General features: G+C 63.2%; 860 protein-coding genes, 20 tRNA genes, 1 other RNA gene and 3 pseudogenes (2 of these 884 only partly in view). 459 read left to right on the top strand and 425 right to left on the bottom strand.

Features of this window, described 5'->3' with window-relative positions:
• The 5 genes from M1D44_RS09300 to M1D44_RS09280 all read left to right on the top strand — a co-directional run.
• Nucleotides 1-1,011, top strand: partial view of a FecR family protein gene (locus tag M1D44_RS09300; RefSeq protein WP_316853360.1) — the 3' portion only. Its footprint begins 669 nt before the window's first position; only the last 1,011 of its 1,680 coding nucleotides appear in the window; the start codon falls outside the window, past its left edge; the stop codon is at nt 1,009-1,011.
• Nucleotides 1,004-3,337 (top strand): CHASE2 domain-containing protein, encoded by a 2,334-nt coding sequence (locus M1D44_RS09295; protein WP_316853361.1) that lies wholly within the window; start codon nt 1,004-1,006, stop codon nt 3,335-3,337. Before M1D44_RS09300 ends, M1D44_RS09295 begins: the two co-directional genes overlap by 8 nt.
• 176 nt (nt 3,338-3,513) lie before the next feature.
• On the top strand, nt 3,514-3,714 hold the full coding sequence (locus M1D44_RS09290; protein ID WP_024976087.1) for a hypothetical protein: 201 nt from the start codon (nt 3,514-3,516) through the stop codon (nt 3,712-3,714).
• A gap of 34 nt (nt 3,715-3,748) precedes the next feature.
• The gene (locus tag M1D44_RS09285) at nt 3,749-4,456 is read left to right on the top strand and encodes a response regulator transcription factor (RefSeq protein ID WP_024976086.1); all 708 of its coding nucleotides are present in this window, start codon (nt 3,749-3,751) and stop codon (nt 4,454-4,456) included.
• Nucleotides 4,457-4,482: 26 nt separating this feature from the next.
• On the top strand, nt 4,483-4,734 hold the full coding sequence (locus tag M1D44_RS09280) for a GlsB/YeaQ/YmgE family stress response membrane protein (RefSeq protein WP_024976085.1): 252 nt from the start codon (nt 4,483-4,485) through the stop codon (nt 4,732-4,734).
• A 305-nt stretch (nt 4,735-5,039) separates the two neighbouring features.
• Here the strand turns inward: M1D44_RS09280 and M1D44_RS09275 are convergent, their stop codons facing one another.
• The gene (locus M1D44_RS09275) at nt 5,040-5,795 is read right to left on the bottom strand and encodes a FadR/GntR family transcriptional regulator (protein WP_316853362.1); all 756 of its coding nucleotides are present in this window, start codon (nt 5,793-5,795) and stop codon (nt 5,040-5,042) included.
• Nucleotides 5,796-5,882: 87 nt separating this feature from the next.
• Between M1D44_RS09275 and gudD the strand changes: the two genes are divergently transcribed.
• From gudD to M1D44_RS09250, 5 genes are all read left to right on the top strand, one after another.
• Nucleotides 5,883-7,253 carry a glucarate dehydratase gene (gudD, locus tag M1D44_RS09270; protein ID WP_316853363.1) on the top strand — a complete coding sequence of 457 codons (1,371 nt, stop codon included), beginning with the start codon at nt 5,883-5,885 and terminating at the stop codon, nt 7,251-7,253.
• A gap of 86 nt (nt 7,254-7,339) precedes the next feature.
• A complete protein-coding gene (locus M1D44_RS09265) occupies nt 7,340-8,632 on the top strand; it encodes an MFS transporter (RefSeq protein WP_112185248.1) in 1,293 nt (430 codons plus the stop codon).
• Between the two features lie 10 nt (nt 8,633-8,642).
• A complete protein-coding gene (locus tag M1D44_RS09260) occupies nt 8,643-11,054 on the top strand; it encodes a glycoside hydrolase family 31 protein (RefSeq protein WP_316853364.1) in 2,412 nt (803 codons plus the stop codon).
• Nucleotides 11,055-11,148: 94 nt separating this feature from the next.
• Nucleotides 11,149-12,357 carry a porin gene (locus tag M1D44_RS09255; protein WP_024976080.1) on the top strand — a complete coding sequence of 403 codons (1,209 nt, stop codon included), beginning with the start codon at nt 11,149-11,151 and terminating at the stop codon, nt 12,355-12,357.
• Nucleotides 12,357-13,298 carry an aldose 1-epimerase gene (locus M1D44_RS09250; protein ID WP_316853365.1) on the top strand — a complete coding sequence of 314 codons (942 nt, stop codon included), beginning with the start codon at nt 12,357-12,359 and terminating at the stop codon, nt 13,296-13,298. The genes M1D44_RS09255 and M1D44_RS09250 overlap by 1 nt, the downstream gene beginning before the upstream one ends.
• 14 nt (nt 13,299-13,312) lie before the next feature.
• On the opposite strand, the gene M1D44_RS09245 is transcribed toward M1D44_RS09250, so the two are convergent.
• Nucleotides 13,313-14,227: a LysR family transcriptional regulator gene (locus tag M1D44_RS09245; RefSeq protein ID WP_316853366.1), complete on the bottom strand. Its 915-nt coding sequence runs from the start codon at nt 14,225-14,227 to the stop codon at nt 13,313-13,315.
• Nucleotides 14,228-14,354: 127 nt separating this feature from the next.
• Between M1D44_RS09245 and leuC (M1D44_RS09240) the strand changes: the two genes are divergently transcribed.
• The 3 genes from leuC (M1D44_RS09240) to M1D44_RS09230 all read left to right on the top strand — a co-directional run bounded on the left by leuC (M1D44_RS09240) (nt 14,355) and on the right by M1D44_RS09230 (nt 17,875).
• The gene (gene leuC / locus M1D44_RS09240) at nt 14,355-15,797 is read left to right on the top strand and encodes a 3-isopropylmalate dehydratase large subunit (protein WP_316853367.1); all 1,443 of its coding nucleotides are present in this window, start codon (nt 14,355-14,357) and stop codon (nt 15,795-15,797) included.
• The gene (gene leuD, locus M1D44_RS09235) at nt 15,790-16,452 is read left to right on the top strand and encodes a 3-isopropylmalate dehydratase small subunit (protein ID WP_316853368.1); all 663 of its coding nucleotides are present in this window, start codon (nt 15,790-15,792) and stop codon (nt 16,450-16,452) included. The genes leuC (M1D44_RS09240) and leuD (M1D44_RS09235) overlap by 8 nt, the downstream gene beginning before the upstream one ends.
• Nucleotides 16,453-16,552: 100 nt before the next feature.
• Entirely contained in the window at nt 16,553-17,875 is a 1,323-nt protein-coding gene (locus M1D44_RS09230) for a 2-hydroxycarboxylate transporter family protein (protein ID WP_316853369.1), read from the top strand.
• A 140-nt stretch (nt 17,876-18,015) separates the two neighbouring features.
• Here the strand turns inward: M1D44_RS09230 and M1D44_RS09225 are convergent.
• Together M1D44_RS09225 and M1D44_RS09220 are read right to left on the bottom strand one after the other, a co-directional pair.
• Nucleotides 18,016-18,091, bottom strand: a tRNA-Lys gene (locus tag M1D44_RS09225).
• A gap of 39 nt (nt 18,092-18,130) precedes the next feature.
• Nucleotides 18,131-19,057: a LysR family transcriptional regulator gene (locus M1D44_RS09220; RefSeq protein WP_316853386.1), complete on the bottom strand. Its 927-nt coding sequence runs from the start codon at nt 19,055-19,057 to the stop codon at nt 18,131-18,133.
• A gap of 92 nt (nt 19,058-19,149) precedes the next feature.
• Between M1D44_RS09220 and M1D44_RS09215 the strand changes: the two genes are divergently transcribed.
• The gene (locus M1D44_RS09215) at nt 19,150-20,253 is read left to right on the top strand and encodes a YeiH family protein (RefSeq protein ID WP_112185243.1); all 1,104 of its coding nucleotides are present in this window, start codon (nt 19,150-19,152) and stop codon (nt 20,251-20,253) included.
• A 148-nt stretch (nt 20,254-20,401) separates the two neighbouring features.
• Nucleotides 20,402-21,135 (top strand): annotated as a pseudogene (locus tag M1D44_RS09210) (DUF899 domain-containing protein).
• A 43-nt stretch (nt 21,136-21,178) separates the two neighbouring features.
• Here the strand turns inward: M1D44_RS09210 and M1D44_RS09205 are convergent.
• From M1D44_RS09205 to M1D44_RS09185, 5 genes are all read right to left on the bottom strand, one after another.
• A tRNA-Leu gene (locus M1D44_RS09205) sits at nt 21,179-21,269 on the bottom strand.
• A gap of 80 nt (nt 21,270-21,349) precedes the next feature.
• Nucleotides 21,350-21,425: transfer RNA gene (locus tag M1D44_RS09200), tRNA-Asn, on the bottom strand.
• Between the two features lie 109 nt (nt 21,426-21,534).
• Entirely contained in the window at nt 21,535-21,864 is a 330-nt protein-coding gene (fdxA, locus tag M1D44_RS09195) for a ferredoxin FdxA (protein ID WP_004626101.1), read from the bottom strand.
• Nucleotides 21,865-22,042: 178 nt separating this feature from the next.
• The gene (gene recJ / locus M1D44_RS09190; protein ID WP_316853806.1) at nt 22,043-23,737 is read right to left on the bottom strand and encodes a single-stranded-DNA-specific exonuclease RecJ; all 1,695 of its coding nucleotides are present in this window, start codon (nt 23,735-23,737) and stop codon (nt 22,043-22,045) included.
• 12 nt (nt 23,738-23,749) lie between these two features.
• The gene (locus M1D44_RS09185; RefSeq protein WP_316853805.1) at nt 23,750-24,829 is read right to left on the bottom strand and encodes a hypothetical protein; all 1,080 of its coding nucleotides are present in this window, start codon (nt 24,827-24,829) and stop codon (nt 23,750-23,752) included.
• A 71-nt stretch (nt 24,830-24,900) separates the two neighbouring features.
• Here M1D44_RS09185 and M1D44_RS09180 point away from each other — a divergent pair, with 71 nt between their 5' ends.
• The 14 genes from M1D44_RS09180 (at nt 24,901) to ftsB (ending at nt 40,386) form a co-directional block, all read left to right on the top strand.
• A complete protein-coding gene (locus tag M1D44_RS09180; protein WP_024976057.1) occupies nt 24,901-26,151 on the top strand; it encodes a lipoprotein-releasing ABC transporter permease subunit in 1,251 nt (416 codons plus the stop codon).
• Nucleotides 26,144-26,872, top strand: a complete 729-nt coding sequence (gene lolD, locus M1D44_RS09175) for a lipoprotein-releasing ABC transporter ATP-binding protein LolD (protein ID WP_024976056.1) — start codon at nt 26,144-26,146, stop codon at nt 26,870-26,872. The genes M1D44_RS09180 and lolD overlap by 8 nt, the downstream gene beginning before the upstream one ends.
• Before the next feature lie 84 nt (nt 26,873-26,956).
• Nucleotides 26,957-27,769 (top strand): TatD family hydrolase, encoded by an 813-nt coding sequence (locus M1D44_RS09170; protein WP_024976055.1) that lies wholly within the window; start codon nt 26,957-26,959, stop codon nt 27,767-27,769.
• 9 nt (nt 27,770-27,778) lie between these two features.
• Nucleotides 27,779-30,301, top strand: coding sequence for a DNA internalization-related competence protein ComEC/Rec2 (locus tag M1D44_RS09165; protein WP_316853804.1), 2,523 nt, complete (start codon nt 27,779-27,781; stop codon nt 30,299-30,301).
• A gap of 103 nt (nt 30,302-30,404) precedes the next feature.
• Nucleotides 30,405-31,889, top strand: a complete 1,485-nt coding sequence (locus M1D44_RS09160; protein WP_024976053.1) for a circularly permuted type 2 ATP-grasp protein — start codon at nt 30,405-30,407, stop codon at nt 31,887-31,889.
• A gap of 65 nt (nt 31,890-31,954) precedes the next feature.
• Entirely contained in the window at nt 31,955-32,905 is a 951-nt protein-coding gene (locus tag M1D44_RS09155; protein WP_024976052.1) for an alpha-E domain-containing protein, read from the top strand.
• Between the two features lie 57 nt (nt 32,906-32,962).
• Entirely contained in the window at nt 32,963-33,808 is an 846-nt protein-coding gene (locus tag M1D44_RS09150; protein ID WP_112185230.1) for a transglutaminase family protein, read from the top strand.
• Nucleotides 33,809-33,891: 83 nt separating this feature from the next.
• Nucleotides 33,892-34,794, top strand: coding sequence for a peptidase (locus M1D44_RS09145; protein WP_024976050.1), 903 nt, complete (start codon nt 33,892-33,894; stop codon nt 34,792-34,794).
• A gap of 15 nt (nt 34,795-34,809) precedes the next feature.
• On the top strand, nt 34,810-35,631 hold the full coding sequence (locus M1D44_RS09140) for an alpha/beta fold hydrolase (RefSeq protein WP_316853803.1): 822 nt from the start codon (nt 34,810-34,812) through the stop codon (nt 35,629-35,631).
• 91 nt (nt 35,632-35,722) lie between these two features.
• The gene (locus tag M1D44_RS09135) at nt 35,723-37,387 is read left to right on the top strand and encodes a CTP synthase (protein ID WP_024976048.1); all 1,665 of its coding nucleotides are present in this window, start codon (nt 35,723-35,725) and stop codon (nt 37,385-37,387) included.
• 21 nt (nt 37,388-37,408) lie between these two features.
• Nucleotides 37,409-38,263, top strand: coding sequence for a 3-deoxy-8-phosphooctulonate synthase (kdsA, locus tag M1D44_RS09130; RefSeq protein ID WP_024976047.1), 855 nt, complete (start codon nt 37,409-37,411; stop codon nt 38,261-38,263).
• 74 nt (nt 38,264-38,337) lie between these two features.
• Nucleotides 38,338-38,628 carry a DUF1330 domain-containing protein gene (locus M1D44_RS09125; protein ID WP_024976046.1) on the top strand — a complete coding sequence of 97 codons (291 nt, stop codon included), beginning with the start codon at nt 38,338-38,340 and terminating at the stop codon, nt 38,626-38,628.
• 47 nt (nt 38,629-38,675) lie between these two features.
• Entirely contained in the window at nt 38,676-39,959 is a 1,284-nt protein-coding gene (gene eno / locus M1D44_RS09120) for a phosphopyruvate hydratase (RefSeq protein WP_024976045.1), read from the top strand.
• A 91-nt stretch (nt 39,960-40,050) separates the two neighbouring features.
• Entirely contained in the window at nt 40,051-40,386 is a 336-nt protein-coding gene (gene ftsB, locus M1D44_RS09115) for a cell division protein FtsB (protein WP_024976044.1), read from the top strand.
• Nucleotides 40,387-40,443: 57 nt separating this feature from the next.
• On the opposite strand, the gene M1D44_RS09110 is transcribed toward ftsB, so the two are convergent.
• The 3 genes from M1D44_RS09110 to M1D44_RS09100 form a co-directional block, all read right to left on the bottom strand.
• On the bottom strand, nt 40,444-40,857 hold the full coding sequence (locus tag M1D44_RS09110) for a hypothetical protein (RefSeq protein WP_112185991.1): 414 nt from the start codon (nt 40,855-40,857) through the stop codon (nt 40,444-40,446).
• 105 nt (nt 40,858-40,962) lie between these two features.
• Nucleotides 40,963-41,976, bottom strand: coding sequence for an Hsp33 family molecular chaperone HslO (gene hslO / locus M1D44_RS09105; RefSeq protein ID WP_316853802.1), 1,014 nt, complete (start codon nt 41,974-41,976; stop codon nt 40,963-40,965).
• Nucleotides 41,973-42,500, bottom strand: a complete 528-nt coding sequence (locus M1D44_RS09100; protein WP_004626140.1) for a gamma carbonic anhydrase family protein — start codon at nt 42,498-42,500, stop codon at nt 41,973-41,975. The genes hslO and M1D44_RS09100 overlap by 4 nt, the downstream gene beginning before the upstream one ends.
• 115 nt (nt 42,501-42,615) lie before the next feature.
• Between M1D44_RS09100 and M1D44_RS09095 the strand changes: the two genes are divergently transcribed.
• Together M1D44_RS09095 and M1D44_RS09090 are read left to right on the top strand one after the other, a co-directional pair.
• Nucleotides 42,616-43,458 (top strand): ferritin-like domain-containing protein, encoded by an 843-nt coding sequence (locus M1D44_RS09095; RefSeq protein WP_316853801.1) that lies wholly within the window; start codon nt 42,616-42,618, stop codon nt 43,456-43,458.
• A 79-nt stretch (nt 43,459-43,537) separates the two neighbouring features.
• Complete coding sequence (locus M1D44_RS09090; RefSeq protein ID WP_316853800.1) at nt 43,538-44,455, top strand: alpha/beta fold hydrolase; 918 nt, start codon at nt 43,538-43,540, stop codon at nt 44,453-44,455.
• Between the two features lie 9 nt (nt 44,456-44,464).
• Here M1D44_RS09090 and M1D44_RS09085 read toward each other — a convergent pair whose 3' ends face one another.
• The 3 genes from M1D44_RS09085 to M1D44_RS09075 are packed head-to-tail and all read right to left on the bottom strand — an operon-like array spanning nt 44,465 to nt 46,482.
• Nucleotides 44,465-44,854, bottom strand: coding sequence for a thiol-disulfide oxidoreductase DCC family protein (locus tag M1D44_RS09085; RefSeq protein ID WP_024976039.1), 390 nt, complete (start codon nt 44,852-44,854; stop codon nt 44,465-44,467).
• Nucleotides 44,851-45,396 (bottom strand): DUF4166 domain-containing protein, encoded by a 546-nt coding sequence (locus M1D44_RS09080; RefSeq protein WP_024976038.1) that lies wholly within the window; start codon nt 45,394-45,396, stop codon nt 44,851-44,853. Before M1D44_RS09080 ends, M1D44_RS09085 begins: the two co-directional genes overlap by 4 nt.
• A 9-nt stretch (nt 45,397-45,405) precedes the next feature.
• The gene (locus M1D44_RS09075) at nt 45,406-46,482 is read right to left on the bottom strand and encodes an NAD(P)/FAD-dependent oxidoreductase (RefSeq protein WP_316853799.1); all 1,077 of its coding nucleotides are present in this window, start codon (nt 46,480-46,482) and stop codon (nt 45,406-45,408) included.
• Between the two features lie 151 nt (nt 46,483-46,633).
• Between M1D44_RS09075 and M1D44_RS09070 the strand changes: the two genes are divergently transcribed.
• The 8 genes from M1D44_RS09070 to M1D44_RS09035 all read left to right on the top strand — a co-directional run bounded on the left by M1D44_RS09070 (nt 46,634) and on the right by M1D44_RS09035 (nt 53,755).
• Nucleotides 46,634-47,494: a 3',5'-nucleoside bisphosphate phosphatase gene (locus tag M1D44_RS09070; RefSeq protein WP_024976036.1), complete on the top strand. Its 861-nt coding sequence runs from the start codon at nt 46,634-46,636 to the stop codon at nt 47,492-47,494.
• Between the two features lie 13 nt (nt 47,495-47,507).
• On the top strand, nt 47,508-48,131 hold the full coding sequence (locus tag M1D44_RS09065; protein ID WP_045204327.1) for an L-threonylcarbamoyladenylate synthase: 624 nt from the start codon (nt 47,508-47,510) through the stop codon (nt 48,129-48,131).
• 66 nt (nt 48,132-48,197) lie between these two features.
• A complete protein-coding gene (locus M1D44_RS09060) occupies nt 48,198-48,863 on the top strand; it encodes a site-2 protease family protein (protein WP_316853798.1) in 666 nt (221 codons plus the stop codon).
• A 21-nt stretch (nt 48,864-48,884) separates the two neighbouring features.
• Complete coding sequence (locus M1D44_RS09055; RefSeq protein WP_024976033.1) at nt 48,885-50,087, top strand: tryptophan--tRNA ligase; 1,203 nt, start codon at nt 48,885-48,887, stop codon at nt 50,085-50,087.
• Nucleotides 50,088-50,097: 10 nt separating this feature from the next.
• Nucleotides 50,098-50,664, top strand: coding sequence for a class I SAM-dependent methyltransferase (locus tag M1D44_RS09050; protein WP_316853797.1), 567 nt, complete (start codon nt 50,098-50,100; stop codon nt 50,662-50,664).
• 118 nt (nt 50,665-50,782) lie between these two features.
• Nucleotides 50,783-51,667 carry a 4-hydroxy-tetrahydrodipicolinate synthase gene (gene dapA / locus M1D44_RS09045; protein WP_316853796.1) on the top strand — a complete coding sequence of 295 codons (885 nt, stop codon included), beginning with the start codon at nt 50,783-50,785 and terminating at the stop codon, nt 51,665-51,667.
• Between the two features lie 71 nt (nt 51,668-51,738).
• Nucleotides 51,739-52,935: an outer membrane protein assembly factor BamC gene (gene bamC, locus M1D44_RS09040; RefSeq protein ID WP_112185215.1), complete on the top strand. Its 1,197-nt coding sequence runs from the start codon at nt 51,739-51,741 to the stop codon at nt 52,933-52,935.
• A gap of 34 nt (nt 52,936-52,969) precedes the next feature.
• Nucleotides 52,970-53,755 (top strand): MBL fold metallo-hydrolase, encoded by a 786-nt coding sequence (locus M1D44_RS09035; protein WP_316853814.1) that lies wholly within the window; start codon nt 52,970-52,972, stop codon nt 53,753-53,755.
• A gap of 155 nt (nt 53,756-53,910) precedes the next feature.
• Here M1D44_RS09035 and M1D44_RS09030 read toward each other — a convergent pair whose 3' ends face one another.
• Both M1D44_RS09030 and M1D44_RS09025 read right to left on the bottom strand, forming a co-directional pair.
• Nucleotides 53,911-54,156, bottom strand: coding sequence for a hypothetical protein (locus M1D44_RS09030; protein ID WP_080693654.1), 246 nt, complete (start codon nt 54,154-54,156; stop codon nt 53,911-53,913).
• A gap of 238 nt (nt 54,157-54,394) precedes the next feature.
• Nucleotides 54,395-55,624: a ribosomal protein uL16 3-hydroxylase gene (locus M1D44_RS09025; protein WP_024976027.1), complete on the bottom strand. Its 1,230-nt coding sequence runs from the start codon at nt 55,622-55,624 to the stop codon at nt 54,395-54,397.
• Between the two features lie 11 nt (nt 55,625-55,635).
• Between M1D44_RS09025 and M1D44_RS09020 the strand changes: the two genes are divergently transcribed.
• Entirely contained in the window at nt 55,636-56,163 is a 528-nt protein-coding gene (locus M1D44_RS09020) for an FKBP-type peptidyl-prolyl cis-trans isomerase (RefSeq protein WP_024976026.1), read from the top strand.
• Nucleotides 56,164-56,211: 48 nt separating this feature from the next.
• Here the strand turns inward: M1D44_RS09020 and M1D44_RS09015 are convergent, their stop codons facing one another.
• From M1D44_RS09015 to M1D44_RS08985, 7 genes are all read right to left on the bottom strand, one after another.
• Nucleotides 56,212-57,288, bottom strand: coding sequence for a hypothetical protein (locus tag M1D44_RS09015; protein ID WP_024976025.1), 1,077 nt, complete (start codon nt 57,286-57,288; stop codon nt 56,212-56,214).
• A gap of 5 nt (nt 57,289-57,293) precedes the next feature.
• Nucleotides 57,294-59,948, bottom strand: a complete 2,655-nt coding sequence (mutS, locus tag M1D44_RS09010; protein WP_316853795.1) for a DNA mismatch repair protein MutS — start codon at nt 59,946-59,948, stop codon at nt 57,294-57,296.
• 365 nt (nt 59,949-60,313) lie between these two features.
• On the bottom strand, nt 60,314-61,471 hold the full coding sequence (locus M1D44_RS09005; RefSeq protein ID WP_316853794.1) for an EpsG family protein: 1,158 nt from the start codon (nt 61,469-61,471) through the stop codon (nt 60,314-60,316).
• Nucleotides 61,471-62,682, bottom strand: coding sequence for a glycosyltransferase family 4 protein (locus M1D44_RS09000; protein WP_316853793.1), 1,212 nt, complete (start codon nt 62,680-62,682; stop codon nt 61,471-61,473). The genes M1D44_RS09005 and M1D44_RS09000 overlap by 1 nt, the downstream gene beginning before the upstream one ends.
• Before the next feature lie 90 nt (nt 62,683-62,772).
• Nucleotides 62,773-64,044: an O-antigen translocase gene (locus M1D44_RS08995; protein WP_316853792.1), complete on the bottom strand. Its 1,272-nt coding sequence runs from the start codon at nt 64,042-64,044 to the stop codon at nt 62,773-62,775.
• 107 nt (nt 64,045-64,151) lie between these two features.
• Nucleotides 64,152-65,024, bottom strand: a complete 873-nt coding sequence (locus M1D44_RS08990; protein WP_316853791.1) for a GumC domain-containing protein — start codon at nt 65,022-65,024, stop codon at nt 64,152-64,154.
• Nucleotides 65,025-65,219: 195 nt separating this feature from the next.
• Nucleotides 65,220-66,113 carry a LysR family transcriptional regulator gene (locus tag M1D44_RS08985; protein WP_316853790.1) on the bottom strand — a complete coding sequence of 298 codons (894 nt, stop codon included), beginning with the start codon at nt 66,111-66,113 and terminating at the stop codon, nt 65,220-65,222.
• Between the two features lie 239 nt (nt 66,114-66,352).
• Between M1D44_RS08985 and M1D44_RS08980 the strand changes: the two genes are divergently transcribed.
• Together M1D44_RS08980 and M1D44_RS08975 are read left to right on the top strand one after the other, a co-directional pair.
• Nucleotides 66,353-68,209 carry a methyl-accepting chemotaxis protein gene (locus tag M1D44_RS08980; RefSeq protein ID WP_316853789.1) on the top strand — a complete coding sequence of 619 codons (1,857 nt, stop codon included), beginning with the start codon at nt 66,353-66,355 and terminating at the stop codon, nt 68,207-68,209.
• A 74-nt stretch (nt 68,210-68,283) separates the two neighbouring features.
• Nucleotides 68,284-70,101 carry a methyl-accepting chemotaxis protein gene (locus tag M1D44_RS08975; protein ID WP_316853788.1) on the top strand — a complete coding sequence of 606 codons (1,818 nt, stop codon included), beginning with the start codon at nt 68,284-68,286 and terminating at the stop codon, nt 70,099-70,101.
• Between the two features lie 12 nt (nt 70,102-70,113).
• Here the strand turns inward: M1D44_RS08975 and M1D44_RS08970 are convergent, their stop codons facing one another.
• On the bottom strand, nt 70,114-70,818 hold the full coding sequence (locus M1D44_RS08970) for an MOSC domain-containing protein (protein ID WP_316853787.1): 705 nt from the start codon (nt 70,816-70,818) through the stop codon (nt 70,114-70,116).
• Nucleotides 70,815-71,519, bottom strand: coding sequence for a glutamine amidotransferase (locus M1D44_RS08965; protein WP_316853786.1), 705 nt, complete (start codon nt 71,517-71,519; stop codon nt 70,815-70,817). The genes M1D44_RS08970 and M1D44_RS08965 overlap by 4 nt, the downstream gene beginning before the upstream one ends.
• A gap of 349 nt (nt 71,520-71,868) precedes the next feature.
• Here M1D44_RS08965 and M1D44_RS08960 point away from each other — a divergent pair, with 349 nt between their 5' ends.
• Nucleotides 71,869-72,237 (top strand): hypothetical protein, encoded by a 369-nt coding sequence (locus M1D44_RS08960; RefSeq protein WP_428984669.1) that lies wholly within the window; start codon nt 71,869-71,871, stop codon nt 72,235-72,237.
• Nucleotides 72,234-72,692 (top strand): DUF2846 domain-containing protein, encoded by a 459-nt coding sequence (locus tag M1D44_RS08955; protein WP_024976013.1) that lies wholly within the window; start codon nt 72,234-72,236, stop codon nt 72,690-72,692. The genes M1D44_RS08960 and M1D44_RS08955 overlap by 4 nt, the downstream gene beginning before the upstream one ends.
• 66 nt (nt 72,693-72,758) lie before the next feature.
• On the opposite strand, the gene M1D44_RS08950 is transcribed toward M1D44_RS08955, so the two are convergent.
• On the bottom strand, nt 72,759-73,571 hold the full coding sequence (locus M1D44_RS08950) for an inositol monophosphatase family protein (protein WP_009238457.1): 813 nt from the start codon (nt 73,569-73,571) through the stop codon (nt 72,759-72,761).
• Between the two features lie 134 nt (nt 73,572-73,705).
• On the opposite strand from M1D44_RS08950, the gene M1D44_RS08945 reads away from it, so the two are divergent.
• The gene (locus M1D44_RS08945) at nt 73,706-74,590 is read left to right on the top strand and encodes an RNA methyltransferase (protein WP_428984231.1); all 885 of its coding nucleotides are present in this window, start codon (nt 73,706-73,708) and stop codon (nt 74,588-74,590) included.
• A 147-nt stretch (nt 74,591-74,737) separates the two neighbouring features.
• Nucleotides 74,738-75,484, top strand: coding sequence for a serine O-acetyltransferase (gene cysE, locus M1D44_RS08940; protein ID WP_024976011.1), 747 nt, complete (start codon nt 74,738-74,740; stop codon nt 75,482-75,484).
• Nucleotides 75,485-75,506: 22 nt separating this feature from the next.
• On the opposite strand, the gene M1D44_RS08935 is transcribed toward cysE, so the two are convergent.
• From M1D44_RS08935 to M1D44_RS08920, 4 genes are read right to left on the bottom strand one after another with little or no spacing between them, the layout of a single operon-like run.
• On the bottom strand, nt 75,507-76,325 hold the full coding sequence (locus M1D44_RS08935) for a UDP-2,3-diacylglucosamine diphosphatase (RefSeq protein ID WP_316853784.1): 819 nt from the start codon (nt 76,323-76,325) through the stop codon (nt 75,507-75,509).
• Nucleotides 76,322-76,828: a peptidylprolyl isomerase gene (locus M1D44_RS08930; RefSeq protein WP_024976009.1), complete on the bottom strand. Its 507-nt coding sequence runs from the start codon at nt 76,826-76,828 to the stop codon at nt 76,322-76,324. Before M1D44_RS08930 ends, M1D44_RS08935 begins: the two co-directional genes overlap by 4 nt.
• A gap of 29 nt (nt 76,829-76,857) precedes the next feature.
• Entirely contained in the window at nt 76,858-77,439 is a 582-nt protein-coding gene (locus M1D44_RS08925; protein ID WP_024976008.1) for a peptidylprolyl isomerase, read from the bottom strand.
• Nucleotides 77,440-77,494: 55 nt separating this feature from the next.
• Nucleotides 77,495-78,145 (bottom strand): tetratricopeptide repeat protein, encoded by a 651-nt coding sequence (locus tag M1D44_RS08920; protein ID WP_024976007.1) that lies wholly within the window; start codon nt 78,143-78,145, stop codon nt 77,495-77,497.
• 254 nt (nt 78,146-78,399) lie between these two features.
• On the opposite strand from M1D44_RS08920, the gene cysS reads away from it, so the two are divergent.
• The 6 genes from cysS to M1D44_RS08890 all read left to right on the top strand — a co-directional run bounded on the left by cysS (nt 78,400) and on the right by M1D44_RS08890 (nt 84,693).
• A complete protein-coding gene (gene cysS / locus M1D44_RS08915; RefSeq protein WP_316853783.1) occupies nt 78,400-79,791 on the top strand; it encodes a cysteine--tRNA ligase in 1,392 nt (463 codons plus the stop codon).
• A complete protein-coding gene (locus M1D44_RS08910) occupies nt 79,776-80,660 on the top strand; it encodes a DNA-3-methyladenine glycosylase family protein (RefSeq protein WP_316853782.1) in 885 nt (294 codons plus the stop codon). Before cysS ends, M1D44_RS08910 begins: the two co-directional genes overlap by 16 nt.
• 86 nt (nt 80,661-80,746) lie before the next feature.
• On the top strand, nt 80,747-81,715 hold the full coding sequence (locus M1D44_RS08905) for an acetyl-CoA carboxylase carboxyltransferase subunit alpha (RefSeq protein ID WP_112185186.1): 969 nt from the start codon (nt 80,747-80,749) through the stop codon (nt 81,713-81,715).
• Entirely contained in the window at nt 81,684-83,102 is a 1,419-nt protein-coding gene (tilS, locus tag M1D44_RS08900; RefSeq protein ID WP_316853781.1) for a tRNA lysidine(34) synthetase TilS, read from the top strand. Before M1D44_RS08905 ends, tilS begins: the two co-directional genes overlap by 32 nt.
• A 96-nt stretch (nt 83,103-83,198) precedes the next feature.
• The gene (locus M1D44_RS08895; protein WP_024976002.1) at nt 83,199-84,449 is read left to right on the top strand and encodes an aspartate kinase; all 1,251 of its coding nucleotides are present in this window, start codon (nt 83,199-83,201) and stop codon (nt 84,447-84,449) included.
• 150 nt (nt 84,450-84,599) lie between these two features.
• Nucleotides 84,600-84,693, top strand: a tRNA-Ser gene (locus M1D44_RS08890).
• A 184-nt stretch (nt 84,694-84,877) separates the two neighbouring features.
• Here M1D44_RS08890 and fabI read toward each other — a convergent pair.
• Nucleotides 84,878-85,672 (bottom strand): enoyl-ACP reductase FabI, encoded by a 795-nt coding sequence (gene fabI / locus M1D44_RS08885; RefSeq protein WP_024976001.1) that lies wholly within the window; start codon nt 85,670-85,672, stop codon nt 84,878-84,880.
• 309 nt (nt 85,673-85,981) lie between these two features.
• Between fabI and M1D44_RS08880 the strand changes: the two genes are divergently transcribed.
• From M1D44_RS08880 to M1D44_RS08860, 5 genes are all read left to right on the top strand, one after another.
• On the top strand, nt 85,982-87,868 hold the full coding sequence (locus M1D44_RS08880) for an extracellular solute-binding protein (protein WP_316853780.1): 1,887 nt from the start codon (nt 85,982-85,984) through the stop codon (nt 87,866-87,868).
• Nucleotides 87,869-87,884: 16 nt separating this feature from the next.
• Entirely contained in the window at nt 87,885-88,937 is a 1,053-nt protein-coding gene (locus M1D44_RS08875; protein WP_024975999.1) for a microcin C ABC transporter permease YejB, read from the top strand.
• 14 nt (nt 88,938-88,951) lie between these two features.
• A complete protein-coding gene (locus M1D44_RS08870) occupies nt 88,952-90,076 on the top strand; it encodes an ABC transporter permease (RefSeq protein WP_024975998.1) in 1,125 nt (374 codons plus the stop codon).
• A complete protein-coding gene (locus M1D44_RS08865; RefSeq protein WP_316853779.1) occupies nt 90,073-91,728 on the top strand; it encodes an ABC transporter ATP-binding protein in 1,656 nt (551 codons plus the stop codon). Before M1D44_RS08870 ends, M1D44_RS08865 begins: the two co-directional genes overlap by 4 nt.
• 241 nt (nt 91,729-91,969) lie before the next feature.
• Nucleotides 91,970-92,617, top strand: coding sequence for a C40 family peptidase (locus tag M1D44_RS08860; protein ID WP_024975996.1), 648 nt, complete (start codon nt 91,970-91,972; stop codon nt 92,615-92,617).
• A gap of 65 nt (nt 92,618-92,682) precedes the next feature.
• Here M1D44_RS08860 and M1D44_RS08855 read toward each other — a convergent pair whose 3' ends face one another.
• Complete coding sequence (locus tag M1D44_RS08855; RefSeq protein ID WP_316853778.1) at nt 92,683-93,639, bottom strand: patatin-like phospholipase family protein; 957 nt, start codon at nt 93,637-93,639, stop codon at nt 92,683-92,685.
• A 204-nt stretch (nt 93,640-93,843) separates the two neighbouring features.
• Between M1D44_RS08855 and gltX the strand changes: the two genes are divergently transcribed.
• The 4 genes from gltX to M1D44_RS08835 all read left to right on the top strand — a co-directional run bounded on the left by gltX (nt 93,844) and on the right by M1D44_RS08835 (nt 95,779).
• Nucleotides 93,844-95,241: a glutamate--tRNA ligase gene (gltX, locus tag M1D44_RS08850; RefSeq protein WP_024975994.1), complete on the top strand. Its 1,398-nt coding sequence runs from the start codon at nt 93,844-93,846 to the stop codon at nt 95,239-95,241.
• Nucleotides 95,242-95,367: 126 nt separating this feature from the next.
• A tRNA-Ala gene (locus tag M1D44_RS08845) sits at nt 95,368-95,443 on the top strand.
• A 119-nt stretch (nt 95,444-95,562) separates the two neighbouring features.
• A tRNA-Glu gene (locus M1D44_RS08840) sits at nt 95,563-95,638 on the top strand.
• 64 nt (nt 95,639-95,702) lie between these two features.
• Nucleotides 95,703-95,779 (top strand) — tRNA-Asp (locus tag M1D44_RS08835).
• Between the two features lie 103 nt (nt 95,780-95,882).
• On the opposite strand, the gene M1D44_RS08830 is transcribed toward M1D44_RS08835, so the two are convergent.
• The 6 genes from M1D44_RS08830 to M1D44_RS08805 form a co-directional block, all read right to left on the bottom strand.
• Entirely contained in the window at nt 95,883-97,229 is a 1,347-nt protein-coding gene (locus tag M1D44_RS08830; RefSeq protein ID WP_316853777.1) for an MATE family efflux transporter, read from the bottom strand.
• An 18-nt stretch (nt 97,230-97,247) separates the two neighbouring features.
• Nucleotides 97,248-99,038: an ArnT family glycosyltransferase gene (locus M1D44_RS08825; RefSeq protein WP_316853776.1), complete on the bottom strand. Its 1,791-nt coding sequence runs from the start codon at nt 99,036-99,038 to the stop codon at nt 97,248-97,250.
• A gap of 169 nt (nt 99,039-99,207) precedes the next feature.
• The gene (locus M1D44_RS08820; RefSeq protein WP_004626237.1) at nt 99,208-99,468 is read right to left on the bottom strand and encodes a type B 50S ribosomal protein L31; all 261 of its coding nucleotides are present in this window, start codon (nt 99,466-99,468) and stop codon (nt 99,208-99,210) included.
• A 203-nt stretch (nt 99,469-99,671) separates the two neighbouring features.
• Nucleotides 99,672-100,229 carry a hypothetical protein gene (locus tag M1D44_RS08815; protein ID WP_024975991.1) on the bottom strand — a complete coding sequence of 186 codons (558 nt, stop codon included), beginning with the start codon at nt 100,227-100,229 and terminating at the stop codon, nt 99,672-99,674.
• Entirely contained in the window at nt 100,226-101,092 is an 867-nt protein-coding gene (locus M1D44_RS08810) for a M90 family metallopeptidase (protein WP_112185168.1), read from the bottom strand. Before M1D44_RS08810 ends, M1D44_RS08815 begins: the two co-directional genes overlap by 4 nt.
• Before the next feature lie 63 nt (nt 101,093-101,155).
• Nucleotides 101,156-101,824: a LuxR C-terminal-related transcriptional regulator gene (locus M1D44_RS08805; RefSeq protein ID WP_009238433.1), complete on the bottom strand. Its 669-nt coding sequence runs from the start codon at nt 101,822-101,824 to the stop codon at nt 101,156-101,158.
• A 376-nt stretch (nt 101,825-102,200) separates the two neighbouring features.
• Between M1D44_RS08805 and M1D44_RS08800 the strand changes: the two genes are divergently transcribed.
• Nucleotides 102,201-102,779 carry a hypothetical protein gene (locus M1D44_RS08800; RefSeq protein WP_235193163.1) on the top strand — a complete coding sequence of 193 codons (579 nt, stop codon included), beginning with the start codon at nt 102,201-102,203 and terminating at the stop codon, nt 102,777-102,779.
• A 201-nt stretch (nt 102,780-102,980) separates the two neighbouring features.
• Here M1D44_RS08800 and M1D44_RS08795 read toward each other — a convergent pair whose 3' ends face one another.
• From M1D44_RS08795 to trxA, 3 genes are all read right to left on the bottom strand, one after another.
• On the bottom strand, nt 102,981-104,354 hold the full coding sequence (locus M1D44_RS08795) for a sigma-54 dependent transcriptional regulator (RefSeq protein WP_112185164.1): 1,374 nt from the start codon (nt 104,352-104,354) through the stop codon (nt 102,981-102,983).
• A gap of 267 nt (nt 104,355-104,621) precedes the next feature.
• On the bottom strand, nt 104,622-105,884 hold the full coding sequence (gene rho / locus M1D44_RS08790; protein ID WP_004626250.1) for a transcription termination factor Rho: 1,263 nt from the start codon (nt 105,882-105,884) through the stop codon (nt 104,622-104,624).
• A 189-nt stretch (nt 105,885-106,073) separates the two neighbouring features.
• Nucleotides 106,074-106,400, bottom strand: coding sequence for a thioredoxin TrxA (trxA, locus tag M1D44_RS08785; protein WP_004626253.1), 327 nt, complete (start codon nt 106,398-106,400; stop codon nt 106,074-106,076).
• A 216-nt stretch (nt 106,401-106,616) separates the two neighbouring features.
• Here trxA and M1D44_RS08780 point away from each other — a divergent pair, with 216 nt between their 5' ends.
• The gene (locus M1D44_RS08780; RefSeq protein ID WP_316853774.1) at nt 106,617-109,460 is read left to right on the top strand and encodes a PD-(D/E)XK nuclease family protein; all 2,844 of its coding nucleotides are present in this window, start codon (nt 106,617-106,619) and stop codon (nt 109,458-109,460) included.
• A complete protein-coding gene (locus M1D44_RS08775; protein WP_316853773.1) occupies nt 109,457-112,978 on the top strand; it encodes a UvrD-helicase domain-containing protein in 3,522 nt (1,173 codons plus the stop codon). Before M1D44_RS08780 ends, M1D44_RS08775 begins: the two co-directional genes overlap by 4 nt.
• A gap of 55 nt (nt 112,979-113,033) precedes the next feature.
• On the opposite strand, the gene ffs is transcribed toward M1D44_RS08775, so the two are convergent.
• Nucleotides 113,034-113,132: signal recognition particle sRNA small type (gene ffs / locus M1D44_RS08770), an RNA gene on the bottom strand.
• A 126-nt stretch (nt 113,133-113,258) separates the two neighbouring features.
• Between ffs and M1D44_RS08765 the strand changes: the two genes are divergently transcribed.
• From M1D44_RS08765 to recR, 4 genes are all read left to right on the top strand, one after another.
• Nucleotides 113,259-115,460, top strand: coding sequence for a DNA polymerase III subunit gamma/tau (locus M1D44_RS08765; protein WP_316853772.1), 2,202 nt, complete (start codon nt 113,259-113,261; stop codon nt 115,458-115,460).
• An 85-nt stretch (nt 115,461-115,545) separates the two neighbouring features.
• Nucleotides 115,546-115,893, top strand: a complete 348-nt coding sequence (locus tag M1D44_RS08760; RefSeq protein WP_024975986.1) for a YbaB/EbfC family nucleoid-associated protein — start codon at nt 115,546-115,548, stop codon at nt 115,891-115,893.
• 23 nt (nt 115,894-115,916) lie between these two features.
• Complete coding sequence (locus M1D44_RS08755) at nt 115,917-116,216, top strand: antibiotic biosynthesis monooxygenase family protein (protein WP_024975985.1); 300 nt, start codon at nt 115,917-115,919, stop codon at nt 116,214-116,216.
• On the top strand, nt 116,216-116,836 hold the full coding sequence (gene recR, locus M1D44_RS08750; RefSeq protein ID WP_024975984.1) for a recombination mediator RecR: 621 nt from the start codon (nt 116,216-116,218) through the stop codon (nt 116,834-116,836). The genes M1D44_RS08755 and recR overlap by 1 nt, the downstream gene beginning before the upstream one ends.
• Before the next feature lie 17 nt (nt 116,837-116,853).
• Here recR and M1D44_RS08745 read toward each other — a convergent pair whose 3' ends face one another.
• Nucleotides 116,854-118,143: a carbohydrate porin gene (locus M1D44_RS08745; RefSeq protein ID WP_428984668.1), complete on the bottom strand. Its 1,290-nt coding sequence runs from the start codon at nt 118,141-118,143 to the stop codon at nt 116,854-116,856.
• 233 nt (nt 118,144-118,376) lie between these two features.
• Between M1D44_RS08745 and M1D44_RS08740 the strand changes: the two genes are divergently transcribed.
• The 7 genes from M1D44_RS08740 to M1D44_RS08710 all read left to right on the top strand — a co-directional run bounded on the left by M1D44_RS08740 (nt 118,377) and on the right by M1D44_RS08710 (nt 125,279).
• Complete coding sequence (locus M1D44_RS08740) at nt 118,377-119,291, top strand: LysR substrate-binding domain-containing protein (RefSeq protein ID WP_024975982.1); 915 nt, start codon at nt 118,377-118,379, stop codon at nt 119,289-119,291.
• A 22-nt stretch (nt 119,292-119,313) separates the two neighbouring features.
• Entirely contained in the window at nt 119,314-120,522 is a 1,209-nt protein-coding gene (locus tag M1D44_RS08735; protein ID WP_024975981.1) for a CaiB/BaiF CoA transferase family protein, read from the top strand.
• Between the two features lie 89 nt (nt 120,523-120,611).
• Nucleotides 120,612-121,661, top strand: a complete 1,050-nt coding sequence (locus M1D44_RS08730; RefSeq protein ID WP_024975980.1) for an ABC transporter substrate-binding protein — start codon at nt 120,612-120,614, stop codon at nt 121,659-121,661.
• Nucleotides 121,662-121,725: 64 nt separating this feature from the next.
• A complete protein-coding gene (locus tag M1D44_RS08725; protein ID WP_316853770.1) occupies nt 121,726-122,538 on the top strand; it encodes an ABC transporter ATP-binding protein in 813 nt (270 codons plus the stop codon).
• 23 nt (nt 122,539-122,561) lie between these two features.
• Nucleotides 122,562-123,353: an ABC transporter permease gene (locus tag M1D44_RS08720; RefSeq protein ID WP_024975978.1), complete on the top strand. Its 792-nt coding sequence runs from the start codon at nt 122,562-122,564 to the stop codon at nt 123,351-123,353.
• A 91-nt stretch (nt 123,354-123,444) separates the two neighbouring features.
• Nucleotides 123,445-124,074, top strand: coding sequence for a TetR/AcrR family transcriptional regulator (locus tag M1D44_RS08715; RefSeq protein ID WP_024975977.1), 630 nt, complete (start codon nt 123,445-123,447; stop codon nt 124,072-124,074).
• Nucleotides 124,075-124,172: 98 nt separating this feature from the next.
• Entirely contained in the window at nt 124,173-125,279 is a 1,107-nt protein-coding gene (locus M1D44_RS08710; RefSeq protein ID WP_024975976.1) for an alkene reductase, read from the top strand.
• Nucleotides 125,280-125,353: 74 nt separating this feature from the next.
• On the opposite strand, the gene M1D44_RS08705 is transcribed toward M1D44_RS08710, so the two are convergent.
• Nucleotides 125,354-126,328 (bottom strand): NADPH:quinone oxidoreductase family protein, encoded by a 975-nt coding sequence (locus M1D44_RS08705; protein ID WP_009238416.1) that lies wholly within the window; start codon nt 126,326-126,328, stop codon nt 125,354-125,356.
• Between the two features lie 210 nt (nt 126,329-126,538).
• Here M1D44_RS08705 and surE point away from each other — a divergent pair, with 210 nt between their 5' ends.
• Genes surE through rpoS form a run of 4 tightly spaced genes read left to right on the top strand, consistent with a single transcriptional unit; the run spans nt 126,539 to nt 130,228 of the window.
• On the top strand, nt 126,539-127,294 hold the full coding sequence (gene surE / locus M1D44_RS08700; protein WP_024975975.1) for a 5'/3'-nucleotidase SurE: 756 nt from the start codon (nt 126,539-126,541) through the stop codon (nt 127,292-127,294).
• A gap of 15 nt (nt 127,295-127,309) precedes the next feature.
• Entirely contained in the window at nt 127,310-128,254 is a 945-nt protein-coding gene (locus M1D44_RS08695; RefSeq protein WP_024975974.1) for a protein-L-isoaspartate(D-aspartate) O-methyltransferase, read from the top strand.
• A 1-nt stretch (nt 128,255) separates the two neighbouring features.
• Complete coding sequence (locus tag M1D44_RS08690) at nt 128,256-129,083, top strand: peptidoglycan DD-metalloendopeptidase family protein (protein ID WP_024975973.1); 828 nt, start codon at nt 128,256-128,258, stop codon at nt 129,081-129,083.
• Nucleotides 129,084-129,091: 8 nt separating this feature from the next.
• Nucleotides 129,092-130,228 (top strand): RNA polymerase sigma factor RpoS, encoded by a 1,137-nt coding sequence (gene rpoS / locus M1D44_RS08685; RefSeq protein WP_024975972.1) that lies wholly within the window; start codon nt 129,092-129,094, stop codon nt 130,226-130,228.
• A 35-nt stretch (nt 130,229-130,263) separates the two neighbouring features.
• On the opposite strand, the gene M1D44_RS08680 is transcribed toward rpoS, so the two are convergent.
• Entirely contained in the window at nt 130,264-131,127 is an 864-nt protein-coding gene (locus tag M1D44_RS08680; protein ID WP_316853769.1) for an endonuclease/exonuclease/phosphatase family protein, read from the bottom strand.
• A gap of 160 nt (nt 131,128-131,287) precedes the next feature.
• Between M1D44_RS08680 and rlmD the strand changes: the two genes are divergently transcribed.
• The gene (gene rlmD, locus M1D44_RS08675; RefSeq protein ID WP_316853813.1) at nt 131,288-132,640 is read left to right on the top strand and encodes a 23S rRNA (uracil(1939)-C(5))-methyltransferase RlmD; all 1,353 of its coding nucleotides are present in this window, start codon (nt 131,288-131,290) and stop codon (nt 132,638-132,640) included.
• Nucleotides 132,641-132,743: 103 nt separating this feature from the next.
• On the opposite strand, the gene M1D44_RS08670 is transcribed toward rlmD, so the two are convergent.
• A complete protein-coding gene (locus tag M1D44_RS08670) occupies nt 132,744-133,445 on the bottom strand; it encodes a Bax inhibitor-1/YccA family protein (RefSeq protein ID WP_024975969.1) in 702 nt (233 codons plus the stop codon).
• Nucleotides 133,446-133,814: 369 nt separating this feature from the next.
• Between M1D44_RS08670 and ndk the strand changes: the two genes are divergently transcribed.
• The 17 genes from ndk (at nt 133,815) to M1D44_RS08585 (ending at nt 151,377) form a co-directional block, all read left to right on the top strand.
• Complete coding sequence (gene ndk / locus M1D44_RS08665) at nt 133,815-134,240, top strand: nucleoside-diphosphate kinase (RefSeq protein ID WP_004626298.1); 426 nt, start codon at nt 133,815-133,817, stop codon at nt 134,238-134,240.
• Between the two features lie 43 nt (nt 134,241-134,283).
• Nucleotides 134,284-135,435 (top strand): dual-specificity RNA methyltransferase RlmN, encoded by a 1,152-nt coding sequence (gene rlmN / locus M1D44_RS08660; protein ID WP_112185139.1) that lies wholly within the window; start codon nt 134,284-134,286, stop codon nt 135,433-135,435.
• Complete coding sequence (pilW, locus tag M1D44_RS08655; protein ID WP_112185137.1) at nt 135,432-136,229, top strand: type IV pilus biogenesis/stability protein PilW; 798 nt, start codon at nt 135,432-135,434, stop codon at nt 136,227-136,229. The genes rlmN and pilW overlap by 4 nt, the downstream gene beginning before the upstream one ends.
• Entirely contained in the window at nt 136,222-137,304 is a 1,083-nt protein-coding gene (locus tag M1D44_RS08650; RefSeq protein WP_316853768.1) for a RodZ family helix-turn-helix domain-containing protein, read from the top strand. Before pilW ends, M1D44_RS08650 begins: the two co-directional genes overlap by 8 nt.
• A gap of 50 nt (nt 137,305-137,354) precedes the next feature.
• Nucleotides 137,355-138,641 carry a flavodoxin-dependent (E)-4-hydroxy-3-methylbut-2-enyl-diphosphate synthase gene (gene ispG / locus M1D44_RS08645; RefSeq protein ID WP_112185133.1) on the top strand — a complete coding sequence of 429 codons (1,287 nt, stop codon included), beginning with the start codon at nt 137,355-137,357 and terminating at the stop codon, nt 138,639-138,641.
• A gap of 95 nt (nt 138,642-138,736) precedes the next feature.
• On the top strand, nt 138,737-140,059 hold the full coding sequence (gene hisS, locus M1D44_RS08640) for a histidine--tRNA ligase (RefSeq protein WP_024975964.1): 1,323 nt from the start codon (nt 138,737-138,739) through the stop codon (nt 140,057-140,059).
• Between the two features lie 64 nt (nt 140,060-140,123).
• Nucleotides 140,124-140,759, top strand: a complete 636-nt coding sequence (locus M1D44_RS08635) for a YfgM family protein (RefSeq protein WP_316853767.1) — start codon at nt 140,124-140,126, stop codon at nt 140,757-140,759.
• Nucleotides 140,760-140,807: 48 nt separating this feature from the next.
• Complete coding sequence (bamB, locus tag M1D44_RS08630; protein ID WP_024975962.1) at nt 140,808-141,986, top strand: outer membrane protein assembly factor BamB; 1,179 nt, start codon at nt 140,808-140,810, stop codon at nt 141,984-141,986.
• Nucleotides 141,987-142,181: 195 nt separating this feature from the next.
• Complete coding sequence (der, locus tag M1D44_RS08625) at nt 142,182-143,525, top strand: ribosome biogenesis GTPase Der (RefSeq protein WP_024975961.1); 1,344 nt, start codon at nt 142,182-142,184, stop codon at nt 143,523-143,525.
• A gap of 300 nt (nt 143,526-143,825) precedes the next feature.
• Nucleotides 143,826-144,065: an RNA chaperone Hfq gene (gene hfq / locus M1D44_RS08620; protein ID WP_004626316.1), complete on the top strand. Its 240-nt coding sequence runs from the start codon at nt 143,826-143,828 to the stop codon at nt 144,063-144,065.
• A 73-nt stretch (nt 144,066-144,138) separates the two neighbouring features.
• Nucleotides 144,139-145,392, top strand: coding sequence for a GTPase HflX (gene hflX, locus M1D44_RS08615; RefSeq protein WP_316853766.1), 1,254 nt, complete (start codon nt 144,139-144,141; stop codon nt 145,390-145,392).
• 55 nt (nt 145,393-145,447) lie between these two features.
• Nucleotides 145,448-146,824, top strand: coding sequence for an FtsH protease activity modulator HflK (gene hflK, locus M1D44_RS08610; protein ID WP_316853765.1), 1,377 nt, complete (start codon nt 145,448-145,450; stop codon nt 146,822-146,824).
• Between the two features lie 12 nt (nt 146,825-146,836).
• Entirely contained in the window at nt 146,837-147,751 is a 915-nt protein-coding gene (hflC, locus tag M1D44_RS08605; protein ID WP_024975958.1) for a protease modulator HflC, read from the top strand.
• A 76-nt stretch (nt 147,752-147,827) separates the two neighbouring features.
• On the top strand, nt 147,828-148,028 hold the full coding sequence (locus tag M1D44_RS08600; protein ID WP_024975957.1) for a DUF2065 domain-containing protein: 201 nt from the start codon (nt 147,828-147,830) through the stop codon (nt 148,026-148,028).
• A gap of 59 nt (nt 148,029-148,087) precedes the next feature.
• Nucleotides 148,088-149,251 (top strand): ATP phosphoribosyltransferase regulatory subunit, encoded by a 1,164-nt coding sequence (locus tag M1D44_RS08595; RefSeq protein WP_024975956.1) that lies wholly within the window; start codon nt 148,088-148,090, stop codon nt 149,249-149,251.
• Between the two features lie 95 nt (nt 149,252-149,346).
• Entirely contained in the window at nt 149,347-150,687 is a 1,341-nt protein-coding gene (locus M1D44_RS08590; protein WP_024975955.1) for an adenylosuccinate synthase, read from the top strand.
• 117 nt (nt 150,688-150,804) lie between these two features.
• Nucleotides 150,805-151,377: a phosphoribosyltransferase gene (locus M1D44_RS08585; RefSeq protein ID WP_024975954.1), complete on the top strand. Its 573-nt coding sequence runs from the start codon at nt 150,805-150,807 to the stop codon at nt 151,375-151,377.
• Between the two features lie 375 nt (nt 151,378-151,752).
• Here M1D44_RS08585 and M1D44_RS08580 read toward each other — a convergent pair.
• Nucleotides 151,753-151,837, bottom strand: a tRNA-Leu gene (locus tag M1D44_RS08580).
• Nucleotides 151,838-151,907: 70 nt separating this feature from the next.
• On the opposite strand from M1D44_RS08580, the gene rnr reads away from it, so the two are divergent.
• From rnr to M1D44_RS08565, 3 genes are read left to right on the top strand one after another with little or no spacing between them, the layout of a single operon-like run.
• Nucleotides 151,908-154,502, top strand: coding sequence for a ribonuclease R (rnr, locus tag M1D44_RS08575; protein WP_316853764.1), 2,595 nt, complete (start codon nt 151,908-151,910; stop codon nt 154,500-154,502).
• A 39-nt stretch (nt 154,503-154,541) separates the two neighbouring features.
• Nucleotides 154,542-155,294 (top strand): 23S rRNA (guanosine(2251)-2'-O)-methyltransferase RlmB, encoded by a 753-nt coding sequence (gene rlmB / locus M1D44_RS08570; protein WP_012761781.1) that lies wholly within the window; start codon nt 154,542-154,544, stop codon nt 155,292-155,294.
• A complete protein-coding gene (locus M1D44_RS08565; protein WP_024975952.1) occupies nt 155,294-156,043 on the top strand; it encodes an SIR2 family NAD-dependent protein deacylase in 750 nt (249 codons plus the stop codon). The genes rlmB and M1D44_RS08565 overlap by 1 nt, the downstream gene beginning before the upstream one ends.
• Nucleotides 156,044-156,058: 15 nt before the next feature.
• Here M1D44_RS08565 and tal read toward each other — a convergent pair whose 3' ends face one another.
• Nucleotides 156,059-157,018, bottom strand: a complete 960-nt coding sequence (tal, locus tag M1D44_RS08560) for a transaldolase (protein ID WP_024975951.1) — start codon at nt 157,016-157,018, stop codon at nt 156,059-156,061.
• Nucleotides 157,019-157,167: 149 nt separating this feature from the next.
• Between tal and rpiA the strand changes: the two genes are divergently transcribed.
• Nucleotides 157,168-157,854, top strand: a complete 687-nt coding sequence (gene rpiA / locus M1D44_RS08555) for a ribose-5-phosphate isomerase RpiA (protein WP_024975950.1) — start codon at nt 157,168-157,170, stop codon at nt 157,852-157,854.
• 138 nt (nt 157,855-157,992) lie between these two features.
• Here rpiA and M1D44_RS08550 read toward each other — a convergent pair whose 3' ends face one another.
• The gene (locus tag M1D44_RS08550) at nt 157,993-158,268 is read right to left on the bottom strand and encodes an oxidative damage protection protein (protein ID WP_004626344.1); all 276 of its coding nucleotides are present in this window, start codon (nt 158,266-158,268) and stop codon (nt 157,993-157,995) included.
• Between the two features lie 107 nt (nt 158,269-158,375).
• Complete coding sequence (argA, locus tag M1D44_RS08545; protein WP_024975949.1) at nt 158,376-159,773, bottom strand: amino-acid N-acetyltransferase; 1,398 nt, start codon at nt 159,771-159,773, stop codon at nt 158,376-158,378.
• Between the two features lie 71 nt (nt 159,774-159,844).
• Between argA and hrpA the strand changes: the two genes are divergently transcribed.
• From hrpA to M1D44_RS08515, 6 genes are all read left to right on the top strand, one after another.
• Complete coding sequence (gene hrpA / locus M1D44_RS08540; RefSeq protein WP_316853763.1) at nt 159,845-163,837, top strand: ATP-dependent RNA helicase HrpA; 3,993 nt, start codon at nt 159,845-159,847, stop codon at nt 163,835-163,837.
• A 115-nt stretch (nt 163,838-163,952) separates the two neighbouring features.
• A complete protein-coding gene (locus tag M1D44_RS08535) occupies nt 163,953-164,948 on the top strand; it encodes a YVTN family beta-propeller repeat protein (protein WP_024975947.1) in 996 nt (331 codons plus the stop codon).
• A gap of 11 nt (nt 164,949-164,959) precedes the next feature.
• The gene (locus tag M1D44_RS08530; RefSeq protein WP_024975946.1) at nt 164,960-165,790 is read left to right on the top strand and encodes a polysaccharide deacetylase family protein; all 831 of its coding nucleotides are present in this window, start codon (nt 164,960-164,962) and stop codon (nt 165,788-165,790) included.
• Nucleotide 165,791: 1 nt separating this feature from the next.
• Nucleotides 165,792-166,766, top strand: coding sequence for a sterol desaturase family protein (locus M1D44_RS08525; RefSeq protein WP_316853762.1), 975 nt, complete (start codon nt 165,792-165,794; stop codon nt 166,764-166,766).
• A 77-nt stretch (nt 166,767-166,843) separates the two neighbouring features.
• On the top strand, nt 166,844-167,701 hold the full coding sequence (locus M1D44_RS08520) for an EI24 domain-containing protein (protein WP_112185119.1): 858 nt from the start codon (nt 166,844-166,846) through the stop codon (nt 167,699-167,701).
• A gap of 21 nt (nt 167,702-167,722) precedes the next feature.
• Nucleotides 167,723-168,541 carry a competence/damage-inducible protein A gene (locus tag M1D44_RS08515; RefSeq protein WP_316853761.1) on the top strand — a complete coding sequence of 273 codons (819 nt, stop codon included), beginning with the start codon at nt 167,723-167,725 and terminating at the stop codon, nt 168,539-168,541.
• 16 nt (nt 168,542-168,557) lie between these two features.
• Here M1D44_RS08515 and M1D44_RS08510 read toward each other — a convergent pair whose 3' ends face one another.
• Entirely contained in the window at nt 168,558-169,034 is a 477-nt protein-coding gene (locus M1D44_RS08510; RefSeq protein ID WP_316853760.1) for a rhodanese-like domain-containing protein, read from the bottom strand.
• Between the two features lie 470 nt (nt 169,035-169,504).
• On the opposite strand from M1D44_RS08510, the gene M1D44_RS08505 reads away from it, so the two are divergent.
• From M1D44_RS08505 to ntrC, 4 genes are all read left to right on the top strand, one after another.
• Nucleotides 169,505-170,920, top strand: a complete 1,416-nt coding sequence (locus M1D44_RS08505) for a 3-hydroxylaminophenol mutase (RefSeq protein WP_024975941.1) — start codon at nt 169,505-169,507, stop codon at nt 170,918-170,920.
• A 158-nt stretch (nt 170,921-171,078) separates the two neighbouring features.
• Nucleotides 171,079-171,603, top strand: coding sequence for a hypothetical protein (locus M1D44_RS08500; RefSeq protein ID WP_024975940.1), 525 nt, complete (start codon nt 171,079-171,081; stop codon nt 171,601-171,603).
• 7 nt (nt 171,604-171,610) lie between these two features.
• On the top strand, nt 171,611-172,813 hold the full coding sequence (gene glnL, locus M1D44_RS08495; protein ID WP_024975939.1) for a nitrogen regulation protein NR(II): 1,203 nt from the start codon (nt 171,611-171,613) through the stop codon (nt 172,811-172,813).
• 70 nt (nt 172,814-172,883) lie between these two features.
• Nucleotides 172,884-174,392: a nitrogen regulation protein NR(I) gene (gene ntrC, locus M1D44_RS08490; protein WP_024975938.1), complete on the top strand. Its 1,509-nt coding sequence runs from the start codon at nt 172,884-172,886 to the stop codon at nt 174,390-174,392.
• Between the two features lie 115 nt (nt 174,393-174,507).
• On the opposite strand, the gene M1D44_RS08485 is transcribed toward ntrC, so the two are convergent.
• Together M1D44_RS08485 and M1D44_RS08480 are read right to left on the bottom strand one after the other, a co-directional pair.
• Nucleotides 174,508-174,837 carry a hypothetical protein gene (locus M1D44_RS08485; RefSeq protein WP_024975937.1) on the bottom strand — a complete coding sequence of 110 codons (330 nt, stop codon included), beginning with the start codon at nt 174,835-174,837 and terminating at the stop codon, nt 174,508-174,510.
• 169 nt (nt 174,838-175,006) lie between these two features.
• Complete coding sequence (locus M1D44_RS08480; RefSeq protein ID WP_316853759.1) at nt 175,007-175,900, bottom strand: HAD-IIB family hydrolase; 894 nt, start codon at nt 175,898-175,900, stop codon at nt 175,007-175,009.
• A gap of 197 nt (nt 175,901-176,097) precedes the next feature.
• Between M1D44_RS08480 and ugpB the strand changes: the two genes are divergently transcribed.
• The 9 genes from ugpB (at nt 176,098) to zapE (ending at nt 188,469) form a co-directional block, all read left to right on the top strand.
• Nucleotides 176,098-177,420: a sn-glycerol-3-phosphate ABC transporter substrate-binding protein UgpB gene (gene ugpB / locus M1D44_RS08475; RefSeq protein WP_024975935.1), complete on the top strand. Its 1,323-nt coding sequence runs from the start codon at nt 176,098-176,100 to the stop codon at nt 177,418-177,420.
• Nucleotides 177,421-177,496: 76 nt separating this feature from the next.
• Nucleotides 177,497-178,378 carry a sn-glycerol-3-phosphate ABC transporter permease UgpA gene (gene ugpA / locus M1D44_RS08470; protein WP_024975934.1) on the top strand — a complete coding sequence of 294 codons (882 nt, stop codon included), beginning with the start codon at nt 177,497-177,499 and terminating at the stop codon, nt 178,376-178,378.
• A gap of 18 nt (nt 178,379-178,396) precedes the next feature.
• Nucleotides 178,397-179,245: a sn-glycerol-3-phosphate ABC transporter permease UgpE gene (gene ugpE, locus M1D44_RS08465; RefSeq protein WP_024975933.1), complete on the top strand. Its 849-nt coding sequence runs from the start codon at nt 178,397-178,399 to the stop codon at nt 179,243-179,245.
• A 10-nt stretch (nt 179,246-179,255) separates the two neighbouring features.
• On the top strand, nt 179,256-180,353 hold the full coding sequence (locus M1D44_RS08460) for a sn-glycerol-3-phosphate import ATP-binding protein UgpC (RefSeq protein ID WP_024975932.1): 1,098 nt from the start codon (nt 179,256-179,258) through the stop codon (nt 180,351-180,353).
• On the top strand, nt 180,350-181,102 hold the full coding sequence (gene ugpQ / locus M1D44_RS08455; protein ID WP_024975931.1) for a glycerophosphodiester phosphodiesterase: 753 nt from the start codon (nt 180,350-180,352) through the stop codon (nt 181,100-181,102). The genes M1D44_RS08460 and ugpQ overlap by 4 nt, the downstream gene beginning before the upstream one ends.
• A gap of 291 nt (nt 181,103-181,393) precedes the next feature.
• Complete coding sequence (locus tag M1D44_RS08450) at nt 181,394-184,258, top strand: 2-oxoglutarate dehydrogenase E1 component (protein ID WP_024975930.1); 2,865 nt, start codon at nt 181,394-181,396, stop codon at nt 184,256-184,258.
• 134 nt (nt 184,259-184,392) lie between these two features.
• On the top strand, nt 184,393-185,646 hold the full coding sequence (odhB, locus tag M1D44_RS08445) for a 2-oxoglutarate dehydrogenase complex dihydrolipoyllysine-residue succinyltransferase (RefSeq protein WP_024975929.1): 1,254 nt from the start codon (nt 184,393-184,395) through the stop codon (nt 185,644-185,646).
• Nucleotides 185,647-185,833: 187 nt separating this feature from the next.
• Nucleotides 185,834-187,270, top strand: a complete 1,437-nt coding sequence (gene lpdA / locus M1D44_RS08440; protein ID WP_024975928.1) for a dihydrolipoyl dehydrogenase — start codon at nt 185,834-185,836, stop codon at nt 187,268-187,270.
• 101 nt (nt 187,271-187,371) lie between these two features.
• A complete protein-coding gene (gene zapE, locus M1D44_RS08435) occupies nt 187,372-188,469 on the top strand; it encodes a cell division protein ZapE (RefSeq protein ID WP_112185988.1) in 1,098 nt (365 codons plus the stop codon).
• A gap of 20 nt (nt 188,470-188,489) precedes the next feature.
• On the opposite strand, the gene M1D44_RS08430 is transcribed toward zapE, so the two are convergent.
• Nucleotides 188,490-189,332 carry a 2-phosphosulfolactate phosphatase gene (locus tag M1D44_RS08430; RefSeq protein WP_024975926.1) on the bottom strand — a complete coding sequence of 281 codons (843 nt, stop codon included), beginning with the start codon at nt 189,330-189,332 and terminating at the stop codon, nt 188,490-188,492.
• Nucleotides 189,333-189,509: 177 nt separating this feature from the next.
• On the opposite strand from M1D44_RS08430, the gene M1D44_RS08425 reads away from it, so the two are divergent.
• The 9 genes from M1D44_RS08425 (at nt 189,510) to M1D44_RS08385 (ending at nt 197,576) form a co-directional block, all read left to right on the top strand.
• Complete coding sequence (locus tag M1D44_RS08425; protein WP_439004469.1) at nt 189,510-192,053, top strand: heavy metal translocating P-type ATPase; 2,544 nt, start codon at nt 189,510-189,512, stop codon at nt 192,051-192,053.
• A gap of 9 nt (nt 192,054-192,062) precedes the next feature.
• Nucleotides 192,063-192,242 (top strand): cbb3-type cytochrome oxidase assembly protein CcoS, encoded by a 180-nt coding sequence (ccoS, locus tag M1D44_RS08420; RefSeq protein WP_024975924.1) that lies wholly within the window; start codon nt 192,063-192,065, stop codon nt 192,240-192,242.
• A gap of 95 nt (nt 192,243-192,337) precedes the next feature.
• Nucleotides 192,338-193,795 (top strand): cytochrome-c oxidase, cbb3-type subunit I, encoded by a 1,458-nt coding sequence (gene ccoN, locus M1D44_RS08415; protein ID WP_024975923.1) that lies wholly within the window; start codon nt 192,338-192,340, stop codon nt 193,793-193,795.
• A gap of 10 nt (nt 193,796-193,805) precedes the next feature.
• Nucleotides 193,806-194,489 carry a cytochrome-c oxidase, cbb3-type subunit II gene (ccoO, locus tag M1D44_RS08410; protein ID WP_012435344.1) on the top strand — a complete coding sequence of 228 codons (684 nt, stop codon included), beginning with the start codon at nt 193,806-193,808 and terminating at the stop codon, nt 194,487-194,489.
• 3 nt (nt 194,490-194,492) lie between these two features.
• On the top strand, nt 194,493-194,675 hold the full coding sequence (locus tag M1D44_RS08405) for a cbb3-type cytochrome oxidase subunit 3 (protein WP_009238364.1): 183 nt from the start codon (nt 194,493-194,495) through the stop codon (nt 194,673-194,675).
• Nucleotides 194,676-194,687: 12 nt separating this feature from the next.
• On the top strand, nt 194,688-195,611 hold the full coding sequence (ccoP, locus tag M1D44_RS08400; RefSeq protein ID WP_024975922.1) for a cytochrome-c oxidase, cbb3-type subunit III: 924 nt from the start codon (nt 194,688-194,690) through the stop codon (nt 195,609-195,611).
• Nucleotides 195,608-197,071, top strand: coding sequence for a cytochrome c oxidase accessory protein CcoG (ccoG, locus tag M1D44_RS08395; RefSeq protein WP_024975921.1), 1,464 nt, complete (start codon nt 195,608-195,610; stop codon nt 197,069-197,071). Before ccoP ends, ccoG begins: the two co-directional genes overlap by 4 nt.
• Nucleotides 197,072-197,097: 26 nt before the next feature.
• Nucleotides 197,098-197,325, top strand: a complete 228-nt coding sequence (locus M1D44_RS08390) for a FixH family protein (protein WP_316853757.1) — start codon at nt 197,098-197,100, stop codon at nt 197,323-197,325.
• On the top strand, nt 197,322-197,576 hold the full coding sequence (locus tag M1D44_RS08385) for a hypothetical protein (protein ID WP_004626404.1): 255 nt from the start codon (nt 197,322-197,324) through the stop codon (nt 197,574-197,576). Before M1D44_RS08390 ends, M1D44_RS08385 begins: the two co-directional genes overlap by 4 nt.
• A 21-nt stretch (nt 197,577-197,597) precedes the next feature.
• Here the strand turns inward: M1D44_RS08385 and fnr are convergent, their stop codons facing one another.
• Nucleotides 197,598-198,326 (bottom strand): fumarate/nitrate reduction transcriptional regulator Fnr, encoded by a 729-nt coding sequence (gene fnr, locus M1D44_RS08380; protein WP_080693650.1) that lies wholly within the window; start codon nt 198,324-198,326, stop codon nt 197,598-197,600.
• 181 nt (nt 198,327-198,507) lie between these two features.
• On the opposite strand from fnr, the gene M1D44_RS08375 reads away from it, so the two are divergent.
• The 8 genes from M1D44_RS08375 to truB all read left to right on the top strand — a co-directional run bounded on the left by M1D44_RS08375 (nt 198,508) and on the right by truB (nt 209,042).
• A complete protein-coding gene (locus tag M1D44_RS08375; RefSeq protein ID WP_316853756.1) occupies nt 198,508-199,251 on the top strand; it encodes a sulfite exporter TauE/SafE family protein in 744 nt (247 codons plus the stop codon).
• Nucleotides 199,252-199,737: 486 nt separating this feature from the next.
• Nucleotides 199,738-200,583, top strand: a complete 846-nt coding sequence (gene scpB, locus M1D44_RS08370; protein ID WP_024975918.1) for an SMC-Scp complex subunit ScpB — start codon at nt 199,738-199,740, stop codon at nt 200,581-200,583.
• 92 nt (nt 200,584-200,675) lie between these two features.
• On the top strand, nt 200,676-202,460 hold the full coding sequence (locus M1D44_RS08365; RefSeq protein ID WP_024975917.1) for a pseudouridine synthase: 1,785 nt from the start codon (nt 200,676-200,678) through the stop codon (nt 202,458-202,460).
• A 206-nt stretch (nt 202,461-202,666) separates the two neighbouring features.
• Nucleotides 202,667-203,155: a ribosome maturation factor RimP gene (gene rimP, locus M1D44_RS08360; protein ID WP_024975916.1), complete on the top strand. Its 489-nt coding sequence runs from the start codon at nt 202,667-202,669 to the stop codon at nt 203,153-203,155.
• Nucleotides 203,152-204,627 (top strand): transcription termination factor NusA, encoded by a 1,476-nt coding sequence (gene nusA, locus M1D44_RS08355; RefSeq protein ID WP_024975915.1) that lies wholly within the window; start codon nt 203,152-203,154, stop codon nt 204,625-204,627. The genes rimP and nusA overlap by 4 nt, the downstream gene beginning before the upstream one ends.
• A 62-nt stretch (nt 204,628-204,689) precedes the next feature.
• Entirely contained in the window at nt 204,690-207,584 is a 2,895-nt protein-coding gene (gene infB, locus M1D44_RS08350) for a translation initiation factor IF-2 (protein WP_316853755.1), read from the top strand.
• A gap of 128 nt (nt 207,585-207,712) precedes the next feature.
• The gene (gene rbfA / locus M1D44_RS08345) at nt 207,713-208,084 is read left to right on the top strand and encodes a 30S ribosome-binding factor RbfA (protein ID WP_004626422.1); all 372 of its coding nucleotides are present in this window, start codon (nt 207,713-207,715) and stop codon (nt 208,082-208,084) included.
• A 1-nt stretch (nt 208,085) separates the two neighbouring features.
• Nucleotides 208,086-209,042 (top strand): tRNA pseudouridine(55) synthase TruB, encoded by a 957-nt coding sequence (gene truB / locus M1D44_RS08340; protein ID WP_316853754.1) that lies wholly within the window; start codon nt 208,086-208,088, stop codon nt 209,040-209,042.
• A 67-nt stretch (nt 209,043-209,109) separates the two neighbouring features.
• On the opposite strand, the gene M1D44_RS08335 is transcribed toward truB, so the two are convergent.
• The 4 genes from M1D44_RS08335 to M1D44_RS08320 form a co-directional block, all read right to left on the bottom strand.
• Nucleotides 209,110-210,666 (bottom strand): DHA2 family efflux MFS transporter permease subunit, encoded by a 1,557-nt coding sequence (locus M1D44_RS08335; RefSeq protein ID WP_024975912.1) that lies wholly within the window; start codon nt 210,664-210,666, stop codon nt 209,110-209,112.
• A gap of 3 nt (nt 210,667-210,669) precedes the next feature.
• Complete coding sequence (locus tag M1D44_RS08330) at nt 210,670-211,944, bottom strand: HlyD family secretion protein (protein ID WP_024975911.1); 1,275 nt, start codon at nt 211,942-211,944, stop codon at nt 210,670-210,672.
• A 61-nt stretch (nt 211,945-212,005) separates the two neighbouring features.
• Nucleotides 212,006-213,535: an AdeC/AdeK/OprM family multidrug efflux complex outer membrane factor gene (locus M1D44_RS08325; protein ID WP_316853753.1), complete on the bottom strand. Its 1,530-nt coding sequence runs from the start codon at nt 213,533-213,535 to the stop codon at nt 212,006-212,008.
• A gap of 75 nt (nt 213,536-213,610) precedes the next feature.
• Nucleotides 213,611-214,129 carry a MarR family winged helix-turn-helix transcriptional regulator gene (locus M1D44_RS08320; RefSeq protein ID WP_175537105.1) on the bottom strand — a complete coding sequence of 173 codons (519 nt, stop codon included), beginning with the start codon at nt 214,127-214,129 and terminating at the stop codon, nt 213,611-213,613.
• Nucleotides 214,130-214,379: 250 nt separating this feature from the next.
• Between M1D44_RS08320 and typA the strand changes: the two genes are divergently transcribed.
• A complete protein-coding gene (gene typA, locus M1D44_RS08315) occupies nt 214,380-216,200 on the top strand; it encodes a translational GTPase TypA (RefSeq protein WP_024975908.1) in 1,821 nt (606 codons plus the stop codon).
• 74 nt (nt 216,201-216,274) lie between these two features.
• On the opposite strand, the gene metC is transcribed toward typA, so the two are convergent.
• The 7 genes from metC to M1D44_RS08280 form a co-directional block, all read right to left on the bottom strand.
• Nucleotides 216,275-217,474 carry a cystathionine beta-lyase gene (gene metC / locus M1D44_RS08310; RefSeq protein ID WP_316853751.1) on the bottom strand — a complete coding sequence of 400 codons (1,200 nt, stop codon included), beginning with the start codon at nt 217,472-217,474 and terminating at the stop codon, nt 216,275-216,277.
• Nucleotides 217,475-217,500: 26 nt separating this feature from the next.
• A complete protein-coding gene (locus M1D44_RS08305; protein WP_112185095.1) occupies nt 217,501-219,090 on the bottom strand; it encodes a rhodanese-like domain-containing protein in 1,590 nt (529 codons plus the stop codon).
• A gap of 92 nt (nt 219,091-219,182) precedes the next feature.
• The gene (locus M1D44_RS08300) at nt 219,183-219,776 is read right to left on the bottom strand and encodes a cysteine dioxygenase family protein (RefSeq protein ID WP_024975905.1); all 594 of its coding nucleotides are present in this window, start codon (nt 219,774-219,776) and stop codon (nt 219,183-219,185) included.
• Nucleotides 219,777-219,845: 69 nt separating this feature from the next.
• Nucleotides 219,846-220,601 (bottom strand): amino acid ABC transporter ATP-binding protein, encoded by a 756-nt coding sequence (locus tag M1D44_RS08295; protein WP_316853750.1) that lies wholly within the window; start codon nt 220,599-220,601, stop codon nt 219,846-219,848.
• A 29-nt stretch (nt 220,602-220,630) separates the two neighbouring features.
• Entirely contained in the window at nt 220,631-221,323 is a 693-nt protein-coding gene (locus tag M1D44_RS08290; protein ID WP_112185093.1) for an amino acid ABC transporter permease, read from the bottom strand.
• A 3-nt stretch (nt 221,324-221,326) separates the two neighbouring features.
• Nucleotides 221,327-222,019, bottom strand: coding sequence for an amino acid ABC transporter permease (locus M1D44_RS08285; protein WP_092971401.1), 693 nt, complete (start codon nt 222,017-222,019; stop codon nt 221,327-221,329).
• Nucleotides 222,020-222,035: 16 nt separating this feature from the next.
• The gene (locus M1D44_RS08280; protein WP_024975901.1) at nt 222,036-222,872 is read right to left on the bottom strand and encodes a transporter substrate-binding domain-containing protein; all 837 of its coding nucleotides are present in this window, start codon (nt 222,870-222,872) and stop codon (nt 222,036-222,038) included.
• Between the two features lie 187 nt (nt 222,873-223,059).
• Between M1D44_RS08280 and M1D44_RS08275 the strand changes: the two genes are divergently transcribed.
• Nucleotides 223,060-223,929, top strand: a complete 870-nt coding sequence (locus tag M1D44_RS08275; protein ID WP_316853749.1) for a LysR substrate-binding domain-containing protein — start codon at nt 223,060-223,062, stop codon at nt 223,927-223,929.
• Here the strand turns inward: M1D44_RS08275 and M1D44_RS08270 are convergent.
• A complete protein-coding gene (locus tag M1D44_RS08270; RefSeq protein WP_112185089.1) occupies nt 223,922-224,827 on the bottom strand; it encodes a sterol desaturase family protein in 906 nt (301 codons plus the stop codon). The genes M1D44_RS08275 and M1D44_RS08270 overlap by 8 nt on opposite strands.
• A gap of 146 nt (nt 224,828-224,973) precedes the next feature.
• Between M1D44_RS08270 and M1D44_RS08265 the strand changes: the two genes are divergently transcribed.
• From M1D44_RS08265 to M1D44_RS08255, 3 genes are all read left to right on the top strand, one after another.
• Nucleotides 224,974-226,083: an enoyl-CoA hydratase/isomerase family protein gene (locus M1D44_RS08265; protein ID WP_112185087.1), complete on the top strand. Its 1,110-nt coding sequence runs from the start codon at nt 224,974-224,976 to the stop codon at nt 226,081-226,083.
• 44 nt (nt 226,084-226,127) lie between these two features.
• Nucleotides 226,128-227,162, top strand: coding sequence for a tRNA dihydrouridine(20/20a) synthase DusA (gene dusA / locus M1D44_RS08260; RefSeq protein ID WP_316853748.1), 1,035 nt, complete (start codon nt 226,128-226,130; stop codon nt 227,160-227,162).
• 88 nt (nt 227,163-227,250) lie between these two features.
• Nucleotides 227,251-227,326 (top strand) — tRNA-His (locus M1D44_RS08255).
• Nucleotides 227,327-227,381: 55 nt separating this feature from the next.
• Here M1D44_RS08255 and M1D44_RS08250 read toward each other — a convergent pair.
• On the bottom strand, nt 227,382-227,774 hold the full coding sequence (locus tag M1D44_RS08250; protein ID WP_112185083.1) for a nuclear transport factor 2 family protein: 393 nt from the start codon (nt 227,772-227,774) through the stop codon (nt 227,382-227,384).
• Between the two features lie 132 nt (nt 227,775-227,906).
• On the opposite strand from M1D44_RS08250, the gene M1D44_RS08245 reads away from it, so the two are divergent.
• Complete coding sequence (locus tag M1D44_RS08245) at nt 227,907-229,637, top strand: dipeptidase (protein WP_316853747.1); 1,731 nt, start codon at nt 227,907-227,909, stop codon at nt 229,635-229,637.
• Nucleotides 229,638-229,653: 16 nt separating this feature from the next.
• Complete coding sequence (locus tag M1D44_RS08240; RefSeq protein WP_112185080.1) at nt 229,654-229,965, top strand: cupin domain-containing protein; 312 nt, start codon at nt 229,654-229,656, stop codon at nt 229,963-229,965.
• A gap of 341 nt (nt 229,966-230,306) precedes the next feature.
• On the opposite strand, the gene M1D44_RS08235 is transcribed toward M1D44_RS08240, so the two are convergent.
• Nucleotides 230,307-230,492: a hypothetical protein gene (locus M1D44_RS08235; protein WP_024975893.1), complete on the bottom strand. Its 186-nt coding sequence runs from the start codon at nt 230,490-230,492 to the stop codon at nt 230,307-230,309.
• Nucleotides 230,493-230,611: 119 nt separating this feature from the next.
• Nucleotides 230,612-231,262 carry a transcriptional repressor LexA gene (gene lexA, locus M1D44_RS08230; RefSeq protein ID WP_112185078.1) on the bottom strand — a complete coding sequence of 217 codons (651 nt, stop codon included), beginning with the start codon at nt 231,260-231,262 and terminating at the stop codon, nt 230,612-230,614.
• Nucleotides 231,263-231,516: 254 nt separating this feature from the next.
• Between lexA and M1D44_RS08225 the strand changes: the two genes are divergently transcribed.
• The 9 genes from M1D44_RS08225 to M1D44_RS08185 all read left to right on the top strand — a co-directional run bounded on the left by M1D44_RS08225 (nt 231,517) and on the right by M1D44_RS08185 (nt 238,354).
• A complete protein-coding gene (locus tag M1D44_RS08225) occupies nt 231,517-232,293 on the top strand; it encodes a ferredoxin--NADP reductase (RefSeq protein ID WP_112185076.1) in 777 nt (258 codons plus the stop codon).
• A gap of 136 nt (nt 232,294-232,429) precedes the next feature.
• Entirely contained in the window at nt 232,430-233,422 is a 993-nt protein-coding gene (locus M1D44_RS08220) for an asparaginase (protein ID WP_316853746.1), read from the top strand.
• Between the two features lie 93 nt (nt 233,423-233,515).
• Complete coding sequence (gene rpsF / locus M1D44_RS08215; protein ID WP_024975889.1) at nt 233,516-233,884, top strand: 30S ribosomal protein S6; 369 nt, start codon at nt 233,516-233,518, stop codon at nt 233,882-233,884.
• A gap of 41 nt (nt 233,885-233,925) precedes the next feature.
• Entirely contained in the window at nt 233,926-234,252 is a 327-nt protein-coding gene (gene priB, locus M1D44_RS08210; RefSeq protein WP_024975888.1) for a primosomal replication protein N, read from the top strand.
• Between the two features lie 12 nt (nt 234,253-234,264).
• Complete coding sequence (rpsR, locus tag M1D44_RS08205; protein ID WP_037022304.1) at nt 234,265-234,543, top strand: 30S ribosomal protein S18; 279 nt, start codon at nt 234,265-234,267, stop codon at nt 234,541-234,543.
• A gap of 24 nt (nt 234,544-234,567) precedes the next feature.
• Entirely contained in the window at nt 234,568-235,020 is a 453-nt protein-coding gene (gene rplI, locus M1D44_RS08200; protein WP_024975887.1) for a 50S ribosomal protein L9, read from the top strand.
• Nucleotides 235,021-235,163: 143 nt separating this feature from the next.
• Nucleotides 235,164-236,552 (top strand): replicative DNA helicase, encoded by a 1,389-nt coding sequence (locus M1D44_RS08195; protein WP_012435397.1) that lies wholly within the window; start codon nt 235,164-235,166, stop codon nt 236,550-236,552.
• Between the two features lie 149 nt (nt 236,553-236,701).
• Nucleotides 236,702-237,328, top strand: coding sequence for a DUF47 domain-containing protein (locus M1D44_RS08190; RefSeq protein ID WP_024975886.1), 627 nt, complete (start codon nt 236,702-236,704; stop codon nt 237,326-237,328).
• 15 nt (nt 237,329-237,343) lie between these two features.
• Nucleotides 237,344-238,354 (top strand): inorganic phosphate transporter, encoded by a 1,011-nt coding sequence (locus M1D44_RS08185; RefSeq protein WP_024975885.1) that lies wholly within the window; start codon nt 237,344-237,346, stop codon nt 238,352-238,354.
• A 78-nt stretch (nt 238,355-238,432) separates the two neighbouring features.
• Here the strand turns inward: M1D44_RS08185 and M1D44_RS08180 are convergent, their stop codons facing one another.
• The 12 genes from M1D44_RS08180 to M1D44_RS08125 form a co-directional block, all read right to left on the bottom strand.
• Complete coding sequence (locus M1D44_RS08180; RefSeq protein WP_316853745.1) at nt 238,433-239,182, bottom strand: C40 family peptidase; 750 nt, start codon at nt 239,180-239,182, stop codon at nt 238,433-238,435.
• A 141-nt stretch (nt 239,183-239,323) separates the two neighbouring features.
• Nucleotides 239,324-239,749, bottom strand: a complete 426-nt coding sequence (locus tag M1D44_RS08175) for a hypothetical protein (protein WP_112185981.1) — start codon at nt 239,747-239,749, stop codon at nt 239,324-239,326.
• Between the two features lie 118 nt (nt 239,750-239,867).
• Nucleotides 239,868-241,595, bottom strand: coding sequence for a PhoH family protein (locus M1D44_RS08170; RefSeq protein ID WP_024975882.1), 1,728 nt, complete (start codon nt 241,593-241,595; stop codon nt 239,868-239,870).
• A 467-nt stretch (nt 241,596-242,062) separates the two neighbouring features.
• Entirely contained in the window at nt 242,063-242,527 is a 465-nt protein-coding gene (locus M1D44_RS08165; protein ID WP_024975881.1) for a peroxiredoxin, read from the bottom strand.
• 96 nt (nt 242,528-242,623) lie between these two features.
• Nucleotides 242,624-243,517: a 4-deoxy-4-formamido-L-arabinose-phosphoundecaprenol deformylase gene (locus M1D44_RS08160; RefSeq protein ID WP_112185072.1), complete on the bottom strand. Its 894-nt coding sequence runs from the start codon at nt 243,515-243,517 to the stop codon at nt 242,624-242,626.
• A gap of 23 nt (nt 243,518-243,540) precedes the next feature.
• Complete coding sequence (locus M1D44_RS08155) at nt 243,541-244,599, bottom strand: bifunctional UDP-4-keto-pentose/UDP-xylose synthase (RefSeq protein WP_112185071.1); 1,059 nt, start codon at nt 244,597-244,599, stop codon at nt 243,541-243,543.
• 16 nt (nt 244,600-244,615) lie between these two features.
• Nucleotides 244,616-245,557 carry a formyltransferase gene (locus tag M1D44_RS08150; RefSeq protein WP_024975878.1) on the bottom strand — a complete coding sequence of 314 codons (942 nt, stop codon included), beginning with the start codon at nt 245,555-245,557 and terminating at the stop codon, nt 244,616-244,618.
• Nucleotides 245,554-246,549 (bottom strand): glycosyltransferase, encoded by a 996-nt coding sequence (locus M1D44_RS08145; protein WP_024975877.1) that lies wholly within the window; start codon nt 246,547-246,549, stop codon nt 245,554-245,556. The genes M1D44_RS08150 and M1D44_RS08145 overlap by 4 nt, the downstream gene beginning before the upstream one ends.
• A gap of 7 nt (nt 246,550-246,556) precedes the next feature.
• Complete coding sequence (locus M1D44_RS08140) at nt 246,557-247,717, bottom strand: DegT/DnrJ/EryC1/StrS family aminotransferase (protein WP_112185067.1); 1,161 nt, start codon at nt 247,715-247,717, stop codon at nt 246,557-246,559.
• Between the two features lie 40 nt (nt 247,718-247,757).
• Complete coding sequence (locus M1D44_RS08135) at nt 247,758-248,129, bottom strand: SMR family transporter (protein WP_012761830.1); 372 nt, start codon at nt 248,127-248,129, stop codon at nt 247,758-247,760.
• Between the two features lie 126 nt (nt 248,130-248,255).
• Nucleotides 248,256-249,926, bottom strand: a complete 1,671-nt coding sequence (locus M1D44_RS08130) for a glycosyltransferase family 39 protein (protein WP_316853812.1) — start codon at nt 249,924-249,926, stop codon at nt 248,256-248,258.
• Nucleotides 249,927-249,930: 4 nt separating this feature from the next.
• Entirely contained in the window at nt 249,931-250,311 is a 381-nt protein-coding gene (locus M1D44_RS08125) for an Mth938-like domain-containing protein (protein WP_024975874.1), read from the bottom strand.
• Nucleotides 250,312-250,607: 296 nt separating this feature from the next.
• Here M1D44_RS08125 and M1D44_RS08120 point away from each other — a divergent pair, with 296 nt between their 5' ends.
• The 31 genes from M1D44_RS08120 to aceA all read left to right on the top strand — a co-directional run bounded on the left by M1D44_RS08120 (nt 250,608) and on the right by aceA (nt 284,339).
• A complete protein-coding gene (locus M1D44_RS08120) occupies nt 250,608-251,849 on the top strand; it encodes a pyridoxal phosphate-dependent aminotransferase (protein WP_316853744.1) in 1,242 nt (413 codons plus the stop codon).
• A 100-nt stretch (nt 251,850-251,949) separates the two neighbouring features.
• Nucleotides 251,950-253,269, top strand: a complete 1,320-nt coding sequence (locus tag M1D44_RS08115) for a homoserine dehydrogenase (protein WP_024975872.1) — start codon at nt 251,950-251,952, stop codon at nt 253,267-253,269.
• Between the two features lie 15 nt (nt 253,270-253,284).
• Nucleotides 253,285-254,730: a threonine synthase gene (gene thrC / locus M1D44_RS08110; protein ID WP_024975871.1), complete on the top strand. Its 1,446-nt coding sequence runs from the start codon at nt 253,285-253,287 to the stop codon at nt 254,728-254,730.
• Between the two features lie 4 nt (nt 254,731-254,734).
• Nucleotides 254,735-255,352 (top strand): uracil-DNA glycosylase family protein, encoded by a 618-nt coding sequence (locus M1D44_RS08105; protein WP_316853743.1) that lies wholly within the window; start codon nt 254,735-254,737, stop codon nt 255,350-255,352.
• Between the two features lie 81 nt (nt 255,353-255,433).
• Nucleotides 255,434-256,693 (top strand): molybdopterin molybdotransferase MoeA, encoded by a 1,260-nt coding sequence (locus tag M1D44_RS08100; RefSeq protein ID WP_316853742.1) that lies wholly within the window; start codon nt 255,434-255,436, stop codon nt 256,691-256,693.
• 12 nt (nt 256,694-256,705) lie between these two features.
• The gene (moaD, locus tag M1D44_RS08095; protein ID WP_024975868.1) at nt 256,706-256,963 is read left to right on the top strand and encodes a molybdopterin converting factor subunit 1; all 258 of its coding nucleotides are present in this window, start codon (nt 256,706-256,708) and stop codon (nt 256,961-256,963) included.
• A 16-nt stretch (nt 256,964-256,979) separates the two neighbouring features.
• Entirely contained in the window at nt 256,980-257,501 is a 522-nt protein-coding gene (locus tag M1D44_RS08090) for a molybdenum cofactor biosynthesis protein MoaE (protein ID WP_024975867.1), read from the top strand.
• 15 nt (nt 257,502-257,516) lie between these two features.
• The gene (crcB, locus tag M1D44_RS08085; RefSeq protein ID WP_024975866.1) at nt 257,517-257,897 is read left to right on the top strand and encodes a fluoride efflux transporter CrcB; all 381 of its coding nucleotides are present in this window, start codon (nt 257,517-257,519) and stop codon (nt 257,895-257,897) included.
• Between the two features lie 146 nt (nt 257,898-258,043).
• On the top strand, nt 258,044-260,221 hold the full coding sequence (locus M1D44_RS08080) for a 3-hydroxybutyrate oligomer hydrolase family protein (RefSeq protein WP_316853741.1): 2,178 nt from the start codon (nt 258,044-258,046) through the stop codon (nt 260,219-260,221).
• A 170-nt stretch (nt 260,222-260,391) separates the two neighbouring features.
• Nucleotides 260,392-262,980, top strand: a complete 2,589-nt coding sequence (gene clpB / locus M1D44_RS08075; protein ID WP_316853740.1) for an ATP-dependent chaperone ClpB — start codon at nt 260,392-260,394, stop codon at nt 262,978-262,980.
• A gap of 1,274 nt (nt 262,981-264,254) precedes the next feature.
• The gene (locus tag M1D44_RS08070) at nt 264,255-265,274 is read left to right on the top strand and encodes a sulfate ABC transporter substrate-binding protein (protein WP_316853739.1); all 1,020 of its coding nucleotides are present in this window, start codon (nt 264,255-264,257) and stop codon (nt 265,272-265,274) included.
• A gap of 37 nt (nt 265,275-265,311) precedes the next feature.
• Nucleotides 265,312-265,944, top strand: coding sequence for an NADPH-dependent FMN reductase (gene ssuE / locus M1D44_RS08065; RefSeq protein ID WP_316853738.1), 633 nt, complete (start codon nt 265,312-265,314; stop codon nt 265,942-265,944).
• A gap of 116 nt (nt 265,945-266,060) precedes the next feature.
• The gene (locus M1D44_RS08060) at nt 266,061-267,053 is read left to right on the top strand and encodes a sulfonate ABC transporter substrate-binding protein (RefSeq protein WP_024975861.1); all 993 of its coding nucleotides are present in this window, start codon (nt 266,061-266,063) and stop codon (nt 267,051-267,053) included.
• 5 nt (nt 267,054-267,058) lie between these two features.
• Nucleotides 267,059-268,090: a sulfonate ABC transporter substrate-binding protein gene (locus M1D44_RS08055; RefSeq protein WP_316853737.1), complete on the top strand. Its 1,032-nt coding sequence runs from the start codon at nt 267,059-267,061 to the stop codon at nt 268,088-268,090.
• A gap of 27 nt (nt 268,091-268,117) precedes the next feature.
• A complete protein-coding gene (gene ssuD, locus M1D44_RS08050) occupies nt 268,118-269,281 on the top strand; it encodes an FMNH2-dependent alkanesulfonate monooxygenase (protein ID WP_316853736.1) in 1,164 nt (387 codons plus the stop codon).
• A gap of 15 nt (nt 269,282-269,296) precedes the next feature.
• Nucleotides 269,297-270,103, top strand: a complete 807-nt coding sequence (gene ssuC, locus M1D44_RS08045) for an aliphatic sulfonate ABC transporter permease SsuC (protein WP_316853735.1) — start codon at nt 269,297-269,299, stop codon at nt 270,101-270,103.
• A gap of 19 nt (nt 270,104-270,122) precedes the next feature.
• The gene (locus M1D44_RS08040) at nt 270,123-270,962 is read left to right on the top strand and encodes an ATP-binding cassette domain-containing protein (RefSeq protein ID WP_024975857.1); all 840 of its coding nucleotides are present in this window, start codon (nt 270,123-270,125) and stop codon (nt 270,960-270,962) included.
• 70 nt (nt 270,963-271,032) lie between these two features.
• A complete protein-coding gene (locus tag M1D44_RS08035; RefSeq protein ID WP_024975856.1) occupies nt 271,033-271,248 on the top strand; it encodes a TOBE domain-containing protein in 216 nt (71 codons plus the stop codon).
• A gap of 41 nt (nt 271,249-271,289) precedes the next feature.
• Nucleotides 271,290-272,168 (top strand): EAL domain-containing protein, encoded by an 879-nt coding sequence (locus M1D44_RS08030; protein WP_316853734.1) that lies wholly within the window; start codon nt 271,290-271,292, stop codon nt 272,166-272,168.
• Nucleotides 272,169-272,178: 10 nt separating this feature from the next.
• Complete coding sequence (locus M1D44_RS08025; protein ID WP_316853733.1) at nt 272,179-272,853, top strand: RBBP9/YdeN family alpha/beta hydrolase; 675 nt, start codon at nt 272,179-272,181, stop codon at nt 272,851-272,853.
• Between the two features lie 118 nt (nt 272,854-272,971).
• Nucleotides 272,972-273,886, top strand: coding sequence for a sulfate ABC transporter permease subunit CysT (gene cysT / locus M1D44_RS08020; RefSeq protein WP_024975853.1), 915 nt, complete (start codon nt 272,972-272,974; stop codon nt 273,884-273,886).
• Between the two features lies 1 nt (nt 273,887).
• Nucleotides 273,888-274,868, top strand: a complete 981-nt coding sequence (gene cysW, locus M1D44_RS08015; RefSeq protein WP_316853732.1) for a sulfate ABC transporter permease subunit CysW — start codon at nt 273,888-273,890, stop codon at nt 274,866-274,868.
• Nucleotides 274,865-275,974: a sulfate/molybdate ABC transporter ATP-binding protein gene (locus tag M1D44_RS08010; RefSeq protein WP_024975851.1), complete on the top strand. Its 1,110-nt coding sequence runs from the start codon at nt 274,865-274,867 to the stop codon at nt 275,972-275,974. The genes cysW and M1D44_RS08010 overlap by 4 nt, the downstream gene beginning before the upstream one ends.
• 41 nt (nt 275,975-276,015) lie before the next feature.
• Nucleotides 276,016-276,975 carry a CysB family HTH-type transcriptional regulator gene (locus M1D44_RS08005; RefSeq protein WP_024975850.1) on the top strand — a complete coding sequence of 320 codons (960 nt, stop codon included), beginning with the start codon at nt 276,016-276,018 and terminating at the stop codon, nt 276,973-276,975.
• Nucleotides 276,976-277,110: 135 nt separating this feature from the next.
• Nucleotides 277,111-278,385: a sensor histidine kinase gene (locus M1D44_RS08000; RefSeq protein WP_316853731.1), complete on the top strand. Its 1,275-nt coding sequence runs from the start codon at nt 277,111-277,113 to the stop codon at nt 278,383-278,385.
• Between the two features lie 3 nt (nt 278,386-278,388).
• Complete coding sequence (locus M1D44_RS07995) at nt 278,389-279,225, top strand: LytR/AlgR family response regulator transcription factor (RefSeq protein ID WP_112185041.1); 837 nt, start codon at nt 278,389-278,391, stop codon at nt 279,223-279,225.
• 68 nt (nt 279,226-279,293) lie between these two features.
• Nucleotides 279,294-281,030, top strand: coding sequence for a thiamine pyrophosphate-binding protein (locus tag M1D44_RS07990; protein WP_316853730.1), 1,737 nt, complete (start codon nt 279,294-279,296; stop codon nt 281,028-281,030).
• 54 nt (nt 281,031-281,084) lie between these two features.
• Nucleotides 281,085-281,582, top strand: a complete 498-nt coding sequence (rraA, locus tag M1D44_RS07985; protein ID WP_024975846.1) for a ribonuclease E activity regulator RraA — start codon at nt 281,085-281,087, stop codon at nt 281,580-281,582.
• Nucleotides 281,579-281,998, top strand: coding sequence for a gamma-glutamylcyclotransferase family protein (locus M1D44_RS07980; protein ID WP_024975845.1), 420 nt, complete (start codon nt 281,579-281,581; stop codon nt 281,996-281,998). The genes rraA and M1D44_RS07980 overlap by 4 nt, the downstream gene beginning before the upstream one ends.
• A gap of 380 nt (nt 281,999-282,378) precedes the next feature.
• Nucleotides 282,379-282,642, top strand: a complete 264-nt coding sequence (locus tag M1D44_RS07975) for a hypothetical protein (RefSeq protein ID WP_024975844.1) — start codon at nt 282,379-282,381, stop codon at nt 282,640-282,642.
• Nucleotides 282,643-283,034: 392 nt separating this feature from the next.
• The gene (gene aceA / locus M1D44_RS07970) at nt 283,035-284,339 is read left to right on the top strand and encodes an isocitrate lyase (RefSeq protein WP_024975843.1); all 1,305 of its coding nucleotides are present in this window, start codon (nt 283,035-283,037) and stop codon (nt 284,337-284,339) included.
• Nucleotides 284,340-284,483: 144 nt separating this feature from the next.
• On the opposite strand, the gene M1D44_RS07965 is transcribed toward aceA, so the two are convergent.
• The 5 genes from M1D44_RS07965 to M1D44_RS07945 all read right to left on the bottom strand — a co-directional run bounded on the left by M1D44_RS07965 (nt 284,484) and on the right by M1D44_RS07945 (nt 289,125).
• Nucleotides 284,484-285,224 (bottom strand): GntR family transcriptional regulator, encoded by a 741-nt coding sequence (locus tag M1D44_RS07965; RefSeq protein WP_316853729.1) that lies wholly within the window; start codon nt 285,222-285,224, stop codon nt 284,484-284,486.
• A gap of 28 nt (nt 285,225-285,252) precedes the next feature.
• Nucleotides 285,253-285,987: an aspartate/glutamate racemase family protein gene (locus M1D44_RS07960; RefSeq protein ID WP_024975841.1), complete on the bottom strand. Its 735-nt coding sequence runs from the start codon at nt 285,985-285,987 to the stop codon at nt 285,253-285,255.
• A 25-nt stretch (nt 285,988-286,012) separates the two neighbouring features.
• Nucleotides 286,013-287,503 carry an NCS1 family nucleobase:cation symporter-1 gene (locus tag M1D44_RS07955; protein ID WP_112185029.1) on the bottom strand — a complete coding sequence of 497 codons (1,491 nt, stop codon included), beginning with the start codon at nt 287,501-287,503 and terminating at the stop codon, nt 286,013-286,015.
• Nucleotides 287,504-287,677: 174 nt separating this feature from the next.
• A complete protein-coding gene (locus M1D44_RS07950) occupies nt 287,678-288,112 on the bottom strand; it encodes a universal stress protein (RefSeq protein WP_024975839.1) in 435 nt (144 codons plus the stop codon).
• A gap of 83 nt (nt 288,113-288,195) precedes the next feature.
• Nucleotides 288,196-289,125 carry a LysR family transcriptional regulator gene (locus M1D44_RS07945; protein ID WP_024975838.1) on the bottom strand — a complete coding sequence of 310 codons (930 nt, stop codon included), beginning with the start codon at nt 289,123-289,125 and terminating at the stop codon, nt 288,196-288,198.
• Between the two features lie 218 nt (nt 289,126-289,343).
• Here M1D44_RS07945 and M1D44_RS07940 point away from each other — a divergent pair, with 218 nt between their 5' ends.
• The 4 genes from M1D44_RS07940 (at nt 289,344) to M1D44_RS07925 (ending at nt 293,965) form a co-directional block, all read left to right on the top strand.
• Nucleotides 289,344-290,042: a haloacid dehalogenase type II gene (locus M1D44_RS07940; RefSeq protein ID WP_012761859.1), complete on the top strand. Its 699-nt coding sequence runs from the start codon at nt 289,344-289,346 to the stop codon at nt 290,040-290,042.
• Between the two features lie 85 nt (nt 290,043-290,127).
• On the top strand, nt 290,128-291,708 hold the full coding sequence (gene aceB / locus M1D44_RS07935) for a malate synthase A (protein ID WP_045204146.1): 1,581 nt from the start codon (nt 290,128-290,130) through the stop codon (nt 291,706-291,708).
• A gap of 240 nt (nt 291,709-291,948) precedes the next feature.
• A complete protein-coding gene (locus tag M1D44_RS07930) occupies nt 291,949-292,419 on the top strand; it encodes an SRPBCC family protein (protein WP_024975835.1) in 471 nt (156 codons plus the stop codon).
• 88 nt (nt 292,420-292,507) lie between these two features.
• Nucleotides 292,508-293,965: a DHA2 family efflux MFS transporter permease subunit gene (locus M1D44_RS07925; RefSeq protein WP_024975834.1), complete on the top strand. Its 1,458-nt coding sequence runs from the start codon at nt 292,508-292,510 to the stop codon at nt 293,963-293,965.
• Nucleotides 293,966-294,009: 44 nt separating this feature from the next.
• On the opposite strand, the gene M1D44_RS07920 is transcribed toward M1D44_RS07925, so the two are convergent.
• Nucleotides 294,010-294,279 (bottom strand): acyl-CoA-binding protein, encoded by a 270-nt coding sequence (locus M1D44_RS07920; protein WP_004626591.1) that lies wholly within the window; start codon nt 294,277-294,279, stop codon nt 294,010-294,012.
• Nucleotides 294,280-294,452: 173 nt separating this feature from the next.
• Between M1D44_RS07920 and tsaB the strand changes: the two genes are divergently transcribed.
• The 3 genes from tsaB to M1D44_RS07905 are packed head-to-tail and all read left to right on the top strand — an operon-like array spanning nt 294,453 to nt 296,517.
• On the top strand, nt 294,453-295,193 hold the full coding sequence (tsaB, locus tag M1D44_RS07915; RefSeq protein WP_316853728.1) for a tRNA (adenosine(37)-N6)-threonylcarbamoyltransferase complex dimerization subunit type 1 TsaB: 741 nt from the start codon (nt 294,453-294,455) through the stop codon (nt 295,191-295,193).
• Complete coding sequence (gene rimI / locus M1D44_RS07910; protein WP_316853727.1) at nt 295,190-295,717, top strand: ribosomal protein S18-alanine N-acetyltransferase; 528 nt, start codon at nt 295,190-295,192, stop codon at nt 295,715-295,717. The genes tsaB and rimI overlap by 4 nt, the downstream gene beginning before the upstream one ends.
• Nucleotides 295,714-296,517 carry a uracil-DNA glycosylase gene (locus tag M1D44_RS07905; protein ID WP_316853726.1) on the top strand — a complete coding sequence of 268 codons (804 nt, stop codon included), beginning with the start codon at nt 295,714-295,716 and terminating at the stop codon, nt 296,515-296,517. Before rimI ends, M1D44_RS07905 begins: the two co-directional genes overlap by 4 nt.
• A gap of 27 nt (nt 296,518-296,544) precedes the next feature.
• Here the strand turns inward: M1D44_RS07905 and lplT are convergent, their stop codons facing one another.
• Complete coding sequence (gene lplT / locus M1D44_RS07900; protein ID WP_024975830.1) at nt 296,545-297,861, bottom strand: lysophospholipid transporter LplT; 1,317 nt, start codon at nt 297,859-297,861, stop codon at nt 296,545-296,547.
• A gap of 647 nt (nt 297,862-298,508) precedes the next feature.
• Between lplT and alr the strand changes: the two genes are divergently transcribed.
• The 4 genes from alr (at nt 298,509) to M1D44_RS07880 (ending at nt 302,197) form a co-directional block, all read left to right on the top strand.
• Nucleotides 298,509-299,633, top strand: coding sequence for an alanine racemase (gene alr, locus M1D44_RS07895; protein WP_316853725.1), 1,125 nt, complete (start codon nt 298,509-298,511; stop codon nt 299,631-299,633).
• Nucleotides 299,634-299,701: 68 nt separating this feature from the next.
• A complete protein-coding gene (radA, locus tag M1D44_RS07890) occupies nt 299,702-301,072 on the top strand; it encodes a DNA repair protein RadA (protein ID WP_024975828.1) in 1,371 nt (456 codons plus the stop codon).
• Between the two features lie 110 nt (nt 301,073-301,182).
• Nucleotides 301,183-301,662 carry a disulfide bond formation protein B gene (locus tag M1D44_RS07885; protein ID WP_024975827.1) on the top strand — a complete coding sequence of 160 codons (480 nt, stop codon included), beginning with the start codon at nt 301,183-301,185 and terminating at the stop codon, nt 301,660-301,662.
• A gap of 16 nt (nt 301,663-301,678) precedes the next feature.
• The gene (locus M1D44_RS07880; RefSeq protein WP_316853724.1) at nt 301,679-302,197 is read left to right on the top strand and encodes a 2-thiouracil desulfurase family protein; all 519 of its coding nucleotides are present in this window, start codon (nt 301,679-301,681) and stop codon (nt 302,195-302,197) included.
• Here M1D44_RS07880 and M1D44_RS07875 read toward each other — a convergent pair.
• The gene (locus M1D44_RS07875) at nt 302,180-303,286 is read right to left on the bottom strand and encodes a CaiB/BaiF CoA transferase family protein (protein WP_316853723.1); all 1,107 of its coding nucleotides are present in this window, start codon (nt 303,284-303,286) and stop codon (nt 302,180-302,182) included. The genes M1D44_RS07880 and M1D44_RS07875 overlap by 18 nt on opposite strands.
• 31 nt (nt 303,287-303,317) lie before the next feature.
• On the bottom strand, nt 303,318-305,255 hold the full coding sequence (locus tag M1D44_RS07870) for an ATP-binding cassette domain-containing protein (RefSeq protein WP_024975824.1): 1,938 nt from the start codon (nt 305,253-305,255) through the stop codon (nt 303,318-303,320).
• A 240-nt stretch (nt 305,256-305,495) separates the two neighbouring features.
• Here M1D44_RS07870 and M1D44_RS07865 point away from each other — a divergent pair, with 240 nt between their 5' ends.
• The 9 genes from M1D44_RS07865 to M1D44_RS07825 all read left to right on the top strand — a co-directional run bounded on the left by M1D44_RS07865 (nt 305,496) and on the right by M1D44_RS07825 (nt 315,306).
• On the top strand, nt 305,496-306,485 hold the full coding sequence (locus tag M1D44_RS07865) for a MurR/RpiR family transcriptional regulator (protein ID WP_024975823.1): 990 nt from the start codon (nt 305,496-305,498) through the stop codon (nt 306,483-306,485).
• Between the two features lie 17 nt (nt 306,486-306,502).
• Entirely contained in the window at nt 306,503-307,465 is a 963-nt protein-coding gene (locus tag M1D44_RS07860; protein WP_024975822.1) for an isoaspartyl peptidase/L-asparaginase family protein, read from the top strand.
• Nucleotides 307,466-307,546: 81 nt separating this feature from the next.
• Nucleotides 307,547-309,394, top strand: coding sequence for a dipeptide ABC transporter ATP-binding protein (locus M1D44_RS07855; protein WP_428984670.1), 1,848 nt, complete (start codon nt 307,547-307,549; stop codon nt 309,392-309,394).
• A gap of 50 nt (nt 309,395-309,444) precedes the next feature.
• Nucleotides 309,445-311,010, top strand: a complete 1,566-nt coding sequence (gene gsiB / locus M1D44_RS07850; RefSeq protein ID WP_316853721.1) for a glutathione ABC transporter substrate-binding protein GsiB — start codon at nt 309,445-309,447, stop codon at nt 311,008-311,010.
• A 70-nt stretch (nt 311,011-311,080) separates the two neighbouring features.
• Nucleotides 311,081-312,004: a glutathione ABC transporter permease GsiC gene (gene gsiC, locus M1D44_RS07845; protein WP_024975819.1), complete on the top strand. Its 924-nt coding sequence runs from the start codon at nt 311,081-311,083 to the stop codon at nt 312,002-312,004.
• A gap of 10 nt (nt 312,005-312,014) precedes the next feature.
• A complete protein-coding gene (gene gsiD, locus M1D44_RS07840; protein WP_112185011.1) occupies nt 312,015-312,914 on the top strand; it encodes a glutathione ABC transporter permease GsiD in 900 nt (299 codons plus the stop codon).
• Nucleotides 312,915-312,923: 9 nt separating this feature from the next.
• Nucleotides 312,924-313,949, top strand: coding sequence for a DmpA family aminopeptidase (locus M1D44_RS07835; protein WP_112185009.1), 1,026 nt, complete (start codon nt 312,924-312,926; stop codon nt 313,947-313,949).
• Nucleotides 313,950-313,958: 9 nt separating this feature from the next.
• Nucleotides 313,959-314,774 carry a M55 family metallopeptidase gene (locus M1D44_RS07830; protein ID WP_024975816.1) on the top strand — a complete coding sequence of 272 codons (816 nt, stop codon included), beginning with the start codon at nt 313,959-313,961 and terminating at the stop codon, nt 314,772-314,774.
• 172 nt (nt 314,775-314,946) lie between these two features.
• A complete protein-coding gene (locus M1D44_RS07825) occupies nt 314,947-315,306 on the top strand; it encodes a chitin-binding domain-containing protein (RefSeq protein WP_024975815.1) in 360 nt (119 codons plus the stop codon).
• Between the two features lie 66 nt (nt 315,307-315,372).
• Here M1D44_RS07825 and M1D44_RS07820 read toward each other — a convergent pair whose 3' ends face one another.
• The 9 genes from M1D44_RS07820 to dapC form a co-directional block, all read right to left on the bottom strand.
• Nucleotides 315,373-316,164, bottom strand: coding sequence for a DUF2182 domain-containing protein (locus M1D44_RS07820; RefSeq protein ID WP_316853720.1), 792 nt, complete (start codon nt 316,162-316,164; stop codon nt 315,373-315,375).
• Nucleotides 316,161-316,805 carry a DUF1326 domain-containing protein gene (locus M1D44_RS07815; RefSeq protein WP_112185005.1) on the bottom strand — a complete coding sequence of 215 codons (645 nt, stop codon included), beginning with the start codon at nt 316,803-316,805 and terminating at the stop codon, nt 316,161-316,163. The genes M1D44_RS07820 and M1D44_RS07815 overlap by 4 nt, the downstream gene beginning before the upstream one ends.
• 329 nt (nt 316,806-317,134) lie before the next feature.
• Nucleotides 317,135-318,037, bottom strand: coding sequence for a 50S ribosomal protein L3 N(5)-glutamine methyltransferase (gene prmB, locus M1D44_RS07810; RefSeq protein ID WP_024975812.1), 903 nt, complete (start codon nt 318,035-318,037; stop codon nt 317,135-317,137).
• A 19-nt stretch (nt 318,038-318,056) separates the two neighbouring features.
• Nucleotides 318,057-318,575, bottom strand: a complete 519-nt coding sequence (locus M1D44_RS07805) for a class IV adenylate cyclase (RefSeq protein ID WP_316853719.1) — start codon at nt 318,573-318,575, stop codon at nt 318,057-318,059.
• Between the two features lie 10 nt (nt 318,576-318,585).
• On the bottom strand, nt 318,586-319,737 hold the full coding sequence (gene dapE / locus M1D44_RS07800; protein WP_316853811.1) for a succinyl-diaminopimelate desuccinylase: 1,152 nt from the start codon (nt 319,735-319,737) through the stop codon (nt 318,586-318,588).
• Between the two features lie 37 nt (nt 319,738-319,774).
• Nucleotides 319,775-320,119, bottom strand: coding sequence for an arsenate reductase (locus M1D44_RS07795; RefSeq protein WP_024975809.1), 345 nt, complete (start codon nt 320,117-320,119; stop codon nt 319,775-319,777).
• A gap of 14 nt (nt 320,120-320,133) precedes the next feature.
• Nucleotides 320,134-320,547 carry a hypothetical protein gene (locus M1D44_RS07790; RefSeq protein ID WP_112184997.1) on the bottom strand — a complete coding sequence of 138 codons (414 nt, stop codon included), beginning with the start codon at nt 320,545-320,547 and terminating at the stop codon, nt 320,134-320,136.
• Between the two features lie 60 nt (nt 320,548-320,607).
• Complete coding sequence (dapD, locus tag M1D44_RS07785; RefSeq protein WP_024975807.1) at nt 320,608-321,435, bottom strand: 2,3,4,5-tetrahydropyridine-2,6-dicarboxylate N-succinyltransferase; 828 nt, start codon at nt 321,433-321,435, stop codon at nt 320,608-320,610.
• Between the two features lie 42 nt (nt 321,436-321,477).
• Nucleotides 321,478-322,677, bottom strand: coding sequence for a succinyldiaminopimelate transaminase (gene dapC / locus M1D44_RS07780; RefSeq protein WP_112185975.1), 1,200 nt, complete (start codon nt 322,675-322,677; stop codon nt 321,478-321,480).
• Between the two features lie 152 nt (nt 322,678-322,829).
• Between dapC and M1D44_RS07775 the strand changes: the two genes are divergently transcribed.
• The 7 genes from M1D44_RS07775 (at nt 322,830) to M1D44_RS07745 (ending at nt 333,996) form a co-directional block, all read left to right on the top strand.
• Nucleotides 322,830-323,759, top strand: a complete 930-nt coding sequence (locus tag M1D44_RS07775; RefSeq protein ID WP_316853718.1) for a DMT family transporter — start codon at nt 322,830-322,832, stop codon at nt 323,757-323,759.
• A 37-nt stretch (nt 323,760-323,796) separates the two neighbouring features.
• Entirely contained in the window at nt 323,797-324,843 is a 1,047-nt protein-coding gene (locus tag M1D44_RS07770) for an alpha/beta fold hydrolase (RefSeq protein WP_024975804.1), read from the top strand.
• A gap of 250 nt (nt 324,844-325,093) precedes the next feature.
• The gene (gene smc / locus M1D44_RS07765; RefSeq protein ID WP_316853717.1) at nt 325,094-328,609 is read left to right on the top strand and encodes a chromosome segregation protein SMC; all 3,516 of its coding nucleotides are present in this window, start codon (nt 325,094-325,096) and stop codon (nt 328,607-328,609) included.
• Nucleotides 328,610-329,824: a cell division protein ZipA C-terminal FtsZ-binding domain-containing protein gene (locus tag M1D44_RS07760; RefSeq protein WP_316853716.1), complete on the top strand. Its 1,215-nt coding sequence runs from the start codon at nt 328,610-328,612 to the stop codon at nt 329,822-329,824.
• 10 nt (nt 329,825-329,834) lie between these two features.
• The gene (gene ligA, locus M1D44_RS07755; RefSeq protein WP_316853715.1) at nt 329,835-332,276 is read left to right on the top strand and encodes an NAD-dependent DNA ligase LigA; all 2,442 of its coding nucleotides are present in this window, start codon (nt 329,835-329,837) and stop codon (nt 332,274-332,276) included.
• Complete coding sequence (gene def, locus M1D44_RS07750; protein ID WP_316853714.1) at nt 332,273-332,806, top strand: peptide deformylase; 534 nt, start codon at nt 332,273-332,275, stop codon at nt 332,804-332,806. The genes ligA and def overlap by 4 nt, the downstream gene beginning before the upstream one ends.
• Before the next feature lie 68 nt (nt 332,807-332,874).
• Nucleotides 332,875-333,996, top strand: coding sequence for a hypothetical protein (locus M1D44_RS07745; RefSeq protein ID WP_316853713.1), 1,122 nt, complete (start codon nt 332,875-332,877; stop codon nt 333,994-333,996).
• A 74-nt stretch (nt 333,997-334,070) separates the two neighbouring features.
• On the opposite strand, the gene M1D44_RS07740 is transcribed toward M1D44_RS07745, so the two are convergent.
• From M1D44_RS07740 to map, 3 genes are all read right to left on the bottom strand, one after another.
• Nucleotides 334,071-336,104: a pseudouridine synthase gene (locus M1D44_RS07740; protein ID WP_316853712.1), complete on the bottom strand. Its 2,034-nt coding sequence runs from the start codon at nt 336,102-336,104 to the stop codon at nt 334,071-334,073.
• Nucleotides 336,088-338,676, bottom strand: a complete 2,589-nt coding sequence (locus M1D44_RS07735; RefSeq protein ID WP_316853711.1) for a [protein-PII] uridylyltransferase — start codon at nt 338,674-338,676, stop codon at nt 336,088-336,090. The genes M1D44_RS07740 and M1D44_RS07735 overlap by 17 nt, the downstream gene beginning before the upstream one ends.
• Before the next feature lie 118 nt (nt 338,677-338,794).
• Nucleotides 338,795-339,619 carry a type I methionyl aminopeptidase gene (map, locus tag M1D44_RS07730; RefSeq protein ID WP_024975796.1) on the bottom strand — a complete coding sequence of 275 codons (825 nt, stop codon included), beginning with the start codon at nt 339,617-339,619 and terminating at the stop codon, nt 338,795-338,797.
• Between the two features lie 304 nt (nt 339,620-339,923).
• Here map and rpsB point away from each other — a divergent pair, with 304 nt between their 5' ends.
• The 19 genes from rpsB (at nt 339,924) to M1D44_RS07635 (ending at nt 359,682) form a co-directional block, all read left to right on the top strand.
• Entirely contained in the window at nt 339,924-340,667 is a 744-nt protein-coding gene (gene rpsB / locus M1D44_RS07725) for a 30S ribosomal protein S2 (RefSeq protein ID WP_004626667.1), read from the top strand.
• 250 nt (nt 340,668-340,917) lie between these two features.
• Complete coding sequence (gene tsf / locus M1D44_RS07720) at nt 340,918-341,796, top strand: translation elongation factor Ts (protein ID WP_024975795.1); 879 nt, start codon at nt 340,918-340,920, stop codon at nt 341,794-341,796.
• A gap of 293 nt (nt 341,797-342,089) precedes the next feature.
• The gene (gene pyrH, locus M1D44_RS07715) at nt 342,090-342,800 is read left to right on the top strand and encodes a UMP kinase (protein WP_009238238.1); all 711 of its coding nucleotides are present in this window, start codon (nt 342,090-342,092) and stop codon (nt 342,798-342,800) included.
• A 176-nt stretch (nt 342,801-342,976) separates the two neighbouring features.
• On the top strand, nt 342,977-343,537 hold the full coding sequence (gene frr / locus M1D44_RS07710; protein WP_027677472.1) for a ribosome recycling factor: 561 nt from the start codon (nt 342,977-342,979) through the stop codon (nt 343,535-343,537).
• Nucleotides 343,538-343,589: 52 nt separating this feature from the next.
• Nucleotides 343,590-344,366: a polyprenyl diphosphate synthase gene (gene uppS, locus M1D44_RS07705; protein WP_316853710.1), complete on the top strand. Its 777-nt coding sequence runs from the start codon at nt 343,590-343,592 to the stop codon at nt 344,364-344,366.
• 3 nt (nt 344,367-344,369) lie between these two features.
• Complete coding sequence (locus M1D44_RS07700; RefSeq protein ID WP_316853709.1) at nt 344,370-345,188, top strand: phosphatidate cytidylyltransferase; 819 nt, start codon at nt 344,370-344,372, stop codon at nt 345,186-345,188.
• Nucleotides 345,189-345,199: 11 nt separating this feature from the next.
• Nucleotides 345,200-346,390: a 1-deoxy-D-xylulose-5-phosphate reductoisomerase gene (ispC, locus tag M1D44_RS07695; RefSeq protein ID WP_316853708.1), complete on the top strand. Its 1,191-nt coding sequence runs from the start codon at nt 345,200-345,202 to the stop codon at nt 346,388-346,390.
• Nucleotides 346,391-346,476: 86 nt separating this feature from the next.
• A complete protein-coding gene (gene rseP / locus M1D44_RS07690) occupies nt 346,477-347,865 on the top strand; it encodes an RIP metalloprotease RseP (protein ID WP_316853707.1) in 1,389 nt (462 codons plus the stop codon).
• Nucleotides 347,866-347,980: 115 nt separating this feature from the next.
• Nucleotides 347,981-350,278 (top strand): outer membrane protein assembly factor BamA, encoded by a 2,298-nt coding sequence (gene bamA / locus M1D44_RS07685; protein ID WP_024975789.1) that lies wholly within the window; start codon nt 347,981-347,983, stop codon nt 350,276-350,278.
• On the top strand, nt 350,278-350,829 hold the full coding sequence (locus M1D44_RS07680; RefSeq protein ID WP_024975788.1) for an OmpH/Skp family outer membrane protein: 552 nt from the start codon (nt 350,278-350,280) through the stop codon (nt 350,827-350,829). Before bamA ends, M1D44_RS07680 begins: the two co-directional genes overlap by 1 nt.
• Before the next feature lie 10 nt (nt 350,830-350,839).
• Entirely contained in the window at nt 350,840-351,913 is a 1,074-nt protein-coding gene (lpxD, locus tag M1D44_RS07675; protein ID WP_024975787.1) for a UDP-3-O-(3-hydroxymyristoyl)glucosamine N-acyltransferase, read from the top strand.
• Complete coding sequence (fabZ, locus tag M1D44_RS07670) at nt 351,910-352,413, top strand: 3-hydroxyacyl-ACP dehydratase FabZ (protein ID WP_024975786.1); 504 nt, start codon at nt 351,910-351,912, stop codon at nt 352,411-352,413. The genes lpxD and fabZ overlap by 4 nt, the downstream gene beginning before the upstream one ends.
• Entirely contained in the window at nt 352,410-353,225 is an 816-nt protein-coding gene (gene lpxA, locus M1D44_RS07665; RefSeq protein WP_012761904.1) for an acyl-ACP--UDP-N-acetylglucosamine O-acyltransferase, read from the top strand. Before fabZ ends, lpxA begins: the two co-directional genes overlap by 4 nt.
• Nucleotides 353,226-353,266: 41 nt before the next feature.
• On the top strand, nt 353,267-354,400 hold the full coding sequence (gene lpxB, locus M1D44_RS07660) for a lipid-A-disaccharide synthase (RefSeq protein ID WP_235193161.1): 1,134 nt from the start codon (nt 353,267-353,269) through the stop codon (nt 354,398-354,400).
• A gap of 4 nt (nt 354,401-354,404) precedes the next feature.
• Nucleotides 354,405-355,103: a ribonuclease HII gene (rnhB, locus tag M1D44_RS07655; protein WP_024975783.1), complete on the top strand. Its 699-nt coding sequence runs from the start codon at nt 354,405-354,407 to the stop codon at nt 355,101-355,103.
• Between the two features lie 22 nt (nt 355,104-355,125).
• A complete protein-coding gene (locus tag M1D44_RS07650) occupies nt 355,126-355,908 on the top strand; it encodes a TrmH family RNA methyltransferase (RefSeq protein WP_316853706.1) in 783 nt (260 codons plus the stop codon).
• 143 nt (nt 355,909-356,051) lie between these two features.
• Complete coding sequence (locus M1D44_RS07645) at nt 356,052-356,927, top strand: M24 family metallopeptidase (protein ID WP_439004468.1); 876 nt, start codon at nt 356,052-356,054, stop codon at nt 356,925-356,927.
• A 17-nt stretch (nt 356,928-356,944) separates the two neighbouring features.
• On the top strand, nt 356,945-358,753 hold the full coding sequence (locus tag M1D44_RS07640) for an SDR family oxidoreductase (protein ID WP_316853705.1): 1,809 nt from the start codon (nt 356,945-356,947) through the stop codon (nt 358,751-358,753).
• Nucleotides 358,754-358,785: 32 nt separating this feature from the next.
• Nucleotides 358,786-359,682, top strand: a complete 897-nt coding sequence (locus M1D44_RS07635) for a metal-dependent hydrolase (protein WP_024975779.1) — start codon at nt 358,786-358,788, stop codon at nt 359,680-359,682.
• Between the two features lie 69 nt (nt 359,683-359,751).
• Here the strand turns inward: M1D44_RS07635 and ppsR are convergent, their stop codons facing one another.
• Nucleotides 359,752-360,603: a posphoenolpyruvate synthetase regulatory kinase/phosphorylase PpsR gene (gene ppsR, locus M1D44_RS07630; RefSeq protein WP_024975778.1), complete on the bottom strand. Its 852-nt coding sequence runs from the start codon at nt 360,601-360,603 to the stop codon at nt 359,752-359,754.
• 230 nt (nt 360,604-360,833) lie between these two features.
• Here ppsR and ppsA point away from each other — a divergent pair, with 230 nt between their 5' ends.
• From ppsA to M1D44_RS07615, 3 genes are all read left to right on the top strand, one after another.
• Nucleotides 360,834-363,221, top strand: a complete 2,388-nt coding sequence (ppsA, locus tag M1D44_RS07625) for a phosphoenolpyruvate synthase (protein ID WP_112184970.1) — start codon at nt 360,834-360,836, stop codon at nt 363,219-363,221.
• 165 nt (nt 363,222-363,386) lie between these two features.
• Nucleotides 363,387-363,812, top strand: a complete 426-nt coding sequence (locus M1D44_RS07620) for an NfeD family protein (protein WP_024975776.1) — start codon at nt 363,387-363,389, stop codon at nt 363,810-363,812.
• A gap of 49 nt (nt 363,813-363,861) precedes the next feature.
• Nucleotides 363,862-364,788 (top strand): SPFH domain-containing protein, encoded by a 927-nt coding sequence (locus tag M1D44_RS07615; RefSeq protein ID WP_004626708.1) that lies wholly within the window; start codon nt 363,862-363,864, stop codon nt 364,786-364,788.
• Between the two features lie 23 nt (nt 364,789-364,811).
• On the opposite strand, the gene smpB is transcribed toward M1D44_RS07615, so the two are convergent.
• Nucleotides 364,812-365,258: an SsrA-binding protein SmpB gene (gene smpB, locus M1D44_RS07610; protein WP_004626709.1), complete on the bottom strand. Its 447-nt coding sequence runs from the start codon at nt 365,256-365,258 to the stop codon at nt 364,812-364,814.
• Between the two features lie 125 nt (nt 365,259-365,383).
• On the opposite strand from smpB, the gene M1D44_RS07605 reads away from it, so the two are divergent.
• The gene (locus M1D44_RS07605; protein WP_024975775.1) at nt 365,384-365,821 is read left to right on the top strand and encodes a type II toxin-antitoxin system RatA family toxin; all 438 of its coding nucleotides are present in this window, start codon (nt 365,384-365,386) and stop codon (nt 365,819-365,821) included.
• Nucleotides 365,808-366,173: an RnfH family protein gene (locus tag M1D44_RS07600; protein WP_112184966.1), complete on the top strand. Its 366-nt coding sequence runs from the start codon at nt 365,808-365,810 to the stop codon at nt 366,171-366,173. Before M1D44_RS07605 ends, M1D44_RS07600 begins: the two co-directional genes overlap by 14 nt.
• Before the next feature lie 7 nt (nt 366,174-366,180).
• Here M1D44_RS07600 and M1D44_RS07595 read toward each other — a convergent pair whose 3' ends face one another.
• Both M1D44_RS07595 and M1D44_RS07590 read right to left on the bottom strand, forming a co-directional pair.
• Complete coding sequence (locus M1D44_RS07595) at nt 366,181-366,720, bottom strand: DUF4124 domain-containing protein (RefSeq protein ID WP_112184964.1); 540 nt, start codon at nt 366,718-366,720, stop codon at nt 366,181-366,183.
• A 154-nt stretch (nt 366,721-366,874) separates the two neighbouring features.
• Nucleotides 366,875-367,819 (bottom strand): DMT family transporter, encoded by a 945-nt coding sequence (locus M1D44_RS07590; protein WP_024975772.1) that lies wholly within the window; start codon nt 367,817-367,819, stop codon nt 366,875-366,877.
• 154 nt (nt 367,820-367,973) lie between these two features.
• Here M1D44_RS07590 and guaB point away from each other — a divergent pair, with 154 nt between their 5' ends.
• The 3 genes from guaB (at nt 367,974) to guaA (ending at nt 371,733) form a co-directional block, all read left to right on the top strand.
• A complete protein-coding gene (gene guaB / locus M1D44_RS07585; protein WP_024975771.1) occupies nt 367,974-369,437 on the top strand; it encodes an IMP dehydrogenase in 1,464 nt (487 codons plus the stop codon).
• Nucleotides 369,438-369,560: 123 nt separating this feature from the next.
• Nucleotides 369,561-370,139, top strand: coding sequence for a hypothetical protein (locus M1D44_RS07580; RefSeq protein WP_316853810.1), 579 nt, complete (start codon nt 369,561-369,563; stop codon nt 370,137-370,139).
• Nucleotides 370,114-371,733, top strand: coding sequence for a glutamine-hydrolyzing GMP synthase (gene guaA, locus M1D44_RS07575; RefSeq protein ID WP_024975769.1), 1,620 nt, complete (start codon nt 370,114-370,116; stop codon nt 371,731-371,733). The genes M1D44_RS07580 and guaA overlap by 26 nt, the downstream gene beginning before the upstream one ends.
• Before the next feature lie 275 nt (nt 371,734-372,008).
• On the opposite strand, the gene M1D44_RS07570 is transcribed toward guaA, so the two are convergent.
• The 4 genes from M1D44_RS07570 to M1D44_RS07555 form a co-directional block, all read right to left on the bottom strand.
• Nucleotides 372,009-373,256: a citrate/2-methylcitrate synthase gene (locus tag M1D44_RS07570; protein WP_316853704.1), complete on the bottom strand. Its 1,248-nt coding sequence runs from the start codon at nt 373,254-373,256 to the stop codon at nt 372,009-372,011.
• Nucleotides 373,257-373,316: 60 nt separating this feature from the next.
• On the bottom strand, nt 373,317-373,709 hold the full coding sequence (locus M1D44_RS07565; RefSeq protein ID WP_024975767.1) for a VOC family protein: 393 nt from the start codon (nt 373,707-373,709) through the stop codon (nt 373,317-373,319).
• Between the two features lie 58 nt (nt 373,710-373,767).
• A complete protein-coding gene (locus tag M1D44_RS07560; RefSeq protein WP_316853809.1) occupies nt 373,768-375,054 on the bottom strand; it encodes an MFS transporter in 1,287 nt (428 codons plus the stop codon).
• 96 nt (nt 375,055-375,150) lie between these two features.
• Nucleotides 375,151-375,909 carry an SDR family oxidoreductase gene (locus M1D44_RS07555; RefSeq protein ID WP_024975765.1) on the bottom strand — a complete coding sequence of 253 codons (759 nt, stop codon included), beginning with the start codon at nt 375,907-375,909 and terminating at the stop codon, nt 375,151-375,153.
• Between the two features lie 33 nt (nt 375,910-375,942).
• On the opposite strand from M1D44_RS07555, the gene M1D44_RS07550 reads away from it, so the two are divergent.
• Complete coding sequence (locus M1D44_RS07550) at nt 375,943-376,149, top strand: hypothetical protein (protein WP_316853703.1); 207 nt, start codon at nt 375,943-375,945, stop codon at nt 376,147-376,149.
• 76 nt (nt 376,150-376,225) lie between these two features.
• Complete coding sequence (locus M1D44_RS07545; RefSeq protein WP_316853702.1) at nt 376,226-377,188, top strand: 2-hydroxyacid dehydrogenase; 963 nt, start codon at nt 376,226-376,228, stop codon at nt 377,186-377,188.
• Nucleotides 377,189-377,220: 32 nt separating this feature from the next.
• On the opposite strand, the gene M1D44_RS07540 is transcribed toward M1D44_RS07545, so the two are convergent.
• Nucleotides 377,221-377,433: a hypothetical protein gene (locus M1D44_RS07540; protein WP_024975763.1), complete on the bottom strand. Its 213-nt coding sequence runs from the start codon at nt 377,431-377,433 to the stop codon at nt 377,221-377,223.
• A 267-nt stretch (nt 377,434-377,700) separates the two neighbouring features.
• On the opposite strand from M1D44_RS07540, the gene M1D44_RS07535 reads away from it, so the two are divergent.
• Nucleotides 377,701-377,904 (top strand): cold-shock protein, encoded by a 204-nt coding sequence (locus tag M1D44_RS07535; RefSeq protein WP_004626726.1) that lies wholly within the window; start codon nt 377,701-377,703, stop codon nt 377,902-377,904.
• A 65-nt stretch (nt 377,905-377,969) separates the two neighbouring features.
• Here M1D44_RS07535 and M1D44_RS07530 read toward each other — a convergent pair whose 3' ends face one another.
• The 5 genes from M1D44_RS07530 to M1D44_RS07510 form a co-directional block, all read right to left on the bottom strand.
• On the bottom strand, nt 377,970-379,238 hold the full coding sequence (locus M1D44_RS07530) for an MFS transporter (protein ID WP_316853701.1): 1,269 nt from the start codon (nt 379,236-379,238) through the stop codon (nt 377,970-377,972).
• On the bottom strand, nt 379,235-379,576 hold the full coding sequence (locus tag M1D44_RS07525) for a hypothetical protein (RefSeq protein WP_316853700.1): 342 nt from the start codon (nt 379,574-379,576) through the stop codon (nt 379,235-379,237). Before M1D44_RS07525 ends, M1D44_RS07530 begins: the two co-directional genes overlap by 4 nt.
• 34 nt (nt 379,577-379,610) lie before the next feature.
• Nucleotides 379,611-380,063, bottom strand: coding sequence for a MarR family winged helix-turn-helix transcriptional regulator (locus M1D44_RS07520; protein ID WP_112184951.1), 453 nt, complete (start codon nt 380,061-380,063; stop codon nt 379,611-379,613).
• A gap of 123 nt (nt 380,064-380,186) precedes the next feature.
• Entirely contained in the window at nt 380,187-380,831 is a 645-nt protein-coding gene (locus M1D44_RS07515; RefSeq protein ID WP_316853699.1) for a Vgb family protein, read from the bottom strand.
• Nucleotides 380,832-380,867: 36 nt separating this feature from the next.
• Nucleotides 380,868-382,088: a helix-turn-helix domain-containing protein gene (locus M1D44_RS07510; protein WP_316853698.1), complete on the bottom strand. Its 1,221-nt coding sequence runs from the start codon at nt 382,086-382,088 to the stop codon at nt 380,868-380,870.
• Between the two features lie 86 nt (nt 382,089-382,174).
• Between M1D44_RS07510 and M1D44_RS07505 the strand changes: the two genes are divergently transcribed.
• Both M1D44_RS07505 and M1D44_RS07500 read left to right on the top strand, forming a co-directional pair.
• Complete coding sequence (locus M1D44_RS07505) at nt 382,175-382,945, top strand: DUF899 domain-containing protein (protein WP_024975757.1); 771 nt, start codon at nt 382,175-382,177, stop codon at nt 382,943-382,945.
• The gene (locus M1D44_RS07500; RefSeq protein ID WP_316853697.1) at nt 382,920-383,693 is read left to right on the top strand and encodes a DUF2182 domain-containing protein; all 774 of its coding nucleotides are present in this window, start codon (nt 382,920-382,922) and stop codon (nt 383,691-383,693) included. The genes M1D44_RS07505 and M1D44_RS07500 overlap by 26 nt, the downstream gene beginning before the upstream one ends.
• Nucleotides 383,694-383,738: 45 nt before the next feature.
• Here the strand turns inward: M1D44_RS07500 and M1D44_RS07495 are convergent, their stop codons facing one another.
• The 4 genes from M1D44_RS07495 to M1D44_RS07480 form a co-directional block, all read right to left on the bottom strand.
• Nucleotides 383,739-385,250 (bottom strand): UxaA family hydrolase, encoded by a 1,512-nt coding sequence (locus M1D44_RS07495; RefSeq protein ID WP_439004467.1) that lies wholly within the window; start codon nt 385,248-385,250, stop codon nt 383,739-383,741.
• Between the two features lie 14 nt (nt 385,251-385,264).
• Entirely contained in the window at nt 385,265-386,392 is a 1,128-nt protein-coding gene (locus M1D44_RS07490; RefSeq protein WP_024975754.1) for a mannitol dehydrogenase family protein, read from the bottom strand.
• Between the two features lie 4 nt (nt 386,393-386,396).
• Nucleotides 386,397-387,404, bottom strand: a complete 1,008-nt coding sequence (locus M1D44_RS07485) for a zinc-binding alcohol dehydrogenase family protein (RefSeq protein WP_316853695.1) — start codon at nt 387,402-387,404, stop codon at nt 386,397-386,399.
• A 407-nt stretch (nt 387,405-387,811) separates the two neighbouring features.
• Nucleotides 387,812-388,519 (bottom strand): FadR/GntR family transcriptional regulator, encoded by a 708-nt coding sequence (locus M1D44_RS07480; protein ID WP_024975752.1) that lies wholly within the window; start codon nt 388,517-388,519, stop codon nt 387,812-387,814.
• 297 nt (nt 388,520-388,816) lie between these two features.
• Here M1D44_RS07480 and M1D44_RS07475 point away from each other — a divergent pair, with 297 nt between their 5' ends.
• The 11 genes from M1D44_RS07475 to M1D44_RS07425 all read left to right on the top strand — a co-directional run bounded on the left by M1D44_RS07475 (nt 388,817) and on the right by M1D44_RS07425 (nt 400,235).
• On the top strand, nt 388,817-390,313 hold the full coding sequence (locus M1D44_RS07475) for a sugar ABC transporter ATP-binding protein (protein ID WP_316853808.1): 1,497 nt from the start codon (nt 388,817-388,819) through the stop codon (nt 390,311-390,313).
• Entirely contained in the window at nt 390,306-391,337 is a 1,032-nt protein-coding gene (locus M1D44_RS07470) for an ABC transporter permease (protein WP_024975750.1), read from the top strand. Before M1D44_RS07475 ends, M1D44_RS07470 begins: the two co-directional genes overlap by 8 nt.
• Before the next feature lie 35 nt (nt 391,338-391,372).
• The gene (locus M1D44_RS07465; protein WP_092970486.1) at nt 391,373-392,320 is read left to right on the top strand and encodes an ABC transporter substrate-binding protein; all 948 of its coding nucleotides are present in this window, start codon (nt 391,373-391,375) and stop codon (nt 392,318-392,320) included.
• Between the two features lie 140 nt (nt 392,321-392,460).
• Nucleotides 392,461-393,210: an SDR family oxidoreductase gene (locus tag M1D44_RS07460; RefSeq protein ID WP_024975748.1), complete on the top strand. Its 750-nt coding sequence runs from the start codon at nt 392,461-392,463 to the stop codon at nt 393,208-393,210.
• 36 nt (nt 393,211-393,246) lie between these two features.
• Complete coding sequence (locus M1D44_RS07455; protein ID WP_316853694.1) at nt 393,247-394,107, top strand: fumarylacetoacetate hydrolase family protein; 861 nt, start codon at nt 393,247-393,249, stop codon at nt 394,105-394,107.
• A 35-nt stretch (nt 394,108-394,142) separates the two neighbouring features.
• Nucleotides 394,143-395,420 carry an L-fuconate dehydratase gene (locus M1D44_RS07450; protein ID WP_024975746.1) on the top strand — a complete coding sequence of 426 codons (1,278 nt, stop codon included), beginning with the start codon at nt 394,143-394,145 and terminating at the stop codon, nt 395,418-395,420.
• Between the two features lie 19 nt (nt 395,421-395,439).
• Nucleotides 395,440-396,321, top strand: a complete 882-nt coding sequence (locus tag M1D44_RS07445; RefSeq protein WP_316853807.1) for an L-fucono-1,5-lactonase — start codon at nt 395,440-395,442, stop codon at nt 396,319-396,321.
• A 3-nt stretch (nt 396,322-396,324) separates the two neighbouring features.
• Nucleotides 396,325-397,101, top strand: coding sequence for an SDR family oxidoreductase (locus M1D44_RS07440; protein ID WP_024975744.1), 777 nt, complete (start codon nt 396,325-396,327; stop codon nt 397,099-397,101).
• Between the two features lie 7 nt (nt 397,102-397,108).
• Nucleotides 397,109-397,453 (top strand): L-rhamnose mutarotase, encoded by a 345-nt coding sequence (locus M1D44_RS07435; RefSeq protein WP_112184937.1) that lies wholly within the window; start codon nt 397,109-397,111, stop codon nt 397,451-397,453.
• Nucleotides 397,454-397,501: 48 nt separating this feature from the next.
• A complete protein-coding gene (locus M1D44_RS07430; protein ID WP_024975742.1) occupies nt 397,502-398,557 on the top strand; it encodes a porin in 1,056 nt (351 codons plus the stop codon).
• Between the two features lie 289 nt (nt 398,558-398,846).
• Entirely contained in the window at nt 398,847-400,235 is a 1,389-nt protein-coding gene (locus M1D44_RS07425; protein WP_024975741.1) for an L-cystine transporter, read from the top strand.
• A 64-nt stretch (nt 400,236-400,299) separates the two neighbouring features.
• Here the strand turns inward: M1D44_RS07425 and pcaQ are convergent, their stop codons facing one another.
• Entirely contained in the window at nt 400,300-401,244 is a 945-nt protein-coding gene (gene pcaQ / locus M1D44_RS07420; RefSeq protein WP_024975740.1) for a pca operon transcription factor PcaQ, read from the bottom strand.
• Nucleotides 401,245-401,347: 103 nt separating this feature from the next.
• Between pcaQ and pcaH the strand changes: the two genes are divergently transcribed.
• The 3 genes from pcaH (at nt 401,348) to thpR (ending at nt 403,522) form a co-directional block, all read left to right on the top strand.
• Nucleotides 401,348-402,097, top strand: coding sequence for a protocatechuate 3,4-dioxygenase subunit beta (gene pcaH, locus M1D44_RS07415; protein WP_004626742.1), 750 nt, complete (start codon nt 401,348-401,350; stop codon nt 402,095-402,097).
• Nucleotides 402,097-402,792 carry a protocatechuate 3,4-dioxygenase subunit alpha gene (gene pcaG / locus M1D44_RS07410; protein ID WP_316853956.1) on the top strand — a complete coding sequence of 232 codons (696 nt, stop codon included), beginning with the start codon at nt 402,097-402,099 and terminating at the stop codon, nt 402,790-402,792. The genes pcaH and pcaG overlap by 1 nt, the downstream gene beginning before the upstream one ends.
• 145 nt (nt 402,793-402,937) lie before the next feature.
• The gene (gene thpR / locus M1D44_RS07405) at nt 402,938-403,522 is read left to right on the top strand and encodes an RNA 2',3'-cyclic phosphodiesterase (RefSeq protein ID WP_316853955.1); all 585 of its coding nucleotides are present in this window, start codon (nt 402,938-402,940) and stop codon (nt 403,520-403,522) included.
• A 12-nt stretch (nt 403,523-403,534) separates the two neighbouring features.
• On the opposite strand, the gene M1D44_RS07400 is transcribed toward thpR, so the two are convergent.
• Nucleotides 403,535-404,230, bottom strand: a complete 696-nt coding sequence (locus tag M1D44_RS07400; protein WP_316853954.1) for a DsbA family protein — start codon at nt 404,228-404,230, stop codon at nt 403,535-403,537.
• Between the two features lie 25 nt (nt 404,231-404,255).
• Nucleotides 404,256-405,137, bottom strand: a complete 882-nt coding sequence (locus M1D44_RS07395) for an MBL fold metallo-hydrolase (protein ID WP_316853953.1) — start codon at nt 405,135-405,137, stop codon at nt 404,256-404,258.
• Between the two features lie 109 nt (nt 405,138-405,246).
• Between M1D44_RS07395 and M1D44_RS07390 the strand changes: the two genes are divergently transcribed.
• The gene (locus M1D44_RS07390; RefSeq protein ID WP_316853952.1) at nt 405,247-406,149 is read left to right on the top strand and encodes a LysR family transcriptional regulator; all 903 of its coding nucleotides are present in this window, start codon (nt 405,247-405,249) and stop codon (nt 406,147-406,149) included.
• Here M1D44_RS07390 and M1D44_RS07385 read toward each other — a convergent pair.
• From M1D44_RS07385 to M1D44_RS07370, 4 genes and pseudogenes are all read right to left on the bottom strand, one after another.
• Nucleotides 406,142-407,356: an MFS transporter gene (locus M1D44_RS07385; RefSeq protein WP_316853951.1), complete on the bottom strand. Its 1,215-nt coding sequence runs from the start codon at nt 407,354-407,356 to the stop codon at nt 406,142-406,144. The two genes, M1D44_RS07390 and M1D44_RS07385, sit on opposite strands and share 8 nt — an antisense overlap.
• A gap of 29 nt (nt 407,357-407,385) precedes the next feature.
• Complete coding sequence (locus M1D44_RS07380) at nt 407,386-408,213, bottom strand: isocitrate lyase/PEP mutase family protein (RefSeq protein WP_024975732.1); 828 nt, start codon at nt 408,211-408,213, stop codon at nt 407,386-407,388.
• Between the two features lie 3 nt (nt 408,214-408,216).
• Nucleotides 408,217-408,498: pseudogene (locus M1D44_RS07375) on the bottom strand (DsbA family protein); the annotation flags it as partial.
• 7 nt (nt 408,499-408,505) lie between these two features.
• Complete coding sequence (locus M1D44_RS07370) at nt 408,506-409,450, bottom strand: LysR substrate-binding domain-containing protein (protein WP_316853950.1); 945 nt, start codon at nt 409,448-409,450, stop codon at nt 408,506-408,508.
• A 149-nt stretch (nt 409,451-409,599) separates the two neighbouring features.
• Here M1D44_RS07370 and M1D44_RS07365 point away from each other — a divergent pair, with 149 nt between their 5' ends.
• The 9 genes from M1D44_RS07365 to M1D44_RS07325 all read left to right on the top strand — a co-directional run bounded on the left by M1D44_RS07365 (nt 409,600) and on the right by M1D44_RS07325 (nt 418,211).
• Nucleotides 409,600-410,817: an MFS transporter gene (locus M1D44_RS07365; protein ID WP_316853949.1), complete on the top strand. Its 1,218-nt coding sequence runs from the start codon at nt 409,600-409,602 to the stop codon at nt 410,815-410,817.
• The gene (locus tag M1D44_RS07360) at nt 410,814-410,942 is read left to right on the top strand and encodes a hypothetical protein (RefSeq protein WP_268747331.1); all 129 of its coding nucleotides are present in this window, start codon (nt 410,814-410,816) and stop codon (nt 410,940-410,942) included. The genes M1D44_RS07365 and M1D44_RS07360 overlap by 4 nt, the downstream gene beginning before the upstream one ends.
• 121 nt (nt 410,943-411,063) lie before the next feature.
• The gene (gene queE, locus M1D44_RS07355; protein ID WP_024975728.1) at nt 411,064-411,702 is read left to right on the top strand and encodes a 7-carboxy-7-deazaguanine synthase; all 639 of its coding nucleotides are present in this window, start codon (nt 411,064-411,066) and stop codon (nt 411,700-411,702) included.
• A gap of 78 nt (nt 411,703-411,780) precedes the next feature.
• The gene (gene queD / locus M1D44_RS07350; RefSeq protein ID WP_024975727.1) at nt 411,781-412,257 is read left to right on the top strand and encodes a 6-carboxytetrahydropterin synthase QueD; all 477 of its coding nucleotides are present in this window, start codon (nt 411,781-411,783) and stop codon (nt 412,255-412,257) included.
• A gap of 17 nt (nt 412,258-412,274) precedes the next feature.
• Nucleotides 412,275-412,823, top strand: a complete 549-nt coding sequence (tadA, locus tag M1D44_RS07345) for a tRNA adenosine(34) deaminase TadA (protein WP_024975726.1) — start codon at nt 412,275-412,277, stop codon at nt 412,821-412,823.
• A complete protein-coding gene (gene ldcA, locus M1D44_RS07340; RefSeq protein WP_316853948.1) occupies nt 412,820-413,746 on the top strand; it encodes a muramoyltetrapeptide carboxypeptidase in 927 nt (308 codons plus the stop codon). The genes tadA and ldcA overlap by 4 nt, the downstream gene beginning before the upstream one ends.
• A 110-nt stretch (nt 413,747-413,856) precedes the next feature.
• A complete protein-coding gene (locus M1D44_RS07335; protein WP_024975724.1) occupies nt 413,857-415,479 on the top strand; it encodes an ABC-F family ATPase in 1,623 nt (540 codons plus the stop codon).
• A 241-nt stretch (nt 415,480-415,720) separates the two neighbouring features.
• Nucleotides 415,721-416,344 (top strand): carboxymuconolactone decarboxylase family protein, encoded by a 624-nt coding sequence (locus M1D44_RS07330; RefSeq protein WP_024975723.1) that lies wholly within the window; start codon nt 415,721-415,723, stop codon nt 416,342-416,344.
• Between the two features lie 319 nt (nt 416,345-416,663).
• A complete protein-coding gene (locus M1D44_RS07325; protein WP_024975722.1) occupies nt 416,664-418,211 on the top strand; it encodes an acetyl-CoA hydrolase/transferase family protein in 1,548 nt (515 codons plus the stop codon).
• A 17-nt stretch (nt 418,212-418,228) separates the two neighbouring features.
• Here M1D44_RS07325 and M1D44_RS07320 read toward each other — a convergent pair whose 3' ends face one another.
• The gene (locus tag M1D44_RS07320; protein ID WP_316853947.1) at nt 418,229-419,122 is read right to left on the bottom strand and encodes a LysR family transcriptional regulator; all 894 of its coding nucleotides are present in this window, start codon (nt 419,120-419,122) and stop codon (nt 418,229-418,231) included.
• Nucleotides 419,123-419,291: 169 nt separating this feature from the next.
• The gene (locus M1D44_RS07315; RefSeq protein ID WP_024975720.1) at nt 419,292-419,828 is read right to left on the bottom strand and encodes a hypothetical protein; all 537 of its coding nucleotides are present in this window, start codon (nt 419,826-419,828) and stop codon (nt 419,292-419,294) included.
• 151 nt (nt 419,829-419,979) lie between these two features.
• Between M1D44_RS07315 and M1D44_RS07310 the strand changes: the two genes are divergently transcribed.
• Nucleotides 419,980-421,416, top strand: a complete 1,437-nt coding sequence (locus M1D44_RS07310) for an aldehyde dehydrogenase family protein (RefSeq protein WP_024975719.1) — start codon at nt 419,980-419,982, stop codon at nt 421,414-421,416.
• Nucleotides 421,417-421,485: 69 nt separating this feature from the next.
• Here M1D44_RS07310 and M1D44_RS07305 read toward each other — a convergent pair whose 3' ends face one another.
• A complete protein-coding gene (locus M1D44_RS07305; RefSeq protein WP_024975718.1) occupies nt 421,486-421,746 on the bottom strand; it encodes a DUF1289 domain-containing protein in 261 nt (86 codons plus the stop codon).
• Nucleotides 421,747-421,751: 5 nt separating this feature from the next.
• On the bottom strand, nt 421,752-423,653 hold the full coding sequence (locus tag M1D44_RS07300) for a glycoside hydrolase family 15 protein (RefSeq protein WP_316853946.1): 1,902 nt from the start codon (nt 423,651-423,653) through the stop codon (nt 421,752-421,754).
• Between the two features lie 37 nt (nt 423,654-423,690).
• Here M1D44_RS07300 and M1D44_RS07295 point away from each other — a divergent pair, with 37 nt between their 5' ends.
• The 4 genes from M1D44_RS07295 to M1D44_RS07280 all read left to right on the top strand — a co-directional run bounded on the left by M1D44_RS07295 (nt 423,691) and on the right by M1D44_RS07280 (nt 428,550).
• Nucleotides 423,691-424,917 carry a DUF2252 family protein gene (locus M1D44_RS07295; protein WP_316853945.1) on the top strand — a complete coding sequence of 409 codons (1,227 nt, stop codon included), beginning with the start codon at nt 423,691-423,693 and terminating at the stop codon, nt 424,915-424,917.
• Between the two features lie 65 nt (nt 424,918-424,982).
• On the top strand, nt 424,983-426,113 hold the full coding sequence (locus tag M1D44_RS07290) for a 3-deoxy-7-phosphoheptulonate synthase (protein WP_024975716.1): 1,131 nt from the start codon (nt 424,983-424,985) through the stop codon (nt 426,111-426,113).
• A 333-nt stretch (nt 426,114-426,446) separates the two neighbouring features.
• The gene (locus M1D44_RS07285) at nt 426,447-427,988 is read left to right on the top strand and encodes a methyl-accepting chemotaxis protein (RefSeq protein ID WP_024975715.1); all 1,542 of its coding nucleotides are present in this window, start codon (nt 426,447-426,449) and stop codon (nt 427,986-427,988) included.
• 94 nt (nt 427,989-428,082) lie between these two features.
• The gene (locus M1D44_RS07280) at nt 428,083-428,550 is read left to right on the top strand and encodes a hypothetical protein (protein ID WP_024975714.1); all 468 of its coding nucleotides are present in this window, start codon (nt 428,083-428,085) and stop codon (nt 428,548-428,550) included.
• 17 nt (nt 428,551-428,567) lie between these two features.
• Here M1D44_RS07280 and M1D44_RS07275 read toward each other — a convergent pair whose 3' ends face one another.
• From M1D44_RS07275 to M1D44_RS07220, 12 genes are all read right to left on the bottom strand, one after another.
• Entirely contained in the window at nt 428,568-429,290 is a 723-nt protein-coding gene (locus M1D44_RS07275) for an MgtC/SapB family protein (RefSeq protein ID WP_316853944.1), read from the bottom strand.
• 99 nt (nt 429,291-429,389) lie between these two features.
• A complete protein-coding gene (locus tag M1D44_RS07270) occupies nt 429,390-430,493 on the bottom strand; it encodes an SDR family oxidoreductase (protein ID WP_439004570.1) in 1,104 nt (367 codons plus the stop codon).
• Between the two features lie 273 nt (nt 430,494-430,766).
• Complete coding sequence (locus M1D44_RS07265; RefSeq protein ID WP_316853943.1) at nt 430,767-431,798, bottom strand: XdhC family protein; 1,032 nt, start codon at nt 431,796-431,798, stop codon at nt 430,767-430,769.
• 55 nt (nt 431,799-431,853) lie between these two features.
• On the bottom strand, nt 431,854-432,531 hold the full coding sequence (locus M1D44_RS07260; protein WP_316853942.1) for a CoxG family protein: 678 nt from the start codon (nt 432,529-432,531) through the stop codon (nt 431,854-431,856).
• Nucleotides 432,522-433,754, bottom strand: coding sequence for a vWA domain-containing protein (locus M1D44_RS07255; RefSeq protein ID WP_316853941.1), 1,233 nt, complete (start codon nt 433,752-433,754; stop codon nt 432,522-432,524). Before M1D44_RS07255 ends, M1D44_RS07260 begins: the two co-directional genes overlap by 10 nt.
• 3 nt (nt 433,755-433,757) lie before the next feature.
• Nucleotides 433,758-434,654 (bottom strand): AAA family ATPase, encoded by an 897-nt coding sequence (locus tag M1D44_RS07250; protein WP_316853940.1) that lies wholly within the window; start codon nt 434,652-434,654, stop codon nt 433,758-433,760.
• 20 nt (nt 434,655-434,674) lie between these two features.
• A complete protein-coding gene (locus M1D44_RS07245) occupies nt 434,675-435,481 on the bottom strand; it encodes an FAD binding domain-containing protein (RefSeq protein WP_024975708.1) in 807 nt (268 codons plus the stop codon).
• Between the two features lie 15 nt (nt 435,482-435,496).
• A complete protein-coding gene (locus tag M1D44_RS07240; protein ID WP_316853939.1) occupies nt 435,497-437,875 on the bottom strand; it encodes a xanthine dehydrogenase family protein molybdopterin-binding subunit in 2,379 nt (792 codons plus the stop codon).
• Nucleotides 437,876-437,894: 19 nt separating this feature from the next.
• Nucleotides 437,895-438,422: a (2Fe-2S)-binding protein gene (locus M1D44_RS07235; RefSeq protein ID WP_316853938.1), complete on the bottom strand. Its 528-nt coding sequence runs from the start codon at nt 438,420-438,422 to the stop codon at nt 437,895-437,897.
• 370 nt (nt 438,423-438,792) lie between these two features.
• Nucleotides 438,793-438,969 carry a hypothetical protein gene (locus tag M1D44_RS07230; RefSeq protein WP_009238172.1) on the bottom strand — a complete coding sequence of 59 codons (177 nt, stop codon included), beginning with the start codon at nt 438,967-438,969 and terminating at the stop codon, nt 438,793-438,795.
• 182 nt (nt 438,970-439,151) lie between these two features.
• Nucleotides 439,152-439,631 carry a CreA family protein gene (locus M1D44_RS07225; protein ID WP_024975705.1) on the bottom strand — a complete coding sequence of 160 codons (480 nt, stop codon included), beginning with the start codon at nt 439,629-439,631 and terminating at the stop codon, nt 439,152-439,154.
• Nucleotides 439,632-439,664: 33 nt separating this feature from the next.
• On the bottom strand, nt 439,665-440,630 hold the full coding sequence (locus tag M1D44_RS07220) for a LysR family transcriptional regulator (protein ID WP_024975704.1): 966 nt from the start codon (nt 440,628-440,630) through the stop codon (nt 439,665-439,667).
• A 64-nt stretch (nt 440,631-440,694) separates the two neighbouring features.
• Here M1D44_RS07220 and M1D44_RS07215 point away from each other — a divergent pair, with 64 nt between their 5' ends.
• Nucleotides 440,695-442,248, top strand: coding sequence for an MFS transporter (locus M1D44_RS07215; protein WP_024975703.1), 1,554 nt, complete (start codon nt 440,695-440,697; stop codon nt 442,246-442,248).
• A 3-nt stretch (nt 442,249-442,251) separates the two neighbouring features.
• Here the strand turns inward: M1D44_RS07215 and M1D44_RS07210 are convergent, their stop codons facing one another.
• Both M1D44_RS07210 and M1D44_RS07205 read right to left on the bottom strand, forming a co-directional pair.
• On the bottom strand, nt 442,252-445,284 hold the full coding sequence (locus M1D44_RS07210; RefSeq protein WP_316853937.1) for a transglycosylase domain-containing protein: 3,033 nt from the start codon (nt 445,282-445,284) through the stop codon (nt 442,252-442,254).
• Nucleotides 445,285-445,387: 103 nt separating this feature from the next.
• Nucleotides 445,388-446,299, bottom strand: coding sequence for a LysR family transcriptional regulator (locus tag M1D44_RS07205; protein ID WP_024975701.1), 912 nt, complete (start codon nt 446,297-446,299; stop codon nt 445,388-445,390).
• Between the two features lie 111 nt (nt 446,300-446,410).
• Here M1D44_RS07205 and M1D44_RS07200 point away from each other — a divergent pair, with 111 nt between their 5' ends.
• From M1D44_RS07200 to M1D44_RS07170, 7 genes are read left to right on the top strand one after another with little or no spacing between them, the layout of a single operon-like run.
• A complete protein-coding gene (locus tag M1D44_RS07200) occupies nt 446,411-447,520 on the top strand; it encodes a muconate/chloromuconate family cycloisomerase (RefSeq protein WP_112184876.1) in 1,110 nt (369 codons plus the stop codon).
• Between the two features lie 38 nt (nt 447,521-447,558).
• The gene (gene catC / locus M1D44_RS07195) at nt 447,559-447,849 is read left to right on the top strand and encodes a muconolactone Delta-isomerase (protein WP_024975699.1); all 291 of its coding nucleotides are present in this window, start codon (nt 447,559-447,561) and stop codon (nt 447,847-447,849) included.
• 37 nt (nt 447,850-447,886) lie between these two features.
• Complete coding sequence (gene catA / locus M1D44_RS07190) at nt 447,887-448,822, top strand: catechol 1,2-dioxygenase (RefSeq protein ID WP_024975698.1); 936 nt, start codon at nt 447,887-447,889, stop codon at nt 448,820-448,822.
• 28 nt (nt 448,823-448,850) lie between these two features.
• A complete protein-coding gene (locus M1D44_RS07185) occupies nt 448,851-450,209 on the top strand; it encodes a Rieske 2Fe-2S domain-containing protein (RefSeq protein WP_316853936.1) in 1,359 nt (452 codons plus the stop codon).
• Nucleotides 450,206-450,694, top strand: coding sequence for a benzoate 1,2-dioxygenase small subunit (gene benB, locus M1D44_RS07180; RefSeq protein WP_316853935.1), 489 nt, complete (start codon nt 450,206-450,208; stop codon nt 450,692-450,694). Before M1D44_RS07185 ends, benB begins: the two co-directional genes overlap by 4 nt.
• Before the next feature lie 36 nt (nt 450,695-450,730).
• Nucleotides 450,731-451,759, top strand: a complete 1,029-nt coding sequence (benC, locus tag M1D44_RS07175; RefSeq protein WP_024975695.1) for a benzoate 1,2-dioxygenase electron transfer component BenC — start codon at nt 450,731-450,733, stop codon at nt 451,757-451,759.
• Nucleotides 451,756-452,538 (top strand): 1,6-dihydroxycyclohexa-2,4-diene-1-carboxylate dehydrogenase, encoded by a 783-nt coding sequence (locus M1D44_RS07170; protein ID WP_316853934.1) that lies wholly within the window; start codon nt 451,756-451,758, stop codon nt 452,536-452,538. Before benC ends, M1D44_RS07170 begins: the two co-directional genes overlap by 4 nt.
• 90 nt (nt 452,539-452,628) lie before the next feature.
• Here M1D44_RS07170 and M1D44_RS07165 read toward each other — a convergent pair whose 3' ends face one another.
• A complete protein-coding gene (locus M1D44_RS07165) occupies nt 452,629-452,796 on the bottom strand; it encodes a hypothetical protein (protein ID WP_200869025.1) in 168 nt (55 codons plus the stop codon).
• A 394-nt stretch (nt 452,797-453,190) separates the two neighbouring features.
• Here M1D44_RS07165 and bioA point away from each other — a divergent pair, with 394 nt between their 5' ends.
• The 5 genes from bioA to M1D44_RS07140 all read left to right on the top strand — a co-directional run bounded on the left by bioA (nt 453,191) and on the right by M1D44_RS07140 (nt 457,786).
• The gene (gene bioA / locus M1D44_RS07160; RefSeq protein ID WP_316853933.1) at nt 453,191-454,597 is read left to right on the top strand and encodes an adenosylmethionine--8-amino-7-oxononanoate transaminase; all 1,407 of its coding nucleotides are present in this window, start codon (nt 453,191-453,193) and stop codon (nt 454,595-454,597) included.
• Nucleotides 454,584-455,831: an 8-amino-7-oxononanoate synthase gene (bioF, locus tag M1D44_RS07155; protein WP_316853932.1), complete on the top strand. Its 1,248-nt coding sequence runs from the start codon at nt 454,584-454,586 to the stop codon at nt 455,829-455,831. The genes bioA and bioF overlap by 14 nt, the downstream gene beginning before the upstream one ends.
• 1 nt (nt 455,832) lies before the next feature.
• Entirely contained in the window at nt 455,833-456,522 is a 690-nt protein-coding gene (gene bioD, locus M1D44_RS07150) for a dethiobiotin synthase (protein WP_024975691.1), read from the top strand.
• 55 nt (nt 456,523-456,577) lie between these two features.
• Nucleotides 456,578-457,096 (top strand): hypothetical protein, encoded by a 519-nt coding sequence (locus tag M1D44_RS07145; RefSeq protein WP_316853931.1) that lies wholly within the window; start codon nt 456,578-456,580, stop codon nt 457,094-457,096.
• Between the two features lie 165 nt (nt 457,097-457,261).
• Complete coding sequence (locus M1D44_RS07140) at nt 457,262-457,786, top strand: hypothetical protein (RefSeq protein ID WP_439004569.1); 525 nt, start codon at nt 457,262-457,264, stop codon at nt 457,784-457,786.
• Here the strand turns inward: M1D44_RS07140 and M1D44_RS07135 are convergent.
• Genes M1D44_RS07135 through M1D44_RS07125 form a run of 3 tightly spaced genes read right to left on the bottom strand, consistent with a single transcriptional unit; the run spans nt 457,755 to nt 459,192 of the window.
• Nucleotides 457,755-458,627 (bottom strand): DUF817 domain-containing protein, encoded by an 873-nt coding sequence (locus tag M1D44_RS07135; RefSeq protein ID WP_439004568.1) that lies wholly within the window; start codon nt 458,625-458,627, stop codon nt 457,755-457,757. The genes M1D44_RS07140 and M1D44_RS07135 overlap by 32 nt on opposite strands.
• Nucleotides 458,628-458,837: a DUF1653 domain-containing protein gene (locus tag M1D44_RS07130; protein ID WP_092970385.1), complete on the bottom strand. Its 210-nt coding sequence runs from the start codon at nt 458,835-458,837 to the stop codon at nt 458,628-458,630. It abuts the gene before it with no gap.
• Between the two features lie 7 nt (nt 458,838-458,844).
• Nucleotides 458,845-459,192 carry a hypothetical protein gene (locus M1D44_RS07125; RefSeq protein ID WP_316853930.1) on the bottom strand — a complete coding sequence of 116 codons (348 nt, stop codon included), beginning with the start codon at nt 459,190-459,192 and terminating at the stop codon, nt 458,845-458,847.
• A gap of 355 nt (nt 459,193-459,547) precedes the next feature.
• On the opposite strand from M1D44_RS07125, the gene M1D44_RS07120 reads away from it, so the two are divergent.
• Both M1D44_RS07120 and M1D44_RS07115 read left to right on the top strand, forming a co-directional pair.
• Nucleotides 459,548-460,534, top strand: a complete 987-nt coding sequence (locus M1D44_RS07120) for a hypothetical protein (RefSeq protein ID WP_316853929.1) — start codon at nt 459,548-459,550, stop codon at nt 460,532-460,534.
• 185 nt (nt 460,535-460,719) lie between these two features.
• Complete coding sequence (locus M1D44_RS07115; protein ID WP_024975684.1) at nt 460,720-461,058, top strand: zinc ribbon domain-containing protein YjdM; 339 nt, start codon at nt 460,720-460,722, stop codon at nt 461,056-461,058.
• 141 nt (nt 461,059-461,199) lie between these two features.
• Here M1D44_RS07115 and M1D44_RS07110 read toward each other — a convergent pair whose 3' ends face one another.
• Nucleotides 461,200-462,411 carry an MFS transporter gene (locus M1D44_RS07110; protein WP_316853928.1) on the bottom strand — a complete coding sequence of 404 codons (1,212 nt, stop codon included), beginning with the start codon at nt 462,409-462,411 and terminating at the stop codon, nt 461,200-461,202.
• 74 nt (nt 462,412-462,485) lie between these two features.
• Between M1D44_RS07110 and M1D44_RS07105 the strand changes: the two genes are divergently transcribed.
• Nucleotides 462,486-463,505 (top strand): AraC family transcriptional regulator, encoded by a 1,020-nt coding sequence (locus M1D44_RS07105; protein WP_051541445.1) that lies wholly within the window; start codon nt 462,486-462,488, stop codon nt 463,503-463,505.
• A 3-nt stretch (nt 463,506-463,508) separates the two neighbouring features.
• Here M1D44_RS07105 and M1D44_RS07100 read toward each other — a convergent pair whose 3' ends face one another.
• Nucleotides 463,509-464,426, bottom strand: coding sequence for a LysR family transcriptional regulator (locus M1D44_RS07100; protein WP_204360042.1), 918 nt, complete (start codon nt 464,424-464,426; stop codon nt 463,509-463,511).
• A gap of 231 nt (nt 464,427-464,657) precedes the next feature.
• On the opposite strand from M1D44_RS07100, the gene M1D44_RS07095 reads away from it, so the two are divergent.
• The 3 genes from M1D44_RS07095 to M1D44_RS07085 are packed head-to-tail and all read left to right on the top strand — an operon-like array spanning nt 464,658 to nt 468,701.
• Nucleotides 464,658-465,959, top strand: coding sequence for an MFS transporter (locus M1D44_RS07095; RefSeq protein ID WP_316853927.1), 1,302 nt, complete (start codon nt 464,658-464,660; stop codon nt 465,957-465,959).
• Nucleotides 465,960-465,993: 34 nt separating this feature from the next.
• Nucleotides 465,994-467,205 (top strand): M20 aminoacylase family protein, encoded by a 1,212-nt coding sequence (locus M1D44_RS07090; RefSeq protein ID WP_316853926.1) that lies wholly within the window; start codon nt 465,994-465,996, stop codon nt 467,203-467,205.
• A 20-nt stretch (nt 467,206-467,225) separates the two neighbouring features.
• The gene (locus M1D44_RS07085) at nt 467,226-468,701 is read left to right on the top strand and encodes an amidase (RefSeq protein WP_316853925.1); all 1,476 of its coding nucleotides are present in this window, start codon (nt 467,226-467,228) and stop codon (nt 468,699-468,701) included.
• On the opposite strand, the gene M1D44_RS07080 is transcribed toward M1D44_RS07085, so the two are convergent.
• Entirely contained in the window at nt 468,690-469,619 is a 930-nt protein-coding gene (locus tag M1D44_RS07080) for a LysR substrate-binding domain-containing protein (protein WP_316853924.1), read from the bottom strand. The two genes, M1D44_RS07085 and M1D44_RS07080, sit on opposite strands and share 12 nt — an antisense overlap.
• 148 nt (nt 469,620-469,767) lie before the next feature.
• Here M1D44_RS07080 and M1D44_RS07075 point away from each other — a divergent pair, with 148 nt between their 5' ends.
• Nucleotides 469,768-470,463 (top strand): FMN-dependent NADH-azoreductase, encoded by a 696-nt coding sequence (locus M1D44_RS07075; protein WP_316853923.1) that lies wholly within the window; start codon nt 469,768-469,770, stop codon nt 470,461-470,463.
• Here the strand turns inward: M1D44_RS07075 and M1D44_RS07070 are convergent.
• The 6 genes from M1D44_RS07070 to M1D44_RS07045 are packed head-to-tail and all read right to left on the bottom strand — an operon-like array spanning nt 470,460 to nt 476,118.
• The gene (locus M1D44_RS07070) at nt 470,460-471,308 is read right to left on the bottom strand and encodes a phosphodiesterase (RefSeq protein WP_316853959.1); all 849 of its coding nucleotides are present in this window, start codon (nt 471,306-471,308) and stop codon (nt 470,460-470,462) included. The genes M1D44_RS07075 and M1D44_RS07070 overlap by 4 nt on opposite strands.
• Nucleotides 471,309-471,313: 5 nt before the next feature.
• Nucleotides 471,314-472,375, bottom strand: coding sequence for an ABC transporter ATP-binding protein (locus M1D44_RS07065; RefSeq protein ID WP_316853922.1), 1,062 nt, complete (start codon nt 472,373-472,375; stop codon nt 471,314-471,316).
• Entirely contained in the window at nt 472,372-473,169 is a 798-nt protein-coding gene (locus M1D44_RS07060) for an ABC transporter permease (protein WP_024975673.1), read from the bottom strand. The genes M1D44_RS07065 and M1D44_RS07060 overlap by 4 nt, the downstream gene beginning before the upstream one ends.
• Complete coding sequence (locus M1D44_RS07055) at nt 473,166-474,017, bottom strand: ABC transporter permease (protein ID WP_112184844.1); 852 nt, start codon at nt 474,015-474,017, stop codon at nt 473,166-473,168. The genes M1D44_RS07060 and M1D44_RS07055 overlap by 4 nt, the downstream gene beginning before the upstream one ends.
• 2 nt (nt 474,018-474,019) lie before the next feature.
• Complete coding sequence (locus M1D44_RS07050; protein WP_316853921.1) at nt 474,020-475,051, bottom strand: ABC transporter substrate-binding protein; 1,032 nt, start codon at nt 475,049-475,051, stop codon at nt 474,020-474,022.
• Nucleotides 475,048-476,118: a LacI family DNA-binding transcriptional regulator gene (locus M1D44_RS07045; RefSeq protein WP_112184842.1), complete on the bottom strand. Its 1,071-nt coding sequence runs from the start codon at nt 476,116-476,118 to the stop codon at nt 475,048-475,050. The genes M1D44_RS07050 and M1D44_RS07045 overlap by 4 nt, the downstream gene beginning before the upstream one ends.
• A gap of 241 nt (nt 476,119-476,359) precedes the next feature.
• Here M1D44_RS07045 and egtB point away from each other — a divergent pair, with 241 nt between their 5' ends.
• Entirely contained in the window at nt 476,360-477,655 is a 1,296-nt protein-coding gene (gene egtB / locus M1D44_RS07040) for an ergothioneine biosynthesis protein EgtB (RefSeq protein WP_316853920.1), read from the top strand.
• Between the two features lie 52 nt (nt 477,656-477,707).
• Here egtB and M1D44_RS07035 read toward each other — a convergent pair whose 3' ends face one another.
• The 6 genes from M1D44_RS07035 to mltG form a co-directional block, all read right to left on the bottom strand.
• Complete coding sequence (locus M1D44_RS07035; RefSeq protein WP_316853919.1) at nt 477,708-478,562, bottom strand: ankyrin repeat domain-containing protein; 855 nt, start codon at nt 478,560-478,562, stop codon at nt 477,708-477,710.
• Complete coding sequence (locus M1D44_RS07030; protein ID WP_316853918.1) at nt 478,546-479,349, bottom strand: TatD family hydrolase; 804 nt, start codon at nt 479,347-479,349, stop codon at nt 478,546-478,548. Before M1D44_RS07030 ends, M1D44_RS07035 begins: the two co-directional genes overlap by 17 nt.
• Before the next feature lie 51 nt (nt 479,350-479,400).
• Nucleotides 479,401-479,820, bottom strand: a complete 420-nt coding sequence (locus tag M1D44_RS07025) for a PilZ domain-containing protein (RefSeq protein ID WP_316853917.1) — start codon at nt 479,818-479,820, stop codon at nt 479,401-479,403.
• 42 nt (nt 479,821-479,862) lie between these two features.
• A complete protein-coding gene (locus M1D44_RS07020; RefSeq protein WP_316853916.1) occupies nt 479,863-480,873 on the bottom strand; it encodes a DNA polymerase III subunit delta' in 1,011 nt (336 codons plus the stop codon).
• Between the two features lie 81 nt (nt 480,874-480,954).
• Entirely contained in the window at nt 480,955-481,572 is a 618-nt protein-coding gene (gene tmk, locus M1D44_RS07015) for a dTMP kinase (protein ID WP_112184831.1), read from the bottom strand.
• A complete protein-coding gene (gene mltG, locus M1D44_RS07010) occupies nt 481,569-482,567 on the bottom strand; it encodes an endolytic transglycosylase MltG (protein WP_316853915.1) in 999 nt (332 codons plus the stop codon). The genes tmk and mltG overlap by 4 nt, the downstream gene beginning before the upstream one ends.
• Nucleotides 482,568-482,700: 133 nt before the next feature.
• Here mltG and ygfZ point away from each other — a divergent pair, with 133 nt between their 5' ends.
• The 3 genes from ygfZ to M1D44_RS06995 all read left to right on the top strand — a co-directional run bounded on the left by ygfZ (nt 482,701) and on the right by M1D44_RS06995 (nt 484,990).
• Nucleotides 482,701-483,741 (top strand): CAF17-like 4Fe-4S cluster assembly/insertion protein YgfZ, encoded by a 1,041-nt coding sequence (gene ygfZ, locus M1D44_RS07005; protein ID WP_316853914.1) that lies wholly within the window; start codon nt 482,701-482,703, stop codon nt 483,739-483,741.
• A gap of 14 nt (nt 483,742-483,755) precedes the next feature.
• Entirely contained in the window at nt 483,756-484,046 is a 291-nt protein-coding gene (locus tag M1D44_RS07000) for a DUF4936 family protein (RefSeq protein ID WP_024975661.1), read from the top strand.
• A gap of 128 nt (nt 484,047-484,174) precedes the next feature.
• Nucleotides 484,175-484,990: an NRDE family protein gene (locus M1D44_RS06995; RefSeq protein ID WP_316853913.1), complete on the top strand. Its 816-nt coding sequence runs from the start codon at nt 484,175-484,177 to the stop codon at nt 484,988-484,990.
• 12 nt (nt 484,991-485,002) lie between these two features.
• On the opposite strand, the gene M1D44_RS06990 is transcribed toward M1D44_RS06995, so the two are convergent.
• A complete protein-coding gene (locus M1D44_RS06990; RefSeq protein WP_024975659.1) occupies nt 485,003-485,905 on the bottom strand; it encodes a sterol desaturase family protein in 903 nt (300 codons plus the stop codon).
• Between the two features lie 100 nt (nt 485,906-486,005).
• Here M1D44_RS06990 and M1D44_RS06985 point away from each other — a divergent pair, with 100 nt between their 5' ends.
• Nucleotides 486,006-486,911 carry a LysR family transcriptional regulator gene (locus M1D44_RS06985; RefSeq protein WP_316853912.1) on the top strand — a complete coding sequence of 302 codons (906 nt, stop codon included), beginning with the start codon at nt 486,006-486,008 and terminating at the stop codon, nt 486,909-486,911.
• Here M1D44_RS06985 and M1D44_RS06980 read toward each other — a convergent pair.
• From M1D44_RS06980 to M1D44_RS06970, 3 genes are read right to left on the bottom strand one after another with little or no spacing between them, the layout of a single operon-like run.
• Complete coding sequence (locus M1D44_RS06980) at nt 486,901-487,353, bottom strand: GNAT family N-acetyltransferase (RefSeq protein WP_316853911.1); 453 nt, start codon at nt 487,351-487,353, stop codon at nt 486,901-486,903. The genes M1D44_RS06985 and M1D44_RS06980 overlap by 11 nt on opposite strands.
• Nucleotides 487,354-487,362: 9 nt before the next feature.
• Nucleotides 487,363-487,800: an acyl-CoA thioesterase gene (locus tag M1D44_RS06975; RefSeq protein ID WP_024975656.1), complete on the bottom strand. Its 438-nt coding sequence runs from the start codon at nt 487,798-487,800 to the stop codon at nt 487,363-487,365.
• Nucleotides 487,801-487,822: 22 nt separating this feature from the next.
• A complete protein-coding gene (locus tag M1D44_RS06970) occupies nt 487,823-488,803 on the bottom strand; it encodes an alpha/beta hydrolase (RefSeq protein ID WP_316853910.1) in 981 nt (326 codons plus the stop codon).
• A gap of 109 nt (nt 488,804-488,912) precedes the next feature.
• On the opposite strand from M1D44_RS06970, the gene M1D44_RS06965 reads away from it, so the two are divergent.
• Nucleotides 488,913-490,061: an iron-containing alcohol dehydrogenase gene (locus M1D44_RS06965; protein WP_316853909.1), complete on the top strand. Its 1,149-nt coding sequence runs from the start codon at nt 488,913-488,915 to the stop codon at nt 490,059-490,061.
• A 13-nt stretch (nt 490,062-490,074) separates the two neighbouring features.
• Here the strand turns inward: M1D44_RS06965 and M1D44_RS06960 are convergent, their stop codons facing one another.
• The 12 genes from M1D44_RS06960 to M1D44_RS06905 form a co-directional block, all read right to left on the bottom strand.
• A complete protein-coding gene (locus tag M1D44_RS06960; RefSeq protein WP_112184818.1) occupies nt 490,075-491,001 on the bottom strand; it encodes an alpha/beta fold hydrolase in 927 nt (308 codons plus the stop codon).
• A 29-nt stretch (nt 491,002-491,030) separates the two neighbouring features.
• The gene (locus M1D44_RS06955) at nt 491,031-491,933 is read right to left on the bottom strand and encodes an SDR family oxidoreductase (protein WP_024975652.1); all 903 of its coding nucleotides are present in this window, start codon (nt 491,931-491,933) and stop codon (nt 491,031-491,033) included.
• 56 nt (nt 491,934-491,989) lie between these two features.
• Nucleotides 491,990-492,946, bottom strand: a complete 957-nt coding sequence (locus tag M1D44_RS06950; protein ID WP_316853908.1) for a glutathione S-transferase family protein — start codon at nt 492,944-492,946, stop codon at nt 491,990-491,992.
• A gap of 27 nt (nt 492,947-492,973) precedes the next feature.
• Nucleotides 492,974-493,822, bottom strand: coding sequence for a class II aldolase/adducin family protein (locus M1D44_RS06945; RefSeq protein ID WP_024975650.1), 849 nt, complete (start codon nt 493,820-493,822; stop codon nt 492,974-492,976).
• A 97-nt stretch (nt 493,823-493,919) separates the two neighbouring features.
• The gene (locus tag M1D44_RS06940; protein WP_024975649.1) at nt 493,920-494,930 is read right to left on the bottom strand and encodes an NADP-dependent oxidoreductase; all 1,011 of its coding nucleotides are present in this window, start codon (nt 494,928-494,930) and stop codon (nt 493,920-493,922) included.
• 45 nt (nt 494,931-494,975) lie between these two features.
• On the bottom strand, nt 494,976-496,379 hold the full coding sequence (locus tag M1D44_RS06935; protein ID WP_316853907.1) for a serine hydrolase domain-containing protein: 1,404 nt from the start codon (nt 496,377-496,379) through the stop codon (nt 494,976-494,978).
• Nucleotides 496,380-496,460: 81 nt separating this feature from the next.
• Entirely contained in the window at nt 496,461-496,895 is a 435-nt protein-coding gene (locus tag M1D44_RS06930) for a PaaI family thioesterase (RefSeq protein WP_012762007.1), read from the bottom strand.
• Between the two features lie 32 nt (nt 496,896-496,927).
• Nucleotides 496,928-497,710, bottom strand: a complete 783-nt coding sequence (locus M1D44_RS06925) for an SDR family oxidoreductase (RefSeq protein WP_024975647.1) — start codon at nt 497,708-497,710, stop codon at nt 496,928-496,930.
• Between the two features lie 25 nt (nt 497,711-497,735).
• Nucleotides 497,736-499,604: an acyl-CoA dehydrogenase gene (locus tag M1D44_RS06920; protein WP_316853906.1), complete on the bottom strand. Its 1,869-nt coding sequence runs from the start codon at nt 499,602-499,604 to the stop codon at nt 497,736-497,738.
• A gap of 320 nt (nt 499,605-499,924) precedes the next feature.
• Entirely contained in the window at nt 499,925-501,103 is a 1,179-nt protein-coding gene (locus M1D44_RS06915) for an acetyl-CoA C-acyltransferase (RefSeq protein ID WP_024975645.1), read from the bottom strand.
• Nucleotides 501,104-501,169: 66 nt separating this feature from the next.
• The gene (gene pncA, locus M1D44_RS06910; protein ID WP_316853905.1) at nt 501,170-501,808 is read right to left on the bottom strand and encodes a bifunctional nicotinamidase/pyrazinamidase; all 639 of its coding nucleotides are present in this window, start codon (nt 501,806-501,808) and stop codon (nt 501,170-501,172) included.
• Nucleotides 501,809-501,852: 44 nt separating this feature from the next.
• Entirely contained in the window at nt 501,853-503,934 is a 2,082-nt protein-coding gene (locus M1D44_RS06905; RefSeq protein ID WP_024975643.1) for a 3-hydroxyacyl-CoA dehydrogenase NAD-binding domain-containing protein, read from the bottom strand.
• A gap of 359 nt (nt 503,935-504,293) precedes the next feature.
• On the opposite strand from M1D44_RS06905, the gene M1D44_RS06900 reads away from it, so the two are divergent.
• Complete coding sequence (locus M1D44_RS06900) at nt 504,294-505,829, top strand: amino acid permease (RefSeq protein ID WP_316853904.1); 1,536 nt, start codon at nt 504,294-504,296, stop codon at nt 505,827-505,829.
• Nucleotides 505,830-505,906: 77 nt separating this feature from the next.
• Nucleotides 505,907-507,433: an amino acid permease gene (locus tag M1D44_RS06895; RefSeq protein ID WP_024975641.1), complete on the top strand. Its 1,527-nt coding sequence runs from the start codon at nt 505,907-505,909 to the stop codon at nt 507,431-507,433.
• 69 nt (nt 507,434-507,502) lie between these two features.
• Here the strand turns inward: M1D44_RS06895 and M1D44_RS06890 are convergent, their stop codons facing one another.
• The 6 genes from M1D44_RS06890 to M1D44_RS06865 form a co-directional block, all read right to left on the bottom strand.
• Entirely contained in the window at nt 507,503-508,222 is a 720-nt protein-coding gene (locus M1D44_RS06890; protein WP_024975640.1) for an ABC transporter ATP-binding protein, read from the bottom strand.
• On the bottom strand, nt 508,222-509,010 hold the full coding sequence (locus M1D44_RS06885) for an ABC transporter ATP-binding protein (protein WP_024975639.1): 789 nt from the start codon (nt 509,008-509,010) through the stop codon (nt 508,222-508,224). The genes M1D44_RS06890 and M1D44_RS06885 overlap by 1 nt, the downstream gene beginning before the upstream one ends.
• Complete coding sequence (locus M1D44_RS06880; protein ID WP_024975638.1) at nt 509,007-510,341, bottom strand: branched-chain amino acid ABC transporter permease; 1,335 nt, start codon at nt 510,339-510,341, stop codon at nt 509,007-509,009. Before M1D44_RS06880 ends, M1D44_RS06885 begins: the two co-directional genes overlap by 4 nt.
• Nucleotides 510,342-511,289 carry a branched-chain amino acid ABC transporter permease gene (locus tag M1D44_RS06875; protein ID WP_024975637.1) on the bottom strand — a complete coding sequence of 316 codons (948 nt, stop codon included), beginning with the start codon at nt 511,287-511,289 and terminating at the stop codon, nt 510,342-510,344. It lies immediately after the preceding gene.
• 126 nt (nt 511,290-511,415) lie between these two features.
• Nucleotides 511,416-512,672 carry a branched-chain amino acid ABC transporter substrate-binding protein gene (locus M1D44_RS06870; RefSeq protein WP_112184804.1) on the bottom strand — a complete coding sequence of 419 codons (1,257 nt, stop codon included), beginning with the start codon at nt 512,670-512,672 and terminating at the stop codon, nt 511,416-511,418.
• Nucleotides 512,673-512,890: 218 nt separating this feature from the next.
• Entirely contained in the window at nt 512,891-514,519 is a 1,629-nt protein-coding gene (locus tag M1D44_RS06865) for a 3-(methylthio)propionyl-CoA ligase (protein WP_316853903.1), read from the bottom strand.
• Nucleotides 514,520-514,863: 344 nt separating this feature from the next.
• On the opposite strand from M1D44_RS06865, the gene M1D44_RS06860 reads away from it, so the two are divergent.
• The 9 genes from M1D44_RS06860 (at nt 514,864) to M1D44_RS06820 (ending at nt 523,066) form a co-directional block, all read left to right on the top strand.
• Nucleotides 514,864-516,453 (top strand): protein adenylyltransferase SelO, encoded by a 1,590-nt coding sequence (locus tag M1D44_RS06860; RefSeq protein ID WP_316853902.1) that lies wholly within the window; start codon nt 514,864-514,866, stop codon nt 516,451-516,453.
• Nucleotides 516,454-516,611: 158 nt separating this feature from the next.
• On the top strand, nt 516,612-516,998 hold the full coding sequence (gene msrB, locus M1D44_RS06855; protein WP_112184800.1) for a peptide-methionine (R)-S-oxide reductase MsrB: 387 nt from the start codon (nt 516,612-516,614) through the stop codon (nt 516,996-516,998).
• Between the two features lie 34 nt (nt 516,999-517,032).
• Entirely contained in the window at nt 517,033-517,605 is a 573-nt protein-coding gene (locus M1D44_RS06850) for a septation protein A (protein WP_024975632.1), read from the top strand.
• Entirely contained in the window at nt 517,605-517,877 is a 273-nt protein-coding gene (locus M1D44_RS06845) for a BolA family protein (protein WP_024975631.1), read from the top strand. Before M1D44_RS06850 ends, M1D44_RS06845 begins: the two co-directional genes overlap by 1 nt.
• Before the next feature lie 42 nt (nt 517,878-517,919).
• Nucleotides 517,920-518,717 carry a peptidylprolyl isomerase gene (locus M1D44_RS06840; RefSeq protein WP_024975630.1) on the top strand — a complete coding sequence of 266 codons (798 nt, stop codon included), beginning with the start codon at nt 517,920-517,922 and terminating at the stop codon, nt 518,715-518,717.
• A gap of 289 nt (nt 518,718-519,006) precedes the next feature.
• Complete coding sequence (locus M1D44_RS06835; RefSeq protein ID WP_024975629.1) at nt 519,007-519,987, top strand: ABC transporter substrate-binding protein; 981 nt, start codon at nt 519,007-519,009, stop codon at nt 519,985-519,987.
• A gap of 174 nt (nt 519,988-520,161) precedes the next feature.
• Complete coding sequence (locus M1D44_RS06830) at nt 520,162-521,070, top strand: ABC transporter permease (protein WP_024975628.1); 909 nt, start codon at nt 520,162-520,164, stop codon at nt 521,068-521,070.
• A 1-nt stretch (nt 521,071) separates the two neighbouring features.
• Nucleotides 521,072-521,866: an ABC transporter ATP-binding protein gene (locus tag M1D44_RS06825; protein ID WP_024975627.1), complete on the top strand. Its 795-nt coding sequence runs from the start codon at nt 521,072-521,074 to the stop codon at nt 521,864-521,866.
• A gap of 99 nt (nt 521,867-521,965) precedes the next feature.
• The gene (locus M1D44_RS06820) at nt 521,966-523,066 is read left to right on the top strand and encodes a J domain-containing protein (protein WP_316853901.1); all 1,101 of its coding nucleotides are present in this window, start codon (nt 521,966-521,968) and stop codon (nt 523,064-523,066) included.
• Between the two features lie 84 nt (nt 523,067-523,150).
• On the opposite strand, the gene M1D44_RS06815 is transcribed toward M1D44_RS06820, so the two are convergent.
• Nucleotides 523,151-524,224, bottom strand: coding sequence for a porin (locus M1D44_RS06815; RefSeq protein WP_316853900.1), 1,074 nt, complete (start codon nt 524,222-524,224; stop codon nt 523,151-523,153).
• Nucleotides 524,225-524,430: 206 nt separating this feature from the next.
• Between M1D44_RS06815 and M1D44_RS06810 the strand changes: the two genes are divergently transcribed.
• The 6 genes from M1D44_RS06810 (at nt 524,431) to M1D44_RS06785 (ending at nt 531,412) form a co-directional block, all read left to right on the top strand.
• Entirely contained in the window at nt 524,431-525,123 is a 693-nt protein-coding gene (locus M1D44_RS06810; protein WP_024975617.1) for a response regulator, read from the top strand.
• Nucleotides 525,120-526,538, top strand: coding sequence for a sensor histidine kinase (locus tag M1D44_RS06805; protein ID WP_316853899.1), 1,419 nt, complete (start codon nt 525,120-525,122; stop codon nt 526,536-526,538). The genes M1D44_RS06810 and M1D44_RS06805 overlap by 4 nt, the downstream gene beginning before the upstream one ends.
• Before the next feature lie 440 nt (nt 526,539-526,978).
• Entirely contained in the window at nt 526,979-528,067 is a 1,089-nt protein-coding gene (locus tag M1D44_RS06800) for an ABC transporter ATP-binding protein (RefSeq protein ID WP_024975615.1), read from the top strand.
• A gap of 80 nt (nt 528,068-528,147) precedes the next feature.
• The gene (locus M1D44_RS06795) at nt 528,148-529,188 is read left to right on the top strand and encodes an ABC transporter substrate-binding protein (protein WP_024975614.1); all 1,041 of its coding nucleotides are present in this window, start codon (nt 528,148-528,150) and stop codon (nt 529,186-529,188) included.
• Nucleotides 529,189-529,291: 103 nt separating this feature from the next.
• Nucleotides 529,292-530,560: an ABC transporter permease gene (locus M1D44_RS06790; protein ID WP_024975613.1), complete on the top strand. Its 1,269-nt coding sequence runs from the start codon at nt 529,292-529,294 to the stop codon at nt 530,558-530,560.
• A gap of 15 nt (nt 530,561-530,575) precedes the next feature.
• A complete protein-coding gene (locus M1D44_RS06785) occupies nt 530,576-531,412 on the top strand; it encodes an ABC transporter permease (RefSeq protein WP_024975612.1) in 837 nt (278 codons plus the stop codon).
• Nucleotides 531,413-532,025: 613 nt separating this feature from the next.
• Here the strand turns inward: M1D44_RS06785 and M1D44_RS06780 are convergent.
• Entirely contained in the window at nt 532,026-532,790 is a 765-nt protein-coding gene (locus M1D44_RS06780; protein ID WP_316853898.1) for an SDR family NAD(P)-dependent oxidoreductase, read from the bottom strand.
• A 127-nt stretch (nt 532,791-532,917) separates the two neighbouring features.
• Between M1D44_RS06780 and M1D44_RS06775 the strand changes: the two genes are divergently transcribed.
• Nucleotides 532,918-533,844 carry a LysR family transcriptional regulator gene (locus M1D44_RS06775; protein WP_024975610.1) on the top strand — a complete coding sequence of 309 codons (927 nt, stop codon included), beginning with the start codon at nt 532,918-532,920 and terminating at the stop codon, nt 533,842-533,844.
• Between the two features lie 36 nt (nt 533,845-533,880).
• On the opposite strand, the gene M1D44_RS06770 is transcribed toward M1D44_RS06775, so the two are convergent.
• From M1D44_RS06770 to M1D44_RS06755, 4 genes are all read right to left on the bottom strand, one after another.
• The gene (locus M1D44_RS06770) at nt 533,881-534,774 is read right to left on the bottom strand and encodes a transporter substrate-binding domain-containing protein (protein WP_316853897.1); all 894 of its coding nucleotides are present in this window, start codon (nt 534,772-534,774) and stop codon (nt 533,881-533,883) included.
• A 210-nt stretch (nt 534,775-534,984) separates the two neighbouring features.
• The gene (locus tag M1D44_RS06765) at nt 534,985-539,082 is read right to left on the bottom strand and encodes an autotransporter domain-containing protein (RefSeq protein WP_316853896.1); all 4,098 of its coding nucleotides are present in this window, start codon (nt 539,080-539,082) and stop codon (nt 534,985-534,987) included.
• Nucleotides 539,083-539,371: 289 nt separating this feature from the next.
• Nucleotides 539,372-543,478, bottom strand: a complete 4,107-nt coding sequence (gene purL, locus M1D44_RS06760; RefSeq protein WP_316853895.1) for a phosphoribosylformylglycinamidine synthase — start codon at nt 543,476-543,478, stop codon at nt 539,372-539,374.
• Between the two features lie 147 nt (nt 543,479-543,625).
• On the bottom strand, nt 543,626-544,195 hold the full coding sequence (locus M1D44_RS06755; protein ID WP_024975606.1) for a winged helix DNA-binding protein: 570 nt from the start codon (nt 544,193-544,195) through the stop codon (nt 543,626-543,628).
• A gap of 85 nt (nt 544,196-544,280) precedes the next feature.
• Between M1D44_RS06755 and M1D44_RS06750 the strand changes: the two genes are divergently transcribed.
• Complete coding sequence (locus M1D44_RS06750) at nt 544,281-545,876, top strand: NAD(P)H-hydrate dehydratase (RefSeq protein ID WP_316853894.1); 1,596 nt, start codon at nt 544,281-544,283, stop codon at nt 545,874-545,876.
• Nucleotides 545,877-545,947: 71 nt separating this feature from the next.
• On the top strand, nt 545,948-547,567 hold the full coding sequence (pgi, locus tag M1D44_RS06745) for a glucose-6-phosphate isomerase (RefSeq protein WP_024975604.1): 1,620 nt from the start codon (nt 545,948-545,950) through the stop codon (nt 547,565-547,567).
• Nucleotides 547,568-547,576: 9 nt separating this feature from the next.
• On the opposite strand, the gene M1D44_RS06740 is transcribed toward pgi, so the two are convergent.
• Complete coding sequence (locus M1D44_RS06740; RefSeq protein ID WP_316853893.1) at nt 547,577-548,287, bottom strand: ABC transporter ATP-binding protein; 711 nt, start codon at nt 548,285-548,287, stop codon at nt 547,577-547,579.
• A 73-nt stretch (nt 548,288-548,360) separates the two neighbouring features.
• Between M1D44_RS06740 and M1D44_RS06735 the strand changes: the two genes are divergently transcribed.
• Nucleotides 548,361-548,969, top strand: a complete 609-nt coding sequence (locus M1D44_RS06735; RefSeq protein WP_316853892.1) for an arylesterase — start codon at nt 548,361-548,363, stop codon at nt 548,967-548,969.
• An 84-nt stretch (nt 548,970-549,053) separates the two neighbouring features.
• Nucleotides 549,054-549,746 (top strand): signal peptidase I, encoded by a 693-nt coding sequence (gene lepB, locus M1D44_RS06730; RefSeq protein ID WP_024975601.1) that lies wholly within the window; start codon nt 549,054-549,056, stop codon nt 549,744-549,746.
• Nucleotides 549,747-549,826: 80 nt separating this feature from the next.
• Here lepB and M1D44_RS06725 read toward each other — a convergent pair whose 3' ends face one another.
• From M1D44_RS06725 to M1D44_RS06665, 13 genes are all read right to left on the bottom strand, one after another.
• Nucleotides 549,827-551,767, bottom strand: coding sequence for a SurA N-terminal domain-containing protein (locus M1D44_RS06725; protein WP_112184750.1), 1,941 nt, complete (start codon nt 551,765-551,767; stop codon nt 549,827-549,829).
• Nucleotides 551,768-551,925: 158 nt separating this feature from the next.
• Nucleotides 551,926-552,002: transfer RNA gene (locus M1D44_RS06720), tRNA-Asp, on the bottom strand.
• Between the two features lie 44 nt (nt 552,003-552,046).
• Nucleotides 552,047-552,122 (bottom strand) — tRNA-Val (locus tag M1D44_RS06715).
• Between the two features lie 67 nt (nt 552,123-552,189).
• The gene (locus M1D44_RS06710) at nt 552,190-552,516 is read right to left on the bottom strand and encodes an HU family DNA-binding protein (protein ID WP_160169388.1); all 327 of its coding nucleotides are present in this window, start codon (nt 552,514-552,516) and stop codon (nt 552,190-552,192) included.
• Between the two features lie 103 nt (nt 552,517-552,619).
• Complete coding sequence (lon, locus tag M1D44_RS06705) at nt 552,620-555,034, bottom strand: endopeptidase La (protein WP_316853891.1); 2,415 nt, start codon at nt 555,032-555,034, stop codon at nt 552,620-552,622.
• Nucleotides 555,035-555,203: 169 nt separating this feature from the next.
• Nucleotides 555,204-556,478, bottom strand: a complete 1,275-nt coding sequence (gene clpX / locus M1D44_RS06700) for an ATP-dependent Clp protease ATP-binding subunit ClpX (RefSeq protein WP_009238059.1) — start codon at nt 556,476-556,478, stop codon at nt 555,204-555,206.
• Between the two features lie 197 nt (nt 556,479-556,675).
• On the bottom strand, nt 556,676-557,323 hold the full coding sequence (clpP, locus tag M1D44_RS06695) for an ATP-dependent Clp endopeptidase proteolytic subunit ClpP (protein WP_024975598.1): 648 nt from the start codon (nt 557,321-557,323) through the stop codon (nt 556,676-556,678).
• A 41-nt stretch (nt 557,324-557,364) separates the two neighbouring features.
• The gene (gene tig / locus M1D44_RS06690) at nt 557,365-558,708 is read right to left on the bottom strand and encodes a trigger factor (protein ID WP_112184787.1); all 1,344 of its coding nucleotides are present in this window, start codon (nt 558,706-558,708) and stop codon (nt 557,365-557,367) included.
• A 244-nt stretch (nt 558,709-558,952) separates the two neighbouring features.
• Nucleotides 558,953-560,971 carry a bifunctional tRNA (5-methylaminomethyl-2-thiouridine)(34)-methyltransferase MnmC2/FAD-dependent 5-carboxymethylaminomethyl-2-thiouridine(34) oxidoreductase MnmC1 gene (gene mnmC / locus M1D44_RS06685; RefSeq protein WP_316853890.1) on the bottom strand — a complete coding sequence of 673 codons (2,019 nt, stop codon included), beginning with the start codon at nt 560,969-560,971 and terminating at the stop codon, nt 558,953-558,955.
• Between the two features lie 294 nt (nt 560,972-561,265).
• Nucleotides 561,266-561,460, bottom strand: a complete 195-nt coding sequence (locus tag M1D44_RS06680) for a hypothetical protein (RefSeq protein WP_024975595.1) — start codon at nt 561,458-561,460, stop codon at nt 561,266-561,268.
• 101 nt (nt 561,461-561,561) lie between these two features.
• Nucleotides 561,562-562,968, bottom strand: a complete 1,407-nt coding sequence (locus tag M1D44_RS06675; protein WP_024975594.1) for an MFS transporter — start codon at nt 562,966-562,968, stop codon at nt 561,562-561,564.
• Nucleotides 562,969-563,048: 80 nt separating this feature from the next.
• The gene (locus M1D44_RS06670) at nt 563,049-564,236 is read right to left on the bottom strand and encodes a CaiB/BaiF CoA transferase family protein (protein WP_316853888.1); all 1,188 of its coding nucleotides are present in this window, start codon (nt 564,234-564,236) and stop codon (nt 563,049-563,051) included.
• The gene (locus M1D44_RS06665) at nt 564,233-565,996 is read right to left on the bottom strand and encodes an acyl-CoA dehydrogenase family protein (RefSeq protein ID WP_316853887.1); all 1,764 of its coding nucleotides are present in this window, start codon (nt 565,994-565,996) and stop codon (nt 564,233-564,235) included. The genes M1D44_RS06670 and M1D44_RS06665 overlap by 4 nt, the downstream gene beginning before the upstream one ends.
• 117 nt (nt 565,997-566,113) lie before the next feature.
• Between M1D44_RS06665 and M1D44_RS06660 the strand changes: the two genes are divergently transcribed.
• Nucleotides 566,114-567,010, top strand: a complete 897-nt coding sequence (locus M1D44_RS06660) for a LysR family transcriptional regulator (RefSeq protein ID WP_024975591.1) — start codon at nt 566,114-566,116, stop codon at nt 567,008-567,010.
• A gap of 9 nt (nt 567,011-567,019) precedes the next feature.
• On the opposite strand, the gene M1D44_RS06655 is transcribed toward M1D44_RS06660, so the two are convergent.
• The 5 genes from M1D44_RS06655 to cyoA form a co-directional block, all read right to left on the bottom strand.
• Nucleotides 567,020-567,445, bottom strand: a complete 426-nt coding sequence (locus M1D44_RS06655) for a GNAT family N-acetyltransferase (RefSeq protein ID WP_316853886.1) — start codon at nt 567,443-567,445, stop codon at nt 567,020-567,022.
• Between the two features lie 7 nt (nt 567,446-567,452).
• Complete coding sequence (cyoD, locus tag M1D44_RS06650; protein WP_024975589.1) at nt 567,453-567,881, bottom strand: cytochrome o ubiquinol oxidase subunit IV; 429 nt, start codon at nt 567,879-567,881, stop codon at nt 567,453-567,455.
• A complete protein-coding gene (gene cyoC, locus M1D44_RS06645; protein ID WP_024975588.1) occupies nt 567,878-568,543 on the bottom strand; it encodes a cytochrome o ubiquinol oxidase subunit III in 666 nt (221 codons plus the stop codon). Before cyoC ends, cyoD begins: the two co-directional genes overlap by 4 nt.
• Entirely contained in the window at nt 568,536-570,539 is a 2,004-nt protein-coding gene (gene cyoB / locus M1D44_RS06640; protein WP_316853885.1) for a cytochrome o ubiquinol oxidase subunit I, read from the bottom strand. The genes cyoC and cyoB overlap by 8 nt, the downstream gene beginning before the upstream one ends.
• 115 nt (nt 570,540-570,654) lie before the next feature.
• The gene (gene cyoA / locus M1D44_RS06635) at nt 570,655-571,707 is read right to left on the bottom strand and encodes a ubiquinol oxidase subunit II (protein ID WP_316853884.1); all 1,053 of its coding nucleotides are present in this window, start codon (nt 571,705-571,707) and stop codon (nt 570,655-570,657) included.
• Between the two features lie 163 nt (nt 571,708-571,870).
• On the opposite strand from cyoA, the gene M1D44_RS06630 reads away from it, so the two are divergent.
• Together M1D44_RS06630 and M1D44_RS06625 are read left to right on the top strand one after the other, a co-directional pair.
• Entirely contained in the window at nt 571,871-573,190 is a 1,320-nt protein-coding gene (locus M1D44_RS06630) for an MFS transporter (protein ID WP_024975585.1), read from the top strand.
• A gap of 173 nt (nt 573,191-573,363) precedes the next feature.
• Complete coding sequence (locus M1D44_RS06625; protein WP_316853883.1) at nt 573,364-573,552, top strand: CsbD family protein; 189 nt, start codon at nt 573,364-573,366, stop codon at nt 573,550-573,552.
• Nucleotides 573,553-573,759: 207 nt separating this feature from the next.
• Here M1D44_RS06625 and M1D44_RS06620 read toward each other — a convergent pair.
• From M1D44_RS06620 to M1D44_RS06610, 3 genes are all read right to left on the bottom strand, one after another.
• A tRNA-Leu gene (locus tag M1D44_RS06620) sits at nt 573,760-573,846 on the bottom strand.
• 150 nt (nt 573,847-573,996) lie between these two features.
• Nucleotides 573,997-577,116 (bottom strand): efflux RND transporter permease subunit, encoded by a 3,120-nt coding sequence (locus tag M1D44_RS06615; RefSeq protein WP_316853882.1) that lies wholly within the window; start codon nt 577,114-577,116, stop codon nt 573,997-573,999.
• A 42-nt stretch (nt 577,117-577,158) separates the two neighbouring features.
• Entirely contained in the window at nt 577,159-578,367 is a 1,209-nt protein-coding gene (locus tag M1D44_RS06610) for an efflux RND transporter periplasmic adaptor subunit (RefSeq protein WP_316853881.1), read from the bottom strand.
• A 186-nt stretch (nt 578,368-578,553) separates the two neighbouring features.
• Here M1D44_RS06610 and hpnD point away from each other — a divergent pair, with 186 nt between their 5' ends.
• Nucleotides 578,554-579,387 (top strand): presqualene diphosphate synthase HpnD, encoded by an 834-nt coding sequence (gene hpnD, locus M1D44_RS06605; RefSeq protein ID WP_024975581.1) that lies wholly within the window; start codon nt 578,554-578,556, stop codon nt 579,385-579,387.
• A 6-nt stretch (nt 579,388-579,393) separates the two neighbouring features.
• Here the strand turns inward: hpnD and M1D44_RS06600 are convergent, their stop codons facing one another.
• The 4 genes from M1D44_RS06600 to M1D44_RS06585 all read right to left on the bottom strand — a co-directional run bounded on the left by M1D44_RS06600 (nt 579,394) and on the right by M1D44_RS06585 (nt 585,080).
• Nucleotides 579,394-581,529, bottom strand: a complete 2,136-nt coding sequence (locus M1D44_RS06600) for a glycoside hydrolase family 28 protein (protein ID WP_316853958.1) — start codon at nt 581,527-581,529, stop codon at nt 579,394-579,396.
• Nucleotides 581,530-581,757: 228 nt separating this feature from the next.
• A complete protein-coding gene (locus tag M1D44_RS06595; protein WP_316675064.1) occupies nt 581,758-582,942 on the bottom strand; it encodes a DUF1501 domain-containing protein in 1,185 nt (394 codons plus the stop codon).
• 25 nt (nt 582,943-582,967) lie between these two features.
• Nucleotides 582,968-584,593 carry a DUF1800 domain-containing protein gene (locus M1D44_RS06590; RefSeq protein ID WP_316853880.1) on the bottom strand — a complete coding sequence of 542 codons (1,626 nt, stop codon included), beginning with the start codon at nt 584,591-584,593 and terminating at the stop codon, nt 582,968-582,970.
• A 70-nt stretch (nt 584,594-584,663) separates the two neighbouring features.
• Nucleotides 584,664-585,080 carry a hypothetical protein gene (locus M1D44_RS06585; RefSeq protein ID WP_316853879.1) on the bottom strand — a complete coding sequence of 139 codons (417 nt, stop codon included), beginning with the start codon at nt 585,078-585,080 and terminating at the stop codon, nt 584,664-584,666.
• A 220-nt stretch (nt 585,081-585,300) separates the two neighbouring features.
• Here M1D44_RS06585 and ompR point away from each other — a divergent pair, with 220 nt between their 5' ends.
• From ompR to M1D44_RS06565, 4 genes are all read left to right on the top strand, one after another.
• Complete coding sequence (gene ompR, locus M1D44_RS06580; RefSeq protein WP_004627064.1) at nt 585,301-586,023, top strand: osmolarity response regulator transcription factor OmpR; 723 nt, start codon at nt 585,301-585,303, stop codon at nt 586,021-586,023.
• A 33-nt stretch (nt 586,024-586,056) separates the two neighbouring features.
• Nucleotides 586,057-587,418 carry an ATP-binding protein gene (locus M1D44_RS06575; RefSeq protein ID WP_316853878.1) on the top strand — a complete coding sequence of 454 codons (1,362 nt, stop codon included), beginning with the start codon at nt 586,057-586,059 and terminating at the stop codon, nt 587,416-587,418.
• A gap of 283 nt (nt 587,419-587,701) precedes the next feature.
• Nucleotides 587,702-588,250 carry a peroxiredoxin gene (locus M1D44_RS06570; protein ID WP_092970190.1) on the top strand — a complete coding sequence of 183 codons (549 nt, stop codon included), beginning with the start codon at nt 587,702-587,704 and terminating at the stop codon, nt 588,248-588,250.
• An 80-nt stretch (nt 588,251-588,330) separates the two neighbouring features.
• On the top strand, nt 588,331-588,852 hold the full coding sequence (locus tag M1D44_RS06565) for a carboxymuconolactone decarboxylase family protein (RefSeq protein ID WP_024975574.1): 522 nt from the start codon (nt 588,331-588,333) through the stop codon (nt 588,850-588,852).
• 81 nt (nt 588,853-588,933) lie between these two features.
• Here M1D44_RS06565 and ispF read toward each other — a convergent pair whose 3' ends face one another.
• Nucleotides 588,934-589,440, bottom strand: coding sequence for a 2-C-methyl-D-erythritol 2,4-cyclodiphosphate synthase (ispF, locus tag M1D44_RS06560; RefSeq protein ID WP_024975573.1), 507 nt, complete (start codon nt 589,438-589,440; stop codon nt 588,934-588,936).
• The gene (gene ispD, locus M1D44_RS06555; RefSeq protein ID WP_316853877.1) at nt 589,437-590,195 is read right to left on the bottom strand and encodes a 2-C-methyl-D-erythritol 4-phosphate cytidylyltransferase; all 759 of its coding nucleotides are present in this window, start codon (nt 590,193-590,195) and stop codon (nt 589,437-589,439) included. The genes ispF and ispD overlap by 4 nt, the downstream gene beginning before the upstream one ends.
• A 173-nt stretch (nt 590,196-590,368) precedes the next feature.
• On the opposite strand from ispD, the gene mfd reads away from it, so the two are divergent.
• The 3 genes from mfd to serB all read left to right on the top strand — a co-directional run bounded on the left by mfd (nt 590,369) and on the right by serB (nt 596,002).
• A complete protein-coding gene (gene mfd / locus M1D44_RS06550; protein WP_316853876.1) occupies nt 590,369-593,800 on the top strand; it encodes a transcription-repair coupling factor in 3,432 nt (1,143 codons plus the stop codon).
• Between the two features lie 37 nt (nt 593,801-593,837).
• Nucleotides 593,838-595,031 carry an acetylornithine deacetylase gene (argE, locus tag M1D44_RS06545; protein ID WP_024975570.1) on the top strand — a complete coding sequence of 398 codons (1,194 nt, stop codon included), beginning with the start codon at nt 593,838-593,840 and terminating at the stop codon, nt 595,029-595,031.
• A gap of 113 nt (nt 595,032-595,144) precedes the next feature.
• Nucleotides 595,145-596,002, top strand: coding sequence for a phosphoserine phosphatase SerB (gene serB / locus M1D44_RS06540; RefSeq protein WP_024975569.1), 858 nt, complete (start codon nt 595,145-595,147; stop codon nt 596,000-596,002).
• Nucleotides 596,003-596,035: 33 nt separating this feature from the next.
• Here serB and M1D44_RS06535 read toward each other — a convergent pair whose 3' ends face one another.
• The 9 genes from M1D44_RS06535 to phaC form a co-directional block, all read right to left on the bottom strand.
• Nucleotides 596,036-597,250, bottom strand: coding sequence for a cystathionine beta-lyase (locus M1D44_RS06535; RefSeq protein ID WP_316853875.1), 1,215 nt, complete (start codon nt 597,248-597,250; stop codon nt 596,036-596,038).
• A 41-nt stretch (nt 597,251-597,291) separates the two neighbouring features.
• Nucleotides 597,292-598,035 (bottom strand): hypothetical protein, encoded by a 744-nt coding sequence (locus tag M1D44_RS06530; protein ID WP_316853874.1) that lies wholly within the window; start codon nt 598,033-598,035, stop codon nt 597,292-597,294.
• Nucleotides 598,010-599,194: a beta-ketothiolase BktB gene (gene bktB, locus M1D44_RS06525; RefSeq protein WP_024975566.1), complete on the bottom strand. Its 1,185-nt coding sequence runs from the start codon at nt 599,192-599,194 to the stop codon at nt 598,010-598,012. Before bktB ends, M1D44_RS06530 begins: the two co-directional genes overlap by 26 nt.
• Nucleotides 599,195-599,281: 87 nt before the next feature.
• Complete coding sequence (gene rimO / locus M1D44_RS06520; RefSeq protein WP_316853873.1) at nt 599,282-600,643, bottom strand: 30S ribosomal protein S12 methylthiotransferase RimO; 1,362 nt, start codon at nt 600,641-600,643, stop codon at nt 599,282-599,284.
• Between the two features lie 66 nt (nt 600,644-600,709).
• Complete coding sequence (locus tag M1D44_RS06515; protein ID WP_024975564.1) at nt 600,710-601,690, bottom strand: tRNA dihydrouridine synthase; 981 nt, start codon at nt 601,688-601,690, stop codon at nt 600,710-600,712.
• A 198-nt stretch (nt 601,691-601,888) separates the two neighbouring features.
• Nucleotides 601,889-602,443 (bottom strand): polyhydroxyalkanoate synthesis repressor PhaR, encoded by a 555-nt coding sequence (phaR, locus tag M1D44_RS06510; RefSeq protein WP_024975563.1) that lies wholly within the window; start codon nt 602,441-602,443, stop codon nt 601,889-601,891.
• 395 nt (nt 602,444-602,838) lie between these two features.
• Nucleotides 602,839-603,579, bottom strand: a complete 741-nt coding sequence (locus tag M1D44_RS06505) for a 3-ketoacyl-ACP reductase (RefSeq protein ID WP_024975562.1) — start codon at nt 603,577-603,579, stop codon at nt 602,839-602,841.
• Nucleotides 603,580-603,702: 123 nt separating this feature from the next.
• On the bottom strand, nt 603,703-604,884 hold the full coding sequence (locus M1D44_RS06500) for an acetyl-CoA C-acetyltransferase (RefSeq protein ID WP_316853872.1): 1,182 nt from the start codon (nt 604,882-604,884) through the stop codon (nt 603,703-603,705).
• Nucleotides 604,885-604,973: 89 nt separating this feature from the next.
• Nucleotides 604,974-606,767, bottom strand: coding sequence for a class I poly(R)-hydroxyalkanoic acid synthase (gene phaC, locus M1D44_RS06495; protein WP_024975560.1), 1,794 nt, complete (start codon nt 606,765-606,767; stop codon nt 604,974-604,976).
• A 270-nt stretch (nt 606,768-607,037) separates the two neighbouring features.
• Here phaC and M1D44_RS06490 point away from each other — a divergent pair, with 270 nt between their 5' ends.
• Nucleotides 607,038-607,274 (top strand): hypothetical protein, encoded by a 237-nt coding sequence (locus M1D44_RS06490; protein ID WP_024975559.1) that lies wholly within the window; start codon nt 607,038-607,040, stop codon nt 607,272-607,274.
• Nucleotides 607,275-607,278: 4 nt separating this feature from the next.
• Here the strand turns inward: M1D44_RS06490 and pgeF are convergent, their stop codons facing one another.
• Together pgeF and M1D44_RS06480 are read right to left on the bottom strand one after the other, a co-directional pair.
• On the bottom strand, nt 607,279-608,088 hold the full coding sequence (gene pgeF / locus M1D44_RS06485; RefSeq protein ID WP_316853871.1) for a peptidoglycan editing factor PgeF: 810 nt from the start codon (nt 608,086-608,088) through the stop codon (nt 607,279-607,281).
• Nucleotides 608,072-609,184: an RluA family pseudouridine synthase gene (locus M1D44_RS06480; RefSeq protein ID WP_024975557.1), complete on the bottom strand. Its 1,113-nt coding sequence runs from the start codon at nt 609,182-609,184 to the stop codon at nt 608,072-608,074. Before M1D44_RS06480 ends, pgeF begins: the two co-directional genes overlap by 17 nt.
• A gap of 15 nt (nt 609,185-609,199) precedes the next feature.
• Here M1D44_RS06480 and M1D44_RS06475 point away from each other — a divergent pair, with 15 nt between their 5' ends.
• On the top strand, nt 609,200-610,069 hold the full coding sequence (locus M1D44_RS06475) for an outer membrane protein assembly factor BamD (RefSeq protein ID WP_024975556.1): 870 nt from the start codon (nt 609,200-609,202) through the stop codon (nt 610,067-610,069).
• 66 nt (nt 610,070-610,135) lie between these two features.
• On the opposite strand, the gene M1D44_RS06470 is transcribed toward M1D44_RS06475, so the two are convergent.
• From M1D44_RS06470 to M1D44_RS06460, 3 genes are all read right to left on the bottom strand, one after another.
• The gene (locus M1D44_RS06470; protein ID WP_316853870.1) at nt 610,136-612,277 is read right to left on the bottom strand and encodes an ATP-dependent DNA helicase; all 2,142 of its coding nucleotides are present in this window, start codon (nt 612,275-612,277) and stop codon (nt 610,136-610,138) included.
• A gap of 84 nt (nt 612,278-612,361) precedes the next feature.
• Nucleotides 612,362-612,565 (bottom strand): DUF465 domain-containing protein, encoded by a 204-nt coding sequence (locus tag M1D44_RS06465; protein WP_024975554.1) that lies wholly within the window; start codon nt 612,563-612,565, stop codon nt 612,362-612,364.
• A 35-nt stretch (nt 612,566-612,600) separates the two neighbouring features.
• Nucleotides 612,601-613,365, bottom strand: a complete 765-nt coding sequence (locus M1D44_RS06460; protein ID WP_037031559.1) for a hypothetical protein — start codon at nt 613,363-613,365, stop codon at nt 612,601-612,603.
• Nucleotides 613,366-613,475: 110 nt separating this feature from the next.
• On the opposite strand from M1D44_RS06460, the gene M1D44_RS06455 reads away from it, so the two are divergent.
• The gene (locus M1D44_RS06455; protein ID WP_316853869.1) at nt 613,476-615,809 is read left to right on the top strand and encodes a Tex family protein; all 2,334 of its coding nucleotides are present in this window, start codon (nt 613,476-613,478) and stop codon (nt 615,807-615,809) included.
• A gap of 187 nt (nt 615,810-615,996) precedes the next feature.
• The gene (locus tag M1D44_RS06450) at nt 615,997-616,455 is read left to right on the top strand and encodes a DUF4148 domain-containing protein (protein ID WP_024975551.1); all 459 of its coding nucleotides are present in this window, start codon (nt 615,997-615,999) and stop codon (nt 616,453-616,455) included.
• Between the two features lie 82 nt (nt 616,456-616,537).
• Here the strand turns inward: M1D44_RS06450 and M1D44_RS06445 are convergent, their stop codons facing one another.
• Nucleotides 616,538-618,439, bottom strand: a complete 1,902-nt coding sequence (locus tag M1D44_RS06445) for a potassium transporter Kup (protein ID WP_024975550.1) — start codon at nt 618,437-618,439, stop codon at nt 616,538-616,540.
• A gap of 390 nt (nt 618,440-618,829) precedes the next feature.
• Between M1D44_RS06445 and M1D44_RS06440 the strand changes: the two genes are divergently transcribed.
• Nucleotides 618,830-619,069, top strand: a complete 240-nt coding sequence (locus M1D44_RS06440; RefSeq protein WP_024975549.1) for a hypothetical protein — start codon at nt 618,830-618,832, stop codon at nt 619,067-619,069.
• A gap of 12 nt (nt 619,070-619,081) precedes the next feature.
• On the opposite strand, the gene M1D44_RS06435 is transcribed toward M1D44_RS06440, so the two are convergent.
• Entirely contained in the window at nt 619,082-620,116 is a 1,035-nt protein-coding gene (locus M1D44_RS06435; RefSeq protein WP_316853868.1) for a quinone-dependent dihydroorotate dehydrogenase, read from the bottom strand.
• Nucleotides 620,117-620,344: 228 nt separating this feature from the next.
• Between M1D44_RS06435 and M1D44_RS06430 the strand changes: the two genes are divergently transcribed.
• The 5 genes from M1D44_RS06430 to M1D44_RS06410 all read left to right on the top strand — a co-directional run bounded on the left by M1D44_RS06430 (nt 620,345) and on the right by M1D44_RS06410 (nt 622,830).
• Nucleotides 620,345-620,421 (top strand) — tRNA-Met (locus M1D44_RS06430).
• 28 nt (nt 620,422-620,449) lie between these two features.
• A tRNA-Met gene (locus tag M1D44_RS06425) sits at nt 620,450-620,526 on the top strand.
• A 192-nt stretch (nt 620,527-620,718) separates the two neighbouring features.
• Nucleotides 620,719-621,306 carry an NUDIX hydrolase gene (locus M1D44_RS06420; protein WP_316853867.1) on the top strand — a complete coding sequence of 196 codons (588 nt, stop codon included), beginning with the start codon at nt 620,719-620,721 and terminating at the stop codon, nt 621,304-621,306.
• Between the two features lie 26 nt (nt 621,307-621,332).
• Nucleotides 621,333-622,079, top strand: coding sequence for a leucyl/phenylalanyl-tRNA--protein transferase (aat, locus tag M1D44_RS06415; protein WP_316853866.1), 747 nt, complete (start codon nt 621,333-621,335; stop codon nt 622,077-622,079).
• On the top strand, nt 622,066-622,830 hold the full coding sequence (locus tag M1D44_RS06410; RefSeq protein WP_024975545.1) for an arginyltransferase: 765 nt from the start codon (nt 622,066-622,068) through the stop codon (nt 622,828-622,830). The genes aat and M1D44_RS06410 overlap by 14 nt, the downstream gene beginning before the upstream one ends.
• 3 nt (nt 622,831-622,833) lie before the next feature.
• Here M1D44_RS06410 and M1D44_RS06405 read toward each other — a convergent pair whose 3' ends face one another.
• From M1D44_RS06405 to M1D44_RS06385, 5 genes are all read right to left on the bottom strand, one after another.
• Entirely contained in the window at nt 622,834-623,001 is a 168-nt protein-coding gene (locus M1D44_RS06405; RefSeq protein WP_200869023.1) for a hypothetical protein, read from the bottom strand.
• 14 nt (nt 623,002-623,015) lie between these two features.
• Complete coding sequence (locus M1D44_RS06400; RefSeq protein ID WP_024975544.1) at nt 623,016-623,330, bottom strand: TM2 domain-containing protein; 315 nt, start codon at nt 623,328-623,330, stop codon at nt 623,016-623,018.
• Nucleotides 623,331-623,399: 69 nt separating this feature from the next.
• A complete protein-coding gene (locus M1D44_RS06395; protein WP_316853865.1) occupies nt 623,400-623,681 on the bottom strand; it encodes a hypothetical protein in 282 nt (93 codons plus the stop codon).
• Nucleotides 623,678-625,087, bottom strand: a complete 1,410-nt coding sequence (locus M1D44_RS06390; protein WP_024975542.1) for a LutB/LldF family L-lactate oxidation iron-sulfur protein — start codon at nt 625,085-625,087, stop codon at nt 623,678-623,680. Before M1D44_RS06390 ends, M1D44_RS06395 begins: the two co-directional genes overlap by 4 nt.
• Before the next feature lie 36 nt (nt 625,088-625,123).
• The gene (locus M1D44_RS06385) at nt 625,124-625,849 is read right to left on the bottom strand and encodes a (Fe-S)-binding protein (protein WP_112184704.1); all 726 of its coding nucleotides are present in this window, start codon (nt 625,847-625,849) and stop codon (nt 625,124-625,126) included.
• A gap of 240 nt (nt 625,850-626,089) precedes the next feature.
• On the opposite strand from M1D44_RS06385, the gene M1D44_RS06380 reads away from it, so the two are divergent.
• Nucleotides 626,090-626,887, top strand: a complete 798-nt coding sequence (locus tag M1D44_RS06380; protein WP_316853864.1) for an IclR family transcriptional regulator — start codon at nt 626,090-626,092, stop codon at nt 626,885-626,887.
• 67 nt (nt 626,888-626,954) lie between these two features.
• On the opposite strand, the gene pbpG is transcribed toward M1D44_RS06380, so the two are convergent.
• From pbpG to M1D44_RS06355, 5 genes are all read right to left on the bottom strand, one after another.
• Nucleotides 626,955-628,151 carry a D-alanyl-D-alanine endopeptidase gene (gene pbpG, locus M1D44_RS06375; RefSeq protein WP_316853863.1) on the bottom strand — a complete coding sequence of 399 codons (1,197 nt, stop codon included), beginning with the start codon at nt 628,149-628,151 and terminating at the stop codon, nt 626,955-626,957.
• Between the two features lie 438 nt (nt 628,152-628,589).
• Complete coding sequence (locus tag M1D44_RS06370) at nt 628,590-629,297, bottom strand: nitroreductase (protein WP_112184700.1); 708 nt, start codon at nt 629,295-629,297, stop codon at nt 628,590-628,592.
• Between the two features lie 16 nt (nt 629,298-629,313).
• Complete coding sequence (locus M1D44_RS06365; RefSeq protein ID WP_439004567.1) at nt 629,314-629,757, bottom strand: acyl-CoA thioesterase; 444 nt, start codon at nt 629,755-629,757, stop codon at nt 629,314-629,316.
• 58 nt (nt 629,758-629,815) lie between these two features.
• Nucleotides 629,816-630,733, bottom strand: a complete 918-nt coding sequence (locus M1D44_RS06360) for a DMT family transporter (RefSeq protein ID WP_316853861.1) — start codon at nt 630,731-630,733, stop codon at nt 629,816-629,818.
• On the bottom strand, nt 630,730-631,737 hold the full coding sequence (locus tag M1D44_RS06355) for a histone deacetylase family protein (protein WP_316853860.1): 1,008 nt from the start codon (nt 631,735-631,737) through the stop codon (nt 630,730-630,732). Before M1D44_RS06355 ends, M1D44_RS06360 begins: the two co-directional genes overlap by 4 nt.
• A 356-nt stretch (nt 631,738-632,093) precedes the next feature.
• On the opposite strand from M1D44_RS06355, the gene M1D44_RS06350 reads away from it, so the two are divergent.
• Entirely contained in the window at nt 632,094-632,675 is a 582-nt protein-coding gene (locus tag M1D44_RS06350; RefSeq protein WP_024975535.1) for a phasin family protein, read from the top strand.
• A gap of 340 nt (nt 632,676-633,015) precedes the next feature.
• Nucleotides 633,016-633,576, top strand: a complete 561-nt coding sequence (locus M1D44_RS06345; RefSeq protein ID WP_112184693.1) for a hypothetical protein — start codon at nt 633,016-633,018, stop codon at nt 633,574-633,576.
• A 108-nt stretch (nt 633,577-633,684) separates the two neighbouring features.
• On the opposite strand, the gene lpdA (M1D44_RS06340) is transcribed toward M1D44_RS06345, so the two are convergent.
• The 4 genes from lpdA (M1D44_RS06340) to aceE all read right to left on the bottom strand — a co-directional run bounded on the left by lpdA (M1D44_RS06340) (nt 633,685) and on the right by aceE (nt 640,719).
• The gene (gene lpdA / locus M1D44_RS06340) at nt 633,685-635,466 is read right to left on the bottom strand and encodes a dihydrolipoyl dehydrogenase (protein WP_024975533.1); all 1,782 of its coding nucleotides are present in this window, start codon (nt 635,464-635,466) and stop codon (nt 633,685-633,687) included.
• A gap of 58 nt (nt 635,467-635,524) precedes the next feature.
• Nucleotides 635,525-636,097 carry an Ntn hydrolase family protein gene (locus tag M1D44_RS06335; protein ID WP_024975532.1) on the bottom strand — a complete coding sequence of 191 codons (573 nt, stop codon included), beginning with the start codon at nt 636,095-636,097 and terminating at the stop codon, nt 635,525-635,527.
• A 105-nt stretch (nt 636,098-636,202) separates the two neighbouring features.
• The gene (gene aceF, locus M1D44_RS06330; RefSeq protein ID WP_024975531.1) at nt 636,203-637,876 is read right to left on the bottom strand and encodes a dihydrolipoyllysine-residue acetyltransferase; all 1,674 of its coding nucleotides are present in this window, start codon (nt 637,874-637,876) and stop codon (nt 636,203-636,205) included.
• Between the two features lie 152 nt (nt 637,877-638,028).
• Nucleotides 638,029-640,719, bottom strand: coding sequence for a pyruvate dehydrogenase (acetyl-transferring), homodimeric type (gene aceE, locus M1D44_RS06325; RefSeq protein ID WP_112184689.1), 2,691 nt, complete (start codon nt 640,717-640,719; stop codon nt 638,029-638,031).
• A 363-nt stretch (nt 640,720-641,082) separates the two neighbouring features.
• Here aceE and M1D44_RS06320 point away from each other — a divergent pair, with 363 nt between their 5' ends.
• The 6 genes from M1D44_RS06320 to hpaR all read left to right on the top strand — a co-directional run bounded on the left by M1D44_RS06320 (nt 641,083) and on the right by hpaR (nt 648,904).
• A complete protein-coding gene (locus tag M1D44_RS06320) occupies nt 641,083-643,611 on the top strand; it encodes a PAS domain S-box protein (RefSeq protein ID WP_152543665.1) in 2,529 nt (842 codons plus the stop codon).
• A 39-nt stretch (nt 643,612-643,650) separates the two neighbouring features.
• Nucleotides 643,651-644,286, top strand: a complete 636-nt coding sequence (locus M1D44_RS06315; protein ID WP_024975528.1) for a response regulator transcription factor — start codon at nt 643,651-643,653, stop codon at nt 644,284-644,286.
• A 103-nt stretch (nt 644,287-644,389) separates the two neighbouring features.
• Entirely contained in the window at nt 644,390-645,259 is an 870-nt protein-coding gene (folD, locus tag M1D44_RS06310) for a bifunctional methylenetetrahydrofolate dehydrogenase/methenyltetrahydrofolate cyclohydrolase FolD (protein WP_009240794.1), read from the top strand.
• 94 nt (nt 645,260-645,353) lie between these two features.
• Nucleotides 645,354-647,468 (top strand): M3 family metallopeptidase, encoded by a 2,115-nt coding sequence (locus M1D44_RS06305; RefSeq protein WP_024975527.1) that lies wholly within the window; start codon nt 645,354-645,356, stop codon nt 647,466-647,468.
• Nucleotides 647,469-647,617: 149 nt separating this feature from the next.
• Nucleotides 647,618-648,427, top strand: coding sequence for an exodeoxyribonuclease III (gene xth / locus M1D44_RS06300; RefSeq protein ID WP_024975526.1), 810 nt, complete (start codon nt 647,618-647,620; stop codon nt 648,425-648,427).
• 12 nt (nt 648,428-648,439) lie between these two features.
• Nucleotides 648,440-648,904, top strand: a complete 465-nt coding sequence (gene hpaR, locus M1D44_RS06295) for a homoprotocatechuate degradation operon regulator HpaR (RefSeq protein WP_147214547.1) — start codon at nt 648,440-648,442, stop codon at nt 648,902-648,904.
• Nucleotides 648,905-648,910: 6 nt separating this feature from the next.
• Here the strand turns inward: hpaR and hpaI are convergent, their stop codons facing one another.
• The 11 genes from hpaI to M1D44_RS06240 form a co-directional block, all read right to left on the bottom strand.
• Complete coding sequence (gene hpaI, locus M1D44_RS06290) at nt 648,911-649,717, bottom strand: 4-hydroxy-2-oxoheptanedioate aldolase (RefSeq protein ID WP_316853859.1); 807 nt, start codon at nt 649,715-649,717, stop codon at nt 648,911-648,913.
• Nucleotides 649,718-649,746: 29 nt separating this feature from the next.
• A complete protein-coding gene (hpaH, locus tag M1D44_RS06285; RefSeq protein ID WP_316853858.1) occupies nt 649,747-650,550 on the bottom strand; it encodes a 2-oxo-hept-4-ene-1,7-dioate hydratase in 804 nt (267 codons plus the stop codon).
• Nucleotides 650,551-650,553: 3 nt separating this feature from the next.
• Nucleotides 650,554-650,943 (bottom strand): 5-carboxymethyl-2-hydroxymuconate Delta-isomerase, encoded by a 390-nt coding sequence (locus M1D44_RS06280; RefSeq protein ID WP_316853857.1) that lies wholly within the window; start codon nt 650,941-650,943, stop codon nt 650,554-650,556.
• A gap of 10 nt (nt 650,944-650,953) precedes the next feature.
• Complete coding sequence (gene hpaD, locus M1D44_RS06275) at nt 650,954-651,823, bottom strand: 3,4-dihydroxyphenylacetate 2,3-dioxygenase (RefSeq protein ID WP_316853856.1); 870 nt, start codon at nt 651,821-651,823, stop codon at nt 650,954-650,956.
• A 42-nt stretch (nt 651,824-651,865) separates the two neighbouring features.
• Nucleotides 651,866-653,347 carry a 5-carboxymethyl-2-hydroxymuconate semialdehyde dehydrogenase gene (hpaE, locus tag M1D44_RS06270; protein ID WP_316853855.1) on the bottom strand — a complete coding sequence of 494 codons (1,482 nt, stop codon included), beginning with the start codon at nt 653,345-653,347 and terminating at the stop codon, nt 651,866-651,868.
• On the bottom strand, nt 653,344-654,114 hold the full coding sequence (locus M1D44_RS06265; protein ID WP_316853854.1) for a fumarylacetoacetate hydrolase family protein: 771 nt from the start codon (nt 654,112-654,114) through the stop codon (nt 653,344-653,346). Before M1D44_RS06265 ends, hpaE begins: the two co-directional genes overlap by 4 nt.
• Nucleotides 654,111-654,812, bottom strand: a complete 702-nt coding sequence (locus M1D44_RS06260) for a fumarylacetoacetate hydrolase family protein (protein WP_200869029.1) — start codon at nt 654,810-654,812, stop codon at nt 654,111-654,113. The genes M1D44_RS06265 and M1D44_RS06260 overlap by 4 nt, the downstream gene beginning before the upstream one ends.
• 236 nt (nt 654,813-655,048) lie before the next feature.
• A complete protein-coding gene (locus M1D44_RS06255) occupies nt 655,049-655,339 on the bottom strand; it encodes a DUF1488 family protein (RefSeq protein ID WP_024975517.1) in 291 nt (96 codons plus the stop codon).
• 530 nt (nt 655,340-655,869) lie between these two features.
• Nucleotides 655,870-657,300: an amino acid permease gene (locus M1D44_RS06250; RefSeq protein WP_316853853.1), complete on the bottom strand. Its 1,431-nt coding sequence runs from the start codon at nt 657,298-657,300 to the stop codon at nt 655,870-655,872.
• A 191-nt stretch (nt 657,301-657,491) separates the two neighbouring features.
• On the bottom strand, nt 657,492-658,565 hold the full coding sequence (gene dinB, locus M1D44_RS06245; RefSeq protein ID WP_316853852.1) for a DNA polymerase IV: 1,074 nt from the start codon (nt 658,563-658,565) through the stop codon (nt 657,492-657,494).
• 171 nt (nt 658,566-658,736) lie between these two features.
• Nucleotides 658,737-659,108, bottom strand: a complete 372-nt coding sequence (locus M1D44_RS06240) for a hypothetical protein (protein ID WP_024975513.1) — start codon at nt 659,106-659,108, stop codon at nt 658,737-658,739.
• Nucleotides 659,109-659,422: 314 nt separating this feature from the next.
• Between M1D44_RS06240 and M1D44_RS06235 the strand changes: the two genes are divergently transcribed.
• Entirely contained in the window at nt 659,423-660,361 is a 939-nt protein-coding gene (locus tag M1D44_RS06235; protein ID WP_024975512.1) for an aldose epimerase family protein, read from the top strand.
• Between the two features lie 9 nt (nt 660,362-660,370).
• Here M1D44_RS06235 and M1D44_RS06230 read toward each other — a convergent pair whose 3' ends face one another.
• A complete protein-coding gene (locus M1D44_RS06230; protein ID WP_024975511.1) occupies nt 660,371-660,706 on the bottom strand; it encodes a carboxymuconolactone decarboxylase family protein in 336 nt (111 codons plus the stop codon).
• Nucleotides 660,707-660,820: 114 nt separating this feature from the next.
• On the opposite strand from M1D44_RS06230, the gene M1D44_RS06225 reads away from it, so the two are divergent.
• Complete coding sequence (locus M1D44_RS06225) at nt 660,821-661,735, top strand: AraC family transcriptional regulator (protein ID WP_316853851.1); 915 nt, start codon at nt 660,821-660,823, stop codon at nt 661,733-661,735.
• A gap of 25 nt (nt 661,736-661,760) precedes the next feature.
• Here M1D44_RS06225 and M1D44_RS06220 read toward each other — a convergent pair whose 3' ends face one another.
• Entirely contained in the window at nt 661,761-662,216 is a 456-nt protein-coding gene (locus tag M1D44_RS06220) for a MerR family transcriptional regulator (protein WP_316853850.1), read from the bottom strand.
• Nucleotides 662,209-662,634 carry a nuclear transport factor 2 family protein gene (locus M1D44_RS06215; protein ID WP_316853849.1) on the bottom strand — a complete coding sequence of 142 codons (426 nt, stop codon included), beginning with the start codon at nt 662,632-662,634 and terminating at the stop codon, nt 662,209-662,211. Before M1D44_RS06215 ends, M1D44_RS06220 begins: the two co-directional genes overlap by 8 nt.
• Before the next feature lie 164 nt (nt 662,635-662,798).
• Between M1D44_RS06215 and M1D44_RS06210 the strand changes: the two genes are divergently transcribed.
• A tRNA-Pro gene (locus M1D44_RS06210) sits at nt 662,799-662,875 on the top strand.
• 79 nt (nt 662,876-662,954) lie between these two features.
• Here M1D44_RS06210 and M1D44_RS06205 read toward each other — a convergent pair.
• The 15 genes from M1D44_RS06205 to M1D44_RS06135 form a co-directional block, all read right to left on the bottom strand.
• Complete coding sequence (locus M1D44_RS06205; protein WP_024975507.1) at nt 662,955-663,386, bottom strand: MerR family transcriptional regulator; 432 nt, start codon at nt 663,384-663,386, stop codon at nt 662,955-662,957.
• Between the two features lie 71 nt (nt 663,387-663,457).
• Nucleotides 663,458-663,874, bottom strand: coding sequence for an integration host factor subunit alpha (locus tag M1D44_RS06200; protein WP_024975506.1), 417 nt, complete (start codon nt 663,872-663,874; stop codon nt 663,458-663,460).
• 78 nt (nt 663,875-663,952) lie between these two features.
• Nucleotides 663,953-666,382 carry a phenylalanine--tRNA ligase subunit beta gene (pheT, locus tag M1D44_RS06195; protein WP_316853848.1) on the bottom strand — a complete coding sequence of 810 codons (2,430 nt, stop codon included), beginning with the start codon at nt 666,380-666,382 and terminating at the stop codon, nt 663,953-663,955.
• Nucleotides 666,383-666,445: 63 nt separating this feature from the next.
• A complete protein-coding gene (pheS, locus tag M1D44_RS06190) occupies nt 666,446-667,474 on the bottom strand; it encodes a phenylalanine--tRNA ligase subunit alpha (RefSeq protein WP_024975504.1) in 1,029 nt (342 codons plus the stop codon).
• A 147-nt stretch (nt 667,475-667,621) separates the two neighbouring features.
• The gene (rplT, locus tag M1D44_RS06185) at nt 667,622-667,978 is read right to left on the bottom strand and encodes a 50S ribosomal protein L20 (RefSeq protein WP_004636001.1); all 357 of its coding nucleotides are present in this window, start codon (nt 667,976-667,978) and stop codon (nt 667,622-667,624) included.
• Between the two features lie 28 nt (nt 667,979-668,006).
• Nucleotides 668,007-668,204, bottom strand: coding sequence for a 50S ribosomal protein L35 (gene rpmI / locus M1D44_RS06180; RefSeq protein ID WP_004636003.1), 198 nt, complete (start codon nt 668,202-668,204; stop codon nt 668,007-668,009).
• Nucleotides 668,205-668,371: 167 nt separating this feature from the next.
• Complete coding sequence (gene infC, locus M1D44_RS06175) at nt 668,372-668,893, bottom strand: translation initiation factor IF-3 (RefSeq protein WP_419177589.1); 522 nt, start codon at nt 668,891-668,893, stop codon at nt 668,372-668,374.
• Between the two features lie 42 nt (nt 668,894-668,935).
• The gene (thrS, locus tag M1D44_RS06170) at nt 668,936-670,843 is read right to left on the bottom strand and encodes a threonine--tRNA ligase (protein WP_316853847.1); all 1,908 of its coding nucleotides are present in this window, start codon (nt 670,841-670,843) and stop codon (nt 668,936-668,938) included.
• A 380-nt stretch (nt 670,844-671,223) separates the two neighbouring features.
• Nucleotides 671,224-671,300 (bottom strand) — tRNA-Val (locus tag M1D44_RS06165).
• Between the two features lie 22 nt (nt 671,301-671,322).
• Complete coding sequence (locus tag M1D44_RS06160; RefSeq protein WP_024975501.1) at nt 671,323-673,548, bottom strand: RelA/SpoT family protein; 2,226 nt, start codon at nt 673,546-673,548, stop codon at nt 671,323-671,325.
• A 39-nt stretch (nt 673,549-673,587) separates the two neighbouring features.
• Nucleotides 673,588-673,956: a RidA family protein gene (locus M1D44_RS06155; RefSeq protein ID WP_012435924.1), complete on the bottom strand. Its 369-nt coding sequence runs from the start codon at nt 673,954-673,956 to the stop codon at nt 673,588-673,590.
• 30 nt (nt 673,957-673,986) lie between these two features.
• Complete coding sequence (locus M1D44_RS06150) at nt 673,987-674,856, bottom strand: alpha/beta fold hydrolase (protein ID WP_024975500.1); 870 nt, start codon at nt 674,854-674,856, stop codon at nt 673,987-673,989.
• A 144-nt stretch (nt 674,857-675,000) separates the two neighbouring features.
• A complete protein-coding gene (locus M1D44_RS06145) occupies nt 675,001-675,780 on the bottom strand; it encodes a 3-hydroxybutyrate dehydrogenase (RefSeq protein ID WP_065856452.1) in 780 nt (259 codons plus the stop codon).
• A gap of 13 nt (nt 675,781-675,793) precedes the next feature.
• Complete coding sequence (locus M1D44_RS06140) at nt 675,794-676,429, bottom strand: 3-oxoacid CoA-transferase subunit B (protein ID WP_024975498.1); 636 nt, start codon at nt 676,427-676,429, stop codon at nt 675,794-675,796.
• A gap of 10 nt (nt 676,430-676,439) precedes the next feature.
• Complete coding sequence (locus M1D44_RS06135) at nt 676,440-677,141, bottom strand: CoA transferase subunit A (protein WP_024975497.1); 702 nt, start codon at nt 677,139-677,141, stop codon at nt 676,440-676,442.
• A 153-nt stretch (nt 677,142-677,294) separates the two neighbouring features.
• Here M1D44_RS06135 and M1D44_RS06130 point away from each other — a divergent pair, with 153 nt between their 5' ends.
• Nucleotides 677,295-677,840, top strand: coding sequence for a LuxR C-terminal-related transcriptional regulator (locus tag M1D44_RS06130; protein WP_316853846.1), 546 nt, complete (start codon nt 677,295-677,297; stop codon nt 677,838-677,840).
• Nucleotides 677,841-677,851: 11 nt separating this feature from the next.
• Here M1D44_RS06130 and M1D44_RS06125 read toward each other — a convergent pair whose 3' ends face one another.
• Nucleotides 677,852-678,637 carry an SDR family oxidoreductase gene (locus M1D44_RS06125; RefSeq protein ID WP_004636023.1) on the bottom strand — a complete coding sequence of 262 codons (786 nt, stop codon included), beginning with the start codon at nt 678,635-678,637 and terminating at the stop codon, nt 677,852-677,854.
• Between the two features lie 210 nt (nt 678,638-678,847).
• Between M1D44_RS06125 and M1D44_RS06120 the strand changes: the two genes are divergently transcribed.
• A complete protein-coding gene (locus tag M1D44_RS06120) occupies nt 678,848-680,533 on the top strand; it encodes an electron transfer flavoprotein-ubiquinone oxidoreductase (RefSeq protein WP_024975496.1) in 1,686 nt (561 codons plus the stop codon).
• Nucleotides 680,534-680,601: 68 nt separating this feature from the next.
• On the opposite strand, the gene aroC is transcribed toward M1D44_RS06120, so the two are convergent.
• The 4 genes from aroC to M1D44_RS06100 all read right to left on the bottom strand — a co-directional run bounded on the left by aroC (nt 680,602) and on the right by M1D44_RS06100 (nt 684,740).
• Nucleotides 680,602-681,702: a chorismate synthase gene (gene aroC / locus M1D44_RS06115; RefSeq protein ID WP_024975495.1), complete on the bottom strand. Its 1,101-nt coding sequence runs from the start codon at nt 681,700-681,702 to the stop codon at nt 680,602-680,604.
• A gap of 85 nt (nt 681,703-681,787) precedes the next feature.
• Nucleotides 681,788-682,201, bottom strand: coding sequence for an FKBP-type peptidyl-prolyl cis-trans isomerase (locus tag M1D44_RS06110; protein ID WP_024975494.1), 414 nt, complete (start codon nt 682,199-682,201; stop codon nt 681,788-681,790).
• A gap of 93 nt (nt 682,202-682,294) precedes the next feature.
• On the bottom strand, nt 682,295-684,202 hold the full coding sequence (locus tag M1D44_RS06105; RefSeq protein WP_316853845.1) for an MFS transporter: 1,908 nt from the start codon (nt 684,200-684,202) through the stop codon (nt 682,295-682,297).
• Between the two features lie 82 nt (nt 684,203-684,284).
• Nucleotides 684,285-684,740 carry a CBS domain-containing protein gene (locus M1D44_RS06100; protein WP_004634176.1) on the bottom strand — a complete coding sequence of 152 codons (456 nt, stop codon included), beginning with the start codon at nt 684,738-684,740 and terminating at the stop codon, nt 684,285-684,287.
• A gap of 240 nt (nt 684,741-684,980) precedes the next feature.
• Here M1D44_RS06100 and M1D44_RS06095 point away from each other — a divergent pair, with 240 nt between their 5' ends.
• Genes M1D44_RS06095 through M1D44_RS06085 form a run of 3 tightly spaced genes read left to right on the top strand, consistent with a single transcriptional unit; the run spans nt 684,981 to nt 687,484 of the window.
• Nucleotides 684,981-686,315, top strand: coding sequence for an O-acetylhomoserine aminocarboxypropyltransferase (locus M1D44_RS06095; protein WP_316853844.1), 1,335 nt, complete (start codon nt 684,981-684,983; stop codon nt 686,313-686,315).
• Nucleotides 686,315-687,139: an alpha/beta fold hydrolase gene (locus tag M1D44_RS06090; protein ID WP_316853843.1), complete on the top strand. Its 825-nt coding sequence runs from the start codon at nt 686,315-686,317 to the stop codon at nt 687,137-687,139. The genes M1D44_RS06095 and M1D44_RS06090 overlap by 1 nt, the downstream gene beginning before the upstream one ends.
• Nucleotides 687,140-687,166: 27 nt before the next feature.
• On the top strand, nt 687,167-687,484 hold the full coding sequence (locus M1D44_RS06085) for an Mpo1-like protein (protein ID WP_024975490.1): 318 nt from the start codon (nt 687,167-687,169) through the stop codon (nt 687,482-687,484).
• A 4-nt stretch (nt 687,485-687,488) separates the two neighbouring features.
• Here the strand turns inward: M1D44_RS06085 and M1D44_RS06080 are convergent, their stop codons facing one another.
• Nucleotides 687,489-688,820, bottom strand: a complete 1,332-nt coding sequence (locus M1D44_RS06080; protein ID WP_024975489.1) for a YihY family inner membrane protein — start codon at nt 688,818-688,820, stop codon at nt 687,489-687,491.
• Between the two features lie 68 nt (nt 688,821-688,888).
• Between M1D44_RS06080 and wrbA the strand changes: the two genes are divergently transcribed.
• From wrbA to M1D44_RS06065, 3 genes are read left to right on the top strand one after another with little or no spacing between them, the layout of a single operon-like run.
• A complete protein-coding gene (gene wrbA / locus M1D44_RS06075) occupies nt 688,889-689,482 on the top strand; it encodes an NAD(P)H:quinone oxidoreductase (RefSeq protein ID WP_024975488.1) in 594 nt (197 codons plus the stop codon).
• Nucleotides 689,479-689,871, top strand: coding sequence for a DUF2069 domain-containing protein (locus tag M1D44_RS06070; protein WP_316853842.1), 393 nt, complete (start codon nt 689,479-689,481; stop codon nt 689,869-689,871). The genes wrbA and M1D44_RS06070 overlap by 4 nt, the downstream gene beginning before the upstream one ends.
• Before the next feature lie 6 nt (nt 689,872-689,877).
• The gene (locus M1D44_RS06065; RefSeq protein ID WP_316853841.1) at nt 689,878-691,290 is read left to right on the top strand and encodes an FAD-binding oxidoreductase; all 1,413 of its coding nucleotides are present in this window, start codon (nt 689,878-689,880) and stop codon (nt 691,288-691,290) included.
• Between the two features lie 17 nt (nt 691,291-691,307).
• On the opposite strand, the gene M1D44_RS06060 is transcribed toward M1D44_RS06065, so the two are convergent.
• A complete protein-coding gene (locus tag M1D44_RS06060) occupies nt 691,308-691,511 on the bottom strand; it encodes a hypothetical protein (protein ID WP_024975485.1) in 204 nt (67 codons plus the stop codon).
• Nucleotides 691,512-692,177: 666 nt separating this feature from the next.
• Here M1D44_RS06060 and M1D44_RS06055 point away from each other — a divergent pair.
• Nucleotides 692,178-692,254: transfer RNA gene (locus M1D44_RS06055), tRNA-Arg, on the top strand.
• Between the two features lie 422 nt (nt 692,255-692,676).
• Nucleotides 692,677-693,870, top strand: a complete 1,194-nt coding sequence (locus tag M1D44_RS06050) for a GGDEF domain-containing protein (protein WP_316683716.1) — start codon at nt 692,677-692,679, stop codon at nt 693,868-693,870.
• Between the two features lie 96 nt (nt 693,871-693,966).
• Here M1D44_RS06050 and M1D44_RS06045 read toward each other — a convergent pair whose 3' ends face one another.
• Nucleotides 693,967-694,437, bottom strand: a complete 471-nt coding sequence (locus M1D44_RS06045) for an Lrp/AsnC family transcriptional regulator (RefSeq protein WP_024975461.1) — start codon at nt 694,435-694,437, stop codon at nt 693,967-693,969.
• A 145-nt stretch (nt 694,438-694,582) separates the two neighbouring features.
• Between M1D44_RS06045 and M1D44_RS06040 the strand changes: the two genes are divergently transcribed.
• Complete coding sequence (locus M1D44_RS06040) at nt 694,583-696,082, top strand: aminotransferase class V-fold PLP-dependent enzyme (protein ID WP_316853840.1); 1,500 nt, start codon at nt 694,583-694,585, stop codon at nt 696,080-696,082.
• Here the strand turns inward: M1D44_RS06040 and M1D44_RS06035 are convergent.
• The gene (locus tag M1D44_RS06035; protein WP_316853839.1) at nt 696,079-696,600 is read right to left on the bottom strand and encodes an Lrp/AsnC family transcriptional regulator; all 522 of its coding nucleotides are present in this window, start codon (nt 696,598-696,600) and stop codon (nt 696,079-696,081) included. The two genes, M1D44_RS06040 and M1D44_RS06035, sit on opposite strands and share 4 nt — an antisense overlap.
• Before the next feature lie 145 nt (nt 696,601-696,745).
• On the opposite strand from M1D44_RS06035, the gene M1D44_RS06030 reads away from it, so the two are divergent.
• From M1D44_RS06030 to M1D44_RS06020, 3 genes are all read left to right on the top strand, one after another.
• Nucleotides 696,746-697,762 carry a 1-aminocyclopropane-1-carboxylate deaminase gene (locus M1D44_RS06030; RefSeq protein WP_316853838.1) on the top strand — a complete coding sequence of 339 codons (1,017 nt, stop codon included), beginning with the start codon at nt 696,746-696,748 and terminating at the stop codon, nt 697,760-697,762.
• A gap of 90 nt (nt 697,763-697,852) precedes the next feature.
• Nucleotides 697,853-700,552 (top strand): alpha-ketoglutarate dehydrogenase, encoded by a 2,700-nt coding sequence (mdeB, locus tag M1D44_RS06025; RefSeq protein WP_316853837.1) that lies wholly within the window; start codon nt 697,853-697,855, stop codon nt 700,550-700,552.
• 174 nt (nt 700,553-700,726) lie between these two features.
• Complete coding sequence (locus M1D44_RS06020) at nt 700,727-701,146, top strand: hypothetical protein (RefSeq protein WP_112184492.1); 420 nt, start codon at nt 700,727-700,729, stop codon at nt 701,144-701,146.
• 4 nt (nt 701,147-701,150) lie between these two features.
• On the opposite strand, the gene M1D44_RS06015 is transcribed toward M1D44_RS06020, so the two are convergent.
• Complete coding sequence (locus M1D44_RS06015) at nt 701,151-701,984, bottom strand: aldo/keto reductase (protein WP_024975455.1); 834 nt, start codon at nt 701,982-701,984, stop codon at nt 701,151-701,153.
• Nucleotides 701,985-702,076: 92 nt separating this feature from the next.
• Nucleotides 702,077-703,312: an NADH:flavin oxidoreductase/NADH oxidase family protein gene (locus tag M1D44_RS06010; RefSeq protein ID WP_316853836.1), complete on the bottom strand. Its 1,236-nt coding sequence runs from the start codon at nt 703,310-703,312 to the stop codon at nt 702,077-702,079.
• A gap of 92 nt (nt 703,313-703,404) precedes the next feature.
• Between M1D44_RS06010 and M1D44_RS06005 the strand changes: the two genes are divergently transcribed.
• On the top strand, nt 703,405-703,863 hold the full coding sequence (locus M1D44_RS06005) for a MerR family transcriptional regulator (protein WP_316853835.1): 459 nt from the start codon (nt 703,405-703,407) through the stop codon (nt 703,861-703,863).
• Nucleotides 703,864-703,968: 105 nt separating this feature from the next.
• Here M1D44_RS06005 and M1D44_RS06000 read toward each other — a convergent pair whose 3' ends face one another.
• Nucleotides 703,969-704,610, bottom strand: a complete 642-nt coding sequence (locus M1D44_RS06000) for a LysE/ArgO family amino acid transporter (RefSeq protein ID WP_316853834.1) — start codon at nt 704,608-704,610, stop codon at nt 703,969-703,971.
• Between the two features lie 74 nt (nt 704,611-704,684).
• Here M1D44_RS06000 and M1D44_RS05995 point away from each other — a divergent pair, with 74 nt between their 5' ends.
• Nucleotides 704,685-705,581: a LysR family transcriptional regulator ArgP gene (locus M1D44_RS05995; RefSeq protein WP_316853833.1), complete on the top strand. Its 897-nt coding sequence runs from the start codon at nt 704,685-704,687 to the stop codon at nt 705,579-705,581.
• Nucleotides 705,582-705,585: 4 nt separating this feature from the next.
• Here M1D44_RS05995 and M1D44_RS05990 read toward each other — a convergent pair whose 3' ends face one another.
• A complete protein-coding gene (locus tag M1D44_RS05990; RefSeq protein WP_316853832.1) occupies nt 705,586-706,446 on the bottom strand; it encodes an MBL fold metallo-hydrolase in 861 nt (286 codons plus the stop codon).
• Between the two features lie 100 nt (nt 706,447-706,546).
• Here M1D44_RS05990 and M1D44_RS05985 point away from each other — a divergent pair, with 100 nt between their 5' ends.
• The 5 genes from M1D44_RS05985 (at nt 706,547) to M1D44_RS05965 (ending at nt 709,423) form a co-directional block, all read left to right on the top strand.
• Nucleotides 706,547-706,912: an ArsR/SmtB family transcription factor gene (locus tag M1D44_RS05985; RefSeq protein ID WP_037031548.1), complete on the top strand. Its 366-nt coding sequence runs from the start codon at nt 706,547-706,549 to the stop codon at nt 706,910-706,912.
• 2 nt (nt 706,913-706,914) lie between these two features.
• Nucleotides 706,915-707,736 carry a sulfite exporter TauE/SafE family protein gene (locus tag M1D44_RS05980; RefSeq protein WP_112184482.1) on the top strand — a complete coding sequence of 274 codons (822 nt, stop codon included), beginning with the start codon at nt 706,915-706,917 and terminating at the stop codon, nt 707,734-707,736.
• 35 nt (nt 707,737-707,771) lie between these two features.
• Nucleotides 707,772-707,848: transfer RNA gene (locus M1D44_RS05975), tRNA-Pro, on the top strand.
• Between the two features lie 139 nt (nt 707,849-707,987).
• A complete protein-coding gene (gene sixA / locus M1D44_RS05970; protein ID WP_024975447.1) occupies nt 707,988-708,461 on the top strand; it encodes a phosphohistidine phosphatase SixA in 474 nt (157 codons plus the stop codon).
• A 128-nt stretch (nt 708,462-708,589) separates the two neighbouring features.
• Nucleotides 708,590-709,423 (top strand): GNAT family N-acetyltransferase, encoded by an 834-nt coding sequence (locus M1D44_RS05965; protein ID WP_004634231.1) that lies wholly within the window; start codon nt 708,590-708,592, stop codon nt 709,421-709,423.
• A gap of 80 nt (nt 709,424-709,503) precedes the next feature.
• Here the strand turns inward: M1D44_RS05965 and ppx are convergent, their stop codons facing one another.
• A complete protein-coding gene (ppx, locus tag M1D44_RS05960; RefSeq protein WP_316853831.1) occupies nt 709,504-711,027 on the bottom strand; it encodes an exopolyphosphatase in 1,524 nt (507 codons plus the stop codon).
• 169 nt (nt 711,028-711,196) lie between these two features.
• On the opposite strand from ppx, the gene ppk1 reads away from it, so the two are divergent.
• Entirely contained in the window at nt 711,197-713,368 is a 2,172-nt protein-coding gene (ppk1, locus tag M1D44_RS05955) for a polyphosphate kinase 1 (protein WP_024975445.1), read from the top strand.
• Between the two features lie 82 nt (nt 713,369-713,450).
• On the opposite strand, the gene phoR is transcribed toward ppk1, so the two are convergent.
• The 11 genes from phoR to M1D44_RS05900 form a co-directional block, all read right to left on the bottom strand.
• Nucleotides 713,451-714,779, bottom strand: a complete 1,329-nt coding sequence (gene phoR, locus M1D44_RS05950; protein WP_024975444.1) for a phosphate regulon sensor histidine kinase PhoR — start codon at nt 714,777-714,779, stop codon at nt 713,451-713,453.
• Nucleotides 714,780-714,863: 84 nt separating this feature from the next.
• Nucleotides 714,864-715,577 carry a phosphate regulon transcriptional regulator PhoB gene (gene phoB, locus M1D44_RS05945; RefSeq protein WP_024975443.1) on the bottom strand — a complete coding sequence of 238 codons (714 nt, stop codon included), beginning with the start codon at nt 715,575-715,577 and terminating at the stop codon, nt 714,864-714,866.
• A gap of 23 nt (nt 715,578-715,600) precedes the next feature.
• Complete coding sequence (gene phoU / locus M1D44_RS05940; protein WP_024975442.1) at nt 715,601-716,314, bottom strand: phosphate signaling complex protein PhoU; 714 nt, start codon at nt 716,312-716,314, stop codon at nt 715,601-715,603.
• A 40-nt stretch (nt 716,315-716,354) separates the two neighbouring features.
• Nucleotides 716,355-717,146, bottom strand: coding sequence for a phosphate ABC transporter ATP-binding protein PstB (gene pstB, locus M1D44_RS05935; RefSeq protein WP_051541441.1), 792 nt, complete (start codon nt 717,144-717,146; stop codon nt 716,355-716,357).
• The gene (gene pstA / locus M1D44_RS05930) at nt 717,143-718,027 is read right to left on the bottom strand and encodes a phosphate ABC transporter permease PstA (protein WP_024975440.1); all 885 of its coding nucleotides are present in this window, start codon (nt 718,025-718,027) and stop codon (nt 717,143-717,145) included. The genes pstB and pstA overlap by 4 nt, the downstream gene beginning before the upstream one ends.
• Before the next feature lie 38 nt (nt 718,028-718,065).
• Entirely contained in the window at nt 718,066-719,040 is a 975-nt protein-coding gene (gene pstC / locus M1D44_RS05925) for a phosphate ABC transporter permease PstC (RefSeq protein WP_024975439.1), read from the bottom strand.
• A 116-nt stretch (nt 719,041-719,156) separates the two neighbouring features.
• The gene (gene pstS, locus M1D44_RS05920) at nt 719,157-720,191 is read right to left on the bottom strand and encodes a phosphate ABC transporter substrate-binding protein PstS (protein ID WP_024975438.1); all 1,035 of its coding nucleotides are present in this window, start codon (nt 720,189-720,191) and stop codon (nt 719,157-719,159) included.
• 191 nt (nt 720,192-720,382) lie between these two features.
• Complete coding sequence (glmM, locus tag M1D44_RS05915) at nt 720,383-721,726, bottom strand: phosphoglucosamine mutase (RefSeq protein WP_024975437.1); 1,344 nt, start codon at nt 721,724-721,726, stop codon at nt 720,383-720,385.
• A gap of 103 nt (nt 721,727-721,829) precedes the next feature.
• Nucleotides 721,830-722,693 (bottom strand): dihydropteroate synthase, encoded by an 864-nt coding sequence (gene folP / locus M1D44_RS05910; protein WP_316853957.1) that lies wholly within the window; start codon nt 722,691-722,693, stop codon nt 721,830-721,832.
• A gap of 147 nt (nt 722,694-722,840) precedes the next feature.
• On the bottom strand, nt 722,841-724,727 hold the full coding sequence (gene ftsH / locus M1D44_RS05905) for an ATP-dependent zinc metalloprotease FtsH (RefSeq protein ID WP_024975435.1): 1,887 nt from the start codon (nt 724,725-724,727) through the stop codon (nt 722,841-722,843).
• A gap of 129 nt (nt 724,728-724,856) precedes the next feature.
• Complete coding sequence (locus M1D44_RS05900; RefSeq protein WP_024975434.1) at nt 724,857-725,522, bottom strand: RlmE family RNA methyltransferase; 666 nt, start codon at nt 725,520-725,522, stop codon at nt 724,857-724,859.
• 108 nt (nt 725,523-725,630) lie between these two features.
• On the opposite strand from M1D44_RS05900, the gene M1D44_RS05895 reads away from it, so the two are divergent.
• Entirely contained in the window at nt 725,631-726,131 is a 501-nt protein-coding gene (locus tag M1D44_RS05895; RefSeq protein WP_024975433.1) for a YhbY family RNA-binding protein, read from the top strand.
• A gap of 57 nt (nt 726,132-726,188) precedes the next feature.
• Here M1D44_RS05895 and M1D44_RS05890 read toward each other — a convergent pair whose 3' ends face one another.
• The 8 genes from M1D44_RS05890 to gloB form a co-directional block, all read right to left on the bottom strand.
• Entirely contained in the window at nt 726,189-726,656 is a 468-nt protein-coding gene (locus M1D44_RS05890) for a DUF4149 domain-containing protein (RefSeq protein ID WP_112184474.1), read from the bottom strand.
• Between the two features lie 19 nt (nt 726,657-726,675).
• The gene (gene greA / locus M1D44_RS05885) at nt 726,676-727,152 is read right to left on the bottom strand and encodes a transcription elongation factor GreA (RefSeq protein ID WP_024975432.1); all 477 of its coding nucleotides are present in this window, start codon (nt 727,150-727,152) and stop codon (nt 726,676-726,678) included.
• A 199-nt stretch (nt 727,153-727,351) separates the two neighbouring features.
• On the bottom strand, nt 727,352-730,597 hold the full coding sequence (gene carB, locus M1D44_RS05880) for a carbamoyl-phosphate synthase large subunit (protein ID WP_024975431.1): 3,246 nt from the start codon (nt 730,595-730,597) through the stop codon (nt 727,352-727,354).
• Between the two features lie 16 nt (nt 730,598-730,613).
• Entirely contained in the window at nt 730,614-731,288 is a 675-nt protein-coding gene (leuE, locus tag M1D44_RS05875) for a leucine efflux protein LeuE (protein WP_024975430.1), read from the bottom strand.
• A gap of 21 nt (nt 731,289-731,309) precedes the next feature.
• Nucleotides 731,310-732,446 carry a glutamine-hydrolyzing carbamoyl-phosphate synthase small subunit gene (gene carA, locus M1D44_RS05870; RefSeq protein WP_024975429.1) on the bottom strand — a complete coding sequence of 379 codons (1,137 nt, stop codon included), beginning with the start codon at nt 732,444-732,446 and terminating at the stop codon, nt 731,310-731,312.
• A 346-nt stretch (nt 732,447-732,792) separates the two neighbouring features.
• Nucleotides 732,793-734,694 carry a propionate--CoA ligase gene (prpE, locus tag M1D44_RS05865; RefSeq protein ID WP_316853830.1) on the bottom strand — a complete coding sequence of 634 codons (1,902 nt, stop codon included), beginning with the start codon at nt 734,692-734,694 and terminating at the stop codon, nt 732,793-732,795.
• 145 nt (nt 734,695-734,839) lie between these two features.
• Nucleotides 734,840-736,390 carry a transglycosylase SLT domain-containing protein gene (locus tag M1D44_RS05860; protein ID WP_024975427.1) on the bottom strand — a complete coding sequence of 517 codons (1,551 nt, stop codon included), beginning with the start codon at nt 736,388-736,390 and terminating at the stop codon, nt 734,840-734,842.
• A 138-nt stretch (nt 736,391-736,528) separates the two neighbouring features.
• Nucleotides 736,529-737,368 (bottom strand): hydroxyacylglutathione hydrolase, encoded by an 840-nt coding sequence (gene gloB / locus M1D44_RS05855; RefSeq protein WP_024975426.1) that lies wholly within the window; start codon nt 737,366-737,368, stop codon nt 736,529-736,531.
• On the opposite strand from gloB, the gene M1D44_RS05850 reads away from it, so the two are divergent.
• Both M1D44_RS05850 and rnhA read left to right on the top strand, forming a co-directional pair.
• A complete protein-coding gene (locus M1D44_RS05850) occupies nt 737,367-738,272 on the top strand; it encodes a class I SAM-dependent methyltransferase (protein ID WP_200869022.1) in 906 nt (301 codons plus the stop codon). The genes gloB and M1D44_RS05850 overlap by 2 nt on opposite strands.
• Before the next feature lie 40 nt (nt 738,273-738,312).
• Entirely contained in the window at nt 738,313-738,759 is a 447-nt protein-coding gene (gene rnhA / locus M1D44_RS05845; protein ID WP_024975424.1) for a ribonuclease HI, read from the top strand.
• A 17-nt stretch (nt 738,760-738,776) separates the two neighbouring features.
• On the opposite strand, the gene M1D44_RS05840 is transcribed toward rnhA, so the two are convergent.
• From M1D44_RS05840 to M1D44_RS05825, 4 genes are all read right to left on the bottom strand, one after another.
• Nucleotides 738,777-739,286, bottom strand: a complete 510-nt coding sequence (locus tag M1D44_RS05840) for a hypothetical protein (protein WP_316853829.1) — start codon at nt 739,284-739,286, stop codon at nt 738,777-738,779.
• Between the two features lie 34 nt (nt 739,287-739,320).
• Nucleotides 739,321-739,773: a lysozyme gene (locus M1D44_RS05835; RefSeq protein ID WP_012762196.1), complete on the bottom strand. Its 453-nt coding sequence runs from the start codon at nt 739,771-739,773 to the stop codon at nt 739,321-739,323.
• Complete coding sequence (locus M1D44_RS05830; RefSeq protein WP_439004566.1) at nt 739,763-740,539, bottom strand: DUF2589 domain-containing protein; 777 nt, start codon at nt 740,537-740,539, stop codon at nt 739,763-739,765. The genes M1D44_RS05835 and M1D44_RS05830 overlap by 11 nt, the downstream gene beginning before the upstream one ends.
• 109 nt (nt 740,540-740,648) lie before the next feature.
• Nucleotides 740,649-741,317, bottom strand: coding sequence for a DUF2589 domain-containing protein (locus M1D44_RS05825; protein ID WP_232040347.1), 669 nt, complete (start codon nt 741,315-741,317; stop codon nt 740,649-740,651).
• 248 nt (nt 741,318-741,565) lie between these two features.
• On the opposite strand from M1D44_RS05825, the gene M1D44_RS05820 reads away from it, so the two are divergent.
• Nucleotides 741,566-742,225, top strand: a complete 660-nt coding sequence (locus tag M1D44_RS05820) for a response regulator transcription factor (protein ID WP_024975420.1) — start codon at nt 741,566-741,568, stop codon at nt 742,223-742,225.
• A gap of 177 nt (nt 742,226-742,402) precedes the next feature.
• Nucleotides 742,403-742,681 carry a DUF1488 family protein gene (locus M1D44_RS05815; RefSeq protein ID WP_024975419.1) on the top strand — a complete coding sequence of 93 codons (279 nt, stop codon included), beginning with the start codon at nt 742,403-742,405 and terminating at the stop codon, nt 742,679-742,681.
• 90 nt (nt 742,682-742,771) lie between these two features.
• On the opposite strand, the gene M1D44_RS05810 is transcribed toward M1D44_RS05815, so the two are convergent.
• The 7 genes from M1D44_RS05810 to M1D44_RS05780 form a co-directional block, all read right to left on the bottom strand.
• Nucleotides 742,772-744,280, bottom strand: coding sequence for a SpoVR family protein (locus tag M1D44_RS05810; protein WP_024975418.1), 1,509 nt, complete (start codon nt 744,278-744,280; stop codon nt 742,772-742,774).
• Between the two features lie 117 nt (nt 744,281-744,397).
• Nucleotides 744,398-745,660 carry a YeaH/YhbH family protein gene (locus M1D44_RS05805; protein WP_024975417.1) on the bottom strand — a complete coding sequence of 421 codons (1,263 nt, stop codon included), beginning with the start codon at nt 745,658-745,660 and terminating at the stop codon, nt 744,398-744,400.
• Between the two features lie 54 nt (nt 745,661-745,714).
• Nucleotides 745,715-747,637 carry a PrkA family serine protein kinase gene (locus M1D44_RS05800; RefSeq protein ID WP_024975416.1) on the bottom strand — a complete coding sequence of 641 codons (1,923 nt, stop codon included), beginning with the start codon at nt 747,635-747,637 and terminating at the stop codon, nt 745,715-745,717.
• A gap of 664 nt (nt 747,638-748,301) precedes the next feature.
• Nucleotides 748,302-748,376: transfer RNA gene (locus M1D44_RS05795), tRNA-Val, on the bottom strand.
• Nucleotides 748,377-748,447: 71 nt separating this feature from the next.
• Nucleotides 748,448-749,176: a DNA polymerase III subunit epsilon gene (dnaQ, locus tag M1D44_RS05790; protein WP_316853827.1), complete on the bottom strand. Its 729-nt coding sequence runs from the start codon at nt 749,174-749,176 to the stop codon at nt 748,448-748,450.
• Nucleotides 749,177-749,201: 25 nt separating this feature from the next.
• Nucleotides 749,202-750,068, bottom strand: a complete 867-nt coding sequence (gene purU / locus M1D44_RS05785) for a formyltetrahydrofolate deformylase (RefSeq protein ID WP_316683704.1) — start codon at nt 750,066-750,068, stop codon at nt 749,202-749,204.
• Between the two features lie 8 nt (nt 750,069-750,076).
• The gene (locus M1D44_RS05780) at nt 750,077-750,931 is read right to left on the bottom strand and encodes an NUDIX hydrolase (RefSeq protein WP_316853826.1); all 855 of its coding nucleotides are present in this window, start codon (nt 750,929-750,931) and stop codon (nt 750,077-750,079) included.
• 104 nt (nt 750,932-751,035) lie between these two features.
• On the opposite strand from M1D44_RS05780, the gene M1D44_RS05775 reads away from it, so the two are divergent.
• Nucleotides 751,036-751,428, top strand: coding sequence for a hypothetical protein (locus M1D44_RS05775; protein ID WP_024975412.1), 393 nt, complete (start codon nt 751,036-751,038; stop codon nt 751,426-751,428).
• A gap of 12 nt (nt 751,429-751,440) precedes the next feature.
• Here M1D44_RS05775 and M1D44_RS05770 read toward each other — a convergent pair whose 3' ends face one another.
• A complete protein-coding gene (locus M1D44_RS05770; protein ID WP_112184460.1) occupies nt 751,441-752,001 on the bottom strand; it encodes a hypothetical protein in 561 nt (186 codons plus the stop codon).
• A 260-nt stretch (nt 752,002-752,261) separates the two neighbouring features.
• Here M1D44_RS05770 and lpxO point away from each other — a divergent pair, with 260 nt between their 5' ends.
• The 12 genes from lpxO to M1D44_RS05710 all read left to right on the top strand — a co-directional run bounded on the left by lpxO (nt 752,262) and on the right by M1D44_RS05710 (nt 766,097).
• Nucleotides 752,262-753,164: a lipid A hydroxylase LpxO gene (gene lpxO, locus M1D44_RS05765; protein ID WP_316853825.1), complete on the top strand. Its 903-nt coding sequence runs from the start codon at nt 752,262-752,264 to the stop codon at nt 753,162-753,164.
• A 314-nt stretch (nt 753,165-753,478) separates the two neighbouring features.
• Nucleotides 753,479-754,096, top strand: a complete 618-nt coding sequence (locus M1D44_RS05760; RefSeq protein WP_024975409.1) for a BPSL1445 family SYLF domain-containing lipoprotein — start codon at nt 753,479-753,481, stop codon at nt 754,094-754,096.
• Nucleotides 754,097-754,310: 214 nt separating this feature from the next.
• On the top strand, nt 754,311-755,462 hold the full coding sequence (locus tag M1D44_RS05755) for an ABC transporter substrate-binding protein (protein ID WP_316853824.1): 1,152 nt from the start codon (nt 754,311-754,313) through the stop codon (nt 755,460-755,462).
• A 162-nt stretch (nt 755,463-755,624) separates the two neighbouring features.
• Nucleotides 755,625-756,599 carry a LysR substrate-binding domain-containing protein gene (locus M1D44_RS05750; RefSeq protein ID WP_316853823.1) on the top strand — a complete coding sequence of 325 codons (975 nt, stop codon included), beginning with the start codon at nt 755,625-755,627 and terminating at the stop codon, nt 756,597-756,599.
• Nucleotides 756,596-758,095 (top strand): NAD(P)/FAD-dependent oxidoreductase, encoded by a 1,500-nt coding sequence (locus tag M1D44_RS05745; protein WP_316853822.1) that lies wholly within the window; start codon nt 756,596-756,598, stop codon nt 758,093-758,095. The genes M1D44_RS05750 and M1D44_RS05745 overlap by 4 nt, the downstream gene beginning before the upstream one ends.
• The gene (locus tag M1D44_RS05740; RefSeq protein WP_024975405.1) at nt 758,092-759,075 is read left to right on the top strand and encodes an ABC transporter permease; all 984 of its coding nucleotides are present in this window, start codon (nt 758,092-758,094) and stop codon (nt 759,073-759,075) included. Before M1D44_RS05745 ends, M1D44_RS05740 begins: the two co-directional genes overlap by 4 nt.
• On the top strand, nt 759,072-760,001 hold the full coding sequence (locus M1D44_RS05735; protein ID WP_024975404.1) for an ABC transporter permease: 930 nt from the start codon (nt 759,072-759,074) through the stop codon (nt 759,999-760,001). Before M1D44_RS05740 ends, M1D44_RS05735 begins: the two co-directional genes overlap by 4 nt.
• Nucleotides 759,998-761,002, top strand: a complete 1,005-nt coding sequence (locus M1D44_RS05730) for an ABC transporter ATP-binding protein (protein ID WP_316853820.1) — start codon at nt 759,998-760,000, stop codon at nt 761,000-761,002. Before M1D44_RS05735 ends, M1D44_RS05730 begins: the two co-directional genes overlap by 4 nt.
• Nucleotides 760,999-762,000: an ABC transporter ATP-binding protein gene (locus M1D44_RS05725; RefSeq protein ID WP_316853819.1), complete on the top strand. Its 1,002-nt coding sequence runs from the start codon at nt 760,999-761,001 to the stop codon at nt 761,998-762,000. Before M1D44_RS05730 ends, M1D44_RS05725 begins: the two co-directional genes overlap by 4 nt.
• A gap of 49 nt (nt 762,001-762,049) precedes the next feature.
• Nucleotides 762,050-763,618: an ABC transporter substrate-binding protein gene (locus M1D44_RS05720; RefSeq protein WP_024975401.1), complete on the top strand. Its 1,569-nt coding sequence runs from the start codon at nt 762,050-762,052 to the stop codon at nt 763,616-763,618.
• Nucleotides 763,619-763,623: 5 nt separating this feature from the next.
• Entirely contained in the window at nt 763,624-765,510 is a 1,887-nt protein-coding gene (locus M1D44_RS05715) for an acyl-CoA thioester hydrolase/BAAT C-terminal domain-containing protein (protein ID WP_316853818.1), read from the top strand.
• Complete coding sequence (locus M1D44_RS05710) at nt 765,507-766,097, top strand: peroxidase-related enzyme (RefSeq protein ID WP_024975399.1); 591 nt, start codon at nt 765,507-765,509, stop codon at nt 766,095-766,097. Before M1D44_RS05715 ends, M1D44_RS05710 begins: the two co-directional genes overlap by 4 nt.
• A 67-nt stretch (nt 766,098-766,164) precedes the next feature.
• Here M1D44_RS05710 and M1D44_RS05705 read toward each other — a convergent pair whose 3' ends face one another.
• Complete coding sequence (locus M1D44_RS05705) at nt 766,165-766,410, bottom strand: hypothetical protein (RefSeq protein WP_316853817.1); 246 nt, start codon at nt 766,408-766,410, stop codon at nt 766,165-766,167.
• Nucleotides 766,411-766,470: 60 nt separating this feature from the next.
• A complete protein-coding gene (locus tag M1D44_RS05700) occupies nt 766,471-767,847 on the bottom strand; it encodes an FAD-binding oxidoreductase (RefSeq protein WP_316853816.1) in 1,377 nt (458 codons plus the stop codon).
• A 250-nt stretch (nt 767,848-768,097) separates the two neighbouring features.
• Between M1D44_RS05700 and M1D44_RS05695 the strand changes: the two genes are divergently transcribed.
• Complete coding sequence (locus M1D44_RS05695; RefSeq protein ID WP_024975397.1) at nt 768,098-768,355, top strand: DUF4242 domain-containing protein; 258 nt, start codon at nt 768,098-768,100, stop codon at nt 768,353-768,355.
• A gap of 75 nt (nt 768,356-768,430) precedes the next feature.
• Nucleotides 768,431-771,433 carry an ATP-binding protein gene (locus M1D44_RS05690; protein ID WP_316683710.1) on the top strand — a complete coding sequence of 1,001 codons (3,003 nt, stop codon included), beginning with the start codon at nt 768,431-768,433 and terminating at the stop codon, nt 771,431-771,433.
• A gap of 24 nt (nt 771,434-771,457) precedes the next feature.
• Here the strand turns inward: M1D44_RS05690 and M1D44_RS05685 are convergent, their stop codons facing one another.
• The 8 genes from M1D44_RS05685 to M1D44_RS05650 form a co-directional block, all read right to left on the bottom strand.
• Nucleotides 771,458-773,755, bottom strand: a complete 2,298-nt coding sequence (locus M1D44_RS05685; RefSeq protein ID WP_316853815.1) for a xanthine dehydrogenase family protein molybdopterin-binding subunit — start codon at nt 773,753-773,755, stop codon at nt 771,458-771,460.
• Nucleotides 773,752-774,219, bottom strand: coding sequence for a (2Fe-2S)-binding protein (locus M1D44_RS05680; RefSeq protein ID WP_024975394.1), 468 nt, complete (start codon nt 774,217-774,219; stop codon nt 773,752-773,754). Before M1D44_RS05680 ends, M1D44_RS05685 begins: the two co-directional genes overlap by 4 nt.
• A gap of 825 nt (nt 774,220-775,044) precedes the next feature.
• Nucleotides 775,045-775,623, bottom strand: coding sequence for a lipase family protein (locus tag M1D44_RS05675; protein ID WP_316854390.1), 579 nt, complete (start codon nt 775,621-775,623; stop codon nt 775,045-775,047).
• Nucleotides 775,620-776,063, bottom strand: coding sequence for a hypothetical protein (locus tag M1D44_RS05670; protein ID WP_316854389.1), 444 nt, complete (start codon nt 776,061-776,063; stop codon nt 775,620-775,622). The genes M1D44_RS05675 and M1D44_RS05670 overlap by 4 nt, the downstream gene beginning before the upstream one ends.
• A gap of 42 nt (nt 776,064-776,105) precedes the next feature.
• Nucleotides 776,106-776,342: a hypothetical protein gene (locus tag M1D44_RS05665; protein ID WP_316854388.1), complete on the bottom strand. Its 237-nt coding sequence runs from the start codon at nt 776,340-776,342 to the stop codon at nt 776,106-776,108.
• On the bottom strand, nt 776,339-776,908 hold the full coding sequence (locus M1D44_RS05660) for a hypothetical protein (RefSeq protein WP_316854387.1): 570 nt from the start codon (nt 776,906-776,908) through the stop codon (nt 776,339-776,341). Before M1D44_RS05660 ends, M1D44_RS05665 begins: the two co-directional genes overlap by 4 nt.
• A 66-nt stretch (nt 776,909-776,974) precedes the next feature.
• The gene (locus tag M1D44_RS05655) at nt 776,975-777,412 is read right to left on the bottom strand and encodes a lysozyme (RefSeq protein ID WP_316854386.1); all 438 of its coding nucleotides are present in this window, start codon (nt 777,410-777,412) and stop codon (nt 776,975-776,977) included.
• The gene (locus M1D44_RS05650) at nt 777,405-777,827 is read right to left on the bottom strand and encodes a hypothetical protein (RefSeq protein WP_439004565.1); all 423 of its coding nucleotides are present in this window, start codon (nt 777,825-777,827) and stop codon (nt 777,405-777,407) included. Before M1D44_RS05650 ends, M1D44_RS05655 begins: the two co-directional genes overlap by 8 nt.
• A gap of 184 nt (nt 777,828-778,011) precedes the next feature.
• Between M1D44_RS05650 and M1D44_RS05645 the strand changes: the two genes are divergently transcribed.
• On the top strand, nt 778,012-778,296 hold the full coding sequence (locus M1D44_RS05645) for an XRE family transcriptional regulator (protein WP_439004564.1): 285 nt from the start codon (nt 778,012-778,014) through the stop codon (nt 778,294-778,296).
• A 143-nt stretch (nt 778,297-778,439) separates the two neighbouring features.
• Entirely contained in the window at nt 778,440-778,961 is a 522-nt protein-coding gene (locus M1D44_RS05640; protein ID WP_439007799.1) for a hypothetical protein, read from the top strand.
• A 7-nt stretch (nt 778,962-778,968) separates the two neighbouring features.
• Here M1D44_RS05640 and M1D44_RS05635 read toward each other — a convergent pair whose 3' ends face one another.
• The 39 genes and pseudogenes from M1D44_RS05635 to M1D44_RS05445 all read right to left on the bottom strand — a co-directional run bounded on the left by M1D44_RS05635 (nt 778,969) and on the right by M1D44_RS05445 (nt 806,953).
• Nucleotides 778,969-779,181, bottom strand: coding sequence for a hypothetical protein (locus M1D44_RS05635; RefSeq protein ID WP_431068213.1), 213 nt, complete (start codon nt 779,179-779,181; stop codon nt 778,969-778,971).
• 8 nt (nt 779,182-779,189) lie between these two features.
• Nucleotides 779,190-780,521, bottom strand: a complete 1,332-nt coding sequence (locus M1D44_RS05630; protein WP_439004562.1) for a hypothetical protein — start codon at nt 780,519-780,521, stop codon at nt 779,190-779,192.
• 8 nt (nt 780,522-780,529) lie between these two features.
• Nucleotides 780,530-781,126 (bottom strand): YmfQ family protein, encoded by a 597-nt coding sequence (locus tag M1D44_RS05625; RefSeq protein ID WP_439004561.1) that lies wholly within the window; start codon nt 781,124-781,126, stop codon nt 780,530-780,532.
• A gap of 8 nt (nt 781,127-781,134) precedes the next feature.
• Nucleotides 781,135-782,256, bottom strand: a complete 1,122-nt coding sequence (locus tag M1D44_RS05620; protein ID WP_439004560.1) for a baseplate J/gp47 family protein — start codon at nt 782,254-782,256, stop codon at nt 781,135-781,137.
• A complete protein-coding gene (locus tag M1D44_RS05615) occupies nt 782,256-782,702 on the bottom strand; it encodes a phage GP46 family protein (protein WP_439004559.1) in 447 nt (148 codons plus the stop codon). The genes M1D44_RS05620 and M1D44_RS05615 overlap by 1 nt, the downstream gene beginning before the upstream one ends.
• The gene (locus tag M1D44_RS05610) at nt 782,699-783,298 is read right to left on the bottom strand and encodes a phage baseplate assembly protein V (protein ID WP_439004558.1); all 600 of its coding nucleotides are present in this window, start codon (nt 783,296-783,298) and stop codon (nt 782,699-782,701) included. Before M1D44_RS05610 ends, M1D44_RS05615 begins: the two co-directional genes overlap by 4 nt.
• Nucleotides 783,295-784,386, bottom strand: coding sequence for a phage baseplate assembly protein (locus M1D44_RS05605; RefSeq protein WP_439004557.1), 1,092 nt, complete (start codon nt 784,384-784,386; stop codon nt 783,295-783,297). The genes M1D44_RS05610 and M1D44_RS05605 overlap by 4 nt, the downstream gene beginning before the upstream one ends.
• A 3-nt stretch (nt 784,387-784,389) precedes the next feature.
• On the bottom strand, nt 784,390-785,847 hold the full coding sequence (locus M1D44_RS05600; RefSeq protein ID WP_439004556.1) for a DNA circularization protein: 1,458 nt from the start codon (nt 785,845-785,847) through the stop codon (nt 784,390-784,392).
• Nucleotides 785,844-787,646, bottom strand: coding sequence for a phage tail tip lysozyme (locus M1D44_RS05595; protein ID WP_439004555.1), 1,803 nt, complete (start codon nt 787,644-787,646; stop codon nt 785,844-785,846). The genes M1D44_RS05600 and M1D44_RS05595 overlap by 4 nt, the downstream gene beginning before the upstream one ends.
• A gap of 119 nt (nt 787,647-787,765) precedes the next feature.
• Nucleotides 787,766-788,053 carry a phage tail assembly protein gene (locus tag M1D44_RS05590; protein ID WP_439004554.1) on the bottom strand — a complete coding sequence of 96 codons (288 nt, stop codon included), beginning with the start codon at nt 788,051-788,053 and terminating at the stop codon, nt 787,766-787,768.
• Between the two features lies 1 nt (nt 788,054).
• Entirely contained in the window at nt 788,055-788,423 is a 369-nt protein-coding gene (locus M1D44_RS05585) for a phage tail tube protein (RefSeq protein ID WP_413410764.1), read from the bottom strand.
• A gap of 44 nt (nt 788,424-788,467) precedes the next feature.
• Complete coding sequence (locus tag M1D44_RS05580) at nt 788,468-789,949, bottom strand: phage tail sheath subtilisin-like domain-containing protein (RefSeq protein WP_439004553.1); 1,482 nt, start codon at nt 789,947-789,949, stop codon at nt 788,468-788,470.
• Nucleotides 789,946-790,128, bottom strand: coding sequence for a DUF2635 domain-containing protein (locus M1D44_RS05575; RefSeq protein WP_439004552.1), 183 nt, complete (start codon nt 790,126-790,128; stop codon nt 789,946-789,948). The genes M1D44_RS05580 and M1D44_RS05575 overlap by 4 nt, the downstream gene beginning before the upstream one ends.
• Before the next feature lie 11 nt (nt 790,129-790,139).
• Entirely contained in the window at nt 790,140-790,784 is a 645-nt protein-coding gene (locus tag M1D44_RS05570; protein ID WP_439004551.1) for an ABC transporter permease, read from the bottom strand.
• Complete coding sequence (locus M1D44_RS05565; protein ID WP_439004550.1) at nt 790,781-791,110, bottom strand: head-tail joining protein; 330 nt, start codon at nt 791,108-791,110, stop codon at nt 790,781-790,783. Before M1D44_RS05565 ends, M1D44_RS05570 begins: the two co-directional genes overlap by 4 nt.
• A gap of 3 nt (nt 791,111-791,113) precedes the next feature.
• Nucleotides 791,114-791,392: a hypothetical protein gene (locus M1D44_RS05560; protein ID WP_439004549.1), complete on the bottom strand. Its 279-nt coding sequence runs from the start codon at nt 791,390-791,392 to the stop codon at nt 791,114-791,116.
• A complete protein-coding gene (locus M1D44_RS05555) occupies nt 791,392-792,450 on the bottom strand; it encodes a major capsid protein (protein WP_439004548.1) in 1,059 nt (352 codons plus the stop codon). Before M1D44_RS05555 ends, M1D44_RS05560 begins: the two co-directional genes overlap by 1 nt.
• Nucleotides 792,451-792,527: 77 nt before the next feature.
• On the bottom strand, nt 792,528-793,214 hold the full coding sequence (locus tag M1D44_RS05550; protein ID WP_439004547.1) for a hypothetical protein: 687 nt from the start codon (nt 793,212-793,214) through the stop codon (nt 792,528-792,530).
• 31 nt (nt 793,215-793,245) lie between these two features.
• Entirely contained in the window at nt 793,246-793,866 is a 621-nt protein-coding gene (locus M1D44_RS05545; protein ID WP_439004546.1) for a hypothetical protein, read from the bottom strand.
• Nucleotides 793,867-793,888: 22 nt separating this feature from the next.
• On the bottom strand, nt 793,889-794,770 hold the full coding sequence (locus M1D44_RS05540; RefSeq protein ID WP_439004545.1) for a S49 family peptidase: 882 nt from the start codon (nt 794,768-794,770) through the stop codon (nt 793,889-793,891).
• Complete coding sequence (locus tag M1D44_RS05535) at nt 794,767-796,401, bottom strand: phage portal protein (protein WP_439004544.1); 1,635 nt, start codon at nt 796,399-796,401, stop codon at nt 794,767-794,769. The genes M1D44_RS05540 and M1D44_RS05535 overlap by 4 nt, the downstream gene beginning before the upstream one ends.
• Entirely contained in the window at nt 796,401-796,667 is a 267-nt protein-coding gene (gene gpW / locus M1D44_RS05530; protein ID WP_439004543.1) for a gpW family head-tail joining protein, read from the bottom strand. The genes M1D44_RS05535 and gpW overlap by 1 nt, the downstream gene beginning before the upstream one ends.
• Before the next feature lie 13 nt (nt 796,668-796,680).
• The gene (locus M1D44_RS05525; protein WP_439004573.1) at nt 796,681-798,669 is read right to left on the bottom strand and encodes a phage terminase large subunit family protein; all 1,989 of its coding nucleotides are present in this window, start codon (nt 798,667-798,669) and stop codon (nt 796,681-796,683) included.
• Complete coding sequence (locus tag M1D44_RS05520; RefSeq protein WP_439004542.1) at nt 798,647-799,225, bottom strand: hypothetical protein; 579 nt, start codon at nt 799,223-799,225, stop codon at nt 798,647-798,649. The genes M1D44_RS05525 and M1D44_RS05520 overlap by 23 nt, the downstream gene beginning before the upstream one ends.
• 112 nt (nt 799,226-799,337) lie before the next feature.
• Complete coding sequence (locus M1D44_RS05515) at nt 799,338-799,961, bottom strand: hypothetical protein (RefSeq protein ID WP_439004541.1); 624 nt, start codon at nt 799,959-799,961, stop codon at nt 799,338-799,340.
• Between the two features lie 328 nt (nt 799,962-800,289).
• Nucleotides 800,290-800,718: a hypothetical protein gene (locus M1D44_RS05510; protein WP_439004540.1), complete on the bottom strand. Its 429-nt coding sequence runs from the start codon at nt 800,716-800,718 to the stop codon at nt 800,290-800,292.
• Nucleotides 800,719-800,917: 199 nt separating this feature from the next.
• Nucleotides 800,918-801,193 carry a hypothetical protein gene (locus M1D44_RS05505; protein ID WP_439004539.1) on the bottom strand — a complete coding sequence of 92 codons (276 nt, stop codon included), beginning with the start codon at nt 801,191-801,193 and terminating at the stop codon, nt 800,918-800,920.
• Between the two features lie 53 nt (nt 801,194-801,246).
• The gene (locus M1D44_RS05500; RefSeq protein WP_439004538.1) at nt 801,247-801,684 is read right to left on the bottom strand and encodes a DUF1064 domain-containing protein; all 438 of its coding nucleotides are present in this window, start codon (nt 801,682-801,684) and stop codon (nt 801,247-801,249) included.
• Nucleotides 801,642-801,731: pseudogene (locus M1D44_RS05495) on the bottom strand (hypothetical protein); the annotation flags it as partial. The gene M1D44_RS05500 and the pseudogene M1D44_RS05495, both read right to left, overlap by 43 nt.
• 12 nt (nt 801,732-801,743) lie before the next feature.
• Complete coding sequence (locus tag M1D44_RS05490) at nt 801,744-802,103, bottom strand: hypothetical protein (RefSeq protein WP_439004537.1); 360 nt, start codon at nt 802,101-802,103, stop codon at nt 801,744-801,746.
• On the bottom strand, nt 802,100-803,092 hold the full coding sequence (locus M1D44_RS05485; RefSeq protein ID WP_439004536.1) for a helix-turn-helix domain-containing protein: 993 nt from the start codon (nt 803,090-803,092) through the stop codon (nt 802,100-802,102). The genes M1D44_RS05490 and M1D44_RS05485 overlap by 4 nt, the downstream gene beginning before the upstream one ends.
• Nucleotides 803,089-803,457, bottom strand: a complete 369-nt coding sequence (locus M1D44_RS05480) for a nuclease domain-containing protein (RefSeq protein ID WP_439004535.1) — start codon at nt 803,455-803,457, stop codon at nt 803,089-803,091. The genes M1D44_RS05485 and M1D44_RS05480 overlap by 4 nt, the downstream gene beginning before the upstream one ends.
• Nucleotides 803,454-803,918: a DNA N-6-adenine-methyltransferase gene (locus M1D44_RS05475; RefSeq protein WP_439004572.1), complete on the bottom strand. Its 465-nt coding sequence runs from the start codon at nt 803,916-803,918 to the stop codon at nt 803,454-803,456. Before M1D44_RS05475 ends, M1D44_RS05480 begins: the two co-directional genes overlap by 4 nt.
• Before the next feature lie 32 nt (nt 803,919-803,950).
• Nucleotides 803,951-804,976, bottom strand: coding sequence for a DNA cytosine methyltransferase (locus M1D44_RS05470; protein WP_439004534.1), 1,026 nt, complete (start codon nt 804,974-804,976; stop codon nt 803,951-803,953).
• Between the two features lie 4 nt (nt 804,977-804,980).
• The gene (locus tag M1D44_RS05465) at nt 804,981-805,826 is read right to left on the bottom strand and encodes a ParB/RepB/Spo0J family partition protein (RefSeq protein ID WP_439004533.1); all 846 of its coding nucleotides are present in this window, start codon (nt 805,824-805,826) and stop codon (nt 804,981-804,983) included.
• A 55-nt stretch (nt 805,827-805,881) separates the two neighbouring features.
• Complete coding sequence (locus tag M1D44_RS05460) at nt 805,882-806,172, bottom strand: hypothetical protein (RefSeq protein ID WP_439004532.1); 291 nt, start codon at nt 806,170-806,172, stop codon at nt 805,882-805,884.
• 14 nt (nt 806,173-806,186) lie between these two features.
• Nucleotides 806,187-806,363: a ribosome modulation factor gene (locus M1D44_RS05455; RefSeq protein ID WP_439004531.1), complete on the bottom strand. Its 177-nt coding sequence runs from the start codon at nt 806,361-806,363 to the stop codon at nt 806,187-806,189.
• Between the two features lie 15 nt (nt 806,364-806,378).
• Nucleotides 806,379-806,567 carry a hypothetical protein gene (locus tag M1D44_RS05450; protein WP_439004530.1) on the bottom strand — a complete coding sequence of 63 codons (189 nt, stop codon included), beginning with the start codon at nt 806,565-806,567 and terminating at the stop codon, nt 806,379-806,381.
• A complete protein-coding gene (locus M1D44_RS05445) occupies nt 806,564-806,953 on the bottom strand; it encodes an XRE family transcriptional regulator (protein WP_439004529.1) in 390 nt (129 codons plus the stop codon). The genes M1D44_RS05450 and M1D44_RS05445 overlap by 4 nt, the downstream gene beginning before the upstream one ends.
• Before the next feature lie 290 nt (nt 806,954-807,243).
• Between M1D44_RS05445 and M1D44_RS05440 the strand changes: the two genes are divergently transcribed.
• The 20 genes from M1D44_RS05440 to M1D44_RS05345 all read left to right on the top strand — a co-directional run bounded on the left by M1D44_RS05440 (nt 807,244) and on the right by M1D44_RS05345 (nt 818,795).
• Nucleotides 807,244-808,047, top strand: a complete 804-nt coding sequence (locus tag M1D44_RS05440) for a LexA family protein (RefSeq protein WP_439004528.1) — start codon at nt 807,244-807,246, stop codon at nt 808,045-808,047.
• A 136-nt stretch (nt 808,048-808,183) separates the two neighbouring features.
• The gene (locus M1D44_RS05435) at nt 808,184-808,441 is read left to right on the top strand and encodes a hypothetical protein (RefSeq protein WP_439004527.1); all 258 of its coding nucleotides are present in this window, start codon (nt 808,184-808,186) and stop codon (nt 808,439-808,441) included.
• Between the two features lie 3 nt (nt 808,442-808,444).
• Nucleotides 808,445-808,600, top strand: a complete 156-nt coding sequence (locus tag M1D44_RS05430) for a hypothetical protein (RefSeq protein ID WP_439004526.1) — start codon at nt 808,445-808,447, stop codon at nt 808,598-808,600.
• A 19-nt stretch (nt 808,601-808,619) separates the two neighbouring features.
• Nucleotides 808,620-808,976, top strand: a complete 357-nt coding sequence (locus M1D44_RS05425; protein ID WP_439004525.1) for a hypothetical protein — start codon at nt 808,620-808,622, stop codon at nt 808,974-808,976.
• Nucleotides 808,977-809,019: 43 nt separating this feature from the next.
• Nucleotides 809,020-809,400 (top strand): beta-sandwich lipoprotein, encoded by a 381-nt coding sequence (locus tag M1D44_RS05420; protein WP_439004524.1) that lies wholly within the window; start codon nt 809,020-809,022, stop codon nt 809,398-809,400.
• 14 nt (nt 809,401-809,414) lie between these two features.
• The gene (locus M1D44_RS05415) at nt 809,415-809,630 is read left to right on the top strand and encodes a hypothetical protein (RefSeq protein ID WP_439004523.1); all 216 of its coding nucleotides are present in this window, start codon (nt 809,415-809,417) and stop codon (nt 809,628-809,630) included.
• A gap of 2 nt (nt 809,631-809,632) precedes the next feature.
• Nucleotides 809,633-809,788, top strand: coding sequence for a hypothetical protein (locus tag M1D44_RS05410; RefSeq protein WP_413410803.1), 156 nt, complete (start codon nt 809,633-809,635; stop codon nt 809,786-809,788).
• A gap of 217 nt (nt 809,789-810,005) precedes the next feature.
• Complete coding sequence (locus M1D44_RS05405; RefSeq protein ID WP_439004522.1) at nt 810,006-810,281, top strand: hypothetical protein; 276 nt, start codon at nt 810,006-810,008, stop codon at nt 810,279-810,281.
• A gap of 1 nt (nt 810,282) precedes the next feature.
• Entirely contained in the window at nt 810,283-810,753 is a 471-nt protein-coding gene (locus tag M1D44_RS05400) for a hypothetical protein (protein ID WP_439004521.1), read from the top strand.
• A 35-nt stretch (nt 810,754-810,788) separates the two neighbouring features.
• Nucleotides 810,789-811,157: an Lcl C-terminal domain-containing protein gene (locus tag M1D44_RS05395; protein ID WP_439004520.1), complete on the top strand. Its 369-nt coding sequence runs from the start codon at nt 810,789-810,791 to the stop codon at nt 811,155-811,157.
• A 30-nt stretch (nt 811,158-811,187) separates the two neighbouring features.
• On the top strand, nt 811,188-811,643 hold the full coding sequence (locus tag M1D44_RS05390; RefSeq protein WP_439004519.1) for an Lcl C-terminal domain-containing protein: 456 nt from the start codon (nt 811,188-811,190) through the stop codon (nt 811,641-811,643).
• A 19-nt stretch (nt 811,644-811,662) separates the two neighbouring features.
• The gene (locus tag M1D44_RS05385; RefSeq protein ID WP_274923317.1) at nt 811,663-812,037 is read left to right on the top strand and encodes a four helix bundle protein; all 375 of its coding nucleotides are present in this window, start codon (nt 811,663-811,665) and stop codon (nt 812,035-812,037) included.
• Entirely contained in the window at nt 812,012-813,397 is a 1,386-nt protein-coding gene (locus M1D44_RS05380; RefSeq protein ID WP_461241613.1) for a reverse transcriptase domain-containing protein, read from the top strand. The genes M1D44_RS05385 and M1D44_RS05380 overlap by 26 nt, the downstream gene beginning before the upstream one ends.
• A complete protein-coding gene (locus M1D44_RS05375) occupies nt 813,391-814,053 on the top strand; it encodes a hypothetical protein (protein ID WP_439004518.1) in 663 nt (220 codons plus the stop codon). Before M1D44_RS05380 ends, M1D44_RS05375 begins: the two co-directional genes overlap by 7 nt.
• A 40-nt stretch (nt 814,054-814,093) precedes the next feature.
• On the top strand, nt 814,094-815,212 hold the full coding sequence (locus M1D44_RS05370; RefSeq protein WP_439004517.1) for a hypothetical protein: 1,119 nt from the start codon (nt 814,094-814,096) through the stop codon (nt 815,210-815,212).
• Nucleotides 815,205-815,570: a hypothetical protein gene (locus M1D44_RS05365; protein WP_439004516.1), complete on the top strand. Its 366-nt coding sequence runs from the start codon at nt 815,205-815,207 to the stop codon at nt 815,568-815,570. The genes M1D44_RS05370 and M1D44_RS05365 overlap by 8 nt, the downstream gene beginning before the upstream one ends.
• The gene (locus tag M1D44_RS05360) at nt 815,560-816,414 is read left to right on the top strand and encodes a DNA cytosine methyltransferase (RefSeq protein ID WP_439004515.1); all 855 of its coding nucleotides are present in this window, start codon (nt 815,560-815,562) and stop codon (nt 816,412-816,414) included. Before M1D44_RS05365 ends, M1D44_RS05360 begins: the two co-directional genes overlap by 11 nt.
• Before the next feature lie 315 nt (nt 816,415-816,729).
• Nucleotides 816,730-817,059, top strand: a complete 330-nt coding sequence (locus tag M1D44_RS05355) for a Lar family restriction alleviation protein (protein ID WP_316854282.1) — start codon at nt 816,730-816,732, stop codon at nt 817,057-817,059.
• Entirely contained in the window at nt 817,056-817,397 is a 342-nt protein-coding gene (locus tag M1D44_RS05350) for a hypothetical protein (protein WP_439004514.1), read from the top strand. The genes M1D44_RS05355 and M1D44_RS05350 overlap by 4 nt, the downstream gene beginning before the upstream one ends.
• A gap of 198 nt (nt 817,398-817,595) precedes the next feature.
• A complete protein-coding gene (locus tag M1D44_RS05345; RefSeq protein WP_316854284.1) occupies nt 817,596-818,795 on the top strand; it encodes a site-specific integrase in 1,200 nt (399 codons plus the stop codon).
• Between the two features lie 43 nt (nt 818,796-818,838).
• On the opposite strand, the gene M1D44_RS05340 is transcribed toward M1D44_RS05345, so the two are convergent.
• Nucleotides 818,839-818,929, bottom strand: a tRNA-Ser gene (locus M1D44_RS05340).
• A gap of 130 nt (nt 818,930-819,059) precedes the next feature.
• Complete coding sequence (locus M1D44_RS05335) at nt 819,060-819,341, bottom strand: DUF7696 family protein (protein WP_316854285.1); 282 nt, start codon at nt 819,339-819,341, stop codon at nt 819,060-819,062.
• 526 nt (nt 819,342-819,867) lie between these two features.
• On the opposite strand from M1D44_RS05335, the gene M1D44_RS05330 reads away from it, so the two are divergent.
• The 4 genes from M1D44_RS05330 to M1D44_RS05315 all read left to right on the top strand — a co-directional run bounded on the left by M1D44_RS05330 (nt 819,868) and on the right by M1D44_RS05315 (nt 826,094).
• Nucleotides 819,868-821,871, top strand: a complete 2,004-nt coding sequence (locus M1D44_RS05330; RefSeq protein ID WP_316854286.1) for a CocE/NonD family hydrolase — start codon at nt 819,868-819,870, stop codon at nt 821,869-821,871.
• Nucleotides 821,872-822,393: 522 nt separating this feature from the next.
• Complete coding sequence (locus M1D44_RS05325) at nt 822,394-823,956, top strand: methyl-accepting chemotaxis protein (RefSeq protein ID WP_316854302.1); 1,563 nt, start codon at nt 822,394-822,396, stop codon at nt 823,954-823,956.
• A 316-nt stretch (nt 823,957-824,272) separates the two neighbouring features.
• The gene (locus M1D44_RS05320; protein WP_024975390.1) at nt 824,273-825,286 is read left to right on the top strand and encodes a hypothetical protein; all 1,014 of its coding nucleotides are present in this window, start codon (nt 824,273-824,275) and stop codon (nt 825,284-825,286) included.
• 4 nt (nt 825,287-825,290) lie between these two features.
• Nucleotides 825,291-826,094 carry a bestrophin-like domain gene (locus M1D44_RS05315; protein WP_316854287.1) on the top strand — a complete coding sequence of 268 codons (804 nt, stop codon included), beginning with the start codon at nt 825,291-825,293 and terminating at the stop codon, nt 826,092-826,094.
• 111 nt (nt 826,095-826,205) lie between these two features.
• On the opposite strand, the gene M1D44_RS05310 is transcribed toward M1D44_RS05315, so the two are convergent.
• Together M1D44_RS05310 and acs are read right to left on the bottom strand one after the other, a co-directional pair.
• Nucleotides 826,206-828,269 (bottom strand): sodium:solute symporter family protein, encoded by a 2,064-nt coding sequence (locus tag M1D44_RS05310; protein WP_112184425.1) that lies wholly within the window; start codon nt 828,267-828,269, stop codon nt 826,206-826,208.
• Nucleotides 828,270-828,291: 22 nt separating this feature from the next.
• Nucleotides 828,292-830,274 carry an acetate--CoA ligase gene (gene acs, locus M1D44_RS05305; protein ID WP_316854288.1) on the bottom strand — a complete coding sequence of 661 codons (1,983 nt, stop codon included), beginning with the start codon at nt 830,272-830,274 and terminating at the stop codon, nt 828,292-828,294.
• Between the two features lie 203 nt (nt 830,275-830,477).
• Here acs and M1D44_RS05300 point away from each other — a divergent pair, with 203 nt between their 5' ends.
• The 4 genes from M1D44_RS05300 to murI all read left to right on the top strand — a co-directional run bounded on the left by M1D44_RS05300 (nt 830,478) and on the right by murI (nt 834,625).
• On the top strand, nt 830,478-831,437 hold the full coding sequence (locus tag M1D44_RS05300) for a DMT family transporter (RefSeq protein ID WP_112184423.1): 960 nt from the start codon (nt 830,478-830,480) through the stop codon (nt 831,435-831,437).
• A gap of 87 nt (nt 831,438-831,524) precedes the next feature.
• Nucleotides 831,525-832,064, top strand: a complete 540-nt coding sequence (locus M1D44_RS05295; RefSeq protein ID WP_024975385.1) for a TIGR00645 family protein — start codon at nt 831,525-831,527, stop codon at nt 832,062-832,064.
• 174 nt (nt 832,065-832,238) lie between these two features.
• The gene (locus tag M1D44_RS05290) at nt 832,239-833,762 is read left to right on the top strand and encodes a fumarate hydratase (protein WP_004634356.1); all 1,524 of its coding nucleotides are present in this window, start codon (nt 832,239-832,241) and stop codon (nt 833,760-833,762) included.
• A gap of 14 nt (nt 833,763-833,776) precedes the next feature.
• The gene (gene murI / locus M1D44_RS05285; RefSeq protein WP_024975384.1) at nt 833,777-834,625 is read left to right on the top strand and encodes a glutamate racemase; all 849 of its coding nucleotides are present in this window, start codon (nt 833,777-833,779) and stop codon (nt 834,623-834,625) included.
• A gap of 60 nt (nt 834,626-834,685) precedes the next feature.
• Here the strand turns inward: murI and M1D44_RS05280 are convergent, their stop codons facing one another.
• Complete coding sequence (locus M1D44_RS05280; protein WP_461241612.1) at nt 834,686-835,969, bottom strand: dicarboxylate/amino acid:cation symporter; 1,284 nt, start codon at nt 835,967-835,969, stop codon at nt 834,686-834,688.
• Nucleotides 835,970-836,339: 370 nt separating this feature from the next.
• Between M1D44_RS05280 and M1D44_RS05275 the strand changes: the two genes are divergently transcribed.
• The 5 genes from M1D44_RS05275 to M1D44_RS05255 all read left to right on the top strand — a co-directional run bounded on the left by M1D44_RS05275 (nt 836,340) and on the right by M1D44_RS05255 (nt 840,412).
• Nucleotides 836,340-836,681, top strand: a complete 342-nt coding sequence (locus M1D44_RS05275) for a DHCW motif cupin fold protein (protein ID WP_316854290.1) — start codon at nt 836,340-836,342, stop codon at nt 836,679-836,681.
• A 136-nt stretch (nt 836,682-836,817) separates the two neighbouring features.
• Complete coding sequence (locus M1D44_RS05270) at nt 836,818-838,881, top strand: ribonucleoside triphosphate reductase (protein ID WP_112184421.1); 2,064 nt, start codon at nt 836,818-836,820, stop codon at nt 838,879-838,881.
• Complete coding sequence (nrdD, locus tag M1D44_RS05265; protein WP_024975380.1) at nt 838,878-839,054, top strand: anaerobic ribonucleoside-triphosphate reductase; 177 nt, start codon at nt 838,878-838,880, stop codon at nt 839,052-839,054. Before M1D44_RS05270 ends, nrdD begins: the two co-directional genes overlap by 4 nt.
• On the top strand, nt 839,017-839,730 hold the full coding sequence (locus M1D44_RS05260; RefSeq protein ID WP_024975379.1) for an anaerobic ribonucleoside-triphosphate reductase activating protein: 714 nt from the start codon (nt 839,017-839,019) through the stop codon (nt 839,728-839,730). The genes nrdD and M1D44_RS05260 overlap by 38 nt, the downstream gene beginning before the upstream one ends.
• A gap of 4 nt (nt 839,731-839,734) precedes the next feature.
• Entirely contained in the window at nt 839,735-840,412 is a 678-nt protein-coding gene (locus M1D44_RS05255; RefSeq protein ID WP_024975378.1) for a Crp/Fnr family transcriptional regulator, read from the top strand.
• Between the two features lie 20 nt (nt 840,413-840,432).
• Here M1D44_RS05255 and M1D44_RS05250 read toward each other — a convergent pair whose 3' ends face one another.
• The 6 genes from M1D44_RS05250 to M1D44_RS05225 form a co-directional block, all read right to left on the bottom strand.
• On the bottom strand, nt 840,433-840,822 hold the full coding sequence (locus tag M1D44_RS05250) for a putative zinc-binding protein (protein ID WP_112184419.1): 390 nt from the start codon (nt 840,820-840,822) through the stop codon (nt 840,433-840,435).
• Between the two features lie 11 nt (nt 840,823-840,833).
• The gene (gene ubiT, locus M1D44_RS05245) at nt 840,834-841,259 is read right to left on the bottom strand and encodes a ubiquinone anaerobic biosynthesis accessory factor UbiT (protein ID WP_024975376.1); all 426 of its coding nucleotides are present in this window, start codon (nt 841,257-841,259) and stop codon (nt 840,834-840,836) included.
• Nucleotides 841,256-842,140, bottom strand: coding sequence for a U32 family peptidase (locus M1D44_RS05240; protein ID WP_316854291.1), 885 nt, complete (start codon nt 842,138-842,140; stop codon nt 841,256-841,258). Before M1D44_RS05240 ends, ubiT begins: the two co-directional genes overlap by 4 nt.
• Nucleotides 842,141-842,150: 10 nt before the next feature.
• Nucleotides 842,151-843,167 (bottom strand): ubiquinone anaerobic biosynthesis protein UbiU, encoded by a 1,017-nt coding sequence (gene ubiU, locus M1D44_RS05235; RefSeq protein ID WP_112184416.1) that lies wholly within the window; start codon nt 843,165-843,167, stop codon nt 842,151-842,153.
• A gap of 45 nt (nt 843,168-843,212) precedes the next feature.
• Nucleotides 843,213-844,493 (bottom strand): hypothetical protein, encoded by a 1,281-nt coding sequence (locus M1D44_RS05230; protein WP_112184415.1) that lies wholly within the window; start codon nt 844,491-844,493, stop codon nt 843,213-843,215.
• A 75-nt stretch (nt 844,494-844,568) separates the two neighbouring features.
• Nucleotides 844,569-846,890, bottom strand: a complete 2,322-nt coding sequence (locus M1D44_RS05225; RefSeq protein WP_024975372.1) for an AAA family ATPase — start codon at nt 846,888-846,890, stop codon at nt 844,569-844,571.
• A gap of 139 nt (nt 846,891-847,029) precedes the next feature.
• On the opposite strand from M1D44_RS05225, the gene M1D44_RS05220 reads away from it, so the two are divergent.
• The 5 genes from M1D44_RS05220 to hemP all read left to right on the top strand — a co-directional run bounded on the left by M1D44_RS05220 (nt 847,030) and on the right by hemP (nt 849,776).
• A complete protein-coding gene (locus M1D44_RS05220) occupies nt 847,030-847,407 on the top strand; it encodes a hypothetical protein (protein WP_316854293.1) in 378 nt (125 codons plus the stop codon).
• A complete protein-coding gene (locus tag M1D44_RS05215) occupies nt 847,407-848,063 on the top strand; it encodes an energy transducer TonB (RefSeq protein ID WP_316854294.1) in 657 nt (218 codons plus the stop codon). The genes M1D44_RS05220 and M1D44_RS05215 overlap by 1 nt, the downstream gene beginning before the upstream one ends.
• Nucleotides 848,064-848,112: 49 nt before the next feature.
• Complete coding sequence (locus M1D44_RS05210) at nt 848,113-848,841, top strand: MotA/TolQ/ExbB proton channel family protein (protein WP_024975370.1); 729 nt, start codon at nt 848,113-848,115, stop codon at nt 848,839-848,841.
• Nucleotides 848,842-848,850: 9 nt separating this feature from the next.
• On the top strand, nt 848,851-849,261 hold the full coding sequence (locus M1D44_RS05205; protein ID WP_024975369.1) for an ExbD/TolR family protein: 411 nt from the start codon (nt 848,851-848,853) through the stop codon (nt 849,259-849,261).
• Nucleotides 849,262-849,494: 233 nt separating this feature from the next.
• Nucleotides 849,495-849,776: a hemin uptake protein HemP gene (gene hemP / locus M1D44_RS05200; RefSeq protein WP_024975368.1), complete on the top strand. Its 282-nt coding sequence runs from the start codon at nt 849,495-849,497 to the stop codon at nt 849,774-849,776.
• Between the two features lie 205 nt (nt 849,777-849,981).
• On the opposite strand, the gene M1D44_RS05195 is transcribed toward hemP, so the two are convergent.
• From M1D44_RS05195 to M1D44_RS05175, 5 genes are all read right to left on the bottom strand, one after another.
• Complete coding sequence (locus M1D44_RS05195) at nt 849,982-850,395, bottom strand: GlcG/HbpS family heme-binding protein (RefSeq protein ID WP_024972523.1); 414 nt, start codon at nt 850,393-850,395, stop codon at nt 849,982-849,984.
• Between the two features lie 310 nt (nt 850,396-850,705).
• Complete coding sequence (locus tag M1D44_RS05190; RefSeq protein WP_024975367.1) at nt 850,706-850,993, bottom strand: hypothetical protein; 288 nt, start codon at nt 850,991-850,993, stop codon at nt 850,706-850,708.
• 247 nt (nt 850,994-851,240) lie between these two features.
• Nucleotides 851,241-851,576, bottom strand: a complete 336-nt coding sequence (locus M1D44_RS05185; protein WP_037031542.1) for a hypothetical protein — start codon at nt 851,574-851,576, stop codon at nt 851,241-851,243.
• A gap of 145 nt (nt 851,577-851,721) precedes the next feature.
• Nucleotides 851,722-851,961, bottom strand: coding sequence for a hypothetical protein (locus M1D44_RS05180; protein WP_024975365.1), 240 nt, complete (start codon nt 851,959-851,961; stop codon nt 851,722-851,724).
• A gap of 260 nt (nt 851,962-852,221) precedes the next feature.
• Nucleotides 852,222-852,731 carry a phasin family protein gene (locus tag M1D44_RS05175; RefSeq protein WP_024975364.1) on the bottom strand — a complete coding sequence of 170 codons (510 nt, stop codon included), beginning with the start codon at nt 852,729-852,731 and terminating at the stop codon, nt 852,222-852,224.
• Nucleotides 852,732-852,921: 190 nt separating this feature from the next.
• Between M1D44_RS05175 and M1D44_RS05170 the strand changes: the two genes are divergently transcribed.
• From M1D44_RS05170 to M1D44_RS05155, 4 genes are all read left to right on the top strand, one after another.
• Complete coding sequence (locus M1D44_RS05170) at nt 852,922-853,332, top strand: PRC-barrel domain-containing protein (protein WP_024975363.1); 411 nt, start codon at nt 852,922-852,924, stop codon at nt 853,330-853,332.
• A 139-nt stretch (nt 853,333-853,471) separates the two neighbouring features.
• Complete coding sequence (locus M1D44_RS05165; RefSeq protein WP_004634401.1) at nt 853,472-853,672, top strand: glycine zipper 2TM domain-containing protein; 201 nt, start codon at nt 853,472-853,474, stop codon at nt 853,670-853,672.
• 160 nt (nt 853,673-853,832) lie between these two features.
• Nucleotides 853,833-854,795, top strand: coding sequence for a nodulation factor ABC transporter ATP-binding protein NodI (gene nodI, locus M1D44_RS05160; RefSeq protein WP_024975362.1), 963 nt, complete (start codon nt 853,833-853,835; stop codon nt 854,793-854,795).
• 11 nt (nt 854,796-854,806) lie between these two features.
• Nucleotides 854,807-855,628: an ABC transporter permease gene (locus M1D44_RS05155; protein ID WP_024975361.1), complete on the top strand. Its 822-nt coding sequence runs from the start codon at nt 854,807-854,809 to the stop codon at nt 855,626-855,628.
• Between the two features lie 69 nt (nt 855,629-855,697).
• Here M1D44_RS05155 and purF read toward each other — a convergent pair whose 3' ends face one another.
• The 23 genes from purF to M1D44_RS05040 all read right to left on the bottom strand — a co-directional run bounded on the left by purF (nt 855,698) and on the right by M1D44_RS05040 (nt 879,960).
• A complete protein-coding gene (gene purF, locus M1D44_RS05150; RefSeq protein WP_024975360.1) occupies nt 855,698-857,233 on the bottom strand; it encodes an amidophosphoribosyltransferase in 1,536 nt (511 codons plus the stop codon).
• A gap of 98 nt (nt 857,234-857,331) precedes the next feature.
• A complete protein-coding gene (locus M1D44_RS05145; RefSeq protein WP_112184405.1) occupies nt 857,332-857,829 on the bottom strand; it encodes a CvpA family protein in 498 nt (165 codons plus the stop codon).
• Nucleotides 857,830-857,919: 90 nt separating this feature from the next.
• Nucleotides 857,920-858,780: an SPOR domain-containing protein gene (locus M1D44_RS05140; protein ID WP_316854295.1), complete on the bottom strand. Its 861-nt coding sequence runs from the start codon at nt 858,778-858,780 to the stop codon at nt 857,920-857,922.
• 13 nt (nt 858,781-858,793) lie between these two features.
• The gene (folC, locus tag M1D44_RS05135; RefSeq protein ID WP_316854296.1) at nt 858,794-860,092 is read right to left on the bottom strand and encodes a bifunctional tetrahydrofolate synthase/dihydrofolate synthase; all 1,299 of its coding nucleotides are present in this window, start codon (nt 860,090-860,092) and stop codon (nt 858,794-858,796) included.
• Between the two features lie 92 nt (nt 860,093-860,184).
• Nucleotides 860,185-861,057 (bottom strand): acetyl-CoA carboxylase, carboxyltransferase subunit beta, encoded by an 873-nt coding sequence (accD, locus tag M1D44_RS05130; RefSeq protein ID WP_024975356.1) that lies wholly within the window; start codon nt 861,055-861,057, stop codon nt 860,185-860,187.
• A gap of 30 nt (nt 861,058-861,087) precedes the next feature.
• Entirely contained in the window at nt 861,088-861,885 is a 798-nt protein-coding gene (gene trpA, locus M1D44_RS05125) for a tryptophan synthase subunit alpha (RefSeq protein ID WP_024975355.1), read from the bottom strand.
• 15 nt (nt 861,886-861,900) lie between these two features.
• Nucleotides 861,901-862,722 (bottom strand): DNA-methyltransferase, encoded by an 822-nt coding sequence (locus M1D44_RS05120; protein WP_024975354.1) that lies wholly within the window; start codon nt 862,720-862,722, stop codon nt 861,901-861,903.
• 16 nt (nt 862,723-862,738) lie between these two features.
• Complete coding sequence (gene trpB / locus M1D44_RS05115; RefSeq protein ID WP_024975353.1) at nt 862,739-863,932, bottom strand: tryptophan synthase subunit beta; 1,194 nt, start codon at nt 863,930-863,932, stop codon at nt 862,739-862,741.
• A gap of 95 nt (nt 863,933-864,027) precedes the next feature.
• The gene (locus tag M1D44_RS05110; protein ID WP_316854297.1) at nt 864,028-864,747 is read right to left on the bottom strand and encodes a phosphoribosylanthranilate isomerase; all 720 of its coding nucleotides are present in this window, start codon (nt 864,745-864,747) and stop codon (nt 864,028-864,030) included.
• Entirely contained in the window at nt 864,744-865,568 is an 825-nt protein-coding gene (gene truA / locus M1D44_RS05105; protein ID WP_024975351.1) for a tRNA pseudouridine(38-40) synthase TruA, read from the bottom strand. Before truA ends, M1D44_RS05110 begins: the two co-directional genes overlap by 4 nt.
• An 83-nt stretch (nt 865,569-865,651) precedes the next feature.
• Nucleotides 865,652-868,567: a FimV/HubP family polar landmark-like protein TapV gene (gene tapV / locus M1D44_RS05100; RefSeq protein WP_316854299.1), complete on the bottom strand. Its 2,916-nt coding sequence runs from the start codon at nt 868,565-868,567 to the stop codon at nt 865,652-865,654.
• Nucleotides 868,568-868,954: 387 nt separating this feature from the next.
• Entirely contained in the window at nt 868,955-870,058 is a 1,104-nt protein-coding gene (asd, locus tag M1D44_RS05095) for an aspartate-semialdehyde dehydrogenase (protein ID WP_316684948.1), read from the bottom strand.
• 82 nt (nt 870,059-870,140) lie between these two features.
• The gene (locus M1D44_RS05090) at nt 870,141-870,317 is read right to left on the bottom strand and encodes a hypothetical protein (RefSeq protein ID WP_155954077.1); all 177 of its coding nucleotides are present in this window, start codon (nt 870,315-870,317) and stop codon (nt 870,141-870,143) included.
• Nucleotides 870,318-870,398: 81 nt separating this feature from the next.
• The gene (gene leuB / locus M1D44_RS05085; RefSeq protein ID WP_316854300.1) at nt 870,399-871,469 is read right to left on the bottom strand and encodes a 3-isopropylmalate dehydrogenase; all 1,071 of its coding nucleotides are present in this window, start codon (nt 871,467-871,469) and stop codon (nt 870,399-870,401) included.
• Between the two features lie 29 nt (nt 871,470-871,498).
• Nucleotides 871,499-872,149: a 3-isopropylmalate dehydratase small subunit gene (gene leuD / locus M1D44_RS05080; protein ID WP_439004859.1), complete on the bottom strand. Its 651-nt coding sequence runs from the start codon at nt 872,147-872,149 to the stop codon at nt 871,499-871,501.
• Nucleotides 872,150-872,172: 23 nt separating this feature from the next.
• Nucleotides 872,173-873,582 (bottom strand): 3-isopropylmalate dehydratase large subunit, encoded by a 1,410-nt coding sequence (leuC, locus tag M1D44_RS05075; RefSeq protein WP_024975346.1) that lies wholly within the window; start codon nt 873,580-873,582, stop codon nt 872,173-872,175.
• 216 nt (nt 873,583-873,798) lie between these two features.
• Nucleotides 873,799-875,100, bottom strand: coding sequence for a citrate synthase (gltA, locus tag M1D44_RS05070; RefSeq protein WP_024975345.1), 1,302 nt, complete (start codon nt 875,098-875,100; stop codon nt 873,799-873,801).
• Nucleotides 875,101-875,225: 125 nt separating this feature from the next.
• Nucleotides 875,226-875,513 (bottom strand): FAD assembly factor SdhE, encoded by a 288-nt coding sequence (locus M1D44_RS05065; protein WP_009241006.1) that lies wholly within the window; start codon nt 875,511-875,513, stop codon nt 875,226-875,228.
• Nucleotides 875,514-875,584: 71 nt separating this feature from the next.
• Entirely contained in the window at nt 875,585-876,286 is a 702-nt protein-coding gene (locus M1D44_RS05060) for a succinate dehydrogenase iron-sulfur subunit (protein ID WP_009241007.1), read from the bottom strand.
• A gap of 22 nt (nt 876,287-876,308) precedes the next feature.
• Nucleotides 876,309-878,087: a succinate dehydrogenase flavoprotein subunit gene (gene sdhA, locus M1D44_RS05055; RefSeq protein WP_024979655.1), complete on the bottom strand. Its 1,779-nt coding sequence runs from the start codon at nt 878,085-878,087 to the stop codon at nt 876,309-876,311.
• Between the two features lie 3 nt (nt 878,088-878,090).
• Nucleotides 878,091-878,456 (bottom strand): succinate dehydrogenase, hydrophobic membrane anchor protein, encoded by a 366-nt coding sequence (gene sdhD / locus M1D44_RS05050; RefSeq protein ID WP_004637532.1) that lies wholly within the window; start codon nt 878,454-878,456, stop codon nt 878,091-878,093.
• An 11-nt stretch (nt 878,457-878,467) separates the two neighbouring features.
• A complete protein-coding gene (gene sdhC, locus M1D44_RS05045) occupies nt 878,468-878,878 on the bottom strand; it encodes a succinate dehydrogenase, cytochrome b556 subunit (protein WP_316854193.1) in 411 nt (136 codons plus the stop codon).
• Between the two features lie 272 nt (nt 878,879-879,150).
• Nucleotides 879,151-879,960 (bottom strand): GntR family transcriptional regulator, encoded by an 810-nt coding sequence (locus M1D44_RS05040; RefSeq protein WP_024975344.1) that lies wholly within the window; start codon nt 879,958-879,960, stop codon nt 879,151-879,153.
• Nucleotides 879,961-880,312: 352 nt separating this feature from the next.
• Here M1D44_RS05040 and M1D44_RS05035 point away from each other — a divergent pair, with 352 nt between their 5' ends.
• The 10 genes from M1D44_RS05035 to M1D44_RS04990 all read left to right on the top strand — a co-directional run bounded on the left by M1D44_RS05035 (nt 880,313) and on the right by M1D44_RS04990 (nt 891,889).
• Nucleotides 880,313-881,299 carry a malate dehydrogenase gene (locus tag M1D44_RS05035; RefSeq protein ID WP_024975343.1) on the top strand — a complete coding sequence of 329 codons (987 nt, stop codon included), beginning with the start codon at nt 880,313-880,315 and terminating at the stop codon, nt 881,297-881,299.
• A gap of 116 nt (nt 881,300-881,415) precedes the next feature.
• Nucleotides 881,416-882,396, top strand: coding sequence for an HpcH/HpaI aldolase/citrate lyase family protein (locus M1D44_RS05030; protein ID WP_024975342.1), 981 nt, complete (start codon nt 881,416-881,418; stop codon nt 882,394-882,396).
• A 23-nt stretch (nt 882,397-882,419) separates the two neighbouring features.
• Nucleotides 882,420-883,316 carry a methylisocitrate lyase gene (gene prpB / locus M1D44_RS05025; RefSeq protein ID WP_024975341.1) on the top strand — a complete coding sequence of 299 codons (897 nt, stop codon included), beginning with the start codon at nt 882,420-882,422 and terminating at the stop codon, nt 883,314-883,316.
• A 257-nt stretch (nt 883,317-883,573) separates the two neighbouring features.
• On the top strand, nt 883,574-884,116 hold the full coding sequence (locus M1D44_RS05020; protein WP_316854192.1) for a hypothetical protein: 543 nt from the start codon (nt 883,574-883,576) through the stop codon (nt 884,114-884,116).
• Nucleotides 884,117-884,151: 35 nt separating this feature from the next.
• Nucleotides 884,152-884,559, top strand: a complete 408-nt coding sequence (locus tag M1D44_RS05015; protein WP_112184385.1) for a 2-methylcitrate dehydratase — start codon at nt 884,152-884,154, stop codon at nt 884,557-884,559.
• Between the two features lie 76 nt (nt 884,560-884,635).
• Nucleotides 884,636-887,341 carry an aconitate hydratase AcnA gene (acnA, locus tag M1D44_RS05010; RefSeq protein ID WP_112184384.1) on the top strand — a complete coding sequence of 902 codons (2,706 nt, stop codon included), beginning with the start codon at nt 884,636-884,638 and terminating at the stop codon, nt 887,339-887,341.
• 216 nt (nt 887,342-887,557) lie between these two features.
• On the top strand, nt 887,558-887,830 hold the full coding sequence (locus M1D44_RS05005; RefSeq protein ID WP_080693642.1) for a hypothetical protein: 273 nt from the start codon (nt 887,558-887,560) through the stop codon (nt 887,828-887,830).
• A 97-nt stretch (nt 887,831-887,927) separates the two neighbouring features.
• Nucleotides 887,928-889,139 carry a DUF2863 family protein gene (locus M1D44_RS05000; RefSeq protein ID WP_024975336.1) on the top strand — a complete coding sequence of 404 codons (1,212 nt, stop codon included), beginning with the start codon at nt 887,928-887,930 and terminating at the stop codon, nt 889,137-889,139.
• 162 nt (nt 889,140-889,301) lie between these two features.
• Complete coding sequence (locus M1D44_RS04995) at nt 889,302-890,900, top strand: ABC transporter substrate-binding protein (protein WP_112184383.1); 1,599 nt, start codon at nt 889,302-889,304, stop codon at nt 890,898-890,900.
• 158 nt (nt 890,901-891,058) lie between these two features.
• Complete coding sequence (locus M1D44_RS04990; RefSeq protein WP_316684606.1) at nt 891,059-891,889, top strand: BspC domain-containing protein; 831 nt, start codon at nt 891,059-891,061, stop codon at nt 891,887-891,889.
• 40 nt (nt 891,890-891,929) lie between these two features.
• On the opposite strand, the gene M1D44_RS04985 is transcribed toward M1D44_RS04990, so the two are convergent.
• Nucleotides 891,930-893,075, bottom strand: a complete 1,146-nt coding sequence (locus tag M1D44_RS04985) for a M14 family metallopeptidase (protein ID WP_024975333.1) — start codon at nt 893,073-893,075, stop codon at nt 891,930-891,932.
• 14 nt (nt 893,076-893,089) lie between these two features.
• Nucleotides 893,090-893,863 carry a peroxide stress protein YaaA gene (gene yaaA / locus M1D44_RS04980; protein ID WP_024975332.1) on the bottom strand — a complete coding sequence of 258 codons (774 nt, stop codon included), beginning with the start codon at nt 893,861-893,863 and terminating at the stop codon, nt 893,090-893,092.
• 37 nt (nt 893,864-893,900) lie between these two features.
• Between yaaA and M1D44_RS04975 the strand changes: the two genes are divergently transcribed.
• Nucleotides 893,901-894,425: a putative toxin-antitoxin system toxin component, PIN family gene (locus M1D44_RS04975; protein ID WP_316684609.1), complete on the top strand. Its 525-nt coding sequence runs from the start codon at nt 893,901-893,903 to the stop codon at nt 894,423-894,425.
• A gap of 12 nt (nt 894,426-894,437) precedes the next feature.
• Nucleotides 894,438-895,610 carry a pyridoxal phosphate-dependent aminotransferase gene (locus tag M1D44_RS04970; RefSeq protein ID WP_316854191.1) on the top strand — a complete coding sequence of 391 codons (1,173 nt, stop codon included), beginning with the start codon at nt 894,438-894,440 and terminating at the stop codon, nt 895,608-895,610.
• Between the two features lie 20 nt (nt 895,611-895,630).
• On the opposite strand, the gene M1D44_RS04965 is transcribed toward M1D44_RS04970, so the two are convergent.
• The gene (locus M1D44_RS04965) at nt 895,631-896,284 is read right to left on the bottom strand and encodes a glutathione S-transferase (protein WP_024975329.1); all 654 of its coding nucleotides are present in this window, start codon (nt 896,282-896,284) and stop codon (nt 895,631-895,633) included.
• Nucleotides 896,285-896,330: 46 nt separating this feature from the next.
• On the opposite strand from M1D44_RS04965, the gene M1D44_RS04960 reads away from it, so the two are divergent.
• The 4 genes from M1D44_RS04960 to M1D44_RS04945 are packed head-to-tail and all read left to right on the top strand — an operon-like array spanning nt 896,331 to nt 900,591.
• On the top strand, nt 896,331-897,902 hold the full coding sequence (locus M1D44_RS04960; RefSeq protein WP_316854190.1) for a 3-hydroxyacyl-CoA dehydrogenase: 1,572 nt from the start codon (nt 896,331-896,333) through the stop codon (nt 897,900-897,902).
• A gap of 33 nt (nt 897,903-897,935) precedes the next feature.
• Nucleotides 897,936-898,715, top strand: a complete 780-nt coding sequence (locus M1D44_RS04955) for an oxepin-CoA hydrolase, alternative type (RefSeq protein WP_024975327.1) — start codon at nt 897,936-897,938, stop codon at nt 898,713-898,715.
• 12 nt (nt 898,716-898,727) lie between these two features.
• Nucleotides 898,728-899,465: a histidine phosphatase family protein gene (locus M1D44_RS04950; RefSeq protein ID WP_024975326.1), complete on the top strand. Its 738-nt coding sequence runs from the start codon at nt 898,728-898,730 to the stop codon at nt 899,463-899,465.
• A 37-nt stretch (nt 899,466-899,502) separates the two neighbouring features.
• The gene (locus M1D44_RS04945; RefSeq protein WP_112184368.1) at nt 899,503-900,591 is read left to right on the top strand and encodes a phosphotransferase; all 1,089 of its coding nucleotides are present in this window, start codon (nt 899,503-899,505) and stop codon (nt 900,589-900,591) included.
• 25 nt (nt 900,592-900,616) lie between these two features.
• Here the strand turns inward: M1D44_RS04945 and M1D44_RS04940 are convergent, their stop codons facing one another.
• Nucleotides 900,617-901,021 carry a VOC family protein gene (locus M1D44_RS04940; protein WP_024975324.1) on the bottom strand — a complete coding sequence of 135 codons (405 nt, stop codon included), beginning with the start codon at nt 901,019-901,021 and terminating at the stop codon, nt 900,617-900,619.
• Complete coding sequence (locus M1D44_RS04935; protein ID WP_316854189.1) at nt 901,018-901,731, bottom strand: SDR family oxidoreductase; 714 nt, start codon at nt 901,729-901,731, stop codon at nt 901,018-901,020. Before M1D44_RS04935 ends, M1D44_RS04940 begins: the two co-directional genes overlap by 4 nt.
• Nucleotides 901,732-901,851: 120 nt before the next feature.
• On the opposite strand from M1D44_RS04935, the gene M1D44_RS04930 reads away from it, so the two are divergent.
• Nucleotides 901,852-902,838 (top strand): LysR family transcriptional regulator, encoded by a 987-nt coding sequence (locus M1D44_RS04930; RefSeq protein WP_024975322.1) that lies wholly within the window; start codon nt 901,852-901,854, stop codon nt 902,836-902,838.
• A gap of 52 nt (nt 902,839-902,890) precedes the next feature.
• On the opposite strand, the gene M1D44_RS04925 is transcribed toward M1D44_RS04930, so the two are convergent.
• On the bottom strand, nt 902,891-903,835 hold the full coding sequence (locus tag M1D44_RS04925; protein WP_024975321.1) for a LysR family transcriptional regulator: 945 nt from the start codon (nt 903,833-903,835) through the stop codon (nt 902,891-902,893).
• A gap of 93 nt (nt 903,836-903,928) precedes the next feature.
• Here M1D44_RS04925 and M1D44_RS04920 point away from each other — a divergent pair, with 93 nt between their 5' ends.
• From M1D44_RS04920 to M1D44_RS04910, 3 genes are all read left to right on the top strand, one after another.
• The gene (locus M1D44_RS04920; protein WP_024975320.1) at nt 903,929-904,366 is read left to right on the top strand and encodes a PaaI family thioesterase; all 438 of its coding nucleotides are present in this window, start codon (nt 903,929-903,931) and stop codon (nt 904,364-904,366) included.
• Between the two features lie 76 nt (nt 904,367-904,442).
• Nucleotides 904,443-905,702: an acyl-CoA dehydrogenase family protein gene (locus tag M1D44_RS04915; protein WP_316684613.1), complete on the top strand. Its 1,260-nt coding sequence runs from the start codon at nt 904,443-904,445 to the stop codon at nt 905,700-905,702.
• A gap of 168 nt (nt 905,703-905,870) precedes the next feature.
• Nucleotides 905,871-906,563, top strand: a complete 693-nt coding sequence (locus tag M1D44_RS04910; RefSeq protein WP_024975318.1) for a glutathione S-transferase N-terminal domain-containing protein — start codon at nt 905,871-905,873, stop codon at nt 906,561-906,563.
• A 357-nt stretch (nt 906,564-906,920) separates the two neighbouring features.
• Here M1D44_RS04910 and M1D44_RS04905 read toward each other — a convergent pair whose 3' ends face one another.
• The 5 genes from M1D44_RS04905 to ureC form a co-directional block, all read right to left on the bottom strand.
• A complete protein-coding gene (locus tag M1D44_RS04905; protein WP_037031508.1) occupies nt 906,921-907,223 on the bottom strand; it encodes a hypothetical protein in 303 nt (100 codons plus the stop codon).
• Between the two features lie 78 nt (nt 907,224-907,301).
• Nucleotides 907,302-907,928, bottom strand: a complete 627-nt coding sequence (gene ureG, locus M1D44_RS04900) for an urease accessory protein UreG (protein ID WP_009241038.1) — start codon at nt 907,926-907,928, stop codon at nt 907,302-907,304.
• Between the two features lie 11 nt (nt 907,929-907,939).
• Nucleotides 907,940-908,629 (bottom strand): urease accessory protein UreF, encoded by a 690-nt coding sequence (locus M1D44_RS04895; RefSeq protein WP_316854195.1) that lies wholly within the window; start codon nt 908,627-908,629, stop codon nt 907,940-907,942.
• Nucleotides 908,622-909,284, bottom strand: a complete 663-nt coding sequence (gene ureE, locus M1D44_RS04890; protein ID WP_316854188.1) for an urease accessory protein UreE — start codon at nt 909,282-909,284, stop codon at nt 908,622-908,624. The genes M1D44_RS04895 and ureE overlap by 8 nt, the downstream gene beginning before the upstream one ends.
• 1,123 nt (nt 909,285-910,407) lie before the next feature.
• Nucleotides 910,408-910,867 carry the 3' end of an urease subunit alpha gene (gene ureC / locus M1D44_RS04885; RefSeq protein ID WP_024975315.1) on the bottom strand. It continues 1,259 nt past the right edge of the window, so only the last 460 of its 1,719 coding nucleotides appear in the window; its start codon lies off the right edge, out of view; its stop codon occupies nt 910,408-910,410.

The following is a 910,867-nucleotide window of genomic DNA, read 5'->3' as shown; positions in this document are numbered from 1 at the left end:
GTGCTCGAAGGCGAGGTGGCCACGACCGCCGGTCGCCAGAAGCAGGCGATCAAGGCCGGCTTTGGCGTGCAGGCATCGGCTGGGCATCTCAAGCGGGCAGCGCTGCCCGCGGCGCCCAAGCTGAACGCCATTCCCGAACTTGTGCAGACACCATGCTTGCGCGCGACGTGGCAGCCGGTCAAGGGCGCGGTCGGCTATCGCGCTGCCGTGGCGCGCGATGCCGCGCTGACCGAACTCAGCGCCTATCAATCGAGCAAGACGCCCGCGGTAACGCTCTGCGGCGACGAGGACGGCGACTACACGCTCGTCGTGCAAAGCATCGATGCGCTCGGGCTGACAAGCGAGTCGGCCACGCGGCCGTTCACCGTGCGCCTGCACCCGGAAGCGCCATATACGATCCAGCCCGCTGGCGGCCGGACCTACCGCAGCGGCGACGTGGCGTTCGCATGGGCTGCCGTGTCCGATGCCGGCAGCTACGACATGGAAGTCGCGGACACTGAGACCTTCGCCTCGCCAGCCATTCAGCAGCATGCCAACGATGTGCGTCTGACCAAGCCATTGACGGCAGGCACATGGTGGTGGCGTGTGCGCTCCGTGGCCGCGGACGGCAAAACTGGCCCGTGGAGCGACGCGCTGCGTTTTCGCGTGCTCGACATTCCGCCGGATGCCGTGCCGACAGCCGCAGTGGAAGCGGGCAACGATGGCAAGCTGCACGCCCACTGGTCTGCGCTGTCGCCCGAGCTGGCGGCATCTGGCGCGCGCACGCGTGTGCAACTGGCCGGCGACACAAGCTTCGCCAAGCCTATCGCCGACGTTGTGAGCGAAGGCAACGAGGCCACCATTCCGCGGCCGCCGTCCGGCGTGTATTACATCCGCACCGGCGTAGACCTGGGCGATGCAGCATCGGTGGTCTACGCCAAGCCGCAGCGCATTGACGTCGGCACCTTCGTCGGCGATTCCGCGCGCAGCCCGGTGCAGAGCGGCGGCAGCAATCTCCTTCTCAATGACTGAACTCGTACCCGTCAAATCGGACGTGCGCAGCCTTGGGCGGCGCGCGCTGGTGGAGTGGGGTGTGCTGGTGGTGCTGGCTGCGCTGCTGACGTTGGGTGCGGTGCGCTGGAGCGTGGTTGCCCGGCTTGACGCCGCCCTGTACGACACCGCCGTCACGCTGCACGGGCATGCCCCGCGCGACGATATCGTCATCGTTGCCATTGATGACCAAAGTCTCGATGCGGTGGGACGCTGGCCCTGGCCGCGCGCCCGCCTGGCCGATCTGATTGCGCGCGTCGGGCAGGCGCAGCCACGCGCCATCGGTGTCGATATTCTGTTGATCGAACCCGATCTTGCGCAGCCCGAAGGGGATCGGGCTTTGACCGCCGCCATCGAGCAGGCTGGACACGTCATCCTGCCTGCGCTGCCTGAACGGACGGAGCACGGGCGCGTGTATCACTATCCGTTTCTCGGTATCAACGCGTCCGTCGCGCATATCAATGCCGCCCCCGATGCGGACAGCGTGGTGCGCGGCATATACCTGGCCGAGGGCCCGCGTGCGCATGTGCTGGACCATCTTGCCGTGCAGCTCGCGCGGCAGGCGCTGCGACCGCCGGCCTCCATACCGGCGCTGCCTGATGTGGAGACCGATGCTGGCGGCTGGACGCGGCGGGCGCATATTCGCCTGAATTTTGCCGGGCCGGCCGGTACATACCGGCATGTGCCGGCGCTGGACGTGCTCAACGGCCACGTGCCGCCCGAGGCGCTTGCCGGCAAGCTGGTGCTGATCGGGGCGACGGCATCGGGCGTGTCCGATATCTTTGCGACGCCGCCTTCGCGCACGATGAGCGGCGTCGAAGTGCTGGCCAATGCCACGCAGACGGTACTCGACGGCAGTGCCATTCTGCCGGTGGCGCCAGGCGTGTTCTGGGCGATGACGCTGCTTCCCCTGCTGATGACCGCGTTTGCGGTGCGTTGGCTCACGCCGCGGATGGCGCTTGCCGTGGCGATGACGGGTGCCGCCGTGTTGTTGTTGAGCGCGATTGGCGTGCTCGTGTTCGGCAATCGCTGGTTGCCGCCGTTTGCCGCGTTGGTTGGCCCACTGGTGTTGTATCCGCTGTGGAGTTGGCGTCAGCAGGAAGCCGCGTTGCGCTTTCTGCGCGACGAGATGCAGCGCCTGGCGCGCGAGCCCGGCCTGTTGGGCGATACCGCGCCGCTGACTCGCACCGGCCGCACCCTGGGTGCGCACATGGATGCCGTCGCCGCGCTCACGGACAAGCTGCGCGCGCTGCGCCGTTTCCTGGCCGATGCGCTGGAGAGCCTGCCCGATGCCACGGTTGTCTGCACGCGCGACGGCACGATCCGCCTGGCGAATGGCCGCAGCGCAGACCTCGCCGGCCAGTTGCAGACGCCCGGTCAAAACCGCGCGGCTGCGTTGCGCGACCTGCCGACGCTGCTGGCGCGTGCGTTTCCCGACCCCGCCGCTGGCGAGCACTACTGGGCGCGCTGGCTGGCCGACTCCACCGGGCTCGAACCTGTCGAGCTACAAACGCACGACGGCCGCTCGATGTTGATGCACGCTGCCGCGTTGCGCGACGAAGCGGGTCGCCCCGTCGACATCATCGTCAGTTTTGCCGACATCACGCCGGTGCGACAGGCCGAGCGCCACCGCGAGGAAGCGCTGCGTTTCATCTCACACGACATGCGTTCGCCTCAGAGTGCCATCCTCGCCCTGATTGAACTGCAGCGCGACACATCCCGCGCGTTGGATCGCGAGGCGCTGCTCTCGCGCATCGGGCAATTGTCGTCGCGCACGCTCGAACTGGCCGATGCTTTCATCGACCTGGCGCGTGCCGAATCGCAAACACTGAAGCTGGTGGATGTGGATCTGCTGGGCCTTGTTCTCGATGCCGCCGATGAGGTCTGGCCGCTCGCGAATCGTCACCAGGTGGAAGTGCGCGTGGTAGCCGACATCGAAGCGACCGTGCGAGGCGAGCCGCGCTTGCTGGTGCGCGCGCTGGTGAATCTGCTTAACAACGCCATCAAGTTCAGCGCGGCCGGTTCTGTGGTGACGGTGTCGGTGGAGCAGGACGAGGCGATGTTCTCGGTGGCCGTGGCCGATCAGGGTGCCGGCATTGCCCTTGCCGATCAGCCTCGGTTGTTCCAGCCGTTCCATCGATTGCATGAGGGCGCGGCCAATGCGCCATCCGGTAGTGGGCTGGGCCTCGTGTTCGTGAAGACGGTGGTTGACCGGCACGGCGGCCGCATTGCCGTGCAGAGCGCGCCGGGGCTGGGTTCCACCTTCACGTTGTGGCTGCCGCGCGGCACACATCGCCACGACGCCTGAGGCCATCGCGGTCTCGTGTGGCCTTTGCCACATTTCCTTTTCAATCATTTGCATTTTGGCACTGCGGCGGCCCTACAGTTCATTGGCCGACCCGCACAGCATGCGCCGGTGACACGCCGGTCGAGAGACGACGGCACCTTGGAAAACCGAGCACAGACACGCCCGAGGCGCCACGAATGTTGAGCCAGACTGCAACCGATGTTTTGAGCGAATGCGATTACGAACGCGTTCGCGCCCAACTGCATCAAGCCCTGCGCGGCGACGGGAACCCGCCGCAGGTCGAACGCTTCTGGCTGGCTGGTCGGCATGTATCCATGTGGCGCGGCGGTGGTCGCGACGACGGCAATGCACAGCACCATCGTCGCACCACCGCTTGACCGCGCCGCACGCAGTCAACCTCGAAACCGAGCCATGAAAATCGGTCTGATCGACACGCACCTCGCCCGCCAGCAGGCGATCCACTCCGCTCTGCAGCCCACGCGCTTCGAATGTGTGCCGCTGTTTCTCTCCCGCCAAGTTTTTGAAGCCATTGATGTGCACGGCATCAACCTGTTGATGGTCGGCGCCCATGCGCACGACATGCCCGGGCTGTCGCTGGTGCGTACCGTGCGCGAGCGCGTCGGCCCTGGTATGGCGATCGTCTACCTTGCCGACGGCCAGGCCGATACCGAAACCGCAGAGGCGCTCAACCACGGTGCAGACCTGTGCTTCCAAGGTGATATCCGTCCGCCTGAGTTGCTGGCGCGGCTCGATGCGTTGATCCGCCGCTTTGCCGTGAGCCGGGCTGTGAGGGCGTCGGAGATTCGCCTGGGGCCGTACACGCTCGATCGACAGAACCGTTCCATCCGCCTGCATGATGCTTCGGTGTCAGTGCATGCGCGTGAATTTGAGTTGGCGCTGTTGCTGTTCGCGAATGCGGGGCGTGTTCTCTCGCGCGCCGACATCGAACTCGCGCTCTGGGGCCGCGAGCTGAGCCCGTATTCACGCACGCTCGATACGCATGTCTCGCGCCTGCGCAAGAAGTTGCGGCTTGGCACGGAGAACGGCCTGCGCCTGCGCGCCATCTACGGGCAGGGCTTCTGCCTGGAGCGCGTGATGGATGTGGCTGCAACGCACTGACAGCCTCAACCCACGGAGCCACTGCCATGCAACTGCTCTGCATCACCATCCTCATCGGCTTTCTGGTCGGGCTTGTGGCCCGGTGGATCACGCCAGGGCGGGGTGTGAGCGGCTTCCTCCTCACGATCATGGTTGGCATTGCCGGCGCGCTGGCGGCCGCCTTTCTCGGGCAGTTGATGCGCTGGTATGAGCCTGGCCAGTCGGCGGGATTTGTCGGTTCGGTGGCCGGCGCCGTCATCCTGCTGGCCGGCTATCATCTGATGGCTCGCGATCGCTGAGTGCAGCGCTCCAAAACATAAAAGCCCCGCGAGTCGGGGCTTTTTTATTGCTCGAGCAGGCGGATCGAGTGACGGCTGCCAAAAAGAAACGCCCTGATACTCGGGACAGCAGCATCAGGGCCAAGAAGGCCGCGGCTCTCTCTTCCGCGACCGGAGCGCACCCACGAGGGGTCGGTGCAAGCTCAGGTTACGTGGCTGAGAGCGAGGGAATGCAAATCTTTATCAACGGCGCCAATACGTTGGGGCGGGAGATGGTTGGTGCTGGGTAATAAGACGTCGTACAACTGTACGGTCTTCGGGCCAACTCAGCCCGCCGTTGCCGCTGCTTGCGTGCCGGCCGCTTCATGCGCGCGGCGCAGGCGTTCGCGGCTGTTTGACAGGTGCATGCGCATGGCAGCGCGCGCGGCTTCAGGGTCTTTGCGGGCAATGGCTTCAAAGACGCTGTGGTGCTCGCGGTTGACGGTGGCGCGCAGTTCCGGAGCGTTCAGGTAACCCACCTGCTCCAGTCCCATCCGCGTGCGAGGGATGAGCGTTTTGCCGAGCTGGGCGAGGGCGCCAACAAAGTGTTCATTGCCCGTGGCGCGCGCGATGCTCAGATGAAATTGCAGGTCGGAGGTGGCGCTGTCGTTGCCGTCTGCCTGGTCCTGCTCGATGGCTTCGAGCGCCATGCGCAGGGCGTCGATCTCGGCGGGAGAGATGCGCTGGGCGGCCAGGCCCGCGCACTCCGTCTCAATGGCGACGCGCAGTTCCAGCATGCTCAGGATGTCGTGCATTGTGGATGCGTCGCCCAGCGGGATGCTGTTGTCTGTGCGCGGTGGCAGCACGAAGCTGCCGATGCCGTGACGTGTTTCGATCAGCCCCTTGGCCTGCAGGCGCGAAATGGCTTCGCGTATCACGGTGCGGCTTACGCCCAGTGCTTCCATCAAAGCGGATTCCGTCGGCAGCTTGTCGCCAACTCGCAGGGATTCGCTCGCGATACGCCCCTTGATGTGGTCCACCACGACGTCCGCCAAGCTTTGGGTGCGGCGCACAAGCGTTGCGGGCGGATTGGGGGTGGGCATGCAATCTCCGGAAAGGGGCGGGTTTACCAGGGGTAGTTCAGCAGAAATGTGTCAATTATAGTCCCGTTCCATGTTGTACGACGACTGATGACATACGTGATGACCATGAATCACCAAGCTTACGAAACCCCGCTGCACACGCCGCGCGTCACGCGCCTCCAGGTCATTCCCGTGGCCGGCCGAGACAGCATGTTGCTGAACCTGAGCGGCGCACACGGCCCGTTCTTTACCCGCAATATCGTCATCCTGGAAGACTCCGAGGGTCATCTCGGTGTCGGCGAGGTGCCGGGTGGCGAGACCATCCGCAAGACCATCGAGGACGCGACGCCGCTGGTTGTCGGACAACCGATCGGCGCATACAACAACGTGCTCAACAGTGTGCGCCGTCAATTTGCCGATCGCGACGTCAGCGGCCGCGGGTTGCAGACCTTCGATCTGCGCACCACCGTTCATGCGGTGACGGCGCTGGAAAGCGCGCTGCTCGACTTGCTCGGCCAACACCTGGGCGTGCCCGTGGCGGCGCTGCTGGGGCAGGGGCAACAGCGCGCCAAGGTGCCGGTGCTCGGTTACCTGTTCTTCGTGGGCGATCGCAAACGTACCGACCTGGACTACGCAGACGGCAGCGACGCCACTGACGACTGGACTCGCGTGCGCCACGAAGAGGCGCTCACGCCGGAAGCGGTGGTGCGCCTGGCCAAGGCGGCCCATGCGCGTTACGGCTTCAAGGATTTCAAGCTCAAGGGTGGCGTGCTGAGCGGCGATGACGAAATGGTCGTCACGACGGCACTGGCCGAAGCGTTTCCTGAGGCGCGTGTCACGCTGGACCCGAACGGCGCGTGGTCGCTGGCAGAGGCTATTCGCCTGTGCCGCGACAAGCACGACGTGCTCGCCTACGCCGAAGACCCGTGCGGCGCGGAAGGCGGTTACTCGGGCCGCGAGGTGATGGCCGAGTTCCGCCGTGCCACCGGCTTGCCGACGGCCACCAACATGATCGCCACCGACTGGCGCCAGATGGGGCATGCCATTCAGTTGCACTCGGTCGACATTCCGCTGGCCGATCCGCATTTCTGGACGATGCAGGGTTCGGTGCGCGTGGCGCAGATGTGCGACGACTGGGGCCTGACCTGGGGCTCGCACTCCAACAACCACTTCGACATTTCGCTGGCGATGTTCACGCACGTGGCCGCAGCCGCGCCGGGCAACATCACCGCCATCGATACGCACTGGATCTGGCAGGACGGCCAGCGCCTGACCCGCGAGCCGTTCCAGATCGTGGGCGGCGAGATTGCCGTACCGGCGGCGCCGGGCCTGGGGGTCACGCTCGACATGGACCAACTGGAGAAGGCCCACGCGCTTTACAAGCAGCACGGCCTGGGCGCACGCGACGATGCGATCGCCATGCGCCAGCTGATTCCCAACTGGCAGTTCGACAACAAGCGCCCCTGCATGGTGCACTGACCGCTACGGCGAACCCGAGGCGGCGCAAGCGGTATTACGCCGCCTCGTAGATCAATAACCAATAAGAAGACATCGGAGACAACACCGTGAAGACCATCAAGGGCTTGCGCTGGTGGATCATCGTGCTGGTGTGCCTGGGCACGATCGTCAACTATCTGGCGCGTAACTCGCTGGGCGTGCTTGCGCCAACGCTCAAAGATGAACTGGGGATGAGCACCCAGCAGTATTCCTACGTGGTGGCTGCGTTCCAGGTTGGCTACACGGTCATGCAGCCGGTCTGCGGCTTTATCGTTGACCTGGTTGGCTTGCGTATCGGCTTTGCGTTGTTTGGTGTGTTGTGGTCGTTTGCTGGCGTGCTGCATGCTGGCGCAAGCGGGTGGCTGTCACTGGCGGGTTTTCGCGCCCTGATGGGGCTGACCGAAGCCGCTGCCATTCCGTCGGGCATGAAGGCCGTGGCGGAATGGTTTCCGGACAAGGAAAAATCCGTTGCCGTCGGCTGGTTCAATTCGGGTACGTCGCTCGGTGCGATGTTGGCGCCGCCGCTGGTGATCTTCCTGCACCTGCGTTACGGCTGGCAGTCGGCATTTGTCGTGACTGGCGCCCTCGGCTTCTTGTGGGCCGCGTTGTGGTTCGCGTTCTATCGTTCGCCGAAGGACCATGCTGCACTGTCCGATGCTGAACGCGAAAAGATCATCAGCGGGCAGCTCCGTCCCGTGAGTGCCGAGCGCGGCAAGCGCCCCGTCAAGGATGTTGTGACGTCGCGCCGCTTCTGGGCGATTGCGCTGGCGCGCTTCTTTGCCGAGCCGGCCTGGCAAACCTTCAGCTTCTGGATTCCGCTCTATTTCGTCAACGAGCGCCACCTCGATCTGAAGGAGATCGCCATGTTCGCGTGGCTGCCGTTCCTGGCGGCGGACCTGGGCGGCCTGGCGGGCGGTTATCTGTCGCCGTTCCTGATCAAGCGTTTCCGCATTCCGCTGGTGTGGTCGCGTGTGTGCGGGGTCGTGCTGGGTGCGTTCATGATGATTGGCCCGGCGTGCGTCGGGCTCGTGGCGTCTCCCTATACGGCGATTGCGCTGTTCTGCGTGGGCGGCTTCGCGCACCAGATGATCTCTGGCCTGGTCAACACGCTGTCTGCGGACGTGTTCGACCCGGAAGAGGTGGGCACCGCGAGCGGCTTTGCCGGCATGGCAGCGTGGATCGGCGGTCTGGGCTTTTCGCTGCTGGTGGGCGCGCTGGCCGACAAGGTGGGCTATGGCCCGCTGTTCGGCATGCTGGGCGCATTCGATCTGATCGGCGCGGTGCTGCTGATCGTGTTGATTCGCGGGCAATCGCAGGAAGAGCGCGCCGCGCGTCAGATGAGTCTTTCTGCTTCACACTGAGTTGAAACCGATGTCCATGTTGCATCCCCCCCGATTCGAACTCCAGGCGCATGAAGGCAACCGGCTGCGCCTGGCCAGCAGCACCGGCGCTGCGATTGAACTCTTCGTGCTGGAAGAAGACATCATTCGCGTGCTGGTGCTGCCGCAGGGCGATTTGCGTGGCCCGGCTACGTGGTCGATTGCACCCGGCGGTGATGACACGCCGCTCGAAGGGCGCGACCGCCGAGACCTCGCCGGCTTCTCGCTTCCGGCATTCCAATTGCTGAGCGATGCCGACACGCTGCGCGTGGAAACCAGCAAGATCCGCCTGAGCGTTGCGCTCGCCGGCGGGTTTTGCACATGGCAGATCCGCAGGGCCGGCGAATGGCAAACGGTGCTGAATGATCGCCCCACGCAGGCCTACAACTTTGGCTACTGGGACGAGCAGGTCTACCACTACGTGCGCCGCGAACCCGGCGAGATGTACTTTGGCTTGGGCGAGCGCGCCGGTGACATGAACCGTGCGCACCAGCGCTACGAGATGCGCAACATCGATGCGATGGGCTACAGCGCGCGCACGACCGATCCGCTGTACAAGCACATCCCGTTCTACGTGACGTGGCAACCGGAAAACAGCACCGGCTTCGGGTTGTTCTACGACACGTTGTCCGACTGCAGCTTCGACATGGGCCGCGAGCTGGACAACTATCACGGCCTCTATCGCTACTTTGTGGCGCCGCATGGCGATCTCGATTACTACTTCATCGCCTCGCCCGACACGCCGCTCGATGCCACGCGCAGCTTTACGTGGATGACCGGTCGCCCCGCGTGGATGCCGAAGTGGGGCCTTGGGTACTCCGGCTCGACCATGACGTACACCGATGCGCCCGATGCGCAGGAACAAATGGCCGAGTTCATCAAGGGATGTCGAGAGCACGACATCCTGTGCGACTCGTTCCACCTTTCGTCGGGCTATACGTCGATCGGCCCGAAGCGCTACGTCTTCAACTGGAACACCGATAAGTTTCCGGATGCACGCGGCTTCGTCCAGAGCTATCTGGACGCCGGCATCCGCCTGTGTCCGAACATCAAGCCGTGCCTGCTGCGCGACCACCCGAAGTTTGAAGAAGCCAAAGAGGCCGGCCTGCTGATTTGCGATGCAAAGGGTGAGCCGGCGTGGGTGCAATTCTGGGATGAGGTCGGCGCGTATCTCGACTTCACCAACCCGAAAACGCTCGATTGGTGGAAGGCCAACGTCAAGAGCGCGCTGCTCGAGTACGGCATGGCGTCGACCTGGAACGACAACAACGAGTTCGAAGTCTGGACGCCCGACGCTTTCGCCCACGGGTTCGGCAAGAAGGCGCCCATCCGCGAAGCCAAGGTGCTGCACACGATGCTGATGATGCGCGCCTCGCGCGAGGCGCAACTTGAGTTTGCGCCGCAGCGTCGGCCGTTTCTTGTGTCGCGCTCGGGTGGTGTCGGTATGCAGCGCTATGTGCAGACGTGGTCCGGCGACAACTACACCTCGTGGGAAACGCTGCGCTACAACCTGAAGATGGGTTTGGGGCTTGCGCTGTCGGGTGTCTCGAACATTGGTCACGACATCGGCGGGTTTGCGGGCCCCGCGCCGTCGCCGGAGCTGCTGGTGCGCTGGGTGGCGTTTGGCGTGTTCATGCCGCGCTTTTCCATCCACTCTTGGAACGACGACAAGACCGTCAACGAGCCCTGGATGTATCCGCAGGTCACCTCGCAAATTGCCTCGCTGATCAAGCTGCGCTATCGGCTGATTCCGTATCTGTACGAACTGCTGTGGCAATCCACGCAGGCCTATGAGCCTGTGCTGCGGCCTACGTTTGCCGAGTTCCCGAACGACCGCCGCTGCTACGCCGAGTGCGATGACATGATGCTCGGCGCGTCGCTGCTGGTGGCGCCGACCGTGGAGGAAGGGCAGACCGAGCGCACTGTCTATCTGCCGGCCGGCGCGCGCTGGGTGTCGTACTGGAGCGGCGCGGCGTTCGAGGGCGGACAGACCATCACGCTGCCTTCGCCGTGGGACCAACCCGTCATGCTGATTCGCGAAGGCGGCGTGATCGCGCTGAACGTGGCGGAGCAGCATTTCGATCAGCGCGCCGATCAACGCGGCTTCCTTGTCGTCCCCATGCAAGGTGTTGGCGAGGCGGTTGGAGGCTGCATTGAAGACGACGGCGAAACCGAAGCGTGGCGCAATGGCGAGCAGGGCCGCTGGAGTGTGCGTGCGGTGTCTGACGCCGAGGCCATCACGCTGCACGTCTCGCGCGAAGGCAAGATGCCGACGCACGCCGACACGGTCGAGATTCACCTGCCCGCGGGTGATGGACGGCAAGTGCAGACGCCGCGTGCCCGCGTGCTGGCAACCGATGTTGCGGGCGGCTGGCGCCGCCTGAAGTTGCAATTGCTGGCCTAGTGCCGCATCCTCGCTGCGCATCACGTGCGGGGTCCGGAGAGACCCCGGGATGCACGGTGTTCCCTTGGTGCAGGAGATTTCCGAGATAACAACGATGAAAACCACACGAGCCAAACGATCCCGTTCCCTCACGCCGGTCTATGCGTCGGTTGCGCTGCTTTGCGCGGGCGCTTCGATGCATGCCGCAGCGCAAACGTCGGTCACGCTGTATGGCGTGGTCGACAATGCCTTTGCCTATTCGAGCAACCAGGGCGGCCACTCCAACGCCTACATCAATTCGGGCGCCTTGCTGGCCAGCAAGTTCGGCCTGTATGGCACGGAAGACCTGGGCGGCGGCAACACCGCGCTTTTTCGGCTGGAGAGCGGCTTCAATGCCGACACGGGCCAGCAAGCGCAGGCCGGCTTCATCTTCAACCGTCAGGCCTACGTTGGCCTGAGCAACACGAACTACGGCCAGGTCACGCTGGGCCGTGCGTACACACCGTACTTCCAATACGTCGCATCGCTGGGCCCGACCAACGTGCTGACGGGGGCCACTGGCGCACACCCCGGCGACGTGGATGCGTTGGACACCACGCTACGCTTCAACAACTCCATCACCTACACCACGCCGGTGTGGGGCGGTCTGCAAGCGGGTGTGCAATACGGCTTTGGTGAACAAGCGGGCAGCGTTTCGAACGGCAGCAGCGTGAGTACCGCGCTGCGCTACGACTACCAGGCTTTCTCGTGGGGCGTGGGCTACACGCGCCTGAAAAACGTATCAAGCGGCACGACGGCAGGCAACTTCAGCAATGTTGGGACGTTCGCCAACAACTCGCCGGTCAACTCCGGCTACGCCACGGCAGATTCCGCCCAGCTCATCGCTACGGCCGCGCGGTATACGTTCGGCAAGCTGATGGTGGGTCTGAACTACTCGAACGTTCAGTACAAGCCGGGTGCGCTGTCGCTGTTCACGCAGTCGGCCACGTTCAATACGGTGGGCGCGATTGCCACCTACGATCTGACGCCCGCATTGCGGCTCGCTTTTGGCTACAGCTACACGGCTGAGAAGGCACGCAACGGCATCAGCTCGCCGGCCAAGTACAACCAGTTCTCGATGGAGCAGTTGTATTCGCTGTCCAAGCGCACCGCGTTCTATGCGATTCAGGCGTATCAGCGCGCCAACGGCCAGACGCTGCGCGCTTCTGGGGCGAGCACGTCAATCGTGGATGCGGTGGCGTCGGTGGGCGACTCGCAGAACGGTACGCCGTCGAACGGGCGCAGCCAGTTTGTGGGCATGGTCGGCATTCGGCATTCGTTCTGATGGACAGCAACACCAAAACTTGGCTCGCACCGGGGCCGGTGCATACGCTGCAGGCCGGCGCGTTGACGATGGATGTCGCGCCGGCGGCAGGGGGCCGCATCGCCTCGCTGGCTTCGGCCGGCGAGGGCGGCCATCGTGTCGACTGGCTGGCGCCGATGTCGACCGATTGCCTGCGTGACGGCTTCGAGGGGCTGGCATGGCCCAAGGCCGGATGCTATCCGCTGCTGCCGTTCTCCAACCGCATCCGCGATGGGCGCTTCCACTGGGACGGGCGCGAGATTCGTCTCGCACCGCACCCGGGCCAGGCGCATGCCATGCATGGATTGGCGCATGCACGTGCCTGGACGGTGAAGCAGGTTACCGCCTCGTCGATCGAGCTTGGTTTGCGCTATGTGCCCGAGGCAGACAACTGGCCGTGGCCTTTCACCGCCACGCAAACGCTGTTGCTGAGCGAGTCCGGCCTGGATGCCGTCATGACGCTGCGCAATGACGGCGACAGCAGCATGCCGGCAGGTGGCGGCTTTCATCCGTACTTCGCGCGCACGTCTGATACACGTGTGCAGTTCGATGCTGCGACGATGTGGCCGACCGATGTGGGTGAAGTTGCCGTCCGCCGCGAGCCGATCACGGAGCAGGAAGATTTCCGCCACGCCCGCGCATTGCCGGACGCAGCGCTCAGCGTCTACTACAGCGAATGGCGGCAGCGTGCCGTGGTGTCGTGTGCAGGCGGCGTGCTCACGCTCGCCGCCGACGACCCGCTCGATCACTTCATCCTGCACGCACCCCACGCGCAACCGTATTTCTGTCTGGAGCCTGTTTCGCACGTGGCCGACGCGATCAACCTGGCGGCCCAGGGATGGGAAGGCACGGGCCTGCGCGCTTTGGTGCCCGGCGAGACGCTGCAGATGCGCATGCAACTGCGCATCGAAACCACGGCCTGAAATGCGACGCTGCGTTAGTGGCGCTCGCTAGCCCACGACGCTTCTTTGCCGAACCACTCCGTGAGGAAGTCGATGAATGCGCTCACCTTGGCCGACAGGTTGGCGCGTTCCGGATACACCGCGAAGATGTCTGCCACGGGCAGCGTCCAGTCCGTCAGCACCGGCACCAGCCGGCCGGCGCGCACGTGCTCGTGGATATCCCATTCCGAGCGCATCAGGATGCCGTAACCGGCCAGTGCCCAGAGCACGCCCGTTTCGCCGTCGTTCGTGCTGAGCACGCCACGCACCTTGATGGTCTCCTGTCGACTGCCACGCGTGAGGTACCACGTGCCGTAAGCGGCGTCGCTCTCGCGCAGCACGATGCACTGATGCGATTGCAGATCGCGCGGCACCTGCGGCAGGCCTGCGCGCTCCAGGTAGCTGGGCGAGGCGCACAGCATCCGTTTGTTGCTCACGATCTTGCGCGCCACCATGCGCGAATCCGGCACCGTGCCGAACCAGATGCCGATGTCGAAGGCTTTGTCGGTCAGGTTGACGGAGCGGTCGGTCAGCTCAAGCTGCACCTCCACGTCCGGATAACGCCGCGCGAATTCCACAATGGCGGGCGCCACATGCCGCCGCCCGAAGCCGAACGTGGCGTTGATGCGCAGCAAGCCCTTGGGCGTGCCCCGGCTACTGGAGACGGTCTGCTCCAGCTCTTGCAGCTCTTCGAGCAGGCGTGCGCCGGTGGCCAAATAGATTTCACCTTCGTGCGTGACGCTCAGGCGCCGCGTGGTGCGGTTCAGCAGCCGCACGCCGAGCCGCTTTTCCAACTGCGCCAAGCGCGCGGTAATGGCGGGTGGCGTCACACCAAGCTCGCGCGCCAGCGCCGCGAGCGAGCCCTGCTTGACGAGCTGGGTGAAAAATTCCAGATCCGATACGCGATCCATTATTCAGATGAAATGAAGAATAGATAAAGATATGCGCCAATTATAAAAGCATTGTGCATGTCTACACTTCCTCTCGCCAGTGGTCCGGTTTCGATTGATACAGCCGGCCACGCGAATCGGAGGAAGCATGGCGAAGACGCTGTATCAGAAGCTGGTCGAATCGCACACCGTTGCCCAGCTCGACGCGCAGAACGTACTGCTCTACGCAGACCTGCACATCATGAACGAGTACACCAGCCCGCAGGCCTTTGCCGGCTTGGCGGAAGCGGGCCGCACGGTGGCTGCGCCCGGCCAGCAGATGGCGGTGGTGGACCACATCATCCCCACGCACCCCGTGCGCGTGCGGGTGATCCAGGACCCCGCGGCGGCGCTGCAGGCGTCCAACCTGGCAAAGAACTGCCGCGAGCACGGCATCGTGCTGTTCGACACCAACGATGCGTTGCAGGGTATCGAGCATGTGATTGCGCCCGAGCTGGGCATGATCCGACCGGGCATGGTAGTGCTTTGCGGTGATAGCCACACGACCACCTATGGCGCGTTCGGCGCGCTCGGTTTCGGCATCGGCACGTCGGAGGTGGAGCACGTGCTCGCCACGCAGACGCTGGTCTACCGGCTGGCGCAGGACATGCGCATCCGCGTGGAGGGCGAACTGCCCGTCGGCACCACGGCAAAAGATCTGGTTCTGCACATCATCAGCCGCATCGGCGCGCAGGGCGCACGCGGCTATGTGGTCGAGTTCACGGGGAATGCGATTGCCGCGCTCTCCATGGAAGCGCGCATGACCCTGTGCAACATGGCCGTTGAGGCCGGTGCGCGCGGCGCACTGATCGCCCCAGATGCCAAGGCCACGCGCTACGTGCTTGAACATGCGCGCGATGTGGCGCACACACATGCGAGCGTGGCACTGGCGGATTGGCGGCAGTTGTTCAGCGATGCAGAGGCGAATTTCGACGTCGAGCATGTCTTTGATGCGAGCGAGGTTGCGCCGTACGTGACTTGGGGCACCAGCCCCGACCAGGCGATTCCCATCACCGGCAGGATTCCGCAAACCGAGGCGGCCAGGGATGCAGCCGCGCGTGCGGCGTCGGCCCGGGCATTGCGCTACGCGGGCCTGCAGGCAGGTACTGTCATCGAAGGCTTGCCGGTGCAACGCGTGTTCATCGGCTCGTGCACGAATGCGCGCATTGAAGACCTGCGCGCCGTGGCGGGCATCGTCAAGGGATGCAAGGTGGCACCCGGCGTGCGCGCCATGGTGGTGCCCGGCTCGGGCGCCGTGCGTGCCCAGGCCGAGCAGGAAGGCATTGCCGACATCCTGATCGCCAGCGGCTTCGAATGGCGTCAGCCGGGTTGCTCGATGTGCCTGGCCATGAACGACGACGTTCTCGCACCCGGCGAGCGCTGTGCCTCCACGACCAATCGCAACTTTGAAGGGCGCCAGGGGCGGGGCGGTATCACGCATCTGATGAGTCCGGCCATGGCGGCGGCCGCTGCCATCACAGGCTGCATCACGGACGTCCGTCAACTGCGCCTGCAACCACAATCGGAGCACTCGGAGGCTGCCCATGCCTGATACCAAACACATCGACGGCATGGCAGCACCGCTGCCCACGCCCAACCTCGACACCGATCAGATCATGCCCAAGCAGTTCCTGCGCGGCATCGACAAATCGGGGCTCGACAAGGGCCTGCTCTACGACCTGCGCTACGACGCCAATCACCAACTGCATAGCGATTTCGTGCTTAACCAGCCGGCGTATCAGGGCACGTCCATTCTCGTGGGCGGCAGCAACTTCGGGTGCGGTTCCAGCCGCGAGCACGCGGTGTGGGGGCTGCAGCAATTCGGCATCCGCGCCGTCATCGCGCCGAGCTTTGGCGAGATCTTCTACAGCAACGCCATGAACAATCGCCTGCTGCTGGTGATGCTCGACGAGGCTGATGTGGAGCGCATCCTGGCAGACGTGTCGGACGCATCCACAAGCCACATCGCCATCGACGTGGAATCGATGACCGTCCGTAGCCACAGCGTGGAGGCATCGTTCTCGCTGTCCGAGCGCCACCGTCACATGTTTCTGCACGGGCTCGACATGATCGGCGCGACGCTGGCGCGTTGGAGCGACATCAGCGCCTTCCAGCAGACGCACTGGAAAGCGCGCCCGTGGCTGCGCGACGTCGCGGCCACGACCCGCGCGCGTCTGGCGGCAATAGCGCCGGGCAGCCCCCTCTGAATTTTTCCCAACACGTTTTCGAAACCCCATACAACGGCGCGGGCGCTCAGCCAGCTCGCTTGAAGACGAGGCGCGCCGCACGGCTGATCAGGAGACCATCATGGAAGCATCCGTCCGGGCGCAGGAAGGCACACGCGTGGGCCTTTGGCGCGCGCTTACCGGCTACAGCATCGGGCCGCTACCTCTTCCCGTGTACGCCACAACTGCCGTCATCACGCTGCTTGCAGCGCTCAACAAGAAGCTGCCCAACGACATGATCGGCGGCTTTGCCGTGCTGATGCTGCTCGGTTTCCTGCTGGGCGAAATCGGCGCTCGGCTGCCGGTGTTCAAGCACATTGGTGGCGCGGCCATCCTGTGCCTGTTCGTGCCGTCGGCGTTGGTCGGCTACAAGGTGATCGACCCCGAGATGCTGAAGGCGCTCACCACCACCATGAAGACGGCCAACCTGCAGTACCTGTACATCGCCTGCCTGGTGGCGGGCAGCATTCTAGGGATGAGCCATCGGGTGCTGGTGCAGGGGTTCATGCGGATGTTCATTCCGCTGCTGATCGGCACGTTGGCGGCCATCGTGGCGGGTGTGACCGTGGGGCTGTTTTTCGGCTATGAGCCCAAGCACACGTTCTTCTTCATCGTCATCCCGATTGTCGGCGGCGGTATTGGCGAAGGCATCCTGCCGTTGTCGATCGGATATTCTGAGATTCTCGGCCGGCCGCAGGCAGAGCTGATCGCCATGCTGGTGCCGGCGGCGCTGCTGGGCAATGTTGTCGCTATCCTCGCGAGCGGCATGCTCAAGTCACTGGGCGAGAAGCGGCCGCACCTGACCGGCGATGGCGATCTCGTTCGATCGTGCAGTGACACCGATCTGCTGCGCAATGATCGCGCCGAGGCGCCGCTCAATTTGGGCCTCATGGGTGCCGGCCTGCTGATCAGCTGCGCGTTCTTTATCTTCGGCGCGCTGCTCTCGCGCTTCACCGGGATTCCCGGCCCGATCCTCATGATCATCAGTGCGGCGCTACTGAAGGTGTCGAAGCTGTTGCCGCAGAACATGGAACTCGGCGCCTACCAGATGTACAAGTTCGTTTCGACCAACCTGACGTTCGCGATTCTCGTCGGCCTTGGCGTGCTGTTCGTGTCGTGGAAGGAGCTGATGGCGGCGTTCACACCGGGCTATTTCGCCATCTGCGCGGCTACGGTGTTGGCGCTGGTGGCGTCAGGCTTCTTCGTCGGCAAATGGCTGGGGATGTATCCGGTCGAGTCGGGCATCGTGACCGCGTGCCATAGCGGGTTGGGCGGTACGGGTGATGTGGCGATTCTCTCGGCGTCGACTCGCATGGGGCTGATGCCGTTCGCGCAGATCTCGACGCGTATCGGCGGGGCCGCGATGGTGGTGACCGCGACGATCCTGCTCAAGCTGCTGCATTGAGCGGGAGAGGGGCTTTGCAGAGCGATCGGCCGGCGCCACGAGCGTCGGCCGTTTTGTTTTGTGCGTACTGAAGCGAAAGCGCGTCGCAAATCGCGCAAATGAAAAAGGCCCGACAGTTGCCTGTCGGGCCTTCCATATTCTGGTGGGGCGTGAGTGACTCGAACACTCGACCTACGGATTAAGAGTCCGCTGCTCTACCAACTGAGCTAACGCCCCGCGAAGAAACGAGACTATATCAACCTTTTTTGGATCACGCTAGTCCTTTGCGCGAATTTTTTTCGAATCGGTTGTGTGACCGCGTAGCACGTCGATGAATTGCGTGAGTCCGTGCGTCGGGTGCTTGTCGCGATGGCGCACGATCAGCAGCGGTCGGGCGATGCGCGGCAGGCCGCCGGCGACCTCGACAAGGCGGCCATCGCGCAACGCATCGGCCACCACGTGGCGCGACAGGCAACTGATGCCGTAGCCTGCCGCCACCGTGCGCTGAATGGCTTCGGAGTGGCCGAGTTCAAGCGCCACATGCAGCGGCCCGACCACCGAAGCAATGCGGCTATCTATCAGTTCGCGCGTGCCGGAGCCGGGTTCGCGCATCAGCCAGCCCGCTTCGCGCAGCGCTGCGTGGGAGACGGGCCCTGTTCCTTGCGTGAGTGGGTGCCCGGGCGCGGCCACGATCACCATCTCATCATCGATCCATGTTTCGATTTCCAGCGCCTCGCCGCGACAGGTGCCTTCAATCAGGCCGATGTCGACCTCGAAACGCTGCACGGCATCGACCACGTCTTGCGTGTTGCCGATCAGCACGTCGAGCTGGCTGTCGGGTGCGATCTCGTGCCGGAAGCCCGCGAGCAGGGCGGGCAGCACGTAGTTGCCGATCGTGCTGCTGGCCGCGAGCTTCAGGCGCACGTTTGGCTGGGCGGTTGCGTGTTCCAGCGCATCGGCGTGATCAAGCAGCGCCTGCGCTTGCGGCAGAAGCTGCCGGCCCAGCGCATTCAGATGCAGACGGCGCGCATGCCGGTCAAACAGCGGATGTCCGAGCGTGGATTCCAGTTCCGCCAGCGCCGCGCTTACGGCCGATTGCGACAGGCCAAGGGTTTCACCGGCAGCGGTGGTCGTCTCACTTTGGGCGATGGCGGCGAAGACGGCCCACTGTCGCAGTGTGACCCGAGGCGCTTTGTTATCCATAAAAGTGGTTGAAATTACGAAAATTACCTGTTTTACATGTTATCACGATCCGCATATCGTTATGCGCATAGCGAATAAGCAAGGCGAACGTGATGACGATTGCACAGAAACAGTTGGCCCCCCAGGGCGTGGCAGCGGGATTGGATGGGCGAACGCTCGCCAGCGTGGCGGTGTTGTTCGGGTGTGCGGGGATTGCGGTGGCGCTCGGGGCAATGCCGTGGGCTGGGCACCTGGGCTTGAGTGCGCTGACGCTCGCCATCCTGCTCGGCATGGCTGTCGGTCATGTGCCTGGGCACCAGCGTTGGCTGACGCCAGGGGCAATCCAGTTTGCGCGCCATACACTGCTGCGCGCTGGCGTGATTCTCTACGGCGCCCGACTGACGCTGGCGCAGATCCAAGATCTCGGTACTTCGGGCGTGGTGATTCCGCTGGTCGTATTGGCAGCGACGATGCTGGCCGGTACGTGGATCGGCACACGTTGGTTTCGCCTCACGCGCTCACAAGCCGTGCTGGTGGCGGCCGGCAGTGCGGTATGTGGGGCAGCGGCTGTGCTGGCCGTTGCGCCAGCCGTGAAGGCCTCACCACGCGAAACGGCCGTGGCGATCGCCAGCGTGGTGCTGTTCGGCACGATTGGCATCTTTCTGTATCCGTGGCTGTACGCGCTTGTTACGCATGCCGGTGTGGCCATCACGCCGGAGCACTTTGGCGTCTACATCGGTTCGACGATGCACGAGGTTGCGCAGGTGATTGCCGCGGCGCGTCCGCTGGGCGACGACGCCACCAACGCGGCGGTCGTCAGCAAGATGGTGCGTGTGCTGGCGCTGGCCCCGTTGCTCGTGGTGCTGGCTTGCACAACGCCCAGTGAAGCTCGGGGTACCGCTTCGACGTCTCCTGAGAATGCGCTTCGCAAAGCCGCCGGCCACGCCTGGAAAGCGATGCCCTGGTTTGCGGTGGGGTTGCTGATCGTGACGCTGCTCAATTCCGCCGGTGCGATCCCCGCCGCATGGCACGCCCCCATCGACGCCATCGACACCGCCATGCTGGCCTGCGCGATGTTTGCCATCGGCACGCAAACGCATGTGCCGATGCTGCTGAAATCCGGTGTGCGTCCGCTGCTGTGCGCCGCTGTGCTGTGGGTGGGGCTGGTGGGCGGCGGCGCGCTCATCAACGTGGGCGTGCGCTGGCTGGTGGGCTGATCCGGCACCTGAAGTGGCATGTGTAGAGGCGGCTGATTCTCTTCCATGGCGCGCAAGTCGCATCCGGTTGGCGACTTGCGCGCCGCGGCTTTTCATTCGCGTGAGGCCGCCTAGTATGAAGTCCTGAGTCTTAGACAGAGGGGCAGCCATGCAAACGCATCCGGTAGTTTCAAGAGACGAATGGCTCATCAGACGCCGTGCGCTACTGGCCCGCGAGAAGGATGTCATCCACCTGCGCGACGCCGTCAACGCCGAACGCCAGGCACTGCCTTGGGTCAAGGTCGATACGGAATACGTATTTGAATCATCGGAAGGCAAGAAGACGCTGGCCGAACTGTTCGACGGCCGCAGCCAGTTGGTGGTCTACCACTTCATGTTCGGCCCCGACTGGGATGCAGGCTGCCCAGGGTGCTCCTTCTTCTCCGATCATGTTGGCGGAATGCTCACGCATCTGAACCACCATGACGTGACGCTCGTCGCCGTGTCTCGCGCGCCGATGGACAAAATCGCGGCTTACAAAAAGCGCATGGGCTGGCGATTCCCGTGGGTATCGTCGTTCGACACGACGTTCAACATGACTATCGCGTGAGCTTCTCGCAAGACGAACTCGCAAGCGGCTCGGTCGACTACAACTACACCGCAACGCCCCGTGAAGAAGCCCATGACGAACTGCCCGGATTGAGCGCGTTTTACAGGGGCGAGACGGGCGCTGTCTTCCACACGTACTCGACGTATGCGCGCGGCTTGGAAGACATGGTCGGTACGCTGCTGCTGCTCGATCGCGCGCCGCTCGGCCGCAACGAGGCGGGTCCTTTGTCGTGGGTGCGCCGTCACGATGAATACGAAGATGCACCGAAGGCGCACGCGTGCTGCGCGTCGTAAGGCGCAGGAGCGGAAAGGAGTGGGGGGGAAGAGAAGAAAGGATTGGTGCCCGAGGCCGGGATCGAACCGGCACGCGCCGATTAGGGCGCAGCGGATTTTAAGTCCGCGGTGTCTACCAATTTCACCACTCGGGCTTGGGGCGGGTGCAAAACAATACACGAGACCGCCGCCACAAATGAAAACGCCCCGCACGAAGCGAGGCGTTTTGTTATTTTGGCTCCCCGACCTGGGCTCGAACCAGGGACCTACGGATTAACAGTCCGGCGCTCTACCGACTGAGCTATCGGGGAATCGCTGCAACAGCGAAGAAATGAATTCTAGCTAGTTTTCGATCTGCCCGTCAACACCTTTTTTTGCGATGCACTACAAAAATGTGTCCGACAAGTTCACTCAACTAGTTCAGCCGCGGTCGAGGTACTGCTCCTTGTCCTTCACGTCCTTCCAGTCGTCGGCGTCGGGCAAGGGTTGCTTGGTCTTGGTGATGGACGGCCAGCCGGCTTGTGCAAGCTCGACATTGATGGCGATCCACTTCTGCTGATCAGCGGGCACGTCTTCTTCGGCATAGATGGCGTTGACCGGGCATTCGGCCACGCAGACGGCGCAGTCGATGCACTCGTCCGGATCAATCGTCAGGAAGTTCGGGCCTTCGCGGAAGCAGTCGACGGGGCAGACGTCCACGCAGTCGGTGTACTTGCAGCGGACACAGCTTTCGGTAACGACGTGAGTCATTTCGCTTGGAAGTTGATGCTAGGAATTCGTGGGGCGCGCGGTCATGGATGCTTGTGCGTTCCCATGCCGGCAGTCTCGCATTGTAACGCACCGGCCGTGCCCGACTGCTGCGTCATCTGTGTGCCGTCAGACAGTTTTGGCATGTGTTTATGCGTTCGCGCAAGGTTTGACCAATCTGCTATTGCGCATGCTCGATCACCATCTGCACGCGCGTAATGCCGTTGAAGGTGTTGTTGTCGAGCCGGTAGGCCACATACGCCGAGGCGCCCAGCGGCTCCGCGTGGTTGAACCAGATGGCGTCGAAATGCTGCTTGCCGCGGCCAAGCTTGAGTTTCAGGTGCTTCTCCTTCAGCACGGCCTGCGACAGCACATCGAATTCGCCGCAGAAGCTTGGCGCCGGAAAGCCCTGACCCCAGACCTGGGTTTCGAGCAGCTCGACGAACTGCGGCGTGAAGCATTCGGGGTCCGCCTCGCCATCGGTTTCGAGCACGCGTGAGAGCAGCGCCTCGGTCAGCCATTCGCGGCCGACGGCCTCGAAGGTCGAGACGAATGCATCGAAACCGTCTTCACGCAGCGTGAGCCCAGCCGCCATGGCATGGCCGCCGAACTTCACGATCAGGCCCGGGCTGCGCTTGTGCACGGCGTCCAGCGCATCGCGCAGGTGGAAGCCGGGAATCGAACGGCCCGAGCCCTTGATGACCCCATCGTCGCCGGGCGCGAAGGTGAAGACGGGGCGGTGGAATTTGTCCTTGATGCGAGAGGCGACGATGCCGATCACGCCCTGGTGCCACGTCTCGTTGTAGACCGCGATGGTGTGGCGGCCCGCGCCGTCCAGGGCATTCATGCTGTCGAGGATGGCGAGCGCTTCCTGCTGCATGCCGGCTTCGATCTCGCGGCGCTCGCGGTTCATGCCGTCGAGTTCCGCGGCGATGGCCATGGCGCGGTCGTAGTCATCGGTGAGCAGGCATTCGATGCCCAGTGACATGTCGGCTAAGCGCCCGGCGGCGTTCAGACGGGGACCGAGGCCGAAGCCGAGATCGAACGTCGACGCGCGACGCGCCTCGCGGCCGGCCACGCGGAACAGCGCGGCGATACCTGGGCACATCCGCCCGGCGCGCATGCGCTTAAGGCCTTGCGCGACCAGCAGCCGGTTGTTGGCGTCGAGCTTGACCACGTCGGCCACGGTGCCGAGTGCTACCAGATCGAGCAGCGTATCAAGGCGCGGCTGATCTTGCGGCGTGAACACGCCCCGCTTGCGCAACTCCGCCCGCAGCGCCAGCAGCACGTAGAACATCACGCCCACGCCCGCCAGATTCTTGCTCGGGAAGCCGCAGCCCGGCTGGTTCGGGTTGACGATCACGCGCGCCTCGGGCAACTGCGCCCCGGGCATGTGGTGGTCTGTCACGACAACATCGATGCCCAGCGCATTGGCCGCAGCCACGCCCGCCACATCGGCGATGCCGTTGTCGACGGTGACCAGCACGTCCGGCTTCTCGCGCGCGGCCAGTGCCACGATTTCGGGCGACAGGCCGTAGCCATACTCAAAGCGGTTCGGGACGATGTAGCTGGCCTGCGCGCCGAGCATGCGCAAGCCGCGCACGCCGACGGCGCAGGCGGTGGCGCCGTCGCAGTCGTAGTCGGCAATGATCAGAAGGCGCTTGCGGGCGGCGATGGCATCGGCGAGGTAGCGCGCTGCGTCGTCAATGCCCTTGAGTTGCGCGGGCGGCAGGAGGTCGGTCAGCTCGGTCGACAGTTCGTCGGGCCGGGCGACGCCCCGGGCGGCGAGGATGCGTGCGAGCACAGGGTGAATGCCGTGGCCGGCCAGCGTGGTGGCGGCGTCGGCCGAATGCGAACGGACAGCGATGCGGGTCATGCAGGATTAGCCTCAAGCGGCCATGGAAAGCGGGGAGAGCGCATCACGCAAGGTGCGTGGACGACTGAAGCGGCGCAGCCAGCCGAACGGGCCATTGGCGAGTTCGCGGCGGGTGACGCGGTAGTGGGCGTAGTGCGAGTCGCCGGTCAGCACGAGCGAGACGGCATTGATGCGGCCGTCAGCCAGCGCATCGGCGGCGGGGGCAAACCAGTCGCGGTCGTACGCGCGCAGGGTTTCGATCCAGTCGTACCAGTCGGCGGAGAGATACGGCTTGCCGGCGTTGTCCAGCAGCGCGGCGGCGCTCGTGTCGTCGAACGGCACGGCGGCCAGCGTTTCCGCGCACAGTTCAGTGGCGTTGCCGGCGTGACACAGGCCGGCGAAGAACGGATCGGCCCCGATCATGCGCTCGGCAATGGGGCGGGCGTCGACCAGCGCGCCCTGGCCGAATAGCCAGACCGAATTGACCGGCAGCAGGCCACGCGCCTCGCGCGCTTGGTTCACGGGGTGGTCGTACCACGTCATCTGGATCTCGTTCTGGAACTTGCGCCAGGCGCGCTCCTGCTCGCCCTTGTGCATCCAGATGTCGATGTTGTGGCCGGTGGCGCGTTGCGGCGCGGCGGCAATGAGGTCGCCAAAGGGTGAATCGGCGACGTACCAGCGGGCGGCGTGCGTGGCATCGAGCGTGATGCCCATTTCGGCGACCAAGGGGGTGATGGCGGTGCGCAGGGCGTCGGCGTCGGCGGCTTCCAGGCGGAGCTGGGCCGGGTCGAGCATCACCAGATGGTCCCGGGCGGCGTGGATGTGGACCGGCTGCAGGCAGGCCCAGGTGCGCGTGTCGGCGCTGCCGCCGTCCGCCAGTCGCATGTACGGCGCCGACGGCAGCGGAGAAATGGGTAGCCCGGCATGCGCAGCCAGCCAGCGCTCGTGCGGCAGCGTGGGCAGGTAGGCGTCGTCGTGGCGCTCGCGTTCCGCCTCGCGCGCACGCGCGAGCAACCTTTCCAGGCCTGGCAAGGTCAATTGACGGTAAGCGTCGTCCGCCACCTCGGCAGCGGGCGCGCAAAACGGGACAATCAGGGTGAGTTCAGGAATCATGGCTCCGAGATTGTAAACTTCCGGCTCGTCGGCCAGTGAGCCGGACAAATCACACCCACGGGGAATCCCCTTTGAAACTTCCATACGAATGGCAGATCGGCTGGCGGTATACGCGCGCAAGCAAGCGCGCCAGCCGCAATAGCTTCATCTCTTTCATCTCGCTCATCTCCATGCTCGGCATTGCGCTGGGGGTGGCGGCGCTGATCATCGTGCTCTCCGTCATGAACGGCTTCCAGAAGGAAGTGCGGGACCGCATGCTGTCGGTGCTGGCACATATCGAGGTCATGGCGCCGAACAGTCTGCCGGACTGGCAGCGTACCGCCAATGAGGCGATGCAGAACAAGGAAGTCATCGGGGCGGCACCATACGTGGGCGCGCAGGCCATGATCACGCGCGACGAGGCGGTGCGCGGCGTGCTGCTGCGCGGGGTGTCGCCGGCGGACGAGCCGAAGGTTTCGGACATTGCGAAGGACTTCAAGGCGGGCACGATCGACGACCTGAAACCTGGCGAATTCGGCATCGCCCTGGGCAGCCAACTGGCCAACGGCCTGGGCGTGCACCAGGGGGACAAGGTCACGCTGGTGGCGCCGCAGGGCACCATCACCCCGGCGGGCGTGTTGCCGCGCCTGAAGCAGTTCACGGTGACGGGCATCTTCGAATCGGGCCACTACGAGTTCGACAGCTCGCTGGCGCTGGTCAATATGGAAGACGCCGAGCGCCTGTTCCGCCTGGACGGCCCGACCGGCGTGCGCCTGAAGCTGGTGGACATGGACCGTGCCCCGCAGGTGGCCGAAGCCCTGTCGCGCACGCTGACCGGCGAGCTGTACATCCGCGACTGGTCTCGCCAGAACCGCAACTGGTTTGCCGCCGTGAAGACCGAGAAGAAGATGATGTTCATCATCCTCACGCTGATCATCGCCGTGGCGGCATTCAACCTGGTGTCCACGCTGGTGATGACGGTGACGGACAAACAGGCCGACATTGCCATCCTGCGCACGATGGGCGCGCAGCCGGGCTCGATCATGAAGATCTTTATCGTGCAAGGCGTGGCGATCGGGTTTATCGGCACATTGCTGGGCGTGGGCTTCGGCACGCTCATCGCGTACAACATCGACGTGATCGTGCCTTTCATCGAGCGTCTCTTCCACGTGCAATTCCTGCCGCGTGACATCTACTTCATCAGCGAACTGCCCTCGGACCCCCGCGTGAACGACATTGCGACCATTGGCATCATTTCCTTCATCCTTGCGTCGGTGGCGACGCTGTATCCGAGCTGGCACGCCTCGCGCGTGAATCCGGCGGAGGCGCTGCGCTATGAGTGAGGCCGTCATGACTTCCATGGAAGCGCCGGCCGCAGCGCCGCAGGGTGTGGTGGTGCAGGCCGAAGGACTATCCAAGTCGTTCCACCAGGGCGGCTTGAATGTCGACGTGCTCAAGGGCGTGGACATCCGCATCGGCGTGGGCGAGAAGGTCGCCATCGTCGGCGCGTCGGGCTCCGGCAAGAGCACGTTGCTGCATGTGCTGGGCGGGCTGGATGAGCCGACGTCGGGCCGCGTCTCGTTGCTCGGCAAGCCTTTCACCGCAATGAAGGAGCGCGAGCGCAACACCCTGCGTAATCGGGCGCTGGGCTTTGTCTATCAGTTCCACCATCTGTTGCCGGAATTCACCGCGCTGGACAACGTCGCGATGCCGCTGCGCATTCGTGGCGTGGAAGAAGCGCAAGCGCGCCACACCGCACAGGCGATGCTCGAGCGCGTGGGCCTGGGCCCGCGCACGGCGCACCGCCCGGGCGAGCTGTCCGGCGGCGAGCGCCAACGCGTGGCGATTGCGCGTGCGCTGGTCGGGTCCCCGGCTTGCGTGCTGGCTGATGAGCCCACCGGCAACCTCGACGACCACACCGCCGGTGAAGTGTTTGATCTGATGCTGGAACTCACGCGCACGCTGGGCACCAGCTTTGTCATCGTCACGCACGATATCGAACTGGCGGGCCGCTGCGACCGCATTTTCCGCCTGCGGGAAGGCCATTTGCACCAAGAGCGCTGAGCCGGGCGGCACAATCGGAAAAGGCGGATTCCAGAACACCGCGCTTTCCGGTACGTTGCCGCCTTTTCTAGCGCAGAACTGACCATGTGGATCGACACCCATTGCCACCTCGACGCCAGCGACTTTGATACCGACCGTGATGCAGTCGTTGCGCAGGCGCATGCGGCGGGCGTCAACCACATCGTCGTGCCGGCGGTCGCGCGCTGGAATTTCGATACGGTGCGGGCGCTGGCGCATCGGCATGCCGGTTGCAGTTATGCGCTGGGCATCCATCCGATCTACGCCGCGCAGGCCACCGACGACGACCTGCTCGAATTGCGCCGCCAGGTCGCCGCGTCAATGGATGACCCGCGCTTTGTGGCCGTCGGCGAGATCGGCCTCGACTTCTTCATTCCCGACTACGACGTTGAGCGGCAGAACGCCGTCTTCCGTGCGCAACTGGGCATCGCTCGCGAATTCGACCTGCCTGTGCTGATGCACGTGCGCAAGTCGCAGGACCAGGTGCATAGCGCCGCCGCCAAGGCGGGCGTACGCGGAATTGCGCATGCGTTCAACGGCAGCCCGGAACAGGCGCATCGCTTTGTCGATTCCGGTTTCAAGCTGGGATTCGGCGGCGTCTTTACCTTCTCGCGCGCCAATCGCGTGCGTCGGCTGGCGCAGGAATTGCCGATCGAGTCGATCGTGCTGGAAACCGACGCGCCCGACCTCGCGCCCGCTTGGTTGGCCGACGACCAGTTCGGCGAGCAGGGTCGTGTGCGCAATGTTCCGACAGAAGTCGCGCGCATCGCCGACGCGATGGCGCAATTACGTGGCATCTCCGTTGAGGCGTTGGCCGAGCAGGCGTGCCGCAACAGCATCGAAGCCATTCCTCGCCTGGCAGCGCTGTTGCCAGTCTGACGGCCGCGCGTGCGTCTGTGGCTGATCGGCTTTGTTGCCGGCTGCATGGCATTGCAGATGCAGGCGACGCTCGCGCCGGTGTGGCAGCCGCTGGGCGTGGTGTTGCTCTGCCTGTTGCTGGCAGTTGTCATGCGACGTCGGCCAATGCTGTTTCCCGTCTTGCTGGTCGCCAGCGCCATCGCGGCGGGTTTTGGCTGGAGCGATTGGCGCGCGCAGCAGCGCATGGCCGTGGCCCTCAGCCCTGCGTGGGAAGGCAAGGACATCATTGCAACCGGGGTGGTTGCCGAGCTGCCGCAGAATGGCGACGACGCCACGCGTTTTCTCTTCCACATCGAATCCAGTAATGCGGGTGATGCCGTGCCGCCACGCGTGCGCCTGTCCTGGTATGGCACGCGAACCTGGGGCAACGTAAGCGAGGAGGGCGCAAAGCCCGACCAACGTGCCGGCATCCCCGATCTGAAACCCGGCCAACGCTGGCAGCTGACGCTACGCGTAAAGCGCCCGCATAGCCTGACCAACCCCGGTGGCTTCGATGGCGAATACGCAATGCTGGCCGACAACATCCGCGCCATCGGCTACGTCCGTACGGGAAAGCGCGCGCAGAACGTCGCGCTGGATGAGGCCGGCACCGGTTTCGGCGTTGAGGTAGAGCGCTGGCGTGCCAGCGTGCGGCGCCACATCCTCGCGACGTTGCCCGATGCACGCTACGCGGCCGTCATGGTGGCGCTCGTGGTGGGCGACCAAAGCGGCATCGCCCGCGATGACTGGGACCTGTTCCGCCGCACAGGCATCAGTCACCTCGTCAGCATTTCAGGCCTGCACATCACGATGATCGCCGGGCTGTTTGCCGCATTGTGGATGGCGTTGTGGCGGCGGTCGTTCGGGCTGGCGCGCTGGCTGCGCCCGCCATTGCCGCTATGCATGCCTACCCCGCGCGCAGGTGCCATCGCGGCCATGTTGGGGGCGTTCGGCTACTGCCTGCTTGCCGGGATGGGCGTGCCTGCGCAGCGCACGCTGCTGATGCTGTCCACCGTAGCCATCGCCAGGTTGACCGATCGGAATGTGCCGGCCAGCCTGTCGCTGTGCTGGGCGGCCGCCGTGGTGGCGGTGGTCGACCCGTGGGCGGTCATGTCGGCCGGGTTCTGGCTGTCATTCGGCGCGGTGGCGATCATCTTCATCGCCGCGCAGATGGCGCTCGATGGCCGGCGCAATGGCAAAGCAGAGGGCTGGATGAAGCGCACCTGGCATGCATTGGTGGCCGGTACGCGGATTCAGCTTGCGGTTACGTTCGGCCTTTTACCGTTGACCTTGCTGTTGTTCCAGCAGACGTCGGTGGTTTCCGCGGTGGCCAATGGGCTGGCGATTCCCGCGGTGAGTTTCGTGACGACACCGCTGGCGCTGATCGGCGCGGCGCTCCCTGATCCGCTTGCGCGGCCGGTGCTGATGTTGGCCGAGGCGAGCTTCCGCTGGCTGGCCATTTGGCTTGAATGGCTGGCACAGCCGCGCTGGTCTGTCTGGGTGGCGCCGGTCGCGCCCGTGTGGGCGTTGCTGCTGTCGATGATGGGCGTGGCGCTATTGCTGTTGCCCGGCGGCATCCGTGCATGGGCATGGCGCGCCCAGGGCGCCTTGCTCCTGTTGCCGCTCGTGCTGGCGCGGGTGCCAGCTCCACCGCCCGGCGAATTCCGGCTCATCGCGTTCGATATCGGCCAAGGTGCCGCAGCATTGATCGAAACCGCCAACCATCGCCTCCTGTTCGACACCGGCCCGCGTTACGGCGATCACGCGGATGCTGCTGCCCGCGTCATCACTCCTTACCTGCGCAGCCACGGCGTCGAATCGCTCGACACGCTTGTCGTCAGCCACGAAGACAGCGACCACGCCGGTGGCACCGAAACGGTGATCGACGCGGTGCCAGTGCGCACCATGTTGGCGTCTTTGCCCCAACGGCACGCCTTGCGCAGCGTGGCCGATGAAAACGGCATCCGCTTTACCGATTGTTTGGCTGGGCAAGCATGGACGTGGGATGGCGTTGTCTTTGAGGTGCTGCACCCGCTGCGCCAGCCTGCTGAAAGCGAGCGCGTGTCCAGCAACGCCCGCAGTTGTGTGGTGCGCATCGCCAATGGCCGCCACGCTGCGTTGCTGACCGGCGATATCGAAGCCGCCCAGGAAAGCGCCCTCATCGCCGCCGAAACGCCTGGGCGACTGATGGCAGACATCTTGCTTGTGCCGCATCACGGCAGCAAGACAAGCTCCAGCGGCGCGTTCTTGGACGCAGTTTCTCCGCAGGTGGCAGTTTTCCAGGTCGGCTACCGCAACCGGTACGGACATCCGCATCCGCACGTCTGGCAGCGCTACGTGTCGCGCGACATCGACGGTTTGCGCATGGACAGGACCGGTGCCGTCGTCATCGAGACCGACGGCGATGTGCTGGACGTCCAGACTGCGCGTACCATGCGGCCGCGGTACTGGTCTTCCGCGCAGGAAGTGGAACCCCTGGCAACGGCCACCGGCGCCTTCGACGCCCAGCCGTAAACTTGGAGGCATAACGGGTTGGCCCCATTGTGGGGGGCAAAACCGCTGTGCTATAAAAACCACGTGCCGCGTACATCGCGCGGCGCCGTCAGGGGAGAAAAGCATGGCAGTCCGGTTCTACGATGAAATGCTCAACTGGCATGACGGGGACCGCAACCCTCACGCCGCCGAACCGGCCCCGGCAGCCCTCGTCCAGCAAGGCGAGGTGCGCGGCCACTACGGACGTTTCGCCGAATGGCTGGGCGCGCAGTCCGCCACGACGCTGCAGAACAAGCGCGCCGAGGCAGACCTGATCTTCCGCCGCGTCGGCATCACCTTTGCCGTGTACGGCGACAAGGACGAATCGAACAGCGGCACCGAGCGCACGATTCCGTTCGACATCATTCCGCGCATCTTCCCGGCCAGTGAGTGGGCCAAGCTCGAACGCGGCCTGCGGCAACGCGTTGATGCGCTCAACCGCTTTCTGCACGACATCTATCACGAGCAGAACATCCTGCGTGCCGGCGTTATCCCGCCCGATCAGATCTACAACAACGCCCAATACCGCCCCGACATGCTCGGCGTGGACGTGCCGCGCGACATCTACGCGCACGTGGCCGGCATTGACATCGTGCGTGCCGGCGAGGGCGAGTTCTACGTGCTGGAAGACAACCTGCGCGTGCCTTCCGGTGTGTCGTACATGCTGGAAAACCGCAAGATGATGATGCGGCTGTTTCCGGAATTGTTTGCGCGCAATCGTGTGGCGCCCGTCGCGCATTACCCCGACATGCTGCTCGACATGCTGCGCAGCGTGTCGCCGCAGAACATTGCCGATCCGACGGTGGTGGTGCTCACGCCCGGCATGTACAACTCGGCGTATTTCGAGCATGCGTTTCTTGCGCAGCAGATGGGCGTTGAGCTGGTGGAGGGGCACGATCTTTTCGTGCAGGACGATCACCTCTATATGCGCACGACGCAGGGTCCGCAGCGCATCGACGTCATCTATCGCCGGGTGGACGACGATTTCCTCGATCCGCTGGTGTTCCGGCCGGATTCTTCCCTGGGTGCAGCAGGGCTGCTGTCGGTCTATCGCGCGGGCAACGTCACGATCTGTAATGCCATCGGCACCGGCGTGGCGGATGACAAGTCGATCTATCCATATGTGCCGGACATGATCCGCTTCTACCTTGGCGAAGAGCCGATCCTCAATAACGTGCCGACGTACATGTGCCGCCGGCCGGACGACCTGCAATACGTGCTCGACCACATGGGCGAACTGGTGGTCAAGGAAACGCACGGTGCAGGCGGCTACGGCATGCTGGTCGGTCCGGCCGCCACGCAGGAAGAGATTGCCGCCTTCCGTGAGGTGGTGAAGGCTCGCCCGGAACAATACATTGCGCAGCCCACGCTGGCGTTGTCGACTTGTCCAACGTATGTGGAAGCAGGCATCGCGCCGCGCCATATCGATTTGCGGCCGTTCGTGCTGTCCGGCAAGGATGTGCGCATGGTGCCGGGCGGCCTCACGCGCGTGGCGTTGCGGGCGGGCTCGCTGGTGGTCAACTCGTCGCAGGGAGGCGGGACGAAGGATACGTGGGTGCTGGAGCGCTGAACGCTCGCGCATTGTCGCAACTGGCAGTCGATCAATTGCATATCGAATACGTAGAAGGGAACGCCATGCTCAGCCGCACCGCAGACCACCTTTTCTGGATGGCGCGCTACACCGAACGCGCCGAGAACACCGCCCGCATGCTCGACGTGAACTACCAGACCTCGCTGCTGCCGCAATCCGCGGAAGTGGCCGAGCAGGGCTGGTGGGCAATGCTCGACATCTGCGAACTGACGCAGGTCTTTGACGAACGCTATGGCCTGCTCTCGCGCGACGATGTGATCGATTTCATGGTGCGTGACATGACCAACCCGTCGTCGATCATGAGTTGCCTGCGCGGCGCGCGTGAGAACGCCCGGGCGGTACGCGGCTCCATCACGACCGAGGTTTGGGAGACCATCAACACCACGTGGCTGGACGTTCAGCGCCTGATTGCCGAAGGCATGCTGCGGGACGATCCGTCGCAATTCTTTGAATGGGTGAAGTTCCGCTCGCATCTGTCGCGCGGCGTGCAGGTCGGCACCATGCTGACGGACGACGCGTTCCATTTCATGCGCCTGGGCACGTTCCTGGAACGCGCAGACAACACTGCACGGCTGCTGGATGTGAAGTTCCAGTCCACGCCCACCCGCGATGAAACCGCGGCGGAGCAGGGCGACTTCTACCATTGGGCCGCCACGCTGCGCTCGGTGTCGGGCTTCGAGGTCTACCGCAAGATCTATCGCAACGTCATTACGCCGACGCGCGTGGCGGAGTTGCTGATTCTGCGCAGCGACATGCCGCGTTCGCTGCTGGCCAGCATGGACGAGGTGGTTGAGATTCTTGCGACTGTGCGCAACAGTCAATCGGCAGAGACCGAACGTCGCGCTGGTAAACTGCACGCCGACCTGCGGTACGCCCGCATCGAAGATATTTTTGCGGTCGGCCTGCATGCCTGGCTGACCAACTTCCTGGAGCGGATCGGCGACTTGGGCAACGGCATCAGCCAGGATTTCCTGGTGCCGCTCGAGGTGGCGTGACGTGCAGGACAATGTGCATACATCGGGGCGCCATTTTCGGGTGGTGCCCGTGTCATCGTGAAATACCAAATTCGACACACGACGGTCTACCGTTATGCCGAGCCGCTGCGCCACAGCGTGCATGAGCTGCGGCTGACGCCTCGCAGCGGCGAGCTGCAGCAGGTGGACAGCTGGCAGATCCACGCGCCTGGCAACCTCACGCGTGCCACGGACGGTTTCGGCAATGTCGTCCATCACTTCACCCTCGGCAACCGCACGGATGACGTCGTCATCGACGCGCGTGGCATTGTCGAGGTGTTTCCTGCGGGCGCGCCCGGCAGCCATCGGTTTGTCGATGCGCCCGGGCAAGGGCGCTATCGCGTGTCGCCGCTGTATTTTCTGAGTGCTACGTCGCTGACTTCCGCGCCGCCCGAGATGATCAACTTTGCGCGCGAGCACGCGCTGGTGCACGGAGACGCGGAATCTGCGGTACGCCTTGCGCAAGCCATCGCCACGCGCGTGAGCTACAAGCCGAACACCACCCACGTTGGCACCACCGCTGCGGAGGCGTTTGGCCTGGGCACGGGCGTATGCCAGGACCAGGCGCAGGTGATGGTCGCGTGCTGCCGGGCGCTGGGTGTCCCGGCGCGCTATGTCAGCGGCTATTTCCATGCCGTGGGCGAAGAGGATCTTGCCAGTCACGCCTGGGCCGACGTTTGCCTCGACGCCGAATCGCACACGTGGTGCAGCATCGATGTCACCCACCAGTGCTTTACCGATGCCCGCCACATCCGGCTGGCAGTCGGGCGCGATTACCAGTCCGCGGCTCCGGTTCGCGGTGTGCGGCAGGGCGGGGGTGCCGAGACGCTGGATGTCAGCATTTCCATCGAGCCATTGCCCGCCGACGCTACCCGAGTGAATTGAGCATCTCTTCCAAGCGCGCAGATGGGTTCCGATCGGCGCGCTAGAATGCCTTCAACCCACCGTTTCCGTTTGTTGCTTCGCCCATGACTTATTGCGTCGCCATGCGCCTGGACGCAGGCCTTGTGTTCCTGTCCGACTCCCGCACGAATGCGGGCGTGGACGCCATTTCCACGTTCCGCAAAATGACCGTCTTCGAGCGCGAAGGCGATCGTGTCATGGTGCTGCTGACGGCCGGCAATCTGGCGATCAGTCAGGCGGTGCGCCAAGTGCTGACCGAAGCGCGCGGCAAGCCGCGCTCGCTGTGGACGGCGCGGGACATGTTCGAGGCCGCCACGATTGTTGGCGAGGCCGTGCGCGACGTCTACGACCGCGACGCGGCAGCGCTGGCCAAGGCCAAAATCGACTTCAACGTCAGCATCGTCTTCGGCGGGCAGATCGGCGCAGAGCGGCCGCGCCTGTTCAACGTCTACGCGGCAGGCAACTTCATTGAAGCCACGCCCGAGAATTGCTATTTCCAGATCGGCGAAGCCAAGTACGGCAAGCCGATCATCGACCGAGTGGTCAGCCCGGGGCTGCCGCTGGACGAAGCTGCAAAATGCGCGCTGATTTCGATGGATTCAACGCTGAAATCGAATATTTCCGTGGGCTTGCCGCTGGATCTACTTGTCTATGAGACCGACTCCCTGCGTGTGACGCGCTTTGTCGCCATCGACGAAGAGAACCCATATTTCACGATGATTCGCGGCACATGGGGCAAGCGCCTGCGCCAGGTGTTTGCCGAAATCGACGATCCGGATTGGGAAACCGGCACTTCGCCTTCGTACCCGTTGCGCCGCGAGGGTCATCCCTCCGCGGAGGTCGGGCCCGTGCGCATCGCGCCGCCCGCCGCTGACGCGCCCGCAGTGCCGGAGCGCGCGCCCGGTCCTGCGTTGGAGCAGGTATCCACGATCCAGCGCGTGGCCGGCGGATCGCAGAAGTCGCACTGAGGCACAGGATCTGCGATGCGTGATGTGATGCTTTTTTCGCATGCCAACGGCTTTCCCGTGGGAACGTATCGCAAGATGCTAGGCGTGCTGGGTGACGAATTCGACATCCGCGCCGTGGAGCGTTTTGGGCATGATCCGCGTTTTCCTGTCACCCGTTCCTGGCCTGGTCTGGTGAAGGAGCTGCTCGCCGAAATCGACGCGCAGGCCGAGCCGGTCTGGCTGGTGGGTCATTCGCTGGGCGGCTTCTTGAGTTTGATGGCGGCGCTGCGCCGGCCCGAGCGCGTGCGTGGCGTCGTGATGCTCGATTCGCCGATCATCGCGGGATGGCGCGCCAAGCTGCTGCGCGTGGCGCAATGGCTGGACATTGACGAGAGCCAATCGCCTGCCGCGGCGACGAAAAACCGGCGCCATCTGTGGCCCGATCTCGACTCCGTCTGGAGCCACTTCAAGGCCAAGCGCAAGTTCGATCGTTGGGACGAAGACGTGCTGCGCGACTATGTCGAGCATGGCACCGAGCCTACCGGGCGTGACCACGAGCGCACACTGCGCTTCTCGCGCGAAATCGAATACCAAATCTATCGGACATTGCCGACCAACATGGGGCGTAAAGTCGCTGGCGGCACGGCGTTCCCCGTCAGCTTTGTGGCTGGCACGCGTTCACGCGAGATTCGCCAAGTCGGACTGGGCGCGACCCGGCGCATCGTCGGCGGGAGGCTGCGCTGGATCGAGGGCAGTCATCTTTATCCGATGGAAAAGCCGCTCGAAACGGCCCGGTTGATCCGCGAGTTGATCAACGAAATGCGCGCCAACGCAGGCGCCATGCGGCACGCCGCATAGGCGAGGCTGCCTTGGGGCAAATTCCACCGTTCTGTCACGGATCGGAGAGGGGACCTTTGCTATAATCCGGCTTTCCCCGGCAAGCTAGGTCATGACCAAGTTCGTATTCGTTACCGGTGGCGTAGTGTCCTCACTCGGCAAGGGCATCGCCGCCGCCTCGCTCGCGGCCATTCTCGAGTCGCGCGGCCTCAAAGTCACCCTCCTCAAACTCGATCCTTACATCAACGTCGACCCGGGCACGATGAGCCCGTTCCAGCACGGCGAAGTGTTTGTGACCGAGGACGGCGCAGAAACCGACCTCGATCTTGGCCACTACGAGCGTTTTGTCTCGGCCAAGATGCGCAAGGCGAACAACTTCACCACCGGCCAGATTTACGAATCCGTGATCCGCAAGGAGCGTCGCGGCGAGTATCTCGGCAAGACGGTGCAAGTGATTCCGCATATCACCAACGAAATCCAGGCGTTCATCGAGCGCGGTGCTGCTGCATCGCATGGCGGTAAGGCCGATGTGGCGATCGTGGAAATCGGCGGTACGGTGGGCGATATCGAATCGCTGCCGTTCCTGGAAGCCGCACGTCAGATGAGCCTGCGCCTGGGTCGCAACCAGGTGGCGTTCGCACACCTGACGCTGGTGCCGTTCATTGCCAGCGCCGGCGAGCTGAAGACCAAGCCGACCCAGCACTCGGTGCAGAAGCTGCGCGAAATCGGCGTGCAGCCGACCGCGCTGCTGTGCCGCGCCGACCGCCCGATTCCCGACGATGAGCGCGCGAAGATTTCGCTTTTCGCCAACATGCCGCAGGACGCGGTCATCTCAGTGTGGGATGTCGACACCATCTACAAGATCCCGCAAATGCTCAACGAGCAGGGGCTGGATCGCATCATCTGCGAAGAGCTGCGCATCGAAGCGCCGCCGGCAGACCTGTCGGTGTGGGCGCATATGGTGCACACGCTGGAAAACCCGCAGCACGAGATCACCATCGGCATGGTCGGCAAATATGTTGACCTGACCGAGTCGTACAAGTCGCTGATCGAGGCGCTGCGCCACGCCGGCCTGCATACCTCGACGCGCGTCAATATCGAGTACATCGATTCCGAAGAACTGGAATCGGGCCATACGCAGGTGCTGGACACGCTGGACGCGATTCTGGTGCCGGGCGGCTTCGGCAAGCGCGGTACGGAAGGCAAGATCCGCGCAATTCAGTACGCACGTGAAAAGGGCGTGCCGTACCTGGGCATCTGCCTGGGGATGCAGTTGGCAGTGATCGAATTCGCCCGCCATCTGGCCGGCATGAAAGACGCCAACAGCACGGAATTCAACGACGAGACCGAACACCCGGTGGTCGCGCTCATTACCGAATGGCTGGATCGCGATGGCCGCGTGGAAAAGCGCTCGGCCGACTCCGACCTGGGCGGCACCATGCGCTTGGGCTCGCAGCGCGTGCCGGTGCAATCTGGCACCAAGGCAGCGGCAATCTATGGCGCGGAAGTCAACGAGCGCCATCGTCACCGCTACGAGGTGAACAATCACTACGTGCCTCAGCTGGAAAAGGCCGGGATGATCATCTCCGCGCGCACGCCGTCGGAAAACCTGCCGGAAATGATGGAGCTGCCGGCGTCGATGCACCCGTGGTTCGTCGGCGTGCAGTTCCACCCGGAATTCACCTCGACGCCGCGTGATGGCCACCCGCTGTTCAAGGCCTACGTGGAAGCCGCGCTGGCGCATCACCAGCAGAACACGCAACGCGCTGTCGCCTAAGCGCCGGCACACGGGAACATCATGAAACTCTGCGATTTCGAAGTCGGCCTCGACAAACCGTTCTTCCTGATTGCCGGCACCTGCGTGATCGAATCCGAGCAGATGGCGATCGACACCGCCGGTACGCTCAAGGAGATTACCGGCGAGCTGGGCATTCCGTTCATCTACAAGTCGTCGTTCGACAAGGCGAATCGCTCGTCGGACGCCTCGTTCCGCGGTCTGGGCATGGAAGAGGGGCTGCGCATTCTGGCGGAAGTGCGTCGCCAGGTGGGCGTGCCTGTGCTGACCGACATCCACGAGATCGATGAGATCAAGCCCGTGGCCGAAGTCGTGGACGTGCTCCAGACGCCGGCGTTCCTGTGTCGCCAGACCGATTTCATCCGTGCCTGCGCGCAGAGCGGTAAGCCCGTCAATATCAAGAAGGGCCAGTTCCTCGCGCCGCACGACATGAAGAATGTCATCGACAAGGCGCGTCATGCTGCCCGCGATGCCGGCCTGCCGGAAGACAACTTCATGGCCTGCGAGCGCGGTGCCTCGTTTGGTTACAACAACCTCGTGTCAGACATGCGCTCGCTCGCGATCATGCGAGAGACGGGGGCGCCGGTGGTGTTCGACGCCACGCATTCGGTGCAATTGCCGGGCGGCCAGGGCACCAGCTCGGGCGGCCAGCGCGAGTTCGTGCCGGTGCTGGCACGTGCGGCCATCGCCGCGGGCGTGTCGGGCGTTTTCATGGAAACGCACCCCGATCCCGCATGCGCGAAATCAGACGGTCCGAATGCCGTACCGCTGCGTCGCATGAAAGACTTGCTGTCGGTTCTGAAAGAACTGGATGTGCTCACCAAGCGCAGCGGTTTCCTGGAAAATCAGTTCGACTGATTGACTGATCCCAACCCGACCGGCGGCAGCGTATGCTGCCGTCGTCGTTTGTTGCAGCTTCTGGAGAGAGACACATGGCCGCTGGCTACATCCTCGCGTACGTGGACGTGACAGACCCCGTGCAATACGAACAATACAAAGTGCTGTCGACCAAGGCCATGCAGGCTCATGGCGCGGAGCCGCTGGTGCGCGGCGGCAAGACCGAGCAGCTGGAAGGCGAGTGGAACCCGACGCGTATCGTCGTGCTGAAGTTTGCAAGCTACGATGCTGCGAAGGCGTTTTATGACAGCGAGGAATACTTGGCTGCGCGCGATGCGCGCGCCAAGGCCGCCAAGATGAACATGATTGTGGTCGAAGGCATCTAAGCCCATCGACTGCTTGCGTTAGCTTTAAGACACCAAGAGGGATTTTCATGAGTGCCATCGTAGATATCATCGGTCGCGAAGTGCTGGACTCGCGCGGCAATCCGACTGTCGAATGCGACGTGCTGCTGGAATCGGGCGTGATGGGCCGTGCCGCGGTGCCGTCGGGCGCATCCACCGGCTCGCGCGAAGCCATCGAACTGCGTGACGGCGACAAGTCGCGCTACCTGGGCAAGGGCGTGCTCAAGGCCGTCGAGCACATCAACACCGAAATCTCCGAGGCCATCATGGGCCTGGACGCGTCGGAACAGGCTTTCCTGGATCGCACCCTGATCGATCTGGACGGTACCGAGAACAAGAGCCGCCTGGGCGCAAACGCCATGCTGGCCGTGTCGATGGCTGTTGCCAAGGCTGCTGCCGAAGAAGCCGGTCTGCCGCTGTATCGCTACTTCGGCGGTTCGGGCGCGATGCAGATGCCGGTGCCGATGATGAACATCGTCAATGGCGGTGCACACGCCAACAACAGCCTGGACATCCAGGAATTCATGGTGATGCCGGTCGGCCAGTCGAGCTTCCGTGAAGCCCTGCGCTGCGGCGCAGAGATCTTCCACGCACTGAAGAAGATCCTGGCTGACAAGGGTATGAGCACGGCCGTTGGCGACGAAGGCGGCTTCGCACCGAACTTCGCCAGCAACGAAGAGTGCCTGAACACCATCCTGTCGGCCATCGAGCAAGCTGGCTACAAGGCCGGTGAAGACGTGCTGCTGGCGCTGGACTGCGCTGCTTCCGAGTTCTACAAGGACGGCAAATATCACCTCGAAGGCGAAGGCCTGCAGCTGTCGTCGGAAGATTTCGCCAACTACCTGGCAAATCTGGCTGACAAGTTCCCGATCGTGTCGATCGAAGACGGCATGCACGAGAGCGATTGGGCCGGTTGGAAGGTCCTGACCGAAAAGCTTGGCAAGAAGGTGCAGCTGGTGGGCGACGATTTGTTCGTTACCAACACCAAGATCCTGAAGGAAGGCATCGAGAAGGGCATCGCCAACTCGATCCTCATCAAGATCAACCAGATCGGCACGCTGACCGAGACGTTTGCCGCCATCGAGATGGCCAAGCGCGCCGGATACACCGCCGTGATCTCGCACCGCTCGGGCGAAACCGAAGACAGCACGATCGCCGATATTGCCGTTGGCACGAACGCTGGCCAGATCAAAACCGGCTCGCTGTCGCGCTCGGATCGCATGGCCAAGTACAACCAGTTGCTGCGTATCGAAGAAGACCTCGGTGATATCGCCAGCTACCCGGGCAAGTCGGCGTTCTATAACCTGCGATAATCCCTCGCAGTTTCGCTCCGCATGACTGTGCGACCGCCGCTTTGGCGGTCGCATGGTATTTGGGGCCCGAGTACCGCCAACGCTTGTCTCTATGCGCCTGATTACGCTGTTCCTGCTGCTGTTGCTGCTTGCTATCCAGTACCCGCTTTGGCTGGGCAAGGGCGGCTGGCTGCGCGTGTGGGACATGCAGAAGCAGGTGACGGCGCAGAATCAGCGCAACGCTGAACTGAAGCAGCGCAACACCAAGCTCGAAGGCGAAGTGAAGGATTTGAAGGAAGGCACGGGCGCCATTGAAGAGCGCGCGCGCTATGAGCTGGGGATGGTGAAGGACGATGAAGGCTTCGTGCAGTTCGTCGCGCCGGCCCCGAAAACCAGCGAAACTCCGCCCCCGCCGCCCCCTCCGGCGGGCCAGCAGGCGCATCACTGAGCCAGCTATGCGAACGCATCCTGCAGATGCGCTCGTCTTCAAGACAATTTCCGGGATTTACCAGTAGTACGGATAGCCCCACACGGGTGCCCCGTAGCTGACGCCCCAGCCGCCACGGTGCCGCCATCCGCTGCCGTAGTACACCGAATAGCCTCCGTAGTACGGATACGGCGCGTAGTACGGCGTGGCCGCATAGGCGCGCGCTTCGGCATCGCGTCTGATGGCTTGATCCGATTCGCGCAGCGCCTTGGCATTCAGCGCATCCAGCTTCTTGCGGTCTTCCGCCGACAACGGCGCGGATGCCGCAGCCTGCGTATCGTCCGACAGCCGGGCGGTGTAGGGGGTACCGCCCGGGCCGCGCGGCACGGCAACGCAGGCCGACGCCAGCAGCGCCGCGCCAATCGGCAACGCCAGCGCACCAGCGCGAGAGAGACTCAACGATCGCAAGGACGAGGAAGTGGGCTCAGACATGATGCGCTCCGCAGCAAGCGGCAGATGAAGAAACTGGCGACTTAGAGCGTGGGCGGCACCGATAAGTGCCGCGCGCCACGCGCACTTCATACTATGTCGCCGTGTTCAGTGGCGCTGGTCGGACGCGCCCTGGATGCCTTGCGCGACGGTCTCCTGTGCGAAGAGCTGTGCACAGTCCACGGCGTCGAAGCTGTAGTGCTGGCCGCAGAATTCGCAGTCGATTTCCACCTGGCCGCGCTCTTCCAGAATGCTGTCGACCTCGGGTTGGCCCAGCGTACGCAGCATCGACCCCACTCGCAGGCGGGAGCACGAGCAGCGGAACCGCGGGGTTTGCGGCTCGAACATGCGGATGCCGGCCGCTTCCATTTCTTCCCAGTACAGGCGCTTGATGAGCGTGTCGATCGGCTGTTCGAGCAGTTCGTCGCGGCGCAGCGTCTTGCCTAGCTGGCAAACGCGCTCCCACGTGTCGAGATCTTGCTCCTGCACGTCGTGGTGCAGCGGCTGGCCCGTCTCGCCAACTTGCGCAGGCACGTGGGTCGTGCGGCCTTCCATGGTGCCGCCATACGAAGGCAAGCGTTGCAGCAACATGCCCGACGCGACCTTGCCGTCGGCGGCCAGCCACAGGCGCGTGTCGAGCTGCTCAGAGCTTTGCATGTAGTGCTCAAGCACTTCGGTGATGCTGGCAAGCGGCCCGTTCTCATCCGACAGGGGCACGATGCCTTGATACGGCTGCTGGCCCGGCAACTTGTCTTGCGGATCGAGCGTGATGGCGAAGCGTCCGTTGCCGTGCACGTTGACCATGGCAGCCAGCGTGGCGTCGTCGGCAATCTCGACGCCTTCGGCAATCTTGGCGGTGGCGCGCATCGACAGGTCGGAGTTGCACTCCACGACCAGCATGTGCACCGGGCCGTCACCGTGCAGTTGCATGACGAGCGCGCCGTTGAACTTGAGGTTGGCTGACAGCAGCGCGGCGGCGGCCATCATCTCACCCAGCAGCGTGCTGACCGGGGCAGGGTAGCGGCGGTGGCTCAGCACCTCTTGCCATGTCTCTTCCAGGCGCACCAGTTCACCGCGCACAGGCGCGGCGTCGAATACAAATTTCTTCAGCTCGTCAGTCATCCATCGATCCGTTTCAGTTGCTGCTTGTACATCGCCTGACGCACCGCATACGTTTCGGTGTTCAGGTGCATCTTGGCGATGTCGTCTTCCGTCAGTTTGCGCACAGCCTTGGCGGGCGCACCCAGAATGAGCGTGCCATCTTCGAAGACCTTGCCTTCGGTGACAATCGCGCCCGCGCCCACCAGGCAGTTCTTGCCGATCACCGCGCGATTGAGAACCACCGCCTGGATGCCGATCAGCGAGCCTTCGCCGATCGTGCAACCGTGCAGCATGGCCTGGTGGCCGATCGTCACTCGGTCGCCGATGTTCAGCGGGCAGCCCGGATCGGTGTGCAGCACCGAGCCTTCCTGCACGTTGCTGGCCTCGCCCACGGTAATCGGCTCGTTGTCGCCACGGATGACGGCGCCAGGCCACACGCTCGCACGTGCTTTCAGCTCCACGCGGCCGATGACGGTCGCTTCCGGGGCCACATAGGCGTTTGCGTCAATGGTCGGGGCAACATCGCCGAGTTGGTAGAGGGCCATGCGATCGGTCTCCAGAATCTGCGTAAATGGGGGGAATGGGCGGGTCTTCAAGCTTGCCGAGCGAGGCAGGCCGATGCGTCGAATTAAAATGGCGGAAAGTCCAAATTGTACGCTGATGACCGCTTCGCAGCCTTGCCCCAAAACGCTCCCCAACACGCTGCGCCACGCCGCCTTGGCAGCGCTGTGTCTCACTGATCCGGCCAGCAAGGTGGACGCCACGCTGCGTCTGGGCGAGCGCGCCAAGTGTGCCGACGACGCGAGCTGGGGCATTAACGAAGCCATGGCGACACCGGAAAGTGGTGTCCCCGGCCGCCCAGGCGCGCCGGTGCTCGTGCCGCCTTCCGAGGTTCCCCGCCGTCGTGCGATCGATACGCCACGTGGTCGGGGCGCGTTGTTGCACGCACTCGCGCACATCGAATTCAATGCCATCAATCTTGCGCTCGACGCCGTGTGGCGTTTTGCGGGGATGCCCGTGGCGTTCTACCAGGACTGGGCGCGTGTGGCCGCTGAAGAGGCCACGCACTTTTCGTTGCTTGCGGCCCACTTGGCAACGCTCGATTGCCGCTACGGCGATCACCCCGCCCACGACGGCTTGTGGCAGATGACGGAGAAAACTGCTGCCGATCCCCTCGCGCGCATGGCGCTGGTGCCGCGCACGCTTGAGGCGCGCGGGCTCGACGCCTCGCCGCCGATTCGTGCCAAGCTGGCCCAGGCTGGAGACATGGCGGCCGCTGGCATCCTCGACATCATCCTGCGCGACGAGATCGGCCACGTTGCGGTCGGCAATCGCTGGTACCGCTGGCTGTGCGAGCGCGCCGGCCTGGACCCCGTGCCAACGTATCGCAAGCTGGCCGAGCAATACGGTGCGCCGCGATTGCGCGGTCCATTCAACCTCGAGGCGCGCCGCCAGGCCGGTTTCGACGACGACGAAATTGCCGCCCTGGAAGCCTCGTTCTAAGCGCAACGGCGTTCCCCATCCGCCGCTATAATCTTCTGAAAAAGAACGATCGTTCGATTTCTATTGGGTGACGGAAACCATGGTCTCCACCACACAGCCTGCCGTGCGCCAGGCCTCCCGCTCGACATATCTGCCCGTGCGCGGCCTGCGCTATCACATCCGCGAATGGGGCGAACCCGGTGCGCCCATCCTCTTCCTGTTTCACGGGTGGATGGATGTGTCGGCGTCGTTCCAGTTTCTGGTCGATGCGCTGCGCGAGCGCTGGCATATCGTGGCGCCGGATTGGCGCGGGTACGGCCAGACCGCCCGACCCACCCAGGGCCCCGGCGTCGAGAGCTATTGGTTTGCCGATTACGTGGCCGACCTCGAAGCCATCATCGATCACTATCAGCCGGAAGGGCAGGTGACGCTGGTCGGACACAGCCTGGGCGCCAACGTGGTTTGCCTGTACGCGGGTATCCGGCCCGAGCGCGTGCGGCGCGTGGTGGATCTGGAGGGCTTCGGCATGTCGGCGTCGAAGGCATCACAGGCGCCGCGGCGCTATGCACGTTGGCTCGACGAGCTGAAGGACAAGCCGCGCCTGAACACCTACGCCACCGTTGAAGACGTCGCCGCGCGCCTGCAGAAGACCAATCCGCGTCTGCCGTCCGACAAGGCCGCATTCCTCGCGCAACACTGGTCGGGCCAGAACGCCGAGGGCCGCTGGGAAATTCTCGGCGACCCGGCGCACAAGATTATCAATCCGCAGCTTTATCGGCTGGATGAGGTGATGGAAATCTGGCGCTGTGTTACCGCGCCCGTGCTGCACGTCGAGGCAGTCGATTCACCCACGCTGAAGGCCATCGCGGGCGACGTGCCGCTGGCCGAGTTCAAGACACGCTTTGCGGCGTTTCCTGATTTCCGTGAGGTGCTGATTGCAGACGCGGGGCACATGCTGCACCACGATCAGCCGGAGCAGGTGGCCGCGCTGATCGAAGAGTTCTGCTTGCAGCGCTGAGCGACAGAGTCAATCGAGAAATCGCCGCGCCGCGCCGGGTGGCGGCAGGATGCAAGTGTCTGACCGCCCAAACCATCGATAGCGATTGCGCGCAACGCGGCGATACAGCGTGTCGCGCAGTGCTGCCGGGATCAACCAGCCGATCCATGCCAACCGCCAGGGCCAGCCGAGCGCATGCAGGATGCGCAGGACGGCGGCGCTTTCACGCCACGCACGGCCGTCTCGCACGAACAGCACGGTATCCACGCCATCCGGACTCACGCCGGCCTGCGCGAGCAACTGCCGTCCGGTCTCGCCCTGCATGGATGCGAAGCGCAGCACGCCTTGCCGATCGTGTCGCAGCAGAAATTGGATGGAGCCGCTGCACAGCAGGCAGTGCGCATCGTAGACAACGATCATTCGTGCTCCATCGTCGTCAGGTCGAGATAACCTCGATATGCCGCAACCACACCCAACAATGGCACGCTGGCGCGTACGTTGAAGTGGAAGCGATCACCCTCGCCGGATTCCTCTGCCAACACGGCCGGCCGCAGCCACGCCGGGCAAGGGATGCCGAGGAAGCGCAAGCCCGCCAGGCGCATCCGCAATACGCCGTGCTCCGCTTCCAGCGCAAAGAACAGACGCACCGCACCGAGCCGTTCCGTGATGCGCCCCTGATGCAGCGACAACGTTGAGCGCATCGTGTGGCGCGGGAAATGGCGCGTCCAGGTTTCTTCCGTGGCTGCGGCGTTGAGCGTGATTCGGATCGGGCCGCGTGTCGATGTGCGCGGCGTGCGGATGCACCAGGCAAGCCCGCGTGCGAGGCGCGAGGCGGGCGGCTCTGTTTCGACTTCACCGTGCAGCGTCACTGCGCCGGTCATTCGGTGGAACGTCTGCACCGCCGGCGCCAGTTGCGCGTATCGCCCGCCAAGCACGGTTTCGTAGAGCGACGGTGCGCGCATGCGGACGACCTACTCGGCAGCCACATGCAGCTTTGTCTGCAACCCCGCGTCGTTGCTCGAATGCGTATGCACGAGCGTCTTGTCCGGATTCGCGTAGCGGTACGCGCGGCGCAGCGCCATCGCCACCTCGTGGAAACCCGACAGAATCAGCTTCTGCTTGTTCGGATACAGCGCGATGTCGCCCGCCGCGAACACGCCCGGGCGCGACGTCTCGTACGCCGTCGTTTCCACCGTGATGCGGCCCGCGCGCATCTCTACGCCCCAGTTGACAATCGGGCCTGGCTCGGAGACCAAGCCATACAGCGCGATCAGTTCATCGCAGGGCAGAACGGTTTCGCCATCGCGCCCGCGGATGGCCGCGCCGGTGAGTGTGCCGTCGGGCGTGCTGTCCAGACGCGAGAGCATGCCCAGCGCGAAATCCATTTCGCCGGCGGTGACGGCGGCGCGCATTTCAGCGACGCTCGCATCGGCTGCGCGAAAGCCCTCTCGCCGATGGACCAGCGTTACACGTGCGGCCACTTTTCGCAGCGCGAGCGCCCAGTCGAGCGCGGAATCCCCGCCGCCAGCGATAACCACGCGCTTGCCCGCAAAGCGCGCAGTGTCGCGCACGGCATAGTGCAGATGGCGCCCTTCCAGCGCGGCCGCTTCAGGCAAAGCCACACGTTGTGGGGTGAACGCGCCGTTGCCTGCCGTGATGAGTACGGCGGCGCAGTCGAACACGTCGCCGGCGCTGGTGGTGACGCGAAAGCGCTGGCCGTGCTCGCTTTCCAGCGTTTCCACGGTTTCCGCGCGGCGACCGCAGAGAATGGGGTAGTTGAACGGCGCGCACTGGGCCATCAACCGGTCGACGAGTTCCTGCGCCGTGCACGAGACGAGCGCCGGGATGTCGTAGATCGGTTTTTCCGGGTACAGCTCCGTGCATTGGCCGCCCGGGCGGTCCAATGCATCCACCAGCACACACGACATGCCGAGCACGCCTGCCTGGAAGGCTGCAAATAGCCCCACTGGCCCCGCACCCACGACGAGCACGTCGATGCGTTGCTGCAAGGGCTGAGGTAGATCGGCGGGGAATTTGGCGGAAGTCATGGCAAAGCGTCGAGAACGAAACAATGCGGCCACTATAGCCTGCAGCAAGCGCCTCGCCGCGAACACCGCCACGGGCAGTCGGGTCTTCCGAATGCCGATCTTTAGTGGGGTGAGGTCCCCCGGTTGCGCGACGCGGCAGTAAAATGGCGAAATGCCAAACATCTCCGCCGCCTCCGCCCGAAATGCCGATCTGCACTGCCATTCCACGGTGTCGGACGGCATGCTTGCGCCGCAGGAAGTGGCTGCCCGCGCTGCCGCGCACGGTGTGACGCTCTGGGCGTTGACCGACCACGACGAAGTGGGTGGGCAGGCCGCTGCTCGCGAAGCGGCAACGGCCTTGGGCATGGATTACCTCTCGGGCGTAGAGATTTCCGTGACTTGGGCGGGGCGCACGCTGCACATCGTCGGTCTTGGCATCGATCCGGATAACCCCGATCTGGTGCAGGGGCTCGAACGGACACGCTCCGGCCGCTGCGCGCGCGCCGAAGACATCAGCGCCGCGCTGGCCAAGCTCGGCATCGAAGGCGCTTATGAAGGTGCGTTGCGCTACGCCGGCAATCCCGACATGGTCTCACGTACCCATTTCGCGCGCTTCCTGGTCGAGCACGGTCACTGCCGCGACATCCACGAGGTATTTGACCGCTATCTGGGCGACGGCAAGCCGGGTTACGTGCCGCATCGCTGGGCACGCCTGGCCGATGCGATCAACTGGATCAAGGGCGCGGGTGGCGTCGCGGTGATGGCGCATCCAGGGCGCTACACGCTGTCGCTGGTCGAGCACGGCGCGCTGTTTGACGAATTCAAGGCGCTGGGCGGGGAGGGCGTCGAGGTCGTCACCGGCAGCCATACGCCCGACCAATATGCGCTGTACGCCGACGTGGCCCGCCGTTACGGCCTGCTGGCGTCGCGCGGTTCAGACTTCCATGGTCCAGGTGAGGGCCGCGTCGAACTCGGCACGCTGCCGCCGCTACCCGACAACCTGACGCCGGTGTGGAGCCGGTGGATGTCCTGAGCGCGCGGCTGCCATGTCCCAGTTCTTCCAGATTCACCCGACCACCCCGCAAGGGCGCTTGATTCGCCAGGCCGTGGAGATCATCCGCGGCGGCGGCCTGGTCGCGCTGCCCACCGATTCCTGCTACGCGCTCGCCTGCCATCTGGACGACAAATCGGCCGTCGAGCGCCTGCGCCGCGTGCGCGGCATCGACGAGAAGCACCACCTCACGCTGATGTGCCGCGACCTTTCCGAGCTGGCCACGTTTGCACGCGTCGACAACAAGCAGTACCGCGTGCTGAAGGCGGCGACGCCGGGGCCGTTCGTCTTCCTGCTCGAGGCGACCAAGGAAGTGCCGCGCCGGCTTTCGCACCCGTCGCGCAAGACGATCGGCCTGCGCGTACCGGAACACGCGATTCCCCTGGCACTGATGGCGGAGTTGGGTGAGCCGCTGCTCTCGGCCACGCTGCAACTGCCCGGCGACGACGAACCGCTCAACGAGGCCGAGACCATTCGGGACCGGCTTGAAAAGCAGCTCGAACTCGTCATCGACGGCGGTCCAGCCCCGGCTGAACCGACCACCGTCATCGACCTGACCAGCGGCGAGCCCGAACTTGTGCGCCAAGGCCGGGGCGATCCGGCTCGCGTGGGCCTGTAGGCCAGCCGTTGGCGCGCACTTCGGTGGCGCCTTGCCGCGGCGCGCGCTTGCTACAATAGCTCGCCTATGGACCCCACACTGATCCAGAACATCGCGGTTTACGCGATTCCCGTCCTGTTTGCCATCACGCTGCATGAGGCGGCGCATGGCTATGTCGCCAAGCATTTCGGCGACGATACAGCCTATGTCATGGGCCGCGTCAGCATCAATCCGCTGCGGCACATCGATCCCATCGGCACAATCGCAATGCCGCTGCTGCTGTATTTCGCAACCAAAGGCGCTTTCGTGTTTGGCTATGCCAAGCCGGTGCCGGTGCGCTTCGACCGTCTACGCGATCCGCGCTGGCACGGCATGTGGGTGGCGCTGGCGGGGCCCACCACCAACTTTGTTCAGGCGATCTTCTGGGGCGTGTTGGCGGTTGTGTTCGCGCTGGGCGGTGTGAATGAGCCGTTCCTGATCGGCATGGCGCGCGCTGGCATTCTGGTCAATATGGTGATGGCGGCGTTCAACATGTTTCCGCTGCCGCCGCTTGATGGCGGGCGCGTGCTGGCAGCACTCCTGCCGCCTCGGATGGCGCTCGGTCTGTCGCGCATCGAACCGTTCGGCTTCTTCATCGTGATGGCGTTGATCATTTCCAACGTCATCACCAATGTCTGGATGCGCCCGATCATGGCGCTGCTGTTTCAACTGCTGCAGTGGATTCTGAGCCCGTTGCAGATGCTGTTTTCCTGAGTCTTCAACTCCATTTCCCACATGTTTCCTGACCGCGTTCTCTCCGGCATGCGTCCGACCGGTGCTCTGCACCTGGGGCATTACCACGGCGTCTTGAAAAACTGGGTCCGGCTGCAAGCCGAGTACCCGTGCTTCTTCTTCGTCGCCGACTGGCATGCGCTGACCACGCACTACGAGTCACCCGAGGTGATCGCGCAATCCGTGTGGGAAATGTTGATCGACTGGCTCGCTGCCGGCGTCGATCCGACGCAGTCCACGCTGTTCATCCAGAGCCGTGTGCCCGAGCACGCCGAGCTGTTCCTGCTGCTTTCGATGGGCACACCGCTGGGTTGGCTCGAACGCGTGCCGACGTACAAGGACCAGATCGAGAAGCTCAAGGAGAAGGATCTCTCCACCTACGGCTTCCTCGGCTACCCGCTGCTGCAGGCCGCTGACATCTTGATCTACCGCGCCGGCTTCGTTCCGGTGGGCGAAGACCAGGTGCCGCACGTCGAGATGACGCGCGAAGTTGCCCGCCGCTTCAACTACCTCTATGGCCGCGAACTGGGCTTCGAAGAGAAAGCGCTGGAAGCGGCTAAGAAACTCGGCGGCAAGCGCGCCAAGCTGTATCTGGAACTGCGCACCGCGTACCAGGAGCGTGGCGAAGATGAGGCTCTGGAGCAGGCTCGCGCACTGCTTGCCGAATCCCAGAGCCTCTCGATGGGCGACCGCGAACGCCTGTTCGGCTACCTGGAAGGTGCCCGCAAGATCATCTTGCCCGAGCCGCAGGTGCTGCTGACCGAGGCATCGCGCATGCCGGGTCTCGACGGCCAAAAGATGTCCAAGTCGTACGGCAACACGATCCGCATGCGCGAGGACAAGGAAACCGTCGAGAAAAAGGTCCGTACCATGCCGACCGACCCGGCCCGCGTGCGCCGCACCGATCCGGGCGACCCGGACAAGTGCCCGGTCTGGCAACTGCACCAGGTCTACTCCGACGCCGACACGAAAGAGTGGGTGCAGAAGGGCTGCCGCAGCGCCGGCATCGGCTGCCTGGAATGCAAGCAGCCCGTGATCGAGGGCATTCTGCGCGAACAGCAGCCGATGCTCGAACGCGCCCAGAAATACATGGACGATCCGTCATTGCTGCGCGCCATCATCGCCGATGGCTGCGACAACGCCCGTAAGGTCACGCAAGAGACCATGCGCGAGGTGCGCGAGGCGATGGGTCTGACATATAGCTGATGGGCCGTTGATGTCTGCTGCCGCATTGGATCCGCACACGCTTGCTGCGCCGTCACCGTGGGTGGCGCGTTGGGCGGCTGAACTGCCGGCCGGCGCCTCCGTGCTGGATGTGGCTTGCGGCAGCGGCCGCCACGCACGTTGGCTCGCTGCACGTGGCCTGCAAGTGACGGGCATCGACCGTGACGCGGCAACGCTTTCGGGTCTCGCTGGCATCGCCCAAACCATCGTCGCCGACATCGAAGGCAACCCGTGGCCGTTGCCCGCCGGGGCCACTTTCGATGCCGTCGTCGTTACGAATTACTTACACCGACCGCTCTGGCCGCGTTTGCTGGCGTCCGTCGCGCCGGGCGGCCGCCTGATCTACGAAACCTTCGCCGTCGGAAACGAAACCGTCGGGAAGCCGTCCAATCCGGCATTCCTGCTGGCGCCGGGCGAATTGCTCGATGCGGTGCGCGGCCAACTGCGGGTAATCGGCTACGAAGATGGTTTTCTCGCGTCGCCCCGAGATGCTTACGTGCAGCGGGTTTGCGCGGTTCGTGAGCTTGCGGGGACGGTTGCGTCGCGCTATGCACTTTGAAGTTGCTGAGGACGGCGGCTTACCCGTCTCTTGGCGGGTCCCAGATGTGGCGAATCCGTTCTGACGATCCGGTACAATCCGACTGTTTACGTTCACGCTTTTGTCTGCTTTCGAAACCATGATCCAGATTTCCGGCAGTCTCGTCGCCATCGTCACGCCCATGCACGAGGACGGCAGCCTTGATTTCCCGTCCCTGCGCAAGCTCATCGACTGGCACATCGCCGAAGGTACCGACGGCATCGTGATCGTCGGCACCAGCGGTGAATCGCCGACCGTGTCGGTGGAAGAGCACCGTGAGCTGATCCGCGTGGCGGTCGAGCAGGCCAACAAGCGCATCCCCATCATTGCGGGCACCGGCGGCAACTCCACCACCGAGGCGGTCGAGCTGACGGCCTATGCCAAGCAAGTGGGCGCCGATGCCTCCCTGCAGGTCGTGCCGTACTACAACAAGCCGACGCAGGAAGGGATGTACCTGCACTTCCGCAAGGTAGCCGAGTCGGTGGATCTGCCCGTCATTCTGTACAACGTGCCGGGCCGCACGGTGGCCGATATGACGGTCGAAACCATGCTGCGTTTGGCCGAAGTGCCGGGCGTCATCGGCGTGAAGGAAGCCACCGGCAACATCGACCGCGCGGCGCACCTCATCAAGGGCGCACCGGCCTCGTTCAAGATTTATAGCGGGGATGACCCGACGGCCATCGCGCTGATGCTGCTGGGCGGCCACGGCAACATTTCCGTGACAGCCAACGTGGCGCCGCACGCCATGCACGAACTGTGCGCGGCTGCCATGCGCGGCGATGTGGAAACGGCTCGCCGCATTCACATGCAATTGCTGTCGGTGCACAAGAACCTGTTCGTCGAGTCGAACCCGATTCCCGTCAAGTGGGCTCTCCAAGCCATGGGCAAGATGGAGGGCGGCATCCGCCTGCCGTTGACGCCGCTGGCACCCCAGTATCACGAGGTTGTACGCGCATCCCTGAAGGATGCTGGGCTACTCTCCTGATTGTTTCAAGGCCCCTTCCAGGCGCTTCTGGGCCCTTAAGCCATCGTTCTCATCTGAAGGATCGCAAGTCAATGAAACTGCACCAAACCCGTCGCGGGGCTGTGGCGACGTCCGCTCAACTGTTGCTGGCCGCGCTGTCGGTTGCCCTGATTTCCGGTTGCGATACCGTCAATGAGGTGATGCAGCCGGACCGCATCGATTACAAATCGCAGGCAAAGAAGGGCCCGACGCTTGAAGTCCCGCCCGACCTGACCGGCATCCAGGCTGACCGCCGCTATGCCGCGCCTGATACGGGCACGACCACGCTCTCGGCCTACACGTCGACGGCGCCCAAGGTCACGACGCCTGGTTCGGGCACCGACAACGTGCTGCCCGCCGTGTCCGACATGCGCATCGAGCGTGATGGCAATCAGCGCTGGCTGGTCGTGAAGACCACGCCAGATGCTCTGTGGCCGCAATTGCGCACCTTCTGGCAAGAACTGGGCTTCCTGCTGGTGATCGACTCGCCCGAGACCGGCATCATGGAAACCGACTGGGCCGAGAACCGCGCGAAGATTCCGCAGGACATCATCCGCCGCACCGTCGGCAAGGTGTTCGATGGCCTGTACTCGACGTCGGAGCGCGACAAGTTCCGCACCCGCATCGAGAAGGGACCGAATGGCATGGTCGAGGTCTACATCTCACACCGCGGCGCGCAGGAACAACTGGTCGGGTCGTCCAAGGACCAGACTGTGTGGACACCGCGTCCGGCCGATCCGGAACTCGAGGCCGAATTCCTCTCGCGCCTGATGCAGCGTCTGGGCGCCAGCAAGGAAGCCGCGCAGCAGAAGCTTGCGCAAACGCAGGCTGCGCATCCGGTGCAAGACGGCACGAAGGCTGAACCGGCCCCGCGTACCGGCCCGTCGCTGCTGACGCAATCGAATGGCCAGCCGGTCCTGCAGGTGCCGGAGCCCTTCGATCGCGCCTGGCGTATCGTGGGCCTGGCACTGGACCGCGTGAACTTCACCGTGGATGATCGCGACCGCTCGCAAGGCGTGTACTTCGTCCGCTACGCTGATACGCGTGCCGAAGCCAACGCACCGGGCTTCTTCTCGCGCCTGTTCTCGGGCACGAAGATCGAGGACCTCAAGCGCGCCAAGCGTTACCGCGTGGTTGTGAAGGACGCAGGTACGTCGTCGACGGTGCTGGTGCAGAACGATGATGGCTCCGCGCAGACCGGCGATATCGGCAAGCGCATCCTGTCGCTGCTCGACGAGCAACTGCGGTAATCGGCGTCATGCAGTACGGCTGCCTGGGTGGGCGATGACACTGAGATTCGCCAGCCTTGGCAGCGGCAGTGAAGGGAATGCGCTGCTCGTCGAATCCGCGAGCGGAGCGACGTGCACGCGCATCCTTCTGGATTGCGGATTTGGTATCCGCGAGACCGTTCGGCGGCTCGAACGCTTGGGCTGTGCGCCGGAATCCCTCAGCGCCATCCTCGTTACGCACGAGCATAGCGATCACGTTGGCAGCGCTTATGCGTTTGCCGCCAAGTTCAATATCCCCGTCTGGACCAGCCACGGCACGTATCGCGCCACGGAAAACCTGCGCGGCGCCGACCGTGCGGCCGTGCGTTTCTGCCGCGCCGACGATATGTTCTGTGTTGGCGATTTGCAGATATTGCCGTACACCGTGCCGCACGACGCGCGGGAGCCCCTGCAGTTTGTTTTCAATGACGGTGCACGGCGCCTGGGTGTGCTGACCGATGCCGGCATGTCGACGGAATACCTCTGCACGCATCTGACGGGCATGCACGCCCTCGTGCTCGAATGCAATCACGACCGGGAGATGCTGGCCAATTCAGCCTATCCCTGGTCATTGAAGCGTCGTATCGGCGGGGATTTTGGCCACTTGGCCAATGACATTGCCGCTGCGATCCTCACCCGCGTGCGCCACGACGCCTTGCATACGGTCGTGGCCGCGCATTTGTCCAAGCAGAACAACACGCCGTTATTGGCTGCTGAGGCGATCGCCGTGCCGCTGGGGGCTAGTGCCGAAGACGTGCCGATCGCGGATCAGGAAGAGGGGCTGATCTGGCGCACCGTTTGAGTGCGCTAGGACAAATCGAGCAGCTTGTAAGATTCAGAAACAACTTTGAATGGCGGATGGGCCGCATAGTTGTTGCCCGAATGCTCCAGCGCCAGATTTCGCCCATGAAAAAAGCCGACCCAGAGGTCGGCTTTTTCGTCTCGCGAGAAACGCGATTATTGCTTGGCAGCCGGAGCCGAAGCGTCAGCAGCCGGAGCCGATGCAGCAGCGTCCGAAGCAGCCGGAGCAGCAGCGGCGTCCGAAGCAGCCGGAGCAGCGGCCGGAGCAGCAGCTTCCGAAGCAGCAGCGGCCGGAGCCGAAGCTTCCGGAGCAGCGGCCGGAGCAGCAGCTTCTTCCTTCTTACCGCAAGCAGCCAGAGCCACAGCAGCCATCAGCGAGGCGATCAGGAGAGACTTTTTCATTTTTTCGATCCTTAAACTGAATATGGAAAGCGGACAACAGAAAGGCGATGAATAATTACCGGTAATTATCGCTCAGGTACTACACCTTCTTCTATGCTGGCAGCCAAGTCGCACGAGGGCTGCTCGGCCTGCAAGCTAGCGTCGGATTATAGCGACCTTTACCTACCCTGTGTAGCGGAGTCGGGGCTGACGCACGTGCGATTCAGACGCTTTTGTAACGATCTGTTTCAACGCGGAATCATCGCTTCGCGGGTCCAGCCAGCCTCAGCCAGCCTTCTTCATACCATGCATGCAGCGTATCCATCAGATCCGGCAAACCGGCCGCCGCATCGACGGTAGCAGCACTCGCACGACGTGCGTCCGCCAACGCGGAGAGCCACGCAAGCAACGTTCCCGAAGGCTCGAACGTATCGCCGTTGATCCAGAAGCGGTGCGCGTCATACAGCGCCTGCGTGCGTGCGTCGAGCACGATGCCTTCCTTGCGCGCGCGGGCTGTGAAGCGAGCGAGCGGCAAACGGGGCTGCGTGACGAAGTCGACGTGATCCTTGGGCTCGGAAAGGTACGCGCCGAGGAATTCACCGACGAGTTCGGGCGTCCAGCGCAGCGCGTTGAGCTTCTGGGCAAGAGCCTTGACCATGGCAGCCGGTAATTCACCGGGGCGGGCGGTGGGTTTTTGTTCGGGGTCGGCGTAACGGCCTTCGAAGTTGGGGTCGTCTTCCAGGGTTTGCGACAGGAAGCCCAAGAAGTGGCCGGCCAGTTCACGGTACGACGGTGAGCGAAAACCGATCGAGTACGTCATGCAGTCGCCCTCTGCCACGCCATCGTGTGCGTAGTGGGGGGGCAGATACAGCATGTCGCCGGGCTCGAGCACAAATTCCTCTTCAGGCTGGAAGTTGGCCAGGATTTTGAGCGGCAGATCGGGGATGAGCGTGAGATCGTCCTGGGCGGAAATGCGCCAGTGGCGTTTGCCGTGGGCTTGCAGCAGGAACACGTCGTACGAATCGAAGTGGGGGCCGACGCCGCCGCCGTCGGTGGCGAAGCTGATCATCACGTCATCAAGCCGCGCGTCGGGAATGAATCGGAAACGCTGCATGAGGGCTTCGACCGCGGGCTCGACGAGGTTTGCGCCTTGCACAAGCACCGACCAGTTGCGTGTCTTGCGCGAGGGCAGCGGGCGTTCGTCGAAGGGGCCGTGATTGAACGTCCAGCGCCCGCGCGATTGCGCGATCAGGCGGGACTCGACGTCGGGGCGCTCCGCCAAGGCAAGTACACGCTCCGGCGATAGTGGAAAGTGCAGCGCACGCATCTCTTCGGGCGAGAGTGCCTGCCGAATCAGCAGAGGTTTTTTCTGCCAGTGCGTGCGCATGAAATCGCGTGGCGACAACCCGCCCAGGAGTTGCGCCGGACGCTCTGCCGGAAGAGCGGGTTGGACGCCGCCATCGGCAGCGTATAATGGGACTTCGTTCATGGAGTGCGCAATTGAAAATCGCGAAGAATACGGTGGTGTCGGTCGCTTACAAACTGTCCGACGCGCAGGGCAACGTCATCGAGGAATCCGATGAGCCGATGGTGTATTTGCACGGCGGCTATGATGGCACGTTCCCCAAGATCGAGGAAGCGCTGGACGGCCAGGAGCAAGGCTTTGAGACCAAACTGCAGCTCGAACCGGACGACGCCTTCGGTGACTACGATCAAGAGCTGATCAAGATCGAGCCGCGTGATCGCTTTCCGGAACCGCTCGAAGTTGGCATGCAGTTCGAGGGCGTGCCGGAAGATGGCGACGAGGAAGACGCCATTGTCTACACCGTCACCGACGTGGCGGAAGACAAGGTCGTGCTAGATGGCAATCACCCGCTGGCCGGCATGGCGCTGCGCTTTGACCTGAAGGTGACTGAAGTGCGTGAAGCCACCGCTGAAGAAATCGAGCACGGCCACGTGCACGGTGAAAACGGTCTTGAAGTGGTGGATGAGGACGAAGACGACGACAAGCCGCACACGCTGCACTGATCGGCAAGTCCATCGAGATGCGAGAACGGGAGCTTCGGCTCCCGTTTTTTATTGCACCGGCGCCGGCGTGATTTCCGGTGCCGGGGCGGGGGTGTTGTCAAGGCGGCGGCTGCGGATATGGAACAGTGGCGTGCGGCCTGGCGTGACGGACACTTCCAGCCAGCGATCGAGCACCGGCGAACCGTAGGTGCGTGCGCGCATGACGTGCGAGTCCGGGCGGCCGTCTTCGTCCCTGAGCGGGCGGTCGAGCATGAAGGTCTGGCTCGCGCCGTGGATGAGTAGGACGGCGCCGTCGTACTCGCGTGTGAGCGTTCGCAACTGGCGCTTGAGTGCCAGGTAGCCGTCATGCGAGCGGCGCCGCAGCAAGCCGTCGAATAGGTTGGGCGCGCGGCGCCGCTCCCAGCCGTCTTCGAAGAGCGGATCGGCCTGCATCATGATGACCACACCGGCCATCTTGCGCTGGCGTGCGACGGCAAAGGCGCGGGCAAGCCATTGGCGATTGGCTTCTAGGCGATCTTCGTATTCGCCGTTGCGCCCGCCCGCGATCTTGTAATTGTTGTTGTCGCCGGGCACGTTGAGGGTGACGAATAGCACGTCGTTCATCGTCCAGCGCGTGTTTTCGCGGTAGCTGCGGAACTTGGCCTGATCGGACTGGCGCATGACGGTCATGGTGCGCTGGCCGAGCGTGTTGTCGTCGGGGTAGAACAGCTCGCGCAGGCGCAACAGGCGTTCCACGGGGTCGAAGCTGCCGGCTGCGGGGCGCTGGCAGTCGCTCCAGTCGTGGTCGCCCGGGATGTAGACGACGGGCGCGATCAGGCTGTCGAGCAGGTCATGGCGGGCTTCGAGCAGCGTGTCGGAGCATGATTCATCGCGGCCCTTGAGGTTGCCCAGGTGGACGACAAAGGCAGGGTGTTCGGCGTCGATGGCGTCCAGCAGCGCGCGCGCAGGGGCAACATCTTCGGCGCGCTCGGGCACGTTGCCGATCACCGTAAAGGTGAAAGCTGTCGGCGCGTCAGTTGCAGGCTTTGCGCCTTTGGGCGCCGCCGGTACAGCCACCGGCAGCAGCATCGCCAAGGTCATGGCAATGCATTGAAGCGTGCGGGAAACTGCGCCGGGCCGGATCATCGGAATCAGGCGGACGGGCTCGTCAGCGCCTTGAGGCGATACAACGCATCGAGCGCTTCACGCGGCGTCATGTCGTCGGGATCGATCCCGGCTAGCGCATCTGTCAGCGCGTTGGCGTTGGCCGTCGCTTCGGCGTTGGCATCGTCTTCGTCGTCGATGGGCGCATCGGCGGCGAGTGCGAACAGGTCGAGCTGGGGCGTGGCGCCGGTGTCTGCGGAATGCTGCTCCAGCCATGCGAGCCGTTTGCGTGCGGCGCGAATGACCGGCTGCGGCACGCCCGCCAACTGCGCGACCTGCAGGCCGTAACTCTGGCTTGCCGGACCGTCCTGCACGGCATGCAGGAAAACAATGCCGTCGCCATGTTCGACTGCGGACAGGTGTACGTTGGCAGCCTGCGCAAATTCTTGCGGCAGTTGCGTCAGCTCGAAATAGTGCGTGGCGAACAGTGTGTGGCTGCGATTGTGCGACAGCAAGTGGCGCGCAATCGCCCAGGCAAGCGCCAAGCCATCAAACGTGCTTGTGCCTCGCCCGATTTCGTCCATCAGCACCAGGCTATTTGGTGTGGCGCGGTGCAGGATGGCAGCGGCTTCGGTCATTTCGACCATGAAGGTCGAACGACCGCCCGCCAGATCGTCGGCCGCCCCGATGCGCGTGAAGATGCGGTCGATCGGTCCGATGGCCGCGGCTTCCGCCGGCACAAATGCGCCCACGTAGGCGAGCAGCACGACCAGCGCGGTCTGCCGCATGAAGGTCGATTTACCCCCCATGTTCGGGCCCGTGATCAGCAGCAGCTTGCGCGCCTCCTGCAGCACGCAGTCGTTGGCGACGAACTGTTCGACTTGTTGTTCGACCACGGGATGGCGTGCGCGCGTCAGTTCAATGCCGGGTGCATCCGTCAGCATGGGGCGGGACCACGACAGCGCATGCGCACGCTCTGCGAGCGTTGCGAGTACATCGGCCTGCGCCAGTGCGGCGGCAATGCGCTTGAACTCGGCCAGATGCGGAAGCAGCTTCTGCAGCAGTTCTTCGTAGAGGAGCTTTTCGCGCGACAGCGCGCGGTCCTGCGCTGACAAGGCCTTGTCTTCGAACGCCTTCAGCTCGGGCGTGATGTAGCGCTCGGCGTTCTTCAGCGTCTGCCGGCGGCGGTAATCGTCGGGCACCTTGGCAGCTTGGCCATTGGTGACTTCGATGTAGAAGCCGTGCACGCGGTTGTATTCGACGCGAAGGTTGGCGATGCCGGTGCGCTCGCGCTCGCGGGCTTCCAGATCGACGAGGAACTGGCCGCAGTTTTCAGAGATGTCGCGCAGCTCATCGAGGTCGGCGTCGTAGCCGCGGGCGATGACGCCGCCGTCGCGCACCATCGCCGCCGGCTCTGCCATCACGGCGCTCTGGAGCAAGGCGTGGGCGTCTTCGGGCAGGGTGAGCGCGGCGTACAGCTCGGCAAGCAGCGGGGCAGCATCGCTTTGCGGTAGCTCTTCGCGAATCTCAGGCAGGCGCGCGAGCGTGTCGCGCAACGAAGACAGATCCCGCGGGCGCGCCGACAGCAGCGCCAGTCGCCCGGTAATGCGCTCCACATCCGACAGCGTGCGCAGCGTCGCACGCAACGTTTGCCAATCGCTGCCGAGCAGCACTTCGATCGCCTGCTGCCGTGCTTGCGGCACCGCGCGATCCCGCAGCGGATGATGGAGCCAGTGGCGCAGCAGGCGACTGCCCATGCTCGTCGCGCAGGTGTCCAGCAGCGAGAACAGCGTCGGCGATTCCTGCCCACGCAGCGTTTCGGTCAGCTCCAGATTGCGGCGCGTGGCGGTATCCAGGCCGATGAATTCGCTCTCATGCTCGACGGTCAGGCCTATCACGTGACGCAGCGATTGGCCCTGCGTGGCTGCTGCGTAATTCAGCAGTGCGCCTGCAGCAGCGAGCGCGGCCGTCAACGTTTCCGCACCGAAAGCAACGAGGCTTGCTACGCCGAGTTGTTCGCGCAGGCGGCGGGTGCCGGCTTCCACGTCGAAGTGCCAATCGGGCAGGCGCGTGCGGGCAACATCCACCTGGATGGTGTTGAGCGTCGCATCGTCGGCCAGCACTTCGGCGGGGCGGATGCGTTCGAGTTCGCGGTCGAGTTGGTCGGGGCTGCACTCCATCACGCGCAGTTCGCCGCCGACAAGGTTAAGCCAGGCCAGACCGATCAGCGGTGCGGTGCCACGCTTGCCCGGCAGGTGCGCGATGGCCAGCAGGTGGTTGTTGACCTTGTCGGAGAGCAGCGCGGCGTCCGTCAACGTGCCGGGTGTGACGACACGTACGACCTTGCGCTCGACCGGTCCCTTGGTCGTGGCAGGGTCCCCGATCTGTTCGCAGATGGCAACGGATTCGCCCAGCTTAACCAGCTTGGCGAGGTATTGTTCGGCAGCGTGGAACGGGATACCGGCCATTCGGATCGGGTGCCCGTTGGAACTGCCGCGTGCGGTGAGCGTGATATCGAGCAGGCGCGAGGCTTTTTCGGCATCTTCGAAGAAGAGCTCGTAGAAGTCGCCCATGCGATAGAAGACAAGCGTGTTCGGATGCCCCGATTTCAGCCGTAAATACTGCTGCATCATCGGGGTGTGCTTGTCGAAGGGGCCGTATTTCGGGTCGATCTCCAGAGCAGGAGCGGAGTGTTCAGCCATGCGGTGCAATGAGTACTAAAGCGCGGCGTGCGACCCGCTCAGATCGGATTGGGTCGCGCGCGGAAGGTGTTGAATCGCGCAATTGTTGCACAGGTGGACAGCGGTTTCCTGGCGGAATGTCCGTCCGTTAAGCGTCGGAACGCCGGGCTGCGCCAGTTTGGGAGGGGCGGGCAGTTTTGGATGAGAGACGATCGGCCTCAACACCCAGACCGCGACCGCCGATCCGTTTCGCCTCACTTTGCCTACGTAGTGAGCCATCGCCCCTTTCTCGGCACCGGATGCCTTGCCGTATGTGTTCGAACCGCTGGAAGCGGACTTCCTGCGGGCGGACGTAGTGAGTTTATTCCGTCATTCGTGAGGGCAGGTTATTGCTCTTGAGCGCTATCAACCGTCTCATAATATTGGATTGCACGATCCATCCCCGTGCCAGGATATCCTGTTGCCATATATTCAAGATAGGAGTAGTAGGGGATATAAGGCGCAATTAAAGGGTTTGTTAACTGATAAGTCAGAAGCGCCACCCCGAATGCACATGATGCAGCGAGCGAAACTGCTCGCGTGGCCAGATTTTTTCTGTCAATGGTCTGGGAAAGCAGGATCGCTTGAGGAAGCACTGCTAGGTACTGTACGCGATTCCAAAATAGAGGCACATCGAAAAAAAGGCTCTCGAGCGCAATCTGCAGTACGATCGCTCCAAACAGTAATTCCTGGAATCGATTTTTCTTCCGAATCGTCGAGTTCGTCCAGAGAAAGACCGACATACTGATCAGCAAGTATGCCGCAGACGCTGGCGTTCGAGAGGACAGTCCTGATGGTAGATAGAACGCGATTTTTTCCGAAATGAAGGGAATGCTACTTCTGGAGATTGTTTCAATAAGAAGGGAGGCAAGTCCTATCCCGGAAATGTATATCGTAAGTAAAATTCCGCAAAAAATCCGAGGCGAGCGAAGAATTTTTCTTGTTAAGCCTCTCAGAAAAACCAACAAGTACATGGCCGCGGAGTAATGAAATCCAATTCCTAAAAGGCAGAAAACCAACGCCCGCAGACGATTCTCCTTCGCATCCTCAAGGATTGCCAGTAAGAAGAATGAAATCGCGATAGATTGTCTTGTGACGCCCATCTGCACTGCCAAGTATATCGTGCAAAAATAGAGGAAAAGGCAAAGCGCTTTATTAGTGTTTGCCTCTTCTAGTAGCTTTGATATCGCCCAGGTATTGAATGTCGCGACTGCCAAGAAGATAAATTGAAAATCTCCTAATGTAATGGCAATTAGGTAATTGGCGAGTCTGTACAGCGGCTCCATTGGGACTATTCCCGTCGATGGGCCAAATGAATTCTCGAAAAACTGATTGAAGTAATTTTTGTATACTAACCAATCATAGCCTGTATCATAGCGAAGTGCGGCTATTGACCAGAAAATTATGAGTAGTAATGTGTTTAATGCTGGCGTTCGCCGTGAAGTGACGCCCGAGAAAACGCTTGCGGCCCCAAAGAGGATGGCAATAAAAAAATAAAATTCCATCAGGAACTTGAGTTGGTAATTTGATTGGAGATTATGGGGGATGTCATGTATTTATTAAAATATTGCCGTCCGTTTAATCCCATCTCTTGTCTCATCTTTGGGTTTTCGCAGAGGGCTGTCAGGTTCGCTATAAGCTGTTCGATGTCAGTGGTGACGCACGAATATCCCGCTTTTATTTCATTTTCTAAAATTTCGCTATAATCGGTGTTGGCCTCGACGGCTCCTAAGATCGGCTTGCCGGCGCGGAGGTAATCAATCGTTTTAGAGGCGAATGTAGGTACGGTCACTGTTCCGGAGTTGAATACCAATCCGATGTCGCAAATAGTCAGGAATTGGAGATATTGTTCCCGAGGTAATTGGCCAAGATATCGAACATTTGGATGTTTTCCATTTTCCAAGTTCTCCGTTAAATAATGCTCGAGCGGTCCTTTTCCTGCTACTACGAAAAAAACATTGGGTAGCTTCGTTCGCACAGCATCGGCAAGGCGCAGAAGAAGCTCGATGCCGCGACCAGGGATAAGCTGCCCACCAAAGATGCAAATCAGGCTATTCTGGGCAAGCCCGTACTGCGTACGGATAATGGCGGAATCTCCCTGAGGGGGAACGGCTTGTGGGCCCCATAAGCGCAAAACCTCAATATTACCTCGGTAACTTGTAAATTCCTTCCGAAAGAAGGAGATATTTGCCTGTGACATGACTCCGATCGTATCGAAATCGCGAATTGCGCTGGATTCCAGATATTTCGCTATCCAGTAGACAGGGCCCTTTGGAATCAATCCAAGTTCAGCGTGGTATCGTGGGAAAAAGTCCCACAAGATCATGTACTTTTTCTTGATCTTAAATTTTTTCAGCAAATGTTTTTGTAGCCAAAAGCATGCAGATGCTGGGGAGAAGCCAACAAACAAATCATAGTGTTTCTCCAGGAGGCCAGCATCCACCATTGAAATGGCGTTGCGAGAGGCGAGAAACCATTTGTAGGCTTTCTGAATTGCGTGGGGCCAAGCGGCAGCGCGCTGCAGGTCAACAGGAATATTCAGAATGGTGGCGCTACCGTATAGCGTCTTGACTTCCGCGCGCGTAGTCCCGGACCACTCGAGACATATTACCGTAACTCGATGACCTGCTTGGGTGAGCGCAGCTACCAAATCATTTGAGAGAGATCCGTCGGACTCACTCATCGCAAATTTAGTGCAAAGAACAAGGATATTCATTTCATTTCCTTTTGTCACATAAACACCCGTTTTTTTATCGTGCATTTTTGCAAGCCATGATAACGTTGTTCCATTTTAGGTGTCTAGATCCTATGAGGCTTGTCGGACTTGCTTCATTTCTCTATGCAGCCATTGGTAGGCAAAAAGCATGCTGGTGAGATTAATTGCTGAAGCGATTCCGTATGCATAAACTGGAGTATTTCCTAGTAACGTTGAAATTAGCAATTTGCTAAAGACGTAAAGTCCGGCTCCTTGTATCAATTCTGATGCTATGGCGATGCGCCGATATCCGCGTGCCAGAAAAACGTAAGTAAGAGTAGAGGAGAAAATTCGCATGAGATCCCCAATGGCCTGGGGAAGAAAGAGATCAGCCATTGGAGAAAACGATGGGCTAAAAAGAATTTGGATGATGGTATGTCGGAGGAAGTATGCGAGCAGCAGGCCGACTATGGCTAAGGGCGCGAGCGTTGTAAGAGCTCGCCTTAAGACGTTATGTATTTCCGTTATGCTATTGGCAGATGAAAATTGAGGTAGTACAAAGCTTGCGAGAACGACTCCCACAAATTGCATGTACACGTCTGAAATTTTGAGCATGCCTTGCCAATAACCAACCTCCTGCCACCCCACGTGGGCACCCAATAAATTCCGTACAAGAAACTGCGCGCAGGGAATCGTCGCTGCCGAAATTAGCATCACGATGCTGTACGAAGCTAGCTCTTTGAGCTCGGCCTTGTCGGTGTTCCAGTGAAGTCGGCGCCAGTCGGCTGGTAACCGCCTGGATGAAAACCATAATGCAGCGATACCGTTGGCTGCCGGAAGAAGAACGATTCCATATGCGGCGCCGGTAAATCCGAACTTCATCAACAGTGCAAGGAATAAGCCTGTTCCCAAAATTGTTCCGAGCACATTGATCATGACGATGCCCGGAACGTCTTGGCGGCTGCTGAATGCGGCTTGTGATAGATTGTAGAAGCCGGCACTCCAATAACAGAGTGCTAGCATCCAGAATACCTTTTTGAAGGCAGTATCACTAAAGACGTATTGCGATATTTCTGTGTCACCAGCCAGAAGAATTGCTGTCACCAGAAGTGATGTGCTTAGATATATCACCGTCGCGGCGCCTAGGCGTTGATGCAGCACACTTCTGTTTTCCAGCCGTTCGGATAAACGTCTGGTCAGACCTACAGAAATGCCTCCGCCTGCGAACATGCTGCTGATCGCAACGACTGTCATCAGTTGGCCCAAAACACCGAAGCGCTCTGGGCCGAGTTGCCACGCCATTGTCTTCATCACTAACAGGCCAGCCGCGATTTTTACGGCAGTTGAGATGGCAAAGCTCGCGCTTGATTTAATGAAGGACACTGATCGACCTCAGGTCTGTTTGCTGCACAGAAAATCAATGTGGATGAAGAGGGTGGTGGGGTGAGGAGGCTTGGGCACAGAATGCCTAGTTCTTTTTTCTCATGTCCCTACTGCGACTGGGTCCTCAGAAATTTCGGGGTCTCCCGACTTAAGGCCCAAAGAACCGCTAAGAACAGGCCGAGCAGGGCGCCCCCTCCGATAAATAGCGAAGCCTTTGGGAAGACGGGTTCCCGCGAGACGACGGTTTGCTGAAGAGGTTTGGAGGGAAACGTCCGCAGTGGACTTAGTTGCTCTTGCAGATCAAATTTCAGCTTTACAAGTTCTTCCGTACGGCTATCCGCCAATGCAAGGGAGGTCAACAAGAGCGAGTCATTTCTTGCTGTGGAGGAGGCGGATGACGTCGTAGTGGTCGCGAGATGAGAACGGAGCGCAGTTGTTACTTGATTGCGCAGCGACAATTCTTTGATGACTTCTGACAATTGCTCTTTGAAGGCGGTCTCGGCTGTTGCCACGGTTCGCGAATGGCCGCTAGCCAGTAGCCGCATGGTCATCGTGACCGAGTCGCTTGCGATTTTGGGGGAGTGCCCTTGAGCCGAAATCTGTACAACAGAGGTGCCCGGGAGGGCTTTGGCTGTCAAAGTGTTGCGCAGAAGCGCAGCTTCGGATGCGGCTGCATTCGAGTCGCCGAACATTTGTTGGAAGACGTCATCCGCGAATGCGGTGGTCTTGACTCGCTCTACAACTTGAGGGACAGGTTCGATTGAAACGGGGGCATTCTTGCTGCTGAAGTTGATCTGTCCGACCTGGAACAGCGCCGTTGCTTCCCAACGTTTGGGTAGAGTGAGGAAAAGTGATGCACCTATGACCCCCCCAATCACGCCCGCTAAGAAGATGCGCATGGAGTGATTGCGCAGGAAAGTGATCAACTCTTGCAGACTCTTGTCAGACTGCGAAGAGAGGGGTTCGTTACTGATCGTCATACTGGTTTGAGTTGTGGGTTCCAAGTTTAGGCGCGCAGTATATTTCAATGGTTTTGCCCATTGTGTCCTGTGGGGGCGGCTGAGCGCTCACGCGAATCTAGATGAGGGAAGTAACGCCCTCCGGCAATGTGTGCTGCAAACGCAACATTGCACTGCGGTCAAGCGCTAAATTGTGGCATACCAACGTACGCAACCTCATAAGGTCTCGATCAAACGGGCTTCCAGAAAGTCGAGAAAGCACGCAATCCGCGAAGCCAACTGCGTGTTGCGGTAGTACACCGCGTGAATTGGCTGCAGCACCTCCACCGTGGCGTCCGGAAGCACTTGCACGAGATCGCCGGTGCGCCGGTCTTCAGCGGTCATGAAATCGGCCAGGCAGACGATGCCCGTGCCTTGCAGTGCGAGCTGGCGCAAGGTTTCGCCGCTTGAGGCCTTGAGCGTGGGTTCGACACGCAGTCGGTCGCCGTGCGTGCCGCGCAGGGGCCACAGGTTCAGCGATTCCGGCTGCACGAAACCGAGCAGGGCGTGTTTCTGCAGGTCGTCCACGTTGCGGGGCCGGCCGTGCGCTTTCAGATAAGCGGGGCTCGCCAGCACGCGCAGTCGCCGCGTGCCGAGCAGGCGCGCGCGCAGGGTGGAATCGCGCAGCGTGCCGATGCGGATCGCCACGTCGGTGTCTTCTTCCAGCAGATCGATGATCAGGTCATTGGTGTTCAGCTCCAGGTCAATCTGCGGATACTGCGCGCGGAAGTCCGGCACCAGCGGCGCCACCACATGCAGCATGAACGGCATGGCAGCGTTGATGCGCAGGCGTCCGGCGGGCTGTTGGCGGCGCAGGGCGATCTGCTCCTCCGCTTCGTCGACGGCGGCGAGGATGCTGCGTGCCTGCGCCAGAAATGTCGCGCCTTCGTCCGTGAGCGCCAGCCGCCGCGTGGTGCGCGAGAGCAGGGTGGTGTCCAGCTTCTCTTCCAGGCGGCGCAGCGCGCGGCTCACGCCCGACACGGTCTGCCCGAGCTGCTCGGCGGCCGCCGTGACGGAGCCCGTATCGACCACGGTACGAAAGGCGAGCAGTTCTTCGAGCGTGGTTTTCATTGTCGATTGTCAATTCCAAATCAAGAGAATTCTGCCTAATGTGGCGCCATTTGCAAAGATCGCTGCCGGCGGCGGCCAGCTCTGCTGGGGCGCAAATGCAGCGCCGTCGCTGCTCGCGTGGGTGCGCCCCCTCAAGATTGGCGGTCTGCCTGCCGATAGACCATCCGGACCCCTAAAACCATAGTGGGAACGCGTTTGCGCAAATGGCGCTTGGCGGTTCCACATCCGGAGACTCTGGAATGAGCAAGCTCAGCTTTCGCCAAAAGCTTTGGCTGCCGCTGGTCATCAGCCTCGTCGCGCTGACCTTGATCTCGGTATTCAACGCGTATCAGGCGCGCGAGATCCGCGTGGAGGAGCGCAAGAACAACCTCGTCAGCGTGACGACCATGGCCATGAACCTGGTCAAGCAGTACGACGATCTGACCAAGAACGGCACGTTGAGCAAAGACGCCGCGCAGAAGGAGGCGCTCGACCGCTTCAAGGCGCTGCGCTACGACAAGGACGGTTACTTCACCATCACCAGCTCCAACAACGTGGTGGTGATGCACCCGATCAAGCCTGAGTTCATCGGCAAGGACCAATCCGGCTTCAAGGATGCGCAGGGCAATGCCGTCTACGTGGGCTTGACTAACGCTGCCAAAAACCCGAAGGGTGGATTTACCAGCTATGTGTGGCCGAAAGTCGGTGGCACGGAGCCGGTGCCCAAGACGGCTTTCGCGATGCGCTACGAGCCCTGGGACTGGGTCTTCTCGACCGGCGTCTACATGGATGACATCAACGCCGCGTTTATGACTTCGCTGTACCAGACTGGCGGCCTGCTGGTGCTGGTGGGTGGTTTGCTGTTGCTGCTGGGCGGCGTCGCGAACCGCAGCCTGCAGCGCACGCTTGGCGGCGACCCTGCCTATGCAGCCGATGTAGCCAACCGCATCGCCGGTGGCGACCTGACGGTCGAGATCGCCACCCGTGCCGATGACAACCACAGCCTGCTCTACGCGATGAGCCGCATGCGCGGCGCGCTGGTGCAGACCATCGGCCGCATCAAGGGCGCCTCGGAAACCATCGGCACCGCCACGCGCGAGATCGCCAGCGGCAACCTCGATCTGTCGTCGCGCACCGAACAGCAGGCCAGCTCGCTGGAAGAAACGGCTTCGGCCATGGAGCAGTTGATGTCGACCGTGCAGCAGAACGCCGACAACGCCCAGCAGGCCAACCAACTGGCCGCGTCCGCTTCGGATGTGGCCGTGCGCGGCGGCGATGTGGTGACGCGCGTGGTGGAAACCATGGGCTCGATCAACGCATCGTCGCGCAAGATCGTCGACATCATCGGCGTGATCGATGGCATCGCTTTCCAGACCAACATCCTCGCGCTGAATGCCGCGGTGGAAGCCGCCCGCGCCGGCGAGCAGGGCCGCGGCTTTGCCGTGGTGGCCGGTGAAGTGCGCAGCCTTGCGCAGCGCAGTGCCGCTGCCGCCAAGGAGATCAAGGCGCTCATCGACGATTCCGTCGTCAACGTGGATGCGGGCAGCGCGCTGGTGGAAGAGGCCGGCACGACCATGCGCGAGATTGTTGCGAGCGTGAAGCGCGTGACTGACATCGTTGGCGAGATTTCGTCCGCGAGCCAGGAACAGCGCTCGGGTATTGAAGAAGTGAGCCACGCCGTCACGCAGCTTGACGACGCCACGCAGCAGAACGCCGCGCTGGTCGAGGAAGCCGCCGCGGCCGCGCAATCGCTCGAAGAGCAGGCGGTGAGCCTGACGCAGGTGGTGGCGCAATTCCGCCTCGATGCGCACGCGCTGCGCGCTCCGACCATGGTGGCCAAGGTTGAGCCGGTTGTTGCGCTGGTCAAGCCGGTCGCAATTGCAGCGCCGGTAGCACCCAAGAGCGAAGCACCGCGCCGCGATGCCGCCAAGCCGAGCACCGATGCCGCCAAGCCCAGGCTGACCTCGCGCAAGCCGCCTGTGCTGCGCAAGGCGGCGGCCAAGCCGGTCGCCCGAGCCGAGAAGAGTGCGCCCGCACCGGCAGTCATACCGGCAAGCCTGACCAAAGCGAAGCCGCTGGTGGCCGCCGGAGACAATTCGGACTGGGAAACGTTCTGATCCGCGATTGACTTTCACCTCGTTGATTTGACGCACGCAGTCGCGTGCTTGCCTGCCCGGATTCCGGAGACAAGATGGACCGCATTTTGAAGAACACCAGCGTACGCGCTGGCCTGCTGGCGATTCTGATCACCTTTGCACTGATGATCGTGGTCGGGGCGGCGGTGGGTGTGCTGGCCTTGCGCACCACCAACGCTGCCACCGAGCGCGTGCATGAGATTTCCGACCGCAGCATGCTGTTGAATGACGCGTACAAGGACATGCAGCGTGCGCGCACCGGCATGTCGCGCCTGTACAGCGTGCTGCGCGAGAACATGGATGAGGCGGCCAAGACGGCAGCGCTTGCCAGCTCCGAGAAAGGCCTGAAGAAGTCCATCGCACAGGTGGAATCATTCAAGAATGCGCCGCCTATCGAAGGTGTTGACGATTCGCTGCACCAGGCGATCGTCCAGGCCGCACAGACGCACATCGAAGCCGTGCAGCGCGCTCTCGCGGCCTTGCGCGCCGGTGATGCCGCAGCCTATGCCCCGATCAACTACAAGGACGTGACCGATACCGGTGCGGCGTGGTCGGTGCAGATCGAGAATTTCCAGCAGCTCGTCAAGAAGCTGGCCAAGGACGAGGCCGACAATGGCCGCGCGCGCTATGAAACGATCCTCAAGTTTGTGGCGCTCGGTATTGCCATGGCGCTCGCATTGATCGTGGCAGTGTTCTACGGGCTCAAGGCTTTCGTGATCACGCCGCTCAACGAAGCCGTGACCGTGCTGAGCCGTGTGGCAGAAGGCGATCTGGCCGTCCATGTCAAAACGGGTGGTCGCAATGAACTCGGCCGGCTGCTGGCCGCCGTGGGCCGCATGCGCGAGAGCTTGGTGAACACCGTGCGCCAGGTGCGCAACAGCTCGGATTCGGTCAACACCGGCGCGCACGAAATCGCCAGCGGCAACCTCGATCTGTCCACGCGTACCGAGCAGCAGTCGGCCTCGCTGGAGAAGACTGCCGCGAGCATGGAGCAGATGACCTCCACCGTGACCAACAACTCCGAGAACGCCCGTCAGGCCAGCGCGCTGGCGTCAAACGCAGCAGACCTGGCTTCGCGCGGCGGCGACGTGGTGCGCGGCGTGGTGGCCACCATGGATGACATCAGCGCGGGCTCACGCAAGATGGCCGACATCATCGGCGTGATTGATGGCATTGCGTTCCAGACCAACATCCTGGCGCTCAACGCTGCCGTGGAGGCCGCTCGCGCCGGCGAGCAGGGTCGCGGCTTTGCCGTGGTGGCTGGCGAAGTGCGCGCGCTGGCTCAGCGCAGTGCTGCCGCGGCCAAGGAAATCAAGACGCTGATCGACGATTCGGTATCGCGCGTGCAAGCGGGCCACACGCAGGTTGCGCAGGCCGGCGAGACCATCACCGAGACGGTGGAAGCCGTACGCCGCGTCGCCAATATCGTTGAAGACATCGCTTCCGCATCGGCCGAGCAGACGCAGGGCATCCTGCAGATCGGCCAAGCCGTGACGGAAATGGAGCAGGTGACGCAGCAGAACGCTGCGCTGGTCGAACAGGCGGCCGCCGCCGCGCAGTCGCTGGAAGAGCAGGCGCAGAACCTCACGCAGGTGGTGTCGCAGTTCCGGCTGGATGGGGCAGAGACCGCCGTGATGGCCGAGCGGAAACCTGAGAAGGCTGCCAAGCCTGCGGCCAAGGGCGTGACAAAGCCGGTCGGCGCGGCCAAGCCCGTGCGCGCGGCTCTGCGCAAGCGTGAACCGAAGATCGCTGCTCAGCCGGCGACGTCTGCGCCGGTCGCACCCGCCGCCGCCGTTTCTGCTCCCGCTGCCGCCCGCAAGCAACCTCTGGCCGTGGCCGGTGGCGGCTCCGACGCCGACTGGGAAACGTTCTGATCGGTTGAGAATTCAGGCATCGAGCGCTGGGCCATCGATGCGTTTGGCCCAGCTTTCCACCTCGCCGCGTGCGAGGCGGCCCTCCACCAGCTTGCGCCATGACGGCGTGAGCGGCAGCGTCAGCATGTCGGCCAGCGCCGCACGATCGAGCATGTTGCGGTAAAGCACGTCGAGCACACGCGCCAGCGGCCATTGTGGCCATGGGCGCTCGAGCCATTCCAGCGCATCGCCCGCGCGCAGTGTGCCGCCTTCCAACACCCGGTAGTACCAACCTGTGCGCCCTGTGTTTTGCACGCGGCGCGCCATGTCACGCGCGTTGAAGCGGTCGTTGAGCTTCCAGCACGGCTGACGCAGTTGCGACACTTCCAGCACCACGCTGCCTGCACGCAGGCGGTCACCCACGCAGATGTCGGTTTCGATGATGCCCGTCGTGCTCAGGTTCTCGCCGAAAGCGCCGGGCTGTGCGAGCACGGGCTGCGCGCCAATGTCCGCTTGCCAGGCCGCGTAGTGGTCGAACGGGTAGTGGTGGATTGCCTTGTCGGGGCCGCCGTGCACACCCAGATCGCCTTGCTCATCAACGACAATGCCGTTGATGTCCACCTTCACTACGTCGCTCACGGGGCGCTTATCGATGGCGCTGCGCGAGCCAGGGCGCGTGTAGTCGACTGCGCGCCCGGTGAGGAGGGCGTCGATGCGGATGGGGCCGGGCAGCGTCATGCAGCCTCCGCGCGATCCAGCCAGGCGTTGAAGACCTCGCGTGCGCGTTGCGACAGGCGCCCCGCAAGCGCAGGCACCTGCGCACGCAGCGCGCGTGGGTCGATGCCTGCCGCACCGAGCTCCGCCGCATGCCCGATCAACCACGCTTCCAGCTCCTCCAGATTTGCCTCCAGATGGAATTGCAAGCCCAGGGCGTGGGTGCCAATGGCGAAGGCTTGCTCTGCGCAGACTGCCGTGAATGCCAGCCGTTGCGCGCCCGGCGGCAAGTCGTACCGGTCGCCGTGCCAGTGCAGCACCGGTGTGCCATTGGCCAGCGGCGCAAGCGGTGAGTCTGCGCCTTCGGCCGTGAGCGTGATGGGCGCAAAGCCGATCTCCTTCACGCCCATCGGCTTGACCGCCGCACCGAGCGCCCGTGCCATCAACTGCGCCCCCAGGCAGATACCAAGCAACGGCTTGCGTGCGGCCAGTCGCTGCGCGATGGCGGCGGCTTCATCGCCCACGAACGGATACGTTGCATCGTCATACGCGCCGATGGGCCCGCCCAGCACGATCAGCAAATCGACCGCGGCCATGTCGTCGGCCGGCACGGGTTGTACGCCCACGTCCACGGTGCGCACGGTGTAGCCGCGCGCTTCCAGCAGCGGCTGCAGGATGCCGAGATGCTCGAACGGAACGTGGCGCAGGGCGAGGGCGGTTTTCATAGCAGGCGATGGCGGTTGAAGGCGAAGCACATTGTGAATGACGGGCGCGGCTCGCAAAACCCGTGTGGCTGGCGAGGGTTTGTCTCTGGGCTTTGGGAGCTGCGGGTGTGACCGCGGTGGCGCCCTGCGCCCAGCGTGAAAGGGTCGACGGCATCGGCTCTAACATACCGACTAAGTGTTGCTTATATCGGTTGTTAGTAACGTGCATTGCAACCCCCACGAAAAACCTCATTCGAGGGGATGCCAGTCTCGCGTCATCTTATTAAGATCGCTTCCCACAGAGTGCCGCCTCGGTACCGATAAGAAAATTCTGGAGGGAGTTGTGCGAAAGCCAATGCTGCATTGGGCTATGGCATGCATTGCCGTGGCTTGCCTGGGCGCCTGCGCGCCGATGGTATCTACCGCGCCAGCCGCGCTGGCCAACGACAACGGGACTGGGCCGTCGCGGATTCAACTGAAATCGGCAACAGAGATCCGCCTGGAGACTGGTTATACACGCACGCTTGCGGCCGGCTCAAACTGGCAGCGGGTCGGTACGCTGCCGCAAGGTGCCGTCTACCGCCCAGTCGGTACGATCTTCACGATTGAAGGCCGACAAGTCCATGAGGCCTATCTCGTCATTGCCGGTCAACGTCTGGTCGGGTTCTACCTGCCCGGTGAGCAGGCGTTCTCCCCGCTTTCCACGGCTGTATCCATCACAACAGGAGAATCACAATGAAGGGAGTTTTGCGCGCATTGGCTTCGGCCATCGGTATCACGGTTCTGATGGCAGGTTGTGCCTCAGGCGTGAAGTATTCCGAGATGGCTTCGTCGATTCCGACGATCAAGCAGGATCAGGGACGCGTGTACTTCTTCCGCTCGTCGTCGCTGATGGGCGCGGCACTGCAGCCGGACATCAAGCTGAACAACGAAGTGGTCGGTCAATCCAAACCGGGCGGCTTCTTCTTCGTTGACCGACCGGCTGGGAAGTATGTCGTGTCAACGGCCACCGAGACCGAGAAGACGCTGAGCTTCGCGCTGGACGCCGGTGAGACAAAGTACGTGCGCACGTCGCCGTCGCTGGGTCTGATTGTCGGTCGCGTGGTGCCGGAGCTTGAAACACCGGAAAAGGCACAGGCCGAACTTCCGTCGTTGAGCTTTGCGCCCAATCAGCCGCCGGTCGCCAAGAAGTAAGCCGGAAGGTAAAAAAAAGCCCGCTTCGCGCGGGCTTTTTTATTGGCAGCTACCGGTTAGCAGCGATCAAGCCTCAGCCTTCGACCGCGAGAACGGCGAGGTGAACTTGATCATCTGCACGAAGGCCTTCGGGTTGCCGGCCAGGATTTCGCCCTGGTCGAGGTAGCCCGATTCGCCGGTGTAGTTGCCCACTAGACCGCCCGATTCCGTCACGAGCAGCGAGCCGGCTGCCATGTCCCACTTGCTCAGGCCCTGCTCGAAGAAACCATCGAGGCGGCCGCAGGCGACGTAGGCGAGGTCAAGCGCGGCGGCGCCTGGGCGACGCAGGCCGGCGCAGTTTTCCGTCATGGTCGCAAACAGGCGGGTGTAGTCGTACAGGCCTTCCAGATCGCGGTAGGGGAAACCGGTGCCGATCAGGCAGTCGGCCAGCTTGTCGCGACGCGTGACGCGGATGCGGCGGTTGTTCAGGAACGCGCCGGCGCCCTTGGAGGCGGTGAAGAGTTCGTCGCGCGTCGGGTCGTACACCACGGCCTGGGTGACGACGCCACGCTGCATCAGCGCGATCGAGACGCCATATTGCGGGAAGCCGTGGATGAAGTTGGTGGTGCCGTCCAGCGGGTCGATCACCCAGACGTTTTCGCTGGCGGTTTCGCCGTCGGCCCAGGATTGGCCGGACTCTTCCGCTAGAATCGCGTGATCGGGGTAGGCAGTCTTGATGACTTCGATGATCGCCGCTTCAGCTGCGCGGTCGACTTCGGTGACGAAATCGTTGTGTTGTTTGCGCTCGGTGCGCAGGCTATCGACGTCGAAGGACGCGCGGTTGATGACGGTGCCGGCCTTGCGAGCAGCCCGGACGGCGATATTGAGCATCGGATGCATGTGGGATCTCCGCGCCTGGCGCGCCGATTTTTCGGAAGCGGCCGCAGGCGAAACAACACAACGAATTGTAGAAGAACGAGCGGCGGGCCAATCTCGCGATCCTGCCCGCCGTCAAAAGAGTGGCCGTATTGTATATGAACCCCGCCCCAGGCGCCCCGCGAATTGCGCCAATGAGCACGTCGAACACAACTCCTACCGACCCGGAAACGCTGCGCCAGCGCGCCGCGCGGTGCCGTTTCGTGCTGGTCGAGACCAGCCATCCCGGCAATGTCGGCTCCACGGCACGTGCGCTCAAGACGATGGGGTTCGGCGAGCCCGGCAGCTTCTTGCTCGTGCGCCCGCGCGAGCCCGACGCCCAACGCCACGCCGATGCCGTTGCCATGGCAAGCGGCGCCGACGATGTGCTGGCCGCCGCCCGCGTGGTCGACGACGTTGGCGAGGCGCTGGCCGGTGCCTCGCTCACCATTGCGCTCACCGCCCGCCCGCGCGAATTCGGGCCGCGTCGCATCGGCCCGCGTGCCGCTGCAGAAGAAGCGGCCGCATTGCTGGCCGCCCCGGACACCACCGTCGCTTTCGTCTTCGGCAACGAGCGATTTGGTTTGCCCAACGAGGTGGTGGAGCGTTGCCACGTGGTCACGCACATCCCTGCCAACCCGGCGTATGCCTCGTTGAACCTGTCGCAGGCGGTGCAGTTGATTGCGTACGAAGTCCGTATGGCGCTGCTGGCCGGCACCGGCACGGGGGACACCCGCATGGAAGGCGTCGGCTTTGTCGGTGAGCCGGCCACCGCCGAGCAGATCGACGGAATGTTCGAACATCTGGAGCAGGGTCTTGTTGAGATTGGCTTTCTCGACCCCGCCCAGCCGAAAAAGCTGATGCCGCGCCTGCGACGTCTGTTTGCCCGCACGCAGTTGGAGGCTGAAGAAGTCAACATCCTGCGCGGGATCGCCAAGCGCATGCTCGGCCGCCACGCCGAAGCAGCCACGCCGCCCACCGGCGCAGCCGACGACTGTCGCTGATCACCTTGAACGCCGCCCGTTGTTGATCAAAACGGGCGGCATCCCCTGCATGTCTGGTTAAAACCCTTGCCGCAGCGCGGTAAGGCAATGCCTTACACTGCCCTCAGCGCATTGCGCACATAGATATAACGATCCACACACCTCAAGATGTTCACACGCATTCGCGAAGATATCGGCGCCATCATGGAGCGAGATCCGGCCGCACGCAGCCGCTGGGAAGTGCTGACCTGCTACCCAGGTCTGCACGCCATCATCGTCCATCGGATCGCGCATGCGTGTTGGCACGGCGGCTTCCGACTGCTGGGGCGGTGGTTCTCTCACCTCGGCCGCTTCCTCACAGGCATCGAGATCCACCCCGGCGCGACAATTGGCCGGCGCGTGTTCATCGACCACGGCATGGGCGTCGTCATTGGCGAGACGGCCGAAATTGGTGACGACTGCACGATCTACCAGGGCGTCACGCTGGGCGGCACGTCGCTCTACAAGGGCGCCAAGCGGCATCCGACGCTCGGCAAGGGCGTGGTGGTGAGCGCGGGTGCCAAGGTGCTCGGCGGCTTTGTCATCGGGGATGGGGCGCGTGTTGGGTCCAACGCGGTCGTGCTCAAGCCGGTGCCGCCGGGCGCAACGGCGGTTGGCATTCCAGCGCGCATCATCGAACGCGATGTCGCTACCGAGGCCCGGTCTGCGCTCAAGCAGGAGTTTTCTGCTTACGGCATCACGCCGGATGCGGACGATCCGGTATCGCTGGCGCTCAAACGGCTGATCGACCACAGCGAGCTTCAGCAGGAGCGCATCGAGTCGATTCTTTCTGCACTCGATCGGCTGGGCGCACACCTGGAAAACTCGCCGAACGATCCGTTCGATGCCAGCGAACTGAAGCGGATGCTCAAGTAAGCAAAGGGCCGGTGGCGACAGCTTATGTCGTCACTTGCTCGACCGTCAGCGCGCCGTCTTGCAGTTTGAGGAAACTGCCGCGCGGTTGCGCTTGATCGAAATCCCAGTCGGAAAGTACCCAGCGGCTGCCGCTCGGCTCGTGATGCAATTGCGGTCGGTGCGTGTGGCCGTGGATCAGCGTGGATGTGTTTGATGCCTTGAGCAGCGCGTCCACCGTTTCGGGTGCGACGTCGCCCATCATCGCGGCGGCGCGGGGCTCGCCGGCGACATTGGCGGATATGGCGCGGCCGGCTTCGCTCTCTGCGCGCATCTTCTGCGCGATCTTCAGCCGCCAGCGCAGCGGCATCGACAGAAATATCCGCTGCACCCAGCGCTTGCGCGTCCAGTGGCGAAAGCGCATGTAGGCCGTGTCGCGCGTGCAGAGGGCGTCGCCGTGGGCAAGCACGATGCGCTGGCCATCATCCGCTTCCAGCACGGTGGGATCAGGTAGCAGCGTAGCGTGCGCGGCGTTCAAGAAGCGCTTGCCGAGCAGGAAGTCGCGATTGCCATGCATGAACAGCACGCGCGTGCCGGCCGCTGAAAGCTCTGCGAGCAGGCCGGCGATGTGCTGGTGGAACGGATCAGCCAATTCTTCATCGCCGACCCAGTATTCGAAGAAGTCACCCAGGATGACGAGCGTGCGTGCCTCGCGGGCGCGTGTGCGCAGGAAGCGCTCGAACGCGGCGGCGGTGGCCGGCATGCTGGCCGTCAGGTGCAGATCCGAAATAAAAAACACCGGCCCGGAAACCCGGACCGGTGTCTTCAGCGCGGAGGCCTGTGAGGCGTGCGCTGCGTCGATCATTCGATCACTTCGGCGCTTTCGATGATGACGTCTTCCATCGGCACGTCCTGGTGGAAGCCGCGGTTGCCCGTGCGCACCGAGCGGATCTTGTCGACCACGTCCATGCCTTCGGTCACCTTGCCGAACACGGCGTAGCCCCAGCCTTGCGGCGTCGGGGAGGTGTGGTTCAGGAAGTCGTTGTCGACCGTGTTGATGAAGAACTGGGCGGTGGCCGAGTGCGGATCATTGGTGCGTGCCATGGCAATGGCGCCGCGCTCGTTCTTCAGGCCGTTGTTGGCTTCGTTGTCGATCGGCGCCTTGGTGGGCTTCTGGTTCATCTTTTCGCCCGGCTCAAAGCCGCCGCCCTGGATCATGAAGCCCTTGATGACGCGGTGAAACACCGTGCCGTTGTAGTGGCCATCCTTCACATAGGCGACGAAGTTGGCAACCGACTTGGGTGCTTTCTCAGCGTCCAGCGCCAGGGTGATGTCGCCGTGGTTGGTGTGCAGCTTGACTTGGGTCATAGTGAATTCCTTGGGTGGGGCAAAAAGCGTTACTTGGAGACGACGGTGGCCGATTCAATCACGATCGGCTTCACAGGCACATTCTGGTGCGGGAACTTGGTGGTGGTTTCCACCGCCTTGATCTTGTCGATGGTGTCGGTGCCATCGACCACCTTGCCGAAGACGGTATAGCCGTAACCGTCCTGACCAGGGTAGTTGAGCATGTTGTTGTCCACCACGTTCACGTAGAACTGCGCGGTGGCGGAGTTCGGGTCCATGGTGCGCGCCATGGCGATCGTGTACTTGTCGTTCTTCAGACCGTTCTTCGATTCGATTTCGACCGGCGGGCGAGTGTCCTTCTGTTTCATGTCGGCCGTGAAGCCGCCGCCCTGGATCATGAAGCCATCCATCACGCGGTGGAAGATCGTGCCCTTGTAAAAGCCGTCTTTCACGTATTGCAGGAAGTTGGCGACCGTCTTGGGTGCCTTGTCCGGATACACCTCAACGGTGAAGTTACCCATCGACGTCTTGAACTGGACGCGTGGCGCGGACGCGGTGGCTGCCGTGGCTGCGGTGGCGGTTACGGCCAGTGCACACACGAGCCCGGCAAAGAGGGAGCGAATACGGAGCATGGTCAGAAAGAGAGAACTGGGGGGTGGGAAAAGCAGGATCGGCCGCGTCTTCTTCTTATTGACGCTTCGCCGGCTTGGCACTCACGCCGCTGGCTGCAGGCAGCGTGGTCGTGGCGGGTTTGGACGCAGGGTGCACACCCGGCAGATCGGGCAGGGCATCCAGACGCGCGCGCGCGGCGGCATTCTTGGGGTTCAGCTTGATCGCGTTCTGATACGACTGCGCGGCCAGGCGGACGTAGACGTCACCAAGGTTGGATTGCGCCAGCGCATTTTCCGGCGCCACGCGGTTCGCCATGATCAGGCTGTCGCGGGCGCGGAGCAGTTCGCCGCGCTCGGCATACAACGCAGCCAAGTTGATGTACGGCTCGGGCAGCTCCGGAAAATCCTGCGTCATCTGGCTGAAAGCCACGATGGCATCGTCGGCGCGGCCCAGGCCGGCAAGTGCCACGCCGCGCTGGAAGCGTGCCTGCGCGTTGCGCGGCTGGGAGGCGACGTCCTTGTCCAGCTCGGCCAGTGCCTCGGTGTATTGCTTCTTGGCCAACGCGTCGTCGATGCGCTTCTGGCGCGCGACCTGCGGCGCTTGCTGCGTGCTGGGCATCAAATCGGCCGGCAAGGCGAAGCCGGCGGTCTGGGCGAAGGCCGGTGCCGCCGACATGGCAAGCAGGCAAGCCAGGGTTGCAGCGGTCTGACGCAGCGGTCTGTTCATGAGAATCGGTTCCGTTATACTCCGCCGCATTCTAACAAACCGTCTTTGTGCGCAGCAGCGGCCTTGCGCGCCGGGGGAGGTTCTTGACGGGGAGCATGCCAGACGCACAGGCAGGCCGCCTCGTCAGCGCAGTTCCGGTAAGATATGCCGCTAGTTTTGCAGGCGCCGCGCCGGCGCCGATTGCCTCCAATTTGGTCCGCCCCGCAACGTTGTACCTCGCATGCGCGGCGCGCTGAGTCTCCCGACACCGCTTCATGGAATCACTCAAGATCTACAACACGCTCGCGCGTGAGAAACAGACGTTCGTCCCCATCGAGCCCGGCCGCGTGCGCATGTACGTATGCGGGATGACGGTGTACGACTACTGTCACGTCGGGCATGCGCGGGTCATGGTGGTGTTCGACATGGTGCAGCGTTGGCTGCGCGCGGCAGGTTACGAGGTGACCTACGTGCGCAACATCACCGACATCGACGACAAGATCATCAAGCGTGCGGTCGAGAACGGCGAGACGATGAGTGCGCTCACCGGCCGCTTCATCGCCGCCATGCACGAAGACGCCGATGCGCTGGGCGTGCAGCGCCCCGACCACGAGCCCCGCGCCACTGAATACGTGCCGCAGATGCTGAGCATGATCGGCAGGCTGCAGACGAATGGCCTCGCCTATCAGGCTACCGACGGCGACGTGAACTACGCGGTGCGCAAGTTCCCCGGTTACGGCAAGCTCTCGGGCAAGTCGCTCGAAGACCTGCGTGCCGGCGAGCGTGTGGCAGCCAACGATGCCAAGCAGGATCCGCTCGACTTCGTGCTGTGGAAATCCGCCAAGGCTGACGAGCCTGCTGAGTCGCGCTGGGCCTCGCCGTGGGGGGAGGGCCGCCCAGGCTGGCATATCGAGTGCTCGGCGATGAGCTGCGAACTGCTGGGCGAACATTTCGACCTGCACGGCGGCGGCGCCGATCTGCAGTTCCCGCACCATGAAAACGAGATCGCCCAGTCCGAAGGCGCGACCGGCAAGACGTTCGTCAACACGTGGATGCACAACGGCTTCGTGCGTGTGAATGACGAGAAGATGTCGAAGTCGCTCGGCAACTTCTTCACCATCCGTGACGTGCTGAAGGTGTACGACGCGGAGGTCATGCGTTTCTTCATCCTGCGCTCGCACTATCGGAGCGACTTGAACTACAGCGACGCGCATCTTGACGACGCGCGCCATGCGCTTACGCGCCTGTACACCGCACTCAAGGACGTGCCTGCGTCGGCTGGCGCCCAGCCCGACTGGAGCGAATCGCACGGCAAGCGCTTCCTCGAAGCGATGAACGACGATTTCAACACGCCGGTCGCCGTGTCGGTGCTGTTTGAACTGGCGAGCGAGGTGAACAAGACACGCTCGCCCGAGCTGGCCAATCAACTGGCTGCGCTGGCCGGTGTGCTGGGCCTGCTGGGCCGCGATCCGCACGCGTTCCTGCAGGGCGGCGTGTCGGCCGATGGCTTGGACGCTGCAGAAGTGGACGCACGTATTGAAGAGCGCCGCGCGGCCAAGGCCGCCCGCGATTTCGCCCGCGCTGATGCCATCCGTGCCGAGTTGCTTGCCGCCGGCATCGTTCTGGAAGACAAACCGGGCGGCCTGACCGAATGGAGACGCGCATGAACGCGCTGGCCAAGAAAGCCAACGTAGTGCGCAGCACAGCCGCCAAGAAAGCGCCGGCGGTGAAGGTGCCGGCTGCCAAAAAAGCGGTCGCCAGGAAAGTCGACGGTGTGGCGAGCAAGACGGTCGCCGGCAGGAGTGCGCCGATCAAGGCTGCCAAGGCGCCGACCAAACGCGCGCCTGCGAGCAAGGTACCGCTGCCTGAAACGCTCGCCACCAACGAGGCGCTGCCTGTGCCGGCGGAAGTGGTGCTTTCGGGCCCGCCCGAATACTGGCAAGAAGCTTGCGCAGACCTGATGAAGCGTGACCGTATCCTGCGCAAGATCATCCCGACGTATGGTCCGGCGCACTTGGCTTCCCGCGGCGACCCATTCGTCACGCTGGCGCGGTCGATTGTCGGGCAGCAGATTTCGGTCAAGGCAGCGCAGTCGGTGTGGGAACGGGTCGTGGCTGTGTGCCCGAAGCTCGTGCCTGCGCAGTTTTTGCGCGCCGGCCAGGAGAAGCTGGCGGGTTGCGGCCTGTCCAAGCGCAAGGCGGAATACATCCTTGACTTGGCCGATCACTTTCGTAACGGCACCGTGCACGTCGCCAAATGGGCCGAGATGGAAGATGAGGATGTGATTGCTGAGTTGACGCAAATCCGGGGCATCGGTCGATGGACGGCCGAGATGTTCCTGATGTTCAACCTGATGCGTCCGAATGTGCTGCCGCTGGACGACATCGGACTCATCAACGCGATTTCACAGAATTATTTCAGTGGCGAACCCGTCACTCGCAGCGAAGCGCGGGAAGTTGCCGCCAACTGGGAACCTTGGCGCACCGTGGCGACTTGGTATATGTGGCGCAGCCTCGATACGGCAACCACCTATTGAGCTGTTCATTTCGATGAAACGGAGCGCGTCGCCGGGCGGTCAAAATCCGGTAGAATGCGCGCCTTCAAGAGCCTTTCAGAAGATCCATGAAAACAACCTTCCTGGAGTTCGAGCAGCCGATCGCAGAACTTGAGGCGAAGATCGAAGAACTTCGCTTCGTGCAAGACGATTCCGCTGTCGACATTTCTGAAGAAATTTCCCGCCTGGCTTCGAAAAGCCAGCAGCTCACCAAAGATCTGTACGCCAACCTGACGCCATGGCAGGTCGCGCAGATCGCCCGACACCCGCAGCGTCCATACACGCTCGATTACGTCCGCGAGATCTTCACCGACTTCCACGAACTGCACGGTGATCGCACTTTCGCCGATGATTTGTCGATCGTGGGCGGTCTGGCGCGCTTCAATGGTCAACCTTGCATGGTGATCGGTCACCAGAAGGGCCGCGACACGAAGGAGCGCGCGCTGCGCAACTTCGGCATGTCCAAGCCCGAGGGTTACCGTAAGGCCAAGCGCCTGATGGAGCTGGCGGACAAGTTCGGCCTGCCGATCTTCACGTTCGTCGATACGCCGGGCGCATTCCCAGGCATTGATGCGGAAGAGCGCGGTCAATCCGAAGCCATCGGTCACAACCTGTTTGTGATGGCCGGCCTGAAGGTGCCCCTGATCGCCACCATCATCGGTGAAGGCGGTTCGGGCGGCGCACTGGCCATCGCCATGGGCGATTCCGTGATCATGCTGCAGTTCGCGACGTACGCTGTGATCTCGCCGGAAGGCTGCGCATCGATCCTGTGGAAGACCGCAGAGAAGGCACCGGAAGCCGCTGAGGCACTGGGTCTGACCGCGCATCGTCTGAAGGCTCTGGGCCTGATCGACAAGATCGTCAACGAGCCGCTGGGCGGCGCACACCGTGATCCGAAGAACATGGCGACGATGCTCAAGCGCGCGCTGGCCGAATCGCTGCGCCAGTTCCAGGGCATGAAGACATCGGAACTCCAGACGCGCCGTCACGAGCGCCTGATGGCTTATGGCAAGTTCAAGGAAACCGAAGTTCGCTGATTCGTCGGCTGAGCTCGTCAACAAGGTCGCACAACGCGTTGCCGCGTGTGCGGCCTTTGTTGCTTCTGGCGGGGCCGAAGCGCCAATCGTGGCGATTGCCCTGTCGGGCGGGCGCGATTCCGCCGCGCTGCTGCACGCAAGTGCTGCGTGGCGTGATTCGGGCGCACGCGTGCAGCTCGTTGCCCTGCATATCCATCACGGTTTGCAGGCCGATGCCGATGTCTGGGAATGCGCCTGCCAACGCATGGCAGAAGCAGCTGGCGTCGCGTTTCATGCGCGTCGCGTCCATGTGGCGGTCGATGCGGGGCAGGGCGTTGAGCAAGCGGCGCGCGAAGCCCGATACGCCGCGCTCGAAGCGCTTTGCGCGGAAACAGGCGCCTCCATTCTGCTGACGGCGCATCATCAGGATGACCAAGCCGAAACGGTGCTGCTGCAATTGATGCGCGGCGCTGGCCTCGACGGCCTCGCAGCCATGCCGATGGCTCGGGCGGGCACTGTCACATTGCTGCGTCCGTGGATCGATGCGCCGCGCAGCGAGATCGAGCTGTACGCACATACGCACGCGCTCAGCTGGGTCGAGGATCCGTCCAACACCGACGCGCGCTACGCACGGAATGCGTTGCGTCCGCTGCTTGTGGGCATGGCGGATCATTTCCCGGCGTATCGCGAAGCGCTGTCGCGCAGCGCGACGCATCTGGCGGATGCGGCCGCGCTGATCGACGAGATTGCACAGGCCGATTTGATGCAGATCGCTTCCGCGGATGGCCTGGATGTGGTGGCGTTGATTGCGCTGTCCGAGCCGCGCCAGCGTGTGGTGCTGCGAGCGTGGTTGGCGGAAGCGGGCATGCGTGCGCTGTCGAGTCGGCGCCTCGAGGATCTGCGTACGCAACTGATTGATGCGCGAGACGACGGTGCGCTGCGCATTCAATTGCCGACGGGGGAAGTCAGGCGCTACCGCGGCGTTGCATGGCTCGACGCTGGCGCCAACGATGCATCGGAGCCGGTCGCGGTACCCATTGGGGCGACGGCGTTCGAGCCGGAGCATCGAACTGAGCAACGCGTGAATGTGGCCGCATGGGGTGGGGCGCTGCTGTTTGCCCCCGTGGCAAGCGATGGCATTGCGGTGCAAACCTTGCAGGCGCCGCTGTCGCTGGAGTCCCGCCGCGGTGGAGAACGTATCGTACTGCGCCCTGGGGGGCCGTCCCGCGCGCTCAAACAGGCGTATCAGGAGGCCGGCATTCCTGCCTGGGGACGCCAGCGTTTGCCGCTCCTGTATGCGGGCGAAGTGCTCGTATTTGCGGCGGGGTTGGGGATGAACCGGGCGGCCACGCATGGCGGCGCTGGCTGGGAAATCACGTGGTCAGCGACGGGGGAGAGTGCCTCCTGACACACATCGTCACTGGCGGATTGCTTGCCGATCGATGCAAATTGCTGTATTTTCAAAGGCTTTTGCACCGCTCCGCCTCCTCCAGATCTTTCCAAGATGGCTCTCATCGTTCACAAATACGGTGGCACCTCGATGGGTTCGGTTGAACGCATCAAGAATGTCGCCAAGCGCGTTGCCAAGTGGCACCGTGCAGGTCACCAGATCGTGGTCGTTCCGTCGGCCATGTCTGGCGAAACCAATCGCCTGCTGGGCATGGCCAAAGAGATTTCGGCCCAGCCCGACCCGCGTGAACTCGACATGATTGCCTCGACCGGCGAGCAGGTGAGCGTGGGTCTGTTGGCCATCGCGCTGCACGCCGAAGGCATCGATGCCCGCAGCTACACGGGCTGGCAAGTGCCGGTGAAGACCGATTCGGCCTACACCAAGGCACGCATCCAGTCGATCGACGATGAGCGCGTGCGCGCTGATCTTGACGCCGGTCGCGTGGTCGTCATTACCGGCTTCCAGGGTATCGACGGCGAAGGCCACATCACCACGCTGGGCCGTGGTGGTTCGGATACCTCGGCCGTGGCGGTTGCCGCTGCGCTCGAGGCCGACGAATGCCTGATCTACACCGACGTCGACGGCGTGTACACGACCGACCCGCGCGTGGTGGACGACGCCCGTCGCCTGGACAAGATCACCTTCGAAGAGATGCTGGAAATGGCCAGCCTTGGGTCCAAGGTGCTGCAGATTCGCTCGGTGGAGTTTGCCGGCAAGTACCGCGTGAAGACCCGTGTGCTGTCGTCGCTGACCGACCCGCTGATGCCGCTCGACGTCGAGATGAACTCGGGCACGCTGATTACTTTTGAGGAAGATTCGAACATGGAAGCCGCCGCCATTTCCGGCATCGCCTTTGCCCGCGACGAAGCCAAGATCACCGTGATCGGTGTGCCGGACAAGCCTGGCATCGCTTATCAGATCCTGGGCCCGGTCGCCGATGCCAATATCGACGTCGACATGATCATCCAGAACCAGTCGGTGGAAGGTAAGACGGACTTTACCTTTACCGTGCCGCGTGGCGAATACCAGCGCGCCCTGGCGATCCTGAACGACAGCGTGAAGGCGCATATTGGTGCGGCCAGCGTGTCGGGCGACCCGAAGGTATCGAAGGTTTCGGTGGTGGGTGTGGGCATGCGCTCGCACGTGGGTATCGCCAGCAAGATGTTCCGCACGCTGTCGGAAGAGGGCATCAACATCCAGATGATCTCCACCTCGGAAATCAAGATCTCGGTGCTGATCGACGAGAAGTACATGGAGCTGGCCGTGCGCGCGCTCCACAAGGCGTTCGAGCTGGATCAGGCGTAATCGGCTGAGCTGGCACCGGATGGCCGGGGTGGCGACCCCAAGGGGCCACAGATTCTCACCGCGTGTCATGCAGTTGTCGTTGACCGGGTGGGGTGAAGTGGCTAGAATACGCGCTTCGTTGCACGGGCTCCTTCGTGCGACGCAAGTTTGGGAGACGTGGCCGAGAGGTCGAAGGCACTCCCCTGCTAAGGGAGCATCCGGGCCAAAACCTGGATCGAGGGTTCGAATCCCTCCGTCTCCGCCAGTTTGGCGCTTCTCGCGGGAAGTGCACACAACAGGCGGATGCGAGTTGAGCTGACGTGACGGCTCGCATTGCACTGCACGTCAAAAAGCCCGCATGGTTTGCGCCATGCGGGCTTTTTCTTTGTCTGCTCCGCACGCGTGCGCCTTCCTAAGATGGCGCGCGCATGCGTTAGTGCATTAACGCATCAGCCTTGGCCGACGACGTCCGGCACACCGGCGGTCACGTTGAAGCCACAGTCCACGTACGTGATCTCGCCAGTCATACCGCTGGCCAGATCCGACAGCAGGAACGCCGCCACGTTGCCAACCTCCTCGATGGTGACGTTACGGCGCAGTGGTGCCACGTCTTCCATGTATTTGAGCAGCTTGCCGAAATCCTTGATGCCGGATGCAGCAAGCGTCTTGATCGGACCCGCCGAGATGCCGTTGGCGCGGATGCCTTTCGGACCCAGAGCGCTGGCCAGGTAACGCACGCTCGCTTCGAGCGACGCCTTGGCCAGGCCCATCGTGTTGTAGTTTGGGACCACGCGCTCAGCACCCAGGTAGGTCAGGGCGAGGAGCGAAGCATTGGGCGAGAGCATCGGCAGCGCGGCCTTCGCCAGCGCGGGGAAGCTATACGCCGAGATGTCGTGCGCGATGCGGAATGATTCGCGCGACAGGCCGTCCATGAAGTTGCCGGCAATCGCTTCGCGCGGCGCAAAGCCGATCGAGTGCACGAGGCCGTCGAAGTGGTCCCAGTGCTGGCCGAGATCTTCGAAGACCTTGGCGATCTGCTCATCGCTGCCGACGTCGCAATCAAACACCAGCTTGCTGTCGAACTCGGTGGCGAATTCAGTAATGCGGTCTTTAAAGCGTTCGCCGACGTAGGTGAAGGCCAGTTCCGCGCCTTCGCGCTTGCACGCACTGGCGATGCCGTAGGCGATCGAGCGGTTGGACAGAAGGCCGGTAATCAGAATGCGCTTGCCAGCGAGGAATCCCATGGTTTCTCCGTACAAATGTGGGGCAACGTCGCGCCCGTATGTTGCCGTGGTCACTCGTCACTGCGGTGACGCAGCGGCGGTATCCGGGGCGCGAGGCAATTAGGTGGGCGCGATCATACCGGAAAGCGAGGGGCGGCTCCGCATTTGCGCAGTGCCGCACAACCCCTGCCAGCCTTGTCAATGCGGGACGATCCCCGGGCCGGAATTGGTGGGATTGCGGTGTGAGGGCGTTAGAATCGTCCAAAACAGTTTTTCAGACAGCGATCAATCGGATCAACGCATGCAAGGATATTGGGGGCAAGGGGCGCAATGAGCGTGCGCGTTGCGACACACAAGCGAGCCATAGCGCTGGTCAGCCTGCTGGCGGCGATCTGCGCGACGCCCGCCTGGGCGGCCCATGGCTACGCCGAATATGGCGACCTCAAATATCTGGCCGGTTTCTCCAACTTCGGCTATCTGAACCCGAAGGCGCCCATCGGCGGCATGCTGCTGCTCGGCAACCCCGACCGGCGCACGAGTTTCGACAAGTTCAATCCGTTCACGATCAAGGGCACGTCGGCGCCGGGGCTGAATCAGCTTGTCTTCGAAAGCCTGCTCATTACGAGCTGGGACGAAACCGCCAGCGGCTATGGGCTGCTTGCGGACGATGTGACGGTCGCCCCCGACGAGCTTTCGGTTACGTTCCACATCAACTCCCGCGCGCGATTCTCCAACGGCGATCGCGTACGCGCGTCGGACGTTAAGTACTCCTACGACATGCTGATGGGCAAGGGCGCGAGCCCCGCCTACCGCAGCATGACAGCGGATGTGGCCAAGGTGACGGTGGTGGACGCGAGCACCATCCGCTACGAGTTCAAGCGCAAGAACAAGGAGCTGCCGCTCATCGTCGGTGGGCTGCCGGTGTTCTCGCCAAAGTGGGGCAAGGGCAGCGGCAAGCCCGATGACCCGGACGGCGGAAAGGATGTCGCGTTCGACAAACTGACCTTCCAGGACCCGGTTGCCAGCGGCCCGTATGTGATCGAGCGTTTCGATCCATCGCGCGGCATTACCTTTCGGCGCAATCCCGACTATTGGGGCCGTGACCTGAACGTGCGTCGTGGTTCGTTCAATTTCGAGCGCATCCAGTACAAGCTCTACAAGGATGAAACCGCCCGCCTGGAAGCCTTCAAGGCCGGCGAGTACGACGCCATGGTTGAGTACCGCGCCAAGAACTGGGCCAAGAGTTACGTCGGCGTGAAGTTCCGCAGCGGCGAGCTGATCAAGAGCGAATTCCCGCATCGCAACGGCGCGGGCATGCAGGGCTTTGTGATGAACCTGCGGCGGCCGCTGTTCCAGGATCTTCGGGTGCGCAAGGCGCTGGCGCTGGCGCTTGATTTCGAATGGCTCAATCGCCAACTCTTCTATGGCGCCTACCGCCGGCTCGACAGCTACTTCGCCAATAGCGAACTGGCCGCGTCGGATTCGCTCACGGGCATGCCCGGCAAGGGCGAGCTGGCGTTGCTGGAGCCGCTGCGCAGCAAGCTCGATCCGGAGGTGTTTGGCGTGCTGTCCGCGCCGCCTTCGACTGACCCTCCCAGCTCACTGCGTGACAACCTGCGGCAGGCGCGTCGCCTATTGGCCCAGGCCGGTTGGACGTACGCTGACGGCGCGCTGCGCAACAGCAAGGGCGAACCGTTCGTCTTCGAGATGCTCGACGACGGCGGCGCCATGAGCCGCGTCATGGCGGCGTATGCGCGCAACCTTGAGAAGCTCGGCATCCAGGTCAACCAGCGCATGACCGATTTCGCGCTTTACCAGAAGCGGTTGGAAGAGTTCGATTTCGACATGATCTCGCTGCGCTTTCCCGATTCGCAAAGCCCCGGCAATGAGCTGAAGGACCGCTTCGGCTCGGCTGCGGCTGACGAGGCTGGCTCGGACAACGTGATCGGCCTGAAATCGCCCGCCGTCGACGCACTGATCGACGATGTGCTGCGCGCTGAGAGCCGCGACGAGTTGGTCATCGCTTCGCGCGCGCTCGACCGCGTATTGATGCAAGGCTGCTATGTGATTCCGCACTGGTATTCGGCTTCGCACCGCGTGGCCTACAACAAGAACCTGATGTACCCGGATCGTCTGCCGTATTACTACTCGGCCGAGGCCTGGGTGCTGACGGCCTGGTGGCGGACACCGGAATCCGCCCAATCGGCTGCCAAATGACCGCATCGGTGACACCATGTTCGCGTACCTGATCAAACGGTTGCTGCTTCTGATCCCGACGCTGATCGGCGTGATCACGCTCACGTTTGTCGTGATCCAGTTCGTGCCCGGTGGCCCGGTCGAACAGATGATGATGGAGATGAAAGGGCGCGGCGCCGGCGGCGAGGCCAGTGGTGGCGGCGCGTTTGACTATCGAGGCCGCCGCGGCGTCGATCCCGAGAAGATCAAGGAAATCCGCGCGCTGTATGGTTTCGACAAGAGCCCGGTCGAGCGCTACTTCCTGATGCTCGGCCGTTTTGCGCGCTTCGACCTGGGAGAGAGCTATTTTCAGCACCGCAGTGTGTGGGACCTGATCAAGTCGAAATTGCCGGTATCGATTTCGATTGGGTTATGGACGTTCTTTCTCACGTATCTGATAGCGGTACCGCTCGGCATTGCGAAAGCCGTGCGGGCGGGCAGCCGGTTTGATCTGGTAACAAGCATCATCGTGTTGGTCGGTTACGCCATCCCGGGGTTCGTGCTCGGGGTGCTGCTGCTTGTGCTGTTTGGCGGCGGCACGTTCTTCCAGTGGTTCCCGATTCGGGGCATCACATCCGACAACTGGGATCAGCTCAGCCTGCTCGGCAAGATCACGGATTACCTTTGGCACATCACGCTGCCCGTCATGGCGTCGGTGGTGGGAAGCTTTGCCGTCATCACCATGCTGACGAAGAACGCGTTCCTGGAGGAAATCCGCAAGCAGTATGTGCTGACGGCGCGTAGCAAGGGGCTGTCGGAGCGGCGCGTGCTGTGGAAGCACATCTTCCGCAACGCGCTGCTGCCTTTGGTGACAGGCTTCCCGTCGGCTTTCATTGGAGCATTCTTCACGGGGTCGCTGCTGATCGAGCAACTGTTCTCGCTCGATGGAATGGGCCTGCTGTCGTATGAGGCGGTGATGCGGCGCGATTATCCAGTCGTGCTCGGCACGCTGTACCTGTTCACGCTGATTGGGCTGGCTGCACGGTTGATTTCCGACGTGTGCTATGTGCTGGTCGATCCGCGTATCCATTTCGGCTCGGTTGGGCGATAGGCGGGCCGGCAACCATGACCCAGTATTCGCGCACTTCCACGCATCCATCCAATACGGCAGCGCCGCATCCGGTGCGACACTCGCCGTCGCCCCTCAAGCGTGCGTGGCGCCGCTTCAAGCAGCATCGGCTTGGCTATTGGAGCCTGCTCATCTTCGTGGTGCTGTTCGTGCTCAGTCTGGGCGCTGAATGCATCTCCAATGACCGGCCGCTGGTGGTCAAGTATCACGGCAACTGGTATTTCCCGATCGTGAAGGCATACCCCGAGACGACCTTCGGCGGGGATTTTCCAACACCGACGGATTACCTCGATCCGTTCATCCGAGACAAGTTCAAGGAGCCGGGAAGCTTTGCGATTTACCCGCCCAATCCGTATTCGTACGAGACGCTGAACTACTTTTCGAAGGAGCCCAACCCGGCGCCGCCCTCGGCCGAGAATTGGCTCGGCACCGATGACCGTGGCCGCGATGTGTTCGCGCGGCTGCTGTACGGCTTCCGCGTCTCGGTGCTGTTCGGGCTGGCGCTCACGGTGCTGGGCGTGCTGGTCGGCACGCTGACTGGCGCGCTGATGGGCTTCTTCGGCGGGCGCTTCGACATGGTGTCGCAGCGGCTGATCGAAATCTGGAGTTCGATGCCTGAGCTGTACTTGCTGATCATCTTCGCGTCGATCTTTACCCCCAGCCTCGGGCTGCTCATCATCCTGCTGTCGCTGTTCGGGTGGATGAGCCTGTCGGATTACGTTCGCGCCGAGTTTTACCGCAACCGCTCGCTCGACTATGTGAAGGCCGCGCGAGCGATGGGCCTGTCCAGTTGGCAGATCATGTGGCGCCACATCATGCCCAACAGCCTGACGCCTGTGATCACCTTCCTGCCGTTTCGCATGAGCGCGGCCATTCTTGCGCTCACCAGCCTGGATTTCCTTGGCCTGGGCGTACCGCCATCCACACCGAGCCTTGGTGAACTTCTCGCACAAGGCAAGGCCAACCTGGATGCCTGGTGGATCTCGCTGTCGACTTTCGTGGTGCTCGTGCTGACCCTCGTGCTGCTGACCTTCATGGGCGACGCGCTGCGCGATGCCTTCGACACGCGCCTGTCGTTCGCCCAGCTGCGCACGCGCCAGAAACCCGCGGGGGTGAAATGACCCGCGTCGATCTGCGTTCCTCCGCGCCGAAGTACGACGGCCCGCTGCTGCGGCTGGATGACTTATGCGTGCATTTCGAATCCGAGCACGGCGAGGTTACGGAAGCCGTCAAGCATGTCTCGTTCGACTTGCACGCTGGCGAGCGCTTCGCGTTGGTGGGCGAATCGGGCTCGGGTAAGTCAGTGACCGCGCTATCGATCATGCGATTGTTGGCTGACGCGCAATACAGCGGCCGCATCCTGCTCGAAGGCCGTGACCTGCTTGCCGCGAGCGAGCGGGAGATGCGCGGCCTGCGTGGGGCCGATGTCGCCATGGTGTTCCAGGAACCGATGACGGCGCTCAATCCGCTGTACACGATCGGCAACCAGATCGTCGAAACGCTGGAGCTGCACGAAGGCCTGGACAAGCGCGCCGCCAAGGCACGCGCGATTGCGCTGCTGGAACGCACCGGCATTGCCGAGGCGCCGCGCCGGTTTGACGCCTTCCCGCACCAGCTATCGGGTGGCCAACGCCAGCGCGCAATGATCGCCATGGCGCTGGCGTGCTCGCCGAAACTTCTGCTGGCCGATGAGCCAACCACCGCGCTGGACGTGACGGTGCGCATGCAGATCCTGCAATTGCTGCGCGAGCTGCAGGCCGAGTTCGGCATGGCCATCATGCTGATCACGCACGACCTGAACATGGTGCGCGTCTTTGCCGAGCGCGTTGGCGTGATGGAGCGGGGCGTCCTGGTCGAGACCGGTAACACGGCCGACGTATTTGCCGCGCCCCAACATCCGTACACCGTGCGCCTGCTTGAGAGCCGCCCGCAGCGTGACGTGCTGCCGCTGGTGCCGCTTGCGCCCGTGCTGCTCGAAGCCGACAAGCTGACGGTCACCTACGAACGCCATCGCCCGGGGTTTGCCGGCTGGTTTCGAACCGATCCGTTTACCGCGGTCGATTCCGTGTCGCTGCAACTGCGTGAAGGCGAGACGCTCGGCATCGTGGGCGAATCGGGCTCTGGCAAGACCACGCTCGCGCAGACGCTGCTGGGTCTGCAAGCGGCAAAGAGCGGCGACCTGCGTTTCCTTGGCAACTCGCTGCTGCGCATTTCGCGCGACGAGCGTCGCGCTGTGCGGGCGCGCATGCAGGTGGTGTTTCAAGACCCCTACGGTTCGCTGTCGCCGCGCATGACGATCGAGGAGATCGTCGGCGAAGGGCTGGCGCTGCACCAACCCCATGTCAACGTCACAGAGCGCCGTCACCGCGTGATCGAAGCCCTGCGCGAGGTCGGCTTGGACCGCACGGCGCTGGGCCGCTATCCGCATGAATTCTCGGGCGGGCAGCGCCAGCGCGTCGCCATTGCCCGCGTGCTGATCCTCAAGCCGCAGTTGCTGGTGCTCGATGAGCCGACTTCCGCACTTGATGTGTCGATCCAGCAGCAGGTGCTTTCGCTGCTGTCCGCCCTTCAGAAAAAGTACAACCTGTCGTATCTATTCATCAGCCACGACCTTGCTGTCATCCGCGCGATGTCACATCGCGTGGTGGTGATGAAGGATGGAAAAGTGGTGGAAGAGGGCGACACTGAAGCGGTGTTGGCGTCCCCCTCACACCCCTATACCTGCAAGCTGATGGCGGCTGCCTCACTCATCCCTGCGCGGGATAACCCCTAAAACCCAATGCTTTTGCCCCGAATCAGTGCAGTTCTGATGCGCTGTTTTTGTAAGAATGCGCATCTAAAGTCATGTCTAAGTGCCTGATTTGCCTGTGGATTCCGGAGAATTTGTAACGACCTTTGACAAGTCAAAGTGTCACTTTTATCATCCTGCGAGATTGTTTTAACAAGATTCGGACTGTTCTCATTTGCGGTGCCATATCTTGGCCGCATCATTACGAGTTTCCGAGGGAGAACCAATGCAGCATTTCGTACTTCATTCCATGGCGCGTCTGGCGGTAGGGGTTGTGATCGGCTGCGGCGTGATCGTGTCGAATGCAGTGCATGCTGATACGGTCTTCAAGGACACGGAAGTCCGCGCCGACGTCAAGCCCGAAGCCAAATCGGGCCTCATCTCGAACGTGATGAGCAAGACCGGCGACGTGGTCATGAACGCACTGGGCATGATCGGCCTGCGCTACCGTTTCGGCGGCAACACGCCGGAATCGGGCCTCGACTGCAGCGGCTTCGTCCGCTACGTCTTCAACGACACCTTCGGTTTCCTGCTGCCGCGCCGCGCTGTGGAAATGAGCCGTGTCGGCACCAGCGTAGAAACAGCTGAACTGCGTCCCGGCGACTTGGTGTTCTTCAACACCATGCGCCACACCTTTTCGCACGTCGGTATCTATATCGGCGATAACAAGTTTGTACATGCGCCGTCCACGGGCAGCAAGATCCGCGTGGATGACATGACCGCCTCGTACTGGGTGACGCGCTATAACGGCGCTCGCCGCATCGAAGGCAACTCAGGCGCCGCAATCAAGGACGGCGCCGACAACTTTGTCGAGCAACTCAAGCGCGTCGATCCGAACGCTGCCGGCAAGCCGCTGGCAATGTACGGCGGTTGATTCGCGCTGCTGCCCCATTAGAAAAAGACCGCCTTGGCGGTCTTTTTTGTTGCCTGTGAGGGGTATCAGTGCGGCGGCAGCGGGGTGCCGACGATGGTTTGTGTCAGATGCAGCTTCTCCCGCAGCAGTGGCATGGCAGCCTGGGCAGCCTGTTCGCCCGCGAGAATCGCCTCGTTGCGCGCGGTGAAGTCGCTGCCCTTAACGAACGGCAGCGACGGTGTGATCACCACATCCGCCTGGGCCAGCTCGGTTTTGTTGATGCTCTGGCCCATGATGGCCGTCGTCTGCAGCAGCATGCTCGCCTGCCCCGATACCGCCTGGTTGGACGGGTCTGCCGAGATATTCACCGCAATCACGAACGTAGCGCCCATCTGCTTGACGTACGTAACCGGCACGGGCGCCACCAGGCCGCCGTCCACGTATTGACGGCCGCTGATCGTTACCGGCTGGAACACGCCTGGGATGCTGCACGACGCACGCACAGCCTGCCCGGTATTGCCGCGCCGGAACAGGATCGGCTTGCCGCTCGCCAGGTCCGTCGCGATGATGCCCAGTGGAATGTGCATCTGTTCGATGGGCTTCTGCTTGACCAGCCGGTTGATGTACTTCTCCAGCGCCTCGCCCTTGAGCCAGCCGCCGAAGCGCGTGCCGAAGGGCAGCGCCCAGTCGGCGATCATGGCCTCGTCCATCTTGAGCGCCATGCGGTTCATTTCCAGCCCTGACATGCCCGACGCGTAGATCGCCGCCACCACGCTACCCGCGCTCGTGCCGGTGATGAAGTCGATCTGAATGCCTTGGGCTTCCAGCATCTTGATGACGCCGATGTGCGCAAAACCACGCGCGGCACCGCCGCCCAGTGCCAACCCGATCCGCACGGGTTGTGTGGCCGGCTGGGCCGTGGGCGGCAGCACGGCCGAGGCCGGGGTGACTGGCGTTTCAGTTTTGCTGGACGAGAAACCCGTCAGGGTGCAGGCGGAGAGGACGGAGGCGCCGGCGGCGCCCAGGAAGAGGCGGCGTTGCATGAGGAGGTTGGGCGGTTTGGTATGCCGCGCAGTGATGTTCAGTCGTAACCGAGCGCACTGCGGCTGGCCGCCATTGTGCCAAAGTTCAGCGACAGGTCGGCCGGATATGCGTGGCGCGGTTGCTATAATTTCGGTTTTGATAGAGGCCGCTCAGGATCCGCGCTCAGGGTCCGACCACGCGGCCTTATTCGTTCAGCCATTCCTATGACACAGCGCGTACGCACTCGTTTCGCCCCCAGCCCCACTGGCTTCATCCACCTCGGCAACATCCGCTCGGCACTCTATCCGTGGGCCTTCGCACGCAAGATGAAGGGAGACTTCATCCTCCGCATCGAAGACACCGATGTGGAGCGTTCCAGCCAGGAAGCCGTCGACGTGATCCTGGAGGCGATGGACTGGCTGGACATGGACATCGATGAAGGCCCGTTCTACCAGATGCAGCGCATGGACCGTTACCGCGCCGTGGTCGCGCAGATGGTGCAGCAGGAACTGGCTTACCCGTGCTACATGAGCACCGAAGAGCTCGACGCCCTGCGCGAAGCGCAACGCGAGCGCGGCGAGAAGCCCCGTTACGACGGTACCTGGCGCCCCGCGCCGGGGAAGGTTTTGCCGACGCCGCCAGCGGGCGTGCAACCTGTGATCCGCTTCAAGAACCCCATCGGGGGCAGTGTCGTGTGGGACGACGCAGTGAAGGGCCGCATCGAGATCTCCAACGACGAACTCGATGACCTCGTGATCGCCCGCCCTGATGGCACGCCCACGTACAACTTCTGTGTGGTCGTGGATGACATGGACATGCAGATCACCCATGTGATTCGCGGCGACGACCACGTCAACAACACGCCCCGCCAGATCAACATCCTGCGCGCGCTAGGCGGTACGCCGCCGGTTTACGCTCACTTGCCGACCGTGCTCAACGAGCAGGGCGAGAAGATGAGCAAGCGCCACGGTGCCATGGCTGTTACGGGCTATCGTGATGCGGGCTATCTGCCAGAAGCCATCGTCAACTACCTTGCCCGCCTGGGCTGGGCGCACGGCGACGCGGAGATCTTCTCGCGCGAGCAGTTCATCGAATGGTTCGATCTCGAGCACCTGGGCAAGTCGCCCGCGCAATACAACCCTGAGAAGCTCGCCTGGCTGAACAACCACTACATCAAGCAGGCCGACAACGCGCGTCTGTCTGGTCTGGTGAAGCCGTTCATCGAAGAGCTGGGTGGCAAGGTGGATGGCGGCCCCGTGCTGGCCGACGTGATTGCGCTGGTGAAGGATCGCGCCAACACGCTTCGTGAAGTCGCCCAAACGGCGCTGCTGTTCTATCGCACGGATCTGGCTGTCGATCCGGCACTGGCTGCGCAGCACCTCACCGACGATGTGCGTCCGGGCATTGCCGCACTGGCTGAGAAGCTCGGCGCGCTGCCCGAGTGGACGCGCGAGGCCATTGGCGCCGCCTTCAAGGAAGTGCTCGCGGCACAGGGTTGGAAGATGCCGAAGCTGGCGATGCCGGTGCGCCTGCTGGTAGCAGGACAACTGCAAACGCCTTCGATTGATGCGGTGCTGGAATTGTTCGGCCGCGACGTTGTTCTGCGTCGTCTAACGGCGTGATGTGTGCGGCGCAAAAAATTTTGCGGAAGGGTATTGCCAAGCGCTAAATACATCCCCTATACTCTTGTTTTCGCTGCAACACGAAGCGAAATGCAGTGAGAAGCAAGCAGTAAAAGGCAGTACCTCGGGGCTATAGCTCAGCTGGGAGAGCGCTTGCATGGCATGCAAGAGGTCAGCGGTTCGATCCCGCTTAGCTCCACCAAAATGCCGGAAGATTCGATTCAAAAAAATAATTTGAAAAGAGGCTTCCAAAACGCAAAAAAGTTCGTTATAGTAGCGGACTTCGCAGCGTAAGACAGAAAGCGTTGCAAAACAGTTTCTGTCCCCTTCGTCTAGAGGCCTAGGACATCACCCTTTCACGGTGAGTACAGGGGTTCGAATCCCCTAGGGGACGCCAAAACAAGAGCTTAACCAGAAGCTCATTAGCAAAATCAGTCTCTAGCTGATTTTGCAACCGACACGGAGCGGTAGTTCAGTCGGTTAGAATACCGGCCTGTCACGCCGGGGGTCGCGGGTTCGAGTCCCGTCCGCTCCGCCAAATCAAAACCCGCTGCTTGCAGCGGGTTTTTTCTTTTGCGCTTTTCATTCAATGCAAGCCAATCAAGATTGATGCTGCTTAAAGTGAGTGTGAATGGCTCGCTTTAATCGGCAACGCGGCTTACGCGATTGAAATAGCTGACCAGCAACGCGCCAGCCACCATCAAACTGAGTCCATTGGCGGCCCAGAAGCCGGCTGCCCCACGCAGTGACGCGGCAACGTCCCCCAGCAGCCCAAATCCGAGCACATAGCCGCCGCCAAGGCCAACACCCCACAGCGATAGCGCATAGATGACGGTTGGGATGAGCGCGATCTTGTATGCGCGCAGGATGAACGCTGTCATGACTTGCAGCGCATCGAACATCTGATAGAAGGCGATGAAAGGCAGCAGCGGCACCGCAATCGCCAGGACAGCGGCATCGTGCGTGTAGAGGCTGACCAACTCGCGCCGCAAGAACAACACAGCCGCGCCGACGATGACCGCACACATCACCGCCAACTTGATGCCGTTCAGCGAGATGCGCCGAGCTGCTACGCGATCGCGGGCCCCGATTGATTGCGCTGCCAGCGTGGATGTCGCGATCGATAGCGACAGCGGCACCATGTACGCAACCGCTCCAAGGTTGGCGGCAATCTGATGCCCGGCCAGCGCCACCGTGCCAAGGCGCGCGATGAAGATCGCCATCAACGTGAACGACGTGATTTCGATCAGGTAGGTGAAGCCCATCGGTACACCCAGACGTACCAGTGCCCACAGCCGCGCACGGTTAGGGGGCGAGTAGTGCGTGAAAATCGCGAAGGGCTTATAAGCCGGATTGCGCATCAGGATGGCGGCCGCTGCGACGAACCACAGCCAGCTGATGATCATCGAGGCGAGTGCGCAGCCCGGGCCGCCCATCGCAGGGACGCCCATGCCTCCATAGAGAAACAAGGCGTTGAGAGGAAACTTGATGGCGAGGCCGGCGAGCTGCAGCATCGTCACCATCACCGGGCGCGACAGCGCGTTGTTCAACGCAGAGTAGATCCGGAAGCCGAGCGCCGCAGGCAATGCGAGCGCTTCATACCGCAAATAGGCGGTGGCTTTCTCGGTGAGTTCCGGCGTGGCGTTTGCCAGTTGCAGCAGCGGGGCTGGGAACCACAGGATCAGCATGCCGATTGCCGCGAGCACCAGTCCGAGCCAAACTGCCTGGCGCACTTCTTCGCCGATCTCGCCGTACCTTTGCGCTCCGTAGAGTTGTCCGGCGATAGGCGAGAGCGCTTGCAGCACGCCCATCAAGCTGATGTACACCGTCACGTAGATCGACCCGCCGAGCCCGATGGCCGCGAGGTCTGCCGCAGAGGCGCGGCCGGCCATCGCTGTATCGAGTACGCCGAAGGCGATGACAGCCAACTGGCCGATCAGTACCGGCCAAGCCAGTTCGGTAATGCGGCGGACGTCGGCGACAAACATGTGGGTGCTACGGAAACGTTATTGGCGTAGCTTGCGCCGGCGTGTGGTTGCCGGTGTCGGCGGCGGATGTGTGGCGGCAGCAGCCTCGGTCAGGCGGTACATGCGGAAGTGCTCGTCGCGGTCGGCGGGACGGCGGCCTTCCCAGATCAGGCGCCACTCGTAGTTGGAGACGCTCGTCGGTGCGCCGTAGTCGTACGGGTCGTGGCGCAGCAGGATGTCGCAGTTGTCTTCGGCGCTACCAAAACGGATGTGGCCGAAGTACGCAAACGAGGCAAGTTGCGCATCGCCCATGCGGATCGGCTGCACGCACGTGTAGGTACGCGGCAGTGCAAGGGCGGCCGACTGCGCGACGTCGCGATATGTCTTGGCGTAGTTGATGGTGGGCAGCCACAGCGTCATCATCAGCACCCACATCAGTGTCGTGCCGGCGGCCGAGATCACCACTGCACGCCAGATGGCCTTGGGCGCCCGCGATGTGCGCCAGACGACGATGAGCACCCACGCCGCGGTCACGAGCAGCGCGCTGATCAGCGCTGTCCAACTGAACTCGGGTCGATAGCCCGGCACGATGCGATACACGTTGCGCGCGAGCTGAGGCGGAAAGCCCGTCATCTTGGCGATCCACAGCAGCCATAGCGTCCCGCCCAGGATGGTGAAGGCCAGCAGCGCAAACCAGTCGATTGCGCTGATGGCGCCTCGTTTGAGCGTCGGCAGCGCGAACGTCGCCATCACGGCCATCGGTGGAATCAGCAGCAGGAAGCCGTCGTCGCCCGGGTGGGGCTGCATGAGCAGCAGCACTAGCTGCGGCAGCAGGACGGCCAACGGCAACGTGATATGCGGAGCGGTGCGCATGCCGCCCCAGCTCTTCCACGCCCATGCAGCCAGCGGCCAGACTGGCCATGCGAATAGTGGCAGGTTGCGAGCGACAAAGCCGAGCGAATGAGCCGTCGGGCCAGCGTATTGGTGGCGATCGAAGCGCGCCCATTCGCGGACGTACGTCACCGCGTCAGTCGGATTATTTGCCAGCAAGTACGCCATCGCCGGCCATGAGCATCCCAGCGCGAGCGACACGGGCAGCGCAACTGTCAGAAGCGGGCGTAGCGGCAGCACACGCGTGGCATGCGCGGCGATCAACACGGCCACCATGATTGTCAGTGGCAGGATTGGGCCGCCGGCCAGCGACAGGCAGCCGATGCCGATGCCATAGATGAGGCTGCCGTGTATCGGCTTGTCGAGCGCCCGGATCAAGCCATACACCGCGACCGCCACGAAGCACAGCGCCCCGACCAGCGGTGTCGTTTCGTGACCGCGCTGTGCCAGGCCCACACAGGCGAGGAAGATCAGCAGCGCGCCATCGGCCAGCGTACGGCCGTAGTCGCGCGTGTTGGGCTGGCCACCGAAGACGAATTCAAACGGTTGAACTTCCGCGCGGCGACCCAGCAGATAGGCGCCATACCAGATGCATGCGCTGGTGACGAAGAAGAAGAGGGCGGTGGCCAGGCGCGACGCATCCGCCGGCCCGAGCCATTGTCCGAAGAGGCGAATGAACGCGCCGCCGATCCAGAACACCAGCGGCCCCGATTGCACGATGGGGCGCCCGACGATGTTCGGCATTAGCCAGTCCTGCGCGTTGCCGGTGGCCAGCGTCCACATCGCGCCGAAGCCGGCGGCGTCTTCGTTCTTCCACGGGTCGCGCGAGAACAGCCCTGACAGGCCGTAGATCACGCAGATGGCGAGCAGCAGCCAACGCGGTAACTCGCGGGTGGCGGCAGCAGTCAGGCGGATGCGCGAGACGCGGGTGGTGTTCATCGAGTGTCAGACCGGGCGAGCCCGGTCGGGGTTGCACAGCGACGTGCGGATCGTAAAGAGGGGCCGAGCCAACGGCCTACCATGTGCCGAGAAACAAAAAAGGCAGCCGGAGCTGCCTTTTTCTGACCAATGAGACGGGCCATCTGGTGAGCCGTCTCCGGCGCCGGTATTACTTGGCAGCCTTGCCGATCTTGCTGCCGAACTTGTTGCGGAACTTTTCCACGCGGCCTGCCGTGTCCAGAACCTTTTGCTGGCCCGTGTAGAACGGGTGCGATTCGGACGAGACTTCGATCTTTGCCAGCGGATATTCCTTGCCGTCCAGCGTGATCATTTCCTTGGTCTGGATGGTCGAGCGGGTGATGAACTTGAAGTCGCTGGACATGTCCTGGAACACGACTTCGCGGTAATTCGGGTGAATGCCTTCTTTCATGATGGGCCCTGGGGTAGAGGTAGCCAATTCGCGGCGCGCTTCAGGTGCTCACATGGTAGGAGCCACCGTGCGACCAGCCCTCGAATCACTTGCCGGGTGGAGAAACGAGGATTATGCCAGAGAAACAAAGGCTTGGGCAACGCGCTTGCCGCAAAATCCGTCGTGCCGGCGCATCGAAAAGTGACTCGGGAAGCCTATTTCGATCAAGGTTTGGCCAAGCGTTCGATCGTGAGCACGCCGTGGCCGTCCAGATCCATGATCTTGGTGTCGCCGACGCGCAACGAGGTGTCGAGATTGCGTGCCCAGGTGTCGACGCGTGCAGGGGCATCGGTGTCGGGCGACGGCTGGAACCGATGCAGCGTTACACCGATGGACAGCGTCTGGAACTCGCCCGACACGACCATCGGCCGCAGGGTGACGTCCACGCCGGTCTTGGCCCAGCGGTGGCGCATGAATTGGCAGGTGGTGGTGTCGCAGCCTAGCGGGATCGTGTCATCGGGCAGGCCGGCGGCGAAGCGCGCCTCCCATTCTTTGCGAGGCATTGAGCCACCCACGTCGTATGTATGGGTACGTTCGAGTAGTGCGACGTGCTGGCCCGTGGCGGATGTATCGGCCGAAAGCGTGACGCGTTTGGTCTCGGATTGCCCATCGAATTGCGCGGTGACGCTGAGGATCACAGGCACGGTCGGTTGCGCCAATGCGGTGCCGGCAGCGAGGCAACAACCGAGCAGCGTTGTGCGAAGCGCTTGGTGAATCGTCATGGCAGGAATCCCTCCTGGCGTTGCTCAGCGTCCAGCATGCGCCGTGCCGCATCTTGCAGGTAGAAGGCTTGCAGGAGCGAGTACAACGAAGGAAGCGTCTCAAGCAAGGCCACCGGTTCAACGAAGAACACTTCCGACGCTACCGCAAAGAACTCGGCCGGATGCTGTGCGCCATAAGGGTCGAGCAATGAAAGGATCGGGTCGTCGCCCCACCGGCGCTCCGGAATCTGCTCGCAACGATTGGCGAAGGCGTCGTACTCGGCATAGAGGTCATCGGCCCATTGCTCGCGGTCAACATTGGCATGCAGGCGCGATGAAAACGCCGGGATGCCGTCCGACTCGCCGTTGAGCATATCGAGCTTGTGTGCAAACTCGTGTACGACCACGTTGTACGGCTGCACGCCTGGCTCAGCTAGTGCGCCCCCGAGTTCGATGTCCTGCCACGAGAGGATGACGGGGCCGTGCTCCCATGCCTCCCCAGCAGCTTCTTCACGCACGTTGTGCACGACGCCGTCTTCATCCATGACTTCTTTGCGGATGACGAACTCGCCGGGGTAGATGACCACGCCGTGCCATCCGCCGTACCACGACATGCCCAGCTCCAGGATCGGCACACTGGCTTGCACGGCGACGCTGATCACCATGTCGTCGGTGAGCGGCAAATCGTGCGCGGTGGTGAATTCCTTTTCGGCGATGAAGAGCGTGGCCGTTTCACGCAGACGTGCAAGGTCCGCGTCGGACCAGTCGAGCAGGAAGGGCAGGCCATCGAGCGCACGTGACCACAGCGCGTCGGAGATGGCGTAACGGGTCAGGCGCCGCGTGCGTGCGCGGCCGGAGAACCACCGGAGGACGGACGAAAGCATGCGTCCAGTATATCGGCCGTCGCTTGCAGCTTTGCGACGCGCGCTTGCGCCCTTGTCGGAGGATCAGGCGACTGAGAGGAGTCGTGCACCGCGCTGATTGGCGACATACACGGCCTCGGTGCGGCTACGGACTTTAAGGCGCCGATACAGCGTGCTGATATGCGCCTTGGCTGTTGCCTCGGAGATGTTCAGCATGCGGCTGATGGTCTTGACCGGATGCCCGCGTGAGAGCAGCACCAGAATCTCGTACTGCCGCGGCGTGATGCCGAGCAGCTTCGGATCGGTCTGCGGATCGCCCGCGAGCGCCGGGTTGGGCGCGCCGTCCAGGCGCGATTCCGGCAGCAGCGCGCTGGCCGGAATGTATTGACCACCCACCAGAACCAGCTCCAGCGAAGCTGCGATGACTTCGCCCGGCGAGTGCTTGAGTGTGTAGCCTGACAAGCCCATCTGCATGAGCGTGCGGATGATGTCGGGCGATTCGGATTCGGCCAGCACGACCACGTGGCGTGCGTGAGGCCGGTGCATGATCTCGCCGATGGCCGACAACTCGTCCAGATGTGGCAGCGGCAGGCCGATCACAAGAAGACCGGCGTCGGCATTGGTTTCGATGGCGTCGAACATCCCTTCGTCCGGTTCGACGACTGTGACGCCAGTGACGCCTTTGAGCGTCCGTAGCAGGTGCGCAATGCCTGTACGCACCAACGGATGGGCTTCGATCAAAACAGTGTTCATCGTTGTTCTCGACCTGTTACCGATCTTGCGAACATCCTTGTCGCCCAGGCGAGATGCAGGCCGGAGCAGACCCCCGTTCCGAATCATTTTAGTGGCGGAAGTCAAAAATGACAGGCGCCACGGCCATGCCTCGGGACCCTCATTGCTGCGTTCTGGGTACTGTAGCCCAGCGTTTGCCAGGGCGAGCAATTCGACCACCGGAGAACCCGCGTCCACTAACAGCGGTTTTTATGGCGACAGCTGTTTCAGTCGCGACACAAAAATCGCATGCCATGCCGGGTTGGGCGGTTCTCCGTATGGAAAATATCCCGTTAAAACAAGGCGTTAGCCGTCATGGCATGGATGTCGCTCTATACCCGTCGGGGAGGAGCGAGCCATGCCGACAATCGCGCAGCGCTGTGCTCGACGTTTGCCGTTCGGGTGGACGGTCGAGAAGACCGGAGTGGTCGCGAATCGCACGGCCATGATCGTCATGATGCCGGTGCTCGCGGTAGACGGGGATCTCGTCGTGCGGCGTGCAATCACGCTGCTGATCGCCCTTCGAAGCGTTCTCGCCGATACGTTGCCGGCGCGACTCGCATTCGGTCTCATTCCCACCCGCGCATTCGATCCATCCACCTGTTCTGTCGTGTCCGCACTCACGGACGGCGAACTGAGTACGTCGCATGCGTGGCTTAACAATCCAACGGCGACGTGGCTTGCGCAATCCCCCCGGAAGTGGGGTGCTGCCGGGTATGTGCCAGCTACCGCGCCAGATTGCCTGCGCCGCAACAGTCTCTTGGCAAAGGTTGTCGCTGGTTGCGCGGCCCTAGGTGCACCAAAATGTGGCGCTTTCGCAACGTACGCCGAACAGCCCGACATGGCGGCTGTTCAACGGTTTCGTGCTCCGTCCCCCGGCGGGCACTCTTTTCTCAATAGCCATCCTCGAGCGGGATCCCGATGCAAGTCAATCTGACAGCGTTTGCAGCGCTGGCGCCTACGGTTCCTTCAGGCGCCAGCCGCAGAATTCAGTGCACTGAACCAAGTATTGATGGGTCGGATGAGCAGTGCTGGAAGTGGGCCCTGTCCAGCCGCCCCCTGCTTTCCCAAGAACACGTCCGGGGGACGTAGCACGCTTGCTACGCCCCCTGGAGGAATCAAACCGATGAGACCGAGCCTAGGCCGTATGCAGCGGATGCTCTGCCCGAATGCCGTGCTTCTGCATCAGCCGATACAGCGTGACGCGAGACACTGCCAATTCGCGCGCCGTCATGCCCATATGGAAGCCGTTGCGCGCGATGGCCGTGCGGATGGCATCCGACTCGGCGCCTTCGCGCGCTTCTTCCAGCGTCTGGCCCGACACGGATGCATAGCCTTCGAGGTGCAGGTCAGCGGCGGAGATCTTGCGGTTGTCGGTCATCACCAGCGCGCGGCGCACGCGGTTGATGAGTTCGCGCACGTTGCCCGGCCATGGGTAATGCATCATCGCGTGCAACGCGCAGGGCGTGAACCCGCGGATGCGGTGCGACGCTTCGCTGGCGTGCTGGGCGAGGATATGTTCTGCCAGCAACACGATGTCGCTGCCGCGCTCGCGCAGCGGTGGCACCGACAAGGTCAGCACGCACAGTCGATGAAACAGGTCGGTGCGGAATCCGCCGTGATGTTGGGCCGCTTCCAGATCCACGTGCGTTGCCGAGATGATGCGGAGGTCCAGCGGAATCGCCTGATGTCCGCCGAGCCGCGTGATCGTGCCTTGCTGCAGGAAACGTAGCAGGCTGACCTGGCTCTCGAGCGGCAGGTCGCCGATTTCATCGAGGAACAGCGTGCCGCCATTGGCATGCTCGACCCAGCCGATATGACGTTGATGCGCGCCGGTAAATGCGCCTTTTTCGTAGCCGAACAATTCGGACTGGATCAGGTGCGGCGGAATCGCCCCGCAGTTGATGGCAATGAACGGCCCGCTTGCGCGCGAAGAAGCTTCGTGAATGGCCTGCGCAGTCAGCTCTTTACCGGTGCCAGACTCGCCCGCGATAAAGGCTGGCGCACTGTTCTGCGCGACCTTGCGGATGGCGCGGAACAGGTTATGCATGACCGGGCACTCACCCAGCATGCGCGCATGATTTGCCTTGGGCGCCGGCGTGGCTTCCTGGGCGAGCGAGGCCATGCCCCAGGCGTGACGCAGCGAATACGCAGCCTCGTCCGTACGCAGCGGCATCTGGACGTAGTCCACGCAGTAATCGCGCACCAGCTGGCGTACGCGCTCGTGGTTCAGCATGGCTGGCGGCAGCGCTGCCACCCAACCCACGTGCGAGACCTGCATGCAGCGTTCGAGCAAATCCAGCTCCGCAGCCGAGAACGCGCTGCTGAAATCGACCAACCCCGCCACGGGAACGCCGTCGCGAATGGCGCAACCCAGTTCACGCATCGACGTTACGCGCCGCACGTGCCACTCCGCACCCAGAATCGTCTCGTCAATCTCCCCCATCCCCGCGCGCGACGCCACCACGACGGTTCGGCACGCAGCAGTACATTCCAGCGACTCTTCGCGCATGGTTTCCCCCGTTCCATTCTTGGTGTGGTTCGTTCTTTGCCGAGGCGGCTCGGCCAGGGCAGGCTTGCAGTATGGTTGCCGGGTTTCTGTTTTGCGATGAAGTTTAAGGACGATGGAAGCAAACGCTTGCGCGCGAGCCCTGTAATGCAAATGAACTAGCGAATTTCACAACTTTGGCGAGAAAATCCGCTGGAAAAACAGGCAGTTGACTCAGCAATAAAAAAGCGCACCACAATGGGTGCGCTTTTCGCTATGCAGGCAGGAGACTTAGCCGCCGCGTCGCATCATGTCGAAGAACTCGGCGTTGTTCTTCGTCGTCTTGAGTTTGTCGAGCAGGAATTCCATTGCCTCGACTTCATCCATGTCATGGATGAACTTACGCAGGATCCACACCTTCTGCAGGATGTCCGGTTTGATCAGCAGTTCTTCGCGGCGCGTGCCTGACTTGTTCAGGTTGATGGCAGGGTAGACGCGCTTCTCAGCCAGGCGGCGTTCCAGGTGCACTTCCATGTTGCCGGTGCCCTTGAATTCTTCGTAGATCACGTCATCCATGCGGCTGCCGGTTTCGATCAGCGCCGTGCCGATGATGGTGAGCGAACCACCTTCTTCCAGGTTACGTGCAGCACCGAAGAAACGCTTCGGACGCTGCAACGCGTTGGCGTCGACACCGCCGGTCAGCACCTTGCCAGAGGTTGGCACCACGGTGTTGTAGGCGCGTGCCAGGCGCGTGATCGAATCCAGCACGATCACCACGTCCTTCTTCAGTTCGACCAGGCGCTTGGCCTTTTCGATGACCATTTCGGCCACCTGCACGTGACGCACGGCAGGCTCGTCGAACGTCGAGGCGACCACTTCGCCGCGCACGGTGCGCTGCATTTCGGTCACTTCTTCCGGGCGCTCGTCGATCAGCAGCACGAACAGCTCGGCTTCCGGATGGTTGGTCGCGATGGCGTGCGCAATGTGCTGCAGCATCACGGTCTTGCCCGACTTCGGGCTTGCCACCAGCAGCGCGCGCTGGCCGCGACCAATCGGGGCAATCATGTCGATGATGCGGCCGGTGATGTTCTCTTCGGCCTTGATGTCGCGTTCGAGCGTGAGCGGCTTGTTCGGATGCAGCGGCGTCAGGTTCTCGAACATGATGCGGTTCTTGACCGCCTCGGGAGGCTGCGTGTTGACCTTGTCGACCTTCACCAGCGCGAAGTAGCGCTCGCCATCCTTGGGCGTGCGGACTTCACCTTCGATGGTGTCGCCGGTGTGCAGATTGAATCGGCGGATCTGTGACGGGCTGATATAGATGTCGTCGGTGCTGGCCAGATACGAGGTTTCCGGCGAGCGCAGAAAACCGAAGCCGTCGGGCAGCACTTCAAGTGTGCCGTCACCGAAAATCGTTTCCCCCTGTTTCGCCTTCTTTTTCAGGATCGCAAACATCAATTCCTGTTTGCGCATGCGTTGGGCGTTATCGATCTCCAACTGCCCCGCCATTTCCAGCAATTGGGACACGTGCAAGGATTTCAGTTCTGTCAGATGCATAGACGAAAGATGAGGGAAGGGCCCGAACGGGCGGCGAAACGAGAAACGGGGGGAGGGGGAAAGGTCGAGCGAACGCTCGGAGAAACAGATTGGCTGCAATCTTAGCACAACGCTGGCGAGCTTCCAGGCGGAAGTGCGCCAGCGTGGGTGAGGGGCAACGCGAAGGGTCGCCCTCAGCCGAAAAAGAGCTTACAGATGGCTGTCCAGGAACGCGGTCAGTTGCGACTTGGACAGTGCGCCCACCTTTTGCGCGGCCACAGCGCCGTTCTTGAACAGAATCAGCGTCGGGATGCCGCGAATGCCGAACTTGGCCGGCACGCCCTGGTTCTCATCGACGTTGATCTTGGCGATCTGCACCTTCTCGCCGTAGTCCTTGGAAACTTCGTCCAGGATCGGGGCAATCATTTTGCAGGGACCGCACCATTCGGCCCAGAAATCGACCAGCACGGGTTTGTCGGACTTGAGCACGTCTGCCTCGAAGGACGCGTCGCTCACATACTTGATCTGTTCGCTCATGGCGGGAACCTCTGTTATTTCGTAAAAGCTGGCGACGTGCGCCGAACCCATACATTACACGATTACACGAACCGGCGTGTATTAGGACCACTGTCGGCGCGGATGCTGCTGATATAGTACCCACGCTCTCATTTTCAACCGATTCAACCGTTGATTCTGCCTATCACGCCGATAGCCGCAGGTCTTCGATTCCCGGTATATCGCTTATCCCCACGCATGCAGACGCTTGCCTTCGCGCCTGGCCCAGCATTCCTTTCCCGTGCCGCCGACGCTGCATGGCGCTTTCTGGATGCGCACGCCCAATCCTCGGGTACCGCCACCGTTGTTGTGCCGACAGCCGCGCAGATTCCGGGGGTGCGCAGTGCCCTGCATGCCAGTGCGCAAGCGGCCGGCACGCCGCGTTTGCTTCCGCGCATTCTGACGCTGGGGCATTGGCTGCTCGATTTGCAGCCCGAAGCGGGTGTACCCGCCACGCGCACGCCGCTGTCGCGGCTGCTTGCCGTGCAGCAGGCCCTCAAGACGCAGGCATGGCTGCGTGAAGCCCTCGGCGCGCAGGACGATGCCGCTCTATGGGGCGTGGCGCAGGTGCTCGTGACGGTGTCGGATGAGTTGTCGCAGCGTTGGCTGACGCTGGATGCAGCACACAGTGGCGCAGATGGGCGACCCGACGAGTTGGAGTCGGCATTGGCGGAGGCGTTGGAGCGTATCTACGCACAATTGTCCGAACGTTTTCTCGGTACCGAATCGCGCATCGTGCTGACGTTCTGGCGGTTGCTTTCGGGCGCGGCGGACCCGATTCCAATGCGGTTGCGCGCCATGCGGCGCCTGCTGGACGAACTGCACGGGCCGATCGTATGGATGAGCCCGACCAATCCCGAGACAGTCGATCTGGATTTTCTGCAGCGCGCCGCCGAGCGCGTGCCGGTGCTCAACATCGGCTACGACTGGAATGCGCCTGAAACTGGCGCCCCTTCGGCGCCTTCCACGCACGCGGATTTCCGCGATCTGCTGCTGCACGCCTGGCCCGAATGCGGTACGCCCGCCCAGGCAGCGGATGATGCTGCCGATGCGCAGATTCCCGCACCAACCCTGCGCATTGCCGGCGCTGCGCGCTTTGAGGACGAAGCCGCCTTCGCTGCGCATACGCTGGTCGATTGGTTGAACGACGGACGCCGCTCGTTGGCGTTGGTGGCGCAGGATCGCATCGTCGCGCGGCGTGTTCGCGCGTTGCTGGCGCGGGTGAACGTGCCGGTGCGCGACGAGACTGGCTGGAAGCTCTCCACGACGCGCGCCGCTGCGGCACTTATGCGCTGGGTCGACGTGGTGCAGGGCGACGGCGATACCGCAGCGCTGCTCGATCTCATCAAAAGCCCGTTCTGTTTGCGCGATGCCGACGCCGGCACTGCCACGCCCGCATGGGTTGCCGAACTGGAGCGCCGAGTGCGCCGGCACAACGTTTCTGGTGGCTGGGGACGGTTGCGCCGGCTAGTGGCCGATCGCCCCGCCAACGAAGCCGAGGGCGAAGTCAAGGTTAGCCGCCTGGCCGATCGCCTGGGCGTGCTGGCTGATGAGGCGGCGCTGTGGCGCCGTGCCGGCAGCGCCACGCTCGACGCATGGGTAACGCTGCTGGCAGGCACGCTCGATCGTCTGCATATGCGCACCGGTTTGCAGAACGACGATGCAGGCCGCCAGTTGCTGGATTGGATTGACCGCCTGCGGACCTCCATCCATGGCAGCACCGATGCGGGCGCGCGTTTTTCGCTCACGGAGTGGCGCGCGTTGCTCTCGATGCTGCTTGAGTCCGCCGTCTTCAGCGAGCCTTCACCGCCTGCCGATCGGCGTGTTGTCATCCTGCCGCTGAATGGCGCGCGCATGCGGCGGTTTGATGGCGTTGTGGTGGTGGGTTGCGATGATGCGCAGTTGCCGTCGGCGCAGCCGGAGTGGCTGTTCTTCTCCAACGACGTGCGACGTGAACTCGGTTTGCCCGACCGGGCACAGCGCTTTGCGCAGCAGGCGCGCGACCTGGCCGAAGTGCTGCTCAATCAGCCCGAGGTGGTGTTGACCTGGCAACGTCACGGCGGACGCGGCGAGCCGCATCGCCTTTCCGGCTGGCTCGAACGCTTGCAGCGCCGCTTGGCGGTGAGCGGCGTGCGTATCGATACGTCAGTCACGTTGCCCAGCCTGCAGACCACGAGCCAGCCAACCGACATGCCCGCGCCCGCTGCGCCGACGCTGGTGCCGTCTACGTTGAGTGCAGCCGCTTACAACAGCCTGCGCCGCTGTCCGTACCAGTTCTTCGTCGGTCGCATGCTGCGGTTGGGCGAGCTGGAAGAGGTTTCCGACGAGCTGGAGAAACGCGACATTGGCGAGATCTTGCACGCGATCCTGCATCGCTTTCACCGGCAGTTGCTGGAAGCGCCAATGCACGATCCGGCCGATCGTCAGGGGCTGCTGCAGAGCATTACCGACGAACTGTTCGGTCCGCTGTTGGCCGAGGACGGCAACGCGTTGCGCTTCTATCGGCGCTGGCTCGGTGTGATGCCGTCGTACCTGGCGTGGCAGGCCGCGCGTGAGGCAGATGGCTGGCGCTTTGAGGCGGGTGAAGTCGAAGTCGATACGTCCATCACGTTGCCGGACGAGCGTCCGCTGCGCTTGCGCGGCCGTATTGACCGCATTGATGTGCATGACGAACACGGCGTGGCAGTGCTCGATTACAAAACGCAATCGCAAATGGTGCTGGTGCGTCGTGCCAAGACGCCGTTTGAGGATTGCCAACTCCCGTTTTACGGCGTGCTCGATGCGCGCGCAGATTCGGGCGGCTGGGTTTCGCTCGACGGCGAGGCGCGCGGCGACAAGCGCGACGTTGCGTTGCCCGACTTCACGCAAGTCGTTGACTGGTTGATCGAACAGATGCAAAAGGACATGACCGCTCTCGCAGCCGGTGCGCCGCTGCCGGCCTTCGGTGATGAATCGGCGTGCCGCTACTGCGCGGCGCGTGGCCTGTGCCGCAAGGGGTATTGGACCGAAGGTACGCCCCGCGAGCCGGAGGGCGCGGCATGAGCGATCACGCTTACGAACGCGACGGCGCAGCCGTCTCGCCCGAGGCCTTTTCGCGCGCCGCATGCGATCCGCAGCGCTCGGTCGTGGTGGAAGCGTGCGCGGGCAGCGGCAAGACCTGGTTGCTGGTCACTCGCATGTTGCGCTTGCTGCTTGCGGGCGCCGCGCCGTCGGACATTCTCGCCATCACGTTTACGCGCAAGGCCGCCGAAGAGATGCGTCAGCGTTTGCTCGACATCCTCGCGCAACTGGCCGGTGCCGACGATGAGGGCGTCGTGCGCGAGCTGATCGCGCGCACGGTGGATGAGCGCGATGCGCCGGCGCTGATTGAAACCGCGCGTGGGCTGTATGCGCGCGTGCTGGAATCGCCATCGCGCATGGCGATCGATACGTTCCACGGCTGGTTTGGGTCGTTGCTGCGCGGGGCGCCGCTGTCGTCTGGCGTGCAGCAGGGCGCGTCGTTGCGTGAAGATGCCGGGCGGCTGCGGCGTGAAGCTTGGGCGCCTTTCTGGCGCGGCTTGCTGGCCGAAGATCATGCTGATTTGCGCGCCGCGTATGAAACGCTTGCCGATCTGGTCGGCGATTTCCAGGCCGGTCGCCTGCTCGATGCAATGTTCCACCAGCGCAGCGACTGGTGGGCGTACAAGACGCAGGCCGGCGGGCGTCCGCTGGATGCATTGGACGCACTGCTTGGCGATGATGCGACGGTCGATCCGTTGATCGAAGCGCTGCAGGATGCGGTGTTTTTGGCCGACATGCTGCGCGTGTCCGGCTGGTTTGGGCAGGGTGGTGCGGCCGAGGGCAAGCGCGCCGTGGCCATCGAGTCGGCGGTGACTGCTGCGCGCGGAACGAATGTGTCGGACGAGGCCGCGCGCGCGCAAGCATTTGATGCGCTCTTCGCCGCCTTCCATACGCAGGCCGGCAAGGCACGCGCCTGCAAGCCGACCAAGGCGCTCATCAAAGCCATCGGCGACGAGCACGCACAAACGCTGGTGACCTTGCACACCACGCTATGCGAAGCGCTGACGACAATTCAGGCGCGCCGGCAGGAAGCCCTCGTGCGCGCCGTCAACGCAGCATTGTTTGCGTTGGGCGACGCACTGATCGATCGCTATCAGGCGTACAAGCGCCAGGCGCGCGCGATGGATTTCACCGATCTCGAATGGGAAGCGGCGCGCCTGATGCAGCAAGACGACACAGCTGCTTACCTGCAGGTGCGGCTCGACGCGCGCTACAAGCATCTGCTGCTCGACGAGTTTCAAGATACGAACCCCATGCAGTGGCGCATCCTGCAAGGTTGGCTGGCAGGCTACGCGGGCACTGGCACGCAGCCGAGCGTGTTTCTGGTGGGCGATCCTAAACAATCGATCTACCGTTTCCGGCGCGCCGATGCACGGCTGTTCGACGCTGCGCGTGAAATGCTGGTCGCCGAATTCAACGCGACCGTGCTGCGTACCAATCGCACGCGTCGTAATGCACCGGCCGTGCTGGAGTGGGTCAATGCCGTGTTCCTGCAAGCGCGGGCGCGCGGCGACTATCCCATCTACGCCGAGCAAAGTACCGCCGTGGACGCACCCATTGGGCAGGCGCTGCTGTTGCCGCTGGTGCCGGTGTCCGAAGCCGAGCAGGCTGACGAAGCCGCACCCCGGGATACGCTCACCGAACCGCGCGAAGAGACCGGCGATTCGCAGCGATATGCTGAGGGCCGCCAAGTGGCCGCTTGCCTGCGCGCATTGCACGCCAATGAGCGCATTCGAGAAGGTGGCGTCGAGCGCCCCGTGCGGTGGAGCGATTTCCAGCTGCTCGTCCGCCGCAAACGCTATCTCGCCGATTACGAACGTGCGCTGCGCGACGCCGGCGTGCCGTATCTGAGCCCGCGCCGTGGCGGCCTGCTCGCTACGCTCGAAGCGCTTGATCTGTGCGCGCTGCTTGATTTTCTGATGACGCCGCAGGCCGATTTATCGCTCGCGCATGTGCTGCGCAGCCCCATCTTCGCCGCCACGGACGACCACCTCATCGCACTGGCGCAGTTTGGCGAAAGCACGGTCACATTGACTTGGTGGGAGCGCTTGACCGCGCTGGCCGGCCAGGCTGATGCGGCGGACACCTTGCGCCACGCGCATCGCATGCTCTCGCGCTGGCTGGCGGTGGCGCCCACGCTGCCCGTGCACGACTTGCTCGATCACATCGTCTACACCGGCGAACTCAAGCGCCGTTATGCCGAGCGCGCACCGGCCACAAACCGCGACCAGGTGCTCGCCAACCTGGATGCGTTTTTGAAGCTCGCGCTCGATCTGGACGGCGGCCGCTATCCGAGTCTGCCGAAGTTCATGGCCGAACTGCGCGCCATCCGCCAGGGCGATGAGGATGAAAGCCCTGACGAAGGCACGCAGGGCGACACGGACGCGCCGGATGCTATCGACGCCGAAGTCGCCAGCGAAGGTCTTGATGCCGTACAGATCCTGACCGTGCATGCCTCGAAGGGGCTGGAAGCGCCGTTCGTCGTGCTGCTCGACAGCCACCACAGCGACGCGCGTGTCGATACGGCCGGCATCCTGATCGACTGGCCGCCCGGCGCGCAAGCGCCTGCGCATTTTTCCGCGTTCGGCAAGACGTCCGAGCGCGGCCTTGCGCGCGAGCCTCTTTTCAAGCAAGAAAACGACCTTGCCGAGCGCGAGAACTGGAACCTGCTCTACGTGGCGATGACGCGTGCACGGCAAGCGCTGATCGTGTCCGGCGTCGCAAACAAGCGTGATGCCACGGCGGCCCAATCTGTCGATGAAGGAGATGCGCCTGAGGTGGACGGCACGGCGAGCTGGTACACGCTGCTCGCCGCGGCAGGCGTAGCGTCACCCGCTCCGGTTGTTGACGGCGCAGCCGATTTGGCTGTCAGCGCTGCGGGGCAGGAGGCGGTCTCGTATCACGATTTCCGCGCACCGCTGACTGTGACGGTGCGTGTTGGTGCTGCCGGCGCTGCCGCTGAGGGCGCCGCCGATATCGTTTTTGACCAAGGCGCCGTCGCACAGGGCGAATTGCTGCATGCGGTGCTTGAGCGCCTGACACGCCGGGGCTTGCCCGAACAGGCGCCCGACGCCGAGACGATCGCGCGCTGGTTCAGTGCCACCGGCGTCACGCAAGCCGACGCCTCACGCGCCGCCGAAGCCGTGCGCCGGATGCTCTCAGCCGAGACGCTGGCGCATGTCTTCGACCCCGCGCGCTTCGAAGCCGCGCATAACGAGATCGAACTTTTTGGCCCAGACGGTGCGCTGTTGCGCATCGATCGCCTGATCGAACGTGGCAACGACGTCCTGGTGGTCGATTACAAGCTGCGCTTGCTGCCGGTCGAACGCGCTGCCTATGCAGATCAGTTGCGCGGCTACGTGGCTGCCGTCACGCCGATGTATCCAGGGCGCACCGTGCGCGCAGGCGTGGCTACCGCACAGGGCGAATGGATCGATCTAGAATCGTTGCCGAAGCCGGTCCAGGCATCACATGACGACAGCCAAGGCGCGTTGTTCTGACGCGAGCGGCACAGACAAAAAACGGGGAGGGGTGATGCGGAGGGGAAAAGAGAAGGGGGACGAGCCTGACCCTCGGCACTGGCGGAAAACGGCTGTGGCTGCTTCGTTCCCGACCTGACCAGGTTGACCGCGCCACCATGCGAGGAGGCCCGTCCGACCGCCATTGTAACCGACTCCCACGTCCCCACCTGAATATCCTTGCAATTCGCTCGGCGCGCATGGCGGTTGACCCCACCGAAACCGCGTCGGAAATCCACCTCGCTTTGCTACAATCCGCCGCATGAGTTATCAAGTGCTCGCCCGCAAGTGGCGCCCTCGCGATTTCACCACGCTGGTCGGTCAGGAACACGTGGTGAAAGCGCTCACGCATGCGCTCGAACAGCAGCGCCTGCACCACGCATACCTGTTCACGGGTACGCGCGGTGTCGGCAAGACGACGCTGTCGCGCATCCTTGCCAAATCGCTCAATTGCGTCGGCGCGGATGGGCAGGGCGGCATCACCGCGCAGCCGTGCGGCGTGTGCCGCGCCTGTACCGAGATCGATGCCGGGCGCTTTGTCGATTACATCGAGATGGATGCCGCCTCCAACCGCGGCGTCGACGAGATGGCGCAGTTGCTGGACCGCGCGGTCTACGCACCAACCAGCGGCCGCTTCAAGGTCTACATGATCGACGAAGTGCACATGCTGACCAACCACGCCTTCAACGCGATGCTGAAGACGCTGGAAGAACCACCCGAGCACGTCAAGTTCATTCTTGCGACGACCGATCCCCAGAAGATTCCGGTGACGGTGCTGTCGCGTTGCCTGCAGTTCAACCTCAAGCAGATGCCGCCGGGGCACATCGTGTCTCACCTGGACCGCATTCTTGGCGAAGAGGGCATCGCTCACGAGCCGAATGCGCTGCGTCTGTTGGCGGCCGCCGCGCAGGGTTCGATGCGCGATGCACTGTCGCTTACCGATCAGGCCATCGCGTACAGCGCTGGCGAGGTGAGTGAGGCTGCCGTGCGCGGCATGCTTGGCGCGATTGATCAAAGCTACCTCGTGCGTCTGCTCGATGCGCTGGCCGACGAGAACGGCGCGGCGCTCGTCGAGATTGCCGACGAGATGGCCGGGCGCAGTCTGAGCTTCTCGGGCGCGCTGCAGGATCTTGCATCCCTGCTGCAGAAGATTGCGCTGGCGCAGGTCGTGCCCGCCGCTGTGCAGGACGACTGGCCCGAGGCCGACGATGTACGTCGCCTTGCGGAGCGGTTCGACGCGCAGGCGGTGCAACTGTTCTACCAGTTTGCCAACCTGGGCCGGAACGAACTGGCGCTGGCGCCGGATGAGTACGCCGGCTTCACGATGACGCTGCTGCGCATGCTGGCGTTCCAGCCCGGACAGTCGGCTGGGGACGCGCCGCCGCCTTCGGGCGGTGGCGGCGGGAAGCGGGCGATGCCGCTGGCGGTAACGCCGGCCGGATCGACGCGTCCAGCGGTCACGGCGACTACGCCTGTGGCGGCACCGGTTGCTGAGGTTGCGCCGGTGGCGATGCGTCCGGAGCCGGTGGTCGAGGCGCCGCGTGCGACTTACCAGGCGACTCCGCCGGCGCCAGCGCCCGTTGCGGCGGTTGCAGATACGCCGGCTGCGGCCCCAGCGCGTCGCTCGCCGGCAATGGAAGCGTTGGCCGCTGCGCGTCAGGCGTCAAGCCGTGGCCGTGGTGGTGCTTCCGCGCCTGCTGCTGCACCGGTAGCCGCGCCTGCGCCTGTGGCTCGTCCTGCTGCTCCTGCTGCTCCCGTTGTGGGCCCGCGTCCGAATCCGGCCGCGGCAGCGGCCTCTCCGCCGCAGCGCCGTGAGCAGCCGGTTGCAGTTGCCACGCCCGCCGATGATGGCCCGCCGCCCTGGGATGAAATGCCGGGCGAATTTGCTTCGCCGTCGCTTGAAGAGATGGACGCGGCCTTTGCCGGTTGGGATTCCGCTTCGAGCGGGCGCCCCGGCGCGTCTGAACCGGCAACACGTCCTGCACAGATCGAGGCGCCGGCAGTTGCACCCGTGCCGGCCAAGACGGTCGCCCCGGAGCCGCTAGCCGCTGTTACGCCGCCGGATCTGAGCGCCAGCGGTCTTACCACGTTCGACGGCAATTGGCCGGCGCTGGCAGCGAGCCTGCCGATCCGCGGTCTGGCCCAACAGCTGGCTTACCAGAGCGAGTTGGCAGCCGTGGAAGGCGTCACGGTGCGCCTTCGCGTGCCGCTGCCCCCCCTCACCGATGCCAACGTCGTCGAGCGTCTGGAGGCGGCACTGACGGAACACTTCGGCACGCCCGTTCGCGTGGCGTGCGATATCGGACCCGCACGCGCCACCGCGGCGGCTGTCGATGCCGAGCAGCGCGCCGAGCGCCAACGCAATGCCGAAGATGCCATCGCCGCCAACCCGTTTGTGCAGGCGCTGGTCCGGGACTTTGCCGCGCAGGTCGTCCCCGGTTCGATCCAACCGCACGCGCACTGAATCGCATTCCAAGACTAAACATTGAACACCGGCGCGCACCGCTGAGCGGCGCGTCTTGCATGACCCATTTCAAGGAGCAACGACCATGATGAAAGGCCAGATCGCCGGGCTGATGAAGCAGGCCCAGCAGATGCAGGAAAACATGAAGAAAGCGCAGGAGCAACTCGCTCTGATCGAGGTGGAAGGCGTGTCCGGCGCTGGCCTCGTGAAGGTGGTGATGACCTGCAAGAACGACGTGAAGCGCGTGTCGATCGACCCGAGCCTGCTGGCCGAAGGCGAAGACAAGGATCTGCTGGAGGACCTGATCGCCGCTGCGTTCAACGACGCCGTGCGCAAGGCCGAGGCCACCGCGCAAGAAAAGATGGGTTCCCTCACTTCCGGCCTGGGCGGCATGGCCAGCATGCTGCCGCCTGGCTTCAAGCTGCCGTTCTAAACGACGCTCATCAGGATCGCGCCATGGTGCTGGAATCCGCGCTGCTGCACGTCAGGCTCGGCCAGGAAACTGCCTTCGAGGCGGCCTTTGATGAGGCTCGCCACATCATCGGTGCGATGCGGGGCTTCGTTTCGCTGTCGCTGTCGCGCTGCATGGAGAAGACCAGCGATTATCTGCTGCTGGTGCAGTGGCAGACGCTGGAAGACCACACCATCGGCTTTCGGCAGTCGCCCGAGTACCAGCGGTGGAGAGCGCTGCTGCATCATTTCTATGACCCGATGCCGGAAGTGCTGCATCACACGACGGTTCTGGAGCATGCGTGATGCGTAACGCTCCAGGCACGCCGTCGGCGCTGCAGATGCTGGTTGAAGCCTTGCGTGTGCTGCCGGGTGTCGGCCCCAAGTCGGCCCAACGGATGGCGTATCACCTGATGCAGCATGACCGCGAGGGCGCTGCGCAACTGGCGCAGGCGCTGTCCGAGGCGACGGAATCGATCCAGCATTGCAGCCGGTGCAATACCTTCACCGAGCAGGAAATCTGCGAAACCTGCCTGGATGCGCGTCGCGATGCGTCGGTGCTGTGCGTGGTGGAAACGCCAGCCGATCAGATGATGATCGAGCAGACGCTGACCTATCGCGGCCAGTATTTTGTGCTGATGGGGCGGCTCTCGCCGCTGGACAACATCGGCCCGAAAGAGATTCACCTCGAACGCTTACTGGCCCGCGCCACTGACCCTGCGCTGGGTGGGCCCTGCGCTGAGGTCATCCTTGCTACCAACTTCACCAGCGAAGGCGAGGCGACTGCCCACTACATCGGCGAGATGTTGAAGGCGCGCGGCATCAAGGCGACGCGTCTGGCGCGTGGTGTGCCGGTGGGCGGCGAGCTGGAATATGTGGACGCGGGCACCATTGCTCGCGCGGTGCTGGATCGGCGCCAGCTCTGAGCTGGCACAAACGAACCTCAGAATTCGGTATGCAGGCGCGTACCGAAGAACACCGCAGGGCCGCGATCGGCGTTGTAGCCGGGGTTGCGGATCCATTGCGCGTCGGCGCTGATCCACAAGTGCTTGGTCGCCTGGAAGCTATAGAACGCCTCGACGATCTGCTCGGGCGCATAGTTCAGCTTGCCGTCTCCCAGGAATACGCCCAGGCCGCCTTGCTGCAGGTAGCGGCGGTGATCCGGCGACAGCATGTTGATGGCGGCCGCGAGCCCGACCGTGTCATCCGAGCGGCCCCACTTGCTGCCCTTTATCAGCGTGCCAAACGACACTGAGCGGTCGATTTCCGTAAAGGCGTAGGTTTCTGTCTTGCCATCCGCCCACGATGCGCGTGCGAAGACGCCAATGTCATCGTTGATCTGCTGTTCGCCGCCAATGCCGATCCCCACCTTGGTGTTGTCGCGTCGCGCGAGGCTGATGTCCGGTGCGCTGCCCGTCGACTGGCCAAGGGCGAGGGCATCGTCGTAGCGCGCCATGTCGGTCCTGTTGCGGAAGAGCATGACGCGCAGCTTGCCGGGCTGGCCGGCGAGTGTGTGACTGCGCTCCACTTCAAACACGTCGCCGTAGTGGCGGCCGATACGCGTGTCCAGCGGCAGGCCGTTGGATTCTTCCGGCTGGATGAAGCGGCCAATGCGGTAGGCCCAATCGCCGTCGTAATACTCGAGGGCAGCGCCCCAGGTGTAGCCGCGCGCATCGGCGGCGTAGTCGAACGCGCCGTGCGTGAGGAACGACCAGTTCAGGAACTGCGTGCGCGGGTCATGCGAGTAGGTCACGCCGTCGAATACGTCCAGCACCGAGAAGTTGCCTGCCGTGAACACCAGGCGACGCTTGTCGACCTGGCCGGCAAACTGGTTCATCTCGGCTTCCCGGTCTTCGGTGCCACCGCCTAGCCCGACCGTCTGGCGGAAGAAGGCGCGTGCGCGGTAGAGCGTCGGGTTTGGGCCGGCGGTCTTGGCCAGCTCGCCATTGGTGAATCCGGCCAGGCCATGCAGACCCGAGAAAGGCTGGCCGAGCGCCATTTCCGGATTGATGTGCACTTCAGCGCCTTGCCACAGGCGCATGCCCAGATCGAGCGTCGTCGTGACCGAATAGCTTGTGGTCGATTTGGCTGACAGGCTGTTCGGCCCGCTGTACGGCGAGTGGAACGACAGGTCGTGCTGCCACACGTAGGTCGCCTGGCCATGCACGGCAAAGCGGTCGGGATCGTTGATCGCCCAACTGGCGGTGTCGCCTGTGCTGCTTTGGGTTGCCAAGGCATGGCCGGCGCTCAAGGAGAGGGCGCACAGGGCGGTCAAGCGGGCAAGACGGAACGGAAGCAACATGGCAGCAAGCAGAGAGAACGCCGTTAGAATCCCTTTCTCGGATCCGGGAACGGCAAAAGTCCGCCATGTTAAACGTGGGCGGGTGACGGCCGGATGAAACACGCACGGAACGTGCCACGATGTCACATCCGATGTTGTGTATTTCCCACCTTCAGCTTTCCACGATGAATCTCGCCCGCTTCGATCTTGTCACCCTCGGCTTGTTCGTGGCGGTGGCCCGGCTTGGCAGCATCTCGGCCGGGGCACGCCAATCACACCTGGCTGTAGCTGCGGCAAGCAAGCGGATTTCCGATCTGGAAGCAGCCGTGGGCGCGCCGTTGCTCTATCGGCATGCCGCCGGCGTGGAGCTGACCGAGGCCGGCCAGGCGTGCTTCCGCCATGCTGTGGGCATCCTGCAGGACGTCGAGCGTATGGCCGGTGCGCTATCGGACTTTGCCGCCGGCACGCGCGGGCTGGTGCGCGTGTGGGCCAACACCTCATCGATTACGCAATTCCTGGCCGACGACCTGGCCGCCTTCATGCTGGCCAATCCGGCCATCCGCATCGCGCTGGAAGAGCAGGACAGCGGCGATATCGTTGCCGCGCTGCGTGAAAATCGGGCAGACCTTGGCATCTTCGCGGCCGGTACGCCGTGCGATGGGCTGCAATCGTTCGACTATCGCGAGGACGATCTCGCCTTGGTTACGCCGCGCGGGCATCCATTGGCCGGGCGCAAGCAGGTCCACTTCGCCGACGCCGTGGATTTCGATTTCGTCAGCCTGCCGCCGGGCACCTCGCTGGCTGCGCAACTGGTCGACGAAAGCCTGCGCTTGGGCAAGCCGCTGCGGCTGCGCATCCAGGTGCGCAGCTTCGAAGCCGTCTGCCGCATGGTGGCTTCCGGCCTGGGCGTGGGCGTGTTGCCGCGCATCGCGGCACAAGGGCACGTATCGAGCCTGCCGGGTGCGGGTCTAGCACTGGTGTCGCTGCAAGACGAATGGGCGCATCGCCGCCTGTTGGTCGGCGTGCGCGATCCCGACGCGCTGACCAGCTCCGCGCGCCTGTTGATGACGTATCTGCTTGGCAACCCCGCTGCACTCTGAATTCAACGCTTTCTACACAACCATGCCGACACAGGTTTTGCAGGACATCCGCGTGCTCGAACTCGGGCAACTGATTGCCGGGCCGTTTGCAGCCAAGACGCTCGCCGACTTTGGCGCGCAGGTCGTCAAGATCGAGCCGCCCGGGCAGGGCGATCCGCTGCGCAAATGGCGGATGCTGCATGAGGGCACGTCAGTCTGGTGGGAAGCGCAGTCGCGCAACAAGCAGTCCGTCTGTGTGGACCTGCGTGTGCCGGAAGGGCAGGAAGTCGTGCGCAAGCTGGCCGCCGAAGCCGATGTCCTGATCGAGAATTTCCGCCCCGGCACGATGGAAAAGTGGGGGCTGTCGTATGAGGCACTGTCCGCCATTAATCCGAAACTGATCATGCTGCGCGTGTCGGGCTATGGCCAGACGGGCCCCAAACGCGATGAACCCGGCTTTGCCGCCATTGCTGAAGCCATGGCCGGCCTGCGCTATTTGACCGGTGAGCCGGGGCGGCCGCCTGCCCGCGCCGGGCTGTCACTTGGCGACACGATCGCCGGCTTGCACGGCGCGCTAGGCGTGTTGCTGGCCTTGTACGAACGCGATGCGCGCGGAGGCAAGGGGCAGGTGATCGACGTGGCGCTGTATGAATCCGTGTTCAACCTGACGGAGAGCCTGCTGCCGGAGTACTCCGTGTTCGGCGCAATTCGCCAGCCCGCGGGTGGGGCGCTGCCGGGCATCGCGCCGTCGAACGCCTACCGCTGCGCCGGTGGCGAATACGTTCTGATTGCCGCCAACGGTGACAACATCTTCCGCCGCCTGATGCAACACATGGGCCGGCAAGATCTGGCCGACGATCCCGATTTGGCCCGCAACGACGGCCGCGCCGCCCGGGCGGACGAAATCGATGCCGCCATCAACGCCTGGACGGGCACGCTGCCCATCGCCGATGTGCTGGCCGCGCTGCATGCGGCCGAGGTGCCCAGCGGCCCCATCTACACCGTCGCCGACATTGCCGCCGACCCGCACTACCGCGCGCGCGGCGTGATCGAAACGGTGCGCGCGCAGTCGGGCATCGATGTAGAGATGCCGGGCGTGGTACCCAAGCTTTCCGCCACGCCGGGCGCCGTGCAGGCAAGCGCGCCGCGCCTGGGTCAGCACACGCGCGACGTACTGCGCGGCCACGGCCTGACCGACGCGCAGATCGACGCGCTGGTTTCGCAAGGCATCATTGCCGAAGCCAAAAGCTAAACAGCTAGGACGATCCCGCATGTTGTGTTGCAAATCGTTGCGGTAAGATCGCCGCCGAGGCAGTGAACGCCACAAAACAGGAGACAGGCATGGGGACACGAGTCATTGGGCGCTGGGCAAAATGGATGGGCGCAGCACTGTGCGCGACGAGCCTGGTGGCTGCCAGCCCCGCCGTTCTGGCACAGGGCAAGCCTGAAAAGAGCAAGATCACCATCGCGGTGGGCGGCAAGGCGCTGTTCTACTACCTGCCGCTGACGATTGCCGAGCGCCTGGGCTACTTCAAGGACGAAGGTCTGGACGTTGAAATCGTCGACTTTGCCGGTGGCGCGAAAGCCCTGCAGGCCGTGGTTGGTGGCAGCGCCGACGTGGTGAGCGGCGCGTATGAGCACACGCTGGTATTGCAGGCCAAGGGCCAGATGTACCAGGAGTTCGTGCTGCAAGGGCGGGCGCCCCAGATCGTGCTGGCGGTCAACAACAAGACGATGCCCAACTACAAGTCGATTGCCGACTTGAAAGGCAAGAAGATCGGCGTGACAGCTCCGGGTTCGTCGACCAACATCATGGTCAACTACGTGCTGGCGCGCGCCGGCATCAAGCCGAACGAAGTGTCGATCATTGGCGTGGGTCCGAGCAGTGGGGCGATTGCCGCCGTGCGTGCGGGCCAAATCGACGCCCTGGCCAACCTGGACCCAGTGATGTCGATGCTCACGCAGAAGAATGAAGTGCGCGTGGTCTCGGATACCCGCACGCTGGCCGATACCAAGGCGGTATTCGGCGGCAACATGCCGGCCGGCTGCCTGTATGCATCTACCGCGTTCATCCAGAAGAATCCGAACACGACACAGGCGATGACCAACGCCATGGTGCGCGCGCTCAAGTGGCTGCAGAAGGCGGGCCCCTCGGACATCGTCAAGACGGTGCCGGAAGCCTATCTGCTGGGTGACCGCGCGTTGTATCTGGCGGCGTGGGACAAGGTGCGCGAGGCCATCTCGCCGGATGGCACGATGCCCGTCGACGGCCCCGCCACAGCACTGCGCACGCTGTCGGAGTTTGATGCGGAAGTGAAGGGCAAGCAGATCAAGCTCGACCAGACCTTCACCAACGCCTTCGTGCAGAAGGCAAACGCCAAGTACAAGTAATTTCGACAGGCTTTCAGCAACGCGCCCGGTTTCGCCCGGGCGCATTGCTTTTGGACCGCAGACCATGCCCCATCCCGCGCTTTCGTTCGATCAGATCACCTGTACGTTCATCTCACCCGACACGCCGGGCCAGCGCTACACCGCCGTGCAAAACACCTCGCTGGAGGTGCAGGCCGGCGAGTTCGTCTCAGTGGTGGGCCCGACCGGCTGCGGCAAATCTACGTTGCTGAATCTGGCTGCGGGCCTGTTGCAGCCGTCTTCCGGGCAGGTGCGGGTGTTCGGCGAGCCGCTGCTCGGCATCAACCGTCGCGCCGGTTACATGTTCCAGGCAGAGGCGCTGATGCCGTGGCGCAGCGCGCTCGACAATGTGATAGCAGGGCTGCAGTTTCGGGGCATGCCCGACAAGGAAGCGCGTGACCTTGCCATGTCGTGGCTCGCGCGCGTGGGTTTGTCAGGGTTTGAAGACCGCTATCCGCATCAGCTTTCCGGCGGCATGCGCAAGCGCGTGAGCCTGGCGCAAACGCTGGTGCTCGATCCCGACATCATCCTCATGGACGAGCCGTTCTCGGCGCTCGATATTCAGACGCGCCAGCTGATGGAGAACGAGGTGCTCGATCTTTGGGCCGCCAAGCGCAAGGCCGTGCTGTTCATCACGCACGATCTGGACGAAGCCATTGCCATGAGCGACCGCGTGGTCGTGCTGGCCGCCGGCCCCGGCACGCACCCGATCGGCGAATTCACGATCGACCTGCCGCGCCCGCGCGATGTGGCCGAGATTCGCGACCAGGCAGGCTTTGTCGACCTGCATTCGCGCATCTGGGATGTGCTGCGCGAAGAAGTGCTCAAGGGCTATGCGCAGCACCGCCGCGTGGCTTGACCTGAATCTGATCGATTGCATCCATGGCTAACCGTCCGCTTTCTCTATTCGCGCTGCGCACCTGGCAGCTTGGCCTGCTGGTCGTCACGTTAGGCGTGTGGCACTTCGCCACGCGCTCGCAGGAAGTTGCTTTCTTCTTCGGGGAACCGCTCATCGTTGCCCAGCGCGTCTGGGCCTGGTTCGTCACCGAAGGCGATATCTATCAGCACCTTGGCGTGACGCTGGCCGAGACGGTGCTGGCATTTGCCATCGGCACGGCCACTGGCCTGGGGGCGGGGCTGTGGCTGGCGCTGAGCCCGGCCGCATCGGCGGTGCTTGATCCGTACATCAAGGCTGCCAATTCGATGCCGCGCGTGATCCTGGCGCCGATCTTTGGCGTGTGGTTCGGACTGGGTATCTGGTCGAAGGTGGCGCTGGCGGTGACGCTGGTGTTTTTCATCGTCTTCTTCAACGTCTATCAGGGCGTGAAGGAAGTGAGCCCGGTCGTGCTGGCCAATGCGCGCATGCTGGGCGCATCGCAGCGGCAACTGCTGCGCTTTGTCTACCTGCCGAGCGCGACGAGCTGGGTGTTCTCGTCGCTGCATACGTCGGTGGGTCTGGCCTTCGTGGGGGCGGTGGTGGGGGAGTATCTCGGCTCGGCCCGCGGTGTCGGTTACTTGATCCTCCAGGCCGAAGGCACTTTCGACATCAATACCGTGTTTGCGGGCATCGTCGTGTTGACGGTCTTTGCGCTGGTGCTCGACTGGCTCGTCGGCTTGATGGAAAAACGCCTGATGCGCTGGCAACCGAAGAGCGGCGAGACAGAGAAGCTCTGAGCGAGCGCGCCAACGACGCGAACGTCACATCGACCCTGCTCATAGCAGGGTCATGCAACTAGACGGTCGGTCTACTACAATGCGATCCATCATGAGCAAGCACCCCGAACCCGTCACCGCTGAAGGCGCCGAAGCCCGGCACGACACCCGCGACCGCATTCTGGACGCCGGTGCCGAGTTGATCCTCGGGCGCGGGTTCTCGGCCGTCGGCTTGGCGGAAATCCTCGGCCGCGCTCAGGTACCCAAAGGCTCGTTTTATTACTATTTCGGGTCGAAGGAAGACTTTGGCGTCGCCATGCTGGAGCGCTATTTCCAGGACTACGACGCGGGCGTTGTCAGCCTGTTCAACGACACGCGCATTACCGCCCGCGAGCGGCTGCTGCGCTATTTCATGGCCTGGATCGATCTGCATGAGCGCAGCGCGTGCGAGGTCACCTGCCTAGCGGTCAAGCTGTCGGGGGAGGTGTCGGACCTCTCCGAGCCGATGCGCAAGGTGCTTTCGACCGGCATGACGCGCATGGTCGAGCGTATCGCTACGGCAATCGAGGCAGGCGTCACCGACGGCTCCTTGGCACCTGTAGAGAATGCACACCATCTGGCCGAAGGGCTGTACGCCATGTGGATGGGCGGCGCGCTGTTGGCCAAGTCGCATCGCACTGTCGCCGCGTTCAAGAGCTGTGTGGCGCAAACGGAAATCCTGCTGGCCAAGCCCAAACACTGATTGCAACCCAAACCATTGCCGGCGAGGCATGTTCCTCGCTTTTTCTTTGATTCCGGTTCTAGATGACCGGTCGAATAGTGCCTCTTCCAGGAGCTGATATGACCCAACAACTGCTGTCCCCGGTCCAGACCGGACGTACGACCCTCGCCAATCGTGTCGTGATGGCGCCGCTCACGCGCTCGCGCGCTGGCCAGCCGGGCGACGTGCCGACCGAACTGAACGTGACTTACTACGCGCAGCGTGCAACCGCGGGCCTGATCGTTACGGAGGCGACGCAAATTTCCCGCCAGGGCCAGGGCTACGCCTGGACGCCGGGCATGTACACCGACGCACAGGAAGCTGGCTGGAAGGCGGTGGTGGATGCTGTGCACGCCAAGGGCGGCCGCATCTCGCAACAGCTCTGGCACGTGGGTCGTATTTCCAATACGTTGCTGCAGGAAAACGGCCAGGCACCTGTCGCGCCGTCGGCCCTCGTCGCCAAGGGGGCGCAGAGCTTTGTCGTGCAGCCCGACGGCACGCCCGCCAATGTGCCGACCAGCGAACCGCGCGCTCTCGCCACGGAAGAAATCCCTAGCGTGATCGCACAATATCGTCAAGCCGTGCTGCGTGCACGTCGCGCTGGTTTCGATTTTGTTGAAATCCATGCTGCCAACGGGTACCTGCTGCACCAATTCCTGTCGACCAACAGCAACCAGCGCACCGACCAGTACGGCGGCTCCCTGGAAAATCGCGCCCGACTGATTCTCGAAGTGGTCGATACCGCCATCGCCGAGATTGGTGCAGACCGCGTCGGCATCCGCCTGTCGCCGCACTTCGTCGCGCATGACATTGCCGACGCACAAGCCGAAGAAAGCGCGTTGTACCTCGCCCGCGAGCTGACCAAGCGTGGCATCGCCTATTTGCATATCGCCGAGCCCGATTGGGCCGGCGGTCCCGAGCTGACCAACGATTTCCGCCGCCAACTCCGCGACGCCTTCAAGGGCACGCTCATCGTGTGCGGCCAATACACGGCGGAGGAGGGCGAGCAGATGATTGCCTCCGGTCTGGCTGATGCCGTTGCGTTCGGTCGTCCGTTCATCGCGAACCCCGATCTGGTGGAGCGCTTCCGTGCCGGCGCATCCCTCAACCAGCCGGATCGCGCAACGTTCTACGGCGGCCAGGAAAAGGGCTACACCGACTATCCGACGCTGGAAGAAGCAGCCTGATAATCCGTTGCACCAAAGAGAAAGCCGCGCAGGCGATCAACCTGCGCGGCTTTTTTGTCTCCAGCGTGTGTTTTTTAAGGCTGGATCACCACCTTGCCCGTCACCTTGCGCGCCGCCATGTCCAGCAGCGCTTGTGTCGTCTGCTCCAGCGGATAGCGCGCCGAGATATGCGGGCGAATCTTGCCTTCCTGCATCCAGCCGAGCATCTGCATCATGTTCGCCAGATTCGCCTTCGGCTCGCGACGCGCGAATTCGCCCCAGAACACGCCGACCAGCGACGCGCCTTTCAGCAGCGCCAGGTTCAGTGGCATCTTCGGGATCTCGCCGTTGGCAAATCCGACCACGAGGTAGCGGCCACGCCAGGCAATCGAACGGAACGCCGGTTCCGCATAGATTCCGCCGACCGGGTCATAGATCACGTCAGGGCCTTTGCCGTCGGTCAGTTCCTTGATGCGCTCGCGCAGGTCTTCGGTCGAATAGTTGATGAGCGCATCGGCGCCGTGGTCCTTGCAGACCGCCAGCTTCTCGTCGCTCGATGCGGCCGCGATCACGCGTGCGCCAATCGCCTTGCCGATCTCGATGGCCGCCAGCCCGACGCCGCCGGCCGCGCCGAGCACCAGCATTGTCTCGCCGGCCTTCAGTTGCCCGCGATCGACCACCGCGTGGTGCGACGTGCCATACGTGAGCGTGAATGCTGCTGCGGTGTCGAACGCCATGCCCGGCGGCATCGGCATCACCACCTTGGCCGACGCCTTGACCTGTGAAGCAAAGGCGCCCTGGCCGAGGAAGGCGATCACATGGTCGCCGGCTTTGAGGTGCGACACGCCTTCGCCTACGGCATTAACAACGCCCGCCACTTCCGAGCCGGGTGTAAACGGCAACTCCGGCTTGAACTGGTATTTGTTCTGGATGATCAGCACGTCAGGGAAATTCACTCCCGCAGCCTTCACGTCGATAACCACTTCACCAGCACCGGGCGAGAGGTCCGGCAGCGTTTCGATCACCAGCGATTCGGGCGGGCCCCAGGTCTTGCAGACGACGGCTTTCATCAGTGTCTCCTCAACAGTTTTGCGTTGGATTGTTCGCCATCTCGCATGCATTGCACGCGATCTCGGCTGGCAGTGTAACCGAATAAAAGCACGATCGTTCGATTTAACCAGATGCGATGGATCGTGCGGCTTGTCGATGCATTTTTTGTAAGCCTGTAGAACGTGTGCGCGAGCACGATTCGCGAACGTTGCTCGGTTACAATCCGCGCCATGCATATTCTCATTGCCAACGACGACGGATACCTCGCGCCCGGGCTCGCGGCGCTGCATCGTGCGCTGAGCCCCCTGGGCCGCGTGACGGTGGTCGCACCGGAGCAGAACCACAGCGGCGCGTCGAACTCGCTCACGCTGCAGCGACCGCTTTCGGTGTTCGAAGCGACCGACGGTGCCCAGAAGGGCTTTCGCTTCGTCAACGGCACGCCGACAGACTGCGTGCACATCGCGCTGACCGGCATGATTGAAGAGAAGCCCGATCTGGTCGTCTCCGGTATCAACCAGGGTCAGAACATGGGCGAGGACGTGCTCTATTCCGGCACCGTCGCCGCTGCCATCGAGGGCTATCTGTTTGGTATTCCGTCGATTGCGTTCTCGCAGGCCGACAAGGGCTGGACGCACCTCGACGCTGCCGAGCGTGTTGCCCGCGAGGTGGTCGAGCGCTATCTGTCCGATCCGCTGGACGGCCCGGTCCTGCTCAACGTCAATATCCCGAATCTGCCGTACGCCGAGCTGGCTGGTTGGCGCGCGACGCGTCTGGGCAAGCGGCACCAATCGCAGCCGGTGATCCGCCAAGCCAATCCGCGCGGCGAGCCGATCTTCTGGGTCGGTGCCGCCGGCGATGCGAAAGACGCCAGCGAGGGCACCGATTTCCATGCCGTCGCGCATGGCTTCGTTTCGCTGACACCGCTGCAGCTCGATCTGACCGATACGGCCCAACTGCGCACCGTGCGCCGCTGGCAGACGCCATGATCGTCACGGTGGCTCATGTCTGAGCGCCCGCGAGACCGGCGCTTTCCGTTGACGCTTGACGCAGTGGTCGAGCGCAAGCCCGTGGAGCGCCAGCGTGAAACGCGTATCTCGTCAGGAGTGAGCGCGGTGTCACGCCCCACGCCGGTGCGTGCGGTATCCGTTGAGCGCGCGTCGCCTGCATCCGCTCCTGCACCTGCGCCACAGCGTGTGGCGGGTGTCGACGCTGTTGTCGGCGCTGTCGCCGCGAGCGCTGTACAGGCACGCACGGCGGCAGCGCACGCGGCTGCCGGCGGCATGGCATCGGACCGTGCGCGTCAGGCGTTAGTTGGCCGTGTGCAGGCGGGAGGCGTGAGTGATAAGCGCGTGCTCGCTGCAATCGGCACGGTACCGCGCCATCTGTTTGTCGATGCCGGCCTTGCCTCGCAGGCATATGAAGATTCCGCTTTGCCAATCGGACATCAGCAAACGATCTCCAAGCCGTCAGTGGTCGGACGGATGATCGAGTTGTTGTTGAGTGGACGGTCCGGCCGCACTGGCATGCCGCTCGCTCGCGTGCTGGAGATTGGCACCGGCTGCGGCTACCAGGCAGCCGTTCTGGCACAGCTGGCCGACGAGGTGTACTCGATCGAGCGCGTCCGCCCGCTGCATGAAAAAGCCAAAGCGAACTTGCGGCCACTCCGCGTGCCAAACATCCGTCTGCACTATGGAGACGGCATGCTGGGGCTGCCGAAGGCCGCGCCGTTCGACGCCATCATCCTGGCTGCGGCGGGTCTGGAGGTGCCGCAGGCGCTGCTCGACCAGCTGACCGTCGGCGGACGGCTGATCGCCCCGGTGGCTACCGATCGCAACAGCGGCCCCGCGCAGCAGCTCGTTCTCATCGAGCGCCGCAGCCGCTTCCAGTTTCACAGTACCGCGCTTGAAGGCGTTTTCTTTGTCCCGTTAAAATCAGGAACTGTTTAGCATGTTCATTTCCCGGAGCTCCATGAACCGTCCAAGCCCCGCACGCGCAGGCCGGCTCGCCGTGGCGATGGTGTCGGCCGCATTACTGGCGGCTTGCGCATCCTCCGGCAACCAAGCCCCTGTTCTCGATCGCACCTCGCGTGCCGGCAGCGCTGGCACCGTGTCGCAAGAGCCGCCGCCCCCCGGCTACTATCGGGTCAAGCGTGGCGATACCTTGTACAGCATCGCCTTGCGTAACGGCCAAGCGCCGCGCGACCTGGTGGCCTGGAACAACATCGCCAACCCGAATCAGATCGAAGTCGATCAGCTGCTACGTGTCGTTCCGCCGAATGCGGATGTCAGCAACACCGGGGCCGTGGTCACGCCGGTTCGCCCGGCCAACACGACCACGCCGCCGGCCGATTCCACACCGGTTACGCCGGCGTCCGCAGCGTCGTCCGGCGCTCCTGCCGGGGCAACTGACAGCGCAATCTCGCTGGCCTGGCCGGCACGCGGCTCGCTCATCAACCGTTTCGATGACAAGAGCAACAAGGGTATCGACATTGGTGGCAAACGCGGTGACGCGGTGGTCGCTGCCGATGATGGAAAAGTGATCCACGTTGGACCCTTGCGTGGGTACGGGAATCTTGTCATCATCAAACACAACGACACGTTCCTGACCGCCTACGGCAACAACGATAAGGTTCTGGTCACCGAGCAATCCACGGTCAAGAAAGGGCAGAAGATCGCCGAAATGGGCAGTACCGATGCGGATCGCGTGAAGCTTCATTTTGAAGTGCGCCGCAATGGTAAGCCGGTCGATCCGATGCGCTACTTGCCGCCTCAATAGAGGAATGCATGCCGCGCCAGAAAGCCGCCACGCCCGTCACCCCCGCCGATGACAACATCGACGCTGCTGTAGAGGGCCAGCGCACCCCGAATGGGCGCGCTGGGCGGCGTGCGCGCGGCGAGGCACAGCCCCCCGCTGAAGAGATCGAAGTCGTCGACGCGCTCGTCGACGACCTGCCTGCTTCCGATTCCGCCGAGCTCAACGACACGTCGGACAGTGCAGACGAGCCCGATGAAGAAGAGGAGGAGGCTGAAGAGGCAGAGGAAGCCGCACCCGAGGAAGATTTCCGCAAAGTGCTGCAGGCCGAACTGGCCGCCGACACCGTTCAGCACTATCTGAATCGCATCAGCATCAAGCCGCTTCTGACGCCGGCCGAGGAACTGCATTTCTCGACGCTGGCCAAGGCGGGCGAGTTTGCAGCGCGCCAAGTCATGATCGAGCGCAATCTCCGCTTGGTCGTGAGCATTGCCAAGGGCTATCTGAATCGCGGTGTGCCGCTGCTCGACCTGATCGAAGAGGGCAACCTGGGTCTGATGCACGCGATCGAAAAATTCGATCCGGAACGCGGGTTCCGCTTCTCCACGTATGCCACGTGGTGGATCCGCCAGAGCATTGAGCGCGCGATCATGAATCAGGCGCGCACGGTTCGTTTGCCGGTGCACGTGATTCGCGAGCTCAACCAGGTGCTGCGCGCCAAGCGTCATCTGGAAAAGAGCGGCGTGGATGGCCGCGACGCAAGCCTCGAAGATATCGCTCACCTGCTCGGCAAGACGACGGAGGAGGTGCAGGACGTGCTCTCGCTCAACGAGCACACGACTTCGCTGGATACGCCGTTCGATCTTGATCCCGGCACGAGTCTGCTCGATTTCCTGTCGGACGAGCATGGCGCCTCGCCCGATCAGGAGGTGGCACATCGCGAGCTGTCGCTGTTGATGAAGTCGTGGCTCGCACGCTTGTCTGACAAGCATCGCTATGTGGTTGAGCGCCGCTTTGGCCTTAACTACATCGAGCCCGCCACGCTGGAAGAACTTGCCGCGGAGATGGGTTTGACGCGTGAACGCGTGCGTCAGATCCAACAGGAGGCGCTGGTCAAGCTCAAGCGTCATTTCGCCTCGCAGGGCGTGCGCAAGGACGCGGTGCTGTAAAGCACTGCTGTCTCTTTGTCTCTCCTTCCTCTTTTTCAGTCGTTCCGAAGCTCCAGCAGTATCGGTTGATGATCCGACGCCTGGGTCGCGCTATTGACTTCCAGGCGTAGCACGCGCGGCTTCAGTGGCTCGCTGATCAGCATGAAATCGCACGCGTAGGCCGGTTCGGTCCAGCCAGCGCGGTCGTGCACACCGAAAGTCGGTGGCTGCGGCGTCGTGCCGTGCGCAACCTCCCACGCATCATGCAAAGCGGGTTCGCGAGTGAATGGCACGGTGGCCGAGCGCTTGGGCATGGAATCTGGCTTGCAGTTGAAATCACCGCAGACGATGGTTGCCGTGGTCTGCGCTAGCGGGCGGAAAGGGCCGGCTTCGGGCTCCGTGCCACGCACGGATGGTTGATTCGTACGCGCGCAACCTTCCGTGTGGATCGCTCGCAGCGCATCGATTTGCGCCGCACGCTGCGGCTCCGAGTAGTACTCCAGATGCGTCGTGACGACGCGCAACGCGCCAAACGGTGCCTGCACGACCGCCTCAATGGCCATGCGCGGCATGTACGGTGTGGCATCGGGCGGACAGGGCAATGCGTGGCGCCGGATGTAATGCACGGGCAGGCGCGTGGCAATGGCGTTGCCGAAGCGCTGCGCATGCGCGCGGTTGTGGCGCTCCAGCGCGAATCCAGTGATGACGGTGTACTCGCTGCCAAGCGCGTCGGCGAGCTCGCTCCATTGGTCGATGCCCGGTCGGCCCGGCAGATCGCTGAAGCCGGAGGTGACTTCCTGCAGGCACAGCACGTCGAATTCGGCCATCTCCCGCGCTTGCTTAAGTTGGCGCGCGAGACTGACGTGCCCGTCGGCGCCACGGCCCCACTGGATATTCCACGTCAGGATGACGGTGCCCATGCTGGTCCTCCGGTGTCTTACAATGCCGCCCTTGTCCTCATTTTGTCCAGGCTCGCTCGTGTCTCAAGCTGCACCCAACGTCACGCTTTCCTCTTCCGCTCCAGCAACGGTCGCGCCGGACACGCCGCCGGCCAAAACCCGTGGGCGCCGTAAGCCCGAAATGTCCGTGGCGGGCCCATTGGACATCGTCTCGCTCGATGGCGAAGCGCGGGGCGTCGGGCGTTTGATGAACGAGGATGGCACGCCAGGGAAGGTTGTCTTCGTGGAAGGCGCATTGCCGGGCGAGCGGGTGATGTACCGCAGTCACCGCGTCAAGTCGTCGTACGAGCAGGCGAGTGTCGTGAACATTCTGCGCCAGTCCGCTTCGCGCGTGACGCCGCGGTGCAAGTTTTTCGGGGTGTGCGGTGGCTGCTCGATGCAGCATCTGGATTCGCGCGCGCAGGTTGCGATCAAGCAGCGTGTGCTGGAAGACGATCTGTGGCATTTGGCCAAGCTGCGCCCGGACGTGGTGTTCCGACCCATTGCCGGCCCGGATTGGGGCTACCGCTATCGCGCGCGTTTGACTGTGCGCCATGTCGCGGCCAAAGGTGGCGTGCTGGTGGGTTTTCACGAGCGCAAAAGCAGCTATGTGGCCGACATGACGTCGTGCGAGGTGTTGCCGCCGCACGTGTCCGCGCTGCTGGTGCCGTTGCGCGAGTTGGTGGGGCGCCTGTCGATCGTGCAGCGTATGCCGCAGATCGAGCTGGCAGTCGGCCAGGATGTGACCGCGCTGGTGTTGCGTAACCTGGAGCCAATCACCGCTGAAGATGAGGTGGAACTGCGCGCTTTCGCCGATCATCACAACGTTCAGTTCTGGCTGCAGCCCAAGGGGCCGGATACGGTGTATCCGTTCCATCCGCTCGATCGTACGCTGACGTACACGCTGCCCGAGTTCGGCATCACCATGCCGTTCAAGCCGACGGATTTCACGCAGGTCAATCACCAGATCAACCGGGCGCTGATGTCGCGGGCGCTGAAGCTGCTTGACGCGCAACCGGGCGATCGGCTGCTCGACCTGTTCTGCGGTATCGGCAATTTCACGCTGCCAATGGCTACGCGTGCCCGCGAGGTGATGGGGATCGAAGGCAGCGAGGCGCTGACGACGCGTGCGCTTGTCAACGCCCAGCACAACGGCCTGGATGCGAAGACGACATTCGCTTGCCGCAATCTGTTCGAAGTGACGGCTGACGATATTGCCGCGCTGGGCAAGTTTGATCGTTGGCTGATCGATCCGCCGCGCGAAGGCGCGCTGGCCGTGTCCAAGGCGCTGGCCGAGTTGTCTCAGCGCGGCGGTGATGCGGCCCATTTGCTGCCGAAGCGCATTGTTTACGTGTCATGTAATCCGGCGACGCTGGCGCGCGACGCGGGTCTGCTTGTGCATGAAGCGGGCTACAGGCTGGCCGGCGCGGGCGTAGTGAACATGTTCCCGCACACATCACATGTGGAATCGATGGCGGTATTCGAGCGCGTCTGATCGCTCGTCACGTAGTCTTGCGTGCAAAAGAAAACCGGCGCAGCAAGCGCCGGTTTTTTAGTTGCTCCGCGCTATTGCTAGCGCGTTGCGGGCCAAATTTGGCTCAGTTGCGATTCCCGCCGAAGATGCCCAGGATCGCCAGCAGGTTCGTGAAGATGTTGTAGACGTCCAGATAGATCGCCAGGGTGGCGGTCACGTAGTTGGTCTCGCCGCCGTTCACGATACGCTGCACGTCGAACAGGATGTAGGCAGAGAAGATCGCGATGGCCAGCACCGAGATCGTCAGCATCATCGCCGGCAGTTGCAGCCAGATATTGGCCACCGAGCCAACGATCAGCACCAGCACGCCCATGAACAGCCACTTGCCCAGGCCCGAGAAATCTCGCTTGCTGACCGTGGCCACCGTTGCCATCACGCCGAAGATGATCGCTGTTCCGCCGAACGCCGTCATGATGAGCGACGCGCCGTTCGAGAAGCCCAGAATCATGCCGATCAGCCGCGACAGCATCAGCCCCATGAAGAACGTGAAACCGAGCAGCAGCGCCACGCCCAAGCCGCTGTTCTTGAACCGCTCAATGGCGTAGAAGAAGCCAAAGGCCACTGCCATGAAGATGACGAAACCCATCAGCGGGTTGCGCCCCATCAGATTGAAGCCGGTAGCGACGCCGATCCAGGCACCGAGGATGGTGGGGATCATGGAAAGCGCGAGCAGCCAATAGGTATTGCGCAGCACGCGGTTGCGGACGGCCAACGCGCCGGCGGTGCCGGAAGCGCCAAAACCGTACGTGTTGAGTTGGTTGTCCATGCGAACTCCTTGGGGTGAATGACATTGCAGACAATGCGACGACACAGCGAATGTGGCATCCAAAGCAGGCTTTTGCAAGCCGCGCCGTCCTTACTTGGAGAGTCAGCATGCCACGCGGTTCCGGTCGCTGGCCGGCAATCGCGGCGGAAAGTGCTCTTTGCAGGTGACTTTCCGTACCCCCAATAAGGGGATCCTAAGGCGCGTACATCGGGCTGGCAGCGTGCTCAGTGCGAAGTGATCGTTGCGCCTCCCGTCTCTCCCGGCATGCGCGGCGTCGGGTTGCACCGCTTGACATCCAATCTGGCTCCCTCCCGTGTTAGAATCTAACGTTTATCTTTCACGTAACACCTTCATTTTTTGGAGTTTTTGATGGCGCTCGAACGCACTTTGTCGATTATCAAACCGGATGCCGTGGCCAAGAATGTCATCGGCCAGATCTACGCCCGCTTCGAAGGTGCAGGCCTGAAGATCGTCGCAGCCAAGATGATCCACCTGTCGCGCGCAGAAGCCGAGCAGTTCTACGCCGTGCACAAGGAGCGCCCGTTCTTCAAGGATCTGGTGGACTTCATGATCTCGGGCCCGGTGATGGTGCAAGCACTGGAAGGCGAAAACGCAATCGCCAAGAACCGTGACCTGATGGGTGCAACCGATCCGAAGAAGGCTGAGAAGGGCACGATCCGCGCCGACTTCGCTGACAGCATCGACGCCAACGCCGTGCACGGTTCGGACGCTGCTGAAACGGCTGCCGTGGAAGTCGCTTTCTTCTTCCCGGGCTTGAACATTTACAGCCGCTAAGCGTCAACACTAGACTGGAATTGGTGGTTTCGGGTTGCAAGTCATGAGCGATGTGGTGAATCTCCTCGATTTCGACGCACAGGGTCTTCTCGCGTACTGCGAGAGTCTGGGTGAGAAATCGTTTCGCGCCAAGCAGTTGCAGCGCTGGATTCACCAGTCGGGCGCGTCCGATTTTGGCGAGATGACCGATCTCGCCAAGTCGCTGCGCGAAAAGCTCGCGACCCGCGCCAACGTCCAGGCACCGGCGGTCATTACCGATCACCTTTCGTCGGACGGCACGCGCAAATGGCTGGTCGACGTGGGGCAGGGCAATGCCGTCGAGACGGTCTACATCCCCGAAGAGACGCGTGGCACGTTGTGCGTATCGTCTCAGGCGGGGTGTGCCGTCAACTGCCGGTTCTGTTCGACCGGCAAGCAGGGCTTCTCGCGCAATCTCAGTACCGGCGAGATCATCGGTCAGCTGTGGATGGCCGAGTTCGCCATGCGCAAGCAACTCGGTCGCGGCCCCAAGGACGACCGCGTCATCACCAATGTGGTGATGATGGGCATGGGCGAGCCGCTGCTGAACTACGACGCCGTGGTGCCGGCGCTGGCTTTGATGCTGGACGACAACGCGTATGGCCTTTCGCGCCGGCGCGTAACCGTATCCACCTCCGGCGTGGTTCCGATGATGGACCGTCTTGCGCGCGATGTGCCCGTGGCGCTTGCAGTGTCGCTGCATGCGTCCAACGATGCGTTGCGCGACATGCTCGTGCCGCTCAACAAGAAGTACCCGCTGGCCGAACTGATGGCTGCCTGCCGCCGCTATCTTGAGTTCGCGCCGCGCGATTTCATCACCTTTGAATACTGCATGCTCGATGGCGTCAACGACACCGTCGAGCATGCCCGTGAACTGTTGCGCGTCGTGGCTGACGTGCCGTGCAAGTTCAACCTGATCCCGTTCAACCCGTTCCCGGAATCAGGGTTGAAGCGCTCGAACAATGAGCAGATCCGCCGCTTCTCACAAGTGCTGCTGGATGCTGGCATTGTCACCACCATCCGCAAGACGCGTGGCGACGACATCGATGCGGCCTGCGGCCAGCTCGCTGGCGAGGTCAAAGATCGCACACGCCTGGCCGAGCGCGGCAAGTTCGGCAAGATCGTCGAGATCCCCGTGGTCGGGGCCGACTCAACTCACCGCATGGGTACCGCATGAAGCGTTGGTCGACTGCTGTCAGTCTGGTCTTCACGCTGGCAGCCGCCGGGTGCGCGTTGTCGCCGCCGGTCCAGACACAGACACGAGAAGTTGCAACAGTACCCGATCAAAAGGCCGACGCCGGTCGCCGGGCCGCGATCCGATTGCAACTCGCGACGCAATACCTGGAAGCCGGCCAGAATGCGACAGCGCTTGAGGAAATCAAGAACGCCATCGCGATCGATCCGAACGTCCCGAATGCGTATCACATCCGCGCGCTGGCCTATATGAATCTCGGTCAACGCGAACAAGCTGACGAGAGTTTCCGCAGCGCTCTGGCCGCGACACCGCAAGACGGTGACCTGCTGAACAACTACGGCTGGTTCCTGTGCTCGCAAGGCGGCAAGCCAGATCAAGGCATGACGATGCTGCGCCAGGCTATCGAGGCGCCGGCCGCCGCCAGCCCGGCCAAGCCGTGGACGAACCTGGGTGTTTGCCAGATGCGCCAAGGCGATCTGGATGGCGCGGAGAAGAGCCTGACGCGCGCCACCTACATCGACGCAAACAATCTGCTGACCAACCTCACGTTGGCGCAGCTTTATTACAAACGCCGCGAATATGCGCGTGCCATGCCGTTTATCGAACGTGTGAATGGTCGTGGCAATGCGACGGCGGAAAGCCTGTGGCTGGGCGCTCGCATCGCGCGCCGCCTGGGTGACGCTTCGCAGCAGAACGCGTGGAGCGCGCAATTGCAGCGCCGTTTCCCCAATGCGCCCGAAGAGGCGGCATTCGAACGAGGAGCCTGGGATGACTGACCGCGACGTGGCAAGCGCTGCCGACCTCTCTCACGGCACGGCGCCTGCCTCGAATCCGCCTGCCGCCGCGTCGCCTGAGCGCGACGACGCGTTGCGTCAGATTGCCGAACGTCTGCGTGCCGGCCGTGAGCATCAGCGTCTGACGGTCGACGATCTGGCCACGCGCTTGAAAGTGGCGCCGGGCAAGTTGTTGGCGGTGGAATCGGCAGATGTCGGAGCATTGCCCGACATGACATTTACCAAGGGGCTCATCCGTGCCTATGCGCGCGCTTTGCAGGTCGATGTCGATGATCAGCTTGCGCGTTTGAACGCGCGTGCGCCGGTCACCAACATTGGCTTGCGTCCCGAGGGTGGGCTCGGTGAATCGTTCTCCGACAAACCGAGTTTTGCTAAGCGGCGGAGCGGCAGTGGCCGCTGGCTGATCGGCGTGCTGGTTGCAGTGATTGTGGCGGCCGGCGCGCTGGTCGGTATGGACCGTCTCAAGCAGTGGTTTGCCACGCAAACCGCGGCTACGCAAAACACCGACTCCACCGCGAAGGAAGCACCGGCGGTGGAGCAAGCCGCGCCCGCGCAAGTGGCTCCAGCGGCTGAGCAGGCCCCGGCAGAAACGCCGGCAGCTTCGATGCCGACACCGTTGACGCCCGTTACGCCGGCCGCTCCGGCCTCCGGTGTGGTGACTGCGCCGTTGGCGCCGCCGCCCACGCTGCCACGTTCGGACAATGGCGCCGCGCCGGCGCCCGCTGTAGCCGTTGCGGGTGCCAAGCCGGCTGTGATCAACGTCGACGCTCCGGTCTCCGCTCTGCCGACGGAAGCCGCCAAGCCGGCTGAATCGGGCGGCGGTACGGTCTCGGTACGCTTCTCCGGTTCGTCTTGGTACGAGATCAAGGACAAGACTGGGAAGACGCTTGCCAGTGGCATTTCCAAGGAAGGTGACGCACGCGATCTGACCGGTACGCCGCCATTCAAGGTCGTCTTCGGCAATGCGGAAGCCGTTGAATCGCTGGCTGTGGGCGGTGCCACCGTCGATCTTCAGAAGTACGCCCGCAATCGCGTGGCACGGGCTACGTTGCCCTGAACCGTTTTGTAAATGGCGCGGCACCTGTGGGCGGCGCTCCTTGTCTGATCATGGAAATCACCACGCCTCTCGATTGCGCTCCAGCCTTGGTGGGCCCGTTGCCGCGCCGGAACTCGCGCGCTGCGGAAATCCGCTGGGGCGATCGCGTCGTGCATGTCGGCGGCGACGCGCCGGTCTGTGTGCAATCGATGACGAATACCGACACGTCGGACGCCATCGGTACCGCAATCCAGGTAAAGGAACTGGCGCGTGCCGGCTCTGAGTTGGTGCGTATCACAGTGGATACGCCGGCCGCCGCCGCGGCGGTGCCGGCCATCCGCGAGCAGCTCGACCGCATGGGTGTGGATGTGCCGCTGGTGGGGGATTTTCACTACAACGGCCACAAGCTGCTGCAGGACTATCCGGAGTGCGCGCAGGCGCTGTCCAAGTACCGCATCAACCCGGGCAATGTCGGGCAGGGTGCCAAGCGCGACACGCAGTTCGCGCAGATGATCGAGATCGCCTGCCGCTACGACAAGCCGGTGCGTATCGGTGTGAATTGGGGCAGCCTCGATCAGGATTTGCTCGCCCGCATCATGGACGAGAACGCGCAACGCGCATCTCCGTGGGATGCCCGTGCCGTGATGGTTGAGGCGTTGATTACCTCGGCGATCCAGTCCGCGCAGAAGGCTGAAGAACTGGGCTTGCCAGGCAGCCAGATCATCCTGTCATGCAAGGTCTCGGCAGTGCAGGATCTGATTGCTGTGTACCGCGAGCTGGCGCGTCGCTGCAATTACGCGCTGCACCTGGGTCTGACCGAGGCCGGCATGGGTAGCAAGGGCATCGTCGCTTCCACGGCGGCGTTGTCGGTGCTGCTGCAGGAAGGCATCGGCGACACGATCCGCATTTCGCTCACGCCGGAGCCGGGTGCGCCACGCGAGAAGGAAGTCATCGTCGCGCAAGAAATTCTGCAGACCATGGGCCTGCGTAATTTCACCCCCATGGTGATCGCGTGCCCGGGTTGCGGGCGCACGACCAGTACGGTGTTCCAGGAGCTGGCGGCGCGCATCCAGTCATACCTGCGTGAGCAGATGCCGATGTGGAAGATGCAGTACCCCGGCGTCGAAGAGATGAACGTGGCCGTGATGGGCTGCATCGTCAACGGTCCCGGGGAGAGCAAGCACGCCAACATCGGCATTTCGCTGCCAGGCACGGGCGAATCTCCGGCGGCGCCGGTGTTCGTGGACGGCGTGAAGGTGAAAACGCTGCGCGGCGAACGCATCACAGAAGAATTCCAGACGATCGTCGACGAGTACGTGCGCACGCATTACGGCGCACAGGCTGCGGCGACGGTCTAAAGCAGCATCAGGCTTCGGAGCCCGAAGCCGAAGCACGAAACGACTGGCCGGCCCGCATCGAGATAGATGCGAGAGCCGGTTTTCAACGTGACATCATGAGCGATACACAAAAACAACGCGTGCAGAAGATCGCCGGCGTCAAAGGCATGAACGACCTGCTGCCCAGTGACGCCCCCCTGTGGGAGCACTTTGATAACGCGGTGCGCAGCATGCTGCGCGCCTATGGCTACCAGCAGATTCGCACGCCGATCGTCGAGCAGACGCAATTGTTTGTGCGTGGCATCGGCGAGGTGACGGATATCGTCGAGAAGGAGATGTACACCTTCACCGATGCGTTGAACGGCGAGCAACTGACCATGCGCCCCGAAGGTACCGCTGCCGCCGTGCGCGCCGTGATCGAGCACAACCTGCTGTACGACGGTCCGAAGCGCCTGTGGTACACCGGCCCGATGTTCCGCCACGAGCGTCCGCAGCGCGGTCGCTATCGCCAGTTCCATCAGGTTGGCGTGGAAGCGCTTGGCTTTGCGGGCCCGGACATCGACGCAGAAGTCATCCTGATGTGCCAGCGTCTGTGGGACGACCTCGGCCTCGTCGGCCTGAAGCTGGAGCTGAACTCGCTTGGCCAGGCAGAGGAGCGCGCCGCGCACCGTGCCGACCTGATCAAGTACCTGGAAGGTTTCCAGGACATTCTGGATGAGGACGGTAAGCGCCGCCTGTACACCAACCCGCTTCGCGTACTCGACACGAAGAACCCGGCGCTGCAGGAAATGGCCGCCGGCGCGCCGAAGCTGATCGACTACCTGGGCGACGAGTCGCGCGCGCACTTTGAAGGCGTGCAGAAGCTGCTCAAGGCGAACAACATTCCGTTCACCATCAATCCGCGCCTGGTGCGGGGGTTGGATTACTACAACCTCACCGTCTTCGAGTGGACGACGGACAAGCTGGGCGCGCAGGGAACGGTGGCCGGCGGCGGCCGCTATGACCCGCTGATCGAGCAGATCGGCGGGAAGCCTGCCCCCGCATGCGGCTGGGCGATGGGGGTAGAACGCATCATCGAACTGTTGCGTGAGGAAAAGCTTGAGCCCGAAGCGCAAGGCTGTGACGTCTACATCGTCCACCAGGGCGATGAGGCGCAGGTGCAGGCGCTGATCGCGGCAGAGCGACTGCGCGATGCCGGCCTCGACGTCATCCTTCACGCCTCGCCGGAAGGCCGCAACGGTAGCTTCAAGTCGCAGTTCAAGCGCGCTGACGCAAGTGGCGCATCCTATGCGGTTATCATTGGCGACGATGAAGTCACCCAAGGTGTTGCGCAGATCAAGCCGCTGCGTGGCGATCCGACCGCGGATGCCCAGCAGACCGTGCCGTCGGACCAACTGGTCGACCGCCTGATCGATGCCATGGTGGCCAACAACGACTAACCGCGGCAGTGCGTTCGGCAGCGAACCACCGCGACCCACATCCAATATTCAAGCTCTGCAAAGCATGGCCTACGATCTCGAAGAACAGGAACAAATAGAGAGTCTCAAGCACTGGTGGCGTGATAACGGCAATGTGATCACGTGGATCGCCATCGTGGTGCTGCTCGCTGTGGCGGGCTGGTTTGGCTGGAAAAACTGGCAGCGCAAGCAGGCCGGCGAAGCGTCCGTGCTGTACGAACAGGTGCAGAAGGCCGTAGATGGCAAGGACGCTGAGAAGATCAAGCGCGCCGCGACTGACATGGAAGCCAAGTTTGGCGGCACGGCCTACGCGCAGATGAGCGCGCTGGCCGCAGCCAAGGCGCTGTACGAATCCAACGATGCGGCGGGCGCCAAGGCGCAACTGCAATGGACGGTTGATCATGCGCGCGACGATGAATACAAGGCGCTCGCCAAGCTGCGCCTGGCTGGCCTTCTGCTCGACGAGAAAGCCTACGATCAGGGCATCGCGCTAGTCTCCGGCGACGTTGCGCCGGCGTTCGCCGGGCTGTACGCCGATCGTCGCGGTGATTTGCTGGCCGCGCAGAACAAGAACGACGACGCCCGTGCTGCCTACAAGTTGGCGCTGGAAAAGTTTGGTCCGGCCGACGCTTCCGCGCGCCAGATCGTGCAGTTCAAGCTGGATGCCCTGGGCGGCGCCTGATTGGGGCACCCGGTGCAATTCAACGCATAACAAAAGGATCCCGATTTCATGATTCACGCACTTGAGCAGGGTGGTGTCGCGCGCGGTGTTGCACAGGCGGCACGCGTGGCAGTGCTGGCACTGGCAGCGACGGCTGTCCTCGGTGGTTGCTCGCTGTTCAGCAGCAAGAACAAGCATGAACCAGCCAAGCTGACGGAAGTTCAGCAAGTGCTGGCCGTGCGCCAGGTGTGGAGCGTGAGCGTCGGCAAGAGCGGCCGCTACGTGATGCAGCCGGCGGTGGCAGGCAACAATGTTTATGTGTCGGCCGCTGGCGGTACTGTGACCGCCCTGGATGGCGCCACCGGTCGCACGGTCTGGCAAGGCAAGGCGGACGTCGACCTGACCTCCGGCCCTGGCAGCGATGGCACGCTGACGGCGGTGGCAGGTGAGAAGGGCGCGGTCATCGCGTTCGACGAAAAGGGCGCGCAGAAGTGGAAGATCGCCGTCAACGGTGAAGTCCTGACGGCGCCGCTGGTGGGCCAGGGATTGGTGATCGTTCGCACGACCGATGGCCGCGTCTTGGGTCTGGACCCCAGCAACGGTGAACGCAAGTGGATTTATCAGCGTTCTCCGTCGGCACTGAACCTGCGTAGCAGTCTGCCGATGATTTTCGCCGGCGATAACATCGTCCTCGGTTTTGCCGGTGGCAAGCTCGGTGCGCTGTCGGCCAGCAATGGCGCGTTGCGCTGGGAAGCTGCCGTGTCGTATCCGCGTGGTGTATCGGAAATCGAGCGCCTGAACGATGTGACCGGTGCACCGTCGATCAACGGTTCGCAAGTCTGTGCGGCCAGCTTCCAGGGGCGCGTGGCTTGTTTTGATCTGAGCACCGGCGCTCCGCGCTGGGGTCGTGATTTCTCGTCGCCGACCGGTGTGACTCAGGATGATGACGGGCTGTTCGCGGCGGACGAGAAGTCGGTGGTCTACGGTTTTAACGCACAAAACGGTGCCGATCTCTGGAAGAACGACGCACTGCTGTGGCGCGACCTCGGTACGCCGCTGGCGTTTGGCCGTGCGGTCATCGTGGGCGATTCCGAAGGTTGGCTGCACTTCCTGTCGCGTGACGACGGCAAGTTCGTCGCCCGCGTGAAAACCGACAGCAGTGCCATTGGCGCAGCACCCGTGGTGGTTGGCCAGACGTTGGTCGTCCAAACCCGCGGTGGCGGTGTCTACGGCTATCTGCCGAAATAACATTGGCCGCCGCGGCCCGGATGGGCTGTGGCGGCACACGCATCACATCGGGGCGGCATCGCCGCCTTGGACTTGCGCCCGCGTACTCCGCGGGCGTCTTGCATCTGTGTCATCAGGCATTCAGCCGTGCAGATGCCAACCGCAGTTGCAACAATCAGAATTTGCCGTGGCGCCATTCGCGTGCGGCACACAAGCATGAAACCAGTCATTGCCCTCGTAGGGCGGCCGAATGTCGGCAAATCGACCCTCTTCAACCGTCTGACGCGCTCGCGTGACGCGTTGGTCGCGGATATCCCTGGCCTGACGCGCGATCGTCACTACGGCGAAGGCCGTGTGGGCGACCGTCCGTTCATCGCCATCGATACCGGCGGCTTCGAACCCGTCGCCAAGGACGGCATCGTTGCGGAGATGGCAAAGCAGACGCGCCAGGCCGTGGTTGAAGCCGATGTCGTGATCTTCATCGTCGATGGTCGTCTGGGGCTGGCGCCGCAGGATCGCGTGATTGCCGATTACTTGCGCAAAACCGGGCGCCGCATCCTTTTGGCCGTCAACAAGGCTGAAGGCATGCGCTACACCGCCGTCGCCAGCGATTTTTACGAACTTGGTCTGGGCGATCCGGCTGCTATCTCGGCGGCGCACGGTGATGGTGTCAATGACTTGGTGGCCGAAGCGCTCGACCTGGCGTTTGCCGAGCGCCCCGAGCTTGCCGAGGCAGCCGACGCGCACAACCACGGCACTCGTATTGCCATCGTTGGCCGTCCGAACGTCGGTAAGTCGACTCTGGTGAACGCCCTCATCGGCGAAGAGCGCGTGATCGCGTTCGATATGCCGGGCACTACGCGCGATGCCATCTACGTGGATTTCGAGCGTAACGGCAAGCCTTACACGCTCATCGATACGGCCGGCTTGCGCAAGCGTGGCAAGGTGTTCGAGGCAATCGAGAAATTCTCGGTGGTGAAGACGCTGCAGTCGATTGCCGACGCTAACGTGGTTGTGCTGATCCTCGACGCGCAGCAGGACATTTCCGACCAGGACGCGCATATCGCTGGTTTCATCGTCGAGTCCGGGCGCGCGCTGGTGATTGGCGTGAACAAGTGGGATGGTCTGACCGGCCATGCTCGCGATCGAATCAAGCACGATATGGAGCGCAAGCTGCAGTTCCTGTCGTTTGCCAACGTGCATTACATCTCGGCCAAGGAGCGCACGGGCATTGGCGCGCTGATGAAGTCCGTGGACGCCGCTTACGCAGCCGCCATGGTCAAGCTGCCGACGCCCAAGCTCACGCGCGTGCTGATGGAGGCGGTGGAGTATCAGCAACCGCGTCGCGCAGGCGTCTCGCGGCCGAAGCTGCGCTACGCGCACCAGGGCGGTTCCAACCCGCCGATCGTGGTGATTCACGGCAACGCGCTGTCGAATATCCCCGAGACCTATCGCCGCTTCCTGGAGGGGCGTTTCCGCGAGGCCTTCCAACTGAAAGGCACGCCGCTTCGGATCGAATTTCGTACGAACAAAAACCCGTACGCTCAATCGAACGATTGAGCATCGCACGGGCGGTGCTCGACGGCGGGGGCGTGTGACGCGGGGGCATTCGAACGGGGGATCACCAAAATGGCCGAGCCATTTCATATGGCGGGGTCATCGGTTTTCCGTTTGCTTTCCCTGATTTCTAAGGCTAAATTCTCGAGACATGGCGCTTGGTGTCTGCAAACCCAGGCGCCATCGGCGTCATTTGGACGCGTCTGGCCGACTCTTTTGACGAACTTTTTTTGCGTCGCCTGCTTGAACCCGGGCTTCCTAGCCCCATAACCCATCACTAAACCTATAAATCTGGAGTGTGCCATGAGCAACAAAGGGCAATTGCTACAAGACCCGTTTCTGAATGCGCTGCGTAAGGAGCATGTGCCGGTGTCGATCTACCTCGTCAACGGTATCAAGCTGCAAGGCAACATCGAGTCGTTCGACCAATACGTCGTGCTCCTGCGTAATACCGTGACGCAGATGGTGTACAAGCATGCGATCTCCACCGTGGTGCCGGCCCGTGCCGTGAATTTCCGCGTGGACGAAGCGCCTGACGCCTGATTCTGCCTCGCTCCCGCCGCCGTCCGCGCGGCGGGACGCACCAACCCCGTTTCTCCCTTCTCTATTTCCCCGTTTGGCATCTCATCCCACCTCCAGCTCGGAGCCGACGCGCGCTATCTTGGTCGCTGTCGATTTCGGCAAACACGATTTCCAGGAAAGTCTGAGTGAACTGGCGCTGCTAGCCTCCACAGCGGGCTCTGAACCTGTGCGCGCGGTTACGGGCAAGCGTTCCCGGCCTGATGCAGCGCTGTTCATCGGCGCAGGCAAGGCAGAAGAGGTGAGGATTGCCGCAGACGAGGAAGACGCGGAAATCGTCATCTTTAACCACGCGCTGAGTCCTGCTCAGCAGCGTAACCTTGAGCGCTTTTTCGGGCGCCACGTGGTGGACCGGACCGGCCTCATCCTCGATATTTTTAGCCAGCGCGCGCAAAGCCACGTCGGTAAGGTGCAGGTGGAACTTGCGCGTGTGCGATATCAGGCGGCCCGCCTGGTGCGGGCGTGGAGCCACTTGGAGCGCCAGAAAGGCGGGGTCGGCCTGCGCGGCGGCCCGGGCGAGCGTCAGCTCGAACTGGACCGGCGGATGCTGGATGAACGCGCCAAACGGCTGTCGTCCGAGTTGGACAAGCTGCAGCGTCAGCATGACACGCAGCGCCGTTCGCGCAGCCGCAACGACGCGTTTTCTGTCTCCCTGGTCGGCTATACCAACGCCGGCAAATCGACGCTGTTCAATGCGCTGACCAAGGCACGTGCGTACGCGGCCAACCAATTGTTCGCCACGCTGGATACGACGTCCCGCCGGCTGTACCTGGAAGGGCTGGGCAATGTGGTGCTGTCGGATACGGTCGGCTTCATCCGCGATTTGCCTACGCAACTGGTGGCTGCTTTCCGCGCCACGCTGGAAGAGACCGTCCACGCCGACGTGCTGCTGCATGTGGTGGACGCCGCCAGCACCGTCAAGCACGAGCAGATGGAGCAGGTCGATCGCGTGCTGGATGAAATCAACGCCAGTGGCATCCCGCAGATTTTGGTGATGAACAAGATCGACGCGGCGGAGGAGTTGCGTGCGGCTGGCCCGCGCATCGAGCGCGACGAAACCGGCGCCGTGCGGCGTGTGTTCGTTTCTGCCATCGAAGGCAGCGGGCTTGATCTATTGCGCGAGGCGCTGGTCGAGACTGCGATCCGCTTGCGGGAGAACCCTGCGTCGCATGGTGACGATTTCGATCCGCGCTTCGATACCCGTCGTGATTCGCTGCCCGCGCACCGTGACGAACTGTCGCAAAGCTTGCCGAGCAGCGGTTCTTCCGCCAAAGGTGACGAAGAGGGCTGATAGAATGCCCCGTTACTCCTTCGCAGTCAGCCAATCAGGACAAGCCCGACCGCTCATGCCCGAGATTTCGACCCAGTCTTCTTCCATGGCCTCGCCGCGTAACGTGCGAGGTTTGTGGCACCGCTTGCGTGTGCTGCTTTCGCTGAACGATCCGCGCTGGGGTCGCGGCGATGACAACAACGCCGAGCGCGAAGACAAAGACGAACCGAAGCGTCAAAGCAAGCCGCCTCAGGAAGGCCCCCCGGACCTCGACGAGTTGTGGCGCGACTTCAATCGCCGGCTGAATAACCTGTTCGGTCGCAAGGACAGCGGTAACGGTGATGACGGCCCCACGCCGCTGCGTCCGGGTAACGGCCGAGGTGGTTCGGGCCTGGGCGTCGGCGTGCTGCTGGCGGTGCTCGTTGGTCTGTGGCTGGCCAGCGGTTTCTTCATCGTGCAGGAAGGCCAGACGGGCGTGATCTTGCAGTTCGGCCGTTTCAAGTATCTGGCAACGCCGGGTATCAATTGGCGCCTGCCGTATCCGATCGAATCGCACGAGATCGTGAACCTGTCGGGTGTGCGTACGCTTGAAATCGGTCGTACGACGCAGATCAAGGACACGAACCTGAAAGACTCGTCGATGCTCACGCAGGACGAGAACATCGTCGACGTGCGGTTCTCGGTCCAGTACAACATTGCCAACCCGGTTGACTACCTGTTCTACAACCGTACGGACCGCGGCGGCGATGAAGAACTGGTGACGCAGGCGGCTGAGACGTCGGTGCGCGAGATCGTCGGCCGTAACAAGATGGACGCGGTGCTGTACGAAGGTCGCGATGCCGTTGGCCGCAACTTGGCCGAATCGATTCAACGCATCTTGTCGGCGTACAAGACTGGCATCCGAATCCTTAGCGTCAACGTGCAGAGCGTGCAGCCGCCCGAGCAGGTGCAGGCTGCGTTCGACGATGTGACCAAGGCGGGCCAAGACCGCGAGCGTGCTATCTCCGAAGGTCAGGCGTATGCCAACGACGTGGTGCCGCGCGCCAAGGGTACGGCCGCACGTCTGGGTGAAGAGGCGCAAGGCTACAAGGCACGGGTCATCGCACGTGCGGAAGGTGACGCGGCTCGCTTTGCCTCAGTGCAGCGCGAATACGCGAAGGCGCCGCAGGTCACGCGCGACCGTATCTATCTGGAAACTATGCAGGACATTTACGCCAACTCGACCAAGGTGCTGGTCGACCAGAGCAACGGCAGCCTGTTGTATCTGCCGCTGGACAAGCTGATCGCGCAGACGCAGGGCGATACATCGCGTCCCGCTGTCGCGCCGGGTGCGTCGCCTCAGGACAGTGGTTCTGCGCAGGGCGTGCCGACTCCCTCCAACCCGTCACCGGCCAATGACGCAGACTCGCGCTCGCGCGAAGCACTGCGCAACCGTGACCGCGATTCGCGCTAACAGGAGGGCACTATGAATCGTCTGATTTCGGCCTTCGTGGCGCTGGTCATTGCCCTGGCGGTGTTCTCGTCGGTGGTGTTCGTGGTGGACCAGCGGCAGTACGCCGTGGTGTTCGCCTTTGGTGAGATCAAGCAGGTCATCAAGGAGCCGGGGCTGCACTTCAAGCTTCCGCCGCCGCTGCAGAACGTGGTGTTCATGGATAAGCGCCTGCAGACCATCGATGTGGCCGGCGCCGATCGTTTCATCACGGCAGAGAAGAAGAACCTGCTGGTCGACTGGTTTGTGAAGTGGCGCGTCTCCGATCCGCGTCTGTTCTACGTGAGCTTCAAGGGCGATAACCGCCTCGCACAGGACAGCATGACGCAGAAGATCAACTCCATCGCTCGCGATGAGTTTGCGCGCCGCACTGTGTCTGACGTGGTATCGACGGATCGTGAAGCCGTGATGCAGAGCATCCTCAAGGGTGTGCAGGAGTACGGCAAGTCGGTTGGTGTAGACATCATCGACGTGCGCCTGAAGCGGGTGGACCTGCTGGCCAGCGTGACCGAATCGGTCTACCGCCGCATGGAAGCCGAGCGCAAGCGGGTGGCCAACGAGCTGCGTTCGACGGGTGCTGCAGAGGGCGAGAAAATCCGTGCCGATGCCGATCGTCAGCGCGAAGTCGTCCTGGCCGATGCCTACCGCGATGCGCAGAAGATCAAGGGTGAGGGCGACGCCCGCGCCGCTGACGTTTACGCCGATGCGTTTGGCCGTGATCCGCAGTTCGCCGCATTCTGGCGCTCCATGGAGGCGTATCGCGCGTCGTTCCGCGATCGGAAGGACGTGATGGTGCTGCAGCCGAACAGCGATTTCTTCAAATACATGCGTAGCCCGAACGGCGGCAGCTCGGCGGCAGCACCGGCTGCCCAGACGGGGCGCCATCGCTAGTACAATGCGTCGCTGATCATTTGAGGCGGACAGACCCCGGCTTGCCGGGGTTTTGTTCGTTCTCCAAGCGCATCCCATGGAAGAGTCACTCCCCACCGTTTTGCTGGCAGCGTGCGCGCTGGTGCTCGTATTCGAGGGCATCCTGCCGTTCGTGGCGCCGCGGGCTTGGCGACGCGCCTTCCAGACGCTGACCGAACTGCCGGACGAAAAGCTTCGCGCGATCGGCTTAGTGTCGATGGCGATCGGACTGATCCTCCTGCGGTTGCTGCATCGCTAGCGCACTGCCTGCGTTTTTTACGAATTTCTGCCGTACCAAGACTCCCGAGCGAGACCGCCATGCCGACCAATTGGCTGCTGCCTGAATCCATTGCTGATGTGCTGCCTTCAGAGGCGCGCAAGATTGAAGAGTTGCGCCGCCGCATGCTCGACCTGTTCCGTACTTACGGCTACGAACTGGTCATGCCCCCCATGCTGGAATACATCGAGTCGCTGCTCTCGGGCACCGGTCACGATCTGGACCTGAAGACGTTCAAGCTGGTCGATCAACTTTCAGGCCGCACCATCGGCCTGCGCGCCGACATCACGCCGCAAGTCGCCCGCATCGACGCCCATTTGCTGAACCGCGCTGGCGTGACGCGCCTGTGCTATGCGGGGTCGGTATTGCATACCCGCCCGAGTGGGTTTCACGTCACGCGCGAGCCGCTGCAGATCGGCGCTGAGATCTATGGCCATGCCGGTCTGGAAGCCGATCTGGAAATTCAGGAGCTGATGCTCGCCGCGCTGTCGGCCGCGGGGCTGGCCGATGTACGCCTGGACCTTTGCCACGTTGGGGTGGTGGCGGCGTTGCTGGAGCAATCGCCGGTTGCCGTCGGCCTTCAGGATGACCTCTTCACGGCGCTCGCAGCCAAAGATGTGCCTGCTCTGCGCGCCATCACGGCCGATCTGCCGCCGGCGCAGCGCGACGCCATCAACCTGCTGCCAGCACTGTACGGCGGTGTCGATGTGCTGGGTCGTGCGCGCAAGCAGTTGCCCGCGCTGCCCGCCATCGGCCGTGCGCTGGACGATTTGGCTACGCTGGCCGAGCGCGCAGGCGGTGCGACCGTCAACATCGACTTGGCCGACCTGCGCGGCTACCACTACCACAGTGGTGTGATGTTCACTGCCTATGTGGCCGGTGTGCCAAATGCCGTGGCGCGTGGCGGTCGGTATGACAAGGTCGGAGAGGCTTTCGGCCGTGCTCGCCCGGCGACCGGCTTTTCGCTGGATCTGCGCGAGGTCGCTGGCATTTCGCCGGTGGAGGCGCGCGCCGCTGCCATCCACGCGCCCTGGTCGGGCGATGCCAAGCTTCGTGAGGCGATCGCTGCGCTGCGCGCGGCGGGCGAGATTGTCATCCAGTCGCTGCCGGGCCACCCGGAAGATCTGGAGGAGTTCGCTTATGATCGGCAACTCGTCGAAGAGGGCGGTCGCTGGATCGTCAAGCCCCGCAACGCTTCGGTCTGAAGTTGTTGCATAACGTTGTGTAAATACCCGGTAATTCCAGGGAAGGCCCTGGCAACAAGGGTAGAATACGTTTTTAACCCATCTGCAAATTCAACATGTCCGCACCAGCAGTGAGCCAAGGACGCAATGTCGTCGTCATCGGCACCCAGTGGGGTGACGAAGGTAAAGGGAAAATCGTCGATTGGCTGACCGATCATGCGCAAGGCGTGGTTCGTTTCCAGGGCGGACATAACGCAGGCCATACCCTCATCATCGGCGGCAAGAAGACGATCTTGCGTCTGATTCCGTCGGGCATCATGCGCGACGGCGTCGCGTGCTACATCGGCAACGGTGTCGTGCTTTCGCCTGAAGCGCTGTTCAAGGAAATCGACGAGCTGGAATCGGCCGGCGTGCAGGTGCAGAACCGCCTGCGCATTTCAGAAGCCACCAATCTGATCCTGCCGTATCACGTGGCCATCGACAAGGCGCGCGAAGCCAAGCGCGGCGCCGCCAAGATCGGTACCACCGGCCGCGGAATCGGCCCGGCATACGAAGACAAGGTAGCCCGCCGCGCGCTGCGTGTGCAGGACCTGTTCGATCCGGCTTACTTTGCCGAGCGTCTGCGCGAAAACCTGGACTTCCACAACTTTGTTCTGACGCAGTACCTGAATCACCCGGCGCTGGACTTCCAGCAGACCCTGGACGAGATGCTGTCGTATGCAGGCCGCATTGCCCCGATGGTGACGGATGTGTCGGCCGAACTGTTTGCCGCAAACGCAGCCGGCAAGAACCTGATGTTCGAAGGTGCGCAAGGCACGCTGCTCGATATCGATCACGGCACCTATCCGTTCGTCACGTCGAGCAACTGCGTGGCGGGCAATGCCGCCGCAGGTGCAGGCGTCGGCCCGGGCCAACTGCATTACATCCTTGGCATCACCAAGGCGTATTGCACACGCGTGGGTTCAGGCCCGTTCCCGAGCGAGCTGTATGACGCGGACAACCCGGCGCGCCAAGATCCGATCGGTGTGCGTCTGGCCAATGTCGGCAAGGAATTCGGCTCGGTTACGGGCCGGCCGCGCCGCACGGGCTGGCTGGATGCCGCCGCTCTGCGTCGTGCGATCCAGATCAACGGTGTGTCGGGCCTCTGCATGACCAAGCTCGATGTGCTGGATGGTCTGGAAACCCTCAAGCTGTGTGTCGGCTACATGCTCGATGGCAAGGAAATCGACATCCTGCCGCGTGGCTCCGATGCCGTGGCGCGTTGCCAGCCGATCTACGAAGAATTCCCGGGCTGGAACACCTCGACCTTCGGTCTGAAGGAGTGGGATGCGCTGCCCGAGACCGCTCAGGCTTACCTGAAGCGCGTCGAAGAGGTGGCCGGCGTCCCGATCGCCATGATCTCGACTGGTCCTGACCGCGACGAGACCATCCTCCTGCGTCATCCCTACAAGGACTGACGCGATAGCTCTCAGATTCGCCCGGTGATTCGCCGGGCGAATTTGCATGGAGCGCCGTTTTTCATAGAACACGATAGCGGCAACTCACGCCGCATTCACGATACGAAGAGGTACACCATGAACCAGCCGATCAACGACGACTCGCATCTGTGGGTGTCGTGGGATGACTACCACGGCCTGATCGAGCGCCTGGCGCTCGTCGTGCACGAGTCGGGCTGGAAGTTTGACAAGATTCTGTGCCTGGCGCGCGGTGGCTTGCGGGTTGGCGATCAGCTTTCACGCATCTACGACCTGCCGTTGGCCATCCTGGCGACCAGCAGCTATCGCGAAGCCGCAGGCACGCAGCAGGGCGATCTCGACATCGCGCAATACATCACGATGACCCGTGGCGAGTTGTCGGGCCGCGTGCTGCTGGTGGATGATCTGGTGGATTCGGGCATCACGCTGGAGCGCGTTGGGCGTCACCTGAAGGAGCGCTATCCGGCCGTGACCGACGTGCGTACTGCTGTGCTGTGGCACAAGGCGTGCTCGAAGATCAAGCCTGATTATGCCGTGCAGTTTCTTGCGACCAATCCGTGGATCCATCAGCCGTTCGAGGAGTACGACACGCTGCGCCCGCATAACTTGGCGGCCTGGATCAAGCGCGGCAAGTCACGTTCGGCCGGCAACGGCGAGGCGCCATCAGTTTGAGGCGTTGGTCGCGATTGCGTCGAGACGCTAACGGAGTGGCGTGTGCGGCTTGCGTCGTGCGTGCCACTTCGGTAACCTGCTGTCACGGGCCGCAATATTGCCCCGAAACCCGCGTACGGATTGGCTTTGCAGGAGTGGCCCAATGCGAGGTGCGCGGTTGATCGAAGCGAGGTGTGTCTTTGTGGATGCACTGGGCTTCGAGCCCACCCAGCGTTTGGGGCAGGTGAGTCCGGTGATCCCGGCTCGGCCCTGGCGCGATAGCCAAGACACAATGCACGTCGCACTTCGCGGAATGTCGCATCAGCAACTGAACAACAGCAATCCGGCCGCGGAAAAGAAAAACGGCGCAACTTGCGTTGCGCCGTTCCTAAACTCTGGTGCCCAGGAGAGGACTCGAACCTCCACGGAGTTACCCGCTAGTACCTGAAACTAGTGCGTCTACCAATTCCGCCACCTGGGCAGGTGTGCGTGTACCGAAGCTGCAATTATTACGGGATCCAGCGATCCTGTCAACACTCTAGAAGAAAAAATTGAATCAACCGACTTATCCGATCCCAAGCCGCGAGGAAATCCTCGGTGTGCTGCGCACGTCGGGGTCTCCGTTGTCTGCTACCGATATTGCCAAGACGCTGTCTGTCACGCGCAAGGAGCATGACGGCTTTATCAAGCGTCTGACCGCCATGGAGCGGGATGGTCAGATCGAACTCAACCGCAAGGGGCGCTACGAACTGGCGCACCAGCCCAATTTCATCGAAGGCCGCGTGATCGGTCATCGCGACGGCTTCGGCTTCTTCGTGCGCGATGACGGCGAGCCCGATATCTTCCTGCCCGAGCGTGAGATGCAGAAGGCCATGCACGGTGATCGCGCCCTGGTGCGCGCCGTGGGCTACGACCGCCGCGGGCGCTCGGAAGGGCAGATCGTCGAGATCCTGCAGCGGGCCAACAAGCGCGTCATCGGCAGGTTGCTGTCGGAAAGTGGCACGCTGGTTGTGGCGCCTGAAGACAAGCGTCTCGGCCGCGACATCCTGATTGCGCCGAAGGGGCAGGGCAAGGCCAAGGTTGGCCAGGTGGTAAGCGTTGAGATCCTGGAATATCCGGACCGCTACGTACAACCGATTGGCCGCGTGGTCGAAGTGCTGGGTGAGATTGACGACCCTGGTATGGAGATCGAAATTGCCGTGCGCAAGTACGGCGTGCCGCACGAGTTTTCCGAGCCGACGCAGCGCGAGGCGGAAGCGCTGCCCGACTTGGTCCGCGATGTCGATCTGGCAGGTCGCATCGACTTGCGCGATGTGTCGCTCGTCACCATCGACGGCGAAGACGCGCGCGACTTCGATGACGCTGTCTACGCGGAGCCCGTCAAGATCGGCCGCAGCAAGGGCTGGCGTCTGATCGTGGCGATTGCCGACGTGTCGCATTACGTGCGGCCTGGGCACCCGTTGGATGCGGACGCCATTGATCGCGCGACTTCGGTCTATTTCCCGCGCCGCGTGATCCCGATGCTGCCGGAGAAGCTCTCCAACGGCTTGTGCTCACTGAACCCGGAAGTGGACCGTCTGTGCATGGTCTGCGACGCGGTGATCACGGCCAAGGGCGAGGTCAAGGCTTATCAGTTCTATCCGGCGGTGATGCACTCGAAGGCGCGCCTGACCTACAACGAGGTCTGGGCGATTCTGTCGAACGTGAAAGGCCCGGAAGCTGCCAAACGGGCGCCGCTGGTGCCGCACCTGCAAGACCTGTACGAGCTGTATCAGACGCTGCTCAAGGCCCGCCGCGAGCGCGGCGCGATCGACTTCGATACCACCGAGACATACATCGTCTGCAACGCGCAGGGCAAGATCGAGCAGATCCTGCCGCGCACCCGCAATGATGCGCACAGGCTGATCGAGGAGTGCATGCTGACGGCCAACGTCTGCGCGGCCGAGATGCTGGAGAAGTACAAACATCCGGCGCTGTATCGCGTCCACGCTGGCCCGACGGAAGAAAAGCTGCAGGCGCTGCGGGCCTTCCTGAAAACCAGCGGCTTGACCCTGGGTGGCGGCGACAAACCGCAGGCAGCCGATTACGCCGAACTGATGGAAAAGGTGGCCGCACGCCCCGACGCTCCGATGCTGCAGACCATGCTGCTGCGCTCGATGCAGCAGGCGGTCTACAGCCCGGACAACATCGGCCACTTTGGCCTGGCGTATCCGGCGTATGCGCACTTCACGAGCCCGATCCGCCGCTACCCGGATTTGCTGGTGCATCGCTCGATCAAAGCGATCCTGCACCGCACGCGTTACGTGCCTGGGCTTGCACCGGGCGTGCAGTTGAATAGCGCGCTGTCGCCCAAGGCGCGTCGTTTGCAAGCCGAAGCCGAGAAAGGCGTGCCGGCAGCGGTGGTCAACAAGGCCAAGGCGGAAGCGATCTGGAATGAACTGGGCGTGCACTGTTCGGCCAATGAGCGTCGCGCCGACGAAGCCTCGCGCGACGTCGAAGCCTGGCTCAAGTGCTACTTCATGCGCGACAAGCTCGGCAACGAGTTCTCGGGCACCGTCAGCGCGGTCACCTCGTTCGGCATCTTCGTGCAGCTCGACGAGCTGTACGTGGAAGGCCTCGTACACGTGACCGAGCTGGGCAGCGATTACTTCCAATACGACGAAGCCCGCAACGAACTGCGCGGAGAGCGTACGGGCATCCGTTATCGGCTGACTGATCGCGTGCGCGTGCAGTTATTGCGCGTGGATCTGGATGCCCGGAAGATGGATTTCCGCCTGATCCAGGAGCCCTCAACCAAGGCGCTGCGCCCGGCCAAGGTGACTGGCGTGCCGGAAGCCGCGACCGCGCGTCAGCCTGCCGGCGCAACGTCGGCGCCATCGGTCGGCCGCAAGAAGCCGCGCCAGTTGGCCGCATTGCTGGGCGGTACGGCCAAGCCGGAGGAATCGTTCGACGAGACGCTCGATCGCGTCATCGAAGAGCAGCCGGTGTTCGAGCCGGGTGGCCGTGCACTGCCCCCGGGCCATGCCCATGCCAAGCCGGCGCGTAAGAAGCAGCCGGCGCGTGGCACGAAGCCCAAGGGTGGTGCCAAGACTGCTGCGCCGCGCAAGGTGGCAGGCAAGGCCTCGCATAAGACCAAGGGGCGTTAAAGCGGCCGGGGAGCAAGGGCAGACGGGTACAATCGCGCCATGTCTAAATCCAAGCTCCTCATCGGCTTTCATGCCGTCACCGCCCGACTGCGCCACGGCGCCAAGTCGATCGACGAAATCTACTTCGAGGCCAACCGCCGCGACCGCCGCATGCAGGATTTCCTGAAAGCGGCGGAAGCAGCGGGCGTTCGCCTCATTCCTGCTGACGCCGACCGCTTGCGCGGGATTGCCGGCACCGATCGTCACCAGGGCGTGGTTGCCAAGGCAGAGTCGCTGTCGCTGGCGCTCAATCTTGATGAACTGCTCGACGGTATCGAAGGCACGCCGCTGCTGCTGGTGCTTGACGGTGTGACCGATCCGCATAACCTGGGCGCCTGCCTGCGCGTGGCCGATGCCGCTGGCGCGCACGCCGTGATTGCGCCGAAGGACCGCAGCGTTGGAATCAACACGACGGTCGCCAAGGTGGCCAGCGGCGCGGCGGAAACCGTCCCCTACATCACCGTGACCAACCTGGCGCGCACGCTGCGCGAGTTGCAGGAACGGGGCGTGTGGGTTATCGGCACGGCTGATGAAGCCGAACAGGATCTCTACCAAGCCGACTTCAAAGGCCCCATTGCCATCGTGATGGGCGCCGAAGGTGAGGGCATGCGTCGCCTCACGCGCGAAACGTGCGACGCGCTGGTCAGCATTCCAATGGCGGGCAGCGTGGAAAGCCTGAACGTGTCGGTGGCCAGCGGCGTGTGCCTGTTTGAAGCTGTGCGCCAGCGGGCAGCGGCACCTGCCAAGAAGTAATGCGTGTCGAACCCACGGCCGCATCCGATGCGGCTGCATTGGCCCAGGCCCACGCCTGGGTCGAGGCCGCCCAGCACGTTATGGTGCTGACGGGGGCTGGCGTCTCGGCCGAATCCGGCGTGCCCACGTTTCGTGATGCGCTGACCGGCCTGTGGTCGCGCTTCAACCCCGAAGACATGGCCACCGAGGCCGCGTACCGCAAGCACCCGCGCATGGTGTGGGACTGGTATCAGGAGCGCCGCGAGCGCGTGCTGCAGGCGCAGCCGAATCCCGCCCATCTTGCGATTGCCGCGCTGGCCAAGCGCAAGACGGTGACGCTCGTCACACAGAACGTCGATGGCTTGCATCAGCGCGCCGGCAGCGAAGGCGTGGTCGAGCTGCATGGCAACCTGTTCGCCAACAAATGGCTGGGTGGCTGCGGCAAATGCGATGTCGCCACGGCCGTGCCAGGCAGGCCGCCACGTTGTGCGACGTGTGGCGCGATGCTGCGCCCAGGCGTGGTGTGGTTTGGCGAGCAACTCCCGCTCGTGGCGAACTACCGCGCTGAAGAGGCCGCCAACACGTGTGACGTATGCCTGGTGGTGGGCACGTCCGGCATGGTGTATCCGGCGGCCGGACTGCCGGGGTTGGCAAAGGACCACGGCGCCAAGGTGATCGTCGTGAATCCGGAGCCGAGCGCGCTGGATGCAACGGCCGATCTGGTGATCCACCAGCCGGCGGGCGTGTGCTTGCCCGCCATGCTGGGATAAGGCGCGGCGTTCTTCTTACGCTGCCACGCGCAGCGGCTCAATCAACGCTTCCAACTTGACTGCGTCCGCCGCAAACAGGCGGATGCCTTCGGCCAGCTTTTCGGTGGCCATGGCATCGGCGTTCATGTGCCAGCGGAACGATTTCTCGTCGGCCGGCAGGCGCACGATGTTGGCGGCGTTGGCATTGTCCGCAGAGAGCTTGCGTTCGACCGGCGCGTCGGACTGCTGCAACTGGGCGAGCAGATCCGGGCTGATGGTCAGGAGGTCGCAGCCAGCGAGTTCAACGATCTGCGAGATGTTGCGGAAGCTCGCGCCCATCACTTCGGTCGGGTAGTCGAACTTCTTGTAGTAGTTGTAGATGCGCAGGACGGACTGCACGCCCGGGTCGTTCGCCCCGCCTTGCGCGACAGGGTCCCAGTTGGCGCCGGCATCTTTCTTGTACCAGTCATAGATGCGGCCGACAAAGGGCGAGATGAGCTGCACGCCCGCTTCCGCACAAGCCACCGCCTGGGCCAGCGAAAACAGCAGCGTCATGTTGCAGCGGATGCCTTCGGCGCGGAGCTGATCCGCCGCGCGGATGCCTTCCCACGTCGACGCGATCTTGATCAGCACGCGCTCGCGCGCCACGCCCCGTGCTTCGTACAACGCAATCAGATGCTTGGCCTTGGCGACCGTCGCCTCGGTGTCGAACGACAGGCGCGCATCGACTTCGGTCGACACACGGCCCGGGATGATCGACAGGATCTCGCAGCCGAATGCCACGAGCACGGCATCGATGATGTCTTCCACACTGTCGCTGCGGGCGTCGCGCACGGCTTGTTCCAGCAGCGGGCGATATTCAGCCTTCTGCACGGCTTTGAGGATCAGCGACGGATTGGTCGTTGCATCGTGCGGCGCGTAGGCGCGCATGGCCTGGAAATCGCCTGTGTCGGCGACGACGGTGGTGAACTGCTTGAGTTGATCGAGCTGAGTCATGAAGCGAGTCCGAAGTACGTTCCAACGTTGCGCTGGAGGTGGAAAGGTGAATCGATTGTACTCCGCGGGTTTGGCTCCGCCAGCCGGCCGAGAGCCACCGCATTGATCCGGTACACTACCGGGTTTTCCGATCCGACCGAGTTTTTGCGATGACGCAGGATGAACTGAAGGCGCTGGTGGCGCAGGCCGCAGCAGATTACGTATTGGCCAACGTGCCTGAGGGCGCTGTTCTGGGTGTTGGCACCGGCTCGACGGCCAACCTGTTCATCGACGCGATGGCGCCGCACAAGGCGCGCTTTGCTGGCGCGGTGTCCAGCTCGGAGGCGTCAACGCGTCGGCTGCAGGGCCACGGCTTCACGGTGCTCGATTTGAACGAAGTCGATGCCATTCCCGTCTACGTGGACGGCGCTGACGAAATCGACGCCTCGGGCGCCATGATCAAGGGCGGCGGCGGTGCGCTCACGCGCGAAAAGATCGTTGCTTCGGTTGCCAGCGTGTTCGTCTGCATTGCTGACGGCAGCAAGCTCGTTGAGACGATGGGTGCATTCCCGTTGCCGGTGGAAGTGGTGCCCATGGCACGTGCCGCCGTGGCCCGCCAGCTCGCTGCGCTGGGCGGCCAGCCGCGTCTGCGCATGACCAAGGAAGGCCAGATCTACAAGACCGATAACGGCAACGTGATCATCGATGTGGTGGGCCTGCGTATTGCCGATCCGAAGGGCCTCGAATCGATCGTCAACGATATTCCGGGCGTGGTGACGGTCGGCCTGTTTGCAAAGCGCGGTGCCAACGTGCTGCTGCTGGGTACCGAAGCGGGTGTGCAGCGCCGCGATTTTTGATCGCTGTTCGCTTATTGGAAAGCTGCTCATGCAAATGGGCAGCTTTTTTTGTGCTTGCTGCAGTACTTTGAATTGGGGTTGCCCAAACAAAAAAGCCGTTCAGTTTGCGCTGAACGGCTTTGTTTTTGTCGCGGCAGATCAGGCCGAGGGCGGCGGCACGTAGCCGGCAGCCTCGTCTGCGCCGTCGCCAAAGAAGTACTTCTCGGTCTGCTTGAGCAGGTACTGGCGTGCGCGCGAATCGGCCATGTTCAAGCGGTTTTCGTTGATGAGCATGGTCTGGTGCTTGAGCCAGCCGGCCCAGGCTTCCTTCGAGACGCTTTGCCAGAGTTTCTTGCCCAGTTCGCCGGGCAGGGGCGGGAAGTCGAGACCTTCGGCTTCCTTGTTGAGCTTGACGCAGTGGACCATGCGGGCCATGGGGATTCCTCTTGTGTGGCGGGAGCGCCGCTCAAGCGCGACGCAGGTGCCGCTATTGTAAAGGCGGCGCGCCGCCGGGCTAGGATTCCACGACGCGCGCCAAGGGTTTAGAGCTTCTTCATCAGCACCATCGATCGCCGCTGCCAGTTGTAGAGCTTGCGGCGGTCTTCCGGCAGGTCGTCCACGCTGGCACGCACGAAACCGCGCTTGAGGAACCAGTGTTCCGTCCGCGTGGTGAGCACAAACAGGCGCTTGAGGCCCAGCGCACGGGCGCGCACTTCGGTGTGCTTGAGCAGGCGCTCGCCGTCGCCGGTACCTTGGCTGTCTGGAGAGACGATCAGGCAGGCCATTTCGGCCATGCCGTCCTTCGGGTACGGATACAGCGCCACGCAGCCGAAGATGATGCCGTCGTGCTCGATGACGGAGAAGTTGGCGATGTCGCGTTCCAGCAGACGGCGTTCGCGCGGCACCAGCGTGCCGTCGGCTTCCAGCGGCTCGATGAGCGAGACGATGCCGCCCACGTCGTCCAGCGTGGCCTCGCGCAGGTATTCCAGATCGGTGTGCGACACCATGGTGCCCACGCCATCGTGCAGGAACAGCTCCAGCAGGATGCTGCCGTCCAGCGCGAACGGGATTACGTGCGCCCGGCGCACGCCGCCGCGCATCGCCTTGACGATGTGCTGCAGGTAATAGGCGGTGTCGTGTGACAGGCTGCCGTCGCGCAGGCGTTCGATGGCAGTTTCCATCGACAGATCCTGCTGCAGCTTGCCCACGCGGTCCATGATGCCGGGCAGCTCCGTGATGAAGATGAGCTTGTCGGCTTTAAGCGCCGTGGCGGTGTTGGCTGCCACATCTTCCATCGACAGGTTGAACGCCTGGCCCGTCGGCGAAAAGCCCAGCGGCGAGAGCAGCACGATCTTGCGGTTGGACAGGGAGTGCTGGATCGACTCCGCATCGATCTTGCGCACCAGCCCCGTGTGCTGGAAGTCCACGCCGTTGACGATGCCCACCGGCCGCGCCGTCACGAAGTTGCCGGACACCACCGACATGCGCGCGCCGGCCATCGGTGTGTTGGGCAGGCCCTGGCTGAAGGCCGCTTCGATGTCCAGACGCAGTTCGCCGGAGGCTTCCTTGGCGGATTCCAGCGCGGCGGCGTCCGTCACGCGTACGCCATCCACGAACTGGGTTTTCACGTTGCGCAGGGCAAGCTGTTCCTCCACCTGCGGGCGCGAGCCGTGCACCAGCACGATGCGCATCCCCATCGCATGCAACAGCGCGACGTCGTTGACGAGTGCGCCCAGCATGCCGGCCTGGACCAGCTCGCCGCCAAAACCGATCACGAAGGTCTTGTCGCGGAAGGAGTGAATGTAAGGCGCCACCTCGCGCAGCCAGTCCACGAACTGCTGCTGTTCGGGCGTGGGCGGAATCGGGGCGACATCAACAGGGGCGGGCGTGTGCGCCGCCAGCGAAACGCCGGAGGCGGGGGCGGAGGAGCGAGCGGTCACGGACGGAGGAGGAAAAGCGGCACGGGGCGCGGGCCGGCGTAGGAAAGATGCGCGGATTATAATCCCGCCCGATGTCAGATTCCCACGCTCAGCCGCCCCGGCCACGCCCGGCGGCGCCTTCCCCGAAATCGCCGAAAGACACGCCGCCGCCCGAGCGCAAGCCCGAAGGCAATGGTCGTCCGCAGCGCCGCCCAAAGCCCACGCCGGAAGAACTCGCCGCGGCGCTGGAGGCGCGCCGCGCGCGGGCCAACCGCGTCCCGCCGATCACGTTTCCCGAAGCGCTGCCCGTGTCGGCTCGGCGCGACGAGATCGCCCAGGCCATCGCCGCCAACCAGGTGGTGATCGTCTCGGGCGAGACCGGCTCGGGCAAGACCACGCAGTTGCCGAAGATCTGCCTGTCGATCGGGCGAGGCATTGGCGCGGGCGGCACCGGGCTGATCGGCCATACGCAGCCACGCCGGATTGCAGCAACGTCTACGGCCAAGCGCATCGCGCAGGAAATCGGCACGCCGGTGGGCGAGCACGTGGGCTTTCAGGTGCGCTTCAACGACACGCTGTCGGCTGGTGCGTCGGTCAAGCTGATGACCGACGGCATTTTGCTGGCTGAGACGCAGAACGATCCGCTGCTGCGCGCCTACGACACGATCATCATCGACGAGGCGCACGAACGCAGCCTCAACATCGATTTCCTGATCGGCTATCTCAAACAGCTTCTGCCGCGCCGGCCCGACCTGAAGGTGATCATTACCTCGGCGACCATCGATGCGCAGCGGTTTGCCGAGCACTTCGCGGGCCCCAAGGGACCAGCGCCCGTTATCGAGGTCAGCGGCCGGTTGTATCCGGTCGAGGTGCGCTACCGCCCGATTCAGCGCGACGACAAGGACAAGGAGCGCGATCTCTACGAAGCGCTCGTCGATGCGGTGGATGAGCTTGCCCGCGAAGGCTCGGGCGACGTGCTGATCTTCCTGCCGGGCGAGCGCGAGATTCGCGAGGCGGCCGAGGCGCTGCGCAAGCACCATCCAGCGCATACCGAGATCCTGCCGCTGTTTGCGCGGCTGTCGGTGCAGGAGCAGGAGCGTGTGTTCCGGCCGTCCAACGCGCGGCGCCTCGTGCTGGCGACGAACGTGGCCGAGACCTCGCTGACGGTGCCGGGTATTCGCTACGTGGTCGATACGGGGCTGGCGCGCGTCAAGCGCTATTCGTATCGCAACAAGGTCGAGCAACTGCAGATCGAACCGGTGTCGCAAGCCGCGGCCAACCAGCGTGCCGGTCGATGCGGCCGGGTGGCCGATGGCGTTTGCATCCGCTTGTATGAAGAAGCGGATTTCATTGCGCGGCCGCGTTTTACCGATCCGGAAATCCTGCGTTCGTCGCTGGCCGCCGTCATTTTGCGTATGAAGGCGCTGCGGCTGACGGACGTCGAACAGTTTCCCTTCATCGAGCCGCCGCTGGGCCGTGCGATTGCCGACGGCTACCAACTCCTGCAAGAACTCGGTGCCGTCGACGATGAAAACGCGCTGACCCCGCTGGGCAAGCAGGTCGCCCGGCTGCCGCTGGACCCGCGTGTGGCGCGGATGATTCTGGCTGGCCGCGACTATCAGTGCCTGCGCGAGATGCTGATCATCGCGAGCGCCTTGTCCGTGCAAGACCCACGGGAGCGCCCGCAAGAACTGCAGCAGCAGGCGGATCAAGCGCATCGCCAGTTCGCCGATGAGAAATCGGAGTTCCTGGGCTGGGTGAAGCTGTGGAAGTGGTTTGAAGAGGCCGTCGCGCACAAGAAGTCGAACAAGCAGCTGCAAGACCAGTGCCGCACGCATTTCCTGTCGCATGTGCGGCTGCGTGAGTGGCGCGACGTGCATTCGCAACTGCACACCACGGTGGCGGAGCAGGGCTGGAAGCTCAATGACTCCGATCCGACCTATGAGCAGTTGCACCTGGCGTTGCTGACGGGCTTGCTCGGCAACATCGGTGTGCGCATCGAGGAGGCGGATGGGAAAGGCCGCGAATACCTCGGCGCACGCGGCATCAAGTTCTTCCTGTGGCCGGGTTCAGTCATTGCGCGCAAGGCTGGCAAGTGGGTCGTGGCAGGCGAGTTGGTCGAGACCAGCCGCCTGTTTGGGCGCACGCTGGCGCGCATCGAGCCGGAATGGGTGGAGAAGGTGGGCGCGCACCTGTTGAAGGTGTCGTGGAGCGATCCGCACTGGGAAAAGAAGGCCGGCCAGGTAATGGCCTTCGAGCGCGGCACGCTGTACGGCCTGCCGATCTATCAGCAGCGCCGCGTGCACTTCGGACCAATGCAGCCGAAGGAAGCGCGCGAGATGTTCATCCGCCGCGCACTAGTCGATGGCGAATTCGAAACGCGCCTGCCGTTCTTCACGCACAACCAGCGCCTGGTGCGCGAGATCGAAAACCTCGAGCACAAGTCACGTCGGCAAGACGTGCTGGTGGACGACGAGCTGATCTACGCCTTCTACGACAGTCAGATTCCGGCGGACATCTACAACACTGTCTCGTTCGAGCGCTGGTACGCCGAAGCCGCCAACGCAAGCGGCAAGAGTGGCCAGAAGCTGCTGTACCTGAATCGCGATGACCTGATGCGGCACGAAGCGGCTGGCATCACGACCGACCTATTCCCGAAGGTGCTGCCGATTGCCGGCATCGACATGGGGTTGACGTACCACTTCGAGCCCGGCAGCCCGCGTGACGGCGTAACGCTCACGGTGCCGCTGTACGCGCTCAACCAGGTGCCCGCGCAACGCACCGAATGGCTGGTGCCGGGCATGCTCAAGGAGAAGGTGCATCTGCTCCTGAAAAGCCTGCCGCAAAAGCTGCGCCGCCATTGCGTGCCGCTGCCGGATTACGCCGCCGGATTCGTCTTGCGCGTGCGGTTGGGGGATGGCGAGCTGCTCGACCGCTTGATCGCCGACGTGCGCGAGCAGACCGGCATTGCGCTCAAGCGCGCCGACTTCAAGCTCGAAACGCTGCCCGCGCATCACTTCATGAATTTCAAAGTGATCGACGAGCACGGCCGCCAGCTCGACATGGGCCGCAATCTGGCCCAGTTGCGCGCGGAACTGGGCGGACGCGCGCAGCAGACATTCCAGTCGATCGCCGCGCAGGACGCTGCCGTGGCTGGAGCCCAGAACGAGGGCGCCAAGCCCGGCAAGGCAGGCAAGTCTGAAGCTCCGGCAAACGCCGCGCTGTACTCGGGCCTGACCACCTGGAATTTCGGCGAGCTGCCGGAGCTGCTGGAAGTTCGCAAAGGCAGCCAGACGCTGTTCGGCTATCCCGCACTCGTCGATGCGGGTGACCACTGCGATGTGGAAGTCTTTGACGATCCGGCCGAAGCCACGCGCATCCATCGCCTAGGCTTGCGGCGGTTGTTCGCAATCCAACTGCGCGAGCCGTTGAAGTATCTGGAAAAGAACATCCCGGGCCTGTCGCAGATGGCAATCCAGTTCATGAACCTGGGCACGCAGGACGATCTGCGCGACCAGATCCTGGATGCCACGCTGGAGCGCGCCTGCCTGCAAGACCCGCTGCCGACCGATGACGCCAGCTTCGGTGCCCGCAAGGACGAAAGCCGCGCGCGCCTGACGTTGCTGGCGCAGGAGATCGCGCGGCTGGTGGGCGCCATCCTGGCCGAATATGCGCAACTGCCGCGCAAGCTGCAGATTGCCAAGCCGTTTGCCGCCGCCACCGCCGATATCGACGCGCAGCTCAAGACGCTGATGCACAAGCGCTTTATCGAGGCGACGCCGTACGCGCAGTTGACGCACTTTCCGCGTTACCTGAAGGGCATCGCGCTGCGCATCGACAAGCTCAAGGCTGACCCGACGCGTGACACCCAGCGCATGCAGGAGATGGCGCCGCTCGTCCAGCAATACCAACGCGCGGAAAAGGCCCTGCGCGTGCAAGGGCAGGGCGGCAATGATCCACACATGGAGGAATTCCGCTGGATGCTGGAGGAGTTGCGCATCGCCCTGTTTGCGCAGGAGTTGCGCACGCCGGTGCCGATGTCGGTCAAGCGGCTTCAGAAGGTGTGGGAATCAATGCAGCGATAGCTGCAATGCGTTGGTGGGAGCGCGGAAAGTTCCCGTTTTCTTTTTTTGATTTGTGTCAGCGACGGCGTAAATGCGAGCGTTAAAATGGTTGGCTAAGTTGCTGAATCTTCTCGATATGTCTGCCTTGCGCGCCTCGTTTGCCTCCCGTTGGTTTTCCACGCTTGTTCTGTCGGCCGCTGCTTTGATGGCAGCGCATGCGGCGCGTGCCGAAGTCGTCACCGTGCTCAACTCGGGCGACGCAAGCGTCTCTTTGATCGACAAGGACACCCGCAAGGTGCTGGAGACGTTCCCCATCGGCAAGGAGCCGCACCACCTGATTGCCACGCCGGACGAAAAATCGTTGATCGTCGCCAACGCGGTCGGCAACGAACTGGTGTTCCTCGATCCCGTGACCGGCAAGATTCAGCAGCGTGTGCCGCGCATCGACGATCCTTATCAGATCGGCTTCTCGCCGGACCAGAAGTGGTTCCTGACCACCGGCAACCGGCTGGACCGCATTGATATTTACCGCTGGGACGGTCACGCGCTGACCATCGCCAAGCAAGTGCCTGCGGCCAAGACGCCCAGCCACATTGCTTTTACCGCTGACAGCAAGATCGCGTTCATCACCCTGCAGGATTCCAACGAGGTGATGGCCATCGACCTGCCCACGCAGACCGTGATGTGGCGCATGACCATTGGCTCCGCACCGGCCGGGGTGTGGGTCACGACCGATCAGAAATACCTGCTGGTTGGCATGACCGGCGCCGATTACGTCGAAGTGATCGACTGGCACAACCGCACCAGCGTCAAGCGCATCCCGACCGGCAAGGGCGCGCACAACTTCCGCGCGCTGGGCGACAAGCGCCACTTGTTCCTGTCGAACCGCGTGTCGGGCACGATCAGCATCATCGATCAGCAAACGCTGACCAAGGTGGGCGACATCACTGGCCTGCCGCCTGGCCCCGACGACATGGAATTGACCGCTGACGGCAAGCAGCTTTGGGTGACCTGCCGCTGGGCCAAACGCGTGGCGATCGTCGACGTGGCAAGCCGCAAGGTCGTGGAAGAGATCAAGGTCGGGCGCTCGCCGCACGGCATTTACTTCCGCACGCGTGCTCCACTGATTTGAGCATCACTACCATGAAATCCGGCCTGTCGATGTTACGTACGGCCGCTGCCACGGCGGCGCTGGGGCTGTGCGCGTTGGCCACGGCTGCGCCCGGTGGTGTGAATGCCGGTGCGTGCAAGGGCACCGTCTACCTGACGTTCGACACCGGTAGCATGAGCCAGGCGCAGTTGATTGCCGACACGCTGCGCCGCCATCGCATCCACGCTACGTTCTTCCTCGCCAACGAGAAGACCATCCACGGCGACAGCACGCTGGATGACGGCTGGGCTCCATATTGGAAATCACTCGCTGCCGACGGCCACGCCTTCGGTACGCACACCTTCGATCACGTCTACTACAAGGGCGAGGCGGGTGCGGGCAAGGTCCGCTTCCGCCCGCAGTTTGGCGAGCAGGGCGGCCGCAACGTCGTGTGGAGCGAGCCTGAATTCTGTGCGGAACTGAAACACAGCGCCGAGCGCTTCAAAGCCATGACTGGTCAGCCGATGGACCCGCTGTGGCGCGCGCCGGGTGGTCACCTTTCGGCGACGACCGAGGCCTGGGCCAAGCAATGCGGGTTTGCCCACGTCGCGTGGGCGCCTGCCGGTTTCCTGGGCGATGAGTTGCCGTCCGAGCGCTATCCGAACGACGCGTTGCTACAGAAGGCCCTGTCCAACTTGCGCGATGGCGACATCACCATGGCGCATCTGGGCATCTGGTCGCGCAAGGATCCGTGGGCACCAGCGGATCTGGAGCCGCTGATCACCGGCCTGGAGCACAAGGGTTTCTGCTTCGCCACGCTGCGCGATCATCCGCAGTACCAAGCCTGGTTTGCCGCTCACCCGGCACACGCGGCGGCCCGCTGACATGTTCGACTGGATCGCCGACACCTTCACGCAAGCGCAGGACGTACTGTTTCAGCACGTCGTGATGCCGATCACTTACGCGGTCGGCCTGGGTGGTTACGTCGAAGATGCCTACCCCGGCACTGAATGGCTGCTGATGGGGCTGGTGCAGATTGCAGTGCTGCTGTTGATCTTCCGCCCGCTGGAGCGCTGGCGCCCGGTGGAACCGGTACAAGACCGCAAGGCTGTGCATGCCGACATTTTCTACACGCTGTTCCACCGCCTGGGATTCTTTCCGCTGCTGCTGTTCTTCACGCTGCAGCCGCTGATCGACCACCTCGACGGCAAGCTGCGGTTCTGGGGCTGGGCGCATCTGAATGTGGAAGACTGGTGGCCGGGCGTCACGTCAGTTTCCGTTGTCAGCTTTTTGATTTATCTGGTGTTGTTCGACTTGCTCGACTACTGGTATCACCGTTTTTCACACAAGTTCCACTGGTGGTGGAACCTGCATTCGCTGCATCACAGCCAGCAGCAGATGACGCTCTGGTCCGATGACCGCAACCACATCCTCGACGATGTGCTGCGCGGCGCGGTGTTTGCCGTCGCAGCGCTGGTCATTGGGGTGGAACCCTCGCAGTATGTGCTGCTGGTCGCCATTTCGCAGTTGCTGCAAAGCTTGCAGCACGCCAACGTGCGGCTGCATTTCGGCTGGCTCGGCGACCGGCTGCTGATCTCGCCGCGCTTTCATCGGCTGCATCACGCCATTGGGCTGGGGCACGAGGTGCCGGGCAAGCCTGGCGTGCTGGGCGGCTGCAATTTTGGCGTGCTGTTCCCCTGGTGGGACATGCTGTTCGGCACCGCCATCTTCTCGCCGGAGTACCACGTCACCGGCATCCGCGATCAACTTCCCGCACCGCAAGGGCGCTCGCGCGACTACGGGCGCGGCGTGCTGCGTCAGCAGTGGCTCGGCCTCAAGCGCCTGTTCGGCCGGGCATAAAGCTCTCGCGCGGCGGCGCCTGCGTCATTTCTGCACGCTGTGCTAGGCTGTTCGCTCCCTGATTTCCCGATTTCTGCATGAACGACCTGATTCGCTCATTTGGCCGCGCGCTGCTCTCGCAACTGCATCCGCGCATGCTGTTCCTGACGGTGCTGCCTTTCGTCGTGGCCGTGGTGGTCTGGGGCGGAGTGCTGTATTTCGGCTGGGATGCCATGAACGGCATGGCCCGCAACGCCGTGGAAGGCTGGGCCTTCATGGGCTGGATCAAGAGCGGCCTCAACGCCATCGGCATGGCCGGGTTGTGGTCGGCCATTGCGCCGTTGCTGGTGATCACCTTGCTGGTGCCGGTGATTGTCGTGTCGATTCTCGTGCTGGTGAGCGTGGCGTCGGTGCCGGTGGTCATGCGTTTTCTTGATCGCAGCTATCCGCAGCTTGAGCGTCGCAAGGGCGGCACGGTGCTGGGCAGTCTGATGCATGCGCTGCTATGCACGCTGGTGGTCATTCTGGTGGCGATCGTCACGCTGCCGTTGTGGCTGATCCCCCCGTTTTTTGCACTGATTCCCCCATTGCTGTGGGGTTGGCTCACGTACCGTTTGATGACGTACGACGCGCTGGCTGACCACGCAACGGCCGAAGAGCGCCGCGCGATCATGCAGCGCTACCGGCTGCCGCTCCTGGGCATTGGCGTGGCGGTGGGCATGCTGGGCTCGGCGCCAACGCTGCTGTGGGTGTCGTCGGTGGTGACAATTGTGCTGTTCCCGATTATCGCCATCGCCGTCATCTGGCTGTACGTACTGATCTTCATTTTCTCGGCACTGTGGTTCGGCCATTTCTGCTTGCGCGCGCTTACACGCCTTCGCGCTGAAGCGCCGCCTGCGCGCATGGTCGAGGCCAGCGAGATCGAAGTCACTACCATTGAATTGCCTCGCGAATAATCAGAAACCATCGGAACTGACATGGCTTTCGGCATGATCATCATTGGCGACGAGATTCTCTCCGGTCGCCGCGAAGACAAACACCTGCGCAAGCTGATCGAAGTGCTCGGCGAGCGCGGCCTGGCGTTGGAGTGGGCGGAATACGTCGGCGACCAACCCGCGCGCATCACCAGCGTCCTCAAGCGTACCTTCGCCACCGACGACGTGGTGTTCTGCACTGGCGGTATCGGCGCGACGCCCGATGACCACACACGCCAATGCGCAGCTGCTGCGCTGGGCGTGCCGCTGGAGCTGCATCCGGAAGCGCGCGAGCAGATCACGTTGCGCATTTCCGAGTCGGCCAACGGTGACCCGGTCAAGGCGGATGTCTCCACGCCCGAAAACCAGCACCGCTTCAAGATGGGCGAGTTTCCGCAGGGCGCACGCATCATCCCGAACAGCTACAACCGCATCCCCGGTTTCTCGGTGGCGCATCACCATTTCATGCCGGGTTTTCCGGTGATGGCGTGGCCGATGATGGAGTGGGTGCTCGACACTTATTACGCCGATCAATTTCACCGCGCGCCGCGCGAAGAGCGCTCGTTCCTGGTGTTCGGCTTGCCGGAGTCGCGGCTCACACCGCTGATGGAGCGCGTCGAAGCCGAGTTCGATGGCGTGAAGGTCTTCAGCCTGCCCAGCGTGGGCGATGCCGCGCGCGGCGAGCGCTATGCCCGCTCGCACATCGACCTGGGCGTAAAGGGCTCACCGGAGGCTGTGACGCGCGCCTATGCGGTGCTGCGAGAGGGCGCGCTGGCGCTTGGCGGCGAGATCTTCGAGGCGGACGCCCCCGCGACGTCCTGACGTTCAGCAGCGTGCCTCAGGCGCCGTGCCAGGGCAGGCCCCGGAAGCACCAGCCTTCCACGGTCTTGCGATGGCCCTCGGTGTCTTTGGCGCCCTCAAAACCTTCGAGCACATCCATCGCTGCCGCATAGCCCGCCTGCGCGGCCGCCGCCGCTGCATGCTTGGAGCGCGCGGCGCTACGGCATAGGAACAACACCGGCACGTCCTTCGGCACGGCGGCTTCCAGCGCGCTCAGGAAGTTGGCGTTGCGCACGCCGCCTGGATACTGATTCCACTCCACATGCACGAACTGACTTGGGGAGATGTCCGGCGTGCCCACCCAATCGAGTTCGGCACGCGTGCGCACGTCCACGAGTCGCGCTTGCGGGTCGGCGGCCAACAATGCGGCAGCCTCTTGCGGCGACAGTGCGCCGAAGTAAGGCAGCTGATCTGCCTCGCGGCGGGCGGCGGCGGCCTCGAGCAGGGACTCGCGGGTGAGCGTGGTGGCAGTCATGGCGGTTGAGCGTGTGAAATGGGAAACAATCATTTTAGCGCTGCCGTCACATGGGTCGGGCGGAAATCCCCGAAACGGTGCGCGCAGTGTCTATATGCACTGAAACTGTGCTGATGAGGTTTTTGTGCACCTTTCGTGTGCGTTGACTATGCTGCCTGAACAGCCTCGGGCATCTCTACGGGGGATTCGGCGGGGCGCGGTTCGGCCGGACCGCCGGGCGCGCGCACCGTGTCAGACATGGGTTGGCGCGGCACTGCACTGTTTGCGGGAGTGCTTGCCCATTGTCGGCCCGGAATTGGCATAGTTTCTGCTAAGATTCCCGCGGTCTTTTTCGGGGGCGTCCGTTTGTCGGACGACCTTGCTGGAAAGAAGATGTTTCGGAGTGAAAGCGGAGTTGCAGCCGATGCGCAGCGATCCGTCACACAACCGGCTCACAATACTTTGCGTTATTGCGCTACCAGGAGAATGGCATGTCCCAAAGCATTGCAGACGTGATGAAGCTCGTGAAGGAAAACGACGTGAAGTTCGTCGATTTCCGCTTCACAGATACCAAGGGTAAGGAGCAGCACGTCTCGGTCCCCGTTTCGCACTTCGACGAAGACAAGTTCGAAAGCGGTCACGCATTCGACGGCTCGTCGATCGCCGGCTGGAAGGGCATCGAAGCGTCGGACATGCTGCTGGTGCCGGATGCAAACACCGCACACGTCGACCCTTTCTACGAAGAGCCGACCCTGGTTCTGACCTGCGACGTGGTCGAGCCGTCGGACGGCAAGGGCTACGATCGCGACCCGCGCTCGATCGCCAAGCGCGCTGAAGCCTACCTGAAGAGCACCGGCCTGGGCGACACCGCCTACTTCGGTCCGGAACCCGAGTTCTTCATCTTCGACGGCGTGACCTGGAACATCGACATGCAGGGTTGCTTCGTGAAGATCCAGTCCGAAGAAGCTCCGTGGTCGTCGGGCAAGGACTTCGAACACGGCAACTCGGGCCACCGTCCGGGCAAGAAGGGCGGTTACTTCCCGGTTGCCCCGATCGACACGTTCCAAGACATGCGCTCGGAAATGTGCCTGATCCTGGAATCGCTGGGCATTCCGGTTGAAGTGCACCACCACGAAGTGGCAGGCCAAGGCCAGAACGAAATCGGCACGAGGTTCAGCACGCTGGTGCAGCGCGCCGACTGGACCCAACTGCAAAAGTACGTGATCCAGAACGTCGCACACACCTACGGCAAGACCGCCACGTTCATGCCGAAGCCGGTCGTGGGCGACAACGGTTCGGGCATGCACGTGCACCAATCCGTGTGGAAGGACGGCCAGAACCTGTTCGCAGGCAACGGCTATGCTGGCCTGTCGGAATTCGCGCTGTACTACATCGGCGGCATCATCAAGCACGCTCGTGCGCTGAACGCCCTCACCAACCCGGGCACGAACTCGTACAAGCGTCTGGTGCCGGGCTTTGAAGCTCCGGTCAAGCTGGCTTACTCGGCTCGCAACCGTTCGGCTTCGATCCGTATTCCGTACGTTGCGAACCCGAAGGGCCGTCGTATCGAAACGCGCTTCCCGGATCCGCTGATGAACCCGTACCTGGGCTTCTCGGCTCTGTTGATGGCCGGTCTGGATGGCGTGCAGAACAAGATCCACCCGGGCGAAGCCGCCGACAAGAACCTGTACGACCTGCCGCCGGAAGAAGATGCAAAGATCCCGACCGTGTGCTCGAGCCTGGATCAGGCTCTCGAGTACCTGGACAAGGATCGCGAATTCCTGACCCGCGGTGGTGTGTTCTCCAACGCCATGCTGGACGCCTACATCGAACTGAAGATGGAAGAAGTCACGCGCTTCCGCATGACGACGCACCCGCTCGAGTTCGAGATGTACTACTCGCTGTAATCTGCGAGCGCCCCGAGCGATATGTCGGGGCGAAGAGACGGTTGTGAGAGGGGGGGCGGCGCAGGTCGCCCTTCCTTTTTATGAAGCGGAGTTTTGTGGCTAGAATGAGCGTCCGCCGGACTCCGGCGCCCGATCGACGTATCCGCCAGGTTCCATTCATGTTCCGTCCTTCCCCACGCATCGCATCCGGACTGCTTGCCGCCGCCGCGGCGGTGTTTGCCACGCTGTCCGTGCAGGCACCCGCGTACGCTGATGATGTCTATCTGTGCACCGGCCCGAACGGCGTGCCGGAGTACCGCAACAGCGGCAATGTGAAAGGCTGCAAGAAGTTGACGCTGCCAGATGTGGTGACCGTCCCCGGCACGCGCAGCCCGCGCAGTGCAGGAGCGGCACCCGCACCGGCGCAAAACAATGCAGGTGGTGGTTTCCCCCGCGTGGACAACGCCACGCAGAAGGCACGTGACGGCGAGCGCCGCCAGGTGCTGGAGGCCGAGCTGGCAGACGAGGAGCGCAAGCTCCAGGCGTTGAAGGCCGAATACAACAACGGTCAGCCCGAGCGCCAGGGCAACGAACGTAACTATCAGAAGTATCTGGACCGCACCGCGCAGTTGAAGGGCGACATCGAGCGCAGCCAGGCCAATGTCGATTCCATCCGCCGGGAGTTGGGCAATCTCAAGGACTAGATAAACCATGCGTCGACTGATCCGCAAAGCGGCACGCCGCGATGAACAGGAACAGACGACGCCATCCGCGCCGTCAGCCTCCGCCGTCGGGCTGGAGGTCTCTGTAGGCGAGCCCATCGACGGGCCGCCGCCGATTCCGTTTTCCCATGGTGCACCGCCATCGTTCCCCGGGCTCGACGCGGTGCCCAATCCCATTCTGTTCGTCCGCCATCCGGCGCTGACGATCTTCTACGCCAATCCTGCCGCTGAAGCCGCACTGGCCGTGTCCCGCCGCCAGTTGGTCGAGATGTCGCTGTACGAGCTGTTTGCCGATCCGTCGGAGCTGGCCGAGATGATCGCCACCGTGGCAGCTCGCCAGTTCGACGCCAAGCGGCGCGACGTGTCGCTCGACCGGGTGGGCCATGAGCCGCTGCATGCGCATGCCGTCGTGGGCGCGCTCGACTTTGCGCCGGGCTCGGTGCTGCTTGAGCTTCTGCCCAATGAGCAGAAGATCCGCAGCGAGCGTGAAGAGCGTCTGCTCGACCTGACCTCCGCCAACAAAGAACTGATCCGCAACCTTGCGCACGAGATCAAGAACCCGTTGGGCGGCATTCGCGGCGCCGCGCAGTTGCTGGAGTTTGAGCTGCCGGAGCGCTCGCTGCGCGAGTACACGCAGGTGATCATCAAGGAATCCGACCGGTTGCAGACGCTGGTCGACCGCCTGCTGGAACCGCACCGGCATCCACATATCGTGGGCGATGTGAACATCCACGAGGTGCTGGAGCGCGTGCGTTCGGTGGTGCTGGCGGAGTTTCCGCAGGGTTTGCGGATCGTGCGCGACTACGACGCGAGCCTGCCGGAGTTTCGAGGCGACAAGGAGCAGCTCATCCAGGCCGTGCTCAACATCGTCCACAACGCTGCGCATGCGCTGGGCCCTCGCATTGCGCAGGGCGATGGCGAGATCATTCTGCGCACACGCGTCGCACGCAAAGTTACGATTGCAAAACGTCTTTACAAGCTGGCATTGGACTTGCATGTAGTGGACAACGGTCCTGGTATCCCGGACGACATCCGCGAGCGAATCTTCTTCCCGCTGGTGTCCGGAAGGGAGGGGGGAAGTGGGCTGGGCCTGACACTCGCGCAGACGTTCGTGCAGCAGCACGATGGTCTGATCGAATGCGAGAGCAGGCCGGGTCAAACGGATTTCCGCATTCTCGTGCCGCTGCACTGAAGCGTCGCAGCTTCAACAACGCAGCGCGAGACGGCCCAGGCGAGACGAAGTCAAGCAGACGAACCAACACATGAAGCCAATCTGGATAGTCGACGACGATCAATCCATCCGCTGGGTCCTTGAGAAGGCGCTGGCGCGTGAGAGCCTGCTCTCGCGCAGCTTTACCAACGTGCGCGACGCGCTCAATGCGCTCGACGAAGAAACGCCGCAAGTCCTGATCTCAGACGTCCGCATGCCGGGCGGCTCGGGGCTGGATCTGCTGCAGGCCATCAAGGCCAAGCACCCGGGGCTGCCGGTCATCATCATGACCGCGTATTCGGACCTGGACAGCGCTGTGGCGGCGTTCCAGGGCGGCGCGTTTGAATACCTGGCCAAGCCGTTCGACGTGGATCGCGCGGTCGAGCTGATCCGCCGAGCGCTGGAAGAGAGCCTGCGCGAGGAGGAAATCGACGACCGCCTGAGCGACGCGCCTGAGATTCTCGGGCAGGCGCCGGCCATGCAGGACGTGTTCCGCGCGATTGGGCGGTTGTCGCAGTCCAACGTGACGGTGCTGATCACCGGCGAATCCGGCACGGGTAAAGAGCTGGTGGCCCGGGCGCTGCATAAGCACAGCCCGCGTGCGAGCGGTCCCTTTATCGCGCTGAATACGGCGGCGATTCCGAAAGATCTGCTGGAATCCGAACTATTCGGTCACGAGCGTGGCGCCTTCACGGGCGCGCAGACCATGCGCCGCGGGCGCTTCGAGCAAGCCGAGGGCGGCACGCTGTTCCTCGATGAAATCGGCGACATGCCGTTCGATCTGCAGACGCGGTTGCTGCGCGTGCTGTCGGACGGACACTTCTATCGCGTGGGCGGTCACAACCCGCTCAAGGCCAACGTGCGCGTCATTGCGGCCACGCACCAGAATCTTGAAACGCGCGTCAAGGACGGCTTGTTCCGCGAGGACTTGTTTCACCGCCTGAACGTGATCCGTCTGCGCTTGCCGGCGCTGCGCGAACGCCCGGAAGACATCACGCTGCTGGCGCGCCATTTCCTGCAGAAGAGCGCCAAGGAGCTGGGCGTGGAGCCCAAGCGCATGTCGGACGATGCGCTGGCGCATATCGCCACGCTGCCGTTCCCGGGCAACGTGCGGCAACTGGAAAACCTCTGCAACTGGCTGACCGTGATGGCGCCGGCGCAGACCATTGAAAGCAAGGATCTGCCCGCCGATCTGGTGCGGGGCAACGCGCAGATGCTGCCTGCCATGGGCGATGCCCAGGCGCGCCCGGCCTTCATCGGCGAGCCCTCGCATGGTGGCGAACCGTACGGTGTTACGCCGTCGGTCGATGCGTTGCTTTCGACGACTTCAGTGGGCGCATCCATCGCCGCAGGCTGGGAGCGTGCGCTCGCCGGCGAGGCCAAGGCCATGCTCGAAGCGGGCCAACCTGACGTGATGGACGCGCTTACGCGTCGCTTCGAGAAGGCAATTCTGGAGGCTGCGCTTGGTGTCACGCGCGGGCGCCGTGTCGAGGCGGCAACGCGCCTGGGTATCGGCCGAAACACCATCACGCGCAAATTGCAGGAGCTTGGCTTCGACTGACGTGGTGTCAGCAAGGCCAGTCCACCGAATATCGTCGAGCTTGGCGATTGGGATTGGGCGGATTTCCGGTAAGGGAGTCCGCCCTTTTTTTGTGTGCCGCGAATGCGTATCGCGCTTAGTGCAGCTTGTGCTTCAGCTGCGACAGTTCTTCATGTGCGCGCATCACGGCAGATTCCACGGAGTGGTCCACCTTGCCGGTGGCGTTTTGGCAGGCCATCTTCGCGCGGTCGGAGCAGGCTTCGAGCTTGTCGATGGCCTCGACGAAGGTCTGTTGGTCTTCTGCACCTTCCAGGCGCGAGTGGCACTGGCGGGCTTGGTCGTCCAGTTGCTGGATCGATTGCTTCAGCGAGTCAGGCACGTCCTTGTGCGAGGCGCAGGTCCGGGCCAGTTCGGCGATGGTGCTTTCCGCATGTTCAAAACGCTGGCGCAGTTTCTCTGTTTGCATGGAGGGCTCCTGTCGGTTGCGTAAAAAAGGGCGTTGGCACTGCGTGCACCGTTATGAGGCCGTCACATGGTGCAAAGCGGTGCAACGCCCAATTTCGGCGCAAGCGGCGTGCCGGGTGCGGCAAGCGACGCCGCACCTGCGCGTTGTGTTGCGGTGCAAGGATGCCGAGTCAGTCGCGCGGCGCGGGCAGGGCCAGGGAACGCGCTTCCAGGATGCGCTCGGCGATTTCGGCAAAGCCGCCGCCGCCCTCGGCCTCCGTGAGGTAAGTGGGCGGCACGGGCAGCGTATCGATCACGTCCAGCACATTGGCCACACCTACCGAGAGCGGGAAGAACTCGAACATTGCAGCATCGTTGGCGGAGTCACCCACGAACACCCAGCGTTCACGTTCTGCATGCAAGTCGATACCGAATGCACGGCGCGCGAGCGACACGCTGGCGCTCAGCTTGTCGTGCTTGCCGAACCAGCCGTTGACGTGAATCGAACTGACCGTGGCATGCATGCCGTGCGTGCGCATGATGTCGACGATGTGTTGCACGGCGTGTTGCGGTAGCGGCGGGACTTGCTCAGCATGATCGACAGCGAGATCCGCTGCATGCCAGGCCTGATCCGTTGCCAGCGCTGAACCCGGCACGGCACGCCGGATCTCTGCAGCGACTTCACGGATGCGCTCCAGATTGCGCGCGCGCGTTTGCGCGTCGTCTACAAAGTCGGTGGCCAGATGCCCACGCGAATCGACGCGCATGGCAAACGCACCGTTCTCGCCGATCACGGCATCTACGGGCCACAGCCGCGCGATGACTTCGCACCAGGCAATCGAGCGGCCAGTGACCGGCACGACCTTGATGCCGGCACGGTGCAAGCGCTCGAGCGCCGAGTACGTCTGCGCGGGAAGCTTCCCCCTCGTGGTGAGGGTGCCATCCACGTCGGTGAAGACGCCGGTGATATTGCGCAGTGCATCATCCGAGAGCTGATGCAGTGCTAGCGGAACACGCCGCTCGGCGATGACGGGCGTGGTTTCAGGTGAGTCCGGAGCGGCAGGAGTGGTGGGTGGGGCGAGCATGCTGCGGGTGCAAAAGAGAGTGTCTTGAACCCATTTTAACGGCCGTCGCAAGCCAAACCTTGGAGGGATTTCCCGATTTCTTTGTGACAGAAAGCCAAGTAACATCCCGCTGTCATAAAAATGACCGACCGTGCATATACAGTCGGCGCGCCGTGGGCGGAGCGAGGGAGCCCGCCGGGTCGAAACCAGGAGAAATCATGTCGATCAAGAAGATTGCGGGGGCCGCAGCAGTACTGGCCGCGTGTACGTTTGCGCAAGGCGCGTACGCGGTGACGGAAATCCAATGGTGGCATTCGATGGAAGGCGCCTTGAACGACAAGGTGAACGAGATCGCCACCAAGTTCAACGCGAGCCAGTCCGACTACAAGATCGTGCCGGTCTACAAGGGCCAGTACGACGAATCGCTGGCTGCGGGCATCGCGGCGTTTCGCGCCGGCAATGCGCCGGCCATCCTGCAGGTGTTCGAAGTGGGTACCGCGACGATGATGAACGCCAAGGGCGCCATCGTGCCGGTCGCCAAGATCATGAAGGACGCTGGCGAGAAGTTCGATCCGAAGGCCTACGTGCCTGCTGTGGCTGGCTACTACACGTCGAATAAGGGCGAGATGCTGTCGTTCCCGTTCAACAGCTCGACGACGATCATGTATTACAACAAGGACGCCTTCAAGAAGGCCGGCCTTGACCCGAACAAGCCGCCCGCAACGTGGCAGGAAGTGGCCATCGATGCGGCCAAGCTCAAAGCCGCCGGCGTGCCCTGCGGCTACACGACCGACTGGCAATCGTGGGTGCATCTGGAGAGCTTCTCGGCCTGGCACAACGTCTCGTTCGCTACCGAGAACAACGGTTTTGGTGGCGCAAAGGCTCGCTTGAACTTCAACGGCCCGGTGCAGATCAAGCACATCCAGAACCTGCTCGACATGGAGAAGAAGGGCTACTTCACCTATGCCGGCCGCAAGGACGAGCCGAAGGCGAAGTTCATCGCGGGTGAGTGCGCCATGCACACGGGTTCGTCGGCGGCATTGGCGAACATCCGCAAGGGCGTCGGCACCAAGTTCGCCTTCAGCCCGGCGCCTCTGCCGTACGAAGCCGGTGTGCCCGGCGCGCCGCAGAACACCATCATCGGCGGGGCTTCGCTGTGGGTGATGGGCGGTCACAAGGCTGACGAATACAAGGGCGTGGCCAAGTTCTTCACCTTCCTGTCGCGTCCGGATATCCAGTCCGACTGGCACCAGTCGACCGGCTACCTGCCTGTCACGATGGAAGCGTATGAGTTGACCAAGAAGTCCGGTTACTACGACAAGAACCCGGGCGCCGACGTGGCCGTCAAGCAGATGATCGTCAAGACGACCGACAAGTCGCGCGGCATTCGTCTGGGCAACTTCCCGCAGATTCGCCAGGTGATCGACGAAGAGCTGGAAGCCGTCTGGGCCGGCAAGAAGACGCCGAAGGAAGCGCTGGACACGGCTGTGTCACGCGGCAACGAGCTGCTCGCCCGTTTCGAGAAGACCGTCAAGGAATAAGCGCCGATTCGGTGCTCGTCTAAACCGCCGGCCTCGTGCGCTCGCACAGGCCGGCGGTGCGTTTTTGGAATGTCGCATGGAAAAACGCGTCGTTTTTCGGTCGCGCTGGCTGCCGTATGTGCTGGTTGCCCCGCAGATCGTCATCACCCTGGTGTTCTTCTTCTGGCCCGCGGGGCAGGCGCTATATCAGTCGCTGCTGCGCCAGGATGCCTTCGGCATCAACCTCGAATTCGTGGGGCTGGAGAACTTTCGTGATCTCTTCAACGATCCGACCTATCTCGGTTCGTTCCAGACCACGGCGGTATTCGCTATTGGCGTCGCGCTGGTGGGTCTGGGCACCTCGCTGGCGCTGGCGTACTTTGCTGATCGCGCGCTGCGTGGCGCCACGTTCTACAAGACCCTGCTGATCTGGCCGTACGCCATTGCGCCGGCCGTGGCGGGCGTGCTGTGGAGCTTCCTTTTCAACCCCTCGCTGGGCATCGTGTCGTTCGTGATCCGCAAAATGGGCGTGGACTGGAACTTCGTGCTCAACGGCGGGCAGGCGCTGACGCTGGTGGTCATCATCGCGGCGTGGAAGCAGATCAGCTACAACTTCCTCTTCTTCCTGGCGGGGCTGCAGAGCATCCCGAAGTCGCTGATCGAAGCGGCCGCCATTGACGGTGCCGGGCCTTGGAAGCGCTTTTGGTCGATCGTTTTTCCGCTGCTGTCGCCGACCACGTTCTTCCTGATGGTGGTGAACGTCGTGTACGCATTCTTCGACACCTTCGCCATCATCGATTCTGTCACGCAGGGCGGGCCGTTCAAGGCGACGGAGACGCTGGTGTTCAAGGTCTATCAAGACGGCGTGCGCGGTCTCGATATCGGTGGATCGGCGGCCCAGTCGGTGATCCTCATGGCCTTGGTGATCGTGCTGACGATCGTCCAGTTCCGTTACGTTGAACGCAAAGTCCAATACTGAAAGGAGGGCATACGCGCCATGATTGAACGCCGTCCATTCCTGGACTTCCTCACCCACGTCGTGCTGATCCTCGGTGTGATCATCGTCGCGTTTCCGGTGTACGTCGTCTTCGTCGCGTCGTCGTTGACGGCCGAAGACGTGCTGCAGGCACCGATGACGCTGATCCCTGGTCCGCACCTCATCGAAAACTACCGCACGGTGCTCACGTCGGGCATGGGCAACTCGGCCACGCCGGTCGGCACCATGCTCATGAACAGCCTCATCATGGCGCTGGGCATCTCGCTGGGGAAGATCGCGATCTCCATCATCTCGGCGTTTGCGATCGTCTATTTCCGTTTTCCGATGCGCAAGACATTCTTCTGGCTCATCTTCGTCACGCTGATGCTGCCGGTGGAGGTGCGGATTCTGCCCACGTACAAGGTGGTGTCGGATCTCGGCATGCTGAACAGCTACTTCGGCCTGACGATTCCGATCATCGCGTCGGCCACGGCTACCTTCCTGTTCCGGCAGTTCTTCCTGACCATTCCCGATGAGCTGGCGGAAGCCGCGCGCATCGATGGCGCTGGCCCGCTCAAGTTCTTCTGGGACGTGGTCCTGCCGCTCTCGCGCACCAGCATCGCCGCGCTGTTCGTGATCCAGTTCATTTACGGCTGGAACCAGTACCTCTGGCCGCTCCTGATCACGACCGAAAAGAGCATGACGCCCATCGTGCTGGGCGTGACGCAAATGATCTCCCGCTCCGGCGACTCCGCCACCGATTGGAACCTGCTGATGGCCACCGTGATGCTGGCCATGTTGCCGCCCGCGGCAATCGTGATCGGCATGCAGCGGTGGTTCGTGAAGGGCCTCGTCGAAACCGAAAAGTAAAAGAAGCAAGATGGCAAAACTTTCGCTACGCAACGTCCAGAAGCATTACGCCAACCTCCAGGTCGTGCACGGCATCGACATGGAAATCGGCGACGGGGAGTTCATCGTCATCGTCGGGCCCTCGGGCTGCGGCAAGTCCACGCTGCTGCGCATGGTGGCGGGGCTGGAGCCGATCACCGGCGGCGAAGTGTGGATTGGCGACCGCGTCGTCAACGAACTGGAGCCGGCCGAGCGCGATATCGCGATGGTGTTCCAGAACTACGCGCTGTATCCGCACATGAGCGTGTTCGACAACATGGCCTACGGCCTGAAGATCCGAGGCTTGCCCAAGAGCGATATTCAAGCGCGTGTGGAACAGGCTGCGGGCATTCTCGAACTCGGCAAACTGCTCGATCGCAAGCCGCGCCAGCTCTCGGGCGGCCAACGCCAGCGTGTGGCCATGGGCCGAGCGATCGTGCGTGAGCCGGCTGTGTTCCTGTTTGACGAACCGCTCTCCAACCTGGATGCCAAGCTGCGCGTGCAGATGCGCCTGGAGCTGAAGGATCTGCATCGCCGTCTGCGCACGACCAGTCTGTACGTCACGCACGATCAGGTCGAAGCGATGACGTTGGCCGATCGCATGATGGTGCTCAACGGCGGCCGGGTCGAACAGATCGGTACACCGCTTGAGGTGTACTCGCGTCCGGCCAGCACGTTCGTGGCGGGCTTCATCGGCTCGCCGCCGATGAACCTCGTGCCAGTGTCGCGCAATGCCGGTGGCGACACGCAGATCCGGGTGGATGGTGCGAAGGAGGGCGATGTTGCGGCCACGCTCGGCCATCTGCCGATGGGGCTGCACCTGCCCGAACACGCGCTGATGGGATTGCGCCCCGAACACATCGAGTCGTGCTCGGCTGATCAGGCCATCGCCTTCATCGACGTGCGCGTGGTCGAGGCCCTCGGTGCGGATGCGTTCGCGTACGGCACGCTGGCTGGTCATCCAGTCGTGGTCCGCCTAGAGCCGCATGCCAGCGTAAAGGCCGGTGACAAGCTGCCGATCACCGCGTCCGCCGAGCACTTGCACTGGTTCGACCCGCAAACCACCCGCCGCATCGAGGCTCTGGCATGACTGGCGCACACGCCTTGCCGGCATGGCCGTATCCGCGTGCCATCGCACACCGCGGCGCGGGCAAGCTGGCGCCGGAGAACACGCTGGCAGCCTTCCGCCATGGCGCATCGTTCGGCTATCGCATGTTCGAATTCGACGTGAAGCTTTCCGGCGACGGCGCATCGGTCCTGTTGCACGACGCCACGCTGGATCGCACCACGAACGGCGCGGGCCGCCTCGATGCGCTCACGGTGGGTCAGATCGCGCAACTAGACGCCGGCAGTTGGCACAGCGCTGCCTACGCGGGTGAGCCGGTGCCGACGCTGGCAGCCATCGCGCGCTACCTTCGCGCCAACAACTTCCTCGCCAATATCGAGATCAAGCCGGTGCCAGGCGCGGAGTGGCGCACGGGCGCGGCTGTGGCGCTCGACGCCCGCACGCTGTGGGCCGGCGCCGACGTGCCGCCGCTGCTGTCGTCGTTCTCCGAAGAAGCCTTGGCCGCCGCACGCGAAGCTGCGCCGGAATTGCCGCGCGCATTGCTGCTCGACAAGCTCCCCGCCGATTGGCTCGATCGCCTGCGCGCATTGGATTGTGTGGCACTCGACGCCAACCATCGCGAACTCACGCCCGAAATCATTGACGAGGCACACGCCGCAGGCTTTCGCGTCTGCTGCTATACGGTCAACGACCTGGATCGCGCGCATCTGCTCTGGGGCGCGGGACTGGACGGCTTGATCACCGATTGGGTGGACCGTATTTCGCCCGCCTGAATGTGATCAAGGCATGGCTTTGGCGTGACATGACAACGGTCCTTTGTCACGTCAAAGAATCGGAATCTTGCTTATAAACATGCTATGCTTCCGCTCCGTGAAGACTTAGGTCCTTCCCGCACAACTTGTCTGTAAAAGCTGTCTCGGTACCTCTTTTCTGCCTTGCGCGATCCGGTCCGACCAGGTGATTTCAGGCGATTTAGTTTGCGATCCGCTAACCGGTCAAGCCGTGTCGCGGAAGGTTGATGAACCCGCTGAACTCCGGCAGACCCGGAGAAAAGTGAGCGCCCCATGACAGAGCTGTATAAGCAGTACCTGGACACTTCGTACCTGTCCGGCGGTAACGCCGCCTACGTTGAAGATCAGTACGAAGCGTACCTTCAAGATCCCACGTCCGTTAGCGAGGCACTGCGCGCGTACTTCGATGCGCTGCAGAACGTCCCCGCCGTCGACGGTTCCAACGCCCGGGATATCCCCCACGCCCCCATCGTCACTTCGTTCGCTGAGCGCGCCAAGTCCGGCCCGATCAAGACGATTGTCGCGTCTGCCGATTCCGATATGGGTCGCAAGCGCGTGTCGGCTACGCAGCTGATCGCCGCGTACCGCAATGTGGGCCTGCGTTGGGCCGATCTTGATCCGCTCAAGCGTCAGGAGCGCCCGCCGGTGCCGGATCTGGACCCGGCTTTCTACGGTTTCACCGAAGCCGACCAGGACATCATCTTCAATGCCAGCAACACGTATTTCGGCAAGGAATCGATGAGCCTGCGCGAGCTGGTCAACAACCTGCGCGAAACGTACTGCGGCTCGATCGGCGCTGAGTTCATGTACATCAGCGACCAGGCCCAAAAGCGCTGGTGGCAAGAGCGTCTGGAAACCATCCGCTCCAAGCCGACGTTCTCGGCTGAAAAGAAGAAGCACATCCTGGAACGCCTGACAGCCGCTGAAGGCCTCGAGCGCTTCCTGCATACCAAGTACGTCGGTCAGAAGCGTTTCTCGCTGGAAGGCGGCGAGAGCTTCATCGCGGCCATGGACGAACTGATCCAGCATTCCGGCGCCAAGGGCGTGCAGGAAATCGTGATCGGCATGGCCCACCGCGGCCGTCTGAACGTGCTGGTCAACACGCTGGGCAAGATGCCCGCCGACCTGTTCGCCGAATTCGAAGGCAAGCACGTGGACGACCTGCCGGCCGGCGACGTGAAGTACCACAAGGGCTTCTCGAGCGACGTGACCACCCCGGGCGGCCCCGTCCACCTGTCGCTGGCGTTCAACCCGTCGCACCTGGAAATCGTCAACCCGGTCGTGGAAGGCTCGGTCAAGGCGCGTCAGGAGCGCCGCGGCGACAAGCACGGCGCGCAAGTGCTGGCTGTGCAAGTCCACGGTGACGCAGCCTTCGCCGGCCAGGGCGTCGTGATGGAAACGCTGAACCTCGCGCAAACGCGCGGTTACGGCACGGGCGGCACGATCCACATCGTCATCAACAACCAGATCGGTTTCACGACGTCGGACCCGCGCGACTCGCGCTCGACGCTGTACTGTACCGACGTGGTCAAGATGATCGAAGCGCCGGTCCTGCACGTGAACGGCGACGATCCGGAAGCCGTCGTGCTGGCCATGCAACTGGCCGTGGACTACCGTACCGAGTTCCAAAAGGACATCGCGGTCGACATCATCTGCTTCCGTAAGCTCGGCCACAACGAGCAAGACACGCCGGCGATGACGCAGCCGCTGATGTACAAGAAGATCGGCACGCACCCCGGCACGCGCAAGCTCTACGCAGACAGGCTTGTCACGCAGAACACGCTGAAGACTGAAGAGCCGGACACCCTGGTGCAGGAATTCCGTGCTGCCATGGACGCGGGCAAGCACACGGTCGACCCGGTGCTGTCGAACTTCAAGAACAAGTTCGCTGTGGACTGGATGCCGTTCCTGAACCGCAAGTGGACGGATGCCGCCGATACCGCTGTGCCGATGGCCGAACTCAAGCGTCTGGCCGAGCGCATCACCGCCATCCCGGATCACTTCAAGCTGCACCCGCTGGTTGAGAACGTTGTCAACAACCGCGCCAAGATGGGCAAGGGCGAGCTGTCGCTGGACTGGGGCATGGGCGAGCACCTTGCTTTCGCATCGCTGGTGGCGTCTGGCTACCCGGTGCGTATCACCGGTCAGGATGCTGGTCGCGGTACGTTCACGCACCGTCACGCAGTCCTGCACGATCAGAACCGCGAGCGTTGGGACGCCGGCAGCTACATCCCGCTGCAGAATGTGTCGGAGAGCCAAGCTCCCTTTACGGTGATCGACTCCGTGCTGTCGGAAGAGGCCGTGATGGGCTTCGAGTACGGCTATTCGTCGGCTGAGCCGAACACCCTGGTGATCTGGGAAGCCCAGTTCGGTGACTTCGCTAACGGTGCACAGGTGGTGATCGACCAGTTCATCTCGTCGGGCGAAGTGAAGTGGGGTCGTGCCTCGGGTCTGACGCTGATGCTGCCGCACGGCTACGAAGGTCAAGGTCCGGAGCATAGCTCGGCACGCATGGAGCGTTACCTGCAGCTCTGCGCAGACCACAACATGCAAGTGGTGCAGCCGACCACGCCGGCGCAGATCTTCCACCTGCTGCGTCGCCAGATGATCCGGATGTTCCGCAAGCCGCTGATCATCCTGACGCCGAAGTCGCTGCTGCGCAGCAAGGACGCTGTGTCGCCGCTGTCGGATCTGGCCAAGGGCCATTTCGAGACGGTGATCGCCGATACGGCCGAAGATCTGAACGCCGCCAAGGTCAAGCGCATCGTGGCCTGCTCGGGCAAGGTCTACTACGACCTGGTCAACGCTCGTAAGGAACGTGGCCTGACCGACACAGCCATCATCCGTGTGGAGCAGCTCTATCCGTTCCCGCACAAGGCGTTCGCAGCCGAGCTGAAGAAGTATCCGAACCTTGCTGAAGTCGTGTGGTGCCAGGACGAGCCGCAGAACCAGGGCGCTTGGTTCTTCGTGCAGCACTACATCCTGGAGAACATGACCGAAGGTCAGAAGCTGGGCTACGCAGGCCGCCCGGCATCGGCATCGCCGGCCGTGGGCTACTACGCGAAGCACAACGAGCAGCAGAAGGCGCTGATCGATGCCGCGTTTGGCAAGCTCAAGGGCTTCGTGCTGAACAAGTAAGCGACATCTGCACCAGGGCGGCAGCTTCGGCTGTCGCCTTGACGCATCTTCGCTCCCGAATTCCACCGTATATCGAATTGGCGCGGCTCCCGAACAAGAGGAGCACGTGCACATGAATCCAAGGAAGCACCGAAATGGCTATCGTTGAAGTCAAGGTCCCGCAGTTTTCCGAGTCCGTTGAAGAAGGCACGCTGATCTCCTGGAAGAAGAAGCCGGGCGAAGCCGTGGCCCAGGACGAAATCCTGATCGAAGTCGAGACCGACAAGGTCGTGCTGGAAGTGCCGGCCCCGTCGGCTGGCGTGCTGGCTGAAGTGCTGGTGGCGGACGGCGCAACCGTGACGTCGGAGCAGCTGCTGGCCAAGATCGACACCGAAGGCAAGGCAGGCGCCGCCGCTCCGGCTGCTGCTGCACCGGCTCCTGCAGCCGCTGCGCCGGCACCGGCTGCTGCCGCTCCGGCTGCAGCTGCAGCGGGTGGCGTGGCCATGCCGTCGGCTGCCAAGCTGATGGCTGAGAACAATCTGTCGGCTGGCCAAGTGGCCGGCACGGGCCGCGATGGCCGCATCACCAAGGGCGACGTGCTGGGTGCTGTGGCTGGTGGCGCCAAGCCGGCTGCCGCTGCTGCACCGCAAGCCGCACGTCCGGCGCTGCAGCAAGTCGCTGCACCGGTGGACTTCGCCGCCCTGGGCGACCGTCCGGAAGAGCGCGTGCCGATGAGCCGCCTGCGCGCCCGTATCGCCGAGCGCCTGGTGCAGTCGCAATCGACCAACGCGATCCTCACCACCTTCAACGAAGTCAACATGAAGCCGGTGATGGACTTGCGCGCCAAGTTCAAGGACCAGTTCGAAAAGACCCACGGCGTGAAGCTGGGCTTCATGTCGTTCTTCGTGAAGGCAGCTGTCCACGCGCTGAAGAAGTACCCCGTGATCAACGCGTCGGTTGACGGCAACGACATCGTCTACCACGGCTATTTCGACATCGGTATCGCTGTCGGCTCGCCGCGTGGCCTGGTGGTGCCCATCCTGCGCAATGCCGACCAGATGAGCCTGGCCGATATCGAGAAGAAGATTGCCGAGTTCGGCCAGAAGGCCAAGGACGGCAAGCTGACGCTGGACGACCTGACCGGCGGTACGTTCTCGATCTCGAACGGCGGCACGTTCGGCTCGATGCTGTCGACCCCGATCATTAACCCGCCGCAATCGGCCATCCTGGGCGTGCACGCCACCAAGGATCGCGCTGTGGTGGAGAACGGCCAAGTCGTGGTTCGCCCGATGAACTACCTGGCCATGTCCTACGACCACCGAATCATCGACGGCCGCGAAGCTGTGCTGGGCCTGGTGGCGATGAAGGAAGCGCTGGAAGACCCGGCCCGCCTGCTGCTGGACCTGTAAACCTGCCCACGTTCCTACTGCGCGGCCCGATCTTGGCCCTGTGATACTCGCCGTACCCACGTACGGCTGCCGATTTTGGCAAATTCGTCGGACCAACCTCGGCCCGCTCGCTACGGACCGTGAACAGGTTTAAACCGCTTGTTGACGTTCCCGCTTGTGCGGGAGCGACGGACTAAAGGATTTCTCCATGAGCAAAGAATTTGACGTGCTGGTGATCGGCGCCGGCCCTGGCGGTTACATCGCCGCCATCCGCGCTGGCCAGCTGGGCCTGAACGTGGCCTGCTGCGAAGACAACGCCTACGACGACCCGAAGGGCGAGCCGCGCCTGGGCGGCACCTGCCTGAATGTCGGCTGCATTCCCTCGAAGGCGCTGCTGGCGTCGTCGGAAGAGTTCGAGAACGTGAATCACCACCTGGCCGACCACGGCATCACGGTGGATGGCGTCAAGGTCGACGTGGCCAAGATGCTCAAGCGCAAGGACGACATCGTCGGCAAGATGACGAAGGGCATCGAGTTCCTGTTCCGCAAGAACAAGGTGACGTTGCTCAAGGGCCACGGCAAGTTCGTCGGCAAGACGGAGGCGGGCTATCAGGTCGAGATCGCAGGCAAGGCCGGCACGGAAGTCGTGACGGCCAAGCACGTGATCATCGCTACGGGCTCGAAGGCTCGCCATCTGCCGGGCGTGAAGGTCGACAACGTGACCATCGCCGACAACGAAGGCGCACTGAAGTTTGGCGAAGTGCCGAAGAAGCTGGGCGTGATCGGTGCTGGCGTGATCGGCCTCGAGCTCGGTTCGGTGTGGCGCCGTCTGGGTGCCGAAGTGACGATTCTCGAAGCGCTGCCGAGCTTCCTCGGTGCGGCTGACGAATCCGTTGCCAAGGAAGCCAACAAGCTGCTGACCAAGCAGGGCCTGAAGATCAACGTCGGCGTGAAGGTCGGCGAGATCGAATCGTCGGGCAAGGGCGTGAAGGTGAACTACACCGACGCTGCGGGCGCCGCGCAAGTGCTGGAGTGCGACAAGCTGATCGTGTCGATCGGCCGCGTGCCGAACACCGACAACCTGGGCCTGGAAGCGATCGGCCTGGCGGCGGATCAGCGTGGCTTTATCGAGGTGGACGAACACTGCGCGACCAAGCTGCCGAACCTGTGGGCGATCGGCGACGTGGTGCGTGGCCCGATGCTGGCGCACAAGGCAGAAGACGAAGGCGTGGCCGTGGCCGAGCGCATCGTTGGCCAGAAGCCGCACATCGACTACAACTGCATTCCGTGGGTCATCTACACCTACCCGGAAATTGCATGGGTGGGCAAGACCGAACAGCAGCTCAAGGCCGAAGGCCGCGAGACCAAGGCCGGCCAGTTCCCGTTCATTGCTAACGGCCGCGCACTGGGCATGGGCGCATCCGATGGTTTCGTGAAGGTCATCGCCGATGCGAAGACCGATGAAATCCTGGGCGTGCACATCGTGGCAGCCAACGCTTCGGACCTGGTTGCCGAAGCCGTGGTGGCGATGGAGTTCAAGGCTGCAGCTGAAGACATCGGCCGTATCTGCCATCCGCACCCGTCGATGTCGGAAGTGATGCGCGAAGCTGCGCTGGCGGTCGACAAGCGTCAGCTCAATATGTAAATCGCAAGCCACAAGGCAAGTAGGATGCCCGGTGAATCCACAAGATTGCCGGGCATCGGTCCATCTGGGCCCGCAAACGGTGCCCCATGCAGATCAAGCAGATGAACGTCCAGGAAACCTACCTACAGGAATTGAAGGCGCGCGGCTATCGGCCCGACGAAGCGCAACAGCGCGCCGTCGATCGCCTGCAGCGGTGCTACGACGAATGGCTTGCCTACAAGGCCCGTCGTTCGACTGCGCTGCGCAAGATGCTCGTGCGCCCGGATTTGCCCCGTGGCGTCTACATGTGGGGCGGGGTGGGGCGCGGCAAGTCGTTCCTGATGGATGCGTTCTATAGCTGCGTGCCGTTGGTGCGTAAGACGCGCCTGCACTTTCACGAGTTCATGCGCGAAGTGCATCGTCAACTGGAAGAGCTGCGCGGCCGCGCTGATCCGCTGGACGAGCTGGCCCGTCGCATCGCCAAGCGCTACCGCTTGATCTGTTTTGATGAATTCCACGTCAGCGACGTTGCCGACGCGATGATCCTGCACCGCTTGCTCGATCAGTTGTTTGCCAACGGCGTGCAGTTTGTGATGACGTCCAACTATCGGCCCGACTTGCTGTATCCGGACGGCCTGCACCGCGACCGCGTGCTGCCGGCCATTGCGCTGCTGCAGGAGAAGCTCGACGTCCTCAACGTCGACGCGGGCGTTGATTACCGCAAGCGAGCGATGGAGCAGGTGCAGGCGTATTACACGCCGTTGGGTGCCAAGGCCAACTCGGCGTTGCGCGATGCGTTTGCGGCAGTGGCGGAAGCGCCGGACGAATCGCCGGTGCTGCGCATCGAGCACCGTGAGATTCGCGCGGCGCGCAAGGCCGGCGGCGTGGTCTGGTTCGATTTCGCCACGCTGTGCGGTGGCCCGCGCTCACAGAACGATTACCTGGAAATCGCCTCGCGCTTTCACACCGTTATCCTGGCCGATGTGCCGAAGATGACGCCGCGCATGGCGTCCGAGGCACGCCGCTTCACGTGGCTGATCGACGTGTTCTACGACCACAAGGTCAAGCTGCTGATGTCGGCGGAGGTGCCGGCGGACGAGCTGTACACCGAAGGCCAGATGGCCAATGAATTCCAGCGCACCGTGTCGCGTATCGTCGAGATGCAGTCGCGCGAATACCTCGAGGCGCCTCGACGTGAGGTCGACACATCACTGACCTGACTTCTCCCGGTGGCAACCGCCTAGTGTGACGTCGGCGGCGGGTTGCGGTGCGACGGCGGTGCCTGCGAGGGCCGCAGGTTTGCGCCAAAGAAGTCCTGTGGCAGACGCTCGGTCTTGCGGTTGACGTTCCGGAACGCGCCTTCCACCAACATGGGGGCGACGTTGCTCACATCGGTTTGCGAAGCCATGGTCACGTCTTCGGTAAAGCCGCGTTCGCACAGCTCCCGGCCCGACACGGAATCGAGCAACCACGCTTTCATCATGCCTGTCTGCGACGCCTCGCGATAGATCGCGCGGGCGGCGAGCGCTTCGGGCGACAGCGCTTGCGGCAGGAACCCCGCCACCGTTTCCGAAAGGTGATGCACGATCGCACCGGCGGCCAGCCAGTCTTCAAGGGCCGGGCGCAGGCTGCCATCGGCCCAGCGCTCTCCTGACGCTACCACGGCCACGCGGCGGCCCAGCCGCGATGCGGCTTCTGCCACGGCGCGCGCGTTGCGCAGACAACCTGCAAACGTCGGCGTCGATCCGGTGGCGAGCGCGAGCGTTGCACCATTAGGCGAGGGCAGGACCAGGTTGCTGCCGATTGGTAATTCACGCAGCGACGCTGGCGAGAGCGTATACCCCGCCTGGCTGCGGTTGTAGCCCGCCAGCATGGCGCCGGCGCGGCGTGCGAAGGTTTCAGCGCTGGCGTCACGCCATGGGTACGGATAGATGCGTGCCCCGCGCGCCACGGCTACATCCACACAAGTACAGAAGGACAGCACGTCCACCACGATGACGGCGTCGCAATGCGGCGCCAGCGCGGATGCTCCGTGCTCACCCCATTCACAGTGGATGTTGTACAGGCTGAATTCGGTTGCCATGTCGCGCCCTCCTGTTTGCCTGGTGCAGCTATCCAATATAGGCGGCCTATTTTTTTTATGGGAGGGTAGGGGCGGTTGAAGTGCGCTGAGAATCGCATCTCGGGTTGATTCTTATTGCGCCGTGCTTGATGCGCATCAAGGGCGCGCCGGGGGATGCTGGCTAGCATCGTCCCCATAATGACGACGATATTCGCCCCCAACTATCCAACCGCGCCGGTTGACGGCATAGGCTCGCCTATCGGCCCGAGCGGGGCAGGCGCGTCGCACATCACTTGCTATCACTGCGCGTCGCCACTGGAGGGCGACACCGCCGTCCACGCTGAGATCGGCGGCAAGTCCCGGGAATTTTGCTGTGCCGGCTGCCAGGCTGTCGCGCAAACGCTGCACGCCTCCGGCATGGGTCACGTCTATGATGGCCCAATCGCCTTCGCCAAGCCCATCGAAGGTGACCGTCGCACCGAAGCGGAAGCCGTTTGGGCAACCTACGATCTGCCCGTCATGCGTGAGCGCTTCGTACGCACACGCGCTGACGGCGCGGAAGAATTTTCTCTTGCCATCAGCGGCATGCGTTGCGCCGCGTGTGTATGGCTGATCGAGCGCGCGCTCTCGCGAGTGCCAGGCGTGCGCGAAGCCACTGTCAATTACGCCACGGAACGCGCGCGCATCGCCGGAGACGCTGGGGCGATGCGGCTGTCTGCGGTGTTTGCCGCGATTGCCGACGTCGGTTACGAAGCGTGGCCAGACCAGCCATCCGCTCGCCGCACTGCCGAAGCGCGTGAACGCCGCAGCCTGCTGATCCGCTTGGGACTGGCGATGCTCGGGATGATGCAAGTGATGATGTACGCGTGGCCGGTGTATCTGCACGGCAGCGATATCCCCGCGAGCCAGACGCGCCTGATGCAGTGGGCCAGCCTGATGCTGACCGTGCCGGTGGTGTTGATTTCTGCGCGGCCCATTTTCATCAATGCGTGGCGGCAAGTACGGCATGCGCACGTCGGCATGGATGTGCCCGTGGCGCTGGGGGTCGGCGCGGCGTTCATTGCCAGTGTGCTGGCGACCTTGCGCGGTCATGGCGAGACGTACTTCGATTCCGTGACGATGTTCGTCGCTTTCCTGCTGGCGGCGCGCTATCTCGAACTGCGTGCGCGGCAGAGTGCGGCTTCCGGTGCCGAAGCGTTGGTGCATCAGTTGCCGGCTACTTGCCGGCGCTTCAACGCCGAAAGCGGCGTGCTCGAGACCATCCCCGTTGCAGCCTTGCAGCAAGGTGATTGCGTGGAAGTGCGCGCCGGTGAAGTTCTGCCCGCCGACGGCACCATTGAACGCGGCACCACTGAGATCGACGAATCGCTTCTCTCCGGTGAAAGCGTGCCGCGCCCGCGTGACGTGGGCGCGACCGTGCTGGCGGGCAGCTACAACGTGGTCAGCGCCATTCGCGTGCGTGTCAACCGCGTGGGTGCCCAGACGCGCCTTGCCGCCATCGTTGACTTGCTTGAACGCGCCTTGACGGACAAGCCCCGCATGGCTGAACTCGCCGATCGTGTGGCCGGGCGCTTTGTGGCAATGCTGCTCGGCTGGGCGCTGCTGACGGCGATCGCGTGGTGGTGGATCGATCCGACACGCATGTTTGCCGTCACCGTGGCGGTGCTGGTGGTGAGTTGCCCCTGCGCGTTGTCGCTGGCTACGCCGTCTGCGCTGGCCGCGGCGAGTGGTGCCCTGGCACGGCGCGGTGTGCTGGTCACGCGCGGCCACGCCATCGAGAGCTTGGCAGCCGTGACGGACGTGCTGCTCGACAAGACCGGTACGCTCACCGAGGGGCGTCTGCGCTTGCTGAGCATCGAGACCTTCGCCGATGTGGATGCCGAGCACTGCCTCGCACTGGCATGCGCGATGGAGCAATCCGAGAATCATCCGATTGCCCAGTCGTTGCGCGCCGCCACCTCCGCTGAAATGTCGTTGCCAACGTTGGGGCGCGTGACCAACGTGCCAGGGCAGGGCGTGTATGCCGTGGCTGATAACCAATTGGTGCGTCTTGGCACGCAGTCGTTCGCGGTCGCGCACTACGCAGATCAGCCGGTTGCTTCCATTCGTTACGGCACGGAAGCGCCGATGGAGGAGGTGCCGCCAGCGGCCGCATGCACGTCGGTGTGGCTCGGCCGTGATGGCCAACCGCTCGCGCGCTTCACGCTGGCCGATACGCCACGCGCCGATGCGCCTGCATGCCTGAGTGCGTTGCGCGCACAAGGATTGCGCTTGCATCTCGTTTCCGGCGATGCGCCTGAGACCGTGCACTGGTGGGCCAACCGCCTTGGCATCGACCGCGCCGTGGGCGGCGCCAGCCCCGAAGACAAACGTGCCTACGTGCGCAAGCTGCAGGCAGACGGCGCCCGCGTGTTGGCCGTCGGCGACGGCATCAACGATGCGCCGTTGCTCGCGCAGGCGCAGGTCTCCATTGCCATTGGGTCGGGTGCGCCGCTGGCCCAGGCCGGCGCGGATGCCATCCTCACCGAGCCTCGCCTGTTTGCCATTAGCGAGGCCGTGTCGATTGGCCGTCGCACGTTGCGCGTGGTGCGCCAGAACCTCGGCTGGGCTTTCGCCTACAACGCGATCAGCATTCCGCTCGCCACGCTGGGGTGGTTGTCGCCGCTGGTGGCGGGCATCGGCATGTCGGTGTCGTCGTTGCTGGTGGCGCTCAATGCGTGGCGTTTGTCGCGCGCCGCTTAAGGAGCCGAAATGGAAACGCTATTCCTGCTGATTCCGCTGTCGCTGATGTTGGTGGTGGCGATTGTCGGGGTGCTGTGGTGGGCCGTCGGCTCGGGCCAGTACGACGATCTCAAGGCGCCTGCTGAATCGATTCTGCTGGACCCTGATACCCCGGCGCGTGACGCAATGTCGCGGGACGGAACTACTTGACCACGTTGGCTGGGGTGCCTTGACGCACATCAAGACTCGAATGTCGCCCCATTCTTAACATGACCCTATCAAACCAACACTCTCGGGGAGCAAGCATGCAATCGTCCAGCGCGTTGCAGCCCACCCAGACCTTCAATTACCGCGTTGTTCGCCAGTTCTCGATCATGACGATCGTCTGGGGCATCGTCGGTATGGCGGTCGGTGCGCTGATCGCGGCCCAGTTGATCTGGCCGCAACTGAATTTCGGGGTGCCTTGGCTGACCTATGGTCGGCTGCGTCCTCTGCACACGAATGCCGTCATCTTTGCGTTTGGCGGCAGCGCTCTGTTTGCGACGTCTTACTACATCGTGCAGCGTACCTGCCAGGTGCGCCTGCTTTCCGACAAGCTCGCCGCCTTCACGTTCTGGGGCTGGCAGGCAGTGATCGTGGCAGCCGCCATCACCCTGCCGCTGGGCTACACAAGCTCGAAGGAATACGCCGAACTCGAATGGCCGATCGACATCCTGATCACCGTGGTGTGGGTGGCCTACGCGATCGTGTTCTTTGGCACAATCGTCAAGCGCAAGACCCGGCACATCTACGTGGCCAACTGGTTCTTCGGCGCCTACATCATCACGATTGCGCTGCTGCACATCGTCAACAACGCTGAGTTGCCGGTGTCGATGTGGAAGTCGTACTCGGCTTATGCCGGCGTGCAGGATGCGATGGTGCAATGGTGGTACGGCCACAACGCAGTGGGCTTCTTCCTGACCACCAGCTTCCTGGGCATGATGTATTACTTCGTGCCCAAGCAGGCCGAGCGTCCGATCTATTCGTATCGCCTCTCGATCGTCCACTTCTGGGCGCTGAATTTCACCTACATGTGGGCGGGTCCGCACCACCTCCAGTACACGTCGCTGCCCGACTGGGCGCAGTCGCTGGGCATGGTGTTCTCGCTCATTCTGCTGGCCCCATCGTGGGGCGGCATGATCAACGGGATCATGACCCTCTCGGGTGCCTGGCACAAACTGCGCACCGATCCGATCCTGAAGTTCCTCGTGGTGGCACTGTCGTTCTACGGCATGGCGACGTTCGAGGGCTCGATGATGTCCATCAAGACCGTGAATGCGCTGTCGCACTACACCGACTGGACGATCGGCCACGTGCACTCCGGCGCCCTGGGCTGGGTGGCAATGATCACTATCGGCTCGATGTACTACATGATCCCGCGCCTCTTCGGCCAGCAGAAGATGTACAGCACGCGCCTGATCGAGGTCCACTTCTGGGTGGCGACCATCGGCGTGGTGCTCTACATCGCTGCCATGTGGGTAGCCGGCGTGATGCAGGGCCTGATGTGGCGCGCCACCGAGGCTGACGGCACGCTGACCTACAGCTTTGTCGAAGCGGTGAAGGCAACGTACCCGTTCTACCTGATTCGTTTGGCTGGCGGCCTGTGCTTCCTGGGCGGCATGCTGCTGATGGCATTCAACGTGTTCAAGACCATCCAGGGCAGCAAGGCAATCGATGCACCGATTCCTCAATCGGCCCAGACCCCGATGGTCGCGGCTCAGTGAGGAGGGGAACATGAGCAATCAATCCAACAAGTTTTTCTCGCACGAGACGCTGGAAAAGAACATCGGCTTGCTGATCGTGATGACGCTCGTCGTCGTCAGCATTGCCGGCCTGGTGCAGATCTTGCCGCTGTTCTTCCAGCATTCGACCACTGAACCGGTCAAGGGCATCGCCCCGTATTCGCCGCTGCGGCTGGCGGGGCGCGATATCTACATCCGCGAAGGCTGCGTTGGCTGCCACTCTCAGCAAGTGCGTACGCTTCGCGCTGAGACCGAACGCTACGGCCACTATTCGCTGGCTGGCGAGTCGGTGTTCGATCACCCGTTCCTGTGGGGTTCCAAGCGCACGGGCCCGGATCTGGCGCGCGTTGGGCAGCGCTATTCGGACGACTGGCATCGCATCCACCTGCGTGATCCGCGTGAAGTGGTGCCTGAGTCGAACATGCCGTCATATGCGTGGCTCTCGAAGACGCCGCTGGACAACAGTGACATCGAAAAGAAGATGCATGTCCTGCGTCAGCTGGGTGTTCCGTACACGGATGCCCAGATTGCCGGGGCACGCGAGCAACTCGCAGGCAAAACGGAAGAAGACGCCGTGGTCGCCTATCTGCAAGGCCTTGGCGTGGAGCTGCGTAACGTCCGGGACGTGGCTGTCGCTCCGGCTGCTGCGCCTGCCACCGTTGCAGCCAAGGAGTAAGCCATGGCCATGCTGAGTGCAATTGCGACTGCCGTCTTCCTCGTGTTGTTCGTCTGCATTACCTGGTGGGCATTCTCCGCGCATCGCCGCGCTGCGAATGCGGAATCGGCCATGCTGCCGTTCCTGCTGCCCGATGAGGCCGAGGTCGCCGGTGCGCGCGCAGACGCGTCGCGCCCGCATCAATAAGGACACAGAATCATGAGCGACTTCATTTCGGAGTTCTGGGGGTATTACATCGCAGCGATCGCCTTGGTTGGCATCGTGTGGTGTGTCTGGTTGCTGTTTTCGCAGAGGCGCATTCAGATTGCGCCCGGTCATAGCGCGGGCGAGGACACCGGCCATGTATGGGACGGCGACCTGCGCGAACTGAACAACCCGCTGCCACGCTGGTGGATGTGGATGTTCCTGCTGTCGTGCATCTTTGCGTTGGGGTACCTGATCCTCTACCCGGGGTTGGGTTCATACGGCGGCGCCCTCGGTTTCTCGACACGGGGCGAATTGGCCGCGCAGCGCGCTGCAGCCGATGCACAGGTCCGTCCGGTCTATGAGCGTTATGCCAGCATGGACATCAAGCAGATCGCCGCCGACCCGCAGGCCCATGAGATCGGCCAGCGCCTGTTCCTGAACAACTGCGCGCAGTGCCACGGCTCCGACGCCGGCGGCTCGAAGGGCTTCCCGAACCTGACCGACAGCGACTGGCTGTACGGCGGCGAGCCCGAGACGATCCTGACCACCATCACCAAGGGGCGTCACGGTGTCATGCCATCGCTGGCTGCTGTGGTGGATGGCAACCAGGCTGTCAACGTGGCCAACTACGTGCGCTCGCTGTCGGGCTTGTCTTACGACCCGATCAAGGCAGCGCGTGGTGAACCGACGTTCAAGTCGGTCTGCGCGGCCTGCCACACGGCAAGCGGCAAGGGCAATCAGACACTTGGCGCACCTAACCTGACCGACCGCGTCTGGCTGTACGGCAGTTCGGAAGCAACCATCGTCGAGACCATTCTCAAGGGTCGTGACAACACGATGCCGGCGCACGAGAACCTGCTCTCGCCGGAGAAGATCCGCATGCTGGCGGCCTATGTATGGGGTCTGTCGAATAGCAATACGAGTCACGCGCAATGAGCGACAAAGAACCAGCCTGGCGCCCGATGACGCCCGCCACTGCGGCGGCGGGCGCCGAAGACGCACCCACCGAGCAGATGCTCTATGAGGTCCGGCGCAAGATTTATCCACGCGCCGTGACCGGCGCCTTTGCGCGTTGGCGCGTCTGGCTGGTGCTGGCCACGCAAGCCATCTTTTATGGCTTGCCGTGGTTCCAGTGGAACGGTCGCCAAGCAGTGCTATTCGACTTGGGCGCACGCAAGTTCTACCTCTTTGGCCTCGTGTTGTGGCCGCAGGATGTCATCTATCTGACGTTGCTGCTGGTGCTGTCGGCGCTGGCGCTGTTTCTATTTACGGCGGTGGCGGGGCGGCTCTTTTGCGGCTATGCCTGTCCGCAGACGGTCTACACCGAGATTTTCATGTGGATCGAGCGGCACATCGAAGGAGATCGCTTCGCGCGCATCCGCCTCGACGGTGAGCGTTGGAGCCTGCGAAAATTCCGCCTGAAGGCCGCAAAACATTCGGCTTGGATCCTCATCGCGCTGTGGACGGGCTTCACCTTCGTGGGCTTCTTCACGCCAATCCGCGATCTGGGCATGGAGACCTGGACGCTGTCGCTCGGTCCTTGGCAGACATTCTGGATGCTGTTCTACGCATTTGCGACGTGGGGCAACGCCGGTTTCATGCGCGAGCAAGTCTGTCGGTACATGTGTCCCTACGCTCGTTTCCAGAGCGTGATGGTCGATCCCGATACCTATGTTGTGACTTACGACACCCAGCGCGGCGAGCCGCGCGGCAGCCGTTCGCGCAACGCCGATTTCGAAGCTCAGGGTCTGGGTGCTTGCGTCGACTGCAGCATCTGCGTGCAGGTGTGCCCGACCGGCATCGACATCCGTCAAGGGCTGCAATACGAATGCATCGGTTGCGGTGCTTGCATTGACGCCTGTGACCAGGTCATGGACAAGATGCGCTACCCGCGCGGTCTGATTCGCTACACGTCAGAACGCGCGATGCTTGATCGGCTCAGCCCGAAGGAAGCCCGGCGACATCTGCTGCGTCCGCGTGTGCTGATCTATACCGGGATCATGCTGGTGCTCTTCACCGGGTTCATCGTGGCGTTGGCCATGCGGCAGCCACTCAAGGTTGACGTCATTCGTGATCGTGGTGCACTGGCGCGTGAAGTGGATGGCGGCAAGATCGAGAACGTTTATCGCCTGCAACTGATGAACGCCTCCGAGCACCCCATGCGCGTGACCATCACCGCAGAGGGCATGCCGGAACTGGACGTGGAAGGCGGTCGCGGCGAGTCGACCACATTGGAACTGCCGCCGGCGGCTAACCGACTGCTGCCAGTGCGCGTACGCCGGCCGGCCGACGATGCCGCCCCCGGCTCGCACAAAATCCGTTTCGTCATCCATGCAGACAGCGGTAGCGACAGCCTCGTACTGCGCGAACCGTCGAGCTTCATCGTGCCGCGCTGATGCGGCATCCCCAACAGGAGGCAACGATGCACGCAACGCAATCTTCCGCACAGGCCCGTCCTTGGTGGCGCGAGCCCTGGCCGTGGCTGCTGATGGCAGGGCCGTTCGTCGCCATGGTCGGCTGCGGCGTCACAATCTGGCTGGCGGTGTCGCATCCCGACGCTGTTATTCATGACAACGTCGTGCGGCGCGGTTTGGTCGTTGAAAAGACGGTCCTCACGCCGGCGCATGCCATTCACACGGAGGCCCGATGAAGCGTCGATTGCTGATGTGGATTCTGTGGCCGGCATTTCTGTCGGCCGCGCTGGCTGAGCTGGTGGTCTTCGCGGTGGTCGACCCCGCAGACCTGCGTTTTTTCGGCGAGCAGATCACGGTGTCGGCCCAAGCGGTCTACACCGTGTCGTTCTTTGTGTTCTGGTTGTTGTGCGGATTGTCGAGCGCGCTGACGCTCTATGTGTCACCGGGCATTGGCAAGCTGGAAGCGCATGAACACCCGCTCGTCTGAGCGGGCGCCATGGAGGGCAGCTTAGGCCGCCTGACCGCTCATGACCTGGCGCAGGCCGGCCAGGTCGATCAGCTTGACGTGGCGTTGGCGGATCTGGATGAGACCCGCTTCGGCAAAGCGCGAGAACAGGCGGCTGACCGTTTCGAGCTTCAGGCCAAGATAGCTGCCGAGTTCTTCGCGGCTCATCCGCAGGACAAACTCGGTCGACGAATATCCACGCTGGGCCGAACGCTTCGAGAGGTTTAGTAGGAACGCTGCGAGACGCTCCTCCGCACGCATGGAGCCCAGCGTGAGCAGCATCAGATGATCCTGCGAAATCTCCTTGCTCATGATGCGCAGGAACTGATGCTGCAGCGAAGGCAGCCGGCGCGAAAGGTGCTGCAACTCGTCGTAGCGCACCACGCAGACTTCGGTATCTTCGAGCGCGGTGGCGTCCGACACGTGGCGCATGTCGCCAATGCCATCGAGCCCGACGATTTCACCCGGCAGGTGGAACCCCGTGATCTGGTGTCGACCGTCTTCAAGCGTCAGATGGGTTTTGAGCGTGCCGAAACGAATGCCATAAACCGCTTCCAGCGGCTCGCCCAAGGAATAGAGCGATTGCCCCTTCTTAATGCGGATGCGCTCGCTGACCAAATCGTCCATCTTGCGCACGTCGTCCGAGTTCATTCCCACCGGCAGGCAGATTTGCCCTAGTACGCAGGTGGAGCAACGCGAGGCTTGATCGGTAAGTGCGATTCGAGTGAGCACGGGTGGGGGCGACTGAATTTCGGGAAAGTGAAATGAGTAATTCTTGTGATGCTGCTGCAGCTTATTATAACGGCGACCTTCTTGTCCTCGGACATTTCCGATGCGGCAAAACGCGTCGATTACGCTTAGTTCGCAACAGTAAAACGAAAACCTTGGTCCATATCAAGAGAGCGTCAGAAAGATGAGTGCCGCAGCGCTTCTGAGCGTTTTCCTGATTGCATTGCTCGGTGGTGTGCATTGTCTGGCGATGTGCAGCGGTATCGCACTCGCGGCCGAACGTGGAGCTGTGGCGGTGCGGATCGTGTCCCGTCGCCGGCTATGGTTTGAGCAGGTCGTCATGCATGCCGGCCGGCTGACCACCTATGCGTTGCTGGGCGCAATCATGGGTGCGATGGGCGCGACTGTCTGGCGCCAGCAATGGCTGCCGATTCAACGCGGCTTGTTTGCCTTCGCTAGCGCATTGCTGGTCGCCTACGGGGTTTTGCTGCTTGTTCGTTCCGCTGGGGATGCGTGGCGCAGTGTGTGGCTTGAGCGCTTGCTTGGCCGCGTGGCAGGTGGCCTGTCTCGAGGGGCCGCCACGCTGGGAAGTAGGCTGCAACGTCAGTCGCCGTTACTACGCCGCTATCTCACTGGCATGGCCTGGGGGCTGGTGCCGTGTGGCATGGTCTACGGCGCATTGGCTGTGGCGTTGTTGGCGGGCAACGCCGCCTCCGGGGCCGTGGTCATGCTCGCTTTTGGTGCCGGTACGCTGCCCAACCTGCTGATGATGTCTGGTCTGGCTGGGTGGCTGCGCGGGCTGTCGCGCCAGCGATGGGCGCGGGGCGCGGCCGGCATCGCCATCGCCGGGTTTGGGGTCTGGGGGCTGGTTCACGCAATCTGGTTGCCAGAGATGCTTAACGCACACGGATTCTGTCTAGTGCTGTAGGTGTTTAAGGCGCGCGGAAATTGCCATCCGGCCTGGGATGGGTGGCTAGGGCATCTTCCCGGTTGCGGCGTTGCTGGAAATTGCCCTACAATCGACAACAATTCGATTCGCCACCCGCGCAAATCAACAATCCCAAGCGCGGCGCCAAGCGATGCCATCCAGCGGTAGAGTCACCCTGGACAGTCGATTCGGGCAGGCTGCCGTTCTTCTTGGTAGTCGTCCGGTGCAGTATCCGTTCCCATGGCGGCGGAAGAAATTGCCCTTGTGGTGCCTGACCGGCACCGGATCAACTCGCTCCTCCGGCCCTACTTTACGGGCACAACCACTGCGTTTTGGTGCAGAGTCCAATTGAATTAATTGGCCTTCGCGTGCCGGGCCCGGGCGGGCAACAGCATTCAGAAATGCCGCGTGCTTCGCGGCGGGACGACAAACCTCAAGCGTGACGGCGACTGGCCGCGCGCGAGCAATGACGAGCCGCTCAACCCGATGAATACCCAAGAGGCGAAGATCGTCCTCGAAACCGCGCTGATCTGCGCGCAGGACCCGTTGCGAGTCAATGACTTGCGCAAGCTGTTCGACGAAGATGTTTCCGCAGACACCATCCGTGTGCTGCTCGAAGAGCTGCGCCAGGACTGGTTGAATCGCGGTGTCGAACTGGTCGCGCTGGCCTCGGGCTGGCGCCTGCAGAGCCGCCCGGAAATGCGCGTGTATCTCGATCGCCTGCATCCGGAAAAGCCGCCAAAGTATTCGCGCGCCGTGATGGAAACGCTGGCGATCATCGCTTATCGCCAGCCGGTCACCCGCGGTGATATCGAAGACATTCGCGGTGTGACGGTCAACACGCAGGTCATCAAGCAGATTGAAGACCGCGGCTGGATCGAGGTCATCGGTCATCGCGACGTGCCAGGCCGCCCTGCGCTGTATGCGACGACCAAGCAGTTTCTCGACGACCTTGGCTTGCGTTCGCTGGACGAACTGCCGCCGCTTGAAGATGCCCGCGCCCAGGCGCAGGCGAGCCTGCTGGAGCAGGGCGCCATCGAATTCGAGGGCGGTGCAATTGCGGTGGAAGAGCTGACGGCGATGGTCAACGACGCGCCGGAAGGTGCTGAGAGCGTAGCGGCTTCGGTGGAGGACTCTGCCGGATCGCCCGTTGCCGAGGCTTCCGTCGAGGCAATTGCTGAAACGCCAGCGCAGCCCGTTGAGGTTGCGGCGGGTGGCGAGCCAGCGCTGGAAACCGAGTCGCAAACAGTGAATGCGATCGAGGTTGCAACTGAAGACGAGTACAAAACACCGATCGAGCCGCCTGCGGCTCCCGCCAATGAACATTCGTGACGCCATGCCCGCCGCACAGTCGGTGCATGGTCTGAACCCCTAGATTTTTTGAAGACGTTGTGAGCACCCAGTCAGACTCCATGGATACACGTATGCCGGCCGACGCCGACGCTCAGCCGCCGCGACAAGACGGCGGTGATGGGACTGAGGCCGCGCCTCGTCGCAAGGGATTGCGCCGAGGCTTGCGCAACCTTGTGGCTTCGCGCCGCCAGCAGCAGGACGGCCGCCCTGAGGGGGAAGCTGCTGAGGCGGGTAGTGCGGACGCCGGCCAGCCTGCGCAACCGCGCAAGAGCCGCGCGCCACGGGCACGCAAGCCGAAAGAAGCGGCTGGTGAGCCGGCGACCGTTGCCGCAGAAGGTGCTGCTCCGGCAGAACAGGCGCCAGCAGAAAGCCAGGGGGAGCGACGTGGTCCGCGCGGCCGTTTCGGCAAGAACCGTCGCCGTCAAGGCGAAGGCCAACCGGCGGAACGCGCCGAGCGCAGCGAACGTACGGAAGGCGCTGGCGGCAAGAATGCCGGCGGTCGTGGCAAGCAGCCGAACCACAATGGCAAACCGCAGGGCAAGGCTGGCGGCCAGACCCAGAATCGAGGGGGCAAGGGGCTGAAGAGCGGCAAGGGCTCCGAAGACGTCTTCCAATACGTGATTTCCGGCGCGTACGATTCGGAGGTTGACGCTGGAGGTGCATCGCAGCCCCCCAAGGTGCGCGAACTGACCTCCGACGACGACGCTCCCAAGCTGCACAAAATCTTGGCTGATGCCGGGCTTGGCTCGCGCCGCGACATGGAAGACCTGATCCTGCAAGGTCGCGTCTCCGTGAACGGCCTGCCGGCCCACATCGGCCAACGCATTCTCGCGACCGATCAGGTGCGCGTGAATGGCAAGCTGATCCAACGCAAGCTGCCGAACAAGCCGCCGCGCGTGCTGCTGTATCACAAGCCGGCCGGTGAAATCGTGAGCCAGTCCGATCCGGAAGGCCGGCCGACCGTGTTCGACGCGTTGCCACGCATGAAGACGGGCAAGTGGGTTGCAGTCGGCCGCCTCGACTTCAATACCGAGGGCCTGCTGATTTTCACGACCTCCGGCGATATCGCCAACCGGTTCATGCACCCGCGCTATGGCGTTGAGCGTGAATACGCGGTGCGTACGCTGGGTGAGCTGGCCGAAACTGACCGTCAGAAGCTCTTGCACGGCATCCCGCTTCAGGACGGCGAAGCCAACTTCCTGCGCTGCGTCGATGGCGGCGGCGAAGGTGTCAACCACTGGTACCACGTCGCCCTGACCGAGGGGCGTAACCGCGAAGTGCGGCGCATGTTCGAGGCGGTCAACCTGACCGTGTCGCGCCTGATCCGTACGCGCTATGGCAGCTTCGTATTGCCACGCGGGCTTAAGCGCGGGCGCTGGCAGGAAGTGTCGGCCGACGATGTGCGTACGCTGATGGGTACGCTGGGCATGAAGGTGCCGACGGCCAGTTCTGGCGGTGGGCAAGACCGCCAGGGCAATCGTCGCCGTGGGCCCGCGCCGGTGTTGATGGGGCCGATGTCGTCCGGTTTTGCGGGGGAAGCCAACTTCCAGTCGCGCGGTATGGGCGTTGAGAACGGTAATCGCGCGCAACCCGCGCAGCGCCGTCCGTCGAGCCCGCGTCAGCCCGATCCGATGCAAACGTCCATGGGCTACATCAATGTGGGTGGTCCCACCACGCTGACAGCGCGCACCCGTATGGGTGAGCGCCCGAATGGCCGCGGCGGCGCGGCCGGCGGCGGTGGTATGCGTGATGGCAATCGCGCGCCCGGCAGCAAGCGCCCCGGAAAGAGTGGTGGTGGTGTCCCGAGTGGCAATAAGGCGCCGCGCGGTGGTAGCAAACGCGGCGGTAAGCGTTAAAAATGCGGGCGTTGTGTGCGGCGTTCGTCGCAACGCCCCATTTTGTGGCGGCTTCTAGGCAATTTTTGCGTTTTGCCTCGAAACGTATTACAATGAGAGTCTAATCAAAAGTCATCCTGCAGAAGATGGGCGAATGATATGGGCGTTGCGCCCATTTTTTTTTGCTTCCGCAGGTTGGTCATACCGGGAAATTCTTCAGGAAAAACGTGCATTTGACTGATCTGATTGAGAAAACCCTCACCGCCATGGGTTACGAGCTGGTGGAAGTGGAGCGCGCGCCCGCCGGGCTGCTGCGCGTGTATATCGATCAGGCAGAGAACGGCATCGTCATTGAAGATTGCGAAAAAGTGAGCCATCAGCTCACGCGCGTGTTCGAAGTTGAAAACGTCAACTACGAACGGTTGGAAGTGTCGTCGCCCGGGCTGGACCGCCCGCTGCGCACGCTGGCCGACTTCACGCGCTTCGCCGGCCTTGAGGTCAAGGTGACGTTGCGCCTGCCGGTGGGCGGGCAAAAGAATTTCACGGGAATCATTCAGGCTCCGACGGGCGAGCCAGGCCAGGAACGAATCGGCCTTGAGTTTGAGGGCAAGGAAGGCCCCGCGCTGCTGGAATTCACGCTGTCGGAACTCGACCGCGCCCGGCTGGTGCCTGTGCTGGACTTCAAAGGAAATCGAAACAAAGGGAACAAGCAATGAGCCGCGAAGTTCTGTTGCTCGTCGATGCGCTTGCGCGCGAAAAAAACGTCGACAAGGATGTGGTGTTCGGGGCGTTGGAGGCCGCATTGGCTTCCGCGACCAAGAAGCGCTTTGAAGAAGACGTGGATGTGCGCGTGGCGATCGACCGTGAGTCGGGCGAACACGAAACCTTCCGTCGCTGGCTCGTCGTTCCCGACGATGCAGGCCTGCAGGAACCGGACAAGCAGATTTTGCTGTTCGAAGCCAAGGAGCAAAATCCTGACCTCGATGTCGACGACTTCGTCGAAGAGCAGATCGAGTCGGTCGAGTTCGGCCGCATTGGCGCGCAGGCGGCCAAGCAGGTGATCCTGCAACGCATTCGCGATGCCGAGCGGGAGCAGATCCTGAACGATTACCTGGATCGTGGCGAGAAGGTCATGACCGGCACGATCAAGCGCGCCGACAAGAAGGGCCTGATCGTTGAAACCGGCCGCGTCGAGGCGCTGCTGGCCCGCGACCAGATGATCCCGAAGGAAAATTTGCGCACGGGCGACCGCGTCCGCGCGTACATCTTGAATGTCGACCGCACCGCACGCGGCCCGCAGATCGAGCTTTCGCGCACCTGCCCAGAGTTCCTGATCAAGCTCTTCGAAAACGAAGTGCCGGAAATGGAACAGGGCCTGTTGGAGATCAAGGCCGCCGCGCGCGATCCTGGCGTGCGTGCGAAAATCGCGGTCGTTGCGCACGACAAGCGTATTGACCCGATTGGCACCTGCGTTGGCGTGCGCGGCACCCGCGTGACGGCTGTGCGTAACGAAGTTGGCGGCGAGGCTGTGGACATCGTGCTGTGGTCGGAAGACCCGGCGCAGTTTGTGATCGGTGCGCTGGCGCCGGCGCAAGTGCAGTCCATCGTCGTGGACGAGGAAAAGCACAGCATGGACGTGGTGGTCGACGAGGAAAACCTCGCCGTGGCCATCGGCCGTAGCGGCCAGAATGTTCGCTTGGCGTCGGAGTTGACCGGCTGGCAGATCAACATCATGACGCCGGCAGAGTCTGCGCAGAAGCAGGCAGAAGAAAGCTCAGTCGTTCGCCAGTTGTTCATGGCGAAGCTGGACGTGGACGAAGAGGTTGCAGACATCCTGATCGAAGAGGGCTTCAGCTCGCTCGAGGAAGTGGCTTACGTGCCGCTGCAGGAAATGATGGAAATCGAAGCGTTCGACGAAGACACCGTCAACGAGCTGCGCAACCGCGCTCGGGACGTGCTGTTGACGATGGAGCTGGCGAAGGAAGAAAAGGTCGAGAAGGTATCGCAAGACCTGCGCGACCTCGAGGGGCTGACCCCGGAGCTGATCGGCAAGCTGGCCGAGGGGAACATCCAGACGCGTGACGACTTGGCCGAGCTGGCCGTGGACGAATTGGTCGAGATGACCGGCGTCGACGAAGAACAAGCCAAGGCGCTGATCATGAAGGCGCGTGAACACTGGTTTTCGTGAGTCGCATAAGCGTTGATCGTTTATCGCAATTCTCACTGAAACCAAGCATCGAAAGGGTTTGAATGGCAAGCACAACAGTTGCCCAACTCGCTGGCGAATTGAACCGTAGCGCATCAGCGCTCCTGGAACAATTGCAAGCCGCGGGCGTGCAAAAGGCGACGCCGGAAGACGTCATCACCGAATCGGACAAGACCCGACTGCTCGACTATCTCAAGCGAGCACACGGCAGCGCCGAGGATGGCGCGCGCAAGAAGATCACGATCACCAAACGCGAAACCAGCGAAATCCGCCAAGCGGATGCCACCGGCAAGACGCGTACCGTGCAAGTGGAAGTTAAGAAGAAGCGCGTGCTGGTCAAGCGTGATGAGCCGAACGCGGCACAGGCTGAATCGGAGGCCGCAGAAGCTGCACCGGTGGTCGATGCCGAGGAAGTTGCGCGTCGCGAGGAAGAACAGCGCCGCCAGGCCGAATTGCTAGCCCGGCAGGAAGCCGAGCTGAAGGCGCGCCAGGAAGCGATGGAGCGCGAGGAGGCTGAGCGTCGCGCCCGCCAGGAAGCAGCGGAAGCCGAGCAGAAACGCCAGGCTGAACTTGCTGCCAAGAAGGCGGAAGAAGAAGCCGTTGCAGCCCGCGCTGCCGCTGAAGCGTCGGACGAAGCCCCGCGCCGCAAGGCCGAGGAAGACGCCGCACGTCTGGCAACCGAGCGCGAAGCCGCGCAGAAGGCTGCTGACGAAGCGCGCGTTGCTGCCGACAAGATCAAGGCCGAGGAAGACGCCGCTCGCAAGCGTCGCGAAGCTGCTGAAGCCGAAGCCCGCGCCATCCGCGAGATGATGAGCGCCCCGGCTCGTGTGCTGAAGACGCCCGCCGAGCGTAAGGCTGAAGAGGTCAAAAAGGCCGAGCAGTTGGGCACGCTGCACAAGCCGGTCAAGCCGGCTGGCGAAGCACGCCCGGCTGCGGCTACCAAGAAGCCGGCTGCTCCGGCACCTGCCGCTGCTGCACCGAGTTCGCCTACGGGTGACAAGAAGGGCGGTCGTGGCAAGTCGGGTTGGCAAGACGACAACCGTGGTGGCAAGCGTGGTGGCCTGAAGACGCGCGGCGACACCGGCGGCGGTGCCGACGGTTGGCGCTCCGGCTCCAAGGGCGGCCGTAACCGCCATGGCGACGACAACCGCAATGCCTTCCAGGCACCGACCGAGCCGGTCGTGCGTGAGGTGCATGTGCCGGAAACCATCTCTGTGGCCGATCTGGCGCACAAGATGTCAGTCAAGGCCGCCGAAGTCATCAAGCAGATGATGAAGCTTGGCCAGATGGTCACGATCAACCAAGTGCTGGACCAGGAGACCGCGATGATCGTGGTCGAAGAAATGGGCCACCAGGCGGTCGCGGCCAAGCTGGATGATCCGGAAGCGCTGCTGATTGGCGGCGTGGAAGAACCGACGAATGCCGAGGCAGAAACCCGTCCGCCGGTCGTGACCGTCATGGGTCACGTTGACCACGGCAAGACCTCGCTGCTGGACTACATCCGTCGTGCCAAGGTTGCGGCAGGCGAAGCCGGCGGCATCACGCAGCACATCGGCGCATATCACGTCGAAACCGATCGCGGCGTCATCACCTTCCTGGACACTCCGGGTCACGAGGCCTTCACGGCTATGCGTGCACGTGGTGCCAAGGCAACCGACATCGTGATTCTGGTGGTGGCTGCCGACGACGGCGTCATGCCGCAGACGAAGGAAGCCATCGCCCATGCGAAGGCGGCCAAGGTGCCCATCGTGGTGGCGATCACCAAGGTCGACAAGCCCGAAGCCAACCCCGACCGCGTCAAGCAGGAGCTGGTGGCTGAGAGCGTGATTCCGGAAGAGTACGGTGGCGATGTGCCGTTCGTGCCGGTGTCCGCCAAGACTGGCGAAGGTATCGACAGCCTGCTCGAAAACGTGCTGCTGCAGGCCGAAGTGCTGGAACTGAAGGCGCCGGTCAATGCGCCGGCCAAGGGCCTGGTGGTGGAAGCGCAGTTGGACAAGGGCAAGGGTCCGATCGCTACGGTGCTCGTGCAGAGCGGTACGCTCAAGCGCGGCGACGTGGTGCTCGCGGGCACGGCCTATGGTCGCGTGCGCGCCATGCTGGACGAAAACGGCAAGCCGGCCAAGGAAGCTGGCCCGTCGATCCCGGTGGAAATCCAGGGTCTGTCGGAAGTGCCGGGCGCCGGCGAAGAAGTGCTGGTGCTGCCGGACGAGCGCAAGGCACGCGAAATCGCGCTGTTCCGCCAAGGCAAGTTCCGTGACGTGAAGCTGGCGCGCCAACAGGCTGCCAAGCTGGAAAACATGCTGGAACAGATGAGCGAAGGCGATGTGAAGTCGCTGCCGCTGATCATCAAGGCAGACGTTCAGGGTTCGCAGGAAGCATTGGTGCACTCGCTGCAGAAACTGTCGACCGACGAAGTGCGCGTACAAGTTGTGCACGCCGCCGTGGGTGGCATCACCGAGTCGGACGTCAACCTGGCAACCGCGTCGAAGGCCGTCATCATCGGCTTCAATACGCGGGCCGATGCGGGCGCACGTAAGCTGGCCGAGCATCAGGGCATCGACATCCGCTACTACAACATCATCTATGACGCTGTGGATGAGGTGAAGGCGGCGATGTCGGGCATGCTCTCGCCGGAAAAGCGCGAAGAGACGACGGGCCTTGTCGAGGTACGCCAAGTCTTCCACGTGCCGAAGGTTGGCGCCGTCGCCGGCTGTATGGTGCTGGACGGTTTCGTCAAGCGCAATTCGCTGGTGCGGGTGCTGCGTGCGAACGTGGTTATCTTCTCGGGCGAACTCGATTCACTCAAGCGCTTCAAGGACGATGTGAAGGAAGTGAAGCAAGGCTTCGAGTGCGGCCTGTCGATCAAGAACTTCAACGACGTTCAAGAAGGCGATCAACTCGAGGTCTACGAGATCACCGAGGTGGCGCGTACGCTGTAATACGTTAGCCGGACGCTTCGGTGTCCGGCTCGACTTTGCGACGGTGGCCCGGGCGCGTCCCGCGCCACCGTTTTGTCTTTTTGGGCCGCGCCGGCGTGTGCTGGTGGCGCCCATGTGAGGAACACACTATGCCGAAGAAATCGGGATCGGCCGCTGGCCGCAACGTGCGCATCGCCGATCAGATCCAGCGTGATCTGGCCGAATTGATCCAGCGCGAAATCAAGAACCCGGCGATGGGCCTGGTGACGCTGCAATCCGTGACGCTCACGCCTGACTACGCGCACGCCAAAATCTACTTTACGGTGCTAGGTGCTGAGCCGGAAGTTGCCGGCGCCATTCTGAACGAGAAGGCGGGCTACCTGCATTCACTGTTGTTCAAGCGCCTGCACATCCACACGGTGCCGACACTGCATTTCCACTTTGATGGTTCGGTCGAGCGCGGTATCGAGATGTCGCGTCTGATCGATGAGGCCAACGCCACGCGTGCCAAAGACGATTGAAATGGCCGAGCAACATGTGCCCGCGCCACAAAAGCCACCGCGCCGCGATGTGCATGGCGTGCTGCTGCTGGACAAGCCGATCGGCTGGTCGAGCAACGATGCGCTGATTCGCGCTAAGCGCCTGCTGTGGGCAAAGAAGGCGGGGCATACCGGCACGCTCGATCCGCTGGCTACGGGCTTGCTGCCGCTGTGCTTTGGTGAGGCGACCAAGTTTTCGCAGGATTTGCTCGATGCAGACAAGACGTACGAAACCGTCGTGCGTCTTGGTATCAAGACGAGTACCGCAGACGCGGAAGGCGAGGTGTTGAACGAGCGCCCGGTATCGGTCACGCCCGAGCAACTGCAGGCAGCCATCGCGCGCTTTGTCGGCGAGATCGACCAGGTGCCGCCGATGCACTCTGCGCTGAAGAAGGACGGCAAGCCCTTGTACGAGTACGCGCGTGCGGGTCAGACCGTGGAACGCGCTGCGCGGCGGGTAACGATTCACGCGATCGATGTGCTGGCGACGGATCTAGAGTCGACGGAGCCGACGATCACGTTGCGCGTGTCATGCAGCAAGGGAACGTACATCCGCACGTTGGGTGAAGACATTGGCGAGGCGCTGGGCTGCGGCGGGCATCTGGTTGCGCTGCGTCGCACGCAGGTCGGCAACCTGACACTGAACGGCGCCGTGACGCTCGAATCGCTGGATGCAGCCCCTGAAGATGCCCGCGCCGCATTGCTGGCGCCAGTCGATGCGCTGTTGCAGACGCTGCCGCGTGTGGAGTTGGATGCGGAAGAGAGCCGCCGCTTCCTGCATGGTCAGCGCTTGCCGTTGCGATTGGCGTTGCCGAACGCAGATCAGGTACGCGTGTACGGCGTGCGTGAGACGATAGAGGCGGGCGCCGCGGCGTCGCTGCTCGGAGTGGCTGCTTGGCAAGATGGTGTGCTGCGACCGGGGCGGCTCGTGCATCTTTAAGCCGATCGACCGGCAAACAAAAAAGCCACGCAGCTACGCGTGGCTTTTTTGTTTGCTCGATGTTGGATCAGTGCGCGCCAGCTGCCGCTTCAGCACCGGCCGCCGACTTCGCCGGCTTGGTCAGCCAGATGAAGACGATCAGCACGATAAACAGCACCGCAGAAATCCAGAAGATATCGTTGGCGCCCAGCATTGCGGCTTGCTGCGAGATCACGCGTTCGATCACGCCATTGGCCTGCAGGTTGGGCATGCCCAGTTGCGTGTACTGGTTGATCGACGACGCATAGGCCGGGTTGTAAGGATTCACGTGCTCGACAAGCTGCGCGTGGTGGAGGGCAGAGCGGTTGTCCCACACCGTGGTCGAGATCGATGCACCGATGCCGCCGAACATGATCCGCACGAAGTTCGACAGACCCGAGGCCGCCGGAATCCGCTCGGGCCGCAGGCCCGACAGGATGATCGATGTGAGCGGGATGAAGAACATCGCCATGGCAGCGCCCTGGATCAGCGTGGGAATCATCAGCGTCCACGTGTCCACTTGCACGGTAAAGCGCGAGCGCATCCAGAACACCAGCGCGAAGGTAACGAACGCCGTGGTCGCCACCCAGCGTGCATCCATCTTCGGCAGGTTCTTGCCGATCACGGGCGACAGGATGATGGCGAAGATACCCACCGGCGCCATGATCAGGCCCGCATCCGTGGCGGTGTAGCCCACGATGGTCTGCAGCCATAGCGGCAGGATCACCAGGTTGCCGAAGAACAGTCCGTACGCCACCGAGATGGCAACGACCCCCGCGCTGAAGTTGCGGCCCTTGAACAGCGTCAGGTCCACCACGGGGTGATCTTCGGTCAGCTCCCACACCAGGAAGAACGCGAAGCCCACGATGGCAACGACCGTCAGCACCACAACCTCGGTCGAATTGAACCAGTCGAGTTCTTTGCCGCGATCGAGCATCAACTGAAGCGAGCCCACCCACAGGATCAATAGCGCCAGGCCGATCTTGTCGATCGGCAGCAAGCGTGTCGGCGATTCACGGTCCCTGTAGATGACCCACGTTGCGTACGCAGCCAGGATGCCCACCGGGATGTTGATGTAGAAGATCCACGGCCAGCTCATATTGTCTGAGATCCAGCCGCCGAAGATCGGCCCCATGATCGGCGCGACCAGCGTGGTCATGCCCCATAGCGCCAATGCCATCGAGCTTTTGGCGGGCGGATATGTCGACAGCAGCAGCGATTGCGACAGTGGAATCATCGGGCCTGCCACAGCGCCCTGGATGATCCGGGCGGCGATCAGCATGCCCATATTGGGCGCCAGTCCGCACGCCCACGACGACAGTACGAACAGCAGAATGGACGTGACGAACAGGCGCACCTGCCCGAAACGCTGCGTCAGCCACCCCGTGAGCGGCACCGAGATGGCGTTGGCAACCGCAAACGAGGTGATGACCCACGTGCCCTGGTTCGGGGCCACGCCCAGGTCGCCCGAAATTGCCGGGATCGACACGTTGGCGATGGACGAATCCAGCACGTTCATGAAGGTGGCCAGCGACAGCGCGACCGTACCGATCGCCAGTTTGGCGCCAGTCAGTGGCTGCAGCGGCTTGGGCGCGGCGGTTGCCATGCGTCAGACCTTGGGTGCGGGTTGCGAAGCGCGCGGACTCGTTGCAGCCGGCACGTTGGTGGCGGCCGGTGCATTAGCGCCGCCGCGGCCGGCGTTGGCGGTGATGATGCTGGCAATGACCTGGTCGGCGTCTTTTCCGGCCTGGTCGTACACCGTCGTTTGCAGCGGCGAAGCCGTCGGCGCGGTGGCCAGGCTTTGACCACCTTCGTCATGGATGTCGACCTTGGCTTCCATCGACAGGCCCACGCGCAGCGGATGGTCCTTCAGTTCCTTCGGGTCGAGCGACACGCGCACCGGCAGGCGTTGCACCACCTTGATCCAGTTGCCAGTAGCGTTCTGTGCCGGCAGCAGCGAGAACGCCGAGCCCGTACCCGCCGAGAAACCCACCACCTTGCCGTGGTACGTCACGCTGCTGCCATACACGTCGGCCACCAGTTCAACCGGCTGACCCACGCGCATGTGGCGCACCTGGACTTCCTTGAAATTGGCGTCCACCCAGAGCTGGTCCAGAGGCACGATGGCCATCAGCGGCGTGCCCGGCGCGACGCGCTGGCCGACCTGCACCGAACGCTTGGCCACGTAGCCCGTGACCGATGCCGGCAGGCTGGTACGCGCATAGGCGAGGTAAGCCTCGCGGACCTTGGCGGCAGCCTGCAACACGTTCGGGTGACGGTCCAGCGTGGTCTGTTCGGTCAGCACGCGGTTGCCCTGCAGTTGTTCCTTGGCGGCTTCCAGTGCGGATTGGGCAGCCTGCACAGCGGTTTGTGCGTGCGAGATTTCTTCTTGCGACACGGCGCCCGTACCGGCGATCTGCTTGCGGCGGGCCAAGTCGTCCTTCGCCTTGGCGAGATCGCTCTCGCGCATGGCCAGCGTGGCGGTGAATGCGCTGGTGTTCGAGTACAGCGTACGCACCTGGCGCACCGTCTGCGCGAGCGCGGCTTCAGCCTGCTCCAGCGCGACGCGCGCATCGGCACGATCCAGCTCAATCACGGGCTGGCCGGAGGTGACGAGTTGCGTGTCATCGGCGCGAATGGCGACCACGGTGCCTGCCACCTGCGGCGTCACCTGGACCACGTTGCCTTGCACGTAGGCATCGTCGGTCGACTCGAACCAGCGGCCGTACAGGCCCCAGTAGACGCCGTAGCCGACGCCGGCAACCACCAGTGCGGCGGCCAGCGTGGTCAGCATGCGCTTGCGGTTTCCATTGGTATTGCCGTTGCCGGTGGGCGTTGCCGCGGGGGCTGCGGACGGAGCGGCTTGGGGCTTGTTGTCACTCATGATGTTGGCTCGAAAGAATGCGTTGGAACGGTCGGTTCAGTTCAATTCAATTCAGTACAGGTCAGCCATGCGATGCGGTAGCCTCGGGCTTGATGCCGGGGAGGTCTTCTGCCGTATAGCCGCCGCCGAGGGCCTTGATGAGGGCCATCTGCGCATCGAGTCGGCGTGCCTGCAGATCGGTCGCGAGCTTGCGTTGCTGCAACACGGTCGTCTCCGCGTTCAGCACGACCAGTTGTGTACCAAGGCCGGCGCTGTAGCGGGTGCGGGCGAGGCTGTAGGCGCGCTCAGCTTCGCTCAAGGCGGTGCGCTGGATGGCGATCTGCGAGTCGATGCTGTGCAGCGTGGTGATCTGGTCCGCGGTGTCGTGCAGGGCTTCGGTTAGCGTCTGGTTGTAGCTCGCGACAGCGGCGTCATAGTTGGCGTACTTGCCGCGCAGGTTGGCGCGCAGCTTGCCGCCCTGGAAGATCGGGAGCTTGAGCGCCGGACCGATGCCGAGCTGACGCGATGCGCCAAGCAGCAGGTTTTCCGGCGCAATCGAAGCCAGCCCCAGGAATGCGGTCAGGCTGATATCCGGCAGGAACTCCGCCTTGGCGACGTCGATATCCTTCGACGCGGCTTCCACGCGCCAGCGTGCGGCCACGAGATCCGGGCGACGACCGATCAGGTCGATGGTCAGGTTGTTAGGCAGCTTGGGCGTGGCTTGCGCGAGCAGCGTCGGGCGCGTGATCGTGAGGCCGCGGTCCGGGCCCTTGCCCAGCAGCGCGGCCAGTTGGTTGCGTGCCAGCGTGATCTGCTCGTCGACCTGTTCAAATTCCGTCTGCGCGGCGGCCACGTTGGCGCGAGCCTGCGTGGTTTCAACTTGCGTATCGAGCCCCGCACGCAAGCGTTGGCCTGCGAGGTTGGTCAAATCCTTGCGCTGCATGATTGCACGTTCGGCCACGTCGCGCTGCGCGTAGAGCGCGGCCAGCTTTGCGTAGGTGCGTGCCACCGTGGTCGACAGCACCAGTCGCGAAGCCTGGCTTTCCGCTTCCATCGATTTGTCGTCGGACAGCGCAGCTTCCAGCGCGGAGCGATTCTTGCCCCAGAAATCCAGGTCGTAGCTCACGCCAAGCTGGATCTTCGATTCCGTGAACCACCGGCCAGCGAGCGGCGTGCCTTCAAACATGTCGTATTCCGACAGGCGCTGGCGTGTCATGTCGGCATCGAGCCCGACGCTCGGATACAGATTGCCGCGCACCACATCGGCCATCGCACGCGAAGCGCGCACGCGAGCAAAGGCGACTTGCAGGTTCGGGTTGTCCTTGATGGCCTCGTCCACCAGTGCGCGCAGTTGCGGATCGTTGAACTGATCGACCCAGTTCTGCGACGGCCACTGGCCGCCCTGCGAGGGCAACGATTGCGCGCTCGCCAACTGGCCCGGCGTTGTCAGCGTCTGCGTGCTGCGCGAATTGCCGAGGTTTGCGCAACCGGCCAGCACAGCCAGCGTCACGGCGGAAAGCGCCACGCCCAGGCGCGCCGGCCATTGCGCGCGCGGACTGCCGGCGCGGCTTAGGGGCGAAAATGCCTGAGGGGCGGAGTTCGAGGCGTTCATGTTGTTTGATGGGTCAAGCGATCAAGAGGGGCGGAAAGCGTTCGGTGCTGCGGGTGCAATTCAGGCAGAGCAGCGTCAGTGACCGGCGGGGCGTACGCGATGCCCCTCCGTTGCGGCACCGTTGTCGAGAATGCGCTTGAGGAGCTCGCGCAGCGTATCGACGTCGCCCGGCGTGAAGCCGGCAAAGAAGCGATTCAGCACGTGCGTATAGATGGCTGGCATGCGGTCGGCCAAGTCACGGCCGGCTTGGGTCACCTCCAGATGCACGACGCGGCGGTCGGACTCGCTGCGCACGCGCTCGATCAGGCCACGCTTTTCCATGCGGCTGAGCATGCGCGTGAGCGAACCGATGTCGGTGTTCAATTCGCGGCCGAGGTCGGTGGCGGTTTGGCATCGGCCGTTGGCGAGAAGCACCAGGCAACTGGCCTGGGAATGCGTCACATCCATCGCGGCAACTTCCTGCTCGATGGCCATGGACAGCGCCGTCTTGGCGCGCCCCACGAGGTAGCCCACGCTTTCGCACATGCGGTAGTCCTCCACCCGGAAGAGGGTTCCGGCAGCAACTTCGGTGGCGGGTCTTGTCTGTTCGGACATCTTATGTATGCACAATCATTGTCCGGACAAATATACGAATTGGCGCAGCAAACAGCAAGGTACTGAATGTGTGATTCCAGTTTAGGAAATAATGAGTGATTCAGTAATCACTCAGACCTCGCTCCCTTATCGATTCTTCACTGAGTGTCATGTCTTGCGCATCGCAGCATGCTAGAATGTCAGGTTATTCCGCGAGCTGAATTTGGGTGCTGTCCCGGGCTCGTGTCACGTCTTTTCGAGTTCACATCCCATGCGCGCGCTTCGCAACATCGCCATCATTGCCCACGTTGACCACGGCAAAACCACACTGGTCGACCAGCTCCTTCGCCAATCCGGCACGTTTCGCGAGAACGAGCAGATCGCCGAGCGCGTGATGGATTCGAACGACATCGAAAAAGAACGCGGCATTACCATCCTCGCGAAGAACTGCGCGGTCGAATACAACGGTACCCACATCAACATCGTCGATACCCCGGGCCACGCGGACTTCGGCGGCGAGGTCGAGCGCGTGCTGTCGATGGTCGACGGCGTGCTGCTGCTGGTGGATGCCGTGGAAGGCCCGATGCCGCAAACGCGCTTTGTGACGCGCAAGGCGCTGGCCCTGGGCCTGAAGCCGATCGTCGTGATCAACAAGGTGGACCGCCCGGGTGCGCGTCCGGAGTGGGTGATCAACCAGACCTTCGACCTGTTCGACAAGCTGGGCGCCAACGACGACCAGCTCGACTTCCCGGTGGTGTACGCCTCGGGCTTGAACGGTTACGCCGGCCTGACCGACGACGTGCGCGAAGGCGACATGAAGCCGCTGTTCGAGACCATTCTCGACAAGGTGCCGCAGCGTAACGACGACCCGAACGGTCCGTTCCAACTGCAGATCATCTCGCTGGACTACTCAAGCTACGTCGGCAAGATCGGCGTGGGCCGCATTACGCGTGGCCGCGTGCGTCCGCTGCAGGACGTGGTGGTCAAGTTCGGTCCGGAAGGCAACCCGATCAAGGGCCGTATCAACCAAGTGCTGAAGTTCCGCGGTCTGGAGCGTGAGCTGGTGCAGGAAGCCGAAGCCGGCGACATTGTGCTGATCAACGGTATTGAAGAACTGGGCATCGGTTGCACCGTGTGTGCGCCGGACGCCCAGGAAGCGCTGCCGATGCTGAAGGTGGACGAGCCGACGCTGACGATGAACTTCTGCGTCAACACCTCGCCGCTGGCTGGCCGCGAAGGCAAGTTCGTGACGAGCCGCCAACTGCGCGATCGTCTGGACCGCGAGCTGAAGTCCAACGTGGCCCTGCGCGTGAAGGACACCGGCGACGACACGATCTTCGAAGTGTCGGGCCGTGGTGAACTGCACTTGACGATTCTGGTGGAAAACATGCGCCGTGAAGGCTACGAGCTGGCCGTGTCGCGCCCGCGCGTGGTGTTCAAGGAAATCGACGGCGTGAAATGCGAGCCGTTTGAGCGCCTGACCGTGGACGTGGAAGACGGCCACCAGGGCGGTGTCATGGAAGAGCTGGGCCGCCGCAAGGGCGAACTGCTCGACATGGCGTCGGACGGCAAGGGCCGTACGCGTCTGGAATACCGCATTCCGGCCCGCGGTCTGATTGGCTTCCAGGGTGAATTCCTGACGCTGACCCGCGGCACCGGCCTCATCAGCCACATCTTCGACGATTATTCGCCGGTCAAGGAAGGCGACCTGGGCGAGCGCCACAACGGCGTGCTGATCTCGCAGGACGACGGCGCTGCCGTGGCCTACGCGCTGTGGAAGCTGCAGGATCGCGGCCGTATGTTCGTGTCGCCTGGTGATGCTCTTTACGAGGGCATGATCATCGGCATCCACAGCCGCGATAACGACCTGGTCGTCAACCCGATCAAGGGCAAGCAGCTGACCAACGTGCGTGCGTCGGGTACCGATGAAGCTGTGCGCCTGGTGCCGCCGATTCAGATGTCGCTCGAATACGCGGTCGAGTTCATCGCCGACGACGAGCTGGTGGAAGTCACGCCGAAGAGCATCCGCCTGCGCAAGCGTCACCTGAAGGAACACGAGCGCAAGCGCGCATCGCGTGAAGAAGCGGTCTGATCGCCAGTCGATCTGCCAAGAAGACGCCCCGAGATTTCGGGGCGTTTTTTTTTCGTCCGGCCATGCCGGTGGCGTTACGTCTGGATGCGCGCGAAGGCTTGTGCCAGATCGCCGATCAGGTCTTGCGGGTCTTCCAGTCCGATATGCAGGCGCACGATCGGGCCCGCTCTGGACCAATCCGTGCAGGTGCGCGTGCCCGCCACATTGCTGACCGTCGCAAGACTCTCGAAGCCGCCCCATGAAGCACCGATGCCAAACAGCGTGAGTGCATCGACGAAGCGCCCAGCGGTTTGCGCATCTGCTTGGGCGAATTCGAACGAGACGAGTCCGTTGGTGCCGCTGCAGTCGCGTTGCCACAATGCGTGGCCGGGGTCTTCGGGAAGCGCGGGACAAAAGACACGTGCCACTTCCGGGCGCGCCACAAGCCAATGCGCAATCTCCAGCGCGTTACGTTCATGCATGGCGAGGCGCGCGGCCAGCGTGCGCGTGCCGCGCAGCACGAGATAGGCATCGTCGGGGCTGACAGCCACGCCTTGGGCGTCGCACATCGTGGCGAGCGTTTGCCAGCACGCCTGTGTGGTGGTCACCGTGCCCATCATCACGTCGGAGTGGCCGCTCAGGTACTTGGTTGCCGCCATGACCGATACGTCGGCGCCCAGTGTGAGTGGGCGGTATTGCAGGCCCGAACCCCACGTGTTGTCGGCGATGACCAGCGCCCCATGGCGATGCGCAATCTCAGCCAGCGCGGGCAGATCGCACATCTCATAGACGAGCGAGCCCGGGCATTCCACGTAGACGAGCTTGGTCGTCGTTTTGAGCTGCTGTGCGACATCGTTGCCGTCGGCGCAGAAATACGTCACCTCCACGCCCCAGGGGCGCAGGAACCTATCGACGAAATGACGCAGCGGCTGGTAGACGCAATCGGCAATCAATACGTGATCCCCTGGGCGGGCGAAGGCCAGGAAAACCATCGAGATGGCGGCCAGGCCAGTCGGGAAGAGCCGCGTGCGATAGCCGCCTTCGAGTTGCGCGACAACGTCTTCCAGCGCAAAGCCCGTCGGGTTGCCGCGCGCGCCGTAGGTGAACATGCGTTCGGTGCCGCGACGGCGGCGCGCGTCGTTCATCTCGTCCATCGAATCGAACAGCACGGTGGAGGCGCGCACGACGGGCGGGTTGACGGCTCGGCCGCCTTCAAAGGCGGGTGATGTGCCGCCCTTGATGAGGCGAGTCGCGACTCGGGTTGCCAATCGTGGCTCGGTTTTCTGCGATGACATGGTGCGTGGGTCTCGAAGGTTGAGCGTCATGACTGCGCGGCACCGGCGCCCACGCGGAAGGCGCCAAGCTCCTGCGCGTCGAGCTGGGCGAGCAGGCCGGTTTCCCAGGCCAGGTATTGCCTTGCCGCAGCCTTGTTGCCGTCATGCCGATCATGCACGAAGAAGAGATAGTCGATGCAATCGGCGTCGGGCGGGACGTTCTCGGAACCTTCGGTGACGTAGCCAGCGGCAGTCCACGCGGCGACGCTTCCGGCGAGGAGTTTGAGACGCGACGCGGTCTGGGGTGCGTTTGCGATCCAATCTGCTGCGGCGAGTTGTGCGATGCGCGGGTCGTCAGCGATCAGCACGGTATCGCGGTCAGCGGCCAGGGCCGGCAAGCGCGGACGAATAGCCCATGTGGCGCCAGGCACGTGGGCGCGGCGGAAGGCCATGCTGGAGCGCAAGTCGATCACTTGTGCGGTACTGGCCGCAAGCAGGGTGGAGAGCGCTTGCGCACTGATTTCCGGTAACGGTTGCGGCAACGCGGTGGGGGCCACCTGCAGGCTTGCGTTGCTGTTCAATCCCTCGCGCAGCACATAGGCATCGTGGCCGAGTTGCCGCAGCCAGCTCGCAACGATTGGCGCACGCACGCCGTCGGCATCGAAGAGCACGAGGCGGGCATGGCGTACGCCGACGTACTGATCGGTTGCCTGAATCAACTGTCCGCCCGGCGCATGCTGCGCTCCCGGCAGGCTGCCGCTGGCGAATTCCTCGGGCGTGCGGACATCGCACAGGAAGACGCTGTGCTCACCGTGTGCAGCCCAACGTGCGACTGTTGCTGCATCCACCTCGGGCACTGCAAAGCGAGCGGCGAGTTGCTGACTGGCCTCGCGCATGTCCTTGACAGTAGCGGGCGTAACGACGTCGGGGTAACGGCGCGTGCTGCCGTGCTCCAGCGGAAGGTCTTCCAGGCACCAGCCTTGCGTTCCGTTCTCCAGCGCCATCACCGGGTTGGGGATGCCCAGGTTGATCAGCGTCTGCGCGCCGATGATGCTGCGTGTGCGCCCCGCGCAGTTGACGACGATCGGCGTGGTCGCGTCCGGGACAAGCTCGCGGATGCGCAGCCCCAGCTCGCCGTTCGGGCAGCAGATCGACGACGGGATCGTCATCTTCAGATATTCGCTGACGGGTCGGCCGTCGACGATGACGACGTCGTCGCCGCGTTCGCGCATGGCCGCAAGCTCGCGTGCGGTGACGCGTGGCGTGTGGTACGCCATCTCGACGAGTTCACCGAAGGTTTTGGACGGCACGTTGACGCCGGCAAACAGCGTGAAGCCTGCGTGGGTCCAGCCCTGCGCGCCGCCTTGCAGCACGTGCACATTGGTGTAGCCGATGGCGGTCAGTCGTTCAGCCGCGCGCTCGGCAACGCCATCGTTGTCGTCATAAACGACCATGCGCACCGCGCGGCGAGGCGCGAGCCGCGGGACATCGATCTCAAGACGGCTGTACGGCAGCGGGATGGCGTAGAAGAGGTGGGCTTCGCCGTACTGGCCGTGCTCGCGCACGTCGAACAGCGCGATCTCGGCGCCGTCATGCAGCCACGCTTTCAGGGTCTGGGCGGTAACGAACGATGTCATATCGATGCGAAACGAATCAAAAGGGTGAGCGACGCCCCTCCGCGCACGCAGCGCGGATTGCAGGCAACGCGATTCGGGTTGAAGCTGGCCGGTTAGCGGCGGGTCTTCACGCCAATGCCCATGGTCTGGTAGCGACCAGTGGCAAGGTCGAACGTGATGCGCTCGGTCAGCGTTTCGAGCGCGCGTCCGTACATGTGCAGATGGCGGATGGGAGCCTCGCCCTTGATCTCAACGGCGTGGATGTCTTCGGCTGCCAGCGCGATGCCGGTACCGGGTTCGACGACGACGGTGTCGGTCATTTCCAGCGTGCCGACGCCGGGCGTGGTGCGGTCATCGGTGCGGCGGTAGACATAGTTGTATTCCGTGCCATCCACGGCGGCGATGCAGGCCCACGTGGTGTGGTTGTGCGGCGTGATCTTCTTGCCCGGGCGCATGACGTTCAGGTACAGCGCGTAGGTCTGGTCGGCATCTTCGTGAATCAGGTAGCGGGCTTGCAGCTCGCCGTCGCTGGGAGGCGGGAAGTCGGTTTCCTGCCAGAACTCCGTGCGCGCGGCGAGACCTTTGACCTGTTCGAGTACGTCCGCCAGTGCGGGACGCGTTTCACCTTCGGGTGCGAGTGCGGCCTTCATGGCGGCAATCGCGTCATTGACTGCCGCTTGGCGTTGCAGAGGAAGAGATGTGGACATGGATGGGATTCTCCTGAGGTATTGGGGCGCCTTGCGTTGTATTACGTGGCGTTGTTGTCGTTGTCGGTATCAGGCGACGAGTTCAGCAATGCGCGGGGCAGGCCGCAGGACGTCTTGCAGAAAGCGCTGAGCGCGGGCGTGTTTCGGGCGGCTGAAGAACTGGTTGGGCGGCGAGTCCTCCAGCAACTCGCCCTGGTCCATGAACCAGACACGGCTCGACACATCGCGCGCGAAGCCCATCTCGTGGGTGACGATCATCATGGTGAGACCGTCGTCTGCCAGCTCGCGCATCACGTGCAGAACCTCTTGCACCATCTCGGGATCGAGAGCGCTGGTCGGCTCGTCAAACAGCATGAGCGGCGGCTTCATCGCCAGCGCCCGCGCAATGGCCACGCGCTGCTGCTGGCCGCCCGAGAGGTTCTCGGGCATCGCGTCGATCTTGTGGGCAAGGCCGACCTTGGCAAGCAGCGCTTCGGCCTGCGCCGTCGCTTCGTCGCGCGATAGACCGAGCACCTTGGTCGGCCCGAGGATCAGGTTCTGCCGCACCGACAGGTTCTGGAACAGGTTGAAGTTCTGGAACACGAAGCCGATGCGCGCACGCAATTGGTTGACGCGCACATCGCGCGCATGGACATCGCGTCCTTCAAAGCGGATGCATCCGCCGTGGATGCCCTCCAGCCGCGTGACCGTGCGGATCAGCGTGGATTTGCCCGAGCCCGAGGGCCCGCACACCACAACGACTTCACCGCGTTCGATGGTGGCGTTGATGCCTTTGAGCGCGTGGTAGTCGTCGTAATACTTGTCGACGTTTTCAAATGCCAGCATGGGAAGTGGTCTCCGGCAAGGGTTTGTTCCTAGGCAAGCCCAGCGCGATGGCGGGCAATGCGGCGCTCCAGCTGCCCCGCGAAGCGGGAGATGGCGAAGCACAGAACGAAGTAGAAGGCAGCCAGCACGAGGAAGGTCTCCAGCGGCTTGGTCAGCGTGATGGTGTTGACCTGCGCCGCCGAGTACGTCAGCTCCGGCACGCCAATCACATAGGCGAGCGACGTTGCCTTGATGATCGACACGAACTGGTTGACGATCGACGGCAGCATGTTGGTCAGCGCTTGCGGCAGTTGCACGTAGTGCATGCTCTGCAGCCAGGACAGGCCGTTCGAGCGCGCTGCTTCCATCTGCCCGCGCGGCAGGCCCTCGAGCCCCGCGCGCACAATCTGCGAGAGGAATGCGCTCTCGTAGACGATGATCGCGCAGACCGCCGTGGTGAACGCCGACACTTCCTTGCCCACCAGCAGCGGCACCGCAAAGTAAGCCCAGAAGATGATCATCAGCAGCGGAATGCCGCGCACCAGGCGAGACCAAACACCGGCAATACGACGCAGCCAGCGCCAGGGGCTCACGTGCGCCAGACCGATCAGCACTGCAATCGGGAACGACATCACCAAGCCCAGCACCGAAAGCACCAGCGTCACCGCTACGCCGCCCAGCGGCCCGTTCGGCCACGACCCGACCAGGAACAACGCCAGATAGTCATGCAGGATTTCAAGCATGCGTCAGACCCCCAGTGGCGTCGTACGACGCTTGGCAACGCGATCCGACAGCGACATCAACGCGAGCGTGCCGAGCAGATACAGCAGCGTGGCGATGAGGAACACATCAAACGTGCGGAAGGTGAGGTTGTCGATCTGCCGCGTGCGGTAGAGCAATTCGTGCACGCCGATGGCCATCGCGAGCGAGCTGTTCTTGAACAGCAATAGCGCCTGGTTGAGCAGCGCGGGCAGCGCCACGCGAATCCCCTGCGGAAGGATCACGTAACGCAGCGCCTGCAGATGCGTCAGCCCGATCGACCAGGCCGCCTCCTGCTGCGTATGCGGGATCGCACGCAGGCCCGAGCGCAGGTCTTCGGAGATGAACGCGCCTGAGTTCAGCGCCAGGGCGATCGCCGCGAAGAAGAACTCGGTGTTGCCGGCGTTGATCCATACTTTGAGCGATTCCGGCAGCAACTGCGGGATGCCGAAATACCACACCAGGATCTGCACCAGCATTGGCACGTTGCGGTGGTATTCGACAACCACGATGACGAACGCCTTGAACACGCGTACCGGCAGCGCGCGCAGCGTGGCCAGTGAAACGCCAACGGCGATGGCCAGCAGGCCCGAGACGACAAACAGACGCAATGTGGTCAGGATGCCGTCCCGCAACAGGCGCAGATAGCCGTCTTCGAGCAGGAACGAGAGATCGAACATGTCGGCCGCCTTGGGCTTACTGCGGCTTGATCGGTTCGACCTTGTAGTCGCGCGAGAACTTGTAGACCGACTTGGCGCCGAGCCACTTGTCGAAGCTCGTCTGCAGTCCGCTGGACTGGTCGTAATCCGCCAGCACCTTGTTGACCGCCGCCATGAGCGCGGGCTCGTTCTTGTTCATCACCACGCCCCAGCGCTCTTCATAAACGGGTGCGCTCAGCAGGCGATATTGCTGGCCGCCTTTCTGCGCTGCCTCGTTGGCAAAGCGGGCCAGCACGAGTTGCCCCGCTACCAGCCCATCGACCTTGCCCTGTTGCAAGGCCAGATACGCTGACGAAATATCGTGGAATGTCAGCAGGCGCGAATCCGGCAGGCGCGTGACCGACACGGCTGCCGAGCTGGACCCTTCGGATGCGGCGATTTTCTTGTTGGCAAGCTGATCGAGCGTCTGGATGGGCGAATCAGCCCGCACCAGCACGCGGATCGGCGCAACGAAATATTGGTTGCTGAAATCCACTTGCGCGGCGCGCGCCGGCATCCATGCCACAGCAGCGGCCAGCACGTCCACGCGATGTGTCTTCAGTTCAGGAATGCGTGCGTCGGTCGACAGCGCGCGGTGCTCCAGCTTGACGCCCAGACCCTTGGCCAACGCGCTGCAGACATCCACGTCAAAGCCGACGATCTGCCGTGTGGCGGCGTCGGGAAAGGCGTAAGGCTCGCTGGCGTTCTGCGTGCCGCAGACCAGGGTGCCGCGCGATTTGATATCCGTCAGCGCGTCGGCGTGCGCCGCACCTGCCACGCCTAGCGTGCCCAAGGTCAGCGTCGCGGCGGCTTGCGCCCATTTCCATACCCACATGGTGTTCCTCCTTTGTATGAAACCGATTCAGTGTCGGACCGCGATTTCCCCACGGCTCGGGTGTCTGCCTGAACGTATTGTTCGTTCAGTGTTATTTGTGTTTCCGGCAGGTTATCGGCCAGAATTGCGCAGAACAATTTAATTCTTGGCTGGAATTGATTAGGGCTTCTGAAGTATCGGGATCGAGATGCGAAATCTGGACATCGATTTGCTGCGCACGTTCGTGGCGATTGCACAGCATGAAACGTTTGCCGCGGCGGCGGCACGGGTGGGGCGCACGCAGTCTGCGGTGACGCAGCAAATGCAGCGGCTGGAGGAGGAAATGGGTTGCGCGCTGTTCGAAAAACGCGGCCGCCACAAGATGATGACGCCCGATGGCGTGCGGCTCGTCGCCTATGCGCACAAGATCCTGGCGCTGAACGACCAGGCCGTGCAGGTGATCCAGACGGGCGGCCCAATCGAGAAAATCCGCATCGGCTCACCGCATGACGTGGCCGATTCGATTTTGCCGAATTTGCTGCGGCGGTTGTCCAAGCTGTCGCCGGAATTGCAGATGGAGATCAACGTTGGTCGCAGCCCGTTCCTGATGGACGCGTTGCGCGACAAGACGCTCGATCTGGCGATTTCTACGCGCTATGACGATGCGTTTCCCGGCATCAAGCTGCGCACGTCGCCGATGGTGTGGATCTGCGCGGAAGATTTCATCTTCAATCCCGCCGCACCGGTGCCGCTGGTCATGGCCGACGAGCTGAGCCTGTTCCGTCAGCTGTCGATTGAATGCCTGGACGCGCACCACATCCCGTGGCGCACGAGTTATCTGTCGCCCACGCTCACGGGCATCAAGGCTGCGATCAGCGCGGGGCTGGGCGTGACGGCGCGCACGACCGAATTGCTCGACGCCAACATGCGTGTGCTGACCGAAGCAGACGGCTTGCCGCGACTGCCGGAGGTGACCTTCTACCTTTACGTGCAGCCAACGTGCACCAGCGCCGTCCTGCGGGATCTGTTCGATTCCACCGATCGCGTCGCCACGCGCTTCGGGCCGCCATTCATGTGAGCGGCATCGCCTCGGCCGCGACTGCAGCACGCGGGCTGCGCCACTCGGGTGGTTTCCACAGGTAGCGAATGTCCCGATCGCGGAACACGTCAGCCCACATGTCGCGCCATTCGTGGAAGGTGAGGGCGATCGGGTTGTGTGTGTGGACTTGCCGCGTGATGCCAAAGATGGGCGCGTCTTCCTCCGGCACGAAGCTGCCGAACATGCGGTCCCAGATAGTCAGCACGCCGGCGTAGTTTCGGTCGATGTACTGCGGGTTCTTGGCGTGGTGCACGCGATGCACCGACGGCGTATTCACGTATTGCCCGAGCCACCGCCAGAAGCCGGCGTAGCGCGAATCCAGCGCACCCAGCCGCGTATGCACGAAGAACTGGAATGCCAGGTTCAGGCCCACGGCAAGGATCACCCAGTCCGGCGTAAAGCCGATCCAGGCAAGCGGAATCCAGAACAGCCACATGCCGGAAATCGGATAGGTCAGGCTCTGGCGGAACGCCGTCGAAAAATTCATGCCTTCCGACGAGTGGTGCGTCACATGCGAGGCCCACATCCAGCGCACGCGATGGCTCGCGCGGTGGAAGAAGTAGTACAGAAAATCCTGCAGCAACAGGAGCAACACGAAGGACCACCACGTCTCGGGCACCGCGCGCAGGCCGTGGCTGTACGTCCACGAGTAGACCGTCTTGATCATCAGCCACAGAAAGAACGCATCCGACGCCTGGTGCATGAGTGCGAGGCAGGCGTTTGAAACGGTGTCCTTGAAGCTGTAGACGGATGGATCGCGCTTGCGCCAGTACCACGCCTCTGCGCCGATGGTCAGTAGGAAGACTGGCGCAAAGGCCAGCAGGATCAGGCCTGGGTCAAAACCGGATGCGCCCGGGGTAGCGTTCGCAGGGGTCATTGGATTGTTGTGATGTGTGTCGTCTCCAACCGGCAGGTATACGCCCAACACCCGCGCTGCGAAAGGGGGCAGGCTAGAGCCCTTCCTCGCTTCAATACGCTGTCGTGTACAGTGCGAGCCGTTATTCCCACAACAACATCCGAGACATGCAATCCACTGTTTCCATCGCGCCTCAGGCTGAAGTCCAACCCAACGTGATCGCCGAAGTACGCGGCGGCATCGGCTGGCTGACGCTGAACCGGCCGCAGGCGCTCAACGCGCTGTCGCTGGAGATGATCCGCGCGATGTCGCATGCGCTGCTGGCCTGGCAGCACGATCCGGAGGTCCACGCCGTCATCCTGCGTGGCGAGGGCGGCAAGGCCCTGTGTGCAGGCGGCGACATCCGTTTCTTCCACCGCGCCGCCACGGCGGGCGACCCGCAACTCATCACCTTTTTCACCGAGGAATACCGCCTCAATCACCTGATCTTCAGCTATGCCAAGCCCTACATCGCGCTGATGGACGGCGTGGTGATGGGCGGTGGCATGGGCATCTCGCAAGGCGCATCGCTGCGCGTGGTGACCGAGCGCACGAAGATGGCCATGCCCGAAACCAACATCGGCCTGTTCCCGGACGTGGGCGGTGGCTGGTTCCTGGCGCGCGTGCCCGGCCATGTGGGCGAATACCTGGGAGTGACAGGGCAGATGATCGAAGCGGCGGACGCGTTGTCGGTTGGCCTTGCCGATTGCCACGTCACCACCGAGGCGCTGGCGGCCATCGTCCAACGCCTGCGCGACGGAGACTGGAGCAGCGCCGAGCAGATCGCTGCCTGCTTTACCGAAGCCGCATCGACGCCGGATGATGCCAAGGCCATCATCGCGCCTCACCGCGAGGCCATCGACGCCTGCTTCAGCCAGAGCAGCGTGCAAGGCATCTTTGCCGATCTGGCTGGCAGCACGGAGGCCGAATGGGCCGCACAGACCGCTGAGCACATGGCCAAACGCTCGCCGTTGATGATGGCGGTGACGCTTGAGCTGATCCGCCGCGGCCGCCACACCACGTTGGCCGATGAACTGCGCCGCGAGCTGGACATGATGACGCATGTGTTTGCTGAAGGCGACGGTATCGAAGGCATTCGCGCACTCGCGGTCGACAAGGACCATGCGCCCAAGTGGAAGCACGCGAACATCGACGCTGTCCGTGACGATGAAGTGGCTGCGTTCTTTATCTCGCCGTGGCGCCATGAGCAGCATCCGCTGCTGGGGCTGTGGGACTAGAACCGGTAAACTGCGCGCCTGGAATTTGAATCGTTGATCTTGCTGTGACCGCTGAACGCCCCACGCCCAACCCTCGCCGCTTGTCGGTGGCGCCCATGATGGATTGGACGGACCGACATTGCCGGTTCTTCCATCGCCAGATCTCGCGCCACACCTGGCTCTACACGGAAATGGTGACCACCGGCGCGCTGCTGCACGGCGACGTCCCGCGCCACCTCGATTTCGACGAGGTCGAGCATCCCGTGGCACTGCAGCTCGGCGGCAGCGAACCCGATGATCTGGCCCAGGCCGCGCGTCTCGGCCAGCAATGGGGCTACAAGGAAATCAACCTCAACTGCGGCTGCCCGTCTGAGCGCGTGCAGCGAGGTGCGTTCGGCGCGTGCCTGATGGCCGAACCGAAGCTCGTCACCCAGGGCGTCAAGGCGATGCGCGACGCGGTGTCGATTCCGGTCACGGTCAAGCACCGCATCGGCATCGACGCCATCGAGACCTATGATTTCGTGCGCGATTTCGTTGGCACCATCGCCGAGGCGGGTTGCGAAACCTTCATCGTCCACGCGCGCAACGCCATCCTGAAAGGCCTGAGCCCCAAGGAAAATCGCGAGATTCCGCCGCTGCGGTATGAAGTCGTCTACCAGCTCAAGCGCGATTTTCCGCATCTGGAAATCCTCCTCAACGGCGGGGTGCAGACGCTGGAGCAGATCGACACGCACCTTGCACACATTGATGGCGTCATGATCGGCCGCGAGGCATATCACCATCCGCATCTGATGGCGGTGTTCGATGCGCGGTACTACGGCGCAGGCACCGAGGCCCCCGCGCGCGCAGAGGTGGAAGACGCAATGATCGGCTACGTCGGCCGCTGGGTAGAGCGCGGCGGCTACGCCGGTGCTGCGGTGCGCCATATGCTGGGACTGTATCGTGGCGTGGCGGGTGCGCGCGGCTGGCGGCGCGTGCTGTCGGATTCCAAGGCGCTGGGTCGCGTCAAGACGCTGGCCGACGCCCACAGGCTGTTTGATGAGGCCCGGACCCATTTGCGGCGCGGCGAAGAATCAGTTGACGAGGCGGTCGCAGCATAAATTGCATGACCCCCTAGGCACGCCGAAAGAATGTTTGTATAATTTCGGTTTTCGCCGAGCAGTTGCCAGTTTTGCTGTTCGTACGATGGTGGCTGTAGCTCAGTTGGTAGAGTCCCAGATTGTGATTCTGGTTGTCGTGGGTTCGAATCCCATCAGTCACCCCAAAGTTTCAGTAAAAAAGCCCGCAAAAGCGGGCTTTTTTACGTCTGCGCGCAGTGTCTACGCCTCCGCCACGACCGTCCCCTGGTGATACACCACCTTCCAGCCATCAGCCGTCCGCCGCCACAACGTTGCCCGGCGTGTTGTCCGGTTCGATTGCACCAGCGTGTACGTTAGCAGGTAGTTGTCGGGCGCAATTTCCTGGCAGCGGAAATCCCGCGTTTGCCAGAAATCCTCGCCGATATGGCCGTGCCGGGCATCGAGAACGCCGAGCACATAGCTGCGGCTATAGCGCTGACCCGAGGCACCTGTTTCCCAGAAGTCTTCCGTGGTCATGCGCTCGAAGTCTTCGCGGCGCGTGCCCAGTTCGGGGCGATGGAAGATGGGTTCGCGCCGGCGTAGTTCTTCCAGCACGCTCAGCAGACCCGGGGCGGTATCCAGAGACGGTTCCATGCGGCAAGCCTCCTGGGAAAGTTCCAAGCATACCGCGCAGCGGGCGTGGCTTAGCGCTTTTCGCGTTGCACAATGCGTGGCTTGCGCTTCGCCCCTATGATGGCGCCTTTCCCTTTTCCGGAAACCACTTCGATGCAACGCACTGCCCGTATTGGCCTGTCTTCGCTGACGATCGCACTGTCGCTGGCTTGCGGCACCGGCGCCTTTGCCGCCACGCTTCAGAAACCGCAACTCGACGCGCTGCTCGCCGCCGAACAATCCAAGGCATCGGCTGACCTGAGCAGTTTTCTAGCGGCAGCCGCCAAGGCTGATCCGCAAGTTGCAGGTAGCGTCGCCGCGTACCAGAAGAAGGCCGCGCTCACTGGCGATGACCTCATCAACATCGGGCGTCTGCTGGGTCTGTACAACCGCCTGCACAACCAGCAGGCGGTGATCGCCTCGATCGAGAAGATGGTCGCGCTGCCGACGGTGCGTGACGACAAAATTCCGCAGTACGAAAACCCCGCCATCGTTGCGTTCGGCAAGCTGGTCGAGGGCATGGCGCGCGACTTCGGCCTGAAATATCGCAACGTCGACAACCGCGTATTTGAAGTCACGCTGCCCGGCACCGGCTCGGATGAATTCGGCATCCTGACGCACGCCGATGTCGTACCCGCAAAGCCCGAAGAATGGGTGCTCGGCGACGGCACCAAGCTCGATCCGTTCAAGGTCACGCGCGTTGGCAATCTGCTGTACGGCCGCGGCACGATTGACGACAAGGGCTCGATTGCCGCCGCCATGTACGCCATGAAAACGGTCAAGGACAGCGGCATGCCGCTCGCGCGCACGATTCGTCTGATGATCGAAACCACCGAAGAAACCGGTGGCGATGGCATGAAGTACTACCGCGAGCACACGCAATTGCCCGCGTACAACATCGTGCTCGACAGCAAATACCCGGCGGTGGTCGCCGAGAAAGGCACTGGCGCGCTGAAGGTGTTTTTCCCTGCGCAGGCCGGCGATGCAGCGCATACGGCCATCGTTTCGATGACGGGTGCGGCGTCGGCCAGCTCCGTCCCGCAGACGGCCACCGCTACGCTTAAAGGCGGGGATCTGGGCGTGGCGGCCGCCGCGCTCGACGCCAAGCGCGACGCGTTCGTGAACAGCTTGGCCGCACAGGGCAAGTTTGCGATCGACATCACGCGCACCGCGGACAGCATCGTCGTGAAGGTGACCGGCACGTCGGCGCACGGCTCGCGCCCGGAGGAAGGCGTTAACCCGCTGCCGCGTCTGGCGCTGTTCCTGCGAGCAGCCGATCTCGGTCTGGCGGACAACGCTTACGCTCACGCTGTGCGCTACCTCACCGACCTTTACGGCACCGACTACCTCGGCAACACCATGGGCCTCGCCTACAAGGACGACTTCATGGGTCCGCTCACCATCTCGCCTACGGTGATCGGCGACAAGAATGGCCGCGTGGAGGTGACCGCCAACGTGCGCATGCCGCGCGGCAAAACGCCCGACGCGCTGCGCGGTGAGATCGCCGGCAAGATCAACGCATGGGCCAACGCCAACCATGTCGCCCTTGAGATCAACCACGAGCAAGGCAACTGGATGGCGCGCGATCCGAAGGGGGCATGGCTGTCGACGCTGCTCAACATCTACGGAGACACCACGGGCCTCGACGCCAAGCCCGTGCCGACCGCCGGCAGTACAACCGCCAAGCTGATGCCGAACGCCATCAACTTCGGCCCCGCCATGCCCGGCAAGAAATACACCGCGCACAACGCCAACGAGTACAAGGAAGTGCCGGACCTCGACCTCGATATGCAGATGTTCACCGAGATGCTGGTACGTATCGGCAATCTGCAGTCGATGCAGTAACCGCCGGAGGATCGCCATGAACATCATCCGCGCCAAGTCGTTCACTGCCGAGCGTGCCTGGGGCGCGCTCGATATTGCCAACATGAGCGGCATTACGACGCGCTTGCATTGGACCGACGAGCCTTATCGCTGGCATGTGAACGATGGCGAAGAGGTGTTTGTGGTGCTCGACGGCACGGTCGACATGCATTACCGCGAAGCCGGCGAAGAGAAGGTCGCGACGCTGGAGCCCGGCGACATCTTCTTCGCCGGTGTCGGCTGCGAGCATGTGGCGCACCCACGCGGTGAGGCAAGAATTCTCGTCGTCGAGAAAGCCGGGAGCGTTTAGCGGCTCGCCAGCCGATTGCGAAAAAAAAGCCCGCAATGTGCGGGCTTCGAATTCAGCGATCTCATTGCCCCTGAGGGCACTGGCAATACTACTGTCACGTACGCCAAACAACATCCGGGTAAACGTCCGTTTTGCTGACGGAACATCGCCGAATGTGCCGCTGCAGCAACTTGCGAACAGAAAAAAACAGCCCGCTCAGATGGCGGGCCGAAAATCAGTTGAAGAAAGCCCTGTCCTCAGGGCAGGGCAAGTGTATGAAATCAGTTGCGGCGGCAGCATTGGGGTATGCCCTGATCGGCCGCTGGAGCGCGTTTCATCGCCCCTCATCGTCCTTCTTTTCCTCAGCAGTTTTCGGCGCCAGCGGTACGTGAAGCGACCGGAATCGCATCCAGCATGCGGCAGATGGCGGCCATGCTGCCGACCATCGTACGGCGCTGCTCCCCCTGATAGATGCGCACGCCCTGGGTTTGGCGGAAGGGCACCGGCTGTACCGGACGGCGGCGGGAAGACATCGATCCGAGTCGCATGGCAGACCTCGTGAGTTCGGGTGGAAAAGCGAGAGGCAAGACTCCGCCCTGGCGAGCCGATGGCTCACCTCCAGGTTGGATCAAACAGCGAAGGTTTGGCGCTGAGATGCGCCGGAGACTTACGGGGCAGCAGGCCGGATCAGACCGACGGCCAGGCCCTCCAGGTGAAACTCATCACGATCCAGATCGACGTGGATCGGTTCGAAATCCGGGTTCTCGGCAATCAACTCGACATGCCGGCCCTTGCGCTGGAAGCGCTTGACCGTGACATCGTCGCCAAGTCGAGCAACAACGATCTTGCCGTTGGTGGCTTCGGCGGCGCGCTGCACGGCCAGCAGATCGCCATCCAGAATGCCGGCGTCGCGCATGCTCATGCCTCGCACCTTCAGCAGAAAATCGGGCTGCGCAGAAAACAGCGACGGATCCACCTGATACTGGCGATCAATGTGTTCTGCAGCCAGGATGGGGCTACCGGCGGCTACGCGGCCAACCAGTGGCAGCGTCAATTGCATCAACCCCATCGAGGGCAGCGAGAACTGATGCTGCGCCGTGTTGCCTGCTGCCCGCAGCCGAATGCCGCGCGAGGCGCCGGGCGTCAGCTCGATCACGCCCTTGCGTGCCAGCGCGCGCAGGTGTTCCTCGGCCGCATTCGGCGATGAGAAGCCGAACTCTGCGGCAATCTCGGCGCGCGTTGGCGGAAAGCCCGTGCGCTGGATCGTCTGGCTGATCAGGTCGTAAATCTGCTGTTGGCGAGAGGTGAGGGCGGCCATTGGCGTACTGTATATTTGAACAGGTGCTGTGATTTTATACAGTGACGCAGGAAGCGCAAGTGATTTTGTTGTGATGTGTTGCGTGAGCGCCCGGCCCTTATGACCGGCGTCAAAACCTATGCGACTGGTTAGAAGCTTATGCGCAATCCATGCAGGCGCGGCCGTGGGGAATCGCATAAAATCAAGGCCTTGACCGATTTTTTGCACCGCCACATAGCCCGATTGAGCCTCGTTGGGCTGGCCCGAACGTCACCATGTCCGCCTTCAATCAAGAGACCGTTCTGAGCGTCCATCATTGGAACGACTCGCTATTCAGCTTCAAGACCACGCGTGATCAGGCGCTGCGCTTCCATAACGGCCACTTCGTCATGATCGGGCTGGAGGTCGAGGGCAAGCCGCTGATGCGCGCCTACAGCATTGCCAGCCCGAACTACGAAGAGCACCTCGAGTTCTTTAGCATCAAGGTGCAGAACGGTCCGCTGACGTCGCGGCTGCAGCATCTGAAGGTGGGCGACAAGCTGCTGGTGAGCAAGAAGCCGGTCGGCACGCTTGTGCTGGATGACCTGCTGCCCGGCAAGAACCTGTATCTGTTCGGGACCGGCACCGGCCTCGCGCCTTTCATGAGCATCATCCAAGACCCGGACACCTACGAGCGCTTCGAGAAGGTCGTGCTGCTGCACGGTGTGCGCCAAGTGAGCGAGCTGGCCTATGCCGACTTCATCACCCGCGAATTGCCGAATAACGAGTTCTTCGGCGATCAGGTGCGCGAGAAGCTGATCTACTACCCGACCGTCACGCGCGAGCCGTTCCGCAACATGGGGCGTCTGACTGACCTCGTCGATAGCGGCAAGCTGTCTGCCGACATCGGCCTGCCTCCGATGGATCCGGCAGTGGATCGCGCCATGATCTGCGGCAGCCCGGCCATGCTGGAAGACACTTGCAAGCTGCTCGATGCCCGGGGTTTCAAGATCTCGCCGCGCATGGGCGAAGCCGGTGACTACGTGATCGAGCGCGCTTTCGTCGAGAAATAATCGACGTTGCTTCCGCAGCAAACGCCGGCCTGTGAGCCGGCGTTTTGTTTTCGGGGCGCCCAGGGCAATCCCGCGTCGGCAAAGGCGGGGCGGGCGGATACAATGCGCGCCTTGCCCACAACGCATGTCTGCAACGATGTCCTTGCCTACCATCGCCATCCTCGCTACCGGCGGCACGATCGCCGGCTCCGCTGACGACGCTGGCTCCGCCGCGCGCTACCGCGCAGGCGCCGTCCCCATCGATCAACTGCTCGCGGCCAGCAAACTTGGTTTAGAGCGCCTCGCCAACGTGCGCGCCGAGCAGGTCGCCCAGATCGACAGCAAGGATCTGACGTTCGAGGTATGGGAAAAACTGGTTGCGCGCATCCGTCACTGGATCGACGTCGAGCGTGTGGACGGCGTGGTCATCACGCACGGTACCGACACGCTGGAGGAAACCGCGATGCTGCTGCACCTGACGCAGCAGACCGATACCCCGATCGTCCTGACGGCGGCGATGCGGCCGTCGACGTCGCTGTCGGCGGATGGTCCGCTGAATTTGCTGAACGCGGTACGGCTCGCGGCCAATCCGTCTGCGCGCGGGCGTGGCGTGTTGGTGGCGCTCAACCAGCGCGTGCATGCCGCTCGCGATGTGCAGAAGAGTCACACTTACGCGGTGGAGGCTTTTGTCTCGCCGGATACGGGGGCGCTGGGTTTCGTGCTCGACACGCAGGTGCAGTTTCAGCGTGCCGGGCAGCGTGTAGCCGCGGCAGACGTGTTGCCGATGCCGCCAGCGGGGCAGTGGCCATGGGTTGAGGTTGTGGCGAGCTATGCGCAACCCGATGCACGTGTGGTCGATGCCCTGGTTGCCGCTGGCGTAAAGGGGCTGGTGATTGCCGCAACTGGCGCAGGCTCGATTCACGCCAATCTTGAGGCCGCGCTGAACCGGGCGAGTCAGCAGGGCGTTTTCGTGCTGCGTTCCACGCGTACCGGGGCTGGCTTGGTGCCCGCGCAACCTGGTGGAGAGCGCTGGGCCTCGAGCGGCTCGCTTAACCCATATAAGGCGCGTGTGCTGTTGACGTTGCTTCTGGCCTCAGGGCGCGCCCAGGCAGAAGTTGCCTCCCTGCAGCAAGTCATTGATCGATATTGAAAAAATCTCCAAGGCCTGCGTATAATGGCAGGCTAACCAACCTTGCTGCACCGGAGTGTGACGCCCGGGCGGCTTAATCCACAAGGAGCGTCAATGCGTCATTACGAAATCGTATTCATCGTCCATCCGGACCAGAGCGAGCAAGTGCCCGCGATGATCGAGCGCTACAAGAGCACGGTCACCACGCAAGGCGGCCAAGTGCACCGCGTCGAGGACTGGGGCCGTCGTCAACTGGCCTACATGATCCAGAAGCTCGCGAAGGCTCACTACGTGTGCCTGAACATCGAGTGCGGCAAGGACACCCTGGCTGAGCTTGAACACGCGTTCAAGTTCAACGACGCCGTGCTGCGTCACCTCATCGTTCAGACCAAGAAGGCTGAAACGGCACCGTCGCCGATGATGAAGGAAGTCGCACGCGAAGAGGCCAAGAAGGCCGCCGCTCAGACCGAACAGGCCGCCTGATGCCGCGCGGTGCTGCGCAAGCCTGATCGCGCATCACCAGCATGAACGAAACCCACGGGGACAACGCCATCAACCGCCTGCAGCTCGTCGCCACTCTGGTCGAGCGCGAGGTGATGCGATACACCCCAGCCGGCGTACCGATCGTCAATTGTCTTCTGGCATACAGCGGGCAGGCGGTCGAAGCGCAGACAGTGCGGCAGATCGAGTTTTCGATGGAAGCACTGGCAGCCGGCAAGATGGCTTCCGTTCTGGATCGCATCGCTCCGGGCACCGTCCTGGATTGCGTAGGATTCTTGGCTCGCAAGCACCGCAGCAGTAAGGCACTGGTCTTTCACATCTCCGGATGTAACGTATTCGTAAAGGATTGAATCATGGCATTCATGAACAAGAAGCAGCGCGACGCGAAGAACAAGAAGCGCTTCCAGCAGCAAAACCCGTTGTTCAAGCGCAAGAAGTTCTGCCGCTTCACCGTGGCCGGCGTTGAGCAGATCGACTACAAGGATCTGGATACGCTCAAGGACTTCATCGGCGAGAACGGCAAGATCACCCCGGCCCGCCTGACCGGCACGCGCGCGATCTATCAGCGCCAGCTGGACACGGCCATCAAGCGCGCACGTTTCCTGGCGCTGATGCCGTACACCGATCAGCACAAGCACTAATCAGCGGGATAAGGAGAACTCACAATGCAAATTATTCTGCTCGAGAAGGTCGTCAACCTGGGTAACCTGGGCGACGTGGTGCGTGTGAAGGACGGTTACGCTCGTAACTTCCTGATCCCGAACAAGCAAGCCCGCCGCGCTACGGATTCCGCCATCAAGGAATTCGAAGCCCGCCGCGCTGAGCTGGAAAAGCTGGCCGCTGAAAAGCTGGCCGCTGCGCAAGCCGAAGGCGAGAAGCTGAACGGCCTGACGCTGCAACTGTCGCAAAAGGCTGGTGTGGATGGCCGTCTGTTCGGCTCCGTCACCAACCACGACATCGCCGACGCACTGGTTGCGCAAGGCTTCAAGGTTGAGAAGGCGCAAGTGCGTCTGCCGAACGGCCCGCTGAAGACTGTGGGCGATCACGCGGTCGTCGTGTCGCTGCACACCGACGTGGCAGTTGACGTGAACGTGTCGGTGCAAGGCGAGTCGGTCTAAGCACGCACGCAGCACCTCGCGGCGCCCGGGTCACCGATCGACGCGAGTCAAGAAGGCAGGGACGAAAGTCTCTGCCTTTTTTTGTTGTCCTTTGTGTCAGGGGTTCCAGATTGAAGACCGAGCAGCGCCGCTATAATCCCGCCATGAACGCGCCCTCCGATCCCCAGCTCGATTCCCTCAAGGTGCCCCCGCATTCCATCGAGGCCGAACAGTCGGTGCTCGGCGGGTTGCTGCTGGATAACGCCGCTTGGGATCGCATTGCCGATTTCATCAACGAGCACGATTTCTATCGCTACGACCACCGGCTGATCTTCCACAATATCGGCAAGCTGATCTCGCAGGCTAAGCCGGCCGACGTGATCACGGTGTACGAGCAGTTGCAGGCCGCCGGCAAGGCGGAAGAGGTGGGGGGGCTGGCCTACCTGAACGCGCTGGCGCAGAACACGCCGAGCGCAGCCAACATCCGTCGCTATGCGGAAATCGTTCGTGATCGAGGCGTGCTGCGCCAACTCGTGACGATCGCCGACGAGATTTCCGCCGGTGCCTTCAACCCGCAGGGGCGCGACGTGCGCCAGCTGCTGGACGAGGCGGAATCCAAGGTGTTCGCGATTGCCGAAGAAGGTTCACGCGGGCAGAAGGGCTTTCTGGAAATCCAGCCGCTGCTGACGCAGGTGGTCGAGCGTATCGACGAGCTGTACCACCGCGATAACCAGAGCGACATTACCGGCGTGCCGACGGGCTTCGTTGACCTCGACCGCATGACCAGCGGTATGCAGGGCGGCGATCTGATCATCGTGGCCGGTCGCCCGTCGATGGGTAAGACGGCGTTCTCGCTGAACATCGGCGAACACGTTGCGGTGGAGCAGGGGCTGCCGGTAGCCGTGTTCTCGATGGAAATGGCCGGCACGCAGCTCGCCATGCGTATGTTGGGTTCGGTCGGGCGATTGGATCAGCACCGGCTGCGTACCGGCCGCTTGCTCGACGAGGATTGGCCGCGCCTGACGCATGCCATCCAGAAGATGAACGACGCGCAGCTCTTCATTGACGAGACGCCCGCATTGAACCCGATGGAATTGCGTGCGCGCTCGCGCCGGCTTGCACGGCAGTGCGGGCAGCTCGGCCTGATCGTGATCGATTACCTGCAGCTGATGTCGGGCTCGGGCAGCGGTGAGAACCGCGCGACCGAAATTTCGGAAATCTCCCGATCGCTCAAGGGCCTGGCCAAGGAACTCAACTGCCCGGTGATCGCGCTGTCGCAGTTGAACCGAAGCCTGGAACAGCGTCCGAACAAGCGTCCTGTGATGTCAGACTTGCGTGAATCCGGCGCTATCGAACAGGATGCCGATGTGATCCTGTTCATCTATCGTGATCAGGTCTACAACCCCGATTCTCCGGACAAGGGTACGGCCGAAATCATCATTGGTAAGCAACGTAACGGCCCGATTGGTACCGTTCGTCTTACGTTCCTGGGTGAATACACGAAGTTCGACAACTTCACCGGGGGCAATGCATTCTTTGACAACGACACGTAACGTGTAATTCGTGTCGGCCCGCCACAACGTGCCACGCATGTCGCGAGGCTGGTTCCGGTAAAATATTGCGTTTTAATGACAGCGCCGGCGGTGATCCCGTCCGGCGTTGTTTTTACGACTCCTGCTTTTTTCCGTTCCCAAGGATCATCATGTTCGGTCGCTTCATGCCCACCGAAGGCAAGTTTTTTGAGTACTTCAACCAGCACGCCGAGTGCGCCGTCAAGGCGGCCCATGCACTCAAGGAACTGGTCAATGACTTGCCCAATGCCGAAATGCATGCACGCAATGTGCAGAACTTTGAAAAGAAAGCCGATCGCATCACGCATGACACGATCGAGCTGCTGCACAAGACCTTCATCACCCCGCTCGACCGCGACGAGATCCACAAGCTGATCACGACGATGGACGACATTCTCGACCTGATGGAAGACGTGTCGCTCACCATCTCGTTGTACGACGTGACCAATGTCACGGACGAATCGCGTCAGCTCGCGATGATTTGCGTGGCTTGCTGCGAAGAAGTCCGCAAGGCCGTGGCGCTGCTCAACGACATGAACAACGGCCGCCAGATCCTCTCCATCGCTCAGGAGATCGACCGTCTAGAGTCGGAAGCCGATCGCGTGATGCGCGCCGCCATGGCCAAGCTGTTCCGCACCGAAAGCGACATCAAGCTGCTGATCAAGCTGAAGGCGATTTACGAGCAACTGGAGAGTGTCACCGACCGTTGCGAGGATGTTGCCAACATCATCGAAGGCATCGTGCTCGAAAACGCCTGACGAGACGACGCCCTCATGCATACGCTTCAGATCAGTCTCTGGGTGGTCGTTCTGCTGGTGGCGCTGGCCATCGTGTTCGACTTCATGAATGGCTTCCACGACGCGGCCAACTCCATTGCGACGGTGGTGTCGACCGGCGTGCTCAAGCCGCAGCAGGCGGTGGCGATGGCTGCAGCCTGCAACGTGATCGCCATTTTCATCTTCCACCTCAAGGTGGCAACTACGGTGGGGCGCGACACGATTGATCCGTCCATCGTTGATCATTACGTCATCTTTGGGGCGTTGGTCGGCGCCATCGCGTGGAACATCATCACGTGGTACTACGGCATTCCGTCCAGCTCGTCGCACGCGCTGATCGGCGGTTTGGTGGGCGCGGCTGTGGCCAAGTCGGGTACGGGCTCGCTGGTGGCCAGTGGATTGCTCAAGACGGTGGCGTTCATCCTGATTTCGCCGTTGCTGGGTTTTATTCTCGGCTCGCTGCTGATGGTGGCAGTGTCTTGGCTGTTCTTCCGAACGCCGCCATCCAAGGTGGACCGATGGTTCCGGCGCTTGCAACTGTTCTCGGCGTCGCTGTATAGCCTGGGCCACGGCGGCAACGATGCACAGAAGACGATCGGCATCATTTGGATGCTGCTGATTGCGGGCGGCTACGCATCGGCCACTGCAACTGAACCGCCGATCTGGGTCATCGTCTGCTGCTATGTGGCGATCGGTTTGGGTACGCTGCTGGGCGGCTGGCGGATCGTGCGCACGATGGGCCAGAAGATCACCAAGCTCAAGCCGGTCGGCGGTTTCTGTGCTGAAACCGGTGGGGCCATGACGCTGTTCTTGGCATCGGCGTTGGGTGTGCCAGTGTCGACGACGCATACCATCACCGGTGCCATCGTCGGTGTGGGGGCGGCGCAGAAGGCCTCTGCAGTGCGTTGGGGTGTGGCGGGCAACATCGTCTGGGCGTGGGTTTTGACGATTCCCGCATCAGCGTTCATGGCAGCCATTGCCTGGTGGATCGGCCGACACGTGCTGTAAGGCGATCGCAGATCGTCTCCGGAAAAACGAAACGCCCACCAAATCGGTGGGCGTTTTGCATTGGGGGCGAGCGATGCGTTATTGCGTGGCGAAGCGCGCAATAGGGTCATCGTCGGCTGGCGGGATCGAAGCTGGCGGTACGCGCGTCGACATCAGGTTATCGGCCTGAACATCGCGTGCGCGGGCGAGGGTACCCAGCGGATCATCATCGATCCGACGGGCAGGGCTGGCAGGCGCCGGAGTCATCGGTGCGACGGTCGGTGCTGGTGCATCGGGCAGATTGCTCACGGCCACGACACGGCGCGCGCCCATGTAGCGGCTTGCCCAGTAAGACTTGGTCATGTCTTCCAGGCGTACCGTGCCGCCCGTGGCCGGTGCATGGACAAACCGGTTCTGGCCCACATAGATGCCCACGTGTGAATTCGGCTGGCCGGTCGTGTTGAAGAAGACGAGGTCGCCCGATGCAACGTCGCGACGATCCAGCGAGGAGCCTCGGCGGCCCATTTCGGCGGCGGTGCGGGGCAGGTTCACGGAAGCAGCGCGCTGCACGACGTAGCGCACAAGCCCGCTGCAATCAAATCCGCTGTCGGGCGTATTGCCGCCGTAGCGGTAGGGCGTGCCGACCAGCGCCATCGCCTCGATGGAGATTTCCTCCAGACCGGCGCTCGGATCGTGGATCGGGGCGCCGCGTGTGCGCAGGCCCGCGTCGCGCGAGGCGGTGGAGCGGGTAGGTGTTGACGAGCAGGCAGACAGCAGGCACACCAGCGCCAGCAGGGCGGCGCCCGCCAGTCGCGTGTTTCCGTGGGGAAAGCTGTGCTGCGTGAGCATGCGCCATCAGGAGAGTCCGGATAGCGAGCATGCTATGCGCGCCGCGTCAGAAAGCCAAACTGCGTGTTGGCGAGGCGCAACGCCAAGCGGGGCGCGGGTCTGCGGATTTTGCCCCGATGGCGTCGCGTTTTGCAGGCAGTTTTACCAGCGCAGTTGGACGCTGCGCCTGCTGCCGGTCTGCACCGTTGCGCGCTTGGTGGCGCCCTGGTACGTGGCGATGACGTTATAGCTGGCCGGCGGGGCCTTGATCAGGCAGCGCGGGCCATCGGCGCGAAAGCTTGCGACCTCCTTGCCGTGTCGCGTGAGTTGTACGTCGACGTCGGCCAGATACTCGCCGCGCGCGCCTTGCGTGAACAGCAGTGACAGGTTGTAGTTGTGCGCTTCGCTGTTCAGCGCCTGTTGCTCGTCCTGTGCAACGCCGCCGCAGATGTAGCTGATCTGGCCGGCGGTCTTTGGCGTGAGGTTGTCGGCGAGTGCAATGGAGGCGCCGGCGGACAGCATCATCGCCAGCGCGGCCGACGTCAGGGTCAAACGCGAACGTGTCTGCAGGTTTTGCTGCATGGGCATCATTGGCCTCCATCGGGAAAAAGAGAGGTGCCCGACAAGCAGCAAAAAAAAGGCCACGCAATTGCGTGGCCTGATGGCACAACGGTTGGCGGCAGACAAATATGTCCCCGCGTGATTTTTACAGCACGTCCGAGGCGTGATCTGCAAGCCGCGAGCGCTCGCCGCGCGCGAGCGTGATGTGTCCGCTGTGGCTCCATCCCTTGAAGCGATCCACCACATAAGTCAGACCCGACGAACCTTCCGTCAGATATGGCGTGTCGATCTGCGCGATGTTCCCCAGGCAGACGATCTTGGTACCCGGACCCGCACGCGTGACCAGCGTCTTCATCTGCTTGGGTGTCAGGTTTTGCGCCTCGTCGATGATCAGGAACTTGTTGACGAAGGTGCGGCCGCGCATGAAGTTCATGCTCTTGACCTTGATGCGTGAGCGGATCAGCTCCTGCGTGGCCGCGCGGCCCCATTCACCGGCATTGTCATCGGATTTTTGCAGCACTTCGAGGTTGTCGTCGAAAGCGCCCATCCACGGCTGCATCTTTTCTTCTTCCGTGCCGGGCAGGAAGCCGATGTCTTCACCCACGGGCACCGTGGCGCGCGTGATGATGATCTCGTTGTAGAGCTTCTGATCCAGCACTTGCTCAAGGCCCGCCGCAAGTGCCAGCAGCGTCTTGCCCGTGCCGGCCTGACCGAGCAGCGAAACGAAGTCGACTTCCGGGTGCATTAGCAGGTTCAACGCGAAGTTCTGCTCGCGGTTGCGCGCTGTCACGCCCCAGACGTTGTTCTTCTGGTGCGTGTAGTCCTTGAGCGTCTGCAGCACAGCGGTTTTGCCGTTCAGCTCCTTGACCTGCGCATACAACGGCAGGCTGCCGTCATTCGGCTCCAGGAAGACAAACTGGTTGACCAGGAACGACGGCACCAGCGGTCCGGACAAGCGGTAGAACGTCGTGCCCGTCTTGGGGTCCTGCCAGCTCTCGATGTTCTTGCCGTGCTTCTGCCAGAAGTCCGTCGGCAGCGCCATGATGCCGCTGTAGAGCAGGTCGGTGTCTTCCAGTACGCGATCGTTGAAGTAGTCCTCCGCCGGCAGGCCGAGGGCGCGTGCCTTGATCCGCATGTTGATGTCTTTGGACACCAGCACGACCGATCGGTCCGGACGTTGCTGCTGCAATGCGGCCACCACACCAAGGATCTGGTTGTCCGCTTTGCCCTGCGGCAGGCCATCGGGCAGCTTGATGTCGTTCAGACGCGTCTGGAAGAACAGGCGCCCCTGCGCATCGCGGTTGCCGAGCTTGGCGAGCGGCAGGCCGTCGTCCATGACGCCATCGGTGCCAGCCACGAGCTGGTCGAGCGTGCGGCTGACCGTACGGGCATTGCGCGCGACTTCGCTCATGCCCTTCTTGTGATTGTCCAGCTCTTCCAACGTCATCATCGGCAGATAGACGTCGTGTTCTTCAAAACGGAAGAGCGATGTCGGATCGTGCATCAGGACGTTGGTGTCGAGCACGAACAGCTTGGCGGGGCCTTCATCGCGGCGGTCGCGGCGACGGGCAGCGGTTTCGGTCGATTTGCCGGTCGCGCTCACCTTATCGACAGCCTTGGCGAGGATGCCGGCGTGTTCGCGTGAAGCCTCTTTTGCCATGGGGGACGCTTCGCCCGAGCGGGCGCGGGCCGTGCTGGCTGCAGTGCGTTTAGGTTGCGCACGACCGGTTTCTGACAACGCCTCGCGCTCGAGCGCTGGCACCGGTTTTCGAGGTTCCTGACCCGCCTTCGGCTTTCCGGCTTTGCCGAAAGGCTTGAATTCAGCCGGGTCAAGCAATTGGGCTGGCTGGGTGGGCATGGTCGGCAGCGGCATGCTTCGATTACCTCTCTGGGTGGAACAACGACGAAACACCGTCCGCGCACATGGCGAGGCGGTGCTGGCGGAAAACGCGGTAAAACGGATGGGCGCGCCGCAGCGTTTGATGCGCGAACGACGGCCACAAAAAAGCCGCCATGACCTGCGGGAGGTTGGGCGGCCTAGGTGAACGCCACGACAAGCTGCACGATTCGGACGTTCTGCCCAGCCTGCTTGCCGGGAAAAACGCAGAAGCGGTATCAGACCAACTTGGCCGCCGGTACCGTCGTGGGCTATCGGAATGGCATCCGGATTTTGTACTCATCGGTTCCGACTGTATCGGAAGCTTTTGTGATTTGCAATCTGTCCCATGTGACGTGTGGTGCGTCGCAAACTGGTCACGACGGACGATGCGAAATCGACGGAAAAGCAAGCGCCAGGATGCTTCGCACGGCGTTTTCCCGACGGGTTGGTTCTACGTGCAGTTACAGCGCACGCGCCGCCGCGAGAACCTCATCCACATGGTTGGGCACTTTCACGCCGCGCCATTCCTTGCGCAGCACGCCCTTGCTGTCGATCAGGAATGTGCTGCGCTCAATGCCGCGTACGTCCTTGCCGTACATCTTCTTCATCTTGATCGTGTCAAAGATGTTGCAGACGGCTTCGTCGGCGTCGGAGATCAGCTCGAACGGCATCTCCAGTTTCGCCTTGAAGTTTTCGTGCGATTTCAGGCTGTCGCGCGAGATGCCGAACACCACGGCGCCGGCGGCTTCAAAGGCGTCGTATTGATCGCGGAAGTTCATTGCCTCGGTAGTGCAGCCGGGCGTGTTGTCCTTCGGATAGAAATACAGCACGACGATCTTGCCGCGCTGCGATGCAGGCGAGAACGTGATGCCGCTGGTTGCCGGTGCGGAGAAATCGGGAAGAGGCTGGTCGATCGTGACGGGCATGGTGTGTTCCGGAAAACCGCGAGGAGAGAGACGGGAAGCTCGTAGACGGGCAAATCTGAGATACCGCGCCCGTCGCCAAACCGGAGATCGGAAAGATCAGGCCGGCTGAACGATCAGGCTGCCGCTGCGGCCGGCAACTTCGCCCCATGTGACGGGCTGCACGGGCAAGGTACTGCGATCGAGCGTCGCGTAGTAATCGCCCATCGACCCTAGTCGATGGCCTTGCGCGCGCCAGCCTCGCAGCAACTCGCGGAAGATCGGGGCGAGTTTCTGCCCTTCAAGTTCTGCATGCAAGGTAAATACCTGGTCGCGGTCGGACTCGGTCATCTTCAGGATGTGCCGGGCAACGTTGTCGAGGGTGATGTCTTCCACGCCAATCAGCTCGTCCAGTGTGGGTAGCGTGGTCGGCAATTGCACGTGGTTCAGCGCTTTGCCATCAACGCTCGGGATGTACGGATGCGTGCCTCGGCCATCGGAGGCGTAGGCCATGCCCCAGTTGTCAATCTGGCGGAACGCGTGGTCGTTCATCTGCCAGCCGGCGGCGCCGTGCGTCACGGGTGGCTTGCCGAATACCTGGACGAAGCGCGCGTGGGCGGCAGTCATTTGGCGGGCGGTCCAGCCGGCATCGCGCTGGCGGACATTGTCTTGCCAGAGCACGTGGTCCCAGGTGTGGATGCCGGTTTCGAAGCCTGCCTCGGCGATGGCGCGCATTTCGGCTGCGGCTTTGCGGCCGATGTCGGGGCCGGGCAGCAGCACGCCGTACATCAGCGTACGAAAGCCGTAGTGCTCGACGACTGAGGTGCGGGAAACCTTTTTGAGGAAGCCGGGGCGAAAGGCCCGGCGCAGCGCCCAGCCGGTGTGATCCGGGCCGAGGCTGAAGAGGAAGGTCGCGCCCGCCTCGTGCTCGCGCAGCATGCGCGCGAGGTTGGGCACACCTTCGCGGGTGCCGCGCAGGGTGTCGACGTCGATCTTGAGGACGATGAGAGCCATGAACCTGCGCGGGGGTGTTGCTTTTACTTGTTACCGTTGCCGTCTTCGACCAGGCTGCGGGCTTCAGCCACGTGCGTGCGATACGCTTCGAAGATATTCGCCAGCGCGTCCTTCATCACGGTGGTCGGCTTCCAGCCGAGGTCTTCCATGGTGTTGGCGATCTTCGGCACGCGGTTCTGCACGTCCTGATAGCCGGTGCCGTAGTAGGCGCCAGACGTCGTTTCCACCAGTTGGACCTGCTTGGCAGTGTCCTTGTACTCGTCGATCTTGGCGGCTTGTTCCAACATCATGTTGGCCAGCTCGCGCACCGAGTAGTTGTTCGACGGGTTGCCGATGTTGTAGATCTTGCCCGAGGCCACGCCGTCCTTGTTGGCAATAATGCGCACCAGCGCGTCGATGCCGTCATCGATATACGTGAAGGCGCGCTTCTGGCTGCCGCCGTCGACGAGCTTGATGTTCTCGCCGCGCACGATGTGGCCGAGGAACTGCGTCACAACGCGCGACGAACCTTCCTTCGGGGTGTAGATCGAGTCGAGGCCCGGGCCGATCCAGTTGAACGGACGGAACAGCGTGAAGTTCAGCCCTTCCATGCCGTAACCCCAGATCACGCGGTCCATCAACTGCTTCGAGCATGCGTAGATCCAGCGCGGCTTGTTGATCGGCCCGTAGATCAGCGGCGAAGCTTCCGGATCGAATTCCGAATCGCCGCACATGCCATAGACCTCGGAGGTCGACGGGAAGACCAGGTGCTTGCCGTACTTGGCAGCCGAGCGAACGATCGGCAGGTTGGCTTCAAAGTCCAGCTCGAACACGCGCAGCGGGTCTTTGACGTAGGTCGACGGCGTGGCGATGGCCACCAGCGGCAGGATCACGTCGCACTTCTTCACGTGATACTCGACCCATTCCTTGTTGATGGTGATGTCACCCTCAAAGAAGTGCATGCGCGGGTGGTTGACCAGGTCGCCCAGACGCTCGGTCTGCATGTCCATGCCATAGACCTCCCAATCGGTGGTCTCCAGGATGCGCTTGGACAGGTGGTGGCCGATGAAGCCGTTGACGCCGAGGATCAGTACTTTTTTCATGAAGGCAAACTCAAGATCAGGAGAGGGCGAGCTGGCTGGCGAGCTGCTGCGCGGTCACGACAGACGTTCCGCTGGCAGCTTGGGGCTCGACACGCCAGAGCTCGTGGATGGCGATGGCTCCCCCATCGCCGCACACGCCGAACATCGCATTATCCACGACGTGCAAGCCCGGCGGCAAATTCGTAAAGGTTTGATGCGCCAAGCGGGCTCGCGCGACAACGTAGCGTTCGCTGCCGGCGTCCGTAAAGGCGCCGGGGTAGGGCGGCGCCACGGCACGGATCAGGTTATAGACCTGCTGGGCCGGCTTGGACCAGTCGATGCGGCCGTCTTCGGGCTTGCGGCCACCGAAATAGCTGCCGTTGGCCAGCACGTTCGGGTGCTGCGGAATGTGCCCGGCAATCATCGCGGGAAGCGCGCGCCATAGGGTTTGCTCGGCCGCCACGGTGGCCTTTTCGAACACTTCGTGCGAGGTGTCGTCCGGCAGGATCGGCACGATGGTCTGGTCGACGATGTAACCGGCATCCGGCTTTTCGACCATTTCGTGCAGGGTGGCGCCGGTTTCGGTCTCGCCGTGCAGCACCGCCCAGTTGATGGGCACGCGGCCGCGGTACTTGGGCAACAGTGAACCGTGCATGTTGAACGCGCCGAATTTGGCGAGGCTCAACAGGTGCATCGGGATCATGTGCCGGTAATAGAACGAAAAGATGAAGTCCGGCGCAATGGTTGCGATCCGGGCGTGCAGGTCTTCACCGTTTGCATTATCCGGCGTGATGTACGGGATACCGAGTTCCTGTGCGGTGGCACGCACGCTGCCGAACCAGATGTTCTCGGCGACGTTGTCCTCGTGCGTGACAACGAGTTCGACCTGAATGCCACGCGCAGCCAGCACGCGCAGGCAGCGTACGCCGACGTTGTGATACGCGAAAACGACCGCGCGCCGCTTGAGCCCGGAACTCATGCAACACCCCGCTGCGAGCCAGTCTTCAGATCGGCAGCACCGGCTTCATGCAGGTGCGGCGTCTCTTCCAGCACACCCTGCACCAGATAGCGCGGGCGTTCGCGCACCTGTTGATAGATGCGGCCGATGTATTCGCCCAGCAGGCCAATGCCAAACAGCAGCACGCCCATCAAGAAGAACGTGATGGCGAACAGCGTGAATACGCCCTGGACTTCCGCGCCCAGGATGAAGCGCCGCACCACCAGTAGGATGAACAGCACGGCAGAGGCAAACGACAACAGCATGCCGATCGCCGAGAACCATTGCAGCGGCACGACGGAAAAGCCCGTCACCAGGTCGAAATTCAGGCGCACGAGCTTGTACAGCGAGTACTTCGACTCGCCGGCAAAGCGTTCTTCGTGGTCGACTTCGATTTCGGTCGGGTTCTTGCTGAAGGTGTAGGCCAGCGCCGGGATGAAGGTGTTGACTTCGCGGCAGCGGTTGATCGTGTCGACGATGGTCCGGTTGTATGCGCGCAGCATGCAGCCCTGGTCGGTCATCTTGATGTGCGTGATGCGCTCGCGCAGCGAGTTCATCGCACGCGATGCGGTGCGGCGGAACCAGCTGTCCTGGCGCACGCGACGGATGGTGCCGACGTAGTCGTAGCCTTCGTCGAGCTTTTCCACCAGGCGGCCGATTTCTTCCGGCGGATTCTGCAGGTCGGCATCGAGCGTGACGACGCGTTCGCCGCGCGCATGTTCAAAGCCGGCCAGGATGGCCATGTGCTGGCCATAGTTGCCGTTGAATAGCACCACGCGCGTGCTGTCCGGGCGCGCGCGGAACTGCTCAGCCAGCATGGCGGCGGAGCGGTCGCGGCTGCCGTCGTTGACGAACACGACTTCATACAAAATGCCGAGCGCGTCGAGCGCGGGATACAGACGCGCAAACAGCGCGGCGAGCCCGTCTTCTTCGTTGTAAACAGGAATGACGACCGAGAGAGCGGGTGTCTTCATTATTGGATTATTGGTACTGGGCGCAAAGTTGGCGGACCGCGCTGACCACGCGATCCACATCGGAATCTTCCATGCCGGCAAACATCGGCAGCGTAACGATGGCACGGCCAATGCGCTCGGCCACCGGGAACATGCCCGGCTTCCAGCCGAGTTCGCGGTAGAGCTTGAACAGGTGGATGGGCGGATAGTGCACGCCCGCGCCGATGCCCAGCGCCTTCAAGCCAGCCATGAAGCCAGCGCGATCGACCTTCAGACGATCCAGCGGCAGCACGATCTGGAACATGTGCCAGTTGGTGTGCGTGAAGTTCTCTACCGGCAGCTCGACGCCGAACGACTCGATGTCGGCGGCGCGCATGCCGGCAAAATAGCGGCGTGCCAGTGCGGCGCGGCGTGCAGTGACGACTTCCAACTGAGCGAACTGACCCAGGCCGATCGCGGCATTCACGTCGGTCAAATTGAACTTGCCGCCCACCAGGTCGACTTCCATGCCGTCGAAGCCGGTGCGCACGACGCCTTGCAGGCGATATTTCTCGGCCAGCACGGCTTCTTCGGGCGTGTTCAGCACCAGCGCGCCGCCTTCGATGGTCGTGATGTTCTTGTTGGCCTGGAAGCTGAAGCTGACCAGGTCGCCGATCTGGCCGATGCGCTTGTCGCCCCAGCGCGAACCGATGGCCTGCGCGGCGTCTTCCACCACGCGCAGCTTGTGGCGGCGAGCGATGTCGTAGAGGCGATCCATGTCGACGGGCAGGCCCGACAGATAGACCGGAATAATGGCCTTGGTGCGCGGCGTGATGGCGGCCTCGACCTTGTCCAGATCGATGTTGCGCGTCACCGGGTCGATGTCGACGAAGACTGGCTTGGCGCCGACCGTCAGCACCACGTTGGACGTGGCGACCCACGAGATCGGCGTGGTAATCACCTCATCGCCAGGGCCGATGCCCGCGATGCGCAGCGCGACTTCCATCGTAGCCGTGCCGTTGGCGAATGTGCGGACGATGCGGCCGCCAAAGTATTCCGACAGCGCGGCTTCGAATGCCGCGACCTTGGGCCCCGAGGTAATCCAGCCCGAGCGCAGCACGTCGGTCACGGCGGCGATGGTCGCTTCGTCAATGGTCGGGCGCACGAAGGGCAGGAAGGGAAGCTCGGCAGTGGCGGTGGTTTGCGTCATGACTTGAATGAGGTTGGGTGCCGGGTGTGGGCGGATCGGCTCACGAGCGAGCCAGCACAAGTACGCCGACGAGAATGATCGCGATGCCGATCAGGCGCTGCACCGTCAGCACTTCGCCAAACAGATACCACGCCAGGAAGGCGTTGACCACGTAGCCCAGCGAGAGCATCGGATACGCGATGGTCACATCCACGCGCGACAGGCCGAGAATCCACACCACCACCGAGATGACGTAGCACGACAAGCCGCCAATGATGGGCCACTGCGTTGCAAGCTTGATGCCGATCGGCAGGATGTTGTCGGCCGAAAACGCAAAGCGGCCGATGTTATTGACGCCCGCCTTGAGCAGCAGCTGAGCGCAGGCATTGAGCATGACGCCCGTCAGGATCAGCCCGAAAGTGACCAGATTCATGTGTTCTTTTGATGTTTTACAGACTGCGGCGGTTTCCCCGTGCGGATGTTCTTAATCCAGCCGCCGGGCCGCATGTTACGACAATTCCGCTTGCGCGCCCCTTTCGACAATCCGTGGTGGTGAAACCTAGTTGCGCCGGACGATCACACGGCGGGCATCGCGGGCAATCACCACCATCGGTACGCCCTGTGCTGCCAGCCGGTCATAGGTGCCCGGTCCCATCATGGCGACGGCCTGACCGCCGGCTTTCCAGCGCGCCACGAACGCTTCGGTGGTCGGCACCCACTTGGCCGGCTCCTGTTGGACGCCAAAGGCCAGTTCATCAGGCTCCTGCACCATGATGGTGGGCCGGCCGAGGTAAAACGGCATTGTATGGTCCAGACGCTCGACCGCATAGAACGGCACGTCGGGCTTGAGCCACGGCTTGACGGCCGGCACGAGATCGATACCCGACATGGAGCGCCCGAATGCTTCATGGCCGAGCATGGCCGCTGTAAATGTCAGGAACCATGCGCACGCAAATGCGGCCACGCTCTCGAAGCGCCGGTCCGCCAAGCGAAGTGCCAGCCACGTGAACCCGGCTCCCGCCACGAACGCCACAGCCAGGAACATCGCAAATCGGGAAAACACGGCGTTCGGGTACATGTCCGACGACATGGTCGCCACGTAACCGCTGGCCGCCAGACCAGCCAGCGCCAGCACCAGGAAGCCCTTGAGTTGCCAGCGCCACGCGCGCTCGCTGGTGTGGTCGAGCATCAGGGCCGCCAGAATCGCCAGCGCTGGGATGATTGGAAAGATATAGCCCGGCAGCTTCGAGTCGGAAATGCTGAAAAACGCGAAGATCAGAACAGCCCACAGGCCGAGCATGAGCGTGGGGCGGAAACCGTTACTAGCGGTTTCACCGCGTGCGAGGGTCAGGCGTGCAGCGCCGGGCAATTGAGCAAGCCACGGGAGGAACCCGGCCACCAGCAATGGCACGAAGTACCAAAGCGGCGCGTTTCGGTTATGCACGGTCGACGTGAAACGCTGGAAATGCTCGTGCACGAAGAAGAACCACGCGAATTCCGGGTTGCGCATCGAGATCAGCACGAACCACGGCGCGCCGACGGCAAAGAAGATGATCAGCCCGCTGACCAGATGCAATCGTTTCCACAAGGCCCAGTCGCGCGCGACTAAGGTGTACACCACCAGCACAAAGCCCGGCAGGACCACGCCGATGAGGCCCTTGCTCAGCACCGCGAGCGCCATTGATGCCCAGCAGGCCCACATCCAGCCGCGTTGTTGAGCGCGCGTGGCATCCGGATGCTGCGCGAGCAGTAGCGCACCCAGCGCCATCGTCATGCAGCCGGCCACGCCCATGTCGAGCGAATTGAAGTGCGAGCCCACGTTCCAGAGAGGGGCGCTCACCAGCACCAGCCCGCTGATGACGGCTGTCCGCTTGCCCCACCAGCGCGCGGCCGCCAGCATCGTGAAAACAATGCCGACGATGCCGGAGAGCGCCGTGAAGAGCCTCGCTTGCCAGTCGCCGATGCCAAACAACGTGTAGGCGAGTGCGGTCCCCCACATTTGCAGCGGCGGCTTCTCGAAATACTTCAGGGCGTTGTAACGGATGGTCACCCAGTCGCCGGAGGAGCACATCTCGCGCGCGATCTCGGCGTAGCGGCCTTCGTCGGTGGGGATCAGGTGCCGGTAGCCCAGCGTGCCGAGCCAGACGGCCAGGAACGCAGCAGCCAGCAGCCACAGCGACGCATTGCGCCAGGGAAGGGTGGGCGCTTGAGCAGTGCGGTCGATCGGCATGCGTTCAGGCACGCTCGATCAGCAGGGCGGCGGCCACTTTGCGGCCTTCCAGCATCAGGATGTTGTACGTGCGGCCGGCGGCCTGCAGGTCCATGGCGTCTACGCCGATGCGCTTTTCTGTGAGCGGCACCGTCAGCCGCGGGTGCGGGAAGCGCAGCTTGTTGCCGGAGCCGAAGATCACCACTTCGGCCCCCAGTTCGAGCACGCGGGCGAAATGCTCGGGCGTCAGATCCTCAAAGCGCGACACATCCCACTGCACCACGGCGCCCTCGGGCATCACCAGCACCGAGTGCTCGTAGCGCACCTTGTTGATTTCGATATAGCCGTCGCCATAGCCGGTAACGGTATTGAGAATGGTCGACGAATCGGATGAATGGAGCTTCAAGGTGGGAATCCCATCGGGCGCGATGACTGCGGCGCATACGGCGGCACGCAGGCAAAGGCGCTAGGTTTCAGACTTCGGACAGGTTTCGCTGCGTTGCAAAAATGCCCGCCTAAGTCTGTCATAATGGGCTAAATTATATCTTTTTCTCTCCTTCGCCCGCCGCGCCACAAGCGATGTCCGGCAAGGAATAGCGTAGCGGCGCCTGCCGCTGTGTGGCGTTACCGTCGCCGCTTTGCTGCGCCACAGAATGCCCCGTAGTTCCAGCCCGTTCAACGTCGCCACTCGCCGCCTTGCCCGTGAAAACGATCCAGAAATCCGCCAAGCTCAACAACGTCTGCTATGACATTCGCGGCCCCGTGCTCGAGAAGGCCAAGCAGATGGAAGAAGAGGGCCACAAGATCATCAAGCTGAATATCGGCAACCTGGCCGTGTTCGGTTTCGATGCCCCTGAAGAGATCCAGCAGGACATGATCCGCAACCTGCCGAATTCGGCGGCGTATTCGGATTCCAAGGGCATCTTCGCGGCGCGCAAGGCAGTGATGCACTACACGCAAGAGCAGGGCATCAAGAACGTCACGCTGGAAGACATCTATCTGGGCAATGGCGCCTCGGAGCTGATCTCGCTGGCCACCAACGCGCTGCTCGATGCCGGTGACGAGCTGCTGCTGCCGGCGCCCGACTACCCGTTGTGGACCGCCGTGACCAGCCTCTCGGGCGGCACGCCGGTGCACTACACCTGCGACGAAGCCAACGGCTGGATGCCGGACCTGGACGACATCCGCGCCAAGATCACGCCGAACACCAAGGGCATCGTCGTCATCAACCCGAACAATCCGACCGGCGCGCTGTATTCGGACGAGCTGCTGCTGGGCATCGTCGCCATCGCGCGCGAACACGGCCTGGTGATCTTCGCCGATGAGGTGTACGACAAGGTTCTGTTCGACGACAACAAGCACACCGCGATCGGCTCGCTGTCGGAAGACGTGCTGACCGTGACGTTCAACAGCCTGTCGAAGAGCTACCGCTCGTGCGGGTACCGCGCGGGCTGGATGGTCGTGTCCGGTGACAAGCGCCCGGCCAAGGACTACATCGAAGGCCTGAACATGCTGTCGTCGATGCGCCTGTGCGCCAACGTGCCGGGCCAATGGGCCATCCAGACCGCGCTGGGCGGCTACCAGAGCATCAAAGACCTGGTGGCACCGGGCGGTCGCATGCGCCGTCAGCGTGATCTTGCGCACGAGCTGATCACCGCCATCCCTGGCGTGACCTGCGTCAAGCCCAAGGCTGCGCTGTATATGTTCCCGCGCCTGGACCCGGCGGTGTATCCCATCGAAGACGATCAGACTTTCATCCGCCAGCTGCTGGAAGAAGAACGCGTGCTTCTGGTGCAGGGCACCGGCTTCAACTGGCACTCGCCGGACCACTTCCGCATCGTCTTCCTGCCACACGAAGACGATCTTCGTGAAGCGATCGGCCGAATTTCGCGCTTCCTGGAGCGGTACCGTCAGCGTCACGGTACTGGCATCCGGGCCGCATAAACTCGGTCTTCCGCCAGATCAGTAACTGCGGGGCAGACCGAAGTGTCTGCCCTGTGTGTTTTTTGCTTCTCCGCTTTTTCGTTTCTTTACGACACGTCTCATGAATCCCATCAAGATCGGCCTGCTCGGGCTCGGTACCGTCGGTGGCGGTACCCTCAAGGTTCTGCAACGGAACCAGGAAGAAATCCGCCGTCGCGCGGGTCGCGGCATCGAAGTCGCCATGATTGCCGTGCGCAATCTCGACCGCGCCCGCGCCATCGTGCAGGAAGCCGGGGCGACCGTGCCCGTGGTGAACGATCCGTTTGCGATTGTGGATTCGCCCGAGATCGATATCGTCGTGGAACTGATCGGCGGCTATGACCTGACGCGTGAGCTGGTGCTGCGCGCCATCGCCAACGGCAAGCATGTTGTCACTGCCAACAAGGCGCTGCTGGCCCTGCATGGCAACGAGATTTTCAAGGCTGCCCAGGACAAGGGCGTGATGGTGGCGTTCGAGGCCGCCGTCGCCGGCGGCATCCCCATCATCAAGGCTCTGCGCGAAGGCCTGACAGCCAACCGCATCGAGTGGATCGCCGGCATCATCAACGGCACCACGAACTTCATCCTGACCGAGATGCGCGACAAGGGTCTGGACTTTGATACGGTGCTCAAGGAAGCCCAGCGCCTGGGCTACGCCGAAGCCGATCCGACCTTCGACATCGAAGGCTTTGACGCCGCGCACAAGCTCACACTCATGAGCGCCATCGCCTTTGGCGTGCCGATCCAGTTTGAACGCGCGTATGTGGAAGGCATCACCAAGCTGGAAGCCGTTGACATTCGCTACGCCGAAGAACTCGGCTATCGCATCAAGCTGCTTGGCATTACGCGTCGTACCGAGGCCGGCATCGAACTGCGGGTGCATCCGACGCTCGTGCCGACCAAGCGCCTGATCGCCAATGTCGAAGGCGCGATGAATGCCGTGGTCGTCAACGGCGATGCCGTGGGCCCGACGCTGTACTACGGCAAGGGCGCAGGCGCCGAGCCGACCGCTTCGGCCGTCGTCGCCGATCTGGTGGATGTGACGCGCCTGCACACGGCCGACCCGGAACACCGCGTGCCGCATCTGGCGTTCCAGCCGGACGCGCTGTCCGACACGCCGGTGCTGCCGATCGACGAAGTGCGCTCAAGCTATTACCTGCGCATGCGCGTGGCCGATGAAACCGGCGTCCTGGCCGACATCACGCGCATCCTGGCCGAAGGCGGCATCTCGATCGACGCCATGCTGCAGAAGGAATCGCGCGAAGGCGAGCCGCAGACCGACATCATCATGCTGTCGCACGTGACGGTGGAAAAGCGCGTGAACGCCGCCATCGCCGCCATCGAAGCGCTGCCGACCGTGCTGTCGAAGGTCACGCGCATCCGCATGGAAGAACTGAACTAAGCGCAGGACATGAGCATGCAATACCGATCGACCCGCGGCCACGCAGAGCCGCAGAGCTTCTCCCGCATCCTGCTGGGCGGCCTGGCGCCGGACGGCGGCCTGTACCTGCCTGAGCAGTACCCGCAGGTCAGCGTTGATGAGCTGACCCGCTGGCGCGACCTGCCGTACGCCGACCTCGCGTTCGAAATTCTGCGCAAGTTCGCCACCGACATTCCCGAAGACGATCTGCGAGCACTGACGCGCCGCACCTATACGCCCGAGGTGTACGGCAACGCGCGCGCCGGCGACAACACTGCCGACATCACGCCCCTGCACAAGCTGGGCGAGGAAGGCGGCACGTCGCTCTCGCTGCTGTGCCTGTCCAACGGCCCGACGCTGGCCTTCAAGGACATGGCGATGCAGCTGCTGGGCAACCTGTTCGAGTACGCACTTGACCGTGAACATGCCGAGTTGAACATCCTGGGCGCCACCTCGGGCGACACGGGCAGCGCCGCCGAATACGCCATGCGCGGCAAGCGCGGCGTGCGCGTGTTCATGCTGAGCCCGCACCGCAAGATGAGCGCGTTCCAGACCGCGCAGATGTTCAGCCTGCAAGACAAGAACATCTTCAACATCGCCATCGAAGGCGTGTTCGACGACGCGCAGGACATCGTCAAGGCAGTGTCGAACGATCTCGAATACAAGGCCCGCCAGAAGATCGGTACGGTCAATTCGATCAACTGGGCGCGTGTCGTCGCCCAGGTCGTCTACTACTTCAAGGGCTACCTGCTGGCGGCCCCGAAGATTGGCGACAAGGTTTCGTTCTGCGTGCCATCGGGCAACTTCGGCAACGTCTGCGCCGGCCACATCGCGCGCATGATGGGTTTGCCGATCGACAAGCTGGTCGTTGCCACCAACGAGAACGACGTGCTCGACGAATTCTTCCGCACCGGCACGTACCGCGTGCGTTCGGCCGCGCAGACGTATCACACGTCCAGCCCCAGCATGGACATCAGCAAGGCGTCAAACTTCGAGCGCTTCGTGTTCGACCTGCTGGATCGTGATCCTGCACGCCTGGCCCAGCTCTTCCGCGACGTGGACGAAAAGGGTGGTTTCTCGATGACGGGCAAGCCGGAGTTCGATCGCATCGCCGAGTTCGGCTTTGTCTCGGGCCGCAGCTCGCACGCAGACCGCGTCGATACGATTCGCGACGTGTTTGCCACCTACGGCACGATGATCGACACCCACACCGCCGACGGCGTGAAAGTGGCGCGCGAAAACCTGACGCCGGGCGTGCCGATGGTGGTGCTGGAAACGGCGCTGCCGGCCAAGTTCGGCGACACCATTCGCGAAGCGCTTGACCGCGAGCCGGAGCGTCCGGCTGGCTACGCTGATATCGAATCGCTGCCGCAGCGCTTCGAAGTCATGCCGGCCGACGCTGACCGTATCAAGGGCTACATCGCCCAGCACACCGGTCTCTAAAACGATGGAAGCAGTGCCGGATGACGTAGCCGGGGCAGCGTTCGAGCGCTGCCTGCACGACATCCGCGCCTGCCGCGAGTGCAAGGGCGCATTGGCGCACGAGCCTCGCCCGGTAGTCGTGGCGGACCGCCGCGCCCGCGTCCTCATCATCGGGCAGGCGCCCGGCCGCATCGTCCACGAAACCGGCATCCCCTGGAACGACCGCTCGGGCGACCGCCTGCGCCAGTGGTTGCAGATCTCATACGACGATTTCTACGCTGACAGGCGCATCGCCGTGGTGCCGATGGGCTTCTGCTTTCCCGGCACTGGCGCGAATGGCGATTTGCCGCCGCGCCCCGAATGCGCGCCCAAATGGCACCGGCCGCTGTTGACCGCGATGCCCGATGTGAGGCTCGCGCTGCTGGTGGGCACCTATGCCCAGCGCAATTACCTCGACGTGCCGCGCGACTGGTCGCTGACGGACGTGGTGCGTAATGGGCCCGTGCAGGACGCCGACGGCCGAGTGCTGTTTCCGCTGCCGCATCCGAGCCCGCGCAATCTGGCCTGGTTCAAACACAACCCGTGGTTTGACGCGCACATCGTGCCGGCACTGCGGGCCGCGCTGGCCCGCGCATTCGCTTGATACGCCTGCGCTGATGCATGGCATCGGCCTGGAACCGATACAATCGAAATCTCCTTTCCGATTTCGTTTTCCCATTCCCGCATGTCCGCCAACGATGCTCCCGCCGTCAAACCGTCCTTGCTGACGCTCGATGCGGCGCTGTCGCAACTGCTTGCCGCAGTGCGCGCCTTGCACGAGACCGAAACCGTGTCGACGTTGCACGCCAACGGGCGCGTCCTCGCGCTGGCCGTGCGCAGCAGCTTGAACGTGCCGCCCGCCGACAACACGCAGATGGACGGTTACGCCGTGCGCGCCGCCGACATCACCGGGTCGGGCGTGCGCCTGAAGGTGGCCCAGCGCATTCCGGCTGGCTATGTCGGTCAGCCGCTCAATGCGGGCGAGGCGGCGCGTATCTTTACCGGCGCGCTGATCCCGCCGGGCGCGGATGCGGTGGTCATGCAGGAACAATGCAAGGCTGACCCGGACACGGGCACCGTCACCATCGACCACGTGCCTGAATCCGGCGAGTGGATCCGCCGCGCCGGCGAGGATATTGCCGACGGTGCCGAGATCCTGGCGCGCGGCACGCGTCTCGGTCCGCAGCAACTCGGCTTGGCAGCTTCGGTCGGTTGCGCCAATCTGCACGTGGTGCGCCGTCCGCGCGTGGCCGTGTTCTTTACCGGCGACGAGCTTGCCATGCCCGGCGAGCCGCTCAAGCCCGGTGCGATCTACAACTCCAACCGCTTCACGCTGCGCGCGCTGTTGGAAAACCTCGGCTGCGACATCACCGATTTCGGCATCGTGCCCGACACGCTGCAAGCCACGCGCGACACACTCCGCGAAGCGGCCGAGGAGCACGACCTCATCATCACCTCCGGCGGCGTGTCGGTGGGCGAGGAAGACCACATCAAGCCCGCAGTGGAAGCCGAAGGGCGCCTGAACCTATGGCAGATCGCCATCAAGCCGGGCAAGCCGCTGGCTTTTGGCGAGGTGCGCCGGCCCGAAGGCATGGTGGGTGGCCCCACCGCGTTTTTCATCGGCCTGCCGGGCAACCCGGTGTCGAGCTTCGTCACCTTCCTGCTGTTCGTGCGGCCGTTCATCCTGCGTCTGCAGGGCGTGTCCGACGTGGCCCCGAAGCGCATCCCGATGCGGGCCGACTTTGCGCTGCCCAAGGGCGATCGCCGCAACGAATTTCTGCGTGCGCGTATCAACGCCAACGGCGGGCTGGACCTGTTTCCCAATCAAAGCTCGGGCGTGCTGACCTCCACCGTATGGGGCGATGGCCTGATCGACAACCCGCCCAACCAGCCGATCGCGCAGGGCGATGTGGTCAGCTTCCTGCCGTTTGCGGGTCTGGTGTAAGGAGCGATGGCCATGCAGATTGAGCTTCGTTTCTTTGCCAGCGTGCGTGAGCAACTCGGAACCTCACAGGAGCAGGTGGTCGTGCCGGAGGCCGTGCGCACCGTGGGCGATGTGCGCCGCTGGCTGGCGCAGCGCGGTCCGGTCTGGGGCGAAACTCTGGCCGAAGGTCGTGCGCTGCGCATGGCCGTGAACCACCAGATCGTGCCGGCCGATACCGCTGTGCATGACGGCTGCGAAGTCGCATTCTTCCCGCCAGTGACCGGCGGCTGAACGGAGCAGAGCAACCATGTCCGTCCGTGTGCAGGAAGCCGACTTTGACCTCGGCGCCGAGATTGCAGCGCTGCGTGCCGGCCGCCCGAACATTGGTGCAGTGGCCAGCTTCATTGGCACCGTGCGCGATATCAACGATGGCACCGGCGTGTCGGAGATGGAGCTGGAGCACTATCCAGGCATGACCGAAAAGGCGCTCGCCGACATCGTCAGCGCGGCTATGCAACGCTGGGAGCTGATTGACGCGCTCGTCATCCACCGCGTTGGCAAGCTCAAGCCGCAAGACCAGATCGTGCTGGTGGCGGTGGCCTCCAAGCACCGCGGCGACTCCTTTGCCGCGTGCGAATTCATCATGGATTACCTCAAGAGCGAGGCGCCGTTCTGGAAGAAGGAGCAGACGCCCGAGGGCGCGCGCTGGGTCGATGCACGCGTCACGGACGACAAGGCGCTCGCCCGCTGGGGCATTGCGACCACCAACGCCGGGGCAAACACGGCCAATCAGCCTGGCGCATCGGCGCAACCCAACGACTACGAATAACAAGGACGCGACCGCATGAGCGGAATGGGCATTCTGGCAGTTGGGGTGGGCGCTGCGCTGGGAGCCTGGTTGCGCTGGGCGTTCGCCATCTTGTGGAACGCCATCAATCCGGCCTTGCCGTACGGCACGCTGGCAGCCAATCTGGTGGGAGGCTATCTGATCGGCGTTGCGGTGGGTTTTTTCGATACGCACGCGGGGCTGCCGCCGGAATGGCGTTTGCTCGTCATCACCGGTTTTCTGGGCGGTCTCACGACGTTCTCGACGTTTTCCAGCGAGGTTGTCGCCAACATCCTGGCCGGCGACCACCTGATGGGCGCGCTGCATATCGTGGCGCATCTCGGGGGCTCGCTGTTCCTGACCATGCTGGGTCTCTGGACGGTACGCACGTTCAGTTGATCGCAAGGCCGATCACGCAAATTGAATTGCGAATGAGAAGTTTGGTTCACATACTGGTAGTGCCTGCGGTGGCGTAGGGACGTGCAGTATCGGAGGCCGCCGCAGGTTGCTTTGTGTTGTTCCATCCATAACGAGAAGGAGACGCAATGAAACCAACCCGAACGGCGCGCCTGCGACGGCACGTCTTCGCAAGCAACCTCATCGCGGCCGGTGCCGTGCTGCTGGCCGGCTGCGGTGTGCTGAGCGCTTGCGGCGGCAGCAATGATGGCAACAACGTACCGGGCAATACCAAGCCGGCCTTTGCCGGCAAGGTGACCATCAACCGGTACGACGGCGTGTCCGACGATCTGTTGACCGCCGGCCTGGGCGCAAGCGGCCTGGCTTCGGCCACCGCGCCGACCATCGCCAACCCGGCAGCGCCCACGGCAGCTGAGCTGCGTCGCCTGGCGATCTATGCCAACTACCGTGCGCTGGTCGACACGGCAGCCAAGGGCGGCTACGGCACGCTTTATGGCCCGAACGTCGATGCCAGCGGCAACGTCACACAGGGCTCCGGCATGATCGCCGGGACGGAATACGTGACGTACTCCGACGACGGCACAGGCCAGCAGAACGTGGTGCTGCTCGTGCAGATTCCGGACAGCTTCGACGCCAACAACCCCTGCATCATCACCGCCACCTCGTCGGGCTCGCGCGGCATCTACGGCGCGATTTCCACCGGCGAGTGGGGCCTCAAGCGCAAGTGCGCCGTTGCCTATACCGACAAGGGCACAGGCGCCGGTCCGCACGATCTGGCTACCGACACCGTCGCCCTGCAGGACGGCACGCGCACCACGCGCACCGCAGCCGGGTCCAACGCGCACTTTGCCGCGCCGCTCACCAGCAGCCAGTTGTCCGCTTTCAATGCTGCCACGCCGAACCGGCTGGCGTTCAAGCACGCGCATTCGCAGCGCAACCCCGAGAAGGATTGGGGTCTGTTCACGCTGCAGGCCGTGCAGTTCGCGTTCTGGGCGATCAACGACAAGATCGCGGGAGCCAGTGGTGCGCTCATTGGCAGCGCGTTGCCGGTGCGTCCGGACAACACCATCGTCATCGCGTCGAGCATTTCGAACGGCGGCGGCGCGGCCATTGCGGCTGCCGAGCAGGACACCGGCGGGTGGATCGACGGGGTGGCCGTCGGCGAGCCTGGCCTGAACCTGCCGCCCAATACCGGTGTGCAGGTGGTGCGCGGTGGCACGACGCTGCCGACCACCGGCAAGCCGCTGTTCGACTACGTGAGCTACGCCAATGTATTCCGGCTCTGCGCGGCGTCGTCTGCGAGCGTTGCCACCGCACCGGCGCAGGCGTTCTTTACGAGCCTCACGACGTTCCCGGCTGGCGCGCAGGCTAATCGCTGCGCAGCGCTCAAGGCGGCCGGGCTGCTGACGTCCACCACGGCAACTGCCCAGGCTGACGAAGCCCTGCAGAAGATGCGCGCCTATGGTTGGGAGCCCGAGTCGGACCTCGTGCATGCGTCGATGTCGTTCTACGAGATCGACCCATCGGTGGCGACCACGTTTGGCAACGCACTCTCGCGCGCCAGCGTGACCGACAACCTGTGCGGGCTGAGCTTCGCGGCAACTGACGCGTCGTTCCATCCGACGGCGGTGAACGCCACGGCGCTCGCGCAGATGGCGGCGCTCGGCAACGGCATTCCGCCCACCTCCGGCGTGCAGCTCGTCAACAACAACGCGCAGGGCGGCCCGACGCGCAGCAACCAGTCGGTGGACTCGACCGGCACGCAGGCCGCCAACCTCGATGGCGCGCTGTGCCTGCGCAACCTGCTGACAGGCGCCGATGCCGCCTCCCAATCGCTGCAGACCGGCATCAGCCAGACGCTGCGCACGGGCAATCTGCAGGGCAAGCCCGCGCTGATCGTGCAGGGCCGCAATGATGCGCTACTGCCGGTCAACCATGGCTCTCGGCCGTATCTGGGGCTGAACGCCAAGGTGGAGGGCGGCTCGAGCAAGCTGTCGTACATCGAGGTGATGAACGCGCAGCATTTCGACGGCTTTATCGACCTTGTGCCCGGCTATGACGCGCTGTTCGTGCCGCTGGTGCTGTATGAGCAGCGCGCGCTGGACGCCATGTACGCGAACCTGAAGAACGGCACGCCGTTGCCGCCGTCGCAGGTGGTGCGTACGACCCCGCGCGGTGGCACGCCCGGTGCCGCACCGGCCATCAATGCGGCAAACGTGCCGAACTTCACCAGCACGCCAGCGGCGGGCGACCGTATCTCGGTGAGCGTGTCGGGCGGTGTGGCGACGGTATCGGTGCCCAACTGATGCGCTAGCCGGGACGGTTTTGACGCACTTGGGACGGCGGCGTGGCCAGCAGGCGCGCCGCCGTTTGTTCTGGCGCAAATCTGCATCAAAACTCGCGTTTCCCTGCTTGAAAAGCCACCGAAGCTCCCTATCTTTCGGAGCAGTGAAACATTTTCCGCAAGGGGTTTTTAATGCGTTTGGACAAACTGACGACCCGCTTCCAGGAAGCGCTGGCCGACGCGCAGAGCCTGGCGCTGGGCAACGACAATCCGTACATCGAACCCGTCCACCTGTTACTGGCCATGCTGCGCCAGCCGGATGGCGCGACCAAGAACCTGCTCGCCCGCGCGGGCGTCAACACGGGCGCCCTCGACACGGCGCTGGACCGTGCCATCAAGCACCTGCCGCAGGTGCAGGGCGGTGAGCAGGTGCAGGTCGGTCGTGATCTGGGCAACCTGCTGCAGCAAACCGAGAAGGAAGGCATCAAGCGCGGCGACCAGTTCATCGCCAGCGAGCTATTCCTGCTGGCAGCTGCTGACGACAAGGGCGAGGCGGGGCGCATTGCGCGCGAACACGGCCTGTCGCGCAAGCCGCTCGAAGCCGCCATCGACGCCGTGCGCGGCGGCCAGACCGTCGGCAGCGCCGAAGCCGAAAGCCAGCGTGAAGCGCTCAAGAAGTACACCATCGACCTGACTGAGATGGCCCGGATCGGCAAGCTCGACCCCGTCATCGGCCGCGATGATGAAATCCGTCGTGCCATCCAGATCCTGCAGCGCCGCACCAAGAACAACCCGGTGCTGATCGGCGAGCCGGGCGTGGGCAAGACGGCCATCGTCGAAGGCCTGGCGCAGCGCATCATCAACGGCGAGGTGCCTGAAAGCCTGAAGAACAAGCGCGTGCTAGTGCTCGATATGGCGGGTTTGCTTGCCGGTGCCAAGTACCGTGGCGAGTTCGAGGAACGCCTGAAGGCCGTGCTCAACGACATCGCGAAGGAAGAGGGCCAGACCATCCTCTTCATCGACGAAATCCACACCATGGTGGGCGCGGGCAAGGCCGAGGGCGCGATGGACGCCGGCAACATGCTCAAGCCGGCGCTTGCTCGCGGCGAGCTGCATTGCATCGGCGCGACCACGCTGGACGAATACCGCAAGTACATCGAGAAGGATGCCGCGCTGGAGCGACGCTTCCAGAAGGTGCTCGTGGGCGAGCCGAGCGTGGAGGCGACCATCGCCATCCTGCGCGGCCTGCAGGAAAAATACGAACTGCACCACGGCGTGGAGATCACCGACCCGGCGATCGTGGCCGCGGCGGAACTCAGCCACCGCTATATCACCGACCGCTTCCTGCCGGACAAGGCCATCGACCTGATCGACGAAGCAGCGGCGCGCATCAAGATGGAAATCGACTCGAAGCCCGAGGCGATGGACAAGCTCGACCGCCGCCTGATCCAGCTCAAGATCGAGCGTGAGGCCGTCAAGAAGGAAACCGACGAAGCCTCGCAGAAGCGCCTGGAGCTGATCGAGCAGGAAATCGAACGCCTGCAGAAGGAATACGCAGATCTGGACGAGATCTGGAAGGCGGAGAAGGGCGCCGCGCAGGGTGCGGCGACGCTCAAGGAAGAGATCGAAAAGATCAAGCTTGAGATCGCCAAGCTGCAGCGAGAAGGCAAGCTCGACAAGGTGGCCGAGTTGCAATACGGCAAGCTGCCCGAACTGGAAGGCAAGCTCAAGGCCGCCACTGCCGCCGAGTCTGCCGGCCAGAAGCAGCCGAACAAGCTACTGCGCACGCAGGTGGGTGCCGAAGAGATTGCCGAAGTCGTCAGCCGCGCTACGGGCATTCCCGTGGCGAAGATGATGACCGGCGAGCGCGAGAAACTGCTCAAGATGGAAGACCGCCTGCACGAGCGTGTGGTCGGCCAGGACGAGGCCGTGCGTCTGGTGTCGGACGCCATCCGCCGCTCGCGCGCCGGCATCGCAGACGAGAACAAGCCCTACGGCTCGTTCCTGTTCCTGGGCCCGACGGGCGTCGGCAAGACCGAGCTGTGCAAGGCGCTGGCCGGCTTCCTGTTCGATTCGGAAGAGCACCTCATCCGCATCGACATGAGCGAGTTCATGGAGAAGCATTCCGTGAGCCGGCTGATCGGCGCGCCCCCGGGCTATGTCGGCTATGAGGAAGGCGGCTACCTGACCGAAGCCGTGCGCCGCAAGCCGTACAGCGTGGTGCTGCTCGATGAAGTGGAGAAGGCGCACCCGGACGTGTTCAACGTGCTGTTGCAGGTGCTGGATGACGGTCGCCTGACCGACGGCCAGGGTCGCACGGTGGACTTCAAGAACACGGTGATCGTGATGACGTCGAACCTCGGCTCGCAGCTCATCCAGCAGATGGTGACCGAACCGGCGGATGTGATCAAGGGTGCGGTGTGGCAGGAAGTGAAAACGCATTTCCGGCCCGAGTTCCTGAACCGGATCGACGAGGTGGTGGTGTTCCACGCGCTGGACCAACGCAACATCGAATCGATCGCGCGCATCCAGCTCAAGCGCCTCTCGGCACGTCTGGCGCAGATGGACTTGGCGCTGGAGATCAGCGACGAGGCGGTGGCCAAGCTGGCATCGGCGGGTTACGACCCGGTGTTTGGGGCACGGCCGTTGAAGCGGGCCATCCAGCAGCAGCTTGAGAATCCGGTGGCACGGATGATTCTGGAGGGCAAGTTTGCCCCGAAGGATGTGGTGCCGGTGGATTATCGGGATGGGCAGTTCTCGTTTGATCGGGTTGTGCACTGAGGCTACGTTAGCGCTTCGAAAAGCCGCTCTGGGTTCGCCAGAGCGGTTTTTTTTTGTGCTTTGTTTGTGGTGCATCCCTTGTTTCACCCCCTGCCGGGGGCGACTCACTTTCTTTGTCTTGCCAAAGAAAGTAAGCAAAGAAAGGCGCGCCCGAGATGGCGACTTCCCCTTGAATTTATGTCGCAGAGAGGGGAAGGGAAAAACTCGCTGCGCTCAGACAGTTTCCCTTCCTTTTTCCTCTCTGCAACAGAAATTCAAGGCGCCATCTAGGGCAAGGTACGGCCACACCATCGAAGCACAACCGCAGTAGTGGGATGTGCGGCAAGACGCGAGGCAAAGCAGTAAGAACAGGTTGAGATAGCGAGCGAAGCGAAGCAGCACACCGCACGAAACGAAACTCCGACAGGACACGCAAACCACCGGTTTGGTCGGTGACGTTCCTGCCCTTGATGGCGCCTTCAATTTTCGTAAGCGGGCGGAAAAAAGGCGGGGAACTGTTTGAGCGCAGCGAGTTTTCCCCGCCTCCGCCCGGTTACGAAAATTGAAGGAGTCTTTCGCCATCTCGGGCGCGCCTTTCTTTGCTTACTTTCTTTGGCAAGACAAAGAAAGTGAGTCAGCCCCGGCAGGGGATGAAACAAGGGATGCACCACCAACAAAAAAAAGACCGCCCCCAGGCAAGCAAGCCCCGCACGCCACCACAAAACCCGACCCCAAGGGCTCCAGGTAGCCCCCGACGCCGCGACTCCAAAACCCTCAAGCCCCACCCCAAAACCCTCAACCTCCACCCTCCAAGGTTCAACCTCCACCCTCCAAGGCTCGAACTTCACCCTCCAAGACTCGAACGCCACCCCAAAACCCTCGCTCTCGCCCCTCCGACATTCAAATCGCCCGACAAAATCAGCCAGCCTCGACCCTCCAACACTCAAGCGTCACCCAAAAACCCTCAAGCTCCACGCTCCAACACCCAAGCTCCACCCAAAAACACTCGACCCAACGTCTCTCCAAGGCCCGGCCTCTACCCAAAACCCCCGGAGTCCCGCTGTCCGAGGCCTAAGCTCGGCTCTTTAACACCCAAAGCCGAGGGTTTGACCCTCAAGCGCCACGCTCGCCCCCCCGCCTGAAGCCCTTTGCCCCGCATCCGCGCAGCCCCAATCCCCGCCTTTATGCAAAAACCGATGAACATTCCCTGAAACCATTCGTTCCCCGCACAAGACACGCTCGGTAGTCTTGCTCCTATTCCAAATCCATCAGAGATCAGAAACGGAGCCTGCAAGATGATTCGCAAGTTTGTTTTCAACACGCTGGTACGTGCTACGGCGGCTGCCATCGTGGCGGGGGGAACCGTGGGTGCGCATGCGGCAACGACGCTGCTGAATGTGTCGTACGACCCGACGCGCGAGCTGTACAAGGAAATCAACGCCGAATTCGCCAAGAAGTGGAAGGCTGAAACGGGTGAGGACATCACCCTGCGCGCTTCGCATGGCGGTTCGGGCAAGCAGGCGCGGTCCGTGATCGACGGGCTGGATGCCGATGTGGTGACGCTGGCGCTGGGCTACGACATCGACGCGATCGCCGAGAAAGGCCTAACGGCTAAGGACTGGCAGAAGCGCCTGCCGCACAACGCCTCGCCGTACACCTCGACCATCGTCTTCCTGGTGCGCAAGGGCAACCCGAAGGGCATCAAGGATTGGAGCGACCTGGTCAAGCCGGGCATTGCCGTCATCACGCCCAACCCGAAGACCTCCGGTGGCGCACGCTGGAACTACCTTGCCGCCTGGGCCTATGCGCTCAAGCAGCCGGGCGGTTCGGATGCGACGGCCAAGGACTTCGTGCAGAAGCTCTACAAGAACGTGCCGGTGCTCGATTCGGGCGCGCGCGGTGCGACCACCACCTTTACCGAGCGTGGTATCGGCGATGTGCTGATCGCGTGGGAAGACGAGGCGCTGCTGGCCTCGCGCGTGGAGGGCAAGGACAAGTTCGACGTGGTGGTGCCGTCCATCTCCATCCTGGCCGAACCGCCGGTGGCGGTGGTGGACAAGGTGGCCGACAAGAAGGGCACGCGTAAGGCTGCGGAGGCGTATCTCAAGTTCCTGTACTCGCCGCAAGGGCAGGAGATTGGCGCAAAGAACTTCTATCGCCCGACCGACCCGGCAGTGGCCAGGAAGCACGAGAGCGAATTCCCGAAGGTGAAGCTGGTGACGATCGACGACACGTTCGGCGGCTGGCAGAAGGCGCAGAAGACGCACTTTGCCGACGGCGGGCAGTTTGACCAGCTCTATCAACCGGGCAAGTAAGACCCAAGCGACGCAACAACATCGAGTGATCCGCATCATGCAAATCCTGACCATTTCCGGAAGCCCTTCAGCGCAATCGCGGTCTGCGCGCTTGCTGGGCCACGTGCGCGCGCAACTCGAACGCGCCGGCGAGCGGGCGGATCACCTGGATCTGCGCAGCCTCCCAGCTGACGCCTTGCTCGGCGCGCAGGTCTCCGACCCAGCCATCGCCGACGCAGTGGCGCGGGTGGAAGCGGCCGAGGTGGTGATCCTGGCCACGCCGGTCTACAAGGCGGCCTACAGCGGCTTGCTGAAGACGTTTCTCGATCTGCTGCCGCAGAGCGGACTGCGCGACAAAGTTGTGCTGCCAATCGCCACCGGCGGCAGCCTGGCTCATACGCTGGCGATCGACTACGCGCTGCGCCCGGTGCTGACGGCATTGGCTGCGCGCTCGATCCTGCCGGGCATCTTTGCGGTCGACTCGCAGATCGTCGTGGCCGATGACGGCGTCACGGTCGACCCATCCCTCCAACAGCGCCTGGACGACGGCGTGGAGCGCGTGCATCAGGCGCTTGCGCTGGCACGGCATCCGACCGTGGCGCAGGTGATTGTCTCCAGCCGCAGCGCCGCACGTGCCGCCGCACTGATCCACGCCCAGGCCGACACTGGGCGAATGCGATGTCTGGCGTGATGCGCTGAACGCGCCGCCCTTACACACGCAGCCAACTTTTTCCCGTTGTTGTCACGCCGCGCAGCCTCTGCGCGCGGATCGTGCCGCCCATACACACCGCATCCACCAATTTCGCCATGAACACCCACTCGCCCCTGCGCAGGACTTTGACCATCGCCGCCACGCTGCTTGCCACGCTCGGCGCCCCTGCCGCATTCGCCAACAGCGATGCACCGCCCCCGACCGCCGCCAAACAACTGCGCATCGGCTATCAGAAATACGGCACGCTGACCGTGCTCAAGGCACGCGGCACGTTGGAAAAGCGCCTTGCCGCACAAGGCATCGAAGTGAAGTGGACGGAGTTTCCCGCCGGCCCGCAGTTGCTGGAAGGCCTGAATGTGGGTGCCATCGATTTCGGCACCACGGGTGAAGCGCCGACGATCTTCGCGCTGGCTGCCGGGGCCCATCTCGTCTACGTCGGCAACCAGCCGCCCGCGCCGGCCGGCGAGGCGATCATCGTGCCGAAGAATTCGCCGCTCAAGAGCGTGGCCGATCTCAAAGGCAAGCGCGTCGCCTTCAACAAGGGCTCGAACGTGCATTACCTGCTGGTGAAGCTGCTGGAAAAGGCCAATGTGCCTTACAGCGATATCCAGCCCGTGTACCTGACACCCGCCGATGCGCGTGCCGCCTTCGAGCGCGGCGCCATCGACGCGTGGGTGATCTGGGACCCGTTCTTTGCCGCGGCCGAACAGCAACTGGGCGCGCGCGTGCTGGCCGATGGCACGGGCGTGGTCAACAACTCGCAGTATTTCCTGGCATCGAAAGGCTATGCGGGTGCCCGGCCCGATGTGCTGAACATCGTGCTCGATGAACTGAAGAAGACCGACACCTGGGCGGCTGCAAACGCGGCGGACGTGGCGACCATCCTGGGCCCGCAACTGGGGCTGGAGCCGGCCGTGGTGGCGCGTTCGGTGTCGCGCATTGCGTACGGCATCCAGCCCGTGGGCGCCGAGGCGTTGGCTGACCAGCAGCGCATTGCCGATACGTTCCACGCGCTCAAGCTGATTCCGCGCCCCGTCAAGGTGGCTGATTCTGCGTGGCGGCCCACCACGCAGCAAGCCGCGCGCTGATTGCCATGAGCATCGATACCCAACGCCGCCGTCTGTTGAGCGCTTCCGTGGCGGGCGCATCGCTGGCCACCTTCGGCCCGGTCGCGCACGCCGCCAATGCCGCCGCTGCCGCAACTGCGCAGGCGGGCCTACCCAAGGTGACGCCGCCCGCGCAACTGCGCATCGGTTTCCAGAAGAGCGCGGTCAACCTCGTCATCGTGAAAGAGAACCGGGCGCTGGAGCAGCGCTTTCCGGGCACCAAGATCAACTGGCTGGAGTTTCCCGCCGGGCCGCAGCAGCTTGAAGCGCTGTCCGCGGGCAGCCTCGATCTCGCCATCACGGGCGATACGCCGCCGGTGTTCGCGCAGGCGGCGGGCAAGGACCTGCGCTACGTGGGCGTGGAGCCGCCCAAGCCGGATAGCTCGGCCATCCTCGTGCAGCAGGATTCGACGCTCAAGACGCTGGCCGATCTGAAGGGCAAGCGCGTGGCCCTGCAGAAGGGTTCGAGCGCGCATTTCCTGATCGTGCAGGGCTTGCAGAAGGGCGGGCTGAGCTTTACCGACATCCAGCCCGTGTATCTCACGCCGGCCGATGCGCGTGCCGCCTTCGAACGCGGCAGCGTCGACGCCTGGGGCATCTGGGATCCGTACTACGCCGCCACGGAACTCGCCATCAAGCCGCGCGTGCTGGCCACCGGGCGCACGCTGTCGTCGAACAACTCGTTCTACTTCGCGCCGACGGCTTTTACCGAGAAGCACGGCGACACCATCGCGGCGATCTTCGCGGAGCTGTCGCGTGCCGACCGGCTCGTTCAGGAGAACCGCAAGGAAGCTGCGCAGCGCATTGCCGATTTTTCCGGCCTGTCGCTGGCGACGGTGCACCTGTTCCTGTCACGACGGCCGCCTTCACCCGTGAGGCCCGTCACGCCCGAAGCGGTGGCCGAGCAGCAGCGTGTGGCCGATGCCTTTCATGGGCTGGGGCTGATTCCACGCCCGGTCAAGCCGATCGAGCTGGTCTGGCATCCGACGCTCGCACAACTGGCGATTGCCCAACGCTGAATACGATTCACGATTCGAGGAGTTGTCATGCAAGTTTTCTGGTTCATCCCGACGCACGGCGACAGCCGCTATCTCGGCACCGCCGAGGGCGCCCGCCAGGTCGATCACACCTATCTGCAGCAGGTGGCCGTGGCCGCCGATACGCTCGGCTACGAGGGCGTGCTGATTCCCACCGGCCGTTCGTGCGAAGACCCGTGGATCGTGGCCGCCAGCCTGATCCCGGTGACGAAGCGTCTGCGTTTTCTGGTCGCGGTACGCCCGGGGCTGATGGCGCCGACGCTGGCTGCGCGCATGGCTGCCACGTACGACCGTCTGTCGAATGGCCGCTTGCTGGTCAACCTTGTCACGGGTGGTGACCCTGCAGAATTGGCCGGCGATGGCCTGTTCCTGGACCACGCGCAGCGTTATGAAGCGTCGGAAGAGTTCATCCGCATCTGGCGCGAAACACTGGCGGCAAGCCATGAAGGCGCTGCGGTGGATTACACCGGCAAGCACCTCAGCGTGAAGGGCGCAAAGGTGCTGTATCCGCCAGTGCAGCGGCCGCATCCGCCGGTGTATTTCGGCGGGTCGTCGGAAGCGGCGCATGAGCTGGCAGCGGAACAGGTCGACACGTATCTCACCTGGGGCGAACCGCCTGCCGCCGTGGCGGAGAAGCTGGCCGACGTGCGGGCGCGTGCTGCCAAGCATGGCCGCACCGTGCGCTTCGGTATCCGTCTGCACGTGATCGTGCGCGAGACGGAAGACGAGGCCTGGGCTGCCGCCGACAAGCTCATCAGCAAGCTCGACGACGACACCGTTGCGCGTGCGCAAGAGGCCTTCCGCAAGATGGATTCGGCCGGCCAGCAACGCATGGCTGCGCTGCATGCCGGCGGCGTCAAACGCACGCGCGCCGATCTGGAGATCAGCCCGAACCTGTGGGCGGGTGTGGGGCTGGTACGCGGCGGTGCCGGCACGGCGCTCGTGGGCGATCCGCAAACCGTGGCGGCACGCATGCAGGAATACGCCGAGCTGGGCATCGATACGTTCGTGCTGTCCGGTTATCCGCATCTGGAAGAGGCCTACCGCTTTGCCGAACTGGTGTTCCCGCTGCTGCCGCGCTCGGTGCGCGACAAGCTGCCCGGCAACGTGCTCAACGGGCCGTTTGGCGAGGTGATCGCCACCGGCATCGTGCCCCGCGTGTCGGCAAGCTGAGCCGGGGACACGGTAATGGCATCCGCATCGAAATCGAAGGCAAACACCTTCCTGCGTACCGCCCGGCAACGACTGGCGCCGTGGATCGTGCCGCTTGTGCTGTTGGTGCTGTGGCAGGCCTCCGCGCAGTGGGGCTGGCTGTCGAACCGCATCCTGCCGGCGCCGCTGGACGTGGCGAAATCCGCTGTTGCGTTGGCGTGTTCAGGCGAGCTGTGGACGCACGTGGCGGTCAGCACATGGCGCGCGCTGTTGGGTTTTGCCATCGGCGGTTCGTTGGGGCTGGCGCTGGGGCTGCTGACCGGCACCTTCCGCACGGCCGAGACGCTGCTCGACACCACGCTGCAGATGGTGCGCAACATCCCTGTGCTGGCGCTGATTCCGCTCGTGATCCTGTGGTTCGGCATCGATGAGTCGGCCAAATTGTTCCTCGTGTCGCTGGGCGTGTTCTTCCCGATCTACCTGAACACGTATCACGGCATTCGCTCGGTCGATCCGGCCCTGGTGGAAATGGCACGCAGCTACGGCCTGTCGCGTGCGCAGTTGTATCGCGAGGTGATCCTGCCCGGTGCGTTGCCGCAGATCCTGGTGGGCGTGCGTTTCTCGCTCGGCCTGATGTGGGTGACGCTGATCGTGGCGGAGACGGTTTCTGCGCAGGCGGGCATCGGCTACATGACGATGAATGCGCGCGAGTTCCTGCAGACCGACGTCGTGTTGCTCGGCATCCTGCTGTATGCGTTGCTTGGCAAGCTGGCGGATTGGTTGTCGCGCGGGCTGGAACGTTACTGGCTGCGCTGGCACCCCGGTTATCAAGCAGCGGCCTGAGGCTGAATTGGAGAGACGCATGCAAAGCAACGCCACTGAACACGCCGCGCTGGCCGGCACCGCCTTGCACATCGAACACGTCGTCAAGCGTTACGGCGATCGTGAAGTGCTGCACGGCATCGATCTGGACATCACGCCGGGCGAGTTTGTCGTTATCGTCGGGCGCAGCGGCTGCGGCAAGAGCACGCTGCTGCGGCTGATTGCCGGGCTGGAAGGCATTGACGATGGCCATCTGCGCCGCGACGGCGCAGCCGAAGACGGCCTGCACGACGATGCCCGTGTGATGTTCCAGGACGCACGCCTGCTGCCCTGGAAGAAGGTGCTCGACAACGTTGCACTCGGGCTGCCGAAAGCGCAGCGCGCTCAAGCCGCTGAAGTGCTCGCACAAGTGGGGCTGGCCGAGCGGGCAGGGGAATGGCCGGCACGCCTGTCGGGCGGGCAGCGCCAGCGTGTGGCGTTGGCGCGCGCGCTCGTGCATCGACCGCGCCTGCTGCTGCTGGACGAACCGCTGGGTGCGCTGGACGCGCTCACCCGCATCGACATGCAGAACCTCATCGAAGGCCTGTGGCAACGCCTTGGCTTTACCGCCGTGCTCGTCACGCACGATGTGGCCGAAGCGGTAGCGCTGGCCGACCGCGTGGTGCTGATCGAAGACGGCCGCATTGCGCTGGATGAACGCATTGATCTGCCGCGTCCGCGCCATCGTGGTTCGCCCGCGTTTGCGCGGCTGGAAGAAGCCATCCTCAACCGCGTGATGCAGCGCAAGATCGATCCGAACGAAGTGACCGATGTGCGTTCGCACACGGCGTGGGCATCACCCTTTGACGTGTCCGCCACTGCTGTGCGCTGGGCCGTGTAAGCCGGCGAAACCCGTTCTCCTGAAAACATTCATTGGCACGTAGTGCCGTTGTCATCTAAGAAGGAACATCATGAGCATCCAAGCGATTAACGTACGCAACCAGTTTCGCGGGCAGATCAAAGAGATCATCCGGGGCGACGTGCTCTCGGAGATCGACGTGGAGACCCCGGCCGGCATCGTCACCTCGGTCATCACCACGCGCTCGGTCGACAACCTCGGCCTCAAGATCGGTAGCGAAGTGGTTGCGCTGGTGAAGGCGACTGAAGTGTCGATCGCCAAGTTGTGACGGGGGAGGAGGAGGCGACTTTTTTTCAGGAGCCCATCCCGATGAGTCTGATGCACACCACCGCAGTCGCACAATTTCTCGGCACGCTGCCGAGCGCCCCGACGCCGGACCGCCAGTTGTGGCGCGACGCCGCCGGCCGGGTGCAGGGCCAGTTCTTCCATTGCGCGCTTACCAGCCTGTTTGAACCGGTCTGGCAGCTTGCCGCCGATGGCGCGCTCGCACCCGCCGGCCACGAAGCGCTGATGCGCACCTGGACACGCGACGGCGATCTCGGCCTGAACCCGTGGAAGGTGTTTTCGCTGGCGTCGGATGACGGCACGCTGGTCGAACTGGATCGCCTGTGCCGGCTCGTGCATACGCTCAACTACTTCTCCCGCACCGACGCGCAGCGGCTTGTTGTGAACGTGCACGGCCGGTTGCTCGCGGCGGTGGCTGCGGACCACGGCAAGGCGTTCCATCGCGCGGTGACGGCGCTCGGGCTGCATCCCGATCAGTTCGTCATCCAGGTGCCGTCCACGGCCAATGACGACTTGGGGCTGCTGCTGTTCGTGGTGGATAACTACCGGCGCAACGGCTTTGCCGTGGCGGTGCAGGCATCGGACCCGGCAGAAGCGGGCGCGCTGCTCGTGCATGCCAAGCCGGCGTACCTGAAGCTGGATGCCCGGCGTGAATGGCACGCGCGGCATGTGCTGTCGCTGGCCGATTCCGCACGTGAGCTGGGCGTGACGCTGGCATTGCGCCGTTGCGAACGCCCGAGTGATCTGGAGTTGGCGCGGGCGGCCGGTATCGCCTATGTGCAGGGCAGCATCCTGCCCGCAGCCGAGCCCGAGCCGGACGCTGTACCCACGCCACTGGTGATACCGATGGCGCAGGCGCCGCTGGTGCAGCAGCAGTGCGCCGGCATTTCTCTCACGCAATGAGCACGACCCCATGGCACGTAGCGCAGCCGTAATCGCATCGGATGCACCCGACTGGCAGTGGCCGGCAGACGCCGTCATCCTGACCGTTCCTGGTTTGCATGGCAGCGGCCCCGGCCACTGGCAGTCGCGTTGGGAGCAGCGGTTTCCAAACTGGCGCCGCGTGGAGCAGACCGACTGGTCAACGCCCGACCTGCCGCGCTGGTCTGCCCGGGTGGGCGAAGCAGTGCACGCGGCGCTGGCCGAGCGCCCGCCAACGCGCACGCGGCGCCCCGTGATCTTGGTGGCGCATAGCTTCGGCTGCCTGGCGGCGCTGCACTGGACGGTTCAGACAAAGGAAGCGGTGGCTGCGGTGCTGCTGGTCGCGCCGGCTGATCCGGACAAATTCGGTGTGCGCGATCTGCTTCCGGACCACGCTTTGCCGTTTCCCGTCACGCTCATTGCCAGCCGCAACGACCCGTGGATGCCGCAAGGCGGTGCCATCGACTGGGGCGCACGCTGGGGTGCCGAGTTCATTGACGCTGGCGAGGCTGGTCATATCAACGCTGACTCCAACCTCGGCGACTGGGACGCTGGCTTGACGGTGCTCGATCGCCTGATCGGCCGTGCAAGTGCACAAGACACCACCCGCGACGGCGCCGACTGGCAAGCCCAGTGGGATGTCTTACCGAGCACTCCTTATATCTAAAACGATGATGCACATGCGCAAATATTCGTTTTCGTCATAAGAACAGTTCGCCACAATCGGTTCATCTGCATATCGGCCGCAGTGTTTTTGCCCTGCGGCCCTTTTTATCGGTGCGCTGATGAGCCTGTCTTCTGCGTTTTCTTTGTCCCGGCGGCGTAAGCCTGCCAATGTGCTGCCCGGTTTCGGGCTGGCGCTGGGCTTTTCGCTGCTGTACCTCGCGCTGATCGTCCTGATTCCGCTGTCGGCGACCGTCCTCAAGACGTTCACCATGACGTGGGATGCGTTCTGGACGACCGTTACCGCGCCGCGCGTGGTGGCGTCGTACAAGCTGACCTTTGGCGCATCGCTGATCGCGGCAGTGATCAACCTCGTGTTCGGGCTGATCGTGGCGTGGGTGCTGGTGCGCTATCGCTTTCCGGGCAAGCGGCTGATCGATGCGCTGGTGGATCTGCCGTTTGCGCTGCCGACTGCGGTGGCCGGTATCGCGCTCACCGCGTTGTACGCGCCGAACGGCTGGATCGGCTCGCGACTGGAGCCGCTGGGGCTGAAGGTCGCGTTCACGCCGCTGGGCATCGTGGTGGCGCTCACGTTCATTGGGCTGCCGTTTGTCGTGCGCACGGTACAGCCGGTGCTCGAAGATCTGGAGGCCGAGTTGGAAGAGGCGGCAGCCAGCCTTGGCGCCACGCGCTGGCAGACCTTCATTCGCGTCGTCCTGCCGACCTTGCTGCCTGCTTTGCTGACGGGTTTTGCGCTGGCCTTTGCGCGTGCCACGGGCGAGTACGGCTCGGTCATCTTCATCGCCGGCAACATGCCAATGGTCTCCGAGATCACGCCGCTGATGATCTATTCCAAGCTGGAGCAGTTCGATTACGCGGGCGCCACGGCCATTGCCGTCGTCATGCTCGGTCTCTCGTTCACGCTGCTGCTGGTGATCAACCTGCTGCAGGCCTGGACGCGCCGACGCGGCAATCGCAACGACGCCATCGAGCGCGCACCCGAACCCTTGACCGCCAATGCGGCAGCAGGAGCCTGACATGGCCGGTACTGTTTCCCGTCATCTTGGTCACGCGCAGGCTGTTGGCCGTCGTGGCGCCACCGCAGAATCGGCCTGGGTGCGGGCCACGCTGATCCTCGTATCGTTCGTGTTCCTGGCGCTGTTCCTGTTCGTGCCGCTGGCGAGCGTGTTTGTCGAAGCGTTCAAGAAGGGCATCGTCGTGTATCTCGAAGCGCTGGTCGAGCCGGATGCGCTCTCGGCCATCGGCCTCACGCTCACGATTGCGGCGATTGCCGTGCCGCTGAACGTGGTGTTTGGCGTGGCGGCGGCGTGGGCGATTGCCAAGTTCGAGTTTCGCGGCAAGAACCTGCTGCTGACGCTGATCGACTTGCCGTTCTCGGTGTCGCCCGTCATTGCCGGGCTGATCTACGTGCTGCTGTTTGGCGCGCAGGGCTGGTTCGGGCCATATCTGTCCGACCACGATTTCAAGGTCATCTTTGCTGTGCCGGGCATTGTGCTGGCCACCGTGTTTGTCACGTTCCCGTTTGTGGCGCGCGAGCTGATTCCGCTCATGCAGGCGCAGGGCAGCGAAGAGGAAGAGGCCGCCATCGTGCTCGGCGCTTCGGGCTGGCAGACGTTCTGGCGCGTGACGCTGCCGAACATCAAGTGGGGCCTGCTGTACGGTGTGATCCTGTGCAACGCGCGGGCGATGGGCGAGTTTGGTGCGGTGTCGGTGGTGTCGGGCCACATTCGCGGGCTGACCAACACGATGCCGCTGCACGTGGAGATTCTCTACAACGAATACAACTTTGCGGCCGCGTTTGCCGTGGCTTCGCTGCTGACATTGCTGGCGCTTGTAACGCTGGCACTGAAGACGCTGGTCGAATGGCGCAGCCGCCGCGAGCTGGCCGATGCAGATGCCGGCGTGGGTGAAGGCCCGGGCGCACGCGTTGCACCGTCCTCATCGATTTCGAATTCGCACGTCTCCGTGCAATCTCCGCTGGAGGTGAACGCAGCATGAGCATCCAGGTTCAACACATCACCAAGCGCTTCGGCAATTTTGTTGCCCTCAACGATGTCTCGCTCGATTTCAAGCAGGGCGAACTGACCGCGCTGCTGGGCCCCTCGGGCTGCGGCAAGACCACGCTGCTGCGCATCATCGCGGGGCTGGAGCATGCGGATTCGGGCAGCATCCATCTGAATGGTGAAGACGCATCGGACCAGCATGTGCGCGAGCGCCAGGTGGGCTTCGTGTTTCAGCACTACGCGCTGTTCAAGCACATGACGGTGTTCGAAAACGTGGCGTTCGGCTTGCGCGTGAAACCGCGTGCGCAGCGGCCAAGCGAAGCACAGATCCGCGCGAAGGTGAAAGAGCTGCTGGAGCTTGTGCAGCTTGACTGGCTGGCTGATCGCTACCCGCCGCAACTGTCGGGCGGACAACGCCAGCGCATTGCCCTGGCGCGCGCGTTGGCGGTGGAGCCGCGCGTATTGCTGCTCGACGAGCCGTTCGGCGCGCTCGATGCCAAGGTGCGCAAGGAGCTGCGCCGCTGGCTGCGCCGCCTGCACGACGATCTGCACGTCACCAGCTTGTTCGTCACGCACGATCAGGAAGAAGCGCTGGAAGTGGCCGACAACGTGGTGCTGATGAACCGCGGCGAGGTAGAGCAGGTCGGCAGCCCCGATGCGGTCTACAACACGCCGGCCACGCCGTTCGTCTACGGGTTCCTCGGCAACGTCAATCTCTTCCATGGTCGCCTGGAAGAAGGCGAGGGCGGAAGCGTGCTGCACGTGGGTGATTCGGCCATTGCCGTGCCGTCGGGTGGTGTCGATTCTTCGCGTGCCGATCAGGCGGTGGCCTTCGTGCGCCCGCATGAAATCGATCTGGAGCGCTACGCGCCGGGTGCCGAGGGCATTCCCGTCATGCTGCGCCGCGCGCTCACGCTTGGCGCCATTGCCCAGCTTGAGCTGGAACGCGAAGACACCGACGACATCATCGAAGTCTCCCTGCCCATCGAACGCTTCCGGGCCGAGGGCTTCCGTGAAGGCGAAACACTGGTGGTGCGCCCGCGCGCCATTCGCGTGTTCGCGCAAGGTGCACGGCCGGCCGCCGCGCAGCCGACCGCATAACGCGCCGCTCCGACGACAACCAATACGAGAGGACACGAGCCATGAACTTCCAGCAACTGCGTTCCATCCGCGAGGCGGTGCGCCGCCAGTTCAACCTGACCGAAGTTGCCAACGCGCTGTACACATCGCAGCCCGGCGTGTCGCGGCAGATCCGCGAGCTGGAGGATGAGCTGGGCGTGGAGATTTTCGAGCGCTACGGCAAGCGGCTGACGGGCCTGACCGAGCCGGGCCGCGAGATCGTGCGCATTGTCGAACGCCTGCTGCTCGAAGCCGAAAACCTGCGCCAAGCCGGCGAGGAATTCTCCGGCCGACAATCCGGCCGCCTTACCGTGGCGACCACGCATACGCAGGCCCGCTATGCACTGCCGAAGGTGGTGCAGTCGTTCCGCAAGGAGTATCCGCACGTTACGCTGGCGCTGCAGGAGGCATCGCCCTCGCACATCGTCGAACTGCTGCTGACGGGGCAAGCCGATATCGGCATCGCTACCGAGGCGGTGGCCAACGAGCCGGGCCTGACGTCATTCGAGGCGTACCGCTGGCGTCACGTGCTGGTGGTCAGCCCCGACCATCCGCTGACGAAGAACCCGCTCCCTACGCTCGAAGACGTGGCGCAATACCCTCTCATCACTTACGACGCGGGTTTTACGGGCCGCCGCAACATCGACGCTGCATTTGCCGGCGCCGGACTGCACCCCGAGATTGTGCTGACCGCCATGGACGCGGACGTGATCAAAACCTATGTGGCGCTGGACGTGGGCGTGGGCATCATCGCCTCGATGGCCTACGACGGACGCAAGGATGACAACCTCGTCTGCATTGGCGCAGATCACCTGTTCGAGCCGAATACCACGCGCGTGGCGGTGCGCCGTGGCGCGTATCTGCGTGGCTATGCGCATGACTTCATCGGGATGTTTGCGCCGCACCTCTCCCGTGACACGGTGGCGGAGGCGGTGGCTTCCACGGTGTTGTCGCAGTCCGCACGGGAGGCGCTGGCGGCTTAACGGTTGCGTGGGCGGCGCCGGTGGCGCGCCGTTCATCCGCTCAATGCCGCCATTCGTCGCATGCCTGTGGCGCCCGCCCGGGCGCCATTCCTATACTGCGGACATCCTCGGCACCACGCCGGCCCACCCGCGCTGATGCGGGAAACCCCACGCTTCAACGCCGGAGAACCGTCCGGTAAGATCGCCCGCATGTTCGCCAATGTGTCCTTCCCTTCGCTTGCCGATTGCGTTCACCTTGCCCGGCGCTGGGTGATCCGCTACGCCGTCATCATCGTCATCAATACGCTGATCGCGGCCGTGCTTGCGTTCGGCATCCGGCCAGAAGAGACCTTCTGGAAAGACTTCGTTTTCAGCCAGGCGATCGGGCTGTCGATGTTCTCGCTGATCGGCATACCGCGCCATGTGCTCTGGGGCGACGGCCCGCCCAACAAGAAGGTGTTTCCGTGGATCATCGTGGGCGCGGTGCTGATCGGCGTGCCCCTGGGGCAGTGGATTGCGCGGACGATCCTGTGCCTGCACAACCCGAACCCGGAACCCTGGCGCGCCGACAGCCTGCGCATGAGTTTCATCATCGCCATGCTGGCTGCGCTTGGCGCAACGTATTACTACTGGTCGCGCGGCAAGCTGGCCGCATTGCAGCGCCAGGCTGCGCTCGATGCGCTGGAGCGGGAAGAAGCCGAAAAGCAGATCGTGCGCGCGCAACTGATGGCGCTGCAGGCGCAGATCGAGCCGCACTTCCTGTTCAACTCGCTCGCCCACGTGGATGTGCTGATCGCACGGGACCCGGCCGCCGCGCGGCGTTTGCTGCAGCATTTGATCGGTTTTCTGCGCAGCTCGCTCTCGCACGCACGCGCCGAGCAGTGCACGCTGGCGCAAGAGTTTGCGCTGCTGCGCGCGTATCTCGACATCCAGGCGTTGCGCTTTGGCAGTCGCCTGCGTTTCTCCTTGGCGCTGGACGATGCCATCGCCAACATCGTCATCCCGCCGATGCTGATTCAGCCGCTGGTGGAAAACGCCGTGGTGCACGGCATCGAGCCGGCGCGCGAGGGCGGGGAGATCGCCCTGTCTGCTCGCCTGGCTGCCGGCAGCGAGGGCGAGCGGCTCGTGCTGGAAGTGCGCGACACGGGTGTCGGTTTCGGCAACGACGGCGCCACGGGCTCCGGGCTGGGGCTCACGCACGTGCGTGAACGCTTGTCGCGTCTGTTTGATGGCGACGCACGCCTGACGATTACGGAGACCGTGCCGCACGGCGTGACGATCATCGTCGAATTGCCGCTGGCGCACGAAGCGACGCCTGCACCGTCTCAAGCCGACGCGCCGGAATGGCGCTGCCGCTTTTCTCGCTCAACCTCCCGCTCAACCGCCAACGCCACCGGCGCGCTCTCATCGCGCGCATCCGTCGGAACCTGATCGATGCCTGCTTCCCCACGCGTGCTCATTGCCGACGACGAACCGGCACTGGCTGAAAACCTCGTCGCCGAACTGGCGGCGCTATGGCCCGAGGCCGCGTTGCTGCCGGCCGTGCACGACGGCCAATCCGTGCTCGACGTGATTGACGATGCGGCTGACGGGCAGGACCCCGATGTGGTCTTTCTCGATATCCGCATGCCGGGTTTGTCGGGCATTGATGTGGCGCGCGAGCTATCGCAGCGGGAAGTTCGTCCGCTGGTGGCGTTCGTTACCGCATATGACCAGTTCGCGCTCGACGCCTTCGAGCAAGCCGCGGTCGACTATGTGCTCAAGCCCGTGCAGACCGAGCGCTTGGCCGAGACCGTCAAGCGGCTGAAGGACCGCCTCGGCACGCGCCTGAGCGCCAACGCCAACGCGCCTGCCGTGACCGATCCCGCGCAGACGCTGGCGGAACTTGTCGAGCGCCTTGCCGGCCTGCAGGGCGCCGCGCAAACGCGAGCCACGCCGCAGGGCGGCTATCTGCGCTTCATCAAGGCGCTGGTCGGGCAGGAAGTGCGCTTCATCCCCGTGGATGACGTGATCTATCTGGAAGCGACCGACAAATACGTCAACGTGGTGGCAGGCAGCGGCGAATCGCTCATTCGCACCAGCCTGCGTGACCTCCTGACCCAGCTCGACCCGGAGCACTTCTGGCAGGTGCACCGCGGTACGGTGGTCAACGTGGCGCATGTATCGAGCGCCGTGCATCTGTCGCTGGGCCGCCTGGGGCTGAAGATACGCGGGCGCACCGAGACGCTGCCGGTTGCGCGGCAATACGCGCATTTGTTCCGGCAGATGTAGCCGCCGCAGCGGCGTGTTCCGCTATGATCCCTTGTGTCGTCAACGGATCGAGAGCGAGACTACCCGCCATGGAGACACCAGTCGCACGCCACGCCAGCAACGTTGCCGAGCCACGCCACGGCGGCCAGATTCTTGTTGATGCACTGCTGGCCCATGGCGTCGACATGGCCTTTGGCGTGCCCGGCGAGAGCTATCTCTCGGTGCTCGAAGGCTTCTACCAGCGCCGCGACCGCGCGCGCTTCATCGTTTGCCGGCAAGAGGGCGGCGCCGCCAACATGGCGGATGCCTACGGCAAGCTCACTGGGCGGCCTGGCATCGTCTTCTGCACACGCGGGCCGGGCGCCACCAACGCCAGCCTTGGCGTACACACCGCGTTTCAGGACTCCACGCCGCTGATCCTGTTCATCGGGCAGGTCGGCCGTGACTTCGCCGACCGCGAAGCGTTTCAGGAAATCGACTACCGCCGCATGTTCGGCCAGATGGCCAAGTGGGTCGCGCAGATCGATAGCGTCGAGCGCATCCCCGAATACATCGCACGCGCGTTCCAGACCGCCACCGCAGGCCGCCCCGGCCCGGTGGTGCTGGCGCTGCCGGAAGACATGCTGACCGAGGTTGCCGCCGTGGCCGATGTGCCGCCCGAGGTGGCAACGAAAGCGCGCGCGATGGCGTGGCCCAGCCCGCACGACCTGGCCCGCCTGAAGACGCTGTTGCAGAACGCCGAGCGCCCGATGCTGCTGCTGGGCGGTTCCGGCTGGACGCCGCAAGCCGCCGCCCGCATGCAGGCCTTTGCCGAGCGGTGGAATCTGCCCGCAGGCTGCGTGTTCCGCCGGCAAGACCTGTTCGACAACCGCCACCCGAATTACGCCGGCGATGTCGGCATCGCCATCAACCCGAAGCTTGCCGCGCGCGTCAAAGATGCCGACTTGGTGCTCGCCATCGGCACACGGCTGGGCGAGATGACGACCTCGGGCTACACGCTCTTCGATGTGCCCCGCCCAAAGCAGACGCTCGTCCACGTGCATGCCGGAGCGGAAGAGTTGGGACGCGTCTACCAGGCGGATCTGATGATTCACGCGTCGATGCCCGCGATTGCCGAAGCGCTGGATGGTGTAACGCCCGACTCGCCCGACACCCCGCCGCGTTGGTCTGCCTGGACAGAAGCGGCCAACGCCGATTACCTCGCCAACATCGTGCCGCCGCCGTTTGGAGGCAAGGGCATCGACATGGCCCGCGCGATGCGATGGCTGCGCGAGCGTCTGCCGCAAAACAGCATCCTGACCAACGGCGCGGGCAACTACGCCACGTGGCTGCATCGGTTCTATCAATACGGCGCGCTGGCGGCAGGCTCGCGCACGCAATTGGCGCCGACCAGCGGGGCGATGGGCTATGGCGCGCCCGCCGCGGTGGCGGCCAAAATCGTCTGCCCCGACACGCCCGTCATCTGCATGGCTGGCGACGGTTGCTTCCTGATGAACGGCCAGGAACTGGCCACCGCCATGCAGTACAACGCGCCGGTCATCTTTATCGTGGTCAACAACGGCATGTACGGCACCATCCGCATGCACCAGGAACGCGAGTACCCCGAGCACGTGAGCGGCACGGAGCTGCGCAACCCCGACTTCGCCGCATTGGCCAGAGCCTACGGCGCCGAAGGGCACACGGTGCGCTCGCTCGAAGGCTTCCAGTCGGCTGTGGAGTCGGCGCTTGTTGCAAGCGTTGCCTCCGTCATCGAGGTGCAGACCGATCCGAACATCATCAGCCCACGCGCGACGATCGATTCGTTGCGTGCACAGTCGCGCAGTTGAATCCGCTTTCGCTTTTCGTTTTTTGTTTTTGCCAACGCCAAACCATCCATTGCCATGACGATGATTCCCGTGACTGATTTGTGCGACATGCACGAAGACAAGCTGGTGTACGGCAGCCTGCGTGTGCTCACGCCGGTATTTCGCAGCTTTGGCAAGCGCGCTGCGTTTGCCGGCCCGGCTTCCACGCTCAAGGTCTTTGAAGACAACGGCCTGGTACGCGCCGCGCTGGAAGAGCAGGGTGCAGGCCGCGTGCTGGTGATCGACGGCGGCGGCTCGCTGCGCTGCGCGCTGGTGGGCGGCAACCTAGGCAAGTTGGCGGAAGAGAACGGTTGGGAAGGGATTTTGCTCAACGGCTGCGTGCGGGATACACGCGAGCTGGCCGAATGCAACGTCGGCATCCACGCATTGGCGGTGCATCCGCGCAAGAGCATCAAGAAGAACGCCGGGCAGCGCGAAGTGGGTGTGCAGATGCCGGGTGCTTACATCCAGTCCGGCGAATGGATCTATGCCGATGAAGACGGTGTGCTGGTTTCGCTGGACATGCTCGAATGACCCGCGCCAATGCCATCCATGTGTTCGTCTACGGCACGCTGCGCGCCGGTGAGGCGAATGATTTGCGGGTTGCCGCAGCCAAACGCGGCATTCCCGAACCGGAGTTGCTCGGTACCGCCACGTTGCACGGTCGCCTGTACGACTTTGGTGCGTACCCCGGCCTCGTGCTGGACCCGACCGGCACCGCCGTGCGTGGCGATGTGTACCAAATCGACGCGGCGCTTGTTCCCGTGCTGGACGAGATCGAAGAGGTCTACCCCGGCGGCGATGCGCTGTTCCTGCGCGAGAGCCACGCCGTCATGCTGGGCAGCGAACCGGTCGACTGCATTGTCTATCCGGTCAGCCCGCAGCACATTGCCGGGCGGCCCGTCATCACAGGTGGAGATTGGGTGGCGCATCGCTTGTCTCGAGGCTGATTCCGATTTGGAGGGGGAGGGGCGCACGATATAATTCGCGCGCTGTTCTCTGAACAGCCGGGTGTAGCAGCCCGCCACAAGCTTTTTTCCCACGGCCCGGACGGCCGCCTCAGCGCGGCATTTTTTCGTCTGGAGCCTGCGCACGCCTATTGTTTTTATGGCGGGCCGGGTAGGGAGACCGCAAGGTCTGCCGGCCCCGTGGGAGTCGGTCTGCTACCCCTACTGTCGGGCCCGCCACCCCTCGCGTAGCAGCGAATTGGTTGGGCCTCCTTTTGATCCCACGGAGGCTCCATGTTGATGGTCTCAAGCGGGCATCGCCCCGCGTCTTACCCTTCGCCACCGCCCTGCATCTCCTGGCATCCGTCTTATGGAGGTGCACGTTGAGCGCGCTACGCCACTACCAATCGGGCGCACTCGCAGCCAAGGACTTTCTCTGTCGTACGCACATCGACGCACGTGCCGGCCGGCCGTTTGTCGCCATGCGGCTGCGCTCGAAGATCGACGGCATCACGCACGCGCTGCCGCGCGAGTTTCGAGCCGGTTTCATCGATGCGATCTATCTGTTCATAGCCGCAGCCCTCCAGGGCAAGGCCCCGGATCTCCTGCAGTGGGATGTCTTGGCGGAAGTAGAACGCACGTCTTGAGTTTCCACCCCATCACCATCCTGAACGCCGCATTTGCGGCGTTTTTTGTGGCCCTGCGATGTGACGACAGATATCCACGATTTTTCACAATGCGGAAAGGGGTTTTGGTCCGCAAAAATTCTGCATCGCACAGCACCATCACCTTCTTTCATGATAGAAAAAATCTTTCCGCATCATGAAACGGAGGCGCTAAGTATTTGAAAAATATGATGTAAAAACTTCAATTCCTGCGCATGTTCTCCTTGTTGCGCTGCACCGGCCATTTCTACACTCTTATATAAGACATATGACATGAGCCACCCAGCAGCGCCCCAAGAAGGCGCCAGCGGCTCAAGGTGCAGAGTGAGTTACCCGGTTTTTATTTGATGGATGCGATCAAACAGGAGAGTGCGATGTCACGCGAACTCGAAGTGCAAAAGCTGCAGAAGGAATGGGATACCAACCCGCGTTGGAAGGGCATCAAGCGTGGTTACACCGCTGAAGATGTCGTGCGCCTGCGCGGTTCGCTGCAGATCGAACACACGCTGGCCAAGCGTGGTGCCGAAAAGCTGTGGGACTTGATCAATAACGAGCCCTTCGTCAACGCGCTCGGCGCACTGACGGGCAACCAGGCCATGCAACAGGTCAAGGCCGGCCTGAAGGCGATCTATCTGTCGGGCTGGCAGGTCGCGGGCGATGCCAACAGCAACGGCGAGATGTATCCGGACCAATCGCTGTACTCGGTGGATTCGGTGCCCAAGGTGGTGAAGAAGATCAACAACACGTTCCAGCGCGCTGACCAGATTCAATGGTCCGAAGGCAAGGACGACATCGACTTCTTCGCCCCCATCGTGGCAGATGCTGAAGCCGGTTTTGGCGGCGTGCTGAACGCATTCGAACTGATGAAGGCCATGATCGAGGCCGGTGCCGCAGGCGTGCACTTTGAAGACCAGCTGGCCGCCGTGAAGAAGTGCGGCCACATGGGCGGCAAGGTTCTGGTGCCGACCCGTGAAGCCGTGAGCAAGCTCGTGGCCGCGCGTCTGGCTGCCGACGTGATGGGCGTGCCAACCGTGCTGATCGCCCGCACCGACGCAGAAGCCGCCGACCTGCTGACCACCGATGTGGACGAGAACGACAAGCCCTTCTGCACCGGCGAGCGCACCGTCGAAGGCTTCTACCGCACCAAGCCGGGTCTGCAGCAGGCCATCTCGCGCGGCCTGGCCTACGCAGAGGTGGCCGACCTCGTGTGGTGCGAAACCGGCAAGCCGGATCTGGAATACGCCAAGAAGTTTGCCGAAGCCATCCACGCCAAGTTCCCGGGCAAGATGCTGGCCTACAACTGCTCGCCGTCGTTCAACTGGAAGAAGAACCTGGACGACGTCACCATCGCCCGATTCCAGAAGGAACTTGGCGCAATGGGCTACAAGTTCCAGTTCATCACGCTGGCCGGCTTCCATGCCCTGAACTACTCGATGTTCAACCTGGCCTACGGCTATGCCCGCAACCAGATGAGCGCATTCGTCGAGCTGCAGGAAGCCGAATTCAAGGCAGCGGAAAAGGGGTTCACCGCTGTGAAGCACCAGCGCGAAGTCGGCACGGGCTACTTCGATGCCGTGACGCAGACCATCGAACGCGAGGCGTCGACCACGGCGCTGAAGGGCTCGACGGAAGACGAACAATTCTTCGAAGAAACGGCGCAAGCCAAGAAGGTTGCCTGAGGTTGCCGACGCATCCGGCATCCAGGTACCTGCGCCGGCCGTGCTGACCACACGCCGGCCTCTCGAACCGCGCCTCTGCAACGGCGCGGTTTTTTTTTCGTCTGGGCGATTGCGGCTTGGCGCGGCGTGTTGCGGGGTGGCTGATCAGGCGCGCTTGAAGATCGATTCGAGATCCAGCGCCGATGTGGGCGTCGCGTGCAGGTCGAGCGAGTGCTCGATGTGCTCCAGATGCTCGCGCATCAGGTCGTGCGCACGCGCGGCATCGCCAGTGGCAATCGCTTCGGTCAGGGTGTCGTGCTCGTGCTCGGGGCAGGCGGGCAGGCCCGGGCGGTCATAGAGCGTGATGATCAGGCACGTGCGCGAGACGGCTTCGCGCGTGAGCCGTTCCAGCACGTGGTTGCCGGCCATCTCGGCAATCAGGACGTGATATTCGCCCGACAGACGGATGGTGGCCGCTCGGTCGCCGCGTTCGCGTGCCGCGTGTTCTGCTGCGATGTGTTCGCGCAGGCGTTTGGCCTTGGCGGGCGTGCATGCGCTTGCCAGCATGCCGGCCAGTTCGGGTTCGATGATGCGGCGGGTCTGGAAAACGTCGCGTGCCTCTTTCACGGAAGGCTGCGCGACGAAAGCGCCCTTGTTGGGCACGAGGGTCACCAGATGTTCATGCGCCAACCGAGCCAGCACCTGGCGGATGCGCGGCCGGCCCGCGCCGGTGGCTTCACACAGCCGCTCTTCGACCAGCTTGGTGCCGGCCGGCAGTCGGTGCTCCATGATGGCCGTCAGCAGGCCCTGGTAGATCGGTTCGGCAGCCGGTTGGCCGTCGGCAGGTTCCCGTGCGGGTGCGGGCATGGCAGGTGGCAGTGCAGAAGAAGAAGCGGAGTGGTGCATGGTAGCAAATGCGCCACTCCGCTTTGCACTACGCCAGTGCAAACGGAGCAAGCATTCCGGTATAGGGCTTCGGAAGCGGCCGGGCCCAATCGCCGCGCTTGCTGGTGGAAAGCCGCATGCCGACCAGCGCCTCGACCAGTTTCACCGCCGCAACCACGCCGTCGATGACAGGCACGCGCAGCTCGGTGCTCAGGTCTTCGCACAGGTCTGCCATACCGGCACACCCGAGCACGATGCAGTCGCTGCGGTCTTGTGCGAGCGCGCTGCGGCACGCTTCCAGGATGATTTGGCGGGCGTTGGAGCCGGGTTTCTCTAGGTCAAGCACGGGCAGGTCGCTTGCGTGGACGTTGCGGCACGCATGCCGCATGCCGTAGCGCTCGGCCAGGTGCCAAGCCATGCCGACGGTGCGTTCCAGCGTCGTCACCACGCTGAAGCTGTTGCCGATCAGGCTCGCCATGTGCATGGCGGCTTCAGCGATGCCGATCACGGGGCCGTGCGCCAGCTCGCGTGCAGCGTAGAGCCCCGGGTCGCCAAAGCAGGCGATGACGTAAGCGTCGGCGCCATCGCATTCGCCGTGGCGGATTTCCTCCAGGATGCCGGGCACCGAGAGGGCCTCGTCGTAGTGGCTCTCGATGGAAGCCGGGCCCATCTTCGGGCTCACTGCCGTGATGCGCGTGCCCGACGCGGCCGCCGCTTGTGCGCAGCGGCCGATGAGCGCGGTCATGCTCGCCGTGGTGTTGGGATTGATGATGCGGATGTCCATGTTCTTGATGCGTCGATGACTCGGATTAGCGGGTGAGGGTGCCTTGCTTGCGGCTGAGCGCGGTGTAGAGCGCCAGCGCGATGCCCACGCCGATGAACCAGCTGTAGTTGGCCAGCGCGTGCAGCCGTTCGAAGACCACGCATGCCATCGGGATCAGCGCGGAGGGGATCAGCGTCCAGACCGCAGCCGGGTTGTAGCCGTTGCGGTACCAGTAGCGGCCGGTGGGGCGCAGCGTGTAGAGATCGTCCACATGCACCTGCTGGCGGTGCACGAAGTAGTAATCGGCGATCAGGATGCCGAACAGCGGACCGATGAAAGCGCCCAGCACGTCGATCGTGTAGTGAATCACCTCGGGGTTGTTGTAGAGGTTCCAGGGTGTGATGAAGATCGACGCCACCGCCGCAATCATGCCGCCCGTGCGCCAGCTGATGTGCTGCGGCGCCACGTTGGAAAAGTCGAATGCCGGCGACACGAAGTTGGCCACGATGTTGATGCCAATGGTCGCGATCATGAACGTGAGCGCGCCCAGCACGACGGCTGTGATGTTGTCGATGCGCGCAACGACGGCGACCGGGTCGGAAATCATCTCGCCAAACACCGGCAGCGTGGCCGACGTGGTGATGACAGTCAGCAGCGCGAAGCCGAGGAAGTTGACCGGCAGCCCCCAGAAGTTGCCACGTTTGACCGAGGTGAAATCCTTGCCGTAGCGGGAGAAGTCACCGAAGTTCAGCATCGGGCCCGAGAAGTACGAGACCACCAGCGCGATCCCGCCCAGCACCACCGGCACGGCATCCCAGCCTTCGTACTTGAGGAAGGAAAGCGTCAGGTTGATGTTGTTCCAGCCCGCCTTGTGCACGAGCCATGCGGCCAGCGCAATCATCACCACGTACACCGCCGGGCCCGCCCAGTCGATGAACTTGCGGATCGATTCCATGCCGTGCCAGAACACGAACGCTTGCAGCACCCACAGCAGCATGAAGGCCGACCAACCGAGCGTCGACAGGCCGACAAAGCCGTGCTGCGTGGCGTCTGCATACGGCGCGAGTTGCGGCATGAACTTCAATGCCAGCACGAGGAACGCGCTGGATGCCAGATAGGTCTGGATGCCGTACCACGCCACCGCAATCAATCCGCGGATGATGGCTGGAATATTCGCGCCCAGCACCCCGAACGACGCGCGGCAGATCACCGGATACGGCGTGCCGGTCGCCTGGCTGGGTTTGGCGACGAGGTTGCAGAACACCTGCACGATCACGATGCCCACCAGCAGCGCAAACAGCACCTGCAGGCTCGACAGGCCCAGCGAGAACAGGCTCGCTGCCGTCAGGTATCCGCCCACGCTATGCACGTCGGACATCCAGAACGCGAAGATGTTGTACGTTCCCCAGGTCTGCTTGCGCAACGGGGCGAGATCTTCGTTGGTAAGCCGCGGGTCGTAGTGCGGCTTGAGGACGACGTTGGGATGCGCGTGTGGCGAATCAACCGCCTGCGCCGCCGAAGCGGTAGTGCTGGTCATGCTGTCTCCTTTGATTTTTTGCCGGTTTCAAGACCGTGCAGTCTTTGTGCGCAAAAATGTACACAAGATGTTTTTGTTTTGTGTACAAAGTTGTATGCGCCAGCAAGACAAGAGTCAAGGAGAAAAAAAGCCGCCTGAAAAGGCGGCTGGATATCGTGCGGGCAGAAGGGGATTTCAGCGATAGACGATCACCGGAATCTCCGTATGCGTGAGCACCTTCTGCGTTTCGCTGCCGAGTAGCAGCCCGGCCAACCCGCGCCGGCCGTGGGATGCCATGAAGATGACGTCGCAGCCATGGCGCTCGGCCGCGTCGATGATGCCCATGTAGGGCACGGCAAAGCAGCTCATGTCGGTGTCACAGCTGATGCCGGCGCTGACGGCGGCGTCTTCCACGTCCTTGAGCACCACGCGGGCCTGCGCTTCGACGCGCTCCTTGAACGCCTGCGGGGTCTCGACGACGATCTCGGAGAACGGCGTGTAGGGGTATTCCTCAAGGCAGGTGTAGGCCGTCAAGCGCGCGCCCAGCGTCTTGGCAAAGTCGAGCGCCCCTGCCACCGCCTTGCGCGACAGCTCGGAACCATCGGTCGGGATGAGGATGTGCTTGAACATGCGGCCTCCTGAGGCGGGATGCGGAAGACGTTCTTGTTTTGATTGTAGGCCGCGCGCGGTGTTTCACCCACCCGGGGTGATTGCTAATCGATCCCGATAACGGCGTCCGCCCGGCGCCAGTAGGCCGGGTTGCCATACGTGTTCTTGAGGAAATCGATAAACAGACGCACCCGCAGCGGCAGGTGCTTGCGCTGCGGAAACACCGCGTGGATGCCGATCGGTGGTGCTTCGAAGGCATCGAGCACTGTCACCAGCTTGCCCGTGGCAATGTCATGTCCGACCTCCCACCACGAGCGCCACGCCAAGCCATAGCCTTGCAAGCACCACTCGCGCAGCACGGCGCCATCCGTGCATTCCATCGTGCCGGACACCTTCACGGTGACGGCCTTGCCGCCTTGCTGGAAGACCCAGCCGCGCTGCACGTTGGCGCTGGCGCCGAAGGCCAGGCAGTTGTGCGTCGAAAGCTGCTCCACCTGGGTTGGAACGCCCCGGCGCTCCAGGTACGAGGGCGCAGCCACCACCACGCGGCGGTTTTCCCACAGGCGGATCGACACGAGGCTCGAATCGGGCAGGTCGCCCAGGCGGATCGCGCAATCGAAGCCTTCGTTGACGAGGTCGACAACCCGGTCGCCCAGGTCCAGCGTCATCGAGACATCCGGGTGGGCCTCGATAAAGTCCGGCACCATCGGCGCGACGTGGCGGCGGCCAAAACCGGCGGGGGCGGTCACGCGCAGGTGCCCGCTGGCCTTCACGCCACCGGCCGAAACGCTGGCCTCTGCGTTGTGCAGGTCATTGAGAACGCGCTGGCAATCCTCCAGGAACGCCGAACCCTCGAACGTGAGGGTGATGCGCCGCGTGGTGCGCACCAGGAGCTTGACGCCCAGGCGTTCTTCCAGCGCGTCGATGCGGCGCCCGATGATGGCAGGCGCCACGCCCTCAGCGGCGGCGGCGGAGGATAGGCTGCCGCGTGTTGCGACGGCGACAAAGGTTTCGAGCTGCTTGAAATGATCCATGCCTGATATATACCGTGGCAACCGGGGTCTGCGGGATTGTGACGAATATAAAGGTTATCACTCGTCATTCCATCAGTAAAAGTCAAAGATCAAGTGACCATTGCCGTCTTTGTGCGGTGCGTCAGCTTTTCTACAATGGCCCTCGTTGCGAAGGTCGGCAAGGCGTTCTGCGTAATGGAACGCGCAAGTGCGAGACCTTCGGGTCCGTGGAGCTTCTGATGAGTTCGATTCGCGCGGTGGTTTTCGATGCCTATGGCACGTTGTTCGACGTGTATTCCGTGGCCGCGCGCGCCGAGCAACTGTTTGCCGGCAAGGGCGAAGCGCTCTCGGTGCTCTGGCGCGACAAGCAGATCGATTACACGCGCATCCGCTCGCTGGCCGGCCCCTCGGGCGAGCACTACAAGCCGTTCTGGGATATCACCGTCGATGCGCTGCGCTATGCGGCGGCGCGCCTGGGCGTAGAGCTTTCCGCCCACGACGAAGCCACGCTGATGCGCGAATATGCGTGCCTGTCGGCGTTTCCGGAGAACGTGCCCGCGCTGCGCCGCCTGCGCGAGATGGGGCTCCCGCTCGGCATCCTCTCCAACGGCAACCCGCAGATGCTCGACATTGCCGTGAAGAGTGCCGGGATGTCCGGGCTGTTCGATCACGTGCTGTCGGTCGATGCGGTCAAGCTCTACAAGACCGCACCCCAAGCCTATGCGCTGGCACCACAAGCGTTTGGTGTGCCTGCGGAACAGATTCTGTTTGTGTCGTCCAATGGCTGGGATGCCTGCGGCGCGACCTGGTACGGCTTCACAACGTTCTGGATCAACCGCCTGGGGCATCCGCCCGAGGCACTCGACGTGGCGCCCACCGCGGCCGGCCACGACATGCGCGATCTGCTGCAGTTCGTGCAGGCAACACAAGCGACATAAGGCATTGCATTCAATCGGCCCAGCCATAGGGCCAAAGTCAGACCAAAACGCGTTCAACCCTCACATCAATTCTCTGGAGAACACCATGGCGCTCACGCTGCCCCAAGGCATGGAGATCAAGGCTGAGATTCTGCCGGCCTACGAAGACATTCTGACCCCCGAAGCACTGGCGCTGGTTGCCAAGCTGCACCGTGCCTTCCAGCCGCGTCGCAAAGAGCTGCTGGCGGCCCGTGTCGAGCGCGCCAAGCGCCTTGACGCTGGCGAGCGCCCGGATTTCCTGGCTGAAACGAAGGCCGTGCGTGAAGGCGACTGGAAGGTTGCTCCGATTCCGCCGGCACTGCATTGCCGCCGTGTGGAAATCACCGGCCCGGTCGATGCCAAGATGGTCATCAACGCGTTCAACTCGGGCGCGGACAGCTATATGACCGATTTCGAAGATTCGAACTCGCCGAGCTGGCACAACCAGATCCAGGGTCAGGTCAACCTGAAGGCCGCCATCCGCCGCACGCTCACGCTGGAGCAGAACGGCAAAACCTACAAGCTCAACGACAAGATCGCCACGCTGCAAGTGCGCCCGCGCGGCTGGCACCTGGACGAGAAGCACGTGCTGATCGACGGTGAACGCGTTTCCGGCGGCATCTTCGACTTTGCGCTATTCCTGTTCCATAACGCCAAGGAGCAAATCGCTCGTGGCGCCGGCCCGTTCTTCTACCTGCCGAAGATGGAAAGCCACCTGGAAGCGCGCCTGTGGAACGACATCTTCGTGATGGCGCAGAACGAGATCGGCCTGCCGCAAGGCACGATCAAGGCCACCGTGCTGATCGAAACCATCCTCGCCGCGTTCGAGATGGAAGAAATCCTGTACGAACTGCGTGAGCACAGCGCAGGCCTGAACGCCGGCCGCTGGGACTACATCTTCTCGTGCATCAAGAAGTTCAAGGTCGACAAGAACTTCTGCCTGGCTGACCGCGCCAAGGTGACGATGACCTCGCCGTTCATGCGCGCCTACGCGCTGCTGCTGCTCAAGACCTGCCACAAGCGTGGTGCGCCCGCCATCGGCGGCATGAGCGCGCTCATCCCGATCAAGAACGATCCGGAGAAGAACGCCATCGCCATGGCTGGCATCATCGGCGACAAGAAGCGCGACGCGACCGACGGCTACGACGGCGGCTGGGTGGCTCACCCGGGCCTGGTCGAGCCGGCCATGAAGGAATTCGTGGCAGTGCTGGGCGACAAGCTCAACCAGTTCGAGAAGCAACGCCCGGACGTGGAAGTGAAGGCGGCTGACCTGCTGGACTTCCAGCCGGAAACGCCGATCACCGAAGCCGGCCTGCGCATGAACATCAACGTCGGCATCCACTACCTGGGTGCTTGGCTGGCCGGCAACGGTTGCGTGCCGATCCACAACCTGATGGAAGATGCCGCCACGGCCGAGATCTCGCGCTCGCAGGTGTGGCAGTGGATCCGCTCGCCCAAGGGCAAGCTGGAAGACGGCACCAAGGTCACGGCTGAGCTGGTGCGCAAGCTGATCCCGGAGGAATTGGCCAAGGTGAAGGAGACGGGCGCGGTGGGCCACTTTGATCGCGCTGCAGAAATCTTCGAACAGATGTCGACGTCGGAAGACTTTGCGGAATTCCTGACGCTGCCGCTGTACGAAGAAATCTAAAACCTGCCCACGATCCTACTGCGCGCCCCGATCTTGGCCCTGTGATGCTCGCCGTACCCGTGTACGGCTGCGCTTCTCGAGCCAACCTCGGACCGCTCGCTACGGATCGTGAACAGGTTTAAGCGACGCTGAAGGCGCGCAGAGGAAAACGCCGGCTGGGGCAACCCGCCGGCGTTTTTTCATTTGGCGCAAGGCTGGCGAAGCCGCGCGATAATGTCACGAAAACTTGCGGAGGCCGCTTTGCGCTTTGAACACCTGGTGGAAGTCAACGATCCACTGAACCCCCTCATCGACACGCTGACCCTGAACCAGATCTGGCAAGGCCTGGTGCTGCGCGTGCGGGAGCAAACCGAATTTGTCGAAAGCCTGGACGAATGCATCATCACCGCTGAGGGTGACGGCTGGGTCGAGCGCGAACTGGTCTTCGGCAAGGCGCGCATCCAGGATCGCGTGACGCTCGAGCCGCACAAGCGCGTGACCTACACCACCGCAGCCACCGGCGAACACGCCGGCGGGTCGCTGACCATGACGATCGAGAGCAACGAGGTCAACGCCGCGTTCATCCGCTTCGTCTACGACACCACGTTGCCCAACGCCGACGAAACCGGCGACACGCGCTACGCCGAGATCGTCAAATCCGCCTATCGCGAATCCGACATCGACACCGTGCGCCGCATCCGCGAGATCGCTGCCACCGGCCGCCTCGGCTGACGTGTCCCGCCCGGCCGGCGCTGGAGGAGGCGCCGGCCGGGTTGCTTTGCTTGCCTTTGGTCGTCTCACACATCACTACAACGAGACCATGACGACATTCACGCCCACCCTGGAGGCCCTGCGCGCGCGTTACGGCGAGCGCTTCAAGTGGCTTGTGCTGTTCACGCTGATGGTCGGGGCGGTGTCGTCCGTCATCTCTGCCACCATCGTCAACGTGGCGATTCCCGATCTGAGCCGACACTTCGTGCTCGGGCAGGAACGCGCGCAGTGGGTGTCGGCCAGCTTCATGGTGGCGATGACCTTATCGATGCTGCTGACGCCCTGGCTGCTGCTGCGTTTCGGGCTGCGGCGCACGTTCATCGGCGCGTTGCTGCTGCTGGGCGTGGGCGGGCTGGCTGGCGGCCTGTCGCCCAATTACGAAGTGATGATCGCCATGCGGGTCGTGGAGGGCATTGCAGCCGGCATCATGCAGCCGCTGCCCAACATCCTGATCCTGCGCGTGTTTCCCGAACGGGAGCAGGGCAAGGCTTTCGGCCTGTTCGGTTTTGGCGTCGTGCTGGCGCCGGCCGTGGGCCCGAGCGTTGGTGGCTTCCTGGTGGAGCTGTTCGGCTGGCGCTCGATCTTCTTCGTGGTGATGCCGTTCACGCTGATTGGGTGGGCGATGGCGCGGCGCTTCATGGCCGTCAACTCGTCGATGGCGGGCGAGCCCAAACCGCTTGATTGGCGCGGCCTGCTGCTCATCGGCGGCGCGACGGTCACGCTGCTCAACGGGCTGGTCGCGCTGCACAGCGACGCGACGCACGGCATCGTGCTGATGCTCGTATCAGCCGTGTGTGTCGCGGGCTTCGTATTCTGGCAGCAGCGGGTGGAGTCGCCCTTGCTGAACCTGCGCCTCTTCAGCTACCGACAGTTTGCGATGGGGGCGGTGGTGGCCTTCATTTACGGGGCAGGGCTGTACGGTTCGACGTATCTGGTGCCCGTGTATATGCAGGTGGCGCTGGCCTATGCGCCGTCGCGCGCGGGGCTCGTGCTCTTGCCCGCAGGGCTGGTGCTGGCCGTGACGATCATGCTGGCGGGGCGGCTGACCAATCGCATCGAGCCGTTCCGGCTGGTCTCGTTCGGTCTGGCAGCGCTGGCGCTTTCATTCTTCCTGATGGCAACGAACACGCGTGCCACCAGCTACCTGCTGTTGATTGCCATTGCCATCGTCGGGCGGATCGGGCTCGGTTTTGTGCTGCCGTCGCTGAGTCTGGGCGCCATGCGCGGCGTCGATTTCACCTTGATCCCGCAGGGCTCCAGCGCCGTCAATTTCCTGCGTCAACTGGGTGGGGCGATCGGTGTGTCGGCCACAGGCATTTTTCTGCAATGGCGGCTCGCCACACGCGGTATCGAAACCGTGCATGGCGCCGCGGTCGACCCCGAGGCGCGCATCCTGGCCTTCGACGAGACGTTCATCTTTCTCGGCACGCTGTGTGCACTGGCCGTGCTGGCAGCGTGGCGCATGCGCCGCCGAGAGCTGCCGTCCGCCATTCCTGCAGCGCAATAAAAAACCGGGCGCAAGGCCCGGTTCTTCATGTGGCGATTCGACGATCAGGTCGTTGCGCCGCTTTTCAGCTCTTCGACGAGGTCGATGTACTTTTGCTTGGCTTCGTCTTGCGACGTGCCCTTCAGGCCTTCCCACGCTTCAAATTTGTAGCGGCCGACGATGTCGGTAAAGCCAGGCTTGTCGCCATGCGCGTCACCTTCGGCGCCTTGCTTGTACAGCGCGTAGAGGCGCAGCAGCGTCATGTTGGCGGGGCGTTCGGAGAGGCCCTTGACATCGATTTGGGCTTGGTCGAAACGGGCTTGCAGGTCGCTCATGATGATTCCCGGCTGAAAACAATGGTCTGGCGATGATAGCGCCGGGGTTGTATGGCCGGGCCGTTTGAATTCGAGGATGGCTTCGGTTTTCCGGTCGATTTTTAGCGCGTTTTCCCCATGGGCGGCCACGGGTTTGCGCCTTCGGGCACCACACCAGCCGGTACAATGCCGCCATGCCCTGGATTCTTGCTTTCGACACCTCCACCGAGTTCTGCTCCGTCGCCCTTGGTGACGGCACGCGCACGCTGTTCCGTCATGAACACACCGGCCCGCGCTCCAGTAGCCGCGTGCTGCCGGCGGCTTCCGAATTGTTGGCCGAGGCGGGTATCGCCCTGGCCGATTGCGCGGCGATTGCCTTTGGCGCCGGCCCTGGCTCGTTCACAGGACTGCGCACGGCGTGCGGCGTGGCGCAGGGTTTGGCGTTCGGTGCGGACTTGCCCGTCGTGCCAGTCAATTCCCTCGTCGCCTGCGCGGAACAGACGCGCGCAACATTGCCGGCCGGCACAGCCGTGACCATCGCCCTCGATGCGCGCATGGACGAGTGCTACTGGGCCAGCTTCGTGCCCGCTGATGCGGCGCAGGATGCCTCCGGCTGGCACGCGCTTTCCGCTATTCAGGTGAGTGGGCCGCAGAGCGTTGCCGCGCCAACGCAGCCGTACTGGCTGGCGGGCAATGCCGCAGCGGTGTTCGGCGATCAGTTGAGCATTGCGGCAGGTGCCGCTGCTGTGTTGCCGGAAGTCGCGCCGCACGCTCGCGAGATCATCGCCGTGGGTCTGCGCCTCCTGGCTGCCGGCCATACGGTGCGCCCCGAAGACGCGGCGCCGCTCTATGTGCGTGACAAGGTCGCGCTCACCATTGAAGAGCGGCAGGCTGTGCAGAAGGCCAAGGCTGCCGCCGCAGGTGCACAGCCATGAGCCTGATCGAGAACGCGCTGGCCGGCGTCATCGCGCAAGCGCCGTTGCCTGCGGGCTGGCGAGCGGAGCGCATGACCGCCCTCGATCTGGCGGGCGTCGCAGCGATCGAGCAGGCGGCGTTCACGTTTCCCTGGTCCCGCGGTAACTTTGAGGATTCGCTCAAGTCCGGCCACATCGGCATTGTTCTGCGTGACGGCGGCAACGAGGTCGCGGGCTACCTGATCCTCATGCCGGTGGTCGATGAGATGCACCTGCTCAATGTGGCCGTTGCACCGGCGTGGCAGCGGCAAGGGCTGGGCCGTTGGCTGCTGCGCCTGGCCACGGCACTCACGTTGGTGCATGGCTTCGGCAGCCTGCTGCTGGAAGTGCGCCCATCCAATACCGGCGCGATTGCGCTGTATCACCGTGTCGGGTTTGCGGAGATCGGCCGGCGCAAGCGCTATTACCCGGCCGAAAACAACACGCGCGAAGATGCGCTCGTCATGCGCATGGTGTGTGAGGCAAGCGGGGTGGAGGCTGCATGAATCGTCGATCCCGAATGCTGGAAGCGCTGGGCGTTTCGACCGAATGGACATTGCGCGGTGCTGAGCAGGCTGCGTTGGAGGCCGTCGAGGCGGCCGAGGTCGCCGTCAACGAGCCGGTCGCCGTGGAGGTTGAGGCCGCCTCGTTTGTGGCTGCGGAGCCCGCGGCTGCGCGAGTCGAACCACCGGTAATGGAGGCGCCGTCGGACTCGGCCGCCTCGCGCGCCCAGCGCATTGCCGCGTTCGATTGGGCGCAGCTCGAAGCCGCCGTTTCGAACTGCACGTCGTGCAAGCTGTGCGAGCGCCGCACGAACACCGTTTTCGGCGTTGGCGACCGTCAGGCCGAATGGATGCTGATCGGTGAGGCACCGGGCGAGCAGGAAGACAAGCAGGGCGAGCCGTTCGTCGGCCAGGCCGGCAAGCTGCTCGACAGCATGCTGCGATCGATCGGCCTGTCGCGCGAGAAGGGCGTATTCATCGCCAACGTGCTCAAGTGCCGCCCGCCTGGCAATCGCGATCCGGAGCCGGATGAAGCGGCGATGTGCGATCCGTATCTCAAGCGTCAGATTGCCCTGGTCAAGCCGCGCATCATCGTCGTGCTGGGCCGCATTGCCGCACAAAACCTGCTGCAGACACAGACGCCTGTCGGCAAGTTGCGCGGCAAAGTGCATGAAGTGGAAGGCGTACCCGTGGTGGTGACCTATCACCCGGCCTACCTGCTGCGTACGCTGACAGACAAGGCGCGTGCATGGGAAGACCTGTGTCTGGCGCGCAAGATCTACGCGGAGCGCGGCGGCCAGTAAGCCCCGGCCGGCGGGGCGGGCACTGCGTCAGTGGTGCTTGTCTTCGCCGATGAGCGCGGCGGTGTGGAACAGCTTTTCGTTGAGGCGATGCCGGCGCATCACCAGCGCCATCGTCACACAGACGAAGATGCCGAACGACACGATCACCACGCCCACCGAAACGTTCAGCTTGATGAGCAGCGCGTACAGGCACAGCATCAGCAGCACAGACACATTCTCGTTGAAGTTCTGCACCGCAATCGAGTGCCCGGCTGAGAGCAACACGTGCCCGCGATGCTGCAGCAGCGCGTTCATCGGCACCACGAAAAAGCCCGACATGGCGCCCACGAGCATCAGGAACAGGTAGGCGATCATCATGTACAGCGGCAGCTTCATCCCGCCGATGTGGAACGTGATTTCCGGGATCGTGTGCTTGGTGTAGAACGCCATCAGCATGACCACCGCGCCCATTGCCACGCCCACCGGAAGCACGTCGAGCGAGCGGCGCAGCGGGATTTTGACGGCTGCAGCCATGGCGCCGGCAGCCACCCCCACGGCCACGACGGCCTGCAGAATGGCTCCCTGCGAGAGGTTCAGTTCCAGCGATTGCTCAGCCCACTTCAGCACGATGAATTGCAGCGTGGCGCCGGCACCCCAGAACAGTGTCGTCACCGCCAGTGAGATCTGGCCCAGCTTGTCGTGCCACAGAGCGTTGAAGCAGTCGGCAAACTCCGAAATGAGACGTACCGGATTCTTTTCCTGCTGCGGATAGCGCGCGCCGGTATCGGGAATGCGCGTGTTGAACAGCGCCGCGATCAGGTAGATCACCATGATCACCAGCATGGCCGCTTCGGCCGGGGTGTCGATGCGCTCAAGCCCAGGAATGTCGAACGACAGCAGCCATGCCGAGACATGGTTGGAGATCAACGCCCCACCCAGCACGGTGCCCAGGATGATCGAGCCCACGGTCAGGCCTTCGATCCACCCGTTGGCAGCGACGAGTTTTTCAGGGGGAAGGAGTTCGGTAAGGATGCCGTACTTGGCCGGCGAATACGCCGCCGCACCGAAGCCGACCACACCGTAGGCGAGCAACGGGTGCAGGCCGGTAAGCATCACGCCACAACCAATCAGCTTGATGGCATTGGTGATAAGCATCACCTTGCCCTTGGGCCGAGAATCGGCAAACGCGCCCACGAAGGCTGCAAGTAGAACGTAAGAGAGCACGAAGAACAATTTGAGCAGCGGGGTCATCCACTGCGGCGCATGCATCTCTGTCAGAAGGGCGATGGCGGCAATAAGCAGCGCATTGTCGGCGAGCGACGAAAAAAACTGCGCCGCCATGATGGTGTAAAAGCCCTTCTTCATACCTTCGAATTCGTCCCCGTAGACCGCGGTGCCATGTTCGTCTTCACGTCTTGCCGGCAGCGTGCCGGCACTCGGAAGCGCCCCCCCGGAGGTGCCGGCCAGGCGATGCGTCGGCTGACTGCCCGCGCAGCGCACAGGTGCGCGGTGGCGGCCTTGATGCCAGCGCCCGCGCGGGCTCCCCGGATTGTGGTTCCCTTGGGCGAGGCCCGTCCGGTGCTGCAACAGATGCATCGCCGGGCAACCGCGGGAATCTTCACTGACAGGCGTTCGGGCCATGCGTTCCGCCCGCAGCTTGTTTTGGTCTCGCCTGTTTGCATGGCCAAACCGTATGTGACGCCATCGCGCAAAAAGAAGTGGCTGGTGCCCAACTTTCTCCATGCTGGCAGCGCATCACGACGGTTTTCCCATGCCTAAATTGAACGGCTTTATATCATGAAACTTGTGCGCTTCCGGTGACGGCGGCGCACTTTCTTTTTTGGCAGGCTCATGACAGGCGCGAACCAGTTGGCGTCCTGTGGTCAAATAGAACGCTCACCGCGTGAGGCCGGGCGCACGGCCCGCTCACAGCCAATTTGCCTGTTGCATTGCAGCACCGACGCCGCGCCACGAGCGCGCTATCGCATTCACGTTTTTGCAGGTTTGCCGTCATGCCAAGACCCATCCAGGCCGTCATCCACGGCCCAGCACTTGCCAATAATCTCCAGGTTGCCCGCCGCCATGCGCCCAATTCGCGCGTGTGGGCTGTCGTCAAAGCCAATGCATACGGTCACGGCATCGAACGCGTGTATGAAGGCCTGCGCCACACCGATGGTTTCGGTCTGCTCGACCTGGACGAGGCCGTCCGCCTGCGCCAACTCGGCTGGCAGGGGCCGGTTCTCTTGCTCGAAGGTTTTTTCAAGCCGGAAGATCTGGCCGTCGTCGAGCAGTACCGCCTGACCACCACCGTTCACTGCGAAGAGCAACTGCGCATGCTGGAATTGGCGCGCCTGAAAGGCCCCATCAGCGTGCAGCTCAAGATCAATACGGGGATGAGCCGCCTCGGCTTCGCGCCTGCCGCTTACCGCGCCGCATGGGAACGCGCCCGAGCCATTTCGGGCGTCGGCACGATTGTCCACATGACGCATTTTTCCGATGCCGATGGCCCGCGCGGCATTGAGCATCAGCTCACCGCGTTTGAGCACGCCACGCAAGGTTTGCCGGGCGAGGCGTCGCTTTCCAACTCCGCGGCCACGCTGTGGCATCCGAAAGCGCATCGCGACTGGGTGCGCCCGGGCGTGATCATGTACGGCGCGTCGCCGACGGGCGTGGCGGCGGACATTGACGGCACCGGCCTGATGCCAGCCATGTCGCTCAAGAGCGAGCTGATCGCCATTCAGGATTTGCAGCCGGGCGCGACGATTGGTTACGGCTCGCGCTTTACCGTGGAGCACCCAATGCGCATCGGCATCGTCGCGTGCGGTTATGCCGACGGCTACCCGCGCCATGCGCCGGGCTGGGACGGCAACCATACGCCGGTGCTGGTCAATGGTGTGCGCACGCACATCGTGGGCCGCGTGTCGATGGACATGATTACCGTTGACCTGGCCGGCGTGCCCGAGGCGCGTGTCGGCACGTCCGTCACGCTGTGGGGCGAAGGCTTGCCGATCGACGATGTTGCGCAGGCCTCCGGCACGGTCGGTTATGAGCTGATGTGCGCACTGGCGCCGCGTGTGCCGGTATCGGTCGAACCGGTCAGCACGGCAGACGCCAGCGACCTGGGCAAGGCCGCTTGAGCGCGGCATCGTCAATACAAAGATCAAGCGGCGGCCGCCCATGCGCGGTGCCGTAAGCAGGGGGTTGTTTGGCCAAGAGCAAGACGGTCTATACGTGCACCGAGTGCGGGGGCACGGCGCCGAAATGGGCGGGGCAGTGCCCGAATTGCCAGCAGTGGAACACGCTGGTGGAAACAGTTGCGCAGCCGACGTCTGGCGCCGGCGCGCGCTTCCAGTCGCTGGCATCGAGCGCGACGGTGCGCAAGCTGTCGGACATCGACGCGGTGGACGTGCCGCGCTTCTCCAGCGGCATCGACGAATTTGACCGCGTACTGGGCGGTGGCCTGGTCAGCGGCGGTGTGGTGCTGATCGGCGGTGATCCGGGCATCGGCAAATCGACGCTGTTGCTGCAGGCGCTGTCCAACCTCTCGGCCGATCGGCGAGTGCTGTATGTGAGCGGCGAAGAATCCGGATCACAGATCGCGCTGCGCGCGCGCCGCCTGGGCATCGAGAGCCCGAACCTGGCGTTGCTGGCCGAGATCCAGCTTGAGCGCATCCAGGCGACCATCGAGGTGGAAAAGCCCGAGGTGGTCGTCATCGATTCGATTCAGACGCTGTATTCGGAGGCGCTGACTTCGGCGCCGGGCTCGGTGGCCCAGGTGCGCGAATGCGCGGCGCAACTGACGCGCATTGCCAAGCGGCTGGATGTGACGACCATTCTGGTCGGCCATGTGACCAAGGAAGGCGCGCTGGCGGGCCCGCGTGTGCTCGAACACATCGTCGATACGGTGCTGTATTTCGAGGGCGATACGCATTCCGCCTACCGCCTGGTGCGCGCGTTCAAGAACCGCTTTGGCGCCGTCAACGAACTGGGCGTGTTTGCGATGACGGAGCGCGGCCTGCGTGGCGTGGCCAATCCGTCGGCGCTGTTTCTATCGCAGCACGAGCAGGTGGTGCCGGGTTCGTGCGTGCTGGTGACGCAGGAAGGCACGCGGCCGCTGCTGGTGGAAATCCAGGCGCTGGTGGATACGGCCAACGTGCCGAATCCGCGCCGTCTGGCGGTGGGCCTGGAGCAGAACCGGCTGGCGATGTTGCTGGCGGTGCTGCACCGCCACGCCGGCATTGCGTGCTTTGACCAAGACGTGTTCCTGAACGCAGTGGGCGGGGTGAAGATTACCGAGCCGGCGGCGGATCTGGCGGTGCTGCTGGCGATCCATTCGTCGATGCGCAACAAGGCGCTGCCGCGTGGGCTGGTGGTGTTTGGCGAGATCGGCCTTGCAGGAGAAATCCGCCCGACACCGCGCGGCCAGGAGCGCCTGAAGGAAGCCGCCAAGCTGGGTTTTTCGATTGCCGTGATTCCGAAATCCAACGCCCCGAAGCAGGCAATCGACGGGCTGGAGGTGATCGCCGTCGAACGCATTGAGCAGGCCATCGACCGCGTGCGGGCGCTGGAAGCTTGATCGTTCAAAATTTCGCAACGGTATCGCGGGTGCCATTTGAAAATGCGCGTGCCGTTGCGGTGCGATAATCCGCCAACTTTTCTCTACGACTCCTCTGAATTGACGCCGCCATGCAAGCCAACTCACGCGCCTTTTTCCTGCTGATTGCCGTGATCTCCTTCGGGGTGGTCGGCTATGCGCTGTACCTGCAGCACGTCGAGGGGCTGCAGCCGTGCCCGCTGTGCATCTTGCAGCGGTTCGCTTTCCTTGGCATTGGTGTGTTCTCGCTGCTGGCGGCGCTTTCGTCGGCCACGCGGCTGCTGTGGCATGGCCTGGGGATGCTGTCGGGGCTGGCAGGCCTGTGCGTGGCGGGGTATCACGTATCGCTGCTGCTGAACCCGAAGGCAACGTGCGGTATCGACCCGATCGAGAACTGGGTCAACGCGCTGCCTACTGCCAAATGGTTGCCGCAGGTGTTCGAAGCCGATGGCCTGTGCGTCGGGCCGATGCCGCCGGTGCTGGGCCTGTCGGTGCCGGTGTGGTCGCTGATCTGGCTGGTGATTCTTTCGTTGACGCTGGTGGTGGGAATGATCCGCCGCGAGCGCCGCTAAGCCGGAGCCGCGGATCATGCAACGCGTACTGGTGAGTGCCTGCCTGCTGGGCCAGCCGGTGCGCTATGACGGCGGCACGGTCGTCACTGAAGGCGGCATCCTGGCGCGCTGGCAGATGGAAGGACGCATCGTGCCGATGTGCCCCGAGATGGCCGGCGGTTTGCCGGTGCCGCGACTGCCGGCGGAGATTCACGGCGAAGGCGGTGGTGCGGCGGTGCTGCGCGGCGCGGCCCGTGTCGTCGAACACCACGGCCACGATGTCACCGAGGCCTTTGTGCGGGGTGCGCAACGCGCCCTGGAGGCGGCGCAGGCGGCCGGCGTGCAAGTCGCCGTCCTTACCGAGCGCAGCCCGTCCTGCGGTTCTGCATTTCTCTACGACGGGACGTTTTCCAGCCAACTGCAGCAAGGCGAGGGCGTGACTGCGGCGCTGCTGCGCCAGCACGGCATCCGCGTATTCAGCCAGCATCAACTGGAAGAAGCCGCGCGCCTGCTCGATACGCTGGATCGCGCGGATTCGTCAGTCGGCAAACCGTAGCGGCAGGGCGAGCTGCACGGGCTCGCTGTTCTCCTTCACGACGCTGTTGCGCTCGGTAAAGAGCGGATGCTGCAACGCTTCCTCCATGCGCAGCACGGGCGTGACACAGCAATCAACATCGGCAAAACGTTCGGTCCATTCGGCTTGCGTGGCGGTCAGGAAAAGCGCAGCCAGTTCGCCGCGGATGGCGCGTGCCTCATCGCTGCCAACGCGCTGGCCGAGCGCCCAGTGGCTGTCTTTCCATGCGGGCTTGCCGATGACGTCGCACATCACCTGCCAGAACTTCAATTCGAGTGCGCCAACGGCCATGAAGCGGTCGTCTGCCGTGCGATACACGCCGTAGCACGGCACGCCGCCGTTGAGCAGATCGGTGCCCGCTGGGCTGGCCTTGCCGCGTGTCCCGACAGCAAAGAACGCCATCAGGTTGTGCGCGAACACCGAGTCCGTCATGGAGACGTCAACGTAGCGGCCGTGGCCGGTGGCGCGCGCATCGACCAGCGCGGCAAGGATGCCGACCACCGCCGTGAGCGCGCCGCCCAGCAGGTCGCCGATCTGCACGTTCGGGACGATGGGCGTGCCGTCCGCGCTGGCGAGCTGATCGAGCATGCCCGCGTAGCCGACGTAGTTGATGTCGTGGCCGGCGGCTTGCGCGAGCGGTCCGTCCTGGCCGTAGCCGCTGATCGAACACATGACGAGCGCGGGGTTGGCCGCACGCAGCGTGTCCCAGCCAACGCCGAGACGCGCCATGACGCCGGGGCGGAAGCTTTCGATCAGCACATCGGCGTGGCGCACGAGTTCGATGAGGGCTTCGCGGTCTTCGGCGCGCTTGAGGTCGAGCCGCATTTCGGTCTTGCCGCGATTGAGCGAGCGGAAGAACAGGCTCGGGCGCTCGGCCGCGCGATCGGCGGAGGAGCGCATCATGTCGCGGGCGTAGTCGCCGGGGCCGGGGTCTTCGATCTTGATGACTTCTGCGCCGAGGTCAGCCAGGTGGCGCGTGGCGGCCGGGCCGGGCAGCAGGCGCGTGAGGTCGAGCACGCGCACGCCGGCCAGTGGCTGGTGCGTGGCGGTGTCCGGCGAGGGGGATGTCATCAACAGGTCTCCTTGGCCGGGCACGCCAGCCTCAATTGATTTGTTCGAGTTGTTCGTGCAGTTCGAGCCAGCGCTCTTCCAGCTCGTCGAGTTCGGCGTTCAGTTCTGCCTGGCGGCGCAGGCTTTCCATCATGCGTGTCTTGTTGGCTTCTTCATACGCGGCGCCGTCGGCGAGGAAGGCTTCGATGTCGGCCTTTTCCTTTTGCAGTGGCGCCATGCGTTTCTCGATGGCGTCGACGTTCTTCTGCAGCGGCTTGCGTAGGGCGGCCAAGCGTTGGCGCTGTTCGGCCTCTTCGCGTTTCTGGTCACGCCGATTGACGGCCGGTGCGCCATCCGCGTCGGCCGGAGCCGCAGACGCGCTGGCGGCCGCACGCTTGGCCGCGGCTTGCTTGAGCAGCCAATCGCGGTAATCGTCCAGATCGCCGTCGAACGGGGCGACGGTGCCTTGGCCGACGAGCAAAAATTGATCGGTCGTGGCGCGCAGCAGGTGGCGGTCGTGCGAGACGAGGATCAGCGTGCCGTCAAACTGGGCCAGCGCCATCGTCAGCGCTTCGCGCGTGTCGAGATCCAGGTGGTTGGTCGGCTCATCGAGCAGCAGCAGGTTGGGGCGCTGCCAGACAATCAGGGCAAGCGCCAGGCGCGCCTTCTCGCCGCCCGAGAACGGCTCGATGGGCGAGGTTGCCATGTCGCCGCGAAAGTTGAAGCTGCCGAGAAAGTCGCGCAGCTCCTGCTCACGGACGTCAGGCGCCAGACGCGCCAAGTGCAGCAGCGGCGAGGCGTGGTCGTCCAGCGTTTCCAACTGGTGCTGAGCGAAGTAGCCGATCTGCAGGCCCTTGCCGCGCCGGATCGTGCCGGACAGCGGTGCCAGCGTTTCCGCCAGTGTTTTCACCAGCGTCGACTTGCCCTGGCCGTTGGCACCCAGCAGGCCGATGCGCTGGCCGGTCTGGATCGAAAACGTCAGGTGTTTGAGGATGGTGATGGGCTCGTCGACGCTTGGGCCGGGATAGCCGCAATCGACGCCTTCGAACGTGAGCATGGGGTTGGGCGCCGCATCGGGCTCGCGGAATTCGAACGAGAAACCCGCTGCCGCATGCACGGGCGCGAGGCGCTCCATGCGCTCCAGCGCCTTGACGCGGCTCTGCGCCTGCTTGGCCTTGCTGGCCTTGGCCTTGAAGCGCGTGATGAACGATTCGAGATGCGCGATCTGCTTCTGCTGCCGTGCGTACGACGCTTCTTGCAGCGCCATCTGCTGCAGGCGCTGTGTTTCGAATTGCGTGTAGTTGCCGCCGTAGCGTTTGAGTTTCTGGTGCTCGATATGCAGCGTGACGGTGCAGACGCCGTCGAGGAATTCGCGGTCGTGCGAAATCATGACGAGCGTGCCCGGGTAGCGCGACAGCCAGTCTTCCAGCCAGACCACGGCGTCCAAATCCAGGTGGTTGGTCGGCTCGTCGAGCAGCAGCAGATCGGACGGGCACATCAGTGCCTGCGCAAGGTTCAGGCGCATGCGCCAGCCGCCCGAGAAGCTCGCTACGGGTTGCGTGGTCTGCGCCATCGTGAAACCGAGGCCGAGCAGCAGCGCCTGCGCGCGTGCCGGGGCGGTGTAGCCGTCGGCATCGGCGAAGGCGGTGTGGGCTTCGGCCTGTGCGTGGCCATCGTGCGCAGCTTCGGCCGCTGCGAGGCGGCGTTCGATGTCGCGCAGGCGGGTGTCGCCGTCGAGTGTGTAGTCGAGCGCGCTGCGGTCGACTGCTGGCGTTTCCTGCGCAACGTGGGCGACCTGCCAGGTTGGCGGGATGGCGACTTCGCCGCCGTCGGCGTGCAGCTCGCCGCGCAGCATGGAAAACAGCGTGGATTTGCCGCTGCCGTTTACGCCGACAAGGCCGACCCGTTCACCGGGGTTGAGTGTGGCGGTGGCGTGGTCGAACAGCACCTTGGTGCCACGCTGGAGGACGAGGTCGTCGAATCGGATCACGAAAAACTGCGCTTGAAGGCAAATCGGAGAAGGGTGCGATTGTAGCGTGCTGCGTCGCACGATCCTGGCGCACCGCGGGCGTTTGGACGGGTGCATTGCACCGTGACGAGGCCGCGCCCGCCCCCGATTCGTGCGTGGGCTTTCGACCTAGGGAAAACCATAGGCCTCTATGAAAGTTTTTTTCTTTACACGGCCGATTCATGAAAATACATTTACACAAAATTTTCACGGCCCAGGAAGATGGCGAAATCCACCAGCAAGCGTACGGATGTGTCGAAAGGCGCATTTGCCGCCGATGCGACGGTCTCCGAGCGCATTGGAGCGGCCCTTGCCACGCTCACGCCCGCGCACCAGCGCATGGCGGAATACGTGCTGGCGAATCCGTTCCGCGCTGCCACCATGCGCATCGACGAGTTTGCCGCCGCGGTGGACATGTCGATTGCCACGGCCAACCGCTTTGCGCTGGCGCTGGGCTTTGACGGCTATCCGCAGTTCCGTGCCGGGCTGCTGCGCGGCTTCGAAGCGACGCTCGCGCCGGTAGAAAAACTGCGCCACGAGCTGGCGCGCCCCGCCACCAGTGCCGAGATCTTTGCCGCCTCGCTCAACGAGGACATCGCCAACCTTGACGCCACGCGCCGCATGCTCGACCCCGCAGCGTGCGAACGCGCGGTAGACGCCATCCTGGGCGCACAGCGCATCTACGTGATGGGCTTTGGCGCCAGCGGCTATCTGGCCGGGCTGCTGCGCCATGGGCTCGATCTGTACTGCGACACGGTGATCTCCGTTTCGCAGCCGGGCGGCGCATCCGATGCGGCGCGCCACCTGCGCAAGATCGGACCGAAGGATCTGCTGATCGCCATCGCATTCCCGCGCTATGCGGCAGACACCATCACGCTGGCCAAGCAGGCGGGCAAGCAAGGCTGTCAACTGCTGGCCCTGACCGACAGCCCTACATCGCCGCTTGCGCCGCTGGCCGACATTGCGTTGTACGCACGGCCGGAGCGGCAGTTCTCTGCCACGTCTGACACCGCTGCCGTGGCGCTTTTCGAAGCGCTGTGCGGTGCGGTGGCGCATCGCTCGGCGCATTCGCTGGAGTCTGCCGAGCGCCTGACTGAATTCGTACTGCCGTGGCTGCACACCAGCCAGGTACCGCGCGCCAATGACGCAACGAGCGCGTCCGGCACGCCGTCAACCACCCGACGCGGCCGCAAACGCACCGCTGAAAACTGATTTACATCGAGCCACGCATGACTACGCCCATCCTCGCCATTCACGGCGGCGCCGGCACCATCACCCGCACGGCCATGAGTGCCGACAAGGAAGCCGCTTACCAGCAGGCGCTTAACGACATCCTGGCCGCAGGGCAGCGCATCCTCGTGGATGGCGGCAGCGCCCTGGATGCTGTGACCGAAGCCGTGCGCCTGCTCGAAGAGTGCCCGCTGTTCAACGCCGGCAAGGGCGCGGTGCTGACCAGCGCCGGCACGTACGAACTCGATGCGTCGATCATGGATGGCGCCACGCTGGCTGCCGGCGCAGTCACCTGCGTCAAGCGTCTGCGCAACCCGATCCTCGCAGCCCGCGCCGTCATGGAGCGCAGCGAACACGTGCTGTTCACCTCCGAAGGCGCCGAGGCGTTCGCGCAAGCGCAGGGCCTCGAGTTTGTCGAGCCGGACTATTACTACACCGAAGCGCGCTATGCCCAATGGCAGCGCGCCCGCCAGCAAGATGGCATGGCGCTGCTCGATCACGATGCCGCGTCGCTCGTGGCCAAGGAAGCAGCACCCATCGATCCGGACAACAAGTTCGGCACCGTGGGCGCCGTGGCATGCGACGCGCAAGGGCGCCTGGCGGCTGCCACCTCCACGGGCGGCGTCACCAACAAGAAGGTCGGCCGGGTGGGCGATACGCCCATCGTCGGCGCCGGTTGCTTTGCGAACCACGTTGCGGCGGTGTCGTGCACCGGCACGGGCGAGATGTTCATCCGTGCCGTGGCTGCCTACGACGTTGCCGCGCAGATGGAATACGCCGGCAAGTCGCTGGCTGACGCGAGCGACGACGTGGTCATGCGCAAGCTGATGGCCATCAACGGCCGCGGCGGCCTGATCGCCGTGGACGCGCAAGGCAACGTCGCGTTGCCGTTCAACACAGAAGGGATGTACCGCGGGTTCGCACGCGGCGCGCAGGCGCCCGTTGTGTCGATCTATCGGTAAGAGGCCGAAGCCGCCAGGCAGGACAGCAGGAGAGTTTTCGTGACAGCAACCAAACAGCCAAGTGCCAACAGCGTCATTGCGATGCCCGATCAGCGCATCGTGCAGGTGCAAGACCTGAGCGTGCGCTTTGCCACGTCTGAGCGCGTGGTCGACGCAGTGCGCAACCTGTCGTTCCACGTAGACCGGGGCGAGACGCTGGCCGTGGTGGGCGAATCGGGCTCGGGCAAGTCGGTGACGTCGCTGGCGCTGATGCGGCTGGTGGAGCACGGTGGCGGCAAGATCGTCGGCGGGCAGATGCACTTGCGCCGCCGCAACGGCGAAGTGCTGGACTTGGCCAACGCCAGCCCCGCCGCCATGCGCGGTGTGCGTGGCGCCGATATCGCGATGATCTTCCAGGAGCCGATGACCTCGCTCAACCCGGTGTTTACCGTGGGCGAGCAGATCGCCGAATCGATTCGTCTACATCAGGGCAAATCAGCCAGCGCGGCCAAAGCTGAGGCGCTGCGCATGCTGGAGCTGGTGCGCATTCCTGAAGCGCGCAATGTGCTGGGGCGCTATCCGCACCAACTGTCGGGCGGCATGCGCCAGCGCGTGATGATTGCGATGGCGCTGTCATGCAAACCGTCGCTGCTGATTGCCGACGAGCCGACCACCGCGCTGGACGTGACCATCCAGGCGGAAATTCTGCAACTGATTCGCGCGCTGCAGCAGGAGCTGCAGATGGCGGTCGTGTTCATCACGCATGACATGGGCGTGGTGGCCGAAGTGGCCGACCGCGTGCTCGTCATGTACAAGGGCGACCGCGTGGAAGAGGGCCCATCTGCCACCGTGTTCGCACAACCGGCGCATCCGTACACGCGTGCGCTGCTGTCGGCCGTGCCGCGTCTGGGCTCGATGCAAGGCACTGATGGCCCGGCGCGTTTTCCGCTGTTGCGCGTGGACGGCACGTCCGCTGCGGTGGATACGACGCCGCAATCGGCAGCGTCGCATGATGTGCAGCCGATTTTGCGTGTACGTGATCTCGTCACGCGCTTTGACGTGCCCACGGGCGTCTTCGGCCGCGTCACGCGCCGGGTGCATGCGGTGGAGCAGGTCAGTTTCGATCTCTACCCTGGTGAGACGCTGGCGCTGGTCGGCGAATCGGGCTGCGGCAAGTCGACGACGGGACGGTCGCTCTTGCGTCTGGTGGAGTGCCAGAGCGGCAGCATCGAATTTGCCGGCCAGAACATCGGCGAGTTGAAGGGGCCCGCGCTCCAGACGCTGCGTCGAAACATCCAGTTCATCTTCCAGGACCCATTCGCCTCGCTGGACCCGCGCGTGCCGGTCGGCTACTCCATCATGGAGCCGCTGCTGGTGCACAAGGTGGCCTCCGGCAAAGAGGCACAGCAACGCGTGGAGTGGCTGCTCGACAAGGTGGGCCTGCAGGCCGCGCATGCATCGCGCTATCCGCACGAGTTCTCGGGCGGGCAGCGCCAGCGCATCTGCATTGCGCGCGCCCTCGCGCTGAACCCCAAGGTGGTGATTGCCGATGAGTCGGTCTCGGCGCTGGATGTGTCGATCCAGGCGCAGATCGTCAACCTGATGCTCGACCTGCAGAAGGAGTTTGGCGTCGCGTTCCTGTTCATCTCGCACGACATGGCGGTGGTGGAACGCATCAGCCACCGCGTGGCGGTGATGTACCTCGGCCAGATCGTTGAGATCGGCCCGCGCCGCGCCATCTTCGAAAACCCGCAGCATCCCTACACGAAGAAGCTGATGTCGGCCGTGCCGATTGCAGACCCGGCGCGCCGCCATCTGAAGCGAGAACTCTCCACGCACGAAATTCCCAGCCCGATCCGTGCCATTGGCGACATGCCGGTGGTGCAGCCGTTGGTGCAAGTGGCGCCAGACCACTTTGTTGCCCGCCATTCGATTGGCGGCGCGTATTGAAAGCAATGAAGAACGCAGTGAAGCCAAACACTTCTTTGAGGAGGAAGGACATGTTCAATCGATTCTCGCATCGGCTTACTTCGGCCCCGCGCGCAGCCATGGTTGCCAGCGGCCTGGCGCTGGCGGCATTCACCATGCCGGCCTTTGCCGCCAAGGACGCCGTGATGGCGGTCTACTCGACCTTCACCACGATGGACCCGTACGACGCTAACGACACGCTGTCGTTCAGCGCCGCCAAGTCGTTCTATCAAGGCCTGTTCGGCTTCGACAAGGACATGAAGCTGGTCAACGTGCTGTGCGACAGCTACGAAGTCAGCAAGGACGGGCTGGTCTACACGTTCAAGCTGCACAAGGGCGTGAAGTTCCACGACGGCACCACGTTTGATGCCAACGCCGTCAAGGCAAACCTGGACCGCGTGACGGACCCGGCCAACAAGCTCAAGCGTTTCGTGCTGTTCAACCGCGTGGCCAAAACCGAAGTGGTTGACCCGTACACCGCACGCGTGACGCTCAAAGAGCCGTTCTCGCCGTTCATCAACGTGCTGGCCCACCCGTCGGCGGCCATGATTTCGCCCACGGCGCTCAAGAAGTACGGCAAGGACATCGCTTTCCATCCGGTTGGCACGGGCCCGTTTGAATTTGTCGAGTGGAAGCAGACCGATTACCTGAAGGGCAAGAAGTTCGACGGCTACTGGAAGCACGGCCTGCCGAAGGTCGACACCATCACCTGGAAGCCGGTGGTCGACAACAACACGCGCGCCACCATCATGCAGACGGGCGAGGCCGACTTTGCGTTCACGATTCCGTTCGAGCAGGCTGCGGTGCTCAAGAGCAGCCCCAAGGTTGATCTGATTGCCGCGCCGTCGATCATCCAGCGCTATGTCAGCTTCAACACCAAGGTGAAGCCGTTCGACAATCCCAAGGTGCGTCAGGCCATCAACTACGCGATCAATAAGGATGCGCTGACCAAGGTGGCGTTTGCGGGTTACGCCGTGCCGGCCGAAGGTGTGGTGCCATCGGGCGTCGATTACTCCGTCAAGCTGGGCCCGTGGCCGTACAACCCGGCGAAGGCGAAAGAGCTGCTGAAGGAAGCTGGCTATCCGAACGGCTTCGAGACGCAACTGTGGTCGGCCTATAACCACACGACCGCGCAGAAGATCATCCAGTTCGTGCAGCAGCAACTGGCCCAGGTTGGCATCAAGACGTCGGTGCTGGCGCTGGAAGCCGGCCAGCGCGTCGAGCGTGTGGAAAGCGTGCCCAAGCCGGAAGACGCCGGCGTGCGCATGTACTACGCAGGCTGGTCGTCGTCGACGGGTGAGTCGGACTGGGCGCTGCGTCCGTTGCTTGCATCAGAAGCCATGCCGCCCAAGTCGTTCAACACCGCGTACTACAAGAACGAGCAGGTGGATGCCGACATCGCCGGCGCACTGCGCACGACCGATCGCGCTGAGAAGTCGAAGCTCTACACCGATGCACAGAAGCGCATCTGGGAAGACGCACCGTGGGCCTTCCTGGTGACGGAAAAGATCGTCTACGCGCGCTCTAAGCGTCTGTCGGGTGCCTACGTGGCACCGGACGGTTCGTTCAGCTTCGACGACATCGACATCAAGCAATAAGTCTCATTGCCGTACCGGCCCGCGCACCCGTTGCGCGGGCCATTGAATTGCCGCCTGCGGTGGATTTGCCATGCTGAACTACTTCATTAAACGTGTGCTGGGCGTGATCCCGACACTGCTGATCGTGGCAGTGCTGGTGTTCCTGTTCGTGCACCTGTTGCCGGGCGACCCGGCGCGACTGGCTGCCGGCCCCGAAGCGGACCCGGCCACCGTCGAGCTGGTCCGTGCTGACCTCGGGCTCGATAAGCCGATGCACGAGCAGTTCGTGCGCTTCTTCGCCAACGCGCTGCGCGGCGAGTTCGGCAACTCCATCCGCACCAAGCGGCCGGTGAGCGAAGAGATTGGCGAGCGCTTCTGGCCCACGCTCAACCTGACGATTGCCAGCATGGTGTGGGCGGTGATCTTCGGCATGGTGATTGGCATCACGTCTGCCGTATGGCGCAACAAGTGGCCGGACCGCCTGGGCATGACGCTCGCCGTGTCCGGCATCTCGTTCCCTGCGTTCGCGCTGGGCATGCTGCTCATGGAAGTGTTCTCGGTGCAGCTTGGCTGGTTGCCGGCCATCGGTGCGGACACCTGGCGGCACTACATCCTGCCTTCGCTCACGCTGGGCGCTGCGGTGGCCGCCGTGATGGCGCGCTTCACGCGTGCATCGTTTGTGGAAGTGCTGCAGGAAGATTTCGTGCGCACCGCCCGTGCCAAGGGCGTGCGCGAGACGGTGGTGGTCATCAAGCATTGCCTGCGCAACGCGATGATCCCGGTGGTGACGATGATGGGCCTGCAGTTCGGCTTTCTGCTGGGCGGCTCGATCGTTGTGGAAAAGGTGTTCAACTGGCCGGGCCTCGGTCGTCTGCTGGTGGATGCGGTCGAGATGCGCGACTACCCCATCATCCAGGCCGAGGTGCTGCTGTTCTCGCTGGAGTTCATCCTGATCAACCTGGTTGTGGACATGCTGTACACCGTGATCAACCCGACCATCCGCTACAAGAAGTAAGGAGACCGCCATGACACAAGCCGCAAGCCCGGCGGTCGCGCCGCAAACCGTTGCCGAACCCGTCCGCACCCCCTGGACAGAGTTCTGGCGCAAGTTCCGCAAGCAGCATCTGGCGATGGGCGCCGGTGTGTTCGTGATCGCGCTGGCGGTGATCGCCATCCTCGCGCCGCACATCGTGCCGTTCGACCCGGAAAACTATTTCGACTACGACGCGCTCAACGCGGGCCCGTCGGCGCAGCATTGGTTTGGCGTCGACTCGCTGGGCCGCGATATCTTCAGCCGCATCCTGATGGGCACGCGCATCTCGCTGGAAGCGGGCTTTGTGTCGGTCATCATCGGCGCCATCGTGGGCACCATGCTCGGCCTGCTGGCCGGCTACTACGAAGGCTGGTGGGACCGCATCGTCATGCGCATCTCCGACGTGCTGTTCGCCTTCCCGGGCATTCTGCTGGCCATCGGCATCGTGGCCATCCTGGGCAACGGCATGATCAACGTGATCTTTGCCGTGGCGGTGTTCAGCATTCCGGCATTTGCGCGGCTGGTTCGCGGCAACACGCTCATGCTCAAGCACCTGACGTATGTGGAGGCCGCGCGCAGCATTGGCGCGTCCGACTGGACGATCATCATGCGGCATATCCTGCCGGGCACGATCTCGTCCGTCGTCGTGTATTTCTCGATGCGGATCGGCACCTCGATCATCACCGCGGCCAGCCTCTCGTTCCTGGGCCTGGGCGCACAACCGCCCACGCCGGAATGGGGCGCGATGCTGAACGAGGCGCGCGCCGACATGGTGACGGCGCCGCACGTGGCCATCTTCCCGAGCCTGGCGATCTTCCTGACCGTGCTGGCGTTCAACCTGTTGGGCGACGGCCTGCGCGACGCGCTAGACCCGAAGATCGACCGTCGCTGAGTTGTTCGCATGTCTCTAAGCCTTCCGCATATCGGCGCGCTGCAAGCCGGCACACGCAACAGCATCACCGACGTGGCCGGGGTGACCGTCGGCCACGCCACCATTGCCGGCGGTGACATCCAGACCGGCGTGTCTGTGGTGCGCCCCCATGCGGGTGACCCGTTCCGCGACAAGGTGCCTGCGGCCAGCGTGGTGCTCAACGGCTTCGGCAAGAGCATCGGCCTGGTGCAGGTGGATGAGCTGGGCGTGCTGGAAACGCCGATCGCGCTGACCAACACGTTTGCCGTGGGCGCCGTGGCGCAGGCGCAGATCCGCCAGGCCATCGCGGCCAACCCGCAGATCGGTCGCGCATGGTCGACCGTCAATCCGCTCGTTTTCGAATGCAACGACGGCTACCTGAACGACCTGCAGGCGTTTGCTGTGCAGGACGTTCACTACGACGCGGCCTGCGCTGCGGCAGCCGAGATGTTCGAGCAGGGTGCGGTCGGTGCAGGGCGGGGGATGTCTTCGTTTGGCGTGAAGGGTGGTATCGGCACGGCTTCGCGTGTGCTGACGCTCGCCGACGGCGCGCAACGCACGGTCGGCGCGCTGGTGCTGTCCAACTTTGGTGTGACTGAGAATCTGACGCTTGCTGGGCGCCACGTCGGTGCGGCGCTAGCGAAAGCGCTGGCCGCCGGCACCCCGGAGCCGGAGAAAGGCTCGATCATCATGCTGCTCGCCACCGACGCGCCGCTGGATGCACGCCAGTTGCGCCGTCTTGCCTTGCGCGCAGGCGCCGGTCTGGCACGCACTGGCTCCGTTTTCGGTCATGGCAGCGGCGACATCGCGCTGGCATTCTCCACCGCCTACACCGTGCCGCACGAAGGCAGCCGCGCCATGCCGGCGGTCGCCATGATGCACGAATCGCATCTCGACCCGCTGTTCCAGGCCGCCGCCGACAGCGTCGAACAAGCCATCGTGCACGCCCTGTTCCACGCGACGGCCGTCACCGGCCGCGACGGCAACACGCGCCGCGCACTGACCGAATTGCTCTGACCTGACCCCATGCGAATCCTGATCTCCGCCGATATCGAAGGCGTAGCCAACGTGTTCCACCCCGAGCAAACGCGTGCCGGTAACGCTGAATACGAACGCGCCCGCCGCTGGATGACCGCAGAAGCCGACGCGGCCGTCCGTGGCGCCTTCGATGGCGGCGCCACCGACGTACTGGTCAACGATTCGCACGGTGGTTTCCGCAACCTCATCCCCGATTCCATCGACCGCCGCGCACGCTTCGTACTCGGCAAGCCGCGTTACCTGAGCATGATGGCCGGCGTGGACGGCTGCGACGCCGTCTGCATGATCGGCTACCACGCCCGTGCTGGCAGCCGTGGCGTGCTGGCGCACACCATCAACAGCTTTGCGTTTGCGCGCGTCTGGTTCAACGAGCAGGAGTTGGGTGAGGCTGGACTCTACGGTGCCCTGGCTGGCGAGCGCGGCGTGCCGGTTGCCGTTGCCAGCGGCGACGATGTGTTCATCAGGGAAACGAAGCCGCTGCTGCCGCACACCACGTTTGTCGAGACCAAGCAGGCCGAGGGGCAGAACGCCGGGACATCGCTCTCGCCAGAGCAGTCGTGCGAAGCCATCTATGCGGCGGTGAAGGCAACGGTACAGCGCGGGCACTTCAGCATGCCGCTGCGCATCCGGGGCCCGATCGTGTGCCGCCTGCAAACGCAAACGCCGGCACTGGCTGACCTGTTCTGCCAGTGGCCCGCCTTGGAACGCGTAGACGGCACGATGCTGCGCTTCGCCGCCGACTCCGTCGAACATGCCGTGCGCATGCTCAACAGCCTGTCCGCCATGTCCGCGATGCTGCGCTGAGAAAGGCGCGGCGCAAGTCATGGCGCCATCCCACGCGCGCCTTTCTTTGCCTACCTTTCTTTGGCAAGACAAAGAAAGGAGGTCGGTCCCGGCAGGGGACGAAATAGGGATGGACCAAAAAACGCCTACCCAAGCGTAAACTTCAGGATATCCAACCCCGAAGGAGCCCCCCATGACCCGCGCACTCACACTCGGCATGCTGCTCTGTGCGCTTGCGCTAACAGCCTGCGAACGCCGCCCGTCGCCATCGACCCCACCGACGCCGCAGACTTCCAAAGCCGAAAAGGCGGCCGCCGCGCTGGCCAAGGCCGCCGCAGAGTTCAAATGCCCCGGGCCATCCGCGCGCTTCATGTTGGACGACGGCACCAACCGTGGCCCCAAGCAACCGGTCCGCACCAATTGCACCACTGCCTACGCCACCTGCGACGCACAGTCGCAGGCGGTCTTCGACCATTGCCCGAGCGGCCAGGTATTCGACAAACGTTTTAGTATCTGCGTGGTGAAGGATGCGTGTGACGAGGTGACGTCCTGATGGCCTGACGGTCTGACGGCTGTCATACGCGCGGTATTCGGGCCGCTGCATGCCAGCAGCACGGGATCAAACCAGCAGCGTTGCACCTGCCCAGGCAATCAGCACAACGCCCAGCACGCGGCCGACCTGTGCGCCGCGTGGCAGGATCTTCTCCACAAAAACGACCAGGGACAGAGCGGCAATCCAGACGAGATTCATGATGCCGCCCACAAACAGCAACGCCATCAGCACCCAGCAGCAGCCTACGCAGTAGGCGCCGTGGTGCATGCCTAGCAAGAAGCTGCCTGCAGCGCCAGGGCGCCAATGCGCGGTCAGGAAGCCTACCGGCGAGCGGCACTGCGCCAGGCACGTGCGCTTGAGCGCAGAGAACTGATACGCCCCCGCCGCTGCTAGCACTATTGCGGAGAGCACCGCGCTCTTTGACCACAGCATCATTTGTGAAATGAGGCCCGTCGGCTGCAGCGCCATCTGCAACGATGCCGCACCCACGGAAAAGGCGAGCCACGCAGTCTGGTAACCCGCCAGAAGACACACCGAGAGGATTGCCGACCTGGATTCGGCCGTGCCGTGGTGCCGTAGAACACGCCGATACAGCAGGATGAGCGGCGCCGCGCTGGGCGTCATCATCGCGGTCATCATCACCCACCACATCAAGGCCACGGTCGACAGCGATGTATCCATGCCGCCGATGGCGCCCGGCAATCGATGCGGAAACAGCGTGAGTGCCGTCATGTCGAGTGCAGACATCCCCATGCCTGCACCCGTCCACAGATACCACCACGACAACGCGACGACGGCGACGATGCCGAGCGCCGTGATGATGCGCTCGCGTTGGAGGACGCTTTCGAGGCCGCTCATGCAGCGGTGCGATGCCGAATCGGTCCCTTGTTGTTCAGGTGCAGTCGCGCGAATTGCCCGTAGGAATGTTCGAGATCCAGCGCGATGTTGCCCTGTGAGTGGCTTGTGGCGGAGCCCACCTCGGCCAGTTCGTATTCGAAGCCGTGCGGCAGATCGATGCGGGCACGGTGTTCGGCGCCCGTTACCGGATTGCGGATCGGTTCGCCAACGGTATCGAATACACCATCGACATGAATCCGGCCACGTCGGGCATCGACATCGACGTCGTAGTCGATCTGCGTGAAGATCGGATCGAATACCTGCTCAAACGTCGACGCGAATACCGAAAACATCGTCGCGAACGGTTCGGTATCTTGCCCTGCCATGATTTTCAGGATGGCTTCGCGTTGCGCTGGGGTGGCGCGCTCGTCGACGATCGGCTGACATCTGCCTTTGCCTTCGTGGATGGGGCCGGGCCAATGCAACAAGACCGCGATCTTCACGCCGTCGAGTTGCACATCGCCGTGGTAGCCGCGGTCGATCGAGATCGCGCCCATCGCTTCGCAGATACCTTTGGTTGGCAGCGCGTTGAACTGGCACGGGCAACCGTATGAGCAATTGCAGTTGATGAGCTCAGTCCCTTGGATTTCCCACGGAGTCATGGTGGTTCTCCCGGAGCTTCCAGGCGCGTGCGCGCCTGACGCGCGTCGTCGTCGGACGACGGATTGCGTGGCTTGAATCTCGGGCGGCTGGCTTATGGCGTGCGCACGTTCCACGCATAATCAGACCCTAGTGCACGGCGAGGGGAAGTCAAGACAGGGATTGGGGCACATAGGCGATTGGCCCCGGCTGCATCTTGTGGCGCCAGGCTTGGTGCATCCGCGATGCAGAAGCGCGAAGCCGTGGCAGCTGTTCGGGCAGCGGATGCTGCCTTGCCAGCGATACGGAACGCGCCGGCTGCAATGGCAGGAGGCGCGCCTGGCGCAGCGTCTTAAAGCGCCTCGCGCGTGACCAGGAATACCTGGTCTTCGCCGGCGCTTGTGGGCAGCCAGACCAAATCAAGATCGGGGAACGCCGCTTCAACGTTTTCACGCTCGTTGCCGATTTCCACCACCAGCACGCCGTGCGGCTTCAGATGGCGTGGTGCGTCGGCCAGAATGCGACGCACGATGTCCATACCGTCGGTACCGCCTGCCAGGGCCATGCGCGGCTCGGCGCGGTATTCCGGCGGTAGTGCCTGCATCGACGTCTCGTTCACGTACGGCGGGTTCGTCAGAATCACGTCGTAATGCACGCCCGGCGGCAGCGGCGCATACAGATCGCCTTCATGCAGGCGGATGCGCTCTTCCAGGTGGTAATCCGCGACGTTGCGATTGGCCACCACCAGTGCGTCCGGCGACAGGTCCACCGCGTCGATGGTTGCATTGGGCCACTGCAGCGCAGCCAGGATCGACAGGCAGCCTGAACCGGTGCACAACTCCAGCACATCGGTCGGGCCGTCCTCCTGATCAATCCACGGCTCCAGCCCGTCTTCGAGCAATTCGCCGATGAAGCTGCGCGGCACGATCACGCGTTCATCCACGTAGAAGCGCATGCCGTGCATGAACGCTTCGTGCGTGATGTAGGCGGCGGGCACGCGGTCGACGGCGCGGCGCTCGATCACCTTCAGCACGGCAGCGACTTCTTCGGGCAGCAGGCGCGCGTCCATGAACGGCTCCAGCGTGTCGATCGGCAGATGCAGCGTGTGCAGGATCAGGTATGCGGCTTCGTCGTAGGCGTTTTCGCTGCCATGGCCGAAAACAAGGCCGGCGGCGGTGAAGCGCGACACGGCAAAGCGCAGCAGGTCGCGAACCGTCGTGAACGGGTGGGAGGCGGGCAGGGTAGGCGTGGTCATGGGTGGCGTGAAATGTGGCTCAGCGTGGGGTGGCAGCGAGCAGGTCGACGTAGGCTACGTCGAGCAGGTCGGATTCGGCAATGCCGAGGGAGTGCATCAGTTGATGGGCGATCCTCACACCGTCGTCTTCGGATTGCGTATCGTGCAGCACGACCTCAAGCTCGACGAAATCGCCGAGGTCTTGCACCGCATCCACATGAATGCGCGTCTGACCGGCGAGATACAGCTGGCGCACCTTGATGACGCGGCCGGCGGTGCCGATGGCGGCGGCCAGCGTGTCGCGCAGGGCGTCGGGCGCAGTGGTCGGAACGATGTGGTAGTTCGACACGCGCGGGCCGGCGCTGTCAGCGCGGAAGTAGTGGATCAGCTCGCCGCGCTCGGGCGAGAACTGCCGCAGCTTCAGGCGCCCATTCGCACAGGCGAAGAACGTGTCGTCCTGGTCGATGCGTTCGGGGCCCGAATCCGCAATGGCAGCCGCGCGCTCAATGAGGGCTGCCAGATCGCGCACACGCGCCTTGATCTCAACGTTGTGCGCCATATGGGCAACCTCAGGCGATCAAGGTTTCCAAGACGCGGCGATACACGTTTTTGAGCGGCTCGATGAAAGCCACCTCCACGTGCTCGTCGATCTTGTGGATGCTCGCATTCGGCGGCCCGAACTCGATCACCTGTGGGCAGATCTTGGCGATGAAGCGGCCGTCCGACGTGCCGCCCGTGGTCGACAGCTCGGTGGTCACGCCGCACTCGGCCTGGATGGCGGAGGAGAGGGCTTCGGACAGGTCGCCGCGCTCGGTCAGGAAGGGCTCGCCGCCCAGCGTCCAGTCGAGCGTGTAGTCAAGGCCGTGCGCGTCGAGGATGCTGTGCACGCGCGCCTTCAGCCCGTCCGGCGTGCTCGCGGTCGAGAAGCGGAAGTTGAAGTCGATCGTAACGTGGCCGGGAATGATGTTCGTCGCGCCCGTGCCGCCGTGGATGTTCGACATCTGCCACGTGGTCGGCGGGAAGTATGCATTGCCGTCGTCCCACTTGGCGGCAGCGAGTTCGGCCAGCGCCGGGGCAGCCAGGTGGATCGGGTTCTTGGCCAGGTGCGGATAGGCAATGTGGCCTTGCACGCCATTGACCGTGAGCTTGCCTGACAGCGAACCGCGTCGCCCGTTCTTCACCATATCGCCGAGCGTCGACACCGACGTCGGTTCACCGACCACGCAGTAATCGAGGCGCTCGCCGCGCGCGCGCAGCAGGTCGCACACCTTGACGGTGCCATCGTGCGCCGGGCCTTCTTCGTCGCTGGTGATCAGGAAGCCGATCGAGCCGGCGTGGTCGGGATGCTTGGCAACGAATTCTTCCGATGCCACCACGAAGCCTGCAATCGACGTCTTCATGTCTGCCGCGCCGCGCGCGTAGAGCTTGCCGTCGCGGTGCGTGGGTTCGAACGGATCGGAGTGCCATTGCTCAACCGGGCCGGTGGGCACCACATCGGTGTGGCCCGCAAAGACGAGCAGTTTGCCATCCGTGCCAGCCCGGCCGCGCTTGACGGCCCACAGGTTGGTCACGCGAAAGTGGTCCGGGCCGCTGACCACGGTTTCGCATTCGAAGCCGGCAGCGGTCAGGCGTTCGACCAGCACATCCTGGCAGCCCTTGTCTTCGGGCGTGACGGAGCGGCGGCGGATCAGGTCTTCGGTGAGGGCAAGCGTGGGCAGCATGTTCGACATGACGACGGTCACGGTGATGTTGTTGTGGTTAGAACAGGGCGGCGTACTGATCCGCCGAGAAGCCGACGTTGACGGTCTTGCCGTGCACCAGCACCGGACGCTTGATCAGCGATGGGTTGGCCTGCATCAGCGCGATGGCGCCAGCCTCGTCTTCGGCACGCGTCTTGTCGGCATCCGACAGGGCGCGCCACGTGGTGCCCTTGCGATTGAGCAGCGTGGTGAGCGGCACATGCTTGAGCCAGCCGGCCAGCATGTCGGCGCTCACGCCCTGCTTCTTGAAATCGTGAAAGGTGTAGGCAACGCCGTTCGATTCGAGCCACGTGCGGGCTTTCTTCACGGTGTCGCAATTGGGGATGCCATGCAGGGTCGTCATGGTGGGATTCGCAATCAGTGTCGAGAGGCTTGCAGGGCAAAGGAGAGGGCTGCAACGGCCAGTGCAAAACCGACAGACGCCAGCCACGTCATGCGCTTGAGGCGGCGCTCCAGCCGCGCGGCCTCGTCGCGCAGGGCGTCGATGGTGATGGCGTGCTGTTCGGCCAGCAGCTTGACGGATTCGGCCTGCTGCAGGATCGCCGCTTCCAGCTCGGCAATCCGTGTATTCGGGTCGGGCACGGCGCCCTCTGCGCGGGCAGCGTCGGCGCCGGTCTTCTTGCGGTTCTTGAACTTGTCGATGGTCTTGTTCGCCTGCTCCAGGATGGTTGGCAGCAGCGACAGGACAGTACCGATGGTGTTTGGATCAAGACCCATGATGCGTTGGCGCAGCTTGCCGAAGCGGGTGCCGATGGCATTGCGTTCGGACATGGTTGCGCTTCAAGTGGTTGGCATGCCTGCAAGCCTAGCAGGCATGCCTTGCGCTGGCGCTCAGTCGCCGCGCAGCAGCTCGTTCAGGCCAACCTTGGCACGCGTCTTCGCGTCCACCTTCTTGACGATCACGGCGCAGTACAGGCTGTGCGTGCCATCCTTCGACGGCAGGTTGCCCGCCACCACCACCGAGCCCGCGGGAATGCGGCCGTAGCTGACTTCACCGGTTTCGCGGTCGTAGATCTTGGTCGACTGGCCCAGATACACGCCCATCGAGATCACCGAGTTTTCTTCGACGATCACGCCTTCCACCACTTCCGAGCGCGCGCCGATGAAGCAGTTGTCTTCGATGATGACCGGGTTGGCCTGCAGCGGCTCCAGCACGCCGCCAATGCCCACGCCGCCCGACAGGTGAACGTTCTTGCCGATCTGTGCGCACGAACCGACGGTGGCCCACGTGTCGACCATCGTGCCTTCGTCAACATAAGCGCCGATGTTCACGTACGACGGCATCAGCACGGCATTCTTGGCGATGAACGAGCCACGGCGCGCCACAGCCGGCGGCACCACGCGGAAGCCGCCAGCGGCAAAGTCTTCAGCCGTGTAGTTGGCGAACTTGCTCGGCACCTTGTCGTAGAACTGCGTAAAGCCACCAGCAGCCATCGGGGCGTTGTCTTCCAGGCGGAACGACAGCAGCACGGCCTTCTTGATCCACTGATTGACGATCCACTCGCCGTCCTTCTTCTCGGCCACGCGCAGCGCGCCACGATCGAGCTGGCCGATCACGTTGGCGACGGCTTCACGGACATCGGCCGGAGCGGCCTTGGGCGACAGGTTGGCGCGGTCTTCCCACGCTTGATCGATCAGGGATTGCAGTTGTTGCGTCATGGCTGTGTTCGCTCTAGGAGAAATTCGAAAAAGGGTAAGGGGTCAGCGCTGCTGGCAGAACTCGACGATCCGGCGCGCGCCTTCCAGGCATTCGTCCACGCCGGCCACCAGCGCGATGCGCACGTAGTCCTGGCCCGGATTCGTACCGTGCGCCTCGCGGGCGAGGTAGCTGCCCGGCAACACGGCGACGTTCTTGGCCGCCAGCAGTTGGCGTGCGAATTCGGTGTCCGACAGACCTGTGCGTTTGACGTTGGCCCACAGGTAAAAGGCCGCATCTGGCAGCGCCACGTCCAGCACCTCGGCCAGCATCGGCGTGACCTGCTGGAACTTCTTGACGTACTGCGCGCGGTTGTCGCGCACGTGGGCCTCGTCGTTCCACGCAGCGATGCTAGCGGATTGCACCGACGGGCTCATCGCGCTGCCGTGATACGTGCGATACAGCAGGTAGGCCTTGAGCAGCTTGGCGTCGCCGGCCACGAAACCGGAGCGCATGCCCGGCACGTTGGAGCGCTTGGACAGGCTGGAGAACATCACCAGGCGGTCAAAGCCGCGGCCCAGCTGATGCGCGGCCTGCAGCGCGCCCAGCGGCGGGTTGGCCTCGTCGAAATAGATTTCGGAATAGCACTCGTCCGAGGCGATGACGAAGCCGTATTCGTCGGATAGCGCGAAGAGTTGTTTCCAGTCTTCCAGCGTGAGCACGGCGCCGGTCGGGTTGCCCGGGCTGCAGACGAACACGAGCTGCACGTTGCGCCATTCTTCCGGCGTGATCGCCGCGAAATCGGGCGCGTAGTTGCGCGCCGGGTCGCTGTTCGCGAACAGGGGCGTGGCGCCGGCCAGCAGCGCCGAGCCTTCGTAGATCTGGTAGAACGGGTTCGGGCACAGCACGCGCGCGCCCGGCTTGCTGCCGTCAATCACGGTCTGCGCAAACGAGAACAGCGCCTCGCGCGAGCCGTTGACCGGGATGACCTCGGTGGCCGGATCGACCTTGGGCAAGCCGTAGCGGCGTTCCAGCCATGCGGCGATGCACTGTCGCAGTGCATCGGAGCCGAGCGTCGTGGGATAATTCGCCAGCCCGCCGAGCGCTGCCGTCAGCGCGTCTTTCACCAGGGCCGGCGTCGGATGCTTGGGCTCGCCGATGCCGAAGCTGATCGGCGTATGGACGGCGCTGGGCGTCACGTCCTTGACGAGCGCTTTCAGTTTCTCGAACGGATACGGCTGCAGGGCGGACAGGCGCGGATTCACGGTGTGGGGCGGCGGTGTTGGGCTGGTCAGCGGGCAAGCTTGGCGCTTGCCGGGAAGCCCGAAATTATACGGCCAACGTGTGCTTGCCGCGTGGCCAGTCACCTCGGACATTGCAGGAAGCGGCGGATTCCCGCCGTTTTTTTATTGGTCACATGACAACGATTGCTTCTTCGGCGCCCTCAGCGGATAGCGCCAGCCACCACGAACCGCAATGGGCGGCGGCACTCTTCATCCTCCTGGGCGCGTCGGTCTGGGGCATTTCCTGGTATCCGTACCGCCTGCTGGCCGGCTGGGGGCTTGGCAGCATGCTGGCTTCTTCGATGACGGGCGCGGCTGCGGCCGTGCTGGCTGCGGTGGTGCTGCGTCGTCACTTTGGAACGTTCCAGTGGTCGTGGCTGATTCCGGCGCTCGGGATAGCGGCGGGTATCACCAACGCGGGCTTCGTCTGGGGCACGGTGCACGGCACGGTGATGCGGGTGCTGCTTTTGTTCTATCTGACGCCCGTGTGGACGGCGCTGCTGGCGCGTCTGTGGCTGCACGAGCGGCTGGGCTGGCGCGGCGGTGTGCTGCTCACGCTGGCGCTGGCGGGCGCGATGATGATGCTGTGGTCGGGCGAGGCCGGCACGCCGTGGCCAGGTTCTGCTGCGGAATGGGCAGGGCTGATTGCAGGGCTCGCTTTCGCGTGCAACAACGTGCTGTCGCGCTTGGCGGGGCAACGTCACCCGACCATGCGTCCGGAAATGCGCACCGTGGTCGTCTTCACGGGCTGCGCGCTGGTGGGCTTTCCGGCTGCGCTGCTGCTCGATGGCGTGCACGCGGTGCCGGCTGCTTTTTTGCAGGGCAATACGTGGCTGCTGCTGGTGGGCATGGCCTGCGTGCTGGTGGGCGGCAATGCGATGGTGCAGCGCGGCCTGCAACGCTTGCCGGCCAATCGCGCGGCGCTGCTGATGCTGTTCGAAATCGTGGTGGCGGCCGTGTCGTCGGCGCTGCTGACGGCGGAACGCCTATCCCCCCAGGAAATGGCGGGCGGAGCGTGCATCATCCTGGCGGGCGCATTGTCGGGGCTGTCGCGGAGCAAGTAGGCTGCCGGTGTTTCGCAAATCAACCGAGGAGTTGCGGATGTTGCTTCGCTCGATTTCCACGGCGCTGACGGTTGCGCTGTTAATGGCCGCGACGGCCGTGCATGCTGCTTCCGCAGAGGCTGGCCCCGTGTATGGCCCCCGGCTGGAAGGCTTCGATTACCCGGCCCCGGTCAAACTCTTCAAGTTCGAGTCGCAGGGTAACGCGCTGGAGATGGCGTACCTGGACGTCGCGCCCAAGCAGCCGAACGGTCAGGTGGCCGTGCTGCTGCACGGCAAGAACTTCTGCGCCGCCACCTGGGAAGGCACGATCGCCGCGCTGACGGGTGCCGGTTACCGCGTGATCGCACCGGATCAGATCGGTTTCTGCAAATCGAGCAAGCCGCGTTCGTATCAGTACACGTTCCAGCAACTGGCCAGCAATACGCATGCGTTGCTGGCCTCGCTTGGGATCGAGCAGGCCATCATGATTGGCCATTCGACAGGCGGCATGCTGGCGACGCGCTACGCGCTGATGTATCCGAACGCGGTGTCCCGGCTCGTGATGATCAACCCGATCGGCTTGGAAGACTGGAAGGCCAAAGGCGTGCCGTCCATGACCGTCGACCAGTGGTTCGCGCGTGAGAAGCAGACCACCGCCGAGCGCATCCGCGCCTATGAGCAGTCGACGTACTACGCCGGGCAATGGCGCGCGCAATATGAACCGTGGGTGCAGATGTTGGCCGGGATGTACCGCGGCCCGGGGCGCGATCTGGTGGCGTGGAATTCCGCGCTGCTGTACGACATGATCTACACACAGCCTGTCGTCTATGAGTTCGGCCAGTTGCGCCCGTGGACGCTGCTGCTAATCGGCCAGAAAGACACCACCGCCATCGGCAAGGACGCAGCCCCGCCGGAGGCGCGTGCGCAGCTTGGTCATTACCCGGAGCTTGGGCGGGCGGCGGCGAAGGCCATTCCGCGCGCCACGCTGGTGGAATTCCCCGATGCGGGCCATGCGCCACAAATCCAGGATCCTGATGCGCTGCACAATGCGCTGCTCGAATGGCTCACCACGCCGGAACGTTCGCGCACGCGCCGCCCGGACTGACGCTATTTGTCACGAAGGCGAAACTGCTTACAAATTTGCAGCAATTTGCTCTCTTGCGCGGCAAATTTCGTCCATTTTTGTAGCGATTTGATTGGCGGGAGCACCGGGTGCGAATGGTATGATGGCGCCATCCGCGCCCCTGGGGCGCGCCTTGTCACTTCGCGCTCCACGGCGCAGATGTGATGACAGAGGCGCGTTCCTTGGGCGCCCGCTTTATCCCCTTTTCTGATCCCTTCGAGACGAACACAACGTGCGCCTCTCTTCGATCAAGCTCGCAGGCTTCAAGTCTTTCGTCGATCCAACCAATTTTCATGTTCCGGGCCAGCTTGTCGGCATCGTTGGCCCGAACGGTTGCGGTAAATCCAATATCATCGACGCCGTGCGCTGGGTGCTCGGTGAGTCACGCGCTGCGGAACTCCGTGGCGAATCGATGCAGGACGTCATCTTCAACGGTTCGACCCAGCGCAAGCCGGCTGGCCGCGCCAGCGTCGAACTCGTCTTCGACAACGCGGAAGGCCGCGCCGCCGGCCAGTGGAGCCAATACGCCGAGGTGGCGGTCAAGCGCGTTCTGAGCCGCGATGGCACCTCGTCGTACTTCATCAACAACCAGGCGGTGCGCCGCCGCGACATCCAGGACATCTTCCTCGGCACGGGTCTTGGGCCGCGCGCCTACGCCATCATCGGGCAGGGGATGATCTCGCGCATCATCGAGGCCAAGCCCGATGACATGCGCATCTTCTTGGAAGAAGCTGCGGGCGTGTCGAAGTACAAGGAACGCCGCCGCGAAACCGAAAACCGCCTCTCCGATACCCGCGAAAACCTCACGCGCGTGGAAGACATCCTGCGCGAACTCGGCTCCAACCTCGAAAAGCTCGAAGGTCAGGCCGAAGTCGCGCAGCGCTTCCAGACACTGCAGGCCGACGGCGAAGAGAAGCAGCACCTGCTGTGGCTGCTGCGCAAGCGTGAAGCGCAGGGCGAGCAGGAACGCCATCAGCGCGCCATCGAACAGGCGCAGATCGACCTTGAAGCGCAGACCGCACAGTTGCGCCATATCGAGGCCGAACTCGAAACGATGCGCGTTGCGCATTACGCGTCGTCGGACGCGATGCACGCCGCGCAGGGTGCGCTGTACGAAGCCAACTCCGAGGTCAGTCGCCTGGAAGCCGAGATCCGCTACGTGGTGGAGTCGCGCAACCGCATCCAGCAGCAGATCGCCACGCTGACCGCGCAGCAAGAGCAGTGGCATACACAGGGCGAGCAGGCGCAGGAAGACCTTGCCGCGGCCGAGGAAGAGTTGGCCATGGCCGAGGAGCGCGCCGCGCAGGCCGCCGAGGACGTTGCACGCAAAGCCGACGAACTCCCTGGCATGGAAGCGCAATGGCGCGATGCGCAGACCGCGCTGAACGATCAGCGCGCTGCGATCCTGCAATCGGAACAGGCGCTCAAACTCGAAGCCGCGCACCAGCGCAATGCCGACCAGGCCTTGCTGCAGCTTGACCAGCGCCGCGAACGTCTGACGCAGGAGTCATCCGGCCTCGACAAGCCGGACGACGTGCAGCTCGAAACGCTGCGTGCCGAACTGGCTGAACAGGAAGAGGTGCTGGCCGAAGCGCAAGCCGCGCTGGAGGACGCCGAGACGCAGGTGCCGCAGCTCGACGAGGCACGCCGTGCTGCGCAAGACCGCGTGCAATCGGAAGCCGCCACCATTGCCAGCCTGGAAGCCCGCCTTGCGGCACTCAAGCAGTTGCAGGAGAGCGTGCAGACCGACGGCAAGGTTCAGCCATGGCTGGCCAAACATGAACTGAGCGAGCTGCCGCGCTTCTGGAAGAAGCTGCAGATCGAGCAGGGTTGGGAGCCGGCACTTGAAGCCGTGCTGCGCGAGAAGCTGGGCGCGCTCGAAGTCTCCAATCTGGACTGGATCAAGGCGTTTGCAGCTGACGCGCCGCCGGCCAAGCTGGCTTTCTATGCGCCGCCGCCGGCAGCGCTTCCGGTGGAGGCACCGGCGGGGTTGCGTCCGCTGATGTCGCTGGTGCAGGTGACGGAGCCGGGCATTCGCGCCGTGCTGCAAGACTGGCTGGCCGACGTCTATATCGCCGACGACATGCAGGCTGCGCTCGCTGCGCGCCAGACGCTGCCGGAAGGCGGCACGTTTGTCATCAAGGCAGGGCACTTGATTGGCCGGTCATCCGTGCAGCTGTACGCGCCCGATTCCGAACAGGCCGGCATGCTGGCTCGCGCCCAGGAAATCGAGAACCTGCACAAGCAGGTGCGTGCGCAGATGCTGCTGGCCGACGAAGCCAAGAGCGCTGCCGTGCGCGCCGAAGCGGCCTACAGCCAAGCGAGCCAAAACCTCACGCAGGTGCGCGCCCGCGCCGAGCAGGCCACACGCCGCGTGCACGTGCTGCAGATGGACGTGCTCAAGCTGTCGCAGGCGATGGAGCGATACAACGCGCGTAGTGGCCAGATCGACAGTGAGTTGGATGAGATCCGCGCGCAGATCGAAGAGCAGCGTGCCATCCGCGCGGAATCCGAGGCGACGTTCGAGCAGCACGATGCGGCGCTCGCCGACATGCAGGCGCGCTTTGAAGACAGCCAGCAGGCGTTCGAGGCACTCGAGGTTCGCCTGAGCGATGCGCGCAACGCGTTGCGTGACCAGGAGCGCGGCGCACAGGAGGCGCACTTTGCCGAGCGCAATCTGCAGAACCGCATTGCAGAACTGAAGCGAAACATCCAGGTGGCGAGCGATCAGGCGCAGCAGATCGTGCTGACGCTGGAGAACGCGCGCGCCGAGTTGGAAACCATCAACGAGCAGACTGCGCACACCGGTTTGCAGGAAGCGCTGGAGCGCCGTGCCGAGAAGGAAGAAAAGCTCGGGCTGGCACGCATGGAACTGGATGCGCTGACGGCGCAGCTACGCACGCATGACGAGCAACGCCTGACTGCCGAGCGCGCCCAGCAACCGCTGCGCGATCGCATTACCGAACTGCAATTGAAGGAACAGGCTGCGCGCCTGAACCAAGAGCAGTTCACCGAGCAGCTCACCGCTGCCAACGTGGACGAAGCCGTGCTGGCTGAACGCCTGACAGGCGACCTGAAGCCTTCGTACCTGCAAGGTGAAGTCACGCGCATCAACAACGCGATCAACGCGCTCGGCCCGGTCAACATGGCCGCGCTCGACGAGCTGGCTGCGGCGCGCGAGCGCAAGGGCTTCCTTGATGCCCAATCGGCCGATTTGACCGACGCCATCACCACGCTCGAAGACGCCATCCGCAAGATTGATCAGGAAACGCGTGCGTTGCTGCAAGGTACGTTCGACCAGGTCAACTATCACTTTGGTGAACTGTTCCCGACACTGTTCGGCGGCGGCCAGGCCAAGCTGATGATGACCGGCGAAGAGATTCTCGACGCGGGCGTGCAGGTGATGGCGCAGCCGCCGGGCAAGAAGAACTCGACGATTCACCTGTTGTCGGGCGGCGAGAAAGCGCTGACCGCGATTGCGCTGGTGTTTGCGATGTTCCAGTTGAACCCGGCCCCGTTCTGCTTGCTCGACGAGGTGGACGCGCCGCTGGACGACGCCAACACCGAGCGCTACGCCAACATGGTCAAGCGCATGTCCGACAAGACCCAATTCGTTTTTATTTCTCACAACAAGATTGCGATGGAAATGGCGCAACAGCTCATCGGTGTGACCATGCAGGAACAAGGTGTGTCCCGGATCGTGGCAGTGGATATGGATGCCGCACTGACCATGGCGGAGGCAGCATAAATGCAGGACAACAACCTGGTGATGGCCCTGCTGGGCGCCGGCGTGGTGTTTGTGCTGGTGATCGTTGTGTACAACCAGTGGCAGATCCGCAAGGCGCGGCGTCCCGAGGCGTACAACCCGCCCGCCGACGAGACCCCGCGCGGCGACGGTTGGACCGAGCGCGCCGAGCCCGCCCTGGGTGGCGAGCGTGAGGAACCCAACCGCGTTGAACCGCGTCTTGAGCCCGGTTTCTCGGCGAAGACGCACATTCCCGCCACGGGCAGTGCCGACACCGAAGCAGGCGTGATCGGCGCTGAGCTCACGCCTTCGGGCGACGATGCCGTGCTCGAAGCCGCCGAGACGGAAGAGGTTGCCGAACCTGCCCCGGGTTCGCTGGAGCCGGCCAATGGCGTGATCGATCCGCTGATCGATTGCATCGTGCCGCTGCATCCGGATCGTGAAGTGTCGGGCGACCGGCTGCTGCCGGCGCTGGCCAAGCTGCGTCGCGCAGGCACCAAGCAGATCCACGTGGAAGGTTTGAACCCCGCCGCCAATGCATGGGAAACCATCCGCGCCGGTCAGCGCTACCTCGACGTGCAAGTGGCCGTGCAACTGGCCAACCGCACCGGCCCGCTGAATGCGCTGGAGTTCTCGGAATTCATCAACGCGATCGATCCGCTGTCGGAAGCGGCCGATGCCGTGCCGGAACTGCCGGACATGAACGAGACGATCTCCAATGCGCGCGAACTCGATGCGTTTGCCGCCGAGTGCGATGTGCAACTGGGCGTGAGCGTGATCTCCGACGGTGCGCCCTGGTCGGCTGCATACGTGCAGACGGTGGCCACGCAAGACGGCCTTGTGCTCTCGCGCGACGGCACGCGTTTCACGCGCTTCCATGCGGGCGCTGACGGTGTGCAGCGCGCACTGTTCACGCTGCAGTTTGGCGACACCAATTTCCTGCGCGATGACCTGACCGTCAAGGCCGGCCGCCAGATCACGCTGCTGCTCGATGTGCCGGTGGCGGAAGAGCCGAGCAAGCCGTTCAAGCTGGTGTGCGAATACGCGTACACGCTGTCGCAGCGCATGGGTGCGCAAGTGGTGGATGACAACCTGCGTCCGCTGACGGAGCAATCGTTCGTCGCCATCCAGAAGCATCTGCGCGTGCTGTATGACAAGCTGGAATCGCGCGGCATCCCGGCCGGTTCCAGCACCGCGGTGCGCTTGTTCAGCCACTGACGGACGCACGATGAGCAAGACTGCAGAACCCGCGTCCGGTGCCACGTCCGAGGCGCGGGCAGCTTGGCTGCGCGCTGAGCTGAACCGCTACGCCCATGAGTATTACGTGCTCGACCAGCCCAGCGTGCCCGACGCTGAATATGACCGGCTCTATCGCGAGCTGGAAGCGCTGGAAGCTGAACATCCCGAGCTGAAGACGCCGGACTCGCCCACGCGGCGGGTCGGCGGGGCGGTTTTGCCCGAATTTGCGGCGGTCAGGCATGTCATTCCCATGCTGTCGATCCGCACTGAGACCGACACCACCCCCAACGGCGCCCGCGCGTTCGACACCAGCGTACGCCGCGAACTGGGCCTCGATGACACCGATCCGCCCGTCGAATATGCCGCTGAGCTGAAGTTCGATGGCCTGGCGATCAACCTGCGCTACGAGCGCGGTTATCTCGTGCAGGCGGCTACGCGCGGTGACGGCACCACAGGCGAAGACGTCACGCAGAACATCCGCACGATCCGGCAGATTCCGCTGGGCGTGCATCCGCTTGATGGCGTTGTGCCCGACGTGCTCGAAGTGCGCGGCGAGGTCTACATGCGCCGCGACGATTTTGAAAAGCTCAACGCCCGTCAGCGTGAGCGCGGCGACAAGACCTTCGTCAACCCGCGCAATACCGCGGCCGGTGCCGTCCGCCAGCTTGATCCGAAGATGGCTGCGGAGCGCCCTCTGTCGTTCTTCGCCTATGGCCTGGGCGAGGTGGTCGGCTGGAAAGGCATGCCCGACACCCATTCCGGCATGCTCGATGCGCTGCAGGCATTTGGTTTTCCGGTCAGCTCGGAGCGCGCGGCTGTGAAGGGAGGAGACGGGCTGGTCGAGTTCCATGAGGCCATTGGCGCCAAGCGCGACAGCCTGCCGTTCGATATCGACGGCGTGGTCTACAAAGTCAATTCGCTCGCGTTGCAGCGCGAACTCGGTTTTCGCACGCGCGAGCCGCGCTGGGCAGTTGCGCACAAATATCCGGCGCAGGAAGCGCTGACCACCGTCGAGTCCATCGGCGTGCAGGTCGGCCGCACGGGCGCCATCACACCGGTGGCGCGGCTGGTGCCGGTGTTTGTTGGCGGCGTGACGGTCACCAACGCGACGCTGCACAACGAAGACGAAGTACGCCGCAAGGATGTGCGCATTGGCGACACTGTGATCGTGCGCCGCGCGGGTGACGTGATCCCCGAGGTGGTGGGCGTAGTGCTCGATCGCCGCCCGATGGATGACGTGCCGGGCAGCGACCTGTTCAATCCGCAGCAGCGTCCGAAGTACCCGCCGTTCGAACTGCCGAAGACGTGCCCGGTGTGCGGCTCGCACGTCGTGCGCGAAGAGGGCGAGGCGGTGGCCCGCTGCTCCGGCGGGCTGTTCTGCTCGGCACAGCGAAAAGAGGCGATCCGCCACTTTGCCGGCCGCCGCATGATGGATATCGAAGGCCTGGGCGAGCGTTACATCGACAACCTGGTCGAGCTGGACTACGTACACGGCATCGCCGACCTGTACAAGCTCAAGCTCGAAGATTTCCTGGAGATGAAGCGCCGCGCCGATGAGCGCGATGGCGCGACACCGGAAACCGTCGCCGCTGGCAAGATCGCCACTAAGTGGGCTGAGAATCTGCTGGAGGGTATCCAGGCCAGCAAGACGCCGCCGCTGGCGCGCTTCCTGTTTGCGCTGGGCATTCGCCACGTGGGCGAATCCACCGCCAAGACGCTCGCGGACTGGCTCGGCAGTCTGGCCATCATCCGGCGGGCGCCGGCACCGTTGCTGCTGGCGCTGCCCGACGTGGGTGCCACGGTGGCTGAAGCCATTGCCGATTTCTTTGCCGAACCGAAGAATCAGCAGGCGCTGGATGCGCTGCTGGAAGCCGGCGTCGCCCCGCAAGGCGAGCATGCGCCCAACGCGAAGCTGCGCGAGAAACTGGAGCCGGTTGAGCTGTACGCCACGCTTGGGGTGCCCAAGCTGACAGCCGCGCGTGCCAAGCAATTGGCTGTGGCGGCGCCGACGCTAGTCCAGTTGGCCGGCGTGGAGCCTGATCAGTTGGCCGGGCTGCCGGCGGATGTGTCCGCGTCGCTGCTCGAATGGCTGGGCTCGCACGACCATCGCGCGCAACTGGAGCAGCTCGACGCGCTGCGCGACGAGCTGCTTGCCGCCATGCCGGCTGAAGCCACCGAAGAAGGCGTGCTGGCCGGCAAGACGGTCGTGTTGACCGGCACATTGCCCAACCTCACGCGTGACGAAGCCAAGGCCATGCTGGAAGCGGCGGGCGCCAAGGTATCGGGTTCGGTGTCGAAGAAGACCGACTATGTTGTCGCCGGAGAAGAAGCCGGCAGCAAGCTCGCTAAAGCCGAAGAATTGAACGTGAAGGTTCTGGACGAAGCGGGTATGCTCGCGCTGTTAAAAAAACCGGCGGGAGACCAGGCATGATCCGAAACATCCTCAAGATGGGCGACAGCCGTCTGCTGCGCGTGGCCAAGCCCGTCGAGCGTTTCCACACGCCCGAACTGACGGCCCTGATCGAAGACATGTTCGACACCATGGATGCGGCGCGGGGTGCCGGTCTGGCGGCGCCGCAGATCGGCGTGGATCTCCAAGTTGTCATCTTCGGGTTCGATCGCAACGATCGTTATCCGGATGCGCCGGCCGTGCCCAAGACGGTATTGATCAACCCCACCATTGAGCCGCTTTCGGACGAGATGGAAGACGGCTGGGAGGGCTGCCTCTCGGTGCCGGGCATGCGTGGCGTCGTGCCGCGCCATACGCGCCTGCGCTATACCGGCTTCGACCAGCACGGTCACGCCATCGACCGCATTGCCGAGGGCTTCCACGCCCGTGTCGTGCAGCACGAATGCGATCACCTGCAGGGCGTGCTGTATCCGATGCGCGTGAAGGATTTCACCCGCTTCGGCTTTACCGAAGTGCTGTTCCCGGAATTGCCCGCCAATCACGACGACTGATCCAGACTGCGGGAGCGTCGCACCTGCGGGGGCGGGTGGACGCATGTTTCATCCACCACGGAGACGATATGAAGCGCGATGGTTTGAGGGGCTGGCGCCGGCTGGCGTTTGGGGTCGCCATGACGGCGATGCTGGGGTTGGCTGCGTGCGCGGGGCCGCAGGCACCCGAAACCACGGCGGCCGCACCGGCTGCCCAGAAGCCTCAGGGTCCGGTCTGGCAACGCGTGCATCTGGGCGCGGATGCCGTGGCCTACGATTTCCCCGTTTACGCCAACCATCCGCTCGATGGCGATCTGAGCGGCATCCGCGAAGTCGTATTCATGCAGCACGGCCTGCAGCGCAACGGCAACGATTACTACACCGCGGGCGCCGATCTGCTCCAGGCCAGCGGCCGCAACCCCGACGAAGTCCTTTTGATTGCCCCGAACTTTCCCGGTACGCCCGATGAGGGCAAGGGTTTCGACGGCATGCCGGTGTGGTCGGTGGATGGCTGGATCGGCGGCTTCAACGCCACCAATGCGCCGTACACGGACCTGAGTTCGCTCAAGGTACTCGATGACCTGATCGGCTACGTGACGGACCCGGCACGTGCGCCCAACGTCAAGCGCGTAACGGTGGCAGGCCATTCGGGCGGCGGCCAGATCGTGCAACGCTACGCTGTGCTCAATAACGTGGACGAAGCCATCCGCAAGCGTGGCATTGATCTGCGCTACGTGGTCGCCAATCCGTCGTCATATCTGTACTTCACGCCGGAGCGTCCGCGCGGCAAGGGCTTTGCACGCTACAGCACCAGCGTTTGTCCGGACTATGACCACTACAAGTACGGCATGGTCGACATGGTCCCGTATGCCGCTGGCAAGACCGGCCGGCAGTTGTTCAACCGATATGCGCAGCGCCACGTGACCTACTTGGCCGGCACGAGCGACAACGATCCGAACCACCGCGTGCTCGACAAGCTCTGCGGTGCCGAGGCCGAAGGCCCGACGCGCCTGGATCGCGCACGCAACTACTGGCGCTACGAGCACCACATGGCGGGGCGCAGGCGCGTCAACCACCAGGCGCACGAAGTGGTTGGCGTTGGCCACGACCAAGCGAAGATGTTCGGCTCGCGCTGCGGCGCGCAAGCGGTGTTTGGCATGCCCGCATCGGCCAACACCACCGGGGCCGCCTGCCAGGCTCCGCGTCTGTAACCTGGACGGCAGGCATAAAAAAACCGGTCAGCGCGCAATGCGTTGACCGGTTTTTCTTTGGGGCAGAGGCAGCCTCAGAACTTCTCGAACGGCCCCAGGAAGCGCCACTGGCCGACCGGCAGGTCGCCCAGCACGATGCTGCCCATGCGGATGCGCTTGAGGCCTACCACCTCCAGTCCCACCTGTTCGCACATGCGGCGGATCTGGCGTTTCTTGCCTTCGCGCAGCACGAAGCGCAACTGCTCTTCGTTCTGCCAGCTCACCTTCGCGGGCTTGAGTTCTTCGCCGTCGAGCGACAGGCCAAAGCGCAGCTTCTCCATCAGCTCTTCCGGGAAGACCTTGGAGATATCGCGCTCAACCAGGCCGTTCGGCGAATCCCACACCACGCGCACCAGGTATTCCTTCTCGACCGTCGAATCCTCGCCGATCAGGTGGCGCGCCACGCGTCCGTCCTGCGTCAACACCAGCAAGCCGGTGGAGTCGATATCCAGTCGGCCGGCCGGCGCCAACGCCCGGCGTTGCCAAGGCGCGAAGCGCTTGCGCGTGGGATCGCCTTCCCATTGGTTTTCCGGCACGAATAGCGAAACGGCAGGCTGATAGCCGTCTTCTGCCTGGCCCGAAACGTAGCCGACCGGCTTGTGCATCAGCACGGTCACGCGCTCGCCTTGCTCGGAGCGCGCCGACTGATGGATTTCGATGATCGCATCCGGCTTGACGCGCGAACCCAGCTCGGTGACGGGCTCGCCATCCACCAGCACCCAGCCGCGCGGAATCCATTCATCGGCCTCGCGGCGCGAACACAGACCCAGTTCGGACATGCGCTTGGACAGGCGGACCAAACCACTCGATTCGGTTTGCGGTGCCTGACGGGGTGCGCGCTCTTCAGCATGGCGCGGAGCCCGTTCCTCGCGTTCACGCTCTGGCCGTTGCGGACGTGTCGGACGATCTTCGAAGCGGCGCGGCGGCTGGTCGTTGTCAAAGCGTCGCGGCGGGCGTTCGTCATCGAAACGACGCGGAGGACGGTCATCGCCATAGCGGCGCGGCGGGCGTTGCTCATCGTCGGATCGGCGTGGCGGCCGTTGGTCGTCACCGTGACGGTGCGGCGGGCGCGCCTCGTCAAAGCGTCGCGGAGGACGTTGGTCGCCATCACGACGGGGCGCGCGTTGATCATCGCCATAGCGTCGCGGGCGTTCGTCATCGAAACGACGGGGCGGCCGTTGATCGTCGCTGAACTTGCGCGGCGGGCGTTGCTCATCGTCGAATCGGCGCGGCGGGCGCTGGTCGTCACCGTAACGGCGCGGCGGGCGCGCCTCGTCAAAGCGTCGCGGAGGACGTTGGTCGCCATCACGACGGGGCGGCCGTTGATCGTCGCTGAACTTGCGCGGCGGGCGTTGCTCATCGTCGAATCGGCGCGGCGGGCGCTGGTCGTCACCGTAGCGTCGCGGCGGGCGCTCATCGTCAAAGCGTCGCGGCGGGCGTTGATCGCCCTCACGACGCGGCGCGCGTTGATCGTCGCCTTGGCGGCGCGGGCGCTCGTCATCGAAACGACGGGGCGGGCGCTGATCGTCAAAGCGTCGCGGTGGGCGGTCATTGTCGAATCGGCGTGGAGGGCGCTCGTCGTCGAACCGGCGAGGCGGCCGATCTTCGAAGCGTCGCGGCGGGCGCTCGTCGTCAGCGCGACGGGGCGGCGGCCGCTGGTCGTCGTTGAATCGACGCGGAGGACGCTCGTCATCAAAACGACGCGGTGGGCGATCGCCTTGTACGCGTCGCGGCTTGGCGTCGCGCGTCTGGCCGTCGTCGTCGCGGCGCGGAGGACGTGCGGGGCGGGGCGGCTTGCCGGCACCTTCTTCCGGCTTGGGGCGGCGCTGTGACGGGCGCAGCGGCTGGCGCTCGCGGTTCAGATCAGACGAGCGCAGCGGCTTGCCTGTGGAACGTACGGCATTGCCTTCGTCGTCTCGGCGCACGCCGAGCGTGGCCCGCTTGCCCGGGCGGGTGGCGCGCTGAGTCGGGTCGCTGGCGCCGCGCTTGTCGTCGTCGCCGGGGAAATCATCGGAATCGGTAGTCATGAATCTAGACCGGTAAGGCTGGCGCTCAGATGGCGAGCGCATCAAGCAGCTCGCTTTCAAGCTCGAGCTGCAGTTTGTTGTCCTGGGTCAGGCGGGTGCCGTCGACCAGGAAGATGTCTTCCACGCGCTCGCCGAGCGTGTTGATACGCGCGGTGTGCACCGACACGCGACGGTGAGCGAGCACGCGGGCAATCGCGTAGAGCAGACCGGTGCGGTCTGTCGCAGAAATGGAGAGCAGGTAATACTGGCCGCGCTCGTCCGCCCGCAGGTCGACACGAGGCTTGATCGGGAAGCTGCGCGACTGGCGCGAGATACGCCCACGCGGCGGCTCGGGCAGGGCGGTTTCGCGCGAGATCTGTTCAGCCAGTTCGTGTTCGACCAGCGTGATGATGTCGCGGTAATGCCCGGGCTCTACCAAGCCGCTGCTGGGGTCGGCCACCTGGAAGGTGTCGAGCGCGTAGCCGTGTTTGGTGGTGTGGATCTTGGCGTCAAGAATCGTCAGGCTCTTGCGCTCGAAGTAGCCGCAGATGCGTGCGAAAAGATCGGGCCGATCCGGTGAGTACACCGCCACCTGCAGGCCGACGCCCGCCGGTGAAATGCGCGCACGCACGATGGGGATCGTGGTGTCGACGCGGTTGTAGAAGTGCCGCGTGAACCAGGCGATGTCGCGTGCGTCGTGGCGCAGGAACACACCCACGTCGAGCTGTTTCCACAGTGCCTCGTGCGCGGTGTCGTCCAGCGCGGCCAGGCGCAGCAGGGCGCGCGCTTCTTCCTTGCGACCTTCGAGCACGGCGTGCGGGTCCGTGGTGGCACCGCCGAGCACGCGCAGCGTCATGCGATACAGGTCTTCCAGCAGCTTGCCCTTCCAGGCATTCCACACTTTCGGGCTGGTGCCGCGGATGTCGGCAACGGTCAGCAGATACAGCGCGGTCAACCGACGCTCGGTGCCGACCAAGTCGGCGAAATGGCGGATGACTTCCGGATCGCCCAGGTCCTGCTTCTGCGCGACCTGGCTCATGGTCAGGTGGTGTTCGACGAGCCAGACGACCAGGTCGGCGTCTTCCTTGGCAATGCCGTGTTCCTTGCAGAAGCGCCGCGCGTCGGACATGCCGAGCACCGAGTGGTCGCCGCCGCGTCCTTTCGCAATGTCATGGAACAGTGCGGCCACGGTCAGCACCCACGGCTTGTCGAAGTTCGCCATCAACTGGCTGCAGAACGGAAACTCGTGCGTGTGCTCCACGATGGCGAAGCGGCGGATGTTGCGCACCACCATCAGGATGTGCTGGTCGACCGTGTAGACGTGAAACAGGTCATGCTGCATCTGTCCCACGATACGGCGGAAGTTGACCAGGTAGCGGCCGAGCACGCTCGTCTGGTTCATCAGGCGCAGTGCGTGTGTGATGCCCTGCGGCTGCTGCAGGATCGACAGGAACAGCGCGCGATTGGCCGGGTCTTTGCGCCATTTGGCGTCCATCAGCGTCCGTGCGTTGTAGAGGGCGCGCAAGGTGCTGGCCGCCAGTCCCTTGATGCCACGCGTTTGCTCGTACAACAGGAACGTTTCAAGAATGGCCGTCGGCTCGCGCTGGTAGAGATCGGCGTCGGCAATTTCAAGCATGCCTTGCCGTTCGACAAAGCGATCGTTGATCTTGCGCGTGATACCCAGCTCGCTCGGGAACAGCTTTGCCTCGATGTTTTGCAGCACCACGGTATTGAGCTGCGTGACCGCCTTGGCCACCCAGTAATAGCGGCGCATGAGCTGTTCGCTTGCGCGCTTGGCGGTGGTCGGGCGGTAACCGAACGATTCGGCCAATTGCGTCTGCAAGTCGAACACCAACACGTCCTGGCGACGCCCGGCCAGCAGGTGCAGGCGCGCCCGCACGGTTTTGAGCAGGCGCTCATTGCTCACCAGCTCCTGGGCTTCACGGCGCGTGAGCAAGCCGTTGGCAAGCAGCTCGTTCCAGCTCGAACCGAAGCCGGCCGCGCGCGTCATCCACAGAATGACCTGCAGGTCGCGCAGGCCGCCGGGACTTTCCTTGCAGTTTGGTTCAAGCGAATAGGGCGTGTCCTGGTACTTGGCATGCCGCTGGCGCATTTCCAGCAGTTTCGACTGGAAGAAATCTGCCGCGTCGAGGTGGCCTTGATAGTGCGTCTCAAACGTGCGGTACAAGCCCTCGTCGCCGGTCAGCAGACGCGCTTCCAGCAACGACGTACGCACCGTGACGTCCTGTGCGGCTTCATTGATGCATTCGTCGACCGTGCGCACCGACGAGCCGATATCCAGCCCCATGTCCCAACAGCGGCCGATGAAGGCCTCCAGCCGGGCCTCCAATGCCTTGTCTGCGGTGCCCGGCAGCAACAGGAGGATGTCCACATCGGAATGCGGAAACAGCTCGCCGCGCCCGTAGCCGCCTACCGCAATGAGCGCGCAGGTTGCGGGCATCTGCTCTTCCTGCCAGAGCCGCACCAGCGCACGGTCCACCGCGCGCGCCAGCTTGGTCACGAGCTGTTGAACGTTGGCGTGCTGGTCGAACTGCGCGAACAGGTGTGCGCGCTCAGCTTTCAGGGCGTCGCGCGGGTGGGCTTCTTCGGCAGGGGCAGCAGCAGCGGAGGGCATGAGTGGAGCGTGAATGAAACAGCGACCGGAACGAGCCGGTCGCTGCAAGAGTTGAGCCGGTGCGGGGCGAGATCAGCGTGACGGTGCTGCCGCTGACGGTGCGGCTCGCCCGCGAGGATCAGGCCGTGGCCGGCGCGCCTTCGTGTACGAATTCCGGTGCCGGCGGCGTCAATGCCGACACGGTCAGCACTTCGTGGCCGGTTTCCGTCACCAGAAGCGTATGTTCCCACTGCGCAGACAGGCTGCGATCGCGCGTCTTGACAGTCCACTGGTCGGGCATCGTGCGGATGTCGCGCTTGCCCGCGTTGATCATCGGTTCAATCGTGAAGATCATGCCTGCCTTCAGTTCCATCCCGGTGCCGGGGCGGCCGTAGTGCAGGATCTGCGGATCTTCGTGGAATTTCTTGCCGATGCCGTGGCCGCAATATTCGCGAACCACGCTATAGCCGGCGGCTTCAGCATGTTGCTGGATCACGTGGCCGATGTCGCCCAGGCGTGCGCCGGGACGCACGGCCGCGATACCCTTCCACATGCATTCGAATGTGACCTGCGTCAGGCGCTTGGCCAGGATCGACCCTTCGCCCACGACGAAGGTGCGGCTGGTGTCCCCGTAATAGCCTTCCTTGGTGATGACGGTGATGTCGAGGTTGACGATGTCACCGCTCTTGAGCACCTTGTCGCCGGGAATGCCGTGGCAGATCACGTCGTTGACGGACGTGCAGATCGATGCCGGGAAAGGCGGATAGCCAGGGGGCGCATAGTTCAGCGGTGCCGGCACAGTGCCTTGCACGTCACGCATGTAGGCGTGGCACAGCTGGTCCAGCTTGCCCGTGGTCACGCCGGGCGTTACGAACGGGGTGATGTAATCCAGAACTTCGGACGCAAGCCGACAGGCCACGCGCATTTGCGCAATGTCTTCGGCGGTGTGAATGGTAACGGCCATGCTGTGACTCTTTCTGCACGCAGGCGCGCGAGGCGCCGCGTCGTGGCTAAAGTGTGAATTATCGCACCAAAGCGCCCCGGCCGGGGTTTTCGGGCGCCGGGCGCCAGTCCCGGCCCGTTTGCTGCGAATGCTCGGAAGGTCTTGAGTCGATTGGGTTTTTGCCGCTATAATCGCTGGCTAAGCAGTCGCTGGTCGTGTGGCCGGTGACGCTTGAAATCGCGAGCCGCTTCACCGCGGGTGTCCGTCGTAACGCATGCAACGGATGTCTGAGGCGGCTTCAGACCTAACCCGATTGGAGAATTTCATGTCCGTGACCATGCGCGAAATGCTGGAAGCCGGTGTCCACTTTGGCCACCAGACCCGCTTCTGGAACCCCAAGATGGCCCCCTTCATCTTCGGCCATCGCAACAAGATTCACATCATCAACCTGGAAAAGACGCTGCCGATGTACCAGGACGCACTGAAGTACGTGCGCCAACTGGCAGCCAACCGGGGCACCATTCTGTTCGTCGGCACGAAGCGTCAATCGCGCGAGATCCTGGCTGAAGAAGCGGCTCGCGCAGGTATGCCGTTCGTCGACAGCCGCTGGCTCGGCGGCATGCTGACCAACTTCAAGACGGTCAAGACCTCGATCAAGCGCCTGAAGGACATGGAAGTCGCCAAGGAAGCCGGCGCGACCGAAACCATGAGCAAGAAGGAAGCGCTGATGTTCGAGCGCGAAATGGACAAGCTGGTGAAGTCCATTGGCGGCATCAAGGACATGGGCGGTATTCCGGACGCCATCTTCGTGGTGGACGTTGGCTACCACAAGATTGCCGTGACCGAAGCAGCCAAGCTGGGTATTCCGGTGATCGGCGTGGTTGACACGAACCACTCGCCGGAAGGCATCGACTATGTCATCCCGGGTAACGACGACTCGAGCAAGGCTGTTGCACTGTACGTGCGCGGCGTGGCCGACGCGATCCTGGAAGGCCGCGCCAACGCGGTCCAGGAAGTGGTTGAAGCCGCTCGCGGTGGCGACGACTTCGTCGAAGTCCAAGAAGGCTAAAGACAAGAAGGCGTGCGCCCGCAGCTTGATTGCGCGGGACGCGTGCCAGGCCGCACCTGATGAGACGCATCAGGGCCGATGGCCAGACAGGGGCGCGTAACAAACGCCCCTTTTTTTTGAAATTTGTCATGCGGATGCCCCACGCGCGTCGTATTTCGTGGGGCGGCCGGATGGAAACCGGACGACAGGCCGGCGCGAGGCGAGAAATCCGCTTGCGACCGGACGACGATCTGAAACAAGGAGTATGAGAATGGCGGCAATTACCGCAAGCATGGTTGCAGAGCTGCGCGCGAAGACCGACGCGCCGATGATGGAATGCAAGAAGGCCCTGACCGAAGCCGAAGGCAACCTGGAAAAGGCCGAAGAGATCCTGCGTGTGAAGCTGGGCAACAAGGCCGGCAAGGCTTCCAGCCGCGTCACCGCTGAGGGCGTGGTCGCAGCGTTCGTCGAGGGCACCACGGGCGCCCTGGTCGAAGTGAATTGCGAAACCGACTTCGTTTCGAAGAATGACGATTTCCTGGCCTTCACGAACGATGTTGCCAAGCTGATCGCTCAGAAGAACCCGGCTGACGTGGCGGCCCTGTCGGCCCTGTCGATCGGTGACGAAACGGTTGAAGCCGTGCGTACCCGCCTGATCGGCAAGATCGGCGAGAACATGACGATCCGCCGCTTCCAGCGTTTCGAAGGCACCCAGCTGACTTCGTATCTGCACGGCACCCGCATTGGCGTCATGGTGGCATTCGAGGGCAACGAAGTGGCGGCTAAGGACGCAGCAATGCAGGCTGCCGCCATGAAGCCGGTGTCGCTGTCGGCTGACGACGTGCCGGCCGAGCTGGTCGCCAAGGAGCGCAGCGTTGCTGAGCAGAAGGCTGCGGAATCGGGCAAGCCGGCTGAAATCGTTGCCAAGATGGTGGAAGGCAGCGTGCAGAAGTACCTGAAGGAAGTCTCGCTGCTGAACCAGCCGTTCGTGAAGAACGACAAGCAGACCGTTGAGCAGATGCTCAAGGCTGCCAACACGACTGTGAAGGCGTTCACGCTGTACGTGGTGGGCGAGGGCATCGAGAAGAAGCAAGACGACTTCGCTGCTGAAGTGGCTGCCCAGGTGGCCGCTGCCAAGCAACAGGCGTAATGCTGCGACGGCCGTTTCCGATGGTGCGGCGATTCGCCCTCCGGCGCAGGCCGGGAGGTGTCGTTTCCACCCTTGGCGCAGCCGTATAATGCCGAACAAACAGGGCACCGAAAGGTGCCCTGTTTGCAGGTGCAGCCTGCTTGCGCGGGTATCGTTGGGAGGATTTCCTGACGGCTTCCGCGCAAGAAGGTTGCGGGATGTGCGAAGTCCCCGCTTTGCTCATCGTTGTCATATCCGCAGCGTCATTTCCCCCTTTCCTGTTTCCCGTACCAGGAATCGTCACGAGGATCTCCATGCCTGCCTATAAGCGCGTTCTACTCAAACTTTCCGGCGAAGCCCTGATGGGCGACGATGCCTTTGGCATCAACCGCAGCACCATCGAAGGGATGGTCAACGACATCGCCGAAATCGTGAAGCTGGGCGTGCAGGTGGCAGTGGTGATCGGCGGTGGCAATATCTTCCGCGGTGTTGCGGGCGGAGCCGCCGGCATGGATCGCGCCACGGCCGACTACATGGGCATGCTGGCCACCATGATGAATGCGCTGGCCCTGCAAGACGCCATGCGTCATGCCAACCTCGAGGGTCGCGTGCAATCGGCGCTGCGCCTGGACCAGGTGGTCGAGCCGTACATCCGTCCCCGCGCGATCCGCCAATTGGAGGAGGGGAAAATCGTGATTTTCGCCGCCGGCACCGGCAACCCGTTCTTCACGACCGACACCGCCGCCGCGCTGCGCGGCTCGGAAATCGGTGCCGAGATCGTCCTCAAGGCCACCAAGGTGGATGGTGTCTACACCGCTGATCCAAAGAAGGACCCGAGCGCCACCCGCTATACCACCATCACGTTCGACGAAGCCATCTCGCGCAACCTGCAGGTGATGGATGCGACTGCCTTTGCGCTGTGCCGCGACCAGAAGTTGCCGATCAAGGTGTTCTCGATCCAAAAGCCGGGCGCCCTCAAGCGCGTGATCCTGGGTGAAGACGAAGGCACGCTGGTGCACGTCTAAAACCAGCGGCAAGCCTGGTTGCAGGCGCCTTTTTTAGCGTTCGCTGACCCTGCGTAAATGGCGTTGGCGAGCGGCTTCCATGTAAAATCGCCTATTGTCTTTTTGGTCTTGCCGGTGCCCTGTGTCGTTTTCCAGGGCGCAAGTTTGGCAGACCGCCGTTATCGTTCGGAGGAAGTATGAGCGTCGCCGATGTCAAAAAGAATGCCGAGCAGAAGATGCAGAAGTCGATCGAGGCTCTCAAGGCGGATCTGGCCAAGATCCGTACTGGCCGTGCCCACACCGGTCTGCTCGATCACGTGCAAGTCGATTACTACGGCTCGATGGTGCCGATCAGCCAGGTTGCCAACGTGACTCTGGTGGATGCACGCACGATTGGCGTGCAACCGTGGGAAAAGAAGATGGTGCAAGCCGTCGAGAAGGCCATCCGTGAAGCGGACCTCGGTCTGAACCCCGCCACCATGGGCGACATCATTCGCGTGCCGACGCCCGCGCTGACTGAAGAGCGTCGCAAGGAGCTGACCAAGGTCGTGAAGGGCGAGGGCGAAGATGCCAAGGTCGCCGTGCGCAACCTGCGTCGCGATGCCAACGAACAGCTCAAGAAGCTGGTGAAGGACAAGGCCATCTCGGAAGACGACGAGCGTCGCGGCGGAGACGACGTTCAGAAGCTGACCGACAAGTTCGTCGCCGAGATCGACAAGCTGGTCGCCGAGAAAGACAAGGAAATCATGACGGTGTAAGGCCGTCTCCCGCCGCCGGTGCATTGGGCGCATGCGGTGGGAAGCCCGATTCATGCATATCAGTTCGACACTGGCGGTGCCCGACACCGCCGATACGCCGCGCCACGTCGCCGTCATCATGGACGGTAACGGCCGCTGGGCCACCGAACGGCATCTGCCGCGTGTGGCCGGGCATAGCCGCGGCCTCGACGCCGTACGAGCAACCGTTGAAGCGGCGGCACGCCGTGGCGTCGGTTACCTGACGCTGTTTGCCTTCAGCTCCGAAAACTGGCGCCGCCCGGCTGAGGAAGTCACTTTCCTCATGAAGTTGTTCATGACGGCGTTGCGCCGCGAAGTCAGCAAGCTGCACGACAATGGCATCCGCTTGCGCGTGGTGGGCGATCTGTCTGCGTTCAGTCCGCGCATCCAGCTTTTGATTCGCGAAGCTGAGGCCAAGACGGCTGCCAACCCCGGTCTGACTGTCACGATCCTTGCCAACTACGGCGGGCGCTGGGACATCCTGCAAGCCATGCGCGCCTTGTTGGAGGCGCAGCCTGGCATTGCACCTGACGCCATCACGGAAGAGATGCTTGCGCCGTACATGGCCCTGTCTTACGCGCCGGAGCCGGATCTGTTCATCCGCACCGGTGGCGAGCAGCGCATCAGCAACTTTCTGCTGTGGCAGCTTGCCTATTCCGAGCTGTACTTCACCGATCGCTACTGGCCCGACTTCGATGCCGCAGAACTCGATCGCGCCTTTGCGTGGTATCGCAACCGCGAGCGCCGCTTCGGCCGCACCAGCGCGCAGCTCGATCCCGATGTTCCCCCCGCGCTATCCGCCGGAGCCTGACACATGCTGCTGACTCGCGTCATTACCGCTGTCTGCCTGCTGATTGTCATCCTGCCCATTCTGTTCTTCGCGCCGCCCGCCGGCCTGGCCGGGCTCGTGACGGTGTTTGCAGCCCTCGCCGCGTGGGAGTGGGGGCGTCTCGTGCGCCTGCCCGGCTGGTGGGGGCCGATTCTCTATGCGGTCGTTGTCGTCATGCTGACGATCGCTTGGCACGACATTCCCGTTCGCGGTGATGTGCGGCCGCTATTCCATGGCGCGGTAATCGCGTGGGTGATCGCCTGGGCGCTGCTGGCGGGTGGTGTGCGCGAGTTGCATGGCACGCGCAGGGTCGTGTTCACCCTGCTGGGCTTGGTGATGCTGCCGGCGTTCGTGCATGGCGCCATTGAATTACGCACGCACGGCATCGCATTTCTGCTTTCGGTGGCGTTGCTCGTGTGGGCGGCCGATGTGGGCGCCTATTTTGTCGGCAAGGCCATTGGTCGCCGCAAGCTTGCTCCGACCATCAGCCCGGGCAAATCGTGGGAAGGTGCAATCGGCGGTGCCGTGCTGGTTGCGGTGATCGCCACCGTGGCCGGTATCACGCATTGGTTTGCACCGACGTGGTTCTCGCACGAGTTTGATCAGCGCGGCGCCGTCGCCGCCCTTGCGCTAACCATCTTGTTGGTGGCGGCAAGCGTCGGCGGTGATTTGTTTGAATCCCTGCTCAAGCGTCAGGTCGGCATGAAAGACAGCAGCCGCCTGTTGCCCGGCCACGGTGGTGTGCTCGATCGCATCGACGCGCTGCTGCCGGTGTTTCCGCTGGCTGCGCTGCTGATTTCCTGAGGCGTCTGAACATGATGCGTTTGACCGTTCTTGGCGCCACCGGCTCCATTGGCGACAGCACGCTTGACGTGGTGCGCCGCCATCCCGACAAGTACAGCGTTTTTGCGCTGACCGCCAACGCGCAGGCCGACAAGCTCGCGGTGCTCTGCCGTGAGTTTCGCCCGAAGATGGCGGTGCTGGGTTCGGCCGCGGCGGCGGGTGCATTGCGAGAACAACTCGGCGCCGATGCTGCCGGCATCGAAATCCGCGCCGGCACCGAGGCGTTGGAAGAGGCTGCCGCGCACACCGACTGCGATGCGGTGATGGCCGCCATCGTTGGCGCCGCAGGCTTGCGTCCGACGCTTGCCGCCGTGCGTGCCGGCAAGCGCGTGCTGCTGGCCAACAAGGAGGCGCTGGTAATGTCCGGCGCGCTCTTCATGGACGTTGTGCGTCAACATGGCGCCACCGTGCTCCCCATCGACAGCGAGCACAACGCCATCTTTCAATGCTTGCCTCAGCAAGTTCCGCAGTTCGGGCGGGGCGTGTCGCGCATCGTGCTGACGGCATCGGGTGGCCCGTTCCGCACGCGCGCTGTGGAGTCCCTTGCGGATGTCACGCCAGATCAGGCTTGCGCGCACCCGAACTGGGTGATGGGACGCAAGATCTCCGTCGACTCCGCCACCATGATGAACAAGGGGCTGGAGGTGATCGAGGCGCACTGGCTGTTCGGCGTTCCGGTCGAGCATCTCGAAGTCCTGATCCACCCTCAGAGTGTCATCCATTCGATGGTCGGCTACGACGATGGCTCGGTGCTGGCGCAGCTAGGCAATCCGGACATGCGCACGCCGATTGCCTACGGCTTGGCATATCCCGAACGCATCGAAGCCGGTGTTCCATTGCTCGATCTTGTCACAACGGGCGCGCTGACGTTCGAGGCGCCGGACCTGCGCCGCTTCCCGTGCCTGGCGCTGGCCTTTGACGCACTGCGCGCTGGTGGTACGGCTCCTGCTGCACTGAACGCGGCCAACGAGGTGGCTGTCGAAGCATTTTTACAGCGCCGCATCCGGTTCACCGAGATTGCTGCCGTGGTGGGCGACACGCTCGCCCGTACCTCCATCGTGCCCGCCGACTCGCTCGACACCGTTTTTGAGGCCGACGCCCAAGCGCGTCAGCAAGCTGAGCGCTATATCGCGACCGTATGCGCGCAACTGCCGGCCGCCTGAAAGCGCGCTGTCAGAGCAAGCGGGTAACATAGCGGCTTCGCGCGGGGCCAGCCCGCGCATGCCCTTCAGTGCATCCGGAGAAGGTTTTGCAGACCGTTTTAGCGTTTGTCTTTGCGATCGCGGTACTGATCGTCATTCACGAACTGGGCCATTACAGCGTCGCACGCCTGTGCGGCGTAAAGGTGCTCCGGTTTTCCGTTGGCTTCGGCAAGGTGCTGTTCCGTCGTGTGGGCCGCGGCCCTGACCGCACCGAATGGACGATCTGCGCCATTCCGCTGGGCGGCTACGTCAAGATGCTGGGCGAGGGATCGCGAGACCCCGAGAAAGACCCGCCCATCCTCCCCGAAGACCTCCCGCGCACCTTCGATCACCAGCCGGTCTACAAGCGGTTCGCCATCGTGGCCGCTGGCCCGATCGCGAATTTCCTGCTCGCAATTGCGCTCTATGCAGTGCTGGCATGGGTCGGCGCAATCGAGCCGTTGCCTATCCTCGGCGCTCCGCCACCGGGCAGCATTGCCGCCCAGGCCGACCTGCATGCCAGGGACCGCGTGATCGCCATCGGTACGGACGATGAAACACCTGCGCCCGTGCGCAGCTGGAGCGATGTCCGCATGCGCTTGTACTCGGCCGGCATCGCAGGGCGCGACGCGCTTGTACAAGTGCGCGGCGCCGATGGTGTCGAGCGCACCGTCCGCCTGCATGGTTTGCCAAGCGCAGCCCGTACGCCGCAGGCCGACGTGATTGACCAGATTGGTTTGCGCCTGCTGGGCGGTCCCGTCACCATCGTCGACGTACTTCCCGCCAGTGCCGCGGCACGCGCTGGGTTGCGAGCCGGCGATCAGATCGTCCGCTTCGCGGGCCAGCCCGCCGATCAGGCGATGGACCTCATCCGCCAGATCCGCGCCATGCCCGAGCAGAACGCGTCGATCGACATCCTGCGCAACGACCAGCCCATGACGCTGCCGGTTCGCCCAGACGCAGACGTCGATCCCAAGAACCCCACGGGCCCGAAGATCGGCAAGCTCGGCGCGCAGCTCAACCAGAAGGTGGAAACGGCGATGATCCGAGACGAGCCGCTTGCCGCCTTGGGCCACGCCGTGGGCGAGGTCTGGCGGACTTCGGTGCTGTCGCTCCAGGTCCTGGGCAAGATGATCATCGGTCAGGCGTCGCTGCAGAACCTGAGCGGACCGATCACTGTGGCGGACTTTGCAGGCAAGGCGGCAAGCCTTGGCTGGCAGACGTTTGTGAGCTTTCTCGCGTTGATCAGCGTCAGCCTCGGCGTGCTGAACTTATTGCCCGTTCCGGTATTGGATGGGGGGCATTTGCTGTATTATTGCGTGGAATTTTTGACTGGCCGACCCGTGCCGGAATCCTGGCAAGCAGTCCTTCAGAAGATCGGCGTCGCCTGCATCCTGCTTCTCACTTCGCTCGCCCTGTACAACGATTTGAGTCGGTTGTTTCTGACTCGTGGCTAGACCGTATTCAAACTGGGTCGGTTAGCCGCATCGTTGCCACCGGCGTGAGCGGGCAACTCAGGGTTTTGAAAACACTCAGAAGTGGATTCCGATTGAATCCAACTAGGGGATTAGATTGATCAGACAACATCGCTTCCCGCTCAGCGTGCTGGCGGCTTCCGTGCTGACCGTTACTGCCGGTCAGGCTCATGCAGTGGAGCCGTTCGTCGTCAAGGACATTCGCGTGGAGGGTGTGCAGCGCGTCGAGCCGGGCACCGTGTTCGGCTATCTGCCTGTGAAGGTGGGTGAGACCTTCACCGACGAGAAGGGCGCCGAATCGATTCGCGCGCTCTACAACACCGGCTTCTTCAAGGACGTTCAGATCCGCTCCGAAGGCAATGTGCTGGTGGTGCGCGTGGAAGAGCGTCCGGCGATCTCGCAGCTCGAGTTCATCGGCTTCAAGGAGTTCGACAAGGAAGCGCTGCGTCGTACGCTGCGCGGCGTGGGCGTGGCCGAGGCCCGTTACTACGACAAGTCCCTCATCGACCGCGCCGAGCAGGAAATCAAGCGCCAGTATGTTTCGCGCGGCTACTACGCTGCCGAGGTGACGACCACCGTTACGCCGGTCGATGCCAACCGTGTGTCGATCACGTTCACGGTGGACGAAGGTCCGACCGCCAAGATTCGCCAGATCAATATCGTCGGCAACAAGGCCTTCAAGGAAGGCGACCTGCGCGACGAGATGCAACTGTCCACGCCGAACTGGCTGTCGTGGTACACCAAGAACGATCTGTACTCCAAGCAGAAGCTCACGGCTGACCTGGAAGCGTTGCGCTCGTTCTATCTGGATCGCGGCTACCTGGAATTCGCCATCGAGTCGACCCAGGTGTCGATCACGCCTGACAAGAAGGACATTTACCTGACGCTGAACATCCACGAGGGTGAGCAGTACAAGGTATCGGACATCAAGCTGACCGGCGAGCTGCTGGGCAAGCAGGCCGAGATGGAGAAACTCATCAAGCTCAAGCAGGGCGATGTCTTCTCTTCGGCCAAGCTGTCGTCGACGACCAAGTCGATTACCGATCTGCTCGGCACGTACGGCTACGCTTTCGCCACCATCAACCCGCAGCCGCAAATCAACCAGAAGGACCGCACGGTTGCGCTCACGCTGGTGGTCGATCCGGGCCGCCGCGTGTACGTGCGTCGCGTGAACGTTGTCGGCAACAGCAAGACCCGCGACGAAGTCGTGCGCCGCGAAATGCGCCAGATGGAAGCCTCCTGGTTCGATGGCGAGAAGCTGCAGCTTTCGCAGAACCGTGTGAACCGTACGGGTTACTTCACCGATGCGAACATCACGACGGAAGACGTGCCGGGTACCACCGACCAGGTCGATGTGAACGTCAACGTGACCGAAAAGCCGACTGGCCAGATCAACCTGGGCGTGGGCTTCTCTTCGACCGACAAGCTGGTGCTGTCGGCGGGTATCCGTCAGGACAACGTGTTCGGGTCCGGCACGAGCCTCGGCCTGGATGTGAACACGTCCAAGTCGAACCGCACCATTGCCGTGACGCAGTTCGATCCGTACTTCACGGTGGATGGCATCAGCCGCTCGACTGAGCTGTACTACCGCACGTACCGCCCGCTGTACTACACGGGTGACCAGGACTACCGCGTTGTGCAACAAGGTGGCAACGTCAAGTTTGGCGTGCCGTTCTCGGAAACCGATACCGTCTTCTTCGGCATCGGCTACGAGCGCACGACCATCGACGTGACGACCAACACGCCGCTGGCCTACCAGAACTACGTCGCGAAGAACGGCCGTATCACCAATAACTTCCCGATCACCATCGGCTGGTCGAAGGATCAGCGTGACAGCGCTCTGGTGCCGACGCGTGGTCGCTATCAGCAGGCCAACCTGGAGTTCGGTATTCCGGGCGGCGATCTCCAGTACTTCCGCGCGTACTATCAGCACCAGTATTTCTATCCGCTGTCGAAGTCGTTCACGATGGCGTTCAACAACGAGATCGGGTACGGCCACGGTTACGGCGGCAAGGACTTCCCGGTCTTCAAGAACTACTACGCCGGCGGTATCGGCTCGGTGCGCGGTTACGAAACCAGCACGCTGGGCCCGCGCGACGCCAACGGCGTGGCCATCGGTGGCGCCAGCAAGTTCGTCGGCAACGTGGAATTCATTTTCCCGCTGCCGGGTTCGGGCGTGGACCGCACCGTTCGCCTGTTCACCTTCTTTGACTACGGTAACGTGTTCGCCGAAGGTCAGCCGTACAAGCTGGGCGACATGCGCTACTCGACTGGTTTCGGTTTGTCGTGGCTGTCGCCGATCGGCCCGCTCAAGATCAGCATGGGCTTCCCGATCAAACGCAAGACCGAAGATCAAACGCAACGCTTCCAGTTCCAGATCGGGACTGCATTCTAATGACTGCATTCATCATGAAATCCACGCGCATCACCTTGTCCCGCATGGGCGTGTCCGCTGCTTTCGCCGCACTTGCCGCAGCCAGCTTTGCGCTGCCGGCCACGGCGCAGGAAGCGCGCATCGCTGCTGTCAATTCCGAGCGCATCCTGCGCGACTCGCAGCCTGCCAAGGCCGCACAGGCCAAGCTGGAAACCGAGTTCGCCAAGCGCGACCGCGAGCTGCAGGACATGGCTGCCAAGCTCAAGGGCATGTCCGACAAGCTGGACAAGGAGTCGGCTGTGCTGGCCGATTCTGATCGCACCCGCCGTCAGCGTGAATTGTCGGACCTGGATCGCGACTTCCAGCGCAAGCAGCGCGAATTCCGTGAGGACCTGAACCAGCGCCGCAATGAAGAGCTGGCCCAGGTGCTCGAGCGCGCCAACCGCGTGATCCGCTCGATTGCCGAGCAGCGCAAGTACGACCTGATCGTGCAGGAAGCCGTGTACGTGAACCCGCGCATCGACATCACGGACGAAGTGCTCAAGGCGCTGAATTCGCAATCGGCCAAATGAGGTTGTTCGCATGTCGTTTTCGCTTGGTGAACTTGCTGCGTCGCTCGGCGCGACCGTCCAGGGTGACGCAGGCCTGATCGTCAAGTCGATCGCGCCGCTGGATCAAGCGGGCGCCGATCAGCTCGCTTTTCTTTCCAATCCGCTGTACCTCAATCAGGCTGTGAGTTCCGGTGCGGCGGCGATCATCGTGTCGCCCCGCGATCTGGAAACGCTCGAAAGCCAAGGCCACGCTGCTGGCCGGAACTGGCTCATCGCTGCCAACCCGTATGCTGCGTTTGCTCGTGTCGCCCAGCGCTTTGTTGCGCTGGCGGCGCGCCCCGTTGTGCCTGGCATTCACCGGACTGCCAGCGTGGAAGAGGGCGCCACGGTGCCAGCGTCATGCTCCATTGGTCCGAACGTGACCATCGAAGCTGGCGCGGTGCTCGGCGAGCGTGTGCGCATCGCGGGCAACAGTTTCGTTGGCGCCGGTGCCCGCATTGGCGATGACACGTTGCTCTACGCAAACGTGTCGATCTATCACGGCTGCGTGGTTGGTGCCCGCTGCATTGTGCATAGCGGCGTCGTGATCGGCGCGGATGGCTTTGGCTTTGCACCCGACTTCGGTCCGCAGGGCGGCGAATGGGTGAAGATTCCGCAGACTGGTAGGGCCGTGATTGGCGACGACGTAGAGATCGGCGCGAACACCGCCATCGACCGCGGCGCGATGGCCGATACGGTGGTCGAACAGGGTTGCAAGATCGACAACCAGGTGCAGATCGCGCACAACGTGCATGTGGGCGCCTATACCGTTATCGCCGGCTGCGCTGCCATTTCTGGCAGCACGAAGATCGGGCGCTACTGCATCATCGGTGGCGCGGCCAATTTTGCTGGCCATCTGACGATTGCCGACCGTGTGACCGTTTCAGGCGGCACCTCCATTACCAAATCCATTACCAAGCCCGGTGGCCATTTCACCAGCGTTTTCCCATTCATGCCGCATGGCGACTGGGAACGTAACGCGGCCATCGTCCGAGGCCTGACGCGCATGCGCGAACGGTTGCAACAACTCGAACAGCGGGTCAAAGACCTGCAGCAACAATCATGACCGAAGCAACGAATGCGACGAGCGCGACCCCCAGCCCCGTCAGCGATTTCAATATCAAAAAGATTCTCGACCTGCTGCCGCATCGCTACCCGATGCTGCTGGTGGACCGCGTGATTTCGCTGGAGCCGCGCAAGTCGATTACGGCCATCAAGAACGTGACGTTCAACGAGCCGTTCTTTAACGGGCATTTCCCGGGCCATCCGGTGATGCCGGGCGTGCTGATGCTCGAAGCGCTGGCGCAAACTGCAGCGCTGCTGACCTTCGGCGAGGCGGATCACGAGCGCAAGGAAAACCAGCTCTACCTGTTCGTGAGCATCGATGGTGCACGCTTTAAGCGGCAGGTGATCCCGGGCGACCAGCTGGTGATGACGGCCGAGCTGCTGCGCTCGAAGAGCGGTATGTGGAAGTTCAAGGTGTACGGCAAGGTTGACGGCGAAGTCGCCGTGGAAGCCGAAATCATGTGCGCCGTGCGCGAAGACAAGTCCAAGGGCGAGGCATGACGCAAGCACAGAAGATCCACCCGACCGCGCAGATTGATCCGAAGGCCGAACTCGATTCGAGCGTCGAGATCGGCGCGTTCACGGTCGTGGGCCCGAACGTGCGGATGGGCGCAGGCACGCGCGTCGGCCACCATACGGTCGTTGAAGGCTACACGACTCTGGGCCGCGACAACAGCATCGGCCACTTTGCTTCCGTGGGCGGCCGCCCGCAGGACATGAAGTATCGCGATGAGCCGACGCAGCTGATCGTCGGCGATCGCAATACCATCCGCGAATTCACCACGATCCATACCGGCACTGCACAGGACGCCGGCATCACGTCCATCGGCGACGACAACTGGATCATGGCCTACGTGCATATCGCGCACGATTGCCGCGTGGGCAACCACACGGTGTTCTCGAGCAACGCGCAGATCGCGGGTCACGTGGAAGTCGGTGACTGGGCGATTCTCGGCGGCATGTCCGGCGTGCACCAGTTCGTGCGTATCGGCGCGCATGCCATGCTCGGTGGCGCATCGGCGCTCGTGCAGGATGTGCCGCCGTTCGTGATTGCCGCAAGCGACAAGGGCGGCAACAAGGCCGCACCGCACGGCATCAACGTGGAAGGCCTGCGCCGCCGTGGCTTTACGGCCGAGCAGATCACCGGTCTGCGCCAAGCGTACAAGCTGCTCTACAAGAGCGATCTGAGCTTTGATCAGGCCAAGGCGGAAATCGCCGCCCAGATCGCTCAAACGGACGACGCCCCCACGCGTGAGGTGTTGACCGCGTTTGCTGATTTCATTGCCGCCACCAAGCGCGGCATCGTGCGTTGAGCGAGCAGCCTCAGAACACCACGCCGGTGCGCCGCATCGGCATGGTGGCAGGCGAGGCTTCCGGCGATTTGCTGGCCTCGCTGCTGCTCAAGGGGTTGCGCGCACAACTGCCTGCCGACATCGCCTACAACGGCATCGGCGGTGCCCGCATGACGGAGCAGGGTTTCCAGTCGAACTGGCCGATGCACAAGCTGTCGGTCAACGGCTACGTGGAAGTGCTCGGCCAGCTGCGTGAGATTCTTACGATCCGCAAGGAACTCAAGCAGGATCTGCTGGAGAAGCCGCCGCTGGCTTTCATCGGCGTCGATGCGCCGGACTTCAATTTCAACGTCGAGATCGCCATGCGGCAGGCGGGTGTGCCGGTGGTGCATTTCGTGAGCCCGTCGATCTGGGCGTGGCGTGCCGGCCGTATCAAGACGATTGCTCGCGCGGTCGACCATATCCTCTGCCTGTTCCCCTTCGAGCCCGAGATTTACGCCAAGGCCGGCATTCCGGCCACGTACGTCGGGCATCCGCTCGCGGATGAGATTCCGCTGGTGCCGGACATAGAAGGCGCGCGCACGCGCCTCGGCCTGCCGTTGGGCCGCAAGGTCGTTGCGGTGCTGCCGGGCAGCCGCAATTCCGAAGTGAAGCATCTCGGGCCGACGCTGTTCGCGGCAATGTCACGCATGCAGGCGGTCGAGCCGGATCTGGCTTTTGTGCTGCCGGCGGCCAATGCGACGCTGCGCGAGCGCATCGATGCGATGCGCGCGGAGCACCCAGGCTTGCATCTGTGGGTCGTCGATGGCCAGTCGCACGCCGCCATGGAAGCGGCTGACGTCATCCTGCTTGCCAGCGGCACGGCCACGCTGGAAGCGGCGTTGTACAAGAAGCCGATGGTCATCACTTACAAGGTGCCCTGGCTGACGGCGCAGATCATGAAGCGCAAGGGCTATCTGCCGTACGTGGGGCTGCCGAACATCCTGTCCGGCCGCTTTGTCGTACCGGAATTGCTGCAGGATGACGCAACGCCCGAGGCACTTGCGCGCGAAACGTTGCTGCAACTGAGCGATCATGGCAACGCCACGTTCCTGCGTGAGCACTTCACGCAGATGCACCTCACGCTCAAGCAGAACATGGCGGAGATCGGCGCGAAAGTCGTGGTCGATCTGCTGCGCAGTCGCGGTAAGCTTTGAGCCCATGGCGTCCCGCAAACCCAATCCCGACCAGCTTGGCCTGCTGCTCTCGCAAGAGCCGGCGGCCAAGCGCGCGCGTCGCATCCTCTGCGGCGTGGATGAGGCTGGACGCGGGCCTTTGGCCGGACCGGTGACGGCTGCGGCGGTCGTTCTCAATCCGCGCAAGCCAATTAAAGGCTTGGCCGACTCCAAAATCCTGACCGCCAAGAAGCGCGAGGCGCTGTACGACGAGATCGTCGAAAAGGCGCTCGCCTGGCATGTGGCGGAAGCCACCGTCGAAGAAATCGACCGCATCAACATCCTGCACGCGACCATGCTGGCCATGCAGCGTGCGGTGCACGGCGTGGCCGCATTGGGCACGCTGCCCGATCTCGTGCAGGTGGACGGCAATCGGTGCCCACAGGTGGCATTTGCGGTGGAGGCCATCGTCAAGGGCGATGCGCTGGTGCCGGCTATTTCGGCGGCATCCATCCTGGCGAAGGTGACACGCGACCGCCAATTGGCCGCGCTGCATATCGAGTTTCCGCTCTACGGCTTTGACGTCCATGCCGGCTATGGCACGCCGCAGCATCTGGCGGCGATCGACCTGCATGGCGTGACGCCCCATCATCGCCGCTCGTTCGCGCCCGTGCGTCGTGCGCTGGAGGGGATGAGCGCCATCAGCATCGAAACCACCGCTGCAGGCAGCGCCTGGGACGACTGACCTTTTTCTGCTGGGCCCATTCGTGAAGCACATCACTTCCCGCGATAACGCGGTGTTCAAGCATCTCAAGGCGCTTTCGGGCTCGACGCAGCATCGTCGGCGCGCTGGGCAGTCCGTGCTCGACGGCGTGCATCTGGTCACGGCGTATCTGGATGCAGGCCACGTGCCGGAGCAATGCCTGGTTTCGGAGCGCCATATCCGGCACCCGGAAGTGGTCGCGGTGCTCGATCGCGTTGATCCGGACTCCGTCATCCTGCTGGCGGACAACCTGTTTGGCCAACTCACCACGGTCGTCAACGGCATCGATCTGATCGCCCTGGTGGAGACGCCGGAAGGCAAGTTGCCGCAAACCATTGAGGCGGACTGTGTGATCCTGGATGGCATTCAGGATGCCGGCAACGTCGGTTCCATCCTGCGCTGTGCGGCTGCTGCCGGCGTGCGTGATGTGTTCATGACACCGGGCTGCGCGTTCGCGTGGTCGGCCAAGACATTGCGGGCCGCCATGGGCGCGCATTTCCACCTGAACATCGTTGAACACTGCACGTTCGAGAGCGTGCATTCGCGCCTTCAGGTGCCGCTGTTGGCGACGTCGTCGCACGCCAAGCAGGCTGTGTTCGATGTGTCGCTCAAGGCGCCCGTCGGTTGGGTGTTCGGAAACGAGGGTGCGGGCGTGTCGGACGAATGGCTTTCTGCCGTGACAACGCCTGTGACGATTCCGCAGCCGGGCGGCATGGAATCGCTCAATGTGGCTGCCGCAGCAGCGATCTGTCTGTTTGAAGCCGTGCGACAACGCCGCGCGGGCTAAACCTCTCTTTTTTCTGTCGATTACCGGTCACACGGCGTTTTCAAACGCCAGAAAAGTCCCGCATTGACTTTGACATTGAGTAATGGAACATTGGGTGCGGTGACAATGAGCGCCCCCCGATACCCATACTCAAGGAGACTGGCATGCCGAACCCCACCCTGGCGCGCGTCCATGTCGACGAACTGGCCCAGTTTCGCGAAATCCAGCAACTCGCCTACGCGTGCGTCGAGGCCGTCGGCGGTATGCTGCGCCCCGGCATGACGGAGAAGGACGCGGCCAAGCTGCTCACTGAGTGGCTCGGCGATCGCGGCGTGCACGACTGGCTGCACAAGCCGTTCGCCTGGTTTGGCGATCGCACGGCGTTCCAGGGCTTTTCGGGCCTGACGCACATGGCCGGCTTCAACCTCGCGTTCTTTCCATCGTCGCGGCGGCTGGAGGAAAACATGCCGGTCATCCTGGACGTGGCGCCCGTGCGCAATGGCGTGATCGCCGATGTGGGCTATGCCATGTGCCTTGGCGAGAGCGCCATCCTCGAACAACTGCAGGACGATCTGATGGCGCATCGCGAACTGATCGTGCGCCTGATTCGCGAGCGTCGGTCAATGGCCGACGTAGCGCGTGCAGTGGATCAGCTCTGCATGAAGCAGGGCGTGGAGCCTCGCCACAAGGCCTATCCATTCAAAGTGCTGGCGCATCGCGTGGCCAAGCTGGACAGCCCATCCAAACCGCGTTTTGTTGCGCGCTTCGGGTTGAATGCCACGCGCAATCTGATCCTCGACCAGGTGCGCAGCGGCAAGCAGGAAGGGTGGTCGCCGCTGTGGTCGATCGACCGTCGATCCGAACATGCGCCGGTGCCGGGCTTGTGGGCCGTTGAGCCGCACCTGGGTTTCCATGGCGTCGGTGCCAAGTTCGAAGAGCTGCTCGTCATCACCGAAGACGATGCTTACTGGCTCGACGACGATCTGCCGCATGTGCGCCGCTGGCTGCAACGCCAGCTTGCGCAGCAGCGCGCCGCCTGATGCGCGGGGAGGCTCACATGAAAACGCTTCTTGAAGAGGCCCCGCTGGCGTTGTTCGAGCCGGCTGCAGCTTTTCCGACCAAGGAACACGCCGAGCGCACCGTGCAATCCGGCAGCGTCTCGCTCGCCGTCAAGACCTGGGGCGACCCGGCGCATCCGACCGTCGTACTCGTGCACGGCTACCCTGACAACAGCGAGGTCTGGCACGAGATGGCGCCGCTGCTCGCTCGCGACTACTACATCATTGCCTACGACGTGCGTGGTGCCGGCAAGTCAAGTTCGCCCAAAGGGATGCGCAACTACACCTTCGCGCGATTGACCGACGACTTTATCGCCGTGATCGATACGCTGAGCCCAGGCAAGCCGGTGCACCTGATCGCGCACGACTGGGGTTCGATCCAGTCGTGGGAGTTCGTGACGGAGGAGCGCCTGCGCGGACGCATTGCGTCATACACATCGTGCTCAGGGCCTTGCCTGGACCACGTGGGTTACTGGATGCGCGCGCGGCTGCTGCGGCCGACGCCGTCGTCGCTGGGCAAGATGCTGGGGCAGCTCGTGCGCTCGTGGTACGTGCTGCTGTTCCATTTTCCCATCGTGCCAGAGCTGAGTTGGCGCCTGTGGCTCGGGCGCGCGTGGCCGCGTGTGCTGCGTCGCGTTGAGAAGACCGCCATCGTGCCGCGTGCCACGCAGACCGCCGATGGCGTGCGCGGTGTCTCGCTGTATCGCGCCAATTTCGTCCGCAGCTTGTTCACACCGCGCAAGCGTGTCGCGCATGCGCCGGTGCAGGTCATCGTGCCGACGCTGGACAAGTACGTCAGCCCCGCGTTGTCCGAAGACCTCTCGCGCTGGGTGCCGCAGTATTGGCGCCGCGAAGTGGTAGCGCGGCACTGGCTGCCGGTCACGCATGCCGCACGCATGGCGGACATGGCACGCGAGCTGATCGAGCATGTCGAGGGCAAGCCGGAATCCGAAGCGCTGCAACGCACGCGTCAGCATGGCGAGCGCAAACCGTTCTCCGGCAAGCTGGCGGTCATCACGGGAGCTGGCAGCGGCATCGGTCGTTGCGCGGCGTTGGAATTCGCGGAGCAGGGTGCGGCGATCGTCGCTGTCGACATCCGTGCCGAAGATGCAGAGCGCACGGCCAAGCTCATCCGTCTCACCGGCGGCAAGGCGTGGTCGCGCACCGTCGATGTCGGCAATGCCGAGCAGATGGAAGCGCTGGTCGACTGGGTCGGCAAGGACCTGGGCGGCGCCGACATCGTCGTCAACAACGCCGGCATCGGCATGGCGGGCGGCATTGTCGACACCTCCGAGCGCGATTGGCAGCGCATCCTGCACGTGAACGTGTGGGGTGTGATCCATGGCGCCCGGCTGTTCGCAAAGCAGATGGTGGCGCGCGGGCAGGGCGGGCACATCCTGAACACTGCATCAGCGGCGGCCTTCGCGCCATCGCGTGATCTTGCCGCCTATGCGACGACGAAGGCCGCGGTGCTGATGCTGTCCGAATGCATGCGCGGCGAGCTGGCCGGGCAGGGTATCGGCGTGTCGGCCATCTGCCCCGGTTTTGCCGAGACGGGAATCATGGCCTCCACCGTCTACACCGGCACGACCGAAGCACAACAGGCCCAACTGCGTGCCCGCGCGACCAAGCTCTACCAGTTGCGCGGCCTTAAGCCCGAGACCGTCGCGAAAGCCATGTTCAGGGCCGTTCGGCGCAACAAGCCCGTTGTCACGATCGGTATCGAGGCGCATTCGTCGCGCTTCATCTCGCGCTATGCACAGTGGCTCAGCCGGCTGATCGCGCGCGTGAGCATGGCGGGGCATTGAGCCCGCGCAGACAAGAACATCAGGAGACCACCATGACCGCGCCCAATTACTTCATCAAGGCCCGCCACGTCCGTTTCGACTGGAAGGACACGCCCATCCAATGGATTCCTGGCGACCCGTCCAGCACGCACATCATCAACATCCTGAACCTGCTGTTCCCCGCCGGCGAGCTGTGGTTTTGCCGCGTCTACAACAAGGCGCTGCCGCTGATTACCGACACAAAGCTGCGCTCCGACGCCGAGGGATTTCTGCGCCAGGAGGCCGTCCACTCGCGCTCGCACGGCGGCGTGCTTGCGCATTACTACAAAGACCACGGCATCGACACCCAGCCCTTCACCAAGCGCCTCGATTGGCTTTTTTCCAAGGTGCTCGGCGAACAGCCGCTGGGCCTGAAGATCGGCCACACGCGCTTCTGGCTGCGGCAGCAGCTCGGCATCATCGCCGCGCTGGAGCACTTTTTCGGCTATCTGGGCAACTGGGTGCTCAACGCAAAGGGGCTGGATGCCGCCCATGCCGATCCCGTCATGCTCGACCTGCTGCGCTGGCACGGCGCAGAGGAGGTCGAGCACCGCACCGTCGCGTTCGACATCTTTCGGCACATGGGCGGCTCGTATCTCGAACGCTGCTTCCACATGCTGACCACGATCCTGTTGCTGCTGTACTTCCTGGTGACGGGTTTCCGCTTCATGTACAAGCGCGATCCGGGCGCGGGCAAGTTTCCTGGCTTTATCCGCGGCTGGTGGCACGGCTCGCGGCGCAACTGCCTGCCATCGTTCTGGAAAATGCTGGGGGCTGCGTTGCGCTATTTCCGCCCCAGCTATACGCCGCATCACGAAGGATCGACCGAGCAGGCGCTGGCCTACCTGGAAACATCGCCAGCAGCGCAAGCCGCGGCGCATGGCGGCAACTGGGTGCGCGATCGCGCCTGACTGGGCCGCAGAAAAGCAAAACGGCCGGTGCAATGCCGGCCGTTGTGTTTGAGGTCTGAGAGCGCTCGCTCAGTAGTTGTTGTGATCCATCTTGATGTCCTGCAGGATCGTCGTGGCAATTTCCTCGATCGACTTGTGCGTTGACGACAGCCACTTGACGCCCTCGCGCCGCATCATCGATTCGGCTTCGTTGACCTCATAGCGGCAATTTTCCAGCGCGGCATATTTGCTGCCTGGGCGACGTTCATTGCGGATTTCCGACAAGCGCTGAGGATCGATCGACAGCCCGAAAATCTTGTTCTTGTAGTTGTACAGCACCGTGGGCAGCTTGCCGCGCTCGAAATCGTCCGGAATGAGCGGGTAATTGGCAGATTTCACGCCGTATTGCATTGCCAGGTACAGGCTGGTCGGCGTTTTGCCGCTGCGCGATACCCCCACCAGGATCACATCCGCCTCGGCCAAGTTCTTGTGTGACTGGCCGTCATCGTGCGCAAGTGAAAAGTTGATCGCTTCGATGCGGTTCTTGTACGCCTCGGTGTCGGCGTTCTGGTGAAACCGGCCGATGGCGTGGGTCGACTTGAGGTTCAGTTCCCTCTCGAGCGGCTCGATGAAGGTCTGGAACATGTCCAGGATGGTGGCCTTGGCCCGATGGACGATCTCGTTTGCCTCGGCATCCACCAATGTGGTGAAGACGATCGGCCTCACCCCTTCGGCGTGAAAGGCTTCGTTGATCTTTGCGACCGCAACGTGCGCCTTGTCGATCGTGTCGACAAACGGAATCCGCACCTGTCGGAATTTCATCTCAAACTGCGCCAGGATCGAGTGGCTAAACGTTTCTGCGGTGATCCCGGTGCCATCCGACACGATGAAAACGGTGCGGAACGGTGTGCGGTTGGGAGATGCGGGGGCGAGGTCGGTCATCGAAAACGAGGGGTTTTTCCAGCACGCCGGCAGGAAATCGTGCTGCGGCACGGTAGAATAGCGGCGATCGTTTAGCTAAGCAATTCGGGCCGATCGCCTGTCAGGCAATGCCACAGCGGCAGTGCTGGCAGGGCATCCGGATGGTTTAGCCAAGCGATTCGCGCGGCCAGACGACAAGAAGAAAGCCCCGTGCGCATCCGACCGGTTTTTCACTTAGTTTAGGGGCTTGTATGACTAACCTGTCGCAAGACGGCGCCTATGTGCTGCCGTTCGAGCAATTGCGGATGACCGATGTCGAGGTCGTCGGCGGTAAAAACGCTTCGCTGGGCGAGATGATTTCCCAGCTGGATGGCGCCGGCGTGCGCGTTCCAGGCGGTTTTGCCACCACGGCACTGGCGTTCCGCGATTTCCTTGCACACAACAACCTGACCGAGCGCATCTCGCAGCGCCTGGCCAGCCTGGATGTCGACGACGTCAAGGCGCTGGCTGCCGCCGGCAAGGAGATCCGCGAGTGGGTCGCCACCGCACCGTTCCAGCCGCGTCTGGAGCAGGAGATTCGCGAGTCGTACGCTCGCGTGTCGGCCCGCGAAGGCGCCGAGGCATCGTTCGCGGTGCGCTCGTCGGCCACCGCCGAAGACCTGCCGGACGCTTCGTTCGCCGGCCAGCAAGAGAGCTACCTCAACGTTCTCGGCATCGATGACGTGCTCGACAAGATCAAGCACGTGTTTGCTTCGCTGTACAACGACCGTGCGATTTCCTACCGCGTGCACAAGGGCTTCGCCCATGACGTGGTGGCCCTGTCGGCCGGCATCCAGCGCATGGTGCGCTCGGACTGCGGCGCCTCGGGCGTGATGTTCACGATCGACACCGAATCGGGCTTCCAGGAGGTCGTCTTCATCACCTCCAGCTACGGCCTGGGCGAAACGGTGGTGCAGGGTGCGGTGAACCCGGACGAGTTCTACGTCTTCAAGCCGACGCTGGCCGCCGGCAAGTACCCGATCATCCGCCGCTCGATCGGCTCCAAGCTGATCAAGATGGAATTCACCGCGCCGGGCGAAGAAGGCCGCGTGAAGACCGTCGACGTACCGGGCGAACTCCGCAACCGTTACTCCATCAGCGATGCGGATGTGACGGAGCTGGCCAAGTACGCCGTCATCATCGAGAAGCATTACGGTCGCCCGATGGATATCGAGTGGGGCCGCGACGGCAAGGACGGCAAGATCTACATCCTGCAGGCTCGCCCGGAGACGGTGAAGAGCCAGTCGCACGGCAAGGTCGAGCAGCGCTTCCGCCTGAAGGGCTCGGCACCGGTGCTGACCACCGGCCGCGCTATCGGCCAGAAGATCGGCACGGGCCCGGTGCGCGTGATCAACGATCCGGCTGAAATGGAGCGCGTGCAGCCCGGCGACGTGCTGGTTGCCGACATGACCGACCCGAACTGGGAACCGGTGATGAAGCGCGCCTCGGCCATCGTCACCAACCGTGGCGGCCGTACCTGCCACGCGGCCATCATCGCGCGTGAGCTGGGCGTGCCGGCGGTGGTCGGCTGCGGCGATGCGACCGACCTGCTGAAGGACGGCACGCTGGTGACAGTCTCGTGCGCCGAAGGCGACGAAGGCAAGATCTATGACGGCCTGCTGGAAACCGAAATCACGGAAGTCCAGCGTGGCGAAATGCCGCCGATCAGCACCAAGATCATGATGAACGTCGGCAACCCGCAACTGGCGTTCGATTTCTGCCAGATCCCGAACGGCGGTGTGGGCCTGGCTCGCCTCGAATTCATCATCAACAACAACATCGGCGTTCACCCGAAGGCGATCCTCGACTACCCGCAGGTCGACAGCGACCTGAAGAAGGCCGTGGAAAGCGTGGCTCGCGGCCATGCAAGCCCGCGTGCGTTCTACGTTGACAAGCTGGCCGAGGGCATTGCCACGATCGCAGCGGCGTTCTATCCGAAGCCGGTGATCGTGCGTCTGTCGGACTTCAAGTCCAACGAGTACAAGAAGCTGATCGGTGGTTCGCGCTACGAGCCGGACGAAGAAAACCCGATGCTGGGCTTCCGTGGCGCCTCGCGCTACATCGCCGAAGACTTTGCCGAAGCCTTCGAGATGGAGTGCCGTGCCATGAAGCGCGTGCGCGACGAGATGGGCCTGACCAACGTCGAAGTGATGGTGCCGTTCGTGCGTACGCTCGGTCAGGCTGAGAAGGTTGTCGAGCTGCTGGCCAAGTACGGCCTGAAGCGCGGCGAGAACGGCCTGCGCCTGATCATGATGTGCGAAGTGCCGTCCAACGCGATTCTGGCCGAGCAGTTCCTGCAGCATTTCGACGGTTTCTCGATCGGCTCGAACGACCTGACGCAGCTCACGCTGGGTCTGGATCGCGACTCTGGCATGGAGCTGCTGGCCAAGGACTTCGACGAGCGTGATCCGGCGGTCAAGTTCATGCTGCAGCGTGCCATTTCTACGGCGCTGTCGATGGGCAAGTACGTCGGTATCTGCGGTCAGGGCCCGTCCGACCATCCGGATTTTGCCGAGTGGCTGGCCAAGGAAGGTATCTCGTCGATCTCGCTGAACCCGGATTCGGTGATCGACACGTGGCAGAAGCTGGGTTCGGCTTGATTCCGGCCTAGAGCGTCGTAAGACAAGGCGCGTATCCTGACGGGTGCGCGCCAACAAGAACGCGAAGTGCCCGAGAGCGTCCAACGCTGACGGGGGCCGAGCGACATGCCCCCGCAGACGTGCAGCATCGCGGGGGTTTTTTTATGGGATTCCGGGAGAGGGAGTATGTCGGCTCAGACCGTCTGGTTTTCTCTGGCCGTGCTGCTCGTCATCGGCGAGCTGATGACGGGGACCTTCTATCTGCTGATGGTGGCAATCGGCCTGGTCGCTGGCGGTCTTGCCGCGCTGATCGGCCTTACGTTTCCTGCGCAGGCCATCGTGGCCGCCATCGTGGCGGTGTTCGGCATCGTCGGGTTGCGGCGCACGCGCTACGGGCGGACCACGCGTGAGAATGCCGCGCGCAATCGCAACGTCAATCTGGACATCGGCGAGACGTTGCGCGTCGATGCTTGGTCACCCGAGCGCCGCGCGCGCGTGCAATATCGCGGCGCCGCATGGGATGTCGAACTTGCACCGCACGCATCGGCCGCGGCTGGCGAATTCCGGATCGTCGAAGTGCGTGGCAACGTGCTTGTCGTCGCGCCCAGGTAGCCACCAACAACAACCAAAAACAACCAACAAGCCCAACCACGGAGGTTCTATGTTCGAGCTGGGGACTCTCGCGATCATCGTCCTGTTTGCCGCCATCGTGCTGATCGCACAAGGCATCAAGATCGTGCCGCAACAGCACGCCTGGATTCTGGAGCGACTGGGCAAGTATCACGCGACGCTCTCGCCGGGGCTCAACATCGTGCTGCCCTTTGTTGACCGCGTGGCCTACAAGCACGTGCTCAAGGAAATCCCGCTCGACGTACCGAGCCAGATCTGTATCACCAAGGACAACACGCAGCTGCAAGTGGACGGCATCCTGTATTTCCAGGTGACCGACCCGATGCGGGCTTCGTATGGATCGAGCAATTTCGTGATCGCCATCACGCAGCTGGCGCAGACGACGCTGCGCTCGGTCGTCGGCAAGCTGGAACTGGACAAGACGTTTGAGGAGCGCGACTTCATTAACCACAGCGTGGTCAATGCGCTGGATGAGGCCGCATCGAATTGGGGCGTGAAGGTGCTGCGCTACGAGATCAAGGATCTGACGCCGCCGAAGGAGATCCTGCACGCCATGCAGGCGCAGATCACGGCCGAGCGTGAAAAGCGTGCGCTGATCGCCGCATCCGAAGGCAAGCGCCAGGAGCAGATCAATCTGGCATCCGGTGCGCGCGAGGCTGCCATCCAAAAATCAGAAGGGGAAAGGCAGGCCGCAATCAACAAGGCGCAGGGCGAGGCAGCGGCGATTTTGGCGGTGGCAGAAGCCAACGCCCAGGCGATCCAGAAGATCGGTCAGGCCATTCGTACCGAGGGCGGTGTCGATGCCGTCAACCTGAAGGTGGCGGAAGAGTATGTGAGCGCATTCGGTAACCTGGCCAAGCAGGGCAACACGCTCATCGTGCCGGGCAACATGGGTGACCTGAGCACGATGATTGCGTCAGCGTTGACGATTGTGAAGCAGCAGCGGCCGAGCGCGTAAGGCTCGGCGGAGCGGGAGAGGGCTCAAGCCTTCTCGCGCATGAGGCGGGCTTTTTCGCGCTGCCAGTCGCGGTCTTTCTCGGTTTCGCGCTTGTCGAACTGCTTCTTGCCTTTGGCAAGGCCGATCTCGCACTTCACGCGGCCGCGCGTGTAGTGCAGGTTGAGCGGCACGAGCGTGTAGCCGCGCTGTTCCACTTTGCCGATGAGCTTCTTGATCTCTTCGGCGTGCAGCAGCAGCTTGCGGGTGCGCACGGGGTCTGGATTGACATGCGTGGAGGCCGATTGCAGCGGGCTGATATGGGCCCCGATCAGGAACAGCTCGGCGTTGCGAATGACGACGTAGCCTTCCTTGATCTGCGCACGGTTGGCCCGGATGGCTTTCACCTCCCAGCCCTCAAGAGCCATGCCTGCTTCGTAGCGCTCTTCGATGAAGTAATCGAAAAAGGCCTTTTTGTTGTCGGCGATGGTCATATTTTGGAATATGCGGTGCGCGCCTTGGGGTGACGATCCCTGCATGCGCTGCGATAAAATGGCGAGTTTAACAAATCCGCCGCAATCCCAGCCGGGACGCGGCACGCAAAGCTTTCGGATGACGCATGGCAGACGTTGAAAAAAACGTGTTAATTGGCTACTCGGCCGAACAGATGTTCGACCTGGTCACCGACGTCAAGGACTATCCGAACTTCCTGCCATGGTGCGGGGGCGTTGAAATCTACGAGCAGACGGAAACGTCACTCGACGCGCGCGTGGACATCGCCTTCAAGGGCATTCACCAGTTCTTTCGCACGCGTAACGTGCAAACGCGGCCCACTCGCATTGATATGACGTTCGCTGACGGGCCTTTCAAGTCATTTACCGGTTTCTGGATCTTCACGCCGCTGCGCGCGGACGCCTGCAAGATCAACTTCCACCTGCATTACGAGTTTTCCAACGTGATTCTGGAAAAACTGATCGGCCCGGTGTTCAGCATGATTGCCAACACCTTCGTCGATTCGTTCGTCAAACGCGCTGAGACGGTGTATGGCGAATCCTGATTCCAGCACCGTGATCGACGTGATGGTCTGCCTGGCGACGGTTACGCCGCCGCGGCTTGTCACCGTGCAAGTACCGGAGCGGGCGACGGTGGCCGACGCGGTGCGTGCCTCTGGCGTGCTGAATGGCCTGGAATTGACCATCGATACCTGCCGCCTGGGCATTTACGGCAAGCGCAAGACGCCCGATGCACCGTTGCACGCGCGAGACCGGGTGGAAATTCTGGGTCCGCTGATCGCCGATCCAAAAACTGCACGCCGGCGGCGCGTGCTGAAGGTGCGGGCCACCGGCACGCGCGAAGGGCTGAAGTGGCTGCGCAACGAGGCGCCGCCCAAAGACGACGTCCTCGAATAACGACAAATCAGTTGCAGTTGGCGCTCAGGGCAGCCTGGTTGCGCTGGACGGCTGCGGCGCGCTGGTTGTCATCCATATAGGCGATCGAGCCGTCGGCCTGCACCGAGCCGACGCGGCGGCCGTCTTGCATATACGTGGTTTCGTTGCGCAGGCGTGCGCATTCGGCTTGCTTGCGCTGGGCAGCGTCTGCCTGCCTGGCTTCGTCCTGTTCCTTTTTGGCGCGGTCGGCCAGGCGCTTGCGCAGTTCTTCGTCGGGGTTCGATGCGGCCACGCCCGAGGCTGGCTGGCTGGGTCTGGCTGCCGCGTTAGGGTCCGCCGCTTTGACGCCCGAGGCCGGCGCGGACAGCGCTTCATAGGCCGTGGCCGTGCGGCTGTTCGGATTGCGGATGATGCGGTTGGATGGCACCGACGGCGGCGGTGCGGCATCGCTGTAGACCATGTGGCCCTTGTCATCGCGCCATTGCCAGGCCCATTGCGCCTGGGCAACCGGACAAGCGAGGGCGATCAGGGCAGCGGTGGCAGGCAACAGGACGTGCAGTCGTTTCATGGAGTTCTCGTTCGTGGACTGCCGACGGCGCGCTGGCCGACCCGACGACGGCCCCTGGACGCGCACGGGAGCCCGGTGGCGTGATCGCCACTCGCCAATTTAGGCCGACGGCCTGGCTTGGCCTGTCGACTCGCCCCCCGGCAAGGCGCCCAGTTTATGCAGACTTGTTGTTGGCGTGCAAGCGCACCGACCAGCCGACACCCGCAATCAGCAAGGCGATTGCGGCCATCTCAAGCGGACGCGGCCAGCGGTCGTCGTACACGAAGCCATATGCCAGCGCGAACAGGGTCTCGAACGCGATCATCTGGCCCGACAGTGTGAGCGGCAGTCGTCGGGAGGCGATGTTCCATAAGTTGTTGCCGATCAGCGACGCGCCGAGTGCCACGGCAGCATTGACCACCCAGAACGTGCCCCAGGCACGTCCGCCGGCATTCATCCAGCTTGTACCGACCGCGAGCAGGGCCGCCAAGGTCAAAGCGGCCGACAGAATGCCGCTGGAAATGCCGTACAACGCAGACCATTCGTTGCTGGAGAAATGCGGATTGCGCTGCAGGTAGCGGGCATTGTCCACGGCGTACCAGGTCCAGCTGCAAAGCGCGCCCACCGCACAAGCGATGCCGGCAATGCGTTGCCAGGCAGGCCGGGCGTTGGCGGCCATCGTCGTCGCTTCATGGCCGAACAGGTCGACGTTGATGCAGACGATGCCGGCAGCGACAACCAATAGCGGCCAGATCAGGCGGGAGAGCGGCACGGCCCCATGATCGCGCCGGCCAAGCATGGTCACGGTAATGGGCAGGATGCCGACGATGAGCGAGGTGGGTGCAACGCCAGCCAGTTGCACGCCAAAGGCCACGAAAACGAAGTAAACAAGGTTGCCGCTGCAGGACTGCCTGAACAGCGCCAGGCAATCGGCGCGGGTAATCTTGCGGGCAATGCGGGGAAGGATCGGGGCAGCGGTGATGGCTGCGATGACGCCGTAGGCGAGGTAGCGGCCGAGGGTCAGTTCCCACGGTGAAAACGCGGGCAGCGCGCGGGGTGCAATAAAGACCATGCCCCACATCGCCCCTGCCAGCAGGGCGCACAGTACGCCAATTCCCATCCGAACACTCGCGAGGCTAACTCTGCGCGGCCGCTGGCGGCGCAGGGCGCAATAGGCACGGGCGCGAAGAAAAATTTATCGAGCATAGCACGGGTCTCTACAACCGTGGGGCGAATTCCCGTATAATCCGATTTTGCGCCTAGAGGAAATTGCTATGCGTCTTGTCCAGAAAGCACTCACGTTCGATGATGTGCTGCTCGTCCCGGCCTATTCGGCCGTCCTGCCCCGCGATACGTCCCTTCGCACCAAGCTTACCCGTTCGATCGAACTCGCCATTCCGCTTGTCTCCGCCGCCATGGATACGGTTACGGAAGCGCGGCTCGCCATCGCCATGGCGCAGCAAGGTGGTATCGGTATCGTCCACAAGAACCTGAAGCCGGAAGAACAGGCGCGCGAAGTCGCCAAGGTCAAGCGCTTTGAATCGGGCGTGCTGCGCGACCCGATCACCATCGGTCCGGACATGAAGGTCCGCGACGTGATGGCGCTGTCGGCACAGCACGGTATTTCGGGTTTCCCGGTGCTGGAAGGCAAGAAGGTGGTGGGCATCATCACCAACCGCGATCTGCGTTTCGAAGAGGAACTGGACGCCCCGGTGCGCGCCAAGATGACGCCGAGCGAGAAGCTCGTCACCGTCAAGGAAGGCGCCACGCTGGAAGAGGCCAAGCGCCTGTTGAACAAGCACCGCCTGGAGCGCGTGCTGGTGGTGGGCGAAGCCTTTGAGCTGCGCGGCCTGATCACCGTCAAGGATATCCAGAAGGCCACCGAATACCCGCTGGCCTCGAAGGACGAACGCGGTTCGCTGCGCGTGGGCGCGGCGGTGGGCGTGGGTCCGGATAACGATCTGCGTATCGATTTTCTGGTGAAGGCCGGCGTGGACGTGATCGTGGTCGATACCGCGCACGGCCACAGCCAGGGCGTGCTGAACCGCGTGCGCTGGATCAAGGACAACTACCCGCAAGTGCAGGTGATTGGCGGCAACATCGCCACGGGCGACGCCGCCAAGGCGCTGGTCGACCACGGTGCGGATGGCGTCAAGGTCGGCATTGGCCCGGGCTCGATCTGCACGACGCGGATCGTTGCTGGCGTGGGCGTGCCGCAAATCTTTGCCGTGTCGAATGTGGCCGAGGCACTGAAGGGCACCGGCGTTCCACTGATCGCTGACGGCGGTATCCGCTACTCGGGCGATGTTGCCAAGGCCCTGGCTGCCGGCGCGCACACCGTGATGATGGGTGGCATGTTCGCCGGTACGGACGAATCGCCGGGCGAGGTGTTCCTGTTCCAGGGCCGCTCGTACAAGAGCTACCGTGGCATGGGCTCGGTGGGCGCGATGAAGGACGGCGCTGCCGACCGCTACTTCCAGGAAGACAACACCGCCAACGTCGACAAGCTCGTGCCCGAAGGTATCGAGGGGCGCGTGCCGTACAAGGGCTCCGCGCTGCCGATCGTGCATCAACTCACGGGCGGCGTTCGCTCGTCGATGGGCTACTGCGGTTGCGCCTCGATTGCCGAATGGCACGAGAAAGCCCAGTTTGTCGAGATCACCGCCGCTGGCATGAACGAATCGCACGTGCACGACGTGCAGATCACGAAGGAAGCGCCGAACTATCACCGCGACTGATCGCTTGTCGATCATCGCAAACAAGATAGAAGGCAAGCAGTACTGCCGCCGGGGCGCGCGGGCGCTCCGGCCGATTCAACCGGTGGCCGAAGCACGGGCGGCCGCCCGCAACTGGAGACGATGATGAAAGCGCTTTTGCGACTCGTTCTGTTTCTGGATGCGGCTGTCGCGCTGTGCGTCGGTCTCGTCCTGCTCGCTTCACCCTTGACGTCCATCTTCGGCGCGCTGCAATTACCGCAGCCTGAGCCGGCGATGTACGGTCAGCTGCTCGGCGTCACGCTGATTGGTGTGGCCTGGCTGCTGTGGCACGCCACCGTCAACGGGCAACTGACCACCGCCGTTGCGCAGGTGGTCGGTCATGTGAACCTGGCTGTCGCCGTGCTGGTGATTGCCTGGCTGCTGTTCTTCCACCTGCCGGTGGATGGCGCTGGCCGCATCTGGCTGCCGACGTTTGCCGCGGTGCTGGCGGCGTTTTCCGCCGTGCAGATTCCCGCCTCGCGCCGCGTACGCACCAATGAGCGCGTGCGCGCCCAGAAAGCCCGCGAAGACGCCGCGGCCGCGCGCGAACGCGAACGCGCAGAAAAGGCGCAGCGCAAAGAACCTGGCTACATGCCGCCTCCGGGCTACGGCCCCGGCACTGAAGTCGACACGATTGCCGATTCCACTCCTTCACAACATGCACGACAAAGTCCTCATCCTTGATTTCGGCTCGCAGGTCACGCAACTGATTGCGCGGCGCGTGCGTGAAGCACACGTCTACTGCGAGATCCACCCGAACGACGTGTCCGACGCCTTCGTGCGCGAGTTCGCGCCCAAGGCGATCATCCTGTCCGGCAGCCACGCCAGCACGTACGAAGACCATCAGCTGCGCGCGCCGCAGGCCGTGTGGGATCTGGGCGTGCCGGTGCTCGGCATCTGCTACGGCATGCAGACCATGGCCGTGCAGCTGGGCGGCAAGGTGGAGTGGAGTGACCACCGCGAATTCGGTTACGCCGAAGTGCGTGCGCATGGTCACACCCGTCTGCTCAAGGACATCCAGGACTTCGCCACGCCGGAAGGTCACGGCATGCTCAAGGTATGGATGAGCCACGGCGACAAGGTTACGGAACTGCCGCCCGGCTTCAAGCTGCTGGCCTCGACGCCGAGCTGCCCGGTCGCCGGCATGGCCGATGAGGCACGTGGCTATTACGCCGTGCAGTTCCACCCAGAAGTTACGCATACCGTGCAAGGCCGCGCGATGCTCGAGCGCTTTGTTCTGGAAATTGCCGGTGCCAAGCCCGACTGGGTCATGCGCGACCACATCGACGAAGCCGTCAAGGCCATCCGCGAGCAGGTGGGCGATGAGGAGGTGATCCTCGGCCTGTCGGGCGGTGTTGATTCGTCGGTGGCAGCGGCGCTGATCCACCGTGCGATTGGCGACCAACTCACCTGCGTGTTTGTCGACCACGGCCTGCTGCGCCTGGACGAAGGCAAGATGGTGATGGACATGTTCGCTGGCCGTCTGCATGCCAAGGTCGTGCACGTGGATGCCTCCGAGCAGTTCCTCGGCCACCTTGCCGGCGTGACGGACCCGGAAGCCAAGCGCAAGATCATCGGCCGCGAGTTTGTGGAAGTGTTCCAGGCCGAAGCGAAGAAGCTCAGCAACGCCAAGTGGCTGGCGCAGGGCACGATCTACCCGGACGTGGTGGAATCAGGCGGCACCAAGACCAAGAAGGCAACGACGATCAAGAGCCACCACAACGTGGGTGGCCTGCCGGAAACGCTGGGGCTGAAGCTGCTCGAGCCGCTGCGCGATCTGTTCAAGGACGAAGTGCGCGAGCTGGGCGTGGCGCTGGGCCTGCCGCACGAGATGGTGTATCGCCATCCGTTCCCGGGGCCGGGTCTGGGCGTGCGCATTCTGGGCGAGGTCAAGCGTGAATACGCAGAGCTGCTGCGCCGTGCCGATGCCATCTTCATCGAAGAGCTGCGCGGCACCAAGGCCACGGCGCAGGACGTGGCCGCCGGCGTGTGCGGTGAAGGCGATGTCGGCAAGAGCTGGTACGACCTGACGAGCCAGGCGTTTGCGGTGTTCCTCCCGATCAAGTCCGTCGGCGTGATGGGCGATGGTCGCACGTACGACTACGTGACGGCGCTGCGTGCTGTGCAGACCACCGACTTCATGACCGCCCACTGGGCACATCTGCCGTACACGCTGTTGGGCCGCGTGTCGAACCGCATCATCAATGAGGTGCGTGGTTTGAGCCGGGTCGTGTATGACGTGTCGGGCAAGCCGCCTGCGACGATTGAGTGGGAGTGATCTAGCATCGTCTCACCCCGTTTCATGCAGCGACAAAAATCGCAAGAAACTCAAGTGTGACAAGGGATGAGGCATCTCATGATGCCTCAACCGCTTTCACCCAATCTCACGCGATGTGCGAATTTGCGCTTGGCAACCTTAAGCCCCGCATGGCTTTGTACAAGGTTTCCGACAGATGTGGTTGTGTCCATCGTTCGCGTTCGACGCCCTACTTCAAATGGGGCCGCAAGGCGACGTGAGGGCACCACGTGGCGACCGAGCGGAGCCCGGTAGCCTTACTCCACTATCTTGAACACCCGATTCTTCTCGATCACACCGGCTTTCGGCAATTTGCCTTCGTCCTCAGTGTCGGGGCGCAGATGCCGCTCGTCTAGCGCCGGCCCCGTGTAGCGGCTGCGCGGCCGAATCACCTTGCCCACGCGCAGTTGCTCGATGCAGTGCGCGAGCAGCCCGACGCTGCGCGCGATCGAGAACAAGCCGAACGCCGCATCGCGCGGCAACTGAAGCTGCACCGACAGCATCGCGAACGCGACATCGATGGTTGGCCGCTGGCCGGTGAGCTCCGTAACCTTGTCGACGAAATGCGCCAGTTCCGCCGTCGGATGGAGCCGCGCGAGCAACGCGGCCGCGCGCGGATCGCCATCGGGGTAAAGATGATGGCCGAAGCCGGGAATCGGGATCGCTGACTTCAGGTAGTGATCGACCACGTGCTCGGCGCCCAATCTCTGCACGTCGTCGAATACCGCACGCACGCGCCCTGACGCGTCGCCGTGCAGCGGGCCCGACAACGTTGCGAGCCCCGTCAGCAGGCAGCCCGCGAGCGATGCGCCGGTCGACGCGGTGATGCGCGCGGCGAATGCCGAACTCGTGATCTCGTGATCCGCAACCAGCACCATCGCCCGGCGCAGCAGATCCGCGCCATCGCTGTCGAGGCCCCAGCCGGCTGCGAGCCGCTGATGGGTCCGGAGTGGACTTGCGCCGACATCGCCATGCGCGCCGAACGCGCGCGACACGATCGCGACGAGTTGCCCCGCTTCGATGTGCAGCGCGCTGTCGAGCCGGCCGAGCGTCGAATGGCCGTGCGCGGCCAGCATCGCGAGTACCGAGAACGCGCATTGCCGATCGCGCTCGCCGGATGGCAGCGCGATCGCGGGCGCGTCGAACGACACGGGCGTGGTGGCCTGCCAGAGCAGAGCAGCCGTTTCCTCGAGCGTGGCGGTATCCGCAAGCTGAATGCTGTCGCGGCCCCGATACCAGGCGCGGCCCTTGGAGAACGTGGTGATGCCGCTGTAGATGCACGGCTCGGCGCCAAAGATCGTGCTGGCTGCCAGCGCCGCACGCTTGCGGCCGACCTGTTTCTTGCGGCACAGCGTGACCACGTCCTCCGCGCGATACAGACTCTTGCGTGGATCGTTGGGGTCCTGCATCACGGCGATACTGCCGCGGCTCGCATACGCGTAGACGGTCTGCGCCCGCACGCCGAGCCGCCGCGCCGCTTCCGTCAGGGTGATCCAGTTCTGCATGGGGAGTCGTGATGACGATGCGGCCTGTGTCTGGCCGCTTGCGCCGACTATAGACCGGGTTCAGTTGAATGTCATTTCTGCTGCGCGCCGCTCAAGCACCTCGACGAGGATGTCGCCTGGCGCGCGTACGAAACAGCCGCGCACACCGGCGCGGATCCGCGTGATGGGCTGGACGATCTCTGCGTCGTGCGCGACCAGATGCGCGTAGGCGGCATCCAAGTCATCGACCAGCACGCCAAAGTGGTCGATCCCTTGCACGCGGCGCCCCTCCGTCACGGTCGCCGAACGCGCGTCCGGCTGGGCGGTGATGAATAGGTTGACGGCGCCGATCCGCAGATCGACGCGGCCGGGGCGTCGCACGATTTCGGCGTTCAGGCAGCGCGCGAACCATGCGGCGGTGGCCTCCGCATCGGCCGAGCAGAGTTGCAGGTGGTCCCATTTGAATTCGATCATGGTCGTGGTCTGCGGGTGAAGGAGTCGGCGGGTTGGCAGACAAAGGGCATCTACGGGCTCAGAGCTCGATACGCGACAGTTTGCCGAGCAGCACCGAGTACGACAGCGTGCCGACGAGGCAGATCCCGCCCATCAAGTTCAGCGCCCAGAAAAAGCTGCCGGTGTGCTGCGTCACGTAGCCGATCATCAGCGGCGTGGTGACGGCTGCGATGTTGGCCGCGAGGCTCGTGATGCTGCTGGTGAGTCCAACATAGCGTTTAGGCGCAATCTCGGACACGGCCGCCCACGACATCGAGCCGATCCCCTGGGCGAAGAATGCGATGGTGAGGATCGCGATCACCAGCGCGTTCGAATGCACGAAGTTGACGAGCACGATCGACGCGCCGAGGAAGGTGCCGATCACGAGCGGCGCCTTGCGCGAAGACGACATCGACACGCCGCGCCGGATGCAGAGATCGGACAAATAGCCGGCGATCAGGATGCCCAACGTCGCGCCGATGAACGGCATCGCCTGGAAGAAACCGACCTTGATCATCGACATGTGCCGTTCCTCGACCAGATAGGTCATGAACCAGGTCGTGAAGAACACCAGCAGCGTGTTGTTGCAGAACTTGCCCAGACAGATCGCGAGGATCTGCCGGTAGCTGAGCAGGCGCAGCGCCATGCGCCAGTCGAAGCGATCGCGCGCGGTCACCACGGGGCGCCCTTCAGTGATGTACTGCAGCTCGGCTGCATTGACGCTGCGATGCCGTGACGGATCACGATAGAACCGATACCAGACGACACTGAACAGGATGCCGAACGCGCCCGTCGAGAAGAATACGGCCCGCCAGCCGAACGCCGACGAGATCCACAGCAGCAGCCCGGTGAAGAGCGGCGTGCCGATGTACTGGCCCATCACGTACACGCTCGTTGCGAAGCCGCGTTCCTGGACCGGGAACCACATCGTCACCGCACGCGCGTTCGACGGAAACGCGGGTGCCTCGAGCGCTCCCATCGCCAGCCGCGAGCCGAGCAGCATGTGGTAGCCGTGTGCGAGCCCTTGCGTCAGCGTCGCCAGCGACCAGCCGACGAGCGACAGCGCATACGCAACGCGCGAGCCGAGCATGTCGGTTAGCACGCCTGCGGGCAGCAGCGCAATCGAGTAGGCGAGTCCGAACACGGCGAACAGCTCGCCCATCTGCACGCGGGTGAGCGCGAGATCCTTCGATAGCGCGGGCGCGACGATGCCGAGCGCCGAGCGATCGACGTAGTTGAGGACGGTCGCCACCAGCAGCATCGACAGCACGCCGTAGCGCACCCGCGATCTTCTTACGCTGCCCGCGTGCGCGTTGACCTCGCGCATGACCGAAACCTGCTCTTCTGCAGTTTCCAATGTTGTCTCCTGTTGTCTGATGGATGGGCCGGCGTATGGTTGTTGTGTGTGCCGGCGCGCGTGGGGTCAGCCGCGTCCGACGAAGGGCATCGCGCTCGCCATGATCGTCATGTTCAGAATGTTGGCTTCGAGCGGCAGGCTCGCCATCTGCACGATGGCATTCGCGACGTGCGCGACGTCGACGCGCGGCTCGGGCGCGATGCGGCCGTCGGCCTGCGCCACGCCGCTCGTCATGCGTTCGGTCAGCGACGTGGCAGCGTTGCCGATGTCGATCTGGCCGCACGCGATGTTGAATGGCCGGCCGTCGAGCGCGAGCGAGCGCGTGATGCCGAGAACGGCGTGCTTCGTGGCGGTGTACGCGATAGTGTTCGGACGCGGCGTGTGCGCCGAGATCGAGCCGTTGTTGATGATGCGGCCGCCTTGCGGCGTCTGCCGCTTCATCTGGCGCCACGCGGCGCGCGCGCACAGGAACACACCCGTCAGGTTGGTCGCGACCACGTCGTTCCAGAATTGCAGCGAGTAGTCGTCGAGCGGCACGGCTCCTGCGTTGCGGCCCGCGTTGTTGAACAGCACATCAAGGCGCCCGAACTCGTGCGCGATCTGCGCGAAGCTGGCGTCGACTGACGCTTCGTCGGAAACATCGGTCGGAATGGCCGCCGCCGCGCCGCCGGCCCGCTCGATGATCTCTTTCGTTTCGAGCAGCGGATCGATGCGCCTGCCGAGCAGTGCGACGCTGAACCCGGCTCGCGCCAGCGCGACGGCCGCCGCCTGGCCGATGCCGGTGCCGGCGCCCGTCACCGCCGCGATTCTTTTTTCTGCCTGCATCTTCACGACCTCGTCTTCAGTGGTGCGTTGAACATGCAAAAAGCATTGCGCGGTGGCGATTCCCCAGCAATCTTGATTCTTTCAATCAATATCAACAGCCCCGTCGCGACGGGGCGGCGTCAGGGTTTTCCTGAGTTCGACGAGACGTCGCTCCCGGACCAGCGCGGCCGGATGGGCGGCGCGCGACACGGCCGAAGCGACGCCGAAAGCCCGCGGCGGCGCACCGCGCACATACATTGATCGAAACAATCAATATTGACCCGCGCCGACCGTGCTTCGTAGGCTGTGCTCCGTTTTCCGACCCAAGGACGAGACCATGCCTGACAACAATCGCCCCCGCCTCCTGGTAGCGCGACGGGTTCCCGCGGCGGTGGCCGCACGTGCCGAAGCCGAATTCCACGCGTATGTGACCGACGCCGACATGGACGCGCCGTCCGTCGTCGAATTCTGCAACCGCCACGAGACGCCGGCGGTGCTGATCGGCAAGAAATCGGGGCTGCAGGCCGAGCACATCGCAGCATTGCCGCCGAGCGTGAAGATCATCGCGAACGCGAGCGCCGGTTACGACCACATGGACGTGGCCGCCGCGCGCGCACGCGGGATCGTCGTCAGCAACGCGCCCGACGCGCTGACGGACTGCACTGCCGATTTCACGATGTTGTTGATTCTCGCCGCGTGCCGGCGTGCGTCGGAGTACGAGCGTATCGTGCGCGCGGGATGGGGAAAGTCGTTCGGCATGACGGACATGCTTGGCATGCGCGTGAACGGAAAGACGCTCGGGATCGTCGGTTTCGGCCGGATCGGGCGGGCGGTCGCACAGCGTGCGCGCGGCTTCGGAATGCAGATCGTCTATACCGACCGGCGGCCCGCGCCGCCCGAGATCGAGGCCGGCGCGCGTTATTGCGCGGATCTCGACACGCTACTGCCACAGTGCGACATCCTCACGCTGCACGTGCCTGGCGGCGGCACGCCATTGATGACGCACCGCGAGTTCGGCTTGTTGCGCGACGGCGCGGTATTCGTCAACGCAGCGCGCGGGAGTCTCGTCAACGAGGATGCGCTGTACGATGCGTTGGCGTCGCATCGGTTATTCGGCGCGGGGCTTGACGTCTATCAGAACGAGCCCAACATCGATCCGCGCTTTGCAGCACTCGACAATGTGTTTCTGTCGCCGCATATGGCGAGCGCGACGATCGAGACGCGCGACCAGATGGGGTTCACCGCACTCGACAATATCGCTGCGGTGCTTGATGGGAGGGCGGCGCCGAACGCGCTGTGAACCGCCATGAGAAAAGCGGCCGAGCAGGGCGCCTACGCCTCTAGCGACCAGCCCTGGTTGTCCACGTTCTTTTCATCGCGATAGACCCACCGCGCGCCGCATGTGGGACACGAGAACGTGCTGACGGTGATTGGGCGCGCGGAGGGCGACTTGATGCGCTGCGTGTCGGTGATTCTCAGCAAAGCATGGCCTGGCGCGCCGCGTTTATGGAGTTCGATTGCAGCGCAAGCCGAGCAGAGTGTCATGCTGATGGTTCTCTCAAGGGCGCACGCCCACTGTGGCGTGCAGGCTCAGCGGTGGGGTGCGGGGGTGGGTCAAAGGTGCAGCTTATCTAATTATTTGTTGACGCGGGGCTGAAATGTCTGTAGAAACCATCCTCGCAGGATCTTCAAGCAGTTACTCCGATGTTCTGGGTTGTCACGCCAAGCGGTGCTTCCTTTGCTCCATGTTTCTTCCTTGATTGTCGTGCCTGGTGAGCACAGGCTCATGCAGAACTTTTTAGGATATCCAACATGGAAACCGGCACAGTAAAGTGGTTCAACGACTCCAAGGGCTTCGGCTTCATCACCCCGGACGCAGGCGGCAACGATCTCTTCGCTCACTTCTCTGAAGTTCAGGGCAACGGGTTCAAGTCCCTCCAAGAGGGCCAGAAGGTTCGCTACGTTGCAGGCGTGGGCCAAAAGGGCCCGGCTGCTACGAAGATCGAGGCGATCTGATCGGTCGCATCTGCCAAGAAAAACCCCGCACTGCGGGGTTTTTTTTCGCGGCAACATCAAGGTATTCAAGACCCACTTTGCTCCAGCGTCGGTGGCTCTTGCCGCGGCAGATGAATCTGCTGCCGCATCACATAGACGGCCACCGCTGCCGAAAGCAGGCCCGAGAGCGCACCCACACCAAGTGACCAGCGCGGGCCGAGATGGTCTGCCACCCAGCCCACAATCGGTGCGCCAATCGGGGTGCCGCCCAACGCGATGGCCACGCGCAACGCCATTACCCGCCCACGCATGGCAGGCTCGGTCGAGAGTTGCATCAGGCTGTTGCTCGTGTTGGTGAATGTCAGCGCCGCCATGCCGGTGATGACCAGCGCCGCCGCAAACAGCCAATAGCCCGGTGCGATGGCCGCCAACGTGCACCCCAGCCCGAATATCGCAGCGCCTATCAGCAGTGACTTGAACTCCGGCTGCTTACGCCCCGCGGCGAATAACGCGCCGGACATCGTGCCGACCGCCATCATCGACGACAACACGCCGTAGCCACGCGCATCCGAGTGGAAGACGCTCGCTGCCATTGTCGAGATGAAGATTGGGAAGTTCAGCCCGAATGTGCCGATCAGGAACAGCATGACCAGCATGGCCTTGAGGTCGGGGCGAGCCCACACGTAACGGATGGCCTCGGCAAAGCCGCCTTGAGAGCGCCGTGCACGCGCATTCGGGCGCAGTTCGGATTTGCGCAGGAAAAAGAGCGAAGTCAGCACCGCGATGAACGAAAGCCCATTGGCCAGGAATGCCCAGCCTGTACCGATGGTGGCGATGGCCATGCCCGCCGCCGCTGGCCCGACCATGCGCCCAGCGTTGAACGACGTCGAGTTGAGCGCAACTGCATTGGGCAGATCGCCATCGCCCACCAGTTCCGCTACGAACGTCTGGCGCACCGGAGCATCGAACGCCGACGCACAGCCGGACAGAAACGCCAGCAGGTAGACGTGCCAGAGCTGAACGATGCCCGTCACGGTCAGCAGCCCGAGAATCAACGCCAGCACGCCCGATGTCGCTTGGGTGGCCATCAGCAGCTTGCGCTGGTTGTAGCGATCCGCGGCAACGCCCGTCCACGGCAATAGCAGGAGCTGCGGGCCAAACTGCAGCGCCATGACCGTGCCGACTGCTGAAGCGTTATGGTTCGTGAGCTGCGTCAGCACCAGCCAGTCCTGCGCGGTGCGCTGCATCCACGTGCCCACGTTGGACACCAGCGACCCCACGGCCCACAACCGGTAGTTGAAAACGCGCAGTGAGCGGAAGACGCCTGTTGCTGGCGTACTTGCCGATGTGTTCATTGGTGTTGCGGCAGACCGCTGTCGAGATTGCCACCATTGAACCTGCCAAAGCGCCGGGCCATCGGCACGCCGAGTGCCAGGATGCCCAACCCGATCGCAACGGCATCGGTTGTGTTTCGCAGGTGGAAATCACCAACCCGCAGGACGAGGGCGTAACCGACGGCCAGATTGAACGCGCCCCACAGCACATTCACCGTGGACGACGAGAGACCTTCGCCGGGCGGCGTTGCGAATGGGCTCTGAAATGGTTTGCCCGCGATGCCGAAGACGAAATGCGGCACGGCGTTGGTGAGGAACGCGCCGCCGAAAAACCAAGAGATGAGATGGGACCATGCCATGTCGACGCTCCGGATCAAGAACAGTAAGAGGGGCTCAAAACTCTGCGAGCCGTTGCAGCAACGTCACGGCCTTTGCCAGTTCAGCTTGCTCAGCGGCGGACAGTTGCGCCTGCAGTGCGCGGAACAGCCAATCGTCTTTCGCGGCGCGGCTTTCCTTGAGTGCTTTCCTAAAGCCCGGCGTCAATTCGATGAGCGTTTGCCGGCCATCTGTCGAATCGGGCTTGCCGACAACCGCGCCCATCGCTTCCAGTGCTGCAACGGTGACCCGCATGGACTGCGGTTTTACGCTGCCCGCCCGCGCAAGCGCAGACACGGTGGCCGGGCCATCACGGTCCAGGCGCAGCAGAACCGACTTTTGCGCGTGGGTGAGATCGTTCGGGTGGACTTGTTCGCGCAGGCGCCGGGACAGCTTGCCGAGCGCAATGCGCAGATCGCCGGCCAGCGCGGCGGGCGGCGCGGGCTCGGTGGAGGAGGGTGATTTAGCCATGCCGCGAGCATAGCATCAATACAGTTTAACTGTGCAGTTAAGCTGTAATGTTATGCGCATGCCACGCAAGCAAAAAGGCCCGCATCTGAGCGGGCCTCGTTCCTTCCGTGTGCGGTATCGCGCCTATGCCGCCTGCTTGCGGGGCCGCCGTACCGCACGAATCTTTCCGGTGGTGCCGCCGCCGCAGAAGAACTGATCGGCGCCATCCGACTCGAGTCCTGACACAGTGATGCCGGCTGGCATGTCAAGCTGCTCCAGCACTTCGCCGGTTTGCGGATCAATATGCCGCAGCTCGCTCGTATCGCCTTCCCATGTGGCGTGCCAGAGTTCACCGTCGACCCATGTGACGCCGGTCACGAAGCGGTTGGATTCGATGGTGCGCAGCACCTTGCCGGTGTCCGGATCGATCTGGCGGATCTTGCGCTCGCGGTAGTGACCGACCCACAGCGTGCCTTCGGCCCAGGCGAGGCCTGAGTCTCCACCTGCTCCCGGCGCGGGAATCGTGGCCAACACGTTGCCGGTTTGCGGGTCGATCTTCTGGATGCGGTCTTCGGCGATCTGGAACAGGTGCCGTCCGTCGAACGCGGTACCGGCATGGGCCGGCACGTCGATGGAGCGCTGCGTCTTGCCGCTGTCGGGGTCGAGTTCCTTCAACTGACCGCCGGCAGCGAACCAGATGCGCTCGCCGTTGTAGGTGACGCCGCCCACGTTTTCGACACCGGGGAAGGGGCCGTATTCGCGCACGACTTCGGCGGTGGATCGTTTCATGTTGGGCTCGCTGGATTCGGTTGTGGAGTTTTCATCCTAGTCACTTGGCAGCGGTGCGGGGAGTAACAAGGTGGTCGCGAATCCGGGTACCGGCGGCGTCACCCATCGTCGCGCGCGTCCACGTCCGAAGAACTGCACCTTGCCTGCGGCTGCCAGGGCGTCGAGCGCGCGCTGTACGGTGCGCTGGCTGGCACCAAGCGCCAACGCCAATGCGGAGCTGGACCACGATTCCCCATCGGCCAGACAGGCCAGCACGGCGGCATATGGCTCGTCGACGGGTTGCGCGAGGACGACCACGCTCTGTGCCGCGTGCGGTTGCAGTGCGAATCCGGGCCGGGTCGCCTTGACCGTGCCTAACGCAGCAAGCGCGGTGCGCAAACGTCCGATCTCTACGCGCAGGCGCACGCGGTGCGATTCGTCGGGATGTCGGGTGCGGAATGCCCGGGCGATGAGGGCGTCTCTGGGCACGTCTTCCGGCCACGCCTCTGCCAATGCACGTGCCAGCGTGAACAGCACGGGCCGCGTGGCGAGCGGGACGAACGCATCGGTTTGCCGCACGGCGAGCCGGCATGCGTCCACCACGAGCGCGTCTGAAGCAAAGAGGGCTTCGACCTCTTCAAGGCGCAGGACACGTTCTTCGCCGCGTGAGATGAGGCGCGCGGCCGGTGCGCTCAGGGCAAGGGCGGCGCGTTCCACTTCAGCGGTGAGCGTCGGGATACCGGCCTGACGCGCGGCGAGATCAGCGTCGGCCAAGGCGGCACGCGCGGCAGTCGTCTGCAGGCGCCGGATGGCAATCCCCGCGACGACGAGCGCGTGAGCCGCCCGCAATACCGGCGGAAGACGCGCCGGATTGAGCGCGGCCAGCGCGGCCTCTGCATCGTCCAGGCGGCCGATTAGCAGAAGACGGCGGATGCTGAGATACCGCGCATGCGCAGCGTTGACGTGATCGCCATGGGCCTCCAGCGTGGCGCGTGCCGCGTCGAGGGTTTTGGCGGGCCAGCCAAGATCGCGCGAGGCGAGGGCGACTTCGGCTTCCGCGACGACGCAGCGTGCGCGTGCCAGCGCCTCCCGAGAGCCGAATGCGCGCGCCGCGCGACGCAGCAACAGCTTGGCGCGCGCCAGGTCACCGAGCTGCGCCATTGCGATGCCGCGCAAGGCCAGTGCGGCCGCGTCGTCACGCAGGGCGACGCGGTTCAGTGCTCCGAATGGGTCACCGGCAGCGAGTGCGCGGGCTGCAGCCGTGATCAATGAATCCATTCGAATCCCGCCACACTTGTCACTCCCGCCGTTTGAGGTCGGCGCCTAATCTAGCACACGACCACTCACCCAAAACGGAGGTAAGCATGAGTGCAACACACCCCACAGCAACCCGCGCAAGCTGGCTGGCAGAGCGCATTGAACTGCTCAAGGCCGAGAAGGAACTCACCCGCCGCAGCGATGAGCTCGCACGCCGCCGACAGGCACTGCCATGGGTGCGCATCGACAAAACCTATCGCTTTGAAACCGAGAACGGCAGCGCCTCGCTGGCCGATCTGTTCGGCGGTCGCTCGCAACTGCTCGTCTATCACTTCATGTTCGGGCCGGACTATAAGGCGGGCTGCCCATCGTGCTCGATGATTGCCGACGGCTTTGACGGTTTCGTCACGCATCTGGCGAATCACGACGTGACGCTGCTGGCAGTGTCGCGCGGGCCGCTGGCCAAGCTGATCGAGTATCGCGAGCGGATGGGCTGGACCTTTCCGTGGGTGTCGTCGGTTGGCAGCGATTTCAACTACGACTTCAACGTCTCGATCTCGGAAGAGCAGCAGCGCGCCGGCAACTCCGACTACAACTACGTGCGCGGCAGCCACGTGATGGATGCATCCGACTTGCCCGAACCTGTGCAGCAGTTCGCCAGCATGTGCGGCACCGACGCGCCCACCTACGTGCGCGACCGGCCTGGCATGAGCGCGTTCGTGCTGGAAGACGGCGTCGTGTACCACACGTATTCGACCTACGCGCGTGGCCTCGATGGCTTGTGGGGTGCATACCAGTGGCTCGATCGCGCGCCGCTGGGCCGCAATGAAACCGGTGTCTGGTGGCGTCGCCATGACGAGTACGCTCAGCAGCGTTGAACTGCCACGCGAGCAAGCAGTGTCCGAGCGCGGCTTCCTGGCCGTCTCGGCATTGCTGTTCATCGGCAGCGCGGCAGCGACGGTGGCATGGTGCACCGCCATGCCCGGCATGGCCGAGATGCCAATGGCCTGGATGCCGATGTGCGGTCAGACGTGGTGGAGCTTTGCCGCGTCCTTCATTTGCATGTGGACGGTGATGATGGTGGCGATGATGCTGCCGTCATTGCTGCCGATGCTGCGGCGGTATCGCGTTGCGCTTCACTTGGCGGGCAAGCCGAATGTTGATGCGCACACCGCGTTGGCAGGCACGGCGTACTTTGCCGTGTGGGGGCTGATCGGCGCGATGGTCTTTGCGCTGGAGGCGGCGGTGGCTGAGCTTGAAATGACATCGCCCGTGCTAGCGCGCGCGTTGCCGGCTGCCGCCGGTGCAGTCGTTCTTGCGGCCGGCGCACTGCAGTTCAGTGCGTGGAAGGCGCGGCAGCTTGCAGGGTGCCGAGTGGTGCCCGCGCCGGGCAGTACAGCGTGGCGATATGGCTTACGGCTCGGCATGCGCTGCGCCAGCTCTTGCGCGGGCTTGACGGCAATCCTGCTTGTGATCGGCGTCATGGATCTGCGAGCAATGGCGGCGGTGTCAGCGGCGATTACGCTGGAGCGCCTGGCACCCGACGGAGACCGCGTAGCCCGCTGCATTGGTGCTGTGGCCATCGTGGCGGGGTTGCTCCAAGTGGCCTCCGCCGCGTTGCCATGATCGGCCGTATCGCTTATCCCCGGTCAGGTGTGCTCGGCACTTGCCTTACATCACCGCGCCAAGCTGCCACGGTACGAACTCGTTGTCGCCCAGGCCGTTGAGTTCGCTCTTGGTGTGGTTGCCCGAGGCGGTGGCCAGCATCAGCCGGAACAGCGCCTGGCCGGCTTGTGCAATGCTGAGGCGGCCATCGACGATGCCGCCGCAGTCGTAGTCCATGTCCAGTTCCATGTGCCGGAAGAGCGTGCTGTTGGTGGCCAGCTTCAAGGAGGGCACCGGCTTGCAGCCATAGGTGGAGCCTCGGCCCGTTGTGAAGCAGATCAGGTTGGCGCCGCCGGCGACTTGGCCGGTGGCCGAGACAGGGTCGTAGCCGGGCGTGTCCATGAAGACGAGGCCGTGCGCCTGCACCGGCTGGGCGTATTCATACACGGCCATCAGTCCGCTGCTGCCGCCCTTGGCAACCGCGCCGAGCGATTTTTCCAGGATGGTCGTGACGCCACCGGCCTTGTTGCCGGGCGAAGGGTTGTTGTTCATGTCGGCGCCCAGCGTGCTGGTGTAATGCTCCCACCAGGTCAGCCGTTGCATCAACGCGTCGGCCACGGCAGGCGTCGCAGCGCGCGCAGTCAACAGGTGTTCTGCGCCATAGATCTCGGGCGTTTCGGATAGCACTGCGGTGCCCCCGTGTCGCACCAGCAAATCCACCGCCGCGCCCAGCGCAGGGTTGGCGCTGATGCCCGAGTAGCCGTCCGATCCGCCGCATTGCAGGCCCACCGTCAGGTGGCTTGCCGAGACGGTGCTGCGTTGTGCCTGATTCGCGATCGGCAGCATGTCGCGCAGCATGGTCAAGCCGGCAGCAATCGCCTCACGCGTGCCGCCTTCTTCCTGAATCGTCAGCGATGCGAACAGCCCCGGTGTGCGGGCGCCCAGCATCTGCACAAGCGGTGCCACCTGATTGACTTCGCAACCAAGGCCAACGATCAGCACGCCGGCAAAGTTTGGGTGGTCGGCATAGCCGCGCAGCGTGCGCTGCAGCAGTTCCAGCCCTTCGCCGTTGCCGGCCATCCCGCAGCCGCTGCCGTGCGTGATGGCGACAATGCCATCCACGTTGGGAAACGCGACCACCTCTGCCTGCGCCGCCTGCACGATATGCCGGCACACCGTGGCCGAGCAGTTCACGCTGGAGATGACGCCGATGAAATTGCGCGTGCCGACGCGGCCATCTGCCCGCACATACCCTTCGAACGTGGCGGGCGTGTCGACCGGCACGGTGGCGCGACACGCGTGGCCCACAGTGTGCTCGGCGGCTGAGTTGGCCATGCCGACGTTGTGTACGTGAACGTGTTCCCCCATGCGGATGGGCGCCGTGGCCACGCCGATGACTTGCCCATACTTGTGCACCGGTTGCCCCGCTGCGATGTCGCGCAACGCGACCTTGTGGCCAGCGGGAATGGCATCGCGGGTGGTCAACCCCGCGTCGAGTGCCGCGCCGGGCGCCAGCGCAACACGCGCGACGGCCACGTCGTCGTCGGGGGCAAGAAGGATGAGGGATGCGTCGGACATGGTGCTTTGCAGGTTCAATTCGGATTGGCCAGCGCGGCGTTCAGGCGCGGCTGGGCGAGGTGCAAGCCCAACTGCCGCGTCAGCGCGACGATGGGCGCGAGGCGCCGCAGCTTCTTCTGCGCATGGTTCTGCGCGATATCGGCGAGGCGGTGGGCAAGATAGGGGTTCAACAGCCGTTCGCGCAGCAAGACGAGATAGGCCTCGGCGGCTTCGCGCTTGTGCAGGGCGGCGAATACAGGAACGATCTCGTCGCGCCACAGCGCTTCCAGCTCCGGCCGCAGGCGTGGGTCTTCCATGGCCTGCGCGACAGTCAGATCGGCGGGATGCGCATCTTCGCGCCAACGCTCGGCCAGAAAGGTGTGGCCCGCGTTGAGCAGAAAGAGCTTGAGCCGCTCGTGGTGATCCAGTTCATCCGTCAGCACGATGGCCGGATGCGTGCATGGCAGCACCAGCCCGGGGCGGCGCTCGATGGCCCACAGCGCGTACGGTTCCGCCACGGCGCCCACGGGGTGCAATGCCTCGGAGACGATGCGGTCTACGAGCGAGTTGGCCCACACGCAATGCGTGCGCAGCCAATCGATGAACGCGGCGGGCAGCGCCCATTGCTGTGCCAGCGCGCAGACCGTTGCGCAGAGCGTGTCGCCGTTGCGCTCGATCAGTTCGCACGGAAACAGCGAGAGCGGTGCCTGCGGCTGTCGCAGCCAGCGGCCGAGCAGCAGCGCCACCAGTTTGGCAGGGAAGCTGCGTGGCACGCGCGATGGCTGCTGCATCAAGCTGGCATCATCGCGCGGGTCGAGCTGGTAGCCCTGGTCGGCCGTGTTCGACACCACGACCTGCACGTGTGTTGCCATGGCCTCGCGCAGCTGTTCCCAGTCGGACTCGGCCCGAAGGGCGCGCTGCACGGCGCGGCAGGTGACGGTCTGGTCGATGGGTGTACCGTCTCGTAAGCCGCGAATGCGCACCGGATAACCCTCACCGCCTGCAAGCGCCGCCACACGCGCTGCGCTGGCCGGGTTGGATGTGGTCTGCACGACGGTTATCCCGCCCAGTGCTTGTCCTGCATCGAGCGCTTCCGACACGAACAAGTCGACGTGCGCCTGCAGGAAGCGGCTGGTGCCGAACTGGAGGATCGGCTCGGTCATGCGCTCAGCACTCCACGATGGCTTTCACCACGCCGGCGGCGGGGTCGAGCAGCATCTTGAAGTGTTCGGGCACGTCCGCCAGCGCCATGCGGTGCGTGTTCAGCGCGGCCGGAATCTTGCCCGCACGCATGGCGTCGAGCACGGTTTCAAAATCTTCGGTGGTGGCGTTGCGGCTGGCGAGCAGCGTGGTCTCGCGCTTGTGGAATTCCGGATCGGAGAACGAGATGTTCGCCGCCACCACCGAGATCAGCACATACGTGCCGGCATGCGCAACAAAGCGCAAGCCGCGCTCCATGGCTTTTGGATTGCCCGTGGCATCGAAGACGACGTCATAAAACTCATTGGCCGTGAGCGCACTGAGTTGCGCTTCGTCGGTATCGCCCAGCGCAACGCTGGCGTCCATACCAAGTCGCTCCATCGCAAAGGCGAGGCGATCCGCACGGGAGTCCAGCGCCGTGACCGTCGCGCCGCGCAGCTTGGCGAAGATCATGGCCGCCATGCCGATCGGGCCGGCGCCTACCACCAGCACGCGCTGCTCAGCGCACACCTGCGCACGACGCACCGCGTGCGCCCCAATGGCCAGAAATTCCACCATCGCGGCCTGATCCAAACTCACGCCGTCCGCCTTGTGCACGAAGGCTTGCGGCACGCTCAGGTATTCAGTGAACGCCCCGTCGCGATGCACACCCAACACCTGGATGTTGACGCAGCAGTTTGTCCGGCCCTGGCGGCACGCCACGCAGTGCCCGCACGACAGGTAGGGCATCACGTACACCACGTCGCCCTTGGCAAGCGCGCTGCCGAGGGGTGCCTGTTCGACGATGCCCGACAGTTCATGCCCCATCACGCGCGGGTAATTGAGGTAAGGCTGGTTGCCCGTAAAGATGTGCAGGTCGGTACCGCACACCCCCACGCGTTTGACGCGCAGCAGTACCTCACCTTCGGCGGGGCTGGGGACCGGCCGGTCCTGTGCAACCAGGGCGCCTGGTGTTTCGCACACGACGGTCAGCATGATGTGGCTCCGGCCGAAGTGGCGTCGTCAGTCTCCGCTTGACGGAGCCGTTGAAGAAGTTGCGTATGGGCGCGTGGCGATGGCAAACAGTGGGTCACCTTCCGGTCTCCTTGAGTGGATGAGGTGAGGTTTGATTGCGCGCGTGCACTGCACCAAGTTGAAGGAATCAATTCCCACATCTTGGGCAACTGGTCATGCCAAACAGGCCTCACCTATTGGTCAGACCAATTTAACATCTTGCGGGAAAATCCTTGATGGGGGAAACCCTGATGCTGAAAATCCCTTGTTTTCAAGGGGGAAAGGCGAGGTGGCCTGAAATTTGGTCAGACCGCATTGGGCGGGAGCGATGGAGGCGGGGAGGGAAGGATTGCGCGGCTGCGGGCGGGCCGCGCATCGGGTGAGGGCGGCTACTGTGCGCTGTCTTGCTGAATGGCGCCCGCGATCCAGCGTTCTTCCGACGCCTTTAAGTGCGCGCGCATGGCGGTTTGCGCCGCGATGGGATCGCCCGCCTGCAACGCCTTCAGAATCTCTTCGTGTTCGTGCACCGCCGCATGCCAGCTTGATTCGCCCTCTGCATGGTCGCGGATGGCCATGGCCAGCGGGTCATGGCGACTATCGAACAGCTCGGCCACGAATCGGCTGAGGACCGAATTGCCGGCGGTCTCGGCAATCAGCATGTGGAACTGGCGGTCGGCATCGGTGGGCGACTTCCCCCCCGATGCAAGTTTCTTCATGCGGTCGATGGTGCGCTGGAGCTTGTCGAGCGTGGCCGCCGTCAGGCGCCCCGTGGCGAGCGTGATCACGTCGCCTTCAAGAACGGCCCGGGCTTGCATCAGTTCGGAGGGGCTTTCGCCCAGCGACGGAATGGCCGCATTCTCGCTCGCCGCGCTTGCGTCTTGCACATACACGCCGGAACCCATGCGGATCTCAACCTGGCCGCCAATCTCCAGGGCGATCAATGCCTCGCGCAGCGACGGGCGCGATACGCCCAGCGTCTGCGCCAGTTCGCGCTCGGGAGGCAAGCGTGTGCCCGGTCCGAGCTTTTCCTGTTGGATCAGCGCGAGAATCTGCGCGGCTACAGATTGGTAAAGCCGCTTTGGCTCTGTCTGCTTCATTGTGGTGTGTTTTTTGGCGCGGGCGTTGCCGCGCATGGATGTGCTTCGAGTCTAGCATGGGCACCGCCAGCCGTTGTCTAGACTGGTGTCAGCAACACTTCAGGGTTTGCACTAGTGGTCAGGCAGGTACGTTATAAGTGATATTGGTTTGACCAAAAAATGCTTGGCTTGCTCGAATCGCTCCAAACTGGACTTACCAGTGCGTCGAGCGGAAGATCAGAGCCTCGCAACACAACGGAGACCACGATGAGCAGTGCTGATGCCGTGCCCACGCACGTAAGCAGCTCCAGATCGTCGATGTTGCAAGAGATTCTTTGCTTGCAGCGCATCGGCAAACGCTTTCCCGGCGTCGTTGCGCTGGATGGTGTGGATCTGGATCTGCGCGTGGGCGAAGTCCATGCCGTCTGCGGCGAGAACGGTGCCGGCAAATCCACCCTGATGAAGATCATCAGCGGCCAGTACACCGCAGACGATGGCGTCATCTCGTACCGGGGTGAAGCGGTGCGGTTTGCGTCGACATCCGAGGCGCAGGCGGCCGGCATTGCGATCATCCATCAGGAGCTGAATCTCGTGCCGCATCTGTCGGTGGCAGAGAACATCTTCCTGGCGCGCGAGCCCAAGCGCGGCCCGTTCATTGATTACCGCAAGCTCAACACCAACGCACGGAGCTATCTGCAGCGGATCGGTCTGGCCGTCGAGCCGACCACGCTGGTCAGCGCGCTGTCGATCGCGCAGCAACAGATGGTGGAGATTGCCAAGGCGCTCTCGCTCAACGCGCGTGTGCTGATCATGGACGAGCCCACGTCTTCGCTCACGGAATCCGAAACCGTTCAGCTGTTCCGTATCATCAAGGAGTTGCGCGCCGATGGCGTGGCGATTCTCTACATCTCGCACCGACTGGATGAGATGGCCGAGATCGTCGATCGCGTGACGGTGCTCCGTGACGGCCGCCATATCGCCACGAGCGATTTCGCTTCCACCAGTGTCAACGAGATCGTCGCGCGGATGGTCGGCCGCTCACTCGACGATGTCTTTCCCGCGCGCAAATCGGTGCCGACCGACGAGGTGTTGTTGCGTGTGAACGCACTGAGCCGCGCAGGCGTCTTCGGCCCGGTGTCGTTCGAGCTGCGCAAGGGCGAGATTCTCGGTTTTGCCGGCTTGATGGGCGCGGGGCGCACGGAGGTGGCGCGTGCCATTTTCGGAGCGGAACGGCTCGATTCCGGATCGATCACGCTGGGCGACACGCCGGTCACGATCCGCTCCCCGCGCGAGGCCATCCGGCAGGGCATTGCCTACCTGTCAGAAGACAGAAAGAAGGACGGTCTGGCGTTGTCGATGCCGGTGGCCGTGAATATCACCCTGGCCAATGTCCGGGCGATTTCATCGCATGGCTTCCTGCGCTTTTCCGAAGAGACCGCCGTGGCGCAGCGCTACGTGCGCGAGCTGAACATCCGCACGCCGTCCGTCGGGCAGACGGTGCGCAATCTCTCAGGCGGCAATCAACAGAAGATCGTGATCGGCAAATGGCTGTATCGCGGTTCGCGCATCCTGTTTTTCGATGAGCCGACGCGGGGCATCGACGTCGGCGCCAAGTACGCGATTTATGGGCTGATGGACGAACTCGCCGCCGACGGTGTCGGTGTCGTGCTGATCAGCTCGGAGCTGCCGGAACTGCTGGGCATGACAGATCGAATTGCCGTCTTTCATGAAGGCCGCATTACCGCAGTCCTGGAAACACGGAAGACAAACCAGGAAGAAATTCTGCATTACGCATCAGGAAGAACACATGCTTGAAATGACATCAGATCAGCCGCAGGCCGTGAAAAAGCAGAGCAAGCAACACCATCGGGACCTGATCCAAAAGTTTGCAGCGCTCGGTAGCCTGGTGGCGCTTGTGATTGCGTTTTCCGCAACCAGCGCGGCCTTCTTTTCGGTCGGCAACTTCATGACCGTCGCACTGCAGGTCACGTCGATTGCCTACCTGGGCGTCGCCGCCACGTGCGTGATCATCACCGGTGGCATTGACTTGTCGGTGGGCTCGGTGCTGGCGCTCTCTGGCGTGGTGGCGGCCTTGCTCGTCAAGATGGGCGTACCTGTTCCGATTGCCATGCTGGCCGGCGTGCTGGTTGGCGGCGTGTGCGGATGGGTCAACGGCATCTGTATCACCAGGATGGGCCTGCCGCCCTTTATTGCCACGCTGGGCATGATGCTGGTGGCGCGCGGCGTGGCCCTGCAGATCACGGGCGCCCGTCCTGTCTCAGGCCTGGGAGATGCTTTCGGCGAACTCGGCAACGGCGCACTGTTCCGCATATCGCACATCGGGGCAGACGGCTTTCCGGACACGGTCTTCCCCGGCATTCCTTACCCGGTGGTGATCATGCTTGCGCTGTTCATCGCTGTCTCCGTGCTGCTCTCACGCACTTCACTGGGTCGCCACATCTATGCAGTCGGCTCGAACGCCGAAGCAGCTCGCTTGTCGGGTGTAAATGTGCAAGGCGTGAAGCTGTTCACGTATGTGCTATCGGGCTTGCTGGCAGGGATGGCCGGGTGCGTGCTGATGTCTCGCCTCGTGACCGCACAACCGAACGAGGGCGTGATGTACGAACTTGATGCGATTGCCAGCGCCGTCATCGGCGGGACGTCGCTGATGGGCGGTGTCGGAACGGTCTCGGGCACGGCCATTGGCGCGTTCGTGATCGGCGTGTTGCGCAACGGGCTCAACATGAACGGCGTATCGAGTTTTATCCAGCAGATCATCATCGGCGTGGTCATCCTTGGCACCGTCTGGATCGATCAGCTCAGAAACCGCAAGTTGTGAGTCGAGAAGTTCAAACCAAAACCAAGGAGTGAGACATGAAGAAGTTTTCCGTACTGGCGGTGGTTGCAGCAACGTGTGCACTGTTCTCTGCCTATGCGCAGGCGGCAGGCGGTGAAATTGCCGTGATCGTGAAATCGGCAAATTCCAACTACTGGCAGAACGTTCAGAAGGGCGCGACGGCCGCCATGGGCAACGCGAAGGGCTACACGATGACCTTCCAGGGGCCGGCAGCAGAATCGGCCATTGCCGACGAAGTGAATATGGTCGAGAACGCGGTCAACCGGCATGTCGCGGGCATTGTCCTCGCGCCATCAGACCCGGATGCGCTGGTGCCGGCGATGAAGAAGGCATGGGAAGCGCACATTCCGGTGGTGCTGATCGACTCGATGGTGTCCGATTCAGGCAAGCAGTATTACCAGTCGTTCCTGTCGACCGATAACGCGAAGGCGGGTGAGTTGTGCGCGAAGGCGATGATCGAGGCCGTCGGCCAGACCGGCAAGATCGCGATCATGTCTTATGTGCCGGGCGCGGGGTCCGAAATCGGCCGCGTGGGCGGCTTCAAGAAATACATCGAGGCGCATTCGAAGCTGCAGATCGTTGGGCCGTTCTACTCGCAATCGCAAATGGCAACGGCGCTGAACCAGACGACGGACGTGCTGGCCGCCAATCCCGATCTGAAGGGCATCTTTGGTGCGAACGAACCAACGGCGGTCGGGATGGGGCGCGCGCTGCAGCAGTCGGGCAAGAGCGGCAAGGTGGCGGCCATCGGCTTTGATGGCAACCAGGACCTGCAGGGCTTCGTGCGCGACGGCACGATCCGCGCAATCGCCGTCCAAAGCTCGTACCAGATGGGCTACAAGGGCATCGAAACGGTCGTCAGCGTGATCGAGAAGAAGCCCGTGCAGAAGCAGGTCGACACGGGCGTGATGATGGTCAACAAGCAGAACCTCGATTCGCCTGAGGCCAAGAACGTCCTGTACTGACGATTCATCGCAACAAGGGGCATGGCGGAGCGTCGTTCGCCGCCATGCCGGCTGAATCCCTTTCCTGAACGGCGCAGTGTTTTAACTCCATTGCCGGAATGGGCCACCGCCAACGTGGCCCGCGCCGGAACGCAGACGCAATGAGACTCCAAGGAAAACGCATCCTCGTGACGGCGGCTGGGCAGGGTATTGGCCGGGCCAGCGCGATGATGTTTGCAAGAGAGGGCGCGCAGGTGCTCGCCACCGATATCAATGCAGAGGCGTTGGCCACGCTGGCGGAAACCGCTGGCGTCCGCACCTTGCGCCTGGACGTGACGGACGCCAATGCCGTTGCCATCCTGGCACGCGAAGAAGCTGCTTTCGATGCGCTGTTCAACTGCGCGGGCTTCGTGCACCCCGGCAGCATACTCGAATGTTCGGAGGACGACTGGGCGTTCTCGTGGCAGCTCAACGTGACATCGATGTACCGCCTGACGCGTGCGCTGTTGCCGAAGATGCTGGACAACGGCGGCGCGTCGATCATCAACATGGCCTCTGCCGCATCAAGCGTGAAGGGCGTGCCGAACCGCTTCGTGTATGGCACGACCAAGGCCGCTGTCATCGGGATGACCAAGGCGATTGCCGCCGACTTTGTGGCGCGCGGCATTCGCTGCAACGCCATCTGCCCGGGCACGGTGGAGTCTCCCTCGCTCGAGCAGCGCATTGCCACGCAAGCGCAGGAACAGAACGTGCCGATCGACACCGTCCGCGCAGCCTTCGTTGCGCGCCAGCCGATGGGCCGCGTCGGCACGACAGACGAGATCGCCGCGCTGGCGACCTACCTGGCTTCGGATGAGTCCCGCTTCACGACCGGCACTTGCTGCGTGATCGACGGCGGCTGGTCCAACTGATTGGTTTGTTTGATTGCAGTCCACAAAGACAACACGATGAAACTCCTCCGCTACGGCCCCAAGGGCCAGGAAAAGCCCGGCCTGCTCGATGCACAAGGGCAAGTGCGCGACCTGTCCGCCGTGATTGACGACATCGGCGGCGCCGCGCTGCTGCCCGAGAGCCTGGCTCACCTGCGCACGCTGGACATCAGCCGCCTGCCCACCGTCGATGGCACGCCGCAAGCGGGCCTGCGCCTGGGCGCCTGCGTGGGCAACGTGGGCAAGTTCATCTGCATCGGGCTGAACTACTCCGACCATGCTGCTGAAACCGGCGCCGAAGTGCCGGCCGAGCCGGTCGTCTTCGGCAAATGGACCAGCGCCATCTGCGGCCCGGACGATGACGTTGAAATACCGCGTGGCTCGGTGAAGACCGATTGGGAAGTCGAGCTTGGCGTGGTGATCGGCAAGGGCGGCCGGTACATCAGCGAGGCGGATGCGCTCGCGCACGTGGCGGGCTACTGCGTCATCAACGATGTGTCGGAGCGCGAATACCAGCTCGAGCGCGGCGGCACGTGGGACAAGGGCAAGGGCTGCGACACCTTCGGCCCCATCGGCCCGTGGCTGGTCACCGCAGACGAGGTGCCCAACCCGCAAGCGCTGCATCTGTGGCTGGAGGTGGACGGGCATCGCTACCAGAACGGATCGACGTCGACCATGGTGTTTGGCGTGGCGCATCTGGTGAGCTACCTGAGCCGCTTCATGAGCCTGCAACCGGGCGATGTGATTTCCACCGGCACCCCGCCGGGCGTGGGGCTAGGGCAGAAGCCGCCGGTCTATCTGCGCGCCGGCCAGACCATGCGCCTGGGCATCCAGGGCTTGGGCGAGCAGTGCCAGCGCACGGTGAACGCGCAAGGCTGAAGGGCACGCATTCCGCAATCCCGAACACGATACTCATGACCATCATCCGATCCCTGCGCGTGCTGGACGTACGCTTTCCGACTTCCCAGCATCTCGATGGCTCCGACGCGATGAATCCGGACCCGGATTACTCCGCGGCCTACGTGATCCTGGAGACTGACCAGCCGGGCCTGGAAGGCCACGGCCTGACCTTCACCATCGGGCGCGGCAACGAGGTGTGCTGCGCTGCCATCGAGGCGATGCGTCATCTGGTGGAAGGGCTGGATCTCGACTGGATTCGTGAAGACATGGGCCGCTTCTGGCGCCACGTCACGTCCGACAGCCAGTTGCGCTGGATCGGCCCGGACAAGGGCGCCATCCATCTGGCGACGGGCGCGGTCGTCAATGCAGCGTGGGATCTGTGGGCCAAGGCCGAAGGCAAGCCGCTGTGGCGCCTGGTGGCCGATCTCACACCGGAAGCGTTCGTGCGCTGCATCGACTTCCGCTATATCACCGACGGCATCACGCCCGAAGAAGCGCTCGACCTGCTGCGCAAGCAGGCGCCCGGCAAGGCCGACCGCATTCGCACGCTGGAGCAGGAAGGCTACCCGTGCTACACCACGTCCGCCGGCTGGCTTGGCTATGACGACGACAAGCTGCGCCGCCTCTGCCGCGAGGCCGTCGACAGCGGTTTCCGCCATATCAAGCTCAAGGTCGGACGCGATCTGAAGGACGACATTCGCCGCGTCTCGATCGCGCGCGAAGTGCTCGGGCCGGACCGCGAGCTGATGATCGATGCCAACCAGGTCTGGGAGGTCAAGGAGGCCATCGACTGGGTGCGCGAACTCGGTTTCGCCAAGCCGTGGTTCATTGAGGAGCCGACCAGCCCGGACGATGTGGAAGGCCATCGCAAGGTTCGCGAAGCCGTTGCCCCCGTCAAGGTGGCGACCGGCGAGATGTGCCAGAACCGCATTCTCTTCAAGCAGTTCATCATGCGCGGCGCTATCGATGTCGTGCAGATCGACGCGTGCCGGCTGGGCGGTGTGAACGAGATCCTGGCTGTGTTGCTGCTGGCCGCCAAGTACGGCTTGCCGGTGTGCCCGCATGCCGGCGGCGTGGGCCTGTGCGAGTACGTGCAGCACCTGTCGATGATCGACTACATCTGCGTGTCGGGCACGCGTGAAGGCCGCGTGGTCGAGTACGTCGACCACCTGCACGAGCACTTTGTCGACCCCTGCGTGGTACGCAACGCCGCCTATCTGCCGCCGCAGGCACCGGGTTTCTCCATCACGATGAAACCGGCATCGCTCGAGCAGTACCGCTTCCGAGGCTGATGCGATGACGGTACCTGCGCTGCCCGTGCCACGAATAGACGCGCACCAGCATTTCTGGCGCTATCAACCCGAGGCGTATTCCTGGATCGGCCCCGGCATGGAAGCCCTGGCCGAAGACCGCCTGCCTGCCAACTTGCTGCCCGAACTGCGCGCGCAACGCCTGGATGCTGCGATTGCCGTGCAGGCGCGCGGGGTGCGTGAGGAGACGGATTTTCTGCTGGGCCTCGCCGCTGCGCACGACTGGATTGTCGGCGTGGTCGGCTGGGAAGACTTGCATGCCGCCGATCTTGAGGCTCGCCTCGAAGCCAGGAGCGGTGAGCACAAACTGGTCGGCTTCCGGCACACCGTGCAGGACGAACCGGACGTTGCCGCATTTCTATTGGACCCGGCGTTCGAACAAGGCGTCGCGTTGCTGCAGCTCTGGGGCTACACGTACGACGTGCTGGTGTTTGGCCACCAACTGGAGCCCGCCGTGGATTTTTGCGGCCGGCACGATCGTCACTTGCTGGTGCTGGATCACCTGGGCAAGCCGCCGCTTGAAGCGTTCGAGCGTGATGCGCAGGCGCTGGCAAGGTGGCGGGCTGCGCTTGCGCCACTTAAGGACATGCCGCACGTCGCCTGCAAGCTTTCCGGCCTGCTGACTGAAGCCGACTGGCGAAAAGGCGTGACCGTGCGCGACGTTCAGCACGCGCGCCAATGCCTTGACGTGGCACTCGACGTGTTCGGTCCCAACCGCGTGATGTTTGGGTCGGATTGGCCTGTGTGCCAATTGGCGGCGTCATACGGCACGGTGTACGACGTGCTGCATGTCTGGGCCGAAGAGCGACTGAGCGCCACTGAACGCGCCGACCTCTGGGGTGGCACCGCCGCCCGCTGCTACAACCTGCAACTCAAGGCTTGAACCATGGATTTGCATCTGCAAGACAAAGTCGTAATCGTCACGGGCGGCGCAGCCGGCATTGGCGCGGCCATTTCGCTGCAATTGGCGGCCGAAGGGGCCATCCCCGTCATCTGTGGCAAGAGCCCAATGGCGCCGGCGTTTGAAGCCGAGCTGATGCGCCGGCAGCCGAAGGCGCGCTTCTTCCAGTTCGACCTGGAAGATGAGGTCGATTGCCGCGGCATGGTGGACGAAACCGTGCGCGAGTTCGGACATATCGATGGCCTTGTCAACAACGCCGGCATCAACGACAGCGTTGGGCTGGACGCGGGCCGGGACGCCTTCGTGCGCTCGCTTGAGAAGAACCTGATCCATTACTACGTCATGGCACATCTGTGCCTGCCGCACCTGAAAGCGAGCCGAGGGGCCATCGTCAATATCTCGTCGAAAACGGCGTTGACGGGGCAAGGCAATACGAGCGGGTACACCGCCGCGAAGGGTGCACAGCTGTCGCTCACTCGGGAATGGGCGGCATCGCTGGCGCCGGATGGCGTGCGCGTCAACGCGGTCATTCCGGCGGAGGTACTGACGCCGCTGTATGAACGCTGGATTGCCACGTTCGACAACCCCGATGCCAAGCTCGCGGCAATTACGTCGAAGATCCCGCTCGGTCATCGCATGACCACCGCCGACGAGATTGCCAGCACCACGGTCTTCCTGCTCTCTGCGCAGGCCTCCCACACGACGGGGCAGTGGGTATTTGTCGATGGTGGCTACACGCACCTCGACCGTGCCCTGACGTGAGGTTGCCATGCGCTACTGCCTCGCTCTGGATCTGAAAGACGACGCGGCGCTCATCGCCACGTACGAAGCCCACCATCAACGCATCTGGCCGGAAGTCGCCCGCCACCTGCGCGTGCACGGCGTGATCGGCATGGAAATCTATCGCCTGGGCACCCGCATGGTGATGTTGATGGATACCGACGACGCCATCTACGACGCCGAGCGCATGGCGCTTGCCACCGACACGGACCCGAAGATCCGCGAATGGGAAGCCCTGATGTGGCAGTTTCAGGCGCCCACCCCCTGGACGCCCGCGGGGCAGAAGTGGATACCGATGAGCCGCATTTTCGATTTGCAACAGCAACCGCAGTAGCAGCAATTCCGGCCGTGGCCGGCATGACACCAGAGAGAGGAGATGACAATGAAGAAACGGGTAACTTGGCCGCTGTGCGCGGCAATCGTGTGCGCGGCCGCTGGCGCCGCGCATGCACAAACCAACGTCACGCTGTACGGCCGCGTCGCCAGCGGCATCGACTATCAGAACAACGTCGCCCCCACCGCGACCTCCCCGGGCGGCAGCCTCTGGCGCGCCGCCGACAACCAGTGGGGGACCAGCATGTTCGGGTTCATGGGCAAGGAGGATCTGGGCGGTGGCCTGCAGGCGGTCTTCCGGCTGGAGTCCGGCTTTGGCGCGGCGCAAGGCAAAACCAACGGTGACGCGCTGTTTAATCGCCGTTCGTACGTCGGCCTGTCCAGCCCGACCTGGGGCACGTTGACGGCCGGCAAGAACCTCTTCATCAGCAACGACGTCTGGTTCCTGGACCCGACCGGCCAGCAGTTCATCGGCTCGGCCACGCTGGTGCGCGGGCGTAACTGGCCGGGCGCCAACAACGTCGTCGAATACCAAAGCCCGACCTGGGGCGGCTTCCAGATCGGCCTGCAGACCGGCCTGGGTGAACAACCCGGCTCGTTCACGAACAGCCGTCGCGATGGCGTGTCCGCCGTCTACACCGCCGGCCCGCTGGAAGTGCGCGCGATCTACGACGTGATCCGCGACGGCAACGGCAAGTTCAGCGACATCTTCAACTTCTCGAAGGAAGCGACGATCGGCGGTACGTACACCATCGGCAAGGCGAAGCTGTTTGCCGCGTATGAAAACCTGTCTGCACCGGATGCGGCAGCGGGCGCCCCGACCAAGGCCAATCATTACTGGCTGGGCATCAACTATGAAGTCACGCCAGCGCTGACGCTGATCGGCGCGGCCTATCGCGTCAACGTGAACCACGGCGGCGGTAACGCCAACCTGTTCATGGCGGGTGCCAACTACAACCTGTCCAAGCGCACGATGCTGTACGCGAGCGTCGGCACGGTGCAGAACAGCGCTACCGCCAACTTCTCGGTGGAAGCAACCAACAACAACCCGGCGCCGGGTAAGAACCAACTGGGTGCCTACACCGGTATCGTTCACTCGTTCTGACTGAGCGTGACCTCCTGATCGCTCGGCTCCTTGTCAGCCCGCACTTGTGCGGGTTTTTTTTCGTTCTCGGAAAGCCACTCGCGCGCGCGGGGACTGGGCGTTGCGAGCATTCGCGCACGGGCATTCCTCGTCACCGCACACGGCAGTGCGTCAGCCGTAAAGCCAAGCCTGTGCTGGATCTACGGCGGATTGGCCTGCATTTTTGATGCGATCCGTGCTCGGGCAACCTTTGTGCAACTGGCGTAAGATTCCGGCTCGATTTCGATCGCAACGTGCGACTCAAAGGAACATGAACCTTCCGCTCTTACTGAATATCGCGACTTTTGTCGTCATCCTGCTTGCTCTGGGGCGCGTGAACGCGAGCTGGAGTCTGGCCAAACGTGTGCTGCTTGGCATGGTGCTGGGCATCGTTTTCGGCCTGGTGCTGCATCTCATCTATGGTGACGACAGCGCGACGCTCAAGCAGTCGATCTCCTGGTTCAGCATCGTTGGCGGCGGCTATATCCAGCTGCTGCAGATGATCGTCATGCCGCTCGTGCTGGTCTCTGTGCTGAACTCGGTTGCCAAGCTCAACAGCACGGCGTCGCTGGGCAAGATCAGCGTGCTGACGATCGGCACGCTGCTGCTCACGACGTTGATCTCCGCGCTGGTCGGGGTGTTCGTCACCAACCTGTTTGGGCTGACTGCGCAGGGGCTGGTGCAAGGCGCGCAGGAAACGGCCCGGCTGACTGCCATCCAAGACAGCTATGTCGGCAGGGTGGCGGACCTGTCGGTGCCACAACTGGTGCAGTCCTTTATCCCGAAGAACCCGTTTGCCGAGCTGACCGGCGCCAAGCCGACGTCCATCATCGGCGTGGTGATCTTCGCGGCGTTCCTGGGTGTGGCGGCGTTGAACCTGCTTAAGGACGATGCAGTCAAGGGCGAGCGCGTGCTGACCGCCATCGATACCGCGCAGGCCTGGGTGATGAAGCTCGTGCGGCTTGTCATTCGCCTGACGCCTTACGGCGTGCTTGCGCTGATGACCAACGTGGTGGCCGTGTCCAACGTGCAGGACATCATCAAGCTCGGCGGCTTCGTGGTGGCGTCTTACCTGGGCCTGGCGATCATGTTTGGCGTACATGCCGTGCTGCTCACGCTCAACGGCATCAATCCGCTTCGCTTCTTCCGCAAGGTCTGGCCGGCGCTGTCTTTCGCGTTCACGAGCCGGTCCAGTGCCGCGACCATTCCGCTTAGCATCGAGGCGCAGACCCGACGCATCGGCGTGCCGGAGTCGATTGCCAGCTTCGCCGCCTCGTTTGGCACCACCATTGGCCAGAACGGTTGCGCGGGCCTGTATCCCGCCATGCTGGCAGTCATGGTGGCGCCCACCGTCGGCATCAACCCGTTTGATCCGGTGTGGATTGCCACGCTGGTGGCGATCGTCACGCTCAGCTCGGTTGGCGTGGCAGGCGTGGGTGGCGGCGCCACTTTCGCGGCATTGATCGTGCTACCGGCCATGGGCTTGCCGGTGACGCTCGTGGCGCTGCTGATTTCCATCGAACCCCTGATCGACATGGGCCGTACCGCGCTCAACGTCAATGGCTCGATGACTGCTGGAACGATCACCAGCCAGTTGCTCGGGCAGACCGATCGCAGTGTCTTCGATGCTGCGGATGACGTGGAGATGGCGCACCGCTGATCTGCGCCTCGAACGCAAAAATGCCGGCCATGAGGTCGGCATTTTTTTTTGAAGGCGGAGCGGCTCAGTGGGGCGCTTGCGCCAGTTCGGTCAGCAGTTCCATGAATGCGCCGGCCAATTCGCTTGGTGTGGCGTCGCTTCTGCGCAGCAGGCCGACGGGCTCCTTGGTGCTGGACGTGGTGATGTTCAGACGGGCAAGTTGCCCGTGCGCCAGGTCGTCGGCGGCGGAGCGCTCGGGCGTGATCCACACCGCGTCGGATCGACACGCCAGCAACCGTGCAACGGACACCGAAAGCGTTTCCGTCACACCCGCGGGCAAGCGCAGCCCGTGCGTCTGGAACAGCGCCTCGGTGTGATGGCGCGGCACTGTTCCCGGCGTGGCGATCACCAGCGGGTAGTCCAGCACCGCCTGCAACGAAGCCGATGCCCCGGGCTGCATCAACAGCGGATGCCCGGGCCGCACGACCAGCGCCAGCGGCTCGGCATACAGCAGTTCGAACGACAGCCCCTGCATGCGATCCGGCTCGGCCATGCGCCCGACGATGAAGTCGAGTTCGCCGGCCTTGAGCGCGGTCAGCAGCTCGACATTGGTGCCGGTACGCAAGCGCACACCGGCATGCGGGCGCTGCGCGTGCAGATGCGCAATCGCCTGGGGCAGCAGGCTGCTCGCGACCGTCGGCAGGGCGCCCACATGCACGACCGGCGCGGAAGCATCCGTCGACCCCATCAGTGCGGCAGTGGCCGATTCAAGCGCCTGCGTCACGCCCACCGCATGCCGGAGGAATTGCTCGCCGGCAGCGGTGAGCCGTGCACCTTGTCGGCCGCGCTCCACGAGTTGCACACCGGCCAGCGCCTCCAGTTCACCCAGTGTTTTCGAGACCGCTGGCTGGCTCAGGTGCAGCCGCTCGGCAGCGCGCCGCAGGTTGCGTTCCTGCGCGATGGCGACAAAGCAGCTCAGATGGCGAAACCGGATGCGGGACGGCAGGTCCGCCGAAAAGACTCTTTCCATAACGTGGGGTTATCGATTTTCCGATAAGAAGTCAATTTACTTCACTTTTTGGCGGCGATACAGTCTTCCCACGATTTCATAAGTTTCATAAGGAGACGCCCCCATGACCCTGCCGCTTTCCGGCACCGGCGAATTCGCCCAGCGCGACACCGCGCAGCATCCGCCCGCACTGACGCCCGGCTACAAGACCAGCGTGCTGCGCTCGCCGCGCAACGCGCTCATCTCCACGCTCAACACGCTGTCGGAAACGACCGCACCGGTGTTCCATGCCGACGACCTGGGCGCGCTCGACAACGATCTCATCCTCAACTACGCCAAGGAAGGCCTGCCGATCGGCGAACGCATCATCGTCCACGGCTACGTGCGCGACGAGTTCGGCCGCCCCGTGCCGAACGCGTTGGTGGAAGTGTGGCAGGCCAACGCCGGCGGCCGCTACCGCCACAAGAAGGACCAGTACATCGCGCCGATCGACCCGAACTTCGGCGGCTGCGGCCGCATGCTGACGGATGCCAACGGCTACTACGTCTATCGCACCATCAAGCCCGGCCCGTATCCGTGGCGCAACCGCATCAACGATTGGCGCCCGTCGCACATCCATTACTCGCTCTCCGGCGACGGTTGGGCGCAGCGCCTGATCACGCAGATGTACTTCGAGGGCGACCCGATGATTGCGCAATGCCCCATCATCAAGACCATCCCCAGTGAAGAGCAGGTGCGAGGCCTGATTGCGCTGCATGACACGGCAAACCACGTGCCGCTCGACAGCCGCTGCTACCGCTTCGACATCACGCTGCGCGGCCGCCGTGCCACGCATTTCGAGAACGCCGTGCCCGCCCTGCAAGGAGCCAAGTGATGACCACGACCACACTGCGTGAATCGCTCGAACGGGACCAGGCAGCGGCCATGACGACAACGCCGCCATTCGCGCATTTCAACGAAACCGCGTCGCAGACGGGCGGCCCGTATGTGCACATCGGCCTTGCACCACGCCAGGCCGGTTTCGACATCTACGACAAGGAATTCGGCAGCGTACTCACCACGCCGGCCACGCGCGGCGAACGCATCGCGCTGGAAGGCCGCGTCTACGATGGCTCCGGCTCGCTCGTGCGTGATGTGCTGATCGAGATCTGGCAAGCCAACGCCGACGGCAAATACGCGCATCCCGCAGACCGGCAGGACAAGGCTGTCGACCCGGCATTCCGTGGCTGGGGCCGAGCCGGCGCGGATTTCGATACGGGCGTCTATCGTTTCGACACCATCAAGCCGGGCGCGGTGGCCGGCCGCAGCGGGTCGACGCAGGCACCGCACATCTGCATGATCCTGTTTGCACGCGGCATCAACCTCGGCCTGCATACCCGCGTGTACTTCAGCGATGAGGCTGCAGCCAACGGTACGGACCCGGTACTGAACGGCATCGAGTGGGAAGTGCGCCGCAAGACGCTGATTGCCCAGCGCAGCGAGCGTAACGGCGAGGTGGTCTACACCTTCGACGTGCGCCTGCAAGACACGCCCGATGGCGGCGCCGAGACCGTGTTCTTCGATATCTGATCGCTGCACCACATCTGCAAAAACAACGCCCGGCAGGTTGTCACCGCCGGGCGTTGTTTTTGATGCGGTCAGCAGGACTTTCAGCGAGACGTCATGCGGGCGTTGATAATGGATAGATCGCCAACCGGCGTTTGACGACCCTGCCGTGACCCAACTGACCCTTCCCGGATTCGAAGCCACCCCGCAGTTGCCTGCGCATCGCCTGTTTCTGGCGGTCAAACCTGACGTCGAAACTGCAGGGCGCATTGCGCGCCTGATCGAACAATTGCGGCCCGTGGTGGGTTTCAAAGGCAAGGCGCTGCGTACGGAGCGTCTGCATGTCACGCTGCATCATCTGGGCGATTTCGTTCATCTGCCGCCTGACGATATCGTGGCGCGCGTGCGCGCAGCGGCGGACAGCCTGGCCTTGCCGGCATTCGATGCCACGTTCAACCAGGTGGTGAGCTTTCATGGCCGGCGCGATCACCGGCCATTTGTTCTCTTGGGCGATGAACGTGTGGCCGGTTTGATGGCGTTTCAGGCGGCGCTGGGCGAAACGCTCCAGCATGCCGCCGTGCCGGTGCCGCGCGGGACGTTCAAGCCGCACATCACGCTGCTGTATGACCGCGGCGGCTTTGCGCCGAAGGCGGTCGAGCCCATTACCTGGACGGTGCGCGAGTTCGTTCTCATCCATAGCTGGCTGGGCAAGACGCGTTACGACGAACTTGCCCGCTGGCAGCTCAAGGGCTGAGCTGCCACACCGTCAAGCGCAACCGTCCGGGCCGCAGACAGGGCCATCGGCTTCGCTCACCGGGGCCGGCGCGCCGATGTGCTGGGTCAATGCTTGTGCCCAGTGCGCCGGGTTGCCAAGCCACGGGCCGATATCGATGATGCCGAGCTGGCCTTCCGCATCTTCCAGCGCAAACGTCGGAAAACCCTGACCGCCTACACGATCGAGCCACTGCCGGCTTTGCGCGATGTGCTTCAGCGTCGGGCCGCCGGCTTGCTGCGCGTATCCCGCATCGAATGCTTCGGGCGATAGGCCGATCTCTGCGGCCAGCTCGCGCAGTACGGGCACGTCGGCAATGCGTCGGCCTTCTTCGTAATGCGCGCGCTGGATGCGGTGGATCATGTCCAGCCCGCGGCCGCCAAGCGCTTGCGCCGCGAGCACGGCGGTAATGGGCGGCTCCGAATCCATCACGGCCGTCGTGTCGCGCAACAGGCCTTCAAAGTAGGGCTGGCCAAAGGGTTGGCCGGTCAATTCTGCGATGCGGTGGTCGTGCGGCATCACGTAGTCGCGCCACTGCGGCGTGACTGCGCGGCGATTCGGGCCGGCGAGCATCCCACCGCCGTGGAATGCGATCGTCAGGCCGGGCACGGTCCGTGCAGCTTCCATCAGCGGCGCGGCACCGTAGCACCAGCCGCACAACGGGTCGTAGATGTAATGCAACGTCGTCATGTCGTTTTCCAGGTGACGGGCCAGCTTACTGCGGCCACTTCATTTCGCCCTTGATGACTTTGGCGCTCAAGTCCAGCGATGCATCGCCGGCCAGCTTCGGGTACGCAGCCTTCATCGCCTTGACCAGCGCTGCCGAATTGTCGGCCTTCGCGGCCTGTACCTCGAAGGTCTTCAGGTAATCCGCCGTAAAGCGCACTGCCTCCAGCCCCTTGGGCATTGCCCCGGTGAAGTGGCCGGGCACCACCGTCGTCGGGTGAAGCGCCTCGATGCTGTCGAGCGTCTGCAGCCAGCCCAGGCGCGATTCGCGCGTCTGCGTGTCGGCCACCCATACGTGATCGCCGTTGAAGACCACCACGCCGCCGGCCACGGTCTCGATGGAGGGAATCCACAGATACGTGCGTGCCGGGTTCGGGCCGTTCAGGCCTTTGATCTCGATGGCGCGGCCTTCCAGCGTCAGGTGGTTGGCGTGCAGCACTTCGGGCAGCACGAGCGCCTTGGGCGCATTGTCTTTCAGGATCGGCCCCCAGTAGGCCAGCTTGCCGTCCATCGATGCCTTGATGGCGGCCACCGTTTGCGGCGTGGCCACGATCTTCGCCTTCGGGAATGCCGCGCGGATGACATCCAGCCCGAAGTAATAATCCGGATCGCTATGGCTGATGTAGACGGTGGTAAGCGTCTTGCCGCTGGCCTTGAGTTTCTGCACGAGCGCTTGCGCGTCGCTGCGCTGGAATTGCGCGTCGATCAGGATGGCCTCGTGTGCGCCGGCGATGATTTCCGACGACACGGGGAAGATGCCCTTGTCGCCAGGGTTGTAGACATCAAGGTGCAGTGGCGCCGGTGCGCCGGCGTGGGCAATCAGGCCGGCTGTGGCAAGGGCGGCGGCAAGCAGGGTGCGGAGCAGGGGCATCGAGTTTCTCCAGTTGGATGTGGTGAGTGCGATGCCGTTACTGTAGGTTGCTTGATTCGGTCAAAAAACCACCTAAGATGCGCATATTTGTTTCGCCAATCGATCAAATATGGATCGCATTACGTCCGCCGAAGTGTTTGTGGCGATCGTCGAGCGCGGCAGTCTGAGCGGCGCCGCCGAAGGGCTCGACATGTCTCGCGCGATGGTCACGCGTTATCTGGCGCAGATGGAGGCCTGGTCCGGCGCGCGGCTGCTGCACCGGACCACGCGCCGCATCGGCCTGACGCCGGCCGGTGAAGCCACGCTCGCGCGCTGCCGCCAGATGCTGGAAATCGCTTCACAGATGGCCGTGGCGGATGGCCCCGAAGCCGATTCGCCGCGCGGGCTCCTGCGCATTGCCTGTGCGCAATCCCTGGCGCAGCAGATCTTGAGTGCAGCGGTGACAGGTTACCTGCGGCGCTATCCGCAAACGGCGGTCGATCTGGTGGTCGACAATCGCACCATCAACCTTGTGGAAGAGCGCATCGACCTGGCCGTGCGCATTACCAATGACCTTGACCCGAACCTGATTGCGCGCCCGCTGGGCGTGTGCGAATCGGTCGTGGTAGCGGCACCGTCGTACCTGGCCGCGCATGGCACACCGCGGCGCGTGGAGGACTTGGCCGTTCACAACTGCCTGACGTATTCGTACTTCGGCAAAAGCCTGTGGAAGTTCACGGATGCGAAGACGGGTGCCCCGTCGGATGTGCCGGTGGGCGGCAATCTGAGTGCGAATGAGTCGATGGTGTTACTGACAGCGGCACGAGAGGGCGCGGGCATTGCGTTACAGCCGGTGTTTGCGGCCGCACCGCTGATCGCCAGCGGGCAACTCGTGCGCTTGTTTCCTGAGCACGCGCCGCAGGCGCTGGGCATTCATGGCGTGTACAGCTCGCGCAGGCAGATGCCAGCGGCGCTGCGGGCGATGCTGGATTTTCTGGTGGACTGGTTCAAGGTGCAGCCGAACGTCACGTGATCGGCCCGGAAGACTTCCCTCGTATCGCCAGCAGCCCCAACGCCAGCACGCAGAACAACGCCCCCGCGTGGAACGTTGCGGCTGCGCCCAGCTTGTCCCACAGCAGCCCGGCCAGAACGCTGGCGCCCAACATGGCCAGTCCGCTTACCAGGTTGAACATGCCGTATGCGGTGCCGCGCAAATCGGCCGGTGCAGTATCGGCGACCATGGTTGCCAGCAAGCCCTGCGTGATGCCCATGTGCACGCCCCACAACGCCACGCCCACGACGACCACGCTCCAATGGGCGGACAGACCAAGCACCACATCGGCGGCAATCAAGACCACCAGCCCGAGCGCCAGGAGCTTTGTATGGCTCATGCGGTCTGAGAGCTTGCCGAACGGATACGCCGCCAGCGCATAGACCACGTTCATCGCCACCATGACCAGCGGCACCAGTGCGACCGGAATGCCGCCCTGCTGGGCACGCAGGACCAGGAAGGCCTCTGAAAAGCGTGCCAGGGTGAAGACCGCGCCGATCATCACCACCCACCAGTACGCGCTGTTCAGCCGCTGGAGGTTGGCACGGCGGATCGGATTGGTGCGGCGGGCGCCGTTGTGGGTCTCTGGCTCGCGCAGGCCAAACATCAGCAGCGCTACGGATAACAGCCCAGGCACCACGGCCACCCAGAACACGGCGCGGAAATCATCGGCCCACAGCAGCATCAGCCCGACGGCCAGAAGCGGCCCCAGAAACGCGCCCACGGTATCGAGCGCCTGCCGCAGCCCGAAGGCCGCGCCGCGCAGCGCAGGCGGAGCAATGTCGGCGACCAGCGCATCGCGCGGCGCACCGCGGATACCCTTGCCGACACGGTCCAGCAGGCGTGCTGTCAATACAATGCCCGCCGTGGGCGCCATGGCGAACAACGGCTTGGACAGTGCGCCGAGCGCATAGCCGAAGACCGCCAAGCCCTTGCGCTTGCCGAGGTAGTCGCTCAGCGTGCCGGAGAATATCTTGACGATGAGCGCGGTCGATTCGCCCAAGCCCTCGATCAGTCCGACCGACAAGGCACTTGCCCCCAGCACCGACACCATGAACAGCGGCAGCAGGCTGTGGATCATCTCGGAGGCGATGTCCATCAGCAGGCTAACGCAGCCGAGCACCCAGATGCCGGCGGGAATCTGGCGCAGGCCGCCGGGCGGTTTGGCGTCGGTTGGGGAGGGCACCATGGTTGATTGCTTTTGTTTAGCGGCGAGCGTCAGGCGAACTGCGCAAAGAGGCCGTTGAGCTTGGCCCCGCTGGCGGCATCGTGCGCAAAGTTGAACGTGCCGGCGGTGCGCAGTTCTTCCGCCGCGCGCTGGAACGCACCCATGGCCACCCGTGCCAGCGTGGCGCCCACGCTGATGCGCTTGACGCCCAATTCGGCCAGTTCGGCCACGCTCAGGTTGCCGTCGGCAAAGCCCATCAGCACATTGAGTGGGCGATCGATCTCGCGCAGCACCGTGGCGATCTCGTCGCGCGTTTTCAGGCCCGGAGCGTAGAGCACGTCGGCGCCGGCGTCCTGGAAGGCTTGCAGGCGGCGGATCGTGTCGGCAAGGTCGTTGCGGCCGTGCAGGAAGTTTTCGGCGCGCGCAGTGAGCGTGAACGGAAACGGCAGCGAGCGCGCAGCCTCCACCGCAGCGCGCACGCGTTCCACCGATGCCTCTAGCGAATAGATCGGCGCATCTGCGCGGCCCGTGGCGTCCTCAATCGAGCCGCCGACGATGCCGGTGGCGCCTGCCAGGCGGATCGTCTCTGCTACCGTTTCCGGCTCATCGGCAAAACCGTTTTCCAGATCGGCAGCCATGGGCACATCCGTGGCGGCAGCCAGGTCGGCCACATGCGCGAGGATGGTGTCGCGGCCGACGCCATAGTCCGGCTGCCCGCGCGAGAACGCGAAGCCCGCGCTGGTGCTGGTCAATGCTTCGAAGCCGAGCGACGCCAGCAGCCGGGCCGAGCCCCGGTCCCACGGGTTGGGGATCACGAAGGTGCCGCTGCGCTCGTGCAGCGCGCGGAAGGCGTGAGCTTTTTCGATCTGGGTTGCCATGGTCTATCCGGTGTGAAGTGGATGGGGGCTGGACTGCAACGCTGCGGCACAGGCGAGCGCATCGTCCAGGCGGTCATTGCGCCAGAACATCGCGTCGCCAACAAAGAACGTGGGAGCGCCAAAGATGCCACGAATCTGCGCGGTGTGCGGTTGTTCGCGCAGGCAGGGCTTGCAGGCGTCGGACCACGCCTGCGTCAGGATGGCGTCGGCAGGCAAGCCGAGCGCCGTCAGTTCTTTGGCCGCGGCCTCGGGCGTGTAAATGTCGCGGTCCTGGGCGAAGTTGCGCGGCGTGTCACGCAAGTTCGGATGCGCCAGACGCATGTGTAGCCTGGGTGGCTGCCTCCGAGCAAATCCAGGCGGCCACATCGCGCACATCGCGGCGCGGGTTCGGCTCGGACTGGATCAGCCAGTACGCATGCGTGTTGCGCACCCCAGGCGCGATAGTCGGTATGGTGACCAGACGGCCGTCGGCCAGCAGCGGGGCGATCAGTTCCAGGCGCCCGAGGGCGATGCCCTGACCGGCCACCGTCGCATGGATGATCTGGTCGTGCTGGTTGAAGCGCAGCACGGTGCGCGGTTTGGCGTGACTCCAGCCGGCGGCGGCCAGCCAGTCGGTCCACTGGAGCCACGGGCGGCGCAGGTCTCGGTCGTCAAAATCGAGCAGCGTCAGGCCGGCAAGCGCCTCGGCGGAATCCAGCGAGCGCAGCCCTAGAGACGGATGCGCGACCGGCGCAACGGTCTCCCCAAACAGCCGGATTGCGCCGGGCGGTGCATCGCCCGGTGGGCAATACCGGATGGCAAGCTCGATGCCTTCGTTCTTCAGGTCGACGAGGCGGTTGTTGGTGGCCACGCGCACGTCGATGTCGGGGTACTGCTGTTGGAAGCGCGCCAAGCGCGGCAGCAGCCACAAGCCTGTGACGCCGATGCTGGCCGTGATCGTGACCGGCCGGCGTTCGGCCGCCACGCGGAGGGCGCCAATGGCGTCCTGCAACTGCTGCACGGCGCTGTCGGCGCTGCGGAACAGGCGTTCACCCTCGGGCGTGAACGCGATCGAACGGTGCCCGCGCACCAGCAGCTTCACGCCCAACGCCTCTTCCAGCGCCGACACCTGCCGGCTCACGGCGGATTGCGTCAGGCACAGGTCATCGGCCGCGAGCGTGATGCTCATGCGCCGGCCTACCGCCACGAAACCGCGCAGCAAGTCCAGGGAGGCCAACCTAACCAGGGGAGTCCACATGCGTTTTCCTCATGCAAGGCGTTCTCAAAGGTCAGTTGAGAAGCAGGATATGGCGAAGTTTAATAAGCCATCAGGCGACATTCCAGCCAAATGCACATTGAGCACGCTTGCAAAGCGGGAATGTCAGTCACATCGGAGAAAAAGCGCTCATGACATCGAAATCTCTCACCCAATCGCCCTGGTTGCCGGTACTGGCCGGCGGGGCGGTGATCGGCCTTGCGCTGGGCATTCGCCACGTGCAAGGCCTCTTCCTCGTGCCGGTCACCATGGATCACGGCTGGACACGCGAAACCTTCGGCCTGGCGATCGCGTTGCAGAACCTCATCTGGGGCGCGGCGCAGCCATTTGCTGGCATGCTGGCTGACCGCTACGGGGCAGCCAAAGTGGTCGTTGCGGGCATCGTGGCGTATGCGCTCGGTTTGCTGCTGATGGCACATGCCGGCACGCCGCTGGGTTTCACGCTGTCGGCGGGCGGGTTGATCGGGTTGGGGCTGTCAGGCACGTCGTTCGGCGTCGTGTATGGCGCAATCAGCCGATTGACGCCCCCCGAGCGGCGCAGTTGGGCGCTGGGCGTGACCGGTGCGGTGGGCGGTGTCGGCCAGTTCGTGATGGTGCCGACGGCGCAGGGCTTGCTGAGCACGGTCGGCTGGGTGACGGCGCTGGTGGTCATGGCTGTGGTCATGGCGATGTTCGTGCCGCTGGCCACGCCGTTGCGCGAAAAAACATCGACTGCCGCCGCACAGGAAGCGCACCAAAGCATGGGTTCGGCCATTCGCGAGGCCTTTTCCCACCGCGGTTTCTGGCTGCTGAATCTCGGTTTCCTGACATGCGGCTTCCAGCTTGCCTTTATCGGTGCGCACATGCCGGCGTACCTGCTCGACAAAGGGCTCACCGGCCGACACGGCATGGTCGCACTGGCGCTGATTGCCGCCGCCAACATCATCGGCACGTATTACTGCGGCGCGTTGGGCGGGCTGTTCCGGCGCAAGTATCTGCTGTCGTTGCTGTACCTGATTCGCACGGCGGCGATTGCGCTGTTCATCCTGCTGCCGCTGTCGCCGGCAACCCTGTATGCGTTTGCCATCGTGATGGGCCTGCTATGGCTGGGCACGGTGCCGCTGACAAACGGGCTGCTGTCGCAGGTGTTCGGGGTGCGCTACATCGGCACGCTGTTCGGTTTCGTGTTCCTTGGCCACCAGATCGGCGCGTTCCTGGGCGTATGGTTGGGCGGCGTGGTGTACGACCACCTGCATTCCTACGACGCGATCTGGTTTGGTGCGATGGCGCTCGGCGTGGTGGCCGCGCTGCTGCACTGGCCGATCGACGATCGCCAACTCGCGCGCATGCCGGTGGCGCAACCGGCATGAACGCGCAGCTCAAACGATGGACGGCGTGGGCACTGGCGGCGGCCGGCGCCGCCTTCATTTTTGCCGCATGGCTCACGCCAGAGGGCGCATTTTCCTTTGTGACGCTGACGTCCTTCTGCGGGTAGGGCGGCGTAACAGCCCGATTTGTGAAACAATATCGGGTTAATCACTAGTGGGCACTGGTACGGTTTGCGCGGGAATAGCGTCGATTTTGCGGCGTTCTCCTGTGAATGCCACCGTTCAGACATGACTTACGCCGTTAAGGAAATTTTCTACACGCTGCAAGGCGAAGGTGCCAACACCGGCCGTGCAGCTGTCTTCTGCCGCTTTGCCGGCTGCAATCTCTGGAGTGGGCGCGAAGCCGATCGCGCCACTGCCGTCTGCCAATTCTGTGACACCGACTTCGTCGGCACGGACGGCACACAAGGCGGCAAATACACCACTGCCGATGCACTTGCCGATACCGTTGCCGCTGAATGGCCGGCCAACGCCGCGGGCGGCAAGCCGCTCGTCATCTGCACCGGCGGCGAGCCGCTGCTGCAACTCGACAAGCCTCTGATCGACGCGCTGCACGCACGCGGCTTCGAAATCGCCATCGAGACCAACGGCACCATCGCCGTGCCGGAAGGCATCGACTGGGTGTGCGTGAGCCCCAAGATGGGCTCGGAGCTCGTCGTCACGCGTGGCGACGAGCTGAAAGTGGTGATCCCCCAGGACGGGCAGGACCTCGACGCATACGAACGGCTGGATTTCCAGCATTTCTTCCTGCAGGCCATGGACGGCCCGCTTGCCCGGCAGAATACGGCGCTCGCCGTTGAGCTGTGCCAGCGCCGGCCGCGCTGGCGCCTGTCGCTGCAAACCCATAAGATGCTGGGCATCCGCTAAGGCGGGCCGCAGCACTTTGTCCCCGGTTTTCTGCCGGTTCCAGCCGTTTCGCGGCGCCTGCTGCCGCCACCTTGCTCCATGACCAAGACCGTTTCCATCACGCGCCGGCTCGAATTCGACGCCGGCCACCGCATCCCAGGCCATGTCGGCCAGTGCCGTAACCTGCACGGGCATCGCTACCAGCTCGAACTCACGCTCACCGGCGAAGTCCTGCACAACGACAAGGCTGCCGACGACGGCATGATCCTCGACTTCGGCGACGTCAAACAGCTCGCCAACAAGCATCTCGTCGACCTGTGGGACCACGCTTTCCTCGTCTATCGCGGCGATACCAAGCTGGTCGAATTCCTGAACGATATGGAAGGCGGTCACAAGACCGTCGTGCTGAATGACGTGCCCACCGTCGAGAACCTCGCGCAGGTCGCGTTCGACATCCTCGAGCCCGTGTTCCGCAACACGTTCGGGCACCATCTGCGCCTGTCCAAGCTCGTGCTGTACGAAACCCCGAATTGCTGGGCCGACGTGAAACTCGCGCGCCCGCACGAGCAGGATTGACGATCTTCCCCGCACGCATGACGACGTCCCACGTTCTCGCGCCGCCTGCCGACATGTCCGCCCACGAGCGTGACGGCTACTGGATGCAGCAGGCCCTCGTGCAGGCCAAGTTCGCGTGGGGGCAGGGCGAAGTACCGGTGGGTGCTGTGGTCGTGCGCGGCAATGAGATCGTTGGGGTCGGTTACAACGCCCCGATCGGCACGCATGACCCCTCTGCGCATGCCGAGATGCGCGCCCTGCGCCAAGCCGCTGAACATCTCGGCAACTACCGCCTGCCCGACTGCGAAGTCTTCGTGACGCTGGAGCCCTGCGTGATGTGCGCCGGCGCCATGCTGCATGCTCGCGTGGCGCGCGTCGTGTATGGCGCGCCGGACCCCAAGACGGGCGCCGCCGGCAGCATCCTCGACCTGTTTGCAGAAACGCGGCTGAACCACCAGACCGCCATCACCGGCAGCGTGCTCGCGCAGGAATGCGGCGATATGCTGCGCGCCTTCTTCGCCGAGCGCCGAGCCAGTCAACGTGCGGCGCGCCTGGCTCCCACCGAACCTGACGAATCCGCCACATGACCACTGTCCGCCTGATTGCGCCTTCCGGTTATCCGAACGATGCGGCCGTCGCCGAGCGCGGTGTGGCGGCGCTGGAAGCGCAGGGCTGCACGGTCGTCAACCGTGAGTGCCTGAGCCGGCAGCATCAGCGTTTTGCCGGTGGTGAACTCGCACGGTTGGCTGACCTGAACCAGATCGGCGCGGGCAGCGGTCAGGAAATCGCCATGGCGATCCGCGGCGGTTACGGACTCACGCGCCTGCTGGACCATATCGACTTCATCGACATCGGTCGTCGCGCGCAGGCCACTGACGCCATCATCGTTGGCCACAGCGATTTCACCGTGTTCTCATTGGCGTACCTGGCGGCCACGGGCGGCGTGACGTTTGCCGGCCCGCACCTGTGTTCGGACTTCGGACTGGAGCAGGTCGACCCGTTCATGGTCGAGCACTTCTGGGGCATTTTGCGCAGCCCCACCTATGCGTTGCGCGTGGATGTGCCGCAACCCAGTGGCTGCGCGCGGCCCGGGCGCATTGCCGGTACGCTCTGGGGCGGCAATTTGGCCATGCTGTGCAGCCTGATCGGCACGCCGTATCTGCCAGAGATTCGCGACGGCATATTGTTTGTTGAGGACATCAATGAGCATCCGTACCGCGTGGAACGCATGCTGCTGCAATTGCAGCAGGCCGGCGTGCTCGATGCCCAGCAGGCGCTGGTACTGGGCGATTTTTCTGGCTATCGCACCACGCCGTACGACGCCGGCTACGATTTCGACGCCATGCGCGATTACTTGGCCGAACGCCTGTCGATTCCGGTCATCACAGGCTTGCCATTCGGCCATTGCCCGACGAAGGCGACGCTGCCGATTGGCGCACAGGCCGAGCTGGATGTCGACGCCACGGGCTTTACGCTGCACTTGTCGGGGTATCCGACACTGAAGGCATAGCCCCCGGCCATCCCGGTCACGTCCGGGTGGTAAAATATCCGGTTCTCCAAATGGCGAACGGCCAAGTGCTTGCCGCGCCAGATCATCGCTTTCCAAATCAAGGTTTCCACGTGCTTTCCACCGCCAACATCACCATGCAGTTCGGGCCCAAGCCCTTGTTCGAGAACATCTCGGTCAAGTTTGGCGAGGGCAATCGCTATGGCCTGATCGGCGCCAACGGCTGCGGCAAGTCGACCTTCATGAAGATCCTGGGCGGCGATCTGGAGCCAAGCGCGGGCAACGTGATCCTGGAACCGGGCGTGCGCCTGGGCAAGCTGCGCCAGGACCAGTTCGCCTATGAAGACATGCGCGTGCTGGACGTGGTGATGATGGGCCACACCGAAATGTGGGCCGCCGCGCAGGAGCGCGATGCCATCTACGCGAACCCGGAAGCGACCGACGACGACTACATGAAGGCCGCCGACCTGGAGGCCAAGTACGCCGAATACGACGGCTACACCGCCGAATCGCGTGCGGGTGAACTGCTGATGGGCGTGGGCATTCCGACCGACCAGCACAACGGCACGATGAGCAACGTCGCGCCCGGCTGGAAGCTGCGCGTGCTGCTGGCGCAGGCGCTGTTCTCGAACCCGGACGTGCTGCTGCTGGACGAGCCGACCAACAACCTCGACATCAACACGATCCGCTGGCTGGAATCGGTGCTCAACGAGCGCAATTCCACCATGATCATCATTTCCCACGATCGCCACTTCCTGAACTCGGTCTGCACGCACATGGCCGACATGGACTACGGCACGCTCAAGGTCTACCCGGGCAATTACGACGACTACATGGAAGCCTCCATGCAGGCGCGTGAACGCCTGCAGGCTGCCAACGCGCGGGCCAAGGAACGCATCTCCGACCTGCAGGACTTCGTGCGCCGCTTCTCGGCCAACAAGTCCAAGGCCCGCCAGGCCACGTCGCGCCTGAAGATGATCGACAAGATCAAGGTGGAAGACATCAAACCGTCGTCGCGCCAGAACCCCTTCGTCCGTTTCGAGATGGAGAAGAAGCTGCACAACCTGGCGGTGGAAACCGACAACGCACGCAAGACGTACGACCGCAAGATTTTCGATGGCCTGACCATGGCCGTGCGCGCGGGCGAGCGGATTGCCATCATCGGTGAGAACGGCGCGGGCAAGACCACGTTGCTGCGCTGCCTGCTGAACGGCGCTGTGAAGACCGGCGTACAGCGCGGCATCGAGGTCGACGGCGGCGCCGTCAAGTGGGCCGAGAACGCCAATGTCGGCTACATGCCGCAGGACACCTACGAAGAATTCCCCGAAGACCGCGACCTGATGGACTGGATGAGCCAGTGGACGCAGGCCGGCGACGACGACCAATCGCTGCGTGGCACGATGGGCCGCTTGCTGTTCTCGGCCGACGACATCAAGAAGAGCGTGAAGGTGCTTTCCGGTGGCGAGAAGGGCCGCATGATCTGGGGCAAGCTGATGCTGGGCCGTCACAACGTTCTGGCACTGGACGAGCCGACCAACCACATGGACATGGAGTCCATTGAGTCGCTGCAGATCGCGCTGGACAAGTACGAAGGCACGCTGATCTTCGTGTCGCATGACCGCGAGCTGATTAGCGCCCTGGCCACGCGCGTGATCGAAGTGCGCCCGAACGGCACGCTCACCGACTACCTCGGCACCTACGACGAATACCTGCAGAGCCAGGGCGTCGAAGTCTGAGCGCCGATCTTCAGCCGTAACCAAGGGGCCGCCGATGTGCGGCCTCTTTTTTTGCGGCGGGCTTTGCAAGGCGAACGCGCGTTGTCCGATCCTGATCTGGCCTGCACGTGCCGCTCACCAAGGCTGCGTTGACAGTACCTCCTCCCGATTCCAGAATGCCTTGGCCGAACGCCACACCTGCATCCCTGCCGCTGCGTTCAGCGCCAGCAAAGAACAATCAAAACATATGAGGAGACTCACGTTGAAAAACGTACTGAGGTTACTGTCGACAGCCGCACTTGTGCTGATGACGTCTGCCCACGCAGCAGAGCGCCTGCCAACCATTCCGCCGGACAAATACGACGCCGAACAGGCCAAGGCAGCGCAAGACTTTCAGGCTGCGCGCAAGGTGCCTGTATTCGGGCCTTTCGAGCCACTGATGCATAGCCCGGAGGTGATGAGCCAGACCCGGGCAATGGGCGACTATCTGCGATATCACTCCGCCATTGGCAACACGTTGAGCGAAATGGTTATCCTCGTCACTGCGCGGGAGTGGAGCCAGGATTACGAGTGGTACGTGCACCATCCGATCGCCCTGAAGGCCGGCATCAAACCGAGTATTGCCGATGCGATCGCCGATGGCCGCCGCCCCACTGGCATGAGTGAGGACGAGGAGATCGTCTATGACTTCACGACCGAACTGATCCGCAACAAGCGCGTGGCCGACGGGACCTATGCCCGGGCGGAAAAGCGGTTCGGCAACAAGGGCATCGTAGACATGACCGGTATCTGCGGTTACTACACGCTGCTCGCCATGGAAATGAACGTGGCGCAGTATCCGGTGCCGAAAAATGCCGCCAAGCTCGCGCGTTTCCCGGAGCCCTGACCGACGTGCCGCCGAGCGAGGACTACGCACAGCTTTGATGCCGCGTATGGTGAGCATCGATTCTTTGCTGTAACTACGGGCCGCCCATGTGCGGCCCTTTGCTTTTGGTGTTCACCGCAAGCGGCAGACGCGCCACCAAAGTCGGCCATTTATGAAAAAACCGACTGGATTCCATGATTTTTTATCGCCATCGGAATTCATTGCCGTCGCTACACTGGGCTGCATATCACAGTGAACAGGCCGAGACCTGCGGACGAGGCGTCACACATCACACCAAGAAGCGCCAAACGCAGGCCCGGCGAAGTACCCAGGAGACGAAATGACCTCTGATATCGGCGGCCGCATTCGGTTGCAATCCCTGTTGGACAAAGTGGTGTCTGCGGACGAAGCCGCAGCCGTGATCCGCGATGGCATGACGGTCGGCATGAGCGGTTTCACCCGTGCCGGCGACTGCAAAGCCGTGCCGTTTGCCCTGGCCCGGCGTGCTGCGCACGAGCCGCTGCGTATTACCTTGATGACCGGTGCCTCGCTGGGCAACGACATCGACAAGGTGCTGGCCGAAGCCGATGTGATTGCCCGCCGCCTGCCGTTCCAGGCCGATGCCACGCTACGGCGCAAGATCAACGCAGGCGAGGTCATGTTCATTGACCAGCACCTGTCGGAAACCGTCGAGCAGTTGCGTTCACGACAGATTGCACCGCTGGATGTGGCGGTTGTCGAAGCCACAGCCATCACCGAGAACGGCGGCATCGTGCCGACCACGTCGGTGGGCAATTCCGCAAGTTTTGCGGTGCTGGCGAAACAGGTGATCGTCGAGATCAACCTGAACATGCCCGCCAATCTGGAAGGACTGCACGACATCTTCTTCCCGGTGCAGCGGCCCCATCGTCAGCCGATTCCGCTCATTGCACCGGAGCAACGCATCGGCCTGCCGTATATCCCGATCGATCCGCGCAAGATCGCGGCCATCGTCATCACGGGGCAGGATGACAGCCCGTCCAACGTGTTGCCGCCCGATGCCGAGACCAACGCCATCGCCGGGCACCTGAACGCATTCCTGGCGCGCGAGGTGCGCACGGGCCGTCTCTCGCCCACGCTGCAGCCGCTGCAGGCGGGTATCGGAACCATCTCCAACGCCGTCCTGCATGGCTTCATCGACTCGCCGTTCCATGACCTCAAGATGTATTCGGAGGTCTTGCAGGACAGCTCCATCGAGCTGCTCGACTCGGGCAAGCTGGCGTTTGCCTCGGCTTCGTCGATCACGCTGTCGCGCCCGGTCTACAAGCGGTTCCTGACGGAACTTGAGCGCTACAAGACGCGCGTGGTTCTGCGGCCGCAGGAGATCAGCAACCACCCGGAAGTGATCCGCCGGCTGGGTCTGATCACCATCAATACCGCGCTGGAATGCGATATCTACGGTAACGTCAATTCGACGCACGTGGGCGGCACGCACATGATGAACGGCATCGGAGGCTCGGGCGACTTTGCGCGCAACGCGCATCTGTCGGTTTTCGTGACCAAGTCGTTGGCCAAGGACGGCGATATTTCGAGCATCGTTCCGATGGTCTCGCATGTGGATCACACCGAGCACGACGTCGACATCATCGTCACCGAACATGGGTTGGCCGATCTGCGAGGGCTGGCGCCGCGCGAGCGTGCTGTCCAGATCATCGGCAACTGTGCTGATCCTCGCTACCGCGAGCTGCTGCGCGACTACGTTGTGCGCGCGCAGCGGCGCGGCGGGCATACCCCGCATCTGCTGGAAGAGGCGCTGGCCTGGCATGTGCGCTTTCGCGATCAGGGTTCGATGGCCCCGGCAGGTTCTACGGATGAGAACCTGCTTCCGGAACCCGTTCTCAGCGCTTGAGGCGTGGGCGCCGCTACTCAGGCGCCCAGCACTTCCTCGCACGTCGCGAGCCACGCACGGGCGGCGTGGGAAAGATAGCGGCCCGGCGACCACAGGTGCGCAAGCGCCCAATCCATGTCGGGAGCGGTCAGGCGTGCCACGGCCAGCTTGTCGCGGTTCGCAAGATTGGCCACCAGCGGCTGTGGCAAGAAAGTCGTGCCCAGTCCCGCAGCCGCCATCGAGGCGAGGAATTCCCAGTGCCCGCTCTGCGCAGCAATGTGCGGCTCGATGCGGGCTTCAAGAAAGGCCTGCCGCAGCTTGCGCGTGAGCGAGAAATCTTCAGCCAGCAACAGCAGCGGTTCGTCTCGCAGTGCCGGGAGGCTGACGGTCTTGCCCTTGGCCCATTTCGCTTTGCGCGGTCCCACCACCCAGATCGGATACTTTGCAAACTGCCGCGTAGCGAGTTCGAGGCCGCTGTCGCCGGGCAGAACCGTGGCGCCGACCTCCAGTTCTCCGTTGGCTACCTGCTGTTCCACCGTCTTGCCGCCGTACTCGGCCAGGTTCAGCGCCAGATTGGGATAACGCTGCCGAAATGCGCTTACGACGGGCGAGAAGAACAGGTTCACCATCGGAGGGATGCCGACCGTGAGTTCGCCCCGTCCAAGCGAAGACAGGTCAGCCACTTCAAGCGTCAGCCTGTGCACCACACCGAGCGTTTCCTGGCCGCGCGCGTACACGACACGGCCCACGTCGGTGAGCCGCACCTGCCTGCCTTCACGGATCAGCAGCGGCTGCCCAACCTCGTTTTCCAACTGACGCACCATCTTGCTGATGGTGGACTGTGTCACCGAGAGCGAACTCGCCGCCTGCGTGAAGCTCTGCAGCCGCGCGGTTTCGACGAAGTAACGAAGGGCTCGGATATCGATGGGCATGGGCGGTCCTCTGCCATGAAGCACGCGAATGGGATTCGCCATGGTAATGAAGTTTTCCCATTCCGCGACGCGGTGATCTCAAAATCTGATGGACGCTCGCATTCAACGGCGCTCGACAAAAAAGGCGGCTCACGCGACCGCCTTTCATGCAAGCCAGGATGCGTTGCTGTCAGCCTGTTGCCTCGTCGATCAGCAGATCGAGCTGGGCGATCACGTTGCTGGTCTCGGGCTCGCCGCGCGTTTTGCTGAGCGCGGTCTTGAGCGTGTCGCGCAGGGCGACGAGTTCGGCGATGTTGCCCGCTTTCTCCACTTTCATCTCAAGCAGATAGCCGCGCAGGCCGAGATACCGGCTGATGGTTTCGGTATAGAAGCGGTAAAGGCGTTGATAGCCTTCGGCGGCCGGCTCTTTTGAAGTGGCTGCAGATGCGGGGGACGCCGCCTCTGCAGTTGCCGCAGATGCGGTGGCCGGTGCCGCCTTCACGGTCGTGGCTCCGGGCGCGTGCGTACGGATATACCCGGCGTTCTCGAGCTCGTCGAACACGGCTTGCGTCATGCCCAGAGGTTGCAGCTGGACGAGGATGTCGTCGCAGGTTTTTTCGCCGTTGATCATCAGAAGGACCGCGCGGTGACGCTGGTCAAGGTGATTCGCACGTGTGCGGATCTCGTCCTGACCTTTTTCGGTCTTCTGGTAGATGGTGGTGGTCATGCTGTCTCCCTCGGCCGGCGCGTCTGCAGCGCGCGCTCTGCTGGCTCTACAATAGACCGATCATAACCGCCCGGGGGTGACGTGGGCCTCAGTCGCAACCCGGATAGCACAACGCGCAAATCGCGCATCCACCAGAGCGAGACGACCAACGATGCAGCAACGCGACAAGCTTTTCATCAATGGCAAGTGGGTGGCGCCGCAGGGCAAGGGCGTCATTGAAGTGATTCATTCGGCCACTGAAGCCGTGATGGGAACCATTCCCGAAGGCAGCGCGGCCGATGCGGAAGCCGCCGTGGCAGCGGCGCGCGCCGCATTTGATGACTGGGCTGCCACGCCCGTGGCCAAGCGCGCTGAATACATCCAGAAGATTGCCGACGGCCTGCAGGCCCGCAGCGAAGAGCTGGCGCAGTTGATTGCCGGCGAAGTCGGCATGCCTATCAAGCTGGCGCGCGCCATCCAGGTGGGCGGCCCAGTCTATAACTGGGGCAATTTCGCCAAGCTGCTCAGCACGTTTGAATTTGAAGAGCACGTTGGCAATTCGCTGGTGGTGCGCGAGCCGGTGGGTGTGGTGGGCGCCATCACGCCGTGGAACTACCCACTCAATCAGATCACGCTGAAGGTCGCACCCGCGCTGGCGGCCGGTTGCACGGTGGTGCTCAAGCCGTCGGAAGTGGCGCCGCTCAACGCCTTCGTGCTGGCGGAAGTCATTGAAGAAGCCGGTCTGCCGCCGGGCGTGTTCAACCTTGTCACGGGTTATGGCCCGGTGGTGGGCGAGGTGCTCGCAAGTGATCCGGATGTCGACATGGTGTCGTTCACGGGCTCGACGCGTGCAGGTAAGCGCGTGGCCGAACTGGCATCGCAGTCGGTCAAGCGCGTGGCGCTGGAGCTGGGCGGCAAGTCGGCCTCGGTGATCCTGGATGATGCGGACCTGGCATCGGCGGTCAAGGGCACGTTGTCGGCGTGTTTCCTGAACTCTGGGCAAACGTGCTCGGCGCACACACGCATGCTGGTGCCGCGCGCGAAGTATGACGAGGTAAAGGCGCTGGCCGCGCAGTTTGCCGCCGCGTACGTGCCGGGCGATCCGGCGCACGAAAACACGCGCCTCGGGCCGCTCATTTCTGCCGTGCAGCGCGACCGCGTGCTGGGCTACATCCGCAAGGGCTTGGAAGAGGGCGCAGAACTCATTACCGGCGGAGCGGAGACGCCGGAAGGCCTGTCCACCGGTTTCTTTGTCAAGCCGACGGTGCTCGGCAACGTCAAGACGACTGACACCGTGGCGCGCGAAGAAATCTTCGGCCCCGTGCTGACCGTGATCTGCTACGACGACGAGGAAGAGGCCGTCCGCATTGCCAACGACAGCATCTACGGCCTGGGCGGCGGCGTGTGGTCGGGCGACGAGGCGCGGGCGATTCGTGTGGCGCGGCGCATCCGCACGGGGCAGGTCAATATCAACGGCGGGCCGTTCAACATGCAGGCGCCGTTTGGCGGCTACAAGCAGTCCGGCCACGGGCGCGAGAACGGCAAGTACGGCCTGGAGGAGTTCCTGGAGTACAAGGCGATGCAGCTCAATCCTGCGAAGACGGCCTGATCGGCTGGGCGTGCCGCACCAATGGAAAACCCGGCTTCGGCCGGGTTTTTTGCGTTTGATGCGTTGCGCCTACTTGCGGCTGCCATCTGGGTTGTAGCCCTGGGCGGTGCCTTCGGCAAGGATGCGCGTCCAGACCGTGTTGCGTTCTTCGTCCGTCATGAACACCCAGTTGCTGACCTCAAGCTGCGTGCGCCCGCAGCCTTGGCAGACCTCGTCGAAGAGCGTTGAGCAGATGCCGATGCAGGGACTGTCTGGGCGGCCCAGCAGGGTGCTGTCGGAAGCACTGGTTGCGTCGTCTGGCATAGGGCTGAATGCGGTCGATTCGGTCATGGCTGCTATTTTACCGGCTTCGGCCGCTCGTCAGCCGCGCGTCGAGCTGGCTCGCCCGTGCGCTGGCTGACGTGATCGGCCGCGGCAGATAGCGCCAGTGCTGAATTCACGAGCGCGATATGCGAAAACGCTTGCGGGAAGTTGCCAACCAGCCGTTTCACGCGCGGGTCGTATTCTTCGGCCAGCAGGCCGACGTCGTTGCGCAGTGCCAGCAGCTTGGTGAAGAGCGCGCGAGCTTCGTCCTGGCGGCCTTGCAGGACGAGGTTGTCGACATACCAAAAGCTGCAGGCGAGAAATACGCCTTCGCCCTGGGGCAGGCCATCGGTCACGGCTTCGGTGCGGTAGCGGCGCACGAGGCCATCTACGAGCAGGTCTTCTTCGATGGCCTTGACCGTGCCCTGGATGCGCGGGTCAGACGCCGGCAGAAAGCCGACGAGCGGCAGCATCAGAAGCGCGGCATCCAGCTCATCGCCACCGTAGCTCTGCACGAAGCAGCCGCGCGTGGCGTTGTAGCCGTGGGCACAGACTTCCGCGTGGATGCGATCGCGCACGGCGCGCCAGCGCTCCACAGGGCCATCCACGTTGAATTGCTCGATGGTTTTGACGGCGCGGTCGAATGCGACCCATGCCATGACCTTGGAATGCGTGAAATGGCGCGAGGGGCCACGGACCTCCCAGATGCCTTCGTCGGGCGTCTGCCAGATGTTTTCCAGATGCGTCATCAGCGCGACCTGCAAGCGCCACGAGGCTTCGTCGCCATCCAGGCCGCCTTTGCGGGCGATGAAGAGGGCGTCCATCAGTTCGCCGTAGACGTCGAGCTGGAGTTGCATCGCGGCCGCGTTGCCCACGCGCACGGGTTGCGCGCCTTCGTAGCCGGGGAGCCAGGGAACCGTCCACTCGCCCAGGCGCCGTTCGCCGGCAATGCCATACATGATCTGCACCTGTGCCGGGCTGCCGGCGATTGCGCGTTCGAGCCATTGTCGCCAGGAGCGTGCCTCGTTGTAGTAGCCCGCGTTCATGAGCGCGAGCAGCGTAAGGGTGGCGTCACGCAGCCAGCAGTAGCGGTAGTCCCAGTTGCGCACGCCGCCGAGCTGTTCAGGCAGCGACGTTGTGGGGGCGGCCACGACGCCGCCGGTGCGGTGATACGTCAGTGCCTTGAGCGTAATGAGCGAGCGTTCGACGGCTTCTGTCCATTGGCCTGCACCGTGGCAGCGGCCAGACCACGCACGCCAGCGCGCCTCGATGTCGACCTGGGCTTCAAGCGCATCAATCGATGCCGGTAATGGCAGATGCGAGGGCGAATGCGTGAGCACAAATGGCACCGCTTCACCTTCGCGCACGGTGAAATCCGCCACGGTGGAGAGGTTCTCGCCACGGATCGGGGCAGGGGTGCGCAGCGTCGTCATGTTGGGCCCGGCCACGGCCCGGAGCACGCAATCGGACATGTCGCACGGGCCGTCAGCCGGCGCCCCCGTGACTTCGGACACGCGGCTGACCCACGGTATCGACGTGCCGTAGTCGAACCGCAGCGTGAGGTCCATGCGCACGTCGACGGTGCCGGAGAGCCCCCGCACGATACGGATGAGGTCCGAGGTGTCGTCCCGGGCGCCGGCGGGGCCCGGCAGGCGGGCGGTCATCAGGTCGGTCACGCTGGCTGAACCGGTGTCGGTCTCGAATACGGTTTCCAGCACGAGCGTGCCAGGCAGGTAGCGCCGGCGCGTGGCACGAGCCTCGCCTTGTGGCGCGATGCGCCATCGGCCGTGGTCCGGCGTGCCGAGCAGCGCGGCAAAACAAGCGCCTGAATCGAACCGCGGCCAGCACAGCCAATCGATGGACCCGTCGCGCGAAACCAGTGCCGCGGTTTCGCAATCGCCAATCAACGCGTAATCTTCGATTCTCGAGGGCATTGCACTCCACTCCAAGCACTTCAACGAGGCCGTGACCATGCATGACAGCACCCGCATCCTGCTTGAATACAACGCCGGGCGTGATCCGGAAAGACTCACCCGCAAGCTGGATGCCATCGCCGCCGACCCGTTTTCATTCTTTCGCGGCACCAACAACCTGTATGCCGCGTCGCTGGCCGATGCTGCGCTGCTGCACGACGCGCCCCGCACGCTCGTCTGCGGTGACCTGCACCTTGAAAACTTCGGCAGCTTCAAGGGCGACAACGGCCTCGTCTACTTCGACATGAACGACTTTGACGAAGCGCTGGCGGCACCGTTCACGGTCGATCTGGTGCGGGTGCTGTCCAGCCTGCAGGTGGCGTCCTTCAGCTGGAAACTGGCCGATGAAGACGCTCACAACCTGTGCCGGCGCTTTCTCGACACCTATGCGGCCGCGCTGGTTGACGGTAAGCCGCGCTGGGTCGAGCGGGCGACCGCCACGGGCATCGTGCGCGATCTGCTGCGTGCCTTGCGCAAGCGCAACCGTGCGGCCTACCTGGCGCAGCGCACCGTGCGCAGCGGCAACCGCATCTCGCTGCGCATTGACGGGCGCCGCACATTGCGTGCCAGCAAGGACGAGGCCCGCCGCGCACGGCGCATCCTCCAGGCGTATGGCCAGCAGGGCAACGGTCAGCGTTTCATCGCCATCGACGTCGCCCGGCGGATTGCCGGTACAGGCAGTCTGGGGCTTGAGCGCTATTCCATGCTCGCCCGCCCGGAAAACGACCCCACCACGCTGCGCCTGATCGACATCAAGCTCTCCATCCCAAGTGTCTGGGACGATGTGCTGGGCAGCGCCTGCAGCGTAGCCCCTTGGCGTAGCGAGGCCGGGCGCGTTGTCGATATCCAGCGCATTTCGCAGGCCATTTCGCCAGCACTGCTGCGCGGCGTCGTCTACGGCGCCAAGGGTGAGAAACCGAAGTCGTACGTCGTCAAAAGCCTGCAACCGACCGCCGATCGCGTCGCGCTAGGCTCGGGCAAGAACGTGGTCGCCAACCTGGACGATGCACTGCAGACCATGGCTCGCGTGGCAGCGTGGTGCCATCTGCGCGGCTGCGGCCGGCATGGAACGGATCTCGTGGAAAAGGTGCAGGACTACGCGTCCGGCACGGCCTGGCGCAAATCGGCGCTGAAGCTGGCGGCGCATGGCAAAGACGTGTCGCTCAAGCAATGGGCTGAGTTTGCTGAGGACTATCGTCAAGCGCGCGGTGGCAAGGCCGCTTAAGTGCGCGATGGCGCGCCATTGACGTCAGGCGCGCGATTCATATTTGAAGTCCCTCGGAGATCACAATGAAGAACCTCGACAATCCATCGCATGATCGCGAGGTGGGCGTCGCCGACGCGACGCAAGACACGACGCGCATCGACGACACCCGCATCGGCGCGGTGCGTCCGCTTATTTCCCCGGCGCTGCTGCTGGATGAGCTGCCGGTGCCGGCCGATACGCAGACGCTCGTCGAAGACACCCGACGGGCTATCGGCAACATCCTGCACGGCCGCGACGACCGGCTGCTGCTCATCGTCGGGCCGTGCTCGATCCACGATCACGACCAGGCGCTCGATTACGCGCGCCGCCTCAAGGCTGCGGCTGATGCACTGAAGGACGACCTGCTGATCGTGATGCGCGTCTACTTTGAGAAGCCGCGCACGACGGTCGGTTGGAAGGGGTACATCAACGACCCGCGCCTGGACGGCAGCTTCCGTATCAATGAAGGGCTGCGCGCTGCGCGGCAACTGCTGCTCGACGTCAACGCGCTCGGTCTGCCTGCCGCGACGGAATTTCTTGATCTGCTGAGCCCGCAATACATCGCGGACCTCATCGCGTGGGGCGCGATCGGCGCGCGCACGACGGAAAGCCAGAGCCATCGACAGCTCGCGTCGGGCCTGAGTTGCCCGATCGGTTTCAAGAACGGCACCGACGGCGGCGTGCAGGTTGCGTCGGACGCAATCATTGCGGCGCGCGCCAGCCATGCGTTCATGGGCATGACCAAGATGGGCATGGCCGCGATCTTCGAGACGCGCGGCAATGACGACGCGCACGTGATCCTGCGCGGCGGCAAGAGCGGGCCGAACTACGACAGCGCGCACATCGAGGCGACCTGCGCGGCGCTGCGCGCGGCAAAGTTGCGTGAACAGGTGATGGTCGACTGCTCGCACGCGAATTCAAACAAATCGCATGAACGGCAGATCGAGGTTGCGCAGGATCTCGCGCGGCAGTTGTCGCAGGGGGAGCACCGGATCGTCGGCGTGATGGTCGAAAGCCACCTCGAAGCGGGCCGCCAAGATCTGAAGCCGGGTGTGCCGCTCAAGTACGGCGTGTCGATCACCGACGCGTGCCTGAGCTGGACGCAAACTGAGCCAGTGCTCGACATACTCGCTGAGGCTGTGCGGCATCGGCGCGCGTATTCGTACGACGGGTGATGTGATGGCGGCAAGTTCAGGGTTGTCGCCTTGTACCTATTGCTGATGTAGCTCTGCGCCTCACTCGCCGTTTCCATGATGGCCAGCCGCCGCACATTCGCATGCGGTTCGGCCCAGTACTGTGTTTCGGCACCGAACCGGGTGATCGGCACGTCCTCCAACGGGCACTCGGCAATCACGAAACTGCCCAAGACGAGGCGGGCTGCAGCGATGTATTCGCCTCTCCGCCCTTAAGTTGATCGATTCCGCGGCCGATAGTGCTGAGGTAGCCGGCCGCCCGGCGCGATGGTCGCGCCCGCGTGAAGAGCCGCGCACACCACTCTCGCCGCGCCCATGTCCGCTCGCCTGACCATCCGCACCCGCCTGGTGCTTTCGGTTTCCATTCTGTTTCTGCTTGCCTTGCTGATTGGCGTGGCTGGCCTGCTCGGCCTGCGCGGCGCCAACCATGCGCACGAGGAAACCTTCACCAATCAGTTTCCGTCTGCGCTCGCGCTTGGCGAGTCTGATCTGAGCCTCACGCGCGCCCGCACGGCCCTCGACAAGGCCATGCTGTATCCGAACGACAAGGGCGCGATGAAGTTGCTCGATCGTACCGAAGAGCTGATCGCACGCTCGGATGAAGCGTGGAAAAAATACCTGACGCTGCCCCGCAGTGAAGAAGAGGATCGCCTGGCCAAGGAGGTCGCCACCACGCGTGAAGCCGCGGCGGGCAGCCTGCGCGACATCATCAAGGCGCTGCGCGCGGGCGACCGTGCGACGGCCGACGGCATCATGGAAAAGCGCGTGTCCAACGCTTTCCGCGATTCCAACGACAAAAGCCTCGCATTGAGCAAGAAGCAGCTCGGCTTCTCCAAGGCCAACTACGACGAATCCCAGGAGGCCTACGCGCGTTTTCGCGTGATCGTGACGGCGGCCATTCTCGTCGCCCTCGTGGTCGCGCTTTGGTGCGCATGGTCGTTGCTGCGTGCGATTGTGGAGCCGCTAAACGCTGCGCTGGCCCAGTTCGACCGCATTGCCGCCGGTGATCTCACGCAGCCCGTGCGCATCGACCGTCACGACGAAATGGGCCGTTTGCTCGAAGGCCTGGCTCGCATGCAGACCGCGCTGACCGATACCGTGCGCCGCGTACGCACGGGCTCCGAATCCATCGGCGCCGCCACCAAGCAGATTGCCGCGGGCAATGCAGACCTGTCGCAACGCACGGAAGAGCAGGCCAGCTCGCTGGAAGAAACTGCTTCGAGCATGGAAGAGATGACCTCCATCGTGCGCCAGAACGCCGACAACGCGCGCCAGGCCAGCCAACTGGCCGACAGCGCATCGGAAGTCGCGAGCCAGGGCGGAGCCGTGGTGACCGATGTGGTGGCGACCATGCGCGAGATCAGCGCGTCGTCGCGCACGGTGTCGGAAATCATCGGCGTGATTGACGGCATTGCGTTCCAGACCAACATCCTTGCACTCAACGCTGCCGTGGAAGCCGCTCGCGCCGGCGAACAAGGCCGTGGCTTTGCCGTGGTGGCCGGTGAGGTGCGCAACCTCGCGCAGCGCAGTGCCGCAGCCGCCAAGGAAATCAAGGAAATGATCGAGGCGTCGCTGTCCAAGGTCGAGACCGGCAGCGCACTGGCCGAGCGCGCGGGCAGCACGATGGAAGACATCGTGTCGTCCATCCGCCGCGTGACCGACATCATGGGCGAAATCGCCGCCGCCTCGAACGAGCAAAGCTCCGGCATCGAACAGGTCAACAAGGCCGTCACGTTGATGGACGAAGCCACGCAGCAGAACGCTGCGCTGGTCGAGCAGGCTGCAGCAGCGGCTGAATCGCTGGAGGAGCAGGCCCAGGCCTTGAACGCCGCCATCGCTGCGTTCCGCCTCGCCTGATGTTGGCCCCGTCGATGCACGGGGCACGCTAAAGACTTGCCTTGAGCGCCGTTTCGGTTGATATAACCGACTGGTCCATTCAAGGAGTCGCCTCATGCCGTTCATCATTGCCGCGCTCGCGCTGGTTGGTCTGCTGATTTATGGCGCAGTCCGGCTGTATGCGGGGGTTGCCGCAACTTACGGCGCGTTGGCGGGCAGCGCGGCGGTGCTGCTTGCCGTGGCGCTGCTGGCCGGCGCAGTCATCACCTTCATCCGGCGTTACCGTGCCGTTCATGGCGTGAACGTGAAAGGGCAGCGGATCGTGTCGCTCAGCGCAAGCTGGGGGCAGGTCGCGGTCGATGCCGAACAGAAACGCGGGACGCTGCAGTTGCACGGGCAAAGCGCGCGCTTTCTCTTCGCCGATATTGCCGGCGCCGATGCGGTTGAACGCGAAGGTGCCTGGACGCTGGCGCTGCGCCTGAAGCATCAGGCGCAGGCAGATTGGTCGATCCCGATGCGCAACCGCCACGAAGCGAGGCGCTGGGCGAAGATCTTTGCGCTAGCGGCGAGCCAGGAGCTTTGACCCGCGCGTTGACCCGCTTATTCCGTCGTGCTCGGGTTCCAGAAGGCCTGAGCAATGTGCGGCTGCGATTGCAGCGCGTTGACGATGCGATCCAGCTCGGCGGCATTCACCGCAGTCGACATCAGCATGGCTTCAATTTCTACGTGGTCGTCGCCAAAGGGTTCGACTGACAGATCGCTGATCGGGTAGCTGGCTTCTTCAAGCAGACGTTCCAGATCGGCAAGCGCTTCTTTCTGGCGCTCGCTCGTGGAGATGACGCACATCGTGTACGTGACTTCGCTGGCCTGATTGTCCAGCGGCGTGCGGTTGATGCGGTCCACCACGGGCCGCAGCAGGATGTTGGAGGCCAGCACGAACAGCGTAATCAGAATGGCTTGGCCAACAAGATCGGAGCCTGCCGCCGCACCCACAGCCGCCGAGCCCCACAGCGTGGCGGCGGTGTTCAGGCCGCGCACGTTCAGCCCTTCCTTCATGATCGTGCCGGCACCCAGAAAGCCGACGCCCGAAACCACATAAGCGATCACGCGGGTGGTGTCCGATGCGGTGCCGATCTGCGCGGCCATGTCGACGAATGCCGATGCCGCCACCGCCACCAGCGCGTTGGTGCGCAGCCCTGCAGTCCGCTGTCTGACCTGCCGCTCGAAGCCGATCAGCGACCCAAGCGCAAAGGCCGAGGCAAGGCTGATGAACGAATCCACCAGCGTGGCGACATTGAGATGGGCGATGGCTTGCAGCGTCATCGGCGGCTCCTTGTTGTGTAGACCGGAGTCTTGGTGAAGGGCGCCGATGGTTATAGCACGGCGCCATGACACGCCGTGCGAGCCCGGGAAGCCGGACGGCTACTTATAGTCCCACTGCATCTGCTCGGGGATCGGCACGGCGTCCGACGTTTCGAGGCAGCGGTCGAGGTAAGCGAGCAGGGAGCGCGGCTGAAAGCCGGTCTCCTGCACCAGCCGCGTGTTGTCGAACACGTAGCTCATGCTGGCGAACTTGGCATACAGGTGGATGCAGCGCGCGACCAGTCGCACGTTGCCGTCGCCCGTCAGGCTCAGGAATTTACGCGCCAAAGCTTTCTCGGCGATTTTTTCCTGATACACGTAGCCGGCCAGCGCCTGGGCATCTTCTTCCGGCGTATTGCAACGCTTGAAGCGCGGGTACAGCGTTTCGATGCGCTCGGAGTTCGCGTCGCCGGCACTGATGTGATACAGGTCGTGCGCAAGCGTGGGCTTGGTCGACAACTGCACGATGGCCTCGGCGCAGTCGTCCACGGGCAGGATGTCGACGCGGTCGGACAAGCGACAGCTGAATGTCTCCAGCAGCGCCACCATGCGCAGCATCCAGAAAATACTGCCCGAGGGCTCACACCCCAGCGTGCTATGACCCACCACGATGGACGGCCGCACCACCACCAATGGCAGTTCGGGCACGTCTTCGCGAAGCTTCAGCTCGGCCATGCCCTTGGAATACGTGTAAGGCACCGCGTGCTGCTCCAGCGGGGGGACATCCCAGCTTTCGCTGACATGGCGATCCGCCAACTGGCCGCACGACATGGCCGTGCCGATCTGCAGGAATCGCTTCAGGCGTTTGCCCTGCGCCGCCAGTCGGCCCAGCGCCAGCACGCCTTCCACGTTGGTTTCCCACAGCGACGGATGGTTCGAGAACGTTGCCAGCGCCGCGCAGTTGATGATGATTTCCGGATCGCCCAGCTTGGCGGCACCCGCGTCTCGCAGGTCGAACGGCACGATCTGCGATTCCGTAATGCCGTCCAGCGTGCCCTGTGCAAACTCGAAGCGGCGCAGGTTGCTACGCAGCCGCGCCAACCCTTCTGCGGGCGTGTCACCGCGCACGGCAAAGCGTGTGTCGGCCAGCAAACCTTTGGCTGCCAGATTGGCGGCAATGGCGCCGCCTACGAACCCGGTCGCACCGGTTAGCAAAATACTCATGCGAGAAAACTTGAATCCCTTGGGTGGCAAAACGGGCGACCAACCCGCTTGCAAACAACACTGCCGCTGCCGCACCGGCGAGGCGCGTATCGGCAGCACGCTCGAGGCAGGGAGGGGCAAGTCGTGCCAGATGAAGCCGCGCACACGAAACGGGGTTCGCGGGCCGCAAGATTCGCGTGACGCGATGCGGCCGAAACCTGCGCACAATCAGCGATTTATAAGAATGTAACCTTTCAGGTGCCTTTCAGCACCCCATTCCATCAGAGGGTTGACTCAAGTTTGCGGCACTGCGCAGCTCGACGTGGCATTGGCAGCAATCTCGCGCGCGGCCTTGGCGCCCTCGACTTGCAGGATGGTCGGCAGCGACACGCCGTTCTTGGCAGCCGTGACTTCGGCCAGGATCGAGATGGCGATTTCCGGCGGCGTACGGCTGCCGATGTAGATTCCGACCGGGCCATGCAGGCGCGCCAACTCGGCATCGCTCAGATCGAATTCCTTCAGCCGCTCCCGGCGGTTGGCGTTGTTGCGGCGGCTGCCGAGCGCACCGACGTAGAACGCGGGCGTCTTGAGCGCCTCCATAAGTGCGAGGTCATCGAGCTTGGGGTCGTGCGTGAGGGCGATGACGGCGCAGCGCTCGTCGAGCTTCATGGCCATCACCGTATCGTCGGGCATGGTGCGGACCATGGCCACGCCAGGGATTGACCACTCTTCGCTGTATTCCTCGCGCGGGTCGCAGACGGTGACCTGGTAGTCCAGACCCACGGCGATCTGGCACAGGTAGCGCGAGAGCTGTCCCGCGCCGATGACGAGCATCCGGTAGCGCGGCCCGTGAATCGTCACGAGGCGCACTTCGTCAAACTGCAGGCCATCGGTGACGGTAGCGTGCTGCAGCGTCGAGGCGCCGGTCGCCATGTCCAGCGTGCGCGCGACGAGCTGACCCGCTTCCACGGCACGCAGCAACGCTTCGATCCCGCTGGAGGCGTTCAGGGGCTCCAGCACGAGTTGCAGCGTGCCGCCGCAGGGCAGGCCAAAGCGGTGCGCTTCTTCAGCGCTGATGCCGTATTTGACGGCTTCGGGCTTGGTGTAATGCAGCCCTTCACGGCGCACGCGGTCGATGAGGTCGTCTTCAATGCAGCCGCCTGAAACCGAGCCGATGACCACGCCGTCATCGCGCAGCGCGAGCATTGCGCCTTCGGGCCGTGGCGACGAGCCCCACGTTTTGACCACCGTGACGAGCAGCACACGCCGCCCCTGTTCCAGCCAGCGCACGCTGGTTTTCAAGACTTCAAGATCGACGCTGTCCATGATGCGTTGGCTGCGCTTTCGCGCGCTTGATGGTTTTGTTGCGGGGATGCACCGATTATGCCCCGTGGTGCAAAAACAGGTAGGCGGCCGCCACGGCCACCAGCGCCACGATAATCCACGGCCAAGGGTTACGCGGCTGCAGCGCGGGGCTGACGTTGGGTGCGGCGCCCGGCGGTGCACCGTGGGCCTGGAGTTGGCCGGCCGCGAGGTCGGGAATTGCCTGCGTGGCCGGCATGCCGTCGACGGGCGGCGCGGCATGTCCGTCGGCGACAGCCGTATCTGCGGGGCCGAACTCTGCCGCAAAACGCTGGAAGAACTCGTCGGCCAGCTTGCGTGCGGCACCGTCGATGAGCCGCGAGCCGATTTGCGCAAGCTTGCCGCCCACCTGCGCGGTTGCCATGTAAGAAAGCCGCGTGACCGTGGGGCCTTCGGGTGTGAGTTGCACCTGCGCGCTGCCTTTGCCGAAGCCGGCTGCGCCGCCCTGGCCATCGAAATGCAGCGTGTAGCTGCGCGGCGGCGCCACGTCGGCCAGTTCCATGCGCCCCTTGAAGCGCGCCTTGACGGGCCCGACGGTGGCGGTCATGGCGACATCGTAGGCGGGGTTGGCGCTTCCCTCGGCGGCGGTGATGCTCTCGCAGCCGGGAATGCAACGTTGCAGCACGGCTGGGTCGTTCAGCGCGTCCCAGGCGGTCTGGAGGGGAACGGGCAGGAGATGGGTCTGGGTCAGTTCCATGGCGCGGTCGATGGGGCTGAGGTTGGGGGGCGGGGGGTGCGCGTGCGGCGAGCATGCGCCAATTCGTGCTCCAGCGCAGCCAGGCTGTCGAAATGGTGCGCTGGCACCATCACATCGACATGCGGCAGGATGGCCCGCACACCACGTGCCCGCGGCTCAAATCCGGCAAAGCGCAGCAGCGGGTTGAGCCAGACGATGCGATGGGCAAAGCGCGCCAGGCGCGCCATCTCGGTGTCGAGCAGGTCGATGTGCTCGTGGTCGAGTCCATCCGTCACGAGCAGGACAGTGGCACGGCCGGGCAGCGTGCGGCGCGCCCATTGGCGATTGAATTCCGCCAGCGCTGTGCCGATGCGCGTGCCGCCCGACCAGTCCGGCACAAGCTGCGCGATGGCTTGCACGGCGACATCCGGATCGCGCTCGCGCAACTGCCGCGAGACATTCGTCAGCCGCGTGCCGAACAGGAAAGCCTGGATGCGCTCGCGGGACTGCACCAGCGCATGGCAGTAATACAGCACGGCCCGGGAATAACGACTCATCGAGCCCGAGATATCGAGCAGCAGCACCAGCGGCGGTGTGCGATCGACGGGTTGGCGGTATTTCCACCCGGTCCATTCGCCGCCGGCGCGCACGGCCTGGCGGGCGGTCGCACGCAGGTCTGGATGGCGCCCGCGCGAAGCAGCTTTGAGCCGGCGCGTGCGCTCCTGCGCCAGATGGACGCGCCGGCGGCGGATCATGTGTTGCAGCGTGCGCCATTCCGCAGCGTTGAGCGTGTCGAAATCACGCGTGCGCAAGGCTTCGTTTGCAGAGAACGCCAGCGGCGCCACGATGTCATGGCGTTCGCCATCGGGCTTCGGTCCCGGCGGAAGGTTGGTCGACGGTTGCGCGCGCAGGGCATCGGCCAGGCGGTTGCTGCGCGCTGCGGGAATGCCGCCACGCACCTTGGGCAGCAGCAGGGCGCGCAGCTTGCCTTCCCAATCCGGATCGCGCCAGAACACGTTGAAGGCCGCATCGAACAGCGTGCGTTCGTCGGGGTGCGAAACGAGCAGGGCAGAGAGCGCGGCCTTTACGTCGTCGCGGCGGCCGATGTCGATATGGCTCAGGGCTTCGATGGCATCCACGGCGCGCGAGGGCGCCAGCGGCATGCCGGCGTTGCGCAGCAGCCGCACGAAATGCGTCACGTTGCGCGCCAGCATCGGGAACTGCGTTGGCAATGTCGCGTGCATGCCTTACTCCGGCAGCGCGGGCGCGGCCAGCAGTTGCTCGATGGTTTGCGTATCGACGTGCGCCAGGTCGTCCTGGTACTTGAGCAGCACGCCCAGCGTGTCCTGCACGGACTGCGGATCAAGCTCGGTCACGTTCAGCGCCGCCAAGGCGCGGCACCAGTCGATGGCTTCGGCAATGCCCGGCGCCTTGAACAGGTCGATACCGCGCAGGCGGTGCACGAAATCGACCGCACGCTGCTGCAGGCGGGCAGCGGTTTCGGGCGCGCGCTGCGCCACGATCTGCAGCTCTCGTGCCTTATCCGGATAGCCAATCCATTGATACAGGCAGCGCCGCTTGAGCGCGTCATGCACCTCGCGCGTGCGGTTGGACGTCATGATGACCAGCGGAATCACCTGCGCGCGTACCGTGCCGAACTCCGGAATCGACACCTGGAAGTCGGACAGCAGCTCCAGCAGAAAAGCCTCGAAGGGTTCATCTGCGCGGTCGATCTCGTCGATCAGGAGAACGCGCGGTGTGTCGGGATGGGCGGTGTCGGGCAGCAGCGCCTGCAGCAACGGCCGCTTGAGGAGGAATTCATCGCGGTAGAGCGTGTCGGCGCGTGGCTTCTCACCGGCGGCCTCGGCCAGGCGCAGCGCCATGATCTGGCGCGGGTAATCCCATTCATAGAGCGCGCTGGCGGTGTCGAGCCCTTCGTAACACTGCAGCCGCAGCAGCGACGTGCCGAGCAGCCCGGCCGCCGCCTTCGCCAGCTCGGTCTTGCCGACGCCGGGTTCGCCTTCCAGAAACAGCGGCCGCTGCATGCGCAATGCAAGAAACAAGGCCGTGGCCAGCTCACGGCTGGCGAAATAACCCTGGCCTTGCAGTTGCGCGATGCAGTTGTCGATGGAATCGACCGGCATGCCGTTCCTTGGCGATGTGCTCAGTGATGGTGCGCCAATGCCTGCTCAACCGCGCGCGCTGTCAATACCGGAATGAGGTGCGCCCGATATTCCGGCGAGGCATGCAGATCGCCCACCAGATCGTCGGCGGGCACCACCACCTTGCGCGCGGCTTCTGCTGTAAAGCTGGCCGCCAGCGCCTGCTCAAGCGGCGTGCAACGGAACACGCACGGCGCCGCACCCGTGACCGCCACACGCACGTTGCTGCCCTTGCGGCTGACGAACACGCCCACCAGCGCAAAGCGCGACGCCGGGTTGCGGAATTTCACGTAGGCCGCCTGGTCCGGCACCGGAAACTGCACCTCGGTGATGAGTTCGTCCGCAGCCAGCGCGGTCTCATACATGCCGAGGAAGAAATCGTCCGCCGCGATGTTGCGCCGCTCGGTGACCACGGTCGCGTTCAGGCCCAGCACCGCGGCCGGGTAGCACGCCGCCGGGTCGTTGTTGGCAAGCGACCCGCCGAGCGTGCCCATCGCGCGCACCTGGCGGTCTCCGATGCCGCCGGCCAGTTCCCCCAGCGCGGGCAGCATGCGGGCGATGTCCGCGTTGTCCGCCACATCGGCATGGCGTGTGGCTGCACCCACCGTAATCACACCGGGTTGTGTGCGAATGCCGGACATGCCCGGAATGCGCGTGACATCCACCAGCGTAGACGGCTGCGCCAGCCGCAGCTTCATCGCTGCCAGCAGGCTCTGCCCGCCGCCCAGGTATTTGGCGTCGGTGTGCGTCTTCAGCGCGGTGACGGCGGTCTGGGCGTCGGTGGCTTTCTGGTACTCGAAGTCGTACATGGTTCGCTCCTCTGCCTAGGCCTTGGCCGCTTGAATGGTTTGCCAGACACGATGCGGCGTTGCTGGCATCTGGATGTCCTTCACGCCCAGCGGCGCAAGCGCGTCGACGATGGCGTTGATCAGGGCCGGCGGCGATCCGATCGCGCCCGCCTCACCGCAGCCTTTGACGCCCAGCGGGTTGTGCGTGCACGGCGTGCCCTTTGCGGTCTCCACCGTAAAGCTGGGCAGGTCGTTGGCACGCGGCATGGCGTAGTCCATGTACGAGCCGGTCAGCAACTGGCCATTTTCGTCGTACACGCACGCTTCGAGCAGCGCCTGCCCGATGCCCTGGCCAAGCCCGCCGTGCACCTGGCCCTCGACGATCATCGGGTTGATGATGTTGCCGAAATCGTCCACCGCGACGAAGCGGTCGATGTGGACTTCGCCGGTATCCGGGTCGACTTCCACTTCGCAGATGTACGCGCCCGCCGGGTAGGTGAAGTTGGTCGGGTCGTAGAAGGCGTTTTCGTCCAGCCCCGGTTCGAGCTTGTCGAGCGGGTAGTTGTGCGGCACGTACGCCGTGAGCGCGACTTCGCCAAAGGTCTTGGTGCGATCGGTGCCGGCCACGCGGAAGACGCCATCCTTGAATTCGATGTCCTCCGCCGACGCCTCCAGCAGATGCGCGGCGATCTTCTTGGCTTTGGCTTCGATCTTGTCGAGTGCCTTCATGATGGCCGAGCCGCCCACGGCAATCGAACGCGAGCCGTACGTGCCCATGCCGAACGGGATGCGCCCGGTGTCGCCGTGCACGATCTCGATGTTGTCGATGGGCACGCCCAGGCGATCGGCCACCACTTGCGCGAACGTCGTCTCGTGGCCCTGGCCGTGGCTGTGCGAGCCGGTGAAGACCGTGACGGAGCCCGTCGGGTGCACGCGAATTTCGCCGGCTTCAAACAGGCCCGCCCGCGCGCCCAACGCCCCCGCAATGTTCGACGGCGCCAGGCCGCACGCCTCGATGTAGCAGGAGTAGCCCATGCCGCGCAGGCGACCTTTGGCGCGCGATGCATCGCGTCGGGCCGCAAAGCCTTTCACATCGGCGAGTTCGATGGCGCGGTCCAGGCACGGTTCGTAGTCGCCCGTGTCATAGGTCAGGCCAACCGGTGTGGCATAGGGGAAGGTGCGGATGAAGTTGCGGCGGCGCAGTTCAGCCGGGTCGACTTGCAGCTCGCGCGCGGCAGTTTCAACGAGGCGCTCGACCACATACGTCGCCTCGGGCCGGCCGGCACCACGATATGCATCGACGGGCGCGGTATTTGTGAATACCGCTTTCACCTCGGCATAGATGGCCGGCGTCTTGTACTGGCCCGCAAGCAACGTCGCATACAGGATGGTCGGCACGCTGCTGGCAAACGTCGACAGATACGCGCCCATGTTGGCCGTCGTATGCACGCGCATGGCGAGGAAATTACCCTGCGCATCGAGCGCCAGTTCCGCATGTGTAACGTGGTCGCGGCCATGCGCGTCGGTCAGGAAGGATTCTGACCGTTCGGCCGTCCACTTGATCGGCCGGCCCACCTTCTTCGATGCCCAAGTAAGCGCAACGTCTTCCGGGTACAGGAAGATCTTCGAGCCGAACCCGCCGCCCACATCCGGCGCAATCACGCGCACCTTGGCTTCGGTCAGACCCAGCACGAACGCCGACATCAGCAGGCGCTCCACGTGCGGGTTCTGGTTGGCGACGTAAAGCGTGTAGCTGTCGTCCTGGCGCGAATAGCTGGCATTGACGGCGCGCGGTTCGATCGCATTCGGAATCAGCCGGTTGTTGACGATGTCGAGCTGTGTCACGTGCGCGGCCTTGGCGAAGGCTGCGTCAGTCGAGGCCTTGTCGCCGTGGCCCCAGGTGTAGCAGGTGTTGTTGGGTACGTCGTCGTGGACGGCGGTGCCGGCGGTATCTGCGGTGGCGGTGTCGACCACGGCAGGCAGTTCGTCGTATTCCACGTCGATCATCTCGACGGCGTCCTTGGCGATCTTCACCGATTCAGCCACCACCAGCGCGACCTGATCACCCACGTGGCGCACTTTGCCTTGCGCGAGCACAGGGTGGGGCGGCTCCTTCATCGGCGAGCCGTCAATGCTGTGGATGAGCCAGCCGCACGGCAGGCCGTTCACCTTGTCGGCGGCCAGGTCCTCGCCTGTGAGCACGGCAAGCACGCCCGGATGGTTGCGTGCGGCATCCGCATTGATGTGCTTGATGCGCGCATGCGCATACGGCGAGCGCAGGAATACCGCGTACGACTGGTGGGCCTGGACGACATCGTCCGTGTACTGTCCGGCGCCCGTCAGGAAGCGGAAATCTTCCTTGCGTTTGACGGACGCACCGATCAGGTGGTTGTTGGGTTCTGCGGGAGCGTTCATGGTGGTCTCCTCGCTCGGGTCAGGCGGCGTGGGCGCGCGCTGCGGCCAGGCTTTGCAGGGAGGCATCGTCGCCCTCAGCTTCAGCCATGGCTTCGGCACCGTGCATCACCGCACGCACGATGTTGTGATACCCCGTGCAGCGGCAAAGATTGCCGTCGAGCTGCTCGCGCACCGTGTGTTCATCGGGATGCGGGTGTTGCGCGACCAGCGCCGTGGCCGCCATCACCATGCCGGGTGTACAGAAGCCGCATTGCAGGCCGTGGCATTGGCGAAAGGCTTCTTGCATCGGGTGCAGTGTGCCGTCCTTCGACAGCCCTTCGATGGTGGTCACCTCGGCGCCATCAGCCTGCACGGCCAGGATGTTGCAGGACTTCACTGCGCGCCCATTCACATGCACGGTGCAGGCGCCGCATTGCGCGGTATCGCAGCCGACGTGCGTGCCGGTCAGGCGCAAGTTTTCGCGCAGCAATTGGACTAGCAGGGTATGAGGTTCGACACTGACGGTGACAGGCGCACCGTTGACCGACAGCTTGAGGCTGATCGCCATGGGAGTCTCCTTGGGGGATGGGCGCCGGGTGCCATGCTGTGCGCCTTCCTTGCTACGAAGACGTGCGCGTGGTCTCGATATCGGTGGTCGCGGCTCTACTCAGTAAAGCACAGGCGAACCAGAAGACAACCGCAGCGCGGTGAACCGGTCGGAGGAGAAAGGCCGATGCTGCGGCACGCAGACAAACCAAACAAATGCCGCAGAAATGACAAAGGGCCGGAATCCGGCCCTCGATTGGCACCAGGCGGTCATGACCTGGCGGGTGTGGCGGCGGGTGTGATGACACACGGCCGGCGCACGGTGCTACTGCAACTGCGATTGCTGCATACAGCTAGCTTGGGCACACGCCCATCAACAATAGCGTGGCGGGTTAGGCCTTGGCGGTGCGGTGCGTGCCGAACAGGTTCGCGATTGCCGAGAAGAACTGGGCGAACGAGAACGATTGGCCGCTCGGACGGCGATAGTAGTAGATACCTTCGGACATTTCGCGCTCGATCAGTTCGCGTTCGAGTTGATCGGTCAGCTTCAGGTCGTTCGTGTTTTGCATGATTGGCCTCTTAGGGAAATCCCGGTTAGGGAATACCCTGATCATACACCAGATGATGCAATGCACCATACGTAGGCTTACGTATGCACCCCTTTTGCGCCGTCTACCGTTGCTCGGCCACCACGCTTGCGTTGCCCCGCACCAATGTGGTGCTGGCATCGCTTTTCTATACGTCTTGCGCCTCACTTCACCGGAATGGGTTGGCTGGCCGGGATCGGAACCGCCGTCACACTGTTCTTCGGGCTGCCCGAAATGACCTTGTCTGAATACGTCAGATAGACCAGCACATTGCGCTTGCGATCGACCGTGCGGACCACGTGCAGCGTCTTGAAGACGAGCGACAGGCGCTGCGTGAACATGTCGTCCTGCTGCGGCAGCGGCTTGACGAAGCTGATGTCACCGACCTGGCGGCAGGCCACGGCGGCTTCGCTCACGTCTTCGGCCACGCCCAGCGAGCCCTTGATGCCGCCGGTGCGCGCCCGCGAGACATAGCAGGTCACGCCCTGCACAAGCGGGTCGTCAAAGGCTTCGATGACGATCTTGTCGGAGCCCGTGATGCGGAAATTGGTGCTGACGCTGCCGATGTCTTCGGCGCGAGAGCAGCCAACGGTGCTCAGAGCGAGCGCGGCAATCAAAACGGGGAGTTTGGTAAACGGGCGCATGGCTTTGCGTAGATAAAAAGGAAAGATTGAAAGTCAGAGCAGCGACTCAGGCGGCCAGGACGCGGCAGCTTCGTCCACAAAGGTGGGCCGCATGTCGGTGTGCTGGCGGGAATGCTCTATGCGGCGGTGCAGGGCGTCCATAAAGACTTTGACCTTGGCGGGCATCAGGCGGCGGCCCGGGAAGACGGCATACACGCGCATCGGCGGGGATTGAAAGTCTGTCAGCACCTCCTGCAGCGCGCCGGAAGCGATCAGGTCGGTAGCGAACACAGAGGTGATGCGGGCGACACCCAGACCCGCAATGGCGGCCTGCATGCGCAGTTCGCTGTTGGAGGTGCGCATGCGGAAGTCCAGGGGCAGATTGATCGTCTCGCCGCCGGGCGTGCGGAACTGCCATTCGGCTTCGTTCGAGGTGCCGAGACAGGGCCAATCGGCGAGTTGGTCTGGGTGGGTGAGCGGCCCGAGGCGTTCCAGCAGTTGCGGGGCGACGACCACGGCGCGCCGCAAATCAAAGACGCGCTGAGCGACGAGGCCGGAATCAGGCAACGGGCCACGCGGCACCGTCAGCATGATGTCGTAGCCCTGGGCGAGCGGGTCGATCTGGCGCGGCGCGACATCCACCTCGATGCGCAAGCCGGTGTGCTCGCGCATGACTTCCAGCACCACCTCGGCGAGCTGCTTGGCGGCAAACTCATACGGCATGGCAATGCGCAAGGTGCCCGCGGGTGACTGGAACGTCGCTGCAGCGTCTTCCGACACTTCGCGCAGCCGCTGGAACAATGGGCCCGCGTCGCGCAGCAGGGCTTCACCGGCATCGGTCAGGCGCAGGCGGCGTGTGCTGCGCTCGAAAAGGCGCACGCCCATCTTGCCTTCGAGCCGTGACACCGCCGTGCTGACAGACGACTTGGGCAACCCCAGCCGATCGGCCGCGCGCGTGAAGCTGCCGAGCGTGGCCACGGTGCAGAAAGTGTCCCAGTCGTTCCAGTCCGTCGTTCGCATAGTTGAACAATGAATTTGTTGGCAGGCGATTTCCGCCGGTTTCGAGGCAAATTACCATCCCTGCATGAACACGCCAAGCACAGACCACATGGTTTCTCCGCCGTCCGCACCGCGCAAACCCGCCGCCGCATCGACCGTCGGCGGCCGGATGGAATTGCGCATGGTGGGCATGGTGATTGGCTTGGCGACGGGTGTGGACTACATGTCCAACCTGATGTTCTCGATTGCCGGGCCGCATATCGAAGGCGGGGTGCTTGCATCACAAGATGTGTATCTCTGGGCCGTGACGGCGTATGCGGCGGCGGCCAGCCTGGCGATTCTGGTGATGGGGCGGCTGGCCGATCACATGACATACCGGAAGCACACGCTGTTGTCGCTTCTGGTGTTCATCGTCGGCACGCTGATGTGCGCGGCGGCCGAGGGCGGCACGATGCTGATCGTCGGGCGGGCGGTGCAGGGGTTTGGCGGCGGGCCGATGTTGTCCACTTCGCGCATCTTTGTGCAGCACAGCCCCGTGCACGAACGCCGCACGATGATGAAGGGCATGATCTACGGCATCTTCGGACTGAGTTGCGTGTCACCGATGCTTTCGGCGGCGCTCACGGAGCAATTCGGCTGGCGCGCCATCTTCGTCGCGCAGTTGCTGGTGGCCGTTGTAGTGTGCGGGCTGGTGGCGGCGTTCTATCCGCATCCGAAGATGCACGAGCGCAAGGGCGATTTCGCCTCGCTCGACTGGCCCTCGGCCATCGCGTTCGGGCTCGCGGCGCTGATTGCGCTGCACGGTTTCCAGCAGGCGCGTTTCATTCATCCGGATGGGTCGCCCGCGCAGGTGGTGCCGATCATTGCGGTGGTGGCGCTCATCATCTGGATCGGTATTCGCCAGACTGGCCATCCGTTGCCGTGGGTCGATTTACGGGCGACGCTGCAGCGGCGCTTCCTGATGGGCATGGTCTTCTACGCCATCTATTACATGTTTGCGAGCGCCTGGGGGTTTCTCTCGTCGAGCCTGCTGCAGAACGGTTTGGGCTTCCGTTACGAGACCACCGCGCAATTGATGAGCCTGGGCGGCCTGGTGACGGTGGTGCTGGGCATCCTGAACTTTCAGTTGACGAACGTGCTGCCGACCAAGCGCGTGCTGATCTCCATCGGTTTTGTGCTGATGGCGACTGCTCTGCTGTGGATGTCGCGTGTAGCCATGCCGGGGGCTTCGGTGGCGGCGGTGGTGCCGGGGTTCATGATAGAAGGCATGGTGGGGATGTTTGTGGTGATCCAGGTGGCGGGGCTGTCTTACGTGGATTTGCCCGCCAAGGATTTTGGCCATGCCTACCAGTTCAAGGGAATCATGCGGGCTTGGGCGCAGGCGTTTGGGACGATGGGGGCCACGTTGTTGCTGCAGCGCGGACAGGCGCAGCATCGCACTGACCTGGTGGGGCACGTAAGCGCGCTGACGCCGGCCTGGCAGTGGCCTCATCCGTTGCAGGGTTCTGAGTTGATTCGCATCTCGGCGGAGATTGATCGGCAGGCGACGTTGTTGGCTGTGGGGGATTTGTTTGCCTGGGGCGCGGCAGTGGCGTTGGTTTGCGCGGGGGCGATCTGGTTGCAGCGGTCTTTGCGTTGATGGTCAATCCAGCTTTTGTTCCGGTGCCGTGGCCTGCGGCATCTTGCAGTTGAAGGCTGGCGCCTCGTCTTGCAGGTTCAGGTGGTTCATCAGCGTGGGCGCCAGGACTTTTAGCACTTGCACCGTCAGTGCGCTGGTGAATTTGTACTTGGCCGCGTCTGCGCCGGCTACGTAGGCCACGACGGTGCCGAAGTAACGGTCTCCCAAATAGAAGACGAAGGCGCCGGAGCGGCTGACGACCCGCTCCGAGATAAGGCCACCGCCGCGGCTGAAGGTTTTGAAGCGGTTGTCGCCGGTGCCGGTTTTACCGCCGATGGCGATGGGTTTGCCATCCTTCTGGACGAACGTTCCTGAGATCCGCTTGGCGGTGCCACCTTCGACGACGCCGGCCAGCGCGGATTTGACCAGAGGTGGAATCTCGGGCGGCAGCACGCGTTCTCCAGCGCTGGGGTCGCGGCAAAGCATGACTTCATAAGGCGTGTCGGCGGCGAAGCGCAGGCGGTCGATACGCACGCTGGGCAGGCGGATGCCGTCGTTTTCGATGATGCCCATCAGCTCCGCCAGCGATGCCGGCCGGTCTGCCGATGCGCCGATGGCCGTGCCGTATGACGGCACCAGCGATTCAAACGGATACCCCAGCCGCTTCCACATGGCATGAATCTGCTGGAACGCTTCAATCTCCAGCATCTGTTTGATGCGCTTGTCTTGCGCGGCTTTGCGGTGCGATTGCAGCAGCCATTTGTAGACGGACACGCGTTCATCGGCGCTCGCCTCGTTCACCTGCGCGAGCGTGGCTTGAGGATGGGTCCGCAGGTACGCCACCAGCCAGAGTTCCAGCGGATGCAGTCGTGCGATGTAGCCGCGGTCGGCCAGGTCGAAACGTTGGACGGAATACTTCTCATACAGATTGGTGAGTTCGGCCTCATCCAGCTTTGCGCCTGGCAGGTAGCTGCGGATGAACGCTGCGAGCTTGCCCGGACCGGCTTCCGGGTCGATGCTGCGGTAGATCGTGGCTAGTCGCACCGGTGTGGCGCGGGTGCTTTGCACGAGGATGGCTTCGCGCTCCTGGTCGGTCTTGCCCTTGTACTTTGTGTAGAACCGGCCCATGAACAGCTTGCCTTCGCGGTCGGCAAAGCGTTGCAAGTAGACCTGCCGCTGCGGGGAGTCCGGGTTGGTCAACGCCTCGGCGCCGGCGTTGGGCAACTGATGCTGAAAGTAGCGCGAGATGTCGCGCATGATCCGAACGAACACCAGATTGACGGAATGCTTGAGCCCCTCGCGCACCGTGAAGTTCTGGGTGCCTTCCCATTTCTCGAAGTTCTCGAAGCTCTGCATGCCGCCGCCGGTGGCAAACCATTCGCCGGCGTTGCCGGAATATTTGCGCTCCATCGATGCATCGAGCATCGCCTTGAGCGACCGGTCTTGCGTATGGGCGAGGTAGTCCACCGCCCAGCGCTCGATCGGATTCTGCACGGGGATGTTGATCTTGCGCAGCGCCGCCGCAGGCTGGTCGGCATAGCGCTTATACAGCTCGGCCACGATCTGGAGATACGTCACCAGCGTGCGCAGCTTGGCCGTTGAGCCCAGATCCAGCTTGACGCCTTCGTTGATGTCGAACGGCTTGTCGAACGTGTCGGCCTGCACCAGCACCCGGTTGCCGCCGGGCGCGCGTTCGTAGAGCGTGAAGCTGTAAGTCACGCCGCGCGGGTCGCCGCGCTCCAGCATCATGTCGCCGACGAGGCCGGCGGCCTTGGCGTGCGCCGGGTCGCGCAGCTTGCGCAGCTCAGTTGAGATATCGCGCTGCAACGGCGCATCGAGCGTGCTGCTGGCGGTCAGGTCGAGCCGGTCAAGCGCGTACATGCGCGAGATGCCCAGCATGCCCGCCAGGTTGACGCGTACGGCGTTTGTCCCCTTGTGCTCGATGGGCGGAGGCGGCACGCGCGTGTTCAGGGCCTGCTGCTTGAGCGATTGCGCAATGGCCGCATCGCGCAGCGCTGGCGGAATCACGCCGGATACGGCCAGCACCCGCAGGTACGCGTTGGTCAATGTCTCCAGTTCATCGAGATTCTCAAGATAGTACGACGGGCGCCGCTGCGATACGAGCAAGCTCAGCGCCTCCTTGTATGCCAGCGCACGGTCTGCCAGCGGCGCGGCTGAGTTGGCCGAGAGCAACGCATTCACCTGTGCGAAGTCGCGTCCGTACCAGACCCACAGCGCATCGCCAATCCCTTGAATCTCGCCAAACCCAGCGCGCGCGCCCAGCGGTACGGTGTTCAGATAGTCGACTGCAAGCTGGTGGCGCGTGACGGTGGTGTCTTCGCCGTTCAGATAGGCGCGGGCGGATGCGGAGGCCATCTGGCGCAGCTTTTCGCTGGGGGAATCGGTGCGGCCTTCCGGCGAGTGGCGGTACTTCTCGATTTGCGTAGCGAGCGTGCTGCCCCCGGGCGATTCATGCGCCGGGTTGACGACGTGCAGGGCGCGATCCCACACGGCGCGCGCCAGGCGCGACCACTCCACGGCCGGATTGCGCTTGGGGTATTCGGTCTGCAACAGCGTGCGGTTCTCGATGGCGAGCAGCGAGTCGACCAGCAGCGGCGGCACCGACGCAAAACTGTCATACACACGTTCGGGGTGCCGCACGTGGTAGATCGGGCTGCCATCGTCGTCCAGCAACTCCAGCCCCGCCTGGTCTTTTTCGCGATAGGGCGGATTCATGCCGCTGTCCATTCGCGCGACCATCTCGTTGGATGGCACGGCCTGCTGGGCGACGATGTAGCCGCGCGAGCGCAGGCGGTCCAGAAAGGTCGGAAGATCGTGATAACCGAGCCGCTGGTCGTAGGGGCCGGAGTTCGGGTAGCGGGCCGAATTGTTCGGCCCCGGTTTGACAGGAAAGGTCTGCGATTTCGCCAGCTGCGCAAAGTAGCGGGCTTGCCAGGCAGAGGTGCGAAATTCACGAGCGACAAGCAAGGCAGCTATCGCAAGCAACAGCGCCCCGACGAGGGCCAACTTGATGATGGGGCGGCGTATTCTTTTCACTCGCTTGCGCTCCAATCGCAGGCGGACGGGCGCCTTGCTTCAATCTAGCTCATGCGGCCGTCGTGTCCAGCGGCTTGTAACTTTGGGGCCGCCATTGCAAGCCTTACGAGGGTGCGTAATACGGGATCTTCTGCTCGTCATACAACCGATACGTCAGTGCCAGCATGGCACGGATGTCTTCAGACTCGTCGAGCAGTCGCGTGCTGAAGATAATGGGCGAGACCAATTGCGGATCGTCGAGTTCCATGTAGCAGACATCTTCGCGCCGCAAGCCCGCCACACTGCGCGGCACGACTGATACACCTTCGCCTGCGGCGACCAACCCCAGGGCGATTTGCAATTCCCGTGCCTCGTAGATCTTGCTGGGTTCCAGGGCGCGATCGTGGAAGAGGGCGAGCACCTGGTCCGCATAGCTCGGACGCGGTGTGCGTGGATAGATGATGAGCGTGTCGCCGACAAGGTCGCGCAGGGATGCGGTCGTCCTGCCGTCCAGCAGCGCATGGCCTGACGGCAGCGCGACGATCAACCGCTCATCGCGCAGGAGGATGCGCCGCACGTTCGGGTCTTCATAGCGGATGCGGCCGAACCCGACGTCGATGCGGCCGTCCTTGAGCGCCTGAATCTGGTCCATGGTCGTCATCTCGTGCATGGTCAGATCGACCATCGGGTACTCCGCCCGAAAACGCCGGATGACCTTCGGCAGCATCCCATACAGCGTCGAAGCCACGAAGCCGACGGACATGCGCCGCTCGATCTGACCCACGCGCTGCGTCATCGAGGCAAGTTCTGCGGTCTGCGCGAGCAATTGCCGCGCGTGCGCGTGGAAAAAGCGGCCGGCTTCGGTGAGCTTGAGCGGGCGGCTGCCGCGCTCGAACAGCAGCACGCCGACTTCTTCTTCCAACTGCTGAATCTGCCTCGAGAGCGGCGGCTGCGCGATGTGCAGCCGTTCAGCTGCACGCGTGAAGTTCAGCTCTTCAGCAACGGCAACGAAATAGCGAAGGTGGCGCAGCTCCATTTTTATACCTGATGGGTATGAAACTGATACTAAATCGGTGTTGGACGCAATAAATCGCGCTGAGTAATCTGGATTCCACGTTGATAGCAGTTCTTCTGATACCTGGAAAACATGATTCGCTCGATCGAGGCCATTCTAGTGGATGTGCCCACCATCCGTCCGCACAAACTGTCCGTCGCCACCATGCACACGCAGACGCTCGTTCTCGTGCATGTGTGCTGCGAAGACGGCATCGAAGGCTGGGGCGAGGCCACCACCATTGGCGGCCTCAACTACGGCGAAGAGAGCCCCGAGAGCATCAAGGTCAACATCGATACGCACATCGCGCCGCTGCTGATCGGCACGGAGGCCCGCAATGTCGCGGCTGCCATGGCCAAGGTGCGAAAGACCATCCAGGGCAACCGTTTTGCCAAGTGCGCGCTGGAAACGGCGCTGCTGGATGCGCAGGCCCGCCGGCTTGGCGTGCCGCTGTCGGAGCTGCTCGGCGGCCGCCTGCGTGATGCGCTGCCGGTGGCCTGGACGCTCGCCAGCGGCGACACGAAGAAGGACATTGCCGAGGCAGAGGCGATGCTGGCTGAGCGCCGTCACCGCATCTTCAAGCTGAAGATCGGCCTGCGCCCGGTGGCAGACGACGTGGCCCACGTGCTGGCCATCAAGCGCGCCCTGGGCGACGCCGTGAGCGTACGCGTGGACGTCAACCAGGCTTGGAGCGAGCTTGATGCCGCCAACGGCATCGCCGCGTTGCAGGCCGGCGGCATCGACCTGATTGAGCAACCGGTGCGCGCAGAAAGCCGCGCCGCGCTGGAGCGCCTTGCCCGCCAGTTCGCCGTGCCGATGATGGCCGACGAAGCGCTGCATGGTCCGCTGGATGCATTTGAGTTGGCCTGCTCTGCCAGCGCCGACGTCTTTGCCGTGAAGATCGCGCAATCCGGCGGCCTCGTGCCGGCCATGCAGGTAGCCGCCATCGCGCAGCTTGCAGGCATCGGCCTGTACGGCGGAACGATGCTCGAAGGGGCCGTTGGCACGGCAGCGTCAGCCCATGTTTTTTCCACCTTTGGCGAGCTGCAGTTCGGCACCGAGCTGTTCGGCCCCTTGTTGCTCACGCAAGAACTGCTGACCGAGCCGCTGCAATACCGCGATTTCATGTTGCAGGTGCCCACCGGCCCCGGCCTGGGCATCCAGATTGACCGCGACAAGCTGGCGCGCCTGCGCCGCCAATAAGAACAACCAGACCTCGACACCCCACCAAGGAGACCACGATGCTGTTCCACGTCCGCATGGATGTCCGCCTGCCGGCCGACATGCCCGCCGATGTCGCCAACGAGATCAAGGCGCGCGAGAAAGCCTATTCGCAAGATCTGCAGCGCAGCGGCAAGTGGCGCCACATCTGGCGCCTGGTTGGTGAGTACGCGAACGTCAGCGTCTTCGACGTGCAGAGCAATGCCGAACTGCACGACATCCTGACGGCGCTGCCGCTGTTTCCGTACATGGAGATTTCGGTAACACCGCTGTGCCGTCACCCCTCGTCAGTTCACGGCAATGACGCCTGAGACATTCCCCCCAGAAAACCACGTGGAGACACCCATCATGAACGCGCGCGTATTCCAAACGAAAGAAGTGCAGGACCTGCTGAAGGCCGCCACCAATCTGGACGGCAAGGAGGGCAACGCCCGCCTGAAGCAGATCACCCATCGTTTGCTGGCCGACCTGTTCAAGGCCATCGACGACCTCGATATCACGCCCGATGAAGTGTGGGCAGGTATCAACTATCTGAACAAGCTCGGCCAAGACGGCGAGGCCGCATTGCTGGCTGCAGGTGTGGGCCTGGAGAAGTATCTCGATATCCGCATGGACGCTGCGGACGAGGCACTTGGCATCAACGGTGGCACGCCGCGCACGATTGAGGGTCCCCTGTACGTTGCGGGCACGACGGTACGCGATGGCGTGTCCAGGATCGATATCGATCCGGATCCGGCTGCGGGCCCGCTGATCATTCACGGCACGGTGACCGGTGCCGACGGCAAGCCGGTGGCTGGCGCGGTGGTCGAGTGCTGGCATGCGAACTCGAACGGCTTCTATTCGCATTTCGATCCGACCGGTGCGCAAAGCCCGTTCAACCTGCGCGGCGCGGTCAGGACCGGTGCCGATGGCAAATATGAATTCCGCACGCTGATGCCGGTGGGCTACGGCTGCCCGCCGCAAGGTGCCACGCAGCAACTGCTGAACGGGCTTGCCCGCCACGGCAACCGGCCTGCGCATGTGCACTTCTTCGTCACGAGCAATGGCCACCGCAAGCTGACGACGCAATTCAACATCGAAGGCGATCCGCTGATCTGGGACGACTTTGCCTATGCCACACGCGAAGAACTGATTCCGCACGTGGTGGAGAAAACCGGTGGTGCCGCGCTCGCCCTGAAGGCCGATGCGTACAAAGACATTGAATTCAATATTGCCCTGACGCCACTGGTTCAGGGCAAGGACAACCAGCGCGTGAATCGCCTGCGCGCTTCGGCCGAGGCTTGAGGCCGAGTGCCTCAACGTGGAGAAAACCATGTCCGCCTTGATCGATAAAGCCAGCGAACTGGACCAACTGCTGTCAACCGCCGTGGTGGATGACGAAGAGGCCGGCATCTTCCGCTGCCGCCGCGATATCTTCACCAACCCGGATCTGTTCGAGCTGGAGATGAAGCACATCTTCGAGAACAACTGGGTGTATCTGGCGCATGAAAGCCAGATCCCGAACAACAACGATTACTACACCACGTGGATCGGCCGCCAGCCGATCGTCATCACCCGCGACAAGACCGGGGAGCTGCACGCGGTCATCAACGCGTGCGCGCACAAGGGTGCGATGCTGTGTCGCCGCAAGCATGGAAACAAGGGCAGCTTCACGTGCCCGTTCCACGGCTGGACGTTCTCCAACACGGGCAAGCTGCTCAAGGTAAAGGACGAAAAGACCACCGAGTATCCGGTGCAGTTCAACACGCACGCCTCGCATGATCTGAAGAAGGTGGCGCGGTTCCAGAACTATCGTGGCTTCCTGTTCGGCAGCCTCAATGCCGACGTGCAACCGCTCGAAAACTATCTTGGCGAAGCGCGAGTGATCATCGACCAGATCGTCGATCAGGCGCCCGATGGCCTGGAAGTGCTGCGTGGCAATTCTTCCTACGTCTATGACGGCAACTGGAAGATGCAGATGGAGAACGGCTGCGACGGCTACCACGTGAGCACCGTGCACTGGAACTACGCCGCAACGATGGGGCGGCGCAAGGAAGGCGGCACCCAGGCGGTGGATGCGAACAGCTGGAGCAAGTCGGTGGCGGGCGTCTATGGCTTCGAGCACGGTCACATCCTCTTGTGGACCAAGACGATGAATCCGGAGGTGCGGCCCGTTTATGCACACCGCGACGAAATCAAGGCGCGCGTGGGCGAAATCCAAACGGACTTCATCGTCAACCAGACCCGCAATCTGTGCCTGTATCCAAACGTGTTTCTGATGGATCAGTTCAGCACGCAGATTCGCGTGGTACGGCCAATCAGCGTCGACAAGACCGAGGTCTCCATCTTCTGTTTCGCGCCAAAGGGCGAGAGCGCAACCGACCGTGCCACGCGCATCCGCCAGTACGAGGACTTCTTCAACGTCACGGGCATGGGCACCGCCGACGACCTGGAGGAATTCCGCGCCTGCCAGAACGGATATGCCGGCACCACCGCGCTGTGGAACGACCTGTCGCGCGGGGCGCCCCTGTGGATTCACGGCCCTGACGAGAATGCAACCAGGATGGGATTGAAGCCGCTCATCTCGGGCGAGCGCAGTGAAGACGAAGGCCTGTTCGTCTGCCAGCACGAATATTGGGTGCGCGTCATGCGCGCGGCACTCAAGCAGGAATGCGAAGGGGTGCCGGCATGAGCACGGATTACCAGAACATCTGCGCCGCCCTGTACCGCGAGGCGCGACTGCTTGACGACCGCCAATGGGACGTGTGGCTCGAGTGCTACGCAGAAGACGTCACCTACTGGATGCCCGCATGGGATGACGACGACCAGTTGACCGACGACCCGCAGAGCCAGATCTCGTTGATGTACTACGCCAATCGCTGCGGGCTGGAGGATCGCGTCTTTCGCATCAAGACCGAACGCAGCGGCGCTTCCACGCCGGAGCCGAGAACCAGCCACACGGTCACCAACGTGGAAGTCCTGGCCGAACGCGGCGATGAAGTCGACGTGCGCTACAACTTTCACACGCTCAGCCATCGGTACAAAACCACCGATCACTTCTTCGGCACGATGTTCGTCACCCTGCGCCGCACCGGCGATGGTTTCCTGATCGCATCCAAGAAGATCGTCCTGAAGAACGACTACATCCGGCAGGTGCTGGACGTTTATCACGTCTGATCTGCACCCACGTATCCAAGGCAGCGGAGGTATCCCATGTCCAGTTTCACAGTCGCATTGAACTTCGAGGACGGTGTGACCCGTTTCATCGATTGCAAAGCGGGGGAGAAGGTGCTCGATGCCGCCTTCCGCGCCAAGATCAACCTGCCCATGGATTGCTCCGATGGTGTGTGCGGAACCTGCAAGTGCCGCGCCGAGAGCGGAAGCTACGACCTCGGTGACGACTACATTGACGATGCCCTGACCGAAGACGAGAAGAACACCGGCCTCGTCCTGACGTGCCAGATGGTGCCGCAAAGCGATTGCGTGATCGCGGTGCCCACCACGTCGACCAGCTGCAAGACTGGCCAGAGCAGCTTCGGGACAACGGTGTCGAAAGTCGAGTTGCACAACGACGCAGCCGTCGTGCTTGAACTGGATGTGGATGCCACTGCGCCGGTGTTTCTCCCTGGCCAGTACGTCAACATCGGCGTGCCGGGCAGCGGGCAGCATCGCTCGTATTCGTTCTCATCCGCCCCCGGAGAATCGAAGATCAGCTTCCTGATCAAGAAGATTCCCGGCGGCGTGATGAGCCGTTGGCTGGAAACCGCACGGCCGGGGGACAAGCTCGATCTGCACGGGCCGCTGGGCAGTTTCTATCTGCGCAATGTGCAGCGGCCGCTGTTGTTCCTGGCGGGCGGCACGGGCCTCGCGCCGTTCCTGTCGATGCTTGAAGTGCTGGCACGCACCAATTCGCAACAGAAGGTGCATCTGATTTATGGCGTGACCCGTGACCTAGACTTGGTGCAGGTCGATGCGCTGGAAGCCTATGCAGCACGGTTGCCGAACTTCAGCTATGCCACCGTCGTGGCCGACGCCGCGTCGAATCATCCGCGCAAGGGTTGGGTGACGCAGCACGTGCCGGCCGACGCCCTGAACGACGGCGACGTGGACGTCTATCTGTGCGGCCCGCCGCCAATGGTCGACGCCGTGCGGAAGTACTTTGACGATGAGGGCGTGAAGCCCAACAGCTTCTACTACGAGAAGTTCACGCCCAATGCAGTACCGGAGGCGAAGGCGGCATGAGCATGCAACGATTCTCAGGCAAGACTGCCGTCGTGACGGGCGCGGCCCAAGGTATCGGGCGTGGCGTGGCATTGGCGGTGGCACAAGAGGGCGCCCACGTGCTGCTGGTGGATCGAGCAGAACTGGTCTACGAGGTGCAGGCCGAGATTGCCGCTGCCGGCGGTCAGGCCCACGCCACCACGGCGGATCTGGAAACCTACGCTGGCGCTCAACATGCGGTGCAGGCCGCGCTTGATGCCTATGGCCGCATCGACGTACTGATCAACAATGTCGGCGGCACGATCTGGGCAAAACCGTATCAGCACTATGAAGAAGCGCAGATCGAGGCGGAGATCCGCCGCTCATTGTTTCCCACACTGTGGTGCTGCCGCGCTGTGCTGCCGCACATGGTGGAGCGCCGGCAGGGCGTGATCGTGAACGTGTCATCGATTGCCACGCGCGGGATCTACCGGATTCCGTATTCGGCGGCCAAGGGCGGTGTGAACGCGCTCACGGCCAGCCTGGCGCTGGAGCATGCGCAGGACAACATTCGCGTCAACGCCGTCGCCACGGGTGGCACCGAGGCGCCGCCGCGGAAGATTCCGCGCAACACGGCGCCCATGTCGGAGCAGGAAACCGCTTGGTACCAGGGCATCGTCGACCAGACCATTGCCAGCAGCCTGATGCATCGCTACGGAACGATCGACGAGCAGGTGCGAGCGATCCTGTTCCTGGCTTCGGACGAGGCCTCGTACATCACCGGGACGGTGTTGCCGGTGGGCGGTGGCGATTTAGGCTAGGTGCGCGTGAAGCGGCCAAAGCAAAAACGGCGCCGATGCGCCGTTTTTTTTTTTGCCTTTGCGGCATGGCTGACGATTCAGCCGCAGGCCTTAGCCCAGGTATGAGCCCGACTTGCCAACCACTTCTGCGTACACCAGGTTGTCATCCCAACCGTTGCGGAAGAAATTGACCACTGCGCGCAGCAGCGATGGGCGACGGGCGGCCTGCACTTGAGCTTGGCCGGCGAACTTCGGGGTGTAATAGGCTTGCTGGATCATGATGTTTTCTCTCGTTGCGTTATCTAGGGTTTTCCCGAGTATAGGGTTATCCCTAGGGCGGGGCAATGACGCAACGCAAACGTGCGGTCCATTCTGAACATCACTCAAAGTAAATAATCCTTCAGCCCTCCCGCCTCCGTCGCAAGTTTCGAGGTCGCGTTCGGCCGATGCCTGCTCGATGTGATTTTTAGGGCCTTTTTTATTGCGCCGGAAAAGATTTTTTAGCGACAAGTTCCATGCAGGACGTTGGAAATCCGCCGAAGAAGCGCGTTTCGTCTTTCTTTTTCGGTCTATGTGTCGTTAATTTCATTCAACGTGCGGGCTTGTTGTTTGATCGATATGCCCTCTACCATACGCCGCCGAATCCCCCGCTTCTGTTTCGAGGAGGCCTCGTATGGCGTATCCCCCAATTCCGGTGCCGGTTGACGGCGCGTCCAGCGCCAATACGGCGTGGCAGGCGCGCAGCCGCGCGGCCGTCTGGCATCCGTGCACCCAAAATGCGCGGCTCGATGCCATGCCGCCGCTGCCGATCGCACGCGGCCAGGGGCCGTGGCTGATCGACTTTGATGGTAAGCGCTACCTGGACGGCACCAGTTCTTGGTGGGTGAACCTGTTCGGCCATGCGAATCCGCACATCAACGCGGCGCTGAAGACCCAGCTCGACTCACTGGAGCACGTCATGCTGGCGGGCGCCACGCATCGCCCGGCAGTGGAGCTGGCTGAGCGCCTGATCGACCTGACGGGCGGTGTGCTGGGCCACAGCTTCTTCGGCTCCGACGGTGCTTCTGCCGTGGAAATCGCACTCAAGATGAGCTTCCACGCCCATCGCAACGCAGGGCAGGGCGCGCGCAGCCGTTTCGTCTGCCTGGAACATGGCTATCACGGTGAAACGCTCGGCGCGCTGGGCGTGACCGATGTCGCGATCTTCCGCGATGCGTATGACCCGCTGATTCTGCAATCGCACCGCGTGCCATCGCCGGACGCGCGTCTAGCCGGCCCAGGCGAGACCGCCGCCGACGTGGCCGAACGCGCGTTGGCCGCGCTGCGCGATTGCCTGAGCACCAACGCCGGCACCATCGCCGCCGTCATCATCGAGCCGCTGGTGCAGTGCGCCGCGGGCATGGCCATGCACGACGTGAGCTATCTGCGCGGCGTACGCGCGCTGTGCGATGAATTTGGCGTGCACTGGATTGCGGACGAGATTGCGGTCGGCTGCGGCCGCACCGGTACGTTCTTCGCGTGCGAGCAGGCTGGCGTGTGGCCGGACCTGCTGTGTCTGTCGAAGGGCATCAGCGGTGGCTATCTGCCGCTATCGATCGTGCTGTCGCGTGATGCCATCTATGACGCCTTCAACGACGATGCACCGGTGCGCAGCTTCCTCCATTCGCATTCGTACACGGGCAACCCGCTGGCATGCCGCGCGGCACTGGCCACGCTCGATCTGTTTGCTGAAGAAGACGTCTTTGCGCGCAATCGCGTGACCGCCGCGCGCATCGCCCAGGGGCTGGCGCCGCTGTCGCACGATGCGCGTTTTGCCCATCTGCGGCAGACGGGGATGATCACCGCGTTCGACGTGCACCCCGAAGTGGCCGGTGCCCGTTTTGCTGAACGTTTTGCGCTGACGGCGCGTACGCATGGGCTGCTTCTGCGCCCCATCGGCACCACCGTTTATCTGCTGCCGCCTTATGTGCTGACCGACGAAGAGGCCGACATCCTGGTCGAACGCACGCTGCAGACGCTTGAAGACACGCTGGCCCAAGCTACGGGCGAAACAGAAGGACACACCTATGCGATTGCTTGACGACCTCCAGGCGGGCCTCGACGCCATCGACGCCGCGCACCTGCGCCGCGTGCGCCGCACCGCGTACAGCCCGACCGACCGCAGCCAGCGTATCAGCGTGCCCGGAGGCGAACCGCGCGACATTCTCGGCTTTTGCGGCAACGATTATTTGGGCCTGGCAGCGCATCCCGCCTTGGCCGAGGCGGTGACGCGCGGCACGCGGCAATATGGCTTCGGCAGCGGCGCATCGCATCTGGTCAGTGGCCATTCGATCGCACACGCGCGGCTGGAAGCACGCATGGCTGCGCTGCAAGCTGAACACATTCCCGAGGCAGACGCGCTGTTCTTCTGCACCGGCTACATGGCCAATCTGGCCGTGGTGAGCGCCATGGCGCAGGCCGGCGGCATCCGCCCGGCGGAGGAGTGCACGATCTTTTCCGACGCGCTGAACCACGCCTCGCTCATTGACGGGGCACGGTTGTCGCGGGCGCCGATCAAGGTCTATCCGCACGTCGACCTGGCTGCGCTGGAAGCGCTTCTGGCCGCGAGCACCAGCCGCAACAAGCTGATCGTCACAGACGGCGTGTTCAGCATGGACGGCGACATCGCACCGCTGCCCGAACTGCTCGCGCTGGCCGAACGCTACGACGCCTGGCTGATCGTCGACGACGCGCATGGCTTGGGCGTGCTTGGCGAAAAAGGTTCGGGCGTGCTGTCGCATTTCGGGCTGCACTCGAAACGCCTCATCTATGTCGGCACCTTCGGCAAGGCCGCTGGTGGATCGGGCGCGGCCATCGTCGCGCACCGGCTGGTGATCGACTGGCTGGTCCAGCGCGCACGCACGTACATCTTCACAACCGCCACGCCGCCGGGCATTGCGTGTGCGGTGGAAGCAGCATTGGATCTGATCGCGGGCGAGGAGGGCGCTGACCGCCGCGCACGCCTTGATCGCCATATCGCCGTTTGGAGTACCCATGCGCAGCGTTTGGCCGCGCGTTTCGGTTGGCAATGGATGCCATCGCCCACGGCCATCCAGCCGATCGTGATTGGCGAGAACGCCCCCGCATTGGCGCTGGCCGCCGCGCTGGAACGCGAAGGCATCCGCATCGCCGCCATCCGCCCGCCGACGGTGCCAGCGGGGACGGCGCGTCTGCGCATCACGCTGTCGGCCGCACATACCGATGCAGACATCGAGCGCCTTGCGCAGGCGCTGGAAGCGGCCGGCCAGTCTCTGCAACCGGCCAAGGCAGCCTGATATGCGCGCGCGCTTCGATTGCTTTGTCACCGGCACGGATACGGAGATCGGCAAGACGCTGGTCAGCGCGACATTGCTGACCAAGCTGACTGATGCCGGCTACCGCGCCGCAGGCCTCAAGCCGATTGCTGCCGGCACGCTGGCGGGCGCGCCCACGCGCACCAATGAAGACGTCGAGCAACTGCGCGCCGCCGCGTCAGTCGATCTGCCGCTCGACACCGTTTGCCCATGGCTGCTCGATGCGCCGATGTCTCCGCATTTGGCCGCAGCGCGAGAGGGCGTGACGATTACGCTGCCGCCGATTCTCGATGCGTTTGCGCACGCCAGATCGTTGGCGGATGCCGTTGTGGTGGAGGGTGTCGGAGGTTTCCGGGTGCCGCTGTCAGACGACTTTGATACGGCCGAGATGGCCGTGGCGCTGGGCTTGCCCGTGGTGCTGGTTGTCGGGTTGCGCCTGGGCTGCCTGAACCACGCCGCGCTCACCGCCGAGGCAATTGCCGCACGCGGCCTGCATCTGGCAGGCTGGGTCGGTAACGTGGTCGACCCGGCCATGGCAGGGCTTGACGACAACGTCGCCACCTTGCGCCGCTGGATCAATGCACCGCATCTGGGCACGATCCCGCGATTGCCGCACGCCGATGCGCGCCTGGCCGCGACGCACCTCGATATCACGCCGCTACTCGCGCGTTGAACCTAGGCGCGGCGGTAAACTACCGGCTTCACTCAGTTAGGCGAGGGCGGTTGTCATGCGCGCAATGCGGTGGGCGGCGGTAGCGATTGTGGTTGCGGCAACGGCGGGATGTGCGGCACTGGAATCCCCCGTCACCAAGGGCCAACGATTGGTGGGTGCGGACGAGCCCGCCGTGCAGGCGCAGTTCGGGCCGCCGCGCGAAACCTATCCGCTCGGTGGCGGCACCCGCTGGCTCTATCCGACCAAACCGTACGGCCAGTTCACCTACGCGGCCGACTTCGATGCCAGCGGCAAGCTCGTCGCCTTCAAGCAAGTGCTGAGCAGCCTTGAGTTTGCCCAGGCCAAGATCGGTGTCTGGACCCGGGACGACGTGCTGCGACATTTCGGCCAGCCGGTGGAAACGGCGTATTTCCCGCGCATGGACCGCCTGGTCTGGTCGTACCGCTTCAAGGCGGACGACGTCTGGCCGTCGCTGATGCACTTCTACTTCGACCCCGCCGGTGTATTGCAGCTCACGCAGCTCACGCCCGACCCGCTCTACGATCCGGACCGCCCGCGACTGTTCCGCCGATAGCTGGCCGGCAGTTGAGGCAGCGCAATTCGATTGTGCGCTCAGGGTTCCTCCCGCATTGCGAGCTTTGCGCAGCGACCTAAGCTAGAAAGCAGGGGAGGCAGACGCCGCCGGCGCTTGCCGAAAGCAACCGTCACCAGAACGGGCGCGCATTGTTGGGGGTGCATCATGCTGACGCATCGCTGGGTCGATATCGACCCGATCGCAGCGGGACAACATCCGCTGTACGGCATTGCCGGATGGCTGCCGTGGGTACTGGCCATTGCCATCGCCGGGCCAACGTGGGTGTTCTGGCAAGGGTTGTCGATGGATGCGCTGCAACTGGCCGGGGCCGATCTGTTTGATGCCAACGCGCCGGGCAGCGGGGCGATCAACCTGACCACGCTGCTTTATCTGATCTCCTGCGTGACGGTCTTGGTACTGGCTACCACGCACGACAGCGCGTTCCGGCCGGCCATGCTCGCGCACATGGCGCTGCTGCCGCCGCTGATCGGGCTCATGTTGATGGCGGGCGGCATTCCAGGAGCGCGCACCACCTTTATCGACGGCGCCGCCGTGGCGGTGGCGCTGACGTTCACGTGCGGCGTCTACCTGCAGCTCTCGCGCCGCGTGCGCATCACCTTCGAACTCCGCGACTGGGCGCCGGGCGAGCATGCCTGGTTCAAGCGTCAGAAACGGGCCACGGCGGGTTGACCAGCGTGACCATCACGTAGCTCATGATGGTCAGGAGGAACCAGGCGCCGAGCTTGGCTATGGACACCATTTCCCAGCCCTGCAACTGGTTCGGATAGAGCCACGTGCGCGTGAACGTGCCGATGTTTTCCGCGAGCCAGATGAAGAGCGCTACCAGCGTAAAGCCGAGCAGAAACGGCATGCGCCGGTGGACGCGATCAATGCGAAAGTGGATCCAGCAGCGCCGGAATGCCACCGCAATCAGCGCCATCAGCACGTAGCGCAGATCCCACCAATAGTGGTGCAGGAAGAAATTCGCGTAAATGCCCAGAGAGAGCAGGGCCGTCACGGCCAACGGCGGGTGCTGCGAGAAGCGCAGGTCGAATTCGCGCCACGCCCGCGCGATATAGCTCCCCACAGAGGCGTACATGAAGCCTGTGAACAGCGGCACGCCGCCGATGCGCAGCACCGACGCCTCGGGATAAATCCACGAACCGACTGCAGTCTTGAACACCTCCATGCCCGTACCGGCCACATGGAACATCAAGATCACTTTGGCTTCGTCCCACGTCTCCAGCTTCAGCCAGAGCAAGGCAATCTGAATGATGACCGCGGCAATCGTCAGAGCGTCGTAGCGGGCAATCGGCGCGTCGGCCGGATACCAGAAATGCGTGCCGATCAGCAGCGCGACCATCAACCCGCCGAACAGGCATGCCCACGCCTGCTTGATGCCGAAGACGACAAACTCGTGCAGCCCCGCAGTCAGTTGGCCATGGCGCGCGGCCCAAGCGCCGGTGCGGTCGCGCCAATACGTAAAACGGGCCCGCAGGCCCGCTCGCAAGGAGAAGGTTTCGGTCGGCATTCAGTCGATCAGCGCAAAGCGCGGCACCTGCCGGCCGTCGACTTCAACCATTTCATGGAACATCGTTGACGGGCGTGTCCAGATCGTGCCGTTGGCGGCGCGATAGACCGTCATCTTGATGGCAGGATCGGGCTCATACGTGGCCTCGCATAGCCATTCGTACTCGCCGCCCTTGTAGTGGCGGTAGCGTCGCGTCGGGGTGTTCTGCATGGCGGCTTCAGTGTTTCGTGGGCTTGTCTTCTTCGTCGACGTAGGGCATGTGTTTGCCCTCCTGCGTCTGCGCGCCGAGCTTGGCGTCTTCCATGGCGTCTTGATACGCGAGCATGGCGGCGGCCACGGCTTCTGGTTCGCCGTTAAACGAGATCACGCTCTCGCCGCAGTTCGGGCATTCGCCGCCGAAGATGGCGTGGATGCCAGGCATGTCGCGCGGTTCCATCCCTTCGAATTCGGTAAAGGCGGTCTTGCAGGCGCCGCAGACCAGCTTTTCGGGGCGCAAGGCGTCCAGTCGGCTCTGCGCCTGGGACATGCGTTCGGCTTGCGTGCCGCGTCGTTTGGCTTCGCCCATGGGCTTCTCCTGTTCAGCAACGGTCGTTGAAGGCTGGATCATAGAACGAAGACCGGTGCCTGTCGCGCACTTGACGGATTGCCCACGAATCGAACGGGCGGGATGTCCGCGAAAAAGCGATGGCAATGACGCGCAGAGGTGAGGGCGGTCAAGCGAAAGAAAGTCGGATATTCAATGAATGGATTGAATTGAAAGTGTAAGCAGATTCTGCTTTGGCAGATTATTTTCGGTTGAATTTTGTGTTGCGGTGGATCAATGAAGTTTTAATCATCAAACGCAATGAAAACCACGCTGCATAAGCTGATGTCTCTGGCATAGGTTGTTGAATCTTCGTGAAAAGAATAAGGAGTTCGCCATGAAGACATTGCTGCAGACAACGCTGATCACGGCAATGGCAGCGGCTTTGGCCGCGTGCGGGGGCGGCGATGATGAAGGCGGTGCCGTACTCCCCGTGCCGCAGCAACCTTCCTCCATCCGGCTGGCGGACCCTGCCAACGGTTACCTGAACGCGCGAACCGCTGCCGCCTATACGTACTTTGGTTCTCGCGATACATATAGCCTCTACGCGATCAGCCTTTTCTCCGTCATCGCTGCGGGCAGCCAGGCGGGCCCCGGAACCTTATCGTCCAACTGCACGGGCGGAGGCACCGCATCCATTACATTCAACGATCGTGATGGTTCGAACAGCATCTCGGCAGGCGATACCGCCAGCATGACGTTTGCGAATTGCCAGGAGAACGTTGAACTTGCCGGCGCAACGTTATTGACGACGCTCAATGGCGGAATGTCATTTGTCATCAATGCGGCGTCGGGCCCGACAGCAAACCTGCAGGATTTTTCGTTTGTCGCGGCCGTCACCGCCAATAATCTGAGTGCGCAGGCAGGTACCGCTTCAATGACATTCAATGGAACGATGACGATTTCCAAATCGATTCCGCAGCCCGACAGCACGCTGAAATACATTGCGACATCCAATGACGCAACCGTGAACCGCAACATCAATGGCGTCCAGGATTCCATCATGCTGGCAGGCTGGCGTCTGGATGATGCGCTTTCGCTGCTGACCTTTACCGATGAGGTGAAGCTTTCCGGCAACCTGAATTTCACGACGGCCTCGGGCAACGAAAACCTTCTGCTGACCACGACGTCGCCGTTGGTCGTGGGCGCCTCGGGCGTACCGAGCGCCGGCTCCGTGGCGTTTGCCACCACGGAGGATCGGGCGAGCGCATCCTTTGCCTCCACGGGCGATGTGGCGCTGGCGATCGACGCAGGGAAAACGGGGACGGTTTCCGCGACCCTTTCAACGACGATCAGCGTGCTGGAGAGCCTGTTCGGCAACTGAGCACGGCAGCTTTGAGGGCGTCGCAACGGACGCCCTCAAGAGCAAGATGGAAACGGGCCCCGATTGGCGACGGGGCCCGTTTTCTTGCTGGCGCGGCGCATATCGGCGTGACAATGGTCAAGCCATCCAGGGGGTTCCGGCTGGTATAGTGCGGGCCCCAATTCAGCCGCTTCATGCCACTCGATATGTCCACGATTCCCGCCTGTCCTCAATGTGCCTCTGAGAATACCTACCAGGACGGCGAAATGATGATCTGCCCGGATTGCGCCCACGAATGGGACCCTCGGGAGCCCGCAGCCGAAGTGGAGGCCGAACCGGAGATCAAGGACAGCAACGGGAACCCGCTGCGTACCGGCGACGCAGCGCTCCTGATCAAGGATCTGAAGCTCAAGGGTGGTTCGGGCACGCTCAAGGCGGGCACCAAGGTGAAGAACATCCGGCTGGTCCCGGGTGACCATCCGATCGATTGCAAGATCGATGGCGTGAGCTATCTGCTCAAGCCGGAGTTTTTGAAGAAGGCTTAAGAGGTGTGAGGCGAGACCGGTGGATGCCGGTCGACCATCTATTTAACATAATGCAAATTATGAGAAATACAGGTGCACGCTTTGAGGTTGGACCCAACCCACACCCGACCAGCCCAGCCCAGCAGCGCGCATCTTGCTCCGTCACTCAGCCATTGCCGGCACCAGCTCCAGGCGCTTGGGCACGCCCGTCACGATCGTCGCGACGGCAATGGCCAGCACTACGGCGGCGCCAATGAACACACCCACCGCGCCGTTCGCGTCGAACACCACGCCGCCCGCTGCCGCACCGGTTGCAATTGCAAGCTGCACAGCCGCGACGATCAGGCCACCCGCGCTTTCGGCTTCATCAGGCACGGTGCGCGTGACCCATGTCGACCACGCCACCGGCACGCCGCCAAACGCCATGCCCCACAGCGCGATGAGCACGGCATCGAAGACCGGCGCACGGCCCAGCGCAACAAGTGCGATGCTGAGCACCACCATCAGCGCGGGCATGGCGATCAGCATTGGCCGCAACCGGTGTTCCAGCACACGGCCGGCGAGCGATGTGCCGACGAAGTTGGCAATGCCGTAGCCCAACAGGATCGCCGACAGGCCGTTTACGCCAACGCCTGCAACCTGTTCGAGGAATGGCCGCAGGTACGTGAAGAACGCAAAGTGACCGGTGAACACCAGGATCGTGGCAAACATCCCGATGCCGACGCTCGGGCGTCGCAGCACGTCGATCAATGTGCGCAGGCGCGTCGTGCCGCTTGGCGCCATTGACGGCAATGTCGCAACCTGCGACACGAACGCAATCACGCCCAGCCCTGCTGCGGCCAGGAACACATTGCGCCAGCCGATCAGGTGGCCGAAGTAGCTGCCCAGTGGCGCGGCGGCGATCGTGGCGACGGCCACGCCGCTGAAAATGATCGACAGCGCCCGCGGCACCATCGCGGCAGGCACGAGCCGCATTGCGGTGGCAGTGGCCATGGTCCAGAAGCCGCCCAGCGCAATGCCAAGCACCACGCGGCCGATCAGAATCGTCGTCAGGTTGGTCGCGAACGCCACCGCAAGGTTGGATGCCACGAGCAGCACCGAGAATGCGAGCAGCACGCGCCGCCGGTCGATGGAGCGCGTGACAGCGGCGGTCAGCAAGCTGGTGACGAGCGCAACCGTTGCGGTGGCCGTGACGGCCTGTCCTGCCACGCCCTCGGTCACGCCGAGGCTTTCCGCCATGGGCGTCAGCAGGCTTGCGGGCAGGAATTCGGCCGTGACGAGCCCGAACACGCCCAGCGCCATCGCAAAGACAGCGCCCCAGGCGGGTTCACGCGGAGCCGCGATTGAGGCGGCCGTGGAGATTCCGGGATTCATGCGTCGGTCCGTAGAAAAAGATCAGGGGAAATACCAATAAGGCCGCATGGTAGGGCCCCATCGCCGGACGGTCTATGGCATACAATCCGGTCTTGTTGATCAATCGTCCGGATTTTGGGATGCCCTCTTCTCTGCCGTCTGCCTTGCCCGACGTGCACGACCTTGTCAGCGAGCTGCTGCTGGGCATGCGGCTGAGTGGCGTCCAGTACCGCCGTATCCACGTAGCCCGGCCCTTCGGGTTGAGCTTTGGCGAGGCGCCAGGCCGTGCGCAATTCCACTTTGTTGGGCGCGGGCCGGTGCTGCTGCGCGACGCGTCGGGCGCAACGATGCAGCTTGAGGCTGGCGATGCTGTGCTGCTGCCACAGGGCACGCCGCATGCGTTGTTGTCCGATCCGGATGTGCCGTGCCGCGAGATCGCCGGCTTTGAAGCCGCGAAGATCTGCGACACGGTGGCGTCGGTTGGCGCCGGTACGGAATCGGCGCCAGGGGATGCGCTCATTTTCAGCGCCTGCATGGAGTTGGATCTGGGCGGCATGCAGCCCCTAGTGGGCACCATGCCCGAGTTCATGCACGTCGGCACCCTGCTCGCGCGCTATCCGGAAATCCGCCCGATGCTTGATGCGATGGAACGTGAATCGTGCTCGGAGCGCGCAGGTTTTGCGGGCATCCTGGCGCGACTGGCAGACGTCGTGGCCGCTTTCATCGTGCGCGGCTGGGTGGAATGCGGCTGCGGCGACGCGACGGGCTGGGTGCAGGCGCTGCGCGAGCCGAAACTCGGTCGCGCGATCGTCGCGCTGCATCGAGACCCGGGCCGCAACTGGAGCGTTGCCGAGCTGGCGGCGCAAGCGGGCGTTTCGCGTTCGGTATTTGCCGAGCGCTTCCTCGCAGCCACCGGAATGACGCCCGTACGCTATCTGACCGAGCTGCGGATGCGACTCGCCGCGCAATGGATCACGCGTGACCGCGAGGCAATTGAAGCCGTCGCATACCGGCTCGGCTATGGGTCTCTCGCTGCGTTCAGCCGCGCCTTCAAGCGGGTGGTCGGGCGCCCGCCAGGGGCCATGCGCACGGAAGGCGCCGAACTTGACGCGTGATGTTCAACGATGGCGATAGCCCTGCGCCGCGTGCCGGATCTCCTTGCTGAATTCCGCACACACATGCGTCATCAGGTCGGCCGAACGGTAGACCATGTAGACATTGAAATCCGGCAGTTCGTCTTCCATCGGCAAGACTTCGAGCGAGCCGGGAACCATGCGCAGCGGCCCGCCGGTGCCGCTGAAGACGAATTCCGACCACATGCTGACGACGTCCGTCTTTGTGGCCAGTTGCAGCCCTAGCAGATTCGATGCGCTTTGCACGATCCGGCGGGGTATTTCGAGGCGGTGCAGCCGCATCAGGCTGGCCATCGGGCTGCCCGGGTCTTCCAATGGGTCGAGCACGAGCCAGTCGGCATCCAGCAGCGGGCGCAGCCTGCGTACGCGGCGCAGCGGATGGCCTGGGCGCACCGCCAGGCGCATCGGCACCGAAAACAGCGGCTCCCACTGAAAACTCCCCGTGCCGGGGCCGCTGTTGCTGGAGATCAGTCCGATATCGAGCCGCCCTTCGCGCAGCCCTTCCAGAATCTGCTGCGGACGTTGTTCGAAGCCGCGTAGCGCGACGTTGGGAAACCGCTTGCGCAGTGCCGCCATCGCGTCCGGCAGCGGTCCGCTCGACGCCACGGCGGTAAAGCCGATGTTGAGTTCGGCCTCCGCATGCCCGCGGATGGATTCGATGTCTTCCAGCGCGTGACGCAACTCCTGCTCGACCACGCTGGCCCGTTTGACGAGCGCCATCCCATACGCCGTCAGGCTCACGCCGCGCACCGAGCGCGACAGCAGCGTGACGCCAAGCTCCCGTTCCAGCTCCGCAATCGCCTTGGATAACGCGGGCTGAGAAATATGCAGCCCGCGCGAAGCCTCGTGGATGCTGCCGTGCTGTGCCACGGCAAGCAGGATGCGCAACTGGTGCAGCTTCACGTGGCTCCTCCCCATTGTTGGGCGCACTGCCCGGCACTCGGCGCGTCACCCGATTCCGCCCCAGGATTCGCGGGCTTTCCCCGATAGCGGATACACGCCGGTTATGACGGTGATTCTATTTGGTTATCGAGATGAATATTTACGATTTTTTCCGACTGCGGCTTGGCGGAATACTGCAAGCGCCAAGGGTTCATAGAAGCCCTCTCGCCAATACCCCGGATGGAGACCCTCATGAATGACGCCACCCTGCAGCCGCCCTTGCCCGCCTCGGTCGCTGCTGTGTCCAAGCCTGTCGGCCAGGCACGACTGATTGCCGCGTGCTCGATCGGCAATGCGCTGGAGATGTATGACTTCACGGTCTACAGCTTCTTCGCGCTGATGATCGGCAAGCTGTTCTTTCCGTCCGACAGCGCGTATGGCTCGCTGCTGCTGGCGGTGGCAACGTTCGGTATCGGCTTTGTGATGCGGCCGCTGGGCGGCTTCGTGATCGGCAACTACGCAGACCGCCACGGGCGCAAGGCCGCGATGACGCTGACGATCGGGCTGATGGTCATCGGCACGCTGTGCCTGGCGGTGGCGCCTACGTACGCCACTGCAGGCCTGCTCGGCCCGCTGGTCATTCTGGCCGGGCGGCTGCTGCAGGGTTTCTCGCTGGGCGGAGAAATCGGTGCGTCGACTGCGATGCTGATGGAATCCGGCGGTATTCGCGGGCGTGGCTTTCGCGTGAGCTGGCAGCTGGGCAGCCAGGGCCTTGCAGCCCTGTGCGGCGCACTGACCGCGGCCATTCTGTACGGCAGCCTGTCGCCGGAAGCGCTGCAGAGCTGGGGCTGGCGTGTGCCGTTCTTCCTCGGCCTGCTGATCGCGCCGGTGGGCCTGTATATCCGCTCGCACCTCGATGAAACGCACACCGCCGAGGCGCATGCACCGAGCCCGCTCGGCACCTTGTTCCGCGATCACGGCGGGCTCGTCATCAAGGGCGTGCTCACGATCATCGGCGGGACGGTCGGCACGTATCTGGTCATCTATTTCATGCCGACCTACATGATCCGCGAGCTGCATCTGCCGCCCTCGCTGTCGCTGCTTGCCGGTTGTGTGACGGGGGTGACCAGCTTTGGCGCATCGCTGCTCTCGGGTTGGCTGGCGGATCGCCTGCCGCGCCGCAAGCCGCTGGTGGTGGGCGCAACGCTGGTCACGGTGGTGGCGCTCTATCCGGCCTTCTGGCTGATGACGCATTACCCGAGCGTGCCGCTGGTGCTGGCGCTGTCGGCGTTGCTCACGGGCGCGCTGTACCTGGGCACCACGCCGATGCTGCTCATGATGATGGAGCTGCTGCCCATCAAGGTGCGTGCCAGCGGCCTGTCGGTCATCTACGCGATTGGTGTCACGGTGTTTGGTGGTTCGTGCCAGTTTGTCGTGACCTGGCTGCTGGCTCGCACCGGCAATCCGCTCTCCCCTGCCTTTTACATGATGGCGTGCAGTGCCATCACGCTGCTGACCGTGCTGAGCCTGCGTGAAGCGCGCGAAACCCACTGAACCCGATTCCAACCTCCAACCCCGGAGCCCCGACATGACCAAAGCGCCCACGCTCACGCCGTTCCAACTGCTACCGCATCTGCTGCCGCCCGTTCATATCGATGCAGAAACGTTCGTCAACATCCGCCGCCAGATCCACGCGCAGCCTGAACTCGGTTTCGAGGTGGGCGCGACCAGCACATTGGTGGCCGATCTGCTCAAGAGCTGGGGCTACGAGGTGCATACCGGCATCGGCAAGAACGGCGTGGTGGGGCAACTGAAGCTCGGCAGCGGCACGCGCCGACTCGGCATTCGCGCGGACATGGACGCCCTGCCCATCGTTGAAGCAACGGGCCTGCCCTACGCCAGCCGCAACCACGGCAAGATGCACGCGTGCGGCCACGACGGCCACACCGCCATCCTGCTCGCAGCGGCCAAGGCGCTGGCCGAGAGCCGCGACTTTGACGGCACGCTCAACCTCATCTTCCAGCCTGATGAGGAAAACCTGTGCGGCGCGCGCGCCATGATCGAAGACGGGCTGTTCGAGCGCTTCCCGTGCGATGCCGTCTATGCCTTGCACAACATGCCGGGCGTGCCGGCCGGTAGCTTCCGCGTGTTGTCGGGGCCGGTGAGCCTGTCTTCCGACGTGGCCGACGTCACCATCAAGGGCATGGGCGGGCACGGCGCGATGCCGCATCGCGCACGTGATCCGATTGCTGCATCGGCCGCCATCATCACCGCGCTGCAGACCGTGGTCGCACGCAACGTCGCACCCGACGACACGGCGGTGGTGTCGGTCGGGTTCATTCGTGGCGGTGCAACGCACAACGTGATTCCCGAATCGGTGACGATCGGCCTGAATGTGCGTGCGGCGCGGCCCGAAACGCGCGCGCTGGTGGAAATGCGCATCCGCGAGATCGTCAGCCTGACCGCACAAGCCCATGGCGTCGAGGCGCAGATCGACTATCGTCAATTGACGCCGCCCATGGTCAATACCGAGGCAGAGACGCAACTGGCGCAGCAGGTCTGCACCGAACTGGTGGGTGCGGCAAACGTCGTCACGCAGGCGCCCAAGGGGCTCAACGGCAGCGAAGACTTTGCTTGGATGCTCAACGAAGTGCCCGGCTGCTACCTGATCCTCGGCAATGGCGAAGGTGAATTCGGCGGCTGCATGGTGCACAACCCTGGCTACGATTTCAACGACCAAGTGTTGCCGCTGGGCGCAGCTGCCTGGGTGCGTCTGGCGCAGACCTACCTGACCGCGTGAAGTGAACTTCAAGTCAAGCCATGCAAGCCAACCTCAGCCAGGCAGCCACACCCGCGGCCGCCAACGAAGAGATCGTGCAATGGAGCGCGATCGAGCTGTCGCGGCGCATCCACGCGCGTGACGTGTCGTGCGTGGAAGTCATGGAAGCGTTCCTCGCGCAGATCGATCGCCATAACCCGGTGGTGAATGCTGTCGTGGCCCGCATCGATGCCGAATCCGCCATCGACCAGGCGCGCGAGCGGGATGTGCTGCTCTCGCAGGGCTTGTCCGGCGGCTGGATGCATGGCTTTCCGCAAGCGCCGAAGGATCTTGCGGCCACCGCCGGCATGGTGACGGCGATGGGCAGTCTCGCCATGGCGCGCAATGTGCCGACACACGACAGCATCGTCGTGGAGCGCATCCGCCGCCAGGGCACCGTGCTGATCGGCAAGACGAACACGCCGGAGTTCGGCCTCGGCTCGCACACCTACAACCGTGTGTACGGCATCACACGCAACGCCTGGAACCCCGAGCGCTCGGCCGGCGGCAGCAGCGGTGGCACAGCCGTTGCACTGGCGCTGAACATGCTGCCCGTGGCCGACGGCAGCGACATGATGGGCTCGCTGCGCAACCCGGCTGCCTGGAACCATATCTACGGCCTGCGCCCAAGCCTCGGGCGCGTGCCCTACGGCCCCACCGGCGACGTGTTCTTCCAACAACTGGGCACCGAAGGCCCAATGGCGCGCAATCCGCAAGACCTCGCTTGGTTGCTCGCCACGCAGGCCGGTTACGACCCGCGAGCGCCGCTGTCACTGGGTGACGATCCGGCGTGCTTCATGCGGCCGCTGCACCGTGATTTCCGGCAAGCGCGCATTGGGTGGCTGGGCGATTTTGGCGGCTACCTTGCCGTCGACCGCGAAGTGCTGGCCGTCAACGAGCAGGCGCTGGACACATTCGATACGCTGGGCTGCCATGTCGAAACCGTACGGCCCTTCTTCGCGATGGATGCGTTGTGGGAATGCTGGTGCACGCTGCGCGCGCTGAGCGTATCCGGCAACCTGGGGCTCCTCTACGCCAACGCAGCCACGCGTGACTTGCTCAAGCCCGAAGCCATCTGGGAAATCGAGCACGGACGCAGCCGCACCGCCATCGACATCAACCGCGCCATTGCCACGCGCGCAAGCTGGTATCAGGCGCTGCTGGGGCAGTTCGCACAGTACGATTTTCTTGTCCTGCCTTGCACGCAAGTTGCGCCTTTTCCTGCGGAAGAACACTGGCCCAAGACGGTAGCCGGCCGCGCCATGGACACGTATCACCGCTGGATGGAAGTCGTGATTGGCGCCACGCTGGCGGGTGTGCCGGCCGCAAGCCTGCCGTCGGGTTTCACCACCGACGGCCTGCCGCTGGGCTTGCAGGTCATTGCCCCGCCGCGGTCAGAATTTGCGCTGCTGCAGCTTGCCGCTGCGTGGCACGAAGCGTTCGCGCCGGCGCGTACCACGTCGCCGCTATTGCGCTGAGCGATGCACGCGTGCCGTGTTTTCGCGGCACGCGCATAGCCAATCCCACACAGAGCGCACGGCGGCGTCTTCAAGCCGCGCAGATGGCGCCACGGCCCAGAAGTCATAGCGCTGAATGACGGGCGCTGCAAACGGCTGGACGAGCGCGCCACTCTCCAGCGCATCGCGCACCAGCGGCAGATTCGCCAGGATCACGCCCTGCCCGGCCATTGCCGCCGACATGGCGTGCCCGTCGTCGGACAGCACGATGCCCGTGTCGGTCTTGAGCCTGTGCTCGATACCGGCGGCGCGCGCCCACATCGGCCAGCCAATCGGCTGCGGCAGCGTGCGCTGCCATTCGGAGTGGATGAGCGGCACGCGCGCCAGATCGTCATGCGACTGGACGTTCAGGCCCGGATGGCAGACCGGCGCATAGGCATCGCCAAAAAGATGTTCGCTGATGAGTCCGTTGGCCTCAGCGGGCGTATCGCCATAGCGCACTGCAAGGTCTGCACTGCCGCCGTACAGGTCGACCACGGTGTCGGACGCATGAATGCGCAGATCCACCTCCGGATGCTGCGTCGCGAATTCACCCAGCCGCGGCACCAGCCAGCGCGCGGCAAGCCCCATCGGCGCGGTAAGTGTGACGCGCTGGCGGGTCGGTTGCGCTTGCGGGCCACGAAGGGCATCGATCACCTGCGCAAACGCGTCAAAGCCGGTATTGAGCACGGGATACAACTGCTGGCCGGCGGCTGACAGGCGCAGCGCCCGCACGTGGCGCTCGAACAGCGTCACGCCCAGCGCGTCTTCCAGGCGGCGGATCTGATGGCTGACGGCCGTGGGCGTGACCGACAGCTCGTCGGCAGCGCGCTTCATGCTGAGGTGGCGCGCGGTGGCTTCAAAGGCGCGCAGCGCGCTCAGGGGTGGCAGTTTTCGCATGCGCGGGATTGTGTCATGGGCGTTTTTCCCGCGTGAGCGGCATGGATGAATCCATGTCAGCTGTGGCACGCAAAACAACTCGTTTGTCGCGGTGCAGCGCGGTTCGTAGAGTGGCCACACCTCCACTCAACTCAAAACGGATGCGTAAATGACTTCTCCGATCCGCCTGTTGCACCTCGATTCAAGCGCCCGGCCGGGCACCTCCGAGACTTCGCGCCATGGCTCCCATACGCGTCGGCTCTCTGCGCGCTTCGTGCGACGCTGGCTAGAACATGCGCCCGACGCGCAGGTCGTCTATCGCGACATCGGCGGTGAACCGCCCTCGCCCGTCGACGGCCCCTGGGTACACGCCGCGTTCACGCCGCCTGCGCAGCGCGAACCGTGGATGCACGATCGCCTTGCGCAAAGCGATGCGCTGATCGACGAGTTGCTTGCCGCCGACGTGATCGTGGCTGGCGTGCCGATGTACAACTTCGGCATGCCCGCGCAGTTCAAGGCGTACATCGACAACATCGTGCGCGTGGGCCGCACGTTCGGCTTCGACCGCAGCCGCACCGGCGAGCCCTATTGGCCGTTGCTGGCCGGCATGAACAAGCGCCTGGTCATCCTGAGTTCTCGCGGCGATTTCGGTTACGGCCCTGGCCAGCGCATCGCCCACATGAACCACGTGGAAGGCGGCGTCGCAACGGCGTTCGGCTACATCGGGATCAGCGATGTGGCATCGGTGGCCATCGAATACGACGAGTTTGCAGACGACCGGCTGCGCGCATCGATTGCCTCGGCAGAAAACGAGGTCGATGCGCTGGTCGCACGCATGGCAGGCGCCGCCGTGGAAGCGGCTTAGTCGATCAGCCGGCCATCGGCCTCGAAGAATGGGTGCGGCCCGTCGAACTCGCCCACGTACGCGAGATGGCTCACCAGGCCTTGGCCCGGCACCCAGGCGTGGACCTTGTACGCGGGCGGCTCCATCACGAAACCGGGCGCCGCGTCGGGGTCAAGATCCAGCGCCACCTGGTGCGCGGGGGATGGGCATGTCGATGCGACGGTGCCCGCAAAGCGCACGTCAATGGAGCGATGCAGATGGCCGCAGATGATGCGCTCGACATTGCCGGCGGCACGCACGATCTGCGCGAAGGCCGGGATGTCTTCTTCGGCGAGCGATTGCACGTCCATGTGGCCGATGCCCGTTGCGAACGGCGGATGGTGCATCGCGATGACGGTCGGGCGTTGCGTCTCGCGCGACAGCGCTTCGGCCAGCCAATCAAGGCGCTGTACGCCCAGGCGGCCGCCGGGATGGCCGGTGTCCAGCGTATCGAGCACGACCAGGCGCACGTCGCCAATGTCTGTCCAGTACTGGAAAGCGTGCGTATCCTGCGCCGAGGCTGGAATGGGCGCGACCCAATCGGCAAAGGCATCGCGCGCGGCGTCACGGCCGTCGTGGTTGCCCAGCACCGGCAGCATGCGGATGCCAGCCGCATCCAGCGGCGCCAGCACGGCGCGCAGATGGGCGTACTCCTCCGGCGCGCCGGCATCCACAAGATCGCCGGTCAGGACGATGGCGTCGGGCTTCTCCTGCTGCGCCAGGATATGCGCCACGCAGCGCGCCAAATAGGCCGCCGAATCCACGCGCCGATACGCCAGTCGCCCCGGGCGCTTGATATGAAGATCGGTGAGTTGCAGGAAATGCATCGGCATCAGGCTTGCAGGGTCAGAAGGCGGTCTGCCGGAACATCGAAGCCGACCGCATGGCCCGGCGCAAACTGCTGGCGGCCGGGCACGTCGATGAACAGCGGCATGGCCGACACGCCGGCCACGCGCACGCGGGTGCGGAAGCCGAGAAACACCGCCGATTCGACCGTGCCCTTGAGCGCGGCCCGGGCCGGGTCCGCCAGCACGGCATCTTCGGGACGGAAAAACACGGCGTTGCCTTCGCCTGCCGGCACGAGGACGCGGCCGCCCGCGCAGACGAATGCGCCATCCTGCCGCGTGCCGTCCAGCCGGTTCATGATCCCGATGAAATCCGCCACGTGCCGGTTGGCTGGCTGGAAGTAGATTTCGCGCGGCGTGCCGATCTGCGCAATGCGGCCGGCTTCCATGACGACAATGCGATCGGCCAGCGCCATCGCCTCTTCCTGATCGTGCGTCACGTAGATGGTCGTGATGCCGAGGCTGCGCAGCAGGCGGTCCATCTCCGCGCGCACGGATTCACGCAGCTTGGCATCGAGCGCTGTGAGCGGTTCATCGAGCAGCAGCACCCGCGGCTCGGGCGCCAGCGCGCGCGCCAGTGCCACACGTTGGCGCTGCCCGCCGGAGAGCTGGTCCACGCCGCGGTCTGCGTACGGCGTGAGATGCATCATCTCCAGCAGCGTGTTCGCCCGGGCGCTGATCTGCGTATCAGACAAGCCGTTCTGCCGGCGCTGGATGCGCAGGCCGTATTCCACGTTGCCGCGCACGCTCAGATTGGGAAACAGCGCGTAGCTCTGGAACACCATGCCGACGCGGCGGCGCTCGATCGGGCGCGCGGTGACGTCTTCGTCGCCAAAGTGCACGGTGCCGCCGGCATCCGGCGCCTCCAGCCCGGCGACGATGCGCAGCGTGGTGGTCTTGCCGCAGCCCGACGGGCCGAGCAGCACGACGGTCTCCCCGGCGGCGATGTCGAGGTCCATCGACTCCAGCACGCGCTGGCCGCCAAAGTGTTTTCCGCAGCCGCGCAGCCGGATCGGCACGGGGGCGAGGTGTAGGGGTTCGGTACTCATCGGGAAGCCTTTCCGTTGTTCACCCGCAGGCCGCCAAAGCGCTGCATCAGCACCAGCAGCGGCACGATCATGACGAAGAAGATCAGCGTGTAGGCGCTGGCAATCTCCAGGCGCATCGACGCATAGGTATCGGCCAGGCCGACCGGCAGGGTCTTGGTTTCTGGTGTGTGCAGCATCCAGGTGAGGTTGAATTCGCCCACCGAGAGCGTCACCACCGTCAACGCGCCGGCCAGGATGCCGGGCTGCACGTTGGGCAGCACGATGGTGCGAAAGCGCTGCCAGAACGACGCGCCCAGGCTGGCGGCGCCCTCCTCCAGCGTCTTCAGGTTCTGGCCTGCCGCCACGGCTGCGACCGAGCGCACCATGAACGGCAGCGTGAACACCACGTGGCCGACGACGATGAACCACAAGCTCTCGCGAAAGCCACCAAAGCCGCCGTACGCCACGATCAGCCCGAGCGCCGTGGCCAGCCCCGGCAGCGCCACGGGCAGCGTCAGGAATTCTTCGATCAGGCGGCTGGCGCGGCTCTGGCGCCGCGCGAGCACATAGCCTGCCGGCACGCCCGCCGCCAATACGATCACCAGCGTGCACAGCGCCACCAGCAGCGACATCCAGATGGACGCCTGGTACATGTCCCAGACCTGAGCGACCCAATCCAGCGTCCAACCGCTCTTGAAGCCGCGGATGTAGTTGCGCGTCAGCCCCACGGCCATCGAGAGCACGACGGGCACGATCAGGAAGAGGCACAGCAGCAGCGTGATGATCCACTGCGCAGCAGACAAGGCGCGTTTCATGCCGCCGCCCCCGCTTGTCCGCCAGCCGCCGTGCGTGCAATCGCCAGCACCAGCCACGTCACCACGCCCAGCACAACCGACAGCGCGGCCGCCATGGCAATTCCGGCATTGAGCGTGAACTCGGTATAGATCGTCATCGGCAAAACGTCGATATCGGTGGCGAGCGTGAAGGCCGTGCCGAACGCGCCCATCGACGTGGCAAAACAGATCGCCCCCGAGGCGATGAGCGCAGGCGCCAACCCCGGCACGAGCACGTCACGCGTCACCTGCCACGACGACGCGCCCAGCGAGCGCGCCGCTTCTTCCAGTGAACGATCAAGCTTTTCCGCCGCTGCCATGACCGTCAGCACCACGCGCGGGATCGAGAAATACAGGTAACCGAGAAACAGCCCGCCGATGGAATAAGCGAAGACCCATTTCTCTCCGACCAGCTTGTGTGTGAGATCGCCCAGCAGGCCCTGGCGCCCGGCCAGCAGAATCACCATGAAGCCGACCACCACACCGGGAAACGCCAGCGGGAACGTCAGCATGGCGGTAATCATTCGTTTGCCCGGCACGTTGTGGCGCACCAGAAACAACCCGGCGATGGTCGATAGGACGAGCGTGGCCAGCGTGACCGCTGCCGACAGCACCACCGTCGAAAACAGGCTGCCCAGGTAGCGCGGTGTAGTGACCGCCGCCGTGTAGGTGGCGACAAGGCCTTCGCTACCGCTCACACGCAGCAACGCGGCCATCGGCAGCAGCCAGAATGCGCAGAACAGTGCAACGGCCGGCGCCAGCAACGCCACCCGCCACCGTGCGGGCAATACCGCATCGTCGGGCAAGGTGGTTCGGGTGACGGTGCTCATGCTCAGCGGACCTCGTTCAGGTAGCGCGTGCCAAACGCCTGCTGGCCGGCCGCCATCTTGTTGAAGTCGACCGTCTTTGCGCGGGCGTATTCGCTGGCCGGCAGGAAGCGCGAGGCGGCTTCCTTGCTCATGGCGCTGGCGCGCACCGGGCGCAGGTAGGCGTTGGCCCACAGTGTCTGGCCCTCGTCCGACAGCACGAAATCCAGCACCTTCTTGGCATTCTCGGCATGCGGCGCGCCGGCCGTCAGGCTCATCACGTACGGCACGGCAATCGTGCCTTCCTGCGGGATCACGAATTCCACGTTGGCGTGATCCTTGTACTTGGCGCGGTAGGCGTTGAAGTCATAGTCGAGCAGGATGGGGATTTCGCCTGCCACCACGCGTGCGTAGGCGGTCTGCTTCGGCACGATCGGCGCGTTCTTCTTCAACTGCTTGAACCACTCGATGGCCGGGGTGAAGTTGTCCAGCGTGCCGCCCAGCGCCTGGTTGACCGCCACGGCACCCACGTAGCCGACGAAGGCGCTGCTCGGGTCCAGGTAGCCGACCATGCCCTTGTATTCGGGCTTGAGCAGGTCCTTCCACGAGCGCGGCACGGGCTTGCCTTCCAATGCGTCCTTGTTGACGAAGAAGCCCAGCGTGCCGGAGTGGATCGAGAAGAACGCGCCATCCGGGTCTTTCATGCCGGCCGGAATATCTTCCCAATGCTTGGGCTTGTAGTTCGCGACCAGGCCTTTCTCCTTGGCCTGATACGCGGACGTGATGCCCAGGTAGGCCACGTCAGCCACGGGATGCGACTTCTCGGCCAGCATCTGCGCGATGGCCTGGCCGGAGTTCTTGTTGTCGAACGGCACGGTGATGCCGGTCTTTTCCTTGATGGCCTTGATCTGGCTGGCCCAGTCGGCCCATTCGGGCGGGCAGTTGTAGCAGATGGCGACTTGCTGGCCGGCCGGCTGTGCCTGCACCGGCGCAGCCAGGGCGAATGCGCCGGCTGCCACGAGGCCGCACGCGCGCAGCCATTGAACGAGACGTTTCATCGAGACGCTCCTTGCGTATCAGACGTGAGGGAAGAAACAACGGAGAGAGACGCTTCAGCCGGCGCACGGGCCAGCGTGCCGCCCGCCAGCAGACGGTGCGGCAACGTAATCGAGGGCACCACCTCGCCGGTGATGCGGCGAGCCAGTGCCATGGCCGCGTCGGTGCCGATTCGGCGATGCGGCTGCGCCACCGTCGCAAGCGTGGGCGAAAGCCACTGCCCCATCGCCAGGCCATCGAAGCCAACCACGCTCACGTCTTCTGGCACGCGCAGGCCCATCTCGCGCAGCGAGCGGATGGTGAGCAGCGCAAGGCGGTCGTTGCTGCAGAAAATGGCGGTCGGGCGCGGCGGGGCCAGCAGGCGGGCCAGCTCGGCGGGCAGCATGGCATCGGCATTGAAATCAATTTCGACGGGCGGCTGCGGCGCAATGCCGGCCGCTTCCAGCGCTTCGCGGTAGCCATCGTGGCGCAGCGCCGCACGGTCCGACGCTGCCAGCGTGCCAGTGAGCATGCGGATTTGACGATGCCCCTGCGCGAGCAACGCGCGAATGGCGTCGCGTGCGGCCGCCCGGTTGTCGACCGTGACGCAGCAGCGGGCAGGAATGCGCGCTTGGCCAACCGTGTCGTTGTAGACCAGCACGTAAGGCACGTGCTCGGCGTCGAGGCGATCGAGGTGCGGATTGGCGGCGGCATCGGCCACGGTCAGGATCAGGCCGTCGACACGTTGCTCGAGCATGGTTTCGATGGCGCGGGCTTCACGCTCGCGGTCGTACGCAGTCGTCATGAGCATCACACGTTGGCCCGTGATGGACGCTGCTTCCTCGATGCCCTGCATGCATTCGGCAAACACGGGGTTGGCCAGCGACGGCAGCACCACACCCAGCAAGCCCGTGCGCTCGGCGCGTAACTGGCGGCCCAGCGCGTTGGGGCGGTAGTGAAGCGCATCCATGGCGGCCTGCACACGGGCCAGCGTCGATGCGCTCACGCGCTCCGGCGTATTGACCGCCCGCGACACCGTGGCAATCGAAATGCCGGCATGCGTCGCTACGTCCTTGATGCTGCTGCCCACTGCTCGCCCCTCGGAATTTGTAAACGTTTACATCCTAGGTGCGCGCAGTGACTATTTCATGACAATCGATGCTGCAGTGCAGCCGTCGCCGCAATGCAGCATCGCCGGTGTTGTGCATGGCAAAGTTACAAAGCTCGCATATTCTTCTTACGAAAATGGGCAAGCGGCGTGCGCCAATGCGTGCGCAGCGGCATGGCCCACTTGCTGCTGTGCTGTTCTCGCTGCCTGCTCTGGAGACACCATGCGTGTATCGCCCGTTTTCGATGTGCCTAGCATCGCTCTGCCCGCCCTGATGCAACACTACGGCGTGGTCCGCGCCCAATCCCTGGCCTTGGCCGCGCCGCTGTCCGACGCCGATGCCACCGTCCAATCCATGGACGACGCCAGCCCCGCCAAATGGCATCTGGCCCACACGACGTGGTTTTTCGAAGAATTCATCCTGGGTCCGAACGTGCCGGGCTATCGCTCGCCGGACGCACGCTACCGCTACCTGTTCAATTCGTACTACGAGACCGTGGGTGCGCGGCACCCGCGCCCGCGTCGCGGCATGCTCACCCGCCCTACGCTCGATGAGGTGCGCGCCTATCGCGCCCATGTCGATGCGGCCATGCAGTGCTTGCTGGCCGATGGCGTACCGGATGACCTGGCTCGCTTGATTACGCTTGGCCTGCATCACGAGCAGCAGCATCAGGAACTGCTGCTGACCGATCTGCTCCACTTGTTTGCGCAGAATCCGCTATGCCCGGCCTATGCAGAACCGCCGCCGCGCGTGCATGCGGCGCCCGCGCAACCGGGCTGGGTGAGCTTCCAGGGCGGCGCCGTGCAGATCGGCAAGACCGAGTCCGATACCGGTTTCACGTTTGATTGCGAAGGCCCGCGCCACACCGTCTGGCTTGAGCCCTATGCATTGGCCACGCACCCGGTCACCAACCGCGAGTGGCTTGCCTTCATGCAGGACGGCGGTTATCGGCAGCCCACCCTGTGGCTGTCCGACGGCTGGGCGTGGGTGCAGAGCGAAGGCGTTGACGCCCCGCTCTACTGGCGCACCGGCATGGACGAGGCCGAAGGTTGGCAGCAAATGTCGCTGCACGGTTTGCAGCCGGTGGATCTGGATGCGCCCGTGGCGCACGTCAGCTTTTACGAGGCCGATGCCTATGCCCGCTGGGCCGGCGCCCGCCTCCCGACTGAAGCTGAGTGGGAGCACGCCGCAGAAGGCCTACCCGTGCAAGGCAACTTCGCCGGCCGGGGCGCGCTACGCCCGTTGCCCGACCACGGCATCGCCGAGGCAGGCAGCCTGCGTCAACTGTTCGGTGATGTGTGGGAATGGACCGCCAGCCCTTATGGCCCGTACCCGGGTTTTGAGCCGGCCGAAGGGGCCGTGGGCGAATACAACGGCAAGTTCATGTGCAGCCAGATGGTGCTGCGCGGCGGATCGTGTGTGTCGCCCGAGGGGCATCTGCGGGCGACGTACCGCAACTTCTTTTATCCGCACCAGCGGTGGCAGTTCACCGGGGTGCGGCTGGCGCGGCGGGCGTGAGGCGCATCACAACCGGCACTGCGGCACGATTGCCGCGCCATTCGGGCCGCGTCTAGCGGTTGCTGTCAAACAGCATATTGGTTGGGGTGCCGATCGTATCTTGGCCAGCCGGGCTGGGTGCTGCTGCATCCCGTTTGGCTGCCGGCATCGGCGTGGGCGCATCCGGCGCGCTTGCCTTGGCGGGCTGAGGGACAGCCGCCGCGGGTGCCGCCACCGGAGCAGGCTTGCCCGCCTGTTCCGCCAACTTGCGCCGGCGTGACTCCAGCCCCGCCGCAATTTCATCCTGGTGATACCGCTTGGCGAAGTCGATCACGTCCATCTTCTGCTGGTTGCGCAGGTTCATGTCGGCGCCCTCGTCCAGCAGCAGCTTGATGGTCGTGATGTGCCCGCCCATGGCCGCCATCATCAGCGGCGTGGTCGCGTTGGGGCTTTCCGCATCGATATAGGCCGCGTGGTCCAGCAGGTATTTGACGATGTCGTCATACCCGTTGGTGGCGGCGTAATGCAGTGCGGTCCAGCCGGTCTTGTTGACCTCCACGTCGTAGGTTTCCACCAGCAGCTTCACCATGGGAAGCAGGCCCTGGTAGGCGGCCATCATCAGCGCGTTTTCGCCGGCGGCGTTGGTGCGCTCGAAATCGATGTTCTTGGCGCGGATGAGCGCCTCGGCCACCTCAATGTTCTTGTCCTTGAGCGCGTCGACCAGCAGCGGCGTGCCATCGCGCGTATTCAGGTTCGGATCGACGCCCTGCGCGATGTACTTCTGCACCAGCGCCGGGCGGTTGTACTCGACGGCGTTGCGAAGATCGTCCTGCGGCGTGGCGAGCGCAGCGCCCGAGAACGCCATGGTCAGTGCGCCAGCAAGGGCGATCTTGTTCATCTGTTGTTTCAAGTTATCGCGGTATCGCATTGAATAAATTGAAAAAATTCTCGGTTGTGATACCGGCGATGCGCTCCAGTGGTTCGCCGCGCAGCGTGGCCAGGAATTCGCCCACGTGCCGCACGTATGCGGGCTCGTTGGTCTTGCCGCGGAACGGCACCGGTGCAAGGTACGGCGAGTCGGTCTCGATCAGCATGCGGTCCAGCGGCACTTTCTTGGCGGTTTCCTGCAGTTCCACCGCGTTCTTGAACGTCACGATGCCCGAGAAGGAGATATAGAAACCCAGGTCCAGCGCGGCCTTGGCCACATCCCAGGTCTCAGTAAAGCAATGCATGACGCCGCGTGCGGCCTCCGCGCCCTCTTCGCGCATGATGGCCAGCGTGTCCTCGGCCGACGAGCGGGTGTGGATCACCAGCGGCTTCCCGGTCTGCTTCGACGCGCGAATATGTGTGCGAAAGCGGTCGCGCTGCCATTCCATGTCGGCCACGGTGCGGTCGCCCAGACGGTAATAGTCGAGTCCGGTCTCGCCGATGCCGACCACGCGCGGGTGATCAGCAAGGGTCAGCAGACGCTCCAGCGTGGGCTCTTCAATGGATCTGCCTTCTTCAACATCCGCTTCGGCATCGGGGTGCACGCCCACGGTGGCGTACACGTTGGGCTCCTGCTCGGCAATCTCCAGCACGCTCGGAAAATCTTCCAGCGTGACGGAGATGCACAGCGCGTGGGTAACGCGGTTCTCGCGCATGTGCGTCAGCAGTTCAGGCAGGCGCGCGCGCAGGTCGGGAAAGTTGATGTGGCAGTGGGAATCGACAAACATCGAATAATCAGTAGGTTACGACGCAAACCTCTTGCGCCGCATCAGAAAAAATCAGAGGGTTTGCGTCGGGCGCTGCGAGTTGATCTGCTTACCGAGCAACTCTTCGATCACGCGGCGCAGCACGCGGCACTGCTCATCTTCGCCAAGGTGCACGCCAATGCCCGGCGTCTTGGCGGGCGTGCCCACCGGCGTGATCCAGGCCACCTTGCCGGCCACCTGATACTTCTGCGGGCGATCCAGCAGCGACAGCACGAGGAAGACTTCCTCGCCAATCCGGTAAGGACGTTGCGTGGGCACGAAGATACCGCCGTTCTTCAGGAACGGCATATACGCGGCGTGCAGGCCGGCTTCATCCTTGATGGCCAGCGAGACGATGCCCGGACGGGTCGGTGCGCCCGAAGCCGTGCCGGCCGCAGTGGGCGTGCCAGGGGTGACAGGAGTGCCAGGCGTACGAATAGGTGCTGTGCTCACAGGGTGTCCAGAGAGTGCAAACGTTCAGGTGCGGGTTCGGGTTCAGGCCGCCGGAAAGAGCTGCCGGTAATCCAGCAAAAGGCTTTCGATGACGAGCCTTGCCGCCAGCGGATGTTGCTCGGTGCGGCGCCGTTGCGGCAAAGCACGCGCAAAACGTTCCAGGCGGTCCAGCGGGATGGTGTTTGCGCAACGTTGCAACGCATCGCGCTGTGCCGGAAAGTAACGCGGGCGCCCCGCCAGCCGCGCCGCCATCAGGTCAAAGACCCACCGGTGCATGGTACTGAGAACGGCCGGGACCGACAATTTTTGTAAATGATCGGCCGTGGCCAGCGCGTCCAGCTTTGCGCCCTGGCCAAGCTGTTCGAGCAAAAATTGCAGTAGCGGGCGGTCCTCGGACTCGGCGGCGGCCAGCGCGGCCAGCGGCGCATTGCCGAACTCCGCCAGCAGGCTTTGCGCATGTGGCACGCCTTGTTGCTCCAGCCATTGGCGCGCGGCCTCGGGCTGCGGCGGCTGCAGCGGAAACTGCCTGCAGCGCGACAGGATGGTGGGCAGGATGCGGTCGATTCGATCCGTCACCAGCAGGAACACGGTGTTCTGCGGCGGCTCCTCCAGCGTTTTGAGCAGCGCGTTGGCGCCCTCAGTCTGCAATGCGTCGAGCGGATACAACACCACCACCCGCAACCCGGCCCGGTGCGTGCCGACGCCCACCGCCTCGATCAGGTTGCGGACCTGCTCCATGCGGATGATTTTGCTGGGTGCCTTTTTCTTGCCGTCAGCGTCTTTCTCGGTCTCGGGCGCATCTTCCATCGCTTCAGGGCGCACGAGGTGGAAATCCGGATGGTTGCCCTGCGCAAACCAGTTGCAGGCCGCGCACGTGCCGCAGGGCTGGCCGTCTGCGATGGGCGTATCGCACAACAGGCCTTGCGCGAAATGCATGGCGAAATCGCGCTTGCCGGTGCCTGCCTGGCCGTTGAGCAGAATCGCGTGCGGCAACTTGGCCCGCATGGCCTGCAGGCGGGACCAATCAGCGGATTGCCAGGGATAAAGCATCATGAATCAATGGGTTGCGTCAGATTGTTGATGCAAAAACTTGTCGTGAAACCATTATTTCCGTATCCGAAATTGCCTGCAAAATCAGAGCGTTGCAAGCAGATTCTCTAAGTCTTTCTGGATATCGGCTCGCTCCCGGTTGGCGTTGAGCACGACAAATCGATCCGGCTCGGCTGCCGCACGGCGCAGGTATTCGGCGCGCGTGCGCAGGAAGAACTGTGCTGACTCGGCTTCGAACTTGTCTGGCGTACGGGCATCGGCCAAGCGCGCGGCTGCAATCTCGGGGGCCAGATCGAACAGGATGGTCTTGGTCGGCTGCAGGCCCTGCTGCACCCAGCGCTCCAACGCCTCCAGCCGGTCGATTGCCAAGCCCCTGCCCCCGCCCTGATAGGCGAACGTGGCGTCGGTAAAGCGGTCGGAAATGACCCAGTCGCCCGCCTCAAGCGCGGGCTGGATCACCTCGGCGATGTGCTCGCGGCGACTGGCGAACATCAGCAGCGCTTCGGTCTCCAGGTGCATGCGCTCGTGCAGCAGTACTTCGCGCAGTCGCTCGCCCAGCGGCGTACCGCCAGGCTCGCGGGTGACGACCACCTTTTTGCCCTGGAGAGCGAGCTTCGTCTGCAGTTGCTGGGCAAACCACGCGAGGTGCGTGCTCTTGCCCGCGCCGTCGATCCCTTCGAATGTGATGAACTTGCCGGTCATGGTTGGCCGCGCTGATATTTGTTGACGGCCCGGTTGTGGTCCGTCAGGTTGGTCGAAAACTGGCTGCTGCCGTCGCCGCGCGCCACGAAATACAGCGCGTCTGACGGTGCCGGGTTCAGCGCCGCCTGCAACGACGCCATGCCCGGCAGCGCGATCGGCGTAGGCGGCAGGCCGGTGCGCGTGTAGGTGTTGTAGGGCGTGTCGGTTTGCAAGTCCCGCTTGCGCAAATTGCCGTCAAAACCGGCACCAAGGCCATAGATGACCGTCGGGTCGGTCTGCAGCAGCATGTTCTTTCGCAGCCGGTTGACGAACACGGCGGCAATCATCGGCCGCTCCAGCTTCTGGCCGGTCTCCTTCTCGATGATGGACGCCATGGTCAGCGCCTCGTACGGCGTCTTGTAAGGCAGATCCAGCGAGCGTTTCATCCAGGCGTCGTTCAGGCGCTTCTGCATCGCCTGGTAGGCGTGGCGGTAGAGCTCCACATCGCTGCTGCCGCGCGCAAAAAGATAGGTGTCTGGAAAGAACAGGCCTTCCGGGTTGGTTTCAGGCGCGCCGATCTTGCGCATCAGGTCTGCGTCAGACATGCCGGCCGTGTCGTGCTTGAGCGCAGGTTCTGCGTCAACCACCGCCCGCATCTGCCGCATCGACCAGCCCTCGATAACGGTAACGACGTAATGCGTGACCTCGCCGCGCGCCATCTTGTCGAGGATGGACATGGGCGTCGCGCCGGTTTCCAGCGCATAACCGCCGGCTTTGAGGCTCTTGGCGTTGCCCGTGGCGCGCGCCAGCACCGAAAACAACTGCGGCTGCACGCCGACGCCGGCATTGGCAAGCTGCTTGCCGACCGAGATCACGCTCGAGTTCGGCTTGATCACCACCTCCAGCGGCGAGGCCGATAGGCTCACCGGTTGCTGGGCCCACCACACCACACCGCCTGCTGCTGCCAGCACAATCAGGATCGCCAGCAGGATCAAGCGTTTGAGAAAAGAGAACATTCTGTTGCGAATCTGCGCGCGGAGCCGGCTGACCCCGGCGATTTCCGCACTCTTGAAATGGATAGATAGGGCACAAGCCGCCCTTTAGACAGCCCAATATAATACCGGTCAATCTAAGGCGGCCCCGCACACCATGAACGATGTCTTCCACGATTTTGTCGATACGCTGAGCTTTCCCCCGCTCGACGTGCAATTTGACGCCGCCACGCGCGGCAGCGTGCTCTGCGCACCGACCGATCTTGCACGCATCGCCGTCGAAGGCGCCGATGCGGCCGAGTTCCTGCATAACCAGCTCACCAACGCCGTTACAGGCCTTGGTTTGAATGAGGCGCGTCTGGCCGGCTATTGCTCGCCCAAGGGACGGCTGCTGGCCACGCTGCTGGTGTGGCGTCAAGCCGATACGATCGTGCTGCAGACAGACAAGGCGATCGCTCCGGCGCTGACCAAGCGCCTGTCGATGTTCGTGCTGCGCGCCAAGGCCAAGCTGCGCCCGATGGACGAGTTCATCGCCATCGGCGTCGCCGGGCCCGATGCGGCGCAAGCGCTGCGCGAGGCCGGTGCCGTGTTGCCTGAACCGGATACTGTCAATGCGGTGGCGCAGCAGCCTGCCACGGTGGGCCAGCAATTCGGTGCGGTCGTCCGCCTGCCGGATGCTGGCGGACGCCCCCGCTATCAATGGATGGTCCATGCCGAGCATTTCCAGGACGCCTGGAAGACGCTGTCGTCGCGCCTGTCGTTGGTCGGCACCGAGGTGTGGGACTGGCTGAGCCTGCAAGCAGGTGTGCCGCACATCACCCTGCCCACGCAGGAACAGTTCGTCCCGCAGATGGTCAACCTGGAATTGCTGGGCGGCGTCGATTTCCGCAAGGGCTGCTACCCGGGGCAGGAAATCGTGGCGCGCAGCCAGTATCGCGGCACGCTCAAGCGGCGCATGCAGCGCGCGCACGTGAATGCACCCACGTCGGCCGGTGCCGAAGTCTATAGCGCCACCGATCCGAACCAACCTTGTGGCATGGTGGTCAACGCAGCCATGGCGCCGGATGGCGGCACCGATCTGCTGGTCGAGTTGAAGCTGGACGCGCTCGACACCGTCATCCACCTCGCCACGCCGGACGGCCCAGTGCTGACGCTGCAAAACCTGCCGTACGTCATTCCCGTTTCAGAAAACGCCTGACACCGGACTCCACCATGGCCGATCACCTGTTCGTCTACTTCCGCATCGCCGAGCATGACGCCGCTGCTGCCTTGCCGCAGTGGCAGCGTTGGCTCGATACCGTGGAAGAAGCCACAGGCGTGGCAGGCGCCTTGATGCGCCGTCCCGAAACACGCGACGGCCAGGCCACGTGGATGGAATCCTACGACGACGTCCCGCCCGCCTTTGCAGCCACGCTGGCGGCCCTGTGGGAAACCGGCGGCCCGCGTGAATTCGTCGCGGGTGAACGCCATGCAGAGCTGTTTGTCGATCTAGAAAACAGCTGACGGTGCCTTGCCGCAATCGTCATCGCAAAAATTCGGCAGGCTGCTATGCTTGGCCGAAGCCCGCGCAACACAGGCCGTCACATTGACCATTGGCCGTTCGTTGCGCGGCATGTTCAAAGGAAGTGCTCATGTGTTTGATTCTCACGGCCTGGCACGCCCACCCCGACTACGCGCTGGTGGTGGCCGCCAACCGGGACGAATTCTATGACCGCCCTGCAGCGCCGCTGGCGTGGTGGAGCGACGCGCCCAACGTGCTGGCTGGGCGTGACATGGCCCAGGTGGTCGGTCACGCAGGTACGTGGATGGGCATGACGCGCGATGGCCGCTTTGCCGCGCTGACGAACTACCGCGCGCCGTCCGAGCGCCGGCCCGATGCGCGCTCGCGCGGGGAACTCGTCTCGAATTTCCTGACGGCGGACGATATGTCGGTGCCCGCCTATCTCGATAGCCTCACCGCTCGCGACCGCGCATACAACGGCTACAACCTGCTCACCGCCACACGCGACGAACTCTGGTGGACGAGCAACCGCGCCGAAGCACCGCGCAAGCTCGCGCCCGGCCTGTATGGCCTGTCCAACGCATTGCTCGATACGCCGTGGTTCAAGGTGCGGCACCGCATGGCCGCCTTTGCCGAGGCCCTGGCCGCAGATACGGGCCGGCACGGCAATGCGCTGGATGTGGCGCGCTATCTCGATCTGCTGTCGGAAACGCGTGAAGCCCCGACCGCCTCCTTGCCCGCCACGGGCGTGGCGCCCGATTGGGAGAAGCTGCTTTCTGCCGCCTTCATCCGCTCGCCGCGCTATGGCACGCGCGCCAGCACGATCGTGCGTATCCGCCACGATGGCTGCTTTGACGTGACCGAGCGCCGCTTCGACGCGCAAGGCCAGATTGGTGAGACGCGCTACCTCGGCGTGCTCGATACCGTCACGCACGCCGATACGTAAGCGGCGCGCCGCTCAGGCCGCTTCCTGCTTCGCGCTCGCGGCCTGGTCCATTTCCATTTCGGTGACGGCGCCGCCGCCCGGGCGCAATGCAGAATGTTCGCGCTTGGACTGCACCAGCGGATAGAACATCTGCGCCGTCCACCGCTCGGCGCCGAACAGCACGTCATCCTGCAAGCCAATCTTCGCGGGATATTTGCGCGTGATATGCGCCGTGCCAAACAGCACATCCCAGAAAAACAGCAGGTTGCCGAAATTGCCCTTGTAGTGGCCGATGCCATCGGCGTTTGTGAGCGCGTGATGCGCCCAGTGCGTGGCGGGCGTGGAAATCGTCCGCTCGATCACCCACATCAACGGACGCAGCGCGCGGATGCGATACAGCGGTGCATCCCACGGCCAGGCGCAATGTGCGCCAACAATGACGGCCAGCTTGACGACCAGGTACGCCGCATACACCGGCCCAAAGCCCAGGTACACCGCCACACCACCAATCCACAGCCCCGGCATCATCAGGTAGTAGAAAAAGTTGTTGCGGTACGTAATGCGCACGCTCATGTACGACGCGCTGTGATGCGCGCGGTGCAACGGCCACAGCAGCGGCGTGTGCGAAGCGCGGTGCCAGAGGTATTGCGTGAGGTCGTCACCGATGAGCAGCAACCCGGTCATCGCCCACCAGGGCAGATCCGCCCACGCGTTGTGCTGCGCCGGAATGAGCCACTTGCACAGGGCGTTGCTCCCCAGTAGCGCGATCGGCTGCGTGACAGCGACGAGGCTGATAAACATCAGCACCTCGAGCCAGGCATCGTTGGCGGTCGCGCGGCCGCGCACGTTGGCCTGGTAGCGCCGTGTCACGAACTCCATGACGGCAAATCCCAGGATGCAGGCGACGATCAGCGCGTGCTCCATGTGCGAACTCATTGGTGTCTCCTCGCTTTTGTTGTGCAGACAAGCCTAGGAGTGCGCCATCAATGCGTCCAATGCATAATGAACATTTATTTGATGCACAGAACGCAACGCCATGGATTTGCGCCGCCTGAGTCACGTCGTAGCCCTCGCCGATACGCTGCACTTCGCGCGTGCCGCGCAAGCGGTGCATCTGAGCCAGCCCGCATTCAGCCGGAGCATCCAGGCGATTGAAGACGATCTCGGCATCCGCCTGTTCGATCGCGAAACCGGTAACGTGCGCCCCACGCCCGCCGGCGAATTCGTCATCGAACGCGCGCGGCGCCTGCTGTTCGAGGCGCGCTGCCTGCAACGCGACGTTGATCTGTATCGCGACAGCCAGCTCGGCGACACGGCCTTCGGTGTGGGGCCGCTGCTGACGGCAACGCTTATGCCCCGGGCACTCCAGGAACTGCGGCAGCAGCACCCGCAAGTCGCCCTGCGCATGGAGGTCGGCAATTGGGTGCAATTGCTGGAGAGCCTGCGTAGCGAGAACATCGAATTCTTCGCCGCCGACGTGCGCGACATGCCGAAAGACGCCGCGCTCGATATCCAATTGATTGGAGGCCAGCCCCCTCACCTGTACGCGCGCGCTGGCCACCCGCTAGCAGGGCACACGCACACGCTGCGTGAGGTCTGGGAATACGGCATTGCCGTACCGAAGCTCCTCAGCCCATCCAAGGTGGAGCTGGCGATGCTGCTTGGCCTGCCAGCCGGTCAGGAGGCCAGCATCGCGCTGGAGTGCGACAACTACGGCGTATTGAAGACGGTGGCGCTCACGACGGACACCGTGCTGGGTGCTACGGACGCAGCGGTGCAGGACGAGTTGGAAGCCGGTGCGCTGGTGCGGCTGGCGGTGAAGGGTTGGCTATCGCCGCCATCCACGACGGGAATCGTGCGGCTGCACGGCAGAACCGCGTCGCCGGCAGCGCAGGTGGCCATCGCAGCCATTGCGAGGGCCGCCCAGGACATCAACGTGTAAGCATGCGGCGCATGGTCCGGTGCGGAATGCCGGCCTCTTCAAACTCTTCGCCCTCGGCCGTAAAGCCCGCACGTACATAGAACGGCATGGCGTGGGTTTGCGCGTTCAGGATCAGCTCGGGGTAACCCAGCGACTGCGCCTTGTCGATCAGGGCCTCCAGCACGCGCGCGCCAACGCCCGTGCCCCGCGCCTCCTTGCGCACCGCCATCCGGCCGATATGGCCGTCGGGCAGCAGGCGGCCCGTGGCGACAGCGCGCCCGGCCGTGTCATGTGCCAGCGCGTGCCAGCACTGGTCATCCCACGCGTCCCACTCCAGTTCAACGGGCACGCCTTGTTCGGTGACAAACACGTCGTAGCGGATGGCGCGGGCTTCTTCGCGCACGGCGTCCCAGCGGTCGACTTCAATGCCGGCAAGCGGGCGGACAGATTCAGGGGCAGTCATGCTCAGTTCTCACACTTCAGGCTTCAGAACTTCAAAGTTCAGGATGCGTTCGCGCAGCGTATCGGGAATCGGCGCGGAGGTCTGCGTGGCAGGGTCGGCACACACATAGATGACCTCGCCGGTGACGAGATGCTCGTCTGCGCGATACATCTCGATGATAAAGCGCATGCTGGAGCGGCCCAGACGCGCCACACGGCAGCGCAGGTCCAGCTCGTCGTCAAAGCGCGCGGAGGCATGATATTCGAGCGTGGATTTGACCACGTAGAAATCCACGCCAAAGGTGTCGACCACATCCACCGGATACCGCACGCCGATGCTGCGCCAGTATTCGGTGATGCACACATCGGCGTACAGCAGGTAGTGGCCATTGAAGACGATGCTCTGCGCATCGACTTCGGCCCAGCGTACGCGCAGCGGCGTGCTGTGGCGGAAATCCTCGATCGCCATGTGGTCTCCTCTTGTGCTCGGGTTATGGGGATTCGGTCTCGGTGCCGAAGGCGCGGCGTAACGCATTGGCGGCGTCGCGGTGCGCATCTTCCACAGCCGGCACGAAGCGCCCCATCTTGAAGAAGTCGTGAATCATGCCTTCGTACAGTTTCAGCTCGACCGGGACCTCCGCTGCGCGCAGCTTGTTGGCGTAGCCGATGCCGGCATCGCGGATCGGGTCGAAGCCAGCCACGGCAATCCACGCGGGGCACACGCCGGTTACGTCTGCGCCGTGGCCACCGGCGTCCAGCGGGGCGAACCGCCAGTCGTCGCGGTCGGCATCGCTGCGCAGGTATTGCGAGAAGAACCAGTGGATCATCTCCTGCGTGAGCAAATAGCCCTCGGCAAACTCACGATGCGACGGCGTGGATTCACGCGCGGTGGTGCCGGGGTAGATCAGCAGTTGCAGCACCGGTGCCAAGCCGCGATTGCGTGCCTCAATGGCACTGACCGCGGCAAGCGTCCCGCCCGCGCTGTCGCCGCCGAAAGCGATGCGGGCTGGGTCGGCGCCGATGGTGGCGGCCTCATCGAACACCCACTGCAGCACGTCGAACGCGTCGTTCGCTGCGGTTGGAAATTTCCACTCGGGCCCAAGCCGGTAATCTACCGACAACACCATCGCGCCCGATTTGGCCGCCAGCGACCGGCAAAGCTGGTCGTGCGTCTTGATGCTGCCCACGGTAAAACCGCCGCCGTGGAAATACACCAGCAGCGGCAATGGATCTGCCCAGCTGGCTTCGCGCGCCGCGTATGTGCGAATGGGGATGACATGGCCATCGCGCGCCGTTACCGTCAGGTCGTGCACGGCTTCCAGCGGGATGGCCGGGATGTCGACAATGGGGCTGCTCTTTTCGTAGGCGATCTTGGCGTCGGCTGGGTCAAGGGCATTCAGCGGCGGACGCTTGGCACGCGCAACCAGATCGAGTAACTGGGCGACGTGCGAGTCGAGAGACGGGTGCTGCATGAGGGCGGGAACTGAACGATCGTTCTAATTTGGCTATCATCGGAGTATCCATTGAACCACGCCCGCACGACAAGACGGGCGACACCGACAATCACCATCCGGAGACAGCATGGCCCTCATCTTCTACCTCACCCACGTTCACCTCGGCTTTGGCACCGTCAACGAACTGAAAAGCGAATGCGCACGCGTGGGCATCCGACGGCCGATGATCGTGACCGACAAAGGCGTGGCCGCCGCCGGACTTGCACAGCGCGCGATTGACGCCACGGGCGGCCTGCCCGTCATCGTGTTCGACGAGACGCCTTCCAACCCGACCGAGGCGATGGTGCTGAAGGCCACCGCGCAATACAAAGACGCCGGTTGCGACGGGCTGATCGCCATCGGCGGTGGTTCGTCGATCGATTTGGCCAAGGGGATTGCGATTGCCGCCACGCACCCCGAGCCGCTCACCACCTACGCGACCATCGAGGGCGGCAGCACGAAGATCACCGAAGAGGCGGCGCCGTTGATTGCGATTCCCACCACGGCCGGTACCGGCAGCGAGGTGGCACGTGGCGCGATCATCATTCTGGAAGACGGCCGCAAGCTTGGCTTCCACTCGTGGCACCTGCTGCCCAAGTCAGCCATCTGCGATGCGGAACTGACGCTGGGTCTGCCGCCCGCGTTGACGGCCGCCACCGGCATGGATGCGATTGCGCATTGCATCGAGACCTTTCTCGCACCCGCGTTCAACCCGCCAGCGGACGGCATTGCGCTGGATGGCCTCGAACGTGCGTGGGCCAACATCGAACGTGCCACGCGCGATGGTGCCGACCGCGATGCGCGGCTGAACATGATGAGCGCGTCGATGCAGGGCGCAATGGCGTTCCAGAAGGGGCTGGGGTGCGTGCATTCGTTATCGCACCCGCTGGGCGGCGTAAAGGTCGATGGCAAGACAGGGCTGCATCACGGCACGCTCAACGCGGTGGTGCTGCCGGCGGTGTTGCGCTTCAACGAGACGGCCGAGACGGTGGTGCGAGACAACCGCTATGCGCGCATGCGCCGCGTGATGAATCTGCCGGCCGGCGCGGACCTCGCCCAGGCGGTGCATGACCTGACGGCGCGCCTCGGCCTGCCGACCGGCCTGCGCCAGATGGGCGTGCCGGAAGATGCGCTGGAACACGTGGTGGAAGGCGCCTTGCTCGACCACTGCCACAAGACCAACCCGCGCATCGCCACGGCCGACGACTACCGCCGCATGCTGGCGGAGTCGATGTAACTAACTCAGGCGCTCAGGAAACGAATGACCGGATCAGCGCGGTAATGCGCTCCGGTTGTTCGTGCACGACCCAGTGCGTACCGTCGGGAATCCGCTCCAGGCGCATGTCGGGAATGAAGCGCTCCAGCCCATTGAGCAGGCTTTTCGGCAGTGCCATGTCCATCTCGCCCCAGATCACGAGCGTGGGCACCTTCACGACAAACGCCTCGGGTGGCATCTGGTCAATGCGCAACGGCGCAACGCCCTCGGTAGGCGGATGCAACGGTGAGGCGCGGTAGTAGTTCACGCCGCCGGTCAGGCCGTGGGAACCGCCCTCGCCCGGCTGGCTCCAGGCGGCGTGATAGCGCGCTCGCACCTCGGGCGTGAACCATTCCGCCACCGGCTGCCCCATGCCGTGAAAGAAACCTTCGAGCTTTTCAAAGTCATTGGCGGCCAGCGCGTCTTCCGAACCCGGCTGGCGCAGCCAGTTCATATACGCCGATGAAGCCTGCTGCGCCGGATCGCTGAGCAGCGCATTCGCAAACACCCACGGATGCGGCGAATTGACGATCACCAGTCGCTCGACCAATTCCGGATGTTGGATGGCAAGGTTCCAGCAGATGGCCCCGCCCCAGTCGTGCGCCACCACGATGGCACGCTCGTAGCCCAGCGCCGTGATGAACTGCGTCAGATCCTGCACCAGGAACTTCGGACGATACGCATCCACCGCCGCCGGCTTGCTCGACAGGTTGTAGCCGCGCATGTCGGGTGCAACGGCAAAGTGCGTGTCGCCAAACGCAGCAAGCTGCGCTTCCCACTCGTACCAGAACTCCGGAAAACCGTGAACGAACAGCATCAGCGGCGCGCCACGCTTGCCGGCGCTGGCGTAATGCAGCCGCGTGCCGTTAGGCAGATCGGCGAATTGCGATTCCGTGATAGCGGCGGCGGTAGCAGTGTTCATGGCGATTCCGGAGTCATGGAAATGTGTGGTTACCCGCGTAGCGCATCGACCAGGCGCGCACGCACGTCGGGCTTGCCTTCAAACGGATCAGACGGATTGCGCTGCGAGATGATGTCTTCAAAGCGATGCTGCACTGGCGCCAGCGCATGCGGGTGCGAGTAGATGTAGAAGCCGGCGTTGCGGATCGCGTCAAAGGTCATCTGGCCGACTTGCTCGGCAGTGACCTTGCCGGAACTGACAGCCTTCTCCGACATGGCCCGCGAAACCAACTGCGACTTGGTGGGCGGCGCCGTGTTGGCCAAATCCTGCGGCCGGTTGCGGTCAGACTGCGTAATACCGGTCGGCACGAAGTACGGGCACAGCACCGAGCAATGGATCTGCTCGGTCACCAGGCTCAAGTCCTGATACAGCGATTCGGACAGCGCCACCACCGCGTGCTTGGACACGTTATAGATGCCCATGGCCGGCGCATTCAGCAGCCCCGCCATCGAGGCCGTATTGACAATATGGCCCTCGTACGACGGATCTTTCTTGGCGGCTTCCAGCATCAGCGGCGTGAAGATGCGTACACCGTGAATGACGCCGTGCAAGTTCACGCCGAGCACCCAATCCCAGTCGCGCTCGGTGTTTTCCCAGATGAGACCACCGGCGCCCACGCCGGCGTTGTTGAACAGCAGGTTCACTTTGCCGAACGCCTTGATGGCCGCATCGGCCAGCGCCTGCACATCTTCCACCTTCGACACGTCGACGCGCAGGCCAATCACTTCCACGCCCTGCGCCGAGAATTCGGCCACGGCGGCATCCAGCGCATCCTGCTGGATATCGGCCAGCACCAGCTTCATGCCCAAACTGGCGCCGATCTTGGCGAACTCCTTGCCGAAACCCGACGCACCGCCCGTGATGACGGCCACACCGCCTGCGAATTGCTTCATACGTGTCTCACTGATGTCGTTGTAATAGGAAAGGCGATCGAAATGGCGCAGCCGTATCAGCCTGCCGCCTCAACCTTGCGCACGGCGTAACCCACGCGCGGAAAATGCACCACCACTTGGCCGACGCGCGGGTCTTCGCGCAGCACGCCGACGCTGTCGCGTGTGGAGACCACGAGGTCCCCTTCGACGGGATCAACGCCGTAATCAACCGCGGCCACCGTCACGCGCGTGCCCTTGGGCAAGCCGTGGCTGTCGTCGAAGGTGGCGTTCGTTTCAGTCAGCGCGCGTGGTGTGGCGGCCTTGGCAATATCCAACGCTTCGGCAGGCGTCATCGGTTGCGCTTGCGAGTGACCGAATGCCGCGACGCGATGCATCCATGCGACGACTTCGGGGTGCGCATCGAGAATGCCCGCCACCGCCGTCGCGCGGCGGATGAACCACAGGCAGTGGTAGACGGAAAAATCGGCCACGGTCGGCTGCTCGCCAAACAGGAAGATGCGTTCGCCTGTCGCAAACTGCCGCTCCAACTGAGCAAGGAACACCTGCAGCGTGGAGGTGGCTTCCGGCAGCGGCGTGCGCAAGCCGGTGCCGCCCACACGCATTGCTTTGCGGTCTTCCACGAAGGCTTTGACGAAGGCTTCCGGCGCGTCGCCGAACAGGCTCTGGAAGCCCGCCGGCTGCGTCACGAAAGTTGCGGTGGCCCAGAACAACGTCGTATCAGCCCACTGCGCCATCGAAAACACCGATGCGGCATGGTCTGCGGGATACAGCGTCGGGGCGGGATGAATCGACTCCAGCACCTGCGCGATCAGCGCGGTATCGCAATAGATGTCCGCGCCGATCTGCAGGAACGGCGTGCGCCGGTAGCCGCCGGTGAGCGGCATCACGTCCGGCTTGGGCAGGATCACGGGCACCGTGACGGACTTCCACGGCTGGTCCTTGTAGCCAAGGATCAAGCGCACCTTCTCTGAAAACGGCGAGGTGGCGTAGTGATGCAGGATCAAGTCCGTCATGCGTGCTCCAGAAATTTGTAATGCCGATCAGTCGAGCAGATCGGGTTGTTCTTTGACGATGCGCGCATATAGCGGCTGGAACTGGAACCACCCCGCCTGCGCCGATCCGACGATGGAATACGCCTGACGGGCAGCGGCATCGGAAATCGTGCGCGGTGCGTCGCCGGTGCGCGCCGCAGCGGCTTCGGCCAGCAACTGCACCTGGCAGGAGCGCTCCATCGTGATGAACCACCACGCTGCTTCATCGACCGTCTTGCCGACCGTCAGCAGGCCGTGGTTCTGCAGGATCGCAGCCTTGTTGTCACCCAGGGCCTCTGCAATGCGCTGGCCTTCGTCCAGTTCGACCACCACGCCGCCGAAATCGTCGTACAGGGCATGGTCGCCATAGAAAGCGCACACGTCTTGCGTGAGCGGATCGAGCTTGCGGCCGAGCGTCGACCACGCGCGACCGTATGTGCTGTGCGAGTGCGCAGCGGCCACCGCATCGGGCCGCGCCTGATGCACCCGCGAGTGAATCGCAAACGCGGCGGCGTTGACGGGGTAATCGCCTTCCACCACGTTGCCATGGTGATCGCAGCGGATGAGGTTCGACACCGTCACCTGGCTGAAATGCACACCGAAGGGGTTCACCCAGAAGCTGTCCTGGTGTTCCGGATCGCGCGCCGTGATGTGCCCGGCCACGCCTTCGTCGAAGCCGAATTTGGAGAACAGGCGGAACGCTGCAGCCAGACGCTGTTTGCGGTGCAGGCGCTCTTCTTCAACCGTGGCGAATTGCGGCGGGCGCGGCAGGTTGCGGTAGCGGGCTGCGGCCTCGGGGCTGAGGTTGGCCGTCATGCTGTCGGGCCGCTTGGCCTGTGCGGTTTCAGGTGCGTTCATGGTGTCTCCTTCACGCGTTCGTTGTGGGTGGGGCCATTCTGTGGCGGCCCTCGCCCGGCGGACTGTCAAGCGATTGACAGTCCGCGTGCGGCTCAACTCAAACGAGCTTGACGAGTTGCTTGCCGAAGTTCTTGCCCTTGAGCAGGCCCATGAACGCTTCCGGTGCGCTCGCCAAGCCCTCTGCCACGCTCTCGCGGAACTTCAGCTTGCCCTGCGCCACGAAACCGCCCAGCTCGCGCAGTGCTTCCGGCCACACGTCCATGTGTTCGGAGACGATGAAGCCCTCGATGGTCAGGCGCGACACCAGGATCAATTGCGGGTTCTGCAGCGGCAGCGGCTGGCCGTCATAGCCGGCGATCATGCCGCACATGGCGATGCGGCCGAATGCGTTCATGCGCGACAGCACGGCATCCAGGATCGAGCCACCCACGTTCTCGAAATACGAGTCGATGCCATCGGGCGTCGCCTCTTTGAGCATCTTGTACAGCTCCTTCGGGTCCTTGGCGGCCTTGTAGTCGATGCAGGCATCAAAGCCCAGTTCGTTGACCACGTAGTCGCACTTGTCCTTGCCACCGGCAAAGCCCACGGCGCGGCAGCCCTTGAGCTTGGCAAGCTGGCCGACCACGCTGCCGACGGCACCCGAAGCGGCGCTCACCGCCACGGTCTGGCCGGGCTTGGGCAGCATGATCTTGTTCAGGCCATACCACGCCGTCACGCCCGGCATACCGACTGAACCGAGATACGCCGACAGCGGAATGTGGCGCGTATCAACCTTCTGGATGCCACGGCCGTCAGACACGCCAACCTCTTGCCAGCCGAACATGCCGACGACGTTGTCGCCCACGGCAAACGACGGGTTCTTGGACGCTTCCACCACGCCAACGGTGCCGCCGATCATCACTTCGTCTAGCGGCTGCGGCTGCGCATACGACTTGCTGTCGTTCATGCGGCCGCGCATGTACGGATCGAGCGACAGGAAATGGTTGCGCACCAGCACCTGGCCGTCCTGCAGTTCCGGAATCTCCACCGTCTCCAGGCGGAAGTTGTCGGGTGTCACGGCTCCTTGCGGGCGCGAAGCCAGAACGATGCGCTGATAGGTCTTCGACATGAAAAAACGCTCCTGAATATCGGATATCGGTGTTGGGTCGAGGTGTTACTTGTGTTGCATGAAGTACTCGGCCAGCGCCGCATACGCGCGGTGCGTGACCGGATCATTGGCCGCATTGGCGGCGATCGGGTGCGAGGCATAGCGCACGATCGTCATCTGGGCCACCGGATCAATATAGATGCGCTGGCCATGGATGCCCCGCGCTTCGAACGTGTGGTGGTCGTTGCTCGAAACCCACCACATGTTGCGATACGAATAGCCGGGCAGCGTCGTGTAGCCTGCCTTGGCAAATTTGGCCGGGTCGCCGCCGCGGCGGATGTCTTCGATCACGCTCTTGGGCAGGATCTGCTTGCCGTTGAAGCGGCCATCGTTGCGGATCATCTCGCCGAAGCGCGCCAGATCGCGCAGCGTGGTGTTCAGGCCGCCGCCGCCCGATTCCGTACCGATGCTGTCGACCGAGAAGTACGCGTCATCCTGTGCACCCATCGGTTGCCAGATACGCTCGGACAGCAGCGCCGCCAGCGACTTGTTCGACGCGCGGCGTACGATCCACGCCAGCGTTTCAGCGTTGACGGTCTTGTACGAGAACTCCGCGTCGTGCTCGCCTTCCTTGCGCAGCGTCGTCAGGTAGTCGTAGAAATTGTCGGGGCCCTTGTAGCCGGCCGGGCGCGGCAGCATGCCGCCGGCGCGGGCGTAGGCCCAGACATCGGCGTTCGGGTCGGCATAGTTTTCGGAGTAATGCACACCCACGGTCATATCCATGACCTGGCGCACGGTGGCGTCGCCGTAGGCGGTGTCCTTCAGTTCCGGCACGTACTGCGTAACGGGCGCGGCCGGATCGAGCTTGCCGTCGGCCACCAGCATGGCGGCCAGTGTGCCGACAAACGATTTCGTGACCGACATGGCAATGTGCTGCGTATGCGCATCGAGCGCTCCAAAGTAGCGCTCGTAGACCACCTTGCCCTTGTGCATGACGAGGATGCCGTCGGTGTAGGTCAGCTTGAGCGCTTCGGCAAACGTGCGGCGCGTGCCGTTCGGATCCGTAAACAGCACGCCGCTGATGTCACGCTCGGCGCGGGGGAGCTTGCTGACGGGGCCATCGCCGCGCCATACCACGCGCGTCGGCACGAGCTCACGCACATGGCTGTAGCCATAGCGCGTGCGCGGGAACATATTGCCCGCGAGGTCAAAGCGGATGATGCGATCAGGTGGCGGCGGGAAGCCCTGCATCCAGCCCATCTTGTTCGGATCAGATTCGTCGGCCGTGAGCGGCTTCTGCATCGGCGGATTGGGCGCCGGCGGCGGCTGCACGGCGGTCGATGCACTGGCAGCCGGTGCGTCGGCCGGCGCGGGGTTGGAGGCGCATCCTTCCAGGGTCATGGTCAGTCCGGTGCAGCAAAGCAGGGTGATGGCAAGGGCAGACGCCGTGCGCCGCGCAGGTTGTTGCATGCTTGTCTCCGTGGTTGCTCTTCTTGTGTGTCGGACGCTGTCCGATGTGCAACTGGGTACTGCAACTGCCGTGTGGTCTGGTCAGCCGTCGGCGCCGGGTTCTGGGGTGCGCGGCGGCGGCATACGCTTGACGAACTTGAACGTGCCCGAGCCGCGAGCGACCAGCTTGTCATCGGCATCACGCACCTCGCCCTCGCAGAACGCCATGGTGGTGGACTGATGCACGCAACGGGCGCTGGCCTTGAGCGTGCCGCGCCCGGGCTGCATGAACGCCGTCTTCATCTCGATCGTCACCACGCCGCGGCCGTGCACGTCGGCCGAGCGGCCGGCCATGGCCATGGCGACGTCGAGCATCGTCATGGTCACGCCGCCGTGGGCCATTTCCCAGCTGTTCATGTGCTGCGCTTCGAGGGCAAGCTCGACCACGCCCTCGCCATCGGCCACCTTCAGGCAGCGCATGCCGAGAAGCTTCAGGAAAGGGATGTCGATCGGAAAACCGTTGTTGTCTGCGTTCATGCTGCGTCAGAAAGAGTGAGAAGCAGCCGAAATTAGACCACGCTCACGCCGCCGTCGACGGCAAGAATCTGGCCAGTGATGTGCTTGGAGGCATCCGACGCAAACAACGCAGCCACACCCTTGAGGTCTTCGTCGTCGCCGATGCGATGCAGCGGCGAGCGCTCGGCCAGCTTGTCCACACCGAGCTTTTCCAGCGAGCCGCGCGTCATCTTCGACGGGAAGAAGCCCGGCGCAATGGCGTTGACGGTGATGTTGTGCTCGCCCCACTCACCGGCCAGCGCGCGCGTGAAATTGACCACCGCGCCCTTGCTTGTGTTGTAGGCAATCGTGTCCAGCGAGCCCGGCGGATTGCCCTTCAGGCCCGCAATCGACGCCACATTGACGATCTTTCCGTACTTGCGCGGGATCATCGAACGCTTGCCGATCTGCTGCGTGAGCAGGAACAGGCCGCGGATGTTCAGGTTCATCACCTTGTCCCAGGCTTCGACCGGGTGGTCTTCCGCCGGCGAGCCCCACGTTGCGCCCGCGTTGTTGACGAGAATGTCAATGTGGCCGAGCTTGGCCAGCGCCTCGTCGGCCAGGCGCTGAATGTCGGCTTCGATGGCGCCGTCAGCGGCAATCCAGTCGGCCTCGATGCCGAGCGACTTCAGATGTGCCTGCGCTTCCTTCAGTTCATCGGCCTTGCGGGCAGATAGAACGATGCGCGCGCCCTGCTCGCCTAGCGCTTCGGCAATCTGCAGGCCGAGCCCGCGTGAGCCGCCGGTGATGAGCGCCGTCTTGCCGGAAAGATCAAACAGATGCTTGAGCGTACCCATGGTGTCTCCAGTGTCGTTATCGTCGTTAGAACCAGGCGTCCTGCATGTCCAGCGTTGTGGTGTCGAGCGAGCCCAGCAGCACGATCTGCGGCTCGATCTTCGGCAGTTCCCACTGGAAGAAGTAGCGCGCGGCCTGCAGCTTGCCGCGATAGAAATCTGCATCGTCGCCCTGCGCCGCCGGCAATGCCTTGGCGGCGGCCAGCGCCTGCTCCAGCCAGATCCACGCAACCACGACATGGCCGAAGGCTTCCAGATAGACGGAGGCATTTGCCAGCGTCACGCGCGGGTCGCCAGCGGCCCACAGTGTTTGCGTGACCTTGGCCAATTTCTGCGTGGCCATGCCGAGCGCGCGGCCATAGCCGACCAGCGTTTCATCGTCGGTTTCCAGCGCACGGCCGACGGTGCCCTGCACGCGCTCACCCAGCGCGGCGAAGGCGGCGCCATCCTGCATCACGACCTTGCGGCCCAGCAGGTCCAGCCCCTGGATGCCGTGCGTGCCCTCGTGAATCGGGTTCAGGCGGTTGTCGCGGTAGAACTGTTCGACGTTGTATTCGCGCGTGTAGCCGTAACCGCCGTGCACCTGGATCGCCAAGCTGTTGGCCTCGAGGCACCACTGCGACGGCCAGCTCTTCGCAATCGGCGTGAGGATGTCGAGCAGCAGACCGAGCTTTGCGCGCTTGGCCGCATCGGTTTCGCCACGCTCTTCGTCGACGAGCTTGGCGCAATACAGGTTCAGGCCCAGCGCGCCTTCTACATACGCCTTCTGCGCCAGCAGCATGCGACGCACATCAGCATGATCGACGATACGGATTTGCGGAGACGCCGCATCCTTGCCAGACGGCCCGACCGGGCGACCTTGAGGGCGATTGCGCGCGTAGTCCACCGCGTGCAGATAACCCGTGTAACCAAGCATCGTTGCGCCCATGCCGACGCCGATGCGCGCCTCGTTCATCATGTGGAACATGCAGGCAAGGCCCTTGTGCGGCTCGCCGACGAGGTAACCGATGGCACCGGCGCGCGGCTGGCCGTCTGCACCTTTCGGGCGGAACTGCGTGCCCTCGCCAAAGTTCAGCAGGCAGTTGGTCGTGCCGCGATAGCCCATCTTGTGGTTCAGCCCTGCCAGCACCACGTCATTGCGCTCGCCGAGTGAGCCATCGGCATTGACAAGGAACTTCGGCACGATGAAGAGCGAAATGCCCTTCACGCCGGGAATCAGCTTGCCGTCCGGGCCGGGTATCTTCGCCAGCACGAGGTGGACGATGTTCTCCGACAGCTCGTGTTCACCGGCGGAGATCCACATCTTGTTGCCGGTCAGGCGGTATTGCGCGCCAAGAGGCGACTCGCCTTCGTATTCGGCTCGCGTGACGACGTCCGACAGCGACGAGCCCGCCTGCGGCTCCGACAAGCACATCGTGCCGTAGAAGCGGCCTTCCATCTCAGGCTGCACGAACGTCTCGATCTGCGCAGGCGTGCCGTGCGCGAGCAGCAGATTCGCGTTGCCGATCGTGAGGAACGGATACGAACTGGTGCCGACGTTGGCAGCCTTGAAATAACCGAAGCCGGCTTTCTCGACCACGGTGGGCAGTTGCATGCCGCCGCGTTCAAAGTCTTGCCCGGCAGCCATCAGGCCGGCCTTGTTAAAGGCATCCAGTGCTGCCTTTACCTCGGGAATGATGTGGACCTTGTTGCCGTCGAAGTGCGGTTCTTCCTGATCGTTTTTCTTGTTGTGCGGGGCGAAGAGGTCCGTTGCGATGCGCTCGCAGGTGTCGAGTGCGGCGTCGAACGTTTCGCGGGAGTGGTCGGCGTAACGGGGAATGCTTGTGAGTGACTCGACGTTGAGCCATTCATAGAGCAGGAAGCTGAGGTCGCGGCGGGATAGCAGTTTCGAGGACATGATGTTGGTGGTGCATCCTGTGTTTCGTGCCCTGCCGGGCCCGACTCACTTTTCTTTGTCTTGCCAAAGAAAAGTAAGCAAAAGAAAGGCGCGCCCGAGATGGCGAAGGATTCCTTGAATTTCCGTAACCGGGCCGAGACGGGAAAAACTCGCTTCGCTCAGACAGTTTCCCGTCTTGTTTCCGCCCGCTTACGAAAATTCAAGGCGCCATCAAGGGCAAGAACAGCAACGGCCAAACCGTCTGGGTGCATGGGCTGGCGATCAAGCCAGCTCTGGCACAAACAAAACAGGCTCCCGTTTTTATGCGGGAGTCTGTCTGTTTAGAGCACCTCGAACAGTCCGGCTGCGCCTTGGCCGCCGCCGATGCACATGGTCACGACCACGTACTTGACGCCGCGGCGCTTGCCTTCGATCAGCGCGTGGCCGACCAAGCGCGCGCCCGACACGCCGTACGGGTGGCCCACGGCGATGGCGCCGCCGTTGACGTTCAGGCGGTCCATCGGAATGCCCAGCTTGTCTGCGCAGTACAGCACCTGCACGGCAAACGCTTCGTTCAGTTCCCACAGGCCGATGTCTTCGACCTTCAGGCCGGCCTTCTTCAGCAGCTTGGGCACGGCAAACACCGGGCCGATACCCATTTCATCCGGCTCGCAACCTGCCACGGCAAAGCCGCGGAATACGCCCAGCGGCTGCAGGCCCTTGGCGGCAGCCACCTTGCCATTCATCACCACGGCAGCGGATGCGCCGTCGGAGAACTGGCTGGCGTTGCCAGCAGTGACCACGCCGCCCGGCACGGCGGAGCGAATTTTCGCCACGCCTTCAAGCGTGGTGTCGGGGCGAATCCCTTCGTCGGCGGAGATCGTGACTTCGCGGGTCATGAGCTGGCCGGTCTTGGCATCGGCCACGCCCATCACCGTCGTCATCGGGACGATTTCGTCGTTGAACTTGCCGGCAGCAGCAGCGGCGGCGGCGCGCTGCTGGCTTTGCACGCCGTACTCGTCCATGCGCTCCTTGGCGATGTTGTAGCGCTTGGCGACGTTCTCTGCGGTCTGGAGCATGTTCCAGTAGATTTCCGGCTTGTGCTTGTTGAGCCAGCCTTCGGTCATCATGTGGCGGTTCATCTCCTGCTGCACGCACGAGATGGATTCCACACCGCCAGCCACGAAGATGTCGCCTTCATCGGCAATCACGCGTTGCGCGGCCATGGCAATGGTCTGCAGGCCCGACGAGCAGAAGCGGTTGACGGTTGCGCCCGGCACGGTCACGGGGCAGCCGGCACGCAGGGCGATCTGGCGCGCAATGTTGGCGCCCGTTGCGCCTTCCGGGTTCGCGCACCCCATCAGGATGTCTTCCACTTCGCCCGGCTCGATCTTGGCGCGCTCGATGGCGTGCTGAACAGCGTGGCCGCCCAGCGTGGCGCCGTGCGTCATGTTGAAGGCGCCCTTCCAGCTCTTGGCCAGGCCGGTACGTGCGGTGGAAACGATGACTGCTTCGGTCATGGTGTTGCTCCTCGTATCTGGTGGCGGGCGCGGCTTGGGCAGCGCCCGATGTATTCCGTTATCCGTTCAAGACAAGGTGTTCAAAACGTCCGGCGACTGCAACCGCGCGATGCCCGCATCCATCATCTGCTGCCACGCCTGCGCAAGCGAGCCGTTCAGGTCGATCGCTCGGCACGCATCCTCGATGACAGCGACTTCCAGCCCCGCAGCACAGGCATCCAGCGCTGACCACGCCACGCAAAAATCCGTGGCCAGCCCAACGCAGAACACGCGCTTGATTTCAAGCTCGCGCAGGTAGCCGAGCAGGCCCGTCGGCGTCTTGCGATCCGCTTCAAAGAATGCGGAGTAGCTGTCGATGTGCGGGTGATAGCCCTTGCGAACCATCAACTGCGCATGCGGCACGTCCAGGTTGTCAGCCAGCGCGGCGCCGGCGCTGTGCTGCACGCAGTGCACCGGCCACAGCACCTGCTGACCGTAAGGCAGGTCGATCGTGCCGAACGGTTGCGTTCCTGCATGGTTGGCAGCGAACGACACGTGCTCGCGCGGGTGCCAGTCCTGCGTCAGCACCACACGCCCGAATGCCTGTGCGAGCCGGTTGACGACCGGAATGACCTGGTCGCCGTCTGGCACCGCCAGCGCACCGCCGGGCAGAAAGTCGTTCTGCACGTCGATGATCAGCAGGCAATCGGTGGGCGTGAGTTGCATGGCGGTTGCTTAGTTGCTTAGTTGCTTAGTCGGTTAGCCGCGCATCAGCCGTTGAAGCCTTTGCCTTCGTCCGCCAGCTTCTGCAGCAGCGGCGCCGGCTTCCACGCTTCGCCGTGGTAGCCCTTGCTGTAGCGGTGCATGGCTTGCGCGACGTTGTACAGGCCGACGGTGTCTGCGTAGAGCATCGGGCCGCCGCGGAACAGCGGGAAACCGTAGCCGGTCAGGTAGACCATGTCGATATCCGACGCCTTGGAGGCAATGCCCTCCTCCAGGATTTTTGCGCCTTCGTTGACCAGCGCGAACACCAGGCGCTCGACAATTTCTTCGTCCGAGATCTTGCGGCGCGTGATGCCCAGATCCTTCGAATGCTGGACGATCATGTCGTTGACCTGCTGGTTCGGATACGGCTTGCGGTCGCCCGCCTTGTAGTCGTACCAGCCGCCACCGGTCTTCTGGCCAAAGCGGCCCATCTCGCACAGCAGATCGGCGGTCTTCGAATAGACGATGTCCGGCTTGTCCACGGCGCGGCGCTTGCGGATAGCCCAGCCGATGTCGTTGCCGGCCAGGTCACCCATGCGGAACGGGCCCATCGCAAAGCCGAACTTCTCGACGGCCTTGTCGACCTGCTCCGGCAGCGCACCTTCGTCGAGCAGATAGCCGGCCTGGCGGCTGTATTGCTCGATCATGCGGTTACCGATGAAGCCGTCGCACACGCCGGAGACGACCGCCGTCTTCTTGATGGCCTTGCCAAGCTTCATGACCGTGGCCAGCACGTCCTTGGCAGTCTCTTTGCCACGAACGACTTCCAGCAGTTTCATCACGTTGGCCGGGCTGAAGAAGTGCATGCCGACCACGTCTTGCGGACGCTTGGTGAAGCTGGCGATCTTGTCGACATCCAGCGTGGACGTGTTCGACGCCAGGATCGCGCCCTGCTTGACGACTTCGTCCAGCTTCTTGAACACGACTTCCTTGACGCCCATCTCTTCAAACACGGCCTCGATGACGAGGTCGGCGTCCTTGATGTCGTCGTAGGACAGCGTCGGGGTCAGCAGGGCCATGCGCTGCTCGACCTTCTCTTGCGTGAGCTTGCCTTTCTTGGCGCTGTTCTCGTAATTCTTGCGAATGGTGGCGACGCCGCGGTCCAGTGCTTCCTGCTTGGTTTCCAGCATCGTGACCGGAATGCCTGCGTTCAGGAAGTTCATCGAGATACCGCCGCCCATCGTGCCGGCGCCGATCACCGCGACCTTCTCCACCTTGCGCACCGGCGTGTCTTCCGGCACATCGGGGATCTTGCTGGCAGCGCGTTCGCCAAAGAAAGCGTGGCGCAGCGCGCGCGATTCCGACGTATTCACCAGTTCGATGAACAAGTCGCGCTCAAACTTGATACCGTCGTCAAAGCGCTTTTCCACTGCGGCCTGCACGGCGTCGACGCACTTGCCCGGCGCCGGGAAGTTCTTGGCAACCGCGGCCACGGTGTTGCGGGCAAATTGCAGGAAGCCTTGCGGGTTATCGTGCTCGACCTTGCGATCACGCAGCTTGGGGAGCTTGCCTTCGGCAGCGGCCTTCAGTGCGAAATCGATGGCGCCCGACATCAGGTCGCCTTCGATCATCTGGTCGAACAGGCCGCTCTTGGCCAGCTTTTCCGACGGAATGGCGTTGCCGGACACAATCATGTTCAAGGCCGGTTCCAGGCCGATGGCGCGCGGCAGACGCTGCGTGCCGCCTGCGCCCGGCAGGATGCCCAGCTTCACTTCCGGCAGCGCGATCTGCGCGCCCGGTGCGGCCACACGATAGTGACAGCCCATCGCCAGTTCCAGCCCGCCGCCCATCGCCACCGAGTGAATGGCCGCCACGACCGGCTTGTTGCTCGACTCAACCGCCTTGATGACGGCGTGCAGCGTCGGCTCTTGCGTCGCCTTGGGCGTATTGAATTCGCGAATATCGGCGCCGCCCGAGAAGGCTTTGCCCGCACCGGTGATCACGATGGCCTTGACGTTGGCGTCATCGCCAGCTTTGACCATGCCTTCGACAATACCCAGGCGCGTGGAGTGGCCAAGGCCGTTGACGGGCGGGTTGCTGAGCGTGATGACGGCAACGCCGTCCTGGACCTTGTACTCCGCAGTCATGCTGGTTCCTTTGGTGATGCGAGGGCCGGCAGATCAGGCGCACCGTGCCTCGCGGTTGAACTGTCTCTCAACTATCGTTTTTTTAACGCGCGGTAAGGCCGCGACTCGACACAGAATACACAAAATAGCACGGTCGTTCAATTTTTATTTTTGCGCTGCACGGCGCCGTCTGGCGGGCGATGCAGCGCGCCCCGACGGGTTCAAACGCGTGTGCTGCAGCATGGATTTTTTGCCCGCTGCGTGACGGTTTTGATAGAGTCGCGCATTTCGTTCGCCGGACGCCCACCAGGCGCGGGAACGTCTCGTCACATTTCGTCGATTTGATTCGCGATCCGAGCAAAATCGACCACTCTGTATCCATGTCAGAACACGCTACCCCGTCTTCAGAGACGCCGGGCTTGCGCCGCACCTTGCGCGCGCGCCATCTCACCATGATCGCCATCGGCGGGTCGATCGGTACCGGGCTTTTCGTGGCCTCGGGTGCGTCGGTCTCGCAGGCGGGCCCCGGAGGCGCGCTCGCCGCCTATATCCTCATCGGGGCAATGGTCTATTTCCTGATGACCAGCCTGGGCGAGCTTGCTGCCTACATGCCCGTTTCCGGGTCCTTTGCCACCTACGGCGCGCTGTATGTGGACGAAGGCTTTGGCTTCGCACTCGGCTGGAACTATTGGTACAACTGGGCCGTGACGATCGCCGTTGAGCTGGCGGCCGCGCAGCTCGTCATGCATTACTGGTTTCCCGACGTGCCGGGCGTACTGTGGAGCGCTGTGTTCCTCGCCATCATGTTCCTGCTCAATGCCATCTCGGTGCGCGGCTTTGGCGAGGCAGAATACTGGTTCGCACTCATCAAGGTCGTCACCGTCATCTTCTTTATCGGCATTGGCCTGGCGATGATCTTCGGGATCATGAAGGGTGGTCCGCAATCGGGCCTGCAGAACCTGACGATGGGTGATGCGCCGTTCGTGGGCGGGCTGCCGGCGATGATCGGCGTAGCGATGATCGCGGGGTTCTCGTTCCAGGGGACGGAGCTGATTGGCGTGGCGGCCGGCGAATCGGCCGACCCGGCGCGCACCATTCCGCGTGCGGTCAAGCAGGTGTTCTGGCGGATCCTGCTGTTCTACGTGCTGGCGATCTTCATCATCGGCGTGCTCGTGCCGTACACCGACCCCAATCTGCTGTCGACGGAAGTGACGAACATTGGCGTGAGCCCCTTCACGCTCGTTTTCAAGCACGCAGGCCTGGCGTTTGCCGCGGGCCTGATGAATGCGGTGATCCTGACGGCGGTGCTGTCGGCGGGCAATTCAGGCATGTATGCGTCCACGCGGATGCTCTACAACCTGGCCACCGAGGGCCGCGCGCCGCGCATCTTTGCGCAACTCACCCAGAACGGTGTGCCGCGCAATGCGCTACTGGCCACGACCGCCGTCGGCGCGCTGTGCTTCCTGAGTTCGTTGTATGGCGACAAGACGGTCTACCTGTGGCTGCTGAATACCTCGGGCATGACCGGCTTCGTGGCATGGCTCGGCATTGCCATCAGTCACTATCGCTTCCGCAAGGGGCTCGTGGCGCAGGGGCATGATCCGGCGCAGTTGCCGTACCGCTCCAAGTTCTTCCCATATGGCCCGTTGTTCGCGTTTGGGTTGTGCCTGGTCATCACGCTCGGCCAGAACTACCAGGCGTTCACCACCGGCACCGTTGATTGGCCGGCGGTGATCGCCACGTACGTCGGCATCCCGGTGTTCTTCCTGATCTGGATCGGCTACCGGCTGGTGCGTGGCGGCGGCATTGTCCGTTACCAGGACATGCACTTCCCGCGCCCGCCTGTGCTACGCGATTCGCTGGCCGGCCAAGACCCCGGCCCCGAATTGCCGACCGTCGCACACCGTACGCAGTAATCACCCCGCTCCGCCAGCCGTTTGCACAGCATCCGGCGGGCGTTTTCATTGGGCCGCCCACTCCGGCGCCTCCGGCTATGCACACATCCATCACCCCCACCGGGCTTGAGGCCCAATCCGAACTGCGCCGACGCCTGCGCGCGCGCCACCTGATGATGATCGCCCTTGGCGGCGCCATCGGCACGGGGCTGTTCGTCGCGTCCGGCGCATCCATTGCGCAGGCCGGGCCTGGCGGCGCGCTGCTGACCTACACGCTGATCGGCGTGATGGTCTATTGCCTGATGACGAGTCTTGGCGAGCTGGCAGTGCATCTGCCCGTCTCGGGCTCGTTCGTGACTTACAGCCGGTTGTACGTGGAAGAAGGCTTCGGCTTTGCGCTGGGGTGGAACTACTGGTTTGCGCTGGCCGTGTCCGTTGCTGTGGAACTGGCCGCCGCACAGCTGGTGATGAAGTACTGGTTCCCGGGCGTGTCGGGCATGGTGTGGAGCGCCGCATTCCTGCTGCTCATGTTTGGCCTCAACGCCTTCTCCGTGCGCGGCTTTGGCGAGGCGGAATACTGGTTTTCGATGATCAAGGTGGTGACGATCATCGTGTTCCTGCTGATCGGCCTGGCGATGATCCTCGGCATCATGCACGGCGGGCCGCAGTCGGGTTGGCAGAACTTCACCGTGGGTGAAGCGCCGTTCGTGGGCGGTGTGCCGGCCATGGTCGGTGTGGCGATGATTGCCGGGTTCTCGTTCCAGGGTGTCGAGACCATTGGCGTGGCCGCCGGCGAGGCAGAGAACCCCTCCCGCACCATCCCGCGCGCCATTCGCCAGACGTTCTGGCGCATCCTGCTGTTCTATGTGCTGGCGATCCTGATCATCGGCGTGCTGCTGCCGTACACCGATCCGAACCTGCTGCGCAATGAAGCGACAGACGTCGGCGTCAGCCCATTTGCGCTTGTGTTCCAGCATGCGGGCCTCGCGTTTGCCGCCGGGATGATGAATGCGGTGGTGCTGACCGCGCTGCTGTCGTCCGGCACGTCGAGCCTCTATGTGTCGACGCGGATTCTGTACGACCTGTCGCTCGAAGGTCAGGCGCCGCGCTGGTTTGCCAAGGTGTCGGCAAACGGCGTGCCGCACCGCGCGCTGCTGGCCACATCCGCCGTTGGCGCGCTGTGCTTCTTCAGTTCATTGTTTGGCGACCAGGTGGTCTACCTGTGGCTGCTGAATACATCTGCGGTAACGTGCTTCATCGCGTGGTTCGGCATTGCGCTGGCGCACTACCGGTTCCGCAAGGGGTTCACGAGCCAGGGGCATTCCGTGGAGCAACTGGCGTATCGGTCGCCGTTCTTCCCGTTCGGGCCGATCATGGTGGCGATCCTGTGCGTGGTGATCATTCTTGGGCAGAACACCAAAGCGCTGTTTGCACCCGTGGATAACTTTGGCGCCTTCATCGCAACGTACTGCGGTGTGATCCTGTTTGTGGCGATCTGGCTGGCTTACCGCTGGAAATTCAAGACGCGGTTCGTGAAGTACTCGGAGATGCAGTTCAGCGTGGAGCACCTGCAGCAAGCCGAAACCACCGCCGAAGCGACTGCGGCGGGCACGATCGCCAACTGACTGCAAGAAAAAAAGCCCGCACGGTTGTCCATGCGGGCCTTCTGTGCGCTGTGGTCCGACGTGTGGCGTTTAAACCTCCAACCACTCCTGCCGGACTTTCGCGTCCGCTTTCAACTGCTGGGGCGTTCCTTCAAACACAATCTGCCCGTGCCCCATCACATAGACGCGTTGTGAAATGTCCAGGGCAATGGCCAGCTTCTGCTCCACCAGCAGCACGGAAATCCCCCGCTCCTTGAGCGTCTTCAGGTACTCGCCCACGAGTGTCACGATCAGCGGCGCAAGACCTTCGGTCGGCTCGTCGATGATGATGAAATCGGGGTCGCCCATCAGCGTGCGGCACAGCGTCAGCATCTGCTGCTCGCCGCCCGACAGCACACCTGCAGCCGTGTTCTCACGCTCCTTCAGGCGCGGGAACATCTGGTACATGTCTTCGACCTGCCAGCGCGGCTTAGGCTGACTCGGGTTGCGTTTCTCGCCAAGCAGCAGGTTCTGCCGCACCGTCAACGTGGGGAAGATGTCTCGGTTCTCGGGCACATAGCCGATACCCTTGTGCGCCACTTCAAAGGTTCGCAGGCCGCTCACGTTCTTGCCGCGCAGCAGGATTTCGCCTTCGTGCCGGACCATGCCCATGATGGACTTGGCCAGGGTCGAACGCCCCACCCCATTACGGCCGAGTAGCGCAACGATCTCGCCCTCGCCTACGTGCATGTCGACGCCGTGCAGGATGTGGCTCTTGCCGTAGTACGCGTGCAGGTCGCGCACCTCCAACATCGGAGTATTCGTTGCCATCAATGCGCTCCTGCAGGTTCGTCCAGCGTGGTGCCGAGGTAAGCCTCTTTCACGCGGCGGTTATTGCGAATGGCTTCGGGCGTATCGGTGGCGATCACTTCGCCATAGACGAGCACCGAGATGCGATCGGCCAGGCCAAACACCACACTCATGTCGTGCTCGACCATCACCAGCGTCTTGCCTACCGTGACCTTGCGGATGAGGTCCACCGCGTGATCCGATTCGGAACGGCTCATGCCGGCGGTTGGCTCATCCAGCAGGATCACGTCGGCACCGCCCGCGATGGTGACGCCGATTTCCAGCGCCCGCTGCTCGGCGTAGGTCAGCAAGCCTGCGGCGGCATCGCGCCGATGTGTCATGCCGATCTGCTCGAGCACTTCTTCAGCGCGCTCGCGTGCGTCACGCAGCTCAGCCAGCTTGTGCCAGAACGAATACTTGTAGCCGAGCGACCAGAGCACCGCGCAGCGCAGGTTCTCAAATACCGACAACCGATGAAAGATGTTGGTGATCTGGAAGCTGCGCGACAGGCCCTTGCGGTTGATCTCGAACGGCGCCAAGCCGCTGATCTCTTCTCCGTTCAGGCGCACGCTTCCTGAGCTGGCCGGAAAGCGGCCCGAGATCAGGTTGAACGTGGTCGATTTGCCGGCGCCGTTCGGGCCGATGAGCGCATGGCGCTCACCCTTGCCAATGGTGAGGTTGACCCCTCGAATGATTTCAGTTGCGCCAAAGCGCTTGCGAACATCGCGCAACTCGAGCGCTGCGGTCGGCCCAGATGTCGGTTGGCTCATGGTTGCGGCTCCTGCAATGCGTTGTCCCAAGCGGTGCGCAGCTTGCCAGCCGCAGCACGCAGGCCGAAAGCGCCCACCAGCCACAGCACGGCGGTGACAATCCACGGCTTGAGGGTATTCGGTTCGACAGACAGGCCGAACAGCGTGGCCACACCACCCGAGGCGTCGTCCTGCACGGCGTAGATCATTTCCACGGTGGAGATCAACGCAATCAGCAGAATGACAGCCGGCACGATCGCCACGCCATAAGCCGGCAGCAGCGTCTTGAGCTTGCCGCGCCGAAGGATCGGCAGATGCATGACCAGAAGACTGGCGATGCCGCCCGGCGCGTACATGACCATCAGCACGAAGAACAGCCCCAGGTACAGCAGCCACGCCTTGGTGATGCCCGACAGCGCCACGGTAAAAAACACCGTGAGCACCGCGCCGATGATCGGCCCGAAGAAGCTGCCCATGCCGCCAATGAAGGCCGCCAGCAGCACCGAACCCGAGCGCACTGCCGACACGTTCTCGGCCGTCACGATCTCAAAGTTGATGCACGACAGCGCGCCGGCAATGCCCGCGAAGAACGCAGACAGGATCACCACCAGAAAGCGCACACGCTGCGTGTTGTAGCCGATGAACTCCACCCGCTCTGGGTTGTCGCGCACGGCGTTGGCGATGCGGCCCAGCGGCGTCTGCGTCCACGCATACATCAGCGCCATCGAAATCAGGCACCACGCGGCAATCAGGTAATACACCTGGCGCCCCGGCCCGAACGTCACGCCAAGCAGCGCGTCGCCAATGCTGCGGTTGGTGGAGACACCGCCCTCGCCGCCAAAGAAGTCCGGGAACATCAACGCGCTGGCAAACACCATCTCGCCGATACCCAGCGTGATCATGGCGAACGTCGTGCCGGCCTTCTTGGTGGTGACATAGCCGAAGATCACGCCGAACAGCGCGCCACCCAGGCCGCCTGCAATGGGCAATAGCGCAACGGCGAGCGGCCCGCCGATGCCCAGCGTCTGCATGGCGCCGATCTTGTTGAGCACGTGCACAGCCATGAAGGCGCCCAGGCCGGCGTACACCGCGTGCCCGAACGACAGCATGCCGGACTGGCCAAGCAGCATGTTGTACGAGAGCGCGAAGATGATCATGATGCCCATCTGCGAGAGCAGCGTGATGGCAAAACCCTGCGGCCAGATGAGCGGCAGCACGATCATCACCAGCGCGGTGGCGCCCCAGAGCAGCCAGCGGGCAAGATTGACCGGTTTGAATTTCATCGTCTGCGCTCGATCGTTGGCCGGCAGCGCGGCTTGTTGTTGCGCTTGTTGGTGCATGGTGCGTTCCATTTAGCTCTCCCGCGTACCCATCAGCCCGCGCGGGCGGAAGATCAGCATCAGCACCAGCAGCAGATATGGCAGCACCGGTGCGACTTGCGCAATCGTCAGGTTCCAGACGGAGATGAGCGGCACGTCCGGATTGAGCGTGACGCCGATCTTCTCCAGCACGCTCGTCACCGAAATATCCAGCGTGACGGCAAAGGTCTGGATGCAGCCGATCAGCAGCGACGCGATGAACGCGCCCACCAGAGACCCCATGCCGCCCACGACCGCCACCACGAAGACGATGGAGCCGACCGCCGCGGCCATCGATGGCTCGGTCACGAACGCATTGCCGCCAATCACGCCCGCCAGCCCCGCCAACGCACAGCCGCCGCCGAACACCAGCATGAACACGCGCGGCACGTTATGGCCCAGCGCTTCCACCATGTCCGGATGCGTGAGCGCGGCTTGAATGACAAGCCCGATACGTGTGCGCGTGAGCAGCAGGAAGATGCCCACCAGCATCAGCAGCGACACCAGCATCATGAAGGCGCGGTACTTCGGGAACGACGAGGTAAACAGCGTGAACAGCGGGCCGTCCAGTGCGTCCGGCACGCGGTACGCCACGGCGGGCAGGCCCCACACCAGCTTCACGCCTTCTTCAATCAGATAGGCCAGACCGAAGGTAAACAGCAGTTCGGCGACGTGGCCATAGCGGTGCACCGTGCGCAGCCCGTAGCGCTCGACCACGGCGCCAAGCGCACCAACGAGCAGCGGCGCCACGATCAGCGCGGCCCAGAAGCCCAGATAGCCGCTGACGACATAGGCGAAATACGCGCCCAGCATGTAGAAGCTGGCATGCGCAAAATTGAGAACGCCCATCATGCTGAAGATCAGCGTCAGGCCCGAAGACAACATGAACAGCAACAGCCCGTAGCTGATGCCGTTCAAGAGATTGATGACTAGAAATTCCACGCTGCAACCCTTCCAGCAGATTCGGCGGAGCATGGGACGCACGCATCAATGCGTGGCCCATGGACTCCGTTTAAAACATCGCCGCACGATAGCATCGGGCAGCCCTTCGGCACACCATCCGCGGCCTTACTGAGGACGCTTCATCTGGCAGGAGGTCGGCTGCGACGCGACGTACTGGTCGAGCACAGCGTCGGTCTTCCAGCCGTAGCCGGTGTTCTCCTGGTCGAACTTGACGTTCTTGCCGTTGATTTTTTCCCAGGTGGCGATGTAGAGCGGCTGCTGGCCCTGGTGGTCAGACGCGCGCATCTCGAAGGTGCCGTTGAGGCTGTCGACCTTCATGCCTTCAAAGGCCTTGGCAACCTTGGCAGGCTCGGCAGACTTGGTCTGCTTGATGGCCTTGGCCAGCATGGCGATACCGGTGTACGACGCCATCAGGTAGAAATCGTCGTTGTACTTCTTCTTGTAGCCCTCGACGATATCTGCACCCTTGTAACCGTCGTTGTTGACGTTCCAGTAGCCCACGTATTTCACGTGATCTGCGCCTGCGGAGCCCATCGCCGTCGGCACGCCCGTGGTCGAGGCGTAGTAGGTATAGAAGTTCGCGTTCAGGCCCGCGTCCTTGCCGGCCTTGATCAGCAGCGCCAGGTCGCTGCCCCAGTTGCCGGTGATGACGGTATCGGCCCCCGACGATTTGATCTTCGAGACGTACGGCGAGAAGTCCTTCACCTGCGCCAGCGGGTGCAGGTCTTCACCCACGATCTCGATGTCCGGACGCTTGCGCTTGAGATATTCCTTGGCCGCACGTGCTACCTGATGACCGAACGAATAGTTCTGGTTGATCAGGTAGACCTTCTTGACCTTCGGATCTTTCGCCAGGAAGCTGGTCAACGCTTCCATCTTCATGTCGGAGTTGGCGTCCAGGCGGAAGTGCCAGTAATTGCACTTGCTGTTCGTCATGTCCGGGTCGACCGCAGCGTAGTTCAGGTAGACGATCTCCTTACCCGGATTACGTTCGTTGTACTTGGCCACGGCGTCTTCCAGCGCCATGCCAACGCTCGAGCCGTTGCCCTGCACGATGTAGTGGATGCCCTGATCGGCCACCTGCTTGAGCGCCGTCAGGCTTTCCTGCGGTGAGAGCTTGTTGTCAAAGCCCACCACTTCGAACTTCGTGCCGTCGCCGGCCCAGTTCTTCTGCGTGGCGAGATCGGCGATGTACTGCCAGCTGCGCAACTGGTTCTGGCCCAGCGCGCCCATCAGGCCGGACAACGGATCGATCCAGGCGATCTTCACGGTTTCGGCGGCGGACGATGCAGTGGGCAGGACTGCCCCACCGATTGCCGCAACACATGCAACAGCCACAACCAACGGACGGAACTTCGTCATGCGTGTCTCCTTCATGTGGTGGAGCCGCCGGCGAGTCACTCTCCGCGTGCCTCTGGTGGGCGTGCGGCTGCTTGCGTCTCCAGGTTGCAACGCGCCCGGGCTTCATCCCACCGCGTCGACGTGTCCGTCGCGCGGCGGCCGGCCCTGATCCGGTTGTCTTACGCCCGCCGTCCTCGTGCCGGGGTGACCCATGCACGGGCGGCGGTTTCTATATGTAGCTAAGCCTGTACTGCGGGAAACTGATAATCCTTGAACTGCTCGCGCAGTTTCAGCTTCTGCATCTTGCCGGTGGCCGTGAGCGGAATTTCGGTGACGAACACCACGTCATCCGGAATCCACCACTTGGCGACCTTGCCTTCGAAGAACTTGAGCATCTCTTCGCGCGTGAGTTCCACACCGGGCTTCTTCATCACCACCAGCAGCGGGCGTTCGTCCCACTTCGGGTGATGGCACGCGATGCACGCGGCCATGTGCACGCCGGGGTGCGCAGCGGCCACGTTTTCCACATCGATGGACGAAATCCACTCGCCGCCGGACTTGATGACGTCCTTGCTGCGATCGGTGATCTGCATGTACCCGTCGACATCGATATTCGCCACGTCACCCGTCGGGAACCAGCCGTCGACCAGCGGCGACTTGTCGTTGCGGTAGTAGCTCTGGATCGTCCACGGCCCGCGCACGTAGAGATCGCCAAAGGCCTTGCCGTCCCACGGCAGTTCTTGACCTTCCGCATCGACGATCTTCATTTCGACGCCGTAAATGGCGCGACCCTGGCGCTCGAGCACTTGCTGCTTGGCCTCATCGGGCAGGTCAGCATGCTTGCCCATCAGCTTGCACGTGGTGCCCAGCGGTGACATCTCGGTCATGCCCCACGCATGGATGACTTCCACGTCCAGTTCCTTGAGCGTGCGGATCATGGCCGGCGGCGCAGCCGAACCGCCAATCACGGTCTTGCGGAACGTCGAGAATTTCAGCTTGTTGGCCTGCACGTGTTGCAGCAGGCCCAGCCACACGGTCGGCACGCCGGCAGAGAACGTCACCTTCTCCTGCTCGAACAGGTCATACAGCGAGGCGCCATCCAATTTCGGCCCCGGGAAGACCAGCTTGGCACCCACCAACGGCACCGAATACGGCAGCCCCCACGCATTGACGTGGAACATCGGCACCACCGGCAGGATCACGTCCTGCGCCGAGCATCCAAGGGCATCCGGCAAGGCTGACGCATACGAATGCAGCACCGTGGATCGATGCGAATACAACGCGCCTTTCGGGTTGCCCGTGGTGCCCGAGGTGTAGCACAGGCCGGCTGCGGTGTTCTCGTCGAACTGCGGCCAGGTGTAGTCGGCGCTCTGCGCGTCCAGGAGCTCTTCATAGCAGAGCATCGGCACGCTGGAGGTGGGCATGTGCGCGCGATCAGTCATCGCCACCCAGCCCTTCACGTTCGGGCAATGCGGTGCGATGCCCTCGATGAGCGGCACGAACGTCAGGTCGAAGAAGACGTACTGGTCGTCAGCGTGATTGACGATGTAGGCGATCTGGTCGGGAAATAGCCGCGGGTTGATGGTGTGGCACACCGAGCCCGAGCCAGACACGCCGTAATAGATTTCAAGGTGGCGATAGCCGTTCCAGGCCAGCGTACCGACACGCTCGCCGGGCTGCACACCGAGTGCGGCCAGCGCATTTGCCAGTTGCTTGGAGCGGTCTCGCACTTGCCGGTACGTGGTGCGATGGATATCGCCCTCGACGCGGCGCGACACGACTTCAGTCGAACCGGAATTGCGCGCTGCATGTTCGATGATGGTCGAGATGAGCAAAGGGGCGCTCATCATTTGTCCCATCAGGGCCATGGTGTCTCCTAGAAAAAACTGAACAACCGTTCTATTTTTTGGCCGATTGTTCCCGTGATCGCCAAGCACGTCAACGGGATATTGTTGTGCGCTGCCACATCGCCCCCCATGTTTACCCGGCCATCTGAAAAACCGTGCGAATCGTTGTGGTGCAAGGGTTCGCAGGCTGCAGCTTTCTTTACTCGCAAGTACAATACGCGATAGCGTTGCTGCGTCTCAACATGGCGTTTTCCCCTACGTAAAGCGTATTTTGCTGCGCTGCAAAGCGCACAACGTTTGAAGGTTCGGCACTGTTTTTGCGCCGTTTCCTGTGCTATCGGCCGCCTGCCCTACCGCCCCACCCTATGACTGCCTCCCCTGCCGCCTTGCCTGACGATTCCCTTGCGAGCCCTTTCGACTGGCCTGGCCGTCCCACCGTCGCCCCCGGTTTTTCCGCGCTGGGCGAACGCTTTCTGACGCGCCTGCCGCCGATGCCCATGCCTTCCGGACCGATTGGCGAACCTTATCTGGTTGGGTTTTCGCCAGACGCCGCGGCGTCGCTCGGCATCACGCGCGCCGAACTTGACACCCCCGCCGGGCTGGCCGTCTTTATCGGTAACGCCGTCGCCCCCTGGAGCGACCCGCTCGCCACCGTCTATTCGGGCCACCAGTTCGGCGTGTGGGCTGGGCAGTTGGGCGATGGACGCGCGCTGTTGCTGGCCGAACTGCAGACCACCGAAGGCCCCTGCGAAGTCCAGCTCAAAGGCGCCGGCCGTACGCCGTATTCGCGCATGGGTGACGGCCGGGCGGTACTGCGATCGTCCATCCGCGAATTTTTGTGCTCGGAAGCCATGGCAGGCCTCGGCATTCCAACCACACGCGCGCTGTGCGTAACCGGCGCTGACGCCCCCGTCCGTCGCGAAGAGATCGAAACCGCCGCCGTTGTCACGCGCCTCGCGCCGTCGTTCGTGCGCTTTGGCCACTTCGAGCACTTTGCGGCCAGCGAACAACTGCCGCAGCTTCGCGCACTCGCCGATTACGTCATCGACCGCTTCTACCCCGCCTCCCGCAGCGAGCCGCAACCGTATCTCGCCCTGCTGCGCGAACTTGCCCGCCGCACCGCTGAACTGATGGCCGACTGGCAAGCCGTTGGCTTCTGCCACGGCGTGATGAACACCGACAACATGTCGATCCTCGGCCTCACGCTCGACTACGGCCCGTTCGGCTTCCTGGATGGCTTCGACGCCAACCACATCTGCAACCACTCCGACACCGGTGGCCGTTACGCCTACGCCCAGCAGCCGCAAATTGGCTACTGGAACCTGTTCTGCCTTGCGCAGGCGTTGCTGCCTTTGTTCGGCGAAGATCCTGACGTTTTCATCAACTTGAGCGACGAAGCACAGGCTCAACCCGCCATCGACGCCGCGCAAAACGTCCTGCTGACCTACCGCGACGTCTACGGCGCAGCCTTCTACGCACGTTATCGCGCGAAGCTGGGCCTCTCCACCGCGCAGGACGAAGACGAAACCCTGTTCGGTGACCTGTTCAAACTGCTGCACACACAGCGCACCGATTACACGCTGTTCTTCCGCCACCTTGCCGAGGTGCGCCGCGACGACACGCCCGCCGCGGCAGAAGCGCGCACCGTGCGCAATTTCTTCTTCGATCGCGCAGCCGCAGACGTGTGGCTTGCCGCCTATCGCCAGCGCATGCAAGCCGAACCGCAATCCGACGACGAGCGCGCCGCTGCTATGCACCGCGTCAACCCGAAATACGTGCTGCGCAACCACCTGGCTGAAATCGCCATCCGCCGCGCCAAGGAAAAGGATTTCTCCGAAGTCGAAAACCTGCGTGCCGTGCTGGCCCGCCCGTTCGACGATCATCCCGGCTTCGAGCATTACGCCCAGCCCGCACCCGATTGGGCATCGTCGTTGGAAGTGAGCTGCTCGTCGTGATCCGGCATGCCGACATACAGGCAGGCGTGATGCGCCGGAACTGACACCGTGCTCTAATCCGCGCCTGTCAGGATTGCCGCAGCAGCACGACAAACAACGTCAGCCGCCCGATTGCTTCCGGCCGGCGGCTGCCGAATCCAACAAGGAGTCTCATCACCATGACCGTCACGAAATCCGACGCCGAATGGCGCGACCAACTCTCCGACATCGAATACCGCGTCACCCGCGAAGCCGCCACCGAGCGCCCCTTCACAGGCAAGTACTGGGACCACTGGGATCGCGGCGTCTACAACTGCGTCTGCTGCGGCACGCCGCTGTTTGAATCGTCGACCAAGTTTGATGCGGGCTGCGGCTGGCCGAGCTATTTCCAGCCCATCAACGGCGAGGTGATCGCCGAGAAAACCGACCGCTCGCACGGCATGCTGCGCATTGAAGTGCAGTGCAAGAACTGCGGCGCGCACCTCGGCCACGTGTTCGAAGATGGCCCCGCACCGACCGGTCTGCGGTATTGCATCAACTCGGCTGCGCTAAAATTCGGCGATTGATCTTCCGCACCTGCCCACCTAAGCGCGTTCCCGCATGAAATTCCTGTTCGATCTGTTCCCGGTCATCCTGTTCTTTGCTGCCTTCAAGGTGGCCGGTATTTATGTGGCGACCACCGTCGCAATGGTCGCCACCGTGCTGCAGATCGCCTGGGTGTGGTTCAAGCACCGCAAGGTCGACGCCATGCAGTGGCTGTCGCTGCTCATCATCGGCGTGTTCGGCGGCGCGACGCTCATCTTCCACAACGAAACCTTCATCAAGTGGAAGCCGACGGTGCTGTACTGGCTGTTTGGCGTTGTGCTGCTGGGCAGCGTGGTGTTCGTTCGCAAGAACCTCATCCGCGCCATGATGGAGCAGCAGGTGTCGCTGCCCGAGCCGATGTGGGGCCGCCTGAACCTGGTGTGGGCCGTGTTCTTCCTCGCCATGGGCTGCCTGAACCTCTACGTGGCCTACAACTTCGACACCGACGTGTGGGTCAATTTCAAGCTGTTCGGATCGATGGGGCTGATGGTGGTCTTCATCCTCGTGCAAAGTGTCTGGCTTGCGCGCCACATGCAGGAGCGCCCTGCCAACGCGGCCAACGACGCCAACATCGGAGACGACCGCTGATGGCCGCCGATCCGCGTGAAATCGAACGCCTCCTGCGCGAGGCGTTCGAGCCCGTCCACCTCGCCGTGGAAGACGACAGTGCCAAGCACGCCGGACACGCCGGCGCGGCTTCCGGCGGCGGGCATTACAACGTCGAAATCGTCAGCGCGGCCTTTGCCGGCAAGAACCGTTTGGCGCGTCATCGCATGGTGTATGATGCGCTGCACACGCTGTGGCCAGCGGCAATCCATGCGCTGGCGATCCGCGCGGTCACTCCCGAAGAAAACACGTAAGCGCATTCCACGCTCACTCGTCCTTCCCTCGAACGCAATCCCATGAAGATTTCCAGCCTCACTGCCAGCCTGCTGGCTGTTGCCTTTGCTGCGACCGTTGCTCCCGCCATGGCGCAAAATGCCGCGGTGGTCAACGGCAAAGCCATCCCGAGCGCCAAGGTGGACGCGCTGATCAAGAAGTCGGGCCAGCCCGAATCGCCCGAGCTGCGTGCCAAGGCCCGCGACATGCTGGTCGACCGTGAACTGATCGAGCAGGACGCCGCCAAGCGCGGTCTGCTGGAGCGCGACGACATTCAGGAACAGCTGGCATCGGCCCGCCTGAACGTGCTCGTGGCCGCCGAGTTTGAGGACTACGTCAAGAACAGCCCCGCCACCGAAGACGAGCTGCACAAGCAGTACGACAAGATCAAGGCGCAGTTCGGCAACGGCAAGGAATACCACGCCCACCACATCCTGGTGGACAAGGAAGCCGACGCAAAGGCCATCATCGCCAAGCTGAAGGCCGGTGCCAAGTTTGAAGACATCGCCAAGGCGCAATCGAAGGACAAGGGATCGGGCGCCAACGGCGGCGATCTGGACTGGGCGAACCCCGGCACCTACGTGCCGGAATTCTCGGCAGCTCTTACCGGCCTGAAGAAGGGCCAGATCACGCAGACGCCGGTCAAGACGCAATTCGGCTGGCACGTGATCCGTCTGGACGACACGCGCGACGCGAAGATCCCGTCGTACGAAGACGTCAAGCCGCAACTGCTTGAGATGATGATGGGCGACCAGAACTGGCAACGCAGCAAGTTCCAGGCGATGCTGAAAGACCTGCGCGAAAAAGCGAAGATCCAGTAAGCAGCAGCCCGTTGGGGCAGTGAAAAAAGGGGCCTCGTGCCCCTTTTTGACTTGATGGCCGCGTTGCATCGCACGCAACCGGAATCCCCCTCCTGCACCCCCAAGTTCTTTTGAAGTGTTTGCTGAAAAGCATTGCGATTTGTCCCATAATGTGCGCCCACGCGCGCCGGCATTGCACTGCTTCGGTGCACTCAAGAATCAAGAGAGTCTGAAAAACCAACCACGCCGGCACGGGCATATCCCGCTCGCCGCCAGAGCGAAACCACCCAAAAGGAAACAGGAGATCCTTATGTCCACGTTCAAGCACGCCTTCCGCATTGCCGCGCTCGCTGCCATTCCGATGGCTCTGCTGCAAGCCGCACCTGCGCTGGCCCAGGCCACGAAGTCGGTTGAAGTGCTCGCCATCGTTGAGCACCCGGCGCTCGATGCCATCCGCGACGGCGCCAAGGAACAACTCAAGGCCGAAGGCTTTGACGCAGGCAAGAACCTGAAGTGGGAATACCAGAGCGCACAAGGCAGCACGGCCACCGCCGCGCAGATCGCCCGCAAGTTCATCGGCGACAAGCCGGACGCCATCATCGCCATCGCTACCCCGTCGGCGCAGGCGGTTGTGGCTGCCACCAAGTCGATCCCCGTCGTGTATTCAGGCGTGACCGATCCGGTGGCCGCACAACTGGTCAAGAGCTGGGCGCCGACCGGCACCAACGTGACCGGCGTGTCTGACAAGCTGCCGCTGGACAAGCAGATCGCCCTGATCAAGCGTGTGGTGCCGAATGCCAAGCGTATCGGCATGGTCTACAACCCGGGTGAAGCGAACTCGGTCGTGGTCGTCACTGAGCTGAAGAAACTGCTGTCGGCGCAAGGCATGACGCTGGTCGAATCGGCTGCACCGCGCACGGTGGACATCGCGCCGGCCGCCAAGAACCTGATCGGCAAGGTCGACGTGATCTACACGAACACCGACAACAACGTGGTGTCGGCATACGAATCGCTGGTGAAGGTGGCCAACGAAGCGAAGATTCCGCTGGTGGCTGGCGACACTGATAGCGTGAAGCGTGGCGCCATCGCCGCCCTGGGCATCAACTACTACAAGCTGGGCCAGCAGACCGGCAAGGTCGTCGCCCGCATCCTGAAGGGTGAGAAGCCCGGCGCCATCGCCTCGGCCGGCAGCACCGACCTGGAGCTGTTCGTGAACGAAGGCGCGGCCAAGAAGCAAGGCGCGACCCTGTCGGCGGACCTGCTGAAGGACGCCAAGGAAGTCATCAAGTAACTCGCAAGGCGCCGGGTCGGCCTCCGCCTGACGGAGCCGGCCTGGCGCGGGTCTGGCTGCCCGCGCCGCAACGTGGCTATCCGCCGCATAATGGCCGGGCGCTTACGCTGCTACCCACAAGCGTCCCGTTCATTGCACACAGGCCGGTGCCCAATCACCGCGCCCTACTCCGTCATGTCACTGTTTTCATTGCTCGGCGCCCTGGAGATCGGTCTGATCTTCAGTCTCGTGGCGCTCGGGGTGCTGATCTCCTTCCGCATCCTCAACTTCCCTGACCTCACTGTCGACGGCAGCTTCCCGATGGGCGGCGCTGTGGCGGCCACGCTCATCGCCGGCGGACACGATCCGTTCGTGTCGACGCTGGGTGGCACCCTGGCCGGTGCCGCTGCAGGCTTCGTCACGGGCTGGCTCAACGTGCGCCTGAAAATCATGGATCTGCTCGCCAGTATCCTGATGATGATCGCGCTGTACTCGGTCAACCTGCGCATCATGGGCAAGCCCAATGTACCGCTCATCTCCGAGCCGACCGTCTTCTCGCTGCTGCAGCCGGACTGGATGCCCGACTACGTGTTCCGCCCGGTGCTGCTGGGTGTGGTCGTGGTGGTCGTCAAGCTGCTGGTGGACTGGTTCTTCTCCACGCAGATCGGCCTGTCGCTGCGCGCCACGGGCGCCAACCCGCGCATGGCCCGCGCCCAGGGCATCGCCACCGGCGCAGCCACGCTGGCCGGCATGGCGCTGTCCAACGCACTGGTGGCCCTCGCTGGCGCGCTGTACGCGCAAACGCAGGGCGGCGCCGATGTGTCGATGGGGATCGGTACCATCGTCATCGGCCTGGCCGCCGTCATCATCGGCGAGACCGTGCTGCCGGCACGCCGCCTGGTGCTGACCACGCTGGCCGTGGTGGTGGGCGCGATCCTGTATCGCTTCTTTATCGCCCTGGCGCTCAACAGCGATTTCATCGGTCTGCAGGCACAGGATCTGAATATGGTGACCGCTGCGCTGGTGGTGATCGCCCTCGTGCTGCCCGGCATGCGTCGCAAGGTGTTCGGCAAGCTGGCCAAGACCGGTACCAAGGGGAACTGACATGCTGAGCGCACAAGGACTCACCCTCACCTTCAACCCAGGCACGCCCATCGAGATGCGCGCGCTGCGCGGCCTGTCGCTGGAGATCCCCTCGGGCCAGTTCGTGGCCGTGATCGGCTCGAACGGCGCCGGCAAGTCGACGTTCCTGAACTCCATCAGCGGTGACTACATCGTCGATTCGGGCAGCATCACCATCGACGGCGAAGACGTCACGCGCAAGACCGCGTGGCAACGCGCCGACAAGGTCGCCCGCGTGTTCCAGGACCCGATGGCCGGCACCTGCGAAAACCTGACCATCGAAGAGAACATGTCGCTGGCCATGTGCCGCGGCCAGCGTCGTGGTTTCCAGTTCGCGACCAACCGCAAGTGGCGCGAGATCTTCCGCGAACAACTGCGCCGGCTGGACTTGGGCCTCGAAAACCGCCTGACCGATCGCATTGGCCTGCTCTCCGGCGGCCAGCGCCAGGCCGTGAGCCTGCTGATGGCGTCGCTACAGCCGTCGCGCATCCTGCTGCTGGACGAGCACACCGCCGCGCTGGACCCGAAAACGGCCGCCTTCGTGCTGGAGCTGACCGCCAAGATCGTCTCGGAAAGCAAGCTCACGACGATGATGGTGACGCACTCCATGCGCCAGGCGCTCGACTACGGCGATCGCACGGTGATGCTGCATCAGGGCAACGTGATCCTCGACGTGCAAGGCGAGGAACGCCGCGGCCTGGACGTGCCGCACCTGCTGCAGAAGTTCGAGGAAACGCGCGGCGCCAAGGTGGATGACGATGCGTTGTTGCTAGGCTGAACCTGTCCCTGGGCGCCACCGCGGCACTCAGAATCGGCACCGCCACCACATGACACACAGCCCGGGCTCCCTTAGTGGAGCCCGCGACATTTCCGCTCCATGACCAAGGCACACCGTCCGCCCATTAGCATTACGCCCAAACAGCACGCGGACGACTCGCCAACGCTGACAAAAGGCCAGCGAGCATTCAACGCGCTGATCAAGCAGATTGAGAATCGGCGTAAGCGGCTGGCGGACTGGGAGGCGGCCACCGTTCGGTTCCAGAGCCGATATGCCAGCGAGTTCCTGCCGCTGGAGCGAACCCGCGCCGAGCTGCAGATCCGCCTCGTCCACAGCCTCGATCAGGTCTACGAGCATGACGGCTTTACCAAAGCCGAGCGCCGCAAGATATCCGCCCTCATCGTCGAGCTGACGACAGATCTGATTGACGAAGACCCGAGCCTGAAGGCGCTTTACAACAAATACAGCGGCACGGACTTCGACCGGGAAGCCGCGCTGCAAGCCGCAGCGATGAAGGCTAGGCTGGAAGCGGCACTCGGTGTCGACCTGGGCGACGACACGGATGTCGATTCAGAGGCGGCACTCCTGCAACGCGCCCGCGCGCACATCGAGCAACGGGCCGAGAAAAAAGCCGCCGCAGCAAATAAGCGCGAAGCCCGCCGGGCCGCCCGGAAGAAGTCTCCCAAGCAACAGGCCGCAGAAGCACGGGAAGAAGACGAACAGGCGCAGATCAGCCTGTCCATCCGCGAGGTCTACCGCAAACTCGCCAGCGCCCTGCACCCCGACCGCGAAACTGATCCGCAGGAGCGGGAGCGGAAGACACGGCTCATGCAGCGCGTCAATGAGGCCTACGACAAGAACAACCTGCTGCAACTGCTGGAGTTGCAGCTTGAGCTTGAGCACATCGATCAGCGCTCAATCAACCACATCAGCGAAGCGCGGCTGACGCATTACAACCAGATCCTGAAAGACCAGGTGCGCGAGCTGGACCGGCAAATCCATCGTGTCGAGACGACGTTTCGGCACACGTACGGGTATCAGCAGTTCGGGGCGCTGCCGCCGGACGCCATCTTGCAAAAGCTCGACATCGACATCGCTGCGCTCCGCCAAGATGTTCGCAATATCGAGCAGGATCTTGCCGCCTTTGACGATTTCAAAGACGTGCGGCGGATGCTGAAATCCCGCCCGGCGCTCGACTGATGGCCCGCTGAACTGCGCGCCGATCCAACAAAACGGGCACCCGAAGGTGCCCGTGTTCGTTACAGCGATCGGTCGATTGGCCGATCAGAAGCGGTGCTGCAGGCCCATCGTCACGCCAACCTGGTTGTTGGCGTAACCGATCACGTCGCGCGACAGGCTTACGTTCTGGCCGTTCTTGGCCTTGGCATAACCGGCAGACAGGTACGCCGTGGTGCGCTTGGACAGCGCGTACTGGCCGCGCACCGAGAACAGGATCGGATCGGCATCCGTGCCGTCCTTGATGTTCTGCTTGTACACCGCGCCGTACAGCGTGAAGGCCGGCGTCACGTCGTAGCTGGCGCCCGCCCAGTACATATCGCTGCGCAGGCTGGCGGCCGCCGTCGTGAAGGCGCGCTTGTAGTTGCGATAGCCCGCGAACAGCTTGAGCGCGCCGAAGTCGTAGCTGGCGCCGGCGTGTATGCCCTGGATGTAATCGGTTGTATCTGCCGGCGTGGTGCTCGTGCCTGCGCCGTTCTGACGATCCCACGTGACTGCGGCCGAGAAGTCGCCCACGCTGTAGCCGACGCCCAGGTCGTACTTCGAGCTGCTCTTGAAGTTGCCGGCTGCCTCGCCAAAGCCCACGGTGGCACCCAGCTTCAGACCGCCAAAGGTGCCGTCGTAGCGCACGGCGTTGGAAGCGCGCGAGAACAGGCCGTCCTTGCGATCGCCCGTGGCCGTGGACGACGTGGCCCACGAGTAGTTCGGCGCGTAGCCCATCGGGTCGTACGGCAGCATGAAGTCGTACGTGGTGGTGAACGTGCGGCCTGCCACCACCTGCCCGAAGCCGCCAGCCAGACCGACCACGGCGCGGCGGTCGAACAGCGTGTTGTCGGTGTCGAGCTTGCCGGTGTCGATGGCGATGCCGCTTTCCAGGTTGAACACGGCCTTCAGGCCGCCGCCCAGATCCTCGGTGCCGCGCATGCCCCAGCGCGACGTGTTCTTGCCGCCCGAGACGAGGCGCGTGGCGCTGCCGCCGTTCGGGCCAGCGTGGTTCACATACTCGATACCCGAATCCATGATCCCGTACAGGGTCACGTTGGAGGATTGAGCGGCGGCCGTGCCGGCCGTGGTGGCGGTGACAAGCGCAACCACTGCCAGCGCCATCGAAGTCTTGTTCATCAGGTCTCCCTTATTCGTTGTCCTTGCGCAAAAGCCCCATTCACAGGGCTTTGGGCGGGACGGATCGTATGAGGGGCGCACTTTCAGTTCACTTTCGATTGGCGGGAAATTGCCGGTGTGTGTCGCGGCGTTCTCGGGGGTTTCCCTAGCTTCAAAACATGCGGCGATGTCTGTATTCCTCTGCGGCTGATTGAGAGACGTCCGATATGCGCATCCTGTTGGTGGAAGACAACCTGAAGCTGGCCAGCACGCTGGAAGAAGCCCTGAGCCAGGCCGGCTTCACGGTCGATTGCGTGCATGACGGCCATGCGGCCGACTTGCTGCTCACCACGCAGGACTACGCGCTCGCCATTCTCGACATTGGCCTGCCGCGCATGGATGGGTTGGAAGTGCTGCGCCGCCTGCGCGCGCGCAAGAACCCGCTGCCCGTGATGATCCTGACCGCACATGGCGCCGTGGAAGAACGCGTGCGCGGCCTGAACCTCGGGGCTGACGATTACCTTGCGAAGCCGTTCGACCTGACCGAAGTGGAGGCCCGCGCCCGTGCGCTCATCCGGCGCAGCCACGGCCACGAGAGCACGCAGTTGCAATGTGGGCCGCTGCACTACGACGGCATCAGCGGCGCCTTCACGCTTCACGGCGAACTGCTCGCCCTGACCGGCCGCGAGCGCGCCGTACTGGAAGTGCTGATGCTGCGCGATGGCCGCGCCGTCAACAAAGCCGCCATCTCGGAAAAGATCTTCAGCATCAACGAATCGGTCAACGCCGATGCCATCGAGATCTACGTGCACCGCCTGCGCAAGAAACTCGACGGCAGCGGTGTGGCCATCGTCATGCTGCGCGGGCTCGGGTATCTGCTGGAAGCCACGCCCAGCACACCGGCGAACGCAGGCCGATGAGCCTGCCCACCCTGCGCCGGCAGCTTTCGTTCTGGTTGCTGCTCCCTCTGATGGGGCTGCTCGCGCTCGACGCCTGGCTCACGTATGCGCGGGCCATGACCGCTGCAAACGCCGCGTTCGACCGCACGCTCGAAGCGTCGCTCAAGGCTATGCGCGAGGGCGTGCGCCTTCGCGACAAGCAGTTCGCCATCGACCTGCCCTACCTCGCGCTGGACGTTCTCCAATCGGAAACCGGCAGCAGCGTCTTCTATCGCCTGACCGATGCCAACGGCAAGACGCTGACCGGTTATGACGACCTGCCCATGCCCACAGGGCGGCGGCCGGCGCCCTATCGCTCGGTTTTTTACGACAGCCAGTTCCAGGGCATGCCCGTGCGCCTGGCCGCGCAGGCGGTGCCGGTGCGCGATACCCAGTCGACGCAGATCCAGCTCGTGTGGCTGTTGGTGGGCGAGACCCTGGAGCCCCGCGAGGCGCTGGCGCACGAGATCCTGGCGGGCTCATTGCAGCAGGAGGGCTTGCTGGTGGTGCTGGCGGTCGGCATCGTCTGGTTGGGCATCAGGCGGGGTCTGCGGCCCCTGCGCCAGCTGAGCGAAACCGTCGCCGGACGCGGCACCGATGAGCTTGCCCCGCTGCCGCAGCAGGGCTTGCCGGCAGAAGTCGCTCCGCTGGTCGAGGCCATCAATCAGTATGTGGCGCGCCTGCTGCGCATGGTGCAAGCCCGCAAGCGCTTCTTTGCCGATGCCGCACATCAATTGAAGACGCCGCTGGCCGTGATCCAGGCGCAATCCGAACTCGCCCTGCGCGAACCCGATGGAGACCGCATCCGCCGCCATCTTGAGCCGCTGCACGGCACCGTGCGAGAGGCTGCGCGGGGCGTGCAGCAACTGCTGTCGCTCTCCCGCCTGGAGACCGACAGCGGCTACGCACCGCAACTCCAGCCGCTGCGCCTCGACACCCTGGCCGGGGATGTCGCGCTGGAACTGGCGCCCGTTGCGCGCAAATCCGGCGTCGACCTCGGCTTTGAAGGCGAACCGGTGACGGTGGCCGGCGAGCCGCAATGGCTGCAGGAGCTGATCGGCAACCTGCTCGACAACGCCATCCTCTACGCCGGAAACGGGGCGCGCGTCACGCTGCGGGTCAAGCGTCAGGCGATGGCGATGCTCGGCGAGCAGGCCGTGCTGCAAGTGGAAGACGATGGCCCTGGCATTGCGGTGCCTGAGCGCGATGCGGTATTCGGCCGTTTCTATCGCGGTGCGGCATCGGAAGGCCACGACGGCAGCGGCTTGGGTCTGGCCATCGTCCGCGAGATCGCGCGCCTGCACGGCGGCACGGTCGCGCTGTCGGAAACGCCCGGTGGAGGACTGACCGTAAGCGTCTACCTGGCGCTGGCATTGACTGAAGAGCCGGCCACCTGAACGCGGGTTGCTGCACGACAACATTGTCTTCGCAGGGCTCGCGCACTTCCCCCAACGCCGTGCACCGTTTGCGTGACAACGCGGCGCACCATTTCCACGCAGCCTGCACGGCCCGCTGTTCCGCCGAAATTGGTTCCATCCGCGCTCTGTTATGCCCGCCGCACGTGGGCTGGCATACGACCTAAACTCAAACACATCGCCATCACCGCACGATCGACCGCCGAGCTTGCTCGGGCAAGGCATCCGGGGTTTTCCCTATTGTGGTGCCACGGGCCGCACGCCCGTAGGCCGCGCCCGAGGTGTCGCCAAAAATGGCTCCATCAAATAACCAGGATTGGGTCCACTTTGCAGAACAATGAGCCGCTATAGTCCATCAACAATTCGTCACAACACGGCATGTTGACCGACCCGAATGGATCGGAGAACGGCAGGAGGCAGTAATGAAGACCGACGACGTGATCGTCAGCTTTCGCGGTGTACGCAAGACGTATGACGGCGAGACCCTCGTGGTCAAGCATCTGGACCTGGACATCTACCAAGGCGAGTTTCTGACTTTGCTCGGCCCCTCCGGCTCGGGCAAGACCACCTGCCTGATGATGTTGGCTGGGTTTGAATTTCCGACCGGCGGTGAGATCCGCCTGGAAGGCGCCCTGCTCAACAACGTGCCGCCACACAAGCGCAACATCGGCATGGTGTTCCAGAACTACGCGCTGTTTCCGCACCTGACGGTGGCGCAGAACGTGGAATACCCGCTGACGGTGCGCAAGATCCCCGCTAGCGAGCGTGCAGACCGCGTGCACAAGGCCCTGCAGATGGTCCGCATGGAGGGCTTTGCCAAGCGTTACCCGGCACAGCTCTCGGGCGGCCAGCAGCAGCGCATTGCGCTGGCCCGCGCGCTGGTGTTCGAGCCCAAGCTCGTGCTGATGGACGAACCACTGGGCGCACTCGACAAGCAACTGCGTGAACACATGCAGTACGAGCTGAAATCGCTGCACGAAAAGCTCGGTGTGACCTTCGTCTACGTGACGCACGACCAGGGCGAGGCGCTCACCATGTCCGACCGCGTGGCCGTGTTCGACAAGGGCATCGTGCAGCAGCTTGACACGGTAGATAGCCTCTATGAACGCCCTTGCAACGAGTTCGTCGCCAACTTCATCGGCGACAGCAACACGCTGCGCGGCACCGTCACCCGCGTCGAAGGCGACTACTGCGAGCTGCAGCTCAACGACGGCGCCCGCATCATGGGCCGCAATATCGCCGGCGCCAATGTGGGGGCCACCGCCACCGGCTGCATCCGCCCCGAGCGCATGCGCCTGGCTGAGGGCGCTTCCGCTGCCGGCAATGCGTTGCAGGGCCAGACACGCGGCCTCGTCTACTTTGGCGACCACGTGCGCATGCGCTGCGCCCTGCCTGATCAGCCTGAATGTTTCGTGAAGGTGCCGCTGGGCACGCGCGCGCTCGAAGGCTTTGCGCCGGGCGCGCCGATCCAACTCGAATTCGCACCGGAACACCTGCGCGTTTTTGCATGACCTTGCATGACCCATGCGGGCATCCCCGCCCGCATGTCACCACCATACGTTGTACCCACACACCAAAAAGAGGAGCCAAGATGAAACACATCGCAAAGACGCGTCTCTCCGTATTTGCCGGCGCGTTCGCCATTGCATTCGGCGCGCACGCGGCAGAACTCACCGTCGTCAACTTCGGCGGAGCCAATGGCGACGCGCAGAAGGCTGCCTTCAACAAGCCGTTCGAGGCGCAGACCGGCAACAAGGTCACCGTGGTCGAGTACAACGGCGAGCAGGCCAAGATCAAGGCCATGGTCGAAGCCAAGCACGTCAACTGGGACGTGGTGGAAGTCGAATCGGGCGACATCGGCCGAGGCTGTGATGAAGGCCTGTTCGAGAAGCTCGACTGGAGCAAGATCGCCAAGAAGAGCGATCTGATCCCCGAGTCGCCGAGCACCTGCGGCGTGGGCTTCTTCGTGTGGTCGACCGCGATGGCGTACAACGCCGACAAGCTCAAGACCGCCCCGACCGGCTGGGCCGATTTCTGGGACGTGAAGAAATTCCCGGGCAAGCGCGGCATGCGCAAGGGTGCACGCGGCAACCTGGAATTCGCATTGATGGCCGACGGCGTGCCGGTCAAGGACGTGTACAAGGTGCTCGCCACCAAGGACGGCCAGAACCGCGCGTTCAAGAAGCTCGACCAGCTCAAGGCGAACATCCAGTGGTGGGAAGCCGGTGCGCAGCCGCCGCAATTCCTGGTGGCGGGTGACGTGGTGATGTCCACCGCGTTCAACGGCCGCATCGACGCCGCGCAGCGCGAAGGCAAGAACCTGAAGGTGGTCTGGAACGGCAGCATCTACGACCTGGACTACTGGGCCATCCCCAAAGGCACGCCCAACAAGGCGCTGGCCGAGCAGTACATCGCCTACACGCTGTCGCAGAAACCGCAGCAGGAGTACGCCAAGCACATCGCCTACGGCCCGGCCAACGTAGCGGCCATCAAGGCGCTCGACGCGAAGACGCAGGCGAACATGCCGAACTCGCCGGAGAACGCCAAGAACGCCGTGCTGCAGAACCTGCAGTTCTGGACTGACCACGGCGACGAGCTGGAACAGCGCTTCGCCTCGTGGGCTTCGAAGTAACCGCATAGCGGTGTAACGCAGTGACCGCGCGGATGCCCTCGCCCCATGGCAAGGCATCCGCCGGACGAATTCCCGTAGCGATGGCGAGGCAGCATTGAACACCATGACGATCGCGGCTGAATCGGTTCCTGATTCGACGGCCAAACTCAAACGCGAATTGAAGAGCGCTGAGGCGCGCAGGCGTGCCATGGCGCTGGCGCTGGTGGCGCCGCTCGCCATCTTCCTGCTGCTCATCTTTGTCGTGCCGATCGGCGCCCTGCTCACGCGCGCCGTGCAGAACCCCGAGGTGGCCGATGCGCTGCCCAAGACGGGCATCGCCCTGAAAGACTGGGACCGCAAGAGCCCGCCGGCCGACGCCGCCTACGCCGCGCTTGCCGCAGACCTCACGATCGTGAGCGAAGGCGAAGCGATGGGGGCACTGGCCCGCCGCCTCAACACTGAAATTCCGGGCTTCCGCTCGCTGGTCGCCAAGACGGCGCGGGCCATGCCGCTGGCTGACGACCAAGGCAAGCCATTGGCGCTGACGCCTGCGCAGACCCGCGCCAAGCTCCTCGAACTCGACGATCGCTGGGGCGATGTCACGTACTGGCAGGCCATCGCCAAGAACAGCAGCCGCACGTCGCCGTTCTACCTGCTGGCCGCGCTGGACCACCGGCAAGATGCCTTCGGCCATATCGAAGCAACCGACCCCGACGAGCAGATCTACGTGACGGTGTTCATCCGCACCTTCGTCATCAGCGCGATGGTCACGGTGTTCGCCCTGCTGCTCGGCTACCCGCTGTCGTACTGGATTGCCTCGCTGCCGGAGCGTCGTGCCAATCTGGTCATGGTGATGGTGCTGATCCCGTTCTGGACGTCCATCCTCGTGCGCGTGGCAGCGTGGATCGTGCTGCTGCAGACCGAAGGCCTCATCAATCACGGGCTGATGGACCTCGGCATCATCAAGGAGCCGCTTGCGCTGCTGTTCAACCGCGTGGGCGTGTACATCTCGATGACGCACATCCTGCTGCCGTTCATGATCCTGCCGCTGTACAGCGTGATGAAGTCGATCCCGCCCACGTACCAGCGCGCGGCGGTGTCGCTGGGCAGCCATCCGTTTGCCGCGTTCTGGCGCGTGTACGTGCCGCAGACGTATCCGGGCATCGGTGCCGGCGCGCTGCTGGTGTTCATCCTCGCGCTGGGTTACTACATCACGCCCGCGCTGCTGGGCGGCCCGAACGATCAGATGGTCAGCTATTACGTGGCCTACTTCACCAACGTCACCATCAACTGGGGCATGGCCTGCGCGCTGGGCGCCCTGCTCTTGCTGGCCACGCTCGTCCTGTACGCGGTGTACGGGCGCTTTACGCGACCCAAGGTTCGTGTCGGCTAACGGAGAACATCGACCATGAAACTCGCCAAACCGATGTTTGCCCCGCACACCTCGCTCATCGAGCGCATCTGGTACTTCTCGCTGCGCGGGCTGGCCGTGCTGACGCTGCTCTACCTTGTGCTGCCGGTGCTGGTGATCGTGCCGCTGTCGTTCTCGTCGAGCACGTTCCTCTCGTACCCCATCCCGAGCTATTCGCTGCGCTGGTATCAGAACCTCGTCACGTCTGACGAATGGCGCATGGCGGCCAAGAACAGCTTCATCGTCGCGCCTGCGGCCACGATCGTGGCAACGGTGCTGGGCACGCTGGCCGCCATCGGGCTGAACAAGGCCGACTTCCGCGGCAAGGGCCTGCTGATGGCGGTGCTGGTGTCGCCGATGATCGTGCCCGTGGTGGTGGTGGGTGTGGGCATGTATCTGTTCTTTGCGCCGCTGGGCCTGGCCAACACGTATATCGGTCTGATCCTCGCGCATGCGGCGCTGGGCGTGCCGTTTGTGGTGACGACGGTGCTGGCGACGCTGCAGGGGTTCAATCACAACCTCGTGCGGGCGAGCCTGTCGCTGGGTGCCAACCCGGTCATGACGTTCTTCCGCATCACCCTGCCCGTCATCGCACCGGGCGTGATTTCCGGGGCGCTGTTTGCGTTTGCCACCTCGTTTGATGAGGTGGTGGTCACGCTCTTCCTTGCCGGGGCGGATCAGGTGACGCTGCCGCGTCAGATGTTCACCGGTATTCGCGAGAACATCTCGCCGACGATTGCTGCGCTGGCGACGATTCTGATTGTGTTCTCGACGGGTCTGCTGCTGACGTTTGAGTGGTTGCGGGGGCGGGCTGCGGCTAAGGCGGTGGCGTAAGTTTTTTTGGGTTTTGGTTGTTTGGGCTTCTGGCCGGGGTTTGTTTCTTGTGGTTCATCCCTTGTTTCATCCCCTGCCGGGGCTGACTCACTTTCTTTGTCTTGCCAAAGAAAGTAAGCAAAGAAAGGCGCGCCCGATGCGGCGAAAGATTCCTTGAATTTATGTCGCAAGGAGGGGAAGGGAAAAACTCGCTGCGCTCAGACAGTTTCCCTTCCTTTTTCCTCCTTGCAACAGAAATTCAAGGCGCCGCATAGGGCAACAAAGTCAAAGGACAAAAACCAAACACTCTGGGCGCTCGCCCAAACGACAAGGCCAACCGCGCGATGGGTTGGCCTTTTTCTTTTGACGTTGAGCCCTTGATGGCGCCTTGGATTTTTGTTGCGGGGAGGATCAAGAAGGGAGGCCTGTCTGAGCGCAGCGAGTTTGCCTCCCTTCCCTCCCCGCGACACAAATCCAAGGAGTCTTTCGCCATCTCGGGCGCGCCTTTCTTTTGCCTACTTTTCTTTGGCAAGACAAAGAAAAGTAGGTCAGCCCCGCGAGGGGGTGAAACCATCAATGGCCAGTGCGCCCAGCATCAAACCGCGACAGCTCGAGGCCTAGCGAGCAGCACTGCTTACAGGAACATCCCGCCCGAAGCCTCGATGCGCTGCGCATTGATCCACCGGTTATCCGGCGACAGCAGCGAGGCCACCACGCCACCAATGTCATCCGGCACACCAGCGCGGCCGAGCGCAGTATTGGATGCCACCATCGCGTTCAAATCGGCGTTGTCGCGGACGGCACCGCCGCCAAAGTCCGTCTCGATGGCGCCCGGCGCCACCACGTTCACGGCAATGCCGCGCGGGCCGAGTTCTTTGGCGAGGTAACGCGTGAGCACCTCCACCGCACCCTTCATCGCCGCATACGCGCCGTAGCCCGGCAGCGCAAAGCGCGCGAGACCCGACGAGACATTGACGATGCGGCCGCCGTCGGCCATGAGCGGCAGCAGAATCTGCGTGAGGAAGAACACGCCTTTGAAGTGCACGTTCATCAGTTCGTCGAACTGGGCTTCGGTGGTTTCGGCCACTGCGGCGTACACCCCCATGCCGGCGTTGTTGACGAGGTAATCGAAGCGCTCGGCCTTCCACTGTGCCAGCACACCGCGCACGGCATCAGCAAAGGCGGGGAACGTGGCGATCTTGCCGGCGTCGAGCTGCAAGGCGGCGGCGCGACGGCCCTGGGCAGTCAGTTCAGCGACCAGGGCATCGGCTTCAGCGCGGTTGCTTCGGTACGTAAAGATGACGTCGGTGCCGCGCTGGGCAAGCTTCTGCACCATGTTCTTGCCAAGGCCGCGGCTGCCGCCGGTGATGATGGCGATGGGGGTGGGGGACTGTGTCATGTCTGCTCTCCGGTTGGGTTTGGGGTGTCGAACACCGTGAGAACATGGTATTGGGCGACTAAAAAAGAATAAATCTCGCCTATCCTATCTCTGTGTTTGTCCACAGATAACAATCAATCCGCCCGTCATGTCCGCCAATCGACTCGAAGCCATGCAGATCTTTGTGCGCGTGGCCGAACTTGCCAGCTTCACGCGCGCAGCAGAAGCCCTGAGCATTCCCAAACCGGCCGCCTCGGTGGCGGTGCAGCAGCTGGAAACGATGCTCGGCACGCGCCTGCTCCACCGGACCACCCGCAAGGTGCAGCTCACGCAAGACGGCCAGACCTTCTACGAGCGCTGCCAAGACCTCCTGGCCGACATGGACGAACTGCAGACCATGTTCCGCCAAAGCCCTCAGGCGCTGCGCGGCCGGCTGCGTGTAGACATGCCGGTGGGCGTTGCACGCCGCATCGTCATCCCCGCCCTGCCCGCGCTGCTCGACGCGCACCCTGAGCTGGAAATCGAACTCTCCAGCACAGACCGCCGCGTGGACCCGGTGCGTGAAGGCTTCGACTGCGTATTGCGCATCGGCAACCTGACCGACAGCAGCCTCATCGCGCGCCCGCTCGGCCAATTGCATCAGGTCAACTGCGCGAGCCCCAGTTACATCGCACGCCACGGCATGCCGAAAACGCTCGAAGACCTCGATCACCATCGCATCGTCCATTACGTGCAGACGTTGGGCACGAAGTCGCCGGGGTGGGAATACACGGTGGATGGCCGCTCCGCATTCCGGCCGATGAAGGGCGCGGTGACCGTCAGCTCAGCCGAGAGCTACGACGCTGCGTGCCGCGCGGGGCTCGGGATGATCCAGGCGCCCGTGTATGCGGGGCTGTCGTCGGCGATTGCGGACGGAACGCTGGTGGAAGTGATGCCCGATTTTCGGCCGCTGCCGATGCCGGTGTCGCTGGTGTACCCGAACCGGCGAAATCTGCCGGTGCGGGCACAGGTGTTCATGAACTGGATGGCAGAGCTGTTGGCGCCGTACCTGGAAACGGCATCGAGCGGGCGATAGTGTGGGCGGTTACGGCCCGCCCACACACGCATCACGCTACTGTGCCGGTTTGTCGCTGCGCTTTTTCAGGTTGGCGCGTAGCGCATCGCTCATCGCCATGTCGAGGTTTGCGCCAGCCGGCGGGATGGGTGACTCGAACCATTTCTTGTACAGCGCTGTGAACTCGCCGGATTTCATGAGGCGCGTGATGGTTGCATCCACGAGCCGCTTGAAGGCAGGGTCGCCCTTGCGGACCATGCAGGCGTACGGCTCGACCTGCAGGGTTTCCGCCACGACTTCCAGCGCAGCCGGATTCGCAGAATTGGCACGCAGGCCGTACAGCAACACATCGTCCAGCGCCAATGCCGACGCTCGGCCGGCTTCGACAAGCTTCAGCCCGTCTGCATAGTCCTTGCCGGAGATGATCTGGACGTCGATGTTGTGGTCGACGGCGAATTTCTTCAGCACCTTCTCGTTCGTGCTGCCGGCTGTGCTGGCGACGGTCTTGTTCGCCAAGTCCGGATAGTTCTTGATGCCCGAATCGCGCTTGGTCAAGAGGCGCGTTCCCGCGTAGAAGAAGTTGATGGAGAAGGCCACCTCCTTGCCCCGCGCGCTGGTGTTGGTGGTCGATCCGCATTCGAGGTCGTAGGTGCCATTGACCAGAAGCGGAATCCGATTCGTGCCAGTCACTGGAATCGAATCGACTTGCAGAGATGGTTTCTTCAATCGTGCGCGCACATCGTCGACGATGGCTTGCGTCAGATCGACCGAAAATCCGACGGCCTTGTTCGGGGCCAGCAGATAGCTGAACGGAACCGCCGCTTCACGATAGCCAACCGTGATCTTGTCTGCCGCTGCGATCTTTTCCAGAGTCTGTGCGTGGATGCCCTCCGCAGCCACCGCCAGACCGGCTACGACAAGCGTGGAAGCGAGTGTGCGAATCATGTTCATTTGCGTCTCCGTGGATGCGTCCCGCGTTCTGTAGGCTTGTGGCTGCTACAGCCCCCTCTCTACGGAAATCTAGGCGCCATACCGTTCTTGCCATTGATGCAAGTCAACATGCCGCACACGCGTGGTGCAGCGTGAAAAAAAACGCGCCGAGTTGCCCCGGCGCGTTGTTTTTCGATCGATCTAGCGTGCGCTTCGGCACGCCCTGTTCCGTCAGAACCTGTGGTTGACCCGCACGTAGGCGGACTGCGCAGACACATGGCTCGTGTTGATGGTGGCATCAATACCCAAGGACACCGTGGTCGCCTTGGCGGCCTGGAGCGTGACGCTGGCCCCGGTGGTCAGGAACGAACGCGGCAGGTCGGTGCCGGGGGCGGCGAACACGGTGCCGTCCTGGCTCTGGACCTGGACGACGCGGCCGGCGTTCATCAGCTCGTGCGCGTAGCCCAAGCGAAGCTGCACGTTGACCGGGCACACATCGCCGAAGGCCTTGTCGAGCGTGACACCCACATACGGTTGAAGACTGCGCGCGCTGTCCGGCCCGACTTGCAGGTTCTGGCCGTTGGCGCCGTTCTCGCCGAAGCCGCTGCCGCGCACGTACGCATATCGGAGGCCCACATGCGGCGCGAGCCGGATGCCGCCCATCATCTCCAGGGGCAAGCTGGCTTGCGTGGCGGCGGTGAATTCGTGCGCCAGATGGTCGCCCTCGGCGGTACCGACGCTGCCGAACGGTCGCTTCTGCGAGAAGAAATCAAGCCCGTAGCCGACCGTGGCCGACAGGTTGACGGCACCCATCGGCTGCGCCCCGTAAAGTGCCACACGCAGGGTGTCGATGGCGCCCGATGCGCCGGTAGTGTCTTCGCCCAGCGTGGTGTGCGTGTAGCCGCCCGCCGCGCCCACGGTGGCAGCGCCAAGGCGACCCTCCGCGCCCGCGAGGAACCCATAGGCGTGCGTGAGGAAGCCCGGCGCATTCCCCGTACCGCCCACCTTCGTACTGGAGCCGCTGGCCGTCACCCACACATCCTTGGAACCACTGGGGGCGTCCTGCGGCCCCGACAACCGGCCGAGCAGCGTTGAGTTGACGCCCTGTGCCTGCAGCAGTGCTGTCGTACCCAGCGCCGTATAGATGGAGGTCTTGGTCGGTGCCACGACGGTCGGGCTGCCGGGGGTGCCGGGCGCTGCTGCTTCTGCGAGCAGCACGTCGACCGCATTCGTTCCGTAGTCCACGGATGTCTGCAACGTGCCAAGGTTGGCTCCTGCCGTTGCTGTGCTGACGTTTGCGAAGCGCCCCGTCACGCCACTGGCTGCGCTCAGCACGGTGTAGCGGCGGGCGGTATAGGTGCCCGGATCGAACACGATGGCCAGCGAGCCGCCGAGCGCTGCCGCACCGCCCACGCGCAGTTGCGATGCGTCCGTGGGGCTGACTTCGATGGCGAGCGTCCCAGTCGAGCCTTGGGTGTAATTGCCGCCGACGGACAACGTTCCAATGGAGCCGCCCGGCGCGACCACCCCGCTGCTGCTCACGTCGCCCGAGACCGTGCCGTGGCCGCGCAGCGTGCCAAGCGCGTTCACCAGGACATTGCCGCCAAGCACAGCACCGGCGTTTGCCGCATCGCCGACCGCCAGCGTGCCGCCCGCTACCGTGGTCGACCCGGCGAAGCCGCTACTGACGCCATTGAGCGTGAGCGTGCCCGTGCCCTGCTTGATCAACGCGCCGTTGCCGCTCAGGCTGCCGCTAAAGGTTTGAGACGAGTCGTCAGCCAGCGTGAGCGCGCCGCCCAGCACCACGCGGCTACCCGCGACGCCGGAGAGGTGCGCCACCGTCTGGCTGACGCCAGCAGACAGATCGAGCGCCGAACTTGTCCCCGTGAGCGTGACCGTCGTAGCCGACGCCAGGCGGCCAGCACCCGACAGCGCCAGCGTGCCGGCGTTGATCGTCGTTGCCCCGCTATAGGTGTTCACGCCGGACAGTGTTTGCGTGCCGCCATCCAGTGTGAGGCCGCCCGTACCACCGATTGCGCCGCTGAACGTGCCGGAGGCACTCGCCAAGGTGAGCGTCCGCCCGCCCAGCGAGACTGCACCGGAGCCCGTCAGTGCGTTGATGGTGGCGCCGGAGGTCATCCCAGAAATATCAAACGTGCCGTTGTTGACTACGCCCGATGATGCCGCAATGCTGCCGGCACCCGACAACGCGAGCGTGCCGGCGTTGATGGTCGTTGCGCCGGTAAAGCCGTTCGCGCCCGACAGCGTTTGCGTACCACCGCTGACAGTGAGGCCGCCCGTACCACCGATCGCACCGCTGAATGTGCCGGCTGCATTAGCCAGCGTCAGCGTCTGGCCACCCAGGCCAACGGTGCCCGTGCCCGTCAGGGTGCTGATGGTGGCGCCGGACGTCGTCCCAGAAATATCAAACGTGCCGTTGTTGACCACCCCGCCGGAGGTCGCAATGCTGCCTGCACCCGATAGCGCTAGCGTGCCCGCGTTGATGGTCGTTGCGCCGGTAAAGACGTTTGTGCTCGACAGCGTTTGCGTGCCACCCGCCACCGTGAGCCCGCCTGCGCCGCCGATAACGCCGCTGAACGTGCCGGCGGCGTTGGACAAGGTCAAGGTCTTGCCGCCCAGAGCCACCGCGCCCGTGCCGGTCAGTGCGCGGATGGTGGCGCCGGACGTCGTCGCAGAGATATCGAAGGTGCCGTTGTTGACCACGCCCGATGACGCCGCAATGCTGCCGGCCCCCGACAGCGCGAGCGTGCCCGCGTTGATGGTCGTGCTACCGGCATAGCCCGCCGTGCCCGAGATGGTCAACGTGCCAGCCCCCGCCTGCACCAGATTGCCGGTGCCGCTGATGGTGCCGGCGTAGGTCACCGCATCGCTGCGGTTGAAAGCCAGTGTGCCGTTGTTGACGATATTGCCCGCCACCGAGCCCGTGGTCCCGCCGTTGCCGATCTGCAGCGTGCCGGCGGTGATGGTGGTATCGCCGGTATAGGTGTTGTTGCCCGTCAGCGTGATCGTGCGACTGCCGCTGACGCCTACGCTGCCCGCGCCCGATATGACGCCCGACACCACGAGGTTCGTCGTCGTCGCATCGAGCGTGACGCGCGACGTGGCATCGCCCAGCGTGACGTTGTTGGACAGCGAGAGTCCTGCACTGCCGGCCGTGATCTTGGCTGCTGCCCCCGCCGCCACGTCGAGGTTGCCGATGATGTTGGAACCCGTCAGCAGTTGCAGCGTGTTGTTCGTCCCATTGAACTGGATAGCTGCCGCCCGCGTGACACCGTCGCTGTATAGCCCACCGCTGATGGTGCCGCCATTGACGATGACATCACCATTGGCAATGACGCCGACACCGGCTGCGCCGCCATTGCCTGCACCACCGGTGATCGTGCCAACGTTGGAAAGCACGTTGAATCCGGCAGCCAGATTGACGCCCGCGCCGCTGGCCCCCGCCGTGCTGGCGCCACCACCACTGACACCGCCAACGCCGCCCACGATCGTCCCAATGTTGGTCACCTGAGTGCCGGAACCCAAGGTCAGCAACCCATCGCCGCCTCCGCCTCCGCCGCCCGGGTTCCCGCCGCCGCCACCGTTGCCGCCATTGCCGCCGACTAGGGTGCCTTGGTTGTTTACGTCGGCAGCCGGCGTCACAATGACAAACGCTGCGCCGCCTCCGCCGCCGCCTCCGCCGTTGGAGGCTGACCCCGAGGTGCCGGCACCGCCATTTCCGCCGGTGCCGCCCTGCACGGTCACGCCGCCGTTGACAGTGACGCTGGTGCCGGTGGAATACACGCCGGCGCCTCCGCCTCCGCCGCCCCCCGCGAAATTGAATCCATCGAAGCCCTGGCCAGCCCCGCCCTGCGCGTTCGCGTTGATCACGGCATCGCCAGCGAGCACCACATCGGGGGCTCCTCCGGGGCCGCCTTGCCCACTGTCGTTCGTGGCACCGGTACCGCCCGTTCCGCCGGAAGTCGGCCCGCCCGGAACCTGGATAGTGGAGGAGCCTCCACCCAGCGCGGACCCACCACCGCCACCGCCGTTGCCGCTGCCACCATTGCCGCTGCGGTTCGGGATGCCGTTACCGCCGGCGGCGCTGCAGTTTGCGATCGTGCTCGGCGAGCAGGTCGCGGCCCAACCCGGGAGCGCCACACCGGCCAAACCGAGTGACACCCCGATTGAAATGATGGATGCGCGCCGACGGGCGGGCGTCGTGTCAGGGCTGGCGTCAACGCCCCCGTGCGACGCCTTCGTCAGTTCGGACACCACTTGCGGAGCACGCAAGGTGCGGCTCCAGACCAGCCGATAGACCCGGTTCATGTTGATCCCCTCGTTGCATAGACCCATGGGTCGGGCGCTGACCATTGAGAGGCAGGACCGCGGCGCGAGTGACCCATTTTTGTGTTGTCGTTCTCTGGCGCGCCGTCCGGTGGATACCGTTTTTTCGACTTATGGATCGGGGCGCATGCGCGCGAAATATAACATTTGCCTAGGTAATATTGCCCTGGCCATCGGTAAGCCCTGCTGTGCCGGGTCTGCTGCCCTCGCCAAGGGCAAAAAAAACGCGCCGAGTCACCCCGGCGCGTTTTTTACTGGTGCAGCAGGCAGGTCAGCCCATCCACTTGCGGGCATTGCGGAACATCCGCATCCACGGGCTGCTGCCGTCGCCGGCGGTTTCCCATTCCTTCGGATGCCAGCTCATCTGCACGGCGCGGAACACGCGCTCCGGGTGCGGCATCAGCGCGGTAAAGCGGCCGTCGTGCGTCGTCACCGAGGCAATGCCCTGCGGCGAGCCGTTCGGGTTCAACGGATATGTCTGCGTGACTTCGCCGCGGTTGTCGACGTAGCGCAGGCCAACGGCCACTTTGCCGATGTCGCCCTGCTGGGAGAAATCGGCATAACCTTCGCCGTGCGCGACGACGATGGGAATGCGGCTGCCTTCCATGCCCGCGTAGAAGATCGACGGGGATGCTTCGACCTGCACAGTCACCAGACGGCCTTCATACTGTTCCGACTGGTTGCGCGTGAACTTCGGCCATGCGCCGGCGCCCGGGATGATCGGTGCGAGGTTCGCCATCATCTGGCAGCCGTTGCACACGCCCAGCGCGATCGAATCGGTGCGGTTGAAGAACGCCGCAAACTGCTCGGCCAGCATGCTGTTGAAGAGGATCGTCTTCGCCCAGCCTTCACCCGCACCCAGCACGTCGCCGTAGCTGAAGCCGCCGCAGGCAACGAACCCCTTGAAGCCGGCGAGCGTGGTGCGGCCAGCCAGCAGATCGCTCATGTGGACGTCGTAAGTGTCGAAGCCGGCCTTGTCCATCGCGTAGGCCATTTCGACCTGCGAGTTCACGCCCTGCTCGCGCAGGATCGCCATGCGCGGGCGGGCACCCGTGGCGATGAACGGTGCGGCCACGTCTTCCGCAATGTCGAACGTGAGCTTGGGCGAGATGCCCGGGTCTTGCGCGTCGAGAATGCGGTCGTACTCGCTCTGCGTGCACTCGGGGTTGTCGCGCAGGCTGGCGATGCGCCAGGAGACGTCCGTCCACGTGCGTTGCAGTTCCGTGCGCTGCGCGCTGAACACCTTCTTAGCGTCGCGCCAGATTTCGATGTGGTCGTTGGCGTTAGGTGCGCCGATCACGTGGCTGCAGCCGGCCAGGCCGTGCTCGCGCAGCACCGCGAACACAGCGTCGCGCTGAGCCAGCGGCACCTGGATCACGGCGCCGAGCTCTTCGGCAAACAGCGCGCGCACCGTCAGGTCGGCACGGCGGCCGGAGACTTGCTGCGCCCAGTTCTTGGCGTCGCCGTAGTCGGACTCATGTGCGCCGTCGAGCGTGAGCATGTCGACGTTGATCGACACACCGCAGTGCCCGGCGAAAGCCATTTCGCAGACGGTCGCCCACAGGCCGCCGTCCGAGCGGTCGTGATACGCCAGCAGCGAGCCGGTCGCGTTCAGTTGCTGGATGGCGGCGAAGAAGCGCTTGAGGTCTTCGGCGTCGTCTACGTCAGGCACGCTGTTGCCGATCTGCTCCGTGACCTGCGCCAGGATGCTGCCGCCCATGCGGTTCTTGCCGCGGCCCAGGTCGATCAGGATCAGCGTGGTGTCGGCCGGCGCATTGGCCGATTCAACCTGCTTGAGTTGCGGCGTGAGCGTCTTGCGCACATCCGTCACCGGCGCGAAAGCCGAGACGATGAGCGACACGGGCGCAACCACTTCCTTCGCTGCGCCCTCGTCTTCCCACTTGGTGCGCATCGACAACGAATCCTTGCCCACCGGAATGCTGATGCCCAGCGCCGGGCACAGCTCCATGCCGACGGCCTTGACGGTGTCGTACAGGCGGGCGTCTTCACCGTTCACGCCGCAGGCAGCCATCCAGTTGGCCGACAGCTTGAGCTGCGTGAGCGAGTCGATGGGAGCGGCCGCGATGTTCGTGATGGACTCGCCGATGGCCATGCGACCCGACGCGGGTGCGTTGATGACGGCCAGCGGCGTGCGCTCGCCCATCGTCATCGCCTCGCCGGCGTAGCCCTTGTAGTCCAGCGTCGTGACGGCCACGTCGGCCACCGGCACCTGCCACGGGCCGACCATCTGGTCGCGCGTGTTCAGGCCGCCAACGGTGCGGTCGCCAATGGTGATGAGGAACGACTTGCTGGCAACGGTCGGGTGGCGCAGCACGTCGCGCGCGACGACTTCCAGGTCAAGGCCGGTGACATCGACTTCCGGAAATTCCTGCGCCACGCGACGCACATCACGGTGCATGCGCGGCGGCTTGCCGAGCAGCACGTCCATCGGCATGTTGACGGGGAAGTGCTCGGCGACGTCGGGGGCAGTGTCGCCGTCGACGACTTGCAGTTGCTGTTCATCCGTGGCGAAACCGACCACCGAAAACGGCGCGCGCTCGCGCTCGCACATGGCCTGGAAGCGCGGGAAATCGCCGGGGGCAATCGCCAACGTGTAGCGCTCTTGCGATTCGTTGCACCAGATTTCCGCCGGGGAGAGCCCCGACTCTTCCAGATGCACCTGGCGCAGGTCGAAGCGCGCGCCCTTCTCGGCGCCGTCGACGATTTCAGGGAAGGCGTTGGAGATGCCGCCGGCGCCCACGTCGTGGATCGACAGGATCGGGTTGTCTTCGCCCAGTGCCCAGCACGCATTGATGACTTCCTGCGCGCGGCGCTGCATTTCGGGGTTGCCGCGCTGGACGGAATCGAAGTCCAGGTCAGCGGTATTGGTGCCGGTGGCCATCGAGCTGGCAGCGCCGCCGCCCATGCCGATACGCATGCCGGGGCCGCCAAGTTGGATCAGCAGCGTACCGGCCGGCAGGCCGTGCTTGTGCGTGTGGCCTGCGTCGATATTGCCGATGCCGCCGGCAATCATGATCGGCTTGTGATAGCCGCGCACGGTGCCGCCGACGTTTTGCTCGTAGACGCGGAAATAGCCGCCCAGGTTGGGCCGGCCAAATTCGTTGTTGAAGGCAGCGCCGCCGATCGGGCCTTCAATCATGATCTGCAGCGGCGAAGCGATGCGGTCCGGCTTGCCGACGGGGCCTGGTGCGGCTTCATTCGGGTTGCGGTGTGCCACGGGTTGCGCCGTATCGCGGGCGTTTTCCCACGATTGCACGGCTTCCGGCAGCAGCAGGTTCGACACGGTAAAGCCGGTCAGGCCCGCCTTGGGCTTGGCGCCGCGGCCCGTTGCACCTTCGTCGCGGATTTCACCGCCCGCGCCGGTCGACGCACCCGGGAACGGCGAAATGGCCGTCGGGTGGTTGTGCGTCTCCACCTTCATGAGCGTGTGCGTGAGCGCTTCGCGGCGGCCGTATTGCGGCACGCCCGTCTCGCCTTCCGTGCCTGCGTGCGGGAACCAGCGCTCGGCCATGCCGCCTTCCATCACGGCGGCGTTGTCCGAATACGCGACGATCGTGCCCTGCGGCGCGAGCTGGTGCGTGTTGCGGATCATCGCGAAGAGCGACTTGTCCTGCGTCTCGCCGTCGATGGTCCAGTCGGCGTTGAAGATCTTGTGGCGGCAGTGCTCGCTGTTGGCCTGCGCGAACATCATCAGCTCGACGTCGGTCGGGTTGCGTTCGAGCTTGCGGTAGGCGTCGACCAGATAGTCGATTTCATCATCGGACAGGGCCAGGCCCATCTCGACGTTGGCGGCTTCCAGCGCACGACGTCCAGCATCATGGCCACCCCCAATGTCCACAAAGCGCAATGCCTTGGCGGGCAACACGTCGAACAGGCCGTAGCCGGCTTCGCGCGAGTCGATCACGGTTTCGGTCATGCGGTCGTGCAAATGCTCGGCCACGGCGGCGCGGGTGGCGTCGTCCAGGTGCTTGGCAGCACCGGTCAGGCTGCGGATGAGGCCCTTCTTGCACGTGACGGTAAATTCCACGCCGCGCTCGATGCGATGAATTTGCGGCAGTGCGCAGTGGCGGGCGATTTCCGTTGCCTTGCTGGCCCACGGCGAGATCGTGCCGAAGCGCGGGATCACCACAAAGCGGTCGCCCTCGACATCGGCCGGGGCTGGCGAACCGTAGGTCAGCAGCGCTTGCACACGGGCAGATTCATCGGCCGACAGCGGCGTGTCGGCGGCCACGAAATGCAGGTATTGGGCACTGACGGCATCGATATCGGGATCGATGCGCTTGAGGGTGGAAAGCAGGCGTTGCTGACGGAAGGCGGACAGCGCGAGAGCGCCGGGAAAGCACGAGAAATGCGCCATGGTGGGCAAGGCAGGCAGTAGCTGGAAGAGGAGGTCCCCGGCGTGCGCGGGGAAACCGCTATTGTACCTTGCCCTGCCCGCGTTACCGACCCTCAAATCGGCCGAAAATGGCGCTGCCTCGGCTGCAACCGACTGCAAACGCCCGTTTTACAGCGACGTGGCGGACCGCGCTGCCTGCTCGTACAGGCCCGTCAGCACGCGCAGCAGGCGCGCCAGTTCGCCAATCTCGGCATTTTCCTCGCCGCCGGGCGAAATATTGCTGGTCAGGCACTGCTCGCGGATTTCGCGGTAGCGGGCGCAGGCCTTTTCGCCAGCTTCAGTCGTGGTGTAGGTGACTTCCTTGCCGTTGCGCGTGCCTTCCACCAACTCCATCCCCTGCAGCTTCTTGAGCGAATACGTCACAAGGTGGGTGTCTTCCACGTTGAGCACGAAGCAGATGTCGGCCAGGCGCTTGGCGCGGCCGCGGTGGTTGACGTGGTGCACAACCAGCACATCGAGGAAGGTCAGGTCGCGCACGCCGGCGGCTGCCATGCAGCGCACGCACCAGCGGTTGTAGGCGTTGTAGGCGGTATTGAGCGCAAACTCGAACTCCGACAGTTCTGGGCTTCGCGCCGACACCAGGTGTGACGAAGACACGATCGGCCCGCCCTTGCCTGCGTCCTCATTGGCTGCGGATTGCGGCAGATCAGCTTTCGGGGTGGTCGGCGATTTGGACATTGCAACGGGCTGAGAAAGGACCGGAAACGCGGGCTATTGTAAGAGAATAGATCGTCATGTCTGCACAGTGGAAAGCGTAGTTGCCATGTCCTCACACCCCGCCTGGCGCGAAATCCTGATCGACGGTGCCCTGGCCGCACACACCGGCGCCGACCTGCTCTTCGGCACGGCCGGCATCCGCGCACTGGAAGCGGCGGCGTACCGATCCCTCGAACCCTTCGCCCTGATGGCGCGCGCGGGCGAAGCTGCCGCCGATTGGCTGCAGACGCGCGCGCCACATGGGCACGTGCTGCTCGTTGCCGGCCCAGGCAACAACGGTGGCGATGCGCTCGTTGCGGCGACGGTGCTGCATCTGGCCGGGCGCGCCGTCACGGTGTGGCTTGCCGCAGACCCCGCCAAGCTGCCCGACGATGCGCGCCGCGCGTGGACGGAGGCTTGTGCCGCTAATGTCCCCATCGAACGTCTGCACACGACGGCTTCGGTGCCGGCCCCCACCTCCGCCATCGTCGACGGCCTTTTTGGTATCGGACTCGGCCGGCCGTTGACGGGATTGCATGCGGCGCTGGTCGATACCATCAACGCCAGCGGCCTGCCGGTGTACGCACTGGACATTCCCTCGGGCCTGAATGGCGATACGGGCCAGCCGCCCGCGCCAGATTCACCTGTTATCCAGGCGCGCGCCACCATCACCTTTCTCGCCGTCAAGCCGGGCTTGCTGACGGGCGATGGCCGCGATGCCGCCGGCGACATTGCGCTGGCCGACCTGCAAGCCGCGCAGGCCGCTTATGACGGCGTGATTGAAGCGGACGCCTTCGTCAACACGCCGTCACGCTGGCTCGCGCACGTGCCGCGCCGCCGGCATAACGGCCACAAGGGCACATACGGCAGCGTGGCAATCGTGGGGGGTGCGACCGGTATGGTCGGGGCGCCGCTGCTGTCCGCGCGCGGCGCGCTCTATCTGGGCGCGGGCAAGGTGCACGTGGTCTCCCTTGCCACCGATGCACCGCGTGTCGACCCCGCGCAACCTGAATTGATGCTGCACACCTGGGGCGCCCTCGATCTGGGCGGCATGCAGGCGCTGGCCGTGGGCCCCGGCATGGGCATCGGCAAAGAGTCAGAAGGCGCGCTCGAACATCTGCTGGACCGCATGCTCTCGGCGCGCACGCCTGCTGTGTTCGATGCCGATGCACTCAACCTGTTTGCGAAAACGCCAGCCCTGCTCGCGCGCCTCACACAACTGGCCGGAAGCGATGTCCCGCTGGTACTGACACCGCATCCGCTGGAAGCCGCGCGCCTGCTGCATACCGATGCGCACGCCGTGCAGCAAGATCGGCTGGCCGCCGCCAAGGCGCTTGTCAATCGGACGGGCGCGGTGGTCGTGCTCAAGGGCTCGGGCACGGTTATCGCGGCGCCGGGCATCCCGCCGGCCGTCAATCCAACCGGCAACGGCGGACTCGCCACCGGTGGTACAGGCGATGTGTTGACCGGCATGATCGGCGCATTGCTTGCGCAAGGCATGGGTGCGCGCGAAGCCGCACTCGCGGCCGTGTGGCTGCACGGGCGCGCCGCCGACGATCTTGTCCAGGCCGGCGTCGGCCCCATCGGCTTGCACGCCAGCGAGCTATGCGCGCCGGCACGACGTGCGCTCAACGCCCTGCTGGCGTCGGACGTTCGCCGATAGAAAGGCGTCATACAGCGCCGTTATACTGCGCATTCGTTTTCCCGCACCCACCTCACGTCACATCACGCCGTATGCCCACAGCCCTACCCGCCTGGCAGTCCCTGACGCAACATGCTGAATCGATTCGCGCGACGCATATGCGCAACTGGTTTGCCGCGCCGGACGCCGAGGAACGGGTACGCGCCTTCACGCTGGAAGCGGCTGGCCTGACGGTGGACTACTCAAAAAACCGCATTACCCCTGAGACGCTCGCCCTGCTGCTGCAACTGGCCGACGAGGCCGGCGTGCTCACACTGCGTGATGCCATGCTGCGCGGCGACCGCATCAACAACACCGAGCACCGCTCCGTCTTGCACATGGCCCTGCGCGGACAAGCGGAAGACAACTATCGCTCCGACGGCGAGCCCGTCATGCCCGAAGTGCTGCGCGTGCGGGCCCAGATGCACGACTTCGCCAACCGCGTGCATGGCGGCACTTGGACGGGCCATTCCGGCCAGCGCATCACGGACATCGTCAACATCGGCATTGGCGGTTCGGACCTCGGCCCGCGCATGGTGTGCCGCGCGCTCGACCACCTTGCCGTGCCGCAGGTGCGCGTACATTTCGTCTCCAACGTCGATGGCACGGACCTGGCCGAAACACTCGACCACCTGAACCCGGACACCACGCTCGCCATCGTCTGCTCGAAGACGTTCACCACGCTCGAGACAATGGCCAACGCGCACAGCATGCGCCGCTGGTTTGTCGAGCATGGCGTGGCCGAAAGCCAGCTCAAGCACCACTTTGTCGCCGTCTCCACCAACCGCGAGGCGGTCGTCCAGTTCGGCATCGACCCGGACAATATGTTCACGTTCTGGGATTGGGTTGGCGGGCGGTTCTCGCTGTGGTCGGCGGTGGGCCTGTCTATCGTGCTGGCGATCGGGCCGCAGCAATTTGAAGCGATGCTCGACGGCGCGCGCGCGATGGACCGTCACTTCGCCACAGCCGCGCCGCGCGAAAACTTGCCGCTCATTCTAGGGATGTTGTCGGTCTGGTATCGCGGCTTCTTCGACGCGGCGAGCGCCTGTACCGTGCCCTACTGCGCGCCACTGGAGCTGCTGACCGACTTCATGCAACAGCTGGAGATGGAGAGCAACGGCAAATCCGTCCAGCGGACCGGCGCAGCCATCGATACCGACACCGGCCCCATCGTCTGGGGCACGGCCGGTACCAACGGACAGCATGCGTATTTCCAGCTGATCCACCAAGGCTCGCAGATCGTGCCGGTGGATTTCATCACCACGCTGGAGCCGGTGCGCAGCCTGCCCGGCCATCACGCCAAACTGCTCGCAAACTGCTTCGCGCAGGGCGAGGCGCTCCTGCTCGGCCGCACCGCGGATGAAGTCCGCGCGGGTGGCGTCACCGACGAAGCACTCGTGCCGCACATGGTGTTCGAAGGCAATCGCCCGAGCACGACCATCCTGATGGAACGGCTCGACGCCGCGTCATTCGGCGCGCTCATTGCCTGCGCCGAGCACCGCACCTTCGTGCAGGGCGCGGTCTGGAACATCAACTCGTTCGATCAGTGGGGCGTGGAGCTTGGCAAGAAACTCGCCAAGCCGATCCAGGCAGAGCTGGAAGGCGCTCCCGCCTCCGTGGCGCATGATGCGTCGACGGCGGCGTTGATCCGCCGCGCCAAAGCCGCACTCTGACGCAAACGTTCAGAGTTCGGTAACGGTCTCGTCGCCGACGAGATGCCCGGCTTCGATGGTGAGAATGCGGCTGCAACGCGCCGCGACGGAGCGGTCGTGCGTCACCAGCACCAGCGTGGAGCCGGCACTGCGGTTGAGTTCGAACATCAGCGCGATAACGGCCTCTCCCGTGGCGGTGTCGAGACTCCCTGTCGGCTCGTCGGCAAAGAGAATGTCGGGCGCGGTCACGAACGCGCGTGCCAGGGCCACACGCTGCTGCTCGCCACCGGACAGCGTCTTCGGATAGTGCGAGAGCCGTGCTCCCAGGCCGACGCGCTCCAGCAGAACCGTGGCGCGACGGCGCATTTCCGCGGTGCTGACATCGCCCTGCAACTCCAACGGCAGCATCACGTTCTCAAGCGCCGTCAGATGTGGCAGCAGCTGGAACGACTGGAAGACAAAGCCTACGTGGCTGCCGCGCACGGCCGCGCGACCATCCTCATCCAACTTGAACAGGTCGTTGCCCAGCAGCTTGACCGAACCCGATGTCGGCAAGTCCAGGCCTGCGAGCAAACCAAGCAGCGTCGATTTGCCCGAGCCGGAAGCGCCAACAATGGCCAGTGTCTCGCCCCGTTCCACACGGAAGGCAACATCGCTCAGAATAGGCAACTCACCGGTGGCATCGCGCACAGTCTTGTGCAGCGAATCGACTTCAATCACCCAGGTAGCGGAAGACGACATGATTGGACTGGTAGGTAGTAGAAGGCGCAGCGTGAAGTCACTTGTAGCAGCACTTGGCTGCACAGTGTTTGGCATGCTGCCATTCGCACAGACGGCTGCAGCACAAAGCGCGCCGGCATCGCATCGCGTGGTGGTGCTGGGTGACAGCCTGTCGGCCGGATACGGCCTTGCGCAAGGCACAGGCTGGGTCGCGTTGCTCGACAGGCGCCTCAAAGAACGGAAGCCCGATTATAGCGTCGCCAATGCAAGCATCAGCGGCGACACCACGGCCGGCGGCCGCTCACGCCTGCCCGCCGTACTGGCGCGTGAAAAGCCCTCTGTCGTGATCCTCGAACTGGGCGGCAACGATGCGCTGCGCGGCCTCTCCCTCGCCTCCAGCGAAGGCAACATCAAGGCAATGATCGAAGCCTCGCAAGCGACAGGCGCGAAGGTGCTGCTGGTGGGCATGCGCATCCCGCCCAACTACGGCCCCGATTACAGCGAGCGCTTCTTCGCCATGTTCGGCAAGCTGGCGCAGCAGTACAAGCTGCCGCTGGTGCCATTCCTGCTCGAAGGCGTTGCGCAACGGCCGGACTGGTTCCAGGAAGACCGCATCCACCCCATTGCCGCAGCGCAACCGACGATGCTCGATAACGTGTGGCCCAAACTGGAACCTCTTCTCAAAGCGCGGGTCGGAAGATGACAATTCTGCCGCGCCGACTTGCGCCATCAGGTGCATCGGATTTCCAAGTCGAACGCGCGACCACATCTCACACGGGCGGACACCATGAAGCTTCTGGCAAACGGGCTGCGTGCAGCGCGCGACAACAAGCGGTTCCTGGTCGGCATGTCGTTGCTCTTTGCCTTCCGCGCCTGCATTGCCGACTGGGCAGTCGTGCCCAGCGGCTCAATGAACCCGACCCTTATCGAGGGCGACTACATCCTGATGAACCGATTGGCTTACGGTGTGCGCGTACCGGCCACCACCGTCTGGCTCAAGCGCGGCAGCGAGCCGCGACGTGGTGATGTTGTCGTCTTCTCCTCACCGGAAGACGGCACAAAGCTCGTCAAGCGGCTGATCGGTCTACCCGGCGATGTCGTTGAAATGCGCGGCGAAGCGCTCTACATCAACCACCAGCACATCGCCTATACCCCATTGCCGGACGTCGCGCCCGGAGCGTTGCCCCAAGCGACGGCGGCGCTGCCGCACGAACTCTGGTCCGAAGCCCTGCCCGGCCGCGAGCACACGGTGATGGTCTTGCCGGAAGTGCGAGCAGTGCGCAGCTTCGGCCCCATCACCGTCCCTCAAGACCGCTACCTCATGCTGGGCGACAACCGCGACAACAGCCGAGACTCCCGCTACTTCGGCCTCGTGCCGCGCAAGAACCTGATCGCCCGCGCTTCCCACGTGGCACTCTCATTCGATCCGGACCACTTGTACATGCCGCGCCTCGCGCGCATCGGCAAACCGCTGGACTAGTCGCCCGAAAAAAATACGCAAAAAAAAGCCCCCTCGTTGTTGAGGGGGCTTTTTCGTCAGGCTACCTGCTGCGCGCCGTATCAGTCCTCTGCCGTATTGGCAGGTTTGCTGGCTTCAATCACGTTGCTGTTGATCTTCACCTTCGAACGCGCCTTCAGTGCTTCGTAGTAGGCGTTGAACTCGGTCTGACCAGCGGCCTGAGCCAGTTGCTGCGCATCGGCAGCACGGCGCGCCTCATCCACATTGGCCGGCGGCAGCACCTTGTTGATGCGATACAGCGCGTAGCCCTGGGCACCGAGGTCGACGCCGATGGTGGCCGGCAGCTTGGTCGCATCGGCGCGCAGGATGGCCGTCAGTGCAGCGGGCGACGTGCCTTGCGCCTGCTGGCGCGAGACGGTTTGTGCGGCGCTGAAGCCATCGGCGCTGTTGCTCTGCTTTACGGCGGCCAGTTTCTCTTCGCCAGCCTTCTTGGCCAGCGCAGCCGCTTGCTCGGCAATCACCTTGGCCTTGACCTGCTCACGCACGTCGGCCAGCTTCTTGACCGTGGCCGGACGATACTCCGCCGCACGCGCCGCAACCAGCGTGGTCGGGCCCACCTGTATGGCGGCCGTATTGCGGTGGTTCTTGATCACGTCATCTGCGAACAGCGCCTTGACCACCTTGTCATTGCCGATCGGGCTGCCAGACTGCGCAGGGCTCGGCGTGCGGGTCACGTTGTCGGCCGTCTGAATCTGCAGCTTAAGCTTGTCAGCCACCGGCTTCAGGCTGTCGGACTGGTCTTCCACGGTGTTGGAGAACGCATCAGCCAGCTCCGAGTACTTCTTGTTGGCGAGTTGCGTACGCAGTTCGCGTTCAAGCTCCGGCTTGACGGCTTCCAACGGCTGCACGCCGCCGCCCTTCACTTCTTCCAGCTTGATGATGTGAAAACCGAAATCGCTTTGGACCACATCGCTGATGTCACCTGGCTGCTTGAGGGCAAACAGCGCGTTCTCGAACGGAGGCACGGTCGCACCCTTGCCCAGGAAGCCCAACTCGCCGCCCTGCGCAGCCGAACCCGGATCGCCCGAGTACTTCTTGGCCAGTTCGGCAAAGCTCGCGGGGTTCTTGCGCACCTCGGCGAGTACTTCTTCGGCCTTCTTCTTGGCGGTTTCCTTGTCGGCAGGTTTGGCGTTGTCCGGCAGCTTGATCAGGATGTGAGCGGCGCGGCGTTCTTCCTGCGTCTTGAAGCGCGCAGCGTTCTGGTCGTAGTACTCCTTGATCTGCTCAGGCGTGACCGGAATCTGCTTCATCATGTCTTCGCCCGAGAACACGACATACTCGGCCTTGACTTGCTCCGGCACGGAGAACTCCTGCTGGTGCGCGTCGTAATAAGCCTGGATCGCCTTGTCGTCCGGGTTGATCTTTGCAGCATAGTCAGCCGGCTTGAACAGCAGCGCCTGCACTTCACGTTGCTGATCGCGTACCTGGATCAGTCGCTCCACCAGCGACTTCGGCACGAACGCCGACGACACAATCGATTGCGGAATCTGTTGCTGCGACAGCTCGAACCGGAGATTGCCTTCCAACTGCTCGGGCGTCATATTCTGTGCAGCCAGCAGTCGCACGTAGGCTTCCTGATCGAACGAGCCGTCCGGCTTGCGCAGCGCTGCCACGGCCGGAATCTGCAGGATCGTGTCGCGAATCTTCTCGTTCGAGATGGTCAGGTTCGCATGCACGACCTCATTGGCCAGCACGCGTTGCTGGATGATGCCGTCGAGCACATCGCGGCGCATCTGCGGACCTTCGAACTGGCGCGGATCATATTGCGCGCCAAGCATCTGGCGCAGACGCTCTGTCTGCTCGCGCACGCGCGCGTCGACTTCGTTGGTGGAGATGACCTTGCCGTCGACTTTGGCGGCGTCATGCGAGCTGTCCATGAAGCTCGAATAGCTCTGCACACCGAAGAACACGAACGACGGGAACACCAGAATCAGCAGCACCAGAAACATCAAGCGCCGATGCGTACGTACGAAATCAAGCATGCTGGACCGGAGGTGAATGGAAGATGGAAAATCCGGCGATTCTATCAGGTGCCGCCGACATTCCGGACAATCACGGCACAGCGTGCAGACATGACCTGCAACGCATTCGCCGCTGAAAAGACAAAGGCCCGAACGAATCGGGCCTTTGAACAGGATTTTGGCGGAGCGGACGGGACTCGAACCCGCGACCCCCGGCGTGACAGGCCGGTATTCTAACCGACTGAACTACCGCTCCAGATTGGGTCGGACCACCCGACACAGGAGCGGCAATACGAACGATGGTGGGTGCTGAGAGGCTCGAACTCCCGACCCGCGCCTTGTAAGGGCGCTGCTCTACCAACTGAGCTAAGCACCCGTTCGTACTGCCGGCGTGAGCCGGACTGTCCGGCGCCCGTGTTGTCACCCACGAGCACCAAAGCCCGCTAGTTTAGCGCATCTTTCAGCGCTTTGCCAGGTTTGAATTTCGCAACCTTACCGCCTTCGATGGTGATGGCGGCCCCCGTGCGCGGGTTGCGTCCATTACGTGAAGATCGCTTGCCGACCAGGAACGTACCGAAGCCGACCAGCGTGACCGACCCACCGTCGCACAACGCATCTTTGATACCGTCGATCAGCGCGTCAATGGCGCGCCCCGCCGCGGCTTTTGACATGTCAGTTTGCGCCGCCACATGGTCGATGAGATCTGTCTTGTTCATCGTGCCACCTCCCCGAACACCCGCTAGTGTGGATTCATTAAAGTGGCCGCCAATCGACGTGTCAAGGCGAAGAACTGTGTGCTACACGTCGCAGCCTGCGCAAAGAAAAAGGGCCCGAACATGTCGGGCCCTTCCTCAACCTTGGCAGACTACGGTGTCAGTGATGCACCATTTCCTGCGACTTGCCGTCGTCGCCCTTGGCGGGTGCCGGCTTGGCTTCTTCTTCCGGCAGTGGCTCCGGCTTGCGCACCAGCGCGAGTTCCAGCACCTTGTCGATCCAGCGCACCGGCTGAATCTCGATGCTGTTCTTCACGTTGTCCGGAATGTCCGCCAGGTCCTTGACGTTTTCTTCCGGAATCAGCGCCAGCTTGATGCCGCCGCGGTGTGCAGCCAGCAGCTTTTCCTTCAAGCCGCCGATCGGCAGTACCTCGCCGCGCAGGGTGATTTCGCCGGTCATCGCGACATCAGCGCGCACCGGAATACCGGTCAGCACCGACACCAGCGCCGTCGTCATCGCAATACCTGCAGACGGGCCGTCCTTGGGCGTCGCACCTTCGGGCACGTGGATGTGGATGTCGCGCTTCTCGAACATCTCATCCTTGATACCCAGGCGCGCCGATCGCGAACGCACCACCGAGCGCGCAGCCTCGACCGACTCCTTCATTACGTCGCCCAACGAACCCGTGCGGGTGATATTGCCCTTGCCCGGCATCAGCGCGGCTTCGATGGTCAGCAGATCGCCGCCCACTTCGGTCCATGCCAAACCGGTCACTTGGCCGACTTGATCTTCCTTGCCGGCCAGACCAAAGTCGAAACGACGCACGCCAAGGAATTTGTCCAGGTTGTCCGAATCGACCTTCACGGACGCACTGGCTTCCTTCTTCAGCAGCAATTGCTTGACGACCTTGCGGCAGATCTTCGAGACCTCACGTTCCAGCGAACGCACACCAGCTTCCCGCGTGTAGTAGCGGATGATGTCGCGCAGGGCGGCTTCGGTCACCTCGATCTCACCCTCCTTCAGACCATTGTTCTTGATCTGCTTGGGCAGCAAATAGCGGCGGGCGATGTTGATCTTTTCGTCTTCCGTGTAGCCCGACAGGCGAATCACTTCCATCCGGTCCAGCAGCGGTGCCGGAATGTTCAGCGAGTTCGACGTCGCTACGAACATCACGTCCGACAGATCGAAGTCCACCTCGATGTAGTGGTCCTGGAACGTGTGGTTCTGTTCCGGGTCCAGCACTTCGAGCAGAGCAGAAGACGGGTCGCCTCGGAAATCCGCGCCCATCTTGTCGATTTCGTCGAGCAGGAACAGCGGGTTGCGTACGCCGACCTTCGTCAGGCTCTGCAGGATCTTGCCCGGCATCGACCCGATGTACGTACGGCGGTGACCGCGAATCTCGGCCTCGTCACGCACGCCACCCAGCGCCATGCGCACGAACTTGCGGTTCGTTGCACGCGCCACCGACTGCCCGAGCGAGGTCTTGCCGACACCCGGCGGCCCCACCAGGCACAGGATCGGCGCCTTCAGCTTGTCGACCCGCTGTTGCACTGCGAGGTACTCAAGGATGCGTTCCTTGACCTTCTCCAGGCCGTAGTGGTCTTGATCCAGCACCTGCTCGGCGTTCGACAGGTCGTTATTGACCTTGCTCTTCTTGCGCCACGGCAGGCCGACCAACGTGTCGATGTAGTTGCGCACGACCGTTGCCTCGGCCGACATCGGCGACATCAGCTTGAGCTTCTTAAACTCGGACTCGGCCTTCTTCTTGGCCTCCTTGGGCATGCGGGCGGCCTTGATCTTCTTGTCCAGCTCTTCGAGATCGGCGCCTTCCTCGCCTTCGCCCAGTTCCTTCTGGATCGCCTTGACCTGCTCGTTCAGGTAATACTCGCGCTGGCTCTTCTCCATCTGGCGCTTGACGCGGCCACGGATGCGCTTTTCCACCTGGAGGATGTCGATCTCACCTTCCAGTTGCGAGAGCAGGCTCTCCAGACGTTCGGTCACGTTGAACATCTCGAGAATCTTCTGCTTCTGCTCGAGCTTGATCGGCAGATGCGCGGCGATGGTGTCGGCCAGACGACCCGGCTCATCGATGCCCGACAGCGACGTCAGGATCTCAGGCGGGATCTTCTTGTTCAGCTTCACGTACTGATCGAACTGCGACACGATGGCGCGACGCAGCGCCTCGGTCTCGGCCGATTCAGTGGGTTCCGGGCCGACGGGCACAGCTTCGCAGAAGAAGTGCGATTCGTCGTCGGTAACGGACAGAATGTTGGCGCGCTGCGTGCCCTCGACCAGCACCTTCACGGTGCCGTCCGGCAGCTTCAGCATCTGCAGAATGTTGGCGATACAGCCGACCTCGTAGAGATCCTTGTCGGTCGGCTCGTCCTTGGCGGCGGTCTTTTGCGCCACGAGCATGATGCTCTTGCCCGCCTCCATCGCAGCTTCCAGTGCCTTGATGGATTTGGGGCGCCCCACGAACAGCGGAATCACCATGTGCGGAAACACCACCACGTCACGCAGCGGCAACAGCGGCAGGCGAATCTGCTCAGCGGGTAAAAGTTGGGTTCCGGACATTATTTTCCCCAGAAAGTCATGTAAGGGCTAAATTGGGCACAGCGACGGTTTTACAAGACCGCTGCTGCAAGTCGCATGCCGACCCAGTTTCCCGAAGCAAAAAAGCCGCTCGCGAGCGAACGGCTTCCTGCTTGGGACGCATACTGCGCATCCCGGCCGGGCATTCGCGTCAGTTGGAACCTGCAACCTTGGGTTGCTCTTCGTAAATCAGCAAGGGCTTGCCTTCGTCGGAGATCGTACTTTCATCGATCACCACCTTTTGCACACCCTTGTGGTTGGGGAGGTCATACATCACATCCATCAAAGCGTGCTCGACGATGGAACGCAGACCGCGCGCCCCCGTCTTGCGCTTGATCGCCTTGCGGGCGATTGCCGTCAGCGCGCTCGGACGAATTTCCAGTTCCACCCCTTCCATTGCCAGCAGCTTCTGGTACTGCTTGACGATTGCATTCTTGGGCTCGACCAGGATTTCCATCAAGGCAGCCTCGTCGAGCTTGGCCAGCGTCGCCACCACGGGCAGACGGCCGATCAACTCGGGAATCAGACCGAACTTGATGAGATCTTCTGGTTCCACTTGCGGCAGCACTTCGCTGACGTCGCGCTCTTCCTTGCTCTGCACCTCCGCACCAAAACCGATACCGGTCTTGTCGGAGCGCTGCATGATGATCTTCTCCAGACCATCGAACGCCCCACCGCAGATGAACAGGATGTTGGTTGTATCAACCTGCAGGAAGTCCTGGTTCGGATGCTTGCGACCACCTTGCGGGGGCACCGACGCCATCGTTCCTTCAACCAGCTTGAGCAGCGCTTGCTGCACGCCTTCTCCAGAAACGTCCCGGGTGATGGAAGGGTTGTCAGACTTGCGCGAAATCTTGTCGATCTCGTCGATGTAGACGATGCCGCGCTGGGCCTTGTCGACCTCGTAATTGCAGTTCTGCAGCAGCTTCTGGATGATATTTTCGACATCCTCGCCTACATAACCAGCTTCGGTCAGCGTAGTGGCGTCGGCGATGACGAACGGCACGTTCAAGAGACGCGCCAGCGTCTGAGCGAGCAAGGTCTTGCCGGAGCCAGTTGGCCCGATGAGCAGGATGTTGCTCTTCGACAGCTCGACATCGTCCTTCTTGCCGAGGTGCTTCAAACGCTTGTAATGGTTGTAAACCGCGACCGCCAGGATCTTCTTGGCCTGCTCCTGACCGATCACATATTGGTCAAGGCTCTGGCGAATTTCATGTGGCGTGGGCAGATCGGACTTGACTGCCAGACCCCCTTCCTTTTCGGAGATGGCAGCTTCGTCCCGGATGATCTCGTTGCACAGGTCGATACATTCATCGCAGATGAAGACCGAGGGGCCGGCAATCAGTTTCTTGACCTCATGCTGACTCTTGCCGCAGAACGAGCAGTACAGCAGCTTTTCGCCAGTCGAGCCTTTCTTGTCCGCCATAACGATTACCAGTAGTTCTTGGCAGCATCATACGCCAAATTATCTGGCGACGATCCGCAGGTGTTGTTCAAAGCAAAAACGAGGCGCGAGGCCTCGTTTTTGACACCGCTTGACATGTTTGACGCGGTTAACCGGTGTGTCGTGGAGCGCACCGACAATACCGCCTACCGCGCACATCAGCGCATGACTTCGACACTTCAGCGCTTGGCGATGACCTGGTCGATCAGGCCGTATTCCTTGGCCTGTTCGCTGCTCATGAAGTTGTCACGATCAGTGTCGCGAGCGATCTTGTCAACTGGTTGACCGGTCGCTTCCGAAAGCACAGTGTTCAGGCGCTCGCGCAGGTACAGAATCTCGCGCGCCTGGATCTCGATGTCCGAAGCTTGGCCACGTGCACCGCCCAGAGGCTGGTGAATCATGATGCGCGAGTTCGGCAAGGCCAGGCGCTTGCCCTTCGCACCGGCCGCCAGCAGGAACGCGCCCATGCTGGCTGCCATGCCCATGCAGAGCGTGGACACGTCCGGCTTGATGAACTGCATCGTGTCGTACATCGCCAGACCGGACGATACCGAACCGCCCGGCGAATTGATGTACAGCGAGATGTCCTTGTCCGGATTCTCGCTTTCCAGGAACAGCAACTGTGCCACCACGAGGTTGGCAGTCTGGTCGTTGACCTCGCCCACCATGAAAATCACTCGCTCCTTGAGCAGGCGCGAGTAGATGTCGTAGGCGCGCTCGCCGCGGCCCGACTGCTCGACCACCATCGGCACCAGACCGAGCCCCTGCGTTTCGAGCGCGGAAGCCTGGGTGCGGGCAAGTTGGTCGATCAGTTCATTGCGGATCATGCGGTTCTCCGGTGCTTATTTCGGAAACTCTATCGATCGAATCAGCCTTGCGCCGGGGTGGCGGTCAGCTCTTCGAACGACACAGCCTTCTCAGTTACCTTGGCCTTGTCGCACACAAAATTTACCACGTTGTTTTCGAGCACGTAGGCTTCCATCTCGGCCAGGCGCTGTTGGTCGCCGTAGTACCAGCGGATGACTTCCTTCGGATCTTCGTAGCTCTTGGCAAACTCTTCGATCTCGGCCTTGATCTGTTCCGGCTTGGCTTCCAGGCCGTTGGCCTTCACGACTTCGGCCAGCACCAGACCCAGCTTCACACGGCGCTCAGCTTGCTGCGTGAACATCTCGGCCGGGATCGGCATGTTCTTGGCGTTCGGCATGCCGCGCGACTCGAGGTCACGGCGGGCCATTTCAACCAGGCGCTCCTGGTCTTGTTCGACCAGCGACTTCGGCACGTCCAGCTCTGCTACCTTCAGCAGCGCTTCCATGACTTGGTCCTTGAGCAGCGCGTGCGTGCGGCGCTTGACTTCACGCTCGAGGTTTTCGCGGATGTCGGCGCGCATCTTGTCGAGGTTGCCGTCGGCGATGCCCAGCGACTGCGCGAAGGCTTCGTTGACTTCCGGCAGGTGCGCCCACTCGACTTGCTTGAGCGTGACGGTGAATTCAGCCGTCTTACCGGCGACGTCCTTGCCGTGGTAGTCCTCGGGGAACGCCAGCGGGAATTTCTTCGACTCGCCCTGCTTCAGGCCCAGCGTGGCTTGTTCGAACTCGGGCAGCATGCGGCCTTCGCCCAGCACAAAGCTGAAACCTTCAGCCTTGCCGCCGGCGAATTCCACGCCATCGATCGTGCCGACGAAATCGACCGTCACGCGGTCGCCGTCCTGTGCGACGGCTGCACCGCCGTCGCCATGCTCGCCGGCTTCGCCGCGCGGGTGGTAATGCACGCGTTGCTTGCGCAGGATGTCGAGCGTCTTGTCGATCTCGGCATCGGTGATTTCGGTCTTGGTGCGGGTCAGTTCCGCGCCAGCCAGATCGCCGAGCTTAACTTCCGGATACACCTCGAAAGTGGCGTCGAACGCGACTTGGTCATCGGACACGCCTTCGGTCTTCAGTTCGAAGCGCGGTTGGCCGGCAACCTTCACGCCTTGCTCGTTGGTGATGTCGAAGAACTGACGGGCGGCCTTGTCGTAGCGCACCTCGAATTCGACTTGTTGGCCGTATTGCTTCTCGACCATCTTCATCGGGACCTTGCCCGGGCGGAAGCCGGACATCTTGACGGTCTTGGACAGACGCGCCAGACGGCTTTGCTTCTCTTGCTCCACTTCGGCCTTCGGGACAGCCAGGGTCACTTTGCGATCAAGCTTGCCGAGGTTTTCGATAGTCGACATGGTCGTAATTCCAGATTCAGAAGATGGTTGCGTCGAACGGCGCAGCGCCAGCAGCAGCCGTGGTTCAAAGTTCTTGGTCTTGCCGGGCTTGCAGGAATGCGGCGCGAGGGCCGCTTCACTGCACAATGCGCGGCACAACGGGCGCGTTCAGGCTGGCAAACGCAAAACGCATATTATGGCATGGAACGTTCACCGGCCCTGATTTTTTGGGTCGGAACGCTTGGAAAACCCTTCAAACGGGGCGTTAATCCAGTGGTCCCGCGATTTCGTTTTCCGCGGGTGCGGCGGCCTGCTCCTGCGTGCGTCGATGCTGCAATGCCCGCAGGGTAAAGCGGCCAGGATCTAGCGCTGCGGCCAGATCGGATTCAAGCGGCAACGGACCACCGTCGACCTGGGCTGCAAGCAGTTCCGCGCCCAGCACCGACCACGTGAGCCCGCGCGAGCCATACGCAAGCGCCGCATACAGCCCGGCGAGGCGAGGCAGTTGCGCGTGCGGGCCGCGCAAACGAAAGCCGGGCGCCATGGCCGCCGCCTCATCCACCAATGGGCCGATCAACGGCAACCGATTCGCGGAGACGCACCGCACACCGACATAACCATGCAGCGCCGCAGGATCCAGCTTCGCCAGCGCGCCCGATTGCTGCGGCTGCAACCGGGCCAGTCGTCCGAGATTGGCCGCGTGATCGGCGATGCGCTCGACCAGATCGGATTCGCCCGGTTGGAACGACGAGCCCGTGCGCACCGTTTTCGCACACGATTCCGCGGGCAGCAGGTAACCATCGCCGCAGACGACGGTTTTCGACCACGCGGCACCCGCCTCCAAACTGCTCATCGGCACATCGGTGAGTTGGCCGCGCACTGGCTTGAGCGACGCAGATGTCAGCGGAGCCAGGCGTGCGGCACCCAGACTGTTGGCGAGGACGACGACCGGCGCGCTCGCAATCACCTCGCCTTGGGAATCCAGCGCGTGCCATTGATCGCCGACTTGGCGCAGCGATTCGACGTGCGTATTCCAACGCGCATCAACTACGGTGCCAGCAGCGGCGAGATTGGCGCGACAAACATCAGGCGGCGCGACCCACCCGGCTTGCGCAAACCACCAGCCGCCCTGCGGCACGCTGGCACCGACGCGCCGGGCGGCTTCGTCCACGTCGAGCCAATCGATGTAATCGGTCGGATAGCCGAGCGCTTGCACGATGCGTTGCTGCTCGACAGCGTCGTCGGCGTGTTCGGCGAGTTGCAGTACGCCGGTGGGTTGGAAACCTGTGGCAAAGCCGGCGCGATCGAGTGCGTCCCAATGGCGGCGTGCGAGCAGGTTGCCGGCGCGCGATAAGCGCGAGAGCACGCTGTCGTCGATGGACACATGCGGGTGCATGGCCGCTGCGCGGTGGGCCGACGTGCCGCGCCCGGGGCCGTCGTTTGCGTCGATAAGCGTGATGCGCCAGCCGCGCGATGCGAGCCGCTCGGCAACAGAGCAGCCCGCAAGCCCGGCGCCAAGCACGATGGCGTGATGCTGGCTCCAGGCGGGCGCTTCAGCCGGCCCACGCCGTGTGCGCCAATGGGTTGGGAACTGCGCGACGGTCATGTGGCGCTTGGAGCCGAAACCGGGCGCCTTGTGCACCTCGAAGCCGGCCTCCTGCAAGCCGCGTCGCACGAATCCTGCAGCGGTGTACGTGGCCAATGTGGCGCCCGCGCGAGCGACTCGCGCAAGCTGCTTGAACACGCGCGGCTGCCACAGATCAGGGTTCTTGGCAGGAGAGAACCCGTCGAGATAGAACGCGTCGGCGGCGCACGACAGTTGTGGCAGCGTCTCCATCGCATCCCCAAACAGTAGCGTGAGGGTGACGCGGCCGCCGTCGAACTCCAGGCGATGCACGCCGGGTACCGGCACTGGCCACGACTGACGGAGCATCTCGGCCAGTGGGGCCAGCGCGCCGCTTTTCGGATGCACGATCGACAAACCAGCACGATCGAACGGATGCTTCTCAATCGAGACGAAATCGAGCCGAGCACAACGCTGCGGATCGTCGCGCCATGCAGCCCACGTGGCCAGGAAATTGAGGCCCTGGCCGAAGCCGGTTTCGACGATGGTGAAGGTGCGCTTGCCCTGCCATGCGGCCGGCAAGCGGTTGCCGCCCAGGAAAACGTGATGCGCCTGCGCCAGACCGCCCTCAGCGCTGTGATAAACGTCGTCGTATTGCGTGGAGAACGGCGTGCCGTCCGACGTGAGCTGAGGCGTGGCGAGAACGAGGCCGCGTGGCATGGAACACCCTGGGAGGAAGCGGCGAATTGTAACGCCGCCCACCCCTTGCGCCTTGATCTGAAGCAGTCCGCCTGCCGTCTTCAGGCCAGAGCCTGGGTCGTCCAGACTCACCATCTGCACGATCATCGGATGCTTGGCTGTTGCGGCCAGATAAGCGTGCGGCTCCGCCCCTCCATCCAGTCTCTACGGCGCTGCCAGCCCACGCATGAGGTGTCAGGCAGCACCTCCGCCGCGCCCTATAGACGGGAATCCAGAAGGGAGCGCAAGGCATCGGCGTTAAGCAGCGAGATGGCTTCAGGCCACATCGTCCCGGGACCGGCGCCGCCACGCCATCAGCGCAACCGCTAGCGCGCCCACAGACAGGCCGATTGCCAGCCCAGTCAACTGCCCGGCGCGACGGGCCTCATCGGCTTGGTGGCGCGCCTCAATCGCCTGGCGCACGGTTTCCCAGAAGGCCTCGCGATGCTCGTTCTCGTCAAAGATGGACATGGCACGCTTCCCCGTTTCGTATGGCTTCCCTTGCCATCGTAGGGAACGTGCGGCAGGTGTGCCACCGCACGTTTCGTGTAGGACGCGGTGCCGGCCGCTACTCAGACGGCAGGCACCGGCTTGCGTGCAGGGCCGTTGAGCGGCCGCGAGACATTGGCGTCACCCTGCCCCAGGTCCCTTGCATCTGCGCGCTCGGCGGTGGACAACTCGTCTGCGCGGTAGCCTGTGCGGTTGAGCAGCACCAGCGTGCACGCCAGCGACACCAGCGCATACAGCGCCGACGACACCGCCACGCCCACGATATTGCCGCTCCTGTTGAGCATCCACTGCGCAAATACGGGCGTGCCGCCACCCACCACAAGCGAACACAGTTGATACGCCAGCGACAAGCCCGTATAGCGAATGCGCGTCGGGAACACGCGCGCCAGAATACCGCCGATGGCGCCATAGAACATCGAATGCGGAATCGTTGCCAGGCACATGCCGAGCAGCGCAATCCAGACCACCTTGGTTTCGATGGCAAAGAACATCACCGGCATGAGCAGGAATTCAGGCAGCACCATCAGGCAGATCGCTCGACGCATGTCCATGCGCGAGACCAGCCATGCACCGAGTGGCTGCGTAATGAACTGCACGACCAGCGCAATCGCGATGATGCCGAGGAAGGTGTCCTGCGCGTAGCCGAGTTCCTTGGTAGCCCACGCGAGCGCGAAATTGCTCTTCAGGTACGTCACGTGAATGAGCGGCAGCGTGCCCGCACCCAGCAGCACGAGGCCCCAGTGGTCACGCACCACGTCTTTGAGCGGCAGTTTGACGGTCTTCTTCTGTGCCAGCACGCGTTTCATGTCATCCGACTCCTCCAGCTTCAGGCGGATGACCATGCCGACAATCACCAGCAGCGCCGACAGCAGGAACGGCACGCGCCAGCCCCACAGCAAGAACTGCGGTGTCGGCAATGCGCTCAGGGCAAAGAACACCAGCGTCGCCAGCAGGTTGCCCGTTGGGGAACCCTGCTGTGCAAACGCCGAGTACAGAATGCTCTTGCGCTTGGGCGCGCTCTCGCTGGCGATCAGCACCGCACCGCCCCACTCGCCGCCCACCGCCACACCCTGGATCACGCGCAGCACCACCAAGCCCACTGGCGCCCACATGCCGATCTGCGCATAGCCCGGGAGCAGGCCGATTCCCATCGTCGCCACGCCCATCAGAATGAGCGTGATGATGAGTGTGGTCTTGCGGCCGATCTTGTCGCCAAGGTGACCGAAGATGATCCCGCCGATGGGTCGCGCCGCAAAGCCTGCCCACAGCGTGACGAACGACAGCAGTGTGGCGATGCCCGGGTCCAGCGTCTTGGAGAAGAACACCTTGCCGAAGACAAGCGCGGCAGCAAGGCCGTAGATGTAGAAGTCGTACCACTCGATGGTGGTGCCGATAAACGCGGCTACCGCAGCCCGGCGCGGTTGCAGGTTTGCGGCCGCGTCGGTCTGGGGCGCAGGCTGGTGAGGCATGTTTGTCTCCTTGGTGGTACTGCTGGTTTGGCGCAGCCTCTGCTGGGCTGTCTGCCTTGTTGTGGTGAACCTGCTTTATTTCATTTCAGAACGCCGGCCTGGAACAAGCGCTGACGGGTGTCTGCGTCAATGCCGAGCGACGCGAGCACGGCATCGGTATCGGCACCAAGTGCGGGCGGAGCGTTGCGATACGTGGCCGGCGTGCGCGACAGCTTGATCGGCGAGCCGGTCCCACGGTAATCACCCAGCTCGACCACCATCTGCCGGTGCAGCGTATGCGGATGGCTCGCCACTACATCGACACTCAACACGGGCCCGCACGGAACGCCGCCATGGATCAGGTCTTGCGCAAGCGTCTCGCAGTCGAAGCGCGCCAGGTGTGCTTCCAGCGCGTGCTTCAGCTCCGCGCGATGCGCGCAGCGGCTGCGGTTGCCGGCAAAGCGCGCGTCTTGCGCCAATTCCGTCGCACCGATATGCGCGCACAGCTTGGCAAACTGGCGATCGTTGCCCACCGCCAGAAAAATCGGCGCGGTGCCGGTCTGGTAGCTGTCGTACGGCGCGATGTTCGGGTGCGCGTTGCCGCTGCGCTGTGGCACCTTGCCCGAGCCAAAGTAGTTGGGGAGATGCGGATGCAGCAGCGACACGCCGCAGTCATACAGTGCAATATCGATCGATTGCCCGCGCCCGCTCTTCTCGCGCTCGGCCAGCGCGAGCAAGATGCCGGCGAGCGCGTTGAGCCCGGTCACCATGTCGACGATCGGCAGGCCGACGCGCATCGGGCCACCGTCGCGTTCGCCGTTGACGCTCATCAGGCCGGCCATGGCCTGGATGGCGGCGTCGTAGCCGGGGAGCCCACCGAGCGGGCCGTCAGGGCCGAAGCCGGAAACGGCGCAGTGGATCAAGCGCGGAAAGCGCGGTTGCAGGTCGCGCTCAAAGTCCATGCCCCAGCGGGCGAGCGTGCCAGGCTTGAAGTTCTCGACCAGCACATCGGCGTCTTCCAGCAATTGCCAGAGCACGGCGCGGCCCTCTTCGTTCGACAGGTCGACCGAGATACCGAGCTTGTTGCGGTTGACGCCGTTGAAGTACCAGGCGGTATCGCTCTCGTCGAAGGGCGGCCCCCAGGTGCGCGTCTCGTCTCCAACAGGCGGTTCCAGCTTGATAACCTGCGCGCCGTGATCGGCAAGCGCCTGCGTGCAATACGGCCCACCGAGCACCCGGCTCAGGTCGATGACCTTCAGGCCGTGCAACGCGCCGTTGATTGCGCTCATTGCGCGCCTCCGGTCGGCAAGGCCTGCATGGCCAGCGCAAATGAGACCTCGCGCTGCTTGACTAGCGCATCAAACAGCAATGCGTCATCGTTCTCGGGCAAGGCCAGCGGATCGACCGGCAACAGCTTGTGACGTAGCACCAGATGCGCAAGCGCCAGGCGGCGATGGTCCGGCGCCAGGCGCACGCCCTCCACCGCCATGAAGATGGCCGTGGTGATGTGATACAGCGCGGAGCCGGCATGACGCACCAGTTCGTCGCTGCCGTCTTCAGCCACTTTGGCGATTGCGCGGCATACGCGGTCAAGCGTGGCGCGCAACAACGCATCGCTCTGCGCCGGCAGCGTGACGCCATCGAGCATGCCGATGAGATATGCACGCAGTGGTTCCAACGCGCCTTCGCGCTTCACAGCGCGTGCAATGTCAAGCGCGACGATGTTGCTGGTCCCCTCCCAGATGGAGCCCAGATGGGCGTCACGCACGAGGCGCGCATCGCTCCACTCTTCGATGTAGCCGGTGCCACCGCGCACTTCCATCGCGTCTCCGGTCACGCGGCGGGCATCGCGGCAAGCGCGGAACTTGATGAGCGGCGTCAGGATGCGCACGCATTTGGCGGCTTGCACGTCGCCCGCATCCGCCAGCGGCAACAGTTGCGCGATCTGCATGAACATCGATCGCGCCTGCTCAGTCGGCAGCAGCATCTTCAGAAGCTGGCGCTGCATCAACGGCATGTCGATCAGCTTGCGGCCAAAGGCTTCGCGGTTGCGCGCAATGTGCAACGCTTCGGTGGTGGCGCGGCGCATCAGGCCGGCAGCACGCACGCCGTTCGACAGGCGCGACATGTTGATCATGTCGGCCATCTGATGGAAACCGCGGCCGATCTCGCCGATCAGGTATGCGGTGGCGCCTTCAAGCACGATCTCGCCGCTGGCCATCGAACGGGTGCCCAGCTTGTCCTTCAAGCGGACGATGCGGTAATGGTTGCGCGAGCCGTCGCGCAGCGTCTTGGGCAACAGGAACAGCGCCAAGCCGTTGATGCCGGATGGCGCCCCGTCCGGGCGGGCGAGCACCATGGCGAGATCGGCATCGGCGTTCGAGCAAAACCATTTGTCGCCGTACAAGCGCCACGTTTGTGTACCGTCGGGCGCGGTTTCCAAGGCGGCACGCGTGGCGATGCGGGCGACGTCCGAACCGGCCGCCTGTTCAGTCATGAACATCGCGCCCTGGTACAGCACATCAAAGTCGCGCGACGCCAGCATCGGCAGATAGCGCGCCACCAACGCCCGATCGCCGAACTTGCGCAGCGTGCGCGTGAGCGAATCCGTCATGCTGACCGGGCAGCACAAGCCGAACTCCGCCTGCACGAAAAGATAGGTGAGCGCGTATTTGACCAGCGGAGGCGGTGCGTCGCCGACATGGCTCATCGATGCGAGACCAAGCTCGGCATAGGCCACGCGTTCGAGCGCAATGTAATCGGGGTGCTTGTCGATGCTCTGCAAGGGCTCGCCGCGGCGGGTGCGGTGGCGAAGCTGCGGCGGGTTGTGATCCGCGCTGATGGCCCAGGCGTCAAGTTCGTCCGAGGCGCGCTGGCCGAGCGACTTGAGCTGGGGCTCCAGCTCGCGGTATCGGGCGTCGCCCAGATACAACCGCAAGAGGCGACCGAGGTCAGGATCGACGTGAAAGAAATTGATGCCCCGGCTGTCGGGGATGTTTTGGTGGCCGCTGGGATGGGTCATAAGCGGCTCGCGGGCGATGTCGTTCATGCGGGTGGCCTCGCTGTCTCCTGTTTTGTCCGGCCAGCATAGAAACGCCATCGATAATCGTCCAATACAGGTTTTATCCGGTACGATAAATATTCCTTATCGTTTAACAAGACGGCCATGGACCTGAAACAGCTGCGCTACTTCGTTGCCGTGGCGGAAGAACTGCACTTCGGGCGTGCGGCACAACGGCTTTTCATCTCGCAGCCCGCACTGAGTTTCGACATCCGCAAGTTCGAAGATCAGTTGGGCGTGCAACTGCTCGCGCGCACCAACAAGAGCGTGGCGCTCACCAACGCCGGCCAGGTGCTATTGGATGAGGCCCGCAAGCTGTTGCAGCAAGCGGCGGAAGTCGAGCGCATCACACAGCGCTCCGCCCACGGGCTGGCGGGCCGGCTTCGCGTGGGCTTCGTCAATTCGATGCTGTATCGGGGCCTGCCGCGCGCGGTGGAGCGCTTCGAGGCCGACCACCCGGCCGTGGAAATCATCCTGCGCGAGATGAACACCGGCGAGCAGGTCCAGGCGATCCAGCGCCAGCAGATCGACCTGGGCTGCGCGTACTGGGGCACGTTTCCCGCCGAGGTCGTTTCCACGCCGATCTTCTCGGAACCCTTCGTCGCCTGCTTGCCCGCTGGCCACGCGCTGGCGCGTCGCAAGAGCCTGGAGCTGGACGCACTTGCGCAAGAGCCGTTCATCCTCTTTCCGCGCACGGTGTCGCCGCACTATCACGACCTGATCATCGCGCTGTGCGTGGATGCGGGCTTCAGCCCCGTGATTCGTCACGAGGCACGGCTGTGGCAAACGGTGGTGACGATGGTGGGATTCGGCATGGGCGTGGCGCTGGTGCCCAAGACGCTGCAACACGCCGGCGACGCGCGTGTCAGCTTTGTGCCGCTGGCTGGCGGCAAAAAAGAATCGCCCGTGCTGTCATTGCGACGCACGGGCGATGCAGAGCCGGTAGCAAGCCGCTTTCTCGAGTACCTCGAAGCCGCAGCGCAAGAGAACGTGAAGCCCTGAGGGCTTAACTCACAGCGTCTTGCTGAGGAAGATCCGGCTCGTACCAGGCGGATCGCAAGGTACCTCTCCAAACCGTACCCAGCCGTTGCGTTCGTAAAACTGCGGCGCCTGAAAGCTGATCGTATAGACCACCGCCGAGCGGCAACCGCGGCGGCGGCCCTCGTCTTCAAACCGACGCAACACCTCAGTGCCGATGCCCATGCCGCGCAACGTCTCGGGCAGATGGAACAGATCGAGAAACAGCAGCCCCAACGATGTCCGCCCGCTCGCGCCGCCCACCACGTCGCCGCTCTGCGGATCGCGGACCAGCACCGCAAGCGGTTGCCGGTCGCCATAGCCGACGTGTTGATCGTTGAAGTGGTTCAGCCCGTTGCCGATGATCTGGATCGTTTCGTCATCCGCCTCGTTGGTGACGATGATTTCTGGAGCGTGCATGCCATCCCTACTGTGTTCGGGCCGGCAGGTTGACGGGGCTCGACTGCGCTGGCGGACGCATATGCGGCATCATGTTCGCGTTCAGGTGGTACATCACCCAGAGCGAACCGCTAAGCGTAATGACCACCAGCACCAGCGTGAACATCAGCGACAGCATGTTCCAGCCGCCCTCGGACTTGGCGTTCATGTGCAGGAAGTAAATCATGTGCACCACGATCTGCACCGCCCCGATGAGCAGGATCGCCACCGCCGTGGTCGATGATCTGTCGAAGACGTTCCCCATCACCAACCAGAACGGAATCGCCGTCAGGAAGACGGACAGCACAAAACCCGTCAGGTAACCGCCCAGCGTGGCGTGCGGTCCGACCTCTTCTTCGTGGTGATGACCATCGTGGGTATCACCGTGGCCGTTCATCGTTTGATCTTGCGCGCTCATGGCAGCGTTCCCATCAGGTAGACGAAGGTAAAGACGCCGATCCAGACAACGTCCAGAAAGTGCCAGAACATCGACAGGCACATCAGCCGGCGCTTGTTGGCAGTGATCAGCCCGTGCTTTGACACTTGCAGCATCAGCACGATCAACCAGATCAGGCCAAACGTTACGTGCAGCCCGTGCGTGCCGACCAGCGAGAAGAACGAGGTCAGGAACGCGCTACGCGTCGGCCCCGCGCCCTCGTGTATCAGGTGCGCGAATTCGTAAAGCTCCACCGCAAGAAACGCAGCGCCGAAGACCCACGTGATGGCCAGCCAGATCTGCATGGCCGAGACCTTGTTCTGCTGCATCTGCAGCATCGCAAAGCCATAGGTGATGGACGACAGCAGCAGGAACGATGTGTTGAGCGCCACCAGCGGCAGCTCGAACAGTTCTGCCCCGGTGGGCCCGCCTGCATACTCGCGGCCCAGCACGCCATACGCGGCAAACAGGCACGCAAATATCAGGCAGTCGCTCATCAGGTACAGCCAGAACCCGAGCAGCGTGCCATTTGGCACATGGGGCTCTTCGGTGACGTGGAACTGGTAGCCGCCCGGCGGGACGTCATCCACCGTGGTGGTACCCGTGGGGCCGGTCACATGCAGGGATGTGGTCGTTTCAGCCATGGCCTGCCATCAGTTGGGTGCGCGATGCTTCGGTCCGGACCACATCTTCCGCCGGGACGTAGTAGTCGCGCTTGTAGTTGAAGGTGTGAATGATTGCCGAGACGATCGTGGCCGCGAACGACAGGATGGCCAGCCACCAGATATGCCAGATCAGCGCAAAGCCGCAGACCGTGGACAGCCCCGCGAGCACGATGCCTGCAGCGGTGCCCTTGGGCATGTGAATCGGCTTGAAGCCCTCCTGCGGACGCCGGTAGCCGTACTGCTTCATCTGCCACCAGGCGTCGGAATCATGTACGAGCGGCGTGAATGCGAAGTTGTACTGCGGCGGCGGCGACGATGTTGACCATTCCAACGTGCGGCCGTTCCAAGGGTCGCCTGTCGTATCTCGCAGTTCCTCGCGGCGCAGGAAGCTCACCACAAGCTGGATCAGGAAGCAGGCAATGCCGATGGCGATCAGCAGCGCGCCAAAGGCGGCAATCTGGAACCAGATCTGCAACGACGCATCGTCGAAATGGTTCATGCGGCGCGTTACGCCAAGCATGCCCAGCCAGTACAGCGGCATGAACGCAACGTAGAAGCCGACAAACCAGAACCAGAACGACGCTTTACCCCACGACGACACGAGGCGGTAGCCAAAGGCCTTGGGGAACCAGTACGTAATGCCGGCCATGAGGCCGAACAGCACGCCGCCAATGATCACGTTATGGAAATGCGCAATGAGGAACAGGCTGTTGTGCAGCGAAAAGTCCGCCGGTGGCACCGCCAACAGCACGCCCGTCATGCCGCCAATGACGAATGTGACCATGAACCCGACTGTCCACAGCATGGGCGGCTCGAAGCGGATCTTGCCGTGGTACATCGTGAACAGCCAATTGAAGATCTTGGCCCCGGTCGGGATCGAGATGATCATCGTTGTGATCCCGAAGAACGAGTTGACGCTGGCGCCCGACCCCATGGTGAAGAAGTGATGGAGCCAGACCAGGTACGACAGCACGGTGATCACGACTGTTGCATAGACCATCGACGCGTAGCCGAACAGGCGCTTGCGTGAATACGTGGCCACCACTTCCGAGAAGATGCCGAATGCGGGCAGCACAAGGATGTAGACCTCGGGGTGGCCCCAGATCCAGATCAGGTTCACATACATCATCGCGCTGCCGCCCTGCTCGACCGTAAAGAAATGGGTGCCGACGTAGCGGTCCAAGGCGAGCAGTGTCACGGCGGCCGTCAGCACCGGAAACGCTGCAACGATGAGCGCGTTGGTGCACAGTGCCGTCCACGTAAAGATCGGCATGCGCATCAGCGTCATGCCCGGGGCACGCATCTTGACGATGGTCACCAGCAGGTTGATGCCCGATAGCACGGTACCGACCCCCGCTATCTGCAACGCCCATATGTAGTAATCGACCCCCACATCGGGACTCTCAAGGATGCCCGATAGCGGCGGATAGGCCAGCCAGCCGGTGCGGGCGAATTCGCCCACGAACAACGACATCATCACCAAGATGGCGCCGCCCGTGGTCATCCAGAAACTGAAGTTGTTGAGGAACGGAAACGCCACGTCGCGCGCGCCAATCTGCAACGGCATGACAAAGTTCATCAGCCCCGTCACCAGCGGCATGGCCACGAAGAAGATCATGATCACGCCGTGCGCGGTGAAGATCTGGTCGTAGTGATGCGGTGGCAGGTAGCCAAGGTTGTCGCCAAACGCCACCGCCTGCTGGATCCGCATCATGACGGCATCGGCAAAGCCGCGCAGCAGCATCACGATACCCAGCACGACGTACATGATGCCGATCTTCTTGTGGTCGATGCTGGTGAACCATTCACGCCAGAGGTAGCCCCAGACGCGGAAGTACGTCAGCGCCCCGACCACCACAAGGCCGCCAAGCGCGACGACCGCAAAGGTAGCGAGCAGGATGGGCTCGTGATACGGAATGGCCTCCCACGTCAGGCGGCCAAAGATCATGTTGGCGAGTTCGGAACGCTCGGGCATGGATGTCACCTGTGCCTGTATTGACCAATTCTGGCCGATCAATGTTGGCGAAAAACGTCAAAGGGACTGAAAGAGCTGAAAAGCGCAAAGGGCCGGAACGACTCAGGGCCCTCGGCTACCGCAACAGCCTTCGACCGTCGTTGATGGCCGCATCCGGCGCAAACATCGGCATGGCATCGGCCGTATTGCTGGCGGTACAGATTTCCGCCGAGGGGTCGAAGCGCCTTACGTTGCGGTTGCTCGCCATGGTGTCGGCCAGGCATGCCTGGCCATCCACACAGCGGTTCAGGATGCGGTCATAAAGGTCTGGCGCCACGCTGGCGTAGCGCTGCACGGGTTCGCTCTCGCTGGGCTTGGCAAGCTTCAGATAGGCGTCCTTCGACAGCGGCGTACCCGACGACTTGACCTGCTGGACCCACCGGTCGAACTCTTCGTTCGACAGCCCATGGAACTTGAACCGCATGTGCGAGAAGCCCGCGCCGCTGTAGTTGGAAGAGAACCCGTCATAGACGCCAGGCCGGTTGATCACCGCATGAAGCTTCGTCTCCATGCCCGGCATCGCATAGACCATGCCTGCCAGCGACGGCACGAAGAACGCGTTCATGACCGTGGTGGCCGTGATGTGGAACGAAATCGGGCGGTCGACGGGTGCAGCCAACTCGTTGACAGTGGCAATGCCTTGCTCGGGATAGACGAACAGCCACTTCCAGTCCATTGCCACCACTTCCACGGTGAGCGGCTTGGTCTCGGCAGGCACCGGACGGTTCTGATCCAGTCTCGTCAGCGGCCGATACGGATCTAGCTGATGGGTGCTGACCCAGGTGATGGCGCCCAACGTGATGATGATCAGCAGCGGCGCCGCCCAGATGGCCAACTCCAGCACGGTGGAATGGTCCCAATCGGGGTTGTAGTTCGCGTTTTCGGCGCTCTCCCGATATCGCCACGCAAACAGCAGCGTGAGAAAGATCACGGGCACGATGATCAGCAACATCAGGCATGTTGCAATGATGATCAAGTCCCGCTGTCGTACCGCCATGTCGCCAGCCGGCGCCAACAGCACAGCGTTGCTACAACCAGCAAGGGTCACCAACAAGGCAGTTGCTGCACCTCGCCAAAGCGACCTTCCCGTAATTCCAAGGGGTGTCACTACTGCATTGAAGCGTGGCATGGGTCTCGGAAGTGGCGTTTGGTTAACGTCGCGCTGGGATGGCCCAACGATCTTTCGACTTGTCGTTGCAGTTTAGGCGCTATTCTGGTCTTGTGATGACGGACTTTTAGATCGCCGTACGACACCCCCCCTCCTCCCCCGAAATCTCGATGGAGACTCCACGATGGCAAGTCTGACCCACCAGCATCGCGCGTCGCCCACTGCGCCTCCTGCACCAGGACACCATGAAGTTGCACCGGCAGAGATCGCCATAGGCGTCGTGATCGGGCGAGCGTCGGAGTACTTCGATTTCTTCGTCTACGGCATCGCCTCGGTGCTGGTTTTCCCTACGGTCTATTTTCCGTTTGCGAGTGAACTGGCTGGGCTGTTGTTCAGCTTTACGGTCTTCTCGTTCGCCTTTATCGGCCGCCCCTTCGGCACGGCGCTGTTCATGCGGATCCAGCGCCGATGGGGGCGCAGCACCAAGCTGACGGGGTCGTTGTTCCTGCTTGGCACAGCCACGGTGGGCATTGCGTTCTTGCCGTCGTATGCGTCGATCGGCCACTCGGCAATCTATCTGCTGGCGCTGTTTCGCTTCATGCAGGGCATTGCGTTTGGCGGTTCGTGGGACGGCCTGCCATCGCTGCTGGCATTGAATGCGCCGGAAAACAAGCGCGGCTGGTACGCCATGGTTGGGCAACTGGGCGCGCCCACCGGCTTCATCATCGCTGGCGCGCTATTCCTGTTCCTCTACACCAGCCTAAGTTTTCAGGAATTTATCGATTGGGGCTGGCGCTATCCGTTCTACGTCGCCTTTGCCATCAACGTGGTGGCGCTGTTTGCGCGGCTGCGGCTGGTGGTCACGCACGAATACACGCAACTGCTTGAGGAAGAAGATCTGGAACCCATCAGCACCCTGCAGATGGTGAACGCGCAGGGTTTCAATATCTTCCTGGGCGCCTTTGCCGCGCTGGCAAGCTACGCGCTATTCCACCTGGTCACCGTGTTTCCGCTGTCATGGGTGTCGCTGCGCAAGACACAGACGGTGCCTGCCGTGCTGACCGTCCAGATCATCGGCGCTGCGATTGCGTTTGTGGGGACGCTGGTCTCTGGCCTGATCGCAGACCGTTTCGGCCGACGCACCACCTTGGCGGCCATGGCCGTGCTGATCGGCATCTTCAGCCTGGCTGCGCCGTGGCTGCTCGATGGCGGTGTTGCGGGGCAGGACATCTTCATCCTGGTCGGCTTCGGTCTGCTGGGGCTGTCGTATGGCCAGGCGGCCGGCGTGGTTACCTCCAACTTCGAAAGCCGATTCCGCTACACCGGGGCTGCCCTGACGACCGACTTTGGATGGCTGTTCGGTGCGGCATTCGCGCCCCTCGTGGCGCTAGGTTTGTCGTCGCTATTCGGGCTGGGTGCAGTGAGCCTGTACCTGCTCTCGGGCGTGGTGGGGACGTTGGTGGCGCTGCGGATCAATAAGGCACTTGGCACGCCAGACGCGTAGTGCCGTCCATGGAACCCGCCGGAAGCTGATTTCCACGCTGCGGCGCGGGTGGCGTGCCGCATGCGAGCGTATTGCCGAAAGGCTCCATCGCGCAGTCCGATCACATCGCCGCCAGGCACGCTGTCTGCTATCCCGTTTCTGTGCGCAAGGGCGCATTTTCAAAGGAGCAGACCATGAACAAGGATCAAGTGAAAGGTACTGTCGAGAAAATGAAGGGCAAGGTCAACGAGGCCTTGGGCAAAGCGACCAACAATCCTGCACGTGAGCTGAAGGGTGATCTCCAGCAGGCCGGCGGCCAAGCGCGCAAGGATGCGGGAGACATCAAGGAAGCAGCGAAGGACATTGCAAAGAAGTCCCGTTAGCAGGCGGGCGCATGGCTAAAAAAAAGGGCGACCATCCGGTCGCCTTTTTTTCCTGGGCTCACAGCCGAGCAGATATGCAGCCCTCGCACGCGCAACGGTTCACGGTCGCACCCAAGGATGCAGGCCAATCGAGTGTAAATCTGGCAAAAGATTGGCCAGATTTTTAATGGCCTGAAAATCTAAATCGTTGATCTTCAGATGGAGTTTTGGTGCGAGGGAGGGGACTCGAACCCCTACACCATTGCTGGCGTCAGGACCTAAACCTGGTGCGTCTACCAATTTCGCCACCCTCGCCGGATGGATCGCGGCGCTCCCTGAACAGGAGCGCCGGAAAGGAAGCCCGCGATTATATCGCAGTCGTTCGAGGGTTTCCATCCCCCGCCCCGCCTCACGTGGAGCAGGGGTTCGAGTCCCCTCCCGGGCACCTGCTGCAAGACCGCAAGGTCAGGCCGCCGGCGCAGCCGCCTCCGCGTCGGGCCGCTTGACGCGGAACCACGCCGCATACAGCGCCGGCAGGAACAGCAGCGTCAACACCGTGGCGATGATCAGACCACCCATGATGGCGGCCGCCATCGGCCCCCAGAACACGCTGCGCGACAGCGGAATCATCGCCAGCACCGCCGCCGCAGCGGTCAGGATGATGGGACGGAAGCGCCGCACGGCCGCCTCGACAATGGCATTCCAAGTTGGCACGCCGGCTGCCACGTCCTGCTCGATCTGGTCGACCAGAATGACCGAGTTGCGGATGATCATCCCGATCAGCGCGGTAATGCCGAGCTGCGCGACAAAGCCCATCGGCGCCCGCAGCAGCAACAGCGTTGCCGCCGCGCCAATCAACCCCAGCGGCCCGGTCAGGAACACCATCACCGAGCGCGAGAAGCTGTGCAGTTGCAGCATCAGCAGCGTGAAGATGATGAAGATGCACAGCGGCATCTGCGCAGCGATGGATGCACCCGCGTTGGCACTCTCCTCTTCCGCGCCGGCAATCTTGATCTGATAGTCGGGTGGCAAGTCAGCGCGAATCTTGTCGAGCAGCGGGTTGATCTGCGCCGTCACGGTCGGGCCCTGCACACCGTCCACCACGTCGGACTGCACGGTGATGCCGTAGTCGCGGTTCTCACGCCAGATCACGCCGGGCTCCCACGCAAAGCCCACACGCGCCACCTGGGTCAGCGGGATCGTACGGCCACTGCTGGTGGGCACCTGCACGCGTTGCAGGGCGTCGAGCGTATTGCGCTCGTCCTCCTGCGGACGCATCACGATGTCGAGCAGCTTGTCGCCGTCTCGGTACTGGGCGATGGGCGCGCCAGACATCACCGTCTGCGTAACCTGCGAGATGGACCCCGTCGACACACCCAGCGCGCGCGCCTTGTCCTGGTCGATGTCCAGGCGAAGCACCTTGACGTTCTCGTTCCAGTTGTCGTTCACGCCCACCGTGTTTGGATTGGCGCTCATGATGGCCTTGACCTGATCGGCAATCTTGCGCACCCCGCCAATATCCGGGCCCATCACGCGGAACTGCACCGGATACGGCACCGGCGGCCCGTTCGGCAGCAGCTTCACGCGGCCACGCAGATGCGGGAATTGCGACTTGAGCAGCCCGATGACGTGTTGCCGCACACCCTCGCGCGCCTCCAGCGAAGTGGGCATCACGATGGCCTGCGCCACGTTGGTCTGCGGAAGGATCTGGTCCAGCGGCAGATAGAAGCGCGGCGCGCCGGAGCCGATGAACAGCGTCACGCTATCGACGTTCTGCTCCTTGCGCATCAGCGCTTCGAAGCGTTTGGCTTCGGTTTCGGTCTGATTGAAGCTGGAGCCTTCCGGCAACCACAGTTCCACCATCAGCTCAGGGCGGCTGGAATCGGGGAAGAACTGCTTCTCGACATACTTGAAGCCGAACACGCCGAGGCCAAACGCCACCAGCGTGATGATGATCACCGTCTTGCGATACTCCACGCACCAGTTCACCCAGCCGCGGAAGCGGTTGTAGAACGGCGTGTCGAACAGCTCGTGATGGCCCCCGCCTTCCACATGCGATTTGGTCCGCAGCAGCAGGAAGCCGAGATACGGCACAAACACCACTGCGGCAAACCACGACAGCACCAGCGCCAATGCCGTCACGGCGAAGATGCCGAACGTGTATTCGCCCACCGTCGAACGCGCAAGTCCCACCGGCAGGAAACCCGTGGCAGTGATGAGCGTGCCGGTCAGCATCGGCATGGCGGTCGAGGTGTACGCGAAGGTGGCCGCCTCCATCTTGGAAAAGCCCTCTTCCAACTTGCGCACCATCATCTCGACCGCGATGATCGCGTCGTCCACCAGCAGGCCCAGCGCGATGATCAGCGCGCCCAACGAAATCTTGTGCAGCCCGATGTCGAAGATGTTCATGAACAGGAACGTCACCGCCAGCACCAGCGGGATCGTCAGGCCCACCACCAGGCCCGGCCACACGTCAATGCGCAGCTTCGGCTTGGTGTGCAGACCCAGCGAGAGGAAACTCACGCCCAGCACGATCACCACGGCCTCGATCAGCACATGCACGAATTCGCCCACGGAGCTCTGCACCGATTTCGGCTGGTTCTGCACCTGCTCCATCTCAACGCCCACGGGCAGCTTCGCGCGGATCTTGTCGACCGTCGCGCGCAAGTCCTTGCCAAGCTGGATGATGTCGCCGCCCTTGGTCATCGAGATGCCCAGGCCGATCACCTCCTTGCCGTTGAAGCGCATCTTGGCGTGCGGCGGGTCAACGTAGCCGTGCTTGACCGTGGCAATGTCGCCCAGGCGGATGTTTGTCGTGCCGCCGGGGCCGCGCAGCGTCAGGTTCTCCAGATCACGGATGTCCGAGAACTGGCCTGAGAGGCGAATCTGCACGTTGTCGGTGGGCGTGACCAGCACGCCGCTAGGGCCGATATTGTTCTGCTGGCTGATCTGCGTGGCGATGCTGTTGATGTCCAGGCCCATCTGCGCCAGCTTGGCCTGCTGGAACTCGATGTAGATCTTTTCGTCCTGGTCGCCCAGCAACTCGACCTTGGCGACGTTGGGCACGCGCAGCAGTTGCTGGCGGATCGCATCGGCGTAGTCGTTCAGCTGGCGGTATGTAAAGCCATCGGCGGACAGCGCATAGATCGAGCCATACACGTCGCCGAAATCATCATTGAAGTACGGCCCGCGCACGCCCTGCGGCAACGTCGGAGCGATATCGCCCACCTTCTTGCGCACGGTGTACCAGAGCTGCTGCGTCTCCTTGGCAGGCGACGTGTCGGCCAGTTGGAAGGTCACGAGCGTTTCTCCGGGCTTGGAGTAGCTGCGGATCTTCCAGGCGTAAGGCACTTCCTGCAGTGCCTTCTCGATCTTGTCGGTCACCTGGCGCGACATCTGCTCGGCCGTGGCGCCCGGCCAGAAGGCCTGCACGACCATCGCGCGGAACGTGAAGGGCGGATCTTCATCCTGCCCCAGCTTGGAATACGCAAAGATGCCGCCGAGCAACAGCGCCACCAGCAAGAAGCGCGTGAGCGGTTGATGTTCAAGCGCCCAGCGTGACAGGTTGAAACGGGAATGTTCCATACGCGCGAAGGTTGGCGTGTTGGGGCGGGAGCCGGATGCGGCTTACCGGCGCGGCGTGATGGCGGACTGCGCCGACGGCTGATCGGCCGGCGCCATCGGCATCACCTTCTGGCCGGCTTTGAGCAGGTGCACGCCAGCGGTCACGATGGTCTGGCCGGGCTGAAGCCCGCTCGTCACCAGCAGCACGTTGTCGCGCGGCGCCCCCACCGTCACCGGCACGGGCTTTACCGTTTGCGATGCGGCGTCGTACAGCCACACCACGTTCTTGCCTTGATCCTGCAGCAGCGCGCTGATCGGCACGCGAACGCCCATGCCGCCGCTGTCTGCGCCACCGCCGGGCCGCACAAACGTGGCCACTGCCGTCATGCCGAGCCTCAGTTCAGGCGGCGGATTCGGTACCGAAATCTTCACGGTATACGTGCGCGTGAGCGCGTCGGCCGACGGAGCAATCTCGCGCACCTTGGCCGGAATGCTGCGCGACTGATCGGCCCACAACTTGACGCTCACCTCGGGCGATTTGCGCAGCGTATCGACCTGGTCCTCAGGAATGCCGACCACGACTTCCTTCTCTGCAGTCTGAGCCACGCGCACGACCGGCTGGCCGGCGGACACCACCTGCCCGACCTCGGCGTCGACGCCCGTCACCACGCCATCGGCGTCGGCTTCAAGCGTGGCATATCCGGCTTGGTTCACCTGGTTGCGATAGCCAGCCCCGGCTTGCTCGTAGCGGGCTTGTGCGGCGTCATAGTTGGCTTGATGGCGTTGCTGCTCGGCCGCGCTGATGAAGCCCTTGGCGAACAACTCGGAATAGCGCTTGAGATCAGCCGCGGCCAGATCGCGGTCGGTCTTGGCGGCGGACAACTGCGCCTGGGACGATTGCTGGGCGAGGGCCAGATCGGTCGGGTCCAGCCGCGCGAGCACCTGGCCTTTCTTGACGGTGGCGCCCACATCCACCAGGCGGGCGACGATCTTGCCCGGCACGCGGAAGCCCAGGCGCGATTCAATGCGCGGGCGTACGTCGCCGGAGAACTCCGCCGTGCCGGCGCCCTGCTCGCTGGTGACCGTCATGGTGCGCACAGGGCGTACTTCGGGCGCCTTGGGCGCCTCCTTGCTGCAACCGGCCAGCAGCGCCGCGCCAACCAGCAAGGCGGCCGATGCCATCATCGGCAATGAACGCCTGCGCGGCCGAGACCGCGTGTCGGAGAAACCGGTGGAGTCGGAATGCGGGTACGGCAAACGCAACGCTGGCATGACACGCTCTCAGTAAATAACTGACCGGTCAGTAATATACCCACGGCAATGCGCAGGGTCAACGACACGGCCGCGTCTGATTGACTTTTCTTGGTAAGGGTGCGGGCCAGGCTTTACGGCATGCTGCACTGCAACGCGCTGTAGAATGGCCGCCCTGCTTCAAACCTCATCACGACGGCCCTTCCCGTGACCCCCGACGATTACTGCGCCGACAAAGCGGCCCCGCCCGGCAGCGACGTGTACTACAGCGTATTGTTTCTGGCACCCGAACGCCGCCACGCGACCATCGCCCTGGAAGCCGTGCGCCGCGAGCTGGAAGACGCCGTACGCGACGCGAGCGATCCGGCGGTCGTGCAATCGAAACTGCAGTGGTGGCGGCAAGAACTGGCGCGGCTGTTTGACGGCCGCCCCGAGCACCCGGCGGCCAAGGCACTGCAGCCGCATCTGGCCCGCTACGATATCGGCGCCGTGCATCTGGGCGAATTGCTGGCCGGCGTCGAGGCTGACGCCATGCAGAACCGCTATCTGGATTGGCCCAACCTGCGTCGCCACGGCGATCAGGTGGCTGGCGTGGCGGGCCGGCTGACGGCTCGCATTGCCGGGCAATCGCATGCGCGCACGCTTGAATTCGCGCGGCTGATGGCGCTGGCCGAGCAACTCGTCCATTTCGTCCGGAACCTGGGCGAAGACGTGCGCCACAACCGCGTCTACATCCCCGTGGACGAACTGCAGCGCTTCAACGTACCGGCCGCCGATCTGTTCAACCGCCGGTATGCAGAGGGCTTCAAGCCGTTGATGGCATTTCAGGCCGAGCGTGCCCGCGCAACGTACAAGGAAGCACTGGCCGCGCTGCCGGCAGAAGATCGCCGCGCCCAGCGTTCAGCGCTGATTCGCGGCGTGCTGGCCATGCGCCTGCTCGACGAGGTGGAAGCCGACGGCTTCCAGGTGCTGACGCAGCGAACGGACCTGACGCCGCTGCGCAAGCTGTGGCTGGCCTGGAAGACGCAGATCCGCACCTGACGCACCTTATTGCGAAGCCCAGGTCGTGCCAAAAATGCTCGACTGATCGATCCCAGGAAAATCAACAAACGCCTTTGAGCAATCAAGGTACTGGCTCGGATCGATCGACTGCGCTGGGCTGCCCGTCAATGCCACGCGATTTGCCGTCGATGGGAACAGCGGCAGGTTCGTGTTGTTGAGCGTCAGGTTGGCGTCCGACGACGTCACTGCAATGCTGGCTGGCGTATCGGCAATCACGTTGGTCAGCGACATTCCGAGCGGGAATGCCGGCTCGCCATATCCACCGGTGTTCGCTTCAAAGCCCTGCAGCTTGACCCCCGCGCTGCCCTGAATGACCACGTTGTTCAGCGAGATATCGTGGAAATTCGGATACAGCGGCCCGCCCGACGGCACGGCCTTCGTGCTGTAGTACGGCGTGAACAGGAGCGCGTTCGTCGCATCGCGAATGCAGATATTGGCGTATTGGATGTTGCTGACTTCGCCGCCGCGCGCGTAGTCCGATTTGATGCGCAGGCCCTCTTCCGAATTCCAGAAAGCGTTGTCGTAGACCTGCACGTTCGTCACGCCGGCATTCGTTTCGCTGCCGATCGAGATGCCGTGGCCCCAGTAGATATGGTTGTGCGCGATCACAATGCCGTATTTGCGGTCGGACCGCACACCACGGTTGCCATCGACGCCGAACAGGCCCGAACCGGCCGGTGACGGGTTGGCGCTTCCCTTGAGCGCGATGTCGTCGTCGCCTGTGCTGACGTAGTTGTAGGCAAACACGAAGTTCTTCAGGTAGCCATCAAACGAGATGGGCCCGGCTGATGTAGTCGTGCTGCCGGTCGACAACTTGCCCGAGATCGCCTTCGAGGCCGAACCCGGATCAAACGCGTCCGTGTTCTTCACGTTGTCGCGCGTGAACGTCGCACCGGTGTACAGCGGGTTGCCGTTGCCAGCCGGGTTCGCAAACGCGGCAAGGTTGGGCGTCTGCACCTTCACGCCCCAGACAGTGAGGCCATCGACGCCGCTGGGCACGACGTGAAAGTTCGGGCTGTTGCTCAACGTGACGCGATACAGCGTGAGGTTCTTCGCATAGTTGAAGACCATCAGGCGGAAGTTCGACTGCGATCCGATGCCCGTCGTGCCGTTGTCGACCATGTTGCCGAGATAGGCCAGATCCCACCACGTCATGTTGCGCGCAGGCGATTTCGAATCGACCAGCGTGCCGCCGTTGTCGCAAGGCGTACCGTCAGCCGCTACGGTGCCGGTCTTATACGCGGCATACGTGTTCGAGCAGGTCAGGTCGACCTTCATCAGCGGGTACTTCGCATTCGACGTGACGATTTCTGCGTAGCCTCGGCCATCGATCCGCCCATCACCAACAACGGCGGAGTTCACGATATTCGTTCCGGTGATCAACGCCGTGCAGTTGCTGGAGCTGCCGGCCTTTGTCGAGCTGACGGCCGTGTTGCCGCAATACGGCCCTGCCGCGTTGGGCGAATACGCCATGACATCGCGCGACGCATACAGCGTGACGCCCTTGTCGATCCACAACGTCACGCCCGAGGGCAATGTCAGCGGGCCGCTGATGAACGCGTTGCCCGGACCGCTCGGGTTCACAACAAGACGCACGGCAAACTTGGACGCACGGTACTGCGATTTCGCAAGCTCTTCGCCAGTCGCACCGGCGATGTTGACATTGGGGACTGCAGCCGCCGTCTGTGCAGCCGTGGCAGTCGCATCCGCCGCAGCGATGGTTGCACCGACTTCCGCGTCGACCGACGCACCGCACGCATCGAGCGCGGCCTGGATGCGTGCCTGATCTGGGTTCGCCTTCGCCGTCGTCACTGCAACACCCACGCCAACTGTCGAGGGATCAGCCTCCGGCGGCAGCGCACCGTCCGGCCGGCTCACGAGTGAATTGCTCGCCTGCAGCGTCGCGCAGACCTGCGCATCGGTCGGTAGCGTTGGCTCGGGCGGCAGATTTGCATCGGTGGTTGCCGTGCCGACCTGGAAGACGGCGGCTGCGGGGCTGCCGGTGCCCGTGCTCGATGTGCTCGACGATGTCGTATCGCCGCCGCCGCATGCTGCCAGCCCGATTGCTGTTGCGATCAGCATCACCACCAGCCCAGCGGACTGTCGGCGCCGTTTTTTCATTGCCTGCAATGCACTCACGAAAGTCTCCTCACATTGTTGGTGTGATCCGCCCAGCCGGTCGGCACACGCCTTTTTGATATATCAGAATCTATTTATTGATATATCAATGGTCAAGGCAGGGTTTTCCCGCGCGTTGCCGTGGCAAGCGTGAAACCCCTCAGAGAAGATCGATGAAGTTGGGCGGGCTTAACGCCTGCAGAGGCAATCTGCCCGCCCGAAAGGCGTCACTCAGGCTTTGATGAGATCCAGCGGCGCAAACCGGCCCGCCAGCACGGATTGGGAATCCATCCCCCACCAGCGCTCCAGCACTGTGGCGTAAAGCGAGCGGAAATCGACCGACGGGTCGAGATTGCCTCCGCCGTCCAGGCGTTCCAGCACCGGCCCCTGCCCTGCCAGCCCGCCCTTTACGCGGCCGCCGGCCACGAAATGCGCGGCGGCCGTGCCGTGATCCGTACCGTTGTTCAGATTCTCGCGCGGGCGACGGCCGAACTCGGAATACGTGACGATCAGCGTATCGTTCCAGCGGCCCAGCTCCGTCAACGCGCTCTTGAGCGAAGCCACGCCTTCGCCCAACTGCCGCAGCAAGTTCGCCTGCGTGCCTTGCTGATTGGTATGGGTATCAAAGCTACCGAGCGACAGGCACACCACGGCAACATCCGCACCGCCATGGCCTGGCGCTGCCACCACCTGCATCGCCGCCTTGATCGAGTTGCCGAACCCGCCGTCGGGAAAGTGCGTCTGGAACGCAAACTTGCCGGACTTCGGACGCAGCCCGTCGGCGGCTTTGACGATGTCCGCCTCGACCTTCAGCACGTGCGCGAGCGTGGCGTTGCCCATGGCATGCGACGGCATCGCCAGTTTGGCTTCGTTGAGGAACGCATCGGGATTGGCCAGCGCGACGGCACGTGCGCCGCCGTCGAGGGGGCCAAGATCCGCGCTGCCGATGATCACGCCATCGGCGCCGAACGATGGCGGCACGGGCCGCGCGGCAAACGCACGCGTCAACCAGCCTTCGCGCAGGTATTGATCGGAGCGCGAGGCGGTGTCCCAGATCTCGATCGAGCGGAAATGCGAGAGATTCGGCTGCGGATACGACAGCCCCTGCACCACCGACAATTCACCCGCCTGCCACAGCGGCATCATCGCCTGCAAAGACGGATGCAGGCCGTAGCGGTCGTCCAGTTGCAGCACCTGCTCCCGCTTGATGGCGATGCGCGGGCGCAGCGCGTAGTACTGCGCGCTCGTGTACGGCACCACGGTGTTCAGCCCGTCGTTGCCGCCCTTGAGTTCAATGAGGATGAGCAGGTTGCCGTAGCCCTTGCGCTTGTCCTGCCCTTGCGCAAAGACAATCCCCGGGACTGCGCCACCCATGCCGAGCATGGCGCCGGCCTTCAGAAAATCGCGACGTTCCATGATGTGTGCTCCTGCAGCGATGGCGTTATTTCAACTGGTAAGCCGGGTCCATCATCAGCGTGCGCAGGTACGCCGTACCGGCCAGCTTGACGGGAATGGGGGCGGTCGGCTCGATCGGCAGCACCGCACGCTGGATGGAGATGCGCGGCGCCAGTTGCGGCGGGTCATCTCCGTCCGCACCGAACTGCGCGAGCCACTTGGCCGAGTTGAACGACACCATCGTCTGCGACTGCGCCAGCTTGAAGCGGCCTTCCTGCCCCATGCCCTTGAGCGCCTGGCCCAGGCCCTGCACGGTGCTGCCCTGCTTCAGGTCTTCGCGCATGGCCGCCACCATCATGCCGGGCTTCTGCTGTTGCGCCTGTTGCTTGGCCGGCGGCGCCTTCATCTCGGTGGAGCGGAATAGTTGATCAAGAAACTGCTTGCGCCCCAGCAGTGTGTTCGAGTTGATCCATGCATCGCCGCCGGGCCAGCCCTTGACGTTGGGCGGTGCCAGCAGGTTCTGCCCGAGCTGCGCCGACTTGATCGCAAACGGCGTCGGGTCGGTGTACTGCACGTTGAACTGCTTGAGCGTGCCAACAATCATCTCCACCGGCGACTTCACCAGCGTCGCGTGCGATTGCGGCGCCCAAAACGCCGGCGTCAGGAACAACCCGCGCAGCGCCACCTTGATGTCGTAGCCGCTTGCCCGGAAGGCATCGGCCACGCGCTGTTCCTGTGCCGCATCCACGTCTGGCGAAACGAACTCATGCCAGAGCTTGGTGACGATGAAGTTGGCCGTCTCGGGGCGAGACAGCAGGATGTCGAGCATCTGGTCGCCGTCGTAATCGCCGCTCTGGCCGAACACCGTCTTCACGCCCGTGTCATGAATCTGCGGCCGCCAGATGTAAGCGAAATCGTGCTCGCGGTCGATGCTCCAGCCCGTATAGGTGCGCGCGGCTTCCTTGATGTCCTGCTCGGTGTAATGGCCCTCGCCCAGCGTGAACAGCTCCATCACCTCACGCGCGAAGTTCTCGTTCGGCTTGCCCTTGCGGCTTTCGGCGCCATCCAGGTAAATCAACATCGCTGGGTCTTTGCCGATGGCGTGCAGCATCGTGCCGAAGTTGCCCACCGCGTTCTGGCGCAGTAGCACGTTCTGCCGATACATCAACTGCGCGAACGGCACCTTCTGCGAACTGGAAACGAAATGGTTGTGCCAGAACAGCGTCATGCGCTCTGTCAGCGGTGACGGCGTCTTGATCATCTCGCCCATCCACCATGCGCGCAGTTCCAGCTCGTGCGCAGCGTTCTTCTGGCGAGCTGCCTTGCGGGCATCTTCGTCCGGCAGCTTGTTGTACGGGATGATGGGATCGTTCACCCAAGCTGGCGGCGCCTGCGTGGCAACGGTGCCCGTTTGGGCGAGCACGCGGTCGACGGCCTCGCGGCGCGTGAGCCCGGCGTAGGCGTCGAGGTCGCCCTCCGAAGGCGCAAAGCCGATGCGGGTGAGGAAATAGCGCGCATCGTCGCGGTCCAGGCGCTGTTCGTCAGCGGCGGGCGCCTTGGCTTGCGTGGTGTGGCGATGTGGCGTGTTCTGCGTTGCCGCATGCGCGGTCTGCAGTGAAAGCGCGCTGGCGGCGGCCAGCGCCAAGAAGATCGTGGTGCTACGGATTCGCATGTCGGTCCCCCGAAACGACCCTACTGCTTTGCCGGGGGCAGCGACTCGTGCGCTTTTCCTCGGCCCCTACCTAGCCGCCACGGTGGTAGATATCCCGCGTGACGTCATAGATGTTCTGACGCAATTGCTTGCGCTCCTCGGGAGACAGCTTGCGTTGCGGAGCCCCACGATCGGCATTCTCTCCACGGCGGTTTTCCATCGCGGCGGCGCGGCGGCTGCGTTCCTCGCCACCACGGCCGCGCGCTGGACCCTGGCCACCCTTCTTTTCCTGCGCGCCGGCGTGCATCTGATGCCCGCCGCCGAAAAAGCCGCCGAATCCGCCAAAGCCACCGCGTTCGCCACGCGCGTGCGCCTGCGAGCCGGCCGCACAGAGGGCAAGAACACAGGTCAACAGCGCCGCGCGCCGCCGAGACATCACCGAGCGATTCGAAAAAGGAAGTTGAGAAGCCACGTCTTTGTTGCTGGAAACCGATGCGCCATGCATCATTGCGCGACAATCGATAACAGGCAACCGCATTGCACGCCAGTCCCCTGGGCGGGGGTCGACAGACCCCAAACCGTTGCGAGGAACTGCCAAGGCAGTGTAGCTGCGCGTCCTACAGACTGTTCGCGAGACTCGGTAAATAATGTAACCGTCTGTTTCAATTGGGCTTTTACTGCCTTCTGTTGTCCATTGGGCCCATGTTTTTGTCGTTACCATTAGCGCCATGGAAAATTCCGGTCAAAAGATTCTCGTCGTCGATGACGACCCCCGCCTGCGCGATCTGCTGCGCCGTTACCTGGGGGAACAGGGCTTCACCGTGCTGGTGGCAGAAAACGCCACGGCCATGAACAAACTCTGGTTGCGCGAGCGCTTCGATCTGCTCGTGCTCGACCTGATGATGCCGGGTGAAGACGGCTTGTCGATCTGCCGTCGCCTGCGCGGCGCAAACGATCAGACGCCGATCATCATGCTCACCGCCAAGGGCGAAGACGTCGACCGCATTGTCGGCCTCGAAATGGGCGCGGACGATTATCTGCCCAAGCCCTTCAACCCCCGCGAGCTGATCGCCCGCATCCACGCCGTGCTGCGCCGCCGCGGCCCGGCGGAGATTCCCGGTGCGCCGTCTGAGACGCCTGAGACCTTCGCCTTTGGCGATTTCGTGCTCAACCTGGCCACGCGCACGCTCAAGAAAAACGACGAAGAGATCACCCTCACGACGGGTGAATTCTCCGTGCTGAAGGTGTTCGCACGCCATCCGCGCCAACCCCTATCGCGCGAAAAGCTGATGGAAATGGCGCGCGGCCGCGAATACGAAGTGTTCGACCGCAGCCTGGACGTGCAGATTTCGCGCCTGCGCAAGCTGATCGAACCGGACGCCAGCAACCCCCGCTTCATCCAGACCGTGTGGGGCCTGGGCTACGTGTTCATTCCCGACGGCGCCAAGTAAGCACCCGAGCAACCCTTCTTTTCCGCATCCGACTTGCGCATCCCGCGTCCGGCCGCGTTGCGGCGTCTGCTGATCAGTGTGTTTGGTTCGCTGTTCTGGCGAACCTTCATGCTGATCGCATTGCTCATCGCGATCTCTCTGGGCGTGTGGTTCCAGAGCTTCCGTATTTTCGAGCGTGAGCCCCGCGCGCAGCAGATCGCCATGCAGGTGGTCAGCGTGGTCAAGCTCACGCGGGCGGCGCTGCTGTACTCGGATCCGTCGCGACGCCGCTTCCTGCTGCTCGATCTCGTGCAGAACGAGGGCATCAAGGTCTACCCGCGCGAAAAGGAAGACGAATACCGCGAACCGCACACCAACCCGTATCTGACACAGCTCGTCCAACAGGAAATCCGCAACCGGCTCGGCGCCGACGCGGTAATCGCCACGGCCGTCAATGACATCCCGGGCGTGTGGGTGAGCTTCCAGATCGAGGGCGACGATTACTGGGTCGCCATCAGCCCGGACCGTTTTGAGCACGTGCCTGGGTTGCAATGGCTGTGGTGGTCGATGGCGGCGCTGGTGCTGTCGGTGCTGGGCGCAGCGTTCATTACGTCACGCGTGAACCAGCCGCTCAAGCGCCTGGCCGATACGGCGCGCGCCATCAGTGCGGGAGATGATCCGAAGGCGTTGCCCGAAGGCGGCGGCACCGAAGTGGCGCAGGCGAACCACAGCTTCAACCAGATGGTGCGCGACCTCAAACAGCTTGAGGCCGATCGCGCCGTCATGCTGGCTGGCATCTCGCACGATCTGCGCACGCCGCTTACGCGCCTGCGCCTGGAAACGGAGATGAGCCCAGTCGACGAGCAGACGCGCGAACTGATGGTGGCCGACATCGAACAGATGGACGCGATCATCGGCCAGTTCCTCGACTATGCGCGCCCTAGCGGCGAGATGCTCGAAGATGTGGACGTGACCGAACTCGTGCGCGACACGGCACCGGTCTACTCGGCACACGACGATATCGACCTGACGCTCAAGCTCGCGCCCGAGGCCATCGCCCGCTGCAACCGCATGGAAACGCAGCGCATTCTGGACAACCTGATCGAAAACGCACGACGCTACGGCAAGACCCCTGGCACGGACCGCGCGGAGATCACCGTCAGCACCTTCCTGCAAGGCAACGAGGTTGTATTGTGCGTGGCCGATCGCGGTGCGGGCGTGCCGACTGATCAGCTTGCGTTGCTCACGCGGCCGTTCTACCGCCTTGAATCGGCACGCAGCGAAGCCAAGGGCGCCGGGCTCGGCATGTCGATCGTCAATCGTATCTTGCAGCGCAGCGGCGGCCACCTCGTGCTTGAGAACCGCACACCGCCCGAAACGGGGCTGCTCGTAAGCGCCTGTTACGCGCGCGCTTGATCAGGCACTCCGCCACGATCCGCCCCCGGGCATATCCCCTGCTTCCCACGACTGTCATGCGCCGCCGATAACGTGTGGCTGCAGATAGCGCTATGGCCGGCGTTGAGAATATCAATTGGCCGGTTTCGAGTTCATCGCCAATACTCCAGCCGCCAGGCTGCGCGCCTGCGCGTTCTTCGTCTCCGTCCGTTTCCCCAGTCGGACCCGGGCGGCCGGTGAGCGTGTGTCTGCAAGTCCCCGTTAGGGTTCCGCACCCATTGCCACACAACTCCAGGAGAAGCTCATGAAGACCATTGGTGACAAGCTCGAACCGTTCAAGGTCGTCGGCGTCAAGCCCGGGTTCAACAATCACGAGGAGAACGGCCAGTCGGCGTTCGAAGACATCACCGAGACCTCGTTCCCAGGCAAATGGAAAGTCATCTTCTTCTATCCGAAGGACTTCACCTTTGTCTGCCCGACCGAAATCGTTGCCTTCGCCAAACTGAACGATGACTTTGCCGACCGCGACACCGTCGTGCTCGGCGGCTCGACCGACAATGAATTCGTCAAGCTCGCATGGCGCCGCGAGCACAAAGACTTGAACAAGCTGAATCAGTGGTCGTTTGCGGATTCGACAGGCGCCCTGGTCGACCAGCTTGGCGTACGCGAGCACGAGGCCGGCGTTGCGTTGCGCGCCACCTTCATCGTCGACCCGGACAACGTGATCCAGCATGTGTCGGTCAACAACCTGAACGTGGGCCGCAATCCGGACGAAGTGCTGCGCATTCTCGACGGTCTGCAGACGGATGAGCTATGCCCGTGCAATCGCGCGGTTGGCGGCTCCACACTGTAAGCGCCACGCGGCGCCCTCCGAATCCGAAGCCCGCCCCTGCGCGGGCTTTCTTTTTCAGCGCCAGCTGGTAGGAGAAATCGATGGAATTTCTGCAGACAATCAAGGGGCGCATTCCGGACTACGCCAAAGACATCCGCCTGAACCTGGATGGCACGATCGCGCGCTCCTCGCTGGAGGGCAATGACGCGGTGGGCGTCGCGCTGGCCGCCGCTTTCGCCACGAAGAGCAAAGTGCTGACCGATGCCATCCGCAATGCCGGGGTGCTCTCGCCCGAGGAGGTGAACGGCGCGCTGACGGCTGCCGCCCTCATGGGCATGAACAACGTCTGGTATCCGTACATCGAGATGGCCGACGACTCCGACCTTGCGCAGCAGAAAGCGGAGTTGCGCATGAACGCCTACGCCAACAACGGCGGCGTCGACAAGCGCCGGTTCGAGATGTATGCCCTGGCCGCTTCCATCATCGGGAAGTGTCATTTCTGCATCAAATCGCACTACGACTTGCTGAAGAATCACCAAGGGATGAGCGCGCAGCAATTGCGGGATGTTGGTCGTATCGCAGCCGTGATCAACGCAGCGGCGCTGGTCATCGCGGCTGAATAGCCACGCCGATCCCGCAAACGAAAACGGCAGCCCGGATCGCTCCGGTGCTGCCGTTTGCCTTGGCGCGATAACGACGCGGGCTCAGTCCTGATCAGCGCCTTCCGCACGATAGATCAGCACCACAGCCTGCGCGACGATGCCTTCCTCCTTGCCTTCAAAGCCAAGCTTCTCGTTGGTCTTGGCCTTGACGTTGCATCGCTCGGGCGCAATGCCTAGGTCCTCCGCGAGGTTCGCGACCATGCCCGGCACATGTGGCGCGAGCTTCGGCTTCTGCGCGATGACGGTCGCGTCGACATTGCCGACCGCATAACCGGCCTTGTGCACGCGGCGCACGGCTTCGCGCAGCAGCATGCGGCTGTCGGCGCCGGCAAATGCCGGATCCGTGTCAGGAAAATGCCGGCCGATGTCACCCAGGCCGGCGGCGCCGAACAGCGCGTCGGTAATCGCATGCAGCAGCGCGTCAGCATCGGAGTGGCCGAGCAGGCCGCGGGTGTGCGGAATCTCCACGCCGCCCAGGATCAGCTTGCGGCCCTCCACCAGCGCGTGCACGTCGTAGCCCTGGCCAATGCGAATGTCCATCCAGTTCATGCTTGCGGTGCCTCGCTGGGTTGTGCACTCTGCGCAAGGATGGCCTCGGCGAGCGCGAAATCGTCGGGATACGTCACTTTGAAGTTGCGCAGCGCACCCGGCACAAGCAGCGGTGGGTGTCCGGCCGCTTCAATCGCGCTGGCTTCGTCGGTGACGATGCGATGTTGCAACAGCGCTTCCCGCAAGGCGCGCTCCAGCAGGCCGAGGGGAAACATCTGCGGCGTCTGCGCTTGCCACAGTCCATCGCGCGGCACGGTCGCGCCGATGTGCTGGGCAGCATCGGCGCGTTTGAGCGTGTCTGCCACGGGCAGCGCAAGGATGCCCCCCGCAGCTTGCGTGCCTTCGGCCTCTATAGCCCCGACCAAACGCGCGATCAGGGCAGGCGTCAAACCGGGGCGCGCCGCGTCGTGCACGAGTACCCAGTCGTCATCGTGCGCGCCCAAACCACGCAACGCCGCCAACCCGTGGGCGACAGACGCGTGGCGGGAATCGCCGCCGCAATCGACTTCGACCAGCTTGGGCGCGTCGAAACCGCCGTCGGGAAAGCGCTGCACGAGCGGCTGTGCACCGGGTGTCGTCACCACAAGTACGGTATCGATTTGGGGGCTGGCCAGAAACGCCTGCGCCGTGTGCCACAGCATCGGCCGCCCGGCGATCATCTGATATTGCTTGGGCAGATCACCGCCGGCACGCGAGCCGGTGCCGGCCGAGGGAATCAGCGCAAAACGGCGTCGGCCAGGGAGGGAAATCGGCATGACAGGCGGGAAAGTGAACGTGGGCGCAGCATTTGCGTGGGTTTTGGTGCTCGCCAAGCACGCTGCTGGCGCGGATTTTATAATAGCGGTCTGCGTCACGACACCCCGCCTGCATATGCCGGCGGGGTGTCGTGCTTTGTCTTGCTGTCGTGCCCCACAGAACCTGACACCTCATGTCCGATTTTTCGCTCTCCGCCCTGCCCGCCGTCAAACCGGGCTCGCGCTTCGTCTTCAGCGGCCTGCAGGGCGCGGCAGACGCCCTGCTGCTTGCGCGCTACCTGGAGCAGCATGGCGCCGCCGTGCCGATGCTGGCGGTGGTCTGCGCCAATGCCGTCGATGCCCAACGCCTGGCGGATGAGCTGCGCTGGTTTGCCCCGCAGGCGCGCGTGAAGCTGCTGCCGGACTGGGAAACGCTGCCATACGACAATTTTTCTCCGCACCAGGATTTGATCTCCGAGCGGCTGGCGACGCTGCATGACCTGCAGAACGGTGCGTGCGACATCCTGCTCGTGCCGGCCTCCACGGCACTGCAACGCGTGGCACCGCCATCGTTCCTGGCCGCCTACACGTTCTTCTTCAAGAAGGGCGAAAAGCTGGACGAGGCAGCGCTGAAAGCGCAATTCACCCTGGCCGGCTACGAGCACGTCAGCGCCGTGATGCGCCCGGGTGAATACTCCGTGCGCGGCGGCCTGATCGACTTGTTCCCGATGGGCTCGCCGTTGCCATATCGGCTCGACCTGTTTGGCGACGAAATCGAGACCATCCGCTCGTTCGACCCCGACACGCAGCGCAGCCTCTACCCCGTGAACGAAGTCCGCCTGCTGCCGGGCCGCGAATTTCCGATGGACGAGGCCTCGCGCACCGCCTTCCGCGGACGCTGGCGGGAGGTGTTCGAAGGCGACCCGACGCGCTCGCCCATCTACAAAGACATCGGCAACGGCGTGCCCAGTGCCGGCATCGAGTATTACCTGCCCCTATTCTTTGAAGAAACCGCGACGCTGTTCGACTACCTGCCGGGCGCCACGCACCTCGCCTTCGTCGGCGATATCGAAGGCGCCGTGCGCCGCTTCTGGGCCGACACCACGCAGCGCTACAACTTCATGCGCCACGACCGCGAACGGCCATTGCTGCAGCCGTCGGCGCTGTATCTGGATGAAGAGGCGTTCTTCGTCGCGGCCAAGCCGCTCGCACGTCTGGTGTTGCGCGCCGAGCCTGGCGATGCCCCGCTTTCGCTGCCGTTGCCCAACGTTGCCGTCAACCGCCGCGCAGAAGACCCGCTGGTCAATCTCGAATCGTTCCTGATGCGCAGCAATTGCCGCGTGATGATCTGCGCCGAATCCGCAGGCCGCCGCGAAACGCTTGCGCAAATGCTTGCCGCCAGCGGCCTGCACCCCGAAGGCGTCGCTGACTTTGCCGACCTGATGAGCGGCGATGCCAAGTTCGTGCTGGGCGTGGCGCCGCTTTACCAGGGTTTCATCCTCGGCGACGAACGCATCGCGCTCATCACCGAGACCGAGCTGTACGCACAAACCGTGCGCCGCGCCGGTCGCCGCAAGCAGGAACAGGCCACCGCCGTGGATTCGATGGTGCGCGACCTGGCCGAGTTGAAGATCGGAGATCCGGTGGTGCACAGCGAGCACGGCATCGGCCGCTACCAGGGGCTGGTCTCCATCGACATGGGCAACGGCGAGGAAGAGTTCCTGCACCTCGATTACGACAAGGGCAGCAAGCTCTACGTGCCGGTGCATCAGTTGCACGTGATCTCGCGCTACTCGGGCGCCGATCCGGAAACCGCACCGCTGCATTCGCTCGGTTCAGGCCAATGGGAAAAGGCCAAACGCAAGGCAGCGCAGCAGATTCGCGATACGGCGGCCGAACTGCTGAATCTGTACGCGAGACGCGCGTTGCGCCAGGGCTTCGCCTTCCCGCTCACGCCCGAGGACTACGCCACCTTTGCCGAGAGCTTCGGCTTTGACGAAACACCCGACCAGGCCGCCGCCATTGCCGCCGTGATCGCCGACATGACGTCGGGCAAGCCGATGGATCGCCTCGTCTGCGGCGACGTTGGCTTCGGCAAGACGGAGGTCGCGCTGCGTGCCGCATTTGTTGCGGTGATGGGCGGCAAGCAGGTTGCCATCCTGGCGCCGACCACGCTGCTCGCCGAACAGCACTACCACACGCTGGTCGACCGATTTGCCGACTGGCCGGTGCGCATTGCCGAGATCTCGCGTTTCAAGAACAAGAAAGAGATCGATAGCGCGATCGAAGCCATCAACGCCGGCACCATCGACATCGTGATCGGCACGCACAAGCTGCTCTCGCCGGATGTGAAGTTCAACCGGCTGGGGCTCGTCATCATCGACGAGGAACACCGCTTTGGCGTGCGCCAGAAAGAAGCGCTCAAAACATTACGCGCCGAGGTGGACGTGCTCACGCTCACGGCCACGCCGATCCCGCGCACCCTGGGCATGGCGCTGGAAGGCCTGCGCGATTTCTCGGTGATCGCCACTGCGCCGCAAAAGCGCTTGGCCATCAAGACGTTCCTGCGCCGCGAGGAAGACGGCGTGCTGCGCGAAGCCATCCTGCGCGAGCTGAAACGCGGCGGCCAGGTCTATTTCCTGCACAACGAGGTCGAGACCATCGAGAACAAGCGCGCCAAACTGGAAGAGCTGATTCCGGAAGCGCGCGTGGTGGTCGCCCACGGCCAGATGCACGAGCGCGAACTGGAGCGCGTGATGCGCGATTTCGTGGCCCAGCGCGCCAACATCCTGCTGTGCACGACGATCATCGAAACCGGCATTGACGTGCCGACCGCCAACACGATCCTGATCCACCGCGCCGACAAGTTCGGCCTGGCGCAGTTGCACCAGTTGCGTGGCCGCGTTGGGCGCTCGCACCACCAGGCCTATGCGTACTTGCTGGTGCACGACGTGGATGGCCTGACCAAGCAGGCACAACGCCGCCTTGAAGCCATTCAGCAGATGGAAGAACTCGGCGCGGGCTTCTATCTGGCGATGCACGATCTGGAAATCCGTGGCGCCGGCGAAGTGCTGGGCGACAAGCAATCGGGCGAGATTTCCGAGATCGGCTTCCAGCTCTACACCGACATGCTCAACCAGGCGGTGAAGTCGCTCAAGGCGGGAAAGGAGCCCGATCTGATGGCGCCGCTTGCGGCTACCACCGAGATCAACCTCGGCACGCCTGCCCTGCTGCCGCAGGACTATTGCGGCGATGTGCAGGAGCGCCTCTCGCTGTACAAGCGTCTGGCCAACTGCGAAAGCGGAGAGACCATCGACAACATTCAGGAAGAGCTGATCGACCGTTTCGGCAAGCTGCCGCCGCAGGCGCAATCGCTCATCGAAACGCACCGGCTGCGCATTGCCGCCGCGCCGCTAGGCATCCGCAAGATCGACACGGGCACGAACGCCGTCACGCTGCAGTTCATACCGAACCCGCCTGTCGACGCCATCAAGATCATCGATCTCGTGCAGAAGAACCGGCAGATCAAGCTGGCGGGGCAAGACCGTCTGCGTATCGAAAACATTCCGGCCGAATTCGGCGCGCTGGCTCAGACCATTCGCCATGCCATGCGGCAATTGACGTGATCCAGTAGGATCAGCCAATCAGAACAAGGAAACCATCATGAGCAACGCCCTCACCCCGCTCTCCACCCTCGACTGGACGAACAAGCTCGTCAGCTTCGACACCACCAGCCGCGGCTCCAACCTGGCACTGATCGAAACCGTGCGCGACTACCTGCGCGGCGTCGGTCTCGAATCGCATCTCTCGCACAACGACGATGGCAACAAGGCCAACCTGTTTGCCACGATTCCCGCAGCGGACGGCAGCGTGCAAGGCGGCATCGTGCTATCGGGCCACACCGATGTTGTGCCGGTGGACGGCCAGAAATGGGACAGCAACCCGTTTGCGCCGGAAGTGCGCGACGGCAGGCTCTACGGCCGCGGCACGTGCGACATGAAGGGGTTCATTGCTTCGTCGCTGGCGCTGGTGCCGTCGCTGCTCCAGGCCAAGCTGCGCGAGCCTGTGCACTTTGCGCTGTCATACGACGAGGAAGTCGGCTGTGTAGGCGCCCCGCGCATGATCGAAGACCTGATCGCCCGCGGCATCAAGCCCGCCGGCTGCATCGTCGGCGAGCCCACCTCCATGCGCCCGATCGTCGCGCACAAGGGCATCAACGCTTACCGCTGCCGTGTGCACGGTCGCGCCGCGCATTCGTCGCTGACACCGCAGGGTGTGAACGCCATCGAGTACGCCGCGCGCATCATCTGTTTCGTGCGCGACCTGGCCGATGAATTCCGTGCCAAGGGCCCGTTCGACGATGCATTTGACGTGCCGTTCACCACGGCATCGACCGGCCTCATCAACGGCGGTATCGCGCTGAACACGATTCCCGCGCTGTGCGAGCTGGTGTTTGAATTCCGCAACCTGCCGGGCGTGGACGCGCCGGCCATCCGCGCGCGCGTCGAGCACTACGTGCGCGAAACCATCGAGCCCGCCATGCAGCGCGAGCACCCGGATGCCCGCATCGAACTCGATGAAATTGCCGCTGCGCCCTCCCTGGACGCATCGGAGCAAGCCGCCATCACGCAGCTTGTGCGTGTGCTGACTGAAGACAACGACAAACGCAAGGTCGCCTATGGCACTGAAGCCGGCCTCTTCCAGCGCGCCGGCATTCCGGCTGTGCTGTGCGGCCCAGGCAACATCGAACAGGCGCACAAGGCCAACGAATACGTCGAACTCGCCCAGCTCGACGCCTGCGACCGCTTCCTCGCCAAGGTGGCGCGCAGCCTGATGCTCGAAACCGCGTCCGCCTAACGCTTACACTGCAACGCCTCACCTTTTGGTGGGGCGCATTCCGCCCGGGGCGTTCGCTACAATAGCGGGCTTCCTCGGCGCCGAACTGCCCGCTCCCCCGCTCCAGCCACTCCATGCCCGTCATCCTGCAAAGCCTGTCGCCGCTGTCCACCGGCGACATTGAATCCATCCGCAGCCTGTTTGGCAGCGCCGCCTACGAGATGCGCGCGCCCAACGTTGCCGCCATCGAATGGGTGCACGAACTGCCCAGCGAATTGCGCGTCCAGCTTGACGCCATCTGCGCCAACCTGAAGATGGACTACGCGTGGATTCCCGACGAATGGACGTTCGGCGACTTCCGCGTGCTGGCGATGGACATGGATTCCACGCTCATCACCATCGAGTGCATCGACGAGATTGCGGATTTCTGCGGGCTCAAGCCGCAAGTGGCCGCCATCACCGAAGCGTCGATGCGGGGCGAGATCAAGGATTTCAACGAGAGCCTGACGCGCCGTGTTGAACTGCTCAAAGGCCTGGATGCGAGCGTGCTGGAGCGCGTCTACGCCGAGCGTCTGCAGCTCTCCCTGGGTGCCGAAAAGATGCTCAAGGCCGTGCAAGCGCTGGGCATCCGCACGCTGCTGGTATCGGGCGGCTTCGAATTCTTCACCTCGCGCCTGCAGAAGCGCCTGGGCCTGGACCGCACGCGCGCCAACACGCTGGAGATCGTCGACGGCAAGCTCACTGGCCGCGTGCTGGGCGAGATCGTCAATGCGGATGTGAAGGCGCAGACGCTCAAGGCGTTCTGCCAGGATCTGGGCGTGTCGCCGCACAACGCCATCGCCATGGGCGACGGCTCGAACGATCTGAAGATGATGGGGGTGGCCGGCCTGTCGGTGGCGTTCCGTGCCAAGCCCATCGTGCAGGCGCAGGCCGACGTGGCGTTCAACGTAGTCGGCCTGGATGGATTGCTGAATTTGTTCCCGCAGCAGTAAGCCGCTACGGGCATTTCCACCTGCGGGAACGTGCTACTCCGCCCGCAGGTGCGTCTCCATCGCCTGCTTCAAATCCGCAATCAAATCACGCGGATCTTCCAGCCCGATATACAGCCGCACGAAACCGCCCGCGTTTTGCCAATCGGCTGGCGGCCAGGCAGTCGCCGTGCGCATCGACGGGACGTTGTATGGCAGCGCCAGGCTGTGCGCCCCGCCCCACGAAAAGCCGATCGCAAAGTAGCGCAGACCTTCGATAAAGGCATCGATCTGCGCCTGCGAATAGCGCTCGTGCAACACGATCGAAAACAACCCGCTCGCGCCGGTAAAGTCGCGCTTCCAGTTTTCATGGCCCGGACAATCGGGCAGCGCCGGGTGCAGCACGCGCACGACTTCGGGGCGGTCAGCCAGCCATTCGGCCACTTCGCGTGCGTGTGCATCATGCGCAGCCAGGCGCGTCGGCAGGCTCGGCAAGCCACGCAGCACGAAGTAGCAATCGTCCGCAGACACGCCCCAACCCATGCGCATGCGCGTGGCAAGCAGCTTGTGGTGCAGCGCTTCATCGTTGGTGATGACAGCGCCCATGAGCACATCGCTGCCCCCCGACTGGTACTTGGTCAACGCCTGCACGGAGATGTCGATGCCGTGTTCAAACGGCTGGTAGTAGACGCCGCCGCTCCAGGTGTTGTCGATGGCGGTGATGGCCCCGGCCTTGCGCGCCACCTCTGCGATGGCCTTGCAGTCCGGCACTTCCATCGTCACCGAACCCGGCGCTTCGAGCCACACGAGTTTGGTGTTGTGGCGCATCAGGTCGGCAATGCCGGCGCCGATCATCGGGTCGTAGTAACGCACGGTGATGCCGAACTGGCGTGCCATCCACTCGCCATGGTCGCGGTTCGGCCCGTAGGCGTTGTCCGGGATCAGCACATCGTCGCCGGATTTGATCAGCGAGAAGTACACCAGCGAAATCGCCGCCAGCCCCGAAGGGAGCAGCAGCGCGTGCGAGCCGCCCTCGATCTGCGCCAGCGCTTGGCACAGCGCGTCGGAGGTCGGCGTGGCATGCAGGCCGTAGCGCCAATGCACCACGCTACCGCTGCCGAAGGCGCGCATGTCGGCGAGGTCTTTGAACACCACCGTCGACGCACGATGCGTGGCATGCGAGAACGCCGTGAAGCCCGGCGGGATATGCAATTCCGGATGCACAGCCTGGGTCGCGGGAAACATGGGCGGGAGCTTGGTGTCGTCGTTCACGAGGTTTCCTGTTTGATGGCGTATGAGCAATTTCTTGCTGCTTACCAGTGCGCGCTTGATCGCGTTGGATTGCTGGACGGTGGCGCAATCTGGCCCGGCGCAGCGGGAACTAGCGGCGTCATTGGCGTTGCAGGTACAGCGGCATTGCTATTGGCTGCGGCATCGTACGGCGGAATCACCACCACCGCGACGGGCCGCAGTACAAAGGGCAGTGTATGGCCGTCGTGCGCTACGTCGGTCCACGTGCCGCGCACAATGCCGTGACCGTCGATGGCGCCTTCCCAGGTGCCCGTGACGTGCGTGCCGTCATCGGACTCCTCCATGAGAAAACCGCCGTTTTCATATTCGCCGGTCACCAGGCGCACGCCCGCCGCGTTGCCCGCAACGTACTCGCCGTGGACGCTGTCGATTTCACCGGTCTTGCGGCCAAGGCGCATGCGGATCGGCATGTCGCCGATCACGCCGGTGTAGACGGGATATTTCGCGTAGTCGGGCTGCGGTTGCAGCAAACGGGGCGGCGCTGTCTGGGCGGAGAACCCGTTGTCACCCTTCCCGGCCTGAGCGCGGCGCTTGTCGCCATCGGCAACGGCGCGGTTCAGGCCCAGGTCACCTGGCTGCACGTTGGTGCTGCCGGTCGATACGTCGTAGCCGTTGTTGGCGGCCGGCGTCTGCGCGGACACCGGCGCCACGCCTGCGGCCAGCACCAGCGCAAGCAGCGCGCCAGTGGGCCAAATCAGGCGTTCAATCGAAAAAATGCGTTCAGATGCGTTCGAACACCGCCGCAATGCCTTGTCCTCCACCAATACACATGGTCACCAGCGCGTAGCGACCACCGATGCGCTGCAGCTCGTACAGCGCCTTGACCGTGATAAGCGCACCCGTTGCGCCGATCGGGTGGCCGAGCGAGATGCCCGAACCGTTCGGGTTGACCTTGGCCGGGTCGAGGCCGAGTTCCTTCGTCACCGCGCAGGCCTGTGCGGCAAATGCCTCGTTGGCTTCGATCACATCCAGATCCTTCACCGACAGGCCTGCGCGCTCCAGCGCCTTGCGTGTGGCCGGCACCGGGCCGATACCCATGATCTTCGGATCCACGCCAGCGTGGCCGTACGACACCAGCCGCGCCAATGGCTTGAGGCCGCGCTTCTCCGCCTCCGAGCGCTCCATCAGCACCAGCGCGGCAGCCGCGTCATTCAGGCCCGAAGCGTTGCCTGCCGTGACCGTGCCGTTCTCTTTCGTGAAGACCGGCTTGAGCTTGGTCATATCGTCGATGACCGCGTCGTGGCGGACGTGCTCATCGGTATCGAACTGGATATCGCCCTTGCGCGACTTGATCGTCACCGGAACGATCTGGTCTTTGAAGTAGCCGGCCTGGATGGCGCGCGATGCACGCTGGTGCGATTCCAGCGCGGTCTGGTCTTGCTGCTCGCGGCTGATGCCGAATTCGCGGGCAACGTTTTCCGCCGTCACCCCCATGTGGATCGCGTGGAACGGGTCGTGCAGAGCGCCAAGCATCATGTCGACCATCTTGGCGTCGCCCATGCGCGAACCCCAACGGGCGGCGGGCGCAAGGTACGGCGCACGGCTCATGCTTTCCGCACCGCCGGCAATGGCAACGTCGGCGTCGCCCAGCAGAACGGTTTGCGCAGCGCTCACCACAGCCTGCAGGCCCGAGCCGCACAGTCGGTTGACGTTGAACGCGGGGGTTTCGGCCGACACACCGCCGTTCACAGCCGCCACGCGCGAGAGATACATGTCGCGCGGCTCGGTGTTGATCACGTGGCCAAACACCACATGGCCAACGTCTTCGCCCTTCACGCTTGCGCGGGCCAGCGCCTCGCGCACGACGAGCGCGCCCAGTTCGCACGGCGCCACATCCTTCAGGCTGCCGCCAAACGTCCCGATTGCGGTACGAACGCCGCTGACCACCACCACTTCACGTGCCATTGCTGTCTCCTGTGCCATCGAAATTGGATGGCGGTCAGTATAAACGCACGACCGTTCGCAAATTTTAGGTACGACTACCTAAGGGGATCAGACCTCGCCCCACAGGTCGTGACCATCGGCGCCGGTAATCTTGACCGACACGAAATCGCCCGCCTTGTAGCGCTTGTATGGCTTCGACGGCGGCGCGATATAGACCAGGCCGTCAATCTCCGGCGCATCCGCCGACGAACGGCCGATGCCGCCATCCTGATTGACCTCATCCACGAGCACGCGCAGCGACTTGCCAACCTTGCGCTGGAGGCGGCGCGCAGACACGCGCTCGGCGACTTCCATAAAGCGCGCGCGGCGCTCCTCGCGCACCTCATCGGGCAGCGCGCCCGGCAAGTCGTTGGCGGTGGCGCCTTCGACCGGCGAATACGCGAAGCAACCCACGCGGTCCAGCTCTGCCTCGGCGATGAAGTCGAGCAGCGTTTGGAACTCCTCTTCCGTTTCACCCGGGAAGCCCGCGATGAATGTGCTACGGATGGTCAACTCCGGGCAGACCTGGCGCCAGGCACGGATGCGGTCCAGCGTTTTCTCGGCGTTGGCCGGGCGCTTCATGCGCTTGAGCACGTCGGGGTGGGCGTGCTGCAGAGGCACGTCCAGATACGGAAGGACTTTGCCCTCGGCCATCAACGGCATCACCTCGTCCACGCTCGGGTACGGGTAGACGTAATGCAGGCGCACCCAGGCGCCGTACTGCGACGCCAACTCGCCAAGCGCGCCCACCAGCTCGGTCATGCGCGTCTTCAGCGGGCGGCCATTCCAGAAGCCCATGCGGAATTTGACATCCACGCCATAAGCGCTGGTGTCCTGGGAGATGACGAGCAGCTCCTTGACGCCGGCCTTGAGCAGGTTTTCCGCCTCCAGCATCACTTCGGCCACCGGGCGCGAGACGAGATCGCCACGCATCGACGGGATGATGCAGAAGCTGCAGCGGTGGTTGCAGCCTTCGGAAATCTTCAGATACGCGTAGTGCTTGGGCGTGAGCTTGATGCCCTGCGGCGGCACCAGATCGATGAACGGGTCGTGCGGCTTGGGCAGGTGCGTGTGCACCGCTTCCATCACCTCGCCCAGCGCGTGGGGGCCGGTCACAGCCAGCACCTTCGGGTGTACGTTGGTGATGATGTCCTGGCCTGCGGCGTCCTTCTTGGCACCCAGGCAGCCGGTCACGATCACCTTGCCGTTCTCGGCCAACGCCTCGCCAATCGCATCCAGGCTTTCCTGGACAGCCTCGTCGATGAAGCCGCAGGTATTGACGACCACCAGGTCCGCCCCACCGTACGTGCCGGAGATCTCATACCCCTCCGCGCGCAGTTGGGTGATGATCTGCTCGGAATCGACCAAGGCCTTGGGACAACCGAGACTGACGAACCCCACCTTGGGGCTCTGGGTACTGACGTCGGACATGGAAACAACCTGATGTGGGAGAGGATTTGCGCTGTGCACACGGGGTGTGCCGCGCAGTTGCGTATTTTAACCGTTAGCCGCGCCTGGGCGGCCAAGCCGAAGCTGCATCTGTTCGATCACGCGCTCGATTTCCAGCGCGTCTTGCAGTCTGCGGATCGCATCGTGCAGTTCCGCGGCCTGCGGCCACGTCCGCTTCAGATAGCTGAGCCACAGTTTGACGCGGCCATGCTCATGTTTGGCCGAGATGCGCGCATGCAGCTTTTTCAGATAATCGGCGAGAAAGCCCAGCACAACCGGCCATTCCGCCGCAGACGGCGCTTGATCCATCTGCCCGCGAATGCGTTGGGCCAGGAATGGGTCAGATACGGCGCCACGGCCGATCATCACGTCATCGCAGCCGCTGACGGCGCGACAACGCTCCCAATCAGCCACCGTCCAGACCTCGCCGTTGGCGGTCACGGGGATGCTTACGGCGTCGGCGATACGTGCAATCCAGTCCCAATGGGCAGGAGGACGGTAGCCGTGGTCGCGCGTGCGGGCATGCACGACGAGCGATTCGGCACCGCCCTCCGCCAGGGCCGTCGCACAATCAATCGCTCGGGAAGTATCGGAAACGCCGAGCCGCATCTTCGCCGTCACCGAAATGTTGGCCGGCACGGCGGCTCGCACGGCATGCACGATGTCGTACAGCACTTCCGGCGTGGCGAGCAACATGGCGCCGCCGCCGTGCCGGTTCACGACCTTGGCCGGGCAACCGAAGTTGAGGTCGATGCCATGCGGCGTAAGGGACGCCGCGTATGCCGCATTGCGTGCCAGCCATTCCGGATCGCTGCCAAGGAGCTGGATGGTCATCGGCGTGCCGCTGGCGGTATAGCCGCCGTTGCGGATCTCGGGCGTCTCACGTTCGTACGTGCGCGCGGGCAGCAACGAGCCCGTCACCCGGACGAACTCCGAGACGCATCCGTCGTAGCCGCCAGCTTGGGTCAGCACGTCGCGCATGACGTAATCTGCGACCCCTTCCATCGGGGCAAGCAAAAGACGGCTCATGCGAAAACGGAAGACGGCCGGCGCACGGGCCGGGAGCGAACATCAAACATGGGAGACCGAAGCGGGAATCGTGATCGTCGGAGAGGCGTATGCCTCACCTGAAAGATCGGTATTTTACCTTGCCGCCCTCACCCATGCGCGCCCAATAAAAAAGGCGAACCGCCATGCGATTCGCCTTGTTTTGCCAGCCAGCCAAACTTACTTCTTCTCGGGCGGCTGATTGAACGGGAATGTCCCGAACATGTTCTTGGCTTGACTCTGCATCTGCTCCTGCATCTGCACGAACAGGTTTTTGCTCTGCTCGATGTAGTTGCTCATCATGCCTTGCATCATCGGCCCCTGCATGTTCATGAATTGCGACCACATGTCAGGGTTGAAGGAGTTGCCGCTGTACAGATCCTTGGAGTTTTCGGCCAGCTTGCTCTGGATGTCGACAAACGCCTGGATGTTCTTTTCCAGGTACGTGCCCATCATGCCCTGCATGGCGTTGCCATAGAAACGGATGATCTGAGCGAGCATCGCGCCGGAGAACATCGGCACACCGCCGGTTTCCTCTTCCAGGATGATCTGCAGCAGGATGCTGCGGGTCAGGTCTTCACCGGATTTCGCATCAACAACGCGAAACTCTTCAGTTTCCATCACGAGCTGCTTAACGTCTGCCAGCGTGATGTACGTGCTGGTTTGGGTATCGTAGAGCCGGCGGTTGGGATATTTCTTGATCAGCCGTTCGGTGCCCTTCTTGCTGGTGGCCATCGTGCCTTTCCGTGTTGGCGATGCTGCTGCGGTGCAGCCGATGCAGTGCGAAATGACTGCACCGAGCGACGCAGCAAAATACGCGGTTGCCCGGTTGTTCCGATCTGCGTGCGAATGCTGCATTCAAGAGCAGCGCAGATGCATCCGGTTATGATCGGACGCCCCGTGTCTCCCTGCGGAGCGCCTCCGTGGTTGGATTCTATGCGGATCGCCTTGCAAAGAAAAGGCGACCTCCCCCGGTAAAAACCCGCAGCATTTTGATGCGGCTCACGCACTCGGACAGTTGCCCCGACAGGATGCAAAAAGCCTGCTGCAATGCAATCGAGCATTGCAGCATGCAGGCAAATTCAGGGGAAAAATTGCTGCGCCCATGCTGCAGCATGGGCGTGGGAGCATCAGCCCATGTGCAGGCCGCCGTTGAGGGAGAAGTCCGCGCCGGTGGAGAAACCAGATTCTTCAGATGCCAGCCAAGCGCAGATCGAGGCGATCTCGGTCGGCTCGCCCAAGCGCTTGACCGGGATGGTGCCAATGATCTTGTCGAGCACATCCTGACGAATCGCTTTCACCATGTCGGTGGCGATATAGCCGGGCGACACCGTGTTGACCGTTACGCCCTTGGTTGCGACTTCCTGCGCCAGCGCCATCGTGAAGCCGTGCAAGCCAGCCTTGGCCGTCGAGTAGTTGGTCTGGCCAAACTGCCCCTTCTGGCCGTTCACCGACGAGATGTTGACGATACGGCCCCAGCCGCGATCCGCCATGCCGTCGATGACCTGCTTGGTCACGTTGAACAGCGAAGTCAGGTTGGTGTCGATCACTGCATCCCAGTCAGCGCGGGTCATCTTGCGGAACACCACGTCGCGCGTGATGCCGGCGTTGTTGATCAGGACATCCACCTCACCCACTTCAGCCTTGACCTTGTCGAACGCGGCCTTGGTGGACTCCCAATCACCGACGTTGCCCTCGGACGGCACGAAATCGAAACCGAGCGCCTTTTGCTGTTCGAGCCATTTCGCCTTGCGCGGCGAGTTCGGGCCGCAGCCTGCGACAACGGTGAAGCCGTCGCGCGCCAAGCGCTGGCAAATCGCCGTTCCGATACCGCCCATGCCACCGGTGACGTATGCAATGCGTTTGGTCATGTCCACTCCTAGTCCTTGTTGTTAGAACTGCCTGGCCTCTTGCCAGGCAGCAAATGCTCAGGTGTCTCGGATTGGCGTGTGTGGCGTTCGTTCCGCCTCACGCCAATCCCACTGCAAAAAAACTTACGGGCGCTCAACCGCCAGTGCCACGCCCATGCCGCCGCCGATACACAGCGAGGCGAGGCCCTTCTTCGCATCGCGCTTCTGCATTTCGTGCAACAGCGTGACCAAGATGCGGCAGCCCGACGCGCCGATCGGGTGACCGATCGCAATCGCACCGCCATTGACGTTGACCTTGGACGTATCCCAGCCCATCTGTTGATGCACTGCAAGCGCCTGAGCGGCAAACGCCTCGTTGATTTCCATCAGGTCCAGGTCGCCCACCGACCAGCCGGCGCGCGACAGGCAGCGCTGCGATGCCGGTACCGGCCCCATGCCCATGACCTTCGGATCCAGACCGGCGCTCGCGTACGCACGGATCGTGGCCAGCGGCGTCAGACCCAGTGCCTTGGCCTTGGCTGCCGACATCACCACGACAGCGGCGGCGCCATCGTTCAGGCCCGAGGCGTTGGCCGCCGTCACCGTGCCGGCCTTGTCGAAGGCGGGCTTCAACCCAACCATCGATTCGAGCGTGGCGCCATGGCGAACGAACTCGTCCTGCGTAAAGGCAATCGGATCGCCCTTGCGCTGCGGGATCAGGATCGGAACGATTTCGTCGTTGAAGCGGCCCGACTTCTGCGCAGCTTCCGCCTTGTTCTGCGAAGCCACGGCAAACTCGTCCTGCGCTTCACGCGTGATGCCGTATTCCTTGGCGACGTTTTCGGCCGTGATGCCCATGTGGTATTGGTTGTAGACGTCCCACAGCCCATCCACAATCATCGAATCAATAAGCTTGGCATCGCCCATGCGGAAACCATCGCGCGAGCCCGGCAGGACGTGCGGCGCGGCGGACATGTTTTCTTGGCCACCGGCCACGACGATCTCGGCATCACCCGCCATGATGGCGTTGGCGGCCAGCATCACGGCCTTCAGGCCCGAGCCGCACACCTTGTTGATGGTCAGGCCGGGCACCATGTTCGGCAGCCCGGCCTTGATGACGGACTGGCGCGCCGGGTTCTGGCCCGAGCCTGCCGTCAGCACTTGGCCCATGATGACTTCGCTCACCTGATCCGGTGCCACCTTGGCACGCGCCAGCGCTTCGCGGATAACGGCCGCGCCAAGCTCAGGCGCAGCGATCTTCGCCAGCGAGCCACCAAACTTGCCCACGGCGGTGCGTACCGCCGATACGATCACAACATCGGTCATTTGCTTACCTTCCACTGTCGAAAGAGAGGGTCGTTGGACACCGTCAGCGGCCGAAGCCGCGACGGCAACGGGGGTTCATGCGCGCGATCTTACGCTTTCTGTTTGACGTAGCGGCCAGGTGCCGGCTCGATGGCCGGGTAGTCCGCATTGCCGTAGCTCTTGGGTGCAGCCTTCTGCGCGCCGGCATGTGATGCCAGCCACGTTGACCAATCCGGCCACCAGCTGCCCGGATGCTCCTTGGCACCCTCGAGCCACGCATCGGCGGTATCGGGCAGCTTGGGATTGATCCAATGCGAACGCTTGTTGGCCGCGGGCGGGTTGATCACGCCTGCGATATGTCCCGAGGCGCCCAGCACGAAACGCCGCTTGCCCTTGAGCAGCGGCACAGAGCCATAAGCGGACTTCCACGGGACGATGTGGTCTTCACGCGAGCCATAGATGTAGACCGGCACGTCGATCTTGCCGAGATCCACCGGTGTGCCGTTCACCTTCAGCTTGCCCGGCGTTTTGAGGTCGTTCTGCAGATACGTATGGCGCAAATACCAGCAGTACCACGGGCCAGGCAGGTTGGTGGAGTCGCCATTCCAGTACAGCAGGTCAAACGGCGCGGGCGTCTTGCCCTTCAGATAATTCTCGACAACGTAGTTCCAGACCAGATCGTTCGGGCGCAGGAACGAGAACGTGTTTGCCAGCTCCACACCGCGCAGCAGGCCCGGACCGGTCGGCGCATTGCTGCCGATGGTCTTCTCACGCATTTCCACCTGGGCTTGATCGACGAACACGTCGAGAATGCCGGTGTCCGTAAAGTCGAGCAGCGTGGTTAGCAGCGTCAGGCTTGCGGCCGGATGCTCGCCGCGCTCAGCCAGCACGGCCAGGGCAGTCGAAAGGATCGTTCCGCCCACGCAAAAGCCCAGCACATTGATCTGGTCCTGCGCAGAAATTTCGCGCGCTACGCGAATGGCCTCGATCGCGCCGCCTTCGATGTAGTCGTCCCACGTGCGGGACGCCATGCTCGCGTCCGGATTGCGCCACGACACCAGGAACACGGTATTGCCCTGCTCCACCGCATAGCGCACCAGCGAATTGGCCGGCTGCAGATCCAGGATGTAGAACTTGTTGATGCAGGGCGGCACCAGCAGCAGCGGGCGCGCATGCACCTTGGTCGTCAGCGGCTTGTACTGGATGAGCTGGAAGTAATCGTTCTCGAAGACGACGGCACCTTCGCTGTTGGCGACATTGCGGCCGATCTCGAACGCCGTTTCGTCGGTCTGCGAGATCTTGCCGCGCTCCATGTCCTGCAGCATGTTCAGGATGCCGGTCCGCAGGGATTCGCCACGCGATTCAATCAGATGCTTCTGGGCCTCTGGGTTGGTCGCAAGGAAGTTGGACGGCGACATGGCGGCCGTCCATTGCGACACGGCAAAACGCACGCGCTCGCGGGTCTTGGCGTCAGCCTGCACGGCGTCGGCCATTTCCATCAGCGTGCGGGCGTTAAGCACGTAGAACGCGGCGGCATAGCCGTAGAGCGGGCTCTTGCGCCAGGCATCGTTCGAGAAGCGGCGATCAGACGGCGCCACGGCCTCAGCGCTTTCGCCGGTGCTCATGTGGCGCCAGATCTGGAGCCACTCTTCAAGATATTTCTGCTGAATTTCGGCCAGCCGATCGTGCGGGATCAGCGCGAAGGGAACCGCGCCTTCGCCCATCGCTGCGCCGTTGAACTGGCCAAGACCCGGAGCCGCGGCACCGGGTTGTGCGAAGGCGCCCGCAAAGGCTTGCCATTGCTTGAACTGCTCCGCCCACTGCGTAGGGTCCGACAAGCCCTGCCAGGGAGCTTGAGTGTGGGCGCTAGATGCTTTGGATGATGTCGATTGACGCGATGCCATAGTGCCCTCGATCCGACGATATGCGCCGCTCCGGTTGGAACGGCGGCGCAACTCGTAGTATTGCGGGGCATTGTTGCCTTGCCGTTTCAAGGCTGTCAATCGGAGTTAGTCAATGATCGGCCGGAAACGCCCAGCCAGCGCGGGTTTTGCCACATTCGCCGAAAACAGCTCTGACCAAATGGCTAAGCACAGAACCGGGGCTATGGTCCAATTTGCGCAATTTCGTGCGAGACTGCTGCATTGCGCCAATGCCGGGCACTGCTTTTTCCCATGTATATCGTCGCCATCGCCTGGCTCTACGTCGTGTTGATGATGTCCTTGACTGAGCAATCTTGGATTGCCGGCATCGGCACATTTGTCTTCTACGGCGTGGCGCCGCTATCGCTCTTCCTCTGGATTGTCGGCACGCCGGCACGCAGGCGCCGCCGCAAAGCCCAGGAAGCCGCGCAAGACAAGGCGGACACGGCCCCCACGCTGAGCAGCGATGCAGGCGACGGCGCCGCCTGAACGCTCACTCCGCGCGCCAGATCAGCGTCGCCATGCGGCCCGTGGTGCGCTCCCGACGGTACGAATAGAAGCGCTCGGCGTCCTTCATCGTGCATAGGCCACCGCCGTACACGTCAGTACAGCCGGCGCGTGCCAGCCGCAGTCGGGCCAACACATACAGATCAGCGAAGAACTTGCCCGCGGATGCGCCTTCCACGAAAGCCGCCTGGGTGGCAGGTAATTCACCGGGCTGAGCGGCGTCGATAAAGGCTTGGCGCACTTCCCCACCCACTTCAAAGCACGATGGCCCAATGGCCGGCCCCAGCCAGGCCAGCCACGTTGGATCGGCTTCCTGGCCGCTGGCGCGCAACCGTTGCGTCATTGCATCCAGCGTGCGCTCGATCACGCCACCGCATAGACCGCGCCAGCCCGCATGCGCCGCACCCACGGTTACGCCGCGAGCGTCGCTCAGCAAGACAGGCAGACAATCCGCCGTCATCACCACGCAGACGCGATCCCGCCACGACGCCACCGCCGCGTCGGCAACCACAGGCGCGGACGTGCCGACGAGTTGATCAAGATCCGCCACGCCGGTGCCGTGCACCTGCTCCATCCACGCCGGCTCGGTGGGTAGCGCTGCACGCAAGATGCGGCGGTTCTGTTCAACGGCTTCCGGCGCATCACCAACGTGCTGACCAAGGTTCAGACCGCCAGGCAAACCACCGGCCAATCCGTAAGGCCCTGTGCTGACGCCACCCAGACGGGTCGTGGCCAGCGCTTTGACATGCGGATGCGCGGGCCAGTCGGGAACGATCCAGTCAGTTGATATCGGCATCGGGATCCAGGTCGAGGGCTTCCAGAAGATCGGCGAAATCGTCGGGCACGCCAGCTTCCCAGTGCACCGATTTGCCCGATGCGGGATGCACGAGCCCCAGGCGCACCGCGTGCAGCGCCTGCCGCGTAAATGGCACCGGCAGCTGCGCCTTGATTGTCTGTGGCTTGCCACGGCGGAAGTTGCGCGTGTACACCGGATCGCCAAGCAGAGGATGCCCCTCCGATTCAAAGTGCACACGGATCTGGTGTGTACGACCGGTCTCGAGCTGGCAGCGCACCAGCGATACCTGCGCGCGCCCGAGGTCCACCACGTCCAGCGTCTTGAAATGCGTGCGCGCCGGCTTGCCGCTGGCCGTCTCGATGATGGCCATGCGCGTGCGGTCGCGCGGGTCCCGGCCAATCGGAGCGTCGATCGTGGCTTCTTCCGGCGTTTCGCCCCACACCAGCGCAAGATAAGTCCGCTTGACGGTACGTGCCTGCAGTTGGCGCACGAGATCGGTTTGCGCTGGTAGCGTACGGGCAACCACCATCAGGCCGGAAGTGTCCTTGTCGAGGCGGTGGACGATGCCGGCGCGCGGCAGCTCCACGGCGTCGGGATAGCGGTGCAGCAGGCCATTGAGCACCGTGCCGCTCCAGTTACCCGCAGCCGGATGCACCACAAGGCCGGCAGGCTTGTTGATGACGAGCAGCGTGTCGTCTTCGTACACCACATCCAGATCGATGGGCTCGGCAACGAAGGCGCTTTCGTCTGCCGCGCGCTGCGGGACGACTTCAATGCGGTCACCGCCGGAGATGGCCGCACGCGGGCGCACGACTTCACCCCGCAGGCGCACCGCACCTGCGTCAATCCATTGCTGCAGGCGGCTGCGCGAATAATCGGGCAGCAGCTTGGCAAGCGCCTTGTCCAGGCGCTCGCCGTGCATGGCTTCCGGAATCTCGACGATGATCGGTTCGACCGCCGGTGCCGCATCTGCGGCATGCAAATCGAGCGCCTCATCATCGAGGGCGTCTTCCGTCTCCGGCGCAGTGAGGGAAACGTCAGCCAGTGCGTCGTCTGACACAGGGCTTGGGCTATAATGCTTGATGCGATTTTTCATTCAGAAAAGGTGCCCATGTCGGTCACGAGCGTAAAGCAGGCGCGTATTGGAAGTCGAATCGGCAATCGAATCGGCAGTCGAATCCGCGCACAAATCGGAGCAGTGTTGGTAGCAGGCGTTGCATGTCTGGCTATCTCGGCCTGCGGCATCCTGCCGGAACAGCAAGACGAAACTGCTGGCTGGTCAGCTAACAAATTATATTCGGAAGCGAAGGATTCGCTCGACGGCGGTGACTACGCCAAGGCGGTCAAGTACTACGAAAAGCTCGAAAGCCGCTATCCGTTCGGGCCGTACGCCCAGCAAGCCCAGATCGAAACCGCCTACGCCAACTACAAGGATGGCGAAACGGCTGCCGCGCTGGCCTCGGTTGATCGCTTCATCCAGCTGCACCCGAATCACCCCAGTGTGGATTACGCCTATTACCTCAAGGGCCTGATCAACTTCAACGACAACCTGGGTTGGCTCGGCCGCTTCTCGAACCAGGACTTGAGCGAGCGCGACCCGAAGGCGGCGCGCTCTGCCTACGACGCGTTCAAGACGCTGATCACGCGTTTCCCGAACAGCAAGTACACGCCGGACGCCACGCAGCGCATGCAATACATCGTGAACGCGATGGCCGAGCATGAAGTGGGCGCCGCGCGCTACTACTATCGCCGTGGCGCTTACTTGGCCGCCGTCAACCGCGCACAGGACGCCATCAAGGATTACGATCGCGCCCCGGCTGTGGAAGAAGCGCTGTACATCATGATGAAGTCGTACGAAGCGCTGGGCATGAAGGACATGCGCGACGACACCGAACGCATCATCAAGCAGAACTACCCGAAGAGCGACTTCCTCGCCTACGGCCAGCGCAAGAAAGACAAGCCCTGGTACCAATGGTGGTAAGCAAGGCTTGAACTGCACAGCAAAAAGCCCGGTCGATTGGCCGGGCTTTTTGTTTGTGCGTGCGGATCAGTCTTCAAGGTCGCCGGCAGGCGGATCATCCGAATCCGGCCGCAGGGAACGCAGGAACTCGGCGGCGGTCTCGGCCTCGCGCGTACGCTTGAACGGCGGCAGGCTCTGCCAGATCTGGCGACCGTAGTTTTTCTCGACCAAGCGAGGGTCGCAGATCATCAGCACGCCGCGATCGGTCTCCGAGCGAATCAACCGGCCGGCACCTTGCTTGAGCGTGATCACCGCATGCGGCAGTTGGTGCACGGCAAACGGGCTCAGCCCCTTTTTCTCCAGGGCCTCCATCCGGGCGCTCAGCACCGGATCATCGGGTGGGGCGAACGGCAACTTGTCGATCACGACCAGCGAGAGCGCCTCACCGCGTACGTCCACGCCCTCCCAGAAGCTCTGGCTCCCGATCAGCACGGCGTTGCCGAGCGCACGAAAACGGTCCAGGAGTTCCGTACGGCTGGCCTGGCCCTGCACAAGCAGCGGGAAATCCCACCCGCGTTGCGCGAATTCGTCCGTCAAGCGTTCGGCGGCGCGGTTCACGGCGCGCAACGTCGTGCATAGCAAGAACGTCTTACCACCCGCTGCCTCAATGAGCGGCAAGGTGGCGTCGAGTACCGCATCGGTAAAGCGCGGATCGCTCGGCTGCGGCAGATCGCGCGGCACATAGAGCAAGCCTTGCGAGGCGTAATCGAACGGGCTGTCGAGCGTCATCGAGCGATCACGATCCAGGCCCAACTGTGCGGCGTAGTGCGTGAAGTTGCCGCGCACCGAAAGCGTGGCGGAGGTGAAGACCCACGCGCGCGGCTGGCCGGCACGTTGGCGCGAAAAAATCGGCGCGATCGACAACGGCGTCAGATGCAACTGCACGGAATTGGCGAACACCTCGACCCAGCGCACACGTTCGTCGACGGGGGCCGCGCTCTCGCCCTCCTTGCCCTCGTCGTCACCTTCCTTCTTTGGCACCTTCGGCGGTTTGGGATCGGCCCACGCATCAAGCTTTTCACACAGCGCCGCGGCGCGGCGATGGCATTGCTCGATGGTCTCGGCGCGCTCGGCCTGGGCTTCCAGCGCGCCGGTAAAGTCGGAAAGCGCCTGCTCCAGCTTCGGCAACACCTCGTAGAACGGCTTGGCGAGTGCCGCATCATTGTCGATCTGCTTGATCGACAGGCGTGAGCCGTCCTGGCGGAAAACCAGGCGCAGATCGCGCGCGGCACGCTCCAGCGGGGCCGCTATCGCGACCCAATCCACCGCATCGCGTGCATGCGAAAGGCCTTCGGCCACGCTGTCGCGCGCAAGCTCGAGAATCTGGTTCGTCGAGATGGTCTCGCCAAAGAACAACGTGGCGGTTTCGGGCAGCTGGTGGGCTTCGTCGAAGATGATCGTGTTGGCGGCGGGCAGCAGTTCGGCCATGCCGGTGTCCTTCAACATCACGTCTGCGAAGAACAGGTGATGGTTGACTACCACCACGTCGGCCTGCTGCGCCTCCTTGCGGGCGCGCATGACGAAGCAGTCTTTGTAATACGCGCAGTCCGAACCCAGGCAGTTGTCGCGCGTGGACGTGACGAGGTTCCACACCGGCGCGTTCTCGGGCACGCTAGCAAGTTCGGCTTTGTCGCCTGTTTTCGTTGTCTTCAGGAAGAGGTTGATCTGGCGCAGCCACGCGGCGTCCTGGCGCGAAGAAAGGCGCCCGTTCTGCGACGTGCGCTCCACGTGGTAATGACAGACGTAATTGGCGCGGCCCTTGAGCAGCGCCACCGACACCGGCGCATTCAGCGCCTTGCGCACGGTCGGGATGTCGCGCAGGAAGAGCTGGTCCTGCAGGTTCTTCGTCCCGGTGGACAGGATCACCTTGCCGCCCCAGAGCATCGCCGGGACAAGGTAAGCGTAGGTTTTCCCCGTGCCCGTACCGGCCTCGACGATGATCGAATCGGCAGCCTCGATGGCATTGGCCACCGCCTGCGCCATCGTCAGCTGCGCACTACGGGGCCGGTAGCCATCGATACCCTTGGCCAGCGTGCCGTCATCGGCAAAGAGCGTAGCCAGCTCGCCATGATGAGCATCGGTAGGTGGAGAGGCGGCGGGAACCGAAGCATCGCTGGTATCGGCGTCGGAATCAGCCGACGGCTCGGCCAGCGGGGAAAGCGAAGTCAACGCGGAATCCGTGGAGTCAAATGACGGAGGCCGCACGTGATTGCGGCCTCTCGGGATGAAAATCGAACCAACTTTGGGCAGGCGCTAAGCCGGCACGTCCGGCTCAAGCTGCAACTGTAGCAGGGTGATGGTGTCCTTGAGTTTCAGGCGGCGCTTCTTGAGGCGGCGCAGCTGCAACTCGTCGTGACCGGCCGTACCTGCCAGCCGGTCGATCAGGAAATCGAGATCGCGGTGCTCGATCTGCAATTCAATGATGCGACGCGAGATCGTGTTCAGATCGCTGTCCATCGCTCTCCCTCCGGAAGCCCGGCCTTGGCTGAAGTTTAGAACCCCAGCGGACTGGTGTTGTTCTGGTTTTGCTCGTTGCGGCGCTTGGTTTGTTCGCGGCGCTCTTCCAGTTCTTTCTGGCGCTTGGCCGCGTCTTGCTGCTTTTCCTGGAATTGCTTGACGCTTTCGGCCCGCTTGGCGGCGTTGGCTGCGCCCTGCTCCTGCGCAGCCTTCAGCTTGGCATCGTAATCGGCCTGCTTCTTGGCCGCGGCCTGCGCGTTGGCGGCGCGCTGCGGCGCTTCGGCCTGGCGCTGCGCTTCGTTCAGGCGCTGCTGTTCCTGCTTGTTCGAGAAATCGGTGCGATTCTTCTGCTCGGCGGCTTCACGCTGGGGGCGTTCGGCGTTGTACTGAGCCTCGCGGATGGCGCGTTCCTGGTCGCGGCGGGCTGCGCGGTCGGCACGCTCGGCTTCGTCCAGTGCCAACTCACGTTCGCGGATGGTGTGGAGTTCCGTGCGGCGCACATCCTTGGCCTTGTCGATGCAGTGCGTGACGAGGAATTTGTCGTAGCAGGCGCGCTCAGCCTGGGCATAGCGGTATTCGGCCCAGGATTTGGCGCTGGTGATGCGATCGTGCTCGGCGCCGAAATCCGGCTGTGTGGCGGGCACCGCAGCGGCTGGCGCAGAGGCCGGCTGAGACTGGCTCCATACAGGCGCGGCCACCAGCGCGGCACTGAGCACGGACGCCGGCAGAACCAAACGGGAAGCGCGGCGCGCAGGAGCGCGGCGACGGACAGAAAACAGGAGCGTAGGCATAACGCGCATTTTATCACCGCGCCTGTGCGGCAAACGCCGCGCGGCCACGGATTTCAGCTCAGGAACAGGGTTCGCGTTGTGGCAAAATGCGCGGCTTTCCATCGCACTCTCTGGAAGCAATGACTGATTCCGTGTTGCAGAAGATCGTCTCCCGCATCGCCACTGAACTGGCGGTCAGGCCGCAGCAGGTTGCCGCCGCCGTGCAACTGCTGGACGAAGGCGCCACCGTGCCCTTTATTGCACGTTACCGCAAGGAAGTGACGGACAACCTGGACGACACGCAACTGCGCAACCTGGAAGAACGCCTGCTGTACCTGCGCGAACTGGAAGACCGCCGCGCGGCCATCCTGGCTTCCATTGAAGAGCAAGGCAAGCTGACCGATGCCCTGCGCACCGCCATCGAGGCGGCCGAGACCAAGCAGGTGCTGGAAGATCTCTACCTGCCCTACAAGCCCAAGCGCCGCACGCGCGCCCAGATCGCTCGCGAATGCGGCCTGGAGCCGCTGGCCCAGGCACTGCTGGCCGACCCGACGCTCGACCCTCAAACCGAAGCCGCCAAGTTCGTCAACGGCAATCCGACTGCCGATGGCGGCGTGCCAGACGTGAAGGCTGCGCTGGACGGCGCGCGCGACATCCTCTCCGAACAGTTTGGCGAGACGGCCGAGCTGCTTGGCAAGGTGCGCGACCACCTTTGGAATCAGGGCCAGGTTTCGTCGACGGTGGTGGAAGGCAAGGAAACTGCCGAAGAAGAAAAATTCCGCGATTACTACGCGTACAGCGAGCCGATCCGCAACGTACCGTCGCACCGCGCGCTGGCGCTGTTCCGCGGCCGCAACGCGGGCGTGCTGTTCGTGAAGCTCGGTTTGGGCGAAGAACAGGACGCGCTAATTCCGCACCCGTGCGAAGTCATGATCGCGCGCCATGTCGGCATCGAGAACAAGGGCCGCGCGGCTGACAAGTGGCTGTCGGACGTGTGCCGCTGGTGCTGGCGCGTGAAGGTCCAGCCGCATATCGAGACCGAACTCCTCACGCAACTGCGCGAATCCGCTGAGGCCGAGGCCATCAAGATCTTCGGCCGCAATCTGCACGACCTGCTGCTGGCCGCGCCGGCTGGCCCCAAGGCAGTAATGGGCGTCGATCCGGGCATCCGCACGGGCTGCAAGATCGCGGTGGTGGACCACACTGGCAAGCTGCTCGAAACCGCCACGATCTACCCGCACGAACCGCGCCGCGACTGGAACGGTTCGCTCGCGACGATGGCCCGTCTGGCCAAGCAGCACGGCGTGGCACTGGTTTCAATCGGCAACGGCACGGCAAGCCGCGAGACCGACAAGCTGGTGCAAGACCTCATGCGTAACGCTCCGGAGCTGAAGCTGACCAAGATCGTGGTGAGCGAGGCTGGCGCGTCGGTGTATTCGGCGTCGGAGCTGGCGGCCAAGGAATTCCCGGAGCTGGATGTGTCGCTGCGTGGCGCGGTGTCGATCGCGCGTCGCCTACAAGACCCGCTGGCCGAACTTGTGAAAATCGACCCGAAGTCGATCGGCGTCGGCCAGTATCAGCACGACGTGAACCAGCGCGAGCTGGCCCGCGCGCTGGACGCCATAGTCGAGGATTGCGTCAACGCGGTCGGCGTGGATGTGAACACGGCCTCTGCCCCGCTGCTGGCGCGTGTATCGGGGCTGAACTCGATCCTCGCCAAGAACATCGTCGAATACCGCGATGCCAACGGCGCGTTCACCAACCGCGACGCGCTCAAGAAAGTGCCACGCCTGGGCGACAAGACGTTCGAGCAGGCCGCCGGCTTTCTGCGCATCAATGACGGCGACAATCCGCTTGATCGCTCCTCGGTGCACCCCGAGGCGTATCCGGTGGTCAAGCGCATTCTGGACAGCATCAAGAAAGGCATCGGCGACGTGCTCGGCAACCGCGAGGCGCTGCGTGGCCTGACCGCTCGCGACTTCACCGACGAGAAGTTCGGCCTGCCGACCGTGGTCGACATTCTTTCTGAACTGGAGAAGCCCGGCCGCGACCCGCGCCCCGAGTTCAAGACGGCGACATTCCAGGACGGCGTCGAAGACATCAAGGATCTGCAGCCGGGCATGGTGCTCGAAGGCGTGGTGACGAACGTAGCAGCGTTTGGCGCGTTCATCGACATCGGCGTGCATCAGGATGGTCTGGTACACGTGTCGGCGCTGTCGACCAAGTTCGTGCGCGACCCGCACGAGGTGGTCAAGCCCGGCTTGATCGTCAAGGTCAAGGTGATGGAAGTGGACGTGAAGCGCAACCGCATCGGCCTGACGATGCGCCTGTCTGACGAGCCCGGCCAGGCGCCTGCGCGTACCAGCGGTGGTGATCGCCCGAGCAGTGGCGGCAATCGCCACGGCGGCCAGCAGCGTCGCGCGCCGGAACCGTCCGGCGCCATGGCGGAAGCCTTCGCCAAGCTCAAGCGCTAACGCGCACTCTGTTTAGCGGAACCCGCCCGGTTTTCGGACTCGGCGGGTTTTTTTATGGCTCGGCGCGCCTGTTACAAGTCCTTACGCGCCTGGATCTTTCCTAACACTCGCGCGTCGTCGACCGGTCTCTTCAGCCCGTTATGGAGACACAGGCACACACCGCCTGGCACCCACGAGGAGAAACTCCATGAAGACGAGCCACACCCTGATCGCTGCCCTGCTTGCTGTTGCCGGTACCGCCGCTTTCGCGCAGACCACGCCGCCAGCTCCTGTGTCGCCTGTTACGCAAATCCAGCAAGACAACCAGAAGATTCATCAGGACAACCGCGACATCCGTCACGACAACCGCGACATTCGCCAAGACCGTGCCGATATCGGCAAGGACAAGGCCGCCCTGGCTGACGAACGCGCCGAGCGCAATACCGCACAACGCCGCGAAAACCGCGATCTGGCGAACGGCAACGTCAAGGGTGCCGAATACTGGAGCAAGCAACGCGCTCAAGATCAGCATCAGGTCAACGCCGACCGCCGTGACTTGCACCAGGACCGCAAGGACCTCCACGCCGACGTCAAGGATCGCAACCACGACGTACACGCGCGCAACCACGAAGTGCACAAACGCGACCGCGAGGCCTCGAAGATCTAACCTGAACATCGCCTGACACCCAAACAAAACGGCCCGTGCGTCTCTCTCGCACGGGCCGTTTGTTATGCAGCGATACGGTCGGTCAGATCTCGACCTTCGTGCCCAACTCCACCACGCGGTTCGCAGGGATGTGGAAGAAGTCCGACGGCTTGGCGCCGTTCTGATGCATCCACGCAAACAAACGCTCACGCCACATCGACATGCCCGGCAACTTGGACGGCACCACCGATTCGCGCGCGATGAAAAACGACGTATCCATCAGCTCGCAGCGCGTGCCGATCTGCGGCTGACCCAGTTCAAGTACACGGTACACGTCCGGCGTTTCCTTGAAGCCGTATTCCGCGCGGGCGATGTAGATGCCGCTGCCCAGATCGCGCACGGACACGCGGTGCTTGTCGTCCACGTAGGGGATATCGCGCGTGACGAAGCTGATGAAGATCACGCGCTCGTGGAGCACGCGGTTGTGCTTCAGGTTATGCAGCAACGACACCGGCACGAACTCGGTATTGCCGGTCAGGAAAACGGCCGTGCCCTCGACACGATGCGGCGGATGCGCCAGCAACCCAGCCAGGAACGGCTCGAGCGGAATGCCGTCCTCCAGGCTGCGAGCACGCAGAAGCTTCTTGCCCTTGTACCAGGTCATCAGCAGGAAGAACACACCGGCGCCCAGCGTCAGCGGGAACCAACCGCCATCGCGGATCTTCAAGAGGTTGGCCGAGAAGAACGCCATGTCGACCACCAGGAAACAGAGGCTCACGAGCGTTACCAGCGCCGGATGCCAACGCCAGACTGAGCGCATCACCACTGCCGCCAGCACTGTCGTGATGACCATCGTGGTCGTTACGGCAATGCCATAGGCGGCGGCCAGGTTGTCGGACTTTTTGAACGCCAGCACCACGCCCACCACCAGGATCAGCAGCATCCAGTTGACCATCGGCACGTAGATCTGGCCGATCTCAGCTTCCGAGGTGTAGCGAATGCGCATGCGCGGCACAAAACCAAGCTGAATCGCTTGGCTCGTCAGCGAAAACGCGCCCGAAATCACGGCCTGCGAGGCAATGACGGTAGCCGCCGCAGCCAGCACCACCATCGGGAGTTGCAGCGCTTCCGGCACCGAACGGTAGAACGGGTTTTCGATGGTGCTCGGGTCGGTCAGCAACATCGCGCCTTGACCGAAGTAGTTCAGCAGCAGGCTCGGCGCCACGAGAAAGAACCACGCCCAGCGGATCGGACGGGCGCCGAAGTGGCCCATGTCGGCGTACAGCGCCTCAGCGCCGGTCAGCACCAGGAACACCGAACCCAGCACGATGAACGCCTGCAGCGCGTGGTTGTGCAGGAACGAAATCGCATACATCGGGTTGACGGCCACCAGGATCTGCGGCGCCTTCACCAGATTCATCATGCCCAGCGCAGCCAGCGCGGCAAACCACAGCAGCATCACGGGGCCAAACAACTTGCCGACCACCGACGTGCCGCTGCGCTGGATGAAGAACAGCACCGCCAGGATCACGAGCGTGATCGGCAATACGAACGGCGTCAATGCGGGTGCGGCGATTTCAAGACCTTCCATGGCCGACAGGACCGAGATGGCCGGCGTGATCACCGCATCGCCGTAGAACATGCACGCACCAAAGACGCCCAGCATCATCAGCAGCGACATGCGCTTGGAGTTGGTATTGGCCGTGCGCAGCGACAGCGCCATCAGCGCAAGGATGCCGCCCTCGCCGTTGTTGTCGGCGCGCATGACGAACAGCACGTACTTGAGCGACACCACGATCACCATCGCCCAGAACAGCATGGAGATGATGCCGAGCACCGCACCGCTGGAGAAAGGAATGCCGTGATCGGGGCTGAAGCACTCCTTGAGCGAATACAGCGGGCTGGTGCCGATGTCTCCGAACACCACACCCACGGCACCAATCACCATGGCGCGCAGGTTCACGTTGGTCTGGGGCGACCCGGTTGCTGTGAGGGCTTGACTCATGAACTTGGAAATCGGGCGGATTGCTGGCCGCTCAAAAAATCGTGCATTGCACAATGAGGGCGGATTGTACTCCCCGCCTCCGCCACGCCAACCCCTCAGACGGGCATTCGTTGCCGCGGTGCATCACGCTGTACAGCCATCCTGATAAAGCGTTCTGCAGGGCCGAAAGAACATTGCCCTGGCACACAGATATCGAATAAAGCACATTGTGCAGCGCGAGTCGTTCGCCTTGGCTCACAGGCAACACGTTATGCATGCTGTGCTGCACATAGCCGAAAGTAGGACTGCAGCCGACAGAACTTTGTAGGAAAATTCCTGACAAACCTTTATTGCAAATTATGTTGAGCGACTAGTAATCAGCCGCCCGGCACTTCCAAAACGGGGACGGCCTTGCCCCACTCACCCATCCGCATCTTGGGGCATTCCAAGCCTTCGCTGACCGCACTGATTGTGCTGCTGGTCGTGGCCGCCCTATTGTTTGCGATCCCGCGCATGATCCTGCCGTGGGCGCAGCCGGCTTTCATGCAGCGGCTCGACCCTGCTGTGTGGGCCGATTACGCTGGCCCGTACGACCTGGCAGCCGCCGTGGTGGCCGCCAGCGCGCTTATCATCTTCCTGCTTCGCCGCTGAGCGCGGCCGGCGTCAATGCGCCAGTGCGCGGGCGCATTCGGCAACCAGCGCGGGGCCTCGATAGATCAACCCCGTATACAGCTGTACCAGCTGGGCGCCAGCATCGATCTTCTCGCGCGCATGCGCGCCGGCGAGGATGCCGCCCACGCCAATGATGGGCACCGCATCGCCCAGCAAACCATGTAATGCGCGAATTACCCGCGTCGAGGCTTCACGTACGGGCTGGCCCGACAGGCCGCCCGCCTCTTCCGCGTGTGCCAGACCGGCGACGGCCTCACGGCTGATCGTCGTGTTGGTCGCAATCACGCCGTCCATCTTGTGACGCAGCAGCGCGTCGGCAACGTTGGCAATCTGGTCGCCATCCAAGTCCGGCGCAATCTTCAGTGCCACCGGCACGTAGCGCTTATGTTGGTCTGCCAGACGCTGTTGCGCGTCGCGCAGCGTACCGAGCAGGCTGTCCAGCTCGCTCGCGCCCTGCAGTTGGCGCAGGTTCTTCGTGTTCGGCGACGAAATGTTCACCGTCACGTAGCTCGCGTGCGGATACACGCGCTCCAGGCAATACAGGTAATCGTCGACAGCGCGCTCGATGGGCGTGTCGGCGTTCTTGCCGATGTTCAGGCCGAGCACGCCACCCGCCTCGCGCCACTTCGATGCCTTCACGTTATTGATGAACGCATCGACACCGCCGTTGTTGAAACCCATGCGATTGATGAGCGCATTGGCCGCCGGCAAGCGGAACATGCGCGGGCGCGGGTTGCCTGGCTGCGCACGCGGTGTGACCGTGCCGACTTCAATAAAACCGAAACCGAGCGCGCCGAGCGCATCGATATACGCACCATCCTTGTCAAGGCCAGCAGCCAGCCCCACTGGATTGGGAAACACCACGCCCATCACCGTGCGCGGCTGCGGGGCTACGCGTCCACCGATGCAGCCCGAAAGCCCCATCGCGTGGGCCCGCTTGAGCTGGTTCAGCGTGAAGTGATGCGCGTCTTCGGGATCCATCGAAAACAGCAGCGGGCGGGCAAGCGGGTACAGGGCGTTGAGCACGATCGGAATCAAGAGAGGAACGCGAAAGGCGGCATTGTAAACGGCCGGCACGCCGCAATGCACCGTGCGCGCCGCTTTCGAACCCGGCTGCGCACGATGTGTCCAAAGATCAGTCTGCGCCTGCCTTCGCGGCCCGTCACAGTGGAACACGCACCATCAATATGCATGCCGCACGAGAAAAGTGTTGCATCGCCGCATAGATATCGCTATAATTTTTTATTCGACGGACGCGGGGTGGAGCAGTCTGGCAGCTCGTCGGGCTCATAACCCGAAGGTCGCAGGTTCAAATCCTGCCCCCGCAACCAGCCAGAAAGTCGAATGCGTTTCTACGGACGCGGGGTGGAGCAGTCTGGCAGCTCGTCGGGCTCATAACCCGAAGGTCGCAGGTTCAAATCCTGCCCCCGCAACCAACCAAAGTAGAACGGCTCGCTCCAAGACCTGAGCCGAATCATGAAGCCCGCACATAGCGGGCTTTTTGCTTTTCTACGTTTCCACGCGCCGTTTTGCATGCAACTCAGTCGATACTCCCGCCCCTCCCTGCGCCGCGCGGGGCCGCATCGCCGCGGTGATACACTGAGATATTCCACCCGCGACGATTCCCCATGAAATTCTGTTCCAACTGCGGCCAGTCAGTCGTCTCGCGCATTCCCGCCGGTGACAACCGACTGCGCGACGTTTGCGACCATTGCAATACGATTCACTATGTGAATCCGCGCAACGTGGTCGGCACCGTGCCCGTTTGGAACGATCAGATTCTCCTGTGCAAGCGCGCCATTGAACCCCGCTACGGCTTTTGGACCTTGCCAGCAGGCTTCATGGAAATCGGGGAGACCACCGCGCAGGCCGCCAACCGGGAAACGCAGGAAGAGGCCGGCGCCAACGTCGAAATCGGCGAGCTGTATTCGGTACTCAACGTGCCGCACGTGCATCAAGTGCACTTGTTCTACCTGGCCAAGCTGAACGATCTGGATTTCGCGCCGGGCGAAGAAAGCCTGGAAGTCGCGCTCTTCAATGAAGCCGACATCCCCTGGGATGATCTGGCCTTCCCGACTGTCATCCACACGCTGCGTTGCTTCTTTGCAGACCGCGCGGCAGGCAAGCTGGCCGACGGCAGCTTCCGCCTCCACACGCTCGACATCTACAAGCCGATGCGCTCGGCTGCGATCAATACGCCGGCCACGACGTCGTAACACCCCCAACTCACGTTGTCCGCATCATGATCACCTGGCTGGATCCGCACGATCCCTTCCCGCCGGTCGATCGCGCGCTCGGGCCAGAGTCCGAAGCGCCGGGGCTGCTGGCCGCCAGCGCAGAGCTATCGCCCCAACGGCTGCTGATTGCGTATCGGCAAGGCATTTTTCCGTGGTATGCCCAGGGCCAGCCAGTGCTGTGGTGGAGCACCGATCCGCGCATGGTGCTGCGCCCCGAAGATTTTCGCGTCTCAACCACGTTTCGCAAGACGCTGCGCCGCGTGCTTGACGACCCAGCTTGGGAAATCCGCATCGACCACGCCTTTCGCGAAACGATGGTCGCGTGTGCCACCACAGCCCGCCCCGGGCAGCACGGCACGTGGATCACCGAAGACGTCATTCAGGCGTATACCGCCCTGCACCGCCGCGGCTATGCGCACAGCGTCGAGACGTGGCACGCCGGGCAACGCGTCGGCGGCCTGTACGGCGTGGCGCTTGGCCGCATGTTCTACGGCGAATCGATGTTCGCGCACCGCACCGATGCCTCGAAAATCGCGCTGGCGGCGCTCTGCGCCTTCCTCGGCGGTCAGGGCGTCGCGATGATAGACTGCCAGCAGGAGACCGAGCATCTGGCTTCGCTGGGCGGTGCCCCGGTGCCGCGCACGGCGTTTCTCGCACATGTGCGGGAAGCGGCCAACGCGCCGGCCATTGTGCCGTGGCACTTCGACAAATCGGTGCTCCGCCGGTGGACCGTACGCAATGAGCAAGCTTAAGGAACTCCCCCTCTCGGCATTGCAGTTCTATGCCACCGCGCCTTACGCATGCAGCTATCTCGATGGCCGCCTGGCGCGCTCGCAGGTCGCCACGCCGGCGCACCTGATCAATGCCGACGTCTATTCAAAGCTCGTGCGCGCCGGCTTCCGGCGTAGCGGCATCTTCACCTACCGCCCGCATTGCGACGACTGCCATGCATGCACCCCGTGCCGCGTCGTCGTTGATCGATATGCGCCGTCGCGGGCGCAACGCCGTGCCGCCGAGCGGCATCAAGGGCTTGAGGCGCTGGTTGCACCGCTTACCTATGTCGAAGAGCACTATCAGCTCTATCTGCTGTACCAGTCGGTCCGTCACGCGGGCGGCGGCATGGACCACGACAGCCGCGATCAATACGAGCAGTTCCTGCTACAGAGCCGGGTGAATTCGCGTTTGGTGGAGTTTCGGGAGCCGCCCGAATCGCCATCGGCGGGCAAGCTGCGCATGGTAAGCATGATCGACGTGCTGGAAGACGGGCTATCGTCGGTCTACACGTTCTACGACCCGATCGAACAGAAGGCGAGTTACGGGACGTACAACGTCCTGTGGCAGATCTCCCAGGCGCAGGCGCTGGACTTGCCCTACGTCTATCTCGGCTACTGGATCGAGCAGAGCCGGAAGATGGCCTATAAGGCGCTGTTCCAACCGCTGGAACTGCTCGTCAATGGCGAGTGGCGACGGTTTGAAGACGTGGCGCCCCCGGCCACGGAATGATGATCAGCGCGACGTGCGCTCGATTCCAACATCGACAACACCGTACGTACTGATGTTGGAACTCTGGCTGTATTGATCGCGCGAAGTCGTACAACCCGCCAGGGCGCCGCCCACGCAAGCCAAACCTGCCGCCCACAATGCGGCGCGCTTCCACCAAATCATTTTGCTCATGAGTTCGACTCCTCTCAGGGCGCAGTCGAAAGCCGCTCGGCGAGCACCGTGTTGTATGCGCGGACCATCCCGGGAATCAGGAACATGTCCACCAGCACCCACAGCCCGCCGATGACGGCAAGCACCCAGCCGGCGGTGTTACCCATGTCACGAAACGCCAACCATGTGCCGCCAATGTTGGCGATGGCCTGCGCGACGCCGCTGCCTGGCCGCTTCAGATAGAAGCGATGCGCCCCCAAAAAACCAAGCAGAAACCACCAGAGATAGGCCACGCCCGAACTCTTCTTCTGGGCGTCGTACAGCATGATTTCGCGAGCGGTCTGATTCATGGCATAGGCTGACACGGGAATAAGCTGTCAGACACTAGCACGCATCCTGCGTTCCATGTCGCCTCTCGATTACATGCTGGCGAGCTTGGCCTCAGCCTTGTCCGTCCACAAACGCATTTCCGCGAGCAACGACGATGGCGAGAACGAGCAGCTTTCCTCGCCAAATGACATCGCCATATCCAGCCGCTGCAGCAAGGAACGCCGCACCTGATCGTACGCCGGCGGCAAGATCGCCAACGGCGCGAGCACTACATCGTCGCGCCACTGCTTGAGTAGGCGCGGCAGGTCGGGCAACTTTGCGTGACGATCGAGCGCGTCGCGCAGCGTTTGGAGGGATTCAGCTGTGGTCATGCTCGGGCCTTCTTTTCACGGTACAGCTCGCGAAACGTTTTGCCCGCGGGGGCCGGCATGTCACGTGTATCGGTCCAACCTTTTCCGACGGGCAGCGAGTGGATCAGCTTCTTGTCACCGCCCATCCAGCGCAGCACGCGTGCTGCAACCCAAGTGCCGGCGGAGTACAACGCCGGTCGCCGTGCTACGAAGCCCCACACGCGCAAGCCAAAGCGCTCCGCTTGCGGGCGCAGTTCGCGCTCCATTTGTTTCTCGCGCAGCGTGCGCAGCAAATCCGACAATGGGATGGACGCAGGGCACACGCGATTGCATTCACCGCACAGCGTGGCCGCTTGCGGAAGGTCCAACGCGTTCGACAGCCCAACGTAGCTAGGCGTCAGCACGCTGCCCATCGGGCCGGGATACACCCAGCCGTACGCATGGCCGCCGATCTTCTGATAGACCGGGCAATGGTTCATGCACGCGCCGCATCGGATACAGCGCAGCATCTCCTGGAATTCGCCGCCAATCAGGCCGCTGCGGCCGCCGTCGACAATGACGAAGTACATATGCTCGGGGCCATCCTTCTCGCCCGGCGCGCGCGGCCCCGTCAACAATGAGAAATAGTTCGAAATCGCCTGCCCTGTGGCCGATCGCGGCAGCAAGCGCATGACGGTCGCCAGATCTTCGAGCGTCGGCAGCACCTTCTCGATGCCGGTCACGGCGACATGCACGCGCGGCATGATCGTGCACATACCCTCGTTGCCCTCATTCGTGACGATCGCAACGGACCCCGTCTCGGCGATGATGAAGTTGCCGCCTGTCACGCCCATGTCGGCGGACAGAAACTGGGGCCGCAGCACTTCGCGCGCCTCGCGCGTCATCTCCGGAATATCTGTCAGGCGCGGCTTGTTGTGCGTCTTGGCGAAGAGATCAGCGATCTCCTCCTTGTCCTTGTGCACCACCGGCGCAATGATGTGCGACGGAGGCTCACTGTCGTTGATCTGCAGGATGTACTCGCCCAGGTCGGTCTCGATGCTCTGCACACCCATCTCGCCGAGCACCTGGTTCAGGCGCATCTCTTCGGTCACCATCGACTTGCTCTTGATGACCTTTTTCACCTCGTGCTTGCGGGCGATTTCTGCAACCAGGCGCGCGGCATCGGCCGTGGTTTCGGCAAACAGCACCTTGGCGCCACGGCGCGTCGCTTCTGCCTCGAACGTGGCGAGCCAGACATCGAGGTTTTCCAGCGCGCGGTTGCGGCGCTCCTTCAGCGCCTCACGCGTGGCCGGAAAATCAATCTCCTGGATGGCCGCCGCGCGTGCGGTGACGAACTTGGTCGAGAGCTTGGTGAGGTTCTGCTGCAGGCGCTTGTCGGCGAGCTTCTGCCCGGCGCGCGCCTTGAATTCCATGCTGCGGACTTGCATGCGATTGCGTCTCCGTCGTGTTCTTGGCGTTGCGATTTACGCGTCGCCGGCAAGGACTTGCGCGATGTGCAGCACGCGCGTGTGCGTGTCGCCCGTACGGCGCAGCCGGCCTTCGATGTTAAGCATGCAGCCTACATCACCGAGCACCACGGCATCGGCGCCGCTGGCCTTGATGTTGGCGCATTTTTCATCCGCGATGGCGGTGGAGATATCACCGTACTTGATCGAGAACGTGCCGCCGAAACCGCAGCACGCTTCGCATGCGGGCATCTCGGTCAACTGCACACCCGGCAGTTTGCCGAGCAGCTCGCGCGGCTGCGCTTTCACGCCCAACTCGCGCAGGCCAGAGCACGAATCGTGGTACGTCACGTGGCCGTGAAATTCGGAATCGAGCGTCTCGACACGCGCCACGTTGACGAGAAAGTCGGTTAACTCATACACACGCGGCGCCAGGCGCTCGTAGCGGCCTGCGAGCTCCGGATCGTCTCGAAAGAGATCGGCGTAGCCCTTGCGGATCATGCCGCCGCACGAGCCAGACGGGATGACAACGTAGTCGAACTGTTCGAATTCCTTGAGCGTCTTCTCCGCCAGATCGCGCGCCAGTGGCCGATCGCCGGAGTTGTAGGCGGGCTGGCCGCAGCAGGTCTGCGCGGGCGGCACAACGACGTCGTAGCCGGCCTTTTCCAGCAGCTTGAGCACCGAAAACCCGATGTCGGGCCGCATCAGATCAATGAGGCAAGTGACGAACAAACCTACGCGCATGGGAGTCTCTTGTGTTCTGCGGGAAGCTGCCATTATGCGCCCGCTGCCCTGTCCGGCGCGGCCCTCAAGGCACAGAACTTCTTCATGTCAGCGGTGAGTGCGCTTCACGAGGCCCTACCAAGCACAGCCGGTGACCGACTGAGAAAGCCCTCGAAAATACCCGGAATCATGCGTCGGGATGGTGCGAATTTTCACATTGTGGGATAGAATTTTGCATCGCATCCGCAACCCACTGCACCCATGGCAGAAGCAGATAAGGACCCCGGCAAGACGTCCATCCAGGTCATCGAACGCATGATGATGCTGCTCGACGCGCTTGCCGATCACGCCGATCCGGTCAGCCTGAAATCGCTGTCCGCCAGCACCGGCCTGCACCCCTCCACCGCGCACCGCATCCTGAACGACATGGTGGCTTGCCGCTTCGTCGACCGCTCCGACCCGGGCAGTTACCGTCTCGGCATGCGTTTGCTGGAACTCGGCAACCTCGTCAAGGCACGCCTCTCGGTGCGTGAAGCGGCCCTCGCGCCGATGCGCGCCTTGCATCGCCTGACCGGCCAAACCGTCAACCTCTCGGTGCGCCAGGGCGATGAGATCGTCTACATCGAGCGAGCATATTCCGAGCGATCAGGCATGCAAGTGGTACGCGCTATCGGTGGCCGCGCGCCGCTGCACCTGACTTCGGTCGGTAAGCTGTTCCTGGCCGCAGACGAACTCGGCCGTGTCCGGGCCTATGCCACGCGTACCGGTTTGTCTGGTCACACTCGCACCTCGATCACGGACTTGCCCAAGCTCGAACGCGAACTCAACTGGGTCCGCACCAACGGCTACGCGCGCGACAACGAAGAACTGGAACTCGGCGTGCGCTGTATCGCTGCCGGCATCTATGACGATTCGCGGCGGCTGGTAGCAGGCTTGTCGCTGTCTGCACCAGCAGACCGCTTGCAGGACAGCTGGCTCGACAACCTCAAGGACACCGCGTTGCAGATCTCAAAGGGCATGGGCTACACGTACGAAGAGGACGCCGTGCGCGCAGAGTGAGCCGCCGGTTTTGCCCAACAAAAAAGCGCGTCATCGAACGCGCTTTTTTGTTGGGTGGCGCGGTGACTCAAGCGCCGTGCTGCTCCGACGCCAGCACGGTTGCCGGCTGCGTCGACACAGGTACATTCCGCAACGGTGCAGCGGCTTGCGTGGCCGGCTCAATGTGCGGATTGCGCTCCAGCCAATTGCGCACGCGTGTGGCGTCCGCAAAGCGCGTGAGATTGCCGGCCGAATCCAGGAACACCATCACGACGTTGCGGCCGTGCACGTTGGCCTGCATCACGAGGCAGCGGCCCGCTTCGTTGATGAAACCGGTCTTCTGCAGACCGATATCCCATTCACCGCCACGCACCAGACGGTTGGTGTTGACGTAGTGCAGCGTGCGGCCGTTGGCGTTGACCGTATGTTCAGGCGTGGTCGTGAATTGGCGAATGGTCGGCACCTTGTAGGCAGCCATCACGATCTTGGCCAGATCCTGTGCGCTCGACACGTTGCTGCTCGACAGGCCGTTCGAATCGACATAGTGCGTGTCGTTCATGCCCAGCTCGTGCGCCTTGCGGTTCATGGCAGCAACGAATGCCGGACGACCACCCGGATAGTTACGGCCCAGCGCTGAGGCTGCGCGGTTTTCCGACGACATCAGCGCCAGCAGCAGCAGATCTTCACGCGTGAGCATCGTGCCGAAGCGCAGACGCGAGCCCGTGTTGCGCTCGTAGTCGCGATCTTCATCGGTGATCTCAAGCAGCTCGTCCATCGGCTGATGAGCGTCGGTCACGACCAGCGCGGTCATCAGCTTGGTGATCGAGGCAATCGGCAGCACAGCCGACGAATTCTTCTGGAACAGCACTTCGCCGTTGTTCTGGTCCATCACCAGCGCGACGGAGGAGCGCAGCGCCAACGCGTCGGGCGTCGAACGCAGACCCATCGCTTCGCCAAGCGTCGGGGATGCCGGCACGAAGGCTGCGCGCACCGGACGAGCACCGCGCTCGACCATGAGCACACGGCGCTTGCCTTTGACGGTGACGACCTTGCGGACTTTGCTGGACGCGACGTCATCGCTGCTCGCAGCCGCGACTTTGGCGCTGGCCTTGCGATTGACGACGGTCTTGCCCTTGGATTTGACTTTGGCTTTTTTGCTGGCGGCGGGCTTTTTGTCGGTCGTGGCGGCATTGGCCACGGTAGCGACGGAAACGGCAGCGAGCGCGACGGTCATCAGCGAAACAAAGCCGAGACGTCGAAAAAATGAGGAAACAGACCGTGACATGGTTCGATCACCCGCGCGTGAGATGGCGCAAGTGTAGGCAAAAACAAAATTCTTAGCAAGATGAAGGACTTAGCTCACGGCCTTAAAGTTTGACCTCTGGAGCCTTATCATTCGGTCATCATTTCGACGCAATTATCTGCTGGGGCAGTGTTCCAATCGCGAAGAAAGTTGCGAGAACTGCACATAACGTGCAGCGCGGAATCAGCGGCGGAGGCTGAGGGTACCTCGTGAATTCCGTCGCACATGCCGACAATCACGGTTTACAACCAGCTCCAACACTTCCTCACAACACGCGCACGTCGCACGCGGAGTCGCAGATCAAAGTCTAACGATGGATCGGTCGTATCTGTTGACATAATTCGACGACTTTTCACCGCCAATTCTCGCTTTGCACGAAGATGTGCGCTGTAGCGTGTAGGCGGCGGCGCGATGACGACGTCAGTCGAGGAAGCGAGTGAAGTCGGAGACAGGTGTGCGCTCAGTGATGAGCGTGTTCTCGATTGCAGCGGGGTTCGCATAACCCATCGACATGCCGCAGACGACCATCTCATCATCGGTCAGCGCGAGATGCTCGGCGATGATCCGATGGAACTGCGTGAAAGCGGCCTGTGGACACGTGTCGATGCCACGAGCACGCGCCCCCACCATCACGGCTTCCAGAAACATGCCGTAATCGAGCCAACTGCCCTGCTCCATCACACGGTCAATCGTGAAGATGATTCCGACCGGCGCATCGAAGAAGCGGAAGTTGCGCGCGTGCTGCGCGTGCATGCGCTCCTTGTCGGCGCGCTCGATGCCGAGCAAGCCATAGAGATCCCAACCAACCTTGCGGCGCCGGCTCTGATACGGATCAATCCACGTGCGCGGGTAGTACGGATACTCCTCGCGATGCAGCGTGTCGACCTCCGGGTGGTCGTACGCCGCCAACACAGATTCGGACAAGCGCGTCTTCGATTCGCCCGTGAGCACATAGACTTTCCACGGCTGCGTATTGCTGCCTGACGGCGCACGGCGTGCCACATCCAGGATCGCTTCAATGTCTTCGCGGGCAACGGGCGTCGGCAAGAACGCGCGAACAGACCGGCGCGAAGTGATTGCCTGATCGACAAGTTCGACTTCTGCGAAGGTGGGGCGTCGGTCGGTCATGGCGATGCGCAAGAATTCAAGCGGTGATATTGGACGCAAGCGGTTCGAGCACGGCACGCAGCGCATCGGGCAGCGGCACCGGCCGACGCGTTTCGCGGTCGACATAGACGTGCACGAAATGGCCCTGCGCTGCGGCCTCTTGCGCGTCGCCGCGGAAGAGGCCCACTTCATAGCGCACGCTCGTGTTGCCCAGGCGCGCAACGCGCAGCCCTGCCACAACCGGGTCGGGAAACGACAGCGGCGCGAAGTAATTGCACTGCGTCTCGATGACGAGGCCGATGGTGTCGCTATGCTCCAGATCCAGCACGCCCTGCTGGATCAGGTAGGCGTTCACCACGGTGTCGAAGTAGCTGTAATAGACGACGTTGTTGACGTGGCCGTAGACGTCGTTGTCCATCCAGCGCGTGGTGATGGTGTGGAAGTGGCGGTAGTCGTCGCGCGTCTGGCGTGGCGTACTCATGGGCAGCGGGCAGGTGACGGTGGAAAGTGATCAGGATACGCCAGCCGCTAAACCTCGGTCACTTACGGATGACGAGCGCCACACCACACGCGGCAATCACCATGCCCAACGCGGCGAGCGGCGGAAATCGCTCGCCTAAAAGCGCCCAGGCCATCACGGCGGTCGTCGGCGGTGTGAGATACAGGAGCGACGTCACCTTGGTGGCCGCGCCTTTGCGGATCAGCACAAACAGCAGCGAGATTGCGCCGATCGACAGCGCCAGTACCGACCACACCAGCGAGCCGATCATCGGCAGCGTCCAATGCACCTCGCGCGTCTCAAACAAAAACATGAACGGCAGACACAGCAGCGCCGATGCCCCGAACTGGATGCACGCGCCCATCCGCAGGTCGAACACCGGGCAATGGCGCTTTTGATACAGCGTGCCGACGGTGATCGACAGCAACGCGCCCACGCAAAGCGCAAGCGTCGTCACACCGACGCCCGCCAGATGCAGCTTATTGGCCACCACTAGGCCCACGCCTGCGATGCCGCACAGCAGCCCCATCCATTGGCGACCCGACACACGCTCCCCTCGCATCGAGACGTACAGCGCGGTCAGAATCGGCTGCATGCCGACGATCAGCGCAGTCATGCCTGCCGGCATGCCCAGCTTGACCGCAGCCCAGACGCCCGCCAGGTAACCCCATTGCATCAGCAAGCCGGCCACCGCGATATGGCCGACTGTCGCCCAATCGGTTTCGCCCGTGCCGGCGCGGCGCGGCAACGGCACGCGCGCCAGCCATACCAGCGGCAGCAGGCACACCAGCACGCCTACGAAGCGGAAAAACAGAAACGTGATCGGTTCGGCGTACGGCATCCCGTACTTGGCCACGATAAAGCCCGTGCTCCAGATCAGCACGAACAGCCACGGCATGGCAACGACAAACAGAGAGCCGCGCGCTGAGGCTGGCGCGACAGAAGACGCTTGGGTCATGCGGAAAGCGGAAGAGAGTTCGATGCGGCGGCAGCCTCGTCGCGAGCCGCCCAACGCAGTGCGTGCCGGGCAGCCAACGCGATGGTCTGCGCATGGACGGCCACGGTATCGTCGATATTGTTGCCGTAGCCGCCCGCCATGGTAACGGCAATCGGTATGCGCCGTTGATAGGCGAAGTCGAAGACTTCCTGATCGCGCCGGGCCAGCCCCTCCAGGGTCAATTTGAGCCGGCCAAGACGGTCGCCCTCATGCGGATCCGCGCCGGCCAGATAGATGATCAACTGCGGCCTGAAGCGCCCGGCCAGGATATCGAGTGCGCCGGTCAGCGCATGTAGATAGTCCTCGTCGCCGCAGCCATCGTGCAGGCCGATGTCCAGATCCGACGCTTCCTTCCGGAACGGGTAGTTCTTCTCGCCGTGCAGCGACAAGGTGAAAACGGTGGCGTCATCGCGCAGGATCGACGCCGTGCCGTTGCCCTGATGTACGTCCAGATCAATGATGGCGACCGGAAAATCCGCCGGCGACCTGCCTGATTGGCGCTGCATCCAGCGCGAGGCGATGGCTGCGTCATTAAATACACAGAAGCCACCGCCCTTGTCCGCATAGGCATGGTGCGTCCCACCCGCCAGGTTGACGGCAATCCCATCCGCCAACGCGGCTTCACTTGCGGCCATCGTCGCGCCGGCAGAACGGCGACTGCGCTCCACCATTTCCGGCGACCAAGGAAACCCGATCTCGCGCTGGCGCGCCGGGTCAAGCCGACCGGCGCTTACCGCTTCCACATATTCAGACGTGTGCGCCAGCAGCAATGCGTCGTCCTCGGCGCGCGGCGCCTCATGCATGGACAGCCCCGGCACGTCGGCTAAAACCCGTGCCCGCAGATCGCTGTACTTGCGCATGGGAAACCGGTGGCCCGGCGGCAACGGCAAGACAAAGTGGTCGGTGTAGAACGCCCGCATGTGAATCAGAAATCGCAACGCAACAAAAATGGCACTCGGGCGCATCCTAACCTACGCTGCACTCGTATGTTTTTTGAGACGGAATTACCGCCGGAACTGGTCAAATGCATTTCACCTGCACCACGAACGCGCATTTTTCTGCCACAAAAAATTACGCCAAACGGTTGGTCGCGCAATTCCTGTGCACGAAAAATCAACGAATTCTGATTTTTGTGCGATGCACAAAGGACGCTTGACACTGGTTTGGCATTCAACAACAATGAAATTGTTGCGATGCACCATCCCTAATTCATCGCGATGTCGCCTGGAAGGCCCGACGCTGACCGTCATGCTTTGTACATCTGGGCGATCTAAATTTTCATTTTGATTCCCCGACCCACCTTTGTATTTGGAGAGACAACATGCTGACTCAGGAACAGATCGCTGCGGCGCACAAGGCCAACCTGGAAACCTTCTTCGGCCTGACCAACAAGGCATTTGAAGGCGTCGAAAAGCTGGTCGAGCTGAACCTGCAAGTCGTCAAGGCCACCCTGGCCGAGAACGTCGAACACGCCAAGAAGGCGCTCACCGCCAAGGACGCGCAAGAGTTGCTGTCGGTGCAAACCGCCGCCGTGCAGCCCCTGGCTGAAAAGGTTCTGGCTTACAGCCGCCACCTGTACGAAATCGCTTCGGACACGCAAACCGAATTCAGCAAGGCTGCTGAAGTGCAGATCGCTGAAAACAGCCGCAAGCTGCAAGCGCTGGTCGACAACGTGTCGAAGAACGCTCCGGCCGGTTCGGAATCGGCAGTTGCCCTGGTGAAGTCGGCTCTGTCGGCTGCCAACAACGCCTACGACTCGGTGCAGAAGGCTACCAAGCAAGCTGTGGAACTGGCTGAAAGCAACTTCCACGCTGCTGCCAACGCTGCCAGCAAGGCAACTGCCCAAGCTTCGGCCCAAGCGCGCGCTGCTACCGGCAAGAAGTCGGCAACGACCGCCGCCTAAGCGCTAAGCTGCTGCAGTTACCTGCTTGCTCAAGCGGGCCTCCTCCGGGAGGCCCGTTTTGTTTTGGCCGTCGAGCCGCTCTTCCAAACGCGTCGTTTGCGCGCATTTGCGCGGAACCGAAACGCGCGCCCCGCAGTCCATCCCACCGTGTTCGTTAGATTGTCTCCTCGGTCCCGCTACCGAAACCTGTCCTCAGTGGTGATCAGTGGGTACCTTTAGCCCGGCTTCGGCCGGGTTTTTTGTGTGCGCGGGAAACGTCTCGCCCTTCAAATTGCGAACTTTTACACGCAGCCGACGCTCCATCCTGTATTGCGGCCCGCCGCCCCCCCCTTCCTTCCCAATGTCTCGCGAATCCCTGGCCAAGCGAAGTCTGATCGTCGTGGCTGCGCTTATCCTGCTGTTAGAAGAGTGGATCTGGAACGTCATGCAGCGGGCAACCGCCCGTCTGGCGGCGCATCCGTGGGTCCAAGCGGCGGAGCGGAAGTTGGCGCAGCTGGAGCCCATCGAAGCCCTCTGCGCCTTTGCCCTGCCAATGCTCGCATTGTTGCCGTTCAAGCTGGCGGCCGTCTACGTGCTGGCGCGAGGCCATCTCATTGCCGGCGCTATGGTTCTGGTCGCAGCGAAAATCGTCAGTACGGGGCTGGGCGTGCGCATCTATTCCGCCGTGCGCCCACAGTTGCACACGATCGCCTGGTATGCCCGCTGGGAATCTGCGTTCCTGGCTTGGAAGCAGCGCATGGTTGCCGTTCTGCAGGCAACGCCGACTTGGCAAGCCCTGCAGGTACGAATTGCCGTCTGGCGCGCCCGTCGACATGGGTTGATACAACAGATATGGCGCCGCCTGATCGCAGCGGTGCGCCTGCTACGTCGGCATCGGCGTCCGACTGAGCCTCGGCACTGACCAGCCGCCACATCGCCCCCCAAAAAAAAGGCCACCCAATCGAGTGGCCCTTCCTTTTTGCCAGCCAGATTTCAGAGTGTGTTCTAAAATCTGGCGGTTAATTGCAGTTCAACGCTTGCGAGCCGGCGGCACGTCCGTGCAAACGCCTTCGTAGATTTCTGCAGCCATACCCACCGACTCACCGAGCGTCGGATGCGGGTGAATGGTCTTACCGATATCCACGGCGTCCGCGCCCATCTCGATGGCCAGGCAAACCTCGCCGATGAGGTCGCCTGCGTGCGTGCCGACGATACCGCCGCCAATGATGCGGTGCGTTTCTTCGTCGAAGATGAGCTTGGTGAAGCCCTCGTCGCGGCCGTTGGCAATTGCGCGGCCCGATGCAGCCCAGGGGAACACGCCCTTGCCGTACTTGATGCCCTGCGCCTTGCACTGGTCTTCGGTCAGGCCTGCCCAGGCCACTTCCGGATCGGTATAGGCGACCGACGGAATCTGCTTGGCGTCGAAATACGCCTTCTCGCCGTGCGCAGCTTCGGCCGCCACGTGGCCTTCGTGCACGGCCTTGTGTGCCAGCATCGGCTGACCCACGATGTCGCCGATCGCGAAGATGTGCGGCACATTCGTGCGCTGCTGCTTATCCACGTCGATGAAGCCGCGGTCAGTCACGGCCACGCCGGCCTTTTCCGCGCCGATGCGTTTGCCGTTCGGAGCGCGGCCCACGGCCACCAGCACCGTGTCATAGCGTTGCGGCTCGGCCGGTGCAGCTTCGCCTTCGAACTTGACGTAGATGCCGTCCGGCTTGGCCTCCACCCCGACCGTCTTGGTCTTGAGCATGACCTTGTCGAAGCGGCTCTTGTTCATTTTGTCCCACACCTTGACGAGGTCGCGGTCAGCGCCTTGCATCAGGCCGTCGAGCATTTCCACCACGTCGATGCGGGCGCCCAGCGTGCTGTACACCGTGGCCATTTCCAAGCCGATGATGCCGCCACCGATGACCAGCATCTTGGCCGGCACTTCGCGCAGCTCCAGCGCGCCTGTCGAATCGACGATGCGCGGATCTTGCGGAATGAACGGCAGCTTCACGGCCTCGCTACCCGCAGCGATGATCGCTTTGGCGAAGCGGATGACCTTCTTCTCGCCGGTCGTTTCCTTGCCGTCGCCGCTCGTCAGTTGCACTTCGAGGTGGTTCGGATCGAGGAACGCGCCGACGCCGCGCACGACCTGCACCTTGCGTGCCTTGGCCATACCGGCCAGCCCGCCGGTCAGCTTGCCGATGACGGATTCCTTGTGCTTGCGCAGTTGGTTGATATCAACCGTGGGCTCGCTGTAGACAATGCCGTGCGCGGCCATCGCCTTCACTTCATCCATTACGGCGGCCGTGTGCAGCAGCGCCTTGGACGGGATGCAGCCCACGTTCAGGCAAACGCCGCCCAACGTGGAGAAACGCTCGACCAGCACGGTGTTCATGCCCAGATCGGCGCTGCGGAAAGCTGCCGAGTAACCGCCCGGCCCGGAGCCGAGGACGAGCATGTCGCATTCGATGTCGGCACTGCCGGCGTGTTTGGCCGCTTGTGGTGCGGGGGCCGACGCTGCCGGTGCGGCAGCAGGCGTTGAGACCGGAGCCGGTGCTTGAGCAGGCGCCGGAGCAGCAGCCGCGCCAGCTTCCGCCGTCGCGATCACCGTGCCCTTGCTGACCTTGTCGCCCACCTTGACCTTCACGTCGACGATCTTGCCGGCCACGTCCGACGGCACTTCCATGCTGGCCTTGTCGGATTCCAGCACGATCAGCGACTGCTCGGGCGCCACGGTATCGCCCGCCTTGATCAGCACTTCGATGACTTCCACTGCATCGAAATCGCCGATATCCGGCACCTTGATTTCCACCACGCTCATTCCTGACTCCTTGTTCTTGTCGTCGGCACCCGGCATCGCCCGGGCCCGCTGACGCTTTTCAATCCTGCAGACGGACTGTGTGCACTTCGATCGGGCCACCCGAACTCTTGTCGAACTCCACACCTGCGGACACGCCCACCTGTGCAACGTCCGCCGCCGACTTGCCCGGCATATCGAACACCGCCGACATGGCCCCCAGCGCAAAGTTGCGCCCCGAACCGATGCCCCAGAAGCGGTCGAACGCAAACACTTCGCGGTACGAATAGACGCCGTAGATGCCGGTTGCGTTGGCGATCAGGCAGGTGATCTGTGACGACTCGTAGGGGTCGTCGTCGTCTTCCTTGGTGTTGACGAAATACTCGTCCTTGAGCTTTTCATGCACCTTGAGGAAGGTTCGGAAGACGTCGTCACGCGTGCCGAGGCGGCACTCATCTGCCAGACCCGCCAGTAGGCTCCGCATGACCGGGAAGTGGGCCGTCGTACCCGCCAACGCGATCAGCGAATCGCCCACCGGGAAGATCTTCTGGTTCTGCTCGTAGCCGCGCGCCAGGCGCGTATCGCCGAACGTCACCAGTGAATCGGCCGCAATCGCCACTTCGCCGTCTTTCTTGACCACCACGCACGTCGTCATGTCGTCCTCGCCATCAGTCCACTGACCAGTCCGCCGACCGCTGCAAACCCAGCCGGGCCGGCACGCACAGGCCCGAAGCCAGATGCGTGCCGGGCCCGTACGGGCTTACAGGCTGACGCGGCGGAAATCCGCCAGCACGCTGGCCAGATACGCGTTGAAGCGCGCTGCCTCCGCGCCGTCGATCACGCGGTGATCGTACGACAGCGACAGCGGCAGCGTCAGGCGCGGCACGAACTGCTTGCCGTCCCAAACGGGCTTCTGATAACCACGCGACAGGCCAAGGATGGCCACTTCCGGTGCGTTGATGATGGGCGTGAAGTTCGTGCCGCCAATACCCCCCAGCGACGAGATCGAGAAGCAGCCGCCCTGCATCTGGTCCGGCTTGAGCTTGCCTTCGCGGGCCGCCTTCGACAGGTCAGCCATTTCGCGGGCGATGTCGATCAGGCCCTTCTTGTCCGCATCGCGGATCACCGGCACCATCAGCCCGTTGGGCGTATCGGCAGCAAAGCCGATGTGGAAGTACTGCTTGAAGACCAGGTTGTCGCCGTCCAGGCTCGCGTTGAAGGTCGGGAATTTCTTGAGCGCACCCACGACCGCCTTGATCACGAACGCCAGCATCGTGAACTTCACGCCGGCCTTTTCGTGGTCCTTGTTCATCTGCACGCGGAAGGCTTCCAGCTCGGTGATGTCCGCTTCGTCGTTGTTGGTGACGTGCGGAATCATGACCCAGTTGCGGTGCAGGTTCGCGCCCGAAATCTTTTTGATGCGCGACAGCGGCTTCGGATCGACCGGACCGAACTTGGTGAAGTCGACCTTCGGCCACGGCAGCAGGTTCAGCTCGCCTCCGCCGGCCGGTGCACCCGCAGCAGCCTTGCCCGGTGCCGCGGCCTGGCCGCTCATCACACCCTTGACGTAGCGCTGCACGTCTTCCTGCGTGATGCGATTCTTCGGACCCGTGCCGCCGACGAGACTCACATTGACGCCCAGCTCACGCGCGTACTTGCGCACCGAGGGGCTGGCGTGGGCCGCCTTGCCGACCGTACCGACGGTGTCGGCGGTGTACGTAGCGGGCGCTGCGGCCGGAGCAGATGCGGGCGCAGCCGCTGGGGCCGGGCTCGGTGCAGCGGCCACCGGTGCGGGTGCCGGAGCTTGTGCAGGAGCCGGAGCAGCGGCGGCACCGCCCGCGCCTTCCAGCACGACGATCAGCGTGCCTTGCGACACGGCATCGCCCACCTTCACGCGGATTTCCTTGACAGTACCTGCGGCCGGCGACGGCACATCCATCGTCGCCTTGTCCGATTCGAGCGTGATCAGCGACTGCTCGGCTTCCACCTTGTCGCCCACCTTCACGCTGATCTCGATGACCGGCACGTCGGTGTAGTCGCCGATGTCCGGCACTTTCACCTCAACCGTACCGCCACCCACAGCAGCGGGCGCGGAGGCCGGTGCTTGTGCGGCAGGTGCGGGCGCCGACGCAGCAGCGGCCGGAGCCGGTGCCGGTGCGGCTTGGGGCGCCGGGGCCGGCGCGGCAGCAGCGCCCTGCTCTTCGAGCAGCAGCACCAGCGAGCCTTCCGACACAGTGTCGCCCACCTTGATCTTCACCTCCTTGACGACGCCGCTCTTGGGCGAGGGCACGTCCATCGTCGCCTTGTCCGACTCCAGCGTGACCAGCGAATCCTCGGCGTTGACGGTATCGCCCGCCTTGACCAGCACTTCGATCACCGGGACGTCTTTGTAGTCGCCGATGTCCGGCACCTTGATTTCTACGACTTGACTCATTCTTCTGTCTCCAGAGGGTCTGGCGGCGAGAGCATCCGGCGGCGGACACGCGTTGCCCCGCAGGCTACCGCATCGTGCAGGCAAATGCACGTTGCGGGAAGTCTGTCGGGGCGGTGCCCGGCCGGACGCAACCCGCGCGCCCGGCGGCTCCGTTATACGGTCATCGGGTTGGGCTTGTTCGGATCGAGGTTGTACTTCTTCAGTGCCTCGGCCACCTTTTCGCGCGGCAGCACGCCTTCGTCGGCGAGCGCCTTGAGCGACGCGACCGTCACCCAGTAGCGGTCCACCTCGAAGAAGTGACGCAGCTTCTCGCGGGTATCCGAGCGGCCGAAGCCGTCGGTGCCCAGCACCACGTAGCGACGCGGCACAAAGGCGCGAATCTGCTCGGCGAAGGTACGAACGTAGTCGGTCGATGCGATGACCGGACCGCGTGCGTTCTTGAGCAGCTTCTCGACGTGCGACTCGCGTTGCGGCTCGGTCGGGTTGAGCAGGTTCCAGCGTGCGATGGCGTTACCTTCACGCGCCAACTGGGTGAAGCTCGGGCAACCCCACAGATCGGACTCAACACCCCAGTCCTTCTTGAGCAGCTCGGCTGCGGCAATCACTTCCCGGAAGATCGTGCCCGAGCCCAGCAGTTGCACACGCGGTGCGTTGCTGTTCTCGACGCCCTTCTTGAACTGGTACATGCCCTTGATGATGTCGGCCTCGACACCCGCCGGCATTTCCGGGTGCTCGTAGTTTTCGTTCATCACCGTCAGGTAGTAATAGACGTCTTCCTGCTCGACATACATGCGGCGCAGGCCGTCTTGCATCACCACCGCCAGTTCGTACTGGAAGGTCGGGTCATACGAAATGCAGTTCGGGATGGCAGCGTGGTACACGTGCGAGTGGCCGTCTTCGTGCTGCAGGCCTTCGCCGTTCAGCGTGGTACGGCCAGCGGTGCCGCCCAGCAGGAAGCCGCGCGAGCGCATGTCGCCGGCGGCCCAGCAGAGGTCGCCGATACGCTGGATGCCGAACATCGAGTAGTAGATGTAGAACGGGATCATCGCCACGCCATGCGTCGAATACGACGTGGCGGCAGCAATCCAGTCGCACATGGCGCCGGCTTCGTTGATGCCTTCCTGCAGCACCTGACCCGTCTGCGATTCCTTGTAGAACATCAGTTGGTCATGATCCTGCGGCACGTACTTCTGGCCTTCCTGGTTCCAGATACCAATCTGGCGGAACAGACCTTCCATGCCGAACGTGCGCGACTCATCGGGCACGATGGGCACGACGTGCTTACCGACGTTCTTGTCCTTCAGCAGGATGTTCAAAATGCGCACGAAGGCCATCGTCGTGGACACTTCGCGGCCTTCACCGGTGGCCTTGAGCAGCGCGTCGAACGCGGCCAGCGCCGGAATCTGCAGCGCGTCGGCCTTCTGACGACGGGCCGGCAGGTAGCCACCCAGGTCCATGCGGGCCTTGCGCATGTATTCGAGTTCCTTCGAGCCTTCTTCGAACTTGACGTACGGGACGTGCTCGAGTTGGTCGTCGGCAACCGGAATGTTGAAGCGATCGCGCAGCTTGCGGATGGCGTCCACCGGCATTTTCTTCTGCTGGTGGGCGATGTTCATCGCTTCGCCGGCTTCGCCCATGCCATAGCCCTTGATGGTCTTGGCGAGAATGACGGTCGGCTGGCCCTTGTGGTTGCTCGCCGATTGGAACGCCGCGTAGATCTTGTGCGGATCATGGCCGCCGCGGTTCAGCGCCCAGATGTCGTCGTCGGACCAGTCGGCCACCATGGCCTTCAGTTCCGGCGTGTTGAAGAAGAACTCGCGCACATAAGCGCCGCTCTTCGACTTGAAGGTCTGATATTCGCCGTCGACGCATTCCATCATGCGGCTCATCAGCAGGCCCTTCGTGTCGCGGGCGAGCAGTTGGTCCCAGCGGCTGCCCCAGATGACCTTGATGACGTTCCAGCCAGCGCCGCGGAATTCCGATTCCAGCTCTTGAATGATCTTGCCGTTGCCGCGCACGGGACCGTCAAGGCGCTGCAGGTTGCAGTTGATCACGAAGACAAGGTTGTCCAGCTTTTCACGGCCGGCCATGCCGATCGCGCCCAGCGATTCCGGCTCGTCGGTTTCGCCATCGCCCAGGAACGCCCAGACCTTGCGGTTTTCCCAGTTCTGGATCAGGCCGCGGCTGGCCAGGTACTTGGTGAAGCGCGCCTGGTAGATCGCCATGATCGGGCCCAGGCCCATCGACACGGTCGGGAACTGCCAGAAATCCGGCATCAGCCACGGGTGCGGGTACGACGAGATGCCCTTGCCGTCCACTTCCTGGCGGAAGCTGTCGAGTTGCTCCTCGCTCAGACGGCCCAGCAGGAAAGCGCGCGAGTACACGCCCGGCGCCGAGTGGCCCTGCACGAAGACCATGTCGCCGCCGTGCTTGTCCGACGGGGCGTGCCAGAAATGGTTGTAGCCGACGTCATACAGCGTGGCCGCCGAAGCGAACGACGAGATGTGGCCGCCGACGTTGGTGTCCTTGTTCGCGCGCAGCACCATCGCCATGGCGTTCCAGCGCGTATACGAGCGGATGCGGTGCTCGATTTCCTGGTTGCCGGGAATGCGGTCCTGATTCTCGACCGGGATCGTATTGATATAGGGGGTTTCTGCGTGCAGCGGAGACGTCACGCCGTTAATGCGTGCGTATTCGATCTGCTTGTCAAGGAGGAACGCCGCGCGTTGCGGGCCTTCCGCGCCGATGACGCCTTGCAGCGCCTCCAGCCATTCCTTGGTTTCCTGGGGATCAACGTCGCTGGCGCTCGTGGCACCCAGGACTTGTTCTGGTACGGCCGACATGGCGGTCTCCTTGGTAGCAGTAACGATAGTTGCGTCTCTTGTGAGGTGCCCACTGGCTACGCGCGTTTGCACACACGCAAGGGGCCACCCCGACTTTTGCGCTGATTCTATGGGCACCCGCAAACGCAGCACAAGCGGAATTTTCAAATTGCGATATGGTTTTTTATAATGTGGAATATTGCCGCAACGCAAAACAAATCACTTTTGACATTGCGGTGCAGCATTTTCCGAGCGAACAAGACAGCTCACCAATCGGTTTCCCCAAGCGACCCGCAAGTTGATTGCCGTTACACTTGGTTTTGCGCAGTTGCACAGATGCCCACACCTTTACCTCCGCAGAATTCCGGCGTTCGTCCGCCCATCATGCTTGCCCCCTCCCACGCTTCGCAGGACCCGGCCGCCAAGTCCGAGCCGTCAACGCCTGCTGCGCCTGCGCCCATTTCCGTGAACGCGTCCGAATTGCCGTCAGACGAAATCGTGCACCCGAACATGCCCCGCCGCCTGTGGCTGACGCGCCTGGGCCGGCTGTGGACGACCAACTGGTTCATGTTCATCCCGCTGGTGGCGATCGTCCTGTTTGCCGGCGCGATGATTTTCATCCTGTATCAGTTGCACGCCACCGAGGTGCAGCAGCAGCGCGACGCCCTCTACCGTGATGCCGCCTGGGCCGAGCAGAAGGTGCGCCTGTCCCTGCAAAGCAACCAGGATCAGGTGGCCGCGCTGGCGCGCGATATCGGTGCCGCGCAGCTCGACCCGAGCGCCTACCGCGATGCTGCCCGCCAGCTTCTGCGCGAGAACCCCGAACTGGTCTTCATCAACTGGCTGGATGCCACGCGCCGCCCGCGCTGGGCGTTCCCGTCCACCTCCGAATTCGCCGCGCGCGTGCGCGAAACGCGCGACCATCCGCTCGAACCCGAAATCCAATCCGCCTACGACGCCGCACGTGAAACGCAGCGCGCCGTCTATTCGCGCCCCATCCAGAACGAGCGCGGCGAGAGCTTCATGCTCATGGAAGTGCCGATCGTGCGGGACAACGAGTTCCTCGGCACGGTGGGCGCCATGTATTCGGTCACGGGGATCCTCACGCAACTGCTGCCGGGCGAGCTGACCGACCGCTACCGCTTCTCGCTGGTCGACAAGAACAACGTGATCCGCGCGAGCACGTCGTTGCGGCCGGTGCCCAAGGCGGCCGCATCGTACGAGGTGCTGCTGGACCCGCCAGGGCATTCGCTGTCGCTGCGGGCCGAGGCGTATCCGGCACCGTCCAACCTGCCCAACAACATGCTGATGTGGCTGGTGGCAGGCTTGTCGTGCTTCGTGATCTGGAGCCTGTGGAGCGTGTGGCGCCACACCAGCCGCCGCTCCGAAGCGCAGCGCGCACTGCTGGCGGAAACGTCGTTCCGCCGCGCCATGGAAAACTCCATGGTGATCGGCATGCGCTCGCTCGACCTCAACGGCCGCATCACCTACGTGAACCCCGCGTTCTGCCGCATGATCGGCTGGACCGAAGCCGAGCTGGTCGGCCGCATGCCGCCCTTCCCGTATTGGCCGCCCAATGAGATTGGCGAGATGCAGAAGCACATCGAGCTGACCCTGCGCGGCAAGGCACCCGCCAACGGCATGGAATTGCGCATGATGCGCCGCGACGGCACGAGCTTCTATGCGCGGATGTATGTCTCGCCGCTCATCGACGCACGCGGCCGGCACACGGGTTGGATGAGCTCCATCACCGACATCACCGAGCCCAAGCGCGCCCGCGAAGACCTGGCTGCCGCGCACGACCGCTTCACCACGGTGCTGGAGAGCCTGGACGCGGCCGTATCCGTGCTCTCGACCGACAAGGCCGAGCTGCTGTTCGCCAACCGCTACTACCGCCAGCTTTTCGGCTGGGAGGCGTTCGGCCACCTGCAGCTCTCCGGCAACGACGTCAACACGGAAGACGTTTCCAGCGATGCGCTCGACTTGGTGGACGCCTACGCCGGCCTGCCCGCCTCCGAACTGACACCACACGCGGCGGACGCGCGAGAAATCTACGTGCCATCGATGCAGAAGTGGTTTGAAGTTCGGCGCCGCTACATCCAGTGGGTCGACGGCCACCTCGCGCAGATGCAGATCGCCACCGACATCACCGTGCGCAAGGCCGCTGAAGAAATGACCCGCCAGCACGAAGAACGCATCCAGTTCACCAGCCGCCTGACGACGATGGGTGAGATGGCCTCGTCGCTGGCACACGAACTGAACCAGCCGCTGGCCGCCATTAACAACTACTGCATGGGTGCGGTCGGGCGCCTGAAGTCCGGGCGGAGCACGCCGGAAGAGCTGATCCCGGTGCTGGAAAAGACCTCCGCCCAGGCCGTGCGCGCCGGCACCATCATCCAGCGTATCCGCGGCTTTGTGAAACGCAGTCAGCCGCAGCGGCGCGAATCCGACCTGCGCGATATCGTGGCCGACGCGGTAGGCCTGGCCGAACTCGAAGCCACCCGCCGCGGCATCACCATCCTCACGCGCCTGCCGGGCGATCTGCCGCATCTGTATGTCGATCCGGTGCTGATCGAGCAGGTGCTCGTCAACTTGCTCAAGAACGCCGCCGAAGCCATGGCCGCTCACCCGCGCCTGCGCGCCGCCAGCGTCCTGCGCCTGCACGCCAACCTGATCAACGACCCGGAAAATTCCGTGCTGATCGAGGTGATCGACCAGGGCCCGGGCGTGGACGACAGCACCAAGGAGCGGCTGTTCGAGCCGTTCTTCAGCACCAAATCCGACGGTATGGGCATGGGGCTGAATATCTGCCGCTCCATCATAGAATCCCACCTCGGCAGGCTTTGGGTAGAAAACAATGCCGATGGCATCGGCTGTACGTTTAAAATCATCCTGCCGCTGAATCCGCTGTAATCGTTTTTAAAACATAGAACGTAGACCGAGGACTCCTCCATGAGCACAACGCCCGCCGCAGTTGCGCCGCGCAACGAAACCGTGTTCGTCGTCGATGACGATGAAGCCATGCGTGACTCGTTGACGTGGCTGCTCGAAGGCAACGGCTACACCGTCCGCACCTACCGCAGTGCCGAAGAATTCCTGGTCGACGACAAACGTGGCGAAGGCGTCGGCTGTCTGATCCTCGACGTACGCATGCAGGGCATGAGCGGCCCCGAGCTGCAAGACCGCCTGCTGGCCGAAAACAGCCGCATGCCGATCGTTTTCGTCACGGGCCACGGCGACGTGCCGATGGCCGTGTCGACCATGAAGAAAGGCGCGGTCGACTTCATTGAAAAGCCGTTCGATGAGTCCGAACTGCGCGAGCTGGTTGAACGCATGCTCAGCAAGGCCCGCAGCGAAGACTCGGTCGCCCGCGAGCAAAAGGCCGCCAAGGACCTGCTCGGCCGCCTGACCACACGCGAGCAGCAAGTGCTGGAGCGCATCGTCGCGGGCCGCCTGAACAAGCAGATTGCCGACGATCTGGGCATTTCCATCAAGACGGTGGAAGCGCACCGCGCCAACATCATGGAAAAGCTCAACGTGAACACGGTGGCAGACCTCCTGCGCCTGGCCCTGTCGCGCAACGCCTGATTTGCCGCAGGAACGGCCAAGTGCCCATCAGGGCGACCAGGGCGGCTGGAAGGAAGGCGGCGATTTATAATCGCGGTTTGCCCTCTCCCTCCTCCGCCCAGCCATGACCGCCCAACTCATTGACGGCAACGCGCTTGCCAAACAACTCCGCGCCGAGGCCGCACAACGTGCCGCTGCCCTGACAGCGCGTGGCCACCAGCCCGGCCTCGCCGTGATCCTCGTCGGCGAAGACCCGGCCAGCCAGGTCTACGTGCGCAACAAGATCAAGGCGTGCGAAGACAACGGCTTTCTGTCCAGCTTCGACCGCTACCCCGCTGACCTGTCCGAAGCCGACCTGCTCGGCCGCATCGACGCGCTGAACCGCGACCCGCGCATCCACGGCATCCTGGTCCAACTGCCGCTGCCCAAGCATATCGACAGCCACAAGGTGCTCGAAGCCATCGCGCCCGAGAAGGACGTTGACGGTTTCCACGTGGCCAATGCCGGCGCCCTGATGACCGGCGCCCCGCTGTTCCGCCCCTGCACGCCGTACGGCTGCATGAAGATGCTGGAATCGATCAACTACCCGGTGCGCGGCGCCAATGCGGTCGTGGTCGGCGCCTCGAACATCGTCGGCAAGCCGATGGCGATGCTGCTGCTGCAAGCCGGCGCCACCATCACGATCTGCAACAGCAAGACGCGCGACTTGGCCGCGCACACGCGTGAGGCCGACATCATCGTGGCCGCCGTGGGCCGCCGCAACATCATCACTGCCGACATGGTCAAGCCGGGCGCCGTCGTCATCGACGTGGGCATGAACCGCGACGATGCCGGCAAGCTGTGCGGCGACGTCGACTTTGCCGGCGTCAAGGAAGTCGCTGGCTATATCACGCCCGTGCCGGGCGGTGTCGGCCCGATGACGATCACCATGCTGCTGATCAACACCCTGGAAGCCGCCGAGCGCGCTGCTGAAGGAGCCGCGCTGGCGGCGTAAGCTTCACCTTGATCCAGTTGGAAACGGAAAAAGCGTCCCCACCTCTTGGATCGGACGCTTTTTTTGTCCCCCGAATTTCTCTACCGAGCCTGCCATGACCGACATTTCGCCCAAGGTTGCCACCCCGGCCAACAATCCGCTGCTCGATTTTTCTGGTCTGCCTCGCTTTGCGGACATCCGCCCCGAACACATCACGCCGGCCGTTGACGTGCTCCTTGAGCGTGCTGCATCGGCGGTCGCGCAGGTCAAAGACCCCGCCACGCCTGTGAGCTGGAACACCGTCGTCACCGCACTGGAAGACGCGACCGAGCCGCTGGGCCGCGCCTGGGGCATCGTCAGCCACCTGAGCGCCGTCGCCGATACGCCGGAGCTGCGTGAAGCCCATGCCGCCAATCTGCCGCGCGTGACAGAGTTCTGGTCGGGGCTGGGCCAGGATCTGGAACTGTTCGAGAAGTACAAGGCGATTGCCGACAGCGCGGAATACGCCACCCTGTCGCCTGCGCGCAAGAAGCTGCTTGAGAACGAGTTGCGCGGCTTCCGCCTGGGCGGCGCGGAATTGCCCGAAGACCAGAAACCGCGTTTTGCTGCCATTCAGGAACAGCAGGCGCAACTGACCAAGGCCTTCAGCGACCACGTCCTGGATGCGACCAACGCCTACGCGCTCGTCATCGACGACGAAGCCCGCCTCGCCGGCCTGCCCGACGACGCCAAGCAGGCGGCACAGGAAGCGGCACGCCGCGACAATCCCGACGCGACCGGCTGGAAGTTCTCGCTGCATTTCCCGTCGTACTTCCCGGTGCTGCAATACGCAGACGATCGCGCGCTGCGCCGCACGCTGTACGAAGCCAACGTCACGCGCGCGTCCGAACTGGGCGCTCAGTACGGCGGCGGCAAGGCCGAGTGGGACAACACCGCCAACATGGCCGAACAGCTCACGCTGCGCACCGAAGAAGCACACATGCTGGGCTATCGCAATTTTGGCGAAGTGTCGCTCGTGCCGAAGATGGCCGATTCGCCCGAAGACGTGCTGCGCTTCCTGGGTGAGCTGGCCGACCGCGCCCGCCCGTTTGCCGAGAAGGATTGGGAAGAACTCCAGGCATTCGCCAAGACCACGCTCGGCATCGACAAGCTCGAACCGTGGGATATGGCCTACGCGTCGGAAAAGCTGCGCGAGGCACGCTACGCATTCTCCGAGCAGGAGGTGAAGCAGTATTTCCCAGAACCTGCGGTGCTGGACGGCCTGTTCAATGTTGTGCAGACGTTGTTCTCGGTGAAAATTCAGCCGGAGGCGGCCGAGGTATGGCACCCGGACGTACGCTTCTTCCGCGTCGAATCTGCCCAGGGCGAGTTGCTCGCACAGTTCTACATCGACCTGTACGCGCGCGAAGGCAAGCGTGGCGGTGCGTGGATGGACGACGCACGCGGCCGCAAGCTGCTAGGCGAAGCGGGCGTGCAAACCCCGGTGGCTTACCTCACCTGCAACTTCTCCGGCCCGGTCGGCAACAAGCCAGCACTGTTTACCCACGACGAGGTCATCACCCTCTTCCACGAGTTTGGTCACGGCCTGCACCACATGCTCACGCAGGTGGATGAGCTGGGCGTGTCGGGCATCAACGGAGTGGAATGGGACGCGGTGGAGCTGCCGTCGCAGTTCATGGAGAACTTCTGCTGGGAATGGGAAGTACTCTCGCGCATGACGCGCCATGTGAATTCCGGCGAACCGCTGCCGCGCAAGCTGTACGACAGCATGCTCGCCGCGAAGAACTTCCAGAACGGCATGGCGACGCTGCGCCAGATCGTGTTCTCGACGTTCGACATGCACCTGCATACGGACTTCGACCCAAAGGGCACGACGTCGGTGCTGGAGCTGTCGCGCCAGATCAATAATCGCTTCCACGTGGTGCCGCAGGCCGAGCTGTCGCGCTGGCCGAATACGTTCAGCCACATCTTTGCGGGCGGCTATGCGGCCGGCTACTACAGCTACAAGTGGGCCGAGGTGCTGTCGGCAGATGCCTATGCGGCATTTGAAGAGGCCAGCAAGCTGGGCGGCTCAGTGCTCGATGCGGAAACCGGCGCACGCTATCGCCGCGAAGTGCTGGCCGTTGGTGGCAGCCGACCGGCCATCGACTCGTTCACGGCTTTCCGCGGCCGCGCACCCAGCATCGATGCACTGTTGCGCCATGGCGGCATGATGGCGGAAGCCGCGTAACGGTCTGCTGCGCCAGCCATGGAAACGCCGCTTCGTGCTAACGCCGAAGCGGCGTTGTCATTCGAGCCCGCAACGCTTGATGGCACAATATCGCACCCCTGGGCGGCGCCAAATTGCGCGCCGCCGTCATCTGCAAGGACCGAGCCCTCATGCGAGTCGCCACCTGGAACGTTAACTCTTTGAAGGTCCGCCTACCGCACGTGCTGCAATGGCTGGCTGAGCGCGAAGCCGACGCCACGCCCATCGACCTGCTCTGCCTGCAGGAACTCAAGCTGCCCGATGACCGCTATCCGCTGGCCGAGCTGGACGCCGCCGGCTATGCGTCTTTGTTCACGGGTCAGAAGACATACAACGGTGTTGCCATCCTCGCGCGCAAGGCGTCGGTGCCTGAAGGCCGCGATGTGGTGAAGAACATCCCTGGTTTTGCCGACGAGCAGCAGCGCATCGTGGCCGCCACGTATGACGTGGACGGCGGCCCGGTGCGCGTGATTTCTGCCTACATTCCGAACGGACAGGCGCTCGATTCCGACAAATTCGTCTACAAGCTGCGCTGGCTGGAAGCACTGCAGGCGTGGCTGACGAGCGAAATAGCGGCAAACCCGCGACTGATGCTGCTGGGCGATTTCAACATCGCCCCCGAAGACCGCGATGTGCACGACCCGAAAAAATGGGAAGGCCAGAATCTGGTGTCGCCGGAAGAGCGCGCGGCGTTTCGTGCAATGCAAGGCGCCGGGCTGGTCGATGCCTTCCGCATGTTCGAGCAGGAAGACAAACTGTTTTCGTGGTGGGATTACCGCATGTTTGGTTTCAAGCGCAACGCCGGCCTGCGGATCGACCACATCATGCTGTCGCCTGAACTCGCCAAGCTGTGCGAGTCGTGCCATATCGACCGCGTGCCGCGCACGTGGGAGCAGCCATCAGACCACACGCCCGTGGTCGCCGCTTTGCGCCGCGCATAAGGAGCGCCCCGCATGGCTTCCGCCTTCAAGCACCGCAATCTCCCGCATCTCCTGCTGCGCGCCCGCGAGACTTTCATGGCGCGCTTTCGGCCGATCCTGCGCGAGCATGGCATTACCGAGCAGCAATGGCGCGTGCTGCGTACGCTCAACGATACCGGCGACATGGAGCCTAACCAGCTCGCCGATGCATGCCTGATCCTGAGCCCGAGCCTGACGCGCATGCTGGCGGCGATGGAACAATCCGAGATGATCGTACGCACGAAGTCGTCGGTGGACCAGCGCCGGCAGGTGATTTCGCTCACGCCCAAGAGCCGTCAGTTCCTGGCTGATGTGGAGCCACAAGTGGATGCGGAATACGCACGCATCGAAGCGCAGCTGGGCCGCGCACGCCTCGACGCGCTCTACGCGGCTATCGACGAGTCGATCCACGTCATGGAAACACACACGCCGATGGGGCGTTTCACGGGCGACGAATAACCCCCGTCAATACACGCTGCCGGCCGGCTGCGGCTTGGCGGCGTCCTCCCCCTTGAATGCCTGCGCCAACTGTTCGGCGCTGCGCGCCAGCAGCGTGACATCCGTCCCTACCGCAACGAAGGTCGCACCGAGCGACAGGTAGTGCTTCGCCTGCGCCTGATCCGCTGACAGAATGCCCGCCGCTTTGTCGGACGCGACGATGCGTTGAATCGCTCCGTCGATCGTCTTGCGGACTTCCGGATGCCCCGGTGCCCCCAGGTGTCCCATGGACGCCGCCAGATCACCAGGACCAATGAAGACGCCGTCGACGCCTTGCACGGCAAGAATCGCATCGAGATGCTCCAGGCTCTCTGCGGTTTCGACCTGAATCAGCGTGCACATCTGCGCATCGGCCTGGTGAAGGTAATCGTCTACGCGGTTCCAGCGTGATGCGCGAGCCAGCGCACTGCCAACGCCGCGAATACCGTTCGGTGGATAACGCATCGCTTCGACGGCGGCACGCGCCTCGTCGGCGGTCTGGACCATTGGCACGAGCAGGGTCTGCGCGCCGATATCCAGCAGGCGCTTGATCTCGACCGAGTCGTTCCAGGCCGGCCGCACGATGGGATGCGAGGCATACGGCGCAACCGCCTGCAATTGCGCGAGCGTCGATTGCAGTTGATTCGGCGCATGCTCGTTGTCAATCAGCAGCCAGTCAAAACCGGCACCCGCGACGATCTCCGCTGGGTACGGATGCGTCATTGCGAGCCACAGGCCGATCTGCGGCCGGCGCTCGGCCAGCGCGCGCTTGAAGCTGTTCACCGGGAGTTGCATGGCGAGGACATCCTTTGAGCGTTAGACGGTTAGACGAAATGGCAGGCGATGCTGCCAAGCGGACCGTAGTCGCAATGGAATGTATCACCGGGCCGCGCGGGCACTGGCCGCGTGAACGAGCCACCCAGGATGACCTGCCCTGGCTCCAGCGCGACGCCGTGCGGCGCCAGCTTGTTGGCCAGCCAGACGACACCGTTGGCCGGATGGTTCAGCACACCGGCCGCCACGCCCGTCTCTTCGATGACGGCGTTGCGTGAAAAGATGGCGCTGACCCAGCGCAGGTCCACATCGCGCATGCGGATGGGCCGGCCACCCATCACGACGCCAGCATTGGCCGCGTTGTCGGCGATCGTGTCGAACACCTTGCGCGGGCGCCCGCTGTCTGGATCGATCGATTGCGAGCGTGCGTCGATGATCTCCAGCGCGGGTATCACGTGGTCCACCGCGTCGTACACATCGAACAGCGTCACCTCCGGCCCCTCCAGCCGCTTGCCGAGCACGAAGGCGAGCTCCACTTCCACACGCGGCACGATGAAGCGGCTGGCGGGAATATCACTGCCCTCGGCAAAGAACATGTCGTCAAGCAGCGCGCCGTAGTCCGGCTCGTCGATCTGTGAAGACTGCTGCATCGCGCGTGACGTCAATCCGATCTTGTGGCCCTTCAGCCGCCGCCCCGCGGCCTGCTTCATCGCGACCCATTCGCGCTGGATAGCGTAGGCGTCTTCAATGGTGATGTCGGGGTGTTCAAGCGAAACCTGGCGAATCTGCTTGCGGTCGATTTCGGCCTGGTGCAAGCGGCGCGCGATCGTCTGGATGGTCGTGGTGTCGAGCATGGGTCAAGCCTTGCGAAAACGCGCGTGGATGTTGTTGTGCTTATAGCTGCCGCCCTCGTCGAACTCGGTCAATTCCATCGACAGCGCCAGATAGCGGCGCGCAAAGGCTTGCGCAAAATGAGCCTTGATCACCTCGAACATCGCATCGCACGCGGCCTTCTTGACCTCGGGCGTGCGGCCCGCTGCGATCTTGAGCGTGACGTGGACGAAGGCATCGTCCTCCTTGCCGTCCGCCACGCGGTAATCGGTCAGCTTGATGGCGCGCGAGCGGATACCGCCAGTGGGAAATACGCCGTTCTGCGCAATCAGCGTTTCGTTCACTGCTAGCAGCAATTGCGGGATGCGGGCGTCGTCGCCCAGGTTGTCGGTGTATTCAACAATCACATGCGGCATGGCGACCTCCTCACACTCCAGTTTGACCACGCGCGGGCAGTGGGAAGATCGCGTTGATCTGCCCCGTGCCAGAACTGGCGAAATACTCGGTGACGACCTCGACACCCTTGTCATAGGCATCCCAGCCAAGGAGACCGAGCAGCATGGCCGTGTCGTGCATGCCGCCCTCGCCCTCGCACAGCGAGGCGTATTCGGGCAGCATCGCGCAGAAGGTCTTCCAGTCGCCCTGCTTCCATAGCTCGACCACGCGCAGGTCGACCTGTTTGAAGAATTCGCGGCTGATCTGATGGATGGATTCTTCGGGGCTCCCGTTGTCGTTGAAGCGGTGCGAGAGCGATCCGCTGGCGAGAAACGCGACGGTGCTGTCGCTGGCCTCGATGGCTTCGAGCAGCGCGGCGCCGAAGCGGCGGCTTTCCTCCAGTTTGTGCCACGCGCACCAACCGGCAATCGACACGACCTTGAAGTGCTGGTCGCTGTTCATGTATCGCATTGGCACCAGCGTGCCGTATTCCGGCTCGAGGCTGTCGATTTCGTGCGCACGCGTGAACACACCGCGCGCCGTTGCCGTCTCCGCAATCAATCGACCGAGCGCCGGGTTGCCCCGATACGCATACCGCATGTCCTTGATGAAATGCGGCAGCTCGTTGCTCGTGTAGACGCCTTCGAAGCGCGCATTGCAGTTGACGTGGTAGCCGGCGTTGACCAGCCAGTGCACGTCGGACACGACGATGGTGTCCACGCCCAGGTCACGGCAGCGCTGCCCGATGAGGCGGTGCCCCTCAATGGCCGCCTCGCGGCAGCCATTGTGCTTGCCCGGCAGTTCCGACAGGTACATCGACGGCACGTGGGTGATCTTCGCGGCCAAGGCCAGCTTGCCCATGGTGTCTCCTTCCGCCTTTGTTGTGGTGTCTCTGGCGGCGCGTCAAACGCCCCAGCGCGGGATGTGGTGGCTGCCCATTGAGACACAGACGTTCTTGATCTCGGCAAACACCTCCAGACTGTACTCGCCGCCCTCACGTCCCGTGCCGGATGCTTTGACACCGCCGAAAGGCTGGCGCAAGTCGCGCACATTCTGGCTATTGACGAACACCATGCCGGCCTCGATACCGCGCGCCACACGGTGCACCTTGCCCACATCCTGCGTCCAGATGTACGAAGCCAGGCCATATTCCACGTCATTGGCGAGTTTCAGGCCATCGGCTTCATCCTTGAACGGGATCAGGCAGGCCACCGGGCCAAAGATTTCTTCCTGCGCGACTCGCATGCGGTTGTCGACGTTAGCCAGCACCGTGGGCGCGACGAAGTTGCCGTTCTTCAGGTGATCGGGCAGGTCTGCGGGCTTTTCCGCGCCGCCGGCGAGAATCTTCGCGCCCTCCTGCGCGCCCAGGCGGATGTAGCCCGTGACCTTCTCCCAATGGGCGCGCGTGATCATCGAGCCGACATGGGTCTTCTCGTCCGCTGGATCGCCCACCACAAGCCGTTTGGCACGCTCGGCAAACTTGCGCACGAAATCGTCGTAGACGCTCTCTTGCACGAAGATGCGCGAACCGGCCGTACAGCGCTCGCCGTTGATCGAGAAGATGGTGAACAGCGACGCATCCAGCGCACGATCCAGGTCCGCATCGTCGAAGACCAGCACGGGCGATTTGCCGCCCAGCTCCATCGAGAATTTTTTCAGGCCGGCACGCTCCATGATGCGCTTGCCGGTGATCGTGCCACCAGTGAACGACACCACCCGCACATCCGGATGGCGCACCAGCGCGTCGCCAGCCGTGGCGCCATAGCCCTGCACCACGTTCAGCACGCCCGGCGGAATACCGGCTTCCAGCGCCAGGCGGCCGAGCTGATCCGCGGTCAGCGGCGACAGTTCAGACATCTTCAGCACGGCCGTATTGCCCAGCGCCAGGCACGGCGCAACCTTCCAGGTGGCCGTCATGAACGGCACGTTCCAAGGCGAGATCAACGCGCACACGCCCACCGGCTGATACAGCGTGTAGTTCAGCATCTGATCGTCCACCGGATACGTGCGGCCGTTGACCTGCGTGCACACCTCGGCGAAGAAATGGAAGTTCTCGGAAGCACGCGGAATGAGCTGCTTGCTCGTCTGCGCGATCGGCAGGCCGGTGTCCATCGTTTCCAGCGCGGCAAGGTGCGGGACATTCTGCTCGATCAACTCGCCCAGGCGGCGCATCAGCTTGGCGCGCTGCTTGGCCGGCGTGTTGGCCCAGGCCGGGAAGGCTGCCTTGGCTGCGGCCACCGCCGCGTTGATCTCCGCCTCACCGCCCGACGCCACCTCGGCGATGGCTTCGCCCGTCGCCGGGTTGGTCGTGATGAAACGCTCGACGCTGTCGACCTGGCGGCCGTCGATCCAATGCTTGACAGGGTCCATGTTGACGAGGCTCATGCGGGCTCCTTGTTCGGTTGTCCGGCGGCGATGGTGCTTACCAGCCTGCCGATGCCTTCAATTTCTGTGATGACTTCGTCGCCAGGTTGCGTGTCGGCCAAACCCTCGGGCGTGCCGGTCAGGATCATGTCGCCGGGGCTGAGCGTCATGAAGCTGGAGAACCACGCTATCAACGCGGGAACGTCGAAGATCATGTCGCGCGTATTGCCCTCCTGCGTGACACGGCCATTGACGATGGTGCGCAGCGCGAGTTTCATCGGGTCGGGCACGTCATCTCGGTCAACAAGCCACGGCCCGATGGGCGTGCAGGTGTCGCGGCTTTTCACGCGCAGGTTCGGACGGTAGTAGTTCTCGAGGTAGTCGCGGATGGCGTAATCGTTGGCCACCGTATATCCGGCCACATAGTCATAGGCGTGCTCGCGCGGCACATTACGCGCGGTCTTACCCATGACTACAACCAGCTCGCATTCGTAGTGCATGAACGCGACGCCAGCCGGGCGCACGGTGTGGGCGCGATGGCCAATCAGCGTATTGGGTCCTTTCAGGAACGCGAGCGGCTCCTCGGGCGCTTTGAAGGCCAGCTCCTTGGCGTGGTCAGCGTAGTTCAGGCCCAGCGCGAAGACCGTGCGCGGCTCGACCGGCGGTAACCAGACGACCTCGGTTTCGCGCAAGACGCGGCCATCGGCCAGTCTCAGGCGGGTGTCGTCGCCGGGCATGGCGGTGGCATGATGGATCGCGCCGTCATAGGCAATACGCGCGTGTTTCATCGCGAAACCTCCGATTGGCGGATCAACGCCGTCGTCAGCGTGCCAATGTGGGCGATGTCGATATCGATGCGATCACCGGCACGCGCCAGTGGCGGATTCTCCGGCATGCCAACGAGCAGCACATCGCCCGCTTCGAGCGTCATGAATGCCGTCACGTCGGCGAGCAGTTGTGCGACGGGCCGCACTAGCGTCGACGTGTTTGCGCGCTGCTTGATCTCACCGTTGATGCGCACGGTGATATCGAGTGCATCGGCGTCGGGCACATCGTCGCGGTCGACCATCCACGGTCCCATCGGGCAAAAACCATCGCGACACTTGTGGCGAATCGCCGGGCGGTAGTAGCTCGCATGCGGTACGGTCAGGTCGTTGACGATCGTGTAGCCGGCGATGAAATCCGCGGCGTGCCGCGCGGGAACGCCCATGGCAGTACGACCGATCACGACGCCCAGGCAAGCACCGGCCCAAACGCCATCGACGTCTGCCGGCAGCACAACATCGTGGTCATGACCAATGCGCGTGTTGGCCGGCTTGAGATACAGGATTGGCGCCTTGGGCGGGGCTTGGTAAGGCGGCGCAGATAGCGCGTCGCCCAGCGCATCCAGTTCGCCGCGGTAGTTCAGCAACGCGCCGACGACGGTACCTTCGACCGGCGGCAGCCAACGCAAGGAACCAGCAGGCTCTGCGGCTGATGCGAACATCGCCTCCACGACTTGACCTTCCGGCGATACGAGTCTGCCTCGCAGCATGGTATCCCCTGCCTCCCCATTTAATTAACATGTTAATCATCTGATCGGATTGCCGTCATGTCAAGTCGGGAAGCTGCGGCGCAATGAAAAAGCCGGCCACATGGACCGGCTTTTCAGGTGGCGGACGATGTGTCCGCCATGCGGAAGGCATCGGGCACGCCGATGTCTACGCGGGCAATCGATCAAACTCAGATCACGGCAATATGCGCGCGCTTGACCACGATCGGCTGCGGCAAATCATCCAATCCATGAGATCGCTGCACGCAGTCTGCAATGAGCACGCGGGCGGCATCCTGAATCCGCTCTTGGCCAGCCTCGAAGGCTGCCTGAAGCGACAACACCTGATCGCCTTCCAGGCCTTCCCAAAGCGCCTCGCGCGTTGCCACGCAAGTCACCTTTTCACCGTCGACCAGTGCGTCGAACAGCAGGCCTTCGTTGTTGATGTCGTACGCTTCTTTCTTTTCGAACTTGATTTCCATCGTCAAAGCCCTCCGATTGCAATGGACAACAACGCACACGCTGTTGCGTGGAAACTTTGCGGGGGGGCCGGCAAGGTTTCGTCAGACATTGTGTCTGGCTGCACAAATCATTTTAACCACAGCTTGCGATGCGCGTGCGAGCGTCATATGCATCATCGCAGCCCTCGGACGGTGGCTTGAAGCCGCCATCCCAGGCGGCATCAGGCTTGGCGGGCCCTTCGTCGCAGCTATGCTTTTTTGTCAGGGCTGCGCGCTTGCCCGATTGAGCAAAGCGAAAGCCACATGCAAGGCGCGTGCCGGACACGCAGCCAACGTGTGCCTGCCAATGCAACCACACGGCTTGCGACACATTGATGTCAGCGTCGAATGCGTTGGAACCATCGCCCCAAAAGCGCGGTGATTGAACGCAATACATCGGCGTTGTAATAGTTGCGCGCCGACTGAGAAAGAACCACCCAGCCGGCGACCTGGACGACAGTGTTTGGCCGCATCGCAGCCATGTCGTCAGGGAATGGACGCGCCGTTCTTGATCAGTGCACAGTTTCGGAAACCGACGCAGCGCCATGTTCCGGCGTGTGCAGCAGCGAACGACGACGCGCATAACCGAAGTACACCAGCAAGCCGATTGCTACCCACACCACAAAGGCGATCCAGGTGATGGCCTGCAGATGGCTCATGAGGAACAGGCACAGGCCGATCGCCAAGAGCGGTACCACCGGCACGCCGGGGCAACGGAAGCCGCGATGCAGGTCCGGACGCGTACGACGCAGCACCAGCACGGCAACGGCAATCAGCGAGAACGCCGCCAGCGTGCCGATGTTGATCAGCTCTGCCAGCACATTCAGCGGCACGAATGCAGCGATCACCGCGAAGACGATGCCGACCACCCAAGTGTTCAGAAACGGCGTGGCATAGCGCGGATGAATGTGCGACAAGCGCTTGGGCAGCAGCCCGTCGCGCGACATGGCGAAGATGATGCGGGTCTGGCCATACGCCATCACCAGAATCACGGTCGTCATGCCGATGATGGCACCTAGATCGACAAAGCCCGCCACCCAGCCTTCACCGGCCATCTGCAACGCCAGCGACACGGGGTGATCCACGCCCGCAAACTTCGCGAACGGCACGATGCCCGTCATGATGGCGGCCACCAGCACGTAGAGAATCGTGCAGACCGCCAGCGAACCGATGATGCCGATCGGCAAGTCACGCTTGGGATTGCGCACTTCTTCGGCCGCGGACGTCACCGCATCGAAACCGATGAAGGCGAAGAACACGATGGCTGCCGCGCCGAACACGCCTTCCATGCCGAACGGCATGAACGGCTGCCAGTTGGCCGGCTGCACATGGCGCACACCCACGAAGATAAACAGCAGCACCACCGTCACCTTGATCGCGACCATGATGTTGTTGGCGCGCGCCGATTCGCGAATGCCAAACGACAGCAGCGTCGTGATCAGCAGCATGATCACCAGCGCCGGCAGGTTGAACAGCGTCTGCACGCCGGGAATCGCGCCCGGCGCAGCGGTAAGCGCCACAGGCAGATGAAGGCCGAAGCCAGACAGCAGCGATTGGAAATAGCCGGACCAACCCACCGAAACAGCAGATGTGGCCAAGCCATATTCGAGCATCAGATCCCAGCCGATGATCCAGGCGACCAACTCGCCCATCGTGGCGTAGGCATACGTATAGATCGAGCCCGACACGGGAATGGTCGAGGCGAATTCGGCGTAGCACAGCGCGGCAAATCCGCAGGCGAGCGCTGCGACGATGAAGGACAACGTTAGCGCCGGTCCTGCGGTCAGCGCGCCAGTGCCCGTCAGCACGAAGATGCCAGTGCCGATGATGGCGCCCACGCCCAGCAACGTCAGGTCCAGGGGCCCGAGGACTTTTTTCAGGCCGGTATTGCTGTGGCCCGTGCGGATCATGTGATCCACGTTTTTGGTACGAAACAAACTCATTGACTGCGTCTCCTGTCTGCGTGCGGCCGAATGTGACGGCATGCACTGTCGCGCACGTGTGGTGCGCGGCGGCGGATTATGCAAAAAAGCGGGCATTTTACCCGCAGGCGACATTCCGCCCTTCTATCGCTGTAGTGCAGACAGGAAAATAGGTCAATTCGTACCCGATTGCCGGGTCGAGCGGCTCAATCTCACTCAGTGGCGGCCGAGTCTTCGGCAAACAGCGGTTGCTGGCGCGCATGCGCATCCGACTCATACAGCCGCACGCCCACGCCAAGCAATCGCACAGGAATGCCGCGGCGCTCAAACCCCTGCGCCAGCAGCTTTGAGAACACCGGCAAGGACACTTGCGGCGCGATGCACTCCACCGTCGTGCCACGAAAATCGGCAAAACGCAGCTTGATGTAGGTTTTGTGAATCATGTTGCCCGCGCGGGCGCGCTCGACCCGGGCAGCAAGCTGCTCGACAAGGATGGCCAATTCACGCTGGCAGTCATCGAGCGTACGCAGATCGGTGGCGTAGGTTTCTTCCACACTGACCGATTTGCGGACCTGCGAGGGTTGCACCTGTCTATGGTCGATGCCGCGGCAAAGATCGTGGAGCCGGAAACCGAACACACCGAAATGCTGCTGCAACCGGTCGGTGCCCCAGATGCGCAAGTCACCGCAGGTTTCCGCACCCAGGCGACGCAGCTTGGCAGCGGTCACCTTGCCCACGCCGAACAGGCGGTCGACGGGCAGCTCCGCCACAAACGCGTCAATCTGCTCCGGCCGTACGACGAACAAGCCGTCGGGCTTATTCCAGTCACTGGCGATCTTGGCGATGAACTTGTTGGGCGCAACGCCGGCCGACACGGTAATGCCGATCTCTTCGCGCACTCGGCGGCGGATGTCTTCAGCGATGCGCGTGCCACTGCCCGCAAGCATCGGACTCTCGGTCACGTCCAGGTACGCTTCGTCCAGCGAGAGCGGCTCCACCAAGGGCGTGTAGCTGTGATAGATGGCAAAGATCTGGCGCGCGACCTGGCGGTACTTTTCCATGGACGGCGGCACGATCAGCAAGTCCGGACAGCGTTTGACGGCCTGCGCCATGGGCATCGCCGAATGGATGCCAAACTTGCGCGCCTCGTAATTGCAGGTTGCGACCACGCCGCGCCGCTCCGGCCGCCCACCCACGGCCAGCGGCTTGCCAACCAGGCGCGGATCGTCGCGCATTTCGATGGCAGCGTAAAAACAATCGCAGTCGCAGTGGATGATCTTTCGCACGGCACAAGGCCAGAACCGGCCGCAGGAAGCCGCGTCGGTGTCGGGCTTGCTCGTTCAGGAGGAACGCAAGCGTATCAGCTTCCGCCGACCGCGCACGCAACGCCGCGCAACAATGCATTTCGCCGATATTGCAACGCAACATCGGCGAATGAGGGACCGGGAAAAAGCGGCTTAGCGGCCGATATCGTGCGAGACAGCGCCGAGTTCGTCGTTCAGCGCGTGCTGCTCGTCGCCAGACAAGCCGCCGCGATGCTGGCTGGCCATGTCGTTGGCTTCCTGGCGGATGCGGCGCAGGCGGTCGCGCAGGCCGTCAGCGCGGTACGGATCGATGTAGCCCTGCGATTGGCGAACGTCGATACGGTGGAATTCTTCCGCAAGACGGCCCTGTACCTGATCAAAGCGCGCACGCGGGTCCACCGGTGCCGCGACGGGGACGGGCTCACGCACCACCACCGTGCGCGTTGGCTGCGGAGGCGCCACGACACAACCGGCCATGGAGGCCGCCAGTACAGCGCACAGGGTCAGACGCGGAAGAATCGACATGATTGGGCTCGTATTGTCGTTGTAGAAACGCGCAGTCGCGCGAGAACTGGCGCTATCTTACGAACCGCTTCACGCAAAGCTGTGACGATTGGTAACAGCAGATTACTTCCGCGACAGCTCCGGCGGCTCGACCGGCGGCGGCGGTTCATCGGGCGATGGCAGATCTGGAGGAATTCCCGGCGGCGAAGGCTCGTCGGGCGGCGGTACGGTATGTGCGGGCAGCACGCAATTCACGGACATGGTTTCCCTCCGGGCAAAACGCATTGACAATCTAGTATGCGATTTGCATGCCAACAAGTCACTCCGCCCAACCCATGCACGACCTGCCCACCGCTCGCTTTCAGGATCGCACGCTCATCCGCATCGGTGACACGCGCGCCGATGGCTCCATGTTGCTGCTCGCGCCGGAAGCGGGCGGGCGGCTGGTGCGCTGGCGCCATCGCGGTGAAGACATCCTCTTCTGGCCCGAACCGGCCGATTGGTCCAATCCGGCCAAAGTGCGCGGCGGCAATCCGCTGCTGTTCCCCTTCATCGGCCGGCATTTTGTAGATGGCGAAGTCGGCCGCTGGCGCGACGCGCGCGGCCAACTTCACGAGCTACCGCAACACGGCTTTGCTCGCGACCTGCCGTTCGAGGTGGAAGACGCAAGCGACGCGCACATCGTCATGCTGCTGCGCGACAGCCCTCAAACGCGCCAAGGCTATCCGTTCGCCTTCGAATTTCGCGTGAGCTACCGGCTGATTGACGACGGGTTGGAGGCAACCTTCTCCGTGAAGCATCTGGACGAAGGCGACGCACATGCGCCGATGCCCTTCTATGCGGGCCATCATTTCTACTTGGCGCTACCGCATGCATTGCGTGGCGCAACCGAGCTGTCCATGCCGCCGGCGCGGCTGTCGCGCCAGCTGCCCGACGGCAGTCTCGACAGACCCCAGCCGGGGCGCAGAACCTACCAGCTCAACGACCCGGCCCTGCAAGATCGCTATCACCTGCTCGATGACGCCGGCGCGGCCACACTGATCATTCCGCCGCACCCAGAAGCGCCGCTCGGACGGCGCATTCGCTTCGAGGTAGAAGGCGCACCGGTACCCTGGCACGCCATCACCACCTGGACAGAAAACGCCACGTCGGACTTCTACTGCGTCGAACCATGGATGGGCCTGCCGAATGCGATCCACCACGGGGAGGGCCTGCACCTGCTCGCCCCCGGCGGCACCCGGCGGGCAACCTGCCGCCTGCGGATCGCACGGTAGCCAAGGCGGTCAGGCCTTCTCGTAGGCCTGAACCGCGTCCATCACGCGCGCCGAGTACACCAACGCGGCCCCGGCATTGAGCGAAATCGCCACGCTCAGCGCGTCGGCAATCTCCTCATGCGTTGCGCCATGCTTGAGCGCCTCGGCTGTGTGCACGGTGATACAGCCATCGCAGCGCGCGGTCACTGCCACGGCCAGCGCGATCAGTTCGCGTGTCTTCGCGTCCAGGCTGCCCGTTGTCGCAGCCGACAGCGTCTTGTAGCCCTTGACCGTATCCGGCGTGATCTGACCGATCTCGCCAATGCGACCCAGCAATTCCTTCCGATACTCGACCCAGTTCAGCATGTTGTGCTCCGGTGGTGTGGCGCTGGCCCGATGCCGCGCCGTCGGAAAGAGTATTGCCTTGATGCGCGATCCGTTAAATACTTGATAAACGCAATTTCTGTCGAAATCGTCTCAATGGACGCGCTCAGCCAATTCATTCAACTCACCCGGCCGCAGGCCAGCCTCGATTTGCGCTGCCTGTTCCAAGGGCCGTTCTCGATCCCACACGATCCGGAGCCGAATGGCCAAGTGCTGTTCCATCTGGTGCTGTCGGGCAGTTGCCTGGTCGACACTGGCGGCCGCACGCTCACGCTGCGCGAAGGCGATTTCATCCTGTTCCCGCGCGGCGAGGCACACACCATTCACGACCTCAGCGCTGTCGACCCATCCACCCGGAAACCCCGCACCTCGCATGACGGCATGCTGCCGCTGCGCCAAACCGGCCGGGGTTCCGCCGACGTCGATCTGCTATGCGGCCGCTTCGTTCACGAGCACGGTTCAACCACGCTGCTGGTGCGTACGTTGCCCGATCCGCTACACGTGTCATTGAGCGATAGCGCGTCGTATCCGGCACTGCAGGCACTCATTGCGCTGATGCGCGACGAAGCCGAAACCCGCGCGCCCGGCGCGCTGGCGATCGTTACCTCGTTGAGCCAAGCGTTGCTGACAATGGCACTGCGCGTGTACGGCCAGCAGGAAAACGCGAGCCCCGGCACGCTGACGTTGCTGTCAGACGCGCGCCTCGGCCCCTCCGTACAAGCCATGCTCAGCGCGCCAGAGCGTGCGTGGACCATCGACACCCTCGCCGATCTGGCGGCGATGTCACGCGCCACCTACGCGCGACACTTCAAGGCACGCGCCGACATGACGGTGTGGGACTTCCTCACGCGGGTGCGCATGACGCTCGCGTGCGACGCGTTGATCCACACGCGGCTCAGTGCAGGAGAAATCGGCGCACGTGTCGGCTATCAATCCGAGGCGGCGTTCGGCAAGGCGTTCAAGCAGCAACTGGGGATGACGCCGGCGCGGTATCGGCGGGCGACGGGTTGATCATCCTCCAACGTCGCCGCCATCGCTAACGCTCGGGCTTGCGGCGAGTGCTCGTTTTTGCAGTGCTTTGCGACCGGTTGGGCTCGCGTGCCGGGCGCGTTCCTGTGGCCACCCATTCGCCGTAAAAATCGATCTTGCCGTCGATCAGCGCGACCGAGCGCGTCCACTCGGCGATCATCTGCGTCACCTGCGCGCGATGTGCAACGAGCAACGCATGCCGAGCCTTCAATGTACTGCGGCCCTCGCACACCAGCGCTGTGTATTCGCGCATCTGTGCGACCGACATTCCCGTATTGCGCAGGCGCTCCATCAACTCGAGCCAGTTGACGTGCTGTTCGGTATAAACACGTCGGCCCGCCGCATCACGCGCAACGCCAGGAATCAATCCCTGCGCCTCGTACCAGCGAATCGTATGAATGCTGCGGCCCGTGCGTTCAGCCAAGGCACCGATCAGCAACCGAGCCGGATCGCGATCAGCCATGAGACTCGGTGGAGACGCCAGCCGGATCGCCCAGCGCCCGGTTGACGAGATCGGTGTCGAAGTACTCGATCAGTTCGCGCATCTTGCCCTCCTGCATATGGATGACGAAACAGTACTGATTGTTATAGGCAACGCCATCGCGCGTCGCGTTGCGACCTTGCGCTTCCACGACCACGATATCGCCGTCGGCAGTAAAGCGGTTGGCAACGGTCGTGATGCGACCGAGCTTCGCTCGCAGCGGGGCGAACAGCTCGTCCAGCACCGTCTGCTTACCTGCATAGCGACGAGACCACCGCGTCGTACCAGTGCAAACCCAGCAGAAATCATCCGCCATGAGATCAACGAATGGCTTGGCGTTGCTCACAGCCAGTTCGGCAAAAGCGGCCTGCAAGATCTGCTTGTTCTCGAGCGCGTTCATGGAAGTCTCCTAGTGTGAACGGCCTGATTACAGGTGCTAGAGCGCACTCTAGTGCAAGGATTTTCTTTGCCGCAGATCGGCACCACACGACCACAAGGCGCTTGATCGAACTGCGAGCGAACTACTAGTCATCGGCGCTACGCCTCTGTTATACTTTCAGGCTTCGGGGCGTAGCGCAGCCTGGTAGCGTACCTGCATGGGGTGCAGGTGGTCGGAGGTTCAAATCCTCTCGCCCCGACCAAAACAAAAGCCCGCGTAACGGATCACGTTACGCGGGCTTTTTCGTTTCTATCTGCGCGCTTCCTGTCTGCAATATCGGCCTATCGCTTGTCGGTACGCAGCACTTCCAACACGGCCGACAGTTCACGCCGCAAGCTCTGAACATCAACCGAACCACTCGCAGCGGTGGAGATCGGCGCCGCAACCTCCATCTCCGGCTCGTCGGCCTCGGCCGGCGACGCGGCGGCCACGCCATGCCGCAACTCATCCAGCCGGTTCCGCGCGCCATTGATCGTGAAACCCTGCTCGTACAGCAACTCGCGAATACGCCGGATCAGCAGCACTTCATGATGCTGGTAGTAGCGCCGATTGCCGCGTCGCTTGACGGGCTTGAGCTGCGTGAACTCCTGCTCCCAATAGCGCAGCACGTGCGGCTTGACAGCGCACAGGTCGCTCACCTCACCAATGGTGAAGTAGCGTTTGGCAGGAATCGGCGGCAGGTTGACCCGCTCCGTGTGTTTATCGGCGGCCATACAGGGCTGAACTACAGGGCTGGCGAAAGAAACAGATTGAACAGACGGCTGAACGAGATCACGCAGCAGAATTACGCGATGTCGACAGGCAGCGGCTCGACGCGCTCTTCAACGAGCGCCTTGAGCTTCTGACTGGCGTGGAACGTAACGACGCGACGCGCGGTGATGGGGATGATCTCCCCGGTCTTTGGATTTCGGCCCGGACGCTGCGGCTTGTCGCGCAACTGGAAGTTACCGAAGCCGGATAGCTTGACACTGTCGCCCTGTTCGAGCGCCTCGCGAATCACGTCGAAAAACGCCTCGACCATGTCCTTCGACTCACGCTTGTTCAAGCCGACCTGCTCGAACAGCATCTCGGCAAGCTCGGCTTTGGTAAGCGTCGGCACATCCTGACCGCGCGCATCACGTGCGTCGGCCAATGCTGCCGCAGAAGAACCGAGCGAGTCGCCCAAGGATGCCGCCAACGCTGGCGCGTGTTGATCGTTCATAGGATTCGCTTAGCGTATTCGATCCGAATGCGGAGGTTCGTTCGAGCGGTCTCTAGCGCAGTGCGGACGTCTGAGACGTCAGGCGCGCAGGCGCGCGCCGAATGCATCGCCGGCCGCTCGAATCAATTGCTGTGTGGCGGCCTCGACAATGTCGTCCTGAAGGGTGCTGTCAGTATCTTGCAACGTAATTCTGAAGGCAAGGCTTTTCTCCTGGGCCCCAATGGCAGCCGTGGCGGCCTTCGGACGGAATTCATCGAACAGCACAACGCCCTGCAGATAACGCTGCCACGGGGTACCGACAGCTGCTTTCTCAAACGTGTCGACCAGATCCTGCACCGCCACATCCTGGCGCACGACCAGTGCGATGTCGCGCGTCACGGCCGGCACACGCGGCACTTCACGATACTTCGGCAGGCCCACCGCGGTGATGGCATCAAGCTCCACCTCCCACACCACCGGCGCAGTCGCCAAATCGTACTTCTGCAGCCAACGCGGATGCAGTTCACCGATCCAGCCGACGGCACGACCATTCAGCACCACGCGAGCCGAGCGACCCGGATGCAGCGCGGGATGCTCAGCGCGCTCGAAACGCGCCTGCAGCGGCCACAGCAGCGACTCAACGTCACCCTTCACATCGAAGAAATCAACCGGACGTGTCTGCACGCCCCACTGCTCTTCCTTGGACGGACCATACGCAATGCCGCCCGCCATCATCGGTTGTGCGTAGCCTGCGATCGACAGACCACCGTCGGCGACACTCGCATCGCGGTGGAACACGCGCCCCACCTCGAACATGCGCACGCGCGAAGCCTTGCGGTTCACGTTGTAGCGGACCTTGTCGAGCAAGCCGCCGATAAGCGTGCTGCGCATCACCGAGTACTGGCTGGCAATCGGGTTCAGCAGCGGAATCGGGTTGGTGTTGCCGGCAAAGTCGGCTTCCCACTCGCTTTCGACAAAAGCGAAGTTGACGACCTCGTGGTAGTCGCGCGCGGCCACGGCATGACGCACGTCGTGCATCGTGCGGCGTGCCTCGTCGGTCGGACGCATCGCGCTCTCGGCCACAGGCGGCTTGGCGGGAATCTGCTCGAAACCGTAGATACGAGCGACTTCTTCGATCAGGTCTTCCTCGATTTCCAGGTCGAAGCGGTACGACGGAGGTTCGACGACAAACACATCGCCGTCCACGCTGAACGTGAGGCCGAGGCGCTTAAACACGTCCGCCACAACGTCGTGCGACAGCGGAATACCGAGCACACGCGCGGCACGTGCAACACGCATACGCACCGGCTCGCGCTTGGGCAGATTGACGATCTGATCGTCGATCGGGCCAGCCTGGCCGCCGCAGATTTCGAGGATCAGCGCGCTGATGCGTTCGATGTGTTCAACGGTGGTCGCGTAATCAACGCCGCGCTCGAAACGATGGCCTGCATCGGTCGAGAAGTTGTAGCGGCGTGCGCGACCCTGAATGGCAGCCGGCCACCAGAATGCAGCCTCGACGTAGATGTTCTGTGTATCGAGCGTGACGGCCGTCTTGTCGCCGCCCATGATGCCGGCGAGGCTTTCGATGGCCTCCTCGTCCGAGATCACGCCGACCTTCTCGTCGACGGTGATGGTGTCGCCGTTGAGCAGCTTCAGCGCTTCGCCGGCCTTGCCCCAGCGCACAGTCAGGCCGCCGTGAATCTTGTCCAGGTCGAACACGTGCGAGGGACGACCCAGTTCCAGCATCACGTAGTTCGAAATATCGACCAGCGCCGACACGCTGCGCATGCCCGCGCGCTCGATGCGCGAGACCATCCAGGCAGGCGTCTTCGCGTGGGCGTTCACGCCGCGGATGATGCGGCCCGAAAAACGACCGCACAGGTCCGGCGCCTCAACCTTGACGGGCAGCTTGTCAGCCAGCGTCACCGCCACGGGTGCCATCGACGGCATGGTGATCGGCGCGCCCGTCAGCGCGGACACTTCACGTGCCACGCCGTGGATCGACAGGCAGTCCGCCTTGTTGGGCGTCAGTTTGATGATGAAGATCTGGTCGTCCAGATCGAGCACCTTGCGGATGTCTTCGCCCACCGGTGTGTCTTCCGGCAGGATCAGCAGGCCGCCATGGTCTTCCGACAGCTTCAGCTCGCGCGCCGAACACAGCATGCCGTAGCTCTCCACACCACGCAGCTTGCCGATCTTGATCTTGAACGGCTTGCCATCTTCGCTAGGTGGCAGCTCGGCGCCGACCATCGCGCACGGCACCTTGATGCCCGCCGACACGTTCGGCGCGCCGCAGACGATCTGCAGCAGCTCGCCCGTACCCGCATCGACCTTACACACGTTGAGGCGATCGGCATCCGGGTGCTTGTTCACCTCGACCACATGGCCGACAACGATCTGCGAGAACGGCGGCGCAACGGGGTCGACCTCTTCCACCTCGAGGCCAGCCATCGTCAGACGATGGGAGAGCTCATCCGTCGTGATCGACGGATTGACGAAACTGCGAAGCCAGGATTCCGGAAATTGCATGGCGCGACAGGAAAGAAAATTCGATTAACGGGGCGATGAAGTACCAGTGCGAGCGCTCAACGCTTACGCGAACTGGCGCAGGAAACGCACATCGCCCTCGAAGAACAGGCGCAGGTCGTTGATGCCATAGCGCAGCATCGTCAGGCGCTCCAGGCCGGAGCCGAACGCAAAGCCGATGTATCGCTCAGGGTCCAGGCCCATATTGCGCACCACGGTCGGGTGCACCTGGCCGGAACCGGAAATCTCCAGCCATTTGCCGTTGCCGAACGCCATGTCGATCTCGGCCGACGGCTCGGTGAACGGGAAATACGACGGACGGAAACGCACCTGGATGTCGTCCCGCTCAAAGAAGTTGCGCAGGAAGTCGGCATAGACGCCCTTCAGGTCGGCAAAGCTGATGTTGTCAGCAATCCAGAGGCCTTCGACCTGATGGAACATCGGCGAGTGCGTGGCGTCACTGTCCACGCGGTATGTGCGACCCGGAGCGATGACCTTGATCGGAGGGATGCGATCGAGGTGCTTGTACTTCTCGACGTGCATGCGGGCGTAACGCACCTGCATCGGGCTGGTGTGTGTGCGCAGCAGAAGGAGCTTGTCTTCGCTGTCGCGACCATCAATGTAGAACGTGTCCTGCATCGAGCGCGCCGGATGGTTGTCCGGGTTGTTCAGCGCCGTGAAGTTCATCCAATCCGATTCGATTTCGGGACCGTCAGCCACATCGAAACCGATCGAACCGAAGATCTTGGCGACGCGCTCCCAGGTGTTCATCACCGGGTGCAGGCTGCCCTCAGCCACGTCGCGACCGGGCAGCGTGACGTCGATCGCCTCGGCGGCTAGGCGGGCGTTCATCAGCGCATCGGCCAGCGCTTGGCGGCGGGCGGTCAGCGCCTCTTCAACACGGCTCTTCGCCTGATTGATGCGCGCGCCTTCGGACTTGCGCGTCTCCGGATCGAGCTTGCCCAAGCCTTTGAGCAAGTCGGTCAGCACGCCGGACTTACCGAGAAAGCGTGCCTTCTCGTTTTCCAGCGAGGCGTTGTCCTCCACAGAGGCAAACGCGTTTTGGGCATCGACGACGACTTGATCCAGATCCAGTGACATGGGAAGGCGAGCGAAAAAATTCGGGTGATTCGGGTCCGCGAAATGCGCGGAATAAAAAACGGGGCTCGGTGGGAGCCCCGTCAGGGTGATCAGCCGGCAAACTTACTGGGTAATCCCAGCGGCCTGCCCGGCCAATCCAATTCAGGCGACGTTGGCTTTCACCTGGTTCACGATGGCAGCAAAAGCCACCTTGTCGTGAATGGCCATGTCCGACAGCACCTTGCGGTCCAGCTCGATGGACGCCTTCTTCAGGCCGTTCATGAACTTGCTGTAGGTCAGACCATGCTCGCGTGCGCCAGCGTTGATACGTGCAATCCAGAGAGCGCGGAACACGCGCTTCTTGTTGCGACGATCGCGGTAAGCGTACTGGCCAGCACGCATGACCGCCTGCTTGGCGATGCGATAGACGTTATTGCGGCGGCCGCGGAAACCCTTGGCTGCGCTGATAACCTTCTTATGACGGGCCCGCGCTGTGACCCCACGTTTTACTCGAGGCATGAAATGCTCCTTTCGTAGTTAGTTAGGGTTAGGCGTACGGCATCATTGCGCGAACGGACTTCAGGTTCGTCTCATGGACGCCTTCGGTACCGCGCAGGTGACGCTTGTTCTTGGTGGTCTTCTTGGTCAGGATGTGACGCTTGAAGGCTTGGCCACGTTTGATCGTGCCACCAGGACGGGCAGTAAAGCGCTTCGACGCGCTTTTCTTCGTCTTCATCTTCGGCATGGAACAACTCCGCTTTTGACATGAAGCCAGGTGGACGGCTAGCGCCGACACTTGCAAGACCCGGGCTCACTTGTTGTATCGCGGCAGGCTTTAACACTTGCCGCGTTTTCCGACGTTTCCGTCTGGAACCTGCTCAGCGCAGCCGGAATCGTCCGGCCGCCACTGCATTACTTTTTCTTCTTGGGTGCCAACATCATCACTGCCTGGCGCCCCTCCATCTTCGGCATCTGCTCAACCTGGCCGAATTCCTCCAAGTCAGTCTTGATACGCTCCAGCACGCGCATGCCGATTTCCTGGTGAGCCATTTCGCGGCCGCGGAAACGCAAGGTAACCTTTACCCTGTCACCATCCTCCAGGAAGCGCGTCGCGTTGCGCAGCTTAACGCCGTAGTCGTTGTCGTCGGTGCCAGGGCGGAACTTGACTTCCTTCACCTGGATGACCTTCTGCTTCAACTTGGCGTCGTGGGCCTTCTTCTGTTCCTGATACTTGAACTTGCCATAGTCCATCAGGCGGCAGACGGGCGGCTGCGCGGTCGGAGCGATCTCGACCAGGTCGACGTCTTTCTCTTCTGCCAGACGCAGCGCGTCAAACAGTTTGACGATGCCGAGCGCTTCTCCCTCAACCCCGGTCAGCCGGAGTTCCGGTGCGCTGATCTCGCGGTTGATGCGGTGAGATTTCTCAGTAGCGATGTTGATGTCCTCAAAGAATCAAAAAAACAGGCCGTGTCCAGCTCATGACTTGTTAGCGAGATCGTTCTGCAGTCGCTCAACGAACGCCGACAGCGGCATGGAGCCTAGATCGACGTTGCCACGGGCACGCACGGCCACCTGATTTTCATCCCGCTCCTTGTCGCCAACCACAACCTGGTATGGGACCTTCTGCACGGAATGCTCGCGGATTTTATACCCAATCTTCTCATTCCGCAAATCGACGATCGCCCTAAATCCTTGTTTTTGCAGGGATTGCGCAACGGATTGGGCGTATTCGGCGTGCGAATCGGTGATGCTGAGCACCGCAATCTGCACCGGCGAAAGCCACGTCGGCAGCGCACCGGCGTATTGTTCGATCAAAATACCGATAAAGCGCTCCAGGCTACCAACGATGGCGCGGTGCAGCATGATGGGGCGATGGCGCACACCATCCTCCCCGACAAACTCTGCGTCCAGGCGCTCCGGCAGGTTCGGGTCCACCTGGATCGTGCCGCATTGCCATTGACGTCCAAGCGCATCTTTAAGCACATATTCGATCTTGGGACCGTAGAACGCGCCTTCGCCCGGCAGGTATTCGAACTCACAGCCGGACGCACGCAAGCCTTCCGCCAACGCGGCTTCGGCGCGATCCCAGCTTTCTTCGGTGCCGATGCGCTTGTCCGGGCGCGTCGATAGCTTGTAGAGAATCTCGGTAAAGCCGAAATCTTTGTAGACCTTCTGCAGCAAGGTCGTGAACGCCGTCACCTCGGCCTGGATCATGTCTTCCGTACAGAAGATGTGTCCATCGTCCTGCGTGAAGCCGCGTACGCGCATGATGCCGTGCAGGCCACCCGAAGGCTCGTTGCGGTGGCAGGCACCGAATTCACCGAAGCGAAGCGGGAGATCGCGGTAGCTCTTGATGCCCTGCTTGTAGATGAGGATGTGGCCCGGGCAGTTCATCGGCTTGAGCGCGTATTCGCGCTTCTCCGATTCCGTGATGAACATGTTCTCGCGGTACTTGTCCCAGTGGCCGGTCTTCTCCCACAGCGACTTGTCGAGAATCTGCGGCCCCTTTACTTCCTGGTACCCGTTCTCGCGGTACACGCGGCGCATGTACTGCTCGATCTCCTGCCACAGCGTCCAGCCCTTCGGGTGCCAGAACACCGTGCCGGGCGAGTACTCGTCGATATGAAAGAGGTCCAGCTCACGGCCGAGCTTGCGGTGGTCGCGCTTTTCAGCCTCTTCCAGCATGTGCAGGTAGGCTTCCTGGTCTTCCTTCTTGGCCCAGGCCGTGCCATAGATGCGCTGGAGCATCTCGTTGTTGTGGTCCCCACGCCAGTAGGCGCCAGCCACCTTCATCAGCTTGAAGACCTTGAGCTTGCCGGTGGACGGCACGTGCGGGCCGCGGCAGAGGTCAACGAAATTGCCTTCGCGGTACAGGCCGATTTCCTGATCCTCCGGAATGGAGGCAATGATCTCGGCCTTGTACTTTTCGCCCATGCCCTGGAACAGCTTGACAGCGGCATCGCGGCTCAGCACTTCACGCGTAACCTTCTCGTCTTTCTTGGCAAGTTCACCCATCTTCTTTTCGATGGCGACGAGATCTTCGGGCGTGAAGGGGCGCTTGTAAGCGAAGTCGTAGTAGAAGCCGTTCTCGATGACCGGACCGATGGTGACCTGCGCGTCCGGATACAACTCCTTGACTGCGTAAGCCAGCAAATGCGCCGTGGAATGACGGATCACGTCGACGCCGTCGGCGTCCTTGTCTGTGATGATGGCGAGCTTCGCATCGCGGTCGATCGTGAAGCTTGTGTCGACCATCTGACCGTCTACGCGACCAGCCAGTGCAGCCTTGGCCAGCCCAGCTCCGATGCTCTGTGCCACTTCGGCCACCGTCACCGGGCCGGGAAACTCACGCCGGGAACCATCCGGCAACGTGATTGCGATCATGCTTGCTCCTGTGGAGTCACCGTCGCGCATTTCAGAGATGCGCAGCGGTCGTTATTCTGTCGTGCGCCGCGCCAAGTAGTCAGCGCGGCAGGTTGTCGAATCGAATGCTTCGAAGCGCTTTCAGCTTGATCGCCACGCGTGACACGAAACTGCGGACGAAAAAAAAAACGCGGCCAAGGCCGCGTTTTCATTTGCGCTATCCACCGCTTGGGCAGACCGCAAAGGGCGAAAAACGCACCTTGACTACTGTCGCTCCGAAGCGGTTGTAGTTCGCGGTGCCTGAATCATATTTCGCCTTGTGTTCAGTTGTATGGGACAAGCCCGGGAATTGCGAGGATGACGGCTTGGACACCCTACCCGACGCGTCCTGCTAAATGCGTTGGTAGGCTCGATTGGACTCGAACCAACGACCCCCACCATGTCAAGGTGGTGCTCTAACCAGCTGAGCTACGAGCCTGCCGAAGAACGAAACTATACCGTCACTTCCTTCGGGCTGTCAATACCCCCTGCACTTCTTCGATCAACGTCAGCGCGCGCTGCAGTTGTGTCGCCTCTGACACCTCCGCGGTGAACTGCATTTTTGCGACGCCCTTGCTCGACAGCGTGCGCACCCCGGTCACGTTGATCTTCTCGCGCGAAAGAATTTCCGAGATGTCGCGCAACAAGCCCTGTCGGTCCAGTGCCTCGACCTGGATGTCGATCGGGTAGACCGAATCGCTGCGCTGGCCCCACTCCGTCTGGATCACACGGCCCGGGGCGCGGGCGGCCAGCTGCTGAAACGTCGCACAGCTTTGTCGGTGGATCGATACGCCGCGCCCACGTGTAACGAAGCCAACGATGGGGTCCGGCGGTGCCGGCTTGCAGCAGCGCGACATCTGCGTGAGGAGTGAGTCGACCCCCACCACCAGCACGCCGCTCTTGGCGCCACGGGCCACGCTGGTAGCGCGGCTCTTCTTGGTGATGGCCACTTCATCGTCAACCGGCGCGGGCGGCGGCGCCCCATCCGAGCGTAAGACAGCCTCGATGCGGCGCAGGCTCAGCTCGTCTTTGGCGACCACGGCATAGAGGTCGTCCGACGTCTTGTAGCCAAGCTTGGCGGCCAGCTCTTCCAGGTTGACTGCGGTCTTGCCCTCGCGCTGCAGGGTCTTGTCGATGAGCGCCCGGCCCTGCGCAAGCGTCTCCTCCAGCTCCATCGCGTTGAACCACGCACGCACTTTCGTGCGGGCGCGCGGGCTGACGAGATAGTGCAACTCGGTGTTCAGCCAATCGCGCGACGGCCCGCCCTGCTTAACGGTGACGATCTCGACGGTCTGGCCGTTCTTGAGCGGCGTGTTCAGCGGCACCATCGTGCCGTCGACGCGTGCGCCGCGGCAGCGGTGGCCGAGATCACTGTGCAGGTAGTAGGCGAAGTCGACCGGTGTCGCGCCTTGCGGCAACGCGATCACGCGCGCCTGCGGCGTCAGCACGTAGATGTGGTCATCCAGCTCGGTGTGCTTGAGTTGCTCCCACGGTGAATCCTCGTGCGCGACGGTATGCTCGGCATCATCCTTCCAGGCGAGCAGTTGACGCAGCCAAGCGATTTTCTCGTCGTAGCGCTCGCTGGCGGAGAACTGGCCGGCGTAGCCCTTGTTGCCCGCCTCCTTGTAGCGCCAGTGCGCGGCCACGCCGTACTCGGCAAAGTGGTGCATCTCGCGCGTGCGGATCTGCACCTCCAGCGCACGGCCGTCGTCGCCGATCACCACCGTGTGCAGCGACATGTAGCCGTTGGCCTTCGGGCGCGAGATGTAGTCGTCGAATTCCTTCGGGATCGGCTGCCACATGTGGTGCACGAAACCGAGCACCGTGTAGCAATCCTTGATGTCGTCGACGATGACGCGGAAGGCGCGCACGTCGTACAGATCGGCAAAGTCGAGTTCCTTGCCGCGCATCTTTTTCCAGATGCTGTAGATGTGTTTGGGCCGGCCGCTCACCTCGGCCTGGATGCCGGCGTCGTGCAAGGTTTTTTGCAGTTGCGCGATGGCCTGGCCGATGAACTTCTCGCGCTCGATGCGCTTTTCATCCAGCAGGCGGGCGATACGCTTGTAGGTATCGGGATCATCAAAGCGGAAGCCGAGATCTTCAAGCTCCCATTTGAGTTGCCAGATGCCCAGGCGGTTAGCCAGCGGCGCGTAGATATCCAGCGTTTCACGCGCCATGCCTTCCGGCGCCGGGCGTTTCGTCTGCGCGAGCCAGCGCAGCGACTGCAGCCGCGACGCCAGCCGGATCAACACCACACGAATGTCCTGCGCGAAAGCCAACAACATCTTGCGCAATGCTTCGACTTGCGCGCGGCGCGCTTCCGCTTCGTTCTTGCGCGTGATGCTGGCATCGGTCGGGCTGACGAGGCCGGCAATCGCGCCAATGCGCAAGAGTTGCCGCACGTCGTGCACGAGCTTGACAACCTCGGCACCGAATGCGGGCTCGAGCGCCTTTTCGTTGTCCATTGCCAGCGTGGGCAACAGAAACAGGGCGGCCGCCTGCAACGACGGCGTATCGACGCGCAGCCCTTCAAGGATGGCGATCGTGCCGCGCGCGTGCGACTCCAGCGGCTCGCCGGTCAGCGTGACGCTGTCCGCGGCATTGGCCGCAAGATATTCGATCGCACGTGCGACCTGCTCTGCCGCCGATCCGGGCCCCTCGGCCGGCCGTTCGGTCTTGTTCTCCATGATGCGTCCTGCTTGCGTCTCGCCTGTTGGGCGACAGGCTCAGCTCTTCTGCGCGGCCGTCACGACGATTTCGATGCGGTACTTCGGATTGGCCAGCGCGGCTTCAACGGTGGCGCGCGGCGGCGAGTTCTTTGAATCGGCGGCAACCCACTGGTCCCACACCTTGTTCATCTCGCCAATCTCGCCTATGTCTTTCAGGAAGATCTGGCACATCAGGATGCGCGTCTTATCGCTGCCGTTGGCGGCCAGCACGCGGTCGATGATGGCGAGCACCTCTGCCGTCTGCTCGGCAATGCCGGCGTCCAGTGTGGTCTCTGGCACCTGGCCTGCCACATAGACGACACCGTTGTAGACGGCTGCGTCGGAATAGCGATGTTCGACGTTGTAACGTTTCAGTTCAGTGCTCATCTTGCAAATCGAATGGGGTCAAGCAACCGGTCATTGACCGAGAAAGAACTTGCGGGCGATCGCCACCTGATCCGGCTGGATGAAGGTCGGCGCATGGCCCACGTCGGGAATTTCCACCGTGTTCACATGCTGGCCACGCTGCATCATGGCTTCAACGGTCTCTCGCGTCAGCAAATCGGAATGCGCGCCGCGCACCACCAGCACCTCGCCGGGAATCGCCTCGAACAGTTTCCACAGCGTGGCTTCGCCGGCGGCGATCATTTCTGGCGTGGTGTTCTTGAATGGCTCCGCCAGGCGCGGATCGTAATGCAGGATCCACTCGCCGCCCTGGGGTTTCAGGATCGCGGCATTCAGTTCACGCCATTGCTCCGGCGTGTGGGGGCCGAATGAAGCGCTGATCGTCTTGAGGTAAGCCAGCCCTTCATCGAAGGTCTTGAAGCGGACATTCAGACCGAGGTAAGCACCGATGCGCGTCAACGACGACTCCGTCACGCGCGGGCCCACATCGTTGAGCAACAACTTGCGAATCGGCGATTTCGGCAGGCCCGCCAAGCCGATGCCGATCAGGCCACCCATCGAGGTACCGAACCAGTCGACCGACTCGGCATTCACGCGGGCGAGCAGCGTGACCATGTCGGACGCGTATTGCGGCAGCACATAGCCCTTCGGATCGGCAAGCCAATCGGAGCGCCCACGGCCGACCACATCGGGGCAGATGACGCGATAGTCATTGCACAGCGCCTGCGCCAGTACGTCGAAATCGCGCCCCGTGCGCGAGAGGCCATGCACGCAAACCAGCACACGCGGATTCTGCGAATCGCCCCACTCGTGATACGCCATCCGGTGCAAGCCGGACGGGCTCAGGCACTGCACGAAGGCAAGGCGCGGCGAAACTGGCATGAACAACTCCTACACGTGAATGACGGAGACAGCGAAGCCTGATTGTACGCGGGCCGGCAAGCATGCGGCGGTGCAGCAGACGCCCACGCCGATCAAAAACAAAAAAGCCTCGCCGCGGCGAGGCTTTTTCTGACGCAGATCGGCTTACTGCGCGACCCAGCCACCATCCATGTTCCACGCCACGCCGCGCACCTGCTCAGCCGCATCGCTGCACAGGAAGACCGCCAGCGCACCGAGCTGATCGGGCGTAACGAACTCGCCCGAAGGCTGCTTTTCCATGAGCAGATCCTTCTTGGCCTCGAGCGCGGACAGGCCATCTTTCTCGGCGCGCGCATCGATCTGCTTCTGCACGAGCGGCGTCAGCACCCAGCCCGGACAGATCGCGTTGGACGTGATGCCCGTCTGCGCCGTCTCCAGCGCCACCGATTTGGTGAAGCCGACGATACCGTGCTTGGCCGCCACATACGCCGATTTTTGCGCCGATGCCACCAAGCCATGCGCTGACGCGATATTGATGATGCGGCCCCAGTTCTTGCGTTTCATGCCAGGCACGGCAAGCCGCGTCGTGTGGAAAGCCGAGGTGAGGTTGATGGCGATGATGGCGTCCCAGCGCTCGGTCGGGAAATCTTCGACGTTGGCCACGTACTGGATACCGGCGTTGTTGACGAGGATGTCCACGCCACCAAATTCTGCGTCGGCATAGGCGAACATTGCCTCGATCTCGGCCGGCTTGCTCATGTCGGCGCCGTGGTATCCGATACGGATGGCGTTCTTGCCTGCCGCCGCGATCTGCGCCTTGGGCGCTTCCACATCGCCAAAGCCGTTCATGATGATGTTGGCGCCCTGCGCGGCCAGCGAGCAGGCGATACCTAGACCGATACCGCTGGTCGAGCCCGTAACGAGGGCGGTTTTTCCTTGCAGCATTGCGGTCTCCGAATTACAGCAGGTTGACGCCAGTCTTGGCCTGGATCTCTTCGCGCGAAACGCCCGGCGCGGTTTCAACCAACTTCAGGCCCTGCTCGGTCACGTCGATCACGCCGAGGTCCGTAATGATGCGATCGACCACACCCACGCCCGTCAGCGGCAGCGTGCACTTGGGCAGCAGCTTCAGGTCTTCGGTGCCGTCCTTTTTCTTGGCGGTATGCTCCATCAGCACGATCACGCGCTTGACGCCGGCCACGAGGTCCATTGCGCCGCCCATGCCCTTGACCATCTTGCCGGGGATCATCCAGTTGGCAAGGTCGCCGGTCTCGCTCACCTGCATCGCCCCGAGAATCGACAGATTGATCTTGCCGCCGCGAATCATCGCAAAGCTCTGATCGCTGCCGAAGATTGCGCTGCCAGGCAGTGTGGTCACGGTCTGCTTGCCCGCGTTGATCAGGTCGGCGTCAACTTCGTCCTCCGTGGGGAACGGGCCGATGCCGAGCATGCCGTTTTCGCTTTGCAGCCAGACTTCCTTGTCGCCGGTGTGGTTGGCAACCAGCGTCGGAATGCCGATGCCGAGGTTGACGTAGAAGCCGTCTTGCAACTCCTGGGCAGCGCGCGCCGCCATTTGGTCTTGTGTCCAGGCCATGTCGGTCTCCTTAGTTGGCTGCTCGGATGGTGCGCTTTTCGATGCGCTTCTCGGGCGTGGCATTGAGCACCATGCGGTGCACGTAGATGCCCGGCAGATGAATGTCGTCCGGTGCCAAGTCGCCCACTTCAACGATCTCTTCGACTTCGACGATGCAGATCTTGCCGGCGGTGGCCGCAGCCGGATTGAAGTTGCGTGCGGTCAGGTTGAAACGCAGGTTGCCGGACTTGTCGGCCACCTGCGCCTTCACCAGCGCCACATCGGGTACCAGCGAGCGCTCCATGACGTACGTCTCACCGTCAAACTCGCGCAGCTCCTTGCCTTCGGCTACCAGCGTGCCGACGCCGGTCTTGGTGAAGAACGCCGGGATGCCGGCGCCGCCGGCGCGCAGTTTTTCGGCCAGCGTGCCTTGCGGCGTGAATTCCAGCTCGAGTTCGCCAGCCAGGTATTGGCGCTCGAACTCCTTGTTCTCGCCCACATAGGACGAAATCATTTTCTTGATCTGACGGGTTTCGAGCAGCAGGCCGAGGCCAAAGCCGTCAACGCCCGCGTTGTTGGAGATGCATGTAAGCCCCTTGACGCCCGAATCGCGCAGCGCGGCAATCAGCGCTTCCGGAATGCCGCACAGGCCGAAGCCGCCCACGGCGATGGTCTGGCCGTCCTTGACGACGCCCGCGAGCGCCTCGCTCGCGCTGGCGAAGATTTTGTTCATGCGTGCTCCTTCCTTGGTGGTCCAACAAATCCGGCAGGGTTTTGACCGATCACACAGTTGGGGTTTGTGCGATGCAGCGCCGGAAAATAGTAACGATACAATCTGGCGAGAATACGCAAGCGTCGCGCGACGCAGCAATACGTACGAATACATATGCCCGCCCTCGACTACCAAACTGCGTTCCAGCTTGCCCCTGTCGGCATGGTGATGTCCCGCGAGCGGGTGATGCTCGACGTCAACGACGAAGCCGCTCGCATCTTCGGCCACGCGCGCACGAAGATGATCGGGCAGTCGTTCGAGCTGCTTTATCCGACGCACGACGAATACGAGCGCACCGGCGCGCGCATCATCCCCGTCATGAATGCGCGCGGCAGCTATTCCGACGAACGCATCATGAAGCGCGCCAATGGCGAACTGTTCTGGTGCCACGTCACGGGCCGGGCGCTAGACCGCGCCAAACCGCTGGGCGAAGGCATCTGGACGTTCGAAGACCTGTCTGCACATCGCCCCGTTACCGCAGCGCTCACGCCTCGCGAACGCGACATCGCCGCGCAACTGGTCGAGGGCAAAACCAGCAAGCAGATCGGCAAGCAGTTGGAGATCAGCCCGCGCACGGTGGAAATCTACCGCGCGCGGTTGATGAAGAAGTACGCCGCCAACACCTCGCTCGAACTTGTGCAGCGGCTGATGGGGCACTAAGCCCCCACGCTTTACACCATGCCGTCGTCGGCGTTGATGACGGCACCGTTGATGAAGTCCGACTGATCCGACGCCAGCAGCAGGATCAGCCCATCCAGGTCTTCCGGCTTGCCGACGCGCTTGCGCGGCAGCATCTGCACCAGCTTCTGACCGGGTTCGGTTTCCCAGTGATGATGATTGATTTCGGTATCGATATAGCCCGGGCAGATCGCGTTGGTATTGATGCCGTAACGACCCCACTCCAGCGCCATGGCCTTGGTCATGTGCACCACGGCCGCCTTGCTCATGCAATACACGCCGATCTGCGACAGCACCTTCAAACCCGCCACGGATGCAATGTTGACGATGCGCGACTGCGGCAGCGGCGAGCCGTTCTTCTCAGCGCCCTTGGCCCGCGCAATCATGCGCTTGGCCGTTTCCTGCGCCACAAAGAAGGCGCCGCGCGTGTTGGTGTCGAATACGAAATCGAAGTCGTCCGGCGTAACGTCCACCATGCGCTGCGTGGTCGATACACCCGAATTGTTGACCAGGATGTCGATCGTTCCGGCTTCGGTTTCAGCGTGGGCGATGGCCGATCGGATGCTGTCCGGGTCAGTCACGTCCAGCCGGACGACGTGGGCGCTGCCGCCCTTCGATTCGATGTCGGCGCGCAGTTCTTTCAGTCGCTCGACGCGGCGCGAAGCCAGCACGACCTTCGCGCCGGCGGCCGCCAGCGTGTGCGCGAAACGCGCGCCCAGGCCGCTGGACGCGCCCGTGATCAGCGCGACCTTGCCTTCCAGATTGATCGACAAACCCATGATGCGTGTTCCCCGTGTGTTGGTTTGGCATGCGCCGGGCTGCTCCAAAGCAACACCGGCATGTGATTTGAGCGCAGCTTAGCAAAAAATCGAACGATCGTTCAGAAATTCCCCTTGCTGCATCCGGGCGTGTCCCGGACAATGCGGAAAATTCTAATGCAGCAATCCGTCATACCAATAAGCAAACGCCCTACAAGCGAAGAGACACTTATGAACCAGCAGCAGCTCCTCGAACAATACGGCCCGCGAGAGTCCATGGAGTATGACGTCGTTGTCGTTGGCGGCGGCCCCGCCGGCTTGGCGACAGCGATTCGCATCAAGCAACTGGCTGCCGAGACGGGCAAGGATGTGTCCGTCGTCGTGCTGGAAAAGGGTTCCGAGCCGGGTGCACACATTCTTTCGGGCGCGGTGATGGACCCGCGTGCCATCAACGAACTTCTCCCTAACTGGAAGGCCGACGGCGCCCCGCTCAACCAGGCGGTCACCGGCGACGACGTGCTCTTCCTGAGCGAGACCGACGCCAAGCGTACGCCCGACTGGCTCGTGCCGCGTAACTTCCACAACCACGGCTGCTACGTGGTTTCGCTGTCGAACGTGGTCAAGTGGATGGCCGCGCAGGCCGAAGCGCTGGGCGTGGAGATCTTCCCCGGTTTTGCTGCCGCAGAAGTGCTTTACGACGACAAAGGTGCGGTGCGCGGCGTGGCCACCGGCAACATGGGCATCGGCAAAGACGGCGAGCCAACAGAGAACTTCCAGCTCGGCATGGAGTTGCTCGGCAAATACACCATCTTCGCGGAAGGCGCGCGCGGCCATCTCGGCCGCCAGCTGCTGGAAAAATTCAAGCTCAACGCCGGCAAGGACCCGCAGACCTTCGCCATCGGCATCAAGGAACTCTGGGAAATCGACCCGGCAAAGGCCAAACCTGGCCTCGTTGTGCACACTGCCGGCTGGCCGATGGAAGACGACACCTTCGGCGGCGGCTTCCTGTATCACCTGGAAGACAACAAGGTCACGCTCGGCTTCGTGATCGGGCTGGACTACAAGAACCCGTGGATGAGCCCATTCGAAGAAATGCAGCGCTGGAAGGCCCACCCGGCCATCCGCGCGCACATCGAGGGCGGCAAGCGCATCGGCTACGGAGCCCGCGCCATCAACAACGGCACGCCGCAAGCACTGCCGAAAACCGTGTTCCCCGGTGGCGCGCTGGTCGGTTGCGACGCCGGTTACCTGAACGCGGCACGCATCAAGGGCAGCCACGCGGCCATCAAGAGCGGCATGATGTGCGGTGAAGCCGTGTTCGAAGCCGTGACGGCCGGCCGTTCCGCTGACGAGCTGTCTGCCTACCCCGCAGCCTTCGAACAGAGCTGGCTGAAGGAAGAACTGGATCAGTCGCGCAACTTCAAGCTGTGGTTCAAGAAGAGCCCGACGCTGGGCAAGATCATGACCGGCATCGAACAGTGGCTGCTGCCCAAGATTGGCGTCAGCAATCCGCCTTGGACGCTGCACGGCACGAAGTCGGACAATCAGTCGCTCAAGCCGGCATCGGAATGCCCGAAGATCGAGTATCCGAAGCCGGACGGCAAGATCACGTTCGATCGCCTGTCGTCGGTGTTCATCTCGAACACGAACCACGAAGAGAACCAACCGGCTCACCTGACGCTGAAAGACCCAACCGTTCCGACGCGCATCAACCTGACGCAGTTTGCCGGCCCCGAGCAGCGCTATTGCCCGGCAGGCGTGTATGAGTTCGTCAAGAACGATGAGGGCACCGAGCGCCTGCAGATCAACGCGCAGAACTGCGTGCACTGCAAGACCTGTGATATCAAAGACCCGACGCAGAACATCGTGTGGGTCACGCCGGAAGGCGGCGGCGGTCCGAACTACGTCGGCATGTAAGTATCGGGCGACCGCCCAACAAAGAAGACGGCTTAAAGCCGTCTTTTTTGTTGCCTGAGCGAATCGATTCAGGAAGCTTTTGCCGCGATGGCCGGCGTCTGCACCGACACATCACCACATTGCGCGCGATGGCGCAGCGCGTGGTCGATCAGCACGAGTGCCAACAGCGCCTCGGCGATTGGCGTAGCACGAATGCCGACGCACGGGTCATGGCGACCGAACGTCTCGACCACAGCCGGATCACCCGCCTTGTCGATCGAACGGCGCGGCGTGCGAATGCTCGAGGTCGGCTTGATCGCCAGCGACACGGAGATGTCCTGCCCTGTCGAAATCCCACCCAGGATTCCGCCGGCGTTGTTGCCGACGAAGCCTTCCGGCGTCAGCTCATCGCCATGCTCGGAGCCGCGCTGGCTGACTGCGTGGAAACCAGCGCCAATCTCAACGCCCTTCACCGCGTTCAGGCCCATCATCGCATGTGCAATATCGGCATCCAGGCGATCGAACAGCGGTTCACCCCAGCCGACCGGCACGCCCGTGGCCACCACCTCAATGCGCGCGCCGACGGAATCGCCGTCCTTGCGCAGTGCATCCATGTAGGTTTCAAGCTCGGGAACGATCTCGGCATTGGGCGCGAAGAACGGGTTGTTCGGCACCTCGTTCCAGTCCATGAACGGGATGTGAATATCGCCCAGCTGCGACATGAAGCCGTGGATTTCGATGCCGAACTTTTCACGCAGCCACTTCTTGGCGACGGCCCCTGCCGCCACCGTCGGCGCCGTCAATCGTGCGGAAGAACGGCCGCCACCGCGCGGGTCCCGGACGCCGTATTTGTGCCAGTACGTGTAATCGGCATGGCCGGGACGGAAGGTCTCGGCGATGTTGCTGTAGTCCTTGCTGCGCTGATCGGTATTGCGGATCAGCAGGCAAATCGGGGTGCCCGTGGTCTTGCCTTCGTACACCCCGGAGAGAATCTCAACAAGGTCTTCTTCCTTGCGCTGCGTCACATGGCGCGAGGTGCCTGGCTTGCGACGGTCCAGATCGGGCTGGATGTCTTCTGCCGACAGCGTCATGCCCGGCGGGCAGCCGTCGATGACAGCGCCAATGGCCGGGCCATGCGACTCGCCGAAGGTGGTGACGGAAAACAGCAGGCCCAAGGTATTGCCAGACATGATCGTGCTCAGGAAGGCGCCGCGACTACCGCGGCGCGAAACATCGGGAAAACGGTATTGTAAGGCCGATCCACCGGCCGCCAGATCAGCTGCCGATACCCAGCAGCTCGACCTCAAAGTTCAGCGTCGAATTGGGCGGAATCGTGCCGGGTACGCCGCGTTCGCCGTAAGCGGTGGCTGCCGGGCACGTCAGCTTGGCTTTGCCGCCCACCTGGATCTTCTGCACGCCTTCGGTCCAGCACGGAATCACGCGATTCAGCGGGAACGAGATCGGCTGGCCGCGCTTGTAGGAGCTGTCGAACTCGGTACCGTTGGTGAGCGTGCCGCGGTAGTGCACCTTGACCGTGTCGCTGGCCTTGGGCGACGGGCCGGTGCCCTTGGTCAGCGTCTGGACGATCACACCGGAGGGCAGCGTCTCGGATGCAGGCGATGCGGCTTGCGCGGTAACGGCAGCCAGGGCAAGCAACGAAGCGCACAGCAGCGGGGAAACGTGTTTCATGGCAGGTAACGGGAGAGTTGGAGGTCAGAAAAAGCATCACGGCCGATTGCAGGCCAACCGGCAGTGTATCGAAGTCCGGACGCAGGCTAGGCGCTAGAGCAGCTCCCCGCGCAGCGCCAGTACGGCGGCCTGCATCGCCTCGGGCGACACGGCATTCGCCGGCACAGGCGTGCCGATACACAGCTCCAGCCTGTTGAGGAAACCGCGACGGAACGGGCGCGACATCGCCGCCCCGCCCTTGCGCGAGAAAAAGCTACCCCAGAGCCCGCGCAGCGCCATCGGCACCACCGGCACAGGTGTGCGCTCGATGATGCGGCGCATGCCTTCCTTGAACGGGTTCATCTCGCCCGTGGCGGTGATCTTGCCTTCGGGGAAGATGCAGACGACCTCGCCTTCCGCCAGTGCAGCCGCAATGGTGTCGTAGGCGCGCGTGAGCATCTCCGGGTCTTCGTGCATCGGCGCAATCGGAATCGCCTTGACCGTTCGGAAGAACCACGACAGCACTGGCACCTTGAAGATGCGGTGGTCCATCACAAAGCGAACGGGCCGACGCACGAACGCGCCCACCACCACGGCATCGACGAAGCTCACGTGGTTGCAGACCAGCAGGCATGGGCCTTCATCGGGAATCTGCTCGGAACCGTCCACCTTCACGCGGTAGACGGTATGGATCAGCAGCCACATCACAAAGCGGATCAGGAATTCCGGCACCAGCGTGTAGATGTAGATCGCTACCACGGCGTTGAGGATGCCGGTCACCAGGAACAACTGGGGGATCGTGAACCCGGCACGCGTGAGCACCATCGCCAGCACGGCTGAGGCGATCATGAACAGCGCGTTGAGGATGTTGTTGGCGGCAATGATGCGCGCGCGGTGCGTCGGTTCGCAGCGGCTCTGGATCAACGCATACAACGGCACGCTGTAGAAGCCGCCGAACATCGCCAGCAGGAACAGATCGGCCAGCACGCGCCAATGGCGGTGGTTTTGCAGGAAGCCGGAAATGCCCGTCAGCACGTCGTGCGCGACCAATGCCTCGGCATGCGAAGCAAAGTACAGATCCACAGCAAACACCGTCATGCCGATCGAGCCAAACGGCACCAAGCCGATTTCCACCCTGCGACCCGAGAGTTTTTCGCACAGCACCGACCCCAACCCGATGCCGACTGAAAACACGGCCAGCAGCAGCGTCACAACGTTCTGATCGCCGCCAAGCACGTTGCGCGCGAAGGCGAAAAACGACGTCAGGAACGTCGCGCCCACGAACCACAGCCACGAAATGCCCATCAGGCTCAGGAACACCGCGCGCTGGTTGCTCGCAAGCTTCAGGTTGCGCCAAGTCTCGGAGATGGGGTTCCAGTTGATGCGCAAGTCCGGCTGCGACGCCGGTGACACCGGCACACCACGCGCCGTCAACCAGCCGGCCACGGCAATGACAATACAGGCGATACCCGTGAACATCGGGCCGATCAGCTCGCCGTTGCGCGTGTAGTTGGCCAGCTCTCCGCCGCCGATGGTACCGATGAGGATGGCGACGAAGGTGCCCATTTCCACCAGCCCGTTGCCGCCCACCAGTTCCGTCGATTGCAGATGCTGGGGCAGATATGCGTACTTGACCGGCCCGAACAGCGTCGAGTGCACGCCCATCAGGAACGTGCACAGGTACAGCAGCTCAACGTGGCGCAGCGCAAAACCCGCACAACCGATCGCCATGATGGCGATTTCCAACGTCTTGACCAGCCGGATGAGCCGCGCCTTGTCCATGCGATCGGCAATCTGCCCGCTGGTGGCCGACAGCAGCACAAACGGCGCAATGAAGATTGCAGAAATCAGGAACGCCGCCGACGCCGGGTCCGCATTGCCGAACAGCGCAGCGTGGTACGTGACCAACGAGGAAAACGCGACCTTGAAAACGTTGTCGTTCATGGCGCCCAGAAACTGGGTCCAGAAGAACGGTGCAAAGCGACGCTGCTTCAGCAGGGAAAACTGGCTCGATTGGCTCATCGGCTGGAGGCTATTGGTTCAACAAAAAACCCGCTCGCAACAGCGGGCGGGTTTTAGGAATGCGATAAAGAGATCGCGCAGATCAGTCTTCGTTGGCCTTTTCTTCGGGCCAGTCGCGAATGTACGCCTTGAGCATCTTGTTTTCGAAACTTTGGTCTTCCAGCACGGCCTTGGCCACGTCGTAGAAGGAAATCACGCCCATCAATGTGCGGCTGTCGAGCACCGGCAGGTAGCGCACATGGTGCTCCAGCATGATGCGACGCACTTCGTTGACCTCGGTTTCGGGCGTGCAGGTGACGGGATGGTCGTCCATCACCTTGCGGATGGTCGTGCCCTCGCCCACGGAACCGTGGTTCTTGGCAACAACCTTGATGATTTCCCGGAAGGTCAGCATGCCGACCAGCTCGCCGTACTCCATGACCACGAGCGAGCCGATGTCTTTTTCCGCCATCGTCTGCACGGCCACTTGGAGCTTGGTTTCAGGTGCCACGGTGTAGAGCGTGTTGCCCTTCACGTGGAGGATGTCGCTGACTTTCATGTTGCGTCTCCCAGAGTTCGGGGTGCCGGTCTGCCGGGGGAGCGACCGCGCGCGGGTTGTCGTTATGGTTATGCTTCGATCCTAGCCCAAACCGGAGCGCTTCGACAAGCATGCAGCGCAGAAAAAACCTGTCAAAAACCGCGCCCGCTCGGCGTTTGCCCGGAATGCGCTGCAACAGGCAGCAGTGCTAGCATGCCCCGTCCAAACCCGCTCCCGCTCCCTTTCGGGGTGCTTGAATCCATGTCCAAAGCCCGCTTCGACACGCTGGCCCTGCATGCCGGTGCCGCGCCCGACCCGGCCACCGGCGCGCGCGCCACGCCCATTCACCTGAGCACGTCCTTTGTGTTCCGCGACAGCGAACATGCGGCGTCATTGTTCAATATGGAACGCGCGGGGCACGTCTATTCGCGCATCTCCAACCCGACTGTTGCCGTGTTCGAGGAGCGCATGGCCGCGCTGGAAAACGGCGTAGGCGCCATCGCCACGGCTTCCGGCCAGGCGGCGCTGCATCTGGCCATCGTCACGCTGATGGGTGCCGGCTCGCATATCGTCGCGTCTTCGGCGCTGTATGGCGGCTCGCACAATCTGCTGCATTACACGCTGCGCCGCTTTGGCATCGAGACGACCTTCGTCAAGCCGGGCGACATCGATGGCTGGCGCGCTGCCATCCGCCCGAACACGCGGCTGCTGTTTGGCGAGACGCTCGGCAACCCAGGACTGGATGTGATGGACATCCCAACCATTGCGTCGATTGCGCATGATGCGGGCGTGCCGCTGCTGGTCGATTCGACCTTCACCACGCCGTGGCTGCTGCAGCCGCTCGCGCATGGTGCAGACCTCGTCTACCACTCGGCTACCAAGTTCCTGGGTGGGCATGGCACGACCATCGGCGGCGTGCTGGTCGACGGCGGCACGTTCGACTACGTAGCCGCAGGCAAGCATCCCGAGCTGACCGAGCCCTACGCGGGTTTCCACGACATGGTGTTTGCCGAGGAAAGCACCGTCGCGCCCTTCCTGCTGCGCGCGCGCCGCGAGGGCCTGCGCGACTTCGGTGCCTGCATGAACCCGATGGCCGCGTGGCAACTGCTGCAAGGCATCGAGACACTGCCACTGCGCATGGCGCGGCATGTAGACAACGCCCGCCGGGTCGTCGCCTTCCTGGCGAGCCATCCGATGGTGGCGTCGGTCGCCTACCCTGAGCTGGAATCGCACCCCGATCACGCGCTGGCCAAGCGCCTGCTGCCGCGCGGCAGCGGTGCGGTGTTCAGCTTCGATCTGCGCGGCGACCGGCGTGCCGGCCAGCAGTTCATCGAGTCGCTCGGCCTGTTCTCGCACCTCGCCAACGTGGGCGACGCGCGCTCGCTGGTCATCCATCCCGCATCGACAACGCATTTCCGCATGGATGCCGACGCGCTGGCCGCAGCCGGTATCAGCGAGGGCACGATCCGCCTTTCCATCGGCCTGGAAGACGCCGACGACCTGATCGACGATCTCAAGCGCGGCCTGAAAGCTGCAGAGCGCGCGATGTCCGCCGCGCCGGGCAAAGCCGCTGCCAACGCACCGGGAGCCCGCTGATGGAATGGACCGTACAAAGCGAGCGCGCCTACGCCTACACCGGCGGCAAGCCGTTCAACGCCGAATTGCCGTGCATCGTGTTCGTGCATGGCGCGCAGAACGATCATTCGGTCTGGGGACTGCAGACGCGCTGGTTTGCGCACCACGGCTTCAGCGTACTGGCGGTCGATCTGCCCGGACACGGCCGCAGCGCCGGCGCCCCGTTGCAGACGGTGGAAGCCATGGCCGATTGGGTGATGGCGCTGGTGCAGGCGGCTGGCGTCATGCAACCGGTCATCGTCGTCGGCCACAGCATGGGCTCGTTGATTGCACTGGAGTGCGCGTCACGGTACGCAAGTCGCGTGCGCCGCATCGCCCTGGTGGCGACGGCTTGGCCGATGAAGGTGTCGGATGCGCTGCTTGATGCGGCACTCAACAACACGGCCAGCGCCATTGACATGGTGAATACGTGGTCGCATTCCAGCCTCGCCAACAAGCCCTCGTCCCCTGGGCCGGGCTTCTGGATGCACGGCGGCAGCCAGCGGCTGATGGAGCGGATTGCGCGCGGTACCGAGGCGCCCGTCTTTCACACGGACTTTGCCGCCTGCAACGCCTATGCACGCGGCGCCGAAGCCATGGCGGCCGTGCAGTGTCCGTCACTCGTCATCGTCGGGGAGAAAGACCAGATGACCCCAGCGAAAGCCGGGCGTCAGGTTGCGGCAGGATTGGCCGGCAGCCGCGTGGTCGGCCTGCCAGGCGGGCACGCGATCATGGGAGAATGCCCCGACGGCACACTCGACACGCTGATCGCCTTTGCGCGTGAACGAGACCCGGTCGCCGCATAAGTCGCAGTCGCCTCCTGGAGACACATCATGGCCACCACCGACACCCAGAGCTTCGGCAGCTTCGCGGAGTTCTATCCGTACTACCTGAGCGAGCATCAAGACCGCACCTGCCGCCGCCTTCACTTTGCCGGTTCGACGGTGGCGCTGGTATGCCTGATCCTGCTTGTTTTCACGGGCAACCTGTGGTGGTTGCTGGGTGCGGCCGTGAGCGGTTACGCGTTTGCGTGGGTCGGGCACTTCGGGTTCGAGAAAAACCGGCCCGCCACGTTTCGCCATCCGTTTTACAGCCTGATGGGCGACTGGGTGATGTATCGCGACATCTGGACGGGCAAGATCCCGTTCTGAAACGTCAGGCGCTGGCGTTGGCAGCGGCGGGCATTGAAGAAGACGGCGTTGGTGCCGTAGCCGCCTGCGCGGCCGCCGCCACGCCGCGTTCGCCAGTCGTGAAAATGCTCTCCAACGTGGCATCGAGCGCAGGATTCTGCAGTTGGCTGACCAGCGCGTGCGTGTCCCCCAGATGGCGTGCCAGTGAGGTGCGCGGCAAGCGCGGCAGACTCAGCACCAGCCTTTCATAGAGCGGTCGCAGCGTGGTCGTGTGCGCATCGCAAAGCAGCGCCCAATGGGTCTCACCGCGATCCTGCTGCAGCTTGCCGATCAAATGCAGTGCCTTCAGCTTGGTCAGCAGGTCAGCTAGGTAATCGGCTTCCAATTGCAGGCGCCGGCCAATATCACGCTCGGCCACCGTACGTGGTGCCTGTTCGCGGGCGCGATACAACAGCAGCAGAACACCCAGCGCATCGAAGAACTCGCTGCCCGGAAACGTGCGCCGTTGCCAGTAGCCCTGGCGGATGATTGGCAGTGTCGACGCGATGGTCGCGCCGAGCAACGTCACCAGCCAGCTCACATAGATCCACGTTAGAAAGATCGGTAGCGTGGCAAACGCGCCGTAGACGGCTGTGTACGTCGGGATATGCGCAACGTAAGCGCCAAAGACACGCTTGGCAATTTCAAACGCCGCCGCTGCAATCAGCCCGGCAATGAAGGCGTCGCGCCGCTCCACATTGGTGTTCGGCACGAACACGTAGAGCATCGCAAACGCAATCGCCGAAAGCAGGATCGGGATCAGGCCCACGATCACACCCAGGCCGAACGGCAGCTTGTGCACATAACCCGCCGAGATCGACACGAGGTACGAACTGACCGACAGACTTGCGCCAATCAGCACTGGCGCGAATGTCATCAGTGCCCAGAACACCAGAACGCGCTGCGCGAGCGGCCGTCGATGGCGCACGCGCCAGATGGCGTTCAACGCGTTCTCGATGGTGAGCATGGTCATCACCGACGTCACGACCAAGCCGATCAGGCCCGCTGCTGTCAGCCCTTTGGCGTTGCTTGAAAACTGGTTGAGATACGTCAGGATCGGCCGGCTGATGCTGCCCGGCACGAGATTGCTGAACATGTAGCCCTCGATGTCCGCCCGGAAGCTCTTGAACATCGGAAATGCCGTGAACAGCGCAAAGGCCACCGTCAGAATGGGAACCAGCGACAGCACCGTCGTGAATGTCAGGCTGCTGGCCACTTGCGGCAGGTGGTCTTCACCGGCGCGGCGCAAGGCGTAACGCGCCAGCGCACGCAGCTTGGCGGCATTCCATTGACGAAGCGCACGGGTGGCAAAAAGCATGAAAAATGAGGCTGGAGGCGGGGTTGGGGGGCGCAACTATAATACCGCGACGCTCTCAACGCTTTGTTATGAAAGATATCCTGGTCTTGTACTACAGCCGTCACGGCAGCACGCGCGCATTGGCCGAAGCCATTGCGCAAGGCATTGAAAGCGTCGACGGCGCCCAGGCGCGTGTGCGCACGGTGCCCGCCGTCTCCACCGTCTGCGAAGCCACGCAGCCCGACGTGCCCGACAGCGGGCCGCCCTACGTGGAAGTACGCGACCTCGAGGAATGCGTGGGCCTGGCACTGGGCTCGCCCACGCGCTTTGGCAACATGGCCGCCCCGCTCAAGTACTTCCTGGATGGCACCACACCGCAATGGCTGGCGGGCGCGCTGGCCGGCAAACCGGCATGTGTGTTCACCTCCACGGGCAGCATGCATGGCGGGCAGGAAACCACCCTGCTCTCGATGATGCTGCCGCTGCTGCACCATGGCATGGTCGTGCTCGGTCTGCCGTATCAGCACAGCGAACTGCTTTCCACCGATGCGGGCGGCACGCCATACGGACCATCACACGTCGCACACCGCGGTGATACCGCACCACTTACCACCCACGAACGCACGCTCGCCACGGCCATGGGCCGGAGGCTGGCGCAGACTGCTCTGAAGCTCGCCGCATGACTCCCGCCGACAACGCCGTCACCGAATCCCGGGCACTGGCTGCGCTGAGTGCAGGCAGCCTCATCGCATTGATCGTCCTGTGCGCCGCGTGGGAGTTGTGGCTCGCGCCCGTGCGCCCGGGCGGCTCGTGGCTAGCGCTGAAGGCGCTGCTGCTGGCGTGGCCGCTGCCAGGCGTGCTGCGCAAGAACCGCTACACGATGCAATGGGCGTCGATGTTCATCCTGCTGTTCTTTACCGAAGGCATTGTGCGGGCGACATCGGACATTGGACTTTCGCGCTCGCTGGCGTGGGGCGAGGTGGCGCTCAGCGTGGTGTTCTTCACCGCAACCGTCTTCTACCTGCGCCCGTTCAAACGTGCGGCAAAAGCCCGCGCCGGCCACAGCACCTGATACGCCATGACTCACGATGCCTTCCTGCAAGCCTGCGTTGATGCCATCGGCGCAACGCACGTCCTGACCGCGCCGGAAGACCAGGCGCCCTACCTCACCGATTGGCGAAAGCGCTTCTCGGGGCGCGCGCGCGCAGTGCTGCGCCCCGCCAGCCCCGACGAGGTGGCAGCGCTGGTACGCCTGTGCGGCGAACATGGCGTGCCCGTCGTCCCGCAAGGCGGCAACACCGGCCTGTGCGGCGGGGCCACGCCCGACATGGAAGGCAGCGCGGTGGTGATCTCATTGCAGCGCATGCAGCGCGTGCGCGCCGTCGACCCGATCAACAACACCATCACCGTGGATGCCGGCTGCATCCTGGCCAACGTGCAGCAGGCTGCCGCAGATGCTGACCGCCTCTTCCCGCTCAGCTTGGCGGCCGAAGGCAGTTGCACGATCGGCGGCAATCTTGCGACCAACGCGGGCGGCACCGCCGTCCTGCGCTACGGCAACGCGCGCGAGTTGTGCCTGGGCGTCGAGGCGATCCTGCCCAACGGCGAACTGTGGAATGGCCTGCGCGGCCTGCGCAAAGACAACACAGGCTATGACCTGCGCGACCTGCTGATCGGCGCGGAAGGCACGCTGGGCATCATCACAGGGGCGATGCTGAAGCTGTTTCCGCAACCACGCGCCAAGGTGACGGCGCTGGCGGCGCTGCAATCGCCGCGCCAGGCGCTGGAGTTTCTATCGCTGGCGCAAGGCCATGCAGGGACGCTGTTGACGGGCTTCGAGCTGATGTCGGCGTTTTGCCTGGAGCTGGTGCGCAAGCATTACCCGCAGCTGCGCGTGCCGTTTACGCAGGTATATCCGCAATACGTGCTGCTGGAATTGTCCGATCTGGAAAGCGAAGCGCACACGCGCACGCTGTTCGAATCGCTCATGGAAGACGCGCTCGCGCGCGGCGTGATCGACGATGCGGCAGTAGCAGAATCGGTGGCCCAGTCGCGCGACTTCTGGAGCCTGCGCGAACATATTCCGCTGGCGCAGGCCGATGAAGGCAAGAACATCAAGCACGATATTGGCGTGCCCATTTCGCGCATTGCAGACTTCATTGACGTGACCGACCGCGCGCTGGCCGCAGCCTATCCCAGCATCCGCATGGTGACGTTCGGCCACCTGGGCGACGGCAACCTGCACTACAACGTATCGCCGCCGGAAGGCCATGCGCACGACGCGTTCCTGGCCAATCAGGACGGCATCAACCGCATCGTGCACGACAGCGTGCATGCGCACGGCGGCTCGATCTCGGCCGAACACGGCATCGGCCAGCTCAAGCGCGAAGACAACGCGCGCTACAAGAGCCCCGTTGAACTGGCGGCCATGCGCGCGATCAAGCAGGCGCTGGACCCGCGCGGCCTGATGAATCCGGGGAAAGTGCTGTAAGGCGATCCGGCGTTGCTTCAGCCGAACAGCTTCAGCGTGTAGTTCGCCACCGCGAAGAGAACCGTCGCGGCCAGCAGCCACAACAGCATGCGCGGTACGCCGCTGGGCGGCAGACGATGATCATTCACGTTGGAACGATCGCCGATGCGCCCGCTCTGGGCGCTACGGATGTAAGTGCTACGTGACGACCCTGCCGGGCGTCGTGCATGACGTGTGCTCATTGTGGTTTCCTCCCTGCCCCATGGCTAGCGCCTCGCCCCCGGCTCCCTGCAGCCATGGCGAAACACAGCAGCCCCATGGATCGCTCCACGGCCGCCCAAACAAGACTCCCTCTTTTCCCGTCTGGTCCGAACCTAAAAGGCTTCGTCACGCCCGTTTGGCGTGCGTAGGCACGGTGTTCCGCGTCATTGCGCGGAATTTCGAATGAAACGTTATTGTTGTGTGGCACTACCCGACGCCACGGAATGTATCAAAAATCCCCCCAATTGGGGGGTACGTATTTTAGGCATCACCTTTTGGATGATGCGCAGGAACGACGCTTGCGGGCTCGATCAGGGCAAACCCGGAACTCGACCCATGTATGGAGGCAGCCCATGCCCGCTTTGCCCGATCTGACCAAGCGCGCCCACATCACGCCGCCGCAACCGCCCGAACAGCCCCCACACCCGCCGCCGGAAATGCCGCCGCCCGATGAACCAGCCCATGACCCAGTGCACGACCCCGAACCCCAAACGCCCCCAATCGAACTGCCACCCGGGGACCTACCGCCGGAAATCCCGCCCCAGCACTAGCGCTGCGCAACATCCCATCTGTTAGAATCGCGGCCTCCCAGGCACCCGGAGGCCGCGCGTTTTTGGTATGCCTGGGCAGCCTGCACATCTGCATATCTGCCCATAGCTCAGTTGGATAGAGCATCGGCCTTCTAAGCCGACGGTCGGGGGTTCGAATCCCTCTGGGCAGGCCAATAAATCATTGAGTACATGGCAATTCGAACGCGATTCGATTTCGAAGCTCTCGCCATGTAACTACCTCATAAGCACTTCCAACAGTTTCGGCGACAGCCACATACGATCCGAGGGGCACCCCGTCCAGTCCAGCCCTCTACTGCTCTGGCCGAGCAAGCCAAGGTGCTCCTCCGCTGCTAGCGCGGTCGGCAGGCCATTGGCACACGTCGCTTTTCCGGTGACAACGCATTGCGAAAAAGAGCCTTAAGCGGCGCACCGATCTGCCGATAAAGAAAGGTTGTGGTGAATACTTCGTCGCACCGAAGCCTGGTCGCTCCAGAACACTTCCAGCGGCCGTGGGCGCAAGTCGGCCCATTCGGTTTGGGCTCGGTTGCCGAATGCGTGCTTGTCTTTCCCCATTCTTGTCACCAGTCCCGATCTCATGCTCAGCCCGCTCGCTCTGATAGGTATCGTGATGGTGTCCTGCTTGATGGGCGTCGCCATCCTTGGATCACTGCTTCGGACCGCCGTGCCGGGGATAGGCCGCTGGTGCGTGGCCCACGGGTTGCTGGCTGTGGCGGCGGCGTGTGTGCTAATCGCGGGCAGTCTGCAAGGGCGGTTCGTCACCCTCGCAGTTGCGCTCATCACGCTGACAGCCGTCCTGTTGCTCGTACAGGGGATGCGCCAGTTTTTTGGCAAGGCTTGGGCGGTGCCTCAAGAGACAGGGGCATTCGCCATCGCGTTCGTTGCGTTGGTGTACTTCACGCTCGTATCGCCGAACGTCAGCGCGAAGATTGGGATCGTGTCGGTGTTCTTTGCCTATGCTCGGATTGCTGTCGGGACATTGGCCCTGCGACACGCGCCGCACGATGGCGCCCGCTATCCCTATCGATTCGTTGCCGCGGCCGCATACCTGGGCGCACTGTTCCATGTCACGCGGGCGATCGCCGTTGCCTTCGGCCTGCCGCAAACGGCTTTTCCCGAGCCGTCAGCCTGGAACGTTCTTTTTCTCGGGCTGGCGATCGTCACGTTCCCGTGCATGTCGACAGGCATGGTGATGCTCGCGCACGATCAACTCGCCCGGAGGATGGAGCAGCTCGCGAATATTGACGAACTCACGGGCGTACTGATGCGGCGAGCGTTCATGGCAAGGGCAAGCGTCTTGCTTCACGACGCGGCGGCAAGCGGAAGACCGTTGTCGATTGCCGTTCTGGACATCGATAAGTTCAAAGCCGTCAACGACAGCTTCGGCCATGCCGTCGGCGACCGCATCCTCAAGCATGTCACGTCGGTGGTATCCACGCGGCTCAGGCCGGGCGATCTTGTCGGCCGCCTCGGTGGTGAGGAATTTGCGATTGTCCTGGTCGATACGGGAAAGACCGCCGCAGCGGCTTTGACGGATGAACTCCGGCTCGCGGTCGAGCAGTCGCCAAGAGAAGGCGTGCGTTGCACCTTCAGCGCGGGGGTCGAATGTGTCATGCCCGGAGACACATTGGCGACCACCCTCGCTCGAGCGGATGCGGCGCTCTATATGGCGAAGGAAAAAGGGCGCAACCGGGTCATCATCGCCTCAGAGGCTCACGAACGCGGCGTCGAAACGCACGGAGCGACTGCCACGTCAAAACTGGTCTGCTGATGCTGGGTTGGCGAACTTCGATAGCTGAATAATTGGCCATTCCCTACGAGGCGGCTACGAAGCCCCCCTCCCCGCAGTTCAGGCGCAAATACATCCTCAATCTCCCTGCCCCACATCCCGCACCGGCAGCGCAGTCGAATACTTGATCTGCTCCATTGAAAACGATGAACTCACGTCCGACAGCGGCACGGACTTGATCAGGTGTTTGTACACGCGGTCGTAGTCTTCTATACCTGCGACCGCAACGCGCAGCAGATAGTCCATCTCGCCGCTCATCCGGTAGACCTCCACCACCTCGGGCATATCGCGCACCACCTGCGTGAAACGCTGCGCCCACTTCTCGGTGTGCTGATCCGTGCGTACGGCAACGAACACCGTGGTGCCGACGCCCAACTTGCGTGCGTCGCACAGCGCCACCTGGGCGCGGATGACGCCCGTGTCCTTGAGCCGCTGCACCCGCTTCCAGCACGGTGTTTGCGAAAGGTTCACGCGCTGCGCAAGCTCGGCGATGGGCAGCGTCGCATCGGCCTGCAACAGCCTCAGTAGTTCGCGGTCAATGGCGTCCATTTCTGCAGAAGAATTTAGTTCTATATACGACGAATTCTAGGGAATATTTTCCCCACCATGGAGGAATACACAGGAAACTTTGAATTATTTTTCCGGGCTGTCCGCCGTATCATTTTTCTGCCTCCACCGCAGCACAGAAAACGACATGAGCGACAGCAACACCCTCCATTACCTCGACTACGCTGCCACCACGCCGGCCGACCCTCGCGTGATTGCGGCCATGACCGCCTGCCTTGGCATGGAAGGCGCCTTCGGCAACCCTGCGTCGAGTTCACATGCGACGGGGCGCGTCGCGCGGAACAAGGTCGAACAGGCACGCGAGCAAGTTGCCGCGCTCATTGGTGCTGACGCCGACGAGATCATCTGGACGTCGGGCGCGACCGAATCCAACAACCTTGCACTGAAGGGCTACGCCGACGCCGCCACGGGCAAGCGCCACCTCATCACCAGCCGCATCGAGCACAAGGCCATTCTGGACACGATGGCGAACCTGTCAGCGCGCGGCTGTTCAGTGACGTATCTCTCGCCAACACGCGACGGCGAAATTACCCCGGAAGCCGTGGCCGCTGCGATGACGCCGGACACCGGTCTCGTATCGCTCATGCTGGTGAACAACGAGCTGGGCACGCTGACCGATGTTCGCGCGATCGCCCAGATCGTGCACGCAGCGGGCGCGCTGTTCCATGTCGATGCCGCGCAGGCACTCGGCAAGACGCCGATTGATGTGCGCGCGCTCGGCATCGACATGCTGTCGATGTCCGCACACAAGGTGTATGGCCCCAAGGGGATCGGGGCGCTGTATGTGCGCCGCGAGATTGCCTCGCGCATTGCGCCGCAAATCCACGGTGGCGGACACGAACGCGGTCTGCGCTCGGGCACGCTGGCAACGCATCAGATTGTCGGCATGGGCGTGGCGTGCGAATTGGCGGCGGAAGAACTTGATCACGAGACCGCCCGCATTGCTGCATTGAGCCAGCGGCTGAAGGCGTCGGTGCTGGGCCTGGGCGATGTGGTGCAGAACGCCGACGTGGCACGCCGCATTCCCCACACGCTGAGCCTGACGGTGAACGCGCCCGGCTTCATGCCGATGATGCTGGGCGACGATCTTGCTGTGTCGTCAACGTCGGCGTGCAACTCCGCTGCGGGCACGCCCTCGCACGTGCTGACGGCCATTGGCCTGGATGCTGATGCTGCGGGCCGCACCGTGCGCATCAGCCTAGGCCGCTTTGCAACCGAGCAGGACGTCGACTTTGCCGCCGCATGTTTCCAGCGTGCGATTGAGCAATGCCGCGCCACGGCATCCAGCGGGTTGACGGCTTCGCGGCAGATCATGCCGGCGGATCTGAAGGCCATCCGCAATGCAGGTTTCCGCTCAGTGATCTGCAACCGCCCAGACGGCGAGAGCATCGACCAACCCGCCTTTGAGGACATTGCCGCTGCCGCCCGCGAGCTGGGCCTGGAAGCGCGCTACCTGCCGGTCGAGCCGAACGGCATTGGCGATGCAGACGTCGCGGCCTTTGGCGAACTGGTCGACACGTTGCCCAAGCCCATCCTTGCGTATTGCAGAAGCGGCAACCGGGCCGGCATGCTCTGGAACCGCCTGATGGATCAACGCAAAGGCTTAGCCGCTCCCACCCTCGGCTAAGCCACCGGCAGCTCCGTCGTCGACAGCACCTGCTTGAGCACCATGAACGTCCGGATCTGCCGCACGCCCGGCAGATACAGCAACTGCTCGGCGTGGAGCCGGTTATAGCCTTCGTTGTCTTTCGTGCGCACAAGCATGAAGTAGTCGAACTCGCCCGTCACGACGTGACACTCCAGGCAGCCGGGCACCTTCTGCACTGCCTTTTCAAATGCCGTGAACGATTCCGGCGTTGAGCGATCCAGCACGACGCCGATCATCACCAGCGACCCCAGATCCAGCGCACGCGGATCCAGCAGCGCAACAATCCCCTTGATCAGACCCAGCTCCTTGAGCCGTTCCACGCGGCGCAGGCAGGCCGGCGGACTGAGGTTCACCTTGGCTGCAAGCGCCACGTTTGAGATGGACGCATCGCGCTGGAGCGCCCTCAGAATTGCGCGATCGGTGCGATCCAAGGCGTGGCGCGCAGAAGCTGCCGATTCGTCGGACGGCTCCTGCAATTTCGTTTCGTTCTTTTTCATTTAGGCAGAATTAAAAATTAAGGAATTTGATTTTCATCCGGATACGTTCCGGATGGTAGACGATCTTTGCAACCTCATTTCGCGGCGTTCTGCGTACCATTGGTTTCCGACATCCCGCCACTTGCGGCACTGAAGGAGCCACCTCATGAACCTGCAAAGATTCCCCCGCTATCCGCTGACGTTCGGGCCGACGCCCATCCAACCGCTGAAACGATTGAGCGCGCATCTGGGCGGCAAGGTGGAGCTGTTTGCCAAGCGCGAAGACTGCAACAGCGGCCTGGCCTTCGGCGGCAACAAGACCCGCAAGCTCGAATACCTGATCCCGGAAGCGCTGGAAGGCGGGTACGACACGCTGGTTTCCATTGGCGGCATTCAGTCGAACCAAACGCGCCAGGTTGCTGCCGTGGCCGCACACCTCGGCCTCAAGTGCGTGCTGGTGCAGGAAAACTGGGTCAACTACTCCGACGCCGTGTACGACCGCGTCGGCAATATCGAGATGTCGCGCATCATGGGCGCCGACGTGCGCCTCGATGCGGCAGGCTTCGACATCGGCATCCGGCCCAGTTGGGAACAGGCCATGGAAGACGTGCGCAAGCGCGGCGGCAAGCCGTTCCCGATTCCGGCCGGCTGCTCCGAACACCCGCTCGGCGGCCTGGGCTTTGTGGGCTTTGCCGAAGAAGTACGCCAGCAGGAAGCAGCGCTGGGCTTCAAGTTCGACTACATCGTCGTGTGCTCGGTCACGGGCAGCACGCAAGCCGGCATGGTCGTCGGCTTTGCAGCAGATGGCCGGGCCGACAAGGTGATCGGCATCGATGCCTCGGCCAAGCCGGAGCAGACGCGCGCGCAGATCCTGCGCATTGCGCAGCACACCGCTGAGCTGGTCGACCTCGGCAGAAACATCACGGAGAAAGACGTGGTGCTCGACACGCGTTACGGCGGCCCGGAATACGGCCTGCCCAATGAGGGCACGCTCGAAGCCATTCGCCTGTGCGCGCGCCAGGAAGCCATGCTGACCGACCCCGTGTACGAAGGGAAATCCATGCACGGCATGATCGACATGGTGCGCAACGGCGAATTTCCTGAAGGCTCGCGCGTGCTCTACGCGCACCTGGGCGGCGTGCCGGCACTCAACGCATACAGCTTCATCTTCCGCAACGGTTGATGCGGACGCGCCCCAGCGGCGCATCCGGGCGCGGGCGTGCATCGCGTGATCACGGCCCGCCTTCTAATCCTTCCTCAAGGCAGAACCGCCATGACGGATTTATCGACGGGGGCCGCGTCGATGCACTCCCTCGTGCATCGCACCGAAGACAGCGACCCAGGGGAAACCGCCGAATGGCTCGACGCGCTGGATGCCGTCGTACAGCATGCCGGCACCTCGCGGGCGCAGTTCCTGTTCGACCGCTTGGCAGAACGCGCCTCAAAGCTTGGCGTTGGCACCGCCCTCGCCCGCGTCACGCCCTACGTCAACACGATCCCCGTTGAGGCGCAGCCGCCGTATCCCGGAGACATCGATACCGAAGAGCGACTGGCCGCCGCGCTGCGCTGGAATGCTCTCGCCATGGTGGTGCGCGCCAACCAGGCCTACGGAGAGCTGGGCGGCCACATTGCAAGCTACGCATCAGCAGCCGATCTCTTCGAAGTCGGCTTCAATCATTTCTTCCGGGCTGACAACGCGGCGCACGGCGGCGATCTGGTCTACTTCCAGCCGCACTCTTCGCCCGGCGTCTATGCGCGTGCGTATCTCGAAGGCTTCCTGGATGAAGCGCATCTCGAACACTATCGGCGTGAGATCACGGGCCCGGGGCTTTGCTCCTATCCGCATCCGTGGTTGATGCCGGAGTTCTGGCAGTTCCCGACCGGATCAATGGGCATCGGGCCGATCAACGCGATCTACCAGGCGCGCTTCATGCGCTACCTGCAAAACCGCGGCCTCTTGCAGACATCCGATCGCAAGGTGTGGGGCTTCTTCGGCGACGGGGAAATGGACGAGCCGGAATCGATCGGCGCCCTCTCGCTGGCGGCGCGCGAGCGGCTCGACAACATCGTATTCGTCATCAACTGCAACCTGCAGCGGCTCGACGGGCCCGTGCGCGGCAACAGCCGCATCGTGGACGAACTCGAAGCGCAGTTCACCGGCGCCGGGTGGAACGTCATCAAGGTGCTGTGGGGCTCGGACTGGGATGCCCTCTTCGCCCGCGACCGTTCCGGCGCCTTGCTGCGGGCATTTGCGCAGACCGTGGACGGCCAGTTCCAGACCTTCTCTGCCAACGACGGCGCCTACAACCGCGAGCGCTTCTTCGGCCAGAACCCCGAGCTTGCCGCGCTTGTCTCGCATTTCAGCAACGAAGACATCGACCGCCTGCGCCGCGGCGGCCACGACGTGCGCAAGCTCCACGCCGCCTATGCAAAGGCGCTGCAGCACAAGGGCCAGCCCACGGTGATCCTCGCCAAGACGATGAAGGGCTTCGGCATGGGCAGCGTTGGGCAAGGCCGGATGACGACGCACCAGCAGAAGAAGCTCGATGTCGATCAGCTCAAGGCGTTTCGCGATCGCTTCCGCCTGCCGCTGTCCGACAGCGACGTCGAGCAGTTGAAGTTTTACAAGCCAGCGCCAAACAGCCCGGAGATGCAATACCTGCATGCGCGCCGGGCTGCCCTGGGGGGCTATCTGCCTAGAAGGCGGAAGGCGGCAACACAGGCGCTGACCGTGCCTGCGTTGCCATCCTGGGGGCAATTCGCGCTGCAAGCCGAAGGCCGCGAGATGTCGACCACGATGGCCATCGTGCGCATGTTCGGCAACCTGCTGAAGGACGGTGCCCTCGGCTCGCGCATGGTGCCGGTGGTGGCGGATGAGGCCCGCACGTTTGGCATGGCCAGCATGTTCCGCCAGGTCGGCATCTACTCGCCGCTGGGTCAACAGTACGAGCCGGAAGATCTGGGTTCGATGCTGTATTACCGCGAAGAAACCGGTGGGCAGATCCTGGAGGAAGGCATATCCGAAGCCGGCGCCATCTCGTCGTGGATTGCCGCGGCCACGGCCTACAGCACGCACGATCTGCCGATGCTGCCGTTCTACATCTACTACTCGATGTTCGGCTTCCAGCGCATTGGCGATCTCATCTGGGCGGCGGCGGACCAGCGGGCGCGCGGCTTCCTGATCGGCGCGACGGCGGGCAAGACAACGCTCGGCGGTGAAGGCCTCCAGCACCAGGACGGCACGAGCCACCTTGCCGCATCCACGGTGCCCAACTGCCGCGCGTGGGACCCGGCATTTGCCTACGAGATTGCCGTCATCCTCGACGAAGGCATGCGCGCGATGCTGGAGCGTCAGGAAGACACGTTCTACTACCTGACGGTGACGAACGAGAACTACGCGCAGCCCTCCATGCCGGACAGCGACCTGTGTGCGGGCATCCTCAAAGGCATGTATCCGCTGACACCGCAAAGCCTGTCGACCGCGCGCGTGCAGTTGCTGGGCTCGGGCGCCATCCTGGGCGAAGTCATGGCCGCCGCGCAGATGCTCAAGGAAGACTGGAACATCGACGCCGCCACCTGGAGCGTGACGAGCTTCTCAGAGCTGCACCGCGAGGCCATCGCCGCAGAACGCATCGCCCGCCTCGGCGGTGAAGCCGCGCCTTCGTATGTGGAGGCCGTCTTGCGCGAATCGCACGGGCCCGTCATCGCCGCCACCGACTACGTGCGGGCCGTACCCGAACTGATCCGGGCACACGTACCGCGCCGCTATGTCACGCTGGGCACCGACGGCTTTGGCCGCAGCGACTCGCGCCGGGCGCTGCGCGAGTTCTTCGAGGTGGACCGCGCGTCCATCGTCATCGCCGCGCTGAAGGCGCTGGCAGACGACGGTGAACTGGAACGCACCGTGGTGCGCGAGGCGGCTGAGCGATACGGCAAACACGCGACGGCCACGGACGCGCCCTGGATGCGATGAAAGGCCTTTGACACAGGGGCGCAGCGAGCCCGTGACCGCCCGACCCCATGCCTCGCGGCGTGCTGGTGCAGGGCCTTTGGTCACGCCCGCTTTTTCGTTTCCAAATGTTACGGGGTGCACTGAGGGCGACTTCGGCCAACGCACGCAGCGCAGCCGTGCAGTACAGTCCATGCCATGAAAAAAGCCCTGACCTGCCCGTCTCTCGTCCTGCTGGCCTTGCTTGGTGCGTGCGCATCGCACCCGCAACAGCAGCCCGCCGATTCGACCAGCGCCGCCGCGGCGGCCACTGACGCCAGCGCAGACAACGGCTGGCAGGTGCTGCGCGCCAACTACATGGCGTGCGTTCAGCGCCAGGCCGATAGCGGCGTGCCGGGCACCACGCAGACGAAAGCCGTGGTCGCCTCCGCGCTCGATGCCTGCGAAGGCGACCTGCGCACCATGCACGACGGTTTCCGCGATCACCTCAGCGCGTCGATGTCATCATCCGGCGCGCGCAAGGCCGCCGACCGCGTCACCAAAGACACCCGCGACAAAGCCCGCGTCTACCTGATGGGCTACGTCGATCACGAGCGCTACGTGGCAAAGTCGCGCTGAGCGGTTACAGCATCTCCAGCGCGCGCGGCCCCTTAGGCGGCGGAAAGATGCTGTCCAGCGTCGCCAGTTGCTCAGCCGTGAGCGTGTGCGCCAGCGCGCCGATGTTTTCGCGCAACCGCTCACGATGGCCTGTCTTGGGAATGGCGATGATGCCGTCGCGCGCCAGCAACCACGCCAGCGCCACCTGTGCCGGCGTCATGCCGCATTCCTGCGCGAAGCGCACCAGCTTTGGATGTCGAACCAGCCGGGCCTGCTCGATGGGCGAATACGCCATCACCGGCACGTGGCGCTCGTGCAGCCAGGGCAGCAAGTCCCACTCGATGCCGCGCCGGCTGAGGTTGTACAGCAGCTGGTTGACGGCAATCTGATTGCCGCCCGGCGCGTCCCACCATTCCTCCATATCGGACAGGTCAAGATTGCTCACGCCGTAATGGCGGATCTTGCCTTCGCGCTGCAGGGCCTGCAGGCCTTCCAAGGTCTCTTCGAACGGCACATCGCCGCGCCAGTGCAGCAGGTACAGATCGAGGCGATCAGTGCCGAGCCGGCGCAAGCTGCGCTCGCATGCCGCAGCAATGCCGCGCCGGCTGGCGTTGTGCGGGTAGACCTTGCTGACCAGAAAAACGTCATCGCGCCGCCCGGCGATAGCCTCGCCGATCAACGATTCGGATAGGCCTTCACCGTACATCTCGGCCGTGTCGATCAGGCGCAAACCCAGATCGAGGCCCAGACGCAACGTGGCGATTTCTTCATCGCGCGTGGCGCGGTCGTCGCCCATGTTCCAGGTGCCCATGCCGAGTGCAGGGACGCGTTCGCCGTTGGGCAGAGTGACTTGTTTCATGTCGTGCTATCCGAATCGGGGAGGCAAAACATGAATCTACAAGAGACGCGGCGCAGCGGTAAGGCTGCGCCGGTCCGCTCAGAAAATACGCCCTAGCGCGCCTGGCGTTGCGCTGTCCATCGACGATAGCGCCGCGACTGGCACGCTGCGGCCAGTTGCTGTTGAATCAGCGCCCGCAGGGGCGACACACGCGGGTCTGTCGTGCGCCCCTCGCTCAGCCGGTTGAGCTGAAACTTGACGACTGCCATGTTGGCCAGCGCGCCGAGCGCCTTGTTCTTCCACGTGATGGGCTGCAGCGCCGGCGCGTTGTTCTTGCCGCCAGCCCAGTCGCGCGGCAGGTTCGGATCGATGGACAGCGCGGTCGCAATGCCCACCATATCGACTCCGCTGTCGACCACCTGCTCCGCCACCACCCGGCGCCGGATGCCGCCCGTGACCATCAGCGGCATGCGGGCAATAGCGGCAATGTCGCGCGCGAATTCCAGGAAATACGCCTCGCGGGCAAGCGTACGGCCATCACGCGAGTGCCCTTGCATGGCCGGGACTTCATAGCTGCCGCCGGACAGCTCCACCAGATCGACACCCAGCGAATTGAGCAGCTCGACCACCTGCTTGGCATCGTCAGGGCTGAAGCCACCGCGCTGGAAATCGGCCGAGTTCAACTTGACCGACACCACGAACTGCGGCGACACAGCGGCGCGCACGCTGCGCACGATATCGAGCAGCAGGCGCGCGCGGTTCTCGATCGGGCCGCCCCACTGGTCCTGCCGCCGGTTGGAAATGGGCGAGAGAAACTGGCTCAGCAGATAGCCATGTGCTGCGTGGATCTGCACACCGGTAAAGCCGCTCTGCTCGGCCAGTTGTGCGCTGCGGGTAAAGCGCTGCTGGACTTCGCGGATGTCCGCCTCGGTCATCTCGCGCGGCACCGGAAACTGTTTGGACAACGCGCCGAGCGCCAGCGGCACCGCTGAAGGCGCCAGCGTCGGTTGCCCGAGCGACGCTGGCATCTGCCGACCCGGATGGTTGATCTGGACCCACGCATGCGCGCCATGCGCCCGCGCGACCTGCGCCCAGCGGCGAAAGCGTTCCAGATGCGCGCCGTCTTCGAGCACGACGCCCTTCGGGCCCGTCATGGCCCGGTGGTCAATCATCACGTTGCCGGTCAGGATCAAGCCGGCGCCGCCTGCGGCCCACGCTTCATACAGGCGTAGCAACGCGTCGGATGGCGCGTGATCGGCGTCGGCCATGTTCTCTTCCATGGCAGCTTTGGCAAGGCGATTGGGAATCACCGCGCCGTTGGGCAGAACGAGGGGCGTGAAGAGCTTCATGGGCGGCATCCGCGTTGGGGGATTTGACATTTGACGACACCTGAACCCTAAGCTTAAAGTCAACTTGAATGTCAAGCCTGCGGAGCACGCACATGAAGATTGGTGAACTGGCCCGCCTGAGCGGTGTGGCCGCCTCCCGCATCCGGTTCTATGAAGCCAGCGGCCTGTTGCAGCCGGCTGAGCGGCAGTCCAATGGGTATCGGGAATACGCGCCGGAATCGGTCACGCGGCTGGAGATCATCCTGCGCGCGCAAAGCGCGGGGTTCTCACTGGAAGAAATTCGCGCCCTGCTGCCCGGACATCTGGGCGAATGGCCGCGCGAAGAATTGCTGCTGGCGCTACGCCGCAAAGTGGCGGAAATCGATGTGCTTGAGCAGCACCTGGCGCAAAACAAGCGCGACTTGCTTGCGCTCATCCGCGAAATCGACCACGAGGCCGACGGCGAAGACTGCGCCGACCGCGCCCGCCGCGTGTTCGACAAGATGAACCTGCGGCCGCTCAAGCAGCCCGCTGCAGAACCGCCGGCGCGCCCGGCAAGAAAGCGCGGCTGAGGCGTGTCGCTGCAAGGGCATGCGTTGTTGAAATCGCTGGGAGTGCTCCGCGTGCGCAAGGGCATGCAGACGGCGGCGGCGTTACGGTAGCGGAATCGAATCGACTCAAAACCCGCCCAGCACGTGACGCAGCAGCAAGGCAGACAGCACCAGCATCGTCACGCCAATCAAGCCATCCAACACCTGCCACGCTCTCGGCCGGGCAAACCATGGCGCGAGCCAACGCGCACCAAACCCCAGGGTCACGAACCAGAACAGGCTGGCCGACCCCGCACCCGCCACAAACCAGCCGCGCAACGCCACGGCCTGCTGAGCACCAATGCTGCCCACCAACAACACCGTATCCAGATAGACGTGCGGATTGAGCAGCGTAAAGGCCGCCGCCTGCGCCAGCGCCGCGCCGCGGCTGAGGCCATCGCCACCTGCGGCTGCCCGTAAGTGGCTGGAATGCCGGGCGCGCCCTAGTGCCTGCACGCCATACAGCAGCAGGAATACGGCGCCCGCCAACGCAAGAAAACGCGCGAGATTGGGCCGTTCTCCCAACGCCTGCGCCATGCCAAGCACACCCGCCAGAATCAGCAGCGCATCTGCCATCGCACAGAACAGCACCACACTGCCCACGTGTTCACGGCGCAGCCCCTGACGCAGCACGAAAGCGTTCTGCGCGCCAATGGCCACGATCAGCCCCAGGCTCAGCGCCAAGCCCTGCAGGAATACGGAAGAGGAAGTCGCAATCGAGGTTGTCATGCGCGCAGCTTGCCGGGCCGGCTTGATGAAGACAAACTATCTTTTCTTCATCCAATTCAGTTTTTCTAACTTTCGTGCTCGACTATTCCGCCTTGGCCGCGTTGGCAGCCGTCATCCGAGAAGGCAGCTTCGAGCGGGCTGCCCGCACACTTCACGTCACGCCATCTGCCATTTCGCAGCGGATCCGGCTGCTGGAGGAACGCGTTGGCTGCGCGCTGGTGGTGCGTGATCAGCCGTGCCGCCCGACTGAAACCGGCCGGCGGCTTTGCCAGCACGTAGACCGCGTTCGCCTGCTCGAACAGGAACTGCAAGGCGCGCTGCCAACGCTGGCGCCAGAAGGCGTCGCCCGCGTTGCGCTACCGATTGCCGTGAACGCCGACAGCCTGGCGACCTGGCTCGCGCCAGCGATCGCCACCTTCGCAGCAACACATCCGGTGTTGATGGAGGTGGCGGTGGATGACCAGGATCACACCGGGGAGTGGCTGCGCAGCGGTGCCGTGCTGGCTGCCGTTACGGCCACCGCGCGGCCGGCCACGGGCTGCAACAGCCGCCCGCTCGGGGCCATGCGTTATCTGGCTGCAGCCAGCCCGGCATTCGTGCAGCAACATTTCGCAGACGGCGTCGGTGCAGGTGCGTTGGCGCAGGCGCCCTGCCTCGTGTTCAACACGAAAGATGCGTTGCAGGCAACCTGGGCAAGGCGCCTGTGCCATCGGCATGTGGAACTGCCACGCCATCTGTTGCCGTCGTCACAGGCATTTGTGACCGCGGCCGTGGCCGGCATGGGCTGGGGGTTGCATCCACATGCGCTGATTGCGCAGCATCTCGAAGACGGTTTGTTGGTCGAGCTGGTGCCGGACACACCGTTGGACGTCCCGCTGCATTGGCAGCACGCGCGTGCGGCATCGGCGCTGCTCGACACACTCAGCCGCGAGGTGCTGAGCGCCGCGCGCGCCGCACTGCTCCCGCCCTAAGCGGTTACAGCGCGTTCAGCGGGATCTTGAGGTACTGCACGCCGTTCGGCTCGGCCGGGGGCAACATGCCCGCACGAATGTTCACCTGAATGGCCGGCAGCATCAGCGTTGGCATGCCGAGTGTGGCGTCGCGCCTCGTGCGCATCTGCACGAACTCAGCCTCGGTCACGCCATCGCGCACATGGATGTTGGCGCTGCGCTGCTCGGCCACCGTTGTGTGGCAGATGGCTTCGCGACCGGCGGGCGGATAGTCGTGGCACATGTAGAGCCGCGTGTCCGGCGGCAGATCCAGCAGGCGGCGGATCGACTGATACAGCGTGCCCGCATTCCCACCCGGAAAATCGCAGCGCGCAGTGCCCACGTCCGGCATGAACAGCGTGTCGCCCACAAACACCGCATCGCCCACCTGATAGGCCATGTCTGCCGGCGTGTGGCCCGGCACGGCCAGCGCCTTTGCTTCCAAATTGCCGATACGAAACACCTCGTCCGGCGCGAACAGGTGGTCGAACTGCGAGCCATCGAGCAGGAATGAGGGCTCCAGATTGAAGATCGGCTTGAACACGCCCTGCACCACGCAAATACGCTCGCCGATGGCGATGCGCCCGCCGAAACGCCCACGCAGATACGGCGCGGCCGACAAGTGATCGGCATGCGCGTGGGTCTCCAGCAGCCATTCAACGCGCAAGTCCTGCGCTTCGATGAACGCGGCAACGCGCTCGGCCGATCGGGTCGTCGTGCGGCCCGATTTCGGGTCGTAGTCGAGTACCGAGTCGATCACGGCACACGGCGTGCCGGGGCCTGCGTGCACAACGTAGGTCATGGTGCAGGTATCGGCGTCGAAAAAGGATTCGATCTGGGCGTGCATGGTGAACTTTCCCGAACAATCTATATTTTTATAGAATATCGTCTGACATTCTGTCTGCCAATAGTGCAAACAGCGCGAATAGAACCCTGCGCCACGCCCCATGAGCCACTCCACAGCCAGTCCCGATGTTGTGCCGCTGCCCGAGGCGGCCATTTCCATGCTGCGCGCCTCTGCGTCGCAGGCGTGCGCCGTGCTCAAGGCCATGGCCCACGAAGACCGCCTGCTGCTGCTCTGCCAACTTACGCAAGGCGAGCGCAACGTCGGCGAACTGGAGGCGCTGGTGGGTCTGCATCAGCCCAGCCTGTCGCAGCAACTGGGCGTGCTGCGCGACGAGGGCCTTGTCACCACGCGGCGCGAAGGCAAATACATCTATTACCGGCTCGCCAGCTTCGAGGTCATCCAGATCATGCAGACACTCTCTGAGCTGTACTGCGGCAAGGTCTTGAAGAAGATGGCGGGACACTGATCATGTCGCCCATGGAAGCGGGTTGGATCATCAGCGCGGGGCTGGGCTCTGTGGTGGGGCTCATTCTGGCGCTCACAGGCGCGGGCGGGGCCATCGTCGCGGTGCCGCTGCTGATTTTCGGATTGCATCTGTCGGTGCCACAAGCTGCGCCGATTGCACTGCTGGCGGTAGGGCTGTCCGCCGGGCTGGGCGCAATGCTCGGCTTGCGGGAAGGCAAGGTCCGCTACAAGGCCGCTGGGCTCATGGCGCTGTGCGGCGTGGTGATCTCGCCGTTCGGCATCTGGGTTGCGCACCGCGTGCCAAACACGCCGCTCACGCTGCTATTTGCAGTGGTGCTCGCCTACGTGGCGCTGCGCATGTTTCGGCAAGCTCGCGCGGCACCGTCAACCGAGCCCCAGCCAAGGCGGACGGCACCGCCCTGTCACCTTGACACCACCACAGCCAAGCTGGTCTGGACGTTGCCGTGTGCGCGTGCATTGGCCGCGTCGGGCGTGGGCGCGGGCTTCCTGTCCGGATTGCTTGGCGTGGGCGGCGGTTTTGTCATCGTGCCCGCATTGCGCCGAGCGACCGATCTGCCGATGCAAACCATCGTCGCCACCTCGTTAGCGGTGATCGCGCTGGTGTCCATGGGCGGTGTGGTCGCCTCGGCCATTGGCGGGCATGTCGATTGGCATATCGCGCTGCCGTTTGCCGCCGGCGCCTTGACCGGCATGCTGGCGGGCCGGCGCTTTGCGAGGCATTTGGCGGGGCCAGCGCTGCAGCAAGGATTCGCCGCATTCGCGGGCGTCGTGGCGTTGGGCATGATCGCCAGAACACTGATTTGACCAGCGTGTTGCGGAAGCGGTACAATCGCGTTCTTCGGGGCGTAGCGTAGTCTGGTAACGCGTCCGGTTTGGGACCGGAAGACCGCGGGTTCAAATCCTGCCGCCCCGACCAGAATTGAGCAGCAAACAAAACGGCTTACGTTCACTACGTAAGCCGTTTTGCTTTGGAGCGGCGCGTTACGGCTCGTGGCGTCATCTGGCGATGCTATAAAGACAGCATCCGCATCAAAGCAATGCCGCTCACTTTCCCCATGAACCTCATCCTGTGGCGCCACGCTGAAGCCGAAGACGTGGCCGCATCACTGCGCATCCAGCGCAACACCGATCTGCAGCGGGAACTCACCAAGCGTGGTCACAAGCAGGCCGAGAAGATGGCCGATTGGCTGCGCCCTCGCCTGCCAGAAGACACACTCGTACTTGCGAGCCCCGCTGTACGCACGCAGCAGACCGCACGCGCCCTCACAGAACATTTCCAGACGCTGGCCGCACTTGCGCCCGGCGCGGATGTCAGCGCGATCCTCGATGCATTGGATTGGCCGTCGAATACGAACCTGCTGCTGGTCGGCCATCAGCCGTGGCTGGGCCGTCTCGCCAGCTTGCTCATCGCGGGCGTGGAAATGGACTGGAGCGTGAAGAAAGCCGGCGTGTGGTGGCTCAGCCGCCGCATGCGCGAAGACGAAGCGCAGACCGTGCTGCGCGCGGTGGTCAATCCCGATCTCGTGTGACACATCGCCCTCGTCACAGCATCGCCACGCAAAATTCACGCAATAGTCACGATTGACACGCTTTTGTCGCGGATCTGTCACGCAGCGTCTCTAGAATCGCCCCGAAATCCACCCTTGGGGATGCACGAATGCGAGACCTGCCGACGCCCACCCAGCCGTTGATCGACGCACTGCCGAGCCTGAATCTGGGCAACGCACGGAGGGGCCTTCCTCGCTCACCCGACGCTGTTCCAGCGCGTGACAAGCCTGTTCTGGCCGTTTCGTGGGCGCGCCATCAGGATGAAGTGACCGAAGCGCAGCGCCTGCGCTACAAGGTGTTTGCCGAAGAAATGGGCGCCCGCCTGCCTTCGGCCCACACCGAACTGGACGTCGACATGTTCGACGCCGTGTGCGACCACCTGATCGTGCGCGACCAGAAGACGCTGCGCGTGGTCGGCACTTACCGCGTGCTGCGCCCGGACGCTGCCAAGCAGATCGGTTGCCTGTATTCTGAATCCGAATTCGACCTCGTGCGCCTGGCGCACCTGCGCCCGAAGATGGTTGAGCTAGGCCGCTCGTGCGTGCACCGCGACTACCGGTCGGGCAGCGTCATCATGGCGCTGTGGGCCGGTCTGGGCGAATACATGCAGCGCTACGGCTTCGAGTCGATGCTGGGCTGCGCAAGCGTGTCGATGGGCGACGGCGGGCACTTTGCTGCAAGCCTGTATCGCAGCTTCGTTGACGATGGCTCACTCGCACCGATCGAGTACCACGCCTTCCCGCGCGTGGCACTGCCGGTAGACGAACTGAACCAGGATCTCGAAGTCGAGCCGCCTGCGCTCGTGAAGGGTTACCTGCGTCTGGGCGCACGCATCTGCGGCGCACCGGCCTGGGACCCTGACTTCAACGTCGCCGATTTCCTCACGCTGCTGCGTCTGTCGGACATCAACCCGCGGTACGCACGCCACTTCCTGCGCGGCTGATCTCGCTCCGAACAGCACCACGCAAAACAAAACGGCCCGGGTAACTCCGGGCCGTTTTGCTTGGGATGCAGCGAGATGCCTTACACGTACACCACCTTGTAGCGGCGACCGATGCGCTGCCACTCATCGGCTTCTTTCGCCAGGCTGTATTCCACCAGCGGATTCTGCTCGATCCAGCTCTTGGGCAGTTCGACCTCGAAACCACCTTCATTCAGTTCGCCTTCGCTGTGGCGCACGCGCAGGCCGGGCAGTTGGATCGCTCCCCGACGACGGCACAGCACAAACGCCAGACGCAGGCTGAACAGCATCCGCCAATCGAGGAACTTGCCACCGCCCGAGAGTTTGCCAAGCTTGCCTGCATGGCCCAGCAGCAGCGTCGCGAGCCGCGCCTGATCGGTCCTGGAGAAGCCCGGCATATCGGCATGGCTGGCGATGTACGCCGAGTGCTTGTGATACCCGCTGTGCGAGATGCTCATGCCGATCTCGTGCAGGTTTGCCGCCCAACCCAGCAGCGCGAGATTGTCTTCGCGGCGCTCATCGGGCGGGTCAGGAAACTGCGACAAGAGCGCCGTCGCCGCATCGCGAACGCGGCTCGCCTGCGCGCGGTCGACGCTGTAGCGGCGCATGAACTGTTCAATCGTCACCGTGCGCATGTCTTCGTGATGCGTACGGCCGAGCAGGTCATACAGCACACCCAGGCGCAAGGCGCCATCGGTCACGTCCATGCGGTCGACGTCGAGCTCTGCAAACACGCCCAGCATGATCGACAGCCCGCCCGGCAGCACCGGAACCCGATCCGACTTCAAGCCGTTGAGCTTCAAGCGGTTGGTGTTCTCCGACTTGACGAGCGCGCGTTTCAGGCGCTCCAGCCCTTCGCGTGTGATGCCGTGTTCGTTGCTCTTGTCGTTGAAGCCGTTCAGCTCGATCAACTCGGCCAGGGCGCGTGCCGTACCCGATGATCCGACGGCCTGGTTCCAGCCCGCCGTGCGGTACTGTTGCACGAGTACCTGGATCTCGCGACGCGCGGCCAACTCGGCCTGCTTCATCGCGTATTCATCAACGTTGCCGTTCGGGAAGAAATGCCGACTGTGCGAAACGCAACCGATGTACAGCGACTCCATCAGCTTGGGCTTGTAGCCATTGCCGATGATGAATTCCGTCGAGCCGCCGCCGATGTCGACGACGAGCCGGTTGCCTTGGCACGCTGGTGCGTCATGCGATGCACCGAGATAGATCAGCCGTGCCTCTTCGCGGCCTGCAATCACCTCGATGGGAAACCCCAGCGCGGCTTCCGCCTCGATCAGGAATTCCTGCGCATTCTTGGCCACGCGCAAGGTGTTGGTGGCCACGGCACGTACATGTTCCGGCGGGAAATCACGCAGGCGATCGCCAAAGCGGCGCAAAGCGTCGACACCGCGGCGGCGCGCAGGCTGATCCAGGTATTTATCTTGCGTAAGCCCGGCGGCCAAACGCACGGGTTCGCGCAGCGCATCGACCTGGAATATCTGGGTACCACCAGGGGTTTCGTCGACACGGCCGATCATCAGCCGGAAGCTGTTGGAGCCCATGTCGACAGCAGCCAGCAGACGGGGGGTGGGACTCATGAATGAAAACGGTTGAGGAGCAGAATCAGGGGCGCGGAGTATTGTCGTTCGAAACAATGCGCAACAAAATATGTCTTTATTGTGTCCCGAACATGACAACTTCAATGTGTCACAAATTTGACACCGAACTATGAAAAAGTGGCCGGATCGTCATCCGTCTGAACACAACATGTCGACATTGCCCGCGGGCGATCTGCTCAATCGCGAACTGGGCATCCTGGAATTCAATGCCCGTGTGCTCGCCCAGGCCGCTGACCCGGGTGTGCCGCTGATGGAGCGGCTGAAATTCATCTGCATCGTGTCGAGCAATCTCGATGAGTTCTTTGAAATCCGCATTGCCGGATTGAAGGAGCAGATGCGCGACAACCCTTCGTCGGTCACGCCCGACGGGCTGTCGGTGCAGCAGGCATTTGGCGTGGTTTCGGAGCGAGTGCGGCAGCTGGTCGCGCAACAGTATGCCATGTTGCAGGACGACATCCTGCCCCTGCTGGAGAAGGAAGGCGTCTTCTTCCACATGACGACCAACTGGAATGAAGCCCAGCGCGCCTGGTGCCGCAGTTTCTTCCAGCGCGAACTGGTGCCCATCCTGACGCCAATGGCACTGGACCCGGCGCACCCCTTCCCGCGCGTGTTGAACAAGAGCTTGAACTTCATCATCGAGCTGTCGGGCAAGGATGCTTTCGGCCGCGAAGCTGAACTGGCCATCGTGCAGGCGCCGCGCGCCCTGCCCCGGCTTGTGCAGATGCCGCCGGAACTGTCGGGCTATCAGTATGGGTTCGTGCTGCTCTCGTCGTTCATGCAGGGCTTTGTGCACGAACTGTTTCCGCAGATCGACGTACACGGCTGCTACCAATTCCGCGTAACACGCAATTCCGACCTGTTCGTGTCGGAAGATGAAATCACGGACTTGCGCGAAGCGCTTCAGGGCGAACTATCCACGCGCCATTTTGGCGACGCGGTGCGACTGGAACTCGCGCACGATACCTCACCGGCACTGGTGGTGCGCCTGCTGCAGGAGTTCGGCCTGACCGACGCAGACTGCTACCGCGTCAAGGGCCCTGTGAACCTGGTGCGCCTGCTGCAAGTGCCCGACATGGTCGACAAGCCGGTGCTGAAGTACCCGCCGCATGTGCCAGCAACGGTCAAACAGGTGGCCAACAGCTCGAACGTGTTCGACGCCATCCGCCAGGGCGACATCCTGCTGCACCACCCGTACGAAAGCTTCACGCCCGTGCTGGAACTGCTGCAGCAAGCTGCGCGCGACCCTGACGTGGTCGCCATCAAGCAGACCGTCTACCGTACCGGCAACGAATCCACGGTAATGGAAGCGCTCATCAAAGCGGCGCACAACGGCAAGGAGGTGACCGTTGTCGTCGAACTGCTCGCGCGCTTTGACGAAGAGACGAACATCAACTGGGCGGACCAGCTTGAATCGGCCGGCGCACATGTCGTGTATGGCGTGGTTGGCCACAAGTGCCACGCAAAGATGCTGCTGGTGGTGCGCCGCGAGGTGTCTGGCAAGGGCAAGACGGTCAAGCTGCGCCGCTACGCGCACCTGGGCACGGGCAACTACCACCCCAAGACCGCCCGCCTCTACACCGACTTCGGCCTGATGACCGCCAACGAGCAAATCTGCGAAGACGTGCATCACGTGTTCCAGTTGCTGACAGGCACGGGCGCGCAGGTCAAGCTGCATCATCTGTGGCACTCGCCGTTCACGATGCACGACAACCTGATCGAGCACATCCGAGCCGAAGCACGTGCTGCTCGCGCAGGCAAACGTGCGCGCATCATCGGCAAAATGAATGCGCTACTGGAGCCGGCCATCATCGACGAGTTGTACAAGGCGTCACGGGCGGGCGTGAAAGTCGACTTGATCGTGCGCGGAGTATGTGCGCTCAAGCCGGGCGTGCCGGGGCTATCGGAGAACATCAGCGTGCGCTCCATCGTCGGGCGTTTCCTGGAGCACCACCGCGTCTATTACTTCCATGCCGGCGGCGAGGAAGTCGTCTATCTCTCCAGCGCCGACTGGATGGACCGCAACCTGTTCCGCCGCGTGGAGGTGGCATTCCCCGTGCTGGACCGCAAGCTCAAGGCACGCGTCATCAGGGAAAGCCTGCAGGTGCATCTGCGCGACAACGCGTCGGCGTGGGTCATGCAGCAGGATGGCCGCTACGTGCAGCGTCAGACGCGGGGCAAGCACGTGCGCGTCAGCCAGTTGGAACTGCTGAACCACTTCTCGCCGCAGGCCGCTGCAGCGGCGGAGACGGCTGCCGCAGTGGCGGCGGCAACGGCTGCGGAACCGACGGTGCGTGCACCGGTGGAGATCTCCGCAGGCTGATCGCCAGCGGCGACTGCAAACGAAAACGCACGCTCAACAGCGTGCGTTTTTCATTCGCTCAATGGATGGAGAAAACTGGTGATCAGGCGACGCGCTCATCGGCAACGCTGGCGCTGCGCACCACCGTGCGCTCCGGCGGGAACACGGCGCGGAAGGTGCTGCCCTTGCCATGCTCGCTGGTCACCTGCAGTTCTCCACCGTGGCGTGATAGCACGTGTTTGACAATGGCCAAGCCCAGCCCGGTACCGCCGGTGTCGCGTGAACGGCTGCGGTCCACGCGATAAAAACGCTCGGTCAGACGCGGAATATGTTCGGGCGCAATACCAATCCCAGTGTCGGTGACGGAGTACACCGCGTGCCCATCGCGCACGCCCCAATCGAGGCGGATCGTGCCGCCATCGGGCGTATAGCGCACCGCGTTGGACGCCAGGTTGCTGAATGCGGAAAGTAGTTCAAGCTCGGCGCCGCACACGCTCACGGCGGGATCGCACGTCATGCTGACGGTGTGCCGGCCCGCAGACAGCGCTTCGATATCGTGCTGCAGCTGCAGCATCATGCGTTGCATGGGCACGGGCGCCAGCGACGGTGGTTCGGAGTTGCCCTCCAGCGTGGCGAGCGCCAACAAGTCTTCCACCAGATGCTGCATGCGCATGGCTTGCGTATGCATCATGTCCAGGTAGCGCTTCTTGTCTTCTTCCGGCAGCGGAAGGTCGCGCACCGTTTCCAGAAAACCCGAGAGCACGGTCAGCGGCGTCTTCAGCTCGTGCGAGACGTTGGCCACGAAATCGCGGCGCATCGCTTCGGTGTTCTCCAGCTTGGTGATGTCCTGCGACACCAGCAGCTTGCGGTCTTCGCCATACGGCAAGATTTGGGCAGAGATGATGCTTTGCTTGTGCGGGCCCACGTCATGCATGGTGAGCGGCTCCTCGAACTCGCCGCGCGCAAGGTAGCGCACGAACTCCGGTCGGCGGATCAGGTGGGTAATGCGTTGGCGCAGGTCACGCCTGGCAGAGAGACCGAAGTGCTCTTCAGCGACCGCGTTGCACCATTCGATCTGGTCTTCGCCGTCAAGCATGAGCACGCCGTTGGGCGACGCTTGAATGGCCTGGATGAACCGGCTGTGCTGTTGTTCAACCTGCAGCACCTGGGTGCGCCAGCCCTTCATCAACCGATGCAGGCGGTAGTAGACCTCGCCCCACAGACCCAACGCGCTGGGAATCTCGCCATAGGCCGGCGAGTCCAGCACACGCCACAGGCGTTGGATCTGATAGACGTAATACAGGAGCATCGCCAACAGCATTGCACTGAGAACGGCCAGCGCAACGACATGGTCGACGAAGAGATACAGGCATGCCGTGACGATGCCCATGAGGGCGGCAAAGACGGCAAAGCGGGTCCAGAAGACGTTCATGAAGGCATTCTAAGCGCTGGACCGCGACGGACGTGTGAACGCGCGATTGGAAACCCCGGCTCGCGCGTTCGTCTGACTGATACGTTATTGCCCCGGATTGCGCGCCAGGCGGTAGCCGCTGCCGCGCACGGTTTCGATCATGTTGCTGTAGCCGCCCGGCGCAAGCGCTGCACGCAGACGCTTGATGTGCACGTCCACCGTGCGCTCTTCCACGAACACGTGGTCGCCCCACACTTGGTCGAGCAACTGCGAGCGGCTGTGCACGCGCTCCGGATGCGTCATCAGGAAATGCAGCAGACGGAACTCCGTCGGGCCGAGGTCCAGCTTGATCGGATTCTCTGCTTCGATGTTCGTGGCCGTTACGCGGTGCGTGGCCGGATCCAGCTTCAGGCCGTTGATCGCCACCACGTCGTCGGTCAGCTGCGGCGCGCGGCGGCGCAGCACGGCCTTGATGCGAGCCAGCAGTTCCTTGGGCGAGAACGGCTTCGTGACGTAATCGTCCGCGCCGCTGTCCAAGCCCATGATCTTGTCCTGCTCTTCGCTGCGGGCCGTCAGCATGATGATCGGGATTTGGCGCGTGCGCTCGTTGGCGCGCAGCTCCTTGGCGAACATCACGCCCGACTTGCCCGGCAGCATCCAATCGAGCAGAACGAGGTCGGGCAGCACATCGCTCATCAGCGACAGTGCCTGCTCGGCGTTGTACGCGCGGATCGGGTAGTGCCCCGCGTGCTGCAGGTTGACGGCGATCAGTTCAGCGATCGCCGGTTCGTCTTCTACGACGAGAATACTGCTCGGCATGCTCACGTCTCCAGTCCTGCCCTTTATTCGCCCTCGCCGAGGATCTCGCGTGCCAGCGTCTCGCGTGAAGCGTGCCGGACGTCGGTGCCCTTGACGATGTAGATAATAAACTCGGCGATGTTCTTGGCGTGATCGCCAATACGCTCAATGGCCTTGGCAATGAACAGCAGATCCAGCGCTACCGAAATCGTGCGCGGGTTCTCCATCATGTACGTGATGAGTTCGCGCATGAAGCCGCGGAATTCCTCATCGATGGCCTTGTCTTCCTGCAGGATCGACAAGGCAGCAGCGGTGTCCAGGCGTGCGAAGGCGTCCAGCGCGTGACGCAGGATGGTCGCGGCCATCTCGCCCGAGCGCTCCACACCAGCGTAGTTCAACGCATGTGCCGACGGGTCCTGCATGATGCGCTTGGTGCGCTTGGCGATCTTCTCGGCTTCGTCGCCGGCACGCTCAAGGTTCGTGATGGTCTTCGAGATGGCCATCACCAAACGCAGGTCGCGAGCGGTCGGCTGGCGGCGCGCGATGATGTTGTTGCAGTCGCCGTCGATCTCGATCTCGAGCGCGTTGATTTCCAGCTCCACGGCCAAGACTTGATCGCACATGGCGGTGTCGAAATTGGCCAGCGCGCGCATGGCGCGTGCAATCTGCGCTTCCACCAGGCCGCCCATCTGCAGCACCTTGGTGCTGATGGAGGTCAGGTCGGTGTCAAACTGCGATGACAGATGCTTCTCAGACATCGGTTTCTCCTTGTCGCTTCAGCTTCAGCGTTGTTGCAGGTCAGCCGAAGCGGCCGGTAATGTAGTCTTCGGTTTCTTTGCGCTGCGGCTTGATGAAGATCTTTTCGGTGTCGCCGAACTCGATCAGCTCGCCCAGATACATGTACGCCGTGAAGTCGGAGCAACGCGCCGCCTGCTGCATGTTATGCGTGACGATGACGACCGTGTAGTCATCCTTCAGTTCGGCGATCAGCTCTTCGATCTTGCCCGTGGAAATCGGGTCCAGCGCCGAGCACGGCTCATCCAGCAGCAGCACTTCGGGGCGGATGGCAATGCCGCGCGCGATACACAGACGCTGCTGCTGACCGCCCGACAGGCCGTAGCCTGACTGGTTGAGCTTGTCCTTCACTTCGTTCCACAGCGCGGCCTTGGTCAGTGCCCATTCCACGCGATCGTCCATTTCAGAGCGCGACAGACGCTCGAACAGCTTCACACCGAAAGCGATGTTGTCGTAGATCGACATCGGGAACGGCGTCGGCTTCTGAAACACCATGCCGACCTTGGCACGCAGCAGGGCAATGTCCATGCGCGAGGTCAGCAGGTTCTCGCCGTCCATGTTGATCTGGCCTTCGGCACGCTGCTCCGGATACAGCGCGTACATCTTGTTGAACGTACGCAGCAGAGTCGACTTGCCGCAGCCCGACGGGCCAATGAAGGCCGTCACCTGCTTCTCGGGAATCTGCATCGAGATGTTCTTCAGCGCGTGGAACTTGCCATAGTAGAAGTTCAGGTCGCGAACATCGATCTTCGGGCTTTGCGTGCGCACTTCGAGGGACGTAGCAGTCATGGTCATTTCTTGGTGAACAAGGCACGCGCGAGGACGTTCAGCCCCAGCACACCCAACGTAATCAGGAACACCCCGGCCCAGGCCAATTGCTGCCACTCGGGAAACGGGCTCATCGCAAACTTGAAGATCACGGTCGGCAGCGTGGCCACCGGCTGATTCAGATCCAGACTCCAGAACTGGTTGTTCAGGGCGGTAAAGAGCAGCGGCGCGGTTTCGCCGGCAATGCGAGCGACGGCCAGCAGCACACCCGTAATCACGCCGGCATACGACGCCTTGAGCGTAATCGACAGGATCATCTTCCACTTGGGCGTGCCAAGCGCCATGGCGGCTTCACGCATCGCGTTGGGCACCAGGTTCAGCATGTTCTCGGTGGTGCGCACCACGATCGGAATCTGGAGCAGCGCCAGCGCAAGCACGCCGGCAATACCCGAGAAGTGCTGCACGCGGGCCACCACGACGGCATACACGAACAGGCCGATCACGATGGACGGTGCCGACAGCAGGATGTCATTGATGAAGCGCGTGGCGCTGGCCAGCATCGACGTCTTGCCGTACTCGGCTAGATAGATGCCCGCCATGATGCCCAGCGGCGTGCCGATCAGCGTGGCCATGCCCACCAGCAGGAACGACCCTGCGATGGCGTTGGCGAGGCCGCCTCCCGGCGTATTGGGCGCCGGCGTCATCTCCGTGAAGAGCGACATCGACAGGCCGCCCACACCCAGCGAGAGCGTGGTCCACAGAATCCATGCCAGCCACACCAGGCCGAAGGCCATGGCGGCGAGTGACAGCGCCAGCGCAATCCCGTTGACGTTGCGGCGGCGGGCCTGCAGGCGTGCCTTGATCTTTTCAGAGTCGGCGCGGACGGCAGGAATGGAAGACATACGCATGGTATTGGGTCTCATAGCGTCAGGCAGATCGCGTTGGTTCACTTCTGACCCTCGCTCTTCTGCAGGCGCAGAAGCAGCAACTTGGACGCCGCCAGCACGATGAACGTGATGACGAACAGGATCAAGCCCAGCTCCATGAGCGCCGCGGTATGCAGGCCCTGCCCCGCTTCCGCAAACTCATTGGCCAGCGCCGACGTGATGCTGTTACCCGGCGAGAACAACGACGGATCGGACAGCAGGTTGGTGTTGCCGATCACGAACGTCACGGCCATGGTCTCGCCGATGGCGCGCCCCAGGCCCAGCATCACACCGCCGATCACACCCGCCTTGGTGTAAGGCAGCACCACGTTCCACATGACTTCCCACGTCGTGCAGCCCACGCCGTAGGCGGATTCCTTAAGCAGCGTCGGCGTGATTTCGAACACATCGCGCATCACCGCCGAAATGTACGGGATGATCATGATCGCCAGGATCACCCCGGCGCACAGCAGGCCGATGCCGATCGGCGCACCCTGGAACAGCGCCCCGATGACCGGAATCTTGCCGACGGTCGCCGCCAGCGGTTTTTGAAAGTATTCGCCGAAGATCGGGGCAAACACGAGCAGGCCCCACATGCCGTACACGATGGACGGCACTGCAGCAAGCAGCTCGATGGCGGTACCCAGCGGCCGGCGCAGCCAGGCCGGCGACAGCTCGGTCAAGAACAGGGCAATGCCGAAGCTCACAGGCACGGCAATGATGAGCGCGATCAGCGACGTGACCAGGGTGCCGTAGACGGGCACCAGCGCGCCATAGATGTCGGAGGGCGGATCCCACTCCGAATTCCACAGGAACGACAGGCCAAATTTCTGAATCGTGGGCCAGGAGCTGATGATGAGCGAGATGATGATGCCGCCCAGCAATAACAGCGTAACGATTGCGGCAAGGCGGGTCAGACCGCCGAACACCAGGTCGCCAAAGCGGCTGGGTGCTCGCATACGGGAAGCGCCAGAGGAATCAGAGAGCGTGGCCATGAGGGAAACCGGTCAGCCGTGAAAGAAGCATTTGAAATGGTGCGGGCGGCCGATTCTTACCGCCCCCCGCACCTTGTGCTGCACCTACTTACAAGCCCTAATGCAGCAGGCAACCATCAGTGGTTGTACACAACCTTGCCCGATGCATCCTTCACGCTCGACTTCCACGTTGCGCGGATCTGGTTCTTCACAGCGTCCGGCAGCGGCACGTAGTCCAGGCCCTTGGCAGCATCGTCACCACCCTTGTAGGCCCAGTCGAAGAACTTCATGACTTCAGCGCCCTGCTCCGGCTTCGCTTGCGTCTTGTGCAGCAGAATGAACGTTGCACCGGCGATCGGCCATGCGTCCTTGCCCGGCTCGTCCGTCAGGATCTGGTAGTACGACTTGCTCCACTCGGCGCCGGCAGCCGCGGCCTTGAAGGCTTCAGCGGTCGGTTGCACGGTGGCGCCCGACTTGTTCTGCAGGTTCACGTACGTCATCTTGTTCTGCTTGGCGTAGGCATACTCAACGTAGCCAACCGCACCACCCAGACGCTGCACGAAAGCGGCCACGCCTTCGTTGCCCTTGCCACCCGTACCAGTCGGCCAGTTCACGGTCGTGCCTTCGCCCACCTTGCTCTTCCACTCGGTGTTCACCTTCGACAGGTAGTTCGTGAAGATGAACGAGGTGCCCGAACCGTCAGCACGGCGCACCACCAGGATGTCTTGGTCCGGCAGCTTGGCCTTCGGATTCAGCTTGGCGATGGCCGGATCATTCCACTTCTTGATCTTGCCCAGATAGATGTCACCCAGCAATTGGCCGTTCAGCGTCAGCTCGCCCGGCTTCACGCCCGGCAGGTTGATCACGGGCACCACGCCACCAATCACGGTCGGGAACTGGATCAGGCCATCCTTGTTCAACTCCTCGTCCTTCAGCGGCATGTCCGATGCACCGAAGTCGACAGTCTTGGCGGTGATCTGCTTGATGCCGCCCGACGAGCCGATACCTTGGTAGTTCACCTTGGTTTGGGTCGCCTTGTTGTAGTCGGCCGCCCACTTGTTGTAGACGGGTGCCGGGAACGTTGCGCCTGCGCCAGTGATGTCAACAGCAAATGCGGCACCAGCGAAAGCCAATGCAGCCACGCCAGCGATTGCGGATTTGACCAGTTTCATGAGTTCTCCAGAGGAGCGGTTGAGCGATGACAGATTTTTGACATCCGAACTTTAGGCGGCTTGAATGACAGTTATGTGACAACACGAAAACTTCTCATAACTGACCTGCAAGGCATGAAAGTCGACTCACGCGCATAAAAAAAGCGGCCCGGAGGCCGCTTTTTGACATATTTACTTGGTCTGGCAGCAACTTACTGCAACGTCGCAGCAAGGCGCTCCGCATGTTGGTTGGCCAGCTCTGCATCCTGCGCTTCCACCATCACGCGGACGACCGGCTCCGTACCCGACGGGCGGATCAGCACACGTCCCTTGCCATCAAGCTCGGCCTCGCTGGTCTTCAGCGCGGCCTGCAGGCCCGCGTGCGATTTCCAGTCGAAGCCCTTTTCGACCCGCACGTTGATGAGCTTTTGCGGGAACAGGCGCACGCCATCCAGCATTTGATCCAGCGTCTGGCCACTGCGACGCAATGCCGCAAGCACCTGGAGCGCCGAGATGATGCCGTCGCCCGTGCTGTGCTTGTCCAGGCAGAGCAAGTGGCCTGACCCTTCGCCGCCCAGCAGCCAACCATTCTTCTTCAGCTCTTCCAGCACGTAGCGGTCGCCCACCTTTGCGCGTACGAACTCGACGCCCTGCGCCTTGAGCGCCAGCTCCACGGCGAGATTGGTCATGAGTGTGCCGACCGCACCCGGCACCGTCTGGCCCGCCGCACGGCGCGCCTGCACCATCACATAGAGCAGTTCGTCGCCGTTGTAGAGGCGGCCATTGCGGTCCACCACCTGCAAGCGGTCAGCATCGCCGTCGAAGGCCAGGCCAATGTCGGCCCCGTGCTCGCGCGTGGCTTCGACCAACTTGCCCGGTGCCGTCGCGCCATAGCCGTCGTTGATGTTGCGGCCATTCGGCTGGTTGCCGATCGACACGACATCCGCACCCAATTCATGGAAGACGTGCGGAGCGATGTGATAAGCCGCGCCATGCGCGCTGTCCAGCACGACTTTCATGCCAAACAGGTTCAGGTCGCTCGGGAACGTGCTCTTGCAGAACTCGATGTAGCGGCCAGCGGCATCCTCGATACGACGGGCACGGCCCAGCGCGTCTGAGGCCGCGCACACCATCGGCTTTTCCAGCTCCGCCTCGATTTGCAGCTCGGTTTCGTCTGGCAGCTTGTCGCCGGTGGCGGAAAAAAACTTAATGCCGTTGTCGTAATACGGATTATGTGATGCAGAAATCACCACTCCCGCCGACAGCCGCAGCGCACGCGTGAGATACGCCACGCCAGGCGTAGGCAGCGGCCCGCTCATCAAGACATCAACGCCGGCTGCGGTAAAGCCGGCTTCCAGCGCGGCTTCCAGCATGTAGCCCGACAGGCGCGTGTCCTTGCCGATCAGCACAGTGGGACGGCCGTGGCCATGTGCTTCGCTGCCAAGGGCCAGCACACGGCCCGCCGCGTAGCCAAGGCGCAGCACAAAATCCGGCGTGATCGGGCTTTCACCGACACGTCCACGGATGCCGTCGGTGCCGAAATACTTCCTGGACATTGGGATCTCTCCTGGAGAATTCTTTCTTTGTTTGTAAGGCGCCGGCCGTCACCGGGCAATCCTCTGTTCGCTTGATCCCCAGCCGCGCGAGGCTGGGCGGCTGTCAGGCCAGTGGCGGATTTACGCGTTCATGACGCATGGCCCACCAGAGCTGAATCGATTCCACCGTTGGTTGTACGTCGTGCACACGCACGATGAACGCGCCCCGCTCTGCGGCCAGCAGCGCCGCCGCCACGCTGGCGGTCACGCGCTCGGCCGGCGGTTTGCCGCCCAGCACAGCGCCAAGCGTCGATTTGCGCGATAAACCGACGAACAGCGGCAAACCGATCCGATTGAACTCCCCCAAGCGATTGAGCATGGTGAGATTGTGATCCGGCGTTTTGCCAAAACCAAATCCCGGATCGAGCGAAATACGCTCGGCCGCCACGCCAGCAGCCATGAGCGCCTCCGTTTGCGAACACAGGAAGGCCTCAACCTCGCCCATCAGGTCCGCATAGCTGGGCGCTTCCTGCATCGTTTCGGGATCACGCTGCATGTGCATGACGCACAGGCCCCCGTTGCCCTTGGCCACTGCCTCAATCGCGCCAGGCCGGCGAAAGCCCCAGATGTCGTTGATCAGATCGGCACCTGCATCCAGCGTGGCTCGCATCACCTCGGGCTTGTAAGTATCGATGGACAACGGCTTGCCACATTCGCGCAGCGCCTCGACGATGGGCATCACGCGGTCCAGCTCGGCCTGCAGGCTCAGCGGCTCGGCACCCGGACGGCTCGATTCGCCACCGATGTCGATCATGTCCACGCCTTCGGCGATCAGTTTCTCTGCATGGCGCAAAGCTGCATCGCGCGTGGCGTGCTGCCCGCCATCGGAGAACGAATCGGGCGTGACATTGAGAATGCCCATGACCAGCGGACGCCGATCGCGTGCATAACGGAAACGTCCGCACTGGAAGTGCGTTGTGGTGGGAATGGAAGCGGACAAGATAGATTGATGGAAATGCTGCGCAGGACCGGAATGCTACGCCAGGCACGCCAGAAAGCGCCAACAAAAAAAAGCCGGTGCGCTTGCACCGGCTCTTCTACGTCGCTGCCAGAGCGACAAATCAACACGTCATCATCAGGCCGTGGCAGGCACGTTGCCCGGAGTTACACCAGCCGGCGTGCCACCACCCGGCGGGGTGCTGCCACCACCGGTCGAGCCGTAGCGCGGCGGGCGCGGCGGCTTGCCGTCCATGATGTCGTTGACCTGATCAGCGTCGATGGTTTCCCACTCGAGCAGCGCGGCGGTCATGGCTTCAACTTTCTCGCGATTCGCTTCCAGCAGCCCCTTGGCCAGGGCGTACTGTTCGTCCACGATACGGCGAATTTCCGAATCCACCTTCTGCTGCGTCGCCTCGGACACCGTCTTCGACGCCATGCGGCCGAAGAAGCCATCCTGTTCCGTATCGACGTAGACCATGGTGCCAAGCGCGTCGCTCATACCATAGCGCGTCACCATATCGCGGGCCATCTTGGTGGCACGCTCAAAGTCGTTCGAAGCGCCGGTGCTCATCGCACCCAGGAACACCTCTTCTGCAGCACGGCCACCGAACAGAATCGCGACCTCTTCGAGCATCGTATCTTTGTAGGCGTAGTGCTTGTCGTGCTCCGGCAGTTGCCACGTCAGACCGCCAGCCCAGCCGCGCGGCATGATCGTCACCTTGTGCACCGGATCAGCCTTCGGCAGCAGCTTGGCCACCACTGCATGGCCCGACTCGTGGTACGCCGTAGCGCGACGCTCCTCTTCGCGGATCACGGCCGACTTGCGCTCCGGACCCATGTAGATCTTGTCCTTCGCATCTTCGAAGTCCTGCATGTCAACCACGCGCTTGTTACGGCGCGCAGCAAACAGCGCAGCTTCGTTAACCAGGTTGGCCAGATCAGCGCCAGAAAAGCCCGGCGTGCCGCGTGCCAGCACTGATGCATCAACGTCGTTGCCAATCGGCACCTTTCGCATGTGCACCTTGAGAATCTGCTCGCGGCCGCGGATGTCGGGCAGCCCCACGTAGACCTGGCGGTCGAAACGACCCGGACGCAATAGCGCCTTGTCGAGCACGTCGGCACGGTTGGTCGCCGCGATCACGATGACGCCCGAGTTGGCCTCGAAGCCGTCCATCTCGACCAGCATCTGGTTCAGGGTCTGCTCGCGCTCGTCGTTGCCGCCGCCCATGCCGGCGCCACGATGACGGCCGACCGCATCGATTTCATCGATGAACACGATGCAGGGTGCCTGCTTTTTGGCGTTTTCGAACATGTCGCGCACGCGAGCTGCGCCCACGCCGACGAACATTTCAACGAAGTCCGAACCGGAGATGCTGAAGAACGGCACCTTGGCTTCGCCGGCAATGGCGCGAGCCAGCAGCGTCTTACCGGTACCCGGAGGGCCCACCAGCAGTACGCCACGCGGGATGCGCCCGCCCAACTTTTGGAATTTCTGCGGGTCTTTCAGGAAGTCGACCAGCTCGACGACTTCCTCCTTCGACTCGTCACAGCCTGCCACGTCAGCAAACGTGACGCTGTTGTTGTTCTCATCGATCAGTCGCGCCCGCGACTTGCCGAACGAGAAGGCGCCGCCTTTTCCGCCGCCCTGCATCTGCCGCATCATGTAGAACCAGAACACGATGATCAGCAACGTCGGGCCGAGGTAATAAAGCGCGGTGAGAAGCACACCTTGCTCTTCTTCCGCCTTGCCGGTCACCTGCACGCCGTACTTCATCAGGTCGCCCACCATCCAGATGTCGCCCGGCGAGATGATGGAATACTTGTTGCCCTCGTTGGGCGTGACCAACAACGTACGGCCCTGGACCTCGACACGCTTGACTTTGCCGGCCTTCGCGTCGTCCATGAATTGCGAGTACGTCACACCCTCTTGGGTGCGCGGCTTGTCGAACTGCTTGAAGACGGTGAACAGCACCAAGGCAATCACCAGCCAGATGGCCGCCTTCTGAAACCAGTTGTTATTCAAGGCGAGACTCCTTTAGAAATGCCTTGACGGGATGCTTGGCATTGTAATGCACGGACACCGCCGCGGGTTGATTGCCCGCAAGACCGGGCCCACCGTGCCAACCGGGGGCCCCTTCCTGAGTATCGTCCGTCAGCCGGGATGCTTGAGTTGGCGGCCCAACAAGAATGTTTCGGACGATTTGTCGCGGGAGGCTTTAGGCTTGCGCGGCGCCACGATCTTGAAATGGCGCTTGAACATCTCGACGATCTGACTATAGCCGCTGCCGTGAAAACATTTGATCAGCAGCGCGCCCTCAGGTTTCAGGTGCGCCATAGCAAATTCCACAGCCAGCTCGGCGATGTGCTCCATGCGCGCGGCGTCTGCCGACGCCACACCTGAGAGATTGGGGGCCATATCGGACAAAACAAGGTCCACTTTGCCCCCGCCAGTGGCTTCCAGCACGATTTCCTCCAGTTGCCGGAAAACTTCATCCTCGCGGAAGTCGCCTTGGATGAAGGTGACGTCGGCGATGGCTTCCATCGGCAGGATGTCGATCGCGACGATTGCCCCATCGATACGGCCGTCCTTGGCGCGCGGTGAGGCGGCCAGCTTGTTGCGCACGTACTGACTCCAACTGCCCGGCGCGGCGCCCAGGTCAACGATGACCTGGCCCGGCTTGATCAGCTTGTCTTGCTCGTCGATCTCTTTGAGCTTGTAGGCGGCACGTGCGCGATAGCCTTCGCGCTGCGCCAGCTTTACGTACGGATCGTTGATATGGTCGTGCAGCCACGACTGGTTGAACTTGTTCTTTGCCATCGAATTGGTTGCAATTTCGCCCGAATGTAGCGCCAAACATGGCAGCCAGGACTGGTTTTGGCGGATAATACGCGCCGTTTGTCTCTTTGCGCGATCCCGCCCTTATTTATGCCCGCCCTTATCCTCACCCCTGCCCAACGATCGGAACTGCGCTCCGAAGCGCACGCGTTGAACCCGGTCGTCATCATCGGTGCGGAGGGCCTGACCAAGCCCGTTCTGGCCGAAATCGACCGCTCGCTGGCGGCCCACGGGCTGATCAAGATTCGCGTCTTCGGCGATGACCGCGAAGCACGCATCGAACTCTACGACACCATCTGCGCCCGCCTGCAGGCCGCCCCGGTACAGCACATCGGCAAGCTGCTGGTGATCTGGCGCGAAGGCCCGGCGTACCTGAAGGAAAACCAGCCGCGCGACCTCAAGCCGCCGCGCAAGACTACCGTGGGCGCCGGTCCGCGCTCGGTCACCGTGCGCAAGCCGAACCCGAACAGCGCACGCCGCCCGAAGCCCGTCCGCCTGAGCGTGCTCGGCAACGAGCGCGTCACGGCCGGTGGCAACGTCAAGCGCGCCAAGCCGCGTCAAACCAGCCAGAAAAAGAAGGCGCTGTCCTGATCCAATTCGGGGCTGCACACAAAACGACCGGCTTTTCAGCCGGTCTTTTTTTGGCCTTCAGGCGGCTTGCCGAACATCGGCTGCCTTCCAGATCAGCGCCAACCCCAACAGGCTCTGCAGCAGATAGAACACGCTCGATACACCATGCAGCATGCCGAACTGTGCTCGGTAAGGCGAATCTCCCACCGCCATGCCGAGCGCATCGGCCTGTTCGCGAAGTGAAGCCATGAACGGCTGGAGGCCGAAATAGCCCACCAGCACGCACAGCAGCATCGCCAGCACAAGCCAGCGCAGCCGGCGATACGCGGCCTGACCGCGACGCACCAGCGCCGTGGCAGCGAGCAAAAGCAGACACCCTGTCGCCAGGCCGATCCACGCCTCCGCATGAAACAACCGGCCGGCAATCGAGCCGGCCAACTGGCGATCGTCAAGCATCGCAAACAGCGTCGGAGCGACGATGTAACCGATGGTCCAGAGCGAACCGCACCATACCGTGGCAAGCAACTGGAAGAAGCGCTGCGGCATGGCGTTGCCTCGGATCGGGTTAGAGGTACTTGACGGCCAGGACTTCGTACTCGCGTTCGCCGCCCGGGGCAACCACGGTGGCGACGTCGCCTTCGAACTTGCCGATCAACGCACGGGCGATCGGCGAGCTGATCGAGATCTTGCCGGTTTCCAGATCGGCTTCGTCATCGCCGACGATCTGGTACGTGACGGGCTTGCCCGAATCCAAATCTTCCAGGTCAATGGTTGCGCCAAAAACGATGCGACCGTCGGCATCCAGCGAAGCCGGATCGATGATCTGCGCGGCGGACAGCTTGCCTTCGATTTCCTGGATACGGCCTTCGATGAAGCCCTGGCGCTCCTTGGCGGCATCATAGTCGGCGTTTTCGGACAGATCGCCCTGGGCACGCGCCTCGGCGATAGCGTTGACGACGGCCGGACGCTCCTTGGTCTTCAGACGTTGGAGTTCGTCTTTCAGCATCTCGGCACCGCGCTTGGTAATCGGAATGGTGCTCATCGTAAGTATTTCGGAATCACAAAAAAATCAGCCGCTGCGAAGCGGGAGGGCGCGTAGCGCACACCCGCCTGACGGCGGCTGTCGTTGTTTTGACACGGACGCTCTAGTTTAGGCGAACCGTCCGGAGGCGGCAACTGCCCCCTCTCCGTGCGGTCGCCGCGACGCTATGCCGCGTCGCGGGCCCTGACGATGGGCTTACTTACAGGGTCGCGTGCAGGCCCTGCAGGTCATACACATCGAGGTGCTGCATGTGCTTCAGACCTTCCACCGCGGCACGAGCACCGGCAATGGTCGTGTAGTAGGTCACACGCTGAGCCAATGCTGCCTGGCGGATGGAACGCGAGTCAGCAATCGCGGCGCGCGTCTCGTCGACGGTCGTGAAGACGAGTGCGATCTCGCTGTTCTTGATCATGTCGACAATGTGCGGACGGCCGTCCTTCACCTTGTTCACCACGCGCACCGGAATGCCGGCGGCCTCAATGGCCGAGGCCGTACCGCGCGTTGCCACGATCGGGTAGCCCAGCGTATGCAGCGCACGGGCCACTTCCACGGCTTGCGGCTTGTCGCTGTCCTTGACCGTCATCAGCACGGTGCCCTTCTCGGGCAGGCGCGAACCGGCGGCCAACTGACTCTTGAAGAGCGCCTCGCCAAAGGTCTTGCCAACGCCCATCACTTCGCCGGTGGAGCGCATTTCCGGTCCAAGCACCGGGTCGACCCCCGGGAACTTGTTGAACGGGAACACAGCCTCCTTGACGCTGTAGTACGCCGGCACGACTTCCTTCTCGATGCCTTGCGAATCCAGCGACTGACCTGCCATGCAGCGAGCCGCAACCTTGGCCAACGAGACACCGGTCGCCTTCGAAACATACGGCACCGTACGCGAAGCGCGCGGGTTCACTTCCAGCACGTAGACGATGTCCTCGCCGTCCCTCTGCTGGATCGCGAACTGCACGTTCATCAGACCAACCACGTTCAGCGCCTTGGCCATCGCAGCAGTCTGGCGCTTGAGTTCATCAACGGTGGCTTGCGACAGCGAATACGGCGGCAGAGAGCAAGCAGAGTCGCCCGAGTGCACGCCGGCCTGCTCGATGTGCTCCATCACGCCGCCGATGAACACGCGCTTGCCGTCAGACAGACAATCCACGTCGCATTCGATGGCGTCGTTCAGGAAGCGATCGAGCAGCACGGGGCTGTCGTTCGATACCTTCACAGCCTCGCGCATGTAGCGCTCCAGGTCGCGCGGCTCATGCACGATTTCCATCGCGCGACCGCCCAGCACGTACGACGGACGCACCACCAGCGGGTAGCCGATTTCTTCGGCCAGCTTCAGTGCTTCGTCTTCCGCACGTGCGGTGCGGTTGGGCGGCTGACGCAGACCCAGCTCGTGCAGCAGCTTCTGGAAGCGCTCACGGTCTTCGGCAGCATCGATCATGTCCGGGGACGTGCCGATGATGGGCACGCCATTGGCTTCCAGATCCAGCGCGAGCTTCAGCGGCGTCTGTCCGCCGTATTGCACGATCACGCCGACCGGCTTCTCCTTGTCGACGATCTCGAGCACGTCTTCCAGCGTGACCGGCTCGAAGTACAGGCGGTCGGAGGTGTCGTAATCGGTCGAGACGGTTTCCGGATTGCAGTTGACCATGATGGTCTCGTACCCGTCTTCGCGCAGCGCCAGCGCAGCGTGCACGCAGCAGTAGTCGAACTCGATGCCTTGGCCGATCCGGTTCGGGCCACCGCCCAGAACCATGATCTTCTTGTTGCTGGTCGGCTCGGCTTCGCACTCGCCGTGCTCGGCCTCATAGGTCGAGTACAGATACGCGGTGTTGGTGGCGAATTCGGCAGCGCAGGTGTCCACGCGCTTGTAGACCGGACGGACCTTCTCGGCGATACGCTTCTCACGCACGGCCTTGGAAGTCGTCTTCATCAGCTTGGCAAGGCGGCGGTCGGAGAAGCCCTTCTGCTTGAGCAGACGCAGCTCGGCAGCCGACAGGCTATCCAGCGTGCGGGCCTTGACCAGCGCTTCGGTCTTGACGATGTCTTCGATCTGCGCGAGGAACCACGGGTCAACGGCGGTCTCGGAGTAGACCTCGTCGATCGACAGGCCCAGGCGGAATGCATCGCCCAGGTACCAGATGCGGTCCGGACCGGCTTCGCCGATCTCTTCGATGATCTCGTCGCGGTCGGTGGACTTTTCGTCCAGGCCATCCACGCCGACTTCCAGGCCGCGCAGCGCCTTCTGGAACGATTCCTGGAAGGTACGGCCCATGGCCATCACCTCGCCCACGGACTTCATCTGCGTGGTCAGGTGGCTGTCGGCCTGCGGGAATTTCTCGAACGCGAAACGCGGCACCTTGGTGACCACGTAGTCGATCGACGGCTCGAACGACGCCGGGGTCGCGCCACCGGTGATCTCGTTCTTCAGCTCGTCCAGCGTGTAACCCACGGCCAGCTTGGCAGCAACCTTGGCGATCGGGAAACCGGTCGCCTTCGACGCCAGCGCCGACGAACGCGACACACGCGGGTTCATCTCGATCACGATCATCCGGCCGTCCTGCGGATTGATCGAGAACTGCACGTTCGAGCCGCCGGTATCCACGCCGATCTCGCGCAGCACGGCCAGCGAGGCGTTACGCAGGATCTGGTATTCCTTATCCGTCAGCGTCTGTGCCGGGGCCACGGTGATGGAGTCACCGGTGTGGATGCCCATCGGGTCCAGGTTTTCGATCGAGCAGACGATGATGCAGTTGTCGGCCTTGTCGCGCACGACTTCCATCTCGTATTCCTTCCAGCCGAGCAGCGACTCTTCGATCAGCAGCTCGTTGGTCGGCGAGAGGTCGAGACCGCGCTTGCAGATCTCTTCGAACTCTTCGCGGTTGTAGGCGATGCCGCCGCCCGTGCCGCCCAGCGTGAACGACGGACGGATCACGATCGGGTAGCCGCTCGTGCCGGTTTCCTTGGCGATTTGCGACTGCACGGCCACGGCTTCGTCCATCGAATGCGCAATGCCCGACTTGGCCGAGCCCAGGCCGATCTTGGTCATCGCGTCTTTGAACTTCTGACGGTCTTCGGCCTTGTCGATCGCCTCGGGCGATGCGCCGATCAGCTCGACGTTGTACTTCTTCAGCACGCCATGGCGATGCAGGTCCAGCGCGCAGTTCAGCGCGGTCTGGCCGCCCATGGTCGGCAGGATCGCATCCGGACGCTCCTTGGCAATGATGCGCTCGACCACTTCCCAGGTGATCGGCTCGATGTAGGTCACATCGGCCGTGTTCGGGTCGGTCATGATCGTGGCCGGGTTGCTGTTGACCAGGACCACCTTGAAGCCTTCTTCACGGAGCGCCTTGCAAGCCTGCGCGCCGGAGTAATCGAATTCACACGCCTGGCCGATGATGATCGGACCCGCGCCGATGATCAGGATGGTTTTGATATCTGTACGTTTTGGCATAACCCGCTCGATTCGATTAATTCAGTGTGGCCGTCGCCAGCTTGGCGGAAAAGCCGATAAACATGGCGCCGACGCCGCTGCTCATACCCGCAGACAAACGTCGTCGCGCGCGGAACGCCGCGGCCAGCCGCGCGCCCACGAAGATGATGGTGGTCAGGTACAGGAAGCTGCAGATCTGGCAGACCAGCCCAAGCACGACGAACGACACCACCGGCAGCGCGTAATGCGGATCGACGAACTGGATGAAGAACGAGATGAAGAACAAGATCGCCTTCGGGTTCAGCAGGCTGATGACCAGCGCTTTCTTGAACGGATGCGATTCGTCGGCCGGAGCCGCGCTTTGTTCGACAGACCCGCCGGCCTTGCGCGCGCGCCAATTGCGCACCGCGCCACGCAGCATCTGCAGGCCGATCCACGCCAGATACGCCGCACCGACGTACTTCACGACGTAGAACAGCGCCGGACTCGCCTTCAACAGCGAAGCCACGCCTGCTGCCGACAACACCATCAGGATGGCATCGCCCAGAAACACGCCACACGCGCCCTGGTAGCCCGCGCGCACACCGCGGCGGGCCGCCACCGACAGCACGTACATCGAGTTCGGCCCCGGCAGCAGCACGATGAAGATCGTGCCGAGCAGGAAGGTCCAGAACTCGGTGATGCCGAAGTGGGCGAGCATGAAAGCGTTCATGGCGATGCGATCTCGTTTGCTTTACTGCTTGGCTGCGTCCATCGCCGCGGTGAAGCGGTCAAACAGATACGCGATGTCGTGCGGACCGGGCGACGCTTCCGGGTGACCTTGGAAGCAGAACGCCGGACGGTCGGTCAGCTCGAAGCCCTGCAGCGTGCCGTCGAACAGCGAAACGTGCGTCACGCGCGCGTTGGCTGGCAGCGACTCCGGGTCCACTGCAAAGCCGTGGTTCTGCGAGGTGATGACCACGCGGCCATCCTGCAGATCCTTGACGGGGTGATTGGCGCCGTGGTGGCCGGTCTTCATCTTGAGCGTCTTGGCGCCCACGGCCAGACCCATGATCTGGTGACCCAGACAGATGCCGAAAGTCGGGAGGCGACGCTCCAGGAACTCCTTGGCGGCAGCGATAGCGTAGTCGCACGGCTCCGGATCGCCCGGGCCGTTGGAGAGGAACACGCCGTCCGGGTTATGCGCCAGCACGTCGGCCGCGCTGGTTTGCGCAGGCACCACCGTCACGCGGCAGCCGCGCTCGGCCAGCATGCGCAGGATGTTGAACTTGACACCGAAGTCATACGCGACCACGTGATACTTCGGGGCTTCCTGCTTGCCGTAGCCGCTGCCCAGCGCCCATTCGGTCTGGGTCCACTCGTACGGCTCGGTCACGGACACGACCTTCGCCAGATCCATGCCCGACAGGCCCGGGAACGAACGCGCGAGGTCGATGGCCTTCTGCACGTTGTCTTCGCCGGCGAGAATGCAACCATTCTGGGCGCCCTTCTCGCGCAGGATCCGGGTCAACTTGCGGGTATCGATTCCGGCAATGGCGACGACCTTCTCACCCTTGAGGTAATGCGAGAGCGAGTGCTCCTTGCGGAAGTTGGATGCGAGGATCGGCAGATCCTTGATGATGAGGCCGGCGGCATGGACTTTCGTAGCTTCGACGTCCTCACGGTTCACGCCAACGTTACCGATATGCGGATACGTGAGCGTGACGATCTGGCGCGAGTAGCTCGGATCGGTAAGGATTTCCTGATAGCCGGTGATGGCGGTGTTGAACACCACTTCGCCGATCGTATGACCGGCCGCACCGATGGAATAGCCACGAAAGACCGTGCCGTCTGCAAGCGCGAGGATGGCGGGCGGGAAAGACGGCAACACGGGTAGCTCCTGCTGGATTCACCCTGTGCCGACCTGATCACCTTGGCGCCGAAGCGGAATTCCGGCTGGGCGGAATCCGGGCCGTTTGCGCGCCGAGAATCGGAAACTGGGCAGAACTCACCAGAAATCACCGAGAAACGAGGCAGACGGGGCGGTAGGCGGGAGGTAGGAAGCGGTTGGCGCTAGGGTGATGGGTTTCTGAACTCAAACCCAACAAGTATACCCGGGCGCCGCAAAAAACTCAATGAAAGGAAGGACTTAACGTCGAGTGCCGCCCGAATTGTGACCTCCCGCCATGCCCTTACACCCAGCTCCACACTGGCGAGAACGTCACGTTCGGAGTGCCCTACTCACCTCGCATGGCAGCCTGCACCTGAGCCAGTGCCGTGGGGTCTTCGATGGTGGTCAGATCGCCGGGGTCCCGCCCTTCCGCTACGGCCTGCATCGCGCGGCGCAGCAGTTTTCCGGAGCGCGTTTTCGGCAGCGCCCCGACAAAGAACACGCGCGAGGGCCGTGCCACCGCACCGAGTTGCACCTCGACCGTACGCATCAACTCGCCCTCCAGAGCCAAGCGCCCTGCCGGCTCGGCAATGCGCGAAGCATCGCGCACGATGGCAAACCCCATCGCCACCTGCCCTTTGAGTTGATCGGCCACGCCCACCACCGCCACTTCGGCGATAGCGGGATGCGACGAGAGGCTCTCTTCGATCTCGCGTGTGCCAAGGCGGTGGCCCGCCACGTTGATGACATCGTCGGTGCGGCCCAGGATGGTCACGTAGCCCTCCTCGTCACGCACGCCCCAGTCGAAGCTCGAATAGATGTGCCGCCCAGGAAAGGCGGACCAGTAGGTCTGCAGGAAACGGGCATCGTCGCCCCAGACGGTGGTCATGCAGCCCGGCGGCAGCGGCGCGGCGACGGCGAGAAGCCCTTTCTCGCCCGGTGCGCATGGCTCTCCGGTCGCCTCATCCAAGATGTCGAGCTTGTAGCCGTAGACCGGGAAGCCCGGCGAGCCGAGCTTTTGCTCGGAAGGCTCGACCCCTTGCGGAATGGCCAACATCGGCCAGCCGGTCTCGGTCTGCCAGTAGTTGTCGACGATGGGCTTGTGCAACGCCTCGCCGATCCAGCTGGCGGTGGGCTCGTCCAGCGGCTCGCCAGCAAGGAACAGGCGCCGCAGACTCGACAGATCATGTCGCTGCAGTAGCGCCGGATCCTGCTTCTTGAGCACGCGAATGGCAGTGGGCGCGGTGAACATCACATTCACGCGGTATTGCTCGACGATGCGCCACCAGACCGCGCCGTCGGGGCGGATTGGCGTGCCTTCGTACATGACCGTCGTCAGGCCCGCGAGCAGCGGCGCATAAACGATGTAGCTGTGCCCCACCACCCAGCCGACATCCGATGCTGTAAACATCGTGTCGCCGGGCTGCGTACCAAAAATGAGCGGCATCGACGCCGCCAGCGCCACCGCATAGCCGCCGGTGTCGCGCTGGACGCCTTTCGGCTTGCCAGTCGTACCCGAGGTGTAGAGGATGTACGAGGGCTCGCTCGACTCCATCCATTCGCACGGCACATCGGCATTCGCATGCTCTGCCGCGAGCGTTGCGTAATCAGCATCGCGCGGGTTGTGCCGCATGGGCGCGAGTTTGCGATCGACGAGCAACACGCGCTCAGGCTTGTGCGCGGCCAAGTCAATCGCCGCGTCAAGCAACGGTTTGTATTCGACCACCTTGCCCGCTCGCGAGCCCGCATCCGCACTGACGATCACGCGCGGCGTGGCGTCGTCGATGCGCGTGGCGAGACTGTTGGATGCGAAGCCACCGAACACCACCGAATGGATCGCGCCGATGCGCGCACAGGCCAGCATGGCAAACGCGGCTTCGGGAATCATCGGCAGGTAAATCAGCACGCGATCGCCACGTTTGACCCCCAGCGCCTGCAGGCTCGCCGCCATGCGGTTGACCTCCCGATGGAGCTGGCGATACGTGTACGTAGTCTCCAGGCCGGTTTCGGTGGAGACATACACCAGCGCCGCTTGCTCGCCACGCGTGGCGAGATGCCGGTCGACGGCGTTGTGGCAGAGGTTGGTGCGTCCGCCCACGAACCACTTGGCGAACGGCATGCGCGAATCGTCGAGGACTGCCGAATACGGCGTTTGCCACTCGATGCGCTGCGCCTGCTCGCCCCAAAAGCCAGCGGGGTCGTCAATGGAGCGCTGATACAGCGCGCGATACGCGGCGGACATGGGCATGACGTTGTCTCCTGGCCATCGTGTGCGATGGCTCAATCTTGATTGTGCTCGGATGCACCTACTTTGCGGTCGCCAACTTACGCAGGTCTTACCGCCGCCCCAAAACAAAACGGCGCCCCGCAGGACGCCGTTTCTCTCGCCAGACTCAGCGCTTCTTGCGCTTGGCCGAACTCGATGAGCTTGCCACCGGTTTAGCCTTGACCACCGGCTTGCCGGCCACCTTCGCAGTCGGCACGCGCGTGGTTGCCGCCGTGGCGCGCGATGTCGTAGCCGAGACGCGCATCACGCGCACGTGGCCGCCGCGACTGCCACCGCGCGCTTGCGGCAGCATCAGCACGACGCTGTGACCCTTGGGGATGGCGTCGCCAGGCAACTGGTTCCACGCACGAATCTGGGCAACAGACACGCCGTAGCGCCGCGACAGACCCGCAACCGTGTCGCGCTTGCCCGCGCGCACCACCACCTTTCTGAGATCCGGCATGTCGGGTTCGACCGCCATGGTGGCGTTCTCAGCCAATTCGGGGCTGATGTCGGGTGCGTTTTCCTGGGCGCCGTCGGCACGCGGTACGACCACGGTGGAGCCGGCCTTCAAGCGCATGCCCTTCGGAATGCGGTTGATCTCGCGAATGGTGTCGGGATCAACCTTCAGCCGCGCCGCCAACGCTTCCACGCGCTCACGGTTGCCGACCGTCACGGCCGTCCAGCTGGAAAGGCCACCGCGATACGTGTTCAGGTTGTACTGGAACGTTTCGGCGTTGTCGTACGGCAGCAGGATCTGGGGGTTGGACGCGCCAAGGATCACCGGCCGGTTGAACGATGGGTTGAGCGCCTTGAACTCATCCATCGGCAGGTTGGCCAGCTTGGCGGCCAGCGTCACATCAATATCGCGTGACGTTGTGACGGTGACGAAGTATGGATGGTTGGGAATCTCAGGCAGCGTGACGCCGTAGCGCTCCGGGTTGGCGATGATGTTCTTCACCGCCTGGAGTTTGGGCACGTACATGCGCGTCTCGGCGGGCATGTTCAGGTTGACGTAATCGGTCGACAGGCCGGCTGCCTGGTTGCGCGCAATCGCCCGCGCAACGGCACCTTCGCCCCAGTTGTAGGCAGCCAGCGCGAGTTGCCAGTCGCCAAACTGGTCGTGCAGCTTGGAAAGATAGTCAAGCGCAGCATCGGTCGAGGCAAGCACATCGCGGCGCTCGTCCTGGAAGACGTTCTGCTTAAGGTTGTAGGTCCTGCCGGTGCTCGGGATGAACTGCCACATTCCAGCGGCCTTGGCGCTCGATACAGCCTGCGGGTTGAACGCACTTTCCACGAAGGGCAGCAGGGCGAGCTCGGTGGGCATGTTGCGCCGCTCCAGCTCTTCGACGATGTGATACAGGTAGCGGTTGGAGCGATCCACCATACGGCGGAAGGCATCGGGGCGCTGCGCATACCAGTCGGTACGATCGTCCACTGCCGAGCTTTGCAGGTCGGGCATGGAGAAACCCTGGCGAATGCGCGCCCAGAGATCCTTGGCCGGCCCTTTCAGGGCCCCCACGGGCTGCTGATCGACATTGACGACCGGCGCAGCGGCTTGGCCGGTGCCGGTGGAGGCGCTGGTGCTGGCTGTGTCGGCGCTCGGCCCGGGGGCCGTTGCACAGGCCGCAAGGAGCAGACTGAGCACAGTTGCCGCAAGAAGTCGCACGGATCGCATCAAGTTCTATGAGGTTAGGGCTAAAAATTGCCCCAGATAGTAAGAAACGCATCCGACCGCGTCAACCCGCGTTCACCCGGCGGGGTGCCTGCTGGATACATCACATCTGGCCGCGTCATCGCCGCGCGCCGAGCATTCTCAACGGAAATCGTTCTTCCACTGGCGCAACGCGGCGAATACAGCAACCGGATCGTCGGCGTCGATTCCGGCATGGCGTGCCACGGCATGCGTCACATTGCCGTCATCCGATCGCATGAAGGGATTGGTCGCCCGCTCGTGGCCAATGGTAGTGGGTACAGTCGAGCGGCCCTCGGCCCGCAACGCCGTTACCTCATCCTCCCAGGCCGCCAAGTCGGCGTTGCCAGGTTCGACTGCACGCGCAAAGCGCACATTCGATGCAGTGTATTCATGCGCGCAGTAGACACGCGTATCGGGCGCCAGCGCCGCCAGCTTGGCCAGCGACGCGCGCATCTGCGCAGGCGTACCCTCAAAAAGCCGGCCGCAACCGGTGGCGAAGAGTGTATCGCCACAAAACAGGCTCGCCGATGCGGCATTACCCTGAAGGTGCCCCACATAGGCGACGTGACCGCTGGTATGACCCGGCACATCGATCACCCGGAATGTTGCGGCCGGCTGCGTGAGCGTAACGACATCGCCTTCACGCACGGCCTGCGTGCGTCCCGGGATCGATTCACCCGCTGGGCCGATGACCGGCAGCGGCACACCCTCGGGATTCTCCGGATACGCCGCGAGCAGTTCGCGCACCCCGCCGACGTGATCGCCATGATGATGTGTGATTACAATGGCACCGAGCGTAAGCCCGCGCTCCTTCAGGAAGCGCAGCACCGGTTGCGCGTCGCCCGGGTCGACGACAGCAGCCACACGGCCATCGTGTAGTGCCCAAATATAATTGTCGGTAAACGCAGCGATCGCCTCCACCTCAAGCGCTACACCACGCGGCACACCACCCTGGACCATGTCCGACTCCTCTAACGATCGTCGCATTATAGATTGGCACCACTGGCTCGCTTCACCGCCCGGGCAATACGTCCTGCGCTGGGAACAGGCCCAGTTCGATCGCACGGTGGCCGACATGTTCGGCTATCACGCGCTGCAGCTCGGCCACCCTGGTTTTGGGGCGCTGCGCGAAAACCGCATCCCGCTGATCGCGCGTGTGGTGGACGACATCGACCCGACGGCCCCCACTGAAACGCTCGACCCGATGGACGGCGACCCCGCCGAATCCGCCGATGCGGCCGACGGGGAGCCCGACACCAGCACACCACAGCGCCAGGCCACACCCCGCGTGATCTGCCGCTATGACGAACTGCCCTTCGCTTCGCAGAGCATCGACCTCGTCGCGCTGCCCCACGTGCTGGAGTTCACGGATGACCCGCATGAAGTGCTGCGCGAAGTGGCGCGCGTGCTGATGCCCGAGGGGCGTCTGGTCATCACCGGCTTCAACCCACTGAGCCTGTGGGGCATGCGCCAAGGCATGCGCCGCCTGGGCACGGAATCGTTCCTGCCCGCGCAAAGCCAGATGATTGCGTTCACGCGCCTGAAAGACTGGCTCAAGCTGCTCGGATTTGATATCGTGCGCGGCCGTTTCGGCTGCTACTGTCCGCCCAATCGCTCGGACAAATGGCTGCAGCGCACCGCCTTCATGGAGAAGGCCGGCGACCGCTGGTGGCCGATCTTCGGCGCGGTTTACATGCTGCAAGCTGTCAAGCGCGTGCGCACCATGCGTCTGGTCGGTCCGGCATGGAAGACGCGTAAGTCGCCGTCACTGGTGCCGGCCGGTACGCCGGTCGCGACGCCTTCGGGCTCGCATTCGACCAAGGCGCCGTCGGCCACCGCGCGTGACGGCAAATCGGGCGCCTGATCGCGCCCGTTCCACTCACTGATCACCCATCGTTTTCTCAATGCAGGAAGTCACCGTCTATTCCGATGGCGCATGCAAGGGCAACCCCGGCCTTGGCGGCTGGGGCACCGTGCTCGTCTCGGGCAGCCATGAAAAAGAACTCTTCGGCGGCGAAGCGCTGACCACCAACAACCGTATGGAGCTGATGGCAGTGATCGAGGCGTTCCGCGCGCTCAAGCGGCCATGCCGGGTGCAGGTGTACACCGATTCGCAGTACGTGCAGAAAGGCATCAGCGAATGGTTGGCCGGCTGGAAGGCGCGCGGCTGGAAGACGGCTGACAAGAAGCCGGTCAAGAACGACGACCTCTGGCGCACGCTCGACGAACTCGTCGTCGGACATGACGTGAGCTGGCATTGGGTCAAGGGCCATGCCGGCCACCCCGGCAACGAGCGCGCCGATGCGCTGGCCAACAAGGGCGTCGAGATGGCGCGCCAGGCAAGCGCCTGACGCGGCCGAACGCTCGCTCACTTGCCCGCGCAGCGCTGCGTCGGGATCTGCGGCGCATTCGCAGCGGTGGTCGTGATGTACTGCGGCTTGCCATCCTGCGCATAGATCAATCGCAACGGGCCGCGCTTGGAAAGACCATCGTCGATATCGGCCTGCAACAGGCCGGTCTGCGCCCATAAGTCACCACCGATGCTGCGCTTCTGCATCATGACGGGGCGGTTTGTGCCCGGCTCCCAGTTGGCCTGGCGCTCGGGCACGTAGCGGTTGGGCAGCGTGCCGTAGGCGTAGAGCTGATTCAACGCGTCGGCGAGGTAACGCCCAGCTTGCTCATTGAAAATCGGCAGATCCTGGTTTCCGAGTTCGCTGCGGATACGCTGCGCCTCCGCCGCGCAGCTTGGCGCGACATTGTCGGCCGCTCGGGCGTAGGACACGCCGATTGCAACGGCTGCGGCGGCAAGCCAGGTCAGCACGCGATACAGGCGGCGCGGACGGGTGGTCGGAATCACGGACATCGGTTCGGTATGCATGCGAGCTTCTCCGGTGAAATAACGTGGTTGTGAATCAGGACAGGAACAACTTGCGTTCGGCCTGACGACGCTTCGTCAGCCCCTTGAGCGGCTTGCCGCCTGCCTTGTCCCACAGCAGGAATTGGTTGGCCGCGCCGGCGTAGTCGCCGGCGTTGAGCTTGCGCAGCAGCGTTGACGAGCGCAGCCGCCCTGCTCCCAGGTTGAAGACGAAGGACGCCAGCGCGTCGAACTGACCCTGCGTGATCGACACGCGCACGGCTTTGGCAATGCCTTGTTCGGTGTCGGCAAGGTCTTTGCGCAGCAGCGCTTCCGCTTGCTGCTGCGAGATCGGACCGTTGAAGGTCTCGCCGGGGCGAATCAGGTGGCCGTAACCGATGGTCGGCTTGCCGACCGCATCCAGATACGTCGACAGACGCAGCCCTTCCGATTCCTTGATCAGCGCGAGGCCTCGCTCGCCGGTGGTGCGCGGGTTGTGCTCAGTGCTCATCGCTCTTCTCCTGGGGCGTGGTGGGGGTGTCGGGGCCATCGGAACCGCCGGCATTCGGCTGCACGGGCCTTGGCACCAGCCGATTCGTGTATTCGTCGATCAGCCGCATCACGGCTTCTGGCGGCTGCAGCGCCGTGAATTTCATCTCGATGTCGATGTGCTCGCTGTCGCGGCCCGTATCCCGTTTGGAATGCGGTGCAAGCGAGACGTAGAACCGGCCAACGCCGCCCGCGGCTGCACCGTGTAAAGGCAGGGCCTCGGCGATGTCGCTGCGCACGGTCATGTTCACCGTCATCTCATCGAGCGCGATGCCGCGCGGCATCGCCAGCGAGACCAGCGGCAGCGCAAGCCGGTGCTGACTGTCGAGCGCAAGCTCCACCTCGCGGGCGACCAGCGTGCCGCTCTCGTCGGCATCAAAAAACTGGTCGAGCAGCGCGGTGTATTGCTGCGCAAGCATCTGGTTGGCACACGCGGCGGCGTGCTGCATGCCGCGCGTGATGTCGTCGAGCGTCAGGCCATTCAAGCCCGGATGACCGTGGCTGTTGCTGCCACCACCGGTGCCGCCGCCCGGCGGCGACGAACCTGGTGGCGACGGCGGAGGCGCATCGGACCCAGTCTCGGGAAACGGCGTGGCATCGGAAGGCCCAGCAGGTTGCGCTGCCACAGGTGGCGCTGATGGCGCGCTGGCGGACGGCGCTGGTGGTGTTGCGGGCGCTGACGACGCACGGTCATCATCACGCCCGCGGCGGCTGAAGAGATTGAACATGGTGTCGGGTCGGTCGGATCGATCAGATCAATAGGCGGCGCGCGACAGGCGCGCACCGATCAGGACACCGGCCGTGGGGAGGCCGGCCGGCGTCCATCGCCGTGGCGGCTTACGGATTTGCCGGTGCCGGTGCCGGCGCGTTGCCGCCAGCGGGCACCTTTTCGCCAATCATCGTGCCGTCGGTCGGCGTGGCGGGCAGCGGCTTGACGTCGTTCTCCTTGCCCTTGACCACGACCGGCTTGGTTGCCGCGTCAGTCAAAAACTCCATCACGCGCATCAGCGCTTCCGGCGGGTTCTGACGCTTGACCTGGGTGTGGAAGGAGTACTTGGCGCGCGTGTCGGTGCTACGGGTCTGCTCCGACTTGTGCGAGGCGCGGCCCGAGACCGAAACGCTGAACGGGCCCCAGCCGAGTTTGGCCTGGAACGACCCTTCCGCCTCGGTGCTGGACGAGGATTTCTCCGACTGTGAAATCTCCAGCTCGAAATCGATCGTGCCTTCCTCGATGGCGATCACCGGATGCACGACCGCACACAGCAACGGAATGCGCATCGTCTTCTGGATCGTGCCCTGCGACACCCCCTTCTCGTCGACGATGGTTTCGTCGTAGTCAAATTGCACCGCAACGGCTTTGCCGTTCTGAATACACACCTGCAGCAGAAAATCCGCATAGGATTTTGCCGCTGAGGTTTGCGCCGCGATCATCGCCTGCAGCGGCGCAGAGATCATCTTGTCGATCGGCAGCGCATTGATAACCGACCCGATAAGTCCGTTGTCCATTTAAAACTCCTCACATTGAATTATTTGGACACACAGGTTTGTGCGCCCGAATCCAAAGTAAGAGTTTTTCCTGCGGGGTTCGATGCCGCGAAAGTGCCAGCCAAGGCCACGGAACAGCGGCCCAGTACGTATCGACAGGCCGCCCGTGACTTTCGGCACTGAACTTCTGTTTCAATGCATCCGGATCGATCCCGCCCTACAAAATAATCGGTTTCTCTGAAAATAATTAACTGAAGTACGAGGGGTCGATGAATATTCTGGTAATCGATAGCTTGCCGCTTTTTGCGGCAGGTGTGTCCAATGTATTGAATGCACTCGACGCGCAGGGTGTGTTTATCGATACACACTACGCCGTGCAAATCGGGCCGGCTTGCCGGCAAGCCGAACCCAGAGCCGTCGTGATGGAATGGAGCGCACAGGACGACGACGCACGGCAACGCCTGTCGGAGTTGAAAGCGGTGCTGCCGGAAGTGCCTGTGCTACTGACGGTGCAAGCTGTCGGCCGGCACGTGGTGGGCGACGCGCTGCGCTTCGGCGCGGCCGGCGTGGTCGACCGGCAAGCCACGGCCGACGTTCTGCTCGAAGCCCTGCAACGCATTACCTCGGGCGCAGTCTACTTGCCGCCCATCAGCAATCTCTCACCCGACGACCCGCGCCAAAGCCCGGGAGAAAGTCCGGCTGAACTCTGGCGCCGGCTCACGCCGCGGCAGCATGAGGTGCTGCAACTGCTTGCAGAGGGCAAGTCCAACAAGCAGATCTGTCGCGTGCTCAACGTGGCTGAAGGCACCATCAAGAACCATCTGTACGCGCTGTTCCGGCAGATTGGCGTCAACAATCGGACCGAGGCCGCGCTCTGGCTCTCGCGCTGCAAGGCGAGCCTCGTCCGCCTGCAGATGTGTGCGATGTAGCGCCGCGACGCGCACCTGCCCGTGGCCTCCGCTGCCTTTTCGGACGTCACGGGCCCTGAGGTTCACCGCTGGGCGAAAACACTAACCTGACTGACCACATTGCATTCACGCGACCACGCCATACACTGATTGGAAGGCGGCGCACGGTGCATCGCCGTTTTTTCATGGAGGCCGCCCATGGAAATCATCGAGTTCCACACCAGCCCGCCACGCTATTGCGCCGCGGATCTCACTCTCACCTGCACCGCAAGCGTCGACGGCATCCCGGCCTGCTATGCGGTGACGGCTGAAGCGCTCGAAGAACATTTCGGCGCCCGCTCGTGGCGGCAGGAAGATCTGCTGCAAGCCATGGAAAGCCACCGCGGCACCATTGAAGACATGGCGCGCTCGCTGTTCAAGCTGACGGACTCGCACAACATCGTGCTCCGTAGCGGCCATTTCCGCTTCGGCATGTAGACGCTCAGTGAGCAGCATGACCGACATCCGCATCTGCGGCGAACAAAAAGAAGGCCAGCGCAAAGCTGGCCTTGTGCAAGCGTTCGTGAGCTACTCAGGTTTGCACTCGTGCTTCATCTCGCGTCGCCCGTCTTCGTAGACCACCTCCAGCCGGCACGTAAAGCCCCATAGGCGTACGACGTGCCGCAGCATCTCTTCGTAGTTCGGCCCGAGCGGGCGGCGGTTGCTCTGTAAATGGCGCAGCGTCAATGAGCGATCTCCGCCCACGTCAACGTTGGTCACTTGGATGTTGGGCTCGATGTTCGAGAGATCGTACTGCCCTGCCAACAACTCGCGGATCTTGCGATAGCCATCGTCGTCGTGGATGGCGGTGACGCGCAGCTTGGCGTCACGATCGTCATCGAGCACGGAGAACAGCTTCAACTCGCGGATCACACGCGGCGAGAGGAACTGCAGCAGGAAGCTCTCGTCCTTGAAGTTGCGCATGGCGAAGTCGAGTGTCTTCTGCCAATCGCTGCCTGCAATCTCGGGCGCCCAGCGGTAGTCCTCTTCTTCCGGCGATTCGCAAATGCGCCGGATGTCCTGGAACATCAGAAAGCCCAGGGTGTACGGGTTCAAGCCGCTGTAGTACGGGCTATTAAACGGCGGCTGATAGATCACGTTGGTATGCGCCTGCAGCAGCTCAAGCATGAACGCATCGTTGACGAGCTTCTCGTCGTACAGCTTGTGCAGGATGGTGTAGTGCCAGAAGGTGGCCCAGCCTTCGTTCATCACCTTGGTCTGCCGCTGCGGATAGAAGTACTGCGCAATCTTGCGCACGATACGCACGATTTCTCGTTGCCACGGCTGCAACTTGGGCGCGTTCTTCTCGATGAAGTACAGCAGGTTCTCTTCCGGCTCGGGCGGAAACTGCGGATCAGGCTCCGGCACGTCGTCAGCGGTTGCCAGCGCGCGTGCCCGGTGCGTGGGCAGCGTACGCCACAGGTCGTTTACCTGTGCTTCAAGGTATTTCTCGCGCTCCGCCTGGCGGGCTTGCTCTTCGTTGATCGACAGCTTCTTGGGCCGTCGATACCGATCGACACCGTAGTTCTGCAACGCGTGGCAGGAGTCGAGCAGCAGTTCCACCTCCTGCTCGCCGTAGCGCTGTTCGCATTCAGCCACGTAGTTCTTGGCGAAGAGCAAGTAATCGACGATGGCGTCCGCGTTCGTCCACGTCCGGAACAGGTAATTGCCCTTGAAGAAGGAGTTGTGGCCGTAGCAGGCATGCGCGATGGTCAGCGCCTGCATCGGCATCGTGTTCTCCTCCATCAGATATGCGATGCAGGGGTTCGAGTTGATGACGATCTCGTACGCCAACCCCATGAGGCCGCGCTGGTAGCCGCGCTCCGATGCAAGGAAGTGCTTGCCGTATGACCAATGGTTGTAGCCCAGCGGCAGGCCGGACGACGCGTAGGCATCGAGCATCTGCTCGGCGGTGATGATCTCGATCTGGTTCGGATAGGTGTCCAGGCCGAAATCTGCGGCAATCTGGGCGATGCTTTGGTCGTAACGCCTGATCAGCTCGAAGGTCCATTCCGAGCCCGTAGATAGGTAGGCCATGCTCGTTCCCGTTGGTCCATCACACAGGGTCACAGGTGGCGTGCTCGCCATGGCACACGCTGCCACTGCGCGGCGGCAGTGCCCGGCTGGCGGCAACTCCTGCAGCCCGATCAGCGATCAGGCGGCGCGCTTCTGAAACAGCTCGTGCAACACCGGATAGATCTCGTCCGCCTTGAGAATGCGCTGCATCGCGAAGTTCTCGTGCCCAGCCTTCAACGTAAGATACTCCTCCCACAGGTTCTGCGGCTCCGTGGAGACCACCTCAACATAGGCGTAGTACTGCGTCAGCGGCAGGATCGACTCGCGCAGGATCTTGGCGCACAGCTCTGAGTCCCCTGCCCAGTTGTCGCCATCCGAAGCCTGCGCGCAGTAGATGTTCCATTGGCTTGGCGAATAACGCTCCTGAATCACTTCCGCCATCAGTTTGAGTGCACTCGACACAACAGTGCCACCCGACTCGCGTGAGTGGAAAAAATCCTCCTCATCCACCTCCTTAGCCACGGTGTGGTGGCGGATGAAGACGACGTCGATGCGTTCGTAGTTCCGCTTCAGGAACAGATAAAGCAGCATGAAGAAACGCTTGGCCAAGTCCTTGCGCGATTCGTCCATCGAGCCGGATACGTCCATCACGCAGAACATCACCGCCTGCGCCTGCGGACGCTTGCGCAGCACGCGGTTGTTGTAGCGCAGGTCGAGCTTTTCAATGAACGGCACGCGATCCAGGCACGAGCGCAGATGTCGCATCTCCTTCATCAGCTCTTGCGCGCGCACGCTGTAAGGGCCGTCGTTTTCCAGCTCCTCGTTGTACTCGCCTTCCAGCTCATGCAGACGGCGCTGATACGGGCTGGACAATGCAATGCGGCGACCGAGCGAGCTGCGCATCGTCCGCAGAATCGACAGGTTGGACGGCGTGCCATCGAGCGAAAAACCCGCACGCACCTTGCGCACCTCCGCGATCTTGGCCAGGCTGCGCTTGGCAAGATCGGGCAACGCCATGTCTTCGAAAAAGAAGTTGAGAAAGTCCTCGCGCGAGAGCGTGAAGATGAAATCGTCTTCGCCCTCGCCCGAGTCGCTGGCCTGCGAACCGGAGCCGCCGCTGCCCTGCTGCGGGCGGTCGAAGCTGTCGCCGCGAATGAACTCTTTGTTGCCCGGGTGAACGCCTTCTCGGCGCCCGCCCGAGCCGTGGTGGAACATGGGCTCGGAGATGTCCTTGACGGGAATGGACACCTGCCCGCTCTGCTCGATGTCCATGATCTTGCGACCCGTCACCGCCTTGGCCACTGCACGGCGGATCTGGTCTCGGTAACGCTTGATGAAGCGTTGCTTGTTGACGGTGCTTTTGCCGCCACCGTTCTCCCGCCGATCAATGATCGTGCCCATGTGACTGCCCTCGATTGGAAGTTCGCTGGGTGTCCTTGCCCTCTCCTTATCTCCTTAAGATGACTTCCTGACGCGCAGATACCACTCCACCAGCAAGCGCACCTGCTTCTGGGTATAGCCCTTCTCCACCATGCGGTTGACGAAGTTCTCGTGCTTCTCCTTGTCGTCATGCGACGACTTGGCATTGAACGAGATCACGGGCAGCAGATCCTCCGTGGTCGAGAACATCCGCTTCTCGATCACCGCGCGCAGCTTCTCGTAGCTGGTCCAGACGGGATTCTTTCCGCCATTCTTGGCCCGCGCCCGCAGCACGAAATTGACGATCTCATTGCGGAAATCCTTCGGGTTGGAAATGCCCGCCGGTTTTTCCACCTTCTCCAGCTCATCATTCAACGCGCTGCGATCGAGAATCTCGCCAGTGTTCGGGTCGCGATATTCCTGATCCTGAATCCACAGGTCGGCAAACACCACGTAGCGGTCGAAGATGTTCTGCCCGTACTCCGAATAGGACTCCAGATACGAGGTCTGAATCTCCTTGCCGATGAACTCCACGTATGGCGACGTGAGGTATTCCTTGATATAGGACATCAGCTTGGATTCCGTCTCCGGCGGGAACTGCTCGCGCTCGATCTGCTGTTCGAGCACATACAGCAAGTGCACCGGATTGGCCGCCACCTCCGTCCCATCGAAGTTGAACACCTTCGAGAGCACCTTGAAGGCAAAGCGCGTCGACAACCCCGTCATGCCCTCGTCGATGCCGGCAAAGTCGCGGTACTCCTGATACGACTTGGCTTTCGGGTCGACATCTTTCAGGCTCTCGCCGTCATACACGCGCATCTTCGAGAAGATGTTGGAATTCTCGGGCTCCTTGATGCGCGTGAGCACTGCGAACTGGGCCATCATCTTCAACGTGTTCGGCGCGCACGGCGCTGCGGCCAGCGAGCTGTTGCGCAGCAGCTTGTCGTAGATCTTCACCTCGTCCGAGACGCGCAGGCAATACGGCACCTTCACGATGTAGATGCGATCAAGGAACGCCTCGTTGTTGCGATCGGACTTGAAGCTCTGCCACTCCGCCTCGTTCGAGTGCGCCAGGATGACGCCATCGAACGGGATCGCGCCAAAGCCCTCCGTGCCCTTGTAGTTGCCTTCCTGCGTGGCCGTCAGCAGCGGATGCAGCACCTTGATCGGCGCCTTGAACATCTCAACGAACTCAAGCAAACCCCGATTGGCCAGGCACAGCCCGCCCGAATACGAATACGCATCCGGATCGTCTTGCGGATAGTCCTCCAGCTTGCGGATATCGACCTTGCCCACCAGAGACGAAATGTCCTGATTGTTCTCGTCGCCCGGCTCCGTCTTGGAAATCGCAATCTGCGACAGCACCGACGGATGCAGCTTCACCACGCGGAAGCGCGTGATGTCACCGTTGAACTCATGCAGCCGCTTGACCGCCCAGGGCGAGGCAATCGTGTTCAGATAGCGCCTCGGGATGCCGTAATCCTCCTCCAGAATCTTGCCGTCTTCGTCAGGCGAGAACAGCCCGAGCGGGGACTCGTGAATGGGCGAGCCCTGGAGCGCGTAGATGGGAATCTGCTCCATCAGCGCCTTCAACTTCTCGGCAAGCGAGGATTTGCCGCCGCCCGGAGGCCCGAGCAGATAAAGGATCTGTTTGCGCTCTTCAAGACCTTGCGCGGCATGTTTGAAGAAGGAGACGATCTGCTCGATCGTGTCCTCCATGCCGTAGAACTCCCGGAAGGCCGGATAGATCTTGATGACCTTGTTGAAGAACAATCGTGACAGCCGAGGATCGTGGTGAGTGTCCACCAGTTCCGGCTGACCGATCGCGGTGAGCATGCGCTCGGCGGCAGTCGCATAGGCGGTCGAGTCTTTTTTGCAGATATCCAGATACTCCTGGATGCTGTACTCGTCCTCTTTGCGAGCTTCAAAACGCGTTGCGTAGTGGCGGAAAATATCCATATCTCCCCCGTAGATTTCTTCCCTACTCCACACCAACAAGCGAGAGCCAGGCTAGTTCTTGCGTGCGTTGCTGATTCCACTGTAGACGAATCACCGATGATCACAAGAACGGTTGATAGCCTGGAACGGTGCACAACCGTTGCAATTGCGTTAGCGCTCGACAGCATGAAGTGCTAAACGGACCTTGCACGATGCACCAACATACGTGCACCACAACGATCAGCTATCCCGAGCACAGCAGAAAGCGTACCCGTGCCACCTGCCCGCGCTCGCAGGTTGGTACGTAACCGATCGGCGCGAGTTCCCGCGCGCACGCTGAATCCGGGAGGGGGATATCCCTGCGTTTTCCTGTCTCGCCAACTGTGGTATCGCGCATAGCGCGCACCAGCGACGCGACGCTTGTAGCGGCAGCCTTTCTCCCTGGGACGCAACAAAGCATTGTGCAAAGCATGGGGCGAAATACGTTTTATAGCCCGGCATGCACTCGCAGCTCGAGGGGGAACGACTGAAACGGATCGACCGAAAGTGTCTCTTTTTTGCGCCAGATGGAAGCTTGGCCGGACGCGACGAAGAGGCGGCCTGAAAAGCCCGCACGGAGAGCGCGGACAAAGAAAAAGGCCCTCGGCGTTTGCCTGAGGGCCTTTTAAGCGATTTCTCGCCAGTTTGGTGGGTGGTACAGGGATTGAACCTGTGACCCCTGCCGTGTGAAGGCAGTGCTCTACCGCTGAGCTAACCACCCGAATGCGGTGAAAACGAGATTATGTCGAAAACGCGTGGCCGTGTAAATACCCCGCCCGCACATTTTTTTGATCAGGCAGCCGGCGGCGCAAGCTCCGCAGCTTCGCGCGTCCAGACAGTCTTGCCGCCGCTGGCCTTGTCGATCTCCTTGAGCACGCCGGCATGCGCTTCGGCTTCGGCTTCGGTCGCCAGCAGCACCGGCAATTGCAGCGCACTCAGGTCCACAGCGACAGCTTCGGCCGATGCGCCTTCGCCCGACTCCAGCATGTCGATCACCAGCGTGTTCTGGCCGCGCGTCATGGCCAGGTAGACCTCGGCCAGCAGTTCCGCATCCAGCAGTGCGCCGTGCAGCGTACGGTGCGCGTTGCTCACGCCCAGACGGTCGCACAGCGCATCCAGGGAGTTGCGCTTGCCCGGGAACATCTGGCGCGCCTCGCGCAGCGTGTCGATGTGGCCCGACAGGTGTTCACGGAATGCCGGCAGACCCAGGCGCTGGAATTCCATATCCAGGAAGCCCAAGTCGAACGCGGCGTTGTGAATGATCGCCTCGGCGCCCTGCACGTAGTCGCGGATTTCGTTGACGATCTCGGCGAACTTCGGCTTATCGGCCACGAACTCGTTGGTGATGCCGTGCACGGCCATCGCACCCGCGTCGATCTCACGCTCGGGGTTGATGTAGAAATGCAGGTTGCGGCCGGTCAGGCGGCGGTTGACCATCTCCACGCAGCCGATTTCGATCACGCGGTCGCCGGTGGCGGCATTCAGGCCGGTGGTTTCGGTATCGAGAATGATCTGTCGCATCGCGCGCTCCCCTACTTTGACTGGATTACTTGAAGACGACGGTCTTGTGGCCGTTGAGCAGGATGCGGTGTTCGGCATGCCACTTCACGGCGCGGGCCAGCGCCACGCATTCCACGTCGCGGCCGACTGCGGTGAGTTGCTCAGGGTCCATGCTGTGGTCCACGCGCTCGATTTCCTGTTCGATGATCGGGCCTTCATCCAGGTCGGCAGTCACATAGTGGGCCGTTGCGCCGATCAGCTTCACACCGCGCTCATGCGCCTGGTAATACGGCTTGGCGCCCTTGAAGCTCGGCAGGAACGAGTGGTGGATGTTGATGGCGCGTCCTTCCAGCTTGCGGCACAGATCGTCGGAAAGGATCTGCATATAGCGCGCGAGCACGACCAGGTCGATCTGCTGCTCTTGCGCGATCTCCCAGATGCGGGCTTCCTGCTGCGCCTTCTGAGCGTCCGTCGCCTGCAGCAACGGCAGGTGCATGAACGGCACGTCGTACGACGCGGCCAGTTGATAGAAATCGCGGTGGTTCGAGACGATGGCCGCAATCTCGATCGGCAGTTGGCCGGCGCGCGCACGGAACAGCAGGTCGTTCAGGCAGTGGCCGATTTTCGAGACCAGGATCATCACCCGCGGCTTGACTGCAGCGTCGAACATGCCCCACTGCATGGAGAAACGTTCGCCGATGGGTGCAAAGCAGTCACGCAGCACGGCAAGGTCCAGCGGCAGGCCCTGCGGAACAAAATGCACGCGCATGAAGAAACGGCCCGTGAATTCGTCGCCAAACTGGTCCGAATCGAGAATGTTGCAGCCCTGCTCGAAAAGCAGGCCCGACACGGCGTGGACGATGCCCGGCTGGTCCGGGCACGACAGGGTAAGAATGAAACCGGAGTGACTCATGAAGCGTTTTATGTATTGTTGTCGGACGCAAACCGCTGCGGCGCATGTGGCAAACCCAGGCGCGCCAGGGCATCAAGGGTAACGAGCGTGGCGTCGACCGTCATCGCGAAGTCCGCCATGATATCAAGCGCCGCGTCGGGGCTGGCGCGCAGGTGGCCGGCTACCTCGCCGTCCTGATTCGCGGGGACGAAGCTGGCCGGCAGCGTCAGGTCGAAGGCAAAAAGTGTTTCGCACTGGATACCCTCGGGCACTTCGCGCAGCACATCCTGTGTGCCGCGCGGCACCAGACGAGCCGCCAGATCGGCGCCGATGCCCGCCTCTTCCCAGCATTCCTTTTCCAGCGCACCGCGCGCATCGAAGCCGTGGCCGATGCCGCCGGCGACGAGGTTGTCCCACATGCCGGGATCGATCGGCTTGGTCTGGGCGCGGCGGGCCAGCCAGAGCGCCGCGCCGGCCCCATCAGCACCGTCGATCAGGCCGTTCATGTGCGCAGCGTAGGTTCGGATGCCGAAGAAGCGTGCGGCGGCGCGTTCGATCAGCGCCAGCGTGGGCGTGCCCCAACCGATGTTGACGGCGAAACGCTCGTCGCGCCAGCCGCGCACGTGGCCGCCTTCTGCCAGGCGCATGATGACTTCAGCCAGCGCCGCGGTACGGTCGGCCTCGGTAGCGAGCGTCTCCCGCAAATCGACCCGCTGCGCCAGTACATCGAACCACTGCGGCCAGCGCGCAAGCTGCGAAGCGCGCTCGCGGCTCAGCCAGCCGACACGTTGTCCGGCAACAATCCAAGGAACGAGCGCATCAGCGTCGAACGCCTGCCGGGCGGCCAGGCCGTCTCGTATGCGCTGTATACGCGGGTCGGTCATTTCTGCGCCCCATCATGTCGGGCGTGCATTGTGCTTTCCGTGCAGCACGGGTCGCGCGATAATGCGCCGTTAATACAAGCCGTCATCAGACTGGAGAAACAAGGATGGATGAAATCGACGAGCTGTCGGATCTGCCGACCCCGCGCTTTATCTGGGGCTTCGCCATTGCCGTCACACCGTCCGGCGAAGTGTCGCACGATGAATTCGAATATCTGACGCACACCCGCACACCGCGCTTCACCTGCCGCGTGGTCGAACTCGAAGACGCACCGGCCGAGCCGGAAGACGAAGGTGACATCGACGGTCGCATCGTCCACTTCGACAACCCGAAGCGGATGTTCTACATCACAGACTTGGGCCTGGCGTTGATGAACTTCACGCTGTTCGACAAGGTGGATAACAAGTCCAAGCTGAAGGACGCCTGCGACCAAGCCATCGCCGACTGGCTCACCCGCCGCGAATTCCTCGACTCCGAACCGGACGACGACGAGGATTGATCGTTTGATCGCCTAGCCCTGACCTCCGGCGCTGCCATCCTCGGCAAAACGCAGGTCGGTCAGGCGCACATCGGCGTAGGAACGCCCTGCATCGAGCAAGGCCGAAACCTGCGCCTTCACCCGCTCTTTCTGAGCGCGCAGCGCACGCGGCGGCACGGTCGAATCCTGACCGGTGTGGTGCAGATACAGCATCTTGTAGGTGAGTTGGCTCACCATCCACTGCCGCAGCACGCGGCGCCGGCCGGCATGGTCGGCCTCCAACCCATCGATCTGACCAAGCAATACGGAAAACGCCCGCGCCAGGCTTGCAGGCTCCATTGCCTCACCAGCGATGCAGCGTTCGGCCAGGGCGCGCGCTTCTGCGGATGACATGGCGTCGTCCATTTCAACGAAGCGATCTGTCGCCGGGTCCGGGCGCGGCGGCACAGGCCTGCTTGCCAGTCGAGCAGACACCCCGGACAGCGCTTCCTGGGCACGGCGGATGGACGCTTCCAGCGATTCCGCACTGCCCGGGACGATGCCAATGGTGGTCGGCATGTCGCTGGATTCTTCGTCGCGTTTTTTGACGTCCATCGCTCCCTCCGGTGATCGCCCTCGGCCATGGTGCCTGGCGGGCGAAGCGGAATTGTAGAACGCGACGCACATTTCGCGACAAATAACGCAGATGTTCCTTATTGCCAAGGCAGCGCAAACGGTAACGTGGCGTCACAACACCACGGCGCACTGTTGGCGGCGACCCACGCGGCGCGGCCTCGCCACGGGTAAAATGCCGGATTGCGCTGCCAGCGCATGCACTCAATTGCTGACCGCCACCGTGCGGCAAGGAAATCGCCTTGATCAAGTGGATTATCGTGGCCCTCTATCTGGGCTCCATTCTGTACGTGCACTTTCGCGGCAAGGTGCGCCTGAAATTCTGGCGCCAGATGTTCGATCATTCGGCCGTGGTCGCGCCGGTCAACTGCTTCATGTACGCGTTTTCGGGCGTGCCGCAGACGCCGTATGTGCCTGTCGAGCGTTTTCCGGATCTGGAAAAGCTGCAGGCCGCGTGGCCGCAGATTCGCGACGAAGGTCTGGCGCTCGTCAACCTGCGCAAAATCAAGGCTGCCGAGAAGAATGACGACGCCGGTTTCAACTCGTTCTTCAAGAATGGCTGGAAACGCTTCTACCTCAAGTGGTATGAGGCACATCACCCCTCTGCCGAACAGCTCTGCCCGCAGACCGTCGCGCTGCTGCGAGACCTGCCAAGCGTGAAGGCGGCGATGTTTGCCGAGCTGCCGCCCGGCGGCAAGCTGAATCCACACCGTGACCCGTTTGCCGGCTCGCTGCGCTATCACCTGGGCCTATCCACGCCCAACGACGACCGCTGTTTCATCGAAGTCGATGGCGAGCGCCACAGCTGGCGCGACGGCCAGGGCGTCGTCTTTGACGAGACCTATCTGCACTGGGCCGAAAACGCCTCCGACAAGGATCGTCTGATTCTTTTCTGCGATATCGAACGCCCGATGAAATTCGGCTGGGCGCAGCGCATCAACAAATGGCTGGGCCGCAAGGTCATGACCGCCGCCAGCTCGCCCAACGATGACGGCGACCAGACCGGCGGCATCAACAAACTGTTCCGCTACGTGTGGGTGATGGGCCAGTACCGCCGCCGCTTCAAGGCATGGAACCGCAAGGTCTACTACGTGGTGAAGTTCGGCCTGATCATTGGCGTGGCAGCGTTGATCATTTGGATCTGACGGCCAACCCTCCACGCCTCCTGCATCGCACAAAGAACCGGCCTGAAGCGCCGGTTTTTTGTTGCGCGTGAAAAAGCTACCTGCATTGCGGTCGGCTTGCGTTTTTACAAAGCAGTGAAGCAAAAGCGCCACATGGGGCACAAATCTCGCCTAATGTCAGGAATTGAGCGCTCCGGCGCTTATGCGATATGGCGGGCACGCCGCTTGCTCCACCTTGGTCGACACCCTTGCTCAGCGCATGGGACCGAGTCAGAGCCGGGATGCGCGTGTGCCTGTGTCCCTCGTCAACAACAAAGACAGTGAGATCAATCGCCATGAAAAAGAACCTCATCAGCCGCCAGACCATCGTCACCCGCGCCGCCGCGCTTGCTGCTGTCGCACTGCTCGGTACCCAGATCGCGGCCTGTACCACCACCAGCCCCAATGCCCAGGGCTCCGACGTGATGTCGTCCACCAACAAACACGCCACCACCAACTCGCAGGCCGATTCAGTGCTCTCGCGCCTGTACACCACGGCCAACGGCTCGCGCGAGCTGGTCGGACGCGCCAAGGGCGTGCTCGTGTTCCCGTCGGTGCTGAACGCCGGCTTTGTGGTGGGCGGCCAATACGGCGAAGGCGTGCTGCGCACCGGCGGCGGGCGTCCGCTGGGCTACTACAACATCGCCTCCGCGTCCGTCGGCTTCCAGGCTGGCGCGCAGTCGCGTGCGCTCATCATCCTGTTCATGACGGATGAGGCGCTGCAGAAATTCCAGGCTAGCCAAGGCTGGACGGCCGGCGTGGATGCCACCGTGGCACTGGCAAAGATCGGCGCGAACGGCGCGGTCGATACCAACACCGCACAGCAACCAATCATCGGCTTCAACCTGACCAACGCGGGCCTGATGGCCGGCGCGTCGATCGAAGGTACGAAGATCACGAAGCAGAACAACTGATCAGCGCTTCGCTCTCCAGCCATACCGCCGTCTCGTACGGCGGTTTTTTCTTGCACGGAACCCGCATGAAGCGTTGCGGCAATGTTGCAGCCCTAGGGAAATCCGGAGGGGGCGGGATGGGGCTTCTCGGCTAGCATCGTCCGGCCGATGTTGCGGTGCATGCTGCCGTATTGGCATACGACAAAACAATCACCCAGAAAGAAAAGGGGGAGACATGACAGGTCGCAACGCTGCCGTGCGCAGCGCCATTGCATGCGCGTGGCTGTGTTGGTTGTTGCTGGCGTCTGGCCAGACGATGGCCGAACCGGGCATCACCGACACCAAGATCGTCATCGGCCAGACTGCTGGCTTCACAGGCCCCGCAGGCGAGCAAGTCCAAGAGATGACGCAGGGCGCCAAGCTTTACCTCGATGCGGTGAACCGTGCGGGCGGTGTCAATGGACGCAAGATCGAGCTGATCTCGGAAGACGACGGCTTTGATGCCGCCGCCTCCAAGAAACACGCGCACACGCTGCTGGTCGATAAACAGGTCTTTGCCCTGTTCCTGCCGCGCGGCACGCCGAATACCGAGGCGATCATGACTGAAGCCCGGCCGGTGGGCGCGCCGGTGGTGGCGCCTTCAACCGGCGCTTCAACGTTCTTCGATCAGCCTGACCCGCTGCTTTTTGTGGTGCGCGCGAAATACCAGGCGGAGATTGCCGAGCTGGTGCATTACTTCGACACGCTGGGCTTGCGCCGCCTGGCGCTCGTCAACGTGAACGACACCTTCGGCAAAGACACCGAAATCGGATTCAACAACGCCACGAAAAAACTGCCCGCCGACGCGCACAGCATCTTCACCGTCGACCGCCTGAAACCGGACATCGCCAAGGCGACGGCAGATGTCGGCAAGTTCGCGCCGCAAGCGGTGATCCTGGCCTGCCCGGGCACGACGGCGCGCGCCATGATCGAGGCGCTCAACAAGCAAGGCACGGTGACGCAGATTGCAGCGCTGTCCAACAACGCCGGTCTGGCGTTTGCGAAATCGCTCGGGGCGCTGGAGCGCGGTGTGGTGGTCTCGCAGGTGATGCCGTCGCCAGTGCGTTCAACTGCGTTGCTGGGCCGGGAGCTGGCGTCCAGCGCGAAGTCTGCCGGCGTGGCGCCGTCGTACGCCATGATGGAAGGCTACGCAGCCGCGCGCGTGCTGGTCGAAGGGCTCAAGCGCGCGGGCAAGTCGCCCACGCGGGCCAGCTTTGTCTCGGGGCTGGAATCGGCCGGCACCATCGACCTGGGCGGGTTGGATGTCCACTACGGGCCGAACCTGCGCAAGGGATCGAATTATGTCGAGCTGACGGTAATCGGGCCGAACGGCACCTTCGTCAAATAGAGGCGCGCTGCGGCGCAGCCTGCCTCGGCAGTCGTTGCACCGCAGGAAATAGCGGTTGCCAGCGCAAAACGCATGAGTACATAAGAAAATACTATTTGGAATCCGCATAGTGCCTCTACCAGAATGCACGAACTACATGCATGACTGGGATCAAACAGGCGGATGGAACTCCGACAACTCGAAGCGTTTGCCGCGGTCATGTCGACCGGCAGTGTCACCGCGGCAGGCAAGCTGCTGGGGCGCTCGCAACCCGCCATCAGCCGGCTCATCCAGGATCTGGAAGCTGAAATCGGCTATGCCCTGTTCACACGCGCGGGGCCGCGCGTCTCGCCGACGGAGCAGGGTTTCCTACTGTACGAAGACGTCGAGCATACGCTGATCAGCTTACGTCAGATCCGCACCCGTGCCGAAGAAATCGCGCGCGGCGAGGCACGCCCGCTGCGCTTGGCAGCGACGTCTGCATTGGCAGCCGGCTTGCTGCCCGCAGCCTTGGCCGATGAGCCGGAACTCGCGCAGCACATCCAGATTCGCAGCGCCTCGCCCGAGCAGGTTGTGCACGCCGTGCTCACCGGCGCTGCCGACCTTGGCCTCAGCAGCCTGCCGCTGGAGCATCGTGGCGTCACCGTGCATTGGATCGGCGAAGCCGCGTGCGTGGCTGCCGTGCAGACACACGACCCGCTGGCCGCCGGCAAGCGCGTGACATTGGCCGCTTGCGCGGGACAGCGGATCATCACGATGCACAACCCATATCGATTGCGCCGCCGCCTGGACCAAGCGCTGGCGAAGGCCGGCGTGGAACCGACCTCGCTCATCGAGACGAATGCCTCGCTGAATGCGCTGACCGCCGTGCGTGCGGGCCTGGGCGTTGCGTTGCTGGAGCCGGTGACGGCGTACGGCGTGCCAATCGACGGCGTGACCGTGCGCCCGATCGACGCCGACATCCCCTTCTTCTTTGGCGTGATCACCCCCGAGGCCAAGCGGCCGTCGGCGGCGATCGTCTCACTGACCGACGCCCTCGCGCGCGCGGCACAGCGTCTGCTCCCGGACTGCAAGCTGCACGATCCGGCACGCCATGCCAGCATGCTGCAGGTGCTGTATGGCGAATCCATCAACGAAACCGAAGGCGCGTCCGCATGACCGCTGCACAACAAGACAACGCGCCGCTAGTCACCGGGCTCGCAGCGCTGGAAGCCCGTTTGCACCAGGACCTGTCCTGGCTTGAACTCCCCGCGAAAAATTGGACGCTGCCACATACGTTAGAGGGTCAACCTGTGCTGGATGTGGCCGTCATCGGTGGCGGCATGGCCGGCCTGGCGGCGGCGGCGTCGCTCAAACATCTCGGTATCGGCGTGGTGGTGTTCGATCGCTCGCCCGCCGGCTTCGAAGGCCCCTGGGCGACGACGGCGCGCATGGAAACGTTGCGCTCGCCCAAGCAATTGACCGGCCCTGCCCTTGGCCTGCCGGCGCTGACGTTCCGCGCATGGTTTGAAGCGCAGTTCGGCACCGATGCGTGGGAGGTGCTCGACAAGATTCCGCGCCTGCAATGGATGGACTACCTGCGCTGGTACCGCCGCGTGCTTCAGCTGGACGTGCGCAACGATCACCACGTGAAGGCCATCCACCCGCGCGTGGATGGCGCCGTCGAACTGCTGATCGACGCGCCAGGCCAACCGACGCAACGGGTGTTTGCACGGCGCGTGGTGCTGGCCACCGGCCGTGATGGGCTCGGCGGTGCATCCGTGCCGGATTTCGCGCACCGGCTGCCGCGCAGGTGGTGGGCGCATTCGTCTGACGAGATGGACTACGGCACGCTGGCCGGCAAGCGCGTGGGCGTGATCGGCGCCGGCGCGTCCGCCATGGATTCGGCTGCGACGGCGCTGGAGGCCGGCGCTGCCAGCGTCGACATGCTGATCCGCCGCCCCGACCTGCCGCGTGTGAACAAGGGCAAGGGTGCCGGCAGCCCGGGCCTGGTGCACGGCCACCTGCATCTGCCTGATGCGTGGAAATGGCGCATCCGCCATTACATCAATGTCGAGCAGGTTCCCCCGCCACGTGGCAGCACGCTGCGCGTGTCGCGGCACCCGAATGCGCGCTTCAATCTCGGCTGCGGCATCCTGGGCGTGGACGAGCACGACGGCGTGCTGCACGTGGCCACGACCAAGGGCGTCTTCCAACTGGACTTCCTGATCTTCTCAACGGGCTTTCGCACCGATTGGGCCTCGCGCCCGGAGTTCAGCGCATTGGCACCGCACATCCGCCAATGGCGCGACCGCTATACGCCGCGCCCCGGCGAGGAAGACGCGGAACTCGCCGATTCGCCCGACCTCGGCCACGCGTTCGAATTTCGCGAGAAGACGCCCGGCACGCTGCCCGGCCTGTCGCGCGTGCATTGCTTCTGCTATCCGGCGTCCGTCACGCATGGCAGCGTCTCGGGCGACATCCCGGCCATCAGCGAAGGCGCGAAGCGCTTGGCTCAGGGCATTGCCGGCTTGCTGTATCAGGAAGACATCGACGCGCACTACGCCGCCATCCAGGCCTATGCCGAGCCGGAAATCTTTGGCGATGAATGGACGCCCGCCCCACCGCCCGGTGTGGAAGCGAATGCCACTTCCAGCCAGGAGGCCGCCCGATGACAGGTTGGCTAATCCGCCGCATCGGCCAGGCGCTGCTGGTCGTGCTGGTGATGACGGTGATCGTCTTCATCGGCCTGCACGCCATCGGCAACCCGGTCGACATCCTGATCGGTCAGGACGTGGACCAGATCGACCGTGCACGCATCATTGCCGAGCTGGGTCTGGACAAGCCGCTGTGGGAGCAGTACCTGGCCTTCCTGAACGGCGCGCTGCACGGCAATCTGGGCAAGAGCTTCGTCTACAACGAACCGGCCATCCAGCTGATCCTGCAACGCCTGCCGGCCACACTGGAGCTGGCGTTTTCGGCACTGATCATCGCGGTGGTGATCGGGGTGCCGCTGGGGCTGTTCGCGGGGCTGTATCCGCGCCATCCGGTGTCGCGCCTGCTCATGACGGGCAGCGTGGTGGGCTTTTCGCTGCCGACGTTCTGGGTGGGCCTGATGCTGATCATGGCGTTTAGCGTCAGCCTCGGTTGGCTGCCCGCGAGCGGACGCGGTGAAACGGCACGCCTGTTCGGCATCGAATGGTCGTGGCTGACGGTGGATGGACTGCGGCACCTCGTGCTGCCGGCGGTCAACCTGTCGCTGTTCAAGCTCTCGCTGGTGCTGCGACTGACTTCTGCAGGGGTGCGCGAGGTGCTGCCGCTGGACTTCGTGAAGTTCGCGCGTGCCAAGGGCCTGTCGCCGTTGCGCGTGGTGCTGGCGCACGTGCTGCGCAATACGCTGATCCCGCTGGTGACGGTGCTGGGCCTGGAGTTGGGCTCGACCATCGCCTTTGCCGTCGTGACGGAAAGCATCTTCGCGTGGCCCGGCGCGGGCAAGCTGATTCTGGACAGCATCAACGCGCTGGACCGGCCGGTCATCGTGTCCTACCTCATCGTCGTGGTGTGCCTGTTCGTGTCGCTCAACCTGATCGTCGACATCCTGTATCGAATGCTGGACCCGCGCGTGCGTGCGGCTGATAGCGCGGAGGCTGCATGATGAATACGACTTCGCAATCCACGCCGGCGACAACGGTGTCCGCCCCGCGCAGGCAATCGCCGTGGCGGCGCGTGGCATCGGATTTCCTCGCCTCCAAGGCGGCCATCTTCGGGCTGGTGGTTGTTGTAGTACTGATTCTGGCTGCGCTGGCCGCTCCCTGGATCACGCCGCAGAATCCGTACGACCTGATGCAGCTCGACGTGCTGGACTCGCGCCTGCCACCGGGTTCGCCAGCCGGCACGGGCACGTTCACGTACTGGCTCGGAACAGATGGCCAGGGGCGTGATCTCTACTCCGGCATCCTCTATGGCTTGCGCATCAGCCTGGGCGTGGGGATCGGGTCGGCAGCGGTGGCCGCAGTAATCGGCACGCTGCTCGGGCTGATTGCGGCGTATGCCGGCGGCCGTGTCGACAGCATCATCATGCGCACGGTCGATCTGCTGCTGTCGTTCCCGTCGGTGCTGGTGGCCATGATGATCCTCGCCTATCTCGGCAAGAGCATCACCAATGTCGTGCTGACGCTGGTGCTGCTGGAGTGGGCGTATTACGCGCGTACGGTGCGCGGGCAAGCCCTGGTCGAGCGTCGCCGCGAGTACGTGGAAGCCGCGCGTTCGCTCGCCCTGCCCGGCTGGCGCATCGCGCTCAGGCACATCCTGCCGAACTGCCTGCCGCCGCTGATCGTCGTGGGCACGCTGCAGGTGGCGCGCGCAATCACGCTGGAAGCCACGCTGTCGTTCCTGGGCCTGGGCGTGCCGATTACCGAGCCGTCTCTGGGCCTGCTGATTTCCAACGGATACCAATACATGCTGTCTGGCCAGTACTGGATCAGTTTCTATCCGGGCATCGCGCTGCTGCTGGCGCTGGTGGCCATCAACCTGGTGGGCGACCGCCTGCGCGAAGTGCTGAACCCGAGGGCGCAACGATGACGGCGTCCACCCACGCGACCACTCTCGAAGTCCGCAACCTGCGCACGCACTTCTTCACGCGTGAAGGTGTGCTGCCGGCAGTGGACGATGTGTCGTTCTCGCTCGCGCGCGGACGCATCCTGGGGCTGGTGGGCGAGTCGGGCTCGGGCAAGTCCGTCACCGGCTTCTCGATCATGGGCCTGGTCGACCCGCCCGGCCGCGTGGTCGGCGGCGAGATCCTCTACCAGGGCCGCGACCTCACCAAGCTCGCCCCGCGCGAGCTGCGCAAGCTGCAAGGCAACCGCATCGCCATGGTCTTCCAAGACCCGATGATGACGCTCAACCCCGTGCTGCGCATCGATGCCCAGATGATCGAGGCCGTGCGCGCGCACAGCAGCATGAGCCACAAGCAAGCCCGTGAGCATGCGCGCGACACGCTCGGCCTGATGGGCATTCCGAGCCCCGAAGAGCGGCTGCGGGCGTATCCGCATCAACTATCGGGCGGCATGCGCCAGCGCGTGGCGATTGCCATTGCGATGCTGCATCGGCCCGACCTGATCATTGCCGACGAGCCGACCACGGCGCTGGACGTGACCATCCAGGCGCAGATCCTGTCGGAAGTGCAGAAGCTCGCACGTATGCACGGTACAGCGCTGATCTGGATCACGCATGACCTGTCTGTCGTTGCCGGTCTGGCCGATGAGGTGGCCGTGATGTACGCCGGCCGCATTGTTGAACACGGGCCAGTCGATGCCGTGCTCGATGCCCCGCTGCACCCCTACACCATGGGCCTGATCGACAGCCTGCCGAGCGAGAACCGCCGCGGCCAACGCCTACGCCAGATTCCCGGGATGACACCGAACCTGCTGTCGCTGCCGGCAGGCTGCGCGTTTGCGGCACGCTGCCCGCGTGCCACCGATGTCTGCGGCGTCCACCCGGAGATCACGCAACCGATCGTTGGCCGCCTCGTGCGCTGTTTCCACCCGGGCGCGCAGCACGCGTCTTCGCGGGAGGTCGCATGAGCACGCCGCTTGTCGAACTCAAGCAGGTCAGCAAACGCTTTGGCGATCGAAAAGTCGGCGTGGGTGATCGCGTCTTGCAACGCTTTGGCCTGGCACATCCGCCGGCAATCGTTCGTGCGGTCGACGGTGTCGACCTCGCGATCCAGCCCGGTGAAGTCGTGGGGCTCGTCGGAGAATCGGGCTGCGGCAAATCCACGCTCGGCCGGATTGCTGCCGGCTTGATGCGGCCATCAAACGGCGAGGTACGCGTTGACGGCAAAGCTGTCGATGCGCTCTCCGCAGACGAAGCCCGCGCGGCCCGTCTGAAGATCCAGATGATCTTCCAGGACCCATACGCCAGCCTCAACCCGCGCCTGCGCGTGGAAGAGATCGTTGGCGAAGCGGCGCGCGTGCACGGCCTGACCGACCGGGCCAACTTTGCCGATTATGTGGCTGCGCAGATGCAGCGTGCGGGCCTGGACCCTGGCCTGCGCGACCGCTACCCGCACCAGTTCAGCGGCGGCCAACGGCAGCGCATCGGCATTGCGCGTGCACTGGCGGTGCAGCCGTCAATGCTGGTTTGCGACGAAGCGGTGGCAGCGCTGGACGTGTCGATCCAGGCGCAGATCCTGAACCTGTTCATGGACCTCCGCGAGCAGCTCAACCTGACCTACCTGTTCATCAGCCACGACCTGGGCGTGGTGGAGCACCTCTCAGACCGCGTGGTGATCATGTACCTCGGCCGCGTGGTGGAATCGGCACCGGCGGAAGAAGTCTTCCGCCACCCAAACCATCCTTACACGCAGACATTGCTGGCGGAGATCCCACGTCTGTCTGCCCGGCACAAGACGTTCACCGCCATTCAGGGCGAGATGCCGAGCCCGCTCCACCCGCCTACCGGCTGCCATTTCCACCCGCGATGCCCGCACGCCATGCCCCGCTGCAAGACTGAAACGCCGACGCTGCGCGGCATTGCGGTCAACCATATCAGCGCCTGTCATTTGAACGACGCGATCTGAACGACATTCAATAAGCCAACGATTCCAAAAATAGGAAAAGGGAACCCACGTGAAACGCCTCCTAGCCTCGTCGCTTGCTGTTGCGCTGTTTGCCGCTGCCGGCGCTGTCGGCGCACAGACGCTGAACATCGCCTTTGCCGATCCGCTGTCGTCGCTCGATCCGCAGTTGAACAACCATGCCGGCGACCGCTCCGTCGACGTGCATTTCTGGGATCTGCTGGTCGAGAACAAGTGGAACAAGCTGCAGCCCGGCCTGGCGCTGTCGTGGAAGACGCTGGACCCGAAGACGTGGGAATTCAAGCTGCGCCCGAACGTGAAATGGCACGACGGCCAGCCGTTCACGGCGGACGACGTCATCTTCTCGTACCAGCGCGCGCGCAGCGTGCCGGGCAGCGTGGCAACGTTCGCGGGCTATCTGCGCACGGTGGAATCGGTCACGGCCAAGGACCCGCTCACGCTCATCATCAAGACGAACATCCCGAACCCCGATCTGCCGCTGAACCTCGCGTCCGTGCACATCGTCAGCAAGCACGTTGGCGAGAAGTCGTCGACTGAGGACTACAACGCCGGCCGCGCCGTGGTGGGCACCGGGCCGTACAAGTTCGTCTCGTACGTGCCGGGCGATCGCGTGGTGATGGCGCGCAACGACAATTATTGGGGCGGCAAGCAGCTCTGGGAGAAGGTCAACTACCGCTACATCAACAACGCTGCCGCACGCACAGCCAACTTGCTCTCGGGCGAAGTGGATGTCATCGACAAGGTGTCGGTGTCGGACCTCGCGCGTCTGCGCCAGTCGCCCAACGTAAAGGTCTTCGCCTACCCCGGCCTGCGCGTGATGCTGCTGCAGCCGAGCTTCCGCAAAGGCGAGAACCAGTACATCACCGGCAACGACGGCAAGCCGCTGCCGAACAACCCGCTGCTGGATGTGCGCGTGCGCCGCGCGCTGTCTCTGGCGATCGACCGCAAGGCAATCGTCGATCGCATCCTGCAAGGCGCCGCCACCGTCGCCAACCAGTGGATGCCGTCAGACACGTACGGCTACAACCCCGATGTGAAGGACATCGCCTACGACCCCGCGCAAGCCAAGAAGCTGCTGGCCGACGCGGGCTTTCCGCAGGGCTTCAACCTGGTGATGCACGTGCCGAATGACCGCTACCCGCAAGGCCCCGAGACGGCGCAAGCGGTGGCACAGTTCTGGACCCGCATCGGCGTGAAGGCACGCGTGGAGGTGGTGCCCTGGTCGGTCTACTCCGGCCGCGCCAACAAGAATGAATATGCGATGAGCATGCTGGCGTGGGGCAACGGCACGGGCGAGGCGAGCTACGCGCTGGTCAACGTGCTGGCCACGGTCGACATTAAGAAGGGCCTGGGTGCGTCCAACTGGGGCCACTACAGCAATGCGGCTGTCGACAACGCGCTGAACGCCTCCACTGAAGAATTCAACGTCGAAAAGCGCGCGGCCATCCTGCGCCACTCGGTCAAGCTGGTGTCGGATGACGTGGGCGTGATGCCGCTGTACCACTACCAGAACGTGTGGGCCGCCAAGAAGGGCCTGAAGGTGACGCCGATGACGAGCGATCGCACGGCTGCCCAAATGGTCACCAAGGACGGCAAGTAAGCGCCATGGGAACGTTCGCGCTCGGCGTCACGCCAGCAGATGACCTGATCGATGTATCGCGCAGCATTGTCGTGACGGGGCTTGCGCCCGGCGCACAGGTCGGCATCGTGGCGCAAACGCGTCGCGGCAATGGCGTGCTGTGGCACAGCCGCGCCGCGTTTGTTGCCGATGCGCAAGGCACCGTCGACCTCACGCGCGATGCGCCCGTCGCGGGCGACTACACCGGCGTCAGCGCGATGGGCATCGTCTGGAGCCAGCGCCCGGAAGACGGCAAGGCGCGCGAGGTCTTTCCGCTGCCCGCGACAGAGCCGCTGACGACCACGCTCACGGCCACGGCCAACGGCGAGTCCGTCCATGCGAGCTTCGTCCAACGGCTGGCCGCGCCGGGTGTGACGCGCCACGATGTGCGTGCACCGGAGAATGAGGACGGCCTGGTCGGCACGCTGTACCTGCCCGACCCATATGCGCACCCGGGCCCGCGCCCGGCCGTGCTGATCCTCAATGGCTCGGGCGGCGGCATCAACGAGCCACGCGCGGCGCTGTATGCCTCGCACGGGTACGCGGCATTCGCGCTGGCGTACTTCAAGGCACCGGGGCTGTCGGACTACATCTCGAACACGCCGCTGGAATACTTCGAGCGCGCGCTAGCCTGGCTGCGCAAGCGCGTGGAACCGCTGCACGACTTCGTTGCCGTGAGCGGCCAGTCGCGCGGAGGGGAACTGGCCTTGCTGCTGGGTGCGACGTTTCCGGAAGCGGTGTCTGCGGTCATCGGCTACGTGCCGGGCGCCGTCGTGCACAGCGGGCAGAATGCCGCCGACCCGGCCGTCGGCCGCGAAGGCCCCACGTGGCTGTATCGCGGGCAGCCGCTGCCGCATCTGTGGGAAGGCAACCGCACCGCGACCTGGGTGCCGTTTGACGAGGGCCCCGCGCCGCATCGGCATGAACGCGCCATCCGCACGGCGCTGCAAGATGCCGATGCGGTGGCGCGCGCGCGTATCCGCATCGAACGCACACGCGGGCCGGTGCTGCTGCTCTCCGCCACGGATGACGGCTCCTGGCCCTCAAGCGATTACTCGCGCATGGTCACCGCCAAGCTGGCCGAGGTGCGCCACCCCTACCCCGTCCAGCACTTCGACTACGAAGGCGCCGGCCACGCCATCGTCTTCCCGTACGTGCCAACCACGCAGCTCGTTTATGCGCACCCGGTGTCGGGCCGCATCAGCACCGGCGGCGGCGAGCCACGCGCCAACGCCCGTGCCGATGCCCAGTCGTGGGCAGCGGTGCGGCGCTTTCTCGCCAGCGCGGTGGCTGCGCGCGGCGCCTCCGTACCCGATTCCCGGAGCCTTTCATCAATGGACTTCACGCCCACACAAGACGTGGTCGACCAGGTTGCTGACCTGGGCGACAGCAGCCCCACGCATGCGCTGCGCCACGCCCGCGAAAAAGTCGCAACGGCCACGCAAGGCAGTTACGAAGCACTGTTCGACGCGACCCTGCCCGGCCTCACGCTCGGCGAACGCCTGCTCGTGGCGCTGTACGCCTGCCGCCTGACACCCGCGCCGGAACTGGCCGAGCACTACCGCGCGCGCCTCGCGACCACGCCGGTCGACGCAACTGCGCTGCAAGCCGTGGACCACGGCGACATAGCCTCGCTGACCGACGCGCGCCTGCACGCCATCCTCACCTTTACGCGCACGCTCGTCGAGCGCCCCATCGAGGGCGACCGCGACGCGCTGTTGCGCCTGCCCGCGGCTGGCCTTGCCACGGCCGACGTCGTGACGCTCGCGCAGCTCATTGCCTTCCTGTCGTATCAGACGCGGCTTGTAGCCGGCCTGCGCGCTATGGACGAAGCGGCCGGCAGCGCCACCGCATCCACGGAGACCGCAGCATGACCGAGATCATCCGTGCCCACGGCTTCACCAACGAATCGCTGGAGTGGCAATCGTGGCTCGATGTGGTCGATCTCGACCGCGCCACGCCCGAGCAGATCGCCGTGCTGGAAGAAAGCCACCCGAAGGCAAAGACGTCGGATTACTACCGCTTTCTCGTTCACCAGCCCGAGATCTTGCGTCAGCGCTCGGCGGCGTTCAACGCGATCATGTATGCGCCGGGCGGCCTGTCGCGTGCAGAACGCGAACTCGCGAGCGCCGTGGTGTCGCGCGTGAACGGCTGCGTGTATTGCGCATCTGTCCACGCGCAACGCTTTGAGCAGCTTGCCAAGCGCAACGATGTCATCAAGCAGGTCTTTGAAGATCCGCACATCGCAGGCACGAATGCGCGTGAGCGTGCCATCGTGCTGTTCTCGATCGACCTGACGCTGCGCCCTGGCGATGTGCGCGGCGAAGACCTGAAGCCGCTCAAGGACGCTGGCCTGACGGACGCGGAGATTCTCGACCTGATACACGCAGTGGCCATCTTTGCGTGGGCGAATCGCCTCATGCTGAATCTGGGCGAACCCGTGTTTCCGGACGCGGCCTGAGCCGGGCGGCATCGCTCCAAAGAAAAAGCCGCAGGCACAAATCTGCGGCTTTTTCTTTGCAGACAGACTAGCGCACGCCGTCCGTCGTCGGTGCACGCGTGCCTTCGGTATAGGAATCGAATTTTCCGGCCCTTGCGCCGTCCGCATAGACGTCGAACTTCGTGGCCAGTCCGCCATCGGTGTAAGGACTGCGCGCCTCCGTGGAGGCGCTGCCATCCGTGTACACATCCCGTGTTGTGGCGCTCGCATGCGTCACGGTTGCACCTAACGCCGCGCCAATTGCGGTGACGACGACCCACAGTCTCTTGTCCATTTCACACCTCCTTTCCTGCAGGATGGGTTTCCTGCAACCAACTGATCAAAATAAGCATGCTCACGACGCGGGTCTCACGTTCTGGTTGACGCGGAACAGGTTGCCGGGATCGTATCTGGCCTTGATCGCTGCCAACCTGGCGTAGTTGTCGCGGTAGGTGGCCTGCACCCGCTCCTGCCCCTCGTCCATCATGAAATTCACATAGGCCCCACCTGCCGAATAGGGATGCAGTGCGTCCCAGTACCCCTTGCACCAATCGGTGATGCGCTCGCGCTGGCCAGGGTCGGGGTCAACGCCCACGATGACGGCCGCCCATTTCGAATCGCGGTAGGCGAACGGCGTTTCCTTGCGCCCCATGCGATGCACGGCAGCGTCGATCGGATACAGGTGCATCGTGGAATGCATGGTCGGCAGTTTCGAACCATGTTCCACATGCAGTGCAATGGCCTCTTCCGGCAGGTCGTTGACGAAGTCGGCCCGCCAATACCACTGCAGGCCGGGCGGGTATAACGCATCAAAGGCGGTTTGCAACATCGGATAAGGCATGGCCCCTACGCCGTACAGCGCGGGCTGTTGCGCTCGAACTGGCGCGAATGCCGCTTCCGCCGCTGCAGGGTCGCCCGTGTAGCACCACACAACGCCGCACATCTTCTGCAGATGCAGCGCGGGCGGGAACGGTGGTGCCGGCGGCACCGTAAGAAAAGCGAAGAAGCCGTTGAGTTCGGGCGGTGCCTTCGGCAGAAAGTCGCGATACCAGCGCAGAACGTCGGCGGCTTTATCAAGCGGCCACAGCGTGGGACCCGCAACCACGTTGCTCACCGCATGCAGGCGGAACTCGAATGAGGTTACGACACCGAAGTTGCCGCCGCCGCCACGCACCGCCCAAAACAGATCGTCATTGGCATGCGCATTGGCAGTGACGAAGCTGCCGTCGGCCAGCACGATATCGACCGACAGCAGATTGTCGATCGTCAGGCCAAAGCGCCGTGCCAGATGACCGATCCCTCCCCCCAGGGTTAGCCCACCAACCCCGGTGGTGCTGATGATGCCTGCCGGCGTTGCGAGACCGAATGCGTGCGTCGCATGATCGACGTCTCCCCATGTGCAGCCGCCTTCAGCGCGCACCGTGTGGGCGACAGGATCGACACGAATGCCGCGCAGACGGGCCAGATCGATCACCAAACCGTCGTCACACACGCCCAGACCGCCGCCATTGTGAGCGCCACCGCGCACGGCCAGCAGCAAGCCGTTGTTGCGCGCGAAGTTGACTGACGCAATCACGTCGGCTACGTCTGAACACTGCGCGATGAAGCGCGGCCGCTTGTCGATCATCGCGTTGTAGACACGGCGTGCCGCGTCGTAATGCGGATCGTCCGGTTCGACGAGCGGCCCCCGCAATTGCGCACGGAAGGCCTGCACCGTAGTGTCTTCGAGCATGTTGATCTCCTAGGCAAGCGTGGCCGGACCGATCTGGCTGTGTCCGCAGAGCGGAAAATCAGGCGCGGGGAATGGTGATGGAAGTCTAGAAGTGGGACTTCGTCCGTTCCATCCGCTGCCTTGATCATTTTTGTGTGGCGGTCGGTCTGCCCCGGGATAGTCAATACTGACTATTTGTTTTGCCCCATCTTCGGCCTTCAATAAAACGCAATGGCGGCATGGCCCGTCGATGCGTCAGGAGGGAAGACAAATGCCGCTGTTTCTCATCGAACGCCAGTTTGCGGAGCAATTGGAGATCGGCGCCGCAAGCGTTGCGAACATCCAGCACATCAATGCAGATGTTGGTGTGAACTGGGTCTTCTCTTTCCTCTCGGCCGACCGCAAGAAAACCTATTGTCTTTACGAAGCCCCAAGCGCGGATGCCATCCGACAGGCGGCACACCTGGCAAGCCTGCCTGCTGACGTCGTGATCGAGGTGACCCAAGTGCGTCCGGAGAGCTTCGTGTGACGCTCTGCAACCATGCATTGCGCTCTCTGCCACCGATTGTGCCGACCCGACGCGAGGTTTTGCGACGGCTGCGGCATGCCGCTACCGGCTGAATCTGCAGCGCTAAGCGACAGCACCCGCAACACCGCCAGTGCGCCAGCGATGGCGCACTTCGTTGGCCGCGAGCGTGAGCTTGAGGTACTGGGCCGCCTGCTGGCGCGAGCGCAAGACGGCAGGGGCGGCATCGCGGCGTTGGCGGGGGAACCCGGCATTGGCAAAACGAGCACCGCCGAAATTGTTGCCCAACAGGCCGAGCAACACGGCATGCAAGTGCTCTGGGGCCGCTGTAACGAGGAGCCCGGCGCACCACCCTACTGGCCTTGGCAACAACTGGTGCGGAGCTGGATTGCCTCGCACGACGAAGACAGCGTCCACCAAGCATTGGCCTGCGGGGTAGCTCCGCTCGCGGAAATCGTGCCCGACCTTGCCGATCGGCTGCCCGATCCGGTGCGTGATCGCGCAGTTGCCACGCCAGGTACCGAAGTCGCGCAGGCGCGCTTCCGGCTGTTCGACGCCGTAAACACCTTCTGGCAGCGCGCGGCACAACAACATCCGCTGCTGCTCATCCTCGACAACCTGCACTGGGCCGACGCGTCGTCCCTGCGCCTGCTCGAATTTCTTGCCCCCGACCTGTGCAGCAATCGCATTCTGCTCCTCGTGACGTACCGTGATGTCGAGCTATCGAGACAGCACCCGCTGTCGGCCACGCTGGGCGAACTGGCGCGCCAACCACGCTTCGAACGGTTGCGCCTGAGGGGGCTGACCCATGCAGAAACCGCGCACATGATGGAACTGGCTGGTGATACGACCGTCGCCCCCGCACTGGTCGATGCGGTCCATTCGCAAACGGAAGGCAACCCCTTGTTCGTGGGTGAAATGACCCGTCTGCTGGCGCAGGAAAATTCGTCCGCCAGCACGGGCTACGTACTGCGCATTCCGGAGGGCATCAAGGAGGTCATCGGGCGCCGCTTGAGTCGCCTGTCCACGAACGCGAATAAGGTGCTTACCGCAGCGGCGGTCATCGGCCGCGCATTCGAATTCCGTCTGCTGACCGCGCTGGCCGGCGATGTCGACGAAGAGATCTGCAGCGCAGCCATCGACGAAGCGCTGCAGGCTCGTGTGGTCGAGGCCTTGCGCGACCCCGGCCACTATCACTTTGCCCACGCATTGTTTCGCGAGACCCTCTACGACGAGATTCCCATCCCCCGGCGCAGCCGGCTCCATCTGAAGCTGGCGCGTGCCATCGAGATGATCCACGGCGACGACCCCGAGCCGCATCTGCCTGCGCTGGCCTATCACCACTGGGCCGCCCTGCCCGGAGGGGACGCCGCACTCGCGGTGGATTACGCGCAACGTGCGGCGCGGCGTGCCGACCGCCAGCTCGCGCACGAAGAATCGGCACGCTACTGCCAGATGGCACTGCAGGCCATGGACGCTGGCAGTGGCCTGGCGCGCGAGACACGCTGCGGCCTGCTCAATGCGCTAGGTGCCGCGCACAGCCATGCCGGTGATTGGCTCCAGGCCATGCAGACGTTCAAGGAGGCGGCTCGCTTGAGCGCGGAGTACGGCAACGCAAGGGAACTCGCTCACGCCGCGCTTGGCTTCGAAACCGCGAGTTGGGCGCCAGGACTGCCCGGCGGCCCCGCAGCCGAACTCCTGCGCGAGGCCCTCGCAGCCCAGGGCAGCGACGAGCCCGTGATGAGCGCCCGCCTGTTGAGCGCCCTGGCGCGCGCTCTCATCTTCAGCGGCGAGGAGGCACAAGCAAACCGGGTGCATGAGCAGGCCATCGCAGTGGCACGCCGGGCCGGAGACCCCGCAACACTGGCCGACACGCTGGTTGCGACGGTGTCGCTGCGCTGGCAACAGGAGCACATTGCCGAGCGCATCGCCGCCTCGGATGAAGCCTACGAACTGGCCCGGCAGGCCGGCGACCGCACGCTGATGTGTGCAACACGTGCGTGGCGCTTCTTCGATGACTTTGAACTCGGCGACATGGCAGCTTGGCGAGCAAATCTTGAGGAATACGAGCGCGGTGGAGAGACGCTGCGCCAGCCCTTCATCCATTACACCGCCAGCATGTCGCGCGCCATGCATGCGCTGTTCGAAGGGCGCTTTGCCGATGCAGAGCGCTTGATCCCCAACGCTTACGAGATCGCGCGGCGCATGCCCGGCATGGATGCCGCCGGCGTCTACGGTGTCCAGATGTTCATGCTGCGCCGCGAACAGGGCCGGCTGCACGAGGTGGCGCCTCTGGTCGAGCATTTCGTTGAGCACACCAGCGCGATGAACATCTGGCAGCCGGGCATCGCCTTGATGCACGCAGAGCTTGGTCAGTTGGAGGCAGCACGCAAGACGTTTGACACGCTGGCCAACGCCGACTTCCTCACGATCGCGCGCGATGGTGTCTGGGTAGCCAATCTCACGTATCTGGCCATCGTGTGTCATGCGCTTGGCGACGCCGCCAGGGCGGCGACGCTGTACCAACTACTCGCCCCGTTCAGTAGGCGCAACCTGGTGTTCGGCACCGCGATCGCCTCGTTCGGCGCAGCCGACGCAATCCTGGGTGCATTGGCCACAACGATGGGCAACTGGCAGCAAGCGCAGCAACACTTTCAGGCCGCCCTGGAGATGAACGAACGCCAAGGTGCAAGGCCGGCCCTCGCGCGCACGCGGCTGGACTTTGCGCAGATGCTCTTACGCCGCGGCGAGCCGAGCGATCTCGATCGCGCCGATGCCTTGTTGAGCGCCGCAGAAGACGAAGCGGCAACGCTCGGGATGGCCAGCTTGCTGGCGCGCATCGAGTCCGCCAGAGCGTCGGTCAAGACTGCTCCGGTCGAGCACTATCCTGCGGGGTTGAGCCGACGCGAGGCCCAGGTGCTCCGCCTGGTTGCGCAGGGCAAGGGCAACCGCCAGATTGCCCTTGAGCTGTTCGTCAGCCCCAACACAGTCGCAAACCACGTCAGCAGCATCCTGAGCAAGACGCACAGCGCCAACCGGGCGGAGGCGGCAGCGTTTGCCATCCGCCATGCGCTGCTGTGAGTTCAACGACGTTGCAGCAGACCGTCAGACGATGGGCAACTGCCTCACCGGTTTGCCCGTCAACTGCGCCACGGCGTGGGCTACTGCCGGCGCAATTGGCGGCACACCCACCTCGCCCATACCGCTGGGTTCTGCCGTGCTCGGCACGATGTGCGTTTCAATGACGGGCGCCTCGGCCATCTTGAGCGCCGGGTAGTCCGTGAAGTTCGACTGCACGACCTGGCCGTCCTTGATGTCGATCCGGCCATATAGCGCCGCCGTCAGTCCAAAGATGACCGCGCTTTCCATCTGCTGTGCAACGATGCCCGGGTTGACCACCGTGCCGCAATCGACCGCGCAGACGACGCGATGCACGCGCGGCTTGCCGTCCTTCATCGACACCTCGACCACCTGCGCGACCACGGAGCCGAAGCTCGGATGCAGCGCAATGCCACGCGCGCGCGGGGCACCGTCGGCCGCCAGGGCGAGCGGTTGCCCCCAGCCGGCTGCCTGTGCGGCTGTATCCAGCACCTTCAGCTCACGCGGATGGGCCTTCAGCAAATCACGCCGCATCGCCAGCGGGTCAAGCTTGGCAGCGGCCGCCACGTCGTTGAGAAAGCCCTCCATGAAGAACCCGTTATACGAGTGGCCAACGCTGCGCCAGAACCCCACGGGAATCGGCAGATCGACTGCCAGGTGCGCGACGTGCTCGTGCTCGATTTCGTACGGCAAGTCGAACAAGCCTTCAGCGGTGTAGCGGTCGATACCCGCCGACGGCGCACCGAAGAGACGATCAAGCTCGCCCGCCAGAATCGATTGGCCGGCGCTGCGCGACGCGATCGCTGTGACCTTGCCGTTCTCGACACGCGCCTTGAGCCGGGCGATGGCTTGCGGGCGATAGAAGTCGTGGCGAACGTCCTCTTCGCGCGACCAGATGACCTGCACGGGCTTGCCATCGGTCTTGGTGGCGATGGTGACGGCTTGGCCGATGAAATCCGATTCCAACCGCCGCCCGAAGCCGCCGCCGATGAGCGGGATGTCGATATGCACCTTGTCGCCGCTCACACCTGCCGCTCGTGCCGCCACCAGTTGCGCCAGCGTGGCGACCTGCGTGGGCGCCCAGAGATGCACGCCGTCCTGCGTGACTTGCGCGGTGCAGTTGATCGGCTCCATCGTGGTATGCGCAAGATACGGCGCGGTGTATTCGGCCTCGACGAGGGTGGCTCCATCGGCCTTGTCGAAGGCTTTCAGGCCATCGCCCATGGATCGATACGTGAAGCCACCCTTGTCGCTGTCGAGCGCGCTGACGAGCTGCTGCCGAATGCCTGCCGAATCGAGCTTGGCATGCGGGCCGTTGTCCCACACGGGCTCGATCGTTGCCAGCGCCTGACGCGCCTGCCAGTAGTGATCGGCCACCACCGCCACGCCGGGTGCGCCGCCGGCAGTGCCCTCAAACGGCACCACGTAACGCACGCCCGGCATGCCAAGCGCCGCTTTCGATTGAAACGTCTTGAGCTTGCCGCCAAACACGGGGCACATCACGACGGCGGCATACAGCATGCCGGGCAGACGCGTGTCGATGGAGAAGCGCGCGCTGCCATCCGTCTTCGCAGCAAGATCGTTGCGCGGCGCCGGCTTGCCGATCAACTGGTATTGCGAAGCCGGCTTGAGCGTGACGTTGGACGGCGCCGAAATACCACGCGCCGACTTGGCCATCTCGCCAAACGTGGATTGCTTGCCGCCGGGGCCAATCAACTGGCCGTCGCGGATGCTGACCTCCGCGGCCGACACGTTCCATTCGCGCGCTGCGGCTTGCACCAGTGCTGCACGCGCTGTGGCGGCAGCCTCGCGCACGGGCTGCCAGCCATCGGCGGTGCTGCTGCTACCGCCGGTAATGATGAGACCGATCTCGCGCGCACTCTTGGCCATGATCCAGTGCAGTGCGCGGGCCCAGGTCTTGTCGGCGCTATCAGGATGCAGCGGCAGCGAGCTGTCGCCCATGGCGACGACGTTGCCGTAGATGCGCTCCACGGGCGAGCTTTCGATGCTCACGCGCGAGAGCGGAATGTCCAGCTCTTCCGCCGCCAGCATCGACAGCGCGGTGTGGATGCCCTGCCCCATCTCCACACGCGGCATGGCGAGCACGACGTTGCCTTCGGGCGTGATCTTGATCCAGCCGTTCAGCGCAATCTCACCGTTGTGCTCGGGGAAGATGCTCGCGTCGCCCACGCGGCTGCGCGGTGGCATCACGCCCCAACCCACCACCAGTGCGCCTCCAATGCCAAGCGCGCCGAGCAGGAAACGGCGGCGTCCGCTACGCGGTTTCGTTGATTTCGCGTTCATGCGCGGCCCTCCCGCAACGCCTTGGCGGCGCGCTTGATGGCAGCGCGCATGCGCGGATACGTGCCGCAGCGGCAGATGTTGGTCATGGCTGCATCGATGTCGGCATCGCTCGGATCGGGGTGTTGGGCCAGCAAGTCCGCCGCGGCCATCAGCATGCCGGATTGGCAGTAACCGCACTGGGGCACCTGTTCGTCTATCCAGGCTTGTTGCAGTGCGTGGCGTTTGCCCTCGCCGCCGGCAAGTCCCTCGATGGTGGTGATGTGCTTGCCGGCCACAGCCGCCACAGGCAGCACGCAGGACCGCACGGCCGCGCCGTCCACGTGCACCGTGCATGCGCCGCACGCCGCAATGCCGCAGCCGAACTTCGTACCGGTCAGATTCAAATGATCACGCAGCACCCACAGCAGGGGCGTGGCCGGGTCGCAATCAACGCTGACCGGTTTGTGGTTGACGTCCAAATCCATGGGGCGGTGGTCTCCTTGGCTCTTGTGATTTTTTTTTTGCTGGCCAAGCGTACGTTCAAACGGCTGATGTCAGCAATAGTGGTCCACCTCGACATGGCAACCGCCCGGAATGCAAAAAGGCCCGAGCACTTGCGCGCTCGGGCCTTGGATTCCTGGCGGAGAGAGGGGGATTCGAACCCCCGGTCAGCCGCTTGAATACGCCATCTACTCGCGTATGTTGCGATAAAGTTGCGAATTAATCGACGCCAGGTTCACGCTCGTACTTCTCGCACAGGTAGCTGCTGTTCCGCAGCCCAATCTCGCACCCAACCACCACGGCAAAGAACTTGTTCGATGGGTGTCCCTCCAGGCCCATGATGGCGCGTGAGCACGTGCAACAACTCCGCCCCCATGATGGGCGCGGGCCGTAATGCTTTGAATCTGGGGACGGCGGACTGCCGCATACGCCTTCATTCATACTGTACAAATATACAGCACCCTGATCACAGCACCGAATCAGATATTGATCCACCGCATACCCCCTGCGCGGAGGGTACGGGCCATCTCGACATCTGATTGAAGACGCCCTATTCTTTGTCGCGGCAGGTTATCGAACCTCAGCCCGATAAAACCAAGGAGGGGAAATGTCGAAATTCAATGAATATCTGGATCGGATTCCCCCTCTGGTGGGGATACTGTTTGCTGCCATTATTGCGGCGGTTATCTATAGCGCCGTCCAGATACAGAGCGTTCAAAACTGCCTAGAACGCGCGCAAGTCACTGGCAGGCCTAGCGAATGCAAACAAAGCGTCTGGTTCAAGCTTTTCTGAACTCCGGCGCAGCGCGTCAAGCCAGCGCTTGAATAACACGCGCCAACTTGTGATCTTCGACGTTCGGCATTGGCCAAGCCGCGCGGCCTATTTCGATCAGAGGCGCCGGATGCTGCCATGCGCGCAGCATGCGCGGCACGAGCGGCACCACGTCCTGACCATTCCGGTACAGATTGACCTGCACGCCATGCGCAGCCAGTAGCGTGGCCAGAGTACCGTCGGCGCTGACCCGCGGTGGCTCGAAGCCGTAGACGGCGCGCGGCGGCTTGCCGGCGACACAGAGCTGGGCGGCGAACAGTATCGCCAGCGCGGCCCCTTCACTATGCCCAACCGTCACGGCCGGCGCCGGTAGCGCCAGCAATGGCGCGCTGATCGAACTGAACGCCTTCCAGAAGCCGTGATGCAAAGCGCCGAAGCCGTCGACGTGCACCGCATCCGTATCCAGGTCAGCCAGCCAACAGGCCAAGTTGTCCGAGCCGGGGAAGGCGACCGCATCGCCCTCCACGATCGCGCGCGCTGCGCTTGACGGCGCACCGATCTGCGGCTGCAACTGATAGGCCCGCTGGGCCAACCTGGCGTAGTCCTGCGGTGTCATTTCGCGGCAGGCTCGGCAGCCGCTGGAGCGGGGCTCGCCACGCTGGACGTCGGCGCCATCTGAATCGCAATGTTGAACGCCAGCACACCGGTATCGATCGCCGCGTCGGCCGCATTCTTCTTGTCCTGCGGCAGCGAGGACGCATCCACCAAGGTCTTGATCAGCGGCAGCGTGGCATTGACGATCGACTGAAGGCTGGTGTCGGTCACGGTCGCGCCGGCCGCGCACACCTTGGCGATTGCGGGCTCGACATCTTTGTCCAGCGTGTTGGCCGCACCGCCAGTGAAGACGTTGTCGGCCTTCAGGATGGCGATTTCGCCTTTGGCAGCGCCGCAGGCGATCGAAACCTGCTGATCAAAGGTAAGTTGCGGCGCGCTGGCGCAAGCGGCGAGGACGGACGCGGCGATGCCTGCCGCAAGCAGCATGATGAAACGCTTCATGGTGGAACCTCTAGGGATTGAACTGCAGGAGGGAAGGCGGAGTTATTGCCCGGCCGTGGAGGCCGAGGATGGCGCGGCGTCCGACTTGGCTGCCGCCTTGGCGCTGGCGACGTTCAGCGCCGCATGCGCGCCGGCAACGATGGCGCCTGCGATGAGGGATGAAACACTGGCCGGAACCGGCACATGGAAGATGAGGCCGAGTGCCCATTCCACCGCCGGCATCAGCGTGGCAGTGGAGATGGCGACGCCACCGGTTGTAATGGCCGAGGTTTTGTTCATGATTGCTCCGGGTTGTTGACCTCATCCGGCGTGAACACGAAACCCACCTTGCGCGGGTACGCCTGGAAGATGTAGGTCGGGAAACTGCGGTGATGGATACCGTGCGTCGGTGAGCGGTGGAACTTCATCGCGACAGGCAACATGTTCTGCATGGAGTCGACAAACAGTTCCGGGCGCGTGGGGTCGAACGCTTTCCAGTCGAACCCACGGATCTCGGCGAGCTTGCAGATCAGCCACACCAGCGACTGCTCCGCGGGAAAGGTCTTCCCTGTCGGCTGATCGGTATGCGGGTCGAGCACAGGCAACTCGGTAACTTCGCCGAGAGCGACTCCGCGCACTTTTTCCCAGTCGACTGCATCCGAATCCGCCCACTCGCAGAACAGGTGGTGGTATTCCGGGTTGGGCTGGCCGCTGATCGCGCAAACTAGCCCAGCTTTGTGCCCTTCGACCTTGGTATGGCGGAACGTGGGCGACTCGGTGCGTTGGGTGTGGTCCGGGTAGTACTCAGCTTCGACGATGGTCTCGGTGACCAGGTGCTCGCCATGTGGTGCTGTATTGACGGCCATGCGGCCCTCCAGAAATGCAAAAGCCCCGCGCTAGGCGGGGCTGTAGGTTTTATGGTCGTTTATCGCTCAGGACATAAACAGCTTCTGTTCCGCCTCGCGTCGTAGCGTCAGGCCGCGCAGGACAGCGCCGCCAGCCTTGTTCCAGCGCGGGAACTCAGAAGCAGCGCCTTGCGCATCTCCTGCGTTCAGCTTGCGCAGAAGCGTCGATGAGCCAAGATTCCCGAGCCCGCAGTTGAAGGCAAATGACACGAGGGCGTCGAACTGGCCTTGCGTGACGGGAACCCCAAGCAGCGCGGAGACTCCCTTTTCGAAACGCTGCAGGTCTGCTGCTAGCAGAGCATCGGCCTGCTCCTGCGTGACGACCATTCCGAGCCACACGTTGCCGGTGTGGCCCCATCCGATCGTGAGAACGCCAACGGCATCGCGATAAGCAACAAGCCGGCATTTCTCGAAACTCTTGATCAGCGCGATGCCGGCGGCCGACGTTTTCATCTGATCAGCCATTTTTCGCCCCTGCTGCGATCTGGCGGGCGTCGTCTGCCAGCTCGGCAACGATCTCTGGCAGGTCTTTGTCCTTGCGCTTGTTCAGGAAGTTGAACACCCAGCGCACGATCGTCCAGCCAGGCAGCCCACACGAAAAGTAGATGCCACCCAACGCCATGGCCCCGTTGGTCGTGGTCATCCATGAGGCAAGCCCGAAATACTGGATCGCCGCAGCGCCGCCGCAAAGGCTGGCCACCACCGTCGAGATCAAAGCGACTGCCCATTCACCGCGATTCTTAGGCAGCGTCATCACCATCACCACAATCGTCGCAAGCACGCTCGCACCTCCCGCCACGGCGGCCGGGCCGCCCAAGGCTTTGAAAGCCGCGGCACCCGCTGCCCCTGCTGCTGCGCTGCCGCTTATTGGTTCGGACATTCATACCCCCGGGGAAAGAAAAAGCCCGCTCGCAGCGGGCTGGTTTAATGTTCTTGACTGCGTACCCTTTGGGTACTACGATGCTAATCACTGAGCCGCGCATTCCGCGTGGTTCGACACTCCGAAAGGAACGCCACCATGAAGAACTTTCTTCGTGCGCTTTTTCGCGCCATTAAGGAATACAGTGCACTACAAACCGCCCACCCCCGCCGAACTGGAGCGACTCAAGGTCGATCTGGGCAAGAGCAGTGGCGAGATGGCCGATCTCTTCGGCCTAGCCAACGGCCGCCAGTGGCGCCGCTATCTGTCCGAGGATCCAGCGAATCGGCGAGACATGGGCATGCATATGCTGTTCTTCGCAATCGCCCGTCTCGAACTGGACGACAAAGCCATCGAGCGCGTGCTACAGCGCATGCGCCAGGTCGGCGCGGTCATCGATTTGGCTCCGGATGGAGAGCCGCAGCCGTAGCGCTGTGCACACTGCTGGCAGCATCTGGCGCCAGCGCTCAGGACTGGATCCGGCCTGAAGTTGGCATCGGCGCCTCCCTCTACAGCAAAGGCCCCGACGGGCTCTACTTCCAGCAGCCTTTCCCGCATCAGATGCGGCTGGAAGTGCCTGCCTTCGAAGTGGGCTTCACCGGGCCCATCTATCAACGTGGCTCATGGGGCGTCGACTGGCACGCCGATTGGGCATGGCTCGGCTCGGTCAAGACAACAGCCATGGCCGTACCGCTGGACGCCAACTACAACACCGCGATGAAGAGCTGCAACGGTCAGTGTCTGCCTCTGGCCAAGTACGTCGGCAGCGGGCACGCGCAGGCTTTCATGCTCGCACTGGAGCCCCACTACGATTACGGCAAATGGCGGTTTGGCGTTCAGTTCGGGCCGACGCTCTACAAATCTACGTGGTCGATCGACGTGAGCGACATCCGCTACAGCCAGACCGCTGACCCGCAGAATCTAAGCGGATCAAATCAAGACGGATGGCGCTTTGGCACGGTCGTTGGCGCCTCCGTTGCGTATGGCCAGCTGTCAATCGCCTATCAGCACTTCTTCATGAAGCCGAGCAGCTCGAACCTTGCGCCTCCTGTGTGGCACTCGGTCGACCTGATCATGCTGCGGTACCGGTTCTGACCGAACTTCACGTGCCCGGCGTCACCCAGTTGGACGTCAGCCACGCCGGCATTGAGTTGTAGTAGGCCACGTAAAGCGGATCATCAGACGCGACGACGCACTGGTTGGGAAAATTCGTCGGATCTTGGGGAAAATGGTTTGGGTCGGTGGCGACCCCGAAATACGCTTGCAGAGCGGTTTTCTTTGCATCCGTGTATTGCGAGTAAATCAGGGTCGTCATTTTCAACCTCAGATGTCGTAGGCCGCGACAATCATCGAGAACGATGGCGTTCCGGACGGGTTACTTGCCTTGTACCAAGCGGTTTGCGCGGTGTAGATGTCCAGATCGAACGGCATGCTCGTGCCGTTACTGGCCACCACCGTCGTGCTGACGTTGGACTTCGCCCCGGCCCCGTTCGCATCGCTCGCCACCTGGAACAGCTGGGTAACGCTCGCCACGCTGGTGAGAGACGAAATGTTGCCGCTTACGCGCACGGCGTTCTGTGGAATGCCGCCGATTGCGATCGACGTCCAGCTTGCCGCCGTCGTCGCGGTGGTGAAGCCGCCGGCACTCACAAGCGAAATGCGGCGATCGCGTTGGACTGCCTGCACGAACTGGCTGCTGCCGTTCGTCGGCCACACGCTCACCAGCGCCGAAGCGGTGTAGCCGGAAGGCATGTTGGCGCCGCCGTACACGTGCGGGGCGACTGCCGACGTAGCATTCGTGGCCAGCAGCGCCGCGGTACTCGTGGTCGGATTGTAAATGGCGTAGAGCGCTACGTAGCCGCTCACCGGCGCAGTGCCGACGTCCATGCCGCCGGCGCCTACCGTCCCGAGGTTGATCGTCTTGTTGAAGCTGGCGAGACAATACCGCAGCCCCCCCAGCGCAGATTCAACAACGATCTCGTCTGCCGTCATAGTGGCCGAGGCCGAGGCAGCCGCTACCGACATCTTCAGGTTGCGGACGGTACCCACAACGCCTGAGACCTGTCCGAACTGGACACCATGTTGGCTGGCCGTCGCCGGCGCCAACTGTTGCGCCCCCCCGGCACATTCCATGAGAACCGCGATCGGGTTGCCGCTATTTACCCCTGGGATTGTGAGGCGCATCAAGACTGCCGTTCCATTCAACGCCAGCTCACCCCCTTGCAAAGGCTGCAAACCGAGGCCATAGATCGGGATTGCCGTCAAACCATCGGGCGCATAGGTAGAAGCTCCGGTGTTCGCATGAGCGATCTTGACCTGTTGGATAACGCCATCAACCCAAGTCCCGGATACAAGAGGGATCGCGTTGGTGGCGGTGTAGGCATTTGCCGAACCGGTATCCGTCAGGATGACGGTCGATTGCCCGAGGCGCTTAATCGCCGAGAGGACTTGATTGAATTGGTTCTTTGCAAGCGTCAAGCCCGCGCCGGTCACGACGTTTGCCAATTCCATCATCACGGCGTTGAGCCATTCTGCCGGAACGATGGTCGCGGGCGTGCTCGTAGCCGGGTTCCCATCCGTGAAGAAGCCAGCAGTACCGGCAGCAGTCGACGCCGGCTGCGTTGTCGCAGCCGTCGAGTTATCAATCTGATACATGGATTTCCTTACGAGTATCGGAACTGCAGGACTGTGTGCGCTGGCGCGATGGCGCTCAGCTCACACTGGAGGACGGTGTTATTCCAGCTAGCCAAGGGCTCGCCAGCAGCAGATTGGCCCGCGGCAAAGCGAACCACGGTATTGAGCGGCGCATTGACCGCCCAGGTGAAGAACCAGTCGGCAGTTCCGAGCTGCTGGCCCGCCGTGCTCTGCCCGCAACGGAACGGAGCAAAGTTGGTGATCGTGATTCCATAGCCCAACTTGGCCGCAAACCCGATGTAGTAGGCCGCAGACTGGCCACCTGAGTTTGCGAGGCGCGCAACAACCTGCGCGCGCCTTTGCTGCACTGTTGGGGATTCACCGGCACACGGGTCGGGCAGGCCGAGAGTGGACTCCCACTCGGGGAGCAATTCGTAAGTCGTACCGGGAAACGAATCAACCAGCAGGTAATTGGAACGCGCGGTCTGTCGGCCGTAGACCTGGGTCAGTCCCGAGAACACCTGAGTCTGGACCGCATCTTGATCGCGAGGCCAGACGCGACCACGCGGCATCAGCGCTTGGAAGGCTCGGAGATAATCGGCAGAGGTGAGATTTGGCGCTAGCATCCCTCACCTCAAACGTAAGTCACGGAGCCGAGCACAGGGATATTCCCCGTTGCATTCGTGATGTTGCCCACCGGTGAAGTGATGACAAACCCAGAGGTGTTCGGGATAGCCGCAATGGCCGACTCAATGGCGGAAAGATTGATCGTCCCACCTGGCGAGCCATTCGAGAGGAACACTCCTGAAATTGCCGCCGCGATGGCGGCACGGGTAGCCGTGGTCGACGACGTCAAGCCAGAAATCGTAAAGTTGACCGTGTTCGCGATCGGCGCGCACGCGTAGACAAGCGCGGTGACGGGCTGGAGCGAGATGAGCGCATTGGCGAGCATGAGTTGGTCGCCTGTCGCCACCACACCGCGTGGCACGCCTCCCGGCCCTTGGTCGTATTGCGAGACGCCGTTCGAACCCTGCGGGAATCCATTGAACGCTGCTTCCGCGTTGTCCATCATGAAGTAGACGACTACGGTCCCGGTGCCGAACCCATTTGGCGCAACCCATGCGCGTGTTACACCCGCGACGGCGAGCGCCCAAGTTTGGTAATCACCCTTCGCCCCCCCTTGCGGGGCCGTCTGAAATGCAGAGATGACCCGCGCACTGAATGCGGTGTTGGTCTCTACATCGGCGCCGCCGCTGATTGCTCCCGTTGCGGTTCCGCCCGACTGGATACCGGTGATGGCGACGCCCAGCGACATGGCCGTACCGCTCACGCAGTTTCCGGCTGAGCCGGCCGCGACAGCAGTGACCGCCACCGTCACAGAACTGCCCGACACAGTTGCGCTGGCGTTGGTGGTGTACGTCACACCATCACCACGAACCACCGTGGTGCCTGCTGGGATCGTTCCGGAGGCGCCCGAAAAGGTGACATTCCCGGTAGCCGAAGTGGCCTGCTTGCGATATACGCTCTTCAGCGCGCCCCATGCTTCCAGGTATTCATCCGTGGCCGTCCACGGCACCGCCTGCTTTGCGATCCAGTCCAGATAGCCATAGTGGAGGTGCGCGAGACCAGCCTGGACATTCCCGGTGATGCGCAGGTTGGCAACGCGCAGCAGCGGATCCGAACCGGGAACGCTGGATGCGATGTCAGAGGCGACTTGCGTCTGAAGATCGGTCAGTAAAGGCCGAGCAAATGGCATCAGTTAATCCCGTTCCATGCCCACGAGTACGCTTTCGCAACCGTGGAGCCATCCTGTTTGTACGCGACGACCTGTGCGCCGAGCTGGCCCGCGGCCGTCCACTCGACATAGACGTCGAACTTCGCCACCACACCGTCATCGATCATCCATTGCAGCGCCTCGACGATGTAGTCATAGGCGCGTTGCAGCGTTTCTTGAGTCTGCTTCGATCTGTTCAGCAACCACAGGCGCGAGCCCAGCTTGACCGTGCTGAACTCGTCACCCCACCATCCGCGAGGATCGTTTGTGCCGTCCGGAATCACATCCTCTGGTTCCGCCTGGCGATCGGTGAACAGTGAGATCAGTAGCGCGGTTTCAATATCGTTGCCGGTGGTCAGCAACGCGCCCGTCATGCTCCAGTCACCGCGGCTATTCGCGGTGTCCCAGATCGTTGTCGTGTCGGTCATTGCTGTTGGTTTGGAGCGTCAGACGTGACAGTTGACCCGCCACCCTGAACGTTGCGGACGGGGTGGGTGTGACTGTCGTAGATGAGTCGGTCTGCGGCCATGCTTCGGCCGGTCGTATCGCAGTTGTCGACGATGTCCCCAGTGCACTCAAGCTTCGGCGTCACCATACGGACCTTCGTGGCGGCGTTGATCGTTACCACCGTCGCGTTATCCACCTCGACTGGCTGCCCGTTCGCCTTCACGAAGATTCCGCCCGAGGCAGTCAAATAGATCTGCTTGCCGTCTTGGCTGTAGATCATTGTTTCGCCCGCCGCCAAGTTCTTCGGCCTCGACGGCTGATGAACCGTGCCAAGCACCACCCCATTCGAGCGGTCCCCTCCCAGGAAGACGACAAACGCGTCAGACCCCGTAGGCGGGTTGGACGTCAGGCCAAATTCCGCAACCCGTGGCGTGTTATCCCGTGTCTCCAGTGGGTTCAGCTTCACCTGCATCATCTGCACGCCGCCGGAATCGTTGACGGTTGTCACCAACGCGCGGGCGAGCGAAAGCAGAACGCGTCGAGCGACGCGCTCCAAAATTCCATGCTGATCGGTCATTGCTGAGGGACAGTTCCGATGACGTCGCCAAACTGCGGCTGGATAAGCACTGGCTGCGGCAAAAACGCCTCCGGCGCCATCAAGGTGAGTTCTGCGTGCGTGCCATCGAGCCCGAGGTGATACGTCACCTCGGAAATCAGGTAGCGCACTGGCACCGTCCCGGCCTGGTCGCCTGACACCTTCAAGGACGGAATCAAGACGTCAATGAGACGGTTAGGCTGCCACACGTTCCCTGCAACGTCTCGCCAGTTGTCGACGGTCAGATGGACCACCTCCGACCGACCGCTACGGCGAGCAACCTCCCATATCGCACGCTGTTTTCCGATGCTCCACCCAAGTTCCCCCGCTTCGGCAATGATGATGCGTCGGCGGTGCCGGGGAACGTTTGGGTCTTTGGCCGTGAATGCCGGTGCATTGACAGCGTTCAGGTCCAGCAGGTTGTTGGTGCCGACCATGACGCAGATGATCTCGGAAAAACGCTGATCCATGGAGCGCTCGACTGCCGCGCTTTCCATGTTGACGCCCTCTTGAACACCGCTGGCCATGGCCTCGGTGCCCGCACGGGTGAGTTCCAGCGTCCCGTCCGCGTTCTCATACACCAGCAGCGCACTAAACCGGGCCGACCGCTCGATGATCTCGTATGCGGTTTCGCCCAGCATGATGTTCTGCTGCGGGATGATGGGCAGCCCCGTCACATCCGAATTGACGGTAATGCCGTATGGGACAGCAAGTTTGGTTGCTATATCGAGCGCCGTGCAATTGCTGATCTGTCCGTTTGGCCACTCGGCAGCGCAATCGAGCAGATCCTGGCACTTGCCGCGACCGGTTACACGAATCTCGTGCATGTTGGCGCTGATCGACGGCACAACTCGGTCCACATAGCCGGTGATGACCGGATCAGCGCCGAGCGACAGGATGCATTCGTCGCCCTCCTGCACAACAAAGTCATTGGCCTGCCCGGGGAACAACTCCGTCATCCCGATTTCGAAGTCGCTCGGGAATCGCTCAATGCCACGCGTGCACCGCAAGCTCGTCCAGCCGGACAGCATGTTGCCCTCGACCGATAGATAGATTCCGTCGTCCTGCATCGCTTAGTTTGAGAGCGCAGAGAACTTCACTGGCATGAATGCCGGGTGGATAGGATTGGCCTGCGATACCAGCTCGTCGCTTCGCGTCGCATCTCTGTAGATGCGGTTTGCTAAAGCGAGCGCCGGCAACGTGCTGGCGAAGCTGAACACCTGCACCGACGCCAACCCTGACCCGCGCGCATCCAGGTCCGCAACCACGGCCTGCCGCAGGCTCCTCAGAGACATGTAGACGCCATCCTCACCCTGATTTGCAGCAATCGTGATCTCGTTGTCGAGTAGCGCGGCAATGCTGTCCCGAACGTTGGATGCATCATCGGCCGACACCGGCTGATACCCGGTTGCCGATACCGCAATTTGCGACACCGTCGAGCGCCGAAGCAGGTCAGCGCAGGCCGCCTGCATGGTCGTCTGCGCAACAGCAATCTGCAATGCGCCCACAACGGGTGCCGGAACATAGCTGAGAAGCGACGAGAGAAGACGAATTGCATCTGCCGGCGACGATGCCGATGCTGCAAGGGCGGACACAACACTCTGCGCCGCCGCTGCGAATGTCGCCTGATCGGCACCCACATTTGACGCCGCCGCGGAGAGCGCGCTGCCAGCAGTTGCAACGGCTGCCCGATTGAGCGTATCGGCCGAGATCAGGCTCGCCACTGTCGCCGTGCTCGCAGCCTTCGGGTTGGAGCCTGCATACCCCTCATTTCCGCCGCCGAATAGGCGTCCGAAATTCCCGGCCAACGTAGAGACAGAGTTCCAGAACCGCCTTACGTCGTGGATCAATGTGGTGACGGACTGATACCAGCCTACGACAGTAGACACAGCCGACTGAACAACCTGAGCCCCAGCCGATACAACGCTAGCGATACGCTTGGCGAAGCTCATCAGCGTCGATGCGTTCAGGTCCGAGGCAGCGCTCTCAACCGCACTCGCCGTGGGCTTTTTAGCCTCTGGATAGAGACGATCGCCTCCACGGACGAAAACGAACCGGACTTCGACAACGCGCCCACGATCCCAGGAAGTTCCAAACTCCACCTCCATGCAGTTCGCTTTGAGCGTACCAAACGTCGGATGCACGAGCGTGCCAAGGCCTGGTGCCTTGGTACTGCCAGTCGCGCCACCTTGAATGGCCTTCAGAAGCCGGTCACGCTGGTCAAGGACTGGCCCTCCACCATAAACAAGGCTGTTCTCGACGAGGAAGCCAGAGATGCGAAAAACGTTGGTTTGCAGCCCCAGATCCTCAATCCAGGGCATCGTTTCCTTGTTCGGGTACTCATGGACGACAGAGCGCCGTCCAAATCGCCCGGTTTCCGATAGCACCGCAAAGGGGATGCCGTTGTAGCTGGCCGGACGGAGCTGGCTCCAGTATCCGCTCCCGCTGAAAAGACTCGTCAGCTCGCTGACGGTCTTTGCAACGCCCGCGATGCTTCCGACGGCATTTCCTACTTGCGCGGAAAAACTCATGCTTGGGGTCCGGTAACGTTCGAGGTACTGACTCGCGCACCCGAAGCGCCATTGCCACGCACGCTGGCCGTCGCTCGAGTACCCGGAGGGGCGTTGTGCACTTGCACGTCAATTTGCAGCTTCTGGTCGATGGCGGCTGCCATTTGACCGCGCTGCGCAGCCTCTCCGGCTGCATCAGCGGGCCGCTCATACAGGCGCGAAACGATGGCCCCGGCTTCTTGGGCCGTCTTGGCCCCTTGGAGCGCGCGGCCGGCAGCCTGCTCTTTACCCTGCCGCAGTTCATAGTCAGCAAACTGCAACTGCTGTTCTAGCGTCGACCCGCGAATGTCCGCGCCCGTCAGCTTCTTGAACTCGTATTGCCGGTCTTCATGCCATTGGCCGATGCCGTAGGCGTGCCCGTTGTCGCCGACTGCCTTAGGATTGAAGAGGCTTTCCTTCCAGAAATTCGCCGCCAAACCCGCGGCTGCCTCCTTGGACCAGCCCATAGCCTGTAGCTTGGCGACAACGCCCGCCGTTTGAGGATCATCCGCCGCTCCGGCACGACGCCGATCTCCAATCGGATCACCCTTCCACGGCTCTCCTGCGGTCGCCTGGTGATCCGCCAAGTAGTCGGCCTCACCTGTATTGAGGTCCTTTGAGTGCAGCAATGCCAGCACAGCCGCCATAACGGGTCCGCCGGCAAGCCGCGCTAGCGCCGTCACCGCTGCGGGCACCGTTGTGGAGGTCAGTAGCGTCAGATTGGCGATCAAACTCAGCACGCTGGCGATGGGGCCGGCGAACGAGATCGCGGCGATTGCAATAGCAATCCCCTTAACTCCGCCAATGGCATCAACGAATTTGCCGATCTGATTGGTGGTTTTCTCCCAATCAACCTTCTCGATCCACTTCGCGAACTTCTCGGCGTATTCTGCAACCTTGGTTGCGACCATGTCGCCATACTTGTCGACAAGTCGCCCGATGACGTTCAAAACCGTCTCAACGGCGGGCGCGAGCGCTTCCCCAAATGAGTATTTCAGCCGCGTAGCCGAAGCCTCCAACCGGAGCATGTTCTCGTTGAATCGCTTTCCCTTCGCGATCTCTTTGTCGTCGAACACAAGTCCCATAGAACGGGCCTTGCGCACGAATTCATCTATGCCCTTTCCGCCCTCCTGAAGGAGTGGCAGGAGAGATTCAACGCCGAACGTTCCCGCTATGAGCGCTTGGGCCTGCACGTTTCCTTTCTGAGCGACGATCGCATTGGCTACGTCATGCAGCGCCCGGGTCGCATCAACCGCACCGTCTTTCGTCTTGTGCAGACGGATCCCGAACTTCTGCATCATGACCAACGCGTCTTGGTTACGTCCGAAGGTCGCGTCTTCGATGGTTCGCCCCAAGCTTTTGAGGCTGCTTGTCATGTCATCAGCGGAAAGTCCCGCGAGCTTCGCCGCTCCGCGATAGGCTTGAAGTTCGTCCGCTGAAACACCGAGGACGGCCGAAGTCTTCGAGACCTCCATCCCCATCTTGCCCCACTCGTTGGCGAGTAGAGCAATCCCTGCGACGGAGCCAATCCCTGCAATTGCAGCGAGCGGGGTCAGCACCGATGCAACCTGTCGGGCCGCATCTTGAGCTGCTCCGCCGATGGACTTGATGCCCTTTGCTACGCGGTCGAGGCCGGCCTCCTTACCCAAGGCGGAGAACGATGCCTTGAGATCAGTGGCCGGCTTCGTGACGTTCGCGATCGAGGCCTTGATCTTCCGGATCGAGGCCGTGGCCTTGTCGACCGCAGAGATCGTGACCTGAAACGTCGAACCAGCCGCCATTCACTGCTCCATCAGTTTTTTGATCCGCATCGCCTGCTCCATCCACCATTCCAGGCGGGACAGGCTCAATCGCCACGCATCTTCTGGCCCCCAGCGGAAAAAATGCGTGACGTCAGCAACTACGCTTCCGCAGCCGTCGGGCCATCGTCGGTAAAACCCCCGAGGTACTCGTTGGCCTCCGTAAAATCACGTTGGCACAGCTTTTCAACGGCGATCTTCGGCACCCCTGCCACCAGGTGGATCAGCATGATCCCGATGCCGATGTTGCTGGATGCCGCCATGGCCTTGTCGAGTTCGCCGGCGGTCGGCTCGCGGAGATTGAGCGAGTCGTACGTCATGGCACCCTCGCCGCTGCCGATCGTGACCGGCTTGCGGAGCTTCAGAAGCTTTTCTTCGGGCTGCGACATGTCATGCCTCCGTGACGCTCGGGCCTTCCCACTTCACTTCGAGCGTGGCCTCAGCAGTCTTAACTTCCTGGACATCGACCGTCCACATGTTGCGGCCGATGATCGTCTTGCCGTTCGCCAACTGCAGCACGACGGTCGAGTTCGTCATCGCGTTAATCGAGGCAACGCTCAGGTTCTTGGCGTCGCGCAGCGTTGCGGAGATCATCCCGGTCGACGGCTTCTCGCTGTAGCCATGGACGGTGTCCTGCCCGATCAGCGATTCGCGCTCGATCTTCGAAACGCGATATGTGAGGTCGGCTTGGAGCATGTAGCTCTGCCCGTCGACCGAGATAAATGCAATCCCGGCCAAGCGGTTGGTGGTATCGGCCATCTGGCCCTCCAGATAGAGTGGCCGCGCGGGGGCGGCCTATTCGATTAGCTGAGGCGGAACTGGGCCAGCAGCGCGAAGATGCGCAGTTGGTTGATCAGCGTGCCAGGCCAGAGAACATCCACGCGGTTCGGATTGCTCGCGTTTTGCTGGACGATGATGGCTTGCGCGAATGCCTGGCTGTTTTGGACGTAGCCGTTGTATTCGAGGGTCTGATACGCGGCGATGAGATCGGCGCGAATCATGCTCGGCGTGACGATGTTCGAGCCGGGGGCGAAACGAGTGCCGTCGGCCGCCAGCTTCACCCGCGCATACTTCGAAGTGACCAGAGTCGCCATCGAACGCAGCACGAACGCCAGGAGGAACATCGTCTCGATTTCGAGATACGAGTTGTCCGGCTGACCAAAAGCGTTTTGCTGGTAGGTCGTGATCGCGTTTTCGATACGCACTGTGCCGTCGGTACCCACCGTGAAGGTGGAAATCCCGTCGTACAGGTTGGTATTGCGCTGCGACAGCGAAAACTGCGATGCAAGCGGCGGAGCCAACACGTCCGCCAGCGCGAGAGTTTGCAGCGGCACACCCGGGTCAGCGCGTAGACTCACCGCCGAAGCAGCTGCGAAAGCTGCGGCCCACTTCCAGACCGGCGTGGGCGAATCGTAGAAGCCCATGCACGATTCGTGCTGGTTGTTGCGCGTCAAGCCGAACGTCGTCAGCGCAGCCGACGTACCACGGTAAGCGAAGAAGCAGTGCCCGTAGACTTGGACGCTCCAGGACCAACGCCCTGTGGTGTCATTCAGGAACGATTGCAGCGCGTTCAACGACGTCGTGTCCGTGTAGGGGCAGACGATAAAGTCGAACGGCATGCTCTGCAGGTTCGCCAATCCCGTGGTCAAGCTCGGATTGGTGGCGCCGCTTGCCATGGCGGTGATGGTGAACGCAAGGCCTGCGGGCGTCGACTCGCCGCCCGCGACGCCGCGGTAGTTCGCGCGGATGTCGATGTCGTTGCCGGCCAAACCCTTGTTCTTGGCCGTGATGGTCACGGTCGAAGTGCTCGCCGTTGCGGTCACCGCCAGGTCGTTGATCGCATTGATCGCCGCCGCAACCGCCGTCGCCACCTGGGCAGTCGTCATGCTCGCCGTAACAGCGGTCGTCACCAGCATGCCGCCAATATAGAGGGAGAGCGCGCCGCTCGCTGTCGGCGCAGAGGTGAATGCGATCGAACCCGTCGCAGCCGTTGCGGCCGGGTCATCTGCCAGCGGCAGATACCACACCTCGCCGAAAGTGTCGTTCTGGCGATATGTGTAGGTCATCTGCGCCAGCATCGAGCCCTGGCCGCCTTGCGTTTTCGCATCGGCGACGCCTTGCGAGATGATCGGCACGTTCGGGGTGGCCGTGCCGGCCGAGGTGATCTGGCCGATGATCAACGCACGCTGATTGGCCGTTGCGGTGTTCGCTTGGCTGTTGTCAACCTCCGCGTAGAACAGCGGCACACGGAGGTTCTGCGGGATCTGCTTGAATGGAATCGTCATTGCTTGTCACCCCCGGTAGTGGGCTTGGCCTTCGCCGGAGGCGTCAGCGTTACGTCCTTGTCACGCAGCAGGCGATCCCAATAGAGATCGCCGTCAGCGACTTCGAGCCCGTTTTCATCGAGCAAATTCATCGTCGCCGGGTCTCGCACGGAGAGCCCTGGACTTGGGTAGACCTTCATGGGGTGTGCTCCTATTGGGGAAGCGTGATCGTCAGCGCGCCTTCATCCCGGCCATCAGGCCCAGCGGTGCGCGGTGCGGGATTGACTGATGCTGGGAAAGGCGGATTTGGATAAGTGCCGCTCGGATCGAAAGGCGATGCGGTGTCGACGTGAGCATTGACGGTCTGCAACGGCACAGTCGCGATCGGATAGAACAACTCGGGGCCCTGATAGAACTTCACCTCGATGTGCATCACCAGTTCAGCCATCGGCATGTCGCCTTCGGAACTGGTGTCTATGTCCGATTCCATCGACGTGAATTGCTCGATGCGTTGTCCGCCGGCTGGGTCCTGCCAGATCGAAGGGTTGTTGATCAAGGTGGTCTCGATTTGCGCCTTCAGCAGTTCTGCTGCAGCTAGGGCCGTTGCGGATCCTGCATCACCGACCTGCGCTGGCGATTTCGTCCTGGCGAGGATCTCGACCCTGGTGTAGACGTCGAACTCAGGAACGTTCGGCCCCAGCGACACCTTCCGCTCCTTCCTCGCATGCACAAGGATCAGCGGATATGACGTTGGCGACGTCGGCCAATCGAATGGCGAATACACCGATTGGCCGGCGCTCGTCGCGCCTTTCAAAGCGCTGACGAATAGAGCGCGCAGATCTGCGGACGTGGTCATGGTGAACTCACTTTGCTCAGTAGGAGCTTCATGCCGCCATGACTATCTGGACGCGCTTCCCGCACGACGTACGTCGTATTGACGCTCGCCACTGACAGTTGATCGTTCTGAACCGGTGGAGCGGCGAACTGGGAGACCTGGACGCCAAGGACCGCGCTGATCTCGGTCACGCCCGTGGATGCATCCTCGAACATGACCTCTTTCAGGTAAGCGTCATCAAAGACACCGGTAATAACAAAAGACCCGCCAGAGGCGGGCCTGTAGGTCACCGATTCCCCGAAAACGCCCATCAGAGGCCGTAGAACCAACGCATCCCAGTTCACCATCTCTTAGGCCACCTTGACCTGCGGTCCTTCGTTGAAGTCGAAGGAAGGCCCGGGCGCCGTCGGCGGAGCCGGCTCGGCATTCGGTGCGAGGAGGAAGCCGAGCGCCCGGAGACGTTTGACCTCATTCTCCGGGAGCGAAACAGCCTCACCAGGCCCCTTGGGACCTGCGGCCTTGACAACGTCTACTTCCCGCTTCGCTTCTGCGTCCCAGACCTTCGCCTGAACCGCCTCGGTATAGACGGTCCTTCCGGGCGCCACGATTGCTGTGATCGCCTTAGCCATCAGTTCACCACCGCAGCGCAGACGGTCGCGGAAAGCGACGCATTAACACGGCTCGGGATGACGATCGGCGACGACTGCATCAGGATGACCCGCTGCGCCGGGTCGTTCTCCACCCAGGTCTTCGGCGCGTACGGCAGCGCGGTGTAGTTGAAGGCCGGATCCATGATCTGGCCGAACGCGCGAGTCCCCATCAGATCGGCACCACTCATCAGCACGGTACCGTCCGCCAACATCGGCGTTTCCACGTTGGTCACGGGGTCGACATACCAGTCGTTGTAGACCCACAGGTCGTACTGGCCCCAACGGCCCTTGTACTGGGCACCGCGCTGGATCTGCGCGCCGACATTCACGGTGTTGCCTTGGCCACCATTGCCGGGATACCAGATCGTCTGCTTAACCACCGGATCCTGAATGAACAGTTCCCAGGGGGTGGTGGTGAACACCAGGTCGGTCGCCACACCACCCGACTTCTTTAGCATCAGGTGGCCCCAGTTCTCGATGCTGCTGGACGGCACCACCCCGTTCTGACCCCACTGGTTGCCGCCGGACAGCGCGATGGAAAGGCTTGCGTCGCGACCGAAATCGACGACGACAGTCGGAAATCCGTCGCCAGCGATGGTGACCGTCGCGCCGTTCAAGGCCTGCGCAGCCATCCACTCGAGGCGGCGGTCGATCATGTCGATTTGGTCGCTCATCTCGAATTCGAGATTGGCCATTTCGCGCTCAGCACCGCTGAGGTCCCCGCCGATCCGCTCACCGATCATGCGACGAACGGGCTTGCGAAGATCTGGAGCGCGCTTGTCCTTGATGTAGGCCGGCTTGAAGACGTTCGTCTGAATGCGGCGCTGCTCGACAAGCTTGCCTTCGACCAGAGGAGAGACGAACGGCGCCATGCGGCGAATGCCGACATCGACGTCGATCGAGACATATTCCGAATCCGACATGACAATGTTCGGGAAGAACTTGTCGAGCAGAAACTTCTGCGCCCGTTTCAGGTTCGGTACGACCTGAATCAGGGTGTTTGTGTCGTAAATGAACGTGTTGTTCGTGGTAGTCATTCAGGGCTCCGATTGCGTTCGACACCCACCAAAAGAAAAACCCCGCCGAAGCGGGGCTCTCGATGGAGGAGGTCCGGTTAGGTGGGGTCGGTTGCGGTCTGCACCGGTTTCAGGAAGATGCCAAACTGGCGCAGCATCTGCGTGAGAGTCGGTCCCCATGCGGCAGAGTTGGCGCCCCAACTGGCATCGGGCTGGATTGCGTTCACGTTGAACTCGCCCATCAGATACACACCGATGGCCACTGCGCCACCGCTCGCATCTGCATAGTCAGCAAGGATCGCGCACGGAACCTGACTGCCGTCTTGAGCCGTCGTCTTCGACAGCACGTAGTTGCCGGACGGTACCGTGACCGTGAACTCGTCACCGGCCGCAAACGCCGTACCACCCGCGGTGATGGTGAAGTTGAGGTCGGCGCCGACGTAGGCGGTACCGACGGTCGCATTCGGCAAAGCTAGGCCATCCGGTCCAGCGACCGTGAAGTTCGTAGCGCTGGTCGCCACAAGCGTGTAGACGCCAGCCTGCACGGCAGCGCCCTTCGAAATGGAGCCGATCGTGCCGTTGCCGGTATTCGTGCCAGCGGCCGATACAACCGTACCGGTTTGCTGGCCCAAAATTGCACCGCGCTGCAGAGTACCGGAACCGAGAACACCGTTCGCAGTTACCAGCTTCATGTTGCCCGCGATCAGCTGATCCGGGATGTAGGTTTCAGCGTAGATGCCGGGCTGCTGGGGATTGTCCCCCAGGGAATTGACCGTCAGAGTCATGGTAGTGATCCTCTAAGGACTTTGGGGGGGGTTAAACTTCGCCGCGGCGCTTCTTCCCGGCCGCAACGATCGCCATGGCCTTGGCTTTGGGATCGTTGGGATCGAGCGCCTGCGCGCCGCCGTCGGCGCCTACGTTCGGGACCTTCACGCTTGCCATGCGCTCGCGCAACCCAGACGCACGAGACATCCCATCGGCCGCAGAAGCCTCCAGAGCACGAATAGCTTGAGCCGCGGTCATGCTGGTATCGAAAGCGAAAACACCAGCTTGGCGCACGCAGCCATGGGCGATGCCGTGCGCGATGATCTTCGCGCAGCGCGCGCGCTCAGCCTTGGCCGATTCGCCGTCATCGTCGCTGTCGTCTTCAGCGCGCTTGGCTTTTTTGGCCTTCTTTGCGTCGCCCTTGTCGTCCTTGTCTTCCTCATCGGGATCGACTTCTTCGGCGCGCTCGTCTTCGTCCTTGTCGTCTTTTTCTTCCATGCGCTTGGCATACTCCTCGTCCGACTCATCCGCGCGCTGCTTGTCGTCCTCATCCTCTTCGGCGCGCTTGGCCTGATCCTTGTCCTTTTTGTCTTCATCGTCCTCCGCCTTGGCGGCAGCAAGACCGAGCAGATGGGCGAACGACGCCGCGCTCGCGAGCTTCGAGAGTTTCATACAGATGTCCTATGAGATTGGTTTAGGCCAGCGTGCTTAGCAGGGCCCGAAACGCGGCATCAGGGGCCGCCACTTCATCCGCGAGACCGAGGGCTACGCCGTTGGCGCCCAGGTATGTCGCGGCTTGCGTATCCCGAACCGTGGCGGCCGAGATATTCCGGTTGCGGGCGACGGTGTTCACGAACAGCTCGCCCATCGAATCAATATCCGCCTGGAATCGCGCGAGCGCCTCCTCGGACAGCGGGATTTCCGCATGGCCATCCGCCTTGCGGTCCCCATACGTAATAAAGGTCACTTTCACGCCTGCCGTGGTCAGAGCCTTTGACAGGTCCACGTGCGCGCAAATCACGCCAATGCTGCCGACACCACCTGTGCGCGGCACCAAGACCCGATCGGCGGCGCTGGCGATCGCGTAGCCTGCCGAATATGCGGATTCGTTGAGGATGGACCAGATCGGCTTTGTCCCGCGTGCACCATAGATCGTGTCCACCAGGTCAAAACAACCAGCGACCTCCCCACCCGGAGAGTCCACATCGAGGACAATTGCCTCTACCTCCGGATCTGTCAGTGCCATCAGGAAGTTCTGCCGGATACCGTCGTAGCCGGTCATACCGCTGTATGGTCGAAGGGTTCCAAGCTTCTGCACGAGGGTACCCTGCACCTCCACCAAGGCGACCCCGCCGACCACGTCATATCCCTTGCGGGGGTTTCGGCCAGGCTCGGCAAACCCGTATTCGCCGTCCTCGATGGCCATCGGCGCAATCTGGGTGCCATCGAGGCGCATGATCTGCCCAATGCCAAGCCGGTCTGCCAGCGCTGCGATGACGATTTCAGCCTTGCGCGGATGGATGGCCACCGGCGTATTGAACATCCGCTGCCCGAGCCGGGACAAAATATGATTCATGCCGCGCTAGGCTCCGTGATGGTTTGCGATGCGTCCTCCCCTGACGCCCACTTGGGCAACGGGATGCCATGTTCCTTGAAGCGTGCAATTTCGATGGCGCGCTGGCCAACTTTTTCGCGCCAGTCAGCGCCGGCCAGTTCGGCCGCCTCATCTTCAAGCGTCGACAGACATGCATCCATGCCAAGGATGGCGCCCTGCTTCTCTTTAACTGGATCCACATACCCACGGCCAGGCCCCATCCACTTCGCACGTGAATAGGCAACGCGACACTCCATGAAGCTGGGCGCCCCCGCTGGAAGCGGCAAGCTATCGACCTCCATCGCCTCCTCCAGGAACGCGCTGTAGATCGGCTGACCAAAACCATGGGCAAAATCGCTGCGCCGACGGCCGAATGTCTTCCACGCCTCAAGCATCGCTGCGCGATAGGAGGAGTAGTTCACGTCAGACCAGTTCTGGCTGATTTGTTGTGTCGACGTTCCTGTTCCCGCTGCAACGTTACGAAGCATCGCTGCCTCGAACTCTGCAAAGTTGCTGTTGGGGCGCTGCGCCGATACGGTATTAATGCTCTCGCCAGGGAAAAGGATAGGCATCCTGGCTTCGCCCAGCGAGATCCTGCGTTCGTTATGGAAGGCGACGCGCTCCTGCTGGTACGCGTTCAGTTCCTTGCCGTCGCCCAGTGCCTCTTCCACGAGAGCCGGATCGTACGGGCTCTGGATGTAGGCGCCGAAGATTGCATTAATGATGGCCGCGTCCAGCTCGGTGCCGTCGTACTTGATCAGCATCTTGAGCCGCTGCAAAACCGGCGTCAAAATGCCGGCACCGCCACGATGCTGTGCTGCACGGTCGTGATCGTAGTCGTGCACAATGATTGGACGCCCCCAATCGGTCTCACGCGGGACGCGGTCCCAGTGCACGGCCTGCGCAGCATTGAACCAGTCACCTTGGTGCGCGCGCCGGATATGGTAGGCAACAGCGGCACCATACTCATCCACCTCGACACCACCTCGCATGACCTGCTGATCAAATCGTTGCTGCGGATTCGAAAGTCGATCCGGATCGATGATTTGCAGCGTCGTGGCATATAGCGCGCGCCCAGGCCCAACACGTTCAGGAAGCCATAGAAGCATAGCCAACGCGTCGCCATCGACCACCTTGTGGCGGAAGGCTAGTCGCATCATCTGCGCCACTGTGAGATTTCGCTGGGCGTCGCAATAGCGTCCCGGATCGTTCGACCATGTGCGCCAGCTGGCCTCAATGGCCTGACCGAACTCGTCAGCCCACACGTGATCAAACCCTTTAATCCCGCTATAAGACTGGAGCGCCAAGTAATCCGGCTTCGCAATCGGCCGGAAGTCGGCACCGATGACGTTGTCCAGCGTTCGGGTAACAGCTGCAGAGGCCCATCCGTCATTGCGGACCAGGTCGCGTACACGCGACACGATCCGGTCGCGGTACATGTTGAGTTCGCCGTCCGGCGACCACAAGTACGGACGCCATTCGGCCATGTGGCCGCCATAGACGTCGGCGGCATCGTATGGAATGTTGCCCGCGCCCACCAGCATCGACGCACGGCTCCGCCCCTGCTCGATAGGCTTGCCCGACGCGTCGAGAATTTGAACTGGATTGTCCATCAGCGGAAGTTGAAGCGGACGGGACGCCGCCCACGTTGAACGATGCCGAGCTGCACCTGCAACTCCTTGATCAGCGCAACCAGAGCGCCGACGTTTGCCTGCGTATAAGTGACCGACTTGGCGCCGTCACCCTGCGCATAGGAGGCCGTGACAACCTTGGCGCCTGTCGACAGATCAAGATATGCCTGTTGTGCATTGGCCAGAGCAGCCTGCAGCGCGGCCGTGGACATGCCGGCGAAGATGCTGGAACCCGGGTCAAATGCCAAAACAAACTCCTATCTATGCCAGGCGACTGGCGAGAGACTTCTTTACGGGCTGCGTAATTACAGTCGGCGCCGACTGCAGGCCCGGTACCCAGGCCGGCTTTTCGTCCTCCGCGGCATCAACTTCTCCCGTCGGCAGTCCTACTTCGATTTCGACTGGGGCAGCAATGTCTTCGGCCCGTTGGTTGAGCTTCAACCCCAGATGCAGAAGGCCACACAGCGCCGCATAGCCATAGACACGGCAATCGAGCGCCTCATTGGCGCGCCCTGGCGGCAACTCCCAAACCCGGTACTTCTGACCGTTGGCAATCTTCACGATCGAGCGCTCTGACGTCAGCTGGGCGTAGTAGTTAATGTCACGATCCGCAGGAAAGTGCATGTATCCGGGTCCCGTCTTCTCTAAATGCAGCCGGGATCGAATGGAATCCTTTGCCGCATTCACACCAACGATGACGGGACGGAACGATGCCTTGGTGCGCCGCGTCGGCTTTTTGGTCGGCCATACCGGGCTGCGTTTGCCACCGATGGCCGATTCGCCCTTGACCGCCCACACCTTGCGGCCAAGACGCGCCTTCGAAAAGTCGTACACCTTCTGGGTGTGGTGACCGCCGGAGTCCATACAAACCGCCATCGCCTCGAAGCCACGGCCATCTGCGCGGTACCAAATCCGTTGGAGAAACGCATCGAGCCTATCCCAGGGATCAGGCGTTTCTAGATCCCCCTCGATGACTTCGTAGGCGATCGACCAGCTTTCCTCGTTTCGCCCCCACCCGATCACTTCGATCTCAAAGCGGTCATCCTGCGTATCAACCCCTACCGTGACCACAGCCACGCCGTCCGGCACCTCGGCCGGCCAGACCTCACCCCGCGCGGCCAGCCGGTCTTCCTTCAGCGCCTTGTCACCGCGATCCTCATAGGTTTCGCCGAGTACCAGGTTGATGAACGTCTGGCGAGCCAGAGGGTCATCCTTAACCTTCAGCCATTCGGCTACAAGGTTGCGCCAGGAGGCGTTCGGGAACAGGCTGTAGCCCGCCCAGATATGGAAGCCTGCATGCCCTTTGAATGGCTTCGTCGCGCGCCACTCGCCGCGCTCAACCATCTCTGGCTTATCGACCTCGTGGATTACGCAGCCGTTTTCCTTGCAAACGTAGTAGACGGTGTCGGGCAGGCCGTTGCCGTTCTCGTCCTTGTCCCACTTCATCCCGTGCGGGGTATCTGGACCACCCCACTCGATCACCTGGTACTCGCCGCAATGCGGGCACGGTACGTAGTAGCGACGCTCGTCACTCTCAGCAAAGCTCTTCTCGATACGGCTGAAGCCCTTCACTGTCGGCGTGCTACCGAGAATGATCTTGCGGTTCCAGAAGGACTCGGTCCGCTTAATACCGAGGGCGATCTGATCGCCTTCCTTGCCGGCGCCCTGAACCGGGTAGCCATCAACCTCATCGAATGCGACGATGCGCGCCGTGATGCGGCGAAAGCCGCCCGGGCTGTTCGCGCCCACAAAGGACATCGACGCGCCATTACGAAAGACCCGCTTCAGAATCTTCTGCTTGGAGTCCTTTTTCTTGAGGTCACCGACAATCTCGGCAATCGCTGGCGTGTCGCGCAGCATCGGCTCGATTTCAGTGCTGCTGTAATCCTCTGCGTCCTCAACCCGAGGCTGGACCACAAGGATCGGCGACGGATCCTGATGGATGAAATAACCCGCGATGTGATCGAGGATTTTTGTGTAGCCAACCCGAGCCGACTTCTGGACCGTGATCATAGTCACAGTCGGGTCGGTCACAGCGTCCATGATCCCGTTTTGATACGGGAAGGCACGGAAGCGCCCCGTCTGGGCGCTCGTCTCGCGCGACAGCACGGCATATTTCGCTGCCCACTGGCTTAGCGTCAGTTTGGGGGGCGGCTGAATATTTCGCCTGCGCGCATCCAGCAGCTCGGCACGAAGCGCTTGATAACCGTTGGCGTACCGCCGCGCGTCAGGCGGTGCGACCAACTCCATCACGGGTCAACTCCTCCAGGGCTTCAACAATGACTTCCTGCAAGGCATCCTGCACCTCCAGCACCGATTTCAGACGCTGAATCCGCGGGGCATGTTCGGCGGGAATCGCCAGCAACCGGGTTCGGACCTTGGCGTATTCCTCACCAACTGCCCGCGCGACGTCCGCAACTTCGACCACGAGGCCGGCATCACGGTCGTACTCGAGCTGCGCTTTCAGCGCTAGGTAGTTCTCCTTAACCCGTCGCGCTTCGTCAAAATCCATGTCCGCGCCGGTCGCCACCAGAATGCGCTCGGCAGCCTGTTCAGCACTCTCACCTTCACGGATTGTTACCTGCGCATCTCGCGGGGTAACAGCGCGAGACTTGTTACCCTGCTTGTTACCTTCGGGGGCGTGGGTAACAGTTTCGCCGCCATCGCGCCGATACTTTTTCAGCATCGCATTCGACGCCTCGACATCAACCTCATCGCCCGCAAACACAAGCCAGCCGCGCTCCTTCCACTTTGTCACCGTCTTGCGGCTGACACCGTGGAGCGCTGCGAATGCACTTTGCTTCATGAGCGATTTGTTACCTGTTACCCAGATTTGAAAACTGTGTAGCTAGAGAAATATCGCGGTGCGCAATTGCCCCCGATGCAGGAGGGTCCGGAAGGGACCCGTGCACCACACATCACTTTCGAACAGTCGCGACCGCGCGAGCTAGGGCCGCCCCAAGCTCGCGTTTGAAAGATGCACCGACAACCTTTCGCGTGAGGTCGCGATACCCAAGACGCTGTCGCGCTTCATGCGCATCTTGAAACTTGATCAACAGCCTCAGCCCCGCCTTCTTACCCCGTGTTGCCTTTGTTCTCCGCCAGACACCGTCCACATCGCCGGACTTCGTCTGGACTTTGCCGATGAAGACTCCCTTCTTTGACGCCAATCTCTTAACGGTCGTGCGCGGAAGGTTGCCGTATTGATTGACCTTCTGATCAACGGGCTTGATCAATGCGCGCGCATTCAACTTGTTAAGCCCACCTTCTTCGTACGGAAGAAGATATGCAGCAGCGATTTCCTTGACGTAGACCACCGCAGTTAGGCTGCTCTTAGTTGCACCCTTGATGGCAATCGAGTTCAGCGTAAAGGGAGTAGGCTTGTCCAACACCTTGACCAAGTTGTCGCGCTGAGCAGATTGAACTTGCTTGGCGACGGCATTGATCGCCTGCGCCGTCGCGTATGGCAACTGCTTGCTCGCGATGGCGTCCAAGCTCTTCTGGAGAGCCTTCACGTCAAAGCGAACAGAAATGTCGAGCATGAGGAAATAAGAAGGCGCCCCGAAGAGCGCAAACCCAGGCGGGACCTGAGAGGAGACAGCCGGATTTCAGCGAAACGGACAAGCCGTTGGCAGCGCGTGCCCAATTGCCCAGCCACGCTGGCACTCTTCCGCTTCGCTCAAATGGCTGCCCTCAGGATGAGAAACCGCAGAACGCTCGCACCCAGACGCCCCAAGCCAAAAAGCAATACATCGGCAAAAACATGGCGGGCTCCAATGCAAAAAGCCCGCGAGGAGCTAACCTAGCGGGCTTTTTTTGGAGGCACCTTGCCCCCGACGTGGTCAAGACTATCGGAATGAATTTGGGACGTCAACACTCCGCAACGCCTTTCCCCAGAAAATTTTGCTCCGTCCTCATCAAGCCGCGACCTTTCAGGGTGGAATACAAAATCACCTTAGCGGCTTGGTATAGCTCGTGATCTCGCCCCGCAAGCCGGGGGGAACGAAAAACCATTGCGCCAGACGTTTTGTTTTTCATGTGCACTTGGATCGCAGCACGATGTTTCCAATCTACCAAGCCACTGACACAGACATCCACCTGCTCGGCTACCCTCTTTTCTGCTTCGATTCGTTCCAGTTCTCGGCGCTCGTCCTGAGTCAACCACTGCTTCCACGCCGACTGAAATCCTCGGCAAGATGGGTCGACCCGCCCGGCCCCGAGCGCTGGCGTCCATGCCGACTGCCATGCGTACCAGACCGCGAGCAACTCTTCGATCTGCAGGCTTTCGTCTTGCGTCATGCCTTTTCCCTCTCAAACAGATCGCAGCGGAACCCATATGTTCGCCGCTTGAATTTGCATACCCTTGCGCGCTCGCCATCAACCTCGAAAGGAGACCGGTGGGAGCAGTTCCCGCAGGCTTGATCTGCCCTGGCGCGCTCCTGCTCATGGCGAATCGCAATTTCCTCGGGAGTCATCCGGTACATGTAGCTAGGGTGAATCACCGACGGGCCTCCAAGCACAGGCTCCAATGCCGCTGCGCGCCGTTGTAATCGCCCTTCAGCTCGCCTTTACCGACGATTCGCGCGGCAACGCTGTCAGTACGATCTCGTTTCGCCGAAAAGACGAGATTTGACCCAATGCTGGTGCGGGTGATCAAACCGCGCGCGACAAGCGCATCCAATGGGCCGCGCATCTCATCGACCGGACAACGGAGCACCTTTGCCATTTGGCTACGCGTACGCGTGATGCCGACATTCCCGTTCACGAGCGCCAAGATTCGCTCCTCCATGCTGCCCACAGCGTGGGCTCCCCTCTTTCTCCCAGCCATCAGCGGATCTCCTTGATCACAAACCCAAGCGCAGCCATCAGATGGCGCTTAATTCGATAGCCTTCAGTTACCTTCCCTTTGACGTCCTCGATCGTCTCCTTGGCGGCACCACTCTCCAGGTAGACAAAATCGGCCACGTATCGGAGCGGCGGGCGGCGGCGGCCGTTTATCACAACCCCCGGTGCGATCTCAAAGCTCACCTGGCATCGCAGTTGGCTGATGTCGCCGCGTGCCTGCAATACCTCCAGGCCTTGATAGCGGCGAAACTCGCGCACGCTGTCAAACGTCATGCCTTTGTATTCAACGCGCCGGTTCCCGTATTTGCTGCGTTTTGCCGACGTAGCACTCGAATGTCCGCTTGGAGACGTTCCGCCGCCTTGCGCCCCCGGTGCTTTTCCACGTCTTGCAGGTACGCCACGATCCGCGGCACCGGCCACTTCGCTACCTGTCGCACTTCGCACTCGTGCCGGTACTGCCCGTCCATTCGCATTTGCCATCACCGCCCCTCACCCGTTGCCAATTCCTCCTTGGGCTCGCGCGACCGAGCGGCGAGCATCCCGGCCATACCGAGGAACTGGAACGCGGCCAACGCCGTCATCCCCAGCCCCGCAAGCACAGAGATCAGGGCCAAGGTGGTCACCGTGTGATATGCCCGCATGCCAGCAGGCTGGTAGGAGGGAAACCACGTCCGATTTCCGAATAGGCCGGCGAGTACGCTCGCGACCGCTAGGAGCCACGCCCAGAACAGAAAGACGTTCATTGCCCAAGCGACCTCACCGGACGCGCCGGCCGCCAGCAGCCCGAAGCACACCGCATCCATCACGATCGCTTTCGCCCAATGCCGAATTGCCTTCATGCTCCCCTCCCCTGTTGGTTGCCGCCGCTCGCGATGTCGCTCACCTTGGCTGGCTTCTCACCCATGAAGTAGGCGAAAACCCGCTCGTACTCGAATTCGTTCATGCGTGACGCCGCAGCCAGCTCACGCTCAACCCATGGGCCGGGACCTGCTGCCTTGAAGACGCGGTACATGTAGCGGCGGGCGGGCTCGCCCGGGTTCTCCGCCACGCCGAGGCTGTCGCCCTTCGCTTTGATGGCCTCGTTGCTTTCCCACCAGATCGATGGCACGCCCGCAGGCTGGGGCTCCTGCCCGCCATGGGGGCCTTGCTGGGCGCGGATCGGGAAAAGCCCCGTCCAGCCCCGCAGCACGCTCTGGTCGATCACAGCGACAGGGTCGTGACCTTCATCCCGGAGACGTTCAAGCACCGTGATCGACAGCTCGGCCGCACGTTGCGTGAAAGGCGCCTTCATCTCAGCCCGATGGTCCAACCAGTCCTGCCAAGATTTCTCTGGCATCCAGTCCGGAAGGTCGACACTCACCTTGGCGCGCTTCGCGCGCGCCTTGGTTCCTTTCTGTTCTTCTTTTGTTCCTTCTGTTACGTGTCCCGTTTTTGGGACTGTTTCCGTCCGTTTTTGGGACCCTTTGCCGCCGTTTTCGGCACCCTTTCCGTCCGTTTTTGGAACTGTTCCGTTTTCGGAACCCTTCCGTTTTTGGGACCCTTCGGACGGGTTATCCACAGCTTCAAGGTGCAGCTGGTAGACGACGATCTGGCCCGTCTTGCCGGTCCGCTCGCCCGCATCGGAGATCAAACCCATCTCTTCCAGCTTCTGGATCGACGCGATCACCGTCTTGCGGTCCAGCTCAGATGCCTCGACCAGATAGGCCATGGACGTGTAGCAGCGGTGCGCAGGCGCGCTGGCGCAGTTCGCCATGAGGGTGAGCACGTGTTTCGTCGACGAACGCCCTACGCGCTGTTTCAGAGCCCAGGAAATTGCCTCGACGCTCATTGCAGAGCCTCCAGGCAGGGCAGCGCCGGCACGCCGTACATCGCCTGACGGAATGGAGCCCAGCGACACATTGCTAGGTAGAAGAAGTGCAGCTTCTCGGCGTAGGTGAACAGCGCGCCTTGATCTAGCTGAAAGTGACACCAGAAGCAGCCCGGCACCGTCATGGCGTCGTCAGCCTTCAAACCCTTGCCCTTGCCGTGCCGGAGCTGATTGGAGTGACAGGGAACGACGGTGTCGGCCAGGTTGCGGCACACGCCCGGCATGCGTAGGTAGCACCGTTGGCCGTAGCAAAGCTGGTCAGGGTGCAAGAGCGGGTTGACGCGGATCGTCTTACCGTTGCAGGTGATGAGAGCAAGCGCCGTCACGGATGCACCCCTTTTCCCGGCACGACAAACCCGAGCCCAGAGGCATGCAGAACCTCTGCGTTTTCAGCCCCATAACCGATCAGGGCGATGGGCGCTCCAGAGTTAAACGGCGCGCGGGAGCCGTCTACCCGGTGAAAGTGTGGGCGCCCGGAAAGGAACAAGACAGCGTCGGCTACTCCCCAAACGCATTCGAAGAACATGCGTGTTTCCGTCCGGGCCGGCACCAACGCAATTCCGTCGCCGTGGTCGGCCATCCGGCGCAACCATTTGACCGCCTCACGGCCAAAGGGCGGATTGCACCAGACACGGCCACACCATGCGCGGGTAAGGCCGTCATCATGGATAGTCAAATGCTCACGCGCCGTAGCCCAAGGCCGAGAGATCGGCGAGCATGGGTCCAAATCGAAAGACCCGAGACGCGCGAGAATTTCTGGCGGCGTGAGCCACTCGTCGGATTTCATGTGTGCGGACTGGTGCCCGCTCAGGCCCAGTTTCACGCGAGGGCCTCCATCACGATCTCGCACCAGATTTGCGCTTGGATAGCGTTGATCGCGTTTCCGTAGGCGCGCAGGCGTCCCACTCGGGCGGGAGCCCCATGAGCCAGCGGGAATGTGCCGGGTTCAACTGGCCGCCACTTCCCATCCCGGCAGAGGAGCCAATCAGCATCTCGCCAGAAGCCGTTAGTCGGGCCGGGCCGCGCCAGTTCGAGTCGAACACATCCTGCATCGACCAGTTGCACAAGCTGACCGTTTTCCGGCTGCTGTCGTTGTTCCCCGCCGCGTTGTTGCCGTTCTGCGCCGGTGTGCCCACCATTGGCGTCGGCCAACCCGAGAGCCAGACCACACGACCCAAGAGAGCATTCAGAGGGACGTTGGGACACTCCTCGCCGTCCTTGTGATCGCGCGTTGTCGGTGTGGGCCAGCCCGCCAGCATCGAGAAGTCGTTGAGATTCGATCCGTGCCGCGTCTCGCCCATCGCGCGCTTGGCCTGCCCGCCGCCCGACCCGTCCGCTGTTGTCGGCGAAGGCCACCCAGTAAAGGCGGTCTCGGATGTGCGGGGCACCGATGCTCGCAGACGGGAACGGGACAGCCCCGAATCCGTATTCCACGGCTTCCATGTCAGCTTGTACAAGGTCGATCCAAGGATCTGCGTCCTTGCTCGCAACCTGCTCTCCAAGAACGACTGGAGGGCGGCGCTGCTGGATGAGCCAGTGGAAAGCCGGCCAGAGGTGCCGCTCGTCATCAAACGCAAGTCCTTTGCCTGCCGCGCTGAAAGGTTGGCAAGGACAGGAACCGGTCCAAACAGGTCGATCGTCGGACCAGCCTGCGCGTCGGAGTGCCAGCGACCAGACGCCGATTCCGGCGAAGAAGTGGCACTGTGTGTAGCCTCGGAGGTCGTCAGGTCGAACATCCTGAATGTCTCTCTCGTCGACGTCGCCCGGAGCAATGTGGCCAACCGCAATCAGATTGCGCAGCCACTGGGCGACGTATGGGTCGTTCTCGTTGTAGTAGGCGGCCACGCGATCACGCCGCCAAACTGAGGGATGCCATTGCCTCCTTGGCGGCAATCAAACCCGGCAGTGCTTCGCCCTCTTCCATCCCCAGAACCCAACGCAGGGCGGCAGCGCGCTCACCCTCGGCGGTTTCGAGTTCCTTGGCGATCTGTGCGCGGGACTTCATGCGAAACTGCTCACCCATCACGGCGCGCTGCTTGCGCGAACGTTCATGCGGGCGGGCGCCTTCGCCTGCGGCCACCAGCGCGGCAACCTTCTCGCGCTGCTCATCCGGTGCCATCTTCGAAAGCCGCTTTGCGTGCGTGACGTTGATCGAGCCCTTTTCGACGGCCTTCTGCACGGCGGACGTGCATTCGAGCAGGGCAAGCGTTGAGCGCACCGTGGCGACGGTGCAGCCAAAGACGACGGCGATTTGATCCTCACCCCGGCCGATGGCCTGCATGCGGCGCATCTTGTAGGCGCGACCGAGCGGCGAATCCTCCTTGCGGACCTCGTTCTCGCTGACGATGAATTCGATGGCGTCGCGACGCGAGCCCTTGAAGACATACGCCGGCACCATCACGGGGTCGACACCGCGGGATGCGCGCCATTCGTTCGCCAGGCGAGCCGCTTTGACACGCTGACGGCCAACGAGGATCTCCGCATCGCCCGTTTCCGGGTTCTTCGACACGATGACCGGCTCGATGACCCCCTGATAGTCGATGTTGCGCGCCAAGTCTTCATCGACTGGCAAATGCACGCGCGGGTCGTACAGAGGCGAATCAACGTCGGTCACCAGCGTCAGTGATGCCGGATCGAAGAAAAGCAAATTCGTTTTTCCGGCCGCGCCGTAGGCGTCGATGGAGTTCTTTGCCATGCGTGTTCTCCTATCGGCGTCACGTGGCGCCGAAGTCCTTGGAATCTGGGGATGCTTACTGCTGAGGCTTCACCGGCAGGCCGAGCAACTCTTGCGGCTTGCGGGTGGTGGGGGAAATGCGCGCCGAGCGCACTTCGAGAGCGCCCTTTTCGAGGAGTGCTTTGACGCGACCGCAGACACCGTTGATAGCCATGCCGGTCTTGGCAGCGATGTCTTGGCGGGTGAGCAAGACGTCAGGCCGACCGCCGAAGGCAGCGAGAACCTGTTTCTCTTTCGGCTGGATCTGGCCGTCCATCTGCAGCGCACGATAGGCGCTCAGGCTCGTTTCGGTGACTGACGTCCGCATGGTTCTCTCGCCCCTTACGCCATCGCTGGCGTTTCGGTTTCAACGCACTGCCCGGGTTGGTATCCGGACATCCATTCATTGCGCGCCTCTGTTCCCTCTTCGTAGGGGCAGCTCGTAATCGGCTTGCCCTCTCTGCGGGCCTGTGCGCCCTGCTCTCGCACAACCCGCTTGCTCTGCACCTCGTACGGCATCGAGCACTCTCCCAATCAATGCTTCACGGCTTGCTCGCTTTCCAGTTCCAGCAAGCCCACCCGTTTCAGGGCTTCGCTCAATGTCTCGTTGGCGCATGCCTGCTTGTTCAGGTCTTCCGCTGCCAACGCCTTGTCGTCTCCGTTTCTTGTGAGCGCTTCATCTGCCGCCTTAATGCCGACGGCCAGCGCCTCGGCATCGTTCATGCATTCCTCGCAGCGAGTACCGCTTCCATGAGAGTCATCTGGGCACGCCAGACGAGAAATTGGGTCAGCACGTGGTTTCCCAAGACGCGCTCCACCTCGTCGATCTTCTCGGCGGGCAGTGAGCGGCGAGCGTTGCCCTTCGAGTTCACGGGCTCCGGGTTGAAGTAGTCAGAGACGTGCTGATGCTGAAGGTCAGCCAGTGCCGCCAGCATCTGGAGCGTCATGCCGGTCAACGCACGGTGCTTCCACGCCAAGGCGCAGGCCTGTCGGAATGTGGAGCACTTCGATATTTCGTCATCCGGAAGGAAGCGGCGCTTTTGCGCCACCGGCACCGCTGGAGGGATCACAAACCCAGCATGGGCACGGCCGCCAGGGAGTTCATTCATTTGCATCGCGTCTTTCCTCATTGGGAAATTTCATCGGTTCCACAGTCGCATCCACGGCTTGGTGTGGACTCAAATAAAGGGCATGGAAACCCATGCCCTTTATTCAGACCTGCGCGCAGCTCTCGCCGACACTCTTGGGAGGTGCGCAACGCTTCTTGTGAAGCGCTCTCAATCGCTTGCCGACGTGGTATTCGACAGCCTTTGTTTTTCCGTTCACGAGGTCGGACACCTGCGCTTGGCTGCGCCCGATGAGTGCGCCAAGAGCCTTTTGAGTCAACCCGGAAGCTAGAATGTCGCTAGCCATCTTTTGCCAATCGTTCATGTCTGATAATATAGGCACGCCTATTCCGGATGTCAATAGGGATACCGATATGGATTCCCTAGACAATCCGGACATGAGAAAAACTTTCGGGGAACGCCTCCGCGAGGCGAGGAAAGAGGCCGGGTTGACGCAGAAGGAATTGGCGGCAAAAACCGGCATTACTCAGCCGACCATTTCGGAGGCTGAGCGCGGAGACTATGGGAAATCAGCTTACGTCGCTGCCTTAGCAAATGCATGCGGCGTCAACGCCCTATGGCTGGCGGAAGGCCGAGGACCAAAACGACCATCGGGAAAAGGTCCCTATGGCGAAGCCGTCACGCCAGCGGAAGAGGCGTCGAATGTGGAGGACGGTCCACGGCTCAGCGGGAGGAGATACCCACTCATATCGTGGGTGCAAGCAGGCATGTGGACTGACATCATTGACAACTTCGCACCAGGCGACGCCGACGACTGGAAAGAGTGCACCAAAGACCTCGGCAATTCCGGCTACTGCCTTAAGGTCAAAGGCGACTCAATGACGGATCCGGCTGGACCCCTTTCGTTTCCCGAGGGGATGATCCTCTACGTCAACCCTGAAATGGAATATCGCCCAGGGGACTTCGTCATAGTGCGCAGGAACAACAGCGAGGCCACGTTCAAGCGCCTCGTGACGGTCGACGGCGAGCTTTATCTCCACGCCCTCAACCCCAATTGGCCCAACCGATACCTCAAGCTGAGCATCGACGACCACATATGCGGTGTGGTTCGGCAAGCCTCGTTTGACCTGACCTAACCCCACAAGCAACAGCCGGCAACCGCGCCGGCTATATTTTTTCGAAATATATAGGCAAGCCTATTGATCTTTAGTATCGGCTCGCCTATATTCACCTCCATGGAAGCGCCACACGCGCAAAAAGATGGAGGTCGAGATGCAAGCAACCCAAACCCACCGCCCTGATGCACTGAGTGCTAAGGCACCCGCCCGCTCCTGGACGAAGCCTTTCCACGGCATCCAGCACCTCGGCACCGGCGATCGCTGGGTCACGGTCGAGGACAAGGGCTGCATCGCTCAGCTCGTCTGCTGGTTCCCTGGCTGCGGATTCCGACCCGACGTCACCACGCACACCGATGCCGAAAAGGCTCGCCAAGCCGGCGAAACGTGGTTCGGTCTCTTCGGGCACGCCTGAGCCATGACCAACCAGCAGATCGGCGCCGTGCTTCTTTCTGTCGCAGTGATGGCTATCGCCATCGCCGTGCACACCGCCTGGCGCATCAAGCACGACCGCTTCACGGTCGACGAAATGGATCAGAACAACGACCAGCGCTCACAGAAGCACCGCCGCTGACCAACAGGGGATGACGATCATGACGCTAACCGACGCGCTAAATGCGGCATTTGGAAAATCCGCAAAGACGCTGGATGTCTCGCACGTGGCCAACTACATGGAAGAAGACGTCGAGCCGTTCGGCCTCGTTCTGGATGACAACGGCGGGATCTTCGTCTCTTGTGGCGGCGACGTTATTGGCCAATTTTCCACGACGGCCAAGAACACGCGCCTGTGCTTTTGCGTGATCGTCAACGATGACGCGGGAAAAAAGTGGGACTACGAAAAACAAGAAATGCAGGCCATGTATGAACGCGGCGAAAAAGACCAGATTGACTGGAGCAAATGGCATTCAAGTCGCCCGCGCAAGGTGCTCCGCGTCGTTGCAAGCATCTAACCCCGCCACTGAACACGACATATAAGCCACGAAACAAAACATCATGAAGAAAACAATCTTTCTGCTTTTCGCTTCGCTCACTGCCCTGTATGGCTGCAGCCGCGATGCAGACGTTGCGTCTCGCAACCTTTCGAATGCCGCTGACAACTTCGAGATCAATCGCCGGATCGTCTTCTACAACGGCATCACCGGCGACTACATGCTCACGATCGAGGGCCTTTGCTCGAAGGACAACGACAGCACCGACCGAAAGCTTGTAATCGTCTGCAAGACGGGGCCCTCGACCTACAAAAAGCATTTCCTCGGTCTCTCCGACAACGTCACCTATTTCATTGAGCAGATCGACGGCGCCAACATCGGCACCTACCGCTACAAGGTGACGTTCAAGCCTTCGTCGATCGTTCCGGACATCGAAATTCGATAAGAAGCGGAATCAACATGCACGTGGCCGAATTCGACATGTCCCGAGTGGTTACGCATTTCATCGAGTGTGACCACTGGCGTGAGTACAACCGCCCGCAAGCGTGGACCGTTGCGCTTTGTGTTGGCATGAAGCACACGAGCTATCGCGATCTCTCCAGCACCGCTTACCCCGAGGCTTTCGCCGTCGTCGATGACTTCGGAACCCTCAAAACCGTGACGCCGTGGAGGTAGCCATGCATCTGACCGACAACGAAGCCGCCATCCGCGCAGCTGAGCGCGAGAACCAATACAGCCGGCGCAAGCACAACAACCGAATCCTGAACGCAGTTGTGGGCGGCCTGATGGTTGTTGCGGCGATCTACTACTTGGTTCCTCACTGGGGAATGTGATGCCCGTACCCGTTTCTGCGCGTCAACGCACCGAATTCAATCTGGTACCGATCAACGGTCCCATACAAAGCCTTCTCGTCGAGCCGCGCCGCATTGCGTGGGCCAGGTCGATACGAAAGCACGCTCCCCAAGCGCTTGCGTATCTGGCCCTCGTGTGCGGCGCGATTGGAGTCGGCTGCGGCTGGTATGTCTCCTTCGTCCTCGGCGTCACGCGCACGTGACAACTGCTCACCTCCGGCGCTTGACTCTCTTCGCCAACCTTTCAGCGCATTTCCAACACACAGAACGTATGCAGATCAAATCTCGAATCGAACTCGACGCTGACGACATCAAACAGGCCATTCAGAACTTTGTGCGTGAGAAGACCGGTCGGGACATCGTCAGCGTTTGCAAGGTCGAGCGCGAACGCGGCAGCGAAGGCTTCAGCGTTCCTTCTGCTTACGACCTCGGCCCTGAGCCTATCGACGAAACGACCAAGATCAAGGGGGCCTGAAATGCGTGCACTCCTCATGTGGATCACGTCGTTCTTGCCGGCCCGCGTCATCAGCGATAACGGTCACCCGTACCTGGAACGCTACTACGTCGGCACCCTCTTCGGCATCCGGTTCTATCTGCACCGCTTTGTCGGGTCCGATCCGGACCGAGGTGTGCACGATCACCCGTGGGCCTGGGCGCGCTCGATCGTGCTGGCCGGCTGGTACCTGGAGGAGCGCCGCACGGGTATTCGGTCCGTTCATTGGTTCAACAGCCTGGAAGGCGACACCTTCCACCGGATCATCAAACCCGATGGCGTGGCCGACGTCTGGACCCTCTTCTATCACAAGGCTGGTGACGTCAAACCTTGGGGCTTCATGCGCTACCTGGGCCACGGACAGGCCTTGTGGAGCGAATACGTCTATGGCGGCAAAGGTAAAGAGACCGCCTGGTGGCTGACAGCTAAGAAAGGCCGGGATCTCCGTCTCTGAATTCACAAGCGCAATACCCATCAACAGGAGAACGCATGCAACAAATCCAAATTCCGCCGCTTGCAGAAGGCGAGATCTACCTCTGCGGCGTCGTCAACGCTGCAGGCGATGTGACGCACACGATCCTGCTTCCCGCTGAAGCCGAGAAGCGCATGAGCTGGCCTGACGCCATGGAGTGGGCCAAGGGCCTGAATGCCGATCTGCCGACGCGCGCTGAACTGGTGATGGCCTTCGAGCAGCACCGCAGCCAATTTAAAGAGGCGGCCTACTGGTCCAACACTCCGGACGCCGATCCCGAATATGCCGGCTGGGCTTGGTGTCAGAACTTCGGCCACGGCAACCAGAGCGGCACCCCTCAGTACTACGAGTTGCGCGCCCGTGCCGTCCGCAGATTGACGATTTAACCCTTCATTCATTTTCAGGAGAGGTCAGCAATGACGCCCACGCTTGAAGCAGTTGAAGCAAAGCATGCCGAGATCACCGCCATGATCGAGGCTATCCGCAAGGCAGCGGCACGCGAATACAAGGTCGCCGGCGGCACGATCCAACTGAACCACGGAGAACAGTACGCCGGCCTCATTCTCGGCAAAGACGGCGAGCCGGATCATCACCTGATCCTCCTCCCCGGCGATGAAGCTGAACTGAACTGGGACGATGCCAAGAAGTGGGCCAAGGAACAGGGCGGCGAGTTGCCGACGCGCCGCGAGCAATCGCTCTTGTACGCCAATCTCAAAGATGAGTTCCAGGGCGCCTGGTACTGGTCCGGAGAGGCTCACCAGCGCGAGTCCGGCTGGGCTTGGTGTCAGACCTTCACCAACGGCTGCCAGGCCGACGGCCGTCAGGCCCTCGAGTTGCGCGCCCGTGCCGTCCGCAGATTGATCCTTTTGTAATTTAACAATTACATCCACCGTGGCACTGCACACAAACCTTCCGATCTACAAGGCGGCCTATGGGTTGCTGGACGTGGTGACGGACCTGGTCAAGAACATGGCTCGCGACTTCAAGCGGAGCATCGGCGAGAAGATCAGCGCGGAATGCATCGAGATCATGGTGCTGGTCTTCCGCGCCAATGTCGCAGCCGACAAGGCGCCGCACCTGGGCGAACTTATCGAACGCCTTCAGGTGATCGAGCTGCTTTTGCGCCTTGGCATGGACAAGCGCCTGATCTCGCGGCCAGCTTATGCCAAAGCCGTCGAGATTACGACCAGCATCGGAAAGCAGGCCAATGGCTGGAAGAAGTCCGCAAATCGCCCGCTTCATGGAGGTCAAGGCCGTCATGACTGAGCGATCTTTCAATCTGGTCGTGCCGCTGGCCCACAAGGCCACCGCCATGCGCGTAACGGAAACCGACCGCCGGTGTGCGGCGCGGTCCAGCGCAGTTTCCCTCCTGAGCAATCGGCCGGGCGACGTAGATAGCACGACATATCCGGCTGGGCTTGGTATCAGAACTTCAACAACGGCAACCAGAACAACAACCAACAGAGCTACGAGTTGCGTGCCCGTGCCGTCCGCAGATTGGAAATGGAATGCCGCGTTTTCGTTCGCCGAGCTGGTCGAAGCCTATTTCGACTGCCGGCGCACGAAGCGCAACAGCGGAAGCGCCCTGTCGTTCGAAATCGATATGGAGCGCAATCTGCGTCACCTGTTCGACGAGCTGGCCAACGGAAGCTATATGCCCGGGCGCTCGAAGTGCTTTGTCATCGACCGTCCGAAGCATCGCGAAGTATGGGCAGCAGAGTTTCGCGATCGCATCGTGCACCACCTGCTTTACAACCGCATCGGCCCGCGCTTCGAGCGTTCGTTCATTGCTGACTCGTGTGCATGTATCAAGGGACGCGGCACGCTTTACGCCGCTCAGCGCCTGGAAGACAAGGTGCGATCAATCACACAGAACTGGGCGCGCCCGGCGCACTACCTCAAGTGCGATCTGGCCAACTTCTTCGTCAGCATCGACAAGCGTGTCCTGCTTGATCTGCTGCACGCAAAGATTCCGGAGCCGTTTTGGCGCGATCTGACCGATCTCGTGCTGATGCACGATCCACGGGAAGACTTTGTCTACCTGGGCGACCCAGCGATGATCGATTGCGTGCCGCCCCACAAACGCCTGATGGAGCAACCGGCACACCTGGGCCTACCAATCGGCAACCTGTCTTCACAGTTCTTTGCCAACGTCTATCTCAACGAGTTGGATCAGTTCGTGAAGCACGAGCTGCGCTGCCGGCATTACATCCGTTACGTGGATGACTTTGTGCTTTTGCACGAATCGCCGCAATGGCTTAACGACGCCCACGCTGCCATCGCTGCCTTCTTGCCGATACGGCTTCGCGCCAGGCTCAACCCTAAGAAGACCGTCCTGCAGCCGGTTGCACGCGGCATCGATTTTGTCGGGCAAGTGATCCGGCCATGGGTGCGGCACACCCGCAAGCGGACGCTGGACATCGGGATCAAGCGCGTGCGTGAAATGCCAGCCGCTGACCTCTATCAAGCCGCCAACAGCTATTTCGGCTTGCTTCGACAGGCCACTGGAAGCCACGTAGATCGGGCCAAGCTGGCCAATGTAGCGCTCAAGCGCGGGCATGCAGCGAATCGCCACCTAACAAAAATCTATCGCAGCCATGCACAGGGAGAAAACCGGGGATGCTAATACACCAACTCCAAGGAGCTTTTGAGGCGGCCTACGAAAAAGCGGCGGCATCGAGCAAACCCGATGACTGGATGAACGCAGCCCTCTTCGCCAAGCAATTCTCCAATGCGCACCGCGAAGCCTTCCAGCAAAATGCCGAACCCATGGGAGATGAGCGCAGCCAGCAGTTGGAAGTATTTCTGCGCCTAGCGGAAGTCGTACAGGCCGACGCAAAGGAAACGCGCGACCGCTACCCCGCTCAATCCGAGCGCGCAGAGCAGCTCGCGGCGTTCATGAAAACCGCCTGCAAGTGGGCGACCCACCCCGCACCAGAAGCGGCGAAGCCGGTTGCATGGGTGCGATTCACAAGCGATGGCGGCGTTGAAGGCCCCATCATGGATGGTGACCGCCGCATCGATGACGTACGTCGCAAGTCTGGCGCATGGACTCCATTGTTCACCCGCGCACCAGAAGCGGCGCAGGCGTTGAGCGTGCCACGTGAAACGCTGGAACGCTGGCAGGTGCTGGCGATGACAGTCGCCGAATGCGGTGCGGTCGTAACGCACGAGGACGGCACAGACACCCCGAATCGTGGGCTTTGGCGTCAAGTCGACCAAGAGCTTCGCGCCATCCTCACCCGCGCCAGCGATGCCAAAGGAGGCAATGATGCTAACTAAACAAGATGTAGCTGCGATGTTTATGGAACATCGAGACGGGGTGACTACCCTGGACGAATTGCAGGGACTATTGTCCGCTCAGTGTCCCAACGACAGCGCCGCGACTGTGGCCGAGCCGAGCGATGATGAAGCCGGCAAGTTCAAGGCGCAGACCACCATCACGTTGCGGCAGGCGGAAGCACTGCTAGCGTTCTTCGGCGGCCACGACTCTGAGGTTGCTCTTGCGAGCCACGATGGCGGCCTGATTGCTTGGGGTACCGAATGCCCCGAGGAAGGCTCTTTCTGGCTCGGAAAAACAGAGGTCGATGACGCTCTCGCCATGAATGGACGACCGCAAGCTGCCCAGCAGCAGGCCGAGCCGGTGGGGGATGAGCGCGAAGACGAAGCGCCATTCGACTTTCACCGCGCGCTACAGATCGCCAACGGCGTGATGGAGCAGTACAAGAGCGATCAGCCACGGTGGTGGAAGCGCATGGATGGCACGCCGATCCTGAACGATCTGCCGGTCATCATGGCGCTGGCGTTTCAAGCGGAATGCGAAGCTCTACAAGAACGCGCCATCAAGGCCGAAGCGCTCAACCGCAAATTCGCGGACAGCATCAATGGGCCGACGCACATGGGCGAACCCGTTATCCCAGAAGATGACACCTCGTTTGTGCCAGATTACAAGGCACTTTGGGCATTCGGTATGCTTTCCAATCAGCTTGAAGAACGGGGAGAAAATGAGCGCGCTGCGGAAATCCGCGCTCTGATTAATCGCGTCACGGGCAAGGCTTGCGCATCGGCATTACAGGCCGAGCCGGTGGGGGTTGGGCCGACCGTCACCGCGCAGGGTATGAAGTGGTTGCGCAATGCTTATCCCCAGCTTGTGAAAGGAATGGAAGAACGCGGGTTGATCGCCGCCCAGTCCGGCCAGCGGGCGGGCGTGGCTGACTGGGTAGATGCCGCCGTGCAAGACCCACCAGACGCAACCCCTGTATTGGTGTCCGGGTTCGAGTACAACAACCCACGCTATCCGCGTTACTACGACGTGTGCCGCTTTGAGGATGGCGCTTGGGTCAGCGATGCAAACGGCGACACAGTCTTCACGCCCACGCACTGGATGACTATCGCCGCCGCGCCCACACCGGCAGCGCAGGGAGGGGATAGCCATGACTGATCGTGAACTGTTGGAATTGGCGGCTAAGGCGGCAGGCTACGAAGACGCGCAATATAAGGACATGGAGGGCTGGGGAGAATTTCGCTACGGGTTCTCGCACGCGATGTGGTTGCCAACCTTGGGGGAATACTGGAACCCGCTCACCGATGACGGTGACGCGCTACGGTTGGCGGTGAAGCTGGAATTGGAAATGTTTGTGGGCCACGACGAAAACGGCATCCCAGAGCAATACATCGGGTATCCGGGAAGACTTGGCCGCATTAGTTACGTTTCAGAACTACGCAGTGAAGATCCCGGCGCAGCCACCCGCCGCGCCATCGTTCGCGCAGCGGCAGCGCAGGGGGGGGATGGTGAATGAGCTGGCTCTTTTCGCGGGCGCTGGTGGAGGCCTGCTCGCCGCCGAACTGCTCGGATGGACAACCGTCTGCGCAGTTGAACGCGATGCCTACGCCGCACAAGTTCTGGCACAACGGCAAAACGATAGAGTGCTCAAGCCTTTCCCGATTTGGTCTGACGTGTCGAGTTTTGACGGAAGACCTTGGAGAGGCATTGTTGACGTCGTTTCTGGCGGATTCCCGTGCCAGGACATCAGCATCGCAGGCAAAGGTGCCGGTATCGACGGCGAGCGCAGCGGACTCTGGGCGCAGATGGCCCGGGTTATTGGCGAGGTACGACCGCGATTCGTGCTCGTGGAAAACAGCCCAGCCCTCACTGCTCGGGGACTCGGACGAGTTCTCGGAGACTTGGCCACGCTACGGTATGACGCGGAATGGGGTGTCGTATCTGCGGCCGACGTTAGAGCTCCGCACAAACGCGAACGGCTTTGGATTGTGGCCCACGCCTGTGGCATCGGACACGGGCTCACGCTCGAAACCCTACGCTCAGGGCGGAACGCCTCTAAGTCTGGCGGTAAAACTCTGGCCGACGCCTACGGCGATGACGCGCACAGGGGGGGCGGCGCTGTGCAAATGGGGCGGCTCCAGATCGCGCGAAAAACTGCGGACGATGGTTACGCCAGAGGAACTGAATGGCCCCCTGAACCCGCAGTGGGTCGAATGGCTCATGGGGTGGCCAATCGGGTGGACCGACTTACAGCCCTTGGCAATGGACAGGTACCGAGAGTGGCTGCAACAGCATGGCGGCTACTCAGTGGAGAAAGCAGCATGACCCGCGCAGCCGCAGCCCTTGGAGAGAGCAAGTGAGCAAGACATACCCACTCGAAGTGAAGTCCATTGGCGAAGACGTCTACATCGTCGTATCGAAAGGGCACCACGACATTCACGAATTTATGCGCGCTGTTCGGGCCGACTATAGCTGGCCGCTTGGAGTGCCTACGCACATCTGGATGAAGACGCGGCCCTCGCGCGATCCACGCTATACGTGCTTCTATGACCCTGTGCCGGAAGGGACTCGCGGCGCATGGCCTGCGACTCACGCAGAAGAAGCCTGGGGAGCAGATACATACGAGGCCAAGTTTCCAGATTGCACCCAACCGCCCGCAACGCCGGAGGCGAGGAATGAATGAACTTCTAGCGTGTCCGTTTTGCGGAGAGACTCCTAACTATGACAGCGAGAACACCTACGGGCTTAGAGATGGCGGCTACAAGTTTGGCTGCGTGGTCTGCCAATGTGGATCTCTCGGCCCGGATGTTCGGACTGGCTACAAGGATTGGACCGACTGGCGAGAAGACGCCACCAAAGCGTGGAATGACCGCGCACAACAGCCGGCCGAATACGTGATCGAACTGCTTATTGCAGCCGGGCATGTCACCGCCGAGAAAGTCGCGCAGGCGCGAGAAATTGCTTCCCGCGCACAACCGCCCACGATGACGGGGAGGGGTGAATGAACGATATGACCGAGTTCCAGCAGCGCGCAGCAGCGGCGGCAGTGACCAAGATGCTCACCGGCAAACACTTCAGCATCTGCGATCTGGATTCCATCGCAGAGACGATGGGTCGCAAGTCGGCTCTTGCAGGCCAAGACTATGCCGCTCTACGTGCCGTGCATTGCATGCACTGGGCCGACATGGGTCCGGACCTATCACGCATGGTGCGAGAAAAGTCTTTGGAGCTCCTGGGCCTACCACCGCGAGTTATTGAGGCCGACCCCGAGGCGCCCAAGCATGAAGAACCGCCAGCGGCCCCAGAAAAGAAAGTGAGGTTGGCATTTTGGAAGCAGAACTGACAAGGATTCTGGAGACGACACGTCTCGCATGGGGCCTACGATGATCCGGCACATTACAATCCGCAAATTCGCCGACCTGACCGGATACACCGAAAAGGCGGTGTACAACAAGATCAACGACGGTACCTGGCCGGAGGGCGAGGTTTGGACGAAAGCGGCTGATGGTCGCGTATTGATCGACACTGAGGGGTACGAGCGATGGGTAGAGACGGGAGGGGCGTTAAGAAAGCCTCGGAAAGCAGCATCCAAATCGCCTTCACGTACAAGGGTGTCGAGTGCCGGGAACGCATTCGGCTCAAGCCCACCGCCGCTAATCTAAAGCGGGCCGAGCAATGGCGAGCGTCCGTCCTGCTCGCCATCGAAAATGGCACGTTCGTTTACGCCAAGAGCTTTCCCAATTCCCCCAACGCCGCTAAGTTCGCCGAGTACAAGGGTGAGGTCCAGAACCTAGGCGAATACCTGGAGCAGTGGCTTGCGCGCAAGAAAGCGCACCTCAAGGCCAGCACCTGGGATGGCTATCGCAAGATCGTCAACTATCAGCTGATCCCGGCACTAGGCAAGGAAGTGCTGATCGACCTGAAGCGGCAGCAGGTGCGCGACTGGCTGGCGACGCTGGACTGCACGAACAAGCGGCTGGCCAACATCCAGAGCGTGCTCCGCTCTGCCCTGCAGGACGCTACTGACGAAGACGAATTGATCCCGGCCAATCCCCTGCACGACTGGACCTACGCGCGCCAGGAAGAGCCCAAGGAAGAAGACGAGATCGACCCGTTCACCGCTGAGGAACAGGCTGCCATCATTGCAGCCATGCCCGAGCAGATGGCAAACATGGTGCAGTTCGCGTTCTGGTCAGGCCTACGCACGTCGGAACTGGTGGCGCTCGAATGGCGCGATGTGGATTTCACGAAGGGAACGGTGCGCGTGCGCCGGGCCCAGACCCAGACAGCCGATGCCCCGGAAGGAACCAAGACGGCAGCCGGCCGGCGCGAGGTTAAGCTTCTACCCCCTGCCCTGCAGGCATTGACCCTGCAGAAAACGCACACCGCGCTGGCAAACAAGGAAGTTTTCCAAGACCCGCGCCATGGCGCGCGCTGGGGTGGAGACATGCAGATCCGGCTACTGTGGACGCGCTATCTGCGTAAGGCTGGTGTGCGGTACCGAAAGCCGTATCAGACACGCCACACTTACGCCTCGATGATGCTTTCTGCCGGCGAGCACCCGATGTGGGTGGCATCCCAGATGGGGCATGCCAACGCGAACATCACGTTGAAGACCTACGCTCGGTGGATGCCGGCGGCTGATCCGAATGCCGGTGGGAAGGCGGTCAAAAGGTTTGCAGCGATGCTGCGATTTCCTTCCGATTCTGTACAGAAAACCAGCGAAAACAGCGGAAATTAATCGCAGCGTGTTTCCCGCAAAGCCTTACTGCATATAGAATTCCTGGCGGAGAGAGGGGGATTCGAACCCCCGATAGGTTATTAACCTATACACGCTTTCCAGGCGTGCGACTTAAACCGCTCATCCATCTCTCCGAAGCCCGCGATTGTAGCACACCGTACGGGCTCGCCAAGGTCCGCTCAAACAAAAGGCCCGGTCTCCCGACAAGGCCTTTTGTACCCCACCGCCGACACGTCTTGCGCGGTCGGCATCCCCTCGCGTAACTCAATGCAGCGTGACTTGCGTCTCGCTCGTCAGCAGGGTCTGCGTAATCTGATCGCGAATCGACTGCGCTTTCAGCAGCAGGCGCAGGGCAATATCGGCACCGCGGCTATTGGCTACGTGCTCGATAAACGCCGTGCGTGCCCGCTCATTCAATGTGGCAACGTGCGCGGCTTCTGACCACACCCGCCACGCGGCGGGCTGACCGGCAAACTGCTCGCGGCGGCGGAGCAGGTCCGAATCGATGGCAGCGGCAATTTCGACGTCTTGAATGGTGCGATTCATGATGGCCCCCTTGCTGTCTGTGCTGTTGTTGCGCTCTTCGTGTGGCGCCCTGTGCCGGGCGCGCAGCCTGAATATGCAACGTCCATGCCAACACCACTGAGCCGGTCAATGCGCGCTTTTTGCATGCACGCATTGTCGTTTTGATCTGTTTGAAACACCCTGTTGATGCGGCTTCGCGGGCAGCATCCCTCCATTGGTGGGGTGCGGATTCCTCATCTGAAAACGGCTGCATCAGGCCCCTCGTTACGCGGAACGTTACGTAACGCCGGTAGCGTTCCGAGGCCCAACACACGCGCCACACCGCCGTACAGCGCCATCTACGTGTGTCGTGCCGTGGGCATGCTTGGTGCTTTATCCGTGCGCCCAAGCCCGCTGGCGCGCGATCGGTCGTGTCACCCACCCCTCTTCTGCGCCGGCCTCTTCGCTTGCTCCGCTTCCGAACCAGAAGCGATCGGCCGCGTGCCGCCACCCTCGGCGCGCCGACCATCCCCCACACACAACAAAAGCATTCAAGAGGAGACACCCCATGCAAATGGCTAACCCACGTGTGCGGCGCAGCCGCATGCTGATGTCGACGCTGCTGTGCGCGGCGCTTTCGCTGTCGGGCTGCGGCGGCGGTGATGGCTCAACCGTCGCCAACAGCATCCCCGCAAATTCAAACACCATGCAGCCAGCACAGCCGGTGCAGCCGGCCGCAGTCAACTGGACCACGCTCGGTACGCGTGCCACACCCGCGCAACCGGGAACGTCCATCGAGAGCAACGCGGGCGCGAAGTGGGTCGACTACAACCCGCCCATGCTCTACGCGGGCGTCGCGCGGCAGGCCACGCAGTACATCACCATGCCCGACGGTACCAAGCTTGCTGCCTATGTGACACTGCCGGCCGACGCATCAGGCAAAGCCGCGACGGGCGCCTTTCCGACGGTGCTCGTGCAAACCTCGTACAACGGCGGCAACGCGCAATACGAAGCCTCGATTGGCTCAGCGCTGGGCGCGGCCGATCCGTACATCGTCCAGCACGGCTATGCGACCGTGGTGGTGGACGTGCGCGGCACCGGCCAGTCGCAGGGTGCGTGGGATGCCTTTGGCGCCGATGAGCAAAGCGACTACGGCCACGTGGTCGACTGGGTGACGCAGCAATCGTGGAGCAACGGTGCCATCGGCCTTTACGGCGTGTCGTACCTCGGCATCACAACGGTGATCACGGCGGCGCAGAACCATCCGGCGGTCAAGGCGGCCTTCCCCATCGTGCCGATTGGTGACGGCTACCGCGACATCGTCTTCACGGGTGGGCAGACGAATCTCACGTTCATACCGGCGTGGTTCGGTCTGGTGTCAGTGCTGAGCCTGACCGATCCGACGCTGGTGACAGACCCGACCATCGGTTTGCCGGCCGTGCTGCAGCACCTGGTGTCTGCGGTCACGACGTTCCAGCTGCCAACCATGGTCCAGGCACTGCTCGGCACAACCGCCACCGCCTATGACGGCGCGTTCTGGGCAACGCGCTCGCCGCTGGAAAACGACGGGAAGATCAAAGTGCCGACCTTCGTGGTGGGCGGCCTGCACGATCTTTTCCAGCGCAGTGAACCGCTCACGTACGAGAGCATCAAGACGCAGGCACCGGCCAAGCTGCTGATCGGCCCGTGGACGCATCTGCAGGCCGCTTTGGGCAGCGGGTTGCCGGTCGATGGCGTGCCGCCGCTGAACCACATTCAGTTGCAATGGTTTGATCAGTACGTCAAAGGCATGAACGTGGGCGCCGATGCGCTTCCCAACGTCACGCAATATGTGACCGGCTTCGGCCACTACGCCACTGCTACAGACTGGCCGCATCCGCAGGTGCAGGCTCAGCAGCTCTTCCTGCGTGGCGACAAGAGCCTGTCGGCCACCGCGCCGGCCGCCAACGAGGCGCCCAACATGGTCGCGCAGCAGCCGCTGAACGGTGCGTGCTCGATCAGCCTGTCGCAATGGACGGCCGGCTTGACGGGTTTCCTCCCGCTGCCGTGCCAGACCGACGACACCATCGCTGAAGCCGCCGATGTGAAGTTCGAGACGCCACCCATGCCGGCGGATGTCTACCTCAACGGGCCGATTGAGGCGGATGTTTGGATCTCGACCACCGCGCTGGACGCCGGCGTCTCGGTACGCATTGACGACGTGGACGCTGCGGGGAACGTCACGCCACTCACTGACGGCCTCCAGACAGCCTCGCTGCGCGCGGTGGACGCGAGCCGTTCGCGCACGATGAATGGCCTGATGATCCAGCCCTGGCATCCGTTCACCCCAAGCTCCGCGCAGGCACTCATGCCCGGTCAGGCTGTGATGATGCCGGTCGAGGTGTTCCCGACGAGTGCGCTCATCGCCAAGGGGCACAAACTGCGGGTGGCCGTGGGCGCCAGCAACTTGCCGCAAGGCGTGCCGCCGCTGCCCTCGCTGCTCAACTCGCTCATCGGTGTGCTGACGGTCTATAGCGATGCAGCCCATCCATCCAAGGTGGTGCTGCCTGTGGTGCCGGCCACGGCGCTGTAGCAAGCGCGCAGTCCTCGGTGATGTAACGGCCCGCTTCGCGGGCCGTTTTCTTTAAATACCAGGCACCACCAAAATATGTAATCCGCCAAATACATCCGTAAAACTACGCACCGTGAATAGTGTAGTGAAAATATCGATATCTGAATATAAATAACGCAAATAGAGTAGGAAAACGTTGGCACCATTCAGCCCGCATAATCCGTCTCACGATTCGAAACGATGGCACCCCAGGCCTTGCCAGATAAGGTTTCACCGGCAAAACAAAGGCCCCCGATTTGCATTAAGTGAAAACGCTCAGAAAGAATGTTATTCAGGATTTTCTTTTCAATGCCGATAACCCCGTGGAGACCGGGATATCGGACGAAAACAACCGGTCACATCGTGACATAACCTGCCTCTCTCAAGTACGCAGCCCTTGCACATAACTAACGTGGTCGTCGACCGTCTTTCCCTAGCCGCTCCGGTGCGCGACCGCATCTCAATTCAGTCAGCAAACCGGAGGACACAGTGAACCTTTTTCAGATGACCATCAAAGCCAAGCTCAGGGCGGGCTTTGGCGTGTTGGCCGCCATTGTTGTCGTGGTGTCAGGCATGTCGTTGCGGGCGCTCTCCGAATCGACGGAAGGGTTCTCGAACTACGTGCACGGCATCAGCGCCCGCGCGGACGTCGCCAACGACGTGCGCACGGCGGTGGATCGGCGCGCCATCGCCGCACGCAACCTGGTCCTCGTGGTCACGCAAAAAGACCTGGATCTGGAGAAGGCTGACGTCTTTCGGGCGCACGACGATGTGAAGAGCAAGCTCAAGCAGCTCAACGACATGATTGCCGGCGCCAAGGACGCCAACGACCGCGCCCGTACGCTGGTGGAAGACATCAATCGCGTGGAAGCCCAGTACGGCCCCGTGGCGACCGACATCGTCGGGCTGGCACTTGCCGGCAAACACGACGAAGCCATCCAGAAGATGGACAACGAGTGCCGCCCGCTGCTGGCCGCCCTCATCAAGGCCACCGACGCGTATGCCACGTACACGCACGAGCGCCAGGAACAGCTCGTGCAAGCGTATGAGGCGCAGTACGTCATGCAGCGCAATCTGCTGGCCGGCCTGTCGATCGGCGCGGTGCTGCTGGCCGTGATTGCGGGCATCATCATCACGCGCTCGATCACGCAGCCGATCCGCACCGCTGTGGATGTCGCCCGGACGGTGGCGCGCGGTGATCTGAGCAGTCGCATCCAGGTGCAAGGCAAGGACGAGACGAGCCACCTGCTCTCTGCCCTGCGTGACATGAACGGCCGCCTGACGGAGATCGTCGACAAGGTACTCGACAGCAGCACAAGCGTCGCCGGCGCAGCCAAACAGATTGCGGCGGGCAATGCCGACCTGAGCCAGCGCACGGAAGCGCAGGCATCGTCGCTGCAAGAAACAGCCGCCAGCATGGAAGAGCTGACTTCCACTGTGAAGCAGAACGCCGACAACGCCCAGCACGCCACCGCGCTGGCCTCTACCGCGTCGGAAGTGGCGCTCAAGGGCAGCACGGTCGTCGGCCAGGTCGTGTCGACCATGCAGGACATCAGCGACCGTTCAAGCAAGATTGCCGACATCACCGGCATCATCGAAGGCATCGCGTTCCAGACCAACATCCTCGCGCTGAATGCCGCCGTGGAAGCCGCACGCGCAGGCGAGCAGGGGCGCGGTTTTGCAGTGGTCGCCAGCGAGGTGCGCAGCCTGGCGCAGCGTTCGTCAACGGCGGCAAAGGAGATCAAAGAACTGATCGCCTCGTCGGTAGAGCGCATTCACGACGGCTCCACGCTGGCGGGCGAAGCCGGCGAGACCATGACGGAGGTCACGCAAGCCGTGGCCCGGGTCACGCACATCATGGAAGAAATTGCCGCCGCATCCGTCGAGCAGAAGCGCGGCATCGAACAGGTCAACCAGGCGATCTCGCAAATGGATGAAGTCACACAGCGCAATGCGGCGCTGGTGGAAGAAGCCGCAGCCGCATCGCAATCGCTGCAGGACCAGGGGCAAGAGCTGAACGCTGCAATGTCCTTCTTCCGCGTCGATCCGCACGCCGCACGCGCCTGATCGGAGCACGGTCACCGTCGTAGTTGTCTTCTCCAAGCTGTCATTGCGCCCGCCGCCGAAAGGCCGCGGGCGTTTTCTCTTTTCTGTCCTGTGTCTTTCGTTAGGCCGTCGTTCGTGACTTCCGCTGCATTGGCGGGCTCGCACGCGCGACGCAAAGTGGACTGGCCCCGTGTGAAACAAGCAACGGGGCAAGCCGGGGCCGTGCACGGCCCACCCCGCTGACGAAGGCCACCATGCGACACAACAGCCCACACCTGCAACGCGGCTCGCTTTCCATCATCCAGCCGAGCACGCCAGCTAACGACGGGAGGCCCGCATGATCCCGCTCGGCTTCGCGCATTGGCTGCGCCCGCGTGCGGCACCGCAGCCACAACCAATCCCGCCCCTCGTTGAACAACTGCGTGAAGAATGCGAAGCGATGGCCCGCTACGCCCTGCACCACGGCTTGCCGGTCGCGCCGGAACTCATCGCCCAGCTCGGCCCGCTCATCGACAGGCAGATGCCGCCGCAGGCCACACCGCACCACGCGCTGGCCGCCATCCACCGCAAACTTGCGGCCGCCATCGCGCCGGCTACCCCGCAGGCCGTCACGCTGCTCGACGCACAACATCGCAGCGATCATCCGTTCCCATGGCTCGGTCCTGTGCCGTTGATACGGCTGCTGACCAGCGCTGCGATCGTCTTCCTGATCGCCGTGATTGCCACCGGCATGTCGCCCGACGTGTCGAGCGCAAACATCGACCGGGGTTTCCTGGATTCGGACGGCGCGCCTCTGTTATGGAACACGCTTTTCCTGCTGTTCTGCGCGGGGCTGGGCGCGTCGTTTGCCACACTGTTTCAGGCACATCGCTATGTGGCTGCAGCCACCTACGACCCGAAGTACGACGCCTCCTACTGCGCACGGTTGATCCTCGGCGTGATTGCCGGGTTGATCCTGGTCGAGATGCTGCCGGCGCATCTGTTCGACGGGGGCAGCATGCACAACTTCGGCAAACCGACGCTGGCGATGCTGGGCGGCTTCTCTGCCACCGCTGTGCACCGGCTGCTGCAGCGGCTGGTAGACGCGCTCGAAACGCTCGTACGCGGTGACCGCTCGGCCGATGCCGACGCTGCCATGCAGACCTACCGTGCGCGCGCCGCCAGCGAGCGCACGCAGTGGCAAAGCGAACTCGCAGCCAACCTGATCGATCTGCAACAGTCGTTCGACAGCAACGCCTCACCCGAGGCGATGCGCCAACGCCTGGCCGACTTCACGCGCGCCATGCTCGCCGCCAGCGACCCGCCGGCTTCTGCGCCCCCCTCTGCCTCCAACCGGCCATCCAAGGAGTGACCTCATGCTGTTCCTCTACAACATCCCCGCATGGGCGATGGGCGCGATCATCGTCTTCGCCACGCTGTTCGTAGCATTGGGCGGCTACGCGCTGTTTCGCCGCGTTTTTCCAGTCACGCTCGACGCCGAGCAGCGCAACATGACCATCGCCATGATGACGGCCGTCACGACCATCAACTCGCTGCTGGTCGCCTTCTCGGCCATCTCGGTATGGGGTGCGTATCAAGCCGCCGCCGACATCGTCGCCGCCGAAGCTGCGTGCGCCACGGAACTCGCGCGCGATCTCTCGGCGTTCTCGCACCCGAGCGCCACAACCGCGCGAAGCGAGCTGATCACCTATCTGGAGCACGTTGTCCGTGACGAATGGCCGAGCATGCAGCAGCAAGCGCGTCCTGACGCCGACACGGAGGCTGCGTTCAACAACATGTTCGCCACGGCCAACCGCATCACGCCCCGCGACGACCGCGAACGCGTGCTGCTGATCGAAGTGCTCGCCCGCGTCAACGAGATGGTGAAGTACCGGGAGAAACGCCTGCAGAACCTGGAAGCCGCCATGCCCAGCACGCTCTGGGGCGTGATGCTGATCGCCAGCGGCCTTTCGTTGTTGCTGCTCTATGCGCTGCCGGCCACGCGCTTTCACATGGCGCTGGTGGCCGTGTGGGCGACCACGCTGGGCCTGGCGTTCTTTTTTGTGCTGGCCGTGGACCGGCCCTTTGCAGGCGAAGTCAGCGTCAGTGCGGCACCGCTGGAGCGGGCCATCCAGACGTTATCGAACGACAAGCCGCAGGCGCATCCCTTGCCCGACTGAGCGCGCCGCCTCGCCGCGCTGCCCCACTCGTGTTGTGGGCTGGCGGGAGAGGTCACCGGAGCCCCCACGCTTCGGTCCTGCCCTTTGCCGGCTCGTCGGGAGCCGGCTTTTTTACTGCGGATCGCGAATATAGCCGACGAGTTTGTCGATCACCGGCCGGTTCGGCTTGGTCACGAGGCTCACGACAATCGCGGCGACAAAACCGGCCGGTACGCCGAACGCACCGGAGGCGATTGGGTCGACGCCAAACCACGGCTGGCCAAGCACGCCCGTCATGCGGGTGAAGAACGGGTAGTTGGCGATGATGTAGTACACGCTCACGGCCAGCCCCGTCAGCATGCCCGCGATGGCACCGGCACGATTGGTGCGCTTCCAGAACACGGCCAGCACCAATACCGGAAAGAAGCACGACGCCGCCAACGAGAAAGCCGCCCCAACCAGGAAGAGGATGTTGCCCGGCTTCAATGACGTCACATAAGCCGCCAGCAGCGCCACGCCCAGCAGCACCACCTTGGCGCTCGTCACGCGCCGCTGGTGGCTGGCCGTGTTGTCGATCATGTGGAAGTACACATCGTGCGACAGCGCGTTGGCGATGGTCAGCAGCAGGCCATCGGCAGTCGACAGCGCCGCCGCCAACGCGCCCGCCGCAATCAACCCGGACAACACGTACGGCAGCCCCGCAATCTCGGGCGCGGCCAGCACAACCATGTCCGGCTGCATCATCACCTCCGCCCACTGCACGATGCCGTCGCCGTTGATGTCATGCAGTGCAAACACGGGCGGGTCGACCTTGCGCCACGGCACGATCCACTGCGGCAGGTCGGCAAACGGCGCCCCTACCAGGTGCTGCAGCAGATCAAGCTTGACGAGCGCCGCCAGCGCCGGCGCCGACACATACAGCAGCGCCACGAAAACCAGCGTCCAACTCACGGAATTGCGCGTCTCGCGCACCGACGGTGTGGTGTGAAAGCGCGTGAGGATGTGCGGCAGGCTGGCCGTGCCGACCATCAGGCAAAACACCAGGAGCACAAAGTTCAGCCGCTCGGTGCCGCGCTCGTTTTGCGACGCCGACGGAAATGGCTCAATGGATGGCGGCGCCATGCGGCTGCGTGCCAGGGCGTCTTCGCGCTGCTGATTCCAGAGGATCGACGCGGTGGCCGCATCTGGAGGAAATTCTTCGCGCTGGCGCTCCAGTGCCTTGATCTCGCGCAGCGGCGCATTGCGTTCGCGTGCAAGCCTGAGCTGCGTGTTCAGTGTTTCCCGCGCATGCTCGAACGACTGCGGCAGTTGCGAAATGCGTTCCTGCAGCGCCTGCGCCTCGCTCAGGAACTGGTCGCGCACGTGCTGCTCTGCAGGGTCGTGCGCGATGCGCTGTTCCTCTTTCTCGATCTGCAGCAGCAGGCGGCCCGTCGAAAGCTGCGGCACCGGGTCGTGATACCGATGCCAACCGATGATCGACACCACGCCCAGGAACGACACGATCATGATGATGTACTGCGCCACCTGGGTCCAGGTCACGGCACGCATCCCGCCCAGGAACGAACACACCAAAATGCCCGCCAGCCCGAAGAACACGCCCACCGAAAACTCGACGCCGATAAAGCGCGTAACCACCAGCCCCACACCCTGGATCTGCGCGACGAGGTAGACGAACGAGCACAGCGTCGCGCCCAGCACCGCGATGCCGCGCACGACAGAACTGCCGCCGCGCTCGCCATTGCCGTAGCGATTGGCCAGGAAATCCGGCACCGTGTAGCCACCGAACTTGCGCAGGTACGGCGCCAGGAGGAAAGCGACGAGGCAGTAGCCGCCCGTCCAGCCCATCACGTAAGCGAGGCCCTCGTAGCCCGAAGCGAACACGATGCCCGCCAGGCCGATGAACGAGGCGGCGCTCATCCAGTCAGCCGCCGTGGCCATGCCGTTGAAGAACGCCGGCACGCGGCGCCCTGCCACGTAATACTCGGTCAGATCCGCCGTGCGGCAGATCAGCCCGATGCACGCATAGATGGCAATCGTGACGAACAGGAACACATAGCCCAGCCACACGCCCGCGCCGCGCACGCGCTCGATCGCGCCCATCATCACGATGAAGAGCAGCAGCCCTACGGTATAGAGCCCGTAATACAGAAACAGCCGCTTGCGAAAGCGGCTGTCTTGTTGGGTGTCGGCGGCCAAGATTGGCGACCAGCGCTGGCGGTTAGCGTGTTTCCTTCAGTTGATCGAGGATGGCTGGGTTCTCAAGCGTGGACGTGTCCTGCGTGATGTCCTCACCCTTGGCCAGCGAGCGCAACAAGCGGCGCATGATCTTGCCCGAGCGCGTCTTGGGCAGGTTGTCGCCAAAGCGGATGTCCTTTGGCTTGGCGATCGGCCCGATCTCCTTGCCAACCCAGTTGCGCAGCTCGTTGGCGATCTGCTTGGCTTCCTCGCCATCGGGACGCGAGCGCTTGAGCACCACGAAGGCGCAGATGGCTTCGCCCGTCATGTCGTCTGGACGGCCCACCACGGCGGCTTCGGCCACGATCGGGTTCGCCACCAGCGCCGACTCGATTTCCATCGTGCCCATGCGGTGGCCCGAGACGTTCAGCACGTCATCGATGCGGCCCATGATGGTGAAGTAGCCGGTGTCCTTGTCGCGGATGGAGCCATCGCCCGCCAGATACAGCTTGCCCCCCAGCTCTTCCGGGAAGTAGCTCTTCTTGAAGCGCTCCGGGTCGCCCCAGATGTTGCGGATCATCGACGGCCACGGACGCTTGACGACGAGGATGCCGCCCTGCCCGTTCGGCACGTCGTGCCCGGTTTCATCGACAATGGCAGCCATGATGCCCGGCAGCGGCAGCGTGCACGAGCCCGGCACCAGCGGCGTGGCCCCCGGCAGCGGCGTCATCATGTGGCCGCCGGTCTCGGTCTGCCAGAACGTATCGACGATCGGGCAACGGCCGCCGCCAATTTTCGTGTGGTACCACATCCAGGCTTCCGGGTTGATCGGCTCGCCCACGGTACCGAGCAGGCGCAGGCTGGAGAGATCGTACTGCTTTGGGTGGACCTTTTCGTCAGCTTCGGCGGCCTTGATCAGCGAGCGGATCGCCGTCGGCGCGGTGTAGAACGTGTTGACCTTGTGACGCTGGATCATGTCCCAGAAGCGGCCGGCGTTCGGATACGTGGGCACACCTTCAAACACGACTTGCGTGGCGCCGGCCGCGAGCGGGCCGTACGCAATGTAGCTGTGGCCCGTCACCCAGCCGATGTCGGCCGTGCACCAGAAGATGTCGTCGGGCTTGAGGTCGAACGTCCACTGCATGGTGAGCAACGTCCACAGCAGGTAGCCGCCCGTGCTGTGCTGCACGCCCTTCGGCTTGCCGGTCGAACCCGAGGTGTAGAGGATGAACAGCGGATGTTCCGCGCCAACCGGCGTCACTTCGCAGGTGTCGGGCTGGCCCGCTTCGACCTCGTCCATCGCGCGGTCGCGACCTTCCACCCAGTTCACGTTGCCGTTGGTGCGGCGGTAGACGATGACATGCTTGACGGCGTCGGTGCCTTCCATGGCCAGCGCTTCATCGGCGATGGCCTTGAGCGGCAGCGCCTTGCCGCCGCGCATCTGCTCGTCGGCCGTGATGAGCGCCACGGCGCCCACGTCGACGATGCGTTCCTGCAGCGACTTGGCCGAGAACCCGCCAAACACGACGGAGTGGGTGGCACCAATGCGCGCGCACGCCTGCATGGCGACGATGCCCTCGATCGACATCGGCATGTAGATCACGACGCGGTCGCCCTTCTTGATGCCCAGGGCCTTCAGGCCATTGGCGAAGCGGCAGACGCGTGCGTGAAGTTCGCGGTAAGTGACGCGCGATACCTTGCCGTCGTCGGTCTCGAAAATGATGGCGACCTTGTCGGCGTTGCCGTTCTCCAGGTTGCGTTCGAGGCAGTTGTACGAGGCGTTGAGTTCGCCGTCTTCAAACCACTTGTAGAACGGTGCGTTGGACTCATCCAGCACCTTGCTGAAAGGCTTGTGCCACAGCAGATGCTCGTGTGCGAGGCGCGCCCAGAAGCCTTCGTAATCGTGCTCGGCTTCGGCACACAGCGCACGGTACGCATCCATGCCGGCGATGTTTGCCTGTTTGACAAAGGATTCGGGCGGGTCGAACACGCGCGTTTCCTGCAGGACAGATTCAATGCCAGCCATGATGTCTCCTGATAGCGATGTCTGTAGTCGTTTTGCGGCGAATCTAAGGGGCTGACCTGACTCCAGCCTTACGCATTTCTGCGCGGCAAACCGACGTGAAGGGCATTACTATAATGCGTCACTTCATGTTACGGCACGCATCGCAACGCAGCATAGCCGGCCAGAGAGCCGCGTCCCGTGCCGGTTTCCACTGATTCCTCATCGTGCCCATCCACGCCCTTTTTCTGATTGCTGCCATGGCATTGGTCGGCAGCAACGTCGGTTTCGGCAAATCGATCGTCGCCGTCATGCCGGTGATGTTGTTTGCATTGCTGCGCTTTTTGATTGCCATCGTCTGCATGGCGCCGTGGTACAAGCCATCGCGCATGCGCCGTGTGACGCGCGGCGAGTGGACCAACCTGTTCCTCCAGGCATTCTTTGGTACGTTCGGCTTCACGCTGCTGATGCTCAACGGCGTGCGGCTGACCTCGGCGCTGGCCGCGGGCATCATCACGAGCACGATCCCGGCCACCGTGGCGCTGCTGTCGTGGCTCGTGCTGCGCGAGAAGCCGTCGGGGCGCACGCTGGTGTCGGTGGCGCTGGCGGTGGCGGGCGTCGCCATTCTCAACGCCTATCGCGGGGGCGAATCTTCGGGCGCGGCGACTGCCGATGCCGCGCAAGCGCTGCTGGGCAATGCGCTGGTGATGGGCGCGGTGTTATGCGAGTCGATCTACGTCATTCTGTCGCGGCGACTGACACAAACGTTGCCCGCCATCGAGATCTGCGCGTACACGCACCTGATCGGCGGCCTGCTGATGCTGCCCCTGGGGTTGGTGCCCCTGCTCACCTTCGATCTGTCAGGCGTGCCGTTGCCCATCTGGGGCCTTGTGCTCTGGTATGCGCTGTCGGCCAGCATCTTCTCGTTCTGGCTGTGGATGAAGGGCATCCGGCATGTGCCAGCACACCTTGCGGGCGTATTCACCTCGGTGCTGCCGATTGCGGCAGCCACCTACGGGATCGTCGCCCTGGGCGAGACGCCGGGCTGGCCGCACGGCATTGCGCTGGCTTGCGTGGTGGCGGGCATCCTCGTTGCAAGCTGGCCGGCACGGCCACGCTATCCAGCGCGCCGCGCGCGTGTGGCAGACCCGCTGGACCCGCTCGATCCGTCACTGGACCGCGAATAGCGCGGTGGGCGGCAGCCGTCTTCCAGTCAGCGGTTCGGCAAACTTGGGACGCTACAATCACGCGTTTTTCACCCGGCCCCGTTTCCCATGAAGTCGCCCATCGCTCCGCTGCGCCCGATTCCGCGCCTGATCTTCTTTTCCCGCTGGCTGCAACTGCCGCTTTACCTGGGGCTGATCATCGCCCAGGCAGCGTATGTGTATCTGTTCATTGTCGAGGTCTGGCATCTGGTTGCGCACCTGGGCGACTTGGACGAAACCAAGATCATGCTGGCCGTGCTGGGCCTGATCGACGTGGTGATGATCTCCAACCTGCTGATCATGGTGATCATCGGCGGGTACGACATCTTCGTGTCCAAGCTCGGCATCGAGGGCCATGAAGATGAGCCCGAATGGCTGGATCACGTCAACGCGGGCGTGCTGAAGGTGAAGCTGTCGATGGCGTTGATCAGCATCTCGTCGATCCACCTGCTCAAGACGTTCATCGACGCGGCCCAGAAAGACACGCACACGATCCTGTGGCAGGTGGTCATCCACGTGGCGTTCCTGGTTTCTGCGCTGGTGATGGCGTGGGTAGACCGCATCGTTTCGCATGCGCATCCGCACGGCGGGGCTGCCGACGCACATTGACGCCGTGCCCCTGTCGGCGTGGCGAGCCCGACGAAACCGGTCGGACAATCCGTGGCCGACATTGGGTGTATGATCGCAGGCTATTCTGAACCGGCAGCGCCCGCTGCCGGTGCGTAGTGCAGATCACTGCCCTGCCGCATCCCGGTTTCTCATTCCTACACGTTGGTCCCCACCATGACCGTCATTCGTCAAGAAGACCTCATCCAGAGCGTCGCCGACGCCCTGCAGTACATCAGCTACTACCACCCGATGGACTACATCACTGCTCTGGGCCGCGCCTATGAGCAGGAGCAGAGCCCGGCCGCCAAGGATGCCATCGCGCAGATCCTGACCAACAGCCGCATGTGCGCTGAAGGCAAGCGTCCGATCTGCCAGGACACCGGCATCGTCACCGTGTTCCTGAAGGTTGGCATGAACGTGCGCTGGGACGGCGCCACGATGAGCCTCGAAGACATGGTCAACGAAGGCGTGCGCCGCGCGTACAACGACGTCGACAACAAGCTGCGCGCAAGCGTGCTGGCCGACCCGGCCGGCAAGCGCACCAACACGAAGGACAACACCCCGGCCGTGATCAACATGTCGATCGTGCCGGGCGACACGGTGGATGTGATCGTCGCAGCCAAGGGCGGCGGCTCGGAAGCCAAGTCGAAGTTCGTGATGCTGAATCCTTCGGACTCGATCGTCGACTGGGTGCTCAAGACCGTGCCGACCATGGGCGCCGGCTGGTGCCCGCCGGGCATGCTGGGCATCGGCATTGGCGGCACGGCTGAAAAGGCCATGCTGCTGGCCAAGGAAGCCCTGATGGAGCCGATCGACATTCAAGACCTGATCGCCCGCGGCCCGAGCAACCGCGCTGAAGAACTGCGCATCGAGCTGTACGAAAAGGTCAACGCGCTGGGCATTGGCGCGCAAGGCCTGGGCGGCTTGGCCACCGTGCTCGACGTGAAGATCCTGGACTATCCGACCCACGCGGCCAACCTGCCGGTCGCCATGATCCCGAACTGCGCCGCCACGCGTCACGCGCACTTCACGCTGGACGGCAGCGGTGTTGCCAAGCTGGAAGCGCCGGACCTGTCGCAATGGCCGAAGGTCGAATGGGCGCCGAACACCGAAACGTCCAAGCGCGTCGACCTGAACACCCTCACGCCGGAAGAAGTTGCCTCGTGGAAGCCGGGCCAGACGCTGCTGCTCAACGGCAAGATGCTGACCGGCCGAGATGCCGCCCACAAGCGCATCGCCGACATGCTGGCCAAGGGCGAAAAGCTGCCGATCGACTTCACCAACCGCGTGATCTACTACGTCGGCCCGGTCGACCCGGTGCGCGATGAAGTTGTCGGCCCGGCAGGCCCGACCACGGCTACACGCATGGACAAGTTCACCGAGACGATGCTCGCCCAGACGGGCCTGATTGCCATGGTGGGCAAGGCCGAGCGCGGTCCCGTCGCCATCGAGTCCATCAAGAAGCACAAGTCGGCTTACTTGATGGCCGTGGGCGGCGCGGCGTACCTGGTGTCGAAGGCCATCCGCGGCTCCAAGGTGCTGGCGTTTGAAGACCTGGGCATGGAAGCCATCTACGAATTCGACGTGAAGGACATGCCCGTCACCGTCGCCGTCGATAGCTCGGGCACGTCGGTCCACAAGACCGGCCCGGCGGAATGGCAAGCGAAGATCGGCAAGATTCCCGTCGCAGCAGGCTGATCCGTTCACGCGATATGACGACACGCGCGCAGGCACCGGTCGGAGTCTTTGACTCCGGCCTCGGAGGGCTCTCCGTCCTGCGCGCGATTCGCGCCGAATTGCCGGCCGAATCGCTTCTCTACCTGGCGGATTCCCGCCATGCCCCGTACGGGGAAAAATCTCCTGAATACATTGCCGAGCGCACGCTGCGTGTGTGCGAATGGCTGGTCGACCAAGGCTGCAAGGCGCTGGTGATCGCGTGCAACACAGCCACGGCGCAGGCTGTGCACGTGCTGCGCGAAAAGCTCGCGGTACCGGTGATTGGCGTCGAGCCCGGCTTGAAGCCAGCGGTTGCCACGTCGAAGAGCCGTGTGGTTGGCGTGCTCGCGACCGAAAGCACGCTGCACAGCGAGAAATTTGCACGCCTGCTGGCGGCTGCCTCTGGCGATTGCAAAGTGCTGAGCCAACCCGGCTACGGCCTCGTCCCCCTGATCGAGCGCGGCGATACCCATTCGCCTGCGGTGCTGGAGCTGCTGCAGGCGTATCTGCAGCCGATGCTCGATGCGGGCGCTGACACGCTGGTGCTCGGCTGCACGCACTACCCGTTTCTGGAAGACGCCATCCGCGAGATTGCGGGCGACCGGCTGACATTGATCGACACCGGTCACGCCGTCGCGCGTCATCTGGGCCGCACGCTGGCGGCAGCGGGATTGCAGGCATCGGGCCAAGCCGCATCGCCACGCTTCATGAGCACCGGCGACGTGCTTCCGCTGCAAGCCATGGTGGCGGCATTGCTGGGTGAGGCGCCGATGGCACAGCGCGTCGACATTGGTGACGCGCCCCTGAGCCCGGCCGTAACCTCGCTCGCTTACCAGCCCGAATAACGCCGTCTAAATATGACGACGCCGCCCTGAAAGGCGGCGCGCTGTCATCGTGGCTCAACGTCAACCGACGTTCGGCTGCGGCTGCATTGCAGGTTCAGCGGCTTCCGCCTCCGCATCCTCTTCTGCCGGCTCATACTTCGCCACCACGGCCGTGGCCAGGCTGTTGCCAATCACGTTGGTGGCCGTGCGGCCCATGTCGAAAAATTGGTCGATGCCGATAATCAGCAGCAGACCCGCTTCCGGCAGGTGGAACATCGGCAGCGTGGCCGCCACCACCACCAGCGAGGCGCGCGCCACGCCGGCCATCCCCTTGCTCGTGAGCATCAGCACCAGCAGCAGCGTGACCTGCTGGGTGAAGCTCATCTCGATGTTGTAGGCCTGCGCGATGAACAGCACCGCAAACGCCTGGTACATCATCGAGCCATCGAGGTTGAACGAATACCCCAGCGGCAGCACGAAGCTGGAGATGCGCTTGGGCACACCAAAGCGGTCCAGCGCCTCGATCGTCTTCGGGTAAGCGGATTCGCTGCTTGCGGTAGCAAACGCCAGCAGCGTCGGCTCACGAATCAGCCCCAGCAGACGGCCCAGCGAGCGGCCCAGCAGCACGTAGCCGACGAAGAATAGGATCGACCACAACAGCGCCAGACCCAGGTAGAACTCGCCGATCAGCTTGCCGTAGGTCCACAGCACGCCCACGCCTTCCACCGTGATGGCGGCGGCCATGGCGGCAAATACGCCCAGCGGCGCAAAGCGCATCACGTAGTCGGTAATGCGGAACATCAGCTTGGTCAACTCTTCCAGGCCACGGCCGATCACGCTGTCCATCGGGTTCTTCATCGTCGACAGCGCCGCGCCGAAGAACAGCGAGAACACCAGGATCTGCAGGATCTCGTTGGTGGCCATGGCCTCCACGATGCTGCGCGGGAACACGTGCGTAATGAAGGCCTTGAGCGTGAAATCACCCGTCTTCAGGCCCGACGTGGCCGACACATCCGGCAGCGCGAGGTTCATGTGCACGCCCGGCTGGAAGAAGTTGACCAGCAGCATGCCCAGCGCCAGCGACGTGGCCGACGCACATACAAACCAGATCATCGCGCGCAGTCCCACGCGGCCGACCGAGCGGCCGCCGCTCATGCTCGCCAGGCCCGTCACCAGCGTCGAGAACACCAACGGCGCGATGATCATCTTGATCATGCGCAGGAAGATGTCGGTGATGATGCTGAAGTACGAAGCGATGTCCTTGGCCGCCGCAGCGTCCTTGGCATATTCGTGGCAACCCCAGCCGACGGCAATGCCCAGCAGCATTGCCAGCCCGATATGGGAGGTCAGACGTTTGGTGTTCAAGACTTTCTCCAAGGAATACCGTGGCCGGAGGGACGGCGCGCGGCAGACGCGGATCTCATGGGGCCAAGGGCCGGCCCAAGTTCGTCACGCTTTGTAAAAAGCGACGATATTAGAGAAGCGCATGACGATCGTTATGTCGATGTTGCATGGCACCATGCAATTTCTGCATACATTGATATGACGCCGTCGACACCTTGCTGCGATGCCGCACAGGCAGTGGAATCAGCCGGTCAGAAGCGGATTATTGAGCCGCACGCAATGCCGTCGCGGCGTACTGAAAAGCGACTTTTTGAGCATATGAAATGCGACGCCTGCGCCACGTAAGCCGTTGATACCATCATGGGCTTACGTCACCCACCGGAGTCTCGCGATGAAAATGGCGCCCTTCGCCTTTGGCACGACCGACTGGTCCGCCGTTGAACTTACCGAACACACCGGCGAGACCGGCATGGCGATCTGGCGCACCCGCTACTTTGGCGACGAGCCGGACCGCATCCGCGTGCGCATGGTCGAGTACACGCCCGGCTACCTGGCTGACCATTGGTGCAAGAAGGGCCACATCCTGTTCTGCCTGGATGGCGAACTGGAAACCACACTGGAAGATGGCCGCAAGTTCATCCTCACGCCCGGCATGAGCTATCAGGTGGGCGACGATGCGGAAGCCCATCAGTCGTACACCAGGAACGGCGCCCGGCTGTTCATCGTCGACTAATGGCGACACGCAGTGTCCGCGTCGCACGCGGCCCCGGTTGACCGGGGTCAAGCGATTTCAAGATCAAGGTCTTTAAGACTCACAGACCACAATATGTAGTGCTAGTCTGACTCCATACCACTAGATGGAGTACCTCATGACGAGCACACAGGTCACCAGGCAAGTCACCAAGCGCGACGGTTCATTGGCACCGTTTGATGCGCAAAAGATCTGCCAGGCCATCGCGGCTGCCGGCCAAGCCACCGGCGAATTCGACGCCGTCGAGGCGCAACGCCTGACCGCGGGCGTGCTCGGACATCTCTCCCCGCTCCCCTGCCCCGGTATCGAAATCATCCAGAATTGGGTGGAAGAGGTGCTGGTAGACGCCGGCTATTGGCGCACCGCGCGTGCCTACATCGTCTACCGCGAGCAACACGCCCGGCTGCGTTCGCTCAAGCACACGCTGGTCGATGTCGAGAGCACGATGGACGAATACCTCGAGCAGCGCGATTGGCGTGTCAATGCCAACGCCAATCAGGGCTACAGCCTTGGAGGTCTGATCCTGAACGTGGCAGGCAAGGTCACCGCCAACTACTGGCTTTCGCATGTCTACAGCCCCGAAGCGGGCACAGCGCACCGCGAGGGCGACATCCACATCCACGATCTCGACATGCTGTCGGGCTACTGCGCAGGCTGGTCGTTGCGGCAGTTGCTGACAGAGGGATTCAACGGCGTGCCGGGCAAGGTGGAAGCGACGCCACCGCGGCATATGTCGGCAGCCATCGGACAGATCGTCAATTTTCTCGGCACGCTGCAAAACGAGTGGGCCGGCGCGCAGGCGTTCAGTTCATTCGATACGTACATGGCGCCGTTCATCCGCCGCGATGCGATGTCGTATGCGGCGGTGAAGCAGTCCATGCAAGAGCTGATCTACAACCTGAATGTGCCCAGCCGCTGGGGCACGCAAACGCCGTTCACCAACCTCACGTTCGACTGGACTTGCCCTGCCGACCTGCGCGAACAGGTTCCCTACATTGGCGGCGAAGAGATGCCCTTCACCTACGGCGATCTCCAGCCCGAGATGGACATGATCAACCGCGCGTACATCGAGGTCATGATGGCCGGCGATGCAAAGGACCGCGCGTTCACGTTTCCGATTCCGACCTACAACATCACGCCGGACTTCGATTGGGAGCACCCCAACACCACGTTGCTGTTCGAGATGACGGCACGCTACGGGCTGCCCTACTTCCAGAACTTCCTCAACTCCGATCTGGAGCCGCACATGGTGCGCTCGATGTGCTGCCGCCTGCAGCTCGACCTGCGCGAGCTGCTCAAGCGCGGCAACGGGCTGTTTGGCTCTGCCGAGCAGACTGGTTCCATTGGCGTGGTGACGGTGAACTGTGCGCGATTGGGTTATCTCTACGCGGGCGATGAGGCTGGGCTGCTGGCGCGGCTCGATACGCTGCTTGCGCTTGGCCGCGACGTGCTGGAAGTCAAACGCAAGTTCGTCCAGCGGCTGATCGACCAGGGGCTGTATCCGTACACGCGGCGCTACCTGGGCACGCTGCGCAACCACTTCAGCACGCTCGGCGTGAATGGCATCAACGAGATGGTGCGCAACTTCACGCGCGACGCCGACGACCTCACCACGCCATTCGGCCATGCCATGGCGGTGCGCCTGCTCGACCACGTGCGTCAGCGCATGACGGAGTTCCAGGAGGCGACGGGGCACCTGTACAACCTCGAAGCCACGCCCGCAGAGGGCACGACCTACCGCTTCGCCCGCGAAGACCGCAAGCGCTGGCCAGACATCCTACAGGCTGGTACGACAGAACAGCCGTACTACACCAACTCCAGCCAGTTGCCCGTCGGCTACACCGATGATCCGTTCGAAGCACTGGCGCGCCAGGAAGCGCTGCAGAGCAAATACACGGGCGGCACGGTGCTGCACCTGTACATGAATGAAGCCATTTCCTCGCCGCAGGCGTGCAAGGAACTCGTGCGGCGCGCGCTGGCGAACTTCCGCCTGCCGTACATCACCATCACCCCGACGTTTTCGATCTGCCCGAAGCACGGCTACCTGTCCGGCCATCACGCGTTCTGTCCGAAATGCGACGCAGAACTGCTGGCCCAGCAGCCTAACGGCAAGTGCGGTTGCACAACGGCGGGCACACCTGGTTCTTCCACCCACCTCCATCACGAAGGAGCCTCCGTATGAGCACCATTGCACACACCGCCAACCTCACCGTTGCACTCGACGACAGCCAGCGCACGCGCTGCGAAGTCTGGACCCGCGTGATGGGCTATCACCGGCCCGTCAGCTCGTTCAACATCGGCAAGCAAGGGGAATTCCGTGAACGCCGCTTCTTTGTTGAAGACCGCGCCCGCTGAGCCACCGCACTGCCCGCCGCCGGCCATCGGCGGCCTGGCACCGTTCTCCAGCGTCGACTGGCCCGGGCAGCTTGCGGCAGTGGTGTTCGTGGCGGGCTGCCCGTGGCGCTGTCATTACTGTCACAACCCGCACCTGCAAACGCGGGCCCGCACGCTGGACTGGGACGACGTCTTTGCGTTTCTTCAGCGTCGCACGGGCCTGCTCGACGCGGTTGTCTTCTCCGGCGGTGAACCGCTGAGCGAACCGCAATTACCGCAACTGATGCGCGACGTGCGCGCCCTAGGCTACAAGATTGGCCTGCACACCGGCGGCATTTATCCGGCGCGCCTGGCCGACGTACTGCCGCTGGTGGACTGGGTGGGGCTCGACATCAAGACCAGCGCACCGCGCTACGATGCACTCACGGGCCGCCGCGGCAGCGCCGCGCCGGTCGATGCGTCCCTGGACCTTCTGCTGCAGAACGGCGGCGCATTCGAGTGCCGCACCACGTGGCACCCCGACTGGTTGCCCGAACCGCAGCTTCTTGCGCTGGCGCAAAACCTTAGCCAGCGCGGCGTGAAACACTACGCACTACAAGCCTACCGAAGTGCCCCCGGAACCCCGGCCATCACGCTGCCCAGCGAGGGCGCCCAGCGCGCATTGGCCGCCTGTTTTTCTTCTTTCTGTTGCCGGTGACACTATGCAAGACCCCCTCAATGTGGGCGATCTGCTCAAGCACAGCCCGCTGTTCCTGGACTTCGACGACGATGACATGGCTGTGCTCACGCGAGACAGCCACGCAGTGCGTGTGTTGCGGCACGACTTCGCGTTTCACCGTGGCGATCGGGCCGATGGTTTCTATGTCGTGGTGGTCGGCGCGATCAAGCTCGTGTTGCCGGGGGCGCACGGCCAATGCAAGGTCATCGAGTTCTTCGGGCCCGGCGAGTGCTTCGGCGAGCCATTCATGTTCCTGAACCGCCCTTACGCGGCAGATGCACAGGCCATGGAAGACAGCCTGCTGGTCTGGATCGACAAGCGCGCCATCGACGATGCACTGCACGTGCATCCGCGCCTTGCGCGGCAGATGCTCGCGGGGCTGTCCGCGCGCTTGCACACGTTGATGTGCGACATCGAAACCGTGAACCTGCAAAGCGCCAATGAACGGCTGATCGGGTATCTGCTCTCGCTGCCGCGCAAATTTGACCGCACGCGGTTTCCATGCAGCAAGAGTCTGGTCGCGTCCAAGCTGGGGCTGGCGCCGGCCACGCTTTCCCGCACGCTGCGTCAATTGATTCGCGACGGGCTGATCCGGGTGGAAGGCCGCGAGGTTGTCATCCCGAACACCACGGCGTTGCAGCGCCAGCTCATCGCGGGATAAAAGCAGGCAGTCGGCGCAAATCAATCGCCTGCGGTGTCCAAGCGATGCTGGAGCGTGTTGACGGCGTCGTCCACCAGCGCGGCGGCGGCGCTCAATTCATCGTCACTGCAATCGGCGTGATAGCGCTTCTTGGCGCCGCACTGGTTGAGCACGAGGTGAATGTCGGGCGCCACGCCCGCCGTTGCCAGGCAGGCCTTGACGCACGCCAGCGCGCAACCGTCGAGCGCGAGAATGGGCCGCCCGCTGCGTGCTGTCTTGACGAGCGCGCGCACCCCGCCGCCGACACCGCTGATGCAGGACATCTCTGCCCTGCCTGCCCGGTCCAGATCGACGGCCAGGCGGTTTGCCGCTTGCGCCACACTCGAACAACCCGAGCATGCATAGACGAGCGGCAATGCACGTGATGACATGGCGCCCCTCGCTATCGCGATTGCCAGCGTGCAAGCCACGCCGGGCGTGCAGCCGCATCGAGCCAGTTCTTGACGATCAGCCCAAGCTCGGTGTCGCCCGCAATCTTGAGGCGGCGCTGGAAGAACAGCGTGTCTGCGTCGGCGGTGCCACGAATGAGCGCAACGAAATCGCCCACGCCGGCACGCAGCTCCAATTCGGGTTCGGGGCTTGAAGCTGAAAGCGTGTGGAACGCTCCGCCACGGCAGCAAAAGCAGGCGCGCAGGCCGAGGTCTTCCACGGTGATGGCAAAGCGCCGCCCTTCCAATTCGGGAGGCGGCGTGAGCCAAGACAGGCGCCGGGCCAGATCGAGCCCCAGCACAAACGGCAACGATGTCAGCGGCACCGGTAGGCTGCGCGCCATGCGGACGAATACTTCGGGTGGGCGCAAGCGTGTCATTGCGGCGCCTCCAACCATTCAATGCCGGACTGCCCGTGCCAGTAGCCGTTGCAGCGTCCAATGCCCTCCGGAGGCTGCACCTGCGGCACAGGCAGGCCAAGGCGCAGGGCATCCAGTGCCGCCACGGCGTCCAGCGTGCCTTGCGATTGCGGGCTGACACGCAGCACCTTCACGCCCAGCGCAGACAGCGCGGGCGCCTGATCGAGAATGTCGAGGCATTGCCCCGATTGCGTCTGAATACCGTTAATGGCGAGAAACTCCTGCCCTTCGCGCGTGCGCACCGCCAGGCCGTCGGGGTGCTCGATACAGCGGAAGCCGCAGTCGTCCTTATTGAGGCGAAAGTGCCGCGCCGTAAAACAGCGTGCGGAAAATGCCAGCGGCAAGCGTCCCCACACCATCGCCTCGATCGCCAACTCGGCAGGCTTCTCATGCATCAGATCGGCCAGTGTGGCCTGGCTCATCTCCAACGGCATGACCGCACGCACGGCACCAAGCCCGGCCAGCCATGCCAGCGTCGCGCCGTGATACGCGTTGCAATGCGGCCCTGCAACGAATGGCCGGCCGTTCAGCAACCGCACAGCGCCAAGCTCGCCGGCTTCGACCATCCAGTCGTCCTGCTGACATTGCTTGCGCAACGCCTGGGCCTCGGCGCTGGTTTCGATGAGCGTGCGCGTCGATAGCACCACCGACTTGCCGGCCTCGCGCAGCATGGCCGCGATATCGAGCCAGTCGTCCGCCCGCAATTCATGGCGGCGGCTGCACACCGTCTCGCCCACGTAGACGATGTCGACAGGGCTGGCGGCGACTTCTGCGTAGAAGTCGAACGTCTGTAGCCGCGGCCAGTAGTACAGCAGCGGGCCAAGCGAAATTTCGTAAGACATGATGTGCCTTCTATTTCCAGGGCCGATCAAACGCGCCTTGCGTGACATGCGCGCCTTCTGCGTGACGCACGAGCGCTGCCTGCCAGTCGGGCTTGACGGAAAAGCGTGCCGGGTCCGCCTGCGCAGCATCCAATGCGGCACGCAATGTGGCCACCACCTGCGCAACGTACGCCGGACTGCGCTGGCGCCCCTCGATCTTGATCGCCGACACGCCCATGGCGATCAGCCTGGGCAACAAGCTGAGCGCATTGAGGCTCGTGGGCTCTTCCAGCACGTGGTCGATCTCGCCGTCGACGAGGAAGCGCCCCTTGCACAGCGTCGGATACCCGGCCGGCTCACCCGGTGCGTATTGGTCGATCATGATGTTGTTCAGGCGGGCATCCAGGCTGCCGTCGCGTTCCACCCAGCGCACCGCATGCGCGGGTGAACACACGCCCTTGTTGTTGGGCGAATCGCCCGTGGCATACGACGACAACAGGCAACGCCCTTCGGCCATCACGCACAGGCTGCCGAAGCCGAACACCTCGATCTGCACCGACGTCTGCTGAATCACACGTTCGACTTCGGTCAAGGTCAGCACGCGCGGGAGCACGGCGCGGTGAATGCCGAACTGCTCGCGCATCAGCTCGATGGCGCCGGCATGCGTGGCAGAACCCTGCACGGATAGATGCAGCCGAAGGTTCGGATAGCGGTCGCGCGCATAGGCCATCAAGCCGGGGTCGGCCAGGATGACGGCATCGGCGCCCAGCATGTAGGCAGCATCGATTGCCATGCGCCACTCGATGGCGCGGCCGGGCTGCGGAAATGTGTTGATGGCAAACAGCACCTGTCGCCCTTTCCGATGCGCAAATTCAACGCCAGTGCGGATGTCGCTCTCGGTAAAGTTCAGGCCGGCGAAGTTGCGCGCGTTGGTGGCGTTCTTCAAGCCGAGGTAGACGGTATCGGCCCCGGCCTCCACGGCCGCCTTGAGTGCGGCCAGGCTGCCTGCGGGCGCCACCAGTTCAATGGGGGAAGCGTTCTGTGTCATGGCGGCCAGTCTGCGACTTGTCCGCCAATGTGGTTTTGCGTTCCGTCAACCGGGCGCAAACGCTCGCGAGACACTGCGAAACGTCAGCAGCGCCCGGCACAGCATCGCACCCAGCCACACGTGCGACAGCGCGAACAGCACGCCGGCGATCACCGCCATGCGTTCAGGCTGCAACGGCACCAGCAACAACGCCAGCAATACGAGCAGTAGCAGACGAGCATGCCAATGCTGTTGCCGCTCGCCGATCAACGTTTGCATGGCCGGCAGCCGCACATGCCGCGGCACCCGCCTGCGCAGGTGCATCCAGATCATGAACGGGATGATCTTCCCGAGCATCGCATTGACAGGCAGCACGCCTCCGCCCACGAGGGCCAGCACGCCCATCTCCCACGCGATGGGCCAGTCTGCCGGCAGCCAGGACGCGGTCAACCCCAGCACGGCAACCACCAGCCAGGCGACGGCAGCAACCAGCCACAGCCGCCAGCCCGGATCGTGCCGACGACGCGCGCTACGCACAGCATGCACGCCCACCATCGCCAGCGCTGCCAGGGCGAGCCACCCCCACGTCTGCCAAAGCACCGCGCCACTCCCGACGCCCCACAGAGTGCCAACGATCAGAGGCGCCCACAGCCACCACGGCATCAGCCGATGCCAAGGTTCCGGCAAGCGCCGCGTCTGCCAGAACATCGGCAACACCGTTGACGCCACGCCCGCGACCAACGTTGCCAGCCAGCCCCCGAGGCCCCAACCGACGTGCAGGTTCAACAGCACGGGCGATGGCGCGAACCGTCCGCTAGCCAATGCCGTGGCAAGCGTCGCACCGCTCGCCAGCGTTGCCAACAGGGCCCAGCCGATGCGGCGCAGTGTTCGCACCGTGGCGTGCGTAGCGCGCGTCTGCACCACCTGCATGCCAGCCAGGATGATCAACGCGGCGGGCACCGCCAGCAGCGGCGCCCCCAACCATGCAGCCAGCACGAACGCGCGATGTCCAGCGCCCAGGAAACCCGTTGCCAGTGCAGATGCCGTTGCTACGCACGACAAGGCCACCCACGGCGACACCCATCTCGCGCCACGCACAGGCACGCCGGCCACCACGGGAAGCAATTGAAACAGCGCACCGAGCATCGCCGGCAAGAGCATTCCCACGGCCAAGGCATGAACCAGCGCGAGCGACAGCGAAGCAAATCGGTCAGGCAAACCCCCAGACGGCCCCAGCGCCAGCAGGAGACCGGCCGCCGCGCCGACCCACGGCACTGGCAGCAGGCAGCCGAACACCACGCCGGCGGGCGGCATGCGTTCGTAGAACAGCGTGGGGGCGGTCGGCATCGGAGCGGCTGAAGATCTATCCAGCCGACCACGTTAGCGGAGATGCGCCTGCATGCGCTTGATGTGCATTAAGCGTCAGCGCGGTGTGAATCCGATGGAACGCCGCTCGCGCAGTTCCGGCTTGATCGAATGCTCCTGCCGCAGTTGTGCGAGGAAGGACTCAGGGTCAAGCGTCTCGCCCAACAGCAAAGACTGCTGCTTGACCACCGCAAAGTCGCCCGGCGTGAGCATGTCGAGCGACGCCAACATCTCGCGCCACACAGGCTTGAGCGCCTCGGGCTTGCCGCCCAGCGCCTCAGCAATGAACATCTGCTCGCGCTGCGCACGCACCAGTGGCTTGAAGCGGATCTTGAACGCAAACCGCCGCAGCGCCGCCTCGTCAATCCGATCAAACAAGTTGGTCGTACAGACAAAGATGCCGTCAAAGCGCTCCATGCCCTGCAGCATCTCGTTGACTTCTGACACTTCGTAATTGCGCACCGCGCCCTGGCGGCTCTGCATGAAACTGTCCGCCTCGTCGAGCAGAAGCAGTGCGCGTTCCTCTTCGGCTCGCGAAAACATCGCCGCGATCTGCTGCTCGGTTTCGCCAACGTACTTGCTCATCAAGTCCGACGCACGGCGAATCATCAACGGCATATCGAGCTGCGCCGCGATGTGTTCGGCCAGCACCGTCTTGCCCGTGCCCGGCGGCCCATAGAAGCACAGGGTGCCGCGTCGCCGCGCGCGCAGCGCTTCGATGATGCGCTCGACAGAAAACCGTGTCTCCAGGTTCAGATAGTCCAGCTTGTATTCGGTCACGACGCGATGCGCCTGCACGTCCGGCCGCAAGCCCATCGCCTGATCGGCGTGGTCAAGCTGACGCTCGATCAGTGATTCGGCGGGCTCTTCCATTGCCGGCTGCGTCAGGCGTGCAAAGCGTGCGGCGGAATCGATCTGCGCAGGCGTAAGCGTCTTGCGCGCCGCCAGCTTGGCCATGAACGCGTCCGACACCTCCAGCCCCTCCAGGTGCTTGCGGATGATGCTCTCGCGTACTGTCGGCGGTGGCACCTTCAGCTCAAGGTGGAACTGGAAGCGGCGCAGGTACGCAGGGTCGATCTGGCGGATGGAATTCGACACCCAGATCACCGGCACGGGGTTCTGCTCCAGCGTCTGGTTCACCCACGCCTTGCCGTTGACGGAGCCACGCGGCTCTTCGTGGCCGAAGAGGCTCATCAGCTCACGCGTCGGGCCGGGGAATACGTCTTCCACCTCGTCGAACAGCAGTACAGCGCCGGGCCGCCCGCGCAGGAACGCCTGCGACACCTGCAGCGAGCGATAGCGGTCTTTGCCCGTGAGGCTGTTGCCGTCCTTGTCGAGGCAATCCACTTCGTACAGTTCGCAACCGGCATCGCGCGCCAGCACGCGGGCCAGTTCCGTCTTGCCGGTACCAGGCGCGCCGTATAGCAGGATGTTGACGCCCGAGGCGCGCTGCAGCGACGCGTTCTCCAAGAGCGCGGTCAGGTAGCGCGCATCGGTTTCCACATGCGGGTAATCGGACTGCGACAGCGTAGTCGGCGGCGCAGGCCGCGTGAAGACGGCCATCATGTCCGCCTCGCTGGCGTAGTCACCCAGCAGCACGTGCAGCAGGCGGTCGGAGATGCGCATCAGATCGCCCAGGTCGGTAACGCTGTTCTCGGGCAGGGGCGGCTCAATCAGACCCAGCGTCTCCAGCCGCGAACCGGGCCGCAATGACGCAGCAACTTCGGACGTGCTCGCCCCCGCCAGGCTGGCGAGCAGCTGGAACGCTTCCTGGCTGTGCGCGACCTTGCAGTCGACCATCACGGCGCGCAGGTCGCGCTTGTATTTCACCAGAGAGGCAAACAACAGCAGAGCGCGCTCGTGTGGCGGCAGGCCGAGCACGCGGGCCAGCATGTCTATGTTGCCGACGAGCAGGACACGTTCACTGGAGAGCCGCTCGCCCAGGGCATCGCACGACGCGCCGAACACGGTGAACATGTCCTTGGCGTGATGCTTGACGTACTCGTCCAGGTAATAGAAGAGCGAGCCTTCATCGAAGGCGCTGCTCCACTGGCCGTGGCGGTCCATGAAGGTGGGCAGGTCGAGCTTGCCGACCGCGCGCCAGCCCGGCATGTCGGCGCAGCGTGCAGACAGAAAGCGCTGCAGCCGCTGGATGACCGTGACGGGCCAGATCAGCTCCGGCGCGCAAACGGTGAGAATGTCGTTGATATTGGTGCGCAGGTTGAAGCGCAGTCCCATCGCACAGACCGTGCGCAGCGCAAATTGCGCGCACATGGAATCCAGCGACGACAACAGCAGCGCCTGCGGCTGCCTACCGCCCGTGGGGACGAACGTGCCATCGTCGTCAGCGTCGTCCATGTTGAGGTTGGCTTCATCCATGGTCGCCCCCTTCTTCCCCGTTTCACGGTTGGCCGGCCGGTCACCGTGTTTGAATGATTTTCATCCTAGCGCGTTTGCGCACACAGCGTACCCCGGGTGGACCCGTGTGTTTGCAAGTTGCGAGCCCGAGGCGTCTTGAATGGCCCACCGCCTGCACAGGCAGTTTCTCGCCATCAGCCGTCTGGACGTGAGCCTCACCCCACAAAAGAGAGGGAATTTGCGCGCAAATAGGAATCATTATCGTTTATACTTTGACTATCGGCACAATAGATTGAACGCAAAACTGTGCTCGGTTGTCGCAACACTGTTGCACTTGCAGGCCTACAATACCTGTCACGCTGGCGGCGACCCCGCTGGCATCAACGCTAGGCGCCATGGAATTGCTCCTGAGTCTGCTCATCAGCATTGGGGTTTCATTGATCGTTTTCGGCAAGCGCTGACGCTGCGCCGCTTTCGCTGTTCATCCCACCACCATCGCATTGCATTCCTTTTTCTGCTTTCGATTCCCGGTCGTTGATGATTCACCCTCGTACTCTCAAGATTCTGGTGGTCGTGCTGTTGCTGCACGCAGGCGTGCTGATGCTGATCCAGCTCGGCCTGATCGCCCCGCGCCCGCCTGTCGAAGAACCGCTGGAAATCCAGGCGCACATCATTCCGGCCGCGCCTGAGCCGATCAAGCAGCCGGAGCCGCCCAAGCAGCAGCCGGTCAAGCAAGAGGCGCCCAAGCCCGTCAACATCGTCAAGCCGGTCGCGCAACCCAAGCCCACGCCGATGCCGACACCCACGCTGCCGCCGTCGGACAACGCCCCCGTGGTGCCCGCCGCTCCGCCCACGCCGCCGGCACCGGCCCCAGAACCCGCGCCCGCACCGGCACCGGTTTCGTCCGGCCCGATCAGCATCGGTATCAACGACATCCAATGCAGCGATCCGCCACTCGTCTATCCCAGCATGTCGCAGAAGATGGGCGAAGAAGGCCGCGCCATGGTCAAGATTTCCATTGGCACGGCGGGTGAAGTCACCAACGTGACGGTCACCTCGTCCTCCGGCTCGCCGCGCCTGGACCGCGCCGCCACCGATGCCGCGCGTGCCATCAAGTGCAGCCCTTACAAGCAGAACGGCCACGCCGTGCCCGTGGTGGCCAGCAAGCCGTTCGTCTTCAAGCTCGATAACTAATTCGATTCCGCTTCTCGCTTAGCCTCTCGCTCAATTCAGGACATTCATCATGCAGGAACTCGGTCTTTCCCACCTCTGGACACAAGGCGATATCGTCACCCGCGCCACGGCGATTCTGCTGCTCATCATGTCGCTCGCCTCGTGGATCGTCATCTTTACCAAGGCGTGGGACATCGTGCGTCTGAAGTCGATGGCGCAAGGCGCTGAAAAGCGTTTCTGGCACTCGGATGATTTCGATCACGCCATGCAGACGCTGGGCTCAGCCAAGGACAACCCGTTCCACATGTTGGCGCAAACCGGCCGCGAGGCCGCACAGCACCATCGCGCCAGCCAGCCGCAGCTGCACGATGTGATGGACATCTCCGACTGGATCACGCGCTCGCTCAAAAGCGCCATCGACGAATCGGTGGGCCAGATGCAATCGGGCTTGGCCGTGCTGGCATCGGTCGGCTCCACTGCACCGTTCGTCGGCCTGTTCGGCACGGTGTGGGGCATTTATCACGCCCTGCTCGGCATCGGTGCCGTGGGCGTGCCGACCATCGACAAGGTGGCCGGCCCGGTGGGTGAATCGCTCATCATGACCGCCTTCGGTCTGGCCGTCGCCATTCCGGCGGTGCTCGGCTACAACGCGCTCACGCGCGGCAACAAAGCCATCATCGCCAAGCTCAACCGCTTTGCGCACGACCTGCATGCCTACTTCGTGACCGGCGCGCGCCTGCGCCCGGGCGCTTCGCGCGATGAAGCCGGCGTGCGTCTGGCGGCGGTCAAGCAGCAGTAAGGAGAGACCATGTCTTTCGGATCTTTCGACAGCGACGACGAGGTGATGAGCGAGATCAACATGACGCCGCTGGTCGACGTCATGCTGGTGCTGCTGATCATCTTCATCATCACCATTCCGGTGATCAACCACGCGGTGAAGATCGACCTGCCGCGCGCATCCAACAAACCCGACGACGCCAAGCCACAAAGCGTGAACGTCGAAATCAACGCAGACGGCCAAGTGTTCTGGAACAACCAGCCCGTTGACGAGGCGACGCTGCAAGCGGACATCGCGCAGGCTGCGCAGCAGCAACCACAGCCGGAAATGCACCTGCGCGCTGACCGCAACGTGCGCTACGAGCGCGTGGCGCAGGTGATGGCCTCCATCCAGCGCGGCGGCCTTTCGCGCATTGGCTTCGTGACGGAGCCGCAGCACTAAGGCGCCACGCATCACGGTGGCCAACGGACCCGCCTTCACACGAGGGTTCGTCGCTTCCGAACCTAGACGCAACCGGGCCACGCGCCCGGTTTTTTGTTTTTCGGGCACAGATCAGCACATCGCCAGACCGCTCTTGTAATGATAACGCTTCTCATTTAATCTATCTGGAATCCGCTGGAAATACTTTGCCAGCCAACGCTTCAGCCTCGTTTCTCGCTCGCTAGGACATCGCTATGAATGTTGCCGAACATCAAGATGCAGGACGTACCGTGACCCGCCGTCGTCACGTCATCGTGGCCCGCAAGCGCCCCGCTGATCTGGATGCCGCGCCCGAAACATCCGCCGCATCAACAGCATCCGAAGCCGTTCGGGATATTCCCGCCACCATCGGCGACACGCGGGTGATGACTTCCGAACAACTCTTTGCCGGTCAGAACGCCGTGGCCATCCGCCACAACGGCGCGATCTACACGCTGCGCGTGACGCGCTTCGGCAAGCTGATTCTGACCAAGTAACACCGCAACACGCACCGGCTTTTGTGGGGACGTCTCTCTCAGGAGACATTCGGCCCTAGCCAGCCGTCGTCATTTCGCATTGCCGTTTCGCATGGCCAGACGACCGCCAGCCACGCCGTTCTTTTCCTGCATCGCGCGCCCAAAGAAAAAGGCGCGACCATTGCCGCGCCCTTCCCTTTGCTGATTCGTCTAGCGTGATTGCGTATCAGCAGATCACGTTCACAGCCGCAATGCCCGCCTTGGCGATCACCACATCTTCCGTGGACTTCACGCCCGACACACCCACCGCACCGGCACACACGCCCTCCACCATCACCGGCACACCGCCTTCGAGCATGCCCTGCAGATGTGGCGCCGACAGGAACGAGATGCGACCGTTGTTGATGATGTCTTCGTAGATCTTCGACTCGCGACGGCCCAGTGCTGCAGTACGCGCCTTTTCCGGAGCGATGTACGCCGAGATGGTGGCGCAGCCGTCCATGCGGCGCAGGCCCATCAGATGGCCGCCATCGTCCACCACGGCGATCGTCACGTTCCATTGGTGCGCGCGCGCTTCTTTCTCGGCAGCGTCCAGGATCTTGGTGACATCGTCCTGGCACAGGCACGGTTTCGTTTTCATGACGTTCTCCTTGGTGGTTTGTAATGCAAAGGCGCAAAGGCTGCGTAAAGCTCGTATCAGGCAAAAGTATGCCATCGGCATCGATCGCTTTCGCAGCATGATCCTGCACCAATGACGCAAAAGAGCCGATACATTCCTGCGCTTCAGTATCGTTGAGTATCGTTCCGCCTGCGCCGTATGCCAGCGTTTCCCGAGTCTCTTGCGAGCCAACGTTAACACGCGGCATGCGTCAGAAAGATGCACAAAGAAAAAGCCCGGGTATCGCCCGGGCTTGATGTTGCGATGCGGCAGCAACCCTGCCGCTCTCAGTTTATGGCTGACGGCCGCTGCAGGCGCCATCGGTGTACGGATCGACGCGCCCCATCTTCGCCCCATCGGTATAGGGGTCGGTGCGGCCCATTTTTGCGCCATCGGTGTAGGGATCAGCACGGCTGACCTTTGCCCCATCGGTATAAGGATCGGCGCTGCTCACCTTGTGGGTGGCCTGATACGGATCGATCGAGCCGGCGTGCGCGACCGCCGCGCCTAGCGCCAAGGCCAAGCCGCTTGCGGCTGCAACCAAGGTGCGCGTTGCAAAACGTTGCGTGGTGACTTGCATGAGGACTCCTTCGGTCAAGACACTGCAAACATGACGTGCGCCGCTGTGACACACGCGTCCGCGTCTTTCACGCGGACGTCATTTCGACCCAGTAAGCGAGCTGCCAGTTCTGCACGGCGCCGCCTTTTCACGGGGCTGGAAACGCGCTTACCCGTCATTCGGATCGACGCAGATACCGTGCCATGGTGGCACGTGCCGCCCAAGAAAAAAGCTCCCGAAGGAGCCTTTCTCTTGGCGAGTGCGCCGCTTAACGCCAGTGGCCCCAGTGACGGCCGTCGTACCAGCGATAACGCGGGCCCCAACGGTACCAGCCAGCGCCCACCACAACAGGTGCCGGGCCGTAAACCGGCGGACCGTAATACACAGGCGCCGGGGCGTAATACGCCGGAGGCGGCGGTGGCGCGTAGTAGACCGGAGGCGGCGGCGGATAATAGACCGGCGCAGGAGCCACATACACAGGCGCCACCGGCACGCCAAACCCGATGCCGACGCTCACGTGCGCCGACGCCATCTGCGGCATGGCCAGCACTGCCAGCGCGGCCGCACCTGCAATCCACAGCACATTGCGTCGAATCATCTTCATCACCTGCAGCTAGAGCGCCGAGCGGGTCCGTAGCCGGCGCGGAATACGGTATCTGTATTGTATTCAGGGCCGCTGACACAGGTGATACGGCGCTGGCGAATTAGTAACAGAACGTAACGCCACATCGCACATACGGCTCGCCCCGTCAGTCCAGCGCGGGACTGCAGTCGAACTCGCCGGAGGCGATCATCGCTTCGGCATACGCTCGCGCAGCCTCGAGCGCGCTGGCGGCGCTCGGATACGTATTCGCCGATTCGCGCACGGTTGTACGGGCTAAGAGGGTCTCACCGTTGCTGACGCGCAGGATGCTTACTTCGGCGCGCCACGCTTGCGGCGAGAGTTCATAGGCAGATACCTCGATTTTGCAGTCGTCTCGGAAAGTCATGTGTCCTCCGGTTCGTATTGGATAGGCCCAGCTCCGTGTCAATGCACGAAGAGCCAGATCACCAGCAACACAAGCGCGGGAACACCCAAGAGCCACGCAACGAGATAGGGCATGACAACCTCCCACATGTTGATAGGCATGTAGGAAGTGTAGAGATGCGCGCACGGGCGGAGTATCGACCTCCGCCCGCGCCGTTTTGTAGGACTGTACCGAAATGACTGTCGGCCCACGCCGACGCTTCTCACCCGTACAGAGGAGGCTCAGTGTGCAGTGCCGTCCTTGGCGGCTACGTCACTTGGGCCCAGAATTCGGCTCGCACCGGCGTCTTCCGCCGCCTCTGCGGCGGCCACTTCCAAGCCGACCGATGCTTTGAAGAAATTCACGGCCGCCTCGGCGCCAGGAGGCGCGGCGTCCACAAAATTTTCCGCGACGAAGCCCCATTGGCGGCGCACTTCGTCACCGTGTTGCTGCAAAGCGCGGGCGATTCCGTTTTGCGTCTCGACGCCGATCTCAACAAAGTTGCGCGTATAGCCGGAAACGCGTTCGCCGGCCGGTTGAAGGTAGCGCGCTTGTGCGTTCCACCATTCGCCGGCGTCCTGCGCGCCAGCGGCGTCGTGCAGGCAGTGTTCCGTCTCGCCGAGACCGGTCTTGATGGCCTGCAGATTGAGCCCGATCAAGCGATTGACGCCGTTCACGGCCTCTTCCGTGACGGCCATCCAGGTTTCGAGCTGCGATCGTTGCAGAACGCCGAGTTGCTCCAGAGTCATCATGTCGGTTACTCCCTCGTGAGATCGGAAAATACGTCCAGCATGTGCCGGGCGTTTCAGTGTAGCTGCGCGCGCCACCGATTTCCTTGACCTCACGCGTTTGTCCTACAGGTGTTTCGGACGCCTTCGCCTGCGGTGCCAGCCATGTGCGCGTTAGAGTCGAACGCATCCTTCACCAAACCACGGAGTCACGATGAAACGTCTCGCCGCTGCCCTGATCGCCACCGCTTCCATTGCCGCCACACCGCAGGCTTTCGCGCAAGTCGCTGGCCACGCTGCGCTGGGGGTAACCGTTACCGAACTCGATGCCGTCATCAAGGGCGTGAGCGTGAAGAAGCAGGTGCTCGGCAAGCCGGTCTACAACGAGGCCAAGGAGAAGGTCGGCAATGTGCAGGACTTGATCGTGACGCCGGAGAACGCCGTTTCGTTCGCCATCGTCGGTGCAGGCGGCTTCGTGGGCGTGGGCCGTCATGACGTTGCCATTCCTGTGAATCAGTTCCAGTACGACCAGGGCAGGATCGTGCTGCCTGGCGCGACCAAAGATGCAATCAAGGCGCTGCCGGAATTCCAATACGCGCGTCAGCAGAAGCCTGCCAAGGCCTGATGACTCGCGGGAACTTTGCCCTCAGAAGCTGCGCTGAAGGTGTGGGAATCGGCTGACAAGCGTTTCAGGCAGCCTGCCCTGCACATAGCGGCGTGCATGCTCTTGAATGAAGGTACACAGACGACAAAAGGAGTTTGTTATGCGTGCCTTCGTATCCTTGATTCTGGCGGCCGCATTGGCATCCGTCAGCGGGTGCGCGGACATGACGCCAAAGCAGCGCAATACTGCGCTAGGCGCAGCCGCAGGTGGTGTCGCCGGGGCGGCCATCTGGGGCGGTCCGGGCGCCACGCTGGGTGGTGCGGCACTGGGTGGCGTGGTCGGTAACGCCGTCACCAAGTAACCCCCGCCAGAGCGCGCAGCGATGCGCGCGCTGCAAGCTCGGGCCAGGCATGTCGCCTGGCCCTTTTTGTTGCCTGAGAGCGGCGCAATGCCATGGCACATTCCCCTCATACGCATATGCGAATGCCGGCGCATAATCGGCGTTTTGCAACGGAGGCAATGTGCGATACGAGCAAGAAGGTTTTGGCGTGAGCAGCACACCGATCCTCAGCGTCGAAGGCCTGCGCAAACGTTACGGCGACCAGACTGTCGTCGACAACCTGAGCTTCAGCGTTCGGCGCGGCCAGTGCTTTGGCCTGCTCGGCCCCAACGGCGCCGGCAAAACCACCACGCTGCGCATGCTGCTCGGCATGACGATGCCCGATGCAGGCAGCCTGAGACTGTGCGACGAGCCCGTCCCCGAAGCCGCGCATCGTGCACGCATGCGCGTGGGCGTGGTGCCGCAGTTCGACAATCTCGATCCTGATTTCTCCGTCTCGGAAAACCTGCGCATCTTTGGACGCTACTTTGGCCTGTCGTCCGCCACCATCCGCGAGCGCATCCCTACCCTGCTGGAGTTCGCGCGGCTCGAACAGAAAGCCGATGCGCCTGTACGCGCGCTCTCGGGCGGCATGAAGCGGCGGCTGACGGTAGCCCGCGCGCTGATCAACGATCCTGACATCCTCGTCATGGACGAGCCCACCACGGGGCTCGACCCGCAAGCGCGACACCTGATCTGGGAGCGCCTGCGCTCATTGCTCGCAGCGGGCAAGACCATCTTGCTGACCACGCATTTCATGGAAGAAGCCGAGCGCCTGTGCGATGAGCTTTGCGTGATCGACAACGGCCGGAAGATCGCGCAAGGCAAGCCACAAGAACTCATCGCGCGCGAAATCGGCTGCGATGTGGTTGAAGTCTATGGCGACGACCTCAACGCCCTGCGCACGCTGCTCACGCCGCTGGCGGATCGCGTCGAAACCAGTGGCGAGACGCTCTTCTGCTACGCACGCGACCCCCAGCCGCTGGTGGCCGCGCTGCGCACGCAGGCAGAAACGCACACCATGCCGGGGCTGCGCTACCTGCACCGCCCGGCCAATCTCGAAGATGTGTTCCTGCGCCTGACCGGCCGCGAAATGCGCGACTGAGGGAATCACCCATGTCCACTGAAACCGCACTCACTCCAACGCACAACCAGGCTTTTCCGCAGCCGCTGCTGCCACTGAACTTTCGCAACTGGCAGTACGTCTGGCTGCGCAACTTCATGGTGTGGCGCAAGCTGGCCATTCCGTCGATGGCCGGCAACCTGGCCGACCCGATGATCTACCTGTTCGGCCTCGGGCTCGGCCTGGGCCTGCTGGTCGGGCGCGTCGACGGCGTGTCGTACATTGCATTCCTGGCCGCCGGCACGGTGGCGTCCAGCACGATGATGTCGGCGAGCTTCGAAGCGATGTACTCCGCGTTCTCGCGCATGCACGTGCAACGTACGTGGGAAGCAATTCTGTACGCGCCGCTCAGCCTGGGCGACGTGGTCCTCGGTGAGCTGTTCTGGGCCGCCAGCAAGTCGGTGTTGTCAGGCCTGGCGATCATGCTGGTGGCAGGCGCGCTCGGATATGCGTCGATGCCGCAGGCACTGCTGGCCCTGCCCGTCATCGTGCTGACCGGCTTCACCTTTGCCTGCCTCGCGATGAACATGACGGCGCTTGCGCCCAACTACGACTTCTTCATGTTCTACCAGACGCTGGTGATCACGCCGATGATGCTGCTCTCGGGCGTGTTCTTCCCACTGTCGCAACTGCCGGCGCCCGTGCGCGCGGCGACGAGCGTCCTGCCGTTGCCACATGCAGTGGATCTGATCCGCCCGCTCATGCTGGGCCGCACGCCCGACAACATCCTGCTGCACCTCGGCGTGCTGCTGCTGTACGCCGTTGGCGCGTTGCTGCTGTGCCTGTGGCTGCTGCGTCGTCGCATGCTCAAGTAAGGTGCGGCCCGAACAGCCAACAAAAAAGCCCGTCGCGATGACGGGCTTTTCTTTTGCTGCGTTCGAGACTCACTCGTTCACGGCGGAGCGCTGCAGATGCAATTGCGTACGCGGATCATCGTTCTGCGCATTCTCACGATCGGCTTTGGCAGAGCTGTTGCGCGCGGCCTCCAGGCGATCGAGGTACGCCTCGTCAATGTCGCCGGTCACGTACTTACCGTCAAAGCATGACGCATCGAAATCCTTCAGCGCCGGATTGACATCGCGCACGGCGCGCTTCATGTCTTCCACGTCCTGATACACAAGCTGGTCTGCGCCGATGATCTTGGCAATCTCTTCGTGCGTGCGGCCATAAGCCACCAGTTCGCCGCGCGTCGGCATGTCGATACCGTACACGTTCGGGAACTTCACCGGCGGCGCGGCAGAAGCGAAGATCACCCTCTTCGCGCCGGCATCGCGCGCCATCTGCACGATCTCTGACGACGTCGTGCCCCGCACGATGGAGTCATCGACGATCAGCACGTTCTTGTCCTTGAACTCGATCGCCATCGCGTTGAGCTTCTGGCGCACGGACTTCTTGCGCACCGCCTGCCCCGGCATGATGAAGGTGCGGCCCACGTAGCGGTTCTTGAAGAAACCTTCGCGATACGGCACGCCCAGGTGGTTGGCCACTTGCATTGCAGCCGGACGCGACGAATCCGGGATCGGCATCACCACGTCGATCTTGTCGGTCACCTCGCGCTTGATCTTTTCGGCCAGGTAATCGCCCATGCGCAGGCGCGCATCGTACACCGACACACCATCCATGCGCGAATCCGGACGGGCGAGGTACACGTATTCAAAAATACACGGCGAAAGCACCGGGTTCGCGGCGCACTGCTTGGTGTGCAGCTTGCCCTCGAGGTCGATGAAGATGGCTTCGCCGGGGGCCACATCGCGCTCGAACTTGAAGCCGATGCCTTCCAGCGCCACGGATTCCGACGCCACCATGTATTCGATGCCGCCCTCCGGCGTCTCCTGGCTGCCCAGCGCGAGCGGACGGATGCCGAACGGGTCACGCACCGCCAGCACGCCGTAGCCGGAAATCTCGGCAGCGATGGCATACGAACCGCGCACGCGGCGGTGCAGGCCTTCCACCGCCGTGAAGATGGAATCGCGATTCAGGGGGATGTCGTTGCTGGCGCGTTGCAGCTCGTCGGCCAGCACATTCAGCAGCACTTCGGAGTCGGACTGCGTGTTGATGTGGCGGCGATCACGCCGGAACATCTCATCGCGCAACTGATCGGAGTTCGTCAGGTTGCCGTTGTGTGCGAGCACGATGCCGAATGGCGCGTTGACATAGAACGGTTGGGCCTCTTCCTCGCTGGAGGAACCTGCCGTCGGGTAGCGCACTTGACCGATGCCGCTCGTGCCCGGCAGGCCGCGCATGTTGCGCGTGCGGAACACGTCACGCACCATGCCATTGGCCTTGTGCATGTGGAAAGTGCTGCCTGACGCGGTGGCAATGCCCGCCGCGTCTTGCCCCCGGTGTTGCAGGAGCAACAGACTGTCGTAGATCAGCTGATTGACGGGCGTGGCTGAGACCACCCCAACGATACCGCACATGTCGAACTCCAGCGAGAACGTATTTGGTGGCGCCCACACCCGTTGCGGGCGCCGAAAAAGCTTCCCGGATTGCCTAGCTTGTGGCCAGACGCCCCAGATCAATAGTGAACATACTTCGCGACATCCGGGGGCAACAGTGGCTTGGCCGCTTGCGCTGCCTGCTCCGCATAGGGCCGCGTAATCGCATCGCGCCAGAACGGCTGCTCAGGCAGGCTGGTAAAGCCGGCCACCGTTATCAACACGAGGATGATCACGCCACCGCGCGCCAGCCCGAACACCATACCCAGACCGCGATCAGCCGGTTTGAGCCCCGCGCTCGCCAGCGCTGCCGAAAGCAGCGCACCCACCAGCGAAGTTGCAATCACCGTCACGATAAACAGTAGGACGAAACCGAGAATGGTGCGTGCGACCGGCCCACCGGGCAGCGATTCCGGCATCCAGCCCGCCGCCACGCCTGAAAACGTGTACGCCACCCATGCGGCAAACAACCACCCGAGCAACGCCAGCACCTCGCGGATCAGCCCCCGAAACAACCCAATCAGCGCCGACGTGACGATGATGAACAGCACGCCGTAGTCAAAGAAAGTCGGTTGCATCTGGCAGCGGCTTGGATGGACTGAGGCGGAATGCGGCGTGACGAATCAGCAAATCTGGCGAGCGCGCTGCGTACACGTTCGGCCGCATTGTCATTGCTGCACGAGTTTCGGCGTCAGGCCAATCTGCTCGGCACGCTTCTGCGCCGCTTCGGCGGATGCACGATCGTTGAACGGACCCGCTCGCAGCAAGGCCAGATCGCCCTTCTCAGGCACCTTCTTGTGTTCGATGTAACCGGGGATCTTCTCGCCCTTGAGCTTGCCCAGCCAATTTCGGGCGCGGTCCTCGGAAGCGAACGCGCCGATCAGGAGAATGAACTTGCCGCCGCTGGCATCGGTGCTCGGTGCAGCCGCTTGCTGTGCGGGCTGGGCGGCCGGTTGGGCGGGTTTCGTTGCGGGCTTGGATTCAGCAGGGGGCGCCAGATTGGCGACAGGCTTGGGCGGTGTCGCGGGCTTGGCTGCAGGCTGCGGGTTCTGAGCCGCTGGCGGCGCGTCGTTGCTTGCGACAATCTCTTCGCCCTGGTCAAGCGCCTGCACCTGATCCGCCGACGAGGTTGCAGGACGGGACGCGGAACGCCGGCTGGCGACCTTCGGCTCATCGGCCGAGGCCTTGGCACCACGATCGACCGGCTGATCCTGGATCTGCACGGCCACGGCATCGGTCACGGGGCGCGGCTTGGCATCAAACACGAGGGGCAACACGATCACGGCGGCGCCCACCAGCACCAAGGCGCCGATCAGCCGACGGCGAGCGCGTTGCTTTTGCGGAAGTTCGGGATCAAGACCGTCGTCGTCATCGTCGGTGCGACGGGAGGCGCGGCTGCGAGCATTCGACGATGCGCGCGAACCACGCACCGCATCGCGAGCCACATCGGCAGCGCTGCCGGCGGCTGCGCCGCGAGTGCGTTCGCCTTCAGCGTTCTTGCGGGAGGAGAAAATGGAAAACAGTCCCATGAGGGCCCCGGTTTTAGTGCGCGCGACTCTTGCGCTCCGCCAGCACGCCGGCAACGGTGTAGAACGATCCGAAGACCACGATTCTATCATCCTCGGTGGCCCGCTCCATGGCGTTGCGATAGGCTGTGGCAGGATCGCTGAATGTGCTCACGCTCGATTCCTTGCCTGCGCGGAAACCGGCGTCGGTCAGCGCCTGCGCCAAGCTTGCCGCACTCGCGGCGCGCGGCGTCGGCAAGTCGGTCAGGCACCAGTGGTCGACCTTGTCGAGCATGTGCGCGAGTACACCGGCGATATCTTTGTCCTGCATCGCACCGAACACCGCGTAGGTGTAACGGTAGAAGCCCATGTTTTCGAGGTTCTGGCCCAGCGCGGCCGACGCGTGCGGGTTGTGTGCGACGTCCAAGATGACGGACGGACGCCCCGGCAGAACCTGGAAGCGCCCCGGCAGCAACACCTGCGACAACCCCAGACGCACGTCCTGCGCAGAGATCGGCAACCGGTCGCGCACCGATTCCAGCGCAGCCAGCGCCGCCGAAGCGTTCAGCAACTGGTTTGCCCCGCGCAATGCCGGATAGCCCAGGCTCGGCCAACGGCGCCCGCGCCCGCTGAAGCCCCACTGCTGCTTGTCACCCTGGAAGTTGAAATCACGGCCGATCAGCCAAAGATCCGCACCAATGGCCTCAGCGTGCTTGACCAGGGAAATCGGCGGCACTGGGTCAGAGCAGATCGCCGGCTTGCCTGCGCGGAAGATGCCGGCTTTCTCAAAACCGATCGCCTCGCGGGTATCGCCCAGGTAGGCCATGTGATCGAGATCGACGCTGGTGATGATGGCGCAATCGGTATCGACAATGTTGACCGCATCCAACCGGCCGCCCAGGCCGACTTCCAGGATCACCGCATCAAGACCCGCATTGGCGAACAGATGCATGATCGCCAGTGTGGTGAATTCGAAGTAGGTCAGGCTGACGGGCTCGGGAAAGCTGCAGCGTGCACGCTCCACCGCTTCGAAGTGCGGCAGCAACATCGCGTCTGTGGCGATCTCGCCATTCACGCGAGCACGCTCGTTAAAGTCGATCAGGTGCGGCGAAGTATGGCAAGCCACCTTGTAGCCGGCCGCCAGCAGGATCGCCTCCAGCATCACGCAGGTCGAGCCCTTGCCATTGGTGCCGCCCACCGTGAAGACGACTGACTTGAATTCCAGCCCGAGCGCATCGCGCACGCGACTGATGCGGGCCAAGCCCATGTCGATGCCAACCGGGTGTGCGGTTTCCAGGTGGGCGAGCCAGTCGGGCAGCGTGTTGAATGTAGGCATGCGAAATAGGTGGCGCGGCTTCAGGAAATGGGCCGCGCAAAAACAAGAAGCGCGGACTCACGCCCGCGCTTCGGTTCAACAGATGTGCTGCATCAGGCCAGTGCGTCGGCCGGTTGCTTCTGCAGGAGCGCCAGGAGCTCGGCGATCTCGCGGCGCATGTTGCGACGATCGACAATCATGTCGATGGCGCCCTTCGTCAACAGGAACTCAGCGCGCTGGAAGCCTTCCGGCAGTTTCTCGCGCACGGTCTGCTCGATCACGCGCGGGCCGGCAAAGCCGATCATTGCCTTGGGCTCGGCGATCACCACGTCGCCCATGAATGCGAAGCTGGCGGACACACCGCCCGTGGTGGGATCGGTCAGCACGCTGATGAACGGCAGCTTGGCTTGCGCCAGCTTCTGGACCATCGCAGTAGTCTTGGCCATTTGCATGAGCGACAGCAGGCTTTCCTGCATGCGCGCGCCGCCCGACGCCGTCACGCAGATGAACGGCACCTTCTGTTCCAGCGCCATCTGCGCGCCACGCGCGAAACGCTCGCCCACCACCGAGCCCATCGAGCCCGTCATGAACTCGAACTCGAAGCACGCCACCACCACCGGCAGCGCATGGATGGCGCCGCCCATCACGACCATGGCATCGGTCTCGCCGGTGTTATCCATGGCCGCCTTGATGCGGTCGGGGTACTTTTTGCTGTCCTTGAACTTGAGCGCGTCGACCGGGAGGATCTCCTGGCCCAGCTCATAGCGGCCTTCGGCGTCCAGCAGCGCGTCCAGACGGGCACGCGCGCCAATGCGCATATGGTGGTCGCACTTCGGGCAGACGTGCAGGTTGGCTTCGACGTCGGTACGGTACAGCACCGACTCGCAGGCCGGGCATTTGACCCAGAGGCCTTCCGGAATGCCCTTGCGTTGCGACGGATCGGTCTGTTGGATCTTGGGCGGAAGCAGTTTGTCCAGCCAGCTCATGCGTGCTCCTTGAATGCAATGTCGCCGAGATCAGGCGTCGAGCGCCTGGCGAATCTCCGCGATGAAATCAGTCAAGTATTGTACCGCTTGTTCGCGAGGTGCTTCTTCAAGCAATTGCACAATGCGGGATCCGATGACCACCGCATCGGCCACGCCGCTGATCGCACGTGCTGTTGCCGCATCACGGATGCCGAAACCGACACCCACCGGCAGCCGCGCGTGCTGGCGGATTTGCGGGATGCGCGCGGCCACCGCGTCGAGGTCGATTGTGGCCGCGCCGGTCACACCCTTGAGCGACACGTAGTAGATGTAGCCACTCGCCACGCGGGCAATCTGCGCGATGCGCGCCTCGGTAGACGTGGGCGCCAGCAGGAAGATCGGATCAATGCCGGCGGCGCGCATGGTCTTGGCAAAGGCCTCGCACTCTTCGGGCGGATAGTCGACCACGAGCACGCCGTCCACGCCGGCTTCGGATGCAGCCTTCGCAAAGGCCTCCACGCCCATGCGCTCGATCGGGTTGGCGTAGCCCATGAGCACCACGGGCGTCGTTGAATCTGTGGTGCGGAATGCGCGCACGTATTCCAGCACCGTGCGCAGGCCAACTTTGTTAGCCAATGCGCGCTCTGACGCACGCTGGATGACAGGGCCGTCGGCCATCGGGTCTGAGAACGGTACGCCCAGTTCGATGACGTTGGAGCCGCCCTTGACCAGCGCGTGCATCAGGTCGACGGTCATCTCAGGGTACGGATCGCCCGCCGTGATGAACGGAATCAGGCCCTTGCGACCCTGTGCGGACAACTGCGAAAAAGTTTGAGCAATGCGGGACATAGCGGGATCAGTGTGTCAGGCGACCTTGATGGTGTCGGGCGCCAGAGATTCAGTCGGTTGGGCGGCAAATTCGGCGGCGGCATGCACGGCAGCCACACGCTCGCGCGCCACGCGGCAATAATCAGCGTTGATCTCGAAGCCGGCGAAGCGGCGTCCAAGCCGCGCACAGGCCGCAGCCGTGGTGCCGCTACCCAGGAACGGGTCCAGCACTAGGCCGCCCGGCGGGCAGCTTGCCAGGATCATGCGTTCCACCAGTTCCAGTGGCTTCTGTGTTGGATGCTCAGCGCGCTCCGGGTCTTGCCGGTGCAGGCGCGATACGCTCCACACGTCCTTCGGGTTGTAGCCGACTTCCAGCCACTTCTTGCCCTCAAAACGCTTGCGGCTGCGCGCTTTCTTCGTCTCGGCGTCGTACGGAATGCGCACGGCATCGACGTCGAAGTAGTAATCGCGCGAAGCAGCAAAAAAGCCGATGTTGTCGTGCACCGACGAGAACTTGCGCGTGCTGCCCCCCATGCTGGGCACGCGGCGGTCCCAGATGATCTCGTTGACCATCGTGAGGCGTCGCTTGAGCATGACGAACAGTTCCGGCGCGTATTGCCACGTGCAGAACAGGTAGAGCGATCCGTTGCGCGCCAGCTTCGGCCGCACCGCATCGATCCAGCGTTCGGACCAGGCAAGGTAGGCATCGCCCGACAGCTTGTCGGAGTCGTTGCCGTAATCCTTGCCCAGCCCGTACGGCGGATCTGCGATGACGAGGTCCACACTGCCGTCGGCCAGATGCTCGACCCCGGTAATGCAGTCCTCGTTGAAGATGCCGTCGATGGCGCGCTCGGTCATGCGTGTGCCAGTGCCGTTAGAGTTGGATGCCGGAGAATTCGGCGACGGTATGCATATCCTTGTCGCCGCGGCCGGACAGGTTCACCAGCAGGATCTTGTCCTTCGGCAGCGTCGGCGCCAGCTTGCACGCATACGCCAGCGCATGGCTCGATTCCAGCGCCGGGATAATGCCCTCCATGCGACACAGGTCGTGAAAGGACTGCAGCGCTTCCTTGTCGGTAATGCCGACGTATTCCGCGCGCTTCACATCTTTCAACCACGCGTGTTCCGGGCCGACGCCCGGATAATCGAGCCCGGCCGAGATCGAATGCGTCTCGATGATCTGGCCGTCCTCATCCTGCAGCAGATAGGTGCGGTTGCCGTGCAGCACGCCCGGTGAGCCCCCCGTGAGCGACGCAGCGTGACGGCCGGTCTCGATGCCCTCCCCCGCCGCTTCCACGCCGATCAGCTTCACGTCGGCATGGTCGATGTACGGGTAGAAGATGCCCATGGCGTTGGAGCCGCCGCCCACGCAGGCGATGATGGCGTCCGGCTGGCGCCCGATCATCTCAGGCATCTGCACTTTGCATTCCTCGCCGATCACGGCCTGGAAGTCGCGCACCATCATCGGGTACGGATGCGGGCCCGCCACCGTGCCGATGATGTAGAAGGTGTCAGCCACGTTGGTCACCCAGTCGCGCATCGCTTCGTTCAGCGCGTCCTTGAGCGTGCGCGAGCCCGACTCCACCGGCACCACGGTCGCGCCCAGCAGCTTCATGCGATAGACGTTGGCGGCCTGGCGGCGCACGTCTTCACTGCCCATGTAGACGACGCATTCCATGCCGTAGCGCGCAGCAATCGTGGCGGTCGCCACACCGTGCTGGCCGGCACCAGTTTCAGCAATCACGCGTGGCTTGCCCATGCGGCGTGCCAGCAGCGCTTGGCCGATCACGTTGTTCACCTTGTGCGCGCCGGTGTGGTTCAGGTCTTCGCGCTTGAGGTAGATCTGCGCGCCGCCGCAGTGTTCGGTCAGGCGGCGTGCGTGATAGATGGGCGACGGGCGGCCGACGAAATGCTTCAGCTCGTATTCGTATTCCCTGATGAATTCCGGATCGTGCTGGTAGCGCGCGTAGGCGTCGCGCAATTCATCGAGCGCGTGGGACAGCGTTTCCGCAACGAAGGTGCCGCCGTAGGGGCCGAAATGGCCGTGGGCGTCGGGAAGGTTGTACATGGCAATCTCTCGAGGCATCCGCCGAGGTCAGGGTGAAGACCTGTCGGCAGAGATATTCCGGAAGGCGTACGTCGCGAGAAACCTGCCAGATCGGCTCAGGCCTGAACCGATGCGCCCAGGGCTGCATCGGCCTCGCGGACCGCACGCACAAATGCGGTCATCCGGGCGTGGTCTTTCACGCCCCGTGCGGCCTCGATCCCGCTGCTGACGTCAACAGCGTACGGCCGCACGCGTTCAATCGCGCCAGCGACGTTTTGCGCGCTCAACCCACCACTCAAAACGAGCCGAGGAGCGGCGCTTGTGGTTGGCAAGGATGGCGATTGCGGGAGCCATTGCGGAGGAATGAGGGTCCAGTCGAATACGTGGCCGCCACCGCCATAGCCCTCAACAAATGCGTCGAGCAGCAGGCCTTGGGCAGCAGCAAACCGATCGGCGAATTCTACCAAATCGGCCCCGGGCTGAACACGTAGGGCACGCAGCCACGGCAGCCCCACCTTTCCGGCAATCTCGACGCACCGCTCTGCCGGCTCGTCGCCGTGGAACTGAAGCAGCGTAAGCGCCACTTGGTCGAGCACGCGCGCCACGTCGTCCGCGCTGGCGTTGACGAACAGGCCTGTCACGGTGACGAACGGACCAGCACGGCGGGCCAGCTCTGCCGCACGTTCAACGGCGACGTAACGCGGGCTGGGCGGATAGAAGACGAGCCCGATCGCATCGGCGCCGAGCTCGACGGCGTGGTCGACGTCGGCCGGCTGGGTCAGGCCACACAGCTTGATACGGGTACGGTGCAACGGCATGGTGGAAGCGGAATTCACGGGCCTGCGTGTTCGTCGAACACGCCACGAAACAGGCTGGACGATGCCGGAGATGCCGGCAACGAGAAGGCATCAGGATAGCCGACCTCGGCCAGATACAACCCGTCGGGCATGAAAGTCGGGGCGGCGGCTACGCGGCTGCGGGCAGCCAGCACATCGCGCATCCATGACGCGGGCTGCCGGCCGCGCCCGATCGCCACCAGGCACCCCATGATGTTGCGCACCATGTGGTGCAGGAACGCGCTGCCGCGAATGCGCACGAATACCCATTCGCCCTCGCCTCGCACCTCGATCGAGTACATCGTTTTGACGGGCGACTTGGCTTGGCATTCGGCCGCGCGGAACGACGAGAAATCGTGTTCACCGACCAGTACCTGCGCGGCCTCGTTCATGGCTGCCACGTCAAGGGATTGGCCCGGCGGGAGCATCACGTAGCCGGCCTTGTCTTCGAGCAACGGTGCGCGCGTCGGACCGAAGGTCAGCGCGTAGTAATACGTGCGGCGATGCGCGGAGAAGCGCGCGTGGAAATCCTCCGGCATCTCCTGCGCCCATCGCACGGCCACCGTGGGCGGCAGAAAGGCGTTGGTGCCGCGCACCCACGAGAACGGCTCGCGCACGAGGTCGGTATCCAGGTGGACGACCTGGCCCAGCGCATGCACACCCGCATCGGTGCGGCCGGCCACCGTGGTCTGCAGCGCCACGCCGGCAAACTGCCGCAGTGCCGCCTCCAGCGCGTCCTGCACGGTGTTGCCATGCGGCTGCGATTGCCAACCCGAAAACGCGGCACCGTCGTACTGAATGCCAAGCGCGATGCGCGTCATGCCGTGTGAATCCTCGTGCGGAAAGAAAAACGCCGGCAGGATACCACCCTGCCGGCGCTGTCGATGGCGTAAAACGCGTTGCGTCAGCCGATCTGGCGCATCAAGGCTTGCGCCTCTGCGTGGAACGACGGATCGCCCAGGTCCAGCACTTCCTGCAGCAATTCGCGTGCGCCTTCCTTGTCGCCGATCTCGATGTAGGCCTTGGCCAGATCGAACTTGATCTGCAGATCGCGCACCCCATCGGCACCATGCTCGCCGGACAGCGTGTGCGGCAGGTTGGTGTCCAGACGGATGGCCGATTGCGGCTCATCGTTCGCGACCTCGGCGTGCTCTGCGTGATGCGGCTCGGACTCGAAGTGCATCGGAGCCTGCGACAGGTCGGTCGGCTGGGCCCAGCTCGGCAGGCTTTCCTCCGCGGCAACCGGAGCTGCCGGAACAGCCGTTTCTGCGGCAGGCGGCGTCGGGTTCAGATCCAGCGACAAGTCCGACAGATCCATATGCAGCGGGGGCGCGGCGACGGGCTGATAAGCCTCGCCAGCGTGCGCGTTGAACTGCGGCAGATCCGTTTCTGGTTCGGCATGCACCCTGAAGATGTCCGATGCTTCTTCCGGCGCGGTGATCGGCTCGCCTGCTGCTGGCGCCGGGAACGACTCCAGCGGCAGATCGAAATCGGCCAGCTGCGGTGCCTTGGTCGACGGCGAGGACAGGTCCAGATCCGGAGACAGCGTGGTCCAGTCGTCCCCGCGGCGGGTGGTCTGACCCGTCACTGTCGGGCTGAAGGCCTCGGCAGCCACCGCGGCGCCCACACCGGCCAGGGCAGCGGCACCTGCCACTGCGGCGCCAGCGTGGCTCGGCTCTGCATGCGCTTCGGCACCCGGATGGCTTCCGTCACCCTGCACCGTCAAATACAGCGGATTAGCCGGATCGAACTTGCGGCCCATCGCAGCAGCCTCTGCCCATTCCGACGAGGCCGCGCCGACTTGCGCCAGCATCTCTTCAGCAATGGTCTGGAAGCCATGGGCGTCCTGACGATTGGCGTAAATTTCCATCAACTTCAGGCGAATGGCTTGGCGCTCCGGATGCTGCTCCAGGGCCTCGCGCAGGATTTCTTCGGCTTGTACGTCGCGCCCGTAGGCGATATAGACATCGGCCTCGGCAATCGGGTCGACTTCATTGCTCTCGTTGCCGCCGCCAATGCGGAAATCCGCACCGAACACGCTGTGCTGCGAGGTGTCGACGCTTTGACCACCGGCTGCGCCAAACAGCGAGTTGGCGCCCGCCATCACAGTGCTTTCCTGCGACAGAAGGCTGTCCTGGAAGCCATGTGCCTGCTCAGGCTTCTGCTGGCGACGGCGATACACAACCAGCCCCCCCAGCAAGGCGACCACCAAGCCGCCCAGGCCCAGGGCCATCGGGTTGCCCAGCAGCGACGAGAGGAACGATTCTTCTTGAATCGGCGGCGGAGCCACAACCACCGGCGTCTTCTTCGGCGCGGCAGCAGGAGCCGACGCAGCAGCAATCGGTGCGCTGGCAGCCGCTTGCGGCGCCGAGGCTGCCGCCACCGGCGCTGATGCGGCTTCCGGCGCGGAAGCCGCCGCAGCAGCCGTTACCGACGAAGCCGGAGCAGCAGCGGCCGTTTCTGCCGGCGCAGCCGCAGCAGGGGCCGGGGCAGACGTAGACGCTGCGGACGGCGCGGGAGCCGGCGCGTTGGCCGCCGCCACTGCCGGAGCGGCCGTCGATGGCGCAGCACCAGCAGCCGGTTTGGCAGCGCTGGCAGCCTTGGCCAGTTCAGCGTTCTTCAATTCAACCAGGCGCTGCATGTCAGAGAGATTCTTCTCCAACTGTGCAACGCGTGATTCCATTTCCTTGAGCGCGCGCTCCTTGGCGACGAGTTCCTCATCACGGGCAGCAGCCGAGCCGGCCTTGCCGGTACGGTCAGCCTTGGACAGACGCAGCTCGTCGCGGCCGCTGGCAGCAGGCGTGGCTTGATCCTGCACACGGGCCGACACGCTGCCGCTCTGCTGGCGGGCGGAGTCGGTATCCGTGGCTGCGTTGGCTTCAGCCGCCGTTGCGAGGCGGTTGCGATAGCCGGCAAAGCCAGACGTCTGCGCAATGACTTCGCGGCGTGCCTCGCGCGCAGGCGTTTTCTGCGCTTCGGCCTGCGACGGCACTTTCAGCACCGAGCCGGTACGCAGCCGGTTGATGTTGCCACCAATGAAAGCGTTGGGATTGTTCCGATACAGGGCCAACAGCATCTGGTCGAGCGACACGGCGTCTTGACCTTGAGCAGCCGTCGATGCCACGTCATACAGACTATCGCCGCGCTGCACGGTGTACGAACCACCGGGTGTAGCGTCCGGTGCGGTAGCAGCAGGAGCCGCTTGCTGGGCACGCACAGCTTGGCGAGCAGCGCGGGGCTGGCGTGTTGGTGCCGGCGCGGCTGCAGTCGAGGCTGCAGCTTGCGGCTGCGCGGTCGAAGCACCCGGCGCCGATTCAGCGGCGCCCGGCGTTGTGGCCTGCACCACCGGCGTCGGCGCAAAATTCTGCGCGGTATTGCTGGAGCCTACCGGGTCCAGCAGGAACGTATAAGCGCGCGAAACGTGGCCGCTCGCCCAGTTCAGGTCAACCAGGACATCAACGAACGGCTCGGCGACGGGCTGGGTCGAACGCAGACGCACCACGTAGTTGCCATTCGACTGGCGCTCCAGCGAAGCACGCAGCGAGGAGACGATCGGGTTGTAGGTCAGACCGGCACGCGAATAAGCGTCCGGCGCAGCCAGTTTGGCGACCAGGTTTTGCGCCTCTTCGGGCGTCACGCCGGTCAGATCGATTTCGGCCTGCAACGGCTGGCCGAGGCTGGAACGCACGTGCAGCGCGCCGAAACCGGCCGCTTGCGCAGCGGGCTGAATCAGCAGCAGGCTCGCCGCAGCAAACGCGACGGCCGACCAGCGAGGACTGCGATGGGACGATTCTCTCCGGCGGTATTGGCTCACCCTCACCTTCGACTCCGTTATCTTTTAATGTGCAAACGAACTTAACATCAACGAGTTAGCGCAGCAAGTTCACCTAAAAAGTGAAGTACTGGATAAGAACCGCCGTCAATCTTTATGAAAACGACACAATTGGCGAGATTCTGAAGCACCCGACGTACCCCCCGGAATGCGCGTGCTTCATGTGGCGCTAACCCTTCCCCGTGCCCCGTCCACCCCACGAATGGGCGGACAGCGTTCCGGCCGCTATTGTGTACCAACGTTACAGACCGTGGGCGTCCAGATGGCACAACGCCGCGCAGGCCGCGCGGCGTTGGTAGAAAAAGCGCACTTTCTGTTGTCAGGCCGCAACGACAGCTGCCGATGCCCGGCCCGACGAGGAAAGCAAAGCCCGGATCACTTGCCCAGCAGGATACGCAGCGTACGGCGCAGCGGCTCGGCAGCGCCCCACAGAAGCTGGTCGCCGATCACGAAGGCGCTCACATACTCGGGCCCCATGTTCAGCTTGCGCACACGGCCCACTCCGATTTCGAGACCACCAGTGATGGACGCCGGTGTCAGTTCCTTCTCGGTGATGCTGCGGTCGTTCGGCACCCACTTCACCCACGGGTTGCCCGAGCGGATGATCTGCTCGATTTCTTCGAGCGGCAGATCGCGCTTAAGCTTCAGCGTCAGGCCCAGGCTGTGGCAGCGCATTGCGCCAATTCGCACACACAGGCCGTCGACCGGAATCGTCTGCGCCGTCCCCAGGATCTTGTTGACCTCGGCCTGGCCCTTCCATTCTTCCTTCGACTGACCGTTGTCGAGCTGCTTGTCGATCCACGGGATCAACCCACCAGCCAGCGGCGCCGGGAAGAATTCGGTCGGCACGTCTTCGCGGATGGTCTTGGCAACCTTGCGATCGATGTCCAGGATGGCGGATGCCGGGTTGGCCAGTTCATCAGCCACGGCGCCATGGATCACGCCCATGCCCTTGAGCAGTTCGCGCATGTGGTTTGCGCCACCGCCCGAAGCCGCCTGATAGGTCATCGAGCTGACCCACTCGACCAGGCCTTCGCGGAACAGGCCGCCCACGCCCATCAGCAGAATCGAATTGGTGCAGTTGCCACCGATGAAATTCTTGGTGCCAGCGGCCACCGCGTTCTTGATGAGCGACAGGTTGACCGGGTCCAGCACGATCACGGCATCATCTTCCATGCGCAGCGTCGAGGCGGCGTCGATCCAGTAGCCGCTCCAGCCCGCGGCGCGCAGCTTCGGGAAGACTTCGGTGGTGTAGTCACCACCCTGGCACGTGATGATCGTGTCGCATGCCTTGAGCGCTTCGATGTCGTTGGCGTCAGCCAGGGGCGCATCCGTCTTGGCGAATGCGGGCGCCTTGCCGCCGGCGTTGCTGGTGCTGAAAAACACCGTGTCGATCAGGTCGAAATCCTTTTCTTCCTGCATGCGCTGCATCAGCACGCTGCCAACCATGCCGCGCCAACCGACGAGACCTACCTTCATGATTGTGAACCTCTAGTGATTTTCCCCGCCTCGGTCGCCCGGCGTGACCGCGCGGGGAAGGCGAACGGACACGACGGACGATCTACGAGATCGTTTTTTTGGTAATGATTTTCGTGGTCGTGCGAATCTCGACAGGCGTCATGCGAGCGCGCGCGGCGGTGCCCTTGGCGGCGATAGCCAGGGTGCCCAGAATGCCCAGTACGAGGACGGGGAGCGCGATCGAGATCATCTGCAAAAATATACACGATTTGGCGGCCACACAATGCACTGCAACATATGTCCGCCGAAAAAATGACGATTGCGGCGCCGCATGTGACGGCACCGCAACGCATGCTTTGATTTACAAGGCAGCGACCACCGCGTCGCCCATCTCCACAGTGCCGACCTGTTTGCAGCCCGACGTCAGGATGTCGCCGGTCCGGTAGCCCTGCGCCAGCACCTTCTTGACAGCCGTTTCGATACGATCAGCCTGCTCGGCCTTGTTCAGCGAATAGCGCAGCATCATCGCCGCCGACAGGATCGTCGCCAGCGGGTTGGCAATACCCTTGCCTGCGATGTCCGGCGCGGAGCCGTGCGACGGCTCATACAGGCCCTTGTTGTTCGCGTCGAGCGACGCCGACGGCAGCATGCCGATCGAGCCCGTCAGCATGGCGGCCTCGTCCGAGAGGATGTCACCGAACATGTTGCCGGTGACGATCACGTCGAAGTTCTTCGGTGCCTTCACGAGTTGCATGGCAGCGTTGTCGACGTACATGTGCGACAGCTCGACTTCCGGATATTCCTTATGCACATCGGTGACGATGTCCTTCCAGAACTGGAACGTCTCGAGCACGTTGGCCTTGTCGACACTGCACAGTTTCTTGCCGCGCTTGGCGGCAGCCTGGAAGGCGACGTGCGCGATGCGGCGGATCTCCGGCTCGCTGTAGCGCATCGTGTCGAAGCCTTCGCGCGCACCGGCAAACGCGCCGTCCGGGGCCGAACGCACGCCGCGCGGCTGGCCGAAGTAGATGTCACCAGTCAGTTCGCGCACGATCAGGATGTCGAGACCAGACACGATCTCCGGCTTCAGGCTCGATGCACCGGCCAGCTCCGGATAGCAAATCGCCGGACGGAAATTAGCGAACAGCTGCAGATGCTTGCGCAGGCCGAGAATGGCCTGCTCGGGGCGCAGTTCGCGAGCCAGCGTGTCGTACTTCCAATCGCCCACGGCACCGAACAGGATGGCGTCAGCCTCCTTGGCGAGCTTGAGCGTGTCTTCGGGCAGCGGATGGCCCTTGGCCTCGTAGCCTGCGCCGCCCACGGGGGCGAATTCCATCTCGAATGACTCGCCCAGTACCTTGAGCACCTTCACGGCCTCGGCGACGATTTCCTTGCCAATGCCGTCACCCGGCAACACTGCAATCTTGGTCATGTGGTTGTCCTTGTTGTTCTGGTGTCAGCTCAGCCGACGAGCTTGTGCGCGAGCCACGGCATCTTGGCCAGGCGCTGCGCTTCGTAAGCCTTGATCTGGTCGGCATAGCGCAGGGTCAGACCGATGTCGTCAAAGCCGTTCAGCAGGCAGTATTTGCGGAACGCCGTGACGTCGAACGGATACGCCGTACCGCCTGGCGTGACAACGATCTGCCTGTCCAGATCGACGGTCAGCTGGTAGCCGGTAAAGGCTTGCGTTTCGTTGAACAGATGATCGACTTGCGACTCCGTCAGCACGATCGGCAGCAGGCCGTTCTTAAAGCAGTTGTTGAAGAAGATGTCCGCAAAACTCGGCGCGATGATGGCGCGAAAGCCATACTGCTGCAGCGCCCACGGCGCATGCTCACGCGAGCTGCCGCAGCCGAAGTTCTTGCGGGCCAGCAACACGGAGGCGCCCTTGTAACGCGGTTGGTTCAGCACGAAGTCCGGGTTCAGCGGACGCTTGCTGTTGTCTTGGCCGGGCTCGCCGGCGTCCTTGTAGCGCCACTCGTCGAACAGGTTCGGGCCGAAACCCGTGCGCTTGATCGACTTGAGGAATTGCTTCGGGATGATGGCGTCGGTATCGACGTTCTCGCGGTCGAGCGGGGCCACGAGGCCGGTGTGGATGGTGAATTGTTCCATGATTGCTCTCTCTAACCTGCCGCTCAAGCGAGCTTGCGCACGTCGACGAAGTGACCTTCCAGCGCGGCTGCAGCGGCCATCGCCGGGCTGACCAGGTGGGTGCGGCCACCCGCGCCCTGACGACCTTCGAAGTTGCGGTTGGACGTGGATGCACAGCGCTCGCCCGGGTCGAGGCGATCAGCGTTCATCGCGAGGCACATCGAGCAACCCGGCTCCCGCCATTCAAAGCCTGCCGCCTTGAAGATCTTGTCCAGCCCTTCGCGCTCGGCCTGTTCCTTCACGAGGCCCGAGCCCGGCACGACCATCGCCAGCTTCACGTTCGAGGCAATGCGCTTACCCAGCTTCTGCACAACCCACGCTGCGGCGCGCATGTCTTCGATACGGCTGTTAGTGCACGAGCCGATGAACACCTTGTCGATGTTAATGTCGCTGATGGCGACGTTCGGCTGCAGGCCCATGTATTCGAGCGCGCGCTCCATGGCGTTGCGCTTGTTCGGGTCTTTCTCTTTGTCGGGATCCGGCACGCGGTCTTCAATGCTGACCACCATTTCCGGCGACGTGCCCCAGCTCACCTGCGGGCGAATCTCTTCAGCACGCAGCTCGACGACCTGATCGAAGTGCGCACCTTCGTCGGAATGCAGCGTGCGCCAATAGGCGACCGCCTGCTCCCACTCCACGCCCTGGGGCGCGAACGGACGGCCCTTGATGTATTCCAGCGTGACATCGTCCACGGCGACCATGCCTGCGCGTGCGCCGCCTTCGATTGCCATGTTGCACACCGTCATGCGGCCTTCCATCGACAGCGCGCGGATGGCCGAGCCGCCGAATTCCATGGCATAGCCCGTGCCGCCGGCCGTACCGATCTTGCCGATGATGGCGAGCACGATGTCCTTGGCGGTGCAGCCGCGCGGCAACGTGCCTTCCACCTTCACGAGCATGTTCTTGCTCTTCTTGGCGAGCAGCGTTTGCGTGGCCAGCACGTGCTCGACTTCCGACGTGCCGATGCCGTGCGCCAACGCACCGAATGCGCCGTGCGTGCTGGTATGCGAATCACCGCACACCACCGTCATGCCCGGCAGGGTCGCGCCCTGCTCCGGCCCGATCACGTGCACGATGCCCTGACGCTTGTCGTTCATCTTGAATTGCGTGATGCCGTAGCTGTCGCAGTTGGCGTCAAGCGTATCGACCTGCAGCTTGGAAACCGGATCGGCAATGCCGTGCGAGCGGTCGGTAGTCGGCACATTGTGATCCGACACAGCCAAGTTGGCACTGATGCGCCACACCGGACGCTCGGCCAGTTTCAGGCCCTCGAACGCCTGCGGGCTCGTCACTTCGTGCAGCAGTTGACGATCGATGTAGAGGACGGTCGTGCCGTCTTCTTCGGTATGAACGACGTGATCGTCCCAAAGTTTGTCGTAGAGCGTCTTGGCCATGATGCGATCCGTGCACAACGCGCCCATTGAAATTCAGGGCCGCTGCGCGAGCAGTTTCGTGGGGAGTGATCGATTATGCCACCCGGTGCATTGGGCACCGGACGTGACTGACGAAAGGGGGTTTCGCCATTTCGCGAAGGCCCTTCCCGCACCTACGGGCAACAAAAAGCCCCGCCGGTTTCCCGTGCGGGGCTTCTGTGAAACAACCAACCTGGCTTAGCGCTTGTCGATCGACGGCACTTCGCGGGTTGCTGCGCCGTTGAACAACTGGCGCGGACGGCCGATCTTGTATTCCGGATCGGTGATCATCTCTTCCCACTGCGCAATCCAGCCCACCGAGCGGGCCAGCGCGAAGATGCAAGTGAACATCGACGACGGAATGCCCAGCGCGCGCTGCACGATGCCCGAGTAGAAGTCGACGTTCGGGTACAGCTTGCGGCTGACGAAGTACTCGTCTTCCAGCGCGATCTTTTCCAGTTCCATGGCCAGCTTGAACAGCGGGTCGTTGTGCAGACCCAGCTCTTCGAGCACTTCGTGGCAGGTTTCGCGCATCAGCTTGGCGCGCGGGTCGTAGTTCTTGTACACGCGGTGGCCAAAGCCCATCAAGCGCACGCCGCTGTTCTTGTCCTTGACCTGCTTGATGAACTCGGGAACCTTGTCCACCGAGCCGATTTCTTCCAGCATGTTCAGGGCGGCTTCGTTCGCACCACCGTGCGCCGGCCCCCACAGGCAAGCGATACCGGCGGCGATTGCTGCGATCGGGTTCGTGCCCGACGAGCCGGCCAGACGCACCGTCGACGTCGAAGCGTTCTGCTCGTGGTCTGCGTGGAGAATGAAGATGCGGTCCAGAGCGCGCTCCAGCACCGGGTTCACCTTGTAGTCCTCGCACGGCGTGGCGAACATCATGCGCATGAAGTTACCCGTGTACGACAGGTTGTTCTGCGGATAGATGTTCGGCTGACCGATGTTGTACTTGTATGCCATGGCCACCAGCGTCGGCAGCTTGGCGATCAGGCGGATCTGCGAGATTTCGCGCTCGCGCGGGTCATTGATGTTGGCAGCGTCCGGATAGAACGCGCTCATGGCACCAACCAGGCCCGTCAACACGGCCATCGGGTGGGCATCACGACGGAAACCGCGCAGGAAGAACTGCATCTGTTCGTGCACCATGGTGTGATTCGTCACCACATGGTTGAACTCTTCCTTCTGCTTGGCGTTGGGCAGCTCGCCCTTCAGCAGCAGGTAGCAGATTTCCATGAAATCGCATTTGCTGGCCAGATCGTCGATGGCGTAGCCGCGATACAGCAGCTCACCTTTGTCACCATCAATGTAGGTGATCTTGGAATTGCACGACGCGGTCGACATGAAGCCGGGGTCGTACGTGAACTTGCCCGTCTGACCGTACAGCTTGCGAATGTCGATCACGTCCGGGCCAACCGTGCCCTTGTAGATCGGCAGCTCGACGCTGGGCGAGCCATCGGAAAACGATAGGGTGGCTTTCACTTCGGACGGCGTCATGTCGGTTTCCTTCTCTGCTGTTTATAAAAATGAAGTCGGGAGACTCCCGCCAGACGGATCGAGGGGCGCCGGCCGGGGGGGGCGGCTGGACCGATTCGTCTTGCGGCAACCTCTCGCGCGCCGGTTCAGACCGAGCGCAGCAAGGTCAGGACGTGCTGGATGTGAGGCACGTCGAGTTCGCCCTCCGGCTCCTTGCGTGCAAGCAGGAGATCCATCAGGTCGTTGTCGGGAAGCTCGAACAACTGCGAGAGTGCGGCAACGTCGTCGTCCGACAGTTCCGTCTCGTAGCGGTTGAAGAAGCGCTCGACGATGATGTCGTTCTCAAGCAGGCCGCGTCGGGCACGCCAGCGCAAACGGGCACGCTTGTGCGGATCGGACTGATGGGAGAACGTTGGAGTGTTCACAGCAACCATACTTCCTAAAAATGCGTCGCCGGAGAAACCGCTCCGGCGACACACAATGCCAAAGTGCGCTGACTCGCGGCTTACACCGCGCGACGCACCATCAATTCCTTGATCTTGCCGATGGCCTTGGTCGGGTTCAGACCCTTCGGGCACACATCGACGCAATTCATGATGGTGTGGCAACGGAACAGGCGGTACGGATCTTCCAGATTGTCCAGGCGTTCGCTGGTGGCCTGGTCACGGCTGTCGGCGATGAAGCGATACGCCTGCAGCAGACCGGCCGGGCCGACGAACTTGTCCGGGTTCCACCAGAACGACGGGCACGACGTCGAGCAGCTCGCGCACAGAATGCACTCGTACAGACCGTCGAGCTCTTCGCGCTCTTCCGGCGATTGCAGGCGCTCCTTCTCGGGCGGCGGCTCGTCGTTGATCAGATACGGCTTGATCGAATGGTACTGGTTGAAGAACTGCGTCATGTCGACGATCAGATCGCGGACCACGGGCAGCCCCGGCAGCGGGCGCAGCACGATCTTCTCGGGTAGCTCACGCATGTTGGTCAGGCAGGCCAGACCATTCTTGCCGTTGATGTTCATGGCGTCGGAGCCGCACACGCCTTCACGGCACGAGCGACGGAACGCGATCGACTCGTCGAGCTTCTTCAGCTTGACCAGCGCGTCGAGCAGCATGCGCTCGTGACCGTCGAGCTCAACCTCGTAGGTCTGCATGCGGGGCGCTGCGTCCTTGTCCGGATCGTAGCGATAGACTTCAAAAATACGCTTCATTTTTGTGGGCCCTTCTTATCCGTTAGAACGTACGCGCCTTGGGCGGCACCGATTCCACCGACAGCGGCTTCAACTGCACGGGCTTGTAGTCGAGGCGGTTGCCTTCGCTGTACCACAGCGAGTGCTTCATCCAGTTTTCGTCGTCGCGGTTCGGGAAGTCGCTGTGTGCGTGTGCGCCGCGCGATTCCTTGCGGGCGGCGGCCGACACCATCGTCGCCTTTGCCACTTCCACCAGGTTGGCCACTTCCAGCGCTTCGACGCGCGCGGTGTTGAACACCTTGGACTTGTCCTTCAGGTGGATGCTGCCAGCGCGCTCGGCCACTTCCAGGATGCGCTCGACGCCTTCATCCATCAGCTTCTGCGTACGGAACACGCCCGCGTGCGACTGCATGTTGCGGCGGATGTCGTTGGCGACGTCCTGCGCGTACTCGCCCGAGCTGGACGAATCGAGCTTGGCCAGGCGCGACAGTGCGCGGTCCGCTGCATCGGCCGGCAACGGCTTGTGCTCGCGGTTCTTCAGGTTCTGCGCAACGATGTGGTTGCCCGCCGACCGGCCGAACACCACCAGGTCGAGCAGCGAGTTCGTGCCCAGGCGGTTGGCGCCGTGCACCGACACGCACGAGCATTCGCCGATCGCGTAGAAGCCGTTGATGACCTCGTTCGGGTTGCCGTTCTTCGGCACCACGACCTGGCCGTGATAGTTCGTCGGAATGCCACCCATCTGGTAGTGGATGGTCGGCACCACAGGAATCGGTTCCTTGATGGCGTCGACGTTGGCGAACTTCAGGCCGATCTCGCGGATCGACGGCAGGCGCTTCATGATGGTCTCGGCGCCGACGTGGGTCAGGTCGAGCAGCACGTAGTCGCCGTTCGGGCCGCAGCCGCGGCCTTCCTTGATTTCCTGATCCATCGAGCGCGACACGAAGTCACGCGGTGCCAGATCCTTCAGCGTCGGGGCATAGCGCTCCATGAAGCGCTCGCCATCCTTGTTACGCAGGATGCCGCCCTCGCCACGCACACCTTCCGTGATCAGCACGCCCGCGCCGGCCACGCCGGTCGGGTGGAACTGCCAGAACTCCATGTCTTCCAGCGGAACACCCGCGCGCGCTGCCATGCCCAGGCCGTCACCGGTGTTGATGAAGGCGTTGGTGGACGCTGCGTAGATGCGGCCTGCACCGCCCGTGGCGAACAGCGTCGTCTTCGCTTCGAGGATGTAGACCTCGCCGGTTTCCATTTCCAGCGCGGTCACGCCCAGCACGTCGCCGTCCTGGTCGCGGATCAGGTCCAGCGCCATCCATTCGACGAAGAAGTGGGTCTTGGCCTTGACGTTACGCTGATACAGCGTGTGCAGCAGCGCGTGGCCGGTACGGTCAGCCGCGGCGCAGGCACGCTGCACGGGCTTCTCGCCGTAGTTCGACGTGTGACCGCCGAACGGACGCTGGTAGATGGTGCCGTCGGCGTTGCGGTCGAACGGCATGCCGAAGTGTTCCAGCTCATAGACCACGTTCGGTGCCTGGCGGCACATGAACTCGATCGCGTCCTGGTCGCCGAGCCAGTCGGAGCCCTTGACGGTGTCGTAGAAGTGATAGTGCCAGTTGTCTTCGCTCATGTTGCCCAGCGAAGCACCGATACCACCCTGCGCCGCAACGGTGTGCGAGCGGGTGGGGAAAACCTTGGACAGCACGGCCACGGAGAGGCCGGCTTCTGCCAGCTGCAGCGATGCGCGCATGCCCGAACCGCCCGCACCGACGATCACGACGTCGAATTTGCGGCGCGGCAGCCCAGTCTTGACTGCGACCATGTCTTAAACCCTCCAGAGAATCTGAGCTGCGTAGCCCGCACAACCAACGAGCCACAGAATCGTCAACACTTGCAGCGTCAAACGCACTGCCACGGGCTTCACGTAGTCCATCCAGATGTCACGGACACCGATCCAGGCGTGATACGTGAGCGACACGAACGCCAGGAACGTCAGCATCTTCATCCACTGGTTGGAGAACAGCCCCGCCCAGCTTTGGTAAGACGTGTCTTTGGAGAGCAGGAACGCAGCCAGCAGCACGACGGTGTAGACCGCCATGATCACGGCGGTGACGCGCTGCGCGAGGAAGTCCTTCAGGCCGTAGTGCGCGCCGACAACGAGGCGCTTGGGACCGATATTGTTATTTGCCATCATTCGACTCCTCAGAACAGGCCGAACAGCTTGGCGCCGAACACGACGGTCAGCAGCAGGCTGACGATCAGCACGCTCACAGCCGACTTGGAGGCCGAAGCCTTGTCGATGCCGATATGCAGATCGAGGATCAGGTAACGGACACCTGCGCAGAAGTGGTGCAGGTATGCCCAGATGAGGGCAAGGACGACAACCTTGGCAAAGCTGTTGGACAGAAGCGCCGTGAACTTGGCGAAACTGATTTCCGACGTGAGACTTTGCTCGAACAAGTACAGCACGAACGGAAGAAGAAGGAACATCAGCGCACCGCTGGCACGGTGCAAGATGGACACCTTACCGGCCCAGGGCAAGCGGTAACGGGCAATGTCGCCCAAACCGATGTTCCTGTATACCGGCCTGGCTTTCTTGATGGCTTCTGCCATGGTCAGACCCCAATTGGCTAATCAACAAACAAAACAGCTTTGCACAAATCCGCGAGATTTTAGCGCGCTTTTGTTGCGCAGCGCACCATTAATTCCATGCGACGCGCTCCACTTTTGTGCTTCCTGCCCTCGCCTGCCAGTGGCGTGATACGGGGGCCGATTGTCTTCTTTACACTGCCTTCACGACGCGCAATACGCTGTTGCGCAACGCACAAATCAAGACGCCGCCGAAGTGGCCACTGCCCGCACAAATCGGGCCCATCGACGTGTCGTCAATTCAATTCGTTCTGGTAGTAGTGCCGCGTCGTGACGTACAGGCCACGACGTACCTCCACCGGTTTGTCGCCGAACGTATGCGACACGCGCTCCACCGAGAGCAGCGGCGATTCGGCCGCCACCGACAGCAATTCAGCCGTGGTCGCGTCGGCCGCAACCGCACGGATGCGCTCGGTGGCACGCAACATTCGCACGCCGAACTCCGCCTCGAAAAAGGCGTACATCGGCCCCTTCCACTCGGTCAGCTTTTCAGCCGTCAGCCCTTTGAAGCTCGCGCCCGGCAGCCAGATCTCTTCCAGCACGGTCGGCTCACCCGAAAAGAACAGGATGCGGCGAATCTGCACGACGCTGTCGCCGGCCTTGAGTTCGAGCAGGCGGGCGATTTCAGCCGGGGCGCGCATGCGCTTGCACTCCAGCACACGGCTGCTCGGATAGTGCTGCTCGCCCTGCTCCGGCATCAGGCGCAAAAACCGGAACTGCACGCCTTCTTCGTAATGCGTGGTAACGAAGGTGCCCTTGCCCTGGCGCCGCGCGACCAGGTTTTCGGCCGCCAGTTCGTCGATCGCTTTGCGCACGGTCCCTTGGCTGACCTTGTAGCGGGCCGCCAATTCCATTTCGCTGGGGATCATCTCGCCCGGCTTCCATTCGCCGGCTTGCAAGCTTTGCAGGATCAGCGTCTTGATCTGCTGATACAGCGGGCTGAAGGTGGGAGAGCCGCCCGCGCCGCCCGAAGAAGCGGGCGATGCGCCGCCTTCGCCGCCCGGGGGTGGCATCGCAGCGGACAGAGGGCTGGGTGTGCTCGACATAACTGCCGATTTCACCACAAAAGCGACAAAGGCGTCCAGCCCGTTTATAGAATGTCTTATGTCTTATATAAGACAGAAGATTCATTGACTTTCCAGCGAGGCCAGACCTACACTCGCGCCTGTTCCGGGCGACGGCCCCCACGACACGCCACAACGGCTCAAAGGTCAATCGCAGTGTGTTTCCACATCGTCATGCGGACGCAGTAAACTGCGAGGCTCTTGCCGTTTCTGAGCCGACCGCCCACGTGGCGCCGACCGTTGCCGGCAATGCCTGCGAGGCTGCACCGACATCCTGCCGGGATGCGCGCCGCGCGCAGTGCGATCCGCTTTCACTACCGTTTGGAGAGTTCTCATGGCAAAAGCACCCATGCGCGTCGCAGTGACCGGCGCTGCTGGACAGATCGGTTACGCCCTGCTGTTCCGCATCGCCGCCGGCGAAATGCTGGGCAAGGATCAACCCGTCATCCTGCAGCTGCTGGAAATCCCCGATGAGAAGGCCCAGAAGGCACTCAAGGGCGTGATGATGGAGATCGAAGACTGCGCATTCCCGCTGCTGGCTGGCATGGAAGCGCATTCCGACCCGATGACCGCATTCAAGGACGCCGATGTGGCTCTGCTGGTGGGCGCCCGCCCCCGTGGCCCGGGCATGGAACGTGCGGATCTGCTGTCGGCCAACGCCCAGATCTTCACGGCACAAGGCAAGGCACTGAACGCCGTGGCTTCGCGCAACGTCAAGGTGCTGGTGGTCGGCAACCCGGCCAACACGAACGCCTACATCGCCATGAAGTCGGCGCCGGACCTGCCGCGTGAGAACTTCACCGCCATGCTGCGCCTGGACCACAACCGCGCCCTGTCGCAGATCGCCGCCAAGACAGGCAAGCCGGTGTCGAGCATCGAAAAGCTGTTCGTGTGGGGCAACCACAGCCCGACGATGTACGCCGACTATCGCTACGCCACGATCGACGGCAAGAGCGTCAAAGACATGATCAACGACCCGGTGTGGAACAACGACGTGTTCCTGCCGACCGTTGGCAAGCGCGGCGCCGCCATCATCGAAGCGCGCGGCCTGTCGTCGGCTGCTTCGGCTGCCAACGCCGCCATCGACCACGTGCGTGACTGGGTGCTCGGCACCAACGGCAAGATTGTCACGATGGGCATCCCGTCGAACGGCGAATACGGCATTCCGAAGGACGTGATGTTCGGCTTCCCGGTCACCACCGAAAACGGCAAGTACAAGATCGTCGAAGGCCTGGAAATCGACGAGTACAGCCAAGGCAAGATCAAGATCACGCTGGACGAGCTGGAAGGCGAGCGTGCGGGCGTGCAGCACCTGCTGTAATCCGCATGATCTAAGAAAGAACCGGAGCGGATCGGCAGCGAACCCTCCGGTTTTTTTACACCTGCATTTTGATCAAGACACAGGCGTGACAAGCGCCGCCCAACCGATACCACCCCGTGCACCCCACCGAGGTTTTGTTCCAGGACGATGCGCTGCCGGCCCAATTGCCGGTCTGCGACCACTACGCGGGCGCAGAAAAACTGATGCGCAAGTCGCTAGCTCTGCAACAAGCCCTTGGCCCCGTTTTCGACATCACGTTTGACTGCGAAGACGGTGCCGCGGTCGGCCAGGAACGCGCACATGCCGAACTGGCCGCCGCGCTCATCAACAGCGACGACAACCGCTTCAACCGCGTTGGCGTGCGCATCCACGATCCGAACCACGATGCGTGGACGCAGGACGTCGACATCCTTGTAGGCCTTGCCGGCCGCCGACTCGCCTACGTGACCGTGCCCAAGGTACGTGACGTGGTGGAAGTGGCGCGCGTGACCGATCGCATCAACCAGGCCGCCAAGGCTGCGGGCATTGCGCGACACCTGCCGATCCATGTGTTGATCGAAACGCATGGCGCACTCACGCAGGTGTTCGATATCGCTTCGTTGGTGCAGGTGGAATGCCTGAGCTTCGGCCTGATGGATTTTGTTTCGGCGCACAACGGTGCGATTCCGGGCGCGGCGATGGGCTCGCCCGAGCAGTTCGAGCATCCGCTGATCCGCCGCGCGCTGACCGATATTTCCGCCGCGTGCCACGCCCACGGCAAAGTGCCGTCGCACAACGTCAGCACTGACATCAAACACCCGGACCGCGCGGGCGCCGATGCTGCGCGTGCCCGCAACGAGTTCGGCTATCTGCGCAAGTGGAGCATCCATCCGGACCAGATCACGCCGATCGTTTCGGCCTTCCGCCCATCGCACGAAGAAGTGACACACGCGAGCGCCATTCTTGCTGCGGCGCAGGACGCCTCGTGGGGACCAATCCAGCATGAAGGCCGGCTGCATGACCGCGCGAGCTATCGCTATTGGTGGGCCGTGCTGCAACGGGCGCACACCACGGGCGTGGAGATGCCGGCCGACGCCATCGCGCGGTTCTTCGCGTGACTGGCATAGAAAGGAGATTCGCCATGACAGCAAACACCCAAGCCAGCGCAGGAGCGCGCTTCCGCCAGGCGCTGGTTGAAGAATCGCCGCTGCAGGTGGTCGGCACCATCAACGCCAACCACGCGCTGCTGGCCAAGCGCGCCGGTTACCGCGCGATCTATCTGTCGGGCGGCGGCGTGGCAGCGGGCTCGCTGGGCTTGCCGGATCTTGGCATATCGGGCCTGGATGACGTTTTGACCGACGTCCGCCGCATCACCGATGTGTGCGACGTACCGCTGCTGGTAGACGTCGACACGGGCTTCGGCGCTTCCGCATTCAACGTGGCGCGCACGACCAAGTCGCTCATCAAGTTTGGCGCTGCGGCCATGCATATCGAAGACCAGGTCGGCGCCAAGCGCTGCGGCCATCGTCCCAATAAGGAGATCGTCTCGAAGGACGAGATGGTCGATCGCATCAAGGCGGCCGTCGATGCCCGCACCGACGCCAGCTTTGTCGTCATGGCCCGCACCGATGCACTGGCCGTCGAAGGGTTCGACCGCGCCCTTGAACGCGCCGTGGCCTGCGTGGAAGCCGGCGCGGACGCGATCTTTCCCGAGGCGATGACGGAACTATCGATGTACCGCAAGTTTGTCGACGCGGTGAAGGTGCCGGTGCTGGCCAACATCACCGAATTTGGCCAGACGCCTCTTTTCACGCGCGATGAGCTGGCGTCCGCAGGCGTGTCGATGATCCTGTATCCACTGTCGGCATTCCGCGCGATGAACAAGGCCGCGGAGAACGTCTACGCCGCCATTCGCCGCGATGGCACGCAAAAAAATGTCGTCGACACCATGCAGACGCGCATGGAGCTGTACGACAGCATCGGTTACCACGACTACGAAGCCAAGCTGGACGCGCTGTTCGCACAGAATCGCGGTTGAGCCGGGCCAATATCCACACCAACGCAAACAAGGAGAACGGAAGCCAAAGCTGCGGGGCAAGCTGGCCGGGAACGCCTCAGAAAACGTCGCTGGTGCAGGCACGACACCTCCTTTTGGCGGAGCGGTCGGGCGAGCATGTAACAGAACGTTGGGCACGGCGTCCAAATCGGTCAAAATACCGGCCGGTGTGCGAAATGCCGTGGCATTCCGTGGCCTGGCAGCCGCCTCCCCCACTCTGTCTTACCGAAGGAAACCCTATGAACAAATTCATCGTGGGCGCCTGTGCTGGCGTTCTTTCGCTGGCTGCATCGCAATATGCAACCGCCCAGGCCCCCGCCAAGCCGGCTGCCAAGAAGGCTCCGGCCAAGAAGCGTGCCGCCAAGAAGGCCGCGCCTGTTGCCGCCGTCAAGCCAGAAGGCGTCGAATGGAAGTGCGAGCTTGGCAACGAGCTGTACCTCAAGGGCGACATGGCGCGCGACCAGATCATTACGATGTACTGGAAGGGCAAGAACTACCAGCTGCCGCGCCAGATGACCCGCACCGGCGCTGACCGTTACTTCGACCAGAAGACCGGTATGGACCTGGTGGTGATCCCGGCCAAGGCCATGCTGTTCGACCGCAACGAAGGCCACCGCCTGGCCGATGAGTGCCAGACCGCCGAAATGGCTGCCGGCGCACCGGCTCCGACGCAAGCGGGCGCCCTGCGCGCTCCGGCCGGCCTGCCGCTGATGACGCCGGACAGCCCGGCCCCCGCTCCGGCCCCCGCGCCGGGCGCAGCAGCCCAACCGGCCCAGCAATAACGCGATATCGCGCAAAAGGCCCACAGGAGCCGCCTATGTCCGCACCGGTTGCGAACATCCGCACGAATCTGGACAAGGTCATCGTCGACGATGTGGCCTTGTCTGGATGCGCCGGGCTCCTTGGGCCTTTTGTGTCTGGGACCGTCCTGTCAGATGGCACGACGGGCACGACGGCTCCAGGCACGCCCCTCTTCTGCCGCAAGGCAATCGAAGATCAACAAGATGCCCTCGCCCGCGGCCTGCGCACCAATGTGCTGCGCATGAAAATTGCCCGCGTGGAAAACCTGCCTTTCACCACGAATGACCACGACGCCAAGAAGCGTTCGATCGCCCATGGCATCACCGCCCGCATCAACGGCGGCAAGACGTTCAGCGGTGTCGTGGCGAAGTACCTGGCCGGTCAGAAGCCAAGCCGGTCAACGCGTTTGTCGGTTTGTACGTGATTTGATTTTGTCGATTTGATGTATCCGCAAGGAGTGCCACGGCACCCCACGCATCCTCAAGCCTTGGAGTCATGCCATGCCCCACAATCTGAAAAAAACACTCAAGGAATTTAAGATCAACGGTGGTCAGACCGGCAAGTTCCACTCCCTGCCGCAACTTGGCAAGGAACTGGGCGTGGCGATCGAGCGCCTGCCGGTGTCGATCCGTATCGTGCTGGAGTCCGTGCTGCGCAACTGCGACGGCAAGAAGGTGACCGAAGAGCACGTTGCGCAACTGGCCAACTGGAAGCCGAACGCCGAGCGCGTTGACGAAATCCCGTTCGTGGTCGCTCGCGTGGTGCTGCAGGACTTTACCGGCGTGCCGCTGCTGGCCGATCTGGCCGCCATGCGCAACGTGGCCGAGCGCATGGGCAAGAACCCAAAGAAGATCGAGCCGCTGGTGCCGGTCGACCTCGTGGTGGATCACTCGGTGCAGGTCGACCACTTCCGCGAGAAGAAAGCCCTGGACCTGAACATGCAACTGGAGTTCTCGCGCAACAACGAGCGCTACCAGTTCATGAAGTGGGGCATGCAGGCATTCGACACGTTTGGCGTGGTGCAGCCGGGCTTCGGCATCGTCCACCAGGTGAACCTGGAATACCTGGCACGCGGCGTCCATAAGAAAGACGGCGTGTTCTACCCGGATACGCTGGTCGGCACCGACAGCCACACCACCATGATCAACGGTATCGGCGTGGTGGGCTGGGGCGTGGGCGGCATCGAGGCCGAGGCCGGCATGCTGGGCCAGCCGGTGTATTTCCTGACGCCGGACGTCGTGGGTGTGGAGCTGAAGGGCCGCCTGCGCGAAGGCTGCACGGCAACGGACCTTGTGCTCACGATTACCGAAATGCTGCGCAAGGAGAAGGTCGTCGGCAAGTTCGTCGAGTTCTTCGGCGAAGGCACGGCCAGCCTGTCGCTGCCAGACCGCGCGACCATCGGCAACATGGCTCCGGAATACGGCGCCACGATGGGCTTCTTCCCGGTGGACGACAAGACCATCGATTATTTCAAGGGCACGGGCCGCACGAAGGAAGAAATCGCTGCGTTCGAAGGCTACTTCAAGGCGCAGAAGCTGTTCGGCGTACCGAAGGCCGGCGAAATCGACTACACCAAGACGCTGACGCTGGATCTGGGCACGGTGGCCCCGTCGCTCGCCGGCCCGAAGCGTCCGCAAGACCGTATCGAAATCGGCAACGTGAAGTCGACGTTCTCGTCGCTGTTCTCGAAGCCGGTCGCGGAAAACGGGTTCAACAAGAAGTCGGAAGACCTCGACAAGACCTTCACGACCACCAACGGCGTTGACGTGAAAAGTGGCGACGTGCTCATCGCGGCCATCACCTCGTGCACGAACACCTCGAACCCGAGCGTGCTGCTGGCGGCGGGCCTGCTGGCCAAGAAGGCTGTCGAAGCCGGCCTGGAGGTCGCGCCGCACATCAAGACCTCGCTCGCCCCGGGAAGCCGTGTGGTGACCAAGTATCTGGAAGCCGCCGGTCTGCTGCCGTACCTGGAAAAGCTTGGCTTTGGCGTGACGGCATACGGCTGCACGACCTGTATCGGCAACGCCGGTGACCTGACGCCGGAACTCAACGAAGCCATCGTGAAGAACGATATCGTTGCTGCCGCCGTGCTGTCGGGCAACCGCAACTTTGAAGCGCGTATCCACCCGAACATCCGCGCCAACTTCCTGGCCTCGCCGCCGCTGGTCGTCGCTTACGCGATCGCCGGCAACGTGACGCGCGACCTGATGACCGAGCCGGTCGGCAAGGGCAAGAAGGGCAAAGACGTCTATCTGGGCGATATTTGGCCGACCTCGGACGAGATCGCCAAGCTGATGAAGTTTGCGATGAACGCCGACACGTTCCGCACGAACTACGAACAGGTCAAGAAGCCGTCCAAGCTGTGGGCCAACGTCAAGGGTACGAAGGGCCAGGTCTACGATTGGCCGAAGTCGACGTACATCGCCGAGCCGCCGTTCTTCGAAGGCTTTGGCATGACGCCGGCTGCTGCCTCGGCATCGGTCAAGGGCGCACGCGCACTCGGCGTATTTGGGGATTCCGTGACGACCGACCACATCTCCCCGGCCGGTTCGATCAAGGAAACGTCGCCGGCCGGCAAGTACCTGCTGGCCAACGGCGTGCTCAAGGCCGATTTCAACAGCTACGGTTCGCGCCGCGGCAACCATGAGGTGATGATGCGCGGTACGTTCGCCAACGTGCGTATCAAGAACCTGATGATCCCGGCCAAGGCTGATGGTTCGCGCGTGGAAGGCGGCGAGACGCTCTTCCAGCCGAGCGGCGAACAAATGTCGATCTACGACGCGGCCATGAAGTACATCGCCGACGGCACGCCGACGGTCGTGTTCGGTGGCGAAGAGTACGGCACGGGCAGTTCGCGCGACTGGGCCGCCAAGGGCACGCAACTGCTGGGCGTGAAGGCCGTGATCGCACGCAGCTTCGAGCGTATCCACCGCTCGAACCTCGTGGGCATGGGCGTGCTGCCGCTGCAGTTCAAGGGCAACGACTCGGCGCAGTCGCTGGGCATCGTGGGCGACGAGACCTTCGACATCGAAGGCCTGGACGGCGAAATCAAGCCGCAACAGGACGTCACCCTGGTCATTCATCGCGCCAACGGCGAGACCACGCGTGCGCAAGTGCTGCTGCGCATCGACACGCCGATCGAAGTCGACTACTACAAGCACGGCGGGATCCTGCCGTTCGTGCTGCGTCAGCTGCTGGCGGCATAAGCTTCACGCCATTACGCGGCATTGGTGCAGAACGGAAACCGGCTCTTCGGAGCCGGTTTTTTATTGCCTGCCGAATCAAACAAGGTGACGATGCTCCAATCGGCGAACAGGCTTTGGTACAGTGTGCCGAATAGGCCGCGTGATGTGCTCTCCCTGTTGGTGTCGAAATTGTCGTCCGCCCTCGCCTGGTCCTCTCATTGCTGGAGTCCCGCACCCATGGCCCAAGTGGTACTAGCTTTCATCGTCGTGGCGGCTGCCGTGTTCTACATCTTGGTCAAGGCACCGCAGACCGACGCCCAGACCCCAGCCCCCGCTGTGGCAGCGGCGCCTGTGCCCCCGCCTCCGCCGTTGGCTGCTTCCGAGCCCGTCGCCGCGACGCACGCGGCACCAGCCAGCGCGCCGGCTGCATCGGAACCCACACCGGCTTCCGTACCTGCAGCCGCGAGCAGTGTGGCAGCGGGAGCATCGACGCCTGCGGCCAAGCCTTAACGTTTTCGCCTATGGGTTTCGTAATAGGCGTCGCGCAGTAGCGTACAAGGGTAAAATAATGCCCCTTTCATTGTTCCAACGACCGGTACGGCACAGCATGGCAGGATTCCGCTCCAAGGCTCCCCAACGTCTTTCCCCCGATGCAGAACGGCTGGTGGCCGATGCGCTGGCGCTCGACGCGTCAGGCAGCCGCATCGAAGACGTCTATTGGGAACAAAGGCTGTCCGAACGTCTTTCCCGGCTGCTCAAGAATGGCAGCCAGACCGCGCTCGACGCCGCGCTAGACCATCTTTTCAAACACAACGAGGAAGCTTCCGACGTGCTGGCCGAACAGGCCGAGACACTGGCCGAATCGGCCATCCTCAGCTCAGGTGGCGTCGAATATGACGCGTTGCTGATCGCAGCGCCCATCCTGGCACACACGCGCTACATGATCCCGTCGGGCACGATCAAGCCTGAGATGGCGCAGACACTACAGGTGCACCTGCAGGCCCACGTGATGGCTTCAAACGCCCGCGTGGCGCTCGCGCCGTATCTGTACAGCATCGACCAGCTGCCGCGCACCCATTCCGACACCTTTGCGCTCACGCACAAGCTGGCGGCCTATGCGCTGTCCGGCCAGCCGGCCAAGGTCGAATTGCGCGATATGCCCGAGACGGCACCGATCCTGGCCGATCCACGCTACCTGGTGGCGATCGTCGTCGCGCAACACGGCCAGGCGCTGTTCCGCTGGCAGGAAGACGCCAAGGAGCACCACGCAGAGCGCTCCGCCTGCCTGGAGCAATGGCGCGAGCAAGTCACGCCGACCATCTCAACACTGATGCCAGGCTGCGAGTTCGACCTGCTGCTGCCAGACGCCTTCTTCCTGTCCTGTCGCGAGTCCGACAAGCAGATCCGCCCGCTGACCGTGCGGGCCGCCGTCAATTACCTGCAGGGCGCGCTCGATATGCCGGCCAACCGCTTCGGCGCCATCATCGGCGCATTCGGCGAAGAGCAGATCGAGGAATACCGCGTGGCCTTCACGGTGCGCGGCGAGAAAGACCTCATCTACGGCATCGTCTGGCCAGTGTACGGCCGCGACGGCGGCGCCACGGATGTCACCGCGGAAGGCGAACCGGGCAGTCCGCTGGAGCAGATCTGCGATGAGTTGCGCGCCTGCGGCATCGAAGACATCTTCCGTCACGGCCAGCTTTTCGAACCGGAGTACTGCGAAGACTGCGGCGCCCCGCTCTATGCAGACCGCTCGGCAGAAATCGTCCACGCAGAAATGCCGGAAGACGCGCCGACACAGCAGCCGCTGTTCCACTGATCGGCAACGCACGTTATCAAAGCCACCTCCGGGTGGCTTTTTTATTGCTCCGCCATCGTTCATATTGATTGTTGGTTTGCGTCGCACGTGCCGGACCGGGCTGCGGCACAATGACGGTCTTCCGCCACATGGCATCACCGCCCGAACCCCAGGAGCCTCCCGATGACAACCCGTCCCCTCTTGTGTGTTCCCATCCGCGCCTTGATCCGCAACCTCGCCGCATGCGCGCTGGCCGCGGCTGCCGTAGTGCCGTTCGCCGCGCAAGCCGACGACCTGCGTATCGGTCTGTCCGCCGACGTCACGTCGATGGACCCGCAATGGAACAACGCCGGCCCCAACAACGCCATGGCGCTGCATATTTTCGAGTCGCTGGTCTTCCTCGACAAGAACGGCCGTTACACGCCCGGCCTGGCGACCTCGTGGAAACCTGTCGACGCCAACACGTGGGAAATCAAGCTGCGCCCCAACGTGAAGTGGAGTGACGGCACGCCGTTCACCGGTGAAGACGTGAAAGCATCGATCGAACGTCCGGCGCGCCTGACCAACAGCCCAGGCCCGTTCACGAGCTATACCAAGTCGATTACCGAAGTACAGATCGTCGATCCGCTCACGGTGCGGCTAAAGTTGTCGACGCCCAATTACGCGAGCATCCCCAACGATCTGAACAGCCTGCCCATCATCCCGAAGAAAGTGGCCAACGCGGCGCAGGCGGACTTTGATGCGGGCCGCGCCATGATCGGCACCGGGCCGTTCCTGTTCGACCACTTCACGCGCGGGCAGGAAATCGTCCTGAAGAAGAATCCGCACTACTGGGGCCGCGTGCCGCAGTGGGACAAGGTGACGTTCAAGATCATCACCGACAATGCCGCGCGCACTGCCGCGCTGCTCTCGGGCGATGTGGATGTCGTCGAGGCCGTGCCGGCTGCGGACGTGCCGCGCATCAAGCAGGACCCGAAGTTCCACCTAGAACAACAGGTGTCGTGGCGCACGATTTTCTGGCAGATGGACCAAAGCCGCGATGTGTCGCCGTTCGTGACCGACAAGGCCGGCAAGCCGCTCGCCAAGAATCCCCTGAAGGACCATCGCGTGCGTGAGGCCATCGCACTGGCCATCAACCGCGACGCCATCGTCAGCCGCGTGCTTGAGGGCCAAGGCGTGGTCGCATCGAGCATCGTGTCGCCGCAGATCTTTGGGCATCCGGGCGGCAAGACAATTCCATATGACCCTGCTCGCGCGAAGAAACTGCTTGCCGAGGCGGGCTACCCGGACGGCTTCGGGCTCACGCTGCACGCCACTAACAACCGCTATCTGAATGACGCGCAGGTCGCGCAGACCACCGCACAGCTGCTCACGCGCATCGGCATCCAGACGAAAGTGGAAACGCTGCCGGTGGCGGCGTATTTCTCGCGTGCGCGTCAGGGCGAGTTCTCGTTCATGATGCTCGGCTGGGGCTCGGTGGCGGCCGATGTGGCGCTGCGCAGCATTCTCGGCACGCCCAACCCGCAAACCGGCTACGGCTCGTGGAACTGGGGCCGCTACAGCAATCCGGAACTGGACAAACTGGTGCAGACGTCGCTGTCGACGGTCTCGAGCGAACAGGCACACGAGCAGGCCGCCAAGACCGCGGCGCGCTTTGCGCAGACCGACTACGCGATCATCCCGTCGCATCACCAACTGGCCACGTGGGCCATGCGCAAGGGCATCCGCTATGAGGCGCGCACCGACGAATGGTCGCTCGCGTGGTTGTTCACCAAGCAATGATGATCACTTGGTAACCAACACCTTGCCGTAACGCGCTGTTACAGCAAATTCGCCTGATGTGCCGCATTGGGGACGCATTGGGGTAACTAGCAGGAACTTTCATCCTTAGCTTTCCTCTATCATGGCGATTTCCACGCCGACACCCTGTAACACTCGTGATGTTGCGACCCAAACTACTCTGTCTCGGCGTCGTCGCTTTGCTGGCCGCCTGCTCCAACCTGCAGACTGAACCGACCGATGCGTCGGCCCAGGCCACCAACGCCACGCCGAACACCCCTGCCGTGCAAGCCAAGCCGGCCATCCAGCCCGTCCCGACCACGCCGCCCATCGTCTTCGGCTCGACCGACAGCAGCGGCACCACGACGGTCAATCTGCCCTCCAAGGACAAGATGAGCTTGTCCGAATACCGTGCACAAACCCGTGACCGCCTGATTCAATCGGAAGGTGCCCGCCCTGACGTGGCAGACTGCGCCGCGCATGCGAGCTGGATCATCCCGCGCTCGACCAATTTCGACCAGTTCCGCCTGCCGACGGGTGCGCTTTCCAGCGACCAAGCCAAGGTTGAGCCGTGGGACTCCCGCTTCTCGTCCAGCAAGCAAGGCGCGATCAAGGTGTCGAGCGTGGTCAGCTTCAATGCCGCCGTGCACAAGCGCGGCACGGGCAATGACCAATGGGAGCCCGTGCGCGTGCGCTGCGGGTATGACGAAGGGATGATGCTGGCGTATGAGCTGCTCGACGCCAATGGCCAGCCGTTCGCTGCCCCGGCCGCTGCGCCTTCGTCGTCGAAAGCGCGCACGCACTGCCGCCGCGGCCATCGCTGCACGACCGGTGCGGCTGCACACGGCAAGAGCACGGGCAAGGCCTCGACGAAAGCGACAGCCAAGTCCGCCAGGGGCAGCACCACCGCCAAAACCAAATCGACGACGGCAAGCAAATCCACCGCCAAGTCGACAACCAAGAAGAAGACGACGAAGTCGTCCTCCAACTAAGCGCAACGCGCCGCCTACACAGGCGGCGCGGCGTTTGTCTTCAGCCGAGATACTCCAGGATCGCCTGGAGCATGGCCGCGCCCAACGCGGCGCTGCGGGCGCCATCCCAGCCCACGCGTGCGTCGGGCAGGTTGGCGTTGTCCTTGAATGGCATTTCCAGCGTCAACGACAAGCACCCATAGGTGTGACCGATGTACTTGGAGGCGAGCTTGAGCGCGTCTTCGTTGTACTTGCTGGCCTCGTAGCCGTATCGCGTCTGGAAATCCGGTGACGCGCGCAGGAACGCCGCGACAAAGCGGTCCTGATCAGCACGCTGTGCATCGGTAAAGCCCGGCAGCATCTCGCTGCCCGCCACGAATACATAAGGCAGAGCCTCGTCGCCGTGGATGTCGAAGAACAGGTCGACGCCGGTCTGCTCGATGGCCTGACGCACCGCCAGCACTTCGGGACTGCGCTGCGCGTCGGGTTCCATCCACTCGCGGTTCAGGTTGGCGCCGGCGGCATTGGTGCGCAGGTTACCCAGCGACGAGCCGTCCGGGTTCATGTTCGGCACGATATGGAAGACGGCGCGCTCGGCAAGCACACGGCCGAGCGGATCGCCGCTCCAGGCACCTTGACGCGTCAGACGCGCGAGCAGGCCCTCAACGAACCACTCGGCCATCGTCTCACCCGGATGCTGACGCGCGATGATCCACACGTCCTTCTTGCCGGGGCCGGGCTCGCCGACGGTGATGCTCGTCATGTCGCGGCCCTGGACCGTTTGCCCCAAGCGTTGCGTGCGCACACCCGGCTTCGTTTGCGCGGCGGCCACGAGCGAGAGATGGCGCTCATCCGAGTACGGCTCGAAGTATGCAAACCAGATGCTGTCATGCTCGGGCGTCAACTCGATGGACATCGTTTTGCCGTCATAGCGGGTCGGCACCCGGAACCAATGCTCGCGGTCGTATGAGGCGACGGCACGGTAGTCCTTCCAGCCGGCAGCGTAGGTGCATTCACCGGCGTTTTCCAGCGCGAGTTTGCAGGCTTGGCCCTGCACACCTTGCAGACGGAAGTGGAACCACTGCGTGAAGTCCGCGTGCGAATCGCGGCGAATGCGCAGGCGAATGGCATCGGCCCGCGCGGCATCGACGATTTCGATGGCGCCGCTGTCAAATGCGCTGGAGATGTGCGGCTGAGTGGCTGTCATGTCGGATCCTGTCATCAGGTGAGCTTGCGGCGGAAGACCCAGCGCTCGTCGTCGGAATCGGCAGCAGCAAAGGCATAGCCGTCGACGTCGAACGCCTTGAGCTTGCGCGGATCGGTGATGCGGTGCTCGATCGCGTAGCGCGCCATCAGACCACGCGCACGCTTTGCGTAGAACGAGATGATCTTGTACTGCCCGTTCTTCCAGTCTTCAAAAACCGGTGTGACGATGCGCGCCTTGAGCACTTTGGGCCGCACCACCTTGAAATACTCTTCCGAGGCAAGATTGACGAGCACGGGGTCGTCGTCCTGTTTGAAGAGCTTGTTGAGCGCGAGCGTCACGTCGTCGCCCCAGAAGGCGTACAAATCCTTGCCGCGCGGATTGGCCAGGCGCGTGCCCATTTCCAGGCGATACGGCTGCATCCAGTCCAGCGGGCGCAACACGCCGTACAGCCCCGACAGAATCCGCAGATGCTTCTGCGCGAATTGCAGATCGTCGACCGCCAGCGAATTGGCATCGAGCCCGCCGTAGACATCGCCGTCGAAGGCCAGCGCGGCCTGCTTGCTGTTCTCGGCAGTGAATTCGGGCGACCAATCCGCATAGCGCGTGGCATTGAGCGCCGCCAGCGGATCGGAAATGTGCATCAGCGTGCCGATCTGGGCCGGCGACAGCTTGCGGAGCACTTCAATGAGTTCTGCGGAGCGCTCGATGAAATCGGGCAACGTGTGGGTCTTGGTGCGCGGCGGCGTGTCGTAGTCGAGCGACTTGGCCGGCGAGAGGACGATGATCATGTCAGAATCGCGGTTCACAAGTCTGGAATTGTATCGAATGGCAGACGCTGCCGCCCTCGCCCACTCCACCCAGGCTCCGGCCCCGCGCGTGGTGCTGGACTCCAACATCTGGGTCGACATCCTGATCTTCGACGATGCGGTTGCGCGCCCGATCCGCGCTGCGCTGGAAGCCGGCCGGCTGGACGCCATCATCAGCCCCGCTTGCCGCGAAGAACTGCGCCGCGTGCTCGATTACCCGCAATTCGCGCATTACGCCGTTGACGCGCAAGCCGCCCTGGCGTGGGTCGATCGCGTGACACGGTCCGTTGCCGATCCTGAAGAAGCCGCCCGCACGCAAGGCGAAGCGTTCGTTCCGCGCTGCAAGGATCGCGACGACCAGAAATTTCTCGCGCTGGCCGATGCCGCCGGCGTTGCTTATCTCGTCTCTAAGGACCGCGCCGTACTCAAGCTCAAGCGACGCATGGCCAAGTATTGCGACGTGGCGGTGTTGCCGCCCAAGCAATTCGTCGCGCTGGTCCAGTTGGAGACCGCTGCCCTTGCTGCCATCCCAAATCAAGCCTGAAGCCGTCTTGTCATGACCACTGTTGAATCGCTCGCGCCCATCGCACCCCCGCCGTCGCGGCTACCGAATGTCGGTACCACCATCTTCACCGTGATGTCGGCGCTGGCCGCGGAAAAACAGGCCGTCAACCTGGGCCAGGGCTTTCCGGATTTCGATTGCGACCCGCGCATCGTCGATGCCGTGTCCGATGCCATGCGCGCGGGCCTGAACCAATACCCGCCAATGACGGGCGTGCCCGCGCTGCGCCAGGCCATTGCCGCGAAGATCGCCAATCTGTACGGCCACGCTTACGATGCCGACCGCGAGATCACCGTCACCGCCGGCGCCACGCAGGCGCTGCTGACCACGGTGCTGTGCTGCGTGCATCCGGGCGACGAAGTCATCGTCTTCGAGCCGACGTATGACAGCTACATCCCGTCGATCGAACTGGCGGGTGGCAAGGTCGTGCCGATCACGCTGAACGCGCCGGACTTCCGCATCCCGTTCGACACGCTCGCCGCGGCCATCACACCGCGCACGCGCCTGATCATGCTCAACACACCGCATAACCCGACCGGCACGGTCTGGCACGCGGACGACATGCAGAAGCTGGCCGAGATCCTGGCGCCCACCAACGTGCTGCTGCTCTCAGACGAGGTGTACGAGCACATGGTGTACGACGGCGTGCAGCATGCGTCCGTCGCACGCATTCCAGAGCTGGCACGGCGCGCATTCGTGGTGTCGAGCTTCGGCAAGACGTATCACGTGACGGGCTGGAAAGTCGGCTACGTGGCCGCGCCCGCCGCACTCATGGCGGAGTTCCGCAAGGTGCACCAGTTCAACGTGTTCACCGTCAACACGCCAATGCAGCACGGCCTGGCGAACTACATGGCGGATCCGCGTCCGTATCTGCAGCTGCCGGCGTTCTACCAGCGCAAGCGCGACCTGTTCCGCGCGGGGCTGGAGAAGACGCGCTTCAAGCTGCTGCCCTGCCAGGGCACGTACTTCCAGTGCGTGGACTACAGCGCCATCTCCGATCTGCCCGAAGCCGAGTTCGCCAAGTGGCTGACGAGCGAGATTGGCGTGGCGGCGATTCCCGTGTCGGCGTTTTACTCGCAGCCGCACGAATCGGGCGTGGTGCGCTTTTGCTTCGCCAAGAAAGACGAAACGCTCCAAGTTGCCCTGGAGCGTTTGTCGAAGGTGTGAGACCGTAAGACTGAAGCCGATCAGCGCTTGCTGGCGTAGTGCGCCAGCATCTGCTCCAGATTGGCCTTGCTGTCTGCCCGCACCTTCTGCACGTTCGGGTTCTCCGCCATCTTGGCCATGTAAGGCTTGACGCCTTCGACCTGCGCCAGCAGGTCTTCACCGTAGATGATCTTGGTGGCCTGGCTGACCAGCGGGAAATGCACGATGGCCGCGCAGTCCGCAATGGTGAACGTGTCACCCGCCACGTAAGGCGAGAACTTGAACAGCCTGGCCGCCGCCGGAATGTTCTTCTGCAGTTGCTCGCGCACCTTCACCTTCAGGTTGTCGCTGATCTTGCCGCCAAAGAACGCTTCGGGAAACAGCTGGCGCGCGACCAGCTCCAGGTGCAGCTCCAGGAACGTCACGATCTCCCGCACCTTGGCCGCCTTGAACGGATCGGCTGGGATCAGCGGATGTTGCGGGTAGCGCGCTTCCAGATAATCGATGATGACCTGCGATTCGCACATTCCACCGTCCTCCCCCACCAGATACGGCACCTTGTGCAGCGGCGACACCTCGCCGTCGGTCTGGTCCGGCCAGCGCAGCGATTCCTCAAACGCAATCCCCTTCTCCATCAGCGCGAGCTTGACCTTGTTGTAGTAGTTGCTCGCAGAAAAACCGTATAGCGTCAGCATGAAGCCGTCTCCTTGGTAATTTGGCCGTCCGTTATGGTCGGTGCGGATGCCAGAAATCGCACGCTCGTGCTATTTTAGCCAGACTTCTTTTGATCGCAGCGGATTTCATATGCAGACTATCGGGATTGTGGGCACGGGCGCCATGGGACGCGGCATTGCGCAAATCGCGGCCCAGGCCGGTTTGCGCGTCAAACTGTTCGACGCTAACCCGCAAGCCGTGGAAACGGCGCGCACGGCGCTGGCCGACACGCTGACCAAGCTGGCCGCCAAGGGCAAGCTCACAGCGGATGACGCCGACGCCACAATTGCCCGGCTCGTTCCGGCCGGTGCCCTGACCGACCTAGCCGACTGCGATCTTGTGGTCGAGGCCATCGTCGAGAAGCTGGACGTCAAGCGCGACCTCTTCCGTCAGCTCGAAGACATCGTCCGCGCAGATGCCATCCTGGCGTCGAATACCTCGTCGCTGTCGATCACCGCGATTGCCGCGACGTGCCAGCACCCCGAACGCGTCGCAGGCTTTCACTTCTTCAACCCGGTGCCGCTGATGAAGGTGGTCGAGGTCATCGACGGCCTGCGCAGCGCGCCCGCTACCGGTGACGCACTGTCCGCACTGGCCAAGCGCATGGGCCATACCGCCGTGCGCTGCATCGACATGCCGGGCTTCATCGTCAACCACGCCGGGCGCGGCATGAACACCGAGGGCCTGCGCGTGGCCCAGGAAAGTGTGGCGGCGTATGCGGACGTCGACGCCATCATGCGCGAGCAGGCCGGCTTCCGCATGGGGCCGTTCGAGTTGATGGATCTCACAGGACTGGATGTCTCGCATCCGGTGATGGAATCGGTCTACCGCCAGTTCTACGACGAGCCGCGCTATCGTCCGTCGCAGATCACGGCGGTGCGCTTTGCGGGCGGCATCCTGGGCCGCAAGACGGGCGAAGGTTTCTACCGCTATCCGGAAGGACAGAAGCAGATCCCCGCTGAGGCGCCTGCACCGTCTGCGCGCCCGTCTTCGGTGTGGATCAGCCGCGCGCATGACGCCGGCCACGCCGCAGCGCAGCGCCTGTTGCTTGACCTGGGCATCACGCCCGAAGCAGGTTCGAAACCGTCCACCGATGCATTGATCATCGTCACGCCGCGCGGGCTGGATGCCACCGCCTGCGTGGCCGCCGAAGGGCTTGACGCGCGCCGCACCGTGGCGCTCGACACGCTCTATCCGTTTGCCGCCACCAAGCGCCGCACGCTGATGACCACACCCGCCACAGATGCGGCCTACCGCGATGCCGCACACGGCCTGCTTGCCTCCGACGGCGTACCTGTCACGGTGATCCGGGATTCCGGTGGTTTTGTCGCGCAGCGCATCGTTGCATGCATCGTCAACATCGCGTGCGACATCGCACAGCAGCGCATTGCCACGCCCACGGACATAGATCTGGCCGTCACGCTGGGGCTCGGTTATCCGCAAGGGCCGCTGGCACTGGGCGATACGCTGGGCACGAACGCCATCCTGGAAGTCCTGCAGAACCTGTACACGCTCTATGGCGACCCGCGTTATCGCCCGAGCCCGTGGCTGCTGCGCCGCGCCCGTCTGGGCATGTCGCTGCTGACACCTGACGCCTGATGCCTGATTGCCGCTTACTCTGACGAGGCCGCCATGACCGCGCAATTACTCTCCAAACGCATCGGCTCGACGCTGGTGCTGACGCTGTCCAACCCTGACGCGCGCAACGCGCTGGACCCGGTGATGTACACGGCGTCGATGGAAGCGCTCGACCGCGCCGCCAACGACAACGAGATCCGCGCCGTCATCTTCACGGGCGCCGGCAATGCCTTCTGTGCGGGCGGCAACCTGAACCGCCTGCTGGAAAACCGGAGCAAGCCGCGAAGCGTTCAGGAAGAAGGTATCGACGCGCTCAACCACTGGATCGAAACGATCCGCACGTTTCCCAAGCCGGTGATTGCCGCAGTGGAAGGCCCGGCAGCCGGCGCAGGCTTCTCGCTGGTGCTGGCGTGTGACTTTGCGATTGCCGCATCGGATGCGAAGTTCGTAATGGCTTACGTGAACGTGGCGCTCACGCCGGACGGCGGCGGCTCCTGGCACATCGCACGCTTCCTGCCGCGTCCGCTTGCGAGCGAAATCATCATGCTCGGCAAGCCCGTTGGCGCAGAGCGGCTGGCACACTTCGGCCTCATCAACGAAGTGGTCAAACCCGGCGAGGCGCTAGACCAGGCGTTGGCACTGGCGGAAAAACTCGCAGCGCAATCACCGCATGCCGTGGGCCGCATCAAGGGCCTGATCACCCACGCCGAAGACGCCTCGCTGCACGATCACCTCAAGGCCGAGCAGCACAGCTTTGTCGAAGCGCTGCACCACGCCGACGGCAACGAAGGCATCTCAGCCTTCCTGCAAAAACGCAAACCTCAATACCGCTAATTTCTGGCTCGCATGATTCCGTTCCCAACACCCCAGCGCCGACGCGTCTATCTGATGCGTCATGGCGCCGTAACGTACTTTGACGAAACCGGCCGCCCCGTTCCGTCACCCGAGGCCGTGCCGCTCAATGAACTGGGCCGCAGCCAAACCACCGCTGCAGGCAAGATCTTCGCCGCCGAAAACATCGTCTTCGACCGCGTGATCGTCAGCGGCCTGCCGCGCACGGTGGAAACCGCGCAGCGTGTGCTGGCCGAGATACCCGCGATGCAGGAACGCGGCTTCACGCTTGAACACTGGCCCGAGCTGCAGGAGATCCGCGGCGGCAAGCTGGCGGAAATTCCGGAGCATGAACTCGCGCAAGCCTTTATCGGCGCATTTGAAGGCACGGTGTCGGAAGACCGGCGCTTCCTCAACGGCGAGAGCATCGGCGAATTTCTTGACCGGGTGATTCCGCCAATCGCCCAACTGCGCGCGCAAACCGACTGGGACACCGTGCTGCTGGTGCTGCATGGCGGCACCAACCGCGCGATCCTCTCGCACGCCATCACCGGCGGCGAGCGCGTGTTCTTCGGCAGCCTCGCGCAGACCGCCGGCTGCATCAATGTGCTCGATGTTGGCGATGCCCCGACCGACTGGGTGCTGCGCATGAGCAATTTCTCAGCGCCCTCGCCCACACATCTCGGCTCGCGGCTGACGACGATGGAGGTGCTGCTGCAGCAATACCTCCAGCATCGTCAACCGGCTGCCTGAATTTTCCAGACACACAACAAGATTCGGAGACACACCCATGGCACAGACGGACCAGCAGGATTTCTCGGCCTTCGAGGGCACGCGCCCGGTAGCGGATCAGCAGAAGTTCGACATTGGCGCGCTGGAAGCGTGGATGCGCGAACACGTTGAAGGCTTTGCCGGCCCGCTCACGGTGGAGCAGTTCAAGGGCGGTCAGTCGAACCCGACGTTCAAGCTGATCACGCCGTCGCGCACGTACGTAATGCGCGCGAAGCCCGGGCCGAAGGCGAAGCTGCTGCCGTCCGCGCACGCTATCGAACGCGAGTACCGCGTGATGGATGCACTGGCCAAGACCGACGTGCCTGTCGCCAGGATGTATGCGCTGTGCGAAGACGAAGCCGTGATCGGCCGCGCTTTCTACATCATGGAATTCGTGCAGGGCCGCGTGCTGTGGGATCAGGCCCTGCCAGGCATGGAGCCTGCCGAGCGCACCGCCATCTATGACGAGATGAACCGCGTCATCTCTGCGTTGCACACGGTCGACTACGCCGCCATCGGCCTGGCCGATTACGGCAAACCCGGCAACTATTTCGCACGCCAGATCGAACGCTGGAGCAAGCAGTACAAGTTGTCGGAAACCGAGTCGATTCCGGCCATGGACAACCTGATCGAATGGCTGCCGAAGCATGTGCCGCAGGAAGCCGAGGAAATCACCAGCATCGTTCACGGCGACTACCGCCTCGATAACCTGATCTTCCACCCGACCGAACCGCGCGTGCTGGCCATCCTGGATTGGGAGCTGTCGACGCTGGGCCATCCGCTGGCCGATTTCAGCTATCACTGCATGAGCTGGCACATCGAGCCGGGGCAGTTCCGCGGCGTGGCGGGTCTGGACTTCGCGGCACTGGGCATTCCCACGGAAGCCGAGTACATCCGCCAGTACGAAGAACGCACCGGCCGCCGCATCACGGGCGACTGGAACTTCTACCTCGCCTACAACATGTTCCGCATTGCCGGCATCCTGCAGGGGATCATGAAGCGCGTGGTGGATGGCACGGCGTCTTCGGCGCAGGCGCTGGAGGCAGGCAAGCGCGCCCGCCCGATGGCCGAACTGGGCTGGAAGTACGCCCAGCAGGCCGGCGCTTGACACTGCGCCTCACTCGGCCGCGGCTTTACTCGTAGTCGCGCGCCGCTTCCAGCGGACCGGACAGCGGCGCTTCCAGCTCCAGCACCACCCCGCCCGGCAACTGCACAAAGATCTGCGCGGCAGGCCGTGCGGGGTGTTTTCTTACCTGGTGCGGAATACCGCTTTCACGCACCGCGGCCAGCACATCGGCCGCGTCTTTCCGGGTGCGAAACGCGATGTGCGAGAACACCAGTTCCGGCGTGTCGCCCTCCTGCGTCACGAGGTGTACCAGCGCATCGTCGTTCTGGTACAGCCACGTGCCGGGAAACGGAAACGCCGGGCGCGGCCCGGGTTTCCAGCCGAGCACATCGGCGAAGAATTTCAGGATGGGCGCGTCTGCTGCCACGTGAAAGTTCACGTGGTCGAATGTCCAGTCGCTGTCAGGTGTCATAGCAAACCGCCTCCTTCAATGTCGATGATGGCGCCGGTCATGAAACCGTTGGTCATGGCCAGCAGATAGCCTTGGGCAAGGTCTTCCGGCGTGCCAACGCGGCCGACCGGCAAGCCGCTGCCGATACGCGCGAGCATGGCCTCGCGATCGGCCGGGGCGCCCCACACTTCCGTATCCACCACGCCGGGGCTGATCACATTGACACGGCGCGGTGCGAGTTCCTTCGCCAGATTCTTGGCGGCGGCTTCCACTGCAGCATTGATCGAGCCACGCAGCAAGCCGGTCGCCGTGGCCTTGCGAGAAAGCAGGCCAGAGGTGAGCGTAATCGATGCGCGTTCAGTCAGGTGCGGCAATGCGGCCTGCACCGCCATCAGCGCGGCAAAGAGCTTGGTGCCGAAGGCCTGCTCCAGGTCGGCGCGTTGCAGCGAAGCAAACGGCGGCGGGCTCGTGCGCGAACCGATGGTGATGGCGAGATGATCGACCTTGCCGCTGGGCGACAACCTGGCTGCCTGCGCCAACGCGCCAGCCAGCGATGCCGTGTCGTTTGCATCCACGGCGATGCCCTGGATGCCGCTGCCTGCCTTGGCGGAGCGCCCCAGCACCGTCACGCGCGCCCCTTCGGCTGCCGCCGCGCGTGCCACCGCCTGCCCAATACCGGCCGTACCGCCCAATACCACCACCGACTGGTCCAGCAGAGTGTTCGAAGTCATGCCAATGCTCCTTTGAGAAGAGGAAAGAAAAAACCGTCAATCGATTGGGGCCATTCTTTCATCAAACAAAAGCAAGATAATCTGGCTATGCTTTGATGATTCTCCAAATCTGCTTTGACAATGATCGCCCTCGACGACCTCCGCCTGCTGGTGCGCATTGCTGATGCCGGCAACCTTTCCGCCGCCGCTCGCCAGCTCGGCTGGCTGCCCGCCACAGCCAGCGCAGCGCTCAAACGTGTGGAGACCGAACTCGGCGCCCGCCTGTTCGAGCGCACCACGCGCAGCATGCGGCCGACCGAAGCCGGTCAGCGCTATCTCGCCTACGCAAGACAGGCGCTGGAGGCACTGGACGAAGGTGCGGAAAGTCTGGGGCAGGATCGCACCGAGCTGTCCGGTCCCATTCGCATTGCAGCCACATCAGACCTGGGGCGACACATCCTGCGCCCGTGGCTCGACGCGTTCTGCGATGAGCACCCCGGCGTGCGAGTCACGCTGGTGCTCGGTGACCGGCTGGCCGATCTGATGCGCGAAGACCTCGACTTCGCCCTGCGCTACGGACATCTGCAGGATTCGGCGCTGGTGCGGCGGCCGTTGGCGTCGCATCCGCGCGTGATCGTCGGGGCGCCCTCTTACTTCAAGCAGCATGGCCGGCCCGCACACCCGAGCGACCTGGCCGACCACCGCTGCCTGATCCTGCTGCGCAACGGCGAGCCCGTCACGCGCTGGCAACTCACGCACGCCAGCGGCCCTGCCCCGATCGACGTGCGCGGTGATTTCCAATGCGACGACGGCGCCGTGGTGCGCGACTGGGCGGTCGCGGGGCGCGGCCTGGCGTTCAAATCGTGGTTGGATGTCGCGCAAGACGTGAGCGCCGGCCGGCTGGAGGTGGCATTGCCGGCATGGAGTCATGCGCCCACGCCGCTGCAGCTTGTCGCCCTTGCGCGCCGCCATCGACCCGCGCGGCTCACGGCATGTGCCGACTTTCTTGCCGCGCGCTTTGCGGAGTTCAGCGCGCGTTACCCGTTCGCTTCGGCAAAGGCGGCAACGGCATCGCCCAAGCCGGTCAAGTCGGCCAAAGCCAAGTCGGCCGTCACGGTGAATACGTAGGCGTTCTTATTGGTTGTTGCGGCGGCGCTGATTGCGTCTGCTTTTGCGTTCGTCAACGCCCATCGGCAAATGCGGCCGCCGCGTCATCCAGCGCCACCTCCGCCATTGCGGCGAATACGTGATCGCGCAGCCAGCGGCTGGCGGCATCCTGGTCGCTGTTCGTGTGCCAGTACAGGTACAGCTCCAGCGGCTGCACGTTGAACGGCAGCGGCAGCATCACGTTGCCATACGGTTCATTGGCGATGCGCGCATAGCGGATCGGCAACGTCGCGAGCAGGTCCGTGCAGCTCACCACACGGCAGGCGGCCGGGTAATGCTGGCAACGCAGTCGCACGCGCCGCTCATGGCCAAGCCGGCGCAGTTCCACATCTTCCAGCCCTGCCCCGCGACGCCGGGACGACACATGCACGTGTTCGCACGCCAGATAGCGCTCCAGCGTCAACGGCGCATTTGCAATGGGGTGGCCCGGGCGCGCCAGCACCACCATCGGGTCGGTCAGCAGCGGCGCATGCCGGATGGCCGGAGATGCCGGCACCAGAATGTCCGCAGCCGCGTCGATGGTGCCGGCCAGCAACTCGGTTTCGAGCTGGCGGCGGTCTCCACGCACGGTCGTCACGTCAATCCGCGGTGCCTCCTTGGCGATGGCCGCCATCAACGGCGGCAGCAGCGTGGCTTCCAGCGCATCGCGCATCGACAACGTGAAGCGACGCTCGCTCGTGGCGGGGTCGAAGCGCGTGCCCTCGCGCAAGGTGCGCTCGAAGCCCTGCAGCGCGGTGCGCACCTCTGCGATCAGCGTGCGCGCCAGCGGCGTCGGCACCATGCCCTGCCCGCGCCGCTCGAACAGCGGGTCGTCAAACAACTCACGCAGCCGCCCGAGCGCGTGGCTCACGGCGGGCTGCGTCAGGTTGAGCGTGCGCGCGGCCGCCGTGATGCCGCCTTCCGTGTAGATCGCATCGAAAACGACAAACAGGTTCAGGTCGACCCGGGATATATGCATGATATTGATGGACTGTAATCTACTAAATTCATTTCTCTTATTGTAGGCGAAGGCTTATTCTGCGGACACCACTTGGGAGTTGCGCCACGCGCCATGACCACCACCACCGATCTGTCCGTGCCGACGGGCTTCGTACTGCTGAACAAGCCGAGCCCTTTCCTGACGATGCTGGGGCCGGTCTATGCCCGCGGCATGGGGCCGACGATGGTGATGGGTTTTCATGTCGGCCACCACCACCTGAACCGGCGCGGCATCCTGCATGGCGGCGTGGTGGCATCGCTGGCCGATGCGGCGCTAGGCTATTGCCTGGCCGAGCCCGGCGAAGGTACCGGCGGCGCCCTGGCCATGTCCACCGCCAGCCTGACTGTGGATTTCATCGCCTCTGCCGGAGAAGGCGACTGGATTGAGATCACCCCGGAAGGATTGCGCACGGGCAGCAAGCTGGCCTTTGCGCAGGCACTCTTCCATCGCGGCGACCGGTTGATTGCGCGCGCGAGTGCCGTGTTTGCAGTGCTCGGCGGACGTATTTGACGCATGGCCGAGCCCGTCTGAACTGAGTTGATGGTTGCCCGTTCGAGGCGCTTGTTCGATGTACTGAGGAGACACCATGAATTTCGATTACACGCCCAAGGTCAAGGAAATGCAGGCACGCCTGCTCGAATTCTTTGACCAGCACATCTATCCGAACGAGCACCGCTTCCACGAAGAAGTCGAAGCCAACCGCCGCGCCGGCAACGCGTGGATTCCCACCAAGGTCATCGAAGAACTCAAGCCGCTGGCACGCAAGGCCGGGCTGTGGAACCTGTTCCTGCCGCGCTCGCCGCGCGCGCCGGAAGGCCTGTCGAACCTCGAATACGCCCCGCTGTGCGAAATCATGGGCCGCGTGCCCTGGGCGCCCGAAGTGTTCAACTGCTCAGCGCCCGACACCGGCAACATGGAAACGCTGGAGCGCTACGCCTCGGAAGAACTGAAAGACCGCTGGCTCGAACCGCTGCTGCGCGGTGAGATCCGCTCCGCCTTCCTGATGACCGAGCCGGCCGTGGCTTCTTCGGATGCCACCAACATCGAATGCCGCATCGAGCGCCAGGGCGACGAATACGTCATCAACGGCCGCAAGTGGTGGTCGTCCGGCGCTGGCGACCCGCGCTGCGCCGTCTACATCGTCATGGGCAAGACCAACCCCGATGCCGGCCGCCACGAACAGCAATCGATGATCGTGGTGCCGGCCAATGCGCCGGGCATCACCGTCATGCGTCCGCTGTCAGTGTTCGGTTTCGACGATGCGCCGCACGGCCACATGGAAGTCGACCTGAAAGACGTGCGCGTGCCGGTGGGCAACATCCTCCTGGGTGAAGGCCGCGGCTTCGAGATCGCACAAGGCCGCCTGGGCCCGGGCCGTATCCACCACTGCATGCGCAGCATCGGCGTGGCTGAGCGCGCGCTGGAACTGATGTGCAAGCGCCTGTCGTCGCGCATTGCATTCGGCAAGGCCATCGCACAGCACAGCGTCTGGCACGAACGCATTGCCGAAGCACGCTGCATGATCGAACAGGCTCGCCTGCTCACGCTCAAGGCCGCGTACATGATGGACACCGTCGGCAACAAGGTCGCCAAGGCCGAGATTGCGATGATCAAGGTCGTGGCTCCGAACATCGCCTGCCAGATCGTCGATTGGGCGATCCAGGCACACGGCGGCGGCGGCGTGTCGGGTGATTTCCCGCTGGCTTCGGCCTACGCGCACCAACGCACGCTGCGCTTGGCCGACGGCCCGGACGAAGTGCACCGCGCGGCCATCGCCAAGCTTGAACTGGCCAAGCATCTGCACCTGAAGGACGTTGCCGACATGCCGGTCACACGCGGCTCCTGACCTGCGGCACGGCTGTACCGTTCACTCCTTAACCCCGCCTTGAGCGGGGATTTTTTTGCCTCTGCCCGGCGTCTGCGCGTTTTTCGGTTCTGTGCTGGAATGGAACACTTTGCAGGCTGCTGGTGGCCTGCACCTCTCTTCCCGGCCAGAAGCCAAGGAGCCAACTCGATGATCGACGTCTATAGCTGGGCCACGCCCAACGGCCACAAAGTGCACATCATGCTGGAAGAATGCGGGCTGCCTTACCGCGTTCACGGCATCAACATCGGCGCCGGCGACCAGTTCAAGCCCGACTTCCTCAAGATCAGCCCCAACAACAAGATCCCGGCCATCGTGGATCAGGACGGCCCCGACGGCAAGCCGATCTCGCTGTTCGAATCGGGCGCGATCCTGCTGTACCTCGCCGGCAAGACGGGCAAGTTCATGCCCGACGACGTGCGCGGCAAATACGAAGTGCTGCAATGGGTGATGTTCCAGATGGGCGGCGTTGGCCCGATGCTCGGCCAGGCCCACCACTTCCGCATCTACGCGCCCGAAAAAATCGAATACGCGATCAACCGCTACACGAACGAAGCCAAGCGTCTGTATGGCGTGATCGACAAGCGCCTGAGCGAATCGAAATTCCTCGGTGGCGCGGATTACTCCATCGCCGATATTGCGACGTGGCCATGGCTGCGCAGCTGGAAGAACCAGGGGATCGAGCTGTCGGATTACCCGAAGCTGCAGCGCTGGTTCGAAGCCATTGAAGAACGCCCCGCCGTGCAGCGCGCGGTGAAGGTGCTGGCCAAGGAACGGCCGGCTGTGCAGGACGACAAGGCGAAGGAAATCCTCTTCGGCGCGACGCAGTACGAGCGGCGCTGATTCCGCTTTTTCGCATCGGAAAACAGGCCGCGTGATGCGGCCTTTTTCTTTTGGAAGTCGTCAATGCGGGGCCACGTTCAGGGGCCTAAACGGGCCGGTGCAGCGCTGACGCTCCGCCTGATTTCCCTCAACTGGTGGCACGCATATGCGCCGAAGACACTCCCTCGCAATCGCAGTTCGGCGCGGTATACGATGCGTACCGCGCTCGCGCGTGGCGCCTGATTCCGGGGCTCGACTGATGCCCTTCACCACCATCACCACCAAGCTGGGTTCGTTGTTGCGCGATTACGTGCGCGCCCCCGTCGGCCTGGTGGCGCAGGCGCTCTGGCGCTACCTGACGGAAGACGCCTGATCGCGTTACCGGGGCAATGCGAAGCACTGCACGTCCGGCGCAGTGTAGACCGTCGGATACGGCGACCGCGGCCCCGTCTGCAACCGCAGCGGCTGCGTCGCCAGTACTTCGGCCTCGTTACGCTCTCGCACTGTCAGCGGTTCCGGCGGCGGCCCGGGCAAGTGCACCGGTTGATTGACCGCACACCGCACGGGTTTCCCATCCGCCAGCCGTACATCCATCGTGTAATACGGCCCGACGATGGTCGGCGCACAGGCAGCCACGCCCAAGATCACCGTCATCAGCACCACAGAATGCAGCGCCTTCATCACCCACCTCCGCAACGCACCCGTGAGTGTTTTTGACTCAGCGCGGCACCCGCAAGTGCCGCAGTAAGTGCCGCAGCATCAGGCAGCCGCCGTCAGCATCCCCTGCTTTTCAATGAACCGGATCACCTCATCCAGCCCACCCTGCGCCCGCAGATTGCACATCACAAACGGACGATCGCCGCGCATCTTGCGCGTGTCGCTCTCCATCACCTCCAGCGACGCCCCGACGTACGGTGCAAGGTCCGTCTTGTTGATGATCAGCAGGTCGGACTTGGTGATGCCCGGGCCGCCCTTGCGAGGGATTTTCTCCCCGCCCGCCACGTCGATCACGTAGATCGTCAGGTCCGACAGCTCGGGGCTGAACGTCGCCGCGAGGTTGTCACCGCCGGACTCGATGAAGACCACATCCGCATCCGGAAACTTGGAGAGCATGCGGTCCACCGCTTCGAGGTTGATCGACGCATCTTCGCGGATGGCCGTGTGCGGGCAACCGCCCGTTTCGACACCCATGATGCGTTCGGCGGGCAACGCGCCGGAGATGGTCAGCAGGCGCTGATCTTCCTTCGTGTAGATGTCGTTGGTGATCGCCACCAAGTCATAGCGCTCGCGCATGGCCTTGCAGAGCATTTCGAGCAGCGTGGTCTTGCCGGAGCCCACCGGGCCGCCCACGCCAACGCGCAGGGCTGGAAGTTTCTTGGTTCGCATGATGATCAGGTTCAGGATCGAAAGAGTCGTGAGTATTGCGTTTCGTGCCGGGCGGACAACACACCCAGCCCCGGTGAGAACGTAGACAGTTCAGGCGGATGACAGGCCGCACGGCGCGTGGCCTCCTCTACCGCACGCGCCACCGCAGTGTGCAAACCGAAGAGAATGCGTTGCCCGGCAGCCTGCCCGAGCGGCACGGCCTTGACTGCCGCCGCCATCTGGTTTTCCACCCATGCAAAGCAGTACGCCGTCACGCCGTCGTGCGGGTCGACATTCAGAGCGGCAGCGGCGGCGGCAAAGGTAGTCGGAAAGGTCACTGTCGCGCGCGCGGCCAATGCACTGCGCAGTGCGCCATCGCCCCACTCCAACTGCTGGATAAGTCGATTGAGCGACCAGCCCATCTGAGAGGTTTCCAGCCGCAGCTCGCGCGTCTCGCGGGTGGCAAGGAACCATGCATCGCGCTCGGCCACGGCATCAAAGCGCCCCGCCTGCCAGTCAGCAAACTGCAACAGCCACAGCGGCGCCTCGCAGGCCGCCAGCACGTCGAGCCCTTCCGCAATCCATGCCGCAGCCGACGCTTCATCCGCCACGTGCAGCACGTCCACCGCCGCTTCCAGCCCCTGCGAATAGCTGAACGCGCCCACCGGCAGCGCGGGGGACGCGAGATGCAGCAAGGCAGTGAGCTGCGCCGCGTTAGTCATGGTGATGGTGGTGATGACCGCAGCCGGGGCCGTGGACATGGCCGTCGTCGTGACCGTGGTCGTGCCCATGCGCGTGATCGTGGCTATGCGCGTGGTCACTCGCATGATCATGGTCATGCGAGTGACCGTGATCGTGCCCGTGATGCTCGTGATACAGCGCCTGCGCGGCCGCGTAGTCCTCTTCGAATGTCGCATCGTGGCCATGCCGATGGCCGCCGCCGTATGCGCCCGCCTCGGGCTCGAACGGCGCCTCAACATGCGCGACGGTCACGCCCAGACGCACGAGCATGTCTTCGAGCACCGGATCAGCTTCGAGCTGCAGCGCATCTGCGCTGACCTGCACAGGCGTGTGGCGATTGCCGAGGTGATAGGCCGCCCGCATCAGCGCGAGGCGGTTGTCGTTCGTCACGCGCAACACCTGCTCAGGTGCAGCCTGCACTTCCACCAGCGTGCCGTCTTCAGCGACCAGCACGTCGCCGCCACGCATGACGGTGCCGCGCGGCAGTACAACGGCCACGTCACGGCCATCGTCTAGCGTGGCGCGCAGGCGGCTGCGGCTGCGCTCCAGGAATGGGAGCACCAGCTTGGGCGCGCGCTTGACCAGCACGGAGGCCAGGCCATGCGGCGCGGGAAGATGTTTGGTGATGGAAAGCATCGTTGGAACCTATTCACAATCTCATGACGGCCCCGCATGGAGCTGAGCCTGTCAAATACCAGGGTCCGAGCCTCAATCGTCAGGCTCTGAGCCTCAATCTTCAGACTCAGAGGCTCAATCGTCAGGCTCAGAGGCTCAATTGCCAAGCTCTGACACTCAATAGTGGGGCTCTGAACTCCGACTTTCACACTTTTGGTTTCGAATCCCGAGCATTGAGGGTCGAACGTCGGGCTCGGAGGTTGGAGCACGAGGCTTTTTGCATCGAGCATGGCCCTCGGAGGCCCGAAAAATTCTGCGTTTTTGCTTCGGTTGCGCTCGTTTTGTCCTGATTGGGTCCTGCGGTCGAATTGCTTTGCTTCGTTGGCTCTTATTCGATATCTGGAGTATCGAATTTGAGGGTCAGAGGGTCGTGGTTGGGGGTCTGAGGCTGGGATTTCGAGGTTCGAGGCTCGTTTTCTTCTTTTCTGCCGGGGCGGGCCTTAGTGGTTTGCTGCTGTTTCACCCCCTGCCGGGGGCGACTCACTTTCTTTGTCTTGCCAAAGAAAGTAAGCAAAGAAAGGCGCGCCCGAGATGGCGAAAGATTCCTTGAATTTATGTCGCAGAGAGGGAGGGGAGGCAAACTCGCTTCGCTCAAACAGGCCTCCCCTCTTTTTCCTCTCTGCAACAGAAATTCAAGGCGCCATCTAGGGCAAGGGGTAAAGCACACAATCTTCTGCCCGCACGCCACTCCGTTGTACGTTCTGAACCCTCGCACGCACTTCCACTTCCACTTCCACTTCCACTTCCACTCGCACTCGCACTCGCACTCGCACTCGCACTCGCACTCAACGAGCCCCGGCGCCCACCTCAGTTCCCCGCCGGTGTGGCCGTTGACGTTCCTGCCCTTGATGGCGCCTTGGATTTTTGTTGCGGGGAGGATCAAGAAGGGAGGCTGTCTGAGCGCAGCGAGTTTGCCTCCCTTCCCTCCCCGCGACACAAATCCAAGGAGTCTTTCGCCATCTCGGGCGCGCCTTTCTTTTGCTTACTTTTCTTTGGCAAGACAAAGAAAAGTGAGTCGGCCCCGGCAGGGGACGATACCCGGGATGGACCAACAACAAGAAACCAGCCCACCCCAACCCACCAGCTAGAACAAAAAATACCGCTGCGCCATAGGCAACACCTCAGCCGGCTCACAAGTCAGCACAGTCCCATCCGCCACCACCTGATAAGTCTCCGGATCCACAGAAATATCCGGCTGCCAGTCGTTGTGGATCATGTCCGCCTTGGTCACCGTACGCGTGCCCTTGACGACCGCCGTGGTCTTGGCCAGCCCATACTGCTCCGCCACCCCAGCAGCGGCCGCGGACTGCGACAGGAAACTCAACGACGTCCGCCCCAACGCCCCGCCCGCCGATCCAAACATCGGCCGATAGTGCACAGGCTGCGGCGTGGGAATCGACGCATTCGCATCCCCCATCGCCGCAGAGGCAATCATCCCGCCCTTCAGGATCAGACTCGGCTTCACGCCAAAGAACGCGGGTTTCCACAACACGAGGTCCGCCCACTTGCCGACTTCAACCGAACCGACTTCGTGCGCAATGCCG

Source organism: Ralstonia sp. SA306 (genome assembly GCF_054792405.1).
Note: the sequence above shows the minus strand (reverse complement) of the source record. Positions and strands in the feature narration are given on the sequence as shown.

Excerpts from the sequence above, each read along its gene's own strand:
- M1D44_RS09295 (WP_316853361.1), top strand. The coding sequence starts at position 1,004 with ATGACTGAACTCGTACCCGTCAAATCGGACGTGCGCAGCCTTGGGCGG.
- M1D44_RS09290 (WP_024976087.1), top strand. The coding sequence starts at position 3,514 with ATGTTGAGCCAGACTGCAACCGATGTTTTGAGCGAATGCGATTACGAA.
- M1D44_RS09285 (WP_024976086.1), top strand. The coding sequence starts at position 3,749 with ATGAAAATCGGTCTGATCGACACGCACCTCGCCCGCCAGCAGGCGATC.
- M1D44_RS09280 (WP_024976085.1), top strand. The coding sequence starts at position 4,483 with ATGCAACTGCTCTGCATCACCATCCTCATCGGCTTTCTGGTCGGGCTT.
- M1D44_RS09275 (WP_316853362.1), bottom strand. The coding sequence starts at position 5,795 with ATGCCCACCCCCAATCCGCCCGCAACGCTTGTGCGCCGCACCCAAAGC.
- gudD (WP_316853363.1), top strand. The coding sequence starts at position 5,883 with ATGACATACGTGATGACCATGAATCACCAAGCTTACGAAACCCCGCTG.
- M1D44_RS09260 (WP_316853364.1), top strand. The coding sequence starts at position 8,643 with ATGTCCATGTTGCATCCCCCCCGATTCGAACTCCAGGCGCATGAAGGC.
- M1D44_RS09255 (WP_024976080.1), top strand. The coding sequence starts at position 11,149 with ATGAAAACCACACGAGCCAAACGATCCCGTTCCCTCACGCCGGTCTAT.
- M1D44_RS09250 (WP_316853365.1), top strand. The coding sequence starts at position 12,357 with ATGGACAGCAACACCAAAACTTGGCTCGCACCGGGGCCGGTGCATACG.
- M1D44_RS09245 (WP_316853366.1), bottom strand. The coding sequence starts at position 14,227 with ATGGATCGCGTATCGGATCTGGAATTTTTCACCCAGCTCGTCAAGCAG.
- leuC (WP_316853367.1), top strand. The coding sequence starts at position 14,355 with ATGGCGAAGACGCTGTATCAGAAGCTGGTCGAATCGCACACCGTTGCC.
- leuD (WP_316853368.1), top strand. The coding sequence starts at position 15,790 with ATGCCTGATACCAAACACATCGACGGCATGGCAGCACCGCTGCCCACG.
- M1D44_RS09230 (WP_316853369.1), top strand. The coding sequence starts at position 16,553 with ATGGAAGCATCCGTCCGGGCGCAGGAAGGCACACGCGTGGGCCTTTGG.
- M1D44_RS09220 (WP_316853386.1), bottom strand. The coding sequence starts at position 19,057 with ATGGATAACAAAGCGCCTCGGGTCACACTGCGACAGTGGGCCGTCTTC.
- M1D44_RS09215 (WP_112185243.1), top strand. The coding sequence starts at position 19,150 with ATGACGATTGCACAGAAACAGTTGGCCCCCCAGGGCGTGGCAGCGGGA.
- fdxA (WP_004626101.1), bottom strand. The coding sequence starts at position 21,864 with ATGACTCACGTCGTTACCGAAAGCTGTGTCCGCTGCAAGTACACCGAC.
- recJ (WP_316853806.1), bottom strand. The coding sequence starts at position 23,737 with ATGACCCGCATCGCTGTCCGTTCGCATTCGGCCGACGCCGCCACCACG.
- M1D44_RS09185 (WP_316853805.1), bottom strand. The coding sequence starts at position 24,829 with ATGATTCCTGAACTCACCCTGATTGTCCCGTTTTGCGCGCCCGCTGCC.
- lolD (WP_024976056.1), top strand. The coding sequence starts at position 26,144 with ATGAGTGAGGCCGTCATGACTTCCATGGAAGCGCCGGCCGCAGCGCCG.
- M1D44_RS09170 (WP_024976055.1), top strand. The coding sequence starts at position 26,957 with ATGTGGATCGACACCCATTGCCACCTCGACGCCAGCGACTTTGATACC.
- M1D44_RS09160 (WP_024976053.1), top strand. The coding sequence starts at position 30,405 with ATGGCAGTCCGGTTCTACGATGAAATGCTCAACTGGCATGACGGGGAC.
- M1D44_RS09155 (WP_024976052.1), top strand. The coding sequence starts at position 31,955 with ATGCTCAGCCGCACCGCAGACCACCTTTTCTGGATGGCGCGCTACACC.
- M1D44_RS09145 (WP_024976050.1), top strand. The coding sequence starts at position 33,892 with ATGACTTATTGCGTCGCCATGCGCCTGGACGCAGGCCTTGTGTTCCTG.
- M1D44_RS09140 (WP_316853803.1), top strand. The coding sequence starts at position 34,810 with ATGCGTGATGTGATGCTTTTTTCGCATGCCAACGGCTTTCCCGTGGGA.
- M1D44_RS09135 (WP_024976048.1), top strand. The coding sequence starts at position 35,723 with ATGACCAAGTTCGTATTCGTTACCGGTGGCGTAGTGTCCTCACTCGGC.
- kdsA (WP_024976047.1), top strand. The coding sequence starts at position 37,409 with ATGAAACTCTGCGATTTCGAAGTCGGCCTCGACAAACCGTTCTTCCTG.
- M1D44_RS09125 (WP_024976046.1), top strand. The coding sequence starts at position 38,338 with ATGGCCGCTGGCTACATCCTCGCGTACGTGGACGTGACAGACCCCGTG.
- eno (WP_024976045.1), top strand. The coding sequence starts at position 38,676 with ATGAGTGCCATCGTAGATATCATCGGTCGCGAAGTGCTGGACTCGCGC.
- ftsB (WP_024976044.1), top strand. The coding sequence starts at position 40,051 with ATGCGCCTGATTACGCTGTTCCTGCTGCTGTTGCTGCTTGCTATCCAG.
- M1D44_RS09110 (WP_112185991.1), bottom strand. The coding sequence starts at position 40,857 with ATGTCTGAGCCCACTTCCTCGTCCTTGCGATCGTTGAGTCTCTCTCGC.
- hslO (WP_316853802.1), bottom strand. The coding sequence starts at position 41,976 with ATGACTGACGAGCTGAAGAAATTTGTATTCGACGCCGCGCCTGTGCGC.
- M1D44_RS09100 (WP_004626140.1), bottom strand. The coding sequence starts at position 42,500 with ATGGCCCTCTACCAACTCGGCGATGTTGCCCCGACCATTGACGCAAAC.
- M1D44_RS09095 (WP_316853801.1), top strand. The coding sequence starts at position 42,616 with ATGACCGCTTCGCAGCCTTGCCCCAAAACGCTCCCCAACACGCTGCGC.
- M1D44_RS09090 (WP_316853800.1), top strand. The coding sequence starts at position 43,538 with ATGGTCTCCACCACACAGCCTGCCGTGCGCCAGGCCTCCCGCTCGACA.
- M1D44_RS09085 (WP_024976039.1), bottom strand. The coding sequence starts at position 44,854 with ATGATCGTTGTCTACGATGCGCACTGCCTGCTGTGCAGCGGCTCCATC.
- M1D44_RS09080 (WP_024976038.1), bottom strand. The coding sequence starts at position 45,396 with ATGCGCGCACCGTCGCTCTACGAAACCGTGCTTGGCGGGCGATACGCG.
- M1D44_RS09075 (WP_316853799.1), bottom strand. The coding sequence starts at position 46,482 with ATGACTTCCGCCAAATTCCCCGCCGATCTACCTCAGCCCTTGCAGCAA.
- M1D44_RS09070 (WP_024976036.1), top strand. The coding sequence starts at position 46,634 with ATGCCAAACATCTCCGCCGCCTCCGCCCGAAATGCCGATCTGCACTGC.
- M1D44_RS09065 (WP_045204327.1), top strand. The coding sequence starts at position 47,508 with ATGTCCCAGTTCTTCCAGATTCACCCGACCACCCCGCAAGGGCGCTTG.
- M1D44_RS09060 (WP_316853798.1), top strand. The coding sequence starts at position 48,198 with ATGGACCCCACACTGATCCAGAACATCGCGGTTTACGCGATTCCCGTC.
- M1D44_RS09055 (WP_024976033.1), top strand. The coding sequence starts at position 48,885 with ATGTTTCCTGACCGCGTTCTCTCCGGCATGCGTCCGACCGGTGCTCTG.
- M1D44_RS09050 (WP_316853797.1), top strand. The coding sequence starts at position 50,098 with ATGTCTGCTGCCGCATTGGATCCGCACACGCTTGCTGCGCCGTCACCG.
- dapA (WP_316853796.1), top strand. The coding sequence starts at position 50,783 with ATGATCCAGATTTCCGGCAGTCTCGTCGCCATCGTCACGCCCATGCAC.
- bamC (WP_112185215.1), top strand. The coding sequence starts at position 51,739 with ATGAAACTGCACCAAACCCGTCGCGGGGCTGTGGCGACGTCCGCTCAA.
- M1D44_RS09035 (WP_316853814.1), top strand. The coding sequence starts at position 52,970 with ATGACACTGAGATTCGCCAGCCTTGGCAGCGGCAGTGAAGGGAATGCG.
- M1D44_RS09030 (WP_080693654.1), bottom strand. The coding sequence starts at position 54,156 with ATGAAAAAGTCTCTCCTGATCGCCTCGCTGATGGCTGCTGTGGCTCTG.
- M1D44_RS09025 (WP_024976027.1), bottom strand. The coding sequence starts at position 55,624 with ATGAACGAAGTCCCATTATACGCTGCCGATGGCGGCGTCCAACCCGCT.
- M1D44_RS09015 (WP_024976025.1), bottom strand. The coding sequence starts at position 57,288 with ATGATCCGGCCCGGCGCAGTTTCCCGCACGCTTCAATGCATTGCCATG.
- mutS (WP_316853795.1), bottom strand. The coding sequence starts at position 59,948 with ATGGCTGAACACTCCGCTCCTGCTCTGGAGATCGACCCGAAATACGGC.
- M1D44_RS09005 (WP_316853794.1), bottom strand. The coding sequence starts at position 61,471 with ATGGAATTTTATTTTTTTATTGCCATCCTCTTTGGGGCCGCAAGCGTT.
- M1D44_RS09000 (WP_316853793.1), bottom strand. The coding sequence starts at position 62,682 with ATGAATATCCTTGTTCTTTGCACTAAATTTGCGATGAGTGAGTCCGAC.
- M1D44_RS08990 (WP_316853791.1), bottom strand. The coding sequence starts at position 65,024 with ATGACGATCAGTAACGAACCCCTCTCTTCGCAGTCTGACAAGAGTCTG.
- M1D44_RS08985 (WP_316853790.1), bottom strand. The coding sequence starts at position 66,113 with ATGAAAACCACGCTCGAAGAACTGCTCGCCTTTCGTACCGTGGTCGAT.
- M1D44_RS08980 (WP_316853789.1), top strand. The coding sequence starts at position 66,353 with ATGAGCAAGCTCAGCTTTCGCCAAAAGCTTTGGCTGCCGCTGGTCATC.
- M1D44_RS08975 (WP_316853788.1), top strand. The coding sequence starts at position 68,284 with ATGGACCGCATTTTGAAGAACACCAGCGTACGCGCTGGCCTGCTGGCG.
- M1D44_RS08970 (WP_316853787.1), bottom strand. The coding sequence starts at position 70,818 with ATGACGCTGCCCGGCCCCATCCGCATCGACGCCCTCCTCACCGGGCGC.
- M1D44_RS08965 (WP_316853786.1), bottom strand. The coding sequence starts at position 71,519 with ATGAAAACCGCCCTCGCCCTGCGCCACGTTCCGTTCGAGCATCTCGGC.
- M1D44_RS08960 (WP_428984669.1), top strand. The coding sequence starts at position 71,869 with ATGGCATGCATTGCCGTGGCTTGCCTGGGCGCCTGCGCGCCGATGGTA.
- M1D44_RS08955 (WP_024976013.1), top strand. The coding sequence starts at position 72,234 with ATGAAGGGAGTTTTGCGCGCATTGGCTTCGGCCATCGGTATCACGGTT.
- M1D44_RS08950 (WP_009238457.1), bottom strand. The coding sequence starts at position 73,571 with ATGCATCCGATGCTCAATATCGCCGTCCGGGCTGCTCGCAAGGCCGGC.
- M1D44_RS08945 (WP_428984231.1), top strand. The coding sequence starts at position 73,706 with ATGAACCCCGCCCCAGGCGCCCCGCGAATTGCGCCAATGAGCACGTCG.
- cysE (WP_024976011.1), top strand. The coding sequence starts at position 74,738 with ATGTTCACACGCATTCGCGAAGATATCGGCGCCATCATGGAGCGAGAT.
- M1D44_RS08935 (WP_316853784.1), bottom strand. The coding sequence starts at position 76,325 with ATGATCGACGCAGCGCACGCCTCACAGGCCTCCGCGCTGAAGACACCG.
- M1D44_RS08930 (WP_024976009.1), bottom strand. The coding sequence starts at position 76,828 with ATGACCCAAGTCAAGCTGCACACCAACCACGGCGACATCACCCTGGCG.
- M1D44_RS08925 (WP_024976008.1), bottom strand. The coding sequence starts at position 77,439 with ATGCTCCGTATTCGCTCCCTCTTTGCCGGGCTCGTGTGTGCACTGGCC.
- M1D44_RS08920 (WP_024976007.1), bottom strand. The coding sequence starts at position 78,145 with ATGAACAGACCGCTGCGTCAGACCGCTGCAACCCTGGCTTGCCTGCTT.
- cysS (WP_316853783.1), top strand. The coding sequence starts at position 78,400 with ATGGAATCACTCAAGATCTACAACACGCTCGCGCGTGAGAAACAGACG.
- M1D44_RS08910 (WP_316853782.1), top strand. The coding sequence starts at position 79,776 with ATGGAGACGCGCATGAACGCGCTGGCCAAGAAAGCCAACGTAGTGCGC.
- M1D44_RS08905 (WP_112185186.1), top strand. The coding sequence starts at position 80,747 with ATGAAAACAACCTTCCTGGAGTTCGAGCAGCCGATCGCAGAACTTGAG.
- tilS (WP_316853781.1), top strand. The coding sequence starts at position 81,684 with ATGGCAAGTTCAAGGAAACCGAAGTTCGCTGATTCGTCGGCTGAGCTC.
- M1D44_RS08895 (WP_024976002.1), top strand. The coding sequence starts at position 83,199 with ATGGCTCTCATCGTTCACAAATACGGTGGCACCTCGATGGGTTCGGTT.
- fabI (WP_024976001.1), bottom strand. The coding sequence starts at position 85,672 with ATGGGATTCCTCGCTGGCAAGCGCATTCTGATTACCGGCCTTCTGTCC.
- M1D44_RS08880 (WP_316853780.1), top strand. The coding sequence starts at position 85,982 with ATGAGCGTGCGCGTTGCGACACACAAGCGAGCCATAGCGCTGGTCAGC.
- M1D44_RS08875 (WP_024975999.1), top strand. The coding sequence starts at position 87,885 with ATGTTCGCGTACCTGATCAAACGGTTGCTGCTTCTGATCCCGACGCTG.
- M1D44_RS08870 (WP_024975998.1), top strand. The coding sequence starts at position 88,952 with ATGACCCAGTATTCGCGCACTTCCACGCATCCATCCAATACGGCAGCG.
- M1D44_RS08865 (WP_316853779.1), top strand. The coding sequence starts at position 90,073 with ATGACCCGCGTCGATCTGCGTTCCTCCGCGCCGAAGTACGACGGCCCG.
- M1D44_RS08860 (WP_024975996.1), top strand. The coding sequence starts at position 91,970 with ATGCAGCATTTCGTACTTCATTCCATGGCGCGTCTGGCGGTAGGGGTT.
- M1D44_RS08855 (WP_316853778.1), bottom strand. The coding sequence starts at position 93,639 with ATGCAACGCCGCCTCTTCCTGGGCGCCGCCGGCGCCTCCGTCCTCTCC.
- gltX (WP_024975994.1), top strand. The coding sequence starts at position 93,844 with ATGACACAGCGCGTACGCACTCGTTTCGCCCCCAGCCCCACTGGCTTC.
- M1D44_RS08830 (WP_316853777.1), bottom strand. The coding sequence starts at position 97,229 with ATGTTTGTCGCCGACGTCCGCCGCATTACCGAACTGGCTTGGCCGGTA.
- M1D44_RS08825 (WP_316853776.1), bottom strand. The coding sequence starts at position 99,038 with ATGAACACCACCCGCGTCTCGCGCATCCGCCTGACTGCTGCCGCCACC.
- M1D44_RS08820 (WP_004626237.1), bottom strand. The coding sequence starts at position 99,468 with ATGAAAGAAGGCATTCACCCGAATTACCGCGAAGTCGTGTTCCAGGAC.
- M1D44_RS08815 (WP_024975991.1), bottom strand. The coding sequence starts at position 100,229 with ATGACGATTCACCAAGCGCTTCGCACAACGCTGCTCGGTTGTTGCCTC.
- M1D44_RS08810 (WP_112185168.1), bottom strand. The coding sequence starts at position 101,092 with ATGCTTTCGTCCGTCCTCCGGTGGTTCTCCGGCCGCGCACGCACGCGG.
- M1D44_RS08805 (WP_009238433.1), bottom strand. The coding sequence starts at position 101,824 with ATGAACACTGTTTTGATCGAAGCCCATCCGTTGGTGCGTACAGGCATT.
- M1D44_RS08800 (WP_235193163.1), top strand. The coding sequence starts at position 102,201 with ATGCCGACAATCGCGCAGCGCTGTGCTCGACGTTTGCCGTTCGGGTGG.
- M1D44_RS08795 (WP_112185164.1), bottom strand. The coding sequence starts at position 104,354 with ATGCGCGAAGAGTCGCTGGAATGTACTGCTGCGTGCCGAACCGTCGTG.
- rho (WP_004626250.1), bottom strand. The coding sequence starts at position 105,884 with ATGCATCTGACAGAACTGAAATCCTTGCACGTGTCCCAATTGCTGGAA.
- trxA (WP_004626253.1), bottom strand. The coding sequence starts at position 106,400 with ATGAGCGAACAGATCAAGTATGTGAGCGACGCGTCCTTCGAGGCAGAC.
- M1D44_RS08780 (WP_316853774.1), top strand. The coding sequence starts at position 106,617 with ATGCAGACGCTTGCCTTCGCGCCTGGCCCAGCATTCCTTTCCCGTGCC.
- M1D44_RS08775 (WP_316853773.1), top strand. The coding sequence starts at position 109,457 with ATGAGCGATCACGCTTACGAACGCGACGGCGCAGCCGTCTCGCCCGAG.
- M1D44_RS08765 (WP_316853772.1), top strand. The coding sequence starts at position 113,259 with ATGAGTTATCAAGTGCTCGCCCGCAAGTGGCGCCCTCGCGATTTCACC.
- M1D44_RS08760 (WP_024975986.1), top strand. The coding sequence starts at position 115,546 with ATGATGAAAGGCCAGATCGCCGGGCTGATGAAGCAGGCCCAGCAGATG.
- M1D44_RS08755 (WP_024975985.1), top strand. The coding sequence starts at position 115,917 with ATGGTGCTGGAATCCGCGCTGCTGCACGTCAGGCTCGGCCAGGAAACT.
- recR (WP_024975984.1), top strand. The coding sequence starts at position 116,216 with ATGCGTAACGCTCCAGGCACGCCGTCGGCGCTGCAGATGCTGGTTGAA.
- M1D44_RS08740 (WP_024975982.1), top strand. The coding sequence starts at position 118,377 with ATGAATCTCGCCCGCTTCGATCTTGTCACCCTCGGCTTGTTCGTGGCG.
- M1D44_RS08735 (WP_024975981.1), top strand. The coding sequence starts at position 119,314 with ATGCCGACACAGGTTTTGCAGGACATCCGCGTGCTCGAACTCGGGCAA.
- M1D44_RS08730 (WP_024975980.1), top strand. The coding sequence starts at position 120,612 with ATGGGGACACGAGTCATTGGGCGCTGGGCAAAATGGATGGGCGCAGCA.
- M1D44_RS08725 (WP_316853770.1), top strand. The coding sequence starts at position 121,726 with ATGCCCCATCCCGCGCTTTCGTTCGATCAGATCACCTGTACGTTCATC.
- M1D44_RS08720 (WP_024975978.1), top strand. The coding sequence starts at position 122,562 with ATGGCTAACCGTCCGCTTTCTCTATTCGCGCTGCGCACCTGGCAGCTT.
- M1D44_RS08715 (WP_024975977.1), top strand. The coding sequence starts at position 123,445 with ATGAGCAAGCACCCCGAACCCGTCACCGCTGAAGGCGCCGAAGCCCGG.
- M1D44_RS08710 (WP_024975976.1), top strand. The coding sequence starts at position 124,173 with ATGACCCAACAACTGCTGTCCCCGGTCCAGACCGGACGTACGACCCTC.
- M1D44_RS08705 (WP_009238416.1), bottom strand. The coding sequence starts at position 126,328 with ATGAAAGCCGTCGTCTGCAAGACCTGGGGCCCGCCCGAATCGCTGGTG.
- surE (WP_024975975.1), top strand. The coding sequence starts at position 126,539 with ATGCATATTCTCATTGCCAACGACGACGGATACCTCGCGCCCGGGCTC.
- M1D44_RS08695 (WP_024975974.1), top strand. The coding sequence starts at position 127,310 with ATGTCTGAGCGCCCGCGAGACCGGCGCTTTCCGTTGACGCTTGACGCA.
- M1D44_RS08690 (WP_024975973.1), top strand. The coding sequence starts at position 128,256 with ATGTTCATTTCCCGGAGCTCCATGAACCGTCCAAGCCCCGCACGCGCA.
- rpoS (WP_024975972.1), top strand. The coding sequence starts at position 129,092 with ATGCCGCGCCAGAAAGCCGCCACGCCCGTCACCCCCGCCGATGACAAC.
- M1D44_RS08680 (WP_316853769.1), bottom strand. The coding sequence starts at position 131,127 with ATGGGCACCGTCATCCTGACGTGGAATATCCAGTGGGGCCGTGGCGCC.
- rlmD (WP_316853813.1), top strand. The coding sequence starts at position 131,288 with ATGTCCGTGGCGGGCCCATTGGACATCGTCTCGCTCGATGGCGAAGCG.
- M1D44_RS08670 (WP_024975969.1), bottom strand. The coding sequence starts at position 133,445 with ATGGACAACCAACTCAACACGTACGGTTTTGGCGCTTCCGGCACCGCC.
- ndk (WP_004626298.1), top strand. The coding sequence starts at position 133,815 with ATGGCGCTCGAACGCACTTTGTCGATTATCAAACCGGATGCCGTGGCC.
- rlmN (WP_112185139.1), top strand. The coding sequence starts at position 134,284 with ATGAGCGATGTGGTGAATCTCCTCGATTTCGACGCACAGGGTCTTCTC.
- pilW (WP_112185137.1), top strand. The coding sequence starts at position 135,432 with ATGAAGCGTTGGTCGACTGCTGTCAGTCTGGTCTTCACGCTGGCAGCC.
- M1D44_RS08650 (WP_316853768.1), top strand. The coding sequence starts at position 136,222 with ATGACTGACCGCGACGTGGCAAGCGCTGCCGACCTCTCTCACGGCACG.
- ispG (WP_112185133.1), top strand. The coding sequence starts at position 137,355 with ATGGAAATCACCACGCCTCTCGATTGCGCTCCAGCCTTGGTGGGCCCG.
- hisS (WP_024975964.1), top strand. The coding sequence starts at position 138,737 with ATGAGCGATACACAAAAACAACGCGTGCAGAAGATCGCCGGCGTCAAA.
- M1D44_RS08635 (WP_316853767.1), top strand. The coding sequence starts at position 140,124 with ATGGCCTACGATCTCGAAGAACAGGAACAAATAGAGAGTCTCAAGCAC.
- bamB (WP_024975962.1), top strand. The coding sequence starts at position 140,808 with ATGATTCACGCACTTGAGCAGGGTGGTGTCGCGCGCGGTGTTGCACAG.
- der (WP_024975961.1), top strand. The coding sequence starts at position 142,182 with ATGAAACCAGTCATTGCCCTCGTAGGGCGGCCGAATGTCGGCAAATCG.
- hfq (WP_004626316.1), top strand. The coding sequence starts at position 143,826 with ATGAGCAACAAAGGGCAATTGCTACAAGACCCGTTTCTGAATGCGCTG.
- hflK (WP_316853765.1), top strand. The coding sequence starts at position 145,448 with ATGCCCGAGATTTCGACCCAGTCTTCTTCCATGGCCTCGCCGCGTAAC.
- hflC (WP_024975958.1), top strand. The coding sequence starts at position 146,837 with ATGAATCGTCTGATTTCGGCCTTCGTGGCGCTGGTCATTGCCCTGGCG.
- M1D44_RS08600 (WP_024975957.1), top strand. The coding sequence starts at position 147,828 with ATGGAAGAGTCACTCCCCACCGTTTTGCTGGCAGCGTGCGCGCTGGTG.
- M1D44_RS08595 (WP_024975956.1), top strand. The coding sequence starts at position 148,088 with ATGCCGACCAATTGGCTGCTGCCTGAATCCATTGCTGATGTGCTGCCT.
- M1D44_RS08590 (WP_024975955.1), top strand. The coding sequence starts at position 149,347 with ATGTCCGCACCAGCAGTGAGCCAAGGACGCAATGTCGTCGTCATCGGC.
- M1D44_RS08585 (WP_024975954.1), top strand. The coding sequence starts at position 150,805 with ATGAACCAGCCGATCAACGACGACTCGCATCTGTGGGTGTCGTGGGAT.
- rlmB (WP_012761781.1), top strand. The coding sequence starts at position 154,542 with ATGTCTAAATCCAAGCTCCTCATCGGCTTTCATGCCGTCACCGCCCGA.
- M1D44_RS08565 (WP_024975952.1), top strand. The coding sequence starts at position 155,294 with ATGCGTGTCGAACCCACGGCCGCATCCGATGCGGCTGCATTGGCCCAG.
- tal (WP_024975951.1), bottom strand. The coding sequence starts at position 157,018 with ATGACTCAGCTCGATCAACTCAAGCAGTTCACCACCGTCGTCGCCGAC.
- rpiA (WP_024975950.1), top strand. The coding sequence starts at position 157,168 with ATGACGCAGGATGAACTGAAGGCGCTGGTGGCGCAGGCCGCAGCAGAT.
- M1D44_RS08550 (WP_004626344.1), bottom strand. The coding sequence starts at position 158,268 with ATGGCCCGCATGGTCCACTGCGTCAAGCTCAACAAGGAAGCCGAAGGT.
- hrpA (WP_316853763.1), top strand. The coding sequence starts at position 159,845 with ATGTCAGATTCCCACGCTCAGCCGCCCCGGCCACGCCCGGCGGCGCCT.
- M1D44_RS08535 (WP_024975947.1), top strand. The coding sequence starts at position 163,953 with ATGTCTGCCTTGCGCGCCTCGTTTGCCTCCCGTTGGTTTTCCACGCTT.
- M1D44_RS08530 (WP_024975946.1), top strand. The coding sequence starts at position 164,960 with ATGAAATCCGGCCTGTCGATGTTACGTACGGCCGCTGCCACGGCGGCG.
- M1D44_RS08525 (WP_316853762.1), top strand. The coding sequence starts at position 165,792 with ATGTTCGACTGGATCGCCGACACCTTCACGCAAGCGCAGGACGTACTG.
- M1D44_RS08520 (WP_112185119.1), top strand. The coding sequence starts at position 166,844 with ATGAACGACCTGATTCGCTCATTTGGCCGCGCGCTGCTCTCGCAACTG.
- M1D44_RS08515 (WP_316853761.1), top strand. The coding sequence starts at position 167,723 with ATGGCTTTCGGCATGATCATCATTGGCGACGAGATTCTCTCCGGTCGC.
- M1D44_RS08510 (WP_316853760.1), bottom strand. The coding sequence starts at position 169,034 with ATGACTGCCACCACGCTCACCCGCGAGTCCCTGCTCGAGGCCGCCGCC.
- M1D44_RS08505 (WP_024975941.1), top strand. The coding sequence starts at position 169,505 with ATGTCCCAAAGCATTGCAGACGTGATGAAGCTCGTGAAGGAAAACGAC.
- M1D44_RS08500 (WP_024975940.1), top strand. The coding sequence starts at position 171,079 with ATGTTCCGTCCTTCCCCACGCATCGCATCCGGACTGCTTGCCGCCGCC.
- glnL (WP_024975939.1), top strand. The coding sequence starts at position 171,611 with ATGCGTCGACTGATCCGCAAAGCGGCACGCCGCGATGAACAGGAACAG.
- ntrC (WP_024975938.1), top strand. The coding sequence starts at position 172,884 with ATGAAGCCAATCTGGATAGTCGACGACGATCAATCCATCCGCTGGGTC.
- M1D44_RS08485 (WP_024975937.1), bottom strand. The coding sequence starts at position 174,837 with ATGCAAACAGAGAAACTGCGCCAGCGTTTTGAACATGCGGAAAGCACC.
- M1D44_RS08480 (WP_316853759.1), bottom strand. The coding sequence starts at position 175,900 with ATGCTCGCCCCACCCACCACTCCTGCCGCTCCGGACTCACCTGAAACC.
- ugpB (WP_024975935.1), top strand. The coding sequence starts at position 176,098 with ATGTCGATCAAGAAGATTGCGGGGGCCGCAGCAGTACTGGCCGCGTGT.
- ugpA (WP_024975934.1), top strand. The coding sequence starts at position 177,497 with ATGGAAAAACGCGTCGTTTTTCGGTCGCGCTGGCTGCCGTATGTGCTG.
- ugpE (WP_024975933.1), top strand. The coding sequence starts at position 178,397 with ATGATTGAACGCCGTCCATTCCTGGACTTCCTCACCCACGTCGTGCTG.
- M1D44_RS08460 (WP_024975932.1), top strand. The coding sequence starts at position 179,256 with ATGGCAAAACTTTCGCTACGCAACGTCCAGAAGCATTACGCCAACCTC.
- ugpQ (WP_024975931.1), top strand. The coding sequence starts at position 180,350 with ATGACTGGCGCACACGCCTTGCCGGCATGGCCGTATCCGCGTGCCATC.
- M1D44_RS08450 (WP_024975930.1), top strand. The coding sequence starts at position 181,394 with ATGACAGAGCTGTATAAGCAGTACCTGGACACTTCGTACCTGTCCGGC.
- odhB (WP_024975929.1), top strand. The coding sequence starts at position 184,393 with ATGGCTATCGTTGAAGTCAAGGTCCCGCAGTTTTCCGAGTCCGTTGAA.
- lpdA (WP_024975928.1), top strand. The coding sequence starts at position 185,834 with ATGAGCAAAGAATTTGACGTGCTGGTGATCGGCGCCGGCCCTGGCGGT.
- zapE (WP_112185988.1), top strand. The coding sequence starts at position 187,372 with ATGAACGTCCAGGAAACCTACCTACAGGAATTGAAGGCGCGCGGCTAT.
- M1D44_RS08430 (WP_024975926.1), bottom strand. The coding sequence starts at position 189,332 with ATGGCAACCGAATTCAGCCTGTACAACATCCACTGTGAATGGGGTGAG.
- M1D44_RS08425 (WP_439004469.1), top strand. The coding sequence starts at position 189,510 with ATGACGACGATATTCGCCCCCAACTATCCAACCGCGCCGGTTGACGGC.
- ccoS (WP_024975924.1), top strand. The coding sequence starts at position 192,063 with ATGGAAACGCTATTCCTGCTGATTCCGCTGTCGCTGATGTTGGTGGTG.
- ccoN (WP_024975923.1), top strand. The coding sequence starts at position 192,338 with ATGCAATCGTCCAGCGCGTTGCAGCCCACCCAGACCTTCAATTACCGC.
- ccoO (WP_012435344.1), top strand. The coding sequence starts at position 193,806 with ATGAGCAATCAATCCAACAAGTTTTTCTCGCACGAGACGCTGGAAAAG.
- M1D44_RS08405 (WP_009238364.1), top strand. The coding sequence starts at position 194,493 with ATGGCCATGCTGAGTGCAATTGCGACTGCCGTCTTCCTCGTGTTGTTC.
- ccoP (WP_024975922.1), top strand. The coding sequence starts at position 194,688 with ATGAGCGACTTCATTTCGGAGTTCTGGGGGTATTACATCGCAGCGATC.
- ccoG (WP_024975921.1), top strand. The coding sequence starts at position 195,608 with ATGAGCGACAAAGAACCAGCCTGGCGCCCGATGACGCCCGCCACTGCG.
- M1D44_RS08390 (WP_316853757.1), top strand. The coding sequence starts at position 197,098 with ATGCACGCAACGCAATCTTCCGCACAGGCCCGTCCTTGGTGGCGCGAG.
- M1D44_RS08385 (WP_004626404.1), top strand. The coding sequence starts at position 197,322 with ATGAAGCGTCGATTGCTGATGTGGATTCTGTGGCCGGCATTTCTGTCG.
- M1D44_RS08375 (WP_316853756.1), top strand. The coding sequence starts at position 198,508 with ATGAGTGCCGCAGCGCTTCTGAGCGTTTTCCTGATTGCATTGCTCGGT.
- scpB (WP_024975918.1), top strand. The coding sequence starts at position 199,738 with ATGAATACCCAAGAGGCGAAGATCGTCCTCGAAACCGCGCTGATCTGC.
- M1D44_RS08365 (WP_024975917.1), top strand. The coding sequence starts at position 200,676 with ATGCCGGCCGACGCCGACGCTCAGCCGCCGCGACAAGACGGCGGTGAT.
- nusA (WP_024975915.1), top strand. The coding sequence starts at position 203,152 with ATGAGCCGCGAAGTTCTGTTGCTCGTCGATGCGCTTGCGCGCGAAAAA.
- infB (WP_316853755.1), top strand. The coding sequence starts at position 204,690 with ATGGCAAGCACAACAGTTGCCCAACTCGCTGGCGAATTGAACCGTAGC.
- rbfA (WP_004626422.1), top strand. The coding sequence starts at position 207,713 with ATGCCGAAGAAATCGGGATCGGCCGCTGGCCGCAACGTGCGCATCGCC.
- truB (WP_316853754.1), top strand. The coding sequence starts at position 208,086 with ATGGCCGAGCAACATGTGCCCGCGCCACAAAAGCCACCGCGCCGCGAT.
- M1D44_RS08335 (WP_024975912.1), bottom strand. The coding sequence starts at position 210,666 with ATGGCAACCGCCGCGCCCAAGCCGCTGCAGCCACTGACTGGCGCCAAA.
- M1D44_RS08330 (WP_024975911.1), bottom strand. The coding sequence starts at position 211,944 with ATGAGTGACAACAAGCCCCAAGCCGCTCCGTCCGCAGCCCCCGCGGCA.
- M1D44_RS08325 (WP_316853753.1), bottom strand. The coding sequence starts at position 213,535 with ATGAACGCCTCGAACTCCGCCCCTCAGGCATTTTCGCCCCTAAGCCGC.
- M1D44_RS08320 (WP_175537105.1), bottom strand. The coding sequence starts at position 214,129 with ATGTCCGAACAGACAAGACCCGCCACCGAAGTTGCTGCCGGAACCCTC.
- typA (WP_024975908.1), top strand. The coding sequence starts at position 214,380 with ATGCGCGCGCTTCGCAACATCGCCATCATTGCCCACGTTGACCACGGC.
- metC (WP_316853751.1), bottom strand. The coding sequence starts at position 217,474 with ATGTCATCGCAGAAAACCGAGCCACGATTGGCAACCCGAGTCGCGACT.
- M1D44_RS08305 (WP_112185095.1), bottom strand. The coding sequence starts at position 219,090 with ATGACATCGTTCGTTACCGCCCAGACCCTGAAAGCGTGGCTGCATGAC.
- M1D44_RS08300 (WP_024975905.1), bottom strand. The coding sequence starts at position 219,776 with ATGTCCACATCTCTTCCTCTGCAACGCCAAGCGGCAGTCAATGACGCG.
- M1D44_RS08295 (WP_316853750.1), bottom strand. The coding sequence starts at position 220,601 with ATGCTGGCATTTGAAAACGTCGACAAGTATTACGACGACTACCACGCG.
- M1D44_RS08290 (WP_112185093.1), bottom strand. The coding sequence starts at position 221,323 with ATGCTTGAAATCCTGCATGACTATCTGGCGTTGTTCCTGGTCGGGTCG.
- M1D44_RS08285 (WP_092971401.1), bottom strand. The coding sequence starts at position 222,019 with ATGTTCGATCTCTCGTTCCTGCTCGAAGACGGCTATCTGCGCCTGTTG.
- M1D44_RS08280 (WP_024975901.1), bottom strand. The coding sequence starts at position 222,872 with ATGTGGGTATGGAAATGGGCGCAAGCCGCCGCGACGCTGACCTTGGGC.
- M1D44_RS08275 (WP_316853749.1), top strand. The coding sequence starts at position 223,060 with ATGCGAAATCTGGACATCGATTTGCTGCGCACGTTCGTGGCGATTGCA.
- M1D44_RS08270 (WP_112185089.1), bottom strand. The coding sequence starts at position 224,827 with ATGACCCCTGCGAACGCTACCCCGGGCGCATCCGGTTTTGACCCAGGC.
- M1D44_RS08265 (WP_112185087.1), top strand. The coding sequence starts at position 224,974 with ATGCAATCCACTGTTTCCATCGCGCCTCAGGCTGAAGTCCAACCCAAC.
- M1D44_RS08250 (WP_112185083.1), bottom strand. The coding sequence starts at position 227,774 with ATGGAACCGTCTCTGGATACCGCCCCGGGTCTGCTGAGCGTGCTGGAA.
- M1D44_RS08245 (WP_316853747.1), top strand. The coding sequence starts at position 227,907 with ATGCAACGCACTGCCCGTATTGGCCTGTCTTCGCTGACGATCGCACTG.
- M1D44_RS08240 (WP_112185080.1), top strand. The coding sequence starts at position 229,654 with ATGAACATCATCCGCGCCAAGTCGTTCACTGCCGAGCGTGCCTGGGGC.
- M1D44_RS08235 (WP_024975893.1), bottom strand. The coding sequence starts at position 230,492 with ATGCGACTCGGATCGATGTCTTCCCGCCGCCGTCCGGTACAGCCGGTG.
- lexA (WP_112185078.1), bottom strand. The coding sequence starts at position 231,262 with ATGGCCGCCCTCACCTCTCGCCAACAGCAGATTTACGACCTGATCAGC.
- M1D44_RS08225 (WP_112185076.1), top strand. The coding sequence starts at position 231,517 with ATGTCCGCCTTCAATCAAGAGACCGTTCTGAGCGTCCATCATTGGAAC.
- M1D44_RS08220 (WP_316853746.1), top strand. The coding sequence starts at position 232,430 with ATGTCCTTGCCTACCATCGCCATCCTCGCTACCGGCGGCACGATCGCC.
- rpsF (WP_024975889.1), top strand. The coding sequence starts at position 233,516 with ATGCGTCATTACGAAATCGTATTCATCGTCCATCCGGACCAGAGCGAG.
- priB (WP_024975888.1), top strand. The coding sequence starts at position 233,926 with ATGAACGAAACCCACGGGGACAACGCCATCAACCGCCTGCAGCTCGTC.
- rpsR (WP_037022304.1), top strand. The coding sequence starts at position 234,265 with ATGAACAAGAAGCAGCGCGACGCGAAGAACAAGAAGCGCTTCCAGCAG.
- rplI (WP_024975887.1), top strand. The coding sequence starts at position 234,568 with ATGCAAATTATTCTGCTCGAGAAGGTCGTCAACCTGGGTAACCTGGGC.
- M1D44_RS08195 (WP_012435397.1), top strand. The coding sequence starts at position 235,164 with ATGAACGCGCCCTCCGATCCCCAGCTCGATTCCCTCAAGGTGCCCCCG.
- M1D44_RS08190 (WP_024975886.1), top strand. The coding sequence starts at position 236,702 with ATGTTCGGTCGCTTCATGCCCACCGAAGGCAAGTTTTTTGAGTACTTC.
- M1D44_RS08185 (WP_024975885.1), top strand. The coding sequence starts at position 237,344 with ATGCATACGCTTCAGATCAGTCTCTGGGTGGTCGTTCTGCTGGTGGCG.
- M1D44_RS08180 (WP_316853745.1), bottom strand. The coding sequence starts at position 239,182 with ATGCTCACGCAGCACAGCTTTCCCCACGGAAACACGCGACTGGCGGGC.
- M1D44_RS08175 (WP_112185981.1), bottom strand. The coding sequence starts at position 239,749 with ATGCCCATGCAGCAAAACCTGCAGACACGTTCGCGTTTGACCCTGACG.
- M1D44_RS08170 (WP_024975882.1), bottom strand. The coding sequence starts at position 241,595 with ATGCCGCTGCCGACCATGCCCACCCAGCCAGCCCAATTGCTTGACCCG.
- M1D44_RS08165 (WP_024975881.1), bottom strand. The coding sequence starts at position 242,527 with ATGCCCGTCACGATCGACCAGCCTCTTCCCGATTTCTCCGCACCGGCA.
- M1D44_RS08160 (WP_112185072.1), bottom strand. The coding sequence starts at position 243,517 with ATGGCTCTCATCGTCCTCAAGATCGACGTCGACACCCTGCGCGGCACC.
- M1D44_RS08155 (WP_112185071.1), bottom strand. The coding sequence starts at position 244,599 with ATGAAAAAAGTACTGATCCTCGGCGTCAACGGCTTCATCGGCCACCAC.
- M1D44_RS08150 (WP_024975878.1), bottom strand. The coding sequence starts at position 245,557 with ATGAGTTCCGGGCTCAAGCGGCGCGCGGTCGTTTTCGCGTATCACAAC.
- M1D44_RS08145 (WP_024975877.1), bottom strand. The coding sequence starts at position 246,549 with ATGAAGACACCCGCTCTCTCGGTCGTCATTCCTGTTTACAACGAAGAA.
- M1D44_RS08140 (WP_112185067.1), bottom strand. The coding sequence starts at position 247,717 with ATGACGCAAACCACCGCCACTGCCGAGCTTCCCTTCCTGCCCTTCGTG.
- M1D44_RS08135 (WP_012761830.1), bottom strand. The coding sequence starts at position 248,129 with ATGAATCTGGTCACTTTCGGGCTGATCCTGACGGGCGTCATGCTCAAT.
- M1D44_RS08130 (WP_316853812.1), bottom strand. The coding sequence starts at position 249,926 with ATGCCGATCGACCGCACTGCTCAAGCGCCCACCCTTCCCTGGCGCAAT.
- M1D44_RS08115 (WP_024975872.1), top strand. The coding sequence starts at position 251,950 with ATGAATCCCATCAAGATCGGCCTGCTCGGGCTCGGTACCGTCGGTGGC.
- thrC (WP_024975871.1), top strand. The coding sequence starts at position 253,285 with ATGCAATACCGATCGACCCGCGGCCACGCAGAGCCGCAGAGCTTCTCC.
- M1D44_RS08105 (WP_316853743.1), top strand. The coding sequence starts at position 254,735 with ATGGAAGCAGTGCCGGATGACGTAGCCGGGGCAGCGTTCGAGCGCTGC.
- M1D44_RS08100 (WP_316853742.1), top strand. The coding sequence starts at position 255,434 with ATGTCCGCCAACGATGCTCCCGCCGTCAAACCGTCCTTGCTGACGCTC.
- moaD (WP_024975868.1), top strand. The coding sequence starts at position 256,706 with ATGCAGATTGAGCTTCGTTTCTTTGCCAGCGTGCGTGAGCAACTCGGA.
- M1D44_RS08090 (WP_024975867.1), top strand. The coding sequence starts at position 256,980 with ATGTCCGTCCGTGTGCAGGAAGCCGACTTTGACCTCGGCGCCGAGATT.
- crcB (WP_024975866.1), top strand. The coding sequence starts at position 257,517 with ATGAGCGGAATGGGCATTCTGGCAGTTGGGGTGGGCGCTGCGCTGGGA.
- M1D44_RS08080 (WP_316853741.1), top strand. The coding sequence starts at position 258,044 with ATGAAACCAACCCGAACGGCGCGCCTGCGACGGCACGTCTTCGCAAGC.
- clpB (WP_316853740.1), top strand. The coding sequence starts at position 260,392 with ATGCGTTTGGACAAACTGACGACCCGCTTCCAGGAAGCGCTGGCCGAC.
- M1D44_RS08070 (WP_316853739.1), top strand. The coding sequence starts at position 264,255 with ATGATTCGCAAGTTTGTTTTCAACACGCTGGTACGTGCTACGGCGGCT.
- ssuE (WP_316853738.1), top strand. The coding sequence starts at position 265,312 with ATGCAAATCCTGACCATTTCCGGAAGCCCTTCAGCGCAATCGCGGTCT.
- M1D44_RS08060 (WP_024975861.1), top strand. The coding sequence starts at position 266,061 with ATGAACACCCACTCGCCCCTGCGCAGGACTTTGACCATCGCCGCCACG.
- M1D44_RS08055 (WP_316853737.1), top strand. The coding sequence starts at position 267,059 with ATGAGCATCGATACCCAACGCCGCCGTCTGTTGAGCGCTTCCGTGGCG.
- ssuD (WP_316853736.1), top strand. The coding sequence starts at position 268,118 with ATGCAAGTTTTCTGGTTCATCCCGACGCACGGCGACAGCCGCTATCTC.
- ssuC (WP_316853735.1), top strand. The coding sequence starts at position 269,297 with ATGGCATCCGCATCGAAATCGAAGGCAAACACCTTCCTGCGTACCGCC.
- M1D44_RS08040 (WP_024975857.1), top strand. The coding sequence starts at position 270,123 with ATGCAAAGCAACGCCACTGAACACGCCGCGCTGGCCGGCACCGCCTTG.
- M1D44_RS08035 (WP_024975856.1), top strand. The coding sequence starts at position 271,033 with ATGAGCATCCAAGCGATTAACGTACGCAACCAGTTTCGCGGGCAGATC.
- M1D44_RS08030 (WP_316853734.1), top strand. The coding sequence starts at position 271,290 with ATGAGTCTGATGCACACCACCGCAGTCGCACAATTTCTCGGCACGCTG.
- M1D44_RS08025 (WP_316853733.1), top strand. The coding sequence starts at position 272,179 with ATGGCACGTAGCGCAGCCGTAATCGCATCGGATGCACCCGACTGGCAG.
- cysT (WP_024975853.1), top strand. The coding sequence starts at position 272,972 with ATGAGCCTGTCTTCTGCGTTTTCTTTGTCCCGGCGGCGTAAGCCTGCC.
- cysW (WP_316853732.1), top strand. The coding sequence starts at position 273,888 with ATGGCCGGTACTGTTTCCCGTCATCTTGGTCACGCGCAGGCTGTTGGC.
- M1D44_RS08010 (WP_024975851.1), top strand. The coding sequence starts at position 274,865 with ATGAGCATCCAGGTTCAACACATCACCAAGCGCTTCGGCAATTTTGTT.
- M1D44_RS08005 (WP_024975850.1), top strand. The coding sequence starts at position 276,016 with ATGAACTTCCAGCAACTGCGTTCCATCCGCGAGGCGGTGCGCCGCCAG.
- M1D44_RS08000 (WP_316853731.1), top strand. The coding sequence starts at position 277,111 with ATGCGGGAAACCCCACGCTTCAACGCCGGAGAACCGTCCGGTAAGATC.
- M1D44_RS07995 (WP_112185041.1), top strand. The coding sequence starts at position 278,389 with ATGCCTGCTTCCCCACGCGTGCTCATTGCCGACGACGAACCGGCACTG.
- M1D44_RS07990 (WP_316853730.1), top strand. The coding sequence starts at position 279,294 with ATGGAGACACCAGTCGCACGCCACGCCAGCAACGTTGCCGAGCCACGC.
- rraA (WP_024975846.1), top strand. The coding sequence starts at position 281,085 with ATGACGATGATTCCCGTGACTGATTTGTGCGACATGCACGAAGACAAG.
- M1D44_RS07980 (WP_024975845.1), top strand. The coding sequence starts at position 281,579 with ATGACCCGCGCCAATGCCATCCATGTGTTCGTCTACGGCACGCTGCGC.
- aceA (WP_024975843.1), top strand. The coding sequence starts at position 283,035 with ATGTCACGCGAACTCGAAGTGCAAAAGCTGCAGAAGGAATGGGATACC.
- M1D44_RS07965 (WP_316853729.1), bottom strand. The coding sequence starts at position 285,224 with ATGCACCACTCCGCTTCTTCTTCTGCACTGCCACCTGCCATGCCCGCA.
- M1D44_RS07960 (WP_024975841.1), bottom strand. The coding sequence starts at position 285,987 with ATGGACATCCGCATCATCAATCCCAACACCACGGCGAGCATGACCGCG.
- M1D44_RS07955 (WP_112185029.1), bottom strand. The coding sequence starts at position 287,503 with ATGACCAGCACTACCGCTTCGGCGGCGCAGGCGGTTGATTCGCCACAC.
- M1D44_RS07950 (WP_024975839.1), bottom strand. The coding sequence starts at position 288,112 with ATGTTCAAGCACATCCTCATCCCGACCGATGGTTCCGAGCTGTCGCGC.
- M1D44_RS07945 (WP_024975838.1), bottom strand. The coding sequence starts at position 289,125 with ATGGATCATTTCAAGCAGCTCGAAACCTTTGTCGCCGTCGCAACACGC.
- M1D44_RS07940 (WP_012761859.1), top strand. The coding sequence starts at position 289,344 with ATGAGTTCGATTCGCGCGGTGGTTTTCGATGCCTATGGCACGTTGTTC.
- aceB (WP_045204146.1), top strand. The coding sequence starts at position 290,128 with ATGGCGCTCACGCTGCCCCAAGGCATGGAGATCAAGGCTGAGATTCTG.
- M1D44_RS07925 (WP_024975834.1), top strand. The coding sequence starts at position 292,508 with ATGACGACATTCACGCCCACCCTGGAGGCCCTGCGCGCGCGTTACGGC.
- M1D44_RS07920 (WP_004626591.1), bottom strand. The coding sequence starts at position 294,279 with ATGAGCGACCTGCAAGCCCGTTTCGACCAAGCCCAAATCGATGTCAAG.
- tsaB (WP_316853728.1), top strand. The coding sequence starts at position 294,453 with ATGCCCTGGATTCTTGCTTTCGACACCTCCACCGAGTTCTGCTCCGTC.
- rimI (WP_316853727.1), top strand. The coding sequence starts at position 295,190 with ATGAGCCTGATCGAGAACGCGCTGGCCGGCGTCATCGCGCAAGCGCCG.
- M1D44_RS07905 (WP_316853726.1), top strand. The coding sequence starts at position 295,714 with ATGAATCGTCGATCCCGAATGCTGGAAGCGCTGGGCGTTTCGACCGAA.
- lplT (WP_024975830.1), bottom strand. The coding sequence starts at position 297,861 with ATGAAGAAGGGCTTTTACACCATCATGGCGGCGCAGTTTTTTTCGTCG.
- alr (WP_316853725.1), top strand. The coding sequence starts at position 298,509 with ATGCCAAGACCCATCCAGGCCGTCATCCACGGCCCAGCACTTGCCAAT.
- M1D44_RS07885 (WP_024975827.1), top strand. The coding sequence starts at position 301,183 with ATGCAAGCCAACTCACGCGCCTTTTTCCTGCTGATTGCCGTGATCTCC.
- M1D44_RS07880 (WP_316853724.1), top strand. The coding sequence starts at position 301,679 with ATGCAACGCGTACTGGTGAGTGCCTGCCTGCTGGGCCAGCCGGTGCGC.
- M1D44_RS07875 (WP_316853723.1), bottom strand. The coding sequence starts at position 303,286 with ATGACATCCCCCTCGCCGGACACCGCCACGCACCAGCCACTGGCCGGC.
- M1D44_RS07865 (WP_024975823.1), top strand. The coding sequence starts at position 305,496 with ATGGCGAAATCCACCAGCAAGCGTACGGATGTGTCGAAAGGCGCATTT.
- M1D44_RS07860 (WP_024975822.1), top strand. The coding sequence starts at position 306,503 with ATGACTACGCCCATCCTCGCCATTCACGGCGGCGCCGGCACCATCACC.
- M1D44_RS07855 (WP_428984670.1), top strand. The coding sequence starts at position 307,547 with ATGCCCGATCAGCGCATCGTGCAGGTGCAAGACCTGAGCGTGCGCTTT.
- gsiB (WP_316853721.1), top strand. The coding sequence starts at position 309,445 with ATGTTCAATCGATTCTCGCATCGGCTTACTTCGGCCCCGCGCGCAGCC.
- gsiC (WP_024975819.1), top strand. The coding sequence starts at position 311,081 with ATGCTGAACTACTTCATTAAACGTGTGCTGGGCGTGATCCCGACACTG.
- gsiD (WP_112185011.1), top strand. The coding sequence starts at position 312,015 with ATGACACAAGCCGCAAGCCCGGCGGTCGCGCCGCAAACCGTTGCCGAA.
- M1D44_RS07835 (WP_112185009.1), top strand. The coding sequence starts at position 312,924 with ATGTCTCTAAGCCTTCCGCATATCGGCGCGCTGCAAGCCGGCACACGC.
- M1D44_RS07830 (WP_024975816.1), top strand. The coding sequence starts at position 313,959 with ATGCGAATCCTGATCTCCGCCGATATCGAAGGCGTAGCCAACGTGTTC.
- M1D44_RS07825 (WP_024975815.1), top strand. The coding sequence starts at position 314,947 with ATGACCCGCGCACTCACACTCGGCATGCTGCTCTGTGCGCTTGCGCTA.
- M1D44_RS07820 (WP_316853720.1), bottom strand. The coding sequence starts at position 316,164 with ATGAGCGGCCTCGAAAGCGTCCTCCAACGCGAGCGCATCATCACGGCG.
- M1D44_RS07815 (WP_112185005.1), bottom strand. The coding sequence starts at position 316,805 with ATGACTCCGTGGGAAATCCAAGGGACTGAGCTCATCAACTGCAATTGC.
- prmB (WP_024975812.1), bottom strand. The coding sequence starts at position 318,037 with ATGACCACGCCTACCCTGCCCGCCTCCCACCCGTTCACGACGGTTCGC.
- M1D44_RS07805 (WP_316853719.1), bottom strand. The coding sequence starts at position 318,575 with ATGGCGCACAACGTTGAGATCAAGGCGCGTGTGCGCGATCTGGCAGCC.
- dapE (WP_316853811.1), bottom strand. The coding sequence starts at position 319,737 with ATGCTGCCCACGCTTGCCCTCACCGAAGACCTGATCCGCCGCCGCTCC.
- M1D44_RS07795 (WP_024975809.1), bottom strand. The coding sequence starts at position 320,119 with ATGACGACCCTGCATGGCATCCCCAATTGCGACACCGTGAAGAAAGCC.
- M1D44_RS07790 (WP_112184997.1), bottom strand. The coding sequence starts at position 320,547 with ATGTCCGAACGCAATGCCATCGGCACCCGCTTCGGCAAGCTGCGCCAA.
- dapD (WP_024975807.1), bottom strand. The coding sequence starts at position 321,435 with ATGACGCAACAACTGCAATCCCTGATCGATCAAGCGTGGGAAGACCGC.
- M1D44_RS07775 (WP_316853718.1), top strand. The coding sequence starts at position 322,830 with ATGACAACGATTGCTTCTTCGGCGCCCTCAGCGGATAGCGCCAGCCAC.
- M1D44_RS07770 (WP_024975804.1), top strand. The coding sequence starts at position 323,797 with ATGTTGCTTCGCTCGATTTCCACGGCGCTGACGGTTGCGCTGTTAATG.
- M1D44_RS07760 (WP_316853716.1), top strand. The coding sequence starts at position 328,610 with ATGCAGGACAACAACCTGGTGATGGCCCTGCTGGGCGCCGGCGTGGTG.
- ligA (WP_316853715.1), top strand. The coding sequence starts at position 329,835 with ATGAGCAAGACTGCAGAACCCGCGTCCGGTGCCACGTCCGAGGCGCGG.
- def (WP_316853714.1), top strand. The coding sequence starts at position 332,273 with ATGATCCGAAACATCCTCAAGATGGGCGACAGCCGTCTGCTGCGCGTG.
- M1D44_RS07745 (WP_316853713.1), top strand. The coding sequence starts at position 332,875 with ATGAAGCGCGATGGTTTGAGGGGCTGGCGCCGGCTGGCGTTTGGGGTC.
- M1D44_RS07740 (WP_316853712.1), bottom strand. The coding sequence starts at position 336,104 with ATGCGCTCGCCATCTGAGCGCCAGCCTTACCGGTCTAGATTCATGACT.
- M1D44_RS07735 (WP_316853711.1), bottom strand. The coding sequence starts at position 338,676 with ATGCCCTCCGCTGCTGCTGCCCCTGCCGAAGAAGCCCACCCGCGCGAC.
- map (WP_024975796.1), bottom strand. The coding sequence starts at position 339,619 with ATGGCCGTTACCATTCACACCGCCGAAGACATTGCGCAAATGCGCGTG.
- rpsB (WP_004626667.1), top strand. The coding sequence starts at position 339,924 with ATGTCCGTGACCATGCGCGAAATGCTGGAAGCCGGTGTCCACTTTGGC.
- tsf (WP_024975795.1), top strand. The coding sequence starts at position 340,918 with ATGGCGGCAATTACCGCAAGCATGGTTGCAGAGCTGCGCGCGAAGACC.
- pyrH (WP_009238238.1), top strand. The coding sequence starts at position 342,090 with ATGCCTGCCTATAAGCGCGTTCTACTCAAACTTTCCGGCGAAGCCCTG.
- frr (WP_027677472.1), top strand. The coding sequence starts at position 342,977 with ATGAGCGTCGCCGATGTCAAAAAGAATGCCGAGCAGAAGATGCAGAAG.
- uppS (WP_316853710.1), top strand. The coding sequence starts at position 343,590 with ATGCATATCAGTTCGACACTGGCGGTGCCCGACACCGCCGATACGCCG.
- M1D44_RS07700 (WP_316853709.1), top strand. The coding sequence starts at position 344,370 with ATGCTGCTGACTCGCGTCATTACCGCTGTCTGCCTGCTGATTGTCATC.
- ispC (WP_316853708.1), top strand. The coding sequence starts at position 345,200 with ATGATGCGTTTGACCGTTCTTGGCGCCACCGGCTCCATTGGCGACAGC.
- M1D44_RS07680 (WP_024975788.1), top strand. The coding sequence starts at position 350,278 with ATGACTGCATTCATCATGAAATCCACGCGCATCACCTTGTCCCGCATG.
- lpxD (WP_024975787.1), top strand. The coding sequence starts at position 350,840 with ATGTCGTTTTCGCTTGGTGAACTTGCTGCGTCGCTCGGCGCGACCGTC.
- fabZ (WP_024975786.1), top strand. The coding sequence starts at position 351,910 with ATGACCGAAGCAACGAATGCGACGAGCGCGACCCCCAGCCCCGTCAGC.
- lpxA (WP_012761904.1), top strand. The coding sequence starts at position 352,410 with ATGACGCAAGCACAGAAGATCCACCCGACCGCGCAGATTGATCCGAAG.
- lpxB (WP_235193161.1), top strand. The coding sequence starts at position 353,267 with ATGGTGGCAGGCGAGGCTTCCGGCGATTTGCTGGCCTCGCTGCTGCTC.
- rnhB (WP_024975783.1), top strand. The coding sequence starts at position 354,405 with ATGGCGTCCCGCAAACCCAATCCCGACCAGCTTGGCCTGCTGCTCTCG.
- M1D44_RS07645 (WP_439004468.1), top strand. The coding sequence starts at position 356,052 with ATGCCGAACCCCACCCTGGCGCGCGTCCATGTCGACGAACTGGCCCAG.
- M1D44_RS07640 (WP_316853705.1), top strand. The coding sequence starts at position 356,945 with ATGAAAACGCTTCTTGAAGAGGCCCCGCTGGCGTTGTTCGAGCCGGCT.
- M1D44_RS07635 (WP_024975779.1), top strand. The coding sequence starts at position 358,786 with ATGACCGCGCCCAATTACTTCATCAAGGCCCGCCACGTCCGTTTCGAC.
- ppsR (WP_024975778.1), bottom strand. The coding sequence starts at position 360,603 with ATGACCGACCTCGCCCCCGCATCTCCCAACCGCACACCGTTCCGCACC.
- ppsA (WP_112184970.1), top strand. The coding sequence starts at position 360,834 with ATGACTAACCTGTCGCAAGACGGCGCCTATGTGCTGCCGTTCGAGCAA.
- M1D44_RS07620 (WP_024975776.1), top strand. The coding sequence starts at position 363,387 with ATGTCGGCTCAGACCGTCTGGTTTTCTCTGGCCGTGCTGCTCGTCATC.
- M1D44_RS07615 (WP_004626708.1), top strand. The coding sequence starts at position 363,862 with ATGTTCGAGCTGGGGACTCTCGCGATCATCGTCCTGTTTGCCGCCATC.
- smpB (WP_004626709.1), bottom strand. The coding sequence starts at position 365,258 with ATGACCATCGCCGACAACAAAAAGGCCTTTTTCGATTACTTCATCGAA.
- M1D44_RS07605 (WP_024975775.1), top strand. The coding sequence starts at position 365,384 with ATGGCAGACGTTGAAAAAAACGTGTTAATTGGCTACTCGGCCGAACAG.
- M1D44_RS07600 (WP_112184966.1), top strand. The coding sequence starts at position 365,808 with ATGGCGAATCCTGATTCCAGCACCGTGATCGACGTGATGGTCTGCCTG.
- M1D44_RS07595 (WP_112184964.1), bottom strand. The coding sequence starts at position 366,720 with ATGAAACGACTGCACGTCCTGTTGCCTGCCACCGCTGCCCTGATCGCC.
- M1D44_RS07590 (WP_024975772.1), bottom strand. The coding sequence starts at position 367,819 with ATGGGAATTGGCGTACTGTGCGCCCTGCTGGCAGGGGCGATGTGGGGC.
- guaB (WP_024975771.1), top strand. The coding sequence starts at position 367,974 with ATGCGTCTTGTCCAGAAAGCACTCACGTTCGATGATGTGCTGCTCGTC.
- M1D44_RS07580 (WP_316853810.1), top strand. The coding sequence starts at position 369,561 with ATGAAAGCGCTTTTGCGACTCGTTCTGTTTCTGGATGCGGCTGTCGCG.
- guaA (WP_024975769.1), top strand. The coding sequence starts at position 370,114 with ATGCACGACAAAGTCCTCATCCTTGATTTCGGCTCGCAGGTCACGCAA.
- M1D44_RS07570 (WP_316853704.1), bottom strand. The coding sequence starts at position 373,256 with ATGCAGAACTGGATCACCCTGACGGAAGCGGCGCGGCGGCTCGGCGTG.
- M1D44_RS07565 (WP_024975767.1), bottom strand. The coding sequence starts at position 373,709 with ATGATCGAATTCAAATGGGACCACCTGCAACTCTGCTCGGCCGATGCG.
- M1D44_RS07560 (WP_316853809.1), bottom strand. The coding sequence starts at position 375,054 with ATGCGCGAGGTCAACGCGCACGCGGGCAGCGTAAGAAGATCGCGGGTG.
- M1D44_RS07555 (WP_024975765.1), bottom strand. The coding sequence starts at position 375,909 with ATGCAGGCAGAAAAAAGAATCGCGGCGGTGACGGGCGCCGGCACCGGC.
- M1D44_RS07550 (WP_316853703.1), top strand. The coding sequence starts at position 375,943 with ATGCAAAAAGCATTGCGCGGTGGCGATTCCCCAGCAATCTTGATTCTT.
- M1D44_RS07545 (WP_316853702.1), top strand. The coding sequence starts at position 376,226 with ATGCCTGACAACAATCGCCCCCGCCTCCTGGTAGCGCGACGGGTTCCC.
- M1D44_RS07540 (WP_024975763.1), bottom strand. The coding sequence starts at position 377,433 with ATGACACTCTGCTCGGCTTGCGCTGCAATCGAACTCCATAAACGCGGC.
- M1D44_RS07535 (WP_004626726.1), top strand. The coding sequence starts at position 377,701 with ATGGAAACCGGCACAGTAAAGTGGTTCAACGACTCCAAGGGCTTCGGC.
- M1D44_RS07530 (WP_316853701.1), bottom strand. The coding sequence starts at position 379,238 with ATGAACACATCGGCAAGTACGCCAGCAACAGGCGTCTTCCGCTCACTG.
- M1D44_RS07525 (WP_316853700.1), bottom strand. The coding sequence starts at position 379,576 with ATGGCATGGTCCCATCTCATCTCTTGGTTTTTCGGCGGCGCGTTCCTC.
- M1D44_RS07520 (WP_112184951.1), bottom strand. The coding sequence starts at position 380,063 with ATGGCTAAATCACCCTCCTCCACCGAGCCCGCGCCGCCCGCCGCGCTG.
- M1D44_RS07515 (WP_316853699.1), bottom strand. The coding sequence starts at position 380,831 with ATGAAACGATCCACCGCCGAAGTCGTGCGCGAATACGGCCCCTTCCCC.
- M1D44_RS07510 (WP_316853698.1), bottom strand. The coding sequence starts at position 382,088 with ATGGATTCATTGATCACGGCTGCAGCCCGCGCACTCGCTGCCGGTGAC.
- M1D44_RS07505 (WP_024975757.1), top strand. The coding sequence starts at position 382,175 with ATGAGTGCAACACACCCCACAGCAACCCGCGCAAGCTGGCTGGCAGAG.
- M1D44_RS07500 (WP_316853697.1), top strand. The coding sequence starts at position 382,920 with ATGACGAGTACGCTCAGCAGCGTTGAACTGCCACGCGAGCAAGCAGTG.
- M1D44_RS07495 (WP_439004467.1), bottom strand. The coding sequence starts at position 385,250 with ATGTCCGACGCATCCCTCATCCTTCTTGCCCCCGACGACGACGTGGCC.
- M1D44_RS07490 (WP_024975754.1), bottom strand. The coding sequence starts at position 386,392 with ATGACCGAGCCGATCCTCCAGTTCGGCACCAGCCGCTTCCTGCAGGCG.
- M1D44_RS07485 (WP_316853695.1), bottom strand. The coding sequence starts at position 387,404 with ATGCTGACCGTCGTGTGCGAAACACCAGGCGCCCTGGTTGCACAGGAC.
- M1D44_RS07480 (WP_024975752.1), bottom strand. The coding sequence starts at position 388,519 with ATGAAGCAGACAGAGCCAAAGCGGCTTTACCAATCTGTAGCCGCGCAG.
- M1D44_RS07475 (WP_316853808.1), top strand. The coding sequence starts at position 388,817 with ATGTTGCAAGAGATTCTTTGCTTGCAGCGCATCGGCAAACGCTTTCCC.
- M1D44_RS07470 (WP_024975750.1), top strand. The coding sequence starts at position 390,306 with ATGCTTGAAATGACATCAGATCAGCCGCAGGCCGTGAAAAAGCAGAGC.
- M1D44_RS07465 (WP_092970486.1), top strand. The coding sequence starts at position 391,373 with ATGAAGAAGTTTTCCGTACTGGCGGTGGTTGCAGCAACGTGTGCACTG.
- M1D44_RS07460 (WP_024975748.1), top strand. The coding sequence starts at position 392,461 with ATGAGACTCCAAGGAAAACGCATCCTCGTGACGGCGGCTGGGCAGGGT.
- M1D44_RS07455 (WP_316853694.1), top strand. The coding sequence starts at position 393,247 with ATGAAACTCCTCCGCTACGGCCCCAAGGGCCAGGAAAAGCCCGGCCTG.
- M1D44_RS07450 (WP_024975746.1), top strand. The coding sequence starts at position 394,143 with ATGACCATCATCCGATCCCTGCGCGTGCTGGACGTACGCTTTCCGACT.
- M1D44_RS07440 (WP_024975744.1), top strand. The coding sequence starts at position 396,325 with ATGGATTTGCATCTGCAAGACAAAGTCGTAATCGTCACGGGCGGCGCA.
- M1D44_RS07435 (WP_112184937.1), top strand. The coding sequence starts at position 397,109 with ATGCGCTACTGCCTCGCTCTGGATCTGAAAGACGACGCGGCGCTCATC.
- M1D44_RS07430 (WP_024975742.1), top strand. The coding sequence starts at position 397,502 with ATGAAGAAACGGGTAACTTGGCCGCTGTGCGCGGCAATCGTGTGCGCG.
- M1D44_RS07425 (WP_024975741.1), top strand. The coding sequence starts at position 398,847 with ATGAACCTTCCGCTCTTACTGAATATCGCGACTTTTGTCGTCATCCTG.
- pcaQ (WP_024975740.1), bottom strand. The coding sequence starts at position 401,244 with ATGGAAAGAGTCTTTTCGGCGGACCTGCCGTCCCGCATCCGGTTTCGC.
- pcaH (WP_004626742.1), top strand. The coding sequence starts at position 401,348 with ATGACCCTGCCGCTTTCCGGCACCGGCGAATTCGCCCAGCGCGACACC.
- pcaG (WP_316853956.1), top strand. The coding sequence starts at position 402,097 with ATGACCACGACCACACTGCGTGAATCGCTCGAACGGGACCAGGCAGCG.
- M1D44_RS07400 (WP_316853954.1), bottom strand. The coding sequence starts at position 404,230 with ATGACGACGTTGCATTACATCTACGACCCGTTGTGCGGCTGGTGCTAC.
- M1D44_RS07395 (WP_316853953.1), bottom strand. The coding sequence starts at position 405,137 with ATGCCCCTGCTCCGCACCCTGCTTGCCGCCGCCCTTGCCACAGCCGGC.
- M1D44_RS07390 (WP_316853952.1), top strand. The coding sequence starts at position 405,247 with ATGGATCGCATTACGTCCGCCGAAGTGTTTGTGGCGATCGTCGAGCGC.
- M1D44_RS07385 (WP_316853951.1), bottom strand. The coding sequence starts at position 407,356 with ATGGTGCCCTCCCCAACCGACGCCAAACCGCCCGGCGGCCTGCGCCAG.
- M1D44_RS07380 (WP_024975732.1), bottom strand. The coding sequence starts at position 408,213 with ATGGCAACCCAGATCGAAAAAGCTCACGCCTTCCGCGCGCTGCACGAG.
- M1D44_RS07370 (WP_316853950.1), bottom strand. The coding sequence starts at position 409,450 with ATGTGGACTCCCCTGGTTAGGTTGGCCTCCCTGGACTTGCTGCGCGGT.
- M1D44_RS07365 (WP_316853949.1), top strand. The coding sequence starts at position 409,600 with ATGACATCGAAATCTCTCACCCAATCGCCCTGGTTGCCGGTACTGGCC.
- M1D44_RS07360 (WP_268747331.1), top strand. The coding sequence starts at position 410,814 with ATGAACGCGCAGCTCAAACGATGGACGGCGTGGGCACTGGCGGCGGCC.
- queE (WP_024975728.1), top strand. The coding sequence starts at position 411,064 with ATGACTTACGCCGTTAAGGAAATTTTCTACACGCTGCAAGGCGAAGGT.
- queD (WP_024975727.1), top strand. The coding sequence starts at position 411,781 with ATGACCAAGACCGTTTCCATCACGCGCCGGCTCGAATTCGACGCCGGC.
- tadA (WP_024975726.1), top strand. The coding sequence starts at position 412,275 with ATGACGACGTCCCACGTTCTCGCGCCGCCTGCCGACATGTCCGCCCAC.
- ldcA (WP_316853948.1), top strand. The coding sequence starts at position 412,820 with ATGACCACTGTCCGCCTGATTGCGCCTTCCGGTTATCCGAACGATGCG.
- M1D44_RS07325 (WP_024975722.1), top strand. The coding sequence starts at position 416,664 with ATGACCTCTGATATCGGCGGCCGCATTCGGTTGCAATCCCTGTTGGAC.
- M1D44_RS07320 (WP_316853947.1), bottom strand. The coding sequence starts at position 419,122 with ATGCCCATCGATATCCGAGCCCTTCGTTACTTCGTCGAAACCGCGCGG.
- M1D44_RS07315 (WP_024975720.1), bottom strand. The coding sequence starts at position 419,828 with ATGACCACCACCATCTACCAGAAGACCGAAAAAGGTCAGGACGAGATC.
- M1D44_RS07310 (WP_024975719.1), top strand. The coding sequence starts at position 419,980 with ATGCAGCAACGCGACAAGCTTTTCATCAATGGCAAGTGGGTGGCGCCG.
- M1D44_RS07305 (WP_024975718.1), bottom strand. The coding sequence starts at position 421,746 with ATGACCGAATCGACCGCATTCAGCCCTATGCCAGACGACGCAACCAGT.
- M1D44_RS07300 (WP_316853946.1), bottom strand. The coding sequence starts at position 423,653 with ATGCCCTCGAGAATCGAAGATTACGCGTTGATTGGCGATTGCGAAACC.
- M1D44_RS07295 (WP_316853945.1), top strand. The coding sequence starts at position 423,691 with ATGCATGACAGCACCCGCATCCTGCTTGAATACAACGCCGGGCGTGAT.
- M1D44_RS07290 (WP_024975716.1), top strand. The coding sequence starts at position 424,983 with ATGAAGAACCTCGACAATCCATCGCATGATCGCGAGGTGGGCGTCGCC.
- M1D44_RS07285 (WP_024975715.1), top strand. The coding sequence starts at position 426,447 with ATGTCCGCTCGCCTGACCATCCGCACCCGCCTGGTGCTTTCGGTTTCC.
- M1D44_RS07280 (WP_024975714.1), top strand. The coding sequence starts at position 428,083 with ATGCCGTTCATCATTGCCGCGCTCGCGCTGGTTGGTCTGCTGATTTAT.
- M1D44_RS07275 (WP_316853944.1), bottom strand. The coding sequence starts at position 429,290 with ATGACGCTGCAAGCCATCGCCCATCTCAATGTCGCCACGCTGGTGGAT.
- M1D44_RS07270 (WP_439004570.1), bottom strand. The coding sequence starts at position 430,493 with ATGAGTATTTTGCTAACCGGTGCGACCGGGTTCGTAGGCGGCGCCATT.
- M1D44_RS07265 (WP_316853943.1), bottom strand. The coding sequence starts at position 431,798 with ATGGACAGCGTCGATCTTGAAGTCTTGAAAACCAGCGTGCGCTGGCTG.
- M1D44_RS07260 (WP_316853942.1), bottom strand. The coding sequence starts at position 432,531 with ATGGAACTGACCCAGACCCATCTCCTGCCCGTTCCCCTCCAGACCGCC.
- M1D44_RS07255 (WP_316853941.1), bottom strand. The coding sequence starts at position 433,754 with ATGCACGCGACATTGCCAACGCAGTTCCCGATGCTGGCGCGCAACGTG.
- M1D44_RS07250 (WP_316853940.1), bottom strand. The coding sequence starts at position 434,654 with ATGCCGGTCGATTCCATCGACAACTGCATCGCGCAACTGCAAGGCCAG.
- M1D44_RS07245 (WP_024975708.1), bottom strand. The coding sequence starts at position 435,481 with ATGTACGACTTCGAGTACCAGAAAGCCACCGACGCCCAGACCGCCGTC.
- M1D44_RS07240 (WP_316853939.1), bottom strand. The coding sequence starts at position 437,875 with ATGAACGCTCCCGCAGAACCCAACAACCACCTGATCGGTGCGTCCGTC.
- M1D44_RS07235 (WP_316853938.1), bottom strand. The coding sequence starts at position 438,422 with ATGGCGATCAGCCTCAAGCTGTCGGTCAACGGTGCGCCTGTCACCGTC.
- M1D44_RS07230 (WP_009238172.1), bottom strand. The coding sequence starts at position 438,969 with ATGCAAAACACGAACGACCTGAAGCTGACCGATCAACTCGAACGCGAA.
- M1D44_RS07225 (WP_024975705.1), bottom strand. The coding sequence starts at position 439,631 with ATGCGCCCGTTTACCAAACTCCCCGTTTTGATTGCCGCGCTCGCTCTG.
- M1D44_RS07220 (WP_024975704.1), bottom strand. The coding sequence starts at position 440,630 with ATGCGAACGACGGACTGGAACGACTGGGACACTTTCTGCACCGTGGCC.
- M1D44_RS07215 (WP_024975703.1), top strand. The coding sequence starts at position 440,695 with ATGAACACGCCAAGCACAGACCACATGGTTTCTCCGCCGTCCGCACCG.
- M1D44_RS07205 (WP_024975701.1), bottom strand. The coding sequence starts at position 446,299 with ATGGAGCTGCGCCACCTTCGCTATTTCGTTGCCGTTGCTGAAGAGCTG.
- M1D44_RS07200 (WP_112184876.1), top strand. The coding sequence starts at position 446,411 with ATGATTCGCTCGATCGAGGCCATTCTAGTGGATGTGCCCACCATCCGT.
- catC (WP_024975699.1), top strand. The coding sequence starts at position 447,559 with ATGCTGTTCCACGTCCGCATGGATGTCCGCCTGCCGGCCGACATGCCC.
- catA (WP_024975698.1), top strand. The coding sequence starts at position 447,887 with ATGAACGCGCGCGTATTCCAAACGAAAGAAGTGCAGGACCTGCTGAAG.
- M1D44_RS07185 (WP_316853936.1), top strand. The coding sequence starts at position 448,851 with ATGTCCGCCTTGATCGATAAAGCCAGCGAACTGGACCAACTGCTGTCA.
- benB (WP_316853935.1), top strand. The coding sequence starts at position 450,206 with ATGAGCACGGATTACCAGAACATCTGCGCCGCCCTGTACCGCGAGGCG.
- benC (WP_024975695.1), top strand. The coding sequence starts at position 450,731 with ATGTCCAGTTTCACAGTCGCATTGAACTTCGAGGACGGTGTGACCCGT.
- M1D44_RS07170 (WP_316853934.1), top strand. The coding sequence starts at position 451,756 with ATGAGCATGCAACGATTCTCAGGCAAGACTGCCGTCGTGACGGGCGCG.
- M1D44_RS07165 (WP_200869025.1), bottom strand. The coding sequence starts at position 452,796 with ATGATCCAGCAAGCCTATTACACCCCGAAGTTCGCCGGCCAAGCTCAA.
- bioA (WP_316853933.1), top strand. The coding sequence starts at position 453,191 with ATGGCGTATCCCCCAATTCCGGTGCCGGTTGACGGCGCGTCCAGCGCC.
- bioF (WP_316853932.1), top strand. The coding sequence starts at position 454,584 with ATGCGATTGCTTGACGACCTCCAGGCGGGCCTCGACGCCATCGACGCC.
- bioD (WP_024975691.1), top strand. The coding sequence starts at position 455,833 with ATGCGCGCGCGCTTCGATTGCTTTGTCACCGGCACGGATACGGAGATC.
- M1D44_RS07145 (WP_316853931.1), top strand. The coding sequence starts at position 456,578 with ATGCGCGCAATGCGGTGGGCGGCGGTAGCGATTGTGGTTGCGGCAACG.
- M1D44_RS07140 (WP_439004569.1), top strand. The coding sequence starts at position 457,262 with ATGCTGACGCATCGCTGGGTCGATATCGACCCGATCGCAGCGGGACAA.
- M1D44_RS07135 (WP_439004568.1), bottom strand. The coding sequence starts at position 458,627 with ATGCCGACCGAAACCTTCTCCTTGCGAGCGGGCCTGCGGGCCCGTTTT.
- M1D44_RS07130 (WP_092970385.1), bottom strand. The coding sequence starts at position 458,837 with ATGCAGAACACCCCGACGCGACGCTACCGCCACTACAAGGGCGGCGAG.
- M1D44_RS07125 (WP_316853930.1), bottom strand. The coding sequence starts at position 459,192 with ATGGGCGAAGCCAAACGACGCGGCACGCAAGCCGAACGCATGTCCCAG.
- M1D44_RS07120 (WP_316853929.1), top strand. The coding sequence starts at position 459,548 with ATGAAGACATTGCTGCAGACAACGCTGATCACGGCAATGGCAGCGGCT.
- M1D44_RS07115 (WP_024975684.1), top strand. The coding sequence starts at position 460,720 with ATGTCCACGATTCCCGCCTGTCCTCAATGTGCCTCTGAGAATACCTAC.
- M1D44_RS07110 (WP_316853928.1), bottom strand. The coding sequence starts at position 462,411 with ATGAATCCCGGAATCTCCACGGCCGCCTCAATCGCGGCTCCGCGTGAA.
- M1D44_RS07105 (WP_051541445.1), top strand. The coding sequence starts at position 462,486 with ATGGCATACAATCCGGTCTTGTTGATCAATCGTCCGGATTTTGGGATG.
- M1D44_RS07095 (WP_316853927.1), top strand. The coding sequence starts at position 464,658 with ATGAATGACGCCACCCTGCAGCCGCCCTTGCCCGCCTCGGTCGCTGCT.
- M1D44_RS07090 (WP_316853926.1), top strand. The coding sequence starts at position 465,994 with ATGACCAAAGCGCCCACGCTCACGCCGTTCCAACTGCTACCGCATCTG.
- M1D44_RS07085 (WP_316853925.1), top strand. The coding sequence starts at position 467,226 with ATGCAAGCCAACCTCAGCCAGGCAGCCACACCCGCGGCCGCCAACGAA.
- M1D44_RS07080 (WP_316853924.1), bottom strand. The coding sequence starts at position 469,619 with ATGCGAAAACTGCCACCCCTGAGCGCGCTGCGCGCCTTTGAAGCCACC.
- M1D44_RS07075 (WP_316853923.1), top strand. The coding sequence starts at position 469,768 with ATGACTTCTCCGATCCGCCTGTTGCACCTCGATTCAAGCGCCCGGCCG.
- M1D44_RS07070 (WP_316853959.1), bottom strand. The coding sequence starts at position 471,308 with ATGCATTTCCTGCAACTCACCGATCTTCATATCAAGCGCCCGGGGCGA.
- M1D44_RS07065 (WP_316853922.1), bottom strand. The coding sequence starts at position 472,375 with ATGAGTACCGAACCCCTACACCTCGCCCCCGTGCCGATCCGGCTGCGC.
- M1D44_RS07060 (WP_024975673.1), bottom strand. The coding sequence starts at position 473,169 with ATGAAACGCGCCTTGTCTGCTGCGCAGTGGATCATCACGCTGCTGCTG.
- M1D44_RS07055 (WP_112184844.1), bottom strand. The coding sequence starts at position 474,017 with ATGAGCACCGTCACCCGAACCACCTTGCCCGACGATGCGGTATTGCCC.
- M1D44_RS07050 (WP_316853921.1), bottom strand. The coding sequence starts at position 475,051 with ATGAAACGTCTCGTTCAATGGCTGCGCGCGTGCGGCCTCGTGGCAGCC.
- egtB (WP_316853920.1), top strand. The coding sequence starts at position 476,360 with ATGCGTGTATCGCCCGTTTTCGATGTGCCTAGCATCGCTCTGCCCGCC.
- M1D44_RS07035 (WP_316853919.1), bottom strand. The coding sequence starts at position 478,562 with ATGCGATACCGCGATAACTTGAAACAACAGATGAACAAGATCGCCCTT.
- M1D44_RS07030 (WP_316853918.1), bottom strand. The coding sequence starts at position 479,349 with ATGTTTGTCGATTCCCACTGCCACATCAACTTTCCCGACCTGCGCGCG.
- M1D44_RS07020 (WP_316853916.1), bottom strand. The coding sequence starts at position 480,873 with ATGATGCTTTATCCCTGGCAATCCGCTGATTGGTCCCGCCTGCAGGCC.
- tmk (WP_112184831.1), bottom strand. The coding sequence starts at position 481,572 with ATGACCGGCAAGTTCATCACATTCGAAGGGATCGACGGCGCGGGCAAG.
- mltG (WP_316853915.1), bottom strand. The coding sequence starts at position 482,567 with ATGTTCTCTTTTCTCAAACGCTTGATCCTGCTGGCGATCCTGATTGTG.
- ygfZ (WP_316853914.1), top strand. The coding sequence starts at position 482,701 with ATGAACGATGTCTTCCACGATTTTGTCGATACGCTGAGCTTTCCCCCG.
- M1D44_RS07000 (WP_024975661.1), top strand. The coding sequence starts at position 483,756 with ATGGCCGATCACCTGTTCGTCTACTTCCGCATCGCCGAGCATGACGCC.
- M1D44_RS06995 (WP_316853913.1), top strand. The coding sequence starts at position 484,175 with ATGTGTTTGATTCTCACGGCCTGGCACGCCCACCCCGACTACGCGCTG.
- M1D44_RS06990 (WP_024975659.1), bottom strand. The coding sequence starts at position 485,905 with ATGAGTTCGCACATGGAGCACGCGCTGATCGTCGCCTGCATCCTGGGA.
- M1D44_RS06985 (WP_316853912.1), top strand. The coding sequence starts at position 486,006 with ATGGATTTGCGCCGCCTGAGTCACGTCGTAGCCCTCGCCGATACGCTG.
- M1D44_RS06980 (WP_316853911.1), bottom strand. The coding sequence starts at position 487,353 with ATGACTGCCCCTGAATCTGTCCGCCCGCTTGCCGGCATTGAAGTCGAC.
- M1D44_RS06975 (WP_024975656.1), bottom strand. The coding sequence starts at position 487,800 with ATGGCGATCGAGGATTTCCGCCACAGCACGCCGCTGCGCGTACGCTGG.
- M1D44_RS06970 (WP_316853910.1), bottom strand. The coding sequence starts at position 488,803 with ATGCAGCACCCGTCTCTCGACTCGCACGTCGCCCAGTTACTCGATCTG.
- M1D44_RS06965 (WP_316853909.1), top strand. The coding sequence starts at position 488,913 with ATGGCCCTCATCTTCTACCTCACCCACGTTCACCTCGGCTTTGGCACC.
- M1D44_RS06960 (WP_112184818.1), bottom strand. The coding sequence starts at position 491,001 with ATGAACACTGCTACCGCCGCCGCTATCACGGAATCGCAATTCGCCGAT.
- M1D44_RS06955 (WP_024975652.1), bottom strand. The coding sequence starts at position 491,933 with ATGAAGCAATTCGCAGGCGGTGTGGCCGTCATCACGGGCGGTGCGTCG.
- M1D44_RS06950 (WP_316853908.1), bottom strand. The coding sequence starts at position 492,946 with ATGACGGACTTGATCCTGCATCACTACGCCACCTCGCCGTTTTCAGAG.
- M1D44_RS06945 (WP_024975650.1), bottom strand. The coding sequence starts at position 493,822 with ATGAACGCACCTGAAACCGCACAGGCCAAGCGGCCCGACAGCATGACG.
- M1D44_RS06940 (WP_024975649.1), bottom strand. The coding sequence starts at position 494,930 with ATGTCGAAGACCTATCAGCGCATCGTTCTGGCTTCGCGCCCGCAAGGA.
- M1D44_RS06935 (WP_316853907.1), bottom strand. The coding sequence starts at position 496,379 with ATGCAACAACCTGCGCGGCGCACGGCGTCTGCCCTTGCCATCACCCTG.
- M1D44_RS06930 (WP_012762007.1), bottom strand. The coding sequence starts at position 496,895 with ATGAACGCAGACAACAACGGTTTTCCGATCGACATCCCTTTCCTGAAG.
- M1D44_RS06925 (WP_024975647.1), bottom strand. The coding sequence starts at position 497,710 with ATGGGTACGCTCAAGCATCTGTTTGATCTTTCCGGCAAGACGGCGCTC.
- M1D44_RS06920 (WP_316853906.1), bottom strand. The coding sequence starts at position 499,604 with ATGTCCTCGAAACTGCTATCCCGCCGCGACCTCAGCTTCCTGCTCTAT.
- M1D44_RS06915 (WP_024975645.1), bottom strand. The coding sequence starts at position 501,103 with ATGACCGAAGCAGTCATCGTTTCCACCGCACGTACCGGCCTGGCCAAG.
- pncA (WP_316853905.1), bottom strand. The coding sequence starts at position 501,808 with ATGCAACTCACGCCCACCGATTGCCTGCTGATCATCGACGTGCAGAAC.
- M1D44_RS06905 (WP_024975643.1), bottom strand. The coding sequence starts at position 503,934 with ATGACTGCGGAGTACAAGGTCCAGGACGGCGTTGCCGTCATCACGCTC.
- M1D44_RS06900 (WP_316853904.1), top strand. The coding sequence starts at position 504,294 with ATGTCAGAACACGCTACCCCGTCTTCAGAGACGCCGGGCTTGCGCCGC.
- M1D44_RS06895 (WP_024975641.1), top strand. The coding sequence starts at position 505,907 with ATGCACACATCCATCACCCCCACCGGGCTTGAGGCCCAATCCGAACTG.
- M1D44_RS06890 (WP_024975640.1), bottom strand. The coding sequence starts at position 508,222 with ATGGCAACGAATACTCCGATGTTGGAGGTGCGCGACCTGCACGCGTAC.
- M1D44_RS06885 (WP_024975639.1), bottom strand. The coding sequence starts at position 509,010 with ATGAGCCAACCGACATCTGGGCCGACCGCAGCGCTCGAGTTGCGCGAT.
- M1D44_RS06880 (WP_024975638.1), bottom strand. The coding sequence starts at position 510,341 with ATGGAACGCACCATGCACCAACAAGCGCAACAACAAGCCGCGCTGCCG.
- M1D44_RS06870 (WP_112184804.1), bottom strand. The coding sequence starts at position 512,672 with ATGACGAAGTTCCGTCCGTTGGTTGTGGCTGTTGCATGTGTTGCGGCA.
- M1D44_RS06865 (WP_316853903.1), bottom strand. The coding sequence starts at position 514,519 with ATGGCCCTGATGGGACAAATGATGAGCGCCCCTTTGCTCATCTCGACC.
- M1D44_RS06860 (WP_316853902.1), top strand. The coding sequence starts at position 514,864 with ATGACTGCCTCCCCTGCCGCCTTGCCTGACGATTCCCTTGCGAGCCCT.
- msrB (WP_112184800.1), top strand. The coding sequence starts at position 516,612 with ATGACCGTCACGAAATCCGACGCCGAATGGCGCGACCAACTCTCCGAC.
- M1D44_RS06850 (WP_024975632.1), top strand. The coding sequence starts at position 517,033 with ATGAAATTCCTGTTCGATCTGTTCCCGGTCATCCTGTTCTTTGCTGCC.
- M1D44_RS06845 (WP_024975631.1), top strand. The coding sequence starts at position 517,605 with ATGGCCGCCGATCCGCGTGAAATCGAACGCCTCCTGCGCGAGGCGTTC.
- M1D44_RS06840 (WP_024975630.1), top strand. The coding sequence starts at position 517,920 with ATGAAGATTTCCAGCCTCACTGCCAGCCTGCTGGCTGTTGCCTTTGCT.
- M1D44_RS06835 (WP_024975629.1), top strand. The coding sequence starts at position 519,007 with ATGTCCACGTTCAAGCACGCCTTCCGCATTGCCGCGCTCGCTGCCATT.
- M1D44_RS06830 (WP_024975628.1), top strand. The coding sequence starts at position 520,162 with ATGTCACTGTTTTCATTGCTCGGCGCCCTGGAGATCGGTCTGATCTTC.
- M1D44_RS06825 (WP_024975627.1), top strand. The coding sequence starts at position 521,072 with ATGCTGAGCGCACAAGGACTCACCCTCACCTTCAACCCAGGCACGCCC.
- M1D44_RS06820 (WP_316853901.1), top strand. The coding sequence starts at position 521,966 with ATGACCAAGGCACACCGTCCGCCCATTAGCATTACGCCCAAACAGCAC.
- M1D44_RS06815 (WP_316853900.1), bottom strand. The coding sequence starts at position 524,224 with ATGAACAAGACTTCGATGGCGCTGGCAGTGGTTGCGCTTGTCACCGCC.
- M1D44_RS06810 (WP_024975617.1), top strand. The coding sequence starts at position 524,431 with ATGCGCATCCTGTTGGTGGAAGACAACCTGAAGCTGGCCAGCACGCTG.
- M1D44_RS06805 (WP_316853899.1), top strand. The coding sequence starts at position 525,120 with ATGAGCCTGCCCACCCTGCGCCGGCAGCTTTCGTTCTGGTTGCTGCTC.
- M1D44_RS06800 (WP_024975615.1), top strand. The coding sequence starts at position 526,979 with ATGAAGACCGACGACGTGATCGTCAGCTTTCGCGGTGTACGCAAGACG.
- M1D44_RS06795 (WP_024975614.1), top strand. The coding sequence starts at position 528,148 with ATGAAACACATCGCAAAGACGCGTCTCTCCGTATTTGCCGGCGCGTTC.
- M1D44_RS06790 (WP_024975613.1), top strand. The coding sequence starts at position 529,292 with ATGACGATCGCGGCTGAATCGGTTCCTGATTCGACGGCCAAACTCAAA.
- M1D44_RS06785 (WP_024975612.1), top strand. The coding sequence starts at position 530,576 with ATGAAACTCGCCAAACCGATGTTTGCCCCGCACACCTCGCTCATCGAG.
- M1D44_RS06780 (WP_316853898.1), bottom strand. The coding sequence starts at position 532,790 with ATGACACAGTCCCCCACCCCCATCGCCATCATCACCGGCGGCAGCCGC.
- M1D44_RS06775 (WP_024975610.1), top strand. The coding sequence starts at position 532,918 with ATGTCCGCCAATCGACTCGAAGCCATGCAGATCTTTGTGCGCGTGGCC.
- M1D44_RS06770 (WP_316853897.1), bottom strand. The coding sequence starts at position 534,774 with ATGAACATGATTCGCACACTCGCTTCCACGCTTGTCGTAGCCGGTCTG.
- M1D44_RS06765 (WP_316853896.1), bottom strand. The coding sequence starts at position 539,082 with ATGAACCGGGTCTATCGGCTGGTCTGGAGCCGCACCTTGCGTGCTCCG.
- purL (WP_316853895.1), bottom strand. The coding sequence starts at position 543,478 with ATGGCGCATTTCTCGTGCTTTCCCGGCGCTCTCGCGCTGTCCGCCTTC.
- M1D44_RS06755 (WP_024975606.1), bottom strand. The coding sequence starts at position 544,195 with ATGTCCAAATCGCCGACCACCCCGAAAGCTGATCTGCCGCAATCCGCA.
- M1D44_RS06750 (WP_316853894.1), top strand. The coding sequence starts at position 544,281 with ATGTCCTCACACCCCGCCTGGCGCGAAATCCTGATCGACGGTGCCCTG.
- pgi (WP_024975604.1), top strand. The coding sequence starts at position 545,948 with ATGCCCACAGCCCTACCCGCCTGGCAGTCCCTGACGCAACATGCTGAA.
- M1D44_RS06740 (WP_316853893.1), bottom strand. The coding sequence starts at position 548,287 with ATGTCGTCTTCCGCTACCTGGGTGATTGAAGTCGATTCGCTGCACAAG.
- M1D44_RS06735 (WP_316853892.1), top strand. The coding sequence starts at position 548,361 with ATGCTGCCATTCGCACAGACGGCTGCAGCACAAAGCGCGCCGGCATCG.
- lepB (WP_024975601.1), top strand. The coding sequence starts at position 549,054 with ATGAAGCTTCTGGCAAACGGGCTGCGTGCAGCGCGCGACAACAAGCGG.
- M1D44_RS06725 (WP_112184750.1), bottom strand. The coding sequence starts at position 551,767 with ATGCTTGATTTCGTACGTACGCATCGGCGCTTGATGTTTCTGGTGCTG.
- lon (WP_316853891.1), bottom strand. The coding sequence starts at position 555,034 with ATGTCCGGAACCCAACTTTTACCCGCTGAGCAGATTCGCCTGCCGCTG.
- clpX (WP_009238059.1), bottom strand. The coding sequence starts at position 556,478 with ATGGCGGACAAGAAAGGCTCGACTGGCGAAAAGCTGCTGTACTGCTCG.
- clpP (WP_024975598.1), bottom strand. The coding sequence starts at position 557,323 with ATGATCCGCAATGAACTGATCGACCAACTTGCCCGCACCCAGGCTTCC.
- tig (WP_112184787.1), bottom strand. The coding sequence starts at position 558,708 with ATGTCGACTATCGAAAACCTCGGCAAGCTTGATCGCAAAGTGACCCTG.
- mnmC (WP_316853890.1), bottom strand. The coding sequence starts at position 560,971 with ATGCCACGCGGCCTCGTTCTCGCCACGCCTCAGCTCACGTCGGACGGC.
- M1D44_RS06680 (WP_024975595.1), bottom strand. The coding sequence starts at position 561,460 with ATGTCCATCTTTGACGAGAACGAGCATCGCGAGGCCTTCTGGGAAACC.
- M1D44_RS06675 (WP_024975594.1), bottom strand. The coding sequence starts at position 562,968 with ATGCCTCACCAGCCTGCGCCCCAGACCGACGCGGCCGCAAACCTGCAA.
- M1D44_RS06670 (WP_316853888.1), bottom strand. The coding sequence starts at position 564,236 with ATGAGCGCAATCAACGGCGCGTTGCACGGCCTGAAGGTCATCGACCTG.
- M1D44_RS06665 (WP_316853887.1), bottom strand. The coding sequence starts at position 565,996 with ATGAACGACATCGCCCGCGAGCCGCTTATGACCCATCCCAGCGGCCAC.
- M1D44_RS06660 (WP_024975591.1), top strand. The coding sequence starts at position 566,114 with ATGGACCTGAAACAGCTGCGCTACTTCGTTGCCGTGGCGGAAGAACTG.
- M1D44_RS06655 (WP_316853886.1), bottom strand. The coding sequence starts at position 567,445 with ATGCACGCTCCAGAAATCATCGTCACCAACGAGGCGGATGACGAAACG.
- cyoD (WP_024975589.1), bottom strand. The coding sequence starts at position 567,881 with ATGAGCGCGCAAGATCAAACGATGAACGGCCACGGTGATACCCACGAT.
- cyoC (WP_024975588.1), bottom strand. The coding sequence starts at position 568,543 with ATGGCTGAAACGACCACATCCCTGCATGTGACCGGCCCCACGGGTACC.
- cyoB (WP_316853885.1), bottom strand. The coding sequence starts at position 570,539 with ATGCCCGAGCGTTCCGAACTCGCCAACATGATCTTTGGCCGCCTGACG.
- cyoA (WP_316853884.1), bottom strand. The coding sequence starts at position 571,707 with ATGCCACGCTTCAATGCAGTAGTGACACCCCTTGGAATTACGGGAAGG.
- M1D44_RS06630 (WP_024975585.1), top strand. The coding sequence starts at position 571,871 with ATGGCAAGTCTGACCCACCAGCATCGCGCGTCGCCCACTGCGCCTCCT.
- M1D44_RS06625 (WP_316853883.1), top strand. The coding sequence starts at position 573,364 with ATGAACAAGGATCAAGTGAAAGGTACTGTCGAGAAAATGAAGGGCAAG.
- M1D44_RS06615 (WP_316853882.1), bottom strand. The coding sequence starts at position 577,116 with ATGGAACATTCCCGTTTCAACCTGTCACGCTGGGCGCTTGAACATCAA.
- M1D44_RS06610 (WP_316853881.1), bottom strand. The coding sequence starts at position 578,367 with ATGCCAGCGTTGCGTTTGCCGTACCCGCATTCCGACTCCACCGGTTTC.
- M1D44_RS06600 (WP_316853958.1), bottom strand. The coding sequence starts at position 581,529 with ATGAAAAAACGGCGCCGACAGTCCGCTGGGCTGGTGGTGATGCTGATC.
- M1D44_RS06595 (WP_316675064.1), bottom strand. The coding sequence starts at position 582,942 with ATGGAACGTCGCGATTTTCTGAAGGCCGGCGCCATGCTCGGCATGGGT.
- M1D44_RS06590 (WP_316853880.1), bottom strand. The coding sequence starts at position 584,593 with ATGCGAATCCGTAGCACCACGATCTTCTTGGCGCTGGCCGCCGCCAGC.
- M1D44_RS06585 (WP_316853879.1), bottom strand. The coding sequence starts at position 585,080 with ATGATGCATGGCGCATCGGTTTCCAGCAACAAAGACGTGGCTTCTCAA.
- ompR (WP_004627064.1), top strand. The coding sequence starts at position 585,301 with ATGGAAAATTCCGGTCAAAAGATTCTCGTCGTCGATGACGACCCCCGC.
- M1D44_RS06570 (WP_092970190.1), top strand. The coding sequence starts at position 587,702 with ATGAAGACCATTGGTGACAAGCTCGAACCGTTCAAGGTCGTCGGCGTC.
- M1D44_RS06565 (WP_024975574.1), top strand. The coding sequence starts at position 588,331 with ATGGAATTTCTGCAGACAATCAAGGGGCGCATTCCGGACTACGCCAAA.
- ispF (WP_024975573.1), bottom strand. The coding sequence starts at position 589,440 with ATGAACTGGATGGACATTCGCATTGGCCAGGGCTACGACGTGCACGCG.
- ispD (WP_316853877.1), bottom strand. The coding sequence starts at position 590,195 with ATGCCGATTTCCCTCCCTGGCCGACGCCGTTTTGCGCTGATTCCCTCG.
- mfd (WP_316853876.1), top strand. The coding sequence starts at position 590,369 with ATGTCCGATTTTTCGCTCTCCGCCCTGCCCGCCGTCAAACCGGGCTCG.
- argE (WP_024975570.1), top strand. The coding sequence starts at position 593,838 with ATGAGCAACGCCCTCACCCCGCTCTCCACCCTCGACTGGACGAACAAG.
- serB (WP_024975569.1), top strand. The coding sequence starts at position 595,145 with ATGCCCGTCATCCTGCAAAGCCTGTCGCCGCTGTCCACCGGCGACATT.
- bktB (WP_024975566.1), bottom strand. The coding sequence starts at position 599,194 with ATGGCACGTGAAGTGGTGGTGGTCAGCGGCGTTCGTACCGCAATCGGG.
- rimO (WP_316853873.1), bottom strand. The coding sequence starts at position 600,643 with ATGTCCGACGTCAGTACCCAGAGCCCCAAGGTGGGGTTCGTCAGTCTC.
- M1D44_RS06515 (WP_024975564.1), bottom strand. The coding sequence starts at position 601,690 with ATGAGCCGTCTTTTGCTTGCCCCGATGGAAGGGGTCGCAGATTACGTC.
- phaR (WP_024975563.1), bottom strand. The coding sequence starts at position 602,443 with ATGGCCACCAGCAAGAAGGGCACCGAACGGCTGATCAAGAAATATCCC.
- M1D44_RS06505 (WP_024975562.1), bottom strand. The coding sequence starts at position 603,579 with ATGACCAAACGCATTGCATACGTCACCGGTGGCATGGGCGGTATCGGA.
- M1D44_RS06500 (WP_316853872.1), bottom strand. The coding sequence starts at position 604,884 with ATGACCGATGTTGTGATCGTATCGGCGGTACGCACCGCCGTGGGCAAG.
- phaC (WP_024975560.1), bottom strand. The coding sequence starts at position 606,767 with ATGGCATCGCGTCAATCGACATCATCCAAAGCATCTAGCGCCCACACT.
- M1D44_RS06490 (WP_024975559.1), top strand. The coding sequence starts at position 607,038 with ATGTATATCGTCGCCATCGCCTGGCTCTACGTCGTGTTGATGATGTCC.
- pgeF (WP_316853871.1), bottom strand. The coding sequence starts at position 608,088 with ATGCCGATATCAACTGACTGGATCGTTCCCGACTGGCCCGCGCATCCG.
- M1D44_RS06480 (WP_024975557.1), bottom strand. The coding sequence starts at position 609,184 with ATGAAAAATCGCATCAAGCATTATAGCCCAAGCCCTGTGTCAGACGAC.
- M1D44_RS06475 (WP_024975556.1), top strand. The coding sequence starts at position 609,200 with ATGTCGGTCACGAGCGTAAAGCAGGCGCGTATTGGAAGTCGAATCGGC.
- M1D44_RS06465 (WP_024975554.1), bottom strand. The coding sequence starts at position 612,565 with ATGGACAGCGATCTGAACACGATCTCGCGTCGCATCATTGAATTGCAG.
- M1D44_RS06460 (WP_037031559.1), bottom strand. The coding sequence starts at position 613,365 with ATGCGCGTTATGCCTACGCTCCTGTTTTCTGTCCGTCGCCGCGCTCCT.
- M1D44_RS06455 (WP_316853869.1), top strand. The coding sequence starts at position 613,476 with ATGACTGATTCCGTGTTGCAGAAGATCGTCTCCCGCATCGCCACTGAA.
- M1D44_RS06450 (WP_024975551.1), top strand. The coding sequence starts at position 615,997 with ATGAAGACGAGCCACACCCTGATCGCTGCCCTGCTTGCTGTTGCCGGT.
- M1D44_RS06445 (WP_024975550.1), bottom strand. The coding sequence starts at position 618,439 with ATGAGTCAAGCCCTCACAGCAACCGGGTCGCCCCAGACCAACGTGAAC.
- M1D44_RS06420 (WP_316853867.1), top strand. The coding sequence starts at position 620,719 with ATGAAATTCTGTTCCAACTGCGGCCAGTCAGTCGTCTCGCGCATTCCC.
- aat (WP_316853866.1), top strand. The coding sequence starts at position 621,333 with ATGATCACCTGGCTGGATCCGCACGATCCCTTCCCGCCGGTCGATCGC.
- M1D44_RS06410 (WP_024975545.1), top strand. The coding sequence starts at position 622,066 with ATGAGCAAGCTTAAGGAACTCCCCCTCTCGGCATTGCAGTTCTATGCC.
- M1D44_RS06405 (WP_200869023.1), bottom strand. The coding sequence starts at position 623,001 with ATGAGCAAAATGATTTGGTGGAAGCGCGCCGCATTGTGGGCGGCAGGT.
- M1D44_RS06400 (WP_024975544.1), bottom strand. The coding sequence starts at position 623,330 with ATGAATCAGACCGCTCGCGAAATCATGCTGTACGACGCCCAGAAGAAG.
- M1D44_RS06395 (WP_316853865.1), bottom strand. The coding sequence starts at position 623,681 with ATGACCACAGCTGAATCCCTCCAAACGCTGCGCGACGCGCTCGATCGT.
- M1D44_RS06390 (WP_024975542.1), bottom strand. The coding sequence starts at position 625,087 with ATGCAAGTCCGCAGCATGGAATTCAAGGCGCGCGCCGGGCAGAAGCTC.
- M1D44_RS06385 (WP_112184704.1), bottom strand. The coding sequence starts at position 625,849 with ATGCGCGTAGGTTTGTTCGTCACTTGCCTCATTGATCTGATGCGGCCC.
- M1D44_RS06380 (WP_316853864.1), top strand. The coding sequence starts at position 626,090 with ATGGCAGAAGCAGATAAGGACCCCGGCAAGACGTCCATCCAGGTCATC.
- pbpG (WP_316853863.1), bottom strand. The coding sequence starts at position 628,151 with ATGTCACGGTCTGTTTCCTCATTTTTTCGACGTCTCGGCTTTGTTTCG.
- M1D44_RS06370 (WP_112184700.1), bottom strand. The coding sequence starts at position 629,297 with ATGACCGACCGACGCCCCACCTTCGCAGAAGTCGAACTTGTCGATCAG.
- M1D44_RS06365 (WP_439004567.1), bottom strand. The coding sequence starts at position 629,757 with ATGAGTACGCCACGCCAGACGCGCGACGACTACCGCCACTTCCACACC.
- M1D44_RS06360 (WP_316853861.1), bottom strand. The coding sequence starts at position 630,733 with ATGACCCAAGCGTCTTCTGTCGCGCCAGCCTCAGCGCGCGGCTCTCTG.
- M1D44_RS06355 (WP_316853860.1), bottom strand. The coding sequence starts at position 631,737 with ATGCGCCCGAGTGCCATTTTTGTTGCGTTGCGATTTCTGATTCACATG.
- M1D44_RS06350 (WP_024975535.1), top strand. The coding sequence starts at position 632,094 with ATGCTGACTCAGGAACAGATCGCTGCGGCGCACAAGGCCAACCTGGAA.
- M1D44_RS06345 (WP_112184693.1), top strand. The coding sequence starts at position 633,016 with ATGTCTCGCGAATCCCTGGCCAAGCGAAGTCTGATCGTCGTGGCTGCG.
- lpdA (WP_024975533.1), bottom strand. The coding sequence starts at position 635,466 with ATGAGCGTGGTGGAAATCAAGGTGCCGGATATCGGCGATTTCGATGCA.
- M1D44_RS06335 (WP_024975532.1), bottom strand. The coding sequence starts at position 636,097 with ATGACGACGTGCGTGGTGGTCAAGAAAGACGGCGAAGTGGCGATTGCG.
- aceF (WP_024975531.1), bottom strand. The coding sequence starts at position 637,876 with ATGAGTCAAGTCGTAGAAATCAAGGTGCCGGACATCGGCGACTACAAA.
- aceE (WP_112184689.1), bottom strand. The coding sequence starts at position 640,719 with ATGTCGGCCGTACCAGAACAAGTCCTGGGTGCCACGAGCGCCAGCGAC.
- M1D44_RS06320 (WP_152543665.1), top strand. The coding sequence starts at position 641,083 with ATGCTTGCCCCCTCCCACGCTTCGCAGGACCCGGCCGCCAAGTCCGAG.
- M1D44_RS06315 (WP_024975528.1), top strand. The coding sequence starts at position 643,651 with ATGAGCACAACGCCCGCCGCAGTTGCGCCGCGCAACGAAACCGTGTTC.
- folD (WP_009240794.1), top strand. The coding sequence starts at position 644,390 with ATGACCGCCCAACTCATTGACGGCAACGCGCTTGCCAAACAACTCCGC.
- M1D44_RS06305 (WP_024975527.1), top strand. The coding sequence starts at position 645,354 with ATGACCGACATTTCGCCCAAGGTTGCCACCCCGGCCAACAATCCGCTG.
- xth (WP_024975526.1), top strand. The coding sequence starts at position 647,618 with ATGCGAGTCGCCACCTGGAACGTTAACTCTTTGAAGGTCCGCCTACCG.
- hpaR (WP_147214547.1), top strand. The coding sequence starts at position 648,440 with ATGGCTTCCGCCTTCAAGCACCGCAATCTCCCGCATCTCCTGCTGCGC.
- hpaI (WP_316853859.1), bottom strand. The coding sequence starts at position 649,717 with ATGCAACTCCCGGTGAACAGCTTCAAGCGCGCGCTGGCCGAGCGCCGG.
- hpaH (WP_316853858.1), bottom strand. The coding sequence starts at position 650,550 with ATGCTCGACACCACGACCATCCAGACGATCGCGCGCCGCTTGCACCAG.
- M1D44_RS06280 (WP_316853857.1), bottom strand. The coding sequence starts at position 650,943 with ATGCCGCATGTGATTGTTGAATACACCGACAACCTGGGCGACGACGCC.
- hpaD (WP_316853856.1), bottom strand. The coding sequence starts at position 651,823 with ATGGGCAAGCTGGCCTTGGCCGCGAAGATCACCCACGTGCCGTCGATG.
- hpaE (WP_316853855.1), bottom strand. The coding sequence starts at position 653,347 with ATGAGCCTCGTCAACATGGACCCTGTCAAGCATTGGATCGACGGCCGC.
- M1D44_RS06265 (WP_316853854.1), bottom strand. The coding sequence starts at position 654,114 with ATGAAACACGCGCGTATTGCCTATGACGGCGCGATCCATCATGCCACC.
- M1D44_RS06260 (WP_200869029.1), bottom strand. The coding sequence starts at position 654,812 with ATGTTCGCATCAGCCGCAGAGCCTGCTGGTTCCTTGCGTTGGCTGCCG.
- M1D44_RS06255 (WP_024975517.1), bottom strand. The coding sequence starts at position 655,339 with ATGGAAATCAAGTTCGAAAAGAAAGAAGCGTACGACATCAACAACGAA.
- M1D44_RS06250 (WP_316853853.1), bottom strand. The coding sequence starts at position 657,300 with ATGAGTTTGTTTCGTACCAAAAACGTGGATCACATGATCCGCACGGGC.
- M1D44_RS06240 (WP_024975513.1), bottom strand. The coding sequence starts at position 659,108 with ATGTCGATTCTTCCGCGTCTGACCCTGTGCGCTGTACTGGCGGCCTCC.
- M1D44_RS06235 (WP_024975512.1), top strand. The coding sequence starts at position 659,423 with ATGCACGACCTGCCCACCGCTCGCTTTCAGGATCGCACGCTCATCCGC.
- M1D44_RS06230 (WP_024975511.1), bottom strand. The coding sequence starts at position 660,706 with ATGCTGAACTGGGTCGAGTATCGGAAGGAATTGCTGGGTCGCATTGGC.
- M1D44_RS06225 (WP_316853851.1), top strand. The coding sequence starts at position 660,821 with ATGGACGCGCTCAGCCAATTCATTCAACTCACCCGGCCGCAGGCCAGC.
- M1D44_RS06220 (WP_316853850.1), bottom strand. The coding sequence starts at position 662,216 with ATGGCTGATCGCGATCCGGCTCGGTTGCTGATCGGTGCCTTGGCTGAA.
- M1D44_RS06215 (WP_316853849.1), bottom strand. The coding sequence starts at position 662,634 with ATGAACGCGCTCGAGAACAAGCAGATCTTGCAGGCCGCTTTTGCCGAA.
- M1D44_RS06205 (WP_024975507.1), bottom strand. The coding sequence starts at position 663,386 with ATGGCCGCCGATAAACACACGGAGCGGGTCAACCTGCCGCCGATTCCT.
- M1D44_RS06200 (WP_024975506.1), bottom strand. The coding sequence starts at position 663,874 with ATGAACGATCAACACGCGCCAGCGTTGGCGGCATCCTTGGGCGACTCG.
- pheT (WP_316853848.1), bottom strand. The coding sequence starts at position 666,382 with ATGCAATTTCCGGAATCCTGGCTTCGCAGTTTCGTCAATCCGTCGATC.
- rplT (WP_004636001.1), bottom strand. The coding sequence starts at position 667,978 with ATGCCTCGAGTAAAACGTGGGGTCACAGCGCGGGCCCGTCATAAGAAG.
- rpmI (WP_004636003.1), bottom strand. The coding sequence starts at position 668,204 with ATGCCGAAGATGAAGACGAAGAAAAGCGCGTCGAAGCGCTTTACTGCC.
- thrS (WP_316853847.1), bottom strand. The coding sequence starts at position 670,843 with ATGATCGCAATCACGTTGCCGGATGGTTCCCGGCGTGAGTTTCCCGGC.
- M1D44_RS06160 (WP_024975501.1), bottom strand. The coding sequence starts at position 673,548 with ATGGAGAACAAGACCGAACGGCCGGCCGAGGGGCCCGGATCGGCGGCA.
- M1D44_RS06155 (WP_012435924.1), bottom strand. The coding sequence starts at position 673,956 with ATGAGCACTGAACTGAAACGTTACAACGTCGAACATCGCTATTCCGAC.
- M1D44_RS06150 (WP_024975500.1), bottom strand. The coding sequence starts at position 674,856 with ATGCCAGTTTCGCCGCGCCTTGCCTTCGTGCAGTGCCTGAGCCCGTCC.
- M1D44_RS06145 (WP_065856452.1), bottom strand. The coding sequence starts at position 675,780 with ATGCTGCAAGGAAAAACCGCCCTCGTTACGGGCTCGACCAGCGGTATC.
- M1D44_RS06140 (WP_024975498.1), bottom strand. The coding sequence starts at position 676,429 with ATGGCCTGGACACAAGACCAAATGGCGGCGCGCGCTGCCCAGGAGTTG.
- M1D44_RS06135 (WP_024975497.1), bottom strand. The coding sequence starts at position 677,141 with ATGAACAAAATCTTCGCCAGCGCGAGCGAGGCGCTCGCGGGCGTCGTC.
- M1D44_RS06130 (WP_316853846.1), top strand. The coding sequence starts at position 677,295 with ATGCCCGCCCTCGACTACCAAACTGCGTTCCAGCTTGCCCCTGTCGGC.
- M1D44_RS06125 (WP_004636023.1), bottom strand. The coding sequence starts at position 678,637 with ATGGGTTTGTCGATCAATCTGGAAGGCAAGGTCGCGCTGATCACGGGC.
- M1D44_RS06120 (WP_024975496.1), top strand. The coding sequence starts at position 678,848 with ATGAACCAGCAGCAGCTCCTCGAACAATACGGCCCGCGAGAGTCCATG.
- aroC (WP_024975495.1), bottom strand. The coding sequence starts at position 681,702 with ATGTCTGGCAATACCTTGGGCCTGCTGTTTTCCGTCACCACCTTCGGC.
- M1D44_RS06110 (WP_024975494.1), bottom strand. The coding sequence starts at position 682,201 with ATGAAACACGTTTCCCCGCTGCTGTGCGCTTCGTTGCTTGCCCTGGCT.
- M1D44_RS06105 (WP_316853845.1), bottom strand. The coding sequence starts at position 684,202 with ATGAGCCAATCGAGCCAGTTTTCCCTGCTGAAGCAGCGTCGCTTTGCA.
- M1D44_RS06100 (WP_004634176.1), bottom strand. The coding sequence starts at position 684,740 with ATGAAAGTCAGCGACATCCTCCACGTGAAGGGCAACACGCTCTACACC.
- M1D44_RS06095 (WP_316853844.1), top strand. The coding sequence starts at position 684,981 with ATGTCCAAAGCCCGCTTCGACACGCTGGCCCTGCATGCCGGTGCCGCG.
- M1D44_RS06090 (WP_316853843.1), top strand. The coding sequence starts at position 686,315 with ATGGAATGGACCGTACAAAGCGAGCGCGCCTACGCCTACACCGGCGGC.
- M1D44_RS06085 (WP_024975490.1), top strand. The coding sequence starts at position 687,167 with ATGGCCACCACCGACACCCAGAGCTTCGGCAGCTTCGCGGAGTTCTAT.
- M1D44_RS06080 (WP_024975489.1), bottom strand. The coding sequence starts at position 688,820 with ATGCTTTTTGCCACCCGTGCGCTTCGTCAATGGAATGCCGCCAAGCTG.
- wrbA (WP_024975488.1), top strand. The coding sequence starts at position 688,889 with ATGAAAGATATCCTGGTCTTGTACTACAGCCGTCACGGCAGCACGCGC.
- M1D44_RS06070 (WP_316853842.1), top strand. The coding sequence starts at position 689,479 with ATGACTCCCGCCGACAACGCCGTCACCGAATCCCGGGCACTGGCTGCG.
- M1D44_RS06065 (WP_316853841.1), top strand. The coding sequence starts at position 689,878 with ATGACTCACGATGCCTTCCTGCAAGCCTGCGTTGATGCCATCGGCGCA.
- M1D44_RS06060 (WP_024975485.1), bottom strand. The coding sequence starts at position 691,511 with ATGAGCACACGTCATGCACGACGCCCGGCAGGGTCGTCACGTAGCACT.
- M1D44_RS06050 (WP_316683716.1), top strand. The coding sequence starts at position 692,677 with ATGCTCAGCCCGCTCGCTCTGATAGGTATCGTGATGGTGTCCTGCTTG.
- M1D44_RS06045 (WP_024975461.1), bottom strand. The coding sequence starts at position 694,437 with ATGGACGCCATTGACCGCGAACTACTGAGGCTGTTGCAGGCCGATGCG.
- M1D44_RS06040 (WP_316853840.1), top strand. The coding sequence starts at position 694,583 with ATGAGCGACAGCAACACCCTCCATTACCTCGACTACGCTGCCACCACG.
- M1D44_RS06035 (WP_316853839.1), bottom strand. The coding sequence starts at position 696,600 with ATGAAAAAGAACGAAACGAAATTGCAGGAGCCGTCCGACGAATCGGCA.
- M1D44_RS06030 (WP_316853838.1), top strand. The coding sequence starts at position 696,746 with ATGAACCTGCAAAGATTCCCCCGCTATCCGCTGACGTTCGGGCCGACG.
- mdeB (WP_316853837.1), top strand. The coding sequence starts at position 697,853 with ATGACGGATTTATCGACGGGGGCCGCGTCGATGCACTCCCTCGTGCAT.
- M1D44_RS06020 (WP_112184492.1), top strand. The coding sequence starts at position 700,727 with ATGAAAAAAGCCCTGACCTGCCCGTCTCTCGTCCTGCTGGCCTTGCTT.
- M1D44_RS06015 (WP_024975455.1), bottom strand. The coding sequence starts at position 701,984 with ATGAAACAAGTCACTCTGCCCAACGGCGAACGCGTCCCTGCACTCGGC.
- M1D44_RS06010 (WP_316853836.1), bottom strand. The coding sequence starts at position 703,312 with ATGAAGCTCTTCACGCCCCTCGTTCTGCCCAACGGCGCGGTGATTCCC.
- M1D44_RS06005 (WP_316853835.1), top strand. The coding sequence starts at position 703,405 with ATGAAGATTGGTGAACTGGCCCGCCTGAGCGGTGTGGCCGCCTCCCGC.
- M1D44_RS06000 (WP_316853834.1), bottom strand. The coding sequence starts at position 704,610 with ATGACAACCTCGATTGCGACTTCCTCTTCCGTATTCCTGCAGGGCTTG.
- M1D44_RS05990 (WP_316853832.1), bottom strand. The coding sequence starts at position 706,446 with ATGCACGCCCAGATCGAATCCTTTTTCGACGCCGATACCTGCACCATG.
- M1D44_RS05985 (WP_037031548.1), top strand. The coding sequence starts at position 706,547 with ATGAGCCACTCCACAGCCAGTCCCGATGTTGTGCCGCTGCCCGAGGCG.
- M1D44_RS05980 (WP_112184482.1), top strand. The coding sequence starts at position 706,915 with ATGTCGCCCATGGAAGCGGGTTGGATCATCAGCGCGGGGCTGGGCTCT.
- sixA (WP_024975447.1), top strand. The coding sequence starts at position 707,988 with ATGAACCTCATCCTGTGGCGCCACGCTGAAGCCGAAGACGTGGCCGCA.
- M1D44_RS05965 (WP_004634231.1), top strand. The coding sequence starts at position 708,590 with ATGCGAGACCTGCCGACGCCCACCCAGCCGTTGATCGACGCACTGCCG.
- ppx (WP_316853831.1), bottom strand. The coding sequence starts at position 711,027 with ATGAGTCCCACCCCCCGTCTGCTGGCTGCTGTCGACATGGGCTCCAAC.
- ppk1 (WP_024975445.1), top strand. The coding sequence starts at position 711,197 with ATGTCGACATTGCCCGCGGGCGATCTGCTCAATCGCGAACTGGGCATC.
- phoR (WP_024975444.1), bottom strand. The coding sequence starts at position 714,779 with ATGAACGTCTTCTGGACCCGCTTTGCCGTCTTTGCCGCCCTCATGGGC.
- phoB (WP_024975443.1), bottom strand. The coding sequence starts at position 715,577 with ATGCCGAGCAGTATTCTCGTCGTAGAAGACGAACCGGCGATCGCTGAA.
- phoU (WP_024975442.1), bottom strand. The coding sequence starts at position 716,314 with ATGTCTGAGAAGCATCTGTCATCGCAGTTTGACACCGACCTGACCTCC.
- pstB (WP_051541441.1), bottom strand. The coding sequence starts at position 717,146 with ATGACCATGACTGCTACGTCCCTCGAAGTGCGCACGCAAAGCCCGAAG.
- pstA (WP_024975440.1), bottom strand. The coding sequence starts at position 718,027 with ATGCGTATGTCTTCCATTCCTGCCGTCCGCGCCGACTCTGAAAAGATC.
- pstC (WP_024975439.1), bottom strand. The coding sequence starts at position 719,040 with ATGGCCACGCTCTCTGATTCCTCTGGCGCTTCCCGTATGCGAGCACCC.
- pstS (WP_024975438.1), bottom strand. The coding sequence starts at position 720,191 with ATGAAACTGGTCAAATCCGCAATCGCTGGCGTGGCTGCATTGGCTTTC.
- glmM (WP_024975437.1), bottom strand. The coding sequence starts at position 721,726 with ATGTCCAGGAAGTATTTCGGCACCGACGGCATCCGTGGACGTGTCGGT.
- M1D44_RS05900 (WP_024975434.1), bottom strand. The coding sequence starts at position 725,522 with ATGGCAAAGAACAAGTTCAACCAGTCGTGGCTGCACGACCATATCAAC.
- M1D44_RS05895 (WP_024975433.1), top strand. The coding sequence starts at position 725,631 with ATGCCCGCCCTTATCCTCACCCCTGCCCAACGATCGGAACTGCGCTCC.
- M1D44_RS05890 (WP_112184474.1), bottom strand. The coding sequence starts at position 726,656 with ATGCCGCAGCGCTTCTTCCAGTTGCTTGCCACGGTATGGTGCGGTTCG.
- greA (WP_024975432.1), bottom strand. The coding sequence starts at position 727,152 with ATGAGCACCATTCCGATTACCAAGCGCGGTGCCGAGATGCTGAAAGAC.
- carB (WP_024975431.1), bottom strand. The coding sequence starts at position 730,597 with ATGCCAAAACGTACAGATATCAAAACCATCCTGATCATCGGCGCGGGT.
- leuE (WP_024975430.1), bottom strand. The coding sequence starts at position 731,288 with ATGAACGCTTTCATGCTCGCCCACTTCGGCATCACCGAGTTCTGGACC.
- prpE (WP_316853830.1), bottom strand. The coding sequence starts at position 734,694 with ATGCCCATGTCCGCCGCGTATCGCGCGCTGTATCAGCGCTCCATTGAC.
- M1D44_RS05860 (WP_024975427.1), bottom strand. The coding sequence starts at position 736,390 with ATGCGATCCGTGCGACTTCTTGCGGCAACTGTGCTCAGTCTGCTCCTT.
- M1D44_RS05850 (WP_200869022.1), top strand. The coding sequence starts at position 737,367 with ATGTCCGACTCCTCTAACGATCGTCGCATTATAGATTGGCACCACTGG.
- gloB (WP_024975426.1), bottom strand. The coding sequence starts at position 737,368 with ATGGTCCAGGGTGGTGTGCCGCGTGGTGTAGCGCTTGAGGTGGAGGCG.
- rnhA (WP_024975424.1), top strand. The coding sequence starts at position 738,313 with ATGCAGGAAGTCACCGTCTATTCCGATGGCGCATGCAAGGGCAACCCC.
- M1D44_RS05840 (WP_316853829.1), bottom strand. The coding sequence starts at position 739,286 with ATGCATACCGAACCGATGTCCGTGATTCCGACCACCCGTCCGCGCCGC.
- M1D44_RS05835 (WP_012762196.1), bottom strand. The coding sequence starts at position 739,773 with ATGAGCACTGAGCACAACCCGCGCACCACCGGCGAGCGAGGCCTCGCG.
- M1D44_RS05830 (WP_439004566.1), bottom strand. The coding sequence starts at position 740,539 with ATGTTCAATCTCTTCAGCCGCCGCGGGCGTGATGATGACCGTGCGTCG.
- M1D44_RS05825 (WP_232040347.1), bottom strand. The coding sequence starts at position 741,317 with ATGGACAACGGACTTATCGGGTCGGTTATCAATGCGCTGCCGATCGAC.
- M1D44_RS05820 (WP_024975420.1), top strand. The coding sequence starts at position 741,566 with ATGAATATTCTGGTAATCGATAGCTTGCCGCTTTTTGCGGCAGGTGTG.
- M1D44_RS05815 (WP_024975419.1), top strand. The coding sequence starts at position 742,403 with ATGGAAATCATCGAGTTCCACACCAGCCCGCCACGCTATTGCGCCGCG.
- M1D44_RS05810 (WP_024975418.1), bottom strand. The coding sequence starts at position 744,280 with ATGGCCTACCTATCTACGGGCTCGGAATGGACCTTCGAGCTGATCAGG.
- M1D44_RS05805 (WP_024975417.1), bottom strand. The coding sequence starts at position 745,660 with ATGGGCACGATCATTGATCGGCGGGAGAACGGTGGCGGCAAAAGCACC.
- M1D44_RS05800 (WP_024975416.1), bottom strand. The coding sequence starts at position 747,637 with ATGGATATTTTCCGCCACTACGCAACGCGTTTTGAAGCTCGCAAAGAG.
- dnaQ (WP_316853827.1), bottom strand. The coding sequence starts at position 749,176 with ATGCGACAGATCATTCTCGATACCGAAACCACCGGCCTGAATGCCGCC.
- purU (WP_316683704.1), bottom strand. The coding sequence starts at position 750,068 with ATGAGTCACTCCGGTTTCATTCTTACCCTGTCGTGCCCGGACCAGCCG.
- M1D44_RS05780 (WP_316853826.1), bottom strand. The coding sequence starts at position 750,931 with ATGACCGACCCGCGTATACAGCGCATACGAGACGGCCTGGCCGCCCGG.
- M1D44_RS05775 (WP_024975412.1), top strand. The coding sequence starts at position 751,036 with ATGGATGAAATCGACGAGCTGTCGGATCTGCCGACCCCGCGCTTTATC.
- M1D44_RS05770 (WP_112184460.1), bottom strand. The coding sequence starts at position 752,001 with ATGGACGTCAAAAAACGCGACGAAGAATCCAGCGACATGCCGACCACC.
- M1D44_RS05760 (WP_024975409.1), top strand. The coding sequence starts at position 753,479 with ATGAAAAAGAACCTCATCAGCCGCCAGACCATCGTCACCCGCGCCGCC.
- M1D44_RS05755 (WP_316853824.1), top strand. The coding sequence starts at position 754,311 with ATGACAGGTCGCAACGCTGCCGTGCGCAGCGCCATTGCATGCGCGTGG.
- M1D44_RS05750 (WP_316853823.1), top strand. The coding sequence starts at position 755,625 with ATGGAACTCCGACAACTCGAAGCGTTTGCCGCGGTCATGTCGACCGGC.
- M1D44_RS05745 (WP_316853822.1), top strand. The coding sequence starts at position 756,596 with ATGACCGCTGCACAACAAGACAACGCGCCGCTAGTCACCGGGCTCGCA.
- M1D44_RS05740 (WP_024975405.1), top strand. The coding sequence starts at position 758,092 with ATGACAGGTTGGCTAATCCGCCGCATCGGCCAGGCGCTGCTGGTCGTG.
- M1D44_RS05735 (WP_024975404.1), top strand. The coding sequence starts at position 759,072 with ATGATGAATACGACTTCGCAATCCACGCCGGCGACAACGGTGTCCGCC.
- M1D44_RS05730 (WP_316853820.1), top strand. The coding sequence starts at position 759,998 with ATGACGGCGTCCACCCACGCGACCACTCTCGAAGTCCGCAACCTGCGC.
- M1D44_RS05725 (WP_316853819.1), top strand. The coding sequence starts at position 760,999 with ATGAGCACGCCGCTTGTCGAACTCAAGCAGGTCAGCAAACGCTTTGGC.
- M1D44_RS05715 (WP_316853818.1), top strand. The coding sequence starts at position 763,624 with ATGGGAACGTTCGCGCTCGGCGTCACGCCAGCAGATGACCTGATCGAT.
- M1D44_RS05710 (WP_024975399.1), top strand. The coding sequence starts at position 765,507 with ATGACCGAGATCATCCGTGCCCACGGCTTCACCAACGAATCGCTGGAG.
- M1D44_RS05705 (WP_316853817.1), bottom strand. The coding sequence starts at position 766,410 with ATGGACAAGAGACTGTGGGTCGTCGTCACCGCAATTGGCGCGGCGTTA.
- M1D44_RS05700 (WP_316853816.1), bottom strand. The coding sequence starts at position 767,847 with ATGCTCGAAGACACTACGGTGCAGGCCTTCCGTGCGCAATTGCGGGGG.
- M1D44_RS05695 (WP_024975397.1), top strand. The coding sequence starts at position 768,098 with ATGCCGCTGTTTCTCATCGAACGCCAGTTTGCGGAGCAATTGGAGATC.
- M1D44_RS05690 (WP_316683710.1), top strand. The coding sequence starts at position 768,431 with ATGCCGCTACCGGCTGAATCTGCAGCGCTAAGCGACAGCACCCGCAAC.
- M1D44_RS05685 (WP_316853815.1), bottom strand. The coding sequence starts at position 773,755 with ATGAACGCGAAATCAACGAAACCGCGTAGCGGACGCCGCCGTTTCCTG.
- M1D44_RS05680 (WP_024975394.1), bottom strand. The coding sequence starts at position 774,219 with ATGGATTTGGACGTCAACCACAAACCGGTCAGCGTTGATTGCGACCCG.
- M1D44_RS05675 (WP_316854390.1), bottom strand. The coding sequence starts at position 775,623 with ATGACACCGCAGGACTACGCCAGGTTGGCCCAGCGGGCCTATCAGTTG.
- M1D44_RS05670 (WP_316854389.1), bottom strand. The coding sequence starts at position 776,063 with ATGAAGCGTTTCATCATGCTGCTTGCGGCAGGCATCGCCGCGTCCGTC.
- M1D44_RS05665 (WP_316854388.1), bottom strand. The coding sequence starts at position 776,342 with ATGAACAAAACCTCGGCCATTACAACCGGTGGCGTCGCCATCTCCACT.
- M1D44_RS05660 (WP_316854387.1), bottom strand. The coding sequence starts at position 776,908 with ATGGCCGTCAATACAGCACCACATGGCGAGCACCTGGTCACCGAGACC.
- M1D44_RS05655 (WP_316854386.1), bottom strand. The coding sequence starts at position 777,412 with ATGGCTGATCAGATGAAAACGTCGGCCGCCGGCATCGCGCTGATCAAG.
- M1D44_RS05650 (WP_439004565.1), bottom strand. The coding sequence starts at position 777,827 with ATGTCCGAACCAATAAGCGGCAGCGCAGCAGCAGGGGCAGCGGGTGCC.
- M1D44_RS05635 (WP_431068213.1), bottom strand. The coding sequence starts at position 779,181 with ATGACGACCCTGATTTACTCGCAATACACGGATGCAAAGAAAACCGCT.
- M1D44_RS05630 (WP_439004562.1), bottom strand. The coding sequence starts at position 780,521 with ATGTATCAGATTGATAACTCGACGGCTGCGACAACGCAGCCGGCGTCG.
- M1D44_RS05625 (WP_439004561.1), bottom strand. The coding sequence starts at position 781,126 with ATGCTAGCGCCAAATCTCACCTCTGCCGATTATCTCCGAGCCTTCCAA.
- M1D44_RS05620 (WP_439004560.1), bottom strand. The coding sequence starts at position 782,256 with ATGCCATTTGCTCGGCCTTTACTGACCGATCTTCAGACGCAAGTCGCC.
- M1D44_RS05615 (WP_439004559.1), bottom strand. The coding sequence starts at position 782,702 with ATGACCGACACGACAACGATCTGGGACACCGCGAATAGCCGCGGTGAC.
- M1D44_RS05610 (WP_439004558.1), bottom strand. The coding sequence starts at position 783,298 with ATGACCGATCAGCATGGAATTTTGGAGCGCGTCGCTCGACGCGTTCTG.
- M1D44_RS05605 (WP_439004557.1), bottom strand. The coding sequence starts at position 784,386 with ATGCAGGACGACGGAATCTATCTATCGGTCGAGGGCAACATGCTGTCC.
- M1D44_RS05600 (WP_439004556.1), bottom strand. The coding sequence starts at position 785,847 with ATGAGTTTTTCCGCGCAAGTAGGAAATGCCGTCGGAAGCATCGCGGGC.
- M1D44_RS05595 (WP_439004555.1), bottom strand. The coding sequence starts at position 787,646 with ATGGCGGCTGGTTCGACGTTTCAGGTCACGATCTCTGCGGTCGACAAG.
- M1D44_RS05590 (WP_439004554.1), bottom strand. The coding sequence starts at position 788,053 with ATGTCGCAGCCCGAAGAAAAGCTTCTGAAGCTCCGCAAGCCGGTCACG.
- M1D44_RS05585 (WP_413410764.1), bottom strand. The coding sequence starts at position 788,423 with ATGGCCGATACCACCAACCGCTTGGCCGGGATTGCATTTATCTCGGTC.
- M1D44_RS05580 (WP_439004553.1), bottom strand. The coding sequence starts at position 789,949 with ATGACGATTCCATTCAAGCAGATCCCGCAGAACCTCCGTGTGCCGCTG.
- M1D44_RS05575 (WP_439004552.1), bottom strand. The coding sequence starts at position 790,128 with ATGAAGGTCTACCCAAGTCCAGGGCTCTCCGTGCGAGACCCGGCGACG.
- M1D44_RS05570 (WP_439004551.1), bottom strand. The coding sequence starts at position 790,784 with ATGACCACGTCCGCAGATCTGCGCGCTCTATTCGTCAGCGCTTTGAAA.
- M1D44_RS05565 (WP_439004550.1), bottom strand. The coding sequence starts at position 791,110 with ATGGTGAACTGGGATGCGTTGGTTCTACGGCCTCTGATGGGCGTTTTC.
- M1D44_RS05560 (WP_439004549.1), bottom strand. The coding sequence starts at position 791,392 with ATGGCTAAGGCGATCACAGCAATCGTGGCGCCCGGAAGGACCGTCTAT.
- M1D44_RS05555 (WP_439004548.1), bottom strand. The coding sequence starts at position 792,450 with ATGACTACCACGAACAACACGTTCATTTACGACACAAACACCCTGATT.
- M1D44_RS05550 (WP_439004547.1), bottom strand. The coding sequence starts at position 793,214 with ATGACTCTGACGGTCAATTCCCTGGGGGACAATCCCCAGCAGCCCGGC.
- M1D44_RS05545 (WP_439004546.1), bottom strand. The coding sequence starts at position 793,866 with ATGAAACTCTCGAAGCTCGCGAGCGCGGCGTCGTTCGCCCATCTGCTC.
- M1D44_RS05540 (WP_439004545.1), bottom strand. The coding sequence starts at position 794,770 with ATGAATCATATTTTGTCCCGGCTCGGGCAGCGGATGTTCAATACGCCG.
- M1D44_RS05535 (WP_439004544.1), bottom strand. The coding sequence starts at position 796,401 with ATGGACAATCCAGTTCAAATTCTCGACGCGTCGGGCAAGCCTATCGAG.
- M1D44_RS05525 (WP_439004573.1), bottom strand. The coding sequence starts at position 798,669 with ATGGAGTTGGTCGCACCGCCTGACGCGCGGCGGTACGCCAACGGTTAT.
- M1D44_RS05520 (WP_439004542.1), bottom strand. The coding sequence starts at position 799,225 with ATGAAGCAAAGTGCATTCGCAGCGCTCCACGGTGTCAGCCGCAAGACG.
- M1D44_RS05515 (WP_439004541.1), bottom strand. The coding sequence starts at position 799,961 with ATGCTCGACATTTCTGTTCGCTTTGACGTGAAGGCTCTCCAGAAGAGC.
- M1D44_RS05510 (WP_439004540.1), bottom strand. The coding sequence starts at position 800,718 with ATGACGCAAGACGAAAGCCTGCAGATCGAAGAGTTGCTCGCGGTCTGG.
- M1D44_RS05490 (WP_439004537.1), bottom strand. The coding sequence starts at position 802,103 with ATGAAGGCAATTCGGCATTGGGCGAAAGCGATCGTGATGGATGCGGTG.
- M1D44_RS05485 (WP_439004536.1), bottom strand. The coding sequence starts at position 803,092 with ATGAGCGTCGAGGCAATTTCCTGGGCTCTGAAACAGCGCGTAGGGCGT.
- M1D44_RS05475 (WP_439004572.1), bottom strand. The coding sequence starts at position 803,918 with ATGAAATCCGACGAGTGGCTCACGCCGCCAGAAATTCTCGCGCGTCTC.
- M1D44_RS05465 (WP_439004533.1), bottom strand. The coding sequence starts at position 805,826 with ATGGCAAAGAACTCCATCGACGCCTACGGCGCGGCCGGAAAAACGAAT.
- M1D44_RS05460 (WP_439004532.1), bottom strand. The coding sequence starts at position 806,172 with ATGCGGACGTCAGTCACCGAAACGAGCCTGAGCGCCTATCGTGCGCTG.
- M1D44_RS05455 (WP_439004531.1), bottom strand. The coding sequence starts at position 806,363 with ATGCCGTACGAGGTGCAGAGCAAGCGGGTTGTGCGAGAGCAGGGCGCA.
- M1D44_RS05450 (WP_439004530.1), bottom strand. The coding sequence starts at position 806,567 with ATGAACGATGCCGAGGCGCTGGCCGTCGGCATTAAGGCGGCAGATGAA.
- M1D44_RS05445 (WP_439004529.1), bottom strand. The coding sequence starts at position 806,953 with ATGAATGAACTCCCTGGCGGCCGTGCCCATGCTGGGTTTGTGATCCCT.
- M1D44_RS05440 (WP_439004528.1), top strand. The coding sequence starts at position 807,244 with ATGTCGCTAGCCATCTTTTGCCAATCGTTCATGTCTGATAATATAGGC.
- M1D44_RS05435 (WP_439004527.1), top strand. The coding sequence starts at position 808,184 with ATGCAAGCAACCCAAACCCACCGCCCTGATGCACTGAGTGCTAAGGCA.
- M1D44_RS05430 (WP_439004526.1), top strand. The coding sequence starts at position 808,445 with ATGACCAACCAGCAGATCGGCGCCGTGCTTCTTTCTGTCGCAGTGATG.
- M1D44_RS05425 (WP_439004525.1), top strand. The coding sequence starts at position 808,620 with ATGACGCTAACCGACGCGCTAAATGCGGCATTTGGAAAATCCGCAAAG.
- M1D44_RS05420 (WP_439004524.1), top strand. The coding sequence starts at position 809,020 with ATGAAGAAAACAATCTTTCTGCTTTTCGCTTCGCTCACTGCCCTGTAT.
- M1D44_RS05415 (WP_439004523.1), top strand. The coding sequence starts at position 809,415 with ATGCACGTGGCCGAATTCGACATGTCCCGAGTGGTTACGCATTTCATC.
- M1D44_RS05410 (WP_413410803.1), top strand. The coding sequence starts at position 809,633 with ATGCATCTGACCGACAACGAAGCCGCCATCCGCGCAGCTGAGCGCGAG.
- M1D44_RS05400 (WP_439004521.1), top strand. The coding sequence starts at position 810,283 with ATGCGTGCACTCCTCATGTGGATCACGTCGTTCTTGCCGGCCCGCGTC.
- M1D44_RS05395 (WP_439004520.1), top strand. The coding sequence starts at position 810,789 with ATGCAACAAATCCAAATTCCGCCGCTTGCAGAAGGCGAGATCTACCTC.
- M1D44_RS05390 (WP_439004519.1), top strand. The coding sequence starts at position 811,188 with ATGACGCCCACGCTTGAAGCAGTTGAAGCAAAGCATGCCGAGATCACC.
- M1D44_RS05380 (WP_461241613.1), top strand. The coding sequence starts at position 812,012 with ATGGAGGTCAAGGCCGTCATGACTGAGCGATCTTTCAATCTGGTCGTG.
- M1D44_RS05375 (WP_439004518.1), top strand. The coding sequence starts at position 813,391 with ATGCTAATACACCAACTCCAAGGAGCTTTTGAGGCGGCCTACGAAAAA.
- M1D44_RS05365 (WP_439004516.1), top strand. The coding sequence starts at position 815,205 with ATGACTGATCGTGAACTGTTGGAATTGGCGGCTAAGGCGGCAGGCTAC.
- M1D44_RS05360 (WP_439004515.1), top strand. The coding sequence starts at position 815,560 with ATGGTGAATGAGCTGGCTCTTTTCGCGGGCGCTGGTGGAGGCCTGCTC.
- M1D44_RS05355 (WP_316854282.1), top strand. The coding sequence starts at position 816,730 with ATGAATGAACTTCTAGCGTGTCCGTTTTGCGGAGAGACTCCTAACTAT.
- M1D44_RS05350 (WP_439004514.1), top strand. The coding sequence starts at position 817,056 with ATGAACGATATGACCGAGTTCCAGCAGCGCGCAGCAGCGGCGGCAGTG.
- M1D44_RS05345 (WP_316854284.1), top strand. The coding sequence starts at position 817,596 with ATGGGTAGAGACGGGAGGGGCGTTAAGAAAGCCTCGGAAAGCAGCATC.
- M1D44_RS05335 (WP_316854285.1), bottom strand. The coding sequence starts at position 819,341 with ATGAATCGCACCATTCAAGACGTCGAAATTGCCGCTGCCATCGATTCG.
- M1D44_RS05330 (WP_316854286.1), top strand. The coding sequence starts at position 819,868 with ATGCAAATGGCTAACCCACGTGTGCGGCGCAGCCGCATGCTGATGTCG.
- M1D44_RS05325 (WP_316854302.1), top strand. The coding sequence starts at position 822,394 with ATGACCATCAAAGCCAAGCTCAGGGCGGGCTTTGGCGTGTTGGCCGCC.
- M1D44_RS05320 (WP_024975390.1), top strand. The coding sequence starts at position 824,273 with ATGATCCCGCTCGGCTTCGCGCATTGGCTGCGCCCGCGTGCGGCACCG.
- M1D44_RS05315 (WP_316854287.1), top strand. The coding sequence starts at position 825,291 with ATGCTGTTCCTCTACAACATCCCCGCATGGGCGATGGGCGCGATCATC.
- acs (WP_316854288.1), bottom strand. The coding sequence starts at position 830,274 with ATGGCTGGCATTGAATCTGTCCTGCAGGAAACGCGCGTGTTCGACCCG.
- M1D44_RS05295 (WP_024975385.1), top strand. The coding sequence starts at position 831,525 with ATGAAGTCGCCCATCGCTCCGCTGCGCCCGATTCCGCGCCTGATCTTC.
- M1D44_RS05290 (WP_004634356.1), top strand. The coding sequence starts at position 832,239 with ATGACCGTCATTCGTCAAGAAGACCTCATCCAGAGCGTCGCCGACGCC.
- murI (WP_024975384.1), top strand. The coding sequence starts at position 833,777 with ATGACGACACGCGCGCAGGCACCGGTCGGAGTCTTTGACTCCGGCCTC.
- M1D44_RS05275 (WP_316854290.1), top strand. The coding sequence starts at position 836,340 with ATGAAAATGGCGCCCTTCGCCTTTGGCACGACCGACTGGTCCGCCGTT.
- M1D44_RS05270 (WP_112184421.1), top strand. The coding sequence starts at position 836,818 with ATGACGAGCACACAGGTCACCAGGCAAGTCACCAAGCGCGACGGTTCA.
- nrdD (WP_024975380.1), top strand. The coding sequence starts at position 838,878 with ATGAGCACCATTGCACACACCGCCAACCTCACCGTTGCACTCGACGAC.
- M1D44_RS05255 (WP_024975378.1), top strand. The coding sequence starts at position 839,735 with ATGCAAGACCCCCTCAATGTGGGCGATCTGCTCAAGCACAGCCCGCTG.
- M1D44_RS05250 (WP_112184419.1), bottom strand. The coding sequence starts at position 840,822 with ATGTCATCACGTGCATTGCCGCTCGTCTATGCATGCTCGGGTTGTTCG.
- ubiT (WP_024975376.1), bottom strand. The coding sequence starts at position 841,259 with ATGACACGCTTGCGCCCACCCGAAGTATTCGTCCGCATGGCGCGCAGC.
- M1D44_RS05240 (WP_316854291.1), bottom strand. The coding sequence starts at position 842,140 with ATGTCTTACGAAATTTCGCTTGGCCCGCTGCTGTACTACTGGCCGCGG.
- ubiU (WP_112184416.1), bottom strand. The coding sequence starts at position 843,167 with ATGACACAGAACGCTTCCCCCATTGAACTGGTGGCGCCCGCAGGCAGC.
- M1D44_RS05230 (WP_112184415.1), bottom strand. The coding sequence starts at position 844,493 with ATGCCGACCGCCCCCACGCTGTTCTACGAACGCATGCCGCCCGCCGGC.
- M1D44_RS05225 (WP_024975372.1), bottom strand. The coding sequence starts at position 846,890 with ATGGATGAAGCCAACCTCAACATGGACGACGCTGACGACGATGGCACG.
- M1D44_RS05220 (WP_316854293.1), top strand. The coding sequence starts at position 847,030 with ATGGCCCACCGCCTGCACAGGCAGTTTCTCGCCATCAGCCGTCTGGAC.
- M1D44_RS05215 (WP_316854294.1), top strand. The coding sequence starts at position 847,407 with ATGATTCACCCTCGTACTCTCAAGATTCTGGTGGTCGTGCTGTTGCTG.
- M1D44_RS05210 (WP_024975370.1), top strand. The coding sequence starts at position 848,113 with ATGCAGGAACTCGGTCTTTCCCACCTCTGGACACAAGGCGATATCGTC.
- M1D44_RS05205 (WP_024975369.1), top strand. The coding sequence starts at position 848,851 with ATGTCTTTCGGATCTTTCGACAGCGACGACGAGGTGATGAGCGAGATC.
- hemP (WP_024975368.1), top strand. The coding sequence starts at position 849,495 with ATGAATGTTGCCGAACATCAAGATGCAGGACGTACCGTGACCCGCCGT.
- M1D44_RS05195 (WP_024972523.1), bottom strand. The coding sequence starts at position 850,395 with ATGAAAACGAAACCGTGCCTGTGCCAGGACGATGTCACCAAGATCCTG.
- M1D44_RS05190 (WP_024975367.1), bottom strand. The coding sequence starts at position 850,993 with ATGCAAGTCACCACGCAACGTTTTGCAACGCGCACCTTGGTTGCAGCC.
- M1D44_RS05185 (WP_037031542.1), bottom strand. The coding sequence starts at position 851,576 with ATGAAGATGATTCGACGCAATGTGCTGTGGATTGCAGGTGCGGCCGCG.
- M1D44_RS05180 (WP_024975365.1), bottom strand. The coding sequence starts at position 851,961 with ATGACTTTCCGAGACGACTGCAAAATCGAGGTATCTGCCTATGAACTC.
- M1D44_RS05175 (WP_024975364.1), bottom strand. The coding sequence starts at position 852,731 with ATGATGACTCTGGAGCAACTCGGCGTTCTGCAACGATCGCAGCTCGAA.
- M1D44_RS05170 (WP_024975363.1), top strand. The coding sequence starts at position 852,922 with ATGAAACGTCTCGCCGCTGCCCTGATCGCCACCGCTTCCATTGCCGCC.
- M1D44_RS05165 (WP_004634401.1), top strand. The coding sequence starts at position 853,472 with ATGCGTGCCTTCGTATCCTTGATTCTGGCGGCCGCATTGGCATCCGTC.
- M1D44_RS05155 (WP_024975361.1), top strand. The coding sequence starts at position 854,807 with ATGTCCACTGAAACCGCACTCACTCCAACGCACAACCAGGCTTTTCCG.
- purF (WP_024975360.1), bottom strand. The coding sequence starts at position 857,233 with ATGTGCGGTATCGTTGGGGTGGTCTCAGCCACGCCCGTCAATCAGCTG.
- M1D44_RS05145 (WP_112184405.1), bottom strand. The coding sequence starts at position 857,829 with ATGCAACCGACTTTCTTTGACTACGGCGTGCTGTTCATCATCGTCACG.
- M1D44_RS05140 (WP_316854295.1), bottom strand. The coding sequence starts at position 858,780 with ATGGGACTGTTTTCCATTTTCTCCTCCCGCAAGAACGCTGAAGGCGAA.
- folC (WP_316854296.1), bottom strand. The coding sequence starts at position 860,092 with ATGCCTACATTCAACACGCTGCCCGACTGGCTCGCCCACCTGGAAACC.
- accD (WP_024975356.1), bottom strand. The coding sequence starts at position 861,057 with ATGAGCTGGCTGGACAAACTGCTTCCGCCCAAGATCCAACAGACCGAT.
- trpA (WP_024975355.1), bottom strand. The coding sequence starts at position 861,885 with ATGTCCCGCATTGCTCAAACTTTTTCGCAGTTGTCCGCACAGGGTCGC.
- M1D44_RS05120 (WP_024975354.1), bottom strand. The coding sequence starts at position 862,722 with ATGACCGAGCGCGCCATCGACGGCATCTTCAACGAGGACTGCATTACC.
- trpB (WP_024975353.1), bottom strand. The coding sequence starts at position 863,932 with ATGTACAACCTTCCCGACGCCCACGGCCATTTCGGCCCCTACGGCGGC.
- truA (WP_024975351.1), bottom strand. The coding sequence starts at position 865,568 with ATGACGCGCATCGCGCTTGGCATTCAGTACGACGGTGCCGCGTTTTCG.
- asd (WP_316684948.1), bottom strand. The coding sequence starts at position 870,058 with ATGAAGGTAGGTCTCGTCGGTTGGCGCGGCATGGTTGGCAGCGTGCTG.
- leuB (WP_316854300.1), bottom strand. The coding sequence starts at position 871,469 with ATGACCAAGATTGCAGTGTTGCCGGGTGACGGCATTGGCAAGGAAATC.
- leuD (WP_439004859.1), bottom strand. The coding sequence starts at position 872,149 with ATGGAACAATTCACCATCCACACCGGCCTCGTGGCCCCGCTCGACCGC.
- leuC (WP_024975346.1), bottom strand. The coding sequence starts at position 873,582 with ATGGCCAAGACGCTCTACGACAAACTTTGGGACGATCACGTCGTTCAT.
- gltA (WP_024975345.1), bottom strand. The coding sequence starts at position 875,100 with ATGACGCCGTCCGAAGTGAAAGCCACCCTATCGTTTTCCGATGGCTCG.
- M1D44_RS05065 (WP_009241006.1), bottom strand. The coding sequence starts at position 875,513 with ATGGTTGCTGTGAACACTCCAACGTTCTCCCATCAGTCCGATCCGCAC.
- M1D44_RS05060 (WP_009241007.1), bottom strand. The coding sequence starts at position 876,286 with ATGAAGCGTATTTTTGAAGTCTATCGCTACGATCCGGACAAGGACGCA.
- sdhA (WP_024979655.1), bottom strand. The coding sequence starts at position 878,087 with ATGGTCGCAGTCAAGACTGGGCTGCCGCGCCGCAAATTCGACGTCGTG.
- sdhD (WP_004637532.1), bottom strand. The coding sequence starts at position 878,456 with ATGGCAAATAACAATATCGGTCCCAAGCGCCTCGTTGTCGGCGCGCAC.
- sdhC (WP_316854193.1), bottom strand. The coding sequence starts at position 878,878 with ATGGCAGAAGCCATCAAGAAAGCCAGGCCGGTATACAGGAACATCGGT.
- M1D44_RS05040 (WP_024975344.1), bottom strand. The coding sequence starts at position 879,960 with ATGTCGAGCACACCCAGCCCTCTGTCCGCTGCGATGCCACCCCCGGGC.
- M1D44_RS05035 (WP_024975343.1), top strand. The coding sequence starts at position 880,313 with ATGGCAAAAGCACCCATGCGCGTCGCAGTGACCGGCGCTGCTGGACAG.
- prpB (WP_024975341.1), top strand. The coding sequence starts at position 882,420 with ATGACAGCAAACACCCAAGCCAGCGCAGGAGCGCGCTTCCGCCAGGCG.
- M1D44_RS05020 (WP_316854192.1), top strand. The coding sequence starts at position 883,574 with ATGAACAAATTCATCGTGGGCGCCTGTGCTGGCGTTCTTTCGCTGGCT.
- M1D44_RS05015 (WP_112184385.1), top strand. The coding sequence starts at position 884,152 with ATGTCCGCACCGGTTGCGAACATCCGCACGAATCTGGACAAGGTCATC.
- acnA (WP_112184384.1), top strand. The coding sequence starts at position 884,636 with ATGCCCCACAATCTGAAAAAAACACTCAAGGAATTTAAGATCAACGGT.
- M1D44_RS05005 (WP_080693642.1), top strand. The coding sequence starts at position 887,558 with ATGGCCCAAGTGGTACTAGCTTTCATCGTCGTGGCGGCTGCCGTGTTC.
- M1D44_RS05000 (WP_024975336.1), top strand. The coding sequence starts at position 887,928 with ATGGCAGGATTCCGCTCCAAGGCTCCCCAACGTCTTTCCCCCGATGCA.
- M1D44_RS04995 (WP_112184383.1), top strand. The coding sequence starts at position 889,302 with ATGACAACCCGTCCCCTCTTGTGTGTTCCCATCCGCGCCTTGATCCGC.
- M1D44_RS04990 (WP_316684606.1), top strand. The coding sequence starts at position 891,059 with ATGTTGCGACCCAAACTACTCTGTCTCGGCGTCGTCGCTTTGCTGGCC.
- M1D44_RS04985 (WP_024975333.1), bottom strand. The coding sequence starts at position 893,075 with ATGACAGCCACTCAGCCGCACATCTCCAGCGCATTTGACAGCGGCGCC.
- yaaA (WP_024975332.1), bottom strand. The coding sequence starts at position 893,863 with ATGATCATCGTCCTCTCGCCGGCCAAGTCGCTCGACTACGACACGCCG.
- M1D44_RS04975 (WP_316684609.1), top strand. The coding sequence starts at position 893,901 with ATGGCAGACGCTGCCGCCCTCGCCCACTCCACCCAGGCTCCGGCCCCG.
- M1D44_RS04970 (WP_316854191.1), top strand. The coding sequence starts at position 894,438 with ATGACCACTGTTGAATCGCTCGCGCCCATCGCACCCCCGCCGTCGCGG.
- M1D44_RS04965 (WP_024975329.1), bottom strand. The coding sequence starts at position 896,284 with ATGCTGACGCTATACGGTTTTTCTGCGAGCAACTACTACAACAAGGTC.
- M1D44_RS04960 (WP_316854190.1), top strand. The coding sequence starts at position 896,331 with ATGCCAGAAATCGCACGCTCGTGCTATTTTAGCCAGACTTCTTTTGAT.
- M1D44_RS04955 (WP_024975327.1), top strand. The coding sequence starts at position 897,936 with ATGACCGCGCAATTACTCTCCAAACGCATCGGCTCGACGCTGGTGCTG.
- M1D44_RS04950 (WP_024975326.1), top strand. The coding sequence starts at position 898,728 with ATGATTCCGTTCCCAACACCCCAGCGCCGACGCGTCTATCTGATGCGT.
- M1D44_RS04945 (WP_112184368.1), top strand. The coding sequence starts at position 899,503 with ATGGCACAGACGGACCAGCAGGATTTCTCGGCCTTCGAGGGCACGCGC.
- M1D44_RS04940 (WP_024975324.1), bottom strand. The coding sequence starts at position 901,021 with ATGACACCTGACAGCGACTGGACATTCGACCACGTGAACTTTCACGTG.
- M1D44_RS04935 (WP_316854189.1), bottom strand. The coding sequence starts at position 901,731 with ATGACTTCGAACACTCTGCTGGACCAGTCGGTGGTGGTATTGGGCGGT.
- M1D44_RS04930 (WP_024975322.1), top strand. The coding sequence starts at position 901,852 with ATGATCGCCCTCGACGACCTCCGCCTGCTGGTGCGCATTGCTGATGCC.
- M1D44_RS04925 (WP_024975321.1), bottom strand. The coding sequence starts at position 903,835 with ATGCATATATCCCGGGTCGACCTGAACCTGTTTGTCGTTTTCGATGCG.
- M1D44_RS04920 (WP_024975320.1), top strand. The coding sequence starts at position 903,929 with ATGACCACCACCACCGATCTGTCCGTGCCGACGGGCTTCGTACTGCTG.
- M1D44_RS04915 (WP_316684613.1), top strand. The coding sequence starts at position 904,443 with ATGAATTTCGATTACACGCCCAAGGTCAAGGAAATGCAGGCACGCCTG.
- M1D44_RS04910 (WP_024975318.1), top strand. The coding sequence starts at position 905,871 with ATGATCGACGTCTATAGCTGGGCCACGCCCAACGGCCACAAAGTGCAC.
- M1D44_RS04905 (WP_037031508.1), bottom strand. The coding sequence starts at position 907,223 with ATGAAGGCGCTGCATTCTGTGGTGCTGATGACGGTGATCTTGGGCGTG.
- ureG (WP_009241038.1), bottom strand. The coding sequence starts at position 907,928 with ATGCGAACCAAGAAACTTCCAGCCCTGCGCGTTGGCGTGGGCGGCCCG.
- M1D44_RS04895 (WP_316854195.1), bottom strand. The coding sequence starts at position 908,629 with ATGACTAACGCGGCGCAGCTCACTGCCTTGCTGCATCTCGCGTCCCCC.
- ureE (WP_316854188.1), bottom strand. The coding sequence starts at position 909,284 with ATGCTTTCCATCACCAAACATCTTCCCGCGCCGCATGGCCTGGCCTCC.